Here is a 713,229-nt window from a genome sequence, read left to right on the forward strand (position 1 = left end):
CAACGTCAAGCCCGGCATGAAGATCTACCAGGAAGAGATCTTCGGCCCCGTGCTGGGCGTGGTGCGCGTGAAGACGCTGCAAGAAGCCATGCAGCTCATCAACGACCACGAATACGGCAACGGCACCTGCATCTTCACCCGCGACGGCGAGGCCGCCCGTTACTTCACCGACCACATCCAGGTCGGCATGGTGGGCGTGAACGTGCCCCTGCCGGTGCCCGTGGCCTACCACTCGTTCGGCGGCTGGAAGCGCAGCCTGTTCGGCGACCTACACGCCTACGGGCCGGACGCCGTGCGCTTCTACACCAAGCGCAAGACGATCACCCAGCGCTGGCCCAGCGCCGGTGTGCGCGAAGGTGCGGTGTTCAGCTTCCCCAGCAGCCGCTGAGCACGCTGGTCGCCAGCACGAACGGCCCTTCGCGGGCCGTTTTTTCATGGCTGATTGGTGGGGGCGCTGGGGCCCTATGCGCTGGCGGCGGCAGTCCATAGCTTTTATGCATCGGCCCCACCCGAAAACCCGCCTGCACAGGAGCACAATGCGTGCCCTGCCCTTTGAGCTGGCGCTAACCCCGTAAGCAGATACGCTTACTAGGGTTTTCACGTAACGACGCCTACAATCGCAGACCCTTACAGAGCTGACAGCCTTCGCCGGGCATGTGTCCGGTGGTTGCTGCGCCTTATCCCCAAGCTGGAGACACTGCATGCCCGAGAACACCACGGCCCAGAACAACAACCCAGACAAACGTGCCCAGCTGCGCCGCGCGGCACTCGAATACCACGAGTTCCCCAAGCCCGGCAAGATCGCCATCGCTGCCACCAAGCAGATGGTTAACCAGCACGATCTGGCACTGGCCTACTCGCCGGGTGTCGCGGCGCCGTGTGAAGAAATTGTCAAGGACCCCAACGCCGCCTTCAAGTACACCAGCCGCGGCAACCTGGTGGGCGTGGTCACCAACGGCACTGCCGTGCTGGGGCTGGGCGACATTGGCCCGCTGGCCGGCAAGCCAGTGATGGAGGGCAAGGGCGTTCTGTTCAAGAAGTTCTCGGGTATCGATGTGTTCGACATCGAAATCAACGAGAAGGACCCCGAAAAGCTGGTCGAAATCATCGCCAGCCTGGAGCCCACGTTCGGCGGCATCAACCTCGAAGACATCAAGGCGCCCGACTGCTTCTACATCGAGCGCAAGTTGCGTGAGCGCATGAAGATTCCGGTCTTCCACGACGACCAGCACGGCACCGCCATCGTGGTGGGCGCGGCCATCCTCAACGGCTTGAAGGTCGCGGGCAAAGATCCCAAGAAGGTGAAGCTGGTCACTTCGGGCGCCGGCGCTGCCGCCCTGGCCTGCCTGGGCTTGCTGGTCAAGCTGGGCATTCCGCGTGAAAACATCTGGGTCACCGACCTGGCGGGTGTGGTGTACGAAGGCCGCACCGAGCTGATGGACGAGGACAAGCGCCAGTTTGCGCAAAAGACCGACCTGCGCACCCTGAGTGAAGTGATCGACGGTGCCGACGTGTTCCTCGGCCTGTCTGCGGGTGGCGTGCTCAAGCAGGACATGGTCAAGAAAATGGCCACGCGCCCCCTGATCTTCGCGCTGGCCAACCCCAACCCCGAAATCCAGCCCGAAGACGTGAAGGCCGTGCGCGACGACGCCATCATCGCCACGGGCCGCACGGACTACCCCAACCAGGTCAACAACGTCCTGTGCTTCCCGTACATCTTCCGTGGCGCACTCGACAGCGGCGCCACCACCATCACGCTGGAGATGGAAATTGCTGCCGTGCACGCCATCGCCGAGCTGGCCCAGGCCGAGCAAAGCGAAGTGGTGGCAGCCGCCTACGTGGGCGAGCCCCTGGCGTTTGGCCCAGAATACCTCATCCCCAAGCCGTTTGACCCGCGCCTGATGATGATGATTGCCCCGGCCGTGGCCCAGGCGGCAGCGGACAGTGGTGTGGCGCTGCGCCCCATCGCCGACATGGACGCTTACCGCGAGCATCTGCAAACCTTCGTGTACGCCTCCGGCACCACGATGAAGCCCATCTTCACCGCTGCCAAGAGCGCCGCCAAAAAGCGTGTGGCCTATGCCGAGGGCGAGGAAGAGCGCGTGCTGCGCGCCGCGCAAATCGTGGTGGACGAAAAAATCGCCCGCCCCACGCTGATCGGCCGCCCCAAGGTGATCGCCGAGCGCGTCGAAAAATTTGGCCTGCGCCTGCAGGAAGGGCGCGACTACGACGTGGTCAACGTCGAGAACGACCACCGTTACCGCGATTTCTGGCAAACCTACCACCGCATGACCGAACGCAAGGGCGTCACGGTGCCGATTGCCAAGATCGAAATGCGCCGCCGCCTGTCACTGATCGGTGCCATGCTGCTGCACAAGGGCGAGGTCGATGGCCTCATCGCCGGTACCTGGGGCCACACCAGCCTGCACCTGAACTACATCGACCAGGTGATCGGCAAGCGCGCAGGCGTGACCACCTACGCCTGCATGAACGGCCTGATGCTGCCTGACCGCCAGGTCTTCCTGGTCGATACGCACGTCAACTACGACCCCACCGCCGAGCAGCTGGCTGAAATCACCGTGATGGCGGCCGAGGAAATGATGCGCTTCGGTATCAAGCCCAAGGCGGCGCTGTTGTCGCACTCCAACTTCGGCTCCAGCAACCAGCCCAGCGCCGTCAAGATGCGCCAGACGCTGGAACTGCTGCGCGTACAGGCCCCCTGGCTGGAAGTGGACGGCGAGATGCACGGCGACGTGGCGCTGGACAGCAAGGCCCGCGCGGCGCTCATGCCCAACAGCGACCTGATTGGCGATGCCAACCTGCTGGTGCTGCCCAACATCGACGCGGCCAACATCTCCTACAACCTGCTCAAGACCGCGGCGGGCGGCAACATCGCCATTGGCCCCGTGCTGCTGGGTGCCGCACAGCCCGTGCACATTCTCACCGCCAGCACCACGGTGCGCCGGATCGTGAATATGACGGCTTTGACCGTTGCGGACGCCAACGCGTCGCGATAACGCATTAAAAGATAGTAAAGACCAACTTTGTTTGGTCTTGCCCCCTGCAGCGCCTGCCCAATATTTGGGCAGGCGCTTGCTTTTTGGGGGGTATTGCGTCACACTACGACCTCGAAATTTCGGGGTTTACCCGTGGTTTCTGAAAGGTGTCGTTGATGCTGAAGGCTATTGCCGCACGGGTTCGCAAGGCTGGAGTTTTGTGGGTTCTTGGTGCTGCGTTTGTGTTGGCTCCGGTGGCGGGTCAGGCCCGCCAAAATCCGTCGGATGCTGGTTCGCTCTCCTCCATTGCGTTGGCCGATTTGCCTGCACAAGGGCGGGCCACCTATGCCCTCATCCACGAGGGTGGGCCCTTTCCCTACGAGAAAGACGGCACAGTGTTTGGTAACCGCGAACGCATCTTGCCGGCACAAAAGCGCGGTTATTACCGCGAGTACACCGTCAAAACGCCAGGTGCGCGTAACCGGGGTGCACGCCGCATAGTGTGTGGAGGCCAGCAGCCCCGGATGCCGGACGCCTGCTACTACACCAGCGACCACTATGCCAGTTTCCGCGTGATCGTCAATTGACTTTCCCCCGCAGCGGTGTGTGCCAGCCAGTTTTTGGCGGTGCGCGGCGTGACCTTTGATTTCCCCCGACCGCCAGGTGCCTGCACGGCCTTGCGGTATGTCAGAAGTTTGTGGACTTTATTAAGAAAGAGTAGCGGAGATGCAAACGCCACTTCGTAAAGACCTGGAAACGCCCCTGCGTGGCGTGCGACCCAACATCGTGCAGTCCATTCGCGCCTTTCGCGTGCAAGACCTGCAGGATGCCGCCACTTCCATCGGTCACCATTTTCTGTATGCCAATTTGGCCCATGCACAGACCAAGCAGGATGTGCTGGACCTGATTGCCACGCAGTTCACCTTTCCAGCGCACTTTGGCAAGAACTTTGATGCGTTGTATGACTGCATGACAGACCCCTTGCACAAATCGGGCCCACAGCCTGGTTTCATCGTGGTGCTGGAACAGATTCCTACGACCGCCAAGTTCGACAAGGAAGCGCGCGAGCAGCTGCTGGACATCTTCCGCGACGCGGCGGACTACTGGAGTGACCGGAAAATTCCCTTCCGGTGTTTCTATTCTTTTCTGTAGCCCGTTCTGCATCCAACAGCCAGGCAGAACGGGCGAACGAGGCTAGTGAAGCACCCAAGGTCCAACGGATTGAAATTGCAGCAGAGCCCGAAGAGAAGATGCCTACCGACAAACTGGTCGATGTGTCGCCCCTGGCATTGCGCATGAGCAGTCCGTTCAATGCGGGGTATTGGCTCAGCGCGGCATAGCTCGGTTCATCCCCCTGAGGCGCTTTGCGCCTTCCCCCTTCTCTCTGCGCGCTTCGCGCTCTGGGAAGGGGGACGACACCAGCGCGGCGGGGCGGCCCTTGCGCGGTGTCTCTCGCCTTGGCCGCGCCAGTTGCGAAGGTGAGTGACGACATTGGCGCGAGCGACTGAAGCCCGGGATCTGCTCCCAGCCTGGTTCGTTCACACCCATTGATGCTTGACTGACGGATTTGGCATCGCATCAAGACCGGTGCGATGTTGGTGGGCTCATCTGCTGCGCGACCAGCCTGAGCCCCTAGACTTTCCCAATACTGATCAAATTGGCCGCTACCGCTTGTCCCGCAAGCGCTAGCAGCTATCAATTTAAGAGCAAATTCACGCCTGCTGTGCCAGTGCGACGTATTCGTCCACCGGCACTTCTTCGGCGCGGCGTTGGGTGTCGAAGGTGCCGGGGAACTGGCGGGCTTCCAGCCAGCGGCCCAGGGTGTGGCGCAGCAGCTTGCGGCGCTGGCTGAAGGCGACTTGCACCAGTTCTTCCAGCAGCGCGACGTTCACCGGCGCGGGTGCCTCGCGCGGCACCATGCGCACCACGGCGCTGTCCACGCGCGGGGGCGGGTCGAAGCTCTCGGGCGGCACGAACAGCACGTTTTCCATGGCGTAGCGCCACTGCAGCATCACCGACAGCCGGCCGTAGTCGCCCGTGGCGGGGCTGGCCACCATGCGGTCGATCACTTCCTTTTGCAGCATGAAGTGCTGGTCCTGGATGGCGTCCACATGCTCCAGCAAGTGGAACAGGATGGGTGTGGAGATGTTGTACGGCAGATTGCCCACCACGCGCAGGCGCAGGGTCGGTTGGTTCAGGCGCTCGCGAAAGGTTTGGGCGAGCGCGGTGAAATCGACCTTGAGTACATCCGACTCGATCACATCCAACTGCCCGTGCGAACGCAGCCGCGCAGCCAGATCCCGATCCAGCTCGATCACGGTGAGGCGGCCAAGGCGTTCCACCAGGGGCTGCGTGAGGGCGGCGAGACCGGGGCCGATCTCGACCATGGGGTCGCCCGGCTGGGGGGCAATCTCCTGAACGATGCCGTCGATGATGCCCTGGTCGGACAGGAAGTGCTGCCCGAAGCGCTTGCGTGGGATGTGTTTCATGGTTTTGTCGCCGGGCTGTCCCAAGGCAAAAAGCAGCCCCAGGCACTCGCAAAGCGCAGGGAACGCCTGCGTGTGGGGGCATGGAGCCACACGCAGTGGGCGACAGTGGGGGTCACGTTCATTGGGGGGGCTCGCGGTATTCCACGTAGGCGCGGCCACGCAGTTCCTGCGCCCAGGTGGCGTAGGCTTCTTCCAGCTTCTTCTCGCGCACGGCGTCGCGCAGCATGTCGCGCTGCTCGCGCTGGTTCAGCTTGGCCTCGCGGCGGTCCACCAGCTGGATCAGGTGCACGCCAAAGCGCGACACCAGGGGCTCGCTGATTTCGCCGGGTCGCAGGGTGCTCAGGGCCTGTTCAAACTCAGGCACGTAGCGGCCGGGGTTGGCCCAGCCCAGGTCACCGCCCTGCTTGGCGCTGCCGTCTTGCGAATGTTCGCGTGCCAGCGTCGCAAAGTCGGCCTGACCGGCCTGGATGCGGCGGCGGTATTCGTTCAGGCGCTCTGCAGCCGCTGCTTCAGAGAGCTGGGGACCGGTGCGCAGCAGGATGTGGCGGGCGTTGGTCTGCACGACCGTAGGCCCGGAGCCCGCAGCGGAGCGTTCCACCACCTTGAGGATGTGAAACCCGGCGGGCGAGCGCACGGGGCCCACCACGCCGCCCACGGGCAGGTTCTGGGTGGAGGTGACGAACAGCTCGGGGTAGCGGTCGGTCGGCCGCAGGCCCAGCAGGCCGCCATCGCGTCGGCCTTCGGGGGCGTCGGAATATTCCCGGGCCACCTTGGCAAAGTCTTCGCCTGCGCGCACCTTGTCGGCCGCCTGCTGGGCGCGGGCCTGCCGCTCGGCCACCACGTCGGGGCTGGCGTCTTCGGGCACGCGCACCAGCACATGGGCCAGGTTGATTTCTGCCGCGCTGACTTCGCTGCCCTGCTGCTCGCGGATGAACTGGTCAATGTCGCGGTCGCTCACGCGAACCTTGGCGTCCACCTCGCGCTCGCGCACGCGCTGAAGCAGCAGCTGGTTGCGCAGCTCTTCACGGAAACGGTCGCGGTTCAGGCCTTCACTGACCAGGCGGCGTTGCAGCTCGCTCACCGTCAGGCCGTTTTGCTGGGCCACGGCCGCCTCGGCCTGGTTGACGGCGTAGTCGTCCACCTTGAGGTTCATTTCGCGGGCCAGTTGCAGCTGGACCTTTTCCTGAATGATGCGTTCCAGCACCTCGCGGGCGATCAGCTCACGTGAGGGGCGGGGGGCGTTGCCGCCCTGCTGTGCCAGTTGCTGCTCGATGCGGGCCACGCGCGAACGCACTTCGTAGTTGGTGACGGGCTCGGAGTTGACGATGGCCACGATGAAGTCGGCCGAGCGGGGGCCGGTGTCTGCCGCAGAAGGGGTGGGCAGTGCCAGGGGCGCCGTGCCGGCTGGCGCGGCGGCACCCGGGGTTTGTGCCAGGCCCTTGCTGGCTCCACTGGAGGGGCGCAGCCCCTGCGCCAAGGCGCTTTGGGATGCGAGGCAGGCCAGGCTGGCCGCCAGGGCCAAGGTCATCACGCGGTGGTTCATGGCTGTGTTGGTTTAGTCGTAGTTGCTGAAACGGCTGGGCGCACTGACCTGGTCTCGCAGGTACTGGTAGCGCGGCACGTGTTGCTTGAAGGTTTCCAGCGTGCTGGAGCCCAGGCTCAGGCGAGAGAAGCCCACGAATTCGATCTGGAAGAGCAGCCGGGTGTTGGAGGTGGAGGTGCTGTTTTGCAGGCGTTCGAGCACCACGCGGCCAATCCAGCAGCAGCTGTCGTATTCCAGGCCCACCACGGTGTCCACCAGCTTGCGGTCCTGCATGCTGTAGTTCAGGCGCGCCACGCTGTACCAGCGGCCGCCACCTTGCCCGCGCCCGGCACCCAGGTCCTGGCCCTTGTCGCCCCACAGGTCGTTGAGCGGCCATTGCCAGCCGATATCGATCTGCTCGCTGGTGCCGCGCTGGAAGCGGTAGGCGGCGCTGACGGTGCGGTAATTGCCGGGGCTGTAGCGGGCGCTGAGGGTGGAGCGGATGGAGCGCTGCGTCTTGGGGTTGTACTGCACCAGCGAGTCAAACGCCCACTTCTGCGTCCAGTTGATGCCCGCGCCCACCAGCACGTCCGACAGGCGCTCGCTCACCGGTGCCATGCCCGGCAGGGTCACGTCCTGGTCGGAAAAGCGCAGGCGCTGGGCGACGCCAAAGCGCACGTTCTCGGCCCCGGTGTCCGGGTCGAGCAGGCGGGTGGTCACGCCCAGCGTCAGCAGGTTGTTGTCGGCGATGCGGTCATTGCCGCCATAGGCGTTCTCGGTGTAGACGGTGGCGAAGTTGAAGTCGTTGGCGGCGGTGTCATACACCGGCAGGCGGCTCTGGTCGCTGAAGGGCGTGTAGGTGTAGAAGGCCCGGGGCTCCAGCGTTTGCAGGAACGAGCGGCCGAAGAAATTCGCGTCGCGCTCAAACACCAGCCCGCTGTCCACACTGAACGTAGGCAGGGTGCGGCTGGCCGAGCGCGAGCCGTTGGACAGGGCGCTGTCGAACTGGTATTGCGTGGTGTGCAGCTGCAGCTTGGGCGTGACGAAGCCGCCGGGCGACAAGAAGGGGCGGCTGATCTGGGCCAGTGCGTACGAGCGGTCGGCATTGGGCTGGCCGGTCAGCGCGCGTGCCGCTTCAAAGCGCGTGGTGTCCAGCTCCACACTGGCGTCCAGCCCGCCGGGCAGGGCGGATGGCGTGTAGCGCCAGCTCAGCTGCGGCATGCGGTCATACGGCGGGACGATGGGCGAGGTGACATCCTGCAGGGTTTGCCACTTCAGGGTGCGCACCTGGGCCGAGAAATCGCCCGAGCCCCAGCTCAGCATGGCGTCGTTGGGCAGCAGGCGCTGGCGCAGCGGCTCTGAGGCGCGGCCAAAGTCGCGCCAGTAGTTGTCGTCGCTCACCCGGTTGAGGTTCAGGTTCAAACCCAGCCCGCCAATGCTCGAATCAATCACGCCCTGGTGCTTGGCGGTGATGCCCCAGCGTTCGCGGTCGCGCAGGCGGTCGCTGGGCATCACGTCGGCGTTGATCTCGCCCTGGTACGTGGGCTCCAGGTAGCGGAACTCGCCGCCCAGGTTGGCGCCGCGCTTGGACATGAGCGCCGCGCGCAGCGTGGCGTCGCGGTTGGGGGCAATGTTCCAGTAATAGGGCTGCGTGTAGTCCAGCCCGTCGCGGCTGTCCAGCCCGATGGTGGGCGGCAGCAGGCCGGACTTGCGCTTGTCCGACAGCGGGAAGGTGATGTACGGAATGGGCAGCACCGGCACGCCCTGGAACTCCAGCACCGCGCCCTCGGCCGTGCCCACCTCTTCCTCGTTGTCGATGCGGATCTTGTCAGCGCGCAGCACCCAGGCGGGGCTCCAGCTGGCTTCGTTATCGCGCTGGCAGGTGGTGTAGGTGGCGCTGTGCACCAGCGCGCGGTCGCGGTCAATGAAATCGACTCGGTTCGCCTCGCCGTGGGCCTGGGTGGCCAGCAGGCGGTAGCGGGCGTCGGTGAAGAAGCCTTCAAACGCATCCACCCGCAAATCCAGGGCCGAGCCTTCGTAGCTGTTGCCTGCGCGGTTGATGCGCACGTTGCCGCGCGCCTTGGCCAAGTCTTCAGGCACGTTGTAGTCGAGCCGGTCGGCGCGGATGACGGTATCGCCCCGGCGCAGTTCGGCGTTGCCTTCGATGGTGGCGTTCAGATCCGTCTGGCCGCTGATGCGGTCACCGGTGACGAACACCGGCAGTTGCGTGCGCACTGATTCGGGAATGGTTTCCTGCAGCGCGGGCGACTTGCGCAGCGTCAGTGGCTCGTCCCAGGCGCTGGGGGCAGCGGCCTGCGCCTGCGCGGCCAGCGGCAGCCCGCACCAGGCCAGCGCAATGCAATACGCCAGGGCCCGGGGAACGGGCGGGCGCAACCGCAAAGCGGCTGCCGCAGCGGGCCGGGTCCGGGGGGGGGAGGTCTGCGCGGTGATGGGCTGGCTGCGTGGCACGTGGGCGTTGGGGGCGAGGGCAGATGGAATCACCCGCGCCGGCCGCAGTGGCCGCGGGGCGGGTTTTAAAATCCGATTATCCATGAGCCACCCCTCTTCCCCCCTTTCTCCTTCCCGCCCTGATTCTTCTGCCGCTGGCAGCGCTGCTGCGCCTGCCCCGGTGGTCTGGGCCGACCCTGCCCGCCGTGCGGCTTTTGAGGCCTGGCTGGCCCCGCTGTTGGCCAGCCACCAGCTGCTGCCAGCCACGCTGCGCCCCGCCTCGGCCGACGCGAGCTTTCGCCGCTACCTGCGCATCGACACGGCCCAGGGCGCCAGCTGCATCGTCATGGACGCCCCGCCCGACAAGGAAAACTGCCGCCCCTTCGTGCAGGTGCAGGCCCTGATGGCCGAGGCCGGGCTGAACGTGCCGCAGATCCTGGCCTGGGACGAAGCCGGGGGCTTCATGCTGCTGACGGACCTGGGCAAGCAGACCCTGATCGAGCTGCTGCAGCCCGAGAACCCCCAGGCCGCACTCCAGTGGTATCTGCAAGCCACCGATGTGCTGCTGGACTGGCAAAAGGCCTCGCGCCCCGGCGTGCTGCCTGCGTACGACGAGCCCTTGCTGCGCCGCGAGCTATCGCTGTTCCCAGACTGGTACCTGGCCCGCCACCGCGGCGTGACGCTGACCGACAAGCAGCAGGCCACGCTGGACAACGCCTTCAACCTCATCGTGGCGCACAACCTGGCCGCGCCCAGCGTCTTTGTGCACCGCGATTTCATGACCAGAAACTTGATGGTGCCGTTGCAAGAGGGCGGCCCCTTGGCGGTGCTGGACTTTCAGGACGCCGTCTACGGCCCCATCACCTATGACATCGCCAGCCTGCTGCGCGACGCCTTCATCAGCTGGGAAGAGGAATTCGTCATCGACGTTACCGTGCGTTACTGGGAAAAAGCCCGCAAGGCCGGGCTGCTGGGTGCCAACAGCGCCAGCGGCTGGGGTGCGGACTTTGGCGAGTTCTACCGCGCGGTCGAATGGATGGGCCTGCAGCGCCACTTGAAGGTGGCCGGCATCTTCGCCCGCCTCACCTTGCGCGACGACAAGCCCAAGTACCTGGCCGACGCCCCGCGCTTTTTGCACTACATCCGCTCTACCGCCAACCGCTACCGCCAGCTGGGCCCGTTGCTGCAGCTGGTGGATGAGATCGAGGGCACCACACCTGTCACCGGTTTCGCGTACGGCCGTATGTGAGGCTGTCCTTCTGGTTTTGAGTCAAATTGGGCTCCAGCGCTTATTGAGTAAGCGGTGGCAGCTATGAAAGTAATAGTAGATGCCCCGCTTCCACTGCCCCGCTGACCTGGCCCCCGGTGCCGAAATCGACCTGCCCCCTGGCGCAGCGCGCCATGTGCAGGTGCTGCGTCTGCAGCCGGGCGATGGCATCACCCTCTTTAACGGCGGGGCCGACGGCCCGGGCGGTGAATTCGAGGCCACCGTGCTGCGCATGGGCCGTAGCGACGTGCGCGTGCAGGTGGGCACCCACCACGCCGTTGAGCGCGAAGCACCCCGCGCCATCCACCTGGTGGCGGGCATCACGGCCAACGAGCGCATGGACTGGCTGGTCGAAAAAGCCACCGAACTGGGCGTGGCCAGCATCACCCCGCTGGTGGCCGAGCGCAGCGTGCTCAAGCTCAAAGGTGAACGGGCCGACAAGAAGCTCGCCCACTGGCAGGCCGTGGCCGTGGCCGCGTGCGAACAATGCGGGCGCAACCGCGTGCCCGTGGTGCACGATGCGGTGGATTTGGCGGGCTGGGTGCGCGCCCACCCGCAGCCGCCTGCAGACCCTGCAGCCCCCCTGCGCCTGCTGCTGTCGCTGCGCGAAGGCACGCGCCCCCTGCTGCAGGCCGCGGCCGGGGCGGGCCCGGTGTGGTTCCTCTCGGGCCCTGAAGGCGGCCTGAGTGCCGCTGAAGAAGCCCTGGCCGTGCAGCACGGCTTTGCGCCCACCACGCTGGGCCCCCGCGTTCTGCGGGCCGAAACCGCACCGCTGGCGGCCCTGGCTGCGCTCACGCTGGTCTGAACGCTGGGGGCCTGCTGGCGACCCGCAGCCCGCTGGGGCGCAGGGATTGGAGTGGCGTGGAAGACCTCGCCTGGCCGGGCAGCGCATTCAGTGCTTGCTGATGTGCCTGTGCGCCGTAGAATTTGCCCAGAACAGCGATAGCGAGCGCATCCTCACATGCGCCGGGCCCTGCGCCACGGTGTGAGGCCATGCACCACAACAGCGGGGGGAGACCACTTGCATCTGAGCGCGTACTGGCGGCGTTGGACCGACTGGGTGCTGACCACCGACAAGCGCCAGCGCATCCGCCTGGCCATGGCGGGGCTGGCGGCGTTGCTGATGGTGTGCTGCCTGGTGGTGATGAGCGCCGTGGCCGCTGCCGGCCTGGCATCTACCGCCGAGGTGCGCGTGTGGACGGCCTGCTCGGTGCTGGGGCTGATTGCGGTGTACGCAGCCATTCGCAGCGGCTGGTCGCGCCGCTTCAAAGACCCGGCCCTTACGCTGGCGCAGATCCTCTACGCCATCACCTGCTGTGCGGCAGCGTTTGTGATCGCCGGGCCTGCGCGGGGCGTCACGCTCCCCATCCTGGCCATCATCCTCATGTTTGGCATCTTCGGGCTCACCACCCGGCAGATGCTGGGCGTGCTGGTGTACAGCCTGGTGGCGTTTGGTGTGGCATCGGGCGTGGTGGCCGCGCGCGACGAGCCTGATTACCCCACTGTGGTTGCTGCGGCTTACGTGGGCATGGTGGTCGTGGTGCTGCTCAGCAGCACCTTCCTCACCACCCGCGTGCAATCCACCCGCGAGCACCTGCGCCGCCAGAAGGCCGAACTGGCGCAGGCGCTGGAGCAAATCCGCCAGCTGGCCACGCACGATGACCTGACCGGCCTGCTCAACCGCCGCGCCATGCTCGATCGCATGCAGCTGGAGCAGCGCCGCAGCCTGCGCAGCGGCTCGCCGCTGCTGATTGCCCAGCTGGACATTGACCACTTCAAGGTCGTCAACGACACCCACGGGCACGCCGCTGGCGACCTGGTGCTGCAGAGCTTTGCCGATACCGTGCGCCGCAATGTGCGCGACACCGATGTGCTGGCCCGCTGGGGGGGCGAAGAGTTTGTGCTGCTGCTGTGCGACACCCCCGCCGCAGACGCCGTGGCCCTGATGGAGCGCCTGCGCCAGGCCGTGCAGGCCATGCAGGTGCCCGTGGCGCAGGGCGGCCAGCCCATTACCGTGACGGTGTCCATTGGCCTGGCGCGGCATACCCCTGCCGATCCCTTGGCGGGCACCCTGGAGCGGGCCGACCGGGCGCTCTACGCCGCCAAGGCCGGGGGGCGCAACCGCGTGGTGCCTGCACCTTGCCTGCGCTGATGCCTGTCATCGGCATGCGGTAGCGTGGGCCCCATTGCGCTGGGCCACAATGCCGCCTCGCAGCGCTGCACCCATCCCCTGGCCGTTTTCACCTTCGCCCCCATGACCGAAAGCACCTCTCCGTCTGAATTCCAGTGCGACACCCACGGCCCCGCCGAGGCCACCTACCTGTGCGACCACCTGCTGGAGCAGCCGGTGCAGACCTGGTACTGCGACCCACCTTCGGCCGACCAGCCCCACCCCGATGCCTGGTGCGCCGCGTGCGAGCGGCTGTTCCAGCAAGAGGGTGAATGGAACGAGCGCAATGAAGGCGGGCTCGACATCCGCGCCGTGTGCCACCACTGCTACGAAGATGCCCGCGCCGCCAGCGTGAAGGCCATGTCCTCCGAAACCCAGGCCCTGTGGGTGGATGCCGTCACCGCCTGCCATGAACGGCTCTCCGAACGCCAGGCGCTGCTCACCGCCACACACAAGCTGGCCACCCACGAGCGCTGGGATTACGACCAGGAAAGCGCCACGCTCACCTTCTCCAACGCGGGCGTGCCTGCGGTGGTGGCCGATGTGGAGTTCATCGGCTCCATCTCGAACACCAGCGGCACCTGGCGCTGGTCGTGGGCCAACTTCCACCTGCACCCCAACGTGGTGGGGCGCATCAGCGCCGTGCGCGAATACGGGCGGGAACACCACTTTGCCCCGCTGGTGGTGCCGCAGTGGAAGGCCGACGTGGTCGATGCCTGGGAGCTGGCGGGCGTGGCCGCCTACGTGCTGGAGGCCCAGGGCGTGTACCGCGCGCCCACCGACAACGGCTACCTGTTCATGGCCATCATGGGCATCCGCAGCGCGGCGTAGGCGGGTGGGTCAGCCTGCCTCTTCCGCGTCTGCCGGAAACCGCACACTGAAGCGCGCCCCCGGCGGGTTCTGGCCGGGGTGGGCGTCTTCCAGCAGCACCTCGGCATGGTGCTTGGCCGCAATCTCCATCACGATGGGCAGGCCCAGGCCCGAGCCATCGGCCTCGCTGCCCAGCGCCCGGTAAAAGGGCTGGAAGACCAGCTCGCGCTCGGCCTCGGGCACGCCGGGGCCTGAGTCTTCCACCTGCAGCATCAGCACCTGGCCAAAGGTGTCAGCCAGCACGCGGGCGGTGACCACGCCCGGCTTTTCAGCGGTGGACGGCGTGTAGTTGATCGCGTTGTCCACCAGGTTGCGCACCAGCTCCTTGAGCAGCGTGGGGTTGCCGCTGAGCTGCACACCGGGCGAGCCGGGCTCGGCACCGTCGTAGCCCAGGTCGATGTGCTTGTCCATCGCGCGGGGCACGGAATCGCGCACCACCTCGATCGTCAGTTCGGCCAGATCACACGGCTGGCGGGCAATGCCTGCGCCGCTGCCCTCGGCCCGCGCCAGCGCCAGCAACTGGTTCACGGTGTGCGTGGCGCGGATGCTGGAGCGCCCGATGTGCTGCAGCGAGCGCTTGAGTTCTTCCGTGCTCGTGCCCTCGCGCTGTGCCAGGTCGGCCTGCATGCGCAGCCCCGCCAGCGGCGTTTTCAGCTGGTGGGCCGCGTCGGCCAGAAAGCGTTTTTGCGTGGCCAGCGACTCGTTCAGCCGCGTGAGCAGGTCATTCACCGACGACACCAGCGGCGCCACCTCCAGCGGCACGGTGCGGTCGTCCAGGGGCGAGAGGTCGTCCGGGCTGCGCGCGCGAATGCGCTGCTCCAGCTGGTTCAGCGGCTGAATGCCCCGTGCCAGCGCCAGCCACACCAGCAGCACCGCCAGCGGCAAGATGACGAACTGCGGCAGCATCACGCCCTTGATGATTTCGGTGGCCAGCACGCTGCGCTTTTCGCGCGTCTCGGCCACCTGCACCAGCGCCAGCGGCCCGCCCTGCAGCGGCAGCCGCACCCAGATGTAGGCCACGCGAATGTCCACCCCGCGCAGCTCCGCATCGCGCAGGCGCACTTCGCCGGGCAAGGGGGTTTCTTCGGCGGGGGGCTCGGGCAACTCGCGCTCGCCCGAGAGGAATTCACCCCCCGGCCCCATCACCTGGTAGTAAACGATGTCGGAATCATCTGCGCGCAAGATCTCGCTGGCCGGCTGCGGCAGGTTGAACTGCACCCCGCCCTTGCCGCCATCCGCGGGCACGCCCACCAGTTGGGCCAGGGCGTGTGCGTTGTATTCCAGCGCGCGGTCAAACGGCTTGTTGGCCAGGCCCTGCGCCACCAGCCACGTCAGCGCCAGGCTCACCGGCCACAGCAGCAGCAGCGGCGTCAGCATCCAGTCCAGGATTTCGCCGAAGAGGGAGCGCTGCTCGCGCTGGAAGATTTTCAAGATTTAAAGCCTTTTAGCCTTTGGCGCTTGTCTGCAAAGCGCTGGCAGCTATCATTTTTGATGCAATGGGCTTCTGGGCTACGTACCGCCGTTGCCGCTGACACTGGCGCGGCCCAGGCCAGCGCACCCGTGGAGCTGGCTTTGCCAGGCCACCGGGTGCGTCCCCTTGGGGGGAAGGCGCAAAGCGACTCAGGGGGGCCTCCTATCCAGGGATCTTTTCCAGGCAGTAGCCCAGCCCGCGCACCGTGGCAATGCGAATCGGGCCCTTCTCGATCTTCTTGCGCAGGCGGTGGATGTACACCTCAATGGCGTTGTTGCTCACCTCTTCGCCCCACTCGCACAGGCGCTCCACCAGCTGCTCCTTGCTCACCAGGCGGCCGGCGCGCTGCAGCAGCACCTCCAGCAGGCCCAGCTCGCGGGCCGACAGCTCCACCATCTTGCCGTCAATGGTGGCTACGCGACCGGCCTGGTCGTACACCAGCGGCCCGTGCTTGATGGCGCTGCTCGCCCCGCCCATGCCCCGGCGCGTGAGGGCACGCACCCGCGCTTCCAGCTCCTGCAGGCTGAACGGCTTGGCCATGTAGTCATCCGCGCCATAGTCCAGCCCCTTCACCCGCTCTTCCACGCTGTCGGCCGCCGTGAGGATCAGCACCGGCAACGCCGAGCCCCGGCCACGCAGCTTCTTGAGCACTTCCAGCCCATGCATCTTGGGCAGGCCCAGGTCCAGAATCAGCAGGTCAAACTCGTTGTTGGTCAGCAGCGCCGCATCGGCCTCACTGCCACTGGCCACATGGTCCACCACCGCCCCCGAAGCCCGCAGCGTGCGCAGCAGGCCATCGGCCAGCACTTGGTCGTCTTCGGCGATAAGGATGCGCATGGGGTGTCTCCTGGGGCGTGGACAGCGCTGCTCAGACTTCGCAGGCTGCATAGTTTTGTGGATTTTAGGGCGGCGAACGTGGAGCGATTGGGGGCCGGTTAGTTCGCTACAACCATTCGGTTGTGCTTCGCAAATCAAGAGTTTTCTGGCAAGACTTCAATGTCTTGAATATCTTGCATGATTGAGATGTTCTCGCGGCTGTCGTGCCATCTGGGTCCGTCGAAAAGGCGCAAGTCGCACTCGAACTACTCAAGTCTGCTGTTTTAGAGCTCGCTCAAGCCAACCCCGATGGCATCACGAATTCCGACACGGCGAAAACCTTGGGATTGCAGAGCAACTACTTGGGTGGCTCCAAAGACTACCTGTCATGGAGCCTACTTGGTCTTCTCATGCAAGAGGGAAAGATGGTTCGTGGCGATCACAAGAAGCACAAGGCGACGGTTAAATGAATTCTTTTTTCGTCCTTTGACGTGCTCCAACTGGGCATTTGAGCCGCCTTAACCCCCGCGCGGATCCGTCCCCAACAACTTCTCCGTCAAAGCCTTCAAATCCCCCTGCAGCCGCGCCATGCCCTCCGGGTGCATCGCCAGCGTGCTTTCGTCCATGTACAGCTTGCGATTGATCTCCAGCTGGATGCTGTGCCGATGCTGGGCGGGGTTGCTGTAGCGGCGCACCAGTTCCACGCCTTTGTAGGGGTGGTTGTATTCCACGCTGTAGCCGCATGCGCGCAGGTGTTCGCACACCAGGGCTGACAGGGCGGGGCTAGCAGTGGTGCCGTCGCGGTCGCCCACCACAAAGTCGGCGTGCACCAGGCCCGGAAAGTCGGTGGCGTGGCTGGCCGAGATGGCCGGCATGGAGTGGCAGTTGATGTGGATGCTGTAGCCGTGGCGGGCGTGGGCGGCGTCAATGGCCTGGGCCACGGCGGCGTGGTAGGGGCGCCAGCAGCGGTCGATGCGGGCGCGCACCTCGTCCACGCTGAGCAAGCGGTTGTAGATGGCTTCGCCTTCGTCGGTGAACTTCCAGATCAGGCCCTTGCCCAGGCGCACTTTGTTCAGCACGGCGGGGTCGGTCGCGACTGCGTCGGGCCAGGGGGCGTCGAGCAGGGTGGTGTCCAGCTCCAGGGTGTCGCGGTTGGCATCGAGGTAGATGCGGGGGAAGTGGGCTTCGACCCAGGCCACGCCCAAGGCGGGGGCGAAGGCGTAGATTTTTTCGACGTGCGTGTCTTCGGCGCGGCGCAGGGTGGGCAGGCTGCAGGCGGAGCGGAAGTCGGCCGGGTAATGGGTGCCGCTGTGGGGCGAGTCAAACACCAGGGGCGTGGTGCCGGGTACGGTGCTGACCATGGCGGGCTGCCCAGGCGTGCCGGTGGCACCGGGCTGGGCTTGCTGGAGGGGTGGGTGAATCAATGGGAAGGCTGCATGCATAGGCAAGGCTGTGTGGGTGGGGGTGGCTGGCCGGGCCGCCCGGACCGGCATTGGGGCATGAACTGTGTTGCCCAGTATGCCGGTTTGTGGCCAGGGGGGTGATGGGGTTAGTTGGGGGCATGGGTCAGTCGCCGCCCCCCGCATAGGCCTCCAGTCCAATCGCCACCACGGTGGCAACGTCGTTGCCCACTTCGGCGCGGAACTCGGCTTCGGCCTGCGTTACCGCATCCCGAAACCCTTGCAGCCACGCCAGCCCGGTGGGGGTGAACAGCACGCGGCGTGCCCGGGCATCGTGCAGGTCGGGCCCGCGGGTGACCAGGCCCCAGGCCTCGCATTGGTCTACCAGCTGCGCCATGGATTGCTTGGTCATGCCAGCGCGCTGGGCCAGGTCGGTCAGCCGGTCGCCCCCCAGGGACAAGTGCCGCGTGAGGTGGATGTGCGCGGCGCCCACCTGGTCGCGTGCGGCCAGGTTGGACAGGGCCAGGGGCACTTCCACATTGCGCGCCATGAGCTGCAGCACCCGCGCATCAAAGCGCCGCATGGCGTGGCCCAGCAGCCGGCCCAGGTGGGTCTGGCGCCAGGCATCGTCAGGCGGGGTGGTGCCGGGGGGCGTGGGGTGCATGGTGGACTGCAAGTCGGTATCTGGAGGCAATGCCGCTCAGTTAAGTCTGAGCGGCATTTTTTTGACGGGATACTGGGTCTTGGTCATACGAACCTCACGCGGATACCGCCTGTGGGATCTGCGAGGCGGCAGCACGAAGCGGCGGATGTTCTTTCTCATGGCCGCAAGCTTGGCCGGGATGGCCCCAGGGGTGTGTGATCCTGAACTCCACAGCCACTCATCCACGATGTAGCGCAGCGCCGTGATGAAGCTGATGCGACAGGGCTGCACTTTGGCCTCGTCTGCGATGCGCGTGATCTCCAAGCGGATCAGGTTGTACATCAACAAGGTTGCCCACAGCTCTTGCTTGACCCCATCGGGTTGCTGGCTGCGCAACGTCATCGCCTGGCCCAGCATGTCCGTCTTCATCTCTCCATAGGCCAGCTCAATCTCCCAGCGTTCGTGGTACAGCGCGAACACCTCCTCGGCCTTGTAGCGTGCCGGATCCATCAGGGACGTGAACAAGGTTCTGGGTTTGCCATCGAGTTCACGGGTGATGGCGCGCACCTCCCACGTGAGCGGCAAGCCGGGGTCTTTCTTGCGAGCTTGGGGCGAGACCTTCATGCGCAAGCTCACATCGCCAGGGCCATGCGTTTGCACCACCTCGCCCCTGAGTCCGGCACGCGCAGGGATCAGCCAGTGACGTCCCTGGCGGTGTTGCAGCGGCCACAGCAGACTTGCCGAGTAAAACCCTTTGTCCACAATCACCAGCGAGTCAGGCGGCAACTTCGGCCACAAGCGTTCAGCCAATGCGTACTCACTGGTGTCGTAGGCATCCAGGCTGGCATCTACCAATAAACGAGCTCTGGCATCGAGCAAGCAGGCCATGCGCACCAGGGGGAAGGGACTTTGGTGGTCTGCGTGGTTGCGCTGGCAACCAAAGTGCTGGCGGTTGTCTTGTGTGTCGGGGGTACGCCAGACCACGCCATCCAATGCGTACAGCGCCAAGCCTTGCCAGCGGTGGCGAGCGGCCTGCTGGTGCGCCCAATGGGCAGCAGTGTGGCGAAACAGCCATTGCAGGGGCTCACTGCCCAGCCGTTGGCGCGCCTGGCTCAGCGCGCTGGAGCTGATGGGTTCATTGTGCTGCCCAGGCAGTGCCAGCTCCAGTACCTCGGCCACGTTCACGATGGAGCGGTCTCTAAGCAAGGCCACACCCAATACCAGCCAAAGTGCCTGCTCCATGGGCAGTCGCCGCTTGCGCAGCGTGGCTACACCCGTCATCTGCAAGGCCTGTTCAATCCACTGCTGGGGTATGTTGCTTTGAACGACACCCCATTGTTCGGGGCTCGCAAACTCATGGGTATCGTTCAGGTACTCTTGCAGCAGCATTGGCTATCGCTTGACCTCTATGGCCAAAGCTCAATTGATCAAGCCTGCACTGTACAAACAACAAAGACCCCGAAGGGCCTTTGCTTAACTTACTGGCATTGGTATCTGGAGGGGGTTGGCAGATGGTAAGGCAAACTGACTAAAAAATTGTTTACTTGGTCATTTTGCGCATCTACATTACTGGTCAAGCAGCCAGTGCTGTTGTTAATAACAGTATTTTGATCACTGGCCCACCGATCACTTCGTTTTATTCAGGAGCCCTTCCATGGACGTCAAAGGTACCAACCCCGCCCTGCCCGTGAACACCGAAAAGGCCAAGGCCTTGGCCGCAGCGCTGGCGCAGATTGAGAAGCAGTTTGGCAAGGGCACCATCATGCGCCTGGGTGAAGGCGAGGCCATTGAGGACATTCAGGTGGTTTCCACTGGCTCGCTGGGCCTGGACATTGCGCTGGGCGTGGGTGGCCTGCCCCGTGGCCGTGTGATCGAAATCTATGGCCCTGAGTCGTCGGGCAAGACCACCCTGACGCTGCAGGTGATTGCCGAGATGCAAAAGCAGGGCGGCACCTGCGCGTTTGTCGATGCCGAGCACGCGCTGGATGTGCAATACGCCCAGAAGCTGGGCGTGCAACTGTCTGACCTGCTGATCAGCCAGCCCGACACTGGCGAGCAGGCGCTGGAGATTGTGGACAGCCTGGTGCGCTCGGGCGCTGTCGATTTGATCGTGGTGGACTCGGTGGCTGCGCTCACCCCCAAGGCCGAAATCGAAGGCGAAATGGGCGATGCCCTGCCCGGCCTGCAGGCCCGCCTGATGAGCCAGGCGCTGCGCAAGCTCACTGCCACGATCAAGAAGACTAACTGCACGGTCATCTTCATCAACCAGATCCGCATGAAGATCGGCGTGATGTTCGGCAGCCCCGAAACCACCACGGGCGGTAACGCGCTGAAGTTCTACGCCTCGGTGCGTCTGGACATTCGCCGCACCGGCACCATCAAGAAGGGCGACGAAGCCATCGGCAACGAAACCAAGGTGAAGGTGGTCAAGAACAAGGTCAGCCCCCCCTTCAAGACGGCGGAGTTCGACATCCTGTTTGGCGAGGGCATCAGCCGCGAGGGCGAGATCATCGACATGGGCGTGAGCGCCAAGATCATCGAAAAGAGCGGTGCCTGGTATGCCTACAACGGCGAGAAGATCGGCCAGGGCCGCGACAACGCCCGCGAGTTTCTGCGCGAGAACCCCGACCTGGCGCATGAGATTGAAAACAAGGTCCGTGAGCAACTGGGCATCGCCCTGTTGCCTGCGGCATTGGCGGCAGCCAGTGCTGCGGACGAGGCGTAAGCCGAGTGGACCGCAGTTTCACTAAAACAAGGTGCGCGAAGGCTTGGGCATTGCCCTGTTGCCCGGCGCGTTGCAGGCCCCTGCTGCTGCCGGCGAGTGAGCGGTTGCGCCTGAGTTTTTGATTCAAATAGCCTGCCAGCGCTTGCTGATCAAGCGCTGGTAGCTATCAAAACAGAAGCATTTCATCTGCCATGGGTTTCACCACGCTATCGCTCACGGGTCGCGCGCTGCGCTTGCTGAGCCAGCGGGAGCATTCGCGGGCCGAGTTGCAGCGCAAGCTCGGCCCCCATGTGCAGGAGGGCGAGGATTTGAATGCGGTGCTCGATGGCCTGCAGGCCAAGGGCTTCATCAGCGAGGAGCGGGTGGTCGAATCGGTGTTGAACCGGCGCGCCAGCCGCTTGGGCTCGGCGCGCATCCGGCAAGAGCTGCAGGCCAAGGGCTTGGGTGCAGAGGCGGTGCAGCAAGCCGTGGCCCGGCTGCAAGATACTGAGCTGGAACGTGCCCGCGAGGTGTGGCGCCGCAAGTTTGGCGAGCCTGCCGCAGACTCGCAAACCCGCGCCAAACACATGCGGTTTTTGCTGGCCCGGGGGTTTTCTGGCGACGTGGTGCGCCGCGCGGTGCAGGGCGCTGAGGATGGCGACGAGGATTGACCGCGCGGATGCGCAATGCATCCACGCCTGGCGCCAAGGGGCGTTTTAAACGCCCAGCATCAATTGCAGGTTTTGCACGGCAGCGCCGCTGGCGCCTTTGCCCAGGTTGTCCAGGCGCGCCACGGCCACGGCCTGGCGGTACTGCTCGTTGGCGAACACGCGCAACTCCAGCTTGTTGGTGTCGGCCAGCGTATCGGCGGCCAGCTTCAAATCATCGGTGGGGGGCAGCACGCTCACCCACTGCTCGGGTGTGTTGGTGCGGCGGTAGTGGCTGGCGAGCGCGTCGTGCAGGTCGCTGGCCTTGGGCGCGCCGGGCAGCAAGTCCAAATGCAGTGGCAGTTGCACCAGCATGCCCTGGCGGAAATTGCCCACCGCCGGGATGAACACAGGGCGGCGTGTGAGGCCGGTGTAGCGCAGGATCTCGGGAATGTGCTTGTGCGTCAGGCCCAGGGCGTAGGCTTCGTACGGAGCGGCCGTGCCTGCCTCGTACGCTTCGATCATGGTGCGGCCGCCACCCGAGTAGCCCGACACCGAGGGCAGGCTCAAGGGGTAGTCGGCAGGAATCAGGCCCGCATCCACCAAGGGGCGCAGCAGTGCGATGGCGCCCGTGGCATAGCAGCCAGGGTTGGAAACGCGCGAGGCTCCGCGCACGGCCTGGGCTTGCGCGGCGGCCAGTTCTGGAAAGCCGTACACCCAGCCATCGGCCGTGCGGTGCGCGGTGCTGGCATCAATCACTTTCACCGTGCGGCCCGTGCTGCGCTCAATCTCATCGACCATGGCCACGGTCTCGCGGGCTGCGTCGTCGTGCAGGCACAGCACCACCAGGTCCACGCCCGCAATCAGGTCGCGCTTGGCGGCGGGGTCTTTGCGCAGTTCGGGGGCAATGCTCACCAGCTCGATTTGCGGCATGGCTTGCAGGCGTTCACGGATCTGCAGGCCCGTGGTGCCGGCTTCGCCATCGATAAAGACTTTGGACATGGGGGTGTGCTCCTGCGAAAAAGAGAGGGGGCTGCGACAGGCGCTTGCCCTGTATGACTTGCCCGGGTGCGTGGGGGCCGTAAGTTTCCCACAAGGATGGTGCGTTGCAGCATGATACAGTCGCGGGTTGCCATGTCCCAAGCCCGCGGCCAGACAATCTGTTCATGGCAAACGGGTAACTACCATCCTTCCCTGAGAGAGACCTCATGAAGATTCACGAATACCAAGGCAAGGAAATCTTGCGTCAATTTGGTGTGCCCGTTCCGCGCGGCATTCCCGCTTTCACGGTGCAAGAAGCCGTGGAAGCTGCACAAAAGCTCGGCGGCCCCGTGTGGGTGGTCAAGGCCCAGATCCACGCAGGTGGCCGTGGCAAGGGCGGCGGCGTGAAGGTTGCCAAGACCATCGACGACGTCAAGAAGCTGGCTGAACAAATCCTGGGCATGCAGCTGGTCACGCACCAGACGGGCCCCGAAGGCCAGAAGGTTCGCCGCCTGTACATCGAAGACGGCGCCGACATCAAGAACGAACTGTACGTGTCCCTGGTGACCGACCGCGCCACGCAGAAGGTGGCCCTGATCGCTTCGAGCGAAGGCGGCATGGACATCGAAGAAGTGGCTCACTCCACTCCCGAGAAGATCGTCACCGAGATGATCGACCCGCTGGTCGGCATCACTGCCGAGCAGAGCAAGAAGGTGGCAGCCGCCATCGGCCTGACTGGCGCTTCCATCGACCAAGCCGTAGACATCTTCGCCAAGATCTACAAGTGCTACATGGACACCGATGCGTCGCTGGTGGAAATCAACCCGCTGAACTGCGACTCCAAGGGCAACCTGATGGCCCTGGACGCGAAGTTCAACTTTGACGCCAACGCCCTGTTCCGCCACCCCGAAATCGTGGCCTACCGCGATCTGGACGAAGAAGATCCCGCCGAAGTGGAAGCGTCCAAGTTCGACCTGGCCTACATCAGCCTGGACGGCAACATCGGCTGCCTGGTGAACGGCGCTGGCCTGGCCATGGCCACCATGGACACCATCAAGCTGTTCGGCGGCGAGCCCGCCAACTTCCTGGATGTGGGCGGCGGTGCTACCCCCGAGAAGGTCACCGAAGCCTTCAAGATCATGCTGAAGAACCCCAAGGTCAAGGGCATTCTGGTCAACATCTTCGGCGGCATCATGAAGTGCGACACCATCGCCACCGGCGTGATCACCGCTTGCAAGGCCGTGAACCTGAACGTGCCGCTGGTCGTGCGCATGAAGGGCACGAATGAAGAGCTGGGCAAGAAGATGCTGGCCGAGTCCGGCCTGCCCATCATCGCTGCAGACACCATGGCCGAAGCCGCGACCAAGATCGTTGCTGCCGTCAAGTAAGCCCGGAGAACATACATGTCGATCTACATCAACAAAGACACCAAGGTCATCACCCAGGGTATCACGGGCAAGACTGGCCAGTTCCACACCGAAAAGTGCCAGGAATACGCAAACGGCAAGAACTGCTTTGTCGCGGGCGTGAACCCCAAGAAGGCTGGCGAGTCGATCTTCAACATCCCGATCTACGCCTCCGTCAAGGAAGCCGCCCAGCAAACCGGCGCCACCGTGTCGGTGATCTACGTGCCTCCAGCAGGCGCTGCGGATGCCATCTGGGAAGCGGTGGAAGCCGACCTGGACATGGCCATCTGCATTACCGAAGGCATTCCTGTCAAGGACATGCTGATGGTGCGCAACAAGATGAAGGCCAAGGAAGCTGCTGGCGGCAAGAAGACCCTGCTGCTGGGCCCCAACTGCCCCGGCATCATCACGCCCGACGAAATCAAGATCGGCATCATGCCCGGTCACATCCACCGCAAGGGCCGTATCGGCGTGGTGTCCCGTTCGGGCACGCTGACGTACGAAGCCGTGGCCATGCTGACCGAAGTGGGCCTGGGCCAGTCGACCGCCGTGGGCATTGGTGGCGACCCCATCAACGGCCTGAAGCACATCGACGTGATGAAGGCTTTCAACGACGATCCAGACACCGATGCCGTGATCATGATCGGCGAAATCGGCGGCCCTGACGAAGCCGAAGCCGCCCAGTGGTGCAAGGCCAACATGAAGAAGCCCGTGGTGGGCTTCATCGCTGGCGTGACGGCCCCTCCCGGCAAGCGCATGGGCCACGCTGGCGCGCTGATCTCTGGCGGCGCTGACACGGCTGACGCCAAGCTCGCCATCATGGAAGAGTCGGGTTTCGTCATCACCCGCAACCCGTCGGAACTGGGCAAGCTGCTCAAGGCCCAACTGAAGTAATCCAGCGGTTCCAGGCCAGCCCATGGGTTGGCCTGCCCCGTACCGTTGACTGCACCCGCCACCGTTTGGTCGCGGGTGCTTTTTTTTGCTGTTCAGGCAGACCGGAATGCTCGGACAAGCTTGATGGAGAGATTGGTGTGACAAATTTGTCGCTACGAGTGTGGCAGGCGACAAAGAGCGGCACCGCCAGAGTGTCGGGCGCCCTGGCAAAGCTGGTGGGGGAGCATCTATCCGCCGTGCGGCGAACGGGCTTAATTTTTGCTTTTTACATCCACTCACAGAGTTGAACGTAGATTGCAGTGGCCAGAAAATTACCGGAGCGCAGGGCAGAACCAAGGCGGTGGACAGGATGGATCAGCGCCGCCACGGCCCTGGCTTTGACGGGAGGCTTGTGGCTTGCGGGAGTGTTGCCTCAGGCCCAGCAGATCTTGTACGACACTGCTGTGGCCCACGCTTCGCCCGGCGCGATGAGCGAGGCGGTGCTGGTGGACATTGATGCCCGTAGCTTGGCAGCCGCTGGTGGTAACTGGACCTATGACAACCATGCCGCATTGATTGACCGCTTGGCCCAGGTTGGCGCCAGCACCGTGGTGTATGCCGTGCCATTGGACCCGCCTGCCACGCCGACCGATGCACAAGCGCTGGTGAGCAGCATTGCCCAGGCCCAAAATGTGATCTGGCCAGCGGTATTTGCGGACAAAGGGCCAGCCGCTTCACTGCCACCGGCTTTTTATCGCAGTACATTGGCAGCCCTTGGCGGTCGTGGGCCAGCCATGGTGCCTGTGCAGATGGGGCCTTTTGCGGAGGCTGCTGCAGGGGTGGGGCATTTGCAATGGAGGGCTGACAGCGATGGCATTCTCCGGCAGGTGCCTCTGGTACTAAGCCACGATAACGTGGGAGTGCCTGCGCTTGCGCTGCTGGCCGCCCAGCGTGTGTTGCATCTCAGCGCCGAAGATATTTCTTGGAGAGGCGGCAGTTCCAGCCCTGGTCTGCTGCTGGGCAGCTTGGCGGTGGGGGTGGATGCGGGTGCGGTGATGCGCCCTGTATTCGGCGCAGCCCTGCCTCGGTTGGCGGCAGCCGATGTGGTGGCTAACAAAGTGCCACCCGCAGCCCTGCGCGACAAGACCGTGGTGGTAGGAATGACGGCAGGGCCGCAAGCTGCTGTGTGGACCGTACCGGGTGGCTCGTCTTTGCACACATCCGATGTGGTGGCCCAGACCTTGGTCGGATTGCGTGTGGCCCGCTCCGTGACGGCTCCGAACTGGGCCCACACCCTGGCATGGGGTGCGGTGGTCGCCATGGCTTTGGTGGTTGTGGCGCTGCCCGGTTTGCGCACAAGAGCGGCTTGGGGCGTTGCACTGGGGCTGGCCACGTTGCTGCTGGCCATGCAATGGTGGTGGTTGCAACGCGCCTTGCATATGGTGCCTCTTGTGGCCGCCGCCGCAGTGGTGCTGTGGGGGCAGTTGCTGTGCAGTATTTGGGCTGCATTACCAAAACGAACGCCGGGTGAAGTGCCGCAAGGCTCAGCCGATGCCGAGCGCATGATGGCGCTGGCCCTGCATGGTCGTGGTGAGTTGCTGCAGGCCTTTGAGCGCTTCAAGTTATTGCCGACCAGCGACGCATTAAAGGAAAACCTCTACCACCTGGGCAAGGACTTTGAGCGCAAAAAAGACTTTGCTCTGGCCAAGAAGGTGTTCAAGCATCTGGTGCATCGCGATGCCGAATACAAAGATGCGCGCGCACGCTACCGCCATGCCAAGACCCACTTGCTGGCCCAGGCAGGCATTTCGCCAGGCCATGGCGCTGGCAGTAGCTTTGGCGAAGGTGCTTCGTCGCTGCCTGCCGCCGTGCAAGAAACGCTGCCGCGCCAAAAGGCCTCCGGTGCATTTGCGCACTATGAGCTCAAGCACGAGTTGGGCAAGGGCGCGATGGGGGTCGTCTACCAGGGGCGAGACTTGCGCTCAGGCCGAATGGTGGCGATCAAAACCTTGGCCCTGCACCAGGAGTTTGAGGGGGCTGCGCTGGTGGATGCACGCGAACGTTTTTTCAAAGAGGCGGAAGCCGCAGGGCGGTTGGAGCACCCGAACATCGTGACCATTGATGGCTCTGGGGAAGCGCAGGGGCTCGCCTACATCGCGATGGAGTTCGTGGCCGGCACGGACCTGACCGCTTTCACTCAAACCCCCCACCTATTGCCGGTGGCGCAGGTGTTGGCCATTGGCGCTCGGGTAGCAAGTGCCTTGGACTATGCCCATGCACACCATGTCGTGCATCGCGATGTCAAACCCGCGAACATCATGTGGGACCCTGCCACCGACACGGTGAAGGTGATGGATTTTGGAGTAGCCCGTATTACCGATGCGAGCAAGACGCGCACGGGCATCGTGCTGGGCACGCCCAGCTTCATGTCGCCTGAACAGCTGTGTGGGGCCAAGGTGGATGGGCGAACAGATCTGTACGCGTTGGGTGTGACCTTGTTCCAGCTGCTCACGGGCGCATTGCCGCTGCGAGCCGAGTCGATGCCAGAGCTCATGCACAAGATCGTCCATGTGCCAGCGCCAGATGTTCGCACGCTGCGCCCCGACTTGCCCGAGGCCGTAGCAGCACTGGTGGCCAAGGCGTTGAACAAGCGGCCCGAGGACCGTTACCAGACAGGTGCGCAGCTGGCGCAAGCGCTTACGCACGCCATGGACAACGCTCTGCAACAAAGTATTGGCGAAGTAACTGCGGCAGTCGTCTATGATCCAGACCGCCCCCCTGCAGAGCAAAACATGTTGCTGACAAAAACCACGGTGCTGGAGCACCCACAGCAACAAAGCCCAGCATCCAGGCCTGTGGCTGCCCCTGTGGGATGACGCGCTTCCCAATCCATGACATACGAATTTTTCGCCCAAACCGACCGGGGGCGCGTGCGCGCCAACAATGAAGACGCAGTGGCTGTCGATCGGGAAGCCCAGGTGGCCGTCTTGGCTGACGGCATGGGCGGCTACAACGCGGGCGAAATTGCCAGCGGAATGGCCATTACCTACATTTGCACGGAAATGAGTCGCTGGCTGGCACAGGCCGGGACTACGCCCCCTGCCACGGATGTGCGGCGGGCGCTGGAGTTGTGTGTGGAAAACGCCAACCATGCCATTTTGGGCGCTTCGCTGTCCAACCCGCAGTACTCCGGCATGGGCACCACGTTGGTGGTGGGCGTTTTTCAGTGCGATCGCCTCATCCTCGGCCATATCGGGGATTCACGCTGCTACCGCTTGCGCGCAGGGGTTTTGCAGCAAATCACGCGAGACCATTCCTGGTTGCAGGAACAGGTCGATGCAGGCATATTGACCCGGGAGCAGGCAGCCGCGTCGTCCAACCGCAATTTGGTTACCCGCGCGTTGGGCGTAGAGCCGCATGTGCAAATGGAAGTGAACGAATTTGAAGTGGCGCCCAGCGACCTGTTTGTGATGTGCTCTGACGGTTTGACCGACATGGTCAATGACGAAGAGCTGGCAGATTTGCTGTGCGCGCCTGGCTCTCTGGAAGAAAAAGCAGGGCGGCTCATTGACACGGCCAATGCCCACGGCGGTCGTGATAACGTCAGCGTATTGCTGGTGCAGGCGGCTGCCGGAGGGAAAAAACGCAGCCTCATGTCCCGTCTTTTGGGCTCTGCCTGACGGACAGCAACATAACAAATCATCAAATCAGGAGTAGATCATCATGCCCAGAATGATCGTTTCGATCGACGGCGTCGTCATCAAAGAAGTGCAACTCACCAAAGAGCGCACTACGCTGGGCCGCCGCCCGTACAACGACATCGTGATCGACAACCTGGCGGTGAGCGGTGAACACGCGGCTATCCACATGATGCCTGATGGTGTCGAGATTGAAGACCTGGGGAGCACGAACGGCACCTACGTCAATGCCAAGGCGGTCAAGCGCCAAGAGTTGCGCAACGGCGACACCATCGAGGTGGGCAAATACAAGATTCGCTTCTTGCAAGATGCAGACGCCCAGAACTTCGAGAAGACCATGGTGTTCAAGCCGGGGATGGCTCCGGCGCTGAATGCGGCGGCAAGGCCCGGTGGTGTGGTTGCGCCTCCTGCCCCTATGAATGCCGTCATCCGGGTGCTGTCGGGCGCAGCGGCTGGCCGTGAAGTCGCCTTGCACAAGGTGGTTACCACCATCGGCAAACCCGGTGTTGCTGTTGCGTCCATCACCAAGCGCATTCAGGGCTTTGTGCTGGCCCATGTGGAAGGCCCGGACATGCCTCTGCTCAATGGTGTGGCGATTGGCTCCAGCCCTGTCCCGCTCAAAAGCGGTGACAAACTGGAACTCGCGGGCACCGAAATGCAGTTCGAGCAAGCCTGACCGATGTGACGGCCTGGCCTCTGGCACCTTGCCCGGGCTTGGTCAGTTGAGCCCATGCGCAGCTCCTTGTTGTTTCGCCGCTGGCGCCGCGTGCTGCTCACGTTGATCCCGCTGGCACTGGCGCTTTTGCATGTTTCGGCCGCCATGCCCCTGCCGCTGCTGGAGCGGCTGGACCAGTTCATCTACGACGCCCGCCTGCGCCTGGGGATGTCGCGAACCCTTGACGAGCGCATCGTCATTGTGGACATCGATGAAAAGAGCATCGATCGCATCGGGCGCTGGCCCTGGGGCCGAGACAAACTCGCAGATCTGACCCAAGAATTGTTCGCACGCCAGCGTGTGTCCGTGGTGGGCTTTGATGTGGTGTTTGCTGAGCGCGACAACAGCTCCGGGCTGGCATCCCTGCGCGCCTTGGAGCGAGGGGCCTTGGCCAGAACCCCAGGCTTTGCCGAGCAGGTGTCTCGCTTGGCCCCTTCCCTTGACCACGATGCTTTGTTTGCTCGCAGCCTTCATGGACATGCAGCGGTGCTGGGCTACTACTTCACCAGTGATCGGCAGGGGCACACCCAAGGTGCGCTCCCTCTGCCGGTGGTGACTGGCGCCCAGCTGCGCGGCAGGCCGCTGGCAGCCACCACCTGGAATGGTTACGGAGCCAATCTCAGCGAATTGAATCAGGCTGCCGCCCAGGCAGGGTTCTTCAACACCATCAGCGACAGCGATGGGGTCGTTCGCAGCTTGCCGCTACTGGCTGAATACCAGGGCCAGTATTACGAGTCGCTGGCTCTGGCCATGTTTCGCGCCATGATGGGCGGGCCCACTGTGGAGCCCGGCTTTCCGGCGACGGCTTCTCTCGGCACCCATGACACGCTGGAAAGCGTGGTCTTGGTAGACGGCGCGCGCCGCATGGCTTTGCCCGTGGATGAGCGGCTGGCCATGCTCATCCCTTTCCGAGGCCCCGGCGGCCCTGAGGGCGGTTCCTATGCCTACATTTCTGCCAGCGACTTGTTGGAAGGAAAAATAGCGGAAGGTACCCTGGCGTACAAAGCCGTCTTGATCGGCACCTCGGCCCCGGGGCTGCAAGATGTGCGTACGACCCCGGTAGGCCCGGTGTATCCCGGCGTAGAAGCCCATGCCAGTATGCTGACGGCACTGATGGACGGCAGCGCCATCGCCATCCCGGATTACGCACGCGGTTTCGATGTTCTTCAGCTTTTGATGGTGGGGCTGGTTCTTGCGTTTGGTCTGTCAGTGCTGCCGGCTGGCCCCGCGTTGTTGCTGAGCGCAGTGGTGTTCCTCGCTCTGACCCTGCTCAATTTCTGGTTGTATCGGACGCACGGGCTGGCAATGCCGCTGGCAACCGCCCTTGCGCTGGTATTCACAGCCACAGCGGTCAACATCGCCCACGGCTACTTGTTTGAAAGCCGGGCCAAACGCGCTCTGGCTTCGCGTTTTCGTTCTTACGTTCCGCCCCCACTGGTGGATGAGATGCTCAAGCACCCCGAGCACTACAGCATGCAGGCAGACAATCGGGAACTCACGGTGATGTTCTGCGACATGCGAGGCTTCACGGCCCTGTCTGAATGCATGCCCCCGCTGCAACTGCAAGCGCTTTTGAACCGGGTGTTCACGCGGCTGACGGAAGTCATCCAGGGTGAGCGGGGCACCGTCGACAAATACATGGGCGACTGCGTGATGGCCTTCTGGGGCGCTCCTGTGCCTGCACAAGACCACGCTGCGTGCGCTGTGCGTGCGGCTTTGGGCATGGCCCGGGCAGTCGAGCAACTCAACCAGGAGCATCGCGCGCAAGGCTTACCGGAAATTGGCGTTGGCATTGGTCTGAACACCGGGCTCATGTGCGTTGGTGACATGGGCTCCAACATTCGGTTGAGCTACACCGTCATCGGCGATGCGGTCAACCTGGGTTCGCGCCTCGAAGGGCTGTGCAAGACCTACGGCGTGGCCATCATCGCCAGTGAATCTACCCGAAGCATGGCTCCAGGCTTCGTATGGCAAGAACTGGACCGTGTGTGCGTCAAAGGCAAAGCCCAGGCTGTGAACATCTACACCCCCTTGGCCGACCAGAGCCAAGCGTCTGCGCTGAATGCTGATGAATTGGCCTGCTGGCAGCAAGTGCTTGCACACTACCGGGCTCAAGACTGGGCACAATGCGGCCAAAGCTTGGCCGCTTTACGGCACCAAGCGCCCCAATCCGTGCTCTATGCACTGTACGCGTCCCGCCTGGAAGAGATGATGTCCAGCCCTCCTCCTTCGGATTGGGACGGTGCCACCCATTTCGATACCAAATGATGGATGGGAAAGTTCTCAGCATGCCCATGATAGGAACACTTCAGTGAAAGTCCGCGTTCTCGGCTGCTCAGGCGCCATCGCCCGCGATTGCCGAACCACGTCTTTTCTGGTCAATCACAACATCCTGATCGATGCAGGCACTGGCGTGGGGGATTTGACGCTGGAAGAAATGCGCCAGATTGACCACGTCTTCCTCACGCACTCCCACCTCGATCACATCGCCGCATTGCCGCTGATGCTCGATGCCGTCTCATCGCTGCGCAGCCAGTCTGTGCAGGTGCATGCAATGGCAGCCACCATTGCCGCGCTGCAGGCGCATGTCTTCAATAACATCGTTTGGCCTGATTTCAGTTGCGTCCCCTCTGCCCAATCGCCGTTTTTGCGGTACGTACCTCTGGCCGCTGGCGAAACCGTCACTGCTGGAGGGCTGGTGGTGCGGGTGCTGCCAGCCGTGCACAGCGTGCCGGCTGTGGGCTATGCGTTACGAGGCCAGCACGGCTGGTGGGCCTTCAGCGGCGATACCGAGCGCAACCCGGCCTTGTGGAGCGCGTTGGAACAGCTTGCCGAAGCCCCGCCCCAACTTCCTGTGGCTGCGCTGGTCATCGAAACCGCCTTCAGCAACCGCGAAAGCGACCTCGCGCGCCGCAGCCAGCACCTGTCGCCCACCACGCTTGCTGCCGAACTGGCCTTGAGAGCACCCACGGCCAGCTATCCGATCTACATCACCCACACCAAGCCATCCGAAACCGAGCTCATCCTCCAAGAGATCAACCAGTTGGAACTTGCCGGGGATGTGGCGATTGGCTGGTTGCAGGTGGGGCAGGTGTTTGATGTGTAACTAACATGCGTTGGCTGACATTCCTGGTCGAACAAAAATGTCAGTGCGAGTCTGAATTTGAGGTGAATCGCCCGCAAGCACCCCTGTTAGCTCCGTACGCAAGCCGTATCCCCGCGACCCTCATGACTACTGATGCGTAGGGTGAAGCTGGCACGCTATCTGCTTTATGTGAACCAGCCTGTGGGGCGATCCACAGGTATGAATTGCAACTTAACCCGAGGAGAGATGTATGAAGCGTTCCCTGCAAAAAGGTTTTACCCTGATCGAACTGATGATCGTTGTCGCGATCATCGGTATCTTGGCTGCTGTGGCACTGCCTGCGTATCAAGACTACACCGTGCGTGCACGTGTCGCTGAAGCTATGGGTTTCATTGCCGATGCCAAGCTGGCTGCTAATACCAACGCCACCAGTGGTGCGGTTGGCTACGCTGAAGGTTATGGCACAACCCCTGCCACTGGTGTCAACAATGGCACCACGACTGTGAATAGCAAGAACGTGACGAATGTGGTGTTGAGTGGTACCACTGGCGTGATTACCGCCACCACCACGGCAGCCGCTGGTAATGGTACGTTGATCGTGTCGCCCTACACCGGCGGTACCGATGTGGTGGGTACTGGCGGTACTGCTCTGGTAACGGCTGTGGCTGGCACGCCACTCCCCACACCGGCATCACAAATCAAGTGGCGTTGCAAGGCGGCTGGTGCAGTGGGTTTTGGTACCGCAGGCACGCTGCTGAACAAGTACGCACCGGGCGAGTGCCGTTAATCTGTCGGCATGTTGTTGCCATTCAATTGGCACTTCACACTTAGCAGAGATCAAGAGGATTCCACAAGCTGGAATCCTCTTTTCATTGGGGCGGTGAAACGGGTAGGCACTCAGTTCGCATCAATCTTGGCAGGAGTTCGCTGTGCGTGCTTTCCAAACAGGTTTTACCCTGATCGAGTTGATGATCGTAGTTGCGATCATTGGTATTCTGGCCGCAGTGGCTTTGCCCGCCTACCAAGATTACACCGTTCGCGCGCGCGTCTCAGAAGCCATGGGGTTTATTGCCGAGGCAAAAATGGCTGTTCACAACAATGCCAACCACGCTGCCATGGGATATGCTGAAGCCTACGGAACAAGTCCCGCTGTTGGCGTTGCCGACGGTATCCTTACAGTGAATAGCCGAAATGTGGTCGATGTCCAAATTTCCGGTACAACTGGGGTGATTGTGGCTACCACATCAGCATCCGCCGGCAATGGCACCTTGGTGGTTTCGCCGTATACCGGTGGTACCGATGTGTTTGGTACCGGGGGCGCGGCATTGGCAACGTCAGTGGCCGGTACCCCTATTCCAACGCCGGTATCAGCAATTAAATGGCGTTGCAAGGCTTTAGGGGCACTGGGTTTTGGTCTGGCAGGAACCATGCCTAGCAAATATGCACCGGGTGAGTGCCGTTAGTGGGGCGCGCAAAGTTTTTTGTTGAGTATTCGTGGTTTTCGACAGATTGCGTATTTGTTTGGCGTTTTTAACAATGATCAGTCGACCTAGAATTCGCGCTGCATTCCACGCCTTTAGCATTCATTTAATTTTGAGCTTGGCCGTCGCTGCGCTCATGGCTTTTTTAGTGCTGGGAATATGGTTTCCTCACCCGTTGCGCTATTTGGCTGGTGGAATAGATTTATTCTGGATTTTGATTGGTGTGGATGTGGTGTGTGGCCCTTTTTTGACGGGATTATTATATAATCCCGCGAAACCGCGGCGTGAGTTGATCATGGATCTCGCGTTAGTTGTTATCATTCAATTGGCAGCGCTGATTTACGGTATTTACAGCATCGGCCAGGCACGGCCAGTAGTATTGGTTTTCGAATCTGATCGTTTTGTCGCAGTGACCGCAGCACAGGTCGATACTGCTAATCTTCCCCAAGCATTGCCTCCATGGCAGTCGCTTTCATGGAGTGGCCCTGTTTTGTTGGGTGCACGCAGAGCCAGGGACGGCCAGGAAACCCTGAAGAGTATTGAATTGTCGTTGCGTGGCTTGGAACCCAGTGCTCGCCCAGATTGGTGGCAAAGCTATGATGAGAGTCGGCCAGCAGTCCGGCAACGCATGAAAGCATTGTCAGTCTTACGAACCGTGCAAGTGCCGGAGGCGCAGTCCGCGATTGATGCTGCAGTAAAAAAAACAGGCCTTCCCATCAATCAAATTCACTATCTCCCATTGGTTAGCAAAAAGTCTTTAGACCAGTGGGTAGCATTGCTAGATGCACAGGCCAATATCATCGGATATGCCCCAGTGGACGGTTTTTAATTTTTGTGACTAGCAAAAAATCCGAGACAGATGTTAGTTCTGTTGAATGATTCACTAGATGCTAACGTTGTAAGTATTGGCCTAGCAGGCTGCTGAAATACTCCCCCACCCACGGGCACCTTCCCAGCACCTCGCGCATTTCTCGCGTCAGCTTTCCGCGTTTTGAAACTCAACTTGGAATACGCGCGTTTTCCGCCTCCCCCGGCCCGTTTTCTCGCCCTTTTGTCCTCACGCCAGCCCTCGCAGACGGATTTGCCCCAAGCTGCGCATGCGCGTGAGGTTGTAGCCCGCCATCGTCAGAACAAACATCTGGTCAACTTTCTTGATTCCGCGCACCAGCACCTTGCGCATGTGACCCACCGTCTTGGCCCAGCCAAAGCCCTGTTCGATCAGCTTTCTCTTTTGCTGCGAGATGGCGTAGCCTCCGCTGCCCGCGATCCTGTCAGATACCGCAGATCGGCGCCCTGATTTGTTCTGCGCCACATGGGGCAGCACGTTCATCTCTTGCAGCGCGTCGATGAACTCCCTGGCGTCGTAACCCTTGTCTGCGCCCAGCGTGATCGTGATGGGGTCATCGCCGGGCAGTGCCTGTCGCGCATCGTTGATCATGGCCTTGGCCGCTTCGCGCTCTGCATATCCGTCGGCCTGTGTGACCACGGCGCTGACCACCAGCCCGTGGCGGTTGTCGGTGAGTGTGTGGCCCATGAAGCGCAACTCACTGGCCGTCTTGCCCTTGCGGTACAGCCTTGCATCCGCGTCCGTTGTGGACTCGTGGGTGTCGTTGCTGCGCTTTTGGTCTTTGAAGTTCCCCGCGTCGGTATCGTCGTCGCCCTGGCGGTCTTTCCGCACAAAACTCTTGTGGCCCGCCCAGGCCTGGATCAGGGTGCCGTCCACGCTGAAGTGTTCGCCCGAGAGCAGCTCCTGTTCCTGGGCTTGCTGCACGATCTGGTTGAAGAACTCGATGACCGCATCGTGCTCGATCAGGCGTTCGCGGTTCTTGCTGAAGACGGTGGGCACCCAGACCACATCGTCCATGGCCAGCCCGATGAACCAGCGAAACAGCAGGTTGTACTGGGTTTGCTCCATGAGCTGGCGTTCTGAGCGTACGCTGTAGAGCACCTGAATGAGCATGGCGCGCAGCAGTTTCTCGGGGGCTATGCTGGGGCGCCCGCCTTTGATGTCTGCCGCATACATCTGGGCAAACAGGTCGTCCATGTTCGCCAGGGCCTTGTTGACCATCACGCGGATCACTCGCAAGGGGTGATCTGCGGGCACGAAGTCATCGAGGTGGCGCATGGTGAACAGGCTCTCGGTGAAGGTGTCGGCTCCGCGCATGGATGGCTCGTCTGTCTGGTCGGTGGTGTGCCTTGATTGTCCTGGCAAGACGTCAACCGGGAAACGACGGTGTGGGGTATTTCAGCAGCCTGTTAGTGGTGCTGGTCAAGCTGCCACACCCCAACCCGGCTACGGCCGCACATGTGCTCAAGGCATTCAGCGACAAGCTCAATGCAATTGCCAGCCCGATGCGCCAGAGCCTGACCTACGACCGAGGCCGCGAGATGGCCGAGCACGCCAGACTCACTCAGAACACAGGCATGAAGGTGTACTTCTGTGATCCGCACAGCCCCTGGCAGCGCGGCTCCAACGAGAACATCAACGGGCTGGTGCGACAGTACCTTGCCAAGGGCACCGACCTGTCCGTCTACACCCAGAAGCAGCTTGATGCGATTGCCGACGAGATCAACAACCGCCCCCGAAAGGGCCTCGGGGTACGATCACCGCTGGCGGTCTATCGGGAACTAATCCTGAACAGCCCGCAGCACTCCACCCTCATTCATTGAAACCCAGGGTGTTGCACTTCAGTTTTGAATCCGCCCAGAATTACCATAATTACCCCCCCAACCTTGTTCACATCAACTTCTTCGTTCCTGCCAAAAACTTCCTGATTTGCCTCCATGCTTTTCAGTAACGTGGATATCGCTTATCACCATCCCCCGGTCCACCGCCTTGCACATGTCATAAATCGTCAGCAGGGCGATCTGCACTGCGGTCAGTGCTTCCATCTCCACCCCGGTTTGCCCCACCGTTTCCACGGTGGCTGAGCAAAATATGCCGCAAGCGCCCTCCGTACGTGCGCTGGCAGCTTCAAATTCGATAGCAACCCGCGTCAGGGCCAGGGGGTGACACAGTGGGATCAAATCGCTGGTTTTCTTGGCGGCCATGATGCCGGCGATGCGGGCGATGCCCAGCACATCGCCTTTCTTGGCGGTGCCCGATTCGATCAGCGCGAGGGTTTCGGGCTGCATTTCGATGCGGCCGGTGGCCACGGCGATGCGGTGCGTGGCGGCTTTGGCGCCGACGTCCACCATGTGGGCCTGGCCTTGGGCGTCGAAGTGTGTGAGGGGGCTGGTGGCGGTGGCTTCTGGGGTTTTGGATGTCATGGTCGAGGGCTCTCGGTGCACTTGGTAGCAACCACGTGCGAAACAATTCGCGGGTCGGGGGCATCATACGGTGCAGTGCGCCGCAGTTGGCGCTGTCGCCACCAATGGCGCCAGGGAGACCATGAGTGTTGATATTGGGTAAAAAAAGGCATCTAGCGCACGCCAGTCAAGCGCTGGCAGCTTCTCTTTTGATAGCGATTGGCGTGGCAAGCCCCTTGCCTGCTCACGCACAGGGGGGGCTTCCGACCCTGGGGGATGGCAGTGACCTGACCAGCAGCGAGGAGCGGCGGCTGGGTGATCGCATCATTCGCGAGCTGTACCGCGACCCGGACTACATCGATGACCCGGTGATTGGCGAATATGTGCAGGGCATCTGGCAGCCGTTGATGGCGGCGGCGCGGGCGCGGGGCGAGTTGTCGCCCGAGCTGGACGAGCGCTTTGCGTGGGAGGTGCTGCTGGGGCGTGACCGCACCGTGAATGCCTTTGCCCTGCCGGGTGGCTACCTGGGGCTGCAACTGGGCTTGATCGGGGTGGTGGGCACGCGCGACGAGCTGGCCTCGGTGATGGCGCACGAGTTGAGCCACGTGACGCAACGGCACATTTCGCGTTTGCTCACGCAGCAAAGCCGGCAGACGCCGCTGCTGCTGGGCGCGATGGTGCTGGGCGCTTTGGCGGCCAGCAAGAACCCGGGCGCCACGCAGGCGCTGGTGGTGGGCGGCCAGGCGTTGGCCATGCAAAACCAGCTCAATTTTTCGCGCGACATGGAGCGCGAGGCCGACCGTGTGGGCATGGGGCTGATGGAGCCAGCGGGCTTCGCGCCCGAGGGCTTTGTGGGCATGTTCGACAAGCTGCAGCAGGCCAACCGCATCAACGACAACGGCAGCTGGCCGTATCTGCGCAGCCACCCGTTGACCACGCAGCGCATAGCCGACATGCAGTCGCGCCTGCCCTCGGGCGGGTTGACGGCGAGCAGCCCCTCTGTTTTACAGGCCGAGCATGCCATGGTCACCGCGCGCGCTCGGGTGCTGTCCAGACCCGGTGTGGATGTGCTGCGCCAGTGGGTGGCGGAGCCGCAAGGCTCCGGCTTTGCGGCGCTGCCGCCAGCGCGGCAGGCGGGCGTGCTGTATGCGGCGGCGCTGGGCTCCAGCCAGCTGCGCGATGCCGCAGGGGCGCGGCGCTGGGCGGGGCAGTTGCAGCAACTGGTCAAGAACGATGCTGCGGCCACCCGGCTGGCAAAACTGCTGAGGGCGGAGCTGGAACTGGCAGCAGACGATGCCCCCGCTGCGCTGGCGGCCATGCCGCCGGGGGATGCACGCCGGCCCGAGATGCTGCTGCGCACGCAAATTTTGCTGCGCACCGGCCAGTCGAAAGAGGTGACGGGGCCGCTGCAGACCTGGCTGGCGACCCACCCGCGCGATGCTTCGGCGTGGCAGGCCATGGCAGCTGTCTGGAATGCGCAGGGCCAGCCACTGCGTGCAGTGCGGGCAGAGGCGGAAGTGCATGCTGCGCGCTACGACTACGCTGCGGCGGTGGACCGCTTCAAGGCCGGGCAGGATCTGGCGCGGCGCAGCACCTCGGCCGATGACCACTTCGAGGCGTCGATCATCGACACCCGGCTGCGCGCCGTGCAATCACTGCTTCGTGAACAGGCCGCCGAGCGCTGACTCGATCACCAGGCCCAGGGCCGAGTAGATGAGCGAGCCGAGCAAGGCCGCCATGAACCCGTTGACGTGAAAGCCGTCCAGCACGCCCGCCGCTGCCCAGAACATGAGCGCGTTGATGACGAACAGGAACAGGCCCACGGTGACCACGGTGACGGGCAGGGTCAGGATCACCAGCACCGGGCGCAGCACGGCGTTGAAAAGGCCAATGACAAACGCGGCAATCAGCGCCGAGCCAAAGCTCTGCACTTGCACGCCGCCGTACACGTAGGCCACGAACAGCAGCGCCGCGGCGCTGAGCAGCCATTTCAGGAGGAGTTTCATGGCCAGAGAATAGCACCGGCCTTGAGGCAGAGCACCCGTTGCAGCGGGCGGGCGCTCAGTCCAGCGCCAAGGCCCACAAAGTGCTGCAGCCGGTGAGCACGCTGCCCAGCACGCCGGGCCAGGAGGATGGTGGTGATGGGCGCTCAGCGGAGGAGTTGACGCCGATTTGCGCCTCGGTGCCCATGCGGGGCTTGCGCGCATCCAGCACCTGGGCAGGGCGGCCGCAGGCCTGTTGGGTTTGCGATTGCAGTTGCTCGGTCAGCTCTGCCAAGGGGATTTTGGCCAGCACGGTCGTCACCTGCGAAGGCTGCAGCCCAGCGCCGGGGATGATCTGTGCGAATAGCTTGTCAGCCCATTTGTTGCGCCAGCTTTCGCGGGCGCTGTGGCTCACCCATTTGCTGACGCGGTGCGTCATGCGCGGCGCACAGGCCACCAGCACCCAGTGGCGCTGGTGGGCAGGCTCGTTCGCTACCAGGGGCGCAAGCAGCTGCTGCGCATGGTCAGCGTCGTCCACGTACACAATGATTTTGTCCATGTCGCAGGCCCTGTGGGTGGGTGAACGGGGTGAAACAGAAAGCAAAAAGGGCGTTGCCCTGCCCGTGCGGCGGGCGGAGGTCAACGCCCCTGGGGGCCGCAGCCTGCATGCAGGCTGCGAACGGCGGGAGCCGCTGTGCAGGCGCGGGGTCAGCCGTGGGCTGCGCCACCTTCGCCACCGTCGCCAGCGCGGCGGGACACGATGAACTTGCCCACTGCCAGCACCAGCAAGGCGCCCACGATGTGCGATGCCCAGTACAGGGTGTCGGAGATGACCGCCAGGCCCTTTTCATCCACGCTGCCCCACTTGGGCATCCAGTCCATCACGGCGGGGTTCACGAATGCAGGGTCGGTGACCAGCATGCCGCCAGCAATCCAGCCCAGCAGCATGCCGCCGAAGGTGATGATGAACGGGAAGCGCTCCATCAGCTTGATGACGAGCTGGCTACCCCAGACGATGATCGGGATCGAGATCAGCAGGCCCAGCACGACCAGCAGGAACGAGTGTTCGCCTGCGTTCTGTGCGGCACCGGCGATGGCGATCACGTTGTCCACGCTCATCACCAGGTCGGCCACGATGATGGTCTTGATGGCGGCCAGCAGCTTGTCGCTGCCTTGCACGTCGCCGTGGCCATCTTCGTCAGGGGCCAGCAGTTTCACGCCGATCCACACCAGCAGCAGTGCGCCGACGAACTTGAGGAACGGCAGCGACAGCAGGGTCATGGCGAAGGCGATCAGCACCACCCGCAAGACGATGGCACCGGCGGTGCCCCAGATGATGCCCTTGGCGCGTTGCGCAGGGGGCAGCTTGCGGCAGGCCAGCGCGATCACGACGGCGTTGTCTCCGCCCAGCAAGATGTCGATGATGATGATCTGGCCCAGTGCTAGCCAGAATTCGGGTGAAGTCAAAAAGTCCATGAAGTCCTCGGTGTCCTAAGGCAAAAGGAGTTTCCCGCTGCTGTGATGGCAAAGGGTCTGTCCTGGCGAGTCAGGCCTGCGGCGGAGGACCTGGAACCTGCCCGCGCGCTGGTGCGCAGGAGCGAGGGACGGCCTTGATCACCCCGCTGCGGGGCCATCAAAGGTCTTGCTCAGTCGGTGTGGCCACGGTGGCTGCACTGACCCGGACCGCCGGAAGCGAGACGCTTCGTACTGACGACGGTACGCTGCCCGGATGCTGCTGCGCGTGCTGGGTGGCGCGTGCATGGCCTGGGCGGGAACTACTCCCCTTCGAAGGGGGTGATTGGAACACCGTCGGGCGGCCGGTGCAAGGGCGCGGGGGTTGTGGGTATTGCGTATGTCCTGAAGGGGGATCAGGGTTTACCAGCAGGTTGGCAGATACCCCTGCGCTGCTGTTTGGCCACCTGGGGTCGCTATCATCCAGCCCCCGCCAGCGTCTGCCTGCCCAGGGGCTCTTGCGCTGCGCCCCCATCTTCATGACTGCCATCCACATCACCGACATCGAAGCCGCCATCAACCACTGGCGCCAGCGCTTGCCCTCCAATGCGGGCATGGCCTTGGCGCCGCAGGTGCAGGCGCTGGCCGAGGTGTATGCGCTGATGGTGTACCGCCACGAAGATACGGTGGAAGAAGCCGACCTGCCGCTGGCGGCCCTGGATGCCTGGCTGGGCTGGTACGACACCACGCCCGACACGCCCTGCATTGCCATCTGCTCCACCAGCCAGGGCGACGATCTGTGCAAGGGCTGTGGCCGCACGTTCGATGAAGTGCAGCACTGGCCTGCCATGGGCCCGGCCGCCAAGCGCCAGGTGTGGCGGCGCATCACGCTGGAGCACACGGCGTGGCGGTTCACCCGCTATGCCGAGCGGGCGGCTGAAGGCGCGTCCAAACCGCCTGCGGTGTAGTCCGCAGCGTTCCCCCGGGGGCTGTACGCGCGGCGATCAAACCGCTATGGTGGCCCCCATGCTGCGCCTGACCCAAGCCCCCAATATCGCCATCGCCACGCTGTGGGCCGACTTGCTGTGCGAAGCGGGCATGACCGCCTCGGTGCAGCGGCAATACCTGGGGGCTGCGGCCGGGCACCTGCCGCCGGACGAGTGCCTGCCCGAAATCTGGCTGGATTACGACGAACACGCCCCCCGTGCACGCGCGCTGCTGCAGGCGCTGCAGGATTTGCCGCAGCGCCGCTGGGCATGCCGGTGCGGGGAGATCGTCGAGGGCGGGTTTGAGCAGTGCTGGCAATGTGGCGCGCTGATGCCGCGCGACTGAGCAATTGCTATTGATTCAATAGCTGCTGGCGCTTATCTGTAGGACGCTAGAAGGCTTTTTGGTTGATATCTATCACTTCCAGCGCACGGGTTCCAGGTGCACGCTGCCCAGGTTGCTGCTCAGCGTCAGCGCGCCTTCCTGCACAGTGGCCTGCAGCTGCATGCTGCGCTCGGCCATGGCCGCCATGGCCTGCGAGGCTTCGGTGGGAATGCGCCAGACCTGGAGCTTTTCCAGGCGCGTCAGTTTGGATTCAATGCCCTTCCACCACACTTCGGACGCGTGGTTGAAGCAGTACACCAGCACCGAGTCGGCCTTGCTGCAGGCCTTGGTCAGCGGCTTGTCTTCGGGCTGGCCCACTTCGATCCACACGCGCTTGCGGCCGGTGAAGTCGGTGAGCGAAGCGTCCGGGTCATCGGGGTCGGACAAACCGGCACCAAAAGCCAAGGTGGCGTCGCCGTTGCACAAGGTTTGCAGCTGGTGGGCCTGCAGGGCCAGCGCGGCCAGCCGCACCATCATGCGCTCATCCGTCTCGCTGGGGTGGCGTGCCAGGGTGAGGGCATGGTCGGCGTAGTAGCCGTGGTCGATGTCGGCGATTTGCAGGTTCGCCTTGAAGATGGTGGATTTGATGGCCATGCAGCCTCACTATTAATTTGATAGCTGCCAGCGCTTATCAGGACGGCGCTAGAGGCAAAAAATATCGAAAGCCCGCCAGTGTTCGCCACGGGCGGTGCCCTGGTCAGTGCAACCGTGGAACCGGCTTTGCCGGGCCACGGGTTGCGTCCCCCTGGGGGGAAGGCGCGCAGCGCCTCAGGGGGGTTACACCCTTCGGGCCAGCTCGGCGGCCTTGCCGGTGTAGCTGCCGGGCGTCATGGCCAACAGGCGGTCTTTTTCGGCTTGTGGGATGTCCAGCGACTGGATCAGCGCGTGCAGCGCCTCGGCCGTCACGGTCTTGCCGCGGGTCACTTCCTTGAGCTTTTCGTACGCGCCTTGCACGCCAAAACGGCGCATCACCGTCTGGATGGGCTCGGCCAGCACTTCCCACGAAGCGTCCAGGTCGGCGGCCAGGGCTTCTTCGTTGATTTCGAGCTTGTTCAGGCCGGTGAGCAGCGAGGTGTAGGCCAGCGCGGCGTAGCCCAGGGCCACGCCGATGTTGCGCAGCACGGTGCTGTCGGTCAGGTCGCGCTGCCAGCGGCTGATGGGCAGCTTCTCGGCCAGGTGCTTGAGCAGCGCGTTGGCCAGGCCCAGGTTGCCTTCGGCGTTTTCGAAGTCGATGGGGTTGACCTTGTGCGGCATGGTGGACGAGCCAATTTCGCCCGCTTTGAGGCGCTGCTTGAAGTAGCCCAGGCTCACATAGCCCCAGATGTCGCGCGAGAGGTCGATCAGGATGGTGTTGGCGCGGGCCACGGCGTCGAACAGCTCGGCCATGTAGTCGTGCGGCTCGATCTGGATCGAGTACGGCTGGAAGGTCAGGCCCAGGCCCAGGGGCTCGGGCGTTTCGATGACCTTCTTGCTGAAAGCTTCCCAGTCAAAGTCAGGCCAGGCAGACAGGTGGGCGTTGTAGTTGCCCACGGCGCCGTTCATCTTGCCCATGATCTTGACGGCGGCGATCTTCTCGCAGGCCGTTTGCAGGCGCATCACCACGTTGGCCATTTCCTTGCCCACGGTGGTGGGGCTGGCGGTCTGGCCGTGGGTGCGGCTGAGCATGGGCACGTCGGCAAACGCGTGGGCCATCTCGCGCAGCTTGAGCATGATGCGGTCCAGGCCCGGCAGGATGACCTGGTCGCGGCCCGAGCGCAGTTGCAGCGCGTGGCTGGTGTTGTTGATGTCTTCGCTGGTGCAGGCAAAGTGCACAAATTCGGCGGCCTTTTCCAGCTCGGGGCGGGCTTCGAACTTGCTCTTGATCCAGTATTCCACGGCCTTCACGTCGTGGTTGGTGGTCTTCTCGATTTCCTTGATGGCGGCGGAATCGGCCTCGGAGAAGTTTTTCACCAAGCTGAGCAAGTAAGCGCGTGCTCCGGTAGTGAGGGGCTTGAATTCTGCAAAACCTGCATCGGACAGGGCAATGAACCACGCCACCTCGACCTGCACGCGGCGGTGCATGTAGCCGTGCTCGCTCATGATGGGGCGCAGCGCGGCAAGTTTGGGGGCGTAACGGCCGTCAAGCGGCGAGAGGGCGGTGATGGTGGACAGGCTCATGGCGCGCAATTGTAGGCGGGCAGTGGGCGGGCACGTACTGTTGTAGCTGCGCCAGTACTCGTCAGGTAGGAGTGATCGGGTGCCGATAGAATCGCGTCCCCAGCCTGTGTGCGCTGTTTGCGTGCGGGCATTCACTTCCTGCTGACCCATGAAACTGATCGGATCCACCACCAGCCCGTACGTGCGCAAAGTGCGCATTGTGCTGGCCGAGAAAAAGCTCGACTACCAGTTCGTGCAGGACAACGTCTGGGGGGATGACACCACGGTGACCGCCTCCAACCCGCTGGGCAAGGTGCCCTGCCTGCTGATGGAAGGCGCCGAGGCCGTGTTTGATTCGCGCGTGATCGTGGAATACCTCGACACCCTCTCGCCCGTGGGCAAGCTGATTCCTTCCTCGGGCCGCGAACGCGCCGAGGTGAAGACCTGGGAAGCCCTGGCCGATGGCGCCATGGACGCCGGCATTCTCGCCCGCATGGAAGCCACCTGGGCGCACCGCTCTGATGAACAGCGCTGCCAGGCCTGGATCGACCGGCAAATGGGCAAGGTGAACGCGGCCCTCAAGGCCATGAGCCAGGGGCTGGGCGACAAGCCTTATTGCAGCGGCATCCACCTGAGCCTGTCGGACATTGCCGTAGGCTGCGCCCTGGGTTGGCTGGAGTTCCGCTACCCCGAACTGGCCTGGCGCACCGAATACCCGAACCTGGGCAAGCTGATGGACAAGCTGATGCAGCGCGCGAGCTTTGCGGACACCAAGCCGGGCGCCTGACGCCCTGGGCCCCAGGGCCTTGCCCACCACCCCGGCGCAAGCTGGCCCGGGCTCCCCGCTGCGGGCGGCGCGGGTATCTTGGGGGGCAAAGCGGGCTGTGGTTCGCTTATGCTTGGCTGGCTATGAACGAACTGGTTAGAACTCCTTTGGTGGGCGAGCCTGCCCCCCGCCGTACCGCACGCAAAGCTTCCGCAGCGGCGCCGGAACGTGGCCGGGTGAACGACCCGGACCGCACCATGGCCAACATCCTGGAAGTGGCCACGGCCGAGTTTGCCGACAAGGGGCTGGCGGGCGCGCGTATCGACGAGATCGCCGCGCTGACCCACACCAGCAAGCGCATGATTTACTACTATTTTGGTAGCAAAGAGGGCTTGTACCTGGCGGTGCTCGAAGAGGCTTACCGGCGCATTCGCCAGATCGAGACGAGCCTGCGCCTGGAAGACATGGAGCCCGAGGCCGCGCTGCGCACCCTGGTGGGCTTCACCTTCGACTACCAGCTGGTCAACCCCGATTTCATCCGCTTGGTGATGAACGAGAACATGCACCGGGGCGAGTTCATCCGCCGCTCCGCCACCATCCAGGAGCTGAACGTGCCCGCCATCAATGCCGTGCAGGCGGTGTACGAACGCGGCGTGGCCAGCGGGGTGTTTCGCCCGCACATGGACCCGATCGACCTGCACATGTCCATCTCGGCTCTGTGCTTCTTCAATGTGGCCAACCGCCACACCTTCAGCGCGATCTTCAAGCGCTCGCTCGACGAACCCGAGGCCCTGGCCCAGCGGCGCGATTCCATCATCGACATGGTGGTGCGCTTCGTGCGTGCCTGACCGCTTCTTTGATGCCTCTGCTGCTGTGGCCCTGCTGGCCCTGGATGGCCGCTGGCGGGCTTGAGGGCAGATGTGCGCGTGAATTCTGGGCCTGCCATTCACCAAGGGTTTGCCCGAATCATTAAAACTAACCAGTTCGTACAAAATAATTCCAGCAGCCGATAACGTTTTGACTGGAGACAACCATGTTCGATTTGGTGGACCGCGTTTTGCGGGGCTACACACGAGCGCTGGACATGCTGGGGGGCTTGTTCCTCGCCCTCATGGTGGTGCTGGTCTTCGGCAACGTGGTGCTGCGCTACGCCTTCAACTCGGGCCTGACCATGTCCGAAGAAGTCTCGCGCTGGCTGTTTGTGTGGCTGACGTTCATGGGCGCTGTGGTGGCCCTGCGCGAGCACGGGCACCTGGGCACTGATGCGCTGGTGTCGCGCCTGCCCCGCCTGGGCAAAAAAATCTGTCTGGTGCTGGCCCAGGTGGCCATGCTGTATGTGTCGTGGCTGCTGCTCAAAGGCAGCTGGGTGCAGGCAGAGATCAACTGGGACACCGAGGCGCCCGTCACCGGCGCGTCGGTGGGCATCTTCTACGCCAGCGGCGTGATGCTGGGCATTTCCTCCATGGCCATCTTGCTGCGCGACCTGCTGCGCACGCTGCTCACCCACCCGAGCGACCAGGAACTGGTGATGGTGCAGGAAAGCGAAGAAGTGGCCGCGCTGGAGCAGCGCAACCTGGGCGATGTGGCGCCCCATTTTTCGCATGGCCCCATCGTGGCCAAAGACGATTCGCCCCCTGCGCGCAAGCCTTGATGGCCCACGCCCACCGCCCCCTCTTTCCTGAGCACCGCCGCCCATGACCGTCGCCATCTTCCTCGGCTCCCTGCTGATCGCCATGGCGATTGGCATTCCCATCGCCTACTCGCTGCTCCTCAGCGGCATTGCGCTGATGTGGCACCTGGACCTGTTCGACGCGCAGATCCTGGCGCAGAACGTCATCAACGGCGCAGACTCCTTCCCGCTGCTGGCCGTGCCGTTCTTCATGCTGGCGGGCGAAATCATGAACGTGGGCGGCCTGTCCAAACGCATCGTCAAGCTGGCACTGGCTGTGGTGGGCCATGTGCCCGGTGGCCTGGGCTACGTGGCCATCATGGCGGCGGTGATTCTGGCGGCGGTATCGGGCTCTGCGGTGGCCGATGCAGCGGCCCTGGCATCGCTGCTGCTGCCCATGATGGTGGCGGCCGGGCATGACAAGGCGCGCTCTGCGGGCCTGATCGCTTCGGCGGGCATCATTGCCCCGGTCATTCCACCGTCCATCGGTTTCGTGATTTTTGGTGTGGCGGCCAATGTGTCCATCAGCAAGCTGTTCCTCGCGGGCATCGTGCCCGGGGTGCTGCTGGGCATCGCGCTGGCCATCACCTGGTGGTGGCTGGTGCGCAGTGAAAAAGTGGCCCCACCCGCCCGCGCCAGCCGCGCGGAAGTGCTCAAGGCCCTGCGCGAATCGGTGTGGGCCCTGGGCTTGCCCGTCATCATTCTGGTGGGCTTGCGCATGGGCGTGTTCACGCCGACCGAAGCGGCCGTGGTGGCCGCCGTGTACGCCCTGTTCGTCGCCATGGTGGTGTATCGCGAGCTGAGCTTTCGCCAGCTGGCCGACATCTTCCAGGCAGCGGCCCGCACCAGCGCAGTGGTGATGTTCCTCGTGGCGGCGGCCATGGTGTCGGCCTGGCTCATCACCGTGGCCGACCTGCCCAGCAAGATCATCGGCATGCTGGAGCCCTTCATGGACAACCAGACGCTGCTGCTGATCGCCATCATGCTGCTGGTGATGATTGTGGGCACGGCCATGGACATGACGCCCACCATCCTCATCCTGACGCCCGTGCTCATGCCCGTGGTAAAGGCCGCTGGCATCGACCCCGTCTACTTTGGCGTGCTGTTCATCATCAACAACGCCATCGGCCTCATCACCCCGCCCGTGGGCACCGTGCTCAACGTCGTGGCAGGGGTGGGACGCATTTCCATGTCGGATGTGACGCGCGGTGTCATGCCCTTCATGCTGGCGCAGTTCGTCGTGATGTTCCTGCTGGTGGCCTTCCCATCCATCGTGATGGTGCCGCTGCGCTGGCTGGGCGGCTGAACGCCCTCGCCACCCCCCACCCTCTTTTCCTGTTTCGGCCTTGCATCATCCATCCCTACCAAGGAGCCTTCCATGACCCTCTTGAAAACCCTGCTGGCCACGGCGCTGGTGGCTGCCTCGCTGGTGTCGGGCGCGCACGCCCAAGACCGCACCATCAAGTTCGCCTTCCAGAACCAGAAGGACCATCCCCAGGCCCAGGGCGCGCAAAAGTTTGCCGACCTGGTGGCGGCCAAGAGCGGCGGCAAGATCCAGGTCAAGCTGTTCCCCGGCGGCACGCTGGGTGGTGACCTGCAGACCGTGTCGGCCCTGCAGGGTGGCACGGTGGAGATGACGGTGCTCAACGCGGGCATCCTGTCGGCGCAGACCAAGGAATTCGGCATTTACGACTTCCCCTTCCTGTTTGCCTCGCCGCAAGAGGCCGATGCCGTGACCGACGGCCCCTTTGGCAAGAAGCTGCTCGACAAGCTCAAGGCCAAGAACCTGGTGGGCCTGGCCTACTGGGAGCTGGGCTTTCGCAACGTCACCAACAGCAAAAAGCCCATCACCAAGGCCGAAGACCTGGCGGGCCTGAAGATCCGCGTGATCCAGTCGCCCATCTATATCGACATGTTCAACGCCCTGGGCGCCAACGCCGTGCCCATGCCCTTCCCCGAGCTGTACACCGCGCTGGAGCAAAAGGCCGTGGACGGGCAGGAGAACCCGGTCACCACCATCCTCTCGTCCAAATTCAACGAAGTGCAAAAGCACCTGGCCATCACGCGCCACATGTACAACCCGCAGGCCGTCATCGTCAGCAAGAAGTTCTGGGACGGCCTCTCGCCCGCCGAGCAAAAGTGGATCAACGACGCCATGGCCGAAGCCACCACGTTCCAGCGCGGCGTCTCGCGCGTGCAGTCGGACGTGGCGCTCGACCAGCTCAAGAAGTCAGGCATGCAGGTGACCGAGTTCCCGGCCGCTGAGCTGGACAAGCTGCGCGCCAAGATGAAGCCTGTGATTGAAAAGCACAGCGAAAAGGTGGGCGCCGACACGGTGAAAGAGGTGTACGACACCCTGGCCAAGCTGCGCGCTGCCAAATAAGCGCCGGACTTGCACACGCACCGGAGGCAAGCCCTCGGGTGCGGGGGCTGGCATCGCTGCCGGGCCGGTGGCGGCCATTGGGCAGACAATGCCGTATTTCCCTCGTTACGCTGATTCCACCGCCATGAGCATTCTTCTTCTGAACGGCCCCAACCTGAACCTGCTGGGCACGCGCGAACCCCACATCTATGGCGCCGACACCCTGGCCGATGTGGAGCGCCACTTTGCCGCCGAGGCGGTGCGGCTGGGCACCACGGCTGCCTGCTTTCAGAGCAACCACGAAGGCCACCTGATTGACCGCATCCACGCAGCGCGCCTGGATGGCACGCGCGGCATCGTCATCAACCCCGGGGGCCTCACCCACACCAGCGTGGCGCTGCGCGATGCGCTGGCGGGCGTGGCCCTGCCGGTGGTGGAAGTGCACATCAGCAACGTGCACAAGCGCGAAGAGTTTCGCCACCACTCCTACATCTCGGGCATTGCCGATGGCGTGATCGCAGGCCTGGGCATCCAGGGCTATGAAATGGCGCTGCACTACCTGGTGCGCAAGCTGGCCAAGTCAGCATGAACGCGGCGGGCGCCGAAGCCTGCCAGGGATGTCCTGCATAACCCTCGCGAGTCGGTGGTAGTGCGGATCGGGATAGGCCGCAAGGCGGCTTTTGGCAGCCAATAGCCGTGCTATTGGCAAGAAAAGCAACGCAGCGGACTGCCCGAGGCCGCGCTATCACAGACCGCAGGGAGTTATGCAGATGGCATGGACGTCTCCACCTACACCGCCGTTGGCGCCGTCGGCCTGTTACCCGATACAAGGTGGGGCCTGGCGGTAACGGCATCAAAGTGCCAAAGTGGAAGTTCGTCGCAACCACCTTTGAACCGGAGGCCCCACCATGCAATTTACTGCAACGCTGCCAGTCATCGGAATGGATATTGCCAAGCACGTGTTCCAGCTGCACGTCGTGGATGCCCAGACAGGCGAGGTCACCCGGCACAAGCTCAGGCGTGATCGAGTAACCGCATTCTTTGCCAATCGTCAGAAGTCCCTCGTCGCGATGGAGGCTTGTGGCGGTGCGCACCACTGGGCCAGAACGCTGCAGACGCTGGGACATGAGGTCAAGCTGCTGCCCGCCAAGCATGTTCGCGCCTTTGTGCTGCGCGACAAGACTGACGCCCGTGATGCCCAGGCCATCTGGGTAGCGGCCCAGCAACCTCACATCAAGGCCGTGCCTGTCAAGAACGAGCAGCAGCAAGCTTGCCTGACACTGCACCGTATGCGCGCTCAGCTCATGAAGGTGCGCATCATGCAAACCAACGCGCTGCGCGGGTTGCTCTACGAGTTCGGAATCGTGCTGCCTGAGGGGCACCGGGCATTGCTCAAGCTCGTTCAGGACGCACTGGCCAAAGCCCAGGAACAGCGGCTGCCAGAAGTGGTGGTCGTCAGCATTCAGGATCAACTGCGTCGTATCGACAGCCTGCAGTGCGATATCGATCAGCTGGACAAACGGCTGGCCTCGATGGTCAAGCAAAACCAGCACATGCTGGCACTGCAAGCCATACCGGGCATCGGTCCGTTGACGGCGACAGCCTTGGTATCTACTGCAACCGACCTGTCCAGCTTCGAGTCCGGCAGGCAATTCGCCGCCTGGCTGGGACTGACGCCCCGACAGACTGGCACCGGAGGGAAGACCCGGCAGTTGGGGATATCCAAACGCGGAGACCCTTATGTGAGGACCATGCTGATGCACGGCGCTCGCGCCGTGATTGCCAGGAGTCAGCGAAGCGGCTGGATCGAGAGACTGTTACTGCGCCGCCCATACAGCGTGGTGGTCGCGGCGCTGGCCAACAAGCTGGCCCGAACAGTCTGGGCAGTCCTGGTCAAAGGCAAGGCCTTTGACCAGGTGAGATGGAATCCGGTCGACCTCGCCGCAGCCTGAGACCACCACAATGAACTGAGAACACCAAACGCTAGGAAACCGTTTTGAAGGAGAGCATGCAAGAAGCTTGTGTGATGGGTCAACAGGTCAAACCGGGGTGGGGGCAATCCGATAGGGATACAGGGCATCAAGCCCGATGTGCAGACAGGAGCCTCACCCGCGAATGCCATCAGGGCCAGCAGGACGAACACCCTGCACCGACAGGCCGTATGTAAGACTGCAAACCCTTCAGACCTTCACGCCGCCGAATCTTGCTCTTCTGGAGACGTCCATGTAAGGACATCCCTAGCTGTTCGCGCGGCGCTTGAGCCAGCGCACCAGAGCGCCCACCACGGGCAGCTTTTCGTACAGCTCCTCAGCGGCGTCCCAGTAGTCGCGGTGCAGCGTGACCAGACCTTGCTCATTGAGCACCAGGTGCGATGCGCCGCGCACCGTCTGCGTCACGCCCTTGTGAAAGTTCTGGAAGGCGAACAGGAAATCCCAGGTCAGAAAGCACTGCTGGCCTTGCACCACGCGGCCGGTGACCACGAAGCGCGGCTGTTCCAGCGCCTCGAACATGTGGGAAAAGATGCCCTGGATGGCGGGCACGCCCTGCACCTCGTTGAACGGGTCTTTGAAGCGTGCATCTGCCGCGTAAAGCTCGCCCAGTTGCGCCACGCCTGCGGGCGACAGCGTTTCAAAAAAGACGATGACGCGGCTGACGGCTTCTTCCGTCAAGGCCGCGGGGGGGCTCAGGGGTTGTTCCATGGCGAGGGTTTCACAGGCCGGTAAAGCGGCGCACCGCCGGAAAGTACCACCGGTAGGGCAACAACCGCAGCCATTTCATCCAGCGGGTGAAGCGTTTGGGGAAGTGGATATCGAACTCGCCGTCTTCCCAGCCGCGCACGATGGCTGCTGCCGCTGCCTCGGGCGTGATGAGCGCGGGCATGGTGAAGTCGTTGCGCGCCGTCAGCGGCGTAGCCACAAAGCCCGGGTTGACCACGCTCACGCCCATGCCCAGTGCGTGCAGATCCAGGTACAGCGCTTCGGCCAGGTTGATGAGGGCTGCCTTGGTGGGGCCGTAGGCCAGGCTCTTGGGCAGGCCGCGAAAGCCCGCCACGCTGCTGACCAGGCTCACGTGCCCCGGCCGCCCCATCTTGGCCGATGCCACCATGGCGGGCAGCACGCCGGCCAGCACGCGCAAGGTGCCGGTGTAGTTCACGTCTTCGTGGCGCAGGGCTTCGGTCAGGTCGAAGTCGGTGGCGCGCATGTCGCGGTAGTGGCCGGCGCAGTAGCACACCAGGTCCAGCGGGCCGCCCGCCAGCACCTGCTGCGCGGCGGCCTTGACCTGGGCGGTGTGGGCCGTGTCCAGCGGCACGGCCACGCTGCCGGGGTGCTCATCTACAAACGCTTGCAGGGCTTGCGCGTTGCGGGCCGACACAATGACCTGCGCCCCCCGCGCATGCAGCAGCGCCGCCGTGGCGCGGCCAATGCCGCTGGAGGCGCCCACCAGCCACACGCGTCGGCCCTGCCAGTAATGGATGCGGGAATTGAGACTCATGGCGTGGCTCAGGTGCGCTTGGTGAACGACAGGGTGATCTCACCCAGCCGCACGCCAAACTTGCTCATCGTGGCGCGGTTGAGCATCACGCGCTCGTCGATCAGGTACATCCAGTCGTCAAAGTCCACGTGGTAGACCTTGCCATCCACCGGCAAGGCCAGCGTGTAGCCCCAGCGAAAGGCATTGCCCTGCGTCTGGCCCCTGGCTGTGCCCACCACGTCGTCGGCCGTGCCGGTGTAGTGGCCATCGGCATGCTTGGTCAGCCGCCAGATGCGCAGCTGCGTGGTGCCGTCGGAATAGGTGAAGGCTTCGTCCAGCACGCCCTCGTTGCCCTTCCAGCTGCACTCCATCACCACCGTGAAGCGGCGGGCGATCTGGCCGCTGCGCCCCTGGAAGATGCCGTGGGCATCCACCGTGCCATTGAAGTACTGGGCCAGGTCCAGCACGGGCTTTTCGCTGGCGTATCCGGCCAGGTTCTGGCTGGCGCACCCGGTCAGGGCCGCAAGCGGCGCCACGGCGGTGGCGCCCAGAAGGGTTCGGCGTTGGATCATGGGAAGGCCTTGGTGGTGGGTGAGGTGCAGGGTTGCATTGATGAAAATCACGGGGCCTGGAATGCGGCACTGCCAGGCGTGCGCCGCACCACCAGCAGGTACAGCGCGGCAGCCGCCGCCAGCTTGAGCAGGCAGGGCAGCACGGCATACGCCAGGCTCAGGGTTTGCAGGCCGGCTTCGCTGCGGGTGCCGGGGGTGTAGCCCAGCAGGGCCAGCAGCGGCAGCGCCAGCCCGGCGGCCAGGGCCAGGTTGAGCTTGGTAGCAAAGTTCCACCAGCCAAAGTACGCGCCTTCGTGCTGGCCGCTGTCGCCTTCGTAGGCAATCACGCCCGCCAGCAGGGCACTGGGCAGGGCCAGGTCGGTGCCCAGCGCCCCGCCCGAGAGGGCGCACACCACGGCAAAGGCCAGCGCATCGCCGCTGCCGAGCAGCGCCGTCCAGGCAAACACGGCCACGGCCAGCAGCATGCCCATGAGCCAGGTGCGGGCCAGACCAAAGCGGCCCACGGCGCGCAGCCACAGCGGTATCGACAGCGCTGCGCAGACGAAGTAGGCGCCCAGGAACAGCGGTTCCTGCGTGGATGGCGCCTGCAATCGGTCTTGCACGAAGAACAGCACCAGCGTGGCCGGTATGGCGCTGGCAATGCCGTTGAGCATGAACACCGCCAGCAGCCGGCGGAAGGCCGGGCGCCCCCAGGGCCGCCACAGGCTGGCGTGCTGGGCGGGGTGGTACACGCCCTGCGTGCCGGCACCCTGCGCCGCAGGCCGGGGCGCGCAGGCCCAGGCCCACCAGCCCAGCATGGCGGGCAGGCCCAGCAAGGTGGGCAGCAGCGATGCCAGCACCACACCCACCAGGGCCGCGCCTTCGCGCCAGGCCAAGATGCGGCTGCGCAGGGCTTCGTCGCCACCCAGGCGGGCGCCCAACGACTGGTGGGCAATGCTGAGCTGGCTGTAGGCCAGGTAGGTGGCCAGCAGGCACAGCAGCGCCCACCAGGCCAGGGCCTGCTCGCCCTGCACGGGCGGGAAGAACAGCGCCCACATGCCCAGCGCCAGCACCACGGCCGACCCGGCCCCCGCGCCCAGCACGGTGCGGGTGGAGCGGCCAAACAGCCGGTCGCTCAGCCGGCCCAGCAGCGGGTCGGTGGCGGCGTCGAACAGGCGGGCCGCCAGCAGCACGGCACCCAGTGTGGCCAGCGGCATGCCGTAGGCGCGCGCGTAGTGGTTGGGCAGCAGCACGTACAGCGGCAGCGCCACAAAGGCCAGGGGCAGGCCCAGCAGGCCATAGGCCAGGCCTTGGCGTGCGGGCAGCGTGCCGGGGGTGCCAGGTGGGGTCATGGCGATCCTGCCGTGCTGCGGCTGGCCAGCAGCGCCTGGCGCAGAGAGGGCTCTGACGTGTTGGGCGAGAGCCAGATGCCAAAGAACAGGCGCGCAAATTCAGGGTCGGCCACCTCGCCCACCACCTTGTCGCCCATGCGGAAGACGGCACCGCCACCCGGGCGGTAGATGCCGGTGAGGGTGTCGCCCGGCTTCACATCGGGCAAGGCGGCTTGCAGCGCGGCTTGCCAGCGTTGGGCCTGCTCGTTGCTGAACGGGGCCACGCGCCGCATTTCTTCGATGGAGCGTTTGGCAATGGCCTGCGCGGTGAAGTTGCGCTGGTAGGTCAGCGCCAGCGCCAGGGGCTGGTCGCCGTAGCGCTCAGGGGCAAAGCCGGGGCTCACCCACAGGCGTGCCTGGTACACCTCCAGCCCAAAAAAGCGCATCGTGCCCTGGCCGGCCAGCACTGTGCCGGGCAGAGGCGTGGTTTCGCTGCCCTGTGCGGGGTTTGATAAAAAAGTGGCTGTAACGCACGCCAATAAAGCGCAGGCAGCTATCTTTTTCATAGTAAATGGCCCGGCGGTGGAAGGAGGTGGTCAGGCAGCGGCGCTGTCGTTCACCAGCGTGTACTGCACGAGGTCGATGTTCTGCATGGCGAACGCGGCTTCGCAGTAGGCAAGGTAGAACTCCCAGATGTGCATGAAGCGCTCGTCAAAGCCCAGCTTCAGGATCTCTGCGCGCTGCGCCAGGAAGCGCTCGCGCCAGCGCTTGAGGGTTTCGGCGTAGTCCTGCCCAAAGGCGAACTCGTCCACCACGCGCAGGCCCGCGGCCTCGGCCTCGCGGCGGAATTCGCGCGGGCAGGGCAGGCAGCCGCCGGGGAAGATGTACTGCTGGATGAAATCGGTGGAGCTGATGTAGCGCTTGAACAGCCCGTCGTCGATCACGATGCTCTGGATGCACGCCTTGCCACCGGGCTTGAGCAGGCGCTTGATGGAGGCAAAGTACGTGGGCCAGTATTCGCGCCCCACGGCCTCCACCATTTCAATGGAGCAGATGGCGTCGTACGGACCGTCGCTGATGTCGCGGTAGTCCTGCAGCCGCAGGTCGGCCTGGCCCGCCACGCCGTGCTGCGCCATGCGCTTGCGGGCAAACGCGAGCTGTTCGGTGGACAGCGTCACGCCGGTGAGCGTGGCGCCAAATTCGGTGGTGGCCATTTCGGCCAGCGCGCCGCAGCCGCAGCCAATCTCCAGCACCCGGTCGCCCGGCTGCACACCGGCCATGCGCAGCGCGCGGCGCACCTTGGCGAGCTGTGCGGTGCGCATGTCGCCCCCCGCATCGCCCTCAAACCAGGCGGACGAGTAGTTCATCGTGTCGTCCAGCCACAGCTCGTAAAAGGCATTGCCCAGGTCGTAATGCGCGTGGATGTTCTTCTGGCTGTTGACCTTGGTGTTGCGGTTGAGCAGGTGCTTGATGCGGTACAGCAGCCGCCCGGCCCAGGTGCCGTAAATCACGCCTTCCACCTGCTGGCGGTTGGCGATGAGCAGCTTGAGCAGGTCGGTCAGGTGCGGCGTGGTCCAGTCGCCCGCGATGTAGCTCTCGGCAAAGCCGATGTCGCCCGACTTGAGGGCGGCGCTGCACACGTTCCAGTTCTTGAAGGCAATGGCCGCCGAGGGGCCGCCACCGGGGCCGAAGTGCCGCTGCGTGCCGTCGGGCAGCTGCACCGTGAGGTGGCCATGCTGCAGGCGCTGCAGCAGTTGCAGTGCGGTGCGCGCGGCAGCGGGCGTGCCAGCGGGCAAGGCCAGGGCAGAACGGGGTGCGGTGGTGGAGTTCATGGCAGTGGTCTCGCAGGTGGGTGCGGAATACGGGTCGTGCATGTCAACGGGTCACGATCGAGGCCGGGGCCTCGGGCTTGCGATGAAAGCGCACGCGCTTGAGCCACAGCTGCAGCGCGTGCCAGTGGATGCGGGCGATGATGGCCAGCGTCATGGCCGGGTAGCCCCACAGCGCCTGGCGCAGCGTGCGGGCCGTGGCGGGTTGCAGGGTGCCGCTCACGCTGGTCTGAATCAGGGGGCCGCTGGCGTCGTCGTAATCAATGCGCACCACGGTGCGGCCCGCATCCTGCGGGCCGGGGGATGTGCGCATGAAGCGAAAGCGGTAGCCGCCCGCCACTTCGCAAAACGGCGACACATGGAACACCTTGCGCGCCTGCTGCTCCACGCCGTACTGCGGGGCGTCGAGCAAATAGCAGTGGCGCTCGCCAAAGGTGTTGTTCACCTCGACCAGGATGGCGCGCAGGCTGCCATCGGCGCGGTGGCAGTACCAGAAGCTCACCGGCTTGAAGGTGTAGCCCAGCACGCGCGGGTAGGTGTGCAGCCACACCTCGCCCGTGGCGTCGTCAATGCCTTCGGCGCGCAGCAGGTCATTGAGCCATGCCAGCGCACCGCCTTGCTCGGCGCTGCGGCCATCGCCATGGTCCACGTCGTGGAAGCTGATGGCCCCGCGGCGGTTCACTGCCAGCGCGCACTCCCGCCCACCCTGCGCCAGGGTGCGCATGGGCAGCATCAGAAAGAACGTGCCGTAGGCAAACGCATGCCGGCGCGGCCGCAGCCGGGTGTGGCGCACCTGGCCAAAACCCAGCAGGGGCTGCGCGGCGGGCGTGGGGCGCAGGTCGGTCATGCGGCCAGCCTTTGGGGGGCTTGCAGCAGCGGCGCCAGTTGGCGCGCGACGGCCAGGCCGGACTTGAGCCCGTCTTCGTGGAAGCCGTAACCCGTCCACGCGCCGCAGAACCAGGTGTTGTGCTGGCCTTGCAGCGCGGGCACCTGCTGCTGCGCGGCAATGGCGCCCAGGTCAAACACAGGGTGGGCGTATTCGTACTCGCCAATGATCTGGCGCGGGTTGATGTTGCGCACCGGGTTGAGCGACACCACCACCGGCTGGGCAAACGGCAAGGGCTGCAGTTGGTTGAGCAGGTAGTGCAGGCACACACTGGTGCTTTCTCGTGCGCTCTCGCGGTCGGTTTGCTGGGCGCGCTCATAGTTCCAGGCGGCCCAGGCAGCGCGGCGCTGGGGCAGCACCGTGGTGTCGGTGTGCAGCACGGCGCGGTTGGGCTGGTAGCGGATGGCGCCCAGCACCTCACGTTCCTGCGCCGTGGGCTGCGCCAGCAGCGCCAGGGATTGGTCAGAGTGCGTGGCCAGCACCACATGGTCGAAATGCTCGGTGCCCTGGTCGGTGGACACGCGCACGCCGGCGGCGTCGCGCTCGATGCGGCGCACGGGGGTGTTCAGGCGCTTGTCGGGCACGCCGGCCAGGATTTTTTCGACGTAGTTGCGAGCGCCGCCGCTCACCGTCCACCACTGCGGGCGGTTGGCCACTTGGATCAGGCCGTGGTTGTGGCAGAAGCGGATCATCGTCGCCACCGGAAACTTCAGCATCTGGTCCGTGGGGCAGCTCCAGATGCAGCCCAGCATGGGCAGGAAGTACCAGTCGCGGAAGGCGTCGCCAAAGCGGTGTTCCTTCAGAAAGTCGCCCAGCGGCTGCATCAGCGCCTGCTCGGCATTGGCCTGGGCGATGCGGGTGCACAGCTGGTTGAAGCGCAGCAGGTCAGTCAACATGCCCCAGAAGCGGGGGTTGACCAGGTTGCTGCGCTGGGCGAACACGGTCGAGAGGTTGGTGCCGCTCCACTCCAGTGCCTTGCCGCCCCGTGCACCGGGCACTTGCACCGAGAACGACATGTCCGACTTGGCCGTGGCCACGCCCAGCTCGGCCAGCAGTGCGATCAGGTGGGGGTAGGTGCGCTCGTTGAAGACCAGAAAGCCCGTGTCCACCCCGTGGGTGACGGCCTTGCCCGCCGCATTGGGCAGGGTTACGTCCACCGTGTGGGTGTGGCCGCCAAAGTAGCTGCCGGATTCAAACAGGGTGACTTGCGCCTGGCTGCGCAACTGGTGCGCCACCGAAAGCCCGGAGATGCCGGAGCCGATGATGGCGACTTTCATGGCCGGCCCCCTCTGGCCGACTCAGCGAATAAAAAGGTTGCGAAGCATCCCGAAACGAATAAGAGAGGGAGGGAGGAGAAGCGCTCCAGGAGGGCAGTCGGAACCCGAGGCACCGAAAGGCTTCGCAACGTTAAACCGGGAGAGCACGTACCGCGCTCTTGCAGGGGATAGAGTGGGGCCCCTTTGCAGAAGTTCCAGAGCTGATCGCGCATTTTTTTAAAGAAAAGTAAAGAAGGGTTGCCGCTCAGCGGGGCGTAGCCATCGCGAGCTGCTGCTCAATGGCCCGCACCAGGCTCTTGCTGTCGGGGGCGGTCATGCTGGAATAGTTGTCCACCAGCCGGCCATCGCGGCCCAGCAGGTATTTGTGGAAGTTCCACTTGGGCGCCGTGCCCGAGAGCTGGGCCAGTTGCTTGTACAGGGGCGACGCATCGGCCCCGCGCACGGCGGTCTTGGCAAACATGGGGAACTTCACCCCGAAGGTGTTTTCGCAAAAGTCGGCAATCTCCTTGTTGCTGCTCTTTTCCTGTGCGAAATCGTTGGACGGGAAGCCCAGCACCACCAGCCCCTTGTCCTTGTAGCGGCTGTACAGCTCTTCCAGCCCCTTGTACTGGGGGAGCCCGCAGAATTCGGAAAAAGGCTCTTCTAGCTACCAAAAGGAGGCCCCCCGGCTCTGCCGGGGAGGCAGTAGAAGTTTGACTTTTCAGGAGGTTGTCCACCGTAGAGACTTTCAATCGTGAGCCGCCAAGCAAACGAAAGGAAGAAACACGATGGACAAGTATGAAAGTTTGAGTCACACGGCCTGGGATTGCAAATATCACGTGGTCTTCATCCCCAAGTGTCGAAGGCGAACGCTGTACAAGCAGCTACGCGAACACCTGGGTGAGGTATTCAGAAAGTTGGCCGCGCAAAAGGAATGCAGGGTTGAAGAGGGGCATCTGATGCCCGATCACGTGCACATGATGCTGTCGATCCCACCGAAGTACTCGGTGTCGCAGGTGGTGGGCTTTATCAAAGGCAAGAGCGCAATCCACCTTGCGCGGGTGTACGGAGAGCGAAAGCGCAACTTCGTGGGTCAGCACTTCTGGGCGCGAGGGTACTTCGTCTCGACGGTGGGACGCGACGAAGCGGTGATACGGGAGTACATCCGAAACCAGGAGAAGGAAGACGAGAGGTTGGACCAACTCGGTCTATGGAGGTGAGTAGCCACCGATAGGTGGCCCCAAGAATGAGGGGCCGCGTTAGCGACCCCTTACAGCCGCTTTGAGCGGCTCACATCCCGAATGCCCCCGGCTTTGCCGGGGGATGGTTACCCGAATAGTAGTGATGGAAATCGCCGCACGTCTGTAAACGACGATTTCGACGTACGACATTTATCGAGTGCATCACTAGCTACCAAAAGGAGGCCCCCCGGCTCTGCCGGGGAGGCAGTAGAAGTTTGACTTTTCAGGAGGTTGTCCACCGTAGAGACTTTCAATCGTGAGCCGCCAAGCAAACGAAAGGAAGAAACACGATGGACAAGTATGAAAGTTTGAGTCACACGGCCTGGGATTGCAAATATCACGTGGTCTTCATCCCCAAGTGTCGAAGGCGAACGCTGTACAAGCAGCTACGCGAACACCTGGGTGAGGTATTCAGAAAGTTGGCCGCGCAAAAGGAATGCAGGGTTGAAGAGGGGCATCTGATGCCCGATCACGTGCACATGATGCTGTCGATCCCACCGAAGTACTCGGTGTCGCAGGTGGTGGGCTTTATCAAAGGCAAGAGCGCAATCCACCTTGCGCGGGTGTACGGAGAGCGAAAGCGCAACTTCGTGGGTCAGCACTTCTGGGCGCGAGGGTACTTCGTCTCGACGGTGGGACGCGACGAAGCGGTGATACGGGAGTACATCCGAAACCAGGAGAAGGAAGACGAGAGGTTGGACCAACTCGGTCTATGGAGGTGAGTAGCCACCGATAGGTGGCCCCAAGAATGAGGGGCCGCGTTAGCGACCCCTTACAGCCGCTTTGAGCGGCTCACATCCCGAATGCCCCCGGCTTTGCCGGGGGATGGTTACTGTGGTGTCTCAAAAGTAAGCATCAAATAATGGTACTCGCTGCCCGCGCCACAGATGCCAAGATGGTGTCCGCACTTTTATGCCACACGAACGGCTTGGGATCCTCGTTGTGACGATCAATGTATTCCCGTATGGATTGCTCCAGCTGAGCAACGCTGGTGTGGGCGCTGCGCTTGATCCACTGCTCGCTGATCTGGCTAAAGAAACGCTCGACCAGATTGAGCCAGGACGCTGAGGTGGGCGTGAAGTGAACGTGGTAGCGAGGATGGGCTGCTAGCCAGGCCCGCACTGCCTGCGTCTTGTGCGTGCCGTAGTTGTCCATGATCAGGTGGATGTCTTGTTCGCCAGGCACCGCTGCATCGATGGCTTTGAGGAACTGCAGGAATTCCACACTGCGGTGACGGCGCTTGAGCTGTCCTATGACTTTGCCAGTGGCCACATCCAGCGCTGCAAACAGCGACGTTGTGCCATGGCGCTTGTAATCGTGCGTGCGCGTGCTGGGTTTGCCAAACGTCAGTGGTAACCCTGGTTGGGTGCGATCCAGAGCCTGGATCTGGCTCTTCTCGTCCACGCACAGCACCAAGGCGCGATCGGGTGGTGCCATATACAGCCCCACCACATCCCGTACCTTGTCCACGAAATGGGGATCCGTCGATAGCTTGAAGGTTTCTTGCAGGTGCGGCTTCAGCCCAAAGGCATGCCAGATGCGCTGCACCGTCGCGGGCGATACGCCAGCGTGCCGACTCATCTGGCGCACGCTCCAGTGCGTGGCGTTGTCAGGCTTGCTCTGGCGAACCTTGTCCACAATGAGCTGAACCTGCTCGTCGCCCACACTGCGCGGGCGGCCAGCGCGCGGGGCATCGGTCAAACCCGCCAGACGATACGCCCGGTAGCGCCGCCGCCACTTGGAGACAGTTTGCACCGTCGTGCCCAAGCGTTGGGCAATCATGGTGCCCGACTCCCCATCTGCGCAGCCCAGCACGATTCGCATGCGCAGCTTCTCGTCCTCGGGCGCTATGCGTACGCGCAGTCGCGCATGCAGCTCTGCGCGCTCGGCATCGGTGATCTGCAGCTTCGTGGCGGGGCGTCCAGGGTGGGCCATCAGCGTAGTCTCCTATAAGGAAGCTGATTCGACCAACACCGGTCAAAATAGTTCTATCTATTTTTGAGACACCACACTAGGGCTTTGTTGCATAAATCGGCCATAGGCCAAGGCATCCCCAATCCCAAAAAGATTTACGCAGCAGCGACCGTCTGGGGTGTGCCCAGATCGGTAAATTGATTGAGGATTGAAGCTCGGATGTGCAGCTCGGTCACCTGGCGCTCAAACGTCCTGGCCATGACCTTCTCGCCCAGGCGCTTGAAGCAATTCATCTTGGTCTCCACCAGTGACCTTCGGTGGTAGCCGCTCCAGCGTTTCCAGATAGCCCGCCCCAACTGCCTACACGCCTTGACCGCTTCATTGCGGTGAGCAAATGCCAGCCCTTTGCGCAGCTTCGCTCCTTTGCGCGGCGGGATGATTGGAATGGCTCCCCGCAGGTAGCACGCCTTATGTACATCCTGCGTGTCGTACGCCCCATCACCGGTAAAGCTAGCTATCTCTTCATTGCTTGGAATTTGACCTAGCAGGTCTGCTGCCATGGGCGAGTCGCCCACTTCATTGGTTGTTACTGCGATGGCCCGAATCTGCAGTGTCTGGGCATCAATACCCAGATGCACCTTGCGCCACTGGCGGCGCCGCTGTGCGCCGTGCTTTTTGGTTTTCCACTCACCTTCGCCCAAGAACTTGATGCCCGTGGAGTCGGCCAGCATGTGCAAGCCTTTGTCACTTGCACGGTAGCGCACCTGCACATCCAAGCTCTTTTGCCTGCGACAGACCGTGCTGTAGTCGGGCACTGGCCAATCCAGGCCTGCCATACCCAATAGCGACTCAACCAGGCCCAGTGTCTGGCGCAAGGGCTGGCCAAACAAGCACTTGATGGTCAGGCAAAACTGAATGGCCGCATCTGAGAATTTTTGGCAACGACCACGCTTGCCCGTGGGCTGAGCTAGCCACTGCATATCCCTATCGAGCCAAATGGTCAACTCACCTCGCGCCTTCAACGCTGCGTTGTAAGCCTTCCAGTTCGTTGTGCGGTACTTAACCCGACCCCAGCTCGTCTCTCTCATCTCCCGAGCCTACATCAGCTGCGACCGGCATTTGTGCAACAACGCCCATCACTAGCATTCGCTAGGGTCTGTTGAGAATTACCGAGAGTTGATAACCCCAGCTGCGAGATAGATCATCGCTGCGAAGCTGCTATCCGTCTTGTCGCTGCGCATTGCGATACGTTTGAACTCCTTGAGCTTGCAAAAGAAGTTCTCGATCAAGTGGCGCCATTTGTAGACCTCCAGGTCAATCTCCAGTGGCGCTCTCCTGCGGGGCATCTGTGAGATCACCACCTGCGCCCCGCGCTTACCCAACTCCTGGATCAGCCAATTCACATCGAAGGCCTTGTCGGCAAGCAAGGCATCAAAGCGCACATCGGCAATCAGCTCTCTGACCCCTTTGGTGTCGTGGCGCTGCCCTGGCATCAAGACGAACTTCACCAGATTGCCCAATGCATCCGTCAGCGCCAGTATCTTCGTGGTCATGCCGCCCCTCGAGTGGCCTATGGCCTGGCCCGAAGTCCCCCTTTTGCCCCCTGGCCGTGCCGATGCACTTTCACAATCGTGGCATCCACCATCGCATATTCCATGTCCGGCTGCTCGCTCACTGCATCGAACAGACGTTGGAACACATCGGCCTTAACCCAGTCTCTAAAGCGTTTGAACACCGTGTTCCACTTGCCGAACTCTGGCGGCAGGTCTCGCCAGGGGCTGCCTGTGCGGGCAATCCACAGCACTGCCTCAACGAAGCGGCGGTTGTCTGTGCCGCTGCGCCCCGGATCACTTGGCTTGCCAAGGCAGTGCGGCTCCATCTTGGCCCATTGTGCGTCTGTCAGTACCCATCGAATGCTCATGCGCCTATTGCATCACATCCATTCACGCATCTCAGAATGATTCTCAACAGACCCTAGAAGAGCCCGGAAAAAATCGTACGCTAAGGTTTTCCGGGCATCCGTAGGGGCCGAAACTTCCCGTCTTCCAGTCTGCGGCTCTGCCGCCAGACGTAATCGCCGGTTAGGTTGATGTGCTCCCAGCCCAGCGGCGACAGGAATTGCAGCAGCTCGCCGTCCACCGGCTTGCCGGCCTCGACCAACCCCTGGATGGCGCGCTCCAGGTACACCGTGTTCCACAGCACGATAGCCGCCGTCACCAGGTTGAGGCCGCTGGCCCGGTAGCGCTGCTGCTCGAAGCTCCGATCCCTGATTTCCCCAAGGCGGTTGAAGAACACCGCCCTGGCCAGCGAGTTGCGCGCCTCACCTTTGTTCAGGCCGGCATGCACGCGGCGGCGCAGTTCAACACTTTGCAGCCAGTCCAGGATGAACAGCGTGCGTTCGATCCGGCCCAGTTCGCGCAGGGCGACAGCCAGGCCGTTCTGACGCGGATAGCTGCCGAGCTTGCGCAGCATCAGCGAGGCGGTAACGGTGCCCAGTTTGATCGAGCTGGCCAGGCGCAGGATGTCGTCCCAATGAGCGCGCACGTGCTTGATGTTCAGGGTGCCACCGATCAGCGGGCGCAGCGTCGGGTAGGCCTGCACGCCCTGCGGCACGTACAGTTTGGTTTCGCCGAGGTCGCGGATGCGTGGCGCGAAGCGGAAGCCCAGCAGGTGCATCAGGGCGAAGACGTGATCGGTGAAACCGGCCGTGTCGGTGTAGTGCTCCTCGATCCGCAGGTCGGACTCGTGATACAGCAGGCCGTCGAGCACATAGGTGGAATCTCGGACGCCGACATTCACCACGCGTGTGCTGAACGGCGCGTATTGGTCGGAGATGTGGGTGTAGAACAGCCGTCCTGGCTCGCTGCCGTACTTCGGGTTGACGTGCCCGGTGCTCTCTCCCCGGCCGCCAGCGCGGAAGCGCTGGCCATCGGAGGATGAGGTGGTGCCGTCGCCCCAATGGGCAGCGAAGGCATGGCGGTACTGGTGATTGACCAGCTCGGCCAAGGCCGCCGAATAGGTTTCATCGCGGATATGCCAGGCTTGTAGCCAGGACAGCTTGGCGTAGGTCAGGCCGGGGCTCGACTCGGCCATCTTGGTCAGTCCGAGGTTGATTGCATCACCGAGGATCGCGGACAGCAGCAACGTCCGGTCTTTGGCCTCGGCCCCGTCCTTCAAGCGGGTGAAGTGGCGGCTGAAGCCCGTCCAATCGTCCACGTCCATCAGCAGTTCGGTGATCTTGATGCGCGGCAGTAACTGACTGGTCTGGTCGATCAGCGCCTGCGCCCGATCCGGCACCGCCGCATCCAGCGGGGTGATTTTCAGGCCGGACTCGGTGAGGATGGCATCGGGCAGCTCGTTGTCCTTGGCCAGGCGGGCGACAGTGGCCAACTGCTCGTCCAGCAGCTGCAAGCGCTCTTCCAGGTACTGGTCGCTGTTCGGGTTGATCGCCAGCGGCAGGGCCTGTTCCCGCTTGAGCGCGGCGAACTTCTCGGCCGGCAACAGGTAGTCGTCGAAGTCGCGGAACTGCCGCGAGCCCTTGACCCAGATGTCGCCGGAGCGCAGGGCGTTCTTCAGCTCGGACAGCGCGCAGATTTCGTAGAAGCGCCGGTCGAGGCCTTCCGGGGTGATCACCAGCGGCTTCCAGCGCGGCTTGATGAAGGCGGTGGGGGCATCGGCCGGCACCTTGCGCAGGTTGTCGGCGTTCATCTCGCGCAGGGTCTGCACGGCTGCCAGCACGCCTTGTGCGGCCGGGGCGGCGCGCAGCTCCAGTACCTCCAGCAGGGCCGGCGTGTAGCGGCGCAGGGTGGCGAAGTTCTCGCCGACCAGGTGCAGGTGGTCGAAGCCCTCCGGCCGGGCCAGCAGCTCGGCCTCACTGACGCTCTCGGTGAACTCGTCCCAGGGAATCACCGCCTCGATGGCGGCGTAGGGATCGCTGCCGCTTTCCTTTGCCTCCAGCAGCGCCTGGCCGATCTTGGAGTACAGGCGCACTTTGTCATTGATCGCCTTGCCCTGCTTCTGGAACTGCTGCTGATGCTTGTGTTTCGCGCCGCTGAACAGCTTGACCAGGATGCGGTCGTGCAGATCCACCAGCTCATCAATCACGGTTGCAGTGCTCTCCAGTACCACGGCGGCCAGGGTCGCATAACGTCGCTGCGGCTCGAACTTGCCAAGGTCTTTGGGCGTCATCTGCCCACCCTCGCGGGCCAGCTTGAGCAGGCGGTTCTGGTGGATGTGCCGGCCAAGGCCTTCGGGCAAGTCCACCAGCTGAAATGTCTTCAGCCGCTCGATGTGTTCCAGCATGTGCCGAGAGTTGGGTTTCAGCGGTGCCTGGCGCAGCCAGGTCAACCAGGTGATGCTGCTGCCGGCCTTGAGCTTCAACAGCTCGTCCAGCTTGGCCCGATGCGAGTCCGTGAGTGGTTCGACCAGGGCGCGGTAGACCCGCCGATTGGCTCGCGCAATGGCTTCCGAGCAAGCCCGGTCGATCACGCTCAACGCCGGCAGGATGCGTCGCTTCTGCCGCAGGCTCTCCAGCGCCTGGCCGGCCAGCAGCAAGCCCTTGTCGGTCTGCTGGGCCAGTTCGGTCAGCTCGCGCACCAGGGCGCGGAAGTCGGACAGGCCGAACGGGGCCAGTTGAAGGTAGGTGCGCAGTTCCTGAGCGTGCTCGCGACGGGTCACATCGCGCTCGCCGTACTTCGTCCAACTCGCCGGATCGGTCTGGACTTGCTTGGCCACCCACAGGATGACCGGTTCGGGCAGCTCGCTGTCAGTGCCCAACGCATAGCCGGGGTAGCGCAGCAGGCAGAGTTGCACCGCAAAGCCCAGACGGTTGGCGTCGCCGCGCCGCTGGCGGATCAGTGACAGGTCGGAATCGTTGAAGGTGTAGTAGCGGATCAGGTCATCCTTGCTTTCCGGCAGCGCGAGCAGGGTGTCCCGCTCCGTGGCCGAGAGGATCAAGCGACGCGGCATGTGTCAGTCGTCCGTGCGGAGGTACTGGTAGAGAGTTTCGCGGCTGATGTTGAACTCGCGGGCGAGCTGCGCCTTGGGCTCACCTGCCGCCGCCCGCTGCCGCAGGGTAACAGTCTGCTCGTCGGACAGGGCCTTCTTGCGGCCCCGGTACGCGCCGCGCTGCTTGGCCAGGGCGATACCCTCGCGCTGCCGCTCACGGATCAGAGCGCGCTCGAACTCAGCGAAGGCCCCCATTACCGACAGCATCAGGTTGGCCATCGGCGAGTCCTCGCCGGTGAATACCAGCCCCTCCTTCAAGAACTCGATTCGGACGCCGCGCTGGGTCAGCTTCTGCACCAGGCGGCGCAGGTCGTCGAGGTTGCGGGCCAGGCGATCCATGCTGTGCACCACCACCGTGTCGCCCTCGCGGACGAAGCTCAGCAGCGCTTCGAGCTGGGGGCGCTGGGTGTCCTTGCCGGATGCCTTGTCGGTGAACACCTTGCTCACCTGGGTCTGTTCCAGTTGGCGTTCCGGGTTCTGGTCGAAGCTGCTGACCCGGACGTAGCCGATGCGGTGCCCCTGCACGATGTCTCCTTGGTTGAAGGCGGCTTAACAGGCCGTTGAAAAAGTGCTCTTCGAACGCATCAAGGTCGTGGATTTCGAAGAAGCAAGTCGCCCAGACGCGCCCACGAATCAAATTCGAGGGCCATTTCGGCCTGTTTGCAGGCCGTTTTGCCCGTTTCGGGCGCACGTATCCCATGGCTCACGCATGATGCGCGTCCCACCAGCCACCCAGACTGCCCATGCGCACCAGGTTGTAGGTGGCAAAGCACAGCAGCGCCTGGCCCGCGAGCTTGGCCTGACCGATCAGCTTGGTCTTGGCCAGACCACCCACGGTCTTGATCCAGCCAAAGGCCTCCTCGATGCGCTTGCGCACCTTCAGGCTGGTCTTGTAGCTCTCGTGCCGCGTGACTCTGGCGTCGACCGCCGAGTGCTTGTCCTTGGCCGCCACGTGTGGCGTGACCAAAAGCCGGCGGCAGCCCTTGATGAAGGCCTTGCTGTCGTAGCCCTTGTCGGCCCCGACCGTGGCCCGCTTGTTCCTGTTGCCCCGGCGCCCCAGCATGGCCAGCGCCGCTTCGCGCTCGGCGGTGCCACTGGCGTGGGTGATCTCAACATCCACGATCAGCCCGTTGCGGTTTTCCATGAGGATGTGCCCCATGTGGCACAGGCGGGACTTGTCACCCGCGCTCTTCTTGAACAACCGTGCATCAGCGTCCGTGGTGCTTTGGTGGGTGTCGTTGCAGCGCTCCTGTCCTTTGAAGTCCACCTCGGGATTGCGTCCGGGCGGCGTGTCGCTGTCATCGTCTTTGCGCTTGAAGCTCTTGTGCGAGGCCCAGGCTTCGATGAGCGTGCCGTCCACGCTGAAGTGCTCGTCGCTGGCAAGCCGCCCCCACTGGGCGCTGAGCTTGACGCGCTCGAAGAAGGCACGGGCGAGGTCTTCGTTGAACAAGCGTTCGCGGTTGGCGCTGAAGGTGGAGTGGTCCCAGACCTTGTCTTCGATGTTCAGGCCCACGAACCAGCGGTACAGCAGGTTGTAGTTGACCGCCTCGACCAGTTGGCGCTCGCTGCGGATGGAGAACAGGATCTGCAGCAGCAAGGCCTTGAGCAGCATCTCGGGCGGCACCGAGGGGCGCCCGCGGCGGGCATACACCGCTTCGAACTCGCTGTGCATCGTCGCCAGCAGCGCATCGACCACGGCGCGCAACTTGCGCAGCGGGTGTGCCGCTGGCACGCGATCTTCAAGGCTGATGTAGCTGAACATCGCCCCCTGGAAGTCTTGGTTGCCTCTCATCTTTCTTGTCTGGGTCGTTCTTGGATGGCTTCAGATCGTAGCGGCCCACACGGGCGGCGGCGAAGGATTTTTCAACGGCCTGTTAAGTGCACTTTCTGTTCCGTTGCGCCTCAAACCCCGTTTCTGTCAGGCTGAAATCTATAACCTTCGCGGGTATGTGTCAAAAAATTGGAAAGCAGACTCTATTCTGACGAAGCGGCGCGGCCCTGCCTGACATCAAGTTAGGGTATAGCTTAACCGGACACCTCGGCCTCTGTGCCTCTACTGCTTTTCGGTACAACCGTCAAGAACAGGCAGAGCGCTCCGATAGTTATCGCCACATCAGCGAGGTTGAAGGCGGGCCAGTGCACAAGCTGCCAATGGAAGTCGAGGAAATCGACAACCGATCCACGCAGCACACGATCCACGACATTGCCGAGCGCACCACCAAGGATCAGGCTGTATCCCATCGCTTCGAGACGGGGCAATTGCTGGCACAGCATGCGTCCCAGCCAAGCAGAAACGACCAGGCCCAGCGTGATGAAAAAGTAACGTTGCCAGCCGCCAGCGTTCGCCAGAAAGCTGAATGCCGCGCCGGGATTCAGGACATGGACGAAGTTGAAGAAGGGCGTGACTTCGACCTGTTCACCGTAGGCAAACGTGCGGGTGATGGCGAACTTTGCGAGCTGATCGGTCATGACAGCACTGGCGGCCACTGCGAACCAGACCCAAGTCGATGTGCGGCGAGCCGATTGCCACACAGGGACGGCCAGCGGCATCAGCCACCCGGCGAGCGCCGTGCAACTCAATCCAAGTACCCACCCCGCCAGCACATCGGCAGGAAAGTGCATTCCGGCTGCGATGCGTGACCAACCGACCAATGCGGCGTACAACACCAAGCCGATGCGGCCACGACGGCCTATCAAAGGCCAGAGCGCGCCGACCACCAGCGCGGCATAGGTGGCATGCCCGCTGGGCAGGCTGTAGTGAAGCTCGATGTCCCCGATGACGCGCACCATGTCGCCAAGGACGGCAGGCGGGCGTGGAAAGTCGAGCCATAGCTTCAAGATGGTGGCGGCCAGTAACGCCAGCAAGAAGGCCGCGCTAAAACCAATAAGGCGATGCCGAACGGCCCTGCCATGCGTCGGGTTGGTGGCCGACTTCGACCACCACCACAGACCCAGCAGCATCAGCGGCGCTGTCCAGTAACTTCCCACGAGGCTGAAGAACCACGCCAGCGGCCCCAGCGCGGCAGGCGTACCCGTGTTGATGGCTTGAAACATCGCGATGTTCAGACCACCCCAGTCATAGAGAAAGAATTTCCAGCTCATCGGCGCAACAGCCTCAAGCCATTGCCAACGACGAGCAAGCTGGCCCCCATATCAGCAAACACCGCCATCCACATGGTCGCGTGACCCGTGAAGGTGAGCACCAGAAAGACTGCCTTGATGCCAAGGGCCAGCACAATGTTTTGCATCAGCACCTGCGCCGTCGCACGCGACAGGCGCACGAAGGTCGGAATTTTGCGCAGGTCATCGTCCATCAGCGCCACATCAGCCGTTTCGATGGCGGTGTCGGTGCCAGCGGCTCCCATGGCAAAGCCGATATCCGCACGCGCCAAGGCCGGTGCATCGTTGATGCCATCACCGACCATGCCAACCTTGCCGCTTCGGGCCAGTTGCTCCACTTCGCGCAATTTGTCATCTGGGAGTAGGTTGCCTTGCGCACGGTCGATTCCGGCTTGTGCGGCAATGGCCTGTGCCGTATGGGGGTTGTCGCCGGTCAGCATCATGGTGTTGATGCCCAGTGCGTGCAGCTCGGCGATGGCGGTCCTGCTGCTGTCCTTGATGGTGTCCGCTACGGCGAATAAGGCATGTACCCCTTTTGCGCCTACCAACATCACGACGGTCTTGCCAGCGGTTTCCAGCGCAGCGATGCGCTGCTCCAGCTCTGGTGTGCACTGCCCCAGCTCTTCGAGCATCCGGTGGTTGCCCAGATGGTAGGTCTCCCCGTCGATTTGGCCTTGCACACCCCGACCGGGCAGCGCGTTGAATTCGGCCACGTCGAGCAAGGCAACCCCGTCCGTCTGCGCGGCCTGTGCCACCGCCTTGGATACAGGATGGTCCGAGCGGGCCGCCAGACTGGCAGCGATGCTGCGGCTGTCCGAGGCGAGTGCATTGCCCCATGTGACAAAATCGGTCTGTGCGGGCTTGCCGTGCGTGATCGTGCCGGTCTTGTCCAGAGCCAGCCAGCGCAGCTTGCGGCCTTCTTCCAGATAGACGCCGCCCTTGATGAGAATGCCGTGGCGGGCGGCAGCGGCCAGGCCGCTGACGATGCTGACCGGCGTAGAGATCACCAGTGCGCACGGGCAGGCGACCACCAGCAGAACCAATGCACGGTAAATCCAGTCGAGCCATGCCGCACCCATGAACAGCGGTGGCAACAACGCGACGGCGATGGCAACACCGAAAACAATGGGCGTGTACCAACGGGCGAACTGATCGACAAAACGCTGGGTCGGTGCACGGCTACCTTGCGCAGCCTCTACCGCGTGAATGATGCGGGCCAAAGTGGAGTTGTTGGCCAAGGCGGTGACGCGGTACTCGAAGGAACCAGATTCGTTGATCGTGCCCGCAAACACCGGATCGCCGGGGGACTTCTCGACCGGGAGGCTTTCGCCCGTGATCGGGGCTTGGTTGACCGTGGAGCGTCCGTCTAGCACCTCGCCATCGAGCGCGATGCGCTCACCCGGTTTGACCCGGACTCGGCTGCCAATGGCGATTTGCTTGGCACTTACCTCTCGCCAAGTGCCGTCAGGCTGCTGCACCGTGGCCTGCTCCGGGGTCAGGTCGAGCAGTCCACGGATGGCGTTACGGGCGCGATCCAATGACTTGGCCTCGATCACCTCGGCCAGCGCGAACAGTACCATCACCATCGCCGCTTCGGGCCAGTGGCCAATCAACATGGCACCCGTGACGGCAATCGACATCAGGGCGTTCATGTTGAGGTTACGGTTCTTGAGCGCGATCCACCCCTTCTTGTAGGTGGAGAGGCCACCCGTGAAGACCGCGACAAGCGCCAGAACGACAACCGACCAGTGATTGCCGTTGTGGAGCCAGTAGACCGCCTCGGCCGCCGATGCAGTGACCAAGGAGATGCCCAGCGGCCACCAGTTGGTTGGCGCGGTCACAGGGGAAGCGGCTGGCGATACGACCTCTGCGGTGTCCATCACACTGGCCTCGAACCCAAGTTCTTGCAGTGCCACGAGCACGTCTGGCAGAACCCGGTTCGCGTGGCGTACCGACAGCGTGCGCTGCATCAGGTTGAAATCGAGATCGGCAACGCCGGGCATGGTACCCAGCTTGTTGCGGATCAACGCCTCTTCGGTCGGGCAATCCATCTTGGCAATGGACAGCTTGGTCGTCTGCCCGGCCGACGCCTCATCCATGCGCACAGCTTGCATGCCGATGGCCTTCAGTGCCTGCTCAACGGGAGACAGCGAAGGCAATTCGTGCCGCACGGCCAAGGTACGCTGCATCAGGTTGAACTCAAGACCAACCACACCCGCCAGCCCAGCCAGCTTGCCTCGGATCAGCGCCTCTTCCGTGGGGCAATCCATGTTCTCGATGCGGTACACCGCTTGAGCCGATCCGGTTGCCAGCGGGGCTTGTGCCGTGGGTTGGATGATTGGCCCAGTCGAGCAGCCACACCCCTTTGAAGCGCATTCGCTCATGGATAACTCCTTCAAATCGTCTATTCAGCCTCCATTAAAAACTCTATAGTTGCTATAGAGTCAAGTGAAAAATGGAGATTGAGGCATGGAAATCAGAATTGGCGACCTCGCCAAGCGCTCTGGGTGCGAGGTTGTGACCATCCGCTACTACGAGAAGGAAGGGCTACTGCCGAAGCCAGCGCGAAGTGGTGGCAACTTTCGGTTGTACAGCGATGTGCACATTGAGCGCTTGCAATTCATCCGTCATTGCCGTTCGCTCGACATGACGTTGAGCGAGATTCGCGCATTGCTGGGTCTGCGAGACAACCCGATGCAGGACTGTGGGGAGGTCAACACGCTGCTGGAGGCCCATATTCAACAGGTGGAAATGCGTGTGTCCGCGCTGTTGCAGTTAAAACGGCACTTGGTTGATTTGCGCGAGAAGTGTTCTGGCTCTCGATCTGTAGAGGCGTGCGGCATTTTGCAAGGGTTGGGCAATTGCAATTGCCATGGTGAAAGTGCCACGAAAAGTCAAACATCTGGGTAAGTAAGGGCTTAGCGTGCTTTATTTTCCGTTTTCTGAGGCGACCCCTAGAAGCCGAGGCCCAACAGCGTGCTGACCGGGAAATTACAAATGCGTCATGTCCAGGAATGAGGCTGCGAGCCTAAGCGTGGGTATTTGGCAACGAAACTGGCGGAGGCTCCGGTCGACTTTCCAGGGACAGTCGCGCATATCAATCGGAAGGGGGTTGACATTCGGAATGCCCGCGAACTCTGAATCTTCAGCATCAAGACGGACCCACCAGGCGTTGGTTCCAGAGGGGCCAGCGCGTCCCTCCCCTGTTCAATGAGTGCCGGGCTCCATGTCACCGCCGGACGAGTAGTTTTGCCGCCCCTTGCAAAGAAGAAAAACGCATCGATTCGCACAATTGCAACGGGGCTTGAAAAACAACAATGCTCATTTACCCTGATGGGCCTAGCCCGGGCTAGATGCCTATCATGAAGACGCTGAACTTCCAGCGCCATTGAACTACTTACGAGTACGGAGAAACCTGCATGAAAAAATCCTCTTTGGGCCTCGCGCTGCTTGCCGTCGCCAGCGCCGCGTCTGCCCAGTCGTCCGTCACCCTGTTCGGTGTCATAGACACCAGGGTGGCAATCGGCCGCGGCTCGATTGCCGACAAGAATCAGTTGGCCGGTGGTGGCGCAAGCACGCCTCGCCTGGGTTTTCGCGGTACCGAAGATCTCGGCGGCGGCATGTCGGCATCGTTCTGGCTTGAGGCCGGGCTGAACACCGACGACGGCACCGGCGCCCCGACGAACGTCAACAACCAGGCGTCGGGCGGCCCGATCGCTAGCATCGGCGGCAGCCAAGGCGTTGTCTTCAACCGTCGTGCGACTGTCAGCCTGGCCAGTACCTGGGGCGAACTGCGCGCGGGCCGCGACTTCATGCCTCAGTATTGGAACCTTTACTACGCCGACCCGTTCGGCAATGTCGGTGTCGGCAACCCAATGCCTGCAACGTATACCTTCTCTGGCCGGACCGGTTACCCAGCGGCTAACATTGGGGTGTACGCTTCCAACACGATCAGCTATTTCACGCCGGCCAGCCTGGGCGGCTTCTTTGGCCACGTCCAGTACTACATGGGCGAGAACCTGAAGAACGGCGCCGCGACGGAGGACGACGGCAGCGGCGGCGGCGTGCGCGTCGGCTACGCCAAAGGCCCGTTCTACGCTTCCGTAGCCACCGGCCGCACCAACTACGCGGCCGGCGACGTCCGCCAGAGCAATGCGGTCGGCACCTATGACTTCGGCGTCGCCAAGGTGGGCGTCCAGTACAGCCGCGACAAGAACGGCGCTGTGACCGGCAAGGGCTGGCTGCTCGGAGGCTGGGTGCCGGTGGGCGCCGGTCAAGTTCTTGTCAGCTATTCGCAGTATGGTCTCAGCTCCGCGGTGGCCAACCCGGAAGGCAAGAAGATCGCCCTGGGCTACATCCATCAGTTGAGCAAGCGCACCGCGTTGTACGGGACCTTTGCTCGACTGAAGAACAGCGGCGGCGCTGCGGTGGCGCTCAACGGGGCGGCCACGGCTCCGAACTCGTCGTCGACCGGCCTGGACTTGGGCATCCGCCACACGTTCTAAGGCTGGCGGCATCCCACCACCAGGGATCGCGAGTCGAGCTGCGATCCAATAAGAGAGTTATCCCGACCGGCCGAAATTGCGAGTTTCTCCACCGGTCTCTTGGCCACGGAGCACACTCCAGCTCCGTGGCCTTCTTTTTTCCCAATGTTTGCGTCGCACGGCCAGGCGGCTTATCCCGTCGTCCGTAACTGACCCGCCGCCGCATCGGCGTAGACAGGCGACGAGCGTTCATAACAAGAGGGGCGTCAAGGGTCGGAACGAGCCTGCGCGGCGCGTTCGGCTCCAACGCCAAAGGCCACTTGAGGAATCTCAGGCTCTCGCAATTACCCCGAACAGGCCACGGCTCTGACGGTCAGTCAGACACCGATCGCTATCCGTTGGAGACAGGCGAGGCCTTGATGACATTGGGGCCGCCAATTTCGACCGCGCACTCTAGGGTCTGTTGAGAATCATTCTGAGATGCGTGAATGGATGTGATGCAATAGGCGCATGAGCATTCGATGGGTACTGACAGACGAGCAATGGGCCAAGATGGAGCCTCAATGCCTTGGCAAGCCAAGTGATCCGGGGCGCAGCGGCACAGACAACCGCCGCTTCGTTGAGGCAGTGCTGTGGATTGCCCGCACAGGCAGCCCCTGGCGAGACCTGCCGCCAGAGTTCGGCAAGTGGAACACGGTGTTCAAACGCTTTAGAGACTGGGTTAAGGCCGATGTGTTCCAACGTCTGTTCGATGCAGTGAGCGAGCAGCCGGACATGGAATATGCGATGGTGGATGCCACGATTGTGAAAGTGCATCGGCACGGCCAGGGGGCAAAAGGGGGACTTCGGGCCAGGCCATAGGCCACTCGAGGGGCGGCATGACCACGAAGATACTGGCGCTGACAGATGCATTGGGCAATCTGGTGAAGTTCGTCTTGATGCCAGGGCAGCGCCACGACACCAAAGGGGTCAGAGAGCTGATTGCCGATGTGCGCTTTGATGCCTTGCTTGCCGACAAGGCCTTCGATGTGAATTGGCTGATCCAGGAGTTGGGTAAGCGCGGGGCGCAGGTGGTGATCTCACAGATGCCCCGCAGGAGAGCGCCACTGGAGATTGACCTGGAGGTCTACAAATGGCGCCACTTGATCGAGAACTTCTTTTGCAAGCTCAAGGAGTTCAAACGTATCGCAATGCGCAGCGACAAGACGGATAGCAGCTTCGCAGCGATGATCTATCTCGCAGCTGGGGTTATCAACTCTCGCTGATTCTCAACACGTCCTAGCGCAGCCCGATGCAGTACGAGCAGCGCTGGTACGAGGCACAGCATAAAAAGGCCGCGTGAACCGTGGGTTAAGAGCTACACGAAACAGGGGCAAGGTCAACCCGATGCAGGACTGTGGGGAGGTCAACACGCTGCTGGAGGCCCATATTCAACAGGTGGAAATGCGTGTGTCCGCGCTGTTGCAGTTAAAGCGGCACTTGGTTGATTTGCGCGAGAAGTGTTCTGGCTCTCGATCTGTAGAGGCGTGCGGCATTTTGCAAGGGTTGGGCAATTGCAATTGCCATGGTGAAAGTGCCACGAAAAGTCAAACATCTGGGTAAGTAAGGGCTTAGCGTGCTTTATTTTCCGTTTTCTGAGGCGACCCCTACTGGCCGGTGAAGCCGCAGTAACTGGCCGTGTTCACCACCAGCACCACCTTGCCCGCGTATTGGCACAGCGACTGGGGCTTTTCGTCCTGCAGGCGCAAATAGGTGTGCTGCAGCGTGGCCGGGCAGGCGGCAGCGCTGGCGGCAGCAGGCGCATCGGCCGCGTGGGCGGCCGGGTTGGCAAGCCCCCATAGACCCACCATGGCCAGCGGGGCGACGATGTAACGAAGGGTCAGTGTGGCGCGCATGGTTTTCTCTGAAGTGATGGGTAAGCAATTTAACCGCTGAATCATCTTTTGTCCATGTGGGTTTTTATTTGTACTGATTGGTATACGGTTGACCTGCGTGGTTGGATTCAGCACGCGCGTCCGACCACTTGGCGGGCCAGGGATCATCGGTTTTCAAGCAAAAAATGGGTGTAGAGTCCGCCAGATAAGCGCAAGCAGCTATGTTTTTGATAGCTATTGGGCTGCGCAGGCGCAGGGGTGCCTCGGCCCAGTGGCTGCTGGCGACGCGAACGCCCTCCAGCCAAAGCCAGGCGCCGGGTAGGGGGTTGCGAGAGGGGTGCGGGGGCTTGCGGCCGCCGCAGGGGGTCAGACCAGCGGGAGCAGCCGGTCCAGCGCGATCTTGACGCGCACGTCCTTGTGGGCGACCACGCCGGTGATCTTCCATTGCGGCTGGGATGTGTCGCGGGGGATGAACTCGCCCGTGGGCATGCCCAGGCGGTTGGTGACCACGGCCACGCGCGGGGTGGTGGCGCTGATGCCGCGGCGCAGCACCACACCCACTTCCTCGCTGGCCAGGCGCACAAAGGCGCCGGGCGGGTACACGCCCAGGCCTTTGACGAGGGCGGCGCCAGCTTCGTCCACCTTGTTTTCCTCGTCGTAATAGCTGGCCTTCATGGCTGCAGTCACGGGCATGGGCCAGCGCGAGGCGCGGGGTGAGATGCGCGCGCCAAACACGTCAGCGCGCTGGATCAGGCGTGCCATTTGCTCGCCTTCGGTCTTTTCGGCGAAGGGGCCGGGCTTGCGGTGGTGGTGGTGGCGCACGGCCTCCAGCCACACCGCGTCGGTCACCCCCAGCTCGGCCAGCATCGCGGCCGAGCGGGCGGCGTGGTCTTCCACGGCGGCAATCTGGCGGGCGGTCAGGGGCTGGGTTTGCTGTGCGAGCTGGTCTTGCAGCTCGGTCATGGCAATGTTCATGGTCAGGCCCGCAGCGCCCAGGCGGCGCACCTGGGCGGGCGACCACCGCAGCATTTCGCGGGCCACCACCATGCAGACGCAGCTGACCAGCATGGCGTGGGTGCCGCTGTACAGGCGGGTTTCCTGGGCCGACAGGAAGATCAGTGCCAGCAAGGTGGCGTCTGGCGCCTGCTCGCAGCGGCGGGCCAGGTCTTCGTGCAGGGCCTGCAGGCGCTCCCGAAAATCCACCGCCTTGGGCGCCCGCAGCACCTGCATCACGCGCAGTTGCAGCTCGGACCAGTCCAGGGGCCCGCGCTCTTCGCGGTTGCGGGCAGGGGCAGGCGCCGGGGCGGGGGCGCTCATCTTCACAGAGGCCAGCTCGCCCAGCGAGGTTTCTGCCATCAGCATCTGCTGCAAGCGGCCCACGTAGGCGCGGTAGCTGTCGCCGGATTCGTCCACGTCCACGCACAGTTGAATGCCCATGCCCGTGATGTCGCTCAGCGCTTTCGCGTCACTCACCACAAAGCCTTTTTGGGCCAGCAACGCGCCATTGGCTGAACGCAGCGCAAAAGGCAGGGGTTGGCCGAGGGGCACCGACTCGGAATTGATGGGGACGAGGTTCATAGGCGGAAGCCATTATCCCGAGAACTGCAACTGTCAAAAGCTTGCAAACCCCCGGGCTTGCCCCGTAGTTCGGGCCTTCAACGGGCTTCAGGGGTGTTGGCCGACCCTCCCGTCACGCGCCGCCAGAGCTTTCCGAACTTCAGCCCCAGGTCGTCCACCCCGGTGAACACGGCGGGAATGACCAGCAGGCTCAGGAAGGTGGAGGTGATCAGCCCGCCAATCACCGCCACCGCCATGGGCGAGCGAAAGCTTCCGTCCGCCGCGCCCAGCCCCAGGGCAATGGGCATCATGCCCGCGCCCATGGCCAGCGTGGTCATGATGATGGGGCGCGCGCGCTTGTGGCAGGCGTCCATCAGCGCCTCAAAACGCGTCATGCCCTGCTCGCGCCGCGCCAGGATGGCGTATTCCACCAGCAGGATGGAGTTCTTGGTGGCAATGCCCATCAGCATGATGAGCCCGATGAGCGAGGGCATCGAGAAGCTCTTTTGCGCCATGAGCAGCCCCACAAACGCTCCGCCCAAAGACAGCGGCAGCGCCACCAGGATGGTGGCCGGGTGCAAAAAGTCCTTGAACAGCAGCACCAGCACGATGTAGATGCACAGCACGCCGGTGAGCATGGCCAGGCCAAAGCTGGTGAACAGCTCGCCCATCATTTCGGCATCGCCAATGGTGATCTGGCGCACGCCGGGCGGCAGGTGGGTGATGGAGGGCAGCGCGGCCACGGCCTGCGTCACGTCGCCCAGCGGCTGGCCCGACAGCTCGATCTCGAAGTTCACGTTGCGGGCGCGGTCGTAGCGGTCCACCACGGCGGGGCCGCCGCTGAACTCCAGCGTGGCCACCTGCCCCAGCAGCACCGGGCCCTTGGCGCCGGGCACGGGCAGGCGCTCGAGCACCGAGAGGTCCTTGCGCGCATCGTCTTGCAGCTTGACGACGATGGGCACCTGGCGCGAGGCCAGGTTGAGCTTGGGCAGGGCCGTGTCGTAGTCGCCCACGGTGGCAATGCGCAGGGTCTCGGCAATGGCGCTGCTGGTCACGCCCAGGTCGGCGGCGCGGGCAAAGTCGGGGCGCACGGCGATTTCCGAGCGCACCAGGCTGGCGGTGGACGAAATGCTGCCCAGGCCAGGGATGGTGCGCAGGTCTTTCTCTACCGCCAGCGCGGCGGTCTGCAGCGCCTGCGGGTCGTCGCCGGTGAGCACCAGCACGTACTTCTCGCCCGAGCCGCCCAGGCCCACCTTGGTGCGCACGCCGGGCAGGGTCTCCAGCGCGGTGCGGATGTCGGCCTCAATGCCTTGCTTGCGCGGGCGCTCGCCGCGCGCATCCAGCGTGATGGTCAGCGTGGCCTTGCGCGTTTCGGCATTGCTGCCGCCCGCGAACGGGTCCGACCCCGCCGAGCCGCCGCCGATGGTGGTGTACACGCTCTTCACATGCGCCACTGCGGCCACGCGCTGGCGGGCGTCCTCGGCCACGCCCCGGGTCTGGGCCAGCGTGGCGCCAGGGGGCAGCTCCAGGTACACCTGGGTTTGCGAGTTGTCGTCCGGCGGAATGAAGCCTGTGGGCAGCAGCGGGATGAGTGCCAGCGAACCCACAAAGAACGCAATGGTGGCGGCGAAGGTGATCCAGCGGTGCTGGATGCACCACGCGGCCCAGCGCAGGTAGGTGCCCATCCAGCGCGGGTCGTCATGGGTGCCGACGATGGGCTTGAGGATGTACGCCGCCATCATGGGCGTGAGCACCCGCGCCACCACCAGGCTGGCAAACACGGCCAGCGATGCGGTCCAGCCAAACTGCTTGAAGAACTTGCCCGCAATGCCGCTCATGAATGCGGTGGGCAAAAACACCGCAATCAGCGTGAAGGTGGTGGCCACCACGGCCAGGCCGATTTCGTCCGCCGCCTCCATCGCGGCCTGGTAAGGCGTTTTGCCCATGCGCAGGTGGCGCACGATGTTCTCGACCTCGACGATGGCGTCGTCCACCAGAATGCCCACCACCAGCGACAGCGCCAGCAGCGTGATCACGTTGATGGAAAAGCCCAGCCACTGCATGCCGATGAAGGCCGGAATGACCGACAGCGGCAGCGCCACCGCCGACACAAACGTGGCCCGCCAGTCGCGCAGGAACAGCCACACCACCACCACGGCCAGCAGTGCGCCTTCGTACAGCAGGTGCATCGACCCGTCGTACTCCTCCTGCACAGGCTGAACAAAGTTGAAGGCCTCGGTCACCTCCAGCCCGGGGTGGGCCTCGCGCAGTTCGGCCAGAGCCACTTTCACGGCGGCGCCCACTTCCACTTCGCTGGCGCCCTTGCTGCGGGCCACTTCAAAGCCCACCACGGGCTTGCCGTTGAGCAGCGCCAGGGCGCGTGGCTCGGCAATGGTGTCGGTCACGGTGGCCACCTGGTCCAGCCGCAGATGGCGGCCATCAGAAAGGGCCAGGGTCAGGCCCGCCAGCTCTTGGGCGGTCTGCACCGTGGCCAGCGTGCGCACGGGTTGCTCGCTGCCGCCCAGGTCGGTGCGGCCGCCGGCGCTTTCGGTTTGCACCAGGCGCAGCTGGCGCGATACATCGGCCGCCGTGGCGCCCAGCGCCTGCAGCTTGATCGGATCGAGCGCCACATGCACCTGCCGATCCACCCCGCCCACGCGGTTCACGGCGCCCACGCCGGGCACGGTGAGCAGCTTCTTGGCCACGTCGTTGTCCACAAACCACGACAGCGCCTCGTCGTCCATGCGCGGCGAGGCCACGGTGAAGGCCAGCACCGGCTGCGCGGCCAGGTCCATCTTGGTGATGATGGGGTCGCGCACATCGCCCGGCAGGTCGGCGCGCACGCGCGCCACGGCCGAGCGCACGTCGTCCAGCGCCTCTTGCGTGGGCTTTTCCAGGCGGAACTCGGCCGTGATGGTGGCCCCGCCGTCTTGCACCTTGGTGTAGATGTGCTTGAGGCCCTGCAGCGTGGCGATGCTGTTTTCGACCTTGCGGGCCACATCGTTTTCGAGCTGGGTGGGCGAGGCGCCGGGCAGGCTCACCGTCACCGAGATGGTGGGCAGGTCCATGTCCGGAAAGTTCTGCACCTTCATGGCGTTGAATGCGATCAGGCCGCCGAAGGTCAGCAGCACAAACAGCATCAGCGCCGGGATCGGATTCTTGATCGACCAGGTAGAGACATTCATGCAAATGCTCCTTATTTGCTAGCTGCTGGCGCTTGTGGGGCGGGCGCTGGAGCCTGTTTTGGCTTGGAATCCGCAGTGTCGTTGGCCACGCGCACCAGATCGCCTTCGTTCAAAAAGCCCGCGCCGCGCACGGCCACGGTGGCATTGGCGTCGAGCCCGGCGGTGATCTCCACCCGGTCGGCCACGCGGCGGCCCGGCTGCACCTTGCGCTGCTGCACGCGCTGCTGGCCGTCCAGCACAAACACGTAGAAGAAGCCGTCGCGCACCACCACCGCCTCTTGCGGCACGGTCAGCGCCTGGCCCTCGCCCAGCGCAAAGTCGCCGCGCGCAAACATCCCGGCGCGGATATCGGCGTGGGCGGGCAGGTCCACATAGACCAGGGCGTTGCGCGTTTGCGTGTCTACCGTGGGGCCCACCATGCGCACGGTGCCTTCCACCGCCGCGCCGCTGGCCGCGGTGACCTGCACCTTGGCCCCTGTGCGGATGCGCGCCAGCTCGGCCTGGGTGACTTCGGCGCGCCACTCCAGCCGGCCTTTGCGCACCATGCGGAACAGCTCGGTGCCCGAGCCCACCACCGCACCCACCGTGGCGGTGCGGGCCGAGATCACGCCGCTGTCGGGCGCCAGCACCTGGGTGAACTTCAGCCGCAGCTGCTGCGCGTTGAGCTGCGCGCGGGCGGCCTCCACGCGCGCCTTGGCGGTCTGCTCGGCGGTGGTGTATTGCTGGATCTGTTGCTGGCTCAAGGCACCCGAGGCTTGCAGGCCCCGCGCACGCTCGGCGTTGGCGGCGGCCTCGGCGGCGTTGGCCTCGGCTTCCATCACGCTGGCGCGGGCCTGGGCCACGTCGGCCTGCACGGTGTCGGCGGCAAAGGTGGCCAGCACTTGGCCCGCCTTGACCACATCGCCCACGTTCACGTTCACGGCCGTCAGGCGCAGGCCGTTGCTTTCAGCGCCCACGCTGGCCTCTTGCCAGGCGGCCACGTTGCCGTTGGCCGACAGGCGCTGGGGCACGCTGGTGCGCTGGGGCTGCGCCGTGGTCACCGTGAGGGCCGGGCGGGGTTGCGCGGCGGCAGGCTGGTCGGCCGCGCGCGAGGCATCGGTGTGCAGCAGCGCGGCGCCACCGGTCAGCACGCACAGGGCGACCAGGGCCAGGGCGACGGGAGAGAGTTTGAATGCGGGCATGTGCATCGTCCGTTTCTTCAAAAAGGGGGCTCGGGTTTGGGGCGCTCAGAGCGCCGGGGCGGCTGGCGTGTTTGGGGCTGTGGGGTTGGCTGCATCAAAGCCACCCCCGGCTGCGCGGTACAGCGCCACCCAGGCCGATTGGCGCTCGTGCTGCAGGGCCACCAGCGTGGTTTGCGCGGCCAGCAGCGTGCGGCGGGCGTCTTCCAGCTCCAGCAGGCTGGCCAGGCCCCCGCGCCAGCGGGCCTCGGTGGCGTCAAACGAGGTGCGGTAGCCCTGCACGGCAGCGCGGGCGCTGTCGGCGCGCTCGGCGGTGCTTTGCAGGCGCACCAGCGCTTGCTCTACCTCACTCACCGCCTGGCGCACGTGGCCCTGGTACACGGCCACGGCCTCGTCGTAACGGGCGCGGGCGGCATCCACCTGGGCCGTGCGGCGGCCACCGTCCAGCAGCGGCAGGCTCAGTGCCAGCGGGCCGAAGGACCAGGTGCTCAGGTCGGTGGTGGTGCCCGCAGCACGGCTCCAGGCCGTGCCCACGGTGCCGGTGAGCGACAGGCGTGGCCAGCGCTGCGCCTGGGCGTTGCCCACCTCGGCACTGGCGGCGGCCACTTCGCGCTCGGCGTTGTACACATCGGGCCGCTGCGACACCACCTGCACGGGCAGTGTGGCGATGGTGAAGCGGGCTTCGTCAAAGCCAGGCACGGGGGCGGTGGTGATCTGATTGCGCAGGGCGGGCTCGGGCTCGCCGGTCAGCGCCACCAGGGTCTTGAAGTTCCACATCGCACTGCATGCGCTGCTGGGCCGCGCGGGCCGTGGCCTCGGCCGCGCTGGCGCTGGCCAGGGCCGCAGTGGCGGGCGCGGTGAAGCCTGCGCGCTGGCTGTCTTGTGTGAGGCGCGCGGTGGCCGCGCGTGACTGGGCATCGCGCTCGGCCACATCCAGCTGCTGCAGGCAGGTGCGCAGGCTGCTGACCTGCAGCGCCACCTCGGCGGCCACGCTCACACGGGCCTCGTGCCACAGGGCCTGGGCACCGGCCAGGCGTTCGGTGGCGGCATCGCGCGTGGCCTGGTTGGCACCGAACAGGTCGATCTCCCACCCCGCCTGCAGCCCGGCCTGGGCGGTGGTGGCGGGCGTGGTCACAGGGGGCGTTACGCCTCGGCTGGCGCTGGCCTGCGCATCCAGCGTGGGCAGCAGGGCAGCACGGGCGGTGGTCTGCGTGGCGCGGGCCTGCTCCACCCGGCTGCGCGCCTGGGCGAGGCTCGGGCTGATGCGCTGGGCGGATTCGATCAGCGCTACCAGCACCGGGTCGTTGGTGCGCGCCCACCAGTTGGTGAGCTGCTGCAACTGCCCGTCGTGCGGCAGCGGGGCCTGCCAGCTGGTGGGGGTGGCGGGTGCCACCTGCGCGGGCGGGCGCAGGGTGGTGCAGGCCGTCAGGGCGGCGGCCAGGGGCAGCAACCACCCCAGGCGGCGCAGTGGGGTAGGGCGCTTGCGGGGCGCGAGGGAGGTGGGTGCGGTCACGGGGCATCTCCGGCTGGGGCCTGGCGGCGGCGGGTTTCGCCAGCAATCAGGTGGTGGGCAAAGTCGATCAGCCTGCGGGTGGTGGCTTGCAGGCATTCGGGGTCGTTCAGCAGTTGCGGTGCCATCTGCTGGATCAGGTCGCGGTGGGCGTAGTACTGCAGCGGCAGGGCCGAGATGGCCAGCGCCAGGCGGTGGATGTCGTCGTCGGGCGCGGGCGCGCCCACGGCCTGGCACAGCAGCCGGATGAGGGTGCTGTGCAGGGGCTTGATTTCGCTGTCCAGCTCCTGCTGCCACAGGCCGGTGGGGTCCAGCATCTCGCGAAAGTGCAGGCGCATGCACAGCTCCACCTGGTCGCCCATGTCCAGCGGGCGCATGAAGCCGGTGAGGAACTGCTCCAGAAAAATGTCCAGCGAATGGCCGTCGGGCCCGGCATCGGCCTGCAGCGGCCCGCCCAGGGGCTCGGCATAGGCCGCGTTGTACAGGCCTTTCTTGTCGCCAAAGTAGTAGCTGATGAGGGCGGTGTTGGCCCCCGCCGCTTCGGCGATCTGGCGGATGGAGGTCTTGGCGAACCCGTTTTCGGCAAACAGCCGCAGCGCGGCGCTGAGCAGCCGTGCGCGCGAGTCGGCCGCATCGGGCGTGGCAGGGGAAGGGTGGGGGGCTGGAACCATGGTGCGGGATTACACCACGAGTTAATCAATTGATTAATTAAATTTTTGTGTCAGAACGCTGCGGTGGTGTTGCAGCGCATTGGGCACGCCCGATAGCCCTGCGCTTGCAGGACGCCGCCGCGTGGCTGGGTAGGGCTGGGGGCATCGCACAGGCCGCGCCGGGGGCAGCCTGGCTTGCCGCCAGCCTTGCGGCTGTGACCGGATGCCGCAGAGTTTGTGCTATCAAAAAAGTAGCTGCTGGCGCTTATCCATTAAGCGCCAGCAGCCATTTTGGCTTGAGGTGTAGCAGCCTCAGTGCCCGGCCCCGAACACTGCCTGCCACAGCGCCAGCACGGCATCGCGCTCGGCTTGCAGGGCAGGGGGCTCGACCTGGGTGGGGGCTTCGTCCAGCCGTGCGCGGTGTTGCACGCGGCGCAGTTCGCGGTAGGCGTTGGCGGCGGCGTGGCCCACGCCTGCGGGCAGCAGGCCGACTTGCTCGGCCCGTTCCAGCAGGGCAATGTTGCCCAGGTTGCCGCGCAGCTCGGGGTGGGCGCCAGATTGCGACAGCACCAGGTACTGCACGGCAAATTCGGCATCGACCATGCCGCCCGGGCTGTGCTTGACCTCAAACATGCCGCTGGGCACCGGGTGGGCGGAGCGCACGCGCTCGCGCATGGTGACGATCTCTTCCTTGAGCGCGCTGGCGTCGCGGGCCGAGGTGATGACGGCTTCGCGCACGGCATCAAAGCGGGCCTGCAGCTCGGGGCTGCCCAGCACGAAGCGGGCGCGGGTCATGGCCTGGTGTTCCCAGGTCCAGGCGGTGTTGCTGCCGCGCTGCTGCTGGTAGTTGGCATAGGCCTCAAAGCTGGTCACCAGCAGACCCGAATTGCCGTTGGGGCGCAGCGCGGTGTCGATCTCGTACAGGTCGCCCTCGCCGGTTTTGACGGTGAGCCAGTTGATGAGCTTGCGCACAAAGGCGGCATACACCTCGGGGGCGCGCTCGTCGTCGTCGTCGAACACAAAGACGATGTCCAGGTCGCTGCCGTAGCCCAGCTCTTTGCCGCCCAGCTTGCCGTAGCCAATGATGCCGAACTGCGGCACCTCGCGGTGGCGGGTTTTCAGGCGGTTCCAGCACCACTGGGTGGTGATGCGCAGCACGCTGTCGGCCAGGGCGCTCAGGTCGTCGGCCACTTGCTCGACGGTGATGCGCCCGCCCACGTCGCGCGCCAGGGTGCGGAAGGTTTCGGCATGCTGGGCACGGCGCAGCAGGTTCAGCAGGGTCTCGTCGTCGTCTTCACCGGTGGACTGCAGCGACTTGAGCCGCTGCGCCAGTTCGCGTTCAAAGTCGGCCACCACAAAGCGCTCGGCCATCAGCGTGTCGCCCACCAGCTCGTCGATCACGCCGGGGTGCTGCAGCAGGTAGCGGGCGGGCCATTTGGCGGCGCCCAGCAGGGCCAGCAGTTGCTGGTGCACGGGCGGGCGCTCCAGCAGCAGGGCCAGGTAGCTTTCGCGGCGCATCAGGGGTTCGAGCCAGTTGGTCAGGCGCCCGGCAGCTTCTAGGCTGCAGCGGCCTTCGCCCAGCCACTGGGCGGTGCGCTGCACGATGCGGAACAGCCGCGCGCGGGCCTCGTCGCGCAGGTTGGCCACGCGCGGGTTGTTGCGCCACTCGGCCACGCGTTCGCGAAAGTCTTCGGGCAGTTGTTCCAGCAGGCTTTCCAGCTCGGGCGGTGGCGGAGCCGATGCCTTGGGGCCGCCGCAGCCGCCGCCGCTGCACTGCTTTTTCTCGTTGCCGCCCAGCAGGGTGTCGAATTCTTGCGCCACCAGCTCGCGGTGGGCGTCCAGCTCGTGCAAAAAGGCGCAGCAGTCAGGGTAGCCCATGGTGCTGGCAATCCAGGCCAGGTCGTCGTCGCGCGTGGGCAGCACATGGGTCTGCTGGTCGTCCAGGTACTGGATGCGGTGCTCCACCTGGCGCAAGAAAACGTAGGCGCTGGCCATGGCGTCGGCCGTTTCCTGCGGCATCAGCCCGGCTTGGGCCAGGCGCTGCAGGGCCTCCAGCGTGGGGCGGCGGCGCAGTTCGGGGAACTGGCCCCCGCGCACCACCTGCAAGAGCTGTACGGTGAATTCAATCTCGCGGATGCCACCGCGCGAGAGCTTCACATCGTTGGCGCGCTCGGGGTGGCCCGCGCTGCGCTTGGCGGCGTGGTCGCGGATCTGGCGGTGCAGCGAGCGCAGCGCATCGAACACGCTGTAGTCCAGGTAGCGGCGGAAGACAAACGGCAGCACCACGCCGCGCAGGGCCTGTACCTCGGGGCTGCCAATGCAGCTGGTGGGGGCCACGACGCGGCTCTTGAGCCACGCAAAGCGCTCCCACTCGCGGCCCTGCACCTGCAAATACTCTTCTAGTGCCGACAGCGAGATGGCGGCAGGGCCAGAGTTGCCGTTGGGCCGCAGGGCCAGGTCCACCCGGAAGACGAAGCCGTGCTCGGTGGTGTCGCCCACCAGGCTGTAGATGGCCTTGACGGCGCGGGCGAAGTATTCGTGGTTGGAGATGCGGCCCCGGCCGCCCTCGATGCCTGCGGTGTCGCCGTCGTGTTCATACACATAGATCAGGTCGATGTCGCTCGACACGTTCAGCTCGCGCGCGCCCAGCTTGCCCATGCCGATGATCCACAACTGCACCGGCTGGCCCTGCGGGCCCAGGGGTGCGCCGTGACGGCTGTCCAGCTCTTCGCGGGCGTGGCGGCAGGCGTGGTCCAGGGCCAGTTCGGCCAGCTCGGTCACAGCGCGGGTGATGTCGCCCAGGGGCGCACGCGCTTCGCAGTCCAGGCGGATGAGCCGCTCCATGACCAGTTGCCGCACCGTGCGCAGGGCGCTGGCCATGTCCACACCCCGCGCGCGCAGGGCGGCCATGGCCTCTTCCATCGTGGCCCGGGTGGGAGCGCCCGGCGGTAGCAGGGCCAGGTCCTGCCCATAGCGGCGGTGCAGCCGCTGGAAAAAGCGCGAATGCTCGGCCTGCCCGTCACTGGGAGCAATGGTGGCGCAGGGGGGAAGGGCGGAGGCAATGTTCTGCATGGCAGGCGCGGCGATCGAAGAAGGCGGAAGGCTGTGGGTGGAACACGTCAGGCGCAACAAGGCCTGCAGGCCGGGCGCAAAGTGCCGGTCAGGGGTGGCAGTACGGGCGTAACAGGGGCTAACACGCTGGCAAAAACCTTGCGGAACCGAGCCCCTGGGGGCGGGTCATAATTCCGGCCACCTTCACGCGCAACATGACCGAATCGACCCCTCGCCCCACCCGCTTGCTCAAAATCGTGGCTGGGTTTGCGCGTTGGTCTTTGGGATTGATGCTGGCCCTGTGGTTGTTGCTGGCCATCGCCTGGGGTGCCCTTCATGGCTGGATTGTGCCGCGAATCGGCGAGTTTCGCCCTCAGATCGAGGCGCAAGCCACGCGGGCATTAGGGGTGGCCGTTCGCATCGGCGAAATCTCGGCCCGTTCCGAGGGGTTGATCCCCTCCATCGAACTGCTGGATGTGGCGCTGCTGGACGGCGAAAACCGGGCCGCGCTGCGCCTGCCCCGCGTGGTGGTGTCGTTGTCGCCGCGCTCGCTGCTGCACTGGGGTTTTGAGCAGCTGTATATCGCCTCGCCCGATCTGGACATTCGCCGCGCCGCTGATGGCCGGATTTTTGTGGCCGGCCTGCCCATCTCGCAAGGCTCGGGCGACAGCAGCGCAGCCACCGACTGGCTGTTTTCACAAGGCGAGGTGGTGATCCGCGAGGGCACCGTGCGCTGGAACGACGAGATGCGCGGCGCGCCCGAGCTGTCGCTGCAGAAGGTGGATGTGGTGCTGCGCAACGGCAACTGGCGCCACAGCCTGCGCGTGGACGCCACGCCCCCCGAGGCCTGGGGCGACCGCTTCACGCTGGTGGGCATGTTCCGCGCGCCGCTGCTGCGGGTGCGTGACAGCAATTGGCAGCACTGGAACGGGCAGTTGTTTGCCCATTTCTCGCGGGTGGATGTCTCGCGCCTGCGCCACCATGCCGATGTGGGCATTGACGTGGCGCGCGGCCGCGGTGCCCTGCGGGCCTGGGCCGATGTGCAGCGCGGCCAGATCGTGGGCGGCACGGCCGACCTGGCGCTGGCCGACGTGCACGCCACCCTGGGCGCGGGGTTGCAGGCGCTGCAGTTGCCCTCCATCGAAGGCCGCCTGGGGGGGCGCCGCCTGCAGGGGGGCTTTGAATTTTCTACCCAGGGGCTGCAATTTGTGGCTGACGATGGCTTGCACTGGCCGGGTGGCAACCTCAAGCTGCAATACACCGAGGCTTCGGGCAAGGCGCCTGCGCAAGGCGAGTTCCGCGCCGACAAGCTGGACCTGGCCGCGCTGGCCCAGATTGCCAGCCGCCTGCCCCTGTCTTCCGCCGCCCACGATGCCATTGCCACCTATGCCCCCCAGGGCATGGTGCAGGAAATCCAGGCCACCTGGAAAGGGCCGCTCGACGCCCTGCAGCAATACCAGGTGCGGGGGCAGGTGCAGGGCCTCACGCTGGCCGGGGCCGCCCCGAAAGAGGCGAACCGTACGCTGGGCTTGCGCAACGCCAACGCGGAATTTGACCTGAACCAGGCCGGCGGCAAGGCCACGCTGGCCATCGAGGCCGGTGCCCTGGTGCTGCCCGGCGTGTTTGAAGACCCCGTGCTGCCGCTGGACGAATTCGGCGCCAATGTGCGCTGGCAGCTGGAGGGCGAGCGCATTGCGGTGCAGGCCAGCGATATCCACTTTGCCAATGCCGATGCCCAGGGCCAGGCCCGCGTGTCGTGGCACACCAGCGACCCTGCCCGCGTGGCGCACGGCTCGCGCTTTCCGGGGGTGCTGGATTTGTCGGGCGCGCTCACCCGGGCCGATGGCACGCGCGTGCACCGCTACCTGCCGCTGAGCATTCCGGCCGAGTCGCGCCGCTATGTCGAGCAGGCGGTGGTGGCGGGGGTGGCCAGCCATGTGGATTTCAAGGTCCGGGGCGACCTGCACGACATGCCCTTCAACGACCCCAAGCGGGGCGACTTCCGCATCGCCGCGAAGGTGAAGGACGTGACCTATGCCTACGTGCCGCCCAGCCTGCAGCCGAACGAAGCGCTGCGCTGGCCGGCGCTCACGCAGCTGGCGGGCGAGCTGATCTTTGAGCGCTCGTCCATGCAGGTGAAGGGGGCGACAGGCACCTTCATGGGGCTGCCGCAAACGCGCCTGACCAAGGTGGAGGCGCAGATTCCCAACCTGGATCGCACCGTGGTGGGGGTGAACGCCGAGGCGCGGGGGCCGCTGTCTGAAATGCTGGGCCTCATGGCCACCTCGCCCCTGGCGCGCATGACGGGCAACGCCCTGGCCCAGGCCAGCGGCACGGGCAATGCCGATCTGCAATTGCGGCTGAGCCTGCCGATCAGCGAAATTGACAAATCCAAGGTGCAGGGCAGCGTAACGCTGGCGGGCAACGAGGTGCGCATCACCCCTGACACGCCCGCCCTGAGCCGTGCGCGCGGCGTGGTGCAGTTTTCTGACACCGGCTTTACCCTGAGCGGTGTGCAAGCCCGCGCGCTGGGCGGCGATGTGCGGCTGGAAGGCGGCATGCGCGCCCTGCCCGCCGGGGCGCCGCCGTCGGAGGCCGCCATCCAGCTGCGCGCGCAGGGTGTGGCCACAGCCCAGGGGCTGCAGCAAACCCCTTCACTGGGGTTTGTGTCGCAACTGGCGCAAAACGCCACCGGCAGCGCGCCCTACAGCCTGGCGCTGTCGTTCCGCCGGGGGGTGCCCGAGCTGCAGGTCAACACCACCCTGCAGGGCATGGCGCTGGACCTGCCCGCGCCCCTGGGCAAGACGGCCGACGCCCAGCAACCCCTGCGCTATGAACAAATGGTGGCGCGCGAATCCCTGGTGCCCGTTGCCGCCGGGGCCACGCCGCCGCCGCTGCGCGATCAGGTCACGCTGGACCTGGGCAGCATCGGGTCGGCCACCTACCTGCGCGATTTGGCAGGCGCCCAGCCCCGGGTGCTGCGCGGCTCGATGGGCGTGGGCCTGCCGGCCGGTGAATCTGCGCCGGTGGTGGCCGAGGGCGTGGCCGCCAACATCCGGCTGGGCCGGGTGGATGTGGATGCGTGGGAGCGTCTGTTGAGCCAGTCCACCCGCGCACCCGGCAGTGCTGCAGGTGGGGCTGCTGGCGGTGCACGCCCCGGCGCCACCGCCGTGATGGGCCCCGGCCCGGCTCCGTCCCCGGCCATGGACTACCTGCCCAACGTGGTGGCCCTGCGCGCCACCGAGCTGTCGGCCCAAGGCCGCACCCTGCACAACCTGGTGGCCGGTGGGCTGCGCGAAGGCAACCTGTGGCGTGCCAACCTGGACGCCTCTGAACTCAACGGCTACGTGGAGTTTCGCCAGCCCACATCGGGCGACATGGGCAATGGCCGCCTGTTTGCGCGCCTGTCGCGCCTGAGCATGCCGCAGAGCGAAGCCACGCAGGTGGAGAACCTGCTGGCCGAGCAACCGGGCTCGTTGCCCGCGGTGGACGTGGTGGTGGACGACTTCGAACTGCGCGGCCGCAAGCTCGGTCGCATCGAGATCGAGGCACAAAACCGTGCGGGCGACGCTGCCCAGCGCGAGTGGCGCCTGAACAAGTTCAACATCACCACGCCCGAGGCCAGCCTGACCGCCACGGGCAACTGGGCCTTGCTGAGCCGTGCCCGGGGTGTGGCCGAGCCGCGCAGCCCCGAGCGGCGCACGGCGCTCAACTTCAAGCTCGACATCCGCGACTCGGGCGACCTGCTGGCGCGGTTTGGCATGGTCAATGTGGTGCGCCGGGGCAAAGGGCGCATGGAGGGGCAGGTGGGCTGGATCGGCGCGCCGTTCAGCCCCGACTTTCGCACCATGGCCGGGCAGATCAGCATCAACATCGAATCGGGGCAGTTTCTGAAGGCTGACCCGGGCCTGGCCAAGCTGCTCAGTGTGCTCAGCCTGCAGTCCCTGCCGCGCCGCCTCTCGCTCGATTTCCGGGATGTGTTCAGCGAAGGCTTCGCGTTTGACTTCGTGCGCGGCGACATGCTGATCGACCAGGGCGTGGCCTCCACCAACAACCTGCAGATGAAGGGCGTGAATGCTGCCGTACTGATGGAAGGCAGGGCCGACATCGAGAAAGAAACCCAGGACCTGCGTGTGGTGGTGGTGCCCGAGATCAACGCCATGACGGCATCGCTGGTGGCCACAGCCATCAACCCGGTGGTGGGGCTGGGCAGTTTCCTGGCGCAGGTGTTCCTGCGCGGCCCGCTGATCGAGGCTGCCACGCAGGAGTTCCACATTGACGGGGGCTGGGCCGACCCCCGCGTGGTGCGCGTGCCCCGCCGCGGCCGCGAGGCCACGGCACCCGCGCAAGGTGCCAGCCCTGCGGCGCCAGGGCCGCAAAATGCCACGCCTGAGCTCCCTAGCACCGGAGACCCCTCATGATGAAAGTCGCTGCGATCCAGATGGTGTCTGGCCCCCGGCCCGAAGACAACCTGGCCACCGCTCGCGGCCTGCTGGAACAAGCGGCGCAGGCTGGTGCCGAACTGGCTGTGCTGCCCGAGTACTTCTGCGCTATGGGCCTGCGCGATACCGACAAGCTCGCCTACCAGGAGAGCTTTGGCGAGGGCCCCATCCAGAGCTTCCTGGCCCGCACCGCGCGCGAACTAGGGCTGTGGATTGTGGGCGGCACCCTGCCCCTGCGCACCACCGACCCCCAGCGCGTGCGCAACACCACGCTGGTGTTTGCGCCAGATGGCCGCTGCGTGGCCCGCTACGACAAGATCCACCTCTTCTGGTTTGACAACGGACGCGAGCAGTTCCATGAAGGCCGCGTGATCGAAGCGGGCGACAACGCTCCGGTGCAGTTCGACCTGCCCGCGCGCGACGGCCACCGCTGGCGCGTGGGCTTGTCGGTGTGCTACGACCTTCGTTTTCCCGAGCTGTTCCGCGCCCATGCCCGCGCGGGTGCGGATGTGTTGCTGGTGCCCAGCGCCTTCACCCATGTCACCGGCCAGGCGCACTGGGAAGTGCTGCTGCGCGCCCGCGCCATCGAGAACCTGGCTTACGTGGTGGCACCCGCCCAGGGCGGTGTGCATGAAAACGGCCGCCACACGTGGGGCCAGAGCCTGGTGGCCGACCCCTGGGGCCAGGTGCTGGCGCAGCAGGCCCAGGGCCCCGGCGTGGTGCTGGCCGACCTGGATCCCGAGCGGCTGCGCAGCGTGCGCCAGCAGTTGCCGGCCCTCACCCACCGCGTTTTATGAGCACCATTTCGCGCGCCATCTGGCGCCGCTTGCGCAGCGCGTGGCGGCGCTGGTCGCTGTGGACCGCCCTGATCGCCCTGGTGGTGTCCATGCTGGTCACCATGGTGTGGCTCGCGGGGCGGTACGAAGCCAGCCAGGTGCAAACGCGGCTGGAGCGTGATGCGGCCGATGCTGTCTCTGATGTGCGCGTGGCGCTGAACCGCAACCTGCAGAGCCTGCAGGCCCTGCACGCGTCTGACCCCGGCCTGCTGGCGTGGGAGGTGGAGGCGGCCGAGCTGCTGCGCTTGCAGCGCGAACTGGTGCGCCTTGAATGGCGCGACAACGCCATGCGCCTGCGCACCCATGTGCAAACACCCTACCGCGCCCTGATGTGGGACCGGGGCATGCGCGAGAACAGCCATTCGGAAGCCAACCAGGCGTGCAGCACCGCGCGGCGCCTCAGCGCCCCTGCATATTCCGGCAGTTACTACCAGCCTCACGCAGACGGGCTCGGCTCCGAGTTGATGGAGCTGTGCTTGCCCCTGAGCGTCAACGGGCGTGCATCGGGCTTTTTGATCGCCACCTATTCGCTGCAATCGGTACTGGCCGACATGGTGGGTGCCAGCCTCACGCGCAGCCAGGAAGCCTCGTTCACCGAACCAGACGGCACCCGCCTGGCCGTGCTGGGCGCCTCGCGCCGGGGCACGCGCATGTTCACCGCGCAGCAGCTGCTGGACCTGCCGGGCACCACGCTGGTGTTGCGCCTGGACACCTGGCACACCGCGCCCAGCGTGTTCCCGAACGTGCTCACGGCCCTGGTCACGGCCATGTCGATCGCGCTGGTCACGGTGGTGGGCGTGCTGGTGCGCGACAACCGTCGCCGACTGCGCGCCGAGCGCGACCTGGGCGATGCGCTGGCGTTTCGCAAGGCCATGGAAGACTCGCTGGTCACCGGCCTGCGCGCGCGTGACCTGCAAGGCCGCATCACCTACGTCAACCCCGCGTTCTGCGAGATGGTGGGCTTCACGGCGCAAGAGTTGCTGGGTTACAGCACCACCGCCCCCGCCTCGGCCCCGTACTGGCCCCCGGAGCGGGTCGAGGAATACCGCCAGCGCCAGGCCCACCGCTTTGCAGGCAGCGTGCCGCCACGGGAGGGGTTTGAGTCCGAATTCATGCGCAAGGATGGAACGCGCTTTCCGGTGCTGATCATCGAGGCCCCACTCATCAACGCCCAGGGCCTGCACACCGGCTGGATGAGCGCGTTTCTGGACATCAGCGAACAGCGCCGGGTGGAAGAGCTTTCGCGCGCTTCGCAGGAGCGCCTGCAGGCCACCGCCCGCCTGGCCACGGTGGGCGAGATGGCCTCGCTGCTCAGCCACGAGCTGAACCAGCCGCTGGCGGCCATCTCCAGCTATGCCACGGGTTCGCTGAACCTGCTGGAGTCGGTGTCCGGCGACCAGCCGGTGCCCTCAAGCCAGGACCTGGAAGACGTGCGCATGGCCATGCGCCAGATTGCGCGCCAGGCCGAGCGGGCGGGCCGCGTCATCAAGAGCGTGCATGACTTTGTGCGCCGCCGTGACCAGGCCCGCGAAGCCGTGCCCGCCCAGCAGCTCATCGAGGCCATCTGGCCGCTGGTGAACCTGCAGGCCCGCAAGCTGGGCGTGAGCGTGCGTACCTCGGTCGAGCCCGACCTGCCCCCTGCGCTGTGCGACCGCACGATGGTGGAGCAGGTGCTGCTCAACCTGGCGCGCAACGCCATGCAGGCCATGGACGACCCCACCATCGCCCCCCGCGTGCTGGACATCCGCGTGCGGCGTGCGGCTTCCAAAGGGCACAGCGGGTGGCTGGAGTTGTCGGTGGCGGATGGCGGCAGCGGCATCCCGGAAGAGGTGGCCAAGAAGCTGTTCACCCCGTTCTTCACCACACGCACCGAGGGCATGGGTCTCGGGCTGAGCATGTGCCGCACGGTGGTGGAGCAGCACGGCGGGTACTTTGGGTTCGCGCCGAACGAGCCGCGTGGTACGGTATTCACTTTCACCCTGCCGGTGAAAATATGACATTCCCGGCGCGGGCTGCGCTGGCGTTCGAGTGGGCGTAACGAACGCAACACCCTCCCAACTGATATTTGCCATGGAACCCGTATCCAACGCGACTGTGTACATCGTTGACGACGACGCCGGCGTGCGCGAAGCGCTGGCCTGGCTGCTGCGTTCGCGCCGCCTGCCCAGCGAATCGTTTGACAGTGCCGAGGCCTTTGAAGCCATGCTGCAGACCCGGCCGCCCCAGCGCCAGCCCTGCTGCCTGCTGCTGGATGTACGCATGCCCGGCATGAGCGGGCTGGCCTTGTTTGATTTGCTGGTGGCGCGGGGCAGCTTGCACACCATGCCCGTCATCTTCCTCACCGGCCATGCCGATGTGCCCACGGCGGTCGATGCCGTCAAACGCGGCGCCTTCGACTTTTGCGAAAAGCCGTTTTCCGACAATGCCTTGGTGGACCGCATCGAGCAGGCCCTGGCCCAGTCGGGCGAGCGGCTGGCCGAACTGCGCGAGCGCAGCAGCCTGCAAGAGCGGCTGCGCGAGCTGACCGACCGCGAACGCGATGTGATGGACCTGGTGGTGGCCGGCTTGCCCAACAAGCTGATTGCCGATCAGCTCGACATCAGCGTGCGCACGGTGGAGGTGCACCGCTCACGCGTGTTCGACAAGATGCACGTCAAGTCGGCTGTCGAGCTGGCCAACCTGCTGCGCACCGGCCACTGAGCGCTGGATTGAGCGCTGGATTGAGCGCTGGTTCAAAACAGCGCTGAACTGCGCCTGAGCGCAGCATTGCCTCAGCGGGCGCGCTCACCCACAAAAATTTCTACGCGTCGGTTGCGTGCGCGCCCTTCGGCGGTGTCGTTGCTGGCAATCGGGTAGCGCTCGCCCATGCCGTCAATGGCAATGCGGCGGCCGTCCACCCCGCGGTTCACCAGGTAGTTGCGGGTGCTGGCGGCGCGGTCTACCGACAAGGGGTTGTTCACTGCTTCGCTGCCCGTGCTGTCGGTGTGGCCCACGATGCGCACGTCCGAATACGGGTTGTTGCGCAGGCCCATCGCAAACTGGTCCAGCACTGGCGCAAAGTTGGGCTGGATGTCAGAGCGGCCCACGGCAAACGAGATGTCGCTGGGGATGTTCAGCATCAGCTGGTTGTCCGCCGTTTGCGACACGGCAATGCCTGTGCCGCGCGTGGCCTGTTCCATCTCGCGCTTTTGCCGCTCCATGTTTTGCGACCAGATGTAGGTACCCAGGGCACCCACGCCTGCGCCCAGCACGGCACCCGTGCCCGCGTTGCCGCCGGTGGCCGAGCCGATCACTGCCCCCGCCAGGGCGCCCACCCCCGCGCCTGTGGCCGTGCGGCGCTGCGTGTCGTCCATGCTTGCGCAGCCCGTGGCCAGAATGACAACGGCGCTGACGCCCAGAAGAATGTGTTTGCGCATGTGTGTGCTCCTTGAAATATTGGCAGTGCAAGGTGGCATCGGCACAGGGTGTGCGGTACGCCTCGCTGTCGCAATGGTCGCGCACCGTCGCCGCGGGCGCCATCAGCACAGGCAGGCACGCGGTGTAGGACAACGCCGCACGTGTCCACGCAGGCGGCGCGGCGCGCCTCAGCCGCCTGGCGTTGGCGGTTTGCGATCGTCCGAGGCTTCGGGGTTCGGGTCCTGGGCGGTCAGATCCAGCTCGCCGCCTTTGCGGCCCGAGAACATCGTCCACCACACAATGGCAATCAGCACTACCAGCGCCAGCAGCGCTTCAAGCAAAATCAGCCCCATGAAATTGACACTCCTGCGCCTGGTCGTAACGGCGCTGATTGTAGGAACGCTCGTTGCCTGCTCCACCCCGCCCGCGCCATCCCCTTCGGCCCCTGGGGACTTGCCGGCCACCCGCCCCACGGCGCCCATGGCGCTGCCCGGCGACACAGGTCCGCTGCCGCCGCCCCGGTCGCAGCCCAAGAGCCGCTGGACGCCCGTGCGCTGGGCCGAGCTGCCCGGCTTTACCGAAGACGCCCTGCACGAGGCCTGGAACGCCTGGATCAAAAGCTGCGAGCGACCCGTGGCGCCGTTCACCGCGCTGTGCAGCGAAGTGCGGCAGCTCAGCATTGCCAGCGGCGACGAGCAGCGCGCCTGGATGATGGCGCGCTTGCAGCCCTACCGCGTGGAAACCACCGACGGCAACCCCGACGGCCTGCTCACCGCCTACTACGAACCCCTGATGGACGCCGCCCGCCAGCCCGGCAACGGCTTCACCGTGCCCATCTACCGCCTGCCCGCAGGTTTTGGAGCGCGCAAGCCCTGGTACACCCGACAGCAGATCGAAACCCTGCCCGAAGCCCAGGCCGCGCTGCAAGGCCGCGCCATTGCCTGGCTGCGCGACCCGGTGGAATCGATGGTGCTGCACATCCAGGGCTCGGGCCGCCTGCGCGTGATGGAGCCCGACGGCTCCACCAGCCTGGTGCGCGTAGCCTACGCTGGCACCAACGACCAGCCCTACGGCAGCATTGGCCGCTGGCTGCTGGACCAGGGCTACACCCGCGACGCCACCTGGCCCGGCATCCGTGCCTGGCTGGCTGCCAACCCCCAGCGCACCAACGAGCTGATGTGGACCAACCCGCGCTATGTCTTCTTCAAGGAAGAACCCCTGGCTGGCATGGACGCCGCCTTCGGCCCCAAGGGCGCGCAGGGCGTGCCCCTCACCCCCGGCCGCTCCATCGCGGTGGACCGCCAGAGCATTCCCTACGGCACGCCCGTGTGGCTGGCCTCCAGCGGCCCCCAGGTGCAATTGAGCCGCCTGGTGCTGGCGCAAGACACGGGCAGCGCCATCCTGGGCGCGGTGCGGGCTGACTACTTCACGGGCTGGGGCCAGGAGGCCGGAGACATCGCCGGGCGGCTCAAGCAGAACCTGCGGCTGTGGGTGCTCTGGCCGAGGTGAGGGTTTGAGGGAATTTGGCCTCTAGCGCTTTTTGGATAAGCGCTGGCAGCTATTAAAAAGAGAGCGGAATTTGTCGCATCCGCCGCGCCTTGCCACCGGTCTCCAGCAGCCCCCTGCTCAGGGGCAGGCGATCCTGATCGCTTCGGTTTCCGTGCGCGGGCCAGTCGCTGAGGCATCTGGCGCCGTCGCAGAGGCAACGCTGGCGGTGTGCAGCCGCTCCCCTTCGATGCGGTAGGCGTACTCGCGCGTCGTGCGGGCCATTTCTGTCCTGACCGTGCTGCCCGCCAGGGTGGTGGCGTACACCTGGGGCCGCACGATCTGGTACTGGTAGATGGTGGTTGCCAAGCCCTGGGTGGTCCGGCAGGTGGATTCGAGCTGTTCTTCCTTGAACCGCAGCGTGCAGCGGCCCGAGCGGTCTTCCAGCCTGGCACCGTCTGCCGTGTGCAGCACGATGGTGGTGGCGCGCCAGCAGCCAAGCAGTGCGGGGTCCGGGGCAGCGGCTTGGGCCCACGAGGCGGTGCAGAGAAGGCCGAGCAGCCAGGGCGTGTGAGCGATTCGGATCATGGGCAGGGATTTTCAACAGGCGGGGCAACGTTGCAGCTTTGTCGGATCGGTGTGCAACGTTGCTATTCTATTGATAGCTGCTGGCGCTTTATCAATAAGCGCTAGAGGCCGAAAACACCCAAACCCCTCACCGCTCCACCGTCCACCGCGTCACCACTGGCGGCGCATCGCCGGTGTGGAAGGCCAGCTTGCGCTCGCGCAGCGCGACGTCCGATGCCGTCACGCGGTCGAAGCGGCGCAGGTGTTCCGTCCACGACTCGTCTTCGATGCGCTCCACATAGCGCGTCGGGTTGCTGATGTCGTGCAGCAGTTGCCAGTCCAGTGCGCCCTGGCGCAGGCGGCTGCGGCGGCTTTCCTGCATCACGGCGCGGAACTCGTTGGCGCGGGCGGGGTGGATGACGTATTCGATGGTGACCACCACGCGCCCTGCCTCGGGCGGCGTCGGGGCCGTGGGGGCCTTGAAGGCGCGGGAGGGGCTCAGGTCTTCCTCGATGGCGCGGTCCGCCACCAGGCGCTGCACCACGGCCATCACGATGCCGCCACTCACGGCCGCCAGGCCCAAGCTGGTGTGCACCTCGGTGAGCGAGGCCACCTGGCCCCACAGCGCCGCGCCTGCGGCGGTGGCACCCATGATGCTCATCTGGTAGATGGACATGCCGCGCGCCCGCACCCAGTTGGGCAGGGCCAGTTGGGCTGACACGCTGAGCGTGTTGGCGGTGGTGATCCACGCCATACCGGCCAGCACCATGGCGGGCACTGCCACGTACACGTTGGGGGCCCAGGCCATCACCCCGGTGGCTGCGGCCTGCACCAGCGTGCCGCGCAGCACCAGCGCATCGCGCGGCATGGCCTGGCGCAGGCGGGGCAAAAACAGCGCGGCCACGATGGCGCCCGCGCCCATGCTGGCCAGCAGCAGCGTGAAGGTGCCCGCGCCACCGCCCTCCAGCCCCTTGGCCACCAGCGGCAGCAGGGCCATGAGGGCCGTGGCGTGCAGGAAGAAGACGGAGATGCGCCACAGCACCGCGCGCATGCGGGGCGACTGGCGCACAAACTGCACGCCCACGCGCATGGCGCTGGGCAGGCGTTCGCGCCCCAGCGGGCTGGGCACGTGCTCGCGCTTCCAGCGCATGATGACCAGGCCCGAGAGCACCGACAGCACGGCGTTGAGCACAAATACCCAGGCGCTGCCCGCGCTGGCGATGATGGCGCCCGCCAGCAGCGGGCCCACGATGCGCGAGGCATTCATGGCCACGCCGTTCAGGGCCAGGGCGGCAGGCAGTTGCGGGCGGCTGACCAGCTCGGGCACGATGGCCGCAAACACGGGCCAGCGCATGGCCAGCCCAATGCCGTTGGCGAAGGTGAGGGCCAGCAGCAGCGGCGCCGTCATGCCGCCTGAGACGATGGCAAAGGCCAGCACCACGGCCACCGCAGCCACCCAGAACTGCGTGGCCATGAAGTAGCGGCGCCGGTCCAGGATGTCGGCCAGCGCGCCGCTGGGCAGGCCCAGCAAGAACACGGGCAGGGTGGAGGCCGACTGCACCAGCGCCACCAGCACGGGCGAGGTGGTGAGCGTGGTCATCAGCCAGGCCGCGGCCACGTCGTTCATCCACATGCAGGTGTTGGCCGCCACCCAGGTCAGCCACAGCATGCGGAACACGGGCACGGACAGGGGCGCGAAGGGCGAGAGGGATGCGTCGGAATGCACGGCCCCGGTCGAGGCGCTTTGCTCCAGGCTGTGCTGGGCGGCTTCTTCGGTGCCCTGGGCCAGGGCCGCGCGCTCGGCGGCGGTGTTCACGCTGGCGGCGGGGGCGGCCGCGCTGGGCGGGGTCGCCGCAGGGGGCACGATGTGGTGGGGGGTGTCGTGGTGTGGCTGGGGTGGCATGTGGCCCCATTGTGCGATGTCCGACCTCGTCCCGCCCGCAGTGCAGCGCGCGACCCGGTTTGTTTCATGGGCTCTGATAGGGAAAAGAGGCTCTGGCGCTCTCCCAACAAGCGCAAACAGCTACCAAAATAAGAGCAAACGAGCCACTCAGCGCGACTTCAGCGCCATGAGGTGCGCCAGCGGCAACGCCCCGCTGGCCTTGACTTCGCCCAGCGAGAAGCTGGTGTGCATGTCTTTCACGTTGGGCAGGTTCAGCAGCACATCGCGCGCAAACTGCGAAAAGCTGTCCAGGTCGCGCGCCACCACTTGCAGTTCAAACGTGCCGGTGCCGCTGATGTAGTGGCAGGCCACCACTTCGGGGATCTGGCGGATGGCTTCCTCCATCGCCCGCGTCAGGTTGCCGGTGCTGCGGTCAGCATCCAGCCGTACGAAGGCCAGCACGCCCAGGCCGATCTTGTGGCGGTCGATTTCGGCGCGGTAGCCTTTGATGAAGCCTGCTTCTTCCAGCGCCCGCACCCGCCGCCAGCACGGCGCCGCCGAAAGGCCCACGCGCTGGGCCAGCTCGGCGTTGGTCAAACGGGCGTCGGCCTGCAATTCTTGCAAGATGGCGAGGTCGTATTTGTCAAGAGTGTTCATGTTTTGCCAATTTTAAGAAAGATTCTTTCTGAATCAAGGGTAAACACGGCATAAAAACGAAAGCACATATCCCGGCGCAATCCCTACACTGCGCTGCACACCATTGAAAAATGCTGCGCCGCCGCCCACAAGGCGCGTTGCGCGAGCAGCCACCCCACAGGAACCCGCCATGAATGCCCCTCTGCCCGACTCCATCCGCAAAGCGCTGGAGACCGTCACGCTAGACGACAAATACTCTTTAGACAGTGGCCGCGCCTTCATGAGCGGCGTGCAGGCCCTGGTGCGCCTGCCCATGCTGCAGCGCCAGCGCGATACGGCGGCGGGGCTGAACACGGCGGGCTTCATCAGCGGATACCGCGGCAGCCCGCTCGGCACCTACGACCAGGCGCTGTGGGCGGCCAAGAAGCACCTGGCCGAAAACCACATCGTCTTTCAGCCCGGCGTGAACGAAGAGCTGGGCGCCACCGCCGTGTGGGGCACGCAGCAGCTTGACCTGTACCCCGAGAAGAAGAAATACGACGGCGTGTTCGGCATCTGGTACGGCAAGGGCCCGGGCGTGGACCGCTGCGCCGACGTGTTCAAGCACGCCAACATGGCGGGCACGTCCAAGCACGGCGGCGTGATCGCGATTGCGGGCGACGACCACATCAGCAAGAGCAGCACGGCCGCGCACCAGAGCGACCACATCTTCAAGGCCTGCGGTACGCCCGTGTTCTTCCCCAGCAGCGTGCAGGAGATTCTGGACATGGGCCTGCACGCCTTTGCCATGAGCCGCTTCTCAGGCGTGTGGTCGGGCATGAAGACCATCCAGGAAGTGGTGGAGTCCTCCAGCAGCATCAGCGTGGACCCGGACCGCGTGAAGATCATCCTGCCCGAAGACTTCGCCATGCCGCCCGGTGGCCTGCACATCCGCTGGCCTGATGCGCCGCTGGAGCAGGAAGCGCGCCTGATGGACTACAAGTGGTATGCCGCCCTGGCGTACATCCGCGCCAACAAGCTCAACTACAACGTCATCGAAGGCAAGCAAGACCGCTTCGGCATCATCGCCAGCGGCAAGGCCTACAACGACATGCGCCAGGCCCTGGTGGACCTGGGCCTGGACGACGACACCTGCCGCAGCCTGGGCATTCGCGTGCACAAGGTCAACGTGGTGTGGCCGCTCGAAGCCACCATCACCCGCGACTTTGCCCAGGGCCTGCAAGAGATTCTGGTGGTGGAGGAAAAGCGCCAGGTCATCGAGTACCAGCTCAAGGAAGAGCTGTACAACTGGCGCGCCGATGTGCGCCCCAATGTGCTGGGCAAGTTCGACGAAGTGCCGGGCGACAACTCGGGCGGCGAATGGAGCATGCCCAACCCCAGCCAGAACTGGCTGCTGCGCCCCAAGGCTGATCTGACCCCCGCCCTCATCGCCAAGGCGATTGCCAAGCGCCTGAAGAAGCTGGGTGTGCCCGAGCAGGTGGTGCAGCGCATGGACGCCCGCCTGGCCATCATCGAAGCGCGTGAACGCGCACTGGCCGAGACCCAGGTGGACCCTTCCGGCGACCGCACGCCCTGGTTCTGCAGCGGCTGCCCGCACAACACCAGCACCCGCGTACCCGAGGGCTCGCGCGCCGTGGCCGGCATCGGCTGCCACTACATGGTCAACTGGATGCCCGACCGCCGCACCAGCACCTTCACGCAGATGGGTGGCGAGGGCGTGACCTGGGTGGGCCAGCAGCCGTTCACCCACGAAGAGCACATCTTCTCCAACCTGGGCGACGGCACGTACTTCCACAGCGGGCTGCTGGCCATCCGCCAGAGCATTGCGGCGGGTGTGAACATCACCTACAAGGTGCTCTACAACGACGCCGTGGCCATGACCGGCGGGCAGCAAGTGGGCGAGCGCCCCGAGGGCCACTCGGTTCTGCAGATCATGAACAGCCTGAAGGCCGAGGGCGTGGCCAAGCTGGTCATCGTGACGGACGAGCCGCAGAAGTACGACGGCGTGGCCTTGGCCCAGGGCGTCACGGTGCACCACCGCGACGAGTTGGACCGCATCCAGCGCGAGCTTCGCGAGATCAAGGGCTGCACGGCCATCATCTACGACCAGACCTGCGCCACCGAAAAGCGCCGCCGCCGCAAGCGCGGCAAGCTGGCCACGCCCGACAAGACCGTGGTCATCAACGAGCTGGTGTGCGAGGGCTGCGGCGACTGCTCGGTGCAGTCCAACTGCCTGTCGGTGGAGCCGGTGGAGACCGAATTCGGCCGCAAGCGCCGCATCAACCAGAGTACCTGCAACAAGGACTACTCGTGCGTGAAGGGCTTCTGCCCCAGCTTCGTCACGGTGGAAGGCGGCCAGCTCAAGAAGCCCAAGAAAGACAAGAAGGGAGACCTCTCGGCCCTGCCTAACATTCCTGAGCCTGTACTGCCCGTGGCCGATGTGGCCTGGGGCATCGTGGTGGCGGGCGTGGGCGGCACGGGGGTGATCACTATTGGCTCGCTGCTGGGCATGGCGGCCCACCTGGAGGGCAAGGGCGTCATCACGCAAGACGCCGCAGGCCTGGCCCAGAAGGGCGGCGCCACCTGGAGCCACATCCAGATCGCCAACCGGCCCGATGCCATCTACACCACCAAGGTCGATACCGCCAAGGCCGATCTGGTGATTGGCTGCGACGCCATCGTGGCCGCCAACAAGGCCACGCTGGCCGTGCTGCAACCGGGCCGCACTTTTGTGGCGCTGAACACGCACCGCACGCCCACGGCTTCGTTCGTGAACAACCCCAACTGGCAGTTCCCCGACGCGCATTGCGACACGGCCATCACCAGCGCGCTGGGCGACGGCAGCGTGGGCAGTTTTGACGCCGAACAGGTGGCCACGCAGCTGCTGGGCGACAGCATCTACACCAACCCGCTGCTGCTGGGCTACGCCTGGCAAAAGGGCCGCGTGCCGCTGACCCTGGCCTCGCTGATGCGCGCCATGGAACTCAATGGCGTGCAGGTGGAAAACAACAAGGCCGCCTTTGAATGGGGCCGCCGCTGCGCCCACGACCTGCCCGCCGTGCAGGCACTGTTCCAGGCGGCACAGGTGATCCAGTTCGTGAAGAAGCCCGCCCTGGCCGACATGATCGCCAAGCGCGTGGACTTCCTCACCGGCTACCAGAACGCCGCCTACGCCGCCGACTACCAGGCCTTTGTGCAAAAGGTGCAGGCCGCTGAGGCGCAACTGGGCACCACCACCCGCCTGACCGAGGCCGTGGCCCGCTACCTGTTCAAGCTCATGGCGTACAAGGACGAGTACGAAGTGGCCCGCCTGCACACCGACAAGGCGTTCATGGACAAGATCGCCGCGCAGTTTGAGGGCGACTTCAAGCTGGTGCACCATCTGGCGCCGCCCCTGTCGGCCGCCAAGAACGAGAAGGGCGAACTGGTGAAGAAGCCCTACGGCCCCTGGATGCGCAACGCCTTCGGCCTGCTGGCCAAGATGAAAGGCCTGCGTGGCACGGCCTTCGACGTCTTTGGCAAGACCGAAGAGCGCCGCACCGAGCGCGCCCTGATCGTGGAATACCGCGCCTGCATCGACGAGCTGCTGGCCGGCCTGACCGCCGACAAGCTGGCCCTGGCGGTGGAGATTGCGCGCATTCCGGAAGACATCCGTGGCTACGGCCATGTCAAGGAGCGCCACCTCAAGGCCGCGCGCGCCAAGTGGAATGGTCTGATGGCGCAGTGGCGCAGTCCTGGTGCGCCTGCCCAGCGCCAGGCGGCCTGAGCCTTTGCGAACTGGCACCGCCGTGGCACGGCGGTGTCGGTGAAATCGTTTGCTATTAAATTAATAGCTTCTGGCGCTTGATGGATAAGCGCCAGAAGCTATTTTTATGGATAGATGAAAACCCCCTGTGGTCAGCCAACCCCCCCAGGCCCATCCGGTCTTGGGTGATGACATAGGCGCCGCATACAATGTCCGGTTACCCCATGGCGGGCGCCCAGGGTCCCGAATGGGGAATTCGTTGCATAAAGACGCCGAGCATCGCTGCCAGGCCGCGTTGCCAATCCTCGCGATAGCGATGGCTATCGCTGTGGTTGGCGCCTTGCCTGGCGACGATTTCGGCCTCTTTATTGCATCAACGAACTCCCCATTCGGCACCCTCCGCTGGCTGTGTGGAATTTCGAATTTTTGATCCTCTGCTGGGAGTCCTTGACGTGTTTATTTCTTCTGCTTTTGCCCAAACCGCACCTGCTGCAGCCTCTGGTGGTGGCGACATGATGTCCACGCTCACGGGCATGCTGCCTCTGGTGCTGATGTTCGTGGTGCTGTACTTCGTCATGATCCGTCCCCAGATGAAGCGCCAAAAGGAACACCGCGCCATGATTGACGCGCTGGCCAAGGGCGACGAAGTGGCCACCGCTGGCGGCATCATCGGCAAGGTCACGCGCCTATCCGAAGGTTTCCTGCACATCGAGATCGCCAACAACGTGGAAGTGCAGATCCAGCGCAGCGCCGTGGTGCAAGTGCTGCCCAAGGGCACGGTGAAGTAAAGAACCTGAAGTCAGGGTGTGGCAGCGGTGGTAGCTGCCAGCCTTTGTCAGGGGTAGCGGCCACTGCGTCGCCCGCCCCGATAGCTTTCCGTGAGGTAAGAGCGCGATCATGAACCGATATCCGGTCTGGAAGTGGGCGATCCTGGTGATCGTGCTGCTGGTGGGTGCCTTGTACAGCCTGCCCAATTTCTTTGGTGAAACGCCTGCGGTGCAGGTTTCTGCGGTCAAGAGTGGCGTCAAGATTGACGACGCCGTGGCGCAGCGGGTGGAGCAGGCCCTGGCCGCCGCCAGCCTGACGGCCGAGCGGGTGGCGGTGGAAGGCACTTCGGTGCGCGCACGCTTCGACACGCTGGAAAACCAGCTCAAGGCGAAGGACGTGATCCAGAAGGCCCTGGTGCCCGATGCGAACGACCCGAGCTTCGTCGTCGCGCTCAACCAGATTTCACGCACCCCCGCATGGCTCAGTGCCATCCATGCCCGCCCCATGTTCCTGGGGCTGGACCTGCGGGGCGGCGTTCACTTCATGCTGCAGGTGGACATGCAGGCGGCCCTCACCAAGAAGGCCGAGGCCTATTCCGGTGACATCCGCACCGCGCTGCGCGAAAAAAATGTGCGCCACAGCGGTATCTCGCGCGACGGCCAGACCATCGACATCAAGGTGGCCGACGAAGCCACCCAGAACACGGTGCGCAACATCATTGCCGACCAGTTTGCCGACTTGCAGGTGGTGAGCCAGCCCGATGGCGACGGCCTGCGCCTGCGCGCCAGCATCAAGCCCGAGGCCGCTCGCAAGGTGCAAGAGCAAGCCGTCAAGCAGAACATCGTCACGCTGCACAACCGGATCAACGAACTGGGTGTGACCGAGCCCGTGATCCAGCAGCAGGGCCTGGATCGCATCGTGGTGCAACTGGCCGGCGTGCAAGACACCGCCCAGGCCAAGGACATTCTGGGCCGTACGGCCACGCTGGAAGTGCGCATGGTGGACGAAAGCACCGAGGCGCGCGCCGCCGAGCAAGGCCGTGGCCCTGTGCCCTTTGGCACCGAGCGCTACCCAGAGCGCAGCGGCCAGTCGGTGATCGTGAAGAAGCAGGTCATCCTGACCGGCGAAAACCTGACCGACGCCCAGCCCGGCTTTGACAGCCAGACGCAAGAGCCCACCGTGAACCTGACGCTGGACGCCAAGGGCTCGCGCATCTTCCGCGACATCACCCGCGAAAACATTGGCAAGCGCATGGCCATCGTGCTGTTTGAAAAGGGCAAAGGCGAAGTGGTGACGGCCCCTGTCATCCGCTCTGAAATCGGTGGTGGCCGCGTACAAATTTCGGGCCGCATGACCACGGCCGAGGCCAACAACACCGCGCTGCTGCTGCGCGCCGGCTCGCTGGCCGCGCCCATGGAAATCATCGAGGAATACACCATCGGCCCCAGCCTCGGTGCCGACAACATCGAGCGTGGTATCCACAGCGTGGTGTGGGGCTTGGCTGCCATCGCTGCGTTCATGTGCGTGTACTACCAGCTGTTTGGCGTGATCTCCAGCATCGCGCTGGCGGTGAACGTGATGCTGCTGGTGGCCATCTTGTCCATGCTACAGGCCACGCTCACGCTGCCCGGTATTGCTGCCATGGCGCTGGCCATTGGTGTGGCCATCGACTCGAACGTGCTGATCAATGAACGTGTGCGCGAAGAGCTGCGCGCTGGCGTGGCCCCGCAAGCGGCCATCCACACGGGCTACGACCGTGCCTGGGCCACGATTCTGGACTCCAACGTGACCACGCTGATCGCGGGCCTGGCCCTGCTGGCTTTTGGTTCGGGCCCCGTGCGCGGTTTTGCCGTGGTGCACTGCATCGGTATCTTGACCAGCATGTTCTCGGCCGTGTTCTTCTCGCGAGGTCTGGTGAACCTGTGGTACGGCCGCCAGAAAAAGCTCAAGAGCGTTTCCATCGGCCAGGTCTGGAAGCCTGAGTCGGACGCCACTGCCGTGGCCAAGTCGCAATAAAGGAGGAAGACATGGAATTCTTCCGAATCAAAAAAGACATTCCCTTCATGAAGCACGCGTTGATCTTCAACGCGATCTCCTTCATCACCTTTGCACTGGCAGTCTTCTTCCTGCTCACCCGTGGGTTGCACCTGTCGGTGGAGTTCACCGGTGGCACGGTGATGGAAGTGGCCTACAGCCAGCCCGCTGAGCTGGCCAAGGTGCGTGAGACGGTGTCTGGCCTGGGCTACACCGATGTGCAGGTGCAGAGCTTTGGCACGCCCCGTGATGTGCTGATTCGCTTGCCCGTGCAAAAAGGTGTCACATCCGCCCAGCAAAGCGAGCAGGTGCTGCAGGCGCTCAAGGCGAACGATGCGGACGTGACTCTGCGCCGCACTGAGTTTGTCGGTCCTCAGGTGGGGGAAGAGCTGGTGCACGGGGGCCTTATGGCGCTGGCCTTTGTGGTGCTGGGCATCGTGATCTACCTGGCCTTCCGCTTTGAATGGAAGTTCGGTGTGGCGGCCATCATCGCCAACCTGCACGATGTGGTGATCATTCTCGGCTTCTTTGCCTTCTTCCAGTGGGAGTTCTCGCTGTCGGTGCTGGCGGCTGTGCTGGCCGTGCTGGGCTACTCGGTCAACGAGTCAGTTGTGATTTTTGACCGGATCCGTGAGGCCTTCCGCAAGTACCGCAAGATGACCACCTCAGAGGTGATCGATCACGCCATCACCAGCACCATGAGCCGCACCATCATCACCCACGCCTCGACCGAGGCGATGGTGCTGTCTATGCTGTTCTTTGGTGGCCCCAGCCTGCATTACTTTGCCATGGCGCTGACCATCGGTATCTTGTTCGGTATCTATTCCTCGGTGTTCGTGGCCGCCGCCATTGCCATGTGGCTGGGCGTCAAGCGGGAAGACCTGGTGTCGGCACCGCGCAAAGAAGGTGGTGATCCGAACGATCCCAACGCTGGGGCGGCCGTTTGAGCCGGTAATATCGACGCATGCAATCCTCTGAAACGCTCGTAGCGCAACGCCGCCTTGCGCGCCAGGCACGGCAGCGTTTCGTCGAGGGTTTGTGCGCCAGCCTGCCTGACCTGCACAAAACGGTGGGTGAGTTCCTGTCGGCGCTGATGGCGCAGACGGGCACCCAGCGAGAAATGCAAACCCGCCGCGATGCCTGGCTGCTGTACCAACAGCACCAGGCCGCATGGCTTGACGGCACCGCCAAGGCGTGGCGTGATGCGGTATTGCCCGCCTCCAGCGCTGGCCCGGGTGGCCGCGCGGTGAATCTCTCCTTCGAGTTGCTCAGCGACGATGTGGTGGAAAACAAGATCGTCGCCTCTCGCATGGCCCTCACGGTGGCCGAGCAGGTCAGCCAGCAGTTCGACTCCTTGCGCCAGCGCACCCAGGTGCTGGAGGGGCAAGACATGGACAGCACCGACATCTTGCGGGCGGAGACCATCTGCCTGAATCTGGTGGAGCAGTGGGTGGAAGCAGGGTTGCCTCGCACCGATTTGCTGCGGGTGATTGATCCGCTGCAGCGCGAGTTGGCCAACCAGGTGCAAAAGCACTACCAGGCCGTCAACGTCTTTTATGTGGAACAGGGCGTGGCTGCGCCCACGGACATGCGCAACCGTGTTCGCCGAACCACCGCAGGGGCTTCGGGCGCCGCGGCCTTGGGGGCGGACCGATCCGATCGCGTGGCTGGCCCTGCGTCAGGCCGTGGTGAACCCCTGCGGCGCCCCCCTATGGGACCCATGGGTGGCTCCATCCCACAGGTGCCTGGGTCGTACCCCGCGATGGCGGGTGGTGGTTTGGGCGCCGTCACCGGCATGACTCCCTTGATCCGTGCCCGGCAACGGGCGCAGGGAGTGATGGGGCAACTGCGCCGCCTGTTGTCCCAGCCTGTAACGGGCTTTGACATGACCCAGGCACCGCCTGCCTCGGCGGCGCTGGCGCATGCACTGTCGGCCCAGCGCGTGCAGGCGGAAACGCATTACAGCGGCATGGTCACCATTGCGGAAGATTACAGCCCTGCGGCGGTAGTGCAGGTGGCCGGGGCGGTGCGCGAGCGTTCCGCCGAGCTGAAGAAAAAAGCCGTTACCCCTGGTGAGAAAGCCATCATCGAGGTGGTGGCGCTGATGTTTCAGAGCATTCTGGCGGAAGACCGCATTCCGCCGGCCGTGCGCGTGTGGTTCGCCCGCCTTCAGGTGCCCGTGCTGCGTGTGGCGCTGGCCGAGCCGGAGTTTTTCAGCAACCTGGATCACCCCGCACGCCAGCTCATTGATCGCATGGGCGCTTGTGTGATGGGCTTTGATGCCACCGCCATCAACGGCAGCGCACTGGAGGCGGAAATTCGCCGTGTGGTGCAGGTGATTGAGCAGTACCCGGAAACGGGGCGGCGGGTGTTTCAGCTGGTGCACGAGGAGTTTGAGAAATTCCTCTCCAAATTTCTCACTGAAAAGCAGGCCACTTCACGTTTGGTCAGCGTGGCCCAGCAGGTAGAGCAGCGCGAGACGCTGGCCATCCAGTACACCATCGAGTTGCGCACCATGCTGCGCGATATGCCGGTGCGTGATGAGATCCGCGAGTTCCTGTTCAAGACCTGGGCTGAGGTGCTGGCACTGTCGGCCGTGCGCGACGGCGCGCAGCACGCCGACACCGTCATGTTCAAGCAAACCGCGGCCGACCTGGTGTGGGCGGCCAGCGCCAAGCCCAATCGCAGCGATCGTGCGCTGGTGATCCAGCAATTGCCGGGGCTGCTGCAACGTTTGCGCCAGGGCCTGACCTTGATCGGCGTGACGGGCGCGGACCAGGACGCCACCGTCAAGGTCTTGACGGATACCCTGGCGGAAGCCTTTCTCTCCAAGACGGCCAGCATTCCGCAAGCCCACATCGAGGCGATGTCCAAGCGTCTGGCCAACCTGGAAGACTTCATCAACGATGCCACCTTGGGTGACATGCCGTTGAATTCTGAAAGCATCGAGATGATGCTGGGCATCGATGCCTCGTCGATCTTTGTCATCGCTGACAACGACGCACCTGTGGACGATGCGATGGTGGCCTGGGCCCAAGAGCTCAAACCCGGCACCTGGTACACGCTGGACCACAACGGCTCTTCTGCCCAGGTTCAGTATGTGTGGCAGAGCAAACGCAAGCAATTGCACTTGTTTGCTGCCGTGGATGGCAGCAGCTACCTGATCCAGCTGCGCAGACTGGCGGCGTACCTCCAAAGCGGGCTTCTGGTGGCCCAGGATGAAGAAGGCCTCACCATGCGCGCCACCCGCGACGCCTTGGCCAAGCTGGACGCTAACCCGGAACGCTTGCTCGACTGAGCCCGACAGCGATCTCTGCGTTTTGGCTCACCGCCAGCCTGGCCTATCTCGCGTTCAGCCCCGCCCCACCCGCTGGAACAGTGCACCGGGCAAACGGGCGACCACACCGTCCAGCTCCAGTTCCAGCAATTGCACTTGTAGGCTCGCGGCATCCATTCCCGTGCGGTTGACCAAGGCATCCAGCCCGACGGGGTCGTAGCCCATGGCTTGCAACAGCGCACTTTCCCGGGGTGCAGTCGCAGCAGGTTCGTCCGTACCGACGGCTGTGTCGTCAGCCGTGAATGAGCTGGCGGCCGGTAGCGCCCAACGGCATTCTTCGAGCACGTCTTGTGCACACTCCACCAGCTTGGCCCCTTGCTTGATGAGGGCGTGACAACCCCGGGATTGCGGGGCGTGGATCGAACCCGGAATCGCAAACACCTCGCGTCCTTGTTCCGTCGCCAGCCTGGCGGTGATCAGTGAGCCAGACGCCAGGGCTGCCTCCACCACCAGCGTGCCCTGCGACAGGCCTGAAATGATGCGGTTGCGCTTGGGAAAGTTGGGGGCCAGCGGGGGGGTGCCCAGAGGGTACTCGCTCACCAGCAAGCCGTGCCGGGCAATGCGGTGCGCCAAGTCGAGATGGCGGCTGGGGTACACGCGGTCCAACCCTGTTCCCACCACGGCGATGGTCGTGGGTGCGTCGCCTTCTTTCAGGGAACGATCTGGCGCGATAGGGGCCAGAGCGCCTTCATGGGCTGCCGCATCCACGCCCAGTGCGAGACCCGAGACGATCGTGAGCCCTGTGGCCCCCAATGCCTTCGCAAATTGGTAGGCGTTGTCCGCGCCTTGCGCCGTAGGGTTTCGGCTACCCACCACGGCCAGGCAGCGCCCTTCGGCGAAGGGCTGACCTTGCACCACAGCGCGGGCGCCCACCACGTAGAGCATGAGCGGCGGGTCCTCGGTGTCGAGCAGTTTCTTGGGATAGCGCACATCCCCCAGGGTGATGATGGCGCGCGCAGTGCCTTCGGCCAAATCGCTGGCGTGCAGCCATTGCCAAGTCTTTTCCAGCAATTCAGACCACGATGGGGGCACCGTGACCAGAGCGCGTGCATGCCGCTCGCTGACGCACTGGCTCAGAGCTGCCTCGGTTTGTGCAAAGAGGGCCGTGGGCAGCCCAAAGGTGGCCAGCAATTTGCGCGCGGTCTGGTTGCCGATGCCCGGTGTGGTGGCAAGCCGCAGCCATGCGCCTAGTTCATCGCGGTCCATGAGCGGGCTCAGAGGAAGATTGAGAGGCTACGTAAAAACGGGGCCCACAGGCCCCGTTGGATGGGGTACGCTGGTGGGCGCAACGTTTAATGGGGGTTGGCCAGACGGTCACCCACGCGCACACCGGTGCGCACGTCCAGCAGCAGTGCGTAGGAAACGCGCTCGAACGTCAGGAACACCATGGCCAGGCCATTGTGCTCACTGGGCAGCTTGATGGTGGGCTTGCCCTCTGCCGTCGTGTCCCTCACGCGGTCGCCCTGGGTGAGCAGCGTCAGCACATGGCCTGGCTCCATGCCCTGGGCGGTTCCCATGTTGATGGCGACCACCTGGTTTTGCCCAGCCACGGCGACGGGGGTGGAGCCGTAGATCGACACCACCCGTGCATTCACGCTGGTCTGGGGCTCGTGCGGAATGTAGTTTTTGAAGGTGCGGGGTGGCTCGGGCAGCATGCGGTCACCGGCGCGAATTTCTTCCTTGGTGGATGTGATGTCCACCGTGGCGGGCACGGGCTCTTGCTTGAGGTTGCCCTTGCCGTCGCTGATTTCTTCCGTGGTTTCGCTGCGCGCGAGTTCGGCGTTGCCCAGGTAACGTGCTTCATAACCCAGCACCTCCCCGGTAACGGGGTCCTTGAGCGGAATGGCTTCCCGGAAGACGCGGAAGCTGCGGGGCTGGCCGGGTTTGGTGCTCAGCGGTGCGTCAGGGTTGCCGCGTGCGTACACCCGGTCGCCAGCGGCCATCAGCACACGTTGGTCGGTGGTGGCGACGAGGCGCGGGGCTTGCTCGATGGTGGCGGCATCAGCCACCAGCGGCTCCACCAGGAACGGTGCGATCAGGTGGGTCTTGAGCGTGGGCAGCGCCAGGCTGGCAAGGCTGTCTGTGCGGGTGCGGGGTGACAGGCGCACTGTGTCGGACCCGCCCGTGGGCTGGGTGCGCAGGCGCGCGTAGCCATCGCTCTTGTCAAGGTACAGCGTTTGCCCCGGGAAGATCAGGTGCGGATTGGGCAGCGCCTTGAGGTTCATGCCCCACAGCTCTGGCCAGCGCCAGGGGCTCTTGAGGTACATGCGAGAAATATCCCACAGCGTATCGCCACGTTTGACCACATAGGTGTCTGGCGCGTTGGGCGCCAATTCAGACACGGGAACACCTTTTTCAGCCACCTGATGGGCAGTGCTGCGCTGGGCATCGGTAATGGGGTATTTCTGGGCGAAAGTAGGTGTGCAGGTAAAAGCGGCAATGACTGCCAGCGCTCCCAAGGCTGTTTTCTGTGCGCTGGTGAAAGCCATCCTGTTTTTCCTTTTTTGATGCATTGGTATACGCCCCCTCACTGATGCCAGCAGCCTTTTTTCCACGAAACTGCTGGCAAATACATTACAAACCATCTCAGATTCTCTGCTCAAGCCCTTGATTGGGCAATGAATATTGGCTTGGGGGCCAGCGCCTTTGCTCGAAAGTGGCGAAAATAGCGACACTTATTACCTGGTTTCATGGCAATTCTTCCTATTCTTTGTTTCCCCGATCCGCGCCTGCACAAGGTGGCAAAGCCTGTGGCAGCGGTGGATGAACGCATCCAGACCCTGGTGGCCGACATGCTGGCCACCATGTACGACGCCCACGGCATCGGCTTGGCGGCCACGCAGATCGACGTGCACGAACGCGTAGTGGTCATTGACGTATCTGAGGAGCGCGACCAGCCTCTGGTTCTCATCAACCCGGAAATCACTTGGGCCAGCCCCGAAAAGCAGGTGGGCGACGAGGGCTGTCTTTCCGTGCCCGGCATTTACGACGGCGTGGAGCGTTCCACCCGCGTTCATGTGAAGGCGCTCAACGAGAAGGGCCAGCCGCATACTGTGGAAGCCGAGGGTTTGCTGGCGGTTTGTATTCAACACGAAATGGACCACCTGCTCGGCAAGGTGTTTGTGGAATATCTGTCGCCCCTCAAACGCAACCGCATCAAAACCAAAATGCTCAAGCAGCAGCGAGGTAATCGGGAGTGAATACCTCCGCACCTGCTGCACAACCCCACCACCATGCTCCGCGCGCCCGTTGGGCGCAGGTGCTGCGTTGGCTGGCGGTGTGCAGTGCAGGTGCGGTGTGCGCTGTGATGGTGGGCTGCGCAGTGCCGGGCAAAGAGGCTCTGGGCTCCGCGCGGGCCGACGTGGCTGCGCGCCTGGGGCCACCCACCGCCATGTATCCCCGCCCCGAAGGCGGCGAGCGGTGGCAATACTCTGAACTGCCCGCAGGCGTGCAGGTCTACAACCTGGATTTCGACGCCACGGGGCGCCTGGTGCGCAATGCGCCGGCGCTGACGCAGGCCTGGCTGGAGCAGATTCCCGTCGGGCAGTGGACGGTATCGGACGTGCGCTACTGGTTGGGAGCGCCCCAGCGGGTGGAGCGCGTGGCCCGGTTTGAGGGCGAAGTCTGGACGTACCGGTTCCTTCAGCTGTCCGACCCGCGCTTTGCCTACCTTCACATCGATCCATCGGGCACAGTGCAGCGCGTGCTGTTTGTGGACGATGTATCCAACGCCCCTGACGACCGCCCATGACGGTGGCGCGGCGCCTCATTCTTGGCGCCCCTTGTGCCACCAGCCCGCGCGGGCCGTTGCCCGGCTGAGCCGTATTGCGAGAGATTTGCCATGAGAGTGATTTTTGCCGGAACCCCCGAATTTGCCCGCGTGGCCCTGGCGCGCCTGCTGGCGGCGGGGTTCACCGTGCCATTGGTGCTGACGCAGCCCGACCGCCCTGCAGGCCGTGGCATGAAGCTGCAGGCCTCCCCCGTCAAGCAATGCGCGCTGGACCATGGCATTGCTGTGGCACAGCCGCGCAGCCTGCGGCTGGACGGTAAATACCCCGAAGACGCTGCCGCCGCCCGCGATGCGTTGCTGGCTGCCCAGGCCGATGTGATGGTGGTGGCCGCCTACGGTCTCATCCTGCCCCAGTGGGTGCTGGATATGCCCGCCAAAGGTTGCCTCAATATCCACGCCAGCCTGTTGCCCCGCTGGCGTGGCGCTGCGCCCATCCACCGCGCCATCGAGGCGGGCGATGCCGAAACCGGCGTCACCATCATGCAGATGGACGCAGGGCTGGATACGGGCGACATGCTGCTGGTCGAAAAAACCCCCATTGCCCCCACCGACACCACAGCGGTGCTGCATGACCGCCTAGCCGACCTGGGTGGCCGCATGATCGTGGAAGCGCTGGAGCTGGCCGCCTGTGGTGGCCTGCAGCCCGTGCCCCAGCCTGCCGAGGGCGTGACCTACGCGCACAAGATCGAGAAGACCGAGAGCGAGATCGACTGGTCTTTGCCAGCGCATGTGATTGGCCAGCGCATTCGCGCCTTCGATCCCTTTCCGGGCGCCAGCACCGCGCTGCAAGGCGAGGCGATCAAGGTGTGGAGCTATGAAATTGATAGCTGCTCGCGCTTATCCAGTGAGCGCTGCGGGCAGATTTTGGCATCAGGCCCAGAGGGCGTGACGGTGGCTTGTGGCGAGGGCGGCGCCCTGCGCCTGACCACCCTGCAGCGCGCCGGGGGCAAGCGCCTGCCGGTGGCAGACTTTCTGCGCGGCTTTCCGCTGCCTGTGGGCCAGGTGCTGGGTGCCGGCACGGTGGCCGCGTGAGTCCGCCGCCCTGGGCAGCCGCGCAGGCCGTGATCCGTCACCCGTCGTTTCGGCTGGCGGGCAAAGACATGGCGGGCACCTCGGTGGGCATTGGTGCCTGGGGGCTGGTCACGGGCGTGGCCATGATCAAGAGCGGCATGTCGCTGCCCATGGCGGTGTTCATGTCGGTGATGGTGTACGCCGGCAGCGCCCAGCTGGCAGTGCTGCCGCTGCTCATGGTGGGTGCGCCGCTGTGGGTGGTGTGGCTCACCGCCGCGTGCGTCAACTTGCGCTTCGTCATCTTCAGCAGCATGTGGCGCAGCTACTTTGCGCACCTGCCGCTGCGCTGGCGGCTGGCCACGGGCTATTTCAGCGGCGACGTGATCTTTGTCGCCTTCATGAAGCGCTTTCCCGAGCCAAAGCCCGAGCCGGGCCAGGTGCCCTACTTCTGGGGCGCGGCCTGCACCAACTGGCTGGCGTGGCAGGTGCCTTCGCTGGTGGGCATCGCCCTGGCCAACGTGGTGCCGCTGTCGTGGGGCCTGGGTTTTGCAGGCGTGCTGGCGCTGCTGGGCGTGCTGCTGTCGCTGCTGTTTGACCGCGCCACCTGGATCGCCACGGGCGTGGCAGCTACCGCCGCCATTGCCGCGTTTGCGCTGCCGCTCAAGCTCAACATCCTGGTAGCCATTGCGGCTGCAGTGGCCGTGGGCTTGCTGATCGAGGCGGTGGAGCACCATCGCAACCCGCCCGAGTTGCTGCTGGTGCCCGCTGAAGAAGATTTGCCAGCCGATGAACAGCAGCATGTGCGCGACGGCGACATAGTGCCTGTGCGAGAGGAGCGCCATCCATGAACTGGTCCTGGGTTGAACCCGCCATTGCCATCCTCGGGCTGGCCGTCATTACCGTGGTGTCGCGGTCATTCTTCATGATCCCCGAGCGCGAGATGTCCATGCCCAGCTGGCTCAAGCGGGGCCTCAAATACGCGCCCCTGGCCGCACTCACGGCCGTGATTGCGCCAGAGATCCTCATGTCGCAGGGCCAGCTCATCAACACCTTTCAGGATGCCCGGCTGCCTGCGGTGGTGTGCGCCACCGGCTACTACTTCTGGCGGCGCGGCATCCTGGGCACCATCGTGGTGGGCATGGCGGTGTACCTGCCTTTGCACATTGGCTGGGGCTGGTAGAGATTGCACCCCCTGAGTCGCCTTCGGCGCCTTCCCCCTCTCTCGCTTCGCGGGAGGGGGACGCACCCGGTGGCCGGGCGAAGCCAGTTCCACGGGTGCTCTGGCGCAGACAGGACGCCCCCTCTGCTGCGGTTACTAAAATGGCCGCCGCGAAAGCCCTCCTTTCCCTTTACACCTCTGCTATGAACATCCTTCGCTTTTCCGATCTGTGCGCCCAGGGCAAGGCCCGCAACCAGCGCGTCTTCATCCGTGCCGACCTGAATGTGCCGCAAGACGACGCCGGCAATATCACCGAAGACACCCGCATCCGCGCCTCCATCCCCGCCATCCGCATGGCGCTGGACGCTGGTGCCGCTGTCATGGTGACCAGCCACCTGGGCCGCCCGACCGAGGGCGAATTCAAACCCGAAGACTCCCTGGCCCCCGTGGCCAAGCGCATGGCCGAACTGCTCGGCCGTGATGTGCCGCTGGTCGCCAACTGGGTGGACGGCGTGCAAGTGGCCCCCGGCCAGGTCGTGCTGCTGGAAAACTGCCGCCTGAACGTGGGCGAGAAGAAGAACAAGGAAGAGCTGGCCCGCAAGATGGCTGCGCTGTGCGACATCTTCGTGAACGACGCGTTTGGCACGGCCCACCGCGCCGAAGGCACCACCTACGGCATCGCACAGTTCGCCCCCATCGCCTGCGCAGGCCCGCTGCTGTCGGCTGAAATCGATGCCCTGACCAAGGCCCTGGCCCAGCCCCAGCGCCCCCTGGCCGCCATCGTGGCGGGCTCCAAGGTGTCCACCAAGCTCACCATCTTGCAAAGCCTGGCCGACAAGGTGGACCAGCTCATCGTGGGCGGCGGCATTGCCAACACCTTCATGCTGGCGGCAGGACTGCCCATCGGCAAGAGCCTGGCGGAGCCCGACCTGCTGGACGCCGCCAAGGCCGTGATGGCCGCGATGAAGGCCCGTGGTGCTGAAGTGCCAATCCCTACCGACGTGGTCGTGGCCAAGACCTTTGCGCCTGACGCCCCCGCCACCGTGAAGGCGGCCACGGATGTGGCCGAAGACGACATGATTCTGGACATCGGCCCCGAGACGGCGGCCCGCCTCGCAGCCCAGCTCAAGTCCGCTGGCACCATCGTCTGGAACGGCCCTGTGGGCGTGTTCGAGTTTGCGGCCTTTGAAAACGGCACCAAGCAGATCGCCCAGGCGATTGCCGAATCGCCTGCCTTCAGCATTGCGGGCGGTGGCGACACGCTGGCTGCGATTGCCAAGTACGGCATCGAAAAGCAGGTGGGCTACATCTCCACCGGCGGTGGCGCTTTCCTGGAAGTGCTGGAAGGCAAGACCTTGCCCGCCTTCGAGATTCTGGAAAAGCGCGCAGCCGGAAACTAAAACATTCCGCGCGTCGTCAACAGGTTCTAAGGGCCACCCTGCGGGGTGGCCTTTTTCATGGGCAGACCTGCACGAACAGGTTCCAAGGACCCCGCCCAGCGGCACCCACCTAAAATCACTCCCATGACCTTCATCGACACACTGCGCACGGCCACCACGCAAAACCAATCCATGCTGTGCGTGGGCCTGGACCCAGAGCCCTCCCGTTTCCCCTCCCACCTGAAGGGCGACGCCAGCAAGATTTACGATTTCTGCGCGGCCATCGTCGATGCCACGGCCGATCTGGTCTGCTCGTTCAAGCCGCAGATTGCCTACTTTGCCGCCTACCGGGCCGAAGACCAGCTCGAACGCCTGATGGAGCACATGCGCCGCACGGCGCCCCAGGTGCCGGTGATTCTGGACGCCAAGCGCGGCGACATCGGCTCTACCGCGCAGCAGTACGCCAAAGAGGCATTCGAGCGCTACGGCGCCGACGCCGTCACGCTCTCGCCTTTCATGGGTTTTGACTCCATCGAGCCCTACCTGGCCGCCTACCCCAGCAAGGGTGCTTTCTTGCTGTGCCGCACCTCCAACCCCGGTGGTGACGACCTGCAAAACCAGCGCCTGGCCAGCATCGAAGGCCAGCCCCTGATGTACGAGCACATTGCCAAGCTGGCCCAGGGCCCCTGGAACCTGAACGGCCAGCTCGGTCTGGTGGTGGGTGCCACTTACCCGCAAGAGATTGAGCGCGTGCGCAGTATTGCGCCCACGCTGCCCCTGCTGATCCCCGGCGTGGGCGCGCAGGGCGGCGATGCCGTGGCCACCGTGCGCGCAGGCCTGCGCAGCGACGGCCCCATCATCGTGAATTCTTCGCGTGCCGTGCTGTACGCCTCTTCGGGCGACGACTTTGGCGCGGCCGCCCGCGCCGAGGCGCTACGCACACGCGCGGTGCTGGAGGCCGCTCGCAGCGCCTGAGCGCGCGCCCCGAGCCGTCCTCATCGCCTGCGGCCCCACCCGTTCCACCCAGGAAGCCTCGCCCATGCAACTGAAATGGCTGGAGGACTTCGTGGCGCTGGCGCAGGAGCGCAGCTTCACCCGTGCGGCCGAGCTGCGCCATGTCACCCACCCGGCCTTTGGGCGCCGCATTCGCGCGCTGGAGTCCTGGGCGGGCACACCGCTGATCGAGCGAGAGGCCGGCCCCGTCAAGCTCACGGCTGCGGGCCAGGCGTTTCTGGACACCGCGCTGCAGATGACGCGCCACCTCGCGCAGTCGCACGACGAACTCATGGCCATTGCCGGTCGCCAGGGCCGCACCGTGACGCTGTGCACCGGCCGCACCCTGGCGCGCACCATCGTGGCCGACTGGCTGGTGCGGCTGCGGCCCTATCTGGCGGATGGTGAGTTGCGCATCTCCACCCGTTCGCTGGCGGATGCGGTGCATGACCTGCAGCACGGCCTGGCCGACTTTTCCATCCTGTACCACCACCCCTCGCTGGTGGTGCCGCTGGACGGCAGGCAGTTCGAGCACGTTGCGCTGGCCACGGACCGGCTGCTGCCCGTTTCACGCACCGATGCCAGCGGTGCCCCGATGTACTTCCTCGAAGCGGGCTGCGCGCCCGTGCCTTACATCGCCTACGACCGCACCCTTGCGCTCGGGCGCCTGGTGGAAGACCTGCTGGCCCACCACCCCCTGGCCGCCCACCTCAAGCGGCTGGTGGAATGCGATTCGCCCGATGCCAACTACGAGTACGTGCGCAAAGGGCTGGGCGTTTCATGGCTGCCCTGGTCTGTGGTGCATGCCGACGTCAAATCGGGCCTGCTGGCCCCGGCCGGTGGCAAGGGGCTGGAGGTGAAGTTTGATGTGCGCATGTTCCGCCCCAAGCGCCGTTTCAGCGCCTTGGCCGAGTCTCTCTGGTCCACCATCGCACGCCGCTAGTAACGAATCTCCAACTCGGGACACTGGGGGCAGGGCACCTGACGCAGCGCAGTCGCCGGGCCGAAAAGGCTGGTTTCGGTGCCGTTTTGGCACCGCAGTGCCCGGCCGTGCTTCGCACAATGGGTGTTCCATTCCCATCGAGGAGATCACCATGCGTCCTGTTCCATCGGCCCTGCGCCGCAGCGTTTTTCATTGGGCGGTCGGTGCACTGGCTGGCCTGGCCCTGGCGCCTGCAGCCTTTGCGCAAGCCCCGGCTTACCCCAGCAAGCCCATCACCATCGTGGTGGGATACCCGCCGGGCGGCAGCACGGACCTGATGGGCCGCATGGTGGGCACCGAGCTGTCCAACCGCCTGGGCCAGCCCGTGGTGATTGAGAACATCGGTGGCGCGGGCGGTGCCATTGGTGCGCAGAAGGTGGCCAGCGCCCAGCCTGATGGCTACACGCTGCTGGTGGGCGCGAGCAATGAGCTGGCCATCAACAAGCTGGTGACCAAGAAGGTCAAGTACGACATCAAGGACTTCACCGCCATTGGCCTGGTGGCCTCGCAGCCGCTGGTGCTGGTGGCCTCGCCCGCCTCGGGCGTGAAGAACGCGGCAGATTTCATCCAACTCGTCAGCAAGAACCCCGGCAAGTACAGCTACGGCAGTTCGGGCGTGGGCACATCGCTGCACTTGGCGGGCGAGATGCTCAAGAGCCAGGGCAAGCTGTTCATGACGCACATTCCCTACCGCGGCGTGGCGCCGCTCACCAACGACTTGGTGGGCAACAACCTGGAGTTTGGCGTGTTCGTGCTCTCCAGCGGCCTGCCGCACATCAAGAGCGGCAAGGTGATCGCCCTGGGCACCACCGAGGCCAAGCGCTCACCCATCACGCCCGACATTCCAGCCCTGGCTGAATCGCCCCAGTTCAAGAACGTGGACATTGGCGTGTGGTTTGCCCTGATGGCCCCTGCCAACCTGCCCAAGCCCGTCCACGACAAGCTGCGCAAGGCGTTGACCGATGCGCTGCAGTCACCCGAATTCCGCAAGAAGCTCGAAGCCACAGGCTCGGTGGTGGCTTCGCCCACCGTGGACACCGACAAGTACATCGCCAGCGAGATCGACAAGTACCGCAAGATCGTGCAATTCGCCAAGATTGAAGAATGAACATGACCCCGAACAACGCACCTGCCCCGCTGCACTTCGCTTTGCCGGTGCCGGACATCAGCGCCTGGCGTGCCGGCAACACCGGCGTGGAGGGCGTGTGGCACTTTGACAGCGGCAAGCCCGGCCGCAACGTCATGGTCAGCGCGCTGGTGCACGGCAACGAGCTGTGCGGTGCCTGGGCGCTCAAGGGCCTGCTGGAGGCCGGTGTGCGGCCCGAGCAGGGCAGCCTCACGCTGGCGTTATGCAATCTGGCAGCCTTTGACCGCTTTGACGCGGCCCACCACGACGCCTCGCGTTTTGTGGACCAGGACTTGAACCGCCAATGGCTGGACGAGCGCATGGACGCTGGCGACAGCAGCGAGCGCCGCCGCGCCGCCGCGCTGCGGCCTTTTGTGCAGCGGGCCGACTGGCTGCTCGACATTCACTCCATGCACGAGCCCTCGGCGCCGTTGCTGCTCACGGGTGTGCAGCCGCGCAACCTGGCGCTGGCGCGGGCCATGCGCGCGCCCGAGCACATCGTGGTGGACGCCGGGCACAAAGATGGCGTGCGCATGCGCGACTACGGCCGCTTCGGTCTGCCTGATGACCAGGCGGGCGACACCCGTTCGCTGCTGATCGAGTGCGGCTTCCATGGCGACCCGGCCAGCCTGCACGTGGCCCAGGACCAGTGCGTGCGCTTTATCGAACAGTCGGGTGTGATCTCTGCCGCAGCGCTGGCGCAGCAACTGCCCGGCTGGCGCCTGCCCGATGCGCCCCGTCAATGGGCGCTGGAAGTGACCCAGCCCGTGGTGGCCCGCAGTGCGGCATTCCGGTTTGTGGAGCCTTTCACCGGGCTGGAATGCATTGAGAAGCAAGGCACGGTCATTGGCGACAACGATGGTGAGCCGGTGCTCACTCCGTACGACGATTGCGTGCTGGTGATGCCGTCCACGCGGCAGGCGCAAAACGGCGTGACGGTGGTGCGCTACGCTCGGCGCACCTTGCTGTAAACCGGCCGGGGTGCCGTTGGCCCACGGCCCGGGGGGCGTCAGTGTGAGCGTCAGTGCGTGGGACGCCCGGCCTCGATCTGGTTGCGCACCAGCTGCGCCAGCGCCATGTCGCCGGGGGTTTCGGGCGTCCAGGTGTCCACGGGGCGCGGGGTGCCATGTTCGTCGGGCGAGACGAACACCGCCACGCAGTGCGTCACCTCCTGGTAGGCCTCGCTGATCTGCGGGCCGCTGCGCACCTCAATGAAGATGTTCATGCTGGTGGTGCCCGTGTAGGCCAGGCGGGCTTCCACCTCCACCAGGGCACCAGCCACCACGGGGTGCGCGAAGCGGATCTTGCCAAAGCTGGCCGCCACGCAGGGGCTCTTGGCCCACTGGTGGGCCACCACGGCAGCGGCTTCGTCAATCCACTTCATGACGGTGCCTGCGGCCACGCGGCCGCCGGGGCTGTCGGCAGAGGCTTCTGCCACAAAACGCAAGATGGTCGAGGTGGTGGTCATGGGCTGCTGCGGGGCCACGCTGGCCCGCAAAAGTTCTTCATGCGTCCCATTATTCATGAGAGCCGCGACAGGGTGGCCGCCGTTGCCCGCCTGAATGTGACCGTTTGTAGGGGCGAGGCAGCCCGCCGCACTGGCAGGCTTGCCAGCGCGGCGGGGCTTTTTTGCTATTGAATTAATAGCTGGTTGCACTTGCTGGATAAGCGCTGGAAGCCGATTTCTTCTCAACCCCCACAGATCAAGGCGCAGGCGGCTGGATGCCCAGGGCCGCCAGTTCTTCGGGGCTGAACACCCGCGAACGGGTGTGGAAGGCCTTGCCCTCCGGCCCCTCCAGCGAGAAGGTGCCGCCACCATGCCCGTCGATCACATCGATGATGAGCTGCGTGTGCTTCCAGGTTTCGTACTGGGCCTTGCCCATGTAGAAGCGGCAGCCGCCGATGTCGCCCAGGTACACATCGCCCGCACCCATGGTGATCTCGCCGGGCAGGTAGCAGTTGGCGGCGCTGTTGTCGCAGCAGCCCCCGCTTTGGTGAAACATCAGGTCCTGCCCATGCTTGGCTTGCAGCAAGGCCAGCAGCTCCAGCGCGGCGGGCGTGGCCACCACCCGTGGGGGTGGCGGGGTGCCGTTGGGGTGTGCGGAATCCACGGCCACGGTGTCAGGCCGTCATGGCCCCACGGAAGATGCCTTCAATGTCCGCCTGCGTGGCGGTGCGCGGGTTGGTCAGGCCGCAGGCATCTTTCAATGCATTGGTGGCCAGCAGCGGAATGTCCGCTTCCTTCACGCCCAGGTCTGCCAGGCATTTGGGAATGCCCACATCCAGCGCCAGCTGGCGGATGGCGGCGAGGCAGGCTTGTGCGCCCGCTTCGGCGTCCAGCCCCGCCACGTTCACACCCATGGCGTGGGCCACGTCGCGCAGACGTGCGGCCGATGTGGGCACATTGAACGCCTCCACATGCGGCAGCAGCAGCGCATTGCACACGCCGTGGGGCAGGTCGTAAAAGCCGCCCAGCTGGTGCGCCATGGCATGCACATAGCCCAGCGATGCGTTGTTGAACGCCATGCCGGCCAGGAACTGCGCATACGCCATCTGCTCGCGGGCGTTCAGGTCGTCGCCATGGTTCACGGCGGTGCGCAGGTGGCGGGCAATCAGCTCCACCGCCTTCAGCGCGCAAGCGTCGGTGATGGGCGTGGCGGCGGTGGACACATAGGCCTCCACCGCATGGGTCAGCGCGTCCATGCCGGTGGCGGCGGTCAGGCCCTTGGGCTTGGCCAGCATCAGCTCGGGGTCGTTGACGGACAGGATGGGCGTGACGTTGCGGTCCACGATGGCCATCTTGATGTGGCGTGTCTCGTCGGTGATGATGCAAAAGCGCGTCATCTCGCTGGCCGTCCCCGCCGTGGTGTTGATGGCCACCAGGGGCAGCTGCGGCTTGGCCGAGCGGTCCACGCCTTCGTAGTCGGCAATCTCGCCGCCGTTGGTGGCGCACAGGGCAATGCCCTTGGCGCAGTCGTGGGCCGAGCCGCCGCCCAAAGAGATCACGAAGTCGCACTGCTCGGCCTTCAGCTGCGCCAGCCCGGCGCGCACATTGCCCACCGTGGGGTTGGGCTGGGTGCCATCAAACACCACCGAGGCAATTTGCTGCCCGGCCAGCTGGGTCTGGATGCGCGCCGCCACGCCGAGCTTGCTGAGCACGGCGTCGGTAACGATCAGCGCCTTGCGAAAGCCGTGACCCTTCAGGGCCACCATGGCTTCCTGCAGACAGCCTGCGCCCATGATGTTGACACTGGGCATGAAGAACGTACTGGTCATCGTGAACCTCCTTGGTAAGGTATGGGGAAAGGGTTGGGTCGGTGTGTCGCAGCAGGGCGGGGCTGCCCTTGCCTTGGGGTGCTGCGGGTCGATCCGGGTCCGCCATGCGAGTGGCGGGGCGGTCGGCCCGGGGCGTGAGAAGCAGGTCTCAGCGCCCAAGGCAGGGGGTTGCTTTGCCAAAATCATACGCCCGCTGCGGCTTGGCAAAGCGGGGGGCTCAGGCCATCCGTTGACCCCCGTCAAATGGGCTTAAAAGAAGCCCAGCTTGTTCTCGCTGTAGCTCACCAGCAGGTTCTTTGTTTGCTGGTAGTGGTCCAGCATCATCTTGTGGTTTTCGCGGCCAATGCCCGATTCCTTGTAGCCGCCAAACGCGGCGTGCGCGGGGTAGGCGTGGTAGCAGTTGGTCCACACGCGCCCGGCCTTGATGGCGCGGCCCATGCGGTAGGCCACGTTGCCGTTGCGGCTCCACACACCGGCGCCCAGGCCGTACAGGGTGTCGTTGGCAATCGCCAGCGCCTCGGCCTCGTCCTTGAAAGTGGTCACGGCCAGCACGGGGCCGAAGATTTCTTCCTGGAAGATGCGCATCTTGTTGTGGCCCTTGAACAGCGTAGGCTGCACGTAGTAGCCGCCTTCCAGGTCGCCGCCCAGATGGGCCTGGCCGCCACCGGCCAGCACTTCAGCGCCTTCCTGCTTGCCCAGCTCCAGGTACGAGAGGATTTTGGTGAGCTGCTCTTTGCTGGCCTGCGCGCCCATCATGCTGTCGGTGTCCAGCGGGTTCTGGTGCTTGATGGCGGCCACGCGCTTCAAGACACGTTCCATGAACTTGTCATAGATGCTTTCCTGGATCAGCGCACGCGATGGGCAGGTGCAGACCTCGCCCTGGTTGAAAGCAAACAGCACCAGGCCTTCAACGGCCTTGTCCAGAAACGCATCGTCCTTGTCCATCACGTCGGCAAAGAAGATGTTGGGGCTCTTGCCGCCCAGCTCCAGCGTGGCGGGGATGAGGTTGTTGGCGGCAGCCTGCGCAATCACGCGGCCGGTGCTGGTCGAGCCGGTGAACGCGATCTTGGCAATGCGCTTGCTGTTGGCCAGCGGCATGCCTGCCTCGCGGCCAAAGCCGTTGACGATGTTCAGCACGCCGGGGGGCAGCAGGTCGGCAATCAGCTCGGCCAGGATAAGGATGGAGATGGGGGTGCTCTCTGCGGGCTTGAGCACCACACAGTTGCCCGCGCCCAGCGCAGGGGCCAGCTTCCACGCGGCCATCAGGATGGGGAAGTTCCACGGAATGATCTGGCCCACCACGCCCAGCGGTTCCTGGATGTGGTACGCCACCGTGTTCTCGTCGAGGTTCGACAGGGCACCTTCCTGCGCGCGCACGCAGCCCGCAAAGTAGCGGAAGTGATCGACGGTGAGCGGAATGTCGGCGTTCAGCGTCTCGCGGATGGCCTTGCCGTTGTCCACCGTCTCGGCGTAGGCCAGCAGCTCCAGGTTTTGCTCGATGCGGTCGGCAATTTTCAGCAGGATGTTGCTGCGTGTGGCGGCATCGGTCTTGCCCCAGGCGTCGGCGGCGGCGTGGGCGGCGTCCAACGCCAGTTCGATGTCTTCAGCGGTAGAGCGGGCGGCCTGGGTGTAGACCTTGCCACTCACCGGCGTGATGACATCAAAGTACTGGCCCTTGACGGGGGGCACGAATTTGCCGCCGATGAAGTTGTTGTACTGGGGCTTGTAGGCGATCTTGGCGCCAGCGGCGCCGGGGGCTGCGTAAACGGTCATGTGTTGTCTCCTGTCAGTGTTTTGGACATCTGCTGCGCGTGTTGCGGCGGCAGATGACAGCACCTATACAAGACCCATGCCAGCCCTTGCATGCCTGCTGGGCAAGGGTTGCTTGCGCGCTAAGTGGCTGATTTGTTTGGGTTTTGGTGTGTGAGGGCTCGGAGTTGTGACGCGTTGGCGCCATGCGTTACGTTCCAACACAGAACACCTGTCACGAAATGGAACAGTTGGACAGTTTCCCTGTGCAAACGCTATTGCCCCGCCTTTCGCACCCGGCCATACTGCCCCTTCGAAGCGGGTGCCATGACGCCCGTTCAGGAGACAGCGTGCGCACCACCCCATCCCCCCTGCTGGCCTTGCAACAGGCCCGGCGACATCTGCTGGAACACGGCCATTGCCCCACGGGCCTGGTGGATGAGCGCCTGGCCCGTTCCTGGGGGCGCAGCATGGCCGCAGGCCTGGCCCCTGCCGGGCGCGCAGCGGCCGATTTGCCCAGCCCCGGCGAGCTGCGTGAGGCCATGGCCTGCAACCACAGCCTGCTCACGCATTCGCGCCCCATCATGGAATACCTGTTCGACCAGGTGCGCCACAGCCACAGCGTGGTGGTGCTGGCCGACCGGGCCGGCATGCTCATGCACACGCTGGGCAGCCCCGGCTTTGTGGACAAGGCCGAGCGCGTGGCGCTGACCTGCGGCGCCTCGTGGCACGAATCCCACCGGGGCACCAACGCCATTGGCACGGCGCTGGCCGAAGGCACGGCGGTGGAAGTGCATGGCGGCGAGCATTTTCTGGAGCGCAACAGCTTTCTCACCTGCGCGGCCTCGCCCATCCTCTCGGCCACGGGCGAGCTGCTGGGCATCCTCGATATCTCGGGCGACCACCGCAACGGCCACGCCCACACCCTGGGCCTGGTCAGCACTGCGGCCCGCATGATCGAAAACCGCCTGCTGGTGGCCTCCTGCAAGCGCAACATCCGCCTACACCTGCACCGCGAGCCCGAGGGCATTGGCAGCGTGGCCGAAGGCATCGTGGCCGTGTCGGCCGATGGCTGGATCGTGGGCGCCAACCGCGTGGCCCTCACCCAGCTGGGCCTGCACATGGGCGACGTGGGCGCCACCCCGCTGGCACAGGTGCTGGACGTGCGGCTGGATGACCTGCTCTCGCACCACCACCGCCGCCCCCAGCAGCCCCAGGCGCTGCGCCTGCGCGGTGGGGCGCTGCTGTATGCGCAGGTGCAGCTCGACGCTGCCGCCTGGCCCGCCGCCCGCTGGGTGCGCGGCACGCCGGGTGCCCCCGCCGCCAACGAATCCGCCGACGACGCCCTGGCCCGGCTGGACACGGGCGACGCCCGCTGGCGTGCCGCCGCCGACAAGGCGCGCCGCGTGGTGGGCAAGCCCATTGCGGTGCTCATCCAGGGCGAATCGGGCGTGGGCAAGGAAGTGTTTGCGCGCGCCCTGCACGCCAGCGGCCCACGCCGCGCCGGGCCCTTCGTGGCCATCAACTGCGCGGCCATCCCCGAGCACCTCATCGAATCGGAGCTGTTCGGCCATGTGGCTGGCGCCTTCACCGGTGCCCGCAAGGAAGGCAGCCTGGGCCGCCTGCGCGAGGCCCACGGCGGCACGCTGTTCCTCGATGAAATCGGCGACATGCCGCTGCCCCTGCAAACCCGCCTGCTGCGCGTGCTGCAAGACCGCAGCGTGACGCCCGTGGGCGCAGGCCACGCCGTGCCGGTGGACTTTTGCCTCATCAGCGCCACGCATTGCCAGCTGCTGCAGGCGGCCGAGCAGGGGCGCTTCCGGCACGACTTGTACTACCGCCTCAACGGCCTGACGGTGCAGCTGCCCGCCCTGCGCGAGCGCACCGACTTCGCCGCCCTGACGGCGCAACTGCTGGCCGACCTGGCCACCGAACAAGGTCTGCCCCACCCCGTGCAGGTGGCGCCTGACCTGCTGCAGCGCCTGGCCGCCCACCCCTGGCCCGGCAACCTGCGCCAATACGCCAGCGTGCTGCGCACCGCCTGCGCCATGCTGGCCGAGGGCGAAGACACGCTGGGCTGGGAACACCTGGGCGATGACATCGTGCAGGCGCTGCAAACGGCGGCCCCGCCCTTGTCCGCAAGGCTGCCAGGGCTGACCACCGCCAGGCCGGTGCCTGCGGCAGCGGTGCTCAGCCTGCAGGAACTCTCCAGCGCTGCCATCGACCAGGCGCTGCAAAGCGCGCGCGGCAATGTCTCGCAGGCGGCACGCCAGCTGGGCATCAGCCGCCAGACGCTGTACCGCAAGCTGGCTGCGCGGGTGCATTGATTTGCTATTGAATGCATAGCTGCTTGCGCTTATCCATCAAGCGCTACAGGCCATTTATGCTTCTTTCTGTTTTCAGGGGGCTTGTGTCCGCCAGTCCTTCTCCGCTGCGCCGGGCATCCCTTCGCCAAGCCGTTGTGGCGGTCGCCACCTTGTGGGTTGTCGCCGCGGCTTGGCCTGCCCATGCCCAGCAGCGTTCCGCGCCGCTACCGGCCGGGGTGCAGCGCATTGCCGACGTGCCCTACGGCCCAGACCCGGCCCAGCGCATGGATGTGTATGTGCCTGCAGGTACTACCGCAGGCGTCAGCGCGCAGCCTGCACCCGTCATCTTCATGGTGCACGGCGGTGGCTGGCGGATTGGCGACAAAGCCATGGGCCGCGTGGTGCAGGAGAAGGTGAACCGCTGGGTGCCCAAGGGCTTCATCCTCATCTCTGCCAATTACCGCATGCTGCCTGCGGCCCCCGTGTCGGCGCAGGCGCGCGATGTGCAGGCTGCCCAGGTGGCGGCGCAGCAGCGTGCCAGCACCTGGGGCGGGGATTCCGGCCGCTTCATCCTCATGGGCCACTAGGCAGGCGCCCATCTGGTGGCCTTGCTCAACGCCCGCGCGCCGCAGGCCCAGCGCGAAGGGGCGGTGCCGTGGCTGGGCGCCCTGGCGCTCGACAGTGCTGTGATGAACGTGCCCGCCGCCATGCGCGCGCGGCACCTGCGGGTGTACGACGATGCGTTTGGCAGCGACCCCGCCCATTGGGCCACGCTGTCCCCGTTCCACCAGTGGACGGTGGGCGCGCCCCCGCTGCAGATGGTGTGCTCCACCCAGCGCGCAGACCAGCCCTGCGCCCAGGCCGAAGCCATGGCCCGCCACGTGCGCAGCCAGGGCGGCCGCGCCGAAGTGCTGCCCCAGGCCCTGAGCCACGGCGAGATCAATGCCCGGCTGGGCCTGGACAGCGACTACACCCGCGCTGTGGAAGCCTTCATGGGATCGCTGGACGCCGAGGTGGCCCGCCACCTGCAGTGATGCGAAGGTAGATTGCTACTGAATCAATAGCTGCTAGCGCTTGCAGGATAAGCGCTAGAGCCCGTTTTCATTCAGATTCTTTGCGCAGATATGGTGCCAGATACCGCCCCGTGTGGCTGGCCGGGTTGGCCGCCAGTTCCTCGGGCGTGCCCACGCCCACCACGGTGCCGCCGCCCGCGCCGCCTTCGGGGCCCATGTCGATGAGCCAGTCGGCGGTTTTGATCACGTCGAGGTTGTGCTCGATGATGACGATGGTGTTGCCCGCATCGCGCAGCTGGTGCAGCACTTTCAGCAGCAGGTCAATGTCGGCAAAGTGCAGGCCGGTGGTGGGCTCGTCCAGGATGTAGAGCGTGCGGCCGGTGTCGCGTTTGGACAGCTCCTGCGCCAGCTTCACGCGCTGCGCCTCGCCGCCCGAGAGCGTAGTCGCCGCCTGGCCCAGGCGAATGTATGACAGGCCCACGTCCAGCAGCGTCTGCAGCTTGCGGGCTATTGTTGGAACGTCCTTGAAGTACGCCGCAGCATCCTCCACCGTCAGCTCCAGAATCTGCGCAATGTTCTTGCCCTTCCACAGCACTTCCAGCGTTTCGCGGTTGTAGCGCTGGCCGTGGCAAATGTCGCAGGGCACGTACACGTCGGGCAGAAAGTGCATCTCCACCTTCACCACCCCGTCGCCCTGGCAGGCCTCGCAGCGGCCACCGCCGGAGGATTGCGACACGTTGAAGCTGAAGCGCCCCGGGCCGTAGCCGCGTTCCTTGGCGGTGTTGGTCTCGGCCATCAGCTCGCGGATCGGCGTGAACAGGCCGGTGTAAGTCGCAGGGTTGCTGCGCGGCGTGCGGCCGATGGGGCTCTGGTCTACGTTGATGACCTTGTCGAAATACTCGATGCCCACGATCTCCTCGTGCTCGGCCGGTTCTTCGTGCGCGCGGTGCACTTGGCGCGCCACGGCGGCATACAGCGTGTCATTCACCAGCGTGCTCTTGCCGGAGCCCGACACGCCCGTCACGCAGGTGAGCAGGCCCACGGGGAAGTCCACCGTCACGCCTTTGAGGTTGTTGCCCGTGGCGCCCACCACGCGCAGCGCCTGCACGGCGCCCTGGCGTGCGTGGTGCTCTGCCATGCGCTCGGCGCGGCGCTTGCTCGCCTCGGTTTGCGGAAAGCGCGACTTGGTCTTGGCCTCCACCACGGGCGCGGGCTGGTCCAGCACCGGCAGCCAGGGCGTGCGGCGCTGGGGCACGGCAATGGTCCGCGTGCCTGAAAGGTATTGGCCCGTGAGCGATTGCGCATTGGCACGCACTTCGTCGTACGTGCCCTGCGCCATCACCCGCCCGCCGTGCACGCCCGCGCCGGGGCCCATGTCGATCACATGGTCGGCGGCGCGCATCATGTCTTCGTCGTGCTCCACCACAATCACGCTGTTGCCAATGTCGCGCAGGTGCTGCAGCGTGGCAATCAGACGGTCGTTGTCGCGCTGGTGCAGGCCGATGCTGGGCTCGTCCAGCACATACATCACGCCCGTCAGGCCCGAGCCGATTTGCGATGCCAGGCGAATGCGCTGCGCCTCGCCGCCGCTCAGCGTCTCGGCGCTGCGGTCCAGGCTCAGGTAGCTCAGGCCCACGTCGTTCAAAAACTGCAGGCGCGTGGCGATCTCGCGCACCACCTTGTCAGCAATCTCTGCCTTGGCCCCCGTCAGGCGCAGGGCCTGGAACCAGGCGTGCGCATCGCTCAGCGTGGCATGGCTCACTTCGTAGATGGCGCGGGCTTGCTCGCCTTCGCCCACCTTCACATGGCGTGCCTCGCGGCGCAGGCGCACGCCGTGGCATTCAGGGCAGGGCTGGGTGCTGCGAAAGCGCGCCAGGTCCTCGCGCACCACTGCCGAATCCGTCTCGCGGTAGCGGCGGGCCATGTTGGGGATGATGCCTTCGAAGGGGTGCTTCTTGGTCACCGTCTTGCCCTTTTGCGCACCGCTGTCGAGGATGTAGCTGAAGGCAATCTCTTCCTCGCCCGAGCCGTACAGAATGGCGTGCTGCACCGGCGCAGGCAGTGATTCAAACGGGGCCTCGATGTCAAACGCGTAGTGCTTGGCCAGGCTCTCCAGCATCGCAAAGTAGTAGCCGTTGCGCCGGTCCCAACCCTTGATCGCGCCGCTGGCCAGGCTGAGCGTGGGGAAGGCCACCACGCGTGCCGGGTCGAACACCTCGCGCTGGCCTATGCCGTCGCACGCCGGGCAGGCACCCATGGGCGAGTTGAAAGAGAACAGGCGGGGCTCCAGCTCGGCCAGCGAATAGCTGCACACCGGGCAGGCGAACTTGCTGCTGAACAGGTGCTCCTGCCCCGTGTCCATTTCCAGCGCCAGCACGCGGCCATTGCCTTCGTGGCCACCTACGCGCAGCGCGGCCTCGATGCTCTCGGCCAGGCGCTGCTGCAGGTCAGCACGCACCTTCACGCGGTCGATCACCACGTCAATGTCGTGCTTTTCGGTCTTCTTGAGCGGGGGCAGGTTCTCGTGCTCGTAGATCTGCCCATCCACCCGAAAGCGGATGTAGCCCAGCGCCTGCATCTGCGCAAACAGCTCGGTGAACTCGCCCTTTTTCTCGCGCGCCATGGGCGCGAGGATCATCAGCTTGGTGTCCTCGGGCAGCGCCAGCACGGCGTCCACCATCTGGCTCACGGTCTGCGCAGCCAGCGGCAGGCCGTGGTCGGGGCAAAACGGGGTGCCCGCGCGGGCGTACAACAGGCGCAGGTAATCGTGGATCTCGGTCACCGTGCCCACGGTGGAGCGCGGGTTGTGGCTGGTGGCCTTCTGCTCGATGCTGATGGCGGGCGACAGGCCTTCGATCAGGTCGACATCGGGCTTGTCCAGCCGCCCCAGAAACTGCCGCGCATAGGCCGACAGGCTCTCCACATACCGCCGCTGGCCCTCGGCATACAGCGTGTCAAACGCCAGGCTGGATTTGCCCGAGCCGGACAGCCCCGTGATCACCACCAGCTGGTTGCGCGGAATGTCCAGGTCGATGTTCTTGAGGTTGTGCGTGCGCGCGCCACGGATGCTGATGCGCTGCTCGCGCAGGGCGCGGGCGAGGTAGGTGCCGTCAGCGGGCGATGTGGGGGCAGAAGAGTCGGTCACGGGCGGCAAGTCGCGGAGGGCAAGAAAACCCACCATGATAGGCCAGCCGCTTTTTCCCTGCGGGGGTGTCTGCCAGGGCCTTTTGGGGGCGGGGCGGGTCGGGTCGGCCGGTGTCTCTGGCGGGCTTTCGGCGCTGCTAGTGCCAATCGGTGAAAATCCTGCTTTGCATCACTAGGCCACAGTGCACACCGTGCCGGATTCTTCTTCCTCCCTGCCCCACGCGGCTGCAACCCGCCCCGCACCCCCCGCAGAGCGCATGACCGCGCTGGAGCGCCGCTCCAGCGTGAGCCTGGCGCTGATTTTTGCCTTGCGCATGCTGGGCTTGTTTCTGGTGCTGCCCGTTTTTGCGCTGGAGGCCCGCAAATACCCCGGTGGGGATGACCCTGCGCTGGTAGGGCTGGCCATGGGCATTTATGGCCTCACGCAGGCGGTGCTGCAGTTGCCGCTGGGCATGGCGTCTGACCGCTTTGGCCGCAAGCGCGTGATTGTGCTGGGCCTGCTGGTGTTTGCCGCAGGCAGCTTGCTGGCGGCGCTGGCGGATTCGCTCACCGGTCTGCTGGTAGGCCGCGCGCTGCAGGGTGCAGGCGCAGTGTCGGCCGCCGTGACGGCGCTGCTGGCCGACCAGACACGCGATGCCGTGCGCACCAAGGCCATGGCGCTGGTGGGCGGCAGCATTGGGCTGATGTTTGCCGTGGCCCTGGTGGCCGCGCCGGTGCTGACGGCGGCGCTGGGCTTGTCGGGCCTGTTTGGCCTGACCTGTGCGCTGGCCCTGGCCGGTGTGGCCGTGGTGCTGTGGTGGGTGCCGCCTGAACCTGCGGAACTGAAGAACGCGCCCCGTGGCCGCCTGGCCGATGTGTGGGCGCACCCTGATTTGTTGCGCCTGAACCTGGGCGTGTTCGTGCTGCACACGGTGCAGCTGTCGATGTGGGTGGCCGTGCCAGCCATGCTGGTGCAGGCCGGGCTGGGCAAGGACCAGCACTGGCAGGTGTACCTGCCGGCTGTGGTGCTGTCGTTCGTGGCCATGGGCGGTCTGTTTGCGCTGGAGCGCAGGGGCCACCTGCGTGCCGCCTTGCTGGGCGCCATCGGCCTGGTGCTGGGGGTGCAGGTGGGGCTGGGCGCCTTGTCTGCCAGCGGTGCCGTGCCATCGTTGTGGGTGCTGGGGCCGCTGCTGTTTGTGTTCTTTTGCGGATTTAACGCGCTGGAGGCCAGCCAGCCCAGCCTGGTGTCGCGCATGGCACCGCCCCAGGTGCGCGGCGCGGCGCTGGGCAGCTACAACACGCTGCAGTCGCTGGGCCTGTTTGCTGGCGGAGCACTGGGGGGCGCGCTGCTGAAGTGGTCGGGCCCCGTGGGCTTGTTTGCCGCCACCACGGCGCTCATGGCCCTATGGCTGGCGGCGTCCTGGAAGCTGCGCCCCGTGGGGCGCAACGAGGCTGGCGCCGGGCACTGAAAACCCGCCCGAGGGCGCGTTACCAACACAGCCCCTGGGGGCTGCGTCGGGCCTGCCGCCCGCGGGCCGGTTGCGGCACAATGGCGGCTTTCTTCCATCTGGCGCACGGAAATTTCTTCAAATCCGGCGCTTTTTCATTGCAAGGTACAGCTATGGCATCCATCAACAAAGTCATCATCGTCGGTAACCTGGGCCGCGACCCCGAAATGCGCACGTTTCCCAGCGGCGATCAAGTGGCCAACGTGACGATTGCCACCACCGACAAGTGGAAAGACAAGCAAACCGGCGAAATGCGCGAAGCCACCGAATGGCACCGCGTGGTCTTCAACGGCCGCCTCGCCGAAATCGTGGGCCAGTACCTGCGCAAGGGCTCGCAGGTGTACGTGGAAGGCAGCCTGCGCACCCGCAAGTGGACGGACCAGTCCGGCGTTGAAAAGTACAGCACCGAAATTCGCGCCGACCAGATGCAGATGCTCGGTGGCCGCCAAGGCATGGGCGGCCAAGGTGGCGGCCAGCCAGGTGGCTATGACGACGGCGGCTACGGCGACCAGGGCGGTGGCGGCTACGAGCAGCAGGCCCCCCGCCGCGCAGCCCCCCCACCACGCCCCATGGCCGCGCCCGCACCCCGCCCAGCGCCAGCGCCCGTGGCACAGCCTCCGCGCGCTGCGTCGGGCTTTGACGACATGGACGACGACATTCCGTTCTGAGGCCATCCATCGCGGCACTTGTTGAGAACCGTGAAAAAAAGCCCCGCAGCTATGGCGCTACGGGGCTTTTTTCTTGGGCGACCGGGCTACACGCACGCCCGAAGGCAAACCACCAATTTTGAAGAAAATGGCTTCCAGCATTTGTTGGACAAGCGCTAGCCGCTATCTTTTTGATAGTAAAGATTGAACGGCATCACAAATGCCGCACCAGGCCTCAGGTGGTGGGCGTGCTGTCTACCGCCGCAATCACGCCGCCGCCCAGGCACACGTCGCCGTCGTACAGCACGGCGCTTTGGCCGGGCGTTACGGCCCACTGCGCTTCGGGGAAGGTGAGGGCAAAGCCCTCGGGCGCAGCTTCCAGCGTGCAGGCGGCGTCCTGCTGGCGGTAGCGGGTCTTGGCGGCATAGCTGCCGGGCGTGGGCGCGTGGCCTGCGCACCAGCTCACGTCTTGTGCCACCAGGCGGTGCGACAGCAGCCAGGGGTGGTCATGCCCTTGCACCACACGCAGCGTGTTTTTCTCCAGATCTTTGCGGGCCACGTACCAGGGCTCATGGTCGCCGCCGCCGCGCACCGGCTGGCCAGACGGTGCTTTCGCCCCGGTGCCTTTTTCCTTCACGCCGCCGATGCCCAGGCCCTGGCGCTGGCCCAGGGTATAGAAGCTCAGACCCACGTGCTGGCCCAGCTTGCGCCCCCGGTCGTCCAGGATGGGGCCGGGCGCGTGGCTGATGTAGCGGTTCAAAAACTCGCGAAACGGCCGCTCGCCAATGAAGCAGATGCCGGTGGAGTCCTTCTTCTTGGCATTGGGCAGGCCAATTTCTTCGGCAATGCGGCGCACCTCGGTCTTGTGCAGCTCGCCCACGGGGAACATCGTCTTGGACAACTGCGCCTGGTTCAGGCGGTGCAGAAAGTAGCTCTGGTCCTTGCTCGGGTCCAGGCCCTTGAGCAGTTCGTGCAGGCCGGTGGTCGGGTTGTGGCGCAAGCGGGCGTAGTGGCCGGTGGCGATCTTCTCGGCCCCCAGGCGCATGGCGTGGTCGAGAAAGGCCTTGAACTTGATCTCGGCATTGCACAGCACATCGGGGTTGGGCGTGCGGCCGGCCTGGTATTCGCGCAGAAACTCGGCAAACACCCGGTCCTTGTAGTCGGCCGCGAAGTTCACATGCTCAATCTCGATGCCAATCACATCGGCCACGGCGGCGGCGTCCACGAAGTCGATGTTGGACGAACAGTACTCGCTGTCGTCATCGTCTTCCCAGTTTTTCATGAAGATGCCGACCACCTCATGGCCCTGCTTTTTGAGCAGGTAGGCGGTCACGGCCGAGTCCACGCCGCCGGAGAGGCCGACGACAACGCGCTGTTTGGTAGGGGAAGTCATTGCCCCGATTGTATTTTTGATGGCGGCACCGCCGCTGCGTGGGGCTTCAGGCGGGCAGCGGGAGCGGGGCGAAGGCGCTCTCGACCCGGTCGCGGCCCGATGCCTTGCCCCGGTACAGCGCCGCGTCGGCCTGCTGCAGCACCGCATCCAGCGCCTGCGGGTGCGAGAAGCCTTGCGATACCCCGATGGTGACGGTGCACCGGATGGGGCCTTGGGCAGAGATGCTGGGCACTTCGCTGTGGCTGATCGCCTCGCGCAAGCGCTCGGCCAGCAGGAAGACTCCGGCGGGTTCGATGTCCAGGGCCACGACCAGGAATTCCTCGCCCCCCAGGCGGCAGATGAGGTCGCCCTTGCGCGCAGTGGCCTGCAGCACCTGGGCCACGCGGCCCAGAACCAGGTCGCCCATCTGGTGGCCGTGGGTGTCGTTGATGCGCTTGAAGTGGTCGATGTCCACGATCAGCAGGTGCGCGTTGCCCGCCGTGCGCGAGCGGAAATGCATCTCCAGGCACGCCATCAGCCCGCGCCGGTTCAGCAGACCGGTGAGGGGGTCCTGGGTGGCCATCACGCGCAGTTCATCGGTCAGGCGGCGCAGCACCAGCCACACCATGCAGGGCGGCAGCACCGTGCCCAGGAACGACATGTAGACGTAGAACACCGTCTGGAAACCGCTGTTCATGTCCAGGGCGGGCAAGCCGGAGTGCAGGATCATCACCAGCTTGGCCGCGTTCAGCCCGCAGATACCGGCGATCAGCACGGCAAACACCGTCATCTCGGCCCGCATGTCTTTGGCGAACGAGCGCATGCCATAAAGCAGCGCCACCACCATCGCCAGAAAAAGCAGCGCGCAGGCGCCAGCCAGCATGGCATGGCGGGCCTGTGTGCCCAGGGTGAACTGCACCAGTAATTGCGCAGCGGTGTACAGCCCCGCCACCGCCAGCAGGGGGCGCAGCACGGGCACGGGGCGGTTGAAGAAGCGGGCCGCGCCCAGCGCGTAGGCCACGGGGGCGCCCAGCGTCATGGTGTGGTTGATGAACCCGATAGCGCGGTGGTTGGCGACGCCGCCCACCAGCTGCAAGGCATACGCCACGCCCAGCAGCAGATTGCCCAGCGCAAACACCTCCATGCCCATGCGGTTGCCGTCCAGCCGTTTGCTGATCAGCAGGAACATGGTGCTAAAGCACAGCAGATGCACGCAAAGCATGCCGAGAATGACGGTGGCAACCATGGGCAGAGGGTGGGTGAATGCAGGACGCGCAGCGTTCCACCGCCCGAAAGCGATGGTGCCAATGCCGTGCATCCTAGTCCGCTGAATCCTTGAAATCGGCGGTGCGTGAGGGTTTGGCAAGGCCGCAATCTAGGCGCCGGGCGCAGCCGGGTTGGACACCCGGCGAGCACGGCAACGACGAGTGCGGCCTTGCCAGACCCTCACCCTGCGGGCCGGGGTTGCAGCGGGCGCCCGGCTGCGTTGCATGCTTTGCCAAGGCGGCCAGCCTTGGCTGCAGCATGCGCCTTGCCGTGCATCCCGCCGCAGCCCTGGCGCACCGCCGATTTCAAGGATTCAGTGGACTAGGGCCAAGCCGGGCGGCGTGGGGCAATGTCGCACTAGGCGGCAAGTCTATGGAATGCCCATGACAGAAGGGGCTGGGGTTTGCCGCACAGGTGACTTGCGGGCGACTTGCGGGTGACTTGCCCAGGCCGCCTGCCAGCGTGCGGTGGCAAGGCCCGCAACTGTGCGACCATCACGCCCCATGGAACTGCGCCAACTCCGCTACTTCGTCCGCATCGTCGAACTCGGCTCTATGGGCCGGGCGGCGGTGGATCTGGACATGGTGCAGTCGGCGCTGAGCCAGCAGATCAGCCGGCTGGAGAGCGAGCTGAGCACCCGGCTGCTACAGCGCACGGCCAAGGGCGCTGTGCCGACTGAGGCCGGGCTGGCGTTCTTTCGCGAGGCCCAACTGGCCCTGCGCCATGCCGACCAGGCCGCGCGGGCGGCGGCGCAGGCGCGGCTCACGGGCAGTGTGAGTGTGGGCCTGTCGCCCACCACGGCTTCGGTGCTGGGCGTGCCGCTGATGCGCGCCATGCACGAGCGCTACCCCGATGTGCGGCTGCACATGGTGGGCAGCTTGTCGGGCCACCTCTCCAACATGCTCAACGCCCGCCAGCTCGATCTGGCGGTGCTGTTCGATACCCAGCCTGCCCGCCGCTGGAGCGTGCTGCCGCTGCTGGAAGAGCGGCTGTTCCTCATCCGCTCGGCCCAGCGCGGCGTGCGCAAACCGGCGCTGCGGCGCAAGGTGGCTCTGGCGCAGCTGGGCGATGAACCCCTGATATTGCCCACCGGCCCGCACGGCTTGCGCAGCCGACTCGACACCGCCTTCGCCCAGGCCCGCGTGACGCCGCGCCTGGCCATGGAAATCGATTCGCTGGCACTGCTGATGGATGCGGTGGACATGGGCCTGGGCAGCACCATCCAGCCCTGGGCGGCGGTGGGCCGCTATGCAGACGCAGGCGAGCGCTTTGTGATGGCCGAAATCTCCGATGCCCCAGCCTTCCGGCCCGCGGCGCTGTGCAGCTTGTCGGACGATGAACTCTCGCCCGCCGCCCTGGCCGCGCGCGTGGTGCTGGGCGACTGCGTGCGTGAGCTGGTGCAGTCAGGCCACTGGGTAGGCGCCAAGCTCACTTCGGCCGTTTAGACGGTCAACCCATCACGATTCGTGATGGGGCCATGCCTTGGCAGCCCCTGCGCAAGCGGCGGGGTTCTTTCTACATTCGGCACACGATGAATGGAAAGAACTGCCCATGCAACCCGATGTTCTGGTGATCGGTGGCGGCAACGCCGCCCTGTGCGCTGCGCTGATGGCCCGCGAAGCCGGTGCCAGCGTGCTGCTGCTCGAATCCGCCCCGCGCGCCTGGCGCGGCGGCAACTCGGCCCACACGCGCAACCTGCGCTGCATGCACGATGCGCCGCAGGACGTGCTGGTCGATGCCTACTCCGAGGAAGAGTTCTGGCAAGACCTGCTCAAGGTGACGGGCGGGCTGACCAACGAACACCTGGCGCGCCTGGTGATCCGCGAGTCGAGCACCTGCCGCCCCTGGATGCGCCGCCACGGCGTGCACTTTCAGCCCGCGCTGGCAGGCACGCTGCATGTGGCACGCACCAACGCGTTCTTCATGGGTGGCGGCAAGGCGCTGGTCAATGCGTACTACCGCAGCGCCGAGCAACTGGGCGTGCAGATCCGCTACGAGGCGCCTGTGGAGCGCATCGAGATGGACGGCCGCCGCTTCGTCGCCGCCCACCTGGCGAGCGGCGAGCGCATTGCCGCCAAGGCCTGCGTGCTGGCCGCCGGCGGGTTTGAATCGAACCGCGAATGGCTGCGCGAGGCCTGGGGCCAGAACGAGCGGGGAGAGTGGCCGGCCGACAACTTCCTGATCCGGGGCACGGCCTACAACAAGGGCGTACTGCTCAAGCACCTGCTGGATGACCACGGCGCCGACCGCATCGGCGATCCCACGCAGGCGCACATGGTGGCCATCGACGCGCGCGCGCCGCTGTACGACGGCGGCATCTGCACGCGCATTGACTGCGTGTCGCTGGGCGTGGTGGTCAACCGCAATGGCGAACGTTTCTATGACGAGGGCGAGGACTTCTGGCCCAAGCGCTATGCCATCTGGGGCCGCCTGGTGGCGCAGCAACCGGGGCAGATTGGTTACTCGATCATCGACAGCAAGGCCATTGGCCGCTTCATGCCGCCCGTGTTCCCCGGCGTCAAGGCCGACACGCTGCCCGAGCTGGCGCAAAAGCTGGGCTTGCCCGTGGACACCTTCACCCGCACGCTCGATGCCTACAACACCGCCTGCCGCGTGGGCCAGTTTGACCACACCGCGCTGGACGACTGCCACACCGAAGGCGTCACGCCCGCCAAAACGCACTGGGCCCGGCCCATCGACACCGGCCCGTTCTATGGCTACGCGCTCAAGCCGGGCGTCACCTTCACGTACCTCGGCCTGCATACCGACGACACGGCCGCCGTGCGCTTCAACAACCAGCCCAGCCCCAACCTGTTCGTGGCCGGCGAAATGATGGCCGGCAACGTGCTGGGCAAGGGCTACACCGCTGGCGTGGGCATGAGCATTGGCACCGCGTTTGGCCGCATTGCGGGCACCAATGCCGCCAAAGCCGCTTTAGCAGGCCGTTGAAAAATCCTTCGCCGCCGCCCGTGTGGGCCGCTACGATCTGAAGCCATCCAAGAACGACCCAGACAAGAAAGATGAGAGGCAACCAAGACTTCCAGGGGGCGATGTTCAGCTACATCAGCCTTGAAGAGCGCGTGCCAGCGGCACACCCGCTGCGCAAGTTGCGCGCCGTGGTCGATGCGCTGCTGGCGACGATGCACAGCGAGTTCGAAGCGGTGTATGCCCGCCGCGGGCGCCCCTCGGTGCCGCCCGAGATGCTGCTCAAGGCCTTGCTGCTGCAGATCCTGTTCTCCATCCGCAGCGAGCGCCAACTGGTCGAGGCGGTCAACTACAACCTGCTGTACCGCTGGTTCGTGGGCCTGAACATCGAAGACAAGGTCTGGGACCACTCCACCTTCAGCGCCAACCGCGAACGCTTGTTCAACGAAGACCTCGCCCGTGCCTTCTTCGAGCGCGTCAAGCTCAGCGCCCAGTGGGGGCGGCTTGCCAGCGACGAGCACTTCAGCGTGGACGGCACGCTCATCGAAGCCTGGGCCTCGCACAAGAGCTTCAAGCGCAAAGACGATGACAGCGACACGCCGCCCGGACGCAATCCCGAGGTGGACTTCAAAGGACAGGAGCGCTGCAACGACACCCACCAAAGCACCACGGACGCTGATGCACGGTTGTTCAAGAAGAGCGCGGGTGACAAGTCCCGCCTGTGCCACATGGGGCACATCCTCATGGAAAACCGCAACGGGCTGATCGTGGATGTTGAGATCACCCACGCCAGTGGCACCGCCGAGCGCGAAGCGGCGCTGGCCATGCTGGGGCGCCGGGGCAACAGGAACAAGCGGGCCACGGTCGGGGCCGACAAGGGCTACGACAGCAAGGCCTTCATCAAGGGCTGCCGCCGGCTTTTGGTCACGCCACACGTGGCGGCCAAGGACAAGCACTCGGCGGTCGACGCCAGAGTCACGCGGCACGAGAGCTACAAGACCAGCCTGAAGGTGCGCAAGCGCATCGAGGAGGCCTTTGGCTGGATCAAGACCGTGGGTGGTCTGGCCAAGACCAAGCTGATCGGTCAGGCCAAGCTCGCGGGCCAGGCGCTGCTGTGCTTTGCCACCTACAACCTGGTGCGCATGGGCAGTCTGGGTGGCTGGTGGGACGCGCATCATGCGTGAGCCATGGGATACGTGCGCCCGAAACGGGCAAAACGGCCTGCAAACAGGCCGAAATGGCCCTCGAATTTGATTCGTGGGCGCGTCTGGGCGACTTGCTTCTTCGAAATCCACGACCTTGATGCGTTCGAAGAGCACTTTTTCAACGGCCTGTTAGAACCAAAACCGCCTGCAGCGCCCCATGCAAAAGCGCAGGCAGCTATGAAAAATATAGCACCCACGCTTGTCACTTCGTGTACTGCGCTGCCCCCCGAGGGGGAGCGTTGTGCCTTGGGGCGGCCCGGCGGCAAAACAGGAGCAAACCATGCAAGCGCTTGAAGCCCTGACGCGCGACGCCAAAGCGCTGGCGAATGGCGAAATCGTGCTCTCCGCCCCCGAGGCCGAAGTGGCCCGCCAGCTGCAGATCTGTAACGCTTGCCGCTACTGCGAAGGCTTTTGCGCCGTGTTCCCCGCCATGACGCGGCGGCTGGAGTTCGGCAAGGCCGACATCCATTTCATCGCCAACCTGTGCCACAACTGCGGCGCCTGCCTGCACGCCTGCCAGTACGCGCCGCCGCACGAGTTTGCAGTGAACGTGCCCCAGGCCATGGCCCAGGTGCGCGGCCAAACCTATGCCGACTACGCCTGGCCGCCCGCGCTGGGCCAGCTCTACCAGCGCAACGGCCTGACCCTCGCGCTGGCGCTGGTCGCAGGGCTCACGCTGTTCCTGCTGCTGGCCGTGGCGCTGCACGGCCAGGGCATTGCCGCACTGTGGCAGGCCCCCGTGGGCGGCTTCTACGGCATCTTTCCGCACAACCTGCTGGTGGGCCTGTTTGCGCCCGTGTTCCTGTTTGCCGTGCTGGCGCTGGGCCTGGGCGTGCGCCGCTTCTGGCGCGACGTGACGCCCGCCACCAGCGGCGCACCGCTGAGCGCGCCCGCCACGGCCGAGGCCACCGACGCCGTGCTGCGCCTCAAATACCTGGACGGCGGCCACGGCGACGGCTGTCACAACGAAGACGACGCATACACCCTGTCGCGCAGGCGCATGCACCACTTCACGTTCTACGGCTTCACGCTGTGTTTTGCCGCCACCAGCGTGGCCACGCTGTACCACTACCTGCTGGGACTGCCCGCCCCGTACGACCTGCCCAGCCTGCCCAAACTGCTGGGCGGCATTGGCGGCGTGAGCCTGGCGATTGGCACGGCTGGCCTGTGGCGGCTGAATCTGCGCCGCCACCCGCTGCATGGCGATGCCGCACAAAAGCCCATGGACCGCGCCTTCATCGCCCTGCTGTTCCTTACCGCCACCAGCGGCCTGGCCCTGTGGGCGGCGCGCGGCACCGCTGGCCTGCCGCTGCTGCTGTGCCTGCACCTGGGCGCGGTGATGGCGCTGTTTGCCACGCTGCCCTACGGCAAGTTTGCGCACGGCATCTTCCGCACCGCTTCGCTGCTGCGCCACGCGGTGGAAAAGCGCCAGCCCAATCCCATTGGCCTGGGCGCGGACTGATCACAACCCCATCCCCCACACAACCCACGAGAAGGAGACCCCATGAACCACAAGCAAACCCTGCTGCAATGCGCCCTGGCGCTGGCAGCCTTGCCCCTGGCTTTCGGCGCTGCGGCGCAAGACTTTCCGCCCAACAAGCCAGTGACGCTGGTGGTGGGTTTTGCTGCGGGTGGCGCGGCCGACGCAGCGGCGCGGCTGATTGCCAAAAAGCTGGGCGAGAACATTGGCCAGTCGGTGGTGGTGGACAACAAGGGCGGCGCGGGCGGCAACATCGCGCACTAGTTTGTGGCCAATGCGGCGGCCGATGGCACCGTGCTGCTGTTCGGCTCGGTGGGGCCGCTCACCATTGCGCCGCACCTGATGAAGCTGCCCTACGACCCGTTCAAGGACCTCGCCCCGGTGTCGGGCGGCGTGAACTTTCCGAACGTGCTGGTGGTGCACAAGGGCGCGGGCGTGAAGACGCTGGCCGAGTTTGTGCAACTGTCCAAGAAGAAGCCGGGCAGCGTGGAGTTTGCTTCCACCGGCGCGGGCTCCGCATCGCACCTGGCGGGTGAGTTGTTCAACCAGCGCGCGGGCATCGACATGACCCACATCCCCTACAAGGGCGGCGCGCCTGCGCTGCAGGACTTGCTGGGCGAGCGCGTGACCTCGTACTTTGCCGCGCCCCCCACGGCCATGCCGCATGTCGAAGCGGGCAAGCTGATCCCGCTGGCCACCACCGGCCTTACACGCCCTGCTTACCTGCCCAATATCCCCACAGTGGCAGAGTCCGGCTTTCCTGGCTTTGAGGCGCTGAACTGGTACGCCTTTGTGGCCCCCGGCAAGACCCCCGCGCCGCTGCTGGAGCGCTGGAACCAGGAAATCGTCAAGGTGCTGAACGACCCCGGCGTGAAAGAAGCGCTGAACAAGCACGGCCTCAGCCCCCAGCCCACCACGCGGGCCGAGCTGACGGCGTTCATGAAGAAGGAATCGGCCCAGTGGGCCGCCACCATCAAGGAGCGGAAGATTACCGCTGATTGAGGAGGTGGGCGGGCGCGGGGGATGGCTGGTGCGCCGCCCCATGCGCCTGGCCGGTGGCCACTTGCCGCTGGTTGGCCTGTGCCTGCATCACCGAAGGGTCGGTGTGCACCAGCGTGAGCGGGTGCCGCTGGCCCGCCAGGTAGTCCTCCAGGCACGCCAGCAGCAGCGGGCTGCGGTGGCGCTCAGGGCAGGCGCGGATTTCATCGGGCGTCATCCACACGGTGCGCAAGATGCCTGCGTCCAGCGTGCGCCAGCTGTGGTGCGTGCCCAGCGTGCCGGCAAAGGCAAAGCGCAGGTAGGTCAGGTCGTCGCCCGTGCGCGTCTTGACGAAGCGGTTGAGGTACACCCCCACCAGCGCCGTGGGCACAAAGTCGTGCGCGGTTTCTTCCAGCACTTCGCGGGCGCAGGCCTGTTCGGGCGATTCGCCGGGCTCCAGGTGGCCTGCGGGGTTGTTGAGCTTGAGACCGTCCGAGGTCTCTTCTTCCACCAGCAAAAAGCGCCCCTCCCGTTCGATGAGGGCGGCCACGGTGACGTTGGGTTTCCAGCGGTTTGGCATGGCGGGCATTATGACCACAGGGCGTGTCACGGGGCTGACACCGCCGCGCGCATCAAATGGCCTGCAGTGTGCGGGCCATGTACACCGCCCCTTCGCCATAGCTGGCCAGGCGCTGCTGCTGTTCAGGCTGGTGCAGTGGCTGCGCCACATAGCCATGCCGCTGCCAGTAACCTTCCGATCCCTGCACCGACACCAGCGCACTTTGCCGCAGGCCCTGCGCCGTGGCCTGCTCCCACAAGGGCTGCAGCAGGCGCTGCGGCAGCCCCTGTCCGGCCAAGTGGGGCAGCACGGCCATGTCGTGCAGGTACAGCGTGTCGGGCGCAGTGCCCACGGGTGGCTCAAAGTCGCCATGCAGCGGCGTCACCTTGCCCAGCACCGAGTGGTAGGCGGCCAGGTAGGCGCACAGCGCACCGTCCAGCAGCAAGGCCAGCGAGCAGTTCACCGGGCTGGCCAGCCGGCGGGCAAAGACCTCGGTGCTTTCCATGAACCCATCGCCATAGGCGCCGCGTTGCACGGCCATCAGGGCAGGCAGGTCGTCGGTTTGCAGGGGGCGGACTTCAAGAGCGGGCATGGAGGTCGAGTGAAGGGGATGGAGAAGGCAAACACCTCAGTGGTGTGCGATCCATCGGGATCGTGCGGGTTCAAAAGGATATGAGGAAATGGCCTTTTGCCGAGGGTTCGATCCATCCTATCGTATTGAGCAAACTTGCCTTTGATTTTTATTGCCCGCGCAAATCAGCCCATCCGAGGGGCCGTGGTCTCTGCTAACCGTGACGCAGCATTCGGCCCAAACCGGTCTCTCAACCAAGCCACACCCCTACAGCTCCAGCCCCCGCATCAGCGCCTCAGCCCGCGCGCTCACTTCCGGCGTCATGTGCATGGGCCGACCCCATTCGCGCTGCGTCTCCCCCGGCCATTTGTTCGTCGCGTCCATCCCCATCTTGCTGCCCAGGCCGCTCACGGGCGAGGCGAAGTCCAGGTAGTCGATGGGTGTGTGTTCCACCATCATGGTGTCGCGCGCCGGGTCCATGCGGGTGGTGATGGCCCAGATCACTTCCTTCCAGTCGCGCACGTCCACGTCATCGTCCACCACCACGATGAACTTGGTGTACATGAACTGGCGCAGGTGGCTCCACACGCCCATCATCACGCGCCGCGCGTGGCCTGCGTAGGCCTTGCGGATGCTCATCACGGCCATGCGGTAACTGCAGCCTTCGGGTGGCAGGTAGAAGTCCACGATTTCGGGGAACTGCTTTTGCAGGAGCGGGATGAACAGCTCGTTCATCGCCAGGCCCAGCACCGCGGGTTCGTCGGGCGGTTTGCCGGTGTAGGTGCTGTGGTAGATCGGGTCCCGGCGCATGGTGATGCGGTCCACGGTGAGCACGGGGAATTCGGCGCATTCGTTGTAGTAGCCGGTGTGGTCGCCATACGGCCCTTCGAGCGCGTGCTGCCAGCCGCTGGCGTGGTGGGCGTCGGGCTGGATGTGGCCTTCGAGCACGATCTCGGCGGTGGCGGGCACTTGCAGCGGCACGCCCAAAGCAGCAGTCACTTCGGTGCGGGCTCCGCGCAGCAGGCCGGCGAACTGGTATTCGCTCAAGCTGTCAGGCACGGGCGTGACGGCGCCCAGCAGCGTGGCGGGGTCGGCCCCCAGCGCCACGGCCACGGGGTAGGGCTGGCCGGGGTGCTGGGCGCAGTGGTCGGCAAAGTCCAGCGCACCGCCGCGGTGGGCCAGCCAGCGCACGATGACCTGGTTGCGCGAGAGCACCTGCTGGCGGTAGATGCCCAGGTTCTGCCGGGCCTTGCGCGGCCCGCGCGTGATGGTGAGGCCCCAGGTGATGAGCGGGGCCACGTCGCCGGGCCAGCAGTGCTGCACGGGCAGGCGGGCCAAGTCAACATCCGGCCCTTCCCACACCTCTTGCTGGCAAGGCGCGTTGCGGCCCACGGTGTGGGGCGCCATGTTCCACAGGGTCTTGAGCAACTGGCCCATGCCCAGCATGTCTTTGAAGCCTTTGGGGGCCTCGGGCTCTTTGAGGGTGGCGAGCAAGGTGCCCAGGGCGCGCACGCCGTGCAGGTCGGGCACGCCCATGGCGCGGGCCACGCGGGCGGGCGTGCCAAACAGGTTGGTCAGCACGGGCATGTGGTGGCCGGTGGGCTGGGTGAACAGCAGCGCCGGGCCGCTGGCGCGCAGCACGCGGTCGCTCAGCGCGGTCATCTCCAGGTGGGGTGATACGGGCTCGTGCACGCGGTGCAGCTCGCCCGTGGCTTCGAGCTGGGCCATGAAGTCGCGCAGGTCTTGGTACGACATGGGTTTGAAGAAAAAAGGCCTCTAGCGCTTGATGGATAAGCGCTAGCAGCTATGAAATTGATAGTTAAGAGGCGGCGGCCAGTGGGGCGGGCAGCCCGGCCCAGCGCGTGGCCAGGGTGTGGGGCACGTCGATGAGGTCGAGCACGCGGGCCACGCTGGCGTCCACCACGTCTTGCACGCTGCGCGGGTGCTGGTAGAAGGCGGGCAGGGGCGGGCAGCAGATGGCGCCCATCTCCGTCACGGTGAGCATGTTGCGCAGGTGCACGAGGTGCAGCGGGGTTTCGCGCACCATCAGCACCAGCTTGCGGCGCTCTTTGAGCATGACGTCCGCCGCGCGGGTGAGCAGGTTGTCGCTCAGCCCGTGGGCAATGGCCGCCAGGGTGCGCATGGAGCAGGGCGCGACCACCATGGCGTGGCTGCGAAAGGACCCGCTGGCCAGCGTGGCGCCCACGTTGCGTACATCGTGCAGCTGGTGGCCGGGGGCCAGGGCCTGCAGCGCGGCGGGGCTGTCCACACCGCATTCGTGTTGCAGCGTGCGCCAGCCTGCGTCTGACACCACTGCATGCGCTTCGATGCCGGGCTGGCCGTGCAGGGCCTGCAGCAGCCGCAAGCCGTAGGTGGCGCCGCTGGCGCCCGAGATGCCGACGACGATGCGGTTCAAGGTGCGGGCCACGGCGCTGCTGGGGGCGGCCTCGGCATCAGCCATGGGCAGTCTCGCGGCGGGGTTGTGAAGGGGTGGACGCGCCCGTCAGGGGCTCGTAGCGCAGGTCGTCCAGCACGCGTTCCAGCACCAGAGCGGCCTGGGCGGGGTCGAAGTCTTCATGGGCGCGTTTTTTCACGCCGTATTGCTGCAGCTGGTAGTGGCGCGCGGGCTCAATGCCGTGGCGGGCCAGGGTGCTTTTCACGCACACCAGCGGGCAGCCATCCAGCGCAATGATGGGGCGGCCCGCGCGCGCAGTCTTCATGAGGTGGGGCACATCACCGCCCACGCCCGCAATGCACGACATTTCGGCGGCGCCGCAGCGGTCCAGCCGCAGTGCGACATGGTTGGCCAGCTGCGCGGCGCTGGAGCAGCCGGAGCACGAATACACGATGGGCGCGGGGGCGGTGCAGTGGGTGGGCGCTGTGGCCGCCGCGGGGGGGCGCAGGTCGCCGGGTTCGGTGTTCATGGCGGGGCTCCTCAAGGCTTGGGCAACAGGCGGGCGAGCACGGCGCGGGGCGTCCATTGGGCGGGGTCGAGCACGGGCAGCTCCAGTGCGTCCAGGGCGTTCTTCACCACCAGGCCCAGTTCGGTGTCGCCCTGCATGGACAGGCGGCGGCTGAAGAACAGGGTGTCCGGGTCTTGCTTGCGCTGGGCCAGCAGCATGAAGTCGTGGGCGCTGGCGCTGATGGTGAGGTCGGGCGCCTGGGGAGTGAGCGAGCCGGATGCGCTGCCCACGCCGGGCGGGCTGCAGGGCGCAAAGCGCTGGCCGTTCCAGGCAAAGTCGAACGCCACGCGGGCGTCGCGCACCTCAATGCGCAGCTTGCGGCGCAGCAGCAGGGCCAGCACGTCGGCGGGCAGGTGGCGCGCCAGGGCCAGGTTCAGCGCGGTGACCAGCAGCACCGAGCCGGGGTAGGCGGGCAGGCGCGAGAGCAAGGCGCCCACGGGTGCAGGCAACTGGCGCGGTGCGGCGGCGCCAGCGCTGCCCTGGGTGGCGTGGCGGGGGGTGGGGGAATGGGCGGGTGGGTGCATGGCAATCCAGACGTAAGGGGTGGGGCGGCTGCGCCGTCAGGCGGCGGAGCGTTCGGTGTGCTGCTGTGCCGTGTGCAGGTCGCTGCGGCCTTGCTCCAGGCCGGGGCGGCCGTGCCAGAAGCCGTTGCACGGCCAGTCGGGCATCAGCGGCAGGATGCGGTTTTGGGCGTGCACGGCGTTGGCTGGCTGGCGGCGCACTTCGTCAAACAAGGCAATCACTTGCGCCATGTGCTGGGGCTGGGGGCTCAGGCGCACCAGGTCCACGCCCATGGCCCGCATCTGGGGCAGTTCTTCGAGCAGGTTGTAGACGCGTGCCGACTGCGTTTGCGTGCCGTTGAGCACCAGAAAACCTTCCTTCTCGCGCGTGCGCATGGGCAGGCCGTCGGGGTGTTCCATGCAGCTGAAGCGGCAGTCGTCCTTGGGCAGGTTGTAGTGCCGCGCGGTGAAGCAGCGGGCCGAGTACGCCAGCGGCAGCCGCCCGTAGGCGAAAACCTCGGTCTGCAAGCCGGCGGGGCGCGCGGCCTGCACCACGGCCAGGTCCTGGTGGCGCATTTCCAGCGGCATCACCCAGCGGCTGGCGCCGAGCTGGGCCATCCATTGCACGGACTGGGGGTTGAAGAGGTTCAGGTGCGGCCCGGCCACAAAGGGCTGTTTGCCCGCCAGGCAGTGCACCGCGCCCATGTCGTTGGCTTCCACGATGAATTCGCCGTTGGCCGCCAGCTTGTGCAGCCAGGCCACGTCCGAGCCCGATTCAAGCAGCACCTGGCTGGACATGACGACCTGCTTGCCCTTGCCCTGCAGGTGCCGGGCCAGGCCCAGCCAGTCAGACAGGCGCAGCTCGTGGCGGCGTGAGCAGACCGTTTCGCCCAGGTAGATCTCGTCCACGGCCGTGTCGGCCATGGCTTCATAAAACGCAAAGACGCTGTTGCGCGGCCAGTAGTACTGCAGGGGGCCCAGGGTGATTTTCATGGTGGGGGACTCCGGTGTTTCATCGGGGTGTTTCAGATGCAAAGCGGCGCACCGACCTGCGGTCTGGCGCGATCCAGGCCAGGGGGCGCCGCGCAAGGGCCGCCCCGCCGCGCTGGCGCCGTCACCCTTCCCCTAGCGCGAAGCGCGTAGAGAGAAGGGGGAAGCCGCGCAGCGGCTCAGGGGGTTGTCGCCTAACCATTTCACTTCCAGGGGCGGTGGTAGGCGCCCAGGGTGTGCTGCTGGCCCTCGGCCACCTGGTCGAGCTGGGCCATCCAGTGGGTTTTGGGGGCGTAGCGGTGGGGCTGGGCCATGCAGTGGTCGATGGCCTCGCGCCACACGCGCGTCACGTCGGCCACATAGGCGGGGCTGCGCTGGCGGCCTTCGATCTTGATGGCGCGCACGCCGATCTTGGCGAGCTGGGGCAGCAGCTCCAGTGTGTTCAGGCTGGTGGGTTCTTCGATGGCGTAGTAGTTTTCTTCGTCGCCCACATCAAAGCGGCCCTTGCACAGAGTGGGGTAGCCCGCGTTTTCGCCGGGGGCGTAGCGGTCAATCAGCACACCGTTCAGGCGCGATTCCAGGCCCTGCGGCGTTTCTTGCCAGCGCACGGCTTTGGGGGGTGAGCACACGCCATGGGTGTTGGGCGATTCGCCCGTCACGTACGACGACAGGGCGCAGCGGCCTTCCACCATCACGCACAGGCTGCCAAAGCCGAAGACTTCGATCTCGACCGGCGTGCGCTCGATCACCTGGCGCACCTGCTCCATCGACAGCACGCGGGGCAGCACGGCGCGCACCACGCCAAACTGCTCGCGGTAGAAGTTGATGGCCTCGTAATTGGTGGCCGAGCCTTGCACCGACAGGTGCAGCCGCAGCTGCGGGTGGTGTTGGGCGGCGTATTGCATGAGGCCGGGGTCGGCCAGGATGACGGCGTCCAGCCCCATGTCCACGGCCTTGTCCACCGCGCTGCGCCAGGGGCCGGGGTTGGCGGCCTGCGGGTAGGTGTTCAGCGCCATGAACACCTTGCGCCCGCGCTGGTGGGCGTAGGCAATGCCGCTGGCAATGGCGGCTTCGTCAAAGTTCAGCCCGGCAAAGTTGCGGGCGTTGGTGGCATCGCGCAGGCCCAGGTACACGCAGTCGGCACCGTGGTCGATGGCGGCCTTCAGGGCGGGCAGGCTGCCGGCGGGGCAGACCAGTTCAGGGGCAGGGGCTGCGGTGGGGGTGTTTGCAGCAGGGGTCAAGGGTTCCATGGCAAGCGTTTCATCGCCAGCACCGGCATGGTGCCAAGGCATTGGCCGCCACCATAGTGAGCCCTGCGCGCGCAGCCGCTGATCTTCATCAACCGGTGCGCACAATGTCAGACAAATTTAATCGGGATTTGACCTGGGCGGGTCTGGCTGGCCCGCCTTCGCCGCGCGGTCAAGGGGCGTTCCGTGCCCGTTGACCTGGGCTGTTCATGGCAAGATGCTATGAAAAATATAGCTGTCCGCGCTTGCTGGTAAAGCGCGGGAGGCTGATTTGGTTGCAAATGCCTTCGTCAATACCGCACGGCAAAGCGCGCCAGCAGCCAGTCGCGCAGCGTGTCGAACACCGGCGTGGCGTACTCGGGCGTTTCGTTGAACAGCTCGTGGAAGGCGTTTTCAAAGCAGTGCGACTGCACCACGGCCGGCGGTGCTGCCTGCGCAAAGGCCTGGCTGCCTGCGGGGCTCACCAGCCGGTCGGCCCCCGCCCACATCAGCAAGGTGGGCACAGTCCAGGTGGGCGCAGCGGCCACGGTGGCGGGGCCTGCGGTGGCAATGAAGCGGGCCAGGCGGGCGCTGATGCGATCGTGGCAGCGCGGGTCGGCCTGGTAGTCGGCCACCACCTGCGCGTCGTGCGAGAGGTAGTTGGCATTGAGCCCGTTGCCCACGCGCAGGTTGGGCGCAATGCTGGGCAGGGTGGACACCAGCAGCTTTTGCACCGGGCTCAGGCCCGCATCCAGCGCGGGCGATGACATCACCAGCGCATCCACCGGGCACAGGTTCAGCGACACCAGCCGCGCAGCCACCAGGCCGCCCATGCTGTGGCCCAGCAGCACCAGCGGCAGGCCGGGCGGCAGGCGGGCGCGGGTGCATTCGATCATGTCGGCCAGGTCGTCCAGCAGGCGCGTGTCGCTGCTGAGGCCACCGCGCGGCCCGGCGGATTCGCCGTGGCCGTAGTGGTCGTAGCCGCGCACGGCAAAGCCCCAGGTGTTGAGCTGCTCGGCCACCGCGCCGTAGCGGCCCGCGTGCTCGCCCAGCCCGTGCACCAGCACCACCAGGCCGCGCAGGGGGGTGTCGGCGGCCACGGGCCATTCGTGCAGTGCCAGGTTTTCCCCATCGGCAGCGGTGAAGGGGCTGAGGGTGGGGGATGCGAACTGTTGGGGCATACCGGCGCTGGAAGCTATAGGGTTACGACGATCAGGGGGCTGCGGCAGGCGCAGCGCCTTGCTGTGCGGCCTGTGCCTGGGCCATGGCGGCCATCACATGCGCCACCGAGGCGGTGAGGCGCTTGGCGTAGGGCACGTGCAGGAACTCGTTGGGGCCGTGGGCGTTGCTCTTGGGGCCCAGCACGCCGCACACCATCATCTGCGCGGTGGGGAAGCCTTCGCTGAGCATGTTCATCAGCGGGATGGTGCCGCCCTGGCCGATGTAGCCGCAGGGCGCGCCAAAGTGCGCCTGCGAGGCTTCGTTGAGCGCTTGCTCAAACCAGGGCGTGGTGGCCGGGGCGTTCCAGCCCGTGGCGCCGCTCAGGCCCTCGAAGGTGACCTTGGCCTGGTAGGGCGCGTTGTCTTCGAGCAGGGCTTTGAGCTCTTGCACGGCCTGGGCCGCATCCACCAGCGGGGGCAGCCGCAGGCTGAGCTTGAAGGCGGTGTAGGGGCGCAGCACGTTGCCTGCGTCTTGCAGCGTGGGAAAGCCCTCGGCACCGGTCACGCTCAGCGTGGGTTCCCAGGTGCGCTTGAGCAGGGCCTGCAATGGGTCGGTGGTGGTGGGCAGCGCAAAGGTGGTGGAGCCACCGCAGTCGTAGTGCGCCCACGGAAAGCGGCGGTACACCTCTTCACCCAGGATGGCGGCGGTGGCTTGCGCCTGGGCCAGCCGGTCGGCAGGCACCTGGCAATGGAAGCTCTGGGGCAGCAGGCGGCCAGTCTTGCTGTCTTCCAGCCGGTCTAGCACCTGGCGCATGATGCGGAAGGACGAGGGCACCAGGCCCGAGGCGTCGCCCGAGTGGATGCCTTCGGTCAGGATCTCGACCTTGAGCGTGCCGCTGGCCATGCCGCGCAGGCTGGTGGTGAGCCACAGCTGGTCGTAGTTGCCGGCACCGCTGTCCAGGCAGATCACCAGGCCCACGTCGCCCAGGCGGGGGCGCAGGGCGTCGATGTAGGGCATCAGGTCGCGCGAGCCGCTTTCTTCGCAGGTCTCGATCAGGCCGACGATGCGGGGGTGGGGCACATTCTGGCGCTTCAATTCCTGCACGGCGGCGATGCTGGCGTACACCGCGTAGCCGTCGTCCGCGCCGCCCCGGCCGTAGAGCTTGCCGTCCTCGTACTTGGGCGTCCACGGGCCCAGGTCGCTGCGCCAGCCGCTGAATTCAGGTTGCTTGTCCAGGTGGCCATACATCAGCACCGTTTGCGGTGCGTGGGCCTGGGTGGCTTCGATCTCGAAGAACAGCACCGGCGTGCGGCCCGGCAGGCGCACGACTTCCAGCGTAAGACCTGCCACTTTTTGTGACTCGACCCAGGCGGCGGCGTTGCGCACCACGGTGTCCAGCAGGCCTTGCTCTGCCCAGTCGGCCGCGAACATGGGCGACTTGGCGGGGATGGCGATGTAGTCGGTGAGCTGGCGCACGATCTCGCTGTCCCACGCCTGGCTTACCCGATCAAGTGCCAGTGCGGGTTCAAGGGCGATGGGGGGTACGCGGGCATTCATGGCGGGCTCCTGTCGGTGGGCATTGCAAAAACGCCATTCCAACACAAGCCGGCCCAGGCCGCCAAGGCGCGGGCGCTATTCCGACGGCGCCTTGGGGCACACCGGCTGGGTGCGTGAAGGCGCCGAGGGTTCTATAAACTCGGCATGATTTATTCATGAACTTTTGTAGATTGCGTGAGTCGAACGTTCATGGAAAAAGAAGATGCACGCAAGCAGTCGCGGGAAGTGCTGCATGAACGGCGCAAGCAGGTCATTCGCTTGCATCGAAAAGGTGTTGGCGTGATGCAGATCGTTGAGCAAACCGGGCTCAGTTGGTCTGGGGTTAACACTGCACTGCGCCTGTTCGAGCAAGGCGGTGCGGCCGCACTCAAGCCCCACGCCAGGGGAAAGAAACCAGGTAGTGGACGCAGCCTGAGCACTAAGCAAGAGCGCGTGATTCGAATGACCATCATCGACAAACGCCCAGAGCAGATCAAGATGGAGTTCGCGCTTTGGAGTCGGCCCGCAGTGCGCGAACTCATTGAACGCGACCTGGGGATCAAGCTGTCTGTGCGGGCGGTGGGCGACTATCTGGCACGCTGGGGTTTTACACCGCAAAAGCCGATCAAGAAAGCCTACGAGCAGCGGCCCGAGGCCGTCCAGGCCTGGCTCGAAGATGAATACCCCACCATTGAGGCCAGAGCCAAGCGTGAAGGCGCAGAAATTCATTGGGGTGACGAAACAGCGCTGGTCAACACGGATGTGCGTGGCAGAAGTTACGCACCTGCGGGCCAAACACCAGTGACGCGCGCAGTCGGCGGAACGCGGCAAAAGCTCTCCATGATTGCCACCGTCACCAACCAGGGCAAAACGCGCTGGATGATCATTGACGAGGCGTTCAATTCAGACAGGCTGATCGAGTTCATGCAGGCCTTGATCAAGGAGTCGCAGGGCAAGAAGATATTCCTGATTCTGGACAACCTGAGGGTGCACCACAGCAAGCCAGTCAAGGAGTGGGCGACACAGCACAAACAGGACATTGAATTGTTCTACCTGCCCAGCTACAGCCCTGAGCTCAACCCAGAGGAGCGGCTGAACGCAGATTTGAAGCATGCGATTGGCAGCAAGGTTCCGGTGCGAACCAAGGCCAAGCTGCGCGCAGCGGCGACTGAACACATGACGATGTTGGAGAACACACCAGAGCGGGTCAAGAAGTACTTTGGTGACAAGCATGTCGCCTATGCGGCCTCATGAATAATCCCCGCCGGATCAATAAGACCCCGTTCCAAACCAGTTCTCAGAAAAGCGCTGGCTGGGTTTCGGGGCCCGAGTTGGCGGTGACCAGCGATGCGGGGCGGCGCAACGCCTCCACCACTTCCACGCGGTTGCGCCCCCGGTCCTTGGCTTCGTACAAAGCCCGGTCGGCGGCAGAGATCAGCATGTCCCAATGGTCGCCGGGCTGCAGTCGCCCGCCGTATACGCCAATGCTCACTGTCACGGGAATGGGTTGGCCTTCGTGCTCCAGGTGCACTGCCTGCACGGCTTCGCACAATTGCTGTGCCAGCAGGTAGCCGCCCCTGGCCGTGGTGTCGGGCAGCAGCACCATGAACTCCTCACCGCCGTAGCGGCCCACCAGGTCTTGTGACCGCACCCGCTCGCGCAGCACCTCCACCACGCTGCAGAGCACCTTGTCGCCCACCGGGTGGCCGTAGCGGTCGTTCACGTTCTTGAAGTGATCGATGTCCACCATCATCAACGCCATGGGTTCATGGGTGCGGATGGAGCGGGCCACATCGCGGTCCAGCGCTGCGATCACCGCGCGCCGGTTGGCCACGCCAGTGAGTGAATCCACGGCGGCCAAGCGGCGGTTGTCTTCATCTGCCCGGTCGCGGGCCATGAAGACAAACCCCATCGAAGCGACCAGCACCACCGCAAAAGTGCTCATGAAGGTGAGGGTTTGTACGGCGCTGGACTGCATCAGCTCCGCGCCCACCCAGGAACTGATCCCTACCAGGCCTATGCGCAGCGCAAACACCAGTGTCTGAAAACTGAGTGCCCCCACCACCAGCCATGCGCCGCGCCCGCCCGTGGTCTTCCAGCGGGTGATCAGACAGCTCAGCAGCCACAGGTTCATGGAGCTCAGCAGCAGCCCGGCCACCACCACGCGCGCGGCGTAACTGTCTGCCAGCAAGGCCATGCAGCCAGCCATTAACAGCGGCAGCGCCACTGCGGCGGTGCGCGGCAGCCTGCGCCCCTGGAACTGCAACACGGCCGCCAGCAGGGACAGGTACACCCCCATCAGCAAGGTGTTGCCCAGGACGATGGAGAAGATGTCAGGGATGGTGCCGCGCAATGCAAACAGCAAATGCGCCACCGCATTGAACAGCAGCCCCAGCGCCCACCACTGCACCCCATCGTGGCGCCGCTCCGCGCCCACCACGGCCATGCCACCGGCCGTCGTCAGGGACGACAGGATGATCATCGCCAGCATCGTGGGAACGTGTGCGAAAGCCAGGGCCATGGAAGGGGCAGATCAATGAATGTGCGTTGGAGAGTGGGTGCCCCAAACAAGCCCGCTGCGTGCGGGCTTGTCCGGCGCATTCCAGCGTAGACATGCTGGCACGAAATCAGCGTGCAGGGCAATAAGAAGTTGCGCTAAGAGCTACTGTTTTGATAGCGCCTGGCGCTGCGCTGTCAGGTGTTTTCAAAGCGGAACACGGCCGTGCCTGCCCGTGCATTGGGCAGCCAGCGCACTTCGCGCCCGTCCTGCAGCCCGAAGGAGTCGAGGATGCGCAGGCGGTTTTTGTGTGCCAGCACTTCAAAATCCTTGTACGTGCCCACGCGGATGTTGGGCGTGTCGTACCACTGGTAGGGCAGGCGGCGCGTGACGGGCATGCGCCCTTGCAGGATGGACAGCCGGTTGGGCCAGTGCGCAAAGTTGGGGAAGGCCACCACGCCGGTGCGGCCCACACGGGCGGTTTCGCGCAGCATGACCTCGGCATTGCGCAGGTGCTGCAGCGTGTCGATCTGCAGCACCACGTCAAAGCTGTTGTCGCCAAACATGGCCAAGCCTTCGTCCAGGTTGAGCTGGATCACATCGACCCCGCGCTGCACGCAGGCCAGCACGTTGGCGTCGTCAATCTCCACGCCGTAGCCGGTGCAGCCGCGCTCGCGCTGCAGGTACGACAGCATGGCCCCGTTGCCGCAGCCCAGGTCCAGCACGCGCGAGCCGTGGGGCACCAGGCGCGCCAAGGCTTCCATGGTGGATTGTTCGCTCATGCAAACTCCTTTGCAATGCTATCGAAATAAGAGCGCATCACGCTCATGTAGCGGGCGTCATCGAGCAAAAAGGCATCGTGCCCGTGGGGGGCGTCGATCTCGGCATAGCTCACGCGACGGCGGTTGTCGAGCAGGGCCTTGACGATCTCGCGGCTGCGCTGGGGCGAGAAGCGCCAGTCGGTGGAGAAGCTCACCAGCAAGAATTTGGCCTGTGCACGCGCCAGCGCCAGGGTGAGGTTGTTGGCGTGCTCACGGGCCGGGTCAAAGTAGTCGAGCGCCCGGGTGATCAGCAGGTAGGTGTTGGCGTCGAAGTACTCGCTGAACTTGTCGCCCTGGTAGCGCAGGTAGCTTTCGATCTGGAACTCGATGTCCTGCGTGCTGTATTTCAGGTCCATACCTTCGCGCAGCTGGCGGCCAAACTTCTCGTTCATCACGTCGTCGCTCAGGTACGTGATGTGCCCAATCATGCGGGCAATGCGCAGGCCGCGCTTCGGGATCACTCCGTGGCGGTAGAAATGGCCGCCGTGGAAGTCCGGGTCCGTGACGATGGCGCGGCGGGCTACCTCGTTGAAGGCAATGTTCTCGGCCGTGAGGTTGGGCGCACTGGCCACCACCACGGCGTGGCGCATGCGCTCGGGGTACTGCAGCGTCCACGAAAGTGCCTGCATGCCGCCGAGGCTGCCACCCAGCACGGCGGCGAGCTGCTGTATGCCCAGGCGGTCAAGCAGGCGGGCCTGGGCGTTGACCCAGTCTTCCACCGTCACCACCGGAAAGTCAGCGCCGTAGATTTCGCCTGTGTCAGGGTGCGTGTGCATGGGGCCCGTGGAGCCGAAGCACGAGCCGAGGTTGTTGACGCCAATGACGAAAAAGCGGTTCGTGTCCACCGGTTTGCCGGGGCCAATCATGTTGTCCCACCAGCCCTCGCTCTTGGGCTGGCCCTCGTACACGCCCGCGACGTGGTGCGAGGCATTGAGGGCATGGCACACCAGCACGGCGTTGGACTTGTCGGCATTGAGCGTGCCGTAGGTCTCGAAGGCCAGGTGGTAGTCACGGATGGACGCTCCGCTTTGCAGCGTGAGGGCCTCCGGAAAGTGCATGGACTGGGGCGTGGCAATGAACGACATAAAAAAACCCGACATCGCTAAAAACGAGGCCGGGCAGGTATGTCGGACGGGTCTTTAGCAGGATTTATAAAGCGCCCGCAAGCTGTGGCAAATCGGCGCGTTCGGCAAATATACCAAAAGCGCGCCGGTTTGACTGGCCTGTGTGCCTGCCATCACCCCGACTGGATCAAGTTGCGGGCGCAAAAATGGCCAGCAGGCCCAGCACCAGGAAGATCACTGCCGAGATCAGATGCACCGCGCGAATGGGCACCTTGCGTGTGATCTTGTCGCCCAACCACACCACCGGTGCATTGGCAATCATCATGCCCAGCGTGGTGCCGGCCACCACCCACAGGTAGGCGTTGTACTGTGCGGCGAGCATGACGGTGGCAATCTGGGTCTTGTCTCCCATCTCTGCCAGGAAGAACGCCACCAGCGTGGTGCCGAACACGCCCCAGCGGGGCTTGCCATCGGCATCGCCTTCGTCGAGCTTGTCGGGGATCAGCATCCACACCGCCATGGCGATGAACGAGGCGCCCAGAATCCAGCGCAACATCTGCGGGCCGATGAAGGTCGTGACCCAGGCTCCCACCGCGCCAGCCAGTCCATGGTTGACCAGCGTGGCCACCAAAATACCCAGAACAATCGGCCAGGGTTTGCGGAAACGGGCGGCCAATACCAATGCGAGCAGCTGGGTTTTATCGCCCATCTCGGCCAAGGCGACGATGGCGGTTGAAACAAAAAAGGCTTCCATGGTGCAATGCCGCTCAGTTAAGTCTGAGCGGCATTTTTTTGACGGGATACTGGGTCTTGGTCATACGAACCTCACGCGGATACCGCCTGTGGGATCTGCGAGGCGGCAGCACGAAGCGGCGGATGTTCTTTCTCATGGCCGCAAGCTTGGCCGGGATGGCCCCAGGGGTGTGTGATCCTGAACTCCACAGCCACTCATCCACGATGTAGCGCAGCGCCGTGATGAAGCTGATGCGACAGGGCTGCACTTTGGCCTCGTCTGCGATGCGCGTGATCTCCAAGCGGATCAGGTTGTACATCAACAAGGTTGCCCACAGCTCTTGCTTGACCCCATCGGGTTGCTGGCTGCGCAACGTCATCGCCTGGCCCAGCATGTCCGTCTTCATCTCTCCATAGGCCAGCTCAATCTCCCAGCGTTCGTGGTACAGCGCGAACACCTCCTCGGCCTTGTAGCGTGCCGGATCCATCAGGGACGTGAACAAGGTTCTGGGTTTGCCATCGAGTTCACGGGTGATGGCGCGCACCTCCCACGTGAGCGGCAAGCCGGGGTCTTTCTTGCGAGCTTGGGGCGAGACCTTCATGCGCAAGCTCACATCGCCAGGGCCATGCGTTTGCACCACCTCGCCCCTGAGTCCGGCACGCGCAGGGATCAGCCAGTGACGTCCCTGGCGGTGTTGCAGCGGCCACAGCAGACTTGCCGAGTAAAACCCTTTGTCCACAATCACCAGCGAGTCAGGCGGCAACTTCGGCCACAAGCGTTCAGCCAATGCGTACTCACTGGTGTCGTAGGCATCCAGGCTGGCATCTACCAATAAACGAGCTCTGGCATCGAGCAAGCAGGCCATGCGCACCAGGGGGAAGGGACTTTGGTGGTCTGCGTGGTTGCGCTGGCAACCAAAGTGCTGGCGGTTGTCTTGTGTGTCGGGGGTACGCCAGACCACGCCATCCAATGCGTACAGCGCCAAGCCTTGCCAGCGGTGGCGAGCGGCCTGCTGGTGCGCCCAATGGGCAGCAGTGTGGCGAAACAGCCATTGCAGGGGCTCACTGCCCAGCCGTTGGCGCGCCTGGCTCAGCGCGCTGGAGCTGATGGGTTCATTGTGCTGCCCAGGCAGTGCCAGCTCCAGTACCTCGGCCACGTTCACGATGGAGCGGTCTCTAAGCAAGGCCACACCCAATACCAGCCAAAGTGCCTGCTCCATGGGCAGTCGCCGCTTGCGCAGCGTGGCTACACCCGTCATCTGCAAGGCCTGTTCAATCCACTGCTGGGGTATGTTGCTTTGAACGACACCCCATTGTTCGGGGCTCGCAAACTCATGGGTATCGTTCAGGTACTCTTGCAGCAGCATTGGCTATCGCTTGACCTCTATGGCCAAAGCTCAATTGATCAAGCCTGCACTGTACAAACAACAAAGACCCCGAAGGGCCTTTGCTTAACTTACTGGCATTGCTTCCATGGTGGGGTTTTTCAATCCGGCCGGATTGGTTGAGACGCGCATTGACTGCACCCCGACTCCGGCCATTGGATCGGCATGCAGTCAATGGTCTCGCCCAGCATTCAAGCCGCATACGCCATAGGTTTTCAAGAAACCCAAGTGTGTTGACGCATGCCCCGGCGCATTGCACTACCGGCGGGCTACTCCCCAAAGACCCCGGCATTTTAACGCACGCAATGCCTATTTACCCCTAGCTTAAAAAAACACGGTTGAGAAATAAAAAACCACCAATCACCATAAAGTGATTGATAATGGATTCGCCTTTAAGCCGAGCATTGCAACGCGCGAAGGCACCGAAGTAAGCGGTGATTGGTCAGTTTCGCGTCTTTGAAGTCGTCACAGGTTTGTTGATTGCGTCGGGCTCCATCGCGTTTTCATGTTTTTTCAGGAGTCCCTCATGGGCAACAAACTTTACGTGGGCAACCTGCCCTATTCCTTCCGCGACCAAGACCTGGAGCAGACTTTCAGCCAGTTCGGCTCGGTTGGCAGCGCCAAGGTCATGATGGAGCGTGATACCGGCCGCTCCAAGGGTTTCGGTTTTGTCGAAATGGGCAGCGATGCCGAAGCACAAGCTGCCATCCAAGGCGTGCATGGCCAAAACTTCGGCGGCCGTGATCTGGTCGTGAACGAAGCCCGTCCTATGGAACCACGTCCTCCCCGTAGCGGTGGCTTCGGCGGCGGCAACGGTGGTGGCGGCTACGGCGGCGGTGGTCGCAGCGGTGGCGGCGGCTACGGCGGCGGTGGTGGCGGCTACGGCGGCGGCCGCGGCGGTTACTAAGCACTCGCATGCAAGGCAGACAGTGTCTGCCTTCGCACAATCAAAGGAGCCTCAGGGCTCCTTTTTTTGTTGTCTGAGACTTTGCCGCCACACTTGCTTTTTCCGGGGAAGTTCCTTGCTTTTTTTTTAAATTTGTGGCGCATAATGCCAGCGCGGGTTTTTCTCGTCCAAGGTTTGCGGTGATCCGTCAGTTTCGCGCTGAGAGCGTCATTGAGATTAGCTGGCTGCGTTTTCGGGACTCCATCGCTTTATTTATGTGTTTTTGAGGAGTCCCTCGATGGGCAACAAACTGTACGTCGGCAACCTGCCTTACTCGGTGCGCGACAACGATCTGGAACAGGCTTTTGGCCAGTTCGGTGCCGTGACCAGCGCCAAGGTCATGATGGAGCGCGACACCGGCCGTTCCAAAGGCTTCGGCTTTGTGGAAATGGCCAGCGATGCCGAAGCGCAAGCTGCCATCAACGGCATGAATGGTCAGCCCCTGGGCGGCCGCAGCATCGTCGTGAACGAAGCCCGTCCCATGGAACCCCGTCCCCCACGCACTGGCGGCTTCGGCGGCGGCGGTGGTGGTTTTGGCGGTGGCCGCAGCGGTGGCGGCGGCTACGGTGGTGGCCGTGAAGGCGGCGGTGGTGGTTACGGCGGTGGCCGTGGTGAAGGTGGCGGCTACGGTGGTGGCCGCGAAGGCGGCGGTGGGGGTTACGGCGGTGGCGGCGGCCGCGGCGATGGCGGCTACGGCGGTGGCCGTGGTGACGGTGGCTTCCGCAGCCCCTACGGCTCCGGCCCACGCAACGGCGGTCGCAATGGCGGCGGCGGTTACGGTGGTGGCAACGGCGGTGGCTACTGATCCTCGCCCGGCGCTTCTGCGCTAAAGCAACAAGCCCCTTCGGGGGCTTTTTTGTTGTCTGAACCTGTGGGGGCCCTCGCCCGCAGGGGGTGGCAAGCCCTCAAATGAAGGCGTCGTTCACTGCCCAGCTTCGGTCTGTCGGCGTTTGCGTGGCCTGCCGGCCAGCAGTTTGTCGAAGAGGGCATTGGGCAGCGCACGCAGCAATTTGGCGACGACTCCCATTTGCCAGGGGATGACGCGGTAGCTGACACCGGCGGCAATCGCTTGGTAGGCGCGCTCGGCGAAGTCCTCGGGTTGCATCAGGAAGGGCATGCTGTAACGGTTGGACCGGGTCAGCGGCGTGTCGATGTAGCCCGGCGAGAGGGTGACCACGCGCACGCCGAATGGGCGCATTTCACCGCGCAGGCTCTCACAGTAGCTGATCACCGCAGCCTTGCTGGCGCAGTAGGCGCCGTGGCCGGGCAGCCCGCGAATGCCTGCCACGCTGGCGATGCCCACCAGGGTGCCGCTGTGGCGCTCGGTCATGCCTTGAGCGAAGGGGTGAAAGGTGGCTGCCAGCCCCAGGTTGTTGGTGGCGAAGGTGCGGGCCATGACGTCCAGGTCTTCCCGCACGGCGGTGTCCATGCCCACGCTGATGCCTGCGTTGGCGATCACCACATCGGGCAGGCCCTGGCGCGCGATGCATTCGGCGCCTGCCGCCACGATGCTGTCTACCACAGCCACGTCTGCACTATAAATTTCGTAGCTGCTGGCGCTTATCTGGTGGGCGTCAGCCCATGATTTGACTTCAGAGGTGCGCCGGGCCGCCAGTGCCAGCCGGTAACCTGCCTGGTGAAAGCGCAGGGCCAATGCCTGCCCGATTCCGCTGGAAGCGCCAGTGATGAAGACGAGGGGCTGGGTCATGGCGGCAAAGGCTGGGCGCGGGCGCAGCAGTTATTTGGCGGGTGTGGGCATCAGCACGCCGCGCACACGCCCATTGAGTTGCAGCACCTGGTCGAGGTTGTCGTATTCCATGGTGTCTGCGGTGAAGCGGTCGTTGCCGCGCGTGAGTTGCACGGGGCGGTTGGACCGCACCTTTTCTTCCTGGGTGAAGGCGTGCAGGAATTCGCCCCGGAACTCCAGCCGGGGCTGGGCAGACGCACTGCCACCCGCTGGTGTGGGCTCGCGCGTGACCACGGCGTTGCCGAAAAGCTGAACCTCGGAGCCATCGCCGTTGCTCAAGGCGCGGTCAGCGCGGGCGACGGTGAGGCGGCCGTTGGGCGCCACCGAGCGCATGCGGGCCTGGTCAATCTCCAGCGTGTCGTTGCCGGGGTAATGGCGGGCGGTTTCGCCCATCACCTCGCTTTGCAGGCGGCCCGTGGCGTCAAAACTCTTCACCGCAAAGTTTTTCATCGAATAGTCGGGCTGGTCGGGTGCAGCCGCAGACTGCGACGCGGCCAGTGGCGCGGGGGCGTTGCGCACCAGCCACCAGGTTCCCAGCGCGAGCAGGCCCATCAGCAGCACAGGCAGGTACAGCGACAGGCGTTCCCAACCTTGTTGAGCCCAGCGCATCATGCGGCGTACCCTGAAAGCAGGCCTGCATAGGCCCCGGTGGCCACCAGCAGCAAATCGCAGAATTCGCGCGCTGCGCCTTCACCGCCGCGCGCCTGGGTGGTGTAGTGCGCGCAGTGGCGCACTTCGATGTGGGCGTTGTGCGGGGCGCACGCCAGGGCGCTGCGGCGCATCACCGGCAGGTCGGGCCAGTCGTCGCCCATGGCGGCGGCCTGGCTCCAGTTCAGGCCCAGCGTGGCCAGCACCTGCTCTGCGGCCGGGCGCTTGTCTTCGGTGCCGAACACGGCATGTTCCACGCCCAGCGCCTTCAGGCGCACGCGCAGCGGAGCAGAGTCACGCCCGGTGATCACAGCGGGCGTGATGCCAGCCTTTTGCAGCAGCTTGATGCCGTGGCCGTCCAGCGTGTGGAAGCGCTTGAGCGTTTCGCCACTTTCACTGAACAGCAGGCCGCCATCCGTCAGCACGCCGTCCACGTCGAAAAAGGCCACGCGCACGGGCTGCGCACGCAGGAGCAGTTCGGGGTCGAAATTCAGAACAGGCTGGGTCATGTCAGGGAGCCATGGAGATACAGGCACGGGCCAGGCCAGCGCACCCGTGGAGCCGGCTTTGCCGGGCCACCGGGTGCGTCCACCCTTGGGGGGAAGGCGCGCAGAGACTCAGGGGGGTCATATGACTTTTGCCCGCATCAGGTCGCCAATGTGGACCACGCCAGTCAGCACGCCTGCGGCATCCACCACCAGCACGCTGGTGATGCCGTGGGCTTCCATCAGTTCGGCGGCATCTACGGCCAGTGCGTCGGGGGCGATGCGGCGGGGTGAGGGGTGCATGACCTGGGCCGCCGTGGCGGTGCGCAGGTCTGCACCGGCTTCGATGCGCCGGCGCAGGTCGCCGTCGGTGAAGATGCCTTGAATGTGGCCCGCAGCGTCCACGATGGCGGAGCAGCCCAGGCCCTTGGCGCTCATTTCGCGCATCAGGTCGCTGAAGCTGGCTTCGGGGCCCACGCGGGGCACCTGATCGCCACTGCGCATCACGTCGCTCACATGGGTGAGCAGTTTGCGGCCCAGCGAGCCGCCGGGGTGCGAGCGGGCAAAGTCTTCGGGGCGGAAGCCCCTCGCGTCGAGCAGGGCCACGGCCAGTGCGTCGCCCATGGCCAGTTGGGCGGTGGTGCTGGCGGTGGGGGCCAGGTTCAGCGGGCAGGCTTCGCGCTCCACGCTGCAGTCCAGCACCAGGTCGGCATGCTTGGCCAGGGTGGACTGCAGACCGCCGGTCAGCGCAATCAGGGGGGCGCCCAGGCGCTTGAGCACGGGCAGGATGGCGGTGAGTTCACCGCTTTCGCCGCTGTTGGAGATGGCCAGCACCACATCGGCGCCAGTGACCATGCCCAGATCGCCGTGGCTGGCCTCTGCGGGGTGCACAAAGAATGCGGGGGTGCCGGTGGACGCCAGGGTGGCGGCGATCTTGCGGCCCACATGGCCGCTCTTGCCCATGCCCATCACCACCAGGCGGCCGGTGGTGGCCAGCACCATCTGCACGGCCTGGGCAAAGCGCTCGTCCACGCGGGCCGCCAGGCCCGTGAGCGCGGCGGCTTCGATTTCAAAGGTCTCGCGCGCCAGGCGCAAGGCTTGCGCCGTGTCAAAAGGAAGGGGCGTGGAGGGGCTGACAGTCATGGCAGGATTCTATCGACCGGGGCCGCTGGCGGCCTCTTGCCGGGCCTTTCGGCCGTCTTGCTGGCAGCGTAGGTGCGATCTGCGCTGCCCAGCGCCCCTTTGCCGCAGCGGCAGGCGCGCAAACTTGTAACGCTCGGATAGCATCGCTGTATGTCCTCACTTGCTTTGACTTTGCTTTATTTGCTGGCCGCAGTGCTGGGCGTGGTTACCTGTCGCAGTCTCAAGTTGCCACCCATGCTGGGCTATCTGGCCGCGGGCGTGCTGATCGGCCCCCACGCCTTGGCGCTGGCGCAAAACTCCGAGGGCGTGCGCCACCTGGGCGAATTTGGGGTGGTGTTTTTGATGTTTGCCATCGGGCTGGAATTCAGCCTGCCCAAGCTGCTGGCCATGCGCAAGCAGGTGTTTGGCCTGGGGCTGATGCAGGTGCTGGTGACCATGGCCGTGGTGACGGTGGGTGGCGTGGCGTTGTCGCACTGGGTGGGCGGCATTTGGGACATGGGCTGGCAGACGGCGCTGGCCCTGTCAGGCGTGCTGGCCATGAGCAGCACCGCCATCGTGGTCAAGCTGATGGCCGAGCGCGCTGAGCTGGAAAGCGAGCACGGCCGCCGCGTGATGGGCATCCTGCTGTTCCAGGATTTGGCCGTGGTGCCGCTGCTGATCTTGATACCTGCCCTGGGCTCTGCGTCGGAGCAGTTGCTGCCCGCACTGGGCTGGGCGCTCATCAAGGCCGTGGTTCTGGTGGGGCTGTTGCTCACGGGCGGGCAGCGCTTCATGCGCTGGTGGCTGACCCTGGTGGCCCGCCGCAAGAGCGAAGAGCTGTTCATGCTGAACCTGCTGCTCATCACCCTGGGCCTGGCCTGGCTGACCGAACTGGCGGGCCTGAGCTTGGCGCTGGGCGCGTTCATTGCCGGCGTGCTGGTGTCAGAAACCGAATACCGCCACCAGGTGGGCACGGACATTCGCCCCTTCCACGATGTGCTGCTGGGGTTGTTCTTCATCACCATCGGCATGATGCTGGACTGGCACATTCTGGTGGACCGCTGGGCGCTGGTGCTGGCGCTGCTGGCGGTGCCGCTGCTGGTCAAGGCGGTCATCATTCTGGTGCTGGCGCGGCTGATGGGGGCCACCACGGGCGTGGCGCTGCGCTCGGGTCTGTTCCTGGCGCAGGCGGGCGAGTTTGGCTTTGTGCTGCTGTCACTCACGCAGGACCATGGGCTGGTGCAGCCGGCGCTGATGAACCCCATCCTCGCGGCCATGGTGCTGTCGATGCTGGCCACGCCCTTCCTCATCATGTACAGCAACCGCATCGTGATGAAGCTGGTGGCCAGCGACTGGATGCAGCAGTCGCTGCAGATGACCACTATTGCGCGCAAGACCATCAACACCAGCAAGCACGTCATCATTTGCGGCTACGGCCGCTGCGGCCAGAACCTGGCGCGCATGCTGGAGCGCGAAGGCATTCCCTACATGGCGCTAGACCTGGACCCCGACCGGGTGCGCCAGGCTGCAGCTGCAGGCGATTCGGTGGTGTATGGCGATGCCACCCGCCTGCAAGCCCTGATGGCGGCCGGCCTGGTGCGCGCCAGTGCCGTGGTGGTGACCTACATCGACGTGCCCGCCGCCCTCAAGGTGCTGGCCAACACCCGTTCGCACGCGCCGCAAGTGCCCGTGGTGGTGCGCACGCAGGACGACGCCCACCTCGACAAGCTGCAGGACGCTGGCGCCACCGAAGTGGTGCCCGAGGCCATTGAAGGGTCCCTGATGCTGGCCAGCCACGCGCTGGCGCTGGTGGGCGTGCCCATGCGGCGTGTGCTGCGCGTGGTGCAGGACCAGCGCGATGCCCGCTACAACATGCTGCGCGGGTACTTCCATGGGGCGGATGACGACACCCCGAACGAACGCGACCAGGAGCGCATGAGCACCGTGAGCCTGCCTCCGGGAGCCAGGGCATTGGGCAGCCCGCTGGGCGATCTGGCCTTGACAGCGGTGGGGGTGCGCGTGGTCAACCTGCGACGCGCCAATGGTCACCAAGCTGCGGCAGCAGACGACGCCGTGCTGCAAGAGGGCGACACCCTGGTGCTGTCGGGCCACCCGACTGCCTTGGCGTTGGCCGAAGACAAGCTGCTGCGCGGCTAGCACGGCTCGCCCGCCCCGGCGCTGCCTGCCAGCGGGGGGGCGGAGATTTGGATGAAATTGGCCTGTAGCGCTTATGCAGTAAGCGCAAGCAGCTATGATTTTAATAGCGACTAAAGCTGATCTGCTGGCACCGGCCTGCCAAACAGGTAGCCCTGAAACTGGTGGCAGCCGTTGCGCAGCAAGAACTCGCGCTGGCCTTCGGTTTCCACCCCTTCGGCCACCACATCCAGCCCCAGGCTCTGGGCCAGGGTGACGATGGTGCAGGCGATGGCGGCGTCGTTCGGGTCGGTGAGCACGTCGCGCACAAAGCTCTGGTCGATCTTGAGCTGATCGAGCGGCAGCCGCTTGAGGTAGCTCAGCGACGAGTAGCCGGTACCAAAGTCGTCCAGCGAGAAGCCCACGCCCTGCTCGCGCAGGGCGCGCATCTTGGCAATGCCGTCTTCCACGTCCTGCAGCAGCAGGCTTTCCGTCAGCTCGATCTTGAGCTGGTGCGCGTTGGCGCCGCTTTCCCGCAGCGCGTCCAACACCCGCTTCACGAAATCGGGGTGGCGAAACTCCTGTGCGCTGACGTTCACGGCCACTGTCCAGTCGCAAGTGTCCGGCTGCTGGCTCCACTGCGCCAGCTGGGTGCAGGCCATGCGCAGCACCTGCTGGCCCAGCGGCAGGATCAGGCCCGTTTGTTCGGCCAGCGGAATGAATTCGCCCGGCGACACCATGCCGCGCTGGGGGTGGTGCCAGCGCACCAGGGCTTCCACGCCCATGCGGTGGCCGGCGGCGTTCACCACGGGCTGGTAGTGCAACAGAAACTCGTTGCGCTCAATGCCCAGACGGATATCGCCTTCCATGGCCGAGCGTGCCGATGCCGCCGCCTGCATGGCCGGGTCAAAAAAGCACAAGGTGTTGCGGCCCTGGGCTTTGGCCTGGTACATGGCCAAATCCGCGCGCTTGAGCAGTTCATGCACCGACTGGTCCTGGTTGCGAAACAGCGTGATGCCGATGCTGGGCGTGCTGTACAGCACGGCGTCCTCCAGCGTGTAGGGCCGGCTCAGCTCCTGCAGCACTTTTTGCGCGACCAGTTCGGCTTCTCCCGCCGCTTCGGCGGGCCCCGGCTGCAGCCCTTGCAGAACCAGCACAAATTCGTCGCCGCCCAGGCGGGCCACCGTGTCGCTGGCCCGCACACTGGCGGTGATGCGCTGGGCCACCAGGGTCAGCAGCCGGTCACCCCATTCGTGACCCAGGGTGTCGTTGATGCCCTTGAAGTTGTCCAGGTCCAGAAACAGCAAGGCCCCGTGAGTGCCTTCGCGGGCACTTTGGGTGACGGCGCGCTCCAGGCGATCCATCAGCAGGCGCCGGTTGGGCAGCCCGGTAAGCTCGTCGTAGAACGCCAGGCGCTGGATCTCGGCTTCGGCCCGCTTTTGCGCCGTGATGTCGCGCCCGATGCCCCGGTAGCCCGCAAACTGGCCTTGCTTGTCAAAGATGGGCTCTCCGCTGACGGACACCCACATCCACTCGCCAGAGGGCTTGCGGCGCTGGATCTCAAAGTTGTGGAACACCTCGTGGGCCTGCAGCTGGGCACGGTGTTCCCGCCATAGCTTGTCATCCACAAAGGTGTTGTCCAGCTCCCAGAGGGTGCGGCCGTAGAAGGAGTCGTCCTGGATGCCCACCTGGTTGCTGGAGCGCCCGTCCAGCCGCACAAAGCGCAGTTGCTCGTCCTGCTCCCAATACCAGTCGGAGGACAGGTGAGTCAGGCTGCGCCAGCGCGCTTCACTTTGGCGCAGGGCCTCCAGGGTGCCCACGTAATCGGTCACGTCGGTGAACGTGCGTACCAGGCCGCCGTCGGGCATGGTGCGGGTGCGCACTTCCAGGGACCGCCCCTTGCTCGTGCGGCGCACATAGGTGTCGGGCACCGTCTGGCCGCGCCCTTTCACCGCGTAGTCGGCTTGCACGTAGGCCCGCGCGCCGGCTTCTATCAGCTCAAAGCCCTGGCCAAAGTCGCCACGCTCGGTTTGAAAGCGCACGATGTCTTCATGCGTGGGCTCGGTGGCCATGAACTCGCGGGGCAGCTCCAGCAGTTCCAGGTAGCGCTGGTTGAACACGCGGATCTTGCCGTCGGCATCCACCTTCACGATGCCCTGCGGGACGCTGGCCAGCGTGGCTTCCAGGGCGTTGGTTTTTTCACCCAGCAGCGCGCTGGTGCGCACCAGCTGGGCGTCCACCTGGCGCCGGTCTTCTTCCGCCCGGCGCGCCATTTCCAGCTGGCCCACGGTGCTGAGCAGCGGCTGCAGGAACTGGATGTCCGCACTGCCGTAGCCGCTGTGGCTGTTGGCCAGCACCACCACCGCCACCAGCTCCTGCGCGGCATGAATGGGCAGCGCCATGCAAGCCCCCAGCGGCGGCAGTCCGGCGGGCAGCGGCTGGCAACTGGCGTCGGCGTCTTTCAGAATCAAGGGCTGTTCGTGTTTCAGCACCTGCCCGACCAGTGGGGTGGTGTTGTCAAAAACCCGTGCCTCCTGAAGGCGGCGCACGGTCTGCATGCGCGTGGCCTCATCCCGGCGGATGTCCGTCATGGCGTGCAAGTGCAGCGTGGGCGAGCCACCGGGCGTGTGCTGTACGTGGCCCACCATGCCAAAGCTGCTGCGGGTCAGCTCCATCAGCTCGTCGAGCAGGGCATCGAAAGCAGCTTCGGGCTTGGCACTGGCAATGAACACCGCCTGCGCCCGCGAGATGGCCTGTAGCAAGCGGTGCTGGCGGGTGAGCATGGCCTCGGCGGACCGCCGCGCGCGGGCGCTGGTACTGCGTTCCAGCACGGCCTCAATCTGCGCAGGCAGCGCCAGCAGGTAGTTGGAATCGGGGTCTTGCACCGCAAAGTCGGCAAACCCATGGCGCATGGCATGTGCCGCATGGCCTTCCAGCCCCGGCCGCACCAGCACCAGGGCGGGAATGCCCTGCAGCACCTCCAGCACATCAAAGGCGGTGCCGTCTTGAAGCTGGTGACGGCAGATCACGATGTCCACGCCGCCCTGGCGCACACGCTGCAGCCCCGCCTCCACGCTGGTGGCCACATCCACCTGCCAGCCCAGCCAGGGGTCGGCCAAGGCCGATACCACCACCTGCGCATGGGAGGCGTTGTTGTCAATGAGAAGGACGCAGATAGGCATGGCGATACAAGGTTACCGACCCAACTGCAAGAGCCGTACCCGGTCGCATGCCGCAGCCGTTACCGAAGGGGGCCAGGGACAGGGCCCGGGGTACAAGTACGTTGGCTTCATTGCAGTTCTGTGCGTGCGGGGGCGAACCAGAGTGGCTCGCTTGCCATTGTGCAGAGAAGTCGCCCAAGGCGCACACAATTTGGAACAATATCGGGCTTGGCGTTGTTCTACTGTGCAGTGTGCGCGGGGCAGCGCCGCCTGGGAACCCGTGTTTTCGCGCCCCCAGGGCTTTTCCCCCTGTGGGGGCTTCGCCCCTTTGGGGTGTTTTTTTTGCCGCAATGCGCTTGCTTCAGGCGCGCGGCCTCATGCCATGCAGTCGTTCAGCGTCAACCAATACCTTCGTCAACACATCCGCACCGTGCCCGACTGGCCCGCGCCCGGTGTGCAGTTCCGAGACATCACGCCCCTGCTGCAGGACCCCAAGGTGTTCCGCGTGCTGATCGACGCCTTTGTGCACCGCTACATGGACAAGGCCCTGCGCCCCGACGTGGTGGCCGGGCTGGATGCGCGTGGCTTCATTCTGGGCGCCGTGGTGGCCTATGAGCTGAACGTGGGCTTTGTGCCCATCCGCAAAAAGGGCAAGCTGCCCTTCACCACCGTGGAAGAGACCTACGAGCTGGAATACGGCAGCGCCACCGTGGAGCTGCACACCGATGCCGTGAAACCCGGCGACCGCGTGCTGCTGATTGACGACCTGATCGCCACCGGCGGCACCATGATGGCCGGGCGCCGCCTGCTGGAAAAGCTGGGCGCCACCGTCACCGAGGGCGCGGCGATTGTCGATCTGCCCGAGCTGGGGGGCTCGGCCCGGCTGAAAGAGTCTGGCTTGCCGCTGTTTACGTTGGTGGACTTTGCCGGTCATTGATGCTTGCTACCGCGTGCATCTAGCCGCCTTCGGGCGGCTTTTTCGTTTATTGCGCGCGAATACCATTTTTGCAAAACCCTGCGTTTTGACTTTGATGGTAAGAATTCGTAGACTTTCCCCGTGTTTCACTACCTGCCACGCAGGTGTTCAACCCTTGAGTGAAGTGCCGCCGGGAGTCGTGCTTGCGACTCTGTATTGCCAACGCATTGGCAATGGCAGCACCCGGAGCGGGCATGCGTCCGCTCCACCCATGTCGAGCGAGCTGGTCTCGCGCAGCGGCCCGTCCGCTACTCGACCCTTGCGCACGTCTGCCGCGTGCCATCCGGGTCGGTCTCTGTAAATCCCACGTTTTTCGTGCCGTTGGGCGCGCCGCATGGCGCTGCCAGGCTGCTGCATCGCCAAAGCGTGGGCTTGTCGCCCTTCTCGGACCTTGCGCTCGTGCGGGGCGGCTTGTGTCGTTCAACCGGGAGGAGGAAGTCCATGGCAAAACAAATTGTGATTGACCACGTGTTCAAGGTCTTTGGAGACGATCCACAAGAGGCCCTGGCGCTGGTTCGCCAAGGCCTGAGCAAGCAGGAGGTCCTGGCCCGCACGGGGCAGTCCATCGGGGTGTTTGACGCCCACCTGTCGATCGAGGCGGGCGAGATTTTTGTGGTCATGGGGCTGTCGGGCTCTGGCAAATCCACCCTGGTGCGGCTGCTGAATTTGCTGATTGAGCCCAGCGCCGGCCGCATCCTGGTGGACGGGGTGGACATCGCTCAGCTGCCCGACGCGCAACTGCGAGCGCTGCGCCGCAAAGACATCAGCATGGTGTTCCAGTCGTTTGCCCTGATGCCCCACATGACGGTGCTGGACAACACGGCCCTGGGCCTGGAGCTGGCGGGCGTGGATCCCGCCCAGCGCCAGGCACAAGCGGCCCAGGCGCTGGAGCAGGTGGGCCTGGCCGGGTGGGGCGACAGCTACCCGGACGAACTCTCCGGCGGGATGCAGCAGCGCGTGGGGCTGGCCAGGGCGCTGGCATCGGACCCCTCGATCCTGCTGATGGATGAAGCGTTTTCGGCGCTGGACCCCATCATCCGCACCGAAATGCAGTCGGAGCTGCTGCGCCTGCAAAAGGTGCGGCGGCGCACCATCGTCTTCATCTCGCACGACCTGGACGAGGCCATGCGCATCGGCGACCGCATCGCCATCATGAAAGACGGGCAGGTGGTGCAAGTGGGTACGCCCGACGACATTCTGCGCAACCCCGCCAACGACTATGTGCGCAGTTTCATCCGCGGTGTGGACGCGGCTGCCGTGTTCAAGGCTTCCGACATCGCCCGAAAGCCCCTCACCGTGGTGGCCGAGCATGCTGACCGGGGCTCGCGCGCGGCGTTGAAGATGCTGCAGGACCAAGACCGCGAATACGCGTATGTGGTCAGCCCCGCGCAGCAGTTCCTGGGGGTGGTGTCGGCAGAGTCCTTGCGCTCGGCATTGGCAGGGCACCAGGGGCCATTGGGCCTGGCACATGCCTACCTGCCAGCGGTGCAGCCCATCGTGGCGGACGAACCCGTCAGCGAGCTGTTTGGCCGCGTCGCCAGTGCGCCCTTCGCGATGCCCGTGGTGCAGCCGGACGGCCGCTTTGGTGGCGCCATCAGCAAGACCACCTTGCTCAAGTTTCTGGACCGGGACACCCCGCCGGTGCCGCCTTCGCAGCCTGCATTGGCATCAGCGCAGATGCACTGATCTGCCCCAAGCCGCCCTGCCATTCCAGAATTTGAAAGACCCTGAACCATGTCCGATCTGACCGTTGAAAAGAATCCTTACGACGCGCCCCCCTCTCAAACGCCCATGACCGCAGAGGCCGCGCTGCCGCAACCCGGCCAGGCGGCCCAGGCGGCAGACAACCCGTGGGCCACCCCCGATACCGCCAGCACGGCCGCGCCTGACAACCCTTGGGGCGACACCGTCGCCACCCCGGATGCCGGGGGCGACTGGATGGGGGCCGCCCCCACCGCACCCCTGGACGCGACCACGGGCGTGGACGGCGCCGACCCTGGGTTTGCGCTGCACCAGCTGTGGGACGGCAGCTTGCCGGTGGAGTCCTGGATCAACCAGGGGCTGGACTGGGTGGTGACGAATTTCCGTCCTTTCTTCCAAGCGGTGCGAGGGCCCATCGATGGCGTGCTCACCCAGATGGAGGGCTTGCTGCAAAGCGTGCCGCCGCTGTGGATGGTGGCCATTTTGAGTCTGCTGGCCTGGCAGTGCGCGGGCCGTGGTGTGGCCATCGGTGCCGCAGTGTCCTTGCTGCTGGTGGCCATGCTGGGCATCTGGCCCGAGGCCATGGTCACGCTCTCTCTGGTGCTGACCTCGCTGGCGTTTTGTCTGGCCATCGGTTTGCCGCTGGGCATCCTGCTGGCGCGCAGCGACCGCGCGCAGCGCTGGATGCGCCCGTTCCTGGACGCCATGCAAACCACGCCCGCCTTTGTCTATCTGGTCCCTGTCGTGATGCTGTTTGGCATCGGCAATGTGCCGGGGGTGGTGGTCACCATCGTGTTCGCGCTGCCTCCGCTGGTGCGGCTGACCAACCTGGGCATTCGCCAGGTGCGCCCCGACCTGATTGAAGCGGCCCGCGCCTATGGCGCTTCGCCCTGGCAAATGCTGGTCAAGGTGCAGCTGCCGCTGGCCATGCCTTCCATCATGGCGGGCATCAACCAGTCGCTGATGCTGTCGTTGTCCATGGTGGTCATCGCTTCCATGATCGCCGTGGGTGGCTTGGGTCAGATGGTGCTGCGCGGCATCGGGCGCCTGGACATGGGGCTGGCCACGGTGGGCGGCCTGGGCATTGTGTTGCTGGCCATCACCCTCGACCGCGTTACCCAGGCCATGGGCCAGGCACGCCGTGGCACGCGCCACTGGTGGCAAGCCGGCCCGGTGGGCCTGGTGGTCAGGCTGTTGGCAAGCCTGCGCGCAGCGCCTGCCGAGCGCGTGGCACATGCGCCAGCAGACACCGCAGGCAGCGCCCCGCTGCCCGCTGCCCACGCTACGGCCTGACGCGAGCGCGTCCACCTGCACATCTATCTGCGCGTTCCCCGCGCTCATCTTTTGATCGTTGCGAACCCGCTGTGGTGGCGGGCGCGCAGGTCTATTGCATTCAAACCACTGTGAAGGAGCACATTCATGCACAACCCAAACTTGATTTCAGGCGTTTCTCTGCGGGCGCGTCAGCACATCGCCAAGGCGCTGGCGGTCGGAGCGTTGTCGTTCGTGGCTGCCAGCGCCGTACAGGCCGATGCGACCTTGCCCGGCAAGGGCACCACCGTTCAGCCCATTCAAAGCTCGATTGCGGAAGAAGCGTTTCAGACCATTCTGGTCTCCAAGGCGTTGGAGAAGCTGGGCTACACCGTCAAAGCGCCTCAGGAAACCGAGTACGCCACCGGCCATCTGGCGCTGGCCAACGGCGACGCCACCTTCATGGCCACCCATTGGGACCCGCTGCACGCTGACTTCTATCGCAACGCGGGCGGCGACGACAAGCTGTGGCGGCAGGGCACCTATGTGCGCAATTCCTTGCAGGGCTACCTGATCGACAAGAAGACGGCCGACCAGTACAAGATCACCCACATCTCGCAACTGTCGGACCCGGCCTTGGCCAAGCTGTTTGACACCAATGGCGACGGCAAGGCCGACTTGACCGGTTGCAACCCCGGCTGGGGCTGCGAGCTGGTCATCGAGCACCAACTCACGGCCTATAAGCTGCGTGGCACCGTCACACACAACCAGGGCAGCTACGCCGCGCTGATTGCCGACACGATCGCGCGCTACAAGCAAGGCAAGCCCATCCTGTACTACACCTGGACGCCCTACTGGGTCAGCGGTGTGCTGCAGCCTGGCAAGGACGTGGTCTGGCTGCAGGTGCCGCACTCATCGCTGCCCGGCGAGCAGGCCAAGCTCAGCACCAAACTGCCAGACGGCAAGGACTTTGGCTTCACGGTCAACACCCAGCGTATTGTGGCCAACAAGGCGTTTGCGCAGAAGAACCCTGCGGCCGCCAAGCTCTTTGAGGTCATGCAACTGCCGGTGTCGGATGTCAATGCGCAGAACCTGCGCATGCGCGATGGCGAAAACAAGCCCCAAGACATCGAGCGCCATGTGAATGGCTGGATCAAAGCCCACCAAAAGACCTTTGATGGGTGGGTGGCGCAGGCGCTGGCGGCGGCGCGTTAACGCAGACGCAGTCAGGCGCCGCAGCGCGCCTGCTCGGCCAGCCGCTGCGTGAGCCAGCCTGCAAAGTCATCCCAGTGGGTGTGTGTCATGGTGGTGCTCCGCTGTGGTCAGGCGACCGCCGGGCCGGCTTGCGCCATCGGCGCGTTCTGTTTGCGTGCCCAGGCCTTCTCATGGAAGAAGAAGGCCACCGCCTGCACCGTGGGCTCCAGCAAGCTCAGGGTGAGCGACGCGAGCAAATTGCCCGTCACGGCGTAAGCCACCATGGCAGCCACGCAGATGTGGATGACGTAGTAGCTGGCCGTCTTCAAGAGCATGGTTTTGTTCTGATGGGCGATGCGGCGAATGTGGGACATGGCGGGCTCCTCAATCGGTGGTGGTGCCGGGTGAGCGGCTTGGGTTCAAATGGTAGGCATTCTCAATAGTAATAGCCAATCAAAAAGTTATAATCTGAAGATAGAAGCTATGTATGGGGCGTCTGGCCGCGTGGGCCTGCGCCTGCCATGTGCCCCTGTTCCCCCTTGGGAGGCAACACCTCTGTTGCTATGATGGTCGGCCTTACAACAGCGATCACGCAAGGGAGAAGACATGGCCCTGATGGACTTCATCAAGAAGCAGTTCATTGACGTCATCCAGTGGACGGAAGACAGCGACGGCACGCTGGCCTGGCGCTTCCCCATGGCGGGCATGGAAATCCAGAACGGCGGCACGCTGGTGGTGCGCGAGTCGCAAATGGCCGTGTTCGTGAATGAGGGCAAGGTGGCCGACGTGTTTGGCCCCGGCACCTACAAGCTCACCACGCAGACGCTGCCGGTACTGACCTATCTGAAGAACTGGGACAAGCTCTTCGAGTCCCCCTTCAAGAGCGACGTGTACTTCTTTAGCACGCGCCAGCAGATCGACCAGAAGTGGGGCACCCCTCAGCCCATCACCATCCGCGACAAAGACTTTGGTGCGGTGCGCCTGCGCGCCTTCGGCAACTACGCCTTCCGCATTGCCGACCCCAAGCTGTTCCACACCGAAATCTCCGGCACCCGCGAGTCCTACACCGTGGCCGAGGTGGACGGGCAGCTGCGCGGCCTGGTGCTGCAAAACATCAGCAACGCCATCGCCAGCAGCGGCCTGCCGTTCCTGGACCTGGCCGCCAACCAGATCGCCTTTGCCAACGCCCTGGCGCAAGAACTGCAACCGGCCTTTGCCAAGATCGGGCTGCTGCTCGAAGCCATGACGGTGCAAAACGTCTCGCTGCCCGAGGAGCTGCAAAAGATCCTCGACCAGAAGATCGGCATGGGCATGGTCGGCAACGACATGGGCAAGTTCATGCAGTACCAGACGGCGCAGGCCATTCCCAAGTTCGCCGAAGGCGCGGGCAATGGCGGCGGCGTGGCGGGTGATGCCATGGGCTTGGGCGCGGGCGTTGCCCTGGGCCAGGTGCTGGCGCAAAACCTGCAGCAAGGCCTGCAGGGCGGCGCTGCCCAGGCGGCCCCCGCTGCAGCGGCCCCGGTGGGCGTGCGGCCCGACGAAGTCATGGCAACGCTGGAGAAGCTGGCCGACCTCAAGGCCAAGGGCATCCTCACCCAGGAAGAGTTCGACACCAAGAAGGCAGAGCTGCTGAAGAAGCTGGTCTGACCGGATCTTGATTGCTATTGAATCAATAGCTACTAGCGCTTGATGCATAAGGGCTGGAGGCATATTTTGCCTTCAGCCCTTGTTCGCAAGTGAAGCCTTCTTGCCCACTGCCTTCCCATGGCCACAGACCCCACCCAGCGCGCCTACCGCGCACCCTGCCCCGGCTGTGGCGCGCCGGTGGAATTCAAAAGCGCCCAGTCCACCCATGCCGTGTGCGGCTACTGCCAAAGCACGGTGGTGCGCAGCGGCGACGTGCTCACGCGCCTGGGCAAGATGGCCGAGCTGTTCGACGACCACAGCCCGCTGCAGCTTTTTGCCAGTGGGCGCATCACCCTCGATGGCAAAGAGCAGCCCTTCACCCTGATCGGCCGCCTGCAGTTCAAAAGCGACGCAGGCGTGTGGACGGAGTGGGTGGCCTTTCTGGAAGACGGCAGCACCGCCAGCCTGGGGGAAGACAACGGCGCCTACGTCTTCACCCGCAAGATCGACCCCGGCCGCGAGCTGCCCGAAGCCAGCCGCTTTCGCCTGGGGGCCACCACCGCCATCAACGGCAAGAGCTACAGCGTTGCCTACAGCGGCAGTGCGCAACTGGTGTCGGCCCAGGGCGAACTGCCCCAACTGCCGCCGCTGGGCCAACCGTTTGACATGGTGGAGCTGCGCGGCGCCGATGGCGAGGTGCTCAGCATCGACTACGGCCATACCCCGCCCAGCGTGGAGCGGGGGCGCTCGGTGCTGCTGGAAGACCTCAAGCTGCAGGGCCTCAAAGACGAATCGGCCAAGGAAGAAAAAGGCCGGCAGTTCAACTGCCCGCATTGCGGCGCACCGGTGCAGGTGCAGCTGTCCACCACCAAAAGCCTCACCTGCGGCTCGTGCAACAGCCTGATTGATCTGAACAGCGGCGTGGGCGGCGAGTTGCGCGCCGCCGTGCAAGACGAGCCCGTGCAGCCCCTCATCCCCCTGGGCAGCAAGGGCCAGTTGCAGGGCGTGCACTGGCAGGTGGTGGGCTTCCAGCACCGCATGGGCGTGGAGCCTGGCGACGACGAGCACTTTGGCTGGAGCGAGTACCTGCTCTACAACCAGAAGCGTGGCTTTGCCTTCCTGGTCGATTCCGAAGAAGGCTGGAGCATGGTGCGCCCCACCACCGGCGCGCCCCAGCTCTCGTCCAACGGGCGCACCGCCACGTACATGGGCACCAAGTACGAGCTCAAATACAGCTACGAGGCCGAAACCACCTACGTGCTGGGCGAGTTCTACTGGCAGGTGAGCCGGGGGCAGAAGACCAGCAACCGCGACTTTGGCAGCAGCAAGGGCGTGCTCTCGCTGGAGCAAAGCGCCAACGAAATCACCTGGTCGTCGGGCGACAAGCTCAGCAGCGACACGGTGGCCAAGGCTTTCAAGCTCGATGACAAGAAAGACGTGCTGCAGCGCGACGACCCCGGCCCCTTCGTGGCCAAGTCGGGCATGGGCTGCGGCACCATCATCCTGATCGCAGTGGTCATCATCTTCCTGCTCATCATCCTCAGCCGCTGCTCCAGTTGCGACCCGCGGGTGGAGAACTGCTCGTCCAGTTCCAGCTACCGCAGCTCGGGTGGCTCGTACGGCGGCTACTCCTCGGGTGGCGGCCACAAGTGACATCGCAATGACATCGAAACAACCCGAATTTCACCGGAGAACCGCATGACCAAATTCGAATGGCTTCACCCCCTGTCCATCGGCGGCACATTGCTCTATGCCCTGATGGGCATCATCATCTTCTGGGCGGCCTTCATCATCATCGACAAGATCACGCCCTACGACCTGTGGCGCGAGATTGTGGAAAAGCAGAACAAGGCCCTGGGCATGGTCGTGGCTGCGATGTGCCTGGGCATCAGCATCATCGTGGCGGCGGCCATTCATTGACGCTGTTTACGTCTGGCACTGCTTGGCGGGCAGCCCAGCAGTGCCGCCTTGGCGTGTAAAAATCCGAGCCCTTGGCCCCCCGGGGCCTGCCTCTCTGAGACCCACCCCGCATGCCCACCCTTGACTGGCTCCACCGCGCAGCCGCTTTCTCTGTTGCCGACCAAGTGCCCTACCGCCTGCTGGAGACCGTGTCGCACCACGGCAGCAGCAGCCCTGACAAGAGCACCGACAACCTGCTCATCCACGGCGACAACCTCGAAGCCCTCAAGGCCCTCATGCCCTTCTACCGGGGCCGCATCAAGTGCATCTTTATCGACCCGCCCTACAACACCCAAAGCGCGTTTGAGCACTACGACGACAAGCTGGAACACAGCCAGTGGCTCAGCATGATGCTGCCCCGGCTGGAGCTGCTGCGGGACTTGCTGAGTGAGGACGGGTCGATCTGGGTGACCATTGACGACAACGAGGCGCACTACCTCAAGGTGTTGATGGATGAGGTGTTTGGGCGGGGGAATTTTGTGGCCACCATGGTGTGGGAAAAGAGAACTACTCGTGAAAACAGGAGGGTGTTTTCTTTCAATCACGACTTCGTTCTGGTCTACGGAAAAAGCAAAGCAGCCTTTGAGGCCACTAGGAACCCGCTGCCTCTAAGTGATGAGGTACTGAGTCGCTACAAGAATCCTGATAACGACCCGCGCGGACCTTGGCAGTCAATTTCTGCAAATGCGCAAGCTGGGCATGCAACTGCTTCGCAGTTCTACACACTGGTTGCGCCGAACAGCAAAGCGCATGAACCACCCCGAGGAACATGTTGGAGGTACAACAAGGAAAAGATGCAGCAAGAAATTGCTGCGGGAAACATTTGGTTTGGTAAAGACGGCAATGGAGTTCCGCGAATAAAGAAGTTCTTAAAAGCAGGAGAAGAAGGCGGACTCACGCCTGAAACCATTTGGAAAGCCGATGCGGTAGGAACGAATGATGAAGCGAAGAAAGGCATCATGGAGTTGCTGCATGACGTTGCAGTCTTCGGCACCCCCAAGCCCGAACGCCTGATCCAACGCATCCTCCACATCGCCACCAACCCCGGCGACCTCGTCCTCGACAGCTTCCTAGGCTCCGGCACCACCGCCGCCGTGGCGCACAAGATGGGTCGGCGCTGGATCGGCATCGAGATGGGCGATCACGCCCTCACCCACTGCCTGCCGCGCCTGCAAAAGGTGGTGGCGGGCGAGCAGGGTGGCATCAGCGCGGCGGTGGGCTGGGGCCAGAGCAAGGACGGCCAGCCGTTTGACGGCGGCGGCTTTCGCCTGGCGCGGCTGGGGGCGCCGGTGTTTGGGGCCGACGGCAGCATTGACCCCGGCGTGCGCTTTGCCACGCTGGCGGCCTACATCTGGCAGCAGGAAACGGCCACCGCGTGGGACGCAGCGCGGGGCACACCCGGCACGCCGTACCTGGGCACACACTCTGTTTTTGATAGCTACTCACGCTTGATGGACGGGCGCCAGGGGCCAATTTCGCTTGAAACTTCGGGCGGCGATGGAGAAGCAGGAACCGCGCCCACCACCGAGCCCCCAGCCCCCACCCTGCGCAGCCGCACGGCCTACTACCTGCTGTTCAACGGCATCCTGGGCGACAAGCGCCCGGCGGGCGGCAATGTGCTCACGCACGCGGTGTTGCAGTCCTTGCTGCAACTGCACGCCGCCACGCCCCACCCCGACGCGCTGCTGGTGGTCTACGGCGAGGCCTGCCGCCTGGGCGCCGCCCGGCTGGCGCAGGCCAACGTGGTGTTCAAGCACATTCCGTATGACGTGAAGGCGCGGTGAGTGATGACCGAGCCCTACACCATGACTGCCCGTGAACTGCAGGCCTGGCTGCGTGCGGGGTTTCCCAAAGAGAACGAGCGCTACGAGTGGAAGGAGTGGCGCAGCCTCAAGTCGAATATTTCGGGCCGCAAGGGAGAGGATCTGGTGTCGTACGTTTCGGCACTGGCCAATATGGACGGCGGCTGCATCGTCATTGGGGTGCAAGACGGCACTTTGGCGGTGACGGGTATTCAGGAGTTTGCGGACTACACGGCGGACAACGTGGTGCACCGCGTGCTGGGCAAAACGCCGGGCCTGCCGTCAATGGGGCTGCGGGTGCAGGAGCTGCGCGCCAGCGACACGGGTGCGGTGGTGTGGCTGGTGCACGTGCCGCGCCACGCCCCGCGCGAGCTGGTGCTGGCGCACGACCAAGCCTGGCAGCGCGATGGCGATAGCCTGACGGGCCTGCGCGAAGACCGGCGCCGGGCGATCTTGCTGGAGCCTCTGGCGGGCGAGGACTGGAGTGCGGTGCTGGTGCCGCAGGCGACGCTGGAGGATTTGGATGTTGCCGCGATTGCCAAGGCACGCGAGAAATATGCGGAAAGGCACCAGCGTGAACCTTGGGCCGACCAGATACCGCACTGGAGCGCAGAGAAGCTGCTCGACAAGATTGGCCTGACCCTCCATGGCCGCATCACGCGCGCCTGCATGTTGCTGTTGGGCAATCCTGAGAGCGCCAGCGCATTTCTATCGCCCCATCCGGCAGAAATCACCTGGAAGGTAGCGGCGGAGCGTGTGGCCGAGCATTTTCATCCCCCGTTTTTGTTGACCACCACCGACGTGGCGCTGCGGATACGCAACCCCAACATCAAACTATTTCCGGCCAATGAGTTGCTGGCGGTCACCCTGCCTCGCTATGACACTAACAAAGTGCTGCTGGAGGGCCTGCACAACTGCCTGGCACATCAGGACTATGCGCAGTGCGGGCGCATCGTGGTGGAAGAGTCCGCCGGGTTGGTTCGGATGATTAACCTGGGTGGTTTTTTTGATGGCCAGCCCGAGGACTACGCCAGTGGAACACGCACCCCAGGGCGCTACCGCAATGACCGGCTAGCCAAGGCCATGGCCGAGGTGGGCATGATCGACAAGGTGGGCTTTGGCATCCATGACATGGTGCAGGCGCAGCGGCGGCGGTTTTTGCCGTTGCCCGATTACGAGGGTTCATCGCTCCTGCGCACCGTTTTTAATATTTATGGGCAGGAAATTGATGAGAACTACAGCCATTGGCTGATGGAGCGAACCGATCTCCCGATCGAGCACGTGCTTTGGCTGGACAGGTTGCAAAAGAAGCTAAGGCTTGATGCCGCACAAGTGGCCGAGTTGCGCCGCGCGGGGTTGATTGAGGGCCGCAGCCCAAAGCTGCACATTTCAGCGCAGATGGCTGTGGCCACTGAGCAGGAGGTGGCGTACCTCAATCACAAGGGACTCGATTCCAAGCACTACAAGGGCTTGGTACTGGGACTGTTGGCGTTGGGGCCACAACCCAGAGCCAAGATCAATGCCATGTTGTTGCCCAAATTACCCGCCGCCATCGCGCTAAGCAGCCAGAAGACGTTCATCAAAAATCTTCTGCAAGACATGGTGCGTGAGCAGTTGATAGAAAACGCTGGCGGCGCCACGCAAGCGGCGCTTTGGCGGCTAAAGCGATGAGAGGCATTGGCTCGCGCCGATTGGATAGTCGCCAATCCAAGCACGGCGTTTATCCAATCCCTAAGCCAATCCATTCAAAAAACACTATATATGTCAACAGCTTACATTGGATAGATAGAGCTTTCTTTTGCGCATTTCTATCCAATCGTCGATTGTCATGACCGCCCTCACCCTCAAGTCCTACCAGCAATCGGCCCTGGACGCCCTGGCCACCTATGCCCGCGCCGCACGCATCCAGGGCCCGGCAGCGGCCTTTGCCCAGCACGCGGGCCGCGCCTACAACGCCGATGCCTTTGGCCCCGATGTGCCCTGCGTGTGCCTGCGCATCCCCACCGGCGGGGGCAAGACGGTGCTGGCCGCGCACGCGGTGCCGCTGCTGGCCACCGAATGGCGCGGCACCGATGCGCCCGTGGCCGTGTGGCTGGTGCCCAGCGACACCATCCGCACCCAGACCCTCAAGGCGCTGCAAACCAGCGGCCACCCCTACCGCGAGGCACTGGAGGCGGTGTATGGCCTGGGCTTGCGCGTGTGCTCGCTGGACGATGTGGCCCAGGTGCCCGCGCCGCAGTGGGGGCGGCAGGCCGTGGTGATTGTGGTGGCCACCATCCAGAGCTTTCGCATCGACGACGCGGGGCAGCGCAATGTGTACAGCTTTACCGAGGCGTTTGAGCCGCACTTCAAATACGCGCTGGCGCAGGGCAAGGGCGCTGAGGGCGGGCGCGACCTGGCCTGCCTGCACGCGCTGCCCGACGCGGTGGTGACGCCCGAGGACGTGGCGCAAGACCCCACCGGCATCCTGGCCGGCTTTGTGGGCCAGCCGCGCTGGAGCCTGGCCAACTGGCTGGCGCTGCACCGGCCCATCGTCATCGTGGACGAGGCGCACAACACCAAGACGGACAAGAGCTTTACGGCGCTGCAGCGGCTGAACCCCTCGTGCATTCTGGAGCTCACGGCCACGCCGATTGAGGCGCGCACCAATGTGCTCTACCACGTGAGCGCGCAAGAGCTGGCGGCCGAGAACATGATCAAGTTGCCCATTGTGCTGGCCGAGCACCCCGAGGGCTGGCCCGCCGCCGTGTTTGGCGCGGTGCAGACGCAGCGCAAGCTGGAAGCCGAGGCACTGAAGGACGAGGCCGAGGGCCACGGCTATGTGCGGCCCATCGTGCTGTTTCAGGCGCAGAACGTGGGCGACGAGATGCCGCCCGAGAAACTGCGCAGCTACCTCATCAATGAACTGAAGCTGCCTGAGGCGCAGGTGGTAGTGGCCACCGGCACCACGCGCGGGCTGGAAGACCTGGACCTGGCGGCGCGCGATTGCCCGGTGCGCTTCATCATCACCGTGCAGGCCCTGCGCGAGGGCTGGGACTGCCCCTTTGCCTACGTGCTGTGCAGCCTGCAAAAGCTGACCAGCGCCACGGCCGTGGAGCAACTGCTGGGCCGTGTGCTGCGCATGCCGTATGCCCAGCGGCGCGGGCGCGAGGCACTGAACCGGGCCTATGCCCATGTGTGCGCGGCAGAGTTTTCGGCCGCCGCCCACGCGCTGGCCGACCGGCTGATCCACCACATGGGCTTTGAGGCGCTGGATGTGGCGTCGATGATTGCCCAGCCCGCCACGCTGCCGCTGTTTGGCGGTGATGATTTGGAGTCAAATGTGCCGCCAGCGCTTGTACATCAAGCGCTAATAGCTACTAATTTTGAAGCACTGCAGGCCACACCCGAGCTGCTGGCGCTGCCCGGCGTGCAGGTCAAGACCATTGCCGGGGCGCAGCAGGTGGTGGTGGCCGGGCACATTGGTGCAGACACTGAGGCGCTGATGCTGGCGCAGGTGCGCGGCCCCAAAAAGCAGGAACAACTGCGCGAGCAGGTGGCCCAGCACAACGCGCTGGTGGCTGCGCAGCTGGCGCCCGCCGCGCGCGGTGTGCCGTTTGCGCCGCTGCCCACGCTGGCCTACCGCGAAGATGCCCAGGCCCCTTTGTGGCCGCTGGAGCGCGAGGCCGTGCTCGAAGCGGTGGAGCTGGACTTGCTCACGCCGCAGGCAGTGCAGCTGCCGGGCTTTCATGTGGCGCAAGAGTCTGATGTGTTCGAGATCAGCCTGAGCGCCGAGGCCCGCGTCACACTGCGCCGCACCGACGTGGACCAAATGGCCATGGACTACGGCAGCAGCTCCATCAGCGCCGACGACCTGGTGCGCTGGCTGGACCAGTCGCTCTTCAAGCAACTGCACGAGCTGACGCAGAGCCAGCGCCGTGCCTACCTGGCGGCGGTGGTGAACGACCAGTTGCACCGCTGCGGTGTGCCGCTGGTGGTGCTGGCGCAGGCGCGCTTTCAGCTGGCGCAAAGCATCACTACGCACTTTGGTGACCTGCGCGACGCCGCCGCCAAGCAGCAGTTTCGGCAACTGGTGCTGCAGGCGGGCAGCCAGGGCGCCTGGCTGGTGGAGCCCGACTGGGCGCACCCGCATGTGTTTGAACCGGGGCGCTACCCCGCGCCCGTGCTGTCGCGCTACGCGGGTCGCTACCAGTTTGGCAAGCACTACTTTCCGGTGCTGGCTGATTTGAAGGACGGCGGGGAAGAGTTTGTTTGCGCGCAGCTGCTGGACAGGCACCCGCAAGTCAAACATTGGGTGCGCAACCTGGACACGGCCCCCTGCGGCTTTGGCCTGCCTACTTCGCGCGGGCGCTTTTACGCCGACTTCGTGGCCGAGCTGGTGGATGGCCGCGTGGCCTTGCTTGAATACAAAGGCGCGCATTTGCAGAACGACCCGTATGAGATTGAAAAGAGCCAGGTGGGTGCGCTGTGGGCGCAAACCAGTGGTGGGCGTGCAGTGTTCGGCTGGCTGACCAAGCAGCAGGATGGCAAAACCTTGGCGCAGCAATTGGACGCGGTGCTGGCATGACGCAGCCGCCGAGCGCGTTGCCATCTACGGCAGGCCCGCGCCCCATCGACATCGCCTTGCTCATCAGCGTGTTCGTGGTGGCGGCCTGCGGGCTGCTGTACGAGCTGGCGGCGGGGGCGCTGGCGTCGTATGTGCTGGGCGACTCGGTGCTGCAGTTCTCCACCATCATCGGCACGTATCTGTTTGCCATGGGCGTGGGGTCGTGGTTGTCGCGGTACTTTGAGCGACAACTGCCCGCGCACTTTTTGCGCATTGAGCTGCTGGTGGCGCTGATCGGTGGCGCGCTACCTGCCACATTGTTTCTGGCCAATGCCTATGTGCCGGGGGCGTTCCGGTTCTTGCTGTACGGCATGGTGCTGATGGTGGGCACGCTGGTGGGGCTGGAGATTCCGCTGGTCATGCGCATCTTGAAGCGCAACACCGTGCTCAAGGACCTGGTTTCGCAGGTGCTCACGTTCGACTACCTGGGCGCGTTGGCGGTGTCGCTGGCGTTTCCGCTGCTGCTGGTGCCGCAGCTGGGGCTGATTCGCACGGGGCTGCTGTTTGGCCTGATGAACGCGGCCGTAGCGCTGTGGGCGGTGTGGCTGTTTCGCGGTGAGCTGCGCCGCCTGCGTGCCCATGCCGTGGCCTGTGTGCTGGTGCTGGGCGCGCTGCTGGCGGGCTTTGTGGGGGCAGACCACATCACCACCCTGGCTGAAGACAAGTTCTACCAGGACCGCATCGTGTTCAGCACCGCATCGCCCTACCAGCGCATCGTGGTCACCCAGGGCAAGGCGGGGCACCGGCTGTTTCTCAATGGCAACCTGCAGTTTGCCGAGCGCGACGAATACCGCTACCACGAAGCCCTGGTGCACCCGGCCATGGCGGCGCACGGTGCGCCGAAGCGCGTGGCCGTGCTGGGCGGCGGCGACGGCATGGCGGTGCGCGAGATTCTCAAGTACCCCTCGGTTGAATCGGTCACCCTGGTGGAGCTGGACCCGGCCATGACCCAGGCCTTCACGGCCAACCCCATGCTGGCGAGCCTGAACGGCGGTGCGCTGCAAAGCCCCAAGCTGCACATCGTCAACACCGATGCCTTCCAGTGGCTTCAGCACGGGCAGGACACTTTCGATGTGATCGTGGTGGACTTCCCCGATCCCACCAATTTCTCCATCGGCAAGCTCTACACCAACAGTTTTTACGCGCTGCTGGACAAGCGCCTGGCCGCCAGCGGCTACGCGGTGGTGCAAACCACTTCGCCCCTGGTGGCACGCCAGAGCTTCTGGACGGTGGTCACCACCATTGAATCGGTGGGCCTGACGGCGCGGCCCTACCACGCGCATGTGCCCAGCTTTGGCGAATGGGGCTTTGTGCTGGCCAGCCGTCGCCCCTGGCGCATGCCCGATGCGCTGCCCGAGGGGCTGCAGTTCCTGAGCCCGCAAACGCTGCCACTGCTGTTTGATTTCCCGCTGGACATGGCCCGTGTGCCCGCCGAGGTGCAGCGGTTGTCCAACCAGGCGCTGGTACACAGCTACGAGCGCGAATGGGGCAGGGTGGTGGCGCATTGAGCCGCCCGTGGTCCGTGCCCCGCCAGCATTCGCCGAGCGATTTGCAGGGGTTCTGCCCGGTGTAGCGGGCGTCACAATCGGCTACAAAGCTGTCAAGACCTTTTAGCTGTGGGCGCCCCTGATGCTGGATCTTTTTTTCGTTAATAACGCACAGCCCTATCCGCTGCTCTGGGCCCAGCATGATCCTTGGCTGGTGGCGCTGTCTGTAGCGATGGCGGTGCTGGCGTCTGTGCTGGCGCTGGAGATGGCGGGCTTGGCCCGGAGTGCAGACACCCGTTTCATGCGCAAGATGGCGCGAGGGTCCGGGGCGATGGCGTTGGGCGGGGGCATCTGGTCGATGCACTTTATCGGCATTCTGGCGTTCACAGTGCTGGGGCGCGGGCGTTTTGATCCCTGGATGACAGCGCTGTCTACCCTTGCCAGCGTGGCTGCGTCGTGGGTGGCGCTGGCGCTGCTGATGCGCCACGAGATCAGCCGCACCACCCTGGTTGTGGGCGGGGTGCTCGTCGGCGCTGGCATTGGCGCCATGCACTACATTGGAATGGAGGCGTCCGAGTGGGCGCCGATCATGCGCTTTGATCCTTGGGGCTTTGCGGCCTCCCTCTTGGTGGCTGTGCTGCTCGCCATTGGGGCCCTGTGGGTGCGATTTGGACTGGAGCGGGTGGTTCGCTGGCAGGCCCGCTGGCTGAATCTGGCGGCGGGTGCGGTCATGGGGCTGGCCATTGCGGCCCCGCATTACGTCGCGATGGCTGCATTGCGTTTCATCGACGCACCTGGCGAACTGGAGCTGGCGACTACCGTAGAGGGTACGTCCCTGGCCTTGGCGGTGGCCGCTGTGGCCCTGGTCATCGGGGGGCTGGTCATCGCCATCAACGTCGGCCTGCGCTACCGGCAGATGTTCCTGCAGATGCAACAGAGCGAGTCCCGCCTGCGCGCCATTGCCGACACGGCCGTGGACGGCATGGTGATGATCGATGCGCAGGGGCGGGTGCAGTCCTTCAACGCAGCGGCCGAACGCATCCTGGGCTGGCGCCCCGAGGACGTGGTGGGCCAGAACGTGTCCATCCTGATGCCCGAGCCCGACCGCTCCCGCCACGACACCTACATTCAGCGCTACCTGCAGGGCCAGGGTGGTGGCCTGATCGGCGGCAACGGCCGCGAGGTGCTGGCCCTGCGGCCCGATGGCAGCACGGTGCCCATCCGCATTTCCATTGGCCGCGTGCCGCTGGACGGCGATCCGGTGTTTGTGGGCTTCATCAAAGACCTCACCCAGCGCCGCGCCATGGAGCAGGAGCTGCAGGCCAGCGAGCAGCGCCTGCGCTCGCTCATGGCCAACATACCGGGCGTCACCTTCCGCTGCCGCTACGACGCCGACTGGACCATGCTGTTCATCAGCGATGCGGTGACCGCACTCACGGGCTGGTTGCCGCAGGACTTTCTGGAAGGCCGTGTCAACTTCACCCAGCTCACGCTGCCCGAAGAGGTGGACCGCCTGTGGGCGGAAGTCTCCAAGGCCATCCAGGAGCACCGACCTTACCTCGTGGAGTTTGGCCTGCGGGACCGCGACGGGCGACTGCGCTGGGTGTCGGAGAGCGGCCGCCCCGTGGTGGGCGACGACGGCCAGCTGCTGTGGATTGACGGCGTCATCATGGACATGACCGCCTTCAAGGAACGCAACGCAGAGTTCGAAAGCATCGTGCGCGCCATCAACCGCGCGCTGGCGGTGGTGGAGTTCGACATGCAGGGCCATGTGCTCCATGCCAATGACAATTTCCTCAATCTGATGGGCTATGACCTCCAGGAGATCGTGGGCCAGCACCACCGCATGTTCTGCGAGCCCGCTTACGTGCAGACCGAGGCGTATGTGCAGTTCTGGGAACAGCTGCGATCTGGCCAACTGGACGGCGGCGAATACCTGCGCCTGGGCAAGGACGGGCGGCGCATCTGGATCCAGGCCACCTACAACCCCATTTTTGACGCGAAGGGCCAGCCCTTCAAGGTCGTCAAGTTTGAGACCGACCTATCCCAGCGCCGCGCCATGGAGCAAGAGCTGCGCACCGCCAAGGAGCGCGCCGAGCAGGCCGCCGCCGCGCGCAGCACCTTCCTGGCCAACATGAGCCACGAAATCCGCACGCCCATGAACGCCATCATCGGCTTCACTGAGGCGCTGCTCGACACCCCCTTGGACGCCCAGCAGCGTCGCCACCTGGGCACCGTGCAGCATGCGGCGCGCTCCATGCTGCGCCTGCTCAACGACATCCTGGACACCGCCAAGCTCGAAAAAGGGGTTGTGGAGCTGGAACTGGCCGACTTCTCGGTGCAGGAAGTCTGCGAGCAGATACTGGCCTCGCTGCGCATCCAGGCGACCAAGAAGGGGCTGGATCTGCAACTGCAAGTCGCGCCTGCGGTGCCCGCCTACCTGCACGGCGATGCGCTGCGCCTGCAGCAGATCTTGCTGAACCTGCTGGGCAATGCGCTCAAGTTCACCGAGGCCGGGCGGGTGCAGCTGCGCATTGACTACGAACGTACGGGCACAGGATGGCTGTTGCTCGACGTGGAAGACACCGGCATCGGCATTGCCAGCCAGCACCTGGACCGTATTTTTGACCCCTTCGCGCAGGCCGATGCGTCCACCACGCGCCGTTTTGGCGGCACCGGCCTGGGTACCACCATCACCCGCCAGCTGGCCGAGCTGATGGGCGGCACCATCAGCGTGCGCAGCACCGTGGGCGTGGGCACCACCTTCACCGTGCGCCTGCCGCTGCCCGAGGGGCAGCCCGCACCCGCCCAGCCCACGGCCCTGCCTGGGGTGGCACTGCCCCCGCTGCGCATCCTTGCGGTGGACGATGTGCCCGCCAACATCGAGCTGCTGCAAATCCACCTCGACCGGGGGCGGCACCAGACCACCATTGCACGCGATGGGCAAGAGGCCGTCGAGGCGTTCTGCAATGGCCGGTTTGATGTGGTGCTGATGGATTTGCAGATGCCCGGCATGGACGGGCTGGAGGCCACGCGCCGCATCCGTGCCTTCGAGCAGGCGCAGCGCCGCAAGGCCGTGCCCATCATCGCCCTGTCGGCCAGCGTGCTGGAGCAAGACCGGCGCAACGCCCGAGCAGCCGGCATGGACGGCTTTGCCAGCAAGCCGCTGGAGCCCGCACGCCTGTTCCGCGAAATCGCCCGGGTGCTGAGCCTGCACGCCACCGGCGACGCCATGGACTGGGGCACGCTGGTCACCCACACCCGCCCCTCGGGCCTGGGGGTTCTGGCCGCAGGGGCGGGCCTGCCCCCGGCCATTGACTGGGAACGGGGCCTGCAACTGTGGGGCCAGATGCCGCTGCTGCGCGATGCCTTGGCGCGCCTGCTGCAAGAACATGAAGGCACGCCTGCCGCCCTGCAGACCCTGGCCGCCCAGCGCGACCTGGCGGGCGTGCGCGCTCTGGCCCACCGCCTGCGCGGCGCAGCGGGCAACCTGGCCTTGAAGCCGCTGCAAACCCTGACCCAGCGCATTGAAGAAGCCGCTGCCTCAATGGACGCCACGGCGCTGCCGCTGTTGCTGAACCAGCTGCCCGCCTCGCTGGCGGCGGTGCACCATGCCTTGGCGCAAGACGCTCGCCAGCCCGCAGGGTCCGCAGCAGAAGGCAGCCTCCATGCGCCGCTGAGCGATGCCCAGCGCACCCGGGCCCGCAGCGCCGCGCAGGCGCTGCAGCAGGCCCTGGAAAATGCCGAACTGGCCCAGCCGCCGCTGGACCTTCTGGCCCAGCTGCTGCCTGCCGCGGCCATGGAGCCTTTGCAGGAAGCGATTGACACCTTTGACTTCGACCAGGCCCTGCAGCAGCTGCAGCAGCTGCGCACCCACTGGATCGACGAGCCCACGGAGAACCCCGCATGACCCAGGCCCCAGACCAGCGCCCCCGCCTGCTGCTGGTGGACGACGAACCCACCAACCTGCAGGTGCTGCGCCATGTGCTGCAGGCAGACTACCGCCTGCTGTTTGCCACCGACGGTGCGCGTGCGCTGCAAGTGGCGCGTGAGCAGCTGCCCCAGCTGATCCTGCTGGACATCATGATGCCGGGCATGGACGGCTACGCCGTCTGCCGTGCCCTCAAGGCCGACCCGGCCACGGCGGGCATTCCGGTCATCTTCATCACCGCCCTGAACGACAGCCAGGACGAAACCGCCGGGTTTGACGTGGGCGGGGTGGACTACCTCACCAAGCCCGTCAGCCCGCCCGTGGTGCGCGCGCGGGTGCGCACCCACCTGTCGCTGGTGCGCATGGAGGAGCTGCGCGAAACCCGCCTGCAGATCGTGCAGCGCCTGGGCCGCGCGGCCGAGTACAAAGACAACGAAACCGGCCTGCACGTCATCCGCATGAGCCACTTTGCCCAGCTGCTGGCGCTGGCCGCAGGCTGCAGCCCAGCCTGGGCCGAAGACCTGCTCAACGCCGCGCCCATGCACGACGTGGGCAAGATCGGCATCCCCGACGCGGTGCTGCGCAAGCCCGGCCCGCTCGATGCAGACGAATGGGCCACCATGCGCCGCCACCCCGAAATCGGTGCCGAGATCATTGGCGAGTACCCCTCCGGCGTGCTGCAGCTGGCCCGCGAAATTGCCCTGGCCCACCACGAAAAGTGGGACGGCAGCGGCTACCCGCGCTACCTGGCAGGCGAGGCGATTCCGCTGTCCGCGCGCATCGTGGCGATTGCCGATGTGTTTGACGCCCTCACCACCCGCCGCCCCTACAAGGAGCCCTGGCCGGTGCAAGAGGCGATGAACCACATTGCCGCCCAGGCGGGCAAACACTTCGACCCCGCCCTGGTGGCGCTGTTCGCCCCGCTGCTGCCGCAGTTGCTGGAGATTCGCGCGCGGTGGGCCGAGTGACGATGCAGCGGCGCCACTTTCTGGGCAGCGCTGCTGCCGCATTGTTGGCTGGCTGCCAGCCACCACCACCGGCGCTGGAATTCGCCTTTGCGGGCATCGATCTGGAGCGCGGCCACGCGCTGCGCGACCTGCTGGCCCAGGGGCCGCTGCCCGCGCCCACGCTGGTGCGGCGCGCTCAGGTCATCATCGCGGGCGGCGGCGTGGCCGGGCTGGCGGCGGCGCGCAGCCTGCGCCTGGCCGGGGTGCACGACTTTGCCCTGCTGGAGCTGGAAGACACCCCCGGCGGCAACAGCCGGGCCGGTGCGGTCAATGGCGTGGCCTGCCCGCTGGGCGCGCACTACCTGCCCGTGCCGGGCGACCACGCGCCCGAGGTGCAAGACCTGCTGGAAGAACTGGGCCTGCGCCAGCGCGTGGCCGGGCGCTGGCAGTACGACGAGCGCCACCTGTGCCACAGCCCACAAGAGCGCCTGTACTTTGAGCGCGAGTGGCAGGAAGGCCTGCTGCCCGTGCAAGGCGTGGGCGAAGCCACGCTGGAGCAATACCGCCGCTTCTCGCAGGCCGTTGGCGCTGCCAGCCGCGCTGCCCGCTTCACCATGCCGCAGTTTGCTGCATTGGATGCAAAAACCGGCCTGGCGCCCGCCCATCAAGCGCTGGATGCTATGACTTTTGAAGCGTGGCTGCAGCACCAGGGGCTGGACGACGCGCACCTGCGCTGGTACCTGGACTACTGCTGCCGCGACGACTACGGCGCGGGCATGGCCCGCGTGTCGGCCTGGGCCGGGCTGCATTACTTTGCCAGCCGCCACGGCTTTCATGCACCGGGCGAAGCCGTGGCTGAAGACCGCGAAGGCGTGCTCACCTGGCCCGAGGGCAATGGCTGGCTCACCCAGCAACTGGCCGCCCCGCTCAGGGCGCAGGGCCAGTTGCAAACTGGCACCAGCGTGCTGCGCATTGCCGAAACCCGCCGGGGTGTGGAGGTGGATGCATTCAACCACCACAGCGGCAATGTGGAGCGCTGGCAGGCGCCACGTTGCATCGTTGCGCTGCCGGTATTTGTCGCGGCGCGCGTGGTGCAAAACCCGCCTGCATTTTTGGCGCAAGCCGCCCAGCGCCTGCAATGGGCGCCCTGGGCCGTGACCAACATCCACCTGAACGCTCCGCTGGCCGACCGCCCCGGCGCCGCCCCCGCGTGGGACAACGTCATCTACGGCGATAGCAACCCCGGCGGCTTGGGCTATGTGGATGCGTCGCACCAGAAGCTCGACCCGCGCCCCGGTCCCACCGTGCTCACTTACTACCAGGCCCTGGGCGATGTGGCCGACGCGCGCCAGCAACTGGCCATGCAGGGCGCCGAGCATTGGGGCCGCGCCGCCCTGGCCGCGCTGGCTGGCCCGCACCCCGATGTGCTGCAGCACGCCACGCGCGTACAGGTCACCCGCTACGGGCACGCCATGTCCATCCCCGTGCCGGGCGTTCAAACATTTTTAAGCCAAATTGGCCTGCAGGGCTCGCCAGGTAAGCGCAAGATGCTATTGAATGGAGAGCGTCAGCGCGCCCTTCCTATCCCTGCCACCGCACGGCTGGCCTTTGCGCACAGCGACTGGTCGGGCTATTCGGTGTTTGAGGAAGCCTTCACCCGGGGGCATGCCGCAGGCCTTCGGGCGTAGGGCGCGTGCAAGGCGTGGTGGCCTGAAAACACAAAAGCCCCGGCGCTCACGCTCCGGGGCTTTTTTTGGGGCAGCCCGTGGGGCTGCGCTCAAGGGCAGGAGGTCAGGGCAGTGCCACGCCGGCCTTGCTGATCACCTTCTGGTGCGAGTAGTCGGCCGCTGCGGGGCGGGCAATCGTGCCCTTGGCCTTCACGTAATCCACAAAGCTCTGGGTGTAGAGCAGGTAGGTGTTCACGTAAGCGCCGGTCTTGTACACGGCGCCCAGCGTGGTGTAGCCGTCCTGGCCTGCGGCGATGAAGTCGTTGGTGACCAGCACATAGGTCTTGGTCAGATCCATCGGGGCCCAGGCGCCGGTCGTCTTGCTGCGCACCTGCACGTTGGTGAAGCGCTGGCCCTTGGCCTTGCTCATGTCCAGGTCCCAGCGCACGCCAGCGGCGTAGGGGTGCGAGCCGTTGGACTGGGCGTTGTCCAGGTGGTTGGCCGTGGCGTCTTCCAGGGCTGCCACCAGTTGCGCACCGGTCAGGTTCATCTCGACCAGCACGTTGGTGAAGGGCAGGATGGTGTAGGCCGTGTTCATGCTCATCGCGCCTGCAGGCACGGCAATGCGCACGCCGCCTGCGTTTTGCAGGGCAAAGTCGGCACGCTTGCTTGCGGCCAGGAATGCTTCGGCCACCGCCTGGGCGGCATCGCTGCCACGGGCCAGGGTGTTGGCGGTTTCGCAGCCAGCCACGCCCGTGCTGCGGTTGGTGGTTTCGCCGGGCGTGCGCACCAGGCACAGGGCGTCCGAGGTGGAACCGATGGTGATGGCGCGCTGCGCTGCCACCTGGCCCGAGTAGCTGGCCAGCGTCTGCGCGGTCGTGGCGTCAGGGGTGGTCACGCGCACCTGGGCGCTGGTGGCCAGCTTGTTCACCAGGGCCTGGCGGTCGGCATCGGCCAGGGTTTGCCAGGCGCCTGCGCTGTCCTTGCGCTTGAAGTTGTCGCCAATCACCAGCTTGGCCGCGCCGCCGCACTGGCTCACGCTGCCGCGGTCGTCAAACTTCACGTTCATCAGGCCATAGGCCTTGGCGTATTCCCAGGCCTGGCCAATACAGACCGTGCCGCCGTCCTTGTTCTGCACCACGGTGGGGTAGGCCCCCGACGAGGTGGCCACACCCACGGACTTGAAGTCGCCCAGCAGCGAGTGCGAGTCGCCGCCAATGATCACGTCCACATCGCTGAGCTTGGGGGCGATGGCCTTGTCGGCGTCGTAGCCCAGGTGCGACAGCAGCACGATGTGGCGAATGCCCTTGGCCTTGAGTTCGTCGATGGATTTTTGCGCGGCCGTGGTTTCGTCCAGGAACTGGGTGGTGGCCAGGGGGCGCGAAGAATTGGTGATCTTGGCCGCAGGCGACAGGCCCACGATGCCCACGTCCACACCGTCCACCTTCTTGACCAGGTAGGGCTTCACGTACGCGGTGCCATTGGCGGGGGCCAGTGCGGTGCCAGCTTGCGCCACCACGTTGGAGGCCAGCGCGGTGGTTTTGCAGGCGCCACCCAGGGCGGGGTCGGCCAGCGCATCCAGAAAGCCCTTGAGCGTGGCGTCACCGTCGTCGAACTCGTGGTTGCCCAGCGTCATTGCATCAAAGCAGATGGTGTTCATCATCTGCGCGTCGGCCTTGCCCTTGAAGAAGGTGTAGTACTGCGTGCCGGTGATCGCATCGCCCGCGTGCAGCTTGATCAGGTTGGGGGTGTTGGCCAGGGCCTTGAAAACGGCCGTCTGGCGCGCGAAGCCGCCCAGTTCCACCTGCGTGGCCACGCCGTCCAGCGTCAGCTCCTGGGCCGTAATGGGTTCGAGTTGCGAGTGGTGGTCGTTGATGTGGGCGATGTTCAGCTCGATCGCCTTGAAGCTGGGCGCACCGTCGCCGTCGCTGCCGCCGCAGGCGGTGAGTACCAGGGCGGCTGCGCCCAGGGCGGACCATGCCGCCAGGCGGCGGGCCGATGAGAGGGGGTGAGATGTGTTCATCAAGTCCAAAAGAGCCAAAGCCACGAAATCGGCGCGATTCTTCGGGGACGGTGTGACGTGTCGATGACAGGGCTGCACACCCGCAGGGGGTGTCACACCACCGTCATGCCACTGCGAGAAGCTCCGCCGCAGCTTGCGTTGCAGGCCCCTGCCCGGCACCCGGTCTGCGGCGGGCGCGCTTTGATTTCAAACGTTGATCCAGCGCGTTGATTTGTCATCGGCTTTATCTGTTGTTGGTTTTCTCATGTCTTCCTCCATGCTCTCTCCCCGCAGCCTGCCAGCCACCACGGCTGCCGTGCAATCCATCCTGGCGGTCACGGCCAGCGCCTGGGCGCTGCCCACCCTCGTTCGCGGCTGATGGCTGCGCGGCCGGGGAGTGCGGGGGCCTGCCCCACAGCCTGCGCCCCCGGCCCTGCCACACACCGTTCACCGGGGCGTCACGCCCGTGTCACTCCCGGTGGGCATCGTTGCCCTTTTTCCTCAGGTAACCCACCATGTTTTCTTTGAACCACCTTGCCGCTGGCGCTGCCCTGGTCTGCGCCGCATTGGCCCCTGCCCACGCGCAGCAAGCCTTTCCTGCCACGCTCACCGGCCACGCCGTGATGCCTGCGCTCACCGTGATTCCTGCACCGGCAGACGCCCCGGCCGACCTGCGCCACGCTGGCAAGTTCACCACCGCCCAGCGCGTGGAAAAGCTGGGTTCGGTGATGGGTTTGTCTGCCGGCCGCCCCACGGGCATCAGCCTGCCTTTTGATGGCCAGCCGGTGCAGGGCCACTCCGGCATCAAGCGCATGGCCGACGGCAGCTACTGGCTGCTGACGGACAACGGCGCTGGCTCCAAGGCCAACTCGCCCGACTTCATGCTGCACCTGAGCCACTACACCGTGGACTTCCAGAGCGGCCAGTTCAGCCGCCAAAAGACCGTCTTCCTGCACGACCCCGACAAGAAAGTGCCCTTCCGCATCACGCAAGAAGGCACCGACAAGCGCTACCTGACGGGCGCGGACTTCGACCCCGAGAGCTTCCAGTTCGCCGGTGGCGTGCTGTGGATTGCGGAAGAGTTTGGTCCCTACCTCATCAAGGCCGATCTGAACGGCAAGGTGCTGGCCGTGTTCGACACCAAGGTGGACGGCAAGGTCGTGCGCTCGCCCGACGCGCCCGGCGTGCTCATGCCCGGCGCCCCCGATGCCAAGCCCACGGCGTTTGACGTGAAGCGCTCCAAGGGCTTTGAAGGCATGGCCGCCAGCAAGGACGGCAGCAAGCTCTACGCCCTGCTCGAAGGCGCACTGTGGAACGAGGCGGCTAAGGCCTACGAAAACGTGGGTGGCAAGCAGGTCCTGCGCGTGCTCGAGTTCGACGTGAAGACCGAGCAATGGACGGGCCGCCACTGGAAGTACGTGCTGGAAGCCAACCACCACGCGATTGGCGACTTCAACATGATCGACGGCACCACCGGTCTCATCATCGAGCGCGACAACGGCGAAGGCACGGCCGACAAGGCCTGCCCAGAGGGCCAGAAGCGCGCGGACTGCTTCCACGACCTCGCCAGGTTCAAGCGCGTCTACAAGGTCGAAATGAGCGATGCAAACGTGGGCGGCGAGATCCGCAAGATCGGCTACATCGACCTGATGAACATCCAGGACCCCCAGCGCCTGGCCAGGAAGCCTTTGACCAATGGCGTGCTCGCCTTCCCGTTCTTCACCATTGAAAACGTGGACGTGGTGGACGACAAGCACATCGTGGTCGGCAATGACAACAACCTGCCCTTCAGCTCCAGCCGCGACCCCAACAAGGCCGACGACAACGAGCTGGTGCTGCTGCAGGTGGAGGCGCTGCTCAAGGCGCGTTGACCGCCTGCCCGTGCAGCGCTGAGGCTGCCGCAAGGCACCTTGTTCAAAGAAAAACACCCAGGGCCTGCATTGCAACCCTGGGTGTTTTTCGCGTGTGGGGTGGGGCGTTGAAAGTCCTTAGAACAGGCTCTCAGCCCAGCCAGTCCTTCTTCGGCGCCTTGTCGGCCTTGTTCTCGACCGGGTTGGCCGTGAGGTACTGGGGCGCGTACTGGCGCAAAAACTCTTTGGCCTTTTCCTGGCGGGCCGTCAGCCAGGCGTCGTAGGCGCCTTCGTTCAGGATGGCGGGCATGCTTTTTTCGCTGCCCGGCTGCTGGTAGCGGTTGAGCAGCGCGTGGTTGTTGGCGTTCACCGTCAGCAGGGCGTAGCTGATGATGACTTCGCCATCCGCACCCCGCCAACGCGCCCACAGGCCCGCCACGCCCATGGGCTTGCCGTCCACCCGGGCAATGCGCGTGGGCACGGCTTTGCCGCTGCGGTAGTCATCGGCGTAAAACGACTGCATGGGCACGATGCAGCGCTGGCCCTGCAGCCACGCTTCACGAAATGCCGTGCCGGTGGACGCCAAATCCGACTTGGCCGTGACCAGCTTGGGTGCGCGCAGCTTGGCGTCAGACGCTGACTTGACCCAGTGCGGCACCAGCCCCCACTGCGCAGGCACCAGCACGCGGGTGCGGTCGGCGGGCGGTGGGGCGGCGGTGTCATCCGCCGCGTTGCCTTCAGCGGGCTCTGCCGCCAGCGGTGCGGCGGGTGCCGGTGCAGACGATGCAGGTGCAGAGGGCTCGGGCGACAGCAGCGCCGTGGCCACCGCCTGGTGCACGATGAAGCAGCCAGGCTTGCGCGGCCACAGCAGCCGCTCGCCCAGTGCTGCGGGGGGCTCCACGCCAAAAGCCTCTCGGTAGGTGTCTTCGTGGCGCAGGGTTTCGTACTGGGTGGTCATGGGTGGATCGTACCTTGTTCGACAAAGGTTATGCACGAAAATGCCATCCAGCGCTTGTGTAATAAGCGCTGTAAGCTATAAAAAAGCTAGCATCTTGGGTGCGGACAATGCACGGTGGCGCCCCGTGGTGACTTGCGTCAAGCCGGGTGTCGCCTGCGTTCTGACACGGGCGGGCGCGGTTTTCACAATGCCCGCATGGACTTCAACCCTTCTCCCCTGGCGCAGCAGATGTGCGACCGGCTCCACGCCTTCATCGACCGCTACGTGCTGCCCTACAACGCCGCCTGGCATGCTGCCGTGCAGGCGGGCGACTACCCGCCGCCGTTCCTGGAAGACCTCAAGGCCCTGGCGCGCGAAGAAGGGCTGTGGAACCTGTTTCTGCCCACGCTGCGCGATGACGAGCCCGGCACGCGACTGTCCAACCTGGACTACGCGCCGCTGGCCGAAGCCATGGGCCGCCTGCCCTGGGCGGCCGAGGTGTTCAACTGCAGCGCCCCTGACACCGGCAACATCGAGCTGCTGCACCGCTTTGCCAGCCCCGCGCAGCGCGCCCAGTGGCTGCAGCCACTGCTGCACGGCCAGTGCCGGTCGGCCTTTGCGATGAGCGAGCCGGACGTGGCCTCGTCCGACCCCACCAACCTGCAGACCACCGTGCGGCGAGAGGGCGCAGAGCGCAGCGGCGCTGCGGGCGACACCCTGGTGCTCAACGGCCGCAAGTGGTTCATCACCGGCGCGGCGCACCCGCAGTGCCAGTTGCTCATCGTGCTGTGCCGCAATGCCGACGCCGATGACAGTGCCGATCCCGACAGCCACCACCGCCACAGCATGGTGCTGGTGCCCGTGGGCACGCCAGGGGTGGAGGTGGTGCGCAACATCCATGTGCTGCACCACCATGCGCCCGAAGGGCATTGCGAAATTCGCCTGCACAACGTGCGCGTGCCCGCCACTGCGTTGCTCGGCGATTGGGGGCAGGGCTTTGCCATGGCGCAGGCGCGCCTGGGGCCGGGGCGGGTGCACCACTGCATGCGCACCATTGGCCAGTGCGAGCTGGCCCTGCAACTGGCCGCTGAGCGCGCGCTGGAACGCCATGCCTTTGGCAAGCCGCTGTCTGAACAAAGCAATGTGCAGGAGTGGCTGGCCGACTCGCGCATCGAGATCGACCAGGCGCGCTGGCTGGTGCTGCACGCCGCCTGGCTGCTGGACCAGGGGGACGCCGCCGAGCCCCGGCAGGTGCGCGCGCAAGTGGCTGCCATCAAAGTGGTGGCTGCGCGGCTGCAGCAGCGCGTGGTAGACAGGGCCATGCAGATTTTTGGCGCCATGGGCCTCTCGCCCGATACGCCGCTGGCCGCCTTCTGGACCTGGGGCCGCGCCCTGCGCCTGATGGATGGGCCGGATGAGGTGCACCTGCGCACCGTGGCCCGGCAGGTGCTGGCCCAGGCGCGCGCGGGCCTGGGCAGCCACACGGCTTACTTCACCACCCCCGAGCAGCTGGCGGCCCCGCCGCATCTGCAGGCTTGATGAATCTTGGGCTGAGCTTGGCCAGCCCGGGGCTGCACGCTTTTAGAGCGGCTAAAAAACTCAGCGTAGCGGTTCTGGCTAGGCACCGCGTCGCAGGCAGTACGCGTAGTACGACAAGACGCGGCAACGACGCCAGAAGAGTTTTGTTAGCCGCTCTAAGCGCGAAAAAACTGTCCCAGCACGCCCATCAGGTCGCTGCTGTTGCCCAGGCCGCCCTGGGGCATCTGGCCTTGGGGCGTGAGGCGGTCCACCAGGCTGGGCAGCAGTTGGCTCAATTGCTGGGCCACATCGGCCGGGGCGGCGCCCACCTGCCTGCCCAATTGCGACAGCGTGCCCTGGCCCAGCACGCTGGCCAGTTGCTCGCCCGAGATCGGCAGGTTGGCACCCGTGCCAATCCACGACTGCAGCACGTTGCCCAGACCCGCTTGCTGAAAGCGCTCTACCAGCCCCGCTAGTCCACCGTGCGCGCCATCGTTGCTGAGCAGCGACAGCACGGCCTGCACCAGCTGCGGGTTTTGGGCGGCCATGCCCAGCAGCCCGCCCAGGCCACCGCCTGCGGCGTTGCCCCCTGCTTGGCCAGCGTTGTTCAAGACTGCGCCGACGACTGAATCGAATAAACCCATGGTGCTGCTCCCTGTGAAACCGTTGAAAAGGCAGGCGGGTTGTCCCACCGCTGCGCGGCACGGGCTGAGGGCCGGTTCAGGCCGTGGCACCGTGTGCGTGGGGCAGTGTGCCGCAAGCGGCCATAGGCCTGCGGAGCCAATGGTCAACTTGTGCAAACCGGGGGCAGGGTCTCAGCTGCAGCTGCCCAGCGTCTTGCCTGCCATGGCGGGGCGCAGGGTGGCCAGCCATGGCTGGCGCTGGGCGTCGGTCACTGCGGGCAGCTTGAGCACGAAGCCGGGGGCGGCCTGGCGCTCCAGAATCACGCGGGCGGTGCGCACGCCCTGGGCGTTCAGCGCAGTCAGGCCCCGCTGCGCAGCCTCTTCCGTCGAGAAGCGGCCCAGCGACAGGCCCAGTTCCAGCGTGCCGCCTGCGCGGTCAAAGTCCACTTTGCGGGCGCGCAGCTCGGCGCGCTTTTTGTCCAGCGTCTCCTGGTCGTCAAAGCGGCCCATGTAGATCATCCAGCGCCCGGTGATGGGCGTGGGCTCCAGCGTCCAGCTGCCCTGGGGCAGGCTGGCGGCGACGGTGCGCAGGGCGGTGGCCTGCTTTTCGTCAAAGATGCCCGCCTGCAGGCATTCGCCCGCGTCGGCAGGGGCGGCTGCTGTAGTGTCTGCCGCTGGGGCGGCAGCCGGTGCGGGCGGCGGCGTGGGGTTATTGGTGGCACCCTGCGCGCGCAGCACTTTCAGCGTTTCGGGGCGAATCTGCTGCTGCAGGCGCTGCGGCTCGGCCTGCTCGGGGGTGACCAGGCCTGCGCTGCGCAGCCAGCCCTGGGTGTAGGCGTAGTAACCGGCATTGGCCAGCAGCAGGGCGATGACGGCAAGGCGCAGCATGGGCAGGGCTTTTTCAGAAGGGGTGTCAGAGGGTAGAGAGCACGGCGGGGCGCACGCTGATTTCAGCGCTGGTCACTGCCTGCATGCCCTGGGCGGTGTGCACCAGCAGCGCGCCGTCTTCGCCCACGCCGTGGGCGGTGCCGGTCTGGCCGTCGCTCAGCGTCACGGGGCGGCCCTGCAGCACATCGCGTGCGGCAAAGCGGGGCTGCACGGGCGCAAAGCCGCAGGCCTCAAAGCCCTGCAACATGGCCACCAGCGGGGGCACGATGCGCAGCAGGGCGGTGGGGGCGTCCAGGCCGGGCTCCACGTCCTGCAGGCAGCCGGGGGGCATGCTCATGCCCTCGCCGCTGCGGGGCAGCACATTGATGCCAATGCCCACCACCACGTAGCGGGCGGCGGTGCCTTGGGCTGTAGTGGGGTGCGCGGCCTGGGGCGCCACAAAGCTGGCCGTCTCCACCAGAATGCCGCCCAGCTTGCGGTCGCCGCTCAGCCACAGGTCATTGGGCCATTTCAGGCCAATGCGCGGAGGCTGGCCCGGCTCCAGCGGGGGCAGGGTGGGCTGCAGGCTCTCGGCCACGCTCACCCCCACGGCCAGCGACAGGCCGGACCAATCCCTGGGCGCCATGGGCAGGCCCAGCGACAGCATGAGGGAAGCCCCCACATCGCTCTGCCACACGCGGCCCAGGCGGCCGCGCCCGGCGGTTTGCTGCTCGGCCACCAGCAGGGTGGGCTCGGTCTGCCCGGCACGGGCGCGGCGCATCAGCTCGGTGTTGGTCGAATCGATGCTGGGCAGCACTTCCACCGTGAAGCCCGGCAGCAGCGGGGCCACGGCCTCCCAGACGGCCTCGGCAGGCCAGCGGATGGGGGCGGTCATGCCTTGCGGCCCTTGGTGGCTTCAGTGGCCTTGCCGGTCTTTGGTGCCTTGGCTTTGGCCGTACGGGGCTCTGGCGCAGGCAGGTCGGGCATGGGCGGGCGCCAGCCGCGCTTGGGGGCCAGCAGCGTGCCGCGGCAGGTGGCGGCGCCGCACCAGCAGGGGTATTCGGCCTTCAGCTTGGGGGTGTAGCGCTCTTCAATGATCAGGCCGTAGTCGTAGTTCAGCTCTTCGCCCGCCTTGATATTGCGCAGCGCGGTGATGAAAATGCGGCCGTCCCGCTCGTCGGCAAAGCAGTTGGGGTCGCAGCTGTGGTTGATCCAGCGGGCCGAGTTGCCGCCGTAGTTGGCGTCGATCACCCGGTCTTCGTCCACATGGAAGTAAAACGTGTGGTTGGGCTGGCTGGGGTCATGGGGGTGGCGGTCTTGCGCCTCCTGCCAGCTGATGATCTCGCCGGTGTATTCCACCAGCACTTCGCCAGCGGCGATGTCCTGCAGGGCAAAAACTCCCCTGCCGTGCACGCCTGAGCGCCGTGTCTGGATGCGGCGGCCGGTGTGGGCGTTGGGGTCGGCAGGCGTTGCATTGCGGGCCATGGCTAAAACTCTGTTAACTTGATGGTGCACACATGTGTGTGCGTGCGCGTGTGTGCGTGTGCATGCGCGCGAGAACCGAATTGTAGAAGCGCCCGCAGTGCGGGCAACCAGAACGACTGGCGAGAAACCGAAAATGACCAAGACCCTGGTAATTGCAGAAAAACCCTCAGTGGCGCAGGACATCGTGCGCGCGCTGACGCCCGTGGCGGGCAAGTTTGAAAAGCACGAAGACCACTTCGAGAACGACCGCTATGTGGTCACCAGCGCCGTAGGCCACCTGGTGGAGATCCAGGCCCCCGAGCAGTTCGACGTGAAGCGCGGCAAGTGGAGCTTTGCGCACCTGCCCGTGATTCCGCCGTACTTTGACTTGAAGCCCGTGGACAAGACCAAGAGCCGCCTGAACGCGGTGGTCAAGCAGGCCAAGCGCAAGGACGTGACCGAACTCATCAACGCCTGTGACGCGGGCCGCGAGGGGGAGCTGATCTTTCGCCTGATCGAGCAGTACGCCGGTGGCAGCAAACCGCTGGGCAAACCCGTCAAGCGCCTGTGGCTGCAGTCCATGACGCCCCAGGCCATCCGCGATGGCTTCGAGAGCCTGCGCTCTGATCAGCAGATGGCGGGCCTGGCCAGCGCCGCGCGCAGCCGTTCTGAGGCCGACTGGCTGGTCGGCATCAACGGCACCCGCGCCATGACGGCGTTCAACTCGCGCGACGGTGGCTTCTTCCTGACCACCGTGGGCCGGGTGCAGACGCCCACGCTGTCGCTGGTGGTGGAGCGCGAAGAAAAGATCCGCAAGTTCATCAGCCGCGACTACTGGGAAATCCACGCCACCTTCGGCGCCCAGGCCGGCGAATACCCCGCCAAGTGGTTCGACCCGAAGTGGAAGAAGGGCGAGGATGTGGAAGCCCGCGCCGACCGCGTCTGGTCTGCCGCCGAAGCCCAGGCGATTGCCAACGCCGTGCGCGGCAAGCAGGCCACCGTCACCGAAGAGAGCAAGCCCACCACCCAGGCATCGCCCCTGCTGTTTGACCTGACCAGCCTGCAGCGCGAGGCCAACGGCAAGTTCGGCTTCAGTGCCAAGACCACGCTGGCCCTGGCGCAAAGCCTGTACGAACGCCACAAGGCCCTGACCTACCCGCGTACCGATTCGCGCGCGCTGCCCGAAGACTATTTGCCCGTGGCCAAGCAAACGTTTGAAATGCTGGCCGACAGCGGTATGCGCCACCTGGCCCCGCACGCGCTTACGGCGCTGAACAACAACTACGTGCGCCCATCCAAGCGCATCTTCGACAACAGCAAGGTGAGCGACCACTTTGCGATCATCCCCACCACGCAAGCGCCGTCGGGCTTGAGTGAGGCCGAGCAAAAGCTGTACGACCTGGTCGTGCGCCGCTTCATGGCCGTGTTCTTCCCCAGCGCTGAATACACCGTCACCACGCGCATCAGCACCGTGGCCCCCCACAGCTTCAAGACCGAAGGCAAGGTGCTGGTCAAGCCGGGCTGGCTGGCCATCTATGGCAAGGAAGCGGCCGACGAGGTGGAAGGTGGCAAGGACGGGGACAAGGGCCAAAACGTCGTACCCGTCAAACCCGGCGAAATGGTCAACACGCTGACGGCCGACCCCAAAGGCCTCAAGACCAAGCCGCCCGCCCGGTATTCGGAAGCCACGCTGCTGGGCGCCATGGAAAGCGCGGGCAAGCAGATCGACGACGACGAGTTGCGCGAAGCCATGCAGGAAAAAGGCCTGGGCACGCCTGCCACGCGTGCGGCAATCATCGAAGGGCTGCTGACTGAAAAGTACATGCTGCGCGAAGGCCGCGAGATCATCCCCACGGCCAAGGCGTTCCAGCTCATGACGCTGCTGCGCGGTCTGGAGGTGGAAGAACTCTGCCGTGCCGAACTCACGGGCGAGTGGGAGTACAAGCTCTCGCAGATGGAAAAGGGCCAGCTCAGCCGCGAAGCCTTCATGGCCGAGATTGCCGCCATGACCGAGCGCATGGTGAAGAAGGCCAAGGAATACGACCGCGACACCATCCCTGGCGACTACGCCACGCTGCAGTCGCCCTGCCCCAACTGCGGTGGCGTGGTCAAAGAGAACTACCGTCGCTTTGCCTGCGTGGGCAAGGCAGGCGCCGAGGGCTGCGGCTTCAGCTTTGGCAAGTCGCCCGCCGGCCGCACGTTTGAAACGGCCGAGGCCGAGCAGCTGCTGCGCGACAAAAAGATCGGCCCACTGGAGGGCTTCCGCTCCAAGGCGGGCTGGCCGTTCACGTCCGAGATCGTCCTCAAGTACGACGACGAGGCACACAACTACAAGCTCGAATTCGACTTTGGCGATGACAAGAATGCCGAAGAATCGGGCGAGCTGGTGGAGTTTGAAGACGCATCGCTGGGTGCCTGCCCCATCTGCGGATCGGAAGTGCACGAGCACGGCAGCAACTACGTGTGCAGCAAGGCCGTGCCCACTGCCGCGCAGCCCACGCCGAGCTGCACCTTCAAGAGCGGCAAGGTCATCCTGCAGCAGCCCGTGGAGCGCGAACAGATGACCAAGCTGCTCGACACCGGCAAGACCGACCTGCTCGACAAGTTTGTGAGCATGCGCACGCGCCGCAACTTCAAGGCCCACCTGGCGTGGGACAAGGACGCTGGCAAGGTCAACTTTGAATTTGCGCCCAGCAAGTTCCCACCCCGTAAACCTGCCGCCGGCGCCGCTACCAAAACAGGAGCTGCTGCCGCAGGCAGGGCAAGCGCTGCAGCCAAAAAAGCCCCTGCAAAGAAGGCCGCAGCCAAAACCACCGCCGCCAAACCGCCGCGCAAGGCCGCCGCAGGCAAGGCCCCCAGCGCCGCCCTGGCCGCCGTGATTGGCAACGAGCCGGTGGCACGCCCCGAGGCTGTCAAGAAGATGTGGGAATACATCAAGGCCCACAACCTGCAAGACCCCAAGGACAAGCGCACCATCGTCGCCGACGACAAGCTGCGCGCCGTGTTTGGCAAAGACAGCGCGGGCATGTTCGAGCTGGCGGGCATTCTGGGCAACCACCTGGGCGGCGACGCATGACGCCGCTGGCCTGCGCACGGGCCTGGGCGCTGTGCGCAGCGCTGGCCTTGCTCGCAGGCTGCGCGGGCACGCCCTCGGCTGGAGGCGATGCCTCTGGCCCCCTGTACAAGCGCAGTAGCGGCAGCAGCGGCAACAGTGGCCCCCAAGGCAACGCTGTGACGGACGTGGGCGGTGGCAGCAGCGGTGTCACCGTCTATGGCGAGATTGACCTGGGCGTAGGTCGGCGGCGCTAAGAGCGGCTAACAAAACTCTTCTGGCGTCGTTGCTGTGTCTTGTCGTACTGCTCGTACTGCCTACGACACAGTGCCTAGCCAGAACCGCTTCGCTGAGTTTTGTTAGCCGCTCTAAGCCCGCGCAACCTGGCTCGGGCCCTGCGGCCCCAGCGCCGCACCCCGCAGCGCTTTCCAGCCCCTGCACTCCTGAGGATTCCCGTTGGCGACTGTTCACCCGTACCAACCCAAGCACATCACCCCCACCGACGAGCAAGTCGCCGTGCAGATGTCGGCCGAGCGCACCCTCATCATCGAGGCCAACGCGGGCGCCGCCAAAACCACCACGCTGGCGCTGCGCATGGCCCAGGCGTGGACCACCGGCATGCCGCCCGAGCGCTGCCTGGCCCTCACTTACACCGACACCGCCTGCCAGGCCCTGCAGGCCGCCCTGCGCAAAATTGGCGTGCCCGCACCCGTGGTGGCGCGCTTTCGCATCGCCAGCTTTGACGCCTTTTGCGCCGCCATGCTGCAAGAGCCCTACGGCCCGCCCGTAGAGCAGATCGACACCCAGGAAGCCCTGCGCCCCTACGTGTGGGAGGCCGTGCAGCGCATTGAGGCCAACGAATCCGAGCGCTGGCCCGAAGAGCTGCAACTGCCCAGCGCGGGCAATGCGGGCTTTGTCGAAGACTTTCTGGCCATGGCCCTGTGGCTCAAAGGCACGTTGAAAGACGACCTGGAGCGCGACGACGGCCCGGCCTCGCCCGACTATGCGGGCGACCTGGGCATTGGCTACACCCAGCTCAAGGTGTTCCGTGCGTACGAACGCATCCGCCGCCGCGAGCTGGCCGACGAGCCGCTGTTTCGCGGCCCCTACGACGCCACTTACGACCTGGCCCGCCGCCTGCTGGAGGGCGACACCGCCGCCAGCCTGCGCCCCTGGCCGCGCAACCTGCAGATGGTGCTGGTGGACGAGATGCACGACATGAACGCAGCATCGTTCCGCGTGCTGCGTGAGCTGCTGGATTCGACCCAGTGCCAGTTCTGCGGCGTGGGCGACCGTGACCAGGTCATCTACGGCGCCCACGGGGCCGACGCCGTGTTCATGGGCGACGCCATCACTGTGCACACGGGCCGCCCTGTGGCGCGCCTGCCCCTCACGCCCAGCCACCGTTTTGGCCGCAAGCTGGCCACCAAGGCCGGGCGGCTTGCCGACAAGCCCTATGGCTCGCTGGCCGCGCACGACACCGCCGTGCAACTGCTTGGCTACGACGACGAGGCCGAATGCGTGGACCTGATCGCCCACCAGGTGCAGCACTGGCGCACCGCCACGCGCGGCAAGATGGCAGGCCTTGCCGTGTTGCTGCGCCACCCCGGCCAGTCCATCGCCATTGAAAACCGCCTGCTGGCCGATGGCGTGCCCTACACCGTGAGCGGTTTTGAAAGCTACCTGCTGCGCCCCGAAGTGCTGCTGGTGCGCGGCCTGCTGGCCGTGGCCACCGACAACTTCGACAGCGTGACCGAGCCGCGCACGCGAGAAAAGCTCATGCGCGCCCTGGTCTTCTTCTGCGGCGCACGCATCGTGGTGAAGGGGCGCGAGCACGAATCGCAGCACGACCTGCTGGCCGACGCCATCCGCAGCGTCACCGACAACCCGCTGTTTTTAGAGAGCTTCTTCACCAACCAGATCCTGCCCAACGTCGAGCCCGCCATGCAGCGGCGCTTGCAGCGCGCCCTGAAGGTGGCCAAAGAAGCCCACGGCCAGGGCACCCTGGCCCGCCTGCTGGAGGCCCTGCAGATCGACGCCGTGGTGCGCGAGGTGTTCGTCTCGCGCCAGCGCCGGGCCGACGCCCTGGCCAACCTGGCAGGCCTGAGCCACGCCGCCCAGGCCTTTGGCAGCGCGCGCGACTACTTCCTGCACCTCAACGCCGCCGAGCAGCGCCAGCGCGAACTGCGCAGCACCGCCAGCCTGGTGCTGGCCCACATCGGCCATGTGAAGGGGCTGGAGTTTGAGCATGTGCTCATCCCCTACCTGGAGCAAGGCGCCTTCCCCGACCCGCAGGCACCTTTTGCGCAAGAGAAGAACACCCTCTACGTCGGCATGACCCGCGCGCGCCAGCAGCTCACCCTGCTGGCCCACCGCCAGCGGCCCAGCGCGTTTGTGGCGCAACTGGGCTATGCAGAATCCACACAGGCCGCCAAGGCTCCGGCCTGATGGCACAGTGGCGCCCGTCCGCAGCTTTGCCACATTCGCACACCACCTTCCCCAAGGATCACCATGCAACTGTCTGAACAATGGGTTCTGGTCACCGGCGGCGCCCGGGGGCTGGGCCAGTCCATCACCCGCGCGCTGGCGCGCGAAGGCGCTGGGGTCGTCATCAACTACCTGCACAGCGACGCTGCTGCCCAGGCCCTGGCCGAAGAACTGGGCCCCCGCGCCCTGGCCCTGCAGGCCGATGTGACCGATGCCGCCGCCGTGCAACGCCTGTTTGCCCAGGTGCGCGAACGCACCGGCCAGCCCATCAGCGCCGTGGTCAACAACGCCCTGGCCCAGTTCCGGTTTGATGGCGATGCCCGCCCGCAGATTGGCGACATCACCTGGCAGCGCTTTGCCCAGCAGCTCGAAGGCGCCGTCAAAGGCGCACTCAACACCACCCAGGCCGCCCTGCCCGCCATGCGCGAACAGGGCTTCGGCCGCATCGTCAACGTGGGCACCAACCTGTTCCAGAACCCCGTGGTGCCCTACCACGACTACACCGCCGCCAAGGCCGCGCTGCTCTCGTTCACCCGCACAGCGGCCAACGACCTGGGCCAGCACGGCATCACGGTGAACATGGTGTCTGGCGGCCTGCTGCGCACCACCGACGCCAGCAGCGCCACCCCCGAAGCCGTGTTCGACCTCATCGCCAGCATGACCCCCCTGCGCCGCGTCACCACCCCGCAAGAGTTTGCCGACGCCGTGCTGTTCTTCCTCTCCCCCTGGGCGCGGGCCGTGACGGGGCAAAACCTCATCGTGGACTGCGGGCTGGTCAAGGGCTGACCGGTTTCACCGTGGCGCAGCCGCTGCGCCGCGTACGGCTTCTACCTGCACCAGGCCTGTGGGTTTTATGCGCCCTTGCGCTATCAGCCGTTCGGCATGCTGCACGTTTTTCTGCGACCAGTTGCCGCGCGCGACGTTGCGTGGGGCGTTGCGGATACGAGGTGTCATCCAGCGGCTTTCGTAACCCGTCGATCCAGGATTAGTCGGTGGCGGCTCAGCGCTATGCTCCCCACCCAACCAAACACGACACACGGTACCCGCCATGCACGACATCATCTGCCCCCACTGCCACAAAGCCTTCAAGGTGGACGAATCCGGCTATGCCGACATCCTCAAGCAGGTGCGCGATGCAGACTTCGCCGCGCAGTTACATGAGCGGCTGGAACTGGCCGAACAGGACAAGCGCAATGCGGTGGCGCTGGCGCAGGCCCAGGTGGCCAATGAGTTGCAGAAGGCGGCTGCGGCCAAAGATGCCGAGATTCAAGCCCTGAAGGCGCAGCTGGATGCGGGCGGTGTGGAGCGTGACCTGGCAGTGGCGCAGGCGCTGAGCGCGGTAGAGAAGCAGCGCGATGCGTTGGCGAATGAGCTGGAGCGTGCGCGGCAGGCGCAGCAGGCGGCGGAGCAGTTGGCGCAAGCGCGGCAGGCGCAAGAGCTGCAGGGCGTGGCTGCCAAGAAGGATGCGGAGATTCAGCAGCTCAAATCACAACTGGAGGCGGCTGAGGTGGCGCGCAGGCTGGCGGTGACCGAGGCGGTGACGGTGGTGGCCCGCGAGCGCGATGAACTGAAGAACGACCTGAACCTGGTGGTGGTGAAAAAGCAGCTGGAAGAAAACGCCATCAAAGAGCAATACGCCCTGCAACTGCGCGACCGCGACGGCGAGATTGCGCGCCTCAGGGACATGAAGGCGCGCCTCTCGACCAAGATGGTGGGCGAGACGCTGGAGCAGCACTGCGAGACGGAGTTCAACCGCATCCGCGCCACGGCGTTTCCGCGTGCGTACTTTGAGAAGGACAACGACGCACGCAGCGGCAGCAAGGGCGACTTCATCTTTCGCGACGTGGACGAGGCGGGCAACGAGATTGTCTCGATCATGTTCGAGATGAAGAACGAGAGCGACGAGACGGCCACCAAGAAGCGCAACGAAGACTTCCTGAAAGAGCTGGACAAGGACCGCAATGAAAAGGGCTGCGAGTACGCGGTGCTGGTGTCGCTGCTGGAGCCCGAGAGCGAGCTGTACAACACCGGCATCGTGGATGTGTTCTACCGCTACCCCAAGATGTATGTGGTGCGGCCGCAGTTCTTCATCCCCATCATCACGCTGCTGCGAAACGCGGCGATGAAGTCGCTGCAATACAAGTCAGAGCTGGCGCTGGTGAAGGCGCAGAACCTGGACATCACCAAGTTTGAGACGCAGCTGGACGAGTTCAAAACCGCGTTTGGCCGCAACTGGCGCCTGGCGTCAGACGGGTTTGAAGAGGCCGTCAAACGCATTGACGAGGCCATCAAGGACCTGGAGAAAACCAAGGAAGCGCTGCACAAGTCAGCGAACAATTTGCGCCTGGCCAACGACAAGGCTGAAGACCTGACGATCAAGAAGCTGACCCGTGGCAACCCGACGATGGCGGCCAAGTTTGCGGAGCTGAAGCAGGCGCAGATTTCGGATCTGGAGTGATGCTGGCCCGCAGGGGGGCAGGTGATGGGTGGTGAGCGCCTGCCCGGTGGCTGGTCTTGCTTCTGTTTTGATAGCTGCTGGCGCTTGCTGAATAAGCGCTAGAGGGTTGTTTGGCTATCAATCCTCCGTAGGCTGGGCGCTGCCCGCCACATGACAGCGCCAGCAGGCCGCTGCGTTACCGTTGCCCGTGGGTTTACGCTGCCGCCGCTGCCCTGGCCGCAGCCGCCCGCCGCCCCGCCCACAGACCTTCGGCGGTGTACAGCAGCAGCGCCACCCAGATGAACACAAAGCCTACGGCGCGGGGGCCGGCGAAGGTTTCGCCGTAGAGGAACACGCCCATCAGCGCCAGGATGGAGGGCGTGATGTATTGCAAAAAGCCCATGGTGGACAGCGGCACGCGCCGGGCGCCTGCGGCGAACAGCAGCAGCGGGATGGCAGTGACGGGGCCGCTGAGCAGGAAGAACAGCCAGGTGTGCGCGTCGTGCGCGGGCCACTGGCTGCCGGGGCCGCTGGGGCCGGGCCATAGCAGGGCCACCACAGCCAGCGGGGCGAGGAGCATGGTTTCTAGCGACATGCCTTCCAGCGCGCCCAGCGTGGCCGTCTTGCGCATCAGGCCATAAAAGCCAAACGTCATCGCAATCAGCAGCGCCAGCCAGGGCACATGGCCCGATTGCACTGCCATCCACAGCACACCGGTGGCGGCCAGGGCAAAGGCGACCCACTGCGCCTTGCGTGGGCGTTCGTGCAAAAAGATGAAGCCCAGCGCCACATTGATGAGGGGCAGGATGAAGTAGCCCAGGCTGGCATCGAGCACATGGCCGTTGTTCACCGCCCAGACGTAGCTGAGCCAGTTGCCCGCCAGCAGCAGGGCCGACACCGCAAATTTGCCCAGCAGGGCGGGGCTGCGGCGAACGTCGCCCAGCCAGTGCCAGCGGCGCAGCACGGCCAGCACGATGAGCACGAACACCAGCGACCACACCATGCGGTGCAGCACCACCTCTATCGCGCTGGCGGCCTGCAGTTGCTTGAAGAACAGGGGGAACATCCCCCACAGAACATAGGCCGACAGGCCGTACAGAATGCCGCTGGACATGGATGAGGTGGTGTGGAGTGGTGGGGCTGCGCAGCACGGGCTGCAGCGGTGGGTGGATGGATGGGGTGGTTTGCTATTGAAAAGATAGCTGGTGGCGCTTTTGCAATAAGCGCCAGATGCCAATCTGGTTCTAAGTTTTATACCTTGATGGACTGGCCCGTGGCATAGAACTGCCCGCCCGCCACGTAGTGCAGGGTGCGCAGGTGGTCGGGGGCGGTGTCGAATTCCCAGTGCCCGTCACGGAACACGCGGTCGTCCGCCCAGGCGCCCACCACTTCGCCAATGAAAAGGTCGTAGGTCTGCTGGTTGTGCGGCTCGGGGATGACGCGGCACACCAGCCAGGCGGCGCAGCCGGGCACCAGCGGTGGGCGGTGTTCTGCGGGCACGTCGCTCAGGCCGGGCGCATCGAACAACTCCACATGGTGGCGCTGCAGCTTGTCGGGGTGGGTGTGTGCGCTTTCAGTGCCCAGGGCTTCGGTGAGTGCGGCCTGGGGCACGGTGGGCAGTTGCAGGGCGAAGTGGCCGCTGGCCTCGACCAGCTCGCGCGTGCGGGTGGCTTTGTCGAGCACCACCGTCACCTTGGGCGGGCTGAAGTCCAGCGCGCAGGCCCAGGCGGCGGCCATCACATTGGGCTGGCCGCCATGCGCGGCCGACACCAGCACGGTAGGCCCGTGGTTGAGCAGCCGGTAGGCCTTGTCGAGCGGCACAGGGGTGAAGTGGACGGGTGCGTGCATGGTTGCTTCAGGAAAGTGGCCGGGGTGGGGCGGCGAGCTTAGGCCAGGTGCGCGAGCAGATGGCGCCAGAAGTTGAGGCGCGCCTCCAGCGTGGAGACCAGGATGTGTTCGTGCAGCGTGTGCGCGCTGTCGCCATCGGCGCCCAGGCCGTCCAGCGTGGGCACGCCCATGGCCGAGGTGAAGTTGGCGTCGCTGCCGCCGCCGGTCATGGGTGCGTCTTCCAGGGTAAAGCCAGCGTGGCGGGCCGATGCTTGCGCGCGGGCCAGCAGGGCTTCCACGGCCTGGTCTTTGACCATGGGCGGGCGGTTCACCTCTACGTCAATATCCAGCTCCATGTCGGGGCCCACAGGGCGCAGGGCCTGCATCTTGTCCACCAACTCGTCGGCGGCGCGCAAATCGGGCAGGCGAAAGTCCACCACGCAGCGGCAGCGGTCGGGCACGGTGTTGGTGGCGGTGCCGCCTTCGATGGTGCCCACGCTCACCGTCACGCCGCGTGCGTAGTCGGTCATGGCTTCCAGCGCCAGGATCTGGTGGGCCATTTCGCGGATGGCGCTGCGGCCTTTGTCATGCTGCACACCGGCGTGGGCGGCGCGGCCCTTCACCCCCAGGCGCAGCATGCCGGTGCCCTTGCGCGCGGTGACGCACTTGCCGCCGTTGGCGCGGGCAGGCTCGCACACCAGGCCGTAGCGCGCGTTGCGGGCAAAGGCTTCGATGTGCGGGCGCGATGCGTGGCTGCCGGTTTCTTCGTCAGGCACCACCAGAAAGTCCACCGGCAGCGCGGTGGCGCCTGCGGCGGCCAGGTCGCGCAGCGCCGTCAGTGCCAGGTAGATGCCCGCCTTCATGTCATAGCCGCCGGGGCCGTACAGGCGGTCGCCTTCGGTGCGGCAGGGGTTCTGTTGCAGCGTGCCGATGGGGTGCACGGTGTCGGAATGGCCCAGGATGAGCAGGCCGGGCCGGGTGTCGCCCGCCGCACGGTTGCTGATGTGCAGCAGCGGCCCCACCTGGGGGCCCAGCGGCGTGACGGTGGCCTGCAGGCCTGCGTCCAGCGCGTAGCGCTGCATCTCGGCCACCATGCGCGCCACGCCTTCGGGGCTGCTCGTGGGGGATTCGCATTGCATCCAGGCGGTGATGCCGTTCACAAGGGATTGGGTGGTGGGTGAGGTCATGGGTGCAGGCTCGAGGAGGATGAAAGGGCGGTGGTGCGCAGGGTCAGGCGGTACGGCGGCCCGCCAGTGCGGCCAGTTGCGCAGCGCTGGGCATGCGCTGGTGGAACCACAGGTGCGCGCACACGGCCGACATGGCTTCGCCGTCGTGCCCGATGCCTTCCACCGTGTGCAGCTGCCAGCGGAAGGGCAGGCCCCGGCGCGCGGCCTCGGCCTGGGCCGTGGCGAAGTAGTGCAGCGCGCGTGCGTAGCGGTGGGGGCCCTGGCGCAGGGCGGCGGGCTCCGAAGGCAGGTGCGGGTCGTTGGTTTCGGTGTCCTGGTCGCCCGCCAGGATGGTCAGGGGCGTGGCAAACAGGCGCGCCAGGCTGTCGGCATTGGCCAGAGCACGGTCTTGCGAAAAATTCTGTTCATTTCAGATTCCTTAACGTCAGCCACTGAAGGGGAAAACCGGGCGGCGAACCCGGCATGCTGCGGATTCGCTATGCATACATATTACCTAGGGCTTACCACCATACGTTCACCGACTGCCCTGGTCAGCTTTTCTGTGCAGCCGGTACCATCGCCCAGTCCACAAGCTGCCCCTCACGGGGTTCCAACGGAGACAAACCCTATGTTTAGCCATGTGATTCTGGGTGTGAACAACCTGGATGTTTCAAAGAAGTTTTACGACGCTGTGCTCGGCGCCCTGGGCGTGCCTGCAGGCGTTGCCAACAAGAACCGCTATTTCTACCGCAGCCCCACCGGCACCTTCGGCATCACCACCCCCATCAACGGTGAGCCCGCCACCCATGGCAACGGCAGCACCATCGGCTTTCTGGCCCAGTCGCCCGAGCAGGCCGATGCCTGCCACGCAGCGGGCGTGGCCAACGGCGGCGTGACCTGCGAAGACCCTCCCGGCTGGCGCGAAGGCCCCGGCGGCAAGCTGTACCTGGCCTACCTGCGCGACCCCGATGGCAACAAGCTGTGCGTGCTGCACCGCCCTGCGGCCTGAGTTAACTCCTCGTTTGCTATATTTTTAAGAGCTTCCAGCGCTCAACCCACGGGCGCTGGAAGCTCTTTTCATTCAAAACCCCTTCTTTGAGGAAGACCCCCTGCATGCAATCCGCCAGCGCCACCCTGTTCGACGAGGCCTACTACCAGCGCTTTTACTTTGACAAAAAGACCAGCGTGGTGGACCCCGAGCACATGGAGCGCCTGGGCATGTTTGTGTGCAGCTACCTCAAGTACCTGCGCGTGCCGGTGCGGCGCGTGCTGGACGTGGGCTGCGGCATTGGCCTGTGGAAGGGCATCGTCGAGCGGCACTTTCCTGGCGCCAGCTACCAGGGCGTGGAGTTCAGCCCCTACCTGTGCGAGCGCTTTGGCTGGCAGCAGGGTTCGGTGGTCGATTACGCCGCCAGCGAGCCGTTCGACTGGGTGATCTGCCAGGGCGTGCTGCCCTACCTGAATCCGGCCGATGTGAAAGCCGCGCTGCACAACCTGGGCCGCCTCTCCAAAGGCGCGCTGTATGTGGAGGCCGTTGCGCGCGAAGACTACGAGCAGGACATCATCGACGAGGATTTGACGGACAACCGCGTCTTCCGCCACCGCGCCGAGCTGTACCGGCGCGGCCTGCGCGAAGGCTTTGTGGAGCTGGGCGGCGGCGTTTGGCTCAGCCGCCAGGCCGAAGTGCCCATGTTTGCGCTGGAGCATGTGGGTGGCTGAAAACGCAGCCCCGCCCCAGGCACCCCGGGCCCCCCACGCCGTAGCCCGCCTGCGCACCGCGCGGCTGGCCCGCAGCGCCAAGCCCTTCCTGGCCCGTGGCGGCCCGCGCGGCGAGCGTTGCCCCGGCTGCCGCCTGGTGCCCAGCCACTGCGTGTGCAGCCTGCACCCCGTGGTGCGCACCCGCGCAGGCGTGTGCCTGCTGATGGCCGATATCGAACCCCTCAAGCCCAGCAACACCGGCTGGCTGATTGCCGACGTGGTGCCCGATACCTTTGCCTTCGGCTGGGCCCGTACCGAAGTGGATCCGGCTCTGCTCGAACTGCTGGCCGACCCGCAGTGGCAGCCTTACGTCGTGTTCCCCGGCGAATTCGTGGCGCCCGAGCGGGTGGTGACCGAGGTGGCGCCTCCTTCGGTGGCGGTGCCCCGAGCCGGGGTCGAACCGGCACCTGCCAAGCGCCCGCTGTTCATCCTGCTCGACGCCACCTGGCCCGAGGCGCGCAAGATGTTCCGCAAAAGCCCGTACCTCGATCGCTTTCCGGTGCTGAGCCTGCAGCCCGAGCAGATCTCGCGCTACCAGCTGCGCCGCTCGCGCCGTGACGACCATTTCTGCACCGCCGAAGTGGCCGGCCTGTGCCTGGACCTGGCCGGCGAGCCGCAGGCCGCGCAGGTGCTGCAGACCTACCTGGACGTGTTCACCCACCACTACCTGCAGGCCAAGCACCAGCTGCCGCCGGACTGTCAGGGCGAAGCGCACCAGCGGCTTGCGCAAGCTTTGGGGCGCACCACCCGCGCTTGAGCCCATGCCTGCGGTGCTTATGTCGTGCGTCACGGTGTCGCAACTGCCGGGCTCCACCCCGGGGCAGGGTTCGGCAGCCTTCAGGCACAATCACGCCCCCCGCCGCGCGCTTGTGCGCCAGTGCTTTTGTGGTGCCAATTGCTTCAATTTTGATAGCTGGTTGCGCTTGCCCAGTAAGCGCCAGACACCGATTTATTCAAGATACTTCCCATGACCAAAGACCTGGCCCGCCAACGTGAACTCCAACCCATGTCGCTGTGCGAGCCCTGCCAGGGCATCCAGCGCAACTGGCGCAAGGCACCGGGCCACCCCGAACTGGTGCAGCGCGGCAACCGCAAGGAAGACCGCCCGGGCGGCTCTGTCACCTTCACCCGCTACGTGTGCGACCGCTGCGGCACGGCGTGGGAATACGAAAACGACAAGAACAACCAGAAGGCGGGCTGGTCGGTCGTCGGGCGCTGAATTCGCGGGGCTTGAGGCCTTGCCCAGCCCCGCCCAGCGTGGCGGGGCAAGGCGCACGCTGCGGCGCGTGCAGGCTGCGCCCCGGCTCAGGCGCGCTTCGTCAGAACGACTCCCAATCGCTATCGCTTTGAGGCGCTGCCGCCGGGGCGCGCGCAGCCATAGCCTTGGGGGCCGATGTGCTGGTGGGCGCCGCAATGGCGCGCGCTGCTGGGGTGGGCGGGGTGGCCGCACCCGTGCGGGCCAGGGCCTTGCGCACCGGTGGCGCCACCGCTGCAGGCCGTGCCGGTGCTGCTACCGGCTTGGGGGCTGGCCGGTGCTGCGCCGCAGTCGCCTGCATCGCCCGGCTGTGCTGCTCGTCCATCTGGAACACCGCCACCGCCTCGACCAGGCCGTGGGCCTGCTGGTTCAGGCTGCTGGCGGCAGCGGCCATTTGTTCAACCAGTGCTGCATTTTGTTGGGTGGACTGGTCCAGCTGGGCCACCGCGCTGCCAATGTGGCTGATGCCGCTGCTTTGTTCGCGTGTGGCGGCGCTGATCTGGCTGATCAAATCGGCCACCCGCGTGACTTCATCGACGATCTCGGTCATCGCGCTGCCTGCGGTGTTCACGAGGCTGGAGCCTGTTTCCACGGTTTCCACGCTGGCCTCGATCAGCCCCTTGATCTCCTTGGCTGCCTGGGCGCTGCGCTGCGCCAGCGTGCGAACCTCGCCCGCCACCACGGCAAAGCCGCGGCCTTGTTCGCCCGCGCGGGCGGCTTCCACGGCGGCGTTCAGCGCCAGGATGTTGGTCTGGAAGGCAATGCCGTCGATCACGCTGATGATGTCGCTGATCTTGCGCGAGCTGGTGGTGATCTCGTTCATGGTGGTCACCACCTGGGTGACCACCGTGCCACCATGCTCTGCTGCCGCGCGTGCCTCGGCCGCGAGCTGGCTGGCCTGCTGCGCCGTGTCGGCGTTTTGCTTGACCGTGGCGGTCATCTCTTCCATGGACGAGGCGCTTTGCTGCAGGTTGCTGGCCTGCTGCTCGGTGCGGTGCGACAGGTCGGTGTTGCCCGAGGCGATTTCCAGCGAACCCGCCTCGATCGACGTGGCCGACGCGCGCACGCGGCTCACGATGTCTGCCAGTGCCGTCTGCATGTCGCCCAGCGACGCCAGAACGCTGTTGGCCGGTGCAGTGGCGGCTCCGGGGACCGGGCCCAGGTTGCCAGAAGCCACCCGCCGCGCGGCTGCGCGCAAGGCAATCGGGTCGGCGCCCAGCGAACGCATCAGGCTGCGGTGGATGAGCGTGGCCAGCACGATGGCCGCCGCCACTGCGCCCAGCGAGCACAGGATCAGGATCAGGCGCTTGGCGCTGAAGCGCTCGGCCGATTTCTCAATCTTTTGCGCGCCCGATGTGGCGATCAGGCGCGAATACTCGGTCGTGGTGCTGATGAGCTGCTTGAGCAGCGGCTGGCACTCTGCGTTCATGCGCGCAATGGCTTCATCCTTTTGCCCGGCCAGCGCCTTGGCCACGATGTCGAGCGCAACCGGGCCGTACCTGGCTTCGAGCTGGTCGATTTTGTCGAGCAGCGCGCGTTCTTCTGAAGACACCCCAGGCGTGCTGGCAACGGCTTTTTTGAGCATGCCCAGGCGCTCTTGCACCCGGTCGTGGGCGGCTTTGACCGCCGTGGTTTCGGCCTGGATGTCCTCGGGGCCATTGAGGATGATGAGGTTGCGTGCGGCAATAGCCCGGGCGCTGGCGGCTGCGTGCAAGTCACGGGCCAGCCCGCCGCGGCTGAATTCATCGCTGACGAAGCTGTCGAAATCGCGCTGGGATTCGCTCAGGCTGACCACCGACAGGGTGGACACCCCGATGATGATCGCCACCAGAATCGAGAAGGCAATCGTCAGCTTGCGGGTGAGGGAGAGGTGGTGGAAGTTCATCGGGAAGTCCGGTTTGCGGGAAGGAAGGGCGCTGTGCCCCGTGCATGCCGTGCTTCAGGGTGGGCCATGGTGGCGCACCTGGGCTGCGCAAGTAACCACTTCGGATTGTGCGCCGCCTGTGCGTTATTTGCACAGCCCTGGTGCATCGCTGGGCAAATCGCTCAAGCACTGAGGAGATGCTTGCAGCCGGCCTGCAGAGGCGCTAACCGCTCACCGCCGCTGGCGGGTGCCCACGCCGGGCTTTGGGCATGGGTGGCCTTGTGTGATGCAGGCCGTTCAGGGGGCATTTCCCAAAGGGTGAACAATTTGCTACATGTTTAATAGCTACTGGCGCATATCAGTTGGGCGTTAGAGGCCCAAAAGATGGCATAAACGCCTCGGGTGGCGTTCTCGGGCGCCCCTTTGCGGGCCACCGCCATCGCCTGTCTCTTGCCACCCCATGTTGACCTCTGCCCACGCGCCTACCCCGTCTCATCCGGCCTCGCCGCCGTCCGTTCCGCCGGGTGAGGAGCTGTTGGAATGGCGCCACCTTCAGTCCCACGATGTTCCACTGATCAGCCCCCGGGTGCGTTGGCTGCTGGCAGGCGGCCTGGCTGGCGTGGGCGCGCCAAAAGGCCTCTCGCCCAGAGCCCAGCCCGGCCTCCAACCTTTCCGCAACGCAGCAGCCGAGCGTGCCTTTGTTCAAAACCGCCCTGGCATTGGCGGCCGTGCTGTGGATGGCGTCGGTGGCCTTTGTCATCGAGCCCTTGCTGGTCCACTCCGCCCTGCTGGGCCGTGGTGACGCGTGGCGCACCCACCGCTTTGTCCTGTCCAGCGGCTGGGCCAAGCCCATGGGCGCGGAAGCCGCCCACATCCCTCCCATCGAGTTGCCCGGTGCGCAAAGCCGCGTGGCCTGGATAAAACCCGGCACCGAGGCCGAGCTGGCCACGCAGCAGGGCGTGCGCTGACCGCCCGGTGCGGCTGCCCGGCGCCACTGTCACACTGCATGCACCGCACTGTTCCAGCCGCCGCACTGTTGCGCTGGCCCGGTTGGCCCCATATTCACGCTATCGGCCGCCCGTTGGGGGTGGCGCATTCCACCAGGAGCCCTGCATGACATCGCCCACCACCGCTGCCACCGCCCCGCTGCCCGTGCTGCAAGCCCAGCCCCTGGGCCCGCTGTGGCCCACGATGGACCCCTTCCTTTTCTGCGCCCACCACGACGACGCCTACCCCGCAGGCGATGGCGCCTTTGCGCCCGCCGTGCCGCTGGAAGGCCGCCAGATCGGCAGCGACTTCAGCCGCAAGGACGGCTGGAGCATGTACCACGGCGAGACCGTGCCCGGCTTTCCGGGCCACCCGCACCGCGGCTTTGAAACGGTGACGCTGGTGCGCAAGGGGCTCATCGACCATGCCGATTCGCTGGGCGCAGCCGCCCGCTTTGGCGGGGGCGATGTGCAGTGGGTCACGGCGGGCAAGGGCATCCAGCATTCGGAAATGTTCCCGCTGCTCAACGCCACCGAGCCCAACCCGCTCGAACTCTTCCAGATCTGGCTGAACCTGCCCGCCCAAAGCAAGATGGTGGAGCCGCACTTCACCATGCTCTGGAACGAGCGCATTCCCCGCCTGCAGCACCGCGACGCCAACGGCCACCTGACCACCGTGACCGTGGTGGCCGGTGCGCTGCCCGGTGCCAACGCACCGCTGAGCCCGCCGCCCGAGTCCTGGGCATCCCAACCGGAAAGCGACGTGGCCATCTGGACGCTGCACCTGGAGCCCGGCGCACGCTGGACTTTGCCCGCCGCCACCGGCCAGGGCACGCGCCGCATGCTGTACTACTTTGTGGGCGACGGCCTGGCCGTGGGCCCGCAGGCCATCCGCGACCACGCGGCGCTGGAAGTGGTTGCCTCGCAACACTGGGAACTGGTCAACACCGGCACCACGGCCGTGGAATGCCTGCTGCTGCAAGGCCGCCCGATTGGCGAGCCCGTGGCGCAGTACGGCCCCTTTGTGATGAACACGCAGCAGGAAATCATGCAGGCCATGCAGGACTACCGCCGCACCCAGTTCGGCGGCTGGCCCTGGGCAGAGAGCGACCCGGTGCACGGGCCTGAGGCGCGGCGCTTTGCGCGTTACCCGGGGCAGACGCAGGACGAGGTGCCCAGCCCAGTGGCGGCGCCTGGGATGGCCTGCATCACTCCCTGCGATCCGCGATAGCGCGGTCTCGGGCGGTCCGCTGTGTTGCTTTTCTTGCCAATAGCCGGGCTATTGGCTGCAAAAAGCGCCTTGCGGCCCATCCCGATCCGCACTATCACCGACTCGCGAAGGTGATACAGGACATCCCTTGGAGGAAAATCGGGCGCATGAACATCACCAAAGACTCCGCCGTCACCCTGACCTACAAGGTGACCACGCCCCAGGGCAAGCCCCTGGATTCGGGCAACCTGGCCTACCTGCACGGTGGCTACGAAAACATCTTCCCCAAGGTGGAAGCCGCGCTGGAAGGCCAGGCCGTGGGCTTTGCCACCACGCTGGACCTGGCGGTGGAAGACGCCTTTGGCGCGCGCGACGAGAGCCTGGTGCGCACCATTCCCAAGAGCGAGTTTCCGCCCGGCGTGAAGGTGGGCGGCCAGCTGCAAGGCGTGGGCAACGACGGTCAGCCCGCCGTGTTCAACGTGGTCAAGATCAAGGGCCCTGAAGTGCATCTGGACGGCAACCACCCCCTGGCGGGCCAGGCGCTGAAGTTCAGCTGCAAGGTCACGGCCGTGCGGGCAGCCACCGCTGAAGAAATTGCCCACCGCCATGTGCATGGCGCGCACGGGCACCAGCATTGATGCCAGGGTTTGCTGGCTGAGTCGTTGACGCGAATCCAGCCCACCGCCACCCCGCTGTAGCCCTTGTTGGGCATCAGCCGGGTGGCTTTTTTACGCCCGCGTTTCCTTGCCCGCGATGCGCCTGCGCGGCACGGAGGCTTCGGCCTCCACCATCTTCGCGCTGCGCTCGTGCGCGGTCTGCGCCAGTTCGGTGATGAGCGCGGCCTCAGGCAGGTTGTGCCAGTAGCGCGTGGGCATCTCCTTTTTCATCATGGTGAGCTTGAGCCGCGCGGGGTTGAAGATGTGGCGGTAGTAGGTGAGCCACAACGCCTCGCCCGCGTCGGGCGGTGGCGCGTCGCTGCGCTGCGCGCCGGGGCCAGTGTGCAGCTGCTGACCGTCCCAGCGCACGCTGGCGTCGGGCGTGAGGATGGCCCAGCGCATCTGCGTGAAGCGGCGGGTGAAGAAGCCCGCGTTGGCCTCGGAGATGTAGTGGTCGGGCTCGAACCAGGCCATGTGCAGGGTGTTGCCATCCGGCTCCACCACGGGCCGAAAGCGCACAAAGGCGTGCATCTTGTGCATGTCGCGCCGCACGGCGCGCACCATGTGGTGGGCCTGCATGCGGTCTGCGTCCAGCGGGTCGTGCCGCGCTGCTCTTGCCATATCGCCGCCTTGCGCCATGCGCCAGAGCAGGCGGTACATCAGCGCAAAGCGGGCGGGGTCGCGGTGCAGGATGAGCTGCTCGCACAGGCGCACAAAGTCGGGGGGGACGCGCAGCGGGGGCGCATCGGGGGCTGGCGGTGGCAGGGCGTTGTGCCTGGCGGCCTCTGGAGCAAACAGATCTTCAGCGGCATCGGCCTGGCAGCGCCAGTCCACGGCTTGCGGGGGCACGTGGGCTTGCACCAGGGCGCGTGCGGCGGTGCGAAAGCCTTGCCAGTCGGTGGGGTGCTCCAGCGTGATGGTGTTGCGCTGCATGTGTTCCGCTCCGGCTCAAAACAGGCTGCGTTGCACCGGCGGCGGCGCCAGGTGCGCAGCCAAATCAGCAGCCTCCAAAGCCCGGCCGGGGCGGTAGTCGGCCGCCTCCACAAACGGCAGCACCTTTTTGAGCGGCACATGCAGCCGCGCCAGGTCGGCATGCCGCAGGCGTCGCACGCGGCGGGCGGCCAGCAGACGGTCTACCGTCTGCACACCAAAGCCTGGCACGCGCAGCAGCAGCTCGCGCGGGGCGGTGTTCAGGTTCACCGGAAAACGCTCGCGGTGCGCCAGCGCCCAGGCCAGCTTGGGGTCCATGTCCAGCGCCAGCATGCCCACCTGAGAGGGGGGAACGATCTCATCGTGGGTGAAGCCGTAAAAGCGCATCAGCCAGTCGGCCTGGTACAGCCGGTGCTCGCGCACCGTGGGCGGCGCGGCCAGCGGCAGGGCGCGCGCGGCGTCGGGGATGGGGCTGAAGGCCGAGTAGTACACCCGCCGCAGCCGGTGCGTGCCGTACAGCCGTGCGCTGGTGGCGAGGATGGTGCGGTCGTCCGTCGCATCGGCCCCCACGATCATCTGCGTGCTTTGCCCGCCGGGCGCAAACAGCGGCGCGCTGGCCCGGCGCGTGGTGCGCGATTGCGGCATCGACACGATGGCCTGCGCGGCTTGCTCCTTGCGCGCCGCGCGCGATTCGCCAATGTGCACCGCCATGCGGGCCATGGATCGGTCGATGGCGGCGCTGTTTTTCTCGGGCGCCAGCGCCTGCAGGCCTTCGGCGGTGGGCAGCTCGATGTTGATCGACAGCCGGTCCGCATAGCGGCCCGCGCGCTGCATCAGCTCGGGCGACGCGTCGGGGATGGTCTTGAGGTGGATGTAGCCGCGAAAGTCATGCTCCTCGCGCAGCACGCGGGCCACCTCCACCACTTGCTCCATGGTGTAGTCGGGGCTCTGGATGATGCCGCTGGAGAGGAACAGCCCTTCGATGCAGTTGCGGCGGTAGAAATCGAGCGTGAGCTGCACCACCTCATCGACCGTGAAGCGCGCGCGGGGCACGTTGCTGGTCACGCGGTTCACGCAGTACAGGCAGTCGTACTGGCAGAAGTTGGTGAGCAAAATCTTGAGCAGCGAAATGCAGCGGCCATCGGGCGCATAGCTGTGGCAGATGCCCATGCCTTCGGTGGACCCCAAGCCGCGCCCGCCCACCGAGTTGCGCGGCGCAGCGCCGCTCGATGCGCAGGATGCGTCGTACTTGGCCGCATCGGCCAGGATGGCGAGTTTGGATTGCAGGTTCACTGTATGAATTTAAGGGGTATCTATTTAGCTCCAGTGGCATCAGAATAGCTGGATGGAAACCCAGATGCTAACGCCAACTCCTGGACGGGGCTACCCCCGCACCTGGAACGAATTTCTTGACTGGTTTGCCACCGAAGAGGCTTGCCAGGCGTTCCTGGAGAAGCTTCGGTGGCCCCAAGGCTTCGTCTGCCCGCGTTGCGGCAACGCTGGCGATGTGTACCGCGCCAGCCGCACCCGCCTGATGTGCCGCTCATGCCAGTACCAAGGCACAGTGACATCTGGAACCATCTTTGACAAGACGCGCACACCGCTGCGTGTCTGGCTGGCTGCAGCTTGGTACCTGACCAATCAGAAACAAGGCGTGAGCGCCCTGGGGCTGCAGCGCGTATTGGGTTTGGGGAGCTACCAGACCGCCTGGACCATGCTGCACCGGTTTCGACGTGCCATGGTCCGCCCGGGCCGGGACAAGCTCAAGGGGCTTGTGGAGGTGGATGAAACGTACCTGTCCATCACGGATCGCAAGAATCCCGCCACCCCTGCAGGGCGCAAGAGCAGCACCACCAAAGTGTTGATGGTCATGGCGGTGGAGATCGTGGAGCCCAAGGGGTTTGGGCGCATCCGGTTACGCCGCATTGACCGAGACGCCGCCACCCACGTAATCCCCTTTGTGCAGGAGGTGGTCGAGCCTGGAGCCCAGGTACGCACGGATGGTTCGGCGGCATACCGCGCTCTGGGAGAACTGGGTTACACCCACCAGCGCACCGTCATGCTCGGCTCAGGCGTACCTGCCCATGTCTCCATGGCGGGAGTGCACCGGGTCGCCTCACTGGTACAGCGCTGGGTGCTGGGAACACATCATGGCTCTGTACAGCCAGACCACCTGGACGCCTATCTCGATGAATTCGTGTTCCGTTTCAACCGGCGCACATCCAACTCACGCGGGATGCTGTTTTACCGCTTGCTGCAGCAAGCGGTGGTTACGCCGCCAGTGACGTATGGGGATGTCGTGAGCAAGAACACCGGGGAGAGCCAATCGGATACCATTGCTGGATGAAATCACAGTATCAACGGGGCTGCTGGAGCTAAATAGATACCCCTTATGAATTTACAGTGAATGCAATGCCTGACGCCAGCCTGGGGAAAATCCAGTGGAGTTTTTTACTCCTGAATTGATAGCTGCTTGCGCTTGCCCAATGAGCGCTGGGGCCAAAAAGGCTTCAAATGGATGCGCTCAGGCTCTTTCTAATGCCATGGCCGTCTTTGAACAGGTTCTCACTGCCCAGCCGCCTTCCGGTCACGTCGCAATGCTCCCCGCAACAACCGTGTGGCCCGGTCCCGCAGCCCCGCTGGCTTGCCCGGCCGCACCGGGTGATCCTTGGCGTGGGCGCAGGCGGCCAGGAAGTCGTTCAGAATTGCGGTGTCGTCCAGCGTGTCCGAGCCCAGCTTGTGGAACTCGGGGTGCCACTGCGTGGCGGCGATGTAGCCGCGGCCCGGTGCGGGTTTGACGCGGATGGCTTCGGGCACGCCGTCAGGCTCGCTCAGGGCTTCGACCACGAAGTCGGGCGCCACGCGCTTGATGCCCTGGTGGTGGATGCTGTTGACGCGGGCGCGGGGCAGGTTGGGGTAGAGCTGTGCCAGGCGCGAATCGGGCACGATCTGGATGTCGTGGAAATGCTGGTCGTAGGCCACGGCGTTGCGGTGCTGCAGTGCGCCGGGGTGCTGGGTTTCGATGTCCTGGTACAGCGCGCCGCCAAAGGCCACGTTGATGAGCTGCAGCCCCCGGCACACGCCAAAGATGGGTTTGCCCACCTCGGCAAAGGCCTTCACCAGCGCCAGGTCGTAGATGTCGCGCACGCGGTCGCCAATCCATTCCTCGCGCAGGGGTTCTTCGCCATAGTTGCCGGGCCACACATCGGCGCCACCGTGCATCACCACGCCATCCAGCCATTCGGCGTAGTGCTGCAGGGTGACGTCGCCGCGCGCCGTCTCGCCCGTGGGGCAGGGCACCATCACCACCATGGCCCCGGCGGACATGAGCCAGTGCGCGATGGACTGCTCGACGTATTGCAGTGTTTTGTTGGTGAACAGTGGGCGGGTGGGATCCGCGTGTTGAAAGCAGGCCGACAGGCCGATCTTGAGGCGGGGTGCGTTGGGCATGGGCAGCGGGTGGGGTGCGCGGGCGGTGGGTGCGCACAGGCCAGCCTCTGTTGTAGCACCGCCCTTGCCGCAGCGGTGTAGGAAAGTGTCGGCTTTGCGCGGCTCCCGCAGGCCTTCACCCGCCCTCTGAAGGGGCTCCTTGGGTATTTGAATGAAATTGGGCTCTTCTAGGGGCTGTTGAGAATCAAGCACCACGGCTCGGAGGGCTGTGATGCAATAGGCGCATGAGCATTCGATGGGTACTGACAGACGAGCAATGGGCCAAGATGGAGCCTCAATGCCTTGGCAAGCCAAGTGATCCTGGACGCAGCGGCACAGACAACCGCCGCTTCGTTGAGGCAGTGCTGTGGATTGCCCGCACAGGCAGCCCCTGGCGAGACCTGCCGCCAGAGTTCGGCAAGTGGAACACGGTGTTCAAACGCTTTAGAGACTGGGTTAAGGCCGATGTGTTCCAACGTCTGTTCGATGCAGTGAGCGAGCAGCCGGACATGGAATATGCGATGGTGGATGCCACGATTGTGAAAGTGCATCGGCACGGCCAGGGGGCAAAAGGGGGACTTCGGGCCAGGCCATAGGCCACTCGAGGGGCGGCATGACCACGAAGATACTGGCGCTGACGGATGCATTGGGCAATCTGGTGAAGTTCGTCTTGATGCCAGGGCAGCGCCACGACACCAAAGGGGTCAGAGAGCTGATTGCCGATGTGCGCTTTGATGCCTTGCTTGCCGACAAGGCCTTCGATGTGAATTGGCTGATCCAGGAGTTGGGTAAGCGCGGGGCGCAGGTGGTGATCTCACAGATGCCCCGCAGGAGAGCGCCACTGGAGATTGATCGGGAGGTCTACAAATGGCGCCACTTGATCGAGAACTTCTTTTGCAAGCTCAAGGAGTTCAAACGTATCGCAATGCGCAGCGACAAGACCGATAGCAGCTTCGCAGCGATGATCTATCTCGCAGTTGGGGTTATCAACTCTCGCTGATTCTCAACACGTCCTAGCGAATGCTAGTGTGGTGTCTCAAAAGTAAGCATCAAATAATAGAGCTCGCTGCCCGCGCCACAGATGCCAAGATGGTGTCCGCACTTTTATGCCACACGAACGGCTTGGGATCCTCGTTGTGACGATCAATGTATTCCCGTATGGATTGCTCCAGCTGAGCAACGCTGGTGTGGGCGCTGCGCTTGATCCACTGCTCGCTGATCTGGCTAAAGAAACGCTCGACCAGATTGAGCCAGGACGCTGAGGTGGGCGTGAAGTGAACGTGGTAGCGAGGATGGGCTGCTAGCTACCAAAAGGAGGCCCCCCGGCTCTGCCGGGGAGGCAGTAGAAGTTTGACTTTTCAGGAGGTTGTCCACCGTAGAGACTTTCAATCGTGAGCCGCCAAGCAAACGAAAGGAAGAAACACGATGGACAAGTATGAAAGTTTGAGTCACACGGCCTGGGATTGCAAATATCACGTGGTCTTCATCCCCAAGTGTCGAAGGCGAACGCTGTACAAGCAGCTACGCGAACACCTGGGTGAGGTATTCAGAAAGTTGGCCGCGCAAAAGGAATGCAGGGTTGAAGAGGGGCATCTGATGCCCGATCACGTGCACATGATGCTGTCGATCCCACCGAAGTACTCGGTGTCGCAGGTGGTGGGCTTTATCAAAGGCAAGAGCGCAATCCACCTTGCGCGGGTGTACGGAGAGCGAAAGCGCAACTTCGTGGGTCAGCACTTCTGGGCGCGAGGGTACTTCGTCTCGACGGTGGGACGCGACGAAGCGGTGATACGGGAGTACATCCGAAACCAGGAGAAGGAAGACGAGAGGTTGGACCAACTCGGTCTATGGAGGTGAGTAGCCACCGATAGGTGGCCCCAAGAATGAGGGGCCGCGTTAGCGACCCCTTACAGCCGCTTTGAGCGGCTCACATCCCGAATGCCCCCGGCTTTGCCGGGGGATGGTTACCCAGGCCCGCACTGCCTGCGTCTTGTGCGTGCCGTAGTTGTCCATGATCAGGTGGATGTCTTGTTCGCCAGGCACCGCTGCATCGATGGCTTTGAGGAACTGCAGGAATTCCACACTGCGGTGACGGCGCTTGAGCTGTCCTATGACTTTGCCAGTGGCCACATCCAGCGCTGCAAACAGCGACGTTGTGCCATGGCGCTTGTAATCGTGCGTGCGCGTGCTGGGTTTGCCAAACGTCAGTGGTAACCCTGGTTGGGTGCGATCCAGAGCCTGGATCTGGCTCTTCTCGTCCACGCACAGCACCAAGGCGCGATCGGGTGGTGCCATATACAGCCCCACCACATCCCGTACCTTGTCCACGAAATGGGGATCCGTCGATAGCTTGAAGGTTTCTTGCAGGTGCGGCTTCAGCCCAAAGGCATGCCAGATGCGCTGCACCGTCGCGGGCGATACGCCAGCGTGCCGACTCATCTGGCGCACGCTCCAGTGCGTGGCGTTGTCAGGCTTGCTCTGGCGAACCTTGTCCACAATGAGCTGAACCTGCTCGTCGCCCACACTGCGCGGGCGGCCAGCGCGCGGGGCATCGGTCAAACCCGCCAGACGATACGCCCGGTAGCGCCGCCGCCACTTGGAGACAGTTTGCACCGTCGTGCCCAAGCGTTGGGCAATCATGGTGCCTGACTCCCCATCTGCGCAGCCCAGCACGATTCGCATGCGCAGCTTCTCGTCCTCGGGCGCTTTGCGTACGCGCAGTCGCGCATGCAGCTCTGCGCGCTCGGCATCGGTGATCTGCAGCTTCGTGGCGGGGCGTCCAGGGTGGGCCATCAGCGTAGTCTCCTATAAGGAAGCTGATTCGACCAACACCGGTCAAAATAGTTCTATCTATTTTTGAGACACCACACTAGTGATGCACTCGATAAATGTCGTACGTCGAAATCGTCGTTTACAGACGTGCGGCGATTTCCATCACTACTATTCGCTAGAAGAGCCTGAAATTGGCACCTGGCGCTTATTGGGTAAGCGCTGGCAGCTATCAAAATAGTAGCGTTTCAGTCAGGCGGAGGCGAGCTCTTTGGCCTCTTGGGCCGTTTGCGCTGTTTGCAGCACGGTGCCTGGTCGCGCCAGCAGCGGGTGCAGTTGCACCACCTGGCCCACCATGATGAGGGCAGGCGGCTGCACCTTCTCGGCCACGGCCAGGGCGGGCAGGGTGGCCAGGGTGGCTGTGAGGCAGCGTTCGGTGGGCAGGGTGGCGTTTTCCACCACGGCGGCGGGGGTGTCGGCAGGCAGGCCGTGGGCGATGAGCTGGCTGCAGATGGCGGGCAGGGCGCCCACGCCCATGTAGATCACCACGGTTTGGCGAGGGCGGGCCAGCAGTTCCCAGTCCAGCCCCACGGTGCGGTCTTCGCGCAGGTGGCCGGTGGCAAACACCAGGGTGCAGGCGTGGTCGCGGTGCGTGAGCGGAATGCCCACCGACGCGCCCGCGCCTTGCGCCGCGGTGATGCCGGGCACCACGTCAAAGCCAATGCCGGCCTCGGCCAGGGCCTGCACTTCCTCGCCCCCTCGGCCAAAGATGTAACCGTCGCCCCCCTTGAGGCGCACCACGTTGCGGCCACTGCGCGCCAGGCGCACCATCAGCTCGATGATCTGCTCCTGCGGCAGGGTGTGACGGGATGATTCCTTGCCCACGTAGATGCGCTCGGCGCCGGGCGCAATGCAGTCCAGCACGGCAGGGCCGACCAGGTGGTCGTACAGCACCAGCGTGGCGGTCTGCAGCGCCCGGTAGGCCTTGCGGGTGAGCAGCTCCGGGTCGCCAGGGCCCGCGCCCACCAGCGTGACATGACCCACGGGGGAAACCACGGGCGCAGTGGGGCCTTCTCCTGCGGGCTGGTCTGCCGCTGCAGCGCCCGGGGCGGTGTTCTGGAAGCTCATCGTGGATCTCGTTGTGTGGTGGGAACAGGCCCGATGTTTAAACGCAATGCCCGGCCCGACCTTGACTTAGTTCAAGGTCGGCGCTTCCAACACGCGAGAGGATGCGTCCATTGAAGGCGGTTGCCGCAACCTGTGTTGCGCGCCCCACGCTCCCACGGTGACGACATGACACACATCCCCCGCTTTTTCCGGCCCGGCCCGTGGCGCGCCGCGCTGCTGCGCTGCTGCCTGCTGGGGTGGGTGGGCTGGGCGGCCGCAGGCGCTGCCCTGGCGCAGCCTGCGCCAGCGCCCGTCCCTGTCCCCGCCCCCAGTGCAGAGCGCCAAAGCGCCCTGGTGCGCATGGTGCGGCAAGACTGCGGCTCTTGCCACGGCATGCGGCTGACGGGGGGGCTGGGCCCCGCCATCACCCCCCAGGCGCTGGAGGGCAAACCCCTGCTGTCCATGGCCTCGACCATCTACGGCGGTCGCCCCGGCACCCCCATGCCGGGCTGGAGCGCCATGCTCACCCTCGAAGAAGCCCACTGGGTGGCCCAGCAGCTGGCCGAGGGCTTTCCTGAAGAATCCCGGAGACCTGCGCGATGAACCCACCCGCCTTCCAGCCCCTGCAACGCCGTGGGCTGCTGACCCTGATGGCCTCGGCCCCCCTGTGGGCCAGTGGCTGCGCCGCCCTGGCCGATGGCCGCGCTGCGGAAGCATCACCAGCCGCCCTGCGTGGCACCGGCGACCTGGGCGTGGTCATCCAGCGTGCCCGGGGCGCCATCACGGTGGTCAACACCAGCGACCGCTCGCTGCTGGGCGAAATCACCGGGCTGGGCGATCTGTCGCACGCCTCGGTAGTGTTCTCGCGCGATGGCCGCTACGCCTACGTGTTTGGCCGCGATGGCGGCCTCACGCAGGTGGACTTGCTGCGCGAACGCATCGTGCACCGCGTGATGCAGGCCGGCAACTCGATTGGCGGGGCCGTGAGTGCCGACGGCACGCTGGTGGCCGCCCAGAACTACGTGCCCGGCGGCGTGAAGGTGTTTGACGCAAAAACCCTGGAGCTGCTGGCCGACCTGCCCGCCACTTATGGAAACGGGCAGCGCTCGCGCGTTGTCGGCCTGGTGGACCTGCCTCAGCGCCGCTTTGCCTACAGCCTGTTCGATGCCGATGCGATCTGCATTGCCGATTGCTCCGACCCCACCCGCCCCCGCGTGCACACCCTCGAAGGCATTGGCCGCCAGCCTTATGACGCGCTGGTCACGCCCGATGGCCGCCACTACATCGCCGGCCTGTTCGGTGAAGACGGCCTGGCCATGGTGGACCTGTGGGAGCCCCAGCCCAAGGTGCGGCGCATTCTGGCGGGCTATGGCCGAGGCCAGCAGCCTTTGCCGGTGTACAAAATGCCGCACCTGCGCGGCTGGGCCGTGGCCGGGCGCCACGCCTACCTGCCCGCCATTGGCCGCCATGAGGTGCTGGTGGTGGACACCACCACCTGGCAAGAGGTGGGCCGCATCCCCGTGGCGGGCCAGCCCGTGTTCGTGATGGCCCGGCCCGATGGCCGCCAGGTGTGGGTGAACTTTGCCGTGCCCGATTACGACCGGGTGCAGGTCATCGACACCCCCAGCCAGCGCGTGGTGGACACGCTGCGGCCCGGCAAGGCCGTGCTGCACATGGAATTCACACCCCGTGGCGATACGGTGTGGATCAGCTGCCGCGATGACCACCTGGTGCGCGTCATCGACACTGCCACGCGCCAGACCCTGGCCACGCTGGCGGTGGACGCCCCCAGCGGCATCTTCTTTACCTCGCGTGCCCAGCGCATGGGGTTCTGACATGCAGGCCGTGCCCGACCCTGCTGCGCCTGCCCTGGGCAGCACCGGTTTCCAACCCAGCCCCGCGCAGCGCCTGTCGCTGCTCAACGCGTGGCAGCGCGGCTTTCCGCTGTGCGACGAGCCCTTTGCCGTGGTGGGCGCGGCGCTGGATTTATCTGCCGCGCAGGTGCTGCAGGCCTACCGCCAGCTGGCGCAAGAAGGCGCGCTCAGCCGCATTGGCGCGGTGTTTGCGCCGGGCAGCGGCGGTGCTTCCATCCTCTCAGCCATGGCGGTGCCGCCCGAGCGGCTCGAAGCCGTGGCCGCCGTGGTGTCGGCCCACCCGGGCGTTAACCACAACTACGAACGGGAGAATGCCTACAACCTGTGGTTCGTGGTCACCGGCCCCAGCGCCGCCCAGGTGGAATGCACCATCGCCAGCCTGGAGGCGGACACCGGCCTCACGGCGCTGCGCCTGCCCATGCTGCAGCCCTACCGGATCGACCTGGCGTTTGACCTCTCGTCCGAGCTGACCACCGGCCCGCAACATGCCGCCCAGGTGGGCAGCTGCGCCCTGCAGCCCCCGCAGGTGGCGCCCCGCGCCCAGCTGGCCGATGCCGACTGGCCCTTGGCGGCCTTGGCCGAAGCCGGCCTGCCCCTGGTGGCCCAGCCCTATGCCCAGTGGGCGCAGGCCCTGGGCACCACCACCGCGCAGGTGCAGGCCACCTTGCAGCAGTGGTTGCACACCGGGGTACTCAGCCGCTTTGGCGTGGTGGTGCGCCACCACGAGCTGGGCTTTGCCGCCAATGCCATGACGGTGCTGGATGTGCCCGACGACGAAGTAGACGCCGCCGGCCGCGCCCTGGCCGCCCAGCCTGGCGTGACGCTGGCCTACCGCCGCGCCCGCGCGCCCGGCTGGCGCTACAACCTGTATTGCATGGTGCACGGCGCACACCGGCAGGCGGTGGAGCAGGTGGTGGCCAGCGCCCTGGAGCGCAGCGGCCTGGCCCACCAGCCCCACGCCGTGCTGTTTTCGCGCCGCCGTTTCAAGCAGACGGGCGGGCGCCGGTTTGCCGCCGCAGCCCCCATCGCGCAAGGAGTGGCCCATGCCCTGCCTTGAAGACCTGCGGCTCATGGCCTACCTGCACGGCGGCTTTCCGCTGGTGGACGAGCCCTACGCCGCCGTGGCCCAGGCGCTGGGCACCACCGAGCAGGACGTGCTGCAGCGGCTGCAGCGTTTGCTGGATGACGGTTACCTCACCCGCTTTGGCCCGCTGTTCCAGATTGAACGCGCAGGCGGGCAATTTGTGCTGGCCGCGCTGTCAGCCCCCGAAGCGCAATTTGACGCCGTGACTGCACAGGTCAACGCCCTGCCCGAGGTGGCCCACAACTACCGGCGTGAACACGCGCTGAACATGTGGTTTGTGGTGGCCGCCGAATCGCCCGCGCAGGCCACCCAGGTGCTGCAGCGCATTGAAGACACCACGGGCCTGAAGGTGCACGCTTTTCCCAAGGAGCGCGAATACCGCGTGGAGCTGCGCCTGCCGCTGCTGCCCCCCGGCGAAACGCTGCCCCCACCGCTGGAGGTGCCCCATGGCGCTGGATGCGTTTGACCGCGCGCTGATCGCCGCCACCCAGGCCGGCCTGCCCCTGGTGCCCCGCCCGTATGACGCCGTGGGCGCCACCCTGGGCGTGAGCGGCGAGCGCGTGCGCCAGCGGCTGGCCGAACTGCTGCACACCGGCCTGGTGCGCCGCATTGGCGCCGTGCCCCACCACTACAAACTGGGCTTTACTGCCAACGGCATGAGCGTGTGGGACGTGGACGATGCCGAAGTGGACGCCCTGGCCCGCCAGGTGGCCGAGCTGCCGGGGGTGAGCCACTGCTACCTGCGCCCGCGCAGCCTGCCGGTGTGGCCCTACAACCTGTTCGCCATGCTGCATGGGCGCAGCCGTGATGAAGTGGCCGAGCAGGCCGCCCAACTTGCCCAACTGCTGGGGCCGCACTGCCGCCAGCACGACATTCTGTATTCCAGTGCGGTGCTCAAAAAAACAGGCCTGCGCCTGAAGGAAGACTGACCATGTTTCGCATCAGCCAATACATGCGCGAGCTGGCAAAAGCCGAAGCCACGGGCCAATACCCCGTGGTGCGCGACCGCAAGGCCACTGGCCCGGTCGTGATCTGGAACCTGATCCGCCGCTGCAACCTCACCTGCAAACATTGCTACGCCCTGTCGGCCGACCACGACTACGCGGGCGAGCTGGGCACGCAAGAGGTTTACACGGTGATGGACGACCTGCGCGCTTTCGGCGTGCCCGTGCTCATCCTCTCGGGCGGCGAGCCCTTGATGCGCGCCGATCTGTTCGACATTGCCGCCCGCGCGCAGGGCATGGGCTTTTACATCGGCCTGTCCACCAACGGCACGCTGATTGACGAGCCCATGGCCGACCGCGTGGCCGCTGCCGGTTTTGACTACGTGGGCATCAGCCTGGACGGCCTCAAGCCCACGCACGACAAATTCCGCCGGCTGGACGGTGCGTTTGACCGCAGCCTGGCCGCCGTGCGCTTCCTGGGCGCGCGGGGCGTGAAGGTGGGCCTGCGCTTCACCATGACGTCCATGAACGCGCACGACCTGCCCGCACTGCTGGCGCTGATGCGCGAAGAGGGCGCGCAGAAGTTCTACTTCTCGCACCTCAACTACGCCGGGCGCGGCAACATCCACCGGGGCAAGGACGCGCATTTCACCGCCACCCGCGAGGCGCTGGACCTGCTGTTCGAACGCGCCTGGCAAGCCGCACTGGACGGGCTGGACGAAGACTACGTGACCGGCAACAACGATGCCGACGGCGCCTACCTGCTGCAGTGGGTGCAGCGGCGCCTGCCCCGCTGGCACGCCGATCTGCGCGCGCGCCTGCAGGCTTGGGGCGGCAACTCCAGCGGCGTCAATGTGGCCAACATCGACAACCTGGGCCATGTGCACCCCGACACCATGTGGTGGCACCACGACCTGGGCAGCGTGCGCGAGCGGCCGTTCTCGGCCATCTGGGCTGACACCAGCGACCCGCTCATGGCAGGCCTCAAGGCCCACCCCCGGCCGGTGGAAGGCCGCTGCGCGCAATGCCGCTACTTCAGCCTGTGCGGGGGCAACACCCGCGTGCGCGCCCAGCAGCTCACCGGCAACCCCTGGGCTTCTGACCCCGGCTGCTACCTGACGGACGAAGAAACCGGCACCGAGCACCTGGCCGTGGCCGAACCTGCGGCCCCGCACCCCGTGCACTTCATGGAGGTGAGCCATGCGCAGTAACCGCCTGACCCGCACCGTGCGCGTGCTGGCCCTGTGCGCTGCGGGCCTGCTGGCCGCTTCAGGGGCCGCGCTGGCGCAGACTTCTGCGCCCGCCGCCTCCACCGCTGCGGTGCCTGATGCTCCTGCCCTGTACCAGCAGCACTGCGCCGCGTGCCACGCGCCCCAGCGCACCGGCGCCATGGGCCCGGCCCTGCTGCCCGAAAGCCTGGAGCGCGTGCGCCCCGCCGAGGTGCTGCGCGTGATTGGCCAGGGCCGCACCGCCACGCAAATGCCCGGCTTTGCTGGCACGCTGAGCGCCGCCGAAATCCAGGCCCTGGCGCAGTGGGTGCGCAGCCCGGTGCAACCCGCGCCCACCTGGGGCGATGAGGACATTCGCGCATCGCGCGTGGCCACCCCCGCACCGGCCGATGAGCCCGCCAAGCCCGTGTGGTCTGCCGACCCCATGAACCTGTTTTTGGTGGTGGAGGGGGGCGACCACCATGTGTCGCTGCTCGATGGCGACAAGTTTGAAGTCATCACCCGCTTTGCCAGCCGCTACGCCCTGCATGGTGGCCCCAAGTTCACGCCCGACGGGCGCTATGTGTTCTTTGGCTCGCGCGATGGCTGGATCACCAAGTACGACCTGTGGCGCCTGCGTGTCGTGGCCGAGGTGCGTGCGGGCCTGAACATGCGCAACGTGGCCGTGAGCGGCGACGGCCGCTGGGTGATGGCGGCCAACTACCTGCCGCGCAACGCCGTGCTGTTCGATGCCGACCTGAACCTGGTGCGCAACTACCCCGCCACTTCGCTCGACGGCAAGCAGGCCTCGCGCGTGTCGGCGGTGTACGACGCCACGCCGCGCCGCAGCTTCGTGGTGGCCCTCAAGGACGTGCCCGAGCTGTGGGAGATTTCGTACGACCCGGCGGCCGAGCCCATCCATGACGGCTATGTGCACGACTACCGCATGGGCGAGTCGATTGCCAAGCCGGGCTTCCAGGGCGTGCGCCGCACCCCGCTGGAGGAGCCGCTGGACGACTTCTTCTTCGACCAGACCTACACCTACGTGCTGGGCGCCACGCGGCCCCGCCAGTCTGCACAAGCCGAAGGTGCCACCGCCCAGGTGGTGAACCTGAACATCCGCCGCAAGGTGGCTGACCTTCCCATTGCCGGCATGCCGCACCTGGGCTCGGGCATCACCTTTGCCTGGAACGGCACCACCGTGCTGGCCAGCCCCAACCTGCAGGGCGGCGTCATTGACGTGGTGGACATGAAGAGCTGGAAGCCCGTGCGCACCATTGCCACGCCTGGCCCCGGCTTCTTCATGCGCAGCCACGAAAACACGCCGTTTGCCTGGACCGATTCGATGATGAGCCCCTCGGGCAAGGACACCCTCACCATCATCGACAAGCGCACGCTGGAGGTGGTGGCCAAGGTGCGCGAGCCGGGCAAGACGCTGGCGCACATCGAGTTCACCAAAGACGGGCGCTACGCCCTGGCCAGCGTGTGGGAGATGGACGGCGCCGTGGTGGTGTTCGATGCGCAGACCTTCAAGGAAGTCAAGCGCCTGCCCATGAGCAAGCCCGTGGGCAAGTACAACGTGTGGAACAAGATCACGCGCAGCGAAGGCACCTCGCACTAGCCTCCTTGGCGCGCGTTGACGGTTGCACTCAGCGCGACTGGAACACCGCCACCGCGGTTCTGCGCACCAGATCGAGCGCGGCCTTTTGCACCTGGGTGGATGGCCGCTGCAAGCTGGTGGCCAGCGACAGCGCAATGCGCAGCGGCGGGGTGCCAATGGCCTGCGCGGTGTAGGCCGAGGGGCGCGGCGAGTTGAGCAGCGCGTTGCGCGACAGCACGGCGCAGCCAGCGCCATCGGCCACCAGGTCGAGGATGGCAGACACGCCATCAATCTCCAGCGCCACCTGCGGGGTGCAGCCAATCTGGGCCATTTCTGATTCCACATGCATGCGGATCGCGTTGGGCCGGGTGGGGATGACCAGGGGCAGTTGGGCCACCTCGCTCAGTGCGATGGGGCCGAGGGGCGGGTCTTCCAGCAGGCCCGGCGGGCGGGCCCGCACCAGCACCAGGTCTTCGTCCAGCAGGTGCGCCACATCGGTTTCGCGCGAGGGCTGGGCGTTGTAGAGCACCACCAGGTCCAGGTGGCCGCTGTTCAGCCCGCCCAGAATGGCGCCCGACAAACCTTCGCTGATGGACAGGCGCACTTCGGGCAGCTCGTGGCGGAAGGCGCGGGTCAGCGGAACCGTCATCACACGCGCCACGCTGGTGGGCAGGCCAATGGCCACGCGCCCGGCCAGCGCACCGCGGACCCGGCCCAGCTCTTCGCGCGCCCGCTCCACCTGGTGCAGGATGCCGCGCCCATGCTCCAGCAGCACCTTGCCCGCCTCGGTGGGCACTGCGCCGCGCCCATTGCGCACCAGCAGGTTCTGGCGCAGCTCCACCTCCAGCAGGCGCACCTGGCGGCTCAGGGCGGGCTGGGCAATGTTCAGCACCACGGCAGCCCGAGTGAAGCTGCCGAGCTCTGCCACGCGCACGAAGTATTCGATTTGTTTCAAGTCCATGGGCTCTCCAGGGAGGCTGCGGCGGGTCGGCAGCTATGGTTATTGGAATACCTGCCATTTGGCCATCACAGAATGGTATATCTGGTAGTGGCTTGGCACGCTGTCGCACGGGCCGCGCCATGACCACAATCAAGCTTTTTCACGGGTCAGGCAGGCGCCACAGCGCCTACCCCGGCCGCACCGCATCCACAGGACCCACATGGCTACCCCCCTCCAAGGCATTTCGTCCATGGCCACCCGCCAGGTGCTGGCAGAGCTGGTGGCTGCCTATGCGCAGCAATCGGCCGACCCGGTGCACATCGAATCCGTGGGCGGGGTGGATGCCGCCCGGCGTGTGCAGGCGGGTGAGGCGTTCGACGTGGTCATCCTTGCCTCTGACGCCATCGACCGGCTCGTGGCCTCGGGCCATGTGCGTGCCGACAGCAAGGTCGATCTGGTGCGTTCCGGCGTGGCGGTGGCAGTGCGCGAAGGTTCACCCGTGCCCGACCTGGGCTCGGAAGACGCCGTGCGCCGCGCCGTGCTGGCGGCCCGCAGCCTCAGCTATTCCACCGGCCCCAGTGGTGTGGCGCTGGCTCGGCTGTTCGAGCGCTGGGGCATTGCGCAAGAGATTGCGCCCCGCATCGTTCAGGCCCCACCGGGCGTACCCGTGGGCACGCTGGTGGCGCGCGGCGAGGTGGAGCTGGGCTTTCAGCAGCTGAGTGAATTGCTGCACGTGCCAGGCATCACGCTGGCCGGGCCGCTGCCAGAGCCCATCCAGATCACCACCACCTTCACTGGCGCGGTGGCCACAGCCGCCGCCCAGCCCGCGGCCGCGCAGGCGCTGCTGGCCTTCATGGCGTCTCCACAGGCAGCGCCTGCCAAACGCCGCCAGGGCATGGAGCCCGCCTAGCCAAGCGCTTGCCCGACACACCGATCCCAAGCATCCAAGGAGCCCTCACATGAGCCTCATCATCGATTGCCACGGCCACTACACCACGGCCCCCAAGGCGCTGGAGAACTGGCGCAACGCGCAGATCGCCGGCATCAAAGACCCAGCGGCCATGCCCAAAGTGGCCGACCTGAAGATCAGCGATGACGAGCTGCGCGAGTCCATCGAGACCAACCAGCTCAAGCTGATGAAAGAGCGCGGCAGCGACATCACGCTGTTCAGCCCCCGCGCCAGCTTCATGGCCCACCACATCGGTGACTTCAATGTCTCCAGCACCTGGGCGGCCATCTGCAACGAGCTGTGCTACCGCGTCTCCACGCTGTTCCCCGACCACTTCGTGGCCGTGGCCATGCTGCCGCAAAGCCCCGGCGTCGATCCCGCCACCTGCATCCCCGAGCTGGAAAAGTGCGTGAAGGAATATGGCGCCGTCGGCATCAATCTGAACCCCGACCCCTCGGGCGGCCACTGGACCAGCCCCCCGCTGACCGACAAGCACTGGTACCCCATCTACGAAAAAATGGTGGAGTACGACCTGCCCGCCATGATCCACGTGAGCACCAGCTGTAACGCGTGCTTTCACACCACGGGCGCGCACTACCTGAACGCCGACACCACGGCCTTCATGCAGCTCATCCAGGGCGATCTGTTCAAGGACTTCCCCACGCTCAAGTTCCTGATTCCGCACGGCGGCGGCGCAGTGCCCTACCACTGGGGCCGCTTCCGCGGGCTGGCGCAGGAGATGAAGAAGCCCCTGCTGCAAGAGCACTTGCTGAACAACGTGTTCTTTGACACCTGCGTGTACCACCAGCCGGGCATCGACCTGCTCAACACCGTGATCCCGGTGAAGAACGTGCTGTTTGCCAGCGAAATGATCGGCGCGGTGCGCGGCATTGACCCCACCACCGGCCACTACTACGACGACACCAGGCGCTACATCGAGGCCAGCACCATTCTGAGCGCCGAGGACAAGCACCAGATCTACGAAGCCAACACGCGCCGTGTGTTCTCCCGACTCGATTCACGCCTGAAGGCAAAGGGGCTCTGACATGTTTGAACTAGGCGTTGTCTACCGCAACATCACCCGCGCCGACCGCGTAGCCGCCGATGGCCTGGCCGCCCTGGGTTCGGCCACCGTGCACGAAGCCATGGGCCGCGTGGGCTTGCTCAAGCCCTACATGCGCCCCATCCAGAGCGGCGTGCAGGTCAGCGGCACGGCCGTCACCGTGTTGCTGCACCCGGGCGACAACTGGATGCTGCACGTGGTGGCCGAGCAGATCCGGCCCGGCGACATCGTGGTGGCCGCCGTCACAGCCGAGTGCACCGATGGCTACTTTGGCGACCTGCTGGCCACGTCCTTCCAGGCGCGCGGCGCGCGGGCGCTGATCATCGACGCGGGTGTGCGCGATGTGAAGACGCTGCAGGAGATGAACTTCCCTGTGTGGAGCAAGTGCATATCCAGCAAGGGCTGCATCAAGGAAACCCTGGGCTCGGTGAACATCCCCGTGGTGTGCGCCGGCATGCTGGTCACGCCGGGGGATGTGATCGTGGCAGACGATGACGGCGTGGTCTGCGTGCCCGCTGCCCGCACGGTGCAGACGCTGGAAGCCGCGCAAAAGCGCGAGAGTTTGGAAGGCGAAAAGCGCGCCAAGCTGGCCAGCGGCGTGCTGGGGCTGGACATGTACCAGATGCGTGAGCCGCTGCAAAAGAAGGGCCTGCGCTACATCGACTGACCCGGCTGTCTGCGAGAAATTTTCAGTAGAAAAGGCCTATAGCGCTTATGAGTAAAGCGCAAGCAGCTATCAAATTAATAGTAATTACATCAAGGAGACATCCCGTGGCAACTTTCGCAACCCTGAACCGCCGCACCGCCGCCCTGGCTGTGGGCCTGGCCGCCACCCTGGGGTTGGCGCCCCAGTGGGCGGCCGCGCAGCAGTTCCCCACCAAGCCTGTGCGCATCATCACCCCCTTCCCGGTGGGGGGCGGCCCCGATGGCGTGGCGCGCCTGGTGGCCGACAAGCTCTCCAAAACCTGGGGCCAGTCGGTGGTGGTGGAAAACCGCCCCGGCGGCAACGGCTTCATTGCGATCGATGCCTTCAAGCGCGGCGCCAAGGATGGGCATGACCTCATCGTGCTCGACAACGTGCACCTGGCCGCCTACCCCAGCCTGTTCAAGAAGCTGCCCTACGACACAGCCAAGGATTTCGACCCTCTGCTGCCGCTGTTCCGCACCTACTTCTTCTTCACCGTGGGCACCAACAGCCCCTACAAGACCGTGGCCGATGTGGTGGCCGACGCCAAGGCGCGCCCCGGCAAACTCAACTACGGCTCGTGGTCGGTGGGCAACCCGGTGCACCTGGGCTCCGAGCTGTTCGAGAGCATGACCGGCACGCAGATGGAGCATGTGATCTTCAAGGAAACCACACAGCTCTACACCTCGGTTTCCACAGGCGACATCAACTTTGCGATGGGCAGCGCCGCCACCGCAGGCCCGCTGTACCGCGCTGGCAAGCTGCGCCTGCTGGCCCTGGCCGCGCCCCAGCGCTCGCCTGAGTTCCCCGACGTGCCCACCGTGGCCGAATCCGGCGGCCCCAAGGACTTTGCCGTGACCGGCTGGAACGCCATTGCCGTGCCGCCCGGCCTGCCCGCGGCCGTCACCGACAAGATCAAGCGCGACATCGAGCAGGCCCTGACCGGCCCCGACGTGACGGAGAAGTTCAAGACCTTTGGCTACGAATCCTTCCCCACCACGCGTGCGCAGTTCGACCAGTTCGTCAAGGACGAAGCCAAGCGCTTTGGCGACGTGATCCGCCAAGCCAACGTCTCGCTCGACTGACCCCGCCACCGCCCACCCGCCAGGAACCCTCATGACCGACCACACAGCCAACACCGCCCCGGCATCGCGCCGCCAATGGATCAAGACCGCTGCCGCCACCGCAGCCCTGGCCGTGGGTGCGCCCCATGTGCTGGCGCAGCCCGCAGCGGCGGCCTACCCCTCGCGCCCCATCAAGATCGTGGTGGGCTACGCCGCTGGTGGCGCGGTAGATGCCGTGGCCCGCGCGGTGGGCCAGGCCCTGTCGCAAAGCATGGGGCAGCCCGTGGTCATTGAAAACAAGCCGGGCGCAGGCACCAACATTGCCGTCAAGTCCGTCATCGCGGCCGAGCCCGATGGCTACACCCTGATGATGGCGGCCAATGCCCTGGCGGCGAACATGGCGCTGTACCAGCCCATGCCGTTCGATGCCGAAAAAGACCTGGTCGCCATCTCGCTGGTGGGGCGCGTGCCGGTGGTGCTGGCCACGGGGGCGGGCTCGGGCATCACCTCGCTGTCCGGGCTGCTGCAGGCGGCCAAGGCCAAGCCCGGTGCGCTGGCCTATGCCTCGCCAGGCAACGGCTCCACGCCGCACATGGCCATCGAGTTTCTGGAGCGCGAGGCGGGCATTGACCTGCAGCACGTTCCCTACCGGGGCGGTGCTGCGGCGCTCACCGATGTGATCGGGGGCCAGGTGCCGCTGGTGGCCGTCAACGCGCTGGAAGTGCAGCCCCATGTCAAAAGCGGCAAGCTGCGCGTGCTGGCTGCGCTCAGCGCCAACCGCACCGCCATCTTCCCTGATGTGCCCACGATTGCCGAGTCCGGCTTTCCCGGCTTTGAAGCGGCTGTGTGGTACGGCCTGGTGGCCCCCGCCGCCACGCCCAAGGCCGTGGTCACCCGCCTGCACGCTGAAGTGCAGAAAGCGTTGCAAGGCAAGGATGTGCGCGAGCGCATGACCGCGGTGGGTGGCGAGGTGCTGCCCGGCCCCACCGAGCAGTTTGCCCAGCTCATCCAGAGCGAGCGCCGCCGCTACGAAAAGCTGGTGCGCGAGGCCAACATCAAACCCGATTGATTTCAGAGCGGCCCCGGCCGGGCTGCGCGTTCTCCGATGTCCTCCAACAAAGAAAATTCCCCGATGTCCAAAACGACTTCCGGTGACTCCCCCCAAGCTGAAAGTTTCACCAAAACCCCCGGCTGGCTTGACTGGTACACCGGCCCTGCCAAGCCCCGCTTCCAGCTGCCCGCAGGTGCGGTGGACGCCCACTGCCATGTGTTTGGCCCCGGCGCGGAGTTTCCGTACGCGCCCGAGCGCAAGTACACGCCCTGCGATGCCAGCAAGCACGAGCTGTTTGCGCTGCGCGACCACCTGGGCTTTGCCCGCAACGTGATCGTGCAGGCCACCTGCCACGGCGCAGACAACCGCGCCATGGTGGATGCCTGCCTGGCCAGTGGCGGCAAGGCGCGTGGCGTGGCCACCGTCAAGCGCAGCGTCACCGATGAGGAACTGCAACAGCTGCACGCCGCAGGCGTGCGCGGTGTGCGCTTCAACTTCGTCAAGCGCCTGGTGGACTTCACGCCCAAGGACGAGCTGATGGAGATTGCCGGCCGCATTGCCCAGCTGGGCTGGCATGTAGTCATCTACTTTGAGGCGGTGGACCTGCCCGAGCTGTGGGACTTCTTCACCCGCCTGCCCACCACCGTGGTGGTGGACCACATGGGTCGCCCGGATGTGAGCAAGGGCGTGGACAGCGAGGAGTTCGCGCTGTTCCTCAAGTTCATGCGCGAGCACCAAAACGTGTGGAGCAAGGTGAGCTGCCCCGAGCGCCTCTCCGTGACCGGCCCCAAGGCCCTGAACGGCGAACAGGCCGCGTACCAGGACGTCGTGCCTTTTGCGCGCCGGGTGGTGCAGGAGTTTCCTGACCGCGTGCTTTGGGGCACCGACTGGCCGCACCCCAACCTCAAGGACCACATGCCTGACGACGGCCTGCTGGTGGACTTCATCCCCCACATTGCCCCCACGGCCGAGCTGCAGCACAAGCTGCTCGTGACCAACCCCATGAAGCTTTACTGGCCTGAGGAGGTCTGAGATGGCACTCGACAAACCCTACCAGGACGTGCCTGGCACCATCATCTTTGATGCCGAGCAAAGCCGCAAAGGCTACTGGCTCAACCAGTTCTGCATGAGCCTGATGAAGGCTGAGAATCGCGAGCGCTTCAAGGCCAACGAGCGCGCCTATCTGGACGAGTGGGCGATGACCGAAGAGCAGAAGCAGGCCGTGCTGGCCCGCGACCTGAACTGGTGCATGCGCACGGGCGGCAACATCTACTTCCTGGCCAAGATCGGTGCGACCGATGGCAAGAGCTTCCAGCAAATGGCGGGCTCCATGACCGGCATGACCGAAGAGGAGTACCGCGCCATGATGATCTCCGGTGGCCGCAGTGCCAACGGCAACCGCTACATCGGCGAAGACGGCGACGCCCAGGCGCACCGCCAGCCGCAAGGCAAGGCCGGGCAGGCCCAGAAAGACTGAACACCATGGCACGCATCACCGCATCTGTTTACACATCGCACGTGCCCGCCATTGGCGCGGCCATGGACCTGGGCAAGACCCAGGAAGACTATTGGAAGCCGCTGTTCGCAGGCTACGACTTCTCCAGGCAATGGATGAAGGACAACAAGCCCGATGTCATCTTCCTCGTCTACAACGACCACGCCACCGCGTTCAGCCTGGATTTGATTCCCACCTTCGCCATCGGCACCGCCGCCGAGTACCAACCCGCCGACGAGGGCTGGGGCCCGCGCCCGGTGCCCAAGGTGATCGGTCACCCCGAACTCGCCTCGCACATCGCGCAAAGCGTGATTCAACAAGACTTTGACCTCACCATCGTCAACAAGATGGATGTGGACCACGGCCTGACGGTGCCGCTGTCGCTGATGTGCGGCGAGCAGCATCCGCAAACCGGTGCCTGGCCCTGCCCGGTGATTCCGTTTGCGGTGAACGTGGTGCAGTACCCCGTGCCCAGCGGCCGCCGCTGCTTTCAGCTGGGGCAGGCCATCCGCCGCGCGGTGGAGAGCTACGACGAGGACCTGAACGTGCACATCTGGGGCACGGGGGGCATGAGCCACCAGCTGCAAGGCGCCCGCGCCGGACTCATCAACCGCGAGTGGGACAACGCCTGGCTTGACCAGCTCATCAACGACCCTGCCGCTTGCTCGGAAGTGCCGCACATCGACTACGTGCGCGAAGCGGGCAGCGAGGGCATCGAGCTGGTGATGTGGCTCATTGCCCGCGGTGCCATGGCCGATGTGGCCGGTGGCCCCGCCCCCAAAGTGGCGCACCGCTTCTACCATGTGCCAGCGTCCAACACCGCCGTGGGCCACCTGATTCTTGAGAACTGAACCGAATCCCAAAGGACATCACCCCATGACCATCAAAGTCGCACTCGCCGGCGCGGGCGCCTTCGGCATCAAGCACCTGGACGGCATCAAGAACATTGACGGCGTCGAAGTCGTCTCCCTCATCAGCCGCGACCTGGCCAAGACCCAGGAAGTAGCCGACAAGTACGGCATCCCCCACGTCACCACCAAGCTGGAAGACAGCCTGGCCATCAAGGAAGTGGACGCCGTGATCTTGTGCACGCCCACGCAGATGCACGCCAGCCAGTCCATTGCCTGCCTGGAAGCGGGCAAGCATGTGCAGGTGGAAATCCCGCTGTGCGACATCCTGAGCGAAGGCCAGGCGGTGGTGAACCTGCAAAAGCAGACGGGCCTGGTGGCCATGTGCGGCCACACCCGCCGCTTCAACCCCAGCCACCAGTACGTGCACAAGAAAATCAAGGCGGGCGAGTTCAACATCCAGCAGATGGATGTGCAGACCTACTTTTTCCGCCGTACCAACATGAACGCCCTGGGCCAGCCCCGCAGCTGGACGGACCACCTGCTGTGGCACCACGCCGCCCACACGGTGGACCTGTTCGCCTACCAGGCGGGCAGCCCCATCGTCAAAGCCAACGCCATCCAGGGCCCTATCCACAAGGATCTGGGCATTGCCATGGACATGAGCATCCAGCTCCAGGCGGCCAACGGCGCCATCTGCACGCTGAGCTTGAGCTTCAACAACGATGGCCCGCTGGGCACCTTCTTCCGCTACATCGGCGACACCGCCACGTACATCGCCCGCTACGACGATCTGGTGAACGGCAAGGAAGAGAAGATCGACGTGAGCCAGGTCGATGTGAGCATGAACGGCATTGAGCTGCAAGACCGCGAGTTCTTCGCCGCCATCCGCGAAGGCCGCGAGCCCAACGCCAGCGTGGCGCAGGTGCTGCCTTGCTACCAGGTGTTGCATGATCTGGAGCAGCAACTGGTTTGATGCTGCTATTGATTCAGTAGCTGCTACCGCCCGTAGATCAAACGCTGCGGGCGTTTTTCATTAGATATCGGAGATGTGATGCAACAACGTGCTTTGGGCCCTTTCCAGGTCAGCGCCATTGGCCTGGGCTGCATGAACCTCTCGCACGCCTATGGCGCCCCGGTCAGCGCTGAGCAGGGCGAGCGTGTGCTGCTGGCCGCGCTGGATGCGGGCGTGACCTTGTTCGACACGGCGGCGCTATACGGCTTTGGCGCCAACGAAACCCTGGTGGGCCGGGTGATGAAGCCGCACCGCCACCGCTTCACCCTGGCCAGCAAGTGCGGCATGCAGGGCGTGGATGTGAATGGCGACGGCAAGCTGGTGCGCGAGATTGACGGGCGCCCCGCCACGCTGCGGCAGACCTGCGAAGACAGCCTGCGCCGCCTGCAAACCGATGTGATCGACCTGTACTACCTGCACCGCTGGGACAAGAGCGTGCCGATTGAAGACAGCGTGGGCGCGCTGGCCGACCTGGTGCGCGCGGGCAAGATCCGCAGCATTGGCCTGTCGGAAGTGTCGGCCGCCACGCTGCGCCGCGCCCATGCCGTGCACCCCATTGCAGCCCTGCAAACCGAGTATTCGCTGTGGACGCGCAACCCCGAGATTGCGGTGCTCGACGCCTGCCGTGAACTGGGCGTGGCGTTTGTGGCCTTCAGCCCGGTGGGCAGGGGCTTTCTGTGTGGCGACCTCACCGATGTGGGCACGCTGGACGCCAAGGACATCCGCCGTGGCATGCCACGCTTTGCGCCCGAGGCGTATGCAGCCAACCTGCAATTGCTGGCAGGCTACCGTGTCATCGCGGCCGAAGTGGGCTGCACCCCCGCGCAACTGGCGCTGGCCTGGTTGCTGCACAAGGGGCAGGACATCATCCCCATCCCGGGCACGACCAGTGTGGAGCATCTGCACGACGACCTGGGGGCTGTGCAGGTGCAGCTCGGCAGCTCCGTCATCGAGCGGCTGGAAGCGCTGATCAACGAGCGCACTGTGGTGGGCAACCGCTACAACCCGCAGAACGCCAGCGAAGTGGATACCGAGGCCTACGCGGAGCGCACAGGCGTCTGAGACAGCATCCATTGGGTGTTGCCCCTTCGCGGTTGGCCGGGCTTCGCCCCGCCCATCGCATGGGTGAAAAGACCGAGGCCAGCGCCGCCTGTGCCTTGGGTTGTGGGATATGTCCTACAAACATTTGCAAGCACTGCGGATGGTGTTGTGCGCGATGCGCGGGCATGCTGAAAGGCTGCCTGCCCTGGTGCTCCCCGTGGTTCCTGGGCGTGGTCTTTGCCAACGCTACACACAAGGAGAACCCTGCATGCCACCATCCGCCTTTCTTTCCTGGGTTCAGGAGACCACTTTTGCGGGCGTGCCGCTGTGGAGCTTGCTGATCGCCGTGCTGGCGGGGGTGGCCACCTATCTGGGCATATTGCTGGCGCTGAGCCTGTTGACCGGCCGTGCCCGTGCGTGGGCCAGCCAGTCGCACAGCGGGGTGGCCCGTGCGATGGTGGATGTGCTGGAAGGCACCAGCCGCTTCCTGATGCTGGTGGCGGCGCTGCTGGTGGGCGCCAGTTTTCTCGATCTGCCCGGGCGCTGGGAAAACCGGCTGAGCCAGCTGTGGTTTGTGGCCGTGGCGCTGCAGATGGGCTTGTGGGGCATGCGCGCCATCGGCATCGGGGTGCGGCACTACCTTGCGCAGCACGCTTCTTCGGGCATGACGCAGGTGAGTGCCTCTGCCACGCTCATGTCGTGGGGGCTGCGCACCTTGCTGTGGAGCGTGGTGCTGCTGGCCATCCTGTCGAACCTGGGGGTGAACATCACGGCCTTCATTGCCAGCCTGGGGGTGGGCGGCATTGCGGTGGCCCTGGCGGTGCAGAACATCCTGGGGGATTTGTTTGCATCGCTGTCCATCGCGGTGGACAAGCCGTTCCAGGTGGGCGACTTTGTGGTGGTGGGCAACGTGGCGGGCACGGTGCAGATGATTGGCCTCAAGACCACCCGCATCCGCAGCCTGCAGGGCGAGGAAGTGGTGATGTCCAACACCGACCTGCTCAAGCAGACCATCAGCAACTACCGCCCCATGCAGCGCCGCCGCATCGTGTTCGGTTTTGGCGTGCCGTACGACACCCCCATCGAACAGGTCGAGGCCATCCCAGGCGTGGTGCAGCGGCTGGTAGAAGCCCAGCCGCAGCTGGAGTTCGACCGGGCGCACTTCAAGGCCTTTGGGCAAAGCGCGCTGGAGTTTGAGGTGGTCTACATCGTGAAGGACCCGGGCTTCAATCTGTATATGGACCTGCAGCAGACCCTGAACCTAGGCTTGATGCGGGAGCTGGCCGCCATGGGCGTGAAATTTGCCCTGCCCGCCCGCACCGTGCATGTAGCCCAGATGCCTGCCGAGCCTCCCCACCCCCTGCCCGTGGCCCCTTTGCAGGCCTGATGGGTTGATGTTGCTAAGGGCGTGGCGTGCGGCGCGTTTTGCGGCGATGCCAATGCCAGCGCACCTGCTGTGCCAGTACCAGCGCTGCCAGCGCCCACAATTGCGCACGCTGCTGGCCGGTGCGCTGCTCCAACATTTGCACTTGCGCCTGCAGCACGTCGCTGTGCGCTGCGGGCGAGGCAGTGCCCGCAGGTGTGGCGGGCAGCATGTCGGCGGTGATGTCTGAGCCTGCTGCCGCCACCAAAGCGCCGGTCTGCGTGGCGGCCACCGCACGCTTGCCCACTGCGCTGCCGCGCTCGTCGGCATACACCTTGGTGAACTCGGCCCCCAGCAAAAAGATCTGTGCGGCGTAGTACACCCAGGCCAGTACCACCACCAGCGAACCGGCTGCTGCATAGGTTTCGTTCACGCCGCTCTTGCCCAGGTAGTAGCCGATGGCGAATTTGCCCAGCTCGAACAGGACAGCCGTCACGGCAGCGCCCACCCACACGTCATGCCACTGCAGTGGCACCGAGGGCATGAACTTGAAAATCATCGCGAACAGCACGGTGGTGGCGCCCACCGCAATCAGCGTGTTCAGGGCTTGCAGCGTCACCTCCCAGGCCGGCCACAGGCCGCTAGCCCAGCCGCCCAGGGCCGCCACCCCTGCGCTGATGACCAGGGACACGATGAGCAGAAAGGCCAGCCCCAGAATCAGCCCGAACGACAGCACCCGCGCGCGCAGCACGGCCCACAGCCCCGAAGGCTTGGCCCGCTGCGGCACATGCCAGATGCGGTCGAGCGCGCTTTGCAATTCGGCAAACACGGTGGTGGCCCCCACCAGCAGCACCACGCCACTGATCAGACCCGCCACCAGGCCGCGCGTGGGCTCGCTGGCAGCCCGCACCAGCGCTTGCACGGCCACGGCAGCGTCCTGGCCGATGAGCCCTTGCAATTGCCCCACGATTTCGCCCTGGACCGCCTCGCGCCCAAACAGCGCGCCTGCCACGGCAATCACGATCACCAGCAGGGGTGCGATGGAAAACACGGTGTAGTACGCAATCGCCGCGCCCATGCTCGGGGCAAAGTCATCCATCCAGGCCATGACGGCTTTGCGGGCCAGGCGATAAAGGCGTTGTAGGTTCATGGGCGACAAGAGAACAGAACTGACCCTATGCTGCCGTTGAACACACCTTGCGGCTGTAGGCGCGCGCACCGATGCTGCGTAGGCGGGCTGCGTGATGCATTCCTGCCAAGGTGACCTACCAAAGAGAAACGCGCCCCTCGGGGCGCGTTTCGCAGGCAGCTTGGGGGTGCCTTACTTGGCAGTCACCACGCGCACCATTTCCAGGCACTTGTTCGAGTAGCCCCATTCGTTGTCGTACCAGCTCACGACCTTCACGAAGGTGCCGTCCAGCGCGATGCCGGCGTCAGCGTCGAAGATCGAAGTGCGGGTGTCGCCACGGAAGTCGGTGGCCACCACCTTGTCTTCGGTGTAGCCCAGCACGCCCTTCAGGGCGCCTTCGGACTGGGCCTTCATTTCGGCCTTGATCTCGTCGTAGGTGGCAGCCTTGTCCAGCTCCACCGTCAGGTCCACCACCGACACGTCGGAGGTGGGCACGCGGAAGGACATGCCGGTCAGCTTCTTGTTCAGCGCAGGAATCACCACGCCCACGGCCTTGGCAGCGCCAGTGCTGGAAGGGATGATGTTTTCCAGAATGCCGCGGCCGCCGCGCCAGTCCTTGTTGGAAGGGCCGTCCACGGTCTTTTGCGTGGCAGTGGCAGCGTGCACGGTGGTCATCAGGCCGCGCTTGATGCCCCACTTGTCATTCAGCACCTTGGCCACGGGAGCCAGGCAGTTGGTGGTGCACGAGGCGTTGGAGACGATGGCTTGGCCAGCGTAGGTGTCGTGGTTCACGCCGAACACGAACATGGGTGTGTCGTCCTTGGAAGGAGCCGACAGGATGACCTTCTTGGCGCCTGCGTCGATGTGCTTCTGGGCCGAGGCCTTGTCCAGGAACAGGCCGGTGGATTCGATCACCACGTCAGCGCCGACTTCGTTCCACTTCAGGTTGGCGGGGTCGCGCTCTTGTGTCAGGCGGATCTTCTTGCCGTTGACGATGAGGGTGTTGCCTTCCACGGCCACGGTGCCCTGGAAGCGGCCATGCACCGAGTCGTACTGCAGCATGTAAGCCAGGTAGTCGGGCTCCAGCAGGTCATTGATGCCAACGACTTCGATGTCGCTGAAGTTCTGGATGGCCGAGCGCAGCACGTTGCGGCCGATACGGCCGAAACCGTTGATACCAATCTTGATCGTCATAGCTTGTAGTCTCTCAGTTAAAACAAAAAACAAAGGAAATTCGGGTCAGGCATTTGCAGGTGGGGCGCTCTTTTTCTTGCGTGCGCTGGTGGTCAAAGGCGTTTTTCTGGGCTTCGCTTGGGCGCTATTGAACTCGACGACCTTGTCCCATGAAATCACTCCGCTGGGTTGCACATATTCCAGCATGAATTCACGTAGGAGTTGCTGGTGCTTGGTGGCGAAGGCTTGTTGGTAAGCGGGGCCGTGCTGGCCTGCGAACTGCTCCATTGCATGGGAGATGCGCAGGTAAAAATCCCGCTCGCCAGACAGCAGCTCCCAAAACACCTGGCCTGCTAATTTTTCTACCGGTGTTGCCTTGCGCTCGGTTTTGCGGCCATAGCCATAACCGATGATGGGGCGGAACCCTTTGTTCAGCTTTTTAAGCCGGGCTTGCAGGGCTTGAAATTCGCTCCCTTGCCCCTTCGCGCTTTGGGAGTTGAAGATGTTTTTGCTGGACTTGACGGAAATGGCCAAATAACTATTGGCCGTCTCGATCGCGATGTCCTGTCCCGCACCTGCGCCTACGGTCACGTTCCGCAACTCGCCATCGGACGCTGTGCCATGTGTAGCTGCAAAAATGGCCAGCGGCTCGATGAAGTCGTTACCAAAAATGGTTTCATCCGAGCTGGACACAAAAGCGATCATGAGCTGTTGTATGAACTCCAGAGAGTCTGCAATGCCTAACGCCCTGTAGAGGTATGGGTTCTTGCTTAACAGCCTGCCTAGGCTGAGTTTGTCTAGGGCTGCAAAACGCTTGGCATAAAGAATACCAAGCAGCCTGCCCACTTCTGCATGGAGTTGTGCGTCAGGAATCATCGCCCCAGTCTTCCTCTGGTTGATCCAGCTTTCTATGCACCGATGTTCCACGCATGCGTTTGGCATTGACCTTGGCATTCCCTTGCGCCACCGACACCAGCATTTGTCCAAGGGCGCAGCCCAAGGGCGTGGGGACGGCATTCCCAATTTGGCGGTAGCAATCAGCAGTCTTGCCTTCAAACTTCCAGTGATCAGGAAACTTCTGAATGCGTGCGTATTCGCGGACGGACAGCGGCCGCAACTCCGTGGGGTGGCACAGCATGGTCGCTTTCTGGATGGGACTGGTCACCAGGGTGGGCGACGGTTCAGCGCGGTTGAGTCGCCGATAAAACCCCACCTTGCCACCGCCGGACTCAAACGCGCCACCCATGGCTTCCTGCACCACGTGGGCGGGAAGATGCTTCCAGTTGCAGCCCTCGCCCAGCATGGCCAAGTAGCGTTGCACGGCTGGAGAGAACTGCGCATATGGGCCAATCTCCTGCAAGTCGTGGATGGCGCTGCCTAGGGTTTGCCAGCGCATGGCCGGGTTCTGGTGGCGTTGAAAGTGGGTGGGTGCCGGTAAAAAAATATCCTCCCCGTCGCGGCTGCCCACAATCACCAGCCGCTCCCGAAACTGCGGGGTGCCGTAGTGCACGGCATCCAAAATGCCGTGCACGGTGTGGTACCCGATGGCTTTGAAGGACTCCAAGATGGTGTCCAGCACAGGCTTGGATTGCTTGTCTGCGGGGTCGCAGGGCATGGACGCCAGTCCTTTGACGTTCTCCATGATGAAGAATCGCGGGCGCAGGGCAGAAACGACCTTGATGAACTCTTGGTATAGCTGGCCGCGTGCGTCCTCCACCCCCTTGCGTTTGCCTGCCGTGGAGAAGGGTTGGCAAGGGGGGCCGCCCACCACGGCAAACAGTGCTTCGCGTGTGACACCACTGGCCTGCAGAAAGAACTCGCAGCTAGGATCGCTTTCAATCAGATCGCGTATGTCTCCATCAATGGCCAGATGGGAGTTGCGCCGCATGGTTTCGATGCACCACTTGTCCATATCCTGCGAGACGGCTACGCGTAAGCCTGCCTCATTCAGCCCCAAATCCAGGCCCATAGCACCCGAGAACAGCGATACAACAGGATAGGGATGGCGTGCGTTTTCCAAGCGCGTGGCACTGTCCGCGTCAAAAAATGGAAGTCGGCTGTTCATGTGCAGGCTCTGAGTGTTCTGCGATCACCGCTGGCGCTGGAGCACCGCCCGTACCGTGTCGGCCACGTTTTCTTCGGTGAAGCCGAAGTGCTTGAACAGCACGGGCGCAGGGGCCGATTCACCGTAGGTGTCGATGCCCACCACGGCGGCGCAGCCGTATTTCCACCAGCCGTCGGTCACGCCCATTTCCACGGCCACGCGGGGCACGCCAGCGGGCAGCACGCTGCTTTTGTACTTGGCGTCTTCGCGGTCAAACGTGGTGGTGCTGGGCATGGAGACCACGCGCACGGCGATCTTCTTGTCGGCCAGCAGGCGCTGCGCCTTCAGGGCCAGCTGCACTTCAGAGCCGGTGGCAATGATCACGGCCTGGGGCTTCTTCTTGATGCCCACGTCAGCGGGTTCGGAGAGCACATACGCGCCACGGCTGATGTCGCCCAGCACGCGCTTGGGCGCTGCGGCCGAGAGGTGTTGCAGGTTCTGGCGCGACAGGGCCAGCGCGGTGGGCTTGGTGCGGTTGGAAAGGGCCACGCTCCAGGCCACGGCGGTTTCCACCGTGTCGGCAGGGCGCCACACGTCCAGGTTGGGGATCAGGCGCAGGCTGGCCACGTGCTCGATGGACTGGTGCGTGGGGCCGTCTTCACCCAGGCCGATGGAGTCGTGCGTGAACACATGGATCACGCGCTGCTTCATCAGCGCGGCCATGCGGATGGCGTTGCGGCTGTAGTCGCTGAAGGTCAGGAACGTGCCGCCGTAGGGGATGAAGCCACCGTGCAGGGCCACGCCGTTCATGATGGCGGCCATGCCGAACTCGCGCACGCCGTAGTTGATGTGGCGGCCGCCAACACCAGCTTCGTTCTTGACCACGGCGCCCGCTGCGTCAAAGCGCAGGTTGGGCGTGCTCTTGGTGTTGGTGAGGTTGGAGCCGGTCAGGTCGGCGCTGCCGCCCAGCAGCTCGGGCAGGGCGGCGGTGAAGGCTTCCAGCGCCAGTTGGCTGGCCTTGCGGCTGGCCACGGTCTCGCCCTTGGTATGCGCGGCCACCACAGTGTCCACGGCCACTTGGGCAAACTGGGCAGGCAGGTCGCCCTTCATGCGGCGGGTGAATTCGGCAGCCAACTCGGGGAAAGCCTTGCTGTAGGCAGCAAAGCGGTCGTTCCAGGCGGCTTCGGCCTTCTGGCCGCTGGCCTTGGCGTCCCAGCCGGCGTACACGTCTTCAGGAATCACGAAGGGCTCTGCGGTCCAGCCCAGGGTTTCGCGGGTCAGCTTGATTTCTTCGGCACCCAGGGGCTCGCCGTGGGCCTTGGAGGTGTTGGCACGGTTGGGGCTGCCCTTGCCGATGTGGGTCTTGCAGATGATGAGCGAGGGGCGCTCGGTCTGCTTCTTGGCTTCGGCAATGGCGTCTGCCACCTTGTCGGCGTCGTGGCCGTCAATGGGGCCAATCACGTTCCAGCCGGCAGACACAAAGCGCAGGGCGGTGTTGTCGGCAAACCAGGGGGCCACCTGGCCGTCGATGGAGATGCCGTTGTCGTCGTACAGGGCGATCAGCTTGTTCAGCTTCCAGGCGCCTGCCAGCGAAATCGCTTCCTGGCTGATGCCTTCCATCAGGCAGCCGTCGCCCAGGAAGGCGTAGGTGTTGTGGTCAACGATGGCATGGCCGTCGCGGTTGAACTCGGCAGCCAGCAGCTTTTCGGCCAGCGCAAAGCCCACGGCGTTGGTGATGCCCTGGCCCAGCGGGCCGGTGGTGGTTTCCACGCCGGGGGTCACGCCCACCTCGGGGTGGCCTGCGGTCTTGCTGTGCAGCTGGCGGAAGTTCTTCAGCTCGCTCATGGGCAGGTCGTAGCCCGTGAGGTGCAGCAGCGAGTAGATCAGCATCGAGCCGTGGCCGTTGCTCAGCACGAAACGGTCGCGGTCAAACCACTGGGGGTTGGTGGGGTTGTGCTTGAGGTGGCGAGCCCACAGGCCCACGGCCATGTCGGCCATGCCCATGGGCGCGCCGGGGTGGCCGGAGTTGGCTTGTTGAACGGCGTCCATGGCCAATGCGCGGATCGCATTGGCCATTTGTTGGGATTGCTGGGTGTTGGCCATGGGTTGTGGGGGTGCTGGTGGGTGGGGATCAGGGAAACCGCTTATTTTACCGGGGCCGCAGTGGGCACTTCGCCCGGCACGCGGCGGCAGCATGGCAGGCCCCAGCGGGTGATGCACTACATTGCATGCCCATGCATGGATTGCACCTCACTGCCGACCTCCACGGATGCCGCTGCGCGCCGCATTGGCTCACCGATGCCGATGCCTTGGGCCGCGCCTGCCTGGATGCCGTGGCCGCCAGTGGCCTGCAGGCGGTGGGGCAGGTTTTTCACACCTTTCCTGCCACGGCCCACGGGCCCGGCGGCGTGACGGCCACGGTGCTGCTGGCCGAGTCGCACCTGTGCGTGCACACCTGGCCCGAGCAGGCCGCCGTCACGCTGGATGTGTATGTGTGCAACTTTGGCGCCGACCACAGCGCCAAAGCCCATGCCCTGATGAATGCCCTGCTGGCGCTGCTGGAGGCCACCACCGTGCAGCGCCACGCTTTGCAACGGGGCGAACTGCGCCCGGTGCCCGAAAGCCTTGTTCCATGAGTTCGACCCTTACCGCAGCCCCTGTTCACCAGGTGCCCGCCATGCTGCTGGCCGCTGGCCGTGGGGAGCGCATGCGCCCCCTGACCGACACCTGCCCCAAGCCGCTGCTGGAGGTGCAGGGCCTGCCGCTGCTGCAGTGGCATTTGCAGGCGCTGGCGCAGGCGGGGGTGGACCGGGCGGTGATCAACACAGCCTGGCTGGGGGAGCAGATCAGCGAGCGGTTTTCAAGCCATTTTGGCCTGCAGGGCGCACCAGATAAGCGCCACCAGCTATCGATTTCATACTCGCACGAGGGCGTGGACTTTGGCGGGGCGCTGGAAACCGCAGGCGGCATTGCCCGCGCGCTGCCGCAGTTGGGGCCGGTGTTCTGGCTGGCCGCAGGCGATGTGTTTGCGCCCGATTTCGTGTTCGATGCGCAGGCCGTGCAGGCCTTCGAGGCCAGCGGCCACCTCGCCCACCTGTGGCTGGTGCCCAACCCCGCCCACAACCCGCGCGGTGACTTTGGGCTCTCTGCCACCGGCCTGGCGCTGAACCTGCCGGCCGACGACCCCGCGCCGCGCTACACCTACAGCACCATCGCGCTGTTGCGCGCCGAGTTGTTGGCTGCCCCCTGGTGCGATATCCCGCCGGGCAACCCGGCAGGCATGGCCGTCCCGCTGGCCCCCTTGCTGCGCCGCGCCATGGACCAGGGGCGCGTGGGGGCTTCCATTTACACCGGGCGATGGACGGATGTGGGCACGCCCGAGCGCCTGGCCGAACTCAACCGCTGAACGGGCACGCTGCCGGCGCCCGGCGTTGCCAACCGTGTAGGGTCATGGCGTGGCAGTGGCTTGGGCGGCGTTGTAGGCTGCTTGCACGGTCACAGGGCCGTTTTCGCAGCCGCGAAACAGCCACTGGCTGGGCGCAAAACGGGCGTCCGGGCCATCTGGCGGCGGCTTGCCCACTTCGGCTTGCAGGTCGTAGGGGATGTGCGGCACCTGGAACAGAGCGATCTGGCCCTTGCGGCACTGCAGCGTGGGCATGACCTTGTTGGGCACCCAGGTCTGCGTGGCCGTGTCATAGCGGTGCACCGGCCCGATGCGCTGGTTGTCGGCCAGCTCCACCCGCATGGGCACCACCTGCAAGGCGGTCGCCAGCACGCCAGCCACCTCCACCGGCTGTGCAAAACGAACGGCGTCCAGGCCATGCAGGGCCAGGGGGCGGTGGGGTTCGCCCCGGTCAAAGGGGTCTGTGCGGTTGATGAAGCTGCCTGCAGGGATGAGCAGTTCGCCATATTGGAAATCCTGGGGCAGCACGAAGCGTTCGCGGCTGGCGCGTACGGCAGCGCTGTCTTGCCAGGTCTGCTTTTCCGTGTGGGACAGGTAGGCGCGCACGCCCAGCCACACATCGCACAGGCCTGCCACCACGATGAGCGCCACCAGGGCCTCGCGGGTCAGCAGCCACTTCTGGGGCACATCCACCCAGCGGTAGTAAACGCCGTAGATCAGCAGGGCGGCCGTGAGCACCACCCCGAGCGCGGGCACGAAAGTTGACAGAAAAAAGTTCAGCATGAATGCGTATCGATGGAAAGAGGCGTTGCGGCGCTAGGCGGCGGAGGGCCTGTGCGCCAGCACGGGGGGCTTGAACATCCGAGCCTATGGGCGCAGATTCTCTGTGACATATCGGGGGCAGCGCCAGTTGGGCTCAAAATGTATACATGAATGCAACGCAATCCATCTACGCCCAGCGCCGCGCCCGCCTCGCTTCGATGCTGGGCGCCGGCGGCATCGCCATCATCCCCACCGCACCTGAACGCCCGCGCAACCGCGACACGGACTTCATCTACCGGCACGACAGCTACTTCTACTACCTGACCGGCTTTGCCGAGCCTGGTGCAGTGCTGGTGCTCACGGCCGAGGGGCACAGCACGCTGTTTTGCCAGCCCAAGGATCTGGAGCGCGAAATCTGGGACGGCTACCGCCTGGGCCCCGCCGCCGCGCCCGAAGCGCTGGGGGTGAATGCTGCGCAGTCCTCTGCGGTGCTGGATGCCCAACTGCCCCGCCTGCTGGAAAACCGCAGCTGCGTCTGGTACCCCTTCGCCACGCACACGGGCCTGGCGGCGCGGGTGGAGGGCTGGCTCAACGCCGTGCGCGCCCGCGTGCGTTACGGAGCGCTGTGCCCAGCGCAACAAAGCGATGTGTGCACCTTGCTCGACGAGATGCGCCTCATCAAGGACGCGCATGAGCTGGACATCATGCGCCGCGCCAGCCAGATCAGCGCCCAGGCCCATATCCGCGCGATGCAGCGGTCTGCCCGCATGCTGCGTGCCGGGCAGGATGTGCGCGAATACCACCTCGATGCCGAGTTGCTGCACGCGTTCCGCGAAGGCGGCTCGCAATACCCCGCCTATGGCTCCATCGTCGCAGCTGGCGCCAATGCGTGCGTGCTGCACTACCGCGCCGATGCCGCGCCCGTGCGCGATGGGGAGCTGGTGCTGATTGACGCAGGCTGCGAGCTGGACGGCTACGCCAGCGACATCACCCGCACCTTCCCGGCCAATGGCAAGTTCACCGCCCCGCAGCGCGCGCTGTATGACCTGGTGCTGGCCAGCCAGGACGCCGCCGTCGCAGCCACCAAGGCCGGTGCGCGCTTCAACGACCCGCACGACGCCACGGTGGCCGTGCTGGCGCAGGGCCTGCTCGACCTGGGGCTGCTGGACAAGAACAAGGTGGGCACCGCCCAGGACGTGATCGAAAAACGTGCCTACTTCCAGTTCTACATGCACCGCACCGGCCACTGGCTGGGCATGGATGTGCACGACTGCGGCAGCTACGTGGAGCCCGGCGAGGTGGGCCAGGCCAGCGAACGCAAGGACCCGCTCTCGGGCGAGACCATCACCAACCGCCCCAGCCGCGTGCTGCGCCCCGGCATGGTGCTGACCATCGAGCCTGGGCTGTACGTGCGCCCCGCCGAGGGCGTGCCGGAGCAGTTCTGGAACATTGGCATCCGCATCGAGGACGATGCCGTGGTGACCGAGGCCGGTTGTGAGCTGATCACACGCGATGTGCCCGTGGAAGCCGATGCCATCGAAGCCTTGATGCGCGGCTGAGCGAGGGCCAAACCATGGCTGTGGACAAGCCCGCCGGTGCTGATACGGCACATGCTCCGGCGCAGCCCGGCAAGTGGCGGCTGGGCGGTGCTTTGTGGCTGCTGGGCATGCCCGGTGTGGTGGCCGTGGTCTGGGCGCTGCTGCCCACCCTGAAGGTCAACGAAGCCCTGTTGCCCCTGCCGCTGGAGGCCGTGCTCCTGCTCAGTGGCTTGCAGACGGCGGTGCTTCTGGCGCTGGCCGTGGCGCTGGGGGTGTGGCTGGCGCCCCGCGTCGGGTTGCGGGCGCCCGCTGTGTCTTCCTGGCTGGCAGGTCTGCCAGTAGGGCCTGCGCTGCGGGCCCAACTCGTGCCCGGACTCTGGGGCGGTGTCGCGGGTGCCGCATGGCTGTGGCTCCTGTCCCGGCTGGCGCCTGCAGCGCTCCAGCCCTCCGACCCCGCCAATGCCATGCCGCTGGCGGTCAAGCTGCTGTATGGCGGCATCACCGAAGAGCTGCTGATGCGCTGGGGCGTGATGAGCCTGCTGCTGTGGCTGGGCTGGCGCCTGCTGCAGCGCGGGCAGGGGCAGCCCCGCAAGGGGTTGGTGGCTACTGCGGTGCTGCTCAGCGCCGTATTGTTTGCTGTGGGGCATTTGCCCGCTGCGCAGGCGCTGGCCGGGGTGTTGACCATGCCGGTGGTAGCGTTTGTCCTGGTGGGCAATACGGTCTTTGGCTTGGTGGCGGGCGGGCTATTTGCGCGCCACGGCCTGGAGGCAGCCGTCATTGCCCATGTCCTCGCGCATCTGCTGGCATCCCCGCTGCTCTGAGGGGGCGTGTCAGGGTTTTCTGGTAACGGGCATGTAACCGGTTTCGTGTGAAAATTGAAACCCGATTACATCTACACGAAAGAGACTCGCCATGGCCACTCGCCGCGCCACCAAGATCGTTGCCACCCTGGGTCCTGCTTCAAGCGACCCGCAACTGCTCGAGGCGATGATCCGAGCGGGTGTCAACGTGGTGCGGCTGAACTTCAGCCATGGCAAGGCGCAGGACCACATTGATCGCGCTGCCACGGTGCGCGCTGCCGCCCAGCGTGCCGGGCGCGAAGTGGCCATCATGGCCGACCTGCAGGGCCCCAAGATCCGTGTGGGCAAGTTTGCCGACGGCAAGGTGTTTCTGGAACCCGGTGCCAAGTTCGTGCTGGACGCTTCGCGCACCGAGCCAGGTGACATCAACGGCGTGGGCCTGGACTACAAGGAGCTGCCCCGCGACGTGAAGGCGGGCGACCTGCTGCTGCTCAACGACGGCCTGATCGTGCTCACGGTGGATGCGGTACGCGGCGAAGAGGTGCACACCACCGTCAAGCTCGGCGGTGAACTGTCCAACAACAAGGGCATCAACAAGCAGGGTGGTGGGCTCACGGCTCCCGCCCTCACGGCCAAGGACATGGAAGACATCCGCACGGCCATGAGCTTTCAGGCCGACTACGTGGCGGTGAGCTTCCCCAAGAACGCGACCGATATGGAAATGGCTCGCCAGCTGTGCAACGTGGCCGCTGCCGAATACCGCCACAAGCCGGGCCTGATCGCCAAGATCGAGCGCGCTGAGGCCATTCCGCACCTGGAGGCCATCTTGCGCGCCAGCGACGGCATCATGGTGGCGCGTGGCGACCTGGCCGTGGAAGTGGGCAATGCGGCGGTGCCTGCGCTGCAAAAGAAGATGATCCGCATGGCGCGCGACATGGACAAGGTGGTCATCACTGCCACGCAGATGATGGAGAGCATGATCACCAACCCCGTGCCCACCCGCGCCGAGGTGAGCGACGTGGCCAACGCCGTGCTGGATGGCACCGACGCAGTGATGCTGAGCGCCGAAACAGCCGCCGGGCGCTATCCGCTCGAAACCGTGGAAGAGATGGCCAAGATTTGCGCCGCCGCTGAGGCCGCCGAAGACCACCAGCTTGATGCCGATTTCACCGGCCAGACCTTCCGCCGTATCGACCAGTCGATTGCCATGGGCGCGCTGTTCACGGCCCACCACCTGGGCGCCAAGGCCATCGTGGCGATGACCGACAGCGGTGCCACGGCCCTGTGGATGAGCCGCCACCGCATCCACATCCCCATTTACGCCCTCACCCCCAAGGTGGCGACGCAGCGCAAGATGGCGATGTACCGCAACGTGCGCCCGCTGCTCATGGACACCAGCGCGGACCGTGACACGGCGCTGGAGCAGGCCGAAGGCCATTTGAAGAGCCGCAACATCGTGCAAAAGGGCGATGTGTACGCCATCACCTGCGGCGAGCCCATGGGGGCGCCGGGCGGCACCAACATGCTCAAGATCTGCGTGGCCAGTTAAAAACCGGGGCTTCGGCCCCGGTCAATCTGCCACGGGTGCGGGGGTAGAGTGCAAAAAGGCCGCAATGCGGGGGCGCAGGGCCACGGCGGCCAAGTCCACCAGCCAGCCGGTAGTCCAGCACAGCCAACCGGTCCACAGGGTGTGGCTCATGAAATGCGCACCGCGCACCTGCTGCGAGCCACCCAGCACCAAGCCCATGAGCACCGCGCCCGCTAGCCACCACCGTGCCGCAACGGGTTGCTTGCGGCGCAGCGCAAAGTAGCCCCCCACAAACGCAAAACCTGCCGAGGCATGGCCGCCGGGGAAGCAGCGGCCGCCCCCGCCATCGATCACGCCCAGCGCCCAGTGCGAGGCGTAGCGCGCGACACCGCCGAACTCCGCCAGATCCCAGGGGCAGCTGGTGTTGCTCAGGTTTTTGATGACGCTCACCACAGCCAGGCCCAGCAAGGCGCTGAGGGCCATCTGCAGGCGCTCACTGGCGTCCAGGCGGCGAAGAATCCCCAGGGGCCACCACACGCTCAGCGCCAATGCCAGCACCACCAGCCACCCGATGCGGCGCGCGCCTTCGTGCATCACTTGCACAAAAAACCAGTGCTCGCGCAAAGGGAAGCCCGAGGGGGTTCCAAAGGCGTTTGCCCAGGCCAGGTCCTGCCCTCCTGCATCCCAGGCCACCACGGCTGCCAGCAGAAGCAAGGTGACCACCAGGGTGTGGCGTTGCGAAATGGACTGCGGTTGTGCGCCCGAAAGAGAGGATTGCTGCATGCCTGCGACGTTAAAAGGTGGCACTTAACCCGGTCTTAATGGACGCGAAGCGGACTTGCCGCGGCTTGCGGTGACAATCCGGCCATGCGAATCCTGGTGATTGAAGACGATGCAGGCATCGCCGCAGGCCTGCGCACCACGCTGCAGCAACGCGGTTATGCCGTGGATGTGTGTGGCGATGTGGCCAGTGCTTGGAGCGCTTTGCGCACCGAGCGGTTTGACGCCGTGCTGCTGGACCTGGGCTTGCCTGACGCAGACGGCAGCGTTCTGTTGCAGCGCTTGCGGTCGGCGCCAGCCACGGTGGGCGCCTCGGGCGCAGCCTTGCCCAACCCGGCGACACCGGTGCTCATCGTGACCGCACGCGACCAGGTGCAGCAACGCATTGCGGGGCTGGACATGGGCGCCGACGACTACGTGGCCAAGCCCTTTGACATCGACGAGCTGGATGCCCGGCTGCGAGCGCTACTGCGCCGGGCGGCGGGCCGTGCGGCCCCCACCATCCGCCATGGCGGCATTGAGCTGGATCCCGCCGCCCGCACCGTTCGGCTGCACGGGCAGTTGGTGGACATGTCGCCGCGCGAGTTTTCTGTGCTGCGGGTGTTGCTGGAGGCGCGTGGGCATGTGCTGTCGCGCCAGCAGATTGAGGAGCGTTTGTACAGCTGGGATGCCGCCATCGAGAGCAATGCCGTGGAAGTGCACATCCACCACCTGCGGCGCAAGCTGGGCAGCGGCAGCATTCTCACCATGCGCGGCGTGGGCTATTTCATTCCCCAGGAGGCAGCGTGACCGCTCCGGCTGCCGCCCCGTCAGCGCGCAGCGCTTCGCTGACGCAGCACCTGTTGCTGTGGTCGCTGGGGGCGCTGGTGGCGGTGTGGGGCAGTTTCGTGTTCATGGGGTACCAGACCGGTGTGCACGAGGCCGATGAGCTGACCGACGGACATTTGGCCAGCGTCGCGTCACTGCTGCTGAATTTGCGGGCGTTCGAGTCTGTCGAGGGGGTGCATGCCACCCAGCGGGCACCACTGCCCGGCTTGAAGGCACACGACTACCAGCAATCCTTGAGCGTGGTGCAGTGGAGCGCAGAAGGCCGCGTGGTGGCGGCCAGCGGTTCGGCGCCGGTGCCAAAGTTTGACGAGACAGAAGGGTTTGCCGATCTGAACCTGGGCAGCCCGCCGGTGGCCTGGCGCAGTTTTTCGCAGTGGAATGCCGATCGCAGTCGCAAAATCATGGTGCTGGTGGCCGTGCGCGAGCGGGACGAGTTGGCCAAGGACATTGCCGAGCATATGATCGAGCCAGGGCTGTGGCTGCTGCCGGTGGTGGCGCTGGCCCTGGGGTTGGCTTTGCGCCGGGGACTCAAGCCGCTGTACGCCCTGTCAGACGATGTGGCTGCGCTGGACCCCACGGCAGACCAGCGTCTGGCCTCTCAGAACGCCTGGAAGGAGTTCGAGTCGGTCGAGGCTTCCATCAACACCTTGCTGGACCGCCAGCAGGCGGCCATGGCCCGTGAACGCCGACTGGCCAACGAAGTGGCACACGAGCTGCGCACTCCGCTGTCGTCCATTGCGCTGCAGGCCAGTGCGCTGGGGGGCGAGCTGGCGCCCGAGGCGCAGGCGCAAGCGCTGGACCGCATTCGCCAGGACGCCCTGCGTGCAGGGCATGTGCTCAACCAGATGCTGGCGTTGGCGCGCGCCAGCCGTGCCGAACTGGACGGCGCCACGGCCAGTGTGGACCTGGCCGCCCTGGCGCGCAACGCGTGTGCCGAATACGCCCAGGCCGCGTGGCAGCGGGGCGACGAGCTGGAGGTCAGCGCGCCAGACGCGCTCTTGGTGCGAGGCCATCCGGTGCTGCTGGATTTGTTGCTGCGCAACCTGATTGAAAACGCCCTCAAGCACACCCCTGCGCGCACCCGCATTGCCGTGCAGATGGGCGAGGGCGGTGGGGAGCACGGTGCCTGGCTGCAGGTGTGCGATGACGGCGCGCGCGTGGTGGCTGCGGGCGATGTGGTGGCCGCAGCGCCGGTCGCGGTGGACAGCCTGCATCTGGGCCATGAAATTGTGGCGCGGGTGGCGCAGGTGCACCGGGCCCGTTTTGGCAAGGCCCCGGCACCTGCGCCATTCACCACCTGCTACCGTCTGGATTTCGCACGAGAGTCCCTGCTCACAGCCGGGTAAAATCGCGGAGTTACCAAGCGGTTACCAACCGCTGCTTGAAAAATTGCCTGGCCCCGGTGGCCGCGGCGCTCCTACCACCCTCAACGGACCCAACGACCATGCCTCTCGTCTCCATGCGCGAATTGCTCGACCATGCCGCTATCAACGGCTATGGCATCCCCGCTTTCAACGTGAACAACCTGGAGCAGGTGCAAGCCGTGATGGCCGCCGCAGACGAAGTGGGCGCACCCGTCATCCTGCAAGCCAGCGCTGGCGCCCGCAAGTACGCGGGTGAGCCCTTCATCAAGCACCTGATCCAGGCTGCGGTCGAAGCCTTCCCCCACATTCCGCTGGTGATGCACCAAGACCACGGCACCTCGCCCAAGGTCTGCCAGGGCGCCATCGACCTGGGCTTTGGTTCGGTGATGATGGACGGCTCGCTGATGGAAGACGGCAAGACACCTTCTTCCTTTGACTACAACGTCGATGTCACCCGTAAGGTGGTGGAAATGGCCCACAAGGTGGGCGTGACGGTGGAAGGCGAGCTGGGCTGCCTGGGCAACCTCGAAACCGGTGATGCCGGTGAGGAAGACGGCATTGGTGCCGAAGGCAAGTTGGACCACAGCCAAATGCTGACCGATCCCGAGGAAGCGGCCCAGTTTGTGAAGGCCACCCAGTTGGACGCGCTGGCGATTGCCATCGGCACCAGCCACGGCGCTTACAAGTTCAGCCGCCCGCCCACAGGTGACATTCTGGCCATCAGCCGCGTCAAGGAAATCCACGCCCGCATCCCCAACACCCACCTGGTGATGCACGGCTCGTCGTCCGTGCCGCAAGAGCTGCTGGCCATCATCAACCAGTACGGCGGCAAGATGAAGGAAACCTACGGCGTGCCCGTGGCCGAGATCCAGGAAGCCATCAAGCACGGCGTGCGCAAGATCAACATCGACACCGACATCCGCCTGGCGATGACCGGCGCGGTGCGCAAGTTCCTGTTCGAGAACCCCGACAAGTTCGATGCCCGCGAATGGCTCAAGCCTGCCCGCGAAGCGGCCAAGCAGGTTTGCAAGCAGCGCTACCTGGAATTTGGCTGCGAAGGCCAGGGCTCCAAGATCAAGGGCCTGAGCCTGCAAACCATTGCCGCACAGTACGCATCCGGCGCGCTTGCCCAAGTGGTGAACTGACCACCGCCACGCTCTGCGTTCAGCGCCCCGCCACTTGAAGTGGCGGGGCGCTTTTTTTCGTGCAGCTGCTGCGGCGAAAGCCCGTTCCCCCTCGGTCTGTCTGGAGGGTGACGCTCGCATCAGCAAAACGCGACGGTGATAAGTATTTCTTCATGTAAGCTCATAGTCAGCTTTTTCGACAGTCCGTCTGAAAGTGGGTTCGGCGGATGTTTCACCACTTGGATGGAGTGTCGGTGCGAACCATGATCACGGATGCTTTGAAAGAAACTCTGCGCTGCAGTCTGGCCAGTTATCGGATGATTGACGCCATTTCGTACAAAGTCATACCGCTTCATGTTTTCCATGGTTCTGCAGCTCTGCGGTGTTTATTTAGCGCCGGAACTCGCACCGCATCGAGGGAACATGGGTGTCCCCGTGATCAAGTGGTAATGCCCATGAACTGAACGATGGCTGACTGCTCGTGCCAGGAGAACCGTGCCGGCTGCGGCAAGGTGCATCGCCAAGTATCAAGCGCTTGACACACCTTGCTAGCGCCGGACTGCTCCCTCCCAGGCTGGTAGTCCTGAATAACGATTTCAAAACTTGAGGAGATCCCCATGGAGACAAGTCCGACGTTACAGCCGCAGCGCATTGGCGTGCCGCGTGAAACCTTCCCTGGCGAAAAACGCGTGGCCACCGTGCCCGATGTGGTGGAGAAGCTGATCAAGCTGGGCTTTGCCGTCACCGTGGAGTCCGGGGCCGGAGATGCCGCCAATTTCAGCGACGACGCCTACCGCGCTGCGGGCGCGCAAATCGCTGGCGACGCGGCGGCTTTGTGGGCTGCGTCAGACATCGTTTTCAAGGTGCGCCCGCCCAGCAGCGAGGAAGTGGCGCTGATGCGCGAGGGCACCACCCTCATCGACTTCATCTGGCCTGCCCAGAACCCCGATCTGATGCAGCAGCTGGCCGCCAAGAAGGCCACGGTGCTGGCCATCGACTGCCTGCCCCGCACTTTGAGCCGCGCTCAGAAGATGGACGCGCTCACCTCCACCGCTGGGGTCAGTGGTTATCGCGCCGTGATCGAGGCGGCCAATGCCTTCGGCCGGTTCTTCAACGGCCAGATCACCGCCGCAGGCAAGGTGCCACCGGCCAAGGTGTTCATTGCAGGCGCTGGCGTGGCGGGTCTTGCCGCCATCGGCACCGCTGCCAACCTGGGCGCCATCGTGCGCGCCAACGACACGCGCGCCGAGGTGGCCGATCAGGTCAAGTCGCTGGGCGGCGAGTTCGTCAAGGTGGACTACGAGGAAGAAGGCTCGGGCGGCGGCGGCTATGCCAAGGTCATGAGCGAAGGCTTCCAGGCCGCGCAGCGCAAGATGTACGCCGAGCAGGCCAAGGACGCCGACATCATCATCACCACCGCGCTGATCCCCGGCAAACCCGCGCCCAAGCTCATCACCGCTGAGATGGTGCAGAGCATGAAGCCCGGCAGCGTGATTGTGGACATGGCCGCCGAGCAGGGCGGCAACTGCGAGCTGACCGTGCCCGGCGAGGCCGTGGTGCGCCATGGCGTGACCATCATCGGCTACACCGACCTGGCCTCGCGCCTGGCCAAGCAGTCGTCCACGCTGTACGCCACCAACCTGCTGCGCCTGACCGAAGAGCTGTGCAAGGCCAAGGACGGTGTGGCCGTGGTCAACATGGAAGACGACGCGATCCGTGGCCTCACCGTGGTCAAGGACGGCGCCATCACCTGGCCCGCCCCGCCCCTCAAGCAGACACCGGCGCCCGCGCCCAAGGCAGCGGCCCCGGTGGTTGAAAAGAAATCGAGCCATGGCCACGGCACGGGCGCGCCCATGTCCGCCAAGACGCTGACCATCGTTTTTGCCGTGATGGCCGTGCTGTTCTGGGCCGTCGGCGCCTATGCGCCCGTGGCCTTCCTGGGGCACTTCACGGTGTTCGTGCTGGCCTGCTTCATCGGCTACATGGTGGTGTGGAACGTCACGCCCGCGCTGCACACGCCGCTGATGAGCGTGACCAACGCCATCTCCAGCATCATCGCCATCGGCGCGCTGGTGCAGATTGCGCCGCCCGATGCGGGGGTAAACGGACGGCCTGACGGGCTCATCCTGTGGCTGGCCTTTGCGGCCCTGGTGCTCACGGCCATCAACATGTTCGGCGGCTTTGCAGTCACGCGCCGCATGCTGGCCATGTTCCGCAAGTAATCCGATAACGACAAGAACAACGAGGAGCACAGAACATGTCCCAAAGTCTCGCTACCGTCGCCTACCTGGGCGCGGCCATTTTGTTCATCCTGAGCCTGGGTGGGCTTTCCAATCCTGAAACCTCCCGCCGGGGCAATCTGTTCGGCATGGTCGGCATGGCGCTGGCTGTGCTGGCCACCGTGTTTGGCCCACGCGTGAGCCCTGCTGGCGTTGCCTGGATTGTGGGCGCACTGGTCATTGGCGGCGGCATTGGCCTCTATGCGGCCAAGGTCGTCAAGATGACGCAGATGCCCGAGCTGGTTGCGCTCATGCACAGCCTGGTGGGCCTGGCGGCCTGCCTGGTGGGGTTTGCCAGCTATGTCGATACCTCCATCCAGCTGCAGGGCGCGGAAAAGATCATCCACGAGGTGGAGATTTACGTCGGCATCCTGATCGGCGCGGTCACCTTCAGCGGCTCGCTGGTTGCCTTTGGCAAGCTCAACGGCAAGATCGGCGGCAAGCCACTACTGCTGCCCGGCCGCCACTGGCTCAACCTGGTGGCGCTGCTGGTAGTGATCTGGTTTGGCCGTGAGTTCCTGCGCGCGGAGACCATCGAGCAAGGTATGGTGCCGCTGATGGTGATGACGGCGATTGCGCTGCTGTTCGGCATCCACATGGTCATGGCCATTGGCGGGGCCGACATGCCGGTGGTGGTGTCCATGCTCAACAGCTACTCGGGCTGGGCGGCGGCGGCCACGGGCTTCATGCTCAGCAATGACCTGCTCATCGTGACCGGTGCGCTGGTAGGTTCCTCGGGTGCGATCCTGAGCTACATCATGTGCAACGCGATGAACCGCAACTTCATCAGCGTGATTGCCGGGGGCTTTGGCTCCGGTGCTGGCGCGCCCGCCAAGAAGGGAGACGCCACCGAACCGCAGGGCGAAGTGGTGCCCGTGGCCGCCGCCGAGACGGCCGAGCTGCTGCGCGATGCCAAGAGCGTGATCATCGTTCCCGGCTATGGCATGGCGGTGGCCCAGGCGCAGCACACGGTCAACGACATTGTGAAGACCTTGCGCGACAAGGGCGTGCAGGTGCGCTTTGCTATCCACCCGGTGGCGGGCCGCATGCCCGGCCACATGAACGTGCTGCTGGCCGAGGCCAAGGTGCCTTACGACATCGTGATGGAGATGGACGAGATCAACGAGGACTTCCCGGACACCGACGTGGCCATCGTCATCGGCGCCAACGACATCGTGAACCCCGCCGCGCAGGACGACCCCACCAGCCCCATCGCCGGCATGCCGGTGCTGGAGGTGTGGAAGGCCAAGACCTCCATCGTGATGAAGCGCTCGATGGCGTCGGGTTATGCCGGAGTAGACAACCCCTTGTTCTACAAGGAAAACAACCGCATGCTCTTCGGCGATGCCAAGAAAATGCTGGACGAGGTGCTCGCAGCGCTCAAAGCCTGACGGGCATAATCCGATCTCAGGAAAAGCACGGTCGTGCTGAAAATGACTGTGCTGTCCGGGCCCCAGAAAAACTTTTCAGGAGACAAATAAATGACCGACCGCCCCTGGCTGGCTGCTTACCCCCAAGGCGTTCCCGCAGACATTGACCCCACGCAGTACGCCTCTTTGGTCGCGTTGATGGATGAGGCTTTCCGCCAATACGCAGACCGCGTGGCCTACAGCTTCATGGGCAAGGACATCAGCTTTGCGCAGACCGATACGCTCAGCCGTGCGTTTGCCGCCTACCTGCAAGGCCTGGGCCTGGTCAAGGGTGACCGCGTGGCCATCATGATGCCCAACGTGCCCCAGTACCCCGTGGTGGTGGCCGCTGTGCTGCGCGCAGGCTTTGTGGTGGTCAATGTCAACCCGCTGTACACCCCGCGCGAGCTGGAGCACCAGCTCAAGGACTCCGGCTCCAAGGCCATCGTCATCATCGAGAACTTTGCCAGCACGCTGCAAAGCTGCATTGCCAACACGCCTGTCAAGCATGTGGTGCTGTGCGCCATGGGCGACCAGTTGGGTTTCCTCAAGGGCATGCTGGTCAACTACGTGGTGCGCAACGTCAAGAAGCTGGTGCCTGAATACAGCCTGCCCGGCGCCGTGCGCTTCAACGACGCGATTGCCAAGGGCCAGCGCGGCACGTTCAAGCCGGTGGACATCAAGCCCGATGACATCGCGCTGCTGCAATACACCGGTGGCACCACCGGCGTGAGCAAGGGCGCGGTGCTGCTGCACCGCAACGTGATTGCCAACGTGCTGCAGGCCGAGGCCTGGAACGAGCCAGTGATGAAGTCGCTGCCCGCGGGCGAGCAGCCCACCAGCATTTGCGCCCTGCCGCTGTACCACATCTTCGCCTTCACGGTGAACATGATGCTGGGCATGCGCACCGGCGGCAAAGTCATCCTCATCCCCAATCCGCGCGACCTGCCTGCGGTGCTCAAGGAGCTGTCCAAGCACACCTTCCACAGCTTCCCGGCGGTGAACACGCTGTTCAACGGCCTGGCCAACCACCCGGACTTCAACACCGTCAACTGGAAGAACCTGCGGGTTTCGGTGGGCGGTGGCATGGCGGTGCAAGGCGCCGTGGCCAAGCTCTGGCTGGAAAAGACGGGTTGCCCCATCTGCGAAGGCTACGGCCTGTCGGAGACCTCGCCCATCGTCAGCTGCAACCCCGTGACGGCCAAGGAATTCACGGGCACCATCGGTGTGCCGCTGCCCAGCACCTTCATGAAGCTGCTGGACGACGATGGCCGCGAAGTCACCACCCTGGGCCAGTCGGGCGAAATCGCCATCAAGGGCCCGCAGGTCATGGCGGGCTACTGGCAGCGCCCTGACGAAACCGCCAAGGTCATGACCGAGGACGGCTACTTCAAGTCGGGCGACGTGGGCGTGATGGATGCGCGCGGCTACTTCAAGATCGTGGACCGCAAGAAGGACATGGTGCTGGTCAGCGGCTTCAACGTTTACCCCAACGAGGTCGAAGAAGTGGTGGCCGACATGCCTGGCGTGCTGGAATGCGCCGTGGTGGGCGTACCCGACGAAAAGACGGGCGAGGCGGTGAAGCTCGTGATCGTCAAAAAAGACCCCGCCCTCACCGAAGCCCAGGTCAAGGAATACTGCAAGGCCAACCTCACGGGCTACAAGCAGCCCAAGGTGATCGAGTTCCGCACCGAACTGCCCAAGACCCCCGTGGGCAAGATCCTGCGTAGGGAGCTGCGCGACAAGAAGTGACCCGAAGGGGCACTTCTTGCGGCGAAGGCTCATGTTGCGCAGCAACGTGAAGCGCAGCGGCCGAAGCCACAAGCCCCAGCGTGCCTTTTCCACCCGAAGGGGCGCTTCTTGCGGCGAAGGCTCATGTTGCGCAGCAACGTGAAGCGCAGCGGCTCATCGCTTGACAAGAGAAACGGCCCCATCGGGGCAATGCCGCTCAGTTAAGTCTGAGCGGCATTTTTTTGACGGGATACTGGGTCTTGGTCATACGAACCTCACGCGGATACCGCCTGTGGGATCTGCGAGGCGGCAGCACGAAGCGGCGGATGTTCTTTCTCATGGCCGCAAGCTTGGCCGGGATGGCCCCAGGGGTGTGTGATCCTGAACTCCACAGCCACTCATCCACGATGTAGCGCAGCGCCGTGATGAAGCTGATGCGACAGGGCTGCACTTTGGCCTCGTCTGCGATGCGCGTGATCTCCAAGCGGATCAGGTTGTACATCAGCAAGGTTGCCCACAGCTCTTGCTTGACCCCATCGGGTTGCTGGCTGCGCAACGTCATCGCCTGGCCCAGCATGTCCGTCTTCATCTCTCCATAGGCCAGCTCAATCTCCCAGCGTTCGTGGTACAGCGCGAACACCTCCTCGGCCTTGTAGCGTGCCGGATCCATCAGGGACGTGAACAAGGTTCTGGGTTTGCCATCGAGTTCACGGGTGATGGCGCGCACCTCCCACGTGAGCGGCAAGCCGGGGTCTTTCTTGCGAGCTTGGGGCGAGACCTTCATGCGCAAGCTCACATCGCCAGGGCCATGCGTTTGCACCACCTCGCCCCTGAGTCCGGCACGCGCAGGGATCAGCCAGTGACGTCCCTGGCGGTGTTGCAGCGGCCACAGCAGACTTGCCGAGTAAAACCCTTTGTCCACAATCACCAGCGAGTCAGGCGGCAACTTCGGCCACAAGCGTTCAGCCAATGCGTACTCACTGGTGTCGTAGGCATCCAGGCTGGCATCTACCAATAAACGAGCTCTGGCATCGAGCAAGCAGGCCATGCGCACCAGGGGGAAGGGACTTTGGTGGTCTGCGTGGTTGCGCTGGCAACCAAAGTGCTGGCGGTTGTCTTGTGTGTCGGGGGTACGCCAGACCACGCCATCCAATGCGTACAGCGCCAAGCCTTGCCAGCGGTGGCGAGCGGCCTGCTGGTGCGCCCAATGGGCAGCAGTGTGGCGAAACAGCCATTGCAGGGGCTCACTGCCCAGCCGTTGGCGCGCCTGGCTCAGCGCGCTGGAGCTGATGGGTTCATTGTGCTGCCCAGGCAGTGCCAGCTCCAGTACCTCGGCCACGTTCACGATGGAGCGGTCTCTAAGCAAGGCCACACCCAATACCAGCCAAAGTGCCTGCTCCATGGGCAGTCGCCGCTTGCGCAGCGTGGCTACACCCGTCATCTGCAAGGCCTGTTCAATCCACTGCTGGGGTATGTTGCTTTGAACGACACCCCATTGTTCGGGGCTCGCAAACTCATGGGTATCGTTCAGGTACTCTTGCAGCAGCATTGGCTATCGCTTGACCTCTATGGCCAAAGCTCAATTGATCAAGCCTGCACTGTACAAACAACAAAGACCCCGAAGGGCCTTTGCTTAACTTACTGGCATTGCCCCATCGGGGCCGTTTTTCACGGGGACAGCGCCGCAGGTGTCAGAGTGGATGCTGGACAATCCAGCACATGACCACCGCCATCCTCAGCGCCCTTCAAGAAGAACAAAGCTCCCTGCTGCAACACCTGCTGCGACCCCGGCGCACCATGCACGCGGGCCGGGCCTTTTGGCAGGGGGACTGGCATGGGCGCCCGGTGGTGCTGGCCCTGTCGGGCATCGGCAAGGTGGCCGCTGCCACCACGGCCACGGCGCTGGTGGAGCGTTTTGGCGTGGCGCGCATCGTGTTCACCGGCGTGGCCGGGGGCGTGGGCGATGGGGTGCAGGTGGGTGATGTGGTGGTGGCGCACGACTATGTGCAGCATGACATGGACGCATCGCCCCTGTTCCCGCGCTGGGAGCTGCCCGGTTACGCACGCACCCGCCTCAGTTGCGATACCGCGTTGACTGCTATGCTTTTGGAAGCTGCCAGCGCTTATGTACAAAGCGCTGCAGGCCAATTTGACTCCAAACTGGTGGCGGGCCAGCCGCGCGCCCACCGGGGGCTCATTGCCAGTGGCGACCGCTTTGTCAGCGCCGCGCAGGAAGTGCAGGGCCTGCGCACCGCGCTCAGCAGCGCGGGGCACGAGGTGCTGGCGGTAGAGATGGAAGGCGCCGCCGTGGCCCAGGTCTGCCACGACTACAGCCTGCCCTTTGCCGCCATGCGCACCATCTCTGATCGCGCTGACGACTCGGCCCACGTGGACTTCCCGGCGTTTGTGAACACCGTGGCCACCCGGTACGCCGAGCACATCATCCAGGGCTTCTTACAAAAGCTATGAAATTCATAGCTGCTGGCGCTTATCTGGCAAGCGCTGGCGGCCATTTTGATGTGAATGCTTGCGTTCGAAAAAACAGCGGGCGTTGATAAAGGCGCGCCCCAATACCAGCGCCACCGCGGAACCGGCTTTGCCGGGCCGCTGGAGGCGTCCCCCCTTGGGGGCTGAGGAACTGCGGCTCCGAGCCTGCCTGCGCAGGCTTGGACAGTTCCGAAGGGCCGATGCCTCAGGCAGCGGCGCGTAGGCTCGCGCCACAGGGGGGCTTCCTATTTCAACCAGCCGCGCTTGCGGAAGTACCACATGGGGCCCAGCGCACTGGCCACCATCAGCGCCAGCGCGTAGGGGTAGCCCCATTCCTGGGCCAGTTCGGGCATGTACTGGAAGTTCATGCCGTACACGCTGGCGATCAGCGTGGGCGGCAGCAGCGCCACGCTGGCCACCGAGAAGATCTTGATGATCTTGTTCTGGTTGATGTTGATGAAACCGACGGTGGCGTCCATCAGGAAGTTGATCTTTTCAAACAGGAAGGCCGTGTGGTTGTCCAGCGACTCGATGTCGCGCAGGATCTGGCGCGCTTCTTCGAACTGCTCGGCGTTGAGCATCTTGGAGCGCATCATGAAGCTCACCGCGCGGCGCGTGTCCATCACGTTGCGGCGGATGCGGCCGTTCAAGTCTTCCTGGCGGGCAATGGCGGCCAGCACTTCACCTGCGCGGGTGTCGGTCACGTCGCCGGCCAGCACCTGCTTGCTCACGCCTTCAAGCTCATCGTAGATGTTCTCCAGCGTGTCGGCCGAGTATTCCGCATCGGCGTCGAACAGCTTGAGGAGCACTTCCTTGGCGTCTTCGATCAGCCCTGGCGCACGGCGGGCGCGCAGGCGCAGCAGGCGAAACACGGGCACGTCTTCGTCGTGGATGGAAAACAGCACGCCCCGGCTCTTGAGGTTGGCGTTGTGCTGGTTCAGGATGAAGGCCACGCGCACCGAGCGGGGGTCTTCGTCGTCGTCGATCAAGAAGTCGCTGCGGATGTGCAGCTCGCCGTTGTCTTCCTCGTAGAAGCGGGCGGATTCCTCAATGTCGTCGTCCATCGCATCTTCAGGGATGGACAGGCCGTAGTGCTGCTTGATCCAGCGCTTTTCTTCGAGGGTGGGGGATTCCAGATCCACCCAGATCGGCTGGAACTTGGTCAGCTCTTCCAGCGATTCGATTTCTTCCTGGAACAGCCGGCCATTGGCGAGCGTGAAGATGTTGAGCATAGGCTCACTCCCTTGTTTGGTGGCATCTGCGGTGTGGGGGGCTCGGGTTGCTTTCAACCCCACATGGCGTGCCAGGGGAGCTGAAAGCTACCGACTCGGGTAGGTTTCCAAAACGCTGTCTCCGTTTGTCGATCAATAGCCGCCGATTATGGCACCGCACGCAGCGGCGCAAGGCCTGGCGGGCGCGGTTGCGCCCCGTGTGCGTGGCGGGGTCTGAGGGGTTTCAGGCCGCCAGCACCAGCCTGGCCGTCAGCCAGAGCACGGCCAGGGCCAGCACCGCGGTGGTGGTTTGCCAGAACACCACGGGGTTGCGTTCAATCAGCGGCACAGCCCGCCGGTGCTGCAGGCCGTGGCTGGGGAAGTGCAGGTCGTGCATGAACTCCGACACCGCCTCTTGCCGTTTGGCGGGGTCGGGGTGCAGGGCTTTTTGCAGCACCACATCCAGCCAGTCGGGCAGGTCAGGGCGCAGGTGGCGCACGGGCACGTAGCGCAGTTTGCGGGTGTCTGCCGGGCTGCGCAGGCGGGTGACTTGCAGGCCATAAGGCAACTGGCCGGTGAGCATCTGGTACACCAGCACCGCCAGCGAGAAGAGGTCAGAGCGTGCGCTGCTGCCTTGCCCCGTGAAGTATTCGGGGGCGGTGTATTGCAGCGTGCCCTGGATGGCCGGGGGCTGGCGGGAGTCGGTCAGGCCTTCTGTGAGCCCGGCCACATGGGTGGCGCCAAAGTCGATGATCTTGGCAGTGCCGCTGCGGTCCATCATGATGTTTTCGGGCCGCAGGTCCTGGTGCAGCATTTCCTTGCTGTGAAAGGCCTGCAAGCCCTTGGCGATTTGCGCCGCCAGGCTGCGCACGCTGTCCAGGTCGGGCGCGGGGTGGTCCATCATCCATCGGGCCAGGGTCTGGCCCTCGATGTATTCCATGGCGACGTACAGGTGCGTGCGCGGGCGCTGCGTGGCGTAGGGCCTGAGCACATGCGGGTTGTGCAGCCGCTGTGCCACCCACTCCTCCAGCACGAAGCGCTCCAGGTAGGCGGTGTCATCGCGCAGCGCTACAGACGGCAGCTTCAGCACCAGGGGCTGGCCGGTCTGCTCGTCCACGGCCAGGTGCACATGGCTGCGGTCGCTGACATGCAGCTCACGCACCACCCGAAAGCCCTCAAATGACATGCGCTCGGTGAGGACAGGGGGCAGGGCCAATTCCTGGCGCAGGCCCAGCAGCGGCTGGGCCTGGGGCAAGCCGTCAATGCGCAGCAGCTGCACCGTGATGTCGTCCTCGGAGCCGCGTGCCTGGGCGATGTCCACCAGGGCTTGTGCGGCAGCGTCCAGATCGTCCGGAAACTGCTGCACGGAGCTGTGTGCGCTGGCTGCGTCCAGGTGGGTGTAGGCCCCATCGGTGGCCAGCAGGTACAGATCGCCCGCCTCGGCCTCCAGGCAGCGGTAGTCGATCTCGATGTGCGGGCCGGTGCCCAGCGCCCGCCCCAGGTACGACTCCACCGACGACAGGTGGACGCGGTGGTCTTCGGTGATTTGCTCCCACGCCGTGCCTTGCAGCCGGTAGATGCGCGCATCGCCCACATGCAGCACATGCACCTCGCGGCCTTTGACGACCAGGGCACTGAAGGTGCAGACGTAGCCCCGGTCCTTGTCAAAGCGCGCGTGGCTGCGCATGGTTTGCGCATGCAGCCATGCATTGGTCGCACCCAGCACCCGTTGGGCGGAGCGGCGCACCGACCACGCATCGCTGGTGGCGTAATAGTCTTCCAGAAAGCTGCGCACCGCAGCCGCGCTGGCCTCCTGGCTGACCGGGCTGGAGCCAATGCCATCGGCCAACGCCACCGCAATGCCCTTGCGGCTGCGCAGGGGCTCGTGGGGCAGCATAGCGCCATGGAAGTCCTGGTTGACGCCATGCACCCCGCCGCGCGAGTGCTGGCCCAGCGTCACGCGCAGCGTCTGTGTCATGGTGCGTTGGGGGGATCAAGGTGCGGTCAGGGTGACTGGGGGCAAAGCGCGCTGGGCTTGGGCTTGCCAGGCCCTGCGCGCCGTGCAGTGGTCAGGACACCTTGCGCTTGGGGGCGGTTTTGTAGTGCGTCGAATACAGGGTGGCACCCACAAACGTCAGGCCGCCCACCAGGTTGCCCAGCACCGTGGGCAGTTCATTCCAGATCAGGTAGTCCATCAGCGTGAAGTTGCCGCCCAGCATGAGGCCTGTGGGGAACAGGAACATGTTGACGATGGAATGTTCGAAGCCCATGTAGAAAAAGACCATCACCGGCATCCACATGCCGATGGCCTTCCCCGAGACCGTGGTGGACATCATGGCCGCGACCACGCCGGTGGACACCATCCAGTTGCACATCACCGCGCGAACAAACAGCGTGAGCATGCCTGCGGCGCCATGTGCGGAATAGCCCAGGGTGCGCCCTTCGCCGATGTGGCCCAGCTTTTCACCCACGGCACCGGGTGCCTCGCTGAAGCCGAAGGTGAGGATGATGGCCATGAACACGGCCACCGTGAGGGCGCCCGCAAAATTGCCGCAGAACACCAGGCCCCAGTTGCGCATCACGCCGCCCCAGGTGGCGCCAGGGCGCTTGTCCATCACTGCCAGCGGGGCCAGGGTGAACACGCCGGTGAGCAGGTCAAAACCCATCAGGTACAGCATGATGAAACCCACCGGGAACAGCATGGCCCCGATGAGGGGGTTGCCCGTGTTGACGGTGACGGTGACGGCAAAGGCGGCGGCCAGCGCCAGAATGGCGCCCGCCATGTACGAGCGGATCAGCGTGTCGCGGGTGGACATCAGCAACTTGGATTCACCAGAATCCACCATCTTGGTGACGAACTCGGCAGGGTTGAGGTAGGCCATTTGACTTCCTTGGGACGGGGTACGGGCGGAACCACCTCAGGCAAGGCTCTGGGTGGCGCGTGAAAGAACGCGGTGCGCTGTAGGGACGCCGTTATCCCCGGGTGCACGCTTGCGTGGCTTGCGGAAGGTTCCGCGGTGAAGTTCGTGCCGCCATCAGCCCGGACTGTTCTGTGCATTCGCAATTTCCATGCCGTCCTGCGCGGGCGTTATGGCTGCGGCGCCGCACGGCGAGGTTTCACTGCAGGGCTCGCGCACCTGGTGCGGGCGTAGCAAAGGCCAGGTCGGGCAGTGCCAGCGTGGCCTCAGCCACTTCCAGCAGGCGGCGGTTCTGGTCCATGGATGTTTTTTGCAGGGCGCGGAAGGCCACGTCTTCCGTCATGCCCAGCCGGGCCATCAGCACCCCTTTGGCGCGCTCGATGATCTTGCGCTCGTTCAAGGTGCGGCGGGTGGCTTCGAGTTCGGCCTCCATCTGGGCCATGCGCTGCGATTGCGTGCGCAGCAGCTCCCGCAGCGGGGTGGGCTCAGCGCTGGTCGGCGGGTGGTCTGCCTGTGCGGGCGGGGTAGGGTGCGTGCTGCCTGTTTCAAAAAAACGATCCACCGCGTGCGTGCGCTGCGGCGGGTTTTCGCGCAGAAGGCGCAGCAGGTTGCGAGAGTCCTGCAGGTCCTGCTGCGCATGTGCGATGCGCGCGTCGCACTCCTCGCGCAGGCGCTGGACCAGATCCCCTTGCAGCTGCCACAGCCCGTCCATGCGCTCGGAGCAGGCACCGAACCAGGTGTTGCTGAGGTCGCTGTCGAGCGCTGTGCCGGGGCGAGCCACGCACAGCGCGCGCCGCAGGCGCTCCAGTGTGGCCATGCAGGGGGCCAGTTGCAGCTCATCCCAGCGGGCGCGCAGGGCGGGTTCCGCAAAATCACCAAACACGCGCAGGCTCCGCTCCTGTGCATCAATCAAGTGCAGCAGGCGTTGCTGGTGGGCTTCCTGGCAGTGGCCCGATGCGTACAGCAAGGCGCCCAGGGCCCGTTCTTGGCCTGCCTCTTCCGTGGCCTGCACGGCGTGCAGCAAGGCCACCAGCAGGCGCGACACACTAGGCACGCCTGCGGTGTCGGCCATGTGGAACACCAGCTCCACCAAACCGGCGATCAGGTGGCTGTAGGCCGCCACGGCATCGAGCGCACTCATGGCCTGCCGGTCAATCTGCAAGCGCAAGGCAGGCAGAGATTCCAGCCCGAGCAGTGCCCAGGCCATGAGCGACAGCGTCTGGGCTGAGGTGCCCTGCGCCGGATCCATCTGCGCGCTGAACACCTGCCGCAGTTTTTCCTCGTGCAGCAGGGCTTCGTTGACTGCCTGGTGGCGCACCTCGGCAAACCGCTGGGTTTGCGAGGCCAGGTAAATGCACGACGCCCCGCGTTCGCGTTGCAGGCGCTGCACCAGCTGCCCGATCACGTCCACCCACTCTGCCTTGTGTGCCAGGTGGCGCAGGGCGTCGATTTCCTGCTGCTTGGAGCGCAGCACCAGGTTGGCGACAGACAGGGTGGGGGGCGTATCGGGCATGGGCGGTTCCTCGATCCTTTTCGAAAGGGCTGGGTGGTGCGGCGTTCAGGCCACCGCCACGCGAATGCGGCCTTGCGCGGCCTGCACCGGGTGCGTGCGAACCGAGTGCTCCGGCTGCTCCAGGCATTCGCCGGTCTGCAGGTCAAAGTGGTTCTTGTAGAGGGGCGATGCCACCACCACGCGGTCGCCCAGGTTGCCCACCAGCCCGCGCGACAACACGCTGGCACCCGACTTGGGGTCCACGTTGTCAATCGCGAACCAGCGGTCAGCGCCCGTGCGGAACACGGCCACATGGCGGCTGCCCACGAGCGCGCACACGCCGGTGTTGGGGAGGATGTCTTCGACCGCGCAGACGTCGGTCCAGTGCAAAAGTGCTTCGGTCATTGGGGGCCTTCTTGAAACGATGGGGAACAAGCCACGTCAGGCCACGCGCCGCAGGGTCAGGGTGGGGCGTGGGGCTGGCGTGCGCTCTTGCGTGCTGGCCGGGCGGATCTGGCCGCGCTCTTGCACGAACACCACGTTCTCGTCGGGCTGGTCGCTGTTGACGAAGGTGCGAAAGCGCTTGCGTGTCTCGGGGTCGGTCACCGCGGTTTTCCATTCGCACTGGTAGGTGTCCACCACTTGCTGCATCTGCGACTCCAGCTCGGCGCACAAGCCCAGGCTGTCTTTTTGCAGCACGTCCTTGAGGTAGTCCAGGCCACCTTCGAGGTTCTCGCGCCAGGTGCTGGTGCGCTGCAGCCGGTCGGCGGTGCGCACGTAGAACATCAGCACCCGGTCGATCATGCGCACCAGGTCTTGCTTCGAGAGGTCCGATGCGAACAGTTCGGCATGGCGCGGCTTCATGCCGCCGTTGCCGCAGATGTAGAGGTTCCAGCCTTTTTCGGTGGCAATGACGCCGATGTCCTTGCCCTGCGCCTCGGCGCATTCGCGGGTGCAGCCCGACACACCAAACTTGATCTTGTGCGGCGCGCGCAGGCCCTTGTAGCGGTTCTCCAGCTCCACGGCCAGGCCCACGCTGTCCTGCACGCCGTAGCGGCACCACGTGGAGCCCACACAGCTCTTCACCGTGCGCAGCGATTTGCCATACGCGTGGCCGGACTCGAATCCGGCGGCGATCAGCTCTTCCCAGATCAGCGGCAACTGTTCCACCCGTGCGCCAAACATGTCCACGCGCGCACCGCCCGTGACCTTGGTGTACAGCCCGTATTTCTTGGCCACCTGGCCCACAGCGATCAGCCCGTCGGGTGTGACTTCGCCGCCGGGCATGCGTGGCACCACGGAATAGGTGCCGTCCTTCTGGATGTTGCCCAGGTAGTAGTCGTTGCTGTCCTGCAGGCTGGCCAGTTCCTTCTTGAGCACAAACTCGTTCCAGCACGACGCGAACACGCTGGCCGCCACGGGCTTGCAGATGTCGCAGCCCATGCCTTTGCCGTGGCGGGCCAGCAGGTCGTCGAAGGTCTTGATCTGTCCCACGCGCACCAGGTGGTAGATCTCCTGGCGCGAGTACGCGAAGTGCTCGCAGAGGTGGTTGTTCACCGCCAGGCCCCGGCGTGCCATCTCGGCCTTCATGACCTGGGTGACCAGGGGCACGCAGCCGCCGCAGGTGGCGCCCGCCTTGGTGCAGGCCTTGATGTCCGCAATGGTGCATGCGCCGTTGCCCACGGCTTCGCAGAGGTTGCCCTTGGTGACGTTGTTGCATGAGCAGATCTGCGCCGTGTCGGGCAGCGCATCCACGCCCAGGCCGGGCTTGGCCTTGCCCTCGCTGGACGGGAAGATCAGGAACTCGGGGTCTTCAGGCAGGGTGATGCCGTTGAGCGCCATCTGCAGCAGCGTGCCGTATTCAGCCGCATCGCCAATCAACACTGCGCCCAGCAATTGCTTGCCGTCTTCGCTGATGACGATCTTCTTGTAGACCTGGCGGCGTTCGTCCACGTACTGGCAGCTTCGGCTGTGGGGCGTCTTGCCATGGGCGTCGCCAATGCTGGCCACATCCACGCCCATGAGCTTGAGCTTGGTGCTCATGTCCGCGCCCACAAAGGCTGCAGCGGCATCGCCTGCAATGTGGCGTGCCGCCACGCGGGCCATGTCGTAGCCGGGGGCTACCAGGCCGAAGGTCTGTTCGTTCCACGAGGCGCACTCGCCAATGGCGTACACATCGTGGTCGCTGGTGCGGCAGGCGCTGTCGATGGCGATGCCCCCGCGCGGCCCAATGGCCAGCAGGCATTGCCGCGCCAGCTCGTCGCGCGGCCGAATGCCGGCCGAGAAGACCACCATGTCGGCCTCCAGATGCGACCCATCGGCAAACACCATGCGGTGGCGGGCGCGGGCGCCATCGGTGATCTGCTGCGTGTTGCGGCCCGTGTGCACCTGCACGCCCAGGCGCTCGATCTGGGCCTGCAGCACCCGGCCGCCGCCTTCGTCCACCTGCACCGCCATCAGGCGGGGGGCGAACTCCACCACATGGGTTTCCAGGCCCATGTCGCGCAGGGCCTTGGCGCATTCCAGCCCCAGCAGGCCGCCGCCAATCACCACGCCCGAACGGGCCCTGGCCCCCGCCGCCTGCATGGCTTCCAGGTCTTCGATGGTGCGGTACACAAAGCAGTGCGGGCGGTCGCGCCCCGGCACCTGGGGCACGAAGGGGTTGGAGCCTGTGGCCAGCACGAGTTTGTCGTACGGCACGACTTCGCCATCGTGCGTGGTGACGGTATTGGTGCGCCGGTCAATGCTGGCGGCGCGCGTGGCCAGCCGCAGCGAAAAGCCCGTGCGCTCGAAAAAGCCGGGTTCCACCAGCGACAGCTCGGCGGCAGACTTGCCGCTGAAGAATTCGGAGAGGTGAACGCGGTCGTACGCGGGGCGGGGTTCTTCGCACAGCACCGTGACTTCCACGCCGGTGATACCGGTCTCGGCCAGGCTCTCCAGAAACTTGTGGCCCACCATTCCGTGGCCAATGAGAACAATCTTCATGCTTGCAATCCTGCGATGGCCCGGTTCACCGGTGGGGCGGATTGCAGTGCACCGGCCAGGGGTGACTGGCAAGGGGTGCAATACATCCTCCGCTGGCGTGCGGGCTTGTTGTGGAACAACCGGTACGCTGGGCATGGACCCAGCCTTGGGGGTTCCGCCATCGTTAGCGGAGGTCACGGGTCGCCGCAGGCGGCATCACCTGCGTCAGTCAGGTAGGTGGCAATATCCGTGCCCGCTTTGGCTGCGGGCAGGTGCCTCGCTTCCGCAGGCTCAGGCGGTATGTGGTTGCCAAGGCGGTGCGTCGCAGCCCCGGATTGGTGCGGGAGCACCAGCCTTGGAGCAGATGGCGCACCTTTGGGGATGGCCAAGCGATCAGCCGCAAGGGCAATTGGCCCCGCGCCTCAGCGGGCGCGGTTTAGCCCGAGTTGGCAGTGCTGCCCTCTGCCTTGCGCACCAGCGCCAGTGCACGGCACAGGTCGGCCCAGGTGGCTGCTTTGGCGTCTTGCGACCGCAGCAGGAAGGCCGGGTCGTAGGTGACCACGGCCGGGCGCCCGGCCACGGTGTGCGGCACGGCGCGCAGCCTGCCCAGGGGCTCGGTGCGGCCCAGGGCGGCGCGGGCGGCTACATGCCCCAGCACCAGCACCAGTGCGGGCTGCAGGGTGGTCACCACCTCGGCCAGCGCTGCGGCCACGTCGGCTGGCGCAGCGGCCCCTTCGGCCGTGCGGGCGCCGGGGGCGGGGCGTTCCAGCGCTGCCACGAACACGCGGGGGTGGCGGTGCAGCTGCATGGCGCGCAGCATGTTGTCCAGCAGCTTGCCCGCATCACCCCCCAGAGGGTCGGCGGCCGCAATGCCTTCGGTCACGATGAGCCAGCCAGCGCCCAGCCCTGGCGGCGTTTGTGCCGGATCCGCCGTCGGGTACAGCAACTGCGGTGCGTGCAGGCGCAGCGCAGGGGCTGCGCCTGGTGCGCCCAGACCCGCATGAGCGGCTGGCGCCGCCGGTGCGGGCGCGGTGGGTGCCCTGGCGGCAGGTACCGGGCTAGGCTGGGCCATGGCGGGTGCGGCTGGCAGGGGCGCGGTGGCGGGTAAGGGCACTGCTGCCGCAGCAGGCGGCGGGGCGGCTGGGGCCTGGGGGGCAGCGGTTTCGGCACGGGTCCAGACGGTCACGCCCATCTCTTGCAGCATGGCGCGCTGGCGCGCATCAAGGTTCAGGCTCATGGCGATGGGCTCACAACAGGGTCTGGCCAGACGGGGGTGAATGGAGTAGCGGAGTTCATCACAGCGGCAGGCTCATGACCACGGCATCTTCACGTTGCCCGTGGGCGGCCGGGTAGTAGCGTTTGCGTTCCCCCACGCGGCGGAAGCCATGGGCCTCATACACCTGCTGGGCGCGCAGGTTGCTGGCGCGCACTTCCAGCCACAGCCACTGCGCCCCGCGTCCGCGTGCCCACAGGGCCAGGGCGTCCAGCAGCACCCGTGCCCAGCCCTGGCGCTGGTAGGCGGGGGCGACGGTGATGTTGAGCAGGTGTGCTTCTTCCACCCCCAGCATCGCCACAAAGTAACCCAGCAGGTGGTCGCCCGCCATGAGCAGCTGGCATTCGTAGCCTGCGGTCAGGGCGTCGGTGAAGTTGCCGCGCGTCCAGGGGTGGGAATAGGCGCTGAATTCCACGTCCAGCAGCGCATCGAGGTATTCGGGCGTGAGCTTCTCAAAGCGCACCTCCAGCGCGTTTTCCGCTGCGGGGGCGGCAGACGATCGCACGGCGCTCATGGTGCGGTGGTGCCTGCAGCGGCCTGGGCGCGCAGGGCTTCGCGCTCGGCAGTGGTTTGTGCCACCTTGTCACGGATGTAGCGCGGCAGCGCCTCGCTGGCGGGCACGGCGGCGCCGGCAGCCAGCAGGGCCGGGGCCAGGCGCAGCAGGGCGGTGGCGGTGGGCAGGGCTGGCACATGGCGGGCCTGGGGCAGCAGGCGCTCGCCGTAGGCGGCGTGTGCGTTGCCAGCCACGGTCCACAGGGCTGCATCGGCCAGCGTCAGCGCTTCGGGGGCGCACAGGCCAAAGTCGGCATCGGTGCTCCATTGCCGGGTGGCCTCTTGCCAGGTGCACTGGGCGCTGTAGACCTCGTTCATGCGTGCATCCAGCACCGCCAGCACCTGGGTGCAGCCGTGCTGGTGGCGTGCTTCTTCGGCCACGGCCAGCAGGGTGTCCACCGGCACCACGGGCGTGCCCTGGCCGTTGCGGGCACCAAACGCCAGGCCCTGCGCCACCGCACAGGCCGTGCGCAGCCCGGTGAAGGAGCCGGGCCCCCGGCCGAAGACGATGGCGTCGAGCGTGTCAAAGCCCAGCCCTGCCTCGGCCAGCAGCCGCTGAATGGCCGGGATCAACGCCGCAGAAGCCTGCGCGCCCCCGGCGCCCGTGTGCTGCCACACCGCATCGCCGCGCTGCACGGCGATGGAAAGGGTGTCGGTGCTGGTATCAAAAGCAAGCAGGTTCATGGGCCTAGGGTTCACGGACGGGGCTGCGCTGCTGGCGCGCGGGTGGGGCAGAAATGCCCAAAGGGCAATTATCGGTGGTTGCGGTGATGGGGCGGGTGGCACGGCGTCGCAGGGGCGAGGCGCCTGCTTTTTTCATGGAGCGTGGGCAGAGATTCCCTAGACTCTCCGGTATGTGGAATTTTTCTGTCTCGGGGTTTTTTGCCGCCTTCGCACCAATGGCTCTTTTGCGGAACGGCAGTTTGCCGGTCATTCCCCCGGCTCGAGTGCGTGCCTGGGTGGGGTCTGTGGGTCTGGCCGTGGGGCTGTGCGGGGTGATGCCTGCCAGTGCACAGCCTGCCGGTGCGCCGCCCTTGCCGCCGGAGGTGGAAGCCGCCCTGGCCCGCGCCAAGCTGCCGCGCGAATCCTTGAGCGTGCTGGTGGCCGATGCGCAGGGCGGTGCACGCACGCCGCCCCGGTTGGCGCACCGGGCGCAGGTGCCCGTCAACCCGGCTTCGGTGATGAAGCTGGTCACCACCTATGGAGCGCTGGAGCAGCTCGGACCGGCTTACACCTGGAGCACGCCGGTGTTTGTGGAGGGGGCGGTGCAGGGTGGCAGCCTCAAGGGCAACGTCTATATCCAGGGCCAGGGCGACCCCAAGCTGGTGGTGGAGCGCCTGTGGCTGCTGATGCGGCGCCTGCAGGCGCAGGGCATTCAGGTCATCGTGGGCGACATCGTGCTCGACCGCTCTGCCTTTGATGTCCCCGAGCAAGACCCCGGCCGTTTCGATGGCGAGCCCTTGCGCCCCTACAACGCATCGCCCGACGCGCTGCTGCTCAACTACAAGTCCAGCGTGATGACCTTTGTGCCCGACGCGCCTGCCGGGCTCGCACACATCCAGTACGACCCGCCGCTGGCCGGGGTGCAGCGCCCGGCCACGGTGGCCCTGGCCCCGCCGGGGGCAGATTGCGGCGACTGGCGCGGCGCCTTGCGCGCGGAATTGAACGACCCGCTCAAAGTCGTCTTCCAGGGGGCTTACCCCGCCGCCTGCGGCGAGCGGGTCTGGCCCGTGGCCTACCCCGCGCCGCGGGAGTTTGCCGCCCGGGCGGTGGAGGGCATGTGGCGCGAATTGGGAGGCAAGCTCACCGGCAGCGTGCGTGAAGGAAAGGTGCCCGCGGGGCTCAAGCCCGCGTTTGTCAGCACCTCGCCCGCGCTGGCCGAGGTGGTGCGCGACGTGAACAAGTACAGCAACAACGTCATGGCGCAGCATGTTTTTCTGACCCTGGCGCGCCAGAAAAACGGCGTGGCCACGCTGGACGGTGCCCGTGAAACCCTGCGCCAGTGGTGGCAGGCCCGCTTTGCCGATGTGGACGCCCCCGCGCCCGACAACGGCGCGGGCCTGAGCCGCGATGCCCGCATCACCGCCCAGGCGCTGGCGCGCATGTTGCAGGCCGCCTGGGCCTCGCCCGTCATGCCCGAGCTGGTGGCTTCGCTGCCCATTGCGGGGGTGGACGGCACGCTGCGCCGCAGCCAGAGCCGCAGTGCCGCCCACCTCAAAACCGGCAGCCTGCGTGACGTGATGGCCGTGGCCGGATATGTGCACGCGCAAAGCGGGCGCCGCTACGTGCTGGTGGCCATCGTCAACCACCCCAATGCCAATGCGGCCCGGCCCGTGCTGGACGCCCTGACGGATTGGGCTGCCAAGGATTGATTGCTATTAAATCAATAGCTGCTGGCGGCTTCACCGATTGGGTTGGTGTCACTTTTTATTCAAAATCGCGATGGGACGACGCCTTTGGCTGTCACGCTGGCATTCCACCCACACGCGTTGCACCCCGCCGCTGTTTCTTTATCCCCCACCCTGTCTTTCCTCCGAAAGCCCCCATGCCCTCGACCGAGCTGATTGGCTACCTTGCCGCCACGTTGACCACCTGCAGCTTTGTGCCCCAGGCCTGGCACACCTTCCGCACCCGCGATGTCAGTGGCATCTCGCTGGGCATGTACAGCGTCTTCACCACCGGGGTGGCGTTGTGGCTGGCTTATGGCATCGCCTTGCAGGCCTGGCCCATCGTGGTGGCCAATGCCATCACGCTGCTGCTGGCCAGCACCATCCTGGGCATGAAACTGCGGTTTCGCCATGCGCCCGGCGGCTGAGCGCACCTCTGTCGCCTACGCGTCATGAAGGGCGAGGGTGCCGCGTTATCCCCTATGGATGCTGCACCGCAGGTGCGCGCACCATGCCTCTTTTTCCGGTCAACCATGAGGGATTTTCATGACACTGTTTCGCCTTTCCTGTGTGGCGGCTGCGGCCGCGTTGCTGGTCGCCTGTGGCGGCTCTGACGATTCCGTTCGCGGTGAGTTGATTGACCCGCCCGCCGTGGTCACCACCCTCACGGCCGCGCAGATCGACGCCACCACCGCAGCCAGCGGCCTGCAGGCCCTGAGCGGCAAGGCCAAGTGCGATGTGAAGGTGGTGGCGCTGAACTACCGCACGCCAGGCGCCAAAGAAGGCGAGATGAGCAACGCATCGGGCGTCATGCTGGTGCCCGGTGGCATGTGCTCGTCGGCCGCGCCGCTGGTGGCCAACGCCCGGGGCACCGAGGTGCTCAAAACCCGCACCCTGGCCAACCCGCAAGACGGCGAAACCTTCCTGCTGGCTGCCATGTATGCCGCCCAGGGCTATGCCGTGGTCGCCACCGACTACCTTGGCTATGCCAAGTCCACTTACGCATTCCACCCCTATCTGCACGCCGATTCCCAGGCCACCACCATCATCGACTCGGTGCGTGCCGCCCGCAATGCCGCCGATGCGGTAGGCGCCAAACTCTCGGGCAAGGTGATGTTCACCGGCTACTCGCAAGGTGGCCACGCCTCCATGGCGGCCCACCGCGCGGCTGAGCGTGACCACGCCGGCGAGTTCAATGTGGTGGCGGGCGCGCACTTGGCGGGGCCGTACAACCTGTCGGGCTCGTTGCAGGTCACCGAGGCGATTGCCGGGTACCAGTTCTTTGTGCCCATGATCGTGACCTCCTGGCAAAAGGTCTACGGCAACATCTATGGCAGCCCGTCTGAAGCCTTCAAGGCCCCCTACGCCAGCTACATCGAAAACCTGCTGCCCAACCCCACGTTGACCACCACGACCCTGATCACGTCGGGCAACCTGCCGGGTGGCACACCGAACCAGGCCCGTGATGCGCTGTTCCAGCCCGCCTTCCTGACCGGGGCCCAGCAAGGCGGCAACAACCCGCTGTACCAAGCGGGCAAGAAGAACGACCTGCTCGGCTGGACGCCCAAAGCCCGTGTGCTGCTGTGCGGTGGCGCTGGTGACCCTACCGTGCCGCCTGCCGTGCACCAGGTGGTGATGAAGGCCGACTTTGACAAGCGCGGTGTGACCAACGTCACCTCGGTGGATGTGGATGCCGCCATCCAGGCCACCTACGGCCCCGACGGCAAAGCGCCGACCGACCCCACCTCGGCCGCCTTCGCCACCTACTACGGCAACTACCACGGCCGCTATGAGCCCCCGCTGTGCCATGCCCAGGCGCGCGGCCTGTTCGACACGGTCAAGTAACCTGCCGCCACACCGCACGCTGCCACGATCAAGCGTGCGGGCAACAAAAAACCGACCCTGGGGTCGGTTTTCTGTTGGGGGCCTGGGCCTGCCCAGGGGGCAGTGCCAGGCAGGCTGTGCGGCTTACCAGCGCGAACGCAGGCGGTTGTAAGCGTAGGTGCCAAACTGGCGCTGGGCCGAGGGCGTCAGGTACACCGAGTCTGCAAAAGCGTACTTGTCCTGGTTGGCGCTGGCCAGCAGGGTGGAGGTGGTGCACAGCGCAGAGTTCACCTTGCCTGCGCCAATGCCGATACCGTCGGTAGCGTCCACCGACGTGCACACGGCCTTGGTGGCGTTTTCAAAGCCGTAGGCCGATGGGCTGCTGGTGTACAGGTTCACGTAGTAGGCCAGGTCCACGTACAGCACGTTGGCGCCCAGGTCCACGATGCCCACGAGCAGGCCTTCGTTGAAGGCGCTGCTGGCCGAGTTCAGCACGGTGGTGCGGCCAATGTCGGTGGCCCAGGGGGTCTTGCTCAGGTCGTAGGTGCCAGCCACCACAACGTACTTGGCGCCCGCGTTCACCAAGCGGCGAATCTGCGCAGCGAAATCGGTACCCGCCTGGCGCGAGGCCGTGATCATCTGCTCTGTGGTCATGGTGCCAGCGTTCACGGCGGCCATGTTGGCAATCACATCGCTGATGCCGCCGTTGATCATCACCAGGTCATCGCCCGTGAAGGTGTTGCTGGCCAGGAAGCTGTCGATCTGCTCTTTCACCGTCAGCGTGGTGTTGCTGCCAGCGGCATCGGGCTTGGCCACGATGCGGGCATTGCCTGCGGCGTAGCTCTTGCCGCCAGCCGAAGAGGCGGTGAGGGTCTTGCCATAGCCCGAAGCCACCTGCAGTGTCCAGTTGTTGACCGAGCCGTCGTTGACGGTGTAGCGCGTGCCCTTTTGGCCCACATCGCTCATGCCATCGCCGAAAGCAATCATGCGCTGCGGCGAGATGGCCGATTCGGTGGTGCTGGAACCGCAAGCCGCGAGCAGCGCTGCCGACGCACAGGCGGCGACCATCAAGCTGCGGCGCATCCAATTTGCTGCCATGTATTTCTCCAAAAAAGTGGGGGGTAGTTTAACGATGCCGAGTCAACGCATGTAAAGCGATTTCGGGAACCATACTTGCAATATTCGTGTTTCGGATCCGCGAGCTCTGCCACTGGCACTGTCGAGGCCAGCGGCCGCCGCGCAAGGGCCGCCCCGCCGCGCTGGCGGCGTCCCCCTGGGGGGAAGTCGCGAAGCGGCTCAGGGGGGGGGCTTCCAATCTATGCTGCCGCGGCGCGCTGCAACCGGTCGCGCACGCCTTCCCATTCAGGGGTGGCGGGCGGGGTTTCAATCCAGATCAGCTTCACGCCCTGGTCGTCAAACGCGCGAAGCGCCGCGAACAGCTGCTGCGCGGCTGCGCTGGCGTCATCGGGCATGCGGCGCATGACCAGCTTGGACGACTGGGTACGCAGCGCAACGCGTGCATACACCGCAATGTGGGCGGCTTCGGCGCCCAGCAGGTCCAGCCCGGTTTGCAGGGCCTTGGCGTCCATCAGCCGCACCTTCGCAGCCGGGGCGTAGTGCGCCTCCAGCGTGCCAGAGGCGCGCGGGGTGTGATGGGGCAGGTCTTCTTTGGACAGCGGCGCCATGCCGCAAGCCTGCTGGATCTGCTCGCGCGTGATGGCGCCGGGGCGCAGCAGCACGGGCACGCCCCGGGTGCAATCGACGATGGTGCTTTCGATGCCCACCTGGCACGGTCCGCCGTCGAGCACCAGCAGGGCTTCGCCCAGCTCGTCTTGCACATGCTGGGCGGTGGTGGGGCTCACGCGGCCAAAGCGGTTGGCGCTGGGCGCGGCCACGCCCCACACGGGGGCATCACCGGGCACGGCGGCATCGGCGGGTGCAGCGCAGGCCACCAGCAGCGCATGCGCCACCGGGTGGGCCGGGCAGCGCAGGCCCACACTGTCCTGCCCGCCCGTGGCGGCGGTGGCCACGCCGCTCAGGCGCGGCAGGATGAGGGTGAGCGGGCCAGGCCAGAACGCATCGACCAGTTTTTGCGCAAACGCGGGCACCTCGCTGGCAAAGTGGGCAATGCCTGCGGCGTCGGCTACGTGCACGATCAGTGGATGGTCGCTGGGGCGGCCCTTGGCTGCAAAAATCTGCGCCACGGCAGCGTCGCTGCTGGCATCGGCGGCCAGGCCGTACACGGTTTCGGTGGGCAGGCCCAGCAGCGCGCCGCTGCGCAGGGCCCGCGCGGCGGTGGCGATGGCCGAAGGATCGTTGCCGTCGAGGATCATGGTCAAAACGCGTCAATGCCCAGCAGGGCTGCCGCCTTCAGGGCGGTTGCGCGCGCTGCTTCGGGCGTGGCGGCGGTGATGTTCAGGTGCCCCATCTTGCGGCCGCGCTTGGCGTCGCGCTTGCCGTACAGGTGCAGGTGGGTGCCGGGCAGGGCCAGCACTTCGGCCCACGGTGGGGTCTGCGCGGCATCGCCGTGGGCAAACCACAAGTCGCCCAGCAGGTTGAGCATGACGGCGGGGCTGTGCTGGCGCGGCTGCGTGAGCGGCAGGCGTGCCATGGTGCGCACCTGCAACTCAAACTGCGACACGTCGCAGGCGTTCTGGCTGTAGTGGCCGCTGTTGTGGGGGCGGGGGGCGATCTCGTTGACCACGAGGCTGCCGTCCTGCAGCACGAAGAATTCCACGCACAGCACGCCCACGTACTGAAGGCCTTCTGCTACAGATTTTGCAGCTGCTACCGCTTGTGCAGCAAGCGCTGGAGGCAGATTTCCTTCATAAACCTCGGTCACCGCCAGAATGCCGTCGCGGTGCAGGTTGCGCTGCACGGGCAGGTGCACCATGGCGCCATCCGCGCCGCGCGCCACGATCACGGAGCATTCGAGCTGCAGGGGCAGCATCTTCTCCAGCACGCAGGGTACTTGGCCGACGGAATCCCAGGCAGCAGCCAGCTCGGCGGGCGTCTTCACGCGCACCTGGCCCTTGCCGTCGTAGCCCATGCGGGCGGTTTTCAAAATGCCGGGAAGCAGGTCGGGCGACACGGCTGCCAGTTGCTCGGCCGTCTCGATGACGGCATAGGGCGCGCAGGGCACGCCGCAGGCCACAAAGTGCGCCTTCTCGCGTGCGCGGTCTTGCGCTACCGACACCGCACTGGCGGCGGGCGATACGGGCCGCTGCGCTGCCAGGGCCGCGAGCGCAGCGGCGGGCACGTTCTCGAATTCGGTCGTCACCGCATCGGCCACGCGGGCCAGCTCGGCCAGGCCTTGCGGGTCTTCGTAGGCGGTGTGGATGTGGTGGTGGCTCACCAGCCCGGCGGGGCTGGTCGGGTCTGCATCCAGCACGGCGGTGAAGTAGCCCATGGCTTGCGCCTGGTGCACAAACATGCGGCCCAGCTGGCCGCCGCCCAGCACGCCCAGGGTTGCACCGGGGAGCAGGGGTTTCAGGTCGCTGGCAGTCATGCTGCGGGCGGCAAGGTCATGTTGCGGGCCACTTCCGTCTGCTCGGCGCGGAAGGCTTCCAGGCGCTGGCGCAGTTCGGGGTTTTCGTTGGCCAGCAGGGCTACGGCAAACAGGGCGGCGTTGGCGGCGCCTGCAGTGCCAATGGCAAACGTCGCCACGGGAATGCCCTTGGGCATTTGCACGATGGAATGCAGCGAGTCCACACCCTGCAGGTGGCGGCTGGCCACGGGCACGCCCAGCACCGGCACGGTGGTCTTGGCGGCGATCATGCCGGGCAGGTGGGCAGCACCGCCGGCCCCGGCGATGATGGCCTTCAGGCCCCGGCCTGCAGCGGCTTCGGCGTAGGCAAACATGTCGTCGGGCATGCGGTGGGCCGAGACCACGCGGGCCTCGTGTGCGATGCCGAACTGCTCAAGAATTTGCACTGCGTGCTGCATGGTGTCCCAGTCGCTGCTGGAACCCATGACGACGCCGATCTGGATGGATTTCATGGTGTGTGGGGGTGGCGCTGCGGCCGCATGGCGCAGCCGCTCGCAATGGATGGAACCCGCGATTTTACTTTTTGCGTCCCCCCACGGCACATCCGGTCACAGGCTTGGGCCAAAATAGCGCGAACTCGCCTTTGAAAGGGCCCTGCCGGCCCAATGCCAGTAAGTTAAGCAAAGGCCCTTCGGGGTCTTTGTTGTTTGTACAGTGCAGGCTTGATCAATTGAGCTTTGGCCATAGAGGTCAAGCGATAGCCAATGCTGCTGCAAGAGTACCTGAACGATACCCATGAGTTTGCGAGCCCCGAACAATGGGGTGTCGTTCAAAGCAACATACCCCAGCAGTGGATTGAACAGGCCTTGCAGATGACGGGTGTAGCCACGCTGCGCAAGCGGCGACTGCCCATGGAGCAGGCACTTTGGCTGGTATTGGGTGTGGCCTTGCTTAGAGACCGCTCCATCGTGAACGTGGCCGAGGTACTGGAGCTGGCACTGCCTGGGCAGCACAATGAACCCATCAGCTCCAGCGCGCTGAGCCAGGCGCGCCAACGGCTGGGCAGTGAGCCCCTGCAATGGCTGTTTCGCCACACTGCTGCCCATTGGGCGCACCAGCAGGCCGCTCGCCACCGCTGGCAAGGCTTGGCGCTGTACGCATTGGATGGCGTGGTCTGGCGTACCCCCGACACACAAGACAACCGCCAGCACTTTGGTTGCCAGCGCAACCACGCAGACCACCAAAGTCCCTTCCCCCTGGTGCGCATGGCCTGCTTGCTCGATGCCAGAGCTCGTTTATTGGTAGATGCCAGCCTGGATGCCTACGACACCAGTGAGTACGCATTGGCTGAACGCTTGTGGCCGAAGTTGCCGCCTGACTCGCTGGTGATTGTGGACAAAGGGTTTTACTCGGCAAGTCTGCTGTGGCCGCTGCAACACCGCCAGGGACGTCACTGGCTGATCCCTGCGCGTGCCGGACTCAGGGGCGAGGTGGTGCAAACGCATGGCCCTGGCGATGTGAGCTTGCGCATGAAGGTCTCGCCCCAAGCTCGCAAGAAAGACCCCGGCTTGCCGCTCACGTGGGAGGTGCGCGCCATCACCCGTGAACTCGATGGCAAACCCAGAACCTTGTTCACGTCCCTGATGGATCCGGCACGCTACAAGGCCGAGGAGGTGTTCGCGCTGTACCACGAACGCTGGGAGATTGAGCTGGCCTATGGAGAGATGAAGACGGACATGCTGGGCCAGGCGATGACGTTGCGCAGCCAGCAACCCGATGGGGTCAAGCAAGAGCTGTGGGCAACCTTGTTGATGTACAACCTGATCCGCTTGGAGATCACGCGCATCGCAGACGAGGCCAAAGTGCAGCCCTGTCGCATCAGCTTCATCACGGCGCTGCGCTACATCGTGGATGAGTGGCTGTGGAGTTCAGGATCACACACCCCTGGGGCCATCCCGGCCAAGCTTGCGGCCATGAGAAAGAACATCCGCCGCTTCGTGCTGCCGCCTCGCAGATCCCACAGGCGGTATCCGCGTGAGGTTCGTATGACCAAGACCCAGTATCCCGTCAAAAAAATGCCGCTCAGACTTAACTGAGCGGCATTGCCCTGCCGGCCCGCTTTTTGCCCATGATCGACATCACCGTAGAGAATTTTGAAACCGAGGTGGTTGCCGCCTCGATGACCGTGCCCGTGCTGGTGGACTTCTGGGCGCCTTGGTGCGGCCCCTGCAAGTCGCTGGGCCCGGTGCTGGAAAAGCTCGAAGTGGAATACGCCGGCCGCTTCAAGCTGGCCAAGATCGACTCGGACCAGCAGCAGCAACTGGCGGGCATGTTCGGCATCCGCAGCATTCCCACCTGCGTGCTGCTCAAGAACGGCCAGCCCGTGGACGGATTCATGGGCGCACAACCCGAGGGCCAGGTGCGGGCCTTCCTCGACAAGCATGTGCCCAGCGAGGGTGCGCTGGAGGCCGAGGCCGATGTGGACGAGGCCCACGAACTGCTGGAGTCTGGCGACACCCAGGCGGCGCTTTCCAAGATGGCTGATGCCCTGGCCGCAGACCCCACCAACGACGACGCCCGCTTTGACTACGTGCGCCTGCTGATTGCCACCGGCGGCTACGAAGAGGCCGACGCCCTGCTGCAGGAACCCCTCAAGCGCATTCCCCAGCCGCTGCGCTTCGATGCGCTGTGGCGCTGGCTCGATGCCCTGCAGTTCGTGCAGAACGATGACCGGGGCAACTGGCCGCTGGAGCAATTTGACGCCCTGATTGCCCAGAACAAGCGCGACTTCGACACCCGCTTTGCCAAGGCCCGCGTGCTCATGGCCGAGGGCGAATGGGCGGCGGCCATGGAAGAGCTGCTGGAAATCATCATGCGCGACAAGACCTGGAACGCCGAGGCGCCGCGCAAGACCTATGTGGCCATTCTGGAGCTGCTCACTCCGCCCCAGCCCAAGCCTGACCCCACCGCGGCTGGCAAAACGGCTGCAGGCATTGAACTGGTGGGCAAAACCACCGTGGAGCAGGACGAAACCACGGCCATGCTCAACGCCTACCGTCGCAAGCTCAGCATGGCGCTGAACTGAGCCCCTGCGGTCTGGCCCGCGCGCTCACAAAAAAAGGAGGCATCGCCTCCTTTTTTTGTTGCCGGGTTTCAGCGCGCTGGTGCTATGAAATCAGAAGCGGCTGGCGCTTGTTGGTAGCTATATTCCAATAGAAATCGGCCACGAAGTCACGCCAGTAAAGCGCAAGATGCTATCAATTAATGAGTGTCAGGCGGTGAGGCGCTCCAGCGCCTCGCGGTACTTGGCCGCCGTTTTTGCGATCACTTCCTGGGGCAGGCGTGGCGCGGGGGCGGTCTTGTCCCAGGGCTTGCCGTTCACTTTGGCCTGCTCCAGCCAGTCGCGCACGAACTGCTTGTCGTAGCTGGGGGGGTTGGCACCAGCGGCCAGGGCGGCTTCGTAGCCTTCCACGGGCCAGTAGCGGGAGCTGTCGGGCGTGAGCACCTCGTCCATCAGCACCAGCGTGCCATCGGGGGCCAGGCCAAACTCGAACTTGGTGTCGGCAATGATCATGCCCTTGGTCAGCGCAATCTCGGCCGCTGCCTTGTAGATGGCGATGCTCAGGTCGCGGATGCGGGTGGCCAGGTCCAGGCCAATCATCTCCACGGTGCGCTCGAAGGTGATGTTCTCGTCGTGCTCACCCACGGCTGCCTTGGCAGCGGGCGTGTAGATGGGCTCGGGTAGCTTGGCCGCGTTGGTCAGGCCTTCGGGCAGCGGCACGCCGCAGACCGAGCGGCTTTCCTGGTATTCCTTCCAGCCGCTGCCGGCCAGGTAGCCGCGCACCACGGCTTCCACGGGGATGGGCTTCAAGCGCTGCACCAGCATCGAGCGGCCGCGCACCTGGGCCACTTCCTCGGGCTTGACCACGCTTTCCGGGGCATCGCCGGTGAGGTGGTTGGGGCAGATGTGGCCGAGCTTGTCGAACCAGAACAGGGCCATCTGCGTGAGCAGCTCGCCCTTGCCAGGGATGGGCTCGCCCATGATCACGTCAAAGGCCGAGAGGCGGTCGCTGGCGACCATGAGGATGCGGTCGTCGCCCACGGCGTAGTTGTCACGCACCTTGCCGCGTGCCAGCAGGGGCAGCGATGTGAGGGCAGAGGTGTGCAGGGCGGGGTTGCTGGGCTGGGTCATGGTTTCGATGGTGGCAATCAACGCGCCAGGAACGTGGCGTACGAAGGCAAGGCAAGCTCGCGGGCGCCCAGAGGGCTGGCATCGCAAGCGGCCAGATTTTACGCGGCTTGCCTGCTCTAGCGGCTGCAGTGGCGCGCGGTCTGTGCGGGGTGGGGTGTTGGTGAGAGGATGCGTGACTACGCGAGTGGTCGGCGGCGTGGTGCAGTTTTGAGCCGACTTCAGCATTGTGCGGGGTTTTTTGGCGTTTGGCACCTTGGGCCTGATAACCCGGTACAGCACAGCGGAATGGGATTGCATTTCAGGCAGTGCAGGGGCATAGTGAGCTCACGTCAACGGATGCATCCAGTTCGCCGGGCCGTCACTCTGATCCAGTGCGGCATATGTTTCACCGAGAGCACAGGAGACCTATTTATGAATCTGACGATCAGCGGGCACCACCTCGAAGTTACCCCTGCCTTGCGCAATTACGTCACCACCAAGCTCGATCGGATCACTCGCCACTTTGACCAGGTGGTGGACGTCAAGGTACTGCTGACAGTAGAGAAACAGAAGGAGAAGGAAAAGCGCCAACGTGCTGAATGCAACATCCACGTCAAAGGCAACGATTTGTTTGCAGAAAGCGCCCATTCAGACCTGTACGCCGCTGTGGATGAACTGGTAGACAAGCTGGACCGCCAAGTGGTTCGCCACAAGGATCGCCTGCAAGACCACCACCACGAAGCTGTAAAGCGTGAGTTGCAAGTCTGACGCCACTGCCTGATTGGCATTCGCACAGCAACCGCCCCTGGGGGCAATGCCGCTCAGTTAAGTCTGAGCGGCATTTTTTTGACGGGATACTGGGTCTTGGTCATACGAACCTCACGCGGATACCGCCTGTGGGATCTGCGAGGCGGCAGCACGAAGCGGCGGATGTTCTTTCTCATGGCCGCAAGCTTGGCCGGGATGGCCCCAGGGGTGTGTGATCCTGAACTCCACAGCCACTCATCCACGATGTAGCGCAGCGCCGTGATGAAGCTGATGCGACAGGGCTGCACTTTGGCCTCGTCTGCGATGCGCGTGATCTCCAAGCGGATCAGGTTGTACATCAGCAAGGTTGCCCACAGCTCTTGCTTGACCCCATCGGGTTGCTGGCTGCGCAACGTCATCGCCTGGCCCAGCATGTCCGTCTTCATCTCTCCATAGGCCAGCTCAATCTCCCAGCGTTCGTGGTACAGCGCGAACACCTCCTCGGCCTTGTAGCGTGCCGGATCCATCAGGGACGTGAACAAGGTTCTGGGTTTGCCATCGAGTTCACGGGTGATGGCGCGCACCTCCCACGTGAGCGGCAAGCCGGGGTCTTTCTTGCGAGCTTGGGGCGAGACCTTCATGCGCAAGCTCACATCGCCAGGGCCATGCGTTTGCACCACCTCGCCCCTGAGTCCGGCACGCGCAGGGATCAGCCAGTGACGTCCCTGGCGGTGTTGCAGCGGCCACAGCAGACTTGCCGAGTAAAACCCTTTGTCCACAATCACCAGCGAGTCAGGCGGCAACTTCGGCCACAAGCGTTCAGCCAATGCGTACTCACTGGTGTCGTAGGCATCCAGGCTGGCATCTACCAATAAACGAGCTCTGGCATCGAGCAAGCAGGCCATGCGCACCAGGGGGAAGGGACTTTGGTGGTCTGCGTGGTTGCGCTGGCAACCAAAGTGCTGGCGGTTGTCTTGTGTGTCGGGGGTACGCCAGACCACGCCATCCAATGCGTACAGCGCCAAGCCTTGCCAGCGGTGGCGAGCGGCCTGCTGGTGCGCCCAATGGGCAGCAGTGTGGCGAAACAGCCATTGCAGGGGCTCACTGCCCAGCCGTTGGCGCGCCTGGCTCAGCGCGCTGGAGCTGATGGGTTCATTGTGCTGCCCAGGCAGTGCCAGCTCCAGTACCTCGGCCACGTTCACGATGGAGCGGTCTCTAAGCAAGGCCACACCCAATACCAGCCAAAGTGCCTGCTCCATGGGCAGTCGCCGCTTGCGCAGCGTGGCTACACCCGTCATCTGCAAGGCCTGTTCAATCCACTGCTGGGGTATGTTGCTTTGAACGACACCCCATTGTTCGGGGCTCGCAAACTCATGGGTATCGTTCAGGTACTCTTGCAGCAGCATTGGCTATCGCTTGACCTCTATGGCCAAAGCTCAATTGATCAAGCCTGCACTGTACAAACAACAAAGACCCCGAAGGGCCTTTGCTTAACTTACTGGCATTGCCCCCTGGGGGCGGTTTTTTTGTGGGCCACGTTCCGTTACTCAGGGTTTTTGCCAGTGTGTGCATAATTGTTACTGTGACCATGAACCGACTCGCCTCTATCCTCCCCGCCGCTCAAGTCCTTGTGAGCGTGGACGCCACCAGCAAAAAGCGTGCTTTTGAAGAAGCGGGGCTGCTCTTCGAGAGCCAGCACGGGCTTTCGCGGGCGCTCATCACAGACAGCCTGTTTGCCCGGGAGCGACTCGGATCGACGGGGCTCGGACATGGTGTGGCCATTCCCCACGGGCGCATCAAAGGCCTGAAGGCACCCATGGCGGCGGTATTTCAGCTGCTGCAGCCCATTGGTTTTGATGCGCCGGACGAAATGCCGGTCAGCCTGCTGATCTTTTTGCTGGTGCCAGAAGCCGCCACGCAAAAGCACCTGGAAATCCTCTCTGAAATTGCCGAGCTGCTCAGTGATGCCAGCTTGCGCGAGCGCCTCAAGGCCTCTGTAGACGCTGCCGAGCTGCACGGCATGATTGCCGGCTGGCAGTCCACCCAGGCTGCCTGACATCGCCGGTCTGAACGGCGTGTTCTTTGTTCCACCCAACGCCCTCACGCCGTGAAACCCAACGTAGTCAGCGCTGACGTACTGTTTGAAGAATTCCGTGGTTCCCTGAAATGGGAATGGGTGGCTGGCCTGGGGGCGTCAGAGCGCCGCTTCGATGAAGTGGCCGTGCGTTCTGCCCGCTCAGGCGCAGACCTGGTGGGTTACCTCAACTACATCCACCCCTACCGCGTGCAGATTCTGGGCGAGCGCGAGATTGCGTACCTCAGCAACGCATCGCCCGACGACTGCAAGCGCCGCATTGCCCGCATCGTGACCCTGGAGCCGCCGGTGCTGGTGCTGGCAGACAACCAGACCGCGCCCGACGCCCTGGTCTCCATGTGCGAGCGCGCGCAGATTCCGATGTTCTCCACGCACGAGTCGTCGGCGTTCGTCATCGACGTGCTGCGTGCCTACCTGTCCAAGCACTTTGCCGACCGCACCACCATGCACGGCGTGTTCATGGACATTCTGGGCCTGGGCGTGATGATCACGGGTGAATCCGGCCTGGGCAAAAGCGAGCTGGGCCTGGAGTTGATCTCGCGCGGCAACGGCCTGGTGGCCGACGATGCGGTGGATCTGTACCGCATCAACCAGACCACCATCGAAGGCAAGTGCCCCGAGCTGCTGCAGAACCTGCTGGAAGTGCGCGGCATTGGCCTGCTCGACATCCGCGCCATCTTTGGTGAGACAGCGGTGCGCCGCAAGATGCGCCTGAAGCTCATCGTGCATCTGGTGCGCAAGGAAACGCTGGAGCGCGACTACGAGCGCCTGCCCTACGAGCCGCTCACCCAGGACGTGCTGGGCGTGCCCGTGCTGAAGGTGGTCATTCAGGTGGTGGCAGGGCGCAACATTGCGGTGCTGGTGGAGGCTGCAGTGCGCAACACCATCTTGCAGTTGCGCGGTATTGATACCTACCAGGAATTTGTGGATCGCCACCGCCGTGCCATGGAGCGCGACAGCGGGGGCTGAGTTCGCCTTTTGACGCCGCCCTGCCGTCGTGGCGTTTTGGTGTCGCTGGCGCTTACTTGCTAGCGCAATTGGCGCACTGGCCGTACAGCGCCATGGTGTGGTCTTCCACCACCCAGCCTTTGTTCTTCGCAATCAGCTGCTGGCGCTTTTCAATTTCCGCGTCGTAAAACTCTTCCACTTTGCCGCACGACGTGCACACAAAGTGGTCGTGGTGCTGGCCCTCGTTGAGCTCGTACACCGCCTTGCCGCTTTCAAAGTTGCTGCGGATCAGGATGCCTGCCTGCTCAAACTGGGTGAGCACGCGGTACACCGTGGCCAAGCCAATGTCCGAGCGTTCTTCCAGCAGCACGCGAAACACGTCTTCCGCCGTCATGTGGCGCTGCACGCCTTTTTGGAAGATCTCCATGATCTTCAGGCGAGGCAGGGTGGCTTTGAGTCCCGTGCTCTTGAGTTCGTCGATATTGGTCATGGGTGGAGGCTCCTTGCGGTTGCGGGGGAATGGGCCCGCCCATGCGAGGGGAGGCTGCCGCTACAATGGTTTGATCATATCCTTTGCCCTTTTCCCCATGCCAGACCAAGCCTGTTGCAACGCCCGCCTGGGCCGCATTCTTTGGGTCAGCGCCGCAGTCGCTGTCCTGGCGGGATGTGGCAGCTTCGACGGTGCCAGCCGTCGTGTGGCCAACGCAATCACTCCCTACAAGATCGACATCGTCCAAGGCAACTTCGTGTCGCGCGAGCAGGTGCAAGCGCTGCAGCCGGGCATGAGCCGCCAGCAGGTGCGCGAGATCCTGGGCACGCCCCTGGTGACGAGCGTGTTCCATGGTGATCGCTGGGAGTACGTGTTCACCATCAAGCGCCCATCTTCTGAAATGGAATCGCGCAAGCTCACCGTGTTCTTCCAGGGGGATACGCTGGCGCGCTTCGAGGGCGACGAGATGCCCTCTGAAACCGAATTCGTCGCCACCCTGGGATCGCACAAAGGCAAGCCCAAGGTGCCTTCGCTGGAGGCTACCGAGGCCCAGCTGGCCCGCTACCCCGCCCGCAAGGCAGAGGCGGCCGCTGCACCCGCAGCGCCAGCGCCCTCAGCACCCACGCCCGGCCGCTACCCGCCCCTGGAATCGTCGTCACGCTGAGTTGCGGGGCGCATACCCCGCCCATGATGGTGGGGTACGTTTTTACGGCGGGCGCGCGGCAGCGCCATGCGCGCGAGGCGCACGCTGATTTCTTGGCTGATCTCTTTTTTGCAGGATCGACATGTCTGTGAACACCACCGCCGCTGCGGCGTCTTCTTCCACCCCCTGCCGCGTTGCGGTGGCTGGCGCATCGGGCCGCATGGGCCGCATGCTGATCGAAGCCATCCGTGCCAGCGATGACTGCGTGCTGGCCGGCGCGCTGGACGTGCCCTCCAGCCCCGGCATTGGCTCTGACGCCTGCGCGTTCCTTGGCTACGCCAGTGGCGTGGCGATCACCGCCGACCTGAAGGCGGGCCTGCAGAACGCCGATGTGCTGATCGATTTCACCCGCCCCGAAGGCACCCTGGCCCACATGGCCGTGTGCGCGGAGCTGGGGGTGAAGGCCGTCATTGGCACTACCGGTTTTACCGATGCACAAAAGGCTGAACTCGACGCTTTTGCGCAGCGCACCGCCATCATGTTTTCGCCCAACATGAGCGTGGGCGTGAACGTCACGCTCAAGCTGCTGCAAATGGCAGCCCAGGCCATGGCCACGGGGTACGACATCGAGATCATCGAAGCGCACCACCGCCACAAGGTGGATGCGCCCTCGGGCACGGCCCTCAAAATGGGCGAAGTGATTGCCGAAGCGCTGGGCCGTGACTTGAAGGATTGCGCCGTGTACGCCCGCGAAGGCGTGACGGGCGAGCGCGACCCCTCCAGCATTGGTTTTGCCACCATCCGTGGTGGCGACATCGTGGGCGACCACACCGTGCTGTTTGCGGGCATTGGCGAGCGTATCGAGGTCACGCACAAGTCCTCCAGCCGCGCCACGTATGCGCAGGGCGCCCTGCGCGCCGTGCGCTTTCTGGCGGCCCACAAGACCGGCATGTTCGACATGTTCGACGTGCTCAACCTCAAGAACTGACGCAGGCCCCCGCCATGGACGCCCTTCACTGGTGGCTCCAGGGAGATGCGGTGACCCAGGGCGCCGCCGTGGTGCTGCTGGCCATGTCGGTGGCCAGCTGGGTGGTCATGCTCTGGAAGGCGCGTTTGGTGCTGCGCGCGGGCGGCGACGTGGCGCGCTGCATGGCCGCTGTCTGGCAGTCGCCCTCGCTCGATGTGGCCGCCCAGCGGCTGGCCGCGCTGGATTCGCAGGCGCTGGTGGCACCGCTGGTGGCAGCCGCGCAAGGGGTGGTTCAGCCCTCTGCGGCCTCTGTGGGCACTACGTTGGCCGCCGCCGGGCCTTTGTCGCAACAGCTCACGCGCGTGCTGCGCGATGCCTTGCACGGGGTGCTGGGCCGCCTGCAATACGGGCAGGTGCTGCTGGCCACCGTGGGCGCCACCGCCCCGTTTGTGGGCTTGCTGGGCACGGTGTGGGGCATCTACCATGCGCTCACGGCGCTGGGTGGAGGCGGGCAGGTCACCATTGACCGCCTCTCCGGCCCTGTGGGCGAGGCCCTGGTCATGACTGCCGCTGGGCTGGCCGTGGCCATTCCAGCCGTGCTGGCCTACAACGTGTTCGGCCGCTTGATCGGCCGCATCGAGGCCGACCTGGAAGGCTTTGCGCTCGACTTGCGTGAACTGCTGGCGGGCACGCCCCCGGCCCAGCGTGAAGGCGTAGAAGGCCGTGCACTGCGCGGTCCAGAAGGCACCAGCACATGAGCTTCGGCCGGCTGGAACGCACCACGGGCGCCCAGCCCATGAGCGACATCAACATGACCCCGCTGGTGGACGTGATGCTGGTGCTGGTGGTCATCTTCATCCTGACAGCGCCGCTGCTGGCCAGCTCCATCCGCCTTGACTTGCCCCAGGCCGAAGGCACGGGCCCCGCTGCGGCTCCTGATTTTGTGACCGTGGTGGTGGATGCCACGGGCCAAGCCTATCTGGATGATCAGCCCCTGTCGCAAGCCGCATTGGCTGTGCGCCTGCAACGTATAGGCGCAGCCCAGCCCGACACCGAAGTGCAACTGCGCGCCGACGCCACCGTGCCCTATGGCCGCGTGGTCGAAATCATGGGCGCTGCCCATGAAGCGGGGCTGCAGCGCATCGGCTTCGTGGCCGAGCCCGCCAAGGTCAGTGCCCCGTAGTGGCTGGTTGATTTGCTATTGAATTAATAGCTGCTAGCGCTTGTGGATAAAGCGCTGCAGGCCGATTTGATTGCAAATGTCCCGACTTTCGCGCGTGGCGTGATCGCTGGGCTTGGCGGTGGCAGGCCCCACGCCGCACTGGCGCGGTGCGGTTTGGCCCGGCGTTGGCCGCCGCACCGCCTAAAATCCACCGATTGCGGCCCAGGGTGGGCCTGCTCCGTCCTCTCACCTTCAAGCTCCCATGCAAGACAAATACTCCCACCAAGAGGTTGAACGCGCAGCGCACAGCCACTGGACTGCCCGCGACGCCTACCGCGTGACGGAAGACACCAGCAAGAAGAAGTTCTACGCCTGCTCCATGCTGCCGTACCCTAGCGGCAAGCTGCACATGGGCCACGTGCGCAACTACACCATCAACGACATGCTCACGCGCTACCTGCGCATGAACGGCTACAACGTCTTGATGCCCATGGGCTGGGACGCCTTCGGCCTGCCCGCCGAAAACGCGGCGTTGAAGAACGGCGTGCCGCCTGCGAAATGGACGTACGAAAACATCGCGTACATGAAAAAGCAGATGCAGGCCATGGGCCTGGCCATCGACTGGAGCCGCGAAGTCGCCACCTGCGACCCTGAGTATTACAAGTGGAACCAGTGGCTGTTTCTGAAGATGCTGGAAAAGGGCATTGCCTACCGCAAGACCCAGGTGGTGAACTGGGACCCGGTGGACCAGACCGTGCTGGCCAATGAACAGGTGATTGACGGCAAGGGCTGGCGCACCGGTGCCGTGGTCGAAAAGCGCGAGATCCCCGGCTACTACCTCAAGATCACCGACTACGCCGAAGAACTGCTCGACTTCGTGACCGGCGACAAACTGCCCGGCTGGCCCGAGCGCGTGAAACTGATGCAGGAAAACTGGATCGGCAAGAGCGAAGGCGTGCGCTTCGCCTTCACGCACGACATTCAGGGCGACGACGGCGCGCTGATTGGCGACGGCAAGATGTACGTGTTCACCACGCGCGCCGACACCATCATGGGCGTGACCTTCTGCGCCGTGGCGCCTGAGCACCCGTTGGCCACCCATGCCGCCAAGAGCAACCCGGCTCTGGCCGCGTTCATCGAGAAATGCAAGACCGGCGGCACCACCGAAGCCGAGCTGGCCACGCAAGAGAAAAAGGGCATGCCCACGGGCCTGTACGTCACCCATCCGCTCACCGGCGAAAAGGTGCAGGTGTGGGTCGGCAACTACGTGCTAATGGGCTATGGCGATGGCGCCGTGATGGGCGTGCCCGCCCACGACGAGCGCGACTTTGCGTTTGCGCTCAAGTACGGCATCGAGATCAAGCAAGTGGTGCTGGTGGACGGCGAAACGTTCAACTACCACCAGTGGCAGGACTGGTACGGCGACAAGCAGCGCGGCGTGACCATCAACTCCGACAGCTTCAGCGGCCTGTCGTACAAGGAAGCCGTGAACGCCGTGGCCCATGCGCTGGAGCAAAAGGGCCTGGGCGAGAAGAAGACCACCTGGCGCCTGCGCGACTGGGGCGTGAGCCGACAGCGCTACTGGGGCACGCCGATCCCGATCATCCACTGCGATGAACACGGCGCCGTGCCCGTGCCGGAAAAAGACCTGCCCGTGGTGCTGCCGCAAGACTGCATCCCCGACGGCTCGGGCAACCCGTTGCACAAGCACGAAGGCTTCCACGCCGGCGTGACCTGCCCTGTCTGCGGCAAGCCTGCGCGCCGCGAGACGGACACCATGGACACGTTCGTGGACAGCTCGTGGTACTTCATGCGGTATTGCGACCCCAAGAATGCCGAAGCGATGGTGGCTGGCGGTGCCGACTATTGGATGCCGATGGATCAATACATCGGCGGCATCGAACACGCCATCCTGCACCTGCTGTACGCCCGCTTCTGGACCAAGGTCATGCGCGATCTCGGTCTGGTCAAGGTCGATGAGCCCTTCACCAAGCTGCTCACGCAGGGCATGGTGCTCAACCACATCTACAGCCGCCGCACCGCCAAGGGTGGCAAGGACTACTTCTGGCCGCACGACGTGGAGCATGTGCTGGATGAAGGCGGCAAGATCATCGGCGCCAAGCTCAAGAACGAAGCCACCAGCGGCGACGGCCTGCTGCCCGTGGGCACGCCCATCGACTACGAGGGCGTGGGCACCATGTCCAAGTCCAAAAACAACGGTGTGGACCCGCAGGACCTGATCGAAAAGTACGGCGCCGACACCGCCCGCCTGTACACCATGTTCACCGCCCCGCCCGAAGCCACGCTGGAGTGGAACGACGCGGCTGTGGAGGGCAGCTACCGCTTCCTGCGCCGTGTGTGGAACTTTGGCGTGAAGCTGTCTGCTATGGATATGGGAGCTGCCACCGCAAGCGTAGCAAGCGCCAGCAGCCTGAAAGACATTGAATTTGGCAAGGAAGCCAAGGCCCTGCGCCTCGAAATCCACAACGTGCTCAAGCAGGTGGACTACGACTACCAGCGCATGCAGTACAACACCGTGGTCTCGGGCGCGATGAAGATGATCAACGCGCTGGAAGACTTCAAGGCCGTCGATACCGCCGGTGGTCAGGTCGCACTGATCGAGGGCTTTGGCATCTTGCTGCGCGTGCTGTACCCCGCCACACCGCACATTGCCCACAGCCTGTGGGAAAGCCTGGGCTACGCCGGTGTGCTGGGCGACTTGCTGGACGCCGCCTGGCCCCAGGTGGATGCCAATGCGCTGGTGCAGGACGAGATCGAGCTGATGCTGCAGGTCAACGGCAAGCTGCGCGGCTCCATCCTGGTGCCCGCGCAGGCCGACAAGGCCGAGATCGAGCGCATTGCGCTGGCCAGCGAAGCCTTTGCCGCCCACAGCGGTGGCGCGGCCCCCAAGCGCGTCATCGTCGTGCCGGGTCGTCTGGTCAACGTGGTGGTGTAAGCATGCACAAGCGCACCTTGCTCGGACTGGTCCCGGCGGCTGTGCTGGCGGGCTGCGGTTTTCGCCTGCGGGGCGTGCCGGAGTTCTCGTTCTCGTCGCTGTACATCGCCGCGCCCGCCAGTTCGGCCCTGGCCCGCGAACTGCAGCGCACGCTGGAGGGCTCGGGCAGCCCGCTCAAGGTGCTGCGCAACGCCACCGATCTGCCTTCTGCGCAGGCCGTGATCGACATCCTGTCGGAGCAGCGCGAGCGCATCGTGGTGGGCCAGAACGCCTCGGGCCAGGTGCGCGAGCTGCAACTGCGCCTGAAGGTGAAGTTCCGCCTGCGCACCGCGGCCGGGGTGGAGATGATTCCCGAGACCGAAATCCAGCAGCAGCGCGACATGAGCTACAACGAAACCCTGGCGCTGTCGAAAGAGGCGGAAGAAGCCCTGCAGTACCGCAACATGCAGACCGACATCGTGCAGCAGTTGCTGCGGCGCCTGTCGGTGGCCAGATTGCCGATGTAAGCACGAAATCGCCCTGTGGGGCTTATGAATCAAGCGCTGGCAGCTATTGAAAATATAGCGCCAGTGCTTTTTTCTGGGCGCTGAGCAGGCCGCTGGCCCTGCGCCATCAAAACGGCCGCGTGCGCATCAGCGTGCTCTTGCCAAACAGCGACTCCACCAGGTCCACCGCCAGCACAGCGGTCTTGTTGCGCACGTCCAGCGCGGGGTTCAGCTCCACGATGTCGAGCGAGGCCAGGCGGCCGCTGTCGGCAATCATCTCCATGCACAGCTGCGCCTCGCGGTAGGTGGGGCCGCCGGGCACGGTGGTGCCTACGCCGGGGGCAATGTCGGGGTCCAGAAAGTCCACGTCAAAGCTCACATGCAGGTGGGTGTCGGCGTCCATGCCCGCCAGGGCGCGCTCCATCACCTGGCGCATGCCCACCTCGTCAATGGCGCGCATGTCAAACACCTCCAGGCCCTGCTCGTGCACAAAGCGCTTTTCGCCTGCGTCCACGCTGCGAATGCCGATCTGGCGGATTTGCGAAGGGTGCAGCGCCGGGCCGCCACCGGGCATGTGGGCCAGCTGCGTGAGTTCGGCCGGGCCAAAGCCGCACAGGCAGGCCACGGGCATGCCGTGCACATTGCCGCTGGGCGTCAGCGCGCTGGTGTTGAAGTCGGCATGGGCATCCAGCCACAGCACGCGCAGCTTTTTGCCGCTTTCGGCGCAATGGCGGGCCACGGCGCTGATGCTGCCCAGGCCCAGACTGTGGTCGCCACCCAGCAAGATGGGCAGGTGGCCCTGTTGCAACTCGGCATACACAGCGCCATACACCAGCCGGTTCCACTGCACCACCTCGGGCAGGTGGCGGTAGCCATCCACCGGGGGCTGCCAGGGGTTGGAAGGGCCGCTTAGGTTGCCCCGGTCCAGCACCTGCAGGCCGTGCAGTTCCAGCGCCGCCTGCAAGCCCGCCACACGCAGGGCCTCGGGGCCCATGGATGCGCCGCGTGCGCCGGCGCCAATGTCGGTGGGCGCGCCAATCAGGCTGCAAGGCGGGAGGCTTCGGGGCAGGGTGGCGGGCAGGTCGTGGGTCATGTCTGTGGGGTGGAAGGCGATGGTTGGGTGAGTGTGGCAGGCGCCCTGGGGCGGCGCAACGGCGTTGCCCCGGCCTGGGGCGTTCTGACCTTGGCTGTGCGCGGAGTGGCATGAAGGGCACACCATGCCCTCAATGACAAGCAGGCGACAGCCGGGGCTGTGGCAGTGAAAAGCCAGGGGTTCTAATCACAGCCACGGCAGGTTTGCAGGATTTTGTGCCAACGCGGCGCCAGTGGAAAGACAGCGGGTTGAGCATTTGGCGCGATAAATGACGCAAATTGACAGATGCAACTGCGCAAATCGACCGTGCAAGCGTGGCGTCGCGGGAGGGTTGTAACATTCATGTAACCATCGCAGCCCTGGGGGCTTGCGGGTTACTACGGAGACAACCGATCCGCTTCAGTGCGCACACTGCGGAGACTGGTTTTTGTAATCAGATGTGTCGGGCATGGGCTGGCTGGTTATCCATTTAGAGGCAGAATAATATGCAGCTCGACAACATTCGCGTTTCGCGCAAGCTCTGGTTTGCGTTTTTGGGGTTGATGGTGGCCATGGCGTTGGTGTCGGGCATTGCGCAAAACCGCGGCAATACCACCATGGCGCGCGCCATGGATGCCGTGGTGGACATCGACACCCGTGTGGTGGCAGCCGTGCGCTGGCGCGGCGGCACCGAAACGGCCGTGAACATGATCATGGGCGGCGCCGTGACCACCGACGCCGTGCTGGCACAGCAGTACGACGCGCGGGTGAAGGAAATCGTCGGCGACATCAACAAGATCCAGGAAACCATCGTGGCAGGGGCGACCGCCCCTGAGGAAAAAGCCGCCATCGACAAGGTGGTGGCCGAACGCAAGCTGGTGCTGGAAGCCGTGGCCAAGACCTGGGAGCTCAAGGGCGCGGGCGATGCGGTGGAAACCCAGCGCTTTGCCGACGAGCAGCTCACCCCCATGGTGGCGCGCTACCTCAAGGCGCAAGACGAATTCATCGCCCAGCTGGAACGCCGCCGTGAGGCGGTGCGCGAAGAGGCCATGGCCCAGCGCATTCGCTCGGGCGTGATCAGCACGCTGACCGCGCTGGTCGTGTTTGCTGCGGGCGCGCTGCTGGCCTGGCTGCTGGTGCGCTCCATCACCGCGCCCCTGCAGCAAGCGGTGGACACCGCCAACGCCATCGCCGCAGGCGACCTGACCCGCGAGCTGCAAACCAGCCGCAAAGACGAACTCGGCCAGATGCTGCGCGCCCTCAATGACATGTCGGCCCGCCTGCGCGGCGTGGTGAGCGAGGTGCGTCAGGGCGTCGATTCCGTCTCCAGCGCCTCCATCCAGATCGCCAACGGCAACCACGACCTCTCGGCCCGCACCGAGCAAACCGCGGCCAATCTCGAAGAAACCGCATCCAGCATGGAAGAGCTGACAGCCACCGTCACCCAGTCGGCCGACACTGCCCGCCAGGCCAACCAGCTCGCAGGCACCGCCGCGCAGGCCGCAGCCCGTGGCGGCGAAGTGGTGGGCCAGGTGGTCACCAGCATGCAGCAGATCACCGAAAGCAGCCGCAAGATCAGCGACATCATTGGCGTCATCGACTCCATCGCCTTCCAGACCAACATCCTGGCGCTGAACGCCGCGGTGGAAGCCGCCCGCGCTGGCGAGCAAGGCCGTGGCTTTGCCGTGGTGGCCAGCGAAGTACGCAGTCTGGCCGGCCGCAGCGCCGAAGCTGCCAAGGAAATCAAGACCCTCATCAACCAGTCGGTCGAAAACGTAGAGTCCGGCTCGGCCCAGGTGGCCCAGGCCGGGCAAAGCATGGAAGAGATCGTCGCGAGCGTGCGCCGCGTGAGCGACCTGATTGGCGAAATCACCGCCTCATCCACCGAACAACGCGACGGCATCAGCCAAGTCAACCAGGCCGTGGCCAACCTCGACCAGATGACGCAGCAAAACGCTGCGCTGGTGGAAGAGTCCACCGCCGCTGCCGCCTCCATGCGCGACCAGGCGCAGCGCCTGGCCGAAGTGGTGAGCGTGTTCAACGTGGGCGCCACCAGCGCCCGCAGCGCCGCTCCGGCCCCCCGGCCTGCAGCGGCCCCCGCGCCGCGCTTTGCCCCGGCCCCGGCCAAGCCTGCGGTGGCGGCCCGCCCCAAACCGGCCCCCGCCGCCAAGCTGGCCCACAGCGCCAAGCTGGCCCACAGCGCCAAGCCCGCAGCCCCTGCACCCGCGCCCGCGGCCAAGGGCAGTGAAGATGATTGGGAAAGCTTCTGAACATCGAACGCCAGTCTGCTATTAAAAGAATAGCTGCTGGCGCTTTGTAGATAAGCGCTAGAGGCTTAAAAGACCAAAGCCCTGCACGCGCCGCCCCGGCGCGGCGGGCAGCCCGCCTGGGGGCGATAAACTTTGCCCATGCAAGTCGCCCTGGCCCAACTCTCCACCCACCTCCAACGGGCCCTGTCGCCGCTCTATGTATTGCACGGCGACGAGCCCTTGCTGCAGCAGGAAGCCGCCGACGCCATCCGCGCCACCGCCCGTGCCCAGGGCTACACCGAACGCAGCAGCTACACCGTGGCCGGTGCCCACTTTGACTGGAGCGCCGTGCTCGCCGCTGGCGGCAGCTTGAGCCTGTTTGCCGACAAGCAGATCGTCGAGATCCGCATCCCCTCTGGAAAGCCCGGCAAGGATGGCAGCGTGGCACTGCAGCAGATCGCTGAATCAGTCCGGGGCAACGACAGCATCCTCACCATGGTCATGCTGCCGCGCCTCGATAAAGCCACCAAGACCGGCGCCTGGTTTGCCGCGCTGGAGGGCAACGGCGTCTCCATCCAGATCGACCCCATCGAACGCGGCCAGCTGCCGCAGTGGATTGCCCAGCGCCTGGCCCAGCAAGACCAGCGCGTGGTGGCGGGCGAAGAGGGCCAACGCACCCTGCAGTTTTTTGCCGACCGCGTGGAAGGCAATCTGCTGGCCGCGCACCAGGAGATCCAGAAACTGGCTTTGTTGCACCCGGCGGGTGAACTGACCCAGGCCCAAGTCGAAGCCGCCGTGCTCAACGTGGCGCGCTACGACGTGTTCAAGCTGTCCGAATCCGTGCTGGCCGGGCAGACCGGCCGCGTGCAGCGCATGCTCGACGGCCTGCAGGCCGAGGGCGAGGCCGAAGTGCTGGTGCACTGGGCGCTGGCCGAGGACATCCGCGCCTTGAAGCGCGTGAAAGACGCCATGAACGCCGGCAAGCCCCTGCCCATGGCCCTGCGCGAAAACCGCATCTGGGGCCCCAAGGAGCGGCTGTTTGAACGCATCCTGCCCAAGGCCAGTGACGCCGCCCTGGCGCGCCTGCTGCAATCCGCCCACATCGTGGACGGCATCGTCAAGGGCCTGAAGGTGCCCGACTGGCCGCAAGACGGCTGGCAGGCCCTGCAGCGCCTGGCTTTCCAGCTCTGCCGCTTGACCAGCGCGGCCCGGTGATGGCGCCTGTGGATGCCACCCTGCGGCCCTCGCAGGGTTCCCGGCCCATGCGCCTTCCCAACGACGACGCTACCAACGGCTGGTCCGCCATCCTGCCCCCACGCACGCCGCGCCCCGCGCTGCAGGGCGATGTGGTGGCCGACTGGCTGGTGCTGGGCGCGGGCTTTGCGGGCCTGGCTGCGGCGCGCCGCCTGGCCGAGCTGCGCCCGCACGCCCACATCGTGGTGGTGGATGCAGGCACCGTGGGCAACAACGCCTCGGGCCGCAACTCGGGCTTTGCCATTGATGTGCCGCACAACATTGGCAGCTCGCTCGAAGAACTGCGCCAGGCCGCGCACTACCAGGCCTTGCTCACGGCGGGCATGAACGACCTGGAGGGGCTGGTGGCGCAGCACCGCATCGACTGCCAGTGGCGCCGCGCAGGCAAGTACCACTGCGCCGTATCGCCCGCGGCCGAGCGCACGCTTCAGCACCATGTGGATGAGCTGCGCGCCCTGGGGGCTCCGCACGAGCTGCTGGACCGCAACGCCCTGGCCGCGCGCCTGGGCACCCGCTACTTTGCCGCCGGGCTGTACACGCCAGGCACCGTGCTGCTCAACCCTGCCGCGCTGTGCCGGGGGCTGGCCGATGCGCTGCCCGATAACGTGACCTTGCACGAGCAAACGCCCGTGCAGCGGCTGGATTTGTCGAGCGGCCAAGTGGTGGCGCACGCGCCGCACGGCCGCGTGCGTGCGCCGCAGCTGCTGCTGGCGGCCAATGGCTTTGCGCAGCAGTTGGGCTTGTTTGGCAGCGCCTGGGGGGCGGAGACGTTTCCGCTGGTCACCTTTGGATCGCTCACCGCGCCACTCACGCCCGAGCAGCGCAGCCGCCTGGGCGCGCCCGAGGGCTGGGGCGTGACGCCCGCCAGCGCCGTCACGGGGGCCACGCTGCGCTATACGGACGATCACCGCATTCTGGTGCGCCAGGGCTTTGAATATGCGCCGCAGTTCCGCGTCAGCCCTGCGGTGCGCGAGCGGGTGCGGCGCGAGCATGCCGCTGTATTTGCCGCGCGTTTTCCGCAGCTGGGTGATGTGGCGCTGGAGCATTTCTGGGAAGGCTCCATCGCCATCACCCGCAATGGGGCACCGCGTTGGGGGCGGCTGGCCCCGCAGGTGCATGGAGTCGCTGGGTGCAATGGGGCGGGGGTGGTCAAGTTCACTGCGCTGGGGGCGTTGGCGGCGGATTTGGCGCTGGGGCAGGACCACCCGTTGCTGGCGCATGCGTTGGCGTTGGGTGGGCCGGCGCGCATGCCGCCGCAGCCGTTCATGGGGGTGGGGGTGCGGGCTTATATTGCGCGGGAGAAGTGGTTGGGGCGGGCGGAGGTTTGAAGTGTTTTGGGCTGCTGGCGCTTGTGGGATAAGCGCTAGCAGCTATCAAATTTGTAGTGGTTGCCTGGGCTTGCTCGCGGATTTGGTGGTATTCATATGCGCAGGGCGGGAGCCGGGTTGTCGCCCCGGCTGGCGACTCACTTTCTTTTGCTTCGCCAAAAGAAAGTAAGCAAAGAAAAGGCGACCCCACTGTCTGCGTCCCCTGCGCTTCGCTCCGGGGCAACCTGCGGTGCTCGCGTCCAGCGGGGTCTCGCTCGAACTCGCTTCGCTCAGACAATCGCGAGCCCTGATCCGCTGGCCGCTGCGCTCCTCGGCGCATACAGAGGGGTGGGAGAGCCGAGCAGCCATTCGGGCCTTTGCTGCGCTCGGCCCTGGGGGCGTCAGCTGGCGCTTAGTGTGGCCTGGGCTTTTTCTACCCACATCGTCAGGTTCGCTACCAAGTCCTTCTGGCTGAACGAGCAGCTTTCTTCCGAAAACAGTGCGCTGGATTCCAGCCGGTCCAGCAGGTTCAGCAGCACTTCGCCGTAGCGCGGAGGCAGCGTGGCGAGCAGGGTGGTTTGCTGGCGGGCCAGGGTGCCGAGGGCGGCGGCGGTGTGGTCGCCGCGTTCAAAGGCTTGCAGGGCTTGGGCCAGGGTGGTGAGCTGGGCTGATGGGGTGTCGGTCATGGTGGTGCGGTGGTGTGCAACGGGACAGGGCGCAAGGGTAAGGCCAACTGCGGCAAAATCGCCGGATGAATGCCCTCAATGTCGCTGAATACACGCACTCCCTCGGTCTCCAGGCAAAAACGGCCTCTGCGCTGATGGCGAAAGCGCCGGCAGCTATCAAAAACAAAGCATTGCTGGCCCTGGCCCGTCTGCTGCGTGAGCAGACCGAAGCGCTGCAGGTGGACAACGCCCGTGATCTGGAGCGCGCCCGCGCTGCCGGGCTGGCCGAGCCGATGGTGGATCGCTTGAAGCTCAGCCCCAAGGTGCTGGAGACCTGCGCCCAGGGTTGTGAGCAGCTCGCCGCCATGGCCGATGTGATTGGCGAGATCATTGGTATGAAGCAGCAACCCAGCGGCATCCGCGTGGGGCAGATGCGCGTGCCGATTGGGGTGTTCGGCATGATTTACGAGAGCCGCCCCAACGTGACCATCGAGGCCGCGTCCTTGAGCATCAAGAGCGGCAACGCCTGCATCTTGCGTGGTGGCTCGGAGGCGATTGATTCCAACCGGGCCCTCGCCAAGCTGGTGCAGCAGGCGTTGGCCGAGGCGGGCCTGCCGCAAGACGCGGTGCAGCTGGTGCAGACCACCGACCGTGAGGCCGTGGGCCAGCTCATCACCATGCCGCAGTTTGTGGACGTGATCATCCCGCGCGGCGGCAAGGGCCTGATCGAGCGCATCAGCCGCGAGGCGAAGGTGCCCGTCATCAAGCACCTGGACGGCAACTGCCACACCTATGTGGACGACCCCTGCGACATCGCCATGGCGGTGAAGGTGGCCGACAACGCCAAGACCAACAAGTACAGCCCCTGCAACGCAAGCGAAGGCCTGCTGGTGGCGCGGGGTGTGGCGGCGGAGTTTTTGCCCAAAATCGGCGCGGTGTATGCCGCCAAGGGCGTGGAGATGCGCGGCTGCCCTGAGTCGCTGGCCATTCTGCAATCGGTGGCCGGGGCCCAACTGGTGCCCGCGACGGAGCAGGACTGGAGCGAGGAATACCTGGCCCCCATCATCAGCGTGAAGGTGGTGGCGGGTGTGGATGAAGCCATTGCGCACATCAACCGCTACGGCAGCCACCACACCGATGCCATCCTGACGCGCGACCACATGCACGCCCAGCGCTTCCTGCGCGAGGTGGATTCGGCCAGCGTGATGGTGAACGCCAGCACGCGCTTTGCGGATGGCTTTGAATATGGGTTGGGGGCTGAAATCGGTATCAGCACCGACAAGTTCCATGCGCGCGGGCCGGTGGGCATTGAGGGGCTCACCTCGCTCAAGTACGTGGTGCTGGGCGAAGGCGAAGTGCGCGGCTGAGGCGGGAGGTCAGGGTTTTTGCTCTTGTTTTGATAGCTGCTTGCGCTGGTCAATAGGCGGCAGGAGCCCAATTTCTTATGAAAATCATCATCCTCGGGGCCGGCCGTGTGGGCGCGAGTGTGGCCGACAGCCTGGTATCCGAACGCAACGACATCACCGTCATCGACACCGATGCCGAGCGCCTTCGCGATCTTCAGGCGCGGTTTGACTTGCGTGGGGTGGTGGGCAACGGCATCGAGCCCGCCGTGCTGGCCGAGGCCGGGGCGCGCGATACCGATCTGCTGATTGCCTGCGCCGCGCAGGACGAGACCAATCTGGTGTGCTGCAAGATGGCGCAGCTGCTGTTCAACATCCCCAAGCGTATCGCGCGGGTGCGGTCTACAGGCTTCGAGGCCCATGAGCGGCTGGTGGGCCCCGAGGGGTTTGCGGTGGACCGCATCATCTGCCCCGAAGAATCGCTGACCCGCTACATCGGCAAGCTCATCGAGTACCCCGAGGCCATGCAGGTGCGCGAATTTGCCGGGGGCCGCGCTTGCCTGGTGTCGGTGCGGGCGCGGGTGGGGGCTCCCATGGTCGGGCACTCCATCGGCGCGCTGCGCGAGAGTGCGCCGGAGCTGGCGATGCGCATGGTGGCGATCTACCGACGCTTCCCCGACGAGCCTGACCGATTCATCGCCTGCGACGGCCGCACGCGCGTCGAGCCGGGGGACGAGGTGTTCGTGCTGGCCGCGCACGAGCACATTTCCAACGTGCTGGCCGCCCTGCACCGCCCAGCCTCCCAACAGCCCCAGCCCGTGCGCCGCATCATGATTGCGGGCGGCGGCCGCGTGGGCCTGCGCCTGGCGCAGCAGTTGGGCCAGGAAGAAGGGCGCTTTCACCTCAAGATCATCGAATCAGACCCGCGGCGCTGTGTGGAGCTGGCCTCGGCGTTGCCGCCTTCGGTGCTGGTGCTGCAGGGCGAGACCACCGACGAAGACCTGCTGGGCGATGAGGGCGTGGAAGAGGTGGACTTGTTCCTGGCGCTGACCGAGGACGACGAGGACAACATCATGTCGTGCCTGTTGGCCAAGCGCATGGGCGCCAGCCGGGTGCTGGCCCTCATCAACCGGCGCAGCTATGCCGACCTGATGCACGGCACGCAGATCGACATTGCCCTGTCACCCGCGCAGGCCATGTTGGGTGAGCTGCTGGCCCATGTGCGCCAGGGCGACGTGCAGGCCGTGCACAGCCTGCGCCGGGGCGTGGCCGAGGCGCTGGAGATCGTGGCGCGTGGCGACCGCAAAAGCTCGCGCGTGGTCGGCCGCAAGGTGAGCGAGCTGCCCCTGCCGCGCGATGTGCACATCGGCCTCATCGTGCGTGGTCTGCCCGACCACTTGGCGTCTGCATCTGAATCCGAAGCGCTGCCCCTGCCTGCGGAGCCCGCCGAGCCGCAGGTGATCATTCCGCGCAGCTCCACCGTGCTGGAGAGCAATGACCATGTGGTGTTCTTCCTGCCGCACAAGCGCCTGGTGCGCGAAGTGGAAAAGCTCTTCCGCGTGAGCGCCACGTTTTTTTGATGCACCCCCCTGAGTCGCTTCGCGCCTTCCCCCCGCTCTCGCATGGCTGCGCAATGCGGGCAGGGGGACGCAGCCACCGCGGCGGGGCGGCCCTTGCGGGGCTGCCCTCGCATGGGCCGCGCCAGAATCAGGCCGTGTGCAGCGTGCTGAACAAACGGCTTTCATCATGACCGACATGTTTCCTGTCCTGCGCGTGCTGGGCATTTTGGTGATGATCTTTGCGTCGTCCCTGGTCTTGCCCACGGCGGTGTCGTGGTGGGCGCGCGATGGCGTCCTGTTTGTGTACCCGCTGTCGATGGCCGCCACGGCATTCGTCGGCGCATGGCTGTGGTGGAGCTTTCGCGTCTTTCGGCGTGAGCTGCAGCCGCGCCACGGGGTGATGCTGGTGTCGCTGGTGTGGCTGCTGCTGCCGCTGTTTGCCGCGCTGCCGCTGATGCTGGCGGGGCACCACCTTGGGCGACCCTTGTCGTTCACGCATGCGTACTTCGAGGCCGTTTCGGGCCTGACCACCACGGGCTCCACGGTGATGAGCGGGCTGGACCAGTTGCCGGTGTCCGTCAACGTCTGGCGCACGTTCTTGCAGTGGCTGGGCGGCATGGGCATTCTCATTTTGGCCGTGGCGGTGCTGCCCTTGCTGGGCGTGGGTGGCAGCCAGCTCTTCAAGGCCGAGGCCGCCGGGCCGGTGAAAGACGCCAAGCTCACGCCGCGCATGACCGGCACGGCCAAGGGGCTGTGGGGTGTGTATGCGTTGTTCTCCGTGGCTTGCGCCTTGGCCTACTGGCTGGGCGGCATGGCGCCGCTGGACGCGGTGATGCACATGTTCACCACGGTGAGCCTGGGCGGGCTGTCGCCCTACGACGCGAGCTTTGGGCACTTTCAGTCGCCGCTGCTTGAAGCCATTGCCGTGGTCTTCATGCTGGTGGCCAGCTGCAACTTTGCGCTGTATTTCGTGGCCTTCCGCAAAGGCGACTGGCGCGGTTTTTGGCGCGACCCGGAGCTGCGCGCCACGCTGGGCACGCTCATCGTGGGTGGCCTGGTCGTGTCGCTGCTGCTGTGGGCCAAGGGGGTGTATGAGCCACTGACTGCCTTGCGCCACGGCATGTTCAATGTGGTGTCGCTGGCCACCACCACGGGCTATGCCACGGTGGATTACCTCGGCTGGCCGGTGTTTGCGCCGGTGCTGATGCTGCTGCTGTCGGGCGTGGCCACCAGTGCGGGGTCCACCGGCTGCGGTATCAAGATGGTGCGCATGCTCATTCTGGTCAAGCAGGCCCGCCGCGAAATGACGCGGCTGGTGCACCCCCGCGCCGTGCAGCCGGTGCGCTTGGGCGATGCCGTGGTGGACAACCGCGTGATCTTCTCGGTGCTGGCCTTCATGCTGGTGTACGGCGCGACGGTGATTGGCCTGAGCATGGTGCTGCTGCTGACTGACCTGGACCCGGTGACGGCGTTTTCTGCCGTGCTGGCCAGCGTGAACTGTGCCGGGCCCGGGCTGGGCGCGGTGGGGCCAGCCTCCAACTTTGCGGTGCTGACGGACTTTCAGGTGTGGGTGTGCACGCTGGCCATGCTGCTGGGGCGGCTGGAGATTCTGAGCTTCATGGCCGTGCTCACCCCGGCGTTCTGGCGCCGTTGACGGCGAGCCTGGGATTTTTCGCCCAGCCGGGGTACCGGCATTGCGAAACCGGCGGTCGCCCCCACATCCCGGAATCCCAGTTCCCTACAATCGTCCTCCAACGTGTCCCCCGAGGGGTTTTATGGTTCCGCATCTCATCACGGCCCTCACCGGGCCCATCAACGAGCTTGAACAGCGCATTCTGGATTCCATGCCTGCCATCGAGCGCTGGTTTCGTCTGGAGTGGATGGAGCACACGCCTCCGTTCTACACCTCGGTGGACATCCGCAACGCGGGCTTCAAGCTGGCGCCGGTGGATACCAACCTGTTTCCCGGCGGCTGGAACAACCTGACCAAGGAAATGTTGCCCCTGGCCGTGCAGGCGGCCATGGCGGCCATCGAAAAGATCTGCCCCGAAGCGCGCAACCTGCTGATCATTCCCGAGAACCATACCCGCAACACGTTCTATCTGGCCAACGTGGTGCAGCTGCAGCGCATCTTCAACATGGCCGGCCTGAATGTGCGGGTGGGGTCCATCAGCCCGGAGATCAAGAAACCCACGCTCATCGAGTTGCCCAACGGAGATTCGGTGACGCTGGAGCCTGTGGTGCGTACCAAGGGGCGCCTGGGGCTCAAGAACTTTGACCCCTGCACCATCCTGCTCAACAACGACCTGTCTGCCGGTGCCCCCGGCATTCTGGAAGACCTGCACGAGCAGTATCTGCTGCCGCCCTTGCACGCGGGCTGGAGCGTGCGCAGCAAGAGCACCCACTTCAAGAACTACGAAGAGGTGGCCAAGCGCTTCGGCAAGATGCTGGGCATTGACCCCTGGCTTATCAACCCGATGTTCAGCCAGGTGGGCGGGCTCAACTTTGCCGAGGACACCGGGTTGGACGCCCTGCAGGCCGCCACCGACGCGCTGCTGACCAAGGTGCGCCGCAAGTACAAGGAATACGGCATCAATGAAAAGCCGTTTGTGGTGATCAAGCCCGACAACGGCACCTACGGCATGGGCATCATGACCGTACGCGACGCCAAGGAGCTGGACGCGCTCAACCGCAAAACCAAGAACAAGATGGCCGTCATCAAGGACGGCCAGACGGTGTCTGACGTCATCATCCAAGAAGGTGTGCTGACCCAGGAGCGGGTGAACGATGCGGTGGCCGAGCCGGTGGTCTACATGATGGACCGCTACGTGGTCGGCGGTTTCTACCGCATGCACGCCGAGCGTGGGGTGGACGAGAACCTCAATTCGCCCGGCGCCAGCTTTGTGCCCCTGGCCTTTGAGCACAGCACGCACATGCCCCAGCCGGGTGTGCGCCCTGGGGTCAGTGCGCCCAACCGGTTCTACATGTATGGCGTGGTGGCCCGCCTGGCCATGCTGGCGGCCAGCTACGAGCTGGAAGCCACCGACCCCGACGCCGAGGTGTACGACTGACCCCCGGCTGTAGCGCTGCGGCTTGGCCGCCGCCCTTGCCACGTCTGGCCTTTGGACGCCAGGGGTGGTAGATGGCAGTTGTTGCGGTGCAACATATTTGATCGTTTGTACAGAAGCTTGTGCGGGCGGCGCAAAATAGCGCTCCCCCAAATCATGGAACCCCGCCCGGCTTGAGGGCCTGCGGGGTCGCTTCAGTGCAAAGCTCTTCCAAATCTTCGCTGGCGGCTCTCACGCTAGGCGCTATCGGTGTTGTCTACGGCGACATCGGCACGAGTGTTCTGTATGCCGTGAAAGAGGTGTTCGGCTCGGGGCATGTGCCCTTCACGCACGAGAACATCTACGGCATCCTGTCGATCTTCTTCTGGACCCTCACGGTCATCGTGTCGCTCAAGTACGTGGTGCTGGTGCTGCGTGCGGACAACAACGGTGAGGGCGGCCTGATCGCCATGCTGGCGCTGGCATCGCAAGCCGTCAAAGACAAGCCCAAGCTGCGCGGCATGCTGCTTGCCGTCGGTATTTTTGGCACATCGCTGTTTTATGGGGATGGGGTCATCACTCCCGCCATCTCGGTGCTTTCGGCCGTCGAGGGGCTGGAGGTGGTGTCACCACACTTCAAGAAGTACGTCATTCCCCTGACGTTGGTGGTGCTGTTTTGCCTTTTTGCGGTGCAAAAGCGGGGCACAGGCGGGATCGGCAAGTTTTTTGGGCCCATCACGCTGGTGTGGTTCATGACCCTGGCGGTGCTGGGCGTGTTTCACATCCACGGGCACCCCGAAATTCTGTGGGCGATGAGCCCGCACCACGCGCTGATGTTCATGTGGCACCAGCCCGGCACCAGCTTCATCATTCTGGGCGCTGTCGTGTTGTGCGTGACGGGTGCGGAAGCCTTGTATGCCGACCTGGGCCACTTTGGCAAACGACCCATTCGCCTGGCGTGGTTTGGTGTGGCGATGCCGTCGCTCACGCTCAATTATTTCGGTCAGGGCGCGCTCCTGCTGGCCGAGCCTGAGGCCGTCAAGAACCCGTTTTTCATGATGGCGCCCGACTGGGCGCTGATTCCGCTGGTCGGGCTGGCCACGCTTGCCACCGTGATCGCTTCGCAGGCCCTGATCACGGGCGCCTTCAGTGTCACCAAGCAGGTCATCCAGCTCGGCTATCTGCCGCGCCTGAACATCCAGCACACCAGCGTGCGCGACACCGGGCAAATCTACATGCCGCTGGTGAACTGGGGCCTGTTCGTGGCCATTGTGCTGGCGGTGGTCATGTTCCGCTCGTCGAGCAATCTGGCGGCTGCCTACGGCATTGCCGTGACGCTGGACATGCTGATCACCACCACGCTCACGTTCTTTGTGATCCGCTACGGCTGGGGCTACCCGCTGGCGCTGTGTCTGGCTGCCACGGGCTGCTTCTTTGTGGTGGATTTGGCGTTCTTCGCGTCCAACCTGCTCAAGCTGTTCCAGGGCGGGTGGTTCCCGTTGATGATTGGCGGCGCCCTGTTTACTTTGATGATGACGTGGAAGCAAGGCCGCCGTCTGCTCAATGCCAAGCTGCGCGCTGATGCCATCGACCTCAAGGATTTTCTGGAGTCGGTTTTCATCAGCCCCCCGACCCGGGTGGAAGGCACGGCCATTTTTCTGACGGCTGAGCCTGGGGCAGTGCCCAATGCGCTGTTGCACAACCTCAAGCACAACAAGGTGCTGCACCAGCAAAACCTCTTCGTCACGGTGCGCAACCATGAAGTACCCTGGATTGGCCTGGACAAGCGCTTGCAGGTGGAGCCTCTGGGGCATGACTGCTGGCAGGTGGTGGTGCACTATGGCTTCAAGAACGACCCTGACCTGCCGCGTGCCTTGGAAGCCCTGCGAGGCCGGGGGTGCGATGTGGAGCCGATGACCACCAGCTACTTCCTGTCGCGCGACACGGTGATTCCCTCCATCGGCAGTGGCATGGCCCACTGGCGTGAAAAGCTATTCGCGCAGATGCACCACAACGCCAGTGGTGCGGCGGACTTTTTGCACCTGCCTAACAACGCGGTGGTGGAGCTGGGCTCCAAGATCGAAATCTGACAACTGGATCAGGCCCTGATCTTTGGTGAGAGCGTTTCCCGCGTGGGTGCCAGAATGCGCGCCATGCAATTTTTCAAAGATCTCAGCTTGTCGGCCTTTGTCGCAGGCTTCGTCGCCGTGCTGGTGGGCTTCACCAGCTCGGTCGCCATCGTGTTTCAGGCCGCCCAGAGTTTTGGCGCCACGCCAGCACAAATCACATCGTGGATCTGGGCACTGGGTTTGGGCATGGGCCTTTGCTCCCTGGTTCCATCGCTGTTGCTGCGCAAGCCGGTGATGGTGGCCTGGTCCACCCCGGGTGCTGCAGTGCTCGCTACCGCCGGGGCTGCGGGCAGTTTCTCCATGGGCGAGGCAGTGGGTGCGTTCATGGTGTGTTCTTTGCTGGTGATTCTGGTGGGCGCCACCAGGGCCCTTGAACGTGTGGCTGATCGCATTCCCATGGAAATCGCCTCTGCCCTTTTGGCCGGAGTGCTGGCCCGTTTTGGCATCCAGGCCTTTGCTGCTGCGCAAACGGCGTTGCCTCTGGTGCTGCTGATGGTGGGCACGTATCTGGTAGCCCGCCGCATGGCTGCTCGCTATGCGGTGGTCGTCACCTTGGTGGTGGGCATCCTGTGGGTGCTGATAACGGGGCAGATGGCTTGGTCCATGGAGCCCGTACGCTTGGCCATGCCAGTCTTTGTGGCGCCACAGTGGAGTGTGTCCGCCATTGTCAGTTTGGCGATCCCCCTGTTTGTGGTGACGATGGCCTCTCAGAATCTGCCGGGCATGGCTGTCATCCGCGCATCAGGGTATGAGCTTCCGGTGTCTCGGTTGATCACGATGACGGGGTGGGCTTCGCTGGTGCTTGCACCCTTTGGCGCGTTCGCGTTGAACTTCAGCGCCATCACCGCAGCGATCTGCATGGGGCCCGAAGCCCACGAAGATCGGAGCAAGCGATACACCGCAGCGGCGTCCTGCGGTGCTATCTATATAGTGATCGGGCTGTTTGGCGCTTTGGTCACTGGGCTGCTGACTTCTTTTCCAAACGAGTTGGTGGTCGCCATTGCCGGAATCGCGTTGTTGAGCACCATTGGGAACGGCCTGGCCTCCGCCCTGCGCGACGAAAGGCACCGTGAGCCAGCACTGATCACCTTCTTGGTCACGCTCAGCGGAATCACGTTGATGGACATTGGCTCTGCCTTCTGGGGAGTGGTCGCCGGCAGCCTTGCTTTATTTGTGCAACAGTACAAGCAATCACGTTCCGCCCTGCCTCGTTAATGACCTGGCGTCATCGTGGATGCTGCGCGGGTGCATGCGGCCGTTTTCCAAGGTACCACACAATCTTGCGCAGTTCCGCTCACTCACCGTACACACACCATGCAAATTCTGTTCATTGCCGATCCTCTTGAGAGCTTCAAGATCTACAAAGACACTACCTTCGCCATGATGCGCGAGGCGCAGCGGCGCGGTCACACCCTTGCGGTGTGTGAGCCCAGGCATGTGAGCTGGGTGCGTGGTGGGCAGGTCTCGGCCCAGGTTCGGCACATCACTTTGACGGGTGAGACGGACTCATGGTTTGCCGTGCAGTCCGAGAGCATCGCAACGCTGGCCGGATTTGACGCGGTGCTCATGCGCAAAGACCCGCCTTTTGACAGTGAGTATTTCTACGCGACGCACATGCTGGAGCAGGCAGAGCGTGAGGGAGCACGGGTTTTCAACAAACCCCGTGCTTTGCGTGATCACCCTGAAAAGCTGGCGATCATGGAGTTCCCTCAGTTCATTGGCCCCACCCTCGTCACTAGGGATGCCGCAGAAATCAAGAAATTCCACGCGAAACACCGTGACATCATTTTGAAACCGCTGGACGGTATGGGTGGCATGGGGATCTTCAGGGTTCGCGAAGACGGGCTGAACTTGGGCAGCATCGTCGAGACGCTGAATCGTGACGGTGCGCAGAGCGTCATGGTCCAAAAATTCCTCCCGGCGATTGCTGAGGGCGACAAGCGCGTCCTCATCGTCGGTGGCAAACCTGTGCCGTTCTGTTTGGCGCGCATTCCTCAGGGCGGCGAGGTTCGGGGTAATTTGGCGGCAGGTGGCAAGGGGGTAGCCCAGCCGCTGTCGACGAGGGATCTGGAGATCGCCGAGTCGCTGGGGCCCATTCTTTTGGAGCGCGGCCTGCTGCTGGCTGGGGTGGATGTGATTGGTGACAGTGTGACGGAGATCAACGTGACCAGCCCGACGTGTTTTCAAGAGATCTTTGATCAGACCGGCTGCGATGTGGCAAGTCTCTTCATAGATGCGCTGGAGGCGGCCGTAAATTCATAAAAGCTCAGTTTCTTGCATTTGGCCCAAAATCTCTGCTATGATCGAGGGCTTCGCTGCACAGAGGGCATGTTTCTAGGTGCGGCGGGGTTGGTTGAAGAAGTTTTGGAATTTGTTGATTTCGGTGTAAAAACTGTTGTACAATCTAAGGCTTCGCTGATTGCGGTGGCTGTTCTGAAAAGGGCAGTTGCAGCAAAAAGAAAAGATCAAAAAGTTTGACGGATCTTCAAAATCTGTGCTAGAATTCAAGGCTCAGCTGATTGCAGCTAAGTCGGGAAAGCAAAGAAACTTCGGTGGCTTTGTGATCCGGTTCATTAAAAATATACAGCCGATAAGCGTGGGCGTTTGATGGCGAGTGCCAAGTTCTGCGGAACTAGTGCTTAGCACTACAAACGCTCATGAGAATAGAAGTGAAGTTCACTTCAATTCCGTTTTTATGAGTGAAGTCGAGAGACTTTAAATTTATCAAGATCGAACTGTAGAGTTTGATCCTGGCTCAGATTGAACGCTGGCGGCATGCCTTACACATGCAAGTCGAACGGTAACAGGTCTTCGGATGCTGACGAGTGGCGAACGGGTGAGTAATACATCGGAACGTGCCCGATCGTGGGGGATAACGAAGCGAAAGCTTTGCTAATACCGCATAAGATCTACGGATGAAAGCAGGGGACCGCAAGGCCTTGCGCGAACGGAGCGGCCGATGGCAGATTAGGTAGTTGGTGGGATAAAAGCTTACCAAGCCGACGATCTGTAGCTGGTCTGAGAGGACGACCAGCCACACTGGGACTGAGACACGGCCCAGACTCCTACGGGAGGCAGCAGTGGGGAATTTTGGACAATGGGCGAAAGCCTGATCCAGCCATGCCGCGTGCAGGATGAAGGCCTTCGGGTTGTAAACTGCTTTTGTACGGAACGAAAAGACTCTGGTTAATACCTGGGGTCCATGACGGTACCGTAAGAATAAGCACCGGCTAACTACGTGCCAGCAGCCGCGGTAATACGTAGGGTGCAAGCGTTAATCGGAATTACTGGGCGTAAAGCGTGCGCAGGCGGTTATATAAGACAGATGTGAAATCCCCGGGCTCAACCTGGGAACTGCATTTGTGACTGTATAGCTAGAGTACGGCAGAGGGGGATGGAATTCCGCGTGTAGCAGTGAAATGCGTAGATATGCGGAGGAACACCGATGGCGAAGGCAATCCCCTGGGCCTGTACTGACGCTCATGCACGAAAGCGTGGGGAGCAAACAGGATTAGATACCCTGGTAGTCCACGCCCTAAACGATGTCAACTGGTTGTTGGGTCTTCACTGACTCAGTAACGAAGCTAACGCGTGAAGTTGACCGCCTGGGGAGTACGGCCGCAAGGTTGAAACTCAAAGGAATTGACGGGGACCCGCACAAGCGGTGGATGATGTGGTTTAATTCGATGCAACGCGAAAAACCTTACCCACCTTTGACATGTACGGAATCCTTTAGAGATAGAGGAGTGCTCGAAAGAGAGCCGTAACACAGGTGCTGCATGGCTGTCGTCAGCTCGTGTCGTGAGATGTTGGGTTAAGTCCCGCAACGAGCGCAACCCTTGCCATTAGTTGCTACGAAAGGGCACTCTAATGGGACTGCCGGTGACAAACCGGAGGAAGGTGGGGATGACGTCAAGTCCTCATGGCCCTTATAGGTGGGGCTACACACGTCATACAATGGCTGGTACAGAGGGTTGCCAACCCGCGAGGGGGAGCTAATCCCATAAAGCCAGTCGTAGTCCGGATCGCAGTCTGCAACTCGACTGCGTGAAGTCGGAATCGCTAGTAATCGCGGATCAGAATGTCGCGGTGAATACGTTCCCGGGTCTTGTACACACCGCCCGTCACACCATGGGAGCGGGTTCTGCCAGAAGTAGGTAGCCTAACCGTAAGGAGGGCGCTTACCACGGCAGGGTTCGTGACTGGGGTGAAGTCGTAACAAGGTAGCCGTATCGGAAGGTGCGGCTGGATCACCTCCTTTCTGGAAAACTGCATTCAATATTGAACGCCCACACTTATCGGTTGTTGGAACAAGCCACAGGCCTGCGAAGAGATTCGCAAATTTGTGGAATGGGTCTGTAGCTCAGCTGGTTAGAGCACCGTCTTGATAAGGCGGGGGTCGTTGGTTCGAGCCCAACTAGACCCACCAAATTCCAATTGCTAGATAAGTGAGAGGACACTGGGGGATTAGCTCAGCTGGGAGAGCACCTGCTTTGCAAGCAGGGGGTCGTCGGTTCGATCCCGTCATCCTCCACCAACAACAAGATTCGGAATTCAACACCAAAGCGGTTTTGCAAAAGGCCTCTTTGTTGTTGATCAATATCGATTGATCAATCGGCTGTTCTTTAAAAATTCATAGAGTCGAATCAGAGTTGTCAGAGGAAATTGCACATTCGTAAAGGTTTAGTGCAGACCGTGCCTCTGATGACAATTTTTTGATTGCGTCAAAACGAATATTCAATAAGCGAAAGCTAGTTGAAATTCAGTAATGACGAATGTTCTCAGATGAAAGGCAGAAATGTCTGGAGTCGAAGAATTATTCACATTGCGGCATAACGCGTCAGGTGAAAGACCTGACAAGTCCTTGAGATGACGGCGATATCTTGCAAGAGATGTCAAAGTTATAGGGTCAAGTGACTAAGAGCATGTGGTGGATGCCTTGGCGATTACAGGCGACGAAAGACGTGATAGCCTGCGATAAGCTTCGGGGAGCTGGCAAATAAGCTTTGATCCGGAGATTTCTGAATGGGGAAACCCACCTCGCAAGAGGTATCGCATACTGAATACATAGGTATGCGAGGCGAACCGGGTGAACTGAAACATCTCAGTAGCTCGAGGAAAAGACATCAACCGAGATTCCGAAAGTAGTGGCGAGCGAAATCGGAAGAGCCTTCTAGTGATAGCACGACTGTTAGCAAAACGGAATGGAAAGTCCGGCCATAGCAGGTGATAGCCCTGTATGCGAAAACAGACGTGTGGTACTAAGTTAGAGAAAAGTAGGGCGGGACACGAGAAATCCTGTCTGAATATGGGGGGACCATCCTCCAAGGCTAAATACTCGTAATCGACCGATAGTGAACCAGTACCGTGAGGGAAAGGCGAAAAGAACCCCGGGAGGGGAGTGAAATAGATCCTGAAACCGCATGCTTACAAAAAGTAGGAGCCCGCAAGGGTGACTGCGTACCTTTTGTATAATGGGTCAGCGACTTACATTCAGTGGCAAGGTTAACCGAATAGGGAAGCCGTAGAGAAATCGAGTCCGAATAGGGCGAATCAGTCGCTGGGTGTAGACCCGAAACCAAGTGATCTATCCATGGCCAGGATGAAGGTGCCGTAACAGGTACTGGAGGTCCGAACCCACTAGTGTTGCAAAACTAGGGGATGAGCTGTGGATAGGGGTGAAAGGCTAAACAAACTTGGAAATAGCTGGTTCTCTCCGAAAACTATTTAGGTAGTGCCTCAAGTATTACCTGCGGGGGTAGAGCACTGTTTAGGCTAGGGGGTCATGGCGACTTACCAAACCTATGCAAACTCCGAATACCGCAGAGTACAGCTTGGGAGACAGAGCACCGGGTGCTAACGTCCGGACTCAAGAGGGAAACAACCCAGACCGCCAGCTAAGGTCCCTAAAATTGGCTAAGTGGGAAACGAAGTGGGAAGGCTAAAACAGTCAGGATGTTGGCTTAGAAGCAGCCATCATTTAAAGAAAGCGTAATAGCTCACTGATCGAGTCGTCCTGCGCGGAAGATGTAACGGGGCTAAGCCAGTTACCGAAGCTGCGGATGTGCAATTTATTGCACGTGGTAGGAGAGCGTTCTGTAGGCCTGTGAAGGTGTCTGGTAACGGATGCTGGAGGTATCAGAAGTGCGAATGCTGACATGAGTAGCGTTAAAGGGGGTGAAAAGCCCCCTCGCCGTAAGCGCAAGGTTTTCTACGCAACGTTCATCGGCGTAGAGTGAGTCGGCCCCTAAGGCGAGGCAGAGATGCGTAGCTGATGGGAAACAGGTCAATATTCCTGTACCGATCAATAGTGCGATGTGGGGACGGAGAAGGTTAGCTCAGCCAACTGTTGGATATGTTGGTTCAAGCCTGTAGTCGTGCCTGGTAGGCAAATCCGCCGGGCTTAGATGAGGGGTGATAACGAGTCTGCTTGCAGACGAAGTGAGTGATACCCTGCTTCCAGGAAAAGCCACTAAGCTTCAGCTATTGACGACCGTACCGCAAACCGACACTGGTGCGCGAGATGAGTATTCTAAGGCGCTTGAGAGAACTCAGGAGAAGGAACTCGGCAAATTGATACCGTAACTTCGGGAGAAGGTATGCCCCAAGTAGGTGAACTCGTACAGAGGGAGCCCAAAGGGGTTGCAAAAAATCGGTGGCTGCGACTGTTTAATAAAAACACAGCACTCTGCAAACACGAAAGTGGACGTATAGGGTGTGACGCCTGCCCGGTGCTGGAAGATTAAATGATGGGGTGCAAGCTCTTGATTGAAGTCCCAGTAAACGGCGGCCGTAACTATAACGGTCCTAAGGTAGCGAAATTCCTTGTCGGGTAAGTTCCGACCTGCACGAATGGCGTAACGATGGCCACACTGTCTCCTCCTGAGACTCAGCGAAGTTGAAATGTTTGTGATGATGCAATCTCCCCGCGGAAAGACGGAAAGACCCCATGAACCTTTACTGTAGCTTTGTATTGGACTTTGAACAGATCTGTGTAGGATAGGTGGGAGGCTTTGAAGTGAGGACGCTAGTTCTCATGGAGCCAACGTTGAAATACCACCCTGGTGTGTTTGAGGTTCTAACCTAGGTCCATTATCTGGATCGGGGACAGTGCATGGTAGGCAGTTTGACTGGGGCGGTCTCCTCCCAAAGCGTAACGGAGGAGTTCGAAGGTACGCTAGTTACGGTCGGACATCGTGACGATAGTGCAATGGCATAAGCGTGCTTAACTGCGAGACTGACAAGTCGAGCAGATGCGAAAGCAGGACATAGTGATCCGGTGGTTCTGTATGGAAGGGCCATCGCTCAACGGATAAAAGGTACTCTGGGGATAACAGGCTGATACCGCCCAAGAGTTCATATCGACGGCGGTGTTTGGCACCTCGATGTCGGCTCATCTCATCCTGGGGCTGTAGCCGGTCCCAAGGGTATGGCTGTTCGCCATTTAAAGAGGTACGTGAGCTGGGTTTAAAACGTCGTGAGACAGTTTGGTCCCTATCTTCCGTGGGCGCTGCAGATTTGAGGAAGCCTGCTCCTAGTACGAGAGGACCGGAGTGGACACACCTCTGGTGTATCGGTTGTCACGCCAGTGGCATTGCCGAGTAGCTAAGTGTGGAAGAGATAACCGCTGAAAGCATCTAAGCGGGAAACTCGTTTCAAGATGAGATCTGCCGGGGCCTTGAGCCCCCTAAAGAGTCGTTCAAGACCAGGACGTTGATAGGCTGGGTGTGGAAGCGCAGTAATGCGTTAAGCTAACCAGTACTAATTGCTCGTGCGGCTTGACCCTATAACTTTGATAGCCAATGCACTTCAGTGCAAAAGCTCAAAGATTGTTATGCCAAGTTAGACGCAGTCAAATACAAAATCTGATTCCAAACTCTATGAATTCGCCAGGCTGTTCACAAAAACAGCCCAGCACCAAGTTATGCCTGATGACCATAGCAAGTTGGTACCACTCCTTCCCATCCCGAACAGGACAGTGAAACGACTTTGCGCCGATGATAGTGCGGGTTCCCGTGTGAAAGTAGGTCATCGTCAGGCTCTTACAGCCCAAACCGCCCCTGTGCTCATTCGAGTACAGGGGCGTTTTGCTTTGGGGGCCAAAGAATACAAAGGGTGACACTGCTCGGCAGGTTAACGGGCAGCACAGCCCGTGGTTCATGGCGCTGTGATTGTGCTCGGTGGCTTTGGCACGGCCTACACCTCCAACCTCCTGCCCTCGCTAAACACCACCAGCTCTCCCTTCCCAAACGCCTTCCACGCCTCGTTCCTCGTCAGCGGGCTCGTCACCACCACTGATACCTCGTCCTTCTCGCTCGTTTCTTGGGAGAAATCGAGCTTCAGATCTTCGTCGCTGAGATGTGCTTCACCAAACGGGTGACGGCGCTCGAGGTAATAGAGACTTGTGGTGGCATGCGCCCACAGTGCTTGTCCGTTGGAGAGCAAAAAGTTGAACGTGCCATGCGGGCTGATGCGGGCGGCCAGTTCTTTGAGCGTCAAGGTCAGCTCTGGGATGGATGGTACGCTGGCGTGAGATTTCGCCAGTTCCTGCATGATCCAGCAGAAAGCATGTTCGCTGTCGGTGTCTCCCACGGGGCGGAAATGCGAATGCAGGCGAGGGCGAAAGTCTTTGAGGTCTCCGTTGTGGGCGAAGACCCAGTAGCGCCCCCACAGTTCACGCACAAAAGGGTGGCAGTTCTGCAGACTGACCACCCCCTGGGTGGCCTTGCGGATATGAGCGATGACGTTTTTGCTTTTGATGGGATAACGGCGGATCAGCTCTGCCACGGGTGATTCCACCGCCGCTTGGTGGTCTACAAAGTGCCTCAAGCCCTTGTCTTCAAAGAAAGCGATTCCCCAGCCGTCGCTGTGGTGGTCTGTCTTCCCGCCCCGTTGGGCGAACCCTGTGAAGCTGAAGGTCACATCGGTAGGGACATTGCAGTTCATGCCGAGCAGTTGGCACATGGGGGTGTATTGCGTTTCTTGATTGAATGGACTTGATGCAGACCGATGATGCACCCGCAAGGGGGAGCATCGCCCTGAGTCACTCCGGCTTGGGTGCGCGCAGTTGCCAGGCGGCTACCAACGCGAGCAGACAGAGCAAGGTCAGCATCAAAAACGTCTCGCCGAACGCGGTGATTCGTGCAGGAGTGCTACCCCCGGTGGCGAGGGAAACGCCATGGGCGGTCAGGCGCCATTCCAAAACAATACCGCACAGGCTGACCCCAGCCGCGCCCCCGAGCATGCGCAAGAAACCGATGGCGCTCGACCCTTGGGAAATCAGCGATTTGTCCAGCGGACGCATGGCCCCCAAATTGAGCGATGGCAGGATGAAGCCCAGACCGATGCGCCCTAGGATGGCAAAGGCCACCAGCATCCACAGTGAAGAGCCCAGGCTGACAAACACCATGAGGCCGAAAGACAGCGCCAGCAGCCCCAACCCAATACTGACCAGAAAATGCGTGGGCTGCCGGTCTGCCAGGCGACCCACGAGGGCGATGGTGACGGCCAGTACGAAACCGGCGGGCAGCATCAAGGTGCCGACGTGTGACGCCGACAACTCGAGCCCCAGCTGCATATAGACCGGGAGCAGGTAGGTCGAACCGAACAGGGCGGTGCCGTAGATGAAGGCCACCACACTGCCCATGGCAAATTGTCGATACTGGAACAGCCGCAAGTCCATCAAGGGTTTGCGGCCACATTGGATGAGTCGGCGTTGCCAGGCGATGAACGCGGCAACGCACACCACGGCGATGGCGAGCAGAGTCGTCGCCTCAGCCATGGAGCCACCGTGCAGTGACACGAGTCCGTTGAGCAGGCACAGCGTGCCCACGGTGCCGAGCAGCAGGCCGCGCCAGTCCAGCGCTTCGCCCTGGCGGTTAGGTTCCACGCCGCCAGGCGCGCTAGCGGGCACAAACTTATAGGCCAGCCAGAGCGATGCCAGGCACAGTGGTACCACCATGAAAAAAATCGAGCGCCAGCCAAACCAGTCCACCAGCAGGCCGCCAATGCTGGGGCCCAGGGCGGGGGCCAGCACCACCCCCATGCCAAAAATGCCGCTGGCGCGGCCCTGCTCGTGGGGCTGGAATGCGTAAAGGATGATGACGGCAGGGATAGGTTGCACAACGCCCGCTGCCAAGCCCTCGGCCACGCGCGCGGCCAGCACCAGGCCAAAGTCACGGGCCAGTCCGCCCCCGACACCGCCTGCCAGCAAGAGCAGCATGGCCCCCACATACGTGGCGCGGTAGCCATAGCTCGACAGCAGCCACGGTGTGGTGAGCATGGATACCGTAGTGGCCACCATGAACCCCGATGTGACCCACTGCGCCCGCTCCTGGCCCAGCGTGAAGTAGTGGCTCATGTCCGGAATCGCCACGTTGACGATGGTGGAGGACATGATGGATGCCATGGTCCCGACCATCACGGACAGCAGCAGCAACCACCGGTAGCGCTCGCCATAGCGCTCGCGCAGCAAGGACAACGATCCTGAAACGTGGGTCATGAAGAGTTCAGAGGTGTGGACTGCGCTCAGGATCCATGAAAACTACAGAAGACTCAGGATGTCCGTTCCAGCCAGAGCTTGCCGCCCGTGGCCCAGTTTTCGCGTTTGACGTCGGTGATCAGGATGTCCACCATCTCAGGTGTGCCGCCAAGCACTTCTACGGAAACACGGGTGATTTCTTCCACCAGTTTTTTCTTCTGTTCGACCGTGCGGCCTTCCATCATTTCAATGTGGTACGTCGGCATGGGGATGCTCCTCAGGCAAAAAAAAGATCATAAGGGAGGCCGATGAGGCTCTGGGGCACCTTCGGGACCATCGCCAGCAGGTGCGCCAGCGCGTGCGCAAACCGGGCAGATGCAGCGCTGGCCCCGCTCATTCGCAGGCAATTGTTCGAGGGCGGTGCGTGACACCGTGGTGTTCATGCACCAGCAGTCTGCTGCCTCGCCGCCCGCGGCGATCGCGCAGCCGTTGGGTTGGCCGCAGGCGGGGCAGGTCTGTGCAAAGGAGGGAAGGGTCGTGTTCACAAAAGGGCGAGGGCCATCAGCAGCTGTTGAGTGCAGATCTTGCCGGTGCTTGCGGCCACTTTAAAAGAAAAATGGCTTTGGCGCTTATTGATCAAGCGCTGATAGCTACAAAAATAGTAGCGAATTTGGAGTCTGCAAGGCACTCATGTTCTAACCCACCGATGTTGGCACAGGTGGCACCACATCTTTGCCAGAGGGGTTTCATCGCACCCATCTGCCGCGCCCAGCGCTTTTGACGATTCGGCAGCGTGTTGTGTTGCGACGGTGTTAGATCTTTTGGATGGTGACCCTTGTGTGCAAGAGCCCGCCTCTACTCCATGCGCAATTCAGGCGCGAGCGGGCGTGGCGAAGCGATGTCTCCACAGTCGAGCAGGTTAGCCAACAAAAACGGCACCCGAAGGTGCCGTTGACTTATCAATAAAACAGCCTGCAGCGCCCACGGAATAAGCGCAGCTAGCTATTCAATCAATAGCATTTCATGATGCCGAGGCCTTGAGCTTCAGACGCCAGGCGTGCAGCAGAGGCTCGGTGTAGCCGCTGGGTTGCTCCAGGCCCTTGAAGACCAGGTCGCACGCCGCTTGGTAAGCCATGCTGGTATCGAAGTGGCCGGCCATGGGGCGGTACAGGGGGTCACCCGCGTTTTGCTGGTCCACCACGGCGGCCATGCGTTCAAAGGTCTCGCGCACCTGGGCTTCGGTCACCACGCCGTGGTGCAGCCAGTTGGCCATGTGCTGGCTGCTGATGCGCAGCGTGGCGCGGTCTTCCATCAGGCCCACGTTGTGGATGTCGGGCACCTTGGAGCAGCCCACGCCCTGGTCCACCCAGCGCACCACGTAGCCCAGGATGCCCTGGGCGTTGTTGTCCAGCTCCTGCTGCTTCTCGGCGTCGCTCCAGTTGGGGCTGGCGGCCACGGGCACGGTGAGCAGGCCGGTCAGCAGGTTGTCGCGCTCGGCGTTCACATCGATCTTTTCCAGCTCGATCTGGATGTCGCTCACCTTCACCTGGTGGTAGTGCAGGGCGTGCAGCGTGGCGCCGGTGGGGCTGGGCACCCAGGCGGTGTTGGCACCGGCCTTGGGGTGGGCGATCTTCTGCTTGAGCATCTCGGCCATCAGGTCGGGCATGGCCCACATGCCCTTGCCGATCTGCGCCTTGCCGCGCAGGCCACAGCTCAGGCCCACCAGCACGTTGTTCTTCTCGTAGGCCTGGATCCAGGCGCTGGTCTTCATGTCGCCCTTGCGCACCATGGGGCCGGCGTGCATGGCGGTGTGTATCTCGTCGCCCGTGCGGTCCAGGAAGCCGGTGTTGATGAACGCCACACGGCTCGATGCGGCGGCAATGCAGGCCTTGAGGTTGACGGAGGTGCGACGCTCCTCGTCCATGATGCCGAGCTTCACGGTGCTGTCGGGCAGGCCCAGCAGCTTTTCGACGCGGCCGAACAGCTCGGCGGCAAAAGCCACCTCGGCGGGGCCGTGCATCTTGGGCTTGACGATGTAGACGCTGCCCTTGCGGCTGTTGCGGATTCCGTTGGCGCCGTGGCCTTGCAGGTCGTGCAGGGCGATGGTGGTGGTGACCACCGCGTCCATGATGCCTTCGGGAATTTCGCGCTGCGCGCCCTGGGCGTCAGTCCACAGGATGGCGGGGTTCGTCATCAGGTGGCCCACATTGCGCAGGAACATCAGCGAGCGGCCATGCAGGCGCACTTCGCTGCCCCCGGCAGCTTGACTGCCAGTTCCCGCGTTTGGCGCGGTGTAGATGCGGTCAGGGTTCAGGCCGCGCGTGAAGGTCTTGCCACCCTTGGTGACCTGCTCGGTCAGCGTCGCCTGGATGATGCCCAGCCAGTTGCTGTAGCCCAGCACCTTGTCCTCGGCGTCCACAGCGGCCACAGAGTCTTCCAGGTCCAGGATGGTGGACAGGGCGGCTTCCAGCACCAGGTCGCTCACGCCGGCGGCATCAGACTGGCCGATGGGCGTGCTGCGGTCGATCTGGATATCGAGATGCAGGCCGTTGTGCTGCAGCAGCACCGACGAAGGTGCGGCGGCATTGCCCTGGTAGCCCTTGAACTGCGAGGCGTCTTTCAGGCCCGTGGTGCTGCCGTTGGCAAGCGACACGACCAGCTGGCCGCCTTCGACACGATAGCCCGTCGAATCCTTGTGCGAGCCAGCAGCCAAAGGCGCCGTGTCATCCAGCACCTGGCGCGCAAACGCGATCACCTTGGCGCCGCGCACGGGGTTGTAGCCCTTGCCCTTTTCAGCGCCGCCTTCTTCGCTGATGGCGTCTGTGCCATACAGCGCGTCATACAGGCTGCCCCAGCGGGCGTTGGCGGCGTTCAGTGCATAGCGGGCGTTCAGGATGGGCACCACCAGCTGGGGGCCGGCCTGCGTGGCCAGCTCATCGTCCACATTGGTGGTGGTGGCCTTCACCTCGGCGGGCTGGGGCACCAGGTAGCCGATCTTTTCGAGAAAGCTGCGGTAGGCCACCATGTCCTTGATGGGGCCGGGGTTGGCTTTGTGCCAGGTGTCCAGCTCGGTCTGCAGGCGGTCACGCTCGGCCAGCAGGGCGATGTTGCGCGGGGCCAGGTCGGCCACGATGGCGTCAAAGCCTTTCCAGAAGGCGGAGCTGTCCACGCCCGTGCCGGGCAGCACCTTGTCTTCGACAAAGCGGAACAGGGAAGTAGCCACTTGCAGGCCGTGGACGGTGGTGCGGTCGGTCATGGAGGGTGCCTTGAACAATGGTTGAAAAACGGGTTTGCTGCCTCGTGGCAAAGATGTCAGTGGGTAGCTTGTAGGCCACTGTATTGCAAATGTTTGAAGATATAAAGACGAAGAAAATCTTAAAACCAATGACTTTTATGCAAAAGTGCGGGCATGGACAAACTCAAAGCGTTTGAATCGTTCGTCTCTGTGGCCACGCGCGGCAGTTTGACGGCCGCTGCCAAGGCCGAAGGCGTGGCCCCGGCCATCATGGGCCGCCGGCTGGACGCGCTGGAAGCCCACCTGGGCGTCAAGCTGCTGGTGCGCACCACCCGGCGCATCAGCCTCACGCACGAAGGCAGCGCCTTTTTGGAAGACTGCCAGCGCGTGCTGGCCGATGTGGCCAACGCCGAGGCCAGCGTGTCCGAAGGCGGCGTGAAAGCCACGGGGCACCTGCGCATCACCGCCCCGGCAGGCTTTGGCCGCCGCCATGTGGCGCCGCTGGTGCCGCGTTTTCGCGAACTGCACCCCGATGTGACCATCTCGCTGAACCTCAGCGACCGCGTGGTGGACATGGCGGGCGAAGGCTACGACTGCGCGGTGCGCGTGGGCGACCTGCCCGACTCATCGCTGGTGAGCGTGCGCATTGCCGACAACCGCCGCCTGTGCGTGGCCACCCCCGCCTATTTGCAGCGCCACGGCACGCCGCGCCACCCCAGCGACCTGCTGCAGTTTGACTGCCTTACGCTGTCCAGCGAAGCCTCGCAGATCCGGGGCTGGGCGTTTCGCATGCCCACCGAGGGCGGCGGCACCGAGGTGGTCTACCTCAAGCCCGGCGGCCCGCTTGATTGCTCCGACGGCCAGGTGCTGCACGACTGGTGCCTTTCGGGCTACGGCATTGCCTGGCGCAGCACCTGGGAGGTCGAGGCCGAGATCGCCGCAGGCCGCCTGGTAGAGGTGCTGGCCGACTATGCTGCCCCGCCCAACGGCATTTACGTGGTGTTTCCCCAGCGCAAGCACATGCCCCTGCGGGTGCGGCTGTGGATCGAATACCTCAAGCAGCAATACGCGCAGCCCGCCTTCTGGCAGGGGCGGTGATGACCCTTCGCCCCACCCCGCCCGCGCGCCCCGTGGCAGACTGAGCCCATGACCGAGCCCACGCTCCTCGTCGCAGACGACCACCCCCTGTTCCGCGCCGCCGTGCTGCACGTGCTGCAGGGGCGCCTGCCCCAATTCCGCACCCTGGAGGCCGCCAGCGCCGCCACCCTGGGCCAGGCGCTGCAAGAGCACCCCGAGATCGAGCTGGTGCTGCTGGACCTGAGCATGCCCGGCGCCCGCGGCTTTTCAGCCCTGCTGCATGTGCGCGGCGAGTACCCCGAGGTGCCCGTGGTCATCATCTCGTCCAACGACCACCCCCGCGTCATCCGCCGTGCGCAGCAGTTTGGCGCGGCGGGCTTCATCCCCAAGTCCGCCCCCGCCGACGCCATGGGCGAAGCCATTCAGGCCGTGCTCGACGGCGGCAGCTGGTTTCCGCCCATGGCGGCCGAACGCTCCGAAGCCGACGCCGAACTGGCCGCCCGCCTCGCGCAGCTCACGCCTCAGCAGTTCCGCGTGCTGCTGTGCCTGGCCGATGGCCTGCTGAACAAACAGATCGCCGCCGAACTGGGCCTGGCCGAAAACACCGTCAAGGTGCATGTCACCGCCATCTTGAAAAAACTGGAGTGCTACAGCCGTACGCAGGCGGCAGTGCTGGTGAAAAGCCTGGAGACTGAGGACGGCGGCTCCGTTTGAGTCTGCCCAGCAGGTTTTGAATTGAAAATAGGCTCTGGCGCTTATCTATCAAGCGCAGGCAGCTATCAAAATAGTAGTGAAGCGATAGTGCGTTGCGCCCCCGGCGGCTGGCGCGAAGCCGCCTGACCCAACGTTGTGCCCACCACCGGCGCAGTCTTTGCGGGCAGAGGCTCTCTATTTCAGCCGCAGCAATGTCTGGCTCACCAGCGCCCGCAACGCCGGTGCTCGCACGGGCTTGGCCAGAAAGCCCCAGCCGCGTTCAGCCGCCTGGCGGCGTAGCGTCGCATCGCGCTCGGCGGTGACCAGGATCACGGCGGGGCTTTGGCCCCAGCGTTGGCACAGCTCGGCATACACCTCCGGCCCTTGGTAACCCGCGCCCAAGTGCACATCCAGCAATACCAGCTGCGGCGCCTGCCCTGGGCGGGCCTGCTCCAGTGCCTGTGGCGCGCCACCTGCCAGAGGTACGTCGCAGCCCCAGCGTTGCAGCAAGGCCCGCGTGGCGGCGCAGGTGGGGCCGTCGTCTTCAATCACCCAGGCGCTGCTGCCTTGCAGCGGAGCGTCGTCTGATACGGGCTGCGCGGTGGCGGGGGCAGATGGGGGTTGCGCTGCGGCCGGGTCGCCCAGCGGCACGCACACCCAGAAAACGCTGCCGCGCCCCAGTTGCGAGCGCAGGCCAATTTCATGGCCCAGCAGGCGGCCCAGGCGTTCGACGATGGCCAGGCCCAGGCCTGCGCCCCGGTCGTCGGCGCGGCCTTCGTCGAGGCGGCGGAATTCTTCAAAGATTTCTCGCTGCAGCGCCTCGGGAATGCCGGGGCCCTGGTCGTGCACCTCGATGCGCAGGTGGTTCCCGTCCACCCGCTTCACCCGTCTGCAACCCACCACGATGCGCCCGCGCCGGCTGTAGCGGATGGCGTTGGAGACAAAGTTCTGCAGGATGCGGCGCAGCAGGTTTTCGTCGGTGCGTACCACGGCGCGGGTGGGCACGCAGCGCAGTTGCAGGCCCTGGCTTTCGGCCAGCACGCCAAAGTTGTGGCCCAGCACCTGCAGCAGCGGGCCCAGCGGTACGTCGCGGATATGCACTTCGAGCTGGCCGGATTCCATGCGCGAGATATCGAGCAGGCTATTGAGAATGGCATCCTGCGCTGCCAAGGCGCCTTCAATGCTGTCGGCCGCGTGCCGCCCGGCTTCATCGGGCAGGTGGCTGCGCAAGAGCGAGGTGAACATGCGCGCGGCGTTCAGGGGCTGCAGCAGGTCGTGCACGGCGGCAGCCACGAAGCGGGTTTTGGAGCGGTTGGCGCGCTCGGCCTCTTGGCGGGCCACGTCCAGGTCGCGGGTGCGGTCAGCCACGCGCTGTTCCAGCGCATCGGCGAGGGACCGCAGTTCACGCGCAGCGTTCTTGTAGCTGGTGATGTCTGCGTAGCTGGTCACAAAGCCGCCTTCGGGCAGCGGGTTGCCGCGAATTTCCAGCACCGTGCCGTCTTCTTTGGCGCTTTCGTGCAGGTGGGGGTTGCCGCTGCGCAGGTGGGCCAGGCGGCGTTCGATGGCTTCTTCCACCGGGCCTGGGCCCAGCAAGCCCCGGCGCGCGTTGTGGCGCAGCAGGTCGGCAATGGGGCGGCCCACCTGCATCAGGTCGGCCGGGTAGCGGAACAGCTCCACGTAGCGTGAATTCCAGGCCACCAGCTTCAGGTCTGCGTCGATGATGACCACGCCCTGGGGCAGGTGCTCCAGGCTGCGCGAGAGGCCTGTGTCCGTCTGCTGCGCGGCTTGCTGGGCGGCCTGCACGATGCCGTCTTGTGCGGTGCGCAGCTCTTGCGCGTGCTGTTGCAGCACGGTCTCCAGCTCCTGGCGGCTGCGCTGGCGCAGGCGGGCCAGGCGCTGGCGCTGGCGCACAAACAGCACCAGCAGCGCCAGGGCCAGCCAGCCGCCGGCGCCGGCGGCACCGGCCCAGCGGCTGTCGGCCAGGCTGCTGTGCGTGTCGTGCACCAGGTGCAGTTGCCAAGGCGTGCCGGGCAGTGTCTGGCTTTGCCACAGCACGCGCCCTGCGGGCGCAGGCATATCAGGGCTGGAAGCTACGCGCACCAGGCGGCCGCCGTTGTCCATGCGGTCTTCCACCTGCATTTCCAGGGGGCGCAGGGGCTGGTTGGCGTATTGCCGGGTGGCATTCAATTCGCGGCGTTCTTCGTCGCTCAGCGGTTGCAGCAGCCGGTAGCGCCAGGCATCCTGGCTGGCCAGAAACACCACGCCGTGGGCGTCGGATGCGAGCACGATGTCGGGTGTTTGCAGCCATTCGCGCTCCAGCTCCTGCAAGGCAATCTTGATGACCACCAGCCCCAGCGTGTGACCATGGTCATCGCGAATGGCCTGCGACAGGAAGTAGCCCGGCACCCCGGTGGTGACGCCAATGCCGTAAAAACTGCCGCGCCCCTGGGCCAGCGCCTGCTGCACATAGGGGCGAAAGCTGTAGTCCTGCCCCACATTGCTGGTGGCCGAGCGCCAGTTGCTGGCGGCCACGGCCAAGCCGTCTGAGTTGAGCAGGGTGAGGGTGGACGACTGGCTGGCGCCGTTGGCCTGCTCCAGCTTGCGGTTGAGCTGCGCTACCTCGTCGGTGCTCAGAGTGCGGCGCAGGGCGCCCTGCAGTTGCGCGTCCAGCGCCAGCACTTCGGGCAGGGTGCGGTAGCGGTCGATGCGCTGGGTCAGCGTCTGCCCGTACAGGGCCAGCTGGCGTTGCACGCTGTCGCTTTCGGCGTGCAGTGACCGCTGCCAGGCCCACTGGCTGCCCGCGAACATGCTGGCCACCGTGCCGGTGAGCAGGATCAGCAGCGTCCAGAACTGGCGAAGGCGGGGCGTGGGCATGGCAGCGTGGGGTGGGAAACGTGGATGGGGCCTGTGGGGCGGGTGAGAGTGTGCCGCATAGCCCTTGAAATCTAAGTAGTTACCCTGATCGGGCGCGCTGGCTCTCCTGTGGAGCGGCTTGCGACTAATACCAATAGGTTATCGGCTGAAACAAATTGCAGCGGTACAAACGGCACCCTCAACGCGTACCGGCGGCCCCTGTGGGGCTGCCCCGTGATTTTTGGAGACCCGTCCCCCATGCAGAACCATTCCGCTCCAGCCGCTTCAACCTTGAAGCTGCCTTTTTACCGGCAACTGTACTTTCAGGTGGTGCTCGCCATCGCCCTGGGCGTGTTGCTGGGCCACTTTGAGCCTGCCTATGGCGAAGCGCTCAAGCCGCTGGGCGATGCCTTCATCAAGCTGGTGAAGATGATCATCGCTCCGGTCATCTTCCTGACCATCGTGACCGGTATCGCGGGCATGTCGCAGCTGAGCGCCGTGGGCCGCGTCTTCGGCAAGGCCATGGCGTACTTCCTGTTCTTCTCCACCCTGGCGCTGGTGGTGGGGCTGGTGGTGGCCAACGTGGTGCAGCCCGGTGCGGGCATGAACATCAACCCCGCAGACCTGGACCAGACCGCCGTCAAGGGCTACGTGGCCAAGTCGCACGAGATGACGCTCACCGGCTTTGCGCTGGACATCATCCCCAAGACGCTGGTGAGCCCCTTTGTGGGCGACAACATCCTGCAGGTACTGCTGGTGGCGGTGCTGTTCGGCATTGGCCTGGCCATGGTGGGTGAGCCGGGACGCCCGGTGCTGAATTTTCTGGAAGCCCTCACCACCCCCGTGTTCAAGGTGGTGGGCATTGTGATGAAGGTGGCCCCCATCGGCGCGTTTGGCGCCATGGCGTTCACCATTGGCAAGTTTGGCCTGGGGTCGCTCGTGAACCTGGCCTGGCTGGTGGGCTCGTTCTACGTCACGTCGCTGTTGTTTGTGGTGGTGATTCTGGGCTTTGTGGCGCGGCTGTGCGGTTTCTCGGTGTTCAAGCTGTGCCGTTACCTCAGGGCCGAGTTGATGCTGGTGCTGGGCACGTCGTCGTCGGAGTCGGCCCTGCCTTCGCTGATGGAAAAGATGGAAAAGGCCGGTTGTAGCAAGTCGGTGGTGGGCCTCGTGGTGCCCACGGGCTACTCTTTCAATCTGGACGGCACCAACATTTACATGACGCTGGCGGCGCTGTTCATCGCCCAGGCCACCAACACCGAACTGACGCTGGGCCACCAGGTGGCCTTGCTGCTGGTGGCGATGTTGTCGTCCAAGGGCGCAGCGGGCGTGACGGGCGCGGGCTTCATCACCCTGGCCGCCACCCTGGCCGTGGTGCCTGAAGTGCCGGTGGCCGGTATGGCGCTGATTCTGGGCGTGGACCGTTTCATGAGCGAATGCCGCTCGCTGACCAACTTCATCGGCAACGCCGTGGCCACGGTGGTCGTTTCCCGCTGGGAAAACGCGCTGGACTATGAGCGCCTGGACGCTGCGCTGAACGGCCACGCCTTGCCAGCCGCTGCGGCGGTGGCGCCTGTGGTGGATGCCGAAGTGCCCGTGACTGCGACAGCGCGCACCCTGGCCTGATCGCCTCTTCTGGTGGACGTTGATGGCGGCGCAGCCTTTAGGGGCTTGCGCCGCCTTTTTCATGGGCGGCTGAGGCAATCAAGCACAATGGCGGCGCTCATCAGGCTTGGCCTGTGTAGGGGAGCCCTTGGCTGTCTCTCGTTTGCAGCGGGGCTCTGGTGTTTTCAAAGGATATTGCATGACTCTTGAAGCTGTCTTGGCCGCATTGCACATGGTGGCCATCCTCACGCTGGTGGTGTTTCTGACCAGCGAAGCCGCGCTGTGCCGTTCGGAATGGATGAACCCCGCCGTGGTCAAGCGCCTGGCGCGGCTGGACTTGATCTATGGCATCACCGCCGTGGTGCTGCTGGCCACGGGGCTCGCGCGCCTGTACTTTGGGGTGAAGGGGCTGTCCTGGTATGTCTCGCAGCCGCTGTTTCACGTCAAGATGACGCTGTTCGTGCTGATGGGGCTGCTGTCCATCAAGCCCACGCTCACCTTCCGCCGCTGGCTCAAGGCCCTGAACCAGACGGGCGCATTGCCCGGCGAGGCCGAGGTGCGCAGCACCCGCCGCTGGGTCATGGTGCAGTCGCACATCCTGCCCGTGGTGGCCGTGATTGCCGTGTTCTGGGCGCGGGGCTGGTAAGCAGCGCCGCACCAAGGAAAAAGCCCGCCAGGCTTGCGCTTGGCGGGCTTTTTCGTGTGGGGTGGGCGGATAGTGGGAACCGCCCGGCCCCTCACTTCTTGAGGCACTCGCTCATGAATGCCTTGCGCTCATCGCCCTTGAGGGTCTTGGCTTGAGGGTCGGCGTTGCAAGCCTTCATCTTGTCTTGTTGCGTGGCGGGCTTGTTGCTCAGGCACGACTTCATGAACGCCTTGCGCTCGTCACCCTTCTTGTCGCCGGCTTCTGCGTTGCAGGTGGCCATTTTGGTTTGTTGCTTGGTGGGTGCTGCGGCTGGAGCGGAGGCTGGCGCTGCAGGTGAGGCGGTGGCTGGGGCAGCAGCGGTGGCTGGAGCGACCTTGGCGGCGGGGGCTGCTGCAGCAGCGGGCGCGTCGGCAGCGTGTACTGCGCTGATCGAAAGGGCCAGGCCCAGGGCAGTCAGGGAGAGAAACTTTTTCATAGGGGCTCCAGAACGTTTGTGGAACATCGACAACCAAACCGGGTGGGATGGTGATTGGTCAACGCGCCAAACTCTGGCGGCGATGACAGCCATGCATCATGCGGCAGATTTCTTACGATCTGTTGCCTCTTGGTTCCATCAAGATTCCTGCCTGGTATCTGGCGCTGTGGGTGGGGCAGTCGCCGGGCTGTGGCGCGCTGACTCCGCTCATCGGGTGCGGACCGCTGTGGTGTGCTTGGTCACTGTGTTCACAGGGCTTGGGGTGGGCACCCGTAAAATCCGCCGATGCTCTCTGTCAAAAACGAACTCCTGGCCACGTTGGCTACTGCGCTGGACGCCATTTCTCCCGGCGCCGGTGCCAAGGCGGCCTTTGAATCCCCCAAGGTCGCCGCCCACGGCGACTTTGCCTGCACGGCTGCCATGCAACTGGCCAAGCCCCTCAAGCTCAACCCCCGCGCCCTGGGCGAACAGCTCAAGGCCACGCTGGAGGCCACCCCCGCCTACCAGCGCTGGGTGGATGCGATTGAAATCGCAGGCCCCGGCTTCCTGAACATCCGCCTCAAGCCCGCTGCCAAGCAGGAAGTGGTGCGTGAGGTACTGGGCGCGGGCGAGCGCTTTGGTTACCAGCCCAGCAACGGCCAGCGCGTGCTGGTCGAATTCGTCTCGGCCAACCCTACCGGCCCGCTGCACGTGGGCCATGGCCGACAGGCCGCCATTGGCGACGCGATCAGCAACCTCTTCAGCACCCAGGGCTGGAGTGTGCACCGCGAGTTCTATTACAACGACGCCGGTGTGCAGATCGACACCCTGACCAAGAGCACGCAACTGCGCGCCAAGGGCTTCAAGCCCGGCGACGACTGCTGGCCCACCGACAGCGACAACCCGCTGGCCAAGAACTTCTACAACGGCGATTACATCGCCGACATTGCCGAAGCCTTCAAGGCCAAGGCCACCGTGAAGGCCGATGACCGCGAGTTCACTGCCAATGGCGATGTCGAAGACTACGACAACATCCGCCAGTTTGCGGTGGCCTACCTGCGCAACGAGCAAGACAAAGACCTGCAGGCATTCAACCTGCACTTTGACGAGTACTACCTCGAGTCGAGCCTCTACACCAGCGGCCGCGTCGAGGCCACGGTGAACAAGCTGGTGGCCAACGGCAAGACCTACGAACAAGACGGCGCGCTGTGGCTCAAGAGCACGGACTACGGCGACGACAAGGACCGCGTCATGCGCAAGAGCGACGGCACCTACACTTACTTCGTGCCTGATGTGGCGTACCACATCGCCAAGTGGGAGCGCGGCTTCACCAAGGTCGTCAACATCCAGGGTACGGACCACCACGGCACCATCGCCCGCGTGCGCGCCGGCCTGCAAGCCGCCGACGTAGGTATCCCCCAGGGCTACCCCGACTACGTGCTGCACACCATGGTGCGCGTGGTGCGTGGCGGCGAAGAGGTCAAGATCAGCAAGCGCGCTGGCAGCTACGTCACGCTGCGCGATTTGATCGAGTGGACCAGCAAGGACGCGGTGCGCTTCTTCCTTCTGAGCCGCAAGCCCGACACCGAGTACACCTTTGACGTGGACCTGGCCGTGGCCCAGAACAACGACAACCCCGTGTACTACGTGCAGTACGCCCATGCGCGCATCCAGTCGGTGCTGCGCGCATGGCAAGAGGCGGGCGGCGGCGATGTGGCTTCGCTCAAGGATGTGGACCTGTCGGCCCTGGAAGGCCCTCAGGCCCAGGCGCTCATGCTGCAACTCGCCAAATACCCCGAAATGCTCACGGCCGCTGCGCTGGGTGAGGCGCCCCACGATGTGACCTTCTACCTGCGTGACCTGGCCTCGGCGTACCACAGCTACTACGATGCCGAGCGCATCCTGGTGGATGATGAGGCGGTGAAGAAGGCCCGCCTGGCGCTTGTCGCGGCCACGGCGCAGGTCTTGCACAACGGTCTCGCGGTGCTGGGTGTGTCGGCCCCGGCCAGAATGTGAGTGGAAACTACCATGAAGAAAAAACAGTTGGGCGGAACCATTCTGGGATTCATCCTGGGTGTGATCGTGGGTTTGGGCGCTGCCCTGGCCGTGGCGGTGTACGTCACTAAAGTGCCTGTCCCATTCCTGAACAAGGGTGGTGCGCGCGGTGCAGACCAGGACGCTGCCGAGGCGCAAAAAAACAAGGACTGGGATCCCAACTCGCCACTGCGTGGCAAGTCGGCCGCCAAGCCGCCTGCGCCAGCCGCTTCGGCTGCCGGGGCTGAACCCGCCACCCCCGCCGCACAGCCTGTGGCCACCGCGGAGCCCAAGGGGGCTGCCGCATCGGCCCCCAAGGCGGCTGCCAGCAAGCCCGAAAAAGAAGAAACTGGCAAGCCCACCAGCGCCGACCCGCTGGGTGACCTGGCCAAAGCCAAGGCTGCGGAGGCAGGTAGCGCGGACCCTTATGACTACTTTGTGCAGGCCGGTGCCTTCCGCACGCAGGCCGATGCCGATGCCCAGCGCGCCAAGCTGGCCATGATGGGCTGGGAAGCCCGCGTGAGCGAGCGCGAGCAAAACGGCCGCCCGGTCTTCCGCGTTCGCGTGGGGCCGTTCGCCAAGCGCGATGACGCCGCCGCCCTCAAAGACAAACTGGACGGTACGGGCGTGGAGTCTGCGCTGGTGCGCGTGCAGCGTTGATGCGGCCGTCGCCCACGGCTGAACTTTTTCGAGGCATGCCGCTCACATCCTAAAGACCAGACCAAGGAGTGTTCTTTTCATGAAACGTCGCGAGTTTTCCCTGTCCGCTGCCTCCGCTGTTGCAGCCTCTGCGGTCACTTTGCCAGTGGCGCTGCCCGCTGCAGCGCAAGTGCGCCAGTTCAAAGAGGGCAAGGACTACCAAAAGCTCTCCAAGCCTGCGCCTACCGAGGCCCCTGCCGGCAAGATCGAGATCATCGAGTTCTTCTGGTACAGCTGCCCCCACTGCAATTCGTTCGAGCCCGTGCTCGACGCCTGGATCAAGGCCGCGCCCAAGGACCTCGTCGTCCGTCGCGTGCCAGTGGCGTTCAACGCCAGCTTCGTGCCCCAGCAAAAGCTGTACTACGCGCTGGAAGGCATGGGCAAGCTCGACGCTGTGCACGCCAAGGTGTTCCGCGCCATCCACGTGGAAAAGCTCAAGCTGGCCAAGGACGACGACATTTTTGCCTGGGTGGGCAACCAGGGCGTGGATGTGGCCAAGTTCAAGGAGGTCTACAACTCCTTCACCGTGAACAACCAGGCCCGCCGCGCTGCGCAACTGCAAGGCGAGTACGGCGTGGAAGGTGTGCCTTCCATGGGCGTAGCAGGCCGCTATTACACCGATGGCACCATGGCTGGCAGCATGCAGACCGTGCTGCAAGTGGTGGACTACCTGGTGGGCCAGACCCGCAAGGCCTGATGCACCGCTGATTCAGCCCTGCACTACAAAAGCCCGCGCCAGCGCAATGCCAGTCAGTTAAGCCCGCAGGCGGCTTGACCCAGTAAAAAGGGGACGTGTTCAACACGTTCCCTTTTTTCTTGATGAGCCTGCTTGCAAACGCCTTGCGCCAGACCCTGCCCCGAGTACCTGATCGCATCGAGCAGCTCAGCGCGTTGATAGACCCCACCTGGATCGCACAGGCGCTGGGGACCAGCGGCAAGGCCTCCATCCGCCGGCGCAAGCTGCCTGCCGAACATGCCGTGTGGCTTGTGATCGGACTGGCGCTGTTTCGCGACCGGCCACTGTGGCAGGTGGTGCAGCAGCTGGATTTGAGCCTGGATGGACAAGCGCCGCCCGCACCGAGCGTCAGCGTGCAAGCCCGCCAGCGCCTGGGCGAGGAGCCTCTGGCCGAGCTGTTCGCTCTACTGACCCAAGCCTGGAGCCGTCCTGCGGTGAATGTGCGCCAGCCACTGCGCGTACTGGCTGTGGATGGTGTGGTCTGGTCGGCCCCGGACACCCCTGAGAATCGAGTCGAACTGGGCAGCTGCAGCAACCAGCATGGCCTCTCGCCCTGGCCGCAGATCCGCGCCACTTGCCTGATGGACACACACAGCCACGAGATGCTTGATGCCAAGCTCGGCGCCATGGACTGCGGCGAATTGAGCCTGGCAGCGCAGTTGCGCGGCGAGGATCACTCCGTGACCCTGTTTGACCGAGCGTACTTCTCGGCAGCGTTCCTGTTGGACTGGCAGGCTGCGGGTACGCAGCGCCACTGGTTGATGCGCGCGCGGGACAATCTGCGCCATGAGATCGTCCAGCAACTGGCGTGCGGCGATGCGCTGATCCGCATGCCGGTGTCCCCACAAGCGCGCAAGGCACACCCGCATCTGCCCAGCCACTGGCAGGCACGCCTGATCGAGGTGAGCGTGGGTGGACGGCTGCGCCGCTTCATCACATCCTTGCCGTGTCCCCGCACGCATCCGGCGCAGGAGCTGGCCGAGCTCTACCACCAGCGCTGGGAGATCGAGTTGGGGTTCCGGGAGATCAAGCAGACCCTGCAGGAGGGTGAGCCGGTGCTGCGCAGCAAGCAGCCCGCGCTGGTGCGCCAGGAGCTGTGGGGCGTGCTGATCGCCTACACGCTGCTGCGCCGCTGGATGCGCGAGATGGCAGCGCACGTCCAGGTCGAGCCCCAGCGCATCAGCTTCCACACAGCCAGCTACGCCATCGTGAACTTACTGGCGGTCCCCAGCCTGGACTCTGCCGGCACCTTGCCCAAGCAGTTGGCAGCCCTGTTGGCGCAATCGCGACACTTCGTGCTGCGGCCACGCCGCACTGGGCGCAGCTTCCCAAGGGTCGTCAAAAAACGCGCTTCCAAATTCCCAACGAAAAAATGCCAGTCAGCTCTTAACTGACTGGCATTGCGCGCCAGCGGGCTTTTTTCATCCCGGGCGGCAATGCATGGCTACAATGATTGCAAGATTCGTGCCCTCCATGAAACATCGCATTACCTCCCTCCTTGTGCTTGCAGCCTTGACCTGCGCCTTTGGCGCGGCGCGGGCTGAAAAGGCCGACCGCAGCAAGCCCATGAACATCGAGGCCGATGCGCTGCGGCACGATGAAGTCAAACAGACCAGCGTCTTCTCGGGCCGGGTGGTGATGACCAAGGGCTCCATCGTGCTGCGCGGTGCGCGGCTGGATGTGCGCCAGGATGCCGATGGCTACCAGTCGGGCATCGTCACCGCCGAGGCGGGCAAGCGCGCGTTCTTCCGCCAAAAGCGCGACACGTTGCCAGGCGCCCCCGAGGAATTCATTGAAGGCGAAGGCGAGGTCATCGAATACGACGGCCGCACCGACAACGTGCGCTTTATCACCCGCGCCGAGCTGCGCCGCTACCGGGGCGGTGCCTTGAGCGACCAAATCACGGGCGCCGTCATCGTCTACAACAACCTGACCGATGTGTTCACGGTGGACGGGCAGAAGAAGGCCACGCCTTCGGCTGACGGCCAAACTGGTGGTGGCCGCGTGCGCGCGGTGTTGGCGCCGAAGGAGCCCGCCGCGGGTGCGGCGGCGCCTGCAGCCCCGGCCTCTGGCCCAGCGCTGCGCCCCAGCAATTCTTTGGGTGGTGGCAGCCAGTGAGTGATCGTTCCGCGCAAGCCGCTGCCCCTGGCGCATCCTCCAGCCGCCTGGAAGTCGCTCACCTGGCCAAGTCCTACGGCAGCCGCAAGGTGGTGAAGGACGTTTCGCTGGTCGTGCAAAAAGGCGAAGTGGTGGGTTTGCTCGGCCCCAATGGCGCTGGCAAGACCACTTCGTTCTACATGATCGTGGGCCTGGTGCGCAGCGATGGCGGGGACATCCGTATCGATGGCCAGTCGGTGGCGCACATGCCCATCCATCGCCGCTCGCGGCTGGGGCTGTCTTACCTGCCGCAAGAAGCGTCGATCTTCCGCAAGCTCTCCGTCGAGGAAAACGTCCGCGCCGTGCTGGAACTTCAGCGCGACGAGAACAACGCCCCGCTGTCGCGCGCAGCCATTGAAGAGCAGCTCACCTCGCTGCTGCAGGAGCTGCGCGTAGACCATCTGCGCGCCTCGCCCGCGCTGGCCCTGTCGGGCGGCGAGCGCCGCCGCGTGGAAATTGCCCGCGCCCTCGCCACGCAGCCGCGTTTTATCCTGCTGGACGAGCCCTTTGCCGGCATCGACCCCATCGCCGTGATCGAGATCCAGCGCATCATCGGCTTCCTCAAAGCGCGCGGCATTGGCGTGCTGATCACCGACCACAACGTGCGCGAAACCTTGGGCATTTGCGACCACGCCTTCATCATCAGCGATGGGCGGGTGCTGGCGCAGGGCACGCCATCGGAGATCGTGGACAACGCCGAGGTACGCCGCGTGTACCTGGGCGAACACTTCCGCATGTGATGGCCAGTGTGAATGTGGCCTTTGTGAATGGTGTGCCCGTGCTGGTGCGTGGGCTGGGGGCTCTGGCATGAAGCCAGGCCTGTCCCTGCGGGTTTCGCAGCATCTGGCACTGACCCCCCAGCTACAGCAATCCATACGGCTGCTGCAATTGTCCACGCTGGAGCTGGGCCAGGAAGTCGAGCAGATGCTCGACGAAAATCCTTTTCTCGAACGCGCCACCGACGAAGCGCCGCGCGAGGAGTTTGGCCTGGAGCATGCCAATGCCCCCGCCCAAGCTGATGAACACAGCGCCGATGATGCTATCTATTCAGGAGCTAGTAGCGCTTCATCCACCGGGGCTGAAGGCGATTTTGATGCTTCATCAGATGCCGACCACAGCAGCAGCGCCGCCGAGGAGCCCGACTGGAGCGGCGACGGTATGGTGGAGATGGCGCCCAACGACAGCGAGTGGGGTGGCGACGCCCCGCCCCGCACCCGCAACGACACCGAAGGCGATGAGGCCGACGCGACCGAGTTGGCGCGTTCGCAAGAGTCCCTCACTGCCTTCCTGCACCGCCAGGCCTTGGCGCTGCGCCTGTCCGAAGTGGACAGCGCTGCTCTGCGCTTCCTGATCGAATCGCTCAACGACGACGGCTACCTGGAAGAGTCGCTGCAGGAGCTGGCCATTGCGTTGGCGGGCCCTGACGACCTGGAGCAGATCGACGAGCTGGTGCACCGCTTCACTGTGGCCCAGCGCCTGCTGCAAACCCTGGAACCCGTGGGCGTGGGTGCCCGCAACCTGGCCGAGTGCCTCACGCTGCAGCTCAGCGCCCTGGCGGCCGACGCAGACAGCACCGTGCCACCTGACGTGGTGCAGACCGCACTGCAAATCTGCAGGCAGCCGCTGGAAATGCTGGCCCGCCGCGACGTGCGCCGCCTCACCCAGGCGTGTACCGAAGGCGGTGCTGCGGGCGAAGAGCGCACCCGCGCCGCCATGGCCCTGATTGCCCGGCTGGAACCCCGCCCCGGGCGGCGCTTTGTGGATGTGGAGCGCAACATCATCATCCCCGATGTGATCGTGCGCAAAGCCGGGCGCAGCAACGGCACCAGCGGGCAGCAGAATTTCATCGTCTCGCTCAACCCCGATGTGATGCCGCGCCTGCGCGTGCACGACATCTACGCTGGCGCCCTGCGCGGCGGCAAAGGGAGCAAGGGCGGCGAAGGCCACGCGGGACTGCAGCAGCGCCTGCAGGAGGCGCGCTGGTTCATCAAGAACATCCAGCAGCGGTTCGACACCATCCTGCGCGTCTCGCGCGCCATCGTCGAGCGGCAAAAGAGCTTCTTCACCCATGGCGAGCTGGCCATGCGCCCGCTGGTGCTGCGCGACATTGCCGACGAGCTGGGCCTGCACGAATCCACCATCAGCCGCGTGACCACGGCCAAGTACATGGCCACGCCCATCGGCACGTACGAGCTCAAGTATTTCTTCGGCTCGGGCCTTGGCACCGAAACCGGGGGCAACGCCTCCAGCACGGCCGTGCGCGCGCTCATCAAACAGTTCGTGGCTGCTGAAAGCCCCACCAAGCCCTTGTCCGACAGCCAGCTGGCCGAGATGCTCAAGGAGCAAGGCATTGAATGCGCCCGCCGCACCGTGGCCAAATACCGCGAAGCGCTCAAGATTGCGCCGGCCAATTTGCGCAAGGCGTTGTAGCTGGCCCCGCCGCTGCAGCGCCCGTGCCAGGGCCTGCGGGCCTTGGCAGTGCGCCTGCCTTGCGTACCATGCACCGGCACCACCAGAGGTACCCCCTATGAACCAACTCCAACTTTTTCTCCCCTGCGCCGCTGGTGTCGAGGGCTTTCTGGCCGACGAGGTGCACGGCATCACCGGCCTCACGGGCAACGACCTGCTGGTGGGGCGCGGTGGCGTGCTGCTGCGCAGCTCCTGGCGCCAGGCGCTGCAGTTGAATCTGCACAGCCGCCTGGCCCAGCGCGTGCTGGTGCAACTGGCGCACCGCATGTACCGCTCTGAAAACGATTTGTACGCCCTGGCCAGCGACGTGGCCTGGGAGATCTGGTTCACCACGCGCCAGAGCTTCAAGATCGAGGTCACAGCCCAGCACAGCCCGCTGCAAAGCCTGAACTTCGCTGCCCTCAAGGTCAAGGACGCAGTGGCCGACCGCTTCCGCGCCAAGACCGGCGTGCGCCCCGATGTGAACACCCAGTGGCCCGACGTGCGCATCCACATGCACCTGACCACGGACGAAGCCACGCTGTACATCGATACCAGTGGCGAGCCGCTGTTCAAGCGCGGCTGGCGCGAGGACAAGGGCGACGCCCCCCTGAAGGAAACCCTGGCCGCCGCCATGATCGCTGCCAGCGGCTGGGACCCGCACGGCGAGCACCCCCAGCCCCTGTACGACCCCTGCTGCGGCAGCGGCACCATCGTGGTCGAGGCCGCGCAGATCGCCTGCCGCATTCCCGCCGGCATGTTGCGCCGCTTTGCGTTTGAAAAGCTGCTGCCGTTCCAGGCACACGTCTGGACTGCTATCAAAAACGAAGCTGATAGCGCAATCTGTGAAAGCCCTGTACCCATTTTTGGCAGTGATGTGGCCCACCGCATGGTGGACTTTGCCCAGCGCAACGCCGAGCGTGCGGGCGTGGCCGGTGCTGTGCAGCTCCGCGGTGGCGATGCCCTGCAGCGCATGCCGCCGTGCGAGCAGCCCGGTGTGATGCTGCTGAACCCGCCCTACGGCGAGCGCATTGCCGCCGCCGGTACTGCCGGGCGCAACGCCAACGAACGTGCCGCCGAGCGTGCCCTGGGCGCCAGCGTGGGCCGCGAGGCCGCGCACACCGACGATGGTGGCGAATTCTTCGCCCAACTGGCCACGCACTGGAAAAAGAACTACAGCGGCTGGACGGCCTGGATGCTCACGCCCGACCTCAAGCTGCCCAGCAAGATGCGCCTGAAAGAATCGCGCCGCGTGCCGATGTGGAACGGCCCCATCGAATGCCGCATGTTCCGCTTCGACATGGTCAAGGGCACCCTGCGTGAGCGCCCGAACAAGGCCGAGGGCGGCGGGGCGCAGCATGCAGGTTGAGCTGCACCTGCCCGCCGAAGGCGTGCCAGGCGCACCTGCGCGCCCGGTGGTGGTGGACACCAACGTGGCGCTGGATCTGCTGATCTTCAGCGACCCGCGCACCGCCCCGCTGCGCGCCCTGCTGGCCCAGGGGCGCCTGGACTGGATTGCCACGCAGGTCATGCGCGATGAGCTGGAGCGGGTGCTGGCCTACCCGCACATCGTTTCGCGCATGGACTTCTACCGCGTGGATGCGGCGCAGGTGCTGGCCGCCTTTGACGCACAGGCCCGGCTGGTGGACATTGCCCCCCGCGTGGCCTACGTGTGCAAGGATGCGGACGACCAGAAATTCATCGACCTGGCCGCCGCACACCGCGCCATCTTGCTGAGCAAAGACAAGGCCGTGATCTGCATGCGCAAGCGCCTCCTGACGCTGGATGCCCACGTGGCCACCGCGCTGGTGCTGGACGAAAGCGTGGCCGCAGCCGCTGCTTGAAAGCCGCAGCCGCAGTGGGGGCCAGGCGGCTTTGCTCCGAACCGTTCCCTTTATTCGTCGAAGCTGAAGTCGGCTGCCGCCACCAGTTGCCAGGCCCCGTCGCCCTTGAGCTGCAGCACCTGCGTGTGGTGCCGCAGCACGGCAGGGCGGTGTGCAATGCTCACCAGCGCCATGCCCGTGGCGCGCAGGCGTTCATACAGCGCCGCCTCGTTGGCGCTGTCCAGCGCGCTCGTGGCCTCGTCCAGGATGACGATGCGGGGCGTGCGGGCCAGTACCCGTGCAAAAGCCAGGCGCTGCTGCTCGCCGGTGGACAGCAGCTTTTCCCAGTCGTGCGATGCATTGAGCCCACCCACGCGTTCAGCCAGCGAGCCCAGCTGCACCTCATCCAGCAGTTCTAGCAACTGGTCGTCAGTCAGCTCTGTGGCCTGGCTGGGATAGATGATCTGGCTGCGCAGGGTGTCGGGCTGCAGGTAGGGGCGCTGCGGCAGGAAGAACATATCTGCCAGGGGCGGGTGCTGCACGGTGCCCTGGCCGGTGCGCCACAGCCCTGCCATCGCGCGCAGCAGCGAGCTTTTGCCGCAGCCGCTGGGGCCGGTGATGAGCAGGGCGTCTCCGGCGGCCAGGGTGAGGGACAGATCCTGCACCAGCAGACGACCAAACTGCGGCGTGTGCAGCGTCAGCCCCTCCAGGGCCAGGGTGTCGCCCTCGCGGGTGATGATCTGGGCGCCATCGTGGGGTGCCGGGGCTGCGTCCTCGCTGGTGGGCGGCTCCGCCCAGGGCGTCGGTGCCGCAGGTGTTTTGAGCACGACCTGCGACAGGGCGTGCAGGCGGTCAATCCCGGCAACGAAGCGGCTGAGGCTTTCGAAGTTGTCCACGATCAGTGACACAGCGGCCAGCACCGCCGCAAAAGCGCCCGCCGCCTGGATGGCGCGCCCCACCTCCAGCTCGCCACTGAGCACGTCGTTGGCCAGGATGATGGCAGGCAGCACCAGCGTGAGCTGGCTGAACCCGCGCTGGTACAGGTTGAGTGAGCGCTGCTTCTTGATCAGCTTGGCAAAGTTGCTGAACACGGCTTCAAACCGTTGGTTGAGCTGGGCGCGCTCCTGGGGCTCGCCCCGGTAGAAGGCGATGGACTCGGCGTTTTCTCGCAGGCGCATCAAGCCGAAGCGGAAGTCGGCCTCGCGCCGGATCTGCCAGAAATTGAGCCGGATGAGTGGCGCACCGAACAGGTACAGCGCGCCAAAGGTGCCCAGCAGTGCGTACACCGCCAAAAACGCCACCAGCGTGTGCGAGATGGACCACAGCACCGCGCTGAACGCGACCAGCTGCATCAGCGACCCCAGGAAGATGAGCAGGAAGTGCGTGGAGCGGCCAGTGAAGGTGTTGATGTCTTCGCTGATGCGCTGGTCGGGGTTGTCGATGTCCCGGGCGTTGCCGATGTCGTAGTACTAGCGCTCGTTCAGGTAGCCATCCAGAAAACGGTGCGTGAGCCAGCGGCGCCAGTGGTTGGAGAACGCATCGCGCATGTAGTAGTAGAAGGCGTACACCGGCACCGCCACTGCCACCACCATCAGGCTGGCGCGCACCGCGCTCCAGAAGCGGTCCACCTGCTTGGCGGCCAGGGCCGATGTGAGTTCACCGGTCTTGTCGATCAGCATCACGGCGAGCTGGGTCTCCAGCACCATCAGGCCAACCAGCAGGGCCAGCAGCCCCCAGGCCATGCGTTTCTGGTCGCCCAGCCAGTAGGGGCGAGCAACGCTCATGAACTGCTTCCAGGCAGACCAGGAGAGCGTGGGCGGGCGTCGGCGACGGGCTTTTGGGGTGGGTTGCGGCGCAGCTACAGGGGCAGCCGCCGTGTCGGTCAGGGCTGTCGCAGGAGTGGTGTCTGGCATATAACGGTAGAAAAATAAGGGTGCGAAGCAGCTGGCTGAACCATAGGGGATGCGCCCACCCCGCACCTGTCAGCCAAAGCCGACACGGCAGCTCAGACCGGCGCGCGTACCGAGTCTGGCCTTTTGCCTTTTCGCTTTTGCTCCCGATGTTTCTGCCCTGGCTGCAGGCGCCCACAGGGTGCGCTGCCGTGGGCGCATGTCAGGGGCGCAGCAAATCGTACGCCGTCCGCACCCGCTGCACATCACGCCCCAGCTTGCGGCTTTGGGGCAGGTGGCGGGCAAAACGCATGCGGTGCATGGTCTGCTCCATCACCTCTTGCAGCGCCGGGCCACGGGCCTGTAGCCACTGCGCCCACAGCGGGCGGGCATCTTCCAGCGCGCCGCACTGGCGCAGGTAGATGGCGGTGGAATGGGCGTAGCACAGTGCATCGCGGCCATGGCACAGCGGCAGGGGCAGCACGGCCGTGGGGTCGTCTTCAAAGTCGATGTAGCCCACTACGCCGTCGGGGCAGCGCACCAGGTTGCGGGCAAAGGCCTGGCTCAGGCAGGTGCCCTGGTTGTGCACCAGTTCAATGGCACGCAGCCCTTGCAGCCACAGGCGCAGCACGGCCTCGGGGCCTGCGGGCACGGCGGCCTCGATCTCGTTACCGAGCGAGGGCGTCTGTTCTGCCGGCCGCCCCAGGTGGCGCATGATGAAACCGTCTTCCTGCGCTGCCAGCACGGTGGGCACGCGCAGCCCGCGTGCGGCCAGATCGCGCAGCCGCTGCACTTCGGTGGCAATGGCCGTGTGGCCGCCCAGGTTGGGCACCGGGATCAGCACCGGCAGACCAAACAGCGTGGCCAGCGCACCCAGCACCCGGTAGCGCGCCATGCCATGGGGCGTGTTGGCTTTTTTCACCCACACCTGCTCATCGCCCAGGCGGTAACTGGCCACGTTGAACTGCTGCACGGCCAGCTGGCGGGCCAGGTAGGCGGCATAGTCCACAGGCGGCTGGGGCGCGTCAGCGGGCGGGGTGATGGTGGGCAAATTCATGAAAGCGCAGGGCACGGCTGCACCACGGTGCGGGCCTGAAAACGGGGGCACAGGCTCTTTGAAAAGGTTCTCAGGGCACCGGTGGGCAAGGGCGCTATTGTGCCGCTGTCGCGGCCGTGGGCTGGCCGTGGGGTGGGCTGCCGGATAAACTCGCGGCCTCGGCGCTGCGCCACAACCGCTGGCGCGCCTGCAAGGCCCAGCGCACCCCGCCTGCCCCTTCGCCCTATCGGAGCCCACCCATGAATCCCACCGAATCCACTGCGCCCCAGGGCGATGCTGAACTGACTGCCACTTCCTCGGCTGCCGCCCCCGCCCTGGGCTTGACGGCTGCCGAGTTGGAAGAACTCGACAACCTGCTGGACGACCTGCGCACGCGCGGCGAGGAAATTCCGCAGTGGGAGTTCTGCGATGGCTTCATGACGGCCGTGATCTGCAGCCGCCGCCCCATCGCCCCCGCCGAATACCTGCCCATGCTGCTGGGCGATGGCGCCGAGCTGGAAGTGGCCGAAGGCGAGCCGCTGCCGCTGCTTCCCGCCTTTGCCGATGCTGCCCAGCAAGCGCGCTTTCTGGAGCTGTGGGACCGCCGCTGGAACGAGATCGTCACCCAGCTCGACACCGACGTGAAGACGCTGGACGACGAGCGCACCTTCCAGCCCGAAGCGATGGACATGCGCGGCGCCGTGGCCAGCCTGCCTGAGGCCGAGCGCGCTGAAATGGAAGGCCAGGAAATCCCCTCCTTCGGCCAGGTGTGGGCTCTTGGGTTCATGTTCGCGGTGGAAAACTGGCCCGAAGACTGGGCCGCCCCGCGCGACAAGGAAGCCGCCCAGTGGCTGGACGATGCGCTCGACAGCATCGTCGCGCTGACCGAAGACGACACCGGCAAGCCCGAAGTCTGCATGTACAACGAAGACGGCCCACCCAGCACCAGCCAGGCGCGTGTGGAAGCCTTCGGCGAAGCCATCTGGGCCGTGTACGACCTGCGCCAGCTGTGGAAGAGCATGGGCCCGCGTGTGGAAACCTTGCGCAAGGCCCCCGAGCCCGGCCGCAACGATCCTTGCCACTGCGGCAGCGGCAAGAAGTACAAGAAGTGCCACGGGGCATAACCTCTGGTACTACATTTTTGATAGCTGGTTGCGCTTGTAGCCAGTGCGCGGGAGGCTGATAGGCCCGCGCTTTTCTCTCAGCCTCCTGTTGCCAGGGGCGCTACGGCTGTCCGTCGAACGTGTCGATGTCTTCTGGCAAGGTGACCCACGCAAGGCGGCGCCGCGTCCAGATCTGGCGCTGCGGCGTGCCCAGCTCGTGCCTTTGCGTGATGGTTCCGAGCCGCAGGGAATAGGTCTGCGGATTGTCCGCCGCGCAGGCATACAGTGCGCTTCCGCAGACGTCGCAGAAGGCCAGCACACGCCGGTTGCCGCTGGCCGCCGTCTTGATGTACGTGCGGGGTGTGCCGCGGGTGAGCCGAAAGCCTGCCGCCGGGGCCGGGATGTTGGTACGAAAGGCGGAGCCGGAATGCGCTTAGCAATCCGTGCAATGGCACACCGTCGCAGTGCCAGGGTCCACCTGCGCTTCGTAGGCGATTGCGCCGCAATGGCATTGGCCTTGCACCTGCATGGCACCTCCTTGTGCGTGGGTCGTGTTCGCCAGCTGGTGCAGGTTCAGGCTTGCGCCAGAAACTTCTTCAAGTTCCCCGCTGCGGTGTTGCGCACCTTGCGCTTGAGTGAGGGCGACCAGCCCAGCAGCAGCCCCGGCGCACCCAGTGCCTGCCGCGCCCAGCGCCAGAAGTTGAAACGGTCGCGGTGGGTGGCGATCAGTCCTTCGGGTGTGAAGGTGAAGGTGCCGTCGATGATGTTGTGCACCTTGCGTCCGGTGGCGCTGAAGAGGTAGTGCGCCTCCCAGTGCGCCTTGCCGCTTTTGGCATCGGCTTCGATGCCGCTGAACTCCAGCTTCCAGTGCTCGGCGGCGCCGGGCTTCTTTGTGGCAGTGCACAGCATGCGCCACATGCCGCCCACCTGGTCGCGGCCTTTCAGCGAAAACGCTTCGTCCTCAAACGTAGCGTCGGGTGCATAGCAGGCCGCCATGGTGGCATGGTCGAGCTGGGCAAAGGCGGTGTAGAAGCGTTGCAGGGTCTGGGCGTTGGGGTGCATGCGGTCTCCTCCTGAATGTGGGGGGGCATGCTACCCGCAGCGCGGCGGCTGCAGTGCCGCCTGGGCGACGTTGCCTGTGTTTGTCTGGATGACTTTCCGTTGAATTAGCGGGGTGCATGCGGGGGTGTTTGCAATAGGGCCTGCAACCGCGCGCACGCCCAGGCCAGTGTCTGCTGGCGCACAGCGGCGCGGTCGCCGTCAAAGCGGCGGGTGGCGGTGGTGATGGTGCCGTTCACGTTCCAGCCAAACCACACGGTGCCCACGGGCTTGTCGGCAGTACCGCCGGTGGGGCCCGCAATACCGGTGACGGCCACGGCCGCTTGCGCGCGGGAATGGGCGACGGCGCCCAGGGCCATGGCGCGGGCCACGGGTTCGCTCACGGCGCCGTGGGTGGCGATCAGCCCGGCAGGCACGCCCAGCAGTTCGGTCTTGGCCTCGTTGGAATAGGTGACGAAGCCGCGCTCAAACCATTGGCTGGAGCCCGCCAGGTCGGTGCAGGCGGCGGCGATCATGCCGCCGGTGCAGCTTTCGGCGGTGGCCAGCATCCAGCCACGGGCCAGCAGGGTGGTGGAGATTTGAATCAAATCGGCCTCCAGCGCCTGATTGGTAAGCGCTGGCAGCTCACTTTTTGATAGTGATTGGGCGGTGGTGGGTGCTGCGGGGTTCATGCGAAGAACCTCCACAGTGCAATCACCAGCAGCGTGCAGAAGGCGGCCACAAAGTCATCAAACAGAATGCCCCAGCCACCGCGCCAGCCAAAGCCTTTGAACAGGCTGTCAGCCCATCCCACGGGGCCGGGCTTGGCGGCGTCAAAAAAGCGGAACAGGGCAAAGGCCACGATCTGGCCCATGAGGCCCATGGGCATGGCCAGCCACAGCACGAGCCAGAAGGCCACGATTTCGTCCCACACGATGGCGCCGGGGTCGGCCACGCGCAGGTTGCGGGCCGTGGTGGTGCAGGCCCACCAGCCCACCAGCGCGCCGCCTGCAATCAGCAGGCCCATTTGCGCAGCACTGAGCCAGGGCATGAGCACCAGGAACGACATCCAGCCCCACAGCGTGCCCACGGTGCCGGGGGCGAACGGCGAGAGGCCGGAGCCAAAGCCCAGCGCAATGGCGTGGGCCGGGTGCGCCAGCATGAAGGCGGCGCTGGCGCGCCGGGGGGCGGCCACGCCAGGGGCTGCTGCTGCAGAAGTCGGGGAAGCGAAGGTCATTGGCGTTCCTGTACGTCCAGGTCTTTGGGGTAGCGGATGGTGTGTTCTGCGCTGAACTGCGCAGTGGCCCCGGCAGCCAGCGGCTGCTGCCAGGCCACGGTGCCAGGGTTGCGGTTCCAGGCCAGGTCGGTGGGCTGGGGCTGGTAGCGCGATTCCACCTCGATCTTCTCGTTGCGCGACTGGGGTGCGGCGTGCAGCACCTGCAGCGTGACGGGGGTTTTGTGGCGGTTTTCCACGGTGTAGGCGCGGCGGGTGCGGCGCTCCACGCGCGAGCCGGTGAAGCCTGCGCTGCCGGTCAAATCCTGCACGGGCTCGGCGCGCACGGTCACCAGCTCATCGCGCCCAAAGGCCAGGCTGCTGGTGCCATTGGCGCTGGTGGCCGCGGCAAAGTCGATGCGGCCCGTGCCCACAAAGGCGCCGTCGCGGTACAGGTTGGCATTGCCCACCGGCCACACGCCCGGGGGCGGGGCCAGCTCAGCCACCAGATAGGCGGCTTCTTCCATGGCAGGCACGGTACGCGTGACGAGGGTGGCAGGCGCGGTGTAGCTGCCCAGGGCCAGCGTCACGCGCTGGCCGTTGGAGGGCACGGTGATGCGCTGAGGCACGGCAAATTCGGTGGCAAAGGCCTTGTCGGTGCTGGTCACTTCAAAGCTGGGCAGGGCGTTTTCGGCCAGGTTGCGGCGTGCCAGGGGTGATGCGGGGGCAGGGGCTGCCATGGCCATGGCGGGCACCGGCGCGGCCTTGGGGGTGGGCGGTGCAATGTCCAGCGTCCACGGCCGGGGCAGGCGGCCCTGGGTGGCGCGGCCGGGCTGGCCGGTGGAGAGGGTGAGCTGCACGTTGCTCCAGTCCTCGCCACTGTTTTGCGCCACCAGGGCCTGGCGTTCCAGCAGTACGCTGGGTTTGGCGGCGTCCAGCGTGGCGCGGTAGGTGGGTTGCCAGCCGGTGCCGCGCACCTGGTAAGACAGGCGCAGCTCGGCCTCGCGGTCGGTGGCCAGCGTCACGGTGACGGAGACAACCTGCGCGCGCTGGCTGGAGGTGCGTTCGCGATCTGCGGCCAGGGGCTTCAGCGCCAGCTCCAGTGCCTCTTGCTTGCGCTGCAACTGGTGCGCGCGGGTTTGCGATTCGTGCGCCGACTTGCGCAGCGCGTCGGCGGTGGCGGCGATCTGTGCGGGTGTGGCTGCTTGCAGGCGGCCGCCAGGCGTTTCGGTGCCAGCACCTGCGGTAGCCACGCTCTTCAGGTAGCCGTCCACCAGTTGCAGCGAGGCGGCTTCGGCCTTCACGGCAGCGATCTGGTCTTCCAGCTCGCGGATGCGGCCGTCCAGCGGGCTGGCGCAGGCGGCCACCATGTCGCGGTCTTCGGTGCGCACATTGAATTCGCCCACGCGCACGGCGGCGTCGGCGTTGATCTGCAGGCTTTGCGCATCGAGCGACGCAGGCAGGCAACCCAGCGTGATGCTGCGCGCACCGGCGGGCACCTTGGCCACGCGTTCCACTGTGGCGCTGCCGGGGTACACGGTGACGCGGGCAATCCGCGAAGTCACTGGCGAGGCAGTGTCTTGCGCCAGGGCCGGGCTGGCGGCAGCCACCCAGGCAGCGGCCAGCGCAACGGCGGTGGTGGATGCAAGAGGGCGCAGGGATGGCTTCACGGTGGGGCTCCGGTAGCGCAGCGCAGGGCGTGCGGGGTGTTGGGGTGGGCGAATCCTAGCAGCGTGAGGGGGCGGCGCTGCCCATCTTTACGGCTTGTTTATGTTGGGTTAAGGCGCCCTTCATCCCCCAGGGCTATCGTGAGAAGTCTCATAAAACAAATACAGGGTCGATGATGAAGAAGGTTCTGGGAAGCACGCTGGCGCTGGCGGTGTTGTTGTGGGCGATGACGGTGCCGTGGCAAGACCCGGCCATGAATGTCTGGTGGTGGCGCAACCAAATCCTGCTGCTCACCGGGCTGGGGGCCTGGGCGCTGATGTCGCTCATCATGGTGCTGTCGCTGCGCCCGGTGTGGCTGGAGCGGCCGCTTGGCGGCATGGACAAGATCTACCGCCTGCACAAGTGGGCGGGCATTGGCGCCATCGTGCTGTCGCTGCTGCATTACGGCACGCAGCTGTCCAAAGACCTGCTGATCACGCTGGTGGGCCGCCCGGTGCGGGGGCCGCGCGCGGACTGGTGGCTCAACACCTTCCGCCACCTGGCGGAAGACATGGGCGAGTGGGCGGTATGGTTCCTGGCCGCCATGCTGGTCATCACGCTGTGGCAGCGCTTTCCGTACCACGTCTGGCGCTATCTGCACAAACTGCTGGCTGGGGTGTACCTGGTGCTGGCGTTTCATGCGGTGGTGCTGGTGCCGCCCGCCTGGTGGGCGCAGCCTGCAGGCGCCTTTGTGGCCGTGGCCTCGCTGGTGGGGGTGCTGTGCGCAGTGCGTTCGCTGGCCGGGCGCATTGGCGGCAGCCGCCGCCATGCGGCCCAGGTGGTGGATGTGCAGGTGCACCCCAGTGGCGTGGTCGAGCTGGAATGCCAGGTGCAGGGCGCCTGGAAGCATCGGGCCGGGCAGTTTGTGTTCTTGACGTTGCAGGCGGGCGAGGGGCACCACCCCTTCACGCTGGTCAACGCCGATACCGGCGACGGCCGCCTGCGCTTTGCCATCAAGGCGCTGGGCGACTACACCGCGCGACTGGCGCAGCAGGTGGCCGTGGGCCAGCAGGTGTGGGTGGAAGGGCCGTACGGGCGATTCGACTTCCGCCAGGACCGTGCCCCCGAGCAGGTGTGGGTGGCCGCAGGCATTGGCGCCACGCCGTTTGTGGCCTGGCTGGAATCGCTGGTGGCCAACCCGGCCCAGGCCCCGGTGGTGCAACTGCACTACTGCGTGCGCAACGCCCAAGAGGCCGTGTTTGCCGAGCGCATGCAGCAGCTGTGCGCGCAATTGCCCAGCGTGACGCTGCACATCCACCACAGCGACGTCACCGGGAAGGTGGCCGCCGATGCGCTGCTGGCCAGCGCCGGGCCCCAGGCCAGCGTGTGGTTCTGCGGGCCGCAGGGCTTTGGCCAGGCGCTGCGCGACACCATGCAGCGCCTGGGGCGCAGGCAAGGGCGCTTTCACCAGGAGCTGTTTCAGATGCGCTGAGCGGGGCGCCTTCTTCCGGGGCGCTCCCACAGGGCGCTCTGGCTGTCAGGCGAAGTGGTCAAACGATGCGAAACGGTGCTGCACCGGCTGGCCCTGTGCATCCACCAGCCGCAAGCCCGGTGCAGCTTCCACCTGACCAATGCAGGTCACAGCGGTCTGGCTTTGCGCAGCAGCGGCGGCCACGGCGGCGCGGTGCTGGGGCGGGGCGGTGAACAGCAGTTCGTAGTCGTCACCCCCCGCCAGGGTGCATTGCTGCAGAAGTTTTTGGTCAAATTGGCCTGTAGCGCTTGATGGGTAAGCGCTAGCAGCTATCAATTTGATAGTTTCATCGGTGCGGATGCTGGCGCCTACGCTAGACGCTTTGAGGATGTGCCCAAAGTCGCCCAGCAGGCCGTCGCTCACGTCCATGGCGCTGCTGGCAATGCCGCGCAGCGCCAGGCCCAGCGCCACACGGGGCGTGGGGCGCTCCAGCCGCTGGCAGGCCTGGGCCAATAGCTCGTCAGGTAGTTGGATGTGGCCCAGCAGGGCTTCCAGTGCCAGGCGTGCATCGCCCAGCGTGCCGCTCACGTAGATGTCGTCGCCCGCGCGCGCGCCGCTGCGCAGCAGCGCCTGGCCCGCAGGCACCTCGCCAAACACGGTAATGCAAATGTTCAGGGGCCCCTGCGTGGTGTCACCGCCCACCAGCTCGCAGCCGTGTGCATCGGCCAGCGCCAGCAAGCCTTTGGAAAAGCCAGCCAGCCAGGCTTCATCGACCCGTGGCAGCGCCAGCGCCAGCGTGAAGGCCAGCGGCTTGGCCCCACAGGCGGCCAGGTCCGACAGGTTGACGGCCAGGGCCTTGTGGCCCAGGGCCTCGGGGTCCACATCGGCAAAGAAGTGGCGGCCTTCGACCAGCATGTCGCTGCTGATGGCCAGTTGCATGCCGGGGCGCGGGGCCAGCAAGGCGCAGTCGTCGCCCACGCCCAAGGCGGCGTGGCGAACGGGGCGCGTGAAGTAGCGCGCAATCAGGTCAAATTCACCCATGGCCTGATTGTCGGCGGGTTGAGGTGGCCTGCTCAGACAGGTGCGCCGCGAAAGCGCTGCGCTGCCTGGCGGCTGACCTCGGCCAGCAACTGTTCCTGGCGCTGGCGGTCGCGCAGCCAGCGGGCGTCGTTTTGGCCGGCCTGGGTGTCGGTGCGCAGCAGGTGCAGGGCGTTCGAGGCGCCATGCGCCGCAGCGTGGCCGGCGATCTTGTCCATGGTCATCAGGATGTGCTCGCGCAGCGGCATGTGGTCGCCCGTGGCGGGGTCCACGTACACCGCCTCCATGCCGAAGCGGCAGGCCTGGAAGCGGTTGTAGGTGTAGACGAGGTAGTCGTCTTCCTGCGGCATGAAGGGCTCGTCGGCCAGGAACCAGGCGCCCAGCGACTGCACGTAGCCGGCCAGGGCGGCGGCCCGTTCGATGGTGAGCGGGGTGTCGAACACGCGGATCTCGATGGTGCCGAACTCGGGCTTGGGGCGAATGTCCCAATAGAAGTCCTTCATGCTCTTCACCACCCCGGTGCGGGTCATCTTGTCGAAGTAGGCGGTGAAGTCTTCCCAGGTCAGCGCAAACGGTGCGCGGCCCGACAGCGGGAAGGCAAATACCGAGTTGAGCCGCGCCGAGTCAAAGGCGGTGTCTTGCCCCTGCACGTAGGGGCTGGAGGCCGACAGCGCGATGAAGTGCGGGATGTAGCGGCTCATGCGGTGCAGCATGAGCAGGGCCGCGTTGGCGCTGGGGCAGCCAATGTGCACGTGCTGGCCAAAGATGGTGAACTGCTTGGAGAGGTAGCCATACAGCTCCGACAGCTCGCGGAAGCGCGGCTTGTCATAGATACGGCGCTCATGCCACTGCTGGAAGGGGTGCGTGCCACCGCCCACCACGGCGATGTTGAGCTTGTCGGCGCTTTTGACCAGCGCATCGCGGATGGGGGTGAGCTGGCCCACCACTTCGCTGGCCGAGTGGCAGATGCCGGTGGAGATTTCGATCATGCTGTTCGTCATCTCGGGCACCACGCTGCCGGGCAGCGGGGTTTTCTTCATCAGGCGCAGCATGTCTTCCGCATACGGGGCAAGGTCGTAGTCGTTGGTGTTGACCAGCTGCAACTCCAGCTCGACGCCCAGCGTCAGCGGCTCGGAATGGTGGAAGGCTTCAAGACTCATTCGATTCTCCGTTGCGGCCACCGCGCAGCAGCGGTGCCCAGGGTTTCGAGCTTTCGCCCGCACGGTAGATGGCCACGGTGGCAATCACGGCGCCCAGCACTTCCATCAGCAAGATGGCGGGCAGCGCCACGCTGGCAATCTGGTAGCCGGTGGAGGGCGAAGCCACCACAAACTGCGATGCAATCAGCAGCGCGATGGAGGACATGGGCGTCATCGCGCAGCCCGCCCACAGCGCCTGGCGCCAGCTGGCGCCGCTGCCCACGTTGCCCAGGCCCACGCCAACGGCTTTGGCGATCAGGCGCGCAGCAATCAGAGCCAGCACGGCGCCGGCCACGGGGCCGCTCCAGTCTGCCTGCGCGGCCACGGTGGACACCAGTACAAACATCAGCATGGTCAGCAGCGATGAGGCGTTGCCCAGCTGCCGTGGCCAGGCCCAGGGCCGGGGGTTCAATTGCTTAAGCAAGATGCCCGCCAGCAGCGCTGCCAGCGGCGCCGAGCCGCCCATGTGCGAGGCCACGGTGGAGCCCGCGGCGATGAGCGTGAGCAGCAGCATCGAGGTGTTTTCGCTGGTGGGGCTCATGAAGCGCAGTGCAGTGCGCAGCACCAGCGTGAGCACGGCCGCGACCAGAATGGACACGCCCAGCACCACCACGGCGGGCGAAATCGCATCCAGCAAGGTGGCGCTTTGCCGGTTCATCTGCTCGGACCAGGCGGAGCCCAGCGTCAGCGCGTACAGCGTGGACAACGTGGCCAGCACCACGGCGCGTTCCGTCACCGGCCCGGCGGCCCGGGTGTCGGCCACCACGCGTGTCAGCACGGCGGGCGAAGCGGCCAGCGCCACCAAGGCCAGCGGCCCGGCCACCTGGGTGGGCTGATCCAGCCACAACAGCACCGCATACACGGCAAAGTACGTCAGGGCCGACTCGGCAATGCTTTGCACCAGCACCATGGGGTTGTGGCGGAACCACCGCAGCGAGATACGGCCACCGCATTCAAACAGCACCAGCGCAATGCCCAGCTCCAGCAGGAACAGGCCAATGCCCTGCAAAGGCCACACCGCGCCGCTGAAGCCGGCCAGCCCGGCGGCCGTGCCTACCAGCGAATAGCCCAGCACCTTGGGCAGACCGGTGTGGCGCTGGATGAGGTAGCCCGCCATGGCAGCAACCGCCAGCAGCAGTGACCACTGCACGGTGGGCAGTCCCGCCGATGGCCTGAGCCACTGGGCCCAAAAACTCATAAGTTCATTCATGTGGTGGTGACCTCGGGTGGAAACGGGCCTGCGGCCCGGAGGTGGAACAAAACGCCCGGTGCCTTGGTGCGCCCATTGCAGTGCAAGCGGGGCGCTGCACCTGCGGAGCATGCATGGGCTGGGCGAGCGGTGGTGCATCCAGCGCGGCGGCTGGCGTTTGTGCGACCCCCGGCAAGCCCTGCAGGCTCATGTCCTGCAAAAGGGTTCGGTGACAGGCAGGCTGGGGGCAAAAACTGCACACGGGCCAACGAGCCAACAGGACTCTGGGACGAGTCTGCGACCGAACGCAGGGGGCGCTCAACCACCCGACCGTACCAGATACCCGCCGCGCGGATCAACCGCTCTTTGCATCAGCAAAGGTCAGCGGCGCATTCAAGCAACTCCCTTCAGAGCGTTCACAGAGACGTTTTTTGACGTACCGCCAGACTCTACGGGTTGCAACAGGATGTGTGTGTAGGACAGTTTCGTCTGTCGCCACCGGTGTCCTGGCGGTGTCAAAACGCGCGGGCACGCAGAGAAGACTCTCAGGCAGCCCGTGCGCGTTCAGGTCGGAAAAAGCTCAACGGTGCGCTGCGCAGGCGGGCCCGGATCGCTGCATAAATGCGCGAGCGCTCCACGCCGCTGACGTTGCGGGCGCGCATGGCCAGATTGAATGCCAGGTAGAAGCTCACACCCACGTTGAACGCCCCCAGCAAGGGCAACGTGGCAACTGCCCACCAGAAGCCGGGCTGGTGCAATACATCCAGCCCTAGCGTGGCGCAGGCAGCGGCAATCTGGCCCGCCGACAAGGTGACATGGCGCACATCCAGCCCCAGGCCGAAGAAGGTGGCAATCACGGGTACCAGGCCCAGCATGAACCCCAGTGAAATGTTGGCCGCAAAGCCCGAGATGTTCTCGCGCAGGAAGTGCGCCCAGCGCGCCGCGCGCGCAGTGCCCAGCAGGCGGGTGATGCGTGGGTTGTATTGAATGGCCGAGTCCATGCGCGCCAGCACGAACCAGTTTTCCGTCCACCCGGCAATGATGCTGGAGGCAAACAGCAGCACGCCTGTGAAGGCAGCAAAAAACACCGATGGGCCCAGCAGGTGCAGCGACTCCAGCACATGCAGCGCCTGCTTTTCCGAGATGGGCGGTGTGCCCAGGGTGTGGAGCATGAGCAGTGCAATGCCCAGCACCACAGGCATCACCACCAGCACGTTGCCCAGCACTGCGGCTACCTGCGATCGCACCAGATGGGTGATCTCGTCCACAAACGACTCGATGGCGTCGCCGCAGCCCAGTTCTTTGAGCTTGGCCGCCATGGCCGGGGCGGTCATGGCTGGCTGCTTGGTGGCCACCGTGAAATGCAGCAACTGCACCAGCACAAAGCTCACTGCATAGTTCACACCCGCCCAGAAGCCCGCCCAGAAGGCCGACAGCGCCAGGGCATACAAGCCAAACTTGATCAGCGTGGTGAACGCAATCACCAGCCCGCCGCCCGCTGCCTTGTGGACCATGGAGCGGTATTCGGCTGGCGTGCGGGTGATGTAGTGCTCGCCGGTTTCTGCGCTGCGCTCGGCCACCTTGGCCGCGACCAGCGAGGAGTTGGAGGCGAACAGCGCGCGCAGACTGCGCCGCTCCTGGCCCACCTGCACCAGCGAAGACATCAGCCGGGCGGCCGCCAGGGCGGGCTTGGGCGACAGCAGGCAGTCGAGCAGCAGCCGCACGCGCACGATGCGCTCGCGCAGCTGGCGCAGGCGGAACACCAGCCCGACGGAGATGCCGTTGTCTTCAAAGTGCGTGTACACCGTGGCCGTGGCGGCGCGGCAGGCCTCCAGCCGCTCACGCAGGCGCTGAGCGGCTTCGTTGAGCCGGTCGGGGGTGCGCAAGGCGTGAAGCACTTCCACGCGCAGGCTCTCCACGTCGCGGATCAGCGCATGGAAGGGCTGGGCTTCGCGCGCTTCTTCACTCATGCGAAGGCGCAGTTCCGGGGCAAACCCGGTCGAGAGGATTTGTCCCGCGCAGTAGGTGATGGCGTTGAGCAGCGCGTGGCGCCACAGCGAGATGCCGCTTTCCTCGCCCGGCGGCACCAGCAGGGCGGCCAGGCGGTTGAGCTGTGCTTCGTCCAGCGCGGCCATCCATTGCGCGTCAAATTCATGGGGCACTGCCAGCACGAACAGTTCAGACGCATCGATCGTGTCCGGCGTGCCCGGCAGCCACTTGGTGCGCAGGCGCGCCGCCAGCTCGCTCACAAAAGCGGTGCGTGGCGCAAAGCCGAAGTCGGCCAGCAAGGTGGTGATATCTACCGTGTCCACCAGCTGCGCCCACCAAGCCTGCAGGCGCGCGCGCAGCTCTGGCCGGGCTTCGACCGCATCCAGAAAAAGCTGCAGTCTGGCCGTGGCGCCGGGCACGGAGTCGCGATCGCCGCGCACCCATTCCAGCAAATGGATGAGCCAGAGGTGGCGGTGGGGAAGGTCGGCCTCGGGGTCCAGTTCCGCCAGCAGGCGCGCCAGGTCGGTGGGGCGGCTCAATGCAGTACCCTTCCGTTCAGGGGCTCGCCTGTGGGGCCGTGGTGAATGGCTTCCAGCACAAACAGGGGAACGGGCGTGGCGAAAGGCTCGCCGTCTTCGGCCACGCAGTGGAATGTGCCGTGCATGGTGCCGCTGGCCGTGCGCAGGCGGCACCCGCTGGTGTACTGGAAGGCCTCACCCGGCTTGAGCAGGGGCTGTTGCCCCACCACGCCCAGGCCTTTGACCTCTTCGGTGTGGCCGCGGGCGTCACTGATGATCCAGTGCCGCGAAATCAGCTGGCCGGGGGCGTCGCCCGTGTTGGTGATGGTGATGGTGTAGGCGAAGGCAAACACCTCGCGTTCTGGCTCCGATTCCTCGGGCAGGTATTCGGGCAGAACTTCCACCGCAAACTGGTACTTTGGCATGGGCCGAATGGTAACCGTGCGGGGTGTGAGCGCGTGCCTCTGGGCGGGGCAAAACCCCGCAGCGTTCCAGCTTTGCGACAATCGGGGGATGAGCCGCACCTTCCAAATCGCCCCCTCCATCCTCTCTGCCGACTTTGCCCGCTTGGGCGAAGAAGTGCGCAATGTCATTGCCGCTGGCGCCGACTGGATCCACTTCGACGTGATGGACAACCATTACGTGCCCAACCTCACTTTCGGCCCCATGGTGTGCCAGGCCCTCAAGCCCCACGCCAAAACGCCAGCGGGTGTGGCCGTGCCGATTGATGTGCACCTGATGATCCAGCCGGTGGACGCGCTGGCCGCCGCGTTTGCCGACGCTGGCGCGGACTACATCAGCTTCCACCCCGATGCCTCGGGCCACGTGCACCGCAGCATCCAGGCCATCCGCTCCAAGGGCGTGAAGCCCGGTCTGGTGTTCAACCCTGCCGAGCCGCTGGATGTGCTGGACTGGGTGATTGACGACATCGACCTCATCCTCATCATGAGCGTGAACCCCGGCTTTGGTGGCCAGAGCTTCATCGACTCGGCCCTGCGCAAGATCGAAGCCGTGCGCAAGCGCATCGACGCTTCGGGCAAGGACATCCGCCTGGAAGTGGATGGCGGCATCAAGGCCGACAACATTCGCCGCGTGGCCGATGCCGGTGCTGACACCTTTGTGGCGGGTAGCGCGATTTTCGGCAAGCCGGACTACAAGTCGGTGATCGACGCCATGCGCGTTCAGCTGGCCTGACGCACCCAAACGAGCTGCGGGGGGCTGTAGTAGCCCCCGCTTTCGCTCGGGCGCCGAGCCTGCCCTCGCCGTGCCAGAGTTCAGCGCGGCTCGTAGGTGGTGGTGACGGATTCGCGCAGCAACCCGCCGCCTGCGACGGAGCCACTGGCGGTGGACTCCAGCCGACGCACACATTCCGCCTGGTCGGCGGCCTCCTGAAAAACCTTGCAGCGCTCACGGGCGTTGGCCTCAGCGGCGGTGCCGGGGCTGCTCAACTGGCCTCTGGCCGCCGCATCGCGTGCGGCGCTGGCTTCGCGCAGGCAGGTGGCCTGGGAGTCCTGTGTGTTTTGGGTCATGCAGGCGCGCCGTTCTTCTTCGTAGCGGGCGCGGGCGTCATTCGCGGGCTGGGCCAGGGCGGTGGCGCAGGCCAAGGCGGCTGCCATGGTGCAGGTTGATGTCAAAAATGCTGTGCGTTTCATGGATATTCCTTGCGATAAGCCAGGGAAATGAAGGCAAAGCATAAAAGCCTGAGCGGCCGGGCATTGTCAGACGAGGCCTGCCCTGGGCGTACGCGGCGGGGCGCCGTGGCGTGCTGGCGCTGGTCTATATTCAGGCGCTTTCATCGCTGTGCTGGCGCCTTTCCGCCCCTTCTTCCTGTGAACCTGAATACCCTGAACCCCAGCGGCGTAGACGCCGTCATCGTCGATCTGGATGGCACCATGGTGGACACCATGGGTGACTTCAACGAAGCATTGAACCGCATGTTGCGCGATCTGAGCCTGCCTGCCATTGCCGCCGATCAGGTCGAGAGCATGGTGGGCAAGGGCTCGGAGCATTTGCTGCGTTCAGTGCTAAAACACGTTCTAGCGCCCGTGGATCAAGCGCAAGCAGCTATCAAAATTGAAGCTTTGTTTCCGCAGGCCTGGGCCCGCTACCAGCACCACTACCTGGAAATCAACGGCAGCCATTCGGCCGTGTACCCCGGCGTGGTGCAGGGGCTGCAAGCCTTGCAGGGGGCGGGCCTGCCGCTGGCTTGCCTGACCAACAAGCCGCTGGCGTTCGCTCAGCCACTGCTCCAGGCCAAAGGCCTGGATGGTTTTTTTGCACGCGTGTTTGGCGGCGACAGCTTTGAGCGCAAAAAGCCCGACCCGCTGCCCCTGGTCAAGACCTGCGAAGCGCTGGGCACCTCCGCCGCGCGCACGCTGATGCTGGGCGACTCCAGCAATGACGCGCAGGCAGCACGCGCCGCCGGTTGCCCGGTGGTGCTGGTGACCTATGGCTACAACCACGGCCAGCCGGTGCGCCATGTGGACGCCGACGGGTACGTCGATTCGCTGGAACAAGTGGGGCAGTGGCTGGCCCGCCGGTGACGCGCAGGCCGTGTCTGCTCCGCGTCAGGCAGGCTTGCCCAGCAAGGCGTCTTTCAGCTTGAAGTCGGCGGGCAGGTTGCCCAGCCAGATGCCCAAGAGGGCATTGAAAAACTCAGGCTCTTTGAAGGGCTCGCCCTGGACTTTGCCCTTCACGGTGATGACAGTGCCGGTGCCAGGAATCCAGTCGATCATGAACTGATCGCCCGCCTGCAGCTTTTTGTGGTCTGAAAAGATCTGGCTCATGCGCAGCACGCCCGGCACGATGCGCGAGAACGCGGCGCGGTCCATGTTGTCTTCCATGCCCCTGGAAAACAGCTTGCCCAGTTCTGTCGAGTCAATTTCACGCAGCATGGTGATGCTCAGGCGCTTGGGGCCGCGCTGGCTGGCTACTTCTTGTGGGGTGGAGGCTTTTTTCTCCAGGTACAGGCCGGCGGTGTACACCTTGAACACCGCCTTGTAGCGCACACCGGCTCCGTTGAGCTGCACGGTGCTATCCCCCAGCGCTTGGGTGGGTTCGTACTTCACGTCGGCCACGGTCACTGCCTGGCTCCAGGCACTGCCTGCCAGGATGAAGGCGCACACGCCCAGAGCCCATCGCTTCAAGATCGTCATCTACAGCTCCCAAAAAAAGAACGGTCGTTCGTTTCAAATTGTTGCTTCACCCCCAGGCCTGTGCAACAGGGTTTTCGATGGGGTAGGCGTTGGTTTTGTTGTGATGGGGTCATCCGCAGGCAAATTCCCCGGGAGCCTTTGCTACACTTTGGCCCATGTTCATTCATCACGTGTTCATCACAGGTTGCAGCGACCGGGGAGCCTGGCCCTGGCGTCAGCCTGCCGCTTTGAACGCCTGATGGCACCTGGGCCTGAGCCCGGCGTGCACCCGTGGCCTCTGCCCCATTCAGGCGGCAAGGCCGATTGAATGGACCGCAGCGCCCCCGTTTCACTACCCAGGGGATGCGCGCTGCGACAGCTGGGAGCTCTCCCCGTGATCACAGAACTTGAATTCAAAAGCCTGGCCAGCGAAGGCTATAACCGTATTCCGCTCATGGTTGAGGCCTTTGCGGACCTGGAAACCCCGCTCTCGCTGTACCTGAAGCTGGCGCACACCAAGGACGGCGGCAAGCACAGCTTTCTGCTGGAATCCGTGGTGGGCGGCGAGCGCTTTGGGCGCTACAGCTTCATCGGTCTGCCTGCCCGCACCCTGCTGCGCGCCAGTGGCTTCGGGGCCGAGGCGCGCACCGAAGTCGTGACCGACGGCCAGGTGGTGGAAACCGCTGCGGGCAATCCGCTGGACTTCATCGCGGAGTACCAAAAGCGTTTCAAGGTGGCTTTGCGCCCCGGCCTGCCGCGTTTTTGCGGCGGCCTGGCGGGCTACTTCGGGTATGACGCGGTGCGCTACATCGAGAAGAAACTCGAAGCCACCTGCCCGCCCGACCCCCTGGGCTGCCCCGACATCCTGCTGCTGCAGTGCGAGGAGCTGGCCGTCATCGACAACCTGTCGGGCAAGCTTTACCTCATCGTCTACGCTGACCCCGCCCAGCCCGAGGCCTACACCCGGGCCAAGAAGCGTTTGCGCGACTTGAAGGAGCAGCTCAAGTACTCGGTGAGCGCCCCGGTGGTGAAGGCCACCGAAAGCCACCCCGCCCAGCGCGACTTTGCCAAGGCCGATTACCTGGCCGCTGTGGAGCGGGCCAAGGAGCTGATCGCGGCCGGTGACTTCATGCAGGTGCAGGTCGGCCAGCGCATTCACAAGCGCTACACCGAGTCGCCCTTGTCGCTGTACCGTGCGCTGCGTTCGCTGAACCCATCGCCCTACATGTATTTCTACGACTTTGGCGACTTCCATGTGGTGGGCGCCAGCCCCGAGATCCTGGTGCGCCAGGAAAAGACGGAAGACGGCACCAAGGTCACCATTCGCCCCCTGGCGGGCACCCGCCCACGCGGCGCCACCCCAGAGAAGGACAAGGCGGCCGAGGTCGAACTCATCAACGATCCCAAGGAACGTGCCGAGCATGTGATGCTGATTGACCTGGCGCGCAATGACATTGGCCGCATCGCCAAAACCGGCAGCGTGAAGGTGACGGAAGCCTTTGTGGTGGAGCGCTACAGCCATGTGATGCACATCGTGAGCAACGTGGAAGGCATCCTGCATGACGGCATGACCAGCATGGATGTGCTCAAGGCCACCTTCCCCGCAGGCACGCTGACCGGTGCGCCCAAGGTGCATGCCATGGAACTCATCGACCAGCTCGAACCCACCAAGCGTGGCCTGTACGGCGGCGCTTGCGGGTATCTCAGCTATGCGGGCGACATGGACGTGGCCATTGCCATCCGCACCGGCATCATCAAGAACGGCACCCTGTATGTGCAGGCGGCCGCTGGCGTGGTGGCAGATTCTGTGCCTGAGCTGGAATGGAAAGAAACCGAACACAAGGCCCGCGCACTGTTGCGCGCGGCCGAGCTGGTGGAGGAGGGCCTCGAATGACCCGCGCAATCGACAAAGTCAAACCCTGCAGCACGATGCTGGAGGTGCGCCGCGAAGTAAACGCGCTGGACGACGTGCTGGTGCCCCTGCTGGTGGAACGCGTGGGCTACATGACCCAGGCCGCCCGCATCAAGCAAGACCCTGCCCAGGTGCGCGACGAAGCCCGCATCCAGGCCATTGTGGACCGTGTGCGCGAGCAGACCCTGGCTGAAGGCGGCGACGCCGATGTGATGGAAGCCATCTACCGCAGCCTCATGGAAGCCTGCATTGCTTATGAACACCGCGAGTTCGCCCGCCTGCGCGAGCCCGCCACTGCCGGGAGCGCCGCATGAAACTCTTGATGGTTGATAACTACGACAGCTTCACCTACAACATCGTCCAGTACTTTGGTGAACTGGGCGCAGAGGTGGAAGTGTTCCGCAACGACGAGATCACCGTGGCCGAGATTGAAGCGCGCCTCAATGCTGGCAAGCTGGATCGCCTGGTCATCTCGCCCGGCCCCTGCTCACCGGCCGAGGCTGGCATCTCGGTGGCTGCGATCAAGCACTTTGCGGGCAAGCTGCCCATCCTGGGTGTGTGCTTGGGCCACCAGAGCATTGGCGCAGCGTTTGGCGGCAACATCATCCGCGCGCAAGAGCTGATGCATGGCAAAACCAGCGTCATCACCACCACGCAAAAGGGCGTGTTTGCCGGGTTGCCTGAAAAGTTCACGGTCAACCGCTACCACTCGCTGGCCATCGAGCGCGCCACCTGCCCCGAGGTACTGGAAGTAACGGCCTGGACGGAGGACGGCGAAATCATGGGCGTGCGCCATAAGACGCTGCCGATTGAAGGCGTGCAGTTCCACCCCGAAAGCATCTTGACCGAGCACGGCCACGCCATGCTCAAGAACTTTTTGGAGCAGCGGGCCTGAGTGCCGCTACCGTTTCGGTCACCACCCCACACCCAGTAGGTACCCCATGCCCATCACCCCCCAGGAAGCGCTGCAGCGCACGATTGAACACCGCGAAATCTTCCACGACGAGATGCTGCACCTGATGCGGCTCATCATGAACGGCGAGCTCTCGCCCGTGATGACCGCCGCCATCATCACCGGCCTGCGCGTGAAGAAGGAAACCATTGGCGAGATCACCGCCGCCGCGCAGGTCATGCGCGAGTTCAGCACCAAGGTGCACGTTCAGGACACGACCCACATGGTGGACATCGTGGGCACGGGTGGTGACGGTGCCAACACCTTCAACATCTCCACCTGCTCCATGTTTGTGGCAGCGGCGGCGGGCGCCAAGGTCAGCAAGCACGGTGGGCGCAGTGTTTCCAGCAAGAGCGGCAGCGCGGATGTGATGGACGCTCTGGGCATCCACATCAACCTGCAGCCAGAGCAGATCGCCCAGTGCATTGCCGACGTGGGCATTGGCTTCATGTTTGCGCCCAACCACCACCCCGCCATGAAAAACGTGGCGCCGGTGCGCAAGGAGCTGGGCGTGCGCACGCTGTTCAACATCCTGGGGCCGCTGACCAACCCGGCAGGCGCGCCCAACATCTTGATGGGTGTGTTCCACCCCGACCTCGTCGGTATCCAGGTGCGCGCGCTGCAGCGCCTGGGCGCCGAACACGCGCTGGTTGTGTACGGCCGCGACGGCATGGACGAAGTGAGCCTGGGCGCCGCTACGCTGGTGGGCGAGCTGAAGAATGGCCAGATCACCGAATACGAAATCCACCCCGAAGACTTTGGCCTGCCCATGGTGAGCAACCGGGCGCTGAAAGTGGAAACGCCCGAGCAGTCGCGCCAGATGCTGCTGGATGTGCTCAGTGGTGCGACCGGCGCCGCGCACGACATCGTTTGTCTGAACGCAGGGGCGGCGCTGTATGCGGCCAATGTGGCGGCGTCCATCCAGGACGGCATCGCCAAGGCACGAGCAGCCATCGCCAGCGGCGCCGCCAAGGCCAAGCTGGAGGCACTGGTGGTGCGCACCCACGCGCTGGCGGCCTGAGGCAGCCATGTGGAGCGACCCTGGACTGTGGATCGCCCTGGGCGTATCAGCGCTGTTCATCGTGGTGGGCGTGGTGATGCACCGCGTGTTCACCAACATACTGAAACAGGGCTCTGAGGAGCCCGACAAGAAGGCTGCAAACCATGAGTGACATCCTCAACAAAATCGTCGCCGTCAAGCACGAAGAAGTGGCCGCCGCCAAAAAGCGCCTGCCGCTGCCCGCCATGCGCGCCGATGCCGAGAGCCGTGTGCTCACCCGCGACTTTGAAGGCGCGCTGCGCGCCAAGATCGCCAAGGGTCAGGCGGCGGTGATTGCCGAGGTCAAGAAGGCCAGCCCCAGCAAGGGCGTGCTGCGCGCCAACTTCGAGCCTGCCGACATTGCCCAGAGCTACATGGAAGGCGACGGCAAGGTGAGCGCGGCTTGCCTGTCGGTGCTGACCGATCGGCAGTTTTTCCAGGGCCAGCCCGACTACCTGAAGCAGGCCCGGGCCAGCACATTGCTGCCCGTGCTGCGCAAGGATTTCATGGTGGATGCGTACCAGATCTATGAGTCGCGAGCCATGGGGGCCGATGCCATTCTGCTGATCGCCGCGTGTCTGGATGACGCGCAGATGGCTGACTTTGAAGCCATCGCCCGCAGCCTGGACATGGCGGTGCTGGTAGAAGTGCACGACCGCCCCGAGCTGGAGCGCGCGCTCAAGCTCAAGACTCCGCTGGTGGGCATCAACAACCGCAACCTGCGGACGTTCGAGGTCACGCTCGATACGACCCTGGGCATGCTGAAGGACGTGCCCGCCGATCGCCTGCTGGTGACCGAATCCGGCATCCTCAAGCCCGCCGATGTGAAGACCATGCGCGACGCGGGTGTGCACGCCTTTCTGGTGGGTGAGGCCTTCATGCGGGCCGACGACCCAGGGCTGGCGCTCGCCAAACTGTTCGCCTGAAGGTCGCGCGCACGGGGCGCAATCGCTACGCCTTCCCGCGTACGCGCGAAGCAGGATGCCGTTCCGCACGGTGTCCTGTTACGAGCCCTTCTCATCCCACTGCAGGCCACTAAATTCAGGCTTGCATTCCTGCGGCCGGGCCGCCGTGCAACACACTGCCATTCACATCCAGCACAGTGACCTGGATCGGGATGCCTTGCCCCACGCTCTGCGTTACGGTGCAATAGGCCTCAAAACTGCTGAGCACCCGGTCCAGGTGCTCCAGCTGGCCACTGGGTACGCCCAATTGCAGCGTGGCCTGCATGCCCAGCACGCGCAGTCGGTTCTCTGCATTGCGGCCTACATCGGCCGTCACTGTGCAATGCAGGGGGTCGGGGCTTTGCTTGAACTTGCGCAGCGCAAACAGCAGCGAATCGCTCAGGCAGTTGCCTACCGCTGCGCACAGCAGCTGCATGGGCGAGGGGCCCGCCGACTGGCCCAACGGTGGGGGCTCATCGCCCAGCAGGCTGGGTACAGGGGCGCCGAAGTCGATCTGGAACTGGTAGTCGCGCTGCTGGGTCAGCGTCACAGTGATAGGGCCGTTGCTCATGAAGACTCCTTGAAGTGGGTAGAACGCATCACAGCGCGTTCAGCGGGATCTTGAGGTAGCTGACGCCATTGGCCTCGGGCGGTGGCAGTTCGCCCGCGCGGATGTTGACCTGCACCGAGGGCAGGATCAGCACCGGCATGGCCAGGCCTGCATCGCGCTTCGTGCGCATGGCCACGAACTCTGCTTCGCTCACGCCATCGTGCACATGGATGTTGCGCGCGCGCTGGTCCGCCACGGTGCATTCCCATTGGGCTTCTCGCCCTTCGGGTGGGTAGTCGTGGCACATGAACAGACGTGTCTCGGGTGGCAGGCTCAGCAACTTGCGAACCGACTGGTACAGCGTGTGGGCGTTGCCGCCGGGGAAATCGCAGCGCGCAGTGCCTACATCGGGCATGAAGAGCGTATCGCCCACGAACACCGCATCACCCACCTGGTAGGCCATGCAGGCAGGGGTGTGGCCAGGCACCGACAGCGCCTGCGCTTGCAGGGTGCCAATCGCAAAGGTGTCGCCGTCTTCAAACAGGTGGTCGAACTGGCTGCCGTTGGTAGCGAATTCAGGCTCCAGATGGAAGATGCCCTTGAACACGTTCTGCACCTGGGTGATCTTGCCGCCGATGGCAATCTTGCCGCCCAGGTGCTTGCGCAGATAGGGCGCCGCCGAGAGGTGGTCGGCATGGGCATGGGTTTCCAGAATCCAGTCCACCGTCAGGTTCTGCTCGCGCACGAAAGCGATCAGCTGGTTGGCTGAATCCGTGCGGGTGCGGCCGGACTTGGGGTCGTAGTCCAGTACCGAATCCACCAGCGCGCAATGGCCGCCAGGCGCATCGAACACCACATAGGACACGGTCCAGGTGGCCGGGTCAAAGAAGGCTTTCACTTGGGCTTGCATGGCAGCTCCCTACGTTTTAGAAAAAAACAGAATGTGTTTGAATAATATATCAAATCATATACAATTTCCAGCCATGCGAACGCAACGACGCTGTCTTGGACATTCGGGCAGTGATCGCGGAACTGTTCAAGCCATTTTGTGAAATCAAGGAGTACAGAGACATGACGATTGACTGGAACCACTTCACCCCCTGGATGTCGCTGGCCGGCGGCATCGTGCTGGGTTTGGCCTCGGCCCTGTTCATCCTGTTCAACGGGCGGGTGCTGGGCATCAGCGGCATTGTGGGCGGGCTGCTGCGGCCCAAGACGCGCGACATCGTCTGGCGCCTGTCTTTCCTGCTGGGCATGCTGGTGGCGCCCAGCCTGTATGTGGCCTTCATCGGCCCGATGGTCGCAACCATTGACGCCAGCTGGGCCATGGTGATCGTTGCGGGCTTGCTGGTGGGCATTGGCACCCGCTACGGCTCGGGCTGTACCAGCGGCCATGGCGTGTGCGGCCTCTCGCGCATGTCGCCCCGCTCGCTGGTGGCCACGCTGTCGTTCATGGCGGCGGGTTTCATCACTGTCTTTTTGCTGCGCCACGCCTTCGCGTAAGCCGCCCGTTTTCAAGCTGAGGAGTACACCATGGCACACCGTTTGATGGAATTTGTTGTTGGCCTGTTGTTTGGCATCGGCCTCATCGTGGCTGGCATGACCGATCCGGCCAAAGTCCAGGGCTTTCTGGATCTGGCCGGGAATTGGGACCCGTCGCTCGCTTTTGTGATGGGCGGGGCCATCCTGGTCGGCATTGGCGCCTTTTTTGTGGCCCGCAAGCGCACTACCGCATTCTTGGGTGGCGCCATGCAGTTGCCCACGGCGCGCCACATCGACAAGCGCCTGGTCATTGGCAGCCTGATGTTTGGCGCAGGCTGGGGTGTGGCCGGTTTCTGCCCTGGGCCAGCCATCGTGTCGGCGGGCGCTGGCCAGCCCAAGGCCATTGTGTTCGTCATTGCGATGGTGGCTGGCATGGCCATTTTTGAATGGCTGGAATCGCGCCGCTCCACGAAAGCCTGAACTTGATGCACCGCGTTGAGCTGTAACGGCAAGGAAGGCCCGCCATGAACCCCATTCCCGATTGGCTGCGCAACTACCGGGCCTCCTGGCTGGCCGGGGATGCGGTGGCGGGCCTGATCGTCACGGTGATGCTGATACCGCAAAGCCTGGCCTATGCGCTGCTGGCGGGGCTTCCGGCTGAGGTGGGGTTGTACGCCAGCCTGCTGCCCATCGTGGCTTATGCGCTGCTGGGCTCCAGCATGACGCTGGCTGTGGGGCCAGTGGCCGTGGCTTCGCTGATGACAGCGAGCGCCTTGCAGCCGCTGGCTGCGGCAGGCTCGGTTCAGTATGTGCAGCTGGCCGTGTTGTTGTCGCTGCTCTCCGGGGTGATGTTGCTGGCGTTTGGCCTGTTGCGCCTGGGTTTTCTGGCGCATTTCTTGAGCCACCCGGTCATCAGCGGCTTCATTACCGGCTCTGCGGTACTGATTGCCGTGGCCCAGCTCAAGCACTTGCTGGGCGTGAAGGTGCAGGGCGACAACGTGTTCCAGACTCTCTCCAGCCTGGCCCACGCCTTGCCCCAAACCAAGCCCGCCGTGCTGGCGTTGGGGGGCGCCAGCGTGCTGTTCCTGTGGTTCGCCCGCAAATATTTGGCCAAGTTGCTGGTGCGTACAGGTTTGCCCGCCAAAGCGGCCGACATGGCTGCCAAGCTGGCGCCAATGCTCGTGGTGATTGTCTCCACGGCCGTCGTCAGCTTGTGTGGGCTGGACCGAAGCCACGGCGTGCCCGTGGTGGGTACCGTGCCGCAGGGCTTGCCCGCGCTGGGTCTGCCCGCCTGGGATTGGGGCTCTGTGCAGGCGCTGTGGTTGCCTGCGCTGCTGATTTCACTGGTGGGCTTTGTCGAGAGCGTGTCGGTGGCCCAGTCGCTGGCGCTCAAGCGGCAGCAACGCATTGAACCCAACCGCGAACTGCTGGGCTTGGGCGCTGCCAACCTGGCCAGCGCCGTGTCGGGGGGCTTTCCGGTCACCGGTGGGTTTGCCCGCTCGGTCGTCAATTTTGCTGCCGGTGCCAACACACCGCTGGCAGGCGTCATCTCCGCCGCGCTGATGGCGCTGGTGGTGGCTTTCTTCACCGGCTGGTTCCATGCGCTGCCCCAGGCCGTGCTGGCGGCCACCATCATCGTGGCCGTGACTGGTCTCATCGATTGGGGCACGCTGCGCGAGGCCTGGCACTACGACAAGGCCGATGCGCTGTCGCTGATCGCCACCGCGTTGGGTGTGATGGCGCTGGGTGTGGAGGCAGGCATCCTGCTAGGGGTGGCGTTGTCGCTGGGCACCCTGGTGTGGCGCAGCAGCCACCCGCACATGGCCGTGGTGGGCCGGGTGCCGGGTACCGAGCACTTCCGCAACGTAGACCGGCACCAGGTCGTCACCGAGCCCGGCTTGGTGGCGGTGCGGGTGGACGAAAGCCTGTATTTCGCCAACGCCAGCGTGCTGCAAGACCGTATCGAGGCGCTGGTACACGCCAACCCCGCCGCGCGCCATGTGCTGCTGGTGTGCTCCGCCGTCAACCAGATCGACGCCACTGCCTTGGGGGTGCTGGGCGATCTGGAGCGCAGCCTGCGCGAGCGCGGCATTCGCTTTTTGCTGGCCGAGGTCAAGGGCCCGGTGATGGACCGGCTGCAAGATACTGACTTCGGTCGGCGCATGCAGGGTCAGGTGTTCCTGAGCACGCACGAGGCTTTTGCCGATGTGGCGCAGAGACACCAAGCGGGCTGAATTTTTAGATGAAATAAGGCTCTGGCGCTTGATGGGTAAGCGCGAGAAGCTATCAAAATGATAGCTTTTGATGACTATCAGTTGTACTGGAGAGCCGCAGCAGGCGTGAGGGTCGTTTCGGCCGATACTCTAGCCCCGCGCACATTCCCGCTGCTTTGCCATGACCGACTTGCTTGCCCCTGCCAACGAAGCCCCCACTCAGCTCACCTCTGCCAACCCTGCCGATTGGCCTGTGTCCCTTGGCTGGCAGCCGTTGGTGGATGAGTTTTTTGGTGGACCGGTGGGGCAAAAGCTGCTGGCTTTCTTGCAAAGCCGCATGGATGCAGGCGCCAGCATCTTCCCACCCCGCCCGCTGCGCGCCTTGGAGCTGACGCCGCCCGATGCCGTGCGCGTGGTCATCCTGGGGCAAGACCCCTATCACGGGCGTGGGCAGGCCGAAGGGCTGGCCTTTTCGGTAGCGCCCGGCGTGCGCCTGCCGCCCTCGCTACAAAACATCTTCAAGGAAATGCAGCGCGATCTGGGCGTGCCGTTTCCGCCCTTTCCCAATCCTGGTGGCAGCCTGGTGAAGTGGGCGCAAAACGGGGTGCTGCTGCTCAACACCTGCCTCACCGTGGAAGAGGGTCAAGCCGCCAGCCACGCCGGCAAGGGCTGGGAGCTGCTGACCGATGCCGTCATCCGCCATGTGGCTGAAGGTGATCGCCCGGTGGTTTTCATGCTGTGGGGCTCGCACGCACAGTCCAAACGCGCCTTCATCCCGCAGGGCCGGGGGCACCTCGTGCTCACATCCAACCACCCCTCGCCTCTGTCGGCCTTGCGGCCACCCGTGCCCTTCATTGGCAATGGCCATTTCGGCCATGCGCGCGCGTTCCGGGAGCGGAACCAGGGCTGAGGCGCTGCCCCACACCTTCACCGCGCTGGAGGGGGGCTTATTCCTCGGCCTTGGGTGCCAAGGGCGCCGCAGGCGACTCGCAGCCCGCAGCCTGCCCCAGCCCCTTGAGGTAGCTGCGCCGGATGGTGCCCGCTGTGATGGAGGCTTCCACCTCGCGGCTGTACTTCTCGGCGCCCGTCAGTTTGCGCACCCAGCTGCGCATGGGCACAACGTCTTCTGCTGCGCCTCTCACGGCGCCGATGGCTCCCTTCTTCGCTGCACCTGTACCCCGCTCAATCAGACTGGGGTTGGTTGAGGTGGAAGGGGTGTCCAGATCGGCCCCCAGCACCGCATCCAGTGACCGCACCTGCTCTGCCAGCGCTTGGCAGCTGCGGTCGGTCGGCAGGGCGTAAGGGGCTTGGCGGGCTGCCGCCAGCTGCGGCGGAATGTTTGCCTTCACCAGATTCAGGTCTGACAGCGGAGACGTGATGGCACGGCCCACCTCCGATGCTGTATCGGAAGACTGTGGCGCGGCATGCGCTGTGCCTGCGGCTGCCTTGGTGTTCTTGTCAGTCGGGTTGGCGGCGCAGCCCCCGAGCAGCAGAACACAGGAAAGCGCCACGGGGTGGAGGGAGAGGGTTTTTCTCATGAGGGAAGGTCTTGCAACGTGTGCCAGCTCAAATGTGTGCTGGTCAGTCGCGGCGAGTGTAGGCCCGGTGTGTTGTGCCTTGCCCCTCTTGATGACATCCAATCCTAAACAGGTGTGACGATTTGCTCGGCGTGGCGGTGCCAGGTCGTTGGATCAGTTGGCGGCCTTGGCGCGCTCCAGCAGCATCGCATCCCCATAGCTGAAAAAGCGGTAGCGCTGGGCAATGGCGTGGCGGTACAGGCCCATGATGTGGGCGTAGCCTGCAAAGGCGCTCACCAGCATCATCAGGGTGCTTTTGGGCAGGTGGAAGTTGGTGATCAGCACGTCCACCACCTTGAAGCTGAACCCTGGGGTGATGAAGATGTTGGTGTCACCCGTGGTCTTGCCGCTTTGGGCCCACGATTCCAGCGTGCGCACGGTGGTGGTGCCCACAGCTACCACGCGGCCACCGCGCTGGCGGCAGCGCTCCAGGGCAGCCAGGGTGGCCAGGGGCACTTCGTACCACTCGCTGTGCATCTGGTGTTCGGCCAGGTTCTCCGTTTTGACCGGTTGGAAGGTGCCTGCGCCCACGTGCAGGGTGACGCTGGCGCGCTCGATGCCGCGCGACTGCAGCTCGGCCAGCACGCCTTCGTCAAAGTGCAGCGCGGCGGTGGGGGCAGCAACGGCGCCGGGGTTGCGGGCAAACACGGTTTGGTAGCGCTGGCTGTCTTCCGCCTCGTCAGGGTCGTGGTCGGTGTTTTGCTGGCGTTCGATGTAGGGCGGCAGCGGCAGGTGGCCGTGGCGGTCCATCAACTCCCACGGCGTCTCGCCTGCGGGGCCTTGCAAGGCAAAGCGGAACAGCGGGCCGTCTTCGGTGGGCCAGCGGCCCAGCAGCCTGGCATCAAAGCCGCCCGCGTGGCGGCCGCCGGCCATGTGCACGGTGCTGCCGGGCAGGGGCTTTTTGCTGACCTTCATGTGGGCTACCACTTCATTCCCTGCGCTTCCAGCTTCGGCGGGCAGGACGCGCTCGATCAGCAACTCCAGCTTGCCGCCACTGGCCTTCTCGCCAAAGATGCGGGCCTTGACGACGCGGGTGTCGTTGAAGACGAGCAGATCGCCTTCGCGCAGCAGGCCGGGCAGTTCACGGAAGATACGGTCTGCGGGCGCCATGGCGCGGCCGTCGAGCAGGCGCGATGCGCTGCGCTCGGGGGCGGGGTGCTGTGCGATGAGTTCGGGAGGCAGCGAGAAGTCGAAGTCGCTGAGGGTGTAGGCGTGTGGTGCCAGGGGTGCGCCAGGGGCGGAGAGCGAAAGATCGGTCATGAGCTTGAGGGCCGAACGGGCCCGTGCCAAGTGAAAAAGGGCGCTATTGTCCCACGCCCCGATGCGCTCGGTGGGGCGGTTCAGCGGGCCACAGTGATCACCTGCGGCACGGGCACCTGGGCGTGCAGGCGGTGGATGTCTGCGGCCTGGGCCAGCGCGGTGCCGGGCGACAGCAAGGCGGCTGCCCCGGCAGCCACGCCCCAGCGCAGGGCCTCGGGCGGTGTGTCGCCATGTTCCAGCGCCCAGACCAAGGCAGCCAAAAAGCAATCGCCCGCCCCCGTGGTGCCGGTGGTGGCTGGCACCTCAAGCGCTGGTGCGTGCCATACGCCGTCGGGTTGGGCCAGCACGGCGCCTTGCTCACCCATGGAAACGGCCACCGTGCTGGCAGCGCCTTGCTGCACCAGGGTGAACGCGGCGTCACCGCATTCCTGCACGGTGTTCAGCGGCTGTTGCAGCAAGTCGCGCAACTCGCGCAGGCTGGGCTTGACGAGCGCCACTCCCACTTCCAGCGCTGCCGCCAGCGCGGCGCCCGAGGTGTCGAGCGCAAGAGGTACTCCTTGCTGTTGGGCTGCGTGGGCCAGTTGCGCATAAAAGTCGTGCGGCATTCCGGGCGGCAGGCTGCCGCTGGCGATGATCCACCGGGCGGGTTGCGAACCCGGCTCTGCGGTTGGCAGCAGGGCCTCTAGCAGGGCTTGGGATTGTGTGGAGTCCACCGTGGGGCCTGGCAGCACGAAACGAAACTCCTGGCCAGTGCGGGTCTCCAGCACCGACATGTTTTCACGGGTATCGCCAGCGATGGGGTGCATCTGGCATACCACCCCTTCTTGCTGCAGCAGCGCTTGCAGTTGCGCGCCTGCAGGGCCGCCCACCAGGGCCCGTGCCTCTACCGCAGCGCCCAGGCGGTGCAGCACCCGGGCCACATTGATGCCGCCCCCGCCGGGGTAGCGCTGCACCGTGCCGCACCGCAGCTTGTGGGTGGGTAGCACCTGCTCGGTGCTGGTGGCAATGTCCAGTGCGGGGTTGGGGGTGAGTGTCAGAAAAGAGGTCATATCGCGGCGCGTGGGTGGCGTCAGGTGACTGGCCTTCGGTGGTGCAGCGGCGTGCCGAAGGCGCTGGGGTAGGGGCTGCCCGTGGGGGTTACCAGGGGCGCTCTGGCAGGCCCGACCACAACTCGTTGAGGTCTGGAAACCGCCATTTGTCAGGGTCTTCGCGGGCGACGATTTTTTCGTTGCAGCCCGGTTCGGCCAGGTTCACCACTTCAGGGGGGATGCGCAGGTCTGACTTGGTGGAGAAGAACACCTTCACGCGCGGCGAGGTGAGGGACTTTTCGCCTTGCTCTGTCACCACGCCAATGCGGCCGGACGACAGCCGCACGAGCGAGCCCACGGGGTAGATGCCGATGCTCTTGACGAAGGCCTGGAACAGGCGCGGGTCGAAGTGCCCCTTCGTCCACTCGGCCATGCGGCGAATGGATTCGGAAGGATCCCAGCCGCGCTTGTAAGGGCGGTCCGATGTGATGGCGTCGTACACGTCGCAGATGGCCGTCATGCGCGCGATCAGCGAGATTTGCTCCCCCTGCAGCTTGTCGGGGTAGCCTGTGCCGTCCATTTTTTCGTGGTGGTGCAGGCAGGCGTCGAGCACCGAGTCTTCGACATTGCCGCCTTCCTTGAGCAGGTTGTAGCCCTCGACCGGGTGGCTCTTGACCACCGCGAACTCGCTGTCGGTGAGCTTGCCAGGCTTGTTCAGAACGGGCAGCGGGATGGCGGCCTTGCCCAGGTCGTGCAGCAGGCCGGCCATGCCGGCGCTGCGGGTGTGTTCTTCGCTCAGACCAATCTGCTTGGCCAGGGCCACCATCATGGCGCACACGGCCACGGAATGCATATAGGTGTAGTCGTCGGCAGTTTTCAGGCGGGCCAGGCTGATGAGTGCGCCGGGGTTGCGTCTGACGGAGTCCGAAATCTCTTCCACCAGGCTTTGCGCGTTGGCCGCGTCCACCACCTTGCCCATGCGCGCTTCGTTGAACATCGAAACGACGGCGCGTTTGGATTCGCTGCAAATGGAGGCCGCCAGTTGGATTTCATCTTGCATCGACGTGGGTCCGCGGCCCCGACGAGGCAACGCAGGGCGCGGCGGCTCTTCGATGACGATGGCCGGCATGTCTTCCAGCTGGGCAAACTCTGAGTCGATCTGTAGGTCAGCCTCTTCGCGGGACACGGAGCTCACTCCTGCCGCCACATCCAGCCCCTTGGAGGTGTCGATCCACACCTCATCGATCGCGGTGGCCTGGATGCGCTCCAGGTCCTTGGGATCCTTCAGGACGAACTTTGCACGCCAGAACGGGTGCTCCATCCAAGAGCCGCAGAATTCGTGCAGGTACATGCCCAGGATGAGATTTTTGGTACTGATTCGCTTGAGCATGACAACTATCCAGAACGCAAACTAACGCAATCACAGGGGCCGGGGCTTTATCCATGTTAGCCTTTTCGCCCCGCTTCGCCCCCTCCATTGTCCTCCCACTTTGAAGAAAATGCCCGCAGTTTCGAGGCCCGCCGCCCCGGCCGCCCCCAGTGCTGCCCAAAAAGCCCTGCAAAAGATGGGGCTGCGCCGCGATATCGACCTGGCTTTGCACCTGCCGCTGCGCTACGAGGACGAAACCCGCATCACCCCCCTGGCCAGCGCCCGCGACGGGCAGACGGTGCAGATCGAGGCCACCGTGACGGCCTGCGAGGTGCAGCTGCGCCCGCGCCGCCAGCTGCTGGTGCAGGTGGAAGACGCCACAGGCAGTTGCGAGCTGCGGTTTTTCAGCTTCTACCCCTCGCACCAGAAGACCATGGCGGTGGGCAACCGCCTGCGCATTCGGGGCGAGGTCAAGGGGGGCTTCTGGGGGCGGCAGATGCTGCACCCGGCGTTCCGGCTGGCGGGGGGCGAATTACCCGCAGCCCTCACGCCCGTTTACCCCACCACCGCCGGGCTGCCCCAGCCGTATCTGCGGCGCGCCGTGGTCAGTGCCCTGGGGCGTGTGGATTTATCAGACACCCTGCCGCCGGGGGTGGAGCCTCCTCATGCCATGTATCAAGGCCAAAATGGCCTCCAGCGCTCGTGGGGATTGCGCGAGGCGCTCACTTTTTTGCATCACCCCACGCCGGATGTGGCCCTGTCCACCCTGGAAGACCACAGCCACCCCGCCTGGCAGCGCCTGAAAGCCGAGGAGTTGCTGGCGCAGCAACTCTCGCAACACCAGTCCCGCCGTGAACGCGACCGGCTGCGCGCCCCGGTGCTGCGCCCCCAGCCTGCGCAAGATGGTGCGCTGCCCTTGCACGAACAGCTCATGGCCGTGCTGCCGTTCGACCTCACAGCCGCGCAGCGCCGCGTGGGGGAAGAAATCGCGGCCGACCTGGCCCGCCGCGTGCCCATGCACCGGTTGTTGCAGGGTGATGTGGGCTCGGGCAAAACCATCGTCTCGGCCCTGGCCGCCTGCCTGGCCATGGATGCGGGCTGGCAATGCGCGCTGATGGCGCCCACCGAAATCCTGGCCGAGCAGCACTTCGCCAAAATGATCGGCTGGCTGGAGCCGCTGCTGGCCGCCCGCGGCCGCAAGGTGGCCTGGCTGGTGGGCAGGCAAAAGAAAAAGGATCGCACCGTCATGCTGGCGCTGGTCGCCAGCGGCGAGGCTGCGCTGGTCGTGGGCACACACGCCGTGATTCAGGAGCAGGTGCAGTTCAAGAACCTGGCGCTGGCCATCATCGACGAGCAGCACCGCTTCGGTGTGGTGCAGCGGCTGGCCTTGCGGCAAAAGCTGGCGGCACATGGGATGGAACCCCATATGTTGATGATGAGCGCCACGCCCATCCCGCGTACGCTGGCCATGAGCTACTACGCCGATTTGGATGTGTCGGTCATCGACGAGTTGCCGCCAGGGCGCACCCCCATCGTCACCAAGCTCATTGCTGACAGCCGCAAGGATGAAGTGATCGAACGCATCGGTGCTCAGGTCGAAGCCGGGCGGCAGGTGTACTGGGTGTGCCCGCTGATTGAAGAAAGCGAGGCGCTGGATCTGAGCAACGCCACCGCCACGCACGCCGATTTGAGCGAGGCCCTGCCCGGCGTGATGGTGGGCCTGCTGCACTCGCGCATGCCCACGGCAGAGAAGAAGGCCGTGATGCAGCTTTTTTCCAGCGGCCAGATGGGCGTGCTGGTCAGCACCACGGTGATCGAAGTGGGCGTGGACGTGCCCAATGCCTCGCTCATGGTCATCGAACACGCCGAGCGTTTTGGCCTGAGCCAGCTGCACCAGCTGCGCGGGCGGGTAGGGCGCGGCGCGGCGGCCTCGGCCTGCGTGCTGCTGTATTCCACCAACGACAGCGGCCGCGTGGGCGAAACCGCCAAGGAACGCCTGCGTGCCATGGCCGAGACCAACGACGGTTTCGAGATTGCGCGGCGCGACCTGGAGATTCGTGGCCCCGGCGAGTTCCTGGGCGCGCGCCAGTCGGGCGATGCGCTGTTGCGATTTGCTGATTTGGCCACCGATACCCACCTGCTCGAGTGGGCGCGCGAACTGGCCCCGCTGATGCTGGACAAATACCCTGAATTGGCTGCCAAACACGTGGCGCGCTGGTTGGGGGGAAAATCGGACTATCTCAAAGCATGAGACCCCGCCCAGCCCCACGCTGACGCGGCCCGCAGGAACACACCATGACCCTCACCGAACTCAAGTACATCGTGGCCGTGGCGCGCGAGAAGCACTTTGGCCACGCGGCCGATGCCTGCTATGTCTCGCAGCCCACGCTTTCGGTGGCCATCAAGAAGCTGGAAGAAGAGCTGGATGTGAAGCTCTTTGAACGCAGCGCCGGCGAAGTCACGGTGACTCCGCTGGGTGAGGAAATCGTGCGCCAGGCCCAAAGCGTGCTGGAGCAGGCTGCTGCCATCAAGGAAATCGCCAAGCGCGGCAAGGACCCGCTGGCCGGGCCGCTGACGCTGGGCGTGATCTACACCATCGGCCCCTACCTGCTGCCCGAGCTGGTGCGCAACGCCATCACGCGCACGCCGCAAATGCCGCTGATGCTGCAGGAGAACTTCACCGTCAAGCTGCTGGAGATGCTGCGCACCGGCGAGATCGACTGCGCCATCCTGGCTGAGCCCTTCCCCGACACCGGGCTGGCCATAGCCCCACTGTACGACGAGCCCTTCATGGCGGCCGTGCCCAGCACGCACCCGCTGGCATCCAAGAAGTCCGTCACGGCGGCCGAGTTGAAGAACGAAACCATGCTGCTGCTGGGCGCAGGCCATTGCTTTCGCGACCATGTGCTGGAGGTGTGCCCCGAGTTCGCCCGCTTTGCCAGCAACGCCGAGGGCATCCGCAAGTCGTTCGAGGGCTCGTCGCTGGAGACTATCAAGCACATGGTGGCCGCAGGCATGGGCGTGACGCTGGTGCCCCGCCTGTCGGTGCCACGCGACGCCCTGCACACGGCGGCGCGCCGCCGCAAGAGCGACGAGAGCTACATCCGCTACCTGCCCATCGAAGAAAAAGACGGCAGCCCCCCGCCCATGCGCCGGGTGGTGCTGGCATGGCGGCGCAGTTTCACGCGCTATGAGGCCATTGCCGCCCTGCGCAACGCCATTTACGCCTGCGAATTGCCGGGTGTGACGCGTCTGTCCTGAACGTGGGCTGCCCAGGCGGTGGCCCTGCTGCAGCGGCAGGGCAAACGAAATATTTTGTTACTCGCGCCCTGTCGTTGGGCGGGGCTACACTCGCGCCGCGCTGGCAAAGCATGCCTGGCGTTTGCAATGTTTTTGCATTTCTTCCTCCTCCCGTCCCTGCCGTCGCTGTCCACATGGCGGCGGCAAGTCCGTGACGGCTCCAAAAGAAAGGCTCCCATGAAGAAGCTTTGGCTTTCTGCCACGTTGGTGGCGGCCCTGTCGGCCTGCACTTCCATGCCACCCGCCGCATCCCAGGCCGGCGGCCCCATCAAGAAGCCCGAAATGGACCGCATCGCTGCGGCACCTGCCGCCATGTCTGCCACGGCTGCATCGGGCAGCTTCAGCCAGTTCCTGGCGCTGTCGGCCCAAATGCAGCCCGAACTGGCGCCCGCCGTCGCGGCGTATGAGCGCAAGGCCACGCTGCAGGGCGATGACCTCGTCAACATCAGCCGCCTGCTGGGCCTGTACAACCGCCTGAAGAACCAGACCGCCGTGATCGACGCTACCGCGCGCATGGTGGCCATCCCCACGGTGCGCTCCGACAAGGTGCCTCCGCACGAAGACAAGCACATCATCGCGTTTGGCGCGCTGGTGGAAGGCATGGCCAAGGAGTTTGGCCTGCAATACCGCAACGTGGACAACCGCGTTTTTGAAGTAAAGCTGCCCGGCAGTGGCCCCGAAGAGTTCGGCATCCTGACCCACGCCGACGTGGTGCCTGTGGTGGCTGACGAATGGGTGCTGGACGACGGCACCAAGCTCGACCCCTTCAAGCTGACCCGCGTGGGCGGCAACCTGTATGGCCGCGGCTCTATCGACGACAAGGGGTCTATCGCCACCGTGCTGTACGCCATGAAGGCCGTGAAGGACAGCGGCCTGCCGCTGGCCCGCACCATCCGCCTCATGATCGAAACCACCGAAGAAACCGGTGGCGACGCGATGAAGTACTACCGCGCCAAGACCACCCTGCCCGAGTACAACATCGTGCTCGACAGCAAGTACCCTGCCGTGGTGGCAGAAAAGGGATCGGGTGCGCTGCGCACCACCTTTGCACTGGGTGCCGCTTCGGGCAACCAGCCCACCATCGTGGCCATGGCGGGTGCTGCATCGGCCAACGCGGTGCCCCAGACAGCCACCGCCCGCCTGCGCGGCGGCGATGTGGACGCTGTTAGCCGCCAGTTGAACGCTGCCAAGGACGCCTTTGTCGGCAAATACACCAGCCAGGGTGGCAAGTTCAGCATCGACGTGACGCGTGAAGGCGCAGATGTGCTGGTCAAGGTCACGGGTGCCTCGGCCCACGGCTCGCGCCCCGAAGAAGGCGTGAACCCGCTGCCGCGCCTGGCGCTGTTCCTACAGCAATCGGGTGTGGCGTTGGCGGCCAATGGCTATGCCCAGGTCGCGCGCTACATCGCCGAGCTGTACGGTGTGGATTACCTGGGCCGCACCCTGGGCCTGGCTTACAGCGACGACTTCATGGGCCCGCTGACCCTGTCGCCCAACCTGATTCGCGAGAAAGACGGCAAGGTCGATGTGCTCGTGAACGTGCGCATGCCGCGTGGCAAAACGCCAGAGGCACTGTCTCAGGCCACCACCGAGCGCATCAAGGCCTGGGGTGTCCAGGCCGGTGTGGCGGTGGAGGTGGAGCACAAGCAGGGCAACTGGATGGCGCGCGACCCCAAGGGCGCGTGGCTGGCCACCTTGCTCAACACCTTTGGCGACACCACCGGCCTGCCCGCGCAGCCTGTGCCCACCGCCGGCAGCACCACCGCCAAGCTGATGCCCAACGCCATCAACTTTGGCCCTGCCATGCCTGGCAAGAAGTACACGGCCCATAACGCCAAGGAGTTCAAGGAAGTGTCGGACCTGGATGCAGACATGCAGATGTTCACCGAGATGCTGGTGCGCATTGGCAACCTGCAGCAAATGCAGTGAGCCTGGCCAGGCTGCTGGCCCGGCTTTTCAACGTTTGCTTGACCCAGGCGCAAGGTATCGGCAACGGATGACATCCACCGCCGGTGGCTTGCGCTACAGTGTTTCAGGGCCCCGCGCCCGGTCTTCGGGACTGCATGGCGCGGGGTGTTTCATGTTTTCAGCACGAAAGGACCATCCATGGCCAAGCCAAGCAAAGCAGTGATCGGCAAGACCTCTGCTCCCAGCATCAACATCGGCATCAGCGACAAAGACCGCGCTGCCATCGCCCAGGGCCTGTCGCGCCTGCTGGCCGACACCTACACCCTGTACCTCACCACCCACAACTTCCACTGGAATGTGACGGGCCCCATGTTCAACACGCTGCACACCATGTTCATGGCGCAGTACACCGAGCTGTGGAACGCGGTGGATCCGATCGCCGAGCGCATCCGCTCGCTGGGCCATGTGGCGCCGGGCTCGTATGCCGAGTTTGGCAAGCTGGCCACTGTGCCTGACGCCCCCGCCAAGCCGCCCAAGGCACTGGACATGGTGCGCGTGCTGGTCGAAGGCCATGAAGCCGTGGCCCGCACCGCCCGCAGCCTGTTCCCCCTGGCCGACAAGGCCAGCGACGAGCCTACGGCCGACTTGCTCACCCAGCGCCTGACGGTGCACGAGCAAACCGCCTGGATGCTGCGCTCGTTGCTCGAAGAGTGACAACGGGCTTTCTGCGCGCGCCGTTCTTCCTTTGGGTTGCAGGGCGCCGCAGAATTGCGCCTTGTCCTACACGGCGCGGCCCCTTCGCCTGCACATGATGCGGGTTTGGCAATGCGCGCTGCCCTGGCGTCGCATGGCAGACCAACCCCCCTGTGATGTATGCGAATCCTGTACGTTGAAGACAATCCAGAGCTGCGCGAAACCATTGGCATGCTGATGGAGGGTGAAGGCCGCACGGTGACGTCCTGCGCCTCTGCCGAAGAGGCCCTGGTGCTGGATGCAGGCCATCCCTTCGACGTACTGGTCACCGATGTGAGCCTGCCCGGTATGTCAGGAACCGATCTGGCCCGCCGGTTGCTGGCGAACGATCCGCTGCGCTGGGTGGTGTTGTGCTCAGGCTATGAACTGGGTAGCCAGCCGGGCAGCTGGGGGCCGAATGTGCGCACCTTGCTCAAACCGTTCGAGCTGGAGGAGCTGGAGCAACTGCTGGGTGGCATCCATACGGCCCTGGCTTCGGTCCCTACCTGATCCCAGCCGCGTGGCGGCATCTGTCGCTCACCACGCGTCTTTTCCCTTTAGAGCGGCTAACAAAACTCTTCTGGCGTCGTTGCCGCGTCTTGTCGTACTACGCGTACTGTCTGCGACGCGGCGCCTAGCTAGAACCGCTTCGCTGAGTTTTGTTAGCCGCTCTTACTGCATTCGCCTGCGCGGCCCTCCCGGCGCTTGGATGGCTCGGGCTGCCGTAGCCTATCGGCGTCAGGCGACGGCGCTTCGTGCGGGGGCGTGGCGGGGCAAAGTCACCCGGAAGGTCGTGACGTTGTCTTGTGACTTGGCCTCGATGGCACCTCGGTGCGCCCGCACGATCTGGTGCGCAATGAAAAGCCCCAGGCCCAGCCCCTGGTGCCGCCCCGGTTCGCGTTTGCCCCCGCGAAACGCGTCGAACAGATGGGGCATCAGTTCGGGCGGTATGGTGCCACCGTTCGAAACCGTGATGCTCACGGTCTCTGCAAGGTTGCCATCAGCGCAAATGCGCACCGGCTGGTCTGCGCTGCCATGGCGCAGTGCGTTGCCGACCAGGTTGGTGAACACCTGGCATAGCCGCTCGGTGTCCCAAGTGCCCGCGAGGTCGCCTTCCAGGATGGATTCAATGCCGCGTTCGGGGTGGCTGGTGGCTGCTTCGTCCAGGGTGCGCTGCACCACGGTCTGCATATGGGCGGGGCCTAGTTGCAGCGCCAACCCGCCTGCCTGGCGGATGCGGGTCACGTCCAGCAGGTCTTCGATCATGTGGCCCATGCGCTGGCTTGAGCGCAGCACCCGGTCCACCATCAGGGCTGCCTTGTCGGGCGGCGGCTGGCGCTTGAGCACGGTGGCGGCAGCGACGATGGACTGCAGCGGTGTGCGCAGGTCGTGGCTCAGCACCGCCATGAACATTTCGTTGATGCGCAAGGCCTCGGTGCGCGCGCGCAGCTCGTGCGCCAGCGCCTGCTTGCGCCGGTGCAGTTCAAAGAACACGCTCGCCTTGTTGGTGAGCATGTGCGGGTCGATGGGTTTGTACAGAAAGTCCACCGCCCCGCTCTCGTACCCCCGGAACTGCCAGTTCTGCTCGCGCGATCCCGCCGTCATGAAGATGAGCGGAATGTGCCGGGTGCGTTCGCTGCCCCGGATCAGCTCCGCCAGCTCAAAACCATTCATCTCGGGCATCTGCACGTCCAGCAACGCCAGGGCCACATCGTCGTGGGCCAGCAGCAGTTCCAGGGCCTCGGGGCCTGACTGGGCCTTGAGGATGTCCAGCCCGTCACGCTGCAGCAGCGCCTCCAGGGCGATGAGGTTTTCTTCGACATCGTCAACGAGCAGGCATTTGGTGCGGTCGGTCTGGGGCATGGGCGGTAGGGAATGTGGGTTCTCAAGGAGGGACGCATGCGCCCGGATCAAAGCTGCTGGCGCTGGTGCAGGTCCGCCAGCAGCGTTGCAATGCCTTCAGGGGGCAGGATGTGGTCGACCGCCAATCCGGCGATGGCTGCCTGCGGCATGGTGGGCATGCTGGCGCTGGCGGGCTCTTGCACGATGGTGAGGCCGCCCGCCGCCTGAATGGCCTGCAGGCCATTCACGCCGTCTTCGTTGGCGCCCGACAGCAGAATGCCCACCAGCCGGGGGCCGTAGTGGTCTGCCGCCGATTCAAACAGCACGTCGATGGATGGGCGCGAAAAATGCAGGGGCGGGTCCACCGACAGCCCCACATGCGGGCCCTGGGGACCGCCGTCAACGAGCAGGTGGTAGTCCGGCGGCGCAAAGCTCACCGCCCCTGGCGTGATGGCATCCTTGTCCTGCGCCTCGCGCAGCGGCAGGGCGCAGCGGGGCTGAAAAATCTCCACCAGCAGGCTGCGCCGGTCCCGGGGCAGGTGCAGCACCACGAGCACCGCCGCCTGCAGTGTGGCGGGCAGCGCAGGCAGCAGTTCCATCAGGGCGTCGATACCGCCCGCAGAGCCGCCCACCACGATGGCTGCGTAGCCCCGGGAAGGTGTGGGTCTGGGGGCGAGGTGTTGGGTGCTCACAGCCCTGCCTTTTTCCGGTAGATGCGGTCCTGCGGCACGAAGTCGTCGAACGCATCGGTATGCGCCGAAAACCGCAGCGACTCTTTGGAGCCCAGGCCCAGAAAGCCCCGGTGGCACAGCGACTCGCGGAACAGCCCCAGGGCGCGGTTCTGCAGGTCGCGCTCGAAGTAGATGAGCACATTGCGGCACGACACCAGATGGACTTCGGCGAACACGCTGTCGGTGGCCAGGCTGTGGTCGGAGAACACCATGTGCTCGCGCAGCCCCTTGTCGAACACCACGCGGCCATAGGCAGCCGCGTAGTAGTCCGACAACGAACTGCGGGCGCCGGAGCGCGCATGGTTCTCGGTGAAAGCCGCCACCCGCGACACGTCGAACACGCCAGACTCGGCGGCGCGCAGCGCATGCGGGTTGATATCGGTGGCGTAGATCAGGGTGCGGTCCAGCAGGCCTTCTTCCTGCAGCAGGATGGCCAGCGAATACACCTCTTCCCCCGCGCTGCATCCGGCCACCCAGACCTTGAGCGACGGGTAGGTGCGCAGCAGCGGCACCACCTCCTGGCGCAGCGCCTGGAAGTAGCTCGGGTCGCGGAACATGTCGCTCACCTGCACGGTGAGGTATTCGAGCAGCGCAGGGAACACGGCGGGCTCGTGCAGCACGCGGTCCTGCAGCTGCGACAGCGTCTTGCAGTCAAACTGCACCAGCGCCGACGCCAGCCGCCGCTTGAGAGACGCCTGTGCGTAGCCCCGGAAGTCGTAGTGGTAACGGTGGTAGATCGCATCGATCAGCAGGCGCTGCTCGATGTCGGCGGTGCGGGCCTTGCGGTGCGGCATAGAGGGGCCTACTTGGGCATCCACACCCGCACGAGGGACAGCAGCTTCTCCACGTCCAGCGGCTTGGCGATGTAGTCATTGGCCCCGGCGGCCAGGCATTTTTCCTGGTCGTCTTTCATGGCCTTGGCGGTCAGCGCGATGATGGGCAGGCGGCGCCACTCGGGGCGGCTGCGGATCTCGCGCATGGCGGTATAGCCGTCCATCTCCGGCATCATGATGTCCATCAGCACCAGGTCGATGGCAGGCTGCCCACCGCTGCCGGCACGCTCCAGCGCCTGCAGGGCCTCCAGGCCGTTGCGCGCAATCTTCACGCGGATGCCGGTGGGCTCCAGGATGCTGGAGAGCGCAAACACGTTGCGCACATCGTCTTCCACCACCAGCACGTTGCGGCCTTCCAGGGCGGTCTCGCGGTTGCGGGCCAACTGCAGCATCTGCCGGTGCTCGGCCGACAGCTCCGACTCCACCTGGTGCAGGAACAGCGTCACTTCGTCCAGCAGCCGCTCGGGCGAGCGGGCGTCCTTGATGATGATGGACTTGGAGAACCGGCGCAGTTGCTGCTCCTCATCGCGCGACAGGGCGCGGCCCGTGTACACGATGACGGGCGGGAAGGAGACGCCGTCCTGCTCCGTCATTTGCTGCAGCAGTTCGTAGCCGCTCAGGTCGGGCAGATTCAGGTCCATCACCATGCAGTCGAAGGTGGAGCCGCGCAGGTGCGCCAGCGCCTCGGCTGCCGTGCCGGCGCCCACGATCTCCACGTCGTCGTTGGTGAGCAGGTGGCGCACGCTCTCGCGCTGGCGCTCGTCGTCTTCCACTACCAGCACGCGCCGCAGGCCCTGGGTGAACTTGGCTTCGAGCCGCTGCAAGGCATGCACCAGCTCGTCGCGCTTGACGGGCTTGAGCGCGTAGCCCACGGCGCCCCGGCCCAGGGCCTCTTGCGAGTAGTCGGCCACCGAGACCACGTGCACCGGAATGTGGCGCGTGGCCGGGTTGCGCTTGAGCTGGTCGAGCACGCCCAGGCCCGAGAAGTCGGGCAGGTTCACGTCCAGCACGATGGCGCTGGGCAGGCTGTGCATTGCATAGGCCAGGCCGTCGGCCGCGTTGTGGGCCAGGTGGCAGTCAAAGTCCATCTCCCGCGCCAGGTCGCTCAGGATCTGCGCAAAGCGCACGTCGTCTTCGATCACCAGGATGCTGCGCGCGCCCGCACGGCGCGGGGCTGCGGGAGCAACTGGGGCCGCCACGGGTGGCAATGCCGGGGCCGAAGGAGCCGGTGCGACGACCGGTGCCGCCGCGCGGGCTGGAGCAGGTGCCGCCAGCGGCACTGCGGGTTCTGCTTCCGGCGATGGGGGCACCAGCTTCTGTGGCAGCACCAGGGTGAAGACGCTGCCCTCGCCCGGTGTGCTCTGCACATGGATCGACCCGCCCAGCAGCTGCGCCAGGTCGCGCGAGATCGACAGGCCCAGGCCCGTGCCACCGTACTTGCGGTGCGTGCTGCCATCGGCCTGGCGGAAGGCTTCGAAAATCAGCTCCTGCTGGTGCGCCGGGATGCCGATGCCCGTGTCCTTGACGGCAAACGACAGAGTGTCGTCCGGGTTGCGCGACACATGCAGTGCCACCGAGCCCTTTTCGGTGAACTTGAGCGCGTTGGACAGCAGGTTCTTCAGCACCTGCCCCAGGCGCTGCGGGTCGGTGTCCAGCGTGGCGGGGGCGTCGGGCGCAACGGTGGCCGTGAGCGTAAGGCCCTTTTCTTGTGCCAGTGGGCGCAGCGGGTCGATGAGGGTTTGCAGGGCCTTGGACAGCGTCACCGTTTCCACCGACACGGTGGCCTGGCCGGCCTCGATCTTGGACAGGTCGAGGATGTCGTTGATCAGGGCCAGCAGGTCGTTGCCCGCTGCGTAGATGGTCTGCGCGTACTTCACCTGGTCGGGGCTCAGGTTGCCCGGTTTGTTGTCTGCCAACAGCTTGGCCAGGATCAGGGTGGAGTTGAGCGGTGTGTGCAGCTCGTGGCTCATGTTGGCCAGGAACTCGCTCTTGTACTGGCTGGCCAGCTCCAGTTCGCGGGCCTTGTCCGTCATGGCGCTTTGGGCGCGCAGCAGTTGCTCGCGCTGGTATTCCAGTTGCTGGGTCTGCGCCTCCAGGTGGGCGTTGGTCTGCTCTAGCTCGGTCTGCTGCACCTCCATCTGGGCCTGCGATTCCTGAAGGATGCGGCTTTGCTGCTCCAGCTCTTCGTTGCTCACACGCAGTTCTTCTTGCTGGGTCTGCAGCTCTTCGGACTGGCGCTGCGTCTCCTCCAGCAGGTTCTGCAGGCGGTTGCGGTCGATGCCGGAGCGGATGGCCACCGCCAGCAGTTCCGAGGCGCGCTCCATCAGCGCCCGCTCGGTCTCGGTCACCGGGCGGTTGAAGCCGAGTTCGATGACGGCATACACCTGCCCATGCTCCACGGCGGGCGCGACCAGCAGCTCGGCGGCGCTGGCCTGCCCCGTGGCGGACGACACCGGCAGGTAGCCCGCGGGCACATCGCGCACATGCATCAGCTCGCGCGACCGGGCGGCCTGGCCGACCAGCCCTTCGCCCACAAGCAGGGTCTCGGCCAGCCGCTCCCGCGGCAGCGCGTAGCCGCCGAACAATGCGAAGCCCGCGCCGTCCTGCACCACGTACCCGGCCCCGACCTGGGCGCGCAGGTAGCCTGCCAGGTACTCCAGCGCGATCTGTCCGATTTCTTCGAGCCGGTGGCCGCCATGGATGCGCTGACCCAGGCCCGTCAGGCCCGTCGAAATCCACGACTGCATGGACTTGGCCCGGTACTCCCGCGCCGTCACGCCGGCCGAAATGCAGATCAGCACCAGCAGAACCAGCGAGCCGGCGCCGGAATAAAGGTTGGCGTTGGTGGCCGCGGCCACCCACTGCTCGCGGCGGGTCTCCAGCTGCAGGTTCTGCTGCGTGCGCAGGCTCTCCGCCACCTCGCGCAGCTAGTCCATGATCTGCTGGCCCGCACCGCTTTGCACCAGCGTCATCGCGCCCACGCCGTCACCGGCCTTGCGCAGGGCAATGGTTTCGGTGAGCTCGCGCAGCTTCTGCTGCGTGAGGGCTTCGAGCTGCTCGACCAGCTGGAGGTGCGCTGGGTAGTCCGCCGCGCTGGCCTTGAGGTCCGTCAGGTGCTTGTGCAGCGAGGTCACGGCCGCGTCAAAGGGCTTGAGGTACGAGAGATCGCTCGTCAGCAGGTAGCCGCGCTGGCCCGTTTCCGCATCCTTGATGGCCTGCGTAAACCGATTGAGATGGCGCATGGCCAGGGTGGTGCGGTCCATGGCCCGAACGGCCTCAGTGCGGGTTTCGGCCGACCGGAAATTGACGAGCCCGATCACCAGTGTGGCCACGGCAGCCAGGATGAAGCCCGCCATCAGCGTGCGGGGGATGGCGAAGCGGGTGGCCGCCTGGGGGCTCGGGGTGCGGGTCATGCGGTGCGGTGGGTGGTGTACGGGGGAAAGGCGCACTTTATACCGGGTTTGGACGGGCGCCGGGGCAGGAGGCCCGCGCCACGGCATTGCTGCTACATTCGGTGCGCCCTGCCCGCGTGTGTGGACGGGGCAGCCCCTCCTTGTTGTTCCAGCCGTTGCCCGCCATGTCCGCCGTCTCCCCCCGCAGCCGCTTTGGCCTGTACCTCGACCTCATCCGCTGGGACCGCCCCGCCGGCTGGCTGGTGTGCCTGTGGCCCACGCTCAGCGCGCTGTGGATTGCGGCCGACGGCTTTCCGGGCTGGCACCTGCTCATCGTGTTTGTGCTGGGCACCATCCTCATGCGCAGCGCGGGCTGCTGCGTGAACGACGTGGCCGACCGCGACTTTGACAAGCACGTCAAACGCACGGCGCAGCGCCCGGTCACCACCGGGCAGGTGTCCGTCAAAGAAGCCCTGGGCCTGGGCGCAGTGCTGGCCCTGGTGTCGTTCGGCCTGGTGCTCACCACCAACATGGCGGCCGTCCTGTGGTCGGTGCCCGCCGTGCTGGTGGCCATTGCCTACCCGTTCACCAAACGCCTCATTGCCATGCCGCAGGCGGTGCTGGGCATTGCGTTCAACTTCGGCATCGTGATCGCCTTTGCCGCGGTGCAGGACAGCGTGCCTGCGGTGGCGTGGTGGATGTGGCTGGGCAACCTGTTCTGGGTGCTGGCCTACGACACCGAATACGCCATGGTGGACCGCGACGATGACCTCAAGATCGGCATCAAGACCTCGGCCATCACCCTGGGGCGCTTTGATGTGGCGGGCATTTCTCTGTTCTATCTGCTGTTTCTGGGCATTTGGGCGGTAGCGCTTGCCCCCTATGCGCTGGGTGCTATTTTTTATGTAGCGATGGCCGCCGCCCTGGCGCAGGCCGTGTGGCACTTCACGCTGATCCGCACCCGCACCCGCGAGGGCTGCTTCAAGGCCTTCCGCATCAACCACTGGCTGGGCGCCACGGTGTTTGCGGGCATTGCAGGCAGTTACCTTGCGCGGCATTTGCTCACTAATTGATAGCTGCTAGCGCTTATTGAATAAGCGCTAGAGCCAAAAAACGCTTCAAGCACCAAATTCGTTGCCCAATTCATCGGCGCGTTGGCAAGCGGCCTGCATGGCGCGCTCGAACGCGGCGCCCACGCCATCAGCCTCCATCGACTGCAGCGCGGCATAGGTGGTGCCGCCCTTGGATGTGACACGCTGGCGCAGCACGGCCGGGGGCTCGTCTGATCGGCGGGCCAGTTCCGACGCGCCTACAAACGTGCCTACGGCCAGCTGGTGCGCCTGCTGTTCGCTCAGCCCCATGCCCACGCCCGCGCGGGTCATGGCTTCGAGGAAGTAGAAAACGTACGCTGGGCCGGAGCCAGAAAGGGCCGTCACGGCGTCGAGCTGCTTCTCGCTCTCCACCCAAAGGAACTCACCGGTGGACGCCATGATGGCTTCCACGCTCTGGCGTTCCGCTGCCGTGACGGCTGGGCGGGCGTACAGCGCGCTCATGCCCTTGCCCACCAGGGCGGGCGTGTTGGGCATGGTGCGCACCACGCGCTCAGAGCCCAGCCACTGGGCAATGCTGTCCGAGCGGATGCCTGCCGCCACGCTCAGGTGCAGGGCGGTTTGCGTGTGGGCTTTGGCTTGCGCGGCGGCATCCTTGAAGGTTTGGGGTTTGACGGCCCAGACCACGATACCCGCGCGTTGCAGCGCAGGGCCCGCCTCGGCCTGCGCTTCGATACCGTAGTTCTTGCGCAGCGCCTCGCGCGCCTCGGCCCAGGGTTCCACCACTTCGATCTGGCTGGCCGGCTGGCCTTGGTGGATCAGCCCGCCAATGATGGCGCTGGCCATGTTGCCGCCGCCGATGAAGGCGATGGTGGGGAGGGATGGAGATGCGGCGGTTTGGCTCATGGGATGTGCAAGATGGCAACAACAGGGGCCACGATGGTAGCGCCGCCGCGCTTTGAGTTCACTCTGCGGTGGTCTGCCGCACGGCGTGTTCCCAGTTCGCCATCAATTCCTGCGCGCGGCCGTTGCCGAGCGTGGGCACGAAGCGCCGGTCGGCGCGCCAGAGGTGCGAGAGTTCGTCGGTGCTGGCGTACACGCCGCTCGACAGGCCCGCCAAGTAGGCTGCGCCCAGGGCGGTGGTCTCAATCACGGCGGGGCGCACCACCGGAATGCCCAGCAGGTCGGCCTGGAACTGCATCAGCAAATCGTTCACGCAGGCGCCGCCGTCCACGCGCAGCTCGCTCACCGGGGCGCCACCGGCGGCCACGGCGTCGCGGCTCATGGCCAGCAGCAGGGCGGCGCTTTGGTAGGCGATGCTTTCGAGTGCGGCGCGCGCAATGTGGGCAATGGTGGTGCCACGCGTCAGGCCGGTGATGGTGCCGCGTGCGTCGGGCTTCCAGTAGGGCGCGCCCAGGCCGGTGAAGGCGGGCACCATCATCACGCCGCCCGAATCAGGCACGCTTTGGGCGAGGGACTCCACCTCGCTGCTGTTGGTGATGGCGCGCAGGCCATCGCGCAGCCACTGCACCACGGCGCCGCCCACAAATACGCTGCCTTCCATGGCGAACTCAGGCTGCTGGGAAGCCTGCGCTGCGCTGGTGGTGAGCAAGCCGTTTTGTGATGTCTGGAAGACATTGCCCGTATGCATCAGCATGAAGCAGCCGGTGCCATAGGTGTTCTTGGCCATGCCCGCCGTAAAGCAGGCCTGGCCAAAGAGCGCGCTTTGCTGGTCGCCCGCCACGCCGCCGATGCGGATGGAATGGCCCAGCAGGTCGGCGGCTGTGTCTCCAAAGTGCGCGGCGGACGGTAGCACCTCGGGCAGCAGGGCCTTGGGAATGCGCAGCAGCGCCAGCAGCTCGTCGTCCCACTGGTTGGTATGCACATTGAACAGCATGGTGCGCGCGGCATTGCTCACGTCCGTCACATGCACCTGGCCATGGGTCAGCTTCCACATCAGCCAGCTGTCCACCGTACCAAAGGCCAGTTCGCCACGCTCGGCCGCTTCGCGGGCGCCGGGCACGTTGTCCAGCAGCCATTGCAGTTTGGTGCCGGAGAAGTAGGCGTCCACCAGCAGCCCGGTTTTGGCCTGGATGGTGGCTTCGTGGCCCTGTTCGCGCAGCTGGGCGCAGGCGGGCTCGGCGCGCCGGTCTTGCCACACGATGGCGTGGTGCACGGGCTGGCCGGTCTTGCGGTTCCACAGCACGGTGGTTTCGCGCTGGTTGGTGATGCCCACGGCCCGCACGGCATTGGCGGCTATGCCCGCCTTGGCCAGCGCATCGCGTGCGGTGGCGAGCTGGGTGCGCCAGATTTCCAGCGGGTCGTGCTCCACCCAGCCGGGCTGGGGGTAGATCTGGGGCAATTCGAGCTGCGCCTGCGCCACGATGTGGCCGCGTTCATCGAACACGATGCTGCGGGAGCTGGAGGTGCCTTGGTCGAGTGCGAGCAGGTAGGTCATGGTCAAAAGAATTCAGGGGTTCAAGCAGCTACGGTGCAGATGACGCCGGCATCTTGCAACAAGGCAGGGAAGGGCTCGGGCGGAGGCGCATCGGTGAATAGCCGCCCGATCTGATTGAGCGTGGCCAATTGCACCATGGCTGGCCGGTTGAATTTGCTGTGGTCGGCGGCCAGCCAGACCTCGCGGGCCTGTTCGATGATGGTTTGCGCCACCTTCACTTCGCGGTAGTCAAAGTCGCGCAGCGAGCCATCGGGCTCGATGCCCGAGATGCCGATGAGCGCGATGTCCACCTTGAACTGGCGGATGAAATCCACCGCCGCCTCGCCCACGATGCCCCGGTCGCGCGCGCGCACCACCCCGCCAGCGACGATGACCTCGCACTCGGGGTTGCTGCTGAGGATGGCGGCCACATTCAGGTTGTTGGTGATGACGCGCAGGCCCCGGTGGTGCAGCAGCGCCTTGGCAATGGCCTCGGTGGTGGTGCCGATGTTCAGGATCAGTGAGCAGTCGTTGGGCACCTGTTCGGCCACGGCGCGCGCAATGCGGGCTTTGCCATCGGCGTGCAGGGTTTCGCGCTGGGTGTGGGCCAGGTTCTCCACCGTGGAGCTGGGCACGCGCACGCCGCCGTGAAAGCGGGTGAGCAGGCCAGATTCCGCCAGGCGCTGCACATCGCGGCGCACTGTTTGCAGCGTGACCCCCAGGGTGTCGGCAAGCTGTTCCACCGTGGCGGATTTGCGCGCACGCACTTCTTCAAGCAGTTGGAGTTGGCGGGGGTTGGTGTTCACGGTGGGGGGGCTGGGTGCGTGGGTTGCCACCGACGCGTAACAAATTTGAAACATCTGATCGGCGCGTCGATGGAGCGTTCGAGACTGTAAAGCGAAAAAAAACGAATGCATTAAGGGTAAACCTTGATTCGATTCGAACAAAAAAGAACAAAAATGAGCAAGTTCGAAAGTTGTGGGCTGCAGCTTAGGTGCGCAGTCCTTTCACACAGGCCCAAGGGGCGGAAGAGGATGCTTCATGCAGCTGGCGTTGGACGGCATCAGCAAGAAAGTCGGGGCGCAGACCTGGCTGTATGACATGAGCCTGGCGCTGCAAAGCAATGCCGTGACGGTATTGCTGGGCGCGACCCAGGCGGGCAAGACGAGCCTGATGCGCATCATGGCGGGGCTGGACGTGCCCACGCAGGGGCGCGTGCTGGTGGATGGCAAGGATGTGACGGGCACCCCTGTGCGCGAGCGCAACGTGGCCATGGTGTACCAGCAGTTCATCAACTACCCCTCGATGAAGGTGTTTGACAACATCGCCTCGCCGCTGAAGCTGCGCGGCGAGAAAAACATCGACGCCCGCGTTCGCGAACTGGCCAGCCGCCTGCACATCGAGATGTTTCTGGACCGCCTGCCCGCCGAGCTGTCGGGCGGCCAGCAGCAGCGCGTGGCGCTGGCCCGTGCGCTGGCCAAGGGCGCGCCGCTGATGCTGCTGGACGAACCCCTGGTGAACCTGGACTACAAGCTGCGCGAGGAACTGCGCGAGGAGCTGACCCAGCTGTTTGCCGCCGGGCAATCCACCGTGGTTTACGCCACCACCGAGCCGGGCGAGGCCCTGCTGCTGGGCGGCTACACCGCTGTGATGCACGAAGGCCGCCTGCTGCAATACGGCCCCACGGCCGAGGTGTTCCATGCACCCAATTCGTTGAGCGTGGCGCGCGCATTCAGCGACCCGCCGATGAACCTGATGACCGCCACCCGCCAGGACGGCGGCGTGCGCCTGAGCGATGGCACGGTGCTGCCACTGCCTTTGCCCCCCACGGCCAGCGCTTCGCTCACTGTGGGCGTGCGCGCCAGTGCGCTGCGCGTGCAGGCCCGCCCGGGCGATGTGGAAGTGCAGGGCGTGGTGGAACTGGCCGAGATTTCGGGCTCTGACACCTTTGTGCACGTAGACACGCCCTGGGGCGAGCTGGTGGCCCAACTCACCGGTGTGCATTACTTTGAACTGGGCGCACAGGTTCGCCTGCACCTGAACCCGGCCCAGGCCTATGTGTTCGGTGCGGACGAGGCTCTGGTGCTGGCCCCCCAGCGCGCGGGAGGGCGCTGAACCATGGCACATATCCAGCTGGATCTGGCCCATTCCTACCGGCCTAACCCGCAGCAGGACAGCGACTACGCGCTGCTGCCGCTCAAGATGGACTTTGAAGACGGTGGTGCCTACGCGCTGCTCGGCCCCTCGGGCTGCGGCAAGACCACCATGCTCAACATCATGTCGGGCCTGCTGGTGCCTTCGCACGGCAAGGTGCTGTTCGATGGCCGCGATGTGACGCGCGCCACGCCGCAGAACCGCAACATTGCCCAGGTGTTCCAGTTCCCGGTGATCTACGACACCATGACGGTGGCCGAGAACCTGGCCTTCCCGCTGAAGAACCGCAAGGTGCCCGAGGCGCAGATCAAGCAGCGCGTGGGCCAGATTGCCGAGATGCTGGAGATGAGCCACCAGCTCGACATGCGTGCGGCGGGCCTGTCGGCCGACCAGAAGCAGAAGATCTCGTTGGGTCGCGGCCTGGTGCGCTCGGATGTGGCGGCGGTGCTGTTTGACGAGCCGCTCACCGTGATCGACCCGCACCTCAAGTGGCAATTGCGCCGCAAGCTCAAGCAGATTCACCATGAGCTCAAGCTCACGCTGATCTACGTGACGCACGACCAGGTGGAAGCGCTGACCTTTGCCGACAAGGTGGTGGTGATGAGCCGTGGCCGTGTGATGCAGCTGGGCACGCCCGATGCGCTGTTTGAAAAGCCCGCGCACACCTTTGTGGGCCACTTCATTGGCTCGCCCGGCATGAACTTCCTGCCCGCGGTGGTGGATGGCGCCACGCTGCAGGTGGCGGGCCAGCGCATGGCCTTGCCCGCCCGCAGCCTGCCCGAAGGTGCTTTGCAGGTGGGTGTGCGGCCTGAATACCTGGCGCTCTCTGCCCCGCAAGCCGCAGGCGCACTGCAGTGCCGCGTGGCACAGGTGCAGGACATTGGCACCTACCAGATGCTCACCGCCCAGGTGGGCGATCACACCATCAAGGCCCGCGTGGCCCCCGAGGTGGCCTTGCCCGCGGTGGGCGACAGCATCTGGCTGCAGGTGCTGGGTGAGCACACCTGCTTCTATCAAAACGAGGAGTTGTTGGCATGAGTACAACGACCAAACCCGTCAACCAGAAAGCCTGGTTCCTGATCCTGCCCGTCATCATCTGCGTGGCCTTCTCGGCCATCCTGCCCTTGATGACGGTGGTGAACTATTCGGTGCAGGACATCATCAGCCCTGAGCGCCGCGTGTTTGTGGGCACTGAATGGTTCGTGCAGATCATGCGCGACGAGGAGCTGCACGCTGCGCTCTTGCGGCAGATCACCTTCTCGCTGGCTGTGCTGGCAGTGGAGATTCCGCTGGGCATCCTGCTGGCGCTGTCCATGCCCGCGCAGGGCTGGAAGTCGTCTGCCGTGCTGGTCACGGTGGCGCTGTCGCTGCTGATTCCGTGGAACGTGGTGGGCACCATCTGGCAGATTTATGGCCGCGCCGACATTGGCCTGATGGGCCGCCTGCTGCAGGAGATGGGCATTGACTACAGCTACACCGGCAACGCCACGCAGGCGTGGCTCACGGTGCTGCTGATGGATGTGTGGCACTGGACACCGCTGGTGGCGCTGCTGGCGTTTGCCGGGCTGCGATCCATTCCGGATGCGTATTACCAGGCGGCCCGCATTGACGGTGCCAGCAAGCTGGCGGTGTTCCGCTACATCCAGCTGCCCAAGATGCGCGGCGTGTTGATGATTGCCGTGCTGCTGCGCTTCATGGACAGCTTCATGATCTACACCGAGCCCTTTGTGCTGACGGGCGGCGGGCCGGGCAATGCCACCACGTTCCTGAGCCAATACCTCACGACCAAGGCCGTGGGCCAGTTTGACCTGGGGCCTGCTGCAGCGTTCTCGCTGATCTATTTCTTCATCATCCTGCTGCTGTGCTTCATCCTTTACAACTGGATGCAGCGCGTGGGCACCGTCAGCGACGAAGGGGCTGGCCATGCATGAAAAACGCTTCCAGAAGCGGACGCTGTTCCTGTTCGCGTACCTGTTGTTTGCCGTGTTGCCCATCTACTGGATGGTGAACATGAGCTTCAAGACGAACGAGGAGATCCTCTCGACCTTCACGTTCTTCCCGCAGCACTTCACCTGGGCCAATTACAAGACCATCTTCACCGATGAGAGCTGGTACTCGGGCTACATCAACAGCCTGATCTACGTGAGCATCAACATGGTGATCACGCTCACCGTGGCCTTGCCTGCAGCCTACGCGTTCTCGCGCTACAGCTTTCTGGGGGACAAGCATGTGTTCTTCTGGCTGCTCACCAACCGCATGACGCCGCCCGCTGTGTTTCTGCTGCCGTTCTTCCAGCTCTATACCACCGTGGGGCTCATGGACACGCACATCGCTGTGGCACTGGCGCACTTGCTGTTCAGCGTGCCGCTGGCGGTGTGGATTCTGGAAGGCTTCATGAGCGGCATCCCGCGCGAGATTGACGAGACGGCCTACATCGACGGCTACAGCTTTCCGCGCTTCTTCCTCACCATCTTCCTGCCGCTCATCAAGGCGGGTGTGGGGGTGGCGGCGTTCTTCTGCTTCATGTTCAGCTGGGTGGAGCTGCTGCTGGCCCGCACGCTGACCAGCGTGAACGCCAAGCCCATCGTTGCCACGATGACGCGCACGGTGAGTGCGAGCGGCATGGACTGGGCGACGCTGGCTGCTGCTGGTGTGCTGACCATCGTGCCGGGTGCGATCGTGATCTGGTTTGTGCGCCACTACATCGCAAAAGGCTTTGCGATGGGCCGTGTCTGAGGAGATTGGCAAATGTTTGACTGGATGGCCTGGACCACGCCCGTGGCCGTGTTCTTCACCTGCATCGTGCTCATGCTCATCGGCATGACGGTGTGGGAAATCAAGTCGCCCACCACCATGCGCAAGGGCTTTTTGCCCATTGCCACCACGCGGGGGGATCGCCTCTTCATCGGCCTGTTGTCGGCCGCTTATGTGAACCTGATTTTTGTGGGCCTGAGCGGGCGCATGGCGCAATGGCTAAGCCTGGAGAACGAGCCTTCGGTGTGGATCAGCTTCGTCTTGTCGATGGCGTTGCTGGGGCTGATTCTGCGCAAGGGTTGACGGATATTTGCTATTGAAATGAGAGCTGGTAGCGCTTTTAAATAAAAGGTTTGAGCATTAAAAGTGTTTTAAACCCTTTGAAATCAAGCGCAAGCAGCTATCGTTTTTGACGGTGTGCCAAGCGCCGGCCTGATTCCCCCCGGGGCCGGTGTTGTTCTACCCAAGGGGGTTCCATCTGAGGAGACAGCAATGAAGGTGCAGTTCAAGGCGATTGCGTTCGCCGCCGCGACCCTGGTTTTGGGTCACGCCGCCTGGGCCGGCGAGGCAGAGGCCAAGAAGTGGATCGACAGTGAGTTTCAGCCATCCACGCTGAGCAAAGACCAGCAGATGGCCGAGATGAAGTGGTTCATCGAAGCCGCCAAGAAGCTGCAGGCCAAGGGCGTGAAGGAAATCTCGGTCGTCTCCGAGACCATCACCACCCACGAATACGAAGCCAAGACCCTGGCCAAGGCGTTCACTGAAATCACGGGCATCACCGTCAAACACGACCTCATCCAGGAAGGCGACGTGGTCGAGAAGCTGCAGACCTCCATGCAGTCGGGCAAGTCGATTTACGACGGCTGGATCTCTGACTCCGACCTGATCGGCACCCACTACCGCTACGGCAAGATCCTGAACCTGACCGACTACATGGGCGGCGCAGGCAAGGAGTGGACCAATCCCGGCATCGACATCAAGGACTACATCGGCACCAAATTCACCACCGGGCCTGATGGAAAGATGTACCAGTTGCCCGACCAGCAGTTTGCCAACCTGTACTGGTTCCGCGCCGACCTTTTCGAGCGCAAGGACCTGAAGGACAAGTTCAAGGCCAAGTACGGCTACGACCTGGGCGTGCCACTGAACTGGTCCGCCTACGAAGACATCGCCGAGTTCTTCACCAACGACGTCAAGCAAATCGACGGCAAGCCTATCTATGGCCACATGGACTACGGCAAGAAGGACCCATCGCTGGGCTGGCGCTTCACCGATGCATGGCTGTCCATGGCTGGTTCCGCCGACATCGGCACGCCCAACGGTCTGCCCATCGATGAGTGGGGTATCCGCGTGGCTGACGACAAGTGCACGCCCGTGGGCGCCAGCGTGGCCCGTGGCGGTGCGACCAACTCGCCCGCCGCCGTCTATGCGCTCACCAAGTACGTGGACTGGATGAAGAAGTACGCGCCCAAGGAAGCCATGGGCATGACCTTCGGCGAAGCCGGCCCTGTGCCCGCGCAAGGCCAGATCGCCCAGCAAATCTTTTGGTACACCGCCTTCACGGCCGACATGACCAAGCCCGGCCTGCCTGTGGTGAACGCCGACGGCACACCCAAGTGGCGCATGGCCCCTGGCCCCAATGGCCCTTACTGGAAGCAAGGCATGCAAAACGGCTACCAGGACGTGGGCAGCTGGACCTTCTTCAAGGACCACGACGCCAACAAGACGGCTGCCGCCTGGCTCTATGCCCAGTTCGTGACCGCCAAGACCACTTCTCTGAAGAAGACCCTGGTGGGCCTGACACCGATCCGCGAATCGGACATCCAGAGCAAGGCCATGACCGACGCAGCCCCCAAGCTGGGTGGTCTGGTCGAGTTCTACCGCAGCCCCGCCCGCGTGGCATGGTCGCCCACCGGGACCAACGTGCCTGACTACCCCAAGCTGGCCCAGCTGTGGTGGAAGAACGTGGCCCAGGCCGTGACGGGTGAAAAGACCCCTCAAGGCGCCATGGACACGCTGGCTGACGAAATGGATCAGGTGATGGCCCGTCTGGAACGCGCTGGCATGGCCAAGTGCGCGCCCAAGCTGAACAAGAAGGAAGATCCCAACAAGTGGCTGAGCGACAAGCAAGCCCCTTGGAAGAAGCTGGCCAACGAAAAGCCAAAGGGTGAAACCATCGCGTACCAAACCCTGCTGGACGCCTGGAAGGCTGGCAAGGTGCGCTAATCAGCGCTGGTCTGACGGGTTCCACGGCCCGTCAGACCCATTCCCGGGGTGGGCAGTTTTTTCCTGGTGCCCCGCAGGAGGCTCTGGCTTCAGGCCCCCTGCCGATCCAGAAGATCGGCAGCTGGTGGCCATGCACCAAGGTCGAAAATTAAGGGTAAACCCTTATTCCATGCCCTATCCCATGGACAATCGCATCCCATGACCAACGTTTCTGCACCCCTCTCCACCCAGCGCTCCGATTTGTTGGACCGCCTGGCCCAGCCGCATGTCTACGATCTGGCCGTGATCGGCGGCGGAGCAACCGGCCTGGGTGTGGCGCTGGACGCCGCCGCACGAGGGTTCAGCGTGGTGCTGGTGGATTCACATGATTTCGCCAAGGGAACGTCGTCGCGCGCCACCAAGCTGGTGCACGGAGGCGTTCGCTACCTGGCACAAGGCAACATCTCCCTGGTGCGCGAGGCACTGCACGAGCGCACCACGCTGCTCAGCAACGCGCCCCACCTGGCGCAACCCCTGGCGTTCGTGATGCCCTCCTATCGCTGTTGGGAGACGCCGTTTTATGGCATCGGCCTCACGATGTATGACGCCCTTGCAGGCAAGGCCGGCCTGGGGTCCACACAATTCCTGGGGCGTGAACGCACCCTCCAGTGCCTGCCCACCGCCCGGCAAGATGGCCTCAAGGGGGGGGTGAAGTACTGGGATGGTCAGTTTGATGACGCCCGCCTGGCCTTGGCCTTGGCCCGCACTGCGGCAGCCCGGGGCGCTCTGCTGGTCAATTACTGCCCCGCCAAGAAGTTGGTGCATGAAGGTGGGCGCGTGACTGGTTTTGAGTGTGAAGACGCTGAAAGCGGCCGCTCCTTCAGTGTGCGGGCCCGCTGCGTGGTGAATGCCACTGGCGTGTGGGTGGATGGGCTGCGCCAAATGGATGGCGAAGCCATCGGCAAGCCCGTCAAACCCATGGTTGCCCCCAGCCAGGGCGTGCACATCGTGGTGGATCGGGAATTTTTGCCATCCGACCACGCGCTGATGGTGCCCAAGACAGCCGACGGGCGGGTGCTGTTTGCCGTGCCTTGGCTGGGCAAAGTCATTCTGGGCACCACCGACAGTCCGCGCCAGGATGTGGTGCGTGAGCCGCTCCCATTCAAGGAAGAAGTAGCCTTCATCCTGAACGAATCTGCACGTTATCTATCGCGCGCGCCAAAGCAGGAAGACATTCGCAGCATCTGGGTGGGCCTGCGGCCCTTGGTCAAACCGCAGGATGATGATGGCGGTAACACCAAGAGCATCAGCCGCGAACACATCGTGCTGGCCAGCCGCAGTGGCCTGGTCACCGTGACGGGCGGCAAATGGACCACCTACCGGGCCATGGCGGAAGACGTGCTGCAAAAGTGCTTCGACACGGGGGTGCTGCCTCCCAAGGCGGCGGGCATTACCAATCAGCTTCCGCTGGTTGGATCGCCTGTAGGGGCAGTTCAGCACAGCATCAGCGATGCCCCTGGCATCCATCTCTATGGCGCAGAAGCCGCCACAGTGGCGGCTTTGCCAGGTAGCGCCAAGGAGTTGGGTGGGGGCTTGACGGAAGCCATGGTGCGCTTTGCCGCGCGGTTTGAATACGCACGAACGGTGGAGGATGTGCTCGCACGCCGTTCTCGCCTGCTGTTCCTCGATGCGCGCAAAGCCATCGACATGGCCCCTGCTGTCGCAGGCATCCTCCAAGAAGAGTTGGGCATCGACCCCCAGCTGCCCGCCTTCTTGGCATTGGCGCAACAATATTTGCGCCCAGAAATGTGATAAGCGCTTGACTAGGCGCTTTCACTTTGCAATAATCGTGGGCTTCGCGTTCAAAGCGCGGAGTTTCTGCCCAGCGGGAAGTGCTGCAAATGGTTTGCAGTGCGGACGACGGGCCCAAGACTGACTGGCTGATTTGCGGCCCTTGAGAAGTTCTCTGGGGCTGTTGTCTTCTGGTGCAAGTTGGGAATATTGAAATGATCCAAACAGAATCTCGGTTAGAGGTTGCCGACAATACCGGCGCTAAGTCCGTCCTTTGCATTAAGGTGCTGGGTGGCTCTAAGCGTCGCTATGCAAGCGTTGGCGACATCATCAAGGTGAGCATCAAGGAAGCCGCTCCACGTGGCCGCGTCAAAAAAGGCGAGGTTTACAGTGCGGTGGTGGTTCGCACGGCGAAGGGTATTCGTCGCGGCGACGGTTCGCTCGTCAAATTCGACGGCAACGCTGCAGTGTTGCTGAATTCAAAGTTGGAGCCTATCGGCACCCGCATCTTTGGACCCGTGACGCGCGAGCTGCGTACCGAAAAGTTCATGAAGATCGTGTCCCTGGCTCCTGAAGTTCTCTAAGGACGCGCTATGAACAAGATTCGCAAAGGCGACGAAGTCATCGTGCTGACGGGGCGCGACAAGGGCAAGCGCGGCACAGTGTCGTTGCGCAAGGATGACTCTTATCTGGTCATCGATGGCATCAACCTGGTCAAGAAGCACGTCAAGCCAAACCCTATGAAGGGCACAACTGGCGGCATCGTTGAAAAGGCTATGCCAATCCATCAGTCCAACGTGGCCATCTTCAATGCGGCTACTGGCAAGGCTGATCGCGTAGGCATCAAGGTGCAAGCTGACGGTTCGCGCGTTCGCGTGTTCAAGTCCAGCGGCGCTGAAATCAAGGCGGCCTAAGGGGTAAACATGGCACGACTGCAAGACATTTACCGCGACAAAGTCGCTCCCGAGCTGACCAAGCAGTTCGGTTACACCTCGCCCATGCAAGTCCCACGTCTGACCAAGATCACCCTGAACATGGGTGTGAGCGAAGCCGTTTCGGACAAGAAGGTGATGGACAACGCCGTGGCTGACCTAACCAAGATTGCTGGTCAAAAGCCTGTGGTGACCAAGGCCAAGAAGGCTATCGCTGGTTTCAAGATCCGCGAAGGCCAAGCTATCGGCTGCATGGTGACCCTGCGTGGCGTTCAGATGTACGAATTCCTGGATCGTTTCGTGACCGTGGCTCTGCCCCGCGTCCGTGACTTCCGTGGTATTTCCGGCCGTGCTTTCGACGGTCGTGGCAACTACAACATCGGTGTCAAGGAACAGATCATTTTCCCTGAAATCGAGTATGACAAGGTTGACGCTCTGCGCGGCCTGAACATCAGCATCACCACAACGGCCAAGACCGACGAAGAAGCCAAGGCGCTTCTGGCAGGTTTCCGTTTCCCGTTCAAGAACTGAGGCGAAGCATGGCTAAAGTAGCTTTGATCCAGCGCGAACTGAAGCGCGAAAAACTGGCCGCCAAGTACGCAACCAAGTATGCGGAACTGAAGGCGATTGCTGGCGATGCCAAGCGCAGCGACGAAGAGCGTGAAGCAGCCCGCCTGGGCTTGCAAAAGCTCCCTCGCAACGCCAACCCAACGCGTCAGCGCAACCGTTGCGAAATCACCGGTCGTCCACGCGGTACGTTCCGTCAATTCGGTCTGGCCCGCGCCAAGATCCGTGAACTGGCTTTCAATGGCGACATCCCCGGTGTCACCAAGGCCAGCTGGTAAGCAGGCAGGAGAGATTAAACATGAGCATGAGTGATCCCATCGCTGACTTGCTGACCCGCATCCGTAACGCACAGATGGTGTCCAAAGCAACGGTTCAGGTACCTTCCTCCAAAGTGAAGGTTGCCATCGCCCAAGTGCTGAAGGACGAGGGTTATATCGACGGCTTCCAGGTGAAAACTGAAGCTGGCAAGTCCGAACTTGAAATCGCCCTGAAGTACTACGCAGGCCGTCCAGTGATTGAGCGCATCGAGCGCGTCAGCCGCCCTGGTCTGCGTGTCTACAAAGGCCGTGATTCCATTCCACAAGTCATGAACGGTCTGGGTGTGGCAATTGTCACGACTCCCAAGGGCGTGATGACTGATCGCAAAGCGCGTGCTACCGGTGTCGGTGGCGAAGTGCTGTGCTACGTGGCCTAACCGCGGCATTGAGGAGTAACTGAAATGTCCCGAGTAGGAAAAATGCCCGTGACCATCCCCGCTGGCGTGGATGTGTTGATCAAAGACGACCAGATCTCTGTGAAGGGTTCTGGTGGTACCTTGTCTCTGGCGCAAAACGTGCTGGTCAAGGTGTCTAGCAATGATGGCAAGCTGAGCTTCGAGCCCGTGAATGACTCGCGTGAAGCCAACGCCATGAGCGGAACCCTGCGTCAACTGGTCAACAACATGGTTGTTGGCGTGAGCAAAGGCTTTGAGAAAAAGCTGAGCTTGGTTGGTGTGGGTTACAAGGCTGCAGCATCAGGTTCCAAGCTGAACCTGGCTGTTGGTTATTCGCATCCCGTCAACTTTGAAATGCCTGCTGGCATCACCGTTGCCACCCCAACGCCCACTGAAGTGGTTGTGAAGGGTGCTGACCGTCAGCGCGTAGGTCAAATTGCTGCTGAGATCCGTGCCGTTCGTCCTCCCGAGCCCTACAAGGGTAAGGGTATCCGCTATGCGGACGAAAAGATCACGATCAAAGAGACCAAGAAGAAATAAGGAGCTGCAACATGTTGACAAAGAAAGAGCAGCGTCTTCGTCGTGCCCGTCAAACCCGCATTCGCATTGCCCAGCAAGGCGTGGCCCGTTTGACTGTGAATCGTACGAACCTCCATATCTACGCCAGCGTGATCTCTGGCGACGGCAGCAAGGTGCTGGCAAGTGCTTCCACGGCAGAAGCCGACGTGCGCCAGTCGCTCGGCGGCTCGGGCAAGGGTGGCAATGCCGCCGCAGCCCAGCTGATCGGCAAGCGTATCGCTGAAAAGGCGAAGGCAGCAGGCGTCGAGAAGGTTGCATTTGATCGCGCAGGTTTCGCTTACCACGGTCGCGTCAAGGCTTTGGCCGATGCAGCCCGCGAAGCTGGTCTGCAGTTCTAAGCGGAGCGGAATAAAAAATGGCTAAATTTCAACCCAAAGTGCAAGACGAAGGTCGTGACGACGGTCTGCGCGAAAAAATGATCGCGGTCAACCGCGTGACCAAAGTCGTGAAGGGCGGCCGTATTCTCGGTTTTGCTGCACTGACTGTGGTTGGCGACGGTGATGGCCGCGTCGGCATGGGCAAGGGCAAATCCAAGGAAGTGCCTGCTGCCGTGCAGAAGGCGATGGAAGAAGCTCGCCGCAACATGGTCAAGGTTTCGCTGAAGAACGGCACCATCTATCACAACGTCACGGGCCACCATGGCGCCGCTGTCGTGATGATGGCGCCCGCTCCAAAGGGTACCGGCATCATTGCTGGTGGTCCTATGCGCGCAGTCTTTGAAGTGTTGGGCGTGACGGATATCGTGGCCAAGAGCCATGGTTCCTCCAATCCTTACAACATGGTTCGCGCAACGTTTGACGCCCTTGTCAATTCGACGACTCCGTCGAACGTGGCAGCCAAGCGTGGCAAGACAGTCGAAGACATCTTCGCCTGAACCGGAGTCTGAAATGACAACGCAACAAACCGTCAAGATTCAACTGGTGCGCAGCCCGATTGGCACCAAAGAGTCGCACCGCGCCACCGTCCGTGGTCTGGGTCTGCGCAAGCTGAACAGTGTCAGCGAACTGCAAGACACGCCCGAAGTGCGCGGCATGATTAACAAGATCAGCTATCTGGTCAAAATCGTCTGAGAGATCGATCATGGAACTCAATAGCATCAAGCCCGCAGACGGCGCCAAGCATGCCAAGCGCCGCGTAGGCCGTGGCATTGGCTCCGGTCTGGGTAAGACCGCTGGCCGTGGTCACAAGGGTCAAAAGTCGCGTTCCGGCGGCTATCACAAGGTGGGCTTCGAAGGCGGTCAAATGCCTTTGCAGCGGCGCCTGCCAAAGCGCGGTTTCAAGTCGCAGTCTCTGAAGTTCAACGCAGAAGTCACTTTGTCTGCTCTGGAACAACTTGGCCTGCCTGAAGTCGACGTGTTGGCTCTGAAGCAAGCAGGTTTGATTGGTGAGCTGGCCAAGGTGGTCAAGGTCATCAAGACCGGCTCTCTGACCAAGGCCGTCAAGCTGACTGGCATCGGTGCAACGGCAGGTGCCAAGGCAGCTATCGAAGCTGCTGGCGGCTCCCTCGCCTGATAGCACTCCCCAAGGAAGGCATCTGTGGCAACTAGCGCAGCTCAAATTGCAAAGACCGGTAAGTTCGGCGACTTGCGTCGTCGGCTGGTTTTTCTGTTGCTTGCGCTGGTCGTGTATCGCATCGGGGCTCATATCCCTGTGCCAGGCATCGATCCAGCCCAACTTCAGCAGTTGTTCAGTGGACAACAGGGCGGCATCCTGAACTTGTTCAACATGTTCTCGGGTGGCGCTTTGTCTCGCTTCACGGTTTTTGCACTGGGGATCATGCCGTACATCTCGGCATCGATCATTTTGCAGTTGATGACTTACGTCATTCCTACCTTTGAGCAATTGAAGAAGGAAGGCGAGGCCGGCCGCAGAAAGATTACCCAGTACACACGTGCTGGTACTTTGGGTCTGGCGCTTTTCCAGTCGTTCGGCATTGCTGTTGCGCTGGAAAGCTCTGCAGGTCTGGTGCTGAGTCCTGGTTTTGGTTTCCGTCTTACGGCGGTGGTGAGTCTGACTGCTGGAACAATGTTCCTGATGTGGTTGGGTGAGCAAATCACTGAGCGTGGTTTAGGCAACGGCATTTCCATCCTGATCTTTGCAGGTATTGCCGCAGGGCTCCCAAGCTCTATTGGTGGTTTGCTGGAATTGGTCAGTACTGGCGCGATGTCAGCACCTGCTGCGATCTTCATCGTACTGGTGGTGGGTCTGGTAACATACTTCGTTGTGTTCGTGGAGCGAGGCCAGCGCAAGATTCTCGTGAACTATGCCCGTCGTCAGGTGGGGAACAAGGTTTACGGCGGTCAGGCGTCTCATCTGCCCCTGAAGTTGAACATGGCCGGCGTGATTCCACCGATCTTTGCATCGTCGATCATTCTGTTGCCGGCAACAGTAGTGAATTGGTTCAGTGCAGGCGATTCGATGCGTTGGCTGAAGGATATCTCTGGTGCACTGACCCCTGGTCAGCCCATCTATGTGATGTTCTATGCGGCCGCCATCATCTTCTTCTGTTTCTTCTATACGGCGTTGGTTTTCAACAGCCGCGAGACGGCAGATAACCTGAAGAAGAGCGGTGCCTTCATCCCTGGAATTCGCCCAGGCGAGCAAACTGCCCGCTACATTGACAAGATTCTGGTTCGCTTGACTCTTGCCGGTGCTGTGTACATCACCTTTGTGTGCTTGCTGCCCGAGTTCTTGATTCTCAAGTACAACGTGCCGTTCTACTTTGGTGGTACATCGTTGTTGATCATTGTGGTGGTGACCATGGACTTCATGGCCCAGGTTCAGAACTACATGATGTCGCAGCAATACGAGTCTCTGCTCAAGAAAGCTAATTTCAAGGGTGGCAGTGCTGGTTGAAGCATGATTTCTGAGTAGCCAGTGCTGCTCAGAAGTTATGAAATTAAGTTAAGTGAGCGCCCCACGAGTTTTCGCGGGCACGCATTGTGTTCCGTGCAAAGCAGCCGGGACGGATGGAAAAGTTTTAGGAGAATGCAATGAGAGTTTCGGCTTCGGTCAAAAAAATCTGCCGCAACTGCAAGATCATCCGCCGCAAGGGTGTGGTGCGCGTGATCTGCACGGATCTGCGTCATAAGCAGCGCCAAGGTTGATTGGAAAGTATTAGAGGACGCATATGGCACGTATCGCTGGCATCAACATTCCGCCTCACAAGCATGCGGAAATCGGTCTGACCTCCATTTTTGGCATTGGTCGCACCCGCGCTCGCAAGATTTGCGAAGCAACTGGCATCGCTTACACCAAGAAGATCAAGGATCTGACGGATAGCGATCTGGAAAAAATTCGCGAGCAAATCGAACAGTTCACCATTGAAGGTGACCTGCGTCGCGAAACCACCATGAACATCAAGCGTTTGATGGACATTGGCTGCTACCGTGGTTTCCGCCATCGTCGTGGTCTGCCGATGCGTGGTCAGCGTACGCGTACCAACGCCCGTACTCGCAAGGGTCCGCGCAAGGGTGCAGCTGCACTGAAGAAATAAAGAGATTGAAAGATCATTATGGCTAAGTCTCCTGCCAATAACGCAGCTCAGCGCGTTCGCAAAAAGGTTCGCAAGAACGTTTCGGACGGTATTGCACACGTGCATGCCTCCTTCAACAACACGATCATCACCATCACTGATCGCCAAGGCAATGCTTTGTCTTGGGCATCGTCTGGTGGTCAAGGTTTCAAGGGCTCGCGCAAGTCCACACCCTTCGCAGCTCAGGTGGCATCCGAAGTGGCTGGCCGCGCTGCCATTGACCAAGGCATCAAGAACCTGGATGTCGAGATCAAGGGTCCTGGTCCAGGTCGTGAATCGTCTGTGCGCGCACTGGGCGCCTTGGGCATTCGCATCACATCGATTTCCGATGTGACGCCTGTGCCGCACAATGGCTGCCGCCCTCAAAAGCGTCGCCGTATCTAATTTTTTCAAGCCCACCGCCGCCTGTAGACGCGTAAGCGCTCCAGGCGGCTCCCGCAATGGTTTGCGGTAGATGACATAAAAGGAAGCTCAAGTGGCACGTTACCTCGGCCCCAAGGCCAAACTTTCCCGCCGTGAAGGCACGGACCTGTTCCTGAAGAGTGCTCGTCGCTCCATCGCTGACAAGTCCAAGTTCGATTCCAAGCCTGGTCAGCATGGTCGCACCTCCGGCGCCCGTACCTCTGACTACGGACTGCAGCTGCGCGAAAAGCAAAAAGTCAAGCGCATGTACGGCATTTTGGAAAAGCAATTCCGCCGTTACTTCGAAGCCGCTGATGGCAAGAAGGGTAACACTGGTGCGAATCTGCTGTTCCTGTTGGAGTCACGCCTGGACAACGTCGTGTATCGCATGGGCTTTGGCTCGACACGTGCAGAAGCCCGTCAGTTGGTTTCGCACAAGGCGATCACTGTGAACGGCCAGTCGGTCAACATCCCTTCGTACCTTGTGAAGGTCGGTGATGTGGTCGCTGTACGTGAGAAGTCCAAAAAGCAGGCCCGTATCACTGAAGCACTGCAACTGGCCGCTCAAGTGGGCATGCCCGCTTGGGTTGATGTGAATGCCGACAAGGCAGAAGGTGTCTTCAAGAAGGTGCCTGATCGTGATGAATTCGGTGCGGATATCAACGAATCCCTGATCGTTGAGTTGTATTCGCGCTAATCACTCGATCTAGTTTTCGAGTAAACCGTTCCTAAACCGCGAGGCATCGCGGTTTAGGCGCTTCACCAGCCTTACCGGTGTAACGAGCTGGGGGTATTGAGAGGAAGTTTGAATGCAAACCAATTTGCTGAAACCCAAGACGATCAATGTCGAGCAGCTGGGCCACAACCGCGCCAAAGTGGCTCTGGAGCCGTTTGAGCGGGGCTATGGCCATACACTGGGCAACGCTATCAGACGCGTTCTGCTTTCGTCTATGGTGGGTTACGCAGCGACTGAAGTCACCATTGCCGGTGTGCTTCACGAGTACTCCTCTATTGATGGAGTTCAAGAAGATGTGGTGAACATTCTCTTGAACCTGAAGGGTGTGGTGTTCAAGCTCCACAACCGTGATGAAGTGACCCTGAGCCTGCGCAAGGACGGCGAAGGCGTCGTGACCGCACGTGATATTCAGACACCCCACGACGTAGAGATCGTCAACCCCGATCACGTGATTGCACACTTGTCGCAGGGCGGCAAGCTGGACATGCAGATCAAGGTGGAAAAGGGCCGTGGTTATGTGCCTGGCAGCATGCGTCGTTACGCCGACGAGGCTACTAAATCTATTGGCCGTATTGTTCTCGACGCCTCTTTCTCTCCAGTCAAGCGCGTTAGCTACACAGTCGAAAGTGCCCGCGTGGAGCAGCGTACCGATCTGGACAAGCTGGTTGTAGAGATTGAAACCAATGGCGCGATCACTGCGGAAGATGCGGTGCGTGCGTCTGCCAAGATTTTGGTGGAGCAGTTGGCTGTGTTTGCCCAGCTGGAAGGCGGCGAACTGACAGCTTTTGAGACACCTTCGGGCCCACGTGGCGGTGCTACGTTCGATCCGATTTTGCTCCGCCCAGTGGATGAATTGGAACTGACAGTGCGTTCTGCCAACTGCCTCAAGGCAGAGAACATCTACTACATCGGTGATCTGATTCAGCGCACCGAAAACGAGTTGCTCAAGACGCCTAATCTTGGTCGTAAGTCGCTCAACGAAATCAAGGAAGTCCTGGCTTCCCGCGGTCTCACCTTGGGTATGAAGCTTGAGAACTGGCCACCAGCCGGTCTCGACAAGCGTTAAGTTATAATTTTCGGTTCTCTGAATGGGAACAGTGCGTTGGGCAGTACCTGATACGGCTGCTCAATTTAATTAAAGTAAAAGGAAAGCACCATGCGCCACGGACACGGCCTCCGTAAACTCAATCGCACCAGCTCGCACCGCCTTGCGATGCTGCAAAACATGATGAACTCGCTCATCGAGCATGAGGCCATCAAAACAACGGTCCCCAAGGCTAAAGAACTTCGCCGCGTGATCGAGCCCATGATCACTTTGGCTAAAGAAGACTCCGTCGCCAACCGTCGCCTCGCATTCAACCGTCTGCGTGACCGTGACAGCGTTACCAAGCTCTTCAACGAACTGGGCCCACGCTTCAAAGCCCGTCCCGGTGGCTACACACGCATCTTGAAGATGGGTTTCCGTGTGGGCGACAATGCTCCTATGGCTTACGTCGAACTGGTTGATCGTGCTGCGGAAACTGAAAATTCTTCGGCAGCTGCTGAATAATAGGGTATAATTTAAATCTACCGCGCGATGGAGCAGTCTGGTAGCTCGTTGGGCTCATAACCCAAAGGTCGGAGGTTCAAATCCTTCTCGCGCAACCAATAAAATCAAGCACTTAGCTTGTCTTCAAGGCTCACTTCGGTGGGCCTTTTTGTTTTGGCCCAAATTTGGCCCATTCCTGGCCCACCCTTGGCCCAAGAAATTTGCTGATCTTCGTTTCTGACCATTGGGTATTGGCCAGCATGGATTTCACATAGTCACCTGCTCCCGGTTTGCAGCAGACGTCCCTGGAGCTGCAGGGACGGCGACTTCCCCCACCACCGGCATGTCCTCCCAGCACGTCGTGTAAGCCGGTGACCTGCGCTCCTGCCGCATGGCCCAACTGGCACGCTCTCCCTTTGCCTGCACTCCGGCGCTCGCCAGGTTCACCGTGCCGCGCCCATAGCGTTGGTTGAGTTCATCGAGCACCCCCATCAGCCGCTCCCGGGTGCTGTCCTCTGTCTCCTGTGGTTCCAGGTCGAGTTCCCGCTGTCGCAGCTTTGCGCTGTGCAAGTCCAGCAGCATCACGCCCGCCTTGATGAACAGGTAGCCCGGCCGGTAGATCCGGCGCAGGCCGGTCAATGCAGCATGAACGATGGAGACGGTGTCGCTGGTGGCGCTTCGCAGCGGCACGGTGATGGACCGCGCGTACTGCGGACCTTTGCGGTAAGGGCTGGTGTGAATGAACACCAGCACATGGGCCGTGTGGCTGGCCTGCCTGCGCAGCTTCTGCGCGGCCATGCTGGCAAACGTGCTGATGGCCTGCTCCAGGGCGGGGAGCTCACTCACGGGTTGCCCAAACGAGCGGGTACAGGCGATCTCCTTCTTGGGTGGTGGTTGGTCGTCCAGTCCGATGCAGGGCATGCCTTGCAATTCGCGCACCGTGCGCTCCAGCACCACCGACCAGCGCCTGCGCACCGTGGCTGGATCGAGCCGAGCCAGGTCCAGCGCGGTCTCTATGCCCGCTTCCTTGAGCTGGGCTGCGATCTTGCGCCCCACGCCCCAAACTTCACCCACTTCGGTCGCTTCCAGCACCGCATCCAATTCTTCACTGGGCAACTGCACAAGGTTGCATACCTGGGCAAGCTTCGAGGGGTAGAAACCAGGTTTGCGTTCAGCCGTCTTGGCCACATAGTTGGCCAGCTTGGCGAGGGTCTTGGTCGGCGCAATACCTATCCCGCAGGGTATGCCCACCCACTGCAGCACACGCGCACGGATGGCATGGGCTCGTTCGGTCATGTCGCCCCGGATGCCACTGAGGTCCACGAAGCTCTCATCAATCGAATACACCTCATGCCGATGGCCCAGCGCAGCAACCAGGCTAGGGTCTGTTGAGAATCATTCTGAGATGTGTGAATGGATGTGTTGCAATAGGCGCATGAGCATTCGATGGGTACTGACAGACGCACAATGGGCCAAGATGGAGCCGCACTGCCTTGGCAAGCCAAGTGATCCTGGACGCAGCGGCACAGACAACCGCCGCTTCTTTGAGGCAGTGCTGTGGATTGCCCGCACAGGCAGCCCCTGGCGAGACCTGCCGCCAGAGTTCGGCAAGTGGAACACGGTGTTCAAACGCTTTAGAGACTGGGTTAAGGCCGATGTGTTCCAACGTCTGTTCGATGCAGTGAGCGAGCAGCCGGACATGGAATATGCGATGGTGGATGCCACGATTGTGAAAGTGCATCGGCACGGCCAGGGGGCAAAAGGGGGACTTCGGGCCAGGCCATAGGCCACTCGAGGGGCGGCATGACCACGAAGATACTGGCGCTGACAGATGCATTGGGCAATCTGGTGAAGTTCGTCTTGATGCCAGGGCAGCGCCACGACACCAAAGGGGTCAGAGAGCTGATTGCCGATGTGCGCTTTGATGCCTTGCTTGCCGACAAGGCCTTCGATGTGAATTGGCTGATCCAGGAGTTGGGTAAGCGCGGGGCGCAGGTGGTGATCTCACAGATGCCCCGCAGGAGAGCGCCACTGGAGATTGACCTGGAGGTCTACAAATGGCGCCACTTGATCGAGAACTTCTTTTGCAAGCTCAAGGAGTTCAAACGTATCGCAATGCGCAGCGACAAGACGGATAGCAGCTTCGCAGCGATGATCCATCTCGCAGCTGGGGTTATCAACTCCCGCTGATTCTCAACACGTCCTAGAGTGAATCTCCATCAAAAGATTGTTATGTGTAATGTTTTTTCATAACAATTGTTCGATCCGGTTGCCAGCCCAACAGTCGACGCGGACTGTTGCCAACATGGGTTGATCATTGGCAGCAATAACGTGATCAGACTTAAAAGTCGACACGTGATTTGTCCGACACGCCTGAGTCGCGGACAAGCCAGTCAATCAAACGCCTGCACGCCAAGAATAGTTGTCAGACGATCAGGCAACTCGGTCAACGTCGGAGCCTCTCCCCCAAATCCGATTGCAAGCTGCTCGCATAGGATCTTGAGCGTAATCGCCGCCGTCAATCGCAACAATGAACATCCCGCGGCGAGGGTTCATTGCGATGATTTTTCCGTCTTTCATGCTGAGCTCTTTGATGATTGAGATTGTTGCAACAGATTCCCGGGGGCGATTGGAAGGGCAAGGCCGGTCCTACTCCTTCGCAACGACTGTGTCGTAAAGGCCGTAGCTCCTGAGGCCAATATGGCTTTCGATACCTGTGTAGTGAAGTGACGCGTCTTCGTACCTGCGGAATGCGAACACCGCTTGGTTCATCTGTTCAGTGTTGAAAACTTTCAGGCTCACCAGCAGGTGAAAGTCCTTCACGGTCAGCCCGGTCACCGTCAAAAAGAGACCTGGCTCCAACTTGGTAATGACGTCCTTCAGGGTGTTCTCGCGAAAGTCGGTCAGGTACATGAAGGCCGGTATTCGCGTCGCGAACTTGATCAGCTTCTCCTGGTGCAGAGGCGACTGGTTTCGAACCAATTCTCTCAACACCTGGGTACTGCTGAGGGCCAGTGAGTACCGTTTCGGGTGATTGTCCACTTTTCCATAGCCCCGCGCACGCGGACTTGGCTTCTTCCCCGAACAGCGCGTGAATGTGTCACTCCACCCCGCAGGACTGACCGCATGCCCAAAAACCTCCCACCCCAACACGAATTCACACGATCGTATGAGCGATTGTCCCATGGCTGCGCTACGCTTCGCCCATGGACACTTTGATTCCCGCCTTCCTGCGCCGCCAGCGCAACCAGCGACGTCTGACGCTGGAGATGTTGTCGACGTGTGGGCGCTGATGGCATCTCCCAACCCGGCCCGCTTCACGACCCTGACAAGCGCTGGCGGCTCGATCACCGTCGACACCTGCCCGAACGCCTACACGAACCTCAACGGCCGGCTTCCCGCGCAACTGACCCGCAGTCCTCGCGCGGCGCCCGCGTCACGCGCCGGCCCGCACCGAGCTGCTGCGCGACCAGCAAGGTGACCTGCCGGAACGAGCGGACCGCCGGCATGTCTTCCTTGGACCGCAGCCATCCCAGCGCCACGTGCACCGGCTCGGGCGCGTCGACGATCTCGAGGAGGTGAACGCCCCGCGGCTGCAGGTTGCGCGCCGTCCCGGGGATGATCGCCAGCCCGATGCCGGCCCCGACCAGCCCGGCCACCGTATGGATCTGGGTGGCTTTGTTGCACAAACCAGAAGCGAGCCGAGATAACCCCAGCCCCAGACGCAGCTACGCCACAGCAGGCACAGGCACCGTTGCCGGGCGCCCAAGTTGTGTGAAGCGGTTGAGCAAAGCCACCCGCACATGCAGTTCTGTGACCTGGCGCTCAAACGTTCGCGCCATCACCCGCTCGCCCAAGCGCTTGAAGCAATGCATCTTGGTTTCCACCAGGCTTCTTCGGTGATAACCGCTCCACTTCTTCCAGATACGGCGCCCCAGCCTTTGGCAAGCTCGCAGGGCTTCGTTGCGCCCGCCCGCTCCCTCCAGCGTTTGTCTCCAAGGCCTTGCATTCTTGCGCGGGGGAATCACCGCCTGCGCACCTCTTTGCGCTATCGCCGCGTGGCACCCCTTTGTGTCGTAGGCTCCATCCCCACCGACACTTGCCACCCGCTCATCGAGCGGTATCTGGGCCAACAGTTCGGGCAGCATGGGAGCATCGCCCACGCTGTTGTCTGTGACTTCAATGGCCCGAATCTCCAGCGTGTGGGCATCAATGCCCAGGTGCACCTTGCGCCATTGCCGCCGATATTCGGCTCCGTGCTTCTTGCGTTTCCATTCCCCTTCACCCAGGAACTTGATGCCCGTACTGTCCACCAGCAAATCCAGCGCTGTGGCGCTGCGCTGGTAAGGAAGCAGCACCTGCAGCGTCCTCTGACGGCGACTGATGGTGCTGAAATCGGGAACCCGCCAATTCAGCCCCGCCAGACGCAGCAGGCTCTGAATCAGTCCCAGGCTCTGGCGCAGTGCCAAGCCAAACAGGCACTTGATGCTCAGGCAAAACTGGATGGCCGCATCCGTGAACGTCTGCTGGCGACCCCGTTTGCCACTGGCAGGTGCGTACCACTGCATGTCTTTGTCCAGCCAGATCGTCAGCGCCCCTCTGACCTTGAGTGCGGCGTTGTACGCAGCCCAGTTGGTGGTCTTGTAGCGGGTCTTAGGCCCTTGGGGTTCATTCATGCGCCGAGGTTACCAGTGCAATGGGGCTGGTTTGTGCAACAAAGCCCCTGTAAGGTGGAAGACTTGGTAAAACATTTACCCGTCGTTACTATGTCGCGTCAAGCTGGTTCAACACGCATCCTGGATTCATGGCGTCACACATCACAGGTAATCATCCCCGACATAATTGAATCAAATAGTATGGTTACGATGGCTGGTTTGATATCAGCTGGGGTTGCAATAGGTTACCTGCCACACGGCTGGCTTCAACCACTTTTACGTAACGGCACATTAAAAATCCTTCATAGCAACACACCGCTGACAAAATTGCAGTACAAGTTCTATTGGCGCTCTGACGACACTCGCCCTCTACTTGCAGGACTAAGAGAGGTTGCCTTGGAGATGGTTGACTATGACACGCCGCTATTGATGCTTTAAGATTTGCCGTTGGAGTTCACAAGAACTTCATCACTGATTTCAGCAACAGATGTGACTCCTAACATGGCCAAATTTCGTGACACTTCTTCGCGCAATAGTCTGATTCCTTTTCGTACACCACCCTCACCACCTACTGATGCAGCATAGTTAAAAGGGCGCCCAACAAAAACAAATTTGGCCCCCAAGGCTAGCGCTTTGATTACATCTGTACCTCGGCGAAAGCCGCTGTCCACCATCACGGGCACTTGCGGGCAGGCTTGCACAATCTCGGGCAGCACCCGAAGCGGGGACACCGTTCCATCGAGCTGACGCCCGCCATGGTTTGACACAATCAGGCCATCGGCCCCGCAATCCACAGCTTGCCGTGCATCGCGCACATCCAGGATACCTTTGAGCACCAAACGACCCGGCCACATGCGCCGGATCATGCGAATTTCTTCCCACCCAAGGTGTCCACGGTCAGAGAAATCACGCAAGACATTGGCCGAAAGAATCGGCGCACCACGTTTGGCAAAGTTGTTTTCAAAATGGGGCATGCCGTGACGCACAAGTGTACGAACAAATGTACCCAACAACCAACGAGGATGTGTGATACCTTGCCAAGCTAGGCTCACACTGGGCCTCAACGACGTGGAGAAGCCAGCACGGATGTTGTTTTCACGGTTAGAGGCAATGGATGCATCCAGTGTCACCACCAAGGTCTGGTAGCCCGCAGATTTCACGCGTTCGATCAAAGCCACGATCTCAGTCCGCGCCCCGGGCAAGTAGGCCTGAAACCAGGCTCCCGGGTTGGCCTGCACCACATCCTCCATGCGAATGAGAGAAGAGCCACTCATGATCATTGGCACTTTTTCGCGTACAGCCGCTTGCGCCAAAACCATGTCACCCCGGTAAGCCGAGAGCGCGCAAATTCCCATGGGGGCAATGCCAAAGGGCGCTGACCAGGACTGGCCGAACAATTCGGTAGTGGTGGACCTTTTAGAGGTATCCACCAGCACGCGTGTCACGAACTCGTAACGGTCAAACGCCGATGCATTGGCCGAAAGCGTCTGATTGCGCTCCACCCCTCCTGAGACATAGGCGAAAACCGGCGCTGGCAAGTGCCGACGCGCCGCTGCCTCGAAATCGTCCAGGCACAAGATGTGGCCCAGACGGGCGGGCAAGTTCAGTTTGTCGTCACACATTTCAGATTACTTGTCTGTCCAGGGCATGACCTGCCACAGTTGCTGGAATTCAGCCTCATCTTCTTTCAATTCCGCTGCATAAGCGGCTGGTGCGAGGTAACGCAAGGGTGCGAAGTAATTGCTGGCCTTGGCCTGGAATTCCGGATCAGACACGGCTTTTTGCACCGCATTGACCAGTTGTTCACGAACTGCCGGTGGCAGGCCCTTAGGCGCGGCAATGCCACGCAGCGAGGCCATGATCACCTTGAAGCCCTGCTCCTTGAAGGTCGGCACATTGGCTGCCAAATTAGAGCGCTTGTCACTCATCTGACCAAGATGTCTCAGGGGCGTTCCGCCGTTTTGATATTGCAACGCCTCACCAATGTTCATGGCAGCCATGAAAATCTGTTTGGAAGCAATGGCGTTGTGGACCTCTGCGCCACCTTTGAAAGGCACATGGGTCAGCTTCACACCTGCAGCGCGTTCGAACATCAAGGCAGCCAGGTGGTCATCCGAACCAATGCCGGTGGTGCCATACGTCACTGCGCCGGGGTTGGCTTTGGCGTAAGCCGCCAGTTCGCCAAGACTCTTGATGGGCGTGTCAGCGTGCACCGAGAAGTTACCTGGATCGTCCACGACGTTGCCCAGCAAGTCGTAATTGCTCCAGTGGAAGCTCACCTTGCGTTCAATCGGGATGGTCAACACATTGGGCGTGTTGATAAACCCAATGGTGTATCCGTCGGGCTTTGCATTGACGACTTCCGTGAAGCCGATGGCGCCACCTGCTCCAGGACGGTTCATCACCACAATGGAAGCGTTGTTGCCCATGTGTTTTTGCATGTACTGGGCCATCAAGCGGGCAATGATGTCCGTGCCGCCGCCAGTGGCATAAGCGACCACCATCTTGATAGGTTGTTCGGGATAAGCGGCATGCGCCAGACCAGGAACGATGGCGGTGGCGCAGAGGGTCATGGCCGCCAGCGATCGGCGAAGCATTGTTGGAATACGGTTCATGGGCAATGTCTCCTTTTGGGTATAAAAAGTAGGGGCTCAGCTTAAGATGCGGGCACGGCGCTTCTCGAATGCCGGCCAGACTTCTGGGTTGATCAAGCGTGGGGGGCGCTCCCCGGCAAGAACATCCACGATCTGTTGCGCAGAGATAGCGCCCATATTTCGGCGCGCTTCATGAGTCACGCCGGCCACATGAAAGGTGGCGTAAACGTTATCCATAGACAAGAGCGGATGATCCAGCGGGGGCGGCTCCTGATCCCACACATCCACGCCGGCACCCGCCAAGTGGCCTGATCGCAAAGCCTGCACCAACGCGGCCTCATCATGGATGCCACCACGCGCAGTGGTGATGAAAATCGCCCCCCGCTTCATGCGCGCGAAGGTGTCGGCATTCATCATCTTCAATGTGGAGGCATCGCGCGGGCAATGCAAGGAAACGAAGTCGGACTGGGCAAGCAAGGCCTCAAAAGACACAGGCTGAGCGCCACGGCGCTCGATTTCCTCAGGGGTCAAGTGAGGGTCGAAGGCCACCACCTGCATACCAAAAGCACGGGCCAATGCGGCCACTCGTGTGCCAATATGACCAATACCCACCAGGCCGATCGTGCGACCACTGATCTCGTGGCCCATCACGTCTTCGCGGGCGTAGCCAATCTCACGCCGAATTCGGCGGTCACCCTCGACCATGCGACGGGATACGCCCAGCATCATGGCCAAGGTATGTTCAGCCACCGACACGGCATTACCACCAGCTTGGTTCACCACCGCGATGCCGGCGGCGGTGCAGGCTGGCACGTCCACCGTGTCGTACCCGGCGCCGCTGGAGGACACGCAGAACAGGCGCGGGCAGCGCGCGATCAGCTCGCCGGTGGCGAACCATTCCTGCGGCAGTTCGTCCTTCGCCGCCGACACGTGGTACACGTGCGCGCCGGCGAGCATGTCCCACGCGGCCGCGGGGTTGCCGCGCACCGGGAACACGCCGAGCGAGATGTCCTGTTCCTGCGCCAGCCGCGCATCGAACACCGGGTTGAGCCAGAGGTCCGAACGGACCACGCGTTTCGCTTGGGTCATCGGCATCAACGCGGTGTCGGGTCGCAGCCGATCGCCTTCAGGCGGGCGTCGACCCAGGAGGTGTCGTGCTTGCCGGCGCGGATGTTGGTAATGGTCTTCTGCTCCAGCGCGACCTTCTCGCGGCAGGCGGCCAGCACCTGTTCGACGTCGTCGTGCGGCACGCACAGCAGGCCGTCGGCGTCGCCGATGACGAGGTCACCGGGCTGGATCACCATGCCGTCGAGCGCGATCGGCACGTTGATCTCGCCCGGGCCGTCCTTGTACGGGCCGCGGTGCGTGACGCCCGCCGCGTAGATCGGGAAGCTGCCCGCGGCGATGATGTCGGCGTCGCGCACCGCGCCGTTCAGGACCACGCCACCGAGCTTGCGCTGCATCGCGTACGACATCATCAGTTCGCCGAACAGCGAGTTGGTGAGGTCGCCGCCGGCATCCACCACGATGATGTCGCCCGGCTCCGCCATGTCCAGCGCCTTGTGGATCATCAGGTTGTCGCCGGGCCGGCACTTCACGGTGAGGGCCGGGCCGCCGAGGCGGCCGCCCTTGTGCATGGGGCGCAGGCGGGGCCCGCCCGCGGTCATGCGGGTCATGCAGTCGCTGACGTTCGCCACCGGGATGTCGGCGAAGGCCTGGACGTAGCGCTCGGCGACCTTGCGGCGGCGCTGGAGGATCTGGAGTCCGACCATGTCGTGGGTTCCTTTGGTTCTGGAGGGAATGTACTGTCCCGGGGGACGGGTTCAGGAGACGGGGTGCGCTGGCAGCAGGTAGCTCGCGTCCAGTTCGGACAGGCCGTTCACGCCCAGCATCGCCATGTTGCGCGAGACCTCCTCGCGCAGCAGGCCGATCGCCTTGCGCACGCCGTCCTCGCCGGCCACGCTCGCCGCGTAGTTGAACGGGCGGCCGACGAACACGAACTTCGCGCCGAGCGCCACTGCCTTGAGCACGTCGGTGCCGCGGCGGAAGCCGCTGTCGATCATGACCGGCACCTCGGGGCAGGCCTGCACGATGCCGGGCAGCACGCGCAGCGGCGGCACCGTGCCATCGAGCTGCCGGCCGCCGTGGTTCGACACGATGATGCCGTCGGCGCCGCTGTCCACCGCGAGGCGGGCATCGCGTACGTCCAGGATGCCCTTGATCACCAGGTGGCCGGGCCACAGGCGTCGGATCATCCGGAAGTGGTTCCAGTTCATGTGGCCGCGGTCGGAGAAATCACGCAGCACGTTCTGCGACAGGATGGGGGCGCCACGCCGCGCGTAGTTGTTCTCGAAGTGCGGCAGGCCGTGCCGGGCGATCGTCTTCAGGAAGGTGCCGAACAGCCAGCGCGGGTGGGTGATGCCTTCCCAGGCCAGCGAGAGGCTGGGGCGCAGCGGCGTGGAGAAGCCGGCGCGGATGTTGTTCTCGCGGTTGGAGGCGATGTTGGCATCCACCGTCACCACCAGCGTGCGGTAGCCCGCAGCCTTCACGCGCTCCACCAGCGCGATCATGCTCGGCTCGTCGCCGGGCAGGTAGGCCTGGAACCAGGCGTCCGGGTTGGCCTGCACGACCTCCTCCAGCCGGATCAGCGAGGAGCCGCTCATGATCATCGGAATGTTCTCGCGCGCCGCCGCCTGTGTCAGCACCAGGTCGCCGCGGTAGGCCGACAGGGCGCAGATGCCCATGGGGGCCATCCCGAAGGGCGCCGACCAGCGCTTGCCGAACAGCGTGGTCGCCGTGCTGCGCGCGGAGGTGCCCACCAGCATGCGCGGCACGAATTCGTAGCGGTCGAAGGCCGCCGCGTTGGCGCGCAGGCTGTAGTTGCGCTCCACCGCGCCCGAGATGTAGGCGAACACCGGCTTCGGCAGGTGGCGGCTGGCCGCCCGTTCGAAGTCGTCGAGACACAGGATGTGCCCCAGCCGCGCCGGCAACTCGCCGGCCTGCGGGGAAGGACGCTCGTCGGACATCGGTCTTGGCTGCGCGGTCGCGGCACCGTCGGATAAGGGATCGATCTGCATTTTCGTTCGTGTTCGTCTGGGGAGCCGGGCGCGGCGCCCCCTTGACCGGGCCTTCGCAGTGTCGCGGCGGCCCGGCCACTCGTCCAATACATAATGCGGGCCCGTTCGATGCCGCTGCGGTATCGTGGGCGTGAGGGGCACGGGCCGGCAGCGGCCGGCCGATGCCGGCGTCAGCGCATTGCCAGCTTCGGCAGGAACAGCACCAGTTCCGGCACGTAGGTGATGGTCAGCAGGATCGCCACCAGCGCCAGCAGGAACGGCCACAGCTCGCGGGTGAAGTCGGTGATCGTCACCTTCAGGATGTCGCACACCACGTACATGACCAGTCCGAACGGTGGGGTCACCATTCCGATCATCAGGTTCATGACCACCATCACCCCCATGTGGACGGGGTCGAGGCCGAGCGCGGCGAACACCGGCACCAGCACCGGCACCACGATGATCAGGATCGCGGTGGCGTCCAGGAACATGCCGAGCACGATCAGCACCACGTTCAGCACCAGCAGGAACAGGATCTTGTTGTCGCCGATGTGGGCGAGCAGCTGCACCACCGCCTGGCCCACCTGTTCGCGGGCCAGCAGCCAGCTGAACGGGGAGGCGGCAGCGATCACGAGCATGATCACGCCCGCCTGCACGCCGGTCTCCAGCAGGATCTTCGGGATGTCCGCGGCGCCCAGCGAGCGGTAGAACACCATCGTCAGCACCAGCGCGTAGACCACCGCCACGGCGCCGGCCTCGGTGGGCGTGAACACGCCGGCCAGGATGCCGCCGAGGATGATCACCGGCAGCATCAGCGGCGGGCCGGAGACGCGCAGCGCGTGGACGATGCCGCGCAGGGTGGGGCGCTCGCCGCGGGGGAAGTTGCGCCGCCGCGCGATCACGTTGACCGCCACCATCAGGTAGACGCCCATCAGGATGCCGGGGATCGCACCGCCCAGGAACAGCTGCCCGATCGAGACGCCCGCGATGGAGCCGTAGATGATGAAGGGGATGCTGGGCGGGATGATCGGGGCGATCACCGCCGTGGCCCCGCTCAGTGCCGCGGCGAAGCGGGCGCTGTAGCCGGACTTCACCATCACCGGCACCAGGATCTTGCAGTCGGACACCGCGTCGGCGATGGCGGAGCCGGTCATGCCCCCCATCACCATGCTGTTGACGATGTTCACTTGCGCCAGGCCGCCGCGGAAGTGGCCCACCATGGCGGTGGCGAACCGGCTCAGCTTGTCGGTGAGGCCGCCGCCGATCATCAGGTTGCCGGCCAGCAGGAACAGCGGGATCGCCATCAGCGGGAAGCTGTCGGCGCCCGTCACGATGCGCTGCGGCAGCACCATCAGCGGCACGTTGCCCAGCGACAGCAAGGCGGCCCCGGCGCTCACCACCATCGCGAACGCGACCGGCATGCCGATGGCGAACAGGAGCAGGGTGCTCCCGAGCAGCAGGTAGGTCATGCCACGCTCCCTTCGCCGGGCTTGCGGGCCAGCGCCAGCCTGCCTTGCGCGCGCAGCAGCGTGCGTTCGACCTGGTAGGCCAGCATGATCGCCGCGCTCACCGGGACCGAGGCGTACACCCACGACATCGGGATCTCCAGCATGGTCGCCTCGACGTTGGAGTTCACTTCGACGATGTTCAGGCCCTGCACGAGCAGCACCACCAGGGCGAGGACCATCAGCGCGTCCACGAGCCAGGCGAGGATCGCCTGCAGCCTGCGCGGGAGCAGCACGACCACCGTCTCCACGACGATGTGCCCGCCATGGCGGTAGGCCACGGCGGCGCCGAGGAAGGTGATCCAGACGAAGGCGTAGCGGGCCAGCTCCTCGCTCCAGGAGAGCGGGTTGCCCAGCACGAAACGGCAGAACACCTGCAGGACGATGGTGGCCACCATCACGGCCATCAGGAGGGCGACCGCCGTCTCAGCGCCCCAGCGCCAGAGAAGGCGCACCGCTTTCAAAGGAGGGCCGCCGGTTGCGGCCTTGCCACCCAACGGCGGCTTGGAAGATGCCTCGACATGCATGATTTGGACCTCGTGACGAGATTGAGTTGACCGTGCGAGCACGCTGACGGGCGGCCGAGGGCGGAAGTGCACCGCCGGCCTCGCCGTCAACGGATGCGGGTAGGGATCAGCCGGCAGTCTTCAGGATCTCGTCCAGCAGGCCCGGTTTCCACTTGTCGGCGAACTTGGGCGGCACTTCCTTCAGCACCACGTTCGCGAACGCCTTGAGGTCCGGCTCGATCACCGTCATTCCCTTGTCATGCAGCGTCTTGCGCAGTTCGCCTTCCTGCTTGGCGATCTGCTCGTCGGCGTACTCCACCGAGTCGTTCACGGCCTGCTGCAACAACTTGCGGTCCGCTTCGGCAAGGGATTGCCAGAAGCGCTCGCTGGCGACCATCCAGCCGTTGCCGCGCACGTGCGAGGTCATCACCAGGTATTTCTGCACGTCTTGGAAGCTGTTCCCGTTGATGGTGCCCAGCGGGTTCTCCTGGCCATCGATGGTGCCCTGTTGCAGCGCGGTGAACACCTCCGGGAATGCCATCGGGGTCGGGCTGGCGCCGAGCGCCCGCCACGCGGCCACGTACACGGGGATCTCCGGCACGCGCAGCTTGAGGCCGGCGAGGTCGGCGGGCGTGCGCACCGCGCGGTTCTTGGTGGTGAGCTGGCGGGCGCCGCGGTTCACGATGCCCAGCACGCGCACGCCCTTCTTGGCCAGGAAGTCCTGGTGCATCGCCTGGCCGATCGGGCCGGCCAGCACGTTGCGCAGATGCTGTTGGCTGCGGAACACGTAGGGCAGCTCCAGCGCCCCGTACTGCGGCGCGGCGACGCTGATGATCAGCGAGCCGCTGCGACCCATCTCGATCGAACCGATCTGCATCGAGTCATACATGTCTTTCTCCGCGCCCAGCTGGCCGGAGTGGAAGTTCTGCACGACCATGCGGCCGCTGGTACGTTCGGCCAGCAGGGACTTGAGCTTCTCGGAGAAGTGGTACGCCTCGCCGCCGATGCCGTCGGTGTGGTTGAAGCGGATGGTGATCGGCGCGGCGAGCGCCGGCCGCGAGATCATCGCGCCGCCGAGGCCGACGGCGCCCACCGCGCCCATCGTGGCGAGCACCTGGCGCCGGTTCGGGCGCAGCTGGGAATCTGCCTTCTTCATCTGTGTTGTCTCCATCGAGTAGTAATTGGTCTCACGGGAAGAAATGCGCTGGCAGGCCCTTACGGGTTGCGGGCGCGCCGGCCTCCACCGGCGTGCCCCGGCCACTGCCCTGGCCGTGTGCCCGGTCAGCCCTGGAAGTAGGCCGCCTTCACGTTGGTGAAGAACTCCAGGTTGCTGTGGCCGATCGAGTAGGCGCCCAGGCCGGAGTCCTTGACGCCGCCGAAGGGCATGTGCGCCTCGCTGTTGGTGCCGTGGTTCACGTGCACCATGCCGCTCTCGCTCTCGCGCACGAAGCGCAGCGCCTCGTCGACGTCGCGGGTGAAGACGGAGGCGGCGAGGCCGTATTCGACCGAGTTCGCCACCTCGATGGCCTGGTTCGCGTCGCGCACCGAGATCAGGGACAGCACCGGGCCGAACACCTCCTGCTTCGCCAGCAGGTTCTCGGGCGACACGTTCTCGATCAGCGCCGGCTCCAGGAAGTTGCCGCGCCCGAGCTCACCGTCTTCCAGCACGCGCCCGCCGAAGCGGATGCGGGCCCCCTGGTCCAGGCCGCTGGCCATGTTGCGCAGCACCGAGGCGCGGTGCTGGTCGGTGACCAGCGGGCCCATCCTGCTGGCCGGATCCCAGGCGGGCCCCACCTTGATGGCGGCCAGTTCCGCGACCAGCGCTTCGCCCAGTTCGGCCGCCAGGCTTTGCAGGACGATCACGCGACTGACCGCGGTGCAGCGCTGGCCGGTGGTGGTGAACGCGGCCTGCGCGATCTGCTTGGCGATGTTGGCGGCGTCGGCGTAGCTCAGAACGACGGCGGGGTTCTTGCCGCCCATTTCCAGCTGGGTGCGCACCATGCGACGGCCCGCCTGCGCGTTGATGTCCCCGCCGGTCCTGGTCGAGCCCGTGAAGCTGATGCCGCGCACCAGCGGGTGCTTGACCAGCGCCTCGCCCACGGTGCGGCCGGAGCCGAGCACCAGGTTGATCACGCCCTTGGGCACGCCGGCTTCCTTGAACAGCTCCACCAGCCTGACGGAGCACCAGGGCGTGAAATTGGAGGGCTTCAGCACCGTGGTGCAGCCGTAGGCCAGCGCCGGACCGATCTTGCGCACCGGCGTCAGGACCGGGAAGTTCCACGGCGCGATCGAGGCGATCACGCCGACCGGCTCGCGGAAGGTCATCGCCAGGCCGTTGCGCTTCTCGCTGGGCAGCGTCCAGCCTTCCATGCGGCTGGCCTCGCCGGCGGCAAAGCGCAGTTCCTTCACCGCCCGGCCGACCTCGCCGCGCGATTCGGCCAGGATCTTGCCTTGTTCGGCCGAAACTAGGAAGGCGAATTCCTCGGCCCGCTTTTCGATCAGTTCGGCCGCGCGGAATAGGATGGCGCCGCGCTCCGGGCCGGGCACCTCGCGCCACGCCTTCCAGGCGCGATGCGAGGAGCTGACGGCGCGATCCGCGTCTTCCGCGGTGCCTTCGGCGAAGTGGCCGAGGACCTGGTCGCGCCGCGCGGGGTTCGTGATGGCCACGGCGTCGGGGCCGGCCTGCTCCCACTCCCCGTCGATGTAGTTGCCGTAGCGGCCGCCGATGTTCTGGCCGAGCCAGGTCTGCATGTCCATGGGTCTGTCTCTCTTGGTGGTGTCGTGTTTACAGCTTGGCGCGCAGCAGCGCCTTCATGTCTTCGAGCGTCGGCTTGCGCGGATTCACCGCGACGTTGCCGGACAGCATGGCTTCGGCGGCCACGTCGTGCAGGTCGGCCTCCGTCATGTGGAAGTCGCCCAGCTTCGCGGTGATGCCGATGTCGGCCTGCAGCTGCTCGATCGCGATCACCGAACGCTCCGCCGCCTCGCGCAGGCTGAGGCCGTCGGTGCGCTCGCCGAAGATCTGCGCGATGCGTGCGAACTTCGCCAGGTTGCCCGGGAGGTTGAAGCGCATCACCGCCGGCAGCATGATCGCGTTCGCCAGGCCGTGCGGGATGTGGAAGCGCGAGCCGAGCGGCATGGCAAAGGCGTGCGCCAGGCCCAGGCGGGTGCTGTTGAACGCCATCGCCGCGATGGTGCTGGCCAGCAGCATGTCGGCGCGGGCTTCCTTGTTGCCCGGCTGGGCGACCGCCAGGCGCAGGCTGCGCGCGATCAGGGCCATGGACTGCTCGGACATCGCCTCGGAGATCGGCTGGGTGGCCGTGTTCACGTACGACTCCAGCGCGTGCGTCAGCGCGTCGATGCCGGTGGCGGCCGTGATGGCCGGCGGCAGGGACATGGTCAGCTCGGGATCGAGCAGGGCGATGCGGGCGCAGTTCAGGACGCTGCCGACGCCGAACTTGGTCTTCTTCTCCTTGTCCGACAGCACGGACCAGATCGTCAGCTCGCTGCCGGTGCCGGAGGTCGTGGGGATGGCGATCACGGGGGCGCCGGGCTGACCGATCTTGCCCATGCCGTTGTAGTCGCGGATGTTGCCGGGGTTGGTCAGCATCACGCCGATCACCTTCGCCACGTCCATCGCGCTGCCGCCGCCGATGCCGACGATGACGTCGCACTCCTTCGACCGGGCGAGCTGCACGCCGGCATCCACGGAGCGGGCGTCCGGGTCGCTCTCGACGTCGGTGAAGATGGTGACGGGGAACGCGCTACCGAGCGCGGAGACCACCCGTTCGACCAGGCCGGCCTTGGCGACGCCGGGATCGCCGACCACCAGGACCCGCCGGCCGCCGACGCTCTTCACGAGCTCGGGCAGGCGCGCCAGCGCACCCCAGCCGAATTCGATCGCCGTGGGGTTGTGGTAGCTGAAGGAGGTGATGGAGGAGGTGATGGAGGAGGTCATGCTTGTCTCGGTTGCCTTGTTCGATCGGGTTGCTGGCTGCCGCTTGCACGGCAACGCGGGGGCCAGTGTCCCGCGGGGCCACCATATCCGTCCAATATATAATTGGGCCTCCATTGATACTTGCGCGGCATCAGGAATGATCGACCTCCGGCACTTCCGCTATTTCCAGGCCGTGGCCCAGGAGCTCCACTTCGGGCGGGCCGCGGCCCGCCTGTGCATCGTGCAGCCGGCGCTGTCGCGCCAGATCCAGCAGCTGGAAGGGGAAATCGGCACGCCCCTGCTGCGGCGAACGCAGCGGCGGGTGGAACTGCTCCCCGCCGGCCAGCTGTTCCTGGAGCGCAGCAACCTCATCCTCGAGGAGGTGGAACGCGCCGCGATCGACGCGCGGCGCACCGGCGCCGGCGAGTGCGGGCGCCTGTCCGTGGGCTTCATCCACTCCGCGACCTACGGGCTGCTGCCCTCCATCATCGAGCGCTTCCGCCACCTGTATCCGGACATCGAGCTGGAACTGCACGAGATGCCGATCACCGAGCAGCACGTGGCGCTGACGCGCGGCGTGATCGACGTCGGCGTGCTGCGGCCGCAGCCGGCGCCCTCCGAAGTCCAGGTGCAGGCGGTGCTGGAGGACCCGTTCCTGGTGGCGGTCCCGCACAAGCACCGGCTGGCGCGGCGCAAGGCCGTGCGCCTGAAGGAGCTCGAGGGCGAACCGATGGTGATGTTCCCGCGCCGCGGCAGCCCGCTGTTCCACTCGCGCATCGTGGCCATGTGCGAGCGCGCCGGCTTCACCCCGCGGGTGGTGCAGCAAGCCACCCAGATCCATACGGTGGCCGGGCTGGTCGGGGCCGGCATCGGGCTGGCGATCATCCCCGGGACGGCGCGCAACCTGCAGCCGCGGGGCGTTCACCTCCTCGAGATCGTCGACGCGCCCGAGCCGGTGCACGTGGCGCTGGGATGGCTGCGGTCCAAGGAAGACATGCCGGCGGTCCGCTCGTTCCGGCAGGTCACCTTGCTGGTCGCGCAGCAGCTCGGTGCGGGCCGGCGCGTGACGCGGGCGCCGCGCGAGGACTGCGGGTCAGTTGCGCGGGAAGCCGGCCGTTGAGGTTCGTGTAGGCGTTCGGGCAGGTGTCGACGGTGATCGAGCCGCCAGCGCTTGTCAGGGTCGTGAAGCGGGCCGGGTTGGGAGATGCCATCAGCGCCCACACGTCGACAACATCTCCAGCGTCAGACGTCGCTGGTTGCGCTGGCGGCGCAGGAAGGCGGGAATCAAAGTGTCCATGGGCGAAGCGTAGCGCAGCCATGGGACAATCGCTCATACGATCGTGTGAATTCGTGCCCTTCGAGGTCCTGATTCTTGGATTTCAAGGGCTTCAAGCATTCCTGAGTAGTAGTACTCGCTCTGCTTCGCGGCGGCTGACCAGTCCGGGCAAAATCTTGCCCGCACCGCGAACCCACCGTCGCAACTCGTGTGCGGCAGCAGCCCAATCCCGCTGATTGATTCTTCGCCGCAAGGTCGAAGTCTGCAGCCGCCCGGCACCGAGGTTGAATGTGAAGTCCACGATGGCTGCGAGCCGCCCCTCTGACTCAGTGGCCAACACAGGGCAGTAGCGCAGCGTCGCCGCCAGTGCCGTCTGTAAATCGCGCGCCAGATAAACCTCGGCTTCGACCTCCGTAATCGGTGGGTGTTTCGGGTCACACAGATGGCCGTAGCCAATCGTCCAGTAGCCTGCCGGGCAGACGTAGGGATACGCCCGGCCAGGATCGTTCTTCGGCACGCGGTGGAAGCCCTCGAAGCGCTTGGCCAGATCGATGGCCGCCTGCGGAACCGCGATCACGGCCGCACCCGGTCGAACACCCGCCCGAGGAACCAGAAGTTGAGCACCCCAGCCCACAGCGCCTGATCTGCCTCCGTCCAGGCGTGCAGGACGGCAGCGCCCCAGCCAGCGCCACCTGTCAAGGCGGCTGCGACTGTTGCCGTCTTGGCCGCGCAGTAAAGCGCCATGAACCAGTAGGTGATCACCGGTCGCACGCTGACCGACAAGGCATCTGCCCAGCGCACCCCAGTTTTCTCGCCCTGGGTACGAACGGCTTCGCGCAGGGTTTCGATGGCCCCGACGTTCCACGCGGCATCGGCACCCGCGCCGATTTCCGACATTCGCTGCACGCCACGCAGCTTCTCGAACTTCAGCGCCTTGTCCTGCATTGCCAGTTCGCGACCTCGTTCACCTTTGCGGTCGAGCCACTTGAGGAGTTCGGGTGCCAGACGGAAGGCCCCGCCGAGGAGCCCACCAAGCAGTGTCTCGATCATTGGGGACCTCCCATCAGCTTGAGCTTGATGGCGGCACCGACTAGCTACCAAAAGGAGGCCCCCCGGCTCTGCCGGGGAGGCAGTAGAAGTTTGACTTTTCAGGAGGTTGTCCACCGTAGAGACTTTCAATCGTGAGCCGCCAAGCAAACGAAAGGAAGAAACACGATGGACAAGTATGAAAGTTTGAGTCACACGGCCTGGGATTGCAAATATCACGTGGTCTTCATCCCCAAGTGTCGAAGGCGAACGCTGTACAAGCAGCTACGCGAACACCTGGGTGAGGTATTCAGAAAGTTGGCCGCGCAAAAGGAATGCAGGGTTGAAGAGGGGCATCTGATGCCCGATCACGTGCACATGATGCTGTCGATCCCACCGAAGTACTCGGTGTCGCAGGTGGTGGGCTTTATCAAAGGCAAGAGCGCAATCCACCTTGCGCGGGTGTACGGAGAGCGAAAGCGCAACTTCGTGGGTCAGCACTTCTGGGCGCGAGGGTACTTCGTCTCGACGGTGGGACGCGACGAAGCGGTGATACGGGAGTACATCCGAAACCAGGAGAAGGAAGACGAGAGGTTGGACCAACTCGGTCTATGGAGGTGAGTAGCCACCGATAGGTGGCCCCAAGAATGAGGGGCCGCGTTAGCGACCCCTTACAGCCGCTTTGAGCGGCTCACATCCCGAATGCCCCCGGCTTTGCCGGGGGATGGTTACCAGCGCGGCCAGCAAGCCAGTGGTGATGACCTTAATGGTCGTTTGCCAAGCCGTATGGCGCGCTTCACGCCAAGCTTCGAGCAGATCACGAAGTTCGCGGATGTCGCGCGCAGCGTGGCCGTTTTCCAGGCCGAGGTGGGCCAGGCAACGCTCTGCACCGCGTTCGGCGGCGCGGTCGAGCAGATCGTCAAAGTCCTCGTGGCGCAGCAGGAGCATGTTTTCCACGAGGGCGGCGGGTTGTTGTTCGGGTTCGGTCATTGCAGGTCTCCAGTTCAACGAAGTTGCGGCGAAGCCAAATGCGAACCCCGCCTGATGCACGTGGCACCAAGGCGGGTTCAGGGGTGATCAGGAAGATGGGTTTCAGATTTCGATGATTTCCAGCGTCAGGCTGGGTGCGCCGCCTTCGATGACGTCATCACGCACGAATACCTTCTGGCCGATGCCAGCGCTGCCGCGTGCGCGGATTAAGCCGCCGCCGGGCAAGGCGACGGTCACGACGCCGGAGCCGACGCCCACCACCGTGCCCGCCTGCAATGGCGGATCAGGGATGAGTTGGCGGAACTGCTCGTAGAGGTTATGCATGGCTCTGCACCCCCAAGGTCTGCCAGACCTCCGGCATTCCTGCCTCGACTTGCGTCGAGCGCACGATGCCCAGCCTCGTCACGCTGCCGTCCTGGTACTCGACGAACGCACCCGGCTCGATGATCCCCGTTTCGGCCAGCACCGGCAGGCGCAGGCTCACCTCGATCTGTTGCCTGGTATCGGCTAGAACCGAGATGCCTCGCTGCCGCGCCGCAGTGGCTTCGGTGATCAGCGCATCGACCACCATCGGGGCCAGCACATCCCCGGCAGTCCCAGCCCGGCTCACCTGCCCAAGCACACCGACATCTTGGCCGGACACGAACACGCGGTTGTAGCCGGGCTTCTCTACCCAGCGCAGCGACTCGCGGGCCACCGCATCGACGGGCAGCACGAAGTCTCGCGTGACGGTGTTCCACTCCCACGGCGCGACCGGATACCGGTGGCGCACGCGGATGCTCTGGTCGGACGGGTGCGGGATCAGGTAACCCCCGGCGGCACTGGCAATGGCGACCAGGGCTTCCATCCACGTGCCCTGCTGGGTGAACACCCCGGCAGGGACGTTCCAGTCGGTCAGGCCCCAATCGATGCTCCAACCCAACGGGATGCCGTTGAGCTGGGCCAAGTTCCAGGGAATCAGCGAGTTTTTACACAGCCTCGGCTGAGAGCCGACGCTGAGCCTCGGACGCTGAGCGGCTACTTCGATCGACAACTGTCGTCGGCTGTAGGGCCGGCCCTTTGCCGTTATTGAGCTGGAAATGAAGCATCAGCAGGCCGATCAGCGTCTTCCCCTGCCCCGTATAGAGCTTGACGATCACGTCTTTCTGCTCGCGATGGCTTGCAAACCGATCCTTGAGCGCTGCGCCCTTGGCGGGCCGCAGCGGTCCCTTTCCGTGCGCACGACTCAAGCTGTCAACAGCTCGACCGGATCAGTCGGGCGTTCAGCTTTTTGCCGGCCAGTCGCTTCTTGAAGTCAACCAACTCTGTCTCCCACTTTGGTTCTGTGCCCGCGCGTCACTCAGTCGCTTCGACTTCCACTTCGACCTCGGTGTCCTCGATCTCGGCTTCGGTCTGAGCCTGAAGTTCGGCGATCGCTGCGCGAAGCGGTTCGTAGATCGTGATTTCGCTGCCCAGGATCTCAAAGGTCACCGCGAGTACATAGCGCGCCGTCGAGTCCGGGTCATAACTCCAACCCTGATGGCCGACCACGGCGATGCAGAAGTGGTCGGGAAGGCTATTCGAGCGGACAACCGCCCAGTCCTTCTGCACCGTCCCGCTGTTGCGCTTGAAGTCGTGAATCAGGCCGTCCTGTGGCTTGTCATGCAGCACCCAGGGTAGTGTGGTACCTGGCAGCGGCGCTTCGCCATTCGCTGCATCTTTCATGGCGCGCACTCGGAAATCATGCAGCCCCTCGCCCAGCCTGCTGGCTTTCCAATCGACCCAGGTTGAGAGATACCGGCGCAGGTTGCGGCGCGTGCGCCGCGGCTGTGCAACGTAGGACAAGGTCACGTCAATGCGGATGTCGAAGTCATCGGCCTGCTGACGCAGCTCGGCAGGGATGGGCACTTGATAGATGTGGCACTCCCCGGCGTGTATTCCGGTTTCCCCGCTCGTGATGAGCGTTGTTCGATGGTCGGTGTTGGTGGTGGCTCGTGCCGCATCCGGTACACCGAAACCCAAGCTACGGAAAGCAGCGGATGCCGAGGCGAATAGGGCCTGCTTTTCCGGTGGCGCCATGCCTGGCGGCGGATTGCGCAAACGTGTTAGCAGGTCTTCTGCCCAGGCCGGCCATTGTGCCGATTGCACGACGAGTGCGCGGTATAGCAGCGCCGGCTCAGCGGGCAAGGCACGCTGCACTTGGGCTGCAATGCGCGCGACCTTGGGTGCAGCATAAGAGGTGCCTGCAGTGTCACGGTCTGCTGCGGGCCCAGGACCATACAGGGTCGAGCGGATGAGATTGGGGCAAGCGGCAGGAATGACGCCGCCGGCCTGTAGGTCGGATGGTGCATTGCTTGAGCGTGCGGCATCGCCGCCATACTCAACAACCTCGGGCTTGATGACATTCCAGATGCCGGGGCCCGTCCGCGAGAATGCGGACGGACCTGCAGGCTGCGTGGCGAAGGAGCGCCATGCCCCTTGCTCTGCCGCGTCATAGGCGATTGAGCCAACGGTCAAAGCCTGTAGGCTTTGGCCCGGGTTAGCGATGCGAGCAGACCTTTCCGCCAGGTAAACCGGGTAATCGCGGCCGGCGGTCAGATGGTCGATGATGCCCAGGAATGGCGGCGTGCCTTGCAGCGGAAGGTTGCCGGCGCTTTGCACGATGAGCACATCCCGTTCATTGCACAACTGGTCAATCTCCGCCGCCCACGACGACATGTAGCGCGTGCGGCAGTAGCTGCGCGCGTTGATCGAATGGTTGAAGATGCGGGTCTGGCGCGGGCTGTCGTTGAAGCGTTCGACAGCCTTGCGCAGCGCCTCGGGCGGGAACAATTCGACGGGCATCGCGTTCTGGGCGTTGAGCACGCGGGCGTTTTGAATCCAGAACGGCAATTGCGGTGCACCGTCAGATGGAACAGCTTCGCCATAAAGTACTGCGCCGGCTACGCGCGTGCCGTGGCCACCTGGTGCAACTTCATCGGCGACCGCCGTCGCGGCTTGGCCCGGCAGGAAGCAATGCGAGGTGATTTGGTCGATGCCCGGCTGGAGCATGACGTGCGCTTCTTGGATACCGCTGTCGATGACGCAGACGGTGGGCGCATCAGCGGCGGGTGCGACCGGCGCGACGGCGGTTGCCGCTTGCACGCCTTGCTGGCCCAAGTGCTGGGGCAGCGCAATGTCTTCCGGTTCGACGACTTCGAAGATGTAGGGATAGTTCAGGACGAAATCCTTCAGTCCCTTCCCCGAGATTTTCAGCCGAACCGTAAAGCTGTCTGGCAAGACGCCCGCGTCGAAGTCGGCGCTATCCCGCATGTGCAGGATTTCGGCTTGGTAGAACTCTGTGAACTTCCGGATGGAAGTCTCGCGTTCGATCTTGATGTCGTCCCACTCGTTGTACGCACTGGCCCGCCGCTCAGACCATTCGTACTCCTTGGCCGCCCACTGGGCGTCAGTCGCGCGCTTGCCGCGCACCGGGCGCGGCGGAATTTCCTGCGTGCCGACACAAGCGATGCCAACGTCAACGATGTAGTGCTGGTCTTCGTCAATGTAGCCCCACGAAGCCATCAGTTGATCGGAAAGGATGCGGCCCAGCCGGTCTGTCTGGTTGGGATCGTCGAACAGCGCGTGGACATTGGCGATGGTCGCCGAGCCGTGCACGGTGACGGCAAATCCCTGGGCCATGTTGCGGAACGCCGTCAGCTGAATGTCATCAGACGCCACGATCACATAGCCGTCTTCTTGCTCCGCCACGATCTCGAATTCGAACTTGGCGCGCAGCGCGTCTAGGTCGAGGCCGGTGTCGATCTGCAGCAGGATGGGAATGCCCGCCGGGACGTCTGGCAAGGCCAGGCCTGCCGCCTGGCGCTGCGCCTTACGGGCCTGCCAGTTCTGACTGAGCGTCTGCGCCGCGGTGTCCAGGGCGACGCTGTGCGCTTGGCGTTGCGCTCCCTTATTGGCGAGCGTTTGCGGCGACGGATCGCCGCCTCCGCGCAGGCGCGCTTTACCTTGAAAGCGCAACAGCAGTGGCAGGTGTTCAAAGTTGTGCGCACCTGGCATGGCTTAGGCTTTCTGTGCTGCGTCGTGCCGCTGAAGCTCGTCGATAGCCTTAATCAGCTTGTCTTGCGACAGGGATGGGCGGCCGGCCAGCACGGCAGCTTTGGCGGCGTCCTGGGCAGCCTTCACGACCATTGCGGCCGACGATCCTTCGAGTTTGGTAACCAGAGCATCCCAGTCGATAGGTTTGTCCATCCGCACGCTGGAGAGCGTCAACTTCAGCAATTTCTCGATCTCTGCTTTTCCAGGCAACGGGATGGCGAAGACATCGTCAAAGCGTCTGAACAGCGCCGGGTCCAATGCGGACTCCAGATTCGTTGTCGCGACCAGTAGGCCCGGCGCGTCGTACTCCTCCATCAGTTGCAGCAAGGAGTTGACGATGCGAGAGACTTCGCCAATGTCTTTGGAGGCCGTGCGTGACCGAGCAATAAAGTCGCATTCGTCGAGCAGCAGCACACAGGGCTTCTCGCGGGCACTGCTGAAGATGGATCGCAGGTTCTGTGCTGACTCGCCGAAAAAGGACGAAATCAGCACATCGAAGCGCACTTTCATCAGCGGCAAGCCAGTATTCCAAGCCAATCGCTTAGCGCCCAGCGATTTGCCGCAGCCCGGTGGCCCGTAAAGCAACACAGTCTTACGGGGCTTGAGCCCGAAGGTACGCAGCCGGTCGCGCGCTGCGTACTCAGCTTCGATGCGCCCGAAGCGCTGCTCGACCGCTTCGGGCAGCACCATGTGGTGTTCCAGCTGGTCGTGCGGGATGAGTGTGGCCAGAGACTCCCCGTGACGCCGGCTCATGGGGAGCTCTTTGAGCGAACGCTCAATGTCAGCCGACGGAGTCGGCGACGGCAGCGCACGTTTCGTCTTAGGCTGCTTGAGGATGGCTTCAAGCTGCTCAGCCAGTCTGACGTGGCCTGTTTTGCGTTCTGCTTCGACGATCTTGCCGGCAAGCCGGTCCAAGTCGGATTGCGAACCATCGGCAATGGCTCGTACTACTCTTTTCAGAATATCGGCGTTCATGCGATATCACCTTTACTTGCGAGCCGTCGGACGAGTGATAGCACGCAGACAGACTGGATTCGATTGCTAAAGCCCGGTCTGCAAACTTGCGCCCGGATCGAGTGTTGCAGGAGCATTGCGGTCATGCGACGACCTCCAAGCCGCGCTTCTGAACGAGGTGCAGTAGCTTCAGCGCAGTGCCCGCAGGCTTCTTCTGCCCGATCTCCCACTTCTGAACGGTCGAGAGACTTGTGTTCAGCAAGCGCGCGAAAACCGCCTGGCTAACATGCGCGCTTTCGCGGATGCGTTTGATTTCAGCCGGCTCCAACGGCTCGACCGGAGGCAGCCAAAGCGGGTCGATTTCGCGCAGCGTGACTCGATCCATCACACCTGCTTTCCGATGGTCTTTGGCGGTGTCGCGCACGGCTTCAATGATGGGTGACCTCGTCTTGCTCATCGCAATCCACCTCCGCCAGCTTCCGTCAACGAAACCGGTATCTTATATCACCTGGTGCTACAGACTCTCAAGCTGGAGTTCTTCAGTAAGGGGCACTGCTCCCAGCGGCCGGTTGCGGTCCGACAGCGGTACTCCGGCCGGCGGGCTCAAATGGCTTCTTACGCTGCAGAACAGACCTACGCGTGACGGCTTCAGGCTGGGAGCAGTCGTTCAGCCGCAGGTAGAGTTTCGACCGCTCAGAACGAAAGCGGTCGTTAGATCGCGGAGGCCTCGCGCTACGCTCGCGGCCTCAAGTAGAGGACACGAACAGGGGCGTAGGCTTTCCAAAGCGGGCGGATATTCCAACCTACTCAAAAGCAGAACCCCTCTACGACCATCCCTATTTGCTCGAAGTGGCTCAAGTAGCCTGAGCAAAAAAGTTTGCACTACTTACCCCAACGGCTCAGGTCATCGTGGTTGGCAATTTCCTTATGTACCTTTTTTGGGATGTGAGGCATCTCCGCCGAAAGGGTGTCGAGTCGTTCCCGGATTGGGGTCAAATCGTCGAGAGTTGCTGTCGCCCCCATCGTCATTTGCTCGAGTTGGCGGCCTACGGCGTTGTACCTCGCGCCTGCAATTCTGTGACGCTCGGCCCTATCCTGGAGTCCCATATTCGTGGCCAGGACGGCAAGCACCGCGGAGACGACGCTGAGGAGGCCAGTTCCCATCTTCACCCATAACTCAGGCTGTCCCTGGAGCGTCACAAAGACAGTCGTTCCCACGATCGCTGATAGAGCTGCAGCGCAATTGGACAACCAACGATGGCGAGAGGACAAACGCTCCGCCATCTTGTAGTGGCCAACCGCTACCGCAGAGCAGCGCCGATACCACTCGTCCGGAATGTTCGCTGGCGTTCCAAGTGCTCGCTGATGTTCAGTCACTGCTGTCTCCCCAAAATGCCGATTGATTTGATTTTGCAGTCAGTAATGTTGGCGCCGAATGAGTCTTGACAGTCAATTTTCGGTCGGCGGCAATAGTCAAATTGCCCAGTTGTAACTCACACCTACTTTGGCTTTCGATGGAGACTGACTTTGGCCAGCACTTTTCGGGCTCTGGAGGCGACCAGAAATTAGCTGGCCATGAATCCACGAACCAGCTAAGTAACAACAAGCATGCTCAGCACCGAGCCCTCCGGAAGCCGGATCGACTGCGACCAGACTTCCATTCGATAGACGCCTGGGCCACTGAGCCAGCGCGAAGCACTCTCTCTTAGGACGGCCTAGCCCCTTGACTGTCCCAAAAGCCATATCGAACGCGACTGTGTCCTGATGGAGTTCGTTGAGGATGTAGAAATCGGCTGAAAAATCTCGACTGCGCCCGGACCACTTCAACCTCCGCTGATCATGGCAGGTGATCGCGATCGGTGCTTTGGTGCGTTGGAGCAACTTCAGGGCTGATGCAGTCAGACTAGCCTGAAAATCCGCGCCCATTGCGCTCGCAAGATCAAGGCTGGGTTTACGTTCAGCGACCCATGGCCAGACCAGATAGTCCGGAAGGATCAGCTGACTGGCAAAGCTATTGGCGTCGGCCTCAATAGACTTGGCTTCAGCATTTTGCGGACCAATGTCCGTGCTGGAGCACTTGAATAATGCCCGCTGGGCATCCTGCATCCAGTGGGCCAGCTCATGCCCTAGCGAGAATCGCCTTCGTCCGAGGTTGTCGTCCATCGCGACGCTGATGACGGCATGATCACCCGCAGCAACCAAACGTGCCGCGCAACCGTCGAGCTTTCTGTATATGACGTGAGCACCACTGGCGCCAGCAATAGCCTCCAGATCAATGTGCTCGGGCTTCCTGACACCATGCCCCCAGAGCAAGCGCTCAGGGCGGCTGAGCCGATCGACATCAACGGCCATCATCGGCGTCGGGGATCTTGCCCATGAGCACAAGATCGTCATAGAGTGTTTCTAGATCGGCATCGCTTTGGCGGGTTCCTTCTCGGAATGCAGTAGCCAGTTGTGGCTCGACCGCGGAGGCCTGCGCGATGCGTTCTTTGATTCGATTCAGCGCAGGTCTTCGCGACGTCTTAGGAGTCGCTCGGACCTGCATAGCAGCCTTTGCGGCCGCAGCTTGTTGGCGAAGGCAGGATGCCAGAACGTCGTCGAGACTTACAGCAATACTGGCTGCCAGCTGATCGGGATCAATGCCCTCAGCGGCGAGCTCGGCCCGAATGTCTTCGTCAGGCGTGGCTTCGAGGTCTTTGAGTGCCAGAGCTCGAACTGCGGCGAGCGTGTTCTGAGATTCATTGGTCATCGCTGTCTCCGTCCTGGCATCAATTTGTCCACCTGTCTCCTCAATCTCCGCCGTGCCGTGTCATAGGTCTTTTGATCAAGATTGAACAAGGCAAGTACCTCCGCTACTGGCATGTCAGCCTTCTCGCCCTCGATGACCGCAAGTACTTCTTGATCATCTTTGAAATGGGCTTCAATGAGTTGCGCGTCCGCCCGAGCCCGCTGCTGCCTATCAGCCGCGTCCTCCACCTCAATCGCTTGCTCCACGACATCAGTGTTCCAGCCACCAGCCCGGTAAATTACCGTGTCAACGTCCCTGGCCTCGCCCGCAATGGCTTCCAATCGGTCGGTCTGAGTTTGACCAAGCGACTCCCGAGAGGAATCGGCGATGCTGTCCATGCAGCCAGACAGAAATGCTGGGAGCGAAACCCTGTCAATGGGCCAAGGACGTCCACGTTCACCGTCCTGTTTGTCCCCGCTTGCTGCAATGACGGCGCGCTTCACTGCTTCATTGAGCAACTCCTTGGGATCCGTGTACTCGGTACCCCAGACAAGCAGCCTAGCTCTTGCGAACAGACGTAAGTGCTCGGCAGAAGTCAGCATCATCAGCGCGCGGGATAACTCCTCAACACTGGCATATCGTTCTGAAGGCGATTTCGATGGCACTGCGGAAACCGGGCACTATTGAACACCCAATCCACTTCGACCTGAACACCCAATCCGGTTCATCCTGGACACCGACACCGATCCGCCGTGAACGCCGTGCCACTGCTCATGATCAACGGACCGGCATCATGGCCAAGGTTTGTGCATCGTGAACACTGGTCCGGTATCAAGATCAAGGCACCGGCGTCGTAAACAGGGACGCGCGGCCTGAACACTAGTTCTGGGCGAGATGCGTATTCCGGTTCCCTTGAACACTCGGACCGACCACGTGGGCACCCAAGCCATTGATCATGAATGGCAATGATTCTCTGAAGATCGTGGGCTAACCTGTGGCAACAGCTCTCGCCGTTCCAAAGCCTCTCTCAGAGCAAAAGCGAAGAGGCAGCACATGCGTTGTGGAGAGTTCTGATCCGCCCATCCCACTGGACGCAGCACTGCCCACCGAATCACATGGCAAGCAGCCAACCAGCCATAGCGGCAAGTGCCACGACCAGCACTGGTGACTGTCGGCCATAGACCAGCAGACCAAACGCCGCCAGCGCCAGTCCGAAATCTGCCCGTGAATGGATGGCACTGGTCCACACGGGGTCGTAGAGCGCTGCTGCGAGCACGCCGACCACGGCTGCGTTCACCCCAGCCATTGCACGCTGAATGCCATCGCGTTGGCGCAGCGGCTCCCAAAATGGCAGGGCGCCGACCACCAAGAGGAATGCAGGAACGAAGATGGTGAGCAATAGCACCAACCCACCCATCCATCCGCTCAGTTCACCAGTCATCACCGCCCCCAGGTAGGCGGCGAAGGTAAACAGTGGCCCAGGCACAGCCTGAGCGGCTCCATACCCGGCCAGGAATGCGTCATTGGTCACAAGCCCACTGGGCACTACACCGGCCTGCAGCAGCGGAAGCACCACATGCCCGCCTCCAAAAACCAGCGCGCCGGATTGGTAAAACGAAGAAATGACGGACAACGTCGGCGAACCTGCTGTCGATGCCAGCACTGGCAATACGACAAGCAGTATTCCAAAAAGGATCAGCAGAGCCGCCCCCACCTTTTTGCTGACGCCATAGGGTCGGTGTTCGGCAGCGGGCAGATGTCCCAGTTGCACAGCCCATCGCCCCACCAGGCCTCCAGCCACAATGGCACCGATCTGGCCCATTGCGGATGGAATTGCAAGCACCACCAAAGCCGCTACGATGGCGATGCCTGCCCTCAGTCGATCCGGGCAAAGGTTCTTGGCCATACCCCAGACGGCCTGCGCGACGATGGCAACGGCCACCACCTTGAGCCCGTGAACCGCACCTGACTGGGCCAGCGCAGCCCATTGGGTGACGCCGAACGCAAACAGGATGAGCGCAATCGCGGACGGAAGGGTGAACCCCATCCACGCACACAGCGCTCCCCACCAACCAGCACGTCCCAATCCCAGAGCGATGCCCACCTGGCTGCTTGCAGGCCCCGGCAGAAACTGGCACAGCGCCACCAGGTCGGAATAGCTCTTGTCATCCAGCCATTTCCTACGCTCCACAAATTCGGTGCGGAAGTAGCCTAGATGTGCCACAGGCCCACCGAAGGACGTCAGGCCCAGCTTCAAGAAGGCGAGAAACACCTCAAGGCTGGAGCCTTGCTGCGCGATATCGTTGGTTGGGTCAGCGCTATTTGGGGTGTCGAGTGGCATGGGTTGGTTTCTCGGGTAGTGCTTCACTGAGTAGTTCTGCAAGACGCGGCTGCACAGCCTTCAACGCTCGCTTGCCGCTTGCAGTTGCGGTGTAGTACCTGCGCACTTTTCCTTTGACCACCTCGGACTCGCTGACCAAGAGGCCTTCCTCTTCCAGACGGTGAAGCAAAGGGTAGAGCGTTCCTGGACTGAGCTTGTAGCCATGCCGGGCCAGTTCTTCAGCCATGCCTGAGCCGTAAATTCGCTCAGAGACGGCGTGATGAAGAATGTGCACGCGCACGAACGCGAGAAGAATATCACGGATGGTATCGGGCATCGTTATCGGCTTTCGATAATACAGTTGGCTTATATCTTCAGGATGATTCTGTAGTTTGTGTTCGAGAGGTTTGGCCGCATGCTCCCTGCCATAGCCTATCCCGTTGTCAACTTCACTTGGTGCCTGTCTGGCTTTTTGGCGAAAGTGCCACCCGGCGCTTGATTGAGGGCAGCAGCGCACACGCCGAAAGCGAACCCATAGCCCAGGAGGCCTATTGATCCCTCACTGCGACTGTATTACTTCCAACTTTTTGATAGAGGCCTCGGAGCGCTGCCTTTTGAAGCGCTCCAGTGAAACAAACTCACCTAAAGGCGACCCAAATGATCATGAAAAAGAACTTCTCCCAACTGATAGCAGCCACCACAATCGTGATGGCATCCCTGGCAAGTGCGCCTGCTGCCATGGCCCATGGTGCCGCCGCCCCTGTCCATGGCGGAGTCGTGCAAACCGCTGCCGATTTGTCGTTTGAGTTAGTCGCATCTTCCGACGGCGCGAATATCTACATCCAAGACCACGGCAAAGATGCGGATGCCTCACGGTTCGAGGGCAAGCTGACAGTGCTCAACGGTGCGGATAAGTTAGAAGCGACCCTGAAGCCGGCAGGGGCGAACAAACTGGAGGCCAAGGGAGTCACCTTGTCCAAAGGGGCGAAGGCAGTCGCGGTGCTGACCACCAATGGCAAGAAGAGCATCACGGTGCGGTTCACCGTCAAATAAGGCATCCATGGCGAGCGAATCTCTGTCCCTGCCAGCTTTGCGAGGCGGCCTGCTGGCCTTACTGGCTGCGGCCTTGTTCGGCATCAGTACCCCCATGGTCCAGCGGCTGGGTGCAGGGCTGGGGGCGTTCACGACGGCCGCCCTGCTGTACGCTGGGGCGGCTGTCGTCGGTGCCTTGTCCCTGCGGACTGCCGCCCACGAGGCAAGGTTGCAGAGATCCGATGCCTGGCGCCTCATAGCTATGGCGGGGTTCGGTGCCGCTCTGGGCCCTGTCGCCCTATCTTGGGGCCTGCAACACACGAGCGGCACCAGCGCGTCTCTCATGCTCACCTTGGAAGCTCTGTTCACCGCCACGCTGGCATGGTGGCTGTATAGCGAAACCATGGACCGCCGCGTGTGGGCCGCCATGCTTCTGTTGCTGGCGGGCGGCATGGCCTTGGTCATGGACCAGGGCCTGCAGGGCGGCACGCAGTTGCTCGGTCTACTGGCCGTGCTGCTGGCGACGGTGGCCTGGGGCGTGGACAACACCTTGTCCCGGGGACTGGCTGAACGCGATCCCAGCCAGGTCGTGATGGCCAAGGCGTCGTTGGGGGCCGCTGCGACAGCCTGTCTTGCCATGTTGTGGGGAGAGCCATTGCCCTCCCTGACCGCTGCTCTAGGGCTCTTTGCCGTGGGGGCCACAGGGTATGGCTTGAGTCTTCGGATCTACCTTCTCGCGCAGCGGGCTTTTGGGGCGGCGCGGACTGGCTCCATGTTCGCCTTTGCACCTTTCATAGGTGCGGCTGTAGCGTTCGGCTTCGGTGAACGGTCTGCGGGGTGGCTGATGCTGCTCGGTGGTCTTCTGATGCTGGCGGGGGTGCTGCTGCATTTGGCAGAAAGCCACGGGCATGAACATGCGCATGAGCCGATGGAGCATGAGCATGCGCACCGCCACGACGATGGGCACCATACGCACTCGCATGACGTGATGCCCACAGGGAGCCATAGCCATGTGCACTCCCACGAACCAGTCACCCACGCCCATCCCCACGCGCCGGATATCCACCACCAGCACAGACATTGATCCGATCAGATGTCCCAAGACTGTCGAATGGAACTTTGATGATGAAGAAAACGATGCTTTCGCTGGTTGCGGCGTTGGCATTCCTGATGATTTCGGGCTGCAGCACGCCTGTCTACGAGAATCGGTTCGCTTGGAACGAAGGCTGGAGAGTAGGCAAAGTGACCAAGGTGATCCCCGCAGATGAATTCTTTAAGATGGGTGGCTCTCGCTGCAGACAAATGGACCTCGGTCCCACTGACCAAGTTGCGGTCATCCGATGGCGGCAAGTCACCCGAACCCGTGGTCACTTCGCCAAAGTGGACCCGGGCTCCGGCATGTCTGTGGGCGACGAGGTCTACTTCAATGCCTGGGACTGCGAGCAACCGAAGATGGTCCGCAAGATTCCCCATGAGCCTCAGACGGAGCGCACGCCGTAGAGGCTGACGTGACTCTTTACCGAGCCGGGGGAGCCATGTTCTTTCTGACTGTGCCTGCGTACACCACGCTCCCGGCATCCCGGTACTGCAGTTCTCCCCCCACACGAACCACGTCAAAGCAAACAGGGGACTCTTTGCTGACCTCGGGCAGCAGCAGGCACAGTTGGTTGTTCTGCGCGCTCCAGCGTCCGCTGCGCGTGCGGCCGTTCTCTGAACGCTCCAGGCGCCCATCCAGAAAGTAGTCATGCCCCCAATGGCGCCCGTCGGTGACATGGTGTCCGCCCACCGTGGCGCGAATCTGCGCCGTGGTCAGTTTGGTTTCAGGGGGCGCCGCGAAGGCGAAAGGCATCAGCATTCCGCACAGAAAATGCGCCCACAGTCCCCTTGTGAAGCGGCGAGGCCACCGCACAGCAGCCGCCTTCATGCCGCCATGCTCGGGGGCCAGTTATGGGTTTCTGCTTGGCACGACTGGCACCACGCATACAGCGCGTCGTACATCACCATGCCATGTCCGAGCATCTCGTGGTCGTTGCGAAAGGTCTTGGACAGACCGAGCGAGAGCGCGTAAAGCCCCGCAGACTGCGGCGCCAGGTCTAGCCTGGAGGTGTCTGCGCCCCGCACGATCACGGCCAGTTGCTGCAAGGCAGCATCAGTGAGGTCGTACTTCTTGAGAAAAGCGTCAAAGCTGCACAGATCCCCCTCATGGGTCATTTCCACGCCCGGCACGTCGTAGGGTATCGCTCCGGTCTCTTGGGCCACCTGAAGCACGGAGGTTGCAGGCACATAGAGAAATTCTGGCGCCTGGTCGATGAACCGGGCAATCAGCCATGGGCAGGCAATGCGGTCGATCTTGGGACGCTCACGAGTGACCCATTTCATGCAGCACCTCTTTGAGCTTCCAGAGGCAGGCCAGCGGCTCGCCAGGCCTCGATGCCGCCCGCGATGTAGCGTGCATCAAGACCGCGTGCGCGCAGCGCCAGGACAGTGGAGCGGCCAATGTCCTTGCCTCGCAGGCAGTACAGCAGCACCGGCTTCGATGCATCGAGCTCCTGGCTCCACTCGTGTACCCGCGATGGATCGCGCCAGGATGCCCCCGGAATGACCTGGCCGCTCTGCAAATAATCCTCCTCGCGGCGCACATCAAGCGTGCCCGGCGCACCGGCCAGCGCAGCGCCCGTCTCGATGCTAAACGTCAGGGCATCCGCCTCGACGGCCGCCCCGTAGCGCTTGTAGACCTTGTCCCACGGGATGTTGGCCATGAAGGCATCCACATAGGCGCCCGCCTTGGCACCGAAGTCCAGGTGGTAAGCATGCTCGTACATGTCCAGCGCCAGCACGGGCGTGGCGCCGGCCAAGAGGTGCGTGTGGTCGGCAGCCCAGTGGTTGATGAGGCGGCTTTCGCGGGAAGACCAGGAGAGCAGTGCCCATCCCGATCCACCGCCCATGGCCTTGGCCAACCCGGTGAATTGGCTGCGCCAAGCCTCGACGGAGCCAAAGTCCCGGGTGAACGCAATGGATAAGCCACAGGAAGGCAGCACGCCGTTGCCTCCTAGGTTGTCGAAATACAGCTCGTGCAGGAAGGCCGAGTTGGCGGCGATCAACTCCTCGCGCTTGAGACCGTTAATGGTGAAGGTGGCTGCGGCACTCCAGTCCAGCGCTGCGAGTTCGCTCCGTACGGCGTTCAGGCGCTTGACGGCACCCGCGTAGTTGTTTTCGTGGTGGCTGGTGATCAGGCGGCTCGACAGGCCAGAGAGTTGATCGGGGTTCAGCGTCAGCGGGCGGAGTTGGTAATTCATGATGTTCTCCATCAAATGGTCAGTGTCAGACGTGGGCAACCAGCGGATAGACGGCCAGGCCGATCAAGGCTGCGGCAAGCACCACCACAGGCTCGGGCAGCTTCTTGAACCGCCACAGAACCGCTGCGGTGGCGAAAAACAGTGCTGCAGTGGGTAGATCAACGATGGACCGCTGGCCCAATACGACTACGGCCCCTGCAATGGCACCGACGGCGGCGGCGGTGACGCCATCCACGAAAGCGACCACGCCGGGATGCTTGCCGTGCTTCTTAAAGTACGGCGCAGGGATCACTGTGAGCAGATAACAGGGCAGAAAAGTCGCTGCTGCCGCGACAACCGCGCCCCAGAAGCCGCTGGTCAGGAAGCCGATGAACCCGGTGGTGATAACGACCGGGCCTGGGGTGATCATGGCCACGGCCACGGCGTCCACGAACTGGCGGTCCGTGAGCCATGCGTACTCTTTGACCACTCCGCCGTAGAGGAACGGCACGATGGCCAAGCCGCTGCCAAAGACGAAGGCGCCCGCATAGGTGAAGTAGGCCGCGATCTGCCCCAGCTTGTGCCAGTCGAGGTTCTCCAGACTGAGGGCGCCTGCAATAGGTGCCGCCCACGCTATGCTGTGCAGTTGGCCGCCGGTTCGCTTCAACGGGCCGCGCACGGCCCATACCAACAAACCCGCGCCCAGGAATACCCAGATCACCTCGGACTGGGTGATGATGGTTACCCCCGCGCTGACCAGGTAGATGGCCCACAGCAGTCTGTCCTTGCCAACGCTCTTGGTTGTGAGCTTGTAGGCACTCAGGGCAATGATGCCGATGACGGAAGCTCCAACGCCATATAACACGGCTTGCATCCAGGAGATGCCGCCGTAGGCTTTGTAGGCTACACCCAGTGCAACCACCATCACAAAGGATGGCAGCACAAACGCCAGCCCAACCAGCGTGGCGCCCCACAAGCGGAAATGCACGTACCCGAGGTATATGGCCAACTGCGCCGCCAGAGGACCCGGCATGAGCTGTGCCAATGCCATGCCTTCCTTGTAATCGGCATCTGAAATCCAGCCGCGTTGCTCTACCAGATCGCGGTACATGTAGCCGACCAGTGCCACCGGGCCGCCAAAGCCCAGTGTGCCCAGGCGCAGCATGTAGAGCACCAGTTGCCACAGCGTGTAGCTTGGAACAGTTTCCGCGCCGTCATCGGGCGCGGCCGTTATTTTGAGATCGTTCATGTTCATTCCTGAGGTGGTGAGGTACTAAGGCTTACGAAGGGTCGAGAAATGGGCATGGAGCGAATCCAGCACCCCGCCCACGTCAGCCAACAGTGCGTCGTCGTCCGGCCAGCGCTTGCGTGCACCGGCCAGCACAGCCTCGAAGCCGCTGGCTTCGGGTGTGGCAGTGCCTCCCACGTCCAGGGCATGCACCATGGCCCCCAGGCGCTGGAGGCCGCGATCTCCGTCCAGGCCAAAGCTCGCCATCAGCACCTCAAACGTCACCCGGTCGCCAACGTGGGAGAAAGTCGCTCCGTCGAAATCGAAACCCAGCGCATCAGCAGGACAGTCGGCGGGCAAGTCCAGCCACACAAAGCGCGCAGCGGGGTCAATGAAGCGTTGGATGAGCCAAGCACTTGCCACGCGATCTACCCAGAGATGGCGGCGTGTTGCCCACAGGCGCCCCTGGTACTGCATGCGGTCACGCCGGGCAATGCGGCCCGCTGCGGCCTGGGGTTCGCCGGGTGACTGGATGGCTTCGACCGCGTTCGTGAAGTCCCGCCATTGGGCTTCGGCACGGATGGAGGATTCACCCGGAAAGAAGTCGATCTTGCGGATGGCCTCGTAGGTGCGCGCGTGCCGACGCTGAAGGCGCTGAAGCTCGGCGGCAGGCAGCGTGGAAATAAGCTGGCGCGCTTGCGCCAACTCTTCAAGCCATGGCGCGTAGTCGGCCGCTCGATCAAACAGCGCTTGGTAGGCTGCTTGCTCAGCCATGTCCTTCGCTTGAACACGCAGCAGCCAAGCTTGCCCGCCTTCTTGCAGGGCCTCGTCGGCCAGGGTTTGTAGCTGCGCAGCCTGCTCCGCCTGTGCGGGCAGCAGATAGGTGCCGTCGCGCAAGGCGGCACAGCCCTGTGCCTTGACGGCACGCCAGATCCGCATGCGCGCTGTGGCCGCCGCGGATGGGAGGCTGACGACGAAAGCCAGCCAAGTGTCAGAGGTGAGAGACATGACGGCAGCTTAGCGAGCCGTCACGAATGCTGCAACAATGTAGCGATCTCTACATAACCTCGAATGGATTGGCTGCTCGCTTCACTACTTGCGGGGTCAGCAGAATGGCCGCTTCTATGCACAAACTACGCATTCAGAGGCGGAACGGTAACGACCGCAAACGCTGCGGAGCCGACCTTGACGGTGTTTGGTCTGTTGAACAATCAAGGGTCTACAGGAGACTCACAGAATTGCGCTCCAACCACCAGCAAGCAAACTCGTGCAGATCCGCATGGTGTGAATCTGCCAGTGTCAGCACCTCTCCGGTATTTGGGCTTCCATTCGGATCGCGGACAACCAGCGCCTTGTGGATGTTGGGGCCGACACCGGCGAAATACGGCCCAAAGTCATCCACGAATGCCAGCGGTTTCAGTTCTCTCAGTGCCGCAGCCTTTGGACTCTCCAGGGGAGCATGCAGGCTGGTGGTGATGACCCTAGTGATCGGAAAGCCCAGCGAAAGCAGGTTCTGCTTGCGGGCTAGCGCGTGCCGGGCGTCGAGAGCGGTGATACAAACCAGTTCATAGCCGTTGTTCGCAAGGAGTTCGCAGGCTTTCAGAGCGCCGCCAACGGCAGGAATAGAACTCCAGAACACCTCATCGAAATGCGCTCGGAAATCTTCCAGCGCTCGCCCTGTCAACTGGGGCACACCCCATCGTTGCATGGGCCAATATGCGTAGGGATCGTGCTCGACCGGGACGGTCCCTGAATACTTCGCCCAGGCATTGGCATACGCTTTCGCGTAGTCCAACAAGACTCCGTCGGCGTCGAGTGCAATGGTTCTGGTATCGGACACTTTGATGGATCAACGATGGGAAATTTCGATAACTGTTAGGTTGTACCTATGCTGCAGCCCCCGAGCATTCGGCGCAACCCCCAGTCGGACGTTTCGCATCCGAACCGCTAATAGCGCAATGCACAGCGCCGGTTCCAGCGGAATCTGTCCTTCGAGCGTCGGAGCTGAAAAAACGCCATCGGTCGCCTACCCAATGACCTCAATGTGTCGCACGCCGTGCGCTTTCTCGAAGTGGACAGACCGCAATTGCTGTCAAAGGGGGCATCGATGTTGTTGCATGGACGGTCGCGATGAGTCGCAGCCAGTGTGTTCGACTGACCATCGGCATGCCGTCGCGAGATGACTTGTGGTCTGTATGTCAAGTGCTTACACAAGGGACCGTGGATCGCCCATTATTGAGTCGGCATCAACCAACTTGAACTCCTCCATGCTTGACGAAGTGCCTTGCAAGGCCTCGACAGGCTTAGCCTGAACGGTTGGTTTAAGTTCAAAGGTGCCTACTCAGAGCGGCTAACAAAACGGAAGAAGATTGCGAATGCAGATGACGCAGCAAGCCAGGGAAAGCAGGGCCACATGAACGTCGATGCGGCGCTCGAAGCGGGTGCGCAGCTTGCCAAAGGCAGCGAGCCAGGCATGGGTGCGCTCGACAACCCACCGATGGCGCCCGAGCCGGTCATTGCGCTCGATGCCTTTGCGGGCGATGCGATCCTGGATGCCTCGGCGCTTGAGGTGGGCACGGCCCCGAGGGTAGTCATAACCTTTGTCCGCATGCAGCTTCTCGGGCCAGCGGCGGCGCCTGCCGCGTTTGCCGCCCACCGCTGGCAATGCGTCAACCAGCTCATCGAACACCACCGAGTCATGGCGGTTGGCTCCGGTGACGCAAAAGATCAGCGGGATGCCCTGGCGGTCCGTGATGATGTGGCGCTTGCTGCCGAGTTTGCCCCGGTCCGTGGGGTTGGAGCCCGTATACGGGCCCCCCGGGGGCTGGGCACGCTGGCCCCATCCACGCTGGCGCGGCTGAAGTCAAGTTTGTCTGCACTGCGCAGTTCGTCCAGTAACGCCAGATGCAGACGGTGCCACACACCGGCGGCCTGCCAGTCACGCAGTCGTCTCCAGCAGGTCATGCCACTGCCAAAGCCCAGTTCCTGGGGCAGGTGCTCCCAAGGCGTGCCCGTGCGCAGCACGAACAGGAGGCCATTCAAGGCCAGCTCATCACTCAGTCGCGGCCTGCCGCCCTTGGGCGAGGGCTTCGCGGCCGGCAGCAACGGCTCAAGCCTTTTGTACAGCGCCGCGCTGATTTCTTTGTTCCTGTTTTTTCCCATGCCGTATCAAATGCACATCGGGCATTGGGCGATGACAGGCTTTTGTTAGCCGCTCTCAATAGTCAGCGGATTTTTTCTTTGCCGAAATGGCCTTGCCTTCTGTTGTTCGGCGGTCCGCATCAGTTTGCTTCACGGATACCCCGAGGTAACTCTCAAGGGCAAAGCGAACCACGTCAGACCGCGTAGGAATGACCTTCAGCGTCGATGCAAGCTCGATGCGCTTCTTGTCGATGAGCTCTTCCAACTCATCGCTCACCCTTATGTTTAGTTGATTTCGGCTCATGTGCTTCTCGGCTGATTCGGCATTCTAAGGGGTCAACAATCTTTATTGCTAGACGAGTTGACAATGTGTTTGTGCGACATACAATAAAGACGTCTATCAATAAAGCTGAATGACGAAGGAGAAATATGGAAACTGAACTACTAACCACAGAGGAACTTTCTGCCCGGATCAAGTACGACGTGCGGACTATTCGCGAGCGATTGAAGGACAGCGTCCTACTTGAGGGGATTCATTACTTTCGTCCCTTTGGTGGAAGAAAGATCCTCTACCGTTGGGAGGCCATTCAACGAGACATGATGCGGGTCTCAGTTGCGAGACCCACGGGGATGAGCGCCATCCCGATGGCCAATGGAGGTGTACTTCATGGGTAGTATCCGAAACTCAGACACCATGGGCACACTGTTCATGGACTTCAGATTTCAGGGACAGCGGTGTCGTGAATACACGGCATTGACCGACTCTCCAACCAACCGCAAGAAGCTGGAAAAAGTCCTCGCCAAGATCGAGTCCGAGATCAACGCGGGAACCTTCGTCTACGCCAACTACTTTCCCAACAGCAAAGCGCTCAAGCGCTTTGCACGGGCGAAACTTGAGAAGGCGGCTGCCACGGTGGTGACAGAGGCGAGTGCAGAGGCGGCAGAGAAGCCGACCGCGGAGCCGAAGGCGACCGGCCCCTTGTTCTGCGAATTCACGGCCCAGTGGTTCAAAGAACACGAGATCGAATGGCGCCGCAGCCACATCCGATCCTTGCGCTCCACCCTGGACGCCCGCCTGATCCCGCACTTCGGACAAAAGGTGGTCAGCAGCATCACCAAATCCGACATCCTTGCCTACCGCGCCACACTCGCCAAAGTAAAAGGTCGCGGAGACAAGGAAGGACTCTCACCCAAACGCATCAACGAGATCATTGGCACGTTGTGCCAGATCATGGACGAAGCCGCCGACCGCTTCGAGTTTACGACGCCCACGACCAACATCAAACGGCTGCGTGTGCGCAAGGTCGATGTGGATCCGTTCAGTCTGCAGGATGTGCAGAGCATCCTGGCCACCGTCCGCGCAGACTATCGCAACTACTTCACCGTGCGCTTCTTCACCGGCATGCGCACCGGCGAAGTCCATGGTCTCAAATGGCGCTACGTCGATTTCGAGCACCGCCTGATCCGGGTCCGGGAAACCTTCGTCCTTGGAGAGGATGAGTACACCAAGACCGACGGCAGCCAGCGGGACATCCAGATGAGCCAGCCGGTGGTCGAGGCTCTCACCAGGCAGTACGAGGTGACAGGCAAACTGTCCGACTACGTGTTCTGCAACCTGATGGGCGCGCCATTGGATAACAAGAACTTCACGGACCGCATCTGGTATCCCCTGCTGCGCCATCTGGGCATGACTGAACGCAGGCCTTACCAGATGCGCCACACCGCGGCCACCTTGTGGCTGGCTTCCGGTGAAGCGCCCGAATGGATCGCACGCCAGCTCGGCCACACCAGCACGGAGATGCTGTTCAAGGTCTACAGCCGCTACGTACCCAACCTCACACGCCAGGACGGATCGGCCATGGAGCGTCTGCTGGCCAGTCGCATGGCCACAGGGCAGGTCATCCGCATGGAAGAGGGCGGCGCAGACGCAGGGCTGCGCCCGGTGCATACGGACCTCTATGCCCCGGTGCTGCCAGCACCGCAAGCCGTACCCAAGCCACGCGGCGTGCACAAGCCCGCACAGGCCGGTGCATCCCTGCGTGGCAACACCAGCGGCGCCATGACCCGTCGTCCCACGGATATCGTGCTGCCGGCCGTCCATCACAAGGGCGAGCCCCAGGCCCCACCGGGTCCCTGGATGCGCACAGGACGCACGCACTCGCCCCGCGCCAGCGCGTAAGTCCGCTCATTCCTTCTTCCGCTCAACGGCTGCAAAAACCGGCAGTCTGGGCGGAGCCTTGCCCCCACATTCATATTCCCCAGGCACACCATGAACGCAAACACCTCTTCACTGTCTTCGCTGTGCACCGCTTCCCAGCCTGCAGTCCGCGCAGGCTCAGCACCCTCCGCAGTCGCCACCCGCCCGTCGGTGCGGTACACCTTGAGCCAGCTGCATCCGTCAGCAACCGAGATCGATCGCCGCCGCCTCGACATCCAGATGCGTATGCCGCAGGTCGCCATCGGCGCGCTTCACCAGTTCCTGCACGACCTCTTTGCCGATGACGATCTGGTCAAGGCCTACTTTCCGCATGTCGGTGCAACGTCTGCGGCAGGGCATGCGCCGACGATGCCGTTGGACTTGAGTGAGCGTGCCGCTGAGAGGGCAGGGACGCATTGGGGCTTGCTGCACCGCCACGAGCGCGAAGTGGCCGCTGTGGCGGCATTTGTGCAGTCCTGCGGCTATTACTGGTGCGCACGCCAGCAGGCGCTGGGTGGGCATCTGGTGCCGGTGGCTGTCTCGCCTCGCTCCTATCGCAGCCGGATCGCAGTGGCACAGCGTGAACTGTTGCAGGAGCCTCTGCGCCAATTGCGCCGCAGTCACCCGGAGCTCGGCAGCACCCTGGCCCAGGTCTTGGGCATGGACTGCGATGGCGATGTCGATCCCCAGCAGGTCGCCCGCATTCAGGCAGCGCTGGGTACTGCGCAGATGCAGGTGCATTGAGTGTGACCATGCACATGCGGAAACTCGAAGCCAAGGGCCGCCGGGCCCATCCATCCCGGACATACACAGAACGGATCGACCGGCGTCAGAGGGTTGCGCTGCCGGCAGACATGGGGTGGCGGGTTGGCATGCGCGTCTACTTCCACCTGACGAAGGACGGCGCAATCCAGATAGGAAAAGTGCCCACGCAGCTGTGGCAGGGGCGCTTGCTCTCAGCGCGGATTCAGGGGATCCACCGGCCCCTCGGAGGCCGCAAGGATCGCGCTGGGAAGGCCATCAGAGCGTTGCGTCCTTGAGCTTCTTCAGGGCTCGGGTCTTGATCTTGACCGATGCGGGCTTGGCAGGGAACCAGCGCTCTTCACCCGTGAACGGATCCTTGCCAAAACGCTTCTTCTTGGCAGGCACTTGCAGCAGGCCAATCTTGAGGAGACCGGGGAGGGTGAATTCGCCGGAACCCTTCTTGTGCACCGAGCCCAGGATCGCCGACTCCAGTGCAGCGAGCACGGCCTTGGCGGCCTTGGGCTCGACACCGGACTGCTCGACCAAGTGGGCGACCAGGGTGGTCTTGTTGAAAGCCGTCTTGATGGGTTTGACTGCTGCGACAGGCTTGGCTGCTGCCGCAGGCTTGACCGCTGCTGCGGGTTTGGTGGCAGCGGCCTTCTTGGCGGCGGGGGCCGACTTCGTGGACTTCTTGGCAGGAGCGGGGGCTTTCTTTGCGGTGGCCATGGTGGGTCTCGTGATAAATGGGTTGGATGTTTGCTGACGGAAGAATCCAGACAGACGAATCAATTCTAGGAGCAGGGCCTCGCCGATGCATGCGCAGCCGCCACAACGAGGCTCCCATACACTTTCATCTTTCAAATGCACGCTACGCCATTGCAAGCGTGGCGATCGTTATCGGGAGTCTTCATGTCCATAAGCCCAAAGACATTGCTACTACTTCAAAAGGCGGGTGAAAACCTGTACGCAGCGCGCAATGCGCTGGCCCAGGACGTACAGCAACACGCCAGTCGCGTGGTCCATATGGTTGCCAGCGAACCCTTCGGCAATGATGCTGATCGCGCCTACGCACAGCTCGCAGCATTGCACGGATGGCACACGAGCTGCAGGCGATGGAAGAACAGCTCAAGACCCTGTACGGGTCCGCCATGGAGCTCGCAGCAGCCGAACCCCCGGTGCTGGTGGACTTGTCCGATCGCAGTCCACGCGCACGTGTGCAGCCCAGCGCCCTGGGCGTTGAAGAAGCACAGGACGTGCAGATCAAGCCAGTGCAGCCCAAACAACCGCTGCGAAAGAAGGCGACAGCGAGCGTGACGGCGGAACCTGCTCGCCCACGTCAGCGTCTGAGCGCCAATGACCAAAAGGTCCTGGCCTATCTCAAACAAGTCCTGGATCGACGCAGCTGGAAGCCTCTGACGCAAGTGGCCATTGCTGACGGAGCAGGGATACCCAAAGGCTCAGTGGGCCTGGCATTGCGCAGGGTCATTGATGCAGGGATGGTTCGTGAGGGGCAAAAGGGGAACTACCGGCTGGGCTAGCAGCAGTTCAGTGAAGAGCTTCGATCCTTGGCCATCACAGGCGCAGCAAACTGCGCTCAGGAATGTTCTTTCTTGGCCCCGGGCTCGCATGCCTTGAGCCATTTGGAAGAGAAATAGCCGAGCAGCATCACGATGTTGAAAATCATCAGGCCGATGACGATGGGATCGGAGAGGGCTGTCATGGCGGGTTTGTAGCGCTGTATTGGTAGTGGGTCAAGGTGGTCATGAGGTTGCCCCTGAAAAGTGGAGCTCTTATTGATCCGGCCCCTGTGAAATTGCATCAAGCCGCATAGCGCACCGGCCCGTGCTCAAAGTACTTGCGTGCGCTCGGGCCGACGCTGCACGCTGCGCAAGTGCTTTGCGGTGGCCTTCACCAATTGCAGCTTCGTGCGCGCCGGGGCCAGCTTGGTCACCGCTTGCTTGATGTCTGCATTGGCCATCTCATCGGGGTTCAACTCCGGGCTGTAGCTGGGCAGGTAGAGCACCTCGATGGCGTCGGCGTGCTCTGCCAGCCACGCCTTGACCTGCTTAGCGTGATGCATCCGCAGGTTGTCCAGAATCAGAGTTGCCCAAGATGTCATGCAGCGCCTCAATCTCAGCTTTGCGCCGGTGATTTCCAGCCTCGATGCATTGGGTGTCATGAACCAGGTTTTTCCAGTGCTTCAAGCTCCCGCCGCATCACCAGAGGCAAGCGCGCTCGACCACACGGTCAGCCTGGGACTGTGTCACCCCCGGGCCCAGGGTGCCGAACATCGCCCCCCAGTTGTTCGTCCCGCCACCCAGACGGGTTTTCATGAAGATGTCGATGACCTCGGGCGTTGAGTGCCTCAGAAGTTCTGCACCTTGCAGCGCACGGGCAATCCCCTCGGTGGCCGGGCGAGCAAAGAATTCTTCATGCTGCATCTCGTCAAGCAGTGGGCCCAGCGCCGTGACGTAGGCAAACGTTCAATGAGGCTTTGGCGATTCATGATTCAGCGGTGAAGCCAATGGCTTTAACGATGGGGCCCCAGCGGTCATGGTCGCTCTTGAGTCGGGCAGCCAGTTCTGCAGGAGTGGAGGAGGTTGCCTGCAACCCCATTGCGGCCAAGCCCTCCACAACTTCGGTACTGGCCAACGCTGGACGAAGTGCAGCATTGGCACGCTGCACCGTCTCTGCAGAAGCGCCGGCAGGCAGAAACATTCCAAACCATTCGGTGAAGCTCATGTTCTTGAGGCCTTGTTCGGTCAGTGTGGACACACCGGAAACGAACTGGCTGCGCGTAGCCCCGCTCGTTGCCAAAACACGGCACTTGCCGGCAGCAAGGTGCGGCAAAAAGTCACCGATGGGTCCACATACCGCTGGAAGTTGTCCACCCACCATATCGAGGATGGCCGGCTGTGTTCCTCGATAGGGGATATGCGTCATTTCGAGTTCCAGTTGGCGTCCAATAAGAACTCCAATAAAGTGCGGCACAGAACCGGCAGCTGGTGAGCCATACGAACCATTCGCGTTTGCCTTCGCCCAGGCAACGTACTGAGGCACAGTGGTCACGGATGCCGGAACCGCGGGTCCAACAGCGAAGCCAAAGTCGAACACGCATGCTACCGATACAGGAGTGACATCCTTGAGGGGGTCATACGGCAGCTTCTTGTAGATATGAGGATAAATACCCAGCATCGACATTGGTGTTTGCAGGATTGCAGAACCATCTGGTGGGAGAGATTTCATCGCTTGAATGGCGATCTGACCACCGGCGCCAGTGCGGTTCTCAACGATCACCGACTTGGCGTAGCCGCCGGTCATCCGTGCAGCCAAGCGGCGGCACAGTGTGTCAGAGGTGCCCCCGGCTGAGAATCCCGTGATCAGCCTTGCCATTTCGAGCTGACCGCCTTGAGCCCAGAGGTTGGGAGACGCGGCTGCGGCCGCGAGGGCAGTTGCAGTCTTCAGAAAATCCCTACGCTGCGATTGAGGGAATGTATCCCGTGAGATGAGATTCGACATGTGGTCTCCTTGGTTGCTTGGCGTGCCGACTGCAGAGTGCAATGCAGTGGAGCCGCGATTCTGGGAGAGAATTATTGATTAGAAATCAAACCTCTTGAAATTAATTATTTTGTCACCAGATAATCCTCATGGAAATGATCGACATGAGGAAACTCACACCTGAGGCGCGGCAAGAGCGGCGCCGTCAGGTGATCAAGCTGCGCCGCTCGGGCTGGACCTACGAGGCCATCGCGACCGATCTGGGCCTGTCGCGCACCGGGGTGTTTGACATCTGCAAGCGCTACGAAGAGGGTGGTGCCAAGGCCCTGACAGATAAGCCATGCGGGCGTCCCGTTGGGGTGCTACGTGCACTGTGCGAGGAGCAAGAACGCGACATTCGCCGCCTGGTCATTGACCACACCCCGGATCAGCTGAAGATGGACTTCGCGCTGTGGACACGCCAGGCGGTACGACTGCTCATTGAACAGCGCTGCGGTGTCCGCCTGACGCTGCAAGGTGTCGGTCTGTACCTGCGCCGTTGGGGCTTCACACCACAAAAGCCCATCCAGCGTGCCTACGAGCAACAACCACAGGCCGTACGTCACTGGCTCGATGAGCAATACCCCGCCATCGAGCAAAGGGCCAAGGCCGAAGGAGCTGAGATTCACTGGGCAGACGAGACCGGTCTGCGCTCAGATGATGTGCGGGGCCGCTCTTACGCCCCGATAGGCCAGACGCTAGAGATTCGGGTCAACCAGCGCAGAGAAGGCCTGTCCATCATCTCCAGCGTGACCAACCGGGGCAAGGTTCGCTTCAAGAGCTTTGAGGGGGGCATGAATGCGGCCATCCTGATCGACTTCATGAAGCGTCTGGTGCAGGAGGCCAGGAAAGAGAACGGAGCCAAAGTGTTCCTGATATTGGACAACCTGAAAGTGCACCACGCCAAGTCTGTGAAGGCGTGGCTGGAGCAAAACAAGGCGCATATCGAGGTGTTCTACCTGCCCAGCTACAGCCCCGAGTTGAACCCCGATGAGATGCTCAATGCGAACCTGAAGGCGGCCGTCACAAGCAAAGCGCCCAACCGGCGCAAGGGGCAACTCAAGCAAGCGGCGATCGGGCACCTGCGCCACCTGCAAAAAACACCTGCCAAGGTCAAACAGTTCTTCCAGAAGAACAGTGTCAAATATGCGGCTTGATTTGTTTTGTCAAGTTGTTTGGTTTCTTTTCAATAAAGTGCGTGTGATCACATTTTTTGAAAGACTTTGAAGGGCGCCTTCAAAGTACGCCCATGCACATCACCTTCCGTCAAGTCGAAGCGTTCCTTGCAGTCGCGGATACCGGTAGCTTTACTCGTGCCGCAGAGCTCTTGCATCTCTCGCCGTCAGCGGTGACACGGGCCGTGGCGATCTTCGACCCCGTGCTGCCGCTACAACCCGCTACCGGGGCGACGCCATGAAACTCGCGACCTTGCGCAACGGCCAGCGCGATGGCCGCCTGGTGGTCGTGTCGGACGACGCGCGCCGCTGCATCGACGCCTGCCCCGTGGCCCCCACGCTGCTCGATGCACTGGAGCGCTGGAGCGTGGTGGAGCCCGCGCTGCACGACTTGGCCCGCACCGTGAGCGCGCCCGCCGCTCTGGGCGCCATGCCCTTTGATGCGCGCCAGTGTTTGGCCCCGCTGCCACGCACCTGGCAGTGGCTGGACGGCTCGGCGTTTCTGAACCACGGCCACCTCATGGAACGCGCCTTCAAGGTGCCGCCCGTTGCCGATTTCGACACCATCCCGCTCATGTACCAGGGCGCGGCCGACGACTTTTTGGGCCCGCACGACGAAGTGCCCCTGCCGTCCGAGGTCGACCAGATCGACTTTGAGGGCGAGTTTGGCGTGGTGCTCAGCGAAACCCCCCCTGGGCGTCACCGCTGAAGAGGCGCTGCAGCATGTGCGCCTCATCGTGCTCATCAACGACTGGAGCCTGCGAGCCTTCGGCCCGCACGAGGCCAAAAGCGGCTTCGGCTTTGTGCAGGCCAAGCCCTCCACCGCATTCGCGCCCATCGCCATCACGCCCGACGAACTGGGCGCAGCGTGGAACGGCGGCCGTGTGCACCTGTGGCTGCAGACGCAGCGCAACGGCGAATGGTTTGGCCACCCGCACGGCGGCGCCATGCACTTTGACTTCGGCCAGTTGATCGCCCATGCAGCGCGCACGCGCAGGCTGTCGGCAGGCACCCTGATTGGCTCGGGCACCGTGTCGAATGCGGATGTGGCCGTGGGCTCGCCCTGCATCGCCGAGCGCCGCATGGTCGAGGCGCTGGCCGACGGCGCGCCGCACACACCGTTTCTGCGCTTTGGCGAGCGGGTGCGCATGGTGGCGCTGGACGGGCAGGGCCAGCCCGCGCCGTTTGGCGCCATTGACCAAGAGGTGAAATACTCTCTTCCTTCGGGAAAACAATGAGCCAGATTGCCCGGCTAAATTGCCGCGCGGACCTGTGGGTCTATTTTGGACTGATAGACAGAAGCAATTGTTCGGCCGTGCTTCTGAAACGCACTATGACCGGGTTGTCATTGCATCGGTGAAAGGCCAACGCGATGCCTATTCGGGCATCCTTGGGCAGATCCGCGATGGGCTTGAAAATAGCACCTGATGAGCGCTGGCAGGTGCTGGAACTCATTGAGCGCCTGCCCGCAGCGGTTCACTTCGTCGAGCTGCCCCTGTGCGTAGCCCAGATCCTGGGCGACGTTGACGCGGCTGAGATCGTTCAGCTCTTGACGCAACAGGACTTCATCCTCACGCCGCGCGGGCGGATGGAAGACGTCAGCAGCCGAGCGGCCAAACGCAGGGCAACCTCCAAGAAGGGAGCCTCCCGTGCGTAATCACCGAGCCCGACAAGGGACCCAGGACATGTTTGGACACCCCCAGAGTCAGCATGCCGCGCAGATCCACGCCGAAGAGCGCGCCCAGTTGCTCAAGCAACTACCGCCGCTATCCAACCAGGCACTGGTGCCATTCGTCAGTGCAGTCGTTGCATCCGATGAACTGGTCTCCGCTTACCTGATGCCCTTGCGTTCTGCACCCCAAGACAAGGACGAAGGAGGCCCGACGGCGTTGTCTCAGTGTCTGGCAGCCATGGAGCGTGCCCGCCGTTGCCGGACCCTGGTTCTCAAATCCAGCTGGGAGCCTGTGGCGGTGGCGCTGTTGGTCAACCCCTGTGGCTACTACCTCTGCCTGCGCGAGCTCATGCTGGGGCGGAAGATCGAATCACCGTTGGACATGTACCAGCGGATCAGCCGGGTCCGGGAGAAGGTACTGAGTCAACCCTTGCAGGCGCTGCGTGATAGCGACGCGCAGACCGGACGCTATCTCGCCTGCCTCCTGGGGCTGGGCTCCTATGAAGGTCTGGACGTCCGGCGGGCCGTCGAGATGCAGAGGGCGGTGTACCGCGAGACGCTGTGGATGAGCTGACTCACTGGCATGGACATGAAAGGAATCTCCGATGCACTGGGTCACCCATCTGACGCTTTTGGCGCTGACCGCAGCCAACACGTATCTCATCTTCCATCGGGGTTGGGATCCGATGGATGCCTGGCTCTTCGTGGCGGGCGCGGCGATAGCGCTCCTGCTCACATTGCTCCTGCACCTGCTCCTGCTGGTCAAGCCCGAGGAGCGCATCCCGATCCTGCGCGAAATGGTCGAGGCGGCTAAAGCCGATCTGGTCGCCGTGCTCATCAGCCATGTGGATGTCAGCACGGAGGCGGGGGAGAACATCAACACGGATGTGGCCAGTACCAATGCGGAAATTGGAGCAGGGCTGCAGACCCAGTACGAGCGTGCTCAGATACTGCTCGCCGAAAACCGAGCCATCTATCTTCGGATGGTCAACGAGCTCAGCAACAAGGGGCAGCTGGAACCGCCGCAGATCCGGGAGTGGCTGGGGCTGACGCAGCTACAGGCGCCCAATGATGCCCTGGAGCCGTTTGAGGCGAGACTGGGGGATTTCGAGCAACGAGTGGCGTAGCCTCCACAAAAAAGAAGCCAGGCGTTGACCTTCGTCGACGTCTTGCTTTGACGGTTGCAAGGGCCACATTGCAAGGACATGATGTGACTTCCATCGGATCTTTTTTGCTATCTTCTGCGGTCGAATTCAAGATGACTTCGCCGGACGGTTACCGTACAGTGATGAACTCTGCCGCAAGAGATGGAGGTCGGCTCGACGATGCGTATCCATTCTTTGCTCCAAAACCCAAGTCATAACTAACAGCACAAACTTCAGTCCTCATGAAAAAAAATACTTCCTTTCTCGGCCGTGCACTAGCAGTTATTGGATGCTTGGTCGTACTCTCTGGCTGTGCATCGATGTCGGCTACTAAGTCAGAGCCCATCGCAGACGGATCCAAAATCTTGATCATGCCTTCACGCGACGTTGTACAAGGGGGGAAAGCCCATGCGCAAGGAGCAGGAAGTGGCAAAAAGCTTCAAGTGGCAGTGCACCGCGAACTCAGTACCCTGTCTAAGTTCAAGGCGACACCCTTCGAAGCGGATGCAAAACTCAATCACTCCGCGAGCATCGTTAAATCAGACGCCCTAGAAGCGGGCAAGAGCGCTGCAGCCGATTACGTGCTCATCCTGGACCTCGGTGAATTCAGAAACGCTGCGCCAATGACTTTTCGATCTGACTTCGTGACACTCCAAAATGGTTCACTCTTCCGCGTGAGTGACGGCAAGGAAGCGTGGGTTTTGAATAGCCCGATCGTCTTGGAAAAATCCAACTTAGGAGATCATTTGATTTTGATTGACAACCTCGCCAAATTGGTGGCCGAGTCCATTCTTCGGTAGTAGCCCACGGTGGGCTGCAGCCGGTTTCATAGACACCTTGTTAAGGCGATGCCATACGCCGTCGCTGTGCCAATCGCGCAGCCTGCGCCAGCACGTCATGTCGCTACCGAAGCCCAATTCTTGCGGCAGGTCTTCCCAAGGGATGCCGGTGCGAAGCACGAAGAGGATTCCATTGAGTGCGAGTTCGTCTTCCAGTCGAGGCCGCCCACCCTTGTGTGACGGCTTGACCTCTGGCAGTAGCGGCTTGAGCTTCTTCCACAGCGCTGCGCTGATTTCTTTATCTCTTCTCACGCTACGCCAAACGCGCAACTCCAGTCAGGCGATGACAAGGTTTTGTTAGCCGCTCTAAGAGCGGCTAACAAAAGCCTGTCATCGTCGAATGCACGTTGTGCGTTTGACGCGGCATGGGAAAAAACAGAAACAAAGAAATCAGCGCAGCGTTGTACAAAAGAATTGCGCCTTTGCTGCCCTTAGTCGAACCTTCGCCCAAGGGCGGCAGACCCAGGCTGAGTGATGAGCAAGCCTTGAATGGCATCCTGTTTGTGCTGCGCACGGGTACACCTTGGGAGCATCTGCCACAGGAATTGGGCTTTGGCAGCGGCATGACCTGCTGGAGGCGGCTGCGTGACTGGCAGAGCGCAGGTGTATGGCACCGTCTGCATATGGCATTGCTGACTGAACTGCGCAGCGCCGGTAAGCTGGACTTCAGCCGCGCCTGTATAGATGGAGCCAGCGTGCCCAGCCCCCGGGGGGCCCGCACACAGGGCCCAACCCGACGGACCGGGGCAAACTCGGCAGCAAACGCCATCTGATCACGGACCGACAGGGCATCCCGCTGATGTTTTGCGTCACCGGAGCCAATCGCCATGATTCGATGGTCTTCGAGGCATTGGTGGATGCCCTGCCTGCCGTGGGTGGCAAGCCAGGCAGGCCGCGTCGCTGGCCCGGTAAGCTGCATGCGGACAAGGGTTATGACTTCGCCCGGTGCCGTGCTCACCTCAAGCGCCGCGGTATTCAGGACCGTATCGCCCGCAGGGGCATCGAGCGCAATGACCGGCTCGGACGCTATCGGTGGGTAGTCGAACGCACCCATTCCTGGCTGGCAGCCTTCGGCAAGCTGCGTACCCGCTTCGAGCGCCGCATCGACATTCATACGGCTCTGCTTTCTCTGGCTTGTTGCGTCATCTGCGTCCGAAGGCTTTTGCCGTTTTGTTAGCCGCTCTAAGTTCCATTGAGTACCGGGTGAGCCTTGGGCGTGTGGGATAAAACCAGTCCAGATTTTTTTCTGCGCCCCCGACGGACCGTTTTCGGTCGGCGGCAACCGGCCTGGCTGACGGATATATTTGAGATAATCAATGGCGTGTAACAAAAGGTGTTTGTACATGCCTTGCATAAAATCGTTTCTAGGGGGGTGAGTGTGGCGTTGTCGGTTCGGGGCTGGGCTGCGATAGCACCTGGGCTACAAAATCAAGAGCAATGGCTACAGTGGGCTAAGGCGCCGGTGTGCCCGGTGGGCGCTACCGCGGTTGAGCTGCCACACATACCCGCCATGACGCGACGCCGATTGGGTCATCTAGCGAAGATGGCGGTAGCCGTGGTCGACAGTGTATTGCCGCCAAGCGAGGGGCTAGACATCCCCGTGGTTTGGGCCTCGCGTTATGGAGAGGCTGATAAGGCGCTGGCTCTGCTCCGCTTGCAGTCTCTGAATGAGCCCCTGTCGCCTACTGCGTTCGGCCTGTCAGTGCACAACGCCGTCGGTGCCCAGCATTCGATTTTGCGCGGGATGCGCTCAAACGCAGTCTGTGTCGCGTCTTCGCATTGCGTGCCCGAGGCCGGCGTAGTAGAGGCCATGGCCCTGTTGCAAGACGCGGGGGCCGCTGACGAAGTGCTGTTAGTTTGCTACGACGACCCGCTGCCGCCCGACTACGCGTCGTTCCACGATGAGCCTGTAGCCGAATACGCCTGGGCTTTGCGACTTGCACGCATGAAGCCTGGTGAGGCGGGGTTTACGCTGCACGCGGTGGATATGGTGGGCCGGCCTGACGAGCGTGGCGAAGCTGCAGCTTTGCCTCATGGGCTCGACGTACTGCATTTTCTGTTGCAAGGCGACCGCAAAAACCTAGTGCATAGGCATGAATCGGGTCAATGGAAGTGGGAGCGTGTGCATGCGTGAAGCGATCAATCGCGTCTGGCGCATCGTGGCCACGGGTTTCTGTTTTTCCGTGTTCGGTCTGGGTGGCATCGTGCTGGGCATCGTCGTGTGCCCCGTGGCCATGCTCTTCGTACGCGGGGCTGTGCGCCAGAAGCAGCTGTGCCAGACCATCATTCACCACAGTTTTCGTTGCTTCGTGGGGCTCATGAAGTTCGTGGGCGTGATCTCCTACGAGGTGCATGGACGCGAAAGCCTACAGCGCCGGGGCCTTCTGATCCTGGCTAACCACCCCTCGCTGATTGACGTGGTGTTCCTGATCTCCTTCGTGCGCAATGCGGACTGCATCGTCAAGGAGGCGCTGGCGCGCAACCCGTTCACGCGCGGTCCGATCAGGGCCGCGGGCTTCGTTACCAATGGCGACGGCGCGGGCCTGTTGGAGGACTGTGTGCGCTCGCTCCTGGATGGCAACAACCTCATCATCTTCCCCGAAGGCACGCGCACGCCGCTGCACGGCAAGGTTAAGCTGCAGCGCGGCGCGGCCCATGTAGCTGTGAAAGGGCGCATCGACATCACACCCGTGCACATTCACTGCAGCCTGCCCATGCTGACCAAGGGAACGCCGTGGTGGAAGGTACCCGTGAGCAAGCCGCACTTCACCATCGAGGTGCGACCCGATATCGCGGTGGAACAATTCTGTGACTCGGCTGCCAGCGATTCCCTGGCTGTGCGCCATGTGACCGAGCACCTGTCCGAACAACTTTTCAAGGGACCTGCCTGTGCTTCAACTTGAGCAAGAAATCAAGGAAATAATCATCTCCAGCCTGGCGCTCGAAGACATCGCGCCCGAAGACATCGACCCCGCAGCGCCGCTGTTCGTCGAGGGGCTGGGCCTCGACTCCATCGACGCGCTGGAGCTCGGCTTGGCCCTGCAAAAGCGCTACGGCCTGAGCATGTCGGCCGACTCGGAGCAGACGCGCAAGCACTTTGGCAGCGTGCAGGCGCTAGTCGCCTTCGTGGCCGCCAGCCGTACGCACTGACAGACGAAGCGAGTGGCATTCACGGAAAATTCGACATGAACAAAGAAGCCATCTACGAACGCATCGCCGCGATCCTGCAGGAGACGTTCGAAATCGACGCCGACCGTATCACGCCAGAGGCCCACCTGTACGACGACCTGGACATCGACAGCATCGATGCGGTGGACCTGATCGTGCAGCTCAAACCCTGGGTGGGAAAGCGCCTGAACGCCGACGCCTTCAAGTCAGTGCGCACGGTACAGGACGTGGTCGACGCCCTGCACAGCCTGGTGAACGACGCCGCTTCCCCGGCCTGAGCGCGCAGCCTGGCGGCCGGCCATCATCATGCACAAGCTTGTGGCCGCCGTGCTGGTGGTGCTGACGGTGCTGTACCCGCTGGGCGTGTACCTAGCTACCAAAAGGAGGCCCCCCGGCTCTGCCGGGGAGGCAGTAGAAGTTTGACTTTTCAGGAGGTTGTCCACCGTAGAGACTTTCAATCGTGAGCCGCCAAGCAAACGAAAGGAAGAAACACGATGGACAAGTATGAAAGTTTGAGTCACACGGCCTGGGATTGCAAATATCACGTGGTCTTCATCCCCAAGTGTCGAAGGCGAACGCTGTACAAGCAGCTACGCGAACACCTGGGTGAGGTATTCAGAAAGTTGGCCGCGCAAAAGGAATGCAGGGTTGAAGAGGGGCATCTGATGCCCGATCACGTGCACATGATGCTGTCGATCCCACCGAAGTACTCGGTGTCGCAGGTGGTGGGCTTTATCAAAGGCAAGAGCGCAATCCACCTTGCGCGGGTGTACGGAGAGCGAAAGCGCAACTTCGTGGGTCAGCACTTCTGGGCGCGAGGGTACTTCGTCTCGACGGTGGGACGCGACGAAGCGGTGATACGGGAGTACATCCGAAACCAGGAGAAGGAAGACGAGAGGTTGGACCAACTCGGTCTATGGAGGTGAGTAGCCACCGATAGGTGGCCCCAAGAATGAGGGGCCGCGTTAGCGACCCCTTACAGCCGCTTTGAGCGGCTCACATCCCGAATGCCCCCGGCTTTGCCGGGGGATGGTTACCTATGGGCCGCGTGGCGCCGCAGTGGCTGGCCGTGCTGCTGGTGCTACTGGCCGTGCTGCGTGCCGTGGCCACACGCCAGCGCTACTGGTGGGCCGTGGCTTTGGGCGCGGCCGTGCTGGCGCTGGCCTCTTGGTGGCGCGCCGATGCCCTGGCCGTCAAGCTCTATCCGGTGCTGGTCAACGCCGTGCTGCTGGTGGTGTTCGCAGTGAGCCTGCGCTACCCGCCCACAGTGATCGAGCGCGTGGCCCGCATCACCCAGCCCGACCTGCCTGAGTCCGGCGTGCGTTACACGCGCAAGGTGACCGCCGCGTGGTGTGCGTTCTTCGTGGCCAACGGTGCTGCCGCGGGCTACACCGCCGCTAGGTGTAGCGATGCCACCTGGGCGCTGTACAACGGTCTTGTCGCCTATGTGCTTATGGGCTGCCTGATGGGCGGCGAGTGGCTGGTGCGCCAGTGGGTGCGCCGGCGCGGTGCGCTGACGCTGGGGCCACATTAGCGTGCTGAGCAGAGCCAACCGATTTTTTCCCGTCCCTGTCCAACAACTCCAAGAATCAGGAATCGAGTAAGTGAACACATTTACAGCCTTGTCCGAGGTGGCCCTGCCGCAGGCGCGTGCCGTAGGGCACGAGGTCGCGGCCTCTGCGGGCAGCCCGGTGCGGCACGCGGATTGGGTGCTGTCCGTTAAGGGCTGGTGCGCCGCCTTCCAGCAGGTGCCGGGCGCCGAGGTGGGCCTGTATTTCGAGGAGCCGCTGCAGTTTGCCGCCGCCCTCTGGGGGGCCTGGCATGCGGGCAAGACCCCGGTGCTGGCCAGCGACCTGCAGCCCCATACCCTGGCGCAACTGCTGCCCCAGGTGCAGGCCTGTGCGGGCCAGTTGCCGGATGCCATCGTGCCCAATGCAACTGGAGCTGCGGCGGTGCAGCTGCAACCGCTTTCGCTGAGTGCGGCGCAGGTGGTGCTGTTCACCTCGGGCTCCACGGGTGTGCCCGAACGCATCGTCAAACACCTTTCGCAGCTCGATGCCGAAGTGCATGCGCTGCAGACGGTGTTTGCCCCCGTGGCAGATGCGCCCGGCCTGCGCACCCTTGCCACCGTGTCGCACCAGCACATCTACGGCCTGCTGTTCCGCGTGCTGTGGCCGCTGGCCGCCGGGCGGCTGTTGGGCACCGGGTTTGCGCGCTACCCCGAGGAGCTGGTGGCCCAACTGTCCCAGCCCGGCCCCACGCTGCTCATTTCCAGCCCCTCCATGCTCAGCCGCCTGCCCGATCAACTCGACTGGGCTGCCGCCCGCCAGGGCCTGCGCGGCATCTTCTCGTCGGGCGGTCCGCTGCCGCCCGAGGCCTCGGCCCATGCGCTGGCCTTGCTCGGCCATTCCACCACCGAAGTCTTCGGCAGCTCGGAAACCGGCGGCATCGCCTGGCGCCGCCGGGCCGAGCAGGGCGATGCCTGGCAGCCCCTACCGGGCGTGCAGGTGTGCCTGGCCGACAGCGGCTGCCTGTCGGTACGTTCAGGCCACCTGCCCGATGCCGATGCCTGGTGGGAGACAGCCGACCGCGCCCTGCCGCAGGAGGGGGGCGCCGGCTTCATGCTGCAGGGCCGGGCCGACCGCATCGCCAAGATCGCCGAAAAGCGCATCTCCCTCACCGCCATGGAAAACGCGTTGCTGGCCAGCGACCGGGTGGCCGCTGCCCGGGCCGTGGTGCTCGAAGCGCCGCCCGCCGCCGCGCGCGTGGGCATGGTGCTGGAGCTCACCGAGGCCGGCTGGCAGGCCCTGCAGCAGCAGGGCCGCAAGCCCATGGGCGACGCGCTGCGCGCCCTGCTGGCGCCCGTGGTGGACCGCGTGGCCCTTCCGCGCAGCTGGCGCTACGTGGCCCGTCTGCCGCAGAACTCGCAAGGCAAGACCACGCAGCACGATCTGCTGGCGCTGTTCCGCCCGCTCATGCCCCAGCCTGAATGGACCGAGCGCAGCGCGCACCAGGCCACGGCCAGCCTGCTGGTCGACCCCGGGCTGCGCGTGCTCGACGGCCACTTCCCTGGCGCGCCCATCGTGCCCGGCGTAGCACAGTTGCACTGGGTGGTCGCCTTGGGGCAGCAGGCCTTCGGCATTCCGGCGGCGTTCCTGCGCGCCGAGGTGGTCAAGTTTCAGCAGCGCATCCTGCCCGGCGATCGGGTCCAGGTGCAGCTGCAGTGGGTGCCCGACAAGGGCCAGCTGCAGTTTGCGCTGACCTCCAGTCGCGGGCCGCATGCCAGCGGGCGACTGTTGCAGGGGGAGGGGGTCGCATGAGTACCGCCATGCCGTTCAGTCCCGTCGCCATCATCCCGGTCTACAACCACCCGACGACCATCGGCGCCATGGTGCAGGGCGTGCTTGCCGCGGGCCTGCACTGCATTCTGGTGGACGACGGCTCCGAGCCCGGCTGCGCCGCCGTGCTCGATGCCCTGGCGCAGCAGCATGGCGCAGCGGTCACGCTGCTGCGCCTGCCGCAGAACCAGGGCAAGGGCGGCGCCGTGATGACCGGCATGCGCCATGCGCTGGCCGCGGGCCACAGCCACGCGCTGCAGATCGACGCCGACGGCCAGCACGCCGTGGCCGACATCCCGGCCTTCATCGCGCTCGCCCGGGCCCGGCCCGGGGCCATGGTCTGCGGCGCGCCCCGCTACGACGCTAGCGTGCCCAAAGCGCGCCTGTACGGCCGCTATGCCACCCATGTGTGGGTGTGGATCAACACCTTGTCGCTGGATATCGAAGACTCGATGTGCGGCTTTCGTGTCTACCCGCTGCGCCATGCCATCGGTGTGATGGACGGCGCACGCATCGGCAAGCACATGGAGTTCGACACCGAGATCCTTGTGCGCATGCACTGGAAGGGCGTGCCCTTCATCACCCAGCGCACGGCCGTCACCTACCCTCAGGACGGGCTGTCGCACTTTCGCGTGTGGCGCGACAACGTGCTCATCTCGGGCATGCACACGCGCCTGTTCGGTGGCATGCTGCTGCGTAGCCCCGTGCTGCTGGCGCGCAAGCTCGTGGGCCAGCGCGGGGCAGGGCAGGCGGTATGACGGCCCCGGCGCCCGAACCGCAGGCACAGGCTGCTGAAGCCGCATCCGCAGCCCCGCACTGGGCGCAGCTAGGCGAGAACACCTTTGTCGCCGGCATGTGGCTGCTCTACCAGGTGCACCGCTTCCTTGGGCGCTGGCCCTTTCTGCTGTGCCTGTACCCCGTGGTCGGCTACTACTGGCTGGTGAGCCCGGTGGCGCGCCGCGCCTCGCAGCAGTACCTGCAGCGCATGCAGTCCGCCCATGGCCTGTGGCCCGTCATGCCGGGCTGGCGCCAGAGCCAGCGCCACTTTCGCATGTTTGCCCAGGTGATCCTGGACAAGCTGCTCGCGCTCAGCGGGCGCTACCGCTTCGACAGCGTGGCCGTCACCGGGCGCGAAGCCCTGGATGCCCTGGCGCAGCGTGGCCAGGGTGCCGTGGTGGTCACCGCGCACATGGGCTGCATCGAGCTGTGCCGCGCCCTAGCCGAGCGGCGCGCGGGCCTGCGCCTGAACATCCTGGTGCACACTGCCCACGCCGAGCGCTTCAACCGCGTGCTGCAACGCCTGGCGCCCGACAGCGGCGTGAAGCTGCTGCAGGTGACCGATTTCAACGCCGCCACGGCCATGATGCTGGCCGAACGCGTGGCGCGCGGCGAGCTCATCGCCATTGCCGGCGACCGCGTGCCCGTGCGCGAAAGCCGCATCACGCATGCCCCGTTCCTTGGCCAGCAGGCACCGTTCCCCTGCGGGCCCTACATCCTGGCCTCGGTGCTCGAATGCCCGCTGTTCTTCATGGGCTGCGTGCACGAGGGAACCGGCTATGCCGTCGAGTTCGTGCCGCTGGCCGAGCGCGTGCTGTTGCCGCGCGCCCGACGCGACCAGGCCATGGCCGGGTACGCAACCCTGTTTGCGCAGCAGCTCGAACGCATGCTGCGCAAGGCACCGTACGACTGGTTCAACTTCTTCCCATTCTGGGACCAGGGCACGCCCGCGCGCTCTGGTCACACTGCATGATTCACCTTTCCGCCACCCCACCGACCCAGAGGCGCGCCCATGTCCACTGAGAAAGAGCTGGCCTCGCGCGAGCGACTGACCCACGAGATCGAGATCACGCCCGCGTTCTACGACATCGACGTGATGGAGATCGTTTACCACGGCCACTACGTGCGCTTTCTGGAACTGGCGCGCAGCGCGCTGCTGGCGCAATTTGACTACGACTACCCGCGCATGCGCGAGTCGGGCTACGGTTGGCCCGTGGTGGACATGCGCCTCAAATACGTGCGTCCGGCCACCTTTGGTCAGGTGCTCAAGGTGCGCGCCACCATCACTGAGTGGGAGAACCGCCTGCGCATCGACTACCTCATCACCGACGCCGCCACGGGCCAGAAGGTCAACAGCGCCCACACCATCCAGGTGGCGGTGGACATGCAGACCCGCGCTATGTGCTTCGTCTGCCCGCCTGTGCTGTGGGAACGGCTGGGGGTGGCGCCATGAAGATGGTCCAGTGGATCCGCATGTTCGCCCTGGCCCTGCTCGTTCTGGCCCTACTGCCCGCCAAGGCGGCCGAGCCTGGCGCCCAGGAGCTGCTGGCCCAGGTGCGCCAGCGCGTGCAGGACGCGCCAGTGGTGCGTGGCGCGTTCGAACAGCTGAAAACCGTCAAGGGCTTCAAGCAGTCGCTGCGCTCCAGCGGCGATTTCATCGTGGCGCGCGGCAAGGGCATCGTCTGGCATGTGCTCAAACCTTTCGAGTCCACCCTAGTGGTGCGGCCCGACAGCCTGCAGTCGCGCGGGAGCGATGGCAAGCTCACCACCCAGATGCGCGCGCAGGACGAGCCTGTGCTGCGCACCGTCAATGCCATGCTGTTCGCAGTGATGTCGGCCAACCTGGCCGAGCTGGCCCAGCACTTCGAGGTGACGGGGCAGGTAGCGCCCAAGGGCTGGTCGCTGCGCCTGGTGCCACGCGACCCCACGCTGGCCCAGTGGCTCAGCGCGGTGGACCTGCAGGGCAACCAGTTCGTGCAGGAGGTGAAGCTGCAGGAGGCGCGCGGTGACGCCAGCGTGATCCGCATCCTCGCGCCCGTGGCCGAGAACGCCCTGCGCCCGCAGGACGCGGCCCAGTTCGAATGACGAGCGCGACCCCCGCGTACGACGCCGCCCCCGGCTGGCTGTGGCGCACGGCCGCGCTGGCCTGGCTGCTCGCGGTGCTGGCCGTGGGCCTGCACCAGTGGCAGTTCTGGAAGCACGACGGCATCGACACCGATGTGATGGCCCTCCTGCCCGTGAACGAGCAGGCCCCCGGCGTGGCCCTGGCCACCGAGCAACTGGTGGGCCAGATGTCGCGCCAGGTGGTGGTGCTGATCGGCGCCTCCGAGTGGGCCGACGCGCGCGCTGCCGTGCAGGTGCTGCGCCAGTCGCTGGCCAGTGGCGCCGGCGCGCGGCTGCGCGAAGACGCCATGACGCAAAAAACCTCCATGGACGCCGCGCTCGGCTTCTACCAGCCCTGGCGCGAACGCCTGCTCACCCCGCAGCAGCGCGCCATGCTGGCGGGCACGCCCGATGCCGCCCTGGTGCAAAAGGCGCTGCAGGACCTGTACCAGCCCGCCGTGCAGGCCCGGCTGTCCGACTGGGTGGGCGACCCGCTGGGCCTGTGGACCCAGTGGTGGGCCGCCCGCGGCGCGCAAAGCCAGGCCCGCCCGCGCGATGGAGAGTTGTGGGCGGCCGCCGACGGCCTGCAGTGGGCCGTGCTGCAGTACACGCTGGAGGGCTCAGCCTTCCGCCTCTCGGGCGAGCCGGTGCTCGACGGGGCCCTGCAGAACGCGCTGGCCCAGGTGCATGCGAAGTGGCCCGGCGCCCGCATGGTCACGGCCGGCGTGCCCCTGCATGCCGAGGCGGCCGCCGTGCAGGCCCATTGGGAGATCAACACCATCGGCTGGGGCTCGCTCGCGGGCGTGCTGCTGCTGGCCTGGCTGGCCTTTCGCTCGCTGCGGCCGGTGGCGCTGGTGGGCGTGTCGCTGCTGGTGGGCTGCGCTGTGGCGCTGTCGGCCACGGCACTGCTGTTCGGGCAGGTGCACCTCTTGACCCTGGTGTTCGGCGCCAGCCTGGTGGGCGTGGCCGAAGACTATGGCATCCACTACTTTGCCAGCCGCCAGGGCGCGCCCGGGCGCAGCCCGCACGGGCTGATGCGCGGGCTCATGCCGGCGCTGTGGCTGGCCCTGGGCACCAGCGCCATCGCCTACCTGGCGCTGGGGGCCGCGGCCTTTCCGGGCCTGCGCCAGATGGCGGTGTTCTCGGTGGTGGGGCTCACGGCCGCCATGCTTACCGTGGTCTGCTGGTTCCCCTGGCTGGACCGGGGCACCATGCCGCACAGCCGCGTTGCCGACCGCATCGGCCAGACCCTGACGGCCTGGCCGCGCTGGCGCCAGGCCTTGCCCGGCTCGCTGGCCGCGTGCGCAGCCATGGCACTGGCGCTGTGGCTGCTGGGCGGCCTGCGCGCGCAGGACGATGTGCGCCAGCTGCAAAACGGCTCGGCCACCCTGGTGGCCCAGCAGCGCCAGGTGGGCGAGATCCTGGGCCTGCCCAGCCCCGCGCAGTTCTACCTGGTGCAGGGCGATACGCCCGAGCAGGTGCTGCAGCGCGAAGAAGAACTCAAGGACAAGCTCGACGCCCTGGTCGCGCGCCAGCTGCTGGCGGGCTACAGTGCCGTGTCCGACTGGGTACCCTCGGCCCGCCGCCAGGACAGCGATGCACAACTGGTGGCGCGCGCCCACGGGGTCGTCTACCAGGGCGTGAATGCCGCACTCGGCGAAAGCTTTGCCCGCGCCGATGCCCCCGCGCCCGCGCCGCTCACCGTGCAGGCCTGGCTGGCCCAGCCGATTGCGACCGCCGCCCGCCCGCTGTGGCTGGGCGAGCGCGAGGGCCGCTACCGCAGTCTGGTCATGCTGCGCGGCGTGGCCGACCTGCAATCGCTGCCCGCGCTGGCCGGAGCCGCCCAGGGGCTCGAAGGCGTGGCCTGGGTCGACAAGCCCGCCGAAATCTCGGCCCTGCTGCAGCGCTACCGCATCTCCATGACCGAGCTGCTGCTGCTGGGCCATGTGCTGGTGCTGGTCGCCCTGTGGCTGCGCTTTGGCCGCAAGGCCTGGCGCGCCTGGATGCCCACCGTGCTGGCCAGCCTGGTGGTGGTGGCCGCGCTCACGGCCTTCGGCGCACCCTGGCAGCTGTTCAACGTGCTGGCGCTCATGCTGCTGCTGGGCGTGGGCATCGACTACGGCATCTTCCTGCAGGAGCACGAGGACGACCCCCACGCCTGGCTGGCCGTGGTCATCGGTGCGGGCAGCACCTGGCTGTCGTTCGGGCTGCTGGGCCTGTCGGCCACGCCCGCGCTCAAGGCCTTCGGCCTCACACTGATGCTGGGCCTGCCGCTGGTGCTGGTGCTGGCGCCGCTGTTTCGCAGCCCCACCGTCTCCAAGGAACATTGATGCAAGATCGCCGCATGGAACAGACCGAGGTACTTATCGTGGGCGCCGGCCCTTCGGGCGCGGTGGCCGCCGGCCTGCTGCGCAAGCAGGGCCGCCAGGTGCTGGTGATTGAGAAAGAAAGCTTTCCGCGCTTTTCCATCGGCGAAAGCCTGCTGCCCCAGAGCATGGCCTACATCGAAGAGGCGGGCATGCTGCAGGACGTGGTGGAGGCGGGCTTCCAGTACAAGAACGGCGCGGCCTTCGCCAAGGGCGAGCTGCGCACCGAGTTCGACTTCCGCGACAAGTTCTCGCCCGGCTGGGGCACCACGTACCAGGTGCAGCGCGGCGACTTCGACAAGGTGCTGGCCGATGCCGCCGCCAAGGCCGGCGCCCAGGTGCGCTACCGCCACACCGTGACGGCGGTGGACGTGTCGGGCGAGCAGCCTGAGGTATCGGTCACTTCGCCCGAAGGCGAGGAATACACCGTGCGTGCGCGCTTTTTGCTCGACGCCAGCGGCTTCGCGCGCATCCTGCCGCGCATGCTGCAGCTCGAACGCCCCTCGGACTTCCCGGTGCGCGGCGCGCTGTTCACGCACATCGAGGACGGCATCGCCCACGGCGACATGGACCGCAGCAAGATCCTGATCTCGGTGCACCCGGTGCACCACGAGGTCTGGTTCTGGACCATTCCGTTTTCCAACGGCCGCTGCTCGCAGGGCGTGGTGGCCACGCCCGAGTACCTGGCGCGCTACCCGGGCAGCGAGGTCGAGCGCCTGCGCGCCATCATTGCCGAGACCCCGAGCCTGGCCCATGTGCTGCGCAACGCCGTGTGGGACACGCCGGGCCGCTCCATCACCGGCTATGCGGCCAACGTCACCGCGCTGTGGGGCCGGGGCTATGCCCTGCTGGGCAATGCGGGCGAGTTCCTCGACCCGGTGTTCTCCAGCGGCGTGACCATCGCCGTCACCTCGGCCAGCCTGGCTGCGCGCTGCATCGATCGCGCCTGGCGCGGCGAGGCGGTGGACTGGCAGCAGAACTACGCCGTGCCGCTGCAGGCCGGGGTGAACACCTTCCGCGCCTTCGTGCAGGGCTGGTACGACGGCAGCTTCCAGGACGTGATCTTCCACGCGCAGCACAGCCCCGAGATCCGCCGCATGATCGCCTCCATCCTGGCCGGCTACGCATGGGACGCGAAGAACCCCTATGTCGCCGAGCCGCAGCGCCGCCTGCAGGTGCTGGGCGAGCTGTGCCGCGGGCAGCAGCCGTTGCAGCGGGGAGGCGTGCCCGCATGAAGTCCGCCATGGCAGGTCGCTGCGCGGCCATGGCGTTGCTGCTGTCGCTGCTGGCGGGCTGTGCGTCCCTGGGCGCACCGCAGGCCGCGCGCACCCCGCCGCTGGCCCTGGCGCCTGCGGCCCTGCGCTGCGAGGCGGCAGTGCAGCAGCGCATCACGGTGGAGCTGCCCGGCCGCCCCGCGCAGCAGCTCGAAGCCCTGCTCGAAGTCGATGCCGAGGCCGTGCGCCTGGCCTTCTTCGTGGTGGGGCAGGGCGTGGGCAGCATGGTGTGGGACGGCTGGCAGTGGCACAAGGAGCTCTCGCGCCAATGGCCCGCGCAGCTCACGCCCGAGCAGGTGCTCAGCGACCTGCAGCTGGCCTTCTGGCCCGCGCGCGCCGTGCAGCGCGCCGTGCAGCCACCCTGGAGCGTGGAGGCATACGCCACCGGGCGCCGCCTGCTGCGCGATGGCCGGGAGCAGGTGCGCGTGCAGTTCGTCGGCAGCACCGCCGTCGAGATCATCTACCCCGATGGGGCCTTCACCTTGCGCGTCGAATCGCCCGGGGGCTCCCGACTGTGCGCCCCGGCGCAGGAGCCTTTGTGATGGCACGCCCGCATGTCTACCTGAACGCCGCATCGGCCCACAGCGCGCTGGGGCTCAGCGCCGCCGCCATGCGTGCGCACCTGTTCGCCGCCACCGACCCCGCCACCCTGCAGTGGACCGAGCGCTACTCCCCCGGCCGCCTGCTGCCCCTGGGCTGCCTGCCGACAGACGCCGTGCTGCCCGCGCTGGACTTTGCGCCCGTGCACCAGCGCTCGCGCAACAACGCGCTGGCCTGGGGCGCCATGCAGGCGCTGCAGGCCGATGTGGCGCAGGCCATCGCCCGCTTCGGTGCTGCACGCGTGGCCCTGGTGGTGGGCACCAGCACCGGCGGCATCGAAGAAGGCGAGGTGGCCGCGCGCCACCTGCTGCTGGGGGGCGGCTTTCCGCCCAGCTTTGCCTATGCCGTGCAGGAGATGGGCAACGTGGCCCAGTTCCTGGCGCAGCACCTAGGCATCCGCGGGCCGGCGCACACCATCTCCACCGCCTGCTCCTCGGGCGCCAAGGCCCTGGCCTCGGCCGCTCGGCTGCTGCAGTCGGGCATGGCCGACGTGGTGCTGGCCGGCGGCGTGGATGCGCTGGCGCGCTTCACCGTGGGCGGCTTCAGCGCGCTGGAGGCCGTGTCCCCCGAGCGCTGCAACCCCTTGTCAGCCAACCGGCGGGGCATCAACCTGGGCGAGGCGGCGGCCTTTTTCGTGCTGAGCCGAGAGCCCGGCCCCGTGCGCCTGGCCGGCTGGGGCGAATCGCAGGACGCGCACCACATGTCCGCCCCCGACCCCACGGGCCAGGGCGCTGCCGCAGCCATGCAGCAGGCGCTGGCGCGTGCAGGCATGCAGCCCGCGGCGGTGGACTACGTCAACCTGCACGGCACGGCCACGCCGCACAACGATGCCATGGAGAGCCGGGCCGTGCAGGCCGTGCTGGGCACCGAGGTCGCGGCCAGCTCCACCAAGCCGCTCACCGGCCACGCCCTGGCCGCCGCCGGCGCGCTCGAAGCCGCCGTGGCCTGGCATGTGCTGCACGACAATCCCGAGGGCAGGCTGCCCGTGCACTGGTGGGACGGCGCGGCCGACCCCGCCATGCCGGCCCTGGCCGCCGTGGCGCCGGGCATGCGCCTTTCGCGCGCGGCCCGCGCCGTGCTGAGCAACTCCTTTGCCTTTGGCGGCAGCAACAGCAGCCTGCTGTTCGAGGCCGCCTGACGAATGACGACAAGCCGATCGATGAGCACCACCACCACCGAACTGTTACCCGTAGAGAACTATGTGCCCCACCGGGGCGCCATGCTGTTGCTGGACCGCCTGGTCGCCGCCGGCGTGGACAGCGCCGTGGCCGAGGTCCGGGTGCCGCGCGGAGGCCTGTTCCTGCACGATGCCGGCATGCCCTCCTGGGTGGGCATGGAGTACATGGCGCAGACGGTGGCCGCCTGGGCCGGCTGGAACGCGCTGCGCAAGGGCCAGACCGTGAAGATCGGCTTTCTGCTCGGCTCGCGCAAGTACGAGACGGCCCAGGCCTACTTTGCCCCGGGCGCACTGCTCAAGGTCAGCGTGGACTGCGACATGATGGGCGACAACGGCCTGGGCATGTTCGACTGCCGCATCCATGCCGAAGATGAGACGGAATTGGCACGTGCGCGCATTTCCGTCTTTGAGCCCGAGGACGGTAGCGCCTATATTTCCCCATCGCCTTCATCGCCCCCATCGGGCCAGTGAGGGCTGGCAAAAAATAGATACAACAACAGGTTACAACCGATACCGAGAATGAATGAGCCGACGACGAAGACGGCGACCGGCGCCGCGCCCGCTGCAGCAGCAGCAACGGCTGCCACCACCACCGTGCTGGTGACCGGCTCCAGCCGGGGCATAGGCCGGGCCATTGCGCTGCGCCTGGCGCGGGACGGCCACGACATCGTGGTGCATTGCCGAAGCGGCATCGAGCAGGCGCACAGCGCCGCGGCCGAGATAGCGGCCCTGGGCCGCAGCGCGCGCGTGCTGCAGTTCGACGTGGCCGACCGCGCCGCCTGCGCCGCCGCGCTGGAGGCCGACATGGAGGCCCATGGCGCCTACTACGGCGTGGTCTGCAATGCCGGCATCGCCATGGACAACGCCTTTCCCGCCATGACCGGCGAGGAGTGGGACCGCGTGGTACACACCAACCTCGACGCCTTCTACAACGTGCTGCACCCCGTGGTCATGCCTATGGTGCGCCGGCGCAAGCCCGGGCGCATCGTCACGCTGGCCTCGGTCTCGGCCCTCATGGGCAACCGCGGCCAGGCCAACTACAGCGCGGCCAAGGCCGGCGTGATCGCCGCCACCAAGACGCTGGCCATCGAGCTGGCCAAGCGCAACATCACCGTCAACTGCGTGGCCCCGGGCCTGATCGACACCGAGATGGTGAGCGAAGAGGTGCTGGAGCACGCGCTCGAGATGATTCCCATGCGCCGCATGGGCACGGTGGACGAGGTGGCCGGGGCGGTCGCCTTCCTGCTGGGGGCCGAGGCCTCGTACATCACGCGCCAGGTGATTTCGGTCAACGGGGGGATGGTCGGATGAGCGCTTCCACCACCGCCCGCCGCCGCGTGGTCATCACCGGCGTCGGCGCCTTCAGCCCCCTGGGCAACGACTGGACCACGGTGCGCAGCCAGCTGCTCAGCGGGCGCAACGTGATCCGCCGCATGCACGAGTGGGAGATCTACGAAGGCCTGAGCACCCAGCTGGCCTGCAATGTGGCGCCCTTCGAGCTGCCCGCGCACTACAACCGCAAGACCATGCGCAGCATGGGCCGCGTGGCCGTGATGGCCACGCGTGCCACCGAGATCGCGCTGGCGAGCGCCGGCCTGCTGGGCGACCCCTTCGTCAAGAGCGGGCAGATGGGCATCTCGTACGGATCGTCGGCGGGCACGCCCTCGGCCATCGGCGACTTCGGCCGCATGATCTCCGAGAAAAACACCGAGGGCATCAACGCCAACACCTACATCAAGATGATGTCGCACACGGCGGCCGTGAACATCGGCGTGTTCTTCGGCGCCACCGGGCGCATGATCACTACCTCCAGCGCCTGCACCTCGGGCAGCCAGGGCCTGGGCTACGCCTACGAGACCATCCAGAGCGGCAAGCAACTGGCCATGCTGGCCGGCGGCGCTGAGGAGCTTGACGCCATCCAGGCGGCGGTGTTCGACACCCTGTTCGCCACCAGCACGAAGAATGATACGCCCGAGCTTACCCCCCGGCCGTTCGATGCGGCGCGCGATGGCTTGGTGCTGGGAGAGGGGGCCTGTACCTTTGTGCTCGAAGAGCTCGGCCACGCCCAGGCGCGCGGTGCGCAGATCCTGGGAGAGATCATCGGCTACGGAACCAACTCCGACGGTACTCACGTCACCCACCCTAACGCAGCGACCATGGCGAGGGCCATGCGCATGGCGCTAGATGATGCGGGGCTACCGCCCGAAGCCGTCGGCTATATCAACGCCCATGGCACCGCCACAGAACAGGGCGATATTGCTGAGAGCCACGCCACGCACGCTGTCTTTGGCGACTCGGTACCAATGAGCACTCTCAAGGGCTATATGGGCCACACACTGGGTGCTTGCGGCGCACTAGAAGCCTGGATGACGCTGGAAATGATGCGCGAGGGGTGGTTTGTGCAAAACGCCAACCTCACCGAGCCTGACCCACGATGTGGTGCACTGGATTACATCATTGGTCAGGCGCGCCGGCTAGAAACTGACGTGGTGATGAGTAACAACTTCGCCTTTGGAGGAGTCAACACGTCTCTAATTTTGAAACGATGGAGGAACGAATGAAGACAAGAAAGTCAATCAGTGCCCTGGGATCTTCCGGTGCCTTGGCTCTGGTTCTGGCCTTAGCCCTGCAAAGTACTGCAGCGATGGCTCGTGTCGCCGACCTTTATGAGGCCCCACGGGTCCTTTCGACCTCAGCCACCCCGTTGGAAGGTGTGCAGATGCGCGACCGCATTGTGCGAGGTGGGCAAGCCCTGGGCTGGGCGGTTACCCTAGAGGCGCCTGGCGTGGTTGAACTGACCTACGACAAGAATGGCAAGCATCAGGTGACGGTAGCAGTGCGCTATGACACCGCTGGTTACGAAGTGACCTACGTTCGCAGCTTTAACCTCAACTATGCGGAGGTGGACGGTGTGCGCAAGATCCATCCTAACTACAACCGGTGGATCCTCAACCTGATTATTGATCCGGCCCTGTGAAGTATTAAGCCGCGTAGCGAACGTAACGATCTTGGAAGTAGCCAATAACGCGCTCAGGGTTTTGCTCCAGCATCGCCATGTGATCATTGGCAGCCTCGCGTAACTTGGCCTTGGTTCTTACCGGCACTCGCTTGCCTATCTCTTGCTTGAGATCCGCATTCAGACGCTCCTCTGGATTGAGCTGGGGGCTGTAGCTGGGTAAGTAAAACAGCTCAATCTGGTCTTGATGTTCGGCCACCCAAGCCTTCACAAGTTTGCTGTGATGCACGCGCAAATTGTCCAGAATCAAAAAGACTTTTTTCCCAGCATCCTTGATCAAGGCTTGCAGGAATTCAATGAGCTTGTCGGCGTCAAATGCTTCATCAATGATCATCCAGCGTGTCTTGCCCTGGTTGGTCACTGTTGCAATCATCGATAGCTTCTGACGCGTGCCACCGATAGCCATGGTCACCGGAGTTTTGCCTGTCGGCGCATAGCTTCTGCCGCGCACGTCGGTGTTAACCAACGCCGTCTCATCGCCCCAGTGAATTTCCGCCCCTTCAGCTCTGGCGCGCTGCTCGATACCGGGATACTCGCCCTCCAACCAAGCTTGTACTGCGGCAGGGCTTTGCTCATAAGCTCGCTTGATGGGCTTTTGCGGTGTGAAGCCCCAGCGGGTGAGGTACTTTCCGGTACTTCGAGTCTGTAGCTTTACGCCAAATTCTTGCTCGATCAATTGGCTCACGGCAGCTCGGCTCCACAGATGAAAGTCCATCTTGAGTTGCTCGGGCCGCTTGTCAATAATCATCCGCTGAATCGTCTCTTCTTGCGCTGGGCTGAGCACACGGCCATCCCCTGGGCTGCGCCCTCGCAAGGCTGGTCGGATGGCGCCCCAGCCACCAGCTTCAAACAGATCAATCGTGGCGCGCACTGGCGGGTAGCTCAGCCCTGTCATCTCCACGATTTGCATGATCTTGATGCCCTTCTTGTGCAGCCGAACGACTTGCTTGCGGCGCTCGTGAAGTTGCTCCAGCGTTTGCTTTCTTGCGTTTTCTTTTTCCATCAATCTCTGACCAGAAAACGCAGAGAAAATTCATACTTTATTGGGCCTTATCTATAAGTCCATTGGGCCGGTATAGGGGACATCCCCTTGAGATGCTGGCGCCAGAGGCTGCGCAGGCTGGCTCGGAACAGTGGCCTGTAGCCCGATTTCTCGATATGCAGTGCCATTTAGTGAGGCCTGAGAGACGGACGGAGGTGTAGGCCTTGCGTGGCAGCCCTGGAGACAGTGCGCATCTGTACTCACGATCCAAAGCGAAAAGAATGCTCACGAACATCATGAAGATGAGATCGAAGTAGTTGCTAGCTTTGGCCGTGCGAGTGTGGTGCCAGATCGAGAAGTGCAACACCGCGCGCGGACGAAGTTAGCTCCGAACCAGTGTTCTACTGTCACTAGCCCGCCTTGTAGAGTCAAATCGTCATTCCGAAATTGTCGGAACCCAAGGAGCCAATGCCTTGGTGTGTCTGCATATTTTTTTCCAACGAGAAATCTTTCACAGACCCAGTCAACGTCGAGTGCTGCACAAGCAACAGGATGACTAGAGTGAACTTCAAAGACGCCTACTTGCGTATAGCTGCATGAGGATGCAGCATCCATTAGGCCTCGGCAGACTGCACTGGCTGCTTTGCGAGCGAGCGCCCCTGGTCGTACGCGCTCAGTGCATGCCGCCTGATTGGTTAAGCGAAGGTGAGCGGGCACGTCTGACCACCCTACGGCATCTGGGTCGGCGTGCCGAATTTCTGGCATGCCGCTTCGCCCTTCGATATCTCCTGGCGTCTGCCTATGGGACAGCCGTTGACTATTGGCGCTTAGATGCGCCTTCAGGAAGGGCTCCGTGTCTCGACGCGAAGCATCATGGCATGCAGGCTGCCCAGTCCACTTATCTTTCCCTCTCCCATAGCGACGACTGGCTGGCCTGTGCCGTGGCGCAGTACCCTGTGGGAATAGACCTCGAAATACGCGACCTACATAACAGTGCACGCCTAGGAGATCCGCTCCTCCTAGCATCCATAGCCTGTACACCGACTGAGACGGCTCAAATGCAAGCGTTGCAAAGCAAGGGCGCTCAGCAGCGATACTTTATGCGGCTGTGGAGCATGAAGGAGGCATATTTCAAGTGCTTGGGCACGGGAGTGAACTTTTCAGCAATCCGCAGCATTGAATGCAGGCCTGAAGAACTCGCTAGTCAAGGACTGGTTTTGGCTCGTGCAAGATCATTGCAAGGAGCTCTCGTTGACGGTCGGGTTGCAGCTTTGTCCGTTTGTGTTCGCAATTCCGAGATTGCCCTAGACGGATGTCCGTTGGTAAATGGAATGGCCGTGACATGGCGGAAAGAGGATTCATGCCATTTGGTATCCCTTGTAGACTGAGGATCATTCAAACGATCTGGACTGCGCAGGTGGGGGCGGACGAAAATTTGGACTACCTGAAAGTAGTTCAGGTGTTCCTACGAAGACCAAATCCGAGCCGTTGAGAAATCAACAGACTATGCTGGACGCACTACCTCAGTGCGGCAATCGAGGTCGCTTCGGCGCAGCTGACCTCTTCGACCGGACTGTCAAATCTGGGTCAGCACCAACAACGGCACTAACATCTTGCCGGTTGGCATGGCTACAGATCAATGTCAAGCTGAGCCATCGCCTTCTCAAGAAGCTCGCGGGTCGACTGGGTCGACGTGATGCGGGTAAGAAAGAGTTCGAGGCGCGCACCGCGATCACTGGGATCTAATGGAAGTTCAGCAGCGGCTTCAACTTCCACGTGAGCTCCAGCGCATTGCGCCGCGGCAAACAACAGCTCCTTCTGTTGATTTCCAGTTTTCAGGGGCAAAGTCACAAACTGAGTGCCCATCTGAGCTCTACATCGAGCAGCTCTGGCGCGAAAACCCCACCTCGAGCTAGAATTGAACCAATCGTCGGCCGTGTGTCGACCAGAACGCCTGCAAATGGCGATCATTCAAGGACAGGGGAACCCTGTTTTATCCATAGTCGCAGCTTTCTACGGCCCGACTTTATATTTGATTGGCTAGCTACCAAAAGGAGGCCCCCCGGCTCTGCCGGGGAGGCAGTAGAAGTTTGACTTTTCAGGAGGTTGTCCACCGTAGAGACTTTCAATCGTGAGCCGCCAAGCAAACGAAAGGAAGAAACACGATGGACAAGTATGAAAGTTTGAGTCACACGGCCTGGGATTGCAAATATCACGTGGTCTTCATCCCCAAGTGTCGAAGGCGAACGCTGTACAAGCAGCTACGCGAACACCTGGGTGAGGTATTCAGAAAGTTGGCCGCGCAAAAGGAATGCAGGGTTGAAGAGGGGCATCTGATGCCCGATCACGTGCACATGATGCTGTCGATCCCACCGAAGTACTCGGTGTCGCAGGTGGTGGGCTTTATCAAAGGCAAGAGCGCAATCCACCTTGCGCGGGTGTACGGAGAGCGAAAGCGCAACTTCGTGGGTCAGCACTTCTGGGCGCGAGGGTACTTCGTCTCGACGGTGGGACGCGACGAAGCGGTGATACGGGAGTACATCCGAAACCAGGAGAAGGAAGACGAGAGGTTGGACCAACTCGGTCTATGGAGGTGAGTAGCCACCGATAGGTGGCCCCAAGAATGAGGGGCCGCGTTAGCGACCCCTTACAGCCGCTTTGAGCGGCTCACATCCCGAATGCCCCCGGCTTTGCCGGGGGATGGTTACTAGCTCATAACTGCCAGCCGTCTCAAACGGGGAAATTTCCCCTCATAAATTAGCCGACGAGTTAGGCTCGACGCGCTACTTAAAATTGTTTGTTGCTGGAAACGCGGCAATCATCATTTAGAAGAACATTTTGGCGAAACGTCGCCACTAATGTCTCTTTTTTTCAAACGGTTCGTCTACCGCTTAATTTCATCGACAGCATTTAGCTGTTCCGATGGGCTTTGTTGCACAAACCAGAAGCGAGCCGAGATAACCCCAGCCCCAGACGCAGCTACGCCACAGCAGGCACAGGCACCGTTGCCGGGCGCCCAAGTTGTGTGAAGCGGTTGAGCAAAGCCACCCGCACATGCAGTTCTGTGACCTGGCGCTCAAACGTTCGCGCCATCACCCGCTCGCCCAAGCGCTTGAAGCAATGCATCTTGGTTTCCACCAGGCTTCTTCGGTGATAACCGCTCCACTTCTTCCAGATACGGCGCCCCAGCCTTTGGCAAGCTCGCAGGGCTTCGTTGCGCCCGCCCGCTCCCTCCAGCGTTTGTCTCCAAGGCCTTGCATTCTTGCGCGGGGGAATCACCGCCTGCGCACCTCTTTGCGCTATCGCCGCGTGGCACCCCTTTGTGTCGTAGGCTCCATCCCCACCGACACTTGCCACCCGCTCATCGAGCGGTATCTGGGCCAACAGTTCGGGCAGCATGGGAGCATCGCCCACGCTGTTGTCTGTGACTTCAATGGCCCGAATCTCCAGCGTGTGGGCATCAATGCCCAGGTGCACCTTGCGCCATTGCCGCCGATATTCGGCTCCGTGCTTCTTGCGTTTCCATTCCCCTTCACCCAGGAACTTGATGCCCGTACTGTCCACCAGCAAATCCAGCGCTGTGGCGCTGCGCTGGTAAGGAAGCAGCACCTGCAGCGTCCTCTGACGGCGACTGATGGTGCTGAAATCGGGAACCCGCCAATTCAGCCCCGCCAGACGCAGCAGGCTCTGAATCAGTCCCAGGCTCTGGCGCAGTGCCAAGCCAAACAGGCACTTGATGCTCAGGCAAAACTGGATGGCCGCATCCGTGAACGTCTGCTGGCGACCCCGTTTGCCACTGGCAGGTGCGTACCACTGCATGTCTTTGTCCAGCCAGATCGTCAGCGCCCCTCTGACCTTGAGTGCGGCGTTGTACGCAGCCCAGTTGGTGGTCTTGTAGCGGGTCTTAGGCCCTTGGGGTTCATTCATGCGCCGAGGTTACCAGTGCAATGGGGCTGGTTTGTGCAACAAAGCCCATGGCAACGAACAGCGGATCTATGGCGACTCGGCGTATGCCAGCCAGAAAGCATTGATAGCGAGCAAGTCACCCAGGGCCCGTGACTTTACCAACCAGCGCACGCGCCGCGCAGGAGAGGTGGACGAAGTGCAGCGAGCCAAGAACCGCAACAAGTCGCGGGTACGTGCTCGGGTCGAACATGTCTTCGCCGTGTTCAAGCGGCTGTGGGGGTTCACCAAGGTGCGCTATCGCGGACTTCAGAAAAACGCCACGCGTGCGTTCACCGCCTTGGCACTGGCCAACATCCATTTGTGCCGGGGACATCTGCAGGGACAGGTGCGCCCATAAGCGCGGAAATCGGGGTCTGAAGGCCTCGCGAACTGCCCAAAGGAGCGGTACGAAACCCCAAAACCCCCGAGCCATCGCGTCGTTGAGTGGCGAACGGAGAATTTCGGTGGCTTGTTCAGCGTAGCCTTATATCGATTCGTTCCGTTATATCGGGGGCTATGGGGCTCAGAGTCGCACTTTTACGTCTTGTTCGTAATGCAAGCATCTACCTGACCGTGCGGCGCTGATCCGCTAGCGCATCTCCACTTCGACAAACACCACGACGCCCGGGCCGGGGTTGATGACGTTGTGGCTCACACCGATCTGGCGCGCGTAGGAGCGGCCCTTGAACAGCGCGCTGGTCCTGATGCCTTCGTCGGTTTCCAGCACCAGGTTGCCGTCGGTCATGGGCACCACCACGTAGTCGTGTGCGTGGGTGTGCCAGCCGGTTTCGGCGCCCGGCGGAAAGTGCCATTCGGTGACGATTACGCGCCCGTTGTCGATCTGCACGGTAGGTATGGCCTGGGGTCGCATGTTGTTTCGGTTCATAGGGTCAAGGGGCGGGCCGTTGGAGCACACCGCTGAAGAACTGCTCGGTGTTGTGGGCCAGCGCGTCGAGGTGGTAGCCGCCTTCCTGTACGTACACGGTTGGCAGGCCCAGACCGGTCACGGCCTGGCCGAGGCGGTGAAAACCGGCGCTGCTGACGGCTACCTGGGATTGAGGGTCGTGCTCGTAGATGTCGAAGCCGAGCGAGAACACCAGGGCGTCGGGCTGGAAGGCGCGGATGGCTTTGAGGGCCTGCTCCACCTGCTCAAAGAACACGGACTCCGACGCGCCGTGGGGCATGGGCAGGTTGATGTTGAAGCCAAGGCCGGCACCTGCACCCGTTTCGTCGGCAAAGCCGGCCACGCCGGGGTAGAAGTTGGTCGGGTCGCCGTGGATGGAAACGTAGAGCACGTCGTCGCGTTCGTAGAAGATTTCCTGAATGCCCTGGCCATGGTGCATGTCGGCATCAAACACCGCCACACGGGCGTGTTTCTGGCGCAGGTGCTGGGCGGCGATGGCGGCGTTGTTGAGGTAGCAGAAGCCACCGGCGGCGGCCTCGCGCGCGTGGTGACCGGGTGGGCGGCACAGGGCGTAGCTGTGGCGCTCGCCGGCCAGCACCACGTCGGTGGCGGCCACGGCGCACTGGGCGGCCCAGTAGGCCGAACGCCAGGTGAACTCACCCACCGGGCAACTGCCGTCGGCCAGGTAGGCCGCCGCTTGCGCGAGGATGCCGCGCAAGGCGTTGGGCTCGCGCACGAAGATGTTGGACATCACTTCGTTGCCCCAGTCGGCTGGCATCTTCTTCCACTCCGCGTGCGCGTTTTCGAGGAATCGCAAGTAGGGCACGCTGTGCACGGCCTGCAGGGGCGCCATGCCGTGGTCGGCGGGGCGCCTGGCTTCCAGACCCAGCGCGCCCAGGCCACGCAGGATGGCCAGGGCGCGGTCGGGCACCTCCTGGGGTTTGCGCATCTGGCCACGTGAGAGGTAGGTCTGGGGGTGGTGCAGCAGCTGTTCGGGGGCAAAAAAGGTTTTCATGTGGATTCCTCAAATGGCGGTGGGGTCAGTAGCCGGCCGAGCGATCGATGGCGTGGCGCAGAGGCTCGCCCCGCATCGCGCGGCCGATGTTGTCGATGACGGTGGCAGCGGACTGCACCGGGTCGCTGAGCGAGGCGACGTGGGGCGTGAGCCGCAGTGCCGGGTGGGCCCAGAAAGGGTGCTCGGCGGGCAGGGGCTCCACGCCAAACACGTCGATGAAGGCGCCGGCCAGTTGGCCTGCGTCGAGCGCGGCCAGCAGGTCGGCCTCCACCAGATGACCTCCCCGGCCCACTTGCACCAGGCAGGCCTGGGGCCGCAGGCGCGCGAACAGATCCCGGTTGAGCACACCGGTCGTCTGGGGCGTGAGGGGCAGCAGGTTGATGAGCACGTCGCAGCGCCCCAGGGCTTCGTTCAACGCCGCCTCGCCGTGGCGGCAGTCCACGCCGGGCAGTTGTTTGGGGCTGCGGCTCCAGCCCGTGACCTGGAAACCTTGTTGCGCCAGGGCACCGGCCACGGCCGAGCCCAGCTCGCCCAGGCCCAGCACCAGCACCTGCCGGGCGGCGGCGCTCACGGGGGGGATGAACTGCCACTCGCGCGCGGCCTGGTGGCGGGCGTGCAGGTGCAGGTGGCGGTGGAAGTACAGCACCGCCGCCTGGCAGTACTCGACCATGCGCTGCGTGAGCGTGGGGTCGATCAGGCGCGCCACGGGGATGCGCGGGTCCAGATCGGCCAGGCGCAACTGGTCCACACCCGCGCCCAGCGACAGCACGGCGCGCAGCCGGGGAAAAGCGCGCAGGCCTTGGGGTGGTGGTGTCCACACCAGGGCCACGTCCACGGCCTCCGGGGTCTCGCACTGTGGGCCCACGATGAAGTGCACGTCGGGCAGCGCGGCCTGAAGGGTGTCGCGCCAGGCGTTGGGGTCGTCCAGGTCGCTGTGGAAAAAAACGGTGGTCATGCCAGCACCTTGCCAGGGTTGAGGAGCTTGTGGGGGTCCAGGGCCTGCTTGAGCGTGTGCATCAGCGCCAGCTCTTGAGGTGTGCGCGAATGTCCGAGGTAGGCCTTCTTGTGTTGGCCAATGCCGTGTTCGGCCGACACCGAACCGCCGTAGCGGCGCAGCACGCCATACACACAGGCGTCGATCTCGGCCTCGGGGAAGGGGCCATGGGCGGCGGCCACGTGCACGCCCACGTGGATGTTGCTGTCGCCCACGTGGCCAAAGTGCACGTGTTCACATGGCGGGAAACGTTCGCGCAGGGCGGCCTGCAGTTCGTCCACAAAGCGGCCCAGGTTGCCAATGGGCAGGCTGACGTCGTAGCCACAGTAGGGCGACCACATCAGCGGGAATTCCGACACCGCGTCGCGCAGGCGCCAGAAGGACTCGCGTTCCTTGAGCGACTGGGCGATGGCCGCGTCCAGCAACCAACCTTGTTCAAAGGCGGCTTCCAGCATGGACGAGAACATGGCCATGTCGCGTTCGGTGTCGCTGCCTTCCATCTCGATCAGCACCTGCAGGCCTTGTGCCGCCACGGGTGAGCGCATGTCGGGCACGCGGGTGGTCACCAGTTCGTGGAAGTCGGGCCACATGACCTCGAAGGCCGACAGCGTGCCGCCCAGCGCCGCCTGCGCGTGGCGCAGGAAGCGCACCACGGTGTCGTGGTTGGGCAGGGTGCACCAGGCGGTGTGGCAGCTTTGGGGCAGCGGGTGCAGGCGCAACACGGCACGCGTGACGATGCCCAGCGTGCCTTCCGACCCGATGAACAGGTGCTTGAGGTCGTAGCCGGCGTTGTTCTTGAGCATCTTGTTGAGGCCGCCCACCACGCTGCCGTCGGCCAGCACGGCCTCCAGGCCCAGCACCTGGTCGCGGAACATGCCGTAGCGGATCACCCGGTTGCCACCCGCGTTGGTGGCGATGTTGCCGCCCACCTGGCAGGAGCCACGCGCGCCCAGGTCCACCGCCAGCAGCAGGCCGGCGGCGCGCGCCGCTTCCTGCGCGGTCTGCAGCGGCGTGCCGGCCAGCACGGTGAGGGTGCCGGCGGCGGGGTCGATCTCTTCCACGCCGTTCAGGCGCGCCAACGACAAGGCGACGTCGCCTTCGTTCGGGGTGGCGCCCGCCACCAGGCCGGTGAGCCCGCCCTGGGGCGTGACGGGTTGGCGGTGTCGGTGGCAAATCGCCATCACGCGGGCCACCTCGTCAGGGGTGCCAGGGCGCACGAGGGCCAGTGGCCGGTGGGTGTGGGCGTTGAACCAATCGGTGCAGTGTTGGGGGGGGATGGCATCACCCGTGAGCACGTGGGCGGGGCCCACGGCCAAGGCCAGTTCGTCGAGCAGAGCGGTCATGGGGGAAGAAGGGTTCATCGGTGGGCCTGGCGGGCGGCCAGTATGGCCAGCCATTGGGCGCGGAACACGGGCAGCGTCAGGGCCAGGCCGGCGCAGCCGATGACGGCGATGCCCAGCAGGGCGATGGCGTCGGGCCGCTGGCCAAACACCAGCACGCTGAACACCACCGCCAGCAGCAGGTGGAAGTAGTTGAAGGGCGCCAGCGACGAGGCCGGCACTTTTTGGAAGGCTTCGATCAGCAGGTACTGGCCGATGCCGCTGAGCGCACCCACCGTGGCCATCAGTGCCAGGTCGCGTGCCCCGGGCCAATCCAGGTGGCCGGCGGTGGGCAGGGACAAGACCGTCATCACGGTGCAGATCAGCGCGGTCCAGGCGAACTGCTGCTCCATGCTGACCTTGCCCGCCAGCCGGCGCGTGAGGATTTGCAGCATGGCGTAGGCGCCGGCCGCCAGCAGCATCAGCACCGTGCCCACCAGGGGCAGGGCGCCACCGGGGCGCACGATGAGCAGCATGCCCACAAAACCCGCCACCACCGCCGCCGCCTGCGGGGCGCGCACCTCTTCGCCCAGCAGCCAGGGCGAGAGGGCCACGATGATGAGCGGCGACAGGAAGTAGATGGCCGTGGCCTCGGCCAGCGGCATGGTGTGCAGGGCCTGCATGAAGGTCACCCCCACCGTGCCCAGCATGACGCCGCGCCACAGCACCGTGCGGCGGTGCGCTGCCGGCAAACGCCAGCGCGTGCCCCGGCGGTGCATGAGCACCACCGCCATCAGCAACACGGTGCCGTAGCGCACCAGGTTGACTAGCGGCGCCGGGTGGCGCGCCACCAGGTCTTTGGCCAGCATGTCCAGCGTGGCCAGGGCCACGATGGCACACAAGAAGATGCCACAGGCCTGCAGCCAGAGGGTGTGGGCGGGCGCCTGGCCGGCCGGGGTGGAGGTCATGGGGCCGGGCTGATCAGAGCAGGTTGATCCAGGTGGTCTTGAAGTCGCTGTACTTGTCGAGCGCATGCAGCGATTTGTCGCGGCCGAAACCGGACTGCTTGACGCCACCAAAAGGTACGGTGATGTCGCCGTCGAAGTAGCAGTTGACCCACACCAGCCCAGCCCGCAGCCGCCGCGACACGCGGTGGGCGCGCGCCAGTTGCGCGGTCCACAGGCCGGCGCCCAGGCCGTAGGGCGAGTCGTTGGCCAGGGCCACGGCCTCGTCTTCGGTGTGGAAGCGCTGCGCCGCCAGCACCGGGCCGAAGATCTCTTCGTTGACGATGCGCATGGCCTGGCGCGGGCAGTCGAAGATGGTGGGCTCGACGTAATAGCCGCCGCTGGCCGTGTGGGCTTGCTGGCCGCCGGTGCGCAGCGTGGCACCCTCGCTCAGGCCGGTGGCGATGTAGCCCAGCACGCGGCGCATTTGGTTCTCATCGACGATGGCACCCATGGTGGTGGCCGGGTCCAGCGGGTCGCCCGGGCGCATGCCTTGCGCACACTGCGCCACCTTGGCCATGAACTGGTCGTAGATGCCGTCTTGCACGTACAGGCGCGAGCCGGCGATGCAGATCTCGCCCTGGTTGGAGAAGATGCCCACGGCCGCCGCCTGCGCGGCCTTGTCCAGGTCGGGGCAGTCGTCGAACACGATGTGCGGCGACTTGCCGCCACACTCCAGCCACACTCGCTTGAGGTTGGACTCGCTGGCGTAGGCCATGAAGCGCTTGCCGGTGGCGGTGGAGCCGGTGAAGGCCAGGCAGTCCACGTCCATGTGTAGGCCCAGTGCTTGCCCGGTGACCGGCCCGAGGCCGGGCAGCACGTTGAACACGCCGGGCGGGATACCGGCCTCGGCCGTCAACTCGGCCAAACGCAGCGCGCTCAGCGGCGACTGTTCGGCCGGCTTGAGCAGCACGCTGTTGCCCGCCGCGAGCGCGGGGGCCATCTTCCACGAGGCCATCATGAGCGGGTAGTTCCACGGCACCACGGCGGCCACCACACCCACCGGTTCGCGGGTGATGGTGGCCAGGGCGTCGGGGCCGGTGGGGGCAATTTCGTCGTACTGCTTGTCGATGGCCTCGGCGTACCAGGCGAAACACTTGGCCGTTTCCGGCAGGTCGTAGGCCAGGGCGTCGCTGATGGGCTTGCCCATGTCCAGTGTTTCCAGCAGGGCCAGTTCCTCGGTGTGTCGCTCGATCAGGGCGGCCAGGCGCAGCAGCACGCGCTTGCGTTCGCGTGGGTGCTGTTGTGCCCACACGCCCGCCTCGAAAGCGCGGCGCGCGGCCACCACCGCGCGGTCCACGTCGGCCGGCTGGCAGGCCGCCACGTCGGCCAGCTTTTGGCCGTTGGCGGGGTTGAGGGTGGCAAAGGTGTGCCCGCCTTGGGCGTCCACGAACTGGCCGTCGATGAAGGCCTGGTGGCGCAGCCGAAGCGCGCTGGCGCGGGCCTGCCAGGTGGCGAGGGTGGCCGCGCTCATGCCGCCACCTCGGCCGCTTGATGCAGGCCTGCGGCTTGCAGCATGGCACCCAACAGCACGTTGGCGCCGGCCTCCAGGTGGGCCGGTTGGGCGTCCTCGATTTCGTTGTGGCTGATGCCGTCCTTGCAGGGCACGAAGATCATGGCGGTGGGCGCCACCTCGGCGATGTAGACCGCGTCGTGGCCGGCGCCGGTGACGATGTCCATGTGCGAATAGCCGGCGCGCTGCGCCTGCTCGCGGATGTGCTGCACCAGCGGCGCGGCAAAGGGGGTGGGCGGGAAGTGCTGCACGTCGATCAGCTCCACCTTCACGCCGAAACGCTCACCCGCCTCGGCGCAGGCCTGGCGCCAGCGCTGGTCCATGCGCGCGAGCGTGGCGGCGTCTTCGTGGCGCAGGTCGGCGGTGAAGTGCACCTTGCCCGGGATCACGTTGCGCGAGCCGGGATGCACCTGCACCACGCCCACCGTGCCACGGCCGTGGGGCTGGTGGTCGCGGGCGATGTGGATGACCTCCTGCATCAGGTGGGTGGCGGCAAACAGCGCGTCCTGCCGCACCGACATGGGGGTGGGGCCGGCGTGCATTTCCATGCCGGTCACGTTCACGTCGTACCAGCGCAGGCCGAGCGAACCGGTCACCACCCCGATCACCTTGTCCTGGGCTTCCAGGATGGGCCCTTGTTCGATGTGGGCCTCGAAGTAAGCGCCCAGCGGGCGCCCGCCCACCGGCAACGTGCCGGCGTAGCCAATGGCCTGCAGCTCGTCGCGCACGCGCTTGCCGGTCATGTCGGTCGCGTCCAGCGCGGTTGCCAGCGGGAACTTGCCGGCGAACACGCCCGAGCCCATCATCACCGGCACAAAACGCGAGCCTTCTTCGTTGGTCCAGATGGCCAGCTCCAGCGGGGCTTCGGTCTGCAGGCCCTGGTCGTTGAGCGTGCGCATGATTTCCAGCCCGGCCATGACGCCGTAGCAGCCGTCGAACTTGCCGCCGGTGGGCTGGGTGTCGATGTGGCTGCCGGTCATTACCGGAGGCAGCGCGGGGTTGCGCCCCGCTCGGCGGCCAAAGATGTTGCCCACCTGGTCCACGCTCACGCTCAGGCCGGCATCTTTCATCCAGCCCACCACGAGGTCGCGGCCTTGGCCGTCCAGGGCGGTGAGGGCGAGGCGGCAGTTGCCCCCCTGTTCGGTGGCGCCCACGCGGGCTAGGTCCATCAGCGACTGCCAGAGGCGCTGGCCGTTGATCTGCAAAGAGGTGTCTGACATGGTGTGAGAAGTGATCAGAGAGCGGTTGCACGTTCGCGCTGCAGCTGCTGCGCGCGGGCACGGATGGCGGAGAGGGTTTCGCCGGGGGCGATGCCGTCGGCGTCGTAGCGGATCTCGACGAGGGCCGGCAGCCGTTCGCGTTCGGCAAAGGCGAGGGCGCGGGCGAAGGCGGCTTCGAAGTGCGCGTTGTCGCTCACCACCTCGCCGTGGCCCCGGTAGGCGCCGACCAGGTGGGCGAAGTCCGGGTTGTCGAAGGTCAACGCGATGGTGCGGCCGGGGAACTCGCGTTCCTGGTGGGCACGGATGGTGCCCCACATGCCGTTGTTGAACACCAGCACCACGATGCCCAGGCGGTACTGCATGGCCACGCCCAGCTCCTGCAGGTTCATCTGGAAGCAGCCGTCGCCGGCGTAGCAGACCACCGGGCGCTGCGGGTCTTCCAGCTTGGCGGCGATGGCCGCCGGCAGGCCGTAGCCCATGCTGCCCACCGTGGGCGCGAGCGAGCTGCCAATGCCCTTGAACTGGCGGTAGCGGTGTGGGTAGAGCGCGTAGTTGCCGGCGCCCACTGTGATGCAGGCATCGGCCGGCAACACGGTGTTCACGTGGCAGGCGGCCTGGTCCAGGCTCATGGCGCTGGGCGAGGGCAGGGGTGCCAGCGTGGCGCGGTAGGCGGCGTTGGCGGCGCGGGTGTGGGCGCTCCAGACGGGCGCACGCGTGGGTTGCAGGCTGGCCAGGGCATGGGCCATGCCGGCGTTGCTGGCACAAATGGCTTGCGCGGGCTGGAACACGCGGCCCAGCTCGCTGGGGTCGGCGTGCACGTGGATGAGCTGTTGGCGCGGGCGCGGGCTTTCGACCACGCTGTAGCCCTCGGTGGTGGCCTCGCCCAGGCGCGCCCCCAGGGTCAGCAGCAGGTCGGCGTTGCGCACGCGCTGGCGCAGGTCGTCGTGCATGCCCCAGCCCACGTGGCCGGCAAAGTTGGGGTGCCGCTGGTCGAAGCATTCCAGCCGCCGCCACGACACGCCCACCGGCAGGTCAAAGCGTTCGGCAAAAACCTGCACCTGGGCCAGGGCCTCGGCCGTCCAGCCGCTGCCACCCACCAGCAGGAAGGGGTTGCTGGCGGCTTCGAGGCGTTCGCGCAGTGCCTCCAGATCGGCCGCGCCAGGCCGCGTCAGCACGCGGGTGTAGCGCGGCAGGTCGGGCACCTGGGCCGTGCCCCAGAGCGTGTCTTCGGGCAGGGCCAGCACCACCGGGCCAGGCCGCCCGCTGGTGGCCACGCTGAAGGCGCGGGCGATGTACTCGGGAATGCGGTCGGTGCGGTCGATCTGCGCCACCCACTTGGCCATCTGGCCAAACATGCGGCGGTAGTCGATTTCCTGGAAGGCTTCGCGTTCGTAGAAGTCGTTGCCCACCTGGCCCACGAACAGGATCATGGGGGTGGAGTCCTGGAAGGCGGTGTGCACGCCGATGCTGGCGTTGGTGGCGCCGGGGCCGCGGGTGACGAAACAGATGCCGGGCTCGCCGGTGAGCTTGCCGTGCGCCTCGGCCATGTAGGCGGCGCCGCTTTCCTGGCGGCAGACCACGGCCTGGATGGCGTCCTGGTGTTCGTTGAGCGCGTCGATGCAGGGCAGGTAGCTTTCGCCGGGCACCAGGAAAACGCGGCGCGCGCCGTGGTGGCGCAGCTGCTGGACGAGGATCTGACCGCCGTTGCGTGCGGCCGGGAGGGTTTGGCTTGGGGACATGTGGAAGATGGCTTCAGGCAAGGGCAACGCTGGCGCCGACGGGGCTCCAGTGTTTGCCGGGGATGGCGGCGATGAGGCGCTGCGTGTATTCGTTCTGCGGGCGGTCAAACACTTCGGCGGGTGTGCCGTGTTCGACGATGCGGCCCTTGTGCATGACGACGATCTGGTGGCAGACCTGGGCCGCCACGCGCAGGTCGTGGGTGATGAAGATCATGGCCAGGTTCAGGCGCTGCTGGATGTCTTGCAGGAGCTGGAGCACCTGGGCCTGCACCGAGACGTCGAGTGCCGACACCGACTCGTCGGCCACCAGCAGTTGGGGCTCCAGCGCCAGGGCGCGGGCGATACCGATGCGCTGGCGCTGGCCACCTGAAAAGGCGTTGGGGTAGCGGTCGAAGGCGGACTCGTCCAGCTCCACCAGGCGCAGCAGTTCGCGTGCCTTGCGCTCGGCCTCGGCGTAGGGCACGCCGTTGGCCACCGGGCCGTCGGTGATGCTGCGGCCCACGGTGTGGCGCGGGTTGAGCGAGGCGAACGGGTCCTGGAAAATCATCTGCAACTGCTGGCGCATGGGCCGGAACTGCGCTTGCGTCAGCGGGGCGATGTCGGTGCCGTTGAAGATGAGTTCACCACCGTCGATATCGGTCAGGCGGAGCAGGCATTTGCCAATGGTGGACTTGCCCGAACCCGACTCACCGACGATCCCCAGGGTCTGGCCCCGGCGCACCTGGAAGCTCACACCGTCCACCGCGTGGACCACGCGCTTGCGCACGAACAGGCCCCGCTCGGTGACGTAGGTCTTGAGCAGGTCTTTCACCTCCAGCACCACGGGGTCGGTATTGGCTTCTTCGGCGGCGAGGTTTCCGTCGCGGTGTGGCACGGCGGCGATGAGGCGCTGGGTGTAGGGGTGTTGCGGGCGGTTGAGCACCTGCTCGGCTGTGCCCTGTTCTACCAGCACGCCTTTTTCCATCACCGCCACGCGGTCGGCGATGTCGGCTACCACGCCGAAGTCGTGGGTGATGAACATCACGCCCATGCCCATGCTGGCCTGGATGCGCTTGATCAGCGACAGGATTTGCGCCTGGGTGGTCACGTCCAGCGCCGTGGTGGGCTCGTCGGCGATCAGGATGGCCGGCTCGAGCGCCAGCGCCATGGCGATCATCACGCGCTGGCGCTGGCCGCCCGAAAGGCGGAAGGGGTAGGCATGCTGGAGCGTGGACGGGTCGGGCAGGCCCACGAAATGCAGCAGCTCCAGCACGCGCTGCTGGCGCGCCGGACCGGGGTAGGCGCCGTGCACGGCGAGCACCTCGGCGATCTGGTCGCCTACGCGCATCAGCGGGTTGAGGGCCGACATGGGTTCCTGGAACACCATGCCGATGTCTTTGCCGCGCAGTGCCAGCAACTCATCTTCGCGCAGCTGCAGCAGGTCGCGCCCCTTGAACAGGATGCGCCCGGCCTGTGGCTTGAGGTAGCTGGGCAGCAGGCCCATGATGGCGTTGGCGCTGATGGACTTGCCCGAGCCGGACTCGCCCACGATGCACAGGATTTCGCCGGCGCGCAGGTCGAAGGACAGGTCCTTGACGGCGTGCGCGCGGTCACCCCCGGTGGGCAGGGCCACGGTCAGCTGCTCGATGCGCAGCAAGGGGGTGTCGGTGGCGGTTGGGGACGGAGAGCTGGTCATGGTTCATTCCCCCCGCTTGCGCAGTTGTGGGTTCATGGCGTCGTTTAAGCCTTCACCGATGAGGTTGATGGCCAACACGGTGAGCAGGATGGCGATGCCGGGCAACACGCTCATCAGCGGTGCTTCGCGCAGCATGGTGCGCGCGGCGCCGATCATGAAACCCCAGCTCATGAGGTTGCGGTCGCCCAGGCCCAGGAAGGACAACGAGGACTCGGTGAGGATGGCGGTGGCGATCATCAGCGAGGCCGTCACGATGATGGGCGACATGGCGTTGGGCAGGATTTGCGTGAAGATGATGCGCGCCGGCTTCTGGCCGATGACGATGGCCGCCTGCACGAATTCGCGCTGCTTGAGCGAGAGGAACTCGCTGCGCACCAGGCGTGCCACGGGCGGCCACGAGACGATGGCGATGGCGCCCACGATGGAGTAGATGGACGGCGTGAAGATGGCCACCAGCACCACGGCCATGGCGAGCTGCGGGATGGTTTGGAAGAACTCGGTGAAGCGCATCAGCAGGTCGTCGGTGCGTCCGCCGTAAAAGCCGGCCAGGGCGCCGATGAGGATGCCGAAGACCACCGCCACCAGCGTGGACACCACACCCACCAGCAGCGACACGCGCGCGCCGTAGGCCAGGCCGGCGCCGAGGTCGCGGCCCAGCATGTCGGTGCCCAGCGGGTAGTCGGCGTTGCTCAGGGGTTTGAGCAGGGGCTCGGCCACCATGGACCAGGGCGACTCCTCGTACCAGACCGAGCACAACAAGGCCGTGAGGATCACCAGGCACAGGATGACCAGGCCCAACAGCGCGCCTTTGTTGGCGGCAAAACGGTGCATGAATTTTTTCATCTCAAGCTCCCAATTCGATGCGGGGATCGACCAGGCGGTAGACCAGGTCGGTGATGAGGTTGAACAGCACGACCATGGTGGAAGTCACCAGGAACACGCCCAGCAACAGCTGGTAGTCACGTTGCATGAGTGCGTCGAACATGAGGCGGCCGATGCCGGGCCAGCCGAAGACGGTTTCAGCTAGCACCGCGCCGCCGGCCATCTGGCCGAGCTGGATCCCGGCGAAGGTGACCACCGGCAGCATGGCGTTGCGCATGACGTGGCGACGGATCACCTGGCCGGCAGGCACGCCTTTGGCGCGCGCGGTCTTGATGAAGTCCATGCCCATCACTTCCAACATCGACGCTCGTGCCAGGCGGGCGTACACGGCCATGAAGAAGCAGCCGAGCGACACCACGGGCAGCACCAGGTGAGCGCTGATGTCGGCGATGCGGTCCCAGCCAGTGAGGCCGGCGCCCACGCTTTCCATGCCAAAGGCCGGCAACCAGCCCAGGGTGACGGAGAACAGGATGACCATCAGCAGCGACAACCAGAACAGGGGTGTGGCGTAGAAGATCAGCGAGACGGACATGATCAGGCTGTCCAGCCAGGTGTGGCGGTTGGTGTAGCGGCTGCGCGCGGCGAACACACCCAGCAAACCACCCACCAGAAGCGAGAAAATGAAGGCCAGTGCCATCAGCAGCAGCGTGGCGGGCAGGCGCTCGGCGATGAGGTCGAGCACGGGCAGGTTGTTGCGGTAGGAAAAGCCCAGGTCCAGCTGGAGGATGCCTTTGACGTAGAGCCACAACTGTATCCACAGCGGCTGGTCAAAGCCGAACTGCTGGCGCAGTTGTTCCAGGTAGGCGGGGTCGGACGAAGCCGCCTCGCCCGCCATGATGGCCGCGGGGTCGCCTGGGGCCAGGCGGATGAGCAGAAAGTTGAAGACCACCACGCCCAGGATGACGAAGAAGGCCTTGCCCAGTCTGGCAATGAGGAAAGAGATCAGTTTCACGTTACAGCGCCTCGGTGTGCAAGGCGCAGCTTGACCCGGGCCGCGCGCGCAACGCGCGGCCGGGAGCTGCGATCGGGAGAGGGGGCCCGCGCGTGGCGGGCCGTCGGGGGCTTACTTCTTCTCGATGTAGACGTCGTCGAAGGTCTCGTTCAGGCCGATGCCGGTCTTCACCAGGTTCTTCACGTTCTTGGGATAGAAGGTGGCGTATTCGATTTCGAACAGCACTCCGTTGGCCACTTCGTTCATCAGAATGGTCTGCACTTCGGTGTACAGCTTCTGGCGAAGTTCGGGCGTGCGTGCGGCGGCCGCTGTGGCGAACAACTCATCGACCTTCTGGTTCTTGTAGCCCTGGTTGTTGACGAAGGGCGAACCTTTGATCGAGTTGGTCGACAGGAAGTGGCGAGCCACACCCAGTGCCGGGTCACCGTACTGGTAGGTGAAGTTGAAGGTGATGTCGAAGTCGAACTCGCCAGAGCGTTTGGCCCAGCCACCGGCATCGGCCGGATCGATCTGCACCTTGAAGCCGATCTGTTCCAGGCTCTGTTTGGTGTACTCGGCCAGTCGTTCCCAGGCCGAACCGTAGGGGAAGGACAGCAGCTTGACCGGCGTGGCGCCGACGTTGACGCCCGATTCCTGGATCAGCGCGCGGGCCTTCTTCAGGTCGTAGGCGTACTGCGGCAGGTTTTTCTCGTGGTACAGCGTGGTCGAGGCAATGGGGCTGGTGGCGATCTTGCCCATGCCGAAGAAGATGTTGTCCACGATGAACTTGCGGTTGATCGCGTGCATCACCGCCTGGCGCACCTTCACGTTGTCGAACGGGGGCTTGCGCTGGTTCATGCTCATGAAGGCCAACGGCGCGTACATCTCCCAGCCCTTGGTCGTCATCTCGACGTTGGGCAGGGCGCGCAGGCGCTTGACGTCCACGTTGTCCACGTCGCCGCCTCGCAGCAGTTGCACGTCGCCCTTTTCAAAGGCCACGGAACGCGAGGCCGCATCGGGGATGACGCGGAAAACGATCTCGTCCAGATAGGGCTGACCCTTCTTCCAGTAGTCGGGGTTGCGGGTCAGCACGATGTGTGAACCTTTTTTCCATTCCTTGAACTTGAAGGGACCGGTGCCGATGGGCGTCTGGTTCGCTGGGTTGGTGCGGTAGTCGGTGCCGTCGTAGATGTGCTTGGGCACCATGGGCATGTTGTCCACCACGAAGAGGCTCATGAAGGGCGAGAAGGCCTCCTTGAGCTTGAACTCAACGGTGTGCTCGTTGACCGCCGTGATGGTGTCCATGTATTTGTTGATCACCAGCCGGCCACGTGGGTGGGTCTCACGCAGGAATTTGTCCACGCTGAAGACCACGTCTGCGGCGGTGAAAGGCTTGCCGTCGTGCCACTTAACACCGCGCTGCAGTTCGAAGGTGTAGGTCAGGCCATCGGCCGAGGTTTTCCACGACTTGGCCAGCGACGGTTGGGGTGTGAGTTTGGCGTCGTAGGTCAGGAGACTTTGGTAGATCTTGCCGGCCACGTACTGCGTGGGGGCTTGCTGGTTCAGGCCCAGCATCAGGATGGGCGGCTCGGGCTGGACGATGGCCGTGAGCGTGCCACCTTGTGTCTGGGCCAATGCGGCCGCCGAGCCGAACAGCGCGGCGGTGACGGCTAGCACGGCACCGGCTTTTCGAAATGTGGATAGGGCCATGGTGTGTTTCATCGGGTTCTCCGGGAGGTTGAAGAAGACAGGCGCGAGGCCGAGAGGGGGATGGGGCAGGGGCGCCGACGTGCCGGGGGCGCGCAGGCGTGTTTCACATGTTTTTGTCCTCGCTGGCGTCCAGGCCGAGGCGGCTGCTGATGCCCAGGAGGTGGTCGCGCATGGCGCGCCGCGCCGCTGCGGGCTGGCGCTTTTTCAGTGCGCGCAACAGGGGGAGGTGTTCGTTGTGGGCCACCTCCCACACCTCGCCGTACACGAAGTGCTGGTTGAGTTTGTTGAAGATGGCGCTGTTTTCGCTCAGGGTCCACAGGTGCTGCACGGTGGAGGCCAGGGCGACGTTGCCGCAGGCTTCGGCGATCAGCAGATGCAGGCGGTCGTTGTGCTTGGACGGCTGCTCGGAGCCTGGCAAGGCCAAGGTGGCTTCTTCCATGGCCTGGAGCTGCGCGTCGGTGGCGTGTCGCGCAGCGAGTTCGGCGCAGTGGGGCTCCACCAGCAGGCGGGCCTGCAGCAGGTCGGCGGCGCCCACGTCCAGCAACAGTGGCGCGCCGGGCGCATTGTTTTCATTGAGGCGGAGCCTTGACTCCGGACCGGTGACGTAAACACCACTGCCTACCCGCACGTCTACCCAGCCTTCGATTTCCAACGCAATCAAGGCTTCGCGCACGGAAGGGCGGCTGACCTGCAGCATCTCCGCCAGCTCGCGCTCCGCAGGCAGGCGCTCGCCGGACCGGTAGCTGCCGCCGCGGATCTTGTCCTTGATCTGGTTGGCAATCACCCGATAGAGGCGTGCAACGCTGACGGGCTGGAAAGTGGTCATGGAGGGGCTCGCGAAGTTAAGTAGCCTGGTGGCCAAGTGGTAAGGCCAAGTTAGTCAAAAAAACGGAAATGGGCATCAGGGTAACTACCATGGTGATGGCTCAAGCGAAATTTGTGCCACATCGATCTGGTTCGAGATGCTTCCTGCAAGTGTTTAATTTGTATAGCGATTTGCCTCGGTGTCCATGTGTCCGGCTGCCCGCCCTGTGCCTGGGTGCACCAGAAAAGCGGGCTTGCACGGCCGTGGTGCATGGCGGGTCTCGTCGCCGGTGGTGCTGTCCATGCAACAACAGCACGACCAGCGCGCTTGGAGCGCCTTGGTCGTGCTCAGGCTGGTTCTCAGCGCAGCACATCCCCCACGCAGAGGTACTTGATCTCGACATAGTCGTCCATGCCATGATGCGAGCCCTCGCGGCCCAGGCCGGACTGCTTGACACCGCCGAAAGGCACGTGCTCGGTGGCGAGGATGCCCACATTGATGCCCACCATGCCGTACTCCAGCGCCTCGGCCACGCGATAGATGCGCCCGATGTCGCGGCTGTAGAAGTAGCTCGCCAGGCCAAACTCGGTGTTGTTGGCCGCCTCAATCGCTTCCTGCTCGGTGGTGAACTTGAAGATGGGTGCGAAGGGGCCAAAGGTTTCCTCGCGGGCGCACAGCATGTCGGCCGTCGCATCGGCCACCACGGTGGGCTCGAAGAACTGGCCTTCCAAGCGTTTGCCCCCGGCCACCACCCGCCCGCCCTTGGACAGTGCGTCGTCCACGTGGCGCTGCACCTTCACCAGTGCGGCTTCCTCGATCAGCGGGCCCTGGTTCACCCCGTCCTCAAAGCCGTTGCCCACCTTGGCGGTCTTCACCTTGGCCGCGAACTTCTCCACGAACTGGTCGTACACCCCTTCCTGCACATAGAAGCGGTTGGAGCACACGCAGGTCTGGCCCGCGTTGCGGTACTTGCTGGCAAAGGCGCCTTCCACCGCGCTGTCGATGTCGGCGTCGTTGAAGACGATGAAAGGCGCGTTGCCGCCAAGTTCGAGCGACATCTTCTTCACCGTGGGCGCGCACTGCGCCATCAGGATGCGGCCCACTTCGGTGGAGCCGGTGAAGGAGAGGTGGCGCACGGTGTCGCTGGCGCACAGCACCTTGCCCACGGCGATGGAGTTGTCCGCATCCGAGGTGACGATGTTGAGCACCCCGGCGGGGATGCCCGCACGCAGGGCCAGCTCGCCAGCGGCAAGCGCCGTCAGCGGCGTCAGCTCGGCCGGCTTGATGACCACCGGGCAGCCCGCAGCCAAAGCCGGGGCCACCTTGCGGGTGATCATGGCCAGGGGAAAGTTCCAGGGCGTGATGGCCGCACACACGCCGATGGGCTGCTTGAGCACCATCAGACGGCGGTTGTTGTCGAACTGGGGCAGGGTTTCGCCGTTGACGCGCTTGGCTTCCTCGGCAAACCACTCCACGAACGAAGCGCCGTAGGCCACTTCGCCCTTGGCCTCGGGCAGGGGTTTGCCCTGCTCGGCGGTCATGATGGTGCCCAGGTCGTCCTGGTGGGCCATCAGCAGGTCGTACCACTTGCGCAGGATGGTGCTGCGTTCCTTGGCGGTCTTGTTCTTCCAACCGGCCCAGGCGGCGTCTGCGGCGGCAATGGCCGCTTCGGCCTCGGCCGGGCCGAGATTGGCCACGTCGGCGAGCTTCAAACCGGTGGCGGGGTCGAGCACGTCAAAGCGGCTGCTGCCGGTCACCCACTGGCCGTTGATCAGCGCGTCGGTCTTGAGCAGGCTGGGGTCCTGCAACAGGTCCAGCGGCGAACTTGTTTTCATGTCCATGGTGTTCAGGCGGTGATGGTTTCAGCGGTGGCGGCGCGCAGGGCTTCGTGCAGGGTGGCCAGGGCGGCGCTGAACTGCGCGTCGGGGATGGTCAGCGGGTAGAGGAAACGGATCACGTTGCCGTAGGTGCCGCAGGTCAGCAGCAGCAGGCCACGGGCAAGGGCTTCCTTCTGCACGCGTGCGGCCAGCGTTGCGCTGGGTTCGCGGCTTGCGGGGTCGGCGAATTCCACCGCCACCATGGAGCCCAGGCCACGCACGTCGCTGATGGCGGGGCAGCTGTCGCGCCATTCGTTCAGAGCGCCCTGCAGTTGGGCGCCCAGGCGCACCGAGCGCTCCAGCAGGCCTTCGCTGTCGATCACGTCCATCACCGCGTGGGCTGCGGCCACGGCCAACGGGTTGCCGGCGTAGGTGCCGCCCAGGCCACCGGGGGCGGGTGCGTCCATCACTTCGGCGCGGCCACACACGGCCGACAGCGGCATGCCACCGGCCAGGCTCTTGGCCATGGTGATGATGTCAGCGCGCACGCTGTGGTACTCCATGGCAAACAGCTTGCCGGTGCGGCCAAAGCCGGTCTGCACCTCGTCGGCGATGAGCAGGATGCCGTGGCGGTCGCAGACCGCGCGCAGGCCTTCCATCAGCGAGGCGGGCGCGATGTTGAAGCCACCTTCGCCCTGCACTGGCTCCAGGATGATGGCCGCCACGCGGCTGGCCTCGATGTCGCACTTGAACAGCTGCTCCAGCGCGTGCAGGCTGTCGTCCACCGTGATGCCGTGGACCGCGTTCGGGAAGGGCAGGTGGTAGACCTCGCCCGGGAAGGGGCCGAAACCGATTTTGTAGGGAGCGACCTTGCCGGTCAGGGCCATGCCCATCATGGTGCGGCCGTGGAAGGCGCCGCCAAAGGCGATCACGCCCGAGCGGCCGGTGTGGCGGCGCGCGATCTTGATGGCGTTTTCCACTGCCTCGGCGCCGGTGGTGAAAAAGGCCGTTTTGGCCGGGCCTGCGATGGGTGCGCGTGCGTTGATGCGCTCGGCAAGCGACACCACGCTTTCATAGGGAACGATCTGATAAGCGGTGTGGGTGAAGCGGTCGAGCTGGGCGCGGATGGCGGCCAGCACGGCGGGGTGGCGGTGGCCGGTGTTGAGCACCGCGATGCCGGCGGCAAAGTCGGTGAAGGCGCGGCCTTCCACGTCCCACAGGGTGGCGTTCTCGGCGCGGTCGGCGTAGAAGTCACACATCACGCCCACGCCACGGGGGGCGGCGGCTTGGCGGCGCTGGTCGATCTGCTGGTTGGTCTGGCTCATGGTCGTGCAAGGGAAAAGGTGGAACAAGACCTTCATTACAGCGTCGAATGGTTCTAAACTAAAGAGCCACATTCACTAATTTCATAGAACCAATTGCAATCACTTGTGGGAGACCTGCTGCTGCAGCGCCTGGCCGTGGCCCGCGCGGCCGCCACGCAACGCCAGCCCACCAGCCGGCTGCTGTGCGCCTGCCTGCGCGAGGCCATCCTGGACGGCACGCTGCCCGCCCACACCCGGCTGCCGCCCACGCGCGATCTGGCGGGCGAGCTGGGCGTCTCGCGCAACACCGTGCTCTACGCCTACGACCAACTGGCGGCCGAAGGCTGCCTGGTGTCGCGCACCGGCAGTGGCAGTTTTGTGGCCGACCTGTCGGCCGACCGCTTCATCGCCACGCCGCCGGCGGTGGGTACCCGCGCGCCGTCGCCCGCGCCCGCCCCGCTGCCATCGGGTGTTTCCGCGCGCGGCGAGGCCTTGCTGGGCCGGGTGTCGGCCACCGACGTGCAGTGGGGCGCCTTCCTGCCCGGCGTGCCCGACGTCACCGAATTCCCGCAGCAGCGTTTTGCGCAGATCACCGCCCAGTGCGCGCGGCGTGGCCCGCCCGCGCTGCGCAGCTACGCCACCGCCGGGGGCCACCCGGCGCTGCAGCGCAGCCTGGCGCAGTACCTGCGGCAGGTGCGCTCGGTGCAGTGCGAGCCAGAGCAAATCCTCATCACCGAGGGCGTTCACCAGGCGGTGGACCTGCTCTCGCGCATGCTGGCCGATGCCGGTGACATCGCCTGGGTGGAAGACCCGGGCTACTGGGGCACGCGCAACATCTTGCGCATGAACGGATTGCAGGTGGACGCCATCGCGGTGGACGCCGATGGCATGCAGGTGGTGGAGCCCGTGCCGGGCCGCGAGCCCAAGCTGGCCTTCGTCACGCCCTCGCACCAGTACCCGCTGGGGCCCATCATGGCCCTGTCGCGCCGCCTGGCCCTGCTGGAGGCCGCGCGCCGCCACGGCTTCTGGGTGGTGGAGGACGACTACGACAGCGAATTCCGTTTCGCTGGCCAGCCCATTCCCTCGCTCCAAGGCCTCATGCCCGACGCGCCGGTGATCTACGTGGGCACCTTCAGCAAGACGCTGTACCCGGGCCTGCGCACCGCCTACATGGTGCTGCCGCCGGCGCTGGTCGATCGCATTGGCGCGGCGCAGATGGAGCTGTACCGGGGCGGCCACCTGCTCACGCAGGCGGCCCTGGCTGAGTTCATCGACAGTGGTCACTATGCAGCGCACATCCGCCGGATGCGGCTGATCTACGGCCACCGCCGAGCCTACTTGGTGGAGTTGATCACGCAACATCTTGGTGCCGAATGGATGCATCCGTTCGATAGCAACGCGGGGTTGCACCTGGTCATGTCGCTGCCTGATGGCCTCAACGATGTGCTGGTGAGCCATCGTGCTCGTGAAGCCGGTGTGTTGGTGCGGCCTCTGTCGCGTTATTACGAAGCAGAAGTTCAGCGACAGGGCTTGCTGATGGGATTTGCCGCAGTGCCAATAGAGGCCATGCAGGCGCCCTTCCAGTCGCTGGTCAGTTGCATCGCTGGAGAACTGCGGGAGCCAGACCTCAGCCCCGTTGTCGGCCCAGTGCGTGCGACGGGTCCATGTAGAGCTGCCTGAAATAGTTGCGAAATGCCAGCATGGCCGGCGTGAATTCAGCGCCGCTGCGCCAGGCCAGGCCCAGGGCCATGCTGGGGACCGTGCCCTTGAGGACGATGGTCTCGATGCGCTTGCCTTCCAGCGACCATGGGCGGTAGACCATGTCCGACAAGATGGCAACTCCCTGCCCGTTGGCGACCATGCTGCGCACCGCCTCAACCGATGAGGTTCGCAGCCGGATCCGAGGTTGGTGCTCAGTCCGCCCCCAGTAGCGCATCGCTGAATAGGCTGCCTCGTCCACCGTGAGCATGATGTAGGGTTCGCCGGCCACGTCTGCCAAAGTGACCTCGGGCTTGTCAAGGAGCAGGTGTTTGGCACGGACCCACAGCCGCCGCTGTGAACCAAAGAACGTTTCGCAGGCAATTTCCCCGTTGGTCACGTTGCCAGTCAGCAGCACACCGAGGTCGTGACGCCCTGTCACAAGCCCATCTTCGATCGCTTCGCGCTGGAGTTCCTGTAACTTGATCTCGATGTCCGGATAACGCTCCGAGAAACGTTGCAAGTGGTTGGGCAGGAAGTAGCCCAGCACGGTGTAGGTGGCAGCAATGCTCAAGAGGCCCGAGATCGCGATCCCTTGGGGCGGTGGGCGCATGGCCTCTTCGGCTGCCGACAGCACGGTGTAGGCATGGCTCAAAAAGTGGCGTCCGGCAGGCGTGAGTTCCACGCCGCTGACGCTGCGGTCGAACAAGGACTGCCCGAACATTTCCTCCAGGTCCTTGATCGCGGTGGTGACTGCCGATTGGGAGATGTGAAGCTGCACGGCAGCCTCGGACACCTTACCCAATTCCGCAGCGGCCACGAAGTACTTGAGTTGGCGCAACGTGAGCATGTGGCGGTTTTTGATGTTTGGCCTTGACACAAATGCGTGCGCCAAGAATAAAGATTTCAGATCGCAGCACCGTTTTATTTGGAAAAACAGAGCGAAAAAATCAGGGTATACCCCAATGCCAGTCAGTTAAGCCCGCAGGCGGCTTGATCCAGTAAAAAGGGGACGTGTTCAACACGTTCCCTTTTTTGCTTGATGAGCCTGCTTGCAAACGCCTTGCGCCAGACCCTGCCCCGAGTACCTGATCGCCTCGAGCAGCTCAGCGCGTTGATAGACCCTGCCTGGATCGCGCAGGCGCTGGGGACCAGCGGCAAGGCCTCCATCCGCCGGCGCAAGCTGCCTGCCGAACATGCCGTGTGGCTTGTGATCGGTTTGGCGCTGTTTCGCGACCGGCCACTGTGGCAGGTGGTGCAGCAGCTGGATTTGAGTCTGGATGGACAAGCGTTGCCCGCACCGAGTGTCAGCGTGCAAGCCCGCCAGCGCCTGGGCGAGGAGCCTCTGGCCGAGCTATTCGCTCTACTGACCCAAGCCTGGAGCCGTCCTGCGGTGAATGTGCGCCAGCCACTGCGCGTGCTGGCTGTGGATGGTGTGGTCTGGTCGGCGCCGGACACCCCTGAGAATCGAGTCGAACTGGGCAGCTGCAGCAACCAGCATGGCCTCTCGCCCTGGCCGCAGATCCGCGCCACTTGCCTGATGGACACACACAGCCACGAAATGCTTGATGCCAAGCTCGGCGCCATGGACTGCGGCGAATTGAGCCTGGCAGCGCAGTTGCGCGGCGAGGATCACTCCGTGACCCTGTTTGACCGAGCGTACTTCTCGGCAGCGTTCCTGTTGGACTGGCAGGCTGCGGGTACGCAGCGCCACTGGTTGATGCGCGCGCGGGACAATCTGCGCCATGAGATCGTCCAGCAACTGGCGTGCGGCGATGCGCTGATCCGCATGCCGGTGTCCCCACAAGCGCGCAAGGCACACCCGCATCTGCCCAGCCACTGGCAGGCACGCCTGATCGAGGTGAGCGTGGGTGGACGGCTGCGCCGCTTCATCACATCCTTGCTGTGTCCCCGCACGCATCCGGCGCAGGAGCTGGCCGAGCTCTACCACCAGCGCTGGGAGATCGAGTTGGGGTTCCGGGAGATCAAGCAGACCCTGCAGGAGGGTGAGCCGGTGCTGCGCAGCAAGCAGCCCGCGCTGGTGCGCCAGGAGCTGTGGGGCGTGCTGATCGCCTACACGCTGCTGCGCCGCTGGATGCGCGAGATGGCAGCGCACGTCCAGGTCGAGCCCCAGCGCATCAGCTTCCACACAGCCAGCTACGCCATCGTGAACTTGCTGGCGGTCCCCAGCCTAGACTCTGCGGGCACCTTGCCTAAACAGTTGGCAGCCCTGCTGGCGCAATCGCGACACTTCGTGCTGCCGCCACGCCGCACTGGGCGCCGCTTCCCAAGGGTCGTCAAAAAACGCGCTTCCAAATTCCCAACGAAAAAATGCCAGTCAGCTCTTAACTGACTGGCATTGGGGTATACCCGATAGTTTTCAAGATTCTCAGTTAACCAATCTAAAAAAGAGATATTAATAGATGAAAAATTAGCTCTTTTTGAATGTTTGGTGTTCGCTGAAGATCGCGTCCAACACGGACCAAGTAGGCGCATCGAATGAAAACTTGTATCGATTTGAACTGCGACATGGGCGAGGGCTTTGGCCCCTGGCGTATCGGCGACGGGGTCGATGAGCAGCTCATGCCGCTGATCTCCTCCGCCAACGTGGCCACCGGGTTCCATGCGGGAGACCCCAACCTCATGCGACGCATGGTGGATTTGGCGAAGACCTGTGGCGTGGGCGTCGGCGCCCACCCAGGTTTTCACGATCTGATGGGTTTCGGGCGACGCCACATCAACGCGTCCGCCGAAGAACTGCTCAATGATGTGATCTACCAAGTGGGTGCATTGCGAGAGTTCACCCGCTTGGCCGGTGTGCCGCTGCAGCATGTCAAGCCGCACGGGGCACTCTACATGCACGTGGCCCGCGACGAGGTCTTGTCGCGTGCCCTGCTGCAAGCCATACACCAAATCGACCCGAACATGCCTGTCTACTGCATGGCGGTGTCGGTCACACACCGCGTAGCGAAAGAAATCGGCCACCCGGTCGTACGTGAGTTTTATGCCGATCGGGACTACGACCAAAGTGGCTCGATCGTCTTCACGCGCAGGGTGGGTGCGCTGGACCCCCAGGCCGTGGCCGACAAAGTGGTGCGCGCCTGTACGCATGGCCTGGTCCGTACCGTGGAAGGCGGCGAGATCGCCATCGAATTCGACTCGGTTTGCATCCACAGCGATACCCCCGGTGCGCTGCCCATCATGCAGGCCACCCGACAGTCACTCGCAGCCCATGGCATTCGAGTCGTGAGCTTGGCAGACGCGCTTGGTCCTGTGGCCATGTGACGGTTCCGAGGCGCCATTACCTACACCCATCAGGAGATATCCATGAGCATGCACGAACTCTTTTCCCCTTTGCCTGGCACTTTTTATCGGCGAGCTGAACCCGGCGCACCCTGCTTCAAAGAGGTGGGCGCCACCGTGGCCGAGGGTGAAGTCATTGGTCTGATCGAGGTCATGAAACAGTACACGGAAGTCATCGCCGACGCCGCAGGCGTCGTCGCCGACTTCCTGGTGGAGGACGGCGATATGGTCGAGCCTGGGCAAGTGTTGGTTCGAATCCAGCAGGGCTGAGGGTACGCAACGTGAGCACATTCCAAGGAAAAACGCTGCTGGTTGCCAACCGCGGAGAAATTGCGGTGCGCATCGTCCGTGCTGCCCGGGAGTTGGGGCTGCGAACCGTGGTGGTGTACAGCGACGCCGACGCCCAGAGTCTTGCCGTCCAGATGGCTGACGCCGCCGAGCACATCGGCCCCAGCCCGGCGGGCAAGAGCTACCTCAACATGACCGCCGTGCTCGAGGCGGCGCAACGTTGTGGCGCACATGCCGTGCACCCTGGCTATGGCTTCTTGTCTGAGAACGCCATGTTCGCGGCCGCAATCGAGCAGGCCGGTCTGATTTTTGTCGGGCCCTCGGCTGAGGCCATACGCACCATGGGCGACAAGGCGGCGGCCCGCGCTGCGGCTGCAAAGGCAGGTGTACCCACCGTGCCCGGCAGCGAGGGCACCCTCGAATCTGTCGAAGAGGCTCTCCGATTGGCCGACACCATTGGCTACCCGGTGATGATCAAGGCCGCTGCAGGAGGGGGCGGACGTGGCATCCGCGTGGCCCAGAACCCGCAGGAGTTGTCTCAGCAGATGGTGACCGCCCAGGCCGAAGCCAAGGCGGCGTTTGGCAATGGCGCGGTGTACTTGGAGCGGTTCATACGGCGCGCCCGCCATGTTGAAGTCCAGATTCTGGGCGACGGACAACAGGTCATCCATTGTTTCGAGCGCGAGTGTTCGTTGCAGCGCCGACGTCAAAAAGTCTGGGAAGAGGCGCCCTCCCAGGCGTTGTCGGCGGCACAACGCCAGGCCTTGTGCGAGTCGGCGGTTCGGCTTGCAAAGGCGGTGTCCTACCGCGGCGCAGGCACGCTGGAGTACCTGTTCGACGACGAAACGGGCGAGTTCTTCTTCATCGAAATGAACACGCGCATCCAGGTTGAGCACCCGGTGACAGAAATGGTCACCGGAGTCGACCTGGTCAAAGAGATGATCCGCGTGTCTTTTGGGGCGCCGCTTCGGTTGAAGCAAGCGGACATCGTCCTGCGCGGCGCGGCGATCGAAGTGCGTATCAATGCCGAAGATCCGGCACGCAACTTTGCCCCCTGCCCAGCCACACTGGGTGAACTGCGGGTACCGGGTGGTATGGGCGTTCGCTTCGACACCATGCTGTACAGCGGCTACCGCATACCACCGTTCTACGACTCGCTGCTCGGCAAGTTGATCGTGCATGACACCGACCGCGACGGTGCATTGGCTCGCCTCGACCGTGCCCTGCAAGAGCTGCGCACCGAGGGGCTCACGACCACCGCCACGCTGCACCGGCGACTGGTGCAGGACAAAAGCGTCCGCGCGGCCGCGTTCCACACAGGCTTTCTTGAGCAGTGGCTCGAACAGAACCCTCTTTGACCCGAGTCCCAATCAGGAGCAACGATGCGAGAACTACCCAAAGCCCGCTATACGTTCGGGGGTGATGAACATGTGTTTGTCGAGGTGGCTGAGAGCATGTCTCTGCCAGCCTTCTTCAAGGGCATGGCCATCACCTCCGAGCTCAGTCGCCGCAAGGTGCCGGGCATCACGGAAATCTGTCCTGCCAATGCGGCCTATCTGGTGCGATTCGACCCCGACGTGATCGCTCCCAACGATGTCCAGCGCCTGCTGGTCGACATCGAGGAGAGCATGGACGGCACCTCCCTGGAGCTGAACACGCGCATCATTGAGATACCCGTGCTGTATCAGGATCCCTGGACACATGAAACCTTGATGCGCTTCCGTGAGCGCCACCAGGACCCCAACGGCACTGATATCGGGTATGCGGCTCGCATCAACGGACACGACACCGTAGACGCCTTCATCGCAGCGCATTCGGGCTCGCCCTGGTTTGTGTCCATGGTGGGGTTTGTTGCTGGTCTGCCCTTCTTGTTTCAGATGGTTGAGCGCGAGCGGCAGATTGAGGTACCGAAGTACCTGCGTCCGCGAACCGACACGCCGCGGCTCACGGTCGGTCATGGCGGATGTTTCAGCTGCATCTACTCGGTCCGTGGCGCAGGCGGCTACCAGATGTTTGGCGTCACACCCGTGCCCATCTTCGATCCCTTGCAGCGCCTGCCCCACCTGCAAGACGGCATGTGCTTGTTCCGGCCAGGTGACATTGTCAAGTACACGCCGATCGACCGCGCTGGCTACGACGAGGCATGCCGTCAAGCCGATGCGGGCACGCTCAAGCTCAAAGAGCGACCAGTCACGTTCTCGCTGGACGCCTTCTTGGCAGATCCCGGCGGCTACAACGCAAGCCTTCTGGCGCAACTCAACGGTTGAGGTTAGCTATGAGCATTTCAGTGATTTCTCCTGGTTTGGCGACCACCGTGCAAGACCTGGGACGCCCCGGGCACTACCACCTCGGCATCCCCCTCTCCGGCGCGTTGGACCAGTACGCCCATTGGGTGGCCAACCTTCTGGTGGGCAATGCCGAGGACTTGGCTACGTTGGAATTCACGCTGCTGGCGCCCGAGTTGGAATTCCAGGACGACACCCACTTCGCCGTCGCAGGCGCACAGTTGGACATTCGTCTCAACGGTGAGCTCGTTGATTCCCACACCTGTCACCACGCCAAAGCGGGTGACCGACTCAAATTTGGTTTCATGAAGGTCGGCGCGCGCGCCTATCTTGCGGTCGCAGGTGGTATCGATGTGCCGGTCGTCCTTGGCAGCCGCGCCACCTACGCGCTGGGTGCGTTTGGCGGATACCAGGGCCGCAAGCTGTGCGCCAACGATGTTTTGCCTGTTGGAACACCCGGCTCGCGACCGGTGGTGGGGCGCTCGCTGGCGGAGCCAGATCGCGTCGAAGCAGCCAAGGCGCAGGAACTGAGGGTGTTGCCAGGGCTGTATTTCCACCGTCTGCAGGAGGTGTCTGTGCAGAGCTTTTTTGCAGACACCTGGAGCGTCGCGCCGGAAGCCGACCGCATTGGCTACCGCTACAAGCACGGCACCAAGCTGGAGTTCGTGCCACGCGAACAGCCCTTTGGCGCCGGCTCGGACCCTTCCAACATCGTCGATGCAGGATACCCCTACGGCTCCATCCAGGTGCCCAGCGGCACCGAGCCCATCATCCTGCACCGAGACGCTGTCTCGGGTGGCGGCTACGCAATGATCGGTTGTGTCATCAGCGCCGACATGGATCGCATCGCCCAGATGCAACCCGGCAACAAGGCCCGCTTTCGCACGGTGACCATGGAGGAGGCGCTGCAAGCACGTGCCGCCTACCGAGATCGTCTTCAGGCCGTGCGCCAGCGCCTGGCGCCATAAGCCTCGCCTTTTTTCACCGTTTTCCCACTGCATCGCCAACCCAACCCTATCAGGAGAGTCTATGAAGCGCATCACCTCTCACCGTTTTGCCATGGCCGCTGTGGCATTGGCCACCGCACTGGCTGCACAGGCCGCTCAGGCTCAATGGTTCCCGTACCAGGCTGAGGTCACTGAGCCCGCTTTCTCGGCCACCGGCACTCGCAAGCCGATTGACTACACGCCGCTGCCGAAGGCAAGCAAAAAATGGCGCATCTGCGTGTCCGTCCCGCACATGAAGGATGCCTACTGGCTGGGTGTGAACTACGGCGTGGCCGAAGAGGCCAAACGGTTGGGCGTGGAGATGCAACTGGTTGAAGCCGGCGGCTACACCAACCTCAGCAAGCAAATTTCTCAGATCGAAGACTGCGTCGCACGTGGTGCGCAGGCGGTGGTCATTGGTGCCATCTCGGGCGACGGTCTCGACAACGTCATCAAGAGCGTTGCGGCCAAGAATGTGCCGGTCATCGATGTGGTCAACGGCATCAACTCGCCCGACATCTCGGCCAAATCGCTGGTGTCCTTCTACACCATGGGCCAGGCATCGGGCGAGTACCTGGCGCAGAAGCATCCCGCCGGCAGCCCTGCGGTCAAGGTGGGCTGGTTTCCGGGGCCAGCAGGCGCGGCCTGGGTGGAGGCTGCGCACAAGGGCTTCATGGAAGCGGTCAAGGGCAGCGCTGTGCAAGTGCTGGAGCCCAAGTTCGGTGACACCGGCAAGGAAGTCCAAGCCAAAATGGTGGAAGACGTTCTTCAAGGCAACCCGGACGTGGCCTACATCGCCGGTACCGCCGTCACCGCAGAGGCTGCGGTCGGTATTGTTCGCGCACGCCAGCTCGACAAGAAGGTCAAACTGCTGTCGTTTTACATGACGCCGGGTGTTTACGACGGCATCCAGCGTGGCCGCATCCTGGCTGCACCGGCCGACTCCATGGTGATTCAGGGTCGCATCGCGATCGACCAAGCGGTGCGCCTGCTGGAAGGCAAGGACGTCACGCGCCATGTGGGCCCCAAGATCTTTGTGGTTGACAGCGCCAACATCAAGTCCGTAAAGCAGGACAACATCCTGCCCCCCAACGCCTTCAAACCCGTGTTCAACGTCAAGTGACGACTGTTTCTCGTGGCGCTACGGCGCCACGCGATCCATCTACCATGCCCCTTCTCCAGACCACTGATCTCACCAAAATTTACCCAGGCGTTCGCGCCCTGGACGGTGTCGACTTCGAGCTGGCTCGTGGCGAAGTCCATGTGTTGTTCGGAGAAAACGGCGCCGGCAAGTCGACGTTGATCTCCATATTGGCGGGTGCCAACACACCATCCAGTGGTGCCGTTCGACTTGAAGACCAAGCGATACAGCTTCGTTCGGTCAGAGACGGACGTGCCCACGGCATTTGTGCCGTCTTCCAAGAGTTCTCACTGGTTCCCACCCTGACGGTGGGCGAGAACCTCTTTCTCGGTGATGAACCAACCCGTTTCGGCTGGCTTGACAGCGCCAGTGTCCACCGCCAGGCCAGGGTTTTGCTCGACTCGCTCGGTTTCCAGATCAACGAACACCGCAAAGTCTCATCGCTTGCCCGCTCTGAACAGCAAATGGTCGAAATTGCCAAAGGCCTCCGAACACGGCCCAAGGTGCTGATACTGGATGAGCCCACGGCTTCGCTCACCGAGCGGGAAACCGAACAGCTGTTCGACGTGGTGCGCAGATTGCGCAAAGACGGTGTGGGCGTTATCTACATTTCGCATCGGATGCAAGAGATCGACCTGATCGCTGATCGCATCACGGTGCTGCGCGACGGCAAGTGCATCGGCACAGTCAAAGCTGGCGAGGTTTCCCACGACGCGCTGATTGAAATGATGACGGGTCGGGACGTCCAGCAGCTGTATCCGGACATCACGTCCTCCCCAGGCGATACCGTGATCGAGCTGCAAAACGTGAGTACGGTCGGCGGTGTTCGCAACGCCAACATCACGGTGCGCAAGGGCGAGGTGTTGGGTATCGCTGGCTTGGTGGGCTCAGGCAAATCCGAACTGATGCGCGCCGTCTATGGCCTGGAACAGGTGACCCAAGGCCACATTCGATTTGGTGGCCAGCTCACCACCCATGCGTCGCCAGCGGCGATGCTCAAGGCCGGGATGTTTTACTTGCCACCCGACCGCAAGTCCGAAGGTCTGGTGCTGGGGTTCGAGTCGAATGCCAACATCGTGTTGGACAGCCGCGACCGCAAGCACCGCAGCCGATGGGGGTTGCTCAATCTGCGCCGCCGTCTCGGGCTGGCGGAGCAGGCCTCCAAGCGCGTTGAATTGGCGCCACGCAACATGACACGCGCCGTCGGCTTGCTGTCTGGCGGCAACCAGCAAAAGGTCATGTTCGCCAAGGGCCTGGTGCAGGATGCGATGGTCTACGTTTTCGACGAACCCACCGTGGGTGTCGATGTCGGGACGCGGGCCTCCCTTTACCGTTTGATCAAGAGCCTTTGCGAAAGTGGCGCGGCAGTGGTTGTCATTTCGTCAGACCTCCCTGAAGTGCTTCATCTTGCCCACCGCGCCTACGTCATGTGCGCTGGTCGAGTGACCGGTGAACTCACCGGCGACGCGATTTGCGAATCCAAGGTGCTGGGTCTTTTCTTCCAACGTCATTGATATCCACCATGCGCTCCACACCCGACCTCCAGTCAGCCACCCCACAAGGTGAGACAAAGGCACCCCGGCAGTCCTGGTGGCTCAGGCTGTTCCTGCGGCTGGGCGTTCTGCCTTTTTTGCTCGCTGCGGCAGTCGCCATATTCGCCCTGCAGTCGCCACAGTTTCTGACTGCAGACAACCTGTTCAACCTGTTGCGGCAGTCTGTCTACCTGATCCTGGTGTCACTTGGCCAGATGTTGGCGCTGGCAACGGGGGGATTCGACCTCTCAGTAGGCACAGTCATCGCATTGACCTCGGTCGTTTCGGCGACAGTGATGACAAGTCTTGGGCCTGAAAGCACCGCCATTGTTTCCATTGTCTTAGGTTGTGGTGCCGGTCTGATGGCCGGGCTACTGCTTGGCCTGTGCAACGGCTTGGGTGTTGCGGTGGCTGGTGTTTCGCCCTTCATCATGACGCTGGGTGTGCAGTCGATAGGGTTGGGTATCGCCCTGGCATTGACTGGCGGTGTTCCAGTGTCGGGTTTGCCCCCCATGTTTTCCGAAACCTTAGGTTTTGGTGTGGTGCTCGGCCTACCGATGCCTGTCTGGGTAGTGATAGCCATCTTCGTGCTCATGATGGTGCTGATGAACCGTACAGCGACCGGGATTCACCTGTTAGCGGTAGGTGGAAACAGCAAAGCAGCCAACCTGTCTGGCATATCTATTCGACGTACGTATCTGCTGGCCTACGTCTTGTGTGCACTTTTGGCGTCCGTAGCCGGTCTGCTGCTGACCGCTCGGGTCGATTCTGGGGAAGCCAACCTGGGGGCAAGCATCGCGTTGGAGTCAATTGCTGCCTGTGTAATCGCTGGCGTAAGCCTGCGTGGGGGTGTGGCGCGTGTTGAGAATGTCGTGTTGGGCGCCATCTTTATCGGCTTAGTCCAGAACGGCATGAACCTGACCAACGTCGGGTCTTACATGCAGATGGTGGTGCTAGGTGTGCTGCTAATTGTGGCTGTCGTGGCCGATCAAGTGCGACATAGATTGATGCGTGCCGACCAGTAACGCTGGTTGGGCTTGGCTGTTGACGCCGACCGAAATTTGACCATCTGAAGGCGGATGGTCAATTTTGAATCGGCGCCAACACGCTGTGTCTTGAGTTGAGCGTCACACTGGTACGCGCCTTGGGATATTGCCCGCATTGCGCCACGGTTAACATCCGACTACGTTTATGACACAGTAAGATTAGACAATCTCTTCCATCGTTTCAGCAGGTTCCAAGGCAGATGCAGCAGCCTGCTTTGGCGTATGCGCGCGTTCGAGGTGGAGTTGGCTTATGGCGCCAGTAGCTCCTCAACCTGTGCGGCCATTGGTAGCGGAGCCACGGCGCCGTGACCCTGTACCGCCAGTGCGGCGGCTGCATTAGGGTCTGTTGAGAATCAATCTGAGAGGCGTGAATGGATGTGATGCAATAGGAGCATGAGCATTCGATGGGTACTGACAGACGAGCAATGGGCCAAGATGGAGCCTCAATGCCTTGGCAAGCCAAGTGATCCTGGACGCAGCGGCACAGACAACCGCCGCTTCGTTGAGGCAGTGCTGTGGATTGCCCGCACAGGCAGCCCCTGGCGAGACCTGCCGCCAGAGTTCGGCAAGTGGAACACGGTGTTCAAACGCTTTAGAGACTGGGTTAAGGCCGATGTGTTCCAACGTCTGTTCGATGCAGTGAGCGAGCAGCCGGACATGGAATATGCGATGGTGGATGCCACGATTGTGAAAGTGCATCGGCACGGCCAGGGGGCAAAAGGGGGACTTCGGGCCAGGCCATAGGCCACTCGAGGGGCGGCATGACCACGAAGATACTGGCGCTGACGGATGCATTGGGCAATCTGGTGAAGTTCGTCTTGATGCCAGGGCAGCGCCACGACACCAAAGGGGTCAGAGAGCTGATTGCCGATGTGCGCTTTGATGCCTTGCTTGCCGACAAGGCCTTCGATGTGAATTGGCTGATCCAGGAGTTGGGTAAGCGCGGGGCGCAGGTGGTGATCTCACAGATGCCCCGCAGGAGAGCGCCACTGGAGATTGACCTGGAGGTCTACAAATGGCGCCACTTGATCGAGAACTTCTTTTGCAAGCTCAAGGAGTTCAAACGTATCGCAATGCGCAGCGACAAGACGGATAGCAGCTTCGCAGCGATGATCTATCTCGCAGCTGGGGTTATCAACTCTCGGTAATTCTCAACAGACCCTAGGCCAACAAAGAAACCGACGATTCAATTAGGTTGTTGCTAAAGCGCCGTGACGAGCTACGTCAAATAACTTCAGATAGCGATTATTAATAGGCCGCGCTCAGGTGGTGGCAGCCTGCGCGCAACCCGGTGCCAGTCTTACTTTGAGCGCGTGCGCCAGGGCCCCATGGCGGGCGTGCGCGTTGTTCGCAAGCAGATCTTCGAGTAAGCGACTGGTAGTTTCCCGGTGAATGCGGTTGGGGGTTGGAGGGGGTCTATGGGCATCATATGACAGGCGTCATGGGTGTTTCATCCGCAGGATCACTTCGCATCTGCCAAGCGTACAAAATCTGCCACGCATATGAGTTCGCTTCCGAGAATGGATCCGACGCGAATCACCAGATCGACAGGCGTGCCCGTGTACTCCGCTCTGTCCAAGGCGCTGGCATCTTCAAGCTTCGGCGGCCGGTCCGGCATTCGCAGAGTGCGAGCAGCCCGCAATTGGGAAGGCAAGCTTGTTCGGTTCAGAAGTTTTAAAGTGAACCCTCTGCGTTCCCGAAAAAGCTTGGCGCGCACGTGAAACAATTCACGACGCCACTCGTATCGAGGCAGCGTCGGAAGCTCCATCTGCCAAGGATCATCTTCGGAAAGATGGCCATTCCAGTGGCGGTGGCGTGCACTGACCAGCGCATTCAGTTGTTTTTTTGTCTTGGGGGCGAAAGCTCCATCCGATAAATCCAGAAATCCCGCTTGCATGCGCTGCGCGAGGGCAATGACAGCCTGCGTGTTGTGAACTGGCAATTCCTGCCATGCGTGCCGCAGGCGCTGCCGGTCTGCGAGCATGTTCTTTTCCCGTGTGCCGAGAGAGTTTTCTTCCGGTACGAAGTCCAGCAGTTGCTGGGGTCGCGGTGCAAGTTCAAGCACCAACACGATCAGAGGCTCCCCCGATTTTTTGTTGCGCAGGCAGTAGCGATAGGTCAGGGTGGTGTACAGCAGAAAGCGGTCTACCTCAACCAGCCTCTCAAGGTCTGAGATCACCGCTTGAGCTCGCTGTCGCAGCTGCATTTCATCAAAAAGGTCAGGCAATCCAGGAATCTCCAACTCCATTACTTTCATTGCCATGAATTGAGTCATTGATACTTGCTCCCTTCGAGGTCAGCAACACGTAGCCACGCCCACGCGGCCAGGAACGCGCAGTGCAGCCCGATGATTGAGTTCGCACTGCCATTTCTATTGCGTAGGGCCCCATCGGAACTTATGACCAGCCAGATGGGAGGGCGGCCATGGCGATGGGTATGGCGCACCTGAGCGAACGAAGCGCCCAGCTGAAATCGCACGGTCTCTTGTGCACGTGCAAGAGCGTCGCTGATCTCACTCTGCCGCTGGTCGGTCGATGACCAGTGCAGGGACATGAGACTGCGGTTGATGCCCGAGTCTGCGAGTAACCCCATGAAACTTTCCCACTCCGATCCAGGGCGCACGGCCAGATGTTGGTCGTCAACGGCACGCTCCCAGTAGCTGGTCGCTCGTTGCAACCGCAAGAATTCAATCTTTCCCATCACATCCGTCAGTTGAAGCCAGCGCCGCTGCGAGAGCCGGGCGAAGTCCGGGCGCATTCCCAGCAAGCGTCCTGATGATTCAAGCAGCGCTTGCATGCCATGGCTGAGGGCATCCAGCATTGAGGGCGTCCTCTTGCCGTGGCGTTCTGCAAAATCTCCGACGGCTTCAACAATCCGGACAACCTGCTGATGGGGCACCGCATGGCGCAGGCCAACTTGTTGCGTCGAGAGACCAGCTGCGATTTCGCGAAGTACTCCCACGACCTGGGCATATGTAAGCGCATGCGACTGCGGCGGCGGCAGCGGATTGGCCGGCACTGTCATTGCGATTGAATCGCTGATGGCAGAAAGAGGAATGCGCAGGGCTACGTCGGTCAGTGATGTTCGAAGAATTTCCGCAGTAAAGCCGCCGCGCCTGGTGGCGCGGCTTGCGCGTTGGCGCAGCGTCTCGGGCGCCACCCCCGTCCAGGCCGACGTTCCGACATAGTCCAGTGGCAGACGTTCGAGTGCTACGTCGATGGAATGCCTGAGACCAGGCTCGTAGATATGGCAGTAGTGCACGGCAGTTACATGCCCACCGATGTGGCCGACTTCGTTGGCCAATCGATCTAGTGGATTGACTTCATCGTCGTTCTCCTGCAGCAGTATTGCGGCCAGGCGTTGGCTGGCATAGCTGTGGCGAAAGGCATGCAGGCTGATGCTCTCGTCCCCGGTGACTGTTTTAAGCAGCTGATTCAGCCAGAAATACATCCTGCCAGAGTGCGCCAACTCCGTTGGCCGATCTGGTTGCCCAAACAGATAGTCTTCATGGGTGGCAAGTTCTGCCGCACGTCGCGCGAGCCAAGTCCTTACGATCGCCATCGCAGTGATGTCGCGGACCGTCACTCGGCGCCGGCCCTCACGTGACTTCTCTCGGCCGTCACGCAGCTCGCGTGCGATTTCCACCACCAGATGATCCCCTTCGTCAAGAACATTGCCAATGCGCAGCACCAAGAGTTCACCAATGCGCACGGGCGCATTGCCGACAATTTCCAGGGCGGCACCCAGCTGGGCCACAAAGCGGTCTGCTTGTGCATCGCCAGCTAGCCATTCCCGCAGCCGCTCCTTTTCGTGCGGCCAGACCAAGTTGGCACGGACGTTGGCTTCGACCTCGACTTGGAGTAGGCCGGTCGGAAGTGGCGGCACTTGCCACCAGGCACGCAGGAATTGGTGAAGTGCCTTCAGCGCTGCGATGCGGGCGGGACCCATGGTTGCGCTGCCGTTCACTAACTTGCGGAAAATTTCAGCGTAAGTTGTTTCGTTGATGCCATACAACCGAACTTCATTGAGAGCCACATGAAAATCATCGGCCAAAGCGTTCAGGTAGTCCGACGGTGTGGTGGACGCCAGATTTTTCTTGCGCTTGGTACCACGCTCGACGAGGTCCAGGGCAAACGCATGAAGGACGGCACATGCTTCGTCTGCATCGTCTAGGCTGGCGGCCAGTGAATGCATCCGACGCAGGATCTCTTCACGCTTGCTGACATTTGATCCTTTGGTCGGCGGACGCAGTGCCGCAAGAAGTTGACGGATGAAAGTGGCGCCGCTGCGAACCGAGGCAGGACGCCCAAGAAGGGCGGCTTCAAAGGCGCGTTCGTACACCGGGTAAGAGGTCGTGCCCTGTGGCTCCGGATCGACTTCTTCGGGCAACAGCGCCCGCCTTGTTTGCGCCCGAGCCAGCGCGCTGCGCGGCGTGGCGCTTAAGGGATCTGCACCGCTCACATGGCCGTACAGAACTGGCGGCAGGTGATTCTGCAACCAACCCATGGCAGTTGTGAGGAGCTGTTCCCAGATTGTTTCTAGGGGTGAGACAACACCGCTTTTGAGGGCGCGGGCGCTCAACACGCCCATGAGATGTTCGCGGGCCAACCCATACGGTTGCCACTCCTGTACCCGAGCCAGTGCCAGAGTGGTCCAGACGCTCAGGTGGCGGGCGTCATGACGGGAGCCAATTTTCCAGTCCAACCGCACTGCAGTCTCGAATCTGCGGGCTTGCTGGCAGGCAGCGTATGCGGCTTGCAGTTCGGTGTCGCTGGCGATGCCATCAAATGCAATCAGGCATGCCAGTGTCAGGCCTGCCGGTTCTAGCTCTCGCACGCTCGAGGAGATCACCCAGGACTGAAAGTCCCCGAACTGATGGCTGATGTTGCCGAGATTTTGAGGTTGCAGGAAGTGCATGCGCCGGCTGAGGTCCGGGATGAAAAGCGCACGCTTGAATGAAGATCGGCGCGGTTTTGCCTGATTCATCATTACTCCCTTCGCAACCCAGCCAGGGCTTGGATGCCGACTTCCCGCATGACGACCAGTTGGGTTGCCTCGATGCGACCGAGCGCTTGATGAGGGACGCAGACCTGGGAGTTGGTGTTCCTTTCCAGGCCCACAACTCGATGGCGCATGAAGCTATCAATGTCCCGTGAGCTCAGCCCGCGCTCACGCAGCACGTTTTGCCAGAAGTGTCGGCCGACATTGGGTGGCACCCTGATGGACTCCGGCATCTCCCGCCAGGTGAAATGTGCGCCTGCTGCATGGACCGCCCCGCTGGGGCTGAGTGTCAGAAAAAGCGGACCCGTGCCCTCTACGGCAATACGCAGTCTTTGTGCGAGCAGGAGCCCGTGACGGTCATTAAGCCGTTGCAGACGTTGCACCAGAGCCCTGGCGTGTGCAGCATAGAGGCAAATCTGCTCCCTGACCTGCGCGTTGAGCAGGGCAGGCTGAGCCATGAGTACATCCCCACCCTGCTTGTCGTGCACCACGATTTGATCCTGCCCATATAACAACTCCTCTGCCAGCAGGCGATAACACTGAACTTCGCGTAGTCCAGCGCAAAAGCTGATCAGCGCAGCTGAGTAACGGGTGAAATGAATATGGTGTTCAAGTAGGCGGAGCGCATGTGCGTTTCGTCCTGGCAGAGAAGCTGTGACAGCCTCAGCCAGTGCGGAAAACAAATGCTTGACTCCATCGAGATGCAGGGAGGCGCGCGAGCCGAGAGGTGGCAGTTGTTCAGCCTCCATGTTTGGCATACCCCAGCCCATGCCTCCATAGAGCCTCGTGCAGCCAGTGTGAATCTCCCGGCCCGTCAGACGGGCGTAGTACATACGTGCCGAACCGATCAGGGAAAAGTCTGTGGTTAAGCAGGCGGACACAAGCCGGTCGTTGCCTAGGGCCAGTGAGATGGCGCCGGTGGACTTGCTAGCACGGGCCAGGGAGGCGTGGAGCTTGCAGGATTCGTGTGGAATCAGCGAGTTTCGTGGATCTACCCGCACCCAGTCCACCAAGTCCCCGAGTAGCACCGCTTGCGGATAGATTTGGCTGCGCCGCTGTATCTCCTCTGCCAGAAAGACGGGTAGAGGCAGAACCACGATATCGCCGCTGACTTTAAAAAGGTGTGCAGTCGCCATTGGCGGCTGGGCCCGGTGTGGAAACAGGGCACGCAGATTGAGTAGCAGGCACCCCGTCCGGACGCAGATGCCGAGGATGTTGAATGGTCGGTACCCCGTCACCAATGGCAGGCTTAGCACTAGCAACGGCGGCAAGTTCACAAGCAGCTCCAGTGACTGTATGACTGCGGCACCATCTTTTGCTTCGACCCGTGTGCGCAGCATCGTCGCAGCACGTCGGTAATGCGCGAGAGGGAGGTGACTGTCGTCAATAGCCGCTTGGCGGTGTTTGGGGTTCGGGTAATCAAGACGCCAGCGCAACCTGGCGAGCAAATCCAGTACATGGTGAGGATGAGCATGCGGCGGACGGCGCGGGCCGAACTCGTCCAGTTCCACGCGGCGGCGCACTTGCGCATCAGTTTTATGAAAACGCACCAACCAGCCGCGCCCAAAACCCAGTTCGGCTAAATCCTCCGGCGTGCGAACTTCGCCGGGCTGAGGGCGACCATACCTGACGGTGTCCCGACGTAGCGCAACGCAGTAGTCCTGTTTGAGCTCGGTCTGCTCCAGCAGGCACCGGGCAACTTCGGCGCCAAGCGCAACCCGAAGTGGCAGGTGCTCGTCCCTGAGAGTGAGCAACAAGGCAAGTGCCGGGAATTCAGCGAGCCGCCCGGTCAGCGGTGCGGATGGCACCATGCCCTGAATTTGATGCGTATGGGTTGACACGCTGTCGTGGATGCATTGCGCGGCTCCTGCCCATTCCAAAAAAAATGGACGTGAGTTGGCAATGGTCTCTGCATAGTCCACCAAGCACTTGGCCAAGGTAGCGGTTGCCGTCGCGCATGAAGGCTGATCGGGGGGCAGGGGCACCATGCCAAACAACTGATCGAGCATTGGTTGGCAGGTTTCGGGGATGGCGGAGCGTAGTCGCGCCACCGGTTCTAGGTCGGAAAAAATGAAAGTCGTCATGGGGCCTTCTCCTCAAAAAATTGCGGACGAAAACGACCCACCCCACGCCCGGGCAGTCAGGAATTGGTCAATGCAAAGCGCAGCGGGACCAGAACCGCGTCAGAGGGGAATTGCGCCGAGGGCGTGCAGCGCGTCGCCGCGAGGGGCGTTTAGAAACCTGGATCACAGGTTTACCCGCGATGGCGGTGAGGCCAGCGAGTCTTGAAAATGGCACGGGTGACGTGCCAAATTAATAAACCGCAGTGACGCGGTTGCCCTGGCGAGGGCTTTCTTGAACCGGCGTTGGAGCGCCGGTGAAATTAAACGGCTGAATCGTCCGTCAGCTCGGTGCGCTTCCTAGCCTAGGAAATAAGCAGCAAGAATGTCTCCTTGGCTACCTACGACTTGCATATTGACAAGTGACACGTGAAATATCTTACGACACTTTTCTGCTGATGTGCAATTGGTAACGCGTATCGCAGCACAGCGCGAAATTTGCTCGGGCGACTTCAGAGCGCGAAGATCGTTGACGCAGCCGAATTTTTGAATTCCGGACCGCTATTGCCCAGGGCGCACGCCAACTCCATTCAAACCCAATGGTCAGAAACTGTTCGCAGGGGGTGGGGGCTTTTTGGGGGCGCTGCTGTGACAGGCATGGGCTCGATCGGGTTCAAGTGATAGACGCTGTCACGGAATAAGTCATTGATTCGTATGATTTTTAACTGTTTAAAGCCCAATTAGCACATCCAAGACCAATGCAGGTATGCAATGGTTTATTTCGACTCATAACCCAGGTCGGAGGTTCAAATCCTTCTCGCGCAACCAACAAAATAGCGGTTCTCGCTAACAGTAAACGCCCACTTTTCAGTGGGCGTTTTTGTTTGTGCCCAAGTTGTGCCCACTCTGTGCCCGCGTTGTGCCCACGCGGATTCAGCCGATCACTATTGCGACCATTGGGTAGATTTGGCACGTTTTACTTTAGTGACTTACTCTTCAAGGTTGGTTGCTGTCAGCTAATTCTGTAAATCTGACGTCCGCTGCGCCTCAAAGTGAATCGCCTTGGGGCGATTCAAAAGAGTTTCCGGACTTTGTGTACGACCGAGCTAGCTGCTGCTCGATCAAGCTGTTTTGGCGGCGCAGTCACTCAGCGAAACAGACAGGTCAGCAGCAGATGGGCTTGCGATGGCCGATCAGCAAACGGCCGTAGGAGAATGAAGGCCTGCTACGTTGTCTACGTAGCCTGGCAGCGCTGGAACTTCTCGACGCGCTCCCGTAATATCTTCCCCATGAACATCCGTCACCTCTCCAAACTGCGTGAGGCACAAACCAGATGAAGACGCGTCCTCTCATCGCACTGGACGCAGACGGCGTCCTGCTGGACTACAGTCTGGCCTATGCGCACCTCTGGGAACGTGCTTTTGGGTATTTCCCGAAGGAGTTGGACAAGAATGCATATTGGCCCTTGGACCGCTGGGAAGTCGAGGCGCTGGATGGTGAGAGGCTCTCAATTTTCAAGGATTGCATGGATGAGCAGTTCTGGTCCACGATTCCTGCCGTTGAGCATGCAGTGCAAGCCTGCCACCGATTGCACGATGCTGGATTCAACCTCGTGTGTGTCACAGCGCTGCGCCCGCAGTTCCAGAACGCACGTTTACAGAATCTGCGGGATGCTGGATTCCCCATCGAACGGGTGATTGCAACAGGACGCTCCACAGGGGATCGCAGTCCCAAAGCTGCTGCTATAGAGCAGTTGGGTGCTGCGGCTTTCGTGGACGACTATTTGCCGTACTTCAAGGGCATCAAACCTAGCACTCACCTCGCTTTGATATGCCGTGGGTCAACTCGGCGTTGTTGCACAAATGCCGGTCGCAGCTGATGTAGGCTCGGGAGATGAGAGAGACGAGCTGGGGTCGGGTTAAGTACCGCACAACGAACTGGAAGGCTTACAACGCAGCGTTGAAGGCGCGAGGTGAGCTGACCATTTGGCTCGATAGGGATATGCAGTGGCTAGCTCAGCCCACGGGCAAGCGTGGTCGTTGCCAAAAATTCTCAGATGCGGCCATTCAGTTTTGCCTGGCCATCAAGTGCTTGTTTGGCCAGCCCTTGCGCCAGACACTGGGCCTGGTTGAGTCGCTATTGGGTATGGCAGGCCTGGATTGGCCAGTGCCCGACTACAGCACGGTGTGTCGCAGGCAAAAGAGCTTGGATGTGCAGGTGCGCTACCGTGCAAGTGACAAAGGCTTGCACATGCTGGCCGACTCCACGGGCATCAAGTTCTTGGGCGAAGGTGAGTGGAAAACCAAAAAGCACGGCGCACAGCGGCGCCGCCAGTGGCGCAAGGTGCATCTGGGTATTGATGCCCAGACACTGCAGATTCGGGCCATCGCAGTAACAACCAATGAAGTGGGCGACTCGCCCATGGCAGCAGACCTGCTAGGTCAAATTCCAAGCAATGAAGAGATAGCTAGCTTTACCGGTGATGGGGCGTACGACACGCAGGATGTACATAAGGCGTGCTACCTGCGGGGAGCCATTCCAATCATCCCGCCGCGCAAAGGAGCGAAGCTGCGCAAAGGGCTGGCATTTGCTCACCGCAATGAAGCGGTCAAGGCGTGTAGGCAGTTGGGGCGGGCTATCTGGAAACGCTGGAGCGGCTACCACCGAAGGTCACTGGTGGAGACCAAGATGAATTGCTTCAAGCGCCTGGGCGAGAAGGTCATGGCCAGGACGTTTGAGCGCCAGGTGACCGAGCTGCACATCCGAGCTTCAATCCTCAATCAATTTACCGCTCTGGGCACACCCCAGACGGTCGCTGCTGCGTAAATCTTTTTGGGATTGGGGATGCCTTGGCCTATAGCCGATTTATGCAACAAAGCCCTTTTCAGGCTGTGCGCCCCAACATTACAAAACCAGATCGAATCTGGAACGCCTTTACTACGACGCGTTCAAGGGACTGCCTTACCGGCAACGCCATTGCTAGGCACCACAGATGGCTCAACAGCCATCAGGTGATTCGACACCCCATCTTTTGTTTCGCATCGCCAGGTGGCCCAGAGCTTGGAGCCAGCGGCATTGGCCCCACCAATATCTAATTCGAGAGCAAGCCAGTTTCGGGCAGCCAAGACCCTCCGGTTCGACTGCGGAAAAATCAGCATCTCTGCACTGGTGTTTACATCCAAGTTTTGCGTGATCCTGCCCACGTTGTCCAAGACATGAAAGAACAGTCGCTCTGCCACAGATACCAGCGACGGATGAACCACAGCCGTTGATGTGAACTGCTGAATCTGGGCCCAGTTGTCTTGGGGGCTCACGTCTTTGCGGTAGGCGACTCCGTGGGCCGCCACATGCACGTCTCCTGAGACGATGGCCACTCTGAGTTGCTTGGCCTTTGCAGTCGCGAACAGCGTTTCGAGCAGGCGTAGACGTTCGCCCTCATGGTCGTCGTGCGTCCAGTGATCCTTCAGGTCATCTGCACTGCTATCCAGAACATGATCGGAGCCGAAGTTGTCCAGGAATGCTTCCGCAAGCGATAGCTTCGGGTGCACAACCGGGACGGACGACATAAACAGCAAGTGCTGGCAACCTTCGCCTGGGTGCTTGCGCCCGTTCTCTGGAATCTGCTTAAGCCAGGCCTTCATCGCAGTCCATGTGTCCGGTCCCAATACCTGCTCGTGCGAGCGTTCGGTTCGCAGGTCGGCTACCAGCAGCTGCACGGGCCCGATAGCGTGCGCGAAACTGAAACCGGGTTGGAGATCCAGTAGAGGCAACGCGAGGGCATCTCGTTTGAGTGCTTCCGTCCACGCAATTTTCTTGAAGAGCGGGTCATTCGCCCTGACTTGAACGTCATCCCTTGGCACAAGATCAGGGAGGCTGTCAGCCGCATGCTGCATCTGGAATACCCAGAATGCTCGTCGTGCATGATGGAAGAGTCGTTGAAACAGTGGACTGTGCTGCATCTCGCAGCTGTAGGAACCCCAGCCATCGAAGATGTCGTGGTCATCCCACATCATCACTGTGGGAGTCCGCGCCATAGCCTGCGCTGCATCAAGCGGCTTCGTCTCACCACCCCAAGTGCCTCGCTCTTTGGGTAGCCATCTGTCGGCGTACAGGTTGAGGTAGTAGTCCTCAATCCTCGCCTCCAGCTCGGGGTCAACGGGGAAAACCAACTGCTGCTCCCTGGAGAGGCCAATCCACCCTTTGAGCTCTTTGACGTCTTCCCAGATTGAGTCAAAGTAGATCTGATCTCCTCCCATCAACAGCAAGTGGAAGCGCTGTAGATTCTTGTCGTGGGTCCTCGACTCATGCCAAAGCTGCTCTTTGTCGAGCATGTAGCCCGCAGGGCGCACCTGCTTGTCGTGGTTGCACAGCAGATCCGCCCAGACGGCGTTTTCACCCTTGATCAGCTTGCGGATGCTGCTGGGGTCCGAAAAGCCATTGCACGACACATAGGCCATGCGAGGTGCATAGTTTTGTCCTGGCACAGTGAAGTGCCATACCTCGTCTACGCCTCCAATCGTGTACTCAACCTTGCGCTCTTGATTCCCTTGATCCGTTGTCAGGTCGTAGCGCAGGTATTGGCGTCCTCCATGTTTGAGCAACACCTTGCTCTTTGGCGCAGCCTTCCCATCGACGATGACTTTGGGTGCTTTGTCGCCCTCATCAATTCCGATGAGCGCACTGACTTTCCACTTTCCTTGCGAGACTCCCCGAAACGAAAGTACGGGCCCAAGCAGAATTTTTGTTGCCATTGAAGTGGTCCCTCCGTGGTTTTCGTTGAACTTCTTTCAAGCCTTCTGACGCTGCTCTTGAGCAATGGCTTTGACGATCCGCGCTCGTGCCTGCGCACGCTCGGCCAGATACTTGCCTTCGCCTGACTGTTCCAGCCAATCCAGGAATCGCTGTACGGCGTGACGCGTCTGACTTGGATCCCGGCAGTTCGCCAAAAAGACGAACTGCATTTTCTGAATCTCGTCAGCCACATAGATACCAAAGGGGCTGCTCACCACGGTGGCATCTGGAAACCCCAACAAGTTGGTTGCCTGGGTCTCGGTCACAGACCGGTGACATGCGATGAGATGCACGGGACCTCCTACCTTCTGCAGCGCGTGGGCAGAAAGATGATCCTGAAGATGGGGCCTCCCGATGGGTTCTCTTGCTGCAGCGATAGTGAACGCGGCAGGGACCGCATCGACTTTGATCAAAGTTGGTTTGTGGTCAATGGGCAGAACCGTGCCGACTGCGGTCGTTTGCGAGCCAGTCCGCTGCCCTAAGGCTTCACCGATAACCTGACGCATGACCTCGCGCCGTCCGGCGAAGTCCAGCCTGTTCCATTCCAAGGCCGCGCCCAAATCAGAACGAAGCGTTCCAGTACCTTTGCCACCTTCGCGGGCCTGTGCGAGTACAGCGTCCACCAGTGCTTTGTGAACCGCTTTGACTAGGGTCTGTTGAGAATTACCGAGAGTTGATAACCCCAGCTGCGAGATAGATCATCGCTGCGAAGCTGCTATCCGTCTTGTCGCTGCGCATTGCGATACGTTTGAACTCCTTGAGCTTGCAAAAGAAGTTCTCGATCAAGTGGCGCCATTTGTAGACCTCCAGGTCAATCTCCAGTGGCGCTCTCCTGCGGGGCATCTGTGAGATCACCACCTGCGCCCCGCGCTTACCCAACTCCTGGATCAGCCAATTCACATCGAAGGCCTTGTCGGCAAGCAAGGCATCAAAGCGCACATCGGCAATCAGCTCTCTGACCCCTTTGGTGTCGTGGCGCTGCCCTGGCATCAAGACGAACTTCACCAGATTGCCCAATGCATCCGTCAGCGCCAGTATCTTCGTGGTCATGCCGCCCCTCGAGTGGCCTATGGCCTGGCCCGAAGTCCCCCTTTTGCCCCCTGGCCGTGCCGATGCACTTTCACAATCGTGGCATCCACCATCGCATATTCCATGTCCGGCTGCTCGCTCACTGCATCGAACAGACGTTGGAACACATCGGCCTTAACCCAGTCTCTAAAGCGTTTGAACACCGTGTTCCACTTGCCGAACTCTGGCGGCAGGTCTCGCCAGGGGCTGCCTGTGCGGGCAATCCACAGCACTGCCTCAACGAAGCGGCGGTTGTCTGTGCCGCTGCGCCCCGGATCACTTGGCTTGCCAAGGCAGTGCGGCTCCATCTTGGCCCATTGTGCGTCTGTCAGTACCCATCGAATGCTCATGCGCCTATTGCATCACATCCATTCACGCATCTCAGAATGATTCTCAACAGACCCTAGTGCCGGGACTTCCCGAGGAACTACCCCGCCCCGAAACGGTGACTCGCTGTCTTTGAACAACTTGAAGCGATCATTCCGATCAGTCTGAGCCACATCGCTCGTCGCTGCGCATGTGGGCAGTTCAATTAGCCGAACCTTGCTTCTTGAGGTATTCAGGCCCTCGATGTACTCCGCGTGGCAAATGCCGATGTCACCAGCCTCTTTTGCCCACCCGGCGTGACCGTTGAAAAGAACGATCAGCACGTCGCAATCGCGAACCTGTTTCAGGCAGGCATCCCAGCTGTTCTCCATGTGGTCAAGAGCTTCCGCGTCTTCATTGATCCAGACTTCGAAAGCCTTTGCGCCAAAGAGCTTTTCCGCCTCAATGCTCTTCTTGAGTTCACGCCGTACGTCAGTGAGTGGCGTTCCTCCGGGTCCAGGAAAAAGATCCACGCATCGGCTGGAGATCATTACGCGAAGTTTTCGACTTGTCGCCATGGAGTAGTACGGATTTCCCTTGAAGAGATGCGCAGCTAGCGATGAGCCAATGCGTTGAAGGATACTGCCATCTCAACGCGAGTTCATCAAGAAGAACATGGCACGGACACGATCATCCGAGCCTTGACCCCCTACGCACATCAGATGGGCAGCGTCAAAGACTGTCGATAACCCCCGCCGTTCGCGCCTTCGAAGTCGTATTCGTACAGCGTGGTCTTGCCGAGACCAGGCTGCCGCTGTCCCAGGAAAAACGTGAAAGCATTGGGCGCCGCGATGAAGAGATGCAACGGAGTGCTGCTTATGTGCCGCTGCTGGTTGATCTGCAGTGCCAGCTCCTCCGCTAGATCGAACGCATGCTGGCCGCAAATGACGGATTTCGCACCGGCGCCGCATGTAGGGCGCGCGATCAGCAACGAACCCACTTGGGGCAGCGACGCTGCGACGTGTGCCTTCACGGCCAGGACCACGTCGTGAGTGAGGCACACGGCGACAGCCATGTCTCCGTTGGATTCGATCAAGGGCTCCACATCAAACTGCCATCCTGGCCAAGACGGATCGCGCGGCATGTCGTTCGAGTGCCAGACATTTCGATGAATGGTTCTTTGCTCGATCTCGACGTTGCGACCGGACTTGATGTTCAGCACCGATCCTGCAGCGAAGGCCAGCGTGATATGCGCGTCAAGAATCAGTCGGAGATGTTGGTTGCCAGTGGCCGCAGTCTGCAGAAACCCTTTGAGCTTGGGATAGAGCGTTTTTGTCCAGTCGGCTTGGTCACGGATGGCTCGCTCATCAAAGTGCGGGATGAGATCAAGCACTACCGTGCAACGATCCTCCAGCCGATCGAAGGGGTGCTCGAACGATTTCACGCCGAACACCACATGGGCTCGACCGTCACCATCCAACAACCCCTCACGCTTGCAGGCTTCGCGAAACGTTTGCCGGTTGAAGTCCAGTCTGCCTTGCGCAAGCCACTGAAATGCGATGTCGTCGTACACAAAGCTGCTCTCGCTTATGGGGATGCGGCGCAAACCACGGTTCTCAAACAGCAGGTCCAGGTTGTCCCGATGATCCTCAAGTGACGTGGAATCCGTGTCCAGCGACAGCGTCCGCGCCAACAGCATGAGTTCCTGATCGTCAATGCCCAGGTGTTCACGCCAGAGCTTTCTGACCTTGCCGGCCGTAGAGCGGTCCGTTGATCCGTCGAACAAGTCCTTCAAGCGCAGCGTCTTCGACTTCTGATTGATGTAGCCGCGCAGCGGGTCAGACTGAGCGATGCGCCAGTTGGTGAGCAGCTTGAACCGAGCACCGATTCCGTCGGGTGCATGCGCCACCTGCGCGGCACGGGCACGCTGCAGCAGCGAGAACTTGTTGGCGTTGATCCATTCCGGCTCTACCAAGTCAGCATGGCCGAAGTCGTTGACTGAGACGTGCCACTTGCACTGGATGTGTTCCCGCAAGATCGGCTGCCCCTCATGGTCGCTTGGCGCGCGGTCGGCGGAGTAGGCCACCCACACATCGTCAAAACCCTTGGGGCCCGACTCGAATCCCACCTGCTCAACCGGGCTCTTCGGGTCCAGCAGGCAAGCGGCCTTGCGCCAGAAGATTCTGGCCTGAAAGGCATCTCCGTCTCTGCGGACAGCAACAGCTTGGGTCATGTTGATCCTTTGTCAGTTCGGATGGGGCCGTGTCCCAGATTCACGAATCGCGAAACGGCGGCGTCGGCAAGATCGACCGGGCCAGTTCAATGGCGCGCGATGGCTTGATGGGTCCGTCCGGGTAGGCGTCCAGCACGATGGCCGGCAGCAACCGTTGCGTGATGTCTGAATACGTGAATCCGTAGGCGCGCCTGGGCTGCTCGCCCGTTGCCACGACCAGCGCCTGCAGATCAGTCTCGCAGAATCCGGCACTTCTCAAGCGGCGCGAAAGCACTTCAAGCCGTTGCTCGGCGCTGGGTCGCTCAAACACCAGGATGTCCGCTGCACGGCGACGCACGGCCGGGTCCAGCGCATTCAATCGATTGGTGCACATCAGTACCACGGCAGGAAGCCCACCGTTCGCAAAGCGATCGATGCCGCGGATGAATGCATTCACGCCGGCCCGGTCCTCATGGTGCATCTGGTCGGATTCACGTGACTGTGCCAAGGCGTCGGCTTCATCGACCAGCAGGATGACGCCTCCGCGTGCGGCGCCCTTGGCCGACTTGAACTTGCTCGCCTCGTGGAACGCGTGCTCGAACGCGGAAGAAACCAGTTGGGTCATCTCGCCGACGCGGCCTTGACCGCGCGACGAAAGGCTCAACGGCAACAGCGTGATGTCGATGTCCTCCTGCCGCGCGACCTTGTCACCGATGGTCTCTGCCAACTCCGTCTTGCCTGAGCCCACATCGCCCGAGAGAACGACCAGCGGCGGGCGGCGAATGACAGCATCGAGCAGAGCGCTGGCATCGGCATGGTGCTTGTCCTGCCATTTCCGCAGCCCTGTCGGGTTGATCAGTACGCCCAGTACGTTCGCCAGGCGCTTGATCTTGTCATCCATGCCCACCAGGCGCGCGAGGCGGCCTTGGGCGTCGGGATCGGGCAATGTTGTCGGACGCTCAAACAAGCCTTGGAGGTTGGATTGCTGGCTCATCAATAGCTCCTCACGCTGGCGCGGCCGAGCGACCGGCCGCCAGATGCATAGGTCTTGTCGTCGGCAAAGTAGCCGTTGCTGACCGCAGACTGCGACCCGCTCACGCGCTGCAACGGCAGCTGGCCCTTGACCGCCGCACGTTGATCCGCGGTCAAGGCGTCCCATGCCGCGCTGTACGTCAAATAGCTGTGAAACTTCGCGCCACTGATGTCTTTGCCAGGCGGTACACGTCCGGGATCGTCGTCACCGCCGCTGTTTGCCAGTTCACTTGCCGTGTACCGCAAAGTCGGTTCGATCCAGAGGTCGTTGCGCTGAAAGCCGTAGGTAACGGTGCCCAGGTAACCCTGGCGCAGCAGTTCGGTGACCTCGCATTCAAACTCATTGATGCGTTCGTCGGTGATATGCCCATACAAACGCTGCAAACGCTTGAGGTCCGCCGCCACCTTGGCGGCGAGGTGGCGCGCATGGGTCAGTGTGAAGGTCTTGGTTTCAGTCGCGGTGAAGCTGTAGCTCATGATGTTCAACCTTGGAAAGAAGGGCCGAAAACTTTCTGCCAGTAGTAAACCGTCAGCTCCTTGTTCGGTGCTGCCAGAGCAGAGTCGATGGCATCGCCAGCATCCAGAGCGGCCTCCACGATCTCATCGGCGTTCTCGGCGGTGTACAGCCGCGCCACGTTGTTGCTCGCATTGATCGGGTCGATGATCTGGATTGGGTCGTTGAGCTTGGCGACGCTCGACGCCTTGTAGTGATCCTCAAAGACAATGCGTTCGCGGAGGCCGGACTTCGCCACGTAGGTGAAGAACGACTGCAGCGCTTCGGGGTAGTCCGAGAAATCCACGCCGTCGTCGCACAGCTTGGCCAGGATCATCTCGATCATGAAGGACTTGAATCGGAAGCCGTCACGCTCCTGCTTCATGCGTCGAGCCCAAAATTTCACCAGGCGCACGACCTGCGCGAAGTGATTTGGCTGGGCCTCCTTGCGCTTCTTGGCGAAGTCAAGATGCAGCGGAATACTGGTTTCCAGGAAGGAGCCGTCATCCTGGCTGATCAGATCGCCACGCCAGTCTGGCAGGCCAGCGTACAGGACTGGCACGACGTCCACATCCAGCCCGGTCCCGCGAAATGACACCGTGACGGAGTAGGTCTGCGGCTTGACTTGGTCCGGGCTGAAGTTGGGGAACGCCTTGCGCAGCCGCTCTGCCAGGTAATCCAGAAGTGCCCGCGTGTCGTATGGTGCATCCGAGCCGCTGACATAGACAGCCATGTCGATATCGTTGAGCGAGCGCAGCGCCGTGCCCTTCGCCAAGCTGCCGGATAACTGGATTCGCTTCAGCGAGAAATCGGGGTGCTCGGACAGGTATCCCTCCAACTTCTCGCGTAACCGCCGTGCCTGCGCACGGTATTCGTCGGCCTTGTCTTTGGGCAGATTGACCTTATCTTCAGCGAACCGTACGAGGTCGCGATGGTCGATATGGGTACGGGACATCTGAATGGCTCCTTCTGGCGCAGCGGCTCGGGTCAGCGAGTCATGATAAAAAGTTCGGAATCGTGAACACGACCAGATGGTACGCCTGTTTACTCGGATGTCAAATAAAAAGTTCGGTATCGTGATACCCTCGTTCCATCACACTTGGACAGGAGACGGACCATGGCAACACGTCTCGGCGAGAAGCTGCGCGAACTGCGCAAGCAGCGTGGACTGACGCTTGATAAGCTGGCTGACCTGGCTGGGCTCAGCAAAAGCTACCTTTGGGAACTCGAGAACCGGGAATCGCAGCGGCCGTCGGCTGAGAAGCTCACGGCTCTGGCGGACGCGCTCGGCGTCGCGGCTGCCTATTTCCTTGAAGAGGACGTTCGCGCACCGGAAGAGCGCCATCTGGACGAGGCTTTTTTTCGCGGCTACCAAAAGCTTGAGCCGGACGCCAAAGAGCAACTTCGCAAGATACTGGACACTTTCAAGAAGAGCCCGTGATGACGGAGGTCTGGACGCCGCAGCGAGCAGCCAATCGGCTGGCGAAATTGGCCGAGGTGTTCAGCGCTGCGCATGGCGTGGATCGTTTCCCAGTAGATGTGCCATCCCTAGCGATGGAGACAGCGCGCATCTTTGGCTGGAGCGATCCGATCACCCAGGTGCTAGCGGCCAACATCAAGGGATTTGACGGCGCTTTGTTCCCTGGTGACGGACGCAAGGAGTGGCTGCTGCTGTACAACGAAGGAGTCTCTTCTCCAGGGCGAGTGCGTTTTACGCAGGCGCACGAGCTCGGGCATTACATCCTGCACCGGCAGGCCCGGGAGTCGTTCCAGTGCAGCGACGCCGACATGGTGAACTGGTCGCAGGATGACAAGGACATTGAGGGGCAAGCAGATCTGTTCGCTTCGTACTTGTTGATGCCACTTGACGACTACCGCAAGCAGGTCACTACCGCTGTCGATCTGGACTTGCTGGGCCACTGCGCCGATCGTTACGGAGTGTCTTTGACGGCGGCGATTCTGAAATGGCTGCAGTACACGGACGAGAAGGCAGTCCTGGTGATGTCCAGGGACGGTTTCATGAACTGGGCGTGGTCGAGCGAACCTGCGAGCAAAGCCGGCGCGTTCTTCCGCACGCGCAGCAACGTCATCCCTGTACCGGATGGCTCACTCGCCGCGAACGTTAAGATTAAGGACGACCGGGCGGGAACCCAGATTCCAGCTTCGATATGGTTTCCGCATGCCAGCGCAGATGCGTCGCTTCGCGAGATGAAGATCCATGCCGAGCAATATGGCGCTGTCTTGACCCTGCTGCATCTGCCGCGCTCCGTAAATGTCTGGGCGCCCTGGGCAGGCGGGGACTAGCAGCAAGCGGTTCTCCTCTGCCCAAGGTGGCAACACATGCCAGCATCTACAAGGATCATGCGCTTGGGGTCGTGCTATCTTCCATCAATCCATCGGACTGCGGTGCACGGCTCACTGACTAGAGACCGCTTCCCCTTAGCAGGCCGTTGAAAAATCCCCCGCCGACGCTGGCGTCGGCCAGTACGATCTGAAGCCATCGGCGAACAACCCAGACGAGGACGATGAGAGGCAACCAAGACTTCCAGGGGGCGATGTTCAGCTACATCAGCCTTGAAGAGCGCGTGCCGCAGACACACCCGCTGCGCAAACTGCGCGCCGCAGTCGATGCGCTGCTGGCGACGATGAACCGCGAGTTCGACGCGGTGTACGCCCGCCGGGGCCGCCCCTCGGTGCCGCCGGAGATGCTGCTCAAGGCCCTGCTGCTGCAGATCCTGTTCTCCATCCGCAGCGAGCGCCAGTTGGTCGAAGCGGTCAACTACAACCTGCTGTACCGCTGGTTCGTGGGCCTGAACATCGAGGACAAGGTCTGGGACCACTCCACCTTCAGCGCCAACCGCGAGCGGCTCTTCAACGAAGACTTGGCCCGCGCCTTTTTCGAGCGGGTCAAGCACACCGCCGATTGGGCGAAGTTGACCAGCGACGAACACTTCAGCGTGGACGGCACGCTGATCGAGGCCTGGGCCTCGCACAAAAGTTTCAAGCGCCGGGACGACGACCAAACCCCGACTGAGGGGCGCAATCCCGAGGTGGACTTCAAAGGACAGCAGCGCTGCAACGACACCCACGCCAGTACCACGGACGCCGATGCCCGCCTGTTCAAGAAGAGCCAGGGCGACAAGTCCCGCCTGTGCCACATGGGCCACATCCTGATGGAAAACCGCAACGGGTTGATCGTGGACGTGGAGATCACCCATGCCAGCGGCACCGCCGAGCGCGAGGCGGCGCTGGCCATGTTGAAGCGTCGGGACAACAAGAACAAGCGGGCTACGGTCGGGGCCGACAAGGGCTACGACAGCAAGGCCTTCATCAAGGGCTGCCGAAAGCTCAAGGTCACGCCGCACGTGGCGGCCAAGGACAAGCACTCGGCGGTGGATGCCCGGATCACCCGACACGAGGGCTACAAGACCAGTCAGAAGGTGCGCAAGCGCATTGAGGAGGCCTTTGGCTGGATCAAGACCGTGGGTGGTCTGGCCAAGACCAAGCTCATCGGTCAGGCCAAGCTCACGGGTCAGGCGCTGCTGTGCTTTGCCACCTACAACCTGGTGCGCATGGGCAGCATCGGCGGCTGGTGGGACGCGCATCATGCGTGAGCCCGGGGATACGTGCGCCCGAAATGGGCGAGATGGCCTGCAAACAGGCCAGATTGGCCGGTGCAATCGCTGCGCAGACGCGTCTGGGCCACTCGTTTCTTCGAAAACAGTGTCCCTGATGCGTTCGATGCCCACTTTTTCAACGGCCTGCTAGGCGATCCCCTTCGGTCTTGAACGATTGCGAGAAGTGTTGCTTGACGCTGCGCACCTCGATACCGAATGCACCGGCAACGGCCAGGCGTTCAGCGTCGATGGCCTCAATGGCGCAGGACACGCGAGGCGTCATGTAGTGATACTGGGGCCAGTTTTCTGCTCGCTCAATCCTCGTCCAATTGAACAATGCGAGCGGCACGTGTGTGATAGCGCTGGTATTCGCAAGGCTGGAGACAAGCGGGTCTTCTTCCACGTTGAACCCGTCGCCAAACAGCGCTTCACAAGCAGCGAGCGCCTGAGGGGCGGCCGTCTGTGGCAGACAGGAGATCGCAACCTGGCTGCGCCGAGTCATGATGTTCACCTGAGCCGGCCCCTTGCGCCGCGCCGTGAGGGCGGTCGTGCCGAAGCTCGCAACACAAAGGGCAATTCCACGCGCGACCGCGCGCTCATACAGGTACAGCGATGACAACGATCCCATGGAACTGACAATCACCAGCTGCCCGGACCGTAGATTCGGCAAAAGTGCGTCCATCACTGCCTTATGGGCATTGAGTGGGACAGCAATCAGGATAACGTCGGACTGTGCCGCCAGCGTCTGCGCGCTATCGGTGGCCCCCACGGCAAGCGTCGCTTCCAATGCACCCATTGCGCTCAACGGCTCGTCTCGCAGCGCATTTGCGCTGCCGCTAGGTGCCCACACCGAAACCCCATGACCGCGCTGGGCGGCCCAGGCCGCGCTCGCCAAGCCGATGCTCCCGGCACCCACAATTCCGACTTTGATCCGGTTCACTTTTCTTCCATCTTCGTTTCGCATACGCTCAGCCCTTTCGGCTTATAGGGATTCACCTACCGAGCGCCACAAGAAAATCCCGAGCCAGCGCCGTGTGCCGTGTCCCGGATGAAAACAACGGCAGCGGGAGACCATGGGTCCCCCGACTTGCCTGTATCAGTCTGCGGTGATGTTGTTTTGACGGACAACGGCGCCCCAGCGCGCGTTTTCCGACTGGACCAGACGGTCGAAGTTTTCCATAGTCGTCGGGTCGACATCGCACCCGATATCGGCAAGCTGCTTGATGACCTTCGGGTCCTTCACCGCAGCGGTGAACTCCTCATGGATCTTCTTGGCAATGGCAGGCGGCAGCTTCGCGGGTGCCATCACGCCAATCCAGGTCGTGAGCTCGGCGGCAGGGATTCCGGCTTCGGCCATCGTCGGCACATTGGGCAACAGGGGCGAGCGCTTGGGGCCGGTGATGGCGAGCGCACGGACCTTGCCGGACTGCACATGGGTGGCCATCGTGGCGAAGTTGCCGATCATCATCTGGATCTGGCCGCCAATCAGGTCCATCTCTGAAGCCGGAACGCTTTTGTAGGGCACATGGGTGATCTTGATGCCTGCGCTCGAGCGGAAAAGCTCCGTCGCCACATGCAGTGCAGATCCGTTACCAGAGGAGCCATAGTTCAACTCGGTGGGCCGGGCCTTGGCGTGGGCGACCAACTCGGACACCGAGTTCACCGGCAGGCTCTGCGTCACGCCCAGGAGGTAGGGGCTGGTGCACAACTTGGCGATGTTGGTGAAATCTTCTGCGGGTTTGTAGGGAAGGCGGGGAAGCACATGGTTGGACATCACGTAGGTCGACATGGTCGCTTGACCCAAGGTGTACCCGTCCGGTTTGGCTTTCGCCGTTGCGTCATTGGCGATCGTGCCGGTGGCCCCCGGACGGTTATCGATGACGATCGGCTGTCCCCAGCGCGCGCTCACCGCATTGGCAATGATGCGGGCGGTGGCATCGGCCGCGCCGCCCGCGGCCCCCGGGATGATCCAGCGGACGGGCTTTTCAGGGTACTCCGCGTGTGCCGCCTGGAGCGCCCCAGCAAAGCACAGTGCCAGCAAGATGTTCTTACGTCCAATGGTCGAGATATTCAGTCGCATAAATTTTTCCTTTACGAATGGTGAGGGACAAGCCCCTCTTGTCTTGTTACAGCCCTGGCGCCTTGGGCCTGTGCAGCAGGCCCTCACTGAGATGACTACATGGTTTGCCGTGTTCATGCTTCCTGCTCGTCGATGTTCAACGTTGCCAGTTCCGCAAGCGTCACCGGCTTGAGCGGCGGCCGGATGCGATAAAAACCCACATCGGCGACCGTTCGGCCTTGCTCCTGGGCAAGGATGTGCGCGATGGTGTAGCCGCATTGACGGCCTTGGCAGGGCCCCATGCCCGCACGTGTATATGCCTTAAGCTGGTTCGGACCGGGCTGACCGATGGCAGCGGCTTTGCGAATGTCGCCGGCAGTCAGCTCCTCGCACCGGCAGACGACGGTGTCGTCGGTTGGCGTCGCGATGTTTGCGCGCGGCGGGTACAGGGCGTCCAGCATGGGGCGCAGCCGCAACAACTTCTTCAGTTTTTCGCGAAGGGGCGCCGCTTGCACCGACGCTGCCTCGCTCGACAGGCGGCCAGCTCGCTTAGCCACTCCAAGTGCCACTAGCTCCCCGCGTACACAGGCGGCATAGGCGCCGCCAATCCCAGCGCCGTCGCCTGCCACGTAAATGCCTGGCTTGTCGGTTTGCCCCCATTCGTCGAGAACCGGCGCCAGACACGCCTGCTGCGAGCTCCATTCGTGGTCACACCCGAGCGCCTGCGTCATGTGAATCGAAGGCACGACGCCTTCATGGGACAGAAGCAAGCTGGCCGGCACGCGCATGGTCTTGCCATTGGCCTGGATGTATTCAATCTCCTGCAAACGATCCTGGCCCAGGGCGCGAACAGCCGTGACACCGCGCACGCGTTTGACTCCGGCGGCTTGAAGTTCCCTCATCCAGGCCAACCCCTTGAGGAGGTCCTTGGAGCTGGCCATGGCCGCACCGATCCAAGGCAACGCACGGCGCCAGCCGCCAGCGGGCGACGTATCCAACCACCCGGCGATCTTGCCTCCAGCTCGGATCAATTGAGCCATGTAAAGCAGGGGTAGCGGCCCGCTGCCAACGACCCATACGGGCTCCGAGGGGATTTGTCGCGATGTCTTGAGCAGAATCTGGGCCGATCCGACGGTCATGACACCAGGCAAAGTCCAGCCCGGGAATGGCGCGGGTCGCTCCTGCGCGCCCATGGCCAAGATCACATGGCCAGTTTCCACCAATTCCGCCTGACCCCTGCGGGTCATGTAGACCTTCCATTCGGACTCGACCTGCCAAACCCTGGTCTCAGGCTCATAGCTCGCACCACAGGATCGAAAACGCGAGGCGAGCTCGGCTCCGGCAAGGTACTCCTCGCCCAACAGGGCGCCAGTAGTCGTTGGTGCCACCGCCTCTACAGCACGCCAGATCTGTCCGCCAGGCGCTGGCTGCTCGTCGACGACCAGAACGGAAAGGCCATGAGCCCGCAGCCCAATCGCTGCGCTCATTCCGGCCGGGCCCGCGCCCACCACCACCGCATCAAAGGATCTCATGACGCCACCTTCGGCCGGCCGAGTTGACGCTCAACGCACATGCCTTCGGCGACCGGGACCAGGCAGGTCTGAGTTGACGACGCACCGTCGACGATTGCCAGGCAGTCGAAGCACACGCCCATCATGCAAAACGGTGCACGCGAACTGCCGTGAACGGGCGTGTGGCGGCAGCTGGGGTTCGCCTGACGCATCATCACGGATGCCACCGTTTCACCGCGCTCGGCAGTGACTGACTTCCCATCAATGGTGAGCGTCAGCGGTGGTGTGCTGGGGGGACTGATTTTTCGAAACATTGAATCGCTCGAGAGGAAAGGCATTGAGAGTCTGGAGATGACGGCCGCTGGCCAATGCCTGCGCGTAGGGGCCAGCGTGGAATGAAGCGAGCGTCACCCCAGAGTGGCAAGTTGCGATCTCCGCGCCTGGGTACATCGGGGAGCTGGCATAGACGGGGTACCCATCCGGCGTCATCACTCGCAGGCACGACCATTGACGCACCAGGCGCGCTTTGCCCAATTCAGGGAGGATGCGAAGTGCTTTTCGGGTCATCCTCACAGCTGCGGCGGAAGTGGTACTCAGGTCATACCCCACGTCCTCCTGAGTCACGCCGATCATCACTGTGCCCTCGCCGGTTTGACGCAGCCCGCTTGCGGGTACAGGCAGGACAGGCGCCAGGCGCTCGGTCACGAGGATCTGTCCTCGCTCGGGATGCAAGGGGACGTCCAGTCCGATCATTCTCCCGAGCGCCACCGACCCAAGGCCGGCAGCGATCACTACACGTTCGGCTCGGGCCGTTTGCTCACTGGTCTTAACCTCAAAGCCGCCGCCTGCCAAGGGCTTGATCGAGGTCACAGGGTGCCCGTTGCGCACCATGCCGCCCCGGCGCTGGAAGGCGGCTTGGAGTGCAGCCAGGAGTCGAAGCGGGTTCGCCTGACCGTCCTGCTCCCCCAGGCTCGCGCCCACGACGTCAGGGCCGAGTCGTATGGTGGGGTAACGACGCGCCAGTTCGCTGCGATCAAGAATCCGCACGGAGGGGGCCAGTTCTGGCGTCTCAGCTGCCCAAGCATCCAGCATCTTGGCGCGAGCAGACAACTCGTCGTCGCTCAGGCAGAACTTCAGACCGGCGCCGGTTTGGTAGTCCAGTGAAATTCCCGTCTCTGCCTCCAGTCCCGCAGCAAACTCCGGCCATGCATCAGCCGCCGCCGCCGACAGCCGGTGGTACTCGGGGTAGCGGTAACCCTTTCCTTGGACCCATACCAAGCCGAAGTTGGCCTTTGCCGCCCGGTAGTCCGTGTCGGCACCATCGAGCATCAAGACCCGCTTGTCGTACCCGGCCAGGCCGTATGCAATGGCGGCGCCCACGATTCCGGCGCCCGCAACGATCACGTCGTATTCACGCTGCATGTTCAAAGACCTTTCTTCTTCGGGTCGATGCGCAGGCTGCGCGCGGTCCCCGCATTGCCAGAACCACCAGGGTTCAGCAGCGCCGTCAAGTGGATCGCCTGGGGTGAATGGAAATGAGGGTTCATTGACCGAGAGGTGAGTTGCGATGGCTGCGAACCGTCTGTTGTTTGCTTCAAGACAGCCTTCATCGTAAGCAAGATCACCTCAGGTCGCCAGGGTAAAAACCATAGTCAATGTTTTTATGCAATACCTCTTTTTTCGATGCTAAATCATTGTTTTTATTGAACTTTTTTTCTTTAAAATGTCATTAAAATAGCATCTTGCAATAAAACCATGTCTAAATACTATGAGCATGAAAATCACGCTGCGCCACTTGGAGGCTTTTCGGGCGGTCATGGTGCGCAGGACCGTCACCGGTGCCGCCGAGATGCTTGGGGTGACTCAACCCGTCGTCACCCGCCTGATTGCCGACCTGGAGCAGCGCATCGCGATTGCGCTGTTTACCCGAGACAAGGGACGCCTCGCTCCAACGCCAGAGGCCACACTGCTTTTTGCCGACGTCAATCAGTCGTTGATGGGGATCGAGCGGATCGCGAATGCGGCAAGCGGCATCAAGGCACTGAAGCTGGGCCACCTGGAGATCGCCGCGGCCCCCAACATGGCCTTGTCCTTCCTGCCACGCGCCATCGCCAGCTTCAGCCTGGAGCGTCCAGAGACCTTGATCACAATGCACATGCATAGCTCTTCAACCGTTCTGGATATGGTCCAGAGCGGACGCTGCAATCTGGGATTCGCCATGGTGCCCGTTCATGCGACGAGGCATGGCAATAGTGAGACCCTTGTTTCGGCCAAGATGGTTGGAGTGATTCCTGTCGGGCATCGACTGGCGACCCGCAAGGTCCTGAACCCGGAAGATTTCGAGGGAGAAAGCTTCATCTCCATGGCGCCGCTGATGGAGACACGCATGAAGATCGACTCCTTGATGCTTTCCTACGGCGTGAACAGAAGGATCAATGTCGAAACGCAAATCTCGTCAGTCGTGATCCGATTAGTCGAAGCGGGCGCAGGAATTTCCATCATCGATCCGCTGACGGCCACTGGCTACACCGGTGACCAGGTCAGGTTCATCCCCTTCAAGCCAGACATCTTGACCGATTACTCGATGGTCATCTCACCGAGAAACTCCTCGACCCTGGTTCTCAAGCCTTTCATCGACCACGCGCGGCGTGAGATCCGCAAGATGGTGCCCACGCATCTGATCGTCCGAGGTTGACGAGCCGCACTTCGTGCAATTGCGTGATTTCCAGCTTGCTGAGAGCGGCTTGGCCGTCCGGTCTTCAGGTGCTTTCTCTGGTTGACTACAGCGCGTACCGCTGCACAACGTTCATTGCGAAGACATACCGATTTACAGGCGGGAGGGGCCGTTTCCAATCAGGAAGCTCAAGTGCGTTGTCGCAAGGGTAATCTGCGATCACGTTTGAAGTCAGGTACTCAGATCCAGAAGCTGTCGTAGCGCTGTTGATCGGCGCTCTACTTTGTTTTTCATCTTCTGTTGCGCATGGTTCGTGCTGACTGAGGTCTTCAAGGCGTGGCTTGACGATTTAAGCCACTCGCGGTCGTTGCGGTAAAGCCAGGTGTAGGTGGCAGGTGCTATGGATCGTGCCGCTTTGGCGGTCAGACCGGGGTCACTTGCGAGTAGCTCATGCCATTCCTTGCGCGCCGCTGTTCTCCGACGCTCGAAGCGAGAACGGTTCCGTGCTTCCCGAAGACCCGGGGTTGTCCTGAGGATGCGAGTCAGTGTTTCCATCGAAAGTCGAAACTCGCTCGCTAGATTCGTCTTGTCCTCACCGGCTAGAAGTCGGATGCCCGCTCGGCGCCGAATGAAAATCCGATGCCGACAATCATTCCTGAGGCGAGACATCGGATCCGAGCTACCCACAGGGGGGGGAAGATGGCTATGTTCGTCGTACACTGATTACAGCAGGCTGATGCGAACTGACGACCGCAATGCCGCCAACCTCACCCATGCGGACTGCGGCCCTTGGGCGAATAGGCTTTTGCGCGATGGAGTGGAGGGGCGGCGCAACATCATCATTGACCAAACTTCGCGTGATCCAGAAGCCCTGGCCAAGATGACCGTTGGCCTTCGTCAAGCGGGCTACCGGGTCGAACTGCATGTGATGGCCGTAGCTGCTGCCGTCAGTGAGCAACGTATTCATGAGCGCTATGAGGGGCAAAAGGAGGCCAGCGGCTTTGGCCGCTTCTCCACCAAAGACAAGCACGACGAGGCCTATGCGGGGGTTCATGCAACGGTAGGCGCTGCTGAGCGTGGCAATCTGGTGGATCGCCTGGTGCTGTATGACAAGTCAGCGCAGCCGATCTATGAAAACCGACTTGAAAACGGCGCCTGGCGCTCTGCGCCAGGCGCTGACCAAGCCATGAAGGCAGAGCGCACCCGGCCCATGACGTTGCAAGAGCGCCGCGAGTACGCTGCGGGTTTTGATGCGCTGGCCGACAAGCTGGCACGCCCTGAGCGCAAGGCTACGCCCGAAGAGGTGGGCCGAATTGCAGAGATGCAGCGCAATGCGCGTTCGCTGCTTGCGGCAGAGGTATTCCGCCAGGAAAAGCCAGAGGCCGCTATGCGGCAGTTTCCCGAGCTGGCGACGGCTTATGCCAACGTGCGGGCGATTGAGGCCAAAACGAACTCTGAGCGCTTGACCGCGCAGCAGCGCGAAACGGTGATGGCTCGGGTGCGCGAGAACGTGGCGGCCAGCATCGAGCGCGGCGATGCCGCGAAGGTTGTCCGTGCGGAGCCTGAGCGGGTGTCCCGCCGCTCACAAGAGCGGGATTTGGAGCGCTGACGCAGCCAATAGCCCTCCTGTGTTGAGAGGGCTAGAATTTGTTCAACCTTGGAGAATTGACATGGATGCAGCACTGCGCGAAAGAACTCGGGAGGCTATGGCTCAGACCGACGCGATTTTTGCGCTGGAAGGGTTTGAACCGACGCCTGAGAGTAGGGTGGTCAACGCTGCCATTTTGGATGGGCGCGTGACCATTCCCCAGCTCATTGCCGAAATGAGTGGCTATGTGCGTGAACATAAAACCATGAGCGGATTTGTCGAATCACGCTCATGGGCTTCATGCACCCATGGCTAACGCCTACACCGATAGCAACGGCGTATTCAAAAATCTCCTGGGGCAAACCGATGCGCAGGCTCTGCATGTTGCGGAGTACGGTTTCACCACGGCACGAAGCATTGAGATTCTGGGTGGACACGTTCAGCTTGAGGTTTCTGGCTTTGGGCTGCAGAGGCTGGCCGCGATTCATAGGCATCTTTTTCAAGACGTTTATGAGTGGGCGGGGAAAATCCGCACAGTTCCATCCTCCAAGCGCGCTGAGCTGGGCGGCGTTACCCGTTTTGCAGAGCCTGATGCCATCGTGAGCGATTGGCAGGCACTGGAGCTGCAGACGCAAAGTTTTGCCGATGCCAGGCAGCTCAGCTTTGAGGAGAAATGCGAGGCTCTGGCCTTGATCTTCATTGAGGCCAACCGCATCCACCCATTTCCCGAAGGCAACGGGCGCAGCTTGCAGGTTTTCATGCAGGAGCTGGCCTTTAAGCAGGGGGTGAAGCTGAACTATGCAAAGGTATCAGCCCGCGAATGGAATGCGGCAAGCGCTGTCAGTGGCACGCACGGACGGTTGTTTGAAGGGATGCACTTCATACCCGCCAAGCCTGATCCAGAGCCGATCAGAAGGGTTTTCAAAGCGATTGCTTCGCCTGTCTTGGAGCGCTGAAAAAACGCGGCGCTGCCCCGCCTGGAGGCGGGTCGTTTCCTTCCAGGTTTCGCTATTCGCTCATCCCCTGCGGGGACTGCTGCGCAGCTTCCCAGAGTATTAGGGGAGGGGAATCACCGGGTAGCCAGAACTGCGCTCCTATTCGGAGCAGGTTTCCTGATACCCCATTCACTGCCCATGGCTACATACGTGCAGCATCCCTGCCGAGCACTGATGTGTCATGCGGCGTCCGGCTCGAAACGAAGGTGAGCACGAACAGCCACAGCGCCGACTGCCTTCGTCAAGTCGCGCGCGCTTTGATTCCTCAAGCTGTTGTTCTTCTCTATGCCGCAAGCGCTAGAAAATTGCGGCCAGATGGCACCTTAAAAACAGCCACCGCTCTGATCAGGTCTTCTGCCTGGTTATTTAGGCTGGAGGCCGCTGCCTGACCATCGTGCAAGGGGTCATCGGTTTGGCGAAGACCTTTGGTAAAACGGTGATAGCTGAGGGCGTTGAGTCAAGAGAGCATGGATGTAAGCTACTGCAGTTGGGATGCGAACTTGCCCAAGGGTAAGGACGCTAGCAGGCACACGATGCGTCCTTCGTGATCCCAACGCCACAGTGATCTAGGTTCACAGTTGAACGCCAGCAACAAGCCTTCGCCGGACATTGAGTAGCAAATACTTAGTTGCTCCATTCGGCATCGAGCGGTCGTCAGTTCCCGGTATGTGGATGACCGAATTTTGCCGAAAGTGCGTGCTCGCTGCCGTTTCGTGGATGGCAACCGCTGCATAGTGACGGCTATCACAGGGCCATGGGTCGCAGACACTATTGCCTCGTCTCAAACTATGTTGCGCTGTCTCAGCCGCTATTGACCGTGAACAAGTAAGTAGAACTATGAAGTCAAAGGGCTGCCACCCACTCATTTTCGCGCCCGCGAAAAAATAAGTTCACATTAGGGAAATCCTGCAAAACTTCCCCCGATGTTTGGTAGGAGTCAGCAGGCGATGGCAATCTCACGGCCATGAAGCAAAGCAGCCTTGATCTGAGCCTGAGTACCAAGAAGGCCCGCAAGCAGGAGCTTCTTGCCCAGATGGATCTGGTGGTTCCCTGGGCTGCGTTGGTCGAGCTCATCACGCCGTATTACCCCGAAGGCAAGAACGGTCGCCCACCCTTTGCTCTGGAGACCATGCTGCGCATCCACTGCATGCAACAGTGGTTCACTTTGTCAGATCTGGCGATGGAAGAAGCCTTCTTTGATACCCCGATCTACCGGGAGTTTGCCCAGCTCGATGCCCATGGACGAATACCGGATGAGAGCACCATCCTGAGGTTTCGCCACCGGCTGGAGAAACATAAGCTGGCCGATCAGATTCTGGCCACCGTCAATGATCTGCTGGCAGCCCAGGGCTTGCTGCTCAAGGCCGGAACAGCCGTGGACGCCACCTTGATTGCAGCACCGAGTTCCACCAAGAACAAGGACAGAAAGCGCGATCCAGAGATGCACTCCAGCCAAAAGGGCAACGAGTGGCACTTTGGCATGAAGGCCCATATCGGCGTGGACGCGGACTCTGGGCTGGTGCACACCGTCATCGGCACCTCGGGCAACGTGTCTGATGTGGTGGAAGGCAACAGTTTGCTCCATGGTCAGGAGACAGACGTCTTTGGGGATGCGGGCTACCAAGGCGCACACAAGCGCCCCGATGCCAGCAAGGACGTCACCTGGCATGTGGCGATGCGCCCAGGCAAGCGCAAAGAGCTGGACAAAGAGAACAACCCCGTTGATGCGCTCATAGACCAAGTGGAGAAGATCAAGGCCAGCATCCGGGCCAAGGTGGAACACCCCTTCAGGGTGATCAAACGACAGTTTGGCTATACCAAGGTGCGTTACCGGGGGCTCAAGAAGAACACGTTGCAGCTCAAGACGCTGTTTGCACTATCGAACCTGTGGATGGTGCGCCACCAATTGCTGGCGGCGCAGGGATGAGTGCGTCTGCAAACAGGCAAGGGGGCCGCAAAAGCGGGGCAAATGGCCTTAATGGGCGTGAAAAATGGCTTCACGACGCGAGCAAAACGGCTGCAATTGCGTCATCTAAAAAACGGACCGGTAGCACTTACTAATCCGAGTTGTTCAGATGGCATGGACGTCTCCACCTACACCGCCGTTGGCGCCGTCGGCCTGTTACCCGATACAAGGTGGGGCCTGGCGGTAACGGCATCAAAGTGCCAAAGTGGAAGTTCGTCGCAACCACCTTTGAACCGGAGGCCCCACCATGCAATTTACTGCAACGCTGCCAGTCATCGGAATGGATATTGCCAAGCACGTGTTCCAGCTGCACGTCGTGGATGCCCAGACAGGCGAGGTCACCCGGCACAAGCTCAGGCGTGATCGAGTAACCGCATTCTTTGCCAATCGTCAGAAGTCCCTCGTCGCGATGGAGGCTTGTGGCGGTGCGCACCACTGGGCCAGAACGCTGCAGACGCTGGGACATGAGGTCAAGCTGCTGCCCGCCAAGCATGTTCGCGCCTTTGTGCTGCGCGACAAGACTGACGCCCGTGATGCCCAGGCCATCTGGGTAGCGGCCCAGCAACCTCACATCAAGGCCGTGCCTGTCAAGAACGAGCAGCAGCAAGCTTGCCTGACACTGCACCGTATGCGCGCTCAGCTCATGAAGGTGCGCATCATGCAAACCAACGCGCTGCGCGGGTTGCTCTACGAGTTCGGAATCGTGCTGCCTGAGGGGCACCGGGCATTGCTCAAGCTCGTTCAGGACGCACTGGCCAAAGCCCAGGAACAGCGGCTGCCAGAAGTGGTGGTCGTCAGCATTCAGGATCAACTGCGTCGTATCGACAGCCTGCAGTGCGATATCGATCAGCTGGACAAACGGCTGGCCTCGATGGTCAAGCAAAACCAGCACATGCTGGCACTGCAAGCCATACCGGGCATCGGTCCGTTGACGGCGACAGCCTTGGTATCTACTGCAACCGACCTGTCCAGCTTCGAGTCCGGCAGGCAATTCGCCGCCTGGCTGGGACTGACGCCCCGACAGACTGGCACCGGAGGGAAGACCCGGCAGTTGGGGATATCCAAACGCGGAGACCCTTATGTGAGGACCATGCTGATGCACGGCGCTCGCGCCGTGATTGCCAGGAGTCAGCGAAGCGGCTGGATCGAGAGACTGTTACTGCGCCGCCCATACAGCGTGGTGGTCGCGGCGCTGGCCAACAAGCTGGCCCGAACAGTCTGGGCAGTCCTGGTCAAAGGCAAGGCCTTTGACCAGGTGAGATGGAATCCGGTCGACCTCGCCGCAGCCTGAGACCACCACAATGAACTGAGAACACCAAACGCTAGGAAACCGTTTTGAAGGAGAGCATGCAAGAAGCTTGTGTGATGGGTCAACAGGTCAAACCGGGGTGGGGGCAATCCGATAGGGATACAGGGCATCAAGCCCGATGTGCAGACAGGAGCCTCACCCGCGAATGCCATCAGGGCCAGCAGGACGAACACCCTGCACCGACAGGCCGTATGTAAGACTGCAAACCCTTCAGACCTTCACGCCGCCGAATCTTGCTCTTCTGGAGACGTCCATGTAAGGACATCCCTAGTGTGGTGTCTCAAAAATAGATAGAACTATTTTGACCGGTGTTGGTCGAATCAGCTTCCTTATAGGAGACTACGCTGATGGCCCACCCTGGACGCCCCGCCACGAAGCTGCAGATCACCGATGCCGAGCGCGCAGAGCTGCATGCGCGACTGCGCGTACGCAAAGCGCCCGAGGACGAGAAGCTGCGCATGCGAATCGTGCTGGGCTGCGCAGATGGGGAGTCGGGCACCATGATTGCCCAACGCTTGGGCACGACGGTGCAAACTGTCTCCAAGTGGCGGCGGCGCTACCGGGCGTATCGTCTGGCGGGTTTGACCGATGCCCCGCGCGCTGGCCGCCCGCGCAGTGTGGGCGACGAGCAGGTTCAGCTCATTGTGGACAAGGTTCGCCAGAGCAAGCCTGACAACGCCACGCACTGGAGCGTGCGCCAGATGAGTCGGCACGCTGGCGTATCGCCCGCGACGGTGCAGCGCATCTGGCATGCCTTTGGGCTGAAGCCGCACCTGCAAGAAACCTTCAAGCTATCGACGGATCCCCATTTCGTGGACAAGGTACGGGATGTGGTGGGGCTGTATATGGCACCACCCGATCGCGCCTTGGTGCTGTGCGTGGACGAGAAGAGCCAGATCCAGGCTCTGGATCGCACCCAACCAGGGTTACCACTGACGTTTGGCAAACCCAGCACGCGCACGCACGATTACAAGCGCCATGGCACAACGTCGCTGTTTGCAGCGCTGGATGTGGCCACTGGCAAAGTCATAGGACAGCTCAAGCGCCGTCACCGCAGTGTGGAATTCCTGCAGTTCCTCAAAGCCATCGATGCAGCGGTGCCTGGCGAACAAGACATCCACCTGATCATGGACAACTACGGCACGCACAAGACGCAGGCAGTGCGGGCCTGGCTAGCAGCCCATCCTCGCTACCACGTTCACTTCACGCCCACCTCAGCGTCCTGGCTCAATCTGGTCGAGCGTTTCTTTAGCCAGATCAGCGAGCAGTGGATCAAGCGCAGCGCCCACACCAGCGTTGCTCAGCTGGAGCAATCCATACGGGAATACATTGATCGTCACAACGAGGATCCCAAGCCGTTCGTGTGGCATAAAAGTGCGGACACCATCTTGGCATCTGTGGCGCGGGCAGCGAGTACCATTATTTGATGCTTACTTTTGAGACACCACACTAGCAGGCTGCTGAAAGACCTCTTGGCCGTCCTCGGTTGGAAAAAAACGCCCGCATAGAATGGCCCACAAGCGATTTTTCTGAGGTCACCAAGGGGTAAGGCACCCTAAAAATTGCGAATTTCCTCTTTCGAAACAGTATTTCAGCAGCCTGGGCGTATGTGTCGTATGTTGCACCGAACTGCTTGTGCATTTCGTTCTCTTCGGTGATTGCGAGACGTCCGTGTAATACCTACAGACCGAGCTGCGCGCCCAGAATGGGACCCTCACGACGAAGCAACTGGAACCCGTTCATTTCATGCCGCGCAACCGCAGTGCGTTAAAGATCACCGAAGCCGAACTCAAGCTCATCGCCAGTGCCGCGATCATCGGAGACAGCAGCCAGCCGGTGAACGGGTAGAGCACGCCGGCGGCGATCGGTACACCAATGCCGTTGTAGACAAAGACGAACATCAAGTTCTGCCGCATGTTGCGCACGGTGTCGATGGATATCTGACGTGAGGCAGCGATACCGCGCAGGTCACCCTTGATCAGCGTGATCTGTCCGCTGTTCATCGCCACATCGGTGCCCGTCCCCATCGCAACGCCAACGTCGGCCTTGGCCAGCGCCGGGGCATCGTTGATGCCATCCCCCGCCATCGCGACGACGTGGCCTTCCTTCTGCAGTTTTTCCACCAATGCCAACTTGTCGGCGGGCTTGACCTCGCCGTGCACTTCATCGATGCGTAGCCTGGCACCGACCGCCCTCGCCGTGGTGAGGCCATCGCCAGTGGTCATGATGATGCGCAGACCGCTGTCGTGCAGGGTTTGGTGGCCTCGTGTGTGCTCTCCTTGATGGAGTCGGTCACCGCCAGAATGCCCGCAAAATGGCCATCAACGGCCAGATGCATGATGCTGGCACCTTCGCCGCGCAGGCGTTCGCCATCTGCTTGCAATGCAGCAACCGACACGCCCTCCTGCTCCATCAACGCCGTATTGCCCAGCGCCAGGCGCTTGCCTTCGACGGTGCCTCGCACGCCAATGCCGCTGCCTGAATCGAAGTCGGTTGGCTTGCTGAGCGGCATACTTTTGGCGCGTGCCGCGCTGACGATGGCGTCGGCCAGCGGATGCTCGCTGCCTTGGTCCAGACTAGCCGCCAGACGCAACACTTCATCAGGCGTGTAGCCTGTGGCCGCAATGGCGGTGTCGAATGTCGGTTTGCCCTCTGTCAGCGTACCGGTCTTGTCCACGATCAAGGTATCGACTTCACGCATTCTCTCGATCGCGCCAGCATCGCGGAACAGAACACCTTGTGTGGCAGCGCGTCCGGTGGCCACCATCACCGACATCGGCGTGGCCAGCCCCAGCGCACAGGGGCAGGCGATGATCAATACTGCGACGGCGTTGATCAGACCGAACACCCAGCTCGGCTCGGGACCGAACAGACCCCAGACGAAGAAGGTGGTGATCGCGATGAGCACCACCACGAGAACGAACTTGCCAGCCACCACGTCAGCCATGCGCTGCATCGGTGCCTTCGAGCGCTGGGCATTGGCCACCATCTGCACGATCTGCGACAGCACGGTCGCTGCACCGACTTTTTCCGAGCGCATCACCAGAGCACCGCTGGTGTTGAGCGTGGCGCCGATCAGTTTGTCGCCCAAGCGCTTGGTTACCGGAACGGGCTCGCCGGTGAGCATGGATTCATCCACCGCGCTGCGGCCTTCGGTAACGACGCCATCGACCGGGACTTTCTCGCCAGGGCGCACGCGCAGTAGATCGCCGACATGCACCTGGTTCAGTTGCACATCTTCCTCACTTCCATCCGCGTTGATGCGCCGCGCAGTCTTGGGCGCCAACCCGAGTAAGGACTTGATAGCCGCCGAGGTTTGCGAACGCGCCTTCAATTCGAGGATCTGACCCAGCATCGTCAGCGAAATGATGACCACGGCGGCCTCGAAGTACAAGGCCACGCGACCCATCGAAACAAACGATTCGGGAAACACGCCCGGCGCCAACGTGGCGGCGACGCTGTAGACAAAAGCTGCCGCGGTGCCCAGGCTGATCAGCGTCCACATGTTCGGGCTTCGATGAACGATGGACTGCCAGCCACGCACAAAGAACGGCCAGGCGGCCCACAGCACCACCGGCAGCGACAGCACCAGCTCGACCCAGCTCTGGGTTGCCATGTTGAACCATCCCAGACGATGGCCGAACATGGCCAGGGTGGTGACGATCAGCGTGAGCGACAACGTCCACCAGAAGCGTCGCTGAAAATCCTTCAGCTCACTGTTGTCTTCCGCGTCCAAGGGGATGATAGGCTCCAATGACATGCCGCATTTAGGGCAATTGCCGGGATGATCCTGTTGCACCTCGGGATACATGGGGCAGGTATAGATTGTGCCAGCCGGCATTTCTGCGGCCTTGTCGGTGGTCGCCCCGGGCTGCGCATGGCCCTGCGCATGGTGGGCGTGATGATGAGCACCATCAGTTCCGTCCTTGGCCTGGTCTTCCAACACCAGGTTCATTTGGCACTTGGGGCAGCGCCCTGGGTGATCCTGGCGCACTTCAGGGAGCATGGGGCACACATAGAGCGCGCCGGCATTTTATGTACCGACCGGTGCCTCGCTCACCCTATAGCGCACAGGGTCTGCAATGAACTTGTCGCGGCAGTGCGTGCTGCAAAAGCGGTAGTGATGATCGTCATGCATGGCCTGATGAGGCGATTGGGAGGTCACGCTCATACCGCACACAGGATCCTTCAAGTCGTCCGCCTTCGGTGAGATGTCGTCAACGGCAGCCGACTGGCCCCCGAGGGCTGGTGATGTGGGTGATGGGTGATGGGTGATGGGTGATGGGTGATGGGTGATGGGTGATGGGTGATGGTTCATGTCAATGCCTTTCAAGACGCTTGTTCTATTTTTTGCCTTCCCATGATGTCAAGGTCAAGTCTTTCATCATGTTGAAGCGATTCAGTCTGCTTCTGCCGTCGTCCCGACAGCTAGCGAGGCAGGGACTTGCGGTATTGGGCGTTGATCTCGTCATGGCGCTGCTGTACCTCCAGCGGCCATTGCGCTTTGATCCAGGACAGCACGGCCACGATCTCGTCATCGCTCAACACGCCGTCGTAGACCGGCATGGCGGTGCGATAGTCAGGCTGGTCGATGAGCTTGGCAAGGCCATGCTTGGTGATGGCAAAAAGTTGCGCATCAGGATGGTGCCAGGTGTGGCCGCTGGGATCGTGCGGCGGCGCAGGAAGCAAGCCATCCGATCCGCGATCACGCCAGTTGGGCTGGCCTTCGCCCTTGGTGCCGTGGCAGGCGACACAGTTCTGAGCGTATATGCGAGCGCCTACTTGCAAGACCTGAGGATCATCAGGACGCAAGGTATGCGTCAACGCTGCCTCCCGCCTGCCACCGGCACTCAAGAAGAAATAGAGGATTCCAGCCACCACGAGCAAGACCAATCCCCCTCCCACGCCAAGGACAAGTGGTCTCAATTTCATTTCAAATTCTCCGACGCCACGCCTGCGGTCATCGACCGATAGAATGGCGCACGCGCTATCGTAAAAAAAGATTCGTCGCGCGCATTCGGGCTCCGCGCAGGCGAATCGCTGAGTGCCCGCAGATCCCCTATCTGCCCACTTTTTGCATCATGGTCAAACTCGGTCTCCTCTAGGGCGAACCCCACTTCGATGTGGGAAAGACGATCAAAAAGCGCCATGTTTTGGTGATTTTCCATACGTTCAAACAAGAGTACTTCGATCGGGCGCCACATCGCCACCCAGCCAACAATCAACAGCCCTTCGCTGATGGCCGTAAGTACCTGGCTGTTGCCAGGATTACCCAATAAGGCCCGTACAAGCAGCGTCGTACCCAGAACGGCGAGTCCCGTTAACAGGAAGTGCCCTGTCGCATCCTTCGTCGATACCGGCGCCTGCACTGCGCATATTGCGCTTGAAAGTGCGCATGGATCGCTCCTGCAATTTCCACCTCGTACTCTCTGATCGACGTCGGGACATGAACAATGAGACGAAGCGATTCATCTAAACCATACTCGCCCGCACAGTCAACGATATAGTTTTCCACAGCACGGCTCAGTGTTTTCTCATGGAGCGGCGAAGGGTCCAATGAATCGTAAAGCTGCGTGATTCGTTGAATGCGAATATCGATGACCGTCATTTCTGTAAACGCCCAGGTTGTCTTGTTTTACTTTTTTTGCACCTTGCCGGACAGCTGCAAGCGACGGACAAACCGTCAAGGCGTAATGCTGATGCCGTTGGGAGTCTTGCCTACCGGAACGGTCTTCACAACCTTGCGATCCTTCACATCAAGCACGGAAACCGAATTGGCGTACATGTTGGTAACGTAGGCGTACCGGCCTTCACGGTCGACAACCACGCCATGAGCACCGGCGCCGGTCACGACGGTCTTGGCAACCTTGAAACTCTCCAGCTCAATCAGGCTGACGGTTTTGCCAGGCTTCTTGGGCGTGCCCTGATTGGCCACCAGCAGCGTGCGCGAATCCGGCGTGACATACAGCTGGATGGGGACTGTTCCGACGGCAACCTTGCGAATCACCTTGCGCGTAGCCGGGTCGATCACGGCGACCGCGTTTTCCTCCGACAGCGACACCAAGACAAGACTCCCGTCCGGCGTGAAGCCCACTTGAGCCGGCCCCTTGCCTGCAGGAACTTGCGCGATCTCCTTCTGGCTGGCGGTATCGATGACCGACACCGTTCCGCCCTTGAGGTTGGCGACGTAGGCCTGCTTGCCGTCCGGACTGATGCGAAGACCGTGGGGAAACTTGCCGACCGGAATCGTCGCCACGAGGCTCCGCGCCGCTGTGTCGATCACACTGACCGTGTTGTCGCCGCCGTTGGTGATGTAGGCGAAGCGGCCGTCGGGCGACACCACCACATGGGCCGGGTGCATGCCAACCGGCACCTTGGCGACGACTGCGTTAGTCGCGGTATCGATGGCCCAAACCGCGCCGGGCTTTCCCATCGCATCGTGGCTGCCTTGGGCCATCTCCTTGTGCTCCGACGCGTCGGCCGTTTGAGCAGGCTCCCCGTTATTGGTCACCCATACGACCTTGCCGTCGGGCGATACCTGCACGTTGTGCGGTGCCTTGCCGACGCGCATGCTTGCCAGTGTCTTGAACGACGCAGCATCGAGCACGCTCACCGTGTCAGCCCCCTCGTTGGCCACATACACCTTGTCGGCGGCCAAGGTGGCGCCGGACCAGGCCAATAGGCCCATCTGCACCGCTGTCAAAAGCCAGTTGTTTTTTCTTGTCATCATGATCTCTCTTGGTTGGAAAATAAAACTTCTATCAGGGCTTGTATCTTTAAACCAGACCAGCGCGGTAGAGTCTGAACGCCGTTGAGGCGGCCAGACCGGCCCGTGCAGTTTGGTAGGCGCTGGGGTGATAGAGCCCGTGACTGAGTACAGAACGCATGGCCGCCGCGCTGGTCTTCGTGAAGCCCGAACGGTTACGCGCGCCTTGATTGAGCGCGCATGCACAAGCAAGGGATCTGAAGATCATGTCTGTTACCTCAGTGACGGTGGGCATCGACGTGGCCAAGGCGCACGTGGATGTCTGTGTGCTGGGTGCCAAGAGCAGCGCCCAGCGGTTTGACAACGATGCCGAAGGCCACTCGGCGCTGGCGGCTGCCCTGCAGCCCCTGGACGTGGGTCTGGTGGTGATGGAGGCCACCGGCGGCTACGAGGCCGCGTTAGCGTGTGCCCTGCAGGCCACAGGCCTGCCCGTGGCGGTCATCAACCCGCGCCAGGCGCGCGACTTCGCCAAATCCATGGGACGCCTGGCCAAGACCGACGCGGTGGATGCGCGCACGCTGGCCGAGCTGGCAGCGGTGCTGCTGCGCCGCGACGATCTGCAGCGCTTCTTGCGCCCCCTGGCCGATGAGCGCCAGCAGTGGCTCGCGGCCCTGGTCACGCGCAGGCGCCAGTTGCTGACCATGCTCCATTCGGAGCGCCAACGGCTGCAGATCACGCCCAAGAAGCTGCACGCCAGCATCGAGGCCATCGAGGCGGCGATCAAGGCGCAGCTCGATGAGATCGAAGAGCAGATGGTCACGCATGTGCGCGAGCACTTTGGGGAGCTCGACACGCTGCTGCAGTCGGCTGCGGGAGTCGGCCCGGTGGCCAGTGCCACGATGATTGCCGAGCTGCCAGAGCTGGGCCGGCTGAACCGGCGCGAGATCGCTGCATTGGTGGGCGTGGCGCCCATGGCCAATGACTCCGGCGGCAGCAAGGGCAGGCGGCGCGTACAAGGCGGGCGCTTCGAGATCCGCCGCGTGCTGTACATGGCAACGCTCACGGCCACCCGCTACAACCCGGCCATCAAGGCCTTCTACGAGCGTCTGAAGGCCGCTGGCAAGTTGCCCAAGGTCGCCCTGGTCGCTTGCATGCGCAAGTTGCTCACCACGCTCAACGCCATGGTGCGCACTGGAAAACCTTGGGACAAGTCGCTTCATTGCGCTTGACTTCGAAGACGGTTACTCAGTCGGCGTTGGGGCGCACTGAATTACCGTTGCCACCCTCTTTACCCACCATCCCCAGGACGCCTGCGAACAAGACAGGGTTTTGAAACATCAGGCGAAACGCCTGCTCGCTCGCAGCGTCTCGGCCTTCGCGCAGCCTTCCCAGCGCATGGGTCACTTCCCCTGCAGCTTCACGCTCACGCTCGATCAACGGGTGATGCGGCGCAAGCGGCTGGCGGTTCTTGCCAAGCGGCTCGGCCAGCAAGGCAACGCTGCGCATCCACGGACTGAACGTTTCCGAGAGCAAATACCGACTGGTGCGCATCGGATGGAGCCACTTGAGCATTTGGGCTGTCCAGGGTGTGGACAGCGCTTGCGCCCAAGGACTGACGAATGCCCGGTAAAGCGCCTCGTTGAATGTCGAGACCTGTTTCACCCGCTCAAAAGCTTCCTGCGGGTAATCCGTTTTCAGGTCTTCAACCTGACGGGGTTCAAAGCGGATGCTGTAGGTGGGCTTATGGCAGTCCGGGTCACCCGACGGGTTGTCGATCTTCATTTCATAGAGGCCCGGGGCCAGCGCCTCAATCTCAGCCAGGCTCTCCAGGATCGCCCGGTGCTCCAGACGCGCCACCCCGGCGGAGACAAAAATGCCGAGATGGCCGACGTGCGGGTTCGTGAGGTAGACGATGCGCTGTCCGGCCTGCTTGAGATCCTCGGTGTCTTTGTAGACTGCCGGAATCCATCCGAGCGCCTGGTGTGGTGGCGTAATGTTGTCGCCGTAGGACGCAAAGATGACGATTGGATTCCTGATCCGCCTGAGGTCAGCAGTGCAACCCTGGCAAATCTGGAAAAGACCCTGTTCAAGCTGGTTGCCGATGAACAGGTTTTCAACAATCGCAAGGATCTCTTCCCGACTCAGGAAATAAAAACCGTTCCACCAACGCTCGAACTCCAGAAAACGCGCCTGCTCACTGTCGACGTTGGTGAAGAGTTGGGCGTACTTCTCCCAAACAGCCTTTTCGGGCTTGAGGTTCTCGAAATTCTGCGCCAGCCAGGCTCCATCGAAGCGGCCATTGCCCAGGTCGGCCGTCAGATGCGCCAACCAGCTGCCGCCAAGGAGCCCTCCGGAAAGACGCATCGGATTGACACCGGACTCGCCAGCCCAATATGACAAGGGTGAGCCATTGAGCACCACCGGTCCGACCAGACCGGCGCAGTCTGCGGACAGCAGCGTCAGCGCCCACCCGGCCTGGCAGTTGCCATAGAGCACAGGAGGCTTGCCAGGATGACGTTGAGCAACTTCTTCGACGAAACGCCGCAGCACATGCAACACATCTGCCAGGGTCTGCCCTAGCGCTGGCTCCGGAAAGAAGATGACGAAATAAACCGGATGCCCTTCGCGCATGGCCATCCCGACTTCGGAGTCGCGCTTGAAGCCGCCAATCCCAGGGCCATGGCCGGCGCGTGGATCGACGACGATGACCGGCGGTTTGTCAGGATCGACGCAGTCGTCCCAGCAATGCTTGTCGATTTCGGTGATGCGCAGCAGTGCATAGTTGACAGGCCGCTCGAAGCCGCGCGCGTCCAACAGCGTTTCATACTTGAAGTCCAGAAGCGGCGGCAATCCGGCTCGCTCGTGCTCCAGCATGTTGTTCGCGCGCTGGCGAAGCGTGTCCCAGAACAGAATGGTGCGTTCGAAGAAGTCGCGCTGGTAATCGAAATAGTCCTGCGCCGAAGGTGCTTCAGCTGCTCTTTTCATGCCACTAGACGCATCCTGTGGCGCAGGCTTCAACAACTCCTCGGAATGATCCAAGACGGTCGGTGGTAGATCCTTTGTCTGGCGGTGCGTCCATTGCACCGCTGCTTCCTTACCCACCGCCGTGGTGCGTTGAGAGGTCCGAGGCTTTTGTGGTGACGTGGGGATTTTCATCATTCCTCCGAACTACGGGGTCATTTTTTTCCGCGCCGTAAACGCAGAGCATTGAAAATCACCGAGGCCGAGCTCAGACTCATGGCCAGCGCCGCGATCAGCGGGGACAACAACCACCCAGTGAATGGGTACAGCACGCCTGCCGCAATCGGCACCCCAATGCCGTTGTAAACGAATGCGAACAGGAGGTTCTGGCGCATGTTTCGGACGGTGTCGATAGAGATGTCGCGTGCGGCGGTGATGCCGCGCAAATCGCCTTTGACCAGCGTGATCTGGCCGCTGTTCATGGCCACATCGGTCCCCGTGCCCATGGCCACGCCGACATCGGCCTTTGCCAACGCAGGCGCATCGTTGATGCCATCGCCGGCCATGGCGACAATGTGGCCCTCTTTCTGGAGCCGTTCCACGAGCGCCAGCTTGTCTGCGGGCTTGACTTCGCCATGCACCTCGTCGATGCCCAGTTTTGCACCCACTGCCTTGGCGGTGGTCAGACCATCGCCAGTTGCCATCACGATGCGCAAGCCGCTGGCGTGCAAAGTCCTAATGGCTTCCAGCGTGGTGGCCTTGATGGGATCGGTCACAGCCAGGATGCCAGCCAGTTGTCTGTCCACGGCCAGATGCATCACGCTGGCGCCTTCACTGCGCAGACGCTCGCCATCGATCTTGAGCGCATCAGTGGCCACGCCCTCCTGCTGCATCAATGCGGTGTTGCCCAGCACCAGATGCTTCCCATCGACGATGCCGCGCACGCCAATACCGCTGCCAGATTCGAAATCTAGCGGCTTGATCAGTTCCAGGCCCTTGGCGCGTGCTGCACTGACGATGGCCTCTGCCAAAGGATGCTCGCTGCCTTGGTCCAAACTGGCAGCAAGGCGCAGAACTTCGTCCGCTGTATAGCCAGGTGCGGCAACTGCGGTGTCGAAAGCGGGTTTACCTTCGGTCAGTGTTCCTGTCTTGTCCACAATCAGCGTGTCGACCTCGCGCATTTTTTCGATGGCGCCAGCATCACGGAACAGCACCCCCTGTGTCGCGGCACGCCCTGTGGCCACCATCACCGACATCGGCGTGGCCAGCCCCAGCGCACAGGGGCAAGCGATGATCAGCACGGCCACTGCGTTAATCAAGCCAAACACCCAGCTAGGTTCCGGACCGAACCAACCCCAGACAAAGAAGGTGGCAATGGCGATGAGCACCACCACGACCACAAATTTGCCTGCCACCACATCCGCCATGCGCTGCATGGGCGCCTTCGAGCGCTGGGCATTGGCCACCATCTGAACAATCTGCGACAGCATGGTGGCCGCACCGACCTTCTCGGCGCGCATTACCAGGGCGCCACTGGTGTTCATCGTGGCGCCAATCACCTTGTCACCAAGGCGTTTGGTCACCGGCACAGGCTCACCGGTCAGCATGGATTCATCGACCGCACTGCTGCCTTCAGTCACAACGCCGTCGACCGGCACTTTCTCGCCGGGGCGGATGCGCAACAGGTCACCGACGTGAACATGGTTCAGCGGTACGTCTTCTTCGTTGCCATCCGCATTGATCCGACGTGCCGTCTTGGGTGCCAAACCGAGCAGCGCCTTGATGGCCGCAGAAGTTTGCGAACGGGCCTTCAACTCGATGATCTGGCCCAGCATGGTCAGCGAGATGATGACCACTGCCGCCTCGTAGTAGACCGCCACGCGCCCCATGGAAATGAATGAATCCGGGAACACGCCCGGCGCCACGGTAGCCACGAGGCTGTAGAGAAAGGCCGCGCCCGTACCCAAACCGATCAAGGTCCACATGTTGGGGCTGCGGAGGACGAGAGACTGCCAGCCGCGTACGAAGAAGGGCCACCCCGTCCACAACACGACGGGTAAGGAAAGCACCAGCTCAACCCAGGTTTGCACCTTCATGTCAAACCATCCAAGACGATGGCCGAACATTGCAAGAACGGTGACAATGACTGTGAATGGCAGTGTCCACCAGAAGCGATGCTGAAAATCCTTTAACTCATGGTTGTCTTCCTCGTCCAGAGGAATGATTGGCTCCAATGTCATGCCGCACTTGGGACAGATTCCAGGATGATCCTGCCGCACCTCGGGGTGCATAGGGCAGGTGTAGATGGTGCCGGCCGGCTCTGGCGCGGTGTCCTCGGGTGCAGTAGATACAAGGTATTGCAGTGGGTTCGCTGCGAACTTGCCTTGGCACTTGGCGCTACAGAAATAGTAGGGCCGCCCTTCGTGCGTCAATTTGTGTTCAGACTGCTCCGTAACGGTCATGCCGCACACCGGATCCTTCAGCTCCGATGGCGGGGCTGGCGCGGCTGGAGGGTGACTGCCGTGATGGTGGTGTGCATGTATGTCCATTGCTTATTCCTTGTTGTTGTTGGTGCGCCGTGGCGGCTGCGCATGGTTGCCGTGCCCACCATGGCCGCCGTGGCCGTGCATCAGGTGCATTAGCGGACAGGCGAGCAGCAGCAGGTAGGGCCAATAACCCAGAACATGGCCCCAGTGCTCTCGCAGCAGATAAAAACCAGCGATCACGGCAGCCGTTGCCAGCGCCATGCCGGCTGGGCGGCGCCAGAACGATGGCGCATGGGAGTCGTTGTCAGGCTGATCCATGGCGTTGCTCCTTCAAAGTTGCCAGCAAAAGGTGCGGGCGCGGACGCGCCCAGCCGGTCGACCCGGAATCAAATACCGTGGCCGTCATCGGCAACCACAGCCCCCCGCACCGCCGCTGTGGCAGCCCGAGGCTTTAGGCTGCGAGGTCGCAGCGGGAATGGGCGCGTCTGTGGCCAGCTTTGCGGGGTAACCCGCATCCGTCAATGCCATCAACAATGGGGCGCTGCCCTGCGCCAGTTCCCCGCTCACCCGGACATGCCCAGACTGGAGATCGACCTCCACCCCACTGACACCCGGCAGCGGTTGCAATGCGTGCGTGACGTGCTTGACGCATGAGCCGCAGCTCATGCCCTCGACTTGCAGATCAATCGTTTTCATATATCAAACTCCTAAAAATTGAAACGTATACCGCCGGGGAAATATTCCAGATCATCTTTTTGACACCGAGTCAGTCGTCGACTGGGCCTTGCCCATGCGAGGGATAAACCGGGGTGTGCGCTGGGCGTATGTGTCGTACGTTGCACCGAACTGTTTGCGCATTTCGTTCTCTTCGGTGATGGCGAGACGTCCGTACATCAGGAGCAAGACAGGGAACATGGCCAAGGTCAGCAAGGTGGGCCACTGCAGCAGGAAGCCCAGCAGAATCATCACAAAAGCCACGTACTGCGGATGGCGAATGCGCGCGTAGGGGCCTGTTGTTGCAAGCGATTGGCCACGCTGAGCGTGGTAGAGCACATTCCACGCTGTGGACAACAGGTAGAAACCAAAGCCCAGAAAAACGTAGCTGGCGATGTGCAGTACGCCGAAATGCGGGTCGCCCTTTTCGCCCAACAGGGTGGACCACAAGTGACCCGAGGTGTGGGAGAGCAGATCCAGATTAGGGAACTTGGTTTGAAGCCAGCCCGATATCAGATAAATCGTCAGCGGGAAGCCATACATCTCTACGAACAAGGCAACTATGAAGGCTGCGAATGCGCCAAACGTCCTCCAGTCACGGGCCGTTGCAGGCTTGAAAAAGCTGAACGCAAACATGATGAAGATCGCTGAATTGATGATGACCAACGACCACAGGCCATAAGCAGATTCGGTGTGGTTCACTGGGGATCTCCTTCTTTGCGCGATTCGGCAGTCTTCGACACATCAGGCTTGCTCTGGCCATGGTGACCATGCCCACCGTGGCTGCCGTGCATGAAAACATGCATCAGCGGGCAGGCGAGGAGCAGGAGAAAAGGTAGCGCCCCGACGACATGCGCGAGGTGTTCTGTCAACAAAAAATACGCCGCCACGGCACCAATCGCCACGTAGCCGATGGCGTATCGAGAACTCCAGAAACTGGGGGGCGACTCGTGTCCGTCGTGTTGATGGCTCATGGTGACTCGCAATCAGGTGGGTGCGTTACTTGGTCGGCGTGGCAGGCAGGCGGTCCATCATCATTTGCATCATGGACTGCATCATTTCCATGCGCTTTTCCATCATCTGATGACGCTCGGCCATGTTGGAGGACATGCCCTTTCCACCTTGCATGCCACCCATGCCCTGCATGCCTGCGCCCATCTGCTGCATCATCCCCATGCCGTCCTGCATGAGCTTCATGTGCTCGTCCATGAGTGCCTGCCGCTCCTCCGGCGTTTTGGCCGCCATCATCTTTTCGTGCATCGCTTGCATGGACTTCATATGCTCGTCCATCTTGGCCATTCCAGCCATCGGCCCCGTACCCATTGGCTTTGCGGAAGTCTTCATTTGGGTGGACGCGGGCTGCGTGCTACCTGCAGGGTGATGGGCCTTGTGCTCATCGGCGGCTTGCGCCATCACGCTCAGTGAGGCCGCAGCGACACAGACCCCGATCAGGGTATGGTGAATTTTTGACATAGTGCTCTCCTTCTCCAGATTACAAAACCGTCGCAGTCAGCAATCAATAAATCCATCCGCGACGACACAGCACGCTAAAGCAGCGTGTTCTCACTGAGCGGGCTGAATGTCTGTGACAACCATCTTCCCGCCCTCGTTGACGACCATGAACTTGACCTTGTCGCCAGGCTTCACGTTGGACAACAGGCTCTTGTCCTTCGCGGTGAATACCATGGTCATACCGGGCATGTCCATGTGCTTGATTTCACCGTGCTTGATGGTGACCTTGCCGTTGTCCAGATCAACTTTCTTGATCTCGCCATCGGTCAGGGAAGCCGACTGTGCCGCTTCTGTCTTGCCAGGCTCCATGCTTGCCTGGGCAAAGCTGCTCATGGGCAGCGCTATACCCACGGCCACGGCGGAAATGGCAAGAATTTGTTTGATGGTGTTCATGATGACCTTACGAATACATGTTGAAAATTTCTGCTAATCCATCTTTCTGAATCAGCAGCGCTTGAAGGGGGTGCGCCGACCGCTGTAAGCCGGCCCATTCGTGCCCGGTAAGCCCATCGGCATGGCGGGCACTGCCAGTCCCAGCGCTCGGGGCTTTTTCTTGGACATGACGCGGACTTCTTGTTCCAGGCTCTACGGTGGCGTATTACTTCTTGCTGACCTGAACGAGGCCCTTCATGCCAGCTTCGTAGTGGCCGGGAATCAGGCAGGCGAAGTTCACACCGCCAGCTTTGGTGAACTGCCAGACGATCTCGCCTTGCTTTCCAGGCTGCAGCGTGACCTTGCCGGGCTCGTCGTGCTCCATGTCCGGGAATTTCCGCATCTGCTCCAGATGCTCAAGCAGTTCCTTCTCGGTGCCCAAGCTGAGTTCATGCTTGACCTTGCCGGCGTTCTTGACGATGAAGCGAACGGTCTCGCCCTGCTTGACCTGAATGTTCGAGGGGGTGAAACGCATGGTGTCGCTCATCTCGATGGTGATCGTGCGGCTGGCCTTGGCGGCGACACCGGGCTTTCCGATGGCGGTTTCCTCTCCATCACCGTGGCCGTGGCCACCGGCATGGTTGCCTGCGGCCATGGCGGCCCCCGAAGCGGTCAGCGCGGCGGCAGCCAGCAGGCGGTAGAAGGTGGATCGCGTGAACTTCATGGATGATCTCCAGTTAAAAACGAAGGGAAGAAATCAGTGCGCACCATGTGACGTCGGCTTGCGCACCTTGACTTCGGTCGGCGTTGCAGGCTTGCGAACGCGCGGCATGGACTGGCCGCCCTCTGCGCTGAATCGCGCGGGCTCCGCCATCGGACCGGTGTAATCATACGCCACCGTGCCCTCCGGGTTTTTGTACCAACCCGGGTTCTTGTAGTCGCCTGGCTTCTGGTCGCGGCGCACCTTCAGGACACTGAACATGCCACCCATCTCCACCGAGCCGAAGGGGCCTTCCCCGGTCATCATGGGGACGGTGTTGTCCGGAATGGGCATCTCCATCTCGGTCATGTCCGCCATGCCCCGTTCGCCCATGACCATGTAGTCGGGAATCAGGTTGTTGATCTTCTTGGCCACGCCCCTGTGGTCTACGCCAATCATGGTGGGAATGTCGTGACCCATTGCGTTCATGGTGTGGTGGCTCTTGTGGCAGTGGAATGCCCAGTCACCTTCTTCGTCCGCGAGGAACTCGATCTGGCGCATCTGGCCCACGGCCACGTCGGTGGTCACTTCATAGAGACGGGTGCTCTTGGGTGTAGGACCACCATCCGTGCCGGTGACCAAAAACTCGTGACCGTGCAAGTGCATCGGGTGGTTGGTCATGGTGAGGTTGCCGATGCGAATACGCACCTTGTCGTTGAGCCGGACGTTCAAGGAGTCGATGCCAGGAAAGACACGGCTGTTCCATGTCCACAGATTGAAGTTCGTCATCTCTGCAACCCTGGGCGTCGCGGCCCCTGGCTCAATGTCATAAGCACTGAGCAGGAAGCAGAAATCACGGTGCACTTCGTCGATCAGCGGATGCTTGGCCTTGGGGTGCGTGATCCAGAAGCCCATCATGCCCATGGCCATCTGGGTCATTTCATCGGCATGCGGGTGGTACATGAAGGTGCCCGGGCGGCGCGCCACGAACTCGTAGACGAAGGTCTTGCCCGACTGGATTGCGGGCTGGTTCAATCCCGCCACACCGTCCATGCCATTGGGCAAACGCTGTCCATGCCAGTGGATGCTGGTGTGCTCGGGCAATTTGTTGGTGACGAATATGCGCACGCGGTCGCCTTCGACCACTTCGATCGTGGGGCCGGGGCTCTGACCGTTGTAGCCCCACAGATGGGCCTTCATGCCGGGCGCCATCTCGCGCACCACAGGCTCGGCGACCAGGTGGAACTCTTTGACGCCCTGATTCATCCGCCACGGCAGTGTCCAGCCGTTAAGTGTGACCACCGGGTTGTAGGGCCGCCCCGAGTTGGGCACCAGCGGCGCCATGGTGTTCGGGCTGGTCTGGATCACCGGCTCGGGCAATGCCGCCATGGCCACACGGCTCACCGAGCTCGCCGCAACAGCGCCACCTGCGATGCCGGCAAACTTAAAAAAATCTCGTCTGGATGTCATGATGATGTTCTTTGCTTCATTGGCCGGCGTCGCCGCCGCCGGGTGCACTGGATGCGACGGACAGGCTGGTGCTCGTGGGGCGTCCGATCACGGACGCCTGCATGGCGGCGTCGGCCAGCCAGAACTGCTGCTGTGCGTCGATGGCAGCGGAGACGGCGCTGACCTGATCGCGCGCATCGGCCAGCAGCTCGAAAACGCTGATCAGCATGCCGTTGTAGCGAAGCTGGTTTTCCTCCGAGATCACCTTGCGCAGCGGCACGACTTCATCGCGGTGGTGACGGGCCACGTCGTAGGCCGTGCGGTAGGCCGAGTAGCTTTCCCGCAGGCTGGAGCCTGCTGCGCGCACGGTGGCTTCGAGCTGGTTGGCTGCGGCCAAGGTCCGTGCGTTCATCGCATCACGCTGTATCCCGCCCCAATCGAAGATCGGAAGGCGTACGGCGATTTCCCAGCCGCGCGCAGTAGAACGAGTGCCCTCAGCGTTGTCAAAGGTCGTGTTGCGACGCCCAGTGAGTTCGATATCGGTGAAGCTGGTCACCAGGTTCAGACCCTGGGCCTTGGCCGCGCTATCCAACGAGGCCTGCGCCAGCCGAATGTCCAGGCGCGCTCTGGAGGCCTGCGTGGCAACAGCCTGCGGCTGCAGCGGCTCTTTGGGGAGGTCGGGGAGTCGCTCGGGCAGGCGAAGCGCTTGCGCCTGGGCCTCATCGAGCCCAAGCAGGCGCACGAGTTCTTCCCGGCTGGCCGTCGCCTGGTGCCCTGCGGTGCTGAGCCGGGTGGCGGCGTCAGCGTAGAAGGCCTGCTCGCGAGCACGTGTGATCCGGTTGAAGTTGCCAACGCCTTGCATGCGCTTGGCCAACTCGGCTCCGGCCTCCGCGCTTTCATAGACCTGCTTGGCATACTTGAGTGCTTGCTGGGCGGCCACGGCCCGCACCCATGCCTGACGTACCTGGGTGACCTGATCCACCACGTCGCTGCTCAAGCGCAACTGCGACTGCTCGATGCGCCGGGTCGCCACGTTGTACCGGGCTGGAAGCGTCAGCACGTCCAGCAGGCCGAATGCCAAGGCACGGCCCAGCCCCAGTTCGTCGCCCGCGACCATGCGCTCAAAGCTGAAGATCGGGTTGGCGATCCGGCCTCCTTGGGCCGCGTCGGCCGACTCCGCCCAACCCTGCGCCAGCAGAGCTTGCAAGGAGGGGCTGTTCACCAAGGCCAACTGAACGGCCTCTTTCTGTCCCACGGGCTGAGCGAGCAGGGCCTGAGCGGCTTGCGCGCGCTGGTCGCGTTCATCCAGGGTACGAGCCAACGCGAGCTTGCCCCCGGTAAAACTGCCAGCTTCGTCGTTGACGCGATTGATGTTCTGATCCAGGCTGACGCTGGCACATCCCGTCAGCACTGCCAATCCGAGTGCGGACAGAGCCAATTTGGCATGAGTGGCACGCAAAGGCATCATGGTTTTCCTCCCCCGTGATGGCCCGTGTGGGGATCGCTAGCAGGAGCAGCATCCTTGGCGGACGCGGGCTCGCCCGGCTTGATCTCCTTAGCATAGGCGCGCCAACCGCCAATCTGGCCCACACGATCATTGGCTTCGCGCCAGGATTGCACCGGTTGATCCGCATAGCCCTGATAAGCCCCGATAGGGGACGCGTATTGCAACGTTGCCAGCGGTGCAGGCTTGGGAGCCTCGGTATCTGCTGGAGCTTGTGCGAAAGCTGCCCCCGCAAACAACACCAGTGTCGAAGGCAACAGAGCCCTGAAGGGCGGCAGGTAACTGGAAGTGAGCATGGTCTCCTCTAAAAGAATCTTTGATCTAAATCAAATGATATAGAGATTCTGGAGAGACCACCCTTTCATTCAGATGTCCTGAAAATTACATTGTTGTTATCTACCTGTCAGAACGCCTCAAACTTGGCAAACTCTCGCCAAAGCATTGAACGGAAGCGCACACGTGAAAATATTGATCGTCGAAGACGAGCCCAAAACGGGTGAGTACCTGCGTCAGGGTTTGACAGAAGCTGGATACATTTCCGACCTCGTGCCCAACGGCGCGGATGGCCTGCATATGGCCCTGCAGGGCGAATATGACCTGCTGATCCTGGATGTCATGCTGCCTGGCCTGAATGGCTGGCAAGTGCTGCAAGCCCTGCGTGACCGGGGGATCGGAATGCCCGTCCTGTTCCTGACTGCCCGCGATCAAGTGGAAGATCGTGTCAAAGGACTGGAACTCGGGGCCGACGACTACCTTGTCAAGCCGTTCTCGTTTGCCGAGTTACTGGCCCGGGTACGCATCATCCTGCGGCGCGGCCATGCAGGCAACGAGAGCACCACGCTGCGAGTGGCCGACCTGGAACTGGATTTGCTGCGCCGCAGGGTATCCCGCAACGGCAAGCGTATCGATCTGACGGGCAAGGAATTCGGCCTGCTGGAGCTACTGATGCGCCGACACGGTGAAGTGCTGCCACGGTCCCTGATCGCCTCGCAGGTGTGGGACATGAACTTTGACAGCGACACCAACGTCATCGAAGTGGCGATGCGCCGCTTGCGCGTGAAGATAGATGAGGGGCATGCCGTCAAGCTCATCCAGACCGTGCGGGGCATGGGCTACGTGCTGGACGTACCAGAGGAGGAATAAAGGTGCAGCGACAACAGCGCCTGGGCAGGCTTTCGTTGACCCGCCGTTTAACCCTGTTTTTTACAGTGGTGGCGGCTATCGTCGTGCTCGGGCTGGGATTGTTGTTCCTGGCAGAGACTCAGCGTCATTTTGTCGTGCTCGATCAGATGGCTTTAGAGGACAAGAGGCATTTGATCGAGGAAATTCTTGGCAATGCCAACTCAGTGGACGACGCAAGCTTGCGCTTGAGCAAAGCTTTGAACTATCACCATGATCTCTATGTCCTGGTGCAGAACCCCCAGGGAGAGCGCATTTTTCAATCGTCAACATCCAACCTCAATGTGCAAAGCGGCGATGCCCTGAGTACCGAGGAGACGAGTGTTTTCGGGGTTTGGCGTCACCACGATACCGAGTTCCACACATTGAGCTTTGGAACTGCCCCGGCTTACTCCGCATCAGCGTTGCAGGTGTTGATCGCAGCGGATACAAAACACCACACCCAATTCCTCACTGAGCTGCGCAGCAGTCTGGCGTTCTACGTGATCGCGGCCATCATCGTGTGTGGGCTACTGTCGTGGCTCGCGGCGCGTCAAGGACTGGCGCCTCTGCGTGAAATGAAGTCACGCGCAGCCGTGGTCACAGGTCAGAAATTGTCCGAGCGCATGCCAGTTGAGGCCGTGCCGGTGGAAATGGCCGATCTGGCGCAAGAGCTGAACCGCATGCTGGACCGCCTGCAGGAGGACTTCCAGCGCCTTACCGATTTCGCGTCGGACCTCGCGCACGAGCTGCGCACCCCCATCAGCAACCTGCTGACGCAGACGCAGGTGGCGCTGACGACCAAGCGCGATGCCGCGACGTACCGCGACATCCTGGCCTCCAATGCCGAGGAATTTCAGCGTTTGGCACGCATGGTGTCCGACATGCTGTTCCTAGCCAAGACCGAGCGCGGCGTGGATCTGCCGCACAAGGAGCGGTTTTCCGCCCGCCAGGACGCGCTGGCGCTGCTGGAGTTCTACGAGGCCGTGGCCGAGGAAAAACGCATCCGGCTGCAGTTGAAAGGAGACGGCGAGGTCGAAGGCGATCGCCTGATGTTCCGCCGTGCGGTGAGCAACCTGCTGTCCAATGCCCTGCGTTACACGCCCGAGGCCGGCGACATCACCATCCGTATCACCAGCACGGCACAAACCACGACAGTGGCCGTGGAGAACACTGGAACCGACATCGATGCCAAGATCCTGCCCCGGCTGTTCGACCGCTTCTACCGAGCCGATGCTTCCAGGGCCCATCCGGACTCCGATGGCTCCGGGCTGGGCCTGGCCATCACACGTGCCATCGCTGAGGCCCACGGCGGTAGCGTCACGGCGACGTCGGGCGACGGGCGAACCTGCTTCACCTTGATGTTTCCTCACCGTGGCTCACAGCCATCAAGCTGACAACAATCTCATCTGGCTGTCCGGATTCTGTTGGGGTGCGCTCCCTACGATGAACACATCTCCTCAACGCCGACCAAGGCATGAGAGATGCAAGTTTCGTCCACCTTCTTCCTTAGGAGCTTCAACCATGATCCAACAACGCCTCTCCCTTTCTTCCATGATCGCAGCCGCAACCGCAGTAGTTGCTCTGGGCCTTCCAGGGATGGCTTCTGCAGCATATGAGCATCCTGCCAACAATGAACAGGGCGTAATCGTTCACCCGGAACACCTCAAGAGCGAGAAGACGCGAGAGCAGGTCATCGCGGAAGCCAAGGCTGCCATGCAGCAAGGACTTCTTTCTTATGGCGAGAGCAACTACCCAATGCCTGTGCCTAATGTGGGCCCAGGGAAAACTCGTCAGCAAGTGATCAACGAAATGCTGAACGAGTCACCTGCCGAACGCTCCGAGCGTCTGCGTCTCTACTCCCCGGGTTGATAGCCCCCAATTGGGGCTCGAGCAGAGCACGTTGAATCCATTCTGTGGGATCGCGCGTCGGCCTGGCTAACCTCGGGATTTCAGCAGCCTGATAGGTCAAGCCCCAAAAATTACCTGACAGAAATGTAATTTTTGAAACATCTTCCCGTCAGTCTCGGGCTTGCATAATCACAACGTGAATTCGCACGCGGTGGGCGGACTCAAATACGAAGTGCAACACCCTGGATTTCAGTGAAAGAGGGTAGGATGGCTTGCAGAGCGGTCATTTTGGCGCTGAGCCTGACGCTTTCGTGAGCCTCCACCGACCACGTCTTCAGAATTTTTCAGGACTTACGCAAAATCGCCCCAGCGGCGTTGCTCTTCCTTGCCGTGCGCTTGCACTGTCTGCGTCAGAGCGCCTTACTGGAACAATTTTGCGTAAGTCATATTTTTGTGTTTAAACAATAGGGATCACCGCTATGGAAAAGTCATTTCATCGCTTCTCTGAACTGTTTTCCCAGCTTGGTCTGCGCATGGACGCGGCAGGCATCGGGGAGTTCTTGGAGGCCCACGCTCCACTGCCGGCCGATGTGCTGCTGGCCGATGCGCCATTCTGGACACCATCTCAGGCGACTCTGTTGCGCGAAGAACTTCTGGAAGACGCGGACTGGGCCGAAGTAATTGACCGGTTGAATTCCGCTTTGCGTGCGCCAAGGTGGAGGTCATGATGCCTATGAGGAATCGCCTGTCGTTGGGTGTGGTAATGGTGTCTCTCGCGCTGAGCTCGATGGTTTACGCGCAGGAGGTCAAGCTTGGGTCGAGTGTTGAAGGGTTGCTGCAAGCGGCCTGGGAGCGAAACCCCGAATTCGCAAGCATGCGTTTTGATGCCGATGCCGCTGCCGAGCGTGTCGTACCCGCGGGTGCCTTGCCGGATCCAAAGTTCAGAATGGAACTTCGTGACCTTACCCGGATGGGCGAGCGCAACCCGACGCTGCTGCCAGGGCGTGTGGGCAGCACGCGATACCTGCTCACACAGGAATTGCCGTGGTTTGGGAAACGGGGCCTCAAGCGTGAATCGGCCCAATGGCAGGCCGAAGCGGCTCGAGGGCGAGTGGCTGGCACCTGGAGTGAACTAGCGACCAAGATCAAGACGACATACGCCCAACTCTACTATCTGGACCAGGACGAGCGGCTGACCAGGGAGATCCTGGACCTGATGACTCGCCTGGAAAAAGTCGCCCAGGTGCGCTACGCCGGTGGCCTGGCCGCGCAGCAGGACGTGATTCGTGCGCAGCTGGAGCAAACCACCATGCGCAACGAATTGATTGCACTCGAAGCAGAGCGAAGTCAGTTGCAGGCCAAGCTGAAAGCGCTCGTGGGGCGCCCTGCCAGCGAGATGCTGGCTACGCCAGAGAGCATTCGCACACTTCCGGCGCCTGAGACCATGCGATTTGATGTCCTGGAGCAGCGTGCACGGTCCAGCAATCCGCTGCTGAGAACCGAGGAGTCACAAATCCAGGCTGCAGAAAAGAACCGTGAACTCACCTACAAGAACCGCTATCCGGACTTTGCGGTGGGGGTGTCACCCATCCAGTACGGTAAGTCGATCCGGGAATGGGAGTTGATGGTCGAGGTCACCATTCCCTTGCAGCAGGACACCCGGCGCGCACAGGAGCAGGAAGCACAGGCCATGCTGGATGCCGCCCGCTCGCGCCGCGAAGCGGCCACCAACCAGGTACTGGCGGATCTGTATGAAAACTTGGCGGGCCTGGATGCGGCTCGCCGTACGCTGGCGTTGACCACGGACAGCCTGCTACCCCAGTCGGAGCTGACGTTCCGGTCGGCTTTGGCAGGCTACGAAACGGGCAAGGTGGATTTCGCCACCCTGCTGGATGCACAGAGACAGATACGACAAGCCAAACTCAATCAAGTCAAAGCAGGAGTCGCGGCGCAGATTCGCCTGGCAGACATCGAGCGCATCGTGGGAGAAGATCTATGACAACAACTATCAAGGTGGGCGCGCTCGTGCTGGCCGCCACGGCACTGGCTGCGGGAGGCGGCTATTGGTACGGGCAACGCCAGTCCGCTGCACATGGATCAGTGCAGGCGACATCGACTGTTGCTTCGGCAAACGATAAGAAGGAGCGCAAGGTTCTCTATTACCGCAATCCGATGGGCTTGCCCGATACGTCCCCCACGCCCAAGAAGGACCCGATGGGGATGGATTACATCCCCGTCTACGAGGGCGATCAGGAACCGGAAGCCGGAAGCGCCAACCAGATCAAGATCAGCACCGACAAGGTTCAGAAGCTCGGGGTGCGCGTTGAGGCTGTCAGCCTGCGCAACCTGGACAAGATGGTGCGCGCGGCAGGCCGCATCGAACCCGACGAGCGCCTGACCTACGCCATCACCCCCAAGTTCGAGGGCTACGTCGAACGCTTGCATGTCAACGCCACCGGCCAGGCCGTGGGCAAGGGCCAGCCGTTGTTCGAGGTCTACAGCCCAGAGCTGGTGTCGGCGCAACGCGAATATGCGATTGCCGCCCAAGGGGTCGACGCCTTGAAGGGCGCCAGCGAGGAAACACAGAAAGGAATGCGAGAACTCGCCGAATCGGGCCTGACGCGCCTGCGCAACTGGGATATTTCGGACGAGCAGGTGAAGGCGCTGACTCAGTCGGGCACGGCGCGCCGCACCCTCACATTTCGCTCGCCGGTGGCAGGCATCGTGACCGAGAAAAAGGCGGTACAGGGCATGCGTTTCATGCCAGGCGACGCGCTCTACCAGGTCACTAACCTGTCTTCAGTGTGGGTGATAGCCGATGTATTCGAGCAGGACATCGGCATGGTCAAAACAGGGGCAAAGGCCACGGTTCGCATCAACGCCTACCCGGACAAGGTATTCACCGGTTCCATCACCTACGTCTATCCAACGCTCACGGCGGAAACCCGCACCGTGCCCGTGCGGGTTGAATTGGCCAATCCAGGCGGACTGCTGAAGCCGGGCATGTTTGCCCAGGTGGAACTGCCCGCCGCCTCCAAGGGCACCGTGCTGACGGTACCGACGTCGGCGGTTATCGACAGCGGAACACGGCAGATCGTTCTGGTGCAACTCAAGGAGGGGCGTTTCGAGCCCCGCGAAGTCAAGGTCGGCGCGCGCAGCGAGGACCGCATCGAAATTATCGAGGGCGTGCAGGACGGTGAGATGGTCGTAGTGGCCGCCAATTTCCTCATCGATGCGGAAAGCAACCTCAAAGCCGCCATCGGAGGCCTGGGGCATACAGGACACGGGACTCAAGCCACTCCTGATGGATCAGCAAGCACCAAGGCCGTCACAGGCGTGGGTCACCAAGCCGAAGGCACAGTAGAGGACATCGATACGAAGTCCTCCACGGTGACGCTGGCGCACGGCACGGTGCCCAGCCTCAAATGGCCAGCCATGTCCATGGAGTTCAAGGTAGCGAACAGCGATTTGCTGAAACAGCTCAAGCCTGGCGCAGCGGTGGCGTTCGAGTTCGTCGAACGCGGGCAAGGAGAATGGGTGATCACCGCAGTCAAGCCCTCGGGCAATGCCACGCCCAATTCCCACGCCGGTCACAACTGATTTTCGGGAGACACCATGCTTGCGAAGATCATCGATTGGTCGGGAAGAAACCGTTTCCTCGTACTGCTGGCGACTTTGTTCGTCATTGTTGGCGGCGTCTATGCTGTGCTCAAAACCCCGCTGGACGCGTTGCCGGACCTGTCTGACGTTCAGGTTATCGTCTATACCGAGTATCCGGGCCAGGCCCCGCAGGTGGTCGAGGATCAGGTCACGTATCCGTTGACCACCTCCATGCTGTCGGTTCCGAAGTCCAAGGTGGTGCGGGGCTTCTCCTTCTTCGGCGCCTCGTTCGTCTACATCATCTTCGAGGATGGCACCGACATCTACTGGGCCCGCTCGCGCGTGCTCGAATACCTCAACTTCGCGGCGGGGCGCATGCCCAAGGGCGTGACGCCGCAGATCGGCCCGGACGCGACCGGCGTGGGCTGGGTCTACCAGTACGCGCTGCTGGCCAAGGACAAGACCCTGGCCGAGCTGCGCACGCTGCAGGACTGGTACCTGCGCTACCAGCTCACCAAGGCCCATGGCGTGGCCGAGGTGGCATCCATTGGCGGGTTTGTGCAGACCTACCAGATCACCGTCGACCCGGTGAAGCTGCGCGCCTACGGCATTCCATTGGCCAAGGTGTCGCAGGTGGTGCGCGACTCCAACCGCGACGTGGGCGGCCGCGTGGTGGAGATGGCCGAGACCGAGTACATGGTGCGCGGCAAGGGCTACCTGCGCGGCGTGTCTGACATCGAGAACCTGGTGGTCAAGGCCGACAAGGGCACGCCGGTGCTGGTGCGCGACATCGCCCGTGTTGAACTGGTACCGGACGAGCGCCGGGGCCTGACGGAACTCAACGGCGAGGGCGAGGTGGTCTCGGGCATCGCCATGGCGCGCTACGGCCAGAACGCGCTGGAGGTGATCCACAACCTGAAGGAAAAGATCGCAGAGGTATCAAGCGGCTTGCCGCAGGGCGTCACCATCGAGGCGGTGTACGACCGGTCCGACCTGATCCACCGCGCGATCGACACGCTCAAGCGCACGCTGCTCGAAGAAAGCCTGATCGTCGCGCTGGTCTGCGTGGTCTTCCTGATGCATGTGCGCTCGGCCCTGGTGGCGATCCTGATGCTCCCCGTGGGGGTGCTGATCGCCTTCATCGCCATGCGCCTGCTGGGCATGAACTCCAACCTGATGAGCCTGGGTGGCATCGCCATCGCCATCGGGGCCATGGTGGACGCGGCCATCGTCATGATCGAGAACGCGCACAAGCACCTGGAACGCTTGCCCGAGGAGCACACCAACACCGAGCGCGTGGAAGCCATGATTGCCGCCTGCAAGGAGGTGGGCCCGGCTTTGTTCTTCTCGCTGCTCATCATCACCGTGTCCTTCCTGCCGGTGTTCACGCTGGAGTCGCAGGAAGGCCGCCTGTTCTCGCCACTGGCCTATACCAAAACCTTTGCCATGGCCGGTGCCGCGCTACTGTCGGTGACGCTGGTGCCCGTGCTGATGATGCTGTTCATCCGGGGAAAAATCATGCCCGAATCCAGGAACCCGGTGAACCGGTTCCTCATCTGGATCTACCGTCCCATCATCGCCGCCGTGATGCGGTGGAAGAAACTGACGGTTGCCACGTCGATCATTGTGCTGGGCGTGTCGTTCTACCCCGCCAGCCAGCTCGGCTCGGAGTTCATGCCCACGCTCAACGAAGGCACGCTGCTGTACATGCCCGCGTCGCTGCCCGGCATGTCCATCACCAAGGCGGCCGAGCTGATGCAGACGCAGAACAAAATCATCAAGAGCTTCCCGGAGGTGGTATCGGTCTATGGCAAGGCTGGGCGCGCCAACACCGCCACCGACCCGGCGCCGACCGAGATGTTCGAGACCGTCATCAACCTCAAGCCCGAGTCCGAATGGCGCCCCGGCATGACGACCGACAAGCTCATCGCGGAACTGGACAAGGCATTGCAATTCCCCGGCGTGTCCAACGCCTGGACCATGCCCATCAAGGCGCGCATCGACATGCTGTCCACCGGTATCCGCACGCCCATCGGCATCAAGGTCTTCGGCAAGGACCTGGGCGAGATGGAACGCCTGGCGCGCGAGATCGAAACCGTGGTCAAGCAGGTGCCCGGAACGACCTCGGCGTTCGCGGAACGCATCACAGGGGGCTTTTACCTCAATATTGAACCCGACCGGGCGCAGCTGGCACGCTACGGCCTGGGGGTAGGAGAGCTGCAGGACGTCATTGGCACGGCCTTGGGTGGCGAGATGGTGACCACCACCGTCGAAGGCCGCGAGCGCTTCGGCGTGACGGTGCGCTATCCGCGCGAACTGCGCGCCGACCCGCAGCAGATCGCCCGCGAGGTACTCATTCCCACCATGGACGGCGCCATGGTCCCGCTGGGACAGGTGGCGCGCGTGGAAGTCGCCAAGGGGGCACCCGGCATCCGTACCGAAAACGCGCTGCTGTCGGCCTATATCTTTGTCGACATCCGGGACCGCGACATCGGCGGTTATGTGGCCGACGCGCGCAAGGCCGTGAACGAGCAAGTTCAGTTCCCGCCCGGCTACTACGCCACCTGGAGCGGCCAGTTCGAATCCATGGAGCGCGCGGTGCAGAAGATGAAGGTCGTCATCCCGGTCACCTTGCTCATCATCTTCCTGCTGCTGTACCTGAACTTCAAGCGCCTGACCGAAACCTTGATCGTCATGCTGTCGGTGCCGTTTGCCCTTGTGGGGGGCATCTGGCTTATGTGGTGGCTGGGCTACAACATGTCGGTGGCTGTCGCGGTGGGCTTCATCGCACTGGCCGGGGTGGCAGCAGAGACGGGCGTCATCATGCTGATCTACCTCGACCATGCCTGGGAAGAGATTCAGGCCCGGCGCCGATCGGAAAACAAGGAGCCTGGCGTGGCCGATCTCTACGAAGCCATCATGGAAGGCGCGGTCGAGCGGGTGCGCCCCAAGATGATGACCGTGGTCGCCATCATGGCTGGCTTGCTTCCCATCCTGTGGGGAACTGGCACAGGCTCGGAAGTCATGAGCCGTATCGCTGCACCGATGGTTGGAGGGATGATTTCCTCGACCGTGCTGACGCTGGCAGTAATTCCCGCTATTTATGGCTTGGTCAAGCAGTTTGAACTTCGAAGAAGGCGAGCTTGATGCGATTGGCCTCGCATGCACAAGGAACTGCTCGCCCGTGGCATCCGGGTGGGCAGGAAACGTGTGCGCCGCTTGATGCAGCAGCACGGCATCCGGGCCAAGACCCAGCACAAATTTGTGGTGACCACGGACAGCCGCCACAGCCCCGCCGGTGGCCCCGGACCTGGTACAGCGACGTTTCAATCCCGATACACCCGACCAGCTCTGGTGTGGCAACACCACCTACATCGCCACCGACGAAGGTTGGGTGTACCTGGCAGCGGTCATCGACCTGTTCAGCCGCCAGGTGGTGGGCTGGAGCATGCAGGCGCACAACTATTGATCCGGCAGGCTTTATTCGTAAACCTTGCTCGGGCTGAGGTGTCGAAGCCCCTCGACGGGCTCAAGTTGAACGGCATCGGGACTCTGCAATAAACCGTGCCGGATCAATAGGCCGCCGTCAAGGCACTTTGTTCCCCTCATGCAGCTCAAGCCCCCTGTTTCGCATACCAAAGGAATCATCATGAACAAGCTGATCTACCCCCTCGCCGGCGCGCTGATGCTGGGCGCCACCTTGCCGGTCCTGGCCGGCCCTGACTTTCAGGCTATCGAGCAAGGCCGCAAGGCCGGCCAGGAGGCCGAGGCCACGCGCACGCGAGATGCCGCCGAGGCCGCCAAAACCGGCCGTGGCGACTGCCCGCCCCAGCCCTTGATCCTGCCGCTCGACCATGGTCCGCGTGCCTTGACTACGCCCTACCTGAACCAACTGCGCAAGCAGCGCTTCGAGGCGGAGATGAAGGCCTGCAAGGAATGACGCAGAGGAAGCGCCTATTCAGTCGGCCCTGCAAAACTCATCCGCCCGCCCATGCCAGCCGGCCCAAGCCGGTTTTCCTCATCCCCACCGCCGTTGCGAGCGCCGAGGCCAACATGACGTCCCCGAATCTACCGGCGCCCATGACCGACATGGCCAACTCCTCCTTGGACTACACCGTGTGCTCATTGGTAGAGACCCGTGTGTGATTCACCGCCGTGCATAGGTCGTAGTAGGGTGCCACGCGGGCCCTCTCTTCATTGCTCAGGAAAGAAATGTTCTTCAGGTGGCAGTCCGAATGACCCACTAGGGCGCGTTGAGAATCAACGGGAGTTGATAACCCCAGCTGCGAGATAGATCATCGCTGCGAAGCTGCTATCCGTCTTGTCGCTGCGCATTGCGATACGTTTGAACTCCTTGAGCTTGCAAAAGAAGTTCTCGATCAAGTGGCGCCATTTGTAGACCTCCAGGTCAATCTCCAGTGGCGCTCTCCTGCGGGGCATCTGTGAGATCACCACCTGCGCCCCGCGCTTACCCAACTCCTGGATCAGCCAATTCACATCGAAGGCCTTGTCGGCAAGCAAGGCATCAAAGCGCACATCGGCAATCAGCTCTCTGACCCCTTTGGTGTCGTGGCGCTGCCCTGGCATCAAGACGAACTTCACCAGATTGCCCAATGCATCCGTCAGCGCCAGTATCTTCGTGGTCATGCCGCCCCTCGAGTGGCCTATGGCCTGGCCCGAAGTCCCCCTTTTGCCCCCTGGCCGTGCCGATGCACTTTCACAATCGTGGCATCCACCATCGCATATTCCATGTCCGGCTGCTCGCTCACTGCATCGAACAGACGTTGGAACACATCGGCCTTAACCCAGTCTCTAAAGCGTTTGAACACCGTGTTCCACTTGCCGAACTCTGGCGGCAGGTCTCGCCAGGGGCTGCCTGTGCGGGCAATCCACAGCACTGCCTCAACGAAGCGGCGGTTGTCTGTGCCGCTGCGTCCAGGATCACTTGGCTTGCCAAGGCATTGAGGCTCCATCTTGGCCCATTGCTCGTCTGTCAGTACCCATCGAATGCTCATGCGCCTATTGCATCACAGCCCTCCGAGCCGTTGTGCTTGATTCTCAACAGCCCCTAGCGTGTTGAACAAGATCCGGCGGAAGACCTCCATACGCGCCTGCGCCCGGTTGCGGCACTGACCGATGAGCGCGTTGAGTTTGGGAATCGTCGCACTGCTGTATTTGTAGATCGCACTCTCATTGAGCGCCTCACAGCCATCCAGGGCATGCACCAGCATCAGCCATGAGCAAGCGGCGCCGGCCTTGGGCACGGTGTTCACGAAATCGAGCTCGTAAAATATCCAACCAGCTTCACGAGATCAATGAAGATTCAATCAGCCTTACACACAGAAATTTGGACAGGCCCGGGGATGGTCACGGCATGAATTCGCCAATCGGCACATGTGTTGCTGATTAGCGAGGTGGCATCAACCCGCCCAACGTGCATGGTGAAATTTCAAACCTGCATGTTCATCACATCGGTATAGGCCTGAACTATTCGGTTTCGACTGTGGAGCGTGGCCTGGAATGCGATGTTCGACTTGACACCAGCGAGTATCGTTTCTTCAAGGCCCACCGTGGGATTCTCAAGAGTGAACTCTCGACTCAGGCGGCCAGAATCCGCTTGTAGTTTGCTCGTGGTCGAAAGCGCCTGCTTCATCGCGTCCAAAAAGCCGTCGTCCTGAACACTGGGTGTTTTGGACACCAATTTGTCCACCTGGGTGACGGGCCGTAGTGCTTCGAGCGGGTGTGTGGTTATGTTCATGTTATGTCCGTTGTCCAGCCGAAGAGGGTGATGAACAACCCTTTTTCGGAAGATCGCGGTCAGGAGTCGGTACGAGAAATAGTAATTCCCGCCCGCTGGTCTGTAAGCCTTCAGACTGAGGCATCGGCCCTCCAAATGTATGGCTATGGATTACAAAAACTTAATCTCGCTGACATCACCACGCAGGTCGATCCTCAGCGTGTGAGCGCATCAACCCATGGAGGAGAAATAAGGCATAAGGCAGAAGACTTACAACCGCTGTGAAATCTCCAGCAATGGCTTGATGCTGGAGCCAAAGCGGCTCATGGACGCGTGGTTCTGCTCCAGTTGGCTGTAAGGCAGATAACGAATCCCGAGTTCCGAAACACGGGAGAATACCGGTCTTTGGAGTTGCTCCGCCACCTTGGCTCGGCGATTGTCTGGGGCCACCAGAAAGAGCGCACATTTTTCTGCAACCGGTGACTTCTGTCTACCCGTGTGGTTGGTCCTCCGTCCTCCGCATTCGTCCCCCGCGCACGTCCACCAACTCGCGCTCCAATTCACGCAGATTCTTAACAACAATGTCATCTGGCTGTCCGGATTCTGTTGGGGTGCGCTCCCTAAGATGAACACATCGCCTCAACGCCCGACCAAGGCATGAGAGATGCAAGTTTCATCCACCTTCCAGGAGCTTCAACCATGACCCAAGAACGCCTCTCCCTTTCTTCCATGATCGCAGCCGCAACCGCAGTAGTTGCTCTGGGCCTTCCAGGGATGGCTTCGGCAGCCTACGAGCATCCTGCCAACAATGAAAAGGGCGTAATCGTTCACCCGGAACACTTCAAGAGCGAGAAAACCCGCGCCCAAGTCAAGGCGGAGACCGAGGCTGCGATGCGGCAAGGCCGCCTTTCTTATGGTGAGAGCAACTACCCCATCCGCACACCTGATGTAAGTTCTGGCAAGACGCGTGAGCAAGTAATCAACGAACTGCTGAGCGAGTCACCTGCCGAACGCTCCGAGCGTCTGCGTCTCTACTCCCCGGGTTGATAGCCCCCAATTGGGGCTCCAGCAGAGCACGTTGAATCCATTCTGTGGGATCGCTGGGGCTTTGTTGCATAAATCGGCCATAGGCCAAGGCATCCCCAATCCCAAAAAGATTTACGCAGCAGCGACCGTCTGGGGCGTGCCCAGATCGGTAAATTGATTGAGGATTGAAGCTCGGATGTGCAGCTCGGTCACCTGGCGCTCAAACGTCCTGGCCATGACCTTCTCGCCCAGGCGCTTGAAGCAATTCATCTTGGTCTCCACCAGTGACCTTCGGTGGTAGCCGCTCCAGCGTTTCCAGATAGCCCGCCCCAACTGCCTACACGCCTTGACCGCTTCATTGCGGTGAGCAAATGCCAGCCCTTTGCGCAGCTTCGCTCCTTTGCGCGGCGGGATGATTGGAATGGCTCCCCGCAGGTAGCACGCCTTATGTACATCCTGCGTGTCGTACGCCCCATCACCGGTAAAGCTAGCTATCTCTTCATTGCTTGGAATTTGACCTAGCAGGTCTGCTGCCATGGGCGAGTCGCCCACTTCATTGGTTGTTACTGCGATGGCCCGAATCTGCAGTGTCTGGGCATCAATACCCAGATGCACCTTGCGCCACTGGCGGCGCCGCTGTGCGCCGTGCTTTTTGGTTTTCCACTCACCTTCGCCCAAGAACTTGATGCCCGTGGAGTCGGCCAGCATGTGCAAGCCTTTGTCACTTGCACGGTAGCGCACCTGCACATCCAAGCTCTTTTGCCTGCGACACACCGTGCTGTAGTCGGGCACTGGCCAATCCAGGCCTGCCATACCCAATAGCGACTCAACCAGGCCCAGTGTCTGGCGCAAGGGCTGGCCAAACAAGCACTTGATGGTCAGGCAAAACTGAATGGCCGCATCTGAGAATTTTTGGCAACGACCACGCTTGCCCGTGGGCTGAGCTAGCCACTGCATATCCCTATCGAGCCAAATGGTCAGCTCACCTCGCGCCTTCAACGCTGCGTTGTAAGCCTTCCAGTTCGTTGTGCGGTACTTAACCCGACCCCAGCTCGTCTCTCTCATCTCCCGAGCCTACATCAGCTGCGACCGGCATTTGTGCAACAACGCCGAGGCGTAGTGCAAGATCAATCAGTTGGGCCTTGACCAAACAGATCGGAGCGTGCCGATTCCGTGATGGCCACCACGCAGGGGTGGCTGATGCGCCGCTCCACTGAAATGGCGAAGAACTCCTCCACCAATTCGTTTGAACTACCAATGACTTCCACCCCAAACTGGGCTTGGGTCTCTTGCTCCAGAACGGTGGGTGACGTGAAGATACCCCGGCCTTCCCGCCCGAAGGCGTTCATCAGAGCGCTATCGTCGAACTCTCCCGCGATGCGAGGCTGCAGGTGGTGCTTGTTGAGCCAGTGGTCGAGTTGCTGGCGCACCGACGACTGCGGCCCTTGAATGAGCATGGGCGCCCCGTGAAGGCACTGGGGAAAGGCGCCCTGCAATTCTTTCTTGAGAGACGGCGCGCAGAAAAAGCTCATGCTCGATGAGCCCAGGGCGTGGTTGAACGCGCGCACGCCGATTTTCTTGGAGGCTGGTTCATCGGCCAGCAGCAGATCGAGCCGGTGGATGCTGAGTTGCGCCAGCAGTTCGGGGAATTTGCCCTCGTGGCATGTCATGTGCACCTGTTCGTGCATCCCCAGCGCGGGCTCCAGCAAATGGTAAGCCACCGATTTGGCGACCGAGTCAGCCACACCCACCTTGAATTCCAGCGGTTTTGCCTGTCCTCTGGGTAGTCGGATGGATTTTTCAAGCTCATCACTCAGCGCAAAGATCTGCTCTGCGTACCCCAAGGCGATGCGGCCCTCGTTCGTCAATTCCAGCTCGCGTCCGCGTTTGCGAAACAGTTCATGGCCCAGCCATTCCTCCAGCTGGTTGATCTGTCCCGACAAAGTTTGGGGCGTGGTGTGCAATTGCTCACCGGCGCGCATTACACCGCCCGCCTTGGCTGCGGCCCAGAAGTAGCGCAGATGTTTGAAGTTCATGGTGGCAAATTATTTGCGAAAAACGAAGTATTTTGTTGAATAAAACGAATAGACGCGAAGTATTGATTTCTTTAGAGTACAGGGCTGGCAAGGACAACACGCCTTGTCTGCGGTATCGCACATTCGTGTTCAGAAGGAGTTGCCATGCGTATTACGACCCGAGGAAAAGTCGCTGTATCGGCCATGACGGACCTGGCCCTGCATCAGAGGATGAAGCCGGTGTCGCTGACGACCATCAGCCAGCGCCAAGGCACATCACTTTCTTACCTGGAACAGTTGTTCAGCGCACTGCGTCGCGCAGGGCTGGTGGAGAGCACGCGTGGGCCAGGGGGCGGCTACACGCTGGCCCGCAAGCCCGAGCAAATCGCTGTGGCGGAAATCATCCTGGCGGTGGAGAACATGGAGGTGGATGACTACCAGCCCCTCACGCCGCCCCAGGTGGCTCAGCTCAAGGCCATGACGGGTGAGCTGTGGGTGTCGTTCAATGCCCGGGTGCTGGACTATTTGAAGTCCGTTTCGCTGCGCGACCTCATGACGCAGGCGCAAGCCCAGGGTGTGGTTGCCGCGCCCGAGCAGTCGGCTGCTGCACCGCGCAAGGCGCTGGGGGTGGTGCCTGTGAAGCGCCCATTGATGTCACGCCTGCAAATTCCTAATTCGGTGTTTGCATTGGGCTCGATGCCGCTGGCCCCTCGGCGCTGAGTTTTGTCTTTGGAAATTTGCGGGGGATTGATCCCCTGCGGTGAGCCGCATCTGACCTGCAGACCGCAATGCACAGCCAACGCTGATTCGGCGCTGGCTGTGCATGTGCATCAGCTCAAGGACGGATCAGCCGCCATGTTGTCGAACTTCTTGAAGTACTGACGAGCCATCGCCACCAACTGCGCATCGGTCGGGTGGTCGGCCGCCACGGAATCCACCACAGCGGCAGCGACCGCTGCGTTGTGCTTGCTGCACCAGTCGCGGAACTGGTTGCGAGCCAAACCGGGTCCGCACAGCAGGACTTCATGTGTGCCTTCCAAAGCTTTGGCAGTGTCGGCAAAGAACGCACTGGTGTCGTCGTTTTTGCCCTGGTGCTTGTGGTGGCTGCGCGATTTGACGCGCTGGGCTTCCATGTGTTCGCGGTCAAACATCACCACGTGGGCTTCGGAATGGTCCATCCAGACGACGGCGTGAAAAGTGCTCATGGGTCAACTCTCTTGAAGTGAAAAACATCTGCCCGCGCGGGGCAGTTCTTGGAACCGTGGGTTATTTGGCGGGCCGGGCGTGGCGTTCTGCGGCCTCTTGGCAGGGCAGGCAGCGTGCAACCTCGGGGGTTGCCTGCAAGCGGGCCGGCGCAATGTCCTGGCCGCAGTCGGTGCACTCGCCGTAGGTGCCGGCATCCATGCGTTCCAGCGCCGATGCGATGGCGTTGAGCTGTGCCGACTCGTGCTCTTCTATGGCAAATTCGAGTGAGCGTTCGCTGGCCACCTGGGCGCGGGAATCTTCAGCGTGGCCGAAATGCTCGGCCGCAGCTTCGACCCGGCCCACGTTGCCGCCGCGCTGTTGCGCAATCTGGGCGAGGATGCCGGCTTTGTGATCCAGCAGCTGCTGGCGTAACGATGCGACCTGGGTCTTGTCCATGCGGTCAACTCCTGGAAAGTGATTGAACACCTTCATGGTGCGCCTGCTGGGTGATAGGCGTGTTGACGCAAGTCAATTTTCTGGCGCGTCTCGGCGACCGCCGCTAGCGGACCTGGAATGGTCACTGACTTGGGAGCCGAGGGCTTATTTGCGCCGCGCGAGCATCTCCGCCGTGCTGGTTTTGCGGTCTGCATTGATGCGCTGTACGTGCGGGCGTTCGGCCATGCGGGCCAGGTAGTCGCGCACGGGCAGTTCTGCCAGGTAGTCCCGGCCATAGATGGCCTTGGTGGCTGAGCTGACCAGGGGCAGATGCACGATGGCGGCGCAGTCGGCCATGCTGAAGCTGTCGCCCGCCACGTAGGGGGCAAAAGACGCCAGCTTGGCAAAGGCCGCGATGTTCTTCTCCAGTTGAATGCCCACTTTCTCCCGTGCGGCTTCACTCACCGTGCCGCCAAAAAAAGCTTGGGGGTAGAGGTTGCGGGCGACCAGTTCCAGGTGCAGTTCCATAAAGGTGATCAGCTCGCGCACTTTGGCGGCCGCGAACGCCTGGGCGGGGACGAGGGCCGGAGTGGGGTAGGCGGCCTCGATGTAGTCAGCAATCACTGCGGATTCGCAAAGCGGGCCCTCCGGGGTGAGCAGATAGGGCACCTTACCCAAGGGTGAAGCCGCCAGATCGGTCTGGCCCACCCAGGCAAGCTGTTCCTGGAAGGGCACGCCTTTTTCAAGCAGCGCAAGCTTGACCTTGTTGTAGTAATTGCTGGCAGAAAAGCCGCAGAGCGTCAGCATGGGGTGGTCTCCTGAAGGTTGTAAAAAAATGGGGCGCGAGTGTTTCCACATCCTAGAAGCCCGTGCGCAAAGCGGGCGTCGCGGAGTTGACCTGGGTCATGAAGCGAAAAGGTCTATCCCGCCCTGCGCAGGGGGCGCCTACAATTCCGCGACATGCCACCCGTGCCCCTGCAAACCCTTCGCAGCCTTCGATGGCTCGCCCGCCTCGTGTTGGCGTGGTTTGTGTTGTCGATAGGGGTTGCCGTGGCGTCGCCCTTGGTCCAACCCAAGCCGGTGGAGTTGATCTGCCTGGGCTCGGGGGCCGTCAAGCTGGTGGTCAAGACAGACGATGGCGCGCAAGACATGCCCAGCCACACGCTGGACTGCCCGTTGTGCGTACACATAGGCGCACCGCTACCGATATTGCAGACCCGGCTGCCAGAGGTGCATCCACTGGCGCACGCCCTGCTTCCCATCCCCGCTGCGCACATTGCGGCCCGCACGGCGGCGCCGCTGCCGCCACGCGGCCCTCCGGTCATTTCTTGATTTGCTATTGATTTAATAGCTGCTGGCGCTTGCCTATAAAGCGCTAGAGGCCTATTTGGCTCAATAGCAAAGGCGCTGTCTGCTTTGGCTGCAGATGCTTGGCGCTGGGTTGGCCCCGCTGGTTCGCGCCCCTGGCGTTACCGGCATCTGCGCTGTCTTTGCTGCTCCAGCGCTCCACCCCCTGTTCCTCGTCCTGCGTGTTGGGCACAGACCAAAGCCTATGTGGCAAGTCTGGCCCGCAGTTCTCCATCCTGCTTTTGTCTGCTTGTTTTTTAGGAGTGATTCCATGTTTTTGATTCGTAACCCCCTGGCCCGCCACCTGACTGCTACCTTTGTCCTGACCTGCGCACTGAGTGGTGGCGTCTGGGCGCAAACCGCCAACGTGAAGGTGGAAGGCGCCTGGGCGCGCGCCACCGTGCAGGGCCAAAAGGGCACTGGCGCGTTCATGAAGATCACTGCGCCTGAAGGCGCGAAACTGGTCGGTGCCTCGTCGCCCGCCGCTGGCGTGACGGAAGTGCACGAGATGAAGATGGAAGGCGACGTGATGAAGATGCGCGCCATGCCCTTCCTCGATCTGCCCGCCGGCAAGACGGTGGAACTCAAGCCCGGTGGCTACCACATCATGCTGCTGGACCTGAAGGCCCCACTGGCCAAGGACACCACCGTGCCCGTGAAGCTGACCTTCAAGGACGCCAAGGGCGTGGAAAGCACCCAGGAGCTGACCCTGCCGGTGGCCACTTCGGCCCCCGGCACGCCTGCCATGCCCGCAGCCGGTGCTGCGGGCCACGGGCATGGCCACGGCGCTGCCAAGCACTGAAGTCACCCTGGGGCCTCGGGTGATGCAACCCCGCACCGCCGCTGTGGCGGCGCGCTGCGGGGCACCCCCATCGCCAGCGGCCACGGGTTGGAGTAAGCTGCCTTGCGACCTGCTCAGGAGCATTCGGGCCGACATGCGTGCGGCGCTGAAGGGCTCCTTGGCGGGACTCCCACTTCCTTCTTTTCCTGCAAGGCGGCCATGAGCGACACATCCCACTTCAGTTTTGGCAAATTCGTCCCCGGCTTTGATTTTCTGCAAAGCCTGGCCAAGGGGGCTGCCAGTGGCATTCCGCAAATGCCGCAACTCTCGCACTGGGTGGCGCCCACCCTCAGTGTGGAAGAGCTGGAAAAGCGCATTGATGAACTCAAGGCCGTGCAGTTCTGGCTGGAGCAAAACTCCCGCGCGCTGGCCGCCACCATCCAGGCCCTGGAAGTGCAAAAGATGACCTTGGCCACCCTCAAGGGCATGAACGTGAGCATGGGCGACGTGGCCAATGCCTTCAAGTTCCAGGGCAGTGACGCGGTGATGCAGGGCATGCAAAAAGCGGCCGATGCCTTCAGCAGTGCCGCACGGCCTGCCGCAACGCAGGCGGCTGCGCCCGCGCCGACTCCTCCGGCACCGGCTCCAGCCCCTGCGCCAGCTCCTGCACCCAGCCCCGCCCCGGAACCAGAGCCCGCTGCCGAGGCCTCCAAGGCGGAAGCCCCTCGCAGCCCTGGCGTGGTGGACCCACTGCACTGGTGGGGCGCGCTGACCACCCAGTTCCAGGAGATTGCCGCCAACGCATTGAAAGACGCCAACCACCACGGCAACCCCCTGGGCGCCACGCAGCACCTGGCCAAAGATGCGTTGAAGAAGGCCACCGACATGGCCAGCCACCTGGCGGCCCAGGGTGTGCAAAGCCTGCAGGAAGTGGCCCGCGCCGCGCAGGCCGCCAAACCTGCCGCGGCCCCACGCAAGGCGCCGTCTCGTTCCGCTGCGGCACCCAAACCCGCCCCCGCCAAATCTGCTGGCAGCCAGCGTGCGGCGCCTGCACCGGCGGGCAAGTCAGGCCGTGCTTCCGCCAAAGCGCCCGCCGCCCGCAAAACTGTAGCCAAGAAGGCGCCTGCCAAAAAGGCTCCCGCCAAGTCATCGCGCCAGCGGTGAGGGGGGAGTAGGCACACCCACCGCAGGTGGCGCGATGGCCGGATTTCTGCGTGGTCAAGCGGGCCGGGGCCTGCCAGCTTTGCCCCGGCGCGCTAAAGTGGGTGGACTATGACTCTTTTTCCTACTGGCCATGCCACCCATCCCCAGTGGCGCATGGCGGCTGCGCTGGTTCTGGCGCAGCTGCGCGCACAAATGGCGCTGCCCGCCTATGCCGCGGCGCCCACGCTGGGCTTGCTGTACATCACCGACCACTACGCCAATGACGCGCGCGAACTGCTCGACTATCTGGCCAGCGAACTGCCCGAGGTGACCGACTGGAGCGGCACCGTGGGGGTGGGCGTGTCTGCCAACAACGCCGAGTATTTTGATGAACCGGCCCTGTCGGTAATGCTGCTGGACGTTCCCGCTGACCAATACCGCGTGTTCTCGGGCGTGGCACCGCTGCCGCGCCACCCCGCCAGCGGCTTTGTCGCCCAGACCGCCTTGGTCCACGCTGATGGGCACACGCCCGACCTGGCAGAGTTGCTGCAGGAAATGGCCGACCGCACCGAAACCGGCTACCTGTTTGGTGGCCTCAGTGCCAGCCGCACCGCCAACGTGCAGTTTGCTGTGGGCGGCAACGGCAACATGGCCGGGCAGGGCGCAGCCAGTGGGGTGTTCGACGGCGGCTTGTCGGGCGTGGCCTTTGGGCCGCAGGTGCCGCTGCTGTCGCGCGTTACGCAGGGTTGCCAGCCGGTGGGCCCGCTGCACACCATCACGGCAGCCAACGACAACGTGGTGCTGGAGCTGGACCATGAACCTGCGCTGGATGTGCTGCTTGATACCTTGCAGGTGACGCTGGACGGAGACCCCCAACCAGCCCTGCGCCGCGTGCGGGCCACCTTGGCCGGGCTGGTGGATGCTGGCGCGCAGCCCCTGGGGCGCCAGCGCACGGGCCACTTTGGTACCGACACGCGGGTGCGGCACATCATTGGCCTGGATGGTGCGCGGCGCGGCGTGGCGCTGGCTGAGCATGTGCAGCCCGGTATGCATCTGGCTTTTTGCCAGCGCAACGTCACTGCTGCGCGGGCCGACCTGATGCGCATCTGCGCCGAAATTCGGGAAGAGCTCTCGCCCCAGGACATGGAGCCCGCGCCAGCCGCAGAACGCAGTGCCCAGGCGCAAGGCGCCGCAGCCCCGGCGCCCGGCACAGGTGCCATGACCAGCCCTGCAGGCGCTGCGCAGGGCCGCACCATTCGGGGCGCTATTTACGTGAGCTGCTCGGGGCGGGGTGGGCCGCACTTTGGTGGGCCGAGCGCTGAGCTGCAAATCGTGCGGCACGCCCTGGGCGATGTGCCCCTGGTGGGTTTTTTTGCAGGCGGCGAAATCGCGCACCAACAGTTGTATGGCTACACCGGTGTGCTCACGGTGTTTACCGATGCGTGAGGCGGCTGAGCCCAGCTAAGAGCGGCTAACAAAACTCAGCGAAGCGGTTCTGGCTAGGCGCTGTGTCGTCGGCAGTACGAGCAGTACGACAAGACACAGCAACGACGCCAGAAGAGTTTTGTTAGCCGCTCTAAACCAGCTGGCAGCCTGCTTCAGCCCCCTTCGGTTGGCAGGCCCTCGGCGTCCCACTCGGGCAGGCCACCGCGCATCCAGTAAACGTTGCGAAAGCCTTTGTCGGCAGCCACCTTCGCGGCCTTGTAAGACTTCCAGCATTCCGCACCGTTGCAAGAGAAGATCAGGGTCTTGCTGCGGTCCAGCGTTTCCAGGGCCTTGAAGTCGTCCTGCTCTGGGTTGAAGGCCACGTCCTTCAGGCTCTTTTCGCCGTAGGCTGCCCACACCGCGCCGCGAATGCGCTTGGCGCGGTATTCCTTTTCAGTGCGGGTGTCCACCACCACGGCGCCCTGGCCCTGCAGTTCCACCACATCCTTGGCGCTCACCCGCTTCACGCCCGGCAGGCTGGTGGGGGTGAAAAGCCCGAGTTCCGCTACTTTCTGGTATTCCTGCATGTCGGGGCGCAGGCCCGTGGGTGCCAGGCCTGTGCCGCTGGATGCGGTGCTGAGCCACTGCGAAAGCTTGCCGCGCACCTCGCTGGGCAGTTCCTTGCGCACCACGGCGCTGAAGCCGCCGGGCACCGGACGCGAGGTGGCCAGCACCTTGGCCGCACCGGGGAACGTGGCCGACCACTGGGCCCATTCTTCCGCCCGCACCACGGTCGCGTCGGCGGTGCCCAGGGTGAGCGCACTCAGCCCGGCCTGCGGGTATTTTTCGTGGCGCACGCTCTTGAGGTCTTTGAACGACAGGCCGGCCTCGTTCAGCATGCCGCGCCCCATGTAGCTGTAGACCGAGTCCTGCTGCGGCAGGTACAGGCGCTTGCCCTTGAGGGCGCCCACCGATTCGATCTGGGGCAGTCCTACCAGCACATAGTGGTCAGATTTCTGGCTGCACCCCACCAGTTCGTAGCCCCGCTGCAATGCCGATGCAGCCACCTGGGGTGGGCCGATGAAGATGTCGTAGCCCCCGCTGCGCGTGGCGCGCATGGCGTCGGCCAAGTCTTCGGTGGTGGTCACCGTCACGGTCTGGCCGCTGGCCTTGGACAAGCCCGCCTCCAGCGCACTGCGCAGGATGGAGTTCCCGGCTTTCTTCTCGGTCGGCTCCACTGCGACGATGGCGGTGAGCTGCGCGTGTGCCATGCCGCCCGCCAGTGCGCTGATCCACAAAGCGCCCCACACGAGACGATGGATGGTGCCTGGGTGCATGGTCTTTCCCTTCGAAATGGTTGCTGGTGGGCCGTGCTGCGCTGCTGTGCATGAGGCCACGCAGAGCATGGTGGGTTTTTGTTAAGTAAGTGTTAAATATGCGCCAGGCGGCTACTTTGTCAACACCAGCGGCACTTTGTTTCTGTTACTTACAAGTGCGGCGAGGCGAGCTGTGCCGCAGCGCGTGATGCCCTCCAGAATGGCGTCGTTTTGCGTAGGCACTTGCGCGCGCGCAGCGGCAAACCGTACGTGAATCCCGGCGTACCGTCCCTTCATTCATAGGAGTGCACCCATGACCCCATCCACCACCCTGCCACGTCGCCACCTGCTGGCAGTCAGCGCCGCCGCACTGAGCGCTGCGGGCCTTGCCAGCTGGACTGGCGCCGCCCAAGCCCAAGCCACCGCAGCGGCTGCGCCCAAGCCGCTGCCGGGCTACGCAGGCTGGAAGGCTGGCAACGCGCTGATCGTGCACAGCAGCAGCACCCTGGAGACCCGACGCGGAGCGTTTGGCACCAGCGTGGTCACGCCGTCGAGCCAGCTGTATGTGCGCAACAACCTGCCTGCGCCCGATGCCGCCATCCTGGATGACCGCAACGCCTGGGTGGTGCGGGTGGAGGGCGTCAAGAACCCGCGTGAGATCACCCTGGCGGAACTCAAGACGCTGGGGCTGGAGACCGTGGCCACGGTGCTGCAGTGTTCAGGCAATGGGCGCGGGTTCTTCCCCACCAAGCCCAGTGGCACGCCCTGGACGGTGGGTGCTGCCGGCTGCGTGGTGTGGAGCGGCGTGCCCGTGCGCAACGTGGTGGCCGCCCTGGGCGGCGTGGCCAGTGGCATGGCTTACGTGACGGGCACGGGCGGCGAGAAGCTGCCCGAAGGCGTGGACCCGCTCACGGTGCTGGTGGAACGCTCGGTGCCCCTCAAGGCCATGGAAGACGCCATCCTGGCGTGGGAGATGAACGGCGAGCCGCTCTCGCTGGCCCACGGCGGGCCGCTGCGGCTCATCGTTCCGGGCTACCAGGGGGTGAACAACATCAAGTACATCAAGCGTTTGGCCTTTACCGAGGCGCAATCGCAGGCGCGCATCATGCAGCACGGTTACCGCATGACGCCGCCCGGCGCCAAGGCCAGCCCAGACCAGCCCTCGGTGTGGGAGATGACGGTCAAATCCTGGATCAACGGCCCGCTGCCCGAGCAAGGGCCGCTCAAGCCCGGCATGGTGCAGGTGCATGGCGTGGCCTTTGGCGGCACGCGTGGCATCAAGGGCGTGGAAGTGTCGGTAGACGGCGGCAAGACCTGGCAGGCCGCACAGCTCATCGGGCCGGACCTGGGCCGGTTTGCCTGGCGCCAGTTTGTGCTGCCGGTGCGCCTGGGCGCAGGCACCCATGTGCTGGCCAGCCGTGCGACGGACACGGCGGGCAACGTTCAGCCCGAGCAGCGAGAGGAAAACGTGGGTGGCTACAACAACGCCAGCTGGGCCGACCATGCGTCACGGTGTCGGTGGCCTGAGTTGGTCGCGCAACCCACCCCTTTGCGGCGGCTGGCGCCATTGGCCTGTACCCTGGCTTTGGCAGGTTTGGCGACTGCCAGCTTGGCGGCCGACCCTGCCGAGCTGGCGCGCGGCAAGCAGCTTTTTCTGACCCTGCAGCCAGCGTGCGCCGTGTGCCACACCTTGCAGGCGGCGGGCGCGCAAGGCCAGGTTGGGCCCGTGCTCGACGAGATCAAGCCCGATGCCAACCGCGTGCTGAGCGCGCTGCGCAACGGCATTGGCGCCATGCCCTCGTTTGCCGAAAAAATGACCGAAAAAGACATGCAGGCCGTCGCCCGTTTTGTGGCGCATTCCACAGGCGCTGCACCCTGACGCTGTGATCCCCTTGCCGGGGCTAGGCCATCTGCCTGCGCCCTGGCTTTACCATGCGCCTGCAGACCAGCCCATCCGGCGGTTGATTGGTTGCTTCCAGATCGTTGTTGACTGACCCATGTCCCCTGATACCGTTGCTTCTGCCTCCACTGTGTTCGATCCGTTGGCCAGCGCTGCCGTGCTGACCCAGGCCCGCTTGGGGCAATTGCCCCGCCCGCTGGATCTTCCCGCCGCATTGCGGCCCCAGGACGCAGCCCAGGCCTATGCGGTGCAAGACGCCGTGGTGCAGGCGCGCGGCCGGGTGGTGGGTTGGAAGGTGGGCGCGGCCAACCCGCAGGCGCTGCCCGCGCGCGCGGCGCTGACGCAAGACACCGTCTGGGTCTGCACCGAGGGGCAGGTGCAAGACCTGCCGGTGGCAGGCAACGCCGTGATTGGCGTGGAGGCAGAGCTGGCCTACGAACTGGCCTGCGACCTGCCGCCCCGTGAGCAGCCTTACTCTGAGGCAGACGTGCTGGCCGCCGTGCGCGCGGCCCATGCGGCCATTGAGGTGTGCGACACCCGCTATGCCGCCTGGGGTGTGCAGGGCGAGTGGAGCCGCCTGGCAGATCAAGCTTGCCACGGTGCGCTGGTGGTGGGCAGCGGCCGTGCCGATGTGGCGGCCCTACAGCCCTTGTCGGTGCCCGTCAGCCTGTGGGTGAATGGCACCCTGGCCGTGCAACGACCCGCCTGGGGCAACCCGGCGGGCGACCCGCTGCGCCTGCTGACATGGCTGGCCAACGAAGGCGCACACAGCCTGGGTGGCCTGCGCGCGGGCCAGTGGGTCACCACCGGTTCCTGCACCGGCACCGTGCTGGTGGCGCCCGGTGCCCGGGTGATGGCCAAGCTGGGTGGCATTGGCTGCGCCGAACTGCAGTGCGTTTAAGGTGGGCCACAGCGCTTGCAATAGGCGCCTTTTGGTTTGAAGTCAATTTGGCCTCTAACGCTTGATAGATAAGCGGCAGCAGCTATTGAAAGCATAGCAATTCAGGGGCGGAGAGCCGCCAGCGCAGCCGCTCCGTTTCAGCCGGCCCCTACGCCCCCGTGCGGCGCATGCTGGCAAAGGCCTCGAATTCCCAGCTGCGCATGGCCAGCAGCACGGTGTAGCCCTCGCGCTCCTGCAAAGGCAGCTTCTGGTCGGCCAGGTGCTGTTGCGCAAAGTCTTGCGCCACGCGCTGCATGCGTTCCTGAAAAGCTGGGGCCAGCGCGCGGCTGATGGAGCCGTGCACCAGCAGCACGCCTTCACCGGGGCCGTCGAAGCCCCCGGCAAAGTAGTCCAGCAGCGCGTTGTCGCGAAAGTAGTGCATCACCGGCCCGTGCGGGCGCCAGCGGAAGGTCTTGGCCAGCTTGAGCCGGTAGCGGTTCAGCGGCCGCAGCTCGATGATGCCGATGCGGTCGAGCTGCGCCAGGTATTTGATGCCCTCGGCCTCGGTCAGCCGGTAGGTGGCCACCACCTGCTCCAACGTCCACTGGCTCAGCACGCAGATCGCCATTAGCAGCAGTTTTTTGTCGGCCACCACGGCCTTTTCCTGCTCCTGCGTCAGCTCCTTGAGCAGCGGCTGCTCATCGGCCACACGGCGGGCCAGGTCGGCAAAGTCCAGCGCCAGCGCGCGGCAGATGGCATCAATGCGCGACAGCGGCATGTCGCCCTTGGCCAGCATGCGCTTGACGCTGGACTCGGCCATGCCCAGCGCCTGCGCCAGGTCGGCGTAGGTCATCTGGGCGTTCTTCAGTTCCTTTTTCAGGGCGATCACCAGGTCGGCAGTTGTGCTCATGGGGGACTCCTTGGTATCGATTGTGGATACCCGCAGTGGCCTGGGTAGCCCTGAGCGCGACTTTTTCGGTGCAAAAGCCACCGGCGTTTGCACACTGCGCCCACCTTGTGTTGCCGCCCCAGTAGGGCTACCCGCCATGAACGCTGTCCACCCCTTGCAAACTTCTTCCCGCCGCTGGCTGCCGCTGCAGCCGGCCGAATGGGCCCTGCTGGTAGCTGCGGCCGCGCTGCTGGCCTTCGCCGTGTGGGGCCCCTTTTTGCCCGCCAGCGCGCACCAGCACGACTTTGCCGATCAGCGCGGCTGGCATGGCCTGCCCTGTGCGATGGACGTGCTGAGCAACCTGCCCTTTGCCGTGGCAGGGGTGTGGGGGCTGGTGTGGTTGCGCCGCCCAGGCGCGTTGCGGCTGTGCCCGGCCACCCGCGCCACGGCGGCGCTGTTCTTTGGTGGCCTGGTGCTCACGGCGGTGGGCTCGGGCTGGTACCACTGGCAGCCCGATGACGCCGGTCTGCTGTGGGACCGCCTGGGCATGGCCGCAGCCTTTGCCGGCTTGCTGGGCCTGGCGGTGGTGGGGCGCATCAGCCCCCGGGCGGGCGTGGCCACCGCGCTGGGCTTGCTGGTGGCCGGGCCTGCTGCCGTACTGGTATGGGCCCACACGGGCAACCTGCTGCCCTGGGCCGTGGTGCAGTTCGGCGGCCTGCTGGCGGTGCTGGCCCTGGCGTGCATGCCCCACCGCCATGGTGCGCTGGTGGTGCAGTGGGGTGCGGTGATCGCCTGGTATGCCGTTGCCAAAGCCTTTGAGCTGGCCGACCACGCAGTGTTCGAGGCCACCGGCCAATGGGTGTCAGGCCACACGCTCAAGCACCTGATGGCTGCGGGGGCTGCCCTGCCGGTGCTGTTTGCCATGGCGCGCCTGCACCACAGTCGTTACCTCGCTGCACCGATGCCGCGCCGCGCCATGCAGAATGGCGGGCACCGTGGGGCGTGATGCAGCAACCCACCACACAAAAAAGCCAAGAGGAGTGAACCGCATGACCCCCCAGCACGGGCAGCCTGCCGCGCAGCCAGCGCCCCTGGCCCTCCCAGCCCACGAAGAGCCCAACCAGTTTGCCCTGCTGCGCCAGCGCCGCTTTGCCCCGTTTTTCTGGACGCAGTTCTCTGGCGCTGCCAACGACAACCTGTTCAAGTTCGCCTTCACCGTGATGGTGACTTATCAGCTCAGCGTGTCGTGGCTGCCGCCTGCCATGGCGGGGCTGGTGATTGGCGCGCTGTTCATCCTGCCGTTTTTGCTGTTTTCGGCCACCTCGGGCCAGCTCACCGACAAGTACGACAAGACGCGGATGATCCGCTTCGTGAAAAACCTGGAGATCGCCATCATGGCGCTGGCGGCCTGGGGCTTTGTGGCCAACCATGTGCCGGTGCTGTTGCTGTGCACCTTCCTCATGGGGCTGCATTCCACCCTGTTTGGCCCGGTCAAGTTTGCTTATATGCCCCAGGTGCTGAACGAGCGCGAGCTGACGGGCGGCAACGGCATGGTCGAGATGGGCACCTTCGTGGCCATCTTGCTGGGCCAGGTTGCGGGCGGCCTGCTGGTGGCCCTGCCCGGGATTGGCCACACCGCCGTGGCCGTGGGCTGCATCGCCCTGGCGCTGGCCGGGCGGCTGGTGGCGCAGTTCATTCCGTCGGCCCCGGCCACCGACCCCGGTCTCGTCATCAACTGGAACCCCTTCACCGAAACCTGGCGCAACCTCAAGCTGGCGCATGGCAACGTGGTGGTGTTCCGCTCGCTCTTGGGCATCAGCTGGATGTGGTTCTTCGGGGCCGTGTTCCTGTCGCAGTTCCCGGCCCTGGCCAAAGAGGTGCTGCACGGCAACGAGCAAGTGGCCTCGCTGTTGCTGGTGGTGTTCTCGGTGGGCATTGGCGTGGGTTCTCTGCTGTGCGAGGTGCTGTCGCGCCGCCATGTGGAGATCGGCCTCGTGCCGCTGGGTGCCATCGGCATGAGTGTGTTTGCGGTGGACCTGTACTTCGCCACCCGCAGCCTGCCCGCCGCCGAGATGATGGGCGCTGCCGCCTTTCTTGCGCAGCCCCACCACTGGCGCGTGCTGCTGGACCTGGCACTGCTGAGCCTGTTTGCCGGGCTCTACAGCGTGCCCATGTATGCACTCATCCAGATGCGCAGCCAGCCCACCCACCGCGCCCGCATCATTGCGGCCAACAACATCCTGAACGCGCTGTTCATGATCGGCAGCTCCGTCATCGCCGGGGCCTTGCTGGGCGCTGGCTTCACCGTGCCGCAAGTCTTTTTGTTCACCGGCATTGCCAACGCAGTGGTGGCGTTCTACATCTTCATGCTAGTGCCCGAATACCTGCTGCGCTTTGTGGCCTGGGTGATGTCGCGCTTCATCTACCGCTTCAAGGTGCGGGGTGACGAGCACATCCCGTCCACCGGCGCGGCCATTCTGGCGTGCAACCATGTGAGCTTTGTCGATGCCGTGCTGCTCATGGCCGCCAGCCCCCGGCCCATCTACTTCCTGATGGACCACCGCATCTTCCGCGTGCCGGTGCTGGGCTGGCTGTTCCGTCTGGCCAAGGCCATTCCGGTCGCGCCGCAAAAGGAAGACCCTGCCACCTACGAAGCCGCTTTCGAACGCGCTGCCCAGGTGCTGCGCGAGGGCGATCTGCTGGCCATCTTCCCCGAAGGCGGCATCACCAAGGATGGTGAGCTGCAGCCCTTCAAGGGCGGCATCATGAAGATCATCGAGCGCGCCCAGGCCGACGGCATTCAGGCGCCTGTGGTGCCCATGGCGCTGACCAACCTGTGGGGCTCGTACTTCAGCCGCATCGAGCGCGGTACCGCCATGGTGCGACCCTTCCGCCGGGGTATGTTCAGCCGCGTGGGCCTGAATGTGGGCGCCCCCGTGGCCGCGAGCGACGTGCAGCCCGAGCCGTTGCGCGGGCGCGTGGCGCAGTTGCTGCAAGCCTGACCGCCCCAGGCCAACAAAGCCAAGGGCGTTGATCAGGTCGCGCTAAATCAGTGAGAGCCCGGTGATGCGCGCCATGGCATCACCGGCCGCAGCGGTGTCATCAGCCGTTGCGAAAAAGAAAGCTGTAGGCGTTGAGCGCCGGCACCCCTCCCAGGTGCGCGTACAGCACGCGAGAGCCTTCGGGGAATTCGCCACGGCGCACTCTATCGATCATGCCGTGCATGGACTTGCCTTCGTACACCGGGTCCGTGAGCATGCCCTCTTGCCGCGCGCACAGGCGAATGGCTTCGAGCGTTCCTTCATTGGGCAGGCCGTATTCGGGGCCGCCGTAGCGCGTGTCCAGCACCACGTCCTCGGCCGTGATCTCCTGGCCCAGCTCCACCAGCTTGGCAGTGTTCTGGGCAATGCGCAGAATCTGCGCATGGGTCTTCTCGGGCTTGGCCGAGGCGTCGATACCAATCACCTTGCGCGCACGGCCATCGGCTGCAAAGCCCACCACCATGCCCGCCTGCGTGCTGCCCGTGACCGAGCACACGACGATGTAGTCGAACTGGAAGCCCAGCTCTTTTTCCTGCTGGCGCACTTCCTCGGCAAAGCCCACAAAGCCCAGGCCGCCGTAGGGGTGCTCAGAACAGCCTGCGGGAATCGGGAAGGGCTTGCCGCCCGCCTTCTTCACATCGTCCATGGCCTGCTCCCAGCTGGGGCGGATGCCAATGTCAAAGCCCGCAGCATCCAGGCGCACATCGGCGCCCATGATGCGGCTCATCTCGATGTTGCCCACGCGGTCGTACACCGCGTCGGAATAGTTCACCCAGTTCTCCTGCACCAGCACGCATTTCATGCCCAGATGCGCCGCCACGGCGGCCACCTGGCGCGTCTGGTTGGACTGGATGCCGCCAATCGACACCAGCGTGTCGTAGCCGCCTGCAATCGCTTCGGGAATCAGGTACTCCATCTTGCGCGTTTTGTTGCCGCCAAAGGCCAGGCCGCTGTTGCAGTCCTCACGCTTGGCGTACAGGTGCACCTTGCCGCCCAGGTGGGCCGACAGGCGCGGTAGCGGTGTGATGGGCGAGGGGCCGAACGTCAGCGGGTGGCGGGGAAATTTCTGCAGGTTCATGGCGTTTTCCAGTCGGTGAAGGCGGGTGGAAGAAGGGGGCAATGCAAGCGCGCTTGCAGTGCCTTCATCGTAGGAAAATGCGGGAATCAAATGGTTGTGAAAATCAATGCAATTTCGGATGTTTGGTTTTCATAAATGCAGATTAATCCATCAAAAGTTTGAAAAATGAACTATGTGTGCAACAAAAGTTCGTAGCAAGAATGCGCCGCCCGTCGATATGTCGGCAGAGCTGGACCGCACCGACAAAGCCATCCTGCGGCAGTTGCAGCGCGATGCCTCGCTGTCCAACGTCGCGCTGGCCGAGAAGGTGCATTTGAGCCCGCCCGCCTGCCTGCGGCGCGTGGAGCGGCTCAAGCGGCTGGGGCTGATTGAAGGGGTGGTGGCGTTGCTCAACCCCCCAGGCCGTGGGGGCGGGCATGCTGGTGATGATTGGCGTGGTGCTGGACCGTTCCACGCCCGAATCGTTCGCCGCCTTTGAGAAGGCCGCAGCCAAGGTCTCCGGCTGCATGGAATGCCATGTGGTCACGGGCGAGTTCGACTACTTCATGCTCATCCGCACCCGCGACAGCGAGAGCTTCAACCGCCTGCACGCAGAGCAGTTGCTCTACCTGCCGGGGGTGCGACAGGTGCGCTCGTTCATGGTGCTGCGCAACGTGCTCTCCACCACCGAGCTGCCGCTGGCGCTGTAGTGACGGCCGGCCTTACCGGGCTGCGCGCAGCCTGCTCATCACGGCAGACCATAGTGGGCCGCCGAACACGTTCACCACCAGCCCCGCCATCAAGAGCCCTGCGCCCGCAAAATGCACGGGCAGCAACTGCTCGCCGAACGCCACCCAGCCGGTGGTCAGACCCACCACGGGCACCAGCAGGGTGAAGGGTGCTACGCGGTTCACGGGGTAGCGCGACATGAGGTACGTCCACAGCCCAAAACCCAGCAGGGTTGAAATCCACGCAATGTAGGCCACGGCGGCCATGGATTTCAGCGACAGGTGCTGCACCGCAGCCCACACCGCAGCGGGGCCGTCGAGCAGCAGCGACAGCGCCACGAACGGCAGCGGTGCCACCACACTGGACCACACGATGAAGGCAAACTGGTTCATGGGCCCATGCCGTCCCACTGCGCGGGTCACCAGGTTGCCGCAGCCCCACATCGCAGCAGCGGCTACTGTGAGCGCGAAGCCGGCCAGTGGCATCGAGGCACCATGCGCGCTGCCAATCAGCACCAGCCCCACCCCCACCCCTGCCAGCGCCAAGCCGGCCACCTGGTTGCCTTGCCACTGCTCGCGCAGCACCACCACGGCCAGCAGCAGTGTGAAGAACGACTGCGATTGCAGCACCAGCGATGCCAAGCCCGAGGGCATGCCGATGTGGATGGCTGTGAACAGCAGCGCAAACTGGGCCACGGCCATCGTCATGCCGTACAGCAGGTACAGGCGCAAGGGGACCTTGGGCGGCTTGACGAACAGCAGTGCTGGAAACGCCGCCAAGAGGTAGCGCAGCGCGCCCAGCAAAAGGGGCGGCATATCGGCCACCCCGACCTTGATGACCGCGAAGTTCAGCCCCCACACCAGGATGACCAGAAGGGCCAGGGACAGATCGCGGGGGGTGAGTTGGGCGTTCATGAGCAGCAGGTGGTGTGGACCTGCATTGTGGGCTGCCGCACGGCATGTTGCCAATCCGGTACCCACGCGCAGAAGGCAAGCACCGACAAGGCTCGCGTTTGGCCTGCGCTCAGGCTTCGACTGCGAACGTCAGTCCCGCATTCGCCTGCAGCCGTGCGATCAGCTTGTCGCCCAGCGCAGGCGCCGTGGTCCAGATGCCACCGGGGGTGCTGGCAGCGTCCTGCAGCAGGCACACCGCCGCCTCGGCAATCATCTTGGAGGTGGAGCCGTAGCCGGGGTCGCGGTCGCCCTTCACGCTCACGCGCAGGCTGTGGCCTTCGGTGTCGGTGCCGAGGAACAGCACGTCGTAAAAGCCGTTCTCGCGCTCCTCACGCGAGGGGCCTTCGCCGGGCTTGGGGCCTTTGTCGGAGCCGAGCGACTTGTCGCCCGCCACCGCGTTGGCAATGGCCTCGCCCTTCTCGCCCGGGCCGGTGACCAGCATTTCGTCGTACACAAAGTCGGTGCCGTAGGCGTGCTTGAGCAGCAGGTTGGAGCGGTGCACGTTGCGCGTGTTGATGGCCGCCATCACAAACGGTGCCACCCACACCCCATCGCCCAGGGCTTCGTCCACCATGGGCTTGTTGCCCGAGGGCTGGCGCGGGCCTTCAAACCCAGGGGTGAGCGAGAAGGGGTTTTTCAGCAGATCGAGCACACCAGGCTGGGTGGCAGCAGCGGCCATGGTGGCCTTGAGGCTGGCGGCAGTGCCACCCGAGAAGGCGCCCTTCATCTTGCGCACCCGGCCGCGCACGCGGGGGGCGGCGTGGCCAAAGCGCTGGGCAAATTCCTTTTGCAGCATGAACACGCCCAGGTCGAACGGGATGGAGTCAAACCCGCACGAGAACACGATGCGCGCGCCGCTGGCCTTCGCGGTGGCTTCGTGCGCGTCGATCATCTGGCGCATCCACGCGGGCTCGCCGCACAGGTCCACATAGTCCACACCGCTGGCGGCGCAGGCGGCCACCAGTTCGTTGCCATACAGCTGGTACGGGCCCACGGTGGTCAGCACCAGGCGCGTGGCGTTCATCAGCGCTTGCAGGCTGGCGGGGTTGGTGGTGTCGGTTACCACCAGGGGGGTGTCGGCCGGTGCGCCCAGCTCGTCGCGCACGGCGGCGAGCTTGTCGGCATTGCGCCCGCCCATGGCCCAGCGCAGGCCGCTGCCTGCGGGGTAGCGTTGCAGCAGGTATTCAACGACCAGGCGGCCGGTAAAGCCGGTGGCACCGTGGACGACCAGATCAAAAGGCTTGTTCATGCGGTTCAAACTCTAAAAAGCGCAGTGGTTGCCGGTGTTGTGCCAAGGGTGGCAGCGGGCCCGGCAGGCGGGTGGCGCATTGTCTGGGCGGGCAGGGCGGTTGTCTGTCGCATACGTGCGGGGCGGTGGGGGCCCGTTTTTGCCGTGCTGTCGCTTGAAAAGTATCGAATAACGGTACTTTTTGGCTGATGCGTGGGAACTGTGCTGTTCCGGTGCCGCGATGTGGGGCCTCGGGCGGCACGATGCAGTCCGTGTTCAACCAAGGCCCCCTGCGGGCACCAACGCAATGTCTGCTTCTCCCATCGTTGTTCTTCGCGACACCCGTGCATGGCAAATGCAGGTCTGGATTTCCTTCGGCATCGCGGTGTTCCTGTGCGCCGTGGGACTGGCCTGGCTGCCAGGCGCTGACCTGGAAAAGGTGTTCATGGTGATGGGCTACGTGTTCTGCCTTTCGGCCACGTTCATGCTGTCCAAGTTTGTGCGTGACAACCAGAGCGCCCGGCGCGGCGCGGGCGACACCCCGCTGTGGAAGCTGGTGGTGTGGGGTGGCTTTGCGGTGGCCATGGGGCTCACTGGCTGGGGCCTGGTGGGCATGGAGATCAACGTCACCTACAAGGCCTTCTTGGGCGTGAGCTGGCTGTACCTCATCACTTCGGCCTTCACGCTGGCCAAGATGTTGCGCGACCGCTACGAGGCCGACCTGATGGACGCCCGCCTGCAAGGCCGACGCGAAGCGGCCCAAGCCGCAGCCCAGAGCGCTGATTGAGCGCCTGAGCCCAGCTTTCCCCCTTTTGTTCTGATTGCTAAGGAGTCATTCATGCGTATCGCATTGTGGAAAAAAACCGTAGCAGGCCTGTGTGTGGCCGCCGGTGTGTGGGGTTCGCTGGCCGCAGCGCCAGCCCATGCGCACAGCGAAGCCTCTGCCGCGCTGTCTTTGCTGCCGGTGGCGTCGGTGGTGGGCGTGGCGGGCGCGGGCTCGGCGGTGGCTGGTGCTGCCGTGGCCCTGCCGGTGGCGTTGTCGGCCACGGGTGCTGTTCTTTCGGTGAAGGCGGTGGAAGGCTCGGCCATCGGCACCGTCTACCTGCTGGAGCGCGCGTCAGACGGCGCGCAGGTGAGTGTGGAGGTGGCCGGGCGCGGCGTGGGCGCATCCGTCCACGCCGTGGGCACGGTGGTGACCTGCAGCGTCATCAGCACCGGGGTGATTTTGTCGGTCGCGGGCGAGGCCTTGGCCTTTGTACCCAATGCCCTGGGCCGTGCCTTGCTGCACAACGAACGTCTGTAAATATGAAGTACAACCCCCTGAGCCGCTTTGCGGCTTCCCCCTTCTCTCTTCGCGCTGCGCGCTACGGGAAGGGTGACGATGCCCTCGCTGCGGGGCGGTGCGGCCGGCCTAGGCCCTTGCTTGGCATCCCTCACTTGGTTCGCGCCCCTTGGATGTGCTGCGGGTGTGCGACGCTGGCGGTCGCCGCAGTGTTGGTATCGGCCCCGGCCCACGCGGGTCGATCGTGCGAGGCGAAAAAGCCCACGCCCCAGGTGGTAGAGCGCGGCATGGCGCTGGCGGCGCAGACCTCGCAGGCGCTGGACGCCGAGCACGCGCGCAGCGGCGCCAAGGTGGTGTTGATCGGCCGCGCCGGGCAAGACCTGGGCAAGTACGGCCTGCGCTATTCGCACCTGGGCTGGGCCTACAAAACACCCGAAGGCCCGTGGCGCGTGACGCACAAGCTCAACGACTGCGGCACGGCCCTGGGCCATGTGTACCGGCAGGGCCTGGGCGAGTTTTTTCTGGACGACCTGTGGCGTTTTGAAGCCGTGGTGGCCGTACCCAGCGCCGCCGTGCAGGCGCAGCTGTGGCCCGTGCTTACTGAGAACGCCCGCGCCAAGGCGCTGCACACGCCGCACTACAGCATGGTCAGCTATGTGTGGGGGCAGAAGTACCAGCAATCCAACCAGTGGGCGATTGAGACGCTGGCTGCGGCGATGGAGCCCACCACCATCCGCACCCGCGAGCAGGCCCAGGCCTGGCTGCGGTTCAAGGGCTACGAGCCCACCACCCTGCGGCTGGGGCCGCTGACCCGGCTGGGCGGGCGCGTGGGGTCTGCCAACATCGCGTTTGACGACCACCCGAGCGACAAGCGCTATTCGGACCGCATCGAGACCGTGACGGTGGATTCGGTGCTGGCCTGGATGCAGCGCACCCAGCTGGCGGGCGCCCCCTTCACGGTGCTGCCCAAACAGTAATTGAGTGAAAAAGGGCTTTGGCGCTTATCCATCAAGCGCTATAAGCTATAAAAAAAATAGCAACTATCAACGGGAGAAGCAACCATGAGCAAAGCCTTGCGTTTGTCGGAGAAGTGGTTCCGGCGTGGTCTGTGGCTGGTGGCGGTGGTGTTCGCCAGCTTTTTGATTGGCCTGGGCGGCACCATCGTGGGCGATCTGCCCAAGGTGGAACGCCCGCTGCAGGTCGATGATTTTCTCGACAAGGCCCAGGCCCGCGCGCTGCGCGACACCATCCGCGCCCAGCGCGACGCCGAGCAGGACGCGCAGACCGCGCTGGAACAGGCGCAGTTGCAGCACCGCAAGGCCATGAGCGACAACCAGGCCGAGCGCGAAACCTTCAACAACTGGCTGGCCACCCGCCGCGTGACCGAACGCGCCGACCACGACCCCGAGGTGCTGGAGCGCACGCGCAAGCTGGACCTGCTCAAGCAGGCCGAACGCCAGGCCCTGCGCGCCGTGGAGGCCCAGCAGCAGGCCGCGCTGGACGCCCGCCAGACAGCAGCCGCCACGCAAAGGCAGCTGAGCGACCTGGAGGCTGACGGCTACACGCGCCTGCAGCAAGAGCGCCGCAAGCTGGAGCTGCGCGTGTTCCTGTACCGCCTGGCGCTCACCCTGCCACTGCTGGTGGCTGCAGGCTGGTTGTTTGCCAAAAAGCGCCACAGCACCTACTGGCCGTTTGTGTGGGGCTTCATCTTCTTTGCGCTGTTTGCCTTCTTCGTGGAGTTGGTGCCCTACCTGCCCAGCTACGGGGGCTATGTGCGCTATGTGGTGGGCATTGGCATCACGGTGCTGGTGGGGCGCTATGCCATCCTGGCGCTCAACCGCTACCTGGAGCGCCAGAAACTGGCCGAAGCCATGCCCGATGCCCAGCGCCGCGAAGAACTCAGCTACGACGTGGCCCTGGCCCGCCTGGCCAAGAACGTGTGCCCCGGCTGCGAGCGCCCGGTGGACCTGAAGAACGAGACCATCGACTTCTGCCCCCACTGCGGCATTGGCCTGTTTGACCGGTGCGGCCAGTGCACCACCCGCAAGAGCGCCTTCGCCCACTTCTGCCACGCCTGTGGCACCAGCGCCAAGCTGCGCCTGGCCAGCGAGGCCTGACGAGGTGACGGCGCACACCGTGCGAATTAGGGCGGGTTTGAGGGTGAAAAGCGCTGTAAGCCCAAGGAGGATAAGCGCTGCCAGCTATGAAAAATATAGTGATGGGTTGAATCTTTTGCGCGGTGTGCGGCGGGAGCCTTCGCCATGAACATGGAATTTGCCACGGCAGCGCAGGTGCAGGAAGGCTTCGGCACGGGCTTGACCGCCATGCTGATCGCCGTGTCGGCCATGGCCATCGCGGCCTACGCAGGGGGGCCGCCATTTGGCCACGCCGCTGCGCTTGCGCTGGGTGGCTGTGGGGTACGCACTGGCCCTGTGCCTGGCCGTGGGCACGGTGTATGTCAGCACCTGGGGCCGGTTCGTGCAATTGCAGGTGAATGGGGCAGGGCTGGAGCTGCGCTACGCTGGCTCGTGGCAACTGCCGGTGCGCGTGCTGCGAGACCAGGTGCAGACCGTGCTGGTGGGCTGGGGCAAGCCCGGCCGGCCCTGCTATCTGCGCGTGGTGCTGCGCGATGGCTCCAGCCACCGCAGTGCCGCACTGCCTGCGCCCGCGAGCCAGTGCCGCGTGCTGCAGGCCCAGGTGCTCGGGGCCCTCTGATACGGGTGTGCCTTTAGAGCGGCTAACAAAACTCAGCGAAGCGGTTCTGGCTAGGCGCCGCGTCGCAGGCAGTACGCGTAGTACGACAAGACGCGGCAACGACGCCAAAAGAGTTTTGTTAGCCGCTCTTAGCCGCGTTGCGTCGTCGGTTCACCTGGTCTGCGGCTGCTCGCCCGGTGATCTGGCTGAATGCAAGCCCGCATGAACGCAGCGCGCAGCCAGTGTGCGCTGTTTAGATCAAAATGGGCTCTGGGGCAGGCAGGGTAAGCGCCAGCAGCTATGTTTTGCATAGCAATCCGGGGCCCATGCGCTACACCAGATCGCGCAGCGCCTGCTCCAGCGTGGGGTACTTGAAGGCAAAGCCCTGCTGCTGCAGCCGCGCAGGCACCACGTTTTGCCCATCGACAAACAACTGGGCCATTTCGCCCATGGCCCAGCGCAGCGGCGTGGCGGGCACCGGCAGCCACACGGGGCGGCGCAGCAGCTTGCCTGCGGTGGCCACAAAGGTGGCCTGCGCAATGGTCTCGGGGGCGGTGGCGTTGTAGATGCCCTGCATCTGCGGGTCGCGCAGCGCTGCGTGGATGAGCGCCAGCACATCGTCGCGGTGAATCCAGCTCATCACCTGCTGGCCGCTGCCCATGCGCCCGCCCACACCCAGGCGAATCGGCAACAGCAGGGGCGGCAGTGCGCCACCGGGGCCCAGCACCACGCCCAGGCGCAGCACCACCTGGCGCACGCCCAGCGCCTGGGCCTTGGCCGCAGCCGCTTCCCAGCGCACGCACAGTTCGGACATGAAGCCGCCGCCTGCGGCACTGCTTTCGGTCAGCACTTCGTGCGGGGGGCGCACGCCGTAAAAGCCGATGGCCGAGGCCTGCACCCACACCGCCGGGCGGTGGTTGGCGCGTTGCAGCCAGGCCAGCAAGGATTCAGTCACGCCCACACGGCTGTCCAGCAGCACCTGCCGCCGCCCTGCTGTCCACGGCGGGCCCACCACGGGGGCGCCTGCCAGGTTCACGATGGCATCAAGGCGGGCATCGGAAGGCAGGTCGTTGGCACTGCGCACCACCTGAACGCGGCCCTGGAACAAGGTTTGGGCGCTGGCGGGCTTGCGGCTGAGCACCGTGACGCTGTGGCCCGCTGCCAGCACCTGCTGGACCAGCGCGGAGCCGATGAAGCCGGTGCCGCCGGTGACCAGCACATGCATGGCGGGGGAGGCGGGAGAAACGGGCGAAACGGGAGAAGGCGAAACAGTCACAGCGGCGTGCTCCAGTGGGTGAACTCCAGCAGCCGCATTATGGTTTCGGGGGCGGGGCATTGCTGCCCAGTGGGATTGGAGGCCCCAGGTTCCCGGGGCCGGGCTTACACGCCCCGGGCCCGGTCGGCCTTGAACTGTGCGCGGAACTGGCTGAAGGTGCCAGCGTCCAGCGCCTCGCGCACTTCGCGCATCAGGTTCAGGTAGTAGTGCAGGTTGTGGATGGTGGTGAGCATGGGGCCCAGCATTTCGCCACAGCGGTCCAGGTGGTGCAGGTAGGCACGCGAGAAGCCGCCGCGCCCGCCCTGGTCCCACGCCACGCCGTCCTTGCCCGCGCAGGCGTGGCAGGTGCAGCTGGTATCGAGCGGCTGGTGGTCGGCCTTGTGGCGGGCGTTGCGGATCTTCAGGTCGCCGTAGCGGGTGAAGATGGTGCCGTTGCGTGCGTTGCGCGTGGGCATCACGCAGTCAAACATATCCACACCCTCGGCCACGCCCTGCACCAGGTCTTCGGGCGTGCCCACGCCCATCAGGTAGCGCGGCTTGTGGGCCGGCAGGCGGTGGGGCGTGTGGGCCATGATGTCCAGCATCTCGTCCTTGGGCTCACCCACGCTCACGCCGCCCACGGCGTAGCCGGGGAAGTCCATCTCGACCAGGCGTTCGAGCGATTCCTGGCGCAGGTTCTTGTACATGCCGCCTTGCACGATGCCGAAGAGCGCATTGGGGTTCTCCAGCCGCTGGAACTCATCGCGCGAGCGCTTGGCCCAGCGCAGGCTCATCTCCATGGATTTGCGCGCCTCGGCCTCGGTGGTGAGATGCCCCTTGGTTTCGTAGGGGGTGCACTCGTCGAGCTGCATCACGATGTCGGAGTTGAGCGTGGTCTGGATCTGCATGCTCACCTCGGGCGACATGAACAGCTTGTCGCCGTTGACGGGGCTGGCAAAGTGCACACCTTCTTCGGTGATCTTGCGCATGGCGCCCAGGCTCCACACCTGGAAACCGCCCGAGTCGGTGAGGATGGGCTTGTCCCACTTCTCAAAGCCGTGCAGGCCGCCAAAGCTCTGCATCACGTCCAGGCCCGGGCGCATCCAAAGGTGAAAGGTGTTGCCCAAAATGATCTGCGCGCCCATGTCGTGCAGGCTTTGCGGCATCACGCCCTTGACGGTGCCATAGGTGCCCACGGGCATGAAGATGGGGGTCTGCACCACGCCGTGGTTGAGCGTGAGCTTGCCGCGCCGCGCGTGGCTGGAGGGGTCTGTTTTGAGAAGGTCGAACTGAAGCATGGGCGGGATTGTCCCAGACACCGCCCCGGCCTGTTTTTGGAGGACCTTTGCGCAAGGTGCTGGTGCAGCCAGCAGGGGTGACTACACTGGTCTGGTCAGTAACCCGCAAGGAGAACAACATGCTCAAGATTCTGGTGGCCGTGGATGGTTCGGAGTTGTCGCTCGACGGTGTGCGGCACACGCTGCAATGGCTGCAGCAGGGGCTGCAGGCCACGGTGGTGCTGGCCCATGTGCAAGAGCCTGCGTCGCTGTACGAGCTGGTGACCAGCCGGGACCCCGACCTGATCGCTGCAGCCAGCGTGGAGGCTGGTGAACACCTGCTGGCGCCCGCCCGGGCCTTGCTGGAGGCGGCTGGTGTGGCCTATGAAACCGACATTGGCCTGGGCGACCCCGCCCACACGCTGGTGGACATGGCCGAGCGCAATGGCGCAGACATGGTGGTCATCGGCGCCAAGGGCCATGGGGCGCTCAGCAGTGCGCTGCTGGGCTCGGTGTCGCAAGAGGTGGCGCGTGCCTGTGCGGTGCCGGTCACCATCGTCAAGCATCTGCAGGATGCGTTGGTGGACGGTGACGCGGAGGGCGATGACTGATTGCAAGTCAGCGCACTGCCAAAGAAAAAAGGCCGCGTTGCGGCCTTTTTGCATGGTGGGGGCGTTCGCCCCTTTCAATCCAGCGATATCTTCTGCTCGCGAATCAGCTTATGCCAGCGCTGCACTTCGGTGTGGATCAGCTCGGCATATTGCTGGGGCGTGCTGCCCACAGGCTCAATACCAAAATCAATCAGCTTTTGGCGAATGGCCGGTTGCTGGATGGCCGTGGCCACCTGCTTTTGCAGGGCAGCGATGGTGTCGGCTGGCGTGTTGGCAGGGGCAACAATGCCCACCTGGGCCGAGGCTTCCACGCCCTTGATGCCCAGTTCGGCAAAGGTGGGCACGTCGGGCAACTGGGGCAGGCGGGTGGGGTTGGCCACCGCCAGCGGGCGCACCTTGCCACCCTTGATGAAGCCTGCGCCCGCAGCCAGGTCCACCATCATGGCGGCTACTTGCCCGCCGGCCAGGTCGGTGAGTGCCGGGGCCGCGCCGCGGTAGGGGATGTGCACCATGTGCAGGCCACCTTGCACCTTGAGCAGTTCCATGGCCAGGTGGTGCGGGCTGCCCGCACCGGCCGAGCCGTAGCTGATCTTGCCGGGGGCGGCCTTGGCCTTGGCCACGAAGTCCTTGGCGTCCTTCACATCCGAGTTCGGGCCCACCACCAGGATCATGGGGAAGCGCCCCATTAGCGTGACGGGGGTCAGGTCTTTTTCGGGGTTGTAGGTGAGTTTGGAGTACAGCGCGGTGTTGAACACCATGGTGCCGTTGTCGGCCGATAAGATCGTGTAGCCGTCTGCCGCCGAGCGGGCCACTTCTGACGCCGCAATGGCGGTGTTGCCGCCGGGTTTGTTGTCCACCGTCACGGGCTGGCTGATCTGCTGCGACAGTTGCTGGCCGATGGTGCGCGCCAAAAAGTCCGAGCCACCGCCCGCAGGGTAGGGCACCACCCAGCGGATGGGCTTGGCAGGGTAGCTCTGGGCGTGGGCGGCCACGGTTCCCCCCAGCAGGGCGATGGCAGTGATCAGGCCGGTGGCGCAGCGGCGGTTCAGCATGTTGGCTCCTAGTATTGATTTATTGTTTGCAATGATATTACGCAATGCGTAATCATTCAGTCGTGATAACCCTGTGATCTGGATCATGGAAAACTCATCCTCCCTCCCGTTAGACGGCGGCAAGCGCCGCCAACGCGTGCAGTCGGCCGAAACCGGCATGACCATCCTGAAAGCGCTGGCGCGGCTGGGGGGCGCGGCCAGCCTCACGGCCATTGCGGCCGAAGCGGGCGAAAACGCCGCCAAGGTGCACCGCTACCTGTCCAGCCTCACCTCCGAGGGGCTGGTAGCGCAGCACCCCGCCACGCAGCACTACCACCTGGGGCCCGAGGCGGTGCGCATAGGCCTGGCAGCCCTGCGCCAGTGCGACCCGGTGCGCATGGGCGAAAGCGCCTTGCTGCGCCTGCGGGAATCGCTGCGGGTGACCTGTTTCATCGCCGTGATGGGCAACATGGGTCCCACGGTGATGCGCATGGAAGAGCCCTCGCTGCCCGTCACCGTCAACATCCGCCCCGGCTCGGTGCTGCCGCTGCTGTGGTCTGCATCGGGGCAGGCGTTCCTGTCCTTTTCAGAGGATGAAGCGTTGCAGGCCACGGCCCGGGCCGAGTACGAGGCAGCCGCGCCCGAGCAACGCTCCCTGGTGGGCGGCAGCGACCCGGTGCAGGGGCTGCGCCAGCAGGTGCGCGGCCAGGGCTGCGCCATCGTGCGCGACACGCTGCTGGCAGGCATCAGCGCGGTGGCGGCCCCGGTGTTCGATGCCCGGGGCCATGTGAGCGCGGTGCTCACGGCGCTGGGTGCCAGCAACGGCTTTGACGCCCGCCCCGGTGGAAGCATCTGCCCCCGGGTGGTGGAAGAAGCGGCCGCCATCAGCGCCGCCATGGGGTACGCACCGCCTGCCTGAGCGGTTGAACTCCGCGCTGGCGGGCCGGATGGATGGAAATCGAAGGGAAATTACGCATTGCGTAAATTGATTTCGGTTAATACCATCCGCTCCATGACTGCTCCGACCCCAGCCACCAACGCCACCCCTTCGGCCACCCCCTCTGCCCCCGCCATGGGGCGCTGCCCCGTGGACCACCGCAGTTTTGCCCAGGCCGCCACGCCTGGGGGCTGCCCGGTCAGTGCCAACGCGGCGGCGTTCAACCCCTTCGAGCCCGCCTACATGCAGGCGCCTGCCGAGTACCTGCGCTGGGCGCGCGAGCAAGAACCCGTATTTTTCAGCCCGCAGCTGGGCTACTGGGTGGTGACGCGCTACGAAGACGTAAAGGCCGTATTCCGCGACAACCTGCTGTTCTCGCCCTCCATCGCGCTTGAAAAAATCACCCCGGCCACGCCCGAGGTGATGTCCATCCTGCAGCGCTACGGCTTTGCCATGAACCGCACCATGGTCAACGAGGACGAGCCAGATCACATGGAGCGCCGCCGCCTGCTGATGGACGCCTTCCTGCCCGAGTGCCTCATCACCCTGGAGCCTATGGTGCGCGACCTGGCGCGGCAGTACATGGACCGCTTCGTGAACCAGGGCCGTGCAGATCTGGTGGCGGAGATGTTCTACGAGATTCCGCTGAACATCGCCCTGAAGTTTTTGGGTGTGCCCGACGAGGGGGCCGAGCAGTTGCGGCAGTTTGCCGTGGCGCACACGCTTAACACCTGGGGCCGGCCCACGCCGCAGGAGCAGCTGGAGATTGCCGAGAACGTGGGCCGCTTCTGGCAGACCGCGCAGCAGATTCTGGACACCATGCGCGCGCAGCCCGACGGCGAGGGCTGGATCTACGAAACCATCCGCCAGCACCTGAAGCACCCCGACGTGGTGCCCGAGTCGTACCTGCGCTCGATGATGATGGCCATCCTGGCGGCGGCGCACGAAACCACCTCCAACGCCACGGCCAACGCCTTCCTCACGTTGCTGTCGCACCGCAAGGCGTGGGAAGACGTCTGCGCCAACCCGGCGCTCATTCCCAACGCGGTGGAAGAATGCTTGCGCGTGGCAGGCTCCATCATCGCGTGGAGGCGACAGGCCACGGCCGATGCCGTGGTGGGCGGCGTGCCCATCCCCAAGGGCAGCAAGCTGCTGCTGGTGCAGGCCTCGGCCAACTTCGATCCGAGCCACTTTGAAAACCCCGACGAGGTCGATGTGTACCGCGAAGCAGCCGTGGAGCACCTGACCTTTGGCTACGGTGCGCACCAGTGCATGGGCAAGAACATTGGCCGCCTGCAGATGCGCGTGTTTCTGGAGGAGTTTGTGCGCCGCCTGCCGCACATGCGCCTGGTGGAGGGGCAGCCGCTGGAATACCTCTCCAACACCTCGTTCCGCGGCCCGGCGCGGCTGTGGGTGGAGTGGGACCCGGCCCGCAACCCCGAGCGTTTGCAAGCCTATTCCGCGCCTGAGCATGCGCCCGAGCCGGTGCCGTTCTACATCGGCCCGCCCGCCAAGGATTCGATCACCCGCACCGTGGTGCTGAAAGACAAGCAGCCCGAGGGCACCAGCGCCTTCCGCCTGGTGTTTGCCGACCCGCAGGGTGCCGCGCTGCCCGCCTGGTCTGCCGGTGCGCATGTGGATGTGGTGGCCGGGGGCTTTCGCCGCAAATATTCGCTGTGTGGCGCGGCAGATGACCGGCAGTACCTGCAGGTCGTCATCCAGCGCGAGGCCGAGGGGCGCGGGGGCTCGCGCCACTTCTGCGACCAGTTGCAGTCCGGTGACACCGTGCAACTGGCAGGCCCCAAGAACCTGTTCCGGCTGGATGAAACGGCGGACCACTACGTGCTGATAGCCGCAGGCATCGGCATCACCCCCATGCTGGCCATGGCCGACCGGCTCCAGCGCCTGGGCAAGCCGTATGTGCTGCACTACGCCGGCCGCAGCCGCGCCCAGATGGCCCTGCTGCCGCGCGCGTTGCGCGACCATGGCCCGGCCCTTACTCTGTATGTGAAGGACGAAGGCGGGCGCATGTACCTGCCCACCGTGGTGGCGGGCGTGCAGGCCAACCACCGGGTGTACGCCTGCGGCCCCAACCGCCTGATTGACGAACTGGAAGCCCTGGGCGCCCAGTGGCCCGAACAGGTGCTGCACTACGAGCACTTCAGCGGCGAAGGCTCGGGCTTGCAGCCCGACAAGGAGCACGCTTTTGTCGCCGTGCTGAAAGACTCTGGCCTGGAAGTGGCGGTGCCGCCCGACCGCACCTTGCTGCAGGCACTGCAGGCGGCGGGGGTGGATGTGCCTTGCGACTGCGGCGAAGGCCTGTGCGGCACCTGCGAGGTGGCCGTGGTGTCCGGCGCGGTAGACCACCGCGACAAGGTGCTCACCAAGGCCGAGCGCGCCGCCAACACCCGCCTGCTGGCTTGCTGCTCGCGCGCGGCGGGGCAGAAGGTGGTGCTGGCGTTGTGAACGCCTGCGTTGGGCACAAAAAAGGGAGCCGTCTGGCTCCCTTTTTTGATGGTGCGTGTGGCCTCTTAATCAGGCGGCCTTGCGAAATGGCTCTGCCGGGCGCTGCAGCTTGCCGTGGGGCAGGGTGGCCAAGCGAGAAAACATGCGGCGCACGTAACCGCTGACCCACAGGCATTTGTTGAGCTCGTCTACCGGCAGCGGACCCGACACCACCACGATGTCATTGGCCTCTTGCTGGGCACCGGCGGCGCGCAGGCGGCGGCGGGTGTTGTTGGCCCACGACTGGATGCGCGTGGGGCTGCCGTGCTGGTGCACTTTGCCGGTGTGCACGTCAAAAGCAATCGCAACGGTGTCGGTTTTGAGCTTGAACCTGCGCTCACCCGTGACGGCGCTGGGCGCTTCACGCATGTCGTACAGGTAGTAGCTTCCTGCCTTGAGTTGGTATTGCATGTCCATGGGCGGTTTCCTCTTTTGTCGGCATTTTCGAGGGCATATGCACCAGGCAATCGGGGGTAAAACGGCCAAAAAGCCGCGCTTATCAGGCGCGTGGCACGCAGGTTTGCCGGCTGGGGTGCGCGCGCCATTGTGGCGGTGCCCCGGCTGCATTTTGTGAAACTTGAGGGTAAGGTTGTAACAATTTGCGAGGCCTCTGACGCGCCTCAAGTTTCAGCGGGCCCGGTATCCCTGCGCTGAACCGGGCCCGGGTGTGAAAACCTGTTCAGGTGCTCAGAAGTCCACCAGGCTGACGCCCAGGCTGAACACGGTGCGCTTGCGGTTGTAGTCGATCATGCTGTCGCCGTAGCCGCTGAACAGCGCGGTGTGTAGGCGCAGGTTGCTCTTGCCGCCCCCCAGGCCGCTGCCCAGCGCCTGCATCCACTCCAGTCGCACAGAGCCGCGGTCGCTGCTGGCCAGCGAGCTGCGGAAGGTGGCGCCCAGGGTGTTGTCCTTGTTCACGTTCCAGCGCACGGCAAGTTCACCCCGGCCCACGTAGTCGCTGATGCCGGGGTTGTCGTCGCTGTCGGCGCTTTCAGACAGGCGCTTCCACAGCCGGCCGGTCACGGTCCAGCGGTTGTCCAGCTCCATGCCGGTCATCAGGTACACCCGGTTCCAGCTGCGCGACAGCGGGTTGCTCTGGCCGTTGGACTGGTGCACCAGGCCCACGCCGCTGTAGCGCCAGCGCCAGCCAAAGGGCAGCTGGGCGGTGGTGGGGTAGACGTACATGATTTCGGGCTCGTGGTCGGTGGACCGGAAGGGGCGCGAGATCTGGGGCGTGAACAACTGCCAGTACGACTGCTGCGAATAGCCAAACCACACCGAATCCTTGAGCGTGGGGTGCCCCTGGGTAAGCAGCCCCTGGGCCAGCTTGGTGCGCACCGACAGCTGGATGCGGTTCTCCGTGGTGCGGTAGGGTGTGCTTTCTGTGGCCGAGTGGCCAACGGCGGGCGACGTAGGCTGGCGGTTGACCGAGTCTGACGCCACCACCGACACGGTGATGGGTCGGTAGCCCCGGAAGCTGAACGTGCCGCAGTCGCTGCCCGATTCCAGCTCCCAGAAGCGCGAGAGGTCGCTGTACTGCGGGTCGCGGCAACCTTCGGTGCGAGCCACGTCAATGATGCGGGTGGCGGGCAGCGTGGTGTCTACCGGCTTGGCGGGGGTGTTGGCATCTGCCGCTGGCTCGGTGGTGCTGCCGGGCGCTGCACCTGCCACCGCCGAAGCTGCGGGCGCTTGCCAGGCTTGCTGACCGGCCCAGGCGTCAAAGCAGGCCAGGCGGGCTGCGTTGTCGCCCGACAAGGCGGCGCAGCGGCGCCAGGCGGCATCCTGGTTGCCGGTTGCGGACGTGGCTGCACCGCCGGGCGCGGCTTGCGCCATGGCCGCCGCCGGGGCCAGCAGCAGGGCCAGGGCAGCGGGCCAGCCCATGCGCCGGGGCCGCGCCGGGCGGACGGCGCTCATTGCCAGCTGGCCTGCTTGCGCAGGACGAAGGGCTGGGGTGTGTCGGGAGAGGTGCTTTGAGTCCATGATCCGCGTATTTCCTTGCCGCAACTGCCATCGACCACCCGGCCTGTCCAGGTGGCGCTGATGTTGGTGCCATTGATCGATTCTTCCAGAGTCAGGTCGCCGTCATCGACATCGCCGCTGACCTGTGCCGTGGTGCCGCCGCGCTGCACGGTGCCGCGCACGCTGTGGGCCAGCTCGGGGTGGGGCCCCAGCTGCAGTGTGACGGCGCTGGCTTGCAGCTCCGCGCGCCAGTGCCCTTGCAGGTGGAGGTGGCTCATGTCCACAGCGGCCGGGCAGGCTGCGCCGGATTTTGGGTCATTTTGGCTGCTGGCGCTTGTAGGATAAGCGCTGATTGCTATCAAAAACAAAGCGGGCAGCAGGGCTGCGGCAGGGCGGGAGAGATGGGTGCGCGAGCGTGCCATAAGGGGATGTGCCGTCGTGGGCTGCGCCTTTCAGCGCGGCGGGGTGCTGTCGGCCAAGGCTTTCTTGGCGGCAAATTCGGCGCGCAGGGCCTTGAGCTTTTCGCGCGGGTCTTCGCGGGCGGTGGTCTTGTCCAGGCCCATTTCGGCGATGAAGCGGCTGGGCTGGGCCGACACCATTTCGCGGCCCTTCTTGCGCTTCTTGGTCCAGCTCACGGCCAGGGTGCGCTGGGCGCGGGTGATGCCCACGTACATCAGGCGGCGCTCTTCCTGCAGGCGCTGCAGCACATCGTCGGTCACCTTCTGCTGGCGGCCTTCGTCGTCGTCCAGCTTGAAGGGCAGCATGCCCTCGGTCACGCCCACCAGCACCACATGGGGCCACTCCAGCCCCTTGCTGGCGTGCAGGGTGGAGAGCACGACCATGTCCTGCTCCTTCTCGCGCTCGCTGATGGTGGAGAGCAGCGCAATGGTCTGCGACACCTCCAGCAGGCTCTTGGTCTCCTTGGCCACCACGGCACCTGCGGTGTCGTCGATCTGCCCGCCCGCGCGCTGGGCCATCCAGTCGCAGAACTCCATCACATTGCTCCAGCGGGCGGCGGCCACCTTCTCGCTGTCTTCGTTGTCGTACAGGTGCTGCTCGTAGCCGATTTCTTTCAGCCAGTCGTTCAGGAAGGTGCGCGCTTCTTCGGCCCCGTGCACGCGGCGGGCGCTGTACTCCAGGTAGTTGATGTAGCGGCCAAACTCATGCAGACCATCCATCGCGCGTTTCGGAATGGCGGCGGGCAGCATGCCGTTGAACAGCGCACCGAACATGCTCTGCTTGTGCTGCGTGGCAAACGCGCCCAGCGCTGCCAGTGTGGTGTGGCCGATGCCGCGCTTGGGTGTGGTGATGGCGCGCAAAAACGCCGGGTCGTCGTCGTTGTTGATCCACAGGCGAAACCAGGCGCACAGGTCCTTGATTTCCGCCCGGTCAAAAAAGCTGGTGCCGCCCGACACCTTGTACGGAATGTTGGCCTTGCGCAGTGCCTTCTCGAACGGCTTGGCCTGGTGGTTGGCGCGGTACAGGATGGCGAAGCTCTTCCAGTCCGGCGGCGGGTTGCTGGCCGCGCGCAGGCTCTGGATGCGGGCCACGGCGCGCTCGGCCTCGTGTTCCTCGTTGTCGGCATCGACCACGCGCACGGGCTCGCCCTCGCCCAGCTCGGAAAACAGCGTCTTGGGGAACAGCTTGGGGTTGGGCCCGATCACGTTGTTGGCCGCGCGCAGGATGGCGCTGGTGGAGCGGTAGTTCTGCTCCAGCTTGATGACCTTGAGGTGGGGGTAGTCCACCGGCAGTTTCTTGAGGTTGTCCAGCGTCGCGCCGCGCCAGCCGTAGATGCTCTGGTCATCGTCGCCCACGGCCGTGAAGTGCCCCTTTTCACCCACCAGCAGCTTGAGCAGCTCGTACTGCGTGGCGTTGGTGTCCTGGTATTCGTCCACCAGCACATGGCCCAGGGCCGCCTGCCACTTGGCGCGCACTTCGGGGAAGTCGCGCAAGAGGCGCAGCGGCATGCCGATCAGGTCGTCAAAGTCCACGCTCTGGTAGGCCGCCAGGCGCTCTTCATAGCGCGCCATCAGCGTGGCGATGATGCGTTCGTTGTCGTCCGCCGCCTGGGCCAGGGCTTGTTCGGAGGTCAGCCCCATGTTTTTCCACTTGCTGATCACCCACTGCCACTGGCGCGCCGTGGCCATGTCGGTGGTGCCGCCCGAGGCATCCTTCAGAATGCCCGTGACGTCGTCGGCATCCAGGATGCTGAACTGGGGCTTGAGGCCCAGCACATGGCCATCTTCGCGCACCATGCGCACGCCCAGGGCGTGGAAGGTGCAGATCAGCACATCCTTGGCCCGTTTGCCGATCAGGTGCCCGGCGCGCTCGCGCATTTCCGATGCCGCCTTGTTCGTGAAGGTGATGGCCGCAATGCGCTTGGGGTCCATGCCCTTTTCGATCATGTGGGCGATCTTCATCGTGATCACCCGCGTCTTGCCCGAGCCCGCGCCGGCCAGCACCAGGCAGGCGCCATCGGTGTAGTGAACAGCCTGAAGCTGGGCAAGATTGAGACCGGCAGACATGGGAATAGACGGAAGAAAAGGCGTGGGGGAGAGGGCGGCACTGCAGCGTGCAGGGGGCGCGAATGATACCCCGCGGGCTGTGACAAGCCCCCGCCTGCGATGCCTTCAGGCGCGAGTGCCGGCGTGGGGGCGGCGGGCTGGCCCAGCGGTTGGTGGCGGCGTGTCAACAACTGTCACCAGATGTTCCGGGAAATCCCTCTTGGTTTTATGGTGTTGGCGCAAGACACTGCCTGACTGCCCCCGGCATTCCAAGACTACAGAGAAACACACCGTGCACGCATCCCGCTTCCCTGCCCAGATCTCATCTTCGCCAGCTTCTTCGGCTGGTTCCTCTCGCAGCCCTGGCCTGCGGCGCGCGGCGTTGGCCCTGGCTGTGGTGGCGCTGGCCACCCCCTGGCTGGCCCAGGCGCAGAGCACCCAGGGGCCTGTGCCTGTGCGCGCGGGTGTGGTCGGGCCGTTCACCGGCCCCTCGGCCGACTTTGGCGTTCCCATGCTCAACGGCATCAAGCTGGCGGTGGACGAGATCAACGCCGTTGGCGGCTACCTGGGCCGGCCACTGGAGTTGATCGTGAAGGACGACATGGCCGACCCCGCGCGTGGGCGCCAGGTGGCGCAGGAGCTGCTGTCCGAAAAAGTCAGCGCCGTCCTGGGCTTTTGCAACACCGGCGTGGCCCTGAAGGCGCTGGACTTGTTCCAGCAAAGCAAAACGCCGCTGATCGTGCCCTGCGCCACCGGCACGGCCGTGACCAGCACCTACCCCGCGCCTGAAAGCTATATCTTCCGCGTGCAGGGCCGCGATGCGCTGCAGGCGCCGCTGATGGTGGATGAAATCATCAAGCGCGGCTGGGACAAGGTGGCCATTTTTGCGGACACCACCGGCTATGGCGAAGGCGGCTATAAAGATGTGGTGGACGCCCTGGCGGCCAAGAACCTCAAACCGGTACACGTGTCGCGCTTTGCGCTGGGGGTGAAGGACCTGAGCGCCGAGCTGGCCGCCGCGCGCAATGCCGGTGCCAACGTCATTTACAGCTACACCGTGGGTCCCGAGAACGCCGTCATTGCCAACGGCAAGAAGGCCCTGGGCTGGAAGGTGACGCAGGTGGGCCCGTGGACGCTGTCGTTCCCGTTCTTCCTGGAAGGTGCGAAGGATGCGGCCGAGGGCGCGCTCACCGTGCAGACCTTCATTGCCGAGCCCAGCAACGAGCGGCGTGCGTCCTTCCTGTCGGGCTACACCCGCAAGTACCAGCGCAAGCCGGCCGTGCCCATGGCTGCCGCCAATGCCTACGACGCCACCTACCTGCTGATGTATTCCTTTCTGGGCATCCGCGACGGCAACCTGACAGGCCCGGCCATCAAGGAATCGCTGGAAGGCAAGATGAAGCCGTACTACGGCGTGCTGACCACGTACGACCGCCCCTTCAGCGCCACCGACAAAGACGCCATCACCCGCAACATGCTCATCGTGGGCATGGTCAAAAACGGCGCCATCACCTTTGCCTACCCTGAGGACGCCAAGCGCAACCTCATCGTGCAGCGCAAGCAGTAAGAGCGACTCACAAAACGGTCAGCCACTGCCGACCGCCCGCGCCGCGCATTCTCGGCGCGTGATGGCTGCCGCCTGACTTTGCGCTGACCAACCCGCGGCGCACTGTGCCTGGCCGCGGGGCGCAGCACCCACAATAGCGCCGTGCTTTCCGTCCTCACCATCACTTTTCCGTTCTTCGCGCTGGTGCTGTGCGGCTACCTGGCCGCGCGGCGCGGCGTGCTGCCCCAGCCGGCCATTCCGGGGCTCAATGCCTTCGTGCTGTACTTTGCGCTGCCCTGCATGCTGTACCGCTTTGGCGCCAGCACGCCCATTGGCAAGCTGCTGGACCCGGCGGTGGCGGGTGTGTATGTGCTGTGCGCCCTGGTCATGGTGGCAGGCACGGTAGCGCTCACGCGCAATGCCCGCATCGGCTGGAATGACGCTGCTTTCGGCGCCCTGGTCGCGGCTTTTCCCAACACCGGCTTCATGGGCGTGCCGCTGCTGGTGGCCTTGCTGGGGGCGCAAAGCGCCGGGCCCGCCATCTTCGTCGTGCTGATCGATATGGTCTTCACCAGCTCGGTGTGCATTGCGCTGTCGCGGCTCGATGGTGCCGGTGCGCAGGGCGCAGGCGCGGCCGTGCGCAACGCACTCAAGGGCATCGCCACGAATCCCATGCCCTGGTCGATTGCGCTGGGCGCGGTGGCCTCGGCTTTGCAGGTCCAGCTGCCGGGTCCGGTGGACAAGACCGTGGCCATGCTGGCCGATGCCGCATCGCCCGTGGCGCTGTTCACCATCGGCGCAGTGCTGGCCCGCTCGCAGATGAACCAGCACGAGCAGGTGCTCGCGCGCGACTATGTGCCCGTGGCACTGGCCAAGCTGCTGGTGCACCCGCTGCTGGTGTGGTGTGTGGGCACAGCCGCCATCGCCCTGGGGGTGCCGCTGGCGCCGTTTGCCCTCACGGTGCTGGTGCTGCTGGCCGCGCTGCCCAGTGCCAGCAATGTGTCGCTGCTGGCCGAAAAATTCGGCGCGCACAACGGGCGCATCGCCCGCATCATTTTGGTGTCCACCGCCCTGGCGTTTGTGAGCTTCTCGGCTGCGGTGGCACTCCTGACCTGAGTTCTGGCACTGCGCAGTCGAATCGGGTGTTTTCGAGCAACGGTAGTTGCGCTGTGCGCTTCACTTTTGATAGCTGTCAGCGCTTTATTCATAAGCGCTGGAGCCTCAAATCTTCTAAATTCAGTGGGTCCGCAGAGTGCTTGCGCCCTTGTTCGTCAGCGCAAGCTCCGGCAGGCCATTGGGGGCATCAGAACGCCGGAATGATGGCGCCCTTGTACTTGTCCTGAATGAACTTCTTCACTTCCGGTGTGCGCAAGGCTTTCACCAGCTTCAGGATGCTCGGGTCGTTGGCGCGATCTTTGCGCGCTGCGATGAAGTTGGCGTAGTGCGAACTGCCGGACTCCAGGAACAGCGAGTCTTTGGTGGGGTTGAGCTTGGCTTCGATCGCATAGTTGGTGTTGATGAGGGCCAGGTCCACGTCGTCCAGCGCTCGCGGCAGCAAGGCGGCTTCCAGTTCGCGGAACTTGAGATTTTTGGGGTTCTTCACGATGTCTACCGGCGTTGCCGTGATGTTCTTCGGGTCTTTGAGTTCGATCAGCCCCTGCTTTTGCAGCAGCAACAGCGCACGCCCCGTGTTGGCGGGGTCGTTGGGAATGGCGATGGTGGCGCCGTCTTTGAGTTCGCTGGCTGCCTTGATCTTGCGCGAGTAGGCGCCGAAGGGCTCCACATGCACCGTGCCGTTTGCAACGCCCACGATGCTGCTCTTGCGATCCCGGTTGTAGCTGTCGAGGTAGGGCTGGTGCTGGAAGAAATTGGCATCCAGCTGTTTTTCTTCCACTGCGGCGTTGGGTTGGATGTAGTCGCTGAATTCGCGCACCTGCAAATCCACACCCTGTGCCTTGAGCTGGGGTTTCACAAAGTTCAGGATCTCGGCGTGTGGCACGGCAGACGCGGCGACCTTGAGCACCACATCGGCGGCCTGTGCGCCCAGGGCCAGGGTGGCCAGGGCAATCGCGGAGATTGTTTTCTTCAACATGAAAAATGACTTTCTAAGGCAGTAACAAAGGTTCAACACCACCGTGGATGCCTTGTGCACCCCGGCGCTGGTGGTGAATGGTGAAGTCTAGGTAGCGCAAAAAATCAGTCCAACACTTTGTTCTCATATTGATATTGGGAACACGTCTATCGGCGTTGCCTTGCCCTGCGAAACCTGCAGGCAGAGGGGTTCGCACGGTTGATGCGCAGGGCGCAGAAGAGTTGTTGGCTCCGTGCAGCACAGGCTGGCTCGCGCTTTGGCAGCGCTGAGCGCTGGACGCCATTCGTGGGTTATTCGCCAGCGGCCTGGCAACGTTGTGAAGCCAGTGCAATGATGGCCGCGCCGCCAGCCCGTGTGCTTTACCAGCCGCGCGGCAATGGGGGGAGGTGATGCGGCACACAACTTGCTGCGTCAGTGCAGGCCGCCCGTGGCCGTGGCCTTGTCGCTGTACGGGTGCGGCAATGGCTCAGATTCCGATCTGGCGGTGGACAACAACGCGCAAAGCTGTTCGGTCGTCTCGGGCACCGGCTCTGCGGTGGTGGTGGGTTCCGGCCTGCCGGGCGACCCTGCTGCGCCCGAAGCCGCTTCGGGCTACCGCCTGGGCTACAAGGCCAAGCAGTCCAGCAACTACATGGTGGTGGCCAACACCCCGCTGGCCACCAAGGCCGGGTGCGATGTGCTCAAGGCCGGTGGCACGGCGGTGGATGCCGCCGTGGCCGTGCAGGCCGTGCTGGGCCTGGTCGAGCCGCAGTCCAGCACCATCGCTGGCAGCGCCTTCATGATGTATTACGACGCCGCCAACAAGAAGGTGGTGGCCTATGACGGCCGCGAAACCGCACCCGCCGCCACCGGCTACTACCTGGCGCGGCAGGACCAAAGCAATGCCTCGTCTCCCGCCCCCGTGCCCAGCGCGCGGCGCAGCGGCCGCTCCATTGGTGTGCCGGGCGTGATGCGCATGCTGGACATGGCCCACAAGGAACACGGCAAGCTGGCCTGGGCGCCATTGTTTGACGAAGGCATTCGCCTGGCGTCATCGGGCTACAAGATCCCTGGCCGCATGGGCGACGCCATCCGCACCAACGCCGCCAACCTGCAGCTTGATGCCAACGCCGTGGCCGCCTACTTCAACGCCGACGGCACACCCAAGACCACAGGCACCGTGACCACCAACCTGCCTTACGCCCAGTCGCTGCGCACCCTGGCCACCGGCGGGGCCGATGCCATGTACTCCGGCCCTCTGGCGGAAGCCATCGTGGCCAAGGCCGCCCAATCGGTGGGCGACGATGCAGCCAAAACGCCTATCACCCCCAGCCTGATGACGGTCACCGACCTCAAGAACTACCAGGCCAAAAAGCGCGAGCCGGTGTGCACCACTTACCGCAGCAGCTACTACATCTGCACCATGTCGCCACCGTCTTCGGGCGGCATCGCCATCGCGCAATCGCTGGGCATTCTGGAGAACTTCGACCTGTCTCAATACGGCCCCACCAACCCCAGCAACGAGGGCGGCGTGCCCAGTGTGATGGGCGTGCATTTGGTGTCCGAAGCCCAGCGCCTGGCCTATGCCGACCGCGACAAGTACGTGGCCGACACCGACTTCATTCCGCTGCCCGGTAACGGCGTGTCGTCGATGATCGACAAGGCCTACCTCAAGCAACGCGCATCGCTCATCAACCCCAATGGCAATTCCATGGGCACGGCCACTGCGGGTAATTTGGGCAACGTGCCGTTAGGCGTGGACAAGACCGTGGAGAAGGGCACCACCCACTTCTCTATCGTCGATGCCTACGGCAACGTGGTGTCGATGACCTCCACCGTCGAATCCAGCATGGGCTCGTACCACATGGTGGGTGGCTTCCTGCTCACCAACCAGCTCACCGACTTCTCGGCACAGCCCGTTGACGCCGCAGGCGTGCCCGTGGCCAACCGCGTCGCTCCCGGCAAGCGGCCCCGCAGCACCATGGCCCCGACCCTGGTCTTCAAGGGCACCGGCCCTGGCGACTTTGTGATGGCCACCGGCTCGCCCGGCGGCGGCACCATCATCCAGTACGTGCTCAAGACCGTGGTGGGTGCGCTGGACTGGGGGCTCGATGCACAGCAGGCCACCTCGCTGGTGAACTTTGGCGCCACCAACAGCCCCACCACCAACGTGGACGGTGCCAATACCTCGCTGGATCTGACCGCCCTGATCGACGGCCTCAAGGCCAAGGGCCACACGGTGAACAACGGCGCGCAGTCCAGCGGCGTCTCCACCATCATGCGGGTCAACCGCAATGGCCAGACCAAGCTGGAAGGCGGCGTGGATCCTCGCCGTGAGGGGATTGTGCTGGGCGATGGTGCCCTCTGATGGCAGCACAGGGCCATCGTTGGCGCACTGGCGCTGACTGAAGGCAGCCCTTGTGCTAAACGGCGCACTGCGTGAGTAGTGCGCCTTTTTTTTGGCATATGCCGTGCCTGGCCGGGGCAAACGCTTGCGCAGTCGTGGGGCTGTCGCCGTAGGCTTGTGGTGCTCACTCAGGTGCTGGCATAGTGCGGCGCGCGCCGGTGTGGTTCGCACACGGCTCTGGCTGCATTTGCTATTGAAGTTATAGCTGCTTGCGCTTTTTGGGTGGGCGCAAGCGCGCTTTTTGAGGGTGTCTTGCGCAAGGCTGGCAGCCCTTGCCAAGAAGCACCCGCATCGCCCCTCAAATCGTCAGCGGGTCCACATCCACCAGCCAGCGTATCAAGCCCTTGTGCTCGCGGTTGTGGCGGGTGGTTTGCAGGATGGGCTGCCACGCGGTCAGAAAGCGTTGCAGGGCCGCGCGGCTGGGGCTTTCCATGAGCATTTGGGCGCGTTCCACATTGGCCACGCGCTGGATGGTGAGCGGCACGGGGGGGAACAGCGTCACGGCCTCCAGCCCCGGCAGTGCAGCCGCGTGGGCGGCGGCGGTGGCAGCCTGCAAAAAGCCCTGTGCGGCCTCTTGTGTGCGGGCATCGGCGCGCACCAGGGCCTGGTAAGCGAACGGAGGCATGGCCGCCTCTTCGCGTTCTTTCAACTGCTGCGCGGCAAAGGCTTCGTAGTCGTGCCTGCGCAGCGCTTCGTACACCGCGTGCTGGGGGTGAAAGGTTTGCACCCACATCTCGCACGGTGTGCCCTGGGCCGCCATGTAGGCGGCGTCGCGGCCGGCGCGGCCAGCGGCCTGCATCAGCAGCGCGAACAGCCGTTCGGGCGCGCGGAAGTCACTGCTGAACAACGCGCCATCGGGTTGCACGGCAGCCACGAGGGTGATGCGGCGGAAGTCGTGGCCCTTGGCGATCATTTGCGTGCCCACCAGCACGTCCACTTCGCCCGCGTGCACTTGGGCCAGTTGCGCCTCCAGCGCGCCCTTGGCCTTGGTGGTGTCGGCATCGATGCGCGCTACGCGGGCGGCGTTGCCATCGGGGCGCTGCACGTTGCGCAGCAGGGCGGCCAGTTGTTCTTCGAGTTGTTCGGTGCCCCGGCCCATGGCGTGGATGTCAGGGCTGCCGCAGGTGGGGCAGTGGTGGGGCACGCGCACGGTGAAGCCGCAGTGGTGGCAGCGCAGGGTGCGGTCCGTCTTGTGGAAGACCTGGTGCGCGCTGCAGTGCGGGCAGTCGCTTTTCCAGCCGCAGTCCACGCAATGCAGCACGGGCGCGTAGCCCCGGCGGTTGAGCAGCACCATGCTCTGCTCGCCCCGCGCCACGCGTTCGGTGATGGCTTGCAGCAGCGGCGCGCTGAACACGGCGCGCCGGGGCTGCTGGTTCATGTCCACCCGGCGCACGCTGGCCAGGGCGCCCGCGCCAATGCGGCTGGGCATGTGCAGCCGCAGGTAGCGGCCGCCTTCGGGGTCTTCGGGCGTGGGGGGGCGGCTGGCGTGCCAGCTTTCCAGTGATGGCGTGGCGGAGCCCAGCAGCACTTTGGCGCCCTGCTCGCGACCGCGCCAGATGGCCAGATCGCGCGCCGAATAGCGGGCCCCTTCCTGCTGCTTGTAGCTGGGGTCGTGCTCTTCATCGACCACGATGAGCTTGAGCCCTGGCAGGCTGGCAAACACCGCCATGCGTGTGCCCAACACGATGCGCGCCGTGCCGCTGTGCGCTGCCAGCCAGCTTTTGAGGCGCTGCGGGTTGGTCATGCCGCTGTGCAGCGACACCACCGCGCCCGCGCCAAAGCGTGGCGCAAAGCGGCTGACAAAGCGCTCTTCCAACTGGGGCGTGAGGTTGATTTCGGGCACCATCACCAGCGCTTGCGCGGTGGGGTCGGCTTCCAGCATCTCTTGCACGCAGCGCAGGTACACCTCGGTCTTGCCGCTGCCGGTGCTGCCAAACAGCAGAAAGGGGCCAGGGTTTGAGGCAATTTGGGCTCTGGCGCTTTCCTGTTCAGCGGTAAGTGCTATGTTTTCAATAGCGGTTCCAGAATCATCTGCGGCCAGTGCCGGGCGGCGCAGGCGCCGTGCGAGCTGCTCGGGTTTCAGGTCGCGCAACTGGGGCGGCAAGGCGGCCAGTGCCACCTCGCCCAAAGCCCGCTGGTAATAGCGCGCCGTGAAGGCCACCAGGCGGCGCCAGGGCAAATCCAGCGGCGCCACGCCTTCCAGCACGCCGCCGATGGCGCGCAGGGTGGCGCCGTCGGGCAGCTCGCCGGTGGCGGCATCGCTGTCCCACACCACGCCCAGCACCTCGCGGTTTCCCAAGGGAACGCGCACCAGCGTGCCGGGCGGCAGGGGCCGGTCGCAGGCATAGCTCAGCAAATCACCCACGCCGCTGTGCGACGGTGTGTGCAGGGCTACCGGGGCGATGAAAGGGGAAGAAGCACTCAAGGCTCTGGCGTGAAAGGCAACGGGGGCTGTGATTGTCACCGCGCCGCCGTGGGGCAATCCCAAAATTCTGTGGATAACTTTGTTGAAAGCCTGTAGCGACCAGCGCCAAACCCGCGCCACTGCTGGCTTTGAACAGATTGCCCGGCAAATAGGCAGATTGAAAAAATCCTTCTAAATCAAGCAGATGAAGCGATTTTTGGCATTTTTTCTGTGGTATGCCGTACGCCATTTCCGCGTTGTCGGTGCAGCTGCGGCACTGTGCATAAGTGCAACAGCCTGCGGCGTCAAGCCCCCGGCGTGGATGGCCGTCAGATTTGCTGCGAAGGTAAAACTTGCGCCACTGGTTGCAGATGTGGTGCTAAGTTGTTGATTTTTCTGATGCTTTTCCTGTCATTCAGAAAATCTGTGGATAACTTTGTTGATATCGTCGGTATACCCGCTCCAAACCCTTGAAATGCTTGGGCCGGAGTACTTTGCCCACCAAATCGGCACAGGGCAGGTGGCTGTATGAATCAACCACTTAGCGCAGCGGCGGTGGGGCTGCAAAAGAATTTCAATCGGCCTGAGGGCCAGATTTGAAATTTTGATGCCTGCACCGCCGCTGTGCACAACCGGCGTGGTTCAGCCGGCCTGGCGCTGCGAACGCGAGTAGCTGTGCACCGCCTCCACCAGGGCTGCAACGTGCTCTGGCGGGGTGAACTGGCTGATGCCGTGGCCCAGGTTGAAGATGTGGGTGGGGCCGGTGGTGGTGCGGTCGGTGTGTGGCTTGCCAAAGCTATCCAGCACCTTGTGCACCTGCTGCACGATTTGCGCTGGCGGAGCGAACAGCACGTTGGGGTCGATGTTGCCTTGCAGCGCTTTGCCGGGGCCACCTGCCGTGCCACCCACAATGGCGCGGGCCTTGCCCAGGTTGGCCGTCCAGTCCAGGCCCAGCACTTCGCAGTCGATGTCCTTCATGTCTTCGAGCCAGATGCCGCCGCCCTTGGTGAAGACGATGCGCGGCACGTCCATGCCGTCCACGCCCGTGCGCTTGAGTTGGGCCAGCACCCGCTTGGTGTAGGCCAGGCTGAATTCCTGGAAGGCGCCATCGGCCAGCACGCCGCCCCAGCTGTCAAACACCATCACGGCTTGCGCGCCAGCGTCGATCTGCGCGTTGAGGTATGCGGCCACGCTGTCGGCGTTCACGGCCAGGATGCGGTGCATCAGGTCGGGGCGGGCGTACATCAGGCTCTTGACCAGGCGGTAGTCGTCGCTGCCCTTGCCTTCGACCATGTAGCAGGCCAGCGTCCAGGGGCTGCCCGAGAAGCCGATGAGCGGCACGCGGCCGTTGAGCGCCTTGCGGATGCTGGTCACGGCGTCGAACACGTAGCGCAGCTTGTCCATGTCGGGCACGGTCAGCTCGGCCACGGCGGCCTCGTCGCGCACCACCTTGGCAAAGCGGGGGCCTTCGCCCTCGGCAAACGACAGGCCCAGGCCCATGGCGTCAGGCACGGTGAGGATGTCGCTGAACAGGATGGCTGCGTCGAGCGGGAAGCGCTCCAGCGGCTGCAAAGTCACCTCGGTGGCGTAATCCACGTTGGTGGCCAGACCCATGAAGCTGCCAGCCTGGGCGCGCGTTGCCTTGTATTCAGGCAGGTAGCGGCCCGCTTGGCGCATGAGCCACAGGGGGGTGTAGTCGGTAGCCTGGCGGCGGCAGGCGCGCAGGAAGGTGTCGTTGGTGAGTGGGGCGTAGCTCATGGCCCCGATTGTCGCAGGCTGCGCGCCTGGCACCGCATGGCCGCGTTTGCGCCAGCGCAGAAGATGGAGAGGCCGAGGGGCTTGGCCCTACCGCTCGGCAATGTAATGCGACATCGTTGTGGTTTGCCCAGGCGCCAGGAAGGCGCGTACTTCGGTCTCCAGCGTCTGGTCGGCCACCGTGGCGCGGGCGCGCTGGTGCAGGTAGTCGGCCCACGATTCGACGATAAAGCGCTCCACATACCGCGAGGGTTGCCCCAAGTCTTTGTAGACCCGCCAGAAGGTGGCGCCATCGCGCCGACGCGGCGCCTTCAGGCGGCTGATGGATTCCAGAAACGCGGCATCGGTGCCGGGTGTGATGCGGTAGCCAATCTCCACCGCCACGGGGCCCGCCTCGGGCAAGGGCTCGGCTTCGATGAACAGTTCGTCCCAGGGGGTGGCGGGTGTCACTTCGTGCAACGCGCCCATGCGCAGCGGCATGGTGCGCGCCAGCAGCAGGCCCACGCCCATGGCAGCGGCGGCGGCGCATAGGGTGGGCGCCAGCCCGGCCACGTCAGACGCCGCGCCCCAAAACGCCGAGCCCAGCGCAAAAGCCCCCAGGGCTGCCACCATGTGCAGCGCCACCGCACGCGAACGTACCCAGGGCGGGGCGCTGGCTTGCGTGGCGGTGTTGAAGGTGGACATCGCAGACATCCACGCCGCGCCGCCCAGCAGCATGGCCAGGTACACCAGGGGAGCGATTTTGGTCAGTGCCGCCACCACCATGGCCGCCGCAAAGACGAGGCCGCTGACCAGCACGATGGTGTCCAGGCTGAACCGTGCCCGCACCTTGCCCAGCACCAGCCCGGCGGTCACGGCCCCGGTGCCCAGGCAGCCCATGAGCAGGCCGAACCCCTGTGCGCCCGTGCCCAGCTGGCGCTGGGCAATCACCGGCAGCAGCGCCCACAGGGCCGAGCCCGCGGCGCCAAAGGCCATCACCCGCACCAGTTGCGCAAGGATCAGGTCGGAATGCCAGGCAAACCGCAAGCCGCTGAGCATGCCGCCCCACAAGCGCTCGGCCGGCAGGCGCGACGGTGGATGGGCCTTGGGGGGCCAGCGGCGAATGGACTCCCAAATCACCAGGGTGGACAAGACCGAGATGGCAAACACCCACCCCGCCCCCCAATGCGCAAACACCAGCCCGGCCAGCGTGGGCCCCACGGCGCGGGCCGCGTTGTAGGCAATGCTCACGGCCGTGATGGCCTGCGGCCACTCATCGCGCGGCACCGGGTCGATCACTGAGGAATTCCACGCGGGCGTCAGCATGGCCGTGCAGCATCCGCCCACAAACACCAGCAGCAGCACCGTGGCGGGGCCGCCCCAACCCAGCAGCACCAGCAGCGTCAGCAGGGAAAAAGCGGCGGTTTGGGCGATCAGCGCCCCGGAGATGAGGCGTCGGCGGTCGTTGGTGTCGGCCAATACGCCGGCGGGCAGGGCCAGCAAAAACATGGGCAGAAACACGGCCGTCTGCACCAGCGCTGCCAGGAATGAAGAACCGGTCAGCTCCACCATCAGCCAGGCCGCTGCCATGGCCTGCATGCCATTGCCCACAAAGAACACCCCCCCGCACAGCCAAAGCCCCCGGAAAGCAGGTTGGCGCAGGGGGCTCCACAAGGAGGTAGAAGAAGACATGGCAGCAAAGTGGGGCAGGAAACCGCTGGGGCAGCGGCGGCGGCAGATAGTACGGTGAAGGGCGTGCCCACCGAGCGTGACAGCATATCGCCGTGCGACCAAGCTTGCACGAACCCTGCGTGCTTGGCGTGACGGCACAAGGCTTCACCCCCTGCAGTGGAAAAAGCGATTCAGAGTTTCTGTGGATAACTTTGTTGAAAGCCTGTCGGTACCCGCGCCAAACCCGCATGCCACAAGGCTTTGCACACATTGCCCACCAATTCAGCAATTCAAAAAAACGTTATGAATCAATCATCTGAGGCGGAAATGGTGCTTTTTGTGTGCTAGCCAGTGACGCTATTTGTCTGACACTCTGCATACAAAAATGTGTGCATAAGTCAAGGGTCGAGCGACGGAGGGGGTGCTGGATTTGCGCCGTCTTTTTCAAAAAAATATGCATAAAGCGACGCAAGTGGTTGATTCATCGGGGATTTTGGGGAAAGTCCAGAATTTCTGTGGATAACTTTGTTGATATCACCCCCGCGTACGCTCCAAACCCGCGTGGATACGCGCTTTCATTGGTTTGCCTAGCAAAAAGGCATTTCCAAACATCGTAAGTAAATCAATGACTTACAGAGTTTTTGCGAAATGCACAGGCCCACGCTCCTGCTTCTTCAGGAGCCGGGCAATCACCCTTGCTGAATGTGCGTAACCTGAGGTACGGGGTGGCGTTCGCGCAGCCCCGCGCGGGGCTGCGCGAACGGATTCTCTCGGCTGGTTCTTACACCTGCGGCTTTTCAAGCAACCGCAGCAGCAGCGGGTGCATGACCTTGCGGGCGCTGTAGATCAGGTGAAAGTGCTCCTCGATCTCGGGAGTGGTGCCCACATGCTCCAGCCCGTGCGTCACCCGCAGGTGCTCGCCCAGAAACACGGGCGCGGGCATCACGCCCATGCCTGTGGCTGCAAAGGTGCTCAGCAAGGCGCTGTCCTCGAACTCGCCTGCAATGCGGGGGCGAATGCGCTCCCGTTCAAACCAGTGGTCAATCCGTGCACGCATGGCTGCGTGGTCGGTGGGCAGCAGCACAGGCACCACTGCCAGGCTTTTGGGGAAGGCCTGCCGCGCCGCGTCTGCCCACAAGGGGGGCGCATACCAGGCCACGGCGCTGGTGCTGAGCAACTGGCTGGTGGTTTTGAGGGCGGGGTTGGGCGGCGCCGGGCGGTCTGCCAGCACGGCGTCGAGCTTGTGCATGGCCAGCTCACCCAGCAGGGGCTGGAACTCGCCCTCATGGCATAGCAGCCGCAGGTGGGGCTCGTCCAGCACGGTGGTCAGCAGCCGGTGCACTGCCAGTTTCGCAATGCCGTCAGAGATGCCTAGGTTCAGCCGCAACGTGGGCCCGGCGGCGGCTTCGCGCACCCGGTGCGGCAATTGCTCGCCCAGCGCGAAGATCTGATCGGCCTCGTGCATGGCCGCCACGCCGGCATCGGTCAGCACCAAGTTGCGTCCTTCGCTGCGCAGCAGGCTCACGCCGAGGGCTTTTTCCAGTTCGCGCACCTGGGCGCTGATGGTTTGTACCGCCATGTCCAGCCGCTCTGCCGCACGGGCAATTCCGCCCTCTTTGGCCACCACCCAGAAGTAATACAGGTGGCGGTAATTGAAGCTTTGGCTCATGGCACACTCCGTGGGTTCGTGCAAAGCAGGGGGTCTGGTTCCATTTGGTTCGTAAAAACCGAACTAATAGTACCAAGATGACAGGTTTTTAGGAATGCCGAGTGTCCCTACAGTCCGGTGCTCCATCGCGCTGGCTGCGCGATGTGCCGAAACACCTTTGGAGAAGAAACATGGAAACAATAGGAACGTGGTGGATGTGGGCGGGATTCGCCGTGTTTGTGGTGGTGGCCATTGCCATCGACCTGCTGGTCATGGAGCGCCAGGGGGCGCACAAGGTGACCATGGGCGAGGCGCTGCGCTGGAGCATTCTGTGGTTCTCGCTCGCGTTTGTCTTTGTTGCCATCCTCTGGTGGTATCTCGATGGCACGCAGGGGCGCACCGTCGCCAACACCGTGTCGATGCAGTTCATCACCGGTTACCTGGTGGAGAAGAGCCTCTCGGTGGACAACATCTTCGTCTTCCTGATGCTGTTCAGCTACTTTGCCGTGCCACCCCAGTACCAGAAGCGCGCCCTCATCATCGGCATCATCGGTGCCATCGTGCTGCGCACGCTGCTCATCCTGGTGGGGGCATGGCTGCTGGCTACGTTCCACTGGCTGCTGTATGTGTTCGGTGCCTTCCTGGTCATCACGGGCGTGAAGATGTGGTTTGCAGCGGGCCAGGAGCCTGACATCACCACCAATCCGGTGCTCAAGCTGTTGAAGAAGCGCATTCGCATCACCAACCACTTTGACGGTGAGAAGCTCAGCACCATGGTCGATGGCGTCAAGCACTACACCCCGCTGTTTGCGGTGCTGGTGCTGATTGGTACCACCGACGTGATCTTCGCGGTGGACAGCATTCCTGCCATCTTCGCGATCACCAGCGATCCGTTCATCGTGCTCACGGCCAACATCTTCGCGATCCTGGGTCTGCGTGCGCTGTACTTCCTGCTGGCAGACCTGGCCAACCGCTTCCACCTGCTGGCGTATGGCCTGGCCCTGGTGCTGGTGTTCATCGGCGCCAAGATGCTGATGATCGACTTCTACAAGATCCCGATCGGCTACGCGCTGCTGGTGACTGCTTCTCTGATCGCAGGCTCCATCATCCTGTCGCTGCGCAGCTCGGGCGAAAGCGCCCACGGCAAGCCTGCTGCTTTGCCCCACAAAGACTGAAAGGCGCGCACCGTGGATTTGCTCGAATCAGTCATGTTGTGCATGTTGGTGGCCCTGCTGATCGCTACCGTGACGGCCCGCAGTGCGGGCAGCGAATTGCGTGACGTGGGGCTGCTGGCGGCACTGACCACCGTGTGGGGCGCTGGCACCGCCTCAGCGGTGCTGATGGGTTGAGGGGCCGGGCGCATGATGCAGACCTTGTGTACCTTGCGTCGCTGGCTTCGGGGGCTGGAGCCCCAGGTGCGTACCCGGCTGGAATGCAGCGCGCTGGCCCGCTTTCAGCCCTGGCTGGAACGGCGCGCGCTGTTTCGCTTCCAGCGCCAGCCCCTGGCGCGGGGCGTGGCGGCGGGCATGTTCTGTGGGCTCATCCCGGGGCCATTGCAGATTCCAGGCACCTTGCTGGTGTGTGCCTGGCTGCGCGGCAACATCGTGGCCGGGGGCGTGGCCACGTTCTATACCAACCCCCTCACCACCGTGCCGCTGTATGCGCTGGCCTTCTACCTGGGGGCACTGGTCATGCCGGGTGAGCAGACCTTGCCTGCTTGGAGTTCGGTGGCCCCTGCGGGGGAGTTTTCAGTCCAGGCGCTGGCCACCTGGGTGCAGGCCCTGGGCACGCCGCTGCTGGTGGGCTTGCCCGCCTTGGCAGCCGTGATGGCGGTGCTGGGCTACGTTGCTGTGCAGCTGATGTGGTTAACCCCCGCCTTGCAGCGCAAGCGCCGCTGGGCGCGCGGGCGGTGAAGTGACCGGGGGCTTGTGATCAAGCCCTCATTTTCATTGGGGTGTGCCTGCTGCCAACAGCCCAGCACTGCGCAGGCGCTGGTGCTCCACCAGGGTGCAGCGGTCTTGTACCACCTTCAGCCCCGCCGCCTGGGCCTTGGCCAGGGCTTCGTCATGACGCACACCAATCTGCAGCCACAAGGCCCTGGCGCCGATGGCAATCGCTTCGTCGGCAATGGGTGGCACGGCAGCGCTGTCGCGAAACACATCTACCAGGTCAATGCGGTGGTGCTTTGCGGCCTCGGTCAATGAGGGCCAGCTGCGCTCGCCCAGAACCTCGGTGGCCGAAGGGTTGATGGGCACGATGCGGTACCCCTGCGCCTGCAGGTACTGCGCCACATGGTGGCTGTCGCGCTCGGGCTTGGGAGAGAGGCCGACGATGGCAATCGTCTTGGCGCTTTGCAGGATGGACAGGTAGGGTTGGAGGTCGTCTGTCTGCATGGTGGTTGCCTCGGTCAGGCGGGTGTGTGGAGGAAAGATGCCGCAGTCGCCCTAACAGGCCGTTGAAAAATCCTTCGCCGCCGCCCGTGTGGGCCGCTACGATCTGAAGCCATCCAAGAACGACCCAGACAAGAAAGATGAGAGGCAACCAAGACTTCCAGGGGGCGATGTTCAGCTACATCAGCCTTGAAGAGCGCGTGCCAGCGGCACACCCGCTGCGCAAGTTGCGCGCCGTGGTCGATGCGCTGCTGGCGACGATGCACAGCGAGTTCGAAGCGGTGTATGCCCGCCGCGGGCGCCCCTCGGTGCCGCCCGAGATGCTGCTCAAGGCCTTGCTGCTGCAGATCCTGTTCTCCATCCGCAGCGAGCGCCAACTGGTCGAGGCGGTCAACTACAACCTGCTGTACCGCTGGTTCGTGGGCCTGAACATCGAAGACAAGGTCTGGGACCACTCCACCTTCAGCGCCAACCGCGAACGCTTGTTCAACGAAGACCTCGCCCGTGCCTTCTTCGAGCGCGTCAAGCTCAGCGCCCAGTGGGGGCGGCTTGCCAGCGACGAGCACTTCAGCGTGGACGGCACGCTCATCGAAGCCTGGGCCTCGCACAAGAGCTTCAAGCGCAAAGACGATGACAGCGACACGCCGCCCGGACGCAATCCCGAGGTGGACTTCAAAGGACAGGAGCGCTGCAACGACACCCACCAAAGCACCACGGACGCTGATGCACGGTTGTTCAAGAAGAGCGCGGGTGACAAGTCCCGCCTGTGCCACATGGGGCACATCCTCATGGAAAACCGCAACGGGCTGATCGTGGATGTTGAGATCACCCACGCCAGTGGCACCGCCGAGCGCGAAGCGGCGCTGGCCATGCTGGGGCGCCGGGGCAACAGGAACAAGCGGGCCACGGTCGGGGCCGACAAGGGCTACGACAGCAAGGCCTTCATCAAGGGCTGCCGCCGGCTTTTGGTCACGCCACACGTGGCGGCCAAGGACAAGCACTCGGCGGTCGACGCCAGAGTCACGCGGCACGAGAGCTACAAGACCAGCCTGAAGGTGCGCAAGCGCATCGAGGAGGCCTTTGGCTGGATCAAGACCGTGGGTGGTCTGGCCAAGACCAAGCTGATCGGTCAGGCCAAGCTCGCGGGCCAGGCGCTGCTGTGCTTTGCCACCTACAACCTGGTGCGCATGGGCAGTCTGGGTGGCTGGTGGGACGCGCATCATGCGTGAGCCATGGGATACGTGCGCCCGAAACGGGCAAAACGGCCTGCAAACAGGCCGAAATGGCCCTCGAATTTGATTCGTGGGCGCGTCTGGGCGACTTGCTTCTTCGAAATCCACGACCTTGATGCGTTCGAAGAGCACTTTTTCAACGGCCTGCTAAGCGTCTTTGAGAACCTGTTCAAGAGCCTACAACTGCGCGATGGTGCTGCGCACTTCGTCCACGCTCAGCACTTCGGTCAGCACCACCGGGGGCTTGCCTGGGCGGTAGAACACATACACCGGCACCCCATTGCGGCCCAGCTGGGCCAGGGCGGCGGTGATGGCGGGGTCGCGGCGGGTCCAGTCGGCACGCAGCAGGGCGACGTTCTTGGCGTGCAGGTCGGCCAGCACCTCGCTGTTGGCGAGGGTGGTTTTCTTGTTGTACTGGCAGGTCACGCACCACGCGGCGGTGAAGTCCACAAACACCGGGCGTCCGCTGGCCACCAAGGCCTCTGCAGCGCCTGGGGCCCAAGGTTGCCAGCCTTGTGCGGCGGTGGCCGTGGCGTTGGCTGGAACCGTCGCCACCTCTGCCATGCGCGTGACATGGGGGCCAAAGGCCCACAGCAGCAGGGCCATGGCCACCGTGGCCACGCTGCCCAGCCAGCGCCGTGCGCGGCCTTGCAAGGCCAGCGACCAGGCCAGCAGGCCCAGGCCCACCAGCAAGATCAGCAGGGAGGCCGCGCCATCGATGCCGCTTTGCTGCCCCAGCACCCACACCAGCCACACCACGGTGGCAAACATGGGGAAGGCCAGGAAGCGGCGGAAGGTGTCCATCCACGCACCGGGGCGGGGCAGGGCGCGCGCCACGGCGGGCCACAGGCTGGCGGCCAGGTAGGGCAACGCCAAGCCCAGGCCCAGGGCGGCAAACACCGCCAGCGCCTGCGCGGCAGGCAGCGTGGCCGTGAGGCCCATGGAGGCGCCCATGAACGGCGCCGTGCAAGGCGATGCCACGGCCACAGCGAGCACGCCGGTCAAGAAGCTGTCGGCCACCGGGTGGCGCGCCTGCAGGCTGGCCACTGACGACGGCAGCATGTTTCCAAACTCAAACACCCCGGCCAGATTCAGCCCGATGAGGGTGAACAGCCCGGCCAGCGCAGCCACCACGGCGGGCGACTGCAACTGAAAGCCCCAGCCCACGGCCTCGCCCGCAGCCCGCAGGCCCAGCATGAGCGCACCCAGCGCGAGGAAAGAAAGCACCACCCCTGCGGTGTAGGCCAGGCCGCTGATGCGGTGGGCGCGCCGGTCTTGTGCGTGGCGGGTAAAGCCCACCACCTTGATGGCCAGCACCGGGAACACGCAGGGCATGAGGTTGAGGATGAGCCCTCCCAGCAAGGCGCCCAGCAGTGCGGCGGTGAGCGTGAGGCTGGATGCGCCTGAAGGCGCCGTAGGGGGCAGCCCGCTGCCCGCCAGGGCCGCATTCGCCTTGAGCGCTGCTTCCAGTGCGGGCGACACGCTGGCCTTGGCGGCCACTGCCGGCCAGGGGCCCTGCACGGTCAGATCGGCCCGGTACCCGGGGCGGGGCGTGCTGCCTTGCACGCGCTCGGCCAGCACCACGGGCAGGGTGCTGGGGCTGTTGCTGCGTTGCTCGGCCAGCGGGATGCGGGCGGTCCATACGTCGCCCTCCCATTGCTGGGTGCCGGGCGCAGCGTTGTGCAGCACTTCCGGCGTTTCCGGGAACAGGTCCAGCGTTTTGCCGCGCAGCGCGGCGGGCAGGCCAGCCACGCGCACCTGCAACGCATCGCCATCGACCTGGGCTTGTTGCTGCGCGCTCGCTTTTGCCAGCGGCTGGGGTTGCGCCTTCTGGGCCGCATCAAAGGCAGCGCTGTGCAGCGCGGTGGTGCTCTGGATGGGCAGTTGCAGGGTGAAGTTGCCTTCTTCGGGGATGCATTCCTTGCGGCACACCAGCCATGAGGCCTTGAGCTGCACGGTAACGTCCTTGGCCAATGGGCCGGGGGCAAAGGTCTGGGCCACGGTGACTGGCACGGGCAGCAGCACGGTGCCTTCGTAGCCGTAGTTGGCCAGGGTGCCAATGGCGATCTTGTGTGGCACGGGCCAGGCGATGTCGCCCGCATCCAGCCCGGCGGGCAGTTGCCAGGTCAGCTCGGTGGGCAGGCCGGAGTCGCCAGGGTTCTTCCAGTAGGTGTGCCAGTCGGGCTGGTGGGTGATTTGCAAGCCCAGCCACAGCGGCTGGCCCGGGCCCACGCCCTGCGGCGCGTGGGCGACCAGCTCGGCCTGCACATGGGGGGTGGTGACGGTGCTGTTGCCTTGGCTGGTGGATTTGGAGCTAAATTGGGCGCTGGCGCCCGTCCATAAAGCGCTGGAAGCTATAAAAAAGAGAGTGACTGCAAGGTGGTGGAACAGGCGTGAAGGCATGGTGCAGTGTGGGAGCGGGGGGAACGGGTTTAGTTCCGGCCCCGCCATGGTTTCGATTCTCAATGCGCCATTGTGCTTTGAGCCGGCGCACCCTTTGAAACTGGCGCGGCACAGTACCGGTGCCCCCGCCCAAGGGCCTACGCCGGCCGCGCTGCCCCGCCGCGAAGGCGGCGTATCCAGCTCATGCGCTGGGGGCGTCCCCCTCCCGCGTAGCGAGAGAGGGGGAAGGCGCCGCAGGCGACTCAGGGGGTGTGTTGCTCATTGCGTCGCCAGGCTCAACTCTGCCTGGGGTGCACCCTTGGGCACCTGGCTGCCAGTTTTGGGGGCGGCCAGGAAGAGGCGCTCGGCGGGCAGCTTTTGCGCGGCCAGATAGCTCTGGATGGCATGGCCGCGCTGGGCGGCCAGCTCGGCAGCCATGGCTTCGGTGGCGGGCTGGTTGGCCATCAGCAGGGCTTCCATCTCGGGCACCGTCAGGTCTTTGGCAATGCCCACCAGGTTGCGCGGCTTGGGGATGCTGGCGCGGCCATAGGCGGCCTTGAGCAGCGCGGGGTACTCGTCGGCGGTGACGGGCTCGGTGCTGTCCGGCTGGGCACGGCGCTTTTCCGCGCGCACCAGTTGCTGCAGGCGCTCGCGTTGCAGTCCTTCACGTTCCGCTTCCAGGTTGGCGGTACCGGTCACGGTCAGTTTGAGGGCCGGGCGGTCCACCAGGGCCTTGGCCACCTTGCCCAGGTTTTGCTGCGCTTCGGGGCTCAAGGTGGCGCTGCCGGGGGCAAAGGCCACGCTGCTCATTTCCTCACCCCCACCAAAAGCGCTGGCCAGCAGGCTGAAGGGGGAGGTGAGCGCCTTGCCGATGAGGTTGAGGATGATCTTGCCAATCACCGGGCCGATGCGGAACTGCGGGTCGTTCAGCGAACCACTGATGGGCAGATCCAGGTCGATCACGCCGCGCCGGTCGGCCAGCAGCGCAGCCGCCAGGCGCACGGGCAGGCTGTTGGGCGCACCTGCCACGGGCTCGCCAAAGGTCAGCTGGTTCAGCACGATGCGGTTGCTGGCCGTCAGCTGCCCGTTGGGCAGCACCTTGTAGGTCACGTCCACGCTGAGCTTGCCGCGTTCAATGCCGTGGCCTGCGTACTTCACCGAATAGGGCGAAAGCGGCGGCAGGTCCAGGTCGCGCACCTTGCCTGCAATGTCCAGCGCCAGCGGCTGGGCCAGGGGGTTGAGTTGGCCAGAGACCTCCAGCGAGGCGGAGCCCTCGGCGCGGCCCAGTAGCTCCAGTGCGGCCAGCTGGGGCTCACTACCCGGCGCTTCGGACGAGAACGCCCCCAGCTTGCCTGTCAGCTCGGTCAGGTCGGCCGAGTAGTTGGGCTTGATGAAAAAGTCAGAAAACAGCACCTTGCCGTTGACCAGGCTCATGGGGCCAAACTGCACCACGGGTGCCAGCGGGTCGCGCGCCGCGGTGTGCACGGGCTGCGTGGCTGAAGCAGCCGAGGCGCTTGGCACGGGAGCTGACGCCGCAGCCGTAGCTGCCGTTACCGGTGGGGTTTGCGGCTCGCCTTTGACGATGTCGCGCAGGTTGATGCGCCCCGCTTCGTTGATGGTGATGCGCGCAAAAAAGTCCTGCAAGCTGGTCTCGCCCACCTGCACCTTGGGCGCTGTGCCAGGGGCGGTGGCCACGTTCAGGCCGCGCAGATTCAGGCTCTTCCATGCCAGCAGTTCCTCGCCCACCTGCGCTTCGGTCATGGGGGTGGATGCCGCGGTGCTGTTGGCCTTGAGTTCTTCAATGGCCGCGTCGCCCGCCAGCTTCAGGCTGGGGCCCTTGTCAGACTGCGCAAACGCCACCTGGCCGCGAAAGCCCACATCGGCACGCAGCAGCTCAATGGCCAACTGCTGGGCCAGGTAGCCGTCCAGACCGTGCACGGGCACGCGGGTGGCGTCCAGCTTGCCCTGGGTGGCCAGGGGCTGCAGGGCCAGCGTGCCCTGGTAGTCAATCTTGCCCGCCGCACTCTTGGCGTTGCCCTTACCCGCTGCTGCGCGGGCACTCAGTGTGAAGGCGCCGGGCTTGCTGCTGTCGGTGGCCAGGCTTTTGGCGCTCACGTCCAGGGCCGATACCTCTAGTGCCACAGGGCGGGGCTGGGCGTTGTCGGCAAAGGCCACAGCCCCGCCTTGCAGGGCCAGCTCGCCCACGCGCACCACCCAAGGTGCGTCGGTGGCCGCTTTTGCTGCCGTGGTCTCGCTCGCTGGGGTTGGTGTCTGTGCCTGGACCTTGGCCCAGCGTTCAAACATCCAGCGCCCGTCGCTGCCGCGCTCCACGGCAAGGGTGGGGGTGTTCAGCGCCAGGGATTCCAGTGAGACGGTGCGCTTGTCCACCGGCACCTGCAAGCCCTTGACTTCCAGCTTGCCCAGGCTGACCAGCGACTTGCCGTTCTGGCGCAACGCCAGCTGCTCCAGCGCGAGTGGACCGGCTGTCACGGTCAGGCCCGTGGCGTTTTTGTCTGCGGGTGGGGCTTGCCACTGCACGCCCAGGGTGCCGGTGAGCTGGCCGGCCACCGTGGGCTCCAGGTGCTGCGCCACATAGGGCGCCGCCAGTTGCAGCGCCAGCGCTTCGGTGGTGATTTGCACCCGGGCGTTTTGGGTAGTGGCTTCGCCTTCAAACGCCAGCTTGCCCTCCGGGACGCCCTGGGCGGCCACGGCGGGCAGCACGAAGTCGCCCTTGAAGGCCACGGGCTTTTGCAGTGGCAGGGCCAGGTTGGTGAGTTCCAGGCCCAGCCCGCGTGCCTGCAGGGCTGCTGCGGGCTGGGTGGTCTGGTCAGCCCAGTGCACCGTGCCATCGCGCACGCTGGCGCGCGCCACGGTCACCGCCCACGGCGGGGCGGCTTTGGTGGATGGCTTGGCAGGTTGCGAGGCGGCTTCCTTCGGGGGCGACGCGGGCGCTGGGCCACCGGCCAGTTGTGCCAGGTTCAGCCGCCCGGCGGCATCGCGCTGGGCGTGCAGTACGGGCTTGAGCAGTTCTACCTGGGCCAGGTTCACCACCTGCTCCAGCGGGCGCACATCGGCCATGTCCACCGTCAGGCGATCAAAGGCCAGCAGGTCCTGGCCTTCGCGGTCGGTCATCTTCACATCGCGGGTCTGCACTTGGCCCGAGAGCTTCACAGCCAAGCGCGGTGTCTGCTCAAAAGCCAGCTTCACGTCCACGTCCAGCGTGGCCGCCTTGAGCTGAATGGGCAGGCTGGCGGGCAGGTAGCCCAGGTAGGGCGCCAGGTCCAGGTCATCCCAGCGGATGTGGGCGTCGGCGTGCCGGGTTTGCGCAAACGGCGTGCTTTGGGCCGAAGAGTCAAAACGGCTGCCTTCCAGCGTGAATGCCAGCCGGGGCTCCACGCGCACTTCTTTCTTGTCGGACAGCGTGCTGATGAACGGCACTGACAGCAGCAGGTCCTGCACCGAATGCGTCTTGCCCACAGCGTTGTCGGTGAAGTCCACGCGCCCGCCCTGCAGCAGCAGGTTGTACAGCGCCAGCCGCGCGGGCTCGGTCGATGGGGGCGGTGCCGGTTCGTCCTTGGGAGCCGCCAGCTTGGCAATCACATCGTCCACGTCGTAACGGCCCTGGCCCAGGTGGGTGAGGCGCAGCACGGGGTTTTCCACGGTGAAGGCATCCACCACCGGCGCCAGGCGCAGCAGCGACTGCAGTTCGGCGTCCACATACACGCGCCCGATGGTCAGCTGTGCCGGGCCCTCAATGCCTTTGGCCCCGGCCACGGCAATGTCGCGCAGCGTCAGTTCCAGCGACCAGGGCTTGAAGTCGAGTGAGCCCACGGTGACGGTGCGGCCCAGCTGCTCGCTGGCCAGGCGCTCCAGCGGCCCCTTGACCAGGGCAGGCACGGAAAGCCACGACAGGGCCCATACCCCCAGCAGTGCGGCCAGCGCCCGTGTGGCGGGCTTGAACCAGCGGCGTTGCCGCAGGGCGGTGAGGTGGGGGTGGCCGAGCAGGGCGCGCAGGGGGGCTGGCATGGCAGGTCAGAACAAAAAAGTTGGCTGGGGCGTGGCACACCACCGTGGGTGCCGGCCCGTTGCTAGGTTCAACGCAGCAGGGTACTCAAAGGTAACAGGGGCTGGCCTGGCCTCAGGCTTTCAAGATATCCAGATGCTGATCGTGCTCAGGGGGCAAAGCCCAGCACCACCCGGCGGGTGGCCGCGGACATGGTGCAGCTTTTGGTGTGCCCCCACTGGCGCTGTGCGCCAATGAGTGCAACCCAAAGAAAAGCGCTGTTCGCTGCGCTCATGGGGCAAAGCCCAACACCACCCTGCGGGTGGTGGCGGACATGGTGCAGCTTTTGGTGTGCCCCCACTGGCGCTGTGCGCCAATGAGTGCAACCCAAAGAAAAGCGCTGTTCGCTGCGCTCATGGGGCAAAGCCCAACACCACCCTGCGGGTGGTGGCGGACATGGTGCAGCTTTTGGTGTGCCCCCACCGGCGCTGCGCGCCAATGAGTGCACCCCAAAGAAAAGCGCTGTTCGCTGCGCTCATGGGACAAAGCCCAACACCACCCTGCGGGTGGTGGCGCTTTTCTTTTCAATCTTGGTCACCACGATGGCGCCAATCTCGGCCGTGTTGGCCACATGCGTGCCGCCGCAGGGCTGCAGGTCGATCAATGGCGCGTCGCCATCGCCGCCAATGCGGATGGTGCGGATGCGCCCCGTGCCCCGGGGCGGCTGCACGCTCATGCTCTTGACCAGGGCGGGGTTGGCATCCAGCTCCTCATCGCTGATCGACGCCACAGTGAGCGGGTGGGCGGCAGCCACCATTGCGGCGATGGCGGCGGTCAGCTGCTCCTTGTCCAGCGGGTCGGTCATCGCAAAGTCCAGCCGGGCGTAGTCGGGCGTGATGGAGCAGCCATTGACCAGCTGCGGCACCACACGGCACAGCAGGTGGCTGGTGGTGTGCAGCCGCATCATGCGGTGGCGGCGTTCCCAGTCGATGCGGGCGGTGACGGTGGTGCCAGGTGCCAGCGTGGCCAGCAGGGCTTCTTGCCCCGGTGCAGGTACATGCACGATGTTATTGGTGGCATTGCCCTCGGCGTCCTTGCCTTTGCGGGTATCGGCAATGGCGATTTCGGTGCCATCGGCCAGCACCAGCACCCCGCTGTCGCCCGCCTGGCCACCGCCCAGCGGGTAGAACACCGTGCGGTCCAGCACGATGCCCGCTTCGGTCACGGCGGTGATGTGGGCGCTGCATTCGCGCAGGTAGGCGTCTTGGCGGAAGAGGTCGTCGGTCATGCCCGCCATGGTAGCGGGCCGCCGCCCCGCTACCATGGCGGGCATGACTTCTGCCGCACCCCTGCCGCCGCTGCCGTCCCGCTTCTGGGCCGATCTTTCCACCCGCGACTTTGCTGCGTTGCAAGGCACCGGCCAGGCCGCGCAGGTGGTGGCGGTGCTGCCCGTGGCGGCGGTGGAGCAGCACGGCCCGCACCTGCCGCTGTCGGTGGATGCCGCGCTGCTGCAAGGTGTGATCGACGCGGCCCTGCCCCACCTGGGGGCCGATGTGCCTGCGCTGTTCTTGCCGCCGCAAAACATTGGCCTGAGCACCGAGCATGAAAACTTCTCCGGCACGCTCACGCTCTCTCCCGCCACGGTGATCGCCCTGTGGACCGAGCTGGGCGCCTGCGTGGCGAGGGCGGGTGTGAAGAAGCTGCTGATCTTCAACAGCCATGGCGGCAATGTGGCGGTGATGGACATCGTGGCCCGCGAGCTGCGCCAGCGCCACGGCCTGCTGGTGTACAGCGCCAGCTGGTTCAGCTTGCCCCAGCCGGCCGAGGTGCAGGGCCTGTTCAGCGCGCAAGAGCACCGCTTTGGCATCCACGCGGGCGACATCGAAACGTCGATGATGCTGCACCTGGCGCCCGGCACCGTGCACATGGAACACGCGCAGCACTTCCGCTCTACCTCGCAAGACCGGGCCGAGCGCTTTGCCATTTTGGGCAACGGCAAAAGCGCCAAGATGGGCTGGGCGATGGAGGACTACCACCCAAGCGGCGCTGTGGGCCAGGCCGATGCTGCCACGGCCGACAAAGGCCGGGCCGTGGTGCAGGCGGCGGGCGCGGCCTTGGCGGCGCTGCTGGCCGAGGTGGCGGCCTTGCCGCTGGACACGGTGCGAGATGCTGGGGTATGAATCAAATAGGCTGCTAGCGCTTTGCTGTAAAGCGCTTGCAGCTATTTATTTGATAGCAATTGGTGGCGAAGGTTGCTGCGAATAAAAGCACGCTGATTCAGCCCAGCTCCACCCATTCCACGCCCCAGTGGTGCAGCGCTTCCCGGAGGATCAACAGCGCGGCCGCCCATTCCGCGCGCTGGGGCAGGGCGGTATCAGGGACGCCAGGGCGGTGAATCTGGTCGGACAGGCGATTGAACAGGTTCTCCAAGGCCTGCCGTGACAGCCGGGCGGGTGGCGTGGACAGCGCCACGCCTGCAACCTCTGCCACCTCGCGCAGCAATGGGCTGCGCGTGTGCAGGGTGAACGGCGGGGCGGTGCCTGCAGGGGGCTTTGTCAGCCAGCGGCTGGCCGGCATGACTGCGTCTTCTACCGTGGCGATGGCGTTTTCCAGCGACAGCGGCGTGGGCATGCGCAGGCCAAACGCCTGGGCCACAGTCTGCCAACCCAGGGCCACGCTGTACGGCTCGGTGTTGCCGGTCGGGAGGGAAGCTGTAGGCATCCAGTAAAGCGCCAGTTGGTCAGGCTCCAGGCGAAGTTCGATGGAAGGCGGGGGCGGGTCGTTGTGCATGCCCCGGTTGTACACCGTGCGGGGCCATTCGCATGGTGGCCCCGTCAGCGGCTCAGCGCTGCGGCATGTCTTTGACCCCATAACCCAGACTCACCGTGGCATCGGCCGGAATGGGCGGCATGGTGGCTTCCCAAGCTTCCCACGCTTGCACCATGGCCGCCAGCCGCTCGGGGGCGATGGGGGCCAGGTTGGCGCGTTCGCGTTCGTCGCCTTCCAGGTTGAAGAGGTAGTCGTGCCCGTCCACGCGCAGGTACTTCCAGGGGCCGTGGCGCATGGCGCGCTGGCCCCGGTGGTTCATGCGCCAGAACAGCGGCTGGTCGTCGCGCCAGGTGGCGTCGCGCAGCAGGGGCATGAGCGAGCGGCCATCCAGCGGGTGGCTGGCGGCAGCCGTGGCGCCTGCGGCGTCGAGCATCGTCGCGCTCCAGTCCATGGTCATGCAGGTTTGCGTGCTGGTGCTGCCGGGGGCAATCACGGCGGGCCAGTGGGCAATCCAGGGCACGCGGATGCCGCCTTCGGTCAGGTCCATCTTGCCGCCCACCAGGGGCCAGTTGTCCGAGAAGCGTTCGCCGCCGTTGTCGCTGGTGAACACGACCAGCGTGTCGCGCTCCAGCCCTTCAGCGCGCAGCAGGTCCATCAGGCGGCCAATGCCTTCGTCCATGTGGTGGATCATGCGGCGGTAGGTGTCGATGTTGCCGCCGTGCAGATGAAAGAGGTTGCCTTTCACCTCCTGCGCCAGTGCCTCGTCGCGTGTTTCCCACGGCCAGTGGGGCGCGGTGTAGTGCAGGCTCAAGAAGAATGGCGTGCCGCTGCGCGCGCCACCCGCCATGCGGCGCACAAAGTCCAGGCCATGGTCGGTGATCAGGTCGGTGAGGTAGCCGTCTTCCTGCTGCTCGGCGTCGTTCAGGTACAGGTCGTGCTGGCCGGTGGAGCTGCAGTGGGTGAAGTAGTCCACCCCGCCCGACATGGGGCCAAAGAACTCGTCATAGCCCGAACGCAGCGGGCCGAACGCGGGCGGATAGCCCAGGTGCCACTTGCCCATCAGCGCCGTGCGGTAGCCCGCATCGCGCAGCAGCGAGGGCAGGGTGGGGTGCTCGGGCGGTAGGCCCAGCGTAGTGCTGCCCCGGCTCTTGCTGTTGATGGGTTCTTCGGCTGCGCCGCGCAGGCGGTACTGGTAGCGGCCCGTCATCAGCGCAAAGCGGGTGGGCGAGCACACGGGCGAGTTGGAATAGCCCTGGGTGAGCTTCAGGCCCTGGGCGGCCAGGCCATCGAGCACGGGCGAGACAGGGCCAAAGCTGGCGTCGCGGCCGCCGTAGCATCCCAGGTCGGCATAGCCCAGGTCATCGGCCACGATGAAGACGATGTTGGGGCGTGTGGGTTGGGTCATACCGTCCGCGTCCTCAAGGTTTGAAGCCGGAGCGTTGCACCACCGGCGCCCACTGTGCCTTGTAGGCCTTCAGTGTGGCTTCGGTCTGCGCGCGGCTGGCAGCCACGGGTTCCAGCTTGGTGGCTTCAAACTTGCGGCGCGTGTCCGGGTCCTTCATCACTTCATGGATGAGCTGCGACAGGCGCTCCACCTGCGCGGCAGGCATGCTGGCCGGGGCAAAGAACGTGTTCCAGCCGGTGGCCACCAGGTCCAGACCGGCTTCCTTGAAGGTGGGCACGTTCGGCGCCAGCGGGCTGCGCTTGGCGCTGGAGACAGCCAGGATGCGCACCTTGCCCGCGTCGTGCTGGGGCAGCAGGCTGTCCAGGGTGTCGAAAGCCACTGGCACCTGGCCGCCGACCAAATCCGTGGTCAGCGGGGCAGAGCCGCGGTAGCCCACGATTTCAGCGCGCACCTGGGCGGCATCGCCCACCATCAGGCCAAAGAAGTGCGGCAGGCTGCCGGTGGCCGGCACGCCAAAGTTGGCCTGGGCGGGGTTGGCGCGCAGCCAGGCCAGCAGGTGGGGCAGCTCCTTCACCGGCACGGCGCTGCCTACGGCCACGCCAAACTCGTAGCTGTTCACATGGCTCACGGCGCGGAAGTCGCGCTCGGCGTCGTAGCCCGCGTCGGGGAACACCAGCGGCGCCACCACCATCACGGCAGGGTTGGCCAGCAGCAGCGCGGGTTGGTTGGCGGGCGCGGCCTTCACATACTGGGCCGAGAGGCGACCACCCGCGCCCGTCTTGTTCTCGACGATGACGGGGCTGCCCAGCTTGGCCTGCAGCTTGTCGGCCACGATGCGGGCCACGCGGTCGCTGGAACCGCCGGGCGGGTAGCCCACCACCAGGCGCAGGGGCGCATCGGCCGCAGCGCTGGCGGATTGGGCCTGGGCGCCGGGCGTGCCGAGCATCAATGTGGCGGCCAGACCGAGAGCCGTGGCCAGCAGGGGGCGCCTGGCAAGGTGACGTGTGCGGGAGATGGGGTGGGACATGGTGTGCTCCTGGGTGGCGTGGCCGGTAATGATGGAAGTCAAGCGTGCATCGTGGCACTCTAGGGGCCTGACAATCGATTGTTCAAATCAACAACTTTCCGGGTTTGCACTGATGACCGATGCCTCCCGTCTGCGCGATCCGCAGGCTGCCAGTGACCTGCTGATGTACCGGCTGAACAAGCTGATGGCGGTGTCCGGCAGCCTGGTCATCCGCCTGTGCGAGGGCGGTTACGGCATCACCCGCCGCGAGTGGGGGCTGCTGATGTGGCTGGCGCGCCACCCAGACCTGCCGCCCGCTGAGCTGGCCCGCCTGCTGGGGCTGGACCGGGCCCGCACCTCGCGTGCCATCACGTCGTTGCAAGACAAAAAGCTCATCACCCGCGAACCCCTGCCCGGCGACAAACGCCAGGCGCGCCTGCGGCTCACCCCTGAAGGGCTGGCGGTGTACGAAGCGGTGTTCCCCCAGGTCAAACAGCTCAACCAGGCGTTGCTGCGGGGCTTGCCCACCGAAGCGGTGGAAGTGCTGGACCAAGCCCTGATCCTGCTACAAGCCAATGCCGATGCCCTGCAGGCAGAGAACGCCCACCTGCCGCGCACCTACCGCATGCGGGGTGGGCGGCGCAGGGGCGGGTGATCAGGCGTGGGTGATGAGGGGCGCGTGCTCCACCTCGTTCAGGTGGGGTAGGGTGTTGAAGGTTTGCAGCATCAGCCGCTTGGGCGAGATGGAGAACTCCGTCACCGCGCTGTTGCGGATGCGCATGTTCAGCGCAATCGTCACCTCCGGCGCTGTGCCCAGCACCTCGCCCACGGCCGTCGAGATGGGGCCGCCACTGCTCACCAGCAGTACGTTCTGACCAGCGTGGTGGTGGCGCACATGGTCCAGCACGGCGCGCACGCCGCCTGAAAACTCTTCCCAGCTGGGCATGCCCTGGGGGCTGATGACGCCCGCCATCCACTGTGCCAGCGCATCGCACAGGATGCGGAAGTGCGCGCGGTAGCGCTCGGGCGTGTCGGCAGGGCCCAGGGGCTGGGGGTGAATGGCCGAGATCAGCGCATGGCTGTCGTATTCATTCAGGCCAGGCCAGCGGGTCACTTCGGGCATCGTCTGCAGGCCTTGGGCAATGCCCTGCAAGGTTTCGGTGTGGCGGCGCAGCGTGCCGGTCATCACCGCGTCAAACGCCATGCCCCGCCCGCGCCAGTACTCGCCCAGGCGCACCGCCTGCTCATGTCCGCGAGGGCTGAGCACGTCGTAATCATCAGCGCCAAACGAGGCCTGGCCGTGGCGCACGAGGTAGAGGGTTCCCATGGGGGGATTTTGAAAACAAACCCTTCCACTGCTTGTCACTGGAGCGACTGAAAACACAGATGACTGGCTGCGCTTCGGTCAATATGGCTTCCAAAGAGCAGTCGGCCAAGGCCAAAGAATTCCAACTGCCTCCCGAAGGCCAAACTGGCGCTTACCTGTATCGCAACAGCGTGCTCGGTAAGGCTCTGAGCAAGGATTTGCGGGTTGACGGCAATTGCGTGGGCGTCAGCGCACCCGATGTGTTTTTCTACACGCCGGTCGACGGCGGCAAGACGCGCGCCGTGGAGACCGAATCCGAGTTCTCTCCCAACAAGCTCGAACTCTTTTTTGAGGCAGGCAAAAATTACTTCATGCGCCAGTTCATCAAAGTAGGTTTGATGGTGGGTGGCGCCGACCTGGAGCAGGTGACTGAAGCGCAAGGCAAGGCGGACAATGCCGCCCGCCAGTCAAGTGACTGCCATGCTGCTGCGATGACTGCGCAAGCCAAATCAAAAGGGGGCTATGCGTCTTTTTTTGTTGCCAGCTCTTCGTGACTTGCTCAATGGCCCGTTCGCAGGGTCTGCGCGAAAACCGACGCATCCACGTTGCCCCCCGTCAACGCCAGGCCCACGGTTTTGTCTTGGAGCAACTCTCGCTCTTGCAGTGCCGCAGCCAGCGCTGCAGCGCCCGCCCCTTCGGCCACGTTGTGGGTGTCGGTGAACAGTGCCTGCATGGCGGCGGCCACTTCGGCGTCGCTCACCTGCACGATGTGGTCGATGTGCGGGGCCAGCACGGCCAGGGCTTCGGGGTCTGCCACGCGGCAGGCCATGCCGTCGGCCAGCTGGGTGGTGACAGGGGCCTCGACCACGCTGCCTGCGGCCAGCGAGTCGGCATAGGTGGTGGCGTGGCTGCTGACCACGCCCACCACGCGCACGGGGTGCCGCAGTGCCAGCTTGGCGGCGATGGCCGAGCACGCGCCCGAGCCCTGGCCGATGGGCACGTACACCACGTCAAGCTGGGGCACGGCGCGCAAAAATTCCCACCAGTAGGTGCTCACGCCGCGCAGCAGGTCAGGGTGGAAGCTGGGCACCATGTGCGCGCCGCGCTGCTGTGCCAGGTGCATGGCGTGCTCGCGCGCTTCCTGAAAATCGTCGCCGTGCTCGATGAGGGTGACGCCCAGCGCGCGCATGGCGGCGTTCTTCTCCACCGAGTTGCCACGCGGCACGACGATGGTGCAGGCCACGCCGTGGCGGCGCGCGGCCCAGCCCATGCTTTGGCCGTGGTTGCCGCGTGTGGCGCTGATGACCTCCCTAGGCAGGGCGCCGCGTTGTGCGAGCTGGTCAAAGTAGGTCAGGCCGCCGCGGATCTTGAACGCACCTACGGGCGTGTGGTTCTCGTGCTTGAGCCAGCAGTCGGTGCCCAGGCGCTGGCTCAGCAGGCCCCAGCGGTACTGGGGCGTGGCGGCAAAGTCGCGGTACACCACCTGGGCGGCGGCTTCGATGTCGGCCAGGGTGGGCAGCAAGGGGGGTGGGTCGATGCGGGCGTTCATGCGGCAGCTTTCCGGGGAATGGATGACGACAGGGTGACGGGACCCTGCGGTGTGGTGAGTTGTGCGCTGAGCTGGGGCACATCGCCTGCGGTGACGGCGACATGGGGTGCCACGCCGATGGCTTCACACGCTGCCCGCAGGGTGGCCGCCTGCGGGTGCTGCAGCCTGAGCTGCTGCAGTTGCACGCCGCTGGCGGGCAGGTTGTCGCAGGGGTGTGTGGCGCCCCACTGGATGAGCGTGGGCAGGCAGCCGTCCATCAGGCGCAGGCCGTCTTCGCGCACGGTGATTTGCCACTGCAGCAGGCCATTCGGCGTGGGGCGGCTGGCGGTGATGGTTGCGCCACGCTCAATGCTCAGTGCTGTCAGCGCGGCATGGCTGGCGGCCACATCAGGCACGCAGGCTACCCAGTGGATGAGCTGCGGCCCGTGCTGCGCTACCTGCTGCTGCAGCGTTGCATCATCCATATCAAACCAGCGTCTAGCGCCCGCTGGTAAAGCGCTGGTAGCTCCTGAATTAATAGCAATAATTTCAAGGTAGGCGCGGGGGTGGCCAGGGCTGCTGATGTTGAAAATGCGGTTGTGCGTGCCCATCAGCGGGTGCTCTCCACCTGCCGTGGGGGTGATGCCCAGCGTGCGCTGGCACCAGTCCACGCCGCCCGCCAGGTCAGCCGCAAACACCACGAGGTGGTCCACGCAGGGGGCTTGTGCGGTGGTGGTCTCGTTCACAGCAGCACCTCGCCCGCCATGCAGGTCACGCTGTGGCCGCCCACCCAAATGGTGTCGCCCTCTTGCTGCACATACACGCGCCCCGCGCGGCCCAGGCAGGTGCCCTGGCTGGCCACATACTGCGCGGGGGCCAGGCCCGCGCCGATGAGCCACTGGGCCAGTGCGGCGTTCAGGCTGCCGGTCACGGGGTCTTCGGCCAGACCGTTGTTGCCAGGGAAGAAGGCGCGCACTTCAAACGCGATGCCGTCCGCATCGCTGCTGCCCACCACGCCCACCTTGCCACGCGGTGCGGAGGCTCCGCTTCCTGCTGCAGGCCCCACCACGCCCACGTCCAGCCCAGCGAGGATGGCCGCGTCTGGCTTGAGCGCCAGCACCTGCGCGCTGCTCGCCAGCAGCACGGCACGCCAGCCGGGGCCGTTGTCGCACCAGGCGTGTTGCACGATGTCTTCCCGCGCCACGCCCAGGCCGCGTGCAATCAGGGCCACGTCGGCCTCGTCCAGCGGGCCGCTGCGGCGCAGCGGTGGCGCGGTAAATGCCAGCAGATCGCCCTGCTGGCGGATGTTGACCAGACCCACGCCGCATTCCTGAACGATGCGGCCCGCCACTTGCGGCTGGCCACCCGCCTTCAGCCAGGCGTGGCAAGTGCCCAGCGTGGGGTGGCCGGCAAAGGGCAGTTCGCCAGCGGGGTAGAAGATGCGCACGCGGTAGTCGGCACCAGCGGCGCGGCCCTCGGGCGTGGGGGGAAGCACAAAGGTGGCCTCAGACAGGTTGGTCCAGCGGGTGAACTGCTGCATCTCTTCGGTGGAGAGGTCTGTGCCGTCCAGCACCACGACCAGAGGGTTGCCACGGTAGGCGGTAGCAGTGAACACATCAACTTGTTGGAACGGGCGGTGGTGCATGGGGAAAACTCCTGGAAAAAGTGGGAATGGGCGCACGCCAGGGGCTGGCCTGCTGTTGAGCGGGGGCCATGCCAAGGGTGGTGGGCGGGGCCAAGGCCCCGTGGGTCTCACCCGCTGGGGGGAGCGTTCAGTGTGTTGATTGGGACAGACGTCACAGCAGCGCAGTCCCTTCGATGCAGGTCACGGTGTGGCCGCCCACCCAGACCTGCCCCTGGGCATCCTGGCGGATGTACACCCGGCCAGCCCGGCCCAGGCATTCGCCTTGCGCCACCAGGTACCGGGTGGGGGCCAGGCCTTCGCCAATCAGCCATTGCGCCAGGCTGGCGTTGAGGCTGCCAGTCACCGGGTCTTCCGGGTTGCCCATGGGGGCGGCGAAGGCGCGCACCACAGCGCCGGGGCGTTCGGGGTCGGCACCTGCATCGGGGGCGATGTGGATCACGCCCACGTCCTGCCCCAGGTCTTTGAGGCGGGCATGGTCGGGCGTGAGGCCGAGCACGGTTTCAGCGCTGTCCAGCAGCAGGCCCAGCCACACCGGGCCGTTGTCCAGCAATTGCGCCGCTTGAATTTGGTGGGGGCGCAACCCCAGCGCGCTGGCCACCAGCGGCACCAGGGCCGGGCTGGGCTTGCTGCGCTGCAGCGGCGGTGCGGCAAAGGCCAGGGTGTCCCCCTGGTGTTCGATTTGCACCAGGCCCTGCGCAGACTCTTGCACCACCAGGCCTGGCACGCGCGGCGTGTGGCCTTGCTGCAGCCAGGCGCGGCAGGTGCCCAGGGTGGGGTGGCCGGCAAAGGGCAGCTCGCCCCTGGGCGAAAAGATGCGCAGCCGGTAGTCGGCCCCGGCCGCATGGCCCGCTGCCGTGGGCGGCATCAGAAAGGTGGTTTCCGACAGGTTGGTCCAGGCGGCAAAGCGGCGCATGTCGGCGTCGCTCAGGCCCTGCGCGTCCAGCACCACGGCCACCGGGTTGCCGAAGCCAGGGTGGTGGCTGAAGACGTCGATCTGGCGAAAAAGACGTTGCTGCATGGGGGACTCCGTTCACCGTGGGCGTGGTGGCTACGACAGCTTACGCCAGAGGCTGGTCCAGCACCCCTCGGGCACCGGGGCGGGTGCTGACGGTGCGGTACCAGCGCTCCAGCGCCGGGCGCGCGGGGCGTTCCTGCGGCAGCCCCCACCAGCGGTGCATTTCGCAGCCGATGGGAATGTCTGCCATGGTGAAGTGCTCACCCGCCATGAAGGGCGAGCGGGCCAGGTGCTGCTCCAGCAGGTCCAGCAGGGGCTCGGTGGCGGCCACCGAGGCCGAAATCAGCGCGCCGTTGCGCTGCGCGGCCGGTGTGCGTATCCACTGGATGAAGGCATCGCGCCCTGCGGGGTTCAGCGTGGTCTGCTGCCAGTCCATCCACTGCTCGGCCACAAACCGGGCGGGCAGCTCCTCCGGGTAGAGCTTGCCTGCCGAATGCCTTGCGCACAGGTAGCGCACGATGGCGTTGGATTCCCACAGCACCAGGCCGGTGTCGTCGTCTTCCATCAGCGGCACCAGGCCGTTGGGGTTGCGCTGCAGGTAGGCCGCTTCGCGCACCAGGCCGAACTGCCCGCCCGCATCGGTGCGCTGCAGGGGCAGCCCCAGCTCTTGAGCGGCCCACACCACCTTGCGCACGTTGATGGACGACAGGCGACCCCAAAGCCTCAGCATGCTGGATCAGCCCTTGTGCTCACGGATGGCAGCGGCCAGCGCGGCAATGCCGGTGGCGATCTGCTCGACCGTCGACGTCACGAACGACAGGCGCAGCGTGCGCTGGTCGGCGTTGTCGGCATAGAAGGCCGCGCCGGGCACAAAGGCCACGTTGCGCTCTACCGCCTTGGGCAGCAGCTCGATGGCGCTCATGCCTTCCGGCAGGCGCACCCACAGGAACATGCCGCCATCGGGGCGGTTCCAGTGCACGCCCAGGCCTTGCATTTCCTTGTCGAGCGCGGCCAGCATGGCTTCGCACTGCTGTTTGTACAGCGCGCGGATGGTGGGCACATGGCGGTCGAGAAAACCGCCCTTCATCACTTCGGCCACCAGGCGCTGGTTGTAGCCGGGGGTGTGCAGGTCGGCCGCCTGCTTGGCTTGCAGCAGCTTGGGGTACACGGCCTTTGGCGCCACGATGTAGCCCAGGCGCAGGCCAGGGGCCAGCACCTTGGAGAACGAGCCCATGTAGATGCAGCCCTCGGGGTTGCGGGCCGTGAGCGGCGCGGGCGGCGGGTTGTCAAACCACAGGTCGCCGTAGGGGTTGTCTTCCACCAGCGGCAGGTTCAGCTCGGCGGCAGCTTTCACCAGCTCGGCGCGGCGTGCGTCGCTCATGGTGCGGCCGGTGGGGTTCTGAAAGTTGGGCAGCACGTACAGGAAGCGTGCCTTGTCGGCGCCGGTGCCCACCTTGGCCTTCAGGTCGTCGATCAGCACGCCTTCATCATCGCTGGCCACCGCCACCACGGTGGGCTCCATGGGCGTGAACGCCTGCAGGGCACCCAGGTAGGTGGGCGTTTCGACCAGCACGCGGCTGCTTTCGTCGATCAGCACCTTGGCGATCAGGTCCAACGCCTGCTGTGAGCCGGTCGTGATCAGGATCTGGTCGGGGTCCACATTCCAGGGCAGGAAGTCGGCAATCGCCTGGCGCAGGGGCGCAAAGCCTTCGCTGGCGGCGTACTGCAGGGCGGCGGGGCCATCGTTGGCCAGCACGGCGGCCGAGGCTTCGGCAAACGCCGATACGGGGAAGGTCTTGGGCGAGGGCAGGCCGCCCGCCAGACTGATGATGCCGGGCTTTTCCGTGACCTTGAGGATCTCGCGAATCACCGAGGGGTTCATCTTCTCGGCGCGGCGGGCCAGGGTCCAGTTCGTCATGTCATTGATCTCCAGGTAGGTGTTGTATGCAATGGTATCGGGGCCATGTCAGGAAAACCGCTTGCCCGCCACCACGGTGGCGACAACGGCGACGGCAAAGCCCAGGGTGACCAGGTCGAGCGACTCGCCCAGCAGCAGGGCGGCGGCCAGGATGGAAAGAAAGGGCTGCAGCAGCTGCGTCTGGCTCACGCGCAGGGCGCCGCCCAGGGCCAGCCCCCGGTACCAGGCGAAGAAGCCGGCCCACATCGAGAACACGCCCACATACAGAAAGCCACCCCAGGCCGAGGGCGCCACGGGATGGCTGGGCCACAGCCACAGCGTGGCGGGCAGGGAGACGGGCAGCGCCATCAGGCACACCCAGCAGATCACGCGCTCGGCCCCCAGCGCGGGTGTGATGCGTGCGCCGTGGATGTAGCCCACGGACGCCGCCACCACCGCGCCGACCAGCAGCGCATCCGCCGCCTCCAGGCTGAACAGGCCGTGGCCCTGCTGCCAGCCGCGCAGCAGCGAGAACGCCACCACCAGCAGGCTGCCCAGCACCGCGAAGAGCCAGAACCCCAGGCGCGCACGCTGGTGCAGCACCAGCGCGGCCACGGCCGCCGTCACCAGCGGCAGCAGCGCCGTTACCACGGCCGCGTGGCTGGCCGTGACGCTGCGCAGCGCAAACGCCAGCAGCAGCGGGTAGCCCAGCGCATTGCCCAGCACGGCCCAGCCCAGGTGCCGCCACTGCTGCGGCTGAGGGCGCGGCGAGCGCGTGGCCAGCAGAAACACCGCCGACAGCAGCCCCGCCAGCGCGGCGCGGCCCACGGTGACGAACCAGGGCGAGAGCTGGGGTTGCTCTGACGTGCCGGTGGCCAGGCGCGTGGCGGGCAGGGTGACGGCGAAGATCGCCACGCCCAGCACGCCGAGCCACAGGCCTAGGGTGCGGTCGCGGTGCGAGGAGGGCGTGTTCATAGAGTCAGCATCCAGACAGCGGTGGCCACCAGCACCAGCGCCAGGGCGCGGTTGAACCACAGCAGGCGAGCACCCTGCGACAGCCACTGGCGCAGCAGGGAGCCCAGCAGCGCATAGACAAAGTTGCTGCTGAAGGCAAACGCCACCATCACGCAGCAGATGATGGCCAGGCGCTCACCCGGGTTGGTGGCCGGCTGCCCGGCTGCGTTGACCACCCAGCCCGCGCTGAGCGTGAGGGCCAGCATCCAGGCCTTGATGTTCACGAACTGCAGGCCCACGCCTTGCCAGAAGGTCACCTGCAGGCGGCTGCCGTCCACCTCGGCAAGCTGCCCGGCGCGGCTGAGCTTCCAGGCCAGCCACAGCATGTAGGCCACGCCCATCAGCGTGACCGTCCAGCGCAGCGCGGGAACGCCGGTGATGAGGGCCCCCAGGCCCAGGCCGCTGCCCAGCATCAGCAGGGTCCAGCCCGTGGGCACGGCCAGGCAAAAGCGCAGGGCGCGCTTGAGGCCCAGGTTGGCGGCCAGGGCGGTAGACAAGGTGGTGTTGGGCCCCGGCGAAAAGCTCATGGCGGTGCAAAACAGCAAAAGGGCGGTGAGTTCGGCGGTGCTCATGCAATAGGCGGTGCGGGCGGGTGTTGCGCGGGAGTATGGCTGTCCAATGTAATCGGATGTACCGATACACTACCCATACAGTTCAGCAGCGCAGTATGCAAACTGTATTGTTGGCTGTGCCAGTACACGGCACAGCGCCTTGCCCGGAGACCCGCCATGTTGATGAAGTCGTCCACCCAGTCGCTGACCGAGCAGTTGTCGGAGCGCTTTGCCGAGCGCATCCGCAATCGGCTGCTGGCCCCGGGCGCGCGCCTGCCGTCGGTGCGCCAGTGCGCTCAGCAAAACGGCGTGAGCCCGTCCACCGTGGTGGCGGCCTATGACCAGCTGCTGGCGCTGGGGCTGGTGGAGGCCCGCAAGAACCGGGGCTTCTTCGTGCGCGACAGCGGCGGCGCGGACACCGCCGCCGGGGCCGATGCCCGCACCGCGGACCCGACCCTGGAAAACGCCGCCCCCAACTGGAGCACCGCCCACTGGTTTGCGGCGCGCGCCGCCGGGCGCGCGGGGCGGGGCGTGTCGCCCGTCAACGCCACGGCGCTCATCCGCGGCATGTTCCACAAGATCAGCGACAAGCCCCAGCCCGGCATGGGCGTGTTTCCGTCCGAGTGGCTGGAGTCCACCTTCATGCCCGCTGCGGTGCGCAAGGTCACCAACTCGCGCAGCCTGCAAGATTTTTCGCTGCAGTACGGCGAGCCGCTGGGCGATGCGCACCTGCGCCGCCTGCTGGCCAAGAAGCTCTCCACCCTCAACGTGCACACGGTGCCCGAGCACATCATCACCACCGTGGGGGCCACGCACGCGCTGGACATCGTGAGCCGCACGCTGCTGCGCCCTGGCGACCCGGTGATGGTGGAGGAGCCCGGCTGGGCGGTGGAGTTTGCGCGGCTGGCGGCCTTGGGCATGCGCATCCTGCCCGTGCCGCGTCGCGCTGACGGGCCAGACCTGGAGGTGATGGCACGCTACTGCGAAGTGCACCAGCCCAAGCTGTACGTGAGCGTGAGCGTGTTCCACAACCCCACGGGCTACTGCCTCAGCCCGGGCAGCGCCCACCGCGTGCTGCAGTTAGCCAACCAGCACAACTTTCATGTGGTGGAGGACGACACCTACAGCCACATCGCGCCAGAGCACGCCACTCGCCTCACGGCGCTCGATGGTCTGCAGCGCACCATCTATGTGAGCGGGTTCGCGAAGATTCTTGCGCCCAACTGGCGCATTGGTTACCTGGCGGCCCCGCCGAATCTGGTGGAGCCCCTGCTCGACACCAAGCTGCTGGCCACTCTCACCACCCCTGCCTTGCTGGAAAAAGCCTTGGCCCTGTGCATTGAGCAAGGGCAGCTGCGCCGCCATGCCGAGCGCATCCGTACCCGGCTGGATGCCGCCCGGTCACGCAGCGTCAAGCTGGCGCTGCAAGCCGGCTGCACTTTTGCGGCAGAGCCGGTGGGCCTGTTCGGCTGGGTCGATACGGGCGTGGACACCGACGCTCTGGCCCAGCGCATGCTGGACGAGGGCTACTTGCTGGCTCCCGGCGCGCTGTTCCATGCCGAGCGCAAACCCAGCACGCTTATGCGCATCAACTTTGCCACCACGCAGGAAGCGGCCTTCTGGCAAATCTTCCAGCAGGTGGTGGCAGCGATGAAGTGAGCGGCTGAGCGCAGAGCCGCGAAACAGGCGCTTGGCGCGCGGATGGCCGTCGCCTCGGTGCCTTTTGCAGGCTTTCTCGCCACCCAGGTGCGGTTTTTTTGAACAAAACACCCTTGCAGCGCTTTATTTATAAGCGCAAGCAGCTATCAATAAAGTAGCAATTCAAGCGTCAATACGCCACGGTGAAGCGCTGCTGCAGGTGGCGTGGAGCCTCCAGCTCGTCCACGATGGCCACTGCCAGATCGGCCACGCTGATCTTGCCGGGCTGGTCGCCGTTCATCAGGGGGGATTCCGTGCCCAGGCGGTAGTGGCCCGTGCGCTCGCCGGGCTCCAGCAGGATGGCGGGTGAGAGGAAGGTCCATTGCAGGGTGGATTCCTGGCGCAGCAGGTTCAGCGCTTCGCGGGCGGCCAGTGCGCCGTTTTTCCATTCGGCCGGGAACTGGGGGGTGTCCACCAGCTGCACGCCTGGCGCCACATACAGGCTGCCTGCGCCGCCCACCACCAGCAGGCGCTGAACGCCAGCGGCCTTGACGCCCGCCGTGATGGCGCGGCTGCCCCGCAGAAATTCGTCGTGCAGGTCGGGATGCGTCCAGCCTGGGTTATAGGCGCTGGCCACCGCGTCCACCCCCCGGACGGCCTGGGCCACCTGCGCGGCGTCTGTTGCGTTTGCCTGCACCACGGTCAGGCCCTCGCGCAAAGGAAGCTTGGCCGGGTCGCGGGCCAGGGCCGTCACGCGGTGGCCGCGTTGCAGCAGTTCATTCAACAATGCGGTGCCTACAAAGCCGGTGGCGCCAATCAGTGCGATGTGCATGGTGTGTTCCTGCAAGGGGAGTGAAGATGCTGCAAGCTTATTTTTGATGCTGCGCTTGCGGTAGAGGGTTGAAAATGCTTTGTCTTTGAAGCGCTGCTTCAAAATCAAGCCTTTGAACAGGCTCACTGCGGCAGGAGGATGTGTTGGACGATCTCAAGCGGATGGCGGTGTTTGCCAGCGTGGTGCAGCATGGTTCGATGACGGGCGCGGGCCGGGTGCTGGGCATGAGCCCGTCAGCGGTCAGCCAGCAGGTGCGGCAACTGGAGCGGGAAGGGGGCGTGACGCTTCTGCACCGCTCCACCCGCAAACTGGCTTTGACCGAAGCAGGCCAGCGTTATCACGCCCAGTGCGCAGCCATGTGCGCGGCAGCCGAGCAGGCGCGGGCCGAGCTGGCGGCCGCGCGCGATGCGCCCAGTGGCGAGCTGCGCATGTCGGCCACCGTGGGCTTTGCGCGGCATGTCTCCCCGGCTCTGGGCGCGATGCTGGCGCAATACCCCTCGTTGCGGCTGCGGTTGCTGGTGGACGATGCTCCCATTGATCTCATCAACGCCCGGGTGGACCTGGCGGTGCGCTTTGGCCGCCTGGCCGATTCGACCTGGGCGGCACGCAGGCTGGGGGCGCTGGAATGGTGGCTGTGCGCCTCGCCCGAGTATCTGGACCGGCATGGCAACCCCGAAACGCCAGATGCCCTGCTGGCCCATGGCTGGCTGGGCTTAGCACGCGAAGGGGCGGGCCTGCTGCTGGACCTGAGGGGCCCCGAGGGCGCGGCCCGCAGCCTGCGGGTGGAGCCGCGCATTGTGAGCAACAACCAGTTGTCCATCCAGCAGATGTGCGAGGCAGGCCTGGGTGTGGCGCTGATGGGCAGCCTGGATGTGCAGGACGCGCTGGCATCAGGCCGCCTGGTGCGGCTGTTGCCGCAGTGGACCATGGGCACCCTGGATATCTGGGCCGTGACGCCCCAGCGGGATGCGCAGCCTGCCAAGGTGCGGCAGGCCATTGCGGCCTTGCAGAGCTATCTTGTCACCCAGCCGGGTGTGCTGGAGTAGTGGGTGCGGGCTGCGGGCTGCGGGCAGATCGGTGCAGATCAGCCTGGGTCACACCCCTCAACGGGGAGGGGCCGGACGTTCCACTTCCAGATCGGACAGCACCCGCAGCAGCGCGCGGTTGACTTCCTCCAGGTCCATCTCGTGCTCTTCGCACAGGCGGCGGATCACGCTGGCGTCGTCGTGTTCCAGCGCGCAGGCCATTTGCAGGCTGGGTGCGTACGGGCCGGTGTGCAGCACCGTGGCGTCGTAAATGCGTTCCGACAGCGGGATGCGGCGCAGGATCGTGCCCAGGGGCTCGCGCAGCAGTTCATCCATTTGCGACAGCAGTGCGCAGAGGTAAATTTCGCGCCGCAGCTCGTTTTCCACGCCGGGGTTGAGCAGCAGTGTGGTCAGGCGCGCACGCATCACCATGGACTCGCGGATGGGCTGCATGTTGGGCTCGGTGCTGGAGTGGGGCAGCTGGTCCGACAGCCAGCGCTTGATGGACTCGTACCCCATCATCACCATGCCCCGGCGCAGAGAGTCGATGCCGGTGCGCAGGCCCAGGGCTGCCGAGTTGGTGTAGATCATGAAGCGGTAGGACAGGATCGGATCCTCGCTCATGATGTCTTCAAACGTCTCCAGCGACTGCTCGTTGTCGATGGCCTTCATCAGCCGGTGAATGACCGCGTGTGACGGCTGCTGCGGCGTGTGCCGCATGCTGTAGAGCACGTCTTCCGTGGGCCAGCCGGCCAGCGCCAGCGCGTTGTTGTCCAGGCAGTGCTCCATCAGGGCACGGCTGGCCACGTTCTCATACATCTGCCCTGCCAGGATGGGGCTGATGTTGCGTGGTGGTAGCTTGGGGGCGCCGGGCTGTTGTGGTCCGCGCTGCAGTGCGGCAATGGCGTCTTCGGCGCGCAGGGTGAGCAGGCTGTTGTCAAAGCAGCGCGCCACTTCGGCGGGTGGTAGGTTGGCAATCTCGCCACGCCACACCAGCTTGAGCCCCCGCCGATGGGCTGCGCGCACCTGGTTGAAGATGGTGGAATCGTTCAGCCAGTCGCCGCGCACTTCAATCCACGGGCTGCCGCGCGGCGCGCTTTCCAGCAGGCTGGAGAGCAGCTGGTGCGTTTGGGGCGAGATCAGCAGCGGCGGGGAACTGGCCGACCACAGCTCTGCCAGCGTGCGCAGCAGGTGGCCTGCGTCTACCAGCAGCGAGGACTCGTTGTGCACATACAGCTGCACGCCAGCCAGCTTGCGGGCGCGGTTCCACAAGGGGCGGTAGCCCAGAATCAGACTGCCTAGGACGGATTGGACCATGTGCTCTCAGGCGGTGCGGCTGGCATCTGGGGCCCGGCGCGCTGCGCGGGGCGGGACGCTAGCTGATGTAATTGAACAGCGAAAGCTTCTGAACCGACGCATAGGTCTGCAGCGCTGCCTGGTAGCCCGTCTGCTGGTTCTGGAAGTCCGAAATGCCTTTGATCATATCCAGATCCTCGGCGCGTGAGCGGTCGGATTCGAGCTGCACGGAGCGCTTTTCCTGGTCGCCGGTGATACGGTCTGCGCGGTTGAGCAACTCGCCTGCATAGCCGCGCATGTTGTGCATGCGTTCCAGACCCCTGTCGATGTTGGCCAGAGCCTGGCCCACGGCCTGCGTGGCGGCGTTGTTGTTAGCTGCGCCGCCGATGTTCTTGATAGCGCTGTCGATGGTGCTGAAAAGGCTGGGGCTAGGCTGCAGGCTGATGGTGTCGCCGTTGGCGGGTGAATAGGCCAGGCTGCCGTCGGCCTGCTTGGCAGGCGAGGCATTGATGGTGAAGGACAGACCGGGCACGTTGACTGCGGGGTTGGTCGCGGCAGATATTTCGATGCTCAGCGGCTTGTCGGTCGGAAAGTCAGGCACCGTGACGGGGGCCGATGAAGTACCTAGGGTGAGGTCTTGAATGGTGTACGTGGCCGTGGCCGTGCCGGGCGTGGCGCCGGGGCCCACGGCGCTGAACACGATCTGGTAGTTGTTGCCCGTGACGGCACCGGGGTTTACCGGGGTGAGGGCGCTGGTGGTGAGCGTGCGGTTGCCGGGGATGGTGCTCACGCTGGCGGTGTAGGCGCCGTCGCGCTGCGGATCGAACATGAAGGCCGAATGGCCGTCCAGCGTGTTGGCGATGGAAACCCCTGTGTTGCTGCTTTGCCCCGGCTGGCCCTTGAACTCGTAGTCGGGGTTGCCAGGCAGCGGTCCCAGAAACGGGTTGACCGCGCTGCCCAGGGCGCCCAGCAAGGGGATGCCGTTGGTGTCCTTGCGGTTGGCCACATCGGAGAGCTGCTCGCGCAGGCTCTGCAATTGGTTGGCGATGGTCTTGCGGTCTTCGGGCTTGAGGGCGCCGTTGCCCGCATTCACGACCAGCTGGCGAATTTCCTGCACCAGATTGACGGCGTCACCCATGGTGGATTCAGCTTGGGCAATGGCGTTGCGCTGGTTTTCCAGGGCGCGCTGCTCGGTCTGGATGCGGCTGATCCGGGTCAGCGCGCGTTCAGCCTGGGCGGCCGACACGGGGTCGTCGCTGGCACGCACCACACGCTTGCCCGAGGTCAGGTTCTCCTGCAGGTTGACGAGCGACGTCTGCCGCGCCGATACGTTGCGGATGGCGTTGTCATACATGTTGGCCGTGCCAACGCGAAAGATCGTATTGCTCATGTCAGACTCCTTCGGAGTGCATCAGAGGCGGCCTCATCGGCCCAGGTTCTGGATCAGCGTGTCAAAGACACTCTGCGCAATTTGCAGCATCTTGGCCGATGCCTGGTAGGCCTGCTGGTACTGCAGCAGCTTGGCGGCTTCTTCGTCCAGGTTCACGCCTGAAACGGCCGTGCGGTCGTTTTCCAGGTTCACCGCAATTGACTTTGACAGATCGGAGGCAAACAGCGCGCTCTGCGTGCGCGTGCCCACCTGGGCCATGGCACTGGCGTAGCCGTCGCTGAGGGTGGATTCGTCGAACATCTTCACATCGCGCAGGTTCATCAGCGCTGTGGCGTTGCCGGCATTGCGGGTGTAGTAGTCGCCGTCCAGCTTTGCATCGCCTACGGTCACGATATCCCCATCTTTGGGCGTGCCCTTCAGCGTGATGGACCAGCCATTGAGGCGGATGGCCTGGCCGGAGGTGTAGGGAACCACGGTGGTGCCGGCCACATACGTGTCTGGGGGCGGGACGTTCAGGGGGCGCTCGCTAGTGCCCGAGATGATGAAGCCGCCTTTGTCCTGTTCGTACTTGAGCGTGATTTGGGAAGGGATGGTCTGTGGATCGAGCGTGATGTCGGCCACCACGCCGTTGCTGATGATTTCGGGCGGGTCGACGAAGACGGGCGGAGTGCCCGTGGTCTTCCAATGCGCGCCGGTAGTCTTGAGTTCCGCCAGCTGCAGCGTGCCGCCATTGGACGGGTCCATGGCCGCGTTCACGGGGTTGGCCGCAGCCAGATCGCGGGGCGAATACACCAGCGCCTGAATATTAGCCGCCGCGTCGGCGAATGGCTTGAACAGCACGCGTTCATTCAGGGTGCCAGCGGCAGTGAACTTGAAGGTAAGCCCGTCCATCATCACCCCTGCTGGATCGGTGAAATCAAGCACGTTGGTGGTTGTGTTGTCGGACAGGCGAATGATCTGTCCCCCAGGTGGAGAGGTAAAGCGCACCTCGTAATCCGAAGCCGCAAACTGGGAGGTGCCCAGCGGGGTTTGGAAGTCGATAATTCCTTCGGCGATGCCGCTGGTGTACCCGAGTGCACTTTTGGGTTCAGAAAACAGAGGTTTCCCTTTTTCACCGTCCAGTGTGAGCCCCATACCCTGTTGGTAGTTTATAGACCTGCCAATGGCCAATGCCATGCGGCCCAGCAGGTTGCGCCCTTCGGCCAGATCGGTGTTGTTGAACCGGAGCAGGCCCGAGATGCTGCCGCCCCCGAGCATGTTTTCGTCCAGCTCAATCTTTGGAGAGCCTGGGCGGGTGAAGAGCAGCTTGACCTGCCCGCTGTTGACCTGCCCGCTGGACGGGAACGTGCCCGAGTCGCCTACCGCCACCTCGGTGGCTGTGGTGCCTAGCACCAGGGGCTGGCTACCACCGACGAACAGGCCGATGGTTCCGTCGTCTGCCGGTATCTGCGTGGTTTGCACATACTGGTTGATTTCGCGGATGACCTGCTCGCGCTGGTCCAGCAGGTCGTTGGGGGTTTGCCCGTTGCCTGTGGCGCGTGCAATCTGCTCGTTGATCGCAGCCATCTGCTTGGCCAGGCTGTTGACGGTGTTGGCGCTGTTCTTCAGCTCTTCGGTCACCGTGTACTGGATCTCGTTGATGCGGTCGGCCGAGGTGCGCATGCGCGATGCGGTTTCGTCCATGCGTGTGAGCACCAGGGTGCGCGCCGACAGGTCGGTGGGGGCAGCCACGACGTCCGAGAACGCGTTCATCATGTCGTTGATGGCGGCGCCCAACCCCGTGGGGCCGCCGCTGAAGATCTCCTGCAGCTGGCTGAGCCGCTGCGCGCGCACCGTATCCCCAGCGCTCACTGATCCCGCCGCTGCGGCCTGGCGGGTGAGCAATTCGCTCTGGTTGCGCAAGATGGTGCGCACATCCACCCCTTGCCCGATGTAGCCCGCGCCCGAGAATTGCCCCTGCACGGTTTGCAGTGCCACGGACTGGCGCGAATACCCGGGGGTGTTGACGTTGGCAATGTTGTTGCCAGCCGTCTGCAAGGCCACCTGGTTGGCCATCAGGGCGCGAGCGCCGACGTTGAGCAGTCCCATGATTTACACCGCTTCCATCATGCTTGCGCCTTCTGGGCCCGCAGTGCGCTCTGAATGGCACCGCTGAGTTTCCTGGCGTATTCGGGGTCTGTGGCGTAGCCCGCCTTCTGAAGTTCGGCGGCATAGGCCACGGCAGAGCCAGTCCGGGCCGTGGCCTGGGCTTTTTCGTAGCGGGGGTTGTCGGTGATGAGCCGGGCGTAGTCGCGGAACGAATCTTCGTACGAGTCGTAGGCGCGGAACTTGGCCACCACCTTGCGGGGCACGCCGTTGATGTATTCGGTGGTGGTGACCTCGGCCACCTTGCCCGTCCAGCCCTTGCCTGCCTTGATGCCGAACAGGTTGAACGAAGTGGAGCCGTCCTTGTTGCGGATTTCGCTGCGGCCCCAGCCGGTTTCGTGGCCTGCCTGGCCCAGCATGAAGCTGGCAGGAATGCCGCTTTCCTTGGCCACGGCTTCGGCCGTGCTGCTCAGGTGCTGCACAAAATCGTCACGCCCCTTGGGGGCGGGCGTGGTGGTGTTGATGGGGCTGACTGCCCCCTTGGTGGCCACGCCAGCGCGGCCCGTGACTTGCGGCAGGCTCAGCGTGGAAGGCACCGAGAAGGTGGGCTCTGCCACACCCATCTGGCGCGAGAGTTGCCGTGCAATCGCTTCCGACAAGCCCCCAGGCTGCCCAGACATCTGCACCGACAGTTGCTGGTCCAGCATGTCCGAGCCCAGGTCGCCCTGGGCGCCGTCGAGCAGGCCCGACTTCATGGTGGCCTCGCGCATGCTTTTGATCAGCTCGCGCATGAACAGCGACTCGAACTGCTTTGCGGCTTCCTTGGCCGCATCGGGGCTGTTTTGCCCCGCTTCCAGCTTGAGGTTGTTGAGCGAGCGCGTGTCCACCGCCAGCGCCTGGCGGGCGCTGCTGGGAGCAGACGAGGGCAGGGTCAGGGCCATGTCAGATCACCTCCAGCTCCGCGTTCAGAGCGCCAGCGGCCTTGATGGCCTGCAAGATGGCCAGCAGGTCCTGCGGTGTGGCACCCAGCTGGTTCAAGGCGCGCACCACATCGGCCAGTTGGGCCGAGGGCGGCATCTGGATGATGTTGCCGGGCTCCTGGTTGATGGTGATGTCGCTCTTTTGCGTGACCACCGTTTGCCCCTGCGACAGCGGATTGGGCTGGCTGATGACCGGGGTGGAACTGATGGTGATGGACAAGTTGCCGTGCGCAATGGCGCACGAGCCCAGCGTGACGGCCTGGTTGAGCACGATGGAGCCCGTGCGGGCGTTGATGACCACCTTGGCCGTGGGCACGCTGTTTTCCAGGGGCAGCTCTTCCAGGTCGGCGATGAAGCCCACGCGGGCACCGGGGTCCTGAGGTGCGCGTACCTGCACGGTGCGGCCGTCAATGGCGGTGGCCAGGCCGTTGCCCAGCTTGGCGTTGATGGCTTGGGCCACCTTGCGGGCGGTCTGGAAGTCTGAGGCGTTCAGGCCCAGGTTGATGGTGTCGCTGTCATGCAGTGGCGTGGGCACGGTGCGCTCGACCTGCGCGCCCTGCGGAATGCGGCCAGCCGCGAGGTGGTTGATCTGCACCTTGCTGCCGCCTGCCGACGCCCCGGCGCCACCCACCACCAGGTTGCCCTGGGCCAAAGCGTAGACCTCGCCATCGGCACCGCGCAGCGGCGTGGTGATGAGGGTGCCGCCCTTGAGCGACTTGGAGTTGCCCATGGAAGACACGTTCACGTCCAGCATCTGCCCCGGCTGCGCAAACGCGGGCAACTGGGCGGTGACGATGACGGCTGCCACGTTCTTGAGCTGCAACTGCGAGGCCGTGCCCGGCGGCAGGGGGATGCCCATTTGCTGCAGGTAGTTGGACATGGCCTGCGTGGTGTAGGGCATCTGCGTGGTCTGGTCGCCTGTGCCGTCCAGCCCCACCACCAGACCATAGCCGGTGAGCTGGTTGCTGCGCACGCCTTGCACGGCCGCCACTTCCTTGATGCGCAATGCGTGCGCTGCAGGCGATGCCGCCGCCAGCACTGCGGCCAGCAAGAGCCAGAGTGCGCGCAGGCTGCGCGACCAAACGGAGTGGGACGAGGCTTTCATGGCTTCCATTGTGGTCGGCCATGGCAAGAACTAAAACCCAAAAAGAAGCCGGTTCACCGGTCTATTGCCTCGGATGGCGCTGCGCTGCTGGCACGCGCCCAGCGCATGCCCTGCGCGGAGAATTTCAATAAAAATGCCACCCGGCGCTTATGTATCAAGCGCGGGTAGCTATCAAAATATGAGTGATTGGCGGGGCCGGTGCTAGCGGGTGGCGCGACCACCATGGTGTGCCGCGCGCGGCCGCCGAGCCTTCATGCCGGCCCCGGCAGCGCGCGAAGCGACCGAAGCAGGCCCCGTTCAGAACGGTGTGACCTTGTTGAAGAAGCGGCCCAGCCAGCCCATGGCCTGGGCTTCGCTTTGCGCGCCCCGGCCACGCGATTCCACGCGCACATTGGCCACCTGGGTGGAATTGATGACGCTGCCCGGCTGCATTGCGCGGGGGTCGATGGTGCCGGAAAACCGCAGCACGTCCACGTTCTGGTTCACGCCAATCTGCTTTTCGCCCGCCACCACCAGGTGTCCGTTGGGCAGCACGTCGATCACGGTGGCGGTGATGGAGCCCTGGAAGGTGTTGGCGCTTTCCGTGCCGCCCTTGCCCGAGAAGGTGTTACCCGAGCTGGCGCCCAGGCTGAGCTTGTCGGTGAGGGTGGCCTTGGCGAATGGCAAGGCCGTGACGCCGCCGCTGACTTCGGAGCTGCGGTCTACTGTGGACGATGAAGCCTGCTTGGCGGTCACTGTCTCCACGATCTGGATGGTCACCAAATCACCCACCAGCCGTGCGCGCCGGTCTTCGAACGAAGGGCGGTAGCTGGCTGCGTTGTACAGGCTGCCGGTGGCGGGCGCAGGCGCAGCGCGGGGGGCGACGGTGAGTTGTAGCGGGGCCGTGGGCAGGATGTCCACCGGGGGCGGTGGCGACATGCTGGCGCAGCCGGTGGCCAAAGCCACCAGGGCGATGCTGGCGCTGACGGCCAGCGTTCTGCGTGCGGTGCCCTGGGTGCTGAGGGCCATCAGGGTGAATGCGGTGCGGTTCATGGCAGGCTTTCTTCAGGCGGCGCGGGCTCAGAGCTGGCTCAGCTTGGCCAGCATCTGGTCGGTGGTGGAGATGGCCTTGGAATTCATCTCGTAGGCGCGCTGCGTCTGGATCATGTTCACCAGCTCTTCCACCACGTTCACGTTGGAAGACTCCAGAAAGCCCTGCTTGATGATGCCCAGCCCGTTGGTGCCAGGCGTGCCCTGCTGGGGCTGGCCCGAGGCTGCAGATTCCTTGAACAGGTTTTGCCCGATGGGCTCCAGGCCGCCCGCATTCACAAACCCCGACATGGCCAGGTTGCCCAGAGGCTGGGGCTGGGTGTTGCCCGGCACGGTGGCGCTCACGGCGCCGTCGTTGCTGATGCTGATGTTGGTGGCGTTGGGCGGAATGGTGATGCCGTTGGCCACCGGCAGGCCACCCGAGGTGACCAGGCGGCCCTGGGCGTCCACCTTGAAGGAGCCATCTCGGGTGTAGCCGATGGTGCCGTCGGGCATGGTCACTTCAAAGAAGCCGTTGCCGTTGATGGCCACGTCCAGGCTGTTCTTGGACTCTTGCAGGCTGCCCTGCTCGAAGTTGCGGCCAATCGACACCGTGCGCGCACCCAGGCCCATGTGCAGCCCGGTGGGCAGCTGGTTTTGCTCTGTGGCGGCAGCGCCCACCTGGCGGTAATTCTGGTAGGCCAGGTCTTCCACGTTGGCAAAGTTGCGCTTGAAGCCGGTAGTGGAGACGTTGGACAGATTGTGCGAATGCAGATCGATCTTGGTCTGCTGCACGGTCATGCCGGACTTGGCGGTGTAGAGGGCGGTGAACATGGCGATTTCCTTGAGGGCGGTTCAGCGTGGGCGTGGGGCCGACGGTCAGCCGTTGAGGCTGAGCAGCTGGGCGGCTGATTTGTCGTTGGTTTCGGCCGTTTGCAGAAGCCGCATCTGTTGTTCGAACTGGCGGGAGGCTGCGATCATGCCGACCATGCTCTCCACCGGGTTCACGTTGGAGCCTTCGAGCGCACCGCTGAGCATGCGCGCTGCTGCATCGTTGGGCATGGGCTCACCCGAGGCGGTGCGAAACAGCCCGTCGTCGCCGCGCTTGAGCGGGTCTTCCGCCGTGGGAGAAGCCAGCTTGAGCCGGCCTACTGCAGCGGGCGGCTGGCCTGCGGCCTTGGCGGTGATGGTGCCGTCGGCGCCCAGGGTCACTTCGGCGCCCTGGGGAATGTCGATGGGTGCGCCACCGTCAGACAGCACAGGCAGGCCCGAAGGCGTGACCAGCTGGCCCGCGGCCGAGACGTTGAACGAGCCCGCACGGGTGTAGGCCTCCAGGCCATCGAGCCCCTGCACGGCAAACCAGGCGTTGCCCATGGCCATCGCGTCCAGGCTGCGCCCGGTGGTCTTGGCGGGGCCAGCGGTGTTCAGGTAACCCGACGTGGCTTCCAGCGCGAACACGCGGGTGGTGGAGCCGTCGCCCTGCATCGGCACCGAGCGGAAGGTGGACATCTCTGCCCGAAAGCCGTTGGTGGACGCATTGGCCAGGTTGTTGGCCAGCACCGACTGCCGGTGGGCAGCGGCGTTGGCACCTGTCATGGTGGTGTAGATGATGCGGTCCATAACGCCATGTTCCTTTCAGTTCCCTGCGATCCCGCACGCCGTCCACTGCGCATGCAGCTGGCGCGGCCCAAGCCAGCGCAGCCGCGCAAGGGCCTGAGCCGGCCGCACCGCCCCGCCGCGCTGGGTGCGTCCCGCTCCCGTAGCGCGCAGCGCGTAGAGAGAGGGGGAAGGCGCGAAGCGACTCAGGGGGTGTCTCATCTCAAGTTCACCAGGGTGGACAGCACCTGGTCTTGCGTCTTGATGGTCTGTGCATTGGCCTGGTAGGCGCGCTGGGCGGTTATCATGTTGACCAGCTCGGCCGTCAGGTCCACGTTGGATTCTTCGAGCGCACCAGAGCGCAGCGAGCCGAAGTTGCCGGCGGTGGCCGCGCCCTTGACGGGTTGGCCCGACTCGAAAGTTTCCACCCAGTTGTTCCCGCCGATGGAGGCAAGCCCCTGGGTGTTGCGGAAACTGGCCAGCGCCAGCTGCCCTTCGGCACGGGTGACGCCGTTGGAGTAGCGCGTCATGATCATGCCGTTGTTCTCGATGTTGATGCCTGTCAGCTCACCGGACGCATAGCCGTCCTGCGTCAGCTCGGACACCGCGAACTTCGCACCGAACTGGGTGGTCTTGCTCAGGTCCAGACTGACGTCGAACTTCGTCGGCGGGTTGTTGGGGTTGGCCTGGCTGGGGTCTACCGACAGGTTTAGCTTGAACTCGAATGTGGTCGGTGCCGTTGGATTAACAGTGAAGGTTTCAGTATTCACCACCCAGTCGATAGTCTTATTTGGCGTCACCGAGGTGTCTTTGACCTCTGTCCATTTCCATGTGACATCAGACTTCTCAAAGGTACCGTCAGCTTTGCGGGTGGTCCTTATGCCTGCCTCGAAGTTACCATCTGAATTTGGCTTCCCCGTGGGCTGCGTCATCCCGATGATGTTGCCGTTGCCGTCCATTTCGATCTTGCCCACAAAGCGGCCGATCACTGGCGGGACGGCGTTCTTATCATTCAGCTTGTCGTAGATTTCCCAGCTGTTGGAGCCGTTCTTTTGAAAATATAAGTTCACAGGTGTGGGTACACCTTGGGTGTCAAACACATTAATGGACGTGCCATAGGTGGAGCGGTCGGCCGGTTGTACTGGTGGCGTGGCTTTGAGGTCGCCAACTGCGGTTGCGTCCAGATTCATGCCCAGCACGATGTTTTGCGTCTTTTTGGCAGGGATGGGCTCAGAGGTGGGGAACACCATAGGCACAGGCTCGTTGCTGCGCTGACCCGTCACGGGATTGATGGCGTAGCCCAGAATTTGTGCCCCATCGTTGGTGACCATGTTGCCCACCTTGTCGAGCTTGAAGTTGCCCGCGCGGGTGTAGGCCTGGGTCTGGTCCGGCAGCTTCAGCATAAAGAAGCCATTGCCGTTGATGGCCACGTCCAGGTTATTGCCCGTGATGTTCAGATTGCCCTGGGTGAACTGCTGGGCTACGTTGGCCGTCTCCACCCCGATACCGGCGCTGGAGCCGCCTGCCGAGCCGATGGCAGAAGCCACCATTTCCGCAAACTCCGCGCGCGAGGCCTTGAAGCCCACGGTGTTGGAGTTGGCGATGTTGTTGCCGATCACGTCCAGATTCTTGCTGGCGGCGTTCAGGCCGGAGAGGCCTTGTTGAAAACTCATGGTGTTCTCCTGGGAGGGCGGTGTGTTCGATGCGGTCGTGGGAAATGGCGGTCGTCAGACCATGGCCTTGATGTCGGTGTAGCGGACGGCCTGGCCGTTCGAGAGGTTCAGCATCAGCTGGCCGTCCTCGGCGCCTGCGGCGACCACCTTCGACAGGGCCAGCGAGGTGGTTCCCACCTGGGTGTTGCCGTTGAGTGCCGTGACCCGGAAGCGCAGCCCATCGGTAGAGCCTGCGTATTTGCTGCTGTCCCAGTTGAACAGGCGCCGGCCCGCGCCCTGGCCGCCCATGTCCACGGTATCTACGACCTGGCCGTTGGCGTTGACGATCTCCACCTTCACACTGGTGGCGGCAGAGGCCAGCTCGAAGCCTCCCTTGCCCGTCTTGTCGTCGATGGTGACGGTGGAGCCTTCGGTCAAGACACTGCGCCCCACCAGGGCGGTGCCCTGCATGACCTGCAGCGAATTGAACTGCGCCGCCATGCTGGCCATGGTCTGGTTCAGCTGCTGGATGCCAGTCACCGTGTTGATCTGCGCCATTTGCGATGTCATCTGGGCGTTGTCCAGAGGATTCATCGGGTTCTGGTTGTTCAGCTGCGCCACCAGCAGTTTCAGAAACCGGTCCTGCGCTGCCGCCGGATCGGTGTTGGGGTCAGAGGCCTTGGTGCTGCCCGTGGTGGTACCAGCGGTGGCTTGGGTGGGGCTGATGATCATGCGGATCTCTCCTGGATGCCGGGTCGGTTACTGGCCCATTTGCAGGGTCTTGAGGAGCAGCGACTTGGCTGTGTTCATGACCTCGACGTTGTTCTGGTACGAGCGCGAGGCAGAAATCATGTTGACCATTTCTTCCACGGCGTTCACGTTGGAGTGGTTCACGTAGCCCTGCTCGTCGGCCAGGGGGTGCGCGGGGGCGTGCACCTTGCGTCCGGGCGCATCGCTTTCCTTGATGGACGACACACGCACGCCTGCGGCACTGTCGGTACCCATGGGTGTGGTCTGGAAAACCACTTGCCGGGCCTTGTAGGCCTTGCCATCCGGGCCTGCCACGGCGTCTACGTTGGCCAGGTTGCTGGCCACCACATTCAGGCGCTGCGACTGCGCGCTGATGGCGCTGCCAGACACATTGAAGATGGAGAACATGGACATGGGGTGCCTCGTTGGGTGGTGTTTGCGCTTACTGGCCCTGGATGGCGCTGAGCATGGTCTTGGCGTTGCCGTTGATGAAGCGCAGGGTGGCTTCGTAACGCACCGCGTTGTCCACAAAGTTCGCGCGCTCGCGGTCCAGGTCCACCGAGTTGTTGTCTAGCGCAGGTTGGGTCTGCACGGCATAGCCGAGCTTGCCGGGGCCGCCCAGGGTGGAAGCCGAGCCCGAGCCGGTGGTGGTGGCGCGGAAATGCCGGGGGTCCGAGGTGGCGGTGCTGACTGCGGGCCCCTTGTCTCCGTTCAGAACGGACTTCACATCCGTGCCTGCAGGCGCTTTGGTGGCTTCGCGCAAGGTGCTGGCAAAGTCAAAGTCCCGCGCAACGTAGCCGGGGGTGTCTGCGTTGGCAATGTTGCTGGCAATGATGCGCTGGCGCTCGGCGCGCAAAATCAGCGCGTTGCCCTGAAAACCCAGCTGGTTGGTCATCTTGTCAAGCATGGTTGCCTCACATCCTGTATCGCTTGGCGCCTGGGCCCGGAGCGGGCTTTGGCGTGGTTCGATTATGGAAATGGCAGGTTTTTTCTAAAGCCCGAAGAACGCGGAAATGGCCGCGCAGTTTCGGGTTTTGCAGGTTGCGATGCCGTCCTATAGTGACGGCGTTGGAATGGGTCTGCGGCCCCTTGCCCGCCAAAGCCGCCCTCGACCTTGACTGCGTGATTGCCCCGGGCTTGGCTGCTGTCATCGAACCATTCCACCGCGGCGCAGCGGGTTGGCGCCATTACTGGAGAGTGCTCACCATGCCGTCCCTTTCATTTTTTCGTTGTGCCTGGCTGGCCCTGTCGGCTTTTGTCTTTGCGGGCGCCGCACAGGCGCAAGCCGTGGCCGATCCGGCCTCAGAGCTCGGCGCGCTCACCCAGCGCTGGCTGGACGACGCCCTGACCCGCAACCAGGCCCCCGGCGCCACGCTGCGCATGGAGGTGAGCGTGGGCACCCTGGACAGCCGCCTGCGCCTGGCCCCTTGCAGTCGTGTGGAACCTTATCTGCCTGCAGGCTCGCGCCTGTGGGGGCGCACCCGGCTGGGTTTGCGCTGCGTAGAGGGCAGTTCCGCCTGGAATGTGTTCCTGCCTGTCACCATCAAGGCCTGGGGTCCGGCCTGGGTGCTCACGGGCAATGTCGCCCCCGGCGCGGTGCTGACGGCCAACGATGCAGCCCAGGCGGAAGTCGACTGGGCCGCAGACGCTGCGCCGGTGCTGGCAAACCCAGAGGCGTGGCTGGGCCAAACGGCCACGCGCCAATTGATGGCCGGGCAGGCCTTGCGCCAGTCCATGGTCAAAGCCCCCAGCCTGTTCAAGGCCGGCGCCCAGGTGCGTGTGTCAGCCCAAGGCCCGGGTTATGCTGTGACTTCTGCAGGTCAAGCGCTGTCTGCCGGCTCTGTCGGGCAGACTGTGCGCGTGAGAATGGACAATGGTCGGATAGTGAGTGGAATTGTTTCCGAAGATGGAACGGTGACCATCACTCTTTGAGGATTTGCCCGCATAAACACCTAAAGTCCTGCGAAAACGGGTCGAAAACATTGCTACTGAGCCCCACATCACCGGGGTGGTGGAGAGAGCGATGAAGATAGGTCAAAAACCGGAACTCCCGGGCGCATTGGCGCAGACAGGGCTTGCCAAGCAAGCCAAAAGTCCAGCCCCAGCAGCCGAAGGGGTGGCGAAAGGCGCTGCAGCTGCGTCGGCCGCCGGTGTGCCTGTCACCGTGTCTGGCTCGGCCCGGGCACTGGAGCAGTCCGGCCGCACGTCCAGTGAATTTGATGCCAAGCGGGTCAGCGAAGTGCGCGCAGCGATTGGCAATGGCACGTTCAAGGTCAACGCTGAGGTGATTGCAGACAAAATGCTGTCCGGCGCCCAAGAAATCTTTTCCCGTTCGCGCGGCTGAGCACCAGATCCATCGGGCTTGGGCTAGCGCATCTCCACCATGTCGTTAGAAGAAGCCCTCACCGCTGTAGAGCAACACATCGAACAAGTTTCAGGGGCCTTGCTGTCCCTGGATGCCCCTGCGCTGGAGACCGCCAGCACTGCGCTGCGCGACGCAGCCGCTCGATTTACCTGGGTGCTGGAGCAATCCAAAGGCATTTCCGCCGCCCAACTTCCCCCTCAGTTTGAAAAACGGCTGGCCGCCATTGGCCAGCAACTGGCCGTCCAACGTGACAACCTGGCCCGTGTATCCGTGATCACCGACCGGCAAGTCGCCGTGGTGGTTCCCCAGGCGGGCAGTGCCCAGTCGGCCACCTACGGCAACCCCCAAGCTGGCCCGAGCAAGGCGGGCGCGGTGGCGCGAATCTACCGTTCGGCAGGCTGAGTTTCTTGCACGTGCGTTGCCTGTACTTCGCAGGCGTGGGTATCCCGTCCCTGGCGACCTGCAGTTGTGGCGCGCGGCGGGCCAATTTCAATTGGAATAGTTTGCTATAAAAACAATAGCTTCCAGCGCTTGCCTATCAAGCGCTAGAAGCTATTTTTATTGCAAACCCTGCGGGGTGGCGTCAGTGGCTGCGCATTTTGGCGCGCAGGCGTGCGATGGACTGGCTGTGCAGTTGGCACACGCGCGATTCGGTCACGCCGAGCACGGCGGCAATTTCCTTGAGGTTCATGTCGTGCTCGTAGTACATGCCCATGATGTATTGCTCCCGCTCGGGCAAGCTCTTGATGGCGTTGACGAGTGAGGCCCGCAGGCGCTGGTCGCGCAGCAGCTCTGCCGGGTCCGCCCCGGCGTCGGCAACGTGGCGGTCCAGAAAACCGTCTTCGTCGTCCCCGCCATGGGTCATGTCTTCCAGATACACCAGTTGGGTGCCGCGCACTTTGCTCAGCAGGCTTTGGTACTCGGCCAGGCTCAGTTCCATCTCTGCGGCGATTTCTGATTCGAGCGGGCTGCGCCCCAGCTTTTGCTCCAGACGGTGCAATGCGTGCTCAATGTCTTTCTGGCTTTTGCGCGAACTGCGCGACATCCAGTCGCTCTCGCGCAACTCGTCGAGCATGGCCCCGCGGATGCGCTGGCTGGCGAAGGTTTCGAACTGCACTCCCTGGGCGGTTTCGTAGCGCGAGAGGGCTTCCGCCAAGCCCATCATGCCCACCTGGATCAGGTCGTCCAGCTCCACATTGGGAGGCAGCTTCGCAATCATGTGGTGCGCAATCCGTCGAACCAGCGGAACATGCTGGCGGATCAGCGCATCACGATCGAGCTGGCCTTTGGCGGTGTACATCACAGATCAGTGGCTCCGGATGGGTTGTGCAGATACTTCTGAAAAACCCTTCAAACTGCCCGAGGACAAGGTGCCCTGCGGCCCATGGATGGTGCCCGCGTTTTCCAGCAGTTGCAAGGCCAAGCGTTGAACGTCGTGGGGGTTATTGGCCGACACGGTGGCGGTGCGCACGCGCCCGCTCAGATGACGCTCGGCACAGTCCTGCAGCGTTTGCAAGGCTCCCAGCACTTTGCGTCGTTCCGCGGGTGTATCGGTTTGCAGCACAGACGCCACTGTACAGGGCAACCCCGTGTGCGTGGCGATGTGCTTGAGGCTTTTGTAGCAAGAGAGCACCCCGGCCGAACCACCCTCCATCACCGCCAGCGGAATGGTGCTGGTATGGGTGAGCAAAGGTGCCAGCAGGCCCGCAGGCGCGTGCAGCACCAGCATGCCGTAGGCGCGGAAATAGGGCTGCAGGCTCTGCAAAGGCGGTGTGCCCTCGCTGTAGGCCTGGCGTTGCAGCTGGAGCATGCCCCGGGCTGCAGGCAGCACCGCCACCGAAGTGACTGATGCGCTGGCATTCAGCCCATCGTTCCAGGGGGCTTGCAGCAGATGGCTGAGGCCGGGGGATTCATCGGTTTCCAGCGCTGTGCCGTCCAGCACCGCCACCGGGTATCCCAGGCGCTGCAGGTTGGCGCAGATCTGCCAGAGCATTTCCAGGCCGCTGGAAGCACGCTCCTGGCTGGCCACCGCCAGCACACGCAACTGCGCCTGGGGCGTAAAGCTGTTCAGGCCCGCCGCTTGGTGAAAACCGGTATCAAGCATCAACCAGTCCTTTCTCGCTCAGGGCCTCAGGCGCGTTCGAGAAGTAGTAGTTCAGCTCCACCGACTTGGGGTCGAAAGCGGATTTGACGGGTGCACGCATGGATGCGCTGATGAGCTTGTGCGCCTCGGCGGCTTCCCAGTCTTCGGGCACGCGCTGGCCGTTGGTCACACCGCGCAACACCATTTGGTGGCGGATGAGCGCGTCGATAGAGGGACCGAGCTTCACGGCTTCGTCCACCTTCGACAAGATGGCCTGCTGCGAGCCCGCGGTCTTGAACGAGGTCAGCACATCGTCCAGCGTGTCGCCGTGGCAGCCTGCGTTGAGCACCAGCAGGCGGTTCACATGGGGCAGGTCCAGCACGTCCAGCATGCTGCGCTTGCGGGGGTCGCGCGGTGCCACGCCGGTGGTGTCGATCAACACCATCTTCTTGCCGCTGAGCAGACCCAGCAGGTCTTGCAGCGCGGCACGGTCATGGGCCAGGTGGGCCACGATGCCCAGCATGCGGCCATAGGTGCGCAGTTGTTCATGGGCTCCCACGCGGTAGGTGTCGAGCGTGATCAGGCCCACGCTGCCAGGGCCATGCACGCGGGCGCACAGTGCAGCCAGCTTGGCCGTGGTGGTGGTCTTGCCTACACCGGTAGAGCCCACCAGGGCAAAGATGCCGCCTTGCTCGTACAGCGGTACGTCGTGTTCGTCGGTCTTGAGGTTGCGCTCCAGCACTTCCATCAGCCAGCGCACGGAGTCGCCAGCGGACAGGTCTTCGGGCAGACGTTCCAGCACTGCGCGCGCCAGGGCGGGCGAGTAACCTGCGCGAATCATCTTCAGCATCAGGTTGGACTGGATGGGGTTTTGCTTGGCCTGCCCCAGCCATGCCATGGTGTTGAAGCGGTCTTCAATCATCTCCTTCATGGCGTGCAGCTCGTTCATCAGGCTTTGCTGCTGGGCCATGGAGATGGCGGCCGCTGCGGGCTCGGCCTTGCGCCGTGGCGCGGGCTGGGGCAGGTCCATGGGGATGGAGCGCAGGGGGTTGTGGCGCACCACGGCAGGGGCAGCAGGGCGTTCGCGGGGGAAGTCGCGGTCTTGGTCGCGGCTGCGCTCGGCAAAGGTGGGCGGCGTGGACGGGCCGTTCATGGCTTCATGGCGGCGGCGCAGCATGCGCTCGCGCACGTAGTCCTGGAACGACAGTGTGCTCATTGCCAGCTGTTCGGTGTCTTCTTCCACCGGGTTGTGGCGGCTGGCGGGGGCCGCCATCTGTGTAGCGCGGGGTGCTGCACGGTGGTTGTTCTTGCCGCCGAGCCGGTCGTCATCATGGGGGCGCGAATCCTGGAAGTCGCGGCCACCTTGTGGTGCGGGGCTGCCCGAGCCTTGGGCCGCGCTGTCCAGCGCAGACAGGGTGTCTTCGGCGGTTGCCACCACTTCCACGCCGTTGGCGGTGGGCCGGTTGGACAGGATGAGGGTGCCCTCGCCAAAGGCCATGCGCGCCTTGGCCAATGCCTCGCGGGAGGTGGGGGCGGTAAAGCGTTTGATGTTCATGCTGATGCACCTCTGAGAATGGGCCCAATCCGGATGGTGTGGGTCTCGGGAATTTCACTGTGCGCAAGCACCTGCAGGCGGGGAGCGACACGGCGCACCAAGCGGGAGATGGCATTGCGGATTTGGTCTGGCACCAGCAGGCAGGCGGGCAAGCCCATTTCTTCCTGCTTCAGGGCCACTTCGGCGGCCTTCTGGGTCAGGATGTCGGCCACGCCGGGGTCCAGCGCGGGACCGGCGGCATTGCCCAAGGCCTGTACCAAGAGGCGTTCCAGCCCAGGCTCGATGGCGATGACGTTGAGTTCGCGGGTGGGGCCGTAGATCTGCTGGACGATGGCGGGCGACAGTGCAATGCGCACGCGCCGTGCCAGCTCCACAGGGTCGGACACCGTACCAGCGTGCTCGGCCAGGGTTTCGATGATGGTGCGGATGTCGCGGATGTGCACAGACTCTTCCAGCAGCAGCTGGAGAACTTTCTGGAACGTTGCGATCGACACCATTTTCGGAACCACTTCTTCGATGAGCTTGGGGGCCAGCTTGCCTACGTGTTCCACCAGTTGCTGGGTTTCGGTGCGACTGAGGAGCTTGGCTGCCTGGACTTGCATCAAGTGTGACAAATGCGTCGCCATCACGGTTTCTGAATCAACGACGGTAAAACCCGCCATTTGTGCCGCTTCCTTTTGGCGATCGTCAATCCAGTGTGCTGGCAGGCCGAATGCAGGGTCGGTGGTGGGCGTGCCGATCAGGGGCGTGGTGATGCCGCCGGGATTGATGGCCAGGAACATGCCGGGGAAGGCCTCGCCTTCGCCCACCACCACGCCGCGCAGGGTGATGCGGTAGGCGCTGGGCTTGAGTTCCAGGTTGTCGCGCACATGCACGGCAGGGGGCAGGAAACCCACTTCCTGCGCAAACTTGCGGCGCACGCCCTTGATGCGGGTGAGCAGGTCGCCCTGGCGGTTCTTGTCCACCAGCGAGATCAAACGGTAGCCCAGTTCCAGGCCCAGCAGGTCGATGGGCTGCAGGTCGTCCCAGGTGGCTTCGCCATCGGTTGTGGGTGGTGCGGGTGGGGCCTCGGGTTCGGCGGGGGCTTGCTGGCGCTGGTACAGCGTCCACGCGCCATAGCCAAACGCGGTGCCAATCACCAGAAACACGATGTGGGGCATGCCGGGAATCAGCCCCAGCATGATCAGAATGCCGGCCGTCACGCCCAGCACGCGGGGCGACATGAAGAGCTGCTGCACGATCTGGCGGCCCATGTCGTGCTCTTTGCCGACGCGCGACACCACCATGGCGGCGGCTACGGAAATCAGCAGGCCAGGAATCTGGGCAACCAGCGCATCACCGATGGCCAGCAGGATGTAGCTGTCGGCGGCTTCCTTGGCCGTGAGACCGTGTTGCAGCACGCCAATGGTGAAGCCGCCCACGATGTTGATCAGCAAAATCAGGATACCGGCCACGGCATCGCCGCGCACGAACTTCGAGGCACCGTCCATGGAGCCGAAGAAGTTGGCTTCTTCTCCCACCTCAGCACGGCGGCGTTTGGCTTCTTTCTCGTCAATCAGGCCAGCATTCAAGTCCGCGTCCACAGCCATCTGTTTGCCTGGCATCGCATCCAGGGTGAAGCGGGCTGACACTTCGGCAATACGCTCGGCACCCTTGGTCACCACGATGAAGTTGATGACCACCAGGATGGCAAACACGATGAGACCCACGGCAAAGTTGCCACCGATCAGAAAGTGGCCAAAGGCCTCAATCACTGCGCCTGCTGCGCCAGGGCCGGTGTGACCTTCCAGCAGCACCACGCGGGTGGAAGCCACGTTGAGCGACAGGCGCATCAGCGTGGTCAGCAGCAGCACCGATGGGAAGGCTGCGAAGTCCAGCGGCCGGATCATGTAGGCCGCGACCATCATCACCATCAGGGCAACGGCGATGTTGAGGGTGAAGAAAGTGTCCAGCAGCCATGCGGGGATGGGCAGCACCATCAACGCCAGAATGGCCACGACCAGCAGGGGGGCGGACATGCCTTGCAGAACCGAGGTGTTCTTGCCCGCCCACAATTTCAGGTAGTTGACGGAGGTGTTCATGCAGATTCACCTTTGGCCTGGGCCGAAAGCTTGTTGTGTGGATCGAGTTCTGGCGGTACGTACGGTTCGACCAGCTCGCCGGGCATGCGGCCCTGGCCGCGCATGGCTGCCTTGAGCCGGTAAACATAGGCCAGCACCTGGGCTACCGCGGTGTACAGGGTGGCCGGAATGGGTTGGTCCAGCCCGGCGTGCGCATACAAGGCGCGCGCCAGCATGGGCGACTGCAGCACCGGAATGTCGTGGCCCTTGGCCAAATCACGAATGCGCATGGCCACCAGGTCGGTGCCGCGCGAAATCACCTGGGGGGCTGACATGGTGGCTTCGTCGTACTTGAGTGCCACGGCGTAGTGGGTGGGGTTCATCACCACAAAATCAGCCTTGGGCACAGCGCCCACGCTGGCACGGTCGGCCAGTTCGCGTTGCTTTTGGCGGATGCGGCCTTTGGTGTGGGGGTCGCCTTCGGCTTCCTTGTGTTCTTTCTTGACTTCTTCGTGGGACATCTTGAGGCCCGATTTGAAGAAGAAGGCCTGCAGCGGAATGTCGATCAGTGCGGCCAGAAAGACCACCAGCAGCAGCATGCTGACCCCGGTGGTGAGCCATTCGGCCATGGCGCGAATGGCGCTGGTGGAAGGTTGTAATACCAGCATCGCAATGCTCTCGATGCTGTTGCCCATGTACTTCCAGGCCACAAAAGCCAGGGTGGACGTCATGAGCACCATCTTGGCCACGTTGGCCAGTTGCTGCTTCGCAAACAGGTTGGTGAAGCCCGTGATGGGGTTCAGGCGGTTGAATTGCGGCGTGATGGGCTTGGTACTGAAGATCCAGCCACCCGCACCAATGGCGCTGATGACGGCTGCCATGCTGGTCAGCACGGCAAACACCACGCTGGCGACCAGCCCCACCATGACCACGGCTTGCATGCGTTCGAGCATGCTGCCGGGCGTCATGACCGTGCGCGAGTCAAACACGAGTTGTTGGCTCAGGGCCTTTTGCAAGTGGTCCATGAGCGTAGGTGCCAGGACCAGAATGCTGGCAGCTCCTGCACCCAGGATGGCCAGGTGTGACAAGTCCTGCGAGCGCGCACCTTGGCCATCTTCGCGCGCTTTTTGTAGCTTGCGCTCCGTGGCGGGTAATTCTTTGTCTTGGCTGGAGTCCATGATGGCATGACGGCTGGGTCATGCCATTGTCGTAAGCAGCTCAGAAATCTAAAGGCGGAAAAGGGGCCGCTGGGGCCCCTTATTCAAGCATCGCAGAATGCTGCCAGGATCAGAATCCCAAACTGGCGAGAAGATCGTCCACCTGGGATTGATCGGTCACGATGTCCGGGGTGTTCTCGGGATCCACCACCGGGCCTTGCAGCTTGGCTGGCTCTGGCGTGGGTACGACGACCTGGGCATTTGCTGGAGCCGTCTGGATGAGAAGCTGCACCAGTTGTTCTTCGATGGTTGCTGCCAGATTTACCACCCTGGTAATCACCTGGCCTGTCAGGTCGTGGAAGTCCTGCGCCATCATGATTTCGGTCAGGTGAACGTCGGCCTCTTTCGTGACGCGTTCCACGTCCGTCAGGAAGTTGAAGATTTCACCCTTGGCAACCGCGGCGACCGGGTCTTTGACCAATGAATCCACCACACGCCGGGTTTCCGAGGCGATGAAGTCGTGCTGGGCCTTGGCCAGTTCCACGCGGCTGAGCACTTTTTCGGCGGCTTCGCCGGTCAACCGCGCTATGTAGGAAAGGCGGCTCTGGGCATCGGGCAACTCACCCATGGAGCCCCGCAGTTTTTCCGCAAAGCCCAATTCGTTCAGCGAATCGTGGAGCTGCCGGGTCAGCTGTCCGATCTTGTGATGGATATCTGTTGCCGCCTCCGCAGGGGTGATTTCTGGCGTGTCCATGGCTTCACAGTCCCATTTTCTTGAGGATCAGCAGAACTTTTTCTTCCAGAGTGGCTTTGGTGAACGGCTTGACGATGTAGCCCGCAGCGCCCCCTTGGGCGGCGGCAACAATGTCTTCCTTGCGCGCCTCGGCAGTGACCATGAGAACCGGCAGGTGCTTGAGCTTGTCGTCTTTTTTGATTTCAGATAGCAGCTGAAAGCCGTTCATGTTCGGCATGTTGATGTCAGTGACGACAAAATCAAATTTGCCATTGCGCAGCTTGTTGAGCGCAGCGACGCCATCTTCCGCCTCATCGGCATCTGGAAAGCCGCTTTCCTTGAGCAGGTTGCGAACGATGCGGCGCATGGTGGAGAAGTCGTCAACGATAAGAAAGCGAAGGGCTGTGGTCACGTGGGACCCTTTCGGTCGAAATGTCTGATATTGTCAAGTGTGGCAGGTTTTGTGACAAGGCGTAACGTCTACCTGCCCTCCTCGGGATTTTCCTGCTTTTCCATCGACAGTTCAGTCGATGTTACGGTGGGAGTCCCTTTTCCCATGAGTCTTTCTTCAGCTTCACGGGTTAATACCGTGATGGTAATGCGGCGGTTGGCGGCGGACCGAGGGTTGTCTGGTTCTAGCAGATCGCTGGCTGCGAGCCCCACGACCCGTCCCAATTTGGCATCTGGCATGCCAGCCGCCACCAGTTCCCGGCGGGTGGCATTGGCCCGGTCGGAAGACAATTCCCAGTTGCTGTAGCCACGGTCGCTGTTGCTGTAGGGCACGGCATCGGTGTGACCGGCAAGGCTCACGCGGTTTTCCACACCGTTGAGCGCCGCACCAATTTCCCGAAGGATGTCGCGCATGTAAGGCTTCACCATCGCGCTGCCGCTGTCGAACATCGGGCGGTTTTGATCGTCCACGATCTGAATTTGCAGGCCATCCGGCGTCACATCGATGCGAATTTGCGACTTGTATTCGTTCAGGCGCGGGTTTTCCGTGATCAGCGCGTCGATTTTGGCTTGTAGTGTCTTGATGCGCTGGGCATCTTGCTTGGCGCGCTCGGCTCTGGCGGTGTCAATGCTCTGGCGGCGCGCTTTTTCCGAGTCTGCGTCAGAGCGTCGCACCTGCCCGTGCACTTTCGAAAGGTCATTGCCCCCACCCGGGATGACGCTGGAGCTGTTGCCCGAACCATCTCCACCGGCCATGGCCACTTTGAGTGGTGAACTGAAATAGTCTGAAATGCCCTGCAGCTCGCCCTTGGCGGTAGACCCCAGCAGCCACATCATCAGAAAGAAGGCCATCATGGCCGTCACAAAGTCGGCGTAGGCGATCTTCCACGCGCCGCCGTGGGCGGCATGGCCGCCCTTTTTGACGCGCTTGATGATGATGGGTTGAAGTTTTTTTTCTGCCACAGTGCAATCCGGTTACTTCTTGCCCTTCACGTGGCCTTCCAGCTCTGAGAACGTGGGGCGGTCTGTGGAGAACAGCACCTTGCGGCCAAACTCAATCGCTGTGGCCGGGTTGTAGCCCTGCATGCTGGCAAGCAACGTGGATTTGATGCACTGGAATTCTTTGGCGGCATCTTCGGTCTTTTGCTCCAGCAGGCCGCCCAGCGGCTCAACGAAACCGTAGGCCAGCAAGATCCCCAGAAACGTGCCCACCAGCGCCGAGGCGATCATGCCGCCCAGTACCGATGGGGGCTGCCCCACCGAGCCCATGGTGTTCACCACCCCCAGCACCGCAGCCACGATACCAAACGCAGGCAGAGCGCCGGCCAGGCGGGCGATGGCCGCCACCGGGGCATGGGCTTCTGCATGGTGGGTGTCGATTTCGGCGTCCATGAGCGCTTCGATCTCGTGCGAGTTCAGGTTGCCAGACACCATCATGCGCAGGTAGTCGGTAGTGAACTCGATCACGTGGTGGTCATTGCCCACCACGGGGTACTTCTTGAAGATTTCGGATTCGTGGGGCGCTTCCACGTCTTTTTCAATCGCCATCAGGCCTTCTTTGCGGGCTTTCTGAAGGATTTCGTACAACATCGCCAGCAGCTCCATATAGCGTGCCTTGGTGTACTTGCTGCCCTTGAGCGCCTGCGGAATCGCCTTGAGCGTGGCCTTGAGCACCTTGGGCTGGTTGTTGACCACAAACGCGCCCAGGGCACTGCCCCCGATGGTGATCATCTCAAAGGGAAGGGCTTTCAGGATGACCTGGATGTTCCCGCCGTGAACGATGTACACGCCGAAGATACAGCCGAGACTAACGATGTAACCAATGATGACTAGCATGGGGCGATTCTGGCAGAGTCTTGCCACTTCATTGGTGCAAACAAGACCCGCTTGGGCTGCCAGATTGCGTTGCTGGTGTATTTTGGCCACTGGCCACTGGCCACTGGCCACTGGCCGCACTGCGCACCGCTGTGCTGAGCGTCCGCCATGGCTGCTCACTGGCCCTTGTTCAAGCAGCGCATTTCACCGGCGCAGCCTACCGCAGCTGCTCGCAGTGAACCCTCACCTCTGTCACTTGCCTCGGATCACCGCCCGCTTCGCGCCATGAGTCCGCCTGTCGCTCGTGTCAAGCGGCGCTCTGCGCTCGTGCTGCATACCAAAGCCTGCGGCATCAGCGCATCGAAACCAACCCAACACCGACGCCGTAGAGAAGTACAAGCGAAATATGCCTAAAGTCCATTATTGGCAAGCGCTAACCGCTATTAAAAAATAGCAAAAATAACCTGACTGACGACCAAACGAAAAGACGTGTGCCGCTATTGATACACAAAAAGTTACGCCAGCCCTAAAGTTTGTTGCACATAGTTCCGATAACCAAAGCAACAGGGAACAAAAGCCCTGTCCCCGAAGGCAAACCACAACACACAAGTGGAGCGCCAACGGGTTGGGCAGCCAGCGTGTGCTGGCATTTGAGACACCGAAAGCAATACCGCTCGTTCGGGCTTTAAGTTACACAAGGAGCTATCACCATGGCAGTCATCAACACCAACGTTCAGTCGCTCAACGCACAGCGCAACCTGAGCGCATCGCAAAGCCAGCTGTCCACGTCCATGCAGCGCCTGTCGTCGGGCCTGCGCATCAACAGCGCTAAGGACGACGCCGCTGGCTTGGCAATCTCTGAGCGTATGAGCACCCAAATCCGTGGGTTGAACCAAGCTGCACGCAACGCCAACGACGGCGTGTCGCTGGCACAAACGGCCGAAGGGGCGCTGGGCACCATTGGCAACAACCTGCAGCGAATCCGCGAGCTGGCCGTGCAGTCGCGCAATGCCACCAACTCCAGCGACGACCGCGCAGCGCTGCAAAAGGAAGTCTCCCAGCTCAAGGGCGAAATTGGACGGGTTGCCAATCAGACGGCATTCAACGGCACCAAGCTCCTGGACGGCTCGTTCACCAGCCAGGCATTCCAGGTCGGCGCCAACCAAGGCCAAACCATCAACATCGCGGCCATCGCCAATGCGAACATCGATCAGCTTGGTACTTGGACCACACCGTCGTCGGCAGCGATGACAGGGGCTGCGGCATCGGCATTCACGGCCGTCACTGCTGGGGATATCAAAATCAACGGCATCAATATTGGCGCAGTGGCAGCAGGTGGTGCAGCACCGGCTCAGGGCGCCAACGTGGCAGCTGCCATCAACGCCATGAGTGTTGAGACCGGCGTGACTGCAACGGCAGATTCAGGGGGTTTGGTAACCCTGACCTCTGCCAATGCGTTCACCCTGGCCCTGTCGGGAACAGCAACCACCGCCACAACGGGTCTCACTGCAGGCTCCGCGACTGTGACGCCGGGCACCGCTCAGACCGGTTTCCTCAACCTGGACATTTCCACGACGGCGGGCGCAGACAACGCCATCCTGGCCATGGACGCAGCTTTGAAGGCTGTGAACTCCTCGAGGGCGGATCTGGGTGCGGTGCAAAACCGGTTCAGCTCGGTAGTGGAAAACCTGGCCACGACAACGGAAAACCTGTCCGCCTCGCGCAGCCGCATCATGGACGCGGATTTCGCGGCCGAAACCGCCAACCTCAGCCGCGCGCAAATCCTGCAGCAGGCCGGCACCGCCATGGTCGCGCAGGCCAACCAGCTTCCCCAAGGCGTCTTGTCGCTGCTGCGTTGATGACATAACAAGTGTCGGCTCCTGCAAAGGGGCCGCGCGGAAAGTCACTTTGGCACTCATGCCAGTCAGTTCACACTGACTGGCATTTTCTTTTTCAGGGTGCGCAGCTGGCACTGCTGCTGCTGCCGATGACAGCGAAAAGCTCCAGGTTTCACCCCTTTATCGGTGCAATGCCAAGCGGCGAGTCATCCAACAATGGGCCATCCGGAAAACGTGGGGCTGCCCTGCATCCGGCTGATGAGCCAGCGCACTTGCTGGCATGCAAACGGTCACTGCAAGTGCCGGTTTACTGGCTAAATTTAAAGGAGCTATACATCATGGCAGCCACTATCAACACCAATGTTCAGTCGCTCAACGCGCAGCGCAACCTCAGCACGTCGCAGAATTCGCTGTCGACCTCGATGCAGCGCCTGTCCTCGGGCCTGCGCATCAACAGCGCCAAGGACGACGCGGCCGGCCTGGCCATCTCTGAGCGCATGAGCACGCAAGTGCGTGGCCTGAACCAGGCCTCGCGCAATGCTAACGACGGCATTTCGCTGGCCCAGACGGCGGAAGGCGCACTCAGCGCCATTGGCAACAACCTGCAGCGCATCCGCGAACTGGCAGTGCAGTCGCGCAATGCCACCAACTCCAGCGACGACCGCGCAGCGCTGCAAAAGGAAGTCTCCCAGCTCAAGGGCGAAATTGGACGGGTTGCCAATCAGACGGCATTCAACGGCACCAAGCTCCTGGACGGCTCGTTCACCAGCCAGGCATTCCAGGTCGGCGCCAACCAAGGCCAAACCATCAACATCGCGGCCATCGCCAATGCGAACATCGATCAGCTTGGTACTTGGACCACACCGTCGTCGGCAGCGATGACAGGGGCTGCGGCATCGGCATTCACGGCCGTCACTGCTGGGGATATCAAAATCAACGGCATCAATATTGGCGCAGTGGCAGCAGGTGGTGCAGCACCGGCTCAGGGCGCCAACGTGGCAGCTGCCATCAACGCCATGAGTGTTGAGACCGGCGTGACTGCAACGGCAGATTCAGGGGGTTTGGTAACCCTGACCTCTGCCAATGCGTTCACCCTGGCCCTGTCGGGAACAGCAACCACCGCCACAACGGGTCTCACTGCAGGCTCCGCGACTGTGACGCCGGGCACCGCTCAGACCGGTTTCCTCAACCTGGACATTTCCACGACGGCGGGCGCAGACAACGCCATCCTGGCCATGGACGCAGCGCTGAACACCGTGAATTCCGCACGCGCGGACCTGGGTGCCATCCAAAACCGTTTCAGCGCAGTGGTAGAAAATCTGTCGATGTCGGCTGAAAACCTCTCGGCCGCCAAGAGCCGCATCATGGACGCGGATTTCGCGGCCGAAACCGCCAACCTCAGCCGCGCGCAAATCCTGCAGCAGGCCGGCACCGCCATGGTCGCGCAGGCCAACCAGCTGCCACAGAACGTGCTCAAGTTGCTGCAGTAAACCCGCTGGCGCGCGTGGCGCGCTTTGCTGGGCGTTTTCGGTGGGCCTCAAGTTGAGCGCCCAACTGACCGATAACCCTTATAGGCAGGGTCCAAATCGTTTGGGCTGGGTCGGTTGCGCATCGCGTCGCAGGTGTGGCTGGGGGTGAATCGGTTCACAATCCAGGCCACCGGAACTGGAGGTTCACATGGCAATTTCTTCCGCAGGCATCGGCAGTGGCCTGGATGTCAAAAGCATTGTTTCGCAGCTGGTGGCGCTAGAGCAAAAGCCGCTGTCGCAGCTGCAAACCAAGGCTTCTTCCATTACCGCCAAGCTGTCGGCCTATGGGCAATTGCAGTCGCAAATGGCCAATCTGCAAGACATGGCTTCCAAGCTGGCCACGGCCAGCAACTGGGATGCTATGTCGGTCAGCTCCAGCAACGCCGCCATTTCAGGCACCGCCACCACGGCGGCAGCGGTAACTGCGTTCAGCGTGGAAGTGAGTCAAATGGCGCGCGCGCAAATGGCGGGGTCTGCCCCTTTGGCGCCTGCGGGCAGCCCTGTGGGTGCGGGCACGCTGCGCATTGAACTGGGCGCGTGGAGCACCAGCGGCCCGGCCACGTTTACCAAGGGCAGTGGCGCCGCCGTGAATGTGTCGGTGGGCGCTACCGACACCCTCAGCCAGATAGCCGACAAAATTAACGCCGCTGGCGCCGGGGTGACTGCCACGGTGCTGAAGGATGACGCGGGCGAGCGCTTGCTGATGCGCTCCAGCGCCACGGGCGAGGCTTCGGCGTTTCGGGTGCAGGCGCTGGCCGAGCCGGTGGCTCCCGCCACCGAGGGTGTGGCCATTACCAATGGCACGGGCTTGGGGCGGCTGGCCTTCGACCCGGCCAATGCAACCGGCGGGCTGGCGCTCACCCAGTCGGCCTTGAACACCAAGGCCACCATCAATGGCGTGGCGGTTTCGTCGCAAAGCAACACGCTCGAAGCCATTGCGGGCGTCAAGCTGACGGTGTTGAAAACGACCACCGACACCGGGCCGGTGGAGGTGAGCATCAAGCGCGACACCGCGGCGGCCAAGACCAGCATCAACAATTTTGTGTCTTCATTCAACGCCATCAGCAATGCGCTGGCCGAAATGACCAAGTACGACGCGGCCACCAAGACGGGTGGCACGCTGCAGGGCGACTCCACAGCCCTGGGCTTGCAGGCCGCATTGCGGCGCATGGTGGGCGGCAGCGGGCCGGCGGGCACGGCTGTGGGGCGCCTGTCTGACCTGGGTGTGGAGTTTCAGAAAGACGGCTCGCTCAAGGTGGATGCCACCAAGCTGGATGCAGCGCTGGCGAAGCCGGACGATGTGCGCACCTTTTTCATGGCCGATGGCGGCACCAATGGCTCTGACGGCCTGGCCTTGCGGCTCAAGGACTTTGCGGCGGGTTTGCTGAACTCGAGCGGCACGCTGAGCACGCGCAGCAGTGCGCTGAAGTCAGAGTCTGACCGCAACACCAAGGAGCAGGAGCGTGTGTCTGACCGCATCAGCAGAACCAAGGCGCGGATCGAGGCGCAATACAGCCGGCTCGACGCCAGCATGGGCAAGCTGACGGAGTTGAGCAGCTATGTGAATCAACAGGTCACCCAGTGGAACAATACCAAGGGTTGATTTGGGTGATTTATGGCTCTGGCCCTTTCAGGGTAAGCGTCAGCAGCTATCAATTTTAGTTTTCGAAGGGCGGAATAACCCGCCTTTCATTGTCCTGAAGTGCTATGAAATTTGCTTGAGTTTTCCCAGTAATTGCCGATATCAATAACAACAAGTAGCACATGAAGGAGCCGTTGATGTACACCCCCGTCAGTTCTCGCGCAGCCTCGGCCTATCGGCAAGTGGGCGTTCAGTCCGGCGTGGATGGCGCTTCGCCGCACACGCTGATCAAGATGCTGTTTGATGGCCTCATCCAGTCGCTTAACGCCGCGCGCGGCGCTTTGCAGCGCGGCGATATTGCCGAAAAAGGCCGCCAGATCGGCAAGGCCGTGCGCATTCTGGAAGAGGGCCTCAAGGGCGGCCTCAACCCCGCGCAGGGCGGAGAAATTGCCAGCAACCTGGCCGCGTTGTACGACTACTGTGTTAGCCGCCTTACCCTGGCCAACATGCGCAACGACCTTGCGCTGGTGGAAGAGGTGGTGAGCCTGATTGCCCCCGTGGCGCAAAGCTGGAGCGAAATCGGCGCCAACAACGGCGCAACCGCCCAAGGCGCGGGAGTATGAACATGACCACCATGCTGATTGACTATTACAAAGCCATCGAAGACAGCAGCGCCAAGATGCTGGAGGCTGCCAAGCTCAAGGACTGGGATGGTGTGGTGCGCTATGAGGGCGCCTGTGCCGTGCTGATCGAGCAGCTGCGCTTCAAGTCGCAGGAGCACGAGTTGCTGCCTGAGCATCGCCGTGAGAAAACCCGCATCATGCAACGTATCTTGCGCAACGATGCCCAGATTCGTTGCCTTGCTGAGCCTTGGCTTGCCCAGTTTGAGCACTTGTTTGAGGGGCAGCCTCAGATGATGCATTGACGCATCCCCCCTGTGGCGGGGGGATGTGATCTCCAAATAAAAAAGCGCTTGCATTGCAAGCGCTTTTTTATTTGTGCTGCGACGAGAGGGCGGCAACTTGTCTTGTCAGACCTGCATGTTCATGATGTCTGTATAGGCTTGCACCATGCGGTTGCGCACATTCAGAGTCGCTTGGAAGCCAACTTGGGCTTTCTGAATCGCGACCATGGTTTCCTCCAGGCTCACGGAGGGGTTCTCCATCTGGACTTCTCGTTGAAGCGCTGACGAGTGATTCTGGGCTGCGCTTACCGACTGTAGGGCTCCCTTCAGCGCGCTGGAGAAGCCGACTTCATTACCCTCTGCCTGCGGTGTGGCAGCGCGGCGCGCCAGGCCGGCGCCCGACAGGGGGGCGGTGGAACTGGAGATGCGAAGGTCCATGGCAGTGTCCGTAAAGGGATTGAGGTACGCTGTGATCCTATCGAGGGCGAAGCCAACCATCCTGTGAAATAGATGGACAAATGCGCGGCTTATCTGGTCAACATGGTGTGGCGCTCCCCCCAATAATCGACCCAACGCTAGGTCTCTGCCGAGCCTCTCACATTGGAAAGCAAGATGTCTGCTGTTGCTGAAGTCCCTGTTACACCTCCTTCTGCGAGCCCCAATTGGCTGCAGCGGTTGTCTGCGCTGGACCGTAGTCAGCGCATGCGCCTGGGTGCTGGCATCGCGTTGTTGGTGGTTGCTGCGGTTGCAGCCATGGTGATGGGCCGTCAGCCTGACTACAAAGTACTTTTCTCCAACCTGAGCGACAAGGATGGTGGAGCCATCGTTGCCCAGTTGTCGCAAATGAACGTGCCTTACAAGCACGCGGATGGGGGCGGGGCAATCCTCATCCCCGCCGAGAGGGTGCACGATGTGCGACTGCGGCTCGCTACGCAGGGCTTACCCCGTGGTTCGGTGACCGGATTTGAGTTGATGGAGGCAAACCGGTTTGGGATGACGCAGTTTCAGGAACGGCTTAACTTTCAACGTGGGCTTGAAGGTGAATTGACGCGCTCCATCCAGGCGCTGTCATCAGTACAAGGGGCGCGGGTGCATCTGGCGCTGCCCAATCAGAACGGTTTTTTCCGGGAGCAGCAAAAACCATCGGCATCGGTTTTGGTGAGTTTGCATCCGGGGCGCATACTGGATCGAGCCCAGTTGGCAGGCATTGTTCACCTGGTTGCCTCCAGCGTCCCAGAGCTTGCCCCTTCGGCGGTCAGTGTGCTGGACGACACAGGCAAGCTGTTGTCTCAGTCTCCCGATGCTGCGGGGGAAGAAGGCATCAATGCTCAACAGCTGTTGTACGTGCAGCAGATCGAGCAGCAGTACGCTCGCCGCATCATGGAGATTTTGGAGCCTGTAGTCGGGCGCAACAATGTCAAGGCCCAGGTCAGCGCAGAGTTGGACTTCAGCCGGACAGAATCGACTTCAGAGCAATTCCGCCCCAACCAGACCCCAGACTCTGGCGCCATTCGTAGCCAGCAGGTGCTTGAGAGCAGCGGTACTGCCAATAAAACTGCAACGGGTGTGCCTGGCGCTGTGGCCAATCAGCCGCCCGCTCCGTCTGCTGCGCCTGTCAACGGAGCCAATCCGGCGCCCACAGCGGGTGGGCAGCAGGGGGCCGAGGAGAGCACCAGCAAGCGCGAGTCCACCACCAACTACGAAGTGGACAAGACGGTGAAGGTGACCCGTGGTAATAACTGGGCCATCAAGCGCCTGAGTGCTGCTGTGGTTGTCAACTATCAAGCCCTGGCCGAGGAGAAGGGTGGTGCATCGCCCAAGCCGCTTACCCCAGAGCAGATCGAACAGATGACGGGTTTGGTGCGTGAAACCATTGGCTTCAACAAGGAGCGTGGAGATTCCGTGAATCTGATGAACACGCCTTTCCTGACTTCTGAGATTCCAGCAGCTGCTGTGCCGCTGTGGAAGCAGCCTGAGACGATTGAGTTGGCTAAAACCTTTGCTTGGCCTTTGGGTGCCGTGTTGTTTGCCGCTTTGGTTCTGCTGGGATTGGTAAGGCCTGCACTGAAGGGCACTGCCAAACCTGCTGCAGCAGTTCCTGTGGCGGGTGGTCAGCTCAGCGCGCTGGAAGCGGATGAGCCAGATCGGCCTGCACTCCCTGCTCCCTCCAAGAAGGATGAGGTTGTGGAGGTCACTCCAGAGCAACTCCGGCTGGAAGAGGCTCGGGTATTGGCCAAGGCCAATCCGGTGGCTGTGGCTAATATCCTGAAAACTTGGGTGCACGGCGATGCCGCTTGAGGCGCCTGTGACTGAATGGATGATGTCTCATGGATGAAGAAGGTCTGAACGACGCGGCGATTCTGCTGATGTCTCTTGGCGAAGAGGAGGCTGCGGAAGTATTCAAGCATCTTTCTCCTAAAGAAGTGCAGAAGCTTGGGGAGACTATCGCGCGCATGAAGTCGGTCTCGCGCGAGAAGGTTGACCGCGTGATCAACCGCTTCTCTGACGCTGCTTCTGCGCAGAGCCTCTTGGTTTCTGACACGGGCGATTACGTTCGTTCTGTGCTCCGCCGTGCTCTTGGGGATGACAAGGCATCGTTGTTGATTGACCGTATCTTGCAGGGCGGAGATGTTTCTGGCATTGAAAGCCTGAAGTGGATGGACCCGTTGTCGGTGGCAGAGTTGCTGCGCAATGAGCACCCACAGATCGTTGCCGCCATTCTTGTGCATCTTGATTCCGAGCAGGCTGCAGGCATCCTGCAGCAGTTGTCGGACCGTCAGCGCAGTGAAGTGTTGCTGCGGGTGGCGACGCTGGAAGGTATTCAGCCAACGGCTTTGAAAGACTTGAACGAAGTGCTGTTCAAAGTGCTTGCGGGCGGAGACAAGATCCGCAAGAGCTCTTTGGGCGGTGTCAAGGCGGCCGCAGAAATCATCAATTTGCTGGGCGGCAACATGGATGCTGTGGTGCTCGAGTCCATCCGTGGTTACGACCCCGACCTGGCCCAGAAGATCATGGACAAGATGTTTGTCTTCGAGGACATCCTCAAGCTGGACGACAAATCCATCCAGATCGTGCTCAAGGAAGTCGCTTCCGAAACCCTTATTGTTGCGCTCAAGGGCGCAGTACCGGAGTTGCGCGAAAAATTCCTCTCCAATATGTCTTCCCGCGCTGCCGAGGCCCTACGTGAGGATCTCGAGTCGCGTGGCCCCATGCGTCTCTCGGAAGTGGAAGCACAGCAGAAGGAAATTCTCAAGACAGTGCGTCGTTTGTCGGACGAAGGCCAGATTGTGATTGGCGGTGGTGGTGATGATGCCTTCGTCTAATCATCGTCATTACTCACGCTTCATCCCCAGTGAGGAGGTGGGCGCTGTCACGCAATGGAAATTCGGTGCGGTGGATGGCTCCGACCTGCTGCCACCGGAGCCTGAGCCAGAACCTGTGGCCTTGCCCGAAGAGCCGGTGTTTGATGAGGCGGCGCAGTTAGCCTTGGTTCAACAAGCCTGCGATGACGCTTACGCCAAGGGCTTTGCTCAGGGCCAGGCGGAGACTGCTCTGGAGTGGCAGCGTCGCATGGACGACTATGTCGCCCAGCAAGGCCAGGAATTGGCCCAAAGTCTGCTGTCTGTATCAAGGTCCATGGAGTCCTCCATGGCTGGCATGCAGCAGCAAATGGCTCAGGATGTGTTGGCTCTTGCGTGCGATATTGCTCGTCAGGTCGTTCGGCAGGAGCTCTCTTGCAACCCGCAGGTTCTTTTGCCTGCGGTGCGAGAGGCTGTTTCCATGCTGATTGCAGAAGGTCGCCCTGCCGTGGTGCGGCTCAATCCTGCAGACTTGGCTGCAGTTCAGCAGCCCTTGCAAGCTATGACCGAAAGCGCCTCCGTTCAGTGGCTCCCCGATGCCGCAGTTCCATCGGGAGACTGCTTGGTTGAGTCTGGCGGAACAGTGGTGGATGCATCGGTATCCAAGCGTTGGGAGAGGGCTGTAGCGGCGCTGGGGTTGCAGAGCCCCTGGCAAGAGGCAAAACAAGAGGCCGATAGCCATGGCAATTGAGCCTGCTTCTTCCTGGGAGCGTTTCATGAGTGATGCTCGTGAGCGTGTCCGTGCCGGCGTGCCTCTGGAGACACGCGGGACCTTGACGCGCCTGACGGGCTTGGTATTGGAGGCGGCAGGAATTCGGGTACCCGTGGGCTCGCAGTGCATGGTTCAGATGCCTGGACATACCCCAGTGCTGGCAGAGGTCGTAGGTTTCTCTGCCGACAAGGCATTTTTGATGCCCGCTGGCGACATTCATGGTCTGTCCAGTGGCGCCAGCGTGACGCCTGCCGCGCCCTACATTCCGCCCCCTCGACTAGGGGAGGTCGCCAAGCCTGTAGCACGCGCAGGTGTCTTGCGCTTACCGATGGGCGATGGGTTGCTGGGCCGTGTGGTGGATGCACAGGGGCTTCCGCTGGATCATGGGGGGCCCGTGCAGGATGTGGTGGCGGAACCCATGGATCGTCGTCAGATCAATGCCATGGATCGGGATCCTGTACGGGAGCCTTTGGATACTGGCGTTCGTGCGATCAACGCGTTGTTGACGGTTGGGCGTGGCCAACGTCTGGGCCTGTTTGCGGGCTCTGGGGTTGGCAAGAGCGTATTGCTTGGAATGATGGCCCGTTACACCCGTGCGGATGTGATCGTGGTGGGACTCATTGGCGAGCGGGGGCGCGAGGTTAAAGAGTTTGTCGAAGATATTTTGGGTGAAGATGGTCGTGCCCGCTCTGTCGTGGTTGCTGCCCCCGCTGATGCGCCGCCTTTGCTGCGCATGCAAGGTGCGGCATACGCTACTGCGGTGGCTGAGCATTTCAGGGACAAAGGCAAGCATGTGCTGCTGCTGATGGATTCGCTGACCCGCTACGCCATGGCGCAGCGAGAAATTGCGCTGGCCATTGGTGAGCCGCCAGCCACCAAAGGCTATCCCCCATCTTGTTTTGCGAAGTTGCCTCAATTGGTCGAGCGCAGTGGCAACGGGCTGCATGGAGTGGGATCGATTACAGCGTTTTATACCGTGCTCTCTGAAGGCGATGACCAGCAAGATCCGATTGCAGACTCAGCGCGCGCCATTCTCGATGGACACATCGTTTTATCCAGAGCACTTGCGGAGTCAGGTCATTTCCCGGCGATTGATATCGAGCAGTCGGCATCCCGTGTGATGCACAACGTGGTGTCGCGTGAGCATTTCGATCTAGCGCGTCGCTTTCGCGCCGTCTACTCGCGCTATCAGAAAAGTCGTGATCTGGTGCAAGTGGGGGCCTACATGAGCGGCTCTGATCCTGCATTGGACGAAGCCATTCGCCTGCAGCCACAGATGGCAGCGTGCCTGCAGCAAGACATGTTTGACCGTGCTTCTATGGAGCAGAGCATTGCGGCCATTGCGGCAGTACTTGAGAGTTAGCTTTCAGAAAGAGATACGCGATGTCTGTGCTGAAAGCGTTGATGGTTGCTGTGAGTGTTGCGGAGCGCAAGCGCGATGAGGTGCGCCAAGTTCTCCAAAACGCACAAGCTGCGTGTCAGGCCGCGCAGGGACAGCTGTCTCAGTTGGAAGGCTATGCAGAAGAAATACAAGAGCGTTGGGGCGCTAAAGAGGGCGCGAGCCTTAAGCCGGAAGTGATGTATCACCATCACCAATTTATGGGGCGACTTGGGCACGCAGCTGGATTGCAGTCTGGTGTGGTGGCAGACCACCTGCAGCGCATCGAGGCAGCTTCACGCCAAGTGCTGGCCGCCGAATTGCGGCTGGCGAGCCTGCGAAAAGTGTTGGCAGCTCGTCGCAAGGAAATCGAACTGCAGCAAGCGCGGCGTGACCAGAAGCAAACAGACGAGCGCGCGGCGATCAAGTACCACAGTAATGCGATTGGACCTTTGGGTCAGGAGGGTTGAAATGGAACAGTCTCGAGTTGGAAGCTCTCACTCACCACAAGGGGGGAGCGCGCCAGTGCGTGGGAAGACGATGGCCAAACCTTCCGACGAAGCGGCTCAAGAGGCCGCCGGACAAGGGGGTTTTTTGGCGCTGATGGCTGCACTGGAGCAAAGCCCAGAAGCTGATGAACGCTTGGATCTCCAGCCGGAGGACGCTGGCTTAGTGGCTATTCAGGGAACAGACCCTGGGATGCTTATGCAAATGCAAGGAGTAGCGGCAAGTAGCCTTTTGGGCGCTCGGTCACTGTCTACAGAAGGTGGGGGTGCAGGGCTTTCTTGGAATATGGATCTTCCAGATGGCGGTTTGGTTGCTCAAACCACTGCGCTGGACAGGCTTGGCGATGTCAAGGACGGGGACCTCGCTGCATCTGCTCTTAGCCTGGGGAGGCCCGTCGGCACTCGTGCAACTGCGGCGTTGGCGCAGCGGGGTGAGCCTTTGAGTGCAGGTGCAAGCATGCTGCTGACCAAAGGGTTGTCAAGTGACCTTGCCAAAACTCTCGCAAGTGCTGCAGATGGCTTGTCTGTTGCCTTGGCTACTTCATCTGTGGCTTCACTGCGAGAGGCGGGAGGGCTTTCGGCTGTTGGGGTGCACGCAGCGGGTAGTTCGCCTACGTTCTTGGGATTGATGGAGGGAGAGGACACTTCCGTCCTGAACGGACAGGTTCTTCCTCTGGTACCTGAACGTGGGAGCGAACCCGCGCGGCTGTCGGACTTGGGTAACACCGGCGCTGGTAATGAAGGCGCTCAGGATGGAGCTCAAGTTGAGGTTCCGTTACCTGCCGGGGAGGCAGCTTCCTTTGACGCGATGGCTCTCTTTGCCGCAGAGGATGCGCTAGCAGAGCAAGTCACATATTGGGTGAACCAGAAGGTGCAGAGCGCAGAAATGACGGTTTCCAGGGATGGGCAGCCTGTAGAAGTCTCCGTTACGCTCTCGGGCAACGAGGCCCAGGTCGCGTTCCGCAGCGACCAGGAGCAGACAAGGCAGCTGCTGGATGCCAGCATGGCGCAATTGAGTGAGATGTTGCGCGGGCAGGGTTTAGTACTGTCAGGTGCAAGCGTGGGCACGTCTGCACGTGATGGACGCTCCAGTGGTGAGCCGTCTCAGGGGCGTACCCCAAAGGCGGGGCAGACCACGGTGGTTGCTGCTGAAGGTATTTCTGTGCGAGCAAATCACATCCAAACTGGGCGCGGTGCGATTGATGTCTTTGTGTGAGGGCTTTCCGTGTCTCGCCCAGACCCGCGAGTCATGGGCAGATGAGGTGTGATACAGCCATGTGTTTGGGCTTTTATTCTGGCTATTATCGGTCGCCTGATCATCCGACAATTTAAGTGAGTAGCCTGCCACCGTCACAACGTGCATGGTTGGCTCACCCCACACAGCAAGGAATCGACCCGTGTCTGCCAACGCCCCAGCCGCTCCGGCCAAGGAGAAACCCAAAAGCAAGAAGATGATGATCATCATCATCGTGGTGGTTGCCTTGCTTGTGGTGGCAGGTGGCGCTGCCGCCTGGTTGTTGTCTAGCCGCTCTCACCCGAAGGACGAGGAGGTCGAGGAGCCTGTTGCGGCCAAAGAGAGTGCTAAAACGCCCCCGACGTTTCTTCCCATCGAAAATATGGTGGTTAATCTGGCCGACCCAGGGGGAGAACGGTTTGCGCAGATTGGTATCACCCTGGAGGTGGCTGATGCTAAAACTGCGGATTTGGTCAAGCAATACATGCCCTCTATTCGCAGCGGCATCTTGATGCTGGTATCCCAACGCACTTCTGAGGAGCTGCTTCAACGAGAGGGTAAGGAAAAGCTCGCACGTGACATTCATCGAGAAGTGTCCAAACCGTTGGGGTTTAATGTGCCCATTCCCAAGAAGCGTACTCCTGGGGATTCCGAGGATGAAGAAGCGGAGGATCGCGCTGCCCGTATCCGGGCGGAGAAGAATCCTGTGAAACGTGTGCTTTTTTCAAACTTCATCATTCAGTGACACGCCTAGGAGTCATGTATGAGTGATTCATTTCTGTCGCAAGAAGAAGTTGATGCACTTCTTGAAGGTGTCACTGGTGAAAGCCAGAAATCTGTAGAAGAAGTCGCAGAAGCTGGATCTGTTCGAAACTACGACATTTCCAGCCAAGAGCGTATCGTTCGTGGGCGTATGCCCACGATGGAAATCGTGAACGAACGCTTTGCGCGTAATTTTCGTATTGGGCTTTTCAACTTCATCCGCAGGAGCCCTGAAATTTCCGTCGGAACGGTGGCTGTGCAGCGCTACAGCGCGTTCCTGCGTGAGCTAGCGGTTCCCACAAACTTCAATATTGTTGCTGTCAGGCCTTTGCGCGGTAGCGGTTTGATCGTCTGTGAGCCATCGCTCGTTTTTGGGATCATCGACACGCTATACGGCGGAGTGGGAAAGTTTCAGACTCGTATTGAGGGCCGTGATTTTTCACCCACAGAACAGCGTGTGATCAACCGCTTGGTTGATGTCATTTGTGTCGAATACAAAAAGGCTTGGCATGGTATTTATCCATTGGAACTGGAGTACCAGCGGTCTGAAATGCAGCCGCAGTTTGCCAATATTGCTACGCCCAGTGAGATTGTTGTCTCGACGGCGTTTCAATTAGAAATTGGCGATCTTTCAGGCGCCATCCACGTTTGCATGCCGTACGCAACGCTGGAGCCGATCCGGGATGTGCTCTATTCATCTACCCAAGGTGACTCCATCGAAGTGGATCGCCGTTGGGTTCGAGTGCTGACCCGGGAAATTCAAGCTGCCGAGGTGGTGCTAGTGGCAGAGTTGGCCAAGGCTGATGCCACTGTGGAGCAATTGTTGGCCATGAAACCCGGAGATTTCATTGAGTTGGATCGCGAGCCTCGCATCAAGGCATCGATCGGCGGTGTTCCTATTTTTGAATGTCAATATGGGACGCACAACTCGAAATATGCAATTCGCATCGAAGAATGCCTGCGCAATGCGGATATGAGCTGGCTTGGAGAAAAAGATGTCAACTGAAGAAAACAACAATGACAACAATGCCGCAGACGCCGCAGACGATCCGTTTGCGGGGTGGGCCGAAGCGCTTGAGGAACAAAAGCGCGACAACGCACCAGGAGATGCTGAGCAGGGCGGACCGTTGTCTGGTGAACCCGTGCGTCCTTTCTCCAGCAGCAACGATGCCCCGGTCAACGACATCAATATGGTGTTGGACATTCCTGTTCAGCTCTCTGTGGAGTTGGGACGTACCAAAGTCCCCATCAAGTACATCTTGCAGCTCGCACAGGGATCCGTTGTGGAGCTGGACGCTCTTGCCGGTGAGCCCATGGATGTGCTGGTCAACGGGTACTTGATTGCCCAGGGTGAAGTCGTGGTGGTGAATGACAAGTTTGGTATTCGTCTCACCGATGTGGTGACCCCTTCAGAGCGGCTGAGGCGAGCTAGCCGTGGATAGCCCAAATATGGCGCAAACACTGGGCGTGGTGGTTTTGTTCATTGCCGGAATGGCTTGTTTGCCATGGGTAGTGCGCTGGGCTCAGCAGCGTCAAGCATCACGAGGTATTGCTGGGGGAGCGATCACTGCATCCAAAATCGTCTCTACCGTAGCGGTGGGACCTCAGCAGCGAGTTGTGACGCTGGAGGTTGGGCCTGAGCACTCTCGCACCTTACTGGTCTTAGGTGTGACCTCTCAACATATCAACTGCTTATTTTCTACTCCGGTGCCTGCCTCACCGGAGCAGCAGCCCGCATCTTTCGCACAAGAGATGGCTCGCGCATCGATGCCGAAAGAGTCAGATGGCTAATCTGTCCCTCGGTCGTTGTTGGCTTAAAGCCTTGCTGCCGGCTGGGGCCGGAGTCGTCGTCCTGACGGTCGGAGTGTTGTTCAGCTCCGTGGCCGCAGCACAGACGGCAGCAGGAGCCTTACCCGTGTTAATAGGAACGGGCTCAGGTGGTAATAGCTACTCTGTGCCTATTCAGACATTGCTATTTTTCACGGCACTGTCTTTTTTGCCTGCGGTACTTCTGTTGATGACGGGTTTTACCCGTATCGTGATTGTCTTGTCATTGTTGAGGCAGGCTATCGGTACCCAGTCAGCTCCACCAAATCAGGTGATTATTGGTCTATCGCTTTTCTTGACGATGTTTGTGATGGGGCCAACGCTAGATCGTGTCTATCAGGAAGCCTATTTACCTTATACGAACAACACTCTGGGTTTTGAGCAGGCTTTGCAAAAAGCCGAAGCACCCATGCGTGAATTCATGTTGAAGCAAACACGCCAATCAGACTTCGCACTTTTCTCTCGGCTGGCTCGTCTCAATCCAGAGGTGACAGCAGAAACGGCACCCTTGCGCGTTTTAGTACCTGCGTTTGTAACGAGTGAGTTGAAGTCAGCGTTCCAGATTGGATTCATGATCTTCATACCGTTTTTGGTGATTGATATGGTGGTGTCCAGCATTTTGATGTCACTAGGCATGATAATGCTGTCACCGGTGTTGGTCGCACTCCCATTCAAGCTGATGCTTTTTGTTTTGGCTGACGGATGGAACCTGCTTTTGGGCTCTTTGGCAGCCAGTTTCGTTACTTGATTGAGAGGTTCTGGCATGACATCCCAAATGGTTTTGACCCTCGGGCGAGATGCCTTGACCTTGCTGCTCATGATCTCCATGCCTGTGTTAGGAGTCGTGATGGCGGTTGGTTTGGTCGTCAGCATCTTTCAAGCGGTCACACAAATTCAGGAGGCAACGCTGGCGTTTGTGCCCAAGCTGATCGCCGCTATGGTGGTCTTTGCCATCGCCGGGCCGTGGATGATTAGCACCTTGGTGGATTACTTGCGCAGAACGATTGAATCGATTCCTTCCGTGGTTGGTTAGCACAAGGATTTCAGGGTCGTGATTACTTTCAACGAGGCACAGTTGATGGCGTGGCTGTCTCCTGTGCTTTGGCCTTTTTTACGCGTTCTGGCTGTTTTTACCGTAGCTCCTATTTTCTCCATGCGTGTGATACCCACGCGGGCGAAGGTCGGCTTGGCTTTTCTGGTGGCAGTGTGCGCGCAAGGGATCCTGCCTGAACAACCGATTGTCGATATCAACGGACGTGAGGCCATCGGAGTCGTTGTGCAGCAGGTGGTTGTAGGGTTGGCAATCGGCTTCGCCGTGCGACTGGTGTTCTCGTCTGTAGAGTTGGCTGGAGAAATCATTGGCCTCCAGATGGGGCTCAATTTCGCATCATTTTTCGATCCCACCAGCAATGCCCAAGTCAGTGCAGTGGCCCGTTTTTTTGGAAATATCGCAATGTTGTTGTTCATTGCGATCAACGGCCACTTGTTGGTAGTTCTGGCGGTAGTGAAGAGCTTTGAGCGATTCCCCGTGAATGGGAATTTTTTAGCAGCTTTAAATCAGATGCGCTTGTATGAGCTGGGCGCTTCGCTGTTCTCCAGTGCTTTATGGATTGCGCTGCCTATGATTGCGCTACTGCTGTTCGTAAACCTTACCTTGGGCGTTATTTCGCGAGTAGCGCCGCAAATGAACATTTATGCGGTGGGGTTCCCTGTGACGCTGACCGTGGGCATGCTGGGCATCACCGCCACCCTGCCCATGCTGGAGCAGCCCATGCTTACGCTGATGCAGCAGGCCATGAATATTTTTGCAGCCCAACGGTAGTAATCGACAGCACTATCTGGGCCTTGTTACCAAGGTGTTTGTCTTCGATCCAGTGGCGGGTCAGACCAGCTGATTGCGTATGGCATAAACCGTCAACTCAGCATTGTTGGTGAGTTGCAGTTTCTCCAAAACTCTGGCGCGGTAGACGCTCACTGTTTTGGGGCTCAACATAAGCTCCTCCGCGATGTCAGAGAGACGGCGGCCTGAGGCAATTTTGACAAGAGTTTGCAGCTCACGTTCGGATAGTGCTGAATGTGGTGTTTCAAGTGTGGGTTGCGCCACGCTTTCAGCGAGCATTTGGGCTACTTCTGCTGTGAGGTACTTTCGTCCCTGCACCACCGTTCGTACCGCTGCAATCAGTTCCATGGGATCACCCGCTTTGTTAGCGTAGCCTTGCGCTCCAGCCTTGAGGCAGCGCAGTGCATACTGATCTTCCGGGTACATAGAAACTATCAGAACTTTGATTTCGGAATTGGTTTCCTTCAGGCTTGCCAACACCTCGAGCCCGCTGCGCCCTGGCATATTCAGGTCCAAGAGCAAAACGTCGCAGGGTGATGTGCGCAGAACCTCCCGCAACTCAGGATAACTGCCCGCTTCGCCTGTCACAGTAATGTCGTGTGCTTCCATCAATGTATCGCGAATACCCCGACGCAAGACAGCGTGGTCATCACAGAGAACGACGTTAATCACTTTAGAACTCTTCTGTTGAATGAGCCGCAGTGGCTGTGATTGGAACTGTCAGCGTTATGCATGTCCCTTTTCCAAGCTGACTGCTGATGTCTAGCCAGCCTCCCACCGTGCGGGCTCTCTCTTGCAGACCTTTCAACCCGAAAGCTTTGGGCTTCATGCGCATTTCGGGCGACATGCCGCAACCATCGTCTGCAATTTCCAATGTCAAAACGCCTTCGCGATCTGACAGGTCAATGACCACTTTACTGGGACTTGCGTATTTTGCAGCGTTCGTGAGAGCTTCCTGGGTCGTGCGATAAGCCACCAGTTGCACGTCGGAAGCTACTTGCATTTGCTCGTTTGCCACGCACACCGTTGTTGATGCGCCGGTTCTTCGTTCAAAACCGCTGGCTAGCCAGCGGACCGCCGCGACCAGGCCTTGCTCAAGGATAGGAGGGCGCAAGTTCATCATGATACGTTGGCTGGCTCCGATAGCGTGTTGCAGCATTTCAGACGCAGCTACGGCATGCTCTTTCATCTCTGGCGTATCAGCATGTCTACCAATCCACGCGATGTCAAATTTGACAGCTGTCAGGGCTCCGCCTATGTCGTCGTGGATTTCCCTTGCAATGCAAGCGCGCTCTTGCTCAATGGAGGTTTGGAGATGTTCTGTCAGTGCAGCCAGTTGTGCCTCCGACTCTGCGAGGCGACTAACCGCCAATGCACGCTCTTTCTTGGCATGATGAACTTCCAGTGCTCTTGCCGCGACGTGGGGGAGGCGAGCTATGTCATCTTTCAAGAGGTAATCTGAAATCCCCAGCCGCATGACGTCCACCGCAGCAGCTTCCCCTATCGCCCCCGAAAGCAGCACAAACGGGGGGGGATTAGGCAATTGCACAACATGTTGCCATGCATCAAGCGCTGTAAATCCGTTGAGCCGGTAGTCCGCTAGGATGATGTCGATGTGAGTTTGATGTAACCGATCAAGGAATGCCTCCAGTGAATCAACATGGAGTACCTCCGCCAATGGATACGACTTAACCATGATGCGGCGCACCAAACTTTGGTCGGCGGGCGAGTCTTCGAGATGTAGTACGCGAAGGCGTTGCTCTGACGCTATCTTGACCATAGGAGGGGTATCATAGGATACATTTTGGAACAAACAAGGGTGTTTGTCCGGTTGAGAGGGTTGGTGGGTGAGCGTCCAATGGTTCGCGGGTAATTGGGTTTACTTTGTGTAAATCTCAAATCAACGCAGGCTTCTGTGATGGCACTAGTGCTTTGCTGCTGATTTTTGCGATGGAGAGACGATGCAATCTACGCTAACAACGCCTGATGGACCAGGGGTTCAAGTCCCTGTCATGGTGGCAGCCGAACTGCAAGACTCTTTGCTGGTGGTGATGCACGACCTACATCGATTGGAGGGATTGCTTAGTCATGCAACAGACAACTTGCTCGAAAGATTTGGCGAGGCCAATGCTGTTTTGACAGATTCTTTTGTTGCTGATTCGCCGGAGCTGCTTGCTGTAAGAAATGCGCTGCGTAGTGCGGTCACAGAATTGCAGTTTCAGGACATGGCATCTCAGTTGATCTGGCACACCACCAAAGTGCTGCAGGGCTGTGCCTTTCGGTTGGCTTCGGAGGCCATGGGACATGAAGAGGGTGAGGAGGCTGCCCCGTTCGCTGAAATGGCCCCTGATAGACCCAACCCTGTAACTCAAAGCGAAATGGATGCTGGTTCCGTCGATCTATTTTGATCGTTACGTGATTGGCTAATCTAAATATTCAAGTCAGTTGGAGCCTTACATGCAATCAATACTTGCCGTAGATGATTCACCATCCATGCGAAAAATGGTGTCCTTCACCTTAACTGGTGCGGGTTATCACGTAGTGGAGGCGGTGGACGGGCAAGATGCCCTTGAAAAGGCGGAAACCCATGACATCCATTTGGTTTTGGCAGATCAGAACATGCCTCGCTTGGATGGGATTGGGCTTACGCGCAAACTGCGCGAACACCCCAAATTCAAAACTATCCCGATTTTGATCTTGACGACTGAGTCCAGCGATCAGATGAAGCAGGCGGGGCGTTCTGCTGGTGCGACTGGGTGGCTGGTGAAGCCTTTTGACCCCAATAGGTTAATTGAGGTTATTCAGAAGGTAATCCGTTAACACGGCTTCAAATCACAGCTACCAATTAGGAGCCAACTATGGCAGAAAATTACCAAGAAGGATCTGGATCAGGCGCTGATTTTGATCTGAGTCAGTTTTACCAAATCTTCTTCGAAGAGGCGGTGGAAAATCTTGATCAGATGGAGCAAATGCTCTTGAATTTAGATTTCAGTAATGCTAACGATGAGGAACTCAACGGAATTTTCCGCTGTGCTCATTCCATCAAGGGCGGTGCTGCGACCTTTGGGTTTTCTGATGTAGCGGAGCTAACCCATCAGATGGAATCCTTGTTGGACAAACTGCGTCGGCACGAGTTGCAACCTATTCCAGAAATGGTTGATGTTTTGCTTGAGTCCGCAGATGCATCACGGAGTTTGCTTGCCCGCCATCAAGCAGGAGGCCAGGGAGAGGCAGTTTCTACGACTGCTTTGGTGAAGCGAATCAGTGATCTGGCTGCAGGACTTCTACCAACCGATATGGAGGTTGCTCCAGTGCGCGCACAGGATGCGCCAGTACCCGTGAACCCTGAGCCGTCTCCTGTTTCAGTAGTTGCAGCACCCGCGTTGGCCCCTCACGTGCCTGGCCAGTTGCGGCAGCTGGAAATTCATGTGGGTCCACTAGATCGCACAGAGCAAGCAGACGCTATCAAGGATCTGTTCCGTGATATCGCGGGCTTGGGCACTATCCAAGACATACCCGCTTCGATCCCCGGTATGCGCGTATTTGCAGTAGAAACAACCTCTTCTACTGATGATTTGCTGGATTTGTTCGCATTCCATGTGTCCAAGGACCAAGTCCGCTTCGTTGACGCAGCGAAAGTTGGAGCGTCTCCAATTGATGGTGCTTCGGAAGTGGCTTATGGCTTCTTCAGCGACGCGCCCGGAGCCCCCGCTCCGCTGCCTCCACGTGCGCCCTCTGCGGAAGGCGTTCCACAAGTAAAAACTGCTGTAGTGACGAAGGCGGTTGAACCTAAGGTTTCCACACAAGCCCAGATGGAGTCCACCACTATTCGCGTTGCAGTGAATAAAGTGGATCAGCTCATTAATTTGGTCGGTGAATTGGTGATTACCCAAGCGATGTTGGCTCAAAATAGCCGTGGTTTGGATGCTGGTGCGTACCAGCAGTTACTGGCGGGACTGGCGGATTTGGATCGAAACACTCGAGATTTGCAAGAATCTGTGATGTCCATTCGGATGATTCCTATGTCGATAGTCTTCAGCCGTTTTCCTCGTATGTTACGGGACTTGGCAAACAAGCTGGGCAAGAAGGTAGAGCTTGTCACTCTTGGTGAGGCGACTGAGTTGGATAAAGGACTGGTTGAAAAGATTACTGACCCTCTTACCCATTTGGTCCGCAATAGCTGTGACCACGGGATTGAGCTACCTGCAGAACGCTTGGCAAAGGGGAAATCTGAGCACGGAACTATCACGCTGTCTGCTTCCCATCAAGGGGGCTCTATTGTGATTGACGTACGTGATGATGGCAAAGGACTGTCACGCGAAAAGATACTCAAGAAGGCCTTGGAGAGGGGAATGGATGTATCCGAACAGATGCCTGACTCTGAAGTGTGGCAGCTGATTTTCGCTCCTGGATTTTCGACGGCAGATGAAGTCACTGACGTATCTGGCCGTGGTGTCGGAATGGATGTGGTTAAACGAAATATTGCTGCATTGAATGGATCGGTGGAGATTGATTCGGCGGAAGGTTATGGGATGAAGGTCTCGGTGCGCCTGCCACTGACCCTTGCAATTATGGATGGTATGTCAGTCGGAGTGGGAGAGGAAGTCTACATACTGCCGCTTTCGTCCGTGGTGGAGTCATTCCAAGTGAATCCGGATGACGTTAGTACGGTTGCCCAAGGATCGCAGCTGGTGAAAGTTCGTGACGAATATATGCCTGTGATAGCTTTGGAGAAGATATTCCAAGTCCCTAGATTCGATTTGAATAAAACTAGCAACATTATGGTGGTTGTTGAGGCGGATGGAAGCCGTGTTGCTCTGCTGGTGGATGAGTTATTGGGGCAGCACCAAGTGGTTGTTAAAAACTTGGAATCGAATTACCGCAAAGTTCCGAATGTCTCGGGTGCAACAATATTGGGTGATGGCACTGTTGCGTTGATCTTGGATATTGGTGGGCTAGTTCGCCGTGCTAGGCATTGAGGGGATTTGATTGAAATATCTGGTCCTGAGGAGTATTTATGAGTCTCGTTGCTAAAATTTCTGAAAACGTGCATGTTGGTGCTCGCGAATATCTGACCTTTAGATTGGATCAGGAGGAGTATGGCATTGACATACTCAAGGTGCAAGAAATACGAGGGTATGAGCAGCCAACCCGTATTGCAAACGCACCTGCTTTTATAAAGGGTGTCGTGAATTTGCGCGGAACTATCGTTCCTATCGTGGATATGCGGCTTAAATTTAATTGTGCTCAGGCGGATTACAATAGTTTTACGGTTGTAATAATTTTAAATTTGCGTGACCGTGTTGTTGGAATCGTAGTTGACTCTGTCAGTGATGTGATGGAGTTGTCCGCTGAAAATATTCGATCTGCCCCTGATGTTGAGAGTGCAATTGATAATGGATGTATTCTTGGATTGGGATCTGTTGGGGAGAGAATGCTGATCCTGCTTGATATCGAAAAATTAATGTCGAACGCGGATATGGGTTTGGCCGCAAATGATGAGTGAACCATAAGCTTCTGCTGCGTGGCATAGGATGCATGAGTCAATAGGTTGGCCACAGATTCTTTGAATTTGAGCATTGGTAGATTTTCTATTTGGATGAACTCATGTCCCAAGCCACTCATTCCATAAAAATTAACCGCTCTTCTTCGCATCGCTCAGAGATGGATGCGAACGTAATCGCACCTACGGGGCCTCTTGCGCAAGGTAGAGAGTTTGTTTGGACAAACGCAGATTTCGCAAGAGTTCAAGGCCTTATTTACAAGCGTGCTGGAATCAGCTTACATGATGGTAAGCACGCCATGGTGTACAGCCGACTCTCCCGCAGACTCCGGGAAACAGGTCACGACAGCTTCAGCGACTATCTCAGTTGGCTTGAATCTAATGACGGACCTGAGTGGCAAGAGTTTGTCAATGCATTGACAACCAATCTGACTGCTTTTTTCCGCGAGCAGCATCACTTCGAAATATTCGCGTCTCACCTGCGTAGCAAGCCGTCGGGAACTTCCTGGAAGGTATGGTGCAATGCCGCTTCTACGGGTGAGGAGCCCTATTCAATAGTGATGACTGCATGTGAGGCTTTAGGGAACAATCCCCCTTTCAAACTGATAGCTAGTGATATTGACTCCAAAGTCCTAGCTACAGCCGGAAATGGTGTTTACAGAATAGATAGTATGAAGGGGATGAGCCAGGAAAGACTACAGAGGTTTTTCTTGAAAGGTAAGGCTTCTAATGCAGGGATGGTGCGAGTTAAGCCTGAATTAAGGCGTTTAATTGACTTTATGAGTGTCAATTTAATTCGAGACGACTGGCCATTCAAGGAGCCCTTCGATGTGGTTTTTTGTCGAAATGTAATGATTTATTTCGATGCCGCAACTCAGAGAAGAGTGTTGGAAAAAATTCATCGAGTCCTTAAGCCTGGAGGGCTTCTATTTGTGGGACATGCGGAAAATTTTAGCGAGTCTAAAGACCTGTTTGTCCTGCGCGGAAAAACGGTTTACGAGCGGCGCTGACTCTGTCTGGTGAGACTACTCTCAAACTGTCCCATGACCAATAATCGATTAAGCACATCCTCTTCTGCTTCTAGTGGTGCTGGGGCAGGTCTAGCAGGCTGCTGAAATACTCCCCACCGACAGTCCGCGACAGCCGCCCAGCCGCGACAATCAAGCCCCCCACTGACCAGACAGACGAGCCATCCATGCGCGGAGCCGACACCTTCACCGAGAGCCTGTTCACGATGCGCCATCTCGATGACTTCGTGCCCCTTGATCACCCCCTGCGGGTGATCCGCATCATGGTCAACAAGGCCCTGCAGAAGATGGACGATCTGTTTGCCCAGATGTATGCGGCCGACATCAAGGGCGGGCGCCCCAGCATTGCCCCCGAGAAGCTGCTGCGCGCCATGCTCATCCAGGTGCTCTACAGCGTGCGCTCGGAGCGCCAGCTCATGGAGCAGACCCAGTACAACCTTCTGTTTCGCTGGTTCATTGGCCTGGCCATGGACGATGCCGTTTGGGTGCCCACCGTCTTCAGCAAGAACCGCGAACGCCTGATCGAGCACGATGCGGTCATCGAGTTCTTCAATCAGATCGTGCAACAAGCCCAGGAGCAGGAACTGCTCTCGGGCGAGCACTTCAGCGTGGATGGCACCCTGATCCAGGCCTGGGCGGGCCACAAGAGTTTTGTGCGCAAAGACCGCCAGGGCGACGACGATACCGACGCGGGGAACTTCAAAGACCAAAAGCGCAGCAACGACACCCACGAGTCCACAACGGACGCGGATGCAAGGCTGTACCGCAAGGGCAAGACGGCCAGTGAGTTGCGCTTCATGGGCCACACACTCACCGACAACCGCCACGGGCTGGTGGTCAGCGCCGTGGTCACACAGGCCGACGGATATGCAGAGCGCGAAGCGGCCAAGGCCATGATCAACGATGCGCGACAGGCACTGCCCGGCGATGACCCCATCACGATCACGCTGGGCGCAGACAAGGGTTACGACGCCAGGGAGTTCATCGACGCGCTGCAAGAGATGAACGTGCTGCCCCATGTAGCGCAGAACAAGTCGGGGCGCCAGTCGGCAGTTCCTGACGCGATTGCAAACAGCGAAGGCTACGCCATCTCCCAGCAAAAGAGAAAGCTGATCGAACAAGGCTTTGGCTGGGCCAAGATGATCGGCAGCATCCGGCAAGTGATGGTGCGCGGACTGCAAAAGGTCGACCAGTTGTTTGTGCTGAACATGGCTGCGTACAACCTCACGCGCATGCGCACCTTGGGACAGGTGCGTCTGCAGGGTGCCAGCGGGGTGTAAAGGGCGAAGAAAAGGGCTCAAAAACGAGCAAAACAGGCCCAGACTGCTGAAAAATCAGGCGGTTCCGTCAAAAGCGGGGAGGTGGGCTGGGCTGCGGCGGGGAGTATTTCAGCAGCCTGCTAGAGCGGCGTCGTGCACCCAGAATAGCACCCCTTAGTTCTGATGTGTATTCCTCCTCTGTGATGAGTGTGAAAAATTCTTCTCTAGAGGAATTGAAAGCTCGTCCAAGGCGCCCTGGAGAGGCTTCATTTTTTTATCTTGATCACCATTTTCAGCATAACGCGGTAAAAGTATTACCTGGTGAATACTTCGTGTCAGCTGAGAACTTGGTTATTATGACTGTTTTGGGTTCTTGTATCGCGGCATGTCTGTGGGATAGTCGATCCCGTGTCGGAGGTATGAATCACTTCATGTTGCCCGATGGTGATATGGCAGATGTCTCAGGGCGATATGGCTCTTATGCGATGGAGGTTTTAATTAACGAAATGCTGAAGCTTGGAGCTCGGCGTGAAACAATGCAGGCAAAGATATTTGGTGGTGCGCAAGTTATGCATAATTTCACCACGATGAATGTGGGTGAAAGAAACACAAATTTTGTGCTCAATTATCTTCATACTGAGAGAATCCCCATCGTGTCAGAGGATGTGCTGGATATTTATCCGCGGAAGGTTGTGTTTTTTCCAGTCACAGGAAAAGCAATGGTCAAGCGACTGGCTCATGCGCACCCAGATGTTGCACAAGAAGTGCGGGGTAATGCTGTACTCGTCGCGAAAAGTAATTCTGGTGGATCGGTGGATTTGTTTTGATTGAGGGTTGGTTCGATGAGTAAAAAAATTCGGGTGGTAGTGGTCGATGACTCTGCCTTGGTGCGTAGTTTGCTCGCCGAAATCATCAATCGCCAAAGGGACATGGAGTGCATAGGGACAGCGAATGATCCCTTGATTGCCAGAGAAATGATTCGGGAGCTCAATCCAGACGTCATCACGCTGGATGTTGAGATGCCGCGGATGGATGGCATTGATTTTTTGGGCCGTCTGATGCGTCTGCGCCCTATGCCAGTTGTCATGATTTCGACTCTCACCGAGCGTGGAGCCGAGGTCACTATGAAGGCGCTCGAACTGGGGGCGATTGATTTCGTGGCAAAGCCTAGGGTGGGTTTGGCAAGTGGGTTGAACGATCTTGCGGAGCAGATCGTAGACAAAATTCGTATTGCCGCCGTGGCTCATGTGCGCAGGGGCGCTGTTCGAGATATCCCGGTTGCTGTTGCTCCGTTGCATCCCGTGGGTGCCTCCGTTACATCTGCATCTCCCGGAGGCTTGCTCGGGCGCCTTTCAACCGAGAAACTGATTTGTATCGGTGCGTCTACCGGAGGTACTGAGGCAATCAAAGAAGTCTTGGTTCAGATGCCAGCTGACTCGCCCGCCATTGTTATCACCCAGCATATGCCTCCAGGGTTCACGACGAGCTTCGCCGCCAGGCTCAATGGTCTGTGTCAGATTACGGTCAAAGAAGCGGTAAATGGAGAACGAATCCTCCCAGGTCATGCCTATATTGCTCCCGGGGGAAAGCAATTTCATGTTGCTCGCAGTGGCGCGAACTATGTTGCCGTGGTGGACGACGGCCCTGCAGTCAATAGGCACAAGCCTTCTGTTGAGGTACTCTTTAAGTCCGCTGCAGCGGTGGTGGGGCGAAACGCATTTGGCATCATGCTGACCGGTATGGGCAATGACGGCGCAGCGGCCATGCGTGAAATGAAGGACGCTGGTAGCTATAACTATGTACAAGACGAAGCCAGTTGCATCGTCTTCGGCATGCCCAGAGAGGCGATTGCACATGGCGCGGCTGACGAAGTCTTACCCTTGAGTCAAATTGCGGGTGCGCTGCTCGCTCGGCTGCG

644 protein-coding genes, 3 tRNA genes, 3 rRNA genes, 25 pseudogenes and 1 riboswitch (2 of these 676 running past the window's edge) are annotated in these 713,229 nt (G+C 63.7%); of the genes and pseudogenes, 356 read left to right on the forward strand and 319 right to left on the reverse strand.

The genetic code is table 11. The features are described 5' to 3' along the window. The 4 genes from BDD18_RS08430 to BDD18_RS08445 form a co-directional block, all read left to right on the forward strand. Positions 1–388 carry the 3' end of a CoA-acylating methylmalonate-semialdehyde dehydrogenase gene (locus BDD18_RS08430; RefSeq protein ID WP_066695376.1) on the forward strand. Its footprint begins 1,130 nt before the window's first position, so 388 of the gene's 1,518 nt are visible here — the last part of the coding sequence; the start codon falls outside the window, past its left edge; the stop codon is at positions 386–388. A 313-nt stretch (positions 389–701) separates the two neighbouring features. Next, entirely contained in the window at positions 702–3,017 is a 2,316-nt protein-coding gene (locus BDD18_RS08435) for an NADP-dependent malic enzyme (RefSeq protein ID WP_044395100.1), read from the forward strand. A gap of 155 nt (positions 3,018–3,172) precedes the next feature. Then, positions 3,173–3,583: a guanyl-specific ribonuclease gene (locus BDD18_RS08440; RefSeq protein WP_044395099.1), complete on the forward strand. Its 411-nt coding sequence runs from the start codon at positions 3,173–3,175 to the stop codon at positions 3,581–3,583. A gap of 139 nt (positions 3,584–3,722) precedes the next feature. After that, positions 3,723–4,148 carry a barstar family protein gene (locus BDD18_RS08445; protein ID WP_044395098.1) on the forward strand — a complete coding sequence of 142 codons (426 nt, stop codon included), beginning with the start codon at positions 3,723–3,725 and terminating at the stop codon, positions 4,146–4,148. Positions 4,149–4,708: 560 nt separating this feature from the next. On the opposite strand, the gene rsmA is transcribed toward BDD18_RS08445, so the two are convergent. The 3 genes from rsmA to BDD18_RS08460 all read right to left on the reverse strand — a co-directional run bounded on the left by rsmA (position 4,709) and on the right by BDD18_RS08460 (position 9,560). After that, positions 4,709–5,485 carry a 16S rRNA (adenine(1518)-N(6)/adenine(1519)-N(6))-dimethyltransferase RsmA gene (rsmA, locus tag BDD18_RS08450; protein WP_142082671.1) on the reverse strand — a complete coding sequence of 259 codons (777 nt, stop codon included), beginning with the start codon at positions 5,483–5,485 and terminating at the stop codon, positions 4,709–4,711. Positions 5,486–5,603: 118 nt separating this feature from the next. Beyond that, positions 5,604–7,028, reverse strand: a complete 1,425-nt coding sequence (locus tag BDD18_RS08455; RefSeq protein ID WP_142082673.1) for a peptidylprolyl isomerase — start codon at positions 7,026–7,028, stop codon at positions 5,604–5,606. 12 nt (positions 7,029–7,040) lie between these two features. Further along, entirely contained in the window at positions 7,041–9,560 is a 2,520-nt protein-coding gene (locus BDD18_RS08460) for an LPS-assembly protein LptD (protein ID WP_420837311.1), read from the reverse strand. Here BDD18_RS08460 and BDD18_RS08465 point away from each other — a divergent pair. The 4 genes from BDD18_RS08465 (at position 9,559) to BDD18_RS08480 (ending at position 13,723) form a co-directional block, all read left to right on the forward strand. Continuing rightward, the gene (locus tag BDD18_RS08465; protein WP_142082674.1) at positions 9,559–10,704 is read left to right on the forward strand and encodes an aminoglycoside phosphotransferase family protein; all 1,146 of its coding nucleotides are present in this window, start codon (positions 9,559–9,561) and stop codon (positions 10,702–10,704) included. The genes BDD18_RS08460 and BDD18_RS08465 overlap by 2 nt on opposite strands. Positions 10,705–10,783: 79 nt before the next feature. Beyond that, positions 10,784–11,527 (forward strand): 16S rRNA (uracil(1498)-N(3))-methyltransferase, encoded by a 744-nt coding sequence (locus BDD18_RS08470; protein ID WP_142082676.1) that lies wholly within the window; start codon positions 10,784–10,786, stop codon positions 11,525–11,527. A gap of 216 nt (positions 11,528–11,743) precedes the next feature. Then, a complete protein-coding gene (locus BDD18_RS08475; protein ID WP_338071799.1) occupies positions 11,744–12,874 on the forward strand; it encodes a GGDEF domain-containing protein in 1,131 nt (376 codons plus the stop codon). Positions 12,875–12,976: 102 nt separating this feature from the next. After that, positions 12,977–13,723, forward strand: a complete 747-nt coding sequence (locus tag BDD18_RS08480) for a DUF6882 domain-containing protein (RefSeq protein ID WP_142082678.1) — start codon at positions 12,977–12,979, stop codon at positions 13,721–13,723. Positions 13,724–13,732: 9 nt separating this feature from the next. Here BDD18_RS08480 and BDD18_RS08485 read toward each other — a convergent pair whose 3' ends face one another. The 5 genes from BDD18_RS08485 to BDD18_RS08510 form a co-directional block, all read right to left on the reverse strand. Continuing rightward, complete coding sequence (locus BDD18_RS08485; RefSeq protein ID WP_142082680.1) at positions 13,733–15,193, reverse strand: sensor histidine kinase; 1,461 nt, start codon at positions 15,191–15,193, stop codon at positions 13,733–13,735. 202 nt (positions 15,194–15,395) lie between these two features. Then, on the reverse strand, positions 15,396–16,070 hold the full coding sequence (locus BDD18_RS08490; protein WP_044395087.1) for a response regulator: 675 nt from the start codon (positions 16,068–16,070) through the stop codon (positions 15,396–15,398). Between the two features lie 497 nt (positions 16,071–16,567). Next, positions 16,568–17,491 carry an N-formylglutamate amidohydrolase gene (locus BDD18_RS08500; protein ID WP_142082682.1) on the reverse strand — a complete coding sequence of 308 codons (924 nt, stop codon included), beginning with the start codon at positions 17,489–17,491 and terminating at the stop codon, positions 16,568–16,570. Between the two features lie 124 nt (positions 17,492–17,615). After that, positions 17,616–18,113: a MarR family winged helix-turn-helix transcriptional regulator gene (locus BDD18_RS08505; protein WP_142082685.1), complete on the reverse strand. Its 498-nt coding sequence runs from the start codon at positions 18,111–18,113 to the stop codon at positions 17,616–17,618. A 36-nt stretch (positions 18,114–18,149) separates the two neighbouring features. After that, on the reverse strand, positions 18,150–19,481 hold the full coding sequence (locus BDD18_RS08510; protein ID WP_125958944.1) for an IS4 family transposase: 1,332 nt from the start codon (positions 19,479–19,481) through the stop codon (positions 18,150–18,152). 265 nt (positions 19,482–19,746) lie between these two features. Between BDD18_RS08510 and recA the strand changes: the two genes are divergently transcribed. Continuing rightward, positions 19,747–20,817 carry a recombinase RecA gene (recA, locus tag BDD18_RS08515; RefSeq protein ID WP_044395078.1) on the forward strand — a complete coding sequence of 357 codons (1,071 nt, stop codon included), beginning with the start codon at positions 19,747–19,749 and terminating at the stop codon, positions 20,815–20,817. A gap of 191 nt (positions 20,818–21,008) precedes the next feature. After that, positions 21,009–21,467, forward strand: coding sequence for a recombination regulator RecX (recX, locus tag BDD18_RS08520; protein WP_142082687.1), 459 nt, complete (start codon positions 21,009–21,011; stop codon positions 21,465–21,467). 45 nt (positions 21,468–21,512) lie between these two features. Here recX and argC read toward each other — a convergent pair whose 3' ends face one another. After that, a complete protein-coding gene (gene argC / locus BDD18_RS08525; RefSeq protein ID WP_142082689.1) occupies positions 21,513–22,445 on the reverse strand; it encodes an N-acetyl-gamma-glutamyl-phosphate reductase in 933 nt (310 codons plus the stop codon). Positions 22,446–22,651: 206 nt separating this feature from the next. Between argC and sucC the strand changes: the two genes are divergently transcribed. The 10 genes from sucC (at position 22,652) to tfpZ (ending at position 34,511) form a co-directional block, all read left to right on the forward strand. Then, on the forward strand, positions 22,652–23,812 hold the full coding sequence (gene sucC / locus BDD18_RS08530) for an ADP-forming succinate--CoA ligase subunit beta (protein WP_066696971.1): 1,161 nt from the start codon (positions 22,652–22,654) through the stop codon (positions 23,810–23,812). 15 nt (positions 23,813–23,827) lie between these two features. After that, positions 23,828–24,724 (forward strand): succinate--CoA ligase subunit alpha, encoded by an 897-nt coding sequence (gene sucD / locus BDD18_RS08535; protein ID WP_066696974.1) that lies wholly within the window; start codon positions 23,828–23,830, stop codon positions 24,722–24,724. 299 nt (positions 24,725–25,023) lie between these two features. After that, positions 25,024–27,579 (forward strand): CHASE2 domain-containing serine/threonine-protein kinase, encoded by a 2,556-nt coding sequence (locus BDD18_RS08540; protein ID WP_273624195.1) that lies wholly within the window; start codon positions 25,024–25,026, stop codon positions 27,577–27,579. Between the two features lie 15 nt (positions 27,580–27,594). Next, positions 27,595–28,383 carry a Stp1/IreP family PP2C-type Ser/Thr phosphatase gene (locus tag BDD18_RS08545; RefSeq protein WP_142082693.1) on the forward strand — a complete coding sequence of 263 codons (789 nt, stop codon included), beginning with the start codon at positions 27,595–27,597 and terminating at the stop codon, positions 28,381–28,383. A gap of 43 nt (positions 28,384–28,426) precedes the next feature. Continuing rightward, on the forward strand, positions 28,427–29,077 hold the full coding sequence (locus tag BDD18_RS08550; protein WP_142082695.1) for an FHA domain-containing protein: 651 nt from the start codon (positions 28,427–28,429) through the stop codon (positions 29,075–29,077). Positions 29,078–29,131: 54 nt separating this feature from the next. Continuing rightward, positions 29,132–31,384 (forward strand): CHASE2 domain-containing protein, encoded by a 2,253-nt coding sequence (locus BDD18_RS08555; protein ID WP_142082697.1) that lies wholly within the window; start codon positions 29,132–29,134, stop codon positions 31,382–31,384. Between the two features lie 43 nt (positions 31,385–31,427). Continuing rightward, positions 31,428–32,222, forward strand: a complete 795-nt coding sequence (locus BDD18_RS08560) for an MBL fold metallo-hydrolase (RefSeq protein WP_142082699.1) — start codon at positions 31,428–31,430, stop codon at positions 32,220–32,222. A gap of 229 nt (positions 32,223–32,451) precedes the next feature. Then, positions 32,452–32,988, forward strand: a complete 537-nt coding sequence (locus BDD18_RS08565; RefSeq protein WP_142082702.1) for a pilin — start codon at positions 32,452–32,454, stop codon at positions 32,986–32,988. Between the two features lie 142 nt (positions 32,989–33,130). Next, positions 33,131–33,664, forward strand: a complete 534-nt coding sequence (locus BDD18_RS08570) for a pilin (RefSeq protein ID WP_142082704.1) — start codon at positions 33,131–33,133, stop codon at positions 33,662–33,664. A gap of 31 nt (positions 33,665–33,695) precedes the next feature. Further along, on the forward strand, positions 33,696–34,511 hold the full coding sequence (gene tfpZ / locus BDD18_RS08575) for a TfpX/TfpZ family type IV pilin accessory protein (protein ID WP_244939044.1): 816 nt from the start codon (positions 33,696–33,698) through the stop codon (positions 34,509–34,511). Between the two features lie 228 nt (positions 34,512–34,739). Here the strand turns inward: tfpZ and BDD18_RS08580 are convergent, their stop codons facing one another. Then, the gene (locus tag BDD18_RS08580; protein WP_142082706.1) at positions 34,740–35,846 is read right to left on the reverse strand and encodes an IS5 family transposase; all 1,107 of its coding nucleotides are present in this window, start codon (positions 35,844–35,846) and stop codon (positions 34,740–34,742) included. A 95-nt stretch (positions 35,847–35,941) separates the two neighbouring features. Between BDD18_RS08580 and BDD18_RS08585 the strand changes: the two are divergent. Next, positions 35,942–36,352: pseudogene (locus tag BDD18_RS08585) on the forward strand (IS30 family transposase); the annotation flags it as partial. 72 nt (positions 36,353–36,424) lie between these two features. Here the strand turns inward: BDD18_RS08585 and moaC are convergent. Further along, complete coding sequence (gene moaC / locus BDD18_RS08590; protein WP_142082708.1) at positions 36,425–36,952, reverse strand: cyclic pyranopterin monophosphate synthase MoaC; 528 nt, start codon at positions 36,950–36,952, stop codon at positions 36,425–36,427. Between the two features lie 173 nt (positions 36,953–37,125). On the opposite strand from moaC, the gene BDD18_RS08595 reads away from it, so the two are divergent. Then, the gene (locus tag BDD18_RS08595; RefSeq protein WP_338071825.1) at positions 37,126–38,616 is read left to right on the forward strand and encodes a M48 family metalloprotease; all 1,491 of its coding nucleotides are present in this window, start codon (positions 37,126–37,128) and stop codon (positions 38,614–38,616) included. Here the strand turns inward: BDD18_RS08595 and BDD18_RS08600 are convergent. The 3 genes from BDD18_RS08600 to BDD18_RS08610 form a co-directional block, all read right to left on the reverse strand. Continuing rightward, positions 38,584–38,937, reverse strand: a complete 354-nt coding sequence (locus tag BDD18_RS08600; protein ID WP_044395053.1) for a phage holin family protein — start codon at positions 38,935–38,937, stop codon at positions 38,584–38,586. The genes BDD18_RS08595 and BDD18_RS08600 overlap by 33 nt on opposite strands. A 55-nt stretch (positions 38,938–38,992) precedes the next feature. Next, positions 38,993–39,472, reverse strand: coding sequence for a hypothetical protein (locus tag BDD18_RS08605; protein ID WP_142082712.1), 480 nt, complete (start codon positions 39,470–39,472; stop codon positions 38,993–38,995). 149 nt (positions 39,473–39,621) lie between these two features. Beyond that, positions 39,622–40,389: a TerC family protein gene (locus BDD18_RS08610; RefSeq protein WP_142082714.1), complete on the reverse strand. Its 768-nt coding sequence runs from the start codon at positions 40,387–40,389 to the stop codon at positions 39,622–39,624. A gap of 515 nt (positions 40,390–40,904) precedes the next feature. On the opposite strand from BDD18_RS08610, the gene BDD18_RS08615 reads away from it, so the two are divergent. Both BDD18_RS08615 and BDD18_RS08620 read left to right on the forward strand, forming a co-directional pair. Next, complete coding sequence (locus BDD18_RS08615) at positions 40,905–41,333, forward strand: DUF3717 domain-containing protein (RefSeq protein ID WP_142082717.1); 429 nt, start codon at positions 40,905–40,907, stop codon at positions 41,331–41,333. 58 nt (positions 41,334–41,391) lie between these two features. Then, complete coding sequence (locus BDD18_RS08620) at positions 41,392–41,697, forward strand: DUF2007 domain-containing protein (protein ID WP_142082719.1); 306 nt, start codon at positions 41,392–41,394, stop codon at positions 41,695–41,697. A 72-nt stretch (positions 41,698–41,769) separates the two neighbouring features. Here BDD18_RS08620 and BDD18_RS08625 read toward each other — a convergent pair whose 3' ends face one another. Together BDD18_RS08625 and purB are read right to left on the reverse strand one after the other, a co-directional pair. Further along, positions 41,770–42,330, reverse strand: a complete 561-nt coding sequence (locus BDD18_RS08625; protein WP_066697922.1) for a YaeQ family protein — start codon at positions 42,328–42,330, stop codon at positions 41,770–41,772. A 183-nt stretch (positions 42,331–42,513) separates the two neighbouring features. After that, positions 42,514–43,893: an adenylosuccinate lyase gene (gene purB / locus BDD18_RS08630; protein ID WP_142082720.1), complete on the reverse strand. Its 1,380-nt coding sequence runs from the start codon at positions 43,891–43,893 to the stop codon at positions 42,514–42,516. A gap of 148 nt (positions 43,894–44,041) precedes the next feature. Here purB and BDD18_RS08635 point away from each other — a divergent pair, with 148 nt between their 5' ends. From BDD18_RS08635 to BDD18_RS08665, 7 genes are all read left to right on the forward strand, one after another. Continuing rightward, a complete protein-coding gene (locus BDD18_RS08635; RefSeq protein WP_142082722.1) occupies positions 44,042–44,659 on the forward strand; it encodes a glutathione S-transferase N-terminal domain-containing protein in 618 nt (205 codons plus the stop codon). Between the two features lie 122 nt (positions 44,660–44,781). After that, the gene (locus BDD18_RS08640) at positions 44,782–45,486 is read left to right on the forward strand and encodes a TetR/AcrR family transcriptional regulator (protein WP_142082724.1); all 705 of its coding nucleotides are present in this window, start codon (positions 44,782–44,784) and stop codon (positions 45,484–45,486) included. A gap of 185 nt (positions 45,487–45,671) precedes the next feature. Further along, positions 45,672–46,289: a TRAP transporter small permease gene (locus tag BDD18_RS08645; RefSeq protein ID WP_211360730.1), complete on the forward strand. Its 618-nt coding sequence runs from the start codon at positions 45,672–45,674 to the stop codon at positions 46,287–46,289. A gap of 43 nt (positions 46,290–46,332) precedes the next feature. After that, complete coding sequence (locus BDD18_RS08650) at positions 46,333–47,613, forward strand: TRAP transporter large permease subunit (RefSeq protein WP_142082725.1); 1,281 nt, start codon at positions 46,333–46,335, stop codon at positions 47,611–47,613. A gap of 72 nt (positions 47,614–47,685) precedes the next feature. Then, complete coding sequence (locus tag BDD18_RS08655; protein WP_066697939.1) at positions 47,686–48,690, forward strand: TRAP transporter substrate-binding protein; 1,005 nt, start codon at positions 47,686–47,688, stop codon at positions 48,688–48,690. Positions 48,691–48,778: 88 nt separating this feature from the next. Next, positions 48,779–49,258, forward strand: coding sequence for a type II 3-dehydroquinate dehydratase (gene aroQ, locus BDD18_RS08660; RefSeq protein WP_244939046.1), 480 nt, complete (start codon positions 48,779–48,781; stop codon positions 49,256–49,258). A 319-nt stretch (positions 49,259–49,577) separates the two neighbouring features. Then, complete coding sequence (locus BDD18_RS08665) at positions 49,578–50,621, forward strand: IS110 family RNA-guided transposase (protein WP_066695817.1); 1,044 nt, start codon at positions 49,578–49,580, stop codon at positions 50,619–50,621. Positions 50,622–50,906: 285 nt separating this feature from the next. Here the strand turns inward: BDD18_RS08665 and BDD18_RS08670 are convergent, their stop codons facing one another. The 9 genes and pseudogenes from BDD18_RS08670 to BDD18_RS08710 form a co-directional block, all read right to left on the reverse strand. Next, positions 50,907–51,368, reverse strand: a complete 462-nt coding sequence (locus BDD18_RS08670; protein WP_142082727.1) for a nuclear transport factor 2 family protein — start codon at positions 51,366–51,368, stop codon at positions 50,907–50,909. A 10-nt stretch (positions 51,369–51,378) separates the two neighbouring features. Then, positions 51,379–52,161, reverse strand: a complete 783-nt coding sequence (locus BDD18_RS08675) for an SDR family NAD(P)-dependent oxidoreductase (protein WP_142082728.1) — start codon at positions 52,159–52,161, stop codon at positions 51,379–51,381. 8 nt (positions 52,162–52,169) lie between these two features. After that, a complete protein-coding gene (locus BDD18_RS08680; protein WP_142082730.1) occupies positions 52,170–52,712 on the reverse strand; it encodes a DUF3833 domain-containing protein in 543 nt (180 codons plus the stop codon). Between the two features lie 47 nt (positions 52,713–52,759). Continuing rightward, positions 52,760–54,043, reverse strand: coding sequence for an MFS transporter (locus BDD18_RS08685; RefSeq protein ID WP_142082732.1), 1,284 nt, complete (start codon positions 54,041–54,043; stop codon positions 52,760–52,762). Beyond that, complete coding sequence (locus BDD18_RS08690) at positions 54,040–54,588, reverse strand: chalcone isomerase family protein (protein WP_142082733.1); 549 nt, start codon at positions 54,586–54,588, stop codon at positions 54,040–54,042. The genes BDD18_RS08685 and BDD18_RS08690 overlap by 4 nt, the downstream gene beginning before the upstream one ends. A gap of 30 nt (positions 54,589–54,618) precedes the next feature. After that, positions 54,619–55,854 (reverse strand): SAM-dependent methyltransferase, encoded by a 1,236-nt coding sequence (locus BDD18_RS08695; RefSeq protein ID WP_142082735.1) that lies wholly within the window; start codon positions 55,852–55,854, stop codon positions 54,619–54,621. Positions 55,855–55,897: 43 nt separating this feature from the next. Next, positions 55,898–56,698 (reverse strand): DUF1365 domain-containing protein, encoded by an 801-nt coding sequence (locus BDD18_RS08700; protein ID WP_142082737.1) that lies wholly within the window; start codon positions 56,696–56,698, stop codon positions 55,898–55,900. Then, the gene (locus BDD18_RS08705; protein WP_142082739.1) at positions 56,695–58,014 is read right to left on the reverse strand and encodes an NAD(P)/FAD-dependent oxidoreductase; all 1,320 of its coding nucleotides are present in this window, start codon (positions 58,012–58,014) and stop codon (positions 56,695–56,697) included. The genes BDD18_RS08700 and BDD18_RS08705 overlap by 4 nt, the downstream gene beginning before the upstream one ends. A 244-nt stretch (positions 58,015–58,258) precedes the next feature. Next, a pseudogene (locus BDD18_RS08710) lies at positions 58,259–58,645 on the reverse strand (glutathione peroxidase); the annotation flags it as partial. Positions 58,646–58,781: 136 nt separating this feature from the next. On the opposite strand from BDD18_RS08710, the gene tnpA (BDD18_RS08715) reads away from it, so the two are divergent. Continuing rightward, positions 58,782–59,213, forward strand: a complete 432-nt coding sequence (gene tnpA, locus BDD18_RS08715) for an IS200/IS605 family transposase (protein ID WP_026437438.1) — start codon at positions 58,782–58,784, stop codon at positions 59,211–59,213. 311 nt (positions 59,214–59,524) lie between these two features. After that, positions 59,525–59,956, forward strand: coding sequence for an IS200/IS605 family transposase (tnpA, locus tag BDD18_RS08720; protein ID WP_026437438.1), 432 nt, complete (start codon positions 59,525–59,527; stop codon positions 59,954–59,956). A 133-nt stretch (positions 59,957–60,089) separates the two neighbouring features. On the opposite strand, the gene BDD18_RS08725 is transcribed toward tnpA (BDD18_RS08720), so the two are convergent. The 8 genes from BDD18_RS08725 to BDD18_RS08765 all read right to left on the reverse strand — a co-directional run bounded on the left by BDD18_RS08725 (position 60,090) and on the right by BDD18_RS08765 (position 71,659). Beyond that, positions 60,090–61,169, reverse strand: coding sequence for an IS630 family transposase (locus BDD18_RS08725; protein WP_142082741.1), 1,080 nt, complete (start codon positions 61,167–61,169; stop codon positions 60,090–60,092). Between the two features lie 134 nt (positions 61,170–61,303). After that, a complete protein-coding gene (locus BDD18_RS08730; protein WP_142082744.1) occupies positions 61,304–62,236 on the reverse strand; it encodes an IS5-like element ISAav2 family transposase in 933 nt (310 codons plus the stop codon). A 78-nt stretch (positions 62,237–62,314) separates the two neighbouring features. After that, positions 62,315–63,069 (reverse strand): IS5 family transposase gene (locus BDD18_RS08735; protein ID WP_142082746.1). Its coding sequence is split into 2 segments (ribosomal slippage): positions 62,315–62,736 and positions 62,736–63,069, totalling 756 coding nucleotides; the frame shifts between segments, so codons are not numbered across the junction. 80 nt (positions 63,070–63,149) lie between these two features. Further along, complete coding sequence (locus BDD18_RS08740) at positions 63,150–66,116, reverse strand: Tn3-like element TnAs1 family transposase (protein ID WP_142082747.1); 2,967 nt, start codon at positions 66,114–66,116, stop codon at positions 63,150–63,152. 3 nt (positions 66,117–66,119) lie between these two features. After that, positions 66,120–66,680 (reverse strand): recombinase family protein, encoded by a 561-nt coding sequence (locus BDD18_RS08745; RefSeq protein WP_033958617.1) that lies wholly within the window; start codon positions 66,678–66,680, stop codon positions 66,120–66,122. Positions 66,681–66,858: 178 nt separating this feature from the next. Beyond that, complete coding sequence (locus BDD18_RS08750) at positions 66,859–67,947, reverse strand: IS5 family transposase (protein WP_142082153.1); 1,089 nt, start codon at positions 67,945–67,947, stop codon at positions 66,859–66,861. A gap of 233 nt (positions 67,948–68,180) precedes the next feature. After that, positions 68,181–69,257, reverse strand: coding sequence for a signal peptidase II (gene lspA, locus BDD18_RS08760; protein WP_142082749.1), 1,077 nt, complete (start codon positions 69,255–69,257; stop codon positions 68,181–68,183). After that, positions 69,254–71,659 (reverse strand): heavy metal translocating P-type ATPase, encoded by a 2,406-nt coding sequence (locus tag BDD18_RS08765; protein ID WP_142082751.1) that lies wholly within the window; start codon positions 71,657–71,659, stop codon positions 69,254–69,256. The genes lspA and BDD18_RS08765 overlap by 4 nt, the downstream gene beginning before the upstream one ends. Before the next feature lie 85 nt (positions 71,660–71,744). On the opposite strand from BDD18_RS08765, the gene cadR reads away from it, so the two are divergent. The 3 genes and pseudogenes from cadR to BDD18_RS08780 all read left to right on the forward strand — a co-directional run bounded on the left by cadR (position 71,745) and on the right by BDD18_RS08780 (position 75,024). Further along, positions 71,745–72,185, forward strand: coding sequence for a Cd(II)/Pb(II)-responsive transcriptional regulator (gene cadR / locus BDD18_RS08770; RefSeq protein WP_142082753.1), 441 nt, complete (start codon positions 71,745–71,747; stop codon positions 72,183–72,185). A 509-nt stretch (positions 72,186–72,694) separates the two neighbouring features. Then, complete coding sequence (locus BDD18_RS08775) at positions 72,695–73,780, forward strand: porin (RefSeq protein WP_142082755.1); 1,086 nt, start codon at positions 72,695–72,697, stop codon at positions 73,778–73,780. Positions 73,781–74,311: 531 nt separating this feature from the next. Next, a pseudogene (locus tag BDD18_RS08780) lies at positions 74,312–75,024 on the forward strand (IS5 family transposase). Between the two features lie 384 nt (positions 75,025–75,408). Here the strand turns inward: BDD18_RS08780 and BDD18_RS08790 are convergent. The 7 genes and pseudogenes from BDD18_RS08790 to glnE all read right to left on the reverse strand — a co-directional run. After that, positions 75,409–75,609, reverse strand: a pseudogene (locus BDD18_RS08790) (glutathione peroxidase); the annotation flags it as partial. A gap of 390 nt (positions 75,610–75,999) precedes the next feature. Beyond that, positions 76,000–77,211, reverse strand: coding sequence for an HD-GYP domain-containing protein (locus tag BDD18_RS08795; protein ID WP_066692557.1), 1,212 nt, complete (start codon positions 77,209–77,211; stop codon positions 76,000–76,002). A 77-nt stretch (positions 77,212–77,288) separates the two neighbouring features. After that, entirely contained in the window at positions 77,289–80,375 is a 3,087-nt protein-coding gene (locus tag BDD18_RS08800) for an efflux RND transporter permease subunit (RefSeq protein WP_142082758.1), read from the reverse strand. Positions 80,376–80,386: 11 nt separating this feature from the next. Next, the gene (locus BDD18_RS08805) at positions 80,387–81,556 is read right to left on the reverse strand and encodes an efflux RND transporter periplasmic adaptor subunit (RefSeq protein ID WP_142082760.1); all 1,170 of its coding nucleotides are present in this window, start codon (positions 81,554–81,556) and stop codon (positions 80,387–80,389) included. Between the two features lie 45 nt (positions 81,557–81,601). Next, positions 81,602–83,021: pseudogene (locus tag BDD18_RS08810) on the reverse strand (efflux transporter outer membrane subunit). A gap of 41 nt (positions 83,022–83,062) precedes the next feature. Next, a complete protein-coding gene (locus BDD18_RS08815) occupies positions 83,063–83,734 on the reverse strand; it encodes a CerR family C-terminal domain-containing protein (RefSeq protein WP_142082762.1) in 672 nt (223 codons plus the stop codon). A gap of 291 nt (positions 83,735–84,025) precedes the next feature. Beyond that, a complete protein-coding gene (glnE, locus tag BDD18_RS08820) occupies positions 84,026–86,785 on the reverse strand; it encodes a bifunctional [glutamate--ammonia ligase]-adenylyl-L-tyrosine phosphorylase/[glutamate--ammonia-ligase] adenylyltransferase (protein WP_142082763.1) in 2,760 nt (919 codons plus the stop codon). A gap of 194 nt (positions 86,786–86,979) precedes the next feature. Between glnE and BDD18_RS08825 the strand changes: the two genes are divergently transcribed. The 4 genes from BDD18_RS08825 (at position 86,980) to BDD18_RS08840 (ending at position 94,742) form a co-directional block, all read left to right on the forward strand. Next, a complete protein-coding gene (locus BDD18_RS08825) occupies positions 86,980–91,185 on the forward strand; it encodes a YhdP family protein (RefSeq protein WP_142082765.1) in 4,206 nt (1,401 codons plus the stop codon). After that, positions 91,185–92,003 (forward strand): carbon-nitrogen hydrolase family protein, encoded by an 819-nt coding sequence (locus BDD18_RS08830; RefSeq protein WP_066784658.1) that lies wholly within the window; start codon positions 91,185–91,187, stop codon positions 92,001–92,003. Before BDD18_RS08825 ends, BDD18_RS08830 begins: the two co-directional genes overlap by 1 nt. Continuing rightward, entirely contained in the window at positions 92,000–94,039 is a 2,040-nt protein-coding gene (locus tag BDD18_RS08835) for a two-component system sensor histidine kinase NtrB (RefSeq protein WP_142082767.1), read from the forward strand. Before BDD18_RS08830 ends, BDD18_RS08835 begins: the two co-directional genes overlap by 4 nt. A gap of 73 nt (positions 94,040–94,112) precedes the next feature. Beyond that, complete coding sequence (locus BDD18_RS08840; protein WP_066696142.1) at positions 94,113–94,742, forward strand: response regulator transcription factor; 630 nt, start codon at positions 94,113–94,115, stop codon at positions 94,740–94,742. 71 nt (positions 94,743–94,813) lie between these two features. Here the strand turns inward: BDD18_RS08840 and BDD18_RS08845 are convergent, their stop codons facing one another. Further along, the gene (locus BDD18_RS08845; RefSeq protein ID WP_066690632.1) at positions 94,814–95,458 is read right to left on the reverse strand and encodes a YiaD family glycine zipper/OmpA-like lipoprotein; all 645 of its coding nucleotides are present in this window, start codon (positions 95,456–95,458) and stop codon (positions 94,814–94,816) included. Positions 95,459–95,626: 168 nt separating this feature from the next. Continuing rightward, positions 95,627–95,791, reverse strand: a complete 165-nt coding sequence (locus BDD18_RS22060; RefSeq protein WP_170207388.1) for a hypothetical protein — start codon at positions 95,789–95,791, stop codon at positions 95,627–95,629. Between BDD18_RS22060 and mltA the strand changes: the two genes are divergently transcribed. Further along, on the forward strand, positions 95,739–96,947 hold the full coding sequence (gene mltA / locus BDD18_RS08850; protein WP_142082769.1) for a murein transglycosylase A: 1,209 nt from the start codon (positions 95,739–95,741) through the stop codon (positions 96,945–96,947). The genes BDD18_RS22060 and mltA overlap by 53 nt on opposite strands. Before the next feature lie 117 nt (positions 96,948–97,064). Here the strand turns inward: mltA and BDD18_RS08855 are convergent, their stop codons facing one another. The 3 genes from BDD18_RS08855 to BDD18_RS08865 all read right to left on the reverse strand — a co-directional run bounded on the left by BDD18_RS08855 (position 97,065) and on the right by BDD18_RS08865 (position 100,029). Continuing rightward, positions 97,065–97,511, reverse strand: coding sequence for a hypothetical protein (locus tag BDD18_RS08855; RefSeq protein ID WP_142082770.1), 447 nt, complete (start codon positions 97,509–97,511; stop codon positions 97,065–97,067). Between the two features lie 127 nt (positions 97,512–97,638). Next, the gene (locus BDD18_RS08860) at positions 97,639–99,393 is read right to left on the reverse strand and encodes an MFS transporter (RefSeq protein WP_142082772.1); all 1,755 of its coding nucleotides are present in this window, start codon (positions 99,391–99,393) and stop codon (positions 97,639–97,641) included. Positions 99,394–99,540: 147 nt separating this feature from the next. Beyond that, positions 99,541–100,029 (reverse strand): Lrp/AsnC family transcriptional regulator, encoded by a 489-nt coding sequence (locus BDD18_RS08865; RefSeq protein ID WP_142082774.1) that lies wholly within the window; start codon positions 100,027–100,029, stop codon positions 99,541–99,543. 169 nt (positions 100,030–100,198) lie between these two features. On the opposite strand from BDD18_RS08865, the gene BDD18_RS08870 reads away from it, so the two are divergent. The 5 genes from BDD18_RS08870 to BDD18_RS08890 all read left to right on the forward strand — a co-directional run bounded on the left by BDD18_RS08870 (position 100,199) and on the right by BDD18_RS08890 (position 109,853). Continuing rightward, on the forward strand, positions 100,199–103,774 hold the full coding sequence (locus tag BDD18_RS08870) for an indolepyruvate ferredoxin oxidoreductase family protein (protein WP_142082776.1): 3,576 nt from the start codon (positions 100,199–100,201) through the stop codon (positions 103,772–103,774). 431 nt (positions 103,775–104,205) lie between these two features. Beyond that, positions 104,206–104,541, forward strand: a complete 336-nt coding sequence (yajC, locus tag BDD18_RS08875) for a preprotein translocase subunit YajC (protein WP_142082777.1) — start codon at positions 104,206–104,208, stop codon at positions 104,539–104,541. Positions 104,542–104,650: 109 nt separating this feature from the next. Beyond that, positions 104,651–106,537 carry a protein translocase subunit SecD gene (gene secD, locus BDD18_RS08880; RefSeq protein ID WP_066788898.1) on the forward strand — a complete coding sequence of 629 codons (1,887 nt, stop codon included), beginning with the start codon at positions 104,651–104,653 and terminating at the stop codon, positions 106,535–106,537. 11 nt (positions 106,538–106,548) lie between these two features. Further along, positions 106,549–107,502 carry a protein translocase subunit SecF gene (secF, locus tag BDD18_RS08885; RefSeq protein ID WP_066695417.1) on the forward strand — a complete coding sequence of 318 codons (954 nt, stop codon included), beginning with the start codon at positions 106,549–106,551 and terminating at the stop codon, positions 107,500–107,502. Between the two features lie 17 nt (positions 107,503–107,519). Further along, positions 107,520–109,853 carry a DUF1631 domain-containing protein gene (locus BDD18_RS08890; protein ID WP_142082779.1) on the forward strand — a complete coding sequence of 778 codons (2,334 nt, stop codon included), beginning with the start codon at positions 107,520–107,522 and terminating at the stop codon, positions 109,851–109,853. 54 nt (positions 109,854–109,907) lie between these two features. Here BDD18_RS08890 and dprA read toward each other — a convergent pair whose 3' ends face one another. Further along, the gene (gene dprA, locus BDD18_RS08895; RefSeq protein ID WP_142082781.1) at positions 109,908–111,098 is read right to left on the reverse strand and encodes a DNA-processing protein DprA; all 1,191 of its coding nucleotides are present in this window, start codon (positions 111,096–111,098) and stop codon (positions 109,908–109,910) included. An 86-nt stretch (positions 111,099–111,184) separates the two neighbouring features. After that, on the reverse strand, positions 111,185–112,405 hold the full coding sequence (locus tag BDD18_RS08900; protein ID WP_142082782.1) for a LysM peptidoglycan-binding domain-containing protein: 1,221 nt from the start codon (positions 112,403–112,405) through the stop codon (positions 111,185–111,187). Between the two features lie 177 nt (positions 112,406–112,582). Between BDD18_RS08900 and def the strand changes: the two genes are divergently transcribed. The 10 genes from def to BDD18_RS08950 all read left to right on the forward strand — a co-directional run bounded on the left by def (position 112,583) and on the right by BDD18_RS08950 (position 121,303). Next, on the forward strand, positions 112,583–113,092 hold the full coding sequence (gene def / locus BDD18_RS08905; RefSeq protein ID WP_044394985.1) for a peptide deformylase: 510 nt from the start codon (positions 112,583–112,585) through the stop codon (positions 113,090–113,092). After that, positions 113,089–113,643, forward strand: coding sequence for a hypothetical protein (locus BDD18_RS08910; protein WP_244939047.1), 555 nt, complete (start codon positions 113,089–113,091; stop codon positions 113,641–113,643). Before def ends, BDD18_RS08910 begins: the two co-directional genes overlap by 4 nt. A gap of 90 nt (positions 113,644–113,733) precedes the next feature. Further along, positions 113,734–114,714 carry a methionyl-tRNA formyltransferase gene (gene fmt, locus BDD18_RS08915; protein ID WP_142082784.1) on the forward strand — a complete coding sequence of 327 codons (981 nt, stop codon included), beginning with the start codon at positions 113,734–113,736 and terminating at the stop codon, positions 114,712–114,714. 68 nt (positions 114,715–114,782) lie between these two features. After that, positions 114,783–115,541, forward strand: a complete 759-nt coding sequence (locus BDD18_RS08920) for an AzlC family ABC transporter permease (RefSeq protein ID WP_082758761.1) — start codon at positions 114,783–114,785, stop codon at positions 115,539–115,541. After that, positions 115,538–115,873, forward strand: coding sequence for an AzlD domain-containing protein (locus BDD18_RS08925; RefSeq protein WP_066695433.1), 336 nt, complete (start codon positions 115,538–115,540; stop codon positions 115,871–115,873). The genes BDD18_RS08920 and BDD18_RS08925 overlap by 4 nt, the downstream gene beginning before the upstream one ends. A gap of 182 nt (positions 115,874–116,055) precedes the next feature. After that, entirely contained in the window at positions 116,056–117,252 is a 1,197-nt protein-coding gene (locus BDD18_RS08930) for a phosphoglycerate kinase (RefSeq protein WP_142082786.1), read from the forward strand. 123 nt (positions 117,253–117,375) lie between these two features. Beyond that, the gene (gene pyrF, locus BDD18_RS08935) at positions 117,376–118,206 is read left to right on the forward strand and encodes an orotidine-5'-phosphate decarboxylase (protein ID WP_142082788.1); all 831 of its coding nucleotides are present in this window, start codon (positions 117,376–117,378) and stop codon (positions 118,204–118,206) included. A gap of 64 nt (positions 118,207–118,270) precedes the next feature. Then, a complete protein-coding gene (locus BDD18_RS08940) occupies positions 118,271–119,167 on the forward strand; it encodes a LysR family transcriptional regulator (RefSeq protein ID WP_142082790.1) in 897 nt (298 codons plus the stop codon). A 151-nt stretch (positions 119,168–119,318) separates the two neighbouring features. Then, complete coding sequence (locus tag BDD18_RS08945; protein ID WP_142082792.1) at positions 119,319–120,314, forward strand: Bug family tripartite tricarboxylate transporter substrate binding protein; 996 nt, start codon at positions 119,319–119,321, stop codon at positions 120,312–120,314. A 2-nt stretch (positions 120,315–120,316) separates the two neighbouring features. Continuing rightward, the gene (locus BDD18_RS08950; RefSeq protein ID WP_420837312.1) at positions 120,317–121,303 is read left to right on the forward strand and encodes a M14 family metallopeptidase; all 987 of its coding nucleotides are present in this window, start codon (positions 120,317–120,319) and stop codon (positions 121,301–121,303) included. Positions 121,304–121,353: 50 nt separating this feature from the next. On the opposite strand, the gene BDD18_RS08955 is transcribed toward BDD18_RS08950, so the two are convergent. The 4 genes from BDD18_RS08955 to exaC all read right to left on the reverse strand — a co-directional run bounded on the left by BDD18_RS08955 (position 121,354) and on the right by exaC (position 125,381). Then, a complete protein-coding gene (locus tag BDD18_RS08955) occupies positions 121,354–121,800 on the reverse strand; it encodes an acyl-CoA thioesterase (protein WP_066785759.1) in 447 nt (148 codons plus the stop codon). A gap of 235 nt (positions 121,801–122,035) precedes the next feature. Then, positions 122,036–122,449: a DUF779 domain-containing protein gene (locus BDD18_RS08960; RefSeq protein WP_420837313.1), complete on the reverse strand. Its 414-nt coding sequence runs from the start codon at positions 122,447–122,449 to the stop codon at positions 122,036–122,038. A 4-nt stretch (positions 122,450–122,453) separates the two neighbouring features. Then, the gene (yiaY, locus tag BDD18_RS08965; protein ID WP_142082795.1) at positions 122,454–123,608 is read right to left on the reverse strand and encodes an L-threonine dehydrogenase; all 1,155 of its coding nucleotides are present in this window, start codon (positions 123,606–123,608) and stop codon (positions 122,454–122,456) included. Positions 123,609–123,857: 249 nt separating this feature from the next. Beyond that, the gene (exaC, locus tag BDD18_RS08970; RefSeq protein ID WP_142082797.1) at positions 123,858–125,381 is read right to left on the reverse strand and encodes an acetaldehyde dehydrogenase ExaC; all 1,524 of its coding nucleotides are present in this window, start codon (positions 125,379–125,381) and stop codon (positions 123,858–123,860) included. 326 nt (positions 125,382–125,707) lie between these two features. On the opposite strand from exaC, the gene BDD18_RS08975 reads away from it, so the two are divergent. The 3 genes from BDD18_RS08975 (at position 125,708) to BDD18_RS22820 (ending at position 128,697) form a co-directional block, all read left to right on the forward strand. After that, the gene (locus BDD18_RS08975) at positions 125,708–127,684 is read left to right on the forward strand and encodes a sigma-54-dependent Fis family transcriptional regulator (RefSeq protein ID WP_244939048.1); all 1,977 of its coding nucleotides are present in this window, start codon (positions 125,708–125,710) and stop codon (positions 127,682–127,684) included. 83 nt (positions 127,685–127,767) lie between these two features. Then, positions 127,768–128,250, forward strand: coding sequence for an alpha/beta hydrolase (locus BDD18_RS22815; protein WP_338071800.1), 483 nt, complete (start codon positions 127,768–127,770; stop codon positions 128,248–128,250). A gap of 15 nt (positions 128,251–128,265) precedes the next feature. Further along, complete coding sequence (locus BDD18_RS22820) at positions 128,266–128,697, forward strand: hypothetical protein (protein WP_338071801.1); 432 nt, start codon at positions 128,266–128,268, stop codon at positions 128,695–128,697. A 67-nt stretch (positions 128,698–128,764) separates the two neighbouring features. On the opposite strand, the gene uvrA is transcribed toward BDD18_RS22820, so the two are convergent. Beyond that, complete coding sequence (uvrA, locus tag BDD18_RS08985) at positions 128,765–131,857, reverse strand: excinuclease ABC subunit UvrA (protein WP_142082801.1); 3,093 nt, start codon at positions 131,855–131,857, stop codon at positions 128,765–128,767. Between the two features lie 220 nt (positions 131,858–132,077). Here uvrA and BDD18_RS08990 point away from each other — a divergent pair, with 220 nt between their 5' ends. Both BDD18_RS08990 and ssb read left to right on the forward strand, forming a co-directional pair. Further along, positions 132,078–133,268, forward strand: coding sequence for an MFS transporter (locus BDD18_RS08990; protein WP_142084007.1), 1,191 nt, complete (start codon positions 132,078–132,080; stop codon positions 133,266–133,268). A 152-nt stretch (positions 133,269–133,420) separates the two neighbouring features. After that, a complete protein-coding gene (ssb, locus tag BDD18_RS08995) occupies positions 133,421–133,975 on the forward strand; it encodes a single-stranded DNA-binding protein (RefSeq protein WP_142082802.1) in 555 nt (184 codons plus the stop codon). Between the two features lie 214 nt (positions 133,976–134,189). Here the strand turns inward: ssb and mnmA are convergent, their stop codons facing one another. Further along, positions 134,190–135,347, reverse strand: a complete 1,158-nt coding sequence (mnmA, locus tag BDD18_RS09000) for a tRNA 2-thiouridine(34) synthase MnmA (RefSeq protein ID WP_142082804.1) — start codon at positions 135,345–135,347, stop codon at positions 134,190–134,192. A gap of 46 nt (positions 135,348–135,393) precedes the next feature. Next, the gene (locus BDD18_RS09005) at positions 135,394–136,572 is read right to left on the reverse strand and encodes a GGDEF domain-containing protein (protein WP_142082806.1); all 1,179 of its coding nucleotides are present in this window, start codon (positions 136,570–136,572) and stop codon (positions 135,394–135,396) included. 523 nt (positions 136,573–137,095) lie between these two features. On the opposite strand from BDD18_RS09005, the gene BDD18_RS09010 reads away from it, so the two are divergent. From BDD18_RS09010 to BDD18_RS09030, 5 genes and pseudogenes are all read left to right on the forward strand, one after another. Further along, positions 137,096–138,037 carry a LysR family transcriptional regulator gene (locus BDD18_RS09010; protein WP_142082807.1) on the forward strand — a complete coding sequence of 314 codons (942 nt, stop codon included), beginning with the start codon at positions 137,096–137,098 and terminating at the stop codon, positions 138,035–138,037. A 106-nt stretch (positions 138,038–138,143) separates the two neighbouring features. Next, entirely contained in the window at positions 138,144–139,541 is a 1,398-nt protein-coding gene (gene tcuA, locus BDD18_RS09015) for an FAD-dependent tricarballylate dehydrogenase TcuA (RefSeq protein WP_142082809.1), read from the forward strand. Between the two features lie 71 nt (positions 139,542–139,612). After that, positions 139,613–140,701, forward strand: coding sequence for an IS5 family transposase (locus tag BDD18_RS09020; protein ID WP_125958923.1), 1,089 nt, complete (start codon positions 139,613–139,615; stop codon positions 140,699–140,701). Between the two features lie 301 nt (positions 140,702–141,002). After that, the gene (gene tcuB, locus BDD18_RS09025; protein ID WP_142082812.1) at positions 141,003–142,184 is read left to right on the forward strand and encodes a tricarballylate utilization 4Fe-4S protein TcuB; all 1,182 of its coding nucleotides are present in this window, start codon (positions 141,003–141,005) and stop codon (positions 142,182–142,184) included. A gap of 42 nt (positions 142,185–142,226) precedes the next feature. Beyond that, a pseudogene (locus tag BDD18_RS09030) lies at positions 142,227–143,204 on the forward strand (Bug family tripartite tricarboxylate transporter substrate binding protein). On the opposite strand, the gene BDD18_RS09035 reads toward BDD18_RS09030, so the two are convergent. The 10 genes from BDD18_RS09035 to BDD18_RS09080 form a co-directional block, all read right to left on the reverse strand. Then, positions 143,191–143,760 carry an NUDIX hydrolase gene (locus BDD18_RS09035; RefSeq protein ID WP_142082814.1) on the reverse strand — a complete coding sequence of 190 codons (570 nt, stop codon included), beginning with the start codon at positions 143,758–143,760 and terminating at the stop codon, positions 143,191–143,193. The pseudogene BDD18_RS09030 and the gene BDD18_RS09035 overlap by 14 nt on opposite strands. Before the next feature lie 52 nt (positions 143,761–143,812). Next, positions 143,813–144,331, reverse strand: coding sequence for a GNAT family N-acetyltransferase (locus tag BDD18_RS09040; protein ID WP_142082815.1), 519 nt, complete (start codon positions 144,329–144,331; stop codon positions 143,813–143,815). Positions 144,332–144,577: 246 nt separating this feature from the next. Beyond that, positions 144,578–146,065 carry a 4-hydroxy-3-polyprenylbenzoate decarboxylase gene (gene ubiD, locus BDD18_RS09045; RefSeq protein ID WP_142082817.1) on the reverse strand — a complete coding sequence of 496 codons (1,488 nt, stop codon included), beginning with the start codon at positions 146,063–146,065 and terminating at the stop codon, positions 144,578–144,580. A gap of 64 nt (positions 146,066–146,129) precedes the next feature. Next, the gene (locus BDD18_RS09050) at positions 146,130–146,771 is read right to left on the reverse strand and encodes a UbiX family flavin prenyltransferase (RefSeq protein ID WP_170207389.1); all 642 of its coding nucleotides are present in this window, start codon (positions 146,769–146,771) and stop codon (positions 146,130–146,132) included. Beyond that, positions 146,764–147,234 (reverse strand): putative zinc-binding protein, encoded by a 471-nt coding sequence (locus BDD18_RS09055; protein ID WP_142082819.1) that lies wholly within the window; start codon positions 147,232–147,234, stop codon positions 146,764–146,766. The genes BDD18_RS09050 and BDD18_RS09055 overlap by 8 nt, the downstream gene beginning before the upstream one ends. An 11-nt stretch (positions 147,235–147,245) precedes the next feature. Beyond that, the gene (gene ubiT / locus BDD18_RS09060) at positions 147,246–147,797 is read right to left on the reverse strand and encodes a ubiquinone anaerobic biosynthesis accessory factor UbiT (RefSeq protein ID WP_142082821.1); all 552 of its coding nucleotides are present in this window, start codon (positions 147,795–147,797) and stop codon (positions 147,246–147,248) included. Positions 147,798–147,833: 36 nt separating this feature from the next. Next, a complete protein-coding gene (ubiV, locus tag BDD18_RS09065; protein ID WP_142082823.1) occupies positions 147,834–148,766 on the reverse strand; it encodes a ubiquinone anaerobic biosynthesis protein UbiV in 933 nt (310 codons plus the stop codon). Between the two features lie 200 nt (positions 148,767–148,966). After that, positions 148,967–150,013, reverse strand: coding sequence for a ubiquinone anaerobic biosynthesis protein UbiU (gene ubiU, locus BDD18_RS09070; RefSeq protein WP_142082824.1), 1,047 nt, complete (start codon positions 150,011–150,013; stop codon positions 148,967–148,969). Between the two features lie 287 nt (positions 150,014–150,300). Next, a complete protein-coding gene (locus BDD18_RS09075; protein WP_082758658.1) occupies positions 150,301–151,170 on the reverse strand; it encodes an alpha/beta hydrolase in 870 nt (289 codons plus the stop codon). A gap of 31 nt (positions 151,171–151,201) precedes the next feature. Beyond that, positions 151,202–152,707, reverse strand: coding sequence for a M20 family metallopeptidase (locus tag BDD18_RS09080; RefSeq protein WP_142082826.1), 1,506 nt, complete (start codon positions 152,705–152,707; stop codon positions 151,202–151,204). Positions 152,708–152,896: 189 nt separating this feature from the next. Here BDD18_RS09080 and BDD18_RS09085 point away from each other — a divergent pair, with 189 nt between their 5' ends. Then, on the forward strand, positions 152,897–153,940 hold the full coding sequence (locus tag BDD18_RS09085; protein WP_142082827.1) for an IS630-like element ISStma10 family transposase: 1,044 nt from the start codon (positions 152,897–152,899) through the stop codon (positions 153,938–153,940). A gap of 43 nt (positions 153,941–153,983) precedes the next feature. Here BDD18_RS09085 and BDD18_RS09090 read toward each other — a convergent pair whose 3' ends face one another. The 5 genes from BDD18_RS09090 to BDD18_RS09110 all read right to left on the reverse strand — a co-directional run bounded on the left by BDD18_RS09090 (position 153,984) and on the right by BDD18_RS09110 (position 159,167). Further along, entirely contained in the window at positions 153,984–155,207 is a 1,224-nt protein-coding gene (locus tag BDD18_RS09090; protein ID WP_142082829.1) for a GGDEF domain-containing protein, read from the reverse strand. Between the two features lie 173 nt (positions 155,208–155,380). Then, positions 155,381–155,965 carry a methionine biosynthesis protein MetW gene (gene metW, locus BDD18_RS09095; RefSeq protein WP_142082830.1) on the reverse strand — a complete coding sequence of 195 codons (585 nt, stop codon included), beginning with the start codon at positions 155,963–155,965 and terminating at the stop codon, positions 155,381–155,383. Next, on the reverse strand, positions 155,962–157,089 hold the full coding sequence (metX, locus tag BDD18_RS09100) for a homoserine O-succinyltransferase MetX (RefSeq protein WP_142084010.1): 1,128 nt from the start codon (positions 157,087–157,089) through the stop codon (positions 155,962–155,964). Before metX ends, metW begins: the two co-directional genes overlap by 4 nt. 166 nt (positions 157,090–157,255) lie before the next feature. Beyond that, entirely contained in the window at positions 157,256–157,822 is a 567-nt protein-coding gene (locus tag BDD18_RS09105) for a TMEM165/GDT1 family protein (RefSeq protein ID WP_066694252.1), read from the reverse strand. Between the two features lie 13 nt (positions 157,823–157,835). After that, complete coding sequence (locus BDD18_RS09110) at positions 157,836–159,167, reverse strand: IS4 family transposase (RefSeq protein ID WP_125958944.1); 1,332 nt, start codon at positions 159,165–159,167, stop codon at positions 157,836–157,838. A 126-nt stretch (positions 159,168–159,293) separates the two neighbouring features. Beyond that, positions 159,294–159,475: riboswitch (yybP-ykoY riboswitch) on the reverse strand. Between the two features lie 236 nt (positions 159,476–159,711). Here BDD18_RS09110 and BDD18_RS09115 point away from each other — a divergent pair. Together BDD18_RS09115 and BDD18_RS09120 are read left to right on the forward strand one after the other, a co-directional pair. Further along, on the forward strand, positions 159,712–160,092 hold the full coding sequence (locus BDD18_RS09115) for an RNA recognition motif domain-containing protein (RefSeq protein ID WP_066783774.1): 381 nt from the start codon (positions 159,712–159,714) through the stop codon (positions 160,090–160,092). Positions 160,093–160,369: 277 nt separating this feature from the next. Further along, positions 160,370–160,936: an RNA recognition motif domain-containing protein gene (locus BDD18_RS09120; RefSeq protein ID WP_142082832.1), complete on the forward strand. Its 567-nt coding sequence runs from the start codon at positions 160,370–160,372 to the stop codon at positions 160,934–160,936. A gap of 117 nt (positions 160,937–161,053) precedes the next feature. Here the strand turns inward: BDD18_RS09120 and BDD18_RS09125 are convergent, their stop codons facing one another. The 4 genes from BDD18_RS09125 to BDD18_RS09140 all read right to left on the reverse strand — a co-directional run bounded on the left by BDD18_RS09125 (position 161,054) and on the right by BDD18_RS09140 (position 164,154). After that, positions 161,054–161,839, reverse strand: a complete 786-nt coding sequence (locus BDD18_RS09125) for an SDR family oxidoreductase (RefSeq protein ID WP_142082834.1) — start codon at positions 161,837–161,839, stop codon at positions 161,054–161,056. Positions 161,840–161,869: 30 nt separating this feature from the next. Continuing rightward, positions 161,870–162,490: an LPS export ABC transporter periplasmic protein LptC gene (gene lptC / locus BDD18_RS09130; protein WP_066694649.1), complete on the reverse strand. Its 621-nt coding sequence runs from the start codon at positions 162,488–162,490 to the stop codon at positions 161,870–161,872. Beyond that, entirely contained in the window at positions 162,487–163,035 is a 549-nt protein-coding gene (locus BDD18_RS09135; RefSeq protein ID WP_066694647.1) for a KdsC family phosphatase, read from the reverse strand. Before BDD18_RS09135 ends, lptC begins: the two co-directional genes overlap by 4 nt. A 117-nt stretch (positions 163,036–163,152) precedes the next feature. After that, positions 163,153–164,154, reverse strand: a complete 1,002-nt coding sequence (locus BDD18_RS09140; RefSeq protein WP_142082836.1) for a KpsF/GutQ family sugar-phosphate isomerase — start codon at positions 164,152–164,154, stop codon at positions 163,153–163,155. Between the two features lie 150 nt (positions 164,155–164,304). Between BDD18_RS09140 and BDD18_RS09145 the strand changes: the two genes are divergently transcribed. After that, positions 164,305–166,290, forward strand: coding sequence for a monovalent cation:proton antiporter family protein (locus BDD18_RS09145; RefSeq protein ID WP_142082837.1), 1,986 nt, complete (start codon positions 164,305–164,307; stop codon positions 166,288–166,290). Between the two features lie 110 nt (positions 166,291–166,400). Here the strand turns inward: BDD18_RS09145 and BDD18_RS09150 are convergent, their stop codons facing one another. Next, a complete protein-coding gene (locus BDD18_RS09150; protein ID WP_142082839.1) occupies positions 166,401–169,448 on the reverse strand; it encodes an EAL domain-containing protein in 3,048 nt (1,015 codons plus the stop codon). A 361-nt stretch (positions 169,449–169,809) separates the two neighbouring features. Here BDD18_RS09150 and BDD18_RS09155 point away from each other — a divergent pair, with 361 nt between their 5' ends. The 4 genes from BDD18_RS09155 to proX all read left to right on the forward strand — a co-directional run bounded on the left by BDD18_RS09155 (position 169,810) and on the right by proX (position 174,570). Beyond that, positions 169,810–170,364: an adenine phosphoribosyltransferase gene (locus tag BDD18_RS09155; RefSeq protein ID WP_066694640.1), complete on the forward strand. Its 555-nt coding sequence runs from the start codon at positions 169,810–169,812 to the stop codon at positions 170,362–170,364. A gap of 480 nt (positions 170,365–170,844) precedes the next feature. Beyond that, a complete protein-coding gene (gene proV / locus BDD18_RS09160) occupies positions 170,845–172,089 on the forward strand; it encodes a glycine betaine/L-proline ABC transporter ATP-binding protein ProV (RefSeq protein ID WP_142082840.1) in 1,245 nt (414 codons plus the stop codon). Positions 172,090–172,137: 48 nt separating this feature from the next. Continuing rightward, the gene (gene proW / locus BDD18_RS09165) at positions 172,138–173,397 is read left to right on the forward strand and encodes a glycine betaine/L-proline ABC transporter permease ProW (RefSeq protein ID WP_420837314.1); all 1,260 of its coding nucleotides are present in this window, start codon (positions 172,138–172,140) and stop codon (positions 173,395–173,397) included. A 126-nt stretch (positions 173,398–173,523) separates the two neighbouring features. Next, positions 173,524–174,570, forward strand: a complete 1,047-nt coding sequence (gene proX, locus BDD18_RS09170; RefSeq protein ID WP_142082842.1) for a glycine betaine/L-proline ABC transporter substrate-binding protein ProX — start codon at positions 173,524–173,526, stop codon at positions 174,568–174,570. Positions 174,571–174,677: 107 nt separating this feature from the next. On the opposite strand, the gene BDD18_RS09175 is transcribed toward proX, so the two are convergent. Then, on the reverse strand, positions 174,678–174,923 hold the full coding sequence (locus BDD18_RS09175; protein ID WP_044396176.1) for a DUF2061 domain-containing protein: 246 nt from the start codon (positions 174,921–174,923) through the stop codon (positions 174,678–174,680). A 232-nt stretch (positions 174,924–175,155) separates the two neighbouring features. Between BDD18_RS09175 and BDD18_RS09180 the strand changes: the two genes are divergently transcribed. From BDD18_RS09180 to BDD18_RS09225, 10 genes are all read left to right on the forward strand, one after another. Then, complete coding sequence (locus BDD18_RS09180; protein ID WP_142082844.1) at positions 175,156–176,196, forward strand: SPFH domain-containing protein; 1,041 nt, start codon at positions 175,156–175,158, stop codon at positions 176,194–176,196. Between the two features lie 117 nt (positions 176,197–176,313). Next, positions 176,314–177,828, forward strand: coding sequence for a DUF4178 domain-containing protein (locus BDD18_RS09185; RefSeq protein ID WP_142082846.1), 1,515 nt, complete (start codon positions 176,314–176,316; stop codon positions 177,826–177,828). A gap of 45 nt (positions 177,829–177,873) precedes the next feature. Beyond that, complete coding sequence (locus BDD18_RS09190) at positions 177,874–178,095, forward strand: DUF350 domain-containing protein (RefSeq protein WP_044396181.1); 222 nt, start codon at positions 177,874–177,876, stop codon at positions 178,093–178,095. Between the two features lie 110 nt (positions 178,096–178,205). Further along, entirely contained in the window at positions 178,206–179,918 is a 1,713-nt protein-coding gene (locus tag BDD18_RS09195) for a site-specific DNA-methyltransferase (protein WP_142082848.1), read from the forward strand. A 3-nt stretch (positions 179,919–179,921) separates the two neighbouring features. Further along, complete coding sequence (locus tag BDD18_RS09200; protein ID WP_142082850.1) at positions 179,922–181,607, forward strand: RNA-binding domain-containing protein; 1,686 nt, start codon at positions 179,922–179,924, stop codon at positions 181,605–181,607. Positions 181,608–181,764: 157 nt separating this feature from the next. After that, positions 181,765–184,503: a DEAD/DEAH box helicase gene (locus BDD18_RS09205; protein WP_142082851.1), complete on the forward strand. Its 2,739-nt coding sequence runs from the start codon at positions 181,765–181,767 to the stop codon at positions 184,501–184,503. Beyond that, a complete protein-coding gene (locus BDD18_RS09210) occupies positions 184,500–186,050 on the forward strand; it encodes a polyamine aminopropyltransferase (protein WP_142082853.1) in 1,551 nt (516 codons plus the stop codon). Before BDD18_RS09205 ends, BDD18_RS09210 begins: the two co-directional genes overlap by 4 nt. Positions 186,051–186,171: 121 nt before the next feature. Next, positions 186,172–189,939: a PAS domain S-box protein gene (locus BDD18_RS09215; RefSeq protein ID WP_142082856.1), complete on the forward strand. Its 3,768-nt coding sequence runs from the start codon at positions 186,172–186,174 to the stop codon at positions 189,937–189,939. After that, positions 189,936–190,928: a response regulator gene (locus BDD18_RS09220; RefSeq protein WP_066786470.1), complete on the forward strand. Its 993-nt coding sequence runs from the start codon at positions 189,936–189,938 to the stop codon at positions 190,926–190,928. The genes BDD18_RS09215 and BDD18_RS09220 overlap by 4 nt, the downstream gene beginning before the upstream one ends. Positions 190,929–190,930: 2 nt before the next feature. After that, positions 190,931–192,595 carry an FAD-dependent oxidoreductase gene (locus BDD18_RS09225; RefSeq protein WP_142084014.1) on the forward strand — a complete coding sequence of 555 codons (1,665 nt, stop codon included), beginning with the start codon at positions 190,931–190,933 and terminating at the stop codon, positions 192,593–192,595. Positions 192,596–192,698: 103 nt separating this feature from the next. Here BDD18_RS09225 and BDD18_RS09230 read toward each other — a convergent pair whose 3' ends face one another. Further along, complete coding sequence (locus BDD18_RS09230) at positions 192,699–194,597, reverse strand: bifunctional metallophosphatase/5'-nucleotidase (protein WP_142082858.1); 1,899 nt, start codon at positions 194,595–194,597, stop codon at positions 192,699–192,701. A gap of 494 nt (positions 194,598–195,091) precedes the next feature. Between BDD18_RS09230 and BDD18_RS09235 the strand changes: the two genes are divergently transcribed. Then, the gene (locus tag BDD18_RS09235) at positions 195,092–196,447 is read left to right on the forward strand and encodes an esterase-like activity of phytase family protein (RefSeq protein ID WP_142082859.1); all 1,356 of its coding nucleotides are present in this window, start codon (positions 195,092–195,094) and stop codon (positions 196,445–196,447) included. A 130-nt stretch (positions 196,448–196,577) separates the two neighbouring features. Here BDD18_RS09235 and BDD18_RS09240 read toward each other — a convergent pair whose 3' ends face one another. Next, the gene (locus BDD18_RS09240; RefSeq protein WP_142082861.1) at positions 196,578–197,384 is read right to left on the reverse strand and encodes an SOS response-associated peptidase; all 807 of its coding nucleotides are present in this window, start codon (positions 197,382–197,384) and stop codon (positions 196,578–196,580) included. Between the two features lie 195 nt (positions 197,385–197,579). Between BDD18_RS09240 and BDD18_RS09245 the strand changes: the two genes are divergently transcribed. Further along, positions 197,580–198,902, forward strand: coding sequence for an acyl-CoA dehydrogenase family protein (locus BDD18_RS09245; protein ID WP_142082863.1), 1,323 nt, complete (start codon positions 197,580–197,582; stop codon positions 198,900–198,902). Positions 198,903–199,057: 155 nt separating this feature from the next. On the opposite strand, the gene BDD18_RS09250 is transcribed toward BDD18_RS09245, so the two are convergent. The 4 genes from BDD18_RS09250 to BDD18_RS09265 all read right to left on the reverse strand — a co-directional run bounded on the left by BDD18_RS09250 (position 199,058) and on the right by BDD18_RS09265 (position 201,856). Next, positions 199,058–199,525, reverse strand: coding sequence for a YidB family protein (locus tag BDD18_RS09250; RefSeq protein ID WP_142082864.1), 468 nt, complete (start codon positions 199,523–199,525; stop codon positions 199,058–199,060). Positions 199,526–199,696: 171 nt separating this feature from the next. Then, positions 199,697–200,392 carry an SPOR domain-containing protein gene (locus BDD18_RS09255; RefSeq protein WP_142082866.1) on the reverse strand — a complete coding sequence of 232 codons (696 nt, stop codon included), beginning with the start codon at positions 200,390–200,392 and terminating at the stop codon, positions 199,697–199,699. 25 nt (positions 200,393–200,417) lie between these two features. Beyond that, positions 200,418–201,266, reverse strand: coding sequence for a biotin--[acetyl-CoA-carboxylase] ligase (locus BDD18_RS09260; RefSeq protein ID WP_142082868.1), 849 nt, complete (start codon positions 201,264–201,266; stop codon positions 200,418–200,420). Continuing rightward, on the reverse strand, positions 201,263–201,856 hold the full coding sequence (locus BDD18_RS09265; RefSeq protein ID WP_142082870.1) for an SET domain-containing protein: 594 nt from the start codon (positions 201,854–201,856) through the stop codon (positions 201,263–201,265). The genes BDD18_RS09260 and BDD18_RS09265 overlap by 4 nt, the downstream gene beginning before the upstream one ends. A gap of 133 nt (positions 201,857–201,989) precedes the next feature. Between BDD18_RS09265 and BDD18_RS09270 the strand changes: the two genes are divergently transcribed. The 4 genes from BDD18_RS09270 to BDD18_RS09285 all read left to right on the forward strand — a co-directional run bounded on the left by BDD18_RS09270 (position 201,990) and on the right by BDD18_RS09285 (position 208,160). Continuing rightward, positions 201,990–204,911, forward strand: a complete 2,922-nt coding sequence (locus tag BDD18_RS09270) for a DNA topoisomerase III (RefSeq protein ID WP_142082872.1) — start codon at positions 201,990–201,992, stop codon at positions 204,909–204,911. After that, positions 204,908–205,144: a hypothetical protein gene (locus BDD18_RS09275; protein WP_142082874.1), complete on the forward strand. Its 237-nt coding sequence runs from the start codon at positions 204,908–204,910 to the stop codon at positions 205,142–205,144. Before BDD18_RS09270 ends, BDD18_RS09275 begins: the two co-directional genes overlap by 4 nt. A 199-nt stretch (positions 205,145–205,343) precedes the next feature. Then, positions 205,344–207,335 carry a UvrD-helicase domain-containing protein gene (locus BDD18_RS09280; RefSeq protein ID WP_142082876.1) on the forward strand — a complete coding sequence of 664 codons (1,992 nt, stop codon included), beginning with the start codon at positions 205,344–205,346 and terminating at the stop codon, positions 207,333–207,335. A 63-nt stretch (positions 207,336–207,398) separates the two neighbouring features. Next, positions 207,399–208,160: a 3-oxoacyl-ACP reductase gene (locus BDD18_RS09285; RefSeq protein ID WP_142082877.1), complete on the forward strand. Its 762-nt coding sequence runs from the start codon at positions 207,399–207,401 to the stop codon at positions 208,158–208,160. Between the two features lie 6 nt (positions 208,161–208,166). Here BDD18_RS09285 and BDD18_RS22065 read toward each other — a convergent pair whose 3' ends face one another. Continuing rightward, positions 208,167–208,328: a YdeI/OmpD-associated family protein gene (locus BDD18_RS22065; protein ID WP_170207383.1), complete on the reverse strand. Its 162-nt coding sequence runs from the start codon at positions 208,326–208,328 to the stop codon at positions 208,167–208,169. Between the two features lie 94 nt (positions 208,329–208,422). Between BDD18_RS22065 and BDD18_RS09290 the strand changes: the two genes are divergently transcribed. Further along, positions 208,423–209,832, forward strand: a complete 1,410-nt coding sequence (locus BDD18_RS09290; RefSeq protein ID WP_066692887.1) for a DUF2130 domain-containing protein — start codon at positions 208,423–208,425, stop codon at positions 209,830–209,832. Between the two features lie 193 nt (positions 209,833–210,025). On the opposite strand, the gene rarD is transcribed toward BDD18_RS09290, so the two are convergent. From rarD to BDD18_RS22825, 4 genes and pseudogenes are all read right to left on the reverse strand, one after another. Continuing rightward, positions 210,026–210,925 (reverse strand): EamA family transporter RarD, encoded by a 900-nt coding sequence (rarD, locus tag BDD18_RS09295; protein WP_066692889.1) that lies wholly within the window; start codon positions 210,923–210,925, stop codon positions 210,026–210,028. 137 nt (positions 210,926–211,062) lie between these two features. Further along, on the reverse strand, positions 211,063–211,659 hold the full coding sequence (locus tag BDD18_RS09300) for a flavin reductase family protein (RefSeq protein WP_066692898.1): 597 nt from the start codon (positions 211,657–211,659) through the stop codon (positions 211,063–211,065). A gap of 38 nt (positions 211,660–211,697) precedes the next feature. Continuing rightward, the gene (locus BDD18_RS09305; RefSeq protein ID WP_142082879.1) at positions 211,698–212,825 is read right to left on the reverse strand and encodes a M20 family metallopeptidase; all 1,128 of its coding nucleotides are present in this window, start codon (positions 212,823–212,825) and stop codon (positions 211,698–211,700) included. Between the two features lie 43 nt (positions 212,826–212,868). Continuing rightward, positions 212,869–213,192: pseudogene (locus BDD18_RS22825) on the reverse strand (alpha/beta hydrolase); the annotation flags it as partial. Between the two features lie 240 nt (positions 213,193–213,432). On the opposite strand from BDD18_RS22825, the gene BDD18_RS09315 reads away from it, so the two are divergent. From BDD18_RS09315 to BDD18_RS09330, 4 genes are all read left to right on the forward strand, one after another. After that, positions 213,433–213,813: a VOC family protein gene (locus BDD18_RS09315; protein ID WP_044400750.1), complete on the forward strand. Its 381-nt coding sequence runs from the start codon at positions 213,433–213,435 to the stop codon at positions 213,811–213,813. 104 nt (positions 213,814–213,917) lie between these two features. Beyond that, positions 213,918–214,523 (forward strand): class I SAM-dependent methyltransferase, encoded by a 606-nt coding sequence (locus BDD18_RS09320; RefSeq protein ID WP_066690697.1) that lies wholly within the window; start codon positions 213,918–213,920, stop codon positions 214,521–214,523. Further along, positions 214,510–215,319 (forward strand): tRNA-uridine aminocarboxypropyltransferase, encoded by an 810-nt coding sequence (locus BDD18_RS09325; protein WP_142082880.1) that lies wholly within the window; start codon positions 214,510–214,512, stop codon positions 215,317–215,319. The genes BDD18_RS09320 and BDD18_RS09325 overlap by 14 nt, the downstream gene beginning before the upstream one ends. Before the next feature lie 210 nt (positions 215,320–215,529). After that, on the forward strand, positions 215,530–215,781 hold the full coding sequence (locus BDD18_RS09330; protein WP_044400742.1) for a hypothetical protein: 252 nt from the start codon (positions 215,530–215,532) through the stop codon (positions 215,779–215,781). Between the two features lie 100 nt (positions 215,782–215,881). Here BDD18_RS09330 and BDD18_RS09335 read toward each other — a convergent pair whose 3' ends face one another. After that, positions 215,882–217,702: a methyl-accepting chemotaxis protein gene (locus tag BDD18_RS09335; RefSeq protein ID WP_142082882.1), complete on the reverse strand. Its 1,821-nt coding sequence runs from the start codon at positions 217,700–217,702 to the stop codon at positions 215,882–215,884. 671 nt (positions 217,703–218,373) lie between these two features. Here BDD18_RS09335 and BDD18_RS09340 point away from each other — a divergent pair. The 3 genes from BDD18_RS09340 (at position 218,374) to BDD18_RS09350 (ending at position 220,515) form a co-directional block, all read left to right on the forward strand. Continuing rightward, a complete protein-coding gene (locus BDD18_RS09340) occupies positions 218,374–218,649 on the forward strand; it encodes a hypothetical protein (protein WP_142082884.1) in 276 nt (91 codons plus the stop codon). A 145-nt stretch (positions 218,650–218,794) separates the two neighbouring features. Next, positions 218,795–219,898 (forward strand): pirin family protein, encoded by a 1,104-nt coding sequence (locus BDD18_RS09345; protein WP_142082885.1) that lies wholly within the window; start codon positions 218,795–218,797, stop codon positions 219,896–219,898. Positions 219,899–220,044: 146 nt separating this feature from the next. Next, on the forward strand, positions 220,045–220,515 hold the full coding sequence (locus tag BDD18_RS09350) for an FKBP-type peptidyl-prolyl cis-trans isomerase (RefSeq protein ID WP_044397661.1): 471 nt from the start codon (positions 220,045–220,047) through the stop codon (positions 220,513–220,515). Positions 220,516–220,605: 90 nt separating this feature from the next. Here the strand turns inward: BDD18_RS09350 and BDD18_RS09355 are convergent, their stop codons facing one another. Together BDD18_RS09355 and BDD18_RS09360 are read right to left on the reverse strand one after the other, a co-directional pair. After that, positions 220,606–221,466 (reverse strand): TIGR03915 family putative DNA repair protein, encoded by an 861-nt coding sequence (locus BDD18_RS09355; RefSeq protein WP_142082886.1) that lies wholly within the window; start codon positions 221,464–221,466, stop codon positions 220,606–220,608. A gap of 15 nt (positions 221,467–221,481) precedes the next feature. Next, positions 221,482–222,756: a putative DNA modification/repair radical SAM protein gene (locus tag BDD18_RS09360; RefSeq protein WP_142082888.1), complete on the reverse strand. Its 1,275-nt coding sequence runs from the start codon at positions 222,754–222,756 to the stop codon at positions 221,482–221,484. A 52-nt stretch (positions 222,757–222,808) separates the two neighbouring features. Between BDD18_RS09360 and BDD18_RS09365 the strand changes: the two genes are divergently transcribed. After that, positions 222,809–223,810: an IS1595-like element ISCsp2 family transposase gene (locus tag BDD18_RS09365; protein ID WP_142082889.1), complete on the forward strand. Its 1,002-nt coding sequence runs from the start codon at positions 222,809–222,811 to the stop codon at positions 223,808–223,810. Positions 223,811–224,028: 218 nt separating this feature from the next. Here the strand turns inward: BDD18_RS09365 and BDD18_RS09370 are convergent, their stop codons facing one another. Beyond that, positions 224,029–224,913, reverse strand: coding sequence for a gamma-glutamyl-gamma-aminobutyrate hydrolase family protein (locus BDD18_RS09370; RefSeq protein WP_066784549.1), 885 nt, complete (start codon positions 224,911–224,913; stop codon positions 224,029–224,031). 266 nt (positions 224,914–225,179) lie between these two features. Here BDD18_RS09370 and BDD18_RS09375 point away from each other — a divergent pair. Next, positions 225,180–225,892 (forward strand): annotated as a pseudogene (locus BDD18_RS09375) (IS5 family transposase). A 49-nt stretch (positions 225,893–225,941) separates the two neighbouring features. Here the strand turns inward: BDD18_RS09375 and BDD18_RS09380 are convergent. Then, a pseudogene (locus BDD18_RS09380) lies at positions 225,942–226,196 on the reverse strand (IS630 family transposase); the annotation flags it as partial. 121 nt (positions 226,197–226,317) lie between these two features. Between BDD18_RS09380 and tnpA (BDD18_RS09385) the strand changes: the two are divergent. Further along, positions 226,318–226,749, forward strand: a complete 432-nt coding sequence (gene tnpA / locus BDD18_RS09385) for an IS200/IS605 family transposase (protein WP_026437438.1) — start codon at positions 226,318–226,320, stop codon at positions 226,747–226,749. A gap of 105 nt (positions 226,750–226,854) precedes the next feature. On the opposite strand, the pseudogene BDD18_RS09390 reads toward tnpA (BDD18_RS09385), so the two are convergent. Both BDD18_RS09390 and cobA read right to left on the reverse strand, forming a co-directional pair. Next, a pseudogene (locus tag BDD18_RS09390) lies at positions 226,855–227,685 on the reverse strand (IS630 family transposase); the annotation flags it as partial. Positions 227,686–227,913: 228 nt separating this feature from the next. Then, positions 227,914–228,789, reverse strand: a complete 876-nt coding sequence (gene cobA / locus BDD18_RS09395) for a uroporphyrinogen-III C-methyltransferase (protein WP_082758768.1) — start codon at positions 228,787–228,789, stop codon at positions 227,914–227,916. Between the two features lie 165 nt (positions 228,790–228,954). On the opposite strand from cobA, the gene BDD18_RS09400 reads away from it, so the two are divergent. From BDD18_RS09400 to BDD18_RS09430, 7 genes are read left to right on the forward strand one after another with little or no spacing between them, the layout of a single operon-like run. Next, positions 228,955–229,371, forward strand: coding sequence for a c-type cytochrome (locus tag BDD18_RS09400; RefSeq protein WP_338071802.1), 417 nt, complete (start codon positions 228,955–228,957; stop codon positions 229,369–229,371). Positions 229,372–229,391: 20 nt separating this feature from the next. Then, complete coding sequence (locus BDD18_RS09405; protein WP_142084018.1) at positions 229,392–230,603, forward strand: cytochrome D1 domain-containing protein; 1,212 nt, start codon at positions 229,392–229,394, stop codon at positions 230,601–230,603. Beyond that, positions 230,581–231,699: a siroheme decarboxylase subunit beta gene (ahbB, locus tag BDD18_RS09410; RefSeq protein WP_244939050.1), complete on the forward strand. Its 1,119-nt coding sequence runs from the start codon at positions 230,581–230,583 to the stop codon at positions 231,697–231,699. Before BDD18_RS09405 ends, ahbB (BDD18_RS09410) begins: the two co-directional genes overlap by 23 nt. Next, entirely contained in the window at positions 231,686–232,192 is a 507-nt protein-coding gene (locus BDD18_RS09415) for an Lrp/AsnC family transcriptional regulator (RefSeq protein WP_142082892.1), read from the forward strand. Before ahbB (BDD18_RS09410) ends, BDD18_RS09415 begins: the two co-directional genes overlap by 14 nt. Beyond that, the gene (gene ahbB / locus BDD18_RS09420; RefSeq protein ID WP_066694061.1) at positions 232,173–232,655 is read left to right on the forward strand and encodes a siroheme decarboxylase subunit beta; all 483 of its coding nucleotides are present in this window, start codon (positions 232,173–232,175) and stop codon (positions 232,653–232,655) included. The genes BDD18_RS09415 and ahbB (BDD18_RS09420) overlap by 20 nt, the downstream gene beginning before the upstream one ends. 2 nt (positions 232,656–232,657) lie before the next feature. Further along, complete coding sequence (gene nirJ, locus BDD18_RS09425; protein ID WP_142082894.1) at positions 232,658–233,881, forward strand: heme d1 biosynthesis radical SAM protein NirJ; 1,224 nt, start codon at positions 232,658–232,660, stop codon at positions 233,879–233,881. Then, positions 233,871–235,499 (forward strand): nitrite reductase, encoded by a 1,629-nt coding sequence (locus BDD18_RS09430; RefSeq protein ID WP_142082896.1) that lies wholly within the window; start codon positions 233,871–233,873, stop codon positions 235,497–235,499. Before nirJ ends, BDD18_RS09430 begins: the two co-directional genes overlap by 11 nt. Before the next feature lie 28 nt (positions 235,500–235,527). Here BDD18_RS09430 and BDD18_RS09435 read toward each other — a convergent pair whose 3' ends face one another. After that, complete coding sequence (locus tag BDD18_RS09435; protein WP_142082897.1) at positions 235,528–236,439, reverse strand: LysR substrate-binding domain-containing protein; 912 nt, start codon at positions 236,437–236,439, stop codon at positions 235,528–235,530. A 199-nt stretch (positions 236,440–236,638) separates the two neighbouring features. Between BDD18_RS09435 and BDD18_RS09440 the strand changes: the two genes are divergently transcribed. The 11 genes from BDD18_RS09440 (at position 236,639) to BDD18_RS09490 (ending at position 247,016) form a co-directional block, all read left to right on the forward strand. Further along, positions 236,639–237,328, forward strand: coding sequence for a substrate-binding domain-containing protein (locus BDD18_RS09440; RefSeq protein ID WP_211360736.1), 690 nt, complete (start codon positions 236,639–236,641; stop codon positions 237,326–237,328). Between the two features lie 49 nt (positions 237,329–237,377). After that, a complete protein-coding gene (locus tag BDD18_RS09445) occupies positions 237,378–238,412 on the forward strand; it encodes an amidohydrolase family protein (protein WP_142082899.1) in 1,035 nt (344 codons plus the stop codon). Position 238,413: 1 nt separating this feature from the next. After that, the gene (ligK, locus tag BDD18_RS09450) at positions 238,414–239,097 is read left to right on the forward strand and encodes a 4-carboxy-4-hydroxy-2-oxoadipate aldolase/oxaloacetate decarboxylase (protein WP_142082901.1); all 684 of its coding nucleotides are present in this window, start codon (positions 238,414–238,416) and stop codon (positions 239,095–239,097) included. 104 nt (positions 239,098–239,201) lie between these two features. Then, positions 239,202–240,200: a Bug family tripartite tricarboxylate transporter substrate binding protein gene (locus tag BDD18_RS09455; protein ID WP_244939051.1), complete on the forward strand. Its 999-nt coding sequence runs from the start codon at positions 239,202–239,204 to the stop codon at positions 240,198–240,200. A 31-nt stretch (positions 240,201–240,231) separates the two neighbouring features. Then, positions 240,232–241,248: a tripartite tricarboxylate transporter substrate binding protein gene (locus BDD18_RS09460; protein WP_142082905.1), complete on the forward strand. Its 1,017-nt coding sequence runs from the start codon at positions 240,232–240,234 to the stop codon at positions 241,246–241,248. Positions 241,249–241,311: 63 nt separating this feature from the next. Further along, positions 241,312–242,262 (forward strand): amidohydrolase family protein, encoded by a 951-nt coding sequence (locus tag BDD18_RS09465; protein WP_142082907.1) that lies wholly within the window; start codon positions 241,312–241,314, stop codon positions 242,260–242,262. A gap of 1 nt (position 242,263) precedes the next feature. Beyond that, a complete protein-coding gene (gene ligA, locus BDD18_RS09470; protein WP_066693696.1) occupies positions 242,264–242,707 on the forward strand; it encodes a protocatechuate 4,5-dioxygenase subunit alpha in 444 nt (147 codons plus the stop codon). Positions 242,708–242,712: 5 nt separating this feature from the next. Next, positions 242,713–243,576 carry a class III extradiol dioxygenase subunit beta gene (locus BDD18_RS09475; protein ID WP_142082908.1) on the forward strand — a complete coding sequence of 288 codons (864 nt, stop codon included), beginning with the start codon at positions 242,713–242,715 and terminating at the stop codon, positions 243,574–243,576. Positions 243,577–243,601: 25 nt separating this feature from the next. Further along, on the forward strand, positions 243,602–244,549 hold the full coding sequence (locus tag BDD18_RS09480) for a Gfo/Idh/MocA family oxidoreductase (protein ID WP_142082909.1): 948 nt from the start codon (positions 243,602–243,604) through the stop codon (positions 244,547–244,549). A 78-nt stretch (positions 244,550–244,627) separates the two neighbouring features. Continuing rightward, positions 244,628–245,650 carry an aldo/keto reductase gene (locus BDD18_RS09485; RefSeq protein WP_142082911.1) on the forward strand — a complete coding sequence of 341 codons (1,023 nt, stop codon included), beginning with the start codon at positions 244,628–244,630 and terminating at the stop codon, positions 245,648–245,650. 247 nt (positions 245,651–245,897) lie between these two features. After that, the gene (locus BDD18_RS09490; protein WP_142082913.1) at positions 245,898–247,016 is read left to right on the forward strand and encodes a mechanosensitive ion channel family protein; all 1,119 of its coding nucleotides are present in this window, start codon (positions 245,898–245,900) and stop codon (positions 247,014–247,016) included. A gap of 13 nt (positions 247,017–247,029) precedes the next feature. Here BDD18_RS09490 and BDD18_RS09495 read toward each other — a convergent pair whose 3' ends face one another. The 5 genes from BDD18_RS09495 to tkt form a co-directional block, all read right to left on the reverse strand. Further along, a complete protein-coding gene (locus BDD18_RS09495; protein ID WP_142082914.1) occupies positions 247,030–248,142 on the reverse strand; it encodes a YihY/virulence factor BrkB family protein in 1,113 nt (370 codons plus the stop codon). Positions 248,143–248,313: 171 nt separating this feature from the next. Next, a complete protein-coding gene (gap, locus tag BDD18_RS09500; protein ID WP_044402441.1) occupies positions 248,314–249,315 on the reverse strand; it encodes a type I glyceraldehyde-3-phosphate dehydrogenase in 1,002 nt (333 codons plus the stop codon). A gap of 45 nt (positions 249,316–249,360) precedes the next feature. After that, positions 249,361–250,170: a PmeII family type II restriction endonuclease gene (locus BDD18_RS09505; protein ID WP_167336984.1), complete on the reverse strand. Its 810-nt coding sequence runs from the start codon at positions 250,168–250,170 to the stop codon at positions 249,361–249,363. After that, a complete protein-coding gene (locus BDD18_RS09510; RefSeq protein WP_066693707.1) occupies positions 250,160–251,359 on the reverse strand; it encodes a DNA cytosine methyltransferase in 1,200 nt (399 codons plus the stop codon). Before BDD18_RS09510 ends, BDD18_RS09505 begins: the two co-directional genes overlap by 11 nt. Before the next feature lie 24 nt (positions 251,360–251,383). Then, entirely contained in the window at positions 251,384–253,441 is a 2,058-nt protein-coding gene (gene tkt / locus BDD18_RS09515) for a transketolase (protein ID WP_142082916.1), read from the reverse strand. 131 nt (positions 253,442–253,572) lie between these two features. On the opposite strand from tkt, the gene speD reads away from it, so the two are divergent. Both speD and BDD18_RS09525 read left to right on the forward strand, forming a co-directional pair. After that, positions 253,573–253,974 (forward strand): adenosylmethionine decarboxylase, encoded by a 402-nt coding sequence (speD, locus tag BDD18_RS09520; protein ID WP_066782412.1) that lies wholly within the window; start codon positions 253,573–253,575, stop codon positions 253,972–253,974. After that, a complete protein-coding gene (locus tag BDD18_RS09525) occupies positions 253,971–254,744 on the forward strand; it encodes a nucleotidyltransferase family protein (protein WP_142082918.1) in 774 nt (257 codons plus the stop codon). The genes speD and BDD18_RS09525 overlap by 4 nt, the downstream gene beginning before the upstream one ends. A 42-nt stretch (positions 254,745–254,786) precedes the next feature. Here BDD18_RS09525 and BDD18_RS09530 read toward each other — a convergent pair whose 3' ends face one another. Next, the gene (locus tag BDD18_RS09530; protein WP_142082920.1) at positions 254,787–255,524 is read right to left on the reverse strand and encodes a hypothetical protein; all 738 of its coding nucleotides are present in this window, start codon (positions 255,522–255,524) and stop codon (positions 254,787–254,789) included. Positions 255,525–255,670: 146 nt separating this feature from the next. On the opposite strand from BDD18_RS09530, the gene BDD18_RS09535 reads away from it, so the two are divergent. From BDD18_RS09535 to pyk, 3 genes are all read left to right on the forward strand, one after another. Continuing rightward, on the forward strand, positions 255,671–257,062 hold the full coding sequence (locus BDD18_RS09535) for an aminopeptidase P N-terminal domain-containing protein (protein ID WP_142082921.1): 1,392 nt from the start codon (positions 255,671–255,673) through the stop codon (positions 257,060–257,062). Between the two features lie 14 nt (positions 257,063–257,076). Further along, on the forward strand, positions 257,077–257,862 hold the full coding sequence (locus BDD18_RS09540) for a CPBP family glutamic-type intramembrane protease (RefSeq protein ID WP_142082923.1): 786 nt from the start codon (positions 257,077–257,079) through the stop codon (positions 257,860–257,862). Between the two features lie 91 nt (positions 257,863–257,953). Beyond that, positions 257,954–259,390, forward strand: coding sequence for a pyruvate kinase (pyk, locus tag BDD18_RS09545; RefSeq protein ID WP_066691132.1), 1,437 nt, complete (start codon positions 257,954–257,956; stop codon positions 259,388–259,390). Between the two features lie 21 nt (positions 259,391–259,411). On the opposite strand, the gene BDD18_RS09550 is transcribed toward pyk, so the two are convergent. Beyond that, positions 259,412–260,152 carry a phosphatase PAP2 family protein gene (locus BDD18_RS09550; protein WP_142082925.1) on the reverse strand — a complete coding sequence of 247 codons (741 nt, stop codon included), beginning with the start codon at positions 260,150–260,152 and terminating at the stop codon, positions 259,412–259,414. Between the two features lie 84 nt (positions 260,153–260,236). Here BDD18_RS09550 and BDD18_RS09555 point away from each other — a divergent pair, with 84 nt between their 5' ends. From BDD18_RS09555 to BDD18_RS09585, 6 genes are all read left to right on the forward strand, one after another. Next, entirely contained in the window at positions 260,237–260,938 is a 702-nt protein-coding gene (locus tag BDD18_RS09555; protein WP_142082927.1) for a response regulator, read from the forward strand. After that, on the forward strand, positions 260,935–262,323 hold the full coding sequence (locus BDD18_RS09560; RefSeq protein WP_244939052.1) for a histidine kinase dimerization/phospho-acceptor domain-containing protein: 1,389 nt from the start codon (positions 260,935–260,937) through the stop codon (positions 262,321–262,323). Before BDD18_RS09555 ends, BDD18_RS09560 begins: the two co-directional genes overlap by 4 nt. A 98-nt stretch (positions 262,324–262,421) precedes the next feature. Beyond that, positions 262,422–263,486: a class II fructose-bisphosphate aldolase gene (gene fba / locus BDD18_RS09565; protein ID WP_142082929.1), complete on the forward strand. Its 1,065-nt coding sequence runs from the start codon at positions 262,422–262,424 to the stop codon at positions 263,484–263,486. Between the two features lie 596 nt (positions 263,487–264,082). Then, on the forward strand, positions 264,083–265,687 hold the full coding sequence (locus BDD18_RS09575) for a Re/Si-specific NAD(P)(+) transhydrogenase subunit alpha (protein ID WP_142082933.1): 1,605 nt from the start codon (positions 264,083–264,085) through the stop codon (positions 265,685–265,687). Positions 265,688–265,722: 35 nt separating this feature from the next. Beyond that, a complete protein-coding gene (gene pntB, locus BDD18_RS09580; RefSeq protein ID WP_142082934.1) occupies positions 265,723–267,135 on the forward strand; it encodes a Re/Si-specific NAD(P)(+) transhydrogenase subunit beta in 1,413 nt (470 codons plus the stop codon). Positions 267,136–267,225: 90 nt separating this feature from the next. Further along, on the forward strand, positions 267,226–268,905 hold the full coding sequence (locus BDD18_RS09585; protein ID WP_142082936.1) for a long-chain-fatty-acid--CoA ligase: 1,680 nt from the start codon (positions 267,226–267,228) through the stop codon (positions 268,903–268,905). Positions 268,906–269,101: 196 nt separating this feature from the next. Here BDD18_RS09585 and BDD18_RS09590 read toward each other — a convergent pair whose 3' ends face one another. Next, a complete protein-coding gene (locus BDD18_RS09590) occupies positions 269,102–270,433 on the reverse strand; it encodes an IS4 family transposase (protein WP_125958944.1) in 1,332 nt (443 codons plus the stop codon). A gap of 170 nt (positions 270,434–270,603) precedes the next feature. On the opposite strand from BDD18_RS09590, the gene BDD18_RS09595 reads away from it, so the two are divergent. Beyond that, positions 270,604–271,353, forward strand: coding sequence for a 5'-methylthioadenosine/adenosylhomocysteine nucleosidase (locus BDD18_RS09595; RefSeq protein WP_142082937.1), 750 nt, complete (start codon positions 270,604–270,606; stop codon positions 271,351–271,353). Between the two features lie 263 nt (positions 271,354–271,616). Here the strand turns inward: BDD18_RS09595 and corA are convergent, their stop codons facing one another. The 9 genes from corA to tsaB form a co-directional block, all read right to left on the reverse strand. Continuing rightward, positions 271,617–272,603 carry a magnesium/cobalt transporter CorA gene (gene corA / locus BDD18_RS09600; protein ID WP_044399042.1) on the reverse strand — a complete coding sequence of 329 codons (987 nt, stop codon included), beginning with the start codon at positions 272,601–272,603 and terminating at the stop codon, positions 271,617–271,619. Positions 272,604–272,826: 223 nt separating this feature from the next. After that, positions 272,827–274,560 (reverse strand): bifunctional protein-serine/threonine kinase/phosphatase, encoded by a 1,734-nt coding sequence (locus BDD18_RS09605; RefSeq protein ID WP_142082939.1) that lies wholly within the window; start codon positions 274,558–274,560, stop codon positions 272,827–272,829. A 91-nt stretch (positions 274,561–274,651) separates the two neighbouring features. Continuing rightward, positions 274,652–275,464 carry a formate/nitrite transporter family protein gene (locus BDD18_RS09610; RefSeq protein ID WP_044399044.1) on the reverse strand — a complete coding sequence of 271 codons (813 nt, stop codon included), beginning with the start codon at positions 275,462–275,464 and terminating at the stop codon, positions 274,652–274,654. 235 nt (positions 275,465–275,699) lie between these two features. Next, entirely contained in the window at positions 275,700–277,013 is a 1,314-nt protein-coding gene (locus BDD18_RS09615; protein ID WP_142082940.1) for a nitrate- and nitrite sensing domain-containing protein, read from the reverse strand. A gap of 45 nt (positions 277,014–277,058) precedes the next feature. Then, positions 277,059–277,397, reverse strand: coding sequence for a nitrite reductase small subunit NirD (gene nirD / locus BDD18_RS09620; RefSeq protein WP_142082942.1), 339 nt, complete (start codon positions 277,395–277,397; stop codon positions 277,059–277,061). Positions 277,398–277,433: 36 nt separating this feature from the next. Next, positions 277,434–279,977: a nitrite reductase large subunit NirB gene (gene nirB, locus BDD18_RS09625; RefSeq protein WP_142082944.1), complete on the reverse strand. Its 2,544-nt coding sequence runs from the start codon at positions 279,975–279,977 to the stop codon at positions 277,434–277,436. A gap of 415 nt (positions 279,978–280,392) precedes the next feature. Next, on the reverse strand, positions 280,393–281,193 hold the full coding sequence (locus tag BDD18_RS09630; protein WP_142082946.1) for a uracil-DNA glycosylase family protein: 801 nt from the start codon (positions 281,191–281,193) through the stop codon (positions 280,393–280,395). Positions 281,194–281,251: 58 nt separating this feature from the next. After that, complete coding sequence (gene rimI, locus BDD18_RS09635) at positions 281,252–281,743, reverse strand: ribosomal protein S18-alanine N-acetyltransferase (protein ID WP_066696282.1); 492 nt, start codon at positions 281,741–281,743, stop codon at positions 281,252–281,254. Continuing rightward, positions 281,740–282,465, reverse strand: coding sequence for a tRNA (adenosine(37)-N6)-threonylcarbamoyltransferase complex dimerization subunit type 1 TsaB (gene tsaB / locus BDD18_RS09640; RefSeq protein ID WP_066696280.1), 726 nt, complete (start codon positions 282,463–282,465; stop codon positions 281,740–281,742). Before tsaB ends, rimI begins: the two co-directional genes overlap by 4 nt. 314 nt (positions 282,466–282,779) lie before the next feature. On the opposite strand from tsaB, the gene dacB reads away from it, so the two are divergent. The 3 genes from dacB to BDD18_RS09655 all read left to right on the forward strand — a co-directional run bounded on the left by dacB (position 282,780) and on the right by BDD18_RS09655 (position 286,013). Then, a complete protein-coding gene (gene dacB / locus BDD18_RS09645) occupies positions 282,780–284,153 on the forward strand; it encodes a D-alanyl-D-alanine carboxypeptidase/D-alanyl-D-alanine endopeptidase (protein WP_142084024.1) in 1,374 nt (457 codons plus the stop codon). Between the two features lie 173 nt (positions 284,154–284,326). Further along, entirely contained in the window at positions 284,327–284,596 is a 270-nt protein-coding gene (locus tag BDD18_RS09650) for a SemiSWEET transporter (RefSeq protein WP_142082948.1), read from the forward strand. A gap of 118 nt (positions 284,597–284,714) precedes the next feature. Next, complete coding sequence (locus BDD18_RS09655; protein WP_142082950.1) at positions 284,715–286,013, forward strand: lipase family protein; 1,299 nt, start codon at positions 284,715–284,717, stop codon at positions 286,011–286,013. Between the two features lie 123 nt (positions 286,014–286,136). On the opposite strand, the gene BDD18_RS09660 is transcribed toward BDD18_RS09655, so the two are convergent. The 4 genes from BDD18_RS09660 to purE form a co-directional block, all read right to left on the reverse strand. Then, the gene (locus BDD18_RS09660) at positions 286,137–287,090 is read right to left on the reverse strand and encodes an SGNH/GDSL hydrolase family protein (RefSeq protein ID WP_142082953.1); all 954 of its coding nucleotides are present in this window, start codon (positions 287,088–287,090) and stop codon (positions 286,137–286,139) included. A gap of 218 nt (positions 287,091–287,308) precedes the next feature. After that, positions 287,309–288,325 (reverse strand): L-threonylcarbamoyladenylate synthase, encoded by a 1,017-nt coding sequence (locus BDD18_RS09665; RefSeq protein ID WP_142082955.1) that lies wholly within the window; start codon positions 288,323–288,325, stop codon positions 287,309–287,311. A gap of 2 nt (positions 288,326–288,327) precedes the next feature. Continuing rightward, on the reverse strand, positions 288,328–289,500 hold the full coding sequence (locus tag BDD18_RS09670) for a 5-(carboxyamino)imidazole ribonucleotide synthase (protein WP_142082957.1): 1,173 nt from the start codon (positions 289,498–289,500) through the stop codon (positions 288,328–288,330). Then, positions 289,497–289,991, reverse strand: coding sequence for a 5-(carboxyamino)imidazole ribonucleotide mutase (gene purE, locus BDD18_RS09675; protein ID WP_142082958.1), 495 nt, complete (start codon positions 289,989–289,991; stop codon positions 289,497–289,499). The genes BDD18_RS09670 and purE overlap by 4 nt, the downstream gene beginning before the upstream one ends. A gap of 252 nt (positions 289,992–290,243) precedes the next feature. Here purE and BDD18_RS09680 point away from each other — a divergent pair, with 252 nt between their 5' ends. Together BDD18_RS09680 and trxA are read left to right on the forward strand one after the other, a co-directional pair. Continuing rightward, entirely contained in the window at positions 290,244–291,575 is a 1,332-nt protein-coding gene (locus BDD18_RS09680; protein WP_125958944.1) for an IS4 family transposase, read from the forward strand. Between the two features lie 32 nt (positions 291,576–291,607). Continuing rightward, positions 291,608–292,564, forward strand: coding sequence for a thioredoxin (trxA, locus tag BDD18_RS09685; protein WP_142080794.1), 957 nt, complete (start codon positions 291,608–291,610; stop codon positions 292,562–292,564). 186 nt (positions 292,565–292,750) lie between these two features. On the opposite strand, the gene BDD18_RS09690 is transcribed toward trxA, so the two are convergent. Further along, a complete protein-coding gene (locus BDD18_RS09690; protein WP_044399082.1) occupies positions 292,751–293,671 on the reverse strand; it encodes a phosphoribosylaminoimidazolesuccinocarboxamide synthase in 921 nt (306 codons plus the stop codon). 411 nt (positions 293,672–294,082) lie between these two features. On the opposite strand from BDD18_RS09690, the gene hpf reads away from it, so the two are divergent. Then, positions 294,083–294,418 carry a ribosome hibernation-promoting factor, HPF/YfiA family gene (gene hpf / locus BDD18_RS09695; protein ID WP_044399058.1) on the forward strand — a complete coding sequence of 112 codons (336 nt, stop codon included), beginning with the start codon at positions 294,083–294,085 and terminating at the stop codon, positions 294,416–294,418. 53 nt (positions 294,419–294,471) lie between these two features. Here hpf and BDD18_RS09700 read toward each other — a convergent pair whose 3' ends face one another. Further along, a complete protein-coding gene (locus BDD18_RS09700) occupies positions 294,472–295,803 on the reverse strand; it encodes an IS4 family transposase (RefSeq protein WP_125958944.1) in 1,332 nt (443 codons plus the stop codon). A 182-nt stretch (positions 295,804–295,985) separates the two neighbouring features. Here BDD18_RS09700 and BDD18_RS09705 point away from each other — a divergent pair, with 182 nt between their 5' ends. Further along, on the forward strand, positions 295,986–296,453 hold the full coding sequence (locus tag BDD18_RS09705) for a PTS sugar transporter subunit IIA (RefSeq protein WP_044399059.1): 468 nt from the start codon (positions 295,986–295,988) through the stop codon (positions 296,451–296,453). A gap of 51 nt (positions 296,454–296,504) precedes the next feature. Further along, positions 296,505–297,461, forward strand: a complete 957-nt coding sequence (gene hprK / locus BDD18_RS09710; RefSeq protein ID WP_142082961.1) for an HPr(Ser) kinase/phosphatase — start codon at positions 296,505–296,507, stop codon at positions 297,459–297,461. A 52-nt stretch (positions 297,462–297,513) separates the two neighbouring features. Here the strand turns inward: hprK and fur are convergent, their stop codons facing one another. Continuing rightward, a complete protein-coding gene (gene fur, locus BDD18_RS09715) occupies positions 297,514–297,930 on the reverse strand; it encodes a ferric iron uptake transcriptional regulator (RefSeq protein ID WP_142082963.1) in 417 nt (138 codons plus the stop codon). Positions 297,931–298,027: 97 nt separating this feature from the next. Between fur and BDD18_RS09720 the strand changes: the two genes are divergently transcribed. From BDD18_RS09720 to BDD18_RS09745, 6 genes are all read left to right on the forward strand, one after another. Continuing rightward, positions 298,028–298,594 carry an outer membrane protein assembly factor BamE gene (locus BDD18_RS09720; RefSeq protein ID WP_044399064.1) on the forward strand — a complete coding sequence of 189 codons (567 nt, stop codon included), beginning with the start codon at positions 298,028–298,030 and terminating at the stop codon, positions 298,592–298,594. Between the two features lie 121 nt (positions 298,595–298,715). Continuing rightward, the gene (gene dapB / locus BDD18_RS09725; RefSeq protein WP_066691488.1) at positions 298,716–299,561 is read left to right on the forward strand and encodes a 4-hydroxy-tetrahydrodipicolinate reductase; all 846 of its coding nucleotides are present in this window, start codon (positions 298,716–298,718) and stop codon (positions 299,559–299,561) included. Positions 299,562–299,575: 14 nt separating this feature from the next. After that, positions 299,576–300,298, forward strand: coding sequence for a MotA/TolQ/ExbB proton channel family protein (locus tag BDD18_RS09730; RefSeq protein WP_142082965.1), 723 nt, complete (start codon positions 299,576–299,578; stop codon positions 300,296–300,298). Next, complete coding sequence (locus BDD18_RS09735) at positions 300,295–300,723, forward strand: ExbD/TolR family protein (RefSeq protein WP_142082967.1); 429 nt, start codon at positions 300,295–300,297, stop codon at positions 300,721–300,723. Before BDD18_RS09730 ends, BDD18_RS09735 begins: the two co-directional genes overlap by 4 nt. A 241-nt stretch (positions 300,724–300,964) precedes the next feature. Further along, positions 300,965–303,658, forward strand: coding sequence for a leucine--tRNA ligase (gene leuS, locus BDD18_RS09740; protein WP_142082969.1), 2,694 nt, complete (start codon positions 300,965–300,967; stop codon positions 303,656–303,658). Positions 303,659–303,660: 2 nt separating this feature from the next. Next, the gene (locus tag BDD18_RS09745) at positions 303,661–304,164 is read left to right on the forward strand and encodes an LPS-assembly lipoprotein LptE (RefSeq protein WP_142082970.1); all 504 of its coding nucleotides are present in this window, start codon (positions 303,661–303,663) and stop codon (positions 304,162–304,164) included. A gap of 106 nt (positions 304,165–304,270) precedes the next feature. Here BDD18_RS09745 and rocF read toward each other — a convergent pair whose 3' ends face one another. Further along, positions 304,271–305,236 (reverse strand): arginase, encoded by a 966-nt coding sequence (rocF, locus tag BDD18_RS09750; RefSeq protein WP_142082972.1) that lies wholly within the window; start codon positions 305,234–305,236, stop codon positions 304,271–304,273. A gap of 485 nt (positions 305,237–305,721) precedes the next feature. Between rocF and BDD18_RS09755 the strand changes: the two genes are divergently transcribed. The 3 genes from BDD18_RS09755 to BDD18_RS09765 all read left to right on the forward strand — a co-directional run bounded on the left by BDD18_RS09755 (position 305,722) and on the right by BDD18_RS09765 (position 310,046). Continuing rightward, on the forward strand, positions 305,722–307,485 hold the full coding sequence (locus BDD18_RS09755) for a methyl-accepting chemotaxis protein (protein ID WP_142082974.1): 1,764 nt from the start codon (positions 305,722–305,724) through the stop codon (positions 307,483–307,485). Between the two features lie 138 nt (positions 307,486–307,623). After that, entirely contained in the window at positions 307,624–308,679 is a 1,056-nt protein-coding gene (holA, locus tag BDD18_RS09760; protein ID WP_142082976.1) for a DNA polymerase III subunit delta, read from the forward strand. A 47-nt stretch (positions 308,680–308,726) separates the two neighbouring features. Continuing rightward, the gene (locus tag BDD18_RS09765) at positions 308,727–310,046 is read left to right on the forward strand and encodes an NAD(P)/FAD-dependent oxidoreductase (RefSeq protein WP_170207390.1); all 1,320 of its coding nucleotides are present in this window, start codon (positions 308,727–308,729) and stop codon (positions 310,044–310,046) included. A 380-nt stretch (positions 310,047–310,426) separates the two neighbouring features. On the opposite strand, the gene BDD18_RS09775 is transcribed toward BDD18_RS09765, so the two are convergent. Beyond that, a complete protein-coding gene (locus tag BDD18_RS09775; RefSeq protein ID WP_142082979.1) occupies positions 310,427–310,711 on the reverse strand; it encodes a hypothetical protein in 285 nt (94 codons plus the stop codon). A 65-nt stretch (positions 310,712–310,776) separates the two neighbouring features. Here BDD18_RS09775 and BDD18_RS09780 point away from each other — a divergent pair, with 65 nt between their 5' ends. From BDD18_RS09780 to rrf, 13 genes are all read left to right on the forward strand, one after another. Beyond that, positions 310,777–312,057: a glutamate-5-semialdehyde dehydrogenase gene (locus BDD18_RS09780; RefSeq protein WP_142082981.1), complete on the forward strand. Its 1,281-nt coding sequence runs from the start codon at positions 310,777–310,779 to the stop codon at positions 312,055–312,057. A 77-nt stretch (positions 312,058–312,134) separates the two neighbouring features. Continuing rightward, entirely contained in the window at positions 312,135–313,613 is a 1,479-nt protein-coding gene (trkA, locus tag BDD18_RS09785) for a Trk system potassium transporter TrkA (RefSeq protein WP_142082982.1), read from the forward strand. Positions 313,614–313,779: 166 nt separating this feature from the next. Continuing rightward, positions 313,780–315,246: a TrkH family potassium uptake protein gene (locus BDD18_RS09790; RefSeq protein ID WP_142082984.1), complete on the forward strand. Its 1,467-nt coding sequence runs from the start codon at positions 313,780–313,782 to the stop codon at positions 315,244–315,246. 121 nt (positions 315,247–315,367) lie between these two features. Then, entirely contained in the window at positions 315,368–316,663 is a 1,296-nt protein-coding gene (gene gshA / locus BDD18_RS09795) for a glutamate--cysteine ligase (protein ID WP_066695355.1), read from the forward strand. A gap of 194 nt (positions 316,664–316,857) precedes the next feature. Continuing rightward, positions 316,858–318,729, forward strand: coding sequence for a potassium transporter Kup (locus tag BDD18_RS09800; RefSeq protein ID WP_044398103.1), 1,872 nt, complete (start codon positions 316,858–316,860; stop codon positions 318,727–318,729). 63 nt (positions 318,730–318,792) lie between these two features. After that, positions 318,793–319,983: a benzoate/H(+) symporter BenE family transporter gene (locus BDD18_RS09805; protein WP_082758756.1), complete on the forward strand. Its 1,191-nt coding sequence runs from the start codon at positions 318,793–318,795 to the stop codon at positions 319,981–319,983. 99 nt (positions 319,984–320,082) lie between these two features. Beyond that, positions 320,083–321,030: a glutathione synthase gene (gene gshB, locus BDD18_RS09810; protein ID WP_066695350.1), complete on the forward strand. Its 948-nt coding sequence runs from the start codon at positions 320,083–320,085 to the stop codon at positions 321,028–321,030. Between the two features lie 66 nt (positions 321,031–321,096). Next, positions 321,097–321,246 (forward strand): hypothetical protein, encoded by a 150-nt coding sequence (locus tag BDD18_RS22070; RefSeq protein WP_156445134.1) that lies wholly within the window; start codon positions 321,097–321,099, stop codon positions 321,244–321,246. 254 nt (positions 321,247–321,500) lie between these two features. Then, a 16S ribosomal RNA gene (locus tag BDD18_RS09815) occupies positions 321,501–323,029 on the forward strand. Between the two features lie 91 nt (positions 323,030–323,120). Then, a tRNA-Ile gene (locus tag BDD18_RS09820) sits at positions 323,121–323,197 on the forward strand. 32 nt (positions 323,198–323,229) lie between these two features. Further along, positions 323,230–323,305: transfer RNA gene (locus BDD18_RS09825), tRNA-Ala, on the forward strand. Between the two features lie 370 nt (positions 323,306–323,675). Continuing rightward, positions 323,676–326,554: ribosomal RNA gene (locus BDD18_RS09830) — 23S ribosomal RNA — on the forward strand. A 141-nt stretch (positions 326,555–326,695) separates the two neighbouring features. Further along, positions 326,696–326,808: ribosomal RNA gene (gene rrf, locus BDD18_RS09835) — 5S ribosomal RNA — on the forward strand. Together the 16S, 23S and 5S rRNA genes with 2 tRNA genes alongside form the textbook arrangement of a ribosomal RNA operon. Positions 326,809–326,964: 156 nt before the next feature. Here rrf and BDD18_RS09840 read toward each other — a convergent pair. The 5 genes from BDD18_RS09840 to BDD18_RS09860 form a co-directional block, all read right to left on the reverse strand. Beyond that, positions 326,965–327,732 carry a class II glutamine amidotransferase gene (locus tag BDD18_RS09840; protein WP_044396731.1) on the reverse strand — a complete coding sequence of 256 codons (768 nt, stop codon included), beginning with the start codon at positions 327,730–327,732 and terminating at the stop codon, positions 326,965–326,967. A gap of 79 nt (positions 327,733–327,811) precedes the next feature. Then, positions 327,812–329,269 carry a DHA2 family efflux MFS transporter permease subunit gene (locus BDD18_RS09845; protein ID WP_142082986.1) on the reverse strand — a complete coding sequence of 486 codons (1,458 nt, stop codon included), beginning with the start codon at positions 329,267–329,269 and terminating at the stop codon, positions 327,812–327,814. A 53-nt stretch (positions 329,270–329,322) separates the two neighbouring features. After that, on the reverse strand, positions 329,323–329,514 hold the full coding sequence (locus BDD18_RS09850; protein WP_044396727.1) for a 4-oxalocrotonate tautomerase: 192 nt from the start codon (positions 329,512–329,514) through the stop codon (positions 329,323–329,325). A gap of 27 nt (positions 329,515–329,541) precedes the next feature. Then, positions 329,542–329,793, reverse strand: coding sequence for a cysteine-rich CWC family protein (locus tag BDD18_RS09855; RefSeq protein ID WP_142082988.1), 252 nt, complete (start codon positions 329,791–329,793; stop codon positions 329,542–329,544). A gap of 476 nt (positions 329,794–330,269) precedes the next feature. Further along, positions 330,270–332,504 carry a malate synthase G gene (locus BDD18_RS09860; RefSeq protein WP_142082990.1) on the reverse strand — a complete coding sequence of 745 codons (2,235 nt, stop codon included), beginning with the start codon at positions 332,502–332,504 and terminating at the stop codon, positions 330,270–330,272. Positions 332,505–332,657: 153 nt separating this feature from the next. On the opposite strand from BDD18_RS09860, the gene BDD18_RS09865 reads away from it, so the two are divergent. Next, a complete protein-coding gene (locus BDD18_RS09865; RefSeq protein WP_066787330.1) occupies positions 332,658–333,581 on the forward strand; it encodes a LysR family transcriptional regulator in 924 nt (307 codons plus the stop codon). 48 nt (positions 333,582–333,629) lie between these two features. Next, on the forward strand, positions 333,630–334,274 hold the full coding sequence (locus tag BDD18_RS09870) for a LuxR C-terminal-related transcriptional regulator (protein WP_066691701.1): 645 nt from the start codon (positions 333,630–333,632) through the stop codon (positions 334,272–334,274). Positions 334,275–334,448: 174 nt separating this feature from the next. On the opposite strand, the gene BDD18_RS09875 is transcribed toward BDD18_RS09870, so the two are convergent. After that, complete coding sequence (locus tag BDD18_RS09875; RefSeq protein WP_142082992.1) at positions 334,449–337,127, reverse strand: hybrid sensor histidine kinase/response regulator; 2,679 nt, start codon at positions 337,125–337,127, stop codon at positions 334,449–334,451. A gap of 237 nt (positions 337,128–337,364) precedes the next feature. Here BDD18_RS09875 and BDD18_RS09880 point away from each other — a divergent pair, with 237 nt between their 5' ends. Both BDD18_RS09880 and BDD18_RS09885 read left to right on the forward strand, forming a co-directional pair. Next, positions 337,365–338,729: a dicarboxylate/amino acid:cation symporter gene (locus BDD18_RS09880; RefSeq protein WP_142082994.1), complete on the forward strand. Its 1,365-nt coding sequence runs from the start codon at positions 337,365–337,367 to the stop codon at positions 338,727–338,729. 178 nt (positions 338,730–338,907) lie between these two features. After that, positions 338,908–339,354, forward strand: coding sequence for a DUF2214 family protein (locus BDD18_RS09885; protein ID WP_066691694.1), 447 nt, complete (start codon positions 338,908–338,910; stop codon positions 339,352–339,354). A 91-nt stretch (positions 339,355–339,445) separates the two neighbouring features. Here the strand turns inward: BDD18_RS09885 and BDD18_RS09890 are convergent, their stop codons facing one another. Next, positions 339,446–339,829 carry a PsiF family protein gene (locus BDD18_RS09890; RefSeq protein WP_066691693.1) on the reverse strand — a complete coding sequence of 128 codons (384 nt, stop codon included), beginning with the start codon at positions 339,827–339,829 and terminating at the stop codon, positions 339,446–339,448. Positions 339,830–340,114: 285 nt separating this feature from the next. Between BDD18_RS09890 and argS the strand changes: the two genes are divergently transcribed. The 9 genes from argS to BDD18_RS09935 all read left to right on the forward strand — a co-directional run bounded on the left by argS (position 340,115) and on the right by BDD18_RS09935 (position 349,726). After that, a complete protein-coding gene (gene argS / locus BDD18_RS09895) occupies positions 340,115–341,824 on the forward strand; it encodes an arginine--tRNA ligase (RefSeq protein ID WP_142082995.1) in 1,710 nt (569 codons plus the stop codon). A 12-nt stretch (positions 341,825–341,836) separates the two neighbouring features. Beyond that, entirely contained in the window at positions 341,837–342,502 is a 666-nt protein-coding gene (locus tag BDD18_RS09900; protein ID WP_142082998.1) for an SPOR domain-containing protein, read from the forward strand. A 79-nt stretch (positions 342,503–342,581) separates the two neighbouring features. Next, positions 342,582–343,238, forward strand: coding sequence for a thiol:disulfide interchange protein DsbA/DsbL (locus tag BDD18_RS09905; protein ID WP_044396400.1), 657 nt, complete (start codon positions 342,582–342,584; stop codon positions 343,236–343,238). 122 nt (positions 343,239–343,360) lie between these two features. Beyond that, positions 343,361–344,671, forward strand: a complete 1,311-nt coding sequence (locus BDD18_RS09910) for an IS4 family transposase (protein ID WP_142082999.1) — start codon at positions 343,361–343,363, stop codon at positions 344,669–344,671. A 79-nt stretch (positions 344,672–344,750) separates the two neighbouring features. Next, on the forward strand, positions 344,751–345,395 hold the full coding sequence (gene lptA / locus BDD18_RS09915; RefSeq protein ID WP_066691051.1) for a lipopolysaccharide transport periplasmic protein LptA: 645 nt from the start codon (positions 344,751–344,753) through the stop codon (positions 345,393–345,395). After that, the gene (gene lptB / locus BDD18_RS09920; protein WP_044396404.1) at positions 345,392–346,174 is read left to right on the forward strand and encodes an LPS export ABC transporter ATP-binding protein; all 783 of its coding nucleotides are present in this window, start codon (positions 345,392–345,394) and stop codon (positions 346,172–346,174) included. The genes lptA and lptB overlap by 4 nt, the downstream gene beginning before the upstream one ends. 67 nt (positions 346,175–346,241) lie before the next feature. Next, the gene (rpoN, locus tag BDD18_RS09925) at positions 346,242–347,864 is read left to right on the forward strand and encodes an RNA polymerase factor sigma-54 (RefSeq protein ID WP_142083001.1); all 1,623 of its coding nucleotides are present in this window, start codon (positions 346,242–346,244) and stop codon (positions 347,862–347,864) included. A gap of 97 nt (positions 347,865–347,961) precedes the next feature. Continuing rightward, a complete protein-coding gene (locus tag BDD18_RS09930) occupies positions 347,962–349,251 on the forward strand; it encodes a THUMP domain-containing class I SAM-dependent RNA methyltransferase (protein WP_044396408.1) in 1,290 nt (429 codons plus the stop codon). Further along, entirely contained in the window at positions 349,241–349,726 is a 486-nt protein-coding gene (locus BDD18_RS09935) for a putative toxin-antitoxin system toxin component, PIN family (RefSeq protein WP_142083003.1), read from the forward strand. The genes BDD18_RS09930 and BDD18_RS09935 overlap by 11 nt, the downstream gene beginning before the upstream one ends. A gap of 50 nt (positions 349,727–349,776) precedes the next feature. Here BDD18_RS09935 and BDD18_RS09940 read toward each other — a convergent pair. Both BDD18_RS09940 and BDD18_RS09945 read right to left on the reverse strand, forming a co-directional pair. Further along, positions 349,777–351,489: pseudogene (locus BDD18_RS09940) on the reverse strand (ABC transporter ATP-binding protein/permease). 328 nt (positions 351,490–351,817) lie between these two features. Then, entirely contained in the window at positions 351,818–352,651 is an 834-nt protein-coding gene (locus BDD18_RS09945; protein ID WP_066691044.1) for a hypothetical protein, read from the reverse strand. Positions 352,652–352,890: 239 nt separating this feature from the next. Here BDD18_RS09945 and BDD18_RS09950 point away from each other — a divergent pair, with 239 nt between their 5' ends. Beyond that, positions 352,891–353,754 (forward strand): UPF0149 family protein, encoded by an 864-nt coding sequence (locus BDD18_RS09950; RefSeq protein ID WP_244939053.1) that lies wholly within the window; start codon positions 352,891–352,893, stop codon positions 353,752–353,754. A 100-nt stretch (positions 353,755–353,854) separates the two neighbouring features. On the opposite strand, the pseudogene BDD18_RS09955 reads toward BDD18_RS09950, so the two are convergent. The 5 genes and pseudogenes from BDD18_RS09955 to BDD18_RS09975 all read right to left on the reverse strand — a co-directional run bounded on the left by BDD18_RS09955 (position 353,855) and on the right by BDD18_RS09975 (position 357,654). Further along, positions 353,855–354,262: pseudogene (locus BDD18_RS09955) on the reverse strand (GFA family protein). Positions 354,263–354,306: 44 nt separating this feature from the next. After that, the gene (locus BDD18_RS09960) at positions 354,307–354,795 is read right to left on the reverse strand and encodes a nuclear transport factor 2 family protein (RefSeq protein ID WP_142083005.1); all 489 of its coding nucleotides are present in this window, start codon (positions 354,793–354,795) and stop codon (positions 354,307–354,309) included. A gap of 104 nt (positions 354,796–354,899) precedes the next feature. Next, the gene (locus BDD18_RS09965; protein ID WP_142083006.1) at positions 354,900–355,463 is read right to left on the reverse strand and encodes a CinA family protein; all 564 of its coding nucleotides are present in this window, start codon (positions 355,461–355,463) and stop codon (positions 354,900–354,902) included. Continuing rightward, complete coding sequence (locus BDD18_RS09970; RefSeq protein ID WP_142083008.1) at positions 355,460–356,008, reverse strand: phosphatidylglycerophosphatase A family protein; 549 nt, start codon at positions 356,006–356,008, stop codon at positions 355,460–355,462. Before BDD18_RS09970 ends, BDD18_RS09965 begins: the two co-directional genes overlap by 4 nt. Further along, positions 356,005–357,654 carry a DUF4139 domain-containing protein gene (locus BDD18_RS09975; protein WP_244939054.1) on the reverse strand — a complete coding sequence of 550 codons (1,650 nt, stop codon included), beginning with the start codon at positions 357,652–357,654 and terminating at the stop codon, positions 356,005–356,007. The genes BDD18_RS09970 and BDD18_RS09975 overlap by 4 nt, the downstream gene beginning before the upstream one ends. Before the next feature lie 173 nt (positions 357,655–357,827). Between BDD18_RS09975 and BDD18_RS09980 the strand changes: the two genes are divergently transcribed. After that, complete coding sequence (locus BDD18_RS09980; RefSeq protein ID WP_142083010.1) at positions 357,828–359,123, forward strand: ferredoxin reductase family protein; 1,296 nt, start codon at positions 357,828–357,830, stop codon at positions 359,121–359,123. Positions 359,124–359,168: 45 nt separating this feature from the next. Here the strand turns inward: BDD18_RS09980 and thiL are convergent, their stop codons facing one another. The 5 genes from thiL to apaG all read right to left on the reverse strand — a co-directional run bounded on the left by thiL (position 359,169) and on the right by apaG (position 365,460). After that, positions 359,169–360,143: a thiamine-phosphate kinase gene (gene thiL, locus BDD18_RS09985; RefSeq protein ID WP_142083011.1), complete on the reverse strand. Its 975-nt coding sequence runs from the start codon at positions 360,141–360,143 to the stop codon at positions 359,169–359,171. 32 nt (positions 360,144–360,175) lie between these two features. Then, the gene (locus BDD18_RS09990) at positions 360,176–361,300 is read right to left on the reverse strand and encodes a YbdK family carboxylate-amine ligase (protein ID WP_044396431.1); all 1,125 of its coding nucleotides are present in this window, start codon (positions 361,298–361,300) and stop codon (positions 360,176–360,178) included. Then, on the reverse strand, positions 361,290–362,549 hold the full coding sequence (locus BDD18_RS09995) for a cation:proton antiporter (RefSeq protein ID WP_142083013.1): 1,260 nt from the start codon (positions 362,547–362,549) through the stop codon (positions 361,290–361,292). Before BDD18_RS09995 ends, BDD18_RS09990 begins: the two co-directional genes overlap by 11 nt. Before the next feature lie 524 nt (positions 362,550–363,073). Beyond that, positions 363,074–365,056 (reverse strand): site-specific recombinase, encoded by a 1,983-nt coding sequence (locus tag BDD18_RS10000; RefSeq protein WP_142083015.1) that lies wholly within the window; start codon positions 365,054–365,056, stop codon positions 363,074–363,076. Continuing rightward, on the reverse strand, positions 365,053–365,460 hold the full coding sequence (gene apaG / locus BDD18_RS10005) for a Co2+/Mg2+ efflux protein ApaG (protein ID WP_066695398.1): 408 nt from the start codon (positions 365,458–365,460) through the stop codon (positions 365,053–365,055). Before apaG ends, BDD18_RS10000 begins: the two co-directional genes overlap by 4 nt. 88 nt (positions 365,461–365,548) lie before the next feature. On the opposite strand from apaG, the gene rpe reads away from it, so the two are divergent. After that, positions 365,549–366,229, forward strand: a complete 681-nt coding sequence (rpe, locus tag BDD18_RS10010) for a ribulose-phosphate 3-epimerase (RefSeq protein WP_066695396.1) — start codon at positions 365,549–365,551, stop codon at positions 366,227–366,229. 80 nt (positions 366,230–366,309) lie between these two features. Here the strand turns inward: rpe and BDD18_RS10015 are convergent, their stop codons facing one another. Further along, positions 366,310–366,687, reverse strand: coding sequence for a hypothetical protein (locus BDD18_RS10015; RefSeq protein WP_142083017.1), 378 nt, complete (start codon positions 366,685–366,687; stop codon positions 366,310–366,312). A gap of 177 nt (positions 366,688–366,864) precedes the next feature. On the opposite strand from BDD18_RS10015, the gene BDD18_RS10020 reads away from it, so the two are divergent. Beyond that, positions 366,865–367,578, forward strand: a complete 714-nt coding sequence (locus tag BDD18_RS10020) for a phosphoglycolate phosphatase (protein ID WP_276490574.1) — start codon at positions 366,865–366,867, stop codon at positions 367,576–367,578. 24 nt (positions 367,579–367,602) lie between these two features. Here BDD18_RS10020 and BDD18_RS10025 read toward each other — a convergent pair whose 3' ends face one another. Further along, complete coding sequence (locus tag BDD18_RS10025) at positions 367,603–368,190, reverse strand: chalcone isomerase family protein (protein WP_066697259.1); 588 nt, start codon at positions 368,188–368,190, stop codon at positions 367,603–367,605. A gap of 373 nt (positions 368,191–368,563) precedes the next feature. Between BDD18_RS10025 and trpE the strand changes: the two genes are divergently transcribed. Genes trpE through trpC form a run of 6 tightly spaced genes read left to right on the forward strand, consistent with a single transcriptional unit; the run spans position 368,564 to position 372,998 of the window. Then, entirely contained in the window at positions 368,564–370,063 is a 1,500-nt protein-coding gene (gene trpE, locus BDD18_RS10030; protein WP_142083021.1) for an anthranilate synthase component I, read from the forward strand. Then, a complete protein-coding gene (locus tag BDD18_RS10035) occupies positions 370,060–370,395 on the forward strand; it encodes a chorismate mutase (protein ID WP_142083023.1) in 336 nt (111 codons plus the stop codon). The genes trpE and BDD18_RS10035 overlap by 4 nt, the downstream gene beginning before the upstream one ends. After that, the gene (locus BDD18_RS10040; RefSeq protein ID WP_066697265.1) at positions 370,392–370,976 is read left to right on the forward strand and encodes an anthranilate synthase component II; all 585 of its coding nucleotides are present in this window, start codon (positions 370,392–370,394) and stop codon (positions 370,974–370,976) included. Before BDD18_RS10035 ends, BDD18_RS10040 begins: the two co-directional genes overlap by 4 nt. A 46-nt stretch (positions 370,977–371,022) precedes the next feature. Next, positions 371,023–372,054, forward strand: coding sequence for an anthranilate phosphoribosyltransferase (gene trpD, locus BDD18_RS10045; protein WP_067513440.1), 1,032 nt, complete (start codon positions 371,023–371,025; stop codon positions 372,052–372,054). A gap of 7 nt (positions 372,055–372,061) precedes the next feature. Then, a complete protein-coding gene (locus BDD18_RS22075; protein ID WP_167336940.1) occupies positions 372,062–372,205 on the forward strand; it encodes a hypothetical protein in 144 nt (47 codons plus the stop codon). After that, the gene (trpC, locus tag BDD18_RS10050) at positions 372,198–372,998 is read left to right on the forward strand and encodes an indole-3-glycerol phosphate synthase TrpC (protein WP_066697270.1); all 801 of its coding nucleotides are present in this window, start codon (positions 372,198–372,200) and stop codon (positions 372,996–372,998) included. Before BDD18_RS22075 ends, trpC begins: the two co-directional genes overlap by 8 nt. Before the next feature lie 115 nt (positions 372,999–373,113). On the opposite strand, the gene BDD18_RS10055 is transcribed toward trpC, so the two are convergent. Together BDD18_RS10055 and BDD18_RS10060 are read right to left on the reverse strand one after the other, a co-directional pair. Next, a complete protein-coding gene (locus BDD18_RS10055; RefSeq protein WP_066784688.1) occupies positions 373,114–373,587 on the reverse strand; it encodes an OsmC family protein in 474 nt (157 codons plus the stop codon). Between the two features lie 28 nt (positions 373,588–373,615). Then, positions 373,616–374,476, reverse strand: coding sequence for an MBL fold metallo-hydrolase (locus tag BDD18_RS10060; RefSeq protein ID WP_142083025.1), 861 nt, complete (start codon positions 374,474–374,476; stop codon positions 373,616–373,618). A 161-nt stretch (positions 374,477–374,637) separates the two neighbouring features. Between BDD18_RS10060 and BDD18_RS10065 the strand changes: the two genes are divergently transcribed. The 4 genes from BDD18_RS10065 to BDD18_RS10080 all read left to right on the forward strand — a co-directional run bounded on the left by BDD18_RS10065 (position 374,638) and on the right by BDD18_RS10080 (position 378,171). Continuing rightward, entirely contained in the window at positions 374,638–375,069 is a 432-nt protein-coding gene (locus BDD18_RS10065) for a YeeE/YedE family protein (protein ID WP_142083027.1), read from the forward strand. A gap of 30 nt (positions 375,070–375,099) precedes the next feature. Continuing rightward, a complete protein-coding gene (locus BDD18_RS10070; protein ID WP_066697276.1) occupies positions 375,100–375,528 on the forward strand; it encodes a YeeE/YedE family protein in 429 nt (142 codons plus the stop codon). A gap of 44 nt (positions 375,529–375,572) precedes the next feature. Then, positions 375,573–377,282 (forward strand): SulP family inorganic anion transporter, encoded by a 1,710-nt coding sequence (locus BDD18_RS10075; RefSeq protein WP_142083029.1) that lies wholly within the window; start codon positions 375,573–375,575, stop codon positions 377,280–377,282. Between the two features lie 160 nt (positions 377,283–377,442). After that, the gene (locus BDD18_RS10080) at positions 377,443–378,171 is read left to right on the forward strand and encodes a uracil-DNA glycosylase (protein WP_142083031.1); all 729 of its coding nucleotides are present in this window, start codon (positions 377,443–377,445) and stop codon (positions 378,169–378,171) included. Positions 378,172–378,208: 37 nt separating this feature from the next. On the opposite strand, the gene BDD18_RS10085 is transcribed toward BDD18_RS10080, so the two are convergent. The 4 genes from BDD18_RS10085 to BDD18_RS10100 all read right to left on the reverse strand — a co-directional run bounded on the left by BDD18_RS10085 (position 378,209) and on the right by BDD18_RS10100 (position 382,516). Continuing rightward, positions 378,209–378,799 (reverse strand): hypothetical protein, encoded by a 591-nt coding sequence (locus BDD18_RS10085; RefSeq protein WP_211360738.1) that lies wholly within the window; start codon positions 378,797–378,799, stop codon positions 378,209–378,211. A gap of 153 nt (positions 378,800–378,952) precedes the next feature. Next, the gene (gene queA / locus BDD18_RS10090) at positions 378,953–380,098 is read right to left on the reverse strand and encodes a tRNA preQ1(34) S-adenosylmethionine ribosyltransferase-isomerase QueA (RefSeq protein ID WP_142083033.1); all 1,146 of its coding nucleotides are present in this window, start codon (positions 380,096–380,098) and stop codon (positions 378,953–378,955) included. Positions 380,099–380,178: 80 nt separating this feature from the next. Then, complete coding sequence (locus BDD18_RS10095) at positions 380,179–381,147, reverse strand: 1-phosphofructokinase family hexose kinase (protein WP_142083036.1); 969 nt, start codon at positions 381,145–381,147, stop codon at positions 380,179–380,181. A gap of 88 nt (positions 381,148–381,235) precedes the next feature. Further along, a complete protein-coding gene (locus BDD18_RS10100) occupies positions 381,236–382,516 on the reverse strand; it encodes an HD-GYP domain-containing protein (protein WP_142083037.1) in 1,281 nt (426 codons plus the stop codon). A gap of 109 nt (positions 382,517–382,625) precedes the next feature. Here BDD18_RS10100 and recG point away from each other — a divergent pair, with 109 nt between their 5' ends. From recG to BDD18_RS10125, 5 genes are all read left to right on the forward strand, one after another. Further along, positions 382,626–384,746, forward strand: a complete 2,121-nt coding sequence (gene recG / locus BDD18_RS10105; RefSeq protein WP_142083039.1) for an ATP-dependent DNA helicase RecG — start codon at positions 382,626–382,628, stop codon at positions 384,744–384,746. A gap of 44 nt (positions 384,747–384,790) precedes the next feature. Continuing rightward, on the forward strand, positions 384,791–385,756 hold the full coding sequence (locus BDD18_RS10110; RefSeq protein WP_066695705.1) for a LysR substrate-binding domain-containing protein: 966 nt from the start codon (positions 384,791–384,793) through the stop codon (positions 385,754–385,756). A 216-nt stretch (positions 385,757–385,972) separates the two neighbouring features. Beyond that, a complete protein-coding gene (locus tag BDD18_RS10115; RefSeq protein WP_142083041.1) occupies positions 385,973–387,724 on the forward strand; it encodes a dipeptidase in 1,752 nt (583 codons plus the stop codon). A 177-nt stretch (positions 387,725–387,901) separates the two neighbouring features. After that, the gene (locus tag BDD18_RS10120) at positions 387,902–388,417 is read left to right on the forward strand and encodes a Dps family protein (protein ID WP_044396586.1); all 516 of its coding nucleotides are present in this window, start codon (positions 387,902–387,904) and stop codon (positions 388,415–388,417) included. 159 nt (positions 388,418–388,576) lie between these two features. Continuing rightward, positions 388,577–388,945 carry a response regulator gene (locus BDD18_RS10125; protein ID WP_142083043.1) on the forward strand — a complete coding sequence of 123 codons (369 nt, stop codon included), beginning with the start codon at positions 388,577–388,579 and terminating at the stop codon, positions 388,943–388,945. A gap of 228 nt (positions 388,946–389,173) precedes the next feature. Here the strand turns inward: BDD18_RS10125 and BDD18_RS10130 are convergent, their stop codons facing one another. From BDD18_RS10130 to BDD18_RS10145, 4 genes and pseudogenes are all read right to left on the reverse strand, one after another. After that, positions 389,174–390,298 carry a hybrid sensor histidine kinase/response regulator gene (locus BDD18_RS10130; RefSeq protein WP_142083044.1) on the reverse strand — a complete coding sequence of 375 codons (1,125 nt, stop codon included), beginning with the start codon at positions 390,296–390,298 and terminating at the stop codon, positions 389,174–389,176. Between the two features lie 47 nt (positions 390,299–390,345). Further along, positions 390,346–390,969, reverse strand: coding sequence for a chemotaxis protein CheB (locus tag BDD18_RS10135; protein ID WP_066691108.1), 624 nt, complete (start codon positions 390,967–390,969; stop codon positions 390,346–390,348). After that, positions 390,966–391,802, reverse strand: coding sequence for a CheR family methyltransferase (locus BDD18_RS10140; RefSeq protein WP_044399309.1), 837 nt, complete (start codon positions 391,800–391,802; stop codon positions 390,966–390,968). The genes BDD18_RS10135 and BDD18_RS10140 overlap by 4 nt, the downstream gene beginning before the upstream one ends. Positions 391,803–391,810: 8 nt before the next feature. Further along, a pseudogene (locus BDD18_RS10145) lies at positions 391,811–395,254 on the reverse strand (response regulator). Between the two features lie 164 nt (positions 395,255–395,418). Between BDD18_RS10145 and ubiA the strand changes: the two are divergent. Next, positions 395,419–396,306 (forward strand): 4-hydroxybenzoate octaprenyltransferase, encoded by an 888-nt coding sequence (ubiA, locus tag BDD18_RS10150; RefSeq protein ID WP_142083046.1) that lies wholly within the window; start codon positions 395,419–395,421, stop codon positions 396,304–396,306. A 45-nt stretch (positions 396,307–396,351) separates the two neighbouring features. Here ubiA and proC read toward each other — a convergent pair whose 3' ends face one another. Genes proC through BDD18_RS10165 form a run of 3 tightly spaced genes read right to left on the reverse strand, consistent with a single transcriptional unit; the run spans position 396,352 to position 399,525 of the window. Continuing rightward, a complete protein-coding gene (gene proC / locus BDD18_RS10155; RefSeq protein WP_142083048.1) occupies positions 396,352–397,188 on the reverse strand; it encodes a pyrroline-5-carboxylate reductase in 837 nt (278 codons plus the stop codon). Positions 397,189–397,246: 58 nt separating this feature from the next. After that, on the reverse strand, positions 397,247–398,740 hold the full coding sequence (gene glpK / locus BDD18_RS10160; RefSeq protein WP_142083049.1) for a glycerol kinase GlpK: 1,494 nt from the start codon (positions 398,738–398,740) through the stop codon (positions 397,247–397,249). Between the two features lie 20 nt (positions 398,741–398,760). Next, complete coding sequence (locus BDD18_RS10165; protein WP_142083051.1) at positions 398,761–399,525, reverse strand: DeoR/GlpR family DNA-binding transcription regulator; 765 nt, start codon at positions 399,523–399,525, stop codon at positions 398,761–398,763. Between the two features lie 235 nt (positions 399,526–399,760). On the opposite strand from BDD18_RS10165, the gene BDD18_RS10170 reads away from it, so the two are divergent. From BDD18_RS10170 to BDD18_RS10290, 25 genes are all read left to right on the forward strand, one after another. Continuing rightward, positions 399,761–400,834 carry an ABC transporter ATP-binding protein gene (locus tag BDD18_RS10170; RefSeq protein WP_142083053.1) on the forward strand — a complete coding sequence of 358 codons (1,074 nt, stop codon included), beginning with the start codon at positions 399,761–399,763 and terminating at the stop codon, positions 400,832–400,834. A 3-nt stretch (positions 400,835–400,837) separates the two neighbouring features. Next, the gene (locus tag BDD18_RS10175) at positions 400,838–401,911 is read left to right on the forward strand and encodes an ABC transporter ATP-binding protein (protein WP_066784400.1); all 1,074 of its coding nucleotides are present in this window, start codon (positions 400,838–400,840) and stop codon (positions 401,909–401,911) included. After that, complete coding sequence (locus BDD18_RS10180) at positions 401,908–402,804, forward strand: carbohydrate ABC transporter permease (protein ID WP_142083055.1); 897 nt, start codon at positions 401,908–401,910, stop codon at positions 402,802–402,804. Before BDD18_RS10175 ends, BDD18_RS10180 begins: the two co-directional genes overlap by 4 nt. Continuing rightward, positions 402,797–403,609: a carbohydrate ABC transporter permease gene (locus BDD18_RS10185; RefSeq protein ID WP_142083057.1), complete on the forward strand. Its 813-nt coding sequence runs from the start codon at positions 402,797–402,799 to the stop codon at positions 403,607–403,609. The genes BDD18_RS10180 and BDD18_RS10185 overlap by 8 nt, the downstream gene beginning before the upstream one ends. 12 nt (positions 403,610–403,621) lie before the next feature. Beyond that, a complete protein-coding gene (locus BDD18_RS10190) occupies positions 403,622–403,930 on the forward strand; it encodes a DUF2160 domain-containing protein (protein ID WP_142083058.1) in 309 nt (102 codons plus the stop codon). Between the two features lie 189 nt (positions 403,931–404,119). After that, the gene (locus BDD18_RS10195) at positions 404,120–405,853 is read left to right on the forward strand and encodes an ABC transporter substrate-binding protein (RefSeq protein ID WP_066698017.1); all 1,734 of its coding nucleotides are present in this window, start codon (positions 404,120–404,122) and stop codon (positions 405,851–405,853) included. A gap of 198 nt (positions 405,854–406,051) precedes the next feature. After that, positions 406,052–407,644, forward strand: a complete 1,593-nt coding sequence (locus tag BDD18_RS10200; protein ID WP_142083060.1) for a glycerol-3-phosphate dehydrogenase/oxidase — start codon at positions 406,052–406,054, stop codon at positions 407,642–407,644. Between the two features lie 194 nt (positions 407,645–407,838). After that, the gene (rplN, locus tag BDD18_RS10205) at positions 407,839–408,207 is read left to right on the forward strand and encodes a 50S ribosomal protein L14 (protein ID WP_069103891.1); all 369 of its coding nucleotides are present in this window, start codon (positions 407,839–407,841) and stop codon (positions 408,205–408,207) included. A gap of 9 nt (positions 408,208–408,216) precedes the next feature. Then, a complete protein-coding gene (rplX, locus tag BDD18_RS10210; RefSeq protein WP_011793787.1) occupies positions 408,217–408,537 on the forward strand; it encodes a 50S ribosomal protein L24 in 321 nt (106 codons plus the stop codon). A gap of 9 nt (positions 408,538–408,546) precedes the next feature. Beyond that, positions 408,547–409,086 (forward strand): 50S ribosomal protein L5, encoded by a 540-nt coding sequence (rplE, locus tag BDD18_RS10215; protein WP_044399265.1) that lies wholly within the window; start codon positions 408,547–408,549, stop codon positions 409,084–409,086. Between the two features lie 8 nt (positions 409,087–409,094). Continuing rightward, positions 409,095–409,400 carry a 30S ribosomal protein S14 gene (gene rpsN / locus BDD18_RS10220; protein ID WP_044399267.1) on the forward strand — a complete coding sequence of 102 codons (306 nt, stop codon included), beginning with the start codon at positions 409,095–409,097 and terminating at the stop codon, positions 409,398–409,400. Positions 409,401–409,420: 20 nt separating this feature from the next. After that, positions 409,421–409,816 carry a 30S ribosomal protein S8 gene (gene rpsH, locus BDD18_RS10225; RefSeq protein WP_044399270.1) on the forward strand — a complete coding sequence of 132 codons (396 nt, stop codon included), beginning with the start codon at positions 409,421–409,423 and terminating at the stop codon, positions 409,814–409,816. 24 nt (positions 409,817–409,840) lie between these two features. After that, positions 409,841–410,374, forward strand: a complete 534-nt coding sequence (gene rplF / locus BDD18_RS10230; RefSeq protein WP_066784384.1) for a 50S ribosomal protein L6 — start codon at positions 409,841–409,843, stop codon at positions 410,372–410,374. A gap of 11 nt (positions 410,375–410,385) precedes the next feature. Continuing rightward, positions 410,386–410,751, forward strand: coding sequence for a 50S ribosomal protein L18 (rplR, locus tag BDD18_RS10235; RefSeq protein ID WP_044399274.1), 366 nt, complete (start codon positions 410,386–410,388; stop codon positions 410,749–410,751). A gap of 17 nt (positions 410,752–410,768) precedes the next feature. Then, positions 410,769–411,287: a 30S ribosomal protein S5 gene (rpsE, locus tag BDD18_RS10240; protein WP_015016014.1), complete on the forward strand. Its 519-nt coding sequence runs from the start codon at positions 410,769–410,771 to the stop codon at positions 411,285–411,287. Positions 411,288–411,300: 13 nt separating this feature from the next. Continuing rightward, positions 411,301–411,483 carry a 50S ribosomal protein L30 gene (gene rpmD / locus BDD18_RS10245; protein WP_063462383.1) on the forward strand — a complete coding sequence of 61 codons (183 nt, stop codon included), beginning with the start codon at positions 411,301–411,303 and terminating at the stop codon, positions 411,481–411,483. 10 nt (positions 411,484–411,493) lie between these two features. After that, positions 411,494–411,925 carry a 50S ribosomal protein L15 gene (rplO, locus tag BDD18_RS10250; RefSeq protein ID WP_066784382.1) on the forward strand — a complete coding sequence of 144 codons (432 nt, stop codon included), beginning with the start codon at positions 411,494–411,496 and terminating at the stop codon, positions 411,923–411,925. Between the two features lie 24 nt (positions 411,926–411,949). Then, the gene (gene secY, locus BDD18_RS10255) at positions 411,950–413,269 is read left to right on the forward strand and encodes a preprotein translocase subunit SecY (RefSeq protein ID WP_066698024.1); all 1,320 of its coding nucleotides are present in this window, start codon (positions 411,950–411,952) and stop codon (positions 413,267–413,269) included. Positions 413,270–413,406: 137 nt separating this feature from the next. After that, on the forward strand, positions 413,407–413,520 hold the full coding sequence (gene rpmJ, locus BDD18_RS10260) for a 50S ribosomal protein L36 (RefSeq protein ID WP_005793651.1): 114 nt from the start codon (positions 413,407–413,409) through the stop codon (positions 413,518–413,520). 23 nt (positions 413,521–413,543) lie between these two features. Continuing rightward, positions 413,544–413,909, forward strand: a complete 366-nt coding sequence (rpsM, locus tag BDD18_RS10265; protein WP_066698027.1) for a 30S ribosomal protein S13 — start codon at positions 413,544–413,546, stop codon at positions 413,907–413,909. A gap of 18 nt (positions 413,910–413,927) precedes the next feature. Continuing rightward, positions 413,928–414,332, forward strand: a complete 405-nt coding sequence (gene rpsK, locus BDD18_RS10270; protein WP_005793662.1) for a 30S ribosomal protein S11 — start codon at positions 413,928–413,930, stop codon at positions 414,330–414,332. Between the two features lie 91 nt (positions 414,333–414,423). Next, positions 414,424–415,047, forward strand: coding sequence for a 30S ribosomal protein S4 (gene rpsD / locus BDD18_RS10275; RefSeq protein ID WP_044399288.1), 624 nt, complete (start codon positions 414,424–414,426; stop codon positions 415,045–415,047). 112 nt (positions 415,048–415,159) lie between these two features. Then, on the forward strand, positions 415,160–416,152 hold the full coding sequence (locus tag BDD18_RS10280; protein WP_066698030.1) for a DNA-directed RNA polymerase subunit alpha: 993 nt from the start codon (positions 415,160–415,162) through the stop codon (positions 416,150–416,152). 90 nt (positions 416,153–416,242) lie between these two features. Next, a complete protein-coding gene (gene rplQ / locus BDD18_RS10285; RefSeq protein WP_066698045.1) occupies positions 416,243–416,635 on the forward strand; it encodes a 50S ribosomal protein L17 in 393 nt (130 codons plus the stop codon). A gap of 21 nt (positions 416,636–416,656) precedes the next feature. Beyond that, positions 416,657–416,733 (forward strand) — tRNA-Met (locus tag BDD18_RS10290). Between the two features lie 148 nt (positions 416,734–416,881). Here BDD18_RS10290 and BDD18_RS10295 read toward each other — a convergent pair. Beyond that, positions 416,882–417,961 carry a Y-family DNA polymerase gene (locus BDD18_RS10295; RefSeq protein WP_338071807.1) on the reverse strand — a complete coding sequence of 360 codons (1,080 nt, stop codon included), beginning with the start codon at positions 417,959–417,961 and terminating at the stop codon, positions 416,882–416,884. A gap of 130 nt (positions 417,962–418,091) precedes the next feature. Between BDD18_RS10295 and BDD18_RS10300 the strand changes: the two are divergent. Continuing rightward, positions 418,092–418,804, forward strand: a pseudogene (locus BDD18_RS10300) (IS5 family transposase). A gap of 459 nt (positions 418,805–419,263) precedes the next feature. Here BDD18_RS10300 and BDD18_RS10305 read toward each other — a convergent pair. From BDD18_RS10305 to BDD18_RS10320, 3 genes are all read right to left on the reverse strand, one after another. After that, on the reverse strand, positions 419,264–419,527 hold the full coding sequence (locus BDD18_RS10305; protein ID WP_244939055.1) for a hypothetical protein: 264 nt from the start codon (positions 419,525–419,527) through the stop codon (positions 419,264–419,266). A 470-nt stretch (positions 419,528–419,997) separates the two neighbouring features. Continuing rightward, positions 419,998–420,303, reverse strand: a complete 306-nt coding sequence (locus tag BDD18_RS10315) for a LysR substrate-binding domain-containing protein (RefSeq protein WP_276490593.1) — start codon at positions 420,301–420,303, stop codon at positions 419,998–420,000. 39 nt (positions 420,304–420,342) lie between these two features. Continuing rightward, positions 420,343–421,290 (reverse strand): IS5-like element ISAte1 family transposase, encoded by a 948-nt coding sequence (locus BDD18_RS10320; protein ID WP_142083065.1) that lies wholly within the window; start codon positions 421,288–421,290, stop codon positions 420,343–420,345. A 15-nt stretch (positions 421,291–421,305) separates the two neighbouring features. Here BDD18_RS10320 and BDD18_RS10325 point away from each other — a divergent pair, with 15 nt between their 5' ends. Continuing rightward, positions 421,306–421,707 (forward strand): LysR substrate-binding domain-containing protein, encoded by a 402-nt coding sequence (locus BDD18_RS10325; RefSeq protein WP_170207392.1) that lies wholly within the window; start codon positions 421,306–421,308, stop codon positions 421,705–421,707. Here the strand turns inward: BDD18_RS10325 and BDD18_RS10330 are convergent. From BDD18_RS10330 to BDD18_RS10375, 10 genes are all read right to left on the reverse strand, one after another. Next, positions 421,704–422,891 carry an alpha-hydroxy acid oxidase gene (locus BDD18_RS10330; protein ID WP_142083067.1) on the reverse strand — a complete coding sequence of 396 codons (1,188 nt, stop codon included), beginning with the start codon at positions 422,889–422,891 and terminating at the stop codon, positions 421,704–421,706. The two genes, BDD18_RS10325 and BDD18_RS10330, sit on opposite strands and share 4 nt — an antisense overlap. 6 nt (positions 422,892–422,897) lie before the next feature. After that, a complete protein-coding gene (locus tag BDD18_RS10335; RefSeq protein ID WP_142083068.1) occupies positions 422,898–423,884 on the reverse strand; it encodes a tripartite tricarboxylate transporter substrate binding protein in 987 nt (328 codons plus the stop codon). A 36-nt stretch (positions 423,885–423,920) separates the two neighbouring features. Further along, positions 423,921–424,952 carry a hydroxyacid dehydrogenase gene (locus tag BDD18_RS10340; RefSeq protein ID WP_142084037.1) on the reverse strand — a complete coding sequence of 344 codons (1,032 nt, stop codon included), beginning with the start codon at positions 424,950–424,952 and terminating at the stop codon, positions 423,921–423,923. Between the two features lie 5 nt (positions 424,953–424,957). Next, positions 424,958–425,635 carry an RraA family protein gene (locus BDD18_RS10345; protein WP_142083070.1) on the reverse strand — a complete coding sequence of 226 codons (678 nt, stop codon included), beginning with the start codon at positions 425,633–425,635 and terminating at the stop codon, positions 424,958–424,960. Between the two features lie 51 nt (positions 425,636–425,686). Continuing rightward, positions 425,687–426,940, reverse strand: a complete 1,254-nt coding sequence (locus tag BDD18_RS10350; protein ID WP_211360739.1) for an alpha-hydroxy acid oxidase — start codon at positions 426,938–426,940, stop codon at positions 425,687–425,689. 170 nt (positions 426,941–427,110) lie between these two features. Then, positions 427,111–428,388, reverse strand: coding sequence for a TRAP transporter large permease (locus tag BDD18_RS10355; protein ID WP_142083071.1), 1,278 nt, complete (start codon positions 428,386–428,388; stop codon positions 427,111–427,113). Next, positions 428,385–428,951, reverse strand: a complete 567-nt coding sequence (locus BDD18_RS10360; protein ID WP_142083073.1) for a TRAP transporter small permease — start codon at positions 428,949–428,951, stop codon at positions 428,385–428,387. The genes BDD18_RS10355 and BDD18_RS10360 overlap by 4 nt, the downstream gene beginning before the upstream one ends. Before the next feature lie 106 nt (positions 428,952–429,057). Continuing rightward, the gene (locus tag BDD18_RS10365; protein WP_170207393.1) at positions 429,058–430,086 is read right to left on the reverse strand and encodes a TRAP transporter substrate-binding protein; all 1,029 of its coding nucleotides are present in this window, start codon (positions 430,084–430,086) and stop codon (positions 429,058–429,060) included. A gap of 125 nt (positions 430,087–430,211) precedes the next feature. Then, positions 430,212–431,687 (reverse strand): aldehyde dehydrogenase family protein, encoded by a 1,476-nt coding sequence (locus tag BDD18_RS10370; protein WP_142083076.1) that lies wholly within the window; start codon positions 431,685–431,687, stop codon positions 430,212–430,214. A gap of 28 nt (positions 431,688–431,715) precedes the next feature. After that, positions 431,716–432,888, reverse strand: a complete 1,173-nt coding sequence (locus tag BDD18_RS10375; protein WP_170207394.1) for an iron-containing alcohol dehydrogenase — start codon at positions 432,886–432,888, stop codon at positions 431,716–431,718. 136 nt (positions 432,889–433,024) lie between these two features. Between BDD18_RS10375 and BDD18_RS10380 the strand changes: the two genes are divergently transcribed. Beyond that, positions 433,025–433,987, forward strand: coding sequence for a LysR family transcriptional regulator (locus BDD18_RS10380; RefSeq protein ID WP_142083078.1), 963 nt, complete (start codon positions 433,025–433,027; stop codon positions 433,985–433,987). A 268-nt stretch (positions 433,988–434,255) separates the two neighbouring features. Here BDD18_RS10380 and BDD18_RS10390 read toward each other — a convergent pair whose 3' ends face one another. Together BDD18_RS10390 and BDD18_RS10395 are read right to left on the reverse strand one after the other, a co-directional pair. Next, positions 434,256–434,720, reverse strand: a complete 465-nt coding sequence (locus tag BDD18_RS10390; RefSeq protein WP_142083080.1) for a lysozyme — start codon at positions 434,718–434,720, stop codon at positions 434,256–434,258. Further along, complete coding sequence (locus BDD18_RS10395; RefSeq protein ID WP_142083082.1) at positions 434,717–435,193, reverse strand: hypothetical protein; 477 nt, start codon at positions 435,191–435,193, stop codon at positions 434,717–434,719. The genes BDD18_RS10390 and BDD18_RS10395 overlap by 4 nt, the downstream gene beginning before the upstream one ends. 165 nt (positions 435,194–435,358) lie before the next feature. Between BDD18_RS10395 and tnpA (BDD18_RS10400) the strand changes: the two genes are divergently transcribed. Next, entirely contained in the window at positions 435,359–435,790 is a 432-nt protein-coding gene (tnpA, locus tag BDD18_RS10400) for an IS200/IS605 family transposase (protein ID WP_026437438.1), read from the forward strand. A gap of 39 nt (positions 435,791–435,829) precedes the next feature. Here tnpA (BDD18_RS10400) and BDD18_RS10405 read toward each other — a convergent pair whose 3' ends face one another. From BDD18_RS10405 to BDD18_RS10465, 13 genes are all read right to left on the reverse strand, one after another. Further along, positions 435,830–436,159, reverse strand: a complete 330-nt coding sequence (locus tag BDD18_RS10405; protein WP_244939056.1) for a DUF6127 family protein — start codon at positions 436,157–436,159, stop codon at positions 435,830–435,832. A 102-nt stretch (positions 436,160–436,261) separates the two neighbouring features. Next, positions 436,262–436,483: a hypothetical protein gene (locus BDD18_RS10410; RefSeq protein ID WP_142083083.1), complete on the reverse strand. Its 222-nt coding sequence runs from the start codon at positions 436,481–436,483 to the stop codon at positions 436,262–436,264. Further along, positions 436,476–437,105, reverse strand: coding sequence for a hypothetical protein (locus tag BDD18_RS10415; RefSeq protein ID WP_244939057.1), 630 nt, complete (start codon positions 437,103–437,105; stop codon positions 436,476–436,478). Before BDD18_RS10415 ends, BDD18_RS10410 begins: the two co-directional genes overlap by 8 nt. Positions 437,106–437,127: 22 nt before the next feature. Next, positions 437,128–437,388 carry a hypothetical protein gene (locus tag BDD18_RS10420; protein WP_142083085.1) on the reverse strand — a complete coding sequence of 87 codons (261 nt, stop codon included), beginning with the start codon at positions 437,386–437,388 and terminating at the stop codon, positions 437,128–437,130. A gap of 106 nt (positions 437,389–437,494) precedes the next feature. Then, positions 437,495–440,194 (reverse strand): S8 family peptidase, encoded by a 2,700-nt coding sequence (locus tag BDD18_RS10425; RefSeq protein ID WP_211360741.1) that lies wholly within the window; start codon positions 440,192–440,194, stop codon positions 437,495–437,497. A 3-nt stretch (positions 440,195–440,197) separates the two neighbouring features. Beyond that, the gene (locus BDD18_RS10430; RefSeq protein ID WP_142083086.1) at positions 440,198–441,208 is read right to left on the reverse strand and encodes an AAA family ATPase; all 1,011 of its coding nucleotides are present in this window, start codon (positions 441,206–441,208) and stop codon (positions 440,198–440,200) included. Positions 441,209–441,329: 121 nt separating this feature from the next. Next, on the reverse strand, positions 441,330–441,611 hold the full coding sequence (locus tag BDD18_RS10435) for a helix-turn-helix domain-containing protein (RefSeq protein ID WP_244939058.1): 282 nt from the start codon (positions 441,609–441,611) through the stop codon (positions 441,330–441,332). Positions 441,612–442,069: 458 nt separating this feature from the next. Next, on the reverse strand, positions 442,070–442,564 hold the full coding sequence (locus BDD18_RS22915) for an SLATT domain-containing protein (RefSeq protein WP_142083089.1): 495 nt from the start codon (positions 442,562–442,564) through the stop codon (positions 442,070–442,072). A gap of 96 nt (positions 442,565–442,660) precedes the next feature. Beyond that, positions 442,661–443,542 (reverse strand): ImmA/IrrE family metallo-endopeptidase, encoded by an 882-nt coding sequence (locus BDD18_RS10445; protein WP_244939059.1) that lies wholly within the window; start codon positions 443,540–443,542, stop codon positions 442,661–442,663. After that, positions 443,529–443,936, reverse strand: coding sequence for a hypothetical protein (locus BDD18_RS10450; protein WP_142083091.1), 408 nt, complete (start codon positions 443,934–443,936; stop codon positions 443,529–443,531). The genes BDD18_RS10445 and BDD18_RS10450 overlap by 14 nt, the downstream gene beginning before the upstream one ends. Beyond that, entirely contained in the window at positions 443,933–444,520 is a 588-nt protein-coding gene (locus BDD18_RS10455) for a hypothetical protein (RefSeq protein WP_142083093.1), read from the reverse strand. The genes BDD18_RS10450 and BDD18_RS10455 overlap by 4 nt, the downstream gene beginning before the upstream one ends. A gap of 506 nt (positions 444,521–445,026) precedes the next feature. Further along, positions 445,027–446,256 carry a chromate efflux transporter gene (chrA, locus tag BDD18_RS10460; RefSeq protein ID WP_142083094.1) on the reverse strand — a complete coding sequence of 410 codons (1,230 nt, stop codon included), beginning with the start codon at positions 446,254–446,256 and terminating at the stop codon, positions 445,027–445,029. Continuing rightward, the gene (locus BDD18_RS10465) at positions 446,234–446,572 is read right to left on the reverse strand and encodes a PadR family transcriptional regulator (RefSeq protein ID WP_142083097.1); all 339 of its coding nucleotides are present in this window, start codon (positions 446,570–446,572) and stop codon (positions 446,234–446,236) included. The genes chrA and BDD18_RS10465 overlap by 23 nt, the downstream gene beginning before the upstream one ends. Before the next feature lie 320 nt (positions 446,573–446,892). Here BDD18_RS10465 and BDD18_RS10470 point away from each other — a divergent pair, with 320 nt between their 5' ends. The 3 genes from BDD18_RS10470 to BDD18_RS10480 are packed head-to-tail and all read left to right on the forward strand — an operon-like array spanning position 446,893 to position 448,767. Further along, positions 446,893–447,288 carry a hypothetical protein gene (locus BDD18_RS10470; RefSeq protein WP_420837315.1) on the forward strand — a complete coding sequence of 132 codons (396 nt, stop codon included), beginning with the start codon at positions 446,893–446,895 and terminating at the stop codon, positions 447,286–447,288. 7 nt (positions 447,289–447,295) lie between these two features. Further along, positions 447,296–448,351, forward strand: a complete 1,056-nt coding sequence (locus BDD18_RS10475) for a DMT family transporter (RefSeq protein ID WP_142083098.1) — start codon at positions 447,296–447,298, stop codon at positions 448,349–448,351. A 38-nt stretch (positions 448,352–448,389) separates the two neighbouring features. After that, positions 448,390–448,767: a hypothetical protein gene (locus tag BDD18_RS10480; protein WP_056642914.1), complete on the forward strand. Its 378-nt coding sequence runs from the start codon at positions 448,390–448,392 to the stop codon at positions 448,765–448,767. Positions 448,768–448,783: 16 nt separating this feature from the next. Here the strand turns inward: BDD18_RS10480 and BDD18_RS10485 are convergent, their stop codons facing one another. The 8 genes from BDD18_RS10485 to BDD18_RS22265 form a co-directional block, all read right to left on the reverse strand. Then, positions 448,784–449,116: a hypothetical protein gene (locus tag BDD18_RS10485; protein WP_235510639.1), complete on the reverse strand. Its 333-nt coding sequence runs from the start codon at positions 449,114–449,116 to the stop codon at positions 448,784–448,786. Positions 449,117–449,187: 71 nt separating this feature from the next. Then, entirely contained in the window at positions 449,188–449,646 is a 459-nt protein-coding gene (locus tag BDD18_RS10490) for a chromate resistance protein ChrB domain-containing protein (protein ID WP_056642908.1), read from the reverse strand. Further along, positions 449,643–450,563 (reverse strand): Fe-Mn family superoxide dismutase, encoded by a 921-nt coding sequence (locus tag BDD18_RS10495; RefSeq protein ID WP_056642933.1) that lies wholly within the window; start codon positions 450,561–450,563, stop codon positions 449,643–449,645. The genes BDD18_RS10490 and BDD18_RS10495 overlap by 4 nt, the downstream gene beginning before the upstream one ends. A 25-nt stretch (positions 450,564–450,588) precedes the next feature. Beyond that, on the reverse strand, positions 450,589–451,791 hold the full coding sequence (locus BDD18_RS10500) for a chromate transporter (protein ID WP_142083100.1): 1,203 nt from the start codon (positions 451,789–451,791) through the stop codon (positions 450,589–450,591). A gap of 24 nt (positions 451,792–451,815) precedes the next feature. Further along, entirely contained in the window at positions 451,816–452,778 is a 963-nt protein-coding gene (locus BDD18_RS10505; protein WP_142083102.1) for a chromate resistance protein ChrB domain-containing protein, read from the reverse strand. A 211-nt stretch (positions 452,779–452,989) separates the two neighbouring features. Beyond that, positions 452,990–453,610: an HAD family hydrolase gene (locus tag BDD18_RS10510; protein ID WP_142083103.1), complete on the reverse strand. Its 621-nt coding sequence runs from the start codon at positions 453,608–453,610 to the stop codon at positions 452,990–452,992. Positions 453,611–454,120: 510 nt separating this feature from the next. Beyond that, positions 454,121–454,932, reverse strand: a protein-coding gene (locus tag BDD18_RS10515) for an IS5 family transposase (protein WP_142083105.1) whose coding sequence is annotated in 2 segments (ribosomal slippage) — positions 454,121–454,602 and positions 454,602–454,932 — 813 coding nt in all. Because the reading frame shifts where the segments join, the coding sequence is not laid out codon by codon here. Between the two features lie 55 nt (positions 454,933–454,987). Continuing rightward, positions 454,988–455,215 (reverse strand): hypothetical protein, encoded by a 228-nt coding sequence (locus BDD18_RS22265; protein WP_210570618.1) that lies wholly within the window; start codon positions 455,213–455,215, stop codon positions 454,988–454,990. Positions 455,216–455,340: 125 nt separating this feature from the next. Between BDD18_RS22265 and BDD18_RS22480 the strand changes: the two genes are divergently transcribed. From BDD18_RS22480 to BDD18_RS10535, 3 genes are all read left to right on the forward strand, one after another. After that, the gene (locus BDD18_RS22480) at positions 455,341–455,586 is read left to right on the forward strand and encodes a hypothetical protein (protein WP_142083107.1); all 246 of its coding nucleotides are present in this window, start codon (positions 455,341–455,343) and stop codon (positions 455,584–455,586) included. Continuing rightward, positions 455,579–457,090 (forward strand): Arm DNA-binding domain-containing protein, encoded by a 1,512-nt coding sequence (locus BDD18_RS10530; RefSeq protein WP_142083109.1) that lies wholly within the window; start codon positions 455,579–455,581, stop codon positions 457,088–457,090. The genes BDD18_RS22480 and BDD18_RS10530 overlap by 8 nt, the downstream gene beginning before the upstream one ends. Before the next feature lie 90 nt (positions 457,091–457,180). Next, positions 457,181–457,852, forward strand: a complete 672-nt coding sequence (locus BDD18_RS10535; protein ID WP_142083111.1) for a hypothetical protein — start codon at positions 457,181–457,183, stop codon at positions 457,850–457,852. Positions 457,853–458,128: 276 nt separating this feature from the next. On the opposite strand, the gene BDD18_RS10540 is transcribed toward BDD18_RS10535, so the two are convergent. After that, positions 458,129–458,578: an HU family DNA-binding protein gene (locus tag BDD18_RS10540; RefSeq protein ID WP_142083113.1), complete on the reverse strand. Its 450-nt coding sequence runs from the start codon at positions 458,576–458,578 to the stop codon at positions 458,129–458,131. A 365-nt stretch (positions 458,579–458,943) separates the two neighbouring features. Here BDD18_RS10540 and BDD18_RS10545 point away from each other — a divergent pair, with 365 nt between their 5' ends. Beyond that, positions 458,944–459,390, forward strand: coding sequence for a hypothetical protein (locus BDD18_RS10545; protein ID WP_244939060.1), 447 nt, complete (start codon positions 458,944–458,946; stop codon positions 459,388–459,390). A 56-nt stretch (positions 459,391–459,446) separates the two neighbouring features. Here the strand turns inward: BDD18_RS10545 and BDD18_RS22750 are convergent, their stop codons facing one another. From BDD18_RS22750 to BDD18_RS10560, 4 genes and pseudogenes are all read right to left on the reverse strand, one after another. After that, a complete protein-coding gene (locus BDD18_RS22750; RefSeq protein WP_273624413.1) occupies positions 459,447–459,572 on the reverse strand; it encodes a hypothetical protein in 126 nt (41 codons plus the stop codon). Between the two features lie 98 nt (positions 459,573–459,670). Continuing rightward, positions 459,671–459,953: pseudogene (locus BDD18_RS10550) on the reverse strand (transposase); the annotation flags it as partial. Between the two features lie 115 nt (positions 459,954–460,068). Next, positions 460,069–460,293, reverse strand: a complete 225-nt coding sequence (locus BDD18_RS10555; protein WP_211360743.1) for a hypothetical protein — start codon at positions 460,291–460,293, stop codon at positions 460,069–460,071. A gap of 61 nt (positions 460,294–460,354) precedes the next feature. Next, positions 460,355–461,371 (reverse strand): Bug family tripartite tricarboxylate transporter substrate binding protein, encoded by a 1,017-nt coding sequence (locus tag BDD18_RS10560; RefSeq protein WP_142083114.1) that lies wholly within the window; start codon positions 461,369–461,371, stop codon positions 460,355–460,357. Between the two features lie 128 nt (positions 461,372–461,499). Here BDD18_RS10560 and BDD18_RS10565 point away from each other — a divergent pair, with 128 nt between their 5' ends. The 7 genes and pseudogenes from BDD18_RS10565 to BDD18_RS10600 all read left to right on the forward strand — a co-directional run bounded on the left by BDD18_RS10565 (position 461,500) and on the right by BDD18_RS10600 (position 466,181). After that, positions 461,500–462,546: an IS630 family transposase gene (locus BDD18_RS10565; RefSeq protein WP_142083116.1), complete on the forward strand. Its 1,047-nt coding sequence runs from the start codon at positions 461,500–461,502 to the stop codon at positions 462,544–462,546. A gap of 92 nt (positions 462,547–462,638) precedes the next feature. Continuing rightward, complete coding sequence (locus BDD18_RS10570; RefSeq protein ID WP_142083118.1) at positions 462,639–462,806, forward strand: helix-turn-helix domain-containing protein; 168 nt, start codon at positions 462,639–462,641, stop codon at positions 462,804–462,806. Further along, positions 462,803–463,802, forward strand: a pseudogene (locus tag BDD18_RS10575) (fumarylacetoacetate hydrolase family protein). The gene BDD18_RS10570 and the pseudogene BDD18_RS10575 overlap by 4 nt, the downstream one beginning before the upstream one ends. 167 nt (positions 463,803–463,969) lie before the next feature. Further along, on the forward strand, positions 463,970–464,221 hold the full coding sequence (locus BDD18_RS10580; protein WP_244939061.1) for a hypothetical protein: 252 nt from the start codon (positions 463,970–463,972) through the stop codon (positions 464,219–464,221). Between the two features lie 28 nt (positions 464,222–464,249). Beyond that, positions 464,250–464,810, forward strand: a complete 561-nt coding sequence (locus tag BDD18_RS10585; protein ID WP_142083120.1) for a hypothetical protein — start codon at positions 464,250–464,252, stop codon at positions 464,808–464,810. Between the two features lie 31 nt (positions 464,811–464,841). Next, positions 464,842–465,363: a hypothetical protein gene (locus BDD18_RS22485; RefSeq protein WP_244939062.1), complete on the forward strand. Its 522-nt coding sequence runs from the start codon at positions 464,842–464,844 to the stop codon at positions 465,361–465,363. Between the two features lie 389 nt (positions 465,364–465,752). Then, positions 465,753–466,181 carry a hypothetical protein gene (locus BDD18_RS10600; protein WP_142083121.1) on the forward strand — a complete coding sequence of 143 codons (429 nt, stop codon included), beginning with the start codon at positions 465,753–465,755 and terminating at the stop codon, positions 466,179–466,181. A gap of 9 nt (positions 466,182–466,190) precedes the next feature. Here the strand turns inward: BDD18_RS10600 and BDD18_RS10605 are convergent. Further along, positions 466,191–466,472: pseudogene (locus BDD18_RS10605) on the reverse strand (transposase); the annotation flags it as partial. 113 nt (positions 466,473–466,585) lie between these two features. On the opposite strand from BDD18_RS10605, the gene BDD18_RS10610 reads away from it, so the two are divergent. The 20 genes from BDD18_RS10610 (at position 466,586) to BDD18_RS10705 (ending at position 484,000) form a co-directional block, all read left to right on the forward strand. After that, positions 466,586–467,397, forward strand: a protein-coding gene (locus BDD18_RS10610; protein ID WP_142083123.1) for an IS5 family transposase whose coding sequence is annotated in 2 segments (ribosomal slippage) — positions 466,586–466,916 and positions 466,916–467,397 — 813 coding nt in all. Because the reading frame shifts where the segments join, the coding sequence is not laid out codon by codon here. Between the two features lie 294 nt (positions 467,398–467,691). Next, positions 467,692–468,354: a beta-ketoacyl synthase chain length factor gene (locus tag BDD18_RS10615; protein WP_170207395.1), complete on the forward strand. Its 663-nt coding sequence runs from the start codon at positions 467,692–467,694 to the stop codon at positions 468,352–468,354. Beyond that, positions 468,347–469,123 carry a lysophospholipid acyltransferase family protein gene (locus BDD18_RS10620; RefSeq protein WP_142083127.1) on the forward strand — a complete coding sequence of 259 codons (777 nt, stop codon included), beginning with the start codon at positions 468,347–468,349 and terminating at the stop codon, positions 469,121–469,123. The genes BDD18_RS10615 and BDD18_RS10620 overlap by 8 nt, the downstream gene beginning before the upstream one ends. Then, positions 469,110–469,370 carry a phosphopantetheine-binding protein gene (locus BDD18_RS10625; RefSeq protein ID WP_142083128.1) on the forward strand — a complete coding sequence of 87 codons (261 nt, stop codon included), beginning with the start codon at positions 469,110–469,112 and terminating at the stop codon, positions 469,368–469,370. The genes BDD18_RS10620 and BDD18_RS10625 overlap by 14 nt, the downstream gene beginning before the upstream one ends. 35 nt (positions 469,371–469,405) lie before the next feature. Continuing rightward, positions 469,406–469,666, forward strand: a complete 261-nt coding sequence (locus BDD18_RS10630) for an acyl carrier protein (RefSeq protein ID WP_142083130.1) — start codon at positions 469,406–469,408, stop codon at positions 469,664–469,666. Positions 469,667–469,882: 216 nt separating this feature from the next. Then, on the forward strand, positions 469,883–470,314 hold the full coding sequence (gene tnpA, locus BDD18_RS10635; RefSeq protein ID WP_026437438.1) for an IS200/IS605 family transposase: 432 nt from the start codon (positions 469,883–469,885) through the stop codon (positions 470,312–470,314). 113 nt (positions 470,315–470,427) lie between these two features. Then, on the forward strand, positions 470,428–470,922 hold the full coding sequence (locus tag BDD18_RS10640) for a COG4648 family protein (protein WP_244939063.1): 495 nt from the start codon (positions 470,428–470,430) through the stop codon (positions 470,920–470,922). A 70-nt stretch (positions 470,923–470,992) separates the two neighbouring features. Then, a complete protein-coding gene (locus BDD18_RS10645; protein ID WP_142083133.1) occupies positions 470,993–472,708 on the forward strand; it encodes an ApeI family dehydratase in 1,716 nt (571 codons plus the stop codon). Beyond that, positions 472,705–473,484, forward strand: coding sequence for a glycosyltransferase family 2 protein (locus BDD18_RS10650; RefSeq protein WP_142083135.1), 780 nt, complete (start codon positions 472,705–472,707; stop codon positions 473,482–473,484). The genes BDD18_RS10645 and BDD18_RS10650 overlap by 4 nt, the downstream gene beginning before the upstream one ends. After that, a complete protein-coding gene (locus tag BDD18_RS10655; RefSeq protein WP_142083137.1) occupies positions 473,481–474,476 on the forward strand; it encodes an LpxL/LpxP family acyltransferase in 996 nt (331 codons plus the stop codon). The genes BDD18_RS10650 and BDD18_RS10655 overlap by 4 nt, the downstream gene beginning before the upstream one ends. 39 nt (positions 474,477–474,515) lie before the next feature. Further along, positions 474,516–474,956: an acyl-CoA thioesterase gene (locus BDD18_RS10660; RefSeq protein ID WP_142083138.1), complete on the forward strand. Its 441-nt coding sequence runs from the start codon at positions 474,516–474,518 to the stop codon at positions 474,954–474,956. Further along, positions 474,953–475,588 (forward strand): outer membrane lipoprotein carrier protein LolA, encoded by a 636-nt coding sequence (locus BDD18_RS10665; protein WP_142083140.1) that lies wholly within the window; start codon positions 474,953–474,955, stop codon positions 475,586–475,588. The genes BDD18_RS10660 and BDD18_RS10665 overlap by 4 nt, the downstream gene beginning before the upstream one ends. Next, positions 475,585–477,936: an MMPL family transporter gene (locus BDD18_RS10670; protein WP_142083141.1), complete on the forward strand. Its 2,352-nt coding sequence runs from the start codon at positions 475,585–475,587 to the stop codon at positions 477,934–477,936. The genes BDD18_RS10665 and BDD18_RS10670 overlap by 4 nt, the downstream gene beginning before the upstream one ends. Beyond that, a complete protein-coding gene (locus BDD18_RS10675) occupies positions 477,936–479,207 on the forward strand; it encodes an NAD(P)/FAD-dependent oxidoreductase (RefSeq protein ID WP_142083143.1) in 1,272 nt (423 codons plus the stop codon). Before BDD18_RS10670 ends, BDD18_RS10675 begins: the two co-directional genes overlap by 1 nt. Further along, entirely contained in the window at positions 479,204–479,788 is a 585-nt protein-coding gene (locus BDD18_RS10680; RefSeq protein WP_170207396.1) for a DUF3261 domain-containing protein, read from the forward strand. The genes BDD18_RS10675 and BDD18_RS10680 overlap by 4 nt, the downstream gene beginning before the upstream one ends. Next, entirely contained in the window at positions 479,788–480,984 is a 1,197-nt protein-coding gene (locus BDD18_RS10685) for a beta-ketoacyl-ACP synthase (RefSeq protein WP_142083147.1), read from the forward strand. Before BDD18_RS10680 ends, BDD18_RS10685 begins: the two co-directional genes overlap by 1 nt. A gap of 21 nt (positions 480,985–481,005) precedes the next feature. Continuing rightward, the gene (locus BDD18_RS10690; protein ID WP_142083149.1) at positions 481,006–481,494 is read left to right on the forward strand and encodes a hotdog family protein; all 489 of its coding nucleotides are present in this window, start codon (positions 481,006–481,008) and stop codon (positions 481,492–481,494) included. 48 nt (positions 481,495–481,542) lie between these two features. Next, entirely contained in the window at positions 481,543–482,334 is a 792-nt protein-coding gene (gene fabG / locus BDD18_RS10695) for a 3-oxoacyl-ACP reductase FabG (protein ID WP_244939064.1), read from the forward strand. Continuing rightward, positions 482,331–483,584, forward strand: a complete 1,254-nt coding sequence (locus BDD18_RS10700; protein ID WP_142083150.1) for a beta-ketoacyl-ACP synthase — start codon at positions 482,331–482,333, stop codon at positions 483,582–483,584. Before fabG ends, BDD18_RS10700 begins: the two co-directional genes overlap by 4 nt. Then, on the forward strand, positions 483,581–484,000 hold the full coding sequence (locus BDD18_RS10705; protein ID WP_142083152.1) for a hypothetical protein: 420 nt from the start codon (positions 483,581–483,583) through the stop codon (positions 483,998–484,000). Before BDD18_RS10700 ends, BDD18_RS10705 begins: the two co-directional genes overlap by 4 nt. A 4-nt stretch (positions 484,001–484,004) precedes the next feature. Here BDD18_RS10705 and BDD18_RS10710 read toward each other — a convergent pair whose 3' ends face one another. Further along, positions 484,005–485,042 carry an IS630-like element IS1471 family transposase gene (locus BDD18_RS10710; RefSeq protein ID WP_011171689.1) on the reverse strand — a complete coding sequence of 346 codons (1,038 nt, stop codon included), beginning with the start codon at positions 485,040–485,042 and terminating at the stop codon, positions 484,005–484,007. An 857-nt stretch (positions 485,043–485,899) separates the two neighbouring features. Between BDD18_RS10710 and BDD18_RS22920 the strand changes: the two genes are divergently transcribed. Beyond that, entirely contained in the window at positions 485,900–486,409 is a 510-nt protein-coding gene (locus tag BDD18_RS22920; RefSeq protein ID WP_170207397.1) for a 4'-phosphopantetheinyl transferase family protein, read from the forward strand. Positions 486,410–486,650: 241 nt separating this feature from the next. On the opposite strand, the gene BDD18_RS10720 is transcribed toward BDD18_RS22920, so the two are convergent. Next, a complete protein-coding gene (locus tag BDD18_RS10720; RefSeq protein ID WP_142083155.1) occupies positions 486,651–486,887 on the reverse strand; it encodes a hypothetical protein in 237 nt (78 codons plus the stop codon). 299 nt (positions 486,888–487,186) lie between these two features. Between BDD18_RS10720 and tnpA (BDD18_RS10725) the strand changes: the two genes are divergently transcribed. Further along, a complete protein-coding gene (gene tnpA, locus BDD18_RS10725; RefSeq protein WP_026437438.1) occupies positions 487,187–487,618 on the forward strand; it encodes an IS200/IS605 family transposase in 432 nt (143 codons plus the stop codon). A gap of 382 nt (positions 487,619–488,000) precedes the next feature. Here tnpA (BDD18_RS10725) and BDD18_RS10730 read toward each other — a convergent pair whose 3' ends face one another. After that, positions 488,001–488,948 carry an IS5-like element ISAte1 family transposase gene (locus tag BDD18_RS10730; protein ID WP_142083065.1) on the reverse strand — a complete coding sequence of 316 codons (948 nt, stop codon included), beginning with the start codon at positions 488,946–488,948 and terminating at the stop codon, positions 488,001–488,003. 46 nt (positions 488,949–488,994) lie between these two features. Here BDD18_RS10730 and BDD18_RS10735 point away from each other — a divergent pair. Further along, a pseudogene (locus BDD18_RS10735) lies at positions 488,995–489,324 on the forward strand (transposase); the annotation flags it as partial. A gap of 231 nt (positions 489,325–489,555) precedes the next feature. Here BDD18_RS10735 and BDD18_RS10740 read toward each other — a convergent pair. From BDD18_RS10740 to BDD18_RS10810, 15 genes are all read right to left on the reverse strand, one after another. Beyond that, positions 489,556–489,852 carry a cupin domain-containing protein gene (locus tag BDD18_RS10740; protein ID WP_244939065.1) on the reverse strand — a complete coding sequence of 99 codons (297 nt, stop codon included), beginning with the start codon at positions 489,850–489,852 and terminating at the stop codon, positions 489,556–489,558. A 4-nt stretch (positions 489,853–489,856) separates the two neighbouring features. Then, on the reverse strand, positions 489,857–490,885 hold the full coding sequence (locus tag BDD18_RS10745) for a histone deacetylase family protein (RefSeq protein WP_142083156.1): 1,029 nt from the start codon (positions 490,883–490,885) through the stop codon (positions 489,857–489,859). A 25-nt stretch (positions 490,886–490,910) separates the two neighbouring features. Then, positions 490,911–491,840 carry a 2-hydroxyacid dehydrogenase gene (locus BDD18_RS10750; protein ID WP_142083158.1) on the reverse strand — a complete coding sequence of 310 codons (930 nt, stop codon included), beginning with the start codon at positions 491,838–491,840 and terminating at the stop codon, positions 490,911–490,913. Continuing rightward, on the reverse strand, positions 491,837–493,240 hold the full coding sequence (locus BDD18_RS10755; RefSeq protein ID WP_142083159.1) for an FAD-binding oxidoreductase: 1,404 nt from the start codon (positions 493,238–493,240) through the stop codon (positions 491,837–491,839). The genes BDD18_RS10750 and BDD18_RS10755 overlap by 4 nt, the downstream gene beginning before the upstream one ends. Further along, entirely contained in the window at positions 493,237–494,166 is a 930-nt protein-coding gene (locus BDD18_RS10760) for a DMT family transporter (protein ID WP_142083161.1), read from the reverse strand. The genes BDD18_RS10755 and BDD18_RS10760 overlap by 4 nt, the downstream gene beginning before the upstream one ends. Positions 494,167–494,179: 13 nt before the next feature. Next, positions 494,180–495,676: an aldehyde dehydrogenase gene (locus BDD18_RS10765; protein ID WP_142083162.1), complete on the reverse strand. Its 1,497-nt coding sequence runs from the start codon at positions 495,674–495,676 to the stop codon at positions 494,180–494,182. Continuing rightward, positions 495,673–496,935, reverse strand: a complete 1,263-nt coding sequence (locus tag BDD18_RS10770) for a Zn-dependent hydrolase (protein ID WP_142083164.1) — start codon at positions 496,933–496,935, stop codon at positions 495,673–495,675. The genes BDD18_RS10765 and BDD18_RS10770 overlap by 4 nt, the downstream gene beginning before the upstream one ends. Positions 496,936–496,949: 14 nt before the next feature. Next, entirely contained in the window at positions 496,950–498,674 is a 1,725-nt protein-coding gene (locus tag BDD18_RS10775; RefSeq protein WP_142083166.1) for a thiamine pyrophosphate-binding protein, read from the reverse strand. A gap of 13 nt (positions 498,675–498,687) precedes the next feature. Beyond that, positions 498,688–500,349 (reverse strand): ABC transporter ATP-binding protein, encoded by a 1,662-nt coding sequence (locus tag BDD18_RS10780; RefSeq protein ID WP_142083167.1) that lies wholly within the window; start codon positions 500,347–500,349, stop codon positions 498,688–498,690. A 3-nt stretch (positions 500,350–500,352) separates the two neighbouring features. Next, a complete protein-coding gene (locus tag BDD18_RS10785) occupies positions 500,353–501,192 on the reverse strand; it encodes an ABC transporter permease (RefSeq protein ID WP_142083169.1) in 840 nt (279 codons plus the stop codon). A 1-nt stretch (position 501,193) separates the two neighbouring features. Beyond that, positions 501,194–502,183: an ABC transporter permease gene (locus BDD18_RS10790; protein ID WP_142083170.1), complete on the reverse strand. Its 990-nt coding sequence runs from the start codon at positions 502,181–502,183 to the stop codon at positions 501,194–501,196. A 111-nt stretch (positions 502,184–502,294) separates the two neighbouring features. Further along, a complete protein-coding gene (locus BDD18_RS10795) occupies positions 502,295–503,884 on the reverse strand; it encodes an ABC transporter substrate-binding protein (RefSeq protein ID WP_142083172.1) in 1,590 nt (529 codons plus the stop codon). 91 nt (positions 503,885–503,975) lie between these two features. Beyond that, a complete protein-coding gene (locus BDD18_RS10800; RefSeq protein ID WP_142083174.1) occupies positions 503,976–504,698 on the reverse strand; it encodes a FadR/GntR family transcriptional regulator in 723 nt (240 codons plus the stop codon). A gap of 338 nt (positions 504,699–505,036) precedes the next feature. After that, positions 505,037–506,518, reverse strand: a complete 1,482-nt coding sequence (locus tag BDD18_RS10805; protein WP_142083176.1) for an NAD-dependent succinate-semialdehyde dehydrogenase — start codon at positions 506,516–506,518, stop codon at positions 505,037–505,039. Between the two features lie 5 nt (positions 506,519–506,523). After that, a complete protein-coding gene (locus BDD18_RS10810) occupies positions 506,524–507,819 on the reverse strand; it encodes a 4-aminobutyrate--2-oxoglutarate transaminase (protein WP_142083177.1) in 1,296 nt (431 codons plus the stop codon). Between the two features lie 93 nt (positions 507,820–507,912). Between BDD18_RS10810 and pdxR the strand changes: the two genes are divergently transcribed. Continuing rightward, a complete protein-coding gene (gene pdxR, locus BDD18_RS10815; RefSeq protein WP_142083179.1) occupies positions 507,913–509,478 on the forward strand; it encodes a MocR-like pyridoxine biosynthesis transcription factor PdxR in 1,566 nt (521 codons plus the stop codon). Here the strand turns inward: pdxR and BDD18_RS10820 are convergent. After that, a complete protein-coding gene (locus BDD18_RS10820) occupies positions 509,426–510,346 on the reverse strand; it encodes a LysR family transcriptional regulator (protein ID WP_142083181.1) in 921 nt (306 codons plus the stop codon). The genes pdxR and BDD18_RS10820 overlap by 53 nt on opposite strands. 192 nt (positions 510,347–510,538) lie before the next feature. Here BDD18_RS10820 and BDD18_RS10825 point away from each other — a divergent pair, with 192 nt between their 5' ends. The 10 genes and pseudogenes from BDD18_RS10825 (at position 510,539) to BDD18_RS10870 (ending at position 521,225) form a co-directional block, all read left to right on the forward strand. Beyond that, on the forward strand, positions 510,539–511,849 hold the full coding sequence (locus BDD18_RS10825; protein WP_142083183.1) for an IS4 family transposase: 1,311 nt from the start codon (positions 510,539–510,541) through the stop codon (positions 511,847–511,849). A gap of 146 nt (positions 511,850–511,995) precedes the next feature. Then, positions 511,996–512,781 carry a 5-oxoprolinase subunit PxpA gene (locus BDD18_RS10830; RefSeq protein WP_142083185.1) on the forward strand — a complete coding sequence of 262 codons (786 nt, stop codon included), beginning with the start codon at positions 511,996–511,998 and terminating at the stop codon, positions 512,779–512,781. A gap of 42 nt (positions 512,782–512,823) precedes the next feature. Next, positions 512,824–513,069: an acetyl-CoA carboxylase gene (locus tag BDD18_RS10835; protein ID WP_142083187.1), complete on the forward strand. Its 246-nt coding sequence runs from the start codon at positions 512,824–512,826 to the stop codon at positions 513,067–513,069. Positions 513,070–513,080: 11 nt separating this feature from the next. Further along, complete coding sequence (locus BDD18_RS10840; RefSeq protein ID WP_142083189.1) at positions 513,081–514,445, forward strand: acetyl-CoA carboxylase biotin carboxylase subunit; 1,365 nt, start codon at positions 513,081–513,083, stop codon at positions 514,443–514,445. 24 nt (positions 514,446–514,469) lie between these two features. Then, on the forward strand, positions 514,470–515,354 hold the full coding sequence (locus BDD18_RS10845; protein WP_142083190.1) for a 5-oxoprolinase subunit B family protein: 885 nt from the start codon (positions 514,470–514,472) through the stop codon (positions 515,352–515,354). Between the two features lie 8 nt (positions 515,355–515,362). Next, positions 515,363–516,340, forward strand: coding sequence for a 5-oxoprolinase subunit C family protein (locus BDD18_RS10850; RefSeq protein ID WP_142083192.1), 978 nt, complete (start codon positions 515,363–515,365; stop codon positions 516,338–516,340). A 61-nt stretch (positions 516,341–516,401) separates the two neighbouring features. Next, positions 516,402–517,481: a TMAO reductase system periplasmic protein TorT gene (gene torT / locus BDD18_RS10855; protein ID WP_142083194.1), complete on the forward strand. Its 1,080-nt coding sequence runs from the start codon at positions 516,402–516,404 to the stop codon at positions 517,479–517,481. 44 nt (positions 517,482–517,525) lie between these two features. Further along, positions 517,526–519,013: a sugar ABC transporter ATP-binding protein gene (locus BDD18_RS10860; RefSeq protein ID WP_142083196.1), complete on the forward strand. Its 1,488-nt coding sequence runs from the start codon at positions 517,526–517,528 to the stop codon at positions 519,011–519,013. Between the two features lie 8 nt (positions 519,014–519,021). Next, on the forward strand, positions 519,022–520,056 hold the full coding sequence (locus tag BDD18_RS10865) for an ABC transporter permease (RefSeq protein ID WP_142083198.1): 1,035 nt from the start codon (positions 519,022–519,024) through the stop codon (positions 520,054–520,056). 456 nt (positions 520,057–520,512) lie between these two features. After that, positions 520,513–521,225, forward strand: a pseudogene (locus tag BDD18_RS10870) (IS5 family transposase). Positions 521,226–521,539: 314 nt separating this feature from the next. Here BDD18_RS10870 and BDD18_RS10875 read toward each other — a convergent pair. Genes BDD18_RS10875 through BDD18_RS10885 form a run of 3 tightly spaced genes read right to left on the reverse strand, consistent with a single transcriptional unit; the run spans position 521,540 to position 527,162 of the window. Continuing rightward, positions 521,540–522,352: a hypothetical protein gene (locus tag BDD18_RS10875; RefSeq protein ID WP_170207398.1), complete on the reverse strand. Its 813-nt coding sequence runs from the start codon at positions 522,350–522,352 to the stop codon at positions 521,540–521,542. Beyond that, entirely contained in the window at positions 522,349–525,063 is a 2,715-nt protein-coding gene (locus BDD18_RS10880; protein ID WP_170207399.1) for a site-specific integrase, read from the reverse strand. The genes BDD18_RS10875 and BDD18_RS10880 overlap by 4 nt, the downstream gene beginning before the upstream one ends. Before the next feature lie 2 nt (positions 525,064–525,065). Further along, the gene (locus BDD18_RS10885; protein ID WP_142083203.1) at positions 525,066–527,162 is read right to left on the reverse strand and encodes a hypothetical protein; all 2,097 of its coding nucleotides are present in this window, start codon (positions 527,160–527,162) and stop codon (positions 525,066–525,068) included. 1,309 nt (positions 527,163–528,471) lie between these two features. On the opposite strand from BDD18_RS10885, the gene BDD18_RS10890 reads away from it, so the two are divergent. Both BDD18_RS10890 and BDD18_RS10895 read left to right on the forward strand, forming a co-directional pair. Beyond that, complete coding sequence (locus tag BDD18_RS10890) at positions 528,472–529,017, forward strand: HAD family hydrolase (protein WP_142083204.1); 546 nt, start codon at positions 528,472–528,474, stop codon at positions 529,015–529,017. 14 nt (positions 529,018–529,031) lie between these two features. Then, a complete protein-coding gene (locus BDD18_RS10895; RefSeq protein WP_142083206.1) occupies positions 529,032–529,964 on the forward strand; it encodes an IS5-like element ISAav2 family transposase in 933 nt (310 codons plus the stop codon). A 122-nt stretch (positions 529,965–530,086) separates the two neighbouring features. Here BDD18_RS10895 and BDD18_RS10900 read toward each other — a convergent pair whose 3' ends face one another. The 8 genes from BDD18_RS10900 to BDD18_RS10935 all read right to left on the reverse strand — a co-directional run bounded on the left by BDD18_RS10900 (position 530,087) and on the right by BDD18_RS10935 (position 537,995). Then, entirely contained in the window at positions 530,087–531,889 is a 1,803-nt protein-coding gene (locus BDD18_RS10900; protein ID WP_142083208.1) for an alkaline phosphatase D family protein, read from the reverse strand. A 36-nt stretch (positions 531,890–531,925) separates the two neighbouring features. Beyond that, on the reverse strand, positions 531,926–532,552 hold the full coding sequence (locus BDD18_RS10905; protein ID WP_142083210.1) for a hypothetical protein: 627 nt from the start codon (positions 532,550–532,552) through the stop codon (positions 531,926–531,928). 40 nt (positions 532,553–532,592) lie between these two features. Next, positions 532,593–533,347 (reverse strand): IS5 family transposase gene (locus tag BDD18_RS10910; RefSeq protein ID WP_142082746.1). Its coding sequence is split into 2 segments (ribosomal slippage): positions 532,593–533,014 and positions 533,014–533,347, totalling 756 coding nucleotides; the frame shifts between segments, so codons are not numbered across the junction. Between the two features lie 12 nt (positions 533,348–533,359). After that, on the reverse strand, positions 533,360–533,854 hold the full coding sequence (locus tag BDD18_RS10915; protein WP_170207400.1) for a DUF4062 domain-containing protein: 495 nt from the start codon (positions 533,852–533,854) through the stop codon (positions 533,360–533,362). Positions 533,855–534,021: 167 nt separating this feature from the next. Continuing rightward, positions 534,022–535,536, reverse strand: coding sequence for an SAVED domain-containing protein (locus BDD18_RS10920; RefSeq protein WP_142083214.1), 1,515 nt, complete (start codon positions 535,534–535,536; stop codon positions 534,022–534,024). Between the two features lie 40 nt (positions 535,537–535,576). Next, entirely contained in the window at positions 535,577–536,509 is a 933-nt protein-coding gene (locus BDD18_RS10925; RefSeq protein WP_142083215.1) for an AAA family ATPase, read from the reverse strand. Continuing rightward, positions 536,509–537,024 (reverse strand): HORMA-1 domain-containing protein, encoded by a 516-nt coding sequence (locus BDD18_RS10930; protein ID WP_142083217.1) that lies wholly within the window; start codon positions 537,022–537,024, stop codon positions 536,509–536,511. Before BDD18_RS10930 ends, BDD18_RS10925 begins: the two co-directional genes overlap by 1 nt. A 5-nt stretch (positions 537,025–537,029) precedes the next feature. Beyond that, positions 537,030–537,995: a CBASS oligonucleotide cyclase gene (locus tag BDD18_RS10935; protein ID WP_142083218.1), complete on the reverse strand. Its 966-nt coding sequence runs from the start codon at positions 537,993–537,995 to the stop codon at positions 537,030–537,032. A 162-nt stretch (positions 537,996–538,157) separates the two neighbouring features. Here BDD18_RS10935 and BDD18_RS10940 point away from each other — a divergent pair, with 162 nt between their 5' ends. The 3 genes from BDD18_RS10940 to BDD18_RS10950 all read left to right on the forward strand — a co-directional run bounded on the left by BDD18_RS10940 (position 538,158) and on the right by BDD18_RS10950 (position 540,654). Further along, positions 538,158–538,481, forward strand: a complete 324-nt coding sequence (locus BDD18_RS10940; protein WP_142083220.1) for a helix-turn-helix domain-containing protein — start codon at positions 538,158–538,160, stop codon at positions 538,479–538,481. Beyond that, a complete protein-coding gene (locus BDD18_RS10945; RefSeq protein ID WP_142083223.1) occupies positions 538,481–539,344 on the forward strand; it encodes an ImmA/IrrE family metallo-endopeptidase in 864 nt (287 codons plus the stop codon). Before BDD18_RS10940 ends, BDD18_RS10945 begins: the two co-directional genes overlap by 1 nt. 221 nt (positions 539,345–539,565) lie before the next feature. Next, complete coding sequence (locus BDD18_RS10950) at positions 539,566–540,654, forward strand: IS5 family transposase (RefSeq protein ID WP_142083224.1); 1,089 nt, start codon at positions 539,566–539,568, stop codon at positions 540,652–540,654. A gap of 139 nt (positions 540,655–540,793) precedes the next feature. Here the strand turns inward: BDD18_RS10950 and BDD18_RS10960 are convergent, their stop codons facing one another. The 6 genes from BDD18_RS10960 to BDD18_RS22090 form a co-directional block, all read right to left on the reverse strand. Continuing rightward, positions 540,794–541,621, reverse strand: a complete 828-nt coding sequence (locus tag BDD18_RS10960) for an NAD/NADP octopine/nopaline dehydrogenase family protein (RefSeq protein ID WP_142083226.1) — start codon at positions 541,619–541,621, stop codon at positions 540,794–540,796. 132 nt (positions 541,622–541,753) lie between these two features. Next, positions 541,754–542,737, reverse strand: coding sequence for a Bug family tripartite tricarboxylate transporter substrate binding protein (locus tag BDD18_RS10965; protein ID WP_142083228.1), 984 nt, complete (start codon positions 542,735–542,737; stop codon positions 541,754–541,756). A gap of 113 nt (positions 542,738–542,850) precedes the next feature. Next, entirely contained in the window at positions 542,851–544,248 is a 1,398-nt protein-coding gene (locus BDD18_RS10970) for an NAD(P)/FAD-dependent oxidoreductase (RefSeq protein WP_142083229.1), read from the reverse strand. Continuing rightward, positions 544,245–544,565, reverse strand: coding sequence for a (2Fe-2S)-binding protein (locus BDD18_RS10975; RefSeq protein WP_338071810.1), 321 nt, complete (start codon positions 544,563–544,565; stop codon positions 544,245–544,247). The genes BDD18_RS10970 and BDD18_RS10975 overlap by 4 nt, the downstream gene beginning before the upstream one ends. Then, positions 544,489–545,649 carry an NAD(P)/FAD-dependent oxidoreductase gene (locus BDD18_RS10980; RefSeq protein ID WP_066692832.1) on the reverse strand — a complete coding sequence of 387 codons (1,161 nt, stop codon included), beginning with the start codon at positions 545,647–545,649 and terminating at the stop codon, positions 544,489–544,491. The genes BDD18_RS10975 and BDD18_RS10980 overlap by 77 nt, the downstream gene beginning before the upstream one ends. 2 nt (positions 545,650–545,651) lie before the next feature. Continuing rightward, positions 545,652–545,852 carry a hypothetical protein gene (locus BDD18_RS22090; RefSeq protein ID WP_170207402.1) on the reverse strand — a complete coding sequence of 67 codons (201 nt, stop codon included), beginning with the start codon at positions 545,850–545,852 and terminating at the stop codon, positions 545,652–545,654. 149 nt (positions 545,853–546,001) lie between these two features. Here BDD18_RS22090 and BDD18_RS10985 point away from each other — a divergent pair, with 149 nt between their 5' ends. Beyond that, positions 546,002–546,922, forward strand: a complete 921-nt coding sequence (locus BDD18_RS10985) for a LysR substrate-binding domain-containing protein (protein WP_244939066.1) — start codon at positions 546,002–546,004, stop codon at positions 546,920–546,922. A gap of 210 nt (positions 546,923–547,132) precedes the next feature. Here BDD18_RS10985 and BDD18_RS22925 read toward each other — a convergent pair whose 3' ends face one another. Further along, on the reverse strand, positions 547,133–547,570 hold the full coding sequence (locus tag BDD18_RS22925; RefSeq protein ID WP_082758670.1) for a TnsD family Tn7-like transposition protein: 438 nt from the start codon (positions 547,568–547,570) through the stop codon (positions 547,133–547,135). Here BDD18_RS22925 and BDD18_RS10995 point away from each other — a divergent pair. The 7 genes and pseudogenes from BDD18_RS10995 (at position 547,530) to BDD18_RS11025 (ending at position 554,186) form a co-directional block, all read left to right on the forward strand. Then, the gene (locus BDD18_RS10995; protein ID WP_276490624.1) at positions 547,530–548,510 is read left to right on the forward strand and encodes a zeta toxin family protein; all 981 of its coding nucleotides are present in this window, start codon (positions 547,530–547,532) and stop codon (positions 548,508–548,510) included. The two genes, BDD18_RS22925 and BDD18_RS10995, sit on opposite strands and share 41 nt — an antisense overlap. Before the next feature lie 61 nt (positions 548,511–548,571). Next, on the forward strand, positions 548,572–548,805 hold the full coding sequence (locus tag BDD18_RS11000; protein WP_066692827.1) for an antitoxin VbhA family protein: 234 nt from the start codon (positions 548,572–548,574) through the stop codon (positions 548,803–548,805). Then, positions 548,798–549,445 (forward strand): Fic/DOC family protein, encoded by a 648-nt coding sequence (locus BDD18_RS11005; RefSeq protein ID WP_066692823.1) that lies wholly within the window; start codon positions 548,798–548,800, stop codon positions 549,443–549,445. Before BDD18_RS11000 ends, BDD18_RS11005 begins: the two co-directional genes overlap by 8 nt. A gap of 424 nt (positions 549,446–549,869) precedes the next feature. Beyond that, positions 549,870–549,995, forward strand: a pseudogene (locus BDD18_RS22490) (EAL domain-containing protein); the annotation flags it as partial. A 453-nt stretch (positions 549,996–550,448) separates the two neighbouring features. Next, the gene (locus BDD18_RS11015; RefSeq protein ID WP_066692818.1) at positions 550,449–551,411 is read left to right on the forward strand and encodes an IS5 family transposase; all 963 of its coding nucleotides are present in this window, start codon (positions 550,449–550,451) and stop codon (positions 551,409–551,411) included. 286 nt (positions 551,412–551,697) lie between these two features. Further along, on the forward strand, positions 551,698–552,741 hold the full coding sequence (locus BDD18_RS11020) for an IS110 family RNA-guided transposase (protein WP_066695817.1): 1,044 nt from the start codon (positions 551,698–551,700) through the stop codon (positions 552,739–552,741). A 365-nt stretch (positions 552,742–553,106) separates the two neighbouring features. Then, the gene (locus BDD18_RS11025; RefSeq protein WP_005801445.1) at positions 553,107–554,186 is read left to right on the forward strand and encodes an IS630 family transposase; all 1,080 of its coding nucleotides are present in this window, start codon (positions 553,107–553,109) and stop codon (positions 554,184–554,186) included. 312 nt (positions 554,187–554,498) lie between these two features. On the opposite strand, the pseudogene BDD18_RS11035 reads toward BDD18_RS11025, so the two are convergent. The 4 genes and pseudogenes from BDD18_RS11035 to BDD18_RS11055 all read right to left on the reverse strand — a co-directional run bounded on the left by BDD18_RS11035 (position 554,499) and on the right by BDD18_RS11055 (position 559,489). Further along, positions 554,499–556,930: pseudogene (locus BDD18_RS11035) on the reverse strand (heavy metal translocating P-type ATPase). Between the two features lie 257 nt (positions 556,931–557,187). Continuing rightward, positions 557,188–557,547: a c-type cytochrome gene (locus BDD18_RS11045; RefSeq protein WP_420837316.1), complete on the reverse strand. Its 360-nt coding sequence runs from the start codon at positions 557,545–557,547 to the stop codon at positions 557,188–557,190. A gap of 140 nt (positions 557,548–557,687) precedes the next feature. Further along, the gene (locus tag BDD18_RS11050) at positions 557,688–558,128 is read right to left on the reverse strand and encodes a hypothetical protein (RefSeq protein WP_142083231.1); all 441 of its coding nucleotides are present in this window, start codon (positions 558,126–558,128) and stop codon (positions 557,688–557,690) included. 314 nt (positions 558,129–558,442) lie between these two features. After that, the gene (locus tag BDD18_RS11055) at positions 558,443–559,489 is read right to left on the reverse strand and encodes a YVTN family beta-propeller repeat protein (RefSeq protein WP_142083232.1); all 1,047 of its coding nucleotides are present in this window, start codon (positions 559,487–559,489) and stop codon (positions 558,443–558,445) included. Between the two features lie 242 nt (positions 559,490–559,731). On the opposite strand from BDD18_RS11055, the gene BDD18_RS11060 reads away from it, so the two are divergent. Continuing rightward, the gene (locus BDD18_RS11060; protein ID WP_011804582.1) at positions 559,732–560,694 is read left to right on the forward strand and encodes an IS110 family RNA-guided transposase; all 963 of its coding nucleotides are present in this window, start codon (positions 559,732–559,734) and stop codon (positions 560,692–560,694) included. 16 nt (positions 560,695–560,710) lie between these two features. On the opposite strand, the gene BDD18_RS11065 is transcribed toward BDD18_RS11060, so the two are convergent. From BDD18_RS11065 to BDD18_RS11125, 13 genes are all read right to left on the reverse strand, one after another. Further along, positions 560,711–562,621: a DUF3141 domain-containing protein gene (locus BDD18_RS11065; protein ID WP_142084049.1), complete on the reverse strand. Its 1,911-nt coding sequence runs from the start codon at positions 562,619–562,621 to the stop codon at positions 560,711–560,713. Between the two features lie 20 nt (positions 562,622–562,641). Further along, positions 562,642–564,975 carry a heavy metal translocating P-type ATPase gene (locus BDD18_RS11070; RefSeq protein WP_142083234.1) on the reverse strand — a complete coding sequence of 778 codons (2,334 nt, stop codon included), beginning with the start codon at positions 564,973–564,975 and terminating at the stop codon, positions 562,642–562,644. 3 nt (positions 564,976–564,978) lie between these two features. Continuing rightward, positions 564,979–565,230: a DUF2933 domain-containing protein gene (locus BDD18_RS11075; protein ID WP_066691671.1), complete on the reverse strand. Its 252-nt coding sequence runs from the start codon at positions 565,228–565,230 to the stop codon at positions 564,979–564,981. 84 nt (positions 565,231–565,314) lie between these two features. After that, positions 565,315–565,608: a heavy-metal-associated domain-containing protein gene (locus BDD18_RS11080; protein WP_011804760.1), complete on the reverse strand. Its 294-nt coding sequence runs from the start codon at positions 565,606–565,608 to the stop codon at positions 565,315–565,317. 51 nt (positions 565,609–565,659) lie between these two features. Continuing rightward, complete coding sequence (locus BDD18_RS11085; protein ID WP_066691668.1) at positions 565,660–566,328, reverse strand: methyltransferase family protein; 669 nt, start codon at positions 566,326–566,328, stop codon at positions 565,660–565,662. After that, a complete protein-coding gene (locus tag BDD18_RS11090; protein ID WP_066691667.1) occupies positions 566,325–566,600 on the reverse strand; it encodes a DUF2933 domain-containing protein in 276 nt (91 codons plus the stop codon). Before BDD18_RS11090 ends, BDD18_RS11085 begins: the two co-directional genes overlap by 4 nt. Before the next feature lie 25 nt (positions 566,601–566,625). Then, a complete protein-coding gene (locus tag BDD18_RS11095) occupies positions 566,626–567,099 on the reverse strand; it encodes a hypothetical protein (protein ID WP_066691664.1) in 474 nt (157 codons plus the stop codon). A gap of 90 nt (positions 567,100–567,189) precedes the next feature. Next, on the reverse strand, positions 567,190–567,531 hold the full coding sequence (locus BDD18_RS11100; RefSeq protein ID WP_066691662.1) for a copper-binding protein: 342 nt from the start codon (positions 567,529–567,531) through the stop codon (positions 567,190–567,192). A gap of 51 nt (positions 567,532–567,582) precedes the next feature. Then, positions 567,583–567,720 carry a DUF411 domain-containing protein gene (locus BDD18_RS22755; protein ID WP_276490837.1) on the reverse strand — a complete coding sequence of 46 codons (138 nt, stop codon included), beginning with the start codon at positions 567,718–567,720 and terminating at the stop codon, positions 567,583–567,585. A 16-nt stretch (positions 567,721–567,736) separates the two neighbouring features. Continuing rightward, the gene (locus BDD18_RS11110; protein WP_038213835.1) at positions 567,737–568,234 is read right to left on the reverse strand and encodes a cupredoxin domain-containing protein; all 498 of its coding nucleotides are present in this window, start codon (positions 568,232–568,234) and stop codon (positions 567,737–567,739) included. Positions 568,235–568,267: 33 nt separating this feature from the next. Next, a complete protein-coding gene (locus BDD18_RS11115) occupies positions 568,268–569,680 on the reverse strand; it encodes a multicopper oxidase family protein (RefSeq protein ID WP_066691682.1) in 1,413 nt (470 codons plus the stop codon). A 16-nt stretch (positions 569,681–569,696) separates the two neighbouring features. Then, positions 569,697–571,127, reverse strand: coding sequence for a TolC family protein (locus tag BDD18_RS11120; protein ID WP_142083236.1), 1,431 nt, complete (start codon positions 571,125–571,127; stop codon positions 569,697–569,699). After that, the gene (locus BDD18_RS11125) at positions 571,124–571,459 is read right to left on the reverse strand and encodes a hypothetical protein (RefSeq protein WP_244939068.1); all 336 of its coding nucleotides are present in this window, start codon (positions 571,457–571,459) and stop codon (positions 571,124–571,126) included. The genes BDD18_RS11120 and BDD18_RS11125 overlap by 4 nt, the downstream gene beginning before the upstream one ends. Before the next feature lie 163 nt (positions 571,460–571,622). On the opposite strand from BDD18_RS11125, the gene BDD18_RS11130 reads away from it, so the two are divergent. The 9 genes and pseudogenes from BDD18_RS11130 (at position 571,623) to BDD18_RS11170 (ending at position 581,712) form a co-directional block, all read left to right on the forward strand. Continuing rightward, positions 571,623–572,306 (forward strand): heavy metal response regulator transcription factor, encoded by a 684-nt coding sequence (locus BDD18_RS11130; protein ID WP_142083238.1) that lies wholly within the window; start codon positions 571,623–571,625, stop codon positions 572,304–572,306. A gap of 2 nt (positions 572,307–572,308) precedes the next feature. Next, positions 572,309–573,718, forward strand: coding sequence for a heavy metal sensor histidine kinase (locus BDD18_RS11135; RefSeq protein WP_066691653.1), 1,410 nt, complete (start codon positions 572,309–572,311; stop codon positions 573,716–573,718). A gap of 127 nt (positions 573,719–573,845) precedes the next feature. Continuing rightward, positions 573,846–574,193 carry a DUF4148 domain-containing protein gene (locus tag BDD18_RS11140; RefSeq protein WP_142083239.1) on the forward strand — a complete coding sequence of 116 codons (348 nt, stop codon included), beginning with the start codon at positions 573,846–573,848 and terminating at the stop codon, positions 574,191–574,193. 458 nt (positions 574,194–574,651) lie between these two features. Then, a complete protein-coding gene (locus tag BDD18_RS11145) occupies positions 574,652–574,900 on the forward strand; it encodes a DUF2789 domain-containing protein (RefSeq protein WP_142083241.1) in 249 nt (82 codons plus the stop codon). Further along, entirely contained in the window at positions 574,897–576,171 is a 1,275-nt protein-coding gene (locus BDD18_RS11150; RefSeq protein WP_142084053.1) for a TolC family protein, read from the forward strand. The genes BDD18_RS11145 and BDD18_RS11150 overlap by 4 nt, the downstream gene beginning before the upstream one ends. Beyond that, positions 576,168–577,772 (forward strand): efflux RND transporter periplasmic adaptor subunit, encoded by a 1,605-nt coding sequence (locus BDD18_RS11155; RefSeq protein WP_142083243.1) that lies wholly within the window; start codon positions 576,168–576,170, stop codon positions 577,770–577,772. Before BDD18_RS11150 ends, BDD18_RS11155 begins: the two co-directional genes overlap by 4 nt. Positions 577,773–577,787: 15 nt before the next feature. Further along, positions 577,788–580,919, forward strand: a complete 3,132-nt coding sequence (locus BDD18_RS11160; RefSeq protein ID WP_142083245.1) for an efflux RND transporter permease subunit — start codon at positions 577,788–577,790, stop codon at positions 580,917–580,919. Between the two features lie 6 nt (positions 580,920–580,925). Next, a pseudogene (locus tag BDD18_RS11165) lies at positions 580,926–581,232 on the forward strand (IS3 family transposase); the annotation flags it as partial. 189 nt (positions 581,233–581,421) lie between these two features. Further along, a complete protein-coding gene (locus BDD18_RS11170) occupies positions 581,422–581,712 on the forward strand; it encodes a hypothetical protein (RefSeq protein WP_067511907.1) in 291 nt (96 codons plus the stop codon). A gap of 169 nt (positions 581,713–581,881) precedes the next feature. Here the strand turns inward: BDD18_RS11170 and BDD18_RS11175 are convergent, their stop codons facing one another. From BDD18_RS11175 to fliE (BDD18_RS11190), 4 genes are all read right to left on the reverse strand, one after another. Beyond that, entirely contained in the window at positions 581,882–582,016 is a 135-nt protein-coding gene (locus BDD18_RS11175; protein WP_244939069.1) for a HipA domain-containing protein, read from the reverse strand. Between the two features lie 16 nt (positions 582,017–582,032). Then, positions 582,033–582,787, reverse strand: a protein-coding gene (locus tag BDD18_RS11180; protein ID WP_125958937.1) for an IS5 family transposase whose coding sequence is annotated in 2 segments (ribosomal slippage) — positions 582,033–582,454 and positions 582,454–582,787 — 756 coding nt in all. Because the reading frame shifts where the segments join, the coding sequence is not laid out codon by codon here. A 12-nt stretch (positions 582,788–582,799) separates the two neighbouring features. Then, on the reverse strand, positions 582,800–583,045 hold the full coding sequence (locus BDD18_RS11185; protein ID WP_142083247.1) for a hypothetical protein: 246 nt from the start codon (positions 583,043–583,045) through the stop codon (positions 582,800–582,802). Between the two features lie 176 nt (positions 583,046–583,221). Next, positions 583,222–583,530, reverse strand: coding sequence for a flagellar hook-basal body complex protein FliE (gene fliE, locus BDD18_RS11190; RefSeq protein WP_066695136.1), 309 nt, complete (start codon positions 583,528–583,530; stop codon positions 583,222–583,224). Between the two features lie 30 nt (positions 583,531–583,560). On the opposite strand from fliE (BDD18_RS11190), the gene BDD18_RS11195 reads away from it, so the two are divergent. After that, on the forward strand, positions 583,561–583,794 hold the full coding sequence (locus BDD18_RS11195; RefSeq protein WP_142083249.1) for a hypothetical protein: 234 nt from the start codon (positions 583,561–583,563) through the stop codon (positions 583,792–583,794). Here the strand turns inward: BDD18_RS11195 and BDD18_RS22830 are convergent. Then, positions 583,780–583,986: pseudogene (locus BDD18_RS22830) on the reverse strand (type II restriction endonuclease); the annotation flags it as partial. The gene BDD18_RS11195 and the pseudogene BDD18_RS22830 sit on opposite strands and share 15 nt — an antisense overlap. Positions 583,987–584,208: 222 nt before the next feature. On the opposite strand from BDD18_RS22830, the gene BDD18_RS11205 reads away from it, so the two are divergent. Continuing rightward, on the forward strand, positions 584,209–584,556 hold the full coding sequence (locus BDD18_RS11205) for a DUF4148 domain-containing protein (protein ID WP_142083250.1): 348 nt from the start codon (positions 584,209–584,211) through the stop codon (positions 584,554–584,556). A 111-nt stretch (positions 584,557–584,667) separates the two neighbouring features. Here BDD18_RS11205 and BDD18_RS11210 read toward each other — a convergent pair whose 3' ends face one another. Then, a complete protein-coding gene (locus BDD18_RS11210) occupies positions 584,668–585,600 on the reverse strand; it encodes an IS5-like element ISAav2 family transposase (protein WP_142082744.1) in 933 nt (310 codons plus the stop codon). Positions 585,601–585,662: 62 nt separating this feature from the next. Continuing rightward, on the reverse strand, positions 585,663–586,571 hold the full coding sequence (nhaR, locus tag BDD18_RS11215; RefSeq protein ID WP_142083252.1) for a transcriptional activator NhaR: 909 nt from the start codon (positions 586,569–586,571) through the stop codon (positions 585,663–585,665). Positions 586,572–586,715: 144 nt separating this feature from the next. Between nhaR and BDD18_RS11220 the strand changes: the two genes are divergently transcribed. Then, entirely contained in the window at positions 586,716–587,270 is a 555-nt protein-coding gene (locus tag BDD18_RS11220; protein ID WP_044397844.1) for an Rrf2 family transcriptional regulator, read from the forward strand. A gap of 110 nt (positions 587,271–587,380) precedes the next feature. On the opposite strand, the gene BDD18_RS11225 is transcribed toward BDD18_RS11220, so the two are convergent. From BDD18_RS11225 to BDD18_RS11235, 3 genes are all read right to left on the reverse strand, one after another. Continuing rightward, positions 587,381–587,755 (reverse strand): hypothetical protein, encoded by a 375-nt coding sequence (locus BDD18_RS11225; protein ID WP_142083254.1) that lies wholly within the window; start codon positions 587,753–587,755, stop codon positions 587,381–587,383. A gap of 61 nt (positions 587,756–587,816) precedes the next feature. Beyond that, positions 587,817–588,191 carry a TraR/DksA family transcriptional regulator gene (locus BDD18_RS11230; protein ID WP_142083255.1) on the reverse strand — a complete coding sequence of 125 codons (375 nt, stop codon included), beginning with the start codon at positions 588,189–588,191 and terminating at the stop codon, positions 587,817–587,819. A gap of 144 nt (positions 588,192–588,335) precedes the next feature. Next, complete coding sequence (locus BDD18_RS11235) at positions 588,336–588,977, reverse strand: glutathione S-transferase (protein WP_066694069.1); 642 nt, start codon at positions 588,975–588,977, stop codon at positions 588,336–588,338. Between the two features lie 153 nt (positions 588,978–589,130). Here BDD18_RS11235 and BDD18_RS11240 point away from each other — a divergent pair, with 153 nt between their 5' ends. The 4 genes from BDD18_RS11240 to BDD18_RS11255 all read left to right on the forward strand — a co-directional run bounded on the left by BDD18_RS11240 (position 589,131) and on the right by BDD18_RS11255 (position 592,887). Further along, positions 589,131–589,502 carry a DUF2946 family protein gene (locus BDD18_RS11240; RefSeq protein ID WP_066691331.1) on the forward strand — a complete coding sequence of 124 codons (372 nt, stop codon included), beginning with the start codon at positions 589,131–589,133 and terminating at the stop codon, positions 589,500–589,502. Positions 589,503–589,788: 286 nt separating this feature from the next. Beyond that, positions 589,789–590,319, forward strand: coding sequence for a copper chaperone PCu(A)C (locus BDD18_RS11245; RefSeq protein ID WP_142083257.1), 531 nt, complete (start codon positions 589,789–589,791; stop codon positions 590,317–590,319). 198 nt (positions 590,320–590,517) lie between these two features. Beyond that, positions 590,518–591,462 carry a PhaM family polyhydroxyalkanoate granule multifunctional regulatory protein gene (locus BDD18_RS11250; RefSeq protein WP_142083259.1) on the forward strand — a complete coding sequence of 315 codons (945 nt, stop codon included), beginning with the start codon at positions 590,518–590,520 and terminating at the stop codon, positions 591,460–591,462. 108 nt (positions 591,463–591,570) lie between these two features. Further along, positions 591,571–592,887, forward strand: coding sequence for an FIST signal transduction protein (locus BDD18_RS11255; RefSeq protein ID WP_142083260.1), 1,317 nt, complete (start codon positions 591,571–591,573; stop codon positions 592,885–592,887). Between the two features lie 152 nt (positions 592,888–593,039). On the opposite strand, the gene BDD18_RS11260 is transcribed toward BDD18_RS11255, so the two are convergent. After that, positions 593,040–594,203: a PhnD/SsuA/transferrin family substrate-binding protein gene (locus BDD18_RS11260; RefSeq protein ID WP_142083262.1), complete on the reverse strand. Its 1,164-nt coding sequence runs from the start codon at positions 594,201–594,203 to the stop codon at positions 593,040–593,042. 292 nt (positions 594,204–594,495) lie between these two features. On the opposite strand from BDD18_RS11260, the pseudogene sorT reads away from it, so the two are divergent. The 3 genes and pseudogenes from sorT to BDD18_RS11270 form a co-directional block, all read left to right on the forward strand. Next, a pseudogene (gene sorT / locus BDD18_RS11265) lies at positions 594,496–595,689 on the forward strand (SorT family sulfite dehydrogenase catalytic subunit); the annotation flags it as partial. Between the two features lie 102 nt (positions 595,690–595,791). Further along, the gene (gene sorU / locus BDD18_RS22495; RefSeq protein WP_276490840.1) at positions 595,792–596,061 is read left to right on the forward strand and encodes a SorU family sulfite dehydrogenase c-type cytochrome subunit; all 270 of its coding nucleotides are present in this window, start codon (positions 595,792–595,794) and stop codon (positions 596,059–596,061) included. A gap of 118 nt (positions 596,062–596,179) precedes the next feature. Further along, the gene (locus tag BDD18_RS11270) at positions 596,180–596,983 is read left to right on the forward strand and encodes a 2-keto-4-pentenoate hydratase (protein WP_066690552.1); all 804 of its coding nucleotides are present in this window, start codon (positions 596,180–596,182) and stop codon (positions 596,981–596,983) included. A gap of 148 nt (positions 596,984–597,131) precedes the next feature. Here BDD18_RS11270 and BDD18_RS11275 read toward each other — a convergent pair whose 3' ends face one another. After that, entirely contained in the window at positions 597,132–597,872 is a 741-nt protein-coding gene (locus tag BDD18_RS11275; protein ID WP_066690559.1) for a helix-turn-helix domain-containing protein, read from the reverse strand. Between the two features lie 154 nt (positions 597,873–598,026). Between BDD18_RS11275 and BDD18_RS11280 the strand changes: the two genes are divergently transcribed. Together BDD18_RS11280 and BDD18_RS11285 are read left to right on the forward strand one after the other, a co-directional pair. Beyond that, positions 598,027–598,857: a hypothetical protein gene (locus BDD18_RS11280; protein ID WP_142083265.1), complete on the forward strand. Its 831-nt coding sequence runs from the start codon at positions 598,027–598,029 to the stop codon at positions 598,855–598,857. 43 nt (positions 598,858–598,900) lie between these two features. Beyond that, positions 598,901–600,853, forward strand: a complete 1,953-nt coding sequence (locus tag BDD18_RS11285; RefSeq protein WP_142083267.1) for an MFS transporter — start codon at positions 598,901–598,903, stop codon at positions 600,851–600,853. A gap of 100 nt (positions 600,854–600,953) precedes the next feature. On the opposite strand, the gene BDD18_RS11290 is transcribed toward BDD18_RS11285, so the two are convergent. Then, positions 600,954–601,970, reverse strand: a complete 1,017-nt coding sequence (locus BDD18_RS11290; RefSeq protein WP_142083269.1) for a 1-aminocyclopropane-1-carboxylate deaminase — start codon at positions 601,968–601,970, stop codon at positions 600,954–600,956. A 172-nt stretch (positions 601,971–602,142) separates the two neighbouring features. Between BDD18_RS11290 and BDD18_RS11295 the strand changes: the two are divergent. Continuing rightward, positions 602,143–602,659: pseudogene (locus tag BDD18_RS11295) on the forward strand (Lrp/AsnC family transcriptional regulator). 12 nt (positions 602,660–602,671) lie between these two features. On the opposite strand, the gene BDD18_RS11300 reads toward BDD18_RS11295, so the two are convergent. Both BDD18_RS11300 and BDD18_RS11305 read right to left on the reverse strand, forming a co-directional pair. Continuing rightward, positions 602,672–603,592: an EamA family transporter gene (locus BDD18_RS11300; protein ID WP_142083271.1), complete on the reverse strand. Its 921-nt coding sequence runs from the start codon at positions 603,590–603,592 to the stop codon at positions 602,672–602,674. A gap of 109 nt (positions 603,593–603,701) precedes the next feature. After that, complete coding sequence (locus BDD18_RS11305; protein WP_142083272.1) at positions 603,702–604,880, reverse strand: saccharopine dehydrogenase family protein; 1,179 nt, start codon at positions 604,878–604,880, stop codon at positions 603,702–603,704. Positions 604,881–605,166: 286 nt separating this feature from the next. Here BDD18_RS11305 and BDD18_RS11310 point away from each other — a divergent pair, with 286 nt between their 5' ends. The 5 genes from BDD18_RS11310 to BDD18_RS11330 all read left to right on the forward strand — a co-directional run bounded on the left by BDD18_RS11310 (position 605,167) and on the right by BDD18_RS11330 (position 608,856). Then, positions 605,167–605,646, forward strand: coding sequence for a YiaA/YiaB family inner membrane protein (locus BDD18_RS11310; protein WP_044397808.1), 480 nt, complete (start codon positions 605,167–605,169; stop codon positions 605,644–605,646). 51 nt (positions 605,647–605,697) lie between these two features. Further along, the gene (locus tag BDD18_RS11315; RefSeq protein ID WP_142083274.1) at positions 605,698–606,162 is read left to right on the forward strand and encodes a hypothetical protein; all 465 of its coding nucleotides are present in this window, start codon (positions 605,698–605,700) and stop codon (positions 606,160–606,162) included. A 152-nt stretch (positions 606,163–606,314) separates the two neighbouring features. Then, on the forward strand, positions 606,315–607,118 hold the full coding sequence (locus BDD18_RS11320) for a DUF2145 domain-containing protein (RefSeq protein WP_244939103.1): 804 nt from the start codon (positions 606,315–606,317) through the stop codon (positions 607,116–607,118). 84 nt (positions 607,119–607,202) lie between these two features. Beyond that, positions 607,203–608,258, forward strand: coding sequence for a zinc ribbon domain-containing protein (locus BDD18_RS11325; protein ID WP_142083278.1), 1,056 nt, complete (start codon positions 607,203–607,205; stop codon positions 608,256–608,258). Between the two features lie 262 nt (positions 608,259–608,520). Then, positions 608,521–608,856, forward strand: coding sequence for a hypothetical protein (locus tag BDD18_RS11330; RefSeq protein ID WP_142083280.1), 336 nt, complete (start codon positions 608,521–608,523; stop codon positions 608,854–608,856). Positions 608,857–609,166: 310 nt separating this feature from the next. On the opposite strand, the gene BDD18_RS11335 is transcribed toward BDD18_RS11330, so the two are convergent. Then, positions 609,167–610,060 (reverse strand): TIGR01777 family oxidoreductase, encoded by an 894-nt coding sequence (locus BDD18_RS11335; protein WP_244939070.1) that lies wholly within the window; start codon positions 610,058–610,060, stop codon positions 609,167–609,169. A gap of 155 nt (positions 610,061–610,215) precedes the next feature. After that, positions 610,216–611,388 (reverse strand): tRNA guanosine(34) transglycosylase Tgt, encoded by a 1,173-nt coding sequence (gene tgt / locus BDD18_RS11340; RefSeq protein WP_142083283.1) that lies wholly within the window; start codon positions 611,386–611,388, stop codon positions 610,216–610,218. A gap of 119 nt (positions 611,389–611,507) precedes the next feature. On the opposite strand from tgt, the gene BDD18_RS11345 reads away from it, so the two are divergent. Then, positions 611,508–611,978: a universal stress protein gene (locus BDD18_RS11345; RefSeq protein ID WP_044397859.1), complete on the forward strand. Its 471-nt coding sequence runs from the start codon at positions 611,508–611,510 to the stop codon at positions 611,976–611,978. A 74-nt stretch (positions 611,979–612,052) separates the two neighbouring features. Here the strand turns inward: BDD18_RS11345 and BDD18_RS11350 are convergent, their stop codons facing one another. Beyond that, positions 612,053–613,030: a Bug family tripartite tricarboxylate transporter substrate binding protein gene (locus BDD18_RS11350; protein WP_142083285.1), complete on the reverse strand. Its 978-nt coding sequence runs from the start codon at positions 613,028–613,030 to the stop codon at positions 612,053–612,055. Positions 613,031–613,115: 85 nt separating this feature from the next. On the opposite strand from BDD18_RS11350, the gene BDD18_RS11355 reads away from it, so the two are divergent. Together BDD18_RS11355 and BDD18_RS11360 are read left to right on the forward strand one after the other, a co-directional pair. Next, a complete protein-coding gene (locus tag BDD18_RS11355; protein ID WP_244939071.1) occupies positions 613,116–613,928 on the forward strand; it encodes an IclR family transcriptional regulator in 813 nt (270 codons plus the stop codon). A gap of 93 nt (positions 613,929–614,021) precedes the next feature. Continuing rightward, on the forward strand, positions 614,022–616,412 hold the full coding sequence (locus BDD18_RS11360; RefSeq protein ID WP_211360747.1) for a cytochrome P450/oxidoreductase: 2,391 nt from the start codon (positions 614,022–614,024) through the stop codon (positions 616,410–616,412). Positions 616,413–616,481: 69 nt separating this feature from the next. Here the strand turns inward: BDD18_RS11360 and BDD18_RS11365 are convergent, their stop codons facing one another. From BDD18_RS11365 to BDD18_RS11380, 4 genes are all read right to left on the reverse strand, one after another. Next, positions 616,482–616,868 (reverse strand): hypothetical protein, encoded by a 387-nt coding sequence (locus BDD18_RS11365; protein WP_044397796.1) that lies wholly within the window; start codon positions 616,866–616,868, stop codon positions 616,482–616,484. Between the two features lie 270 nt (positions 616,869–617,138). Then, the gene (locus BDD18_RS11370; RefSeq protein ID WP_420837317.1) at positions 617,139–618,362 is read right to left on the reverse strand and encodes a phospholipase A; all 1,224 of its coding nucleotides are present in this window, start codon (positions 618,360–618,362) and stop codon (positions 617,139–617,141) included. Beyond that, positions 618,359–618,685, reverse strand: a complete 327-nt coding sequence (locus BDD18_RS11375; RefSeq protein ID WP_244939072.1) for a hypothetical protein — start codon at positions 618,683–618,685, stop codon at positions 618,359–618,361. The genes BDD18_RS11370 and BDD18_RS11375 overlap by 4 nt, the downstream gene beginning before the upstream one ends. Before the next feature lie 174 nt (positions 618,686–618,859). Next, a complete protein-coding gene (locus BDD18_RS11380) occupies positions 618,860–620,932 on the reverse strand; it encodes an ATP-dependent helicase (RefSeq protein WP_142083290.1) in 2,073 nt (690 codons plus the stop codon). Between the two features lie 346 nt (positions 620,933–621,278). Between BDD18_RS11380 and BDD18_RS11385 the strand changes: the two genes are divergently transcribed. Continuing rightward, entirely contained in the window at positions 621,279–622,478 is a 1,200-nt protein-coding gene (locus BDD18_RS11385; protein ID WP_420837324.1) for an ABC transporter substrate-binding protein, read from the forward strand. Positions 622,479–622,619: 141 nt separating this feature from the next. Further along, positions 622,620–623,573 carry an AEC family transporter gene (locus BDD18_RS11390; RefSeq protein WP_067513184.1) on the forward strand — a complete coding sequence of 318 codons (954 nt, stop codon included), beginning with the start codon at positions 622,620–622,622 and terminating at the stop codon, positions 623,571–623,573. A 187-nt stretch (positions 623,574–623,760) separates the two neighbouring features. Here the strand turns inward: BDD18_RS11390 and BDD18_RS11395 are convergent, their stop codons facing one another. Next, entirely contained in the window at positions 623,761–624,549 is a 789-nt protein-coding gene (locus BDD18_RS11395; protein ID WP_142083292.1) for a MetQ/NlpA family ABC transporter substrate-binding protein, read from the reverse strand. Positions 624,550–624,925: 376 nt separating this feature from the next. Here BDD18_RS11395 and BDD18_RS11400 point away from each other — a divergent pair, with 376 nt between their 5' ends. Then, complete coding sequence (locus BDD18_RS11400) at positions 624,926–626,896, forward strand: gamma-glutamyltransferase family protein (RefSeq protein WP_142083293.1); 1,971 nt, start codon at positions 624,926–624,928, stop codon at positions 626,894–626,896. Positions 626,897–627,233: 337 nt separating this feature from the next. Here BDD18_RS11400 and priA read toward each other — a convergent pair whose 3' ends face one another. The 4 genes from priA to BDD18_RS11420 all read right to left on the reverse strand — a co-directional run bounded on the left by priA (position 627,234) and on the right by BDD18_RS11420 (position 634,413). Then, the gene (gene priA / locus BDD18_RS11405; protein WP_142083295.1) at positions 627,234–629,360 is read right to left on the reverse strand and encodes a replication restart helicase PriA; all 2,127 of its coding nucleotides are present in this window, start codon (positions 629,358–629,360) and stop codon (positions 627,234–627,236) included. A 621-nt stretch (positions 629,361–629,981) separates the two neighbouring features. Then, positions 629,982–631,097, reverse strand: a complete 1,116-nt coding sequence (hemE, locus tag BDD18_RS11410) for a uroporphyrinogen decarboxylase (RefSeq protein WP_142083297.1) — start codon at positions 631,095–631,097, stop codon at positions 629,982–629,984. Between the two features lie 87 nt (positions 631,098–631,184). Continuing rightward, positions 631,185–632,765, reverse strand: a complete 1,581-nt coding sequence (locus BDD18_RS11415; protein WP_142083299.1) for an MFS transporter — start codon at positions 632,763–632,765, stop codon at positions 631,185–631,187. Positions 632,766–633,525: 760 nt separating this feature from the next. Then, a complete protein-coding gene (locus tag BDD18_RS11420; protein WP_044397773.1) occupies positions 633,526–634,413 on the reverse strand; it encodes a LysR family transcriptional regulator in 888 nt (295 codons plus the stop codon). Positions 634,414–634,583: 170 nt separating this feature from the next. Here BDD18_RS11420 and BDD18_RS11425 point away from each other — a divergent pair, with 170 nt between their 5' ends. From BDD18_RS11425 to BDD18_RS11430, 3 genes are read left to right on the forward strand one after another with little or no spacing between them, the layout of a single operon-like run. Beyond that, positions 634,584–635,567: a TerC family protein gene (locus BDD18_RS11425; protein ID WP_044397771.1), complete on the forward strand. Its 984-nt coding sequence runs from the start codon at positions 634,584–634,586 to the stop codon at positions 635,565–635,567. 33 nt (positions 635,568–635,600) lie between these two features. After that, positions 635,601–635,741: a hypothetical protein gene (locus BDD18_RS22100; protein ID WP_170207384.1), complete on the forward strand. Its 141-nt coding sequence runs from the start codon at positions 635,601–635,603 to the stop codon at positions 635,739–635,741. Positions 635,742–635,753: 12 nt separating this feature from the next. Continuing rightward, positions 635,754–636,305 (forward strand): DUF2062 domain-containing protein, encoded by a 552-nt coding sequence (locus tag BDD18_RS11430; RefSeq protein WP_142083300.1) that lies wholly within the window; start codon positions 635,754–635,756, stop codon positions 636,303–636,305. A 33-nt stretch (positions 636,306–636,338) separates the two neighbouring features. On the opposite strand, the gene BDD18_RS11435 is transcribed toward BDD18_RS11430, so the two are convergent. Continuing rightward, complete coding sequence (locus BDD18_RS11435) at positions 636,339–636,785, reverse strand: CoA-binding protein (protein WP_142083302.1); 447 nt, start codon at positions 636,783–636,785, stop codon at positions 636,339–636,341. A gap of 137 nt (positions 636,786–636,922) precedes the next feature. On the opposite strand from BDD18_RS11435, the gene BDD18_RS11440 reads away from it, so the two are divergent. Next, on the forward strand, positions 636,923–638,011 hold the full coding sequence (locus tag BDD18_RS11440; protein ID WP_125958923.1) for an IS5 family transposase: 1,089 nt from the start codon (positions 636,923–636,925) through the stop codon (positions 638,009–638,011). A 180-nt stretch (positions 638,012–638,191) separates the two neighbouring features. Here BDD18_RS11440 and BDD18_RS11445 read toward each other — a convergent pair whose 3' ends face one another. The 3 genes from BDD18_RS11445 to BDD18_RS11455 form a co-directional block, all read right to left on the reverse strand. Then, complete coding sequence (locus BDD18_RS11445) at positions 638,192–640,417, reverse strand: protein-disulfide reductase DsbD family protein (protein WP_142083304.1); 2,226 nt, start codon at positions 640,415–640,417, stop codon at positions 638,192–638,194. Between the two features lie 258 nt (positions 640,418–640,675). Next, positions 640,676–644,422, reverse strand: coding sequence for a DUF748 domain-containing protein (locus BDD18_RS11450; RefSeq protein ID WP_142083305.1), 3,747 nt, complete (start codon positions 644,420–644,422; stop codon positions 640,676–640,678). A 512-nt stretch (positions 644,423–644,934) separates the two neighbouring features. Continuing rightward, positions 644,935–645,687, reverse strand: a complete 753-nt coding sequence (locus tag BDD18_RS11455) for an alanyl-tRNA editing protein (RefSeq protein ID WP_142083307.1) — start codon at positions 645,685–645,687, stop codon at positions 644,935–644,937. Between the two features lie 34 nt (positions 645,688–645,721). On the opposite strand from BDD18_RS11455, the gene BDD18_RS11460 reads away from it, so the two are divergent. Continuing rightward, positions 645,722–646,579, forward strand: a complete 858-nt coding sequence (locus BDD18_RS11460; RefSeq protein ID WP_420837325.1) for a creatininase family protein — start codon at positions 645,722–645,724, stop codon at positions 646,577–646,579. A gap of 97 nt (positions 646,580–646,676) precedes the next feature. Here BDD18_RS11460 and BDD18_RS11465 read toward each other — a convergent pair whose 3' ends face one another. Genes BDD18_RS11465 through BDD18_RS11475 form a run of 3 tightly spaced genes read right to left on the reverse strand, consistent with a single transcriptional unit; the run spans position 646,677 to position 649,600 of the window. Next, the gene (locus BDD18_RS11465) at positions 646,677–647,189 is read right to left on the reverse strand and encodes a hypothetical protein (protein WP_244939073.1); all 513 of its coding nucleotides are present in this window, start codon (positions 647,187–647,189) and stop codon (positions 646,677–646,679) included. A gap of 52 nt (positions 647,190–647,241) precedes the next feature. After that, complete coding sequence (locus BDD18_RS11470; protein WP_142083308.1) at positions 647,242–648,573, reverse strand: sulfatase-like hydrolase/transferase; 1,332 nt, start codon at positions 648,571–648,573, stop codon at positions 647,242–647,244. Positions 648,574–648,586: 13 nt separating this feature from the next. Then, positions 648,587–649,600, reverse strand: coding sequence for a Bug family tripartite tricarboxylate transporter substrate binding protein (locus tag BDD18_RS11475; RefSeq protein WP_142083310.1), 1,014 nt, complete (start codon positions 649,598–649,600; stop codon positions 648,587–648,589). 112 nt (positions 649,601–649,712) lie between these two features. Here BDD18_RS11475 and BDD18_RS11480 point away from each other — a divergent pair, with 112 nt between their 5' ends. Continuing rightward, a complete protein-coding gene (locus BDD18_RS11480; protein ID WP_142083312.1) occupies positions 649,713–650,234 on the forward strand; it encodes a MarR family winged helix-turn-helix transcriptional regulator in 522 nt (173 codons plus the stop codon). Here the strand turns inward: BDD18_RS11480 and BDD18_RS11485 are convergent, their stop codons facing one another. Then, complete coding sequence (locus BDD18_RS11485; RefSeq protein WP_142083314.1) at positions 650,235–650,906, reverse strand: histidine phosphatase family protein; 672 nt, start codon at positions 650,904–650,906, stop codon at positions 650,235–650,237. 83 nt (positions 650,907–650,989) lie between these two features. Between BDD18_RS11485 and BDD18_RS11490 the strand changes: the two genes are divergently transcribed. Then, the gene (locus BDD18_RS11490; protein WP_170207404.1) at positions 650,990–651,439 is read left to right on the forward strand and encodes a DUF2846 domain-containing protein; all 450 of its coding nucleotides are present in this window, start codon (positions 650,990–650,992) and stop codon (positions 651,437–651,439) included. A 5-nt stretch (positions 651,440–651,444) separates the two neighbouring features. Here the strand turns inward: BDD18_RS11490 and BDD18_RS11495 are convergent, their stop codons facing one another. The 8 genes from BDD18_RS11495 to BDD18_RS11530 all read right to left on the reverse strand — a co-directional run bounded on the left by BDD18_RS11495 (position 651,445) and on the right by BDD18_RS11530 (position 658,496). Continuing rightward, positions 651,445–652,434, reverse strand: a complete 990-nt coding sequence (locus BDD18_RS11495) for a threonine dehydratase (protein WP_142083318.1) — start codon at positions 652,432–652,434, stop codon at positions 651,445–651,447. After that, on the reverse strand, positions 652,431–653,159 hold the full coding sequence (locus BDD18_RS11500) for a VOC family protein (RefSeq protein ID WP_244939074.1): 729 nt from the start codon (positions 653,157–653,159) through the stop codon (positions 652,431–652,433). The genes BDD18_RS11495 and BDD18_RS11500 overlap by 4 nt, the downstream gene beginning before the upstream one ends. Continuing rightward, positions 653,156–654,058 carry a PhzF family phenazine biosynthesis protein gene (locus tag BDD18_RS11505; protein ID WP_142083319.1) on the reverse strand — a complete coding sequence of 301 codons (903 nt, stop codon included), beginning with the start codon at positions 654,056–654,058 and terminating at the stop codon, positions 653,156–653,158. Before BDD18_RS11505 ends, BDD18_RS11500 begins: the two co-directional genes overlap by 4 nt. Before the next feature lie 151 nt (positions 654,059–654,209). Continuing rightward, positions 654,210–655,076 (reverse strand): PhzF family phenazine biosynthesis protein, encoded by an 867-nt coding sequence (locus tag BDD18_RS11510; protein ID WP_142083321.1) that lies wholly within the window; start codon positions 655,074–655,076, stop codon positions 654,210–654,212. 40 nt (positions 655,077–655,116) lie between these two features. Next, positions 655,117–655,743, reverse strand: coding sequence for a glutathione S-transferase family protein (locus BDD18_RS11515; protein WP_142083323.1), 627 nt, complete (start codon positions 655,741–655,743; stop codon positions 655,117–655,119). 6 nt (positions 655,744–655,749) lie between these two features. Then, positions 655,750–656,931 carry an aminotransferase-like domain-containing protein gene (locus tag BDD18_RS11520; protein ID WP_142083324.1) on the reverse strand — a complete coding sequence of 394 codons (1,182 nt, stop codon included), beginning with the start codon at positions 656,929–656,931 and terminating at the stop codon, positions 655,750–655,752. A gap of 48 nt (positions 656,932–656,979) precedes the next feature. Continuing rightward, positions 656,980–657,885: a DMT family transporter gene (locus BDD18_RS11525; protein ID WP_142083326.1), complete on the reverse strand. Its 906-nt coding sequence runs from the start codon at positions 657,883–657,885 to the stop codon at positions 656,980–656,982. Next, on the reverse strand, positions 657,882–658,496 hold the full coding sequence (locus BDD18_RS11530) for a LysE family translocator (RefSeq protein WP_066693189.1): 615 nt from the start codon (positions 658,494–658,496) through the stop codon (positions 657,882–657,884). Before BDD18_RS11530 ends, BDD18_RS11525 begins: the two co-directional genes overlap by 4 nt. Before the next feature lie 156 nt (positions 658,497–658,652). Here BDD18_RS11530 and BDD18_RS11535 point away from each other — a divergent pair, with 156 nt between their 5' ends. Further along, positions 658,653–660,134 carry an aminotransferase-like domain-containing protein gene (locus tag BDD18_RS11535; RefSeq protein ID WP_066693186.1) on the forward strand — a complete coding sequence of 494 codons (1,482 nt, stop codon included), beginning with the start codon at positions 658,653–658,655 and terminating at the stop codon, positions 660,132–660,134. A 169-nt stretch (positions 660,135–660,303) separates the two neighbouring features. On the opposite strand, the gene BDD18_RS11540 is transcribed toward BDD18_RS11535, so the two are convergent. Beyond that, positions 660,304–660,945 (reverse strand): NAD(P)-dependent oxidoreductase, encoded by a 642-nt coding sequence (locus tag BDD18_RS11540; protein WP_066693232.1) that lies wholly within the window; start codon positions 660,943–660,945, stop codon positions 660,304–660,306. A 143-nt stretch (positions 660,946–661,088) separates the two neighbouring features. On the opposite strand from BDD18_RS11540, the gene BDD18_RS11545 reads away from it, so the two are divergent. Further along, on the forward strand, positions 661,089–661,991 hold the full coding sequence (locus tag BDD18_RS11545) for a LysR family transcriptional regulator (RefSeq protein WP_142083328.1): 903 nt from the start codon (positions 661,089–661,091) through the stop codon (positions 661,989–661,991). A 57-nt stretch (positions 661,992–662,048) separates the two neighbouring features. Here BDD18_RS11545 and BDD18_RS11550 read toward each other — a convergent pair whose 3' ends face one another. The 12 genes from BDD18_RS11550 to flgB form a co-directional block, all read right to left on the reverse strand. Then, entirely contained in the window at positions 662,049–663,287 is a 1,239-nt protein-coding gene (locus BDD18_RS11550; protein ID WP_142083329.1) for an HDOD domain-containing protein, read from the reverse strand. Between the two features lie 58 nt (positions 663,288–663,345). After that, positions 663,346–664,656, reverse strand: coding sequence for a flagellar hook-associated protein FlgL (gene flgL, locus BDD18_RS11555; RefSeq protein ID WP_142083331.1), 1,311 nt, complete (start codon positions 664,654–664,656; stop codon positions 663,346–663,348). Between the two features lie 33 nt (positions 664,657–664,689). After that, a complete protein-coding gene (flgK, locus tag BDD18_RS11560) occupies positions 664,690–666,744 on the reverse strand; it encodes a flagellar hook-associated protein FlgK (protein WP_142083333.1) in 2,055 nt (684 codons plus the stop codon). A 17-nt stretch (positions 666,745–666,761) separates the two neighbouring features. Then, positions 666,762–667,682 (reverse strand): flagellar assembly peptidoglycan hydrolase FlgJ, encoded by a 921-nt coding sequence (flgJ, locus tag BDD18_RS11565; protein ID WP_142083335.1) that lies wholly within the window; start codon positions 667,680–667,682, stop codon positions 666,762–666,764. A gap of 1 nt (position 667,683) precedes the next feature. Then, a complete protein-coding gene (locus BDD18_RS11570; protein ID WP_142083336.1) occupies positions 667,684–668,835 on the reverse strand; it encodes a flagellar basal body P-ring protein FlgI in 1,152 nt (383 codons plus the stop codon). A 288-nt stretch (positions 668,836–669,123) separates the two neighbouring features. Continuing rightward, positions 669,124–669,858, reverse strand: a complete 735-nt coding sequence (locus BDD18_RS11575; RefSeq protein WP_420837318.1) for a flagellar basal body L-ring protein FlgH — start codon at positions 669,856–669,858, stop codon at positions 669,124–669,126. 27 nt (positions 669,859–669,885) lie between these two features. Further along, a complete protein-coding gene (gene flgG, locus BDD18_RS11580; RefSeq protein WP_066692915.1) occupies positions 669,886–670,668 on the reverse strand; it encodes a flagellar basal-body rod protein FlgG in 783 nt (260 codons plus the stop codon). A 45-nt stretch (positions 670,669–670,713) separates the two neighbouring features. Beyond that, entirely contained in the window at positions 670,714–671,454 is a 741-nt protein-coding gene (gene flgF, locus BDD18_RS11585) for a flagellar basal-body rod protein FlgF (protein WP_142083337.1), read from the reverse strand. A gap of 194 nt (positions 671,455–671,648) precedes the next feature. Beyond that, positions 671,649–673,103, reverse strand: coding sequence for a flagellar hook protein FlgE (flgE, locus tag BDD18_RS11590; protein WP_142083339.1), 1,455 nt, complete (start codon positions 673,101–673,103; stop codon positions 671,649–671,651). 54 nt (positions 673,104–673,157) lie between these two features. After that, positions 673,158–673,814: a flagellar hook assembly protein FlgD gene (locus BDD18_RS11595; protein WP_066692921.1), complete on the reverse strand. Its 657-nt coding sequence runs from the start codon at positions 673,812–673,814 to the stop codon at positions 673,158–673,160. Between the two features lie 27 nt (positions 673,815–673,841). Further along, a complete protein-coding gene (gene flgC / locus BDD18_RS11600; RefSeq protein WP_066692924.1) occupies positions 673,842–674,246 on the reverse strand; it encodes a flagellar basal body rod protein FlgC in 405 nt (134 codons plus the stop codon). A gap of 28 nt (positions 674,247–674,274) precedes the next feature. Continuing rightward, positions 674,275–674,739, reverse strand: coding sequence for a flagellar basal body rod protein FlgB (gene flgB, locus BDD18_RS11605; protein ID WP_066692927.1), 465 nt, complete (start codon positions 674,737–674,739; stop codon positions 674,275–674,277). Between the two features lie 299 nt (positions 674,740–675,038). Here flgB and flgA point away from each other — a divergent pair, with 299 nt between their 5' ends. The 3 genes from flgA (at position 675,039) to BDD18_RS11620 (ending at position 676,599) form a co-directional block, all read left to right on the forward strand. Beyond that, positions 675,039–675,764 (forward strand): flagellar basal body P-ring formation chaperone FlgA, encoded by a 726-nt coding sequence (flgA, locus tag BDD18_RS11610; RefSeq protein WP_142083341.1) that lies wholly within the window; start codon positions 675,039–675,041, stop codon positions 675,762–675,764. 91 nt (positions 675,765–675,855) lie between these two features. Beyond that, entirely contained in the window at positions 675,856–676,176 is a 321-nt protein-coding gene (gene flgM, locus BDD18_RS11615) for a flagellar biosynthesis anti-sigma factor FlgM (protein ID WP_066692929.1), read from the forward strand. A 39-nt stretch (positions 676,177–676,215) separates the two neighbouring features. Continuing rightward, positions 676,216–676,599, forward strand: coding sequence for a hypothetical protein (locus BDD18_RS11620; protein WP_142083343.1), 384 nt, complete (start codon positions 676,216–676,218; stop codon positions 676,597–676,599). Between the two features lie 181 nt (positions 676,600–676,780). Here the strand turns inward: BDD18_RS11620 and BDD18_RS11625 are convergent, their stop codons facing one another. From BDD18_RS11625 to motA, 9 genes are all read right to left on the reverse strand, one after another. After that, a complete protein-coding gene (locus BDD18_RS11625; protein WP_066692935.1) occupies positions 676,781–677,497 on the reverse strand; it encodes an RNA polymerase sigma factor FliA in 717 nt (238 codons plus the stop codon). A 6-nt stretch (positions 677,498–677,503) separates the two neighbouring features. Further along, on the reverse strand, positions 677,504–678,301 hold the full coding sequence (locus tag BDD18_RS11630; RefSeq protein WP_142083344.1) for a hypothetical protein: 798 nt from the start codon (positions 678,299–678,301) through the stop codon (positions 677,504–677,506). Next, positions 678,294–679,835 carry a flagellar biosynthesis GTPase FlhF gene (gene flhF, locus BDD18_RS11635; protein WP_142083346.1) on the reverse strand — a complete coding sequence of 514 codons (1,542 nt, stop codon included), beginning with the start codon at positions 679,833–679,835 and terminating at the stop codon, positions 678,294–678,296. The genes BDD18_RS11630 and flhF overlap by 8 nt, the downstream gene beginning before the upstream one ends. Beyond that, the gene (flhA, locus tag BDD18_RS11640; RefSeq protein WP_066692941.1) at positions 679,832–681,916 is read right to left on the reverse strand and encodes a flagellar biosynthesis protein FlhA; all 2,085 of its coding nucleotides are present in this window, start codon (positions 681,914–681,916) and stop codon (positions 679,832–679,834) included. The genes flhF and flhA overlap by 4 nt, the downstream gene beginning before the upstream one ends. Further along, on the reverse strand, positions 681,913–683,073 hold the full coding sequence (locus tag BDD18_RS11645) for an EscU/YscU/HrcU family type III secretion system export apparatus switch protein (protein WP_142083348.1): 1,161 nt from the start codon (positions 683,071–683,073) through the stop codon (positions 681,913–681,915). Before BDD18_RS11645 ends, flhA begins: the two co-directional genes overlap by 4 nt. A gap of 109 nt (positions 683,074–683,182) precedes the next feature. Beyond that, positions 683,183–683,806, reverse strand: coding sequence for a protein phosphatase CheZ (locus tag BDD18_RS11650; RefSeq protein WP_066787437.1), 624 nt, complete (start codon positions 683,804–683,806; stop codon positions 683,183–683,185). Positions 683,807–683,810: 4 nt separating this feature from the next. Next, complete coding sequence (gene cheY, locus BDD18_RS11655; protein ID WP_066692949.1) at positions 683,811–684,197, reverse strand: chemotaxis response regulator CheY; 387 nt, start codon at positions 684,195–684,197, stop codon at positions 683,811–683,813. 68 nt (positions 684,198–684,265) lie between these two features. Beyond that, the gene (gene motB / locus BDD18_RS11660; protein WP_066692952.1) at positions 684,266–685,198 is read right to left on the reverse strand and encodes a flagellar motor protein MotB; all 933 of its coding nucleotides are present in this window, start codon (positions 685,196–685,198) and stop codon (positions 684,266–684,268) included. Between the two features lie 12 nt (positions 685,199–685,210). Further along, a complete protein-coding gene (motA, locus tag BDD18_RS11665) occupies positions 685,211–686,071 on the reverse strand; it encodes a flagellar motor stator protein MotA (RefSeq protein ID WP_142083350.1) in 861 nt (286 codons plus the stop codon). Positions 686,072–686,760: 689 nt separating this feature from the next. On the opposite strand from motA, the gene BDD18_RS11670 reads away from it, so the two are divergent. From BDD18_RS11670 to BDD18_RS11690, 5 genes are all read left to right on the forward strand, one after another. Next, positions 686,761–687,909, forward strand: a complete 1,149-nt coding sequence (locus tag BDD18_RS11670; protein ID WP_142083352.1) for a flagellin — start codon at positions 686,761–686,763, stop codon at positions 687,907–687,909. A gap of 317 nt (positions 687,910–688,226) precedes the next feature. Then, a complete protein-coding gene (locus BDD18_RS11675) occupies positions 688,227–689,378 on the forward strand; it encodes a flagellin (protein ID WP_142083354.1) in 1,152 nt (383 codons plus the stop codon). A 187-nt stretch (positions 689,379–689,565) separates the two neighbouring features. Further along, positions 689,566–691,020 carry a flagellar filament capping protein FliD gene (fliD, locus tag BDD18_RS11680; RefSeq protein WP_142083356.1) on the forward strand — a complete coding sequence of 485 codons (1,455 nt, stop codon included), beginning with the start codon at positions 689,566–689,568 and terminating at the stop codon, positions 691,018–691,020. 176 nt (positions 691,021–691,196) lie between these two features. Further along, on the forward strand, positions 691,197–691,622 hold the full coding sequence (gene fliS, locus BDD18_RS11685) for a flagellar export chaperone FliS (protein WP_066692862.1): 426 nt from the start codon (positions 691,197–691,199) through the stop codon (positions 691,620–691,622). A gap of 2 nt (positions 691,623–691,624) precedes the next feature. Continuing rightward, on the forward strand, positions 691,625–691,924 hold the full coding sequence (locus BDD18_RS11690; protein WP_066692859.1) for a flagellar protein FliT: 300 nt from the start codon (positions 691,625–691,627) through the stop codon (positions 691,922–691,924). Between the two features lie 105 nt (positions 691,925–692,029). Here BDD18_RS11690 and fliE (BDD18_RS11695) read toward each other — a convergent pair whose 3' ends face one another. Continuing rightward, entirely contained in the window at positions 692,030–692,341 is a 312-nt protein-coding gene (gene fliE, locus BDD18_RS11695) for a flagellar hook-basal body complex protein FliE (RefSeq protein WP_066692865.1), read from the reverse strand. 174 nt (positions 692,342–692,515) lie between these two features. Between fliE (BDD18_RS11695) and fliF the strand changes: the two genes are divergently transcribed. The 13 genes from fliF (at position 692,516) to fliR (ending at position 703,503) form a co-directional block, all read left to right on the forward strand. Then, a complete protein-coding gene (gene fliF / locus BDD18_RS11700; RefSeq protein ID WP_142083357.1) occupies positions 692,516–694,201 on the forward strand; it encodes a flagellar basal-body MS-ring/collar protein FliF in 1,686 nt (561 codons plus the stop codon). 29 nt (positions 694,202–694,230) lie between these two features. Further along, the gene (fliG, locus tag BDD18_RS11705; protein ID WP_044402246.1) at positions 694,231–695,226 is read left to right on the forward strand and encodes a flagellar motor switch protein FliG; all 996 of its coding nucleotides are present in this window, start codon (positions 694,231–694,233) and stop codon (positions 695,224–695,226) included. Further along, positions 695,210–695,953 (forward strand): FliH/SctL family protein, encoded by a 744-nt coding sequence (locus tag BDD18_RS11710; RefSeq protein WP_198846609.1) that lies wholly within the window; start codon positions 695,210–695,212, stop codon positions 695,951–695,953. The genes fliG and BDD18_RS11710 overlap by 17 nt, the downstream gene beginning before the upstream one ends. Then, positions 695,943–697,337, forward strand: a complete 1,395-nt coding sequence (gene fliI, locus BDD18_RS11715) for a flagellar protein export ATPase FliI (RefSeq protein ID WP_142083359.1) — start codon at positions 695,943–695,945, stop codon at positions 697,335–697,337. Before BDD18_RS11710 ends, fliI begins: the two co-directional genes overlap by 11 nt. Positions 697,338–697,357: 20 nt before the next feature. Next, positions 697,358–697,822 (forward strand): flagellar export protein FliJ, encoded by a 465-nt coding sequence (gene fliJ, locus BDD18_RS11720; RefSeq protein ID WP_142083361.1) that lies wholly within the window; start codon positions 697,358–697,360, stop codon positions 697,820–697,822. Between the two features lie 70 nt (positions 697,823–697,892). Then, positions 697,893–699,074 carry a flagellar hook-length control protein FliK gene (locus BDD18_RS22500; RefSeq protein ID WP_244939075.1) on the forward strand — a complete coding sequence of 394 codons (1,182 nt, stop codon included), beginning with the start codon at positions 697,893–697,895 and terminating at the stop codon, positions 699,072–699,074. A 181-nt stretch (positions 699,075–699,255) separates the two neighbouring features. Beyond that, entirely contained in the window at positions 699,256–699,837 is a 582-nt protein-coding gene (locus BDD18_RS11730; RefSeq protein ID WP_240485387.1) for a flagellar basal body-associated FliL family protein, read from the forward strand. Positions 699,838–699,855: 18 nt separating this feature from the next. Then, positions 699,856–700,860: a flagellar motor switch protein FliM gene (gene fliM / locus BDD18_RS11735; protein WP_142083362.1), complete on the forward strand. Its 1,005-nt coding sequence runs from the start codon at positions 699,856–699,858 to the stop codon at positions 700,858–700,860. Further along, positions 700,850–701,296 (forward strand): flagellar motor switch protein FliN, encoded by a 447-nt coding sequence (fliN, locus tag BDD18_RS11740; protein WP_066696581.1) that lies wholly within the window; start codon positions 700,850–700,852, stop codon positions 701,294–701,296. Before fliM ends, fliN begins: the two co-directional genes overlap by 11 nt. 49 nt (positions 701,297–701,345) lie before the next feature. Beyond that, positions 701,346–701,645, forward strand: a complete 300-nt coding sequence (locus BDD18_RS11745; protein WP_337931936.1) for a FliO/MopB family protein — start codon at positions 701,346–701,348, stop codon at positions 701,643–701,645. Beyond that, complete coding sequence (fliP, locus tag BDD18_RS11750) at positions 701,638–702,429, forward strand: flagellar type III secretion system pore protein FliP (protein ID WP_082758812.1); 792 nt, start codon at positions 701,638–701,640, stop codon at positions 702,427–702,429. Before BDD18_RS11745 ends, fliP begins: the two co-directional genes overlap by 8 nt. Positions 702,430–702,444: 15 nt before the next feature. Beyond that, a complete protein-coding gene (gene fliQ, locus BDD18_RS11755; protein WP_142083364.1) occupies positions 702,445–702,714 on the forward strand; it encodes a flagellar biosynthesis protein FliQ in 270 nt (89 codons plus the stop codon). A gap of 18 nt (positions 702,715–702,732) precedes the next feature. After that, positions 702,733–703,503, forward strand: coding sequence for a flagellar biosynthetic protein FliR (fliR, locus tag BDD18_RS11760; RefSeq protein ID WP_142083366.1), 771 nt, complete (start codon positions 702,733–702,735; stop codon positions 703,501–703,503). A gap of 60 nt (positions 703,504–703,563) precedes the next feature. Here fliR and BDD18_RS11765 read toward each other — a convergent pair whose 3' ends face one another. Together BDD18_RS11765 and BDD18_RS11770 are read right to left on the reverse strand one after the other, a co-directional pair. Next, a complete protein-coding gene (locus BDD18_RS11765; RefSeq protein WP_066696567.1) occupies positions 703,564–704,193 on the reverse strand; it encodes a response regulator in 630 nt (209 codons plus the stop codon). Between the two features lies 1 nt (position 704,194). Beyond that, entirely contained in the window at positions 704,195–705,301 is a 1,107-nt protein-coding gene (locus BDD18_RS11770) for a hybrid sensor histidine kinase/response regulator (RefSeq protein WP_066696548.1), read from the reverse strand. 181 nt (positions 705,302–705,482) lie between these two features. On the opposite strand from BDD18_RS11770, the gene BDD18_RS11775 reads away from it, so the two are divergent. From BDD18_RS11775 to BDD18_RS11810, 8 genes are all read left to right on the forward strand, one after another. Then, positions 705,483–705,929, forward strand: a complete 447-nt coding sequence (locus BDD18_RS11775; RefSeq protein WP_066696546.1) for a hypothetical protein — start codon at positions 705,483–705,485, stop codon at positions 705,927–705,929. A 49-nt stretch (positions 705,930–705,978) separates the two neighbouring features. Continuing rightward, the gene (locus BDD18_RS11780) at positions 705,979–706,341 is read left to right on the forward strand and encodes a response regulator (RefSeq protein ID WP_044402276.1); all 363 of its coding nucleotides are present in this window, start codon (positions 705,979–705,981) and stop codon (positions 706,339–706,341) included. Positions 706,342–706,379: 38 nt separating this feature from the next. Next, positions 706,380–708,500 (forward strand): chemotaxis protein CheW, encoded by a 2,121-nt coding sequence (locus BDD18_RS11785; protein ID WP_142083368.1) that lies wholly within the window; start codon positions 706,380–706,382, stop codon positions 708,498–708,500. Between the two features lie 38 nt (positions 708,501–708,538). After that, complete coding sequence (locus BDD18_RS11790) at positions 708,539–709,027, forward strand: chemotaxis protein CheW (protein ID WP_066696544.1); 489 nt, start codon at positions 708,539–708,541, stop codon at positions 709,025–709,027. A 158-nt stretch (positions 709,028–709,185) separates the two neighbouring features. Further along, complete coding sequence (locus tag BDD18_RS11795; protein ID WP_142084074.1) at positions 709,186–710,034, forward strand: CheR family methyltransferase; 849 nt, start codon at positions 709,186–709,188, stop codon at positions 710,032–710,034. 185 nt (positions 710,035–710,219) lie between these two features. Beyond that, on the forward strand, positions 710,220–711,332 hold the full coding sequence (locus BDD18_RS11800) for an IS5 family transposase (protein WP_125958936.1): 1,113 nt from the start codon (positions 710,220–710,222) through the stop codon (positions 711,330–711,332). Between the two features lie 182 nt (positions 711,333–711,514). Then, positions 711,515–712,138: a chemoreceptor glutamine deamidase CheD gene (gene cheD / locus BDD18_RS11805; RefSeq protein ID WP_142083369.1), complete on the forward strand. Its 624-nt coding sequence runs from the start codon at positions 711,515–711,517 to the stop codon at positions 712,136–712,138. A 15-nt stretch (positions 712,139–712,153) separates the two neighbouring features. After that, positions 712,154–713,229: the 5' portion of a protein-glutamate methylesterase/protein-glutamine glutaminase gene (locus BDD18_RS11810; protein WP_066696542.1), read on the forward strand. 34 nt of this gene lie beyond the right edge of the window; 1,076 of the gene's 1,110 nt are visible here — the first part of the coding sequence; its start codon is at positions 712,154–712,156; its stop codon lies off the right edge, out of view.

This window comes from Acidovorax temperans, from assembly GCF_006716905.1.
Classification (GTDB): Bacteria; Pseudomonadota; Gammaproteobacteria; order Burkholderiales; family Burkholderiaceae_C; genus Acidovorax; species Acidovorax temperans.

What these genes read in the sequence shown, in the direction of transcription:
- BDD18_RS10475 (WP_142083098.1), top strand. Translation starts at nt 447,296, where the DNA reads ATGGCGAGCGAATCTCTGTCCCTGCCAGCTTTGCGAGGCGGCCTGCTG.
- BDD18_RS09430 (WP_142082896.1), top strand. Translation starts at nt 233,871, where the DNA reads ATGCGCAGTAACCGCCTGACCCGCACCGTGCGCGTGCTGGCCCTGTGC.
- BDD18_RS10960 (WP_142083226.1), bottom strand. Translation starts at nt 541,621, where the DNA reads ATGCGAAACGAAGATGGAAGAAAAGTGAACCGGATCAAAGTCGGAATT.
- BDD18_RS10995 (WP_276490624.1), top strand. Translation starts at nt 547,530, where the DNA reads ATGAAAATCCGATGCCGACAATCATTCCTGAGGCGAGACATCGGATCC.
- BDD18_RS10190 (WP_142083058.1), top strand. Translation starts at nt 403,622, where the DNA reads ATGTTTGACTGGATGGCCTGGACCACGCCCGTGGCCGTGTTCTTCACC.
- BDD18_RS09090 (WP_142082829.1), bottom strand. Translation starts at nt 155,207, where the DNA reads ATGGCCCTGGCTTTCGCACACGTTCCCACGATGCTGGCGATGATCATC.
- BDD18_RS10860 (WP_142083196.1), top strand. Translation starts at nt 517,526, where the DNA reads ATGCCCCTTCTCCAGACCACTGATCTCACCAAAATTTACCCAGGCGTT.
- tnpA (WP_026437438.1), top strand. Translation starts at nt 487,187, where the DNA reads ATGGACAAGTATGAAAGTTTGAGTCACACGGCCTGGGATTGCAAATAT.
- BDD18_RS09105 (WP_066694252.1), bottom strand. Translation starts at nt 157,822, where the DNA reads ATGGAAGCCTTTTTTGTTTCAACCGCCATCGTCGCCTTGGCCGAGATG.
- BDD18_RS22100 (WP_170207384.1), top strand. Translation starts at nt 635,601, where the DNA reads ATGTTGTGCATGTTGGTGGCCCTGCTGATCGCTACCGTGACGGCCCGC.
- BDD18_RS11100 (WP_066691662.1), bottom strand. Translation starts at nt 567,531, where the DNA reads ATGAACACCATCAAACAAATTCTTGCCATTTCCGCCGTGGCCGTGGGT.
- BDD18_RS11690 (WP_066692859.1), top strand. Translation starts at nt 691,625, where the DNA reads ATGACCACCATGCTGATTGACTATTACAAAGCCATCGAAGACAGCAGC.
- BDD18_RS11015 (WP_066692818.1), top strand. Translation starts at nt 550,449, where the DNA reads ATGAAGCAAAGCAGCCTTGATCTGAGCCTGAGTACCAAGAAGGCCCGC.
- BDD18_RS11780 (WP_044402276.1), top strand. Translation starts at nt 705,979, where the DNA reads ATGCAATCAATACTTGCCGTAGATGATTCACCATCCATGCGAAAAATG.
- BDD18_RS11470 (WP_142083308.1), bottom strand. Translation starts at nt 648,573, where the DNA reads ATGACCCAACCCACACGCCCCAACATCGTCTTCATCGTGGCCGATGAC.
- BDD18_RS10975 (WP_338071810.1), bottom strand. Translation starts at nt 544,565, where the DNA reads ATGCCTTTCCTCTCGAGCGATTCAATGTTTCGAAAAATCAGTCCCCCC.
- BDD18_RS11620 (WP_142083343.1), top strand. Translation starts at nt 676,216, where the DNA reads ATGTCGTTAGAAGAAGCCCTCACCGCTGTAGAGCAACACATCGAACAA.
- BDD18_RS11425 (WP_044397771.1), top strand. Translation starts at nt 634,584, where the DNA reads ATGGAAACAATAGGAACGTGGTGGATGTGGGCGGGATTCGCCGTGTTT.
- BDD18_RS10430 (WP_142083086.1), bottom strand. Translation starts at nt 441,208, where the DNA reads ATGAACGCCGATATTCTGAAAAGAGTAGTACGAGCCATTGCCGATGGT.
- BDD18_RS08615 (WP_142082717.1), top strand. Translation starts at nt 40,905, where the DNA reads ATGACTGCCATCCACATCACCGACATCGAAGCCGCCATCAACCACTGG.
- BDD18_RS11525 (WP_142083326.1), bottom strand. Translation starts at nt 657,885, where the DNA reads ATGAACACGCCCTCCTCGCACCGCGACCGCACCCTAGGCCTGTGGCTC.
- rpsN (WP_044399267.1), top strand. Translation starts at nt 409,095, where the DNA reads ATGGCTAAAGTAGCTTTGATCCAGCGCGAACTGAAGCGCGAAAAACTG.
- BDD18_RS11170 (WP_067511907.1), top strand. Translation starts at nt 581,422, where the DNA reads ATGAACAAGCTGATCTACCCCCTCGCCGGCGCGCTGATGCTGGGCGCC.
- BDD18_RS22500 (WP_244939075.1), top strand. Translation starts at nt 697,893, where the DNA reads ATGGCCAAACCTTCCGACGAAGCGGCTCAAGAGGCCGCCGGACAAGGG.
- BDD18_RS09530 (WP_142082920.1), bottom strand. Translation starts at nt 255,524, where the DNA reads ATGCTGAACTTTTTTCTGTCAACTTTCGTGCCCGCGCTCGGGGTGGTG.
- BDD18_RS10360 (WP_142083073.1), bottom strand. Translation starts at nt 428,951, where the DNA reads ATGCATGTCGAGGCATCTTCCAAGCCGCCGTTGGGTGGCAAGGCCGCA.
- BDD18_RS09215 (WP_142082856.1), top strand. Translation starts at nt 186,172, where the DNA reads ATGCTGGATCTTTTTTTCGTTAATAACGCACAGCCCTATCCGCTGCTC.
- BDD18_RS11490 (WP_170207404.1), top strand. Translation starts at nt 650,990, where the DNA reads ATGGCTTCCAAAGAGCAGTCGGCCAAGGCCAAAGAATTCCAACTGCCT.
- BDD18_RS22075 (WP_167336940.1), top strand. Translation starts at nt 372,062, where the DNA reads ATGTGGAGCGACCCTGGACTGTGGATCGCCCTGGGCGTATCAGCGCTG.
- BDD18_RS10040 (WP_066697265.1), top strand. Translation starts at nt 370,392, where the DNA reads ATGAAACTCTTGATGGTTGATAACTACGACAGCTTCACCTACAACATC.
- BDD18_RS11095 (WP_066691664.1), bottom strand. Translation starts at nt 567,099, where the DNA reads ATGTCAAAAATTCACCATACCCTGATCGGGGTCTGTGTCGCTGCGGCC.
- BDD18_RS08835 (WP_142082767.1), top strand. Translation starts at nt 92,000, where the DNA reads ATGAGCACCATTTCGCGCGCCATCTGGCGCCGCTTGCGCAGCGCGTGG.
- flgJ (WP_142083335.1), bottom strand. Translation starts at nt 667,682, where the DNA reads ATGGCCCTGACCCTGCCCTCGTCTGCTCCCAGCAGCGCCCGCCAGGCG.
- BDD18_RS08705 (WP_142082739.1), bottom strand. Translation starts at nt 58,014, where the DNA reads ATGAAAGTCGCCATCATCGGCTCCGGCATCTCCGGGCTTTCGGTGGCG.
- BDD18_RS10700 (WP_142083150.1), top strand. Translation starts at nt 482,331, where the DNA reads ATGAGCGCTTCCACCACCGCCCGCCGCCGCGTGGTCATCACCGGCGTC.
- BDD18_RS08940 (WP_142082790.1), top strand. Translation starts at nt 118,271, where the DNA reads ATGCAACTGAAATGGCTGGAGGACTTCGTGGCGCTGGCGCAGGAGCGC.
- BDD18_RS08655 (WP_066697939.1), top strand. Translation starts at nt 47,686, where the DNA reads ATGACCCTCTTGAAAACCCTGCTGGCCACGGCGCTGGTGGCTGCCTCG.
- BDD18_RS09080 (WP_142082826.1), bottom strand. Translation starts at nt 152,707, where the DNA reads ATGAATGCCCGCGTACCCCCCATCGCCCTTGAACCCGCACTGGCACTT.
- BDD18_RS11420 (WP_044397773.1), bottom strand. Translation starts at nt 634,413, where the DNA reads ATGAGCCAAAGCTTCAATTACCGCCACCTGTATTACTTCTGGGTGGTG.
- BDD18_RS10825 (WP_142083183.1), top strand. Translation starts at nt 510,539, where the DNA reads ATGAGCCTGCTTGCAAACGCCTTGCGCCAGACCCTGCCCCGAGTACCT.
- BDD18_RS11115 (WP_066691682.1), bottom strand. Translation starts at nt 569,680, where the DNA reads ATGACATCCAGACGAGATTTTTTTAAGTTTGCCGGCATCGCAGGTGGC.
- BDD18_RS11235 (WP_066694069.1), bottom strand. Translation starts at nt 588,977, where the DNA reads ATGCTGACGCTCTGCGGCTTTTCTGCCAGCAATTACTACAACAAGGTC.
- BDD18_RS08445 (WP_044395098.1), top strand. Translation starts at nt 3,723, where the DNA reads ATGCAAACGCCACTTCGTAAAGACCTGGAAACGCCCCTGCGTGGCGTG.
- ligA (WP_066693696.1), top strand. Translation starts at nt 242,264, where the DNA reads ATGGCACTCGACAAACCCTACCAGGACGTGCCTGGCACCATCATCTTT.
- rpsK (WP_005793662.1), top strand. Translation starts at nt 413,928, where the DNA reads ATGGCTAAGTCTCCTGCCAATAACGCAGCTCAGCGCGTTCGCAAAAAG.
- BDD18_RS10120 (WP_044396586.1), top strand. Translation starts at nt 387,902, where the DNA reads ATGGCCAAGCCAAGCAAAGCAGTGATCGGCAAGACCTCTGCTCCCAGC.
- recA (WP_044395078.1), top strand. Translation starts at nt 19,747, where the DNA reads ATGGACGTCAAAGGTACCAACCCCGCCCTGCCCGTGAACACCGAAAAG.
- BDD18_RS11090 (WP_066691667.1), bottom strand. Translation starts at nt 566,600, where the DNA reads ATGAGCCATCAACACGACGGACACGAGTCGCCCCCCAGTTTCTGGAGT.
- BDD18_RS09465 (WP_142082907.1), top strand. Translation starts at nt 241,312, where the DNA reads ATGTCCAAAACGACTTCCGGTGACTCCCCCCAAGCTGAAAGTTTCACC.
- BDD18_RS22070 (WP_156445134.1), top strand. Translation starts at nt 321,097, where the DNA reads ATGTTTCTAGGTGCGGCGGGGTTGGTTGAAGAAGTTTTGGAATTTGTT.
- BDD18_RS11630 (WP_142083344.1), bottom strand. Translation starts at nt 678,301, where the DNA reads ATGCTTGATACCGGTTTTCACCAAGCGGCGGGCCTGAACAGCTTTACG.
- BDD18_RS08670 (WP_142082727.1), bottom strand. Translation starts at nt 51,368, where the DNA reads ATGGAACAACCCCTGAGCCCCCCCGCGGCCTTGACGGAAGAAGCCGTC.
- BDD18_RS09115 (WP_066783774.1), top strand. Translation starts at nt 159,712, where the DNA reads ATGGGCAACAAACTTTACGTGGGCAACCTGCCCTATTCCTTCCGCGAC.
- BDD18_RS11485 (WP_142083314.1), bottom strand. Translation starts at nt 650,906, where the DNA reads ATGGGAACCCTCTACCTCGTGCGCCACGGCCAGGCCTCGTTTGGCGCT.
- BDD18_RS08665 (WP_066695817.1), top strand. Translation starts at nt 49,578, where the DNA reads ATGCAATTTACTGCAACGCTGCCAGTCATCGGAATGGATATTGCCAAG.
- BDD18_RS11285 (WP_142083267.1), top strand. Translation starts at nt 598,901, where the DNA reads ATGACCCCCCAGCACGGGCAGCCTGCCGCGCAGCCAGCGCCCCTGGCC.
- BDD18_RS09135 (WP_066694647.1), bottom strand. Translation starts at nt 163,035, where the DNA reads ATGACCCAGCCTGTTCTGAATTTCGACCCCGAACTGCTCCTGCGTGCG.
- BDD18_RS09615 (WP_142082940.1), bottom strand. Translation starts at nt 277,013, where the DNA reads ATGCCCGATACGCCCCCCACCCTGTCTGTCGCCAACCTGGTGCTGCGC.
- BDD18_RS10705 (WP_142083152.1), top strand. Translation starts at nt 483,581, where the DNA reads ATGAAGACAAGAAAGTCAATCAGTGCCCTGGGATCTTCCGGTGCCTTG.
- lspA (WP_142082749.1), bottom strand. Translation starts at nt 69,257, where the DNA reads ATGAGCTGGAAATTCTTTCTCTATGACTGGGGTGGTCTGAACATCGCG.
- BDD18_RS10985 (WP_244939066.1), top strand. Translation starts at nt 546,002, where the DNA reads ATGAAAATCACGCTGCGCCACTTGGAGGCTTTTCGGGCGGTCATGGTG.
- BDD18_RS09590 (WP_125958944.1), bottom strand. Translation starts at nt 270,433, where the DNA reads ATGCTGCTGCAAGAGTACCTGAACGATACCCATGAGTTTGCGAGCCCC.
- tsaB (WP_066696280.1), bottom strand. Translation starts at nt 282,465, where the DNA reads ATGAACCTGCTTGCTTTTGATACCAGCACCGACACCCTTTCCATCGCC.
- BDD18_RS11475 (WP_142083310.1), bottom strand. Translation starts at nt 649,600, where the DNA reads ATGTCCCACCCCATCTCCCGCACACGTCACCTTGCCAGGCGCCCCCTG.
- BDD18_RS09720 (WP_044399064.1), top strand. Translation starts at nt 298,028, where the DNA reads ATGCCAGACCAAGCCTGTTGCAACGCCCGCCTGGGCCGCATTCTTTGG.
- BDD18_RS10330 (WP_142083067.1), bottom strand. Translation starts at nt 422,891, where the DNA reads ATGTGTGACGACAAACTGAACTTGCCCGCCCGTCTGGGCCACATCTTG.
- BDD18_RS10130 (WP_142083044.1), bottom strand. Translation starts at nt 390,298, where the DNA reads ATGCCCCAGACCGACCGCACCAAATGCCTGCTCGTTGACGATGTCGAA.
- BDD18_RS09255 (WP_142082866.1), bottom strand. Translation starts at nt 200,392, where the DNA reads ATGCTGCGCCTTGCCGTCATCGCCCTGCTGCTGGCCAATGCCGGTTAC.
- ubiU (WP_142082824.1), bottom strand. Translation starts at nt 150,013, where the DNA reads ATGGAACCCTTGACCCCTGCTGCAAACACCCCCACCGCAGCCCCTGCC.
- rpe (WP_066695396.1), top strand. Translation starts at nt 365,549, where the DNA reads ATGAGCCGCACCTTCCAAATCGCCCCCTCCATCCTCTCTGCCGACTTT.
- BDD18_RS11270 (WP_066690552.1), top strand. Translation starts at nt 596,180, where the DNA reads ATGTCCCCTGATACCGTTGCTTCTGCCTCCACTGTGTTCGATCCGTTG.
- BDD18_RS09630 (WP_142082946.1), bottom strand. Translation starts at nt 281,193, where the DNA reads ATGAGCCTGAACCTTGATGCGCGCCAGCGCGCCATGCTGCAAGAGATG.
- BDD18_RS10800 (WP_142083174.1), bottom strand. Translation starts at nt 504,698, where the DNA reads ATGACCACTTTCCAGCCCGTCAGCGTTGCACGCCTCTATCGGGTGATT.
- BDD18_RS10820 (WP_142083181.1), bottom strand. Translation starts at nt 510,346, where the DNA reads ATGCTCACGTTGCGCCAACTCAAGTACTTCGTGGCCGCTGCGGAATTG.
- BDD18_RS11125 (WP_244939068.1), bottom strand. Translation starts at nt 571,459, where the DNA reads ATGCTCACTTCCAGTTACCTGCCGCCCTTCAGGGCTCTGTTGCCTTCG.
- BDD18_RS11465 (WP_244939073.1), bottom strand. Translation starts at nt 647,189, where the DNA reads ATGCACAACGACCCGCCCCCGCCTTCCATCGAACTTCGCCTGGAGCCT.
- BDD18_RS10080 (WP_142083031.1), top strand. Translation starts at nt 377,443, where the DNA reads ATGACCGACTTGCTTGCCCCTGCCAACGAAGCCCCCACTCAGCTCACC.
- secF (WP_066695417.1), top strand. Translation starts at nt 106,549, where the DNA reads ATGGAATTCTTCCGAATCAAAAAAGACATTCCCTTCATGAAGCACGCG.
- BDD18_RS08435 (WP_044395100.1), top strand. Translation starts at nt 702, where the DNA reads ATGCCCGAGAACACCACGGCCCAGAACAACAACCCAGACAAACGTGCC.
- ubiD (WP_142082817.1), bottom strand. Translation starts at nt 146,065, where the DNA reads ATGTCGTACCAAGACCTGCGCGACTTCATGGCCCAGCTCGAAGCCACG.
- BDD18_RS08635 (WP_142082722.1), top strand. Translation starts at nt 44,042, where the DNA reads ATGAAACTGATCGGATCCACCACCAGCCCGTACGTGCGCAAAGTGCGC.
- argS (WP_142082995.1), top strand. Translation starts at nt 340,115, where the DNA reads ATGCTCTCTGTCAAAAACGAACTCCTGGCCACGTTGGCTACTGCGCTG.
- BDD18_RS09315 (WP_044400750.1), top strand. Translation starts at nt 213,433, where the DNA reads ATGTTTAGCCATGTGATTCTGGGTGTGAACAACCTGGATGTTTCAAAG.
- nirB (WP_142082944.1), bottom strand. Translation starts at nt 279,977, where the DNA reads ATGAAGATTGTTCTCATTGGCCACGGAATGGTGGGCCACAAGTTTCTG.
- aroQ (WP_244939046.1), top strand. Translation starts at nt 48,779, where the DNA reads ATGCCGTATTTCCCTCGTTACGCTGATTCCACCGCCATGAGCATTCTT.
- BDD18_RS09275 (WP_142082874.1), top strand. Translation starts at nt 204,908, where the DNA reads ATGACGCCGCTGGCCTGCGCACGGGCCTGGGCGCTGTGCGCAGCGCTG.
- rplQ (WP_066698045.1), top strand. Translation starts at nt 416,243, where the DNA reads ATGCGCCACGGACACGGCCTCCGTAAACTCAATCGCACCAGCTCGCAC.
- BDD18_RS10895 (WP_142083206.1), top strand. Translation starts at nt 529,032, where the DNA reads ATGAGAGAGACGAGCTGGGGTCGGGTTAAGTACCGCACAACGAACTGG.
- BDD18_RS10465 (WP_142083097.1), bottom strand. Translation starts at nt 446,572, where the DNA reads ATGCCCGATACCATCCGTGATATTCTTCTCGCGTTCGTGCGCGTGCAC.
- BDD18_RS09495 (WP_142082914.1), bottom strand. Translation starts at nt 248,142, where the DNA reads ATGAACCTACAACGCCTTTATCGCCTGGCCCGCAAAGCCGTCATGGCC.
- BDD18_RS09020 (WP_125958923.1), top strand. Translation starts at nt 139,613, where the DNA reads ATGAGAGGCAACCAAGACTTCCAGGGGGCGATGTTCAGCTACATCAGC.
- BDD18_RS10395 (WP_142083082.1), bottom strand. Translation starts at nt 435,193, where the DNA reads ATGATCGAGACACTGCTTGGTGGGCTCCTCGGCGGGGCCTTCCGTCTG.
- BDD18_RS08845 (WP_066690632.1), bottom strand. Translation starts at nt 95,458, where the DNA reads ATGCGCAAACACATTCTTCTGGGCGTCAGCGCCGTTGTCATTCTGGCC.
- BDD18_RS08650 (WP_142082725.1), top strand. Translation starts at nt 46,333, where the DNA reads ATGACCGTCGCCATCTTCCTCGGCTCCCTGCTGATCGCCATGGCGATT.
- yiaY (WP_142082795.1), bottom strand. Translation starts at nt 123,608, where the DNA reads ATGACCAGTACGTTCTTCATGCCCAGTGTCAACATCATGGGCGCAGGC.
- BDD18_RS11005 (WP_066692823.1), top strand. Translation starts at nt 548,798, where the DNA reads ATGGCTAACGCCTACACCGATAGCAACGGCGTATTCAAAAATCTCCTG.
- BDD18_RS22920 (WP_170207397.1), top strand. Translation starts at nt 485,900, where the DNA reads ATGCAGGCTGCCCAGTCCACTTATCTTTCCCTCTCCCATAGCGACGAC.
- BDD18_RS10580 (WP_244939061.1), top strand. Translation starts at nt 463,970, where the DNA reads ATGGGCTTGAAAATAGCACCTGATGAGCGCTGGCAGGTGCTGGAACTC.
- BDD18_RS08955 (WP_066785759.1), bottom strand. Translation starts at nt 121,800, where the DNA reads ATGACCACCACCTCGACCATCTTGCGTTTTGTGGCAGAAGCCTCTGCC.
- tnpA (WP_026437438.1), top strand. Translation starts at nt 469,883, where the DNA reads ATGGACAAGTATGAAAGTTTGAGTCACACGGCCTGGGATTGCAAATAT.
- BDD18_RS11510 (WP_142083321.1), bottom strand. Translation starts at nt 655,076, where the DNA reads ATGCAGCAACGTCTTTTTCGCCAGATCGACGTCTTCAGCCACCACCCT.
- BDD18_RS09665 (WP_142082955.1), bottom strand. Translation starts at nt 288,325, where the DNA reads ATGATCCTCGACGGCAACGATCCTTCGGCCATCGCCACCGCCGCGCGG.
- BDD18_RS09345 (WP_142082885.1), top strand. Translation starts at nt 218,795, where the DNA reads ATGACATCGCCCACCACCGCTGCCACCGCCCCGCTGCCCGTGCTGCAA.
- BDD18_RS11255 (WP_142083260.1), top strand. Translation starts at nt 591,571, where the DNA reads ATGACTCTTTTTCCTACTGGCCATGCCACCCATCCCCAGTGGCGCATG.
- BDD18_RS08815 (WP_142082762.1), bottom strand. Translation starts at nt 83,734, where the DNA reads ATGGTTCCAGCCCCCCACCCTTCCCCTGCCACGCCCGATGCGGCCGAC.
- BDD18_RS09980 (WP_142083010.1), top strand. Translation starts at nt 357,828, where the DNA reads ATGAAGAAGGTTCTGGGAAGCACGCTGGCGCTGGCGGTGTTGTTGTGG.
- BDD18_RS09240 (WP_142082861.1), bottom strand. Translation starts at nt 197,384, where the DNA reads ATGACCACCCAGTACGAAACCCTGCGCCACGAAGACACCTACCGAGAG.
- BDD18_RS08645 (WP_211360730.1), top strand. Translation starts at nt 45,672, where the DNA reads ATGTTCGATTTGGTGGACCGCGTTTTGCGGGGCTACACACGAGCGCTG.
- BDD18_RS11245 (WP_142083257.1), top strand. Translation starts at nt 589,789, where the DNA reads ATGTTTTTGATTCGTAACCCCCTGGCCCGCCACCTGACTGCTACCTTT.
- BDD18_RS11300 (WP_142083271.1), bottom strand. Translation starts at nt 603,592, where the DNA reads ATGAACGCCCAACTCACCCCCCGCGATCTGTCCCTGGCCCTTCTGGTC.
- BDD18_RS08805 (WP_142082760.1), bottom strand. Translation starts at nt 81,556, where the DNA reads ATGCCCGCATTCAAACTCTCTCCCGTCGCCCTGGCCCTGGTCGCCCTG.
- BDD18_RS08860 (WP_142082772.1), bottom strand. Translation starts at nt 99,393, where the DNA reads ATGCCACCCCAGCCACACCACGACACCCCCCACCACATCGTGCCCCCT.
- ssb (WP_142082802.1), top strand. Translation starts at nt 133,421, where the DNA reads ATGGCATCCATCAACAAAGTCATCATCGTCGGTAACCTGGGCCGCGAC.
- apaG (WP_066695398.1), bottom strand. Translation starts at nt 365,460, where the DNA reads ATGCCAAAGTACCAGTTTGCGGTGGAAGTTCTGCCCGAATACCTGCCC.
- BDD18_RS11430 (WP_142083300.1), top strand. Translation starts at nt 635,754, where the DNA reads ATGATGCAGACCTTGTGTACCTTGCGTCGCTGGCTTCGGGGGCTGGAG.
- trpC (WP_066697270.1), top strand. Translation starts at nt 372,198, where the DNA reads ATGAGTGACATCCTCAACAAAATCGTCGCCGTCAAGCACGAAGAAGTG.
- argC (WP_142082689.1), bottom strand. Translation starts at nt 22,445, where the DNA reads ATGTCCAAAGTCTTTATCGATGGCGAAGCCGGCACCACGGGCCTGCAG.
- metX (WP_142084010.1), bottom strand. Translation starts at nt 157,089, where the DNA reads ATGTCGTTCATTGCCACGCCCCAGTCCATGCACTTTCCGGAGGCCCTC.
- BDD18_RS09415 (WP_142082892.1), top strand. Translation starts at nt 231,686, where the DNA reads ATGCCCTGCCTTGAAGACCTGCGGCTCATGGCCTACCTGCACGGCGGC.
- BDD18_RS08920 (WP_082758761.1), top strand. Translation starts at nt 114,783, where the DNA reads ATGGCGGGCACCTCGGTGGGCATTGGTGCCTGGGGGCTGGTCACGGGC.
- cobA (WP_082758768.1), bottom strand. Translation starts at nt 228,789, where the DNA reads ATGAGCTTCCAGAACACCGCCCCGGGCGCTGCAGCGGCAGACCAGCCC.
- BDD18_RS10060 (WP_142083025.1), bottom strand. Translation starts at nt 374,476, where the DNA reads ATGCAAGCCCAAGTGAAAGCCTTCTTTGACCCGGCCACCTGGACCGTG.
- BDD18_RS11535 (WP_066693186.1), top strand. Translation starts at nt 658,653, where the DNA reads ATGTTGATGAAGTCGTCCACCCAGTCGCTGACCGAGCAGTTGTCGGAG.
- BDD18_RS08890 (WP_142082779.1), top strand. Translation starts at nt 107,520, where the DNA reads ATGCAATCCTCTGAAACGCTCGTAGCGCAACGCCGCCTTGCGCGCCAG.
- rplX (WP_011793787.1), top strand. Translation starts at nt 408,217, where the DNA reads ATGAACAAGATTCGCAAAGGCGACGAAGTCATCGTGCTGACGGGGCGC.
- BDD18_RS09730 (WP_142082965.1), top strand. Translation starts at nt 299,576, where the DNA reads ATGGACGCCCTTCACTGGTGGCTCCAGGGAGATGCGGTGACCCAGGGC.
- BDD18_RS09040 (WP_142082815.1), bottom strand. Translation starts at nt 144,331, where the DNA reads ATGCCCGCTCTTGAAGTCCGCCCCCTGCAAACCGACGACCTGCCTGCC.
- BDD18_RS09075 (WP_082758658.1), bottom strand. Translation starts at nt 151,170, where the DNA reads ATGCCCCAACAGTTCGCATCCCCCACCCTCAGCCCCTTCACCGCTGCC.
- BDD18_RS22925 (WP_082758670.1), bottom strand. Translation starts at nt 547,570, where the DNA reads ATGTCTCGCCTCAGGAATGATTGTCGGCATCGGATTTTCATTCGGCGC.
- BDD18_RS11060 (WP_011804582.1), top strand. Translation starts at nt 559,732, where the DNA reads ATGTCTGTTACCTCAGTGACGGTGGGCATCGACGTGGCCAAGGCGCAC.
- fba (WP_142082929.1), top strand. Translation starts at nt 262,422, where the DNA reads ATGCCTCTCGTCTCCATGCGCGAATTGCTCGACCATGCCGCTATCAAC.
- BDD18_RS09860 (WP_142082990.1), bottom strand. Translation starts at nt 332,504, where the DNA reads ATGACCGACCGCACCACCGTCCACGGCCTGCAAGTGGCTACTTCCCTG.
- BDD18_RS09285 (WP_142082877.1), top strand. Translation starts at nt 207,399, where the DNA reads ATGCAACTGTCTGAACAATGGGTTCTGGTCACCGGCGGCGCCCGGGGG.
- BDD18_RS09780 (WP_142082981.1), top strand. Translation starts at nt 310,777, where the DNA reads ATGAATGCCCTCAATGTCGCTGAATACACGCACTCCCTCGGTCTCCAG.
- BDD18_RS09220 (WP_066786470.1), top strand. Translation starts at nt 189,936, where the DNA reads ATGACCCAGGCCCCAGACCAGCGCCCCCGCCTGCTGCTGGTGGACGAC.
- rarD (WP_066692889.1), bottom strand. Translation starts at nt 210,925, where the DNA reads ATGTCCAGCGGCATTCTGTACGGCCTGTCGGCCTATGTTCTGTGGGGG.
- BDD18_RS10505 (WP_142083102.1), bottom strand. Translation starts at nt 452,778, where the DNA reads ATGTCTCTCACCTCTGACACTTGGCTGGCTTTCGTCGTCAGCCTCCCA.
- BDD18_RS09970 (WP_142083008.1), bottom strand. Translation starts at nt 356,008, where the DNA reads ATGACCTTCGCTTCCCCGACTTCTGCAGCAGCAGCCCCTGGCGTGGCC.
- rplN (WP_069103891.1), top strand. Translation starts at nt 407,839, where the DNA reads ATGATCCAAACAGAATCTCGGTTAGAGGTTGCCGACAATACCGGCGCT.
- dacB (WP_142084024.1), top strand. Translation starts at nt 282,780, where the DNA reads ATGCCTGCCAGTGCACAGCCTGCCGGTGCGCCGCCCTTGCCGCCGGAG.
- BDD18_RS08825 (WP_142082765.1), top strand. Translation starts at nt 86,980, where the DNA reads ATGACCGAATCGACCCCTCGCCCCACCCGCTTGCTCAAAATCGTGGCT.
- BDD18_RS11570 (WP_142083336.1), bottom strand. Translation starts at nt 668,835, where the DNA reads ATGGAAGCCATGAAAGCCTCGTCCCACTCCGTTTGGTCGCGCAGCCTG.
- BDD18_RS09905 (WP_044396400.1), top strand. Translation starts at nt 342,582, where the DNA reads ATGAAACGTCGCGAGTTTTCCCTGTCCGCTGCCTCCGCTGTTGCAGCC.
- pntB (WP_142082934.1), top strand. Translation starts at nt 265,723, where the DNA reads ATGTCCCAAAGTCTCGCTACCGTCGCCTACCTGGGCGCGGCCATTTTG.
- BDD18_RS10180 (WP_142083055.1), top strand. Translation starts at nt 401,908, where the DNA reads ATGAGTACAACGACCAAACCCGTCAACCAGAAAGCCTGGTTCCTGATC.
- BDD18_RS08900 (WP_142082782.1), bottom strand. Translation starts at nt 112,405, where the DNA reads ATGCATCAAAAAAGGAAAAACAGGATGGCTTTCACCAGCGCACAGAAA.
- fliN (WP_066696581.1), top strand. Translation starts at nt 700,850, where the DNA reads ATGTCAACTGAAGAAAACAACAATGACAACAATGCCGCAGACGCCGCA.
- BDD18_RS11710 (WP_198846609.1), top strand. Translation starts at nt 695,210, where the DNA reads ATGATGCCTTCGTCTAATCATCGTCATTACTCACGCTTCATCCCCAGT.
- BDD18_RS10740 (WP_244939065.1), bottom strand. Translation starts at nt 489,852, where the DNA reads ATGAACCGAAACAACATGCGACCCCAGGCCATACCTACCGTGCAGATC.
- BDD18_RS08925 (WP_066695433.1), top strand. Translation starts at nt 115,538, where the DNA reads ATGAACTGGTCCTGGGTTGAACCCGCCATTGCCATCCTCGGGCTGGCC.
- flgB (WP_066692927.1), bottom strand. Translation starts at nt 674,739, where the DNA reads ATGCTTGACAAGATGACCAACCAGCTGGGTTTTCAGGGCAACGCGCTG.
- BDD18_RS09400 (WP_338071802.1), top strand. Translation starts at nt 228,955, where the DNA reads ATGACACACATCCCCCGCTTTTTCCGGCCCGGCCCGTGGCGCGCCGCG.
- BDD18_RS10540 (WP_142083113.1), bottom strand. Translation starts at nt 458,578, where the DNA reads ATGGCCACCGCAAAGAAAGCCCCCGCTCCTGCCAAGAAGTCCACGAAG.
- BDD18_RS08555 (WP_142082697.1), top strand. Translation starts at nt 29,132, where the DNA reads ATGCGCAGCTCCTTGTTGTTTCGCCGCTGGCGCCGCGTGCTGCTCACG.
- fliF (WP_142083357.1), top strand. Translation starts at nt 692,516, where the DNA reads ATGTCTGCTGTTGCTGAAGTCCCTGTTACACCTCCTTCTGCGAGCCCC.
- BDD18_RS11800 (WP_125958936.1), top strand. Translation starts at nt 710,220, where the DNA reads ATGCGCGGAGCCGACACCTTCACCGAGAGCCTGTTCACGATGCGCCAT.
- BDD18_RS09965 (WP_142083006.1), bottom strand. Translation starts at nt 355,463, where the DNA reads ATGAACCCCGCAGCACCCACCACCGCCCAATCACTATCAAAAAGTGAG.
- BDD18_RS10765 (WP_142083162.1), bottom strand. Translation starts at nt 495,676, where the DNA reads ATGAGCGCGGCCACCCTCGCCACCTGGCAGGCCCGCGCCAGCGCGCTT.
- BDD18_RS11645 (WP_142083348.1), bottom strand. Translation starts at nt 683,073, where the DNA reads ATGGACTCCAGCCAAGACAAAGAATTACCCGCCACGGAGCGCAAGCTA.
- BDD18_RS08685 (WP_142082732.1), bottom strand. Translation starts at nt 54,043, where the DNA reads ATGACCCCACCTGGCACCCCCGGCACGCTGCCCGCACGCCAAGGCCTG.
- BDD18_RS09990 (WP_044396431.1), bottom strand. Translation starts at nt 361,300, where the DNA reads ATGAGTCTTGAAGCCTTCCACCATTCCGAGCCGCTGACGCTGGGCGTC.
- BDD18_RS11155 (WP_142083243.1), top strand. Translation starts at nt 576,168, where the DNA reads ATGACAACAACTATCAAGGTGGGCGCGCTCGTGCTGGCCGCCACGGCA.
- flhA (WP_066692941.1), bottom strand. Translation starts at nt 681,916, where the DNA reads ATGAACACCTCCGTCAACTACCTGAAATTGTGGGCGGGCAAGAACACC.
- BDD18_RS09575 (WP_142082933.1), top strand. Translation starts at nt 264,083, where the DNA reads ATGGAGACAAGTCCGACGTTACAGCCGCAGCGCATTGGCGTGCCGCGT.
- BDD18_RS22750 (WP_273624413.1), bottom strand. Translation starts at nt 459,572, where the DNA reads ATGACAGCCCTCTCCGATCCCATCGTCATCGGCCTGATGATTTTCAAC.
- BDD18_RS10710 (WP_011171689.1), bottom strand. Translation starts at nt 485,042, where the DNA reads ATGGAAAAAGAAAACGCAAGAAAGCAAACGCTGGAGCAACTTCACGAG.
- BDD18_RS09330 (WP_044400742.1), top strand. Translation starts at nt 215,530, where the DNA reads ATGACCAAAGACCTGGCCCGCCAACGTGAACTCCAACCCATGTCGCTG.
- BDD18_RS11140 (WP_142083239.1), top strand. Translation starts at nt 573,846, where the DNA reads ATGATCCAACAACGCCTCTCCCTTTCTTCCATGATCGCAGCCGCAACC.
- ubiV (WP_142082823.1), bottom strand. Translation starts at nt 148,766, where the DNA reads ATGAAAATCACCCTGGGCCCCCTGCAGTACTACTGGCCGCGCAACAGC.
- motA (WP_142083350.1), bottom strand. Translation starts at nt 686,071, where the DNA reads ATGCTAGTCATCATTGGTTACATCGTTAGTCTCGGCTGTATCTTCGGC.
- BDD18_RS10885 (WP_142083203.1), bottom strand. Translation starts at nt 527,162, where the DNA reads ATGACGACTTTCATTTTTTCCGACCTAGAACCGGTGGCGCGACTACGC.
- BDD18_RS10410 (WP_142083083.1), bottom strand. Translation starts at nt 436,483, where the DNA reads ATGCATAACCTCTACGAGCAGTTCCGCCAACTCATCCCTGATCCGCCA.
- BDD18_RS08625 (WP_066697922.1), bottom strand. Translation starts at nt 42,330, where the DNA reads ATGGCCATCAAATCCACCATCTTCAAGGCGAACCTGCAAATCGCCGAC.
- BDD18_RS10375 (WP_170207394.1), bottom strand. Translation starts at nt 432,888, where the DNA reads ATGACCTCCTCCATCACCTCCTCCATCACCTCCTTCAGCTACCACAAC.
- glnE (WP_142082763.1), bottom strand. Translation starts at nt 86,785, where the DNA reads ATGCAGAACATTGCCTCCGCCCTTCCCCCCTGCGCCACCATTGCTCCC.
- BDD18_RS10925 (WP_142083215.1), bottom strand. Translation starts at nt 536,509, where the DNA reads ATGAGCCAGCAATCCAACCTCCAAGGCTTGTTTGAGCGTCCGACAACA.
- flhF (WP_142083346.1), bottom strand. Translation starts at nt 679,835, where the DNA reads ATGAACATCAAACGCTTTACCGCCCCCACCTCCCGCGAGGCATTGGCC.
- BDD18_RS11150 (WP_142084053.1), top strand. Translation starts at nt 574,897, where the DNA reads ATGATGCCTATGAGGAATCGCCTGTCGTTGGGTGTGGTAATGGTGTCT.
- fabG (WP_244939064.1), top strand. Translation starts at nt 481,543, where the DNA reads ATGAATGAGCCGACGACGAAGACGGCGACCGGCGCCGCGCCCGCTGCA.
- BDD18_RS08545 (WP_142082693.1), top strand. Translation starts at nt 27,595, where the DNA reads ATGACATACGAATTTTTCGCCCAAACCGACCGGGGGCGCGTGCGCGCC.
- BDD18_RS08505 (WP_142082685.1), bottom strand. Translation starts at nt 18,113, where the DNA reads ATGCACCCCACGCCCCCCGGCACCACCCCGCCTGACGATGCCTGGCGC.
- purB (WP_142082720.1), bottom strand. Translation starts at nt 43,893, where the DNA reads ATGAGCCTGTCCACCATCACCGCCCTCTCGCCGCTTGACGGCCGTTAC.
- BDD18_RS10380 (WP_142083078.1), top strand. Translation starts at nt 433,025, where the DNA reads ATGATCGACCTCCGGCACTTCCGCTATTTCCAGGCCGTGGCCCAGGAG.
- BDD18_RS11025 (WP_005801445.1), top strand. Translation starts at nt 553,107, where the DNA reads ATGGCCCACCCTGGACGCCCCGCCACGAAGCTGCAGATCACCGATGCC.
- BDD18_RS09595 (WP_142082937.1), top strand. Translation starts at nt 270,604, where the DNA reads ATGACCACCGCCATCCTCAGCGCCCTTCAAGAAGAACAAAGCTCCCTG.
- lptC (WP_066694649.1), bottom strand. Translation starts at nt 162,490, where the DNA reads ATGATGCGCTGGGCTCAACAAGGTTGGGAACGCCTGTCGCTGTACCTG.
- proW (WP_420837314.1), top strand. Translation starts at nt 172,138, where the DNA reads ATGTCCGATCTGACCGTTGAAAAGAATCCTTACGACGCGCCCCCCTCT.
- BDD18_RS09735 (WP_142082967.1), top strand. Translation starts at nt 300,295, where the DNA reads ATGAGCTTCGGCCGGCTGGAACGCACCACGGGCGCCCAGCCCATGAGC.
- BDD18_RS10880 (WP_170207399.1), bottom strand. Translation starts at nt 525,063, where the DNA reads ATGAATCAGGCAAAACCGCGCCGATCTTCATTCAAGCGTGCGCTTTTC.
- BDD18_RS11345 (WP_044397859.1), top strand. Translation starts at nt 611,508, where the DNA reads ATGCTCAAGATTCTGGTGGCCGTGGATGGTTCGGAGTTGTCGCTCGAC.
- BDD18_RS11460 (WP_420837325.1), top strand. Translation starts at nt 645,722, where the DNA reads ATGGCGGGCATGACTTCTGCCGCACCCCTGCCGCCGCTGCCGTCCCGC.
- BDD18_RS11305 (WP_142083272.1), bottom strand. Translation starts at nt 604,880, where the DNA reads ATGAACAAGCCTTTTGATCTGGTCGTCCACGGTGCCACCGGCTTTACC.
- BDD18_RS11650 (WP_066787437.1), bottom strand. Translation starts at nt 683,806, where the DNA reads ATGGACACGCCAGAAATCACCCCTGCGGAGGCGGCAACAGATATCCAT.
- BDD18_RS10480 (WP_056642914.1), top strand. Translation starts at nt 448,390, where the DNA reads ATGATGAAGAAAACGATGCTTTCGCTGGTTGCGGCGTTGGCATTCCTG.
- BDD18_RS09035 (WP_142082814.1), bottom strand. Translation starts at nt 143,760, where the DNA reads ATGCCAAACCGCTGGAAACCCAACGTCACCGTGGCCGCCCTCATCGAA.
- BDD18_RS10585 (WP_142083120.1), top strand. Translation starts at nt 464,250, where the DNA reads ATGTTTGGACACCCCCAGAGTCAGCATGCCGCGCAGATCCACGCCGAA.
- BDD18_RS11400 (WP_142083293.1), top strand. Translation starts at nt 624,926, where the DNA reads ATGGGGGGAGGTGATGCGGCACACAACTTGCTGCGTCAGTGCAGGCCG.
- flgK (WP_142083333.1), bottom strand. Translation starts at nt 666,744, where the DNA reads ATGGGACTGCTCAACGTCGGCGCTCGCGCCCTGATGGCCAACCAGGTG.
- BDD18_RS08950 (WP_420837312.1), top strand. Translation starts at nt 120,317, where the DNA reads ATGACCCCGAACAACGCACCTGCCCCGCTGCACTTCGCTTTGCCGGTG.
- BDD18_RS09150 (WP_142082839.1), bottom strand. Translation starts at nt 169,448, where the DNA reads ATGCCTATCTGCGTCCTTCTCATTGACAACAACGCCTCCCATGCGCAG.
- BDD18_RS11675 (WP_142083354.1), top strand. Translation starts at nt 688,227, where the DNA reads ATGGCAGCCACTATCAACACCAATGTTCAGTCGCTCAACGCGCAGCGC.
- BDD18_RS10690 (WP_142083149.1), top strand. Translation starts at nt 481,006, where the DNA reads ATGAGCACCACCACCACCGAACTGTTACCCGTAGAGAACTATGTGCCC.
- rplF (WP_066784384.1), top strand. Translation starts at nt 409,841, where the DNA reads ATGTCCCGAGTAGGAAAAATGCCCGTGACCATCCCCGCTGGCGTGGAT.
- BDD18_RS08855 (WP_142082770.1), bottom strand. Translation starts at nt 97,511, where the DNA reads ATGATCCGAATCGCTCACACGCCCTGGCTGCTCGGCCTTCTCTGCACC.
- flgC (WP_066692924.1), bottom strand. Translation starts at nt 674,246, where the DNA reads ATGTCCATGTTCTCCATCTTCAATGTGTCTGGCAGCGCCATCAGCGCG.
- BDD18_RS10945 (WP_142083223.1), top strand. Translation starts at nt 538,481, where the DNA reads ATGACGGAGGTCTGGACGCCGCAGCGAGCAGCCAATCGGCTGGCGAAA.
- gshA (WP_066695355.1), top strand. Translation starts at nt 315,368, where the DNA reads ATGGTTCCGCATCTCATCACGGCCCTCACCGGGCCCATCAACGAGCTT.
- tcuA (WP_142082809.1), top strand. Translation starts at nt 138,144, where the DNA reads ATGCAACCCGATGTTCTGGTGATCGGTGGCGGCAACGCCGCCCTGTGC.
- BDD18_RS10100 (WP_142083037.1), bottom strand. Translation starts at nt 382,516, where the DNA reads ATGCTCAAGCGAATCAGTACCAAAAATCTCATCCTGGGCATGTACCTG.
- BDD18_RS09960 (WP_142083005.1), bottom strand. Translation starts at nt 354,795, where the DNA reads ATGCACCCCAACGCCCAGACCCTGCAACGCTTCTACACCGCCTTTGCC.
- tcuB (WP_142082812.1), top strand. Translation starts at nt 141,003, where the DNA reads ATGCAAGCGCTTGAAGCCCTGACGCGCGACGCCAAAGCGCTGGCGAAT.
- BDD18_RS11290 (WP_142083269.1), bottom strand. Translation starts at nt 601,970, where the DNA reads ATGAACCTGCAGAAATTTCCCCGCCACCCGCTGACGTTCGGCCCCTCG.
- BDD18_RS11210 (WP_142082744.1), bottom strand. Translation starts at nt 585,600, where the DNA reads ATGAGAGAGACGAGCTGGGGTCGGGTTAAGTACCGCACAACGAACTGG.
- BDD18_RS09050 (WP_170207389.1), bottom strand. Translation starts at nt 146,771, where the DNA reads ATGGCTGATGCCGAGGCCGCCCCCAGCAGCGCCGTGGCCCGCACCTTG.
- BDD18_RS09210 (WP_142082853.1), top strand. Translation starts at nt 184,500, where the DNA reads ATGACGCAGCCGCCGAGCGCGTTGCCATCTACGGCAGGCCCGCGCCCC.
- BDD18_RS11160 (WP_142083245.1), top strand. Translation starts at nt 577,788, where the DNA reads ATGCTTGCGAAGATCATCGATTGGTCGGGAAGAAACCGTTTCCTCGTA.
- BDD18_RS10495 (WP_056642933.1), bottom strand. Translation starts at nt 450,563, where the DNA reads ATGAATTACCAACTCCGCCCGCTGACGCTGAACCCCGATCAACTCTCT.
- BDD18_RS10070 (WP_066697276.1), top strand. Translation starts at nt 375,100, where the DNA reads ATGGCACACCGTTTGATGGAATTTGTTGTTGGCCTGTTGTTTGGCATC.
- BDD18_RS11495 (WP_142083318.1), bottom strand. Translation starts at nt 652,434, where the DNA reads ATGAACGCCCGCATCGACCCACCCCCCTTGCTGCCCACCCTGGCCGAC.
- BDD18_RS08765 (WP_142082751.1), bottom strand. Translation starts at nt 71,659, where the DNA reads ATGAGCGAATGCGCTTCAAAGGGGTGTGGCTGCTCGACTGGGCCAATC.
- BDD18_RS09790 (WP_142082984.1), top strand. Translation starts at nt 313,780, where the DNA reads ATGACCGACATGTTTCCTGTCCTGCGCGTGCTGGGCATTTTGGTGATG.
- BDD18_RS10355 (WP_142083071.1), bottom strand. Translation starts at nt 428,388, where the DNA reads ATGACCTACCTGCTGCTCGGGAGCACCCTGCTCCTGTTCGCCATCGGC.
- BDD18_RS11250 (WP_142083259.1), top strand. Translation starts at nt 590,518, where the DNA reads ATGAGCGACACATCCCACTTCAGTTTTGGCAAATTCGTCCCCGGCTTT.
- rplR (WP_044399274.1), top strand. Translation starts at nt 410,386, where the DNA reads ATGTTGACAAAGAAAGAGCAGCGTCTTCGTCGTGCCCGTCAAACCCGC.
- fliJ (WP_142083361.1), top strand. Translation starts at nt 697,358, where the DNA reads ATGTCTGTGCTGAAAGCGTTGATGGTTGCTGTGAGTGTTGCGGAGCGC.
- BDD18_RS09690 (WP_044399082.1), bottom strand. Translation starts at nt 293,671, where the DNA reads ATGACCCAGCCCAGCAACCCCGCCCTGCACACCTCTGCCCTCACATCG.
- trpD (WP_067513440.1), top strand. Translation starts at nt 371,023, where the DNA reads ATGCCCATCACCCCCCAGGAAGCGCTGCAGCGCACGATTGAACACCGC.
- BDD18_RS11440 (WP_125958923.1), top strand. Translation starts at nt 636,923, where the DNA reads ATGAGAGGCAACCAAGACTTCCAGGGGGCGATGTTCAGCTACATCAGC.
- uvrA (WP_142082801.1), bottom strand. Translation starts at nt 131,857, where the DNA reads ATGGTGGGTTTTCTTGCCCTCCGCGACTTGCCGCCCGTGACCGACTCT.
- BDD18_RS08680 (WP_142082730.1), bottom strand. Translation starts at nt 52,712, where the DNA reads ATGATCCAACGCCGAACCCTTCTGGGCGCCACCGCCGTGGCGCCGCTT.
- BDD18_RS08675 (WP_142082728.1), bottom strand. Translation starts at nt 52,161, where the DNA reads ATGAGTCTCAATTCCCGCATCCATTACTGGCAGGGCCGACGCGTGTGG.
- BDD18_RS09875 (WP_142082992.1), bottom strand. Translation starts at nt 337,127, where the DNA reads ATGCCCACGCCCCGCCTTCGCCAGTTCTGGACGCTGCTGATCCTGCTC.
- torT (WP_142083194.1), top strand. Translation starts at nt 516,402, where the DNA reads ATGAAGCGCATCACCTCTCACCGTTTTGCCATGGCCGCTGTGGCATTG.
- BDD18_RS11455 (WP_142083307.1), bottom strand. Translation starts at nt 645,687, where the DNA reads ATGACCGACGACCTCTTCCGCCAAGACGCCTACCTGCGCGAATGCAGC.
- BDD18_RS09195 (WP_142082848.1), top strand. Translation starts at nt 178,206, where the DNA reads ATGCCCACCCTTGACTGGCTCCACCGCGCAGCCGCTTTCTCTGTTGCC.
- ligK (WP_142082901.1), top strand. Translation starts at nt 238,414, where the DNA reads ATGTTTGAACTAGGCGTTGTCTACCGCAACATCACCCGCGCCGACCGC.
- BDD18_RS10345 (WP_142083070.1), bottom strand. Translation starts at nt 425,635, where the DNA reads ATGGTCGGACTCCAGATCCTCCAGCGCCGCCGCAAGGTCGCCGAGCGC.
- BDD18_RS08480 (WP_142082678.1), top strand. Translation starts at nt 12,977, where the DNA reads ATGACCGAAAGCACCTCTCCGTCTGAATTCCAGTGCGACACCCACGGC.
- BDD18_RS11505 (WP_142083319.1), bottom strand. Translation starts at nt 654,058, where the DNA reads ATGCACCACCGCCCGTTCCAACAAGTTGATGTGTTCACTGCTACCGCC.
- BDD18_RS08605 (WP_142082712.1), bottom strand. Translation starts at nt 39,472, where the DNA reads ATGGACAAAATCATTGTGTACGTGGACGACGCTGACCATGCGCAGCAG.
- BDD18_RS10015 (WP_142083017.1), bottom strand. Translation starts at nt 366,687, where the DNA reads ATGAAACGCACAGCATTTTTGACATCAACCTGCACCATGGCAGCCGCC.
- BDD18_RS10545 (WP_244939060.1), top strand. Translation starts at nt 458,944, where the DNA reads ATGGCACACGAGCTGCAGGCGATGGAAGAACAGCTCAAGACCCTGTAC.
- rpmJ (WP_005793651.1), top strand. Translation starts at nt 413,407, where the DNA reads ATGAGAGTTTCGGCTTCGGTCAAAAAAATCTGCCGCAACTGCAAGATC.
- BDD18_RS10850 (WP_142083192.1), top strand. Translation starts at nt 515,363, where the DNA reads ATGAGCATTTCAGTGATTTCTCCTGGTTTGGCGACCACCGTGCAAGAC.
- BDD18_RS11370 (WP_420837317.1), bottom strand. Translation starts at nt 618,362, where the DNA reads ATGAGCGCCGTCCGCCCGGCGCGGCCCCGGCGCATGGGCTGGCCCGCT.
- BDD18_RS10065 (WP_142083027.1), top strand. Translation starts at nt 374,638, where the DNA reads ATGACGATTGACTGGAACCACTTCACCCCCTGGATGTCGCTGGCCGGC.
- BDD18_RS08500 (WP_142082682.1), bottom strand. Translation starts at nt 17,491, where the DNA reads ATGCATGCAGCCTTCCCATTGATTCACCCACCCCTCCAGCAAGCCCAG.
- rpsH (WP_044399270.1), top strand. Translation starts at nt 409,421, where the DNA reads ATGAGCATGAGTGATCCCATCGCTGACTTGCTGACCCGCATCCGTAAC.
- BDD18_RS10620 (WP_142083127.1), top strand. Translation starts at nt 468,347, where the DNA reads ATGCGTGAAGCGATCAATCGCGTCTGGCGCATCGTGGCCACGGGTTTC.
- chrA (WP_142083094.1), bottom strand. Translation starts at nt 446,256, where the DNA reads ATGCCACTCGACACCCCAAATAGCGCTGACCCAACCAACGATATCGCG.
- BDD18_RS09840 (WP_044396731.1), bottom strand. Translation starts at nt 327,732, where the DNA reads ATGTGCCAACTGCTCGGCATGAACTGCAATGTCCCTACCGATGTGACC.
- BDD18_RS08740 (WP_142082747.1), bottom strand. Translation starts at nt 66,116, where the DNA reads ATGCCGCGTCGCTTGATCCTCTCGGCCACGGAGCGGGACACCCTGCTC.
- BDD18_RS08695 (WP_142082735.1), bottom strand. Translation starts at nt 55,854, where the DNA reads ATGAACTCCACCACCGCACCCCGTTCTGCCCTGGCCTTGCCCGCTGGC.
- BDD18_RS10365 (WP_170207393.1), bottom strand. Translation starts at nt 430,086, where the DNA reads ATGAAGAAGGCAGATTCCCAGCTGCGCCCGAACCGGCGCCAGGTGCTC.
- BDD18_RS09145 (WP_142082837.1), top strand. Translation starts at nt 164,305, where the DNA reads ATGTCCTCACTTGCTTTGACTTTGCTTTATTTGCTGGCCGCAGTGCTG.
- tnpA (WP_026437438.1), top strand. Translation starts at nt 226,318, where the DNA reads ATGGACAAGTATGAAAGTTTGAGTCACACGGCCTGGGATTGCAAATAT.
- cadR (WP_142082753.1), top strand. Translation starts at nt 71,745, where the DNA reads ATGGAAATCAGAATTGGCGACCTCGCCAAGCGCTCTGGGTGCGAGGTT.
- BDD18_RS08795 (WP_066692557.1), bottom strand. Translation starts at nt 77,211, where the DNA reads ATGAACCTCGTCCCCATCAATTCCGAGTCGGTGCCCCTCGGCCAACCC.
- BDD18_RS10565 (WP_142083116.1), top strand. Translation starts at nt 461,500, where the DNA reads ATGGAAATGATCGACATGAGGAAACTCACACCTGAGGCGCGGCAAGAG.
- BDD18_RS10660 (WP_142083138.1), top strand. Translation starts at nt 474,516, where the DNA reads ATGTCCACTGAGAAAGAGCTGGCCTCGCGCGAGCGACTGACCCACGAG.
- corA (WP_044399042.1), bottom strand. Translation starts at nt 272,603, where the DNA reads ATGCTCAACATCTTCACGCTCGCCAATGGCCGGCTGTTCCAGGAAGAA.
- BDD18_RS08465 (WP_142082674.1), top strand. Translation starts at nt 9,559, where the DNA reads ATGAGCCACCCCTCTTCCCCCCTTTCTCCTTCCCGCCCTGATTCTTCT.
- BDD18_RS09365 (WP_142082889.1), top strand. Translation starts at nt 222,809, where the DNA reads ATGGAAACCCAGATGCTAACGCCAACTCCTGGACGGGGCTACCCCCGC.
- BDD18_RS11335 (WP_244939070.1), bottom strand. Translation starts at nt 610,060, where the DNA reads ATGCATGTGCTGGTCACCGGCGGCACCGGCTTCATCGGCTCCGCGCTG.
- BDD18_RS10935 (WP_142083218.1), bottom strand. Translation starts at nt 537,995, where the DNA reads ATGTCCCGTACCCATATCGACCATCGCGACCTCGTACGGTTCGCTGAA.
- BDD18_RS10320 (WP_142083065.1), bottom strand. Translation starts at nt 421,290, where the DNA reads ATGAATGAACCCCAAGGGCCTAAGACCCGCTACAAGACCACCAACTGG.
- BDD18_RS08600 (WP_044395053.1), bottom strand. Translation starts at nt 38,937, where the DNA reads ATGAAACTCCTCCTGAAATGGCTGCTCAGCGCCGCGGCGCTGCTGTTC.
- BDD18_RS09950 (WP_244939053.1), top strand. Translation starts at nt 352,891, where the DNA reads ATGAATCCCACCGAATCCACTGCGCCCCAGGGCGATGCTGAACTGACT.
- BDD18_RS11075 (WP_066691671.1), bottom strand. Translation starts at nt 565,230, where the DNA reads ATGGATCAGCCTGACAACGACTCCCATGCGCCATCGTTCTGGCGCCGC.
- BDD18_RS10770 (WP_142083164.1), bottom strand. Translation starts at nt 496,935, where the DNA reads ATGTCAGACACCTCTTTGCAGATCAACGGCCAGCGCCTCTGGCAGTCG.
- BDD18_RS09305 (WP_142082879.1), bottom strand. Translation starts at nt 212,825, where the DNA reads ATGACCTCACCCACCACCCAATCCCTTGTGAACGGCATCACCGCCTGG.
- BDD18_RS11790 (WP_066696544.1), top strand. Translation starts at nt 708,539, where the DNA reads ATGAGTCTCGTTGCTAAAATTTCTGAAAACGTGCATGTTGGTGCTCGC.
- BDD18_RS10650 (WP_142083135.1), top strand. Translation starts at nt 472,705, where the DNA reads ATGAGTACCGCCATGCCGTTCAGTCCCGTCGCCATCATCCCGGTCTAC.
- BDD18_RS09260 (WP_142082868.1), bottom strand. Translation starts at nt 201,266, where the DNA reads ATGACCGCCCCCATCCGCTGGCCTGCCGAGGCCGTCTGGGAGGCCGTG.
- BDD18_RS11205 (WP_142083250.1), top strand. Translation starts at nt 584,209, where the DNA reads ATGACCCAAGAACGCCTCTCCCTTTCTTCCATGATCGCAGCCGCAACC.
- BDD18_RS09125 (WP_142082834.1), bottom strand. Translation starts at nt 161,839, where the DNA reads ATGACCCAGCCCCTCGTCTTCATCACTGGCGCTTCCAGCGGAATCGGG.
- BDD18_RS09845 (WP_142082986.1), bottom strand. Translation starts at nt 329,269, where the DNA reads ATGACCCACGTTTCAGGATCGTTGTCCTTGCTGCGCGAGCGCTATGGC.
- BDD18_RS09140 (WP_142082836.1), bottom strand. Translation starts at nt 164,154, where the DNA reads ATGACTGTCAGCCCCTCCACGCCCCTTCCTTTTGACACGGCGCAAGCC.
- BDD18_RS09930 (WP_044396408.1), top strand. Translation starts at nt 347,962, where the DNA reads ATGAACCAACTCCAACTTTTTCTCCCCTGCGCCGCTGGTGTCGAGGGC.
- BDD18_RS11230 (WP_142083255.1), bottom strand. Translation starts at nt 588,191, where the DNA reads ATGGACAAGACCCAGGTCGCATCGTTACGCCAGCAGCTGCTGGATCAC.
- BDD18_RS09110 (WP_125958944.1), bottom strand. Translation starts at nt 159,167, where the DNA reads ATGCTGCTGCAAGAGTACCTGAACGATACCCATGAGTTTGCGAGCCCC.
- ubiT (WP_142082821.1), bottom strand. Translation starts at nt 147,797, where the DNA reads ATGCACCCACCCGCCCATTCCCCCACCCCCCGCCACGCCACCCAGGGC.
- glpK (WP_142083049.1), bottom strand. Translation starts at nt 398,740, where the DNA reads ATGACCTACCTGCTCGCACTCGACCAAGGCACCTCCAGCTCCCGCAGC.
- BDD18_RS10450 (WP_142083091.1), bottom strand. Translation starts at nt 443,936, where the DNA reads ATGACCAATGAATCTCAGAACACGCTCGCCGCAGTTCGAGCTCTGGCA.
- BDD18_RS08440 (WP_044395099.1), top strand. Translation starts at nt 3,173, where the DNA reads ATGCTGAAGGCTATTGCCGCACGGGTTCGCAAGGCTGGAGTTTTGTGG.
- BDD18_RS09525 (WP_142082918.1), top strand. Translation starts at nt 253,971, where the DNA reads ATGAGTTCGACCCTTACCGCAGCCCCTGTTCACCAGGTGCCCGCCATG.
- rpsM (WP_066698027.1), top strand. Translation starts at nt 413,544, where the DNA reads ATGGCACGTATCGCTGGCATCAACATTCCGCCTCACAAGCATGCGGAA.
- BDD18_RS11550 (WP_142083329.1), bottom strand. Translation starts at nt 663,287, where the DNA reads ATGGTCCAATCCGTCCTAGGCAGTCTGATTCTGGGCTACCGCCCCTTG.
- BDD18_RS11315 (WP_142083274.1), top strand. Translation starts at nt 605,698, where the DNA reads ATGCGTATCGCATTGTGGAAAAAAACCGTAGCAGGCCTGTGTGTGGCC.
- BDD18_RS11325 (WP_142083278.1), top strand. Translation starts at nt 607,203, where the DNA reads ATGAGCAAAGCCTTGCGTTTGTCGGAGAAGTGGTTCCGGCGTGGTCTG.
- BDD18_RS10655 (WP_142083137.1), top strand. Translation starts at nt 473,481, where the DNA reads ATGACGGCCCCGGCGCCCGAACCGCAGGCACAGGCTGCTGAAGCCGCA.
- fmt (WP_142082784.1), top strand. Translation starts at nt 113,734, where the DNA reads ATGAGAGTGATTTTTGCCGGAACCCCCGAATTTGCCCGCGTGGCCCTG.
- BDD18_RS10305 (WP_244939055.1), bottom strand. Translation starts at nt 419,527, where the DNA reads ATGTACCTGACCGACTTTCGCGAGAACACCCTGAAGGACGTCATTACC.
- fur (WP_142082963.1), bottom strand. Translation starts at nt 297,930, where the DNA reads ATGACCAATATCGACGAACTCAAGAGCACGGGACTCAAAGCCACCCTG.
- fliD (WP_142083356.1), top strand. Translation starts at nt 689,566, where the DNA reads ATGGCAATTTCTTCCGCAGGCATCGGCAGTGGCCTGGATGTCAAAAGC.
- BDD18_RS09055 (WP_142082819.1), bottom strand. Translation starts at nt 147,234, where the DNA reads ATGAACACCGAACCCGGCGACCTGCGCCCCCCCGCGGCGGCCACAGCG.
- BDD18_RS11080 (WP_011804760.1), bottom strand. Translation starts at nt 565,608, where the DNA reads ATGAAAACGATTGATCTGCAAGTCGAGGGCATGAGCTGCGGCTCATGC.
- BDD18_RS09680 (WP_125958944.1), top strand. Translation starts at nt 290,244, where the DNA reads ATGCTGCTGCAAGAGTACCTGAACGATACCCATGAGTTTGCGAGCCCC.
- BDD18_RS10845 (WP_142083190.1), top strand. Translation starts at nt 514,470, where the DNA reads ATGCGAGAACTACCCAAAGCCCGCTATACGTTCGGGGGTGATGAACAT.
- BDD18_RS09335 (WP_142082882.1), bottom strand. Translation starts at nt 217,702, where the DNA reads ATGAACTTCCACCACCTCTCCCTCACCCGCAAGCTGACGATTGCCTTC.
- BDD18_RS08800 (WP_142082758.1), bottom strand. Translation starts at nt 80,375, where the DNA reads ATGAATGTCTCTACCTGGTCGATCAAGAATCCGATCCCGGCGCTGATG.
- BDD18_RS09155 (WP_066694640.1), top strand. Translation starts at nt 169,810, where the DNA reads ATGCAGTCGTTCAGCGTCAACCAATACCTTCGTCAACACATCCGCACC.
- BDD18_RS09205 (WP_142082851.1), top strand. Translation starts at nt 181,765, where the DNA reads ATGACCGCCCTCACCCTCAAGTCCTACCAGCAATCGGCCCTGGACGCC.
- BDD18_RS11055 (WP_142083232.1), bottom strand. Translation starts at nt 559,489, where the DNA reads ATGATGACAAGAAAAAACAACTGGCTTTTGACAGCGGTGCAGATGGGC.
- BDD18_RS09535 (WP_142082921.1), top strand. Translation starts at nt 255,671, where the DNA reads ATGAATGCAACGCAATCCATCTACGCCCAGCGCCGCGCCCGCCTCGCT.
- BDD18_RS11770 (WP_066696548.1), bottom strand. Translation starts at nt 705,301, where the DNA reads ATGGTCAAGATAGCGTCAGAGCAACGCCTTCGCGTACTACATCTCGAA.
- BDD18_RS09270 (WP_142082872.1), top strand. Translation starts at nt 201,990, where the DNA reads ATGACCAAGACCCTGGTAATTGCAGAAAAACCCTCAGTGGCGCAGGAC.
- BDD18_RS11415 (WP_142083299.1), bottom strand. Translation starts at nt 632,765, where the DNA reads ATGTCTTCTTCTACCTCCTTGTGGAGCCCCCTGCGCCAACCTGCTTTC.
- BDD18_RS11365 (WP_044397796.1), bottom strand. Translation starts at nt 616,868, where the DNA reads ATGGACATGCAATACCAACTCAAGGCAGGAAGCTACTACCTGTACGAC.
- def (WP_044394985.1), top strand. Translation starts at nt 112,583, where the DNA reads ATGGCAATTCTTCCTATTCTTTGTTTCCCCGATCCGCGCCTGCACAAG.
- secD (WP_066788898.1), top strand. Translation starts at nt 104,651, where the DNA reads ATGAACCGATATCCGGTCTGGAAGTGGGCGATCCTGGTGATCGTGCTG.
- fliQ (WP_142083364.1), top strand. Translation starts at nt 702,445, where the DNA reads ATGACATCCCAAATGGTTTTGACCCTCGGGCGAGATGCCTTGACCTTG.
- fliP (WP_082758812.1), top strand. Translation starts at nt 701,638, where the DNA reads ATGGCTAATCTGTCCCTCGGTCGTTGTTGGCTTAAAGCCTTGCTGCCG.
- BDD18_RS22060 (WP_170207388.1), bottom strand. Translation starts at nt 95,791, where the DNA reads ATGGGGCTGATTTTGCTTGAAGCGCTGCTGGCGCTGGTAGTGCTGATT.
- BDD18_RS10970 (WP_142083229.1), bottom strand. Translation starts at nt 544,248, where the DNA reads ATGAGATCCTTTGATGCGGTGGTGGTGGGCGCGGGCCCGGCCGGAATG.
- BDD18_RS09655 (WP_142082950.1), top strand. Translation starts at nt 284,715, where the DNA reads ATGACACTGTTTCGCCTTTCCTGTGTGGCGGCTGCGGCCGCGTTGCTG.
- BDD18_RS09480 (WP_142082909.1), top strand. Translation starts at nt 243,602, where the DNA reads ATGACCATCAAAGTCGCACTCGCCGGCGCGGGCGCCTTCGGCATCAAG.
- BDD18_RS10470 (WP_420837315.1), top strand. Translation starts at nt 446,893, where the DNA reads ATGATCATGAAAAAGAACTTCTCCCAACTGATAGCAGCCACCACAATC.
- nhaR (WP_142083252.1), bottom strand. Translation starts at nt 586,571, where the DNA reads ATGAACTTCAAACATCTGCGCTACTTCTGGGCCGCAGCCAAGGCGGGC.
- rplE (WP_044399265.1), top strand. Translation starts at nt 408,547, where the DNA reads ATGGCACGACTGCAAGACATTTACCGCGACAAAGTCGCTCCCGAGCTG.
- moaC (WP_142082708.1), bottom strand. Translation starts at nt 36,952, where the DNA reads ATGACATCCAAAACCCCAGAAGCCACCGCCACCAGCCCCCTCACACAC.
- BDD18_RS10600 (WP_142083121.1), top strand. Translation starts at nt 465,753, where the DNA reads ATGCCTTCACGCGACGTTGTACAAGGGGGGAAAGCCCATGCGCAAGGA.
- sucC (WP_066696971.1), top strand. Translation starts at nt 22,652, where the DNA reads ATGAAGATTCACGAATACCAAGGCAAGGAAATCTTGCGTCAATTTGGT.
- BDD18_RS09245 (WP_142082863.1), top strand. Translation starts at nt 197,580, where the DNA reads ATGGACTTCAACCCTTCTCCCCTGGCGCAGCAGATGTGCGACCGGCTC.
- BDD18_RS10175 (WP_066784400.1), top strand. Translation starts at nt 400,838, where the DNA reads ATGGCACATATCCAGCTGGATCTGGCCCATTCCTACCGGCCTAACCCG.
- BDD18_RS09010 (WP_142082807.1), top strand. Translation starts at nt 137,096, where the DNA reads ATGGAACTGCGCCAACTCCGCTACTTCGTCCGCATCGTCGAACTCGGC.
- BDD18_RS09700 (WP_125958944.1), bottom strand. Translation starts at nt 295,803, where the DNA reads ATGCTGCTGCAAGAGTACCTGAACGATACCCATGAGTTTGCGAGCCCC.
- BDD18_RS10675 (WP_142083143.1), top strand. Translation starts at nt 477,936, where the DNA reads ATGCAAGATCGCCGCATGGAACAGACCGAGGTACTTATCGTGGGCGCC.
- recX (WP_142082687.1), top strand. Translation starts at nt 21,009, where the DNA reads ATGGGTTTCACCACGCTATCGCTCACGGGTCGCGCGCTGCGCTTGCTG.
- BDD18_RS09765 (WP_170207390.1), top strand. Translation starts at nt 308,727, where the DNA reads ATGCGCCTTCCCAACGACGACGCTACCAACGGCTGGTCCGCCATCCTG.
- BDD18_RS10940 (WP_142083220.1), top strand. Translation starts at nt 538,158, where the DNA reads ATGGCAACACGTCTCGGCGAGAAGCTGCGCGAACTGCGCAAGCAGCGT.
- tnpA (WP_026437438.1), top strand. Translation starts at nt 435,359, where the DNA reads ATGGACAAGTATGAAAGTTTGAGTCACACGGCCTGGGATTGCAAATAT.
- BDD18_RS11445 (WP_142083304.1), bottom strand. Translation starts at nt 640,417, where the DNA reads ATGCCTTCACGCCTGTTCCACCACCTTGCAGTCACTCTCTTTTTTATA.
- BDD18_RS11480 (WP_142083312.1), top strand. Translation starts at nt 649,713, where the DNA reads ATGACCGATGCCTCCCGTCTGCGCGATCCGCAGGCTGCCAGTGACCTG.
- BDD18_RS10280 (WP_066698030.1), top strand. Translation starts at nt 415,160, where the DNA reads ATGCAAACCAATTTGCTGAAACCCAAGACGATCAATGTCGAGCAGCTG.
- BDD18_RS10685 (WP_142083147.1), top strand. Translation starts at nt 479,788, where the DNA reads ATGGCACGCCCGCATGTCTACCTGAACGCCGCATCGGCCCACAGCGCG.
- BDD18_RS10775 (WP_142083166.1), bottom strand. Translation starts at nt 498,674, where the DNA reads ATGTCCCCAAGCCAAACCCTCCCGGCCGCACGCAACGGCGGTCAGATC.
- BDD18_RS09185 (WP_142082846.1), top strand. Translation starts at nt 176,314, where the DNA reads ATGGCCACAGACCCCACCCAGCGCGCCTACCGCGCACCCTGCCCCGGC.
- BDD18_RS09885 (WP_066691694.1), top strand. Translation starts at nt 338,908, where the DNA reads ATGACTCTTGAAGCTGTCTTGGCCGCATTGCACATGGTGGCCATCCTC.
- BDD18_RS08460 (WP_420837311.1), bottom strand. Translation starts at nt 9,560, where the DNA reads ATGGATAATCGGATTTTAAAACCCGCCCCGCGGCCACTGCGGCCGGCG.
- BDD18_RS09995 (WP_142083013.1), bottom strand. Translation starts at nt 362,549, where the DNA reads ATGAATGAACTTATGAGTTTTTGGGCCCAGTGGCTCAGGCCATCGGCG.
- BDD18_RS11070 (WP_142083234.1), bottom strand. Translation starts at nt 564,975, where the DNA reads ATGGACATACATGCACACCACCATCACGGCAGTCACCCTCCAGCCGCG.
- BDD18_RS11145 (WP_142083241.1), top strand. Translation starts at nt 574,652, where the DNA reads ATGGAAAAGTCATTTCATCGCTTCTCTGAACTGTTTTCCCAGCTTGGT.
- BDD18_RS08840 (WP_066696142.1), top strand. Translation starts at nt 94,113, where the DNA reads ATGGAACCCGTATCCAACGCGACTGTGTACATCGTTGACGACGACGCC.
- BDD18_RS10125 (WP_142083043.1), top strand. Translation starts at nt 388,577, where the DNA reads ATGCGAATCCTGTACGTTGAAGACAATCCAGAGCTGCGCGAAACCATT.
- BDD18_RS22265 (WP_210570618.1), bottom strand. Translation starts at nt 455,215, where the DNA reads ATGAGCCGAAATCAACTAAACATAAGGGTGAGCGATGAGTTGGAAGAG.
- BDD18_RS10425 (WP_211360741.1), bottom strand. Translation starts at nt 440,194, where the DNA reads ATGCCAGGTGCGCACAACTTTGAACACCTGCCACTGCTGTTGCGCTTT.
- fliE (WP_066695136.1), bottom strand. Translation starts at nt 583,530, where the DNA reads ATGAACATAACCACACACCCGCTCGAAGCACTACGGCCCGTCACCCAG.
- flgM (WP_066692929.1), top strand. Translation starts at nt 675,856, where the DNA reads ATGAAGATAGGTCAAAAACCGGAACTCCCGGGCGCATTGGCGCAGACA.
- holA (WP_142082976.1), top strand. Translation starts at nt 307,624, where the DNA reads ATGCAAGTCGCCCTGGCCCAACTCTCCACCCACCTCCAACGGGCCCTG.
- BDD18_RS11375 (WP_244939072.1), bottom strand. Translation starts at nt 618,685, where the DNA reads ATGAGCCACCTCCACCTGCAAGGGCACTGGCGCGCGGAGCTGCAAGCC.
- BDD18_RS11515 (WP_142083323.1), bottom strand. Translation starts at nt 655,743, where the DNA reads ATGCTGAGGCTTTGGGGTCGCCTGTCGTCCATCAACGTGCGCAAGGTG.
- BDD18_RS10745 (WP_142083156.1), bottom strand. Translation starts at nt 490,885, where the DNA reads ATGAAAACCTTTTTTGCCCCCGAACAGCTGCTGCACCACCCCCAGACC.
- sucD (WP_066696974.1), top strand. Translation starts at nt 23,828, where the DNA reads ATGTCGATCTACATCAACAAAGACACCAAGGTCATCACCCAGGGTATC.
- mnmA (WP_142082804.1), bottom strand. Translation starts at nt 135,347, where the DNA reads ATGACTTCCCCTACCAAACAGCGCGTTGTCGTCGGCCTCTCCGGCGGC.
- BDD18_RS10830 (WP_142083185.1), top strand. Translation starts at nt 511,996, where the DNA reads ATGAAAACTTGTATCGATTTGAACTGCGACATGGGCGAGGGCTTTGGC.
- flgG (WP_066692915.1), bottom strand. Translation starts at nt 670,668, where the DNA reads ATGTTCACCGCCCTCTACACCGCCAAGTCCGGCATGACCGTGCAGCAG.
- pyk (WP_066691132.1), top strand. Translation starts at nt 257,954, where the DNA reads ATGGCCACTCGCCGCGCCACCAAGATCGTTGCCACCCTGGGTCCTGCT.
- BDD18_RS10445 (WP_244939059.1), bottom strand. Translation starts at nt 443,542, where the DNA reads ATGATGGCCGTTGATGTCGATCGGCTCAGCCGCCCTGAGCGCTTGCTC.
- BDD18_RS11120 (WP_142083236.1), bottom strand. Translation starts at nt 571,127, where the DNA reads ATGATGCCTTTGCGTGCCACTCATGCCAAATTGGCTCTGTCCGCACTC.
- fliM (WP_142083362.1), top strand. Translation starts at nt 699,856, where the DNA reads ATGAGTGATTCATTTCTGTCGCAAGAAGAAGTTGATGCACTTCTTGAA.
- BDD18_RS08490 (WP_044395087.1), bottom strand. Translation starts at nt 16,070, where the DNA reads ATGCGCATCCTTATCGCCGAAGACGACCAAGTGCTGGCCGATGGCCTG.
- BDD18_RS09175 (WP_044396176.1), bottom strand. Translation starts at nt 174,923, where the DNA reads ATGTCCCACATTCGCCGCATCGCCCATCAGAACAAAACCATGCTCTTG.
- nirJ (WP_142082894.1), top strand. Translation starts at nt 232,658, where the DNA reads ATGTTTCGCATCAGCCAATACATGCGCGAGCTGGCAAAAGCCGAAGCC.
- BDD18_RS11785 (WP_142083368.1), top strand. Translation starts at nt 706,380, where the DNA reads ATGGCAGAAAATTACCAAGAAGGATCTGGATCAGGCGCTGATTTTGAT.
- fliE (WP_066692865.1), bottom strand. Translation starts at nt 692,341, where the DNA reads ATGGACCTTCGCATCTCCAGTTCCACCGCCCCCCTGTCGGGCGCCGGC.
- BDD18_RS08945 (WP_142082792.1), top strand. Translation starts at nt 119,319, where the DNA reads ATGCGTCCTGTTCCATCGGCCCTGCGCCGCAGCGTTTTTCATTGGGCG.
- hemE (WP_142083297.1), bottom strand. Translation starts at nt 631,097, where the DNA reads ATGAGCTACGCCCCACTCACCAACGACACCTTCCTGCGCGCCTGCCGC.
- trxA (WP_142080794.1), top strand. Translation starts at nt 291,608, where the DNA reads ATGATCGACATCACCGTAGAGAATTTTGAAACCGAGGTGGTTGCCGCC.
- BDD18_RS11275 (WP_066690559.1), bottom strand. Translation starts at nt 597,872, where the DNA reads ATGAGCACAACTGCCGACCTGGTGATCGCCCTGAAAAAGGAACTGAAG.
- BDD18_RS10755 (WP_142083159.1), bottom strand. Translation starts at nt 493,240, where the DNA reads ATGAACCCTTCTTCCCCCATGACCGCTCTGCTCGACGAACTGGCCTTG.
- BDD18_RS11670 (WP_142083352.1), top strand. Translation starts at nt 686,761, where the DNA reads ATGGCAGTCATCAACACCAACGTTCAGTCGCTCAACGCACAGCGCAAC.
- rpsE (WP_015016014.1), top strand. Translation starts at nt 410,769, where the DNA reads ATGGCTAAATTTCAACCCAAAGTGCAAGACGAAGGTCGTGACGACGGT.
- BDD18_RS10920 (WP_142083214.1), bottom strand. Translation starts at nt 535,536, where the DNA reads ATGACCCAAGCTGTTGCTGTCCGCAGAGACGGAGATGCCTTTCAGGCC.
- BDD18_RS08455 (WP_142082673.1), bottom strand. Translation starts at nt 7,028, where the DNA reads ATGAACCACCGCGTGATGACCTTGGCCCTGGCGGCCAGCCTGGCCTGC.
- BDD18_RS10170 (WP_142083053.1), top strand. Translation starts at nt 399,761, where the DNA reads ATGCAGCTGGCGTTGGACGGCATCAGCAAGAAAGTCGGGGCGCAGACC.
- BDD18_RS11530 (WP_066693189.1), bottom strand. Translation starts at nt 658,496, where the DNA reads ATGAGCACCGCCGAACTCACCGCCCTTTTGCTGTTTTGCACCGCCATG.
- fliI (WP_142083359.1), top strand. Translation starts at nt 695,943, where the DNA reads ATGGCAATTGAGCCTGCTTCTTCCTGGGAGCGTTTCATGAGTGATGCT.
- BDD18_RS09650 (WP_142082948.1), top strand. Translation starts at nt 284,327, where the DNA reads ATGCCCTCGACCGAGCTGATTGGCTACCTTGCCGCCACGTTGACCACC.
- gap (WP_044402441.1), bottom strand. Translation starts at nt 249,315, where the DNA reads ATGACGATCAAGATTGGTATCAACGGTTTCGGCCGTATCGGCCGCAAC.
- BDD18_RS09705 (WP_044399059.1), top strand. Translation starts at nt 295,986, where the DNA reads ATGAACCGACTCGCCTCTATCCTCCCCGCCGCTCAAGTCCTTGTGAGC.
- BDD18_RS09870 (WP_066691701.1), top strand. Translation starts at nt 333,630, where the DNA reads ATGACCGAGCCCACGCTCCTCGTCGCAGACGACCACCCCCTGTTCCGC.
- BDD18_RS09355 (WP_142082886.1), bottom strand. Translation starts at nt 221,466, where the DNA reads ATGCAGCGCAACACCATCACGCTGGAGCACCCCACCGACTGGCAAGGC.
- BDD18_RS10795 (WP_142083172.1), bottom strand. Translation starts at nt 503,884, where the DNA reads ATGAAACACACCATGGCCCTATCCACATTTCGAAAAGCCGGTGCCGTG.
- BDD18_RS10915 (WP_170207400.1), bottom strand. Translation starts at nt 533,854, where the DNA reads ATGATCTCCAGCCGATGCGTGGATCTTTTTCCTGGACCCGGAGGAACG.
- pyrF (WP_142082788.1), top strand. Translation starts at nt 117,376, where the DNA reads ATGACCTTCATCGACACACTGCGCACGGCCACCACGCAAAACCAATCC.
- BDD18_RS09445 (WP_142082899.1), top strand. Translation starts at nt 237,378, where the DNA reads ATGAGCCTCATCATCGATTGCCACGGCCACTACACCACGGCCCCCAAG.
- BDD18_RS10930 (WP_142083217.1), bottom strand. Translation starts at nt 537,024, where the DNA reads ATGAGCTACAGCTTCACCGCGACTGAAACCAAGACCTTCACACTGACC.
- BDD18_RS09540 (WP_142082923.1), top strand. Translation starts at nt 257,077, where the DNA reads ATGGCTGTGGACAAGCCCGCCGGTGCTGATACGGCACATGCTCCGGCG.
- BDD18_RS09300 (WP_066692898.1), bottom strand. Translation starts at nt 211,659, where the DNA reads ATGCACGCACCCGTCCACTTCACCCCTGTGCCGCTCGACAAGGCCTAC.
- BDD18_RS11320 (WP_244939103.1), top strand. Translation starts at nt 606,315, where the DNA reads ATGTGCTGCGGGTGTGCGACGCTGGCGGTCGCCGCAGTGTTGGTATCG.
- BDD18_RS10340 (WP_142084037.1), bottom strand. Translation starts at nt 424,952, where the DNA reads ATGACCCAAGCGAAACGCGTGGTCCGTTCGGACCTCTGGCTCAACCCG.
- BDD18_RS11520 (WP_142083324.1), bottom strand. Translation starts at nt 656,931, where the DNA reads ATGACGAACTGGACCCTGGCCCGCCGCGCCGAGAAGATGAACCCCTCG.
- BDD18_RS09605 (WP_142082939.1), bottom strand. Translation starts at nt 274,560, where the DNA reads ATGACACAGACGCTGCGCGTGACGCTGGGCCAGCACTCGCGCGGCGGG.
- BDD18_RS09290 (WP_066692887.1), top strand. Translation starts at nt 208,423, where the DNA reads ATGCACGACATCATCTGCCCCCACTGCCACAAAGCCTTCAAGGTGGAC.
- BDD18_RS10780 (WP_142083167.1), bottom strand. Translation starts at nt 500,349, where the DNA reads ATGACCAGCTCTCCGTCCCCAACCGCCACCGACACCCCCTTGCTGCGC.
- leuS (WP_142082969.1), top strand. Translation starts at nt 300,965, where the DNA reads ATGCAAGACAAATACTCCCACCAAGAGGTTGAACGCGCAGCGCACAGC.
- BDD18_RS11625 (WP_066692935.1), bottom strand. Translation starts at nt 677,497, where the DNA reads ATGTACACCGCCAAAGGCCAGCTCGATCGTGATGCGCTGATCCGCCAG.
- BDD18_RS10640 (WP_244939063.1), top strand. Translation starts at nt 470,428, where the DNA reads ATGGGCCGCGTGGCGCCGCAGTGGCTGGCCGTGCTGCTGGTGCTACTG.
- exaC (WP_142082797.1), bottom strand. Translation starts at nt 125,381, where the DNA reads ATGACCGTTTACGCAGCCCCCGGCGCCGCTGGCGCCAAGATCGCCTAC.
- BDD18_RS08580 (WP_142082706.1), bottom strand. Translation starts at nt 35,846, where the DNA reads ATGCGCGGAGCCGACACCTTCACCGAGAGCCTGTTCACCATGCGCCAC.
- BDD18_RS11380 (WP_142083290.1), bottom strand. Translation starts at nt 620,932, where the DNA reads ATGTCTGCCGGTCTCAATCTTGCCCAGCTTCAGGCTGTTCACTACACC.
- BDD18_RS10900 (WP_142083208.1), bottom strand. Translation starts at nt 531,889, where the DNA reads ATGGCAACAAAAATTCTGCTTGGGCCCGTACTTTCGTTTCGGGGAGTC.
- BDD18_RS09475 (WP_142082908.1), top strand. Translation starts at nt 242,713, where the DNA reads ATGGCACGCATCACCGCATCTGTTTACACATCGCACGTGCCCGCCATT.
- BDD18_RS09200 (WP_142082850.1), top strand. Translation starts at nt 179,922, where the DNA reads ATGACCGAGCCCTACACCATGACTGCCCGTGAACTGCAGGCCTGGCTG.
- BDD18_RS10730 (WP_142083065.1), bottom strand. Translation starts at nt 488,948, where the DNA reads ATGAATGAACCCCAAGGGCCTAAGACCCGCTACAAGACCACCAACTGG.
- BDD18_RS10500 (WP_142083100.1), bottom strand. Translation starts at nt 451,791, where the DNA reads ATGAACGATCTCAAAATAACGGCCGCGCCCGATGACGGCGCGGAAACT.
- BDD18_RS11795 (WP_142084074.1), top strand. Translation starts at nt 709,186, where the DNA reads ATGGATGCGAACGTAATCGCACCTACGGGGCCTCTTGCGCAAGGTAGA.
- BDD18_RS09085 (WP_142082827.1), top strand. Translation starts at nt 152,897, where the DNA reads ATGGAAAAAGAAGATGCACGCAAGCAGTCGCGGGAAGTGCTGCATGAA.
- BDD18_RS09435 (WP_142082897.1), bottom strand. Translation starts at nt 236,439, where the DNA reads ATGGACTTGAAACAAATCGAATACTTCGTGCGCGTGGCAGAGCTCGGC.
- BDD18_RS11395 (WP_142083292.1), bottom strand. Translation starts at nt 624,549, where the DNA reads ATGTTGAAGAAAACAATCTCCGCGATTGCCCTGGCCACCCTGGCCCTG.
- BDD18_RS11310 (WP_044397808.1), top strand. Translation starts at nt 605,167, where the DNA reads ATGTCTGCTTCTCCCATCGTTGTTCTTCGCGACACCCGTGCATGGCAA.
- ubiA (WP_142083046.1), top strand. Translation starts at nt 395,419, where the DNA reads ATGTCCGCCGTCTCCCCCCGCAGCCGCTTTGGCCTGTACCTCGACCTC.
- BDD18_RS10875 (WP_170207398.1), bottom strand. Translation starts at nt 522,352, where the DNA reads ATGACTCAATTCATGGCAATGAAAGTAATGGAGTTGGAGATTCCTGGA.
- BDD18_RS09890 (WP_066691693.1), bottom strand. Translation starts at nt 339,829, where the DNA reads ATGAAAAAGTTTCTCTCCCTGACTGCCCTGGGCCTGGCCCTTTCGATC.
- nirD (WP_142082942.1), bottom strand. Translation starts at nt 277,397, where the DNA reads ATGACCGAAGCACTTTTGCACTGGACCGACGTCTGCGCGGTCGAAGAC.
- BDD18_RS09900 (WP_142082998.1), top strand. Translation starts at nt 341,837, where the DNA reads ATGAAGAAAAAACAGTTGGGCGGAACCATTCTGGGATTCATCCTGGGT.
- BDD18_RS10140 (WP_044399309.1), bottom strand. Translation starts at nt 391,802, where the DNA reads ATGCCGCACCGCAAGGCCCGCACCGCCGACATCGAGCAGCGCCTGCTG.
- BDD18_RS10185 (WP_142083057.1), top strand. Translation starts at nt 402,797, where the DNA reads ATGCATGAAAAACGCTTCCAGAAGCGGACGCTGTTCCTGTTCGCGTAC.
- BDD18_RS08775 (WP_142082755.1), top strand. Translation starts at nt 72,695, where the DNA reads ATGAAAAAATCCTCTTTGGGCCTCGCGCTGCTTGCCGTCGCCAGCGCC.
- BDD18_RS10965 (WP_142083228.1), bottom strand. Translation starts at nt 542,737, where the DNA reads ATGCGACTGAATATCTCGACCATTGGACGTAAGAACATCTTGCTGGCA.
- BDD18_RS11000 (WP_066692827.1), top strand. Translation starts at nt 548,572, where the DNA reads ATGGATGCAGCACTGCGCGAAAGAACTCGGGAGGCTATGGCTCAGACC.
- BDD18_RS11225 (WP_142083254.1), bottom strand. Translation starts at nt 587,755, where the DNA reads ATGAGCACTTTTCACGCCGTCGTCTGGATGGACCATTCCGAAGCCCAC.
- rplO (WP_066784382.1), top strand. Translation starts at nt 411,494, where the DNA reads ATGGAACTCAATAGCATCAAGCCCGCAGACGGCGCCAAGCATGCCAAG.
- rpoN (WP_142083001.1), top strand. Translation starts at nt 346,242, where the DNA reads ATGAAGCCAGGCCTGTCCCTGCGGGTTTCGCAGCATCTGGCACTGACC.
- BDD18_RS09235 (WP_142082859.1), top strand. Translation starts at nt 195,092, where the DNA reads ATGTTTTCTTTGAACCACCTTGCCGCTGGCGCTGCCCTGGTCTGCGCC.
- BDD18_RS08990 (WP_142084007.1), top strand. Translation starts at nt 132,078, where the DNA reads ATGACCGCGCTGGAGCGCCGCTCCAGCGTGAGCCTGGCGCTGATTTTT.
- flgF (WP_142083337.1), bottom strand. Translation starts at nt 671,454, where the DNA reads ATGGACCGCATCATCTACACCACCATGACAGGTGCCAACGCCGCTGCC.
- hpf (WP_044399058.1), top strand. Translation starts at nt 294,083, where the DNA reads ATGAATCTGACGATCAGCGGGCACCACCTCGAAGTTACCCCTGCCTTG.
- BDD18_RS09490 (WP_142082913.1), top strand. Translation starts at nt 245,898, where the DNA reads ATGCCACCATCCGCCTTTCTTTCCTGGGTTCAGGAGACCACTTTTGCG.
- BDD18_RS10200 (WP_142083060.1), top strand. Translation starts at nt 406,052, where the DNA reads ATGACCAACGTTTCTGCACCCCTCTCCACCCAGCGCTCCGATTTGTTG.
- BDD18_RS11020 (WP_066695817.1), top strand. Translation starts at nt 551,698, where the DNA reads ATGCAATTTACTGCAACGCTGCCAGTCATCGGAATGGATATTGCCAAG.
- BDD18_RS10055 (WP_066784688.1), bottom strand. Translation starts at nt 373,587, where the DNA reads ATGAGCAACGGCCCTATCACTGTGACGCTGACCCAGCAGCGCGACTAC.
- BDD18_RS09775 (WP_142082979.1), bottom strand. Translation starts at nt 310,711, where the DNA reads ATGACCGACACCCCATCAGCCCAGCTCACCACCCTGGCCCAAGCCCTG.
- BDD18_RS09190 (WP_044396181.1), top strand. Translation starts at nt 177,874, where the DNA reads ATGACCAAATTCGAATGGCTTCACCCCCTGTCCATCGGCGGCACATTG.
- BDD18_RS10370 (WP_142083076.1), bottom strand. Translation starts at nt 431,687, where the DNA reads ATGGACATGCAGACCTGGCTCGGCCAGAACATCGGCGGCCGCTACGGC.
- tkt (WP_142082916.1), bottom strand. Translation starts at nt 253,441, where the DNA reads ATGGCCAACACCCAGCAATCCCAACAAATGGCCAATGCGATCCGCGCA.
- BDD18_RS10535 (WP_142083111.1), top strand. Translation starts at nt 457,181, where the DNA reads ATGAACGCAAACACCTCTTCACTGTCTTCGCTGTGCACCGCTTCCCAG.
- BDD18_RS09120 (WP_142082832.1), top strand. Translation starts at nt 160,370, where the DNA reads ATGGGCAACAAACTGTACGTCGGCAACCTGCCTTACTCGGTGCGCGAC.
- BDD18_RS09460 (WP_142082905.1), top strand. Translation starts at nt 240,232, where the DNA reads ATGACCGACCACACAGCCAACACCGCCCCGGCATCGCGCCGCCAATGG.
- BDD18_RS09440 (WP_211360736.1), top strand. Translation starts at nt 236,639, where the DNA reads ATGGCTACCCCCCTCCAAGGCATTTCGTCCATGGCCACCCGCCAGGTG.
- BDD18_RS10750 (WP_142083158.1), bottom strand. Translation starts at nt 491,840, where the DNA reads ATGACCACCGTTTTTTTCCACAGCGACCTGGACGACCCCAACGCCTGG.
- BDD18_RS11110 (WP_038213835.1), bottom strand. Translation starts at nt 568,234, where the DNA reads ATGAAGTTCACGCGATCCACCTTCTACCGCCTGCTGGCTGCCGCCGCG.
- BDD18_RS10950 (WP_142083224.1), top strand. Translation starts at nt 539,566, where the DNA reads ATGAGAGGCAACCAAGACTTCCAGGGGGCGATGTTCAGCTACATCAGC.
- BDD18_RS09180 (WP_142082844.1), top strand. Translation starts at nt 175,156, where the DNA reads ATGGCCCTGATGGACTTCATCAAGAAGCAGTTCATTGACGTCATCCAG.
- BDD18_RS10110 (WP_066695705.1), top strand. Translation starts at nt 384,791, where the DNA reads ATGACCCTCACCGAACTCAAGTACATCGTGGCCGTGGCGCGCGAGAAG.
- BDD18_RS09250 (WP_142082864.1), bottom strand. Translation starts at nt 199,525, where the DNA reads ATGGGTTTATTCGATTCAGTCGTCGGCGCAGTCTTGAACAACGCTGGC.
- dapB (WP_066691488.1), top strand. Translation starts at nt 298,716, where the DNA reads ATGTCTGTGAACACCACCGCCGCTGCGGCGTCTTCTTCCACCCCCTGC.
- BDD18_RS09370 (WP_066784549.1), bottom strand. Translation starts at nt 224,913, where the DNA reads ATGCCCAACGCACCCCGCCTCAAGATCGGCCTGTCGGCCTGCTTTCAA.
- rocF (WP_142082972.1), bottom strand. Translation starts at nt 305,236, where the DNA reads ATGACCCACGACCTGCCCGCCACCCTGCCCCGAAGCCTCCCGCCTTGC.
- BDD18_RS09325 (WP_142082880.1), top strand. Translation starts at nt 214,510, where the DNA reads ATGTGGGTGGCTGAAAACGCAGCCCCGCCCCAGGCACCCCGGGCCCCC.
- BDD18_RS08550 (WP_142082695.1), top strand. Translation starts at nt 28,427, where the DNA reads ATGCCCAGAATGATCGTTTCGATCGACGGCGTCGTCATCAAAGAAGTG.
- gshB (WP_066695350.1), top strand. Translation starts at nt 320,083, where the DNA reads ATGCAAATTCTGTTCATTGCCGATCCTCTTGAGAGCTTCAAGATCTAC.
- proX (WP_142082842.1), top strand. Translation starts at nt 173,524, where the DNA reads ATGCACAACCCAAACTTGATTTCAGGCGTTTCTCTGCGGGCGCGTCAG.
- cheD (WP_142083369.1), top strand. Translation starts at nt 711,515, where the DNA reads ATGAGTGTGAAAAATTCTTCTCTAGAGGAATTGAAAGCTCGTCCAAGG.
- BDD18_RS08725 (WP_142082741.1), bottom strand. Translation starts at nt 61,169, where the DNA reads ATGGCCCACCCTGGACGCCCCGCCACGAAGCTGCAGATCACCGATGCC.
- lptA (WP_066691051.1), top strand. Translation starts at nt 344,751, where the DNA reads ATGAAACATCGCATTACCTCCCTCCTTGTGCTTGCAGCCTTGACCTGC.
- rimI (WP_066696282.1), bottom strand. Translation starts at nt 281,743, where the DNA reads ATGAGCGCCGTGCGATCGTCTGCCGCCCCCGCAGCGGAAAACGCGCTG.
- BDD18_RS08700 (WP_142082737.1), bottom strand. Translation starts at nt 56,698, where the DNA reads ATGACCGACCTGCGCCCCACGCCCGCCGCGCAGCCCCTGCTGGGTTTT.
- trkA (WP_142082982.1), top strand. Translation starts at nt 312,135, where the DNA reads ATGAAAATCATCATCCTCGGGGCCGGCCGTGTGGGCGCGAGTGTGGCC.
- BDD18_RS09880 (WP_142082994.1), top strand. Translation starts at nt 337,365, where the DNA reads ATGCAGAACCATTCCGCTCCAGCCGCTTCAACCTTGAAGCTGCCTTTT.
- BDD18_RS10530 (WP_142083109.1), top strand. Translation starts at nt 455,579, where the DNA reads ATGGGTAGTATCCGAAACTCAGACACCATGGGCACACTGTTCATGGAC.
- BDD18_RS22065 (WP_170207383.1), bottom strand. Translation starts at nt 208,328, where the DNA reads ATGACACCTCGTATCCGCAACGCCCCACGCAACGTCGCGCGCGGCAAC.
- BDD18_RS11195 (WP_142083249.1), top strand. Translation starts at nt 583,561, where the DNA reads ATGAACAACCCTTTTTCGGAAGATCGCGGTCAGGAGTCGGTACGAGAA.
- BDD18_RS09585 (WP_142082936.1), top strand. Translation starts at nt 267,226, where the DNA reads ATGACCGACCGCCCCTGGCTGGCTGCTTACCCCCAAGGCGTTCCCGCA.
- BDD18_RS08620 (WP_142082719.1), top strand. Translation starts at nt 41,392, where the DNA reads ATGCTGCGCCTGACCCAAGCCCCCAATATCGCCATCGCCACGCTGTGG.
- BDD18_RS09865 (WP_066787330.1), top strand. Translation starts at nt 332,658, where the DNA reads ATGGACAAACTCAAAGCGTTTGAATCGTTCGTCTCTGTGGCCACGCGC.
- flgL (WP_142083331.1), bottom strand. Translation starts at nt 664,656, where the DNA reads ATGAGCAATACGATCTTTCGCGTTGGCACGGCCAACATGTATGACAAC.
- BDD18_RS11220 (WP_044397844.1), top strand. Translation starts at nt 586,716, where the DNA reads ATGCGTATTACGACCCGAGGAAAAGTCGCTGTATCGGCCATGACGGAC.
- BDD18_RS11360 (WP_211360747.1), top strand. Translation starts at nt 614,022, where the DNA reads ATGACTGCTCCGACCCCAGCCACCAACGCCACCCCTTCGGCCACCCCC.
- BDD18_RS10810 (WP_142083177.1), bottom strand. Translation starts at nt 507,819, where the DNA reads ATGAGCCAGACCAACCAGCAGATCGACCAGCGCCGCCAAGCCGCCGCC.
- BDD18_RS09555 (WP_142082927.1), top strand. Translation starts at nt 260,237, where the DNA reads ATGCGAATCCTGGTGATTGAAGACGATGCAGGCATCGCCGCAGGCCTG.
- BDD18_RS09670 (WP_142082957.1), bottom strand. Translation starts at nt 289,500, where the DNA reads ATGACTGCCAGCGACCTGAAACCCCTGCTCCCCGGTGCAACCCTGGGC.
- BDD18_RS10890 (WP_142083204.1), top strand. Translation starts at nt 528,472, where the DNA reads ATGAAGACGCGTCCTCTCATCGCACTGGACGCAGACGGCGTCCTGCTG.
- rpmD (WP_063462383.1), top strand. Translation starts at nt 411,301, where the DNA reads ATGACAACGCAACAAACCGTCAAGATTCAACTGGTGCGCAGCCCGATT.
- BDD18_RS10865 (WP_142083198.1), top strand. Translation starts at nt 519,022, where the DNA reads ATGCGCTCCACACCCGACCTCCAGTCAGCCACCCCACAAGGTGAGACA.
- mltA (WP_142082769.1), top strand. Translation starts at nt 95,739, where the DNA reads ATGGCAATCAGCACTACCAGCGCCAGCAGCGCTTCAAGCAAAATCAGC.
- BDD18_RS10805 (WP_142083176.1), bottom strand. Translation starts at nt 506,518, where the DNA reads ATGGACATGAAAACAAGTTCGCCGCTGGACCTGTTGCAGGACCCCAGC.
- BDD18_RS09320 (WP_066690697.1), top strand. Translation starts at nt 213,918, where the DNA reads ATGCAATCCGCCAGCGCCACCCTGTTCGACGAGGCCTACTACCAGCGC.
- BDD18_RS10035 (WP_142083023.1), top strand. Translation starts at nt 370,060, where the DNA reads ATGACCCGCGCAATCGACAAAGTCAAACCCTGCAGCACGATGCTGGAG.
- fliS (WP_066692862.1), top strand. Translation starts at nt 691,197, where the DNA reads ATGTACACCCCCGTCAGTTCTCGCGCAGCCTCGGCCTATCGGCAAGTG.
- BDD18_RS10405 (WP_244939056.1), bottom strand. Translation starts at nt 436,159, where the DNA reads ATGACCGAACCCGAACAACAACCCGCCGCCCTCGTGGAAAACATGCTC.
- BDD18_RS09805 (WP_082758756.1), top strand. Translation starts at nt 318,793, where the DNA reads ATGCAATTTTTCAAAGATCTCAGCTTGTCGGCCTTTGTCGCAGGCTTC.
- BDD18_RS09945 (WP_066691044.1), bottom strand. Translation starts at nt 352,651, where the DNA reads ATGAATTTGCCCACCATCACCCCGCCCGCTGACGCGCCCCAGCCGCCT.
- BDD18_RS10085 (WP_211360738.1), bottom strand. Translation starts at nt 378,799, where the DNA reads ATGAGAAAAACCCTCTCCCTCCACCCCGTGGCGCTTTCCTGTGTTCTG.
- BDD18_RS10670 (WP_142083141.1), top strand. Translation starts at nt 475,585, where the DNA reads ATGACGAGCGCGACCCCCGCGTACGACGCCGCCCCCGGCTGGCTGTGG.
- BDD18_RS08565 (WP_142082702.1), top strand. Translation starts at nt 32,452, where the DNA reads ATGAAGCGTTCCCTGCAAAAAGGTTTTACCCTGATCGAACTGATGATC.
- BDD18_RS10680 (WP_170207396.1), top strand. Translation starts at nt 479,204, where the DNA reads ATGAAGTCCGCCATGGCAGGTCGCTGCGCGGCCATGGCGTTGCTGCTG.
- BDD18_RS10075 (WP_142083029.1), top strand. Translation starts at nt 375,573, where the DNA reads ATGAACCCCATTCCCGATTGGCTGCGCAACTACCGGGCCTCCTGGCTG.
- flgE (WP_142083339.1), bottom strand. Translation starts at nt 673,103, where the DNA reads ATGAGTTTTCAACAAGGCCTCTCCGGCCTGAACGCCGCCAGCAAGAAT.
- BDD18_RS22480 (WP_142083107.1), top strand. Translation starts at nt 455,341, where the DNA reads ATGGAAACTGAACTACTAACCACAGAGGAACTTTCTGCCCGGATCAAG.
- BDD18_RS08865 (WP_142082774.1), bottom strand. Translation starts at nt 100,029, where the DNA reads ATGAACACTCTTGACAAATACGACCTCGCCATCTTGCAAGAATTGCAG.
- BDD18_RS09935 (WP_142083003.1), top strand. Translation starts at nt 349,241, where the DNA reads ATGCAGGTTGAGCTGCACCTGCCCGCCGAAGGCGTGCCAGGCGCACCT.
- BDD18_RS09660 (WP_142082953.1), bottom strand. Translation starts at nt 287,090, where the DNA reads ATGGCAGCAAATTGGATGCGCCGCAGCTTGATGGTCGCCGCCTGTGCG.
- BDD18_RS08690 (WP_142082733.1), bottom strand. Translation starts at nt 54,588, where the DNA reads ATGAAAAAGATAGCTGCCTGCGCTTTATTGGCGTGCGTTACAGCCACT.
- BDD18_RS11355 (WP_244939071.1), top strand. Translation starts at nt 613,116, where the DNA reads ATGGAAAACTCATCCTCCCTCCCGTTAGACGGCGGCAAGCGCCGCCAA.
- BDD18_RS10720 (WP_142083155.1), bottom strand. Translation starts at nt 486,887, where the DNA reads ATGGGCACTCAGTTTGTGACTTTGCCCCTGAAAACTGGAAATCAACAG.
- BDD18_RS10195 (WP_066698017.1), top strand. Translation starts at nt 404,120, where the DNA reads ATGAAGGTGCAGTTCAAGGCGATTGCGTTCGCCGCCGCGACCCTGGTT.
- speD (WP_066782412.1), top strand. Translation starts at nt 253,573, where the DNA reads ATGCATGGATTGCACCTCACTGCCGACCTCCACGGATGCCGCTGCGCG.
- BDD18_RS10760 (WP_142083161.1), bottom strand. Translation starts at nt 494,166, where the DNA reads ATGACCTCCACCCCGGCCGGCCAGGCGCCCGCCCACACCCTCTGGCTG.
- BDD18_RS11350 (WP_142083285.1), bottom strand. Translation starts at nt 613,030, where the DNA reads ATGCTGAACCGCCGCTGCGCCACCGGCCTGATCACTGCCATCGCCCTG.
- BDD18_RS10025 (WP_066697259.1), bottom strand. Translation starts at nt 368,190, where the DNA reads ATGACGATCTTGAAGCGATGGGCTCTGGGCGTGTGCGCCTTCATCCTG.
- BDD18_RS10095 (WP_142083036.1), bottom strand. Translation starts at nt 381,147, where the DNA reads ATGACCTCTTTTCTGACACTCACCCCCAACCCCGCACTGGACATTGCC.
- recG (WP_142083039.1), top strand. Translation starts at nt 382,626, where the DNA reads ATGCCCGCAGTTTCGAGGCCCGCCGCCCCGGCCGCCCCCAGTGCTGCC.
- BDD18_RS09225 (WP_142084014.1), top strand. Translation starts at nt 190,931, where the DNA reads ATGCAGCGGCGCCACTTTCTGGGCAGCGCTGCTGCCGCATTGTTGGCT.
- proC (WP_142083048.1), bottom strand. Translation starts at nt 397,188, where the DNA reads ATGAGCCAAACCGCCGCATCTCCATCCCTCCCCACCATCGCCTTCATC.
- BDD18_RS09265 (WP_142082870.1), bottom strand. Translation starts at nt 201,856, where the DNA reads ATGGCCCGCAATGCAACGCCTGCCGACCCCAACGCCCACACCGGCCGC.
- BDD18_RS10630 (WP_142083130.1), top strand. Translation starts at nt 469,406, where the DNA reads ATGAACAAAGAAGCCATCTACGAACGCATCGCCGCGATCCTGCAGGAG.
- BDD18_RS11745 (WP_337931936.1), top strand. Translation starts at nt 701,346, where the DNA reads ATGGCTTGTTTGCCATGGGTAGTGCGCTGGGCTCAGCAGCGTCAAGCA.
- BDD18_RS09350 (WP_044397661.1), top strand. Translation starts at nt 220,045, where the DNA reads ATGAACATCACCAAAGACTCCGCCGTCACCCTGACCTACAAGGTGACC.
- proV (WP_142082840.1), top strand. Translation starts at nt 170,845, where the DNA reads ATGGCAAAACAAATTGTGATTGACCACGTGTTCAAGGTCTTTGGAGAC.
- BDD18_RS10335 (WP_142083068.1), bottom strand. Translation starts at nt 423,884, where the DNA reads ATGAACCGTATTCCAACAATGCTTCGCCGATCGCTGGCGGCCATGACC.
- BDD18_RS10350 (WP_211360739.1), bottom strand. Translation starts at nt 426,940, where the DNA reads ATGCAGATCGATCCCTTATCCGACGGTGCCGCGACCGCGCAGCCAAGA.
- BDD18_RS10555 (WP_211360743.1), bottom strand. Translation starts at nt 460,293, where the DNA reads ATGCAGCATGAAGAATTCTTTGCTCGCCCGGCCACCGAGGGGATTGCC.
- BDD18_RS09510 (WP_066693707.1), bottom strand. Translation starts at nt 251,359, where the DNA reads ATGAACAGCCGACTTCCATTTTTTGACGCGGACAGTGCCACGCGCTTG.
- BDD18_RS11435 (WP_142083302.1), bottom strand. Translation starts at nt 636,785, where the DNA reads ATGCAGACAGACGACCTCCAACCCTACCTGTCCATCCTGCAAAGCGCC.
- BDD18_RS09755 (WP_142082974.1), top strand. Translation starts at nt 305,722, where the DNA reads ATGCAGCTCGACAACATTCGCGTTTCGCGCAAGCTCTGGTTTGCGTTT.
- BDD18_RS09005 (WP_142082806.1), bottom strand. Translation starts at nt 136,572, where the DNA reads ATGGTTGCCACCGTCATTCTCGGCATGCTTTGCGTGCATCTGCTGTGC.
- flgA (WP_142083341.1), top strand. Translation starts at nt 675,039, where the DNA reads ATGCCGTCCCTTTCATTTTTTCGTTGTGCCTGGCTGGCCCTGTCGGCT.
- BDD18_RS11065 (WP_142084049.1), bottom strand. Translation starts at nt 562,621, where the DNA reads ATGAAAATCCCCACGTCACCACAAAAGCCTCGGACCTCTCAACGCACC.
- BDD18_RS10835 (WP_142083187.1), top strand. Translation starts at nt 512,824, where the DNA reads ATGAGCATGCACGAACTCTTTTCCCCTTTGCCTGGCACTTTTTATCGG.
- BDD18_RS10570 (WP_142083118.1), top strand. Translation starts at nt 462,639, where the DNA reads ATGCACATCACCTTCCGTCAAGTCGAAGCGTTCCTTGCAGTCGCGGAT.
- BDD18_RS08830 (WP_066784658.1), top strand. Translation starts at nt 91,185, where the DNA reads ATGAAAGTCGCTGCGATCCAGATGGTGTCTGGCCCCCGGCCCGAAGAC.
- BDD18_RS09550 (WP_142082925.1), bottom strand. Translation starts at nt 260,152, where the DNA reads ATGCAGCAATCCTCTCTTTCGGGCGCACAACCGCAGTCCATTTCGCAA.
- BDD18_RS09850 (WP_044396727.1), bottom strand. Translation starts at nt 329,514, where the DNA reads ATGCCGACGTACCACATTGAAATGATGGAAGGCCGCACGGTCGAACAG.
- BDD18_RS08730 (WP_142082744.1), bottom strand. Translation starts at nt 62,236, where the DNA reads ATGAGAGAGACGAGCTGGGGTCGGGTTAAGTACCGCACAACGAACTGG.
- BDD18_RS22485 (WP_244939062.1), top strand. Translation starts at nt 464,842, where the DNA reads ATGCACTGGGTCACCCATCTGACGCTTTTGGCGCTGACCGCAGCCAAC.
- BDD18_RS11240 (WP_066691331.1), top strand. Translation starts at nt 589,131, where the DNA reads ATGCCACCCGTGCCCCTGCAAACCCTTCGCAGCCTTCGATGGCTCGCC.
- BDD18_RS10560 (WP_142083114.1), bottom strand. Translation starts at nt 461,371, where the DNA reads ATGTCGAATCTCATCTCACGGGATACATTCCCTCAATCGCAGCGTAGG.
- BDD18_RS10455 (WP_142083093.1), bottom strand. Translation starts at nt 444,520, where the DNA reads ATGATGCTGACTTCTGCCGAGCACTTACGTCTGTTCGCAAGAGCTAGG.
- tnpA (WP_026437438.1), top strand. Translation starts at nt 58,782, where the DNA reads ATGGACAAGTATGAAAGTTTGAGTCACACGGCCTGGGATTGCAAATAT.
- BDD18_RS08930 (WP_142082786.1), top strand. Translation starts at nt 116,056, where the DNA reads ATGAACATCCTTCGCTTTTCCGATCTGTGCGCCCAGGGCAAGGCCCGC.
- BDD18_RS09505 (WP_167336984.1), bottom strand. Translation starts at nt 250,170, where the DNA reads ATGATTCCTGACGCACAACTCCATGCAGAAGTGGGCAGGCTGCTTGGT.
- purE (WP_142082958.1), bottom strand. Translation starts at nt 289,991, where the DNA reads ATGAAATCCATCCAGATCGGCGTCGTCATGGGTTCCAGCAGCGACTGG.
- BDD18_RS10490 (WP_056642908.1), bottom strand. Translation starts at nt 449,646, where the DNA reads ATGAAATGGGTCACTCGTGAGCGTCCCAAGATCGACCGCATTGCCTGC.
- BDD18_RS11540 (WP_066693232.1), bottom strand. Translation starts at nt 660,945, where the DNA reads ATGCACATCGCACTGATTGGCGCCACCGGCTTTGTAGGCACCGCATTG.
- BDD18_RS10980 (WP_066692832.1), bottom strand. Translation starts at nt 545,649, where the DNA reads ATGCAGCGTGAATACGACGTGATCGTTGCGGGCGCCGGAATCGTGGGC.
- BDD18_RS09485 (WP_142082911.1), top strand. Translation starts at nt 244,628, where the DNA reads ATGCAACAACGTGCTTTGGGCCCTTTCCAGGTCAGCGCCATTGGCCTG.
- ahbB (WP_066694061.1), top strand. Translation starts at nt 232,173, where the DNA reads ATGGCGCTGGATGCGTTTGACCGCGCGCTGATCGCCGCCACCCAGGCC.
- BDD18_RS10785 (WP_142083169.1), bottom strand. Translation starts at nt 501,192, where the DNA reads ATGAAAAAATTCATGCACCGTTTTGCCGCCAACAAAGGCGCGCTGTTG.
- tgt (WP_142083283.1), bottom strand. Translation starts at nt 611,388, where the DNA reads ATGCTTCAGTTCGACCTTCTCAAAACAGACCCCTCCAGCCACGCGCGG.
- BDD18_RS11450 (WP_142083305.1), bottom strand. Translation starts at nt 644,422, where the DNA reads ATGCCAGCCCCCCTGCGCGCCCTGCTCGGCCACCCCCACCTCACCGCC.
- BDD18_RS11595 (WP_066692921.1), bottom strand. Translation starts at nt 673,814, where the DNA reads ATGATCATCAGCCCCACCCAAGCCACCGCTGGTACCACCACGGGCAGC.
- BDD18_RS09610 (WP_044399044.1), bottom strand. Translation starts at nt 275,464, where the DNA reads ATGGCCTACCTCAACCCTGCCGAGTTCGTCACCAAGATGGTGGATTCT.
- BDD18_RS08870 (WP_142082776.1), top strand. Translation starts at nt 100,199, where the DNA reads ATGAATGCCCCTCTGCCCGACTCCATCCGCAAAGCGCTGGAGACCGTC.
- tnpA (WP_026437438.1), top strand. Translation starts at nt 59,525, where the DNA reads ATGGACAAGTATGAAAGTTTGAGTCACACGGCCTGGGATTGCAAATAT.
- dprA (WP_142082781.1), bottom strand. Translation starts at nt 111,098, where the DNA reads ATGGACCGCGATGAACTAGGCGCATGGCTGCGGCTTGCCACCACACCG.
- thiL (WP_142083011.1), bottom strand. Translation starts at nt 360,143, where the DNA reads ATGGGTGAATTTGACCTGATTGCGCGCTACTTCACGCGCCCCGTTCGC.
- rsmA (WP_142082671.1), bottom strand. Translation starts at nt 5,485, where the DNA reads ATGAAACACATCCCACGCAAGCGCTTCGGGCAGCACTTCCTGTCCGAC.
- metW (WP_142082830.1), bottom strand. Translation starts at nt 155,965, where the DNA reads ATGAGCGAACAATCCACCATGGAAGCCTTGGCGCGCCTGGTGCCCCAC.
- queA (WP_142083033.1), bottom strand. Translation starts at nt 380,098, where the DNA reads ATGACCGATCTTTCGCTCTCCGCCCCTGGCGCACCCCTGGCACCACAC.
- BDD18_RS08750 (WP_142082153.1), bottom strand. Translation starts at nt 67,947, where the DNA reads ATGAGAGGCAACCAAGACTTCCAGGGGGCGATGTTCAGCTACATCAGC.
- BDD18_RS11260 (WP_142083262.1), bottom strand. Translation starts at nt 594,203, where the DNA reads ATGCACCCAGGCACCATCCATCGTCTCGTGTGGGGCGCTTTGTGGATC.
- BDD18_RS10485 (WP_235510639.1), bottom strand. Translation starts at nt 449,116, where the DNA reads ATGCCTTTCGCCTTCGCGGCGCCCCCTGAAACCAAACTGACCACGGCG.
- BDD18_RS08640 (WP_142082724.1), top strand. Translation starts at nt 44,782, where the DNA reads ATGAACGAACTGGTTAGAACTCCTTTGGTGGGCGAGCCTGCCCCCCGC.
- BDD18_RS09745 (WP_142082970.1), top strand. Translation starts at nt 303,661, where the DNA reads ATGCACAAGCGCACCTTGCTCGGACTGGTCCCGGCGGCTGTGCTGGCG.
- BDD18_RS11775 (WP_066696546.1), top strand. Translation starts at nt 705,483, where the DNA reads ATGCAATCTACGCTAACAACGCCTGATGGACCAGGGGTTCAAGTCCCT.
- BDD18_RS09230 (WP_142082858.1), bottom strand. Translation starts at nt 194,597, where the DNA reads ATGAACACATCTCACCCCCTCTCATCGGCCCGCCGCCTGGCGGCATGG.
- BDD18_RS08510 (WP_125958944.1), bottom strand. Translation starts at nt 19,481, where the DNA reads ATGCTGCTGCAAGAGTACCTGAACGATACCCATGAGTTTGCGAGCCCC.
- BDD18_RS08470 (WP_142082676.1), top strand. Translation starts at nt 10,784, where the DNA reads ATGCCCCGCTTCCACTGCCCCGCTGACCTGGCCCCCGGTGCCGAAATC.
- BDD18_RS10115 (WP_142083041.1), top strand. Translation starts at nt 385,973, where the DNA reads ATGAAGAAGCTTTGGCTTTCTGCCACGTTGGTGGCGGCCCTGTCGGCC.
- BDD18_RS09910 (WP_142082999.1), top strand. Translation starts at nt 343,361, where the DNA reads ATGAGCCTGCTTGCAAACGCCTTGCGCCAGACCCTGCCCCGAGTACCT.
- BDD18_RS10665 (WP_142083140.1), top strand. Translation starts at nt 474,953, where the DNA reads ATGAAGATGGTCCAGTGGATCCGCATGTTCGCCCTGGCCCTGCTCGTT.
- fliG (WP_044402246.1), top strand. Translation starts at nt 694,231, where the DNA reads ATGGATGAAGAAGGTCTGAACGACGCGGCGATTCTGCTGATGTCTCTT.
- BDD18_RS11575 (WP_420837318.1), bottom strand. Translation starts at nt 669,858, where the DNA reads ATGAACCGCACCGCATTCACCCTGATGGCCCTCAGCACCCAGGGCACC.
- BDD18_RS08610 (WP_142082714.1), bottom strand. Translation starts at nt 40,389, where the DNA reads ATGGACTTTTTGACTTCACCCGAATTCTGGCTAGCACTGGGCCAGATC.